Raw genomic sequence first — 904199 nt, 5'->3', positions numbered from 1 at the left:
TACTGCCCGAGGATGTCGTCGGCGAACTCTCGGCCAAGGTCGGCGGCATCGTTCCCGGCATTGCCGAGGATGCCGAGGCCGGCTTTGACCCCGACCGCTACATCACACCCAAGGACCAGAAGAAGATGGACCGCTTCATCCATTTCGCCATGGCAGCGACGGAAGAAGCGGTGAAGCAGGCCGGCTGGATGCCAACCGACGAAGGTGAGCGCGAACGCACTGCAACGATCATCGCCTCCGGCGTCGGCGGCTTTCCGGCGATCGCCGAAGCGGTGCGGATCGGCGAGACGCGCGGCGTGCGGCGGCTCTCGCCCTTCACCGTGCCTTCCTTCCTCGTCAATCTCGCCGCCGGTCAGGTCAGCATCCGCTACGGCTTCAAGGGGCCACTCGGCGCGCCGGTGACGGCCTGCGCTGCCAGCGTCCAGGCGATCGGCGATGCTGCACGGCTGATCCGCTCCGGCGAGGCTGATGTGGTGATCTGCGGCGGCGCCGAGGCCTGTATCGACAAGGTGAGCCTTGGTGGCTTTGCCGCTGCGCGCGCCCTTTCCACCGGCTTCAACGAGACGCCGGAACTGGCCTCGCGCCCCTTCGACACGGCGCGCGACGGTTTCGTCATGGGCGAAGGCGCCGGCATCCTGGTGATCGAGACGCTGGAGCATGCGCTTGCCCGCGGCGCGACGCCGCTTGCCGAACTCGTCGGCTACGGCACGGCAGCGGACGCCTACCACATGACCTCCGGCCCCGAAGATGGCGACGGCGCGCGCCGGGCGATCGAGGCAGCGCTCCGGCAGGCCAAGATCCCGGCATCCGAGGTCAAACACCTGAACGCGCACGCCACCTCGACACCGGTCGGTGACAAAGGCGAGATCGCGGCGATCGGCGCCGTCTTCGGCCGCGATGGCGCCATTGCGGTCAGCGCGACGAAATCGGCGACCGGCCATCTGCTCGGGGCCGCCGGCGGGCTGGAGGCGATCTTCGCCATCCTGGCGCTGCGCGACCAGATCGCGCCACCGACCCGCAACCTGGAAAAGGTCGATCCTGATGCCGAAGGCATCGATATCGTCGGCAAGACGGCGCGCCCCGTGGCGATGGACTATGCCATCACCAACGGTTTCGGCTTCGGCGGGGTGAATGCCAGCGCCCTCTTCCGGCGCTGGTCATAAAGTCCGCTTTCCTTGCGCTGGAAATGGCCTACACTTCCTCTCTATCGGGGATCATTCCCCGATAGAGCTGGAGACAAACCCATGCGCGCCTTCTTCGCAGTTGTCTTTCTGTGTGCCGCGTCCCTCCTCTCCACCGTCTCGGCCCGCGCCGAAGATCCGATCGACACGACGCGGACGATCATCGAGGAACAGATCAAAGCCTTCCTCAAGGACGATGCCGAGACAGCCTATTACTACGCCGCTCCCGGCATCAAGGCGATGTACCCCGACAAGAACCTGTTCTTCGCCATGGTCAAGAAGAGCTACGAGCCGGTCTATCACCCCGGCAATTACGCCTTCGGCCGCAGCCGATCGATCGACAACGGCGCGCTGATCTACCACGAGGTGCTGATATCAGGTCGAGACGGCAGGGACTGGACGGCGATTTACCAGATGACCCGGCAGCCGGACGGCAGCTACCGGATCAACGGCGTGCAGATCATGCCGGATGCCGACAGCAAGGGCATCTAGGCGCGCTGTTCTTGGCTGGATGAAACACTGCCCAGCATCTGGATTCGTTGCACTAACTATTTTGAAATTGTGCTGGAGTAAAAATCCGCCAGCGGGGGATTGGCAGGTTGAATACTGGCAAGCGATTTTTCACGGCTCTTGAAGCGTTGCGGGGAATCGCGGCCATCATGGTCATGTTCCTACACACTGGCGGCACGCTTGGTCCGATACCTGTCAATATCAGCTACCTTGCCGTTGACCTTTTCTTTCTTTTGAGCGGCGTGGTGCTTGCAAGTTCATACGAAAGGCAACTGGCAACGGGACAGATTACGCCTGCCGGATTTCTGCTGCAGCGCATCATTCGGCTTTATCCTGTCTATCTGCTTTCTCTGCCTGTCGGTCTTGTCAGCTATGCAATTCAATTCGGCTTCGATTACCTTACCCTCGCCGGCCTTCTGCTGAGGGCAATTCTGTTCATTCCAAACGCGGGCACGGGCGGCGCCTTTCCGTTGAACGGGCCGAGTTGGTCGCTCTTCTTTGAGCTCTGGGCTGGAGTGCTGTTTTCCGTTCTTCTGGTACGACTATCCTCCAGAATCTTGCTCGCCATCGCCCTCGGGACAGCAGGTATCACCTTGTACGGAGGCCTTGGAGGCAATTTCGACATTGGCCATCAGGCGGGCTACTTCGGATTTGGCTTCTCGAGAATTTTGTTCTCGTTTTCGCTCGGGATCTGCCTTCACAGGTCGTACGAGGTTCGAACGCCGAAAGCGGTCCATAGAGGCAACACCATCGGCATTTTCCTCTGTGGTTGCCTGATTGTGATCACGAATATACCCGCGAGCACATTTTACGGTTTTCCTTATTTTGATCTTTTCATGTGCTTGGTGATTTTCCCGGCCATCGTCTGGATCGCAATGCACACGAGGCAGACCGGCCTTGTCGAGCTGGCATTCCGTTGGCTGGGGATCGTTTCCTATCCGATTTATATCCTGCACGCGCCCATCTTCGAATTGCTGCATCTGCTGCGGCAAAAGGGCTTTGACCTCCCGGCCTCGCCGGCATCAGGTATGGTCGTCGTGATAGCGATTTTCATCATGGCCGGCATCGTCGCCATTCACTTCGACGCGCCAGTGCGCAGAAAGCTCAAGATTATGGTTGCGCCAAGACCAGCATCTGAGCTTCCCGCGGGAGCGAGCTAGCATTACTCACACCGGGTCGAGATCGCCCCTCGCCCATTCCTCCATCGTCTCCGCCATGAAATCGGCGAAGCGGCCTTCGGCGATCGCCTTGCGGATGCCCTGCATCAGTTCCTGGTAATAGGCGAGATTGTGCCAGGAGAGCAGCATGCCGCCGAGCGCCTCGTTGGCGCGGACGAGATGGTGCAGATAGGCGCGGGAATAATCGCGTGAGGCCGGGCAGTTCGACTGTTCGTCGAGGGGACGCATATCCTCGGCATGGCGGGCATTGCGGATATTGACCTTGCCGCGGCGGGTGAAAGCCAGACCGTGCCGGCCGGAGCGGGTCGGCATGACGCAGTCGAACATATCGATGCCGCGGGCGACCGATTTAAGGATGTCGTCTGGCGTCCCGACACCCATGAGGTAACGCGGCTTTTCCACAGGAAGCACGGGCAGCGTCGTTTCCAGCATCCGCAGCATGACATCCTGCGGCTCGCCGACGGCAAGGCCGCCGACGGCGTAACCCTTGAGGTCGAGCTGGCTCAGCGCCTCGGCCGAGCGGATGCGCAGCGCCGGAATGTCGCCGCCCTGGACGATGCCGAACATCGCCTTGCCCGGCTGCTCGCCGAACGCGACCCGGCAACGCTCCGCCCAGCGCAGCGACATTTCCATGGCGCGCTCGATCTCCTTCGGCTCGGCCGGCAGCGCCACGCATTCGTCGAGCTGCATTTGGATGTCGGAGCCGAGCAGCCCTTGGATTTCGATGGAGCGTTCCGGCGACATGTGGTGCAGGCTGCCGTCGACATGCGATTTGAAGGTGACACCCTGTTCGTCGAGCTTGCGCAGGCCGGACAGCGACATGACCTGGAAGCCGCCGGAATCCGTCAGGATCGGATGTTCCCAGCGGATCAGCTTGTGCAGGCCGCCAAGCCGGGCGACGCGCTCGGCGGTCGGGCGCAGCATCAGGTGATAGGTATTGCCGAGGATGATGTCGGCGCCGGTCTCGCGCACCTGGTCGAGATACATGGCCTTGACGGTGCCGACCGTGCCGACGGGCATGAAGGCCGGCGTGCGGATTGCGCCGCGCGGCATGGAGATTTCGCCGAGGCGGGCGCCGGCATCGGTCTTGTCAAGGGTGAATTGGAAGTTCTCGGTCATTTGTCTTTCCGGAAAAGAAGGCTCGCGTCGCCGTAGGAGTAGAAGCGGTAGCCTGTGGAAATGGCGTGTTCATAGGCCGCGCGCATGGTTTCGAAGCCTGAGAAGGCCGAGACCAGCATGAACAGGGTCGAGCGCGGCAGGTGGAAATTGGTCATCAGCATGTCGACCGCCTTGAAACGGTAGCCGGGTGTGATGAAAATACCGGTGGCGCCGGCCCAGGGCTTGATCTTTCCGTCTTCCCCGGCCGCACTTTCGATCAGCCGCAGCGAGGTCGTGCCGACGCAGACGATACGCCCGCCCCTTGCCTTGACGGCATTCAGCCGGGCGGCGATCTCGGCGCTGACATAACCGCTTTCGAGATGCATCTTGTGATCGTCGGTATCATCAGCCTTAACCGGTAGGAAGGTGCCGGCGCCGACATGCAGCGTGACGAAATGGCGCTCGATGCCGGCCTTATCCAGCGCCGCAAACAGATCCGGCGTGAAATGCAGGCCGGCGGTGGGGGCGGCGACGGCGCCCTCCTCGCGGGCATAGATCGTTTGGTAGTCGGCGCGGTCGCGCTCATCCTCCGGCCGTTTGGCGGCGATATAGGGCGGCAGCGGAATATGGCCGACGGCGGCGATCGCCTCGTCGAGCGCCGGGCCTGTGAGATCGAAGGCGAGCGTCACTTCGCCCGCCTCGCCCTTTTCCTCGACGGTGGCATCAAGCGCGCCGAGGAAGCAGCTTTCACCGGAATGGCCGAAGGCGATGCGGTCGCCCTCCTTGATGCGTTTGCCGGGCTTGGCAAAGGCCTTCCAGCGGCTGGGGCCGATGCGCATATGCAGCGTTGCCGATACCTGCTGGCCGCCGGCGCCGTCGCGATGGCGGATGCCTTCGAGCTGGGCGGGAATGACCTTGGTATCGTTGAACACGAGTGCGTCACCGGCGCGCAGAAACGACGGCAGATCGTAAACGTGATGATCCGAGAGCGCACTTTCCGCATGGGGCACGCTTTCAGCATGCGGATTGACGACGAGCAGGCGCGCGCTGTCGCGCGGTTCGGCAGGCCGCAGCGCAATGCGTTCATCCGGCAGGTCGAAATCGAAAAGGTCTACGCGCATCGAGGTACTTCCAGGCAAAGCGAAACCCGCCCCGCGCTTTCGCGCAAGGGCGGGTTCCAGCAGAAATCACAATCAGACGTCGGCGGCAACCCGCATCGAGACGATCGAATCCGGATCGGAAACCGGTTCGCCGCGCTTGATCTTGTCGACATTGTCCATGCCTTCGATCACCTGACCCCAGACGGAATACTGCTTGTTCAGCCAGGGCGCGTCGGTGAAGCAGATGAAGAACTGCGAGTTGGCCGAGTTCGGGTTCTGCGAGCGGGCCATCGAGCAGGTGCCGCGCACATGCGGCGTGGCGGAGAATTCGGCCTTCAGGTCTGGCTTGGAGGAGCCGCCCATGCCGGCCCGGCCGGGATTGAAGGTTTCCGAACCCTTCTTGCCATATTCGACATCGCCCGTCTGAGCCATGAAATCCTGAATGACGCGGTGGAAGACGACGCCGTCATAGGCCTTCTCGCGGGCGAGTTCCTTGACGCGGGCGACGTGCTCCGGGGCGACCTGCGGCAGCAGCTGAATGACAACCTTGCCCTTGGTGGTTTCCAGAATGATGGTGTTTTCGGGATCCTTGATCTCGGCCATTGTCTACTCCTCTTTTGTTTCTCTCGTGACTTACTTCTTGCCCAGGGTGACCTTGATCATCCGGTCGGGATTTTTGACTTCGCCGTTCTGGCCTTCGCCGCGCTTGATCTTGTCGACATTTTCCATGCCGGAAACGACCTTGCCGACGACGGTATACTGCCCGTTCAGGAAAGAACCGTCGGCGAACATGATGAAGAACTGCGAATTGGCGGAATTCGGATCCTGCGAGCGGGCCATGCCGACCGTGCCGCGCACGAACGGGGTCTTGGAGAACTCGGCCGGAATGTCGGGCATGTCAGAGGAACCGGTGCCGGCAAGGCTGGCATCGAAGCCCTTTTCCATGTTGCCGTATTTGACGTCGCCGGTCTGGGCCATGAAGCCCTCGATGACGCGGTGGAAGGCGACGTTGTCGTATTCGCCCTTCTTGGCCAGCGCCTCGATCTGGGCGACGTGCTTCGGCGCCACCTCAGGCATCAACTGGATGACGACAGGGCCGTTCTTCAGCTGGATGGTGAGATAGTGATCGGCCGCCTGGGCGAAGGCATCCCCCGCGAAGGAGGCGAGATACAGCACGCCGGCGAATGCGAGATAAAAGAGTTTCATATGGGCTCCGTTGCGGCGGGTTCCGCCGGCTCTTTGCGCTTGTTAGGCTTCTTACTTGCTAGTTTGGGCGCTTGGATGTGAGGGCTTGCAAGACGGCGGACGGCACGAAAGCGCTGACATCGCCGCCCATGGCGGCGATCTGGCGGACCAATGTGGCGGTTATGGGCCGCGAAGCCGTGCCCGCCGGCAAAAAGATGGTCTGGATGTCGGGCGCCATCGCCCTGTTCATACCGGCCATCTGCATTTCGTAATCGAGGTCGGTGCCGTCGCGAAGGCCGCGGATCAGAAGCGTTGCGCCATGGGCACGGGCGGCATCGACGACCAGATTGTCGAAGGCGACGACGGTGATGTCACCGGTCTTGCCGGGCAGCGCTTGCGCCAGGGAAAGGCGGATCAGCTCGGCCCTCTCGTCGAACGAAAACAGTGGCGCCTTGCCAGGATGGATGCCGATCGCGACGATCACCTTTTCGGCGACGTTCAGGGCCTGGACCAGAACATCCACATGTCCGTTGGTGATCGGGTCGAAGGACCCAGGATAAAAAGCTGTCGTCATCTGGCTCGGCCGTTGGTTTGACGCCTTTTGTCACGGATGCTGCCTTGCCGCAAGTGATTTGCCCCGCCGTTTCCCGCCGCTGAACGGCGAATGAACATGCCATTCAAGGCTGTTTCAGACAGGACCTGCTTAACTCGGATCATCAAGGCAGCCGCTGCCATTCCGGCATCCGGCATTCCCCGAAAGACCATGTCCATGCTGATCCTGCTCGTTGCGCTTGCCGTCCTTTTCTCTCTCGCCGCCGAAATGGCCTATGGCTTTTTCGCCGATCGCTACGAGGTGAGCTGGGTGCGGCCGGAGCTTGCCGAACATGCAGCCATCGTGCGCGCCCAAGGCCGGCTACGCGAAAAAACCGGGCCTCGAATCTGAACGCCAGATGAACGAGACATTCAAGGAGGCTTCAGATCGGCATTGCTAAACACCGCCTCAACATCCGGCGGAACCATTTTAAAACGGATGCGTTCATTCAACCGACACATAGATGCGATTATCGCGGCAGGAAGGACTAAAGATGCCCGGCAAGATTACGATGATTAACGTGCTCTGGATGGTAATGGTCACGGGCATGCTGACCGCAACTGTCGCTCTCTATGATCAGAAGGTTGATACGTCCAAGGTTTATGGTCCCTATGCTTCGGCCCGCACGGCCGTACTGGGCCAGTACTGAGGGGCGAGAACGCAACTCCCCAGGAAAGGAATGCCTATGTTCACGATCTTGACAGTGCTCACCGCCCTCATCAGCGTCATGTTCATCGTGTCTGTGGCCTCGACGATTTCAGCGCTTCGGCGCGAAGGCGAAGAGGTGAAATCGCTGAACGAAAAGCATAGCGTGTTCTGACATTCCACCCTTCCCCACCCAAAGAGCGGCACCCTTCCGCCGCCTCGGGTCTTTCAAAGCCGGATGCACCCAGCGTCCGGCTTTTTTCTTGGGCTAAAACGCGTCGTCATGCCGCGCTTCAGCCCTTTGTTTTCATGCATGTCACTGTGCCGAAACCGCTGCACACTTCCGGGCGATATGCTTTAAGCCCGAAAAGAAAAGGGCGGCCCGAAGCCGCCCTTTTCACTTGATCATTCCTTGGCAGGCCCGGCCGGATCGCCATCGACAACCGGCGTTTCGCCAGCTGAACCTTCCTCAGCAGCAGGAGCACCTTCGGCGGTCTCGACGGCTTCCTCCGTCTCCTCCTCTTCCGGCTCGCTGATGCGCTCGACCGAAACGACCTTCTCGTCCTTGGCCGTCGAAAAGATGGTGACGCCCTTGGTGGCGCGGCTGGCGATGCGGATGCCGCCGACCGGCACACGGATCAGCTGGCCGCCATCCGAAACCAGCATGATCTGATCGCCGTCGTCGACCGGGAAGGCCGCAACCAGTTCGCCGATCTCGCCAGTTTTCGACGTGTCGGTGGCGCGGATGCCCTTGCCGCCGCGGCCGGAGATACGGAAGTCGTAGGAAGACGAACGCTTGCCGAAGCCCTTTTCGGAGACGGTGAGCACGAACTGCTCGCGCGCCTTCAGCTCTTCGTAACGTTCGTCGGAGAGTTGTCCCTCCTCAGTGACTTCCTCGCCAACCAGAGCGATGTCCTCTTCGTCCACGCCCGTCGCGCGACGTTCGGCGGCGGAGCGCTTCAGATAAGCGGCGCGCTCCCATGGCTCGGCATCGACATGGCCGACGATCGTCATCGAGATGATGCGATCGCCCTCGCCGAGATTGATGCCGCGAACGCCGATCGAGTTACGGCCGGCGAAGACGCGAACGTCGTCGACGGAGAAACGGATGCACTGGCCGAGCGCGGTCGTCAGCAGAACGTCGTCATGTTCCGTACAGGTCTCGACGGAGAGGATTTCGTCGCCCTCCTCCTCGAGCTTCATGGCGATCTTGCCGTTGCGGTTCACCTGAACGAAGTCCGACAGCTTGTTGCGGCGAACCGTGCCGCGCGTCGTCGAGAACATGACGTCGAGATTGTCCCAGCTTTCCTCGTCCTCGGGCAAGGGCAGGATGGTGGTGATGCGTTCGCCGGGGGCGAGCGGCAGCATGTTGATCAGCGCCTTGCCGCGCGAGGTCGGGGTGCCGATCGGCAGGCGCCAGACCTTTTCCTTGTAGACGATGCCGCGCGAGGAGAAGAACAGAACTGGCGTATGCGTGTTGACCACAAATAGCCGGCTAACGAAATCCTCGTCGCGGGTGGTCATGCCGGAGCGGCCCTTGCCGCCGCGGCGCTGGGCACGGTAGGTGGTGAGCGGCACGCGCTTGATATAACCGAGATGCGAGACGGTGACGACCATGTCTTCGCGGGCGATCAGATCCTCATCGTCCATTTCGAGGCCGCCATCGACGATCTCGGTGCGGCGCGGTGTGCCGAACTCGTCGCGCACGGCGGTGAGTTCATCCTTGACGATGGTCTGGATGCGGACGCGCGAGGAAAGAATATCGAGATAATCCCGGATTTCCTCGCCTATCTTATTGAGTTCATCGCCGATTTCGTCACGGCCAAGGGCCGTGAGGCGAGCAAGACGCAGCTCGAGGATGGCGCGAGCCTGCTCCTCCGACAGGTTATACGTCATGTCCTCGTTGATGCGGTGGCGCGGATCGTCGATCAGACGGATCAGGCTTTCGACATCTTCCGCCGGCCAGCGGCGGGTCATCAGCTCTTCGCGGGCCGACTGCGGATCCGGCGCCTGGCGGATGACGCGGATGACTTCGTCGATATTCGCGACCGCAATCGCGAGGCCGACCAACACATGCGCACGCTCACGCGCCTTGCGCAGGAGGAATTTCGTTCTCCGGCTAACGACTTCCTCGCGGAAAGAGACGAAGGCGCGCAGCATGTCGAGCAGCGTCAGCTGTTCCGGCTTGCCGCCGTTCAACGCCACCATGTTGCAGCCGAAGGAGGTCTGCAGCGGCGTATAACGATAGAGCTGGTTAAGGATGACCTCGGCATTGGCGTCGCGCTTCAGCTCGATGACGACGCGATAGCCCTGGCGGTCGGATTCGTCGCGCAGGTCGGAGATGCCCTCGATGCGCTTTTCGCGCACCAGTTCGGCCATCTTTTCGATCATCGTCGCCTTGTTCACCTGATACGGGATTTCGGTGATGATGATCTGCTCGCGGTCGCCGCGCATCGGCTCGATTGCTGCGACGCCGCGCATGATGACCGAGCCGCGGCCGGTCTCGTAAGCCGAGCGGATGCCGGCGCGGCCGAGAATCTTGGCGCCCGTCGGAAAATCCGGGCCGGGAATGATCTGCATCAGTTCCGGCAGCTCGATCGCCGGATCGTTGATCAGCGCGATGCAGCCGTCGATCACTTCCGACAGGTTATGCGGCGGGATATTGGTCGCCATGCCGACGGCGATGCCGCCTGCGCCGTTGACGAGCAGGTTCGGGAATTTGGCGGGAACCACCACCGGCTCGGACAGCGTGCCGTCGTAGTTGTCGCGGAAGTCGACAGTTTCCTTGTCGAGATCGTCGAGCAGCGAATGGGCGGCCTTTTCGAGCCGGCATTCGGTGTAACGTTCGGCCGCCGGCGGATCGCCATCGACGGAGCCGAAATTGCCCTGACCGTCGATCAGCGGCAGCCGCAGCGACCAGGGCTGCGCCATGCGGGCGAGCGCATCATAGATCGCGGCATTGCCGTGCGGATGATATTTACCCATCACGTCGCCGGTGACGCGGGCGCATTTGACGTATTTTTTGTTCCAGTCGATGCCGAGCTCGGACATGCCGTAGAGGATGCGCCGGTGCACGGGCTTCAGGCCGTCGCGCACGTCGGGCAGCGCGCGGCTGACGATGACGCTCATAGCGTAATCGAGATACGACCGCTGCATTTCCTCCATGATGGAGATGGGCTCGATGCCTGGCGGGAGCTTCCCGCCGCCGGGGGGTGTTTGCTCAGTCAAAACAGATCACGATCTCTTCTAGAATCACTTGAAGATTTATAGCGGAAAGCCTGTTCCTACGCCAATTTCCGAGCGCGTTTTGAACAGGCTTTTGCGGCCGAAAAAGGGTAAAGCACAGGACTTGTGCGACCGGACCGGACAAATCCGCCGCGGGCCGCCGCGGCATATTTGCCAAATCCAAATCCCCGCTTCACAATCGCAGAAAATCACGCACCCATATGGGCTTTCGGAGAGACGATGGCAAGCGCCGACCAATTGATCAACGCCTTCACGACGCTTCTCGTCACCATCGATCCGCCGGGGCTCGCCCCCATCTTCCTGGGGCTGACGACCGGCATGAGCAGAGCCCAGCGCACGCAGGTGGCGTTGCGCGGCTCGACCATCGCCTTCATCATCCTCGCGGTCTTCGCGCTGTTCGGGGCTGGCGTGCTCGGCGTGCTCGGCATTTCGATCGGCGCCTTCCGCATCGCCGGCGGCCTACTGCTCTTCTGGATCGCCTTCGAGATGGTGTTCGAGCGGCGCCAAGAGCGCAAGGAGAAGGCGAGCGAGGCTGCCGTCACCAAGGATCATATCGAGAATATCGCTGTCTTTCCCCTCGCTTTGCCGCTGATCGCCGGCCCGGGTGCGATCTCGGCGACAATCCTGCTTGCCGGCACGCTACCGACCTCCGTCGAAAAAGCCCAGCTGATCGCCGTCATCGCCGCCAATCTGCTGCTGACCTTCCTCATGCTGCTGATTGCCGAAAGGCTCGACCGCTTCCTCGGGGTCACAGGCCGGGCGATCCTGACACGCCTACTCGGGGTCATCCTCGCCGCCCTTGCGGTGCAGTTCGTCGTCGACGGCGCCAAAGCGGCGCTCAATCTGATCAGCGCGACGCCGCACTGACAACGGCGCCGGCGGAAACATCTTAGCTGGAAAACAGAGAGAGCTGGTGTTGTTCAGGACACCATGCTCTCAGCTGCTTATAAAGTCAGAACCATGATCGATCAGAACGGGATGTCGTCGTCGAGATCGCGCGAGAAGTTGCCGCCGCCACCGCCGCGGCTCGGCGATGAAGAGGGAGCCGGGGCGCCATAATCGTCGCCGTAGTCATTGTTGCTGCTGCCGCCACGGCCGCCGCCGAAGCCGGAGCTTGCGCCGCCGCCATCGCCGCGGCCGTCGAGCATCGTCAGCGTCGAGCTGAAGCCCTGCAGCACCACTTCCGTCGAGTAGCGGTCCTGGCCCTGCTGGTCCTGCCACTTGCGGGTCTGCAATTGGCCTTCGATATAGAGCTTGGCGCCCTTCTTCACATATTGCTCGACGACCTTGCAGAGGCCTTCGTTGAAGACGACGACAGTGTGCCATTCCGTCTTTTCGCGGCGTTCGCCGGAATTGCGGTCACGCCAGGTCTCCGAGGTCGCGATACGAAGATTGGCGATCGGCCGGCCATCCTGAGTGCGGCGGATTTCGGGATCTGCACCCACATTTCCAACCAGAATTACCTTGTTCACGCTACCAGCCATGCTTCTCACCCTGCCTGCCGCCCTGCCCGGCGGCGTTAATCGATCAGCGCACCTTAAACCATCGCAGACCGCCAATGCGCGTAAACGGTCGTTCATCCACATGTTTCTCCATCAGAAAGCCGCATGAATTCATCAGGAAATTTGTTCTTTATTTGTTCTAGTTTATCCGTATGATCCTGTCAACAGAATCGAAAACCTTGAAGCTTCCAGGATATTCAGCCTCGACTCGCCCGCCGGCATCACTAAATAAGGGCTGTTATCCAGAAAACCAAAGCAGAGACGATGAGCGAACTGAAGACGATCTCCATCCGCGGCGCGCGCGAGCACAATCTGAAGAGCATCGATCTCGATCTGCCGCGCAACAAGCTGATCGTCATGACCGGGCTTTCGGGCTCGGGCAAATCCTCGCTCGCCTTCGACACGATCTACGCCGAAGGCCAGCGGCGCTACGTCGAAAGCCTATCGGCCTATGCCCGACAGTTCCTCGAAATGATGCAGAAGCCCGATGTCGATCAGATCGACGGGCTGTCGCCTGCCATTTCGATCGAGCAGAAGACCACCTCGCGTAACCCGCGCTCGACGGTCGGTACCGTCACCGAGATCTACGACTATATGCGCCTGCTCTTTGCTCGTGTCGGCGTTCCCTATTCGCCGGCGACCGGCCTGCCGATCGAAAGCCAGACAGTCAGCCAGATGGTCGACCGCATCCTCGCTTTCGGCGAAGGCACCCGTCTTTATATTCTCGCGCCGCTCGTGCGCGGGCGTAAGGGCGAATACAAGAAGGAACTGGCGGAGCTGATGAAGAAGGGCTTCCAGCGCGTCAAGGTGGACGGCCAGTTCTACGAAATCGCCGAGGCGCCTGTTCTCGACAAGAAATACAAGCACGATATCGACGTGGTGGTCGACCGCATCGTCGTGCGCTCGGATGTCTCGGCGCGCCTGGCCGACAGCCTGGAAACCTGCCTCAAGCTCGCCGACGGGCTGGCGGTTGCCGAATTCGCCGACAAGCCGCTGCCGCCGGAAGAGACTTCGGCCGGCGGCTCGGCCAACAAGTCGCTGAACGAGACGCATGAGCGCGTGCTGTTTTCGGAGAAATTCGCCTGCCCGGTCTCGGGTTTCACCATTCCCGAGATCGAGCCCCGGCTCTTCTCGTTCAACAACCCCTTCGGCGCCTGCCCGACCTGCGACGGTCTCGGCGCCCAGCAGAAGATCGACCCTGACCTGATCGTGCCCGAACCCGAGCGGACGCTGCGCGACGGGGCGATCGCGCCCTGGGCCAAGTCGACCTCGCCCTATTACAACCAGACGCTGGAAGCGCTCGGCAAACATTACGGCTTCAAGCTCGGCACCCGCTGGAACGATCTTTCCGACGAGGCCAAGGATGTCATCCTCAACGGCACCGACGACAAGATCGAATTCCATTACGCCGACGGCGCGCGCTCCTACACCACCCACAAGAACTTCGAGGGCATCATCACCAATCTCGAGCGCCGCTGGAAGGAGACGGATTCCGCCTGGGCGCGCGAGGACATCGAGCGCTTCATGTCGGCAGCTCCCTGCCCTTCCTGCAACGGCTATCGCCTGAAACCCGAAGCGCTGGCGGTGAAGATCAACAGGCTGCATATCGGCGAAGTGACCGAGATGTCGATCCGCGTTGCGCGCGACTGGTTCGAGACGCTGCCGGCCAGCTTTAACGCCAAGCAGAACGAGATCGCCGTGCGTATCCTTAAAGAGATCCGCGACCGGCTGCGCTTCCTCAACGATGTCGGCCTGGAGTATCTCAGCCTATCGCGCAATTCCGGCACGCTGTCGGGCGGCGAAAGCCAGCGCATCCGCCTCGCCTCGCAGATCGGCTCGGGGCTGACCGGCGTGCTTTACGTGCTCGACGAGCCGTCGATCGGCCTGCATCAGCGCGACAATGCCCGATTGCTCGACACGCTGAAGCACCTGCGCGATATCGGTAATACGGTCATCGTCGTCGAGCATGACGAGGATGCGATCCTGACGGCCGACGACGTCGTCGACATCGGCCCGGCGGCCGGCATCCATGGCGGCCAGGTCATCGCCCATGGCACGCCGCAGGATATCATGGACAATCCGCAATCGCTGACCGGCAAATATCTCTCAGGCGAACTCGGCGTGCCGGTTCCGGACGAGCGCCGCAAGCCGAAGAAGGGTCGCGAGATCAAGGTCGTCGGCGCGCGCGGCAACAATCTGAAGAATGTCACGGCCTCGATCCCGCTCGGCGTCTTTACGGCGGTGACCGGTGTTTCCGGCGGCGGCAAGTCCACCTTCCTGATCGAGACGCTGTATAAATCGGCGGCGCGGCGCGTCATGGGTGCGCGCGAAATCCCCGCCGACCACGACCGTATCGACGGTTTCGAGCATATCGACAAGGTGATCGACATCGACCAGTCGCCGATCGGGCGCACACCACGCTCGAACCCGGCGACCTATACCGGCGCCTTCACGCCGATCCGTGACTGGTTCGCCGGCCTGCCCGAGGCCAAGGCTCGCGGCTATCAGCCGGGCCGCTTCTCCTTCAACGTCAAGGGCGGACGCTGCGAAGCCTGCCAGGGCGACGGCGTCATCAAGATCGAGATGCACTTCCTGCCCGACGTCTACGTCACCTGTGACGTCTGCCATGGCAAGCGCTATAATCGCGAGACACTCGACGTCACCTTCAAGCAGAAATCGATCGCCGACGTGCTCGATATGACGGTGGAGGAAGGCGTTGATTTCTTCGCGGCGGTACCGGCCGTGCGTGACAAGCTGCAATCGCTGAAGGATGTCGGCCTCGGTTATATCAAGGTCGGCCAGCAGGCCAATACGCTTTCGGGCGGCGAGGCGCAGCGCGTCAAGCTCGCCAAGGAGCTGTCGAAGCGCTCGACCGGGCGCACGCTTTATATTCTCGACGAACCGACGACCGGCCTGCATTTCCACGATGTCGCCAAGCTGCTTGAAATGCTGCACGAGCTGGTCAATCAGGGCAATTCGGTTGTGGTGATCGAGCACAATCTCGAAGTCATCAAGACGGCCGACTGGGTGCTCGATTTCGGCCCCGAGGGCGGCGATGGCGGCGGCGAGATCGTCGCAACCGGCACACCCGAGGCAATCGTCAAGGAGAAGCGGTCCTATACCGGACAGTTCCTCAAGGAATTGCTGGAACGGCGACCAGCCAAGAGGGCGGCTGCGGCGGAATGACAATGAGGCAGGCGTCGCCCGATGATCTCCAAACGGTCACGATGCTGACGGCAGCCGCTTATCGCCCCTATACCGAACTCTTCGGCTCGCCACCGATCCCGGTGACGGAAGACTACACGCCACGGATCGAACGCGGCGAGGTGTGGCTGCGTGACATCGACGGCGAAATCGCCGGTCTCACGGTTGTCGAGCGGCATTCGGATCACCTCATGCTGTTCAGCATCGCGGTCTCGCCGGCCTTTCAAGGCACCGGCCACGGGCTGGCGATGCTCGAATGGTTGGAGGGCAAGGCGCGCGAATGGGTGCTGCCTGAGATCCGGCTCTATACCAATGCCCGGATGGAGCGGAACATCGCGCTTTATCGCGCCTTCGGATTTCAGGAAACGGGTCGCCGGCCGAACCCGTATCGGCCAGGATGGACCCTCGTCGACATGACGAAAGAGATAGATGCGGCCTGATGGCTGCCAACTGGGAGGACGACATGACGAAATCCGGCACTATCCGCACCGGCATCGGCGGCTGGACCTTCGAGCCGTGGCGCGGGCATTTCTTTCCCGATGACCTCAAGCAGAAGGATGAGCTGCATTATGCCAGCCGCCAGCTGAAGGTCATCGAGGTCAATGGCACCTATTACAGCACCCAGAAGCCGGCCGTCTTTGCCAAATGGGCGGCCGATGTTCCCGAAGGTTTCATCTTTTCGCTGAAGGCGACGCGGTTCGTCACCAACCGGCGGGTGCTCGCCGAAGCCGGGGAATCGATGGAGCGGTTCCTGTCATCTGGAATCAGCGAGCTCGGCGATCATCTTGGGCCGCTGCTCTGGCAGTTCGCGCCGACGAAGAAGTTCGATCCGGACGATTTCGAGGCCTTCCTGAAGCTGCTGCCGGCAAAACAGGACGGGCTGGCGCTTCGCCACGTCGTCGAGGTCCGCCACGATTCCTTCACGGTGCCGGAATTCGTCGCCCTGCTTGCCAAATACGGCGTGGCACCGGTTTGCGCCGAACATTTCGAATATCCGATGATCGCCGACGTCACGGCCGATTTCGTCTATGCCCGGCTGCAGAAAGGATCGGACGACATTGCGACCTGCTATCCCGACAAGGACTTGAAGGCCTGGGCGGAGCGGCTCGAGACTTGGGCGGAAGGCAAGGTCCCCGATGATCTGCCGCTGATCGATAAAGGGCGCGAGGTCAAGGTCGAGCCGCGCGACGTCTTCGCCTTCATGATCCATGAGGGCAAGGTGAATGCACCGCATGGGGCAATCGCCCTGCAGAAACTGCTGACGAAATAAATCGAACTACAACGGCAGTACCGCCGCTGCGAGATCTTCCGCCGTCAGGCCTTTGCCGGCGCGGCGGGCGGCCTCTCCATGCAGCCAGACGCCGGCGGCCGCCGCCTCGAAGGCCGGCAGTCCCTGGGCGAGCAATCCGCCGATGATGCCGGCGAGCACATCGCCGGAACCGGCGGTCGCAAGCCAGGCAGGCGCATTGGTATTGATCAATGCGCGGCCGTCCGGCGAGGCGATGACGCTATCGGCGCCTTTATAGACGATCGCGGCATTGGCCCGGCGGGCGGCGGCCAGGGCCTTGTCGACCTTGCCCAGCGCATCGTCGCCACCGATCTCGGGAAACAGCCGCGAAAATTCGCCCTCGTGCGGTGTCAGCACCAGGCGCGGCTCGCCTCGGAAAAGATCGAAAAGCTGTTGCGGATCGTCCTTGAACGAGGAGATGCCGTCGGCGTCGAGCACCAGCCGGCGATCGGCAAGAGCCGCGACATAGGTGCGCGCCCGGGCACCGATACCGAAACCGGGGCCGAGGACGAAGGTCTTGAGCCGGGAGTCCGACAGCCAGTCTTCGAGTTCGGCGGCATCGTCGATCGCATGCAGCATGACGGCTGTGAGATGCGCGGCATTGGCGGCCATCGCCGCATGGGGCGCTGCAATCGTCACCAGGCCGGCGCCGGCCTTCAGGCCGGAGGCCGCCGACATGCGCGCGGCACCCGTCTTGTCGGCCTCGCCCGAGAAGACGACCAGATGGCCGCGCTTGTATTTGTGGGTCTCCAACTGCTCGGGCGGCAGCACCGCCTTCCAGGCATCCGGTTTGTTCTCGGCGATGATACCGCCCGCCTCGGCCCTGACGATGCGGGCGGGAATGCCGATATCGAAGACCGCCAGTTCACCGCAAAGCTCCCTGCCCGGCATCAGCAGATGGCCGGGCTTGCGTGTCATGAAGGTGATGGTGTTGCGCGCCCGGAAGGCCGCGCCCAGCACCTTGCCGGTGCGGCCGTCGAGACCGGAGGGCAGGTCGATCGCAAGCACGGGGATGTCGGCCTCGGCAACTTGCTCGACCGCCGTGCGGACAGCGGTCGGCACCGGGCGCGCAAGCCCCGCGCCGAACAGACCGTCGACGACGACATCGCCGTTTTCGGGCCCGTAGAGCTCAAGCCCCTGCCCTTGTAGCGCGCAGCCGGCCCGGGCGTGGGCAGCGTCACCCTTCAGCTTCGCCGGATCGCCCAGATGAAACAACGCGACATTCGCCCCGCTCTGCTGCAGATGTCGTGCCGCCACATAGGCGTCGCCGCCATTGTTGCCGGGTCCGCAGAACACGGCGAAACGCAGGGCGCCGGGATAAAGCCGCAGCGCGGCGGCCGCAGTCGCGGCCCCTGCCTTTTCCATCAGCCCGAAACTATCGATTCCGGATTTCGCCGCCGCAGCGTCGACGGCAGCCATCTCGGCGGGTGTGAGGAGAAGGTCGGACAGATGTTCGCTCATCAGCCTATTCAATTCAAAAAACGCCCAAAAAACAACCGTCTGCAGCAGCAATGAAAAGCACGCTCTTTATGCATTTGCCTATCTTTTCATCACCACTAGGGACACTCCTGGATTCGCGGGGAAAGCTGATTTTTTCGGTTTCCGGCACGATTTTGGACGGGAACCCATGTTTTTCCACCTCTTCGGTCGCCAAATCGACATGGAATTCCCGGTAAACGCGCCGGTTTTGACAAAATCGACGTCTTTTTTCATCGAGATGGATTTCAAACTGGCACGATATCTGCATCATATCCGGCGAGCGGGAAACATCCTGCCATAACAGGAGAAGCGGAGAGACATTTTCTCATGAAAAAGATCGAAGCGATCATTAAGCCCTTCAAGCTGGACGAAGTGAAGGAAGCCCTTCAGGAAGTCGGCCTGCAGGGTATCACAGTCACGGAAGCCAAGGGCTTCGGTCGTCAGAAGGGCCACACGGAACTCTACCGCGGCGCCGAATACGTCGTCGACTTCCTGCCGAAGGTGAAGGTCGAGGTCGTACTGGCCGACGAAAACGCGGAGGCCGTCATCGATGCGATCCGCAAGGCGGCGCAGACCGGCCGCATCGGCGACGGAAAGATCTTCGTCTCCAATGTCGAAGAGGTTATCCGCATCCGCACCGGCGAGACCGGCATCGATGCCATCTGACCACTTTGCCTACCGCGCAAAGTCCGATACCGTCACCGCGCCCACCTATTGTCATTGCAAATTGGAGGAAGGTATTTAATGGCGACCGCAAGCGAAATTCTGAAGCAGATCCAGGAAAACGACGTGAAGTTCGTTGATCTGCGTTTCACCGACCCGAAGGGCAAGTTGCAGCATGTGACGATGGACGTTGCCTGCGTTGACGAAGACATGTTCGCTGACGGCGTGATGTTCGACGGCTCCTCGATCGGTGGCTGGAAGGCCATCAACGAGTCCGACATGGTGCTGATGCCCGATACCGAAACGGTGCATATGGACCCGTTCTTCGCTCAGTCGACCATGGTCATCGTCTGCGACATCCTCGATCCGGTCTCCGGCGAGGCCTATAACCGCGACCCGCGCGGCACCGCCAAGAAGGCCGAAGCCTATCTCAAGGCCTCCGGCATCGGCGACACGATCTTCGTCGGCCCGGAAGCCGAATTCTTCGTTTTCGACGACGTCAAGTATAAGGCAGATCCGTACAATACGGGCTTCAAGCTGGATTCGACCGAACTGCCGTCGAATGATGACACCGACTACGAAACCGGCAACCTCGGCCATCGTCCGCGCGTCAAGGGCGGCTATTTCCCGGTTCCGCCGGTTGACAGCGCCCAGGATATGCGTTCGGAAATGCTGACGGTTCTCTCCGAAATGGGCGTCGTCGTCGAAAAGCATCACCATGAAGTGGCAGCCGCCCAGCACGAACTCGGCATCAAGTTCGACACGCTGGTGCGCAACGCCGACAAGATGCAGATCTATAAATACGTCGTGCACCAGGTGGCGAACGCCTATGGCAAGACGGCGACCTTCATGCCGAAGCCGATCTTCGGCGACAACGGCTCGGGCATGCACGTGCACCAGTCGATCTGGAAGGGCGGCAAGCCGACCTTCGCCGGCGACGAATATGCCGGTCTTTCCGAGAGCTGCCTGTACTATATTGGCGGCATCATCAAGCATGCCAAGGCGATCAACGCCTTCACCAACCCGTCGACGAACTCCTACAAGCGTCTCGTTCCGGGTTATGAAGCGCCGGTGCTGCTTGCCTATTCGGCCCGCAACCGCTCGGCCTCCTGCCGCATTCCATTCGGCTCCAACCCGAAGGCCAAGCGCGTCGAAGTCCGCTTCCCGGATCCGACCGCCAACCCCTACCTCGCCTTCGCCGCCATGCTGATGGCCGGCCTCGACGGCATCAAGAACAAGATCCATCCCGGCAAGGCCATGGACAAGGATCTCTACGATCTGCCGCCGAAGGAATTGAAGAAGATCCCGACCGTCTGCGGTAGCTTGCGCGAAGCGCTCGAAAGCCTCGACAAGGACCGCAAGTTCCTGACCGCCGGCGGCGTCTTCGACGATGATCAGATCGATGCCTTCATCGAGCTGAAGATGGCAGAGGTGATGCGTTTCGAAATGACGCCGCACCCGGTCGAATACGACATGTACTATTCGGCCTGATCAAGCGAAAATTGAAAGCCCTCGCTTGCCGGGGCTTTCACCTCCCCACGTCCGGACGCAAATGGCGAGGATATGACGTTCATGTGACGGACTGCGCTCAAAAATCTTGATTTATGAGCCACCAATCACCAAATTCGGTGATGAAAGGAAGTCGTACCATGAAAGAAAGACTAGCAAAATTCAGTATCGGCGAAGTGGTCCGGCACAAGGTTTTTCCGTTTCGCGGCGTGATCTTCGACGTGGATCCGGAGTTTGCCAATACGGAGGAATGGTGGAATTCCATTCCCGCCGAGGTGCGCCCGAGCAAGGATCAGCCCTTCTACCACCTGCTCGCCGAAAATGACGAGAGCGAATATGTCGCTTATGTCTCCGAGCAGAATCTGGTGAACGACGAGAGCGGGACACCGCTTCGCAATCCGCAGATCTATCAGATTTTTGATCAGGCCCCGTCAGGGCAGTTCAGACCCAAGATGAGCTTCGCCCACTAGATCAGACGCGCCGACGTTCAAACAAGGCCTCGCCTCTCCCAGCGAGGCCTTTTTCTTTTTGGCAGCAAATCCGGCTTTTGTTTTTCGTTGGGAAGCCCCTCATCCAGCTGCCGCCACCTTCTCCCCGTAAACGGAACATACAACCGAGGCGCACAGCCGAGCCAAAACAACAGTTTACCAACAAAAAACCCGGCCTGAGGCCGGGTTTCTATTGAATATAGCAGCAGGATTACTGCGCCTTGGCGGCCTTCTGGGCGTCTTCCAGCTTCTTGCGGGCTTCCTCGGCCTTCTTCTGCATGCCTTCCTGCAGGCTGCGCTGCGTGTCGGCGAGCTTGGACTCGGTAACCGGTTCGCCGTCATAAGCGCCGGTGAAGCCTTCGAGCGAGATCTTGATCGGGTTCGGGGCGCGGCGGAAGTTGATCGAGGTGAAGATCACGTCGCTGCCCTTCTTGAGGCTGGCGATCATCGCATCGGTCAGCGGGATTTCGGCCGTGCACTTGTCCGGCAGGCAGACGGCGTAATCGAGCTTCTGACCCTTGCCGCCATCGATCTGCATCATGATGCCGGGGGGAATCAGGCGCGCGGTCGGAACGGAAACCTGCAGGAGCTTGCGGTTGATCTTGCCGGTGACCGAGATCAGGCCGACGGCGGTGACGAGCTGGCCACCATTGGCGAGGATCAGGTTCTGGACGACACAGATGTCGTTGTCTTCCTGCTTGCTGCAGGTCTTGTACCAACCAAGCTTGGGACCGCCGACGCCCTGAGCCGGAGCCTGTGCCCCCGCATCCTGGGCGAAGGAGGAGACCGGAGCCGAAGCGGCGCCGAACATCACTGCCAGAACGGACAGTGCTGCCCGCATTTTCTTTTCAGACTTGAACATCATAACGAATTCCGTCTCCTGATATCCGTTCGGGGCAGCGACCTGCCGCCCCAACCATCGGGTCGTTCGGCACTCCACCTCATGGAAAAATGAGGCAAATGCATGACCCCGAAACTTCGGGTTCACCTGTTACATTGCAGCGTTCAAGATATCCAGCATTTCTTTGGCAATTCGCGCAGCTATTTCATCGCCCGTGCCAAAGAAATCGCGCCCGATTGTTGGAATCGGTCGACCCCATGCTAATCTCCGGCGTGAATCGTGCCCATTTTCGCGGATTTCAAGGATTGCCGAATGCTCCGGATCGTCGTCTCCCTCGTCCTCTCGCTGCTCTGCGGCACCGTCGCCGCCGAACCGCTGCACGGCATTGCGATGCATGGCGCGCCGGCCCTGCCACCTGATTACAAACACTTCCCCTACGTCAATCCCGACGTCAAGAAGGGCGGCAAGATCACCTATGGCGTCGTCGGCACCTTCGACAACCTCAATCCATTCATTTTGAAGAGCATGCGTACGACAGCACGCGGCATGTGGGACCCGGACTATGGCAATCTCGTCTACGAATCGCTCATGCAGCGCTCCAGGGACGAGCCCTTCACGCTTTACGGTCTGCTGGCAGAAACGGTCGAATGGGACGACGACAGGAGCTTCATTCAGTTCAACCTCAATCCAAAGGCGAAATGGGCCGATGGGCAACCGGTGACGCCCGAGGATGTGATGTTCAGCTTCGAGCTGTTGCGTGACAAAGGCCGCGTGCCCTTCTCCAACCGCCTCAAGGTCGTCGCCAAAATGGAAAAGGTCGGCGAACACAGCGTGCGCTTTACCTTCAATGACAAGGCCGACCGAGAGTCGCCTTTGATTTTCGGCCTTTTCCCGGTACTGCCGAAACATGCGATCGATCCCGAAGCCTTTGACCGCACATCACTGACTCCGCCGGTCGGTTCGGGTCCCTACAAGGTGAAGACGGTGAAGCCTGGGGAAAGCATCACTTATGAACGCGATCCGAACTACTGGGGCAAGGACATTCCTGCCAAGGTCGGCACCGACAATTACGATCAGATCACAGTCCAGTATTATCTGCAGGACACGACGCTGTTCGAGGCCTTCAAGAAGGGCGATGTCGACATCTATCCCGACGGCAATCCCGGCCACTGGGCCAATGCCTATAACTTCCCGGCAGTCACCTCGGGCGCTATCGTCAAGGACGTGTTCACGCCGAAACTGCCGAGCGGCATGCTCGGCTTCGTCTTCAACACACGCCGACCGATCTTTGCCGATCCGAAGGTGCGCGAAGGCTTGTCGCTGGTGTTCGATTTCGAATGGGCGAACAAGAACCTCTACTCCGGCGCCTATAAGCGCACGCAAAGCTTCTGGCAGAATTCCGAGCTTTCGAGCTTCGGCGTTCCCGCCAATGCCGCGGAGCTTGCGTTGCTCGGGCCGATCAAGGATAGAATCGCGCCTGATATTCTCGACGGCACCCACAAGCTGCCGGTCACCGACGGCTCCGGCCGCGACCGCAACGTGCTGAAGCAGGCGGTCGAGCGGTTGAAACAGGGCGGCTATACGATCCAGGGCGGCAAGATGGCCGATGCCTCGGGGCGCCAGCTCGCCTTTGAAATCATGACGCAGAATGCCGACCAGGAGAAGCTCGCCGTCGCTTACCAGCGTTCGCTGCAGGCGATCGGCATCGCCGCGTCGATCCGCACGGTCGATGATTCGCAGTATCAGAGCCGCACGAACAGCTTCGATTACGACATGATCATGAAGTCGTTTACCTCTTCGCTCTCACCTGGAAACGAGCAGCTCGGCCGCTGGTCTTCGGCTGCCCGCACGCGCGAGGGCTCGGACAGCTTTGCCGGCGCCAACGATCCCGATCTCGACACGCTCATCGACCATCTGTTGAGGGCGCGCTCGGCGGAAGATTTCACGGCGGCGGTGCGCGCCTACGACCGGCTGCTGCTATCGAGCCACTACGTGCTGCCGCTTTATCATATGGACCAACAATGGGTGGCGCGCAGCAAGCGCATCGGCCATCCCGACACCGTACCCCTTTACGGCTATCAGCTGCCGATATGGTGGGATATAAGCGCCCAATAGAAGCGGCCGAACGCCTCGGCCCAATGTCTCCTTTGGAGACACACAGAAATAAGGAAGATCATCATGGAGCGTATCACCATCGACGTCGTCTCGGATGTCGTCTGCCCGTGGTGCTATCTCGGCAAGGCGCGGCTGGAGCTTGCCATTGCCGAGGTGCAAGACGAGATCGGCGTCGACACCAACTGGCGGCCGTACCGGCTCAATCCCGATTATCCCAAGGAAGGCGTCGACCAGAAGAAAGCGCTGGCCGAAAAGCTCGGCGGCGAGGAGCGCGTGGCGCAGGCGCATAAGATGCTGACCGATCTCGGCCGAGAGGTCGGCATCGCCTTCAATTTCGAAGCGATCAAGATCGGCCCGAACACGCTCGATGCGCATCGGCTGATCCATTGGGCGATGATCGAAGGCCGCGAGGCGCAGGACAAGATCGTCGCGGCCCTGTTCACGGCCAATTTCGAGGAAGGCCGCAATGTCGGCGACCACGCGGTGCTGCTCGATATCGCCGAAAAAGCTGGCCTCGATCGCTCGGTTATCGCCTCGCTGCTCGCCTCCGACGCCGATCGTGATCTGATCGTCGCCGAAATCAAGGCGGCGCAGGAAATGGGCGTCAACGGCGTGCCCTTCTTCATTTTCGACCAGCAATATGCCGTCAGCGGCGCCCAGACGCCCGATGTGCTGGCGGGTGCATTGCGCGATATTGCCAAGGCGAAGGCCGAGGCACGATCGGGGCTCAACTGAGGCGCCGATGCGAATCGCGATCGAAGAGCCGCAACCAAGTTGGGCCGAGGATTTCGCAACGCTCAAACTCGCCATCATGCGCGCCGCCCCTGCCGGCGCCTATCTGCATCACATCGGCTCGACGGCCATTCCCGGCCTCCCCGCCAAGGACATAATCGACCTCCAGCTAACCGTGACCGATCTCGACGGTGTTGATGCCGAGGCGTTCGAACGGGCTGGTTTCGAGCGCAGACCAATCGTCATCGATCATTGCCCGCCGGGACTTGAACTGGCGGAAGGTGAATTGCGCAAGGCCTTCTATCGTAGCAAAGGACGCCCCGCCAATCTGCACATGCGCGAACGGGGCCGTTTCAATCAGCGTTACTCGCTGCTTTGCCGCGACTTCCTGCGCGCACATCCGACGGCGGCAAACGCCTACGCCATGATCAAGCAGCGACTCGCCCAACGTTTTCCCGAAGACGTCGATTTCTACTACGACATCAAGGACCCGGTGTGGACGGCGCCAATGAATGGGCAAAGCTGATCTGCTGGTCGGAACCGCCGGGTGATTAGCCAAGTCCGCACTGCTTCGTGATCACCGACTGGCCCATTAGCTGGAGGAAGAGATCGTTGGTGGCGCTAAAAGCACCACGTCGCCATAGTGCCAATCTATTTGCTGTAGCGATCGTATTCTAGTACGGCTTGCTCCGCCTCCAGCCGCTCGATTGTAACGCCCATCGATTCCAGGAACAGCGTTAGTCTCCACCAATCGACTTTGACGCAATCTCCAAATTGATCATGCATATCCACGACCAACTGGGGGACAGGGTGCTCCCTAACGAACCTTAAGCCCAAACCATGTTTAACAAAATTCCACCGCTGACCATCAACGACAACAGCCCCCGATCGAGGAAAATTTAAAAGGGACGTAAAGTCATTCGCCTGTGGGTAGCCTTGGCTGAACGCCGAAAATAGTTGGCGCTGGAGGTTCACGAACTCATGGATTTTCGATGAGTGAATGGACAAAGCTCGCCCCCCATGCGGTTCCATTACAGAACCGGAATGCAGCGCACCTCAGTCTTCACCGAATTGGCGATGAAGCATTCGTCGTGGGCACGATGATGCAGGGCTTCGAGCTCGCTCAGAGAGGGCTGTTTGTTGCCAGAGAAGACCACATGTGGGCGGAGCGTCACGACGGTCATGGCGAGGCGACCTTCGGCATTCTTCTCCATCACACCCTCAGCGGCGTCGGTGTAGCTGTCGACGCACAACCCCTTCTTGACGGCGATCGACAGGAACCAGAGCATGTGGCAGCTGGAGAGCGAGGCGACGAAAGCCTCCTCCGGATCGACAGCGTCTTCGGCAGAATAGGGCAGCGGAACGACATGCGCCGATGAGGACGCCCTCACCTCGATGCCGCCGTCGAAGGTCCATCGATGGGCGCGGCTGTAGCGATTGTCGATGAAGGTCTCGCCGCTCCGCTCCCAGTTGATCGTTGCGCCGTATGTCGCCATCGCGGTCTCCCTCGGTTTACTTCGCCATCTCGGCTAATTGCGTCATGATCACGGCAGCGCCCTGCAGGCGTTTTTCCGGGGTCGGCAGGTCGCGGGTCAGGAACAGGCTGTGATCGGGGCGGATCTTCGCCATCGTGCCCTGCTTGCCGATATAACCGACGAGGTTTGCCGGGTTGGGGAATTCCTTGTTGCGGAACTGCACGACGACGCCCTTCGGGCCGGCATCGAGCTTTTCGACATTGGCGGTGCGGCAGAGTGATTTGATGTAGACGATCTTCAGGAGATGCTGAACTTCGATCGGCATCGGCCCGAAACGGTCGATCATCTCGGCGCCGAAGCCGTCGATCTCCTTGAGTTCGGTGATTTCGCCGAGACGGCGGTAGAGCGCCATGCGCAGATGCAGGTCGGGCACATAGCCCTCCGGGATCATCACCGTCGTGCCGACGGAGATTTGCGGCGACCAGCCGGTGTCGTGGATCTCGTCGACACCCTTGACCTCGGCGACCGCTTCTTCCAGCATCTGCTGATAGAGTTCGAAGCCGACCTCCTTGATGTGGCCCGACTGCTCTTCGCCGAGCAGGTTGCCGGCACCGCGAATATCGAGGTCGTGGCTTGCCAGCTGGAAGCCGGCGCCGAGCGTGTCGAGCGACTGCAGCACCTTCAGCCGGCGATCGGCCGTTGCCGTCAGCACCTTGTTGACAGGCAGGGTGAAGAGCGCGAAAGCGCGCACCTTCGAGCGCCCGACGCGGCCGCGCAGCTGATAGAGCTGGGCGAGGCCGAACATATCGGCGCGGTGGACGATCAGCGTGTTGGCTGTGGGCACGTCGAGGCCGGATTCGACGATGGTTGTGGACAACAGCACGTCGTAGCGGCCTTCATAGAAGGCGTTCATGATGTCTTCCAGTTCGCCGGCCGGCATCTGGCCGTGGGCGACGGCAACCTTCAGCTCCGGGACATCGGACTGAAGGAAGGCATGCACATCGGCGAGATCGGCAAGCCTTGGGCAGACGTAAAAACTCTGGCCGCCGCGATAGTGCTCGCGCATCAGCGTCTCGCGGATCACAAGGCTGTCGAAGGGCGAGATGAAGGTACGCACCGCCATGCGATCGACCGGCGGCGTGGTGATCAGCGACAGTTCGCGCACCCCGGTCATGGCAAGCTGCAGCGTGCGCGGGATCGGCGTGGCCGACAGCGTCAGCACATGCACGTCGCTCTTCAGCTCCTTCAGCCGCTCCTTGTGCTTGACGCCGAAATGCTGCTCTTCGTCGATGACGAGCAGGCCGAGATTGGCGAATTTGATGCCGGCGCCGAGCAGCGCATGCGTGCCGACGACGATATCGGTCTTGCCTTCGGCGACTTCCTTCTTGGTCAGCGCCAGATCCTTGGCGCCGACAAGACGGGAGGCCTGCTGGACACGCACCGGCAGGCCACGGAACCGCTCGGAAAAAGTCTTGAAATGCTGGCGGGCAAGCAAGGTCGTCGGCACGACGACGGCAACCTGGACGCCGTTCATCGCGGCGACGAAGGCGGCGCGCAGCGCCACCTCTGTCTTGCCGAAGCCGACGTCACCGCAGACCAGGCGATCCATCGGCCGGCCGGCGCCGAGATCGGAACGCACGGCGTCGATGGCATTGTCCTGGTCCTCGGTCTCGTCATAGGGGAAGCGGGCGGAAAACTCGTCGTAAAGCCCATCCGGGGTCGTCAAAACCGGCGCGTGGCGGGTCAGGCGCTCGGCGGCGATGCGGATCAGCGCATCCGCCATGTCGAGCAGCCGCTTCTTGAGCTTGGCCTTGCGCATCTGCCAGGCGCCGCCGCCGAGCTTGTCGAGCTGGGCGTCGGTGCCCTCGCCGCCGTAGCGCGAGAGCAGATCGATGTTTTCGACCGGCAGGAAGAGTTTGGCCTCATCGGCATATTGCAGTTCGAGGCAGGCATGCGGGGCGCCTGCCGCCTCGATGGTCTTCAGCCCGATGAAGCGGCCAATGCCGTGTTCGGCATGGACGACGATCGAGCCTTCATCCAGGCCCGCGACCTCGGCAATGAAATCGGCGGCGCGCTTGCGGCGTTTGGAGCGGCGCACCATGCGGTCGCCGAGAATATCCTGCTCGCCGATGACGACGAGATCGCCGGCCTCGAAGCCGGATTCGAGATTGAGCACGGCGGCGGCCGCCTCGCCTTTGCCCAGCGTGGCGAGATCTTTCAGCGCCTCGACCGGCTTGACCTTTTCCAGGCCATGCTCGTTCAGCACCTGCAGCAGGCGCTCCAGCGAACCCTCGGTCCAGGCGGTTACCAGGACCTTCGCCCCGCCGGCACGCCGGTCGGCGATATGCTTGACGACGACGTCGAAAATATTGACGCGTTCGGCGTCACCGCCGCCTTCGGCGTTCGAGCGGGCCCAGCGCTGGCCCTGGCGGGCCTCGATATTGACGACCCGCCTCGCCTCGCCCTCGATCTCGTTGAAGGGGCTGACGCGGATCGCGCCGAGCGCGTCGAGGGTTTTGGCGAAAAGCTTGCTGTCCAGGTAGAGCTGCCCCGGCGCCACCGGCTTGTAGGGTGTGCCCTGCGCCATCTGCCCCTTGGCCGGCTGGCCGGAATTCAGGCGGGCGTCGAAATAATCGAGGACGAGCTTGGAGCGTTCTTCCGCCGCCTCCCGCACTGTATGGTCGGTGACGACTCGGAAGCCGCTGAGATAATCGAAAACGGTATCGAGCTTCTCGTAGAAGAACGGCAGCCAATGCTCCATGCCGGGGTAACGGCGGCCTTCGGAGACGGCGAGATAGAGCGCGTCATCACGTGTCGTCGCGCCGAAAGCCGACAGGTAATTCTTGCGGAAGCGGCTGATCGTATCCGGCGTCAGCGTCACCTCGCTCATCGGGTTGAGATCGAGGGAGCGCACCTGACCGGTCGTGCGTTGGCTCGCCGGATCGAAGCTGCGGATCGATTCGAGCGTATCGCCGAAGAAATCAAGGCGGACCGGCTCTTCCGATCCCGGCACGAAGACGTCGAGAATGCCGCCGCGCACGGCATATTCGCCGACCTCGCGAACGGTCGCGACGCGGTCGAAGCCGTTGCGCTCCAGACGCCCGGCGAGATCGTCCATGCGCAGCTGGTTGCCTGGTCGGGCCGAAAAGCTCAGGCTTTCGATGACATCATGCGGCGCCACCTTCTGCAGCATGGCATTGGCGGTGACGAGCACGATGGCCGCATGCGGCTTTTTCCGATGGGCGATGAGGCCGCCGAGTGCGGCCAGCCGGCGGGCCGAGGTATCGGCGCTCGGCGAGACGCGGTCATAAGGCAGACAGTCCCAGGCCGGCAGGGTCAGAACCGGAATGTCCGGAGCGACGAAGCCCAGCATCTGCTCGAGATCGGCCATGCGGTGGCCGTCGGACATGACGTAGGCGACCGGCTCTCCCGTGCGGGCGAGTTCGGCGAGCAGCAGCGGTTCGAGGCCGGCAGGCACATTGCCGATCGTCAGCGGCTCGGCGATGGCCGCAAGCTTCTTCGCATCGAAACCAGGGATCATTCCGGCGTCCTGAGGGGCTTGTCGAAATCGGGCGTATAGGCGGCAAGGCGGGCAAACATCGGTGTCTGGAAACGCTCAGGCACCGGCCAGGTTCCCATGATCCAGCGGACCAGGTCATTATCCTCTTCGGCCATGATCGTCTCGAACTCGTCGAGCTCTGCGTCCGAAAGCGTCGCGATCTCGGCTTCGGCGAACTGGCCGAAGACCAGATCCATCTCGCGGATGCCGCGATGCCAGCAGCGGAAAAGGATCCGGCGGCGGCGCGGGTCGAGACCGGCACTCGTGAGCGTGACACCTGTCATGGCATTACCTTCCTGTTGATGCGCCTCTATAGACCCTGGAAAGCGGCTTGTCAGCCTTGCCAAGGCCGCATTGTTCATCGCATTTTGACCGCATGCGCCCCGCCATTCTCGATCCGCTGTTCTCCCCCATTTCGGGCCTTCCGGGCGTCGGCCCGAAGATCGCCGAACTGCTGGTCAAGCTGCTCGGTCGCGAGACGCCGGAGGATTGCCGGGTCATCGACCTCCTCTTCCACGCGCCCTTTGCGCTGATCGACCGACGCAACCAGCCTGGGATCGCCCGCGCGCCGCAGGGTGCGATCGTGACGATCACCGCCCGCGTCGACCGCCACCAGGTGCCGCCGCGCGGCAAGAGCAATGTGCCCTACCGCGTCTTCCTGCATGACGAGACCGGCGAATTGACGCTGGTCTTCTTCCGCGGTCAGGCGGCCTGGCTGGAGAAGCAGCTGCCGATCGATGCGGAGGTGACGGTCAGCGGCAAGGTCGACTGGTTCAACGGCCGCGCCTCGATGGTGCATCCCGACTATATCGTCAGGGCGGAGGAAGCGGAGAACCTGCCGCTGGTCGAGCCGATCTATCCGCTGACGGCAGGCCTTTCACCGAAAACGCTGCGCAAGATCATCGACGCCGCCCTGCCGCGATTTCCCGAGCTGCCGGAATGGATCGACCCGGCGCTGGCGCAGAAGCAGGGGCTGCCGTCTATCCGCGACAGCTTCCACATGCTGCATGAGCCGCGCGACCCGTCCGATATCGACCCGCAGGCCCCGGCGCGGCGGCGGCTCGCCTATGATGAGTTCCTCGCAGGCCAGCTTTCGCTCAGCCTGGTGCGCCAGAGGCTACGCAAGGTGGCGGGCCAGCCGGTGCTGGCGACGGGGGCGGTCAGCGGCAAGATCCTGAAGACGCTGCCCTTCTCACCCACATCGAGCCAGAACGAGGCGATCGCCGACATTCTGAAGGACATGGCCGGCACCGAGCGCATGCTGCGACTGCTGCAGGGCGATGTCGGTTCCGGCAAGACCCTGGTGGCGCTGATGTCGATGGCGGCGGTGATCGAGAGCGGCGGTCAGGCGGTGCTGATGGCGCCGACCGAAATCCTGGCGCGCCAGCACCACGCGACGATCTCCAAATTCGCCGCCTCCGCCGGCCTCGGCATCGAGGTGCTGACCGGTCGCACCAAGGGACGCGAAAGGGAGGAGATCCTGGAGCGCATCGCCTCCGGCGCGGCACAGATCGTCATCGGCACGCACGCGCTTTTCCAGGACAGCGTCACCTACGACAAGCTGATGCTGGCCGTCGTTGACGAGCAGCATCGTTTCGGCGTGCATCAGCGCCTCCGGCTGACCGCCAAGGGCATCTCGCCGCACATGCTTGTCATGACGGCGACGCCGATCCCGCGCACGCTGGTGCTCGCCGCCTTCGGCGACATGGACGTTTCAAAGCTCACGGAAAAACCGGCCGGCCGCAAGCCGATCCAGACAATCACGGTGCCGATGGAGCGCACCGGCGAAATCGTCGGTCGGCTGCAGAGCGCGCTTGCCGAGGGCAAGAAGGCCTACTGGATCTGCCCGCTGGTCGAAGACTCCGAAGAACTCGACCTGATGTCGGCCGAGGAGCGGCATGCCACGCTTAGTACCGCACTCGGCCCCGATATCGGCCTTATCCACGGCCGCATGAGCGGACCGGAGAAGGATGCGGCGATGATGGCGTTCAAGAACGGCGAGACCCGGCTGCTCGTCGCCACCACCGTCGTCGAGGTCGGCGTCGACGTGCCGGATGCGACGATCATGGTGATCGAACATGCCGAACGCTTCGGCCTGGCGCAATTGCACCAGCTGCGCGGCCGGGTCGGACGCGGCGACGAGGCCTCGACCTGCATCCTGCTCTACAAAGGGCCGCTCGGCGAGACCGGCCACGCCCGGCTTTCGATCATGCGGGAAACGGAAGACGGTTTCCGCATCGCCGAGGAGGATCTGAAGCTGCGCGGCGAAGGCGAGCTGCTCGGCACCCGCCAGTCCGGCACGCCGGGTTTTCGCATCGCCAGCCTCGAGGCGCATGCCGATCTGCTGGAGATCGCCCGCAAGGATGCGGCCTATCTCATCGAGCGCGATCCGGAGCTGACCAGCGAAAGAGGACAGGCGATCCGCACCCTGCTCTATCTCTTCCGCCGCGACGAGGCGATCCGTTTCCTCAGGGCGGGATAAAGCACGCCGCCGCGCGCTTTCTTTCCATGCATGTCGTTATCCCAAAGCCGCCAAACACTTTGGGCGACATGCATCAATCCGCTTTTGAAACCGCCACCGGCTTCGGCCGCGGCAGATGCTTTTGCTTCGGCTCGGACGGCGTGTGTCCGGGGGCGACGAGGCCACCCGAAATCAGGAATTTGGCGGCGTCTTCCGGGCTCATATCGAGCAGGACGATCTTTTCGCGCGGCACGAAGACGAGGAAGCCGGCCGTCGGCACCGGCGTCGGCGGCAGGAACACGGCGACCATATCCTGGCCCATGGCATTGAACTTCGAGGCGATCTCGCCCTTGGCGTCGGTGGCGACGAAGACCAGCGCCCAGAGGCCCGGGCCCGGATATTCAATGAGGCCGACCTTCTTGAAGGAGTTCGCCTGCTCCTTCAGCACGGTTTCGAAAATCTGCTTCACGCTTTTATAGATCGTGCGCACCAACGGCATGCGCTGGACGATCGATTCGCCGAAACGGACGATGCTCTGGCCGATGAGATTCTTGCCGAGGAAGCCGACGACGGTGATGAGCACGACGGCGATCAGCAGGCCGAAGCCAGGAATGGCGAAATTGAGATAGCTTTCCGGATTCCAGCGCGCCGGAATGTAGGGCCTGACCCAGCTATCCGACCAGTGGATGAAGGTCCAGGTCAGCCAGATGGTGATCGCGATCGGCGCGCAGATGATCAGGCCCGCGAGAAAATTGTTTCTCAGCCGGGTTGCGACCGGCGTTCTGGGGGTATTGTCGGTCATCGTTTCCTGATGAGCTCCATCTCAGTCCTGGACAGGTCGGTACGCCGGCCTTTCCCCCTTGTCCGCACACCAAAATTGCCAGAATTCGGGGCATCGCACAATATGTTTCGGCGTCAGGAATCCGGCCTTTCGGGCTTATTCGACGGTCACGGATTTGGCCAGATTGCGGGGCTGATCGACATCGGTGCCCATGAAGACGGCAGTGTGATAAGCGAGCAGCTGGATCGGCAGCGAGAAGATCATCGGCGCGATGATTTCATCGACGACAGGCAGAGTAATCGTCGCCATGGTCGGCAGTTTCGAGGCCGCTGCACCCGCTTCGTCGGTGATGAAGATGATGCGGCCGCCGCGGGCTGCGACCTCCTGCATGTTGGAGACGGTCTTTTCGAAGAAACGGTCATAGGGGGCGATGACGATGACAGGCATGTTCTCGTCGATCAGCGCGATCGGCCCGTGCTTCAATTCGCCGGCGGCATAGCCTTCGGCGTGGATATAGGAGATTTCCTTGAGCTTCAGCGCCCCTTCCATGGCAAGCGGGAAGCTGGTGCCGCGGCCGAGATAAAGCACGTCCTTGCATTTCGACAGTTCCCGCGACAGGCTTTCCATCTGCGGCTGGATGAGGTTCAGCACCCGGCTCATGACGCGCGGCATTTCGGCGAGATGGCGCACCAGCGCCCTCTCCTCCTCAGCGCTGACCGTGCCGCGTGCCTTACCGGCGCCGATCGCCAGCGATGCCAGCACGGCGAGTTGGCAGGTGAAGGCCTTCGTCGAGGCGACGCCGATTTCCGGGCCGGCCATGATCGGAAAGACGGCATCGGATTCGCGGGCGATGGTCGATTCGCGGACATTGACGACGGCGCCGATTTTCAGGCCGTTGTCGCGGCAATAACGCAGCGAGGCCAGCGTATCGGCGGTCTCCCCGGACTGCGAGATGAAGAGTGCCGCCTGCGAGGGCGAGAGCGGCATTTCGCGGTAACGGAATTCGGAGGCGACGTCGATCTCGACCGGCAGACGGGCATAACGCTCGAACCAGTATTTGCCGACGAGACCGGCGAGATAGGCCGTGCCGCAAGCCGAGATCGCCAGGCCGGTCGCCGCCTTGAAGTCGATCGCCGCGGCATTGGCGCCGATCGTGTTCTCGGCGAAATCGACATAATGGCTCAGCGCATGGGAGATGACCTCCGGCTGCTCGTAGATTTCCTTTTCCATGAAGTGGCGGTGATTGCCCTTGTCGACGACATAGGCGGTCGCCTGCGAGATCTGGCGGGCGCGCTTGACCGGTTTGCCGGCGAAATCCAGGACCGAGACGCTATCGCGGGTGATGACCGCGCAGTCGCCGTCGACGAGATAGGTGATCTCATTGGTGAAGGGCGAGAGTGCGATGGCGTCCGAACCGAGGAACATCTCGCCGCGGCCATAGCCGACGGCAAGCGGCGGGCCGGAGCGGGCGGCCATGATCGTGCCGGGATCGGCCTTGAGCATGACGGCCAACGCATAGGCGCCGGTCACCCGGTTCAGCATCTTCAACATGGCGGCGCGCGGATCGAGGCCCTCGCGCAGATATTTTGCCATCAGCTGGGCGACGACCTCAGTGTCGGTCTGGGTTTCGAAGACCGAGCCCTCCTCGGTCAGTTCGTCGCGTAGCTCGGAGAAGTTTTCAATGATGCCATTATGGACGACGGCGACACCTTCGACGAAATGCGGATGGGCATTGGTCTCGTTCGGAACACCGTGGGTCGCCCAGCGCGTATGGGCGATGCCGACTGTGCCGGGCAGCGGTTCGGCGTCGAGACGCTTTTCCAGATTGAAGAGCTTACCCTCGGCGCGGCGGCGATCCATCACGCCCTCGTGGATCGTGGCGACACCGGCGGAATCATAACCCCGATATTCGAGACGCTTCAGCGCATCGACCAGCCGCCCGGCTACAGGCTGAGTTCCGACGATCCCCACAATTCCGCACATGCAACATCCCCATAAGCCTTCGATAACGAGGCCAGTCCTAACGATTTCCGCTTATTTCTCAATGGCCTCGGCGGTCACTTTCAATTTCCGCCGGTTACGCAAAACGTCCCTCAGGCTTTCGCCCTCTTCGCCGCCTTGATGGCGAGCGCGCGTTCGCGCAGCAGCTTCGCGCGCTCGGGCTTGATCTCCTGGCGGGCGCGACCGAGCGCCAGCGCATCGGCCGGGACGTCGGCGGTGATAACGCTGCCGGAGCCGACGTAGGCGCCGTCGCCGATCGTCACCGGCGCGACCAGCGAGGAATTGGAGCCGATGAAAGCGTTCTCGCCGATCACCGTTTCGCTCTTGTTGACCCCGTCATAATTGCAGGTGATCGTGCCGGCGCCGATATTGCTGCCGGCGCCGACGACGGCATCGCCGATATAGGTGAGATGGTTGACCTTGGCGCCCTCACCGATCCGGCCATTCTTGACTTCGCAGAAATTGCCGACCTTCGCACCATTGGCGAGATCGGCCCCCGGCCGCAACCGGCCGAAGGGGCCGACGGTCGCGCCCTCACTGACATGGGCGCCTTCGATATGCGAGAAGGCGTGAATGACGGCGCCGCTGTCGATCACCGCGCCGGGACCGAAGACCACGTTCGGCTCGATCAGCGCATCTTGGCCGATGATCGTATCGTAGGAGAGGAACACCGTTTCCGGTGCGATCATGGTGACGCCCGCCAGCATCATCTCGCGGCGGCGGCGCTCCTGCCAGAAGCGCTCGATGACGGCGAGTTCGGCGCGGTTGTTGCAGCCGGTCATCTCGATTTCAGGGGCATCGACGGCGGTGACGCGCCCGCCGAGCGAGCGGGCGATCTCGACGAGATCGGTCAGATAGAATTCACCCTTGGCATTGGAATTGCCGATGCGCGAGAGCAGGTCGAGCGCCTTGCGGCCGTTGATCGCCATCAATCCGCTGTTGCACCAGGTCACAGTGCGCTCGGCATCGGTCGCATCCTTCTCCTCGCGGATGGCGATGAGTTCGCCATCCTTGACAAGCAGGCGGCCGTAGCCGGTCGGGCGGTCGGAGTGGAAACCGATGACGACGATGTCGCTGCCATCGGCAAGACCCTGGCGGGCGGCTTTCAACGGGGCGTCAGTCTGCAGCGGCACGTCGCCATAGGTGACGAGGATATCGTCATAGCCCTTGGCGATCGCGTCGCGGGCAGCCAGCACTGCGTGGCCGGTGCCGAGGCGATCCTTCTGCAGGTAGGATTCGATGCCGACGCCGTCGATGCTGGCGGCCTTGGCCACCTCTTCGGCATCGCGGCCGACGACAAGGGCGACGGAGGAAATGCCGGCGGAGGCGACGGCCTCGACGACATGGGCGATCATCGGCCGCCCGGCGACCGGATGCAGCACCTTCGATTTCGAGGATTTCATCCGCGTGCTGTCACCGGCAGCAAGGATGACGGCAAGACAAGTACGTTCCATGATCGGCTCCGCGAATCCGCGCCATGAGGCAGCTTTGTTGCCTCATACTGCATAATTCCTGAAATCGGAATCGATTACTTCGGTGAAATTTCGGGTGAAAGCGGTTCCGTGGCGGCAGGAGAGTCGCTGGTCGCGAAGGCTTCGCGCACATGATCGCGGCCGTCCAGGATGACGACTTCCATCGCCCGGCGCGCGGCGGCGCTGTCACCGGAAGCGATGGCATCGACGATGCGCATATGGGTCTCGGCAATATTGGCAAATCCGTTTTCGGAAGGCGGCGTGCTGATGCGGAACATGCCGACGAGAGCCGCCTCGATAAGGCTGCCGAGGGTGCGCATGAACGGATTGTGCGAGGCTTCGGCGAGCGCCAGGTGAAAGTGCAGGTCGGCAAGCGCCAGGCTGTCGGCCGTGTGGCCGCTCGCGGCCATCTCCTCGGCCAGCCCGCGCAGCGTCTCGATTTCCTCGGCATTGGCCCGCTCGGCGACGAGGCCGGCGGCGAAGGGTTCGACGGCAAGGCGGATATCGTAAAGCTGCAACAGGAATTCTTCCGTCACATCGTTGTCGAAGTGCCAGGCGATAATCTCGCTGTCGAACATGTTCCAGAGGTTCTTCTCGGTCACACGTGTGCCGACGCGCGCCTTGGCGACGACCATGCCCTTGGCAGCGAGCGTCTTCATCGTCTCGCGCAAGACCGTGCGCGACACCTTGAAGCGTTGCGCCAGTTCCGTATCGCCAGGCAGGATCGAGCCGACGGGATAGGTGCCTGCGACGATCGCCTTGCCGAGCTCGTCGACCACCTGCGCGTGGCTCGTCCGGGTCCGGCGCCCTGTCTTGCGTGTCTCGATCAATTTGTTGCGCAAGCGATCCGTCTCCTCCTCAGGCATACCTCTTGTTCAGACTGGAAAGGAACAGGATCGCCTTCTGCATCAGGATGAATGCAAACAGCAGAAGGCCGATCAGGATCTTCGTCCACCAGCTCGACAGCGTGCCGTCGAAGGTGATGTAGGTCTGAATGAGCCCCTGAATCAGGATACCGATCAAGGTTCCCGCCACGAATCCCGCTCCGCCGGTCAGCAGCGTCCCTCCGATGACGACCGCCGCGATCGCGTCGAGTTCGACGCCGACCGCCGCAAGAGAATATCCAGCAGAGGTGTACAGCGAAAAAACGATTCCGGATAGGCCAGCGAGAAAACCCGACAGCGCATAGATCTGGATCGTCGTGCGGCCGACCGGCACGCCCATCAGCCGCGCCGTCTGCGGACCGCCGCCGAGTGCATAGACATTGGTGCCGAAGCGGGTGCGGTGGGCGATGAAAATGCCGGCGGCGAAGACGAGAAGCATGATGGCGCCGATCAGCGTCAGCCGCCCGCCTCCGGGCAGCCGCCAATAGAGGCTCGTCAACGTCGAATAATAGTCGTGGTTGATCGGAATGCTGTCGATCGAGAGCACGAAGGCGATACCGCGCGCCAGGAACATGCCGGCCAGCGTGACGATAAAGGCCGGCATTTCGAGATAATGGATGATCGCGCCCATCACGGCACCGAAGGCGGTGGTGATGATGAGGACGAGGGCGAAGGCGAGCAGCGGATGGATCGACGTGTTCTGCAGGATGACGGCAAGAAATACGCCGGTAAAGGCGATGACCGAGCCGATCGACAGATCGATGCCGCCGGAGATGATGACGAAGGTCATGCCGACCGCGGCAATGCCGAGAAAGGCGTTGTCGGTCAAAAGATTGCCGATGACGCGCGTCGACAGCATGTTGGGATATTGCAGCGTACAGCCGGCATAGGCGAGCACGAAGATGACGATGGTCGCAAGCAGAGGCAGGTATTTGGAGTTCATTTTCGGCTACTCCCTTCCGCCCTGCCGGCGGCTGGCGAAGATGGCGAGCGACTGCACCGCCGGCGACTGGATGACGAGGATCACGATGATGATGACCGCCTTGATGATCAGGTTGAATTCGGGCGGAAAGCCGGAGGACAGAATGCCGGTGTTAACCGCCTGGATAATCATCGCGCCGATCAGCGATCCCAGAATGCTGAATCTGCCGCCGAGCAGCGAATTGCCGCCGACGACGACCGCGAGGATGGCATCGAGTTCAAGCCAGAGACCGGCATTATTGGCGTCGGCGCCCTTGATATCGGCTGCGACAATGATGCCCGCGATCGAGGCGCAGAGCCCGCTCAGCATATAGACGGCCATCAGCAGCACCGGCGTCTGGATGCCGGAGAGCGTGCTGGCGCGGCGGTTGATGCCAACGGCCTCGAGAAGCATGCCGAGCGCCGTGCGCCGGACAAGCAGGATGACGAGCAGGCCGACCAGCAGCCAGATGACCACAGGCATCGGCAGGAGAGCCATGGAACCGCTGCCGAAGAAGATCAGACCGTCATCGTTGAAGGTCAGGATGGCGCCTTCGGTGATAAGCTGGGCGATGCCGCGGCCGGCGACCATCAGCACCAGCGTGGCGATGATCGGCTGGATGTTGAGGATCGCCACCAGGAAACCGTTCCAGACACCGCAGGCAAGCCCGATCGCAAGCGTCAGGATAACGGTGTAAGCAACTGAATGTCCTGACACAATCGATGATGCAGCAACGGCGCCGCAGATGGCGATGACCGCTCCGACGGACAGGTCGATGCCTTTGGTGGCAATCACCAGCGTCATGCCGATCGCCAAGAGCGCCACCGGCGCGCCGCGATTGAGCACGTCGATCAGGCTGCCATAGAGGCGTCCGTTCTGAACAACCACATTAAAAAACTGCGGTGACGTTATGAAATTCAACAGAAGAATGACAACGAGCGCGATCAATTGCGGCGCCAGGCGATAGGCCAGCGCATGCCGGGAGGATTTCATGCTTCCTCCTTGTGCTCGGCGGCGGCAATGGCATCGACGATGGCGGCGGCGGTGATGCGCTCGCCTGTCAGTTCGGCGATATGCTGCCGGTCGCGAAGCACGATGACGCGTGAACTATAGGCGACAAGCTCTTCAAGTTCCGAGGAAATTACGATCAATGACATGCCTTCGGCGCAGAGCTGTTCGATGAGCCGGATGATCTCGGCATGGGCGCCGACATCGATGCCGCGGGTGGGCTCGTCGAGGATGAGAAATTTGGGATTGGTCGCCAGCCAACGGGCGAGGATCGCCTTCTGTTGGTTGCCGCCGGAGAGCAGGCGGATCGGCTTTTCGCGGTCGGTAGTGCGGATGTCGAGCGCCTTGATGTAGCGGTCGGCGAGCGCATTCTGCTCGGCACGCGACAGCGGCCGGGTCCAGCCGCGGCGGGCCTGCAGCGCCAAGGCGATATTTTCCCTGATCGACAGGTCGCCGACGATGCCGTCGGTCTTGCGGTCCTCGGGGCAGAAGCCGAAGCCCTTTTCGATCGCGGCGCGCGGGCTGGAAAGGGTTGCGGGCTGACCGTCGATCGTGGCGCTGCCGCTATCGGCATGCTCGACGCCGAAGAGCAACTCGGCGGTTTCGGTGCGCCCCGAGCCGAGCAGACCGGCGATGCCGACCACCTCGCCCGCACGCACATCGAGATCGAAGGGCTTGACCTTGCCGCGTTTGCCGTAGCCGGCAAATCTGTAGCGGACTTCGCCCGCCGCAATGCTGTGTTCCCTGACCGTCTCTTCGGCCTGGGCGAGTTCCCGGCCGAGCATCATGGCGATCAGGCCCTGGCGCGGCAGATCGGCGGCGTCGCGGGTACCGACGAGCTTGCCGTTGCGCAGCACGGTGATGCGATCGCTGATCGCATAGACCTGCTCGAGGAAATGGGTGATGAAGACGATGCCGAGACCGCGCTTCTTCAGATCCTCGATGATGCGGAAGAGCAGCGCCACTTCCTGGTTGTCGAGGCTTGCCGTCGGCTCGTCCAGTATCAGCACCTTGCCGGAGAGATCAACGGCGCGGGCGATGGCGACCACTTGCTGGACGGCGACGGAGAAGCGGCTGAGCTCGGCGGTGACGTCGATGTCGATGCCGTAGCCGGCAAGCAGTTCGCGCGCTTTGCGGTTCATCGCACGCACGTCGGTCATGCCGAAACGCCGCGGCTGGCGTCCGAGAAAGAGATTTTCGGCGACACTCAGATTGGTGAGGAGGTTGACCTCCTGATAGACGGTGCCGATGCCGAGCTTCTGGGCGGCAAGCGTATTGGCCGGATTGATTTCATGGCCATCGAGCACCAGGCTGCCACCGTCACGATGATAGGCGCCGGTGATGCATTTGATCAGCGTCGATTTTCCCGCGCCGTTCTCGCCGAGAAGCGCATGAACCTCGCCGCGGCGCAGCGTGAAATCCACCTTGTCCAGGGCAACGGCGCCGGGGAAGAATTTCGATATGGCCGAGGCTGCGAGGATAGTCTCGTTATTGTGAACCATGAGGGCTGCTGTTTCCTGATATTGCGCCTTGCGCCTGCGCCAAAGCCGGGCATGACGCCCGGCCGGCACCGGCAGTTCCGCACCGGTCCATGAGGGACCGGTGCGGTTCCAGGTTCAAATCAGTAGCCCTGACCCTTCTTCTCTTCGTAGACCTTCATCGGGTTGTCGGCCGGCGTATAGAGCTTGGACTCGGTCTGGATCCACTTCGGCGGAGCCTTCTTGTCCTTCAGATAGGCATCGAGCGCATCGAAGGCGGGGCCGGCCATGTTCGGCGTCAGCTCGACCGTGGCGTTGGACTCGCCTTCCGACATTGCCTTGAAGATATCGGGCACGGCGTCGATCGAGACGACGAGGATATCCTTGCCGGGCTTCAGGCCGGCTTCCTTGATCGCCTGGATGGCGCCGACGGCCATGTCGTCGTTATGGGCGTAGAGCGCGCAGATGTCCTTGCCGCCATTCTCGGCCTTCAGGAAGCTTTCCATGACTTCCTTGCCCTTGGTGCGGGTGAAGTCGCCGGTCTGACTGCGGACGATCTTGAGGTTGTCGTGGCCCGCGAGAGCCTCTTCGAAGCCCTTCTTGCGGGCGATGGCCGGCGAGGAACCGGTCGTGCCCTGCAGTTCGACGACGTTGCACTTCTTGTCGCCAACAGTCTTGACCAGGAAGTCGCCAGCGACCTTGCCTTCATGGACGAGGTCCGACGTCACAGCTGTCAGGTAGAGATCGTCGGGAGCCTTGATGGTGCGGTCGAGCAGGATGACCGGAATCTTGGCTTCCTTGGCTTCCTTCAGAACATCGTCCCAGCCGGTTTCGACAACAGGGGCGATGAGGATGGCGTCGACGCCCTGAGCAATGAAGGAGCGCAGCGCCTTGATCTGATTTTCCTGCTTCTGCTGCGCATCGGCAAATTTCAGATCGATGCCGCGCTTCTTGGCCTGTTCCTTGGTCACGGTCGTTTCAGCCGCGCGCCAGCCCGATTCCGAGCCGATCTGCGAGAAGCCGACGGTCAGGCCGCCAGCCGAAGCCGAACCGAACATGCAGGCAGCAAGAATCGTGGCACTCAAAAGTGCAGTCTTCAATTTCATGATTTCCTCCCAATGCCGCATCTCGCGGCGCAGTGTCAAAAAATCATATAGTATTACTTTTGTAAATCGGAATCTTTGCAAGCACTGCGAAAAAAAAGAGCGCCCACAAGGGGCGCCCTTCGCAACCATGAATTGACCTGCAGCTTATTGCGCCGGCAGCTTGTCGTCGACGCCTTCGACGTAGAAGTTCATGCCGAGCAGCGTGCCATCATCGGCCTTCTCGCCGGCCTTCAGCCAGGGCGTCCCGTCCTGCTTGTTGATCGGGCCGGTGAAGGGATGCAGCTCGCCCGACTTGATCTTGGCTTCGGTTTCCTCGGCCATCTTCTTCACGTCGTCGGGCATGTTGGTATAGGGCGCCATCTTCAGGATACCGTCCTTGAGGCCGTCCCAGCTCTGCTCGGACTTCCAGGTGCCGTCGAGCAGCGCATGAACGCGCTTGGAGTAGTAGGCGCCCCAGGTATCGACGATTGCCGTCAGCTGCGCTTTCGGGCCTGCGGCGATCATGTCGGAGGCCTGGCCGAAAGCGTGAATGCCGCGCTCTTCGGCCACCTGCATCGGCGCCGTCGTGTCGGTATGCTGCGTCAGCACGTCGACGCCCTGGTCGACCATGGCCTTGGCGGCATCGGCTTCCTTGCCGGGGTCGAACCAGGTGTTGACCCAGATGACCTTGAGCTTGAAGCTCGGATCGACCGACTTGGCGCCCTGCTCGAAGGAGTTGATGCCCATCACCACTTCCGGAATCGGGAAGGAGGCGATGTAGGCGGCACCGTGATTCTTCGAGGTCTTGGCGGCGATCTGGCCGAGGATGTAGCGGCCTTCATAGAAGCGCGAATTGTAGGTGGCGAGATTGGGGCCGGACTTGTAGCCGGTGCCGTGCTCGAACTTGACCTTCGGGAACTTGGCGGCAACCTTGACCGTCGCATCCATGAAGCCGAAGGACGTCGTGAAGATCAGCTTGCAGCCGGAACGGGCAAGGCGCTCGATGGCACGCTCGGCGTCCGGGCCTTCCGGCACGTTTTCGAGGTAAGGCGTTTCGATCTTGTCGCCGAATTCGGCCTGGACCTGTTGGCGGCCGAGATCGTGCGCCTGCGAATAACCGCCGTCGGTATGCGAACCGACATAGACGAAGCAAACCTTCGTCTTATCAGCAGCCTCTGCGGCGGAGGAGATGCCGATCACGGCGGCAGCCGAGGCGGCAAGGGCGAATGCATATTTCTTCATGGTGACCCCTGTTGGTTTGAAGCTATTCCGGATACCCGTCCTTGTGTTCTTGTTTATCGCTCCGGCACGAAGGCTTTTCCAAGCGACGCGGGCGTATTGATCAACGTCGTGCGCCGATTATGGGAAATGATGATGAGAACCGCAATAGTCGCGGCATAGGGCAGCATCGACAGAAATTGCGCAGGAATGCCGAGACCGAAAGCCTGCGCGTGCAGCTGCAGGATGGTGACCGCGCCGAAGAGATAACCTCCGGCAAAGACCCGCCACGGCCGCCAGGAGGCGAAGACCACAAGCGCCAGCGTGATCCACCCGCGGCCGGCCGACATGTTCTCCGCCCATTGCGGCGTGTAGACAAGCGACAGCTGGGCGCCGGCAAGACCGGCGCAGGCGCCGCCGAACATTACCGCCAGATATCGTGTGCGGATGACGCCAATGCCGAGCGCATGGGCCGAAGCGTGACTGTCGCCGATTGCCCTCAGCTTCAGCCCGGCCCGGCTGCGGAACAGGAACCAGCTGACGCCGACGACGAGCGCGATCGACAGATAGAAAATCAGATCCTGCCGGAAGAGCACCGGGCCGACGAGCGGGATATCCGACAGGACGGGAATGACGATCTCTTCCAGGCGGATGCCGGGAACGCTGACATAGGCCTCGCCGAGCATGCCGGATGCGCCGAGGCCGAGAAGGGTGAGCGCCAGTCCCGTTGCCACCTGGTTTGCCACCAGCGTCAGCGTCAGGAAGGCGAAGAGCAGCGAGAAGAGCGCACCGGCCGCAATGCCGCAGACAATCCCGACATAGGGCGAGCCCGATGCCTGCGCGCCGGCAAAAGCAGCGACCGCGCCCATGATCATCATGCCTTCGACCCCGAGGTTCAGAACGCCGGAGCGCTCCGCCACGAGTTCGCCGAGGGCTGCGATGACCAGCGGCGTCGAGGCGGTAATCACCGTCAGCAGAATCGCTTCGAAGATGCTCATGCCACGCCACCCCTCACCCGCGACCAGACAATGCGGATTTTGTAATAGATCAGCGTATCGCAGGAGAGCACGAAGAAGAGCAGCAGGCCCTGGAAAACGCGGGTGACCTTGTCGGAAACGCCGAGCGACAGCTGTGCCGCCTCACCGCCGAGATAGGTCAGCGCCAGCACCAGGCCCGACGCGATGATGCCGAGCGGATTGAGCCGCCCGAGGAAGGCGACGATGATGGCGGTGAAGCCATAGCCCGGCGAGATCGCCGGCTGCAGGTGGCCGATCGAGCCGGAGACCTCGGCGATCCCGGCGAGGCCGGCAAGAGCGCCGGAGAAGAGGAAGCTGAACCAGATCATCTTCTTCGAGGAGAAGCCGGCAAAGCGCCCTGCCCGCTCCGACTGGCCGAGCACGACGATCTCGAAGCCCTTCAGCGTATAGCGCAGCATGAACCAGACGCCGATCGCCGCAACGATGGCGAAGACGAAGGCCCAATGGGCCCGGCCGGATTCTTCCCAGATTGCCGGCAGCACCGCTTCCGGGGCGAAATCGCGCGAGACCGGAAAGTTGAAGCCCTTCGGATCGCGCCAGGCGCCGCGGATCAGCCAATCGAGGAAGAGCTGGGCAATATAGACCAGCATCAGCGACGTCAGGATCTCGTTGGTGTTGAAATGCGCCTTCAACAGCGCCGGAATGGCGGCGAACAACGCGCCGCCGAGCGCGCCCAGGACCAGCATCAGCGGCAGCACCAGCGGCGAATGCCAGTCATAGAAGACGATCGGCAGATAGGAGCCGGTGATGGCGCCGATGGTGAACTGGCCTTCGGCGCCGATATTCCAGTTGTTCGAGCGGTAGCAGACGGCAAGGCCGACCGCGATCAGGATCAGGGGCGCCGCCTTGATCGCCAGCTCGTGCAGCGACCAGACCTCGAGCAGCGGCTCGACGAAGAAGGCGTCCAGCGCCTCGACCGGGTCTTTGCCGAGCATGGCGAACATGATGGCGCCGAAGGCAAGCGTCAGCACAAGCGCCAGCAGCGGCGAGACGAAGGTGTAGAGCTTCGAGACATCGGGGCGTTTTTCGAGTTCAATGCGCATGCGCTGCCTCTTTAATGCGCATCGGGCGCCTCCAGGGCATGTTTGCCGTCATGCAGGCCGCCCATCAGCAGGCCGATCCTTTCGCGCGTCAGTTCGCCGGCCGGATAAGGCCTGGAAAGCCGGCCTTCGGAGATGACCGCGATATCGGTCGCCACCTCGAAGATCTCGTCGAGATCCTGGCTGATGACGACGACGGCGGAGCCGGCCTTTGCGAGATCGACCAAGGCCTGGCGGATGCGGCTTGCAGCCCCCGCATCGACGCCCCAGGTCGGCTGGTTGACGACCAGGACGGCCGGCTGCCGGTCGAGCTCGCGGCCGACGATGAACTTCTGCAGATTGCCGCCGGAGAGCGAGCCTGCGGCCGGATCATCGCCGCTCTTGCGCACATCCATCGCTTCGGAAATCCGCCGCGCGGCAGATTTCACAGCACCTTGGCGGATGATGCCGAGCGCGCCGAGAAAGGCCTTGCGGTCCGACTGGCTGCGGGCGAGCACCAGATTGTCCGACAGTTTCATGGCGGAAACGGCGGCATGGCCATGCCGCTCCTCCGGCACGAAACCGGCGCCGAGCAGGCGGCGGGCCGTGATGCCCTCGGTGCCCACCGGCTTCTTGCGGATGACGATCGCCTCGGCCGACGCGACCGGATATTCGCCGGACAGTGCATCGAAAAGTTCGCTCTGGCCATTGCCGGCGACACCGGCGATGGCAAGGATTTCGCCCGAGCGCACGGCCAGAGAGACATCGCGCAGCGGCATGGCGAAGGGCGTGCGCGCAGCGACGGACAGGTTGGCAACGGCCAGCTGCACCTCGCCCTTATCCGAGCGCTCGGGATGAGTGACGGTCGCCACTTCGCTGCCGACCATCATGCGGGCAAGCGACGCGGGCGTTTCCCGCTTCGGATCGCAGGCGCCGGTCACCCGGCCATGACGCAGCACCGTGGCGCGATCGCAGATGCGCTGCACCTCTTCCAGGCGATGGCTGATATAGAGAACCGAGCGGCCTTCGGCGCGCAGCTTGAACAGCGTTTCGAACAGCCTGTCGGCCTCCTGTGGCGTCAGCACCGAGGTCGGCTCATCGAGAATGATTAGCTTGGGGTTCTGCAGCAGCGCGCGGACGATCTCGATCCGCTGGCGCTCGCCGACCGAGAGATCGGCGACATGGGCATGCGGATCGAGTGGCAGACCATAGGCGATGGAGAGCGCCCTCGCCTCCTCGGCGATCTTGCCGATCGGGATGGTATCATCGAGAGATAGCGCGATGTTCTCGGCGACGGTCAGCGCCTCGAACAGGGAGAAATGCTGGAAGACCATGCCGATGCCGAGCTTGCGGGCCTCGCCCGGCGAGGCGATGGCGACCGGCCTGCCTTGCCAGAGGATATCTCCGCCCGTCGGCTCCAGAACGCCGAACAGCATCTTCACCAGTGTGGATTTGCCTGCGCCATTTTCGCCGAGAAGCGCGTGAATTTCGCCCGGCGCGATATCGAGATCGATTTCATTGCAGGCGGCAAAGCTACCGAAAAACTTCGTCAGCTTCTGGACGGATAACAACGCACCGGAATCCGGCACATTTAATGGCGACACGTTCCCCTCATTTCTTCTGCCGATCGGTCCGTTCGGATCTCATGGAATCAGCAGCGTCGTTCCTGTTGTTTTTCTTGTTTCCAGATCCGCGTGAGCCCGCCCAACCTCACGCAACGGATAGGTTTGATTGACATTGATACGCACTTTGTTGCTTTGCACAACATCAAATAGCGCTTTCGCACTGTCGATGAGTTCCTGGCGCGCGGCGATATAGGTGAAGAGCGTCGGCCGCGTCGCAAACAGCGAGCCTTTCTGCGCCAGCTGAGAAAGAGTGAAATTCTCGATCGGCCCGGAGGACTGGCCGAAGGAGGCAAAAAGGCCGCGCGGCTTCAGGCAGTCGAGCGACTGTGGAAAAGTATCGCGGCCGATCGAATCATAGACGACATCGACGCCCTTGCCGCCGGTGATCTCGCGGACACGCGTCACGAAGTCATCGGTCTTGTAGTTGATCACGTGGTCGTAGCCATGGGCGAGCGCCAGCGCGATCTTGTCTTCAGAACTCGCCGTGCCGATGACGGTGGCGCCGAGCGCCTTTGCCCATTGGCCAGCGATCAGCCCTACGCCGCCGGCGGCCGCATGGAACAGCAGGACCGTTTCGGGGCCGACCTTGAAGGTGCGGTTCAGGAGATATTCGGCGGTCATGCCCTTCAGCATCATCGCCGCAGCCGTTTCGAGTTCAATGCCGTCGGGCACATGCACGAGATGGCGCGTCTCGATATTGCGCTCGGCGCTATAGGCGCCATCGGCGCTCGCATAGGCGACACGGTCGCCAAGCCTGAAATCGGTAACACCGGGGCCGACGGCCGTCACCGTGCCGGCGCCCTCCTTGCCGGTGACGAAGGGAAGATGTGGCACCTTGTAGGAACCATTGCGAAAATAGACGTCTATGAAATTGAGGCCGATCGCAGCCTGCCGGATCTGCACCTCACCGGCCGCGGGCGGCGGAAGGTCGATCTCGACATAGTCGAAAACCTCCGGTCCACCCGTCCTTGAAAATGAAACCGCCTGCGTCTTCGTCATTTGCCTGTCCTCAAGTTTCGCGTCCCAGGGCGGGGAAGAATTGCAGCACCGCGCCGATGACGTAAAGATAGATCCCGGTCACGATAAACAGAATGAGCGCCCATTCGGGCGTATCGAAGTGCATCAGCAGCGAAAGAATTCCGAGCGCCGACCACAGGAAAAAGACGCCGAGATTGAGCGGGCGCAGCCGTTTGACGCGGACCGGGTGGAGGAAATTGATCGGCAGGAAGGTCAGCACCACCGAAACGATAACGACGGCAAGTGCCGTGGTCGCGCTCGCATGGATGACGAACAGGGTGAAGACGATCATGTTCCAGACGACGGGGAAGCCGGAGAAGAAATACTCCTCCGTCTTCATGCCCATGTCGGCATAATAGATGGCGCTGGAGACGACAATCATGCCGGCGGCGACAAAGGACCAAGGCTCGCCGATCATGCCGCTCTGATAGAGCGCGAAGGCCGGCAGCAGCACATAGGTGACGTAATCGATGATATTGTCGAGCGTATCGCCCGACCAGTTCGGCAACACTTCCTTGACACGCACCTTGCGCGCAATCGGCCCGTCTATGCCGTCGACGAGAAGGGCAAGCCCCAGCCACCAAAACATGTCGATGAAGCGATGCTCGGCGGCCGCGACGACGCCGAGAAAGGCAAGGAACGAGCCGGAGGCCGTCAGGATATGAACGGAAAAGGCGCGCATCTCCGCGTAAGGAACACGCTTGTAGTTGAAAATCTTCATATCCCCTACCGCCCTATCGCGCTCGCCCCGGCAAGCGTCTTTTTTTGCCACCGGCACCGATCCCGTCGCTGAATCGGTTCCCGTAGATCCTTGTTGTCGCACCGATTTCGCCGAAATCCGGCATCCATATCGGGCACGCCGCACTAATATGCATCCTTTGCCGGGCTTCGCCAGCGGGAAATGAGACATTCCCCGCCAGCCATTGAATCCTGACAATGACATGCATATTTCCCTTCAGGAGCGCTGCGTGGAATGGAATGCCTTTAATTCGAGCCCGATATGTAATATCTGCCTCGCATCCGATAGTTCATCCGACGAAACGGGATCCTCTACCGCAATGAACGCGCCTGCAAAGACCGAAGACTTCGCCTCGTCCATCCCCGCCGGCGTTTACGCCGAGACGGTGCTTGCCGTGACGCATTACACCGACCGGCTCTTCCGCTTCACGATGACCCGGCCGCAGGGCTTCCGTTTCCGTTCCGGCGAGTTCGCGATGATCGGCCTGATGGTCGAAGGCAAGCCGGTCTTCCGCGCCTATTCGATCGCCAGCCCCGCCTGGGCCGAAGAACTCGAATTCTTCTCGATCAAGGTGCCGGACGGTCCGCTCACCTCGCATCTGCAGGCGATCAAGCCGGGCGACCAGGTGCTGATGCGCAAGAAGCCAACCGGCACGCTGGTGCTCGATGCGCTGACGCCCGGCCGCCGCCTCTACATGTTCTCGACGGGAACGGGCGTTGCGCCCTTCGCAAGCCTCATCCGCGATCCCGAGACCTACGAAAAGTTCGAGGAAGTCATCCTCACCCATACGACCCGCGATGTCGCCGAGCTGAAATACGGCTTCGACCTCGTGCACGAAATCCAGAACGACGAACTGCTGAAGGAAGTCGTTGGCGACAAGCTGCGCCATTATGCGACCGTCACACGCGAAGACTTCGAATATCGTGGCCGCATCACCGACCTGATCTCCTCAGGCAAGCTGTTTACCGATCTCGGCGTGCCGCCGCTCGATCCGGCAATCGACCGCGGCATGATCTGCGGCTCCTCGGCCATGCTGAAGGACACCAAGGAACTGCTCGAACAGGCCGGCCTCAACGAGGGCGCCAACAGCAAGCCCGCCGAATTCGTCATCGAACGCGCGTTCGTCGGCTGATCGTTTTCCAACGTGCATATCTGACAACGGCTCCGGAGACGGGGCCGTTTTTATTTGGCGGCGAGATAGTCGATCAACACCACCATGGCGGCGCGCGCCTCCGCCACCCTGCCCTGCTGAATGGCGCGAATGACGGTGACATGTAGCGCGATGGCGCGGTCCATGCGCTCCGGGCTTGCGGTGGAGTACCAGAGGCGGCGCGAATGCGTCTGCACCGGGCCGAGTGCTGCGACGATGAAACCGTTCGGGCAGGCATCCTCGAGGATTTCGTCAAAAGACTTGTCGGCGGCGAAAAAGCCGGCGAGATCGCCGGTCACCGCGCATTCCTCCATGGCGCGAGCGCAGTCGCCAAGGCGATCGCGCTGTTCATCGGCCGCATGTTCGGCGGTCAATGCGGCCGCGATCGGCTCCAGCTCACGGCGCACCTGCATGACATTGCCATGGTCTTCAGGCGCGATCTCGGCCACCTGCAACCCAACACGCGGCTTCACCAGGATCAGCCCCTGCCAGGCAAGCTTCTGGATCGCCTCACGCACCGGCGTGCGCCCATGGCCTGCCAGATCGATCAGCTGCTTTTCGGTAACGAGCGCGCCCGGTTTCAGCGCCAGCGTGACGATCAGATGCTCAAGCGTGAGATAGGCACGATGGCTTTGTGACGTCTGCATGCTGAAAAGTCCGCTGCCTGTCTGATATATCACATACTGGCACGGTCAAAAACTGAAGACAACATTGAAATATCAGCACAGAGACAAATAGATAGCAGTAGGTGAGTTTCGGCGAATGCGATTTCGACCTGGTTTGTCCACGTGCCGCCCCACCGACGCCGCCGCGGGAAGATTGGGAGCGTAGGGTCGGGTCTGAGAGTAAGTCTTGTGGAGTGAGCCATCTCCGGCGACTTTAGCCCCACTCTCCGTCATGTTCGGCCCCGAGCATCCACGCCGCATCCGCCAGCAGTCGTGGCATGGATCCTCGGCTCAAGGCCGAGGAAGACGGAGGACGGGTTGGAGTTCCTGCCAAACTCACCCGGCGTAAAGAACGAGATCGCGCGCTTTGCCACAACGCCTTTATCTTGCATTACTCATGCCGCAGCGCCTCGATCGGATTCAGCTGCGCTGCCCGTCTCGCCGGGAAATAGCCGAAGATCATGCCGATTGCGGCGGAGAAGAGGAAGGCGACGGCGACCATCATCGGGCTGAAGACGAAGGGGACTTTCAGGAAAGCCACCGCCACCAGGCCGAGGCTAAGGCCGAGCACGATGCCGGTGATGCCGCCGAAGAGCGAGAGCGCCACCGCCTCGACCAGGAACTGGGTCAGCACCTGGCCTTCGAGCGCGCCGATCGCCAGGCGAATGCCGATTTCGCGGGTGCGCTCGGTGACGGAGACCAGCATGATGTTCATGATGCCGATGCCGCCGACGAGCAGGCTGATGGCGGCGACGGCGCCAAGCAAGCCGGTCAGAAGCGTCGTCGTGCCGGTCATCGCCTCGGCGATCTGCGTCATGTCGTTGACGTTAAAGTCGTCCTGCCGGCCGGGAATGATCTTGCGGCGCTCGCGAAGCAGGTTTTCGACATCGGCCTGCACCTTGGCCGTCGACACACCGTCGCGCGCCGAGATGATGATTTGCGGCACGTTGCTGTTGCCGCTGATGCGCCGCTGGAACACTTTGACCGGCATGATGACCACGTCGTCCTGATCGGTGCCCATGCCGGACTGGCCGCGCTTGGCAAGCACGCCGATGACTGGGCAGGAAACCTTGCCGACGCGGATCTGCTGGCCGATCGGGTCGGCGGCGCCGAAGAGCTGCGAGCGAACCGTCTCGCCGATAATGCAGCGGGACTGGCCGCGCTCTTCGGCGGGGGTGAAAGTGCGGCCGAGCGCCAGGCTCCAGTCCTGCGCGGTGAAATAGTCGTTGGTAGTGCCGGAGACGCTGGTCGAATGGTTCTGGCCGCCAAATATCACCGTTGCCGTCGACTGGTTGAGCGGCGCCACCGCCCTCAAGCCGCCGATCTGGTCGCGGATGGCGGCGACATCCTTGACGCTGAAGCGCTTGGCCTCGGAACTGGCGCGGCCGGGGCCGAACTGGCCGGGACGGACGAACAGCATGTTGGTGCCGAGCCGCGACAGTTCGGTCGAAACCTGTGCGGTCGTGCCGTTGCCGATCGTCACCAGCGCGATGACGGCGGCAACGCCGATGACGACGCCGAGCACGGTAAGGAACGAACGCAGCATGTTGCGGCTGATGGCGCGCAGCGCGAGTTTCAGCGTCTCAAAGAACATGATCCGCCCTCCTCCGATGCTCGATTTCGGTCTCGAGCTTGCCGTCGACAAAGCGCAGCAGCCGCTCAGCATAGGCGGCGATATCCGACTCATGGGTGACCATGACGATGGTAATGCCCTGCTCGCGGTTCAGCCGCGTCAGCAGATCCATGATCTCGACGCTGGTCTTCGTGTCGAGGTTGCCCGTCGGCTCGTCGGCGAGCAGCAGCGCCGGTTCGGTGACGATGGCGCGGGCGATGGCGACGCGCTGCTGCTGACCGCCGGACAGTTCTTGCGTCTTGTGGTGCTCACGCCCGGTGAGGCCGACCAGCGCCAGGGCCTCACGCGCCCGTTCACGCCGCTCGCGCACCGCCATGCCGCGATAGATCAATGGCAGCTCGACATTCTCGACCGCCGAGGTGCGCGGCAACAGGTTGAAACCCTGGAAGACGAAGCCCAGCATGTGGCGGCGCAACAGCGTCAGCTGGCCGCGGTCGAAGCCGGAAGTCGGGATGCCCTGGAAGACATAGTCACCCGATGTCGGCACGTCGAGGCAGCCGAGGATGTTCATCGCCGTCGATTTGCCGGAGCCGGATGGCCCCATGATCGCGACGAATTCGTGGGCGGCGATCGCCAGGTCAACGTGGTCGAGGGCGCGGATCGCCGCCTCGCCCTCGCCGTAGATTTTCGAGACCTGCCTGAATTCGATGAGCGGCGGGCTTGCCATCCGTCTCTCCGCTTAGTTCGTCCGCACCGCGGCGTCGGTCACCAGCGCGTCGTTTTCCTTGAGGTCGCCGGAGACGACCTGGGTGAACTGGCCGTCGGACGAGCCGACCTGAATGACGATAGGCGTGGAGCGACCGTCGCGCAGCACCCAGACGCGGCGCTCCGTTCCCGTCAACGTCTGGGCCGAATTGCCGCCGCGCCGGCGGGGCGGGCCGAAGATTCCCAGAATGCCGCGGCCGCGCCGTTCAGCCTGCGGAGGCGCATAACGCAGCGCGGCATTCGGCACCATCAGCGTATCCTTGACGGCCTCGACGGTGATGTCGGCGGTCGCTGTCATGCCGGGGCGCAGCAGCAGGTCGGCATTGTCGACGGAGAGGACCGCTTTGTAGGTCACGACATTGTTGACCACTTCGGAGGCGAAGCGGATCTGTTCGATCTCGGCGGGGAAGGACCGGTCGGGATAGGCATCGACGGTAAATTTCGCCTTCTGGCCGACGGCGATCTTGCCGACATCGGCTTCGTCGACATCGACCTGCAGCTCCATCTTCTTCAGATCGCCGGCGATGGTGAAGAGGATCGGCGCCGAAAGCGAGGCTGCGACGGTGGCGCCCGGATTGACCGAGCGGGTAAGAATGACGCCGTCGATCGGCGAGACGATTTTCGCCTTGGCGAGATTGACCTCGGCCAGTTGCAGGTCGGCCTCAGAGGCGAGCACCTCGGCTTCGTTGATCTGTTTGGCGGCGACGGCGGAATCATATTTGTAGGTGGCGTCGTCGAGACTCTGCTGGGTGGAGACATTGCTCCTGACCAGGCTCTTCAGCCGCTCCAGCGAGGTGCTTGCCGATTCGAGATCGGCATTGGCCTTGGCGACATTTGCCTTGGCCGAATTGACCTTGGCGCGCGAACTTTTCACATCCGCCTCGAGCTTGTTGGTATCGAGCAGCGCCAGCACATCACCCGCCTTGATCGTGCTATTGTAATCGACATTGACGTCGCGGACGGTGCCAGACAGTTCACTCGATATATCCACCTGCTCAGTCGGCTGCACCGATCCGGTGGCGGTGACGAGCACTGTCAGATCGCCACGTTTGGCCGGCTGTGTCGTGTAGCTCACTTCACTTTGCCCGCGGCCGGCATAGAAATAAGCGGCAGTCGCGGCGGCAGCGATGAGGATCAGCAGGATGAACAGGCGTCCGCGCCAGCGGCTGCGCTTGTCCCGCTTTCCGGATGCGGCAAGAACCGCGGCGAGGTCGGGCGTGGTGCCCGCCTTGGCTCCGGTTTCGTTGCCGCTCACGATTTTGCTCATGTCATCCTCGATCAGTCAGTGGCCGCCTCGGCCCTGCAGTGAACTAATCACACCGCAGATGAACCGGGAATTAGCGTTGCCGCCGAACTGGCACGGAATTGCGGGCGGGTGAAATGAAATATTGGTAAGAAAAGTCAAGTTTCGAGGCGACGGAGTTGGTCGCGCGAAACTGCAAGGAGGTTTCCCAATAATGACATCCGGAGAACCAAAGAGCTGACGCGTGCCAAACCGCACCCCTCGCCGGTTAATCGGCATCCTCGGCATATTGATCCGCACCCGGCAACTCCCGCAGCCAGTTTTCGCGCCGCTTGATCCAGAGTTCATAATCCGGTTCAAGGTCGGTCGGGGGACTGTCGAGGGAACCGAGCCGGACTTCCACCGACTTCTCCTGCAGGCAGAAGAGCCTACCGCCGCAGGCGGGGCAGAAGCTACGGCCGGCGAAAGTGGCGATCTGACCGGTGTGGGAAAAGGCCGGGCGCGGCCAGACGGCAAAGAAGACGAAGGCAGAACCGCTCGTTTTGCGGCAATCGGCGCAATGGCAGAGGCCGACGCGGAGGGGCTCACCCTCGACGCTATAGACAACCGCCCCGCAGAGGCAGCTTCCAGTTCGCCTCCGCACGGCCGTTAAGAATCGAGACTGGTGGGCAGCCCAGGCGGGCGCCGCTTTGCCGCCATCAGCAGATCGAGTTCGGTGGCGGAGGGGCCGAACTTCTCATAGAGACGCCTGGCCTCCTTGTCGTCCAGCCGGTATTTTCTGGCGAATTCGCTGAAGCTGTAGGGGCGGCCACGCAGAACTCTTCGCGCCGGGGTCGCCGTTTTCGGTGCGTCGGTCATGGTTTTCTCCTTTCATCAGCTACACTTTAACTTAGAGCGGTCCAGCCATTTGGAAAGAGTCGAGAGGCCGCTCCGAGGCCGTGAAGCGGGATGGATGCGGCTGATTTCCTGGAACCTTTTCGCCTATACCCAGTTTTCCGAGCGAGGTTGCGGGCCGCGCCAAGCGGACGCGGCGGTGCTGGAGAACATCGGGATTTTTCCGCTTTCTCCCGGTGGCCGACGAAACGGCAGGCGAGCTCCCTACCCGCCCGGTCCGCTTCCTCATCCCTCGTTTCGGCATGAGATCACGAAATATTAAAATGCGGAACGCACGCGCCGGAGCGAGGTTGTCAAGACGAGGTCGACGTGGCCTCAGTTCAAAACCAAGGAGAAACCAAATGGCAAACCAAGGTGGAACCCACGAACAGCACGTCAAAGCCGGGCAGCAGAGTCATAAGAACGACTCCAATACCCGCAGCGCCTCTTCAGGCGGCCGCGACGCGCAGTCCAGCGGAACCCGCGGCGGCAGCCATGAACAGCACGTAAAGGCTGGTCAGCAAAGCCACAAGAACAGCCACTAAAGCTGACCTGATGTGAAAATTCGGCCCGCGCCCTCCATTCCGGCGCGGGCTTTTTCGGATGCGGTCACCCCGCCCTACCCGCGTTGTGTTTAAGACGAAGCAATGCAAACATCCGTTGAACGAATAACGCAAAACCAAGATATAGTCCGCATATCTCGATGTAACTTTTAATAAGATTCACGACAATACCGGAGTGTGTACTAGTGGAATAGAGGCTGGCCGGTTCGGTGGAGATTGCCTTTGTGGCTATGTAAAGATACCCCAAGGTTAAAAAGACAGATATTGGAATAAGCTTGGGGATATAGCTGGCATCCTTAACCCATATCTGACTGACAAATAGGTAGAAAAGATAGATCAACATGATAGCGCTGATCATGGAGCGCGTGGAAAGCAGTATGCAGCTATCTGGTACCGGGTAGCCGGCCTCTAATAGGACATTGGCATCCCGAAGATTCGGTGGCCAGATTCCCATATATATGCTGTTAGATGCCAGATAGCACGCCCCTTCAGCATGCACCCAAGAGAAGCCATTCATCAATACTGCAATAAGAAATGTGACCAACATCGCAGAGAGAAGTTCCCACAGCTGGCGGTGCATTTCTTTGTCCGCCTCGCCCTCCTTCACATTGGCGCTTTTCAGTGTAGTCACTAGCGATCCGGCAAAAGGTAAGAAAACGGAACTTAAAGTCGAATTGCTATCAAAACGGTTTCATCGTCAAGGATGATTGGAATCTTATAGCGAATGCACATTCGCGCCGCTCGGACGATCCTTGGATCTCAAGACAGACGACGGCCTTCCTCACCGAAGAGGTGCAAAACCTCGGGATCTAAATGCAGCGGCAGGCTGTCGCCGGATTTCATCTTTTGCTGGCCCGCAAAGACGGCGATCAGCTTCTTGCCGGCGGCTTCGGTGTGAACGACGGTTTCAGAACCCAGCTCCTCGACAAGGGTGATCCGCGTGTCAAGCCTGCCTGCGGCGGCTGAATCGGCGAGGCTGATGTGTTGAGGTCGGATGCCGATGCTGACCCTCTCGCCCACCGGGCGCGCCTCCCTGGCAAGGACGGAAAGGCGATGGCCGCCGACGGTTTCGACTTGCACGAAACCACCCTCATGACCGACGATCGAGGCTTCCAGGAAATTCATGTGCGGCGCGCCGATGAAGCCGGCGACGAAGCGGTTGGCGGGTTTGTTGTAGAGTTCCAGGGGTGTTCCCACCTGCTCGATTCTGCCGCCTCTCAGCACGACGATGCGGTTTGCGAGCGTCATCGCCTCGACCTGATCATGGGTGACGTAGATCATCGTCGCCTTCAGGCGAGCGTGGAGCGCGGCGAGTTCGGCGCGCATGCTCACCCGGAGCTCGGCGTCAAGATTGGAGAGTGGCTCATCGAGCAGGAAGGCATCCGGCCGGCGGACGATGGCGCGGCCGATCGCGACGCGCTGGCGCTGGCCGCCGGAGAGCTGGCCTGGTCGACGCTGCAGGAAAGGCTCGATCTCCAGCATGCGGGCGGCGTCAGTGATGCGGGCCTCGATCTCGGCCTTCGCCACCTTGGTATTCTCCAGGCCGAAGGCAAGGTTTTCCCGCACGCTCATATGCGGATAGAGCGCATAGGACTGGAAGACCATGGCAAGGCCGCGATCGGCGGCGCCGATTGCGGTGACATCCGCGCCGTCGATGGCGATGCTGCCGCCTGTGGGCTTGTCGAGACCGGCGATCAGCCGCAGCAGCGTCGATTTCCCGCAGCCCGACGGGCCAACGAAGGCGATGAACTCGCCGTCGTTGACCGCAAGCGAGACATCGCGAATGACCTCGACCGCGCCGAAATTCTTGACGATGTTCCTGAGCTCGAGCCCGCTCATGCATTCTCCTGTTTCATCTTATTTCAGTCCGGAGCCAGCGATGCCTGTGGTGATGAAGCGCTGCAGGAAGACGAAAATCAGCACGACGGGGATCATCGAGACGACGGTCATGGCGAGGATATAGTGCCATTGCACATTGAGCTCGCCGGCATAGACGTTGAGGCCGACCTGCAGCGTATAGAGCTCCTTGCGCGACAGCACGATCAACGGCCAGAGGAAGTCGTTCCAGCGCCAGACAACCGAGAAGATCGCCAGCACTGCGAGAGCCGGCGCCGACAGCGGCAGGATGATGCGCCAGTAGATCTGCCATTCGCTGGCCTTGTCCATGCGCGCCGCGTCGATCAGCTCATCCGGGATGGTCAGCATATATTGCCGCAGCAGAAAGACCCCGGTTGGAGTGGCGACCGTTGGCAGGATGACGCCCCAGAGGCTGTCGAACAGGTTCAAGCTGCCGATGACGGAATAGAGCGGTACGACGATGACCGAAAGCGGCACCATCAGCGTCGCCAGGATCATCAGCATGACGGCGGTGCGACCGGGGAACTGGTATTTCGACAGCGCGAAGGCGGCCATCGAATTGACCAACAGCGTGATCGCCGTCGCCACAACTGTCACGAAGACGGAGTTGCGCAGGAACAGGAAGAAATCGAAACGCTCGAACGGTTCGGTGTAGTTGCCGGCGGCGAATTCCACCTCGCGCACCGGTGTGCGGTCCTTGATGTTGACCTTGACGATTTCGCCGGGCTGTTTCGGATCAACCATCTGGCCGATGATGCCGATGCGGCGGACTTCGGCGAGCACGCGGCTGCTGCCATCCGGCATCGTCACCTTATAGAGCGGCAGCGGCTTGTCGTGGCCGGGAACGACAGCCTGCTCGGTGACATAGGGCAGGAAGGACGGCGGGAATTCGGCAAGGGCCGCCGGCGTCTTGAAGGAGGAGAAGACCAGCCAGACGGCTGGGCCGAACATCAGGAAGACGCCCGAGATCAGCCAGATCCAGGTGACGACGTCAGTCCAGTGCCAGCCCCGGCCGCGGCGGCGAAGGAGAAAGGTGCCGACGGCGCTCATTGGCGTTTCCCCTTCTTCTCGTTGCGGCTGCTTGCCGCAAGCTGGATTAGCGTCAGGATGACGAGCACGATGCCCATCAGGATCGAGGCGGCCGACGCAAGCCCAGGATTGCGCAACGAACTCGCAAAACCGGTTTCGTAAATAAACTGGGTGATGTACATGGTGCTGGTGCCAGGCCCGCCGCCTGTGAGCACGAAGACCTCGTCGAAGATCTGCACGGCGCGGATCAGCGCCAGCACCAGGACGACGATGAGGTTCGGCATCAAAAGCGGCAGGGTGATGCGCCGGAAGATGCGGGTCGGGCTCGCCTTGTCCATTGCGGCGGCCTCATAGAGATCCCTGGGGATTGCCTGCAGGCCGGCGAGCAGGATCAGTGCGTAAAAGCCCATATGCGCCCAGACCGACACGAATACCGCGAAGAAAAAGGCCCAGAAACGATCGCTGAGCCAGGAAAAAGGCTCGAAGCCGAAGGGACTCAGCGCATAGTTCAACAAGCCCTGGCGCTGCAGGATCCATTTCCAGATCAGGCCGACGACAACGGGCGACAGCAAGACGGGAAAGAAGAAGACTGCGCGCCAGAAGCCGCGATTGGAAAGTTTGCGGTTGAGGATCAACGCCGTTGCCAGTGCGGCGACCAGCATCGCGCTCACCTGGAAAACGACGAAGACGGCGGTGTTGCGCACGGCCGCCCAGAAGGTGTCGGCCGCGCAGGTCGCGGGATCGAGATAGGAGCCGCAGTCGAAGAGGATGCGGTATTGCTCGGCGCCGACATAGGTCCTGTTCTGCAGGAATATGGCGCCGCCGCTCGTCGTCGAATAGATGAAGTTGATGACCAGCGGCAGGAGCACGAAAACGCTGAAGATCAGCATGTTGGGCGCCAGGAAGACGCCCGCCATGCCGTTCAGCCCCGTCAGCTTCTGCCAGGCGCGCATGGGAATATCGACGATCCCCATGACAAGTCGCACAGGTGCCGAAAGCGCCTGCCGCAGACCGGCTTTCGCCGGCGGTTCGGAAGAAACCGTCTTCGCCGTCATCTCTCCGTCCGTCAGTTGCCGCCGACCTTGGCCTTGATGTCCTCGTCGATGCGGGCATAGGCGTCGTCGAGCTTCATCTCTCCGGCGATCACCTGGCTGATGCGGGCGACGATGGCGCTGTAATAGGCGTCCGACCACTTCCAGCCCGGCAGCTTCATCGCGGGTGCCGCCGTCTGGGCGGCGGATTCGACGAAGGCCTTCAGCGCCGCCTTCACATGCGGGTTGTCGGTCTTGAAGTCCATCTGGCCGGCGGCCACGCCCTTATGCGCCGGAATGAACAGGCTGCGCTCGGCAAATTCCTTCTGCACGTCGGCGCCTGCCAGGTAATCCATCACCTTGGCCACATCCTTCGGGTTCTGGGTGTATTTGACGGCGACGAGGCCGGCGCCGCCTTGCATGCCGGTGCAGGCGGCCGTGCCGCAGGGGCTTCCCGCCATCACCCAATCGAAGCTGTCGCCGATCTTCTGGGCAAAGCCCGAGAGCTGCCAACTACCCGAGTAATAATAGGCAAGACCGCCATTGATGAAGTCTTCGGCCGCGGCGCGATAGGTGGTGCCGGCGGCGCTCACCCAGACATCCTTGTTGACGATCCCCTCTTCGTTCCACTTAACGAAGCGGCTGAGGAACTCCTTGGACCCCTGATCGATCGGCGCCGGTTTGCCGTCTGCGGCGATGTAGTTGGCGCCGTAGGAGATATTCGGGCCGGAAACGCGATGACCGGAGCGGTCGATCGCCATGGCGAAGACTTTCTGGCTGTCCGCGACCTTTTTGGCGGCGGCGGCCCAATCGTCCCAGGTCGCCTTCGGGCCGGGGATTTCGACGCCGGCCTGCTCGAACAGCGTCTTGTTGACGAAGCCGCCGGTCAGCGTCAGCTGGGTCATGAAGCCGGTAATGGCGTTCGAGCCGTCGGGGCGCATCCAATCGGCCTGGGCGCCGAAATTGTCGTCCCAGTATTTCGCGTCTGCCAGCAACGGGCGAAGATCGAGCCAGTGCTGCGCCTGCGCCTTCAGATTGGTGACCCGGGCGATATCCGGCCCCTTGCCGGCTTCGAGCTGCACCGGCAGCTGCTCCTTGACGACGTCGTAGGAAACTTCGTCGAGAATGACGTTGACATCGGGATTGGCCTTGGAGAAGCGCGCGAGAATGTCCTTGATGACCGCGCCTTCGCCGCCATCGGAATACCACATGATACGCACGTCGCCGGCATGGGCGGCGACGGAACTCAAGAGAACCGCAGCAAAAGCCGCGCCGATCGATTTCATTCTGGTCATTTTCTCCTCCGCTTGACCGATGAATTCCTACAGCGCCGCGCGTCTTTTCGGACGCGCAAAGGACGCTGTAACACTTTGAATTGCCGCATAATATTTATCCTCAAATCGATTCCGATTTAAGGAATTATGCAGCAGGTCCGGCCGGTCCTCCACCCACCGGACATGTCGTCTACGAGGCCGCTCGCCGAGGCTGCCTGCCCGGTATCTCAAGATGTACCGCGTCTCCCCTGACGGACCAGTCCGACGGACGAAGAATGCGGCCTTCGGCGCGCACGGTGCCATCCTCCTCGAAGACGACCTCACCGTAATCAGGATCGATGACGATCGATGCGCCCTCGCCGTCCGGCCGGGCCGAGAGCGCGGCGAAACGACCCCGCATGCCATCGAGGCCGCCCTCACGAGCGAGATCGGAGAGGCGGACGATCCAGCGGCCCTGGCGGCCGGAGAGCCGCAGCTCGACATCCGTGGTCGGGCCGTGCTTCACCGGCTCCAGCGGTCCGTTGCCGACCAGCATGGCAAGACCGCCGCCGGAGCGGGCGAGCGCCACATTGCCGTCGACCGCGGTGTCGTCGAAGGCTTCCAGCGGGAACCAGGCATGGGTGAAATCCGGCTGGCCCTCATGGATGGAGAAAACGAGGATGGCCAGATCGCGATATTGATGCACACGCGGCAGCGTCCCGCAGCCGCCCCAGAAGCTCGGCCGGCCGTAACCGAACTGGATGGTCTCGCCGGGATGATTGATCCAGATCTGCGCTTCCGGCCGCTCGCCGAGGCGCAGATGCAGCACCGTCTCCTGATAGCCCCAGGCGCCGGGGCGATAGTGGGCGATGGTGCCGAGCGCGGTGTCGCGCGTCTTGTAATGATAGAGGGCAGCGAACCGGTTCTCGCCCTGGGAGAAGGTCCATTCTTGCGCGTCGTCGGAATGGTGCGCAGCAATCGCCGCGAGCTCTTCGGGAAAACGCAGACCGTGATCGCGGATGCAGACGGCAAGCTGCGGCAGCGCGTGGAAACGCCGGCCGTACCAGCCGCGCCCCCAGAGCAGACGGGCGATACCCGACAGTTCGACCGAGCGGCCGGGACGCAGCGTATGTTCGTAGGAGCGGCCCTGGCTGCCGGTCAGCATGCCGTGATGGGCGGAGCGGGCGACGATCTCCATCAGGCGGACGATGCTGGCGTTGGCGCGGGCGCGGATCGTCTCATCCGGCGCGCAGGCGGCGAGCGCCGTCAGCCCCTTGAGGTCGATCGGGAAATAGGGAACGGAATTCCACTCGGCCATTTCCCAGCGCTCGAAATGATCGAGCCAGGCACGAACCCGTTCTTCGCCGACCTTCATCTGTTCAGCGCCGGTGCGGCCGGAACGGACGAAAATGGCATCGGGAAAAAGCCTGCCGCCGAGATAGGCGGCGGTGTGGAAGAGCAGCGCGTGGTTTTCCGAAAAGTACCACTGAACGTCGTTGCCCGGCTCGTCCATCCAATAGCGGTAGCTGAGAACGGCCTGCTCGATCCTAGCGCGCAGTTCCGGTGACAGAAGGTCGCTCCAGCGCGTATAGGCAAAGAGCAGCGGCACCAGCACGAAATCGGCGCAGTCGTGGCAATCCTCGATGACGGGCAGCATGGCCGAGATCATCGCCTCGGTCTCCGCACCGCCCTGCCCCAGCGCCAGACGGGCGAAAGCGCAGACCGTATCGGGCTCGGAATGGGCGGCGACTTCGGCCAAAGCCTCGGCGACCCGATCCGCCAGCGCAGCGGGCGCCGCCCCCTGACGTTCGGAATGACAGATCTCGACGCCGAGCGTGCGGCCGACGGACAGCGCGGCGGTTTGGAAGGTGATGCGGAAATGGCGGAAATCGGCGGGCATGCGCGCCGAGCTGCCGAGCGCCAGCTTGGTTGCGCCTTTCTCCAGCGCAAAATCATAGTCGAAGGGCTCGACCGACATGAAGTCGCCTTCGATCTCGACATGGCAGCTCAGCCCCAGGGGCAGCGGCCCGGGAAACAGGATCGTCACGTCCTCGCCGAGATAGGCGGTTCGGTCGAAGCGCATGCCTTCGAGGATCGCCTCCAGCCCATCCGCAGCATCGGCGGCGATCGGAACGGGAACTGATGTCTCGACCTCCGGCCCGTCGAGATAATCCAGCTGGAAATAGAAGCGGGCGTCGCGTTCGGCGAGATCGTCAAAATAGATGCGGATCTCGTTGAGGCCGGCGACAAGCTCCACCTCGAAGATCTGCTGGGTTTCCAGATTGCGCTCGTAAGGCGCGATGAAGCCCTGTTCGCGCCCGTTGACGAAGAGGATGGCTCCGCCGCAGGTCGACAGGCGAAGCTTGGCCCGCCCGGCAGTCGGGGTTTCGAGGAAGGTGCGCGCCCAGCAGCCGATGCGCGTCGGGCGAAACCAGAAGCCGGAGAGATCGACACGCGGCGAGGCGAAGGGAAGCCACCAGCGGACGGCCTCGAATTCGGCGCTTGGCTGCGGCCGCCGGCCGGCGAAAGATGCCTTGAATTCGGTGCGGCAGGGATATTCATGCGGGATGAAATTCTTCGTCTTGGTGACGAAGAAGAAGGGATCCATCCTGCCTTCCATCGGGCGATCGGCGACGTCGTAGCGTGCCTGCGAGAGATGGCCGAGCTGCCAGTAGACGATCGGGCTCTGTTTTGGGGTCTTACGACGGATATGGGATTGCTGAGCGGCGGCCATGTTTCAGTCCGCTTGAACCTGAAGACAGCAGGCGAAACACCGGCGCATGGACTGCCCGTAAAGCCGCATCTTCAGCCTCCCTGCTTTTGCGGTCTCCTCGCGGGCAATTGTGCATAGGCATTTCATTTGCGCAATCTGAAAGATTTTTGCATAAATGACGAGGGAGCGAGGAGATCTCATGGCGGCGGAGCAGAAAAAAGGCAGGCGCACGCGTCTCGATGATATCGCCGCCCGATGCGGCGTATCGATCAGCACGGTGTCCCGGGCGCTCGCCGGGGAAAAGGGCGTGAGGCCCGAAATCCGCAAGCTGGTGCTGGAAACGGCGAGCGCGGTGAGCTACGCCCTGCCGGCGAGCGTCGCTGGCAAGAAGATCATGCTTGTGGCCTCGGGCGCGGCAATGATCGATTACGTCCGCAACCAGTTCACGCTCCACGTTCTCGAAGGTTTGAATGCGCGCGCAGCCGCCCTCGGCATCGAGGTGGCGATGCGTCCTATTGCCGATGAAGCCGACGAGGCGCGTGTCATTGCGGAGATGCACGATGATGCGAGCTTCGGCGGCATGCTGATCCTCACCGTCGACGAGGAGGACATGCTTGCGGCGGCCGCCGATCTTGGAAAGCCCGTCGTGCTCGTCAACAGCGACGATCCCTATATGCGGCTTTCCAGTGTCACGCCCTGCAATCGCTCGGCCGCCTTCATTGCCGCGGAGCGGCTGATCAAGGCCGGTCACGAACGCATCCTGTTCATGCTGAGGCCGGGGCGACGGACGATCGAGCGTCGCCTGGAGGGCTGGCGCGATGCGCTGCAGAACCATGGGCTGGCAGCCGGTTGCGAAATGGTTCTCGAGGTCGACGACTGGCTGCCGGATCTCGGCGCCGAGGCTGTCACCCGTCTCGTCCGCGACAAGGGCCTCTTCTTCACCGCCATCCTCACGGCAGGCGACAGCCTTGCTAACGGCGCCGTGCGCGGATTGCAAGCAATGGGATATGCCGTGCCGCAGGACATTTCCGTCATGGGTATCGACGACCTGCCGCAATCGGCCTTTCTCAATCCGCCGCTTTCGACAGTGCATATTCCGATGCGCGAACTCGGCGCCACCGCGCTCGATCTCTTGCGCGACATGATGCTCGGCCTTGCGATGCCGCGGCGGCGCGTCGAGCTTTCCTGCCATCTCGTCGAGAGGGGCAGTGTCGCAGCCGTCAGCCGCCAGCAGGAGATCATGCCGCGATCATGAAATTTCTGGCCATTTCGGGAAGCGCCCGCCGCGCCTCCACCAATACCGCCATGCTTTATGCGCTGCAGCCGGCTGCCGGCTCGACGTATGCGGTCTCGATATATGACCGCGTGGGAGAACTCCCGGTCTTTTCGCCCGATCTGGAAGAGAATCCCCCGCGTGAAGTCGCGGCTCTCGCGAGAGCGATTGCCGATGCCGATGGGCTGATCCTGGCAAGCCCCGAATATATCAGATCAATTCCGGGCGGACTGAAGAACGCCATCGACTGGCTGGTGTCCCGCAATGAGGTGATCGGCAAACCGATCGTACTTGCGCATGCGTCACATCGCGGCGACGACATGCTCCAGCAACTTCGCGTAGTGCTCGCCACGCTCAGTGATCGCTTCAACGAGCAACTCTTCCTCCGGCTCCATCTGATGAAGCTTTCCCCTGATGAGGTCGCTGCTTATCTTTCCGAGCCTCGGCATCAGGAGGAGATGCGCCGTTTCCTCGACGCTTTCGCAAACTATTGCGCGGCGGCCTGACCTTTGCATTGTGCGGCTGCGGCGCCCTTAAGCTTCCATGAAGCTCGCCTCGAACAACTCGCGCGCATAGGCATGGTGCGTGGTGCCGGCCTGCAGATCCGCCTTGGTGAGTTCGTCGACGAAGCCGCCGTCCTTCATGATCAACACCCGGTCGCACATATGGGCAATGACCGCGAGATCGTGGCTGACGAGCAGATAGGTCAGTCCCTTTTCTTCGCGCTGATCGGCAAGCAGGTTCAGGATTTCGGCCTGGATCGAGACATCGAGCGCCGATGTCGGCTCGTCCAGCAGCAGGATCGGCGGCGACAGGATCAGGGCTCGGGCAATCGCCACGCGCTGCCGCTGGCCGCCGGAAAGCTCATGCGGAAAGCGGCTCGCAAAACTCGCCGGCAAGCCCACCTGGACCAATGCCTTTTCGACCTTGGACCAGATATCGGAATGCCGCATGGCGCGCAGCGGCTCGGCGAGCGCGGTGCCGATTCGATGGCGCGGATGCAAGGACCCGTAGGGATCCTGAAACACCATTTGGGCGAGCGTCAGTTCCTCGCGGGAGCGCTTCTTTCCGATCGGCTTTCCACCGAGCTCTATCTGGCCTGTCCAGCCGGCCTCCATGCCGGCAAGGCAGCGCAGCACCGTCGATTTGCCGCAGCCGGATTCACCGACGATGCCGAGCGTCTCGCCGGGGTTGACCTGAAAATTGATGCCCCTGACGACATGGTTCCTGTTCTTGCCATGGGAAAAGACGACATCGAGGTCACCGACATTGATCATTGTGCCGCCTCCAGATCGAGTTTCGCCCTGTCGAGAACCGCAAGCCGGCGCACAGGGTTCTTCGGGTCGGGCAGCGCCGATATCAGCCCGCGCGTATAGGGATGGCGAGCGTCTTCCAGGCTGGTCAGGGTTTCGACGATCCGGCCGGCATACATGACGATGATGCGCTCGCAGAAGGCCGCGACCATGCGGATGTCGTGGCTGATCAGAAGCAGACCCGAATTGTTTTCACGCACCAGTTCGTCGAGCAGCAACAGCACGTCCTTTCGCACGCTGACATCCAGAGCCGAGGTCGGCTCGTCGGCGATGACGAGCTTCGGCCGCGCCAGCAGCATCATCGCGATCATCACGCGCTGGCCCATGCCGCCGGATATCTGGTGGGGGTAAAGCGCCATGACCCGGTCCGGATCGCTGATGCGCACGCGCTCCAGCATGGCGCGGACCGCATCCTGCGCCGGTTTGCCGCGCAGGCCGAGGTGCAGCCGCGCGGCTTCGGCGATCTGTTTGCCGATCGACAGAACCGGATTCAGCGAATAGCGCGGATCCTGCATGATCAGCGCGATATCCTTGCCGCGTAGCGCGCCCATCTGACGCTCGCTCTTCGAGAGAAGCGAACTGCCGGCAAGATCCAGGCGCTCGGCAGAGACCACGGCTGCCGGCGGCAGAAGACGCATGACGGCGCGGCCGGTCGTCGACTTGCCGGAGCCGGATTCGCCGACGATGCCGACACGCTCTCGCCCGACGTCGAAACTGACCTTGGAAACTGCGGGCACCGCGCCCCGCCCGAAACGGACGCTCAATTCCTTGACCGAAAGAACGGGCTGGAGATCACTATCTTGCATTTCACGACCTTGCATGGCGGGGATCCAGAATGTCGCGCAGAGCATCTCCGGCGATGTTGAAGGCAAGGCTCGTCAACAGGATGGCGATACCCGGCATGACGGCGACCCACCAGTAGTCGAGCATGAACTTGCGGCCGTTCGAAATCATCGCACCCCATTCCGGCGCGGGCGGCTGGGCGCCGAGGCCAAGGAAGCCGAGCGAGGCTGCCGTCAGGATGATGCCCGCCATGTTTAGTGTCAGGCGAACGATGACCGACGGGATGCACATGGGCGCGATATAGAGAAGCAGGATGCGCAGCGGTGACGCGCCGTAAAGGCGGGCGGCGACCACATAATCCGCGTTTCTCACGACGAGCGCCTCTGCCCGGGCAAGCCTTGCGATCGGCGGCCATGCGGTGAGCGAGATGGCGATGATCGCCGTGCCCAAGCCTGCGCCGAGGGCGGCGGCAAAGGCGAGCGCCAGGATCAGCGAGGGAAAGGAAAGAACGATATCGGTGGCCCGCATCAGAAAGGCATCGGTATTGCCGCCGAAGAACCCGGCGACGACGCCGATCAGCAATCCGATCGGCCCGACGATCAGGGAGACTGAGAGCACGGTCTGAATGGTGATGCGCGTGCCGAAGATCAGACGGCTCAAAATATCGCGGCCGAATTCATCGGTGCCGGCCAGATGCGCAAGGCTCGGAGGCTGTAGAGCGTCGCCAAGCGCCTGAATGGTCGGATCGTATGGCGCCAGAAGCGGCGCGAAGATCGCGACCACGCAGAGGATGCCGAGGACGACGAAGCCCGTAAGGCCGAGCGGCTCGTCGGCCAGTTTCCGGCCGGCGCGCGCAAACGAGGCTGCAACGCGGCTCGGCACGCTTGGAGGACGGATCCTGATCTCGCTGTGAACGGCATCGCTCATCGGGCCGCCTCCCTCATGCGCGGATCGAGCACGGCATAGGCGACGTCGGCCAGGAAGTTCAGGAACATGAAGATGAATCCCACGATGATGGTGGCTGCGACGATGGCGTTCATATCGCCGATCATCAGCGCGTTGGTCATGTACTGGCCGATACCAGGCCAGGAGAAGACGATCTCGGTCACGACGGCGCCTTCGAGCAGCCCGCCATAGGAAATGGCAAGGATGGTGATCAACTGCACCGCGATATTGGGCAGGACATGGCGCAAAATCGTGCCGGTCGGGCTGACACCCTTGGCGCGGGCGGCGATCACATAGTCCTGGCTCAGCTGCTCCAGCGTAAAGCTGCGGGTCATGCGGGTGATATAGGCCATCGCAGCGTAAGCCAGGATGATGGCCGGCAGGATGATGTGGCCGAGCGCATTCCAGAAGATCTCGGTTTCGCCCTGCAGCAGGCTGTCGATCAGCAGCAGTCCTGTCTGGGGGGTGACGAGGCCTTCATAGAAGACATCGACCCTGCCCGGTCCGCCGACCCAGTTGAGCCCGGCATAAAAAATGACGAGTCCGACGATGCCGAACCAGAAGACCGGTATAGAGTGGCCAACGAGGGCGACAACCCGGGCGATCTTGTCGATCACGCTGTCGCGAAACAGCGCCGCGACCAGGCCGAGCGGTACACCGACGAAGGTCGAAATGATCACCGCCAGCGTCGCAAGTTCGAATGTCGCGGGAAAGGCCTGCGCGAGGTCCGAAGAGACGGGGTTGCCGGTGAGCACAGCCGTGCCGAAATCACCATGGGCGAGCCCGTTCAGATAGAGGAAGAACTGCTGATAGATCGGCAGGTCGAGCCCCAGGCGCGTCCGCATCGCCGCATAGGCGGCGGGATCGGCGAGTTCGCCGACGATCGCGCCGACGGGATCCGTGGGCAGGACGCGGCCGATCACGAAGGTCACACATAAGAGAATGAACAGGCTGACCAGCAAATGCGCCAGGCGTCGGCCAAATTCGGCTACAGAGAGTTCCTTCATGATCGGCTGCCTCGGGAGTATTACTGGGTTTCAGACTTCGTGACGTTCTCGAGACGCGTCAGCTGGGTCGGATGCCCGACATATCCCTCAACCTTGCTCGACAGGACGATCGGCTCGAAACGCTCGAACATCGGAAGCACGGCCGGCTTCTGTTCCACGAACATCTTCTGCATCTCGACGTAGAGCTCGCCGCGCTTCTTCGGGTCAGGCTCCATCGATGCCTTTGCGGTCAGGGCCGTCAGTTCGGGGATATCCCAGGCCGAGCGCCAGACGAAGTTGCCGGCATTGTTGGCTTCCTTCGAATTGTCGGGGTTCGACGAGAACTGTTCCATCGAGCCGAGTACATTCGGCATGTAGGCGCTGGTCTGCGGGATCAGCAGATCGAAATCCCGGGCGCGATGGGCGGCAATAATTTCCGAGCCGTTGCCCTGCTGGATGTCGATCTTGATGCCGACCTGGGCAAGTGAAGCCTGGATGGCGGTGGCGAGATCGATGCGAGGTGTCTGGGCGATCGTCTTCAGCGTCAGCGAGAAGCCGTCTTTATAACCGGCCTCGGCCAGCAGCTGCTTGGACTTCTCGACGTCGAGATGCCAATCGGGGCTCGGGATCGCATATTCGAAGTTCTCCGGCACGGGCACGGTTCTCGCCCGTCCGTAAGGCCCCATGATCGTCTTCTCGATGCCCTTATAGTCGATGCCGTAAGCGATCGCTTCGCGGACCTTGGGATTGGAGAGATATTGATTGCCGGCATTCATCGACAGCACGTAGAATCCGCCTGTGGGGATGCGCTGGATGGTAAAACCCTGCTTGTCCTTGAAGGTCGAGAGATCGGCTGCGGTCAATGCACTGGCGATATCGATGTCGCCGCGTTCGAGCATCAGCCGCTCGACCTGGCTTTCAGGAACATGGCGAACGATGACGCGCTTCATCTTCGGCGCGCCGGCCACGTAATCCTTGTTGGCATCGAGGATCACGAGTTCGTTCGGGGACCAGCGGTTCAGGGTGAACGGACCGGAGCCGGCCGAATGCGTGCGCATCCATGCATTTCCCCAGTCGTTGTCGGTGACATGCTTCTGCACTTCGACGCTGTCGACGACGCTGGTGGTCGATGCCGCGAGGCGGTAGAGCAACATCTCAGCCGTCACCTGCCCGGAAAAATCGATGCGCACCGTCTTATCGTCGGCCGCCGTGACGAGCTTGTCGACATTGGTCTTGTCGTAGCCGATGCGCTTGAGGTTGGCGGCGGCCGCCTGATCGAGCTTCAAAAGCCGGCCAAGCGAATAGACGACGTCCTTTGATGTGACAGGATTGCCGGAGGCGAAATTGGCCTGGCGCAGCGTGAAGGTGATGCCCTTGTCGTCGACCTTCCAGCTTTCGGCCAGCTGCGGCACGATCTTGCCGTCAGGCGTGCTGTTGACCAGCCGGTCGTAGAGGTTCGACATGATCTCGACCGCCTTGCCTTCCGTCGCCTGATGCGGATCGAGCGACAGGACCTGGGCGAGCGATGTGCCGATCACCAGCTGATCCCCGGGCGTGGCGGCGTGCGAGAGCGGCGCAGCGATCGTCAGCGCGCCCATGACGGCGCCGACGAACAGGCCTTTAGAAAAATGCTTCATTGTCACTCCTCCCTGGATTGCTATAATAGACATATTATGTCGTCCGTATGTCGTATTATGATTTATCGAAGTCCAAAACGATTTGCAAGAGCCGTGCGGAAGACTTGAGGCTAAGGAACTGGGGAATACAGAATGACGACACTCGGCCGTGGACGGCAAAGACTGGCGCAGCAGGTCATCGATCAGCTGCGGGCGCAAATCGAGACCGGGAAATTGCGCGTCGGCGACCAGCTGCCGACCGAACCGCAGCTCGAATCGACCTTCGGCGTCAGCCGCACCGTGGTGCGCGAAGCCATCGCGGATCTGAGGGCGGCGGGTTTCGTCAGACCGGTCCAGGGCAAGGGCGTTTTCGTCGCGGATCCGAAGGCACATTCGTCGATGTCGCTGACGTCGGTGGAAATCAAAAGCATTCCAGAAACCCTGGAATTGCTGGAGTTTCGCATGGCGACGGAGGGTGAGGCGGCAGCCATTGCCGCCTATCGCCGCACCGCCGAGCAGGAGGCGGCGATCCGCGAGGCCAACCGCAAAATGGCGCAACTGATCGAGAGCGGCCAGCAAACCGTCGAGGCGGATTATGCCTTTCACATGGCGATCGCCGCCGCCACCAACAACCGGTTCTATGTCGATGTTCTCCGTCATTTCGGCCCGCGCGCCATTCCCCGCGGGCAGTTTCCGACGCTGCCGGAAGCCAATGACCGCGAGTATCTGCAGAAGGTCTATGCCGAGCATGTGGAAATCCTGTCGGCAATCGCCGATCAGGATCCCGACCGTGCCCGCCAGGCGATGCGCGCGCATCTGATGGCGAGCCAACGTCGCTATCGGATGCTCGCCGAACAGCAATAGGGCTCGACACTCTCAGAAATTCATATTATGTCATATGACATTGATGAATTGAGAGGGTCTCTGATGTATCTGGGAACACAGGTGGCGGCGCGCGACGATGACGACTATCGGATCTTCGCGCAATTGGGTGTTAAGCATATCAGCGCCGATCCGCCAGGCAAGCCGAGCAGCTGGACGCTTGCCGATATCGAGCGCCATCGCGACAAGGTCGAGAGCTTCGGCCTGATCCTCGACATGATCCAGCTGCCCCTGCCCTCGCAGCCGATCGAAAAGGCCTCCTATCCCGATATTCTGCTCGCCGGCCCGGAGCGCGACCGGCAGATCGATGCCGTCTGCCAGATGATCGAGAATGTCGCGACGGCCGGCATTCCGGCAGTGAAATATAATCTCAACCTGATCGGCATTCCCCGCACCCCGGATGAGCCGGGTCGCGGCGGCTCGATGAATGCGAGCTTCCGCTGGGATAAGACGGATCAGCAGGCAGCACCCGGCCTGGCCGGCGTCTTGTCCGAAGACGAAAACTGGGAACGGATCGATTATTTCCTCGAACGGGTCGTGCCGGTCGCTGAAAGCAATCGCGTCCGCCTCGCCTGCCATCCGCACGATCCCTATACGCCGCCCGGCTATCGCGGCGTCACGCGCGTGCTCGGCACCGTGGAAGGCCTGAAGAAATTCGTGCTGATGCGCGAAAATCCCTATCACGGGCTCAATTTCTGCCAGGGATCGATCGGCGAGATGCTCGACAATCCCGGCGAGGAGATCGACGACGTCATTCGCTGGTTCGGTCAGCGCAACAAGATCTTCAACGTCCACTTCCGCAATATTCGCGGCGGCAAGCTTTCCTTCATGGAGACCTTCCCCGACGAAGGCGACATGGACATGGTCCGCTCGGCCCGGATCTACAAGGAAGTCGGCTTCAAATACATGCTGATGCCCGATCACGTGCCGACCGTCAGCGGCCAGGACCCATCCGCCACCGCATTCGCCTTCTGCTACGGCTATATCGCGGCACTCCTGCAAGTGCTCGAGAGTGCCTGAGGCCGCCAGATTTCAACACGTAAGGAATAGGACTTGATGATGAACCCGATTGAATTGAAGAAGGCCGTCGGCAGTGGTCTGCTCTCGTTTCCTGTCACCCATTTCGACGACCAGCTGAAATTCGACGAGGCGAAATATCGCCGCCATGTCGAGTGGCTTGCCGGTTATGACGCCGCCGCGTTGTTTGCCGCCGGCGGCACCGGGGAGTTCTTCTCCCTCAACCCATCCGAGATCCCTCAGGTCGTGCGTGCCGCCAAGGCATCGGCCGGCAATACGCCAATCATCTCGGGAACCGGCTACGGCACGTCGCTCGCCATCGAGATCGCACAGGCGGCCGAAAAGGCTGGCGCCGACGGATTGCTGCTGCTGCCGCCCTATCTGATGTTTGCCGAACAGGCCGGCCTGATCGCCCATGTCAAGGCGGTCTGCCAATCGGTCGGTATCGGCGTCATCGTCTATAATCGCGACAACGCCATCCTGACCGCCGACAGCATCGCGCGGCTTGCGGAGGAATGCCCGAATCTGATCGGCTTCAAGGACGGCGTCGGCGATGTCGATAAGGTCATCGAGATCACCACGCGGCTCGGCGACCGTCTCGTCTATGTCGGCGGCATGCCGACCCACGAGGTCTATGCGCAAGCCTATTTCGCCGCCGGCGTGACCACCTATTCCTCGGCGGTCTTCAACTTCGTGCCCGCCCTCGCCCAGCGCTTTTACGGGGCGCTCCGCACCGGCGACCAGGCGACCGTCGACGAGATCCTGAAGGGTTTCTTCTTCCCCTTCGTCGCGCTGCGCAACCGCAAGAAGGGCTATGCCGTCTCGATCATCAAGGCGGGCCTGCGGGTGCTCGGCCAGAACCCAGGCCCGGTGCGGCCGCCCTTGACGGATCTCACCCAGGAAGAGCTCGCGCTGCTGGAGAAGATCGTGCAGGCCAACGGCGTCTCACGGATCGCCGCAGAATAAAAAGTTGACGATTCAAGCCATGAAGAAACCGCCGGGCTCACCTCCGGCGGTTTTCCGTTGCCTGTCGGCTAAAGCGCGCTTACAGCGCCACCCCGCTCCCGCGGTCGAAGACATGCACCTGGTCGCTGGCAATGCTTGCCTCGAACACGGCGCCGTAGCGGGCTGGGTATTCGCCATCGACGATGGCGGTGACCTGCTGGCCGGCGAGGTCGAAGACCACATGGGTCTGGGCGCCGGTGGGTTCCACCAGCATGGTGCGGCCGGCAAGCGGCGTTCCGGCTGACAGGCCGGGAACGAGATGTTCGGGGCGCAGGCCGATGGTGACGGCCTGGCCGGGCCTGACCCGACGGTCGGGCGCGAGACGGATCGCCGTGCCGTCTTCGAGGCGGGCAGCGGGCGCGCCGTTTTGACCCTCCACCGTGCCGTCGAGCATGTTCATCGCCGGCGAGCCTATGAAAGCGGCGACGAAGAGGTTGGCCGGCTTCTTGTAAAGTTCGAGTGGCGTGCCCGACTGCTCCACCCTGCCCTGATTGAGCACGACGATGCGGTCGGCGAGCGTCATCGCTTCGATCTGATCGTGGGTGACATAGATCGACGTCGTCTTCACCTTCTGGTGCAGCGTCTTGATCTCCGAGCGCATCTGCACGCGCAGTTTCGCATCGAGGTTGGAGAGCGGCTCATCGAACAGGAAAACGGCCGGGTTGCGGACGACGGCGCGGCCCATGGCGACGCGCTGGCGCTGGCCGCCGGAAAGCTGGGCCGGCTTGCGGTCAAGCAGCGCGGCAAGATCCAGCATGCGGGCGGCCTCGGCAACGCGGGCCTCGATCTGGGGTTTGGCGACACCGGCGAGTTTCAGGTTGAAGCCCATGTTTTCGGCGACCGTCATATGCGGATAGAGCGCATAGGACTGGAAGACCATGGCGATGTTGCGCTCGCGCGGCGTCATGCCGTTGACGACATTGCCGCCGATGGCGATCTCGCCGTCGGTGATCTCTTCGAGGCCGGCGATCATCCGCAGCAGCGTCGATTTTCCGCAGCCGGATGGCCCGACGAGGGCGACGAATTCGCCATCCTCGATATGAAGCGAGATGCCGTGAATGACGTCGACGGCGCCATAGGCCTTGGTTACATCGTGTAGTGAAACGGATGCCATGATTGCAGCTCCAGGAGTTCGGCTCAGGACTTGACGGCGCCGGCGGTCAGGCCGGCGATGATGTGCCGCTGGGCGACGAAAAAGACGATGATTGTCGGCAGGATGGTGAGCGTGATGAAGGCCAGCACCAATTGCCATTCCGTGCCGTATTCGCCGCGATAGACCATGATGCCGAGCGGCCAGGGATATTTCGATTCCGAGTTCAGCATGATCAGCGGCAGGATGTAGCTGTTCCAGCTGCCGACGAAGGAGATGATGCTGACGGTAGCGACGATCGGCCGGGACAGCGGCAGCGAGACGTGCCAGAAGAACCTGAGATAACCGCAGCCATCGACAAAGGCCGCCTGAAACAATTCTTCCGGAAGGTTGCGGAAATAGTTCCGGAACAACAGGATGCTCATGCCGAGGCCGAAGGCCACCTGCGGCAGCACCACGCCCCAATAGGTATTCAACAGCCCGAGATCGCGGATGCGGATGAAGAGCGGCAGGATCGCGGTCGCTGCCGGAAACATCAGGCCGAGCAGGAAATAATTGAGCAGGAAGGACGAGCCGAAGAAGCGCACATGGGCGAAGGCGAAGGCCGCCATTGACGAGACGATCAGCGTCAGCAGCACGGTGAGCGCCGCAATGATCAGCGAATTGCCGATCTGCAGCCAATAACGTTCGCCGAACAGAATGTCGGTATAGTTCGCCCACTGCCACTCGGTCGGCAGCCCGAAGGGGTTGGTGCGCAGATCGCCGAGCGTCTTAAAGCCGCCGAGCGCCGTCGTCAGCAGCGGGATCAGCACGGTGGCGGCAATCAGGCTGAGCGACACATAAAGATAGATGCGGGTCGACGTGCGCATGCGGATGGAAGAGCTCATATCAGTCATGGCGCATGAAGATCCTTTTGTAACCGAAGGCGAGCGTCACGCAGATGATGAAGAGCACCACGCCGACGGCGCTGCCCAAGCCCACCTGCATGCGCATGACGCCATAGGTGTAGAGAAAGGTGACCATTGTCTGCGTCGAGTTGGACGGGCCGCCGCCGGTCAGCGGCATGATCATGTCGAAGAGCTGCAGCGAGCCGACGACGGCAAAGAAAATCGACAGGCGCAAGGTCGAGCCGAGCAGCGGCAGCGTGACGTAGCGGAATTTCTGCCAGCCGGTGGCGCCGTCGATTTCGGCCGCTTCGAGCACGCTCTTGTCGACTGATTGCAAGCCGGCAATGAACAGCATCATGTGAAAGCCAAAATATTTCCAGACGATGACGCCGAGCACGGCATAGATCGCCACGTCCTTATCGGCGAGCACGTAAGGATTGGCGAAGCCGAAGAAGTTGGAAATGGCGGCAAACAGGCCGTAATCGCCGTCATAGACGAAACGCCAGATCAGACCGGCGGCAACATCGGCCAGCACATAGGGCAGGAAGAAAATCAGGCGGTAGCCGACGACACCCGGAATACGGTGAGCCAGCATGGTCGCAAGCCAGATGGCGAGCGGCACCTGGATGCAGATCGAGATGACGATGATCAGGCCATTATTGACGAGCGCCTGGGTGAAGGCCGCATTGCGAAACAGCACCTGGAAATTGCGCAGCGCGATGAACTCGGTCGGCGTGCCGTAGCCGTTCCATTTGTAGAGGCTGTACCAGGCCGCCTCGCCCATCGGCATGATAAGGAAGAGCGTGAACAGCAGCAGCGCCGGCGGCAGAAACAGCAACAGCACCGTCAGCCGGTCGTGGGCGACCGAACTTTTCCGGTTTGCGGCTCGTCTTGCCGGCCTTGCGGCTGATGTCATCGTGGGGACTGAAATATTGGCCATGATCCTGCTTTCGTTCGTCGGCAGCAATGCCGGCGCTCCACTGGCTCGGGAGCGCCGGAAGGCTCTGCGGGCGCCGGTTATTGTTCCAGCTCGAAAGCGTCCTGGATCATCTGGGCGCCATCCTTGGAATTCATCTGGCCGGAGACGATTTCCACCGAGACGTCGTTGACGACACGGCCGACGGCCGCGCCGAGATCCTGGTCGAAGAAGTTCTGATGCCAGGTCGAACCGGCCAGCTGTTTGGCGGATTCGGCCAGCAGCGGGTTGACGACGCCGTCATCGGCGCCGACGGCAACGGGAAGCAACATGCCTGATTTGGCCATCGCCCGCTCGTTCTCGGCATTGGTCAGGAAAGCGAGGAAATCGATCGCTTCCTTGGAGGCCTTCTTGGTGACGGCCCAGCCGTTCAGGCCCCCGAGCGTGTCGGTCGGCTTGCCAGCGCCGCCCTCGACCGTCGGGAAGACGAAGCGGCCGATATTGTCGGGGGCGAGGCCCTTGCCGTCTCCGGCATTCTTGCGCTGATTGGCCTCAGTCGCTTCGAAACCGAGGATCATCGCCGCCTTGCCGTCACCGAAAACGCCGAGCGTCTGCGGCCAGGTGGCGCCGAGATAGCCGGGCTGAAAAGGCTCGAGCTTGCCGAGTTCGGCGAGATCGTCGCCCGCCTTGATGATGGCAGGATCGAGGAAACCTTCGCCCTCACCGTTCTTGGCCGCTTCGAAGACCTTCTGGCCGCCTTCGCGCATGACGAGATAGCTCCAGTAGAAATGGATCGGCCATTTCTCGCCGCCGCCGCCGGCAATCGGCACGATGCCGGCCGCCTTGATCTTCTTCACCGCTGCGAGAAAATCGGTCCAGGTCTTGATGTCTTCGGCCTTGACGCCCGCCTTTGCGAACAGCGCCTTGTTGTAGAAGAAGCTGACCAGACCGACTTTGTAGGGAACGGCCCAAGTCTTGCCGTCGAAGGTCAGGCCATCGACCGAAGCGGGGGTATAGGCCTTGCGCAGCTTGCCGCCATCGGCATCGAGAGCTGCCGTCACATCCTGCAGCGCTCCGGTCTCGGACTGCTGCTTCAACACGCCGCCGCCCCAGCTGAAGAAGAAATCCGGCACGTCGTCGGATTGCAGCAGCGTGGGAAGCTTGGCCTTGAAGGCCTCGTTTTCCAGGAACTGCATCTGAATGTCGACGTCGGGATGCTGGGCTTCGTATTTCTTGACGATGTCCTCCCAAGCCGCAACGTTTTTCGGGTCGAGCTCGAGATGCAGCCATTTGACCACCGTCGTCGCAGAGGCAGCGCCCGCTCCTGCCAACAACATGCCGGCTGCCGCCGCCAGAGAGACGAAATGCCTGCCGCCGAAAGTGGCGTTCTTCAGCATGAAATTCATGATTTTCCTCCCAGAGGACCTATCCTCACAATTTTTCCCCAATACGGAATAATTCAACGGAGCTTTTGTCCGATGTCAACCCGAAGACCCGGATTTTTATCAAATGCGCTTGACACACCCCCGGAATTGCCTGCTATTTATTTCGTAACCCGTTAAAAATATAGGCTTCCGCCCAACGAAACGACCGCCGGCTAATTTTCATGAAGACTGCAGATCCAGAATTGATGCGCGCGATCAACCGCTTGAACGTGCTCGATACCGTCCGGCGCCATGGTCCGATCTCGCGCATCGAGATCAGCGAGCGGACCGAGCTTTCCACCACGACCGTTTCTGCCATTACCGCCTCGCTGCTCGACGATGGGCTGATCCTGCCGCGTCACGAAGGCGATATCCGCAACGAGGCGGTGCGTGGGCGACCACGCGTGGCGCTGGAACTCAATCCCGATGCCGCCCGCGTCGTCGGCGGCAAGATCGCCGCCAACCGCATGGTCTTCGTCGTCACCAATTTCCGCGGCGACGTGCTGTCGAAGCTCGCTTTGCCGATCCGTATCGACCGGCAGCCGATCGGCGTGATCGCCGATCTCGTCGAGGACGGCGTGCGGCGCTGCGTCGTCGATGCCGGACTGTCGCTCGAAGATGTCGACAGCGTCTGCCTCGGCTTTCCCGGCGTCATCGAGCACCGCACCGGCTACATCAGAAGCAGCCCGATCTTTCGCGACACCAATGTCGATTTCGCCGCCGAGATGTCGACGCGGCTGTCGACGCCGACGATCGTCGAAAGCGACGCGCATGCCATCACCCTTGGCCATCACTGGTTCGGCAAAGCCCGCGATCTGGAAGATATGGTGTTGATTTCATTGGAGCAGACGCTGGGTCTCGGCGTGCTGCACGGCAACAGCCTGTTTCGCGGCGCCGGCGGCCTCAGCCACAATCTCGGCGACCTTGTGCTCGGCATGGGGCCGAACGGCGTCGTGCGGCTCTTCAGCCAGGCCGGCGAAAGCGCCATCCTCGGTGAACAGCAGGCCGACGGGCGTTTTGCCGAAGCGATCCGGCTCGGCCGCGGCATGACCCATGCCCAGGCGCTGATCAAGGCTGACGACGACCGGCTGATCAGCGCCGCCATCCGCGCCGGCGAAGCGGTGGGCTTGACCATCGCCAATATCGTCACGCTGTTTGCACCGCCGCGCGTCATCCTGGTCGGATCGAGCCTGGCGCTCGGCGAACCCTTTTTGAACAGCCTGCGCGACGCCTATGCGCTCGCCATTCCGCCCTCGCTGAGGGGGGTGAGCGAACTCGTCTTCGACGATTCGAGCGATGATTTCTGGGCGCAGGGTGCGGCCGCGGTGGCGCTCTACGAACTCTACGAATCGCCCTGGAGCACCACCGGGCCGGCGCTCTGACGGGCGTCACAAATCAAGATCAATGGAGGAATTCATGGAGAGAGTCGGTATCGGCATCATCGGATGCGGCAATATTTCGGGCGCCTATCTCAAGGCGATGGCATCCTTTCCCATTCTCGACATTCGCGGCGTCGCCGATCTCAACCGGGACCTAGCAGAGGCCAAGGCGCGCGAATTCAACGTTCCCGCCAGGACAGTCGAAGAGCTTTTCGCCGATCCTAAGGTCGAGATCATCGTCAACCTGACGATCCCGAAGGCCCATGTCGCGGTCGCGTTACAGGCGCTCGACGCCGGCAAGCACACCTATTCGGAAAAGCCGCTCGGGATTAATTTGGCGGAAGGGAAAAAATTGGCCGAGGCAGCGCGCGCCCGCAATCTGCGCATCGGCGCGGCTCCCGACACTTTCCTCGGCGGCGGCCATCAGACGGCCCGCGCCTTGATCGACCAGGGCGTCATCGGCCAGCCGGTCGGCGGCTCGGCGAGCTTCATGTGCCCGGGCCATGAGCGCTGGCATCCGAACCCGGCCTTCTATTACGAAGTGGGCGGCGGGCCGATGCTGGACATGGGGCCCTATTACATCACCGATCTCGTCAATCTTCTCGGGCCGGTCGCTCAAGTGGCCGGCTTTGCGACGACGCCGCGGGCCGAACGGCTGATATCAAGCGAGCCGCGCAATGGTGAGCGTATTCCCGTGCATGTGCCGACCCATGTCGCCGGCATGATGGCGTTTGCCAATGGCGCCGTCGTCCAGATCGCCATGAGCTTCGACGTCGCCGGCCACAAGCATGTACCGCTCGAGGTCTACGGTACCGAGGGCACTCTTATCGTGCCCGATCCCAACAAATTCGAAGGCCCTGTCGAATATCTCAGGAAGGGCGGCCAATTCGAGGATCAGCCACTCACATCACCCTATGCCGACGGCAATTATCGCTCGCTCGGCGTCGCCGACATGGCGCATGCGATCCGCTCCAACCGGCCGCATCGCGCCAATGGCGATCTGGCGCTGCATGTGCTGGAGGTCATGGAAGCGTTCCACACTGCGTCTGCCACCGGACGGACGGTCGCGATCTCAACGGCGGTCGAGCGCCCTGCCCCCTTATCGCAATCCATCGTCGACGGACGGCTGGCGAAATAATTTCAGGAGGAATGACTATGCGTGAAGCACTGATCGTCTGGGGCGGCTGGAGCGGCCATGAGCCGCAGGAATGCGCCGAAATCATCAAGGCCATGCTCGAGGAGGACGGTTTCAAGGTCTATCTCGAACACGGCACCGAGGCGCTCGCCGACCCGTCCGTCCATGATCTCAGCCTCGTCGTGCCGATCATGACGATGTCGAAGATCGAGAAGGAAGAGGTCAAGAACCTCGCCGCCGCAATCGAGAGCGGCGTCGGCATCGCCGGTTATCACGGCGGCGCGGGCGATGCCTTCCGTGACTCCGTCGATTATCAGTTCATCATTGGCGGCCAGTGGGTGGCCCACCCCGGCAACATCATCGACTATACCGTCAACATCACCCGGCCGGACGATCCGCTGATGGAGGGTATTTCCGATTTTCCCTATACGTCGGAGCAATATTACATGCATGTCGACCCCTCGAACGAGGTTCTGGCGACGACCAAGTTCACCGGCGAGCACGCCTACTGGATCGACGGCGTCGTCATGCCCGTCGTCTGGAAGCGGAAATATGGCAAGGGCCGGGTGTTCTATTCCTCGCTCGGCCATCAGGCCAAGGAGTTCGACGTTCCCGAGATGAAGACGATCTTCCGCCGCGGCGCGAATTGGGCGGCGCGGTAAGATCGGGCGGTTCGGTTGGCGGGAATGCAGCCCCTCATCCGTCTGCCGGCACCTTCTCCCCGTAAACGGGGCGAAGGAGGTACGCCGCAAGCTCTCCGTCCCTCACTGACGTCGCGCAGGGCACGTCCCCTCTCCCCGTTTTACGGGGAGAGGGCTAGGGTGAGGGGCAGGCCGCAATCTCAGCGAATGATCAACGCCGTCCCATAAAGCCCCAATGCAAACACCGTATGCGCAAGCAAATTGAAGCAACGAACCTTCATCGGCTTCGGATGTCTGGAAGCGGCCCAGCCGAGACCGAGGCCGGGCTGCAGCAGGAACCACCCTGCCCCGACGGTGATGATGCCGAAGATCCAGGCGGGAAGGAATGTCGGGGCGGCCAACCAGCTCTGCCCCATGATGATCGCGAAGATCACGCCATAAAGAATGCCGACAGCGTAGTGGCTGATCCAGCCGAGGGTGAGTTCATGCTCATAGGGCTCGGCATCGGCAATGTTCTCGTGAAAGACCTTGCCGCGGCGAAGATGCCAGAACCAACGGCCGGCCGGCGCCCAATTGGCCGGCGGCTGGCCGAAGACCTTGGCGAGCACGATCGCCCAGAGGTCCATGAGGATGGTTGCGCCGGCGCCGATCGCCAGGCCGCGCCACAGAATATCGAACATCGGGAATCACCGGAAACCGTTGACGGGAAGAGGCGCCAGAAGATCATCGCAAGCGCTTCGGCGCAATGGCTTCGACGCAAGCAAGGAGGCCCCCCTCTCCGTCAATCGCCCTCTTCCTGAGGCTTCGTCGCGCTGCCGCCGATGTCGCCGCTGATATCATTGGCGAACTTGCGCATCAGCCGCACCAGTTCATTGAAGTCGTGTTCGTCCCAGCTTTCGAAGATTGCGCGGCCGAGCTTTTCGCGTGCGGCGTCGATGCGGTCGGTCATCGCCTCGCCTTTCGGACTGATGACCGCCTCGCGCACGCGGCGGTCGGCGGCGCTTCCGCGGCGCTCGATGAGATCAAGACTTTCGAGCTTGGCGACCTGGCGGCTGACGGTGGTGTAGTCGCGCCCGGCGCGGTCGGCGAGTTCGACCACGCCGATCGGACCCAGCCGCTCCACCATGACCAGCAGCGGAAACAGGGCGCGATCGAGCGAAATTCCCGCCTCGCGGACCATCTGCTTGTCACGCTGGGGTCGGTTCATGACGCTGACGATCTCGATCAAAGCGCCATGCAGTTCGCGCAGCTTTCTGGATATATGTGTATTTTGCACATTATTTCTTGACGCCATGCCGATTCTCCTATTATGTGCATAATACACATATGGAGATGGCGATGACAGAAAAATCGACAGTCGACGTACTGTTATCAGGCGCCGGTGCGGCCGGGCTGACGCTGGCGATCGAGCTTGCGCGGCGGGGTGTATCCTTCCGCCTGATCGAGAAATCGACTGACCCGTTCCGCGGCTCGCGCGGCAAGGGCATTCAGCCGCGAAGCCAGGAGATATTCGAGGATCTCGGCATCCTCGACCGGATCGTTGCGCGGGGCGGCGCCTATCCTCCGCAGCGGGAATATCGCGGCGACGGAAGCTTCGTTGAATCTGACGCCATGCTGCGCGAGGAGCCGACGCCTGCCGAACCCTATCACCTTCCGCTGATGGTCCCGCAGTTCCTCACCGAGGGGGTGATGCGCGAGCGCCTCACCGAGCTGGGGCACCGGCCGGAATTCGGATGCGAGCTCACCGGCTTCGAACAGGACGAGGCGGGCGTGACGGCGCGGATCAAGGGCCAATCCGGGGAAGAGACCATTCGCGTGCGATGGCTGGTCGGCGCGGATGGCGGTCGCAGCCTGGTGCGCCGCGCCCTCGATATCGGCTTTCCCGGCAAGACGCTCGGCGTGCGCGCCATCGTCGCCGATGTCCTCCTGACCGGGCTGGACCGCGACGCCTGGCACCGCTTCGGCGAAGGCGACATGCAGCGCCAGCTGGCACTTTGCCCGCTGGCGGGTACCAATCTGTTCCAGATCCAGGGGCCGGTCCCGCTCGACGGCGAGATCGACCTGTCGGCTGCGGGCCTGACGGCGCTGGTGAGCGAGCGCTCCGGCCGCAACGATATTCACGTGCAATCGGTCTCCTGGGCATCGGCCTTCAACATGAACGCCCGGCTTGCCGATCGCTATCGGCTCGGCCGCGTGTTTCTCGTCGGCGATGCCGCGCATACCCATCCGCCAACGGGCGGCCAGGGCCTCAATACCAGCATCCAGGATGCCTATAATCTCGGATGGAAACTGGCTGCGGTCACCGCCGGCGCCGCTGATCAGCTGCTCGACAGCTATGAGGAAGAGCGCCGCCCGATCGCCGCGGCGATGCTCGGTCTTGCGACCAAACTTCTCGACGCGCTGAAACGCGGTGACGTCAGGCGTGGCCGCGAGGTCCATCAGCTCGATATCGGCTACCCCGATTCCGCCCTTGCGCTGGAGAAGCCGGAGCGGAACGGCGGCCTGCTGGCCGGTGACCGCGCGCCCGATGCGCCGCTCAAGGGTGCGGCCGGCCAGCCGGTGCGTCTGTTCGACCTCATCAAGGGTCCGCACTGGACGCTGCTCGGTTATGAGCCGGAGCAAGCGGCCGTGCCGCCACGCCCGGGATTGCAGATCCACAGGATCGGCCGGCGCGGCGATGTCATCGACGAAGGCGGGCATTTCCGCGACGCCTATGCGCTAGCGCCCGGCGACTGGGTGCTCGTGCGTCCGGACGGCTATATCGGCGCCATCGTCGCATCCGATGAAGCTTCAGCGCTGGAGACCTATCTCACGACTGCCGGCCTTGGCCCGGTTGCGAAGCAACCGTCATGACCGCCGCGGTCGCGCCGATCGCAACAGACGTCGTCGCAGGCATATTTCAGAGTGAATCGCGTTCGTATCGCGGTGTCCAGCCGCGGGCCATTCCGCGGCTCATCACGCTTTCCGCCAGTGCCAGCTGCCGGCGCAGATGCCTGCAGTCGTCGAGCAGCGAACGGATCGCCGCCTTGGCATCGTCGTCATGCCAGGCAAGCACGGCTTCCACTTCCCATGCGGGATCGGGGCAAGCCGCATCGGAGCAGGCCGGATCGGGCCCGAATGTCTTTGCCGGTTGCATCAGTTCAGCGCCAGCGGCAACTGGACCGGCCGCGGCAAAGGCGGCAGCGGCCGGCTGAGTTCGACCTTCTTCTGCCAGGCGGCGCGACGCTGCTGATCCCGTTCACGGGCCGCGCGGGAGGCTTCGACGAGGGCCAGGGCGTTGGCGATCACCTGTTCCGTATGTGTCATGACCATCTCCAGTGTTCCTGTTTTGTTCTAATTTAGACCCTAATCCGCGGAAGTCAAGCGTGACGAGACCTTCTCCTGGAACCGGGAGGGACGGAGATTGGGATGTGGCCGCTGTTCAGTCGGCGGCTTCTATGACGGCGATGCCCGCCTCCTGCGCAGCCCTGACGAAGGCGGCCCGCACATGATCCGGCGGCAGATCGCCGATGATCGCATCCAGGCAGGCTTTGACGGCCTCGAGATATTCCTCGCCGTCATCAACCGGCCAGTCATGGAGGAGCGTGCGCGCGGCATCCCACACAGAGTTAATAACGGCATAATGCCCGAGCCCCATCGAGGCCAAGCCGACCGGTCGAAAATGTGCCGTCTGTCTCACTTTGCTACAGCTTTTCCTAATTTCGGCGAGCTAATCGATAACATGCAATTTGCGTGCCGTTGGCAGCGGCCTCTTGATCTTGGCCATCATGGCCACGACAGACATTTCTCTCCAGCCAGGATCCGGCGAGCGAGGCTTGAGAACAGGAAACGCCTGAAACCTCTCGAGGGGGTCCGGAAACCCTGCCACCAGTCATTAAACGACAGATTATGGTAAATATCAGACTAACACACCGGGCCTATTCATTAAAACTGGCCATTTTCTTGCATATTCTAGCGGGGATGCAGCAACGCGCTGATCTTCGCAAGCAACATACCGCGACGAGCGCGTTTAATTGTCCCAAAGGTGGACGGGAACGCATCCTGATCGTACAATGCCGTCTCTTGCACGCGGCGGATCTGGGAGGACGCGCGATGCCCATCTTCATGGACCGGCACTTTCTCGAAGGGACCTCGCCCGCCGAGGTCGCCCAAGCACATCGCATGGATATCGACATTCAGGATCAATACGGCGTCAAGTTCCTCACCTACTGGTTCGACCAGCGGCGCGGGACGGCCTTCTGCCTGGTGGACGCGCCCGATATGGCAGCCGTCCAATGCGTGCATCGCGAGGCGCACGGCTTTGTCGCCAATGAGATCGTCGAGGTGGCCCTGTCGGCGGTGGAGGCCTTTCTCGGCCGCATCAATGACCCTGATCCCGCGCCCGGCCAATCCACGCCGCAAATGGATCCCGGCCACCGGGCGATCCTATTTACCGATATCGTCGGCTCGACCGAGATGACGGCGCGCCTCGGCGACCGCATGGGGACAGAGCTGGTCCGGGCCCATGACGCTATTGTGCGGCGGTGCCTCGGCAAAAATTCAGGCCGCGAAGTCAAGCACACCGGCGACGGCATCATGGCGGCGTTCGCGGCGACAACGGCAGCCGTCGAATGCGCCATGGCGATCCAGCAGGAATTCCAACATTACAATAGCGGCAACAACGCCCAGCCGATCCATATCCGCATCGGGCTCGATTGCGGCGAGCCGGTCGAGGACAGCAACGACCTCTTCGGCTCGACCGTGCAGCTGGCGGCCCGCCTCTGCGCGGCAGCCGCCAGCGACCAGATCCTGGTGTCGGAGAATATTTTCCGGGAATATGGCGCGAGCGACCTCTTCGCCCACGCGACACGCCGCCGTCTCAAGGGATTTTCCAAGCCGATGCTGGCCTTCCGATGCGAATGGGCCAACGCCAGCCAGCACGCTACGTGAGCTAGCGCTAGTTGAGCTAGCGCACCGGCCCGAAAATCGATCCCCATTCGGGCCGGTGCGCGTCGCCACGCGCCATGACAAGCGCGCCGCCGATTTCTCGCGGTGGCCGCGAACCCGCCTTGTTGCGGCCGCGGCTGCGCCCTTATCCGTCGCCTGTCTGGGTGAGATCAAGCCGTGCCGATCGTTCGATCGTTCAGCAACTCGAATTTCGCGGCGCCTTCGGCCTTCGCCAGCACGCCCGACATCTTCAAAAACCGCCGGAAATTCTCCCTCGCCGCATTCAGCGGGAACCGGCCGCTCGCCGTATCCCTGCACGCCTTCAGCAGCGTGTCATATGCCAGACCTCGCTTGTCCTGCGGCCACTCCTCCAGAAAATCGAAGATTTCGTCGAGATTCGTGATCTCTGCGACGAAATGTTGACGGCGAAGAAAAACCGGCTCGAACTGAGCTTCTGGCATAGTATCCTCCCATTTATATTACTTTTTTATGGGATAATATTACTGAAAAAACTTGAATAATTCAACAACAAATCAAGTTTGGTTCGCCAGCAAACATAGTGCAACTGCTTCCATAATGACAGAATAGTGCAATGAAATCGGCCGGACATAAATATGCAACGCCTGCCATCAGATGCGCGTGATCGCGTCCACCTCCTCGCAAAGGCATGGGCCGCCATGATAGATTGCGCATGAGGATCAACCTTTGCGTGACATGCTTTGGAGGAGACGCAGATGAACCGACTTATCCGATTGGCCGCAGCCGGAGCGCTGATCGGCCTTTCCGCCATCGCATCTTCCTGCACCTCGCCTGCGAGGCACGACAGGGAGGATTTTCAATATCAGCTGGACACGTCGAGGAACCCGGCTTGCGCAGGTGGATTCAGACCCAGCAACGCTCGCTCCTGCAGCTATTGAAGCCCAGCGTTTGGCAGCGCCTGCGCGCAACACCGGACGGCTGAAACCGCAGGATGCAAGCTCATAAGCTGTGTCGTTTCCGCATCACTGTCTGCAGGGTTGTAAAAATCCGCTTGGCAATGGCGAATTGCTCCGCTACATAACGCTCACCGCTTCAGATCGAACACTTCAGATCTAACACAGGGAGGCGTTGCATGACACCAGCATTCATCGACAGCTTCCCGCATGGAATGTCCCGACGCTAGGTCATCTCCATTCGCGGCCCGCCCCGAGCGCGCCCGACATGCGGTTTCTTCATCCTTCATAGCCCGATTGATGTGACGGGATCATTTTGTCTCCCGCCCGGGCTGTGGCATCTCACTCTCGATTTTTGAGGACCGGTTGCCGAAATCCGGGCCGGGCAGGTTAAAATGACTCGCAAGAAGCTCGATTTTCGCGCCGATGCCTATCGTCAGGTGCTCGGCTTTGTTTTTCAGCACTGGCGCTATCGGCCTGCCTTGGTCGGCGCGATCATCGTGCTGGTGGTCTCAAGCACGCTGGCCGAAGTCATGGTGCCGGTGTTTTCCGGCCGCATCGTCGATGCCATTGCCGGCACCCAGACTGCCGATAGCGCCCTTAGCGCCTTTGCCGTCGTCGTGGCTCTCGGCCTCACCAGCGTGGTGTTGCGCTGGTTCATCTTCAACGGCATCATCCGGCAGACGCTGCGCATCATGGCCGATGTGGTCAATAACGGCTTCCACAAGGTGCAGCGGTTCTCCACGGACTGGCACGCCAACAGCTTTGCCGGCTCGACCGTGCGCAAGATCACCCGCGGTATGTGGGCGCTCGATTCCCTCAACGACCTGTTGCTGGTCGCGCTGCTGCCCTCCATCGTCATGCTGGTCGGCGCCAGTCTTGTGCTCGGCAGCTACTGGCCGGTCATGGGCCTGTTCGTCGCAACGGGATCGCTGATCTATATCGGCGCGACCGTGATGCTTTCCATGGGCTTCGTGTCGCCGGCAGCGCGGCTTGCCAATGCCTGGGACACCAAGCTTGGCGGTGCGCTCGCCGATGCCATCAGCTGCAATTCGGTGGTCAAGGCCTTCGGCGCCGAAAGCCGCGAAGAGCTGCGCCTGCGCCACGTGCTGGCCAAATGGGACAGGCGCACGCGCCGCACATGGAAGCGCGGCACATTGAGCGGCACGATCCAGGGCTTCATGATGGTTTCCATGCAGGCTGGCATTCTCGGAACGGGCCTCCTCATGTGGCGGCAGGGGCTGGCGACACCAGGCGACATCACCTTCGTGTTGGCGATGTTCTTCGTTCTGCAAGGCTATTTGCGCAATGTCGGCCAGGACATCCGCAACCTGCAGCGCGCCGTCAACGACATGGAAGAGCTGGTGCTGCTCGACAAGATGCCGCTTGGCGTCGAGGACAAGCCGGATGCCGGGCCGATCGCGATCGATACGGGCGAGATCGTCTTCGATCGCGTCACCTTCCAGTATGGTGCTCATCGCGATCCGCTTTATGAGGACTTTTCGGTCACCATCAAGCCGGGCGAGCGCGTCGGCCTGGTCGGGCATTCGGGTTCGGGCAAGACGACCTTCGTCAAGCTCATCCAGCGCCTCTATGACGTGAATGCCGGTGCCATCCGCATTGACGGACAGGATATCGCCGACGTCAGGCAATCAGACCTGCGCGGCCAGATCGCCATCGTGCAGCAGGAGCCGATCCTGTTCCACCGGACGCTGGCGGAAAACATCGCCTATGGCCGGCCGAACGCCTCGCGGCGCGAGATCGAGCAGGCGGCGAAACAAGCCAATGCGCACGGCTTCATCATAAGCCTGCCCAAGGGCTATGAAACGATGGTCGGCGAACGCGGCGTCAAGCTGTCGGGCGGCGAGCGGCAGCGCGTCGCCATTGCCCGCGCCTTCCTCGCCGATGCGCCGGTGCTGATCCTGGACGAGGCGACGTCGAGCCTCGACAGCGAGAGCGAAGTGCAGATCCAAGAGGCCATGGAACGGCTGATGGTCGGCCGCACGACGCTGGTGATCGCCCACCGCCTGTCGACGGTGCGGGCGCTCGACCGGCTGCTGGTCTTCGACAAGGGCAAGATCGTCGAAGAGGGCGACCACCAGGCGCTGATCCGACTCAATGGCGGCATCTATCGGCGGCTGTTCGAACGGCAGGCGCTGGAGCTGACCAAGGGTCTGGTGGCCTGAACCGAAGACGCCAGGGCGGATGCTCTGGCGTCTTCTTGCATGCCCGCAGCGGAGCTCACCGTGGCCCGAGGGCTCCCGAACCGTTCAGGGAACGGCGTCGACAAAGGCCGGTTGGATATTCGCGGCGAATTCCCTGACCTCGCCTGATATCCAACTCTGGAATGCTCGCAGTTTGGGATGATCCTGAGTGCCGATCGCATAGACAAGATCGTATCCCCACTCCACGTCCAACCTCGCTTTCGGGAACAGCGCAACGAGGCGACCCTGGGCAAGATCCTCGGCCACCAAGACGCTTCGCCCCAGAGCCACGCCTTCGCCGCGGATGGCGGCCTCGATGGACATGCTGCCGTGACTGTAACCGGGACCCCGCGTCTTGGGGTAAGGCAGTTCCATCATCGCGAACCATCGTTCCCAGGTCGTCGTCATCCCGATTTCGTGGATAAGCTTGCATTTGGCCAGATCAGCAGGCGTTGCCAGCCCGCCCATTCGATCACGATATTCCGGCGCGCAGACCGGCGAGACCGTCTCATTCATGATGCGTTCGGCTGCGGCGAAAGGATAGCTGCCGGTTCCATACTGCAGCGCGACATCCACATCGCCGGATGCGAAGTCGACCGGAGCGTCGGTGACCTGAAGATGGACATCAAAATCCGGATAATGCGCCATCAGCCTGTGCAGGCGCGGTGTCAGCCACTTGCTCGCGAAGGAAACGCCGGCGCTGATGACGAGGCGCGTCGTGTCGTTCTTGCGACGAATGTCTTCGGCGACACGCGCAAGCTCCGACAGCAGACGGGTCACCGTGCCGAAGAACGTAATTCCAGCCTCGGTCAATTCTATCTTGCGGGTTAAACGCCGGAAGAGCTGAACCCCGAGATGATCTTCAAGCGCCTTGATCTGACGGCTCACCGCGCCGTGCGTCAGATGCAGCTCTTCGGCTGCCATCGTCATGCTCAGCCGCCGGGCTGTCGCCTCGAAGGCGCGAAGGGTCTGGAGCGGAGGAAGTTGATCGGGCATTGCCTGTTATGTGTGATCCACGATCACACATCCTGTGAAGATAAATCGTTTGTCTGCCGTCCTGGCTCGACTGTAAACATGACATGAGTTCACGCGCCTGCCAACCATGAACGGCACTCTCATGACCCAGACCTCTGCCACTGCTGCTCTTGCTCGCCCCGCCACATTGATTTCGTCACGGACCGTGGGTGCGATGCTTGTTCTTGCCGTGATGTGGGGGCTTTCGATCCCGGTTACGAAGCTCGGTCTTGAGACGATTCCCCCGCTGATGTTCACGGCGATGCGCTTCCTGGTGGCGGTTCCGTTGCTGTTCCTCCTTTCGGCCGGCAAGTGTCGGGTGCCATTGAGCGCCATCCCTGGCATCGTTGCGCTGGGCGTCATGGGGATCACTTTCGGCAATGTCGCACAGTCGTTCGGGGTGCGCGGGACCTCGGCGTCCGTCGGTACGATCATTTCCGCGACGATCCCGATCTTCATCGTGATCTTCGCTGCGATCCGTTTCAAACAAACTGTGGCGGGCAAGCATTGGGTCGGCCTGATTGCCGCTTTCGGCGGGATCGCTCTGGTGGCGGTGGGAAGCGGCTCCGACGTCGACGACCTGTCCCAGACCACGATCAGCGGCGTCGCCTGGATGCTCGTTTCGGCCATCGCCATTGCCTTCTATTACATCTGGAGCGCCGAGCTGACGGAACGCTATGGCACGCTTCCGGTGGCTGCGTGGAACGCCTTGGCAGGCCTGGTCGCGATCCTGCCGTTGGCTGGGTGGGAAATGGCCCACTCGTCCTTCCAAGTCACCGGCCAAGCGCTGTGGACAGCCGCCTATCTCGGCGTGATGGTGACAGTCGCGGGCCTGCTGCTGTGGCTTTACATTCTGCGTGTGGTCCCGGCTCGGGTCGCAGCAAGCGTACAATATCTCCAGCCGGTCTTCGGCATCACCGCGGCATCGTTTCTCTTCGGCGACGCGTTGAGCCTGACCTTTGCCGCTGGCGTGGCCTTGATCTTGTCCGGCCTGGCCTTGGCCGTTTCCCACACGCGAACCGGCCCGCGGAAGGTCGTGACACGCCAATAGGCAAAGCTACTTCGTTCCCCTCCGCTCCACGACTACGGGAGCGGCTTGGCCTGCCTTCCGGGGCAGGCCTTTTTCTTGTCGGCGGCCCAAGGCACAACAAGGGCACGACATATGAGCGATGGTTGCCGCGGTCGGCAAAAGGGTGCTGCGATCACCGGCGAAGCTCACGACAGGGCGAAGATCCTGACCTCCCTGCCGATGCCCTGCAGTTCCGCCATCCGGGAAGCCGATCTGATGCCGCTGTCGCGCAGGATCTCCGAGACGTTGACATCCTCGACGATCGCTTCCGTCGTCATGATCACGTTGGGGTCGGCAAGGCCCTGGACGCGCGAGGCGATGTTGACGGTCTGGCCGAAATAATCCTGACGGTCGTTGAGGTTGACGGCGAGGCACGGTCCCTCGTGGATGCCGATCTTCAGGAGCAGGTCTTCGCTGCCGTGTTCGGCATTCAACCGGCGCATCGCCTCGCGCATTCTGAGCGCGGCCGCCACCGCGCGGTCCGGGCTCGGGAAGGTCGCCATGACAGCATCGCCGATCGTCTTGACGACGGCGCCCGCCTCGGTGGCGACGATCTCGTGAAGAACGCGGAAATGCGCCCGCACCAAGTCGAAGGCGGCAAGATCACCGACACGCTCATAAAGCGCGGTCGAGCCCCTCAGATCGGTGAACAGGAACGTCAGGCTGGTGATCTTCAGGCGCTGGTCGACGTCGAGCGTATCGGTCCGGTAGATGTCGCGGAAGCTCTGGTTCGTCAGCAGGCGCTTGGCCGTCAGAAACGGCCGCCTGCGGCCCAGGAGGTCGTGCAGGTCATCGCCGGCGATGCAGACATTCGGCACCACCCGGCGATCGGTGTGATTCTCAAGGGTCAGCCGCAGCAAGCCGGGACGCATCGTCACGGTTTCGTTCAGCGCATGCCCGCGGCTGATGACCATCGAGAGGTTCTGGCGTTCGTTGGTGGGTTCGCCCTGCACATCGATGAACTGCGCCGAATGCGTCACCGCATCGAAGATGATGATGAATTGCGACGGCAGCTGCAGCGAGACGAAAGCCTTCTCGCCCGGCGCCAGCTCGATCATCTCCAGCAGAATGGGTTGAAATTTCGCTTCCAGATCCTCCGGCAGGTCGACGCCGGAGCTGAAGAAGATCTGGCGGTAATATTCGAGCGGCGGCAGCCGGTCGGGCTCGTGGGCGGCAATCCTGCGCACACGCGGACTGACGGTGAAGGTCACCTCGACCATCTCGTCAAGGGTCGGTTCGTATCCGGCTGCGCAGAGGGCGCAATGATAGGTGTCCTGTACGACCCCTTTGAGCGTTGCACCGCTGTCAAGCACGCCGCCGCATCCCGGACAGAGCACATTCCAGGTCATCTCGAACGCCCCTATGCGGGCGGCGTGGAGAAAGGCGGCGATGGTTTTCTCTTCATCGAGATGATGTTTTTCGGCGAAGGCCAGCGCATTGATGCGATTGAGATCGCGATCGGCGCCATGCCTGACGACGTTTTCGATACATTCGACCGTCTGCGGGTCAGCCGCCTGTCGCAGGGCGGCAAAAAGGACGTCCACTTCGCTCATTTAGATAGTCTCTACGCGCATGACAGGACAGACAACGCCAATGGCGCGATCATAACACGGCAGCCTGCCAATAGAAATCAATAGGCTCGGATGCCGCTTGCTTGCCGATCGTCAGGGTTCCCCAGCCGAAATCGCCTGTCGGGCTGCCCGTCACTCCGTTGCATCAGCGTTTCAACAATTTGCAGGACAACGGAGAAAAGTGTGAGCATCACCCCCTCGCCCTCCTTTACAATCGGTCGGTTCGGCTCCGGCCGATCGACGAAGGAGAAGCGATGGATCGTCTTGAAGAGAAAGGGGCTCGATCGGCAAAGCCGGCGGAAAAAGCCGCTCATGCGGATGGTCTTGCCCGGGATATCTCGGCGATCAAAATCGGCGACTGCCTGCTGGGCTACAAGGCCGTGCAGCGCCGGATGCGGGGCGGCCGCTGGAACCATTTCCGCGGCCGCATGCGCGAGATCGAAAAATTGATCCGGCACCGCCATGGCGAAATCGTGCCGGAGGCGGATGACGCCCTGATCTATGTCGAGGTGATCGCCAGCCTCGCTTTCGTCGAGTTCAAGGAAGGGTTTGTCGAGGTGGTGCTCGGCTGGGCGGCCCGCTGGGTCCCCTGGGCTGGGAAGGCCGCGATAGAGGAAATCATCTACGAACGGACGAGGATACGATTTTCACCGCTCACCGCCGATGCACTCGGCCATGCCCTGCATCTGAGCTATGCCGAACGCTGTGCGCTCGATATCCGCACCATCGGCGCCTTCGACGTGCCGAAGGCGAAAAGGGCAAAGCTGCAAAAGGCAAAGCGCCGCCAGCGCGAGCAGAGCCGGAAAGAGAAGCAACGCCGCGCCGCCGGCGCCGTTCCCAGGGCAAACTACCTCGCCAACTCCGTCAGCCAGTCCCGCCCCTGGGATGCCTTCGGCATCAGCCGGCGGACCTGGGAACGCCGCGGCAAGCCGATGCCGGAACGCGAGGCGATACCGGACGGCGGCTCGGTCCCGCTCGCCGCTTAACCGGCTCTGCGGCTCTCAGCCGGGCGGCCCGAACCAGGTGGTCATCGCGTCGTGAAGGCCGTCCTGCGTCTCCTCGCCGACCCATGCCACATATCCGTCGGGCCGGATCAGCACCGCGCTTGGCGCCGAAACCGCCCCGAGCACAGGTAGCTCCCACGGACCGCCATAGCTCGCCTGAACCAGCCGGACACGGCCTGACCATGGCGCGATGTCGAGGCTGCCGGCTGCGCCGAGATTCAACAGCACCGGCCGCGCTTCTCTGAGCAGCGCAAAGACACGGATGGAGCCATCAGGCGTGGCGAGATCGAGGTCCGGCATCCGGCGGCCGAGCAGCGGGTGCCCCTCGCCGAGATCGTAGCGGAGGACAAGTCCGGACATTTCGCCGGCGATCGTCTTGCGGGCCTCCTCCAGCCCAAGGAGTTCCAGCACGATGTCTCTCAGAGCTTCGGTGCGGTCATCGGTGCGTTGGAGGGCGACCTGGGCCATTGTCGTGCGCAACACGCGGGCGGCGACCGGATGCCGCTCGGCATGATAGGTATCGAGCAGGGCCTCAGGCGATTGTCTCTTCACCACCTGGGCAAGCTTCCAGCCGAGATTCACCGCATCCTGGACGCCGGTATTGAGCCCCTGCCCGCCTACCGGCGAATGCACATGCGCGGCGTCACCCGCCAGGAAAACCCGGCCCTTGCGATAGGTTGCCGCCTGCCGCGACATGTCGGTGAACCTGGAAATCCACTTGAGGCCATGAATTCCGTAATCCGTTCCGCAGGCGGCGATCAGCGCCTGCCTGAGATCGCCGAGCGTCGGCTCGCCTGCCGCACCGGCATTCGTTTCCGTCACCATGACATTGATCGGGCCTTCGCTGGCAAAGACAACCTTGCCGTCGCGGATTTCATAGTCCTCGCGGCCGAAGGCATGCATGCCGCGCGCCGTGCGATGGACACCGAGCGGCGGCTCCTCCTCCATCTCGGCCTCGGCGAGAATATTGCTGGTTGTCGCGTCCCAACCGGGAAATTCGATGCCGGCCAGCTTGCGAACCAGACTGCGGCCGCCATCGCAGCCGACGAGATAGGCTGCCCGGATTTCCGAAGCGTCGGAGAGTTCGATGGCCACACCGGAAGCGTCCTGCATGAAGCCCGTCAGTTCGCAACCGCGATAGATCGCAACCGGCAGCTCGGCAACCCAGCCGACCAGGATGCGCTCGATATGCTTCTGCCGCAGCGCCAGACCGTAATTGTGCCGCGTCGGAAAATCGCTGATATCCAGCCGCGTGACCGCAAATCCGGTCACCTGGGCGATCTGCCCCTCGGCCAGAAACCGCTCGACGATGCCCCGCTGATCCAAAACCTCGAGCGTGCGCGCACTCAGTCCGCCGGCCCGCGAACCGACGATCTCCTGGTTCAACCGACGCTCGACAATGGCGACATCGACGCCCGCCAAGGCCAGCTCGCCCGCCAGCATCAGCCCCGTCGGCCCTCCTCCGGCAATCACGACCGCATGTTCCCTCATCCGCAAACTCCTCCGCTCCATCTGCCGGGGTAACGCCGCAGCATTCCGAGCCGGCCTGCCCGGCCGGAGGCTCCTCCGGTTTTCTCGGTTTCGCTCAGGTGCCGCATTCCCCTGTCGCAGGTTGTTCCCCCTATAAATAAAGCTCTCCACTGGTGGGAAGGACTTGCGACAGGATTTCAGCCTTGCCTTCCAAAGCCCTTTTCGTTGCCATTTGTCGAGCTTCTGCCGCGGAACGCTGGCGCATCAACACGACCAGACCAGGTGCTCGACGGACGTGGCAAAACGCATTCCGTTTCACCATTCGTTCCCGACGAAGGACGACCAAGAAATGGCCGCTATGATGCGGCTCACTGCGGCGCTGTGGCCTTTTGCGGAATGGTCTCAGCCGCCGGCCGCTCAGACGGATCGGCGGGATGGCCATAGATCGTGTAGACAGCGCCCGCCAGAACGCCCAGGACGATGAGAGCGAGCACGTACAACATCATTCCGCGGATGGCCGTTTTCGGTGTCTTGTCCATCAGGGACCTCCAAGATTGCTCAGCGGTCAAAGTCGAAGCGAGCGCTTTTGGTTCCGGAATGCACGTCGGTCTCGGATGCATTGGCCGGAGCTGTCCTTGAGCCGGTCGACAGCGAAAGGCGTTGTTAGAGCCGCGTCATCGATCCCGATCTTATCGCGAGGACAGCCGAATATAGATATAAATTCTTATGGCCAGAAATTGTACTATTCACTTTCAGACACGATGGGATAATGCTCTTATCCAATCACGACAGGGTGCCGCGTTCGGCTGCCGAATTATTTGGATAGGGGCTTTGCGTGGATATCAAGACTATGCTTGGGGAGATCGCCGATAAAGGCGGCAGTGCCGAGGTCTTGGAGGACTACTATTCTCCTTGTGATATAGAGGCAGAGTTGCTTGGCTTGATCACAAAAGAGACTGACGGCGGCGGTTTTGGTTTCACAGAAACACTATCCCTGACGAACAAAGGGCGACAATACCTTGGAACTGGCGTCGTTACGCCACCAGTTCAAATCTCCGCCAAGAGTGCAGTCAGTCGTTTTCTCCGCAGGCTTACGCGGCCAATCCTGGCGAGATGAGGCTACCATCCCCGCCATCAAATGATGGGTCAATCATCGCGCGCAATGAAAGAGATCGTGCTCAGCGGACCGACACGATCAGATCCATCGTCCCAGAGTGAATGGAGAAGAACTCCGATCTGCCGATGCCGCTTTAGACGCTCGACCACTCTTCACTTCCGGCAACGAGACAACCTGTACCATAGCGTACAATTCGACGAGTGTGCTATTATCGCTACAGCTTTTTTAGTATCCGCTATTATATCCTGTGGTTGTAACGTCATGCCAAGGGGTACAGAAATGAAGTTGTCGATCGCTACTACCTTACTCGCACTTGTCGCGACCACCGCATTCGCGGCTGATGTCGTTCAAGAGGTCCCGGCTGCACCTGTTGCCGCAGCGCCTGTTTTCACCTGGTCGGGTCCGTATTTCGGTATCGATGGCGGCGCCGCTTGGTTGAACGGTGATTTCAGCGCCGGCGGTGCCTCTGCCTCCGAGGATTTCAACGGCGGCGTCTTCGGCGGATTTGCCGGTTACAATTTCCAGTTCGACAACATCGTTGTCGGTATCGAGGGCAACCTGGAATATAACTGGAATGAAGAAGAAGCCCTGGGGGCAGACGTTGGGACCGATTGGGCCGGCGCTGTTCGTGGCCGTGTTGGGTACGCCTTTGATAAGGCGCTGATTTACGGCGCAGCCGGCTGGGCCGCCACGCGCGGTTATGTCGATGCGCCCGGCTTCGACAAGGAAACCGAGACGTTCAACGGCTACACCGTCGGTGCCGGCGTCGACTTTGCCATAACCAACAACATCTTCGCCCGCGGCGAATATCGCTACAACGACTACGGCGAAAGAGACATCCTGGGCGTTGATGTCGACCTCGATCAGCACGAATTGAAGTTCGGTATCGGTGTGAAGTTCTAATAAGAATTCCTCGGATCGGTAGCATCAGAGCCTCGCCTTGTTTCGGCGGGGCTTTTTTCTTCCACTCACGTCGCGGTTCACGAGCGCCATATGGGGCAAGGCAGCTTGATATAGGTGCAAATTTTATGCCGAGAAATTGTAGACAGTTCCGTCTGGGTGAGCCTGACGCGTCTCGTGTTTTGTGATCCGAGCGCCTTTGCCACAGCTTCCTATCTCAACCGGTGACGGGGCAACGCCATGTGATGCTTGATGACATCGTAGTACTTTCATAAAATGGATTATCTATGCTGTCTTTCCGCGAGCATTTACTACCGAACTGGTTATTGAACTCGGCGCGACGATTGGGGTATTGCTAATATTCTAGAGGTAAGCTGGGGACCTACTCCACGGGTAGCTTCGGAGAGGAGAGTTTTGAGTGGCTGAGGCCCTCAAACTGTGTGGACGTATACCTTGGCGGGCCCGAGTTACCTTAGCACGCCGCAAACTCTGAGCTACCGTCAGCGCCGAGTAAGTCTTCCTGTCGTCATCAGGGGGATGCTATGCCGAACAAATGGCTAAGGACCAACGAAACCAACTCAGTTCGTTTCGAGGATCAACTTTCCAATATCATGTTAATTGGATCGGACCAGGACCGAATGGTCTCAGGTTCTGTTCTGACGTCATTGCCTTCGCCGCGCGAAATCGCCTTCGTTGATCAGGGCATCAACGACCTGGAAACCTTCCTTGGCGGTCTGCGCCCAGAAGTCGAGGTTATTGTTTTATCCGACGGCGAACCTGCGATTCGCCAGATGGCACGTCACCTGTCTGTCTACAGCCGCCTTGATAGAGTTCATGTCGTAGCGCACGGCGCTCCAGGTCAAATCAGGTTCTCGTCTGGGACGTTTTCAGAGGGGGACGTTGCCGCCTCAACCGAATTTTTCGCCAAAATTGCCGTGGCGCTGGGCGAACATGGCAGCATGCAACTATGGTGCTGCGCCACCGGCAAAAACGAAGTCGGCAAGAGTTTCGTCGAATTCCTCCACCGCTGCTTGAGCCGCTCCGTTGCTGCAGCGTCTGGCTTCGTTGGCGCGGTAGCCCTCGGGGGCTCATGGTGTCTTGACCTGCAATTCGGGAACGCGGCACCTAGACCCCCGCTCACTCGTTCTGGCTTAGCCGCCTACCAGGGCGTATTGTCGAATTTCAACGCTACCGTCGGTCAGGATAATCTGACTGGAGGCCCCGGGGCCGATACTTTCAAAATTGGTGCCGGCACGGTGCAATCGGGTGACGTCTTCGACGGCCGCGGCGGTATCGACACTTTGAATGTTACGGCAGCAGCTGATTTTTCCGTCCTCCCGGCAAGCAGTCTCCTGTCTATGGAAATTCTTTCCATTTCGGGCAGTGGAACTGCTGTTACTTTCAATTCGAACCAGTTTAGTGCAACGGGCTTATCGTCGTCGCTCGATTTACGTGGTTCGACCGGAAATCAAACGATCATTATTCAAAGCGCTTCGAATTTCAGTGCGGCGGCTTGGACATTCGGTGGCAACGGGAGTTCGGCATGGGGCAACAGCGGTAACGACATCATTGCAATAAATGGGACGTCCGGTGCGGATACCATCACCGGCAGCTCGAGTGCGGACATCATCACCGGCGGCTCCGGGGTGGATACGCTGGCGGGCGGCGGCGGGGACGACACATTTGTCGTCAACAACGGCGACTTCACAGGTGCGGAATCGATCGATGGCGGAGCTGGCGCCAATATACTTCTCGTGGCAGGCACCAACAACTTCACCACCGGAACCTTGACCAACCTTCGGACTCTGAACGGTTCCTCGGGCAGTGACACGGTGACGCTCACCGGCACCGAAATGAACGGATTTACGTCCGTCAACCTCGGCAATGGCAGCGACACGGTTAATCTCACTTCGACATCCACCGGTCTGAACGGCCGCAACGACAACCAGCTTTCTGGAGTCGAGGCCATTTCCGCCGCCGCTGCGCTGGCTGGCGTTATTATCAATCTGTCAAGTCAATCCGAAGGTTTCACCATCACCGGCAGCTCGGATGCGGACACCATTACCGGTGGCTCGAGCGCGGACATCATCACCGGCGGATCGGGGGTGGATACGCTGGCGGGCGGCGGCGGGGACGACATATTTGTCGTCAACAATGGCGACTTCGCAGGTGCGGAATCGATCAATGGCGGAACTGGCGCCAATATGCTTTCCGTGGCAGGCACCAACAACTTCACCACCGGCACATTGACCAACCTCCAGACTCTGAGCGGATCCTCGGGCAGTGACACGGTAACGCTCACCGGCATCGAAATGAACGGATTTACGATTGTCAACCTCGGTAGTGGCGGTGACACCGTCAATCTCACTTCGACATCCACTGGCCTGAACGGTCGCAACGACATCCAGCTTTCCGGCGTCGAGGCGATTTCCGCCGCCGCTGCATTGGCTGGGGTTGTTATCAACCTATCAAGTCAGTCCGAAGGTTTCACTATCACCGGCAGCGCGGGAGCGGATACCATCACCGGCGGTGGCGGCAACGACACGTTAAATGGCGGGTCGGGGAACGACACGCTTGTTGGAGCTGGCGGCAGCGACTCGCTGTTTGGAAGCGGCGGCAGTGACGTCCTGATCGGTGGAGAGGGCAACGACGTTCTCTATGACGAGAGCGGTGATGACGTTCTCGACGGCGGCAACGGCGACGATACGATGTCAGACTTCGGCGGTGCCGTGGCATCGCTGTCCGGCGGAGCCGGCAACGATGCGATGTGGACTGGAGCGAATATGACGGGCACCGTCGACGGCGGGAGCGACCGGGACGTGCTTTTCGTGACGGGGGGCAATCTGACGGGTCTCGCGATATCGAACGTCGAAATCTACACGACGAGCGCTGAGTTTGTGCTTGGCACCGTAGCGCAGCTTGATGGCTTTGACACCATCACGACCTTTGATGATCCGGCGCATGCGTCGAGCCTGGTGGACATCCGAATATCGGGTGGGGGATCGTTGGACCTGTCGGATGAACTGGGGTTGAGAAGCGCTATCGTGACTGCCGACGCATCGGCAGGCAACGGCATCACCACCGGCGTGGGCGATGACACCATCACCGGCGGCGCCGGCAACGACACGTTAAATGGCGGGTCGGGGAACGACACGCTTGTTGGAGCTGGCGGCAGCGACTCGCTGTTTGGAAGCGGCGGCAGTGACGTCCTGATCGGTGGAGAGGGCAACGACGTTCTCTATGACGAGAGCGGTGATGACGTTCTCGACGGCGGCAACGGCGACGATACGATGTCAGACTTCGGCGGTGCCGTGGCATCGCTGTCCGGCGGAGCCGGCAACGATGCGATGTGGACTGGAGCGAATATGACGGGCACCGTCGACGGCGGGAGCGACCGGGACGTGCTTTTCGTGACGGGGGGCAATCTGACGGGTCTCGCGATATCGAACGTCGAAATCTACACGACGAGCGCTGAGTTTGTGCTTGGCACCGTAGCGCAGCTTGATGGCTTTGACACCATCACGACCTTTGATGATCCGGCGCATGCGTCGAGCCTGGTGGACATCCGAATATCGGGTGGGGGATCGTTGGACCTGTCGGATGAACTGGGGTTGAGAAGCGCTATCGTGACTGCCGACGCATCGGCAGGCAATGGTATCACCACCGGCGTGGGCAACGACACGATTGCCGGCGGCGCCGGCAACGACAGCATCGACGGCGGGTCGGGCAACGACACCATCACTGGCGGTTCCGGCAATGACGGCATCAGCGGTGGCGCCGGCAACGACGTTCTGTCGGGCGGCGACGGCGACGACTTCATCGACGGGGCCGCGGGCGCTTTCTTCGGAGCCGGCGGTCCTGGCAACGACATCATCGACCTGGGTGCCGGCAATGACGGCAGCTGGGCGCTCATCGGCGAAGGCGGGACGATCTCTGTCAGCGGCGGCGACGGCAATGATTTCATGGCCCTGTTCGGAGCCACCGCCGCCAGCGGCACGATCGACGGCGGCAGCGGCTTCGACAGCCTGCAGGCGCAGCAGTCGGGCGACATCTCGACACTCTCGATCTCCAACGTCGAACGGCTGGTAACCTATAACGCCTACGGCAATCCCAGCATCAAGGCAACGGCGACGCAGTTCGAAAGCTTCGACACCATCGTCAGCTATGTTGGCCAGGAGTCCAACACCGTGTCGCTGACCCTGGCAGGACCGGGAAGCGTCGATCTGACCGACGAGCTTCTGGGACGGAGCGTGATCTTCACCGGCAGCAGTGGCGACGACACCATCACCACCTCCATCGGCAACGACACGATTGCCGGTGGTGCCGGCAACGACAGCATCAACGGCGGGCTGGGCAACGACACATTCGTCTTTGCCGCCAACCTGGCCGGTAACGGCATAATCGGGGATTTCGAGGAGGGCTCGGGCGTTGGGGACTTGATAAGCATCGCCAACAGCGCTTTCGAAAGCTTCACCGACATCCTTGCGGCTGGAGAGGACAGCGGCATGGACTGGCTTCTCACGATCGACGACGACACCACATTGCGTCTTGCGGGCGTCAACGAGAGCAATTTGGCTGCCAATGACTTCTTGTTAGTTTAGTAAGCGGCCGCAATTGAAGCTTTTCCGGTGGCGCTGGCGGAAGCGTTAGACCGAAATCGCGAGCCCCCGGCATTCACGCCGACGGCTCAATGGCCCGGGCACTGCCGACTAAAAATCGAAATACACGGTCACACCTGATCGACGACGATAGGGGTAATCGTCGCGATAGCCGTAATAGTCGCGACTGCCGTAGTACCGCGGACGATAGCACGATCCGTAATATCGGCAGTCGCGGTAAGCGTATCGGTGCTTCTTCCTCCACCCTAGCGAGATGGGTATCCGTCGACGCCGTAGTTACGACCTTTTGCCGCGTTTCATTATCTGCTTTGCGCAGACATGGTGATGTTTGCAGAGGGACTGCAGGTGGCGACTGCAAAAATTCTCACTAGCTTATTGGAACTTATGGTGAGAGCGTCGGGGTTCGAACCCGAGACCTACTGATTAAAAGTCAGTTGCTCTACCGGCTGAGCTACGCTCTCCCGCCCCGCGGGTGTGAAGCACCCCGGCTGGAAGTGGGCGGAACATAGGCAGGCGACCCATTGCGGTCAACCGAAAAATTCGGCTTTTTCCAGCGATCGGCACATTTCTTGCGGGGCGCAGAGTCCAATCGCCGGCGCACGCAAAAAGGTGATTGGCAATCGCGGTCTCACAAAGCTAGGAACAGGCGCAGATTGCAGCCGGAGAGAATGCGTGTCGATTGCCGATATTTCCCTGTGGAGCGCGTTGATAGCCGGGGCGCTTTCCTTCCTTTCGCCCTGCGTGCTTCCCCTCGTCCCGCCCTATCTCTGCTATATGGCCGGCATTTCAGTTGAGCAATTCCGGGGCGGCTCGGCGGTGGCGGTGGCGCCCGATGTCAGGCGCGGCGTGCTGTTCTCCGCCCTGTTTTTCACGCTCGGCTTTGCCACCGTCTTCGTGGCGCTCGGCGCCGGCGCTTCCAGCATCGGCATGGCGCTTCGCCAGCATCTCGACCTTCTCTCCAAGATCGGCGGGCTGATCATCATCGTCATGGGGCTGAATTTCCTCGGTCTCTTCCGAATCGGGTTTCTCGGCCGCGAGGCGCGCTTCCAAAGTGGCGGCAAGCCGGCGACGCTGACGGGCGCCTATGTCATGGGCCTGGCCTTCGCCTTCGGCTGGACGCCCTGCATCGGCCCGGTACTCGGCGCGATTCTCGGTGTCGCCGCCTCGCGCGAGACTGTCGGCTCCGGCGCCGGGCTGCTGGCCATCTATTCGCTGGGTCTTGCCATTCCCTTCTGGATCGCCGCCGGCTTTTCCGGTGCCTTCATGCGCTTCCTGTCACGCTTCCGCCGCCATCTCGGCACGGTGGAAAAGGTGATGGGCGTCTTCCTCATCCTCACCGGCCTTGCCTTCCTGTTCGGCTGGGTCAGCGATGTGGCGATCTGGTTCCAGCAGACCTTTCCGATCCTGATGCAAATCGGCTAAACCGGTCCTCCCTACCCGCCGATCATTCCCGCGTACTGGAAGACCTCTTGGCCGATATCATCAGCCTGCTCCTGCCGTTCTTCGGCCTGATCCTGATCGGTTACATCGCCGCCAAGGCGACGAAGCAGCCGGCCGAGGCGCTCGGCTGGCTGAATAGCTTCATCATCTATGCCGCCCTGCCCGCTTTGTTCTTCAAGCTTGTCTCGCGCACGCCGATCGAAGAGCTGACGCGGGCCGACTTCATCGTCACCGATATCGCGGCGACCTATGCGGTCTTCGTCCTGCTCTTTGCCATCGGCCGTTTCGTGCGCGGCAATGCGCTGGATGACTGCACCATCCAGTCCTTTGCCGGCGCCTATGGCAATATCGGCTATATGGGGCCAGGCTTGGCGTTGCTGGCGCTCGGCGAAGGTGCGGCCGTGCCGGTGGCGCTGATCATCTGTTTCGAGAATGCGCTGCATTTCATCGTTGCGCCGGCGCTGATGGCGGCGGCCGGCGACGACAAGCGGTCGCCCGGCCGGCTTGCGGCCGATATCGCCCGCAAGGTGGCGCTGCATCCCTTCATCCTGTCGACGGCGGCAGGTTTTGCGGTGGCTGCCCTGCACCTCGAGCAGCCGCTGGCGTTTCAGCGCCTGGTCGACTATCTCGCCCAGGCAGCGGCGCCCTGCGCGCTCTTTGCCATGGGCGTGACGCTGGCGCTGCGGCCGCTGAAACGGGTTCCGGCGGAGATCGGCTACATTGTGCCGGCCAAGCTGATCCTGCATCCGATCGTGGTTTTCCTGGCGCTGACCGCTGTCAGCGGTTTCGAGCCGGTGTGGATCCAGGCGGCCGTGCTGCTCGCCTCGCTGCCGACGGCGACCAATGTCTTCGTCATCGGTCAGCAATATGGCGTGTGGCAGGAGCGCGCCTCGGCGACGATCCTGATCACGACGGTGCTTTCGGTGGCAAGCGTTTCGCTCTGGCTGATCGCGATTCGCTCAGGCCTTCTTCCGCTTCAGCTTTTCCCGTAAGGAATCGGGAATATCGCGAAAACCGCGGCCGGGCTCGATGCCCTCGCGCATGACGAGGTTGCGCAACGGCGGAATGGCCGAGAGGATATGCAGGCCGGCGGCACGCAGCATCTGCACCGGCAGGAAATCCGAGAGCAGCGAGCGGTTGAGGAGATCGACGCTCGCCGTACGCGTCATGATGTCGGCACGGCGTTTGCGGTCGAAGCTGTCGCCGGCATCGGCGGGCACCGGCAATTCCGCCCTGTCGCAGAGGATGTCGGTCAGCGCCATGATATCGCGCAGGCTGAGGTTCAGCCCCTGCGCCCCGATCGGCGGGAAGACATGCGCCGCCTCGCCGATCAGCGCGATACGCCCCTTGCCGAAGCGATGCGCCATCATGCCGGACAGCGGCCAGAGCTGGACGCCCTCCTCCACATCCACCTTGCCGAGCATGGACTGCATCTGCGCCTCGATAAGGCGGCCGAGTTCGGCCAGCGGCAATTCCATGCGGGCGGCGGCCTCAGCGGGATCCTGCACCCAGACGAGGCTCGAGCGGCTTCCCGGCAGCGGCACCTGGGTAAAGGGGCCGTGTTTGGTGTGGAATTCGCTCGAGATGTTTTGGTGCGGCAGGGAATGGGCGAAATTCAGCACCATGGCCGATTGCGGATAGGACCAGTTGCGCACGCCAATGCCAGCCGTCTCGCGCAGCTTCGAGCCGCGGCCGTCGGCGCCGACGGCAAAATCGGCCACGAGCGTCTCGCCGCCGGCAAGCGTGATCGACACTCTGTCGGCCGAAATCTCGATCGATTCGGCCATGTCGGTGAAGCGGCTGATATTGCCCTCGCCGGCCGTGGCCTGTTCGAGAATGTCGGTCAGCGCCTTGTTGGGGAAATTATAGCCGAAGGCATCGAGGCCGACCTCGGCGGCGCGGAAGGTCGTCGTCGGCGCCCGCAGCAACCGGTCGGTGCCATCGATGATGCGCATGCTGGTCAGAGGTGCGGCCGCCGGGCGCAGCTTGTCCCAGAGCGTCAGCCGATCGAGGAAGCGAATGGATTGATCCATCAGCGCCGTGGTGCGCCGGTCCTCCCTTGTGGCAAGGGGAGCCACCAGCGCTACATTGCGGCCGCCGCGGGCGAGCGCGATTGCGGCGATCATGCCGGCGAGCCCGCCACCGATCACCGCGATTTCAAATGTCTTCATGCTATTGTTCCGCCATCGCAAGAGGCGGACCGGTCGCTTACGCGGCCGGCTTCGCCTGACGGCGCCAACTATAGCCCTTGCCGGCTTCGGCGTCACGCACCGCCGGCTGATAATGATGGGGAATGGCGGGAAGACGGTTTTCGGCAAGCCGCTTCAGTGCCGTGGCGTTGCTGACCGAAAAGCTGTCGATGCCGACGCGCAGCATCAGCGGCACCTGGTCGATCAGCACGTCGCCGACGGCGCGCAGCTCGTTGGTGTAACCCAAGCGCTGGCGCAGCAGCGAGGCATGGCTGAAGGCGCGTCCGTCGTTGAACGCCGGAAAAGCGACGGCAACGATGTCAAGGCGAGAGAGATAGGGCTCGAGTCTGCGCACATCGTCGGCCGGCTTGATCAGCACGCCGAGGCCGACAGCGTTGCTTTCGCCGGCCTTGGCGATCAACTCGTCGAGACCGAGCAGCGGCTTCTGCTCTCCTGTTACCTTCACCTCGTCGGTCTCGATCACCCAGGGATCGTTCTCGACAAAACCGGTCTCTTTCCAGATCTTTGTCATCATCCCCTCCTTATGCCGCTTCCGCGGCCGAGCCGTAGAGCGCAGTCTTGAAAGGCTGCGGCCCGACGCGGCGGTAGGCGGCGAGGAAGGTTTCGGACGGATCGAGGCGCAGGCCGAGATAGGTGTCGACGATCGTTTCGATCGCGTCCGTCACCCGGTCCGGCTCGAAGCCGCGGCCGATGATTTCGCCGATCGAAGTATGTTCGTCGCCGGAGCCGCCGAGCGTGATCTGATAGAGTTCGGCACCCTTCTTCTCCACACCGAGCAGGCCGATATGGCCGACATGGTGGTGGCCGCAGGCATTGATGCAGCCGGAGATCTTGATCTTCAGTTCGCCGATCTCGGCCTGGCGTTCGGGATTGCCGAAGCGGCGGGAGATTTCCTGCGCCACCGGAATGGAGCGCGCATTGGCGAGCGCGCAGTAGTCCAGCCCCGGACAGGCAATGATATCGGTGATCAGGCCGGCATTGGCTTCGGCGAGATCGATCGCGACGAGGCCACGATAGACGGCTTCGAGATCGGCCAGCGCCACATGCGGCAGGATCAGGTTCTGCTCATGGCTGACGCGGATTTCGTCGAAGGCATATTCCTCGGCGAGATCGGCGATCGCCTCCATCTGCGCGTCGGTGGCGTCGCCCGGAATGCCGCCGATCGGCTTCAGCGAGATCGTCACCATGCCGTAATCGGGGTTCTTGTGCGGCTGCACATTCTGCTGGACCCAGCGGGCAAAGGCCGGATCGGCCTTCTTCCAGCGGGCGAGGTTTTCCCAGCCCTCGGCGCGCTGCGGCAGCTCAGGCAGTGCGAAATAGGTGGCGATCGCCTCGACATCCTGCTCCGGCAGCTTCAGTTCGCTATCCCTGAGCGCCGCAAATTCGGCCTCCACCTGGCGCGTCAGCTCCTCGGTGCCGGTTTCATGCACCAGGATCTTGATGCGGGCCTTGTACTTGTTGTCGCGGCGGCCGTGCAGATTGTACACGCGCACGATCGCCGTGGTGTAGGAGAGCAGGTCCTCCTCCGGCAGGAAGTCGCGGATCAGCTTGGCGATCATCGGCGTGCGGCCCTGGCCTCCGCCGACATAGACGGCAAAACCGATCTCGCCCTTGTCGTTCTTCTTCAGGTGCAGGCCGATATCATGGACCTGGATGGCGGCGCGGTCGCGCTCGGCGCCGGTGACGGCGATCTTGAACTTGCGCGGCAGGAAGGAGAATTCCGGATGGACCGACGACCACTGGCGCAGGATTTCGGCATAGGGACGCGGATCGGCGATCTCATCGGCGGCCGCACCCGCGAAGTGATCGGCCGTCACGTTTCTGATGCAGTTGCCCGAGGTCTGCAGCGCATGCATCTCGACGCTCGCGAGGTCGGCGAGCGCATCGGGAATTTCCGACAGCTTCGGCCAGTTGAACTGCAGGTTCTGGCGCGTAGTGAAGTGGCCGTAGCCGCGGTCATAGGTGCGGGCAATATGGGCGAGCATGCGCAGCTGACGCGCGCTCAGCGTTCCATAGGGAATGGCGATGCGCAGCATGTAGGCATGCAGCTGCAGATAGACGCCGTTCATCAGGCGCAGCGGCTTGAATGCATCCTCGGCCAGTTCGCCGGAAAGGCGGCGCTGAACCTGGTCGCGGAACTGCTCGACGCGCTCGCTGACAAAGGCATGGTCAAATTCGTCGTAACGGTACATCGTCTTCCTCAGACTGCAATGAATTCGGGGTCGGCAGGAGCGTAGCCCGGTGCGTATTCCATGGTCGGCCCCTGGGCGCGGATGCGCTCGCGAAGGCGCAGCGGCCAGAGAATGCCGTTGGTTTCCTGAACGTCGACGACGGCGACGTCAACCACCTCGTTGTCGGCATAGGATTTCTTGCCGATCGCTTCCAGCGCTTCAACGGCTTCATTGTGACGGGCGACAAGCGCCTCCTGCAGCGAGGTCGACCATTTCCCGTTCGCATCCAGCCAGACGGCAATGCCATCCGTCAGCCGGTTGGCCGTCAGAACCTTGTCACCCATATTCAGCTCCTTGCAAGTTCCTCGAGCCGGGCGTTCGCACGCACCAGCGGCTCGGACAGTTCGAAATTGGCGCCGGCAACCGCATCGCCGATAATGACCATGACCGGTCCCGTCAACTCGTCACGGTGCTGCAGATCGGGAAGATCGGCAAGCGTGCCATGCAGCAGACGGCGGTCGGCGCGGCTGGCATTTTCGATGACGGCAACTGTCGTTTCGGCGGGAATGCCGGCCTGCATCAGCCGCTCAGCGACGGAGGCAGCAACGGTGCGGCCCATATAGACGGCGATCGTCGCGCCGGAGACGGCAAGGCTTGCCCAATCAGGCAGTACGTCGCCGGTCAGATCATGGCCGGTGGTGAAGACCAGCGAGGAGGCGACGCCGCGCAGGGTCAGCGGCAGCTCGAAATCGGCGGCGGCGGCGAAAGCCGAGGTGATGCCGGGCACGACCTCATAGGTGATGCCGGCAGCACGCAATGCGGCCATCTCTTCCCCTGCCCGGCCATAGACCAGCGGATCGCCCGACTTGAGGCGGACGACGCGTTTGCCCTGGCGTCCGAGCTCGACCAGGAGCTCGTTGATCTCTTCCTGCGATTTCGAATGGCAGCCCTTGCGCTTGCCGACTGACAACCGCTCGGCGTCACGACGGCCCATATCGACGATCGCCTGCGGCACGAGCGCGTCAAAGACGATGACGTCGGCTTCCATCATCACGCGCTGGGCGCGCAGCGTCAGCAGATCCTCAGCCCCCGGACCGGCGCCGACCAGCCAGACGTGGCCGGCGACCTTGTCCATCGCGCCCAGCAGCCGGTCGGCGGCTTGACGGGCCTGCGGCAGGTTGCCGTTGGCGACCGCATCGGCAACGGCGCCGGAGAAGAAGCGGCGCCAGAAGACACGGCGGGAAACGCCGCGGGGCACGAGCTGTTCGACCGCCTTGCGGTAGCTCGTCGCCAATCCGGCCAGGCGCCCAAGCGATGGAGAGAGAAGCTGGTCGATCTGCGCGCGGATCATCTGCGCCAGAACCGGCCCCGCCCCTTCGGTGCCGATCGCAACGGCGACCGGGGCGCGATTGACAAGCGCCGGGGTGAAGAAATCGCAGTAATCGGGCTGATCGACGGCATTGGCGGGAATGCTTGCAGCGCGGGCAGCATCGACAACCTCGCGGTCATCGGCTTCATCGCCGGTGGCGGCAAAGACGAGGGCCGCCCCCTCAACCTGCTCGGCGGTAAAACCAGCCCGCACCGTCTCGATGCGGTTGGCAATCAGGAAGGCATGATAATCGGCTTCCGGCCGCTCGGCATAGGCGACGATCCGCGCCCGCGTGTTGAGCAGCAGCCGCACCTTGGCGAAGGCTTCGTCGCCATTGCCGAAGACAGCCGTCTTCTGGCCTTCCACGCGAAAGAAGGCTGGAAATACCGAAAGCTGCTCGGTCTTGGGAGACATCATCAATCCACTTCGAAGTTGCCAGAATATGCCCGTGATCGACAAGGGATTGAAGGAACAGAAATTCGAAAGCCCCAGTAAGCCCGTATTCTTTTGCTCGCACCATCGGCGATTTGAGAAAAGTAAACCGTGCTGACGAAACCCACCTGTTCCCACTCTCTTTGTTGCGGTGCAGTATAAAGCCTGTGATAAACGGCGTCCACCGGCGTTTGGCGCATTTCGCTCGCGCCTCCAAGGCGATAGACTGGGAAAAACCGGAGACGCCAATGCCTGACAAGACCATCGCCGCCCGCCTGCTTTCGGTCATCGAGGACGACATCCTGCCGCTCACCGAACACGGCGTTTCGCTTGGCAACAAGGTGTTCGGCGCGGCGATCCTGCGCAAAACCGATCTGTCGCTCGTCGTCGCCGAGACCAATAACGAGCTGGAGAATCCGCTCTGGCACGGCGAGGTGCATACACTGAAGCGCTTCTACGAACTTGGCGACAAGCCGGCGACCAGGGATTTGATCTTTCTGTCGACGCATGAACCCTGCACCATGTGCATGTCAGCGATCACCTGGGCGGGTTTCGACAATTTCTACTATTTCTTCAGCCATGAGGATTCCCGCGATGCCTTCGCCATTCCGCATGACCTGAAGATCCTGAAGGAGGTCTTCGGGCTTGAACCGGGCGGCTATCGCAGGCAGAACGCCTTCTGGAACAGTTTTGCCATCGCCGATCTCGTCGAGACCGAAAACGCTCAGTTGAGAGAGGCGCTGAAGGCGCAGACCGTTCGCATCAAGGCGCGCTACGATGCGCTTTCCACCAGCTACCAATCGTCAAAGAGCGCCAACGATATTCCCCTCAATTGAGGATGCTGAACCGAGGTACCATGGAACCTTCAAAAGACATTTCGCGGCTGATCGAGATCATGGCGGCATTGCGCCATCCCGAGACCGGCTGCCCCTGGGACATCGAGCAGAATTTTCAGACGATCAAGCCCTATACGATCGAAGAGGCCTATGAGGTCTCCGACGCGATCGAGCGCGGCGATATGGACGATCTCTGCGATGAGCTGGGCGACCTGCTGCTGCAGGTGGTGTTCCATGCCCGCATGGCCGAGGAGGCCGGCGAATTCTCCTTCGGCGACGTCGTCAACGCCATCACCACCAAGATGATCCGCCGCCACCCGCACGTCTTCGCCCGGTCGGAAGCGGATACACCGGACGCGGTGAAGATCCAATGGGACGAGATCAAGCAGGCGGAAAAGCGCGAACGCGCCGAGCGACGAGCAAGGCGCGGGATTACCGAGGATTTCAAGGGCGGGTTCCTGGGTTCCGTGCAGCGCAGCTTCCCCGCTTTGACCGAAGCCCTGAAGCTGCAGGAACGCGCCGCCAAGGTAGGATTCGACTGGTCTGCCCCCGAACCGATCCTCGACAAGATCGAGGAAGAGATCGACGAATTGCGCGTGGCGCTGCGAGACGGCGACCGGGCGAAGGTCAGCGACGAACTCGGCGATCTGATCTTTGCGGTGGTCAATATCGGCCGGCATGTGAAGGCTGATCCAGAACAGGCGCTGCGCGGAACGAATACGAAATTCCGGCGTCGGTTCAATCACATCGAGAATGTTCTTGAAGCGGAAGGCGAGACGCTGGAGGCGGCCAGTCTTGAACGGATGGAGGAGATCTGGCAGGCGGCGAAGGCGATTGAGCGGGCTGTGATGGCTGGGGCTGAGTGATATGTGCCTGTCCATTCGTGCGGATGGCTGCCCCTCACCCTAACCCGACCAGGGTCGAGCCAACGGTCTCGACCCGTCCTTCGGACCCCCGTAACGGGTAGAGGGGACGTGCCCTTGTGAGTTGCGGGGAACGGAGAGGTTGCGGCTATCCCCCTTCGCCCCGTTTACGGGGAGAAGGTGGCGGCAGCCGGATGAGGGGCTGGCCTCGCCAACCTCACCGCTCCCAATCTTCCTTCGAAGGCTTCGGCCCGTTGCCGATGCGGCGTTCGAGTTCGGCGGCTTCGGTTTCGGAGAGGCGCAGATCGAGGGTGATCGAGCCGTCTTCATTGTCCTCGCGGCCGTCGACGATCGCATGGTCGTAGAGCCAGGGCAGCAGCGCCAGCTTGTCGACCGGAAGGCGGATGGTCGTTTCGGTCATCACGCCGGAAAGTCGGCGGCTGATCTCGTCCATCAGCGTATCGACGCCCTCGCCGCTGACGGCCGAGACCGCCACCACATTGCTGGCGCCGGCAGCCTTCTGCACCATGGCGTCGTGGACCTCGGACTCCAGCCGGTCGATCTTGTTCCAGACCTCGATCAGCCGCTTGCCGGCTTCGGCCTCATCGATGCCGAGATCGCCGAGGATACGCATCACGTCGGAGCTCTGCGCCTGGTTGTCGGGGTCGGACATGTCGCGGACATGCAGGATGAGATCGGCTTCCAGCACCTCTTCCAGCGTCGCTCGGAAGGCGGCGACGAGATGGGTCGGCAGGTCAGAGATGAAGCCGACGGTGTCGGACAGGATGACGGTGCGGCCATGCGGCAGTTTCATGCGGCGCAGCGTCGGATCGAGCGTGGCAAAGAGCATGTCTTCGGCCAGTACGCCGGCGCCGGTGATGCGGTTGAACAGCGTCGACTTGCCGGCATTGGTATAACCGACCAGCGCGACGATCGGATGCGGCACCTTGCGGCGCTTGGCGCGGTGGAGCTGGCGGGTGCGCACAACCTGCTCCAGCTCGCGTTCGAGCTTGATGATGCGGTCCTGGAGCAACCGCCGGTCGGCTTCGATCTGGGTTTCGCCGGGGCCGCCCATGAAGCCGCCGCCGCCGCGCTGGCGTTCAAGGTGGGTCCAGCTGCGGACCAGCCGGCCCTTCTGATAATTGAGGTGCGCCAGATCGACCTGCAGCGTGCCTTCCTTGGTGGAGGCGCGGCGGCCGAAGATTTCGAGGATGAGGCCCGTCCGGTCGATGACCTTGGCGTTCCATTCCTTTTCGAGATTGCGTTGCTGCACCGGGGTCAGCGGATGATCGACGATGACGAGACCGGAATCGCGCTCATCGAGCAGCGCCTTGATCTCCTCGATCTTGCCGGTGCCGAGCAGCGTTGCCGGTCGGGGATCATTGACCGGCACGACCTGGCCGTTGACGACATCGAGATCGATTGCCTGGGCAAGGCCGGTCGCCTCTTCCAGCCGGCTCTCCGGCGTGCGAGTCGAGGCCGATTCGGTCTGGCCGCCGCGGCTGCGCGATTTCAGAACCGGCACGACGACAGTCGCACGCATATCGTCCCTGTGCTTGGCTGCCTCAGGGATGATCGAATCGTTCTTGGTATCGCGTGTCGAAATGACGGCTGATCCTGTTAGGACGCGGCTTCTTCACTCTCGAACATCTGCATCGGCTGACCCGGCATGATCGTCGAGATCGCATGCTTATACACCAGCTGCGAATGGCCGTCACGGCGAAGAAGAACACAGAAATTGTCGAAAGAGGTAACAACGCCCGTGAGTTTCACGCCGTTGATCAAAAAGATTGTCAGGGAAATCTTTTGCTTGCGAACAGTATTGAGAAATAAGTCCTGCAAATTCTGAGAACGTTCCGCCATCGCGCCGCTTCTTTCTTTATTGCCGACCTGATCTGGCCGGTAGAATATTAATCAACCTCTCCATGCAAGACCGGCGGCACCCTCATTCCACCTGTCCAGCAAATCTTGGTATCAAATCGCAATCTTTTCCGCAACGTCGAAAAAGGCTTCGCGGACTTTCTGCGAGACGCTGCCGGGATGACCGTTGGCGATGGTCTGGCCATCGACGGAAACCACTGGAAAACAGATACTTGTGGCTGCCGTCAGGAAAACCTCGCGGGCTGCGAGCATCTCTGAAACGGAGAAATTCCGCTCGGCGATCTTCAGGCCCAGCCGGGCTGCGACATCGATCAAGGTGGTGCGGGTAATGCCGCGCAGAATGCCGTGTTCGGCGGGCCGCGTCACCAGGATTCCGTCCCGGTCGACGATCCAGACATTGGTCGCCGCCCCTTCCTTCACCATGCCATCGGCGTCGACATAGATCGCCTCCTGGGCACCGGCTTCCTTGGCCTGCTGGCGGGCCATGGCGTTCGGCAGCAGGCCGACGGACTTGATGTCGACGCGATCCCAGCGGTTGTCGGCAACGGTGATCGCCTTGATGCCGTTGGCATTCTTGGCCGCGATGATCTTGGGATCGGTGCTCTTGGCGGTGATGACAAGCGAAGGCGGCGTGCCCTCGGCCGGGAAGACATGATCGCGGCGCGCGACGCCGCGCGTCACCTGCATGTAGAAAAGCCCGTTGCGGACATGATTGCGGCGCAAGGTCTCGCGAATGACCTGCATCAGCGCCGCCCGGCTCATCGGCCAGGCGATGCGGAGCTCACCGAGCGAACGGTCGAGACGATTCAGATGGCGTGTGGGGTCGACGATATAGCCGTGGCGGACCTCGCAGACCTCGTAGACGCCGTCGGCGAACTGATAACCACGGTCCTCGATATGCACGCTCGCATCGGAATGCTTGACGTAACGGCCGTTCACATAGGCGATTCTCGGCATGGGAAACCCTGGTCTTGCAGAAAGCGATAGAGGGAATGTGGCGCGGCAATGGCCGCGCCGGAAAGATCAGACGCCGAGCGACTTCAGCTTGCGGTGCAGCGCCGAACGCTCCATGCCGACGAATTCGGCGGTGCGCGAGATATTGCCCCCGAAGCGGTTGATCTGAGCGATCAGGTAATCCTTCTCGAACATTTCGCGGGCTTCGCGCAGCGGCAGCGTCATGATGTGATAGTCGTTCTTGGCAGACACCTTGGGCAGCATGTCGCCCAGATCGGTCGGCAGCATATCGGCGGTGATCGGCGCATCCGGGCCGTCGGTGCGGGCTAGGATCATCAGCCGCTCGATATTGTTGCGCAGCTGGCGGATATTGCCCGGCCAGTCATGGGCCTGCAGCACCGCCATGGCGTCGTCGCCGATGCGGCGCGGGCGAATGCCGGCCTGTTCGGAAATCTGGCGCATCAGCTGATCGACGAGGAAAGGAATGTCCTCGCGCCGCTCGGCCAGCGCCGGCACGCGCACCGGCACGACCGCAAGCCGATGATAGAGATCCTCACGGAACCAGCCTTCGGCGATGCGGCTTTCGAGATTGTAGGCGGTCGAAGAGATGATGCGGACATCGACCTTGACGCGCTTGGAGCCGCCGACCCGCTCGAACTGCTGATCGACCAGCACGCGCAGGATCTTGTTCTGCGTCTCGCGCGGCATCTCGCCGACCTCGTCGAGATAGAGGATGCCGCGATGAGCCTCTTCCAGCGCGCCGATCTTGCGCGCCTGGCCGGGCGTACCCTCAGTGCCGAAGAGCGCCACTTCCATTCGATCGGGCGTGATGTTGGCGGCGTTCAGAGCGACGAAAGGGCCGTTGGCGCGCGTCGACTTCTTGTGGATCATCCGCGCCACCAGTTCCTTGCCGGAGCCGGAGGCGCCGAGAATCATGATGCGGCTGTTGGTCGGCGAGACCTTCTCGATCGTCTGGCGCAGCTGCGACACGGCGACCGAGGTGCCGATCAGCTCCAAGGCATCGCCGGTGCGCCGCTTCAACTCGGAAACCTCGCGCTTGAGTTTAGAATTTTCCAGTGCCCGCTCAGCAATCAGGATCAGCCGGTCGGCCTTGAAGGGCTTCTCGATGAAATCGAAAGCGCCGCGCTTGATCGCCGAAACCGCGGTCTCGATGTTGCCGTGGCCGGAGATCATCACGACGGGCAGATCGGGATGGCGGGTCTTGATCTCGTCGAGCAGCGACAGGCCGTCGAGCTTGCTGCCCTGCATCCAGATATCGAGGAAGATCAGCCGCGGCACGCGGTCGGAGATTGCCGCCAGCGCGCTGTCGCTGTCATGGGCCGTGCGCGTTTCGTGTCCCTCGTCGGAGAGAATGCCGGAAACGATCTCGCGAATATCGTGCTCGTCGTCGACGACGAGAATATCAGAGGCCATAAACGCTTTCCTTGTCATTGGCTGCGGGAGAGGCGGGCGTCGGATCCCAGCGTGGCAGATGCACGCGGATCATGGCCCCCCTTCCCCGGTCAAAATCGGCGGGCGCATCGTGCAGTTCGAGCTGCCCGCCATGTTCTTCGATGATCTTCTTGACGATGGCGAGGCCGAGGCCGGTGCCCTTCTCGCGCATCGTCATATAAGGTTCCAGAATGCTGTGGCGGTTCTCCACCGGCAGGCCGCGGCCATTGTCGATGACGTCGACGGTGAAGCGGTCGCGGGCGGCATCGAGGGCGGCGCGCACGAGAATCTTGCGCTCGTCGCGTTCGTCGCTCGGCACCGCCTCGATCGCTTCCACGGCGTTCTTGATGAGATTGCCGAAAGCCTGGCCGAGCATGCGGCTGTCGAACAGGCCCTCCAGCGGCTGGTCGCCGAACTCCTGCCCAAAGGTGACGTGATGGTTGCCCATCTCGCGCAGGAAGATCGCGTCGCGCAGGATATCGCGCAGATCGCTCGGCTCCTTGGTTGGCTTCGGCATGCGGGCAAAGGCAGAGAATTCATCGACCATGCGGCCGATATCGCCGACCTGGCGGATGATCGTATCGGTGCACTGGTCGAAGACGGTCCTATCGTCCTGGTGGATCTGCTTGCCATAGCGGCGCTGGATGCGCTCGGCGGACAGCTGGATCGGCGTCAGCGGGTTCTTGATCTCATGGGCGATACGCCGTGCCACGTCGCCCCAGGCGGTCGAGCGCTGGGCGATGACGAGGTCGGTGATGTCGTCGAGCGTGATCACGTAGGATTCGCTCATGTCGCGCACTTCCTCACGGGTGACCTGGACGCTCAGCGTCCTGACGGTGCCGCCGCGCACCAAAGCAATCTGCTTGCGGAAATCGCCACGATGGCGCACCGCCGCCTCGGTCAGCACCTGATCGACCTCCGGCGCGATATCGGCCAGCAGCTTGCCGAGCATCGCATCGGCCGGCAGCGACATCAGCGTTTCAGCCGAGCTGTTGACGATGGCGATGCGGCGGTCCTGCTCGACGCCGATGACGGCGGCGGTCACGCCCGACAGCACCGCTTCGATGAAGCGGCGACGGTCGTCGACCTCGTCCTTGGCCTCGAGGATCTCGTCGCGCTGGGTGCGGATTTCCGAGATCATCTTGTTGAACGTGCGCGACAGGTTGGCGACGTCGCCATCGACGGCATGCACCGGCACGACGATATCCATATTGCCCGAGGCGACACTGTCGGCCGCGGTGATCAGCAGCCGGATCGGACGGACGATGCGGTCGGCGACGGCAATCGCCGTCCAGATCGCGGCCAAGAGCACGATCAGCGCAAAGCCGATATAGAGAACGGCGAAGGCGATCTGCAGCGAGAAGCGGTTGGCCTCCATCGAACGATATTCGGTGGCGTTCTCCTCCATCATGCGCATGGCGCCCATGACCTTGGGATCGACGGCGCGCACCGTATAGAGGAAGGTGCCCTGGATGGCATCGAGCTTGATGATGGCGCCGACAAGGTTGGTGACGCCGGGCGGGATCAGCGTCGGCTGGCCCGCCGCCGCCTTTTGCAGCGCGTCCTGCGGAATGGCCGGCAATGGTTTTTCGGTGGCGATGTCGGCCTGAACCTTCACCGAGCCGTCGCTCTCGACCAGGAAGGCGCCGAGCAGGCCGCGCCCCCTCGCCTGGCGGGTCATCAACTCGGCAAACCCCGTCCGGTCGAGACTGTAGAGGGCGCGGTTGCGCTCCAGGTCGTTGGCCATGGAAACCGTCTGCCCCTGCAGGTAGCTCGCGTTCTCCATCATATAGGCCTGGCCGATATTGCGCGACGAGCTGACGATCGACTGGGTGCGCAGCGCAAACCAGCGGTCGAGGCCGGCATTCAGCGTGATGCTGGCGAAGATGGCGACGAGGATCGCCGGCGTGATCGCGACGATCGAGAAGAGCACGACGATGCGGATATGCAGCCGCGCGGCCGCCCTGCCCCGGGTGCGGGCCTTGAGCAGCCTTGCCACCTCGCGGCCGATCAGCGCCAGCAGCGTCAGCACGAAGAAGGAATTGACGATCACCGAGGTGATGACGACATGCGAGGTCGGCGCGATCGGCGTCAGGCCAAGCAGTATGAAAAGCGTGATCGTGGCGCAGAGAAGCGCGCCGCCGGCGAGCACGAGGCCGGGCACGGCGAAAAGGGCGCGGCGATCGGTCACCGTCGTCACCGCCTCGCCCGCCGCCGCCGGCGCTACCCCATCCTGCGTCATTCGGCCTCTCTTCAGGCGGCGCCCGCCGCCCTGCCCTCGATCGAAACCAAACAACGCCGGCTTAAGAAAACCAGCGTCGGAACGACTCGATCGGGAGCGAAATGTCCAAAACCCTTGCGTGACCTTTAAGCAACGCATTGTGGCGAAAATGCAACGCGCGCCGTCACATTGTCAAGCCACGCTCGGCCCTCGGACCGTAACAATGGAGTGTTGCCCAAGCCTATTGTCACGCCGCTCACCGGCGTCCCGCTGGCAATCGTCTTCCACCATCGGTGACGCGGCAAGAGTTTGAACGTGCGGAGATTTTCCGTGAATCTTATGAACCGGTGTCAGCGACGGATCGCGTCACCACCTTCGCCGAAGTCAAAGCTCTCCAAGCCGGCGGTCAGCCCATGCGTTCCGACGCGTAAGAGCCGGGTGACGCTGGGAAGACGACGGTCTTGTTGCCGTTGATGAACACCCGGCCATGGATGTGGGCGTGGATGGCCCGGGCGAGCACCTGGCTTTCGACGTCGCGGCCGAGGCTGACATAGTCCTCGCCGCTCTGCGCATGGGTGACGCGGACGATGTCCTGCTCGATGATTGGGCCTTCGTCGAGGTCTGCGGTGACGTAGTGCGACGTCGCGCCGATGAGCTTCACGCCCCGTTCGAATGCCTGCTTATAGGGATTGGCGCCCTTGAAACTCGGCAGGAAGGAGTGGTGGATGTTGATGATCCTGCCGGACATCTTGCGGCACATGTCGTCGGACAGGACCTGCATGTAGCGGGCCAGCACGATGAGTTCAGCGCCCGACTCCTCGACGATCTGCATCTGCTTCGCCTCGGCCTCCGGCTTGTTTTCCCTAGTCACCTTGATGCAGTGGAACGGGATGTCGTGGTTCACAACGACCCGCTGGTAATCCGTGTGGTTGGAGATCACGCCGACGATGTCGATCGGCAGCGCCCCGATGCGCCAGCGGTAGAGGAGATCGTTCAGGCAGTGGCCGAAGCGGCTCACCATAAGGATCACCTTCTTCTTTTCGCTCTCATCGAAAAATTCGGCACTCGCCTCGAACTTCCCGGCGATCGGTTCGAAGCCTTGACGAAGCTGGTCAAGCGTATGTCCGTCATGCGGCTGGAAGCTGATCCGCATGAAATAGCGTCCGGTGTCGGCGTCGTCGAATTGCGCGCTGTCGGAGATGTTGCAGCCGTTCTGGGAGAGATAGCCGGCGATGGCGGCCGTCACGCCGCGGATCGACGGGCATGCGACACGCAGAGCGTAGCGAGGGGCCGTGATGGTCATGTCTATCTCCTTGTTCGTCGTCTCAGGCCGCGGCGATCATCGCGTGATTGCGGCGGAATGCGGTGAGCGTGTTGGACAGCAGGCATGCGATCGTCATCGGGCCGACGCCGCCCGGCACCGGCGTGATGGCGCGCGCGTGGCCGGCTTCGCCATATGTCACGTCGCCGACGATCCGCGATTTTTCGCCGTCCTGGATCCGGTTGATGCCGACGTCGATCACGACGGCGCCGGGCTTGATCCAGTCACCCCGAACCAGGCCCGGCCGACCGGCCGCGACGACAAGAATGTCGGCCGCCCGGCAAAGTTCTGCCGCGTTCCTTGTCTGCGAGTGAACGACCGTGACGGTGCAATGAGCGTTCATCAGCATCTGCGCCATCGGCTTTCCGACGATGTTGGACTTGCCGACGATGACAGCATGAAGGCCGGAGAGGCTCTCGCCGAGCGTATCCTTGATGAGCATCATGCAGCCGAGCGGAGTGCAGGGAACCAAAGCCGGGTTGCCGGTGGCAAGGCGGCCCGCATTCGACACATGGAAGCCGTCGACATCCTTGTCGGGATTGATGGCCTGGATCACGGCATTCGGATCCAAATGCGCCGGCAGCGGCAACTGCACAAGAATCCCATGCACTTCTGCGTCGTTGTTAAGGTGATGCACGAGGTCAAGAAGTTCGCCCTGGGTGGTTTCCTGAGCAAGCCGGTATTCGAAGGACTTCATTCCGGCGGCAACCGTCTGACGGTGCTTTGAAGCCACATAAATTGCGCTTGCCGGGTCGTGCCCCACCAGAACGACGGCCAGACCGGGAACAGCTCCAGTCGTTGCCTGCAGGATTTCGACATCGGCCTTGATGCGCTCGAGGAGCCCTGCTGCATACTCTTTGCCGTCGATGTTTGCGGCGCGTGTGAATCTGTCCATTCCCATGGTGTGCTCCATTGCATCCAAGCTCGAACCGGCAAAATGCCGCGCCCGGAGATGTGGGCGGGGCATTTCCGCAGGGGTTCGTTGCCTTAGTGGCCGTAGACCGGGAACTTCTCGGTCAATTCCGCGATCTTCGCCCTGGCGGTTCCGACGATCTCGTCGGTCCTGCCCTCTGTCTCGGCGTCGATGAGATCCGCGATGACATGGCCGAGAACCCGGAATTCCTCCTCATTCAGGCCGCGTGTCGTCGCAGCGGAGGAGCCAAGGCGCATGCCCACCCACTCCGGAGGACGGGGACTGTCGCCGGGGATCGGGTTCTTGTTGGATGTGATGTTCGCCTTGGCGAGCAGCGTCTCAGCCTGCTTTCCAAGCAGTCCCTTGCTCGACAGATCGAGCAGGATGATGTGGGTATCGGTGCCGCCGGAAACGATGCGAACGCCACGATCGGCCAGCGTTTCGGCGAGAACTTTCGCGTTGGCAACGACCTGGCGGGCATAGAGCTTGAAATCGTCGCGGAGGGCTTCGCCGAGGCAGATCGCCTTGGCGGCCAGAACATTGCTGTGCAACGAACCCTGGACGCCGGGAAACACTGCCGCTTGCAGCTTCTTGTACCATTCCTCGTTGTTCGTGAGGATCAGGCCGCCACGCGGCCCGCGTAACGTCTTGGTCGTGGTGCAGGTCACGATGTCGGCATGCGGGAATGGCGAAGGATGGACGCCACCGGCAACGAGGCCGGCGATGTGGGCCATATCCACCAGGAAGTGGGCGCCGACCTTCTTTGCGATCTTCGACATGCGCTCGAAGTCGAGTTCGCGCGGATATGCCGAACCACCTGTTATCAGCAGCTTCGGGCGGATTTCTTCGGCGATGCGTTCCATCTCATCAAGGTCGATGACCTCGTTCTGCGGGTTGACGCTGTAATTGTTGGCATCGAACCAGCGGCCCGACAGGTTCGCCTTCATGCCGTGCGACAGGTGGCCGCCGGCCGCAAGGTCGAGCGACAGCACCTTTTCGCCCGGCTTCAGCAACAGGAAGAAGACGGCCAGGTTGGCCTGCGTCCCCGAGTGCGGCTGGACGTTGGCGTAGCCGCAATTGAACAGCTGCTTGGCGCGGTCGATCGCGGCCTGCTCGGCGATATCGACGAACTGCCCGCCACCGTGAAAACGATTGCCCGGATAGCCTTCGAGCGTCTTATTGGTGATCTCGTGTCCCAAGGCGTCGAGAACCGCACGGCTGACGATATTCTCCGAAGCGATGAGCTCAATCTGGTTCTGCTGGCGGGCCCGCTCGGACGCAAGGGCATCGGCGACGAGTGGATCGGCCTCCTGGACGGTGGTGTTGAAATGCACCCTTGCAGCGTTGGTCATCTGAGTTCTCCAATTCCTCGAATTCGTGAGGCGGACCCTAGATCGATCGAAACACCAGAAAAAGTTAATAATATTTGCTTATACGTTCAGACATGCTAATGATTTTTTTGAGGCTGCGAGGAGGTCGTAATGGATGTCGGACGTCTGCGGGCACTGCGTGAACTGTCGATCCGCAAGACCATGGCGGCGGTGGCAGAAGCCTTACACGTCTCGCCGTCGGCCGTGTCGCAGCAGATTGCGCTTCTTGAAGAAGAGGTTGGCATACGGCTCGTCGAGCGACGCGGCCGGGGCGTTGTCATGACGCCCGCCGGCCAGCAGCTGGTGCTGCGGGCAGAGAAGATCCTGATCGAAATCGAATCGGCGAAAGCCGACATCGCCGAACTGAAAAGCGTCGTTTCCGGCGAACTTCGGGTGGCGGCGTTTCCTTCCGTGGCGGCCGCCGTCATTCCGAAGGTCGTCTACGATCTTGCCGAACGGCACCCTCACCTCACCGTCCAGTTCGACGAATTGGAGCCGGGCGAAAGTGTTGCCGCGTTGCGAAGCTGGCAGACTGACGTCGCGATTATCGATGACTTGAATATACCGACCGGCGCGCTCGATCCCAATATCGAGACGATCTTCCTGATGGAGGACGTGTTCAACGTCATGGTCTCGAGAGATCACAGGCTGTCGGAGCGGCCGACCGTTGGCCTGCATGAGCTTCGGGAGGACCGATGGGCGATCGACACCGCTTCCGACACCTATACGAGGATGCTGGTGCAGGCCTGTCAGGAAGAGGGCTTCAAGCCCAACATCGTGGCGAGATGCAAAGGTTTCGAAGTGACCATTGCGCTGATCCGGCAGAATTATGGCATCTCGATCCTGCCTGGGCTGCGCGCCAGCTACGATCTCGAAGACGTCTGGGTGTGCAGGCTCGTTCCGGAAATCCGCCGGAGGATATTTATCGCCTTCCGCAAAGATGAAAAGCGCAGTCCGGCCCTTCAGGCATTCCTCGATCGGATGGCCGAGAAGCCGCCGCTGTCCTGACGCCGGGTGCCGGCGCAACAAACCCGTGCCGACCCTCCCTCATCGGAGAAAACGAACAAACAGATTTCCTAATGTATCACCTCAGGAGAATTAAGTAGATTTGAATTGACCCCACTCCTACTCTCCATCTGCCAATTGATGGGACTGGGAGCGAGGATCGCGCGCAGACCTTGGCCAATAGTGGGAACGACGCAGTCAGAAAGGCGATAACGCCTCCAGCGTCTTACCAGACTTTCGATCGAGCCATCGCTCATTGATTTGGCGTCACCGTCACTACGCGATCCGAAAGGGGAACTTCGATGAAACTACTCAAATTCCTGACTGCCGGCGTTTTCGCAGGCGTTTCGTTCACGGCGGCCAATGCTTCCGCCTCCGTTCTCGACACGGTCAAGCAGCGCGGTGTGCTCAACTGCGGCACCGACAACACCGCTCCCGGCTTCGGCTATCTCAATACCACGACCGGACAGATGGAAGGGCTCGACGTCGACTTCTGCAAAGCGGTTGCCGCCGGCGTTCTCGGCGACGCCTCCAAGGTCAAGTTCATCACGGTGACCGACAAGAGCCGCTTTGACGCTGTCCTCACCGGCCAGGTCGATGTCGTCTTCGCCCACACCACGATCAAACCGGCGCGCGAATCGTCCATCGCGATCGATTTCCTGCCGATCAACTTCTACGACGGTACCGGCCTCATGGTGAAAACCGATGCCGGGATCAAGGAATTCGCAGACCTCGATGGTGCAACAATCTGCACCACCCAGGGATCGGCCACCGAGACCGTTCTGGCTGCTGCCTTCAAGGCGCGTGGTTGGAAGGACTCCAAGGTCCTGACCTATGAAAACCTCGAGAAGCTTTTCTCCGCTCTCAACTCGGGTCGTTGCAATGCGATGAGCACCGACAAATCAGCCCTTGCCGCCTGGGCGGGGAATGCGCCGAAGCCAGCCGACTATCTGATCCTCCCGGATACGCTGGACAAGTCCCCGTTCGGCGGCTTCGTGGCCGCCAACGACTCCAAGTGGCGCAACGCGCTGCGCTGGATCGAATACGGCCTCTTCCAGGCCGAGGAGTCCGAGATCACCCAAGCCAATCTGGCCGAAAAGCTGAAGAGCGAAGATCCCTTCATTCAGAAGTTCCTCGGCGTCGGCGGCGGCTACGGCAAGGACTTCGGCCTCTCCGACGATTTCATTGCTCAGGCGATCAAGGCCGTCGGCAACTACGGCGAGGCCTATGATCGCAACCTCGGTCCGACGACCAAGATGTATCTCGACCGCAAGGGCACGCCGAACGCCTTGTGGACGCAGGGTGGCGCAATCTACTCGCCGCTCTGGAACTGATGCCTTCCGGGGGTCGGAACCACAACGTTTCGCCCCCCAAGCTCTTGGAGCCTGAACATGACAATCCACGAAACGAGTGCGATCCGCGGCATGGCAGAGAGTGATAGATTGAGGTCGCGGCGCCTGCGCAATCGCATCCGGCACGAAGCGATCCAGCTCGGAATCGTCGCTCTGGTCGTCGTGCTGCTCGGCATGTTGGCATATGCGGTCAAGGCTGGCCTTGCCGAGAAAGGCATACGGTTCAGCTTCTCGTTTCTTGCCAACACCGCCGGCTTCGATATCAGCGAAGGATGGACGCTGACGTCTGGTGAAGGCTTCGTCCCCAACCTCGCCCAGTTCTCTTCGGAGATGTCGATCGCGTCGGCTTTCGTCACAGGCATCTTCAACACCGCGAAAATCGCACTGCTGGCAATCATCCTCAGCACGATCCTCGGAACGATGCTCGGCGTCGGCCGTCTCTCCACGAACTGGGTGGTGAGAAACCTCTGTTTCTGGATCGTCGAGTTCGTCCGCAACACGCCTCTGCTGATACAGCTTGTCTTCTGGTATTTCGCGGTCGTACTGCACTTTCCGCCAATGGCGTCCGCAGCAAAGCTCTACGGCGGCCTTATCGTCAGCCAGCAAGGCATATATATCCCCACGCTGTCCTGGACCGGAGGCGTGTCCACCCTTTCGCTGATCCTGGTCACCACCAAAGGAGTGTCGGCGCTCGGCGCAATATTCGACCCCATCCGTGGAGCGCGGCGGATATGCGTCGGCGCGGCGGTCGTCTGCCTCGGGCTGCTGGTCGCGACCGGCGGGATGACCGTAAATTTCCCCGTCGCCAACAAGTTCAAGGCCAGCGGGGGAACCAGCATCAGCCCGGAGATGGCAGCCCTTCTGCTTGCCATCCTCGTGAGCAGCGCTTCTTTCATCGCCGAAACCGTCCGCGGCGCGATCGACGCTCTTCCGAAGGCCCAATGGGAAGCCGCAGGGTCGCTGGGGCTCAGCCGCCGCGACACCGTCAACGACATCATCCTTCCGCAAGTGTTCCGCGTCGTTCTCCCCTCCTTCGGCAATCAGTATATCAGCCTGACCAAGAACACCGCGCTCGGGATCGCGGTCGGATATCCGGATCTCTTCAACATTTACGGGACGATCGCCAATCAGACCGGCCACAGCCTTGAAGGCATCATCATCGTCATGGCGTCCTACCTGATCCTCAGCTGGATCATCAGTTCGTCCGTGTACTGGGCGAACCGCCGTCTTAACCCCATGGGAGTGTCGCAATGATCGCCACCTCAATAAAGTGGACCCGCCACAACCTGTTCGGAAAGCCTTTCGACGTCGCCCTGTCGCTGCTGGTCATTCCCGGCGCGCTCTGGCTCGCCTATTCGATCCTTGACTGGGCGCTCACCACGGCAAGGTGGGATATCATCGTGCAGAGCCTGCGAGTGTTGATGATCGGCGTTTTTCCAGCCGATCAGGCGTGGCGCGCATGGACGGCGTCGGCGATCATCGCAGCGATCCTCGGCGCCGGTCTCGGCTGCGTGTTTTCGTTCAAGCCTCACCATGGGCTGGTTCTCGCCCTCGTCCCCTTGTTGATGTTGATCGCCGATCATGGCGATCCGCAGAACGCCCTGTCTGCGGCAGGCGTCGTTGCCGCAACCTCGCTGGGATGGGTGCTGACGTCGTATTTGCCATTGTCCAGGAAGGCGATGCCTGCTGCGGCGTTTACCGGCTTCATCGTCGTCGTTGCGGTCATGGCCCCGCCGGGCGTGGGGCTCTGGGGAGGACTTCTTCTCAGCGTCCTCATAACGCTGGTGACGTCGGTGCTGTCTCTGCCGATCGGCATCCTGCTCGCCTTCGGACGGCAAAGCCGGCTCTCAAGTCTCAGGATCATCTGCACCTGGTACATCGAGGTCATGCGCTCGGTGCCGCTCATCCTCGTCGTCTACTGGATCTGGATCCTCATGCCGGTCCTTGCCCCGCAATGGGGACTGGCAGACGTCGCTCGCGGCATGATCGGGTTCACCATCTTCTACTCCGCCTACGTCGCCGAATATGTCCGAAGCGGACTTCAGGCGGTTCCGCGCGCCCAGACCGAGGCGGCAAGGTCTCTCGGCATCAGCGAATTCGACATCAACCGCTCGATCGTTCTGCCACAGGCGCTCCGTGTCGTGGTGGCGCCGCTGGTCGGCAACGTGCTCGACATCTTCAACTCCGCACCGCTCGTCTTCATCATCGGGCTGACGGATTTTCTCCGCGCGGGGCAGATGATCCTGGCGAACCCGCAATATGGCGACCGGACTTTCGAAGTCCTCTCGTTCCTGCTCGTCACCTATTTCCTGGTCGGCTCGATGATCACCTATGCCGCCAGAAAGCTCGAAGACCATATGGCAACGAGCGCCCGCTGAGCTGTTCCAACACGGAGACATCACGATGAACGCCATCGTCGAAATGAAAAGCATGAACAAGTTCTACGGCGCTCACCATGTGCTCAAGGACATCGATCTCGCCGTCACACGCGGTGAAGTCATGGTCATTCTCGGGGCCAGCGGCTCAGGAAAGTCGACCCTCATCCGCTGCGTCAACGGCCTCGAAATGTACCAGAACGGCAGCCTCGTCGTGGACGGCTATGAAATGCCGGTCGAGGCCGACAGGAAGCTCGGCGGAGAACGCGAACTCGCGGCGATCCGCAAGGGCGTCGGCATGGTATTCCAGCAATTCGGCCTGTTCCCGCACAAGACAGTGCTGGACAATATCACCATCGCGCCGATGCGGGTCCGCAAAAAGTCGCGGGAAGAGGCCGAAGCCACCGCCATGAAGCTCCTCGACCGCGTCGGTCTCAAGACGCATGCGCACAAATATCCGGGCCAGCTGTCCGGCGGCCAGCAGCAGCGCGTGGCCATCGCCCGCTCGCTCGCCATGGAGCCGCATCTGATGCTGTTCGACGAGCCCACGAGCGCGCTTGATCCGGAAATGGTCGGCGAAGTCCTCGACGTCATGCGGGAACTGGCCACCGAAGGCATGACCATGATGGTCGTGACGCACGAAATGGGGTTCGCAAGAGAGGTCGCCGACCGCGTCGTCTACATCGACCAGGGCTCGATCATCGAGATCGGGAAGCCGGACGAGTTCTTCGACAATCCGAAAAACGACCGGGCTCGCTCTTTCCTCGCCCGCGTCCTAAGACACTGACCAACCGCAGCCCGGCTCACGAATGGAAATGTCCATGAACACGATACTGCCCAGTGATCCCGCTCGCGATGATGTTCTCGCGGGCCGACCGACCCTCTGGCTCAATCCATCCTACCGGAAACAGGCGATCGATACCTCGGACCTGCCGGTTTCACCGGCCGACGTGGCGAGCGCGCGCCAGAACTGGCAGCGCTTGGCGCCGCTTCTTGCCGAATGCTTTCCGGAACTGAAGGATACGGGCGGCGAGATCCGCTCCGAACTGGTGGAACTCAAGGAACTCCGCGAGGCGCTCGGCTATCGAACGAGAGAGTTCGGCAACGTCTTCATCAAGGCCGACAGCCACCTGCCGGTTGCCGGCTCCATCAAGGCGCGTGGCGGCGTCTACGAGGTTTTCCTGTTTGCCGATAGTCTCGCCCGTCAGAAGGGAGTGCTTGTTGACGGCGAGGATATCCGGAAGCTGGCAACCGAAGAGGCCCGTTCGTTATTTTCAGGCTATACCGTGGCGGTGGGCAGCACCGGCAATCTCGGCTTGAGCGTCGGCATCGCCGCGCGCGCGCTCGGCTTCAAGGCCACGGTTCACATGTCGTCTGACGCCAAGGCCTGGAAGGTCGAGCGCCTGCGGAAGCTCGGCGTCGATGTCATCCAGCACGAGGCGGACTACACCACAGCCGTCGAAAACGCCCGCGACATCGCCGACGCCGATCCGACGATCTATTTCGTCGACGACGAACAATCGCGGCACCTGTTCCTCGGCTACAGCGCAGCGGCCTCGGAGTTGGCATCGCAGCTCGACGAGCGTGGGATCACGATCGATGAGGAAAATCCGCTTTTCCTCTACCTGCCCTGCGGCATAGGCGGCGCACCGGGTGGCGTCGCCTTCGGCGCGAAGGCGATCTTCGGCGACAATGTGCACGCCTTCTTCGTCGAGCCGGTTCAGTCGCCCTGCGCCCTCGTCCACATGATGTCGGGTAAGCAGGAGCTGGTGTCGGTCTACGACGTCGGCCTGACCAACAAGACCGAAGCCGACGGCATGGCCGTCGCCCGCATGTCGGCCTTCGTGGCGAAGGTGATGCGCGAGATGCTCGCCGGCGTCTACACGGCCGCCGACGACGACCTGTTCAAACTGCTTCGCATGGCATGGATTACCCAAAGGCAGAAGCTGGAGCCTTCGGCCGCCGCCGCCTTGCTCGGGCCGGACTTCCTCTTGCGCCACAGCGAAGGCCGGCGTTTCCAGGCTGAACAGGGCATCGAGGAAAAGAAGATGTCGCGGGCGACGCATGTGCTCTGGACAACAGGCGGTTCATTCGTTCCGGAGGAGCAGTTCCAGAACTTTCTCCGTCAGGCGGAAGCCCGCGCTTAATCCCACAATGGCGCCACAGGCGCGGTCGGGAACGATCCGCGCCTGTCGACCTGATGCCGCAGCCTTTCTGTCTCTGTTTTCATGCGTGTCGTTAGCGCACAGTCTCGCGCGACAGGTTCTAGAATCGACGCGGGCCCTCCGGCTTATTTCCGGCAATCGCGTCGATCCGCTCCATCACCTCAGGTGTCATCTTGTGCCGGTGCGAAAGGGCCGCAAGGTTGTCCTGCAGCTGGCTGGCGCGTGAGGCGCCGAGAATGACGGTGGAGACGTTGCGATTGGCGAGGCACCACAGAAGGGCCAGATGGGTGATCGACAGGCCGACTTCGTCGGCGAGTTTTGCGAGCTGACCGACCTTTTGGAGCTGGGCGCGGCCGGCGTCGCTCGACCACTTCTCTTTCAGCCATTCATAGCCGGGCAAGTTCATGCGGCTGTCGGCCGGCACGCCGTTATTGTATTTGCCGGTCAGAACGCCCGAGGCGAGCGGTGACCAGATGGTGGTGCCGAGGCCGATGAGGTCATAGAGCGGGAGATAATCGGATTCGACCTTCTGGCGTTCGAAGATGTTGTACTGCGGCTGCTCCATGGTCGGCGGCGTGATGCGCAGGTCCCGGGTCACGGCATAGGCTTCCGTCAGTTGCTGCGCCGACCATTCCGATGTCCCCCAATAAAGCACCTTGCCTTGGGCGACGAGATCGTGCATCGCCCGGACCGTTTCCTCGATCGGCGTGTCGATGTCCGGGCGATGGCAGAAGTAGAGATCGAGGTAATCGACCTGAAGCCGCTTCAGCGCGGCATGGCAGGCGTCGGTCACATGCTTGCGCGACAAGCCGCGCTGCGTCGGCTTCTGGCCTCCCCAGAAAACCTTGCTGGAGACGACGAAGCTGTCGCGGCTCCAACCGAGCGCTTTCAGCGCCTCGCCCATGACGATCTCGGACTTGCCGCTTTCATAGCCTTCGGCATTGTCGAAGAAGTTCACCCCGTTATCGTAGGCAAGCCTCATGAGGTCGACGGCGTCACCGCCGTTCACCTGCTTGCCGAAAGTGACCCATGAGCCGAAGGAGAACTCGCTCACCTGCAGGCCCGACTTTCCCAAACGACGATATTCCATCATGCAGCTCCCGCAAATTATGAACATGTGCCGGCCGGTACCCGGCCTCGACGTCACACGATCGATCAACGACCGATCGGCTTAATCTATGGCATGAACGACAATATGCGAGCCTCGGCGCAACAAGCTGCTTAGACCAGCCCCGAGAAGGATGCTCAATGCGGTTTTGATGCCTCCTCGATATTGGCTCTCATTTCCGCGACCGATTGTGTCCGGTAAACTTCTTGCCGTTATCGAAGAATAACGGTGAGATGAAGTCCGGTGGCGTCAAGTTTCGGGTGGTGCTGACGATGGAGAAACACGATGCGTCTGAATGATGATTTCACCAGGCCGACGGTCGTGCACGCCGCGAAACTGGATTGGGTCGCCAGTCCGGCTCGCGGGGTCGATCGCCGGATGCTTTATCGCGTCGGCGAGGAAGTGGCTCGGGCGACCTCGATTGTCCGCTATGCCGCAGGCAGCGTATTTCCATCTCATACCCACACGGGCGGTGAAGAAATATTGGTGCTCGACGGGATATTCCAGGACGAACACGGTCGCTTCCCGGCCGGATCATACTTCCGCAATCCGCCGGGGACGTCGCATGCGCCCGCATCCGCTGACGGGTGCACCATCTTCGTCAAGCTCTGGCAGTTTCGCGAGGGCGACGAGGCGCAAATCGTGCGCAGACCGGGTGAAGGAGAGCCTGGAGTTCAGAACGATGCCGTCACCGCAACGATCCTGTTCGATGACGGTCATGAGCAGGTCTATCTTCAAAGGTGGGGTCGCAACGCCTCAACCAAACTTTCGAATCATCGTGGATTGGAACTGCTGGTTCTTGAAGGTGAGCTGTCCGTTGGAACGGAGCGACTTCGATCCCAGAGCTGGATGCGGCTGCCTGAAGGCGAAAACCTGCTGGCGAGCGCCGGTCCAGAGGGTGCATATGCCTGGATCAAAGACGCTCCGCTGCAGCACGCCGATGTTCTGAAACTGCCATAGCGGGTTACGTCTTTGACTGGACGCCAGCATGCGCGGCCCTGTAAATAAAACCCGCGCTGAAATTCGCCCGCTTCATGCATTCTGATGGCGGGCCAGAGGTAGTTTGATGAAAAGATGCCAAGTCGCTGTCGTCGGCGGAGGGCTCGCGGGGCTCTGCGCGGCACGGGCCCTCAATTCGAAGGGCATCGACTTCCTGTTGCTTGAAGCAAGGGATCGGCTGGGCGGCCGCATCCTGACATCAGACGAACATGGAATTCCTTCCGACGACGGGTTCGATCTCGGCCCCTCCTGGTTCTGGCCGATGATGCAGCTTGATATGGCCGAGCTCGTTCTGGAACTGGGGCTCCCGTCGTTCTCGCAAAACAATGATGGCGATGTGATATTCGAGCGAATGTCGCGGGAAGGACCGCAAAGGTATCGCCCTGTCGAACAGCAGGGAAAATCGCTTCGACTGACCGGCGGTTCGGCGGCGCTGGTGCGAGCTTTGGAACGAGAGATCCCGGCCGACAGAGTTCAACTCAGCAGCCGTGTTTCGGCCATGGCGCTTACCGGTGACGGTATCGAAATTACCTCGAACGCTGCGGACGGCATGGCCGCGGTGGTCCACGCGCAGCAGGTCATTTGCGCCTTGCCGCCTCGATTGCTTGAGGCAAACGTGACGTTCACGCCGCAGCAGGAAGAATCCAGCTTGGCTCGCTGGCGCGATACGCCGACCTGGATGGCGCCGCACGCCAAGTTTTTCGCAATCTATGATCGGCCCTTCTGGCGCGACGGCGGATTATCGGGCACCGCGCAGAGCATGGTCGGGCCGATGGTCGAAATGCATGACGCGACGCTGGCGAATGGAAAGGCAGCGCTCTTCGGCTTCCTCGGCGTCGGCGCGGATCAGCGGGCGGCATGGGGTGACGAGGCATTGACGAAAGCCTGTCTTGCTCAGTTCGGGCGAATTTTCGGCGCTGGCGCATTGGAACCGCGTGCCACAATTTTGAAAGACTGGGCAGCTGACCCATTCACTGCAACAGTCCGCGACCGCGTCGCAGCCGGGCACCTGTCGGCCGAGGATAAGGATTGGGTCTGCGGACCGTGGGCCCAGCGACTGTTCATGGCCGGCAGCGAGACGAGCGCGACTGAACCCGGCTTCCTTGCCGGCGCCGTTGCCGCTGCGAGACGGGCTGTGTTGACGATTGTCTCGCCACCCTGATCGCGACGAACTGCCTCCTCAATGGCTAAACAGAAAGCAAAACTCTCGCTTCTTCACAGGACGAACGGCCCCGCCAGGCCGCTCGTCCTCGGGATAAACCGCCAAATCACTCAATCTCCAACATTAAACATTTCGGCCGCGTCGGGCAGCACCGTGTCCGAATGCAAGAGCAATCGCACGGCGTCCTGCATGATCAGAGGGGGAGACATCTGTGAGGCGAGCTCGATCACTCGCGCTTGCAGTGTCTTCACCATCTCGGGGTTTTGATCGGCAAGGTTTGTGGTCTCGGACCTATCTTTCGAAAGATCGAAGAGTTCGACCTTCGGCGGCAACGTCGTCTTCCACACAAGCTTCCAATCGCCCTGGCGCACGGCGGCAGTCATTGGTTCAACGTTGTAGACGATCTCGGTGCGTGGCGATGGCTTTCCCTCGCCAAGCATCGGCCACATGTCCATCCCATCGAGCGGCTTGTTTTTGCCCGGCGTAGCACCGGCGAGAGCCGCCAAGGTCGGATACATGTCAACGACGTGCATCATTCCGTCGGCCGAGCCAGGCTCGATCTTTCCCGGCCAGTTGATCAGGCCAACGACGCGTGTGCCGCCTTCATATGTCGTCCCCTTGCCCTGCCGGTAAGGACCGTTATCGGCCGGAAGCTTGCCCTTGACATCGCTTTCGCCCGCAAAGAACGCATCGACCACGCCGCCATTGTCGCTGTGAAAGAGAATGAGCGTATTCTCGCGCATGCCGCGTGTTTCGAGAGCTTCGACGACCCTGCCGATGCCATCATCCATCACCGAGATCATCGCTGCATAGGCTCGACGGCTCTCGTCGGCGATGTGGCTGTTACGGTCGAGATATTCCTTTGGCGCCTGGAAGGGCGTATGCGGCGACGTGAAGGCCAGATATAGGAACAAAGGTTTCGACTGATCGTGTTCATTGATCACTCGCACGGCTTCGGTAGCGAACAGGATATTGTCGAATCCTGCCTCCTCAATGGCTTCGTTATTCCGGTACCAATCAGCGTTGCCGTTTGCCGACTTATGCGTGGAGTGATCGATCTCGCCGAGCAGAGCGCCGTAGAATGAATCGAAGCCGCGCTGGCGCGGCCAGAATGCCGTATCGGCGTGGCCGAGGTGCCATTTGCCGCTCGCAGCGGTGGCGTAGCCTGCTTCCTTCAGCATTTCCGGCAAGAGATAATCATCGAGCGCCAAGCCGTAGGTGCCGCCCTGGGGAATGACGGCGGTCTGCATGCCGTAGCGGAACGGATAACGCCCCGTCATTAACGCCGCCCGGGTCGGCGTGCACATGGGCTGGGCGTAGAATTGCTCAAGCCGCCCCCCCTTTTCCGCCAGTTGGTCGATGTTTGGCGTCTTTATGTCAGAGCCGTGAAACCCGACATCCTTCCAACCCAAATCGTCGGCGACGATAAAAACAATGTTCGGCTTGGTCGACTGTGCCAACGCCGTTCCGGAAGCGAGCGTGGCGGCCAATCCGCGCATGCCAATCCTGCCGGCGATTTGCGCCGCCGCCAGCGAACCGCCAGTCGCAAGCATTGTCCGGCGCGTAAACTTTTTTGGACCGATCTCGTTATCAGGGTCCTTGTCCATCAGTTCTGTCTCCCCTCTGCTCGCCGGTTTGTCCGGCGTTTTGCCAAGAACGGTTCGTTGATGATCAAGCCTCCACCGGCAGGCGTTATTGCAGACCGGCACCGATCTCCGCATGTGGCATTTCTGTCTGATTGGCGAAAAAGCGAGCGCATGAACGCCCAGGCTTCCGGATCTCGTAATAGATCTGCAAAGACGTCGGAGCACAACTTTCTGATGTATCCTGACTCGTGCCACTGCAGACCGACATCCGCAGAAATGAGCGCGACTCTCAAGCGCCGGACGAATTGGCACTACTGGGCAATGTGCGGTCGATGTAATCGCAATCAATTGTGATGTCCGAGGACGATCTCTTCCTTGTCATCATGTTCGTTCCAATGGCGCACCGGTTCAATTAGTCTTTTAGGATGACGGGGCTGTCCCTGGTGTGCCAAAGATTCGCGAGGACCCACATCAGCGAAAATGCTGTATGCACAATGGCTTCCCCGTGCAGCATCACGCTGGCAATCGGTATGGAACGTCTGTGAAGCCTGTACGGACGTAATTAAGGCGCGGGCTGCTCAACCCACCTGTCCTTACTGCACGCAATTTCTGGTTACAGTCTTCGATCTTCGTTCCAAAGTTGCCTCAACCATTCCCATTACTGGCTGCACCCATAGGAGTTAGTTGCCTCCGGTATTGGTGTAACTATCGCTAGTTTAGCTTTCTCTTTATAATTCCACCGTCACGCAGCCACAGAGCAGCTACGTGTCCAGGGGATACTTCAAAAGATCCATTCGCATTTCACCTGATCTTAACAACAGGAGGGAGCAATGCGTGCATTGACAAATGATGACGGAAATCTATTCAGCAAATTAAGACCAGCAGCTTTTCTTGCTCTTGGACTCGCGGCTTTTTCGATCGGCGCGGCAGATGCAAACTCCATCAGCGAAGAAGAGGCGCATGCGATAGGCGTGGAAGCGTACGTTTATTTCTACCCACTGCTATCTATGGACATCACCCGGAAGCAATTGACCAATGTCGAGGCCAAGAAGGGTGCGATCGGCGGCCCGTCCAATCAGTTCAACAACATCCTCGAGTTTCCTCCGGCGGACATGAAAGTCGTGGTCCGACCGAATTTCGACACTCTATATTCGAGCGCCTGGCTTGATTTGACGAAAGAACCGGTCGTGGTTTCGGCCCCCGACACCGGCGGACGTTTCTACCTGCTGCCCATGCTCGACATGTGGACTGACGTGTTCGCGGCACCAGGCTGGCGGACCACCGGAACTGCGGCCGGTCATTTCCTGATTACCCCTCCTGGCTGGCGGCCGGATCTGAGTGAAGGGTTCGATGAGTTCAAACTGCCAACGGGAACCCAACGGATCAACGCACCGACGCCCTATGTATGGGTCATCGGACGGACAAAGACCGATGGACCGCCTGACTATGACGCCGTTCATAAGGTCCAGGACGGTTACACCGTCACATTGCTTTCGGAGTGGGGAAAGGAGGCAAAACCGGTGCCGGTGAAAATCGACCCGTCGGTGGATATGAAGACCCCACCCAAGACCCAGGTCGATACCGCCTCGGCAGGAGCTTATTTCGCCTATGCTGCTGAGCTCCTGAAACTACATCCGCCGCACAGTACCGATCAGCCCTTGCTTGCCCGAATGAAGAGGATCGGCATTGAACCAGGCAAGAGTTTCGATCTCTCCAAAGCAGATGCAGTCGTCCAAAAGGCGCTCGAGACTGTTCCACAGGACGCTCAGGCGCTGATGGCCTGGAAGGTGAAGACACTGGCACGCGTCGCCAACGGCTGGTCGATGAATACCGACACGATGGGCGTATATGGCAATTACTATCTAAAGCGCGCCGTCATTGCCCAGCAAGGTCTCGGCGCCAACCTGCCCGAAGATGCCATCTATCCGCTTAATCTTGCCGACGAAAACGGCCAGCCGCTTGATGGCAGAAACAACTACGCGATCCACTTTGACAAGGATCAAATTCCGCCGGTCCAAGCCTTCTGGTCTGTGACGCTATATGACGACGAAGGATTCCAGGTTGCCAATTCCCTCAACCGCTTCGCAGTCAGCAGCTGGATGCCGTTCAAGTACAACGCCGACGGCTCACTCGATCTCTATTTCCAGAACGAGAGCCCCGGCAAGGACATGGAATGGAACTGGTTGCCAGCACCTCAAGGGCGATACAACCTGACAATGCGGCTCTATGCACCGAAGCCCGATGCTCTGACAGGCAGATGGAACCCGCCGCCGGTCACCAAGGCAAGCACGGCATCTCCTCTCGCTGTGCAATAACCGACAGTAAAAAAGTGAGCGGAATGGCCACAGCCGAAGAAATTCCTGATCGATTTCTTCTGTCAGAGGCGCCCGCTAGAACCGGATCGCAAGGCCCAGAATCGGGCCTTGCTGCACGGCATCGAATATAAAGCCATCATCCCGATAATTGACGCCGAGGGCGCGGTAGCCTGCGACGGCGGAGGTGGTTTCGTTAAACTTGTAGCCCAGCCCTGCCATAACATCCCAATCGATGTCCGCACCGCCGCCGCCGACAAGTCCCCAGCCCGTCAGGAAGACTTTCGGCGTGAAAAAGTAGTCGCCCTTGATGCCAGCCAGGGCGTCCACCCATGTGGCGCTGTCGTCCTCGGAAACCCCGTCAAGAATGCCGCCGTTGAAAGATATGTTGGTGTCAACGGACCAGAGCCTGGCACCGCCCACGACATCGAGACGGCCGTTGGGACCGTCAAGGACCGAATAGCCGACGCCGAGCAGACCGGCAAAAGTCTTGGAGGTAACCTCGACGTTGTTCACGATGAGACCCCTTGGCGTGTCGGCGTCATTGGAGAGCTTGGTGTACATGATGTCGCCGAAGATGCTGAAGCGATCGTAGCGCGCTTCGCCAATGGCCATCATGGCAAAATCGAGATTCTCAAAGATATCGCCGAAGCCAGCGTCGACATGAACCTGAGGAAGGCCAAACTGCGCCATGTCTCCGGACATGCTCGCACCCCACAAATAAGGGGCAAACGTAAAAGTCCATCCACTCTGGGTCTCTATAGGTTTTGCATCCGGGTTCAAAAGCGACGTCATATCCGCCGCCTCGAGTGAGCCACAAGCGGTCATTGCGCCTAGAAAGATGGCGGCATACCCAATGTAGTATTTCAAGTTCTTATCCCCCCAAGAGATTCGCCGCCCCTTCGCGGCGATTCAGATCATGCTTGCATAGACCTTTCATTCGCTCAGCGAACATCACGGAGCGCAAGGCCATCCAGCACGGCCGGCGGCCGCGACAGCTGTAGTTCGGAAATAGATGCTGATCAGGTACTTAACCGAGATAATACGAGCCCCCCGCCGCGGCCGGTCGCCGATAATTATATTAGCATCATCTTACCATTCAATGGTATGATTCGAAAATAAACCTCGGTCGAGGCGTGATAGCTGTGACCCCTGATTGATTTTGCGGTTTCGAGTCAACAATCTGTGGCTGTGCGAGATCTTCGCCGGACTCTGCAGTGGCTGTGAATGGATGCTCAAGTCGGCCTTTCGGCTCCGGCGGCAGTGTGTGCCGGCACCAAAAGCCATCGACGGACAATTGGAGGTCGCGGTGCTGCGAGCAACAAAGCACGAGTTTCCAAGGCGAAAAGGATCCAAGGCTTCGATGCTTCAACGAGGAGAGACGCCCCCGAACAAGCCGGACGTAAGGGCTGCGCGTCCTCGGGACTTGACTATGGCCTACATTCCCGGCGGCACATTTCGGATGGGCTCAGACAAGTACTATCCCGAGGAAGCGCCCGTGCATCGCGTGAGCGTCGATGGCTTCTGGGTGGATCGGACACCGGTCACAAACCGCCAATTTCGAGAATTCGTCGAGGCCACCGGTTACGTGACTTTTGCCGAGATTGCTCCTGATCCACGAGATTATCCTGGCGCACCCGCACATCTTCTCAAGGCCGGCTCCGCAGTATTCCTGCCTCCGAACCATCCCGTTGACCTTGGTGACATTTCGAAGTGGTGGACATTCACTTTCGGCGCGAACTGGCGTCACCCGTATGGAAAGGGCAGTTCGATCCGCAAACTGGACGATCACCCTGTCGTGCATGTCGCGTATGAGGACGCCGCAGCCTATGCGGCCTGGGCCGGCAAATCGCTTCCGACGGAAGCTGAATGGGAGTTCGCGGCCCGTGGCGGCCTTGATGGTGCCGAATATGCCTGGGGTGACGAACTCACCCCTGGGGGCAGACACATGGCAAACACCTGGCAAGGACAATTCCCACACGAAAATTGTGCGGGCGACGGCTTCGAGCGGACGTCTCCAGTCACGGCATTTCCGGCGAATGGCTATGACGTGTACGACATGATCGGCAATGTGTGGGAATGGACAACCGATTGGTATTCGCCGCGAAATAAGGGCGACGTGTCCAAAGCCTGCTGCATTCCACAAAATCCGCGCGGTGCATCTGAAAGTGACAGCTATGATCCCGGCATGCCCGAAATCAGAATTCCCCGGAAGGTGATTAAAGGGGGATCGCACCTTTGCGCGCCCAACTATTGCCGCCGTTATCGCCCCGCCGCACGACATCCTGAACCGGTCGACACGTCGACCAGCCACTTGGGTTTTCGATGCGTTGTGCGAAACTTAGAAACCGAAGTGGCTGAAGACGTAAATTCCCACGGCTGACCAGGCGCTGGTCACTTGCGGGATCGTAGCAATATTTCCTATCTCGACCCCTAGTATCGCCCACCCAACGGCACCCGGTCATTAAGCCGACAGAAGCAACGGCCGATCACACGATTTAGAACAGATCAGCAACATCCGAGCGGAAGCGGGACGTTATCCCCCGCCGACCCCCGCGCGCCATCCACCGGTTATCCACAGCTTATCCACAGGCGCGGTGGCCGCGAGCGCAGCAACTTCAATGACATTTGCCCGGCGGCAAACAATAGCTCGCAAATACTATGTGACCATCAAATGACACTGCGCTTTTGTTTGCCGGCGCAGATACAAACGATGACGAGGCTGGGATAGATTTAGTTTTGTTCCCGACCGTGGCGGCGGATACTGGGAGGAGGAGGCGGTGGGCAAACGAGGAGCCCACCGCCTTTTTATCAGGCGGTGCGGGAGCTTCTGTAAACAGAAACGCCGAGCTCCCTGATCTTCTTGCGCAAAGTGTTGCGGTTGAGGCCGAGAAGATCGGCCGCCTTGATCTGGTTCCCGCGCGTTGCCGTGAGTGCCGCAAGGATCAACGGGTATTCCATCTCGGTCAGCACACGGTCGTAGAGGCCGGGCGGTGGCAGGTTTTCGCCGAAGCCGGCGAAATAGGTGCGCATATTCTCCTCGACGGCCTGCGCGATCGTCATTGAGCCATTGCGGATCGGCCCCTTGTCGATCGGGCTGTCGGGCACATCGGAGCGCAGCTCGGCGTCGATGATCTCACGGGTGATGACATCCTGCGGATAGAGCGCCATCAGGCGACGGATGAGATTTTCCAGCTCACGGACGTTGCCCGGCCAGGCATAGGCCTTCATCAGTTCCAGCGCCTCCTGATCGAAGCGTTTGGAGCCGAGGCCTTCCTTTTCGGCCTGCTGGATGAAATGGCGCACGAGATCGGGAATGTCCTCGGCGCGGTCGCGCAGCGGCGGCAGGCGCAACGGCACGACATTGAGGCGGTAGTAGAGATCCTCGCGAAAGAGCCCCTGATTGATCGCCTGCTTCAGATCCTTGTTGGTGGCGGCGACGATGCGCACATCGGTGCGGATCGGCGTGCGGCCGCCGACGGTGGTGTATTCGCCCTGCTGCAGCACGCGCAGCAGCCGGGTTTGGGCGTCCATCGGCATGTCGCCGATTTCATCGAGAAACAGCGTGCCGCCTTCGGCCTGTTCGAAGCGGCCGGTCGAGCGGGTCTGCGCCCCGGTGAAAGCGCCCTTCTCATGGCCGAAGAGCTCGGATTCGATCAGGTCGCGCGGGATGGCCGCCATATTGATCGCGACGAAGGGGCCGTTGCGGCGCTTGCCGTAATCATGCAGCGCGCGGGCGACAAGCTCCTTGCCGGTGCCGGATTCGCCGGTGATCATCAGCGTCAGGTCCGTCTGCATCAGGCGGGCGAGCACGCGGTAGATTTCCTGCATCGCCGCCGACCGGCCGACGAGCGGCATACCGTCCTGCATGTCCTCTTCCAGCTTGGCGGGCTTGCGCTTCGGCTCGGCGAGCGCGCGGCCGATGATGCCGATCAGTTCGGTCAGGTCAAAAGGCTTCGGCAGATAGTCGTAGGCGCCCTTCTCGGAAGCCTTGATGGCGGTCATGAAGGTGTTCTGCGCGCTCATGACCAGAACCGGCAGATCGGGACGGGCCTTCTTGATGCGCGGCAACAGGTCGAAGGCGTTTTCATCAGGCATCACCACGTCGGTGACGACAAGATCGCCCTCGCCCGCCGAAATCCAGCGCCATAGGGTAGCGGCGTTCGAGGTGATGCGAACATCATAGCCGGCGCGGCTCAAAGCCTGGTTGAGCACGGTACGGATCGCCGCATCATCATCTGCAACGAGGATCGTGGCTGTCATCGAGAAGGTCCTGTCGAGCTTGCGGAAGAAGCATCCTCGAGCGAAACGTCCTTCGACGCCGGCATGAGAACGCGGAAAGTCGTGCGGCTGTTCTGGCTGTCGCATTCGATGATGCCGCCGTGATCACCGATGATCTTGGCGACCAGCGCCAGGCCGAGGCCGCTGCCGTTGGTCTTGGTGGTGATGAAGGGATCGAAGAGATGCGGCAGCAGATCGGCGGGAACGCCGGGGCCGTTGTCGTGAACGCAGAATTCCAAGGGCAGCGAGATCTTTTCGCGGGTGCCGGCGACGGAAAGACGAATGCCGGGGCGATAGGCGGTCGTCAGCATGATCTCGCCGTCCGGCCGATCGCCGACGGCTTCGGCGGCGTTTTTCACCAGGTTGAGGAAGACCTGGACAAGCTGGTCGCGATTGGCATAGACGGCCGGCAGCGATGGGTCATAGCTCTCAGTGACGCGGATGTTGCGGGCAAAACCGGCCTTGGCGACGGCCTTCACATGATCGAGCACGGAATGGATATTGACCGGCATGCGATCGACCGGGCGTTCGTCGGAAAAGACTTCCATGCGATCCACCAGCGAGACGATGCGGTCGGTTTCGTCGCAGATCAGCCGGGTGAGCGCCCGGTCGTCGTCGACCGCGGACTGCTCGAGCAGCTGCGCGGCGCCGCGGATGCCGGAGAGCGGGTTCTTGATCTCATGCGCCAGCATCGAGGCGAGACCGGTCACCGAGCGGGCAGCGGCGCGATGCGTCAACTGCCGGTCGATCTTGTCGGCCATCGATCGCTCCTGAAAGACGATGACGACGGCGCCGGGCTCGCTGATCACCGGGGCGACGTAGAGGTCGACGAGCTTGTCCTGACCGAGCCGTGGCGAGCTCAGATCGACGCGATATTCATTGACCGGCGCCTTGCGCTCGCGCACCTGATCGATCAGGGCGAGCAGCGGGCTGCCGAAGGGGATGAAAGTCGAGATCCGGTAACGCGCCAGATGCGAGGCGCTGGCGCCGAAAAAGGCCTCCGCCTCCCAATTGGCGAAGGCGACGAAGCCGGATTCGTCGACCATGACAACCGGGTTCTGGATGGCGTTCAGCACGGCCATGGCGACGGTGCCGCCGGTCTGATCGGGCGGAGATATGATATCCTTCGTCATGCCGCCTCCCGGCTGTCGACAACAGCTGCATCAAGTGCATCGTAAAGGCGTGCAGCCACCTCGCCCGGATCGCGCGAGGTCATGATCGCAGCCTTCTCGCCGCCGGCAAGTGCGGGGGCAAAACGCTCGAGATACCAGCCGAGATGCTTGCGGGCATGGCGGATCGCCACCGCCTCCCCGTAGAAATCGAGCATCATCCGGTAATGTTCGACGGCGATATCTGCAATGTCTTCGCGTTGCGGCTCCGCCGCACCGGCAAGCACGCCGGCATGCCACGGCCTGCCCTGGCAGCCCCTGCCGATCATCACCGCATCGGCGCCGGAACGGCGCAATATTTCCTGCGCATCTTCCGCGGTCTCGACATCGCCATTGGCGATCAGCGGGATGGAGATGACGTCGCGGACGGCACGGATCGCATCCCAATCGGCGCGGCCGTCGTAAAACTGCATGCGGGTCCGCCCATGAATGGTGACGAGCTGGATACCGGCGGCTTCGGCGCGGCGGGCAATGTCGGGCGCGTTGATGGAATTCTCGTCCCAGCCGAGACGCATCTTCAACGTCACAGGAATATCGACGGCCTTGACCGTCGCTTCGATCAGGCCGAGCGCATGATCGGGATCGCGCATCAGCGCCGAGCCGGAATAACCCCCGATCACTTTCTTTGCCGGGCAACCCATATTGATGTCGATGATATCGGCGCCATGATCGGCAGCGATCCTGGCTGCCTCCGCCATCCAGTGGGCCTCGCGGCCGGCGAGCTGAACCATATGCGGCCGGAAGCCGGCGGCCTTGAGCCGCGACCAGGATTCGGCGGTATCGTTGACCAGTTCGCGGCTCGCCACCATCTCGGTGACCACGAGCCCGGCCCCGAAGCGCCACGCCAGCTCGCGGAAGGGCATGTCCGTGACGCCGGACATCGGCGCCAGCACAACGCGGTTCCGCACGGATACGGATCCGATTCGGAAAGGCGCTGCGAGGTCCTTGGAAATCAAATGATTATCTTTCAGGCACACCATGTAACTGCATTATTTTTAGCCATAGATCCATGGCTTTGCCAAGGGGTCTCGGATCGAAATCGATATTTTTCGGGCGGATGCTGGAAAAGGCCCAAGCAAGAGGTTAGAGCACTCCGGTCAATTCCGCATATTTTAGGGGATTTATGCTGCAAATGCCGTCCAAGCAACCGATATCGGCTGGAATTGTCATCGTTGCCGCCGGCCGCGGCGAGCGTGCCGGATCTCCCACGGAAGGCCCCAAGCAATATCGCCCGATCGGCGGCAAGCCGGTTATCGTCCATACGCTTGAAAACTTCATGACATGGGAGCCGGCGACTGCGATCGTGGTCGTCATTCATCCCGATGACGAGGCGCTGTTCGCCAAGGCATTCCGCCATATCATTTCGGCAACGCCAATCGAAACGGTGCATGGCGGCCCGACCCGGCAGCGATCGGTGCTGGCCGGTCTTCGATACCTCAAGGACAAGCATGTCAGCCATGTGCTAATCCACGATGCGGTGCGGCCTTTTTTTGACCACACGCTTCTCGACCGCATTGCCGAAAACCTTGCCAACGGCGCGCTAGCAGTGCTGCCGGCCATGCCGGTCACCGATACGCTGAAACGCGCCGACGGCGCCGGCACGGTGCTGACGACGGTATCGCGCGAGCAGCTTTTTGCGGCGCAGACGCCGCAATCCTTCGCCTTCGAAACCATTCTCGACGCGCATGAAAAGGCGGCGGCGAGCGGACGCAGCGATTTCACCGACGACGCCTCGATCGCCGAATGGCTGGGCATTCCGGTGACGATCGTCGAGGGCACGGGCGACAACGTCAAGCTGACGGTCAAGAAGGATATCGCCATGGCCGACGACAAGCTGTCGGCCTCACTGCTTCCCGATGTGCGCACCGGCAATGGCTACGACGTGCACCAGCTCGAAGCGGGCGACGGCGTGACGCTCTGCGGCGTATTCATTCCGCACGATCAGAAGCTGAAAGGCCATTCGGATGCCGACGTTGCGCTGCATGCGCTGACCGACGCGCTGCTTGCCACCTGCGGCGCCGGCGATATCGGCGATCATTTCCCGCCATCCGACCCGCAATGGAAGGGGGCGGCTTCGCGCATCTTCATCGAGCATGCCGCGCGGATCGTGCGCGAGCGCGGCGGCACGATCATGAATGCCGATGTCTCGCTGATCGCCGAGGCGCCGAAAGTCGGGCCGCATCGCGAGGCCATGCGGGCGAACCTGTCGGAATATCTCGGCATCGATCTCGAGCGCTGCTCGGTCAAGGCGACGACCAACGAGACGATCGGCTTCGTTGGGCGGCGCGAAGGCATCGCGGCGATCGCCACGGCGACCGTCGTCTATCGCGGGAGGACATGATGGGCCTTTTCCCTCCGGATATCCTTTCGGCGGCAGAGGCGATCATCCGCGACTTCACCGCGGCGGGGCTGATGGTGTCGACCGCCGAATCCTGCACCGGCGGGCTGATATCAGGCGCGTTGACGGAGATATCCGGCTCATCCGCCGTCGTCGACCGCGGCTTCGTCACCTACACGAACAGCGCCAAGACCGAGCTACTCGGGGTGCAGGCGCAAACGCTGCTGCGGTTCGGCGCAGTCTCCCAGGAGACCGCCCGGCAGATGGTGCACGGCGCCCTCTTCCGCTCGCGCGCCGATATCGCCGTCGCCGTCACCGGCATTGCCGGCCCCGGCGGCGGATCGGCCGAAAAACCGGTCGGCTTGGTGCATCTTGCCGCCAAATCGCGCGGCGGCGCCCTCATCCATCGGAAAATGCTCTACGGCGACATCGGCCGCAGCGAGGTTCGGATGGCAACGGTCAGGACGGCGCTGGAGATGGTGCGTTCGCTGCTCACGGGCTGAGGATGCCTGCAACCGGCCGTCAGACGGGAGCGTAGATCTTGCTCGCGCGCGTCTCGAAGGCTTCGGTGAACATGCGGAAGGCACGGTCGAACATCGAGCCCATCAGCGCCCCGAGAATGCGGCTCTTGAACTCGTAGTCGATGAAGAAATCGATCGTGCAGCCGCCGGACGGCGTCTCGGCAAAATGCCAGCGATTCTCGAGATATTTGAACGGGCCGTCGATATATTTGACCTCGATCACCCGCTCGGCCCGGTTCAAAAGCACCTGGGTCGTGAAGGTCTCGCGGATCGCCTTGTAGCCGACAGTCATATCGGCCACGAGCAGGATCCTGCCGTCACGCTCCTTGCGGCTCCTGACCGACAGCGCCTCGCAAAGCGGCAGGAACTCGGGATAATGTTCGACATCGGCAACGAGATCGAACATCTGGTCGGGCGTATGCGGAACGGAGCGGTGGGTTTCGAATTGCGGCATAGGCGGCAATTAAGCGGGCCGGCCGAGAAGATCAAGAAGCTCGCGCATCTGGCGACGGGATTTTAGCTGGAGAATCGGCATTTCAGGGCCGTGCTCTGCGATCCCGGCGGCATGATCTCGAAGTGCCGCCTCGATTAAGGGCACGGCATCGCGCTCGAAGTTCCAGATATAGGAAAGCGCATCCAGCGAGAGGCTTTCAGGGCAGCCGTCAGGCAGTTCGGGGCGATTTCGCCCTACTTAACGCAATGCTCTTGAGATGGCACCGTACAGACAGACATGTCTTGGCGGGCGAAGCCAGATGACCGCCTGCGCGCGCGGCAGGCGAAGATGGAAGGAGCTGAGACCGGTTCCATCCATGATCCAGCGCTCTCCCGCCACGGCCTTGGTGATAAAGCGATCGATCTCATCGCGCGGCCTCTTTCTCCAGCCCGGCAGCCAGTAGAACTCGCAGTCCATGGAGATGTAAGTAAGGTCGAGCGCTCGCGAGAGCCGCTTTGCGAGTGTGCTCTTGCCGCTGCCGGGGGCAGCCAATCACCAGGATACGGTCGGCTGCGGCCAGCATCGAATTCAACCCGGATGTGACATTCATCTGCGACCGCCCAAGGAAAAACCGCGATGAAAACCGCTGCGGTCAGTTTGCTAATTACCCTTGCTCTCTACTCGGCGTCATCCTCGGCCTTGTGCTGCCTTGTGCCGAGGATCTGCTGCCCTATCGACTAGAGGCAGATGCTCGGGACAAGCCCGATGACGAAAGAGAGGTTGGCTTGTATTGTCCGCCGGCCGTCTGACCGCAGCGAAAGATTGTCAGAGCCGCTTCCATAGGCAAGCGCAAACCTTACTCAGCTGCAACCAGAAGCTTCTTCTCACGCGCCGCACGCAGCCGCGCAAAGTCGTCGCCGGCATGGTGGGAGGAGCGGGTCAGCGGGCTGGAGGCGACCATCAGGAAGCCCTTGCTGTAGGCGACCGTCTCGTAGGACTTGAACTCGTCCGGGGTGACGAAGCTTTCGACCTTGTGGTGCTTGCGGGTCGGCTGCAGGTATTGGCCGATCGTCAGGAAGTCGACATCGGCGGTGCGCAGGTCGTCCATCAGCTGCAGCACCTCGTTGCGCTCCTCGCCGAGGCCGACCATGATGCCCGACTTGGTGAACATGGTGGGATCGAGTTCCTTCACCCGCTGCAACAGGCGGATGGAATGGAAATAGCGGGCACCGGGGCGAACCGTGAGATAGTTGCCGGCGACCGTTTCCATATTGTGATTGAAGACATCGGGCTTGGCGGCGACGACGCGCTCCAAGGCACCCGGCTTCTTCAGGAAGTCCGGCGTCAGGATTTCAATCGTTGTTGCCGGCGAGGCGGCGCGGATCGCCCAGATCACCTTTTCGAAATGCTCGGCGCCGCCATCTTCCAGGTCGTCGCGGTCGACCGAGGTGATGACGACGTGGCTGAGGCCCATCTCCTTGACCGCCTTGGCGACGTTCTCAGGCTCGGCCATATCGAGCGCGTTCGGCTTGCCGGTGGCGACATTGCAGAAGGCGCAGGCGCGGGTGCAGATCTCGCCCATGATCATGAAGGTGGCGTGCTTCTTGTCCCAGCACTCGCCGATATTCGGGCAGCCGGCCTCCTCGCAGACGGTGACGAGCTTGTGCTCCTTCACGATCGCCCGCGTCTCGGCATAGCCCTTGGAGGTCGGCGCCTTGACGCGGATCCAGTCGGGCTTGCGCATCACTTCCGTATCCGGCCGATGCGCCTTCTCCGGATGGCGCACGCGCTTGGCATCGGGATTGATCGTGTCGAGAATGGTCACCATTGCAGTTTCAGCTTTCCGTCGCCCTTAAAGCGGCATCATCTCTTGATCTAGCGCCGCACCAGCCGCGCAAGGAATATCAGCAGGCAGGCGCCAAGGAAACCCGTGACGAAATAACCGAGCCGTCCGCCGGCGAGCTGGACATGGAACTGGGCGAGGATGGCGGTGGCGACAACCGAGCCGACGATGCCGAGCACGATGTTCAGGAAAATCCCATATCGCGCCTCCATCAGCTTGCCGGCGAGCCAGCCTGCAAGGCCGCCGATGATGATTGCCGAAATCCAGCCCACGCCTTCCATGCCTGCCCTACCCCTTAAGCGACCGCCCTGGCGATCAGCACCACGATGATGGCGCCGACGGTGGCGTGGATGATCTGCACGACCAGCGCGTTGTCAATGCCCAGCGAAATCCCGAGCGCGCTGAACAGATAACCGCCGACGAAGGCACCGATGATGCCGCTGAGCAGGCATCGGATCAGGCCGCCGCCACCGACGACGAGGCTAGCGAGGAAGCCTGCCACCAGGCCGATCAGCAAAAACACCAGCAACGCCTGCGTCTCCATAGACATGATAACTTCCTTTCATCTTTTCCACCCCGGAGTGGCTTTCCGCTCCTGGAGTGGATTTCCACTCCTGGAGTAAATTTCCACCCCGGACAAAGAGGGCGGCCCCGGAAATTATCAAGCGTTCAGCACACGGCCATAGGCATCGAGCACCGCTTCCTTCATCGTTTCGGAGACGGTCGGATGCGGGAAGATCGTGTGCATCAGCTCTTCCTCGGTCGTCTCAAGGTTCATCGCGACGACAAAGCCCTGGATGAGCTCGGTGACTTCGGCGCCGACCATATGGGCGCCGAGCAGCTCGCCGGTCTTCTTGTCGAAGATCACCTTCACCATGCCCTGGTCTTCACCAAGCGCGATCGCTTTGCCGTTGGCGGCGAAGGAGAAGCGGCCGACGCGGATGTCACGGCCCAGTTCCTTGGCCTTGGCTTCGGTGAGACCGACGGAGGCGACCTGCGGGTTGCAATAGGTGCAGCCCGGGACCTTGCCCTTGTCGGTCGGGTGCACATTCGGCAGGCCGGCGATCTTTTCGACGCAGACCACACCCTCATGCTCGGCCTTGTGCGCCAGCATCGGCGGGCCGGCGACATCGCCGATCGCATAGATGCCGGCGACATTGGTCTTGCCGTAACCGTCGGCGACGACGCAGCCGCGGTCGGTCTTGATGCCGAGCGCCTCGAGGCCGAGATTTTCGATGTTGCCCTGAACGCCGACGGCCGAAATCATCCGGTCGGCGGTGATCTGCTGCACCTTGCCGTCTGACGTCTCGACATGGGCGGTGATGCTGCCGGCACCCTTTTCGACCTTCGTGACCTTGGCGCTGGTGAAGATCTTCAGGCCGCGCTTTTCCAGCTGCTTGCGGGCGATGGCGGTGATTTCGGCATCCTCGACCGGCATGATCGTCGGCATCACTTCGACGACCGTGACGTCGACGCCCATCGAGCGATAGAAGCTGGCGAATTCGATGCCGATCGCGCCCGATCCCATGACGATCAGCGACTTCGGCAGCGCGTCCGGCTTCAGTGCCTCGAAATAGGTCCAGATCAGCTTGCCATCGGGCTCGATGCCGGGCAGTGCTCGTGGGCGGGCGCCGGTCGCGACGATGATGTGCTTGGCGGTATAAGTGCCCTCGCCCTTGACGTTCTTCGGCAGCGGATGCTGCGGCTCGACGACCGGCTTCGACGACTTGCCGACGACGATCTCGCCGGGCTTGGTGATCTTTCCCTCGCCCCAGATGATGTCGATCTTGTTCTTCTTCATCAGGAAGCCGACGCCGGCATTCAGCCGGGCGGAGACGGCGCGCGAGCGGCCGACGACGGCCTTGGCGTCCGGCTTAACCGAACCTTCGAGAACGAGGCCGAAATCCTTGAAGTGGTTGGCGTGATCCAGCACCTCGGCCGAGCGCAGCAGCGCCTTCGTCGGGATGCAGCCCCAGTTCAGGCAGATGCCACCCATATGCTCGCGCTCGACGATCGCCGTCTTGAGGCCGAGCTGGCTGGCGCGGATGGCGGCGACATAGCCGCCCGGGCCGGAGCCGATGATGATGACGTCGTAGGATTCAGCCATGTGTGTCCTGCCCTTTGTTTACGCTGCGCTGCGGGTCATGAGCACCCACGCGTGTCTCTTGCTGTTTTCGAAGAGCGGCACGGCATCAGCGCGCGCAGCCTCCGAGAATCCGTTTCTTCCATAAAGCGACAGAGCCGCCTCGTTATCACTTGCGGTAATGAGACTGACAGACCGGAGATCGGCCCTGTCGATCTGATCCTCCAGCAGTCTGCGTCCGATGCCGATGCCGCGCAGATGGCGATAGACGCCGAGACTGCCGATGAACCAGCTTCCCACCACCGTCTTCTGCAAGGCGAGCATCGGCTCTGTCGCCGGGATCGTCGCCTCGATATCGCCTATGCCCTCATCCAGCGCATGGCCGATCGCCACACCTGCAACTTCGCCATAAGCCTCGGCGATGACGGCATCCCGCCAGCCGCCAACGGCTTCTTCCTCACTCATTTTCAGCCGCCCCCGCTCCAAAGGCGTGTCGCTTATGCCGTTCGCCACATCGGCGAACCAGAGCCAGGAGGCAAACCCATGCGATGCGATATCCGCCAGAATCGCTAGCTCCGAGGCATCCCGCCGTGAGGCCTGCCGCAGCGCGATGAAGGCGGTCATTTCCTCAAATCCCCAGCATCATCCGCACGATCGATTCCAGCCCGCGTCCGAGCGCACGCGTGTTTTCCGCATCGAGATGAATGCCGTCGATCGGCGTGGTCTTGGCGACGGAATTGCCGTCGAAGAAGCCGCAGCCGAGTTCGTCGGCAAGGTCACGGTAGAGTGTTGCAAGCTTGGCCGATTCCTCGATGCCGCCAGGAAAAGATGCGGCAAAAGGCACATTGCCCGTCGCGCAGATCGCCGGTGGCGCCACGATCAGGATTTCCGGCCCGTCGAACTCGAAGGGCCAGGCATGATTGCGGATCAGCCGTACGAGCCGGCTGATGCCCTGGCAGGCGGCAAAGGCCGAACCCGCCACGACCGGCTTCATGTCGTTGGTGCCGAGCAGGAGGATGACGAGGTCGAGCGGCGCATGCGTTTGCAGGATCGTCGGCAGAACGCGCGCGCCGTTGCGGTCGCAATCGGCGAGGTGATCGTCGAAAGCGGTGGTACGACCGTTCAGCCCTTCGGCAATGACGCGCGCCTCGCTGCCGAGCGCTGCCTGAAGCACGCTCGGCCAGCGATTCTTGTACTCATGACGGCCGATCGTCTCGGCGTCATAACCCCAGGTCAGCGAGTCGCCATAGCAAAGAACGGTCTTGGTCATTTCCGCCTCCGCTTAGCGCTTAGACAAGCATGCCCATCGGGTTTTCGATGTAGCCCTTGAAGGCCTGGAGCAGCTCGGCGCCGAGCGCGCCGTCGACGCAGCGATGGTCGGTCGACAGCGTGACGCTCATGACCGTAGCGATCGCCATTTCGCCGTTCTTGACGACGACCCGCTGCTCGCCGGCGCCGACCGCGAGGATCGTCGCATGCGGCGGGTTGACGACGGCGGCAAAGTTCTTGACGCCCATCATGCCCATGTTGGAGACCGAACTGGTGCCGCCCTGATATTCTTCGGGCTTCAGCTTGCGGTCCTTGGCCCGCTTGCCGAGGTCGCGCATCTCGTTGGAGATGACAGACAGCGTCTTCTGCTCGGCCTTGCGGATGATCGGGGTGATCAGGCCGCCGGGGATCGAGACGGCGACGCCGACATCGGCGTGCTTGTGCTTGACCATGTTGGTCTCGGTCCAGGAGACGTTGGCATCGGGAACGTCCCGCAGCGCCAGCGCCATGGCCTTGATGACCATGTCGTTGACCGAAAGCTTGTAGGCCGGAGCGCCGTCCTTGCGGGGAGCCGCATCGTTCAGCTGGGCGCGCAGCGCCATCAGCGCATCGAGCTCGCAATCGACGCTGACGTAGAAATGCGGGATCGTCTGCTTGGATTCGACCAGGCGCCGGGCGATCGTCTTGCGCATGCCGTCATGCGGCACGAGCTCGTAGGAGCCCGGCTCGAAGAGCTTGAGTACGGCGTCCTCGGAAGCGCCCTTCGGCGCTGCGGCGGCCGGAGCCGGAGCTGCGGCAGCCTGCGGAGCAGCAGCGGCCGGCGCGGCGGCAGCTTTTGCACCGCCGCCGGCAACGGCGGCTTCGACATCGCTCTTGACGACGCGACCATGCGGGCCGGAGCCTGCAACCGCCGAAAGGTCGATGCCGGCTTCCCGCGCGAGCCTGCGGGCAAGCGGCGAAGAGAAGGTGCGGTTGCCGCCTGCAGAAACTGCCGCGGATGCGGCAGCGGGCGCAGCAGCCGGAGCCGCCTCAGCCTTCGCCGGCGCAGCCTCGGCCTTCGGCGCCGGTGCGGCTTCAGCCTTTGCCGGAGCGGGCGAACCCGCACCGCCTGCGGCGGCTGCGACATCCTCGCCATCGGCGGCGAGAACGGCGATCAGCGCGTTGACCTTGACACCTTCGGTGCCGGCGGCAACGACGAGCTTGGCGACGGTGCCTTCATCGACAGCTTCGACTTCCATCGTCGCTTTGTCAGTCTCGATCTCGGCGATCACATCGCCTGACTTGACCGTATCGCCTTCCTTGACCAGCCACTTGGCCAGATTGCCTTCTTCCATGGTCGGAGAGAGGGCGGGCATCGTGATATTGATCGGCATATTAGTGGCCCTCCCTGAGCGAACCGGCAACGGCGAGTTCAAGCTGCCGCCCGCCAATCGACTTTCCAATTGTGCGTGCCAAAATAAAGTTGAACACAAAAAAACTTGCGATCAGACCGCTAATAGCACCACTCCATTGCAGAAACGGAGTCATCGTCTCCCGAGGTATGCCGGCAATCCCACCAGCAACCCCTAAAACGAACCCAAAAGCTGCACCGGCAACAAAACCGCAGATGGCGCTGAGTAAAACCAACTTCCAATAGATCGACCAAGCAATGCGCCTGACATCTTTCATCACGGCCATCACCCGACCCCTTATTTGTAGCAAACAGCCTTCACCGCATCGACGACTTCGCCGACGTTCGGAAGCGCCAGCTTTTCGAGATTGGCGGCGTAAGGCATCGGCACGTCCTTGCCCGCAATCGTCAGGATCGGCGCATCGAGATAGTCGAAGGCCTGCTGCATGACGCGGGTGGCGATTTCGGTACCGACGGAAGACTGCGGATAACCTTCCTCGACGGTGACCAGGCGGCCGGTCTTCTTGACCGATTCGATGACCGTCGGAAGATCCATCGGGCGGATGGTGCGAAGGTCGATCAGTTCGACGTCGATGCCGATCTTTTCGAGTTCGGCAACCGCCTTCGTCGCATAGGTCATGCCGATGCCGAAGGAGACGACCGTGGCATCCTTGCCCGAACGATGGATGCGGGCCTTGCCGATCGGCAGGACGAAATTATCGAGCTTCGGCACATCAAAATGCTGGCCGTAGAGAATTTCGTTCTCAAGGAAGATCACCGGGTTCGGATCGCGGATCGCCGCCTTCAGCAGGCCCTTGGCGTCGGATGCCGTGTAGGGCATGACGACCTTCAGGCCGGGGATCGCGCTGTACCAGGCGGCGTAATCCTGGCTGTGCTGGGCGCCGACGCGGGCAGCAGCACCGTTCGGGCCGCGGAAGACGATCGGAGCGCCCATCTGGCCGCCGGACATATAGAGCGTCTTGGCGGCCGAGTTGATGATGTGGTCGATCGCCTGCATGGCGAAGTTGAAGGTCATGAATTCGACGATCGGGCGAAGGCCTGCCATGGCGGCGCCAACGCCGACACCGGCAAAGCCGTGTTCGGTAATCGGCGTATCGATGACGCGGCGGGGGCCGAATTCCTGCAGCAGGCCTTGCGTGACCTTGTAGGCGCCCTGATATTCGGCGACCTCCTCGCCCATGACGAAGACGTCGTCACTGGCGCGCATTTCTTCGGCCATGGCGTCGCGCAGCGCTTCGCGCACAGTCATCGACACCATTTCGGTGCCAGCCGGGATTTCCGGGTCGTTCGGCACGGCAGCCTTCGGCTCGGCGGGAACGGGAGCGGCGGCCGAACCGGTATTTGTCGGCTTTTCTTCCTGGGCAACCTGCGGAGCTGCGACCGGAGCCGGCTGGGCAGCAGCAGGAGCGGTTGAAATCGCGTCGGCCGATTCGCCATCCTGCAGCAGCACGGCGATCTTGGTGTTGACCTTGACGCCTTCGGTGCCGGCATCGACGAGCAGCTTGCCGATGATGCCTTCGTCGACGGCTTCGACTTCCATCGTCGCCTTGTCGGTTTCGATTTCGGCAATTACGTCGCCGGAGGTGACCTTGTCACCTTCCTGCTTCAGCCATTTGGACAGAGTGCCTTCTTCCATCGTCGGGGAGAGGGCGGGCATGAGGATATCGATAGGCATGGGTTCCCTCCCCCGATTAGAGCAGAATGTCGGTGTAGAGCTCGGATGCATCCGGCTCCGGATCGGCCTGGGCGAAATCGGCGCTGTCAGCGACGATGTCGCGGACATCCTTGTCGATCGCCTTCAGATCGTCTTCGGAGGCCCAACCCTTTTCGATGAGGCGCGCCTTGACCTGCTCGATCGGGTCCTGCTCGGAGCGCATCTTCTGCACTTCTTCCTTCGTGCGGTACTTCGCCGGGTCCGACATGGAGTGGCCGCGGTAGCGATAGGTCAGCATTTCGAGGATGATCGGGCCCTTGCCGGAGCGGCAATGTTCAAGCGCCTCGTCGGCGGCCGCCTTGACGGCGCGTACATCCATGCCGTCGACCTGGATGCCGGGGATGCCGAAGCCGGATCCGCGCAGCGAGTAGTTCGATTGCGCGGTGGCGCGGGCCGTCGACGTGCCCATGGCGTAGCGGTTGTTCTCGACGATATAGACGATCGGCAGCTTCCAGAGAGCCGCCATGTTGAAGCTCTCGTAGACCTGGCCCTGGTTGGCGGCGCCGTCGCCGAAATAGGCGATCGAGACATTGCCGTTGCCGCGGTAATGATTGGCAAAGGCGAGACCGGTTCCGAGCGAAACCTGGGCGCCGACGATGCCGTGACCGCCGTAGAAGTGCTTCTCTTTCGAGAACATATGCATCGAGCCGCCCTTCCCGTGGGAATAGCCGCTGCGGCGCCCGGTCAGTTCCGCCATGACGCCGCGCGCTTCCATGCCGGTTGCCAGCATGTGGCCGTGGTCGCGATAGGCGGTGATGACTTGGTCGCCTTCCTTCTGCGCCATCTGCATGCCGACGACGACAGCTTCCTGGCCGATGTAGAGATGGCAAAAGCCGCCGATGAAGCCCATGCCGTAAAGCTGACCGGCCTTCTCCTCGAAGCGGCGGATCAGTAGCATCTCGCGATAGGCCTTGAGTTCCTCATCCCGATCGAAGTCGGCTACCGGGCCTCCATTCGATGCTTTGGCTGCTGGTTTTGCTGCAGTTTTGCGGCTGGAAACGGTCGCGGTCTTTCGCGGCGCCATTCAACCCTCCCTATGGGTTTGTCGTTTCTCGATGGCGCGTACCATAGGGAAGAAATATGACCACAGCAATGCCATAATTGCATGGCTCGTATTCGGCACTAAACTATTGGAAACACGTCAGTAATTCCAATTAACCGAATTTCGGTTAATTGGAATAATGATTGAATATGACGATCTCGTCGGCGCGCGACATATTCAGCTGATAGCGCGCCTTTTCGTCCAGCATATCCTTGTCGAGCGAACCGTCACTGAGGAGCGCGACCTGACTTTCCAGATGTTCGCGCTTCGCCTTCAATACCGCAAGCTCTTTTTCGCGCGCGACGCGCTGACGCTCGAACGTCTCCGTCGCCCGCAACCCATAATCGCCATGAATGCAATGATAGCCGAAATAGGAAAGGAAGGCGACCGTCATGGCCGGAATGACGAAGCGGCCGAGCTTTCTCTTCTTATGATGCTTTGTCCACATAGACGTATGCTCTTGAACGCATTACCAATTCGTTCAGCATAATGCGCAGAGATTAACCGTTCGTTGACCGTAAAAATCAGGCAATAAAAAACCCGCGCCGGGAGGGCGCGGGTTAAGCCGTTGACGTCAGATCCGATCAGCCGCGGATGATCGAGCGGCCGGCATACTGGGCCTGGGGCCCGAGGCCTTCCTCGATGCGGATCAGCTGGTTGTACTTGGCGAGGCGGTCAGAACGCGACAGCGAACCGGTCTTGATCTGGCCGCAGTTGGTGGCAACCGCGAGATCGGCAATCGTCGAATCCTCGGTCTCGCCGGAGCGGTGGGACATGACGGCGGTGTAGGCCGCCTTGTGCGCCGTATTGACCGCATCGAGCGTTTCCGTCAGCGAACCGATCTGGTTGACCTTGACCAGGATCGAGTTGGCGACACCCATGCGGATGCCGTCGCGAAGACGGGCGGAGTTGGTGACGAAGAGATCGTCGCCGACGAGCTGGATCTTCTTGCCGGCCAGATCGGTCAGTGCCTTCCAGCCGTCCCAGTCGTCTTCGGCCATGCCGTCCTCGATCGAGATGATTGGGTACTTGGCGGCGAGTTCGGCCAGATATTCGGCCATGGCGCCCGATTCGAGCGTGCGACCTTCACCTTCGAGGACGTATTTGCCGTCCTTGAAGAATTCCGTCGAGGCGCAGTCGAGGCCGAGGTAAATATCCTCACCCGGCTTGTAGCCGGCTTTCTCAACCGACTTGACGATGAAGTCCAGGGCTTCCGAAGCGCTCTTCAGGCCCGGTGCGAAACCGCCTTCGTCGCCGACATTGGTGTTGTGGCCCTGGGCTGCAAGTTCCTTGCGCAGCGTATGGAAGACTTCCGACCCCATGCGCACGGCTTCGGCGATCGTATCGGCGCCGACCGGCAGGATCATGAATTCCTGGAAGTCGATCGGATTGTCGGCATGGGCGCCGCCATTGATGATGTTCATCATCGGCACCGGCAAGAGGCTCGCCGAAGCGCCGCCGACATAACGGTAGAGCGGCAGGCCGGAGGCCTGGGCGGCCGCCTTGGCGACGGCAAGCGACACGCCGAGGATAGCGTTGGCGCCGAGACGCGACTTGTTCGGCGTGCCGTCCAGTTCGATCATGATGTTGTCGATCTGGATCTGGTTTTCGGCGTCGATACCGCCGATCGCGTCGAAGATCTCGGTGTTGGCGGCCTCGACCGCCTTCTCGACGCCCTTGCCAAGGTAGCGCTTGCCGCCGTCGCGCAGCTCGACCGCCTCATGAGCGCCGGTCGAAGCGCCCGAGGGAACGGCCGCGCGGCCCATGCTGCCGTCTTCGAGATAGACATCGACTTCGACGGTGGGGTTGCCACGGCTATCGAGAATCTCGCGGGCGATGATATCGGTGATTGCAGTCATGGGTTCTTCCTGCTCGGTGGGTGATCAATCGTTCGAAGCCTGTCATAATCGAAGGCGTGCAAATTACAATGCCGCAATTTCCAGCCTTCGAACCGGCGTCCCGACGTGGCCTAAACGACGATCATGTCAACCTGTTGAACGTCAGGCCTTGGCGACCGCGTCAAATGCAAGCAATTTCTCAAGCAGCCGCGGCATGTCTTTGAGATAGACCATGTTCGGGCCGTCGGACGGTGCGTTGTCTGGGTCCTGGTGGGTTTCGAGGAAGACGCCGGCAATACCCGTCGCCACGGCTGCGCGCGCCAGCGTCTCTACGAATTCGCGCTGACCGCCCGAGGATTCGCCCTGCCCGCCGGGCTGGGCGACGGAATGGGTCGCATCGAAAATGACCGGCGCGCCCATCGCCGCCATGATCGGCAGCGAGCGCATGTCGGAAACCAGCGTATTGTAGCCGAAGGAGGCGCCGCGCTCGCACAGCAGCACGTTGGCATTGCCGCTGGCATTGAGCTTCTTCAGGACGTTCTTCATATCCCAGGGGGCGAGGAACTGGCCCTTCTTGACGTTGACGACGCGGCCGGTCTTGGCGGCGGCGATCAGAAGATCCGTCTGGCGGCAGAGGAAGGCGGGGATCTGCAGAACGTCGATCACCTCAGCCACCTCGGCGCATTGCTCGGCCGTGTGGACGTCGGTCAGGACGGGAAAGCCGAATTCCTTCTTCAGGTCGGCGAAGACCTCCATGCCCTTTTCAAGCCCGATGCCGCGCTCGGCCGAGAGCGAGGTGCGGTTCGCCTTGTCGAAAGAACTCTTATAAACGAGGCCGATGCCGAGTTTTGCGCAGAGCTCCTTCAGCGTGCCGGCGACCATGAAGGCGTGATCGCGGCTCTCCATCTGGCAGGGGCCGGCAATCAGCGACAGGCGGCCGGTATTGGAAAAGGTGACCTGGCCTTCGCCTTCGCCGATCTTGACCTCGGAATTGGTATCAGTGCTCATCGTGGTTCCTCGAAGGCAAAAAGCGCGCCCTGCCCGGGCGTGGGCTTCACCAGAATGCGATTGTTCTTGCGTGTGTATGTCACTCCGTTAGCAGCCAAATGCGCTTCTGTCACGGCAAGATCGGCGACGTTGAAAAGGATTGCCTGACCGCGCAGGCCACGATCGGCAGCGGAAACGACAAGCTCGAAATAAGCCTCCAGCCCTTCCGGCGTCATCAGGCTGATCTTGGCATTCGAGGCCGCGATCTCCACGCCGAAACCGGTTTTCTCTACTGCCGTTTGCCCGACCGCAAGACCAACGAAGGCGGAAAATGCCGCCGGGTCCGGCGTACAAACCGCGATTTCGGCAATGCCAGTCACGCCATTGGCATGTGTCTCCAGCGCGGCGCGATCGGCGGGGAAGGCATTGATGCGCTGACAGGTAAAGAGAAAGAAGTCGGGAGCGCGCAGATCTCCTGAGAAGGCCAGTTTGAAGCTGCCGACGCTTTCCGAACCGTCCGGCATCCGCAGCGGCCTGCTGAACTGCAACATCTCGCCGGCACTCGCGCCGCTGCCGACGAATCGCCGATGATCGAGGCCGGCATCCTCGGTGAGAAAGGCCAGCGCCGAAAGTCCCTCCTCGCCGCAGCGGAAGCGGAAGGCGCGATTGCGGGCGATGAAGACATTGCCCTGGCGGGCCGCTGTCTCGCTCTCCTCGACGCTCGCCACCCCGAGCGGCTCGATATAGGTCTTGTCTGCGAAGAAGACGCAGGCATTCTCCGTTCCGAAGGGATGACGCGCATCGGCGGCGACGGTGAAGCCGAGTTTGCCTAGCCTTTCGCGCGCCAGCTCGATATCGACGACCGGGAGTACGACGTGATCCAGCGGATGCGGCTTAGCGGAATGTGCGCTCATGATATCCCTCCTGACACGTCAAGAGATGTGCGACAGCACTCCCCCCAATGCAAGACATGTGTGCCAATCCGGCGAATGAAAATAAAAATCTCAACGAGTTGGTGCGAAGTTTTACGGAAATTTAGCTACTTGCGGAACACATATGGAACATATAGTGTCTGTTCTGGATTTGTTTCAATCACGGGGTCTGACGTCGATGCTCACGCGCAAACAACAGGAGCTTCTCCTATTCATTCATGAGCGCATGAAGGAATCGGGCGTTCCCCCCTCTTTCGACGAGATGAAGGATGCCCTGGATCTCGCCTCGAAATCCGGCATCCATCGTCTGATCACGGCGCTCGAGGAACGCGGTTTCATTCGCCGCCTACCGAACCGGGCCCGGGCGCTGGAGGTGATCAAGCTGCCGGAAGCCTATAGCCCCAGTCTTCAGCCGCGCCGCGGTTTTTCGCCGAGCGTCATCGAAGGCAGCCTCGGCAAGCCCCCGGCGGTCGCCGCCCCCGCTGCCGCAAAGCCGATTGCCGACAACGGCAACTCCGTCTCCGTGCCGGTCATGGGCAGGATTGCCGCCGGTGTTCCGATCTCGGCAATCCAGAACAATACGCACGACATCGTCGTCCCTGCAGATATGCTCGGCTCGGGCGAGCATTACGCGCTGGAGGTCAAGGGCGATTCGATGATTGACGCCGGTATCTTCGACGGCGACACAGTGATCATCCGCAACGGCAGTACCGCAAGTCCCGGCGATATCGTCGTTGCCCTCGTCGACGACGAGGAAGCGACGCTGAAGCGCTTTCGCCGCAAGGGTGCCTCGATTGCCCTCGAAGCCGCCAACCCGGCTTACGAGACCCGCATTTTCGGACCCGACCGAGTCAAGGTGCAGGGCAAGTTGGTCGGCCTCATTCGCCGTTATCACTGACAGCAGACGGGGCGGCTTCGGTAAAACTGTCCTTGCGCCAATCATAGGCGCGATGGCGCATCCATGGACGTGATAAGGCGTCGAATGCGGTTGCAATCTCGTGTCCCGTCTGCACAAAACGCAATTCGACGGAACCGGTCCTGCGCAGCGTCTCGCCGGTGAAGAGGGTCGCACCCGATCGGCAACGGTCGAAACGCAGGCGCACGGAGGTCACAACGATCTCGCCGGCGTCGCAGGCCGGGCCGAGATAGGCGGCATTGTCGATGACCGCGACGACATGGCCATTGCCGAGCCTGGCGATACACCAGGCTTTCTTGACGCAGGAAAACCGATTTGCCTCACCGCCGGCTGCGGCGGCCACCATTGCCGTCCTCGCTTCATTCTGCTGATCGCGCGAAAGCTTGACGCGGCGGTCCTCGCCCTGCGGCGGGATGGCAGGGCCATCCAGCATTTTCGGCGGGTGATGCGTCGGCAGGACCAGCGCTCTCTGCCACTGGTCAAAGATGAAGTCCGGCGGGTTTTCGCGGTTTGAAGCCATTGCCGTCGCCGCGACGAGCCCTACGAGACCACCATCCTCGGAAATCACCAGATCCGGCGGCGGGGATCCCGGCAGAATGAGCAGGATGAGCGTCGCAACGGCGAGGATCGATGTGCCGGCGTGGCGTAACCGGGTGCGAAGCAGCGTCAGCAGCAGAAAGCCTGCCACGGCCACGACGAAATACCAGCCGGGCAAGCGGCCGAAGCCGATATCACCGCCCCAGCCGGACACCGTCTTGGCAACCGCGATCACCAGATCGAGGCCGAAGCCGACCACCGTCCAGAGCGGAGCGTCCAGACCGAACGGCATGAGCAACATGGCCAGCAGCCCGGCCGGCATGACGATGAAAGAGATGATCGGCATCGTCGCAAGATTTGCCGGCAGACCATAAGCGGTCAGTCGATGAAAATGCTCGATCGAAAACAGCGCCGTCGAAAATCCGCCGATCAGCGAAGTCAGGAAGACGCCGCCGAAGAAACCGGCGACCGCCGCAACCGGCCGCAGGAGCGGCAGCTTCAGCAACGGGTTTTCCCGGATGCGCCGGTCCTTCCATAGCTGATAACCCGATACCAGCGCCAAAGTCGCGGCAAAGGACATCTGAAAGCTTGGCCCCAAGACCTCGGAGGGTGAAATGGCGATGATGACCAGCGCCGAGAGAACGACATTGCGCAGGCTGATCGACGGCCGATCGAAGAAGACGGCAATCAGCATGATCGCCATCATGATGAAGGCGCGTTCGGCCGAGACGCCGAATCCCGAGATCAGGAAGTAGGCCGTGACGGCGATGAGCGCGCCCGCGGCGGCGATCTTCTTTGTCGGATAGGCTTGAGCGACACCAGGAAAGAGGCTGAGCAGCATCCGGAAGCCGACGAAGAAAATGCCGGCCGACAGCGCCATGTTGAGGCCGGAGATCGCGACGATATGAGCAAGGCCGGACTGGCGCAGCGCCTCCGTCGTTTCCTTCGAGATAGCGCGCCGCTCGTCAGTCACCAGTGCGGCGGCAAAAGCGCCTGTGTCGCCGGGCAGCATCGAGCGTATGCGATCGCCGATACCGCTGCGCAACCGGTAAAGCCATTCGAGCAGAGCGTCGGACGTCGATGTCACAGCCGGCGGGCCTGCCTGCAAATCGACCTTCTCAGGGGCACGGTAGAAGAAGCCGTTGGCGCCGATGCCATCGAAATAGGCACCGAATGAAAAGTCGTTGAGGCCAGGAAGCGCCGGTCCTGCCGGCGGCGTCAACCGCGCTCGGCCGGTGATGATGTCGCCGATCTCGAAAGGCATATCGGCACCGCGGGCGATTACTGTTATGCGCCGCGGCGGCCGCTTCACCTCCGGTGCCTCGGTGCCGGTGACGGCAAGAATATAGCGCCACCGCCCGCGGTCGTCGCCTTCGCGCCGCTCGACGCGGCCGGTCACCGTCGTCGTCACGGATGAATCGAGGATGACCGTCGAGGCCCGCCAGCTTTCGAGCTGCGCGCAGAGCATGCCGCAGGCCACCAGGGCAAGCGCCAGGAACATCGCCCGCAAGGCCGGCCGGCTGCGGCCGGCGACCAGCCCCGCAAGCATCAACACCGACAGGCAGAGCAACGATGGAACGAGAGGAACATCCGTTGCAGCAAGAAACCAAAATGCCGCGCCGGCGCCGAGGAAGACCGGCGAGAACAGGAGCAGACGCCCGTGGTCGACCTCCTCGCTCAGCATCCGGCCGCCGGCACGCAGCGATTGTGCCATTGCCGCCGGCAGCCGGTGGCGCACTGACATCGCCGACTGAGTTCTTGCCGGACGCGTCCCCGCGGCGGGGGCGGGAAAATCCGCGGGATCGGCAAGACCGACGCCCGCTTGCGGCCGCAATTCGACTGTTGTCAATTCCTGCATGCGCGGCCCGAAGTCACCTTGCCCAGGCATTCAGAATGCAACCTCCGGGCAAATCCGGCAAGCATAATCGATTGAAATGCGAGGGAAAATCGCAAATGGGAAAAGACCAGTCGAATCATCGGTTTCCGCTATGCGTGCGGCTCATCGCTGCAGTGCCTAAAAGGTGATGCCGCAATGCACAAAATGCCGTCACGGTAACTTGGCATTAGCTTCGCGATCATATAGCTATCGGTGAGGACGCTTAACCCCTATGGCGCTTTTGTGGCGCCACCGACATTTCGGAGGATCAGCATGACGGATCAAAGCGCAACAATAAAAATCGGTGACAAATCGGTCGACCTCGCCGTCAAAAGCGGCACGATCGGTCCAAGCGTCATCGATATCGGTGCCCTCTACAAGAACACCGCTTCCTTCACTTATGATCCGGGCTTCACCTCGACCGCATCCTGTGAATCGAAAATCACCTATATCGATGGCGACGAAGGTGTGTTGCTGCACCGCGGCTACCCGATCGAGCAGCTCGCCGAACATGGCGACTTCCTCGAGGTCTGCTACCTCCTGCTCTACGGCGAACTGCCGACGGCTGCCCAGAAGAAGGACTTCGACTATCGCGTCACGCATCACACCATGGTGCACGAACAGATGAGCCGCTTCTTCACCGGCTTCCGCCGCGATGCGCATCCGATGGCCGTCATGTGCGGCTGCGTCGGCGCGCTGTCGGCCTTCTATCACGACTCGACCGATATCACCGATCCGCACCAGCGCATGGTCGCCAGCCTGCGCATGATCGCCAAGATGCCGACGCTGGCCGCCATGGCCTATAAGTATCACATTGGCCAGCCCTTCGTTTACCCGAAGAATGACCTCGACTATGCGTCGAACTTCCTGCGCATGTGCTTTGCCGTTCCCTGCGAAGAATACGTGGTCAATCCGGTGCTTGCCCGCGCCATGGACCGCATCTTCATTCTGCATGCCGATCACGAGCAGAACGCATCGACCTCGACCGTCCGCCTTGCCGGTTCGTCGGGCGCCAATCCCTTCGCCTGCATCGCGGCCGGCATTGCCTGCCTCTGGGGCCCGGCACATGGCGGCGCCAACGAAGCGGCGCTCAACATGCTGACCGAAATCGGCACGGTCGACCACATCCCGGAATATATCGCCCGCGCCAAGGACAAGAACGATCCGTTCCGCCTGATGGGCTTCGGTCACCGCGTCTACAAGAACTACGATCCGCGCGCCAAGATCATGCAGAAAACGACGCATGAAGTGCTCGGCGAACTCGGCATCAAGGACGATCCGCTGCTCGAAGTGGCAATGGAGCTGGAGCGCATCGCGCTCACCGACGAATATTTCATCGAGAAGAAGCTCTATCCGAACATCGACTTCTATTCCGGCATCACCCTGAAGGCGCTGGGCTTCCCCACGACCATGTTCACCGTGCTCTTCGCGCTCGCCCGCACCGTCGGCTGGATCGCGCAGTGGAACGAGATGATCGAGGATCCGGAGCAGCGCATCGGCCGTCCGCGCCAGCTCTATGTCGGCGAACCGAAGCGCGACTACATCCCGGTTTCGAAGCGCTGATCGCTTCAGACCAATCGGCTCAAACGAAAACCCGGTCATAAACGACCGGGTTTTTTCTTTTTCAGCACGTCGAGAAGAATTTCGGCGGCATGTTCGCCCGGCGGCTTTTCGGTCTGCATGCGCTGCCAGATCAGCTCATAGCCTTCCTTCATCGCCTTGAGCTGGTAAGTGTCGGCCGACAGCCTTTCCATCCAACGGGCGAGGCTTGCACCGCGAACGATATCGTTCAGATATTCCGGAACGACCGCGTAATCGGCAATCAGGTTGGGGAGCGCGCCCGTCCAGGTCTTGATGCCCGATGTCAGCAGCCGCATGATCCAGTCGACCTTGTAGGCGGAGACGACGGGAACGTCGGCAAGCGCCAGTTCGAGGATGACGGTTCCGGATGCCGCCATGGCTGCATCGGCCTCGACGAAAGCCTTCCACTTTGCCTCTGCGCCGACCACAATCTCCGGCATGACGGCCCATTTCGCCGTCAATTCGCGCACAAGCCCTTCCTTGTGTCTCATCGTCGGCAGGATAAAGCGCATCGGCCCATTACGGGCGACAAGTTCGCTTACCGCCACCTCGAAATGTGGCAGCAGCTTCTGGATTTCCGAGGAACGTGAGCCGGGGAGAAGCAGAATTGTGCCGTTGCCGGGCCGTCTTCCGGCGCGCAGGCGTCGGGTCTCACGGAGCGCAGGGTCGGCGGTCAGGCGATGCCCCACATAGGTGGTTGCGGGTCCGTCGAGGCGCTGCATTGTCGCCGGTTCGAAGGGCAGGACGGCGAGAACGTGATCGACATAGGCAAGCATGCGCTTGGCGCGATATTCCTTCCAGGCCCAGACACTCGGACAGACATAATTGACGACGGGCAAATCCGGCAGCGCCGTGCGGACACGTTTTGCCACGCGATGGGTAAAATCCGGGCTGTCGATGATGAGCAGAATATCAGGCCGTGCGGCGATGATTTCCGCCGTCGTCCGGCGGATCAGGCCAAACAGTTTCGGCAGCCGGCTCAGCACCTGGGTGATGCCCATGATCGATAGCTCGGAGAAATCGAACAGGGATCGCAGGCCCTCCGCCTGCAGCCCCTCCCCGCCGACGCCGACAAGTTCCACCGGTCCGCCATGGATTCGCTTCAGCGCGGCGATGAGGTCGGCGCCGAGAAGATCGCCTGACACCTCACCGGCAATGACGGCAATCTTCAGCGGCGCGCTGTTCATTCCAGCCCCCGTCCCGGCAGGTCGCGGTCAAGGCCGCAAACGAAAAGCCCGGCCCCGTCGGCGGCGCGGATGACGGCGGCACGATCGAGGACCAGCGAACGGCCGGCTTCGACGGCTATGCCGGCGAGGCCGGCTTTGCCGGCGTTCAGCACCGTGGATAGGCCGATCGCCGGCAAGTCGGCGCGAACATCTTGCTGCGGCTTGCAGAGCTTGACGAGCACGCCGCGGCGGCGCGCCGAGATGCGGCCAGCGGCTCGGAGACCCGCGACGCGGTCAAGCATCTCATCGGTGCCCTCAAGACCTTCAAGCGCGACAATGCGCCCGCCGATGCTGACGGCGCCCTGCCCGACATCCAGCCGGCCGAGCGTCTCGGCGGCTTCGGCGGCACGGTTGATATCGCGCCGATCGTCCTCGCCGGGTGCTACGGCGCCGAGCGGACCGACTGAAGCCAAAAGGTCGGGGGCGATCTCATGGGCGCCGACGACGCGCCGGCCGTTTCCCTCGATCAGCCGGATCACCATCTGCAGGACCGTATCGTCGCCGCCGGAGAGCAGGGTGCGGATCGCGGCCGGCACCTTCATCAGAATGCGCAGCGTCGGACGCACCTCGCGCCACTCCGGCCGGCGGCGCACGCTGCCCGACATCACCACGCGGCCGATCCCATAACGGTTGAGAAGACCATCGAGGGCGGCGAAATCGCCGATGCCGATAATGGCATGGTCGTAGCCTTCCCAAGGTCGGTCGCTTTCGTCCTTCAGGGCAACGATCACAGGATTTTCGCCCGCTGCGCGTGCGGCTTCCGCAACATAGGAAGGCAGAAGGCCGCCGCCGGCGATGATCGCCAGCCGGCCCGCCGCGGTGTCGCCTGATAAAGCCACGGACTAGCCCTTCTGACCCCGGGTCGGCGAAGACAGGGCGCGGTCGCTATCGGCCGCGATGAAATCCAGGATCTGCACCACCTCTGGGCAATCGGCATATTCCTCGCGGATGGCGGCGGCGTTTTCACGCACCGAGGCCGTTCCTTCGAAGATCGCCTTGTAGGCGCGACGCACCCTGTGGATGACGGCACGGTCGATGCCGGCGCGCGTCATGCCGACGACATTGAGGCCGCTCAGCAGACCGGGATTGCCGTTCAGCATGCCGTAGGGAATGACATCATAGCTCACTGCCGACAGACCGCCGACGAAGGCCTGGCGGCCGACGCGGGTGAACTGGTGAACGGCCGAACCGCCGCCGAGAATGACGCGATCCTCGATGACAACGTGGCCGGCGAGCATGACGTTGTTGGACATGATCACGTGGTTGCCGACCCGGCAGTCATGCGCCACATGCGAATTGGCCAGGAACAGATTGTTGTCGCCGACGATCGTCTGGCCGCCGAAATCGGCCGTGCCGGTGTTCATCGTCACGCCTTCACGGATGGTGCAGTTGGCGCCGACCGAAAGCGTCGTCTCTTCGCCGGCGTGATGCACGCTCTGCGGATCGCCGCCGACGACCGCCATCGGAAAGATGCGTGTGCCCTTGCCGATGACGGTCCGGCCGGTGACGATCGCATGTGACAGCAGCTCGACATTTTCCTGCAGGACGACGTGCGGCCCGACATGGCAGAAGGGACCGATCTTCACGCCCTCACCGACCGTGGCCCCGTCTTCGACGACGGCCATCGGGTGAATGCGGGCGCTTTCGGCAATCGTACTCATGCCTGATCCTTACGAACGATCATAGCGCCGATATCGGCCTCGGCGACAAGCGCGCCCTCCACCTTAGCGTCGCAATGGAATTTCCAGATATTGCCGCGCTGCTTGTGCTTCTTGACGTGGAATTCGACGCGATCGCCGGGCACGACCGGCTTGCGGAAGCGCGCATTCTCAATGGTCATGAAGTAGACAAGGTTGCCGGGCTGGCCTTCCTTCTTGGCACAGATCGCACCCGCCGTCTGCGCCATGCCCTCGATCAGCAGCACACCCGGCATGATCGGCGACTCCGGAAAATGGCCGGTGAAATGCGGCTCGTTCACCGTGACGTTCTTGATGCCGATCGCGGCGTTGTCGCCATCGATCTCGATGATCTTGTCGACCATCAGGAACGGATAGCGATGCGGCAGCAGCTTCATGATCTCGATGATGTCAGCCGAAGAAAGCGTCGTCGTGGCTTCCTCAGTCATTTTCCTTGCCTCCAGGGTTCCGCCCGCGCAACTTGGATTTCGACACTTGTTGCGCCGCCTCTCTCAGATAGTCTTTCAGCGGACGAGCCGGTACGCCGCCATACTGCCCGCCAGCGGCAAGATCGGTCATGATACCGCTTTTGGCAGCGATCTGCACGCCATCGCCAATCGTCACATGGCCCTTGATGCCTGCCTGGCCGCCGATCTGCACGCCATTGCCGATCTTCGTGCTGCCGGCGATGCCGACCTGCGCGACAATGGCGCAATGGCGGCCCATCTGGACGTTGTGGCCGATCTGGACCTGATTGTCGATCTTGGTCCCCTCGCCGATGACCGTATCGTCCATGGCGCCGCGGTCGATCGTGGTATTGGCGCCGATCTCGACATTATCCTGAATGATCACTCGGCCGATCTGGACGATCTTGATCATGCCGCGCGGACCTGGCGCATAGCCGAAACCGTCCTGGCCGATGCGAACGCCGTTATGGATGATGACGCCATTGCCGATCAGCGCGCAGAGAATGCTGGCGCCGGCAGCAATCGAACAATCGCGGCCGATCTTGACGCCCGGACCGATAACGGTTTGCGCGCCAATGCGGGTGCCTTGGCCGATTTCGGCATGCGCGCCGATAACCGCCAGTGGCTCGACGATCACGCCTTTTTCCAACTTGGCGCTCGGATCGATCACCGCGCTCGGCGCGATCCCGCTTTCATCCGGTGAAATGGCGACCGGACGCAGCGCTGCTGGGTAGAACAGGCCGCCTGCCATGGCGAAAGCCGCATGCGGATTGGACGACAGGATGATCGGGATGTGCGGAGGTACGAGGTCGGCGAGCGCTTTGTCGCAGATCACCGCCGAAGCCTGGCAGGTCAGCAGCTCATCCCGGCTGCGGCGCGACAGGATGTAACAAACGTCGCCCGCCTGCGCCCGGTTGATCGGAGCGACGGAGTGGACGATGACATCGGCATGATCGGGATTGGCGAGTTCCGCCCCAAGAAACCCTGCCAGCTCAGCGAGCTTCAGACCTTCATGGGGCAGAAAAAAATAGTTTTGCTCCATCGGCAATGCTCCAGAACGGAATTGAGTCTTACAGTTCCGGACTGCCGATATCAGAATTGGTTGTTGATGCCAAACTTGAAGTTCTGCGTCTTGTCGAAGTCTTCCTTGAGGACCGGGATCGCGTAATCCAGACGCAATGAACCGAAGGGAGACTGCCATACGACGCCGACACCGACGGAAGCGCGCAGCGAGGCGTCTTCACCCTCGATGCCGTCGCCCCTGAGATCGACGTCGTTGCCGAACAACGTGCCCGCATCGGCGAAGACCGCGCCGCGCAGATTGAAGTCACGCGGGAAGCCTGGCATCGGGAAGGTTGCTTCGGCCGATGCGGTGAAATACGTCGTACCACCCAGCGGATCGTCGTTGGTGCCGGCGACGCGCGGGCCGATACCCTTGTTTTCGAAACCGCGAATGTCGCCGTTGGTCAGCGTGAACTGGTCGAAAACGTTCAGATGCTCGCCGAAGCCGACGACATAACCAGCCGAGGCCGAAACCGAGCCGATGATATCGGCGTCGTCAGCGAGCAGGTAGTAGTAACGGGCCTTGCCGTAGATCTTGTAGAACTGCGAGTCGCCGCCGAGACCGGCAATTTCCTGCGTCGCCGTCGCGTAGATGCCTTCGCGCGGCAGGACGGTGTCGTCGAGCGTGTTGTAGGTCAGCGTCTGCGAGATAGAAGACCGCGTCCACGGGCTGTCCTCGACAAGGTGCTGATACGGTGCCGACAGATCGGAAAGATCGTTATTGTCAGCGTCATACTTCATCTGCTTGTAGTTATAGCGGAAGGTCGTCGCCAGATCCTCGGTGATCGGCGCGGTGACGCGCAGGACGACGCTGGTTTCCTCGTAATCGTAGTTGTCGTTGCTCGACGTTTCGCTGTGGTTGACATCGAAGCCCGCCGCCAGACGATAACCGAGGAAGTAGGGCTCGGTGAAGCTGACGCCGTAGGCGCGCGAACCTTCCTGACCGCCGCCGGCCGAGATGCGGATGTACTGGCCGCGACCGAGGAAGTTCTTCTCTTCGATCGACGCTTCGAGCAGCAGACCGTCACCGCCAGCGGCATAACCCGCGCCGACGCCGAACGAACCGGTGGACTGATCCTGCACGTCGACGACCACCACGACACGATCCGGCGAGCTGCCCGGCTGGGTGGAGATATTGACGGAGGAGAAATAGCCGAGCGCTTCGAGGCGGCGCTTAGCCTTGGTGATCATCTGCTGATTGAAGGCGTCGCCTTCGCTCATATCGAATTCGCGGCGGATGACGTAATCGCGCGTGCGGCTGTTGCCGCGGATTTCGATGCGCTCGACATAGGCGCGTTCGCCCTGGTCGACCAGATATTCGACACCGATGGTGTTGTTGTTGAGGTCGCGGTTACCGCGCGGCGTGACGCGCGCGAAGGGATAACCGGCAGAGGCCACCTGATCGGAGATGGCTTCGATCGACTTCTGCACCTCCTTGGCGCTGTAGACATGGCCTTCCTTCGTGCGCACCAGCGGCAGCAGCTGATCCGAGCCGACGCCTTCGACGGTCGACTGAACGGTCACCGGTCCGAAGTCGTAACGCTGACCTTCTTCGATGTTGAAAGTGAGCGTGTACTTGTTGGTTGCCTCGTCGAAGCTTGCATCGGAAGAGACGATGCGCATATCGGCATAGCCGCGATTGTAATAGAACTGACGCAGCGCTTCTTCATCAGCGTGAAGCTTGTCTTCGTTATAGACGTCCTTGCGGGTCAGGAACGAAAGGAAGTTCGAACGCTTGGTATTGATGACAGCAGCCAGACGGCCGGCGCTGTAAGCATTGTTGCCGACGAAATTGATCGAATCGATCTTGGTGCGGTCGCCTTCGTTGATGACGAAGGCGAGATTGACGCGACCTTCGCCGAGCGGCACCACCTGCGTCGTCACCTCGACTTCGCTGCGGCCGGTGGCGGCATAGGCTTCCTTGATCGCCTGGATGTCAGACTGGATCTGCGTATCGCTATAGGGACCGGCAGCATGAGTCTGGACGATCGTCGCGAGCTTGTCGTCCTTGATCTTGCGGTTGCCGTTGAAGACGACCTGATTGACGAGCTGGGCCTCCTGGACATTGACGACGAGCGTGCCGCCGGAGACCGAAATCTTGACGTCGGAGAAGTAACCGGTGCCGTAGAGCTGCTTGACCGAGTTATCGATATCGGTGTTCGAAAAACTCTTGCCGGGCGTGATCGTCAGGTTCGACCGAACGGCTTCCGCGCCGACGCGGCTGGCGCCGCGCACATCGATGCGCTGGATGACCGCGGCCTCGGCAGCCGTAGCGGAAACGAACGTCAAAGCGCCTGCGCCCGAAGCAACAACACTAGCAGACAGCGCAACCGCCGATACTGCGTTCAAAAACTTTGAACCAGCCTTCATTTCACCTATTACCTTTTTTCCCTCGTACCCGTCCCCGGGACAACCCGATTCCGGTCACGTGTGTCGTTTTACCCGCTTTTGACATACAAGCAAGGGAGGGCGTTAATTTCTGTTTACTTCATTTCGAAGCGTGACCCATTCGCCACTACAGCCTTGAAACATCGTAAATAAATAGTAATTCCCTTGCCTTGCGCGTTTACCCTGAGCTCAGGCTTATGTCGTTCCAGGTCGTAAATACCATCAATGTCAGTATCATTGCCAAGCCGATGCGAAACGCGATTTCCTGAGCCTTGGCGCCCAGGGGTCTGCCCCTCACCGCCTCCACCGCATAGAACATCAGGTGGCCGCCATCAAGTACCGGAACGGGCATCAGGTTAAGCAATCCTATCGAAACTGAAAGGGTCGCAGCAAGCTGCAGTACTGCGCCGATACCGAGGCTTGCCATCTGGCCGGACGCCTGCGCCACGCGGATCGGCCCACCCAATTGGTCGGCCCGCATCGATCCGGCGAAAATATTGGCGATATATTTGAAGGTGCCGGTGACGATGCCTGCGCTTTCGATCACGCCTTCCCGCACCGCCTCAAGCGGCGTGTAGGTCCGTAGGCGGAAATTCCCCGCTTCCTTGTTGGTGACGATGCCGATCTGGCCGAGTTCGATCTTGTTGCCGAATTGGTCTGTCCGGTCGGTCCGCTGCGGCACCATCGGCACATCGAGCTTCTGGCCGCCGCGCTCGACCGTCACGACGATTTTCTGGCTCGGGCGAATGGCGACATAGCGGCGCACGTCGTCGAAGGTCTCGACCTTGCTGCCGTCGATCGCAACCAAAAGATCGCCGGGAAGGATGCCGGCCGCCGCCGCCGCTCCGTCCGGTGTGACTTCGGCCACGACGGGATCGGCGATCATGCGGCCGTAGACCGAGAAAAGAACCGCGAAAATTGCGATTGCCAGCAGGAAGTTGGCGATCGGGCCGGCGGCGACGGTCGCGGCGCGTTTCCACAGCTTGGCGCCTGCAAAGGAGCGCGCCCTGTCCTCCTCGGACATGGCGGCTACCTTCTCGCTGTCGGGCTTGCTCGAGGCGTCCTCGTCGCCGAAGAAACGAACGTAACCGCCAAGCGGGATTGCCGAAATCTTCCAGCGGGTTCCGTGGCGGTCGTTGAAGCCGAATATCTCCGGGCCGAAACCGACCGAAAAGGCGAGAATGCGAATGCCGCTCCAGCGCCCGACCAGATAATGCCCCATCTCATGCACGAAGACGAGCAGCGAGAGCACGAGGATGAAGGTGACGACATTCCCCATCAGAAATGTATATAGGCCGCTCATCACTTCCTTGAGTTCCTTCCGTCAGCCTGCAGTGTCATCAGAGGGCGAACAGTGCCGCGCCAAGAGACGTCATTCCTGCCCCCTTTATCAGCGAAAAAAGCCCAGCAAGCAATAACGCCGAAAAACAGGCGAAAATCAGTCCGTCGACACGATCCATGACGCCGCCATGGCCGGGAATGAGATGGCTTGAATCCTTGACGCCGAATTTTCGCTTGATGAAAGATTCAAACAAATCGCCGGACTGGCTGCAAACCGACAGAACGAGCGCCACGACGGCGGCGATGGCTTCCGCACCCGGCAGAAAAAAATGCATAAGGGCCACACCGGCAACGACCGCCGAAACGGCGCCGCCGATAGCGCCGGACCATGTCTTTCCGGGCGAGATCGACGGGGCGAGCTTTGGCCCGCGAAGAGCCCTGCCGACGAAATAGGCGAGGATATCGGTCGCCCAGACGACGGCGAAGACGAAGAGCATGGCATAAAGGCCCGGCCGATCGTCGCCTCTGATCGCGGCGAGCGCCACGCTGGTGGCGCCGGCATAAAACAGGCCGGCCGGGAACCAGCGGCTCGTGCCATGCAGTATGATCAAGGCGATCCCGACGGCGGTCACGCCGGCCAGCATGCCGGCGGCGAACTCGAAATTGCCGACAAGCACCAGGAAAGCGATCGCCGCCTCGCCGATCCAGCCGACGACATTGGCAACCCAGTCACGGGCGACGCCGGTTATTTTCGACCATTCATAATAGATCAGCAGACCGATCACGGCCGCCAGGACACGGAAGGCGAGGCCGCCATACCAGGTGGCGGCAAGAACGATGACTGCGAGAACCAGCCCTGACGCGATGCGCAGTTTCAGTTCCCGCTGCATCAGGTGCCAACCGCGGCTGCCTGCGACGACAGGCCGCCGAAACGCCGGTCGCGGGAGGCGAATTTTTCAAGCGCCGAGCGGAAGATTTCGGGGCTGAAATCCGGCCAATATTCCGGAACGAAGATGAATTCCGAATAAGCGGCCTGCCACAGCAGGAAGTTGGAAAGCCGCTCCTCACCGCTGGTCCGGATGATGAGATCCGGATCAGGAATACCCGCCGTGTCGAGACGGGCGTCGAGCAGCGCAGGCGTGATGTCCTGCGCCCTCAGGCGACCGGCCTCGACGTCCCTGGCCAGGCTCACCACGGCGCGGGAAATTTCATCGCGCGAGCCGTAATTGAAGGCGATGACCAGCGTCAGCGCCGTATTGTCTTTGGTCGTCTCCTCCGCTTCGAGCAGCAGGCCGAGGATATCGCTGCGCAGGCTGTGGCGATCGCCAATCACCCTGATGCGCACATTCTGCCGATGCAACTCGGCCAGGTCACGGCGGATGAAAGCCTTGAGCAGACCAAGCAGATCGGAGACTTCAGCCTCGGGCCGGCGCCAGTTCTCCGAGGAGAAGGCAAAGAGGGTCAGATATTTTATGCCGGCCGCGCCGGCCGCGCGCACTGTCTCGCGCACAGCCTCGACGCCCTTGCGATGGCCCATCGTGCGCGGCAGACCACGCTGCTTGGCCCAGCGGCCATTGCCATCCATGATGATGGCAACATGCTCTGGCACAGTCAAAAATACAGCTTCCGACATTTCCCGTCCGGTCTTTCCAGGCAAAGGCACAGATCCACTAGACCTGCATGATTTCCTTTTCCTTCTCGCCAAGCAAGCGGTCGATTTCGGAAATCGTCTCGTCCGTCATCTTCTGTACGCGTTCCGACTGTGCACGGCTCTCGTCCTGGCCGATTACGCCATCCTTTTCGGCTTTCTTAAGGCCATCCATGCCGTCGCGGCGGACATGGCGAATCGCGACCTTGCTCTTTTCGGCATAGTCGTGAGCCACCTTGACGAGCGATTTGCGACGCTCCTCGTTCAACTCCGGCAGCGGAATGCGCAGGCTCTGGCCGTCGACAATCGGGTTGAGGCCAAGGTTGGATTCGCGGATGCCGCGTTCGACGGCGCTGACCATCGACTTGTCCCAGACGGAAACAGTCAGCATGCGCGGCTCGGGCACGGTGATGTTGGCGACCTGGTTCAGCGGCACGCGCGAACCATAGGCCTCGATCGTCACCGGATCGAGGATGTTGGCCGAGGCACGGCCGGTGCGCAGCGATGCGATGTCGCTCTTGAATGCGGAAACCGCGCCATCCATGCGGCGCTTCAGTTCCTTGATATCGATACCTTCACTCATGTCGATGCTCCCGTCTCAAGCATGATGCCGAAAAGCGTCAGCGGTTTCGGACACCATCATGCTCTAACTATCAATTGTCGGAGACGATGGTCTTGAGGCCATCGCCCTTCAAGATTTCGGCAAAACCGCCCTTCTCGTGGATCGAGAAGACGATGATCGGAATGGAATTCTCTCTGGCGAGCGCCACAGCGGCAACGTCCATCACCGCAAGCCCTCTGTCCAGCACTTCCTGGTGCGTCAGACGATCAAACCGCGTCGCGTCGGGATATTTCTTCGGGTCGGCGCTATAGATGCCGTCGACCTGCGTGCCCTTGAAGATGGCTTGCGCACCCATTTCGGCGGCGCGGAGTGCCGCGGCGGAATCGGTGGTGAAGAAGGGGTTGCCGGTGCCGCCGGCAAAGATCACCACGCGTCCCATCGACAGATGATAGAGGGTCGCGCGCTGCGAAAAGCTCTCGCAGATCTCCGGCATGGAGATGGCCGAAAGCACCACTGTGTCGATGTTGAGCTTGCGCAGCGAGGTCGCCAGCGCCAGCGCGTTGATGATGGTGCCGAGCATGCCCATATGGTCGCCGGTCACCCGGTCGCCGCCCTTTGATGCCACCGCGACACCACGGAAGATATTGCCGCCACCGACGACGACGCCGACTTCCACGCCCATATGCCTTGCCTCGGCGATATCCGATGCAATGCGGTCCGCCACCGCGACATCGATCCCGAAACCCTGAGCACCCATGAGCGCTTCGCCGGAAGCCTTGAGCAGAACGCGTTTATAGACAGGCTCTAAAGACATCTTGGCTCCTCGTAAATTGCCGTGAATGCCCGATACACGAAGGGCACCGCGTTGTCACGCGATGCCCTTCTTGTTTTCCCAATTATGGCTGGAAGATCAACCCTTGACGGCAGCCGCGACTTCGGCTGCGAAATCGGTCTCTTCCTTCTCGACGCCTTCGCCGAGCAGAAGACGGGCCATGCCGGCAACTTCGATCGGTGCGCCGACGGCCTTTTCAGCTTCCTTGACGGCAGCTGCGACGGTCAGATCAGGATTGATGACGAAGGCCTGCGAGAGAAGGGCGACTTCCTCGAAGAACTTGCGCATGCGGCCTTCCACCATCTTCTCGATGATGTTGTCCGGCTTGCCGGAAGCGCGCGACTGCTCGATGAAGACGTTGCGCTCGCGCTCGGCGACGGCGGCATCGACTTCCTCCGGGCGGATCGCCAGCGGCGCGGTCGCGGCAATATGCATGGCGACCTGACGGCCGATTGCGTTCAGGGCTTCCTTGTCGCCGGTCGACTTCAGCGCGACGAGAACGCCGAGCTTGCCGAGACCGTCGGAAACGGCATTGTGGATATAGGTGGCAACAACGCCGTCCTCGACGGAGAGAGCCACCGAGCGGCGCAGGTTCATGTTCTCGCCGATCGTTGCGATCGCATCCTTAATGGTGTCGGAAACCGACTTGCCGGATGCCGGGTAGGTCGCGGCCGCAACGGCCTCGACGCTGCCGTTCGTGGAGACAGCAACCTTGGCAATGCCGCGGACGAGATCCTGGAAGGCATCGTTGCGGGCGACGAAGTCGGTTTCAGAGTTGACTTCGACGACGACGGCCTTGGTGCCTTCGCTCGAAACGCCGATGAGGCCTTCGGCAGCGGTACGGCCGGACTTCTTGTCGGCCTTGGCGATGCCCTTGGCGCGCAGCCAGTCGATCGCCGCTTCCATGTCGCCATTGGTTTCGGCAAGCGCCTTCTTGCAGTCCATCATGCCTGCGCCGGTCTTTTCGCGCAGTTCCTTCACCATTGCAGCCGTAATCTCGCTCATTATCTTCCTCTTGTCGGTTCAAACGGTGGGCCGCAAAGCGCGGCGCGGCACCGGATTGAGGCACGAAATGTACCTGTATGTATGACAGCGTGATGAAGACGCGTCATAACGAAAACTTATCTGGCGAAGCGCTGATGCCTCCGCCTGAAACAGGTAAGGCCGCCGAACTTCGATGAGTCGCGAGCGGCCTTCCCCAGTCCATGCAAGCTTTGGCGGAGTTTTCGATCCGCCCGCTTTCATCAGCCTTCGGCTGCTTCTTCGAGAGCCGGCTCGACCGGAACTTCGGAAGATGCGCCGAGATCGCGGCCGGAAGAGCTCTGCTGACGCGCGATGCCGTCGATGGCAGCGCGGGAGATCAGCTCGCAGTAAAGAGCGATTGCGCGCGATGCGTCGTCGTTGCCCGGGATCGGATAGTCGATCAGGTCGGGATCGCAGTTCGAGTCGATGATGGCGACAACCGGGATGCCGAGGCGCTTGGCTTCGTCGATCGCGATCTTTTCCTTGTTGGTGTCGATGATGAACATCAGGTCGGGGGTGCCGCCCATATCGCGGATACCGCCGAGAGCCTTGTCGAGCTTTTCACGCTCGCGCTCGAGGTTCAGACGCTCCTTCTTGGTGAAGCCCTGGGCTTCGCCGCCGAGGATCTCATCGAGCTTGCGCAGGCGCTGGATCGAGTTGGAGATCGTCTTCCAGTTCGTCATCATGCCGCCGAGCCAGCGCGAGTTGACGTAGTACTGGGCCGAGCGCTTGGCGCTGTCGGCGATGATCTCGGACGCCTGACGCTTGGTGCCGACGAAGAGAACGCGACCGCCGCGAGCAACGGTGTCGCTGACGACCTGAAGGGCGCGCGACAGCATCGGAACGGTCTGGGCCAAATCGATGATGTGAATGTTATTACGATCGCCGAAGATGTACGGCTTCATCTTCGGGTTCCAGCGATGCGTCTGGTGGCCGAAGTGGACGCCTGCCTCAAGAAGCTGGCGCATAGAGAAATCGGGCAATGCCATGCCTTTTTATCCTTTTCCGGTTGAACCTCCGCAAGGCGAACAGCATCCTCTTCGAAGATGCCACCGGGCGGAACAGCCCGGATTTCTCCCGGACGGTCCCATGCCTTACGTGTGGAATGCCGGTGCCCTTACATCCCGTTCGGCATAAAAGCAAGGAAAACATTCCATTCAGCATAAAAACAAGGATTCCGCCGCGCGACACGACGCTGCCCTGCCCTGCAGATGCCGCGCTCAGCTTGCCAGCGTCGACAGCAGCGACAGCATGACGCCTGCGTCCGGCATCGGCAGAATGGCGTCGACCTCGGCCGGCAGCATGCTGCCGATGGCGCTGTCGGCATCGCCGGTCGCTGTACCCAAGGGACCGCGGAAGCCGTGTTTGGCCCAGGCAAGTTCCTGCAGCCGCGGGCTGGTCAGAGCCTCGATCAGCCGGTTTGCGTTCTCGTCGACGACGATCAGCGGATGCGCGGAATAGACCGTCGGACGCGGATAGAGCACCACCGGCTTTGCACCCGTGCTCGACTTGATGCGATCCCAGCGGGTGGGATCGGCGAGGATCCATTCAACCAGCTGATTCTCATAGCCAACAATCATCGGCTCGCCGCCGAGCCCGCCGGCGAGATACTGGTCGAAAAGCTTTCCCGACGACGGCGATTTGAAGCCCATGTTGCGGAAGATCGCCTGCACCTTGCCGCCGAACGCGGCGAGATCGGCCGATGTCGCGACATTGCCGCTGAAAAGGCTGAGCACCAGACCGGCGAACATGAAGCCGGAATTGGAGCGGTTGGGATCGGTCGAGACGATGCGGGCGCGGCCATATAGCGAATTGACGCCGAGCTTCGACCAGTCGGCGCCCGCAAGAATCGCGTCGAGAAGCGCCTTCAGATCGAGCTGATGATGACCTTCGCCGGTCACCGTCACCAGTCCTGCCTTCATCAGCCCGTCGACCACGGGCTGCCAGGAATAGACGACGATGGGCGTATTCAGCACGACGCGGTCGTTGCGGATACCAATGCCGTTCTGCCGGGCGATATCGACCATGATCGAAGAGGACGGCCACAGAAATTGCGGATGCTGCGACAGCAGCGCCTGTTCGCGCACCATCTCGACGGAGCCGGCGACGCGGCTATCCATCGTCACTCCGTAGGCGCCGAGCGCGCTGATGACGTCGGAGTCGGCAAGGAAGGCCTCCTTCTCGCCGCCGACAAAGCCGAACAGCGTTGTGCGGCTGCCCAGCAGGCCCTGCCATTCCGGCCGGTCCCTGACGGCGATATAACCGCCGGTGCCGGCGATACCGGCTCCGAGCAGTCCTACTCCAAAGGCGCGACGAGAAAGGGCCATCAGCGTCCGATATCCTCCTTGAGCGATGCCTGGATCAGGCGCAGATCAGTGTCGAGCGTGCCGAGTTCCTCGTCGACGAGGCTGTCGGCGTAATGAACGAAGGCCTCTTCGAGCTTCACCAGAACGCCGCGCACCTCCCCCAACTGCTTCGGGTCGGGAACTCGTTTGGCTTCGATCACGGCAAACCCTTCCGCCACCTCGGCGGCGCGCGGCAGATAATAGGAGAGAAACCGGCGCACGGCATTGGCGCTTTCGGGCTTGGCCTCGACCTTGCGAAAGACGTCGGCGGCGATCTCGGCAAGGTGCCGGACAGCCTTCGCCGCCGGCTTGTCGGCGATCGCATCGGCAGCGCTCTCCAGCCTTTCAGCAAAGGGAACGGCCGCCTCCAGGAGGTCGCGGGCGAAGGCGACGCGCCCGCTGCCGATGCGCTTCAAATCGAGTCCTTCGAACAGCCGGCGCGGCGCCAGCAGAATGACGAGCCCGGCAAAGACCAGAAGGGCGATGATAGCGGCAATCCAGAAGGGCATGCCGGCGACAAAGCTCAACAGCGGCACGGTGATGGCCGCCGCCAGTCCCGCCACGATCCAGTTGCCGTCATTGCCGAGCCAGTTACGCATGCCTGTCCTAATTATAACCGCGCGCGGTGCGGAAGGCGGTGGCGAGATCCGAACCACCGTCGAATACGCGCGCCGAGGTCTGCTTGGCAAGGGTGTCGAGCTGGGTCTTGTCGGCGTCGCCGAATGTGATGCCGAAGATCGGTACACGCGGCTCGATCGTGTTCCACTCGCTCATGAAGGCCTGGCTTTGATCATCGGACCTGCCATCGGTCATGATGACGATGGCCGGCAGATAGGTCGAGAGCCTGTCGGTTCTGGCGATCTGCTGCAAAGCCCGTTCGGCGCAGGCATACATGTTGGTGCCGCCATCCGCCTTCTGCCTGGAAACCTCGTTCAGCAGCCCCTCCTGCTCCAGCGGATTTCCGCTTGCCGTGAACATGTTGCGCACGCTGCTGTCGAAGGGAATGACGATGATCTGGTCGGACGGCGACCATTGCACCAGCACCCTGCTCGCCTCATCGGGCGTCAGCAGGAAACGCATCGCCTTCTGCAGCTGGTCCTCGCCGTTCCCCTGCATCGAACCGGAAAAATCGAGGCAGAGGGCGGTCAGCGACGGTTTGCGCAGCGCTGCCTGATAAAGGGTGAGCGCCTGACGGATGACGCCCGGCTCCGGCATGCGGATTGCCGTCACCAGCCGGGTCGGATCGAAATTCCAGTTTGGTTCCGGTTTGGCGGCGACGCCGGTCAGCGGAATACGCCGGCCGGTATCGGCAATGCGTTGCTGCACCGGGCCTGAGCGGAGATAGGTCAGCAGATCGTTGAAGAAGGTCTGGACCTCGGGCCCACGGCCATGATCGACGAAGCCGATCGGCGAATCCGCCATAGCCACGCCATCGGCCGGATAGATCGCGTAAAGCGGCTCCTGCGACAGGGCGGCAAGTTTGTCGTTGGTTTCCTTCAGCACCGCCTCGTAATTCCACATCGCGTCGTAGAGCGTGCCCTTGCCGGCGGAATCGACGTAGAGATCGGCAAGCCAGCCGGAGGAGCCGGACGAGCGCACAACACCTGAAAGCAGCGCCCGGACGCTGTCCTGAACGTTTTTGTTGTCGAGATCGCCCGGTTCGATTACCGGCTTGTTGCCGAGTGCGCTCGACAGCATGGCCAGATAGGCGCTGGCGCCGGAATTGGATTGTGTCGCCGAGGTCATCAGGAACTTCAGCGATCCATTTTCGACTGCAGCGAGAATGTCCTTCATGAAGACATCCTTGCCGATCCAGCCGAGCTGCTCGGCCCTCGACCTGCGCACCCCCAACACCACCGGCGTCTGCGCAATCGAGGTCAGGTTCTTGACGCGGCGCCTGGTGTCGAACATGTCGACCCAGACGCTCGAGGCCGGCCAGACCGCATCCTGGGCGACACCCTCGTGGCTCTGCAGCGCCAGACCGATATCGAGCGTGCCTTCGTATTTGAAGGTACAGGTGGCATTCTTCTGCTTGCAGAATTCCTCGACGATTGGCTGCAGGACGGTGTTTTCCGAGCCCGACACGATCGAGAACTCCGGCCCCTGGCCGAAGGGATTGCAGCCAGCAAGGGGGAGAGCGGCAAGAAGTGCCAGGCCCGAAAGCAGCGCTCGCATCGTCATCCTGTCGATCACGCCTGAGTCATCGCCTTCTTGAGCTCGATCGTCATCTGCTCCATCTGCTGCTCTGCCTGCGCCCGCTTCCGGCGCCCCTCCTCCTGAACCCGAAGCACGCCCGATATCGTATCGATCAGATCCTTGTTCGCCTTGGCGAGCGTATCGATATCGACGATGCCGCGCTGCGACTGCTGTTCGATTGACATCGCCTGGTCCTTCATCATCTCGGACGCCTGGCGGATCATATCGTTGGTGGCGTCCGTCACTGCCTTCTGCAGCTCGAGCGCCGATTTCTGCCGCGTCAGGCCGAGCAGGATCACCATCTTCTGCTTCCAGGCCGGCACGGTCAGCGCCGAGGTCGCCTGCAGGTTCTCGATCAGTGTCTCGTCGCCCGACTGGACGATGCGGATCTGCGGCAATTGCTGGATGCCGAGCTGGCGCGCCTGCTGCAGGTAGAAGACCCGCTTTTCCAGCCGGTCGAGCGCCTGTAGGCTGTCCTGATAGGTCTGCGCCTCCAGCATGCCGCCGCCGGGGCCGGTCGCTGCCGCTTCGGCCTGCGCCTTCAGCATCGGCAGTTCGGTGCTGCGGAAACGCTCGGCGAACGTCTTGCCGGCCTGCACATAGGCATCGAGCCGCATGATCGATTGCTTGGTTTCCTCATGCAGATCGTCGAGCAGCGCGATGTCGCGCCGCAGCGTATCCTTGTGTCTGTCGAGTTCCAGGCCGATCCGATCGATCTGGCCGGCCACGTCCTCGAACTCCTCTTTGAACCGTCCGAGCCGCGCTTTGGCTGAAAGGAACATGCGGCTGAGAAAGCCCTTGTCCTTCAGGGATGCCGGATCGAGGTTCTTCGACTTGATGATGATATCAGTCAGCAGGCGGCCGATCTCGCCAAGATCCTTGTTGCGGACCTCGCGCAGGATCCTGTCGGCATAATCGCTGACCGACTGCTGGGCGCGGTCGCCATAGACCGAAATGGCGGCGCGGTCGGTGATGTTGATGCCGTCGGAAATGCGGGCGATTTCCGCCGGATCGGCTGCAACAACCGGCAGGGCGGCGTTCTGAACAGTCGCGAGATCGGTTTCGGCCATGAGGCGGGCTTTCCAGGCTTGCGGCGCGTAGTCGTCTGGAGGCCCATTTTGTAATTACAGGCCCCGTCGCGATGGACTGGCCGCTGGGATCGCACCGATCCGAAGAGCAGGACGACAGAAGGCGACCCAATCATCGCTGGTCGCCCACACAATAATGAACTTTATGATACAGTTTTATGACAGTGGAAAATGCCGCAGCTTACTGACAAGCCTCGGCCTTGCGCTCGAGCAGTTCCAGCTTGGCAAGCTTGCCGGTCAGGACGAAATCGCCGTAATCCATCGTCAGGTCGCGGGTGATGCCGTTCTCATAGAGCTTGAAGGACATGCGGTAGACCGGCAGCGAATCGGATTTCGCATTCTCGTTGAAATAGGCAATCGTCACCGGCCAGAACGCGGTCTTGGAGAAGGCGCCGGCATTGCCGGCATCGGCCTCCTCGGCAACCGGCGTCTGCTGCTTGCCGACGATCGTCGTCGTCACCAGCGCCTTGTCGCCGTCATCGGAACCGTCGAAAACGCGCGCCTCGAAGAAGCGCTTGCCGTCTTTGGCGTTCTGGATCACGTCGAGCATGTGCTCCGTGGGAAAGCGGCTTTCGGCCAGCTGCAGTTCGCGGCTCGCCGGTTGCTTGAGATCGACCTTGACGCCATCGGGCTGATCCTGAGCGGCACCGTTGACCTCCTTGTCGAGCTGCTCGTCGGTGAAGGATTTGGTGTCGAAGGTGAACTTGCCGTCCTTCAGATTCTCGAAGGTCGTCGTCTGCTGGTCGCTGACGCGCACGCTGTCGCCGGTGTCGATTTGCGTCACGAAGCGAAAATTCGTGGTGAAGCCTTGGCAATAGCTGCCGTCGAACTCATACACCATGCGGCCATACATGCCGGCGATGCCGGAGCGATCCGAAGCGTCTTTCAGTTCCAGATCGTAGACCGCGCGATGGGCGATGAGTCCGGTCGCGGCCGCAGCGCTTGCCGCAGGCGCGCCCGCCCATGCATTGGCGGATACGCTGGCAAGAAGCAGAGCGGCAAGCGACGATCGGAACATTCATTCACTCCTGTTGGACTCGGCCGCAATGTTATATGAACTCTTTCGGCCAAATCGAGGCTCGAAGCTGTCATAATAAAGATTCTAGTCTTGATGCATAATTTTTGAAAAACTGTCAATTGAACACTTATTCCGGTTAAGTATCAAACAGTTAATCCCGCAACAGTTTTCAATACCCTGTTGCATACCCCCAAAAACTGACCCATCGTACGCGCATATCACCCACCTCAATGAGGTGGTTTATCCACATGGGATCGGTTAGCAATGGATAATATACCACCTCCTCCGCCGCCACTGCCAGCACCAACCGCGCCCGCATCGATTGTCCAGGACGATCCGATCAGCGAGGCCGATAAGCAGGCTGATTGCCGCGCGACTGTTTCTCGACATGCTCGCGACTACTTGGAGTCGGCCATAGCGCAGCTCGGCACGCTCATGCACGACCCAAAGGCGCAGTCTGCACAAGTTCGCGCTTGCGAGAATATTATTGCATGGGGCGCAGGAAAACCGGGGCGCTACATCGACATAGGATCGCTCAAGGGTATGACCGTTTATGACGCCGTTGACCATGTGATCTCTTCCGTCGCCAGCGGCCAGTGCTCGCTGGAGGATGGAGAGGCGCTTATCGACATGCTCAAGAAACGGATCGACCTGACCGAGGTCGAACGGATGCGCCGCGAGCTTGAAGATCTCAAAAAGCAGCGTGTCGCCAATGTCTAAGACAGATCTTCGCAAGGAACTCACCGCCTTCAAAAAAGAGCATGGCGACGTTGTCGGCGGGGCGAACTTTCCCGTCTGCCACCTGTGGCATGCTGACGAGAATGGCCTTCTCACGCGGTCAGGTGAGCATGTTGGCGAGGGGATCGCTGTCATAGTCGTTCCTTCCGGCAAGTTCGTCACAGTCGAGAGTGCAGTGATCCCGGCAATGTCCGAACAGCAATGGCTAACCGGGTTTGCGCATCTCGAAGAACTACCGGAAATGCCCGTGCGAGTGTCACCGCTCATTGACGCGCCCCCTGCTCCCGAATACCAACCCCCAGGCATTGAGAGAGTGCCAGACGCGACGATTGCCACAGGGGGCGACCCGAACGCGTACGAGCGACCGCTTGCGGTACGCCCGGAGGACATCGACCGCGACGCCGTGCTCTATGATCTTGAAAAGTTTCGAAGGGAACGAAGCGCGGGCGATGCGGCACCGAAATCCAAGCCGAAAAGCCGCGCCCGAACATTCGAGGAGCATGCTCGCCGAGTGAGCGAGGAAATTGCAGCACGGTTCGAGGCAGTCAGACTGGGGCAACAGAAAACGGTGCCTCGCCCCGCGATAAGCATGGTAATGCCCCCCACAATCGGAACGGACTGGAAAGGACATTGAGCTGCAAGCCCCTCACGCAAGCGGTACTACTTCATTACGTTTTCGATTTCCGCCAGCCTGCCGCCCACGCTTCAAATTCCGAGCAGAACCATCGTTCTCCATACTGGGGGCTGATCTTCGTTTGTGCATAGTATTTTTGCCCCGGCACGTGGAAGATGCGCTCGCCGGTATTGATGCTGATATTGCCCTTGATCGTGCACGCTTGCCCGGAGTCGCCAGAAGCGCTCCACGATGCTAGCAGGTCGCTAAGGGTTGAGCCGCCGGCTGCACCAAATGCGAGAGCGCCGATGACCAAACCCGGCGCCCTGAGCAGCACCGATTTCTTCTGCGGATTGCGATAGCTGCGACGCATGCCCCATCCCCGTCTTTCGCGCGGAGATTGTAGCGGCGTTAGAGCATCGCGAACATCTATCCAAAAGGCTTATCTCGATCCGCGAGCGCGAGGGCGCCAGCTAATTGCACCAATCATTCCGTTGCTTCGGGCTCCAGGCCCGTGCGAAGCCCTCCCGCAACAGCTTCTTGCCGATTTCTTCACCATTCGTTCGGTAGATGTTGACGAGCGGCCGGTGCGTTTGTGTCTTATCCAGGGCCCCGCTGAACATGACACGCAACCCTTTTTCAGCCAACAGCTCTTTTAGCCTTCCCTTGGCGATTAGCGCTAGCTTCCGTTCCTTCACGCACTTGGCATGACTTCCAATCTCCGGCGTATCGATGCCCGAAACGAACGGAACGCCCTCCCCCAGCAGTCGCATGTTTTGCCCGTCGCACTCGACGGTGTCGCCATCGACGGCCGTCAGTGATGCGCAGAGGATCAATCCTGCGATCATCAATAGCAGGTGGTCCTAACCTGACGGACCGGGCCGCCCACAAAGGTGCTTTGCGGGGTTGAAGTGCAGGTCGTCGGCGTATAGGCGGGCTGCTGGCGCTGCATTCCTTGATTGTACCCTTGTCCGCCGGCAATAAGAGCGTCCCCCATCGCTTGTCTTGCCTGGTAATTGCTGTTCCTGATTGAGGACTCGCGGGTAAATTCTTGTTGCAGACAAGCGTTCATCTCAGGCGTGTCGCTTTTAACACCCTGCGCCCAGCAGCGCTTGTGCAGCTGAAGAGAAAGAGATTTCATCTCCGAGTAAGATAACTGATCGACCGGCGTGCTCTCGCAAGAAGCCAGAGCGAGTGAAATGGCAGCAAGAGTGAAGAGCCTGAAACGCATCTAATAATCCCCGAAATTTCGCAACCACTACTACAGCAAATAAAACGCTGCAATCGTGTCGCCTTTCTACTGCTGGGGGGCATCCTTTCCATGGGCAAGTTGCGGTCACATGTCGTCGGTCGTTCCTCGACCGCCTACCATTTCGCATTCCTTGCCATCGTCATGGCCCTCGGCGTGTCCTTAGGCAGATAGGCGATCGCCACGCGCCGGCTACCGCAGACCGGGCAACGCATGCGCTGCGACAGCATCGCGAGCGGGAAATCCCGGCCTCTCGTCGCCACCAGGGTGACGATATCCAGCTTGAGCTTCCATTGGCATTCGCGGACACTCTTCAATCCTTCTCGCCTCCCCCACGCGCACCGGGCGCGGATCTCCCATCCTGCATCCATCGCCTCGCCGATCGTTTCGGCCATGCGTCACCATCCCCTTGCGAGGTCCTTTCCGCCGCACGTGTTGTTGAGTGCTCCGCCCGAGTCACGTTCTCAATATGTTCTCACTGGCGGGCGAGTCAATAATCATTCTTGGTCAATTGCTTTTTAGGCTGTTGCGGGTGTCATGGCGACATGACGAAGCCTCCACGCCAGCCCGCCCACCCGCTGCTCAGTGAAGCCGAAGCTCCCATCCGCAGCCGCCCGCGAAAGAAACGCGACCCCGCCCAGCCTCAGCTTACTCTTGATCCGATGCCGCCGCGGATTGAACCGTGCCTCGCGCTGCTGAAGCCTCGGCCGCCGAAAGGCCGGCAATGGGCTTTCGAGGTGAAATGGGACGGCTATCGCCTGGCGGTTCACATCGAGCCATCAGGCGTCCGCATCCTGACACGGGGCGGCCATGACTGGACCAATCGCTTTCCGGCCATCGCGGCCGAGGCGAAACGCCTTCCCGTCTCCACGGCCATATTGGATGGCGAAGCCGTCGTGTTCGACGAGCAGGGCCGTTCAGACTTCGGCAGGCTCCAGCAGTCGCTCGGCGGCCGCGGCGGAAACAGGACATCGTGGGAAGCCGTTTTCATGGCGTTCGACCTTCTCTATTTCGACGGCCATGACCTGACCGAAACGGAGCTCACTGCACGGCGCCATCTCCTCGAGGGGCTGGTGCCCGCCGTTGGCGAGGATGCCATTCGATTATCCGAGGAGATAGAGGCAGATGGAGATGTGCTCCTGCGCATCGCCTGCGAGCATGGTCTCGAGGGCATCATTGCCAAAGACAGGAACAGCGCCTATCGCAGCGGGCGGTGGGGCGAATGGCTGAAAATCAAATGCATCCAGAGCGACGGTTTCGTGATCGTTGGCTATGAGAAGTCGGCAGCGTCTTTCGGGGGCATTGGGCGGCTGTTGCTCGCCGCCCGCAAAGGAAACGAGCTTGTCTATGTCGGTGGAGTGGGAACCGGCTTCAACGAGCGTTCCGCCAGCCAGCTCCGGGAGCAGATGGACAAGCTGATCATCGCCAGGCCCGCCGTCGGCACCGGGCGCAAGCGAAACGCGGTCTTCATCGAGCCGAAGCTTGTTGCCGAGATTGAGTATCGGGCGTGGACGCATGACAAAAAACTGCGGCATGCTTCTTACAAAGGGCTGCGGGAGGTGCAGGATAGTGAAGAGATTTGCGATTTATAGGAGAGCGCATGTCCTGGCATGCTTATATTGATGAAAGCTATAATCCGGAACGCGATGCTTATGTAATCGGTGGCTGCATCGCCACTGAGTCGCAGTGGACAGAGTTCTCAGCAGAATGGCAGTCGTTCACTGAACGTTTTGGCAGGATTGATGCCGCCAAGCGCCGATATTTCCATATGGCCGAAATGACACACAGGTTGGAGGAAGTGGGTTTCTTCTATTCGGTAATAAGTAGGCATGTGCCTGTGTTCATATCTGCTCGTTTCAATCGATCCGAGTTCGATCGAGCAAGACGGAGAATATATATCCCAGGTGCGACGATCGAATGGGATCCGGCGAACTACTATTGGATCGCCTTTCGGTGCCTGATGGACAAGTTCCATCTAGAGCGACCGCAATTGGAAAGATCGATTCCACTTGAAGAAGTGGTTCAATTCCACATGGACGATACTTACGACAGAAAATCTGTTGAGCGCATGTGGGAAGAATATATCTTGCATCGACCGGACGACATCCGCGATCGTTACGCCGATGCGCCGATATTCGAGGACGACAAGACCGTGCCGCCCCTGCAGGCCGCTGACTTTTGGGTCTGGTGGGTCCGTGAATGGATCGAGCGAGGCACGCCACAGCGGATATTGCGTCATGATTTCGTAGAATTTGCCAAGCCGGCGGTCCACCAATCGCCTCGAGTCACAATCGACATAGAGTTCAGTGAAGAGCAGTTTCTGCCGACCATTGCTCGAATGGCGAAAAGGCAGTCGGGTAGAGAAGTTATCATTCTGCCTCCAATGTCTGCGTAAAGAGCCGCTATGCAACATAGATGGCGGATACCTGTCTGTCAGGGTCGTCCCGCCGAATATGTGGTCGGCCCCCTCGCCGATATAGCCACGCTGGCGTTGATATTCGACTATGATCCTGGTTATTTTTCAATCGATGCGACGACTGAGTCTCAGTATTTTATCGCTGTAGTTGCTAAGAGGGCGGTATGGGCGACGACACCCACTTAACGAAAGAAGAGAGCGCAGCAGTTACGGACGCCTTTTTGAACGCCTTTTTAGACCTCTATCCAATAGCAGCACAGAAAGCTAAACGCGCGCTCACAAACGTCCACAACTATCCTAATATGAGTATCAGGGACAACGGGCTGCCCTATTTCACGTCTGTTTGGCGGAACAACGCAAGGCCGGACTACGAATACGCGTTAAGCGGTGGAAGCCTTTTGTCACCTACTCTTGGCGCTCTCGATGAAGGAAACAATCTTGAGCCAGTGAAAAACCTGGGAAAGATACTTTGGGATATCCCTGCCTTCAGGAAACGTCTTGGAGAAGAGAATATCTGGTACGCCGAGTACGAGGCTACGAAGTTAATTGAACAAGCCCTCTTGCGCTACTTCAACTGTTACGGGGTTAGCGATGAACTCGACACGGACAGGGGTTTTATCGTTGTTCGACCGTTTCTGTTCGCAATAACCGCCGACCGATTACCTCTCGCACTTGTTGTGCCGATCCTCATGCACAGTTTCGAGACGGACCACTACCGACTGACCGATGACTCTTACGTTTTCAAAATGCGAAAACCATTCCAGCTTGCGCGATCGGTTAGCGGCGATTCTACCGGGGGAGTATCGCGAAGCGTCGCTTCCTCAGCGACACATGCTTTTGTCAGTATGAATTGGAACATACGCGCTCAGGCCTCATCGGGCCTTGCGAGGTCACTCACGGACGCGAGTGAACCTGCGTTTGGAGAAATAGACTCCTTTTTCGCGGCCCTTCGACTAGCAACTAATGCTGTCGCCGGATACGCGCAGATATTACAGGTGCCGCGCGGCTGGGGCGTTTCGTATAGGTGGGACTTGCCTGCGATGTACGTTTCTGAGCACCGGCGCTACCCGATGTTCTACGACCGAGCATATTCACAAAATGACGCATTGAGGTCAGTTCCTAAGGAACTAATGTCAGACATTCGAGAGACCTATCATCAGGTACTGGCCAGCAAATCCAACAAGATGCAGCTTGCTCTTCGGCGATTGAACGCGTGTGTCACGCGCGACGACGACATAGACGCCATCCTTGATGCAATCATCGGGATAGAACTTCTGCTGGGAGATGGCAATGATTCCCTGAACTTCAAACTGCGTATGCGCGTGGCAGGTCTCTCAAAACTTACTGGCGGAAGGTTTCCACCGGAGAATTCTTACAAGGAGATGGGCAAACTTTACGAAACCCGGTCTGCAATCGTGCACGGGAGTTCTCGGGGCAAAAAGAGTAAAGATGTTGAGGCCGACCGAAAGACCGTCTACGCCAGCCAGCGAGATCTCGCAACGCGATACCTTCGAATGGTGATAAAGACGCTTTTAGAGCATCCACAATATCTCGATCCGTCATTGATCGACAAAAAGTTGCTCATCAGCTTCGAGACGGCAGACGAGGCACCTGCACAAAAGGACATCCCAGGGCTGGAGACTTGACCGGCCTCATAACCTTGGAACTGAGGTAATCACGCCACGAACGACCACGTCGTTGTCGGCCTTAATTTTGCAAATCACTTCGAACCGCTCGCCGGGCTGGTTGCGGCTCTCGATGAACTCAGCGGCTCTGGTTTTCTCAGCGCCTTCAGGCGGAGAGCAGAACGACCAAGCGTCCTTGAGGTAGAAAGGCACCTCTTGAGGGTGTCCGAAGTATCGGCGCGTTTCCTTCTCATTTGGCACGCCAACCAATATCGCGCGCAAGCCGTTAGCGTAGGATAGCGAGAATGCACCCTCGGGCATCTCTGGTCGTGTCCAAAAACCCGCTCGATAGTAATCGTAAGCGACGTATCCAATGACTCCGAGTGCCGCCGCGCCAATAATTCGTTTAGTCCAAACTCGCACTTGCTGTCCCCCATGCCCCACCCACGGTTTAGCTTCTTGGCGGGACTCCTGCAACGAGAGCGCTCATTTTAGTAGGGGAATATCGTCACGATGCCCCGCGTAGTTCGCGGACACCGCACGTCACGCGATTTCATGTGGCAATCCTCTCAATGCATCATCGCGAACGTAAAACGCGTCACTACTGCGCAGAATAAAAGGGACGCTCTCGCGCGCCTTATCGGTGTCGCCCATGTGGCAATCACACGCCGGGGCTCGCCTTCTCGCCAGCCAGTACGCGCTTACGGTAAGCATCCGGTGAAGGACGCAGGTCAGGCCGCTTGAGCATCCAGCGCCGTCGGCGTCCAGTTCCACGGAAGCAATTGTTCCAGTTTGCTCGTCGGCGTGTCAGCGATGTTGGCGAGGACATCAGCAAGCCAGGCTTGCGGATCGATGTCGTTGAGCTTTGCGCTCATGATCAGCGTCGCCATGAAGGCTGCGCGATCAGCACCACGATCCGATCCGGCGAAGAGCCATGACTTCCTTCCGAGAGCAAAGCCTCGCAGCGCCCGCTCGGCTGCATTGTTCGTCAGGCAAATTCTCCCATCTTCCAGGAATGACGTGAAGCCGTCCCAACGCTTCAGCATGTAATCGATAGCCTCGGCGACAGGAGAACTGCGCGACAGCTTTGCCCGCTCGGTCCGCATCCAGTCCTCGAGTTCTTTGACGAGTGAGAGGCTGTCGATGCGACGGCGCTGCAGGCGTTCGTCGGCGGCAAGCCCGTTGATCTCCCGCTCGATGTCGAACAGGGCATCGATCCGTTTGACAGCCTCCAGCGCCAGCGGCGAGATCGGCATGGCACGGCTGCCGCGTTTGGCATTCGTGGCAATGTCAGCGAGCACAAAGAACTTGCGGCGTGAGTGCGCCCAGCACAGTGCCTGCGTCAGCGGATCGGGATCGCGGTCAACCTTGAACAGGGGATTGTAGCCGCCATAAGCATCCGCTTGCAGAATGCCGGTAAAGGTCTTCAGGTGGCGCTCGGGATGCTCCTGCCGCCGGTCCCGCGACGCATAGTAAAGAGCTGCCGGTGGTGACTGCCCGCTGAACGGTCGGTCATCCCGGACATATGTCCAGATGCGCCCCGTATCGGTTTTGCCTTTCGCCAGGATCGGCACGGTGGTGTCGTCGCCATGCAGCCGCTCGGCGGCCAGAACATGCGCCTCGATCAACGAATGAATGGGCTTCAGCGCCGCCGCGCAAGCACCGACCTGGTCGGCCAGTGTCGATAAGCTGAGGTCGATCCCCTCTCGGCCATAGCGCTCGCTCTGGCGGTTCAGCGGTTGATGCTGGGCGAACTTCTCAAACAGGATCATCGCCAGCAGGTTCGGCCCGGCAAAACCGCGCGGCGTCACATGGAAAGGTGCGGGCGGCTGAGTGATCTTCTCGCATTCGCGGCAGGAGAACTTCTCCCGCACAGTCTGGATGACTTTCCACTGGCGCGGGATCACCTCCAGCGTCTCGGTGATGTCCTCGCCGAGCTTCGACAGCCTGGCGGAACCGCAGCAGCGGCAACTCGTCGGGGCGGCGATGACGACGCGCTCGCGCGGCAGGTGTTCGGGAAACGGCTTCCGTGATGGACGCTTTCGCTCGAACGCCCGGACTGTAGAAGCCTTGGCAGCAATCTCCGCCGCCAGTTCGTCTTCACCAGCGTCGGCTTCGAGTTCCTCGAGTTGCAGCTCCATCTGCTCGAGAAGTCGCGCCTTGCGCTCGGACCGGCTGCCGTAAAGTTCACGGCGAACCTTCTCGATCTCCAGCTTCAACCGCGCGATCAGCGCTTCTGAATGTGACACGAGCGCCTTGGCACTGGCGGCTTCCGCCTCGGCTTTCATACGCCAGGCACGCTCTTGCGCCAGCAGTGCAAGCGCACTGGCAAGATCGTCAGGAAGCTGTTCGGCCGCATCGTTCATGGTAGGATGGAATCATATTCGACCCAGCCATTCCAGTGCTTTTGCTCATCCTGCCGACGTCGGTCGCCAGGTTTTTTGCGGCATCCGCCAGTCTATACCTTCCAGCAGATAACCGAGCTGCGCCGGTGTGATCACCACCGATCCATCTGCCGCCGACGGCCAGACGAAGCGTCCGCGTTCAAGCTTCTTCGTAAACAGGCAGGCTCCCTGGCCGTCATGCCAGATGACCTTGATCAGGCCACCACCGCGACCGCGGAACACGAACAGGTGTCCGCACATCGGATCGCGCTTCAGCGTCTCCTGCACCATCAGCGATAGGCCGGGGAAGCCTTTGCGCATGTCCGTATGGCCTGTCGCCAGCCAGACCTTCACACCACTCGGAACCGGGATCATCTCCGTTCCAGCACGACATCGAGAATACGGCCCAGCGCCTCGGTATCGATGTCGCTGTCCACGCGAATACGACGGCCCCGACCCAGCTCAATCGTCACATCGCTACGCTTCCGGCGGGACTGCGATGGGGCAGGCGGCCCCGAGGGAATGGGCGTGGCTGGAGGCGCGGCCTCGGATAGGATCACCGGCACCAACGTGCTCGCCGTTTCCGTCTTCGGCTCCTCGATTTGGCAAAGCTCCTTGCGCCAACGGAAAAGCTGGCTGACATGGATACCGGCCGCACGGGCAATCTCGGAAAGCACCGCATCTGGCTCAAAGCAGGCCGCAACAAGCCGCTCTTTGTCTTCCCGAGACCAGCGCCGTCGGCGCTCGACAGACGTGATCACTTCAATCGGATGCTTCGTCATAGGACTACTCCTAGTGTTTGCACTAGGACTTCCGATGTTCGTCTCAACCTCGCAAGACGGCCCTCACCGGGCGCTTACCGCTTACGCCAATCCCCGTGTTTTTCTTGGGTGAGGATGGCGAACCTGCCGTCCACTCCCTCTGAGGCCTCTGCCACAGGGGGGAAGACGCCAATCGGCACAGCAACAGCGTTGGACTTCAACGACAGATCGAGGCGTGGCGGTGTCTCTGGATTCAGAATACGCAGATGCGGGTTGCGATTAATCTCGAAGTCAGACTCGGGATTCTGGATGTGTCCGCGCGGAACTAAGGTGTTCGCTTCGTGATCGATCTTCAGACCGGGGAAAAGGTGAAGGACAAGCTCGTCAAGCTGTTCCTCCGATAGTGAACTCTGACCGCCACGAAAGCTCTCCAGTTTGAACACCGGAATGCGCGATGCCTTTTCAACCAGCGGAAGGTTATGCCCAATGAGGGCCGAGCGGAGAGCATTTTCAGCGTCGGTCACGACGGCATCGGCATTCTCATCATAGCGAAGCGTGCCCGCACTGATGACGGCGCATAATTGGACAAGCTCTTCGGTCGCCGGCGCAGCACCTCCGTTCGCAATCGTTGCAAGGCGCGCAATCTGAGATTTGCGGGTATATCCAAGTTTCTCCGCGAGGTTGGCAATGTTCTCCCTGCCGAGTGCGGTGACGATTGCATTTGCTCCGTCTCGCCTGGTTGCGCGTAGTTTGTTGATCATTGCATTGTCCTTTCATTTTCTTGAGATTTCGGCGCGTAGTAGGTCATCGCGCCAGAACTTCCTTGATCTGTTCGGCGATCGCTGCGAGCGCAGCCATCATGCGAACGCTGTCGCCCATTTTCGCGAAGGTGATTTCTAAGTCTGTCGCATCGCGGCAGGCGAGAATTTTGCAGTCGCCGTTTTCCGGGTCGAGGTCGTTGCATAGGCTGAGCTCGATTGGCGTCATGCCAATTCTACTTGTCGCGTAAGCTCTGGCTGGGGCTGCGATGCTGAGGCCTTTGCAAGCAACAGCAATGTCGTCATCGAAGACGAGAACCGCCACCTTGCACCCGATTGCATCGTAAGCTGCCGAAAGGATAACGCCCTTGTTCTCACGAGGCGCGTTGCGCATGTCGGGGTGGTCGAGCAGGATCGGCAAGTTCTGATCGATCTTGAAAGCCTCCGCCTTCTGAAGAGCCGTGCCGTCCTTGGTAACGCTCGTGGTGTACGCGTAGCCTAAAAGAATCTTTGCCATTCCATGTTCACCTTTTGTTCCGATTGAGAAAAAACCGACAGGGGAGCGAGGCCTCAACTACGACCCTGCCGGATCGGGCATAGGTGTGGTGGTCTGCCAGAGACCCGAGACTCCACATCGCCTTTCTTCCCGATTTCATTGTTTCCACACGATCTCGCGGCTTCCGGTTTCCCATTCCCGCATGAGCGCGTAATGTGCGTCAGATCCCCATGCAGGTGTATCCGGAGGAGCGCCGACTCCGTCTGCGTACTCCTTCTCGGCATGGTAGCGATCGTTGAACTTCTGGCCGGTCGTTTCGTGGTGCTGCAATCGAATGCCGGGAAAAACGTTGTCGCCGAGGAGGATGCGCATACGCGAGCCGTCTGTGCTCACTGCGACCTCAGGGGGTTCCTGCTCGCGGATACGCTTATTGAGCCATGAGATGATGGTTTCGGCGTCCTGCACCTTTCGCCCGCATGAGCGAAGGCTTTCGACAAGGCCCCACTTCATGACGACTTCGGTTATTTCCCCGAATGCCCATTCATCCGTTCCCTTCGAAACGTAGTCGCGAAGATCGGCCAGGAGCTGCATGACATAGCAAGATCGCTCGACCGGCGTTTCCCCGAGCACATATTCGTTCCAGAGGTCGGTCGGGACGCAAACCGCCCTCCCCTGTGGCAAGCCGTGGGCCTTGAGCGTCAGCGCCGCGGCGAGCGTCATCTTGATGCCAAGAAACATTTGGGCGCTCCTCACGAGTTCGGTTTGACCACAGGGGGCATGACCTGCTTGTGCGTCGCCACGTCGACTGTGATCGCGAAGTAATTGCAAAGCTTCTGAAATGTGGGGAGCGACGGCAGGCGGCGGTCGGCAATGATCGCGTAAAGCGTCGGCACGGACACGCCGCACTCCTCGGCAAGGTCTCCATACTCGGCGGCAGGCACGGCCTTGATTCTGCGCTTAACGCCATCGAGCAGCATCATGAGGTCGAGGGACACCGCTGCACCCGCGTGCTCAAGTTCATCGGCATTTAGCATCGGTCACTCCATCGGTTGATTGAAATGAACGATAGTGATTTTATCGTTATCGACAACGATAAAAACATTTCCATCTAAATATATTTTGTTTCCACTTGCGTATAATTCCGCTACGTCCGGAAATACTTTGACGATATTATTAGATGGAAACGAATTTCTATTTGACGATCCGAACATTATTTCGTTATTCATTCGAAAATCGCAACAAAATTCAACCATTAAAGGCACGAAACATGAGCACGAAACAGGTTACACTTGCTGAAATCTCTGAAACAGTTCGCACCAAGCTTCGCGAGCATCCAAGCGTTACGGCTCTCGCACGCGAGCTCGGGTTCCTTCCAGGAACGCTACACAACATCATGACGGGACGACGCGTTAACCCGCGCCCCGAGGTCGCGGACGTTCTCTGTAAGCATTTTGGGATAACGCTTATTGCCGTCACGAAGGACGCAGCGTAATATCGCCAGCACTTGGCCGCGTGTCGCCCTCTATGGGCATATGACGCGGCTGAGGAATCGAAGCTCCTGCAGCCTCGCGGTTGATCCAACCCGCAATGATCGCAAATGAAAACCCCCGAACTTTCGTCCGGGGGCATATCAACTGCGGTATTGCAAAGGTAGTTTTGGAACACCTTGTATATCGCACAGATCAACTGCGAACGCAAGGAGTATTATTTTGTCTATTCTCGAATCTATTCTTCCGACTCCTGGAACTATAACTCAAGAGGAAAATATACCTGCCGAGCTGCGCAATGTGCCACAGTGGGTATTGTGGAAGCCGGTGATCAAAGACGGCAGGGTAGCGAAAATCCCTTGCATCCTGGGCGGTGGAAACCTCGACTATTGCGATCCCTCAAAATGGCGATCCTTTCCGGCTGTTGTCGCGGATATGCAATCTGATCCGCATGGGCGCTACGGGATCGGGTTGGTGCTCAACGGGACAGGATTGGTTTGCCTCGACTACGACAATCACCCGGGCGACGACTCGGAACGCGCTCGCGTGGGCGCGGCGTACATCGAAGAAAAGCTCATGTGCGATGCTCCGACCTACCGGGAAACATCGATCAGCGGGATGGGGCAGCACGTCTTTTATAGGGGCGTCCTTCCGCATGGACGAACTGGCGGCGTCATCCCCGAGTTGAGCCTCGAAATCTACTCTCACCGGTTCATCGCGATCACAGGCAACACGGCCAGTTGGGGATCACCGACATTCGTTGCTGATGGGCAGGCGATCATTGACAGTTGGGGCTTGCCCGAGATTGCCAGAGGCTCACCAACGGTCGAACCCACTGTGGCACTCGGGCGCCGCGTCGACCTTTCCGACCGCGATGTTTTCCGCAAGCTGGAAATTCACCGTCCGACGCAATACGCATGGCTTGGGTCATCGGAGACGCTGCATGGCCTCCGAGGTGATCACTTCTCAAAGATCATCGGTGACCTGGACAAGATCACGGGCGATCCCGTCCAAATCGACCGCATGATCCGCAAATCGCCTATGTATCGGAACGGATATAATGCCGAGAAGTATGACCGCGAGGGCGAAGCCTGGCTGGCCCGAAAGGGTTGCGCGAACATGTTTGAGAACTGGTTGCTGGGGGCTCGCTCCTCCAACGACCGCCATCTGCCCTTTGGCGAAGTCATCACACCTGAGCGCAAAGCTATCCTCGATTCCGTTATGGTCGCCACGCTCGCACACCAAAAAGCGATCAACCAGGAGCGCGTCCCGGTACCGTCAATTCCCAGAGTTCCTGCAGTTCCGGCGGCGCTGACCAACAGCAACCCTGCTCAGCAGATCAACAGCGATACATCGGCAATCGACTATTGGGCGCCCGCGACCCCGGCAAGCGTTCCGCCTCATGTTCTCCCGCACGTCCTGGATGAACTCGTTCAGCACGTGGGCGACTCAACGGGCCTCGACAAGGCGGCGCTGTGCGTTCTCGCTCTTGCAGCCTGCTCTATGGTCACCTCTGACAAGATCCGTATTCAGCCGGTCCGCTCAAGTGATCGGTGGCGCGAGCGCTTCGGACTTTGGGGGATTGGCGTCGGCGCGAGTGGCGCGGGCAAATCACCCCTCATCAACATTGTAGGCAAACCGCTCAAGGCCGTGGACAAGGCAATCCGAGATTCCTGGGCTCGCCGTTGCGATGAGTTGCGCAAACAGGCCACAGCGGAAGGAAAGAAGCTGACCGATAAAGACTTGCCACCCTGCCCCGATCTCATCTTAGGCGACACGACGACAGAGTCAGCACAAGATGCAATGATGTGCAAAAACGATGGCGTTGGCATCCTTGATGAAGAGGTCACACAATTCTTCGCCGGTATCGATCGATACACCAATTCAGGCAAAGGCGATGTTTCCCCGAACCGTGCACTGTGGCTCAAATCCTTTGATGGCATCGGTGACACCGTGCGCCGTATCGGTCGCGGTAAATTCCACATTGATAATATCTCGGTCAGCATTGTCGGCTGCATCCAGCCCGACCCAATCAAGAAGATCAGCGAGGCTGGCATTGACGACGGCATGATGCAGCGCATAACGCCAGTCCTGCTGTGCGATCGGAAAACGGGCACCGACGCGCCAATACAAGATGTGCTGGATAAGTATGACGCCCTGATTTATCGACTCGCCGAGCTAACGGGCCAGCATGTTGTCGGGGGCACCCATCGAGATGGCGCAACCCTCTTCTTTAGTGCCGAGGCGCAGCAGGTCTTTAGGGAGCGGCAGGAAAACACGAAAATACTGACCGAGCACTTCAGCGAGATTTATCCGAGCCTGCATATGCATCTCAAGAAATATGACGGCATTCTCGCCCGTTTGTCGCTGGGGCTTCATATGATCGAGTATGCCTCTTTGCCACGGATGGACTACATGCAGCAGCACTGGATTCCGAACGTGATCGAAGTCGCAACGATCCGTAGGGCTGAGAAGCTGCTGTTCGACTTCATGCTGAACCATGCGATGGCGTTTCACCTTGAGATTCTCGGCTCGGGCCACGACGCGACAATTCGCGGCATCGCCGGCTATATCCTCACTCATAAGGTCGAGCTCGTTACGCTTCGCGATTTGCAGAGGAATGTGGCTCCCTGCCGCGAACTCGAACGCCGCGATTACACGAAGATCCTTGACCGCCTATCAGCAGATGGTTGGCTATCCGAGGTGCAGCCGGGGCCTAGATCAACATCGGCACCGCAAGGCATCGTAAATCCCGAGGTCCATGTCCGGTTCGTGAAAAAGACCGAAGAAGAGCGTGCAAGACGTGATGAGATCTATCGCTTGGCGAGCGGCATAAAATACAAAGGCCGAGTTTGACGCGTTCGGTGTGTCACAAATGTCGATGGAAAACGGGGGGGTCTCCTTTTATTCATTAGAAAAGACAGAGGTCTTTTATATGGATCGCGCGTATATCGACAAAAGCGACACAAAAAATGACGCCGCTGCCCCCTCAAAAGTGTGTCGATACGCGTAACGACACATTCGACATAATCGACGCAATCGACAGATCGTCGATCCGGACAGCCCAAATCGAAAATGCGCCACTGTGAACACTCCAAAATGGGCGTTTGCGTTAACAACCGGGGCGTGCCAAGTTGGCGGCACAACCCGGTGGCTCAAGGAGAATAATGTCCGATGGCTACGCTTATCAACGTTACCCAACTGCGCGAAATTCAGCCGGAAATTTTCGAGAAGGGAAGCAAGACATGGATAAACGCTGATCGGATATTCCGTGTCGATAGCGTAGCTGTTGAAGTTGAGGAGCTTGGAACTGCGCAAGCTTCCAGAATTGTCTTTGACAACGCACTGGGACGGCTATTAGTGCTCGAGACTCCGTTAGAGCTTGCCATGCAAATAGACGGGAGCGCCTCTCCTGCAAAGGAAGCAATCGCGGAGAAGGTTCTCTTGTAGACTCCCCTCAGTGACGCAATTTACGCCCAAATCCGCCCATGTCACCGACTCGAGACAAAAGCTCGTCACGCCGCAAATATGAGACCATGAAAAACCCCGCTCGATGGCGGGGCTTTTTGTGTTCGAAGACCGAGGCGACTACTCGAGGTCGGGCAAGTGCGCCGACTGTTTGCGCTTTAGCGCATCCCGGTTCGCCTCGTGCCACTCCTCGACCGTGATATGCTCGAATCCCTTTGAGACCTTGAACCCGGCGTCGATCGCAAGGACCTTCTTAGGATCGGACGGAGTTGCTGTCTGCATGACTGGCTCAGCTGCCTGCGCCCCCTGCTCACCCTGTGGCACAGCAACCAGCTTCAAGACATCATCGCGCCGATACAGGGGCCGCGTCTCGGGAGACCACTCGACACGCTGGAGATTGAATTCCTTTCGCAGTTGCCAGAATCGAGTTCGCCCGATGCCGAGCAGGTCCGCTGCATCAGTCGCCGATAAAAGCGCGCCTTCCGGGGCACGACGTGGGGCGCGATCTTTCTTGGTCATGCGGCTTGCTCCTCAATCCCTTGTGCAGCAGAGGTTTTGTCAACCTTGTTGGCAGTTTCATTTAAATTGCCTTCGATGAAATCGGCCCAATATTGCAGGGCCGCCCGCCGTTTCGTAATGCCCGACACACGGCGATATGCTTTCGCGGTTTCATTCCCGACCTTGTGGCCGATCACTTCTTCGGCAGTGTTCCACGACACGGTGGTTTCATCGCCCAGGTACTCACGAAGTGACGATCTGAACCCATGCACCGTCGCCCCCTCAGGAATGAGGTGCACAAACGCGTTGTGCGACAGCCGTGCATGTCGACCGTTCCCCCAAACGTAGTCAGGGGTTGCCGCACGGTCGCGAGAACGCGCGTTTGCCGCCTTCGCTGCCCGATTGATCGTTTCGAGCTGCTGCCGCAGTATCTCGACGGCACGGTGCGTCAGCGGAACCACGTGCTCCCGGCGTTGCTTTGTGATGTCCTCGGGGATCGTCCAAAGGCATTTGTCTAAATCGAGCTCAGCGAGCGTCATACCTGCGACCTCGTCTTTACGAGTGCCTGTCAGGATCAGAAGTTCGAGGGCGCGAGCCGATCGCGATTTCTTGCTACGCAGGAAACCGACAAAGGCAGGGACATCAGCGTAAGGCATTGAGGGATGATGGCCACGCTTGTAGTCGAGCGAGGTTAGGCGGCTGACACGCGACGTCATTGCCGGGTTGTCTTCACGCAGTTCAGATGCGACGGCCGTTTCCATGGTGCGGCGGATCACAGACAGAGCGACCTTCTTCGAGGATGGCCGGTCATCGAAGACGCTCAACACCTTCGCGATATCGACACCGCGGATGTCCTTGACGCTCATTGAGCGCAGATCGCCCAGTTCCTTGACAATCCGGTCCCATTGATCGACGGCCCCGGCGAACGTCCACTTCTTCGAAAGGATGTCCCGCGTGTCGTTGGCGCATTGTTCGAAAGTCACGGAATCACGAAGCGCTTCTGCGGCGGTACGGTCGCGCTCAATCAAGGGATCGAGGCCCTTTGCGATCAATCCCCTACCCTCAGAGGCTTTCTCGCGGGCGTCAGCGAGGGACACGGTAGCGAGCGTGCCAAGCCCCATCTCGCGACGCTTGCCAGTGACAGGGGACGTGAACTTGAAAAGCCAGCGCGCGCCGAACTTATCGATGACAAGCGTTAGCCCGCCACCGTCGTTATGCGCACCGTAGCCTTCAGTCCCCTTCTTGATTGTGGATTCAATTCCTCGTGTCGAAAGCCTGTGTAATTCTCTTGCCATCAAAAGGCTCCTATGATCACCTCGACCGAGGTAAGACTCCACCTCTGTGGCATCATACCTCGCATTGTGTCTGGATCGTACCCCCATTCTACCCCGCAATTGCGTCCTGCACATTTGCGAATAGGTGTGAACACTTACGAACACAATAGGAAAATAGTCTTGGAAATTCAATGACCTAAGACACACGAAATGAACAGTCAAAAACACTGCAAATCAATGCATTGCAGTTTTTGAAACATTGACAACAAAAGCGGAGACGAAAATGTCCAATGAAATTGCAGCGCGCCTGACTGAGATGGGGATAACCCTGCCCGAAGCCGCAGCCCCGGCCGCAAATTACGTTCCCTACGTTATCAGCGGCAATCTTCTCTACATTTCCGGCCAGCTGCCCCTCGAAGGCGGCAAGGTCGCCATATCAGGCCATCTCGGCAAGACCGTCGACGTTGCAAGCGGCCAGCGCGGCGCCGAACTCTGCGCCATCAACATCCTCGCCCAGGCGAAGGCGGCACTTGGCGGCAATCTCGGCCGCATCCGTCGGGTGATCAAGCTGAACGGCTTCGTCGCCTCGGCGCCCGACTTTGTCGAGCAGCATCTCGTCATCAACGGCGCGTCGAACCTGATTGCCGGCGTGCTCGGCGAGGCCGGCAAACATGCGCGCGCCGCCGTCGGCATGGCCGCCCTGCCACTGAACGCCGCCGTCGAGATCGATGCTATCATGGAAATCGCAGAATGACGAATGCGGCCTGGATCAAGGACGTGCCGGTCGCCCATCGCGGCTATCACGACCTCAATAAGCTCGTCTGGGAAAACACGCTTTCGGCCTTTTCGCGCGCCGTCGAAGCGGGCTTTGCGATCGAATGCGATCTGCACTACGCCTCCGACGGCGTGCCGATCATCTTTCACGACGAGGACCTGCAGCGCCTGTGCAGCCTCACCGGCGACATCAGGGAGCGCACTTCCAGGGAGCTCGGACTGATCGCCGTCGGCGGCACCAGCGACAAGGTGCCGACGCTCCGCCAGCTTCTCGATCTCGTGCAGGGCAAGGTGCCGCTGGTGCTGGAGCTGAAGGGCCGCGAGGCTGATGACGAAGGGTTTGCCGAGGCCGTTCTCGAGGTGCTTGAGGGATATGAAGGCAAGGTGGCGCTGATGAGCTTCGATCACTGGCTGCTGCGCGATCTGAAGGCGCTTGGCTCCCCTTACCCACTCGGGCTGACCGCCAACGGCAACACACCGGAGGAGTTCGCAACGCACGCCAAGGCGATGGAGCTCGGTCTCGATTTCATCTCCTATTATTATGACGACCTGCCGAATGCCTTCATATCAGGCGAACGCGAGAAGGGCATTCCCGTCATCACCTGGACGGTGCGCGACGAAGAGGCGCGCCGGCGGACCTTCGCCAACGCAGACCAGATGACCTTCGAAGGCTTCGACCCGCGTGTGGCGGTTTGACGCTCGCTTTTTCGTCAAGATCATGCGCAGATTGAGGGAGAGCCGAACCGTCCCTCCACAGGCTTCGCATTTGCCCCATGACCGATGATCTCACCATTCGCGTAGAACGCTCCTTCACAGCGATATCCCCGGAGAGCTGGTCCAGGCTTTCCGGGGCATCGAAGAGCGCTCCTGCGATTGCTTACAATCCCTTCATCTCGCACGCGTTCTTGTCGTCGCTGGAAGAATCCGGTTCGGCCACCGCCGAGACCGGCTGGCTCGGCCATCACCTGCTGCTCGAGACCGATCGCGGCGAGCTGATCGGTGCCCTGCCCGGCTACCTCAAGAACCACAGCCAGGGCGAATATGTCTTCGACCATGGCTGGGCCGACGCCTTCGAGCGGGCCGGCGGGCGCTACTATCCCAAACTTCAGTGCTCGATTCCATTCACGCCGGCGACGGGTCCGCGACTTCTCGTCGCCGAGGGGCTGCAGCGGCTGCCGATCCAGAGCGCGATCGCCGAAAGCCTGAAGGAGGTCGTGCGGCGGCTCGGCGTCTCCTCGGCCCATGTCACCTTCGTGCCGGACGAGGAGATCGGCGTCTTCGAGATGGAAGGCTATCTCCACCGCACCGATCAACAGTTCCATTTCATCAATGACGGCTATGCCAATCACGAGGAATTCCTCGAAACGCTCGCTTCGCGCAAACGCAAGGCTTTGCGCAAGGAGCGCCGGGCAGCACTCGAAAACGGCATCAGCATCGACTGGCTGACCGGAAAGGACCTGACGGAACGGATCTGGGATCAGTTCTTCAAATTCTACATGGATACCGGCGGGCGCAAATGGGGCCGGCCCTATCTTACCCGCAAATTCTACTCGCTGATCGGCGAGCGCATGGCCGACGACATCCTGCTCGTCATGGCCAAGCGCGACGGGCGCTATGTCGCCGGCGCGATCAACTTCATCGGCGGCGGTACGCTCTACGGCCGTCATTGGGGCTGCATCGAGGATCATCCCTTCCTGCATTTCGAGGTCTGCTATCATCAGGCGATCGACTTCGCCCTGGCGAAGGGGTTGAAACGGGTCGAGGCCGGCGCACAGGGCGAACATAAGCTCGCTCGCGGCTACCTGCCGGTGACGACGCATTCCGCCCATTATGTCGCCCATGCCGGGCTGCGCCGCGCGATCGGCGATTATCTCGCGCGCGAGCGCGCCGATGTCGAACAGATGAGTGAATTGCTGAGTGAGCACAGCCCCTTTCGCAAGGGTGAGCGTCAGCAGGAGGATTGACGCGGCCCCGGCGAGCGCGCTACCCGATCAAATGGAACGTGAGGAGATTTTGCGATGACCAGCGCCTATGACGACAACAATATCTTCGCCAAGATCCTGCGCGGCGAAATTCCCTCGCACTGTATCTATGAGGACCAGCATACGGTCGCCTTCATGGACGTGATGCCGCAGGCGCCGGGCCATGTGCTCGTCGTTCCGAAGGCGCCTTCCCGCAATATTCTCGATGCCGATTCCGCCACCCTCGCCCACGCCATTACCGTCGTCCAGAAAGTCGCCAAGGCGCTCAAAGAGGTTTTCGATGCTGATGGCGTATTTATCGCCCAGTTCAACGAATCGGCCGCCGGGCAGACGGTGTTCCATCTGCATTTCCACGTCATCCCCCGCCATGAGGGCGTGGCGCTGAAGCCGCATTCCGGCAAGATGGAAGATGGCGCGGTACTGGCCGCCAATGCCGAGAAGATCAGGGCAGCTTTGGCATAGAGTCGATCCCTGCGATAACAGGAACAGAAAGCAAAAAGGCCGCGGTGACGCGGCCTTTTTCTCTCAAGATGACAAATTTCACTTCTTGCGCGGAACCTTCGGAACCGTGCTTCCCTTTTTCGGGGCGTCGCGAACTTCAGGCTCGGCCTGCGGGACCGTCTTGGCGCGGGTCTTGCGGGCCGTCTTTGTCTTCAGTTCGCCGTCGTCCTCGTCATCGGCTTCGGGATGGGCGACCTCGGCTTCCGGCTTCGGCTTGATTGGCGCCGTATCCGGTATTGCTTCCAGCACGATGCCGGGCTTGCCGTCTTCCTTCGGACCGACGGTGACGTTGACGACGCCGCCCTTCTTCAGCTTGCCGAAGAGGATCTCGTTGGCAAGCGGCTTCTTGATGGTGTCCTGGATGACGCGGGCAAGCGGGCGGGCGCCCATCTTCTCGTCGTAACCTTTGTCGGACAGCCAGGCGATCGCATCCTCGTGCAGGTCGAAGGTAACGTTCCTTTCGGAAAGCTGGGCCTCCAGCTGCATGATGAACTTCTGCACGACCTTGTGAATGACGGCCGTCGGCAGCGCCGCGAAGGGAATGATCGCGTCGAGACGGTTGCGGAACTCCGGCGTGAAGAGGCGGGTCAGCGCTTCCTCGTCCTCGCCGGTGCGTTTGGACGAACCGAAGCCGATCGCGGCCTTGGCCATTTCGGAAGCGCCGGCATTCGTCGTCATGATCAGGATGACGTTGCGGAAGTCGATCTTCTTGCCGTTATGGTCGGTCAGCGTGCCGTGGTCCATGACCTGCAGCAGGATGTTGTAGATGTCCGGATGGGCCTTCTCGATTTCGTCGAGCAGGACCACGCAATGCGGATGCTGATCGACGCCATCTGTGAGAAGACCGCCCTGATCGAAGCCGACATAGCCGGGAGGTGCGCCGAGCAGACGGGAGACCGTGTGCCGCTCCATATATTCCGACATGTCGAAGCGCAGGAGCTCGACGCCGAGCGACGAAGCCAGCTGCTTTGCCACCTCGGTCTTGCCCACACCGGTCGGACCGGAGAAGACATAGGCGCCGATCGGCTTGTTCGGCTCGCGCAGGCCGGCACGCGCCAGCTTGATCGAGGTCGAAAGAGCTTCGATGGCGATATCCTGGCCGTAGACGACCGAGCGCAGTTCCTGCTCGAGATTGGCAAGCACCGCTTCGTCGTCCTTGGAGACGGTCTTCGGCGGAATGCGCGCCATCGTGGCGATCGTTGCCTCGATCTCCTTTTCGGTGATCAGCTTACGGCGCTTCGACGGCGGCAGCAGCATCTGGGCCGCACCGGTTTCGTCGATCACGTCGATCGCCTTGTCCGGCAGCTTACGGTCTGAGATGTAGCGGGCCGAGAGTTCGACGGCCGATTTGATCGCATCGTTGGAATAACGCAGGTGATGATACTCTTCGAAATAGGGCTTCAGGCCCTTCATGATCTCGATGGCATCGTTGATCGACGGTTCGCTGACGTCGATCTTCTGGAAACGACGCACCAGCGCCCGGTCCTTCTCGAAGAACTGGCGATATTCCTTGTAGGTAGTCGAGCCGATGCAGCGGATCGCGCCGGATGACAGCGCGGGCTTCAAAAGGTTCGATGCGTCCATCGCCCCGCCCGAGGTAGCGCCGGCGCCAATCACCGTGTGGATCTCGTCGATGAACAGCACGGCACCCGGATATTCTTCCAGTTCCTTGACGACCTGCTTCAGGCGCTCCTCGAAATCGCCGCGGTAGCGCGTGCCGGCAAGCAGCGTGCCCATGTCGAGCGAGAAGATCGTCGCGTCGGCGAGCGCTTCGGGAACCTTGCCTTCGACGATGCGCTTGGCGAGGCCTTCGGCAATCGCCGTCTTGCCGACGCCCGGATCACCGACATAGAGCGGATTGTTCTTCGAACGGCGGCACAGGATCTGGATGGTGCGGCTCACCTCGGCGTGGCGGCCGATCAGCGGATCGATCTTGCCGCCCTTGGCCTTCTCGTTGAGATTGACGCAATAGGCTTTCAGCGCATCCTGCTGCTTCTTGGGGCCGCCCTCTTCCTCGCCGCCGCGCGCGGTGGGCTTGCTCTCGGCTTCCTCTTCGGCGCCGCGCGGAGGGCGGGCCTCGGAAGCGCCCGGCCGCTTGCCAATGCCGTGAGAGATGTAGTTGACGGCGTCGTAACGGGTCATCTCCTGCTCCTGCAGGAAATAGGCGGCATGGCTTTCGCGCTCGGCGAAAATCGCGACGAGCACGTTGGCGCCGGTCACTTCCTCGCGGCCGGACGACTGCACATGGATGACGGCGCGTTGGATGACGCGCTGGAAGCCGGAGGTCGGCTTCGAATCCTCGTCATATCCGGTGATCAGGTTGGAGAGTTCATTATCGACATATTCGACGAGCGTCTTGCGCAGCGCGTCGAGATCGACATTGCAGGCACCCATGACCGCGGCCGCATCGGCATCGTCGATCAGGGCGAGCAGCAGATGCTCGAGCGTCGCATATTCGTGATGCCGCTCGTTGGCAAAGGTCAGTGCCTGATGGAGCGCCTTCTCTAAACTAGGCGAAAATGTTGGCACGTTCAGATCCTCACTTCTTTTCCATGACGCATTGCAGCGGATGCTGGTGCTGCCGGGCGAAGTCCATCACCTGGCTGACCTTCGTTTCCGCTACCTCGTATGTGAATATTCCGCATTCGCCGACGCCGTGATTGTGGACATGGAGCATGATGCGGGTGGCACTTTCACGATCCTTCTGAAAAAAACGCTCCAGAATATGAATGACGAATTCCATGGGTGTGTAGTCGTCATTCAAAAGCAGCACGCGATAGAGGTTGGGCTTCTTGGTCTTCGGCTTCGTGCGCGTGATGACCGAGGTTCCGCGATTTCCGTTGTCCCCGTTCCTTTCGCCGTTGTTCTGCATCCGGATCGGCTTTGCGATCATTGTCATTCATTCCTCGATCAATCCGGCGGAGCATGGGAGGGTGCTTTTCCCACCGAATATCTGAAACACTAACTTAGTTCATAATAGGCCGATTTTAAGCCCCCTGTCAGACACTGCAATCAAGAAATGCCGGCATGCACGGGAAAGACTAAAAAAGTCCCCGGCCGATCCAAGCGGACGCTGTGGCGAAAGTGGAAACAAAAAAGACCGGCTACAGATGCGCAGCCGGCCTCGGTATTTCAATATGTCGCGCAGGTTGCGCCGTCGCAATCAACTCATGCGGCAGCAGGCGTTGCCGGCGGCACCTGCCTGCCCGTCTTGGCGACGGCAGCGGCGATCGGAGCCTCGTAGGGCTTGTAAGCGGACTTGGCGAGATCGGCGTACATTTCGCCGAGCTTGGTAGCTTCGGAAACGAAGCTTTCATAGCTGGACTTGACGTAGCTGGTCTGCAGTTCGAACACGGCCTCGAAGCTCTTGGCGCCGGCCAGCGTTTCGAAATGCGTCACCGCATCCTGAAAGGACTTCTTCGAATATTCAGCAGCTTCGGCAGCGATCGCCTGAAAGCCCCTCGCCGTATCGGAATAGGTTCTCAACGCCGTATCGACGGCTTCCTTGCTCTTCTTGTTTGCATCGTCAAAGTTGAACATAACCGTCCTCCGTTGGGCTGTGGGATGGCGGCAGGGTAGCTGCAACGCACAAATAGTCAAGTAGTCTTGTGCGATGCAAAACAACCCCAGGGTTGCATGACAATAATAAAACAAAGGCCGCGCGCCGGGGCACGTACGTCTTTAACTGATTTTGCTAATATATATCAGATGAGCACAACCGCAGATTTCAAAAAAATTTTGTTTAAGCAGCGAAAAAACAAAAACCGGGCGGATTACGCCGCCCGGTCCGCTTGAAACTTTCGAACGCGATCAAAGATCGACGTCGAGGATCGCCATCGAAAAGTTGTAGGAGCGGTCGCCGTCCTCGTCATCGATATAGACGACGCCCAGAAATTCTTCGCCGAGATAGACTTCCGCGGAATCGTTCTTGCGCGGACGCGCCTTGACGATGATCTGCGGGTTGAACATGCGCTTGAAATAGGCGTCGAGCTTCTTGATTTCTTCAGGCTTCACTCTGTCATCTCCGTAAGCGGTCTTGATTGGCCGCTACTTGCACAGGAAAAGCAGCGGTGTAAAGGCGGGCTGCCGCTTGGGCAGTGGCTGTCCCCGCACGGTTCCCGCCGGCTTTCCTATCCTTTTTCCAGCAGGCGCTCAGATATCAGCGCCGATCACCTGGTCCATGTTGCGTGACGGCTCGGAACAACCGGCCTCGCCGACGACCTTGGCCGGCACGCCGGCAACGGTCTTTTTCGGCGGCACGGCCTTGAGCACGACGGAGCCGGCGGCGACCCGCGAGCAGAAGCCGATCTCGATGTTGCCGAGGATCTTCGCGCCGGCGCCGATCATGACGCCGCTGCCGATCTTCGGATGGCGGTCGGCCCCCTCCTTGCCGGTGCCGCCGAGCGTGACGCCATGCAGGATCGAGACATTGTCGCCGACCACAGCCGTTTCGCCGATCACGAGGCCGGTGGCATGATCGAGGAAGATGCCCTTGCCGATGCGGGCGGCCGGATTGATGTCGGTCTGGAAGACGCTGGAGGAGCGGCTCTGCAGATAGAGGGCGAAGTCACGCCGGCCGCGGTTCAGCAGCCAGTGGGCCAAACGATGCGTCTGCAGCGCATGGAAGCCCTTGAAGTAGAGCACCGCCTCCATGAAGCGGAGGCAAGCGGGATCGCGGTCATAGACCGCCTGGATATCAACGCGCAGGATCGAGCTCCATTCCGGCCAGTCGGCGAGCATTTCCTCGAAGGTCTGGCGCAGGAGGATCGCCTGCATGTCGGGGTGATCGAGGCGTTCGCAGATGCGGTGAATAACGCATTCCTCGAGCGAGCGGTGATTGATCACAGTCGAATAGAGAAAGGCGGCGAGAACCGGGTCCGTTTCGGCAGCAGTGCGGGCTTCCTCGCGCAGGCTGTCCCAGATGGGATCCATCACTTTCAGCGGATGGCCTGTCTCAAAAGCACGAATGTCTGTCTTGGCGACCATCGCCGCTCTCCTCGTTACCAACAGGAATGCCGTTTTCGCAATGCCAGTATATAGTGGAAAACGCCCATAACATAAATGGGTGCCGTCACCATGGTTTTTTAGCATGGTTTATCGACATCACGATGTGTCAGCCCTCGGCGACCCTTGCGTAAAAGGCCAGCACCGCTTGCTTGAAAACCTTGTCGCCGACAGCGAGCATATGATCGCGGCCGGGAATATCCAGCGCCTCGGCCTCGGGCATCAATGCCGCCAGCTGCTGCGGCGAGCCGGCGATATCGTCCTTGGTGCCAACGCCGATCAGCGCCGGCATATCGAGTTTGGCCATGTCCGAGCGGGCGACGAGATCGCGCGAGCCGCGAATGCAGGCGGCGAGCGCAGTGCGATCGCTCTTTGTCTGTTCGGCGAAGGCGCGGAACATGCGGCCGCGCTCATGCGTCACGACGTCCAGTGACGGAGCCAGCAGCGCATCGGCAATCGGGTCCCAGTCGCCGACACCGTCGGTCATGCCGATGCCGAGCCCGCCGAGCACCAGCGAGCGGACGCGATGCGGATTGGCGAGCGCGGCAAAGACGGAAATGCGCGCGCCCATCGAATAACCCATGAGATTGGCTTCGGCGATGCCGAGATGGTCGAGCAAGGCGATCGCATCGGCAGCCATCACCCATGGACGATAGGCTTCGGCATCATGCGGCTTGTCGCTCGCGCCATGGCCGCGATTGTCGATGGCAATCACCCGGTAGCCGGCATCGCCGAGCGTCTTCAGCCACCCCGGATTCACCCAGTTGACGTTTGCCGTCGAGGCAAAGCCGTGAATCAACAGGACCGGCACACCGGAGGGATCGCCTTCGTCGAAAAAGGCGAGCCGCAATCCGTCATGGGTGAAGTTCGAAAATGCGGGCGTGTTCAGGTTCATCGGGTCTTCCTTTTTGGCGCGACCATAATCGAGCCGCCTGCCAGCGTGAAGCCAAAAACCGTGGCTGAAAACTGTGCTTGCCGCGGCGCTTTGGCTCTACACATTTGCGGCGAAGGCTTATAAGGTCCGCGCACCTTTCAAAGCATTCGGAGAGCGACATGGCCGGCCACAACATTCCTCACTTCCAGAACGACGGCGGTCATCGCGTCATCGAAGTCGGCGTCAAGGAATTCATGTGCACGGGCGCTTCGGTTCCTTTCGATCACCCGCACATCTTCATCGACATGGGCGACGACAACGAGAAGGTCTGCTCCTACTGCTCGACGCTCTATCGCTTCAATTCCTCCCTCAAGCCCAGCCAGACCAATCCGGCCGGTTGCGTCTTTCACGTGAAGGCAGCGTAACCCGACCAGAATCCGGATCGGACGGGCAATGCCGGTCGAACATGCCGTCATCATCGGTGCCGGAATTGCGGGGCTGACGGCTGCGCTGTCGCTTTCGCGCAGGGGCATCAGCTCCGAGATTTTCGAGCAGGCGGACGAACTCACCGAAGTCGGCGCCGGATTGCAGCTTTCGCCGAATGCCTCCCGCATTCTTGCCGACCTCGGCATCCTGGACGGGCTTTCGAGGATCTGGCTCGAACCGGAGAGCATCCGACTGATTTCGGGCAGTTCGCTGCGCCAGCTTGCGGCGGTGCCGGCCGGCAAATTCGCGCGGCAGCGCTGGGGCGCGCCCTATGGCGTCCTGCACCGCACCACCTTGCAGGAAGCGCTGCTTGCCGCGGTCAAAGCCGATCCGCTCTGCCGGCTTCGCCTCGGCATGCGTATTGAAGCAGGTCCGCCGCCTGCGGAACGGCCGGCCGATGTCGTGATCGGCGCCGACGGCGTCTGGTCGAAGCTGCGGCAATCTATTGCCGGCAGCCCCTCGCCGCGTTTTTCCGGCAATATCGCCTATCGCTTCACCATTGCCGAGGATGAAGCGCCGGATTTCCTGGATCGGACAAGCGTTTCCGCTTTCCTCGGCGGGTCGGCGCATCTGGTCAGCTATCCGCTGAAGGAGACCGGCAGCGTCAATATGGTGGCAATCACTGCCGGCAACATTGCGCCGCAGGCCTGGCAAAGCGAACCGACGGCAGAGCAGCGCGCACAGCTGCGATCACGTCTTGCCGGCTGGAACGCGGCGATCGTCTCGCTGCTTGAAAGGCAGCGGAAGCTGACCTTCTGGCCGCTGTTCGAAACCACCTCGGGCGCGTGGCAGGACGGCAGGTCGGTTCTGATCGGCGACGCCGCTCACGCGATGATGCCCTTTGCCGCCCAGGGAGCGGCGATGGCGATCGAAGACGCCTATGAACTTGCCGCGTTTGTTTCGGATCGTCCCGTCGCCGAAGCGCTGGCGCTCTTCGAAAGCCATCGCGTGCCGCGCATTGCCAAGCTTCGCCAGCGCGGCGCCTTCAACAAGTTTGCCTATCATGCAAGAGGGCCGATTCGGATCGGCCGCGATCTCGTGCTCGGGCTGAAGCCGCCGCAAAGCCTGGCGGCGGATCTCGACTGGATCTACGGCTATAGCGCCACGCAGCCATAGAGCGCCGCAACCGCCGGCGGCGCTTCACGCCTGCCCTCAGACGGCGCTTGCCGCCGCAAACCCGCGTTCGATATCGGCCTTGAGGTCGGCCACATCTTCGATGCCGATCTGCAGGCGGATGACCGCACCGTCGGTCGGGGCCTTGGCGACCTTGCGGTCGTTGAGATAGGCGTGCAAAGCGAGGCTTTCGAAGCCGCCCCAGGAATAGCCGAGGCCGAAGATCCGCAGCGCATCGAGGAAGGCATGCGCCTTTGCCCTGGACTGCTCGGGGCCGTTGGCGGCAAGCACGAAGGAGAAGATGCCGCTGGCCCCCTTGAAATCGCGCTTCCAGAGATGATGGGAGGGGAAGCTCGGTAGCGCCGGATGCAACACGCGCGCGACATCCTCCCTGCCCTCCAGCCATTCGGCGATAGCAAGCGCGCTTTCATAATGACGCTCGAGGCGCAGACCCATGGTGCGCAATCCACGCAGGATCTGGTAGGCATCATCGGGTGCGCCGCAGATGCCGAGCACCCCGTTCGCCTCCTTCAGGCGCTCCCAATGCTCGGCATTGGCGGACACCGTTCCGAGCAGAATGTCGGAATGGCCGGACGGATATTTCGTCGCCGCGTGGATGGAGATATCGACGCCATGATCGAGCGGCCGGAAATAAAGCGGCGTCGCCCAGGTATTGTCCATCATGACGACGGCGCCATGGCGGTGGGCAACCGCCGAGATCGCCGGAATATCCTGCATCTCGAAGGTGTTGGAGCCGGGAGCCTCGGTGTGCACGATCTTCGTGTTCGGCCGGAACAGCGCTTCGATGCCCGCGCCGATCGACGGGTCGTAATATTCCACCTCGACGCCGAGGCGCTTCAGCATCGTGTCGCAGAAATGACGGGTCGGACCGTAAACCGAATCGACGACGAGAGCATGGTCGCCGGCGGCAACGAAACCCAGGAACGGAATGGTGACGGCCGCAAGCCCCGAGGGAACGAGGATGGTGCCGGCCGACCCTTCGAGCGCGTCGATCGCCTCGCAGAGCGCATCCGTCGTCGGCGTGCCGCGGGTGCCATAGGTGTATTTCTGCGAACGTGTCTCCATCGTCCGCGCATTCGGAAACAGCACCGTCGAAGCATGCACGACCGGCGGGTTGACAAAGCCGTGATAGTCGAAGGGATCATTGCCGATATGGCTCAGGCGGGTGTTGATGCCGACGTTCTGCAGCAAGCTGTTTTTGTCTTTCATGTCGGGAATAGCCTTTGGCAAGGGACGCGAAAACGAGACTTTTGGACGCCCCGTCGCCTCCGGTCAACCCCTTGGGATCGGCGTCGGATCACATCGAAAAGTATGATTTTCGCGTTATTTTTCCGCAATCCGACGCCCATTTCGTGACCAGCCGCCCATGAATGCGGCGCAATTGACCAAAATTCTGAATTTTGCCGCAATTATTGATGGCGACACTTGACCATGGTGACATTTGCGACTGTGATAGACCCACTCGCGCCGGGAGGGTGTCGAGACAATTGGGGAGGCGGACGCAACGTTCGGACACGCACTCCCCACAAATAAAGATAAGACAACGGAAAAGGTTGGGAAAATGAAGAATAAGCTCCTGTCCGCCGCCATCGGCGCAGCGGTTTTGGCACTTGGCGCACCGGCAGCCTCGGCCACCACTCTCGGTGACGTCAAGGCGAAGGGTTTCGTACAATGCGGCGTCAATACCGGCCTGGCCGGCTTTGCCGCACCCGACGCTTCCGGCAATTGGGCCGGTTTCGACGTCGATTTCTGCAAGGCAGTCGCTTCCGCCGTTTTCGGCGACCCCACGAAGGTGAAGTTCACCCCCCTCAGCGCCGCCAACCGCTTCCCGGCGCTTCAGTCCGGTGAAATCGACGTTCTGGCCCGCAATACGACCTGGTCGATCAATCGCGACACCGCTCTCGGCCTGAACTTCCGCTTCGTCAACTATTATGACGGCCAGGGCTTCATGGTTCGCAAGAGCCTGAACGTGAAGTCGGCGCTCGAGCTCTCCGGCGCATCGGTCTGCGTCCAGTCCGGCACGACCACCGAGCTCAACCTCGCCGACTATTTCAAGGCCAACAACCTTCAGTACAATCCTGTCGTCTTCGAAAAGCTGGACGAGGTTAACGCCGCCTATGATGCCGGTCGCTGCGACGTCTACACGACCGACCAGTCCGGCCTCTACTCGCTGCGTCTGACCCTGAAGAACCCCGACGAGCATGCGATCCTTCCGGAAATCATTTCCAAGGAGCCGCTGGCGCCGGCTGTTCGCCAGGGTGACGACCAGTGGTTCGACATCGTCAGCTGGGTCGGCTATGCCATGATCAATGCTGAAGAGTTCGGCATCACTCAGGCGAATGTCGACGACATGAAGAATTCGCCGAACCCCGACATCAAGCGCTTCCTCGGCGTCGAGGCCGACACCAAGATCGGCACCGATCTGGGCCTGACCAACGAATGGGCCTACAATATCGTCAAGAACGTCGGCAATTACGGCGAAGTCTTCGAGCGCAATATCGGACAGGGCAGCCCGCTCAAGATTGCTCGCGGCCTCAACGCCCTGTGGAACAAGGGCGGCATCCAGTACGCTCCGCCGGTTCGCTAACTGGCCGCGCAGAAAGCCGGAAAGGCGGGCAACCGCCTTTCCTCCTCCAATAAAAAAGCTCCGAAAAGGAGCATAATGGGGAATTGGCCAAGCATGACGCATCAGGCTTTGGATTCAACACGTTTATCCAGGAGCGGCTGGAGCTTCCAGTCCGCCCTCTACGACCCGACAATTCGGGGCATTTTCTTCCAAGTTCTCACCATCGTACTGCTGGTCGTCTTCGTCTGGTGGGTCGCACACAACACTGCCGTCAACCTGGCGCGCGCCAACATCGCGTCGGGCTTCGGCTTTCTGAACGGCCGCGCCGGATTCGAGGTCGGTCAGTCGCTGATCGCCTATTCAAGCGATTCGACTTATGGCCGGGCGCTGGTCGTCGGTCTTCTGAATACGCTCCTGATCGCCGTCACCGGCATCATCACAGCCACCATCATCGGCTTCATCATCGGCATTGGCCGCCTGTCGCGCAACTGGCTGATTGCCAAGCTGTGCACGGTTTATGTCGAAGTCTTCCGCAATATCCCGCCGCTGCTCGTGATCTTCTTCTGGTATTCGGGCGTTCTGGCGGTCCTGCCGAATGCGCGCGAGTCGCTTCATCTGCCACTCGGGGCATATCTGAACAACCGTGGCCTTTCCTTCCCCAAGCCGATTTTCGGCGACACTTTCTGGCTTGTCGGCGTCGCCCTCGTGGTCGCGATTGTCGCTGCCATCGCCACGGCCCGATGGGCTCATCGCCGGCAGGCGGCCACAGGGCAGCAGTTCCATACGATCTGGGCTTCGATCGGCCTGCTGATCGGTCTACCGCTGATTGCCTTCCTGGTCGCAGGGGCACCGCTTTCCTTCGATTATCCGATTGCGGGCAAATTCAATCTCACCGGCGGCTCCGTCGTCGGGCCTGAGTTCATGTCGCTCTTCCTGGCACTATCGTTCTACACCGCTGCCTTTATCGCCGAGATTGTCCGTGCGGGCATCCGTGGTGTGCCGAAGGGACAGACGGAAGCGGCAGGCGCGCTGGGGCTTCACCCCTCGTCGATCACCCGTCTGGTCGTCATTCCGCAGGCCTTCCGCATCATCATTCCACCGCTGAGCAGTCAGTATCTGAATCTGACGAAGAACTCGTCGCTGGCGATTGCCATCGGCTTTGCCGACCTCGTCGCCGTCGGCAGCACGACACTCAACCAGACCGGTCAGGCTGTCGAGGTGATCCTCATCTGGATGGTCGTTTACCTCAGTCTCAGTATCGTGACCTCGCTGTTGATGAACTGGTTCAATGCCAAGATGGCGCTGGTGGAGAGGTAAGATGAGCAACAGTTTCGTCAGAACCGCTATACTGGCGCCGGAGCCACCGCCCGCAGGAGAGAAGGGCATGGTTGCGTGGATTCGCCGCAACCTGCTTGCGACGCCAAAGGACATGGTCCTTACCACCCTGGCGGTCGTCTTTATCGCCTGGGCCCTCCTGCACGCGGTCGATTGGCTCTTCGTGCAGGCGGTTTGGAGAGGCCCGGACCGCACCTTCTGCGCCACCGCCGTGCAAGGCGGCATCCAACCGGATGGCTGGAGCGGTGCATGCTGGGCCTTCGTCAATGCCAAATTCGACCAGTTTATTTACGGACGCTATCCACTCGACGAGCGCTGGCGCCCGACCCTGGTTGGCATTCTTTTCGTACTCCTGCTGGTGCCGATGCTGATCCCTTCAGCACCCCGCAAGGGCGTTAACGCTCTCCTGCTCTTCGGTGCGCTGCCCATTGTTTCCTTCTTTCTGCTTTACGGCGGATATGGCCTGGAAATCGTCGAGACCCCACTCTGGGGCGGACTGCTGGTGACGCTAGTGCTCTCCTTCGTCGGCATTGCCGTCTCCTTTCCGCTGGGTATCATCCTGGCGCTCGGAAGGCGCTCGCAGATGCCTGTTATCCGCACGGTCTGCATCGTCTTCATCGAAGTCGTCCGCGGCGTGCCGCTGATTACGGTGCTGTTTATGGCGAGCGTCATGCTGCCGCTGTTCCTGCCGGCCGGCTGGACGGTGGACAAGCTCCTGCGCGCGATCATCGGTGTATCGATCTTCGCCTCCGCCTATATGGCGGAAGTCATACGCGGCGGCCTGCAGGCCATCCCCAAGGGCCAGTTCGAGGGGGCGGATTCACTTGGGCTCGGCTATTGGCAGAAGATGCGGTTGATCATCATGCCGCAGGCAATCAAGCTGGTGATCCCCGGCATCGTCAATACCTTCATCGGCATGTTCAAGGACACTTCGCTGGTTTCGATCATCAGCATGTTTGACCTTCTCGGCATTGTTCGCCTCAACTTCGTCGATCCGAATTGGGCCACCGCAGTAACGCCGTTAACGGGGCTGATATTCGCCGGCTTCTCCTTCTGGCTTTTCTGCTTCGGCATGTCGCGCTATTCAGCATTCATGGAACGTCATCTCGATACCGGCCACAAACGATAAAAACGCTAGAACGATAAGAATGAGGGAAAATAGTCATGGCTGAAGCCCCAGCAAAAAAGCTCACCGTTTCCGCAACGGAAGTGGCGGTCGAGATCATCAACATGAACAAGTGGTACGGCGATTTCCACGTGCTGCGCGACATCAACCTGAAGGTCATGCGCGGCGAGCGCATCGTCATCGCCGGCCCATCGGGCTCCGGCAAATCGACAATGATCCGCTGCATCAACCGGCTGGAAGAACACCAGAAGGGCCAGATCATCGTCGATGGCACCGAGCTCACCAACGATCTCAAGAAGATCGACGAAGTCAGGCGCGAAGTCGGCATGGTGTTCCAGCACTTCAACCTCTTCCCGCATCTGACGATCCTCGAAAACTGCACGCTGGCACCGATCTGGGTGCGCAAGATGCCGAAGAAGCAGGCCGAAGAGATTGCCATGCACTTCCTGAAGCGCGTCAAGATCCCCGAACAGGCCAACAAATATCCGGGTCAGCTTTCCGGCGGCCAGCAGCAGCGCGTGGCGATCGCCCGATCGCTGTGCATGAACCCGAAGATCATGCTGTTCGACGAGCCGACTTCGGCGCTCGATCCTGAAATGATCAAGGAAGTGCTCGACACCATGGTTGGTCTGGCCGAGGAAGGCATGACCATGCTCTGCGTCACCCATGAAATGGGCTTTGCCCGCCAGGTCGCCAACCGCGTCATCTTCATGGACCAGGGCCAGATCGTCGAACAGAATTCGCCGGCCGAGTTCTTCGACAATCCGCAGCATGAACGCACCAAGCTGTTCCTCAGCCAGATCCTACATTAAGTCTCGCGCTGAAGCTTTCTGAAAGACCCGCCGCGCCTCCAGGTTCGGCGGGTCTTTGACGTTCAACGGGAGGCCGACGCCTGCAAGAGGCTGCAGAGACCGGCAAGACCTGAATCAGAGCTGCCAGAGGAGATATCGACGCAACGGATGAGCATCTTGCGCCGCTGGTCGGCAGGCATGGCGCGGAAGGCATCCAGCGTGCGGGCCTCGGCAGCGTCGGCCGCATCATCAGACGCAGCGGCCGCCCCCTCTCTACGGTTCACGCCGCCGATGGCAAAATTAGTGTTGTTGAAGCTTCCGCCGCCAACCGAAGCCGCGGCTTTGGCATCGATGCCGTTGGAGCCGCCGGTCCGTGCGTTGATAGCAGCGTTGACGCCGCGACCACCGCCGAGCGAGGCTTTGGTGCTCGTCCCAAGACCGTCGCTGCCGCCGACTGCAGCATTGACGTCGGCATCGATACCGCGACCGCCGCCAGCGCTGGCGCTCGCATCCGCATTGATGCTCGAGCTGCCAATGGACGCATCGGCCGGTGCATCAACACCGTTTCCGCCGCCGAGGGAAGCCCCGACATCGGCGCTGGCGGTATTCCCCGCGTTCACAGACACGCCAATGTCGAGCGCATGTGCCTGACCTGCCGGCATGGCAAGTGCCGCGCAGACCGACGCAAGCAGGGCGGCTGGCAGTCTAAAGTGCATATCAGTCATGATCTTCCTCCGTTCCATGTGCCGAACAACGAAGTCCGACAGCCGAAATCGAGGAACGCGCGTACCTTCGATCGATCGGACGCCTGCTCTCCAGGACGCCCATGCCAAGCCAACGTGAAGGGGTCGCTAATGTTTCCCGTCGGCGCCTCCTGAACCGGCGCGAAGGGCGACAATAACCAATTGTGGTTATCGCCAAGCAAGCGGTACGGAAACGACTGTGCCAAAAGCAGACGTCCGAGGCAAATCCCGGCCTGTATAAGGGCCCCGGCGAAAGTCTTAAGGATTGGCCCAAGGATCGTTTCCAATAAAGCGGAAGCCCGGTCGCTCACGTTGGCTGCGGTTATGTCGATCTTTGCTGCCTCCATTGAGGCGGCAAAAATAAACTTCCGCGCTTCTGGATATGCCTTGCAGGAACTCCATGTTCAGCATGTTCTATTTTACGAGGCCGGAGGTCAGGAATGGGAATTTTCGACAAAATCAAACATGCAATCTTCGGAGAAGCCAAAGCTGCCGAACCCGCTGCCGTCAATGCGCCAAAGGCAGCGTCGGTCCAGGCTCCCGTCTCGCCGTCGCCTGCGCCCAGCCAGGCGCCGACGGCTTCTCCAACGCAGAGCAAGGCGGCTCCAGCACCGGCCGCAGCAACCGTCGATATCGTCCCTATCCTCGACGCGGCTGCGAAGAAAAGCGGCCAGAAACTCGATTGGCGGCACTCGATCGTCGACTTGATGAAAGCCGTCGGGATGGATGCGAGCCTGGCTGAGCGCAAGGAGCTCGCCGCCGAACTCGGCTATACCGGCGATAGCGGCGATTCCGCGAAGATGAATATGTGGCTGCACAAGGCGCTGATGAAAAGGCTGTCGGAAAATGGCGGCAAGGTGCCGGCCGATCTCCTGGATTGATCCACCAAGATAACGGACGACAGCCGCCACGCCGCGGCGGTCGTCATCCGGCCACGTCCTGGCAGTGCCTGCCTCTTGCCCGCAGGCGTTGAAACCAATAACCTCCCAACGGAATACTTCAATGATCGATCAGGGGAGAACTAAATCCAATGAGATTGATGGCAGTCGTTGGCGTTGCACTTAGCTTGGGCTGTATTGCGGCCGCAGAATCTCCTACAAACTATCGATCCTACAGCGGTGTTCTGGTCGATACCGACCCCGTCCTCCTAGCTCGATACGACAAAGCCCTGCGCTGGTGCGTACCGGAGGCCGGCTCATGGCAGCGCGGCTCGCCGGATCCGCAAAGCCTGCATTACAACGCGGCGCTCAGAAGCTGCCTCTACAGACACGGCTTCGTCGACCGAGGCGTCTACGCCTACCCCATTCCCAAGGTTTACTTCGATCATTTCCTCGATCGCTGAGATGAGCTCAAGCTGGCGACGGCTGGCATGCGATCACAATAACGATTCCGAAATTCCGGCCGTAGCTGCGGCGATCCGCAATAATCATATTGCTTCTACCTCTGGGGAAATCCTTGTGATTTCGCGCGAGGTCTTTCTGGCGTCACACGAATCGAAATAAACATCGGACGCCGATCATTAGGCAATTAGGGAATAGAATAATAATGCGCGTTCGTACCATAACGATATTCATTGCCACGGGACTTCTGACTGCCTGCGTGCCGACGCGCCAGGACTATGATGCATACGTCACATTGCTGCAGGGCAGCTCAAGAGCAAAAAATGAAGCAGTTAAAGATTGCGTGAGGGGCTTCGATGGAAAGTCCACTCGCAACCTCGGTCTTTTGACAAACACATCGGACAAAGACGCTGTGCGCGTTGGTTGCGATCGTTTTATCGCGGCGGTCGTTTCGGGTCGCGCCACCTACGACGACGTCGTTGACATCAAAGGCCAACGACTCACTTCCAAAACAATCAAAATTTTCCAAGGTCGCTAAACGAGATCGCGCGGCGCTTGCGGTCTCGAGGTCGCGAGCCGCCGACAACTCGTCCGGAGCAATGCCGTCGCCCAGAAGCGACGGGCATCGTGCACTCGTAGCCGATTGCCGTCTCATCTGAGATGGCATCACCAATCTGAAGTGTGAGGTGAGATGACTTACGAGAAATAGCAGGAGGTCCGGAACTGCTGGCGTGGTTCGGCCAGAAGCCGACCTTTCATGACGCGGAAATATCGAGTCTCTCGCTCAACCGCACTGGGGTCAGCAAGTTGACGATTCACGGCTGGATTGGCACCGATGATGTTGATCAAGAAGGATACCGCATCCTTGACAAGCATGCAGTCGTCACTTTCGCCTTCGAAGATATTGTGGACCTGCAGCTGGACGGCTTCAAGGGACCGCTGCGGCAGTTAGTCCGTCGTCAGCAGGCCGCCCAGAACGGAACGTCACGGTGAGGAATCCTTGCTTCTCGACTTTGGCCTAATCCATAGCCTGTCCCGGCGTTTCTCCTGCACATCAGTCGGCAACGGGTTTGGGCGGCGAGCAATTGACCGGGTGATCCGAGCACTGCGAGTGCTGCATGTTCATGGTCGATCCGAAGAGATCGGCTGCTTTGCGGATAACTGGGCCGTGGTCCGGCCCCGCTTGCGTGAGTGGTTGACGCGGCTCTTTGCGGCATGCCTGCAGCAGGGTTCCGAGTAGCTCGATCGCAGTATCGGGCTCGCCAAATGAGAGCATTGCCTTGTCGCCCATGCCTTTGATCGGGGCTTATTTTGGCGTTCGAGGTACGGGTGATTCGGCGGTCCTCCCTTTCCTCACCAGCGCAATTAGTATCACTTTTAGGCCGAAACAGCCCAAAATAGCTAGATTCTGAAAAAAATGTCGATTCTGCCTTTCGTGGGAGGAAGACAGTCTCGCCCACCAATTTTTCATAATATTTTCAATGCACCAATATCCCTATAGTTGTAGAAAGAATATTTCGCGGCGTGCGAGATATATATATTGTCCCAATTTGGGCGACTCGAAATTCAGCAAATATTTCAAAATGTAATAAAGGATCGATTTTGATATTGTGGCAGCAATATGGCTATTGTTCTCAAGCACTTACTAAAGCACTACTGTTGCGCCCTCCAACACGTCGCCTTATAACCCGTCGCCGTAACGAAGGATTAACTAAAAATATTAACTGGCAACGGTTGAGGAACAAGACATGACAACATACTACGTATCGGCGAGCAGCAGCGGCGGTAACGGCAGTGCCACTTCTCCCTTTAGCACGATCAATCAGGCGATGGCGGCGGACCTTAAGCCAGGCGACGAGGTCGTGGTGCGCGCGGGCGTCTATAACGAGTCGGTGAACATGTACAAGGATGGTTCCGCCGCCGGCTACATTACCTTGCGGTCGGAGGTACCGGGTGGAGCGGTGATACACTCGGCATCGGGCGGCGCAAATGGTATCAACATCACTGCTAACTATGTGGCGGTCCAGGGCTTCGAGGTCTACGGGAGCGATTCGCACGGTATTGTTGGTGATGGCGTCCACCATGTGAAGATCTCCAACAACGTATCCCACGACAACGGTGCGTCCGGCATCGCCTTCGCCGGATCCGACTTCATCACGATCGAAGGGAACGAGACTTACAAAAATGCGAGTGCCGGCTGGTTTTCAGGCATCTCTCTCTATCAGAACCGGAATATCACCGGGGCGCCGGACGATGGCAGCTTCCGCAACATCATCCGGAACAACATCTCGCACGACAACGTCACGAAGACGGGTGCGCACACCGATGGCAACGGCATCATCATCGACGACTTCCAGAGCACGCAGACGAGCGGTCATCCGAACTACACGTTTAAGACCCTGGTCGACAACAACCTCGTCTATGAGAACGGCAGCAAAGGCATCCAGGTTACCTGGAGCGACTCCGTCACGGTGCAAAACAACACCGCATACCACAACAATCAGGACCCGCTGAACGACGGCACCTGGCGCGGCGAGCTCAGCAACGCGCAGTCGAGCAACAACACCTGGGTCAACAACGTTGCCGTAGCCGACCCGTCGGTGAACAATAACAACACTGCAGTCGATAACACGTCGTACGGCGGCTACAGCAACAAGAACGTCGTCTGGGCCAACAACATGACCTTCAACGGCACGGCCGGCCAGGCATCGGTCAAGACCGATGGCGGCAACGCCATGCCGAGCACGGCGGACGGCAACAAGCTCGGCGTCGACCCGCATTTCGTCGGTGCATCGAGCGGCGACTTCCACCTCGGCTCCGGCTCGGGGGCAATCGACAGCGGAACCACCAAGTACGGCATCAGCTCGGTCGATCTGGACGGCGACGCTCGCGTCGTTGGAACTGTCGATATGGGTGCCTATGAATCGGGCTCCGGCTCGGCACCATCGACCCCAACCACGCCGACACAGCCGGTAGCGCCAACCACGCCGACGGAACCGACAGCTCCCACCACGCCGACAGCTCCAACCGCGCCGACAGCTCCAACCGCGCCGACAGCGCCGACAGCTCCAACCGCACCGACGACGCCGACCACATCGACGAAGGTATATACCGGCACCGAGGGTAACGACTACCTGCCACACACCGGTCAGTCCAACGGCGGTAACGAAACCTACAAGGGTCTCGGCGGCAATGACGTGTTGAAGGGCGGCGCCGGCTCGGACGTCCTCATCGGTGGTGTCGGAAAGGACATCATGACCGGTGGCACCAGCTCGGATACCTTTAGCTTCAAGGCACCGACGGAGACGGGGTCCGGCTGGAGCCGCGACGTCATCACCGACTTCCAGCATGGCGTCGATAAGATCGACCTCTCGGCAATCGATGCGAATGGCTCTGCGCAGGGCGATGCAGCCTTCCATTTCCAGGCGCAGGAGAATGCCCTGTTCGACAAGAAGGCTGGCGCGCTCGCGTGGCACTACGAGGACGACCATACCGTTATCCAGGCCGATTTGAACGGCGACGGTGTTCATGACTTCGAGATTCAGCTGCAGGGCCACGTCCAGCTGGGCGCAGGTGATTTTCTCCTGTAACCAATACCCGTTGTGGCGGTCATCCGATCGCCACAACGATCGTGCCAACAATACGGCGGAGCCAAAAACCGCCGCATGGCGCTAAACTTAAGCGCGTGGATGAGTATGCTGCGAGGGCGTCGCCCGAGCGACGATCCCATCCACGCGCTTCATTTTTTCGACGAGTGTCAGCTGGCCTTCCGGTGCCGCTTTGCGCGGGCGACAGCGGTCGCCGTCCATCTCTCTTCCAGCAACGATCTGACCTCCGAATGGCCGTCGCGGGCGGAGCGCGAGCATAAATGGGCCGAGTTCTAATCTAAAAGCCGGCGGTCTCGCGAACTTCGATCGCCCCCATCCGAGCGAGCGAGTCCCGCTCCGCGATCTCCATTGCCTCCGCAAGGTTCTTCGCTTCGATGAGCAGGAAGCCACCCAAATGCTCCTTGGTCTCTGCAAAGGGCCCGTCGGTCCAACTCGCCTTGCCGGCGCGAACGCGCAATGTCTTTGCGGTCTTTGGGTCGGCAAGAGCGTTGGAGGCGAGATAGTGGCCTGAACGTTGGAGTTCTTCATTGGAAGCTAAGGACTCCCGGTCGATCTCGGCCCATTCCTCCTTGCTGGCGGCATCAACAAGTGTTTGATCGATGTAGAAGAGACAAAGGTAGCGCATCGATTCCTCCATGGTGCTGTCGATGTTAGTCGCAGTTGAACGCCGCGATTCGATAAAAATGCTGCCAGTTCAGCTTATGGTGAGAGTTGCTTGCCGCTCTCCGATCTTTCCGGAGATCTGTGGGAGGCTCCAAGCCGATGTCACGGAGAAGGCGAGAGTCAAACCGCGAGAGCTCGCTCAAGCTTCGGCGGCACCTTCGCTGATGCTTCAGCAGCATCCGAACGGCTTGCAAAGTGCCTACGATACTGAGGTGCAGCAACTGTAGTTCGGCTTCGGAATGCTTAGTGGCAGCCATACTTGCCTCTCCTTTGACTGGCTCAAGGCGCTCCGTCTTAATCGAACAGGATCAGTCGAGATCGACACGCTAGTTTCAGGAGATTGATGCGTGCGGGAGCGAGGTCATGCCGCTTGCTGCCGAGAGAATCGCGATTGCTCTTGCCAGCGGAGCGCGCCGAGGTCGGCCATCGCAAGACGAACCGCTGCTCCAGGGCAGCGCCTGGACGAAGCTGGCGAGGGCTGCAACAGTGGGACTGGGAAAAAGACGTGGGTCGATGAAGGTCGATCGCCGGCCGGCAATCCCGGCCCGTATCTCAAGCTGTCATGGCTTTCCGAAAACAGAAACTTAGAGAATTGATGGCGACCCCTGCAGGAATCGAACCTGCGACAACCTGCTTAGAAGGCAGGTGCTCTATCCAGCTGAGCTAAGGGGCCGTCCGGCGGCCGCGTTTACGAAGCGCGACCGGATGCGGCATATGTGGACGAGAAATCTCAATGCGTCCAGGGCTGCGTGCGGGTATAGCGGAAATTGTCGGGATAGGCCACGACCTGGCGCGCCGGCTCCTTCGGCGCGATGACGCGATATTCGATGCCGTTGCGCTGGGCATAGGCCTCGGCAAGCGCCTGCGTTTCAAAGGTGAGTTTTACCTGCTGGCGCATATCGCCCGAGGAGGTGTAGCCCATGATCGGATCGATCTTTCGGGGGGATTCCTGATCGAATTCAAGCACCCAGAGATGGGTCTTGGCCTTGCCGGACTGCATGGCGGTCTTAGCAGGACGATAGATCTTGGCAGGCATGACTGCGGCATCTCCGAATATGCGGGGACAGCGCCCGCCTTTCATGGTCTCAATCCCGTCGCCGGGCCTCGCTTCGTCGCCAAGGATGGCGCGAAGAGATGAATTTTGCTTATCCGCGAATCCCCGTTTTTTCAAGAAAAAAGGCAGATCAGCAGCACCACAGGCATCGCCACCCTGACGAGACGGCAGTGCAGCAGGGAATAGAAGGCAACCGACAGATCGGGCGGCTGCGGACGTTCTTGACTCATGCCCCCTCTGCCATCTGCTTCCAATACACCGATTTCCAGACGGTTGCGCAATATTACCGGCTGTCTCATGTTGTGATTGCAACCTGATTGCCGCAACCAGCCGCGGGAACTAGTTTACGGCCCAATCGACTTCAGTGGATTTGCACGCATGATGAGACGCTCGGCAGAGTTCAATGCCATTGTGATAGGAGCCGCCATTACCGCGTTCTTCTATGTCGCCATCAGCTATGCCCAATATATCGGCCTGCTCGACGGCGGCTAAGGCGGAACCGCGCTGGCGCCACATTGCGCCACGCGGCCGAATTGACGGTCCTTCGAGATTTTCCGTGTTGCGTCCACTGGCCCGGTGAGAAATCTCCGCGCAGAGCTGGATTTATGGGTTGCTAGGGCGAAGTGAACCGTGTATTCCCCCTGCCAATCACGGCACGGAGTGTAGCGCAGTCTGGTAGCGCATCTGGTTTGGGACCAGAGGGTCGGGAGTTCGAATCTCTCCACTCCGACCATTCAATATCCTGATATCCTCGATTTCCGATAGCCGCACCGCAGCCTGCGGGCGCGCGAGCTTTGAGCGCCGTCACTTCGCCTTTGTCGTCGTGGCGCTCATGATCCTGTCGCCCACCTTGATTCCCAATTTGCCGACGATGCCGGCATTGAGTTCGACGACGTATTTCACCGGGCTCATCGAATCGATGATGTCGCGCGAATAGGGCGTTGCGTTTTGCTTGATGTGACGGATCGTGCCGGTATTGTCGGCAAAGAGCATGTCGAGCGGCAGGATGGTGTTTTCCATCCACATGGCGACGCGCCGCGGCTCGCCGAAATCGAAAATCATGCCGGCGTCATCGGCCATCGTCTTGCGGAACATCAGTCCCTGGGCGCGCTGGTCGGCGGTCACCGCGACCTCGACGGTGAAATGCAGCGTCTTGCCGGCGGCCGTCTGGATGAGCAGCGGCTCCTTGTCGAACCGCATCGGCTCCTCGGCCAGGGCCGGCAGGGCGACCAAGAAAAAAAGCGCCAAAACGGCGCTTCTGATCGCATGAAGGACGAGCCCCCGCATCTCAGTGCGACCGGCTTGCCTGGCTCGGAATATCGGGATGAATTTCTGCGGCCATCAGGCCCTTTTCGCCATCGCCGAAGCGGACGAGAACCACCTGACCGGGGCGCAGCTCCGTCAGGCCGAAACGGCGAAGCGTTTCCATATGCACGAAGATGTCTTCCGTGCCCTCGCCGCGCGTCAGGAAGCCGAAGCCCTTGGTGCGGTTGAACCACTTGACCAGCGCACGCTCGAGCCCGCTCGTGGCGGTGACCTGCACATGGGTGCGTACCGGCGGCAGCTGCGAGGGATGAACCGCGGTCGACTGATCCATCGAAAGGATCTTGAAAGCCTGGTAGCCGCGCTCGCGACGCTGGATGAGGGCAACGATGCGCGTTCCCTCGAGGATCGTCTGGTAACCGTCGCGGCGCAGGCAGGTTACGTGCAGGAGAACATCCTGCATGCCATTGTCCGGAACGATGAAGCCGAAGCCTTTGGCGACGTCGAACCACTTGACGACACCGGTGATTTCAACAAGATCGACCGTCTCTGACGACAGCTCGTCGAGATCGGTGTATTCGTTCGATGAAATCCTATCAGCCATAGTCGCCAGCCCCTAAATACGCGTCACACTGTTACGGTTAACTGATTCTTGAAATCAAGATTAACATCTTGGTAACGGATAAGCGCAAGTCCTAGTTTTCGGTTATTCCCAGCTGCACATTTTATGATGATGACTTGCCCGAAGCTGACCACGGCTTGCCGTTCAGGGCCAGCCCCAATAAAGGAGTAGATAGAATGCGTTATCTTCATACAATGGTTCGCGTCAAAGACCTGGACGCTTCGCTCGCCTTTTATACCACCCTGTTCGGGCTGGAGGAGATTCGCCGCCACGAAAACGAGAAGGGCCGTTTCACCCTGGTTTTCCTGGCTGCCCGCGACGATCTCGAACGTGCGCGCAGCGAAAAAGCGCCCTGCCTCGAGCTCACCTACAACTGGGATACAGAGGATTACGGCGGAGGACGCAACTTCGGCCATCTCGCCTATGAGGTCGACGACATCTATGCGATCTGCCAGAAGCTGATGGACAACGGCATCACCATCAACCGGCCGCCGCGCGACGGCAACATGGCCTTCGTGCGCTCCCCCGACGGCATTTCGATCGAAATCCTGCAGAAGGGAAGCCCGCTTCCAGCCGCCGAACCCTGGGCGTCCATGGGCAATACCGGCGCCTGGTAAAGGGTTTTCGCCGCAAGGCTTTTGCGAAGCTTGCGGCTTTTGCGATTTCGGGTCCGGCCGGCGCCTTGGCGCTTGCCGCGATCCGGCCCGGCAGGCAATCTCCAGCCGACTCGACGCGGAAAATGGCGATTTTCGGCCGTTTTCTGCATCAACTGGAGACTGGTTGCTTGCGTAACAATGAGATGCGGATGCCTGTAACGGGCGCTTTGCTGATCGCCACCTCGCTGCTGGCGCTGTCCGGCTGCGCATTGGACAAGAAGGCGCTCGATTCAGCCGCCGCAGTTCCGGTGGTTCCGGCAACAGCGGCCGCAGCGCCCGAGCTTGCCGGGGCAGCGCCCGCGAAATCTGCGCCACGCTCGGTCTACTCCGATCCCCGGCTCGTCAATGTCTCCGGCGCCCAGGCCGCGCCCCCGGGCGTGGCAGCGAATCCGAATGCCGTCGTTCCGCCGGCCGATCCGGCAATCGCAGCGCCTGCCAATATCGGCGGACTGGTGATGCAGTCGACACGGATCAACGCGCAGGCGATGAGCATCTTTTCGGATCACCAGCCGTTGCCGCAAAACAACAGCACGTCCACCATCATCCAGCCGCAGGCCTATGCGCCGACGCAGGGCGTGGCACCGACAAGAAGCAGCGTCTACAGCCAGCCTGCTGTGCCCGCACAACCGGAGACGCCGGTGCTGCCGCAGCAATCCTCGGAGAACTCCGGCACGCAGCCTGTGCCGGTTCAAACCGCCGCGATGGCGACAGGCGGCATTCCGGCCTCGACGACGAACGCGCTCTACAGCGCGCCGAAGCAGAACCTGCTCGGCAGCCTGTCTGGCCTCTTGCACAAGGCCGCCCTGCCCGGCGTGACGCGTGTCGCGCCGAACGGGCTGCATGTCCAGAACGATCGTGTCGAGGTCGGCTGCTTCAGGCCCGACCTGTTGAAAGTGATCAAGACGGTCGAGAATCATTTCGGCCGGCCCGTCATCGTCACCTCCGGCTACCGCGACGAAGAACATAACCGCCTGGTCGGCGGCGCTGACGAATCGATGCACAAGAGCTGCGAGGCCGCCGACATCCAGATCGACGGCGTGTCGAAATGGGATATCGCCGCCTATATCCGCTCCTTGCCCGATCGCGGCGGCGTCGGCACCTATTGCCACACGGATTCCGTCCATCTCGACACCGGCAAGAGCCGCGACTGGAACTGGGGCTGCGGCGGCAAACGCGCACCCATGACGACCGCCAGAGCGATCTGAGATCGCCCGCATGGAATGGCATCCCGTTACGTCAGCTTGTTTTTCCGCGCTTCCGGCAAGCCATACAAGCCGTTGATTCGGCAGCGGTAATATCCAATGCTGGCCCCGAGAAAATATCTGTCATTTTTTTGAAAAAAATCGAATTTGCCGCTTGCGGCTTTTGAACGTGCTGACTATAAGGGCGCCACCACGAAGGAAGCGCCCTTCGTCTATCGGTTAGGACACCAGATTTTCATTCTGGGAAGAGGGGTTCGACTCCCCTAGGGCGTGCCACTCTCTCCATATCGAAGCCATCGCAACCGCTTGCAGAAGCCGGTATGCGCGCCTATTTTAACAAAGCCGGCCTGCGCCCTTCGTCTATCGGTTAGGACGACAGATTCTCATTCTGTAAAGAGGGGTTCGACTCCCCTAGGGCGTACCACATTCGGGTTAGAGCCTTCTCTTTGGCGAGCGGGCGCCGCATCAAATCCGATTCATCGACGAGGCGACCGCTGCCCGCATGTCCTCGAGGCGGCAGGTCTGGCAAGGCGTCGCGCAGAACTCCTGTAGGCGGTGCGTAGTGCCGCCCAGACGATCCGCCAGGCTTGAATTCCTCCGGTCCGCGATACCGTTCGCCGCGATTTTCCACAGCCGCAAAAAAATCGGCGAAAACGATGATTTTTTCGCGCCTTGGCGCTTGCGGCTTTTGAAGGTGCTGACTATAAGGGCGCCACCACGAAGGAAGCGCCCTTCGTCTATCGGTTAGGACACCAGATTTTCATTCTGGGAAGAGGGGTTCGACTCCCCTAGGGCGTGCCACTTTCCCCTTTCGAATTCCTCATCGTCAGCATTTTTGTGTGGCATTTTATTTTGCCGGCGCGGCATCGCAGACGCGCATCTGGATGCGGCGGGCGCCCTGGTAATGATCGGCGCCGAGCGTACCCGCCACATGCAGGCTCGCGCCGCGTGAATTGACGAGAAGATTGCCGAGCGCCGTATCGGCGGCGCGGAAGGCGATTCCATCGAGCCGCGACCCGTCCATTGCCTCCAGCGTCACCTTCACATGTTTCTCACCGACCAGGCGGGCGTCGCGCACGCGGTGCGCCGGCACGGCAAAGAGCGGCTGGGCGTGGCCGGAGCCATAGGGGCCGGCCGCCTCCAGGCGGTCGATCAGTTCGAGCGTGGCGCCGCTGGCGCCAATCGCCCCGTCGATCTTCAGCGTCTCGTTGGCGACGAGATTCGCCACCGTCCTTGCCGCTTTTTCGGTGAAGAAGGTTCTGAGCCTGCCGAGATCGGCGCGCTCGACGGTCAGCCCGGCGGCCATGGCGTGGCCGCCGCCCTTGACGAGCAGCCCCTCGTCGACCGCCGCCCGCACCATTCTGCCCATGTCGAAGCCGTTGATGGAGCGGCCCGAGCCGGTGCCGCGACCGGAGGGATCGAAGGCGATCGCGAAGGCCGGCCGTTTGAACTTTTCCTTCAGCCGCGCCGCGATCAGCCCGACGATGCCGGGATGCCATTTTTCGTGGGCGGTGACGATGACGGAGGCGCCCTCGCCGTCGCCATATTCGGCCAGCGCCTCGGCTTCCGCCTCCTGCAGCATCATGGCCTCCATGGCCTGGCGCTCGCGGTTGAGTTCGTCGAGGCGCTGGGCAATCAGTTCAGCCTCGCCGGCATCGTCGAGCGTCAACAGGCGGCTTCCAAGCGCGGCATCGCCGATTCGTCCGCCGGCATTGATGCGAGGGCCGATCAGGAAGCCGAAATGATAGGGTGTCACCGGGCCGGCGAGCCCGGCCTTGCGGAAGAGTGCGGCAAGCCCGGCATTGCTCTGGTGACGGGCGGCGACCAGCCCCTTGACCACATAGGCCCGGTTGAGCCCCTTCAGCGGCACGACATCGCAGACGGTCGCGAGCGCGACGATGTCCAGCCATTGCAACAGGTCGAGGGCCAGGATGCGCTTGTTGCCGGCCGCGCGCAGTAATCTCAGCGTCGCCACCAGCACCATGAAGACGACGCCGGCCGCGCACAGATGCCCCTGCCCCGAGAGATCGTCCTCGCGGTTCGGGTTGACGAGCGCATGGCAGGGCGGCAGCTCATGTGTCACCTGGTGGTGATCGATAACGACGACATCGATATTGCGTGCGGCGGCAGCTGCAAGCGCCTCGTGACTGGTGGAGCCACAATCGACGGTGACGATCAGCCGGGCGCCATTGTCGATCAGCTGGTTGATCGCCGCCGGATTGGGGCCGTAACCTTCAAAGATCCGATCGGGAATGTAGATGTTCGCCTTGACGCCGAAATGGCTGAGAAAGCGGAACATCAGCGCCGATGAGGCCGCGCCGTCGACGTCGTAGTCGCCGAAGATCGCCACGTTTTCGCCGCGCTCGATCGCGCTCACGAGGCGGGTCGCCGCCTTCTCGCAGTCGGTCAGCGTGTGAGGATCGGGCATCAGGCTGCGGATCGTCGGATCGAGAAATTCGATCGCCTCGTCCACCGGGACGCCGCGCCCGGCGAGGACGCGAGCGATCAGATCCGGCAGCCCGTGAACCTGCGACATGGCGAGCGCCCGATTCTGGCCGGCCTGATCGAGCCGCGCAACCCAGCGATTGTCGAGCGCGGATTTCTCCACGCCGAGAAACGCGCGCTGTACCGGATCGACGAGATCTGCCATGCCAAACTCCGCTGATGTCATCTGTTCTTTCTACAGGAGCAGCGGAGATAACATAGCGATGGACTTGCAGACACGGATTTTTACCAGAAGATCGCCCAGACGATCATGGCGATGCCGCCGATTTGCACCAGCAGGAACGATAAGAGCGTCAGCAGAATGGCCCAGTTGCGGCCTTCGGTTTCTTCGCCGTCAATGTCATCGGGAATCTCGTCGCGATTGTCGCGATGGAGCGGCTTGAGAATTTCCTGAGGCACATCAGGATGGTTAGGCGGCACCTCGCTCGGGAAGCCATACCCCTTCCCGGCATGGCTGTCCTTGCTCATGAAATTCTCCACGCCGACGACTCACCATCTGTGGTTTTATTTATATCAATATTTGCGCATTTGTTAATATAGACTTCCGTACGGTGAGTTGCACGATGAACAGAAAAAGCCGCCCCATCGCGAACTGCCGCGAAGTTCGATGTCCAACTTTCGCGGGTAGTTCAAGAAGACAGGGCGGCTCGTGTTCCCGAATGGAAAGGATCAAGCTTCCTCTTTCGGCCGCTCGATGCGGATGACCTGCGGCTCGCCGAAGAGATAACCTTCCGACTTGATCGAGGCGACGGCCTTGCGCACCGACTCCTCCATCGTCGCATGGGTAACGAGAATGATTGTCTGGTGGTGCGACGGCGCCAGATGCTGCTTCGAGCGCTGAACGATCGATTCGAGCGAGATGTGGTTTTCGGCCATGCGGGTTGCGACGTTTGCAAAGACGCCGGTGCGGTCGAGTACCGTCAGGCGGATGAAATAACCGCCCTCGTGGCTCTGCATCTGCGCTTTACGGTAGGGCTCCAGCGCCTTCGCAGGATGCCCGAGCGCCGGCACGCGCTGGGCGCCCGGCTGGCTCTTGGCGATATCGGCGATGTCACCGAGCACAGACGAGGCTGTAGCATTGCCGCCGGCGCCGGGGCCGACCATCAGCAGTTCGCCGAGCACGTCGGATTCGATCGCCACCGCATTGGTGACGCCGTCCACCTGGGCGATGACCGAATCGACCGGCACCATGGTCGGATGGACGCGCTGCTCGATACCGGTATCGGTGCGCTGGGCAACGCCGAGCAGCTTGATGCGGTAGCCGAGTTCGGCCGCGGCATGGATATCCTCGATCGAGATGTTGGTGATGCCTTCGAGATAGATGTCGTCGGCCGCGATGCGATTGCCGAAGGCGAGCGTCGTCAGGATAGCGAGTTTATGGGCGGTGTCGTTGCCTTCGATATCGAAGGCGGGATCGGCCTCGGCATAACCCAGCCGCTGCGCTTCCTTCAGGCATTCGGCGAAGGAAAGCCCTTCCTTCTCCATCTTGGTCAGGATGTAATTGCAGGTGCCGTTCATGATGCCGTAGATGCGCGAGACGGCATTACCCGTCAGCGATTCACGCAGCGCCTTGATGACCGGGATGCCGCCGGCGACCGCCGCTTCGAAGTTCAGGAGCGAGCCCTTCTCTTCGGCAATCGTCGCAAGCTCGACGCCGTGATAGGCAAGCAGCGCCTTGTTGGCTGTCACCACATGGAGACCACGCTGGAGTGCGATGCGCACCGAGACGTTGGCAGGGCCTTCGGCCCCACCCATCAATTCGACGAAGACGTCGATGTCGCCCTTCTCGGCGAGATCTTCCGGCCGATCGAACCAGGTGACGCCGGAGAGATCGATGCCGCGGTCCCTAGTCTTGTCGCGCGCGGAGACCGCCGTGATGGTGATCGGACGCCCGCAGGTGACGGCAAGCTCGTTGCTCTTCTGCTGAATGATGCGGACAAGCGAGGCGCCAACGGTGCCCAAGCCCGCAATGCCGATTTTGAGGGCATCTGCCATGAATCGATCCTGAAATGTCTGTGTGGCGGCAGCCGCGGAAAGCGGCTGCCGAGAGTTGAGATTAGCGGTGAGCGTTCAGCGAAATGACGTTATGCATCGTCTCGTCCGCCGTCGACATGAACTTTTTGATGTTGCGCGCAGCCTGGCGGATGCGGTGTTCGTTCTCGACAAGCGCCAGACGAACGTAATCGTCGCCCTGTTCGCCGAAGCCGATACCCGGGGCAACGGCAACGTCGGCCTTCTCGACCAAGAGCTTGGAGAATTCCAGCGAACCGAGATGACGGAACTTTTCCGGGATCTTCGCCCAGGCGAACATGGTCGCAGCCGGCGGCGGCACGTCGAAGCCGGCCTTGCCGAAGCTTTCGACCATGACGTCGCGGCGGCGCTTATAGACGTTGCGGACTTCCGCAATGTCGGAACCATCGCCATTCAGCGCGTGGGTCGCCGCCACCTGGATCGGCGTGAAGGCGCCGTAGTCGAGGTAGGACTTGACGCGGGTCAAGGCGGCGATCAGCCGCTCGTTGCCGACGGCAAAACCCATGCGCCAGCCGGGCATGGAGAAGGTCTTCGACATCGAGGTGAACTCGACCGTCACATCCATTGCGCCCGGCACTTCGAGAACCGACGGCGGCGGCGCGCCGTCGAAATAGATCTCGGAATAGGCAAGGTCGGAGAGCACGATGATGTCGTGCTTCTTGGCGAAGGCGATGACGTCCTTGTAGAAATCGAGCGTCGCCACGAGAGCGGTCGGATTCGAGGGATAGTTGAGGATCAGCGCCAGCGGCTTTGGGATCGAATGCCGGACGGCGCGCTCGAGCGGCGGGAAAAAGCTCTCATCCGGCTCAACCGACATGGAACGGATCACACCGCCCGCCATCAGGAAGCCGAAGGCGTGGATCGGATAGGTCGGGTTCGGGCAGAGGATGACGTCGCCGGGCGCGGTGATCGCCTGCGCCATGTTGGCGAAGCCTTCCTTGGAGCCCAGGGTGGCGACCACCTGCGTATCCGGGTTGAGCTTGACGCCGAAACGGCGGGCGTAATAGGCGGCCTGGGCGCGGCGCAGGCCTGGAATGCCCTTGGAGGACGAATAACGGTGAGTGCGCGGGTCCTGCACGACCTCGCAGAGCTTGTCGACGATCGCCTGGGGAGTGGGAAGGTCAGGGTTTCCCATGCCGAGATCGATGATATCGGCGCCGCCCGCTCGCGCGCTTGCTTTCAAACGGTTGACCTGTTCGAAAACATAAGGCGGCAAACGCCGGACTTTGTGAAACTCTTCCATTTCATTCCCCATGGAAAGGCGGCATTTCGGGCCGCAGTCGAAGTTCGTTCCGTCTTCCGGCGGCTGCGACACGAACTTCAGAATCGCAGCGCCGTATTCATCAGACCCAAGCCACGCGGCAAATCTTTGACGAAAAGGCCGCGCAAGGCGCATTATCAGGAAAATCGCATCTTCCGATCCTTGCCGAAGGCTTTGCGTCCAAATCGCTTGAAAGGCAAGGTCTATTTGGAGATTTCGGAGAGCGTCTGCTCGCCGTGCTCGGCGGCCAGGCGGCGCATTTCCGCGACCTTGGCCTGATATTCGGCTTCCGAGATCGCGCCGGCCTTGCGCCGGGCGGCAAGCGCGGTCAGCTGATGCTGCAGCTCGGCCGCCTGCTCGTCGCTCATCTGGACATTGGCGGCCGTCAGCGGCGCGCCGAAATTCGGATAGCCGTCCGGCGACTTCGACAGGCCACCTTCGACCGCATCGCCCTTGGTGGCCGGCATGACGACGGCGGTCGGCGCCGCGCGCTTGGCAGCGGCCGCGGCCTTCTCCTCCGCCGTCAGATTGCATCCGGCAAGGGCCATCGCCGCCGCGGCGCAAATCAATGCGGTGCGGTTGAAGGTTGCGATGCGCCGAATGCCGTTCTTCGTCATGCCTCAAAATCCAGTTCTGACTGCTTCGACTGTTAAATTTGTCGCAGCCACAAAGCAATAGCACGAGCCGATGCGGGTGGAACTTGTTTTCTCGTTCGGTCACGATGTACAACGAAGGGATACAAAGGGTGCTGCCGCCGGAGGAAATGGTGACCGACAGCAAGCAGGAGAGTGGCGGCCAGAAAAATGGCGGCAAGGCCGGTTTCGACACAACCGATCTCGATCCCTATGTGTTGAAGGATCCCGAGACGATGGCGATCAATTTCGCCCGGGCGCTCGAAAATCTCGGGCAAGCTGCTTCGGCTTGGCTTGCGCCGCGCGAACGCGGCGAGATCACAGAAACCGCCATCGATCCGATGGCCGACATGGTCAAGACGCTGTCCAAGGTCAGCGAATACTGGATTTCCGATCCCCGCCGCACCTTCGAGGCGCAGACGCAGCTGATGTCTTCGTTCTTCGGCATCTGGATGCGCTCGATGCAACGCATGCAAAGCATGAGCGGACTGCAGGGCGAGCCCCTGCCGCCCGAGCCCGACACCCGCAAGGACAAGCGTTTCTCCGACGAGGACTGGCAGAAGAATCCGTTCTTCGATTTTCTCCGCCAGGTCTATTTCGTCACCAGTGACTGGGTGGAGAAGCTGGTGTCGGAGACCGACGGCCTTGACGAGCACACCAAGCACAAGGCCGGCTTCTACGTGAAGCAGATCACCGCCGCGCTTTCGCCGAGCAACTTCATTCCCACCAATCCGCAGCTCTATCGCGAGACGATCGCCAGCAACGGCGAAAACCTGGTGCGGGGAATGAAGATGCTCGCCGAGGATATCGCCGCCGGACATGGCGATCTGCGCCTTCGACAGACCGACATGACGAAATTCGCCGTCGGCCGCGACATGGCGCTGACGCCGGGCAAGGTGATCGCCCAGAACGACATCTGCCAGATCATCCAGTACGAAGCCTCGACCGAAACGGTGCTGAAGCGGCCGCTGCTGATCTGCCCGCCCTGGATCAACAAATTCTATATTCTCGACCTCAACCCGCAGAAATCCTTCATCAAATGGTGCGTCGACCAGGGGCAGACCGTCTTCGTCATTTCCTGGGTCAACCCGGATGCGCGCCACGCCGAGAAGGACTGGGCGGCGTATGCCCGCGAAGGCATCGATTTCGCGCTCGACACGATCGAGAAGGCGACCGGCGAGAAGGAGGTCAATGCCGTCGGCTATTGTGTCGGCGGCACGCTGCTGGCGGCGACGCTGGCCTTGCACGCCAAGGAGAAGAACAAGCGCATCAAGACCGCGACGCTCTTTACCACCCAGGTCGACTTCACCCATGCCGGCGATCTCAAGGTCTTCGTCGACGAGGAGCAGCTTGCCGCGCTTGAAGAGCATATGAAGTCAGCCGGCTATCTCGACGGTTCGAAGATGTCGATGGCCTTCAACATGCTGCGCGCTTCCGAGCTGATCTGGCCTTATTTCGTCAACAGCTACCTCAAGGGGCAGGAGCCCCTGCCCTTCGACCTGTTGTTCTGGAACGCCGATTCAACCCGCATGGCGGCGGCAAATCATGCCTTCTATCTGCGCAACTGCTATCTCCGCAATGCGCTGACGCAGAACGAAATGATCCTTGACGGCAAGCCTGTGTCGCTGAAGGACGTAAAGATCCCGATCTATAATCTCGCCACCCGCGAGGATCACATCGCCCCCGCCAAATCCGTCTTCCTCGGCAGCCGGTTCTTCGGCGGCAAGGTGGAATTCGTCGTCACCGGCTCGGGACATATCGCCGGCGTCGTCAACCCGCCCGACAAGAAGAAGTACCAATTCTGGACGGGCGGCCCAGCCAAGGGCGAGTACGAAACCTGGCTCGAGCAGGCGACCGAGACGCCGGGATCGTGGTGGCCGCATTGGCGGGCCTGGATCGAGACGCATGACGGCAGACGCGTTGCGGCCCGCAAACCCGGCGGCGATGCGCTGAATGCGATCGAGGAAGCGCCGGGCAGTTATGTGATGGAACGCGTCTGACAGATACCGGCCGCATCTCTTTTTGAGACGTCATGAGAAAGCGCAACACCGCGTAAACAAATTAGAAACCATAATTCGTCATCCTTGCGAAACAGTCGGATGTCGCAAGCGGTCTAAATTCGGCCAATTTGCGCCATTACCGGCCCCGGCGAAATGTAGACAGTCAGTGCCGCCGGCCTGCGTAGCGAGTTTGAAAGACGAGTTTAGTATGGCGTTTGCGGTCGGGGCGTTTGATGGCGCCACCTCTCTTGGCGGATCTGCTTTTCGTTCACGCAGATCTCGCGGTTTTCTTTACGGCGTTGTTGGCGCCGGACTTCTGACCTCCACATGGCTGATCGCGACCTTCGCGACAATGCATTCGATCGGCGCACCCGTTTCGCCGTCCGAGAGCTTCACGCATGTCGCGTCGGCGCCGAAGCCCAAGCCGGCGACGTCCCACGAACGACTGATCCATGTCGGCAAAGCCGATCGGCTGGCCGCCTTCGATGCCAAGCCGGTCGTAGCCCTGACAGCTCATCTCATCCAATCGCATGCGCAAAAGACCAATGCCGCCGCAGCGGCATCGCTGGCGCTTGCAAAGAATCGCCTCGTGAACCCTGCCGAACCGCCGGTCGCCGTTGCCGCAGCAACGCCTTCCGACACCGCGAAATTCGTCAAGGACGATAGCGTCACGCAGCCGGTTGAGCTTGCCCGGGCGGAGGCGGAAGAGAACGAGGATGACCGCATCATCATTCCGTCCAAGGAAGCCGTCGCAGCCGTTGAACTTCCTGCCCTGCTCGCCCTTGCCGATGCCGGGCCGCAGCAGATTGCGCAAGCCCCGGTCGAGCCGGCCGTCAAGACGGCGTCGCTGCCGGAGGAAAAACCTGCGACGGTAGAAGTTGCCGAGGCCGAAGAGCGGCAGCCCTTCGATCTCGTGCTGGCGCCGGACACCGGTTCCGTACCGCTGCCGATGGCACGTCCGGACGGCCTGATCGGCAAACCGGCCCCGGGCTCCCAGGGAGCGCCGCGTTCGGCCGAGCCCGTCCTTGCCTACGCCAAACCGAATTCTGTCATCGAAGACGACGAGGACGACTCAGTCCCGCGTTACGACAAGCCGGTCTTCTCGCCGAAGCTGCGCGCAGGCGTCGCCATCTACGACATCGAGAACAGCACCGTCTATCTGCCGAACGGCGAACGGCTAGAGGCCCATTCCGGCCTCGGCAAGATGCGCGACAATCCGCGTTACGCCAACCAGAAGATGCGCGGACCGACGCCGCCGCACACCTATATCCTCACCATGCGCGAAGCTCTTTTCCATGGCGTCGCGGCGATCCGGCTGACGCCGGTCGAGGGTTCGGATGCCATCTATGACCGCGTCGGCCTGCTCGCCCACACCTACATGCTCGGCAAGAACGGCGATTCCAACGGCTGCGTCTCCTTCAAGGATTACAAGCGCTTCCTGGCCGCCTACAAGCGCGGCGACATCAAGCAGCTGGTGGTCGTGCCGCGGCTGAACAACAAGCCGGCTTCGACGCTTGCCTCGCTGTTTTCATCGCGCGGCTGATGGATATGAAGACAAGCAGCTGCTTGTCCTCGCGGAACGCTACTTCAACCAGCCAGCAATTCGCTCCACCGCCTCGGCGATCTCCGCCTGCGAGCCCGCATAGGATAGACGCAGGGTGCGATGCCCCTCCAGCGGATCGAAATCCAGGCCGGGCGTTGCGGCGACGTTGATTTCGGCGAGCATGCGTTTGGCAAAACCCATGCTGTCATTGGTGAAGCGGGAAACATCGAGATAGGCGTAGAAGGCGCCGTCCATCGGCGAAGCCGGTGTAAGGCCGATCTTCGGCAGGCGGTCGAGCAGCAGGTCGCGGTTGGCGGCATAACTTGCTTTGACGCGATCGAGCTCGTCGCCTGCGCCAAGCGCGGCGGTGGCGGCGATCTGGGAGAGTTCGGGCGGGGAGATGTAGAGGCTCTGCGCCACCCGCTCGATCGGCCGCACCAGCCGTTCGGGCAGCACCATCCAGCCGATTCGCCAGCCGGTCATGCAATAATATTTAGAGAAGGAGTTGATGACGATCGCCTCGTCGGTCAGTTCGAGTGCGCTCGCCTCCTCGCCGGCGAAAGTCAGCCCGTGGTAGATTTCATCGGAAATGAAGGCGATGGAATGGGCCGCGCAGTAATCCGAAAGCGCCTTCAGCCCCTCGCGGCCCGTCACCGTGCCGGTCGGATTGGCGGGGCTGGCGAGCAGCACACCCTTCAGTCTGACTCCGCTTTCTTTCTGCACCGCCTCGAGGCTCTCGGGCGTAAGGGTAAAATGGGTCTCGGCCGTCACCGGCACCTCGACGACCTTCAGGCCCAGGGCGCCAAGAATATTGCGATAGGCGGGATAACCCGGTCTTGCGATCGCCACCGCATCACCGGCATCGAAGAGCGACAGAAAGGCGAGATTGAAGCCGGCCGAGGAGCCAGTGGTGACGGCAATGCGTGCGGGATCGATCTCCCGGCCGTGCCGATCCTTGTAGTGCCAGGCTAGTGCCGATTTCAGCCGTGCCGTTCCCAGCGCATCGGTGTAACCGATCCGGCCCTCGGCAAGGGCTTCGCGCGCTGCTTCGAGCGCCGCCCGCGGTGCCGGATGCGAAGGCTGGCCGACCGCCATCGAGATGACGGGATGGCCGTCGGCGCGCCGTTTCGTCGCCTCGGCCAGGACATCCATGGCGTGAAAAGGCTCGACTTCGCTGCGTTTGGATATGGAAAACAAGATCGTTTCTCGCTCGACTTCTTCAATGGCGGCCCGACAATTGCCGCATTAATCCGCTCATCACAATCCCGCGAGCGTGACGCGGGGATGAAAAATTCCTGTTTGAGCAGAACCAAACGCACCGTACCTTGACGCGACGCATTCAAGTCCATTAACCCGGCGACGGTCTTCTCGATGGAGAGAGGCCACATCGCCGATGACGAGGATAACATGGCATTTTTCCCGAAAACCTTCACCGCGCTGGCGCTTGCTGCATCGATTGCCCTTCCGTTTCCGGCAGCAGCGCTCGACGACCAGCAGAAGAAGGAGTTCGGCGAATTCATCAAGCAGTACCTGATCGAGAATCCCGAGATCATGCTCGACGTCCAGGAGGCACTGCAGAAGAAACAGGAAGCCCAGCGGTTGGTGAAAGCCAATATGGCGATCCAAGAGAACACGACCGACATCTTCGATTCGAAGAACGACGTCGCGCTCGGCAACCCGAAGGGCGACGTCACCGTCGTCGAGTTCTTCGATTATAATTGCAGCTACTGCCGCCATGCGCTTCCCGACATGCAGGCGATGCTGAAAAAGGACAAGAACGTCCGATTCGTGCTCAAGGAATTTCCGATCCTCGGGCCGGATTCGGTCGCCGCCCACAAGGTGGCGGACGCCTTCCGCAAGCTGGCGCCGGAGAAATACGCCGATTTCCACGTCGCCCTGCTCGGCAGTGAGGGCCGCGCCTCGGACGAAAGCGCGATCGCTGTCGCCGCCTCGCTCGGCGTCAGCGAAGACAAGATCCGCGCGGAGATGGCGAAGAGCCCGAATGACGGCATCGTTCAGGCGACCTACCAGCTCGCCTCCAGCCTCGGCATTAGCGGCACGCCGTCCTACGTGATCGGCAACGAACTGGTGCCGGGCGCCGTCGGGCTCGACGATCTCGAAGCCAAGGTCAAGAATATGCGCAGCTGCGGCAAGACCGCCTGCTGAGCAAAGCGAGCATCTCATCAAATCGCCAAAATCGAAGCGTTTCAGCCATGTGGACAAATGTGGCGCGATTCCGGCTGGCCAATCCGTAAGGGCTTTCATTCGGCCTTCGCGGAGTCTATAGGTTGCCGTCGTGCATTTTACGGAACATTCGATGACGCAAACGATTTTTGTCCTGAACGGCCCCAACCTGAACATGCTGGGTAAAAGAGAGCCCGGCATCTATGGCGGCAAGACGCTGAAGGACATCGAGGCGGACTGCAAGGTCGCTGGCCGCGAACTCGGCTTCGATATCGATTTCCGGCAAAGCAACCACGAAGGTACGCTTGTCGATTGGTTTCACGAGGCCGACGAAAAGGCCGTCGGCGTCGCCTTCAATGCAGGCGCCTATACACATACCTCGGTCGCGCTGCACGACGCGATCCGCGCCATTTCCATTCCCGTCGTCGAGCTCCACATATCCAACGTTCATGCACGGGAAGAATTCCGCCACAAGTCGATGATCGCGCCGGCATGCAAGGGCGTGATTTGCGGCTTCGGGCCTCACAGCTACATCCTGGCGCTGCATGCGCTGAAGAACATCACGGCATAAAAAGAAGACAGGGCAACACCATGGCTGAAAAGAAATCGGGTATCGATCAGGCACTGATCCGCGATCTCGCCAACATCCTCAACGAGACGGATCTGACGGAGATCGAGGTCGAACAGGACGATCTGCGTATCCGCGTGTCGCGCACCGGCGCGACGCAATATGTCCAGGCGCCGATCGCAGCACCGGCCTTCGCAGCCCCGGCAGCAGCCGCCGCTCCGGCAGCAGCTGGCGCAGCCCCGGCCGCACCGACCCGCAACCCGGCCAATGTCGTCAATGCGCCGATGGTCGGCACCGTCTACATGGCGCCGGCTCCGGGCGCGCGTCCCTTCATCGAAATCGGCGCGACCGTCAAGGAAGGCCAGACGCTGATCATCATTGAAGCGATGAAGACGATGAACCAGATCCCCTCGCCGAAGTCGGGCAAGGTGACCGAAATTCTCGTCGATGACGGACATCCCGTCGAATACGGCCAAGCCCTCGTCGTCATCGAATAGGCCCATGCCCATGATTTCGAAAATCCTCATCGCCAATCGCGGGGAAATCGCCCTTCGCGTGCTCCGGGCCTGCAAGGAGCTCGGTATCGCCTGCGTCGTGGTGCATTCCACCGCCGACGCCGATGCCATGCATGTGCGCCTTGCCGACGAAAGTGTGTGCATCGGCCCGCCCTCCTCGCGCGAGAGCTATCTCAATATCCACCAGATCGTCGCCGCCTGCGAGATCACCGGCGCCGACGCCGTGCATCCGGGCTACGGCTTCCTCTCCGAGAATGCCAAGTTCGCCGATATTCTCGACGCCCATGGCATCACCTTCATCGGGCCGACGGCGGATCACATCCGCATTATGGGCGACAAGATCACCGCCAAGACGACGGCACTGGAACTCGGCATTCCCGTCGTTCCGGGATCGGACGGCGAGGTGAAGACCGAAGAGGATGCGCTGCGGACGGCCGCCGAAATCGGCTATCCCGTGCTGATCAAGGCGACCGCCGGCGGCGGCGGACGCGGCATGAAGGTCGCGAGGAGCGAGGCCGATTTGATCGAGGCCTGGTCGACGGCGCGCACGGAGGCGGCAGCCGCCTTCGGCAACGATGCCGTCTACATGGAAAAATATCTCGGCAAGCCGCGCCACATCGAAATCCAGGTATTCGGCGACGGCGAAGGCAATGCCATCCATCTTGGCGAACGCGACTGCTCGCTGCAGCGCCGCCACCAGAAGGTCTGGGAAGAGGCGAATTCGCCGGCACTCAACGTCGAGCAGCGCATGAAGATCGGCCAGATCTGCGCCGACGCCATGAAGAAGCTGAAATATCGCGGCGCCGGCACGATCGAATTTCTCTACGAGAACGGCGAGTTCTACTTCATCGAAATGAACACCCGCCTGCAGGTGGAGCATCCGATCACCGAAGCGATCACTGGAATCGACCTTGTGCACGAACAGATCCGCGTCGCTTCCGGCGGAGGCCTGTCGGTGACGCAGGACGAGGTGCATTTTTCCGGCCACGCCATCGAGTGCCGCATCAACGCCGAGGATGCGCGCACCTTCGTGCCCTCGCCCGGCACGATCACACATTTCCATGCGCCGGGCGGCCTTGGCGTGCGCATCGATTCCGGCGCCTATCAGGGCTACAAGATCCCACCCTATTACGACAGCCTGATCGGCAAGCTGATCGTGCACGGCCGTACCCGCGTCGAGTGCATGATGCGGTTGCGCCGCGCGCTCGATGAATTCGTCGTGGACGGCATCAAGACGACGCTGCCGCTGTTCCAGGAGCTCGTCTCCAATCAGGATATCGCCAACGGCGACTACGACATCCACTGGCTGGAACACCACCTCGCCAACACACCGGCGGCATAGGACAGGAATGGCGGGATCGCGCAGGAAGTCACCAGGCATCACCCCTGACATTCTCCTGCGCGCCTATTCCATCGGCCTCTTCCCGATGGCCGAATCCGCGGACGACCCGGAGATCTTCTGGGTCGAACCGGAGTTGCGCGGCGTGTTGCCGCTCGATCATTTCCATATATCGAAGAGCCTCGCCAAGACGGTGCGCCGGAATCCTTTCGAGATCCGTTTCGACCACGCCTTCGAATCGGTGATCGCGGCTTGCGCAGAGGAGACGTCGGGTCGCCCGAGCACCTGGATCAACCAGACAATCCGATCGCTTTATTCGACGCTCTTCGACATGGGCCACGCCCATACCGTTGAAGCCTGGCACGGCGATGAACTGGTCGGCGGCCTCTACGGCGTCTCGCTCGGCTCGGCCTTCTTCGGCGAAAGCATGTTTTCACGCCGCACGGACGCTTCGAAGATCTGCCTCGTCCATCTGGTCGACCGGCTCAGAAACAAGGGCTTTACCCTGCTCGACACCCAGTTCACCACCGAGCATTTGAAGACGTTCGGCGCGATCGACGTTCCGAAGGCCGATTATGCCCTGCTGCTTGCCGCCGCAATGGAATCGCCACACCTGAAGTTTTAAGCACGTTCGTTTCATCCCTGCGTTGATTTTCCGGTCGATTTCAGTAGCTTCCGGAAAATACAATGGGGGATAGAATTTTTAGACGATATTTCGCGGCGGCGATGCTTTTCGCCCTACTTGCAGCTCAGGGCGAGGCACGTCCCTATCGGGAGATGTTTCCTGGCAGAACCGATTTTTCCGAGGCGGAAAAACCGTTACTGGAAAAGCTCAATTTTCAGCAGGGTACGATCAAGCTGCCTGAAGCGAAGGCGACGCTGAATGTGCCCGCCAACTTTTACTATCTCAGCCCCGCCGACACGAAGACGGTGCTTGTCGATATCTGGGGGAACCCTCCGGCGGCGGCTGATGGAATGCTGGGGATGATCTTCCCGACAAAATACGCGCCGACCGATCCGGAATCCTGGGGATCGATCGTGGAATACAGCGCGGACGGTTATGTCTCAGACAGCGATGCCGCCACGACGAATTACGACGAACTGCTTCAGAACATCAAGGATTCGATCAGCGAAAGGAATCCTGAGCGCGAAAAGCAGGGCTTCCCGAAGATCACCCTTGTCGGCTGGGCATCGGCGCCACACTACGACAAGCCCGCGCATGCAATGCACTGGGCGCGCGATCTGATTTTCGGCAACGACACGCAAACTGAGCACACGCTGAATTATTCCGTGCGGGTATTCGGTCGCGAGGGTGTTTTTGAATTCGACTTCGTTGCCGGACTCGGACAGCTGAAGGAGATCGAGGGGGTCATTCCGACGGTCACGAAGCTCGTGCAGTTCGACAAGGGAATGGCCTATGGCGACTATGTCGACGGCGACAAGATTGCGGCCTACGGCATGGCGGGAATGATCGCCGCAGGCGCTGGCGCCAAGATTGCCGCGAAGGTAGGGCTGCTCGCCCTTGCCCTTGCCTTCTTCAAAAAGGCCGGCATCCTCGTCGTCGTCCTGGCCGGCGGTGCGCTTCGCTTTGCCAAGGGCCTTTTCACAAGGAACAAAACGCCGACCGCATAGGGGCGCAAACACATCAAAGAGTCGCCCCGTCCCTCGCGCGTCTCACAGGCGCGCGGACGCTGCGGTTCCGTCGCGGGGAACGTGTTATCGCGCCGTCGTCTTGGTGCCGTCAGGTGCCGGGACGTCGGAGGTCGTCTTGCAGTCCTTCAGCCAGACGTCATAGATCGGGTGCTCGACAGCGTTGAGGCCGGGGCTGGCGGCAAACATCCAGCCGGTGAAGATGCGGCGGATCTTGCGGTCGAGGGTGATCTCGTCGACCTCGACAAAACCGTCGATCTTCTGTGCTTCCGCCTGATCGCGCGAATAACAGGCCTTCGGTGTCACCTGGAGTGCGCCGAACTGCACCGTCTCGTTGACATAGACGTCGAAGGTGGTGATGCGGCCAGTAATCTTGTCGAGGCCGGAGAAGACGGCAACCGGATTTTCGATCCGTGCGGCATTTGCCGCAATTGGCGGAAGCAGAGCCGAGAGCGCCAGCAGCGATCCGGCGGCACGCAGGACCATGTTCCGCGTGAAGAGCTTCATGTACCCGTCTCCAGACAATTTCTCAGTTTCATCCGCGGTCAAGCGCGGCCAACCTGCGGGTAAAGGGCAATTGTGGCCAAAAGCCGGGCTTGAGGATCGCCCGGTCAGCCGTCTCAGTTGCCGGGCGTCCAGGCGTCGTAATCGCCGGTGACGCGCGGACGCTCGCCGGGAACCGCAAGAGAACCCGGCGGGCGGTAAGCCTGTGGCGATCCGGTGAGGTTGGGGCGATGCGTCTTCTGCCATTCCTTGGCGACGTAATTTTCCTTGGACGGAGGAACATCGGTGCGATGGTGCATCCAGCCGTGCCAGCCCGGCGGAATGGCGGAGGCTTCGGCATAACCCTTGTAGATCACCCAGCGCTTCGGCAGACCGTAGGAGGACATGCCGCCTTCATAATAAACGTTGCCGAATTCATCCTCGCCGACGCGCTTGCCGAAACGCCAGGTCGCAAAACGCGTGCCCATCGTCTGACTGTTCCACCAGGTGAAGGTCTGAACCAGAAGATTCCACATGTCTTTTCCTTGTGCCCGCCGGTGCGGACCAAACCAGAATTCGTTTTCTCGCTTATGCCGTCGTCAAGCCGAATTGTCCAGCGATTCCACGACAGCCAAGGGTCATTTCAAGGCCATCTTGAAGCCCAGATGCGAAGGCTTGAAGCCAAGCCTTTCATAGAAACGATGGGCGTCCTTGCGTATCGCATTCGAGGTCAATTGCACAAGGCGCACGCCGCGGCCTTTTGCCTCGGCGATGGCGAATTCGATCATCCGGGCGCCGATCCCCTGCCCGCGCATATCGGAGCGCGTCTGCACCGCCTCGATGATCATCGCCGAAGAGCCGCGGCCGGTCAGTGAGGTCGTCATCATCGTCTGGAACGTGCCGACCACCTCGCCGCTAACCTCCGCAACGTAAAGCATCTGGTTCGGCGAAGTCTCGATCGCTGTGAAAGCCCTGGCATAATCGGCAAAGGCCTCAGGATCCGTCGTATCGCCGTGACCGCCGAGCGCATCGGCGGCAAAGATTGCCACCAGGGCCCGCAGATCGTCCTTCCGCGCCTGACGAACGAGAATATCAGGCACCTCGACCTGCATGGCTCAGTGGCCCTCGATCGATTTTTCGAAGATCAGCGCCGGAATGCCGGATTGCCCGGGCCCGCTATACTCGTTGCGGCCGACCTCGATGAAGCCGTGCGCCTGGTAGAAGGCAATCGCAGCCGCGTTTTGCGGCTCGACTTCGAGACGCATGATTTCGGCATCGGGAAAGCAGGTTTCGAGCTCGGCGAAGATATCGCGGCCGATGCCCTGGCGCTGCAGCGCCGGGCTGACATAGAGGAGGTGCAGCATGACGGTTTTCGTCAATGCCTGCGACATTGCCGCATAGCCCATGCCGCCGATCTTGCGGCCGTCGTCGGCAACGAGGAATTCGGCATCCTTGCGCACCAGGCGCGCCTTCAGCGCCGCCGGCGTAAAGAGATGGGCGATCAACTCATCGACCTTGGTCTTGCCGTGCAGATCGTCATAGGTGGCGTGAAAGCTCTCCACCAGAAGCGCGCGAACCTTCTCCAGGTCGCGCTCGCCGGCGGTGCGGACGAAGTACACGGCTATTCCTCGATGCCGAGCTTTGCCTTAACGAGCGCCTGGACGGCCTGCGGATTGGCCTTGCCGCCGGTCGCCTTCATCACCTGGCCGACGAACCATGCGGCCATGGTCGGCTTTGCCTTGACCTTTTCCACCTGATCGGGATTGGCGGCGATGATCTCGTCGACGGCCTTTTCGATCGCGCCGGTATCAGTCACCTGCTTCATGCCGCGCGCTTCGACGATCTCGGCGGGATCGCCGCCTTCGGTCAGCACGATCTCGAAGAGGTCCTTGGCGATCTTGCCCGAAATGGTTCCGGCCTTGATAAGGTCGATGATGGCGCCGAGCTGGGCCGGCGAGACCGGCGTCTGCTCGATGTCCTTGCCGGTGCGGTTCAGCGCGCCGAGCAGGTCGTTGATCACCCAGTTCGCCGCCGTCTTGCCGTCGCGGCCCGCCGCCACCGCCTCGAAATAGTCGGCGATCGCCTTTTCGGAGACGAGCACGGAGGCGTCGTAGACCGACAGACCGAGCTCGCGCACGAAGCGCTCCTTCTTGTCATCCGGCAGTTCCGGCAGATCGGCTGCCAGCGCCGTGACGAAGGCATCGTCGAACTCGAGCGGCAGCAGGTCCGGATCGGGGAAATAACGATAGTCGTGCGCATCCTCCTTGGAGCGCATCGAACGCGTCTCGCCCTTGTTCGGGTCGAAGAGCCGCGTCTCCTGCTCGATCGTGCCGCCATCTTCCAGGATGCCAATCTGGCGGCGGGCTTCATATTCGATCGCCTGGCCGATGAAGCGGATGGAGTTGACGTTCTTGATCTCGCAGCGCGTGCCGAAAGCCTCGCCCGGGCGGCGGACGGAGACGTTGACGTCGGCGCGCATCGAGCCCTCGTCCATGTTGCCGTCGCAAGTGCCGAGATAACGCACGATCGAACGCAGCTTGGTCATATAGGCCTTGGCTTCGTCGGATGAACGCATATCGGGCTTGGAGACAATTTCCATCAGTGCCACGCCGGATCGGTTCAGATCGACATAGGACATGGTCGCATGCTGGTCGTGCATCGACTTGCCGGCATCCTGTTCCAGGTGCAGGCGCTCGATGCCGATCTCAATATCCTCGAACTGGCCCTGGCGGTCCGGCCCGAGCGAGATGACGATCTTGCCCTCGCCGACGATCGGATCCTTGAACTGCGAGATCTGATAGCCCTGCGGCAGGTCGGGATAGAAATAGTTCTTGCGGTCGAAGAGCGAGCGCTTGTTGATCTGAGCCTTGAGGCCGAGACCGGTGCGGACCGCCTGCTTGACGCATTCCTCGTTGATGACGGGCAGCATGCCGGGCATGGCGGCATCGACGAGCGACACGTTCGAATTCTGCGGCTTGCCGAATTCCGTCGAGGCACCGGAGAAGAGCTTCGAATTCGACAGCACCTGGGCATGGACTTCCATGCCGACGATGACTTCCCAGTCGCCGGTGGCACCGGGGATGAAGCGTTTCGGATCAGGCGTGCGGACGTCGACAAGGGTCATCTGATACTCTTTGCAGGCTGTTCTTTTCCACTGGTGAGGTAAAGGAAATGGCGTGCCGGTGCAAGGCTTTCGCCATAAGCCCAGTATGGTTCGGCGGCCTCGGCGATATTTGGCATGAGTTAACCGGGGCACGATAGAGTTGCTTGATGACGATGGCCGATATCATCAAAATGGCCGCATTGTTTCTGGCGCTGAACCTCTTGGTCTTTTGGGTCTATTTCCTGGACAAGCAGGCGGCACGCGACGGCCGGTGGCGCATAAGCGAGCGCACTCTTCTGCTGCTTGCGCTGGTCGGCGGCAGCCTCGGCGCCGTGGCGGCACAGCAATTGCTGCGGCACAAGACGCGAAAGGAACCGTTCCGTTCGGTCCTAACGGCAATCCTGGTCATGCACGGCGCTTTGGCTGCGGTGCTGATCTTATCGCCGCAGTGGCGCCTGTACCTTCTCCAGAGTTTTTGAAACCTCAGAATTCCTGCCCGTAGCCGCGGCCTTCGGAGACGAGCTGCTTCGTCAGCCCGACGGAGGGCACGTCACGGTCGAGCTTCGGATTATAGGCGACCGAGAGCCAGTGGATGCTGTAGCCGTGTTTTTGAAAGAAGCCGATCGCCTCGGCGTTGCCGGAATGTGTCTGCATCGCCGCCTTGTCGAAGCCCTGTTCGGCAATCTCCTTTTCGATGCGCCCGAGAAGCGCCGAACCGAGCCCCTGGCCGGTGAAGACGGGGTCGATCCAGAAATCCGAGATGATCTCATCCAGGCCCTCGCGCGCCGCCCAGCCGGCAACCTGGCCGTTCTGTTCGACGACGGTGATGGTCAGCCAATCATTTTCCACGAAGTTGCGAAAGGCGCTGCGCGCTGCGTCGATCATCGCGTCCGATTCGCCGATCGACGCCATCGCCTTTTGCCAGGCCCTCAGCCCGATCTCACTCAACAGTTCCGCTTCCCCGTCGCGGGCATTGCGAATGTGGATCAACGACACCTCCGCGTTACTCCGCAACTAGACCATTGAGTCGGGAAATATTCCAGTGCCCGCGGCGGGGACGATGGTTGGAAACTGCGGTTTTCGACCGGTTTGATCGGCGATCACGATCTTGACCGCCTTTTGCGCGCGAAATAAGAAGCTCTTTATGTTGAGCCAGTCACAGACCCGGTAAAGGCCCTGCCCGCAAGTCCGCTTGCGCGCATGGGCCCGAAAAAACGAAGCCCTGACGTTCGAAGAAACGCCAGATCGTTTTTGTGCGCCCTGCCGGGCGCTATACCGGATCTCAACATATGGATATTTCCCGCACGGAGCAGCGCATCCTGCATCTCATGGCCCAAGGCGGCCGCATCGAAATTTCCCGCGACGACGACAGGAAAATCGAGAACGTCAGTTGTTTCACCCGAGACGGCTGGCTCTATCCCGGCGTCGACCTCGATCTCTTCCGCAGGCTGAAGCGGCTGAAGGCGATCAAATCGTCAGGCGGCCAGCCCTACCGGATCACCGAACGAGGGCTGACGTTGGTCAGATCACAGCTGGACAATAGATAATCGGGCAATCAACCTGATCGCGCCTCAACCGGCGCGGTCAGGGCTCGGCCTTAAACCTTCGGGGACAATACCGCTCGCATCGCCGCCCATTCGTCGGCCATCGCACCCGTGCCGCGCGTCTTGCCGGCGCGGCGATACCAGTAATCGGCATTCCAGTCGTCGCCTTCGATGCGATGGCAGAGAGCATGGCCCCAATCGAACGGCTGTTCGCCTTCGTGGCGCTGACAAATATCATGAACCGCCTGCCAATCCGCGCCCATGGCGAAACTGCCGGCAGCAAGACGATCGATTGCCTCGATCAATCGCGCAAGATCATTGATCGCCATAAGACCTCCTCCGCTGTTCGGCTATCGATCAGCCAAGCATGCGGCAAAACCAACAATGCAATCATTTCATGGTCGGCGTCGGCGATCTTTCGCATCGTTAGGACCGTTACCACCACTTGGCCGGCGTAAATTTTCCGGCGGCCTGTTCGATGACGTAAGCGGTCTTGAAGAGGGTTTCCTCGTCGAAGGGTTTGCCGATCAGCTGCAGGCCGAGCGGCAGGCCTTTGTGGTCGAGGCCGGCGGGCACGGCGATGCCGGGCAGGCCGGCCATGTTGACCGTCACCGTAAAGATGTCGTTCAGATACATCTTCACCGGATCGGCGGCGAGGTCCTCGTCGGCGACGCCGAAGGCAGAGGATGGGGTGGCCGGGGTCAGGATGGCATCGACGCCGGCGTCGAAGGCGAGTTCGAAATCGCGCTTGATCAGCGTGCGGACCTTCTGGGCGCGGATGTAGTAGGCATCGTAATAGCCGGCCGACAGCACATAGGTGCCGATCATAATGCGGCGCTTGACTTCCTGGCCGAAGCCGGCGGCGCGCGTCTTCTCGTACATGTCGACGATATCCTTGCCGTCGACGCGCAGGCCGTAACGCACGCCGTCGTAGCGCGCCAGATTCGAAGATGCCTCGGCGGGGGCAACGATGTAATAGGCAGGAAGCGCATATTTGGTGTGCGGCAGCGAGATATCGACGATCTCGGCGCCGGCATCCTTCAGCCAGGCAATGCCCTGGCGCCACAGGCTTTCGATCTCCTCAGGCATGCCGTCGACGCGATATTCGTTCGGGATGCCGATCTTCATGCCCTTCAGCGACTGGCCGAGGGCGGCCTCGTAGTCCGGCACGGGCAGATCGACCGAGGTCGTGTCCTTGGCGTCGACGCTTGCCATCGACTTCAAAAGGATGGCGGCGTCGCGCACGTCGCGGGCGATCGGACCGGCCTGATCGAGCGAGGAGGCGAAAGCCACGGTGCCCCAGCGCGAGCAGCGGCCATAGGTCGGCTTGATGCCGACGGTGCCGGTGAAGGCGGCGGGCTGGCGGATCGAGCCGCCGGTATCGGTCGCGGTGGCGCCGGCGCAAAGATGCGCGGCGACGGCCGCGGCCGAGCCGCCGGAGGAGCCGCCCGGGACGAGCTGCTGGTTGGAGCCCTCAGCCCGCCAGGGATTGATCACCGGGCCGTAATAGGAGGTCTCGTTGGACGAACCCATGGCGAATTCGTCCATGTTCAGCTTGCCGAGCATGACGGCGCCGTCGTCCCAGAGGTTCTGGGTGACGGTCGATTCATACCGCGGCTCGAACCTGTCGAGGATATGGCTGCAGGCCTGGGTGTGGACACCGACGGTGGCGAAGAGATCCTTGATGCCGAGCGGAATGCCTTCCAGCTCGCCTGATGTGCCGGCGGCGATGCGCTCGTCCGATTTCCTCGCCATGACGCGGGCCAGATCGGGCGTGACCTTCACATAGGCGTTCAGCCGCTCATTGGCCGCATCGATCGCTGCGATATAAGCGTCGGTCAGTTCGATCGCGGTGATTTCCTTGGCGCGCAGCTTGCGGCGGGCTTCGGCAATGGTCAGGCTGGTGAGTTCGCTCATCGTGTTTTCGCTTCAGGTCTTTAATAATGGCAACACAGTCGGAAAGAGGCTTTCGACGCCCTATTCGACGACTTTCGGCACCAGGAAGAAATTGTGGTCGGTGACCGGCGCGTTGGCGACGATATCGGCGGCCTTGTTGCCATCGGTCACCGCATCGGCCCGCTTCTTCATCGCCATCGGAGTGACCGACGTCATCGCCTCGACGCCGTCGACATTGACTTCGGAGAGCTGCTCGACGAAGCCCAGGATGCCGTTCAGCTCGCCGACCATGCGATTTGCCTCATCCTCGGAGACGGCAATACGGGCAAGTTTGGCGACACGCTTCACGGTGGCAAGATCGACGGACATGGCATTCTCCGGATAGGATTTTTCCTACCCGCTATAAAGGCCATGTCCGCCCGGTGCAACGGGGTTTCCTCAGATCGACAGGCTCTCGGCAGGCTTCAGCGCCTTCACCTGCGTCTTCGATCCCTCCATGCCGTCGATGAACTTATCGGCGGTCTGATCGATGATCGGAAAGGTGCCGAAATGGCAGGGGATCGCGGCCTTGAAGCTGAAATAACGCTGGCAGGCGAGTGCCGCCACCGCGCCGCCCATGGTGAAGCGGTCGCCGACCGGCACGAAACCGATATCGGGCTGATGCAGTTCGTTGATCAGCCCCATGTCGGAAAAGATGTCGGTATCGCCCATGGCGAAGATCGAGGCCTCATCGTCGAAATGCAACATCAGGCCGTTGGCGTTGCCGAGCGCATGCGAGACGCCGTCCTCGGTGATCTGGGCGGAGGAATGCAGCGCATTGGTGAAGGTCGCCGAGAAGCCGCCGAGGGTGATCGTGCCGCCGGTATTGCCCATCTCGATCCTGTCGACGCCCTGGAAACCCAGCCAGGCGGCAAGATCGGCATTGGCGAGAACGACGGCGCCGGTTTCCTTGGCGAGGGCGACCGTATCGCCGACATGGTCGCCGTGCCCGTGCGTCAGCAGGATATGGGTGATGCCTGAAGAAACATCCTTGATGTCCTGGCCGGCAAAGGAAGCGTTATGATTGAGGAACGGGTCGAGCAGGATCTTCGCCTTGCCGGTTTCGATACGAAAGGCGGAATGGCCAAGCCAGGTGATCTTCATAAAATCTCTCCCTTATTCGATGATGCAAAAGCCTATTTGGATGGTATGAGACATATCTCATGCGCGGGCGAAGAAAAGCCGCGGCGACTTCAATTTCTTTTGACGGGATGAAATGGAATGACTGTGCTGACCATCGAGGAAATGGCCGCGACCCTCGCCCCCGGGCAGGCAATCGCCGGCCTCGATCTCGGCACCAAGACGATCGGGCTTTCGATGTCCGATCTCGGACGGCGTTTCGCCACGCCGCGACCGGTGATCCGCCGTGCCAAATTCACGATCGATGCGCAGGCGCTGCTGGATTTTGCGGCAAAGGAAAGGGTCGCCGGTTTCGTGATCGGACTGCCGATGAACATGGACGGATCGGCGGGCCCACGCGTGCAGGCGACGCGCGCCTTCGTGCGCAATATGGAGGAGAAAACAGCGCTGCCCTTCGTCTATTGGGATGAGCGGCTGTCGACAGTCGCCGCCGAACGGACGCTGCTCGAAATGGACGTCTCGCGGGCCAAACGCGCCGAACGGATCGATTCGGCGGCGGCCAGCTTCATCCTTCAGGGCGCGCTCGACAGGCTTTCCTTGCTGGCAAGGTCTGATGGAGATGAATTCAGCGCCTGACGCGCCTGCCACCAAGCCATGATCGGCTTGCGCTTCCTGAAGCCAAGGATGGCGAAGACGACAAGACTGTCGACGGCGATCGCCCGGGCAACGAGCGGCGGGATAGCCTCCGGCGGCATGCCGAGCGCCTCGCCGTAGATCTGGAACGTCAGGTCATGGATCTGGCGCGTCAGCATCAGGAAGCCGAAATTGATGTCGTAATAGGAGAGCCAGTACCATCCGCCCAGAAAGACGATGGGGCCGGCCCAGAAGATCAGAAACCACCTCATGCGGCCTCTCCTCTTTGCTTGCGCATGACGGGCAGATCGAGCGAGACCACCCAGGTCGACAATGCCATGGTGCAAAGCACCAGCGTCGGAATGGCGATATCCAGCGCCAGGACTGCGAAGAACATTATTGCCGTCACCAGGAACACGGCCCTGGCGATCTTGCTTCCCATGGACGTCAACTCGGGACTCTCACTCGTACCATCTCTGCTGATGGCACAGTGTCGGCTTAACCCGCCCCACGCAACGTAAACCATTTGTTAAGGTTAACGTCGGACCCGCCTCCTGTGGATAACGCGAATGTCAGCCATAGACGCCGCGCACGAGACGCTTCAGTGCCGTCGCCGCCTTCTCCCAATCCTTTGATGTCTTCAGTGAAAGGCCAGCGCACTGGCCGCCGGCCGCCCCTGCAAGCACCAGGTGTTGGATCGCTGCGATGACGACCGCGTTGACGGCGGCCGCATCCACGCCCTTCGGCGGCGCCAGCGAACCACGCATGCGATCCAGCCAGAGCGCGAGCGCTTTCGAACGTGCCTCGGACAGCCGCCTCACCTGCTCGGTATTTTCCGAGACCTCCCATGCAAGGATGCGGCGCATTAGCGGATCGTTTCTCAAGGCGTCGAGCAGAAGCAGCGCCAGCCGCTCCATCAGATCGCCGTAAGTGAGCAGGAACATGCCGCCGGCATCTTCCGGAATGCGATCCCTCACCCATGTGCCGAGATCGGCGCCGATCGCCTCGACCAGACCGTCAAGGCCGCCATAATAGCGATAGATCAGCTGCTTGTCGCAACCGGCGCGGCGGGCGACCGCATTGATGCCGAAATTCTGGAAACCTTCCTCCGCCAGCAGGCCCTTGGCGGCGGCAAGGATGGCGCGCTCGGTGGCGCCGCGATCGCGCACGCGTCGTTCCGGTTCGTCACCGGCTTCGGGCGAACTATTAAGATTTACCGCTTCATTCAGCATGTACGACCCTTCCCCGCTGTCACCAATCGGTGAGTAGCGGGGAGACTTTCTCCAATCAATCCTATCCCTTTGGGAAGATTGTGGATATTTCGGTCGGCACGAATAATTCGGCGGGCGATGGCCGCGGAAGGCGGCCAAATCGCTTCAGAAATCTCGCGCCGACAGTTGATCGCGATGGACGAACCCGTCATAGCTGCATTATGAACAAAGCTAATATTCTCCGCTAAGGCCCTGCAATGGTGAACTATATCGAAGCCTCTTCCGCGCCGCCGAAGAATACCGGCGCCATCCGGCTTTACGACACGCAAGCATTCGACGGCATGCGCAAGGCATGCCAGCTGACCGCCCGCTGCCTCGATGCGCTGGCCGATATCGTCAAGCCGGGCCTGCTGACCGACGAGATCGACCGGTTCGTCTTCGATTTCGGCATGGACCACGGCGCCTATCCGGCGACGCTGAACTATCGCGGCTATACCAAGTCGACCTGCACCTCGATCAATCATGTGGTCTGCCACGGCATCCCGAACGACAAGCCGCTGCGCGAAGGCGATATCGTCAATATCGACGTCACCTTCGTGCTCGATGGCTGGCATGGCGATTCCAGCCGGATGTATCCCGTCGGCACGGTCAAGCGGGCCGCCGAGCGACTGCTCGAAGTAACTTATGAATCATTGATGCGCGGCATTGCCGCGGTCCGGCCCGGCGCCCGCACCGGCGCGATCGGCGAAGCGATCCAGACCTATGCGGAGGCCGAGCGCTGTTCGGTGGTGCGCGATTTCTGCGGCCATGGCGTCGGCCGGCTGTTCCATGATTCGCCGAATATCCTGCATTACGGCCGCGCCAATGAGGGGCCGGAACTGCGCGAGGGCATGATCTTCACCATCGAGCCGATGATCAATCTCGGCCGGCCGCATGTGAAGGTGCTGGCCGACGGCTGGACGGCGGTGACTCGCGACCGCTCGCTTTCGGCGCAATACGAACATACGGTTGGCGTCACCGCCGACGGCTGCGAAATCTTCACGCTGTCACCTGCTGGGCTCGATCGGCCCGGACTGCCGTCGCTTGCCAGGTGACGAGCCGATGGCGAAGAGGCCCGCTGCGACATCTTCCAACGACGAGCTGCCTTTCGCGACTGAAGAGCCTGTTGCCGACGAACGTTCGTTCTTCGGCGGCCCGCCACAAAACCCGACCGCGCCGAATGCCCGGGCCGCCCTGCCCGCCTCACTCTCCGGACCGGAACATTACCACGGTCACCGCGAGCGGCTGCGTGACCGCTTTCGCGAACAGGGCGACACGGCGCTTGCCGACTACGAAATCCTCGAACTCCTGCTTTTCCGCCTGATCCCGCGGCGCGACACCAAACCGATCGCCAAGGCGCTGATTGATCGGTTCGGCTCGCTTTCCGGCGTTTTTGGCGCGCCGGCGGGGCTGCTGACCGAGGTGAAGGGCGTCGGCGAGAATGTAGCCCTCGACCTGAAACTGATCTCGACGGTTGCCCACCGGACGCTGAAAAGCGAGATCAGAAGCAAGCAGGTGCTCTCCTCCTGGTCCTCGGTCATTCAATACTGCCACGCCGCCATGGCGCACGAGACCCGCGAACAATTCCGCATCCTCTTCCTCGACAAGCGCAATGTGCTGATCGCCGACGAGGTGCAGGGCCGCGGCACGGTCGACCATACGCCGGTCTATCCGCGCGAAGTGGTCAAGCGCGCGCTCGAGCTTTCGGCAACGGCGATCATCCTCGTCCACAACCACCCGTCCGGCGACCCGACGCCCTCACGCGCCGACATCGACATGACGAAGGTGATCATCGAGGCGGCCAAGGCCCTCGACATCACCGTCCACGACCACATCATCATCGGCAAGGACGGCCATGTCAGCCTGAAGGGGCTGAAGCTGATCTGATAAGCAAGGCTGCAGTTGACAGCAGTCGGTAGTGCGCGATTGTATGCAATCAGCGCCCCATTCGCTGAACAATGCCCGCCGGGGACCGAGAAGATAAAGCTCATGACGATCCGCAGCGGTAACACTGATCGATCGAGCCGGCTCTGCCGCGACGTGCTCTGCCTCGACGACTTCGAAATCAAGGCGCGGCGACATCTGCCGAAGCCGCTGTTCGGTTATATCGCCGGGGCGACCGAGACCAACGCGTCGCTGCGGCATAACGCAGAGGCCTTCCAGGCCTATGCCTTCCGGCCACGTGTGCTTCGGGACGTCTCGACGCGCAGCACCGCAACGAGCCTCTTCGGCAAAACGCATGCCGTACCGTTCGGCATTGCGCCAATGGGGATCAGCGCGCTGATGGCCTATCGGGGGGACATCGTGCTCGCGCAAGGCGCGGACCAATCGGGAATCCCGATGATCATCAGCGGTTCGTCACTCATCCCCCTGGAAGAGATCGCTGCGGCCTCCCCGCAGGCATGGTTTCAGGCCTATTTGCCCGGTGAACCCGATCGTATCGATGCTCTGATCGATCGCGTCGCGGCGGCCGGCATCGACACGCTTCTGCTGACCGTGGACACGGCGACGCTGCCCAACCGCGAAAACAATGTCAGGGCCGGGTTTTCGACGCCTCTGCGTCCCGGTTTGCGCTTGGCATGGCAGGGTATCTCGCACCCCCGCTGGACCACCGGCACATTCCTGCGCACGATCGCCCGGCACGGTATTCCGCATTTTGAAAATTCCTACGCCACAAGGGGCGCGCCGATCATCTCCTCGAACGTCACGCGCGATTTCGGCAAGCGTGACCATCTCAACTGGAGCCACTTGGAGCGGATCCGCAAGCGGTGGTCAGGCAAGCTCGTCGTCAAGGGGATCATGCATCCCGAGGACGCGGCACGGGCTGCCGATACCGGGGCGGATGGCGTGATCGTCTCCAATCATGGCGGGCGCCAGCTCGACGGCACCGCATCTCCCCTTCAGGTCCTTCCGGAGATTGCGGCACGTGTCGGAGACAGCATTGCCGTCATGGTCGACGGCGGCATCCGGCGTGGAACTGATATCATGAAGGCGCTGGCGCTCGGCGCCTGTTTCGTGTTCGTGGGCAGGCCGTTCCTTTATGCGGCGGCCGTCGCAGGGCTACCGGGTGTACTTAGGGCGGCAGATATCCTGAAGACGGAACTCTATAGCAATATGGCGTTGCTCGGCGTTACGAGAGTGGGCGATATTTCCGCGGACTACATCACCCGCGCATGAACAATCGTCGCGCACGGACATCGATATGACGAAGGTGATCATCGACGCCGCGAAGGCACTTGCTATCATCGTCCATGACCAGATCATCATCGGCAAGAACGGCCATGTCGGCCTAAAGGGGCTGACGCTGATAGAACACAGATCCGGCTGAATCGGCGTCGTAAAACAATCTGTAACATTGACCGGCTACCGATAGAGGAGCGACATTTTTGTCGCAAAATGATTCCATTTCCAATCCGAGGCTAGAGGATGTTTCAGTACGATCTCGTTGTGGTGGGTAGCGGTCCCGCAGGGCGCCGCGGCGCGATCCAGGCTGCAAAGCTCGGCAAGAAAGTGCTCGTCATCGAGCAGGGCAAGCGTGTCGGCGGCGTGTCCGTTCATACCGGCACCATTCCCTCGAAGACGCTGCGCGAGACGGCGCTCAATCTTTCCGGCTGGCGCGAACGCGGTTTTTATGGGCGATCCTACCGCGTCAAGCAGGAAATCAGCGCCGAAGACCTTCGCCGTCGCCTGCTGATTACGCTCAACCATGAAGTGGAAGTGCTCGAGCATCAGTTCGCCCGCAATCGCGTGCACCATATGCGCGGCAAGGCGAGCTTCGTCGATGCATCGACGCTGCAGGTCGTCAAGGATGACGGTGAGATCACCCAGGTCAGCGCCGCCAGCGTACTGCTCGCCGTCGGCACCAAGCCGTTCCGCCCGGATTACATGCCCTTCGATGGCAAGACGGTTCTCGACAGCGACGAACTGCTCGACATCCAGGAATTGCCGCGCTCGATGATCGTCATCGGCGCCGGCGTCATCGGCATCGAATATGCGACGATCTTTAGCGCCCTCGACACCGCCGTCACCGTCATCGACCCGAAGGCAACGATGCTCGACTTCATCGACAAGGAAATCGTCGAGGATTTTACCTATCAGCTGCGCGACCGCAACATGAAGCTGCTGCTCGGCCAGAAGGCCGACAAGGTCGAGACGCTCGAAAACGGAAAGGTCGAGCTGACGCTCGACAGCGGCCGTCGCCTGACCACCGATATGGTGCTTTTCGCCGCCGGCCGCATGGGGGCGACCGACACGCTGAACCTTCCGGCGATCGGCCTGGAGGCGGACAGCCGCGGCCGCCTGAAAGTCAATCCCGAGACGTTCCAGACATCGGTTGCCAACGTCTATGCCGCCGGCGACGTCGTCGGCTTCCCGAGCCTCGCCTCGACCTCGATGGAACAGGGCCGCATCGCCGCGCGCGTGGCGATCGGGGCGGTTGCCAAGGAGCCGCAGAAATATTTCCCCTACGGCATCTATGCCGTGCCGGAAATTTCGACCTGCGGCCTGACCGAAGAGGAAATGAAGGAGCGCGGCATTCCCTATGAATGCGGGATTGCCCGCTTTCGCGAGACCTCACGCGGCCACATCATGGGCCTCGACACCGGGCTTTTGAAGCTGATCTTCTCGCTGAAGACGCGCCGCCTGCTCGGCGTGCATATCGTCGGCGAAGGCGCCACCGAGCTGGTGCATATCGGCCAGGCGGTGCTCAATCTCAAAGGCACGGTCGAATATTTCGTCGAAAACACCTTCAACTATCCAACGCTTGCCGAAGCCTACAAGATTGCCGGCCTCGACGCCTGGAACCGGATGGGCGACATCAAGTCGGAATTGTAGGCGGCGCACGGCGACAGAGCACCTATCGCAATCCGGCCACCCGAAGGAAACCGCAGACATTGCGCATCATTTCGCTGAACGCATGGGGCGGCAGCCTGCATGAAGCCCTGATCGATTATGTCAGGCAGGCCGATGCCGATGTGCTGTGCCTGCAGGAGGTGCTGCGGGCGCCGGATTCCGGTTCCGGATGGTCGATCTATCGCGATTCGGGGCTGGAGCTGCCGCAGCGCGCCAATCTGTTTGCGGAGATCGGCGCCGCCCTGCCCGGCCATGACGGCTTCTTCTGCCCGACATCGAGAGGCATGCTCTTCGACGGCGATGCCGCCATTGCCGCCGAATTCGGGCTGGCGACCTTCGTGCGCAAATCGCATTCCGTCATCGCCCAGGCGATAGACTTCGTGCATGGCAGTTTTTCCGCCGCCGGCTGGGGCGAACATCCCCGCCCGCGAAACGCACATTGCATCCGTGTCTTCAGCCATGCAAACGCTTCCGCGATTACCATCGCCCATATGCATGGCCTGCGCGACCCTGCCGGCAAGGGTGATACGCCGGCGCGCGAAGAGCAGGCTTTGGCGCTCGCCGGCCTCGTCGAACGGGTCTGGCCCGGCAGCGAAGGGCTGGTGGTCTGCGGTGATTTCAACGTGCTGCCCGACAGTGCGACCTTCAATATCCTCGCCCGAATGGGCCTTTCCGATCTCGTCACCGGAAATGGCCTTGTCGACACGCGGACCTCTTACTATCTGAAGCAAGGCCGTTTTGCCGACTATATGCTGGTTACGCCGGAGGTGAAGGTTGCCAGGTTCGAGGTGGTGGCCACGCCTGAAGTCTCCGACCACCGCGCATTGCTGCTCGATATCGTCTAGTATATTGAGGAACGACGCGCCGCCAAAACTTTTGCGCGCAGTGTTCGATTTTACGACTTCGTTTGAACCCTGACAAATCGCATCGATACGCCGTGCCTGATTGTGCCTTCAACGCCATTTTGCCTCCGGGCAGACGTTTCTAAAGAAAGATAGATACTCTTGTCCCATGCTTTGGAAGCCGCACGCAGACGTTTTCAGCTCATCCTGATCAAGCCGTCGCATTATGATGACGACGGCTACGTCATCCGCTGGTGGCGGGCGATGATCCCTTCCAATTCGCTCGCGGCTCTCTACGGCATCGCCGCCGAATGCGCCGAGCGCCAGGTGCTCGGACCCGATACCGCGATCGACATCACCGTTATCGACGAGACCAATACGCGGGTCGATTTCGCCCGGCTGCTCGCCCAGTTCAAGCGCCACGGCAATTTCGGCATGGTCGCGCTGGTCGGCGTCCAGTCGAACCAATATCCGCGCGCGCTCGATATCGCCCGCCCCTTCCGCAATGCCGGCCTGCCGGTTTCGATGGGCGGCTTCCACGTCTCCGGTTGCCTGTCGATGCTCGACGGCCAGGCGGTCGGGCTCGACGCCTGCCGCGACATGGGCATCTCGATGTTCGCGGGCGAGGCCGAAGGCCGGCTCGATATGGTGCTGCGCGATGCTGCCAGCGGCGAGCTGAAGCCGCTCTACAATTTCATGAATGACCTACCCGGCATCGGCGGCACACCGGTGCCCTTCCTGCCGAAGGATAATATCCAGCGCACGCTCGGCCTCAGCACCAGCTTCGATGCCGGGCGCGGCTGTCCCTACCAGTGTTCCTTCTGCACCATCATCAACGTGCAGGGGCGCAAGTCGCGCTTCCGTTCCGCCGACGATGTTGAAAAGCTGGTGCGGATGAACTGGGCGCAGGGCATCCACAAATTCTTCATCACCGACGACAACTTCGCCCGCAACAAGGATTGGGAGGCGATCTTCGATCGGCTGATCGAGCTCAAGGAGCGGGACGGCATTCCGCTCGGCCTGATGATCCAGGTCGATACGCTCTGTCACAAGATCCCGAACTTCATCGAGAAATCCCGGCGCGCCGGCGTCACCCGCGTCTTCATCGGCCTCGAAAACGTCAATCCTGATAATCTGACCGCCGCCAAGAAGAACCAGAACAAGATCACCGAATATCGCAAGATGCTGCTCGCCTGGAAGGCGCAGGGCATCATGACGCTTGCCGGTTATATCTTGGGCTTCCCGGCCGATACGCCGGAATCGATCCGCCGCGATATCGCGATTATTCAGGAAGAACTGCCGCTCGACGTGATCGAATTCTTCATCCTGACACCGCTGCCAGGTTCCGAGGACCATCAGGTCCTGTGGAAGAAGGGCGTCGAGATGGACGGCGACCTCAACATTTACGATGTCGAGCACGTCTGCACTGCGCACCCGAAGATGAGCAAGCAAGAGTGGGAAGACATCTACCACGAGGCATGGTCGCTCTATTATTCGCCGGATCACATGAAGACGCTGCTGCGCCGCGCTGTGGCGACCGGGGTGCCGCTCGCAAGGCTCGTCAAGGTTCTCGTCTCCTTCGCAACCACTGTGCCGCTCGAAAACGTGCATCCGCTGCAAAGCGGCCTTCTGCGCCTGAAGACGCCGTCGGAGCGGCGCCCCGAACTGCCGCGCGAAAATCCGCTGCTCTTCTGGCCGCGCTTTGCCTGGGAAACGTTCAGAAAACATGCTTCTCTCGCCGGCACGATCGTCGGCCTGACGATTTCGGCCTTCCTGATTTCGCGGGATGCCAAGTCGAAGGCCTATATGGATCAGGCTCTGACGCCGGTCGCCGACGACGAGGAAGAAACTCTCAGCCTGTTCACCAAGACATCGGGCGGAACCGCAGCCGTCAGCCATGTCAGGAAAGTCGCGCAACTGACACGGGGCGCGAATTGAGCTGACAATTCACGCAACGGCGGCTGAGGCCTTCGAACGGAAATGATGGTGGCCATCACAGTCGAAGCCCGTCGGCTCCGAGTGCGGCTTCCGTTTAGGCGATCTGGATTATCTGGCTCGTCTCGGCCACTTGCAGCGTGTCGACGAATTCGACGATCTTGACCGGCTTCCCATCCCTGAAATGAATCTTGTCGACGTATTCCGTATAGAAGCTCACGCCCGATGGGATGTGCCTGACTTCGCCTTCGCGATGGGCGAAGACTATATGCTCGTCCTCGTCCACATAGATGCCGGTTGTGTTGACTTTGGATAGATCCCACACAGTGATGAGCTGCGCTATCACTTGGCGAAAAGCCTGCCCGCCCATTTCGGTCGAAAGAGGCGACAACCGTGTATTGCCGGCCATCCGGAAGGTACAATCATCGCCGATCAGCGCAAGCGTACCCTCGATATCGCCGCGACCGCGCACAGCATAGATTTCCTCCACCAGTTTCTTCATGTCGTGTTTTTCAGTCATATTCAGGCTCCTCCCACCATCAGCAAATCTGCATCGGATTATACTTCATTTCAACCATTTGTTGCTTCCGATGAACAAGAACTGCCCGATGGCCAAAAAAGAAAAGGCCCCGCGCGAGTGGCGGGGCCTTTCAAACGTCTGAACCGAGAAGCGATTATTCGGCGCTTTCGTCGGCTGCCTTCTTCTTCGGAGCAGCCTTCTTCTTCGGAGCGGCGGCTTCCTCGCCTTCGCCAGCCTCGGCGGCTTCGGTCTTGGCGGCAGCCTTCTTCTTCGGAGCGGCCTTCTTGGTCTCGGCCTTGGCTTCACCTTCGTCCTCGGCGAGCAGCTCTTCCTTCGTTACCTTCTTGTCGGTGACGTCGATTTCGGTCAGCAGGTGATCGATGACCTTCTCTTCGAAGATCGGCGCGCGGATCGAAGCGGCGGCACCCGGCTGGCTGCGGAAGAATTCGAGGATCTGCTTTTCCTGGCCGGGATACTGGCGCAGCTGGTCGTAGATGGCGCGCTGCATCTCGTCTTCGGTCACTTCGACGCCGGCCTTTTCGCCGATTTCGGAGAGGACGAGGCCGAGGCGGACGCGACGCTCTGCGAGCGTCTTGTACTCCTCACGGGCCTTCTCTTCGGTCGTGTCTTCGTCCTCGAAGGTCTTGCCGGACTGGGCGAGGTCGTTGTTCACCTGGCTCCAGATACCGTTGTATTCGGCGTCGACGAGCGAAGCCGGGGTCTCGAACTTATACATCTCGTCGAGCTGGTCGAGGATCTGACGCTTCAGCTTCTGGCGGGTCAGCGAGCCGTACTGCGATTCGATCTGGCCGCGGACGATCTCCTTCAGGCGGTCGGCGGATTCGATGCCGAGCTTGGAGGCGAGTTCGTCGTTGATTTCGACAGCGCCGGGGGCTGCGACATCCTTGACCGTGATGTCGAAGGTCGCTTCCTTGCCGGCGAGGTTCTTGGCCGGGTAGTCAGCCGGGAAGGTGACGGTGATGGTCTTCTCTTCGCCGGCCTTGACGCCGACGAGCTGGTCTTCGAAGCCCGGGATGAAGCGGCCGGAACCGATCACCAGCTCGGCGCCCTGGTCGGTGCCGCCTTCGAAGGCTTCACCGTCGACCTTGCCGACATAATCCATGGTGACGCGGTCGCCGTTGGCGGCCTTGCCGGTCTTGCTCTCGTAGGAACGGGCGCTTTCGGCAACCTTGAGGACCTGCTCGGTGACTTCGTCATCCGAGATGTCGATGACTTCGCGCGTGACCTTGATGCCCTTGACCGACTTCAGTTCGATCGGCGGCAGCACTTCATAGGAAAGCGTGAATTCGAAATCCTGCTGCGCGGAGAGGATCTTGTCGGCTTCATCCTTGTCTTCCGTCATGGCGATTTCCGGCTGCGTGGCCGACTTTTCGCCGCGGCTGGACAGGATGGCGGTCGGCTGTTCGCGGACGATCTCGTTGACGAGCTCGGCCATGATTGACTTGCCATAGACCTTCTTCAGGTGAGCTGCGGGGACCTTGCCCGGACGGAAGCCGTTGATGCGGATCTTGTCCTTCACATCGGCAAGACGCTCATTCATCTTGTCTTCCATGTCCTTGGCCGGGATAACGACCTTGATTTCGCGCTTCAGCCCTTCAGCGAGCGTTTCGATAACCTGCATGTCTTCCTACCTTCATGTCGTGGCGGCCGTGCCCAGACGCCGTTCGTTTCCTTGAGCACGACGCCGGCTGCGTGCCGCGCGTGGCTTTTCCCAATTCCTGTATCATTCCGCCAAAAGGGGAACGGCACTCACTTCCGAGTATTCGGAACAACCTTCGGTCATTCGGGGACAACCAAGTTCTTAGTCTCCCCCTGCAAACAGCCTGGTGCGGGTAGAGAGACTTGAACTCCCACGCCTTGCGGCACCAGAACCTAAATCTGGCGTGTCTACCAATTTCACCATACCCGCGTCCACAGAACCGCATGCCTATGCCTGCGCATGAGGCCTTCCGGAGCGCGGCGTCTCTATATCACCCGATTTGGTCGAGGCAAAGGAAAAATGAACGGCAAATGACAGGGATTTGCGGCCTAAAAGCGCCCCTGCCCCGAAGGCTTGCGGGATCAGTAAAGCGGCTCGTCGTAAACCGGCTTGCCATCGACGAGCAGGCTGCGGATCTGCGCGCTTCCATCAGGCGAGACGCGCACCGCGATGGCGACGTTGCCGTCATTGCGGGCCTCCTCCAGCGGTTTACCCTGACCTTCGGGGACGTAATAGCGCTCGATGCCGTATTCGACGCGGATGCTGTCGCCCGCAGCCAATCCGCCACTATAAAAGGGCTGGCTACGCAGGATCACCGTCTCCGGCTGCGGCGGCAGCCTTTGGAAGGACGATTCGGTCACCGTCCAGAAACCGTCCGCCTGCTTTTTCAACCGGACCCACAGCGTGCGCTCGCCCGGCTCGGCCGGAATGCCGCCGGAAACCGTCTGCACCGGCACCGAGGAAATGTCGTAGTTCAGGACGACATAATCGCCGCGCAGGAAATCGCGCGGATCGACCGGCGCCGTCTTCAGCAGCACTTCGGCGCCATTGCCGAGAATCGACGCCCGGCTCTGGATGATCATGCCGAGGATTATGGTCTGCAGGCCGGCGACGATGACCGCCGAAAGCAGGTAGCCCTTGCCGGACTGCAGCCTTGCCATCAACGAACTCATGCGCGCGCCTCCCGTGAATTTGCGGAAAAGCGCCGCTCGAGACGGATGACAATCCAGGCGACCAGCGCGACCACGAGACCGGAAAACAGGAAAAGGCTCGACGTGCCGAGGATCGAACCGACGGTGACGGAAGCGAGATAGAGCATCTCCGCGGCAAAAGTCGTATAGGCGAGGTAACGCACGGCGCCATTGTTCCTGCCATGCAGCGCGATCGCCAGCACGGCGGCGGCAAGTGTCGCCAGACCGAGCACGACCAGGCGCCATCCCTGCTCGATCTCGACATGCAGGAGCAGGAAGCCGATTGCGGCGACCAGGAAGCTGTAGAAAGCCGGGGCCGCGCCGGCACTCCTGACCAGTGGCGCGATACGGGGATGCGGCAATGCTGTCAGCACGACGCCCGCCATGCCGCCGACGGCGAAGGCGAGCGCCACCGCGATCTCCTCATAAAGCGTGTAGAGCCATGCAAGCCAGCCGATCAGCAGCAAATAGGCGAGATGGCGCGCCCGCGCAGCGCCGGTGTAACGCACCAACGCAATGACGATCACCGCCATGACGGGCGCCATCCAGGGATCAAGCCCGATCCAATGCGTATCATGGTTCTCGAGATATACGGCGAAGGACGCCCAGGAGAGAAAGCCGGCAACGACGACCACCGCGCCCGAACGGAACAGGATCGCCGAGATCGTCGCGATGGCGAACCAGAGATACATCACCGTCTGCTCGTCGCCGGAGAGATGATACATCTGCCCGACCAGCGAAATGGCGCCGCCAAAGCTCATCGCGCCGATGACCAGCAGTCCGCCTGCGGCGGCTGCCGCACCACGGGCAAGCATCAGGGCGGCGGCAATATGAACCGCCCAGATCAGCGCGAGGATGGCGCCGACGCGAACGAGGCGCGGAATGGCCTCCCAATTGGAGGCGACTACCAGCAGAACGGCAGCAGCAAGCAGCACCGCCGCCAGCGCCATCAGCACCCGGCCGAGGCTGAAGCTGGCCGGGCGACCGTCATATTCGGCGAGAAGCGCGCCGGCCGTTTCCTCTCCAAGCAGACCCTTGCCCACCCAGAGCGAGAGATCCCGCTCCAATCTGCCGCGATACATGCTTCCACCCCTCAGTTCCGCGACGCTCGCTCCGGCGCTGCGGCTACCGACATTTATAGACGCAGCAGGCGGCTTCGCAAACGCCTCAGCGTCAAATATGCAAATTCCTCATTGGTCTAATTTGGGCCAGATGTTAACCGGGCGCTAACGTCGGAACCGCTAATATGAGCATATGAAGGAACAGGTATGCATGTTTCGCATACCAATCATGTATTTATTGCACTGCAAAATACCAATTAGTCATACTATTTAATGGCCTATCGAAGCACGGGATGGCGCCCCGGCCCGGCACTGCCGGACGCCCGCGGATTATTGGTCCGTGACGAGATTCGCAGCCGCGCACTCCTCCTCCCAAGCGCGCTGTGATGGACTGGCAACACTCCTCCTCCCAGTTGCCAGTCACTATAATGCGCCCGCCGGATCCTCCCCCGGCGGGCGTTTTATTTGATGACAATATATTACGTAAGTTCAAGGCGTTAGCATAAGCGGGGCGGGCTGCGCCGTGCCACCGGGAAAGCAAGGTCCACCGGAGTTTTCTTCGCCCCAAGCCGCAGCGCCGCATTCGTGATCGCGCCGCTTTGCGGGCCATCGCAACGACTGACAGCTTGTCGAACCGGCGACGAACCGGCTGTCCAGCGCATAACCCGCCAGAGGCTGGGGTATTTCCTCGTCGCAACCTCGCGCCACTTCAAAAGTCGAGTACTCCCTCAAGTCACTTTGCCTATTCGTTGGCCACACTGCGGTAACATTGTGTAAAGCATTGCATATGCCGCATAGGTGACCTGAAAACTTGGCTGTTTTCCTTCTTCGCACCGCAACATATATTCCGGTCATCAAATAGAGGTCAGCGCCGATGGGTGGCTGCTGGCAGATCAAACCCTCGGAAAGGGGCTTAACATGAACATCACTCGCTCTTTCAACAACTGGCGCAAGTATCGTCAGACGGTCACCGAACTCGGCCGCATGACCAACCGCGAATTGCATGACCTCGGCATCGACCGTTCGGACATCCATCGTGTCGCCCGCGAAGCATCTTCGCGTTAATTCAAAGGATTCTGCTTCCTCCCGAGCAGATCCGCCTAAGCTTAAAACGCCCGCTGTACCGCAGCGGGCGTTTTCGTTTATGGCGATTGCCGGTCGTCCCGGTTGCAGGATCTTTCCGATTCCTTGGCTCGCTCAAAAAATGTTCACCGCTTATTTCTCAAGCATCATATTGCACAATTGCATGGCAGACGCCTTTTATTTGCACTGCACAATGAGAGGGTTTTCGCCTATATAAACATCAACCGCAGAGAGACAGGCGATCCCGCCGTCCAGCGGACATTTGTTCGAGGAAGATGACAATGAACCCGATCCGCATTGCAAAGAGCTGGCTCAGCTACCGCCGTACACTCAACGAACTTGGCAGCCTGTCGAACCAGACCCTATCCGACATCGGCGTCAGCCGCTACGACATCCGCAATATCGCATCTCGCTCGTTCCGCTAACAGCGGGAACCGGCACGATGCTTCAAGACGGCGCCATCAGGGCGCCGTTTTTGATTCCAGGTGTTGGATCGTATCTGCCGACATGATATCAGCCCGGAATGAACACGATCTCCTATCCTCCTATTCACGTCGTCGGCGGCGGGCTTGCCGGTTCGGAAGCCGCCTGGCAGATCGCCAGCTCCGGCGTTCCCGTCATTTTGCATGAAATGCGCGGCGTGCGCGGCACGGATGCGCACAAGACCGATGGTCTCGCCGAACTCGTCTGCTCCAATTCCTTCCGGTCCGACGATGCGACCAGCAATGCCGTCGGCGTCATCCATGCGGAGATGCGTATGGCAGGCTCGCTGATCATGGCTGCCGCCGACCGCCACCAGGTGCCGGCCGGCGGCGCGCTCGCCGTCGATCGCGACGGCTTTTCCGAAGCTGTGACCAAGGCAATCCACGATCACCCGCTGATCACCGTCGTGCGCGAGGAAATCACCGGCCTGCCGCCGCGCGACTGGGACCTCGCCATCGTCGCCACCGGGCCTCTGACGGCGCCGTCACTTGCCAGCGCCATCCAGGCGCAGACGGGCGAAGATTCGCTCGCCTTCTTCGACGCCATCGCGCCGATCGTCTACCGCGACAGCATCGACATGGATATCTGCTGGTACCAGTCGCGCTACGACAAGGTCGGCCCCGGCGGCACGGGCAAGGATTACATCAACTGCCCGATGGACGAGGCGCAATACAATGCCTTCGTCGACGCTTTGATCGCTGGCGACACTGTCGGCTTCAAGGAATGGGAAGGCACGCCTTATTTCGACGGCTGCCTGCCGATCGAAGTGATGGCCGAGCGCGGACGCGAGACGCTGCGCCACGGACCGATGAAGCCGATGGGGCTGACCAACGCGCATAATCCGACAGTCAAGGCCTATGCCGTCGTGCAACTGCGCCAGGACAATGCGCTCGGCACGCTCTACAACATGGTCGGTTTCCAGACGAAGCTGAAATACGGCGCGCAGGCGGAAATCTTCCGGATGATCCCAGGCCTGGAAAATGCGGAATTCGCCCGCCTCGGCGGTCTGCATCGCAACACCTACATCAACTCCCCGACACTGCTCGATCCGTCGCTGACGCTGAAGTCGCGGCCCGGCCTGCGCTTTGCCGGCCAGATCACCGGCTGCGAGGGTTATGTGGAAAGCGCCAGTGTCGGGCTGATGGCCGGCCGTTTTGCCGCCGCCGAACGCAAAGGCGAAGCGATCTTGCTGCCGCCGGCGACGACGGCGCTCGGGTCGCTGCTCGGTCATATCACCGGCGGCCACATCGTCACCGACGAAGAGCCCGGCAAACGCTCGTTCCAGCCGATGAACATCAATTTCGGGCTGTTTCCGGAGCTTGAGCCCGGCTCGATCGTCAAGCCCGAAGGCGTCAAGCGCTTCCGCGGCAAGGATAAGACAATCATGAAACGGCAGTTGATCGCGCGTCGTGCGCTTGCGGACTGCGCCGCCTGGCTCGGCCAGACACCGAGGTTTGCCGAAAGCGCCTGAGCAGCTGCCCTACTGCTTGTTGGCCGCCGATATATGGCCGGCAGGCAGGTCCTTGTCCGGCTCGGCGATGTAGTTGCCGAGCAGCCACAACGCAACTTCGGAAGCCTCCTTCGGTGAAGCGAACTCGAATTTTCCGTTGTGATTGGGCGCATCGAGAAATTCGATCGCCAGCCCCCTGCCCGTCTCCGAGCTTACCACGCGCACACGGCCGGGCTCGATCAGATGGCAGGAGAAGTGGCGCGCCATGTTGCGCATCAACCCGGCCTTGTTGTCGTGGAGACGCACGAAGATCGCCTGGCCGTTCTCAGTCGCCTGCAACTGGCGGATCGCCTCGTTGGGAAACGCGCGGCCGAACTCGATAATGGCGAGACCGGTGTCGTGCAGGCTGTCTTCCTTGTTTTGCGCCGCCATGCGCGTTGCCACGAAGGCAATGAAAATGACGATGGCGAAAAGGACGCACCAGACGATAATGCCCACGCCGAGTCTCCGTTCAAAGGGTAGGGTTGAGACCTTGTAGCGCGCGAGACTTGCGCGAATTTGACCGATATCAGATTTTCCTGCGCGCTGCAGCCAGCGCCATTGCGAGCTGGCGGCGCCACTGCGGCGGCTGCAGCGACCGGTCGAACAGTTGGGCGCCACGTCTCTGTGCCTTGAGGAGCACCGGTTCGGCCAGCGTGGCCGGCAGGAAGGCCGGAAACACGGCTGGCGCAATCGGTCCCGCCCCCCTTGCCTTTGCCAGATGCTCGCGGCCGAGGCCGGCGAAGGCCTCGACGGCGGCGGCGATGCGCGGCCGGTCTTCGCCGGCGAGGAAGCTATCGCGGTCGAGCCCTGTGGCCGAAAGGATCTGCAGCGGAATATAGAGCTGGCCACGGCGACGATGCAGCGGCATCAAAAGCAGCAGGCCGGCAATCGCCTGGGCGACGCCGGCGTGGCCGGCCGCATCCGCCGATCGTGCTGCGTCCTGCGGCGAAAGCACGAGGTTTGCAAGCTGGATCAGCGCGGAGGCGGTTTCGCCGGCATAGCCTTCGAGCGACAGGCGGGTTTCCATCGGGTCGTCATAGAGGTCGAAGGTGCGGGCCTCGATCATGTCGACCAGCGTCTTGCGCGGCAGGCGGTGGGTTTCGATCGCCGTGAGAAGCGCGGCGGCGACGGGATTGGCCGCCGTCGAACCATGCGCGCTGCCTTCCAGCAGGTCGCGCCAATATTGCATGCGCACCTCGGCTGGCAGCGGCTCGTGCACCAGGTCGCGAATGCGGGCGAGCTCGGCATTGAATGCGTAAAGCGCCGCAAGCGCACCGCGCTTGTCCTGCGGCGATAGGAGGCAAGCGAGATAGCGGTCGCGATCACTGTCGCGCAGCATCGCCAGGCAGATATCCTGGTTCGTCGCAATATTTTCTTCCGCCATCGTCAGACCGCAATCAATGCCGCCGCGACGGCGCGCTGCTCGGCGAGCATGATGTTGAAGGTGCGCACTGCGGCACCCGTGCTCATCGGATCGGAGGCGATGCCGCGCGCCTTCAGCGCCTGCTTCAATTCCTCGGGCAGACGGCGAAGCTCGGTTCCTGTGCCGACGAGCAGAACCTCGATAGCGGCGGCCTCGTCCAGCACGCGACGAAAGTTTTCAGGCGACAGCGGCTTCGACATGTCCATGTCCCAGCCATGAATGCCGGAGGGCAGGCAAAGGATCGAGCCGCGATGCGACATGTCGGCAAAACGGAAACCGCCATTGCCGTAAGTATCGATCGGGGCGCGCCCGGGAAAATGCGCGGCGCGGATTTCTATGCCTTTGGCCATGTTTTCAAACCACCGTGCCGGATTTTACACCGGCATCCGTCTTGTTGCTCTCCTCCCCGTCGGGGCTCTCCGGCCGCAGCCGGAAGACGATCAGCACGGGAGCGGCGATATAGATCGAAGAGAAAGTGCCGAGAGCGACGCCGAAGAGCATCGCAAAGGCGAATGAGCGCATGACGTCGCCGCCGAACAGGTAGAGCGCCAGCAAGGCAAGCAGCGTCGTCGCTGCCGTCAGGACGGTGCGCGACAGCGTCTGGTTGATCGAGGCATCGATCAGGATCGGCAGCGGCATCTTCGTGTATCGCTTCAGGTTCTCGCGCATCCGGTCATAGACGACGACAGTGTCGTTCAAGGAATAGCCGACAATCGTCAGGACCGCGGCGATGCTCGTCAGATTGAATTCGATGCCGGTCAGCACGAAAAGCCCCAGCATGATGATGACGTCGTGCAGCGTTGCGATGATGGCGCCAACGGCGAACTGCCACTCGAAGCGGATCCAGATGTAGAGCAGGATTGCAGCGAGCGCGGCAGCGATGCCGAGCGTCGCCATCATCGTCAATTCGCCCGAGATGGCGGGGCCGACGACCTCGACGCGGCGGAAATCATAATCCGCCTCGAGCTCGCCGCGCACCAGCGTCGCTGCCGACTGCTCGGCATTCTCTCCGCCGCCCTGGGAGGCGATGCGGATCCGCGCATTCGCCGGGCCGCCGGTGCGTTCGACCCCGACCTCACCGAGATTGAGATCGTTGAGGCGCGATCTGAGATCGGCGATGTCGGCATTGCCCTGTTTCGCCGTCACCTCGATGAGCGAGCCGCCGGTGAAGTCGATGCCGAGCTGCAGGCCGACGGTGGCAAAAGCCGCCATGGCGATCAGCGAGATCGCCGCCGACGCGGTGAAGACATAGCGGCGGATCCCCATGAACCGGATATTGGCATGCTCGAAGAGATGGGTGAGGACGCTCTTCGGCAGGTGTCGGGGGTGGCGTCGCGCCAGCCAGACGGCGACGATCGAGCGGGTCAGCGTGAATGCCGTGAAGACGGTCGTCAGAATGCCGACCGCCAGCGTCACTGCGAATCCACGAATGGCCTCACTCCCGAGGAAAAAGAGAATAACGGCGGCGATAAAGATCGTGACATTCGCATCGACGATCGTCGCAAAGGCACGCGAGAAACCGCGACCGACGGCCTCGGCAAAGGAATGGGCGGTTTTCTCTTCTTCGCGGATGCGCTCGTAAACCAGCACGTTCGAATCAACCGCCATGCCGACGATAAGAACGATGCCGGCAATGCCAGGCAAGGTGAGCGTCGCGCCGGCAAGGCTGAGCGCCGCGATTATGAGGATCAGATTGAAGAAGAGCGAAACGACAGCAATGACGCCGAGGATGCGGTAGAGCGCGATCATCAGCGCTGCGACCAACACGACGGCGACGAGGCCGGCAACAAAGCCGGAGACGATGGATTCGCCGCCGAAGGTCGGGCTGACGCTGCGCTCCTCGACGCTCGTCAGCGTCGCCGGCAAGGCGCCGGCGCGCAGCATCACGGCAAGGTCGCGAACACCGTCTTCGGAGAAATTCGCAGAAATCCGGCCCTCGCCGTTGGTGATGGCGGCATCGATGGCAGGCGCCGACATGACCTGATCGTCGAAGACGATGGCAAGGTGCTTGCCAATATTCTGTCCCGTCACCTCAGCCAACCGCTTGGTGCCTTCGGCATCGAGACGATAGGCGATGGAGGTATCCTGCGTCTGCGGATCGACGACCGGCTGGATATCGACCATGTTGCCGGCGCTGGCGAAAGCCGTGCGATCGACAAGATAGGGAACCGGCGGATCGTCCAGCGAATAGAGCACTTGCGATGTCGCCGGCCAGCGGCCGTTCAGCGCCTCCTGCCCCGACATGCTTTCATCGATCAAATGAAAAGAAAGCTTGGCCGGCTGGTTGAGGAGATTCTTCAGCCGCTCGGCATCGACCGATCCCAGCACCTGTACGGTGATCCGGTCATCGCCCTCGGGACGAACGAGGAAATTCTCGTAGCCGAATCCGGCGATGCGGCGGCCGACAATATCGAGCGACCGGGTCCGGGCGGAGGCAACATCAGCGGTAATGTCGGCGTCGGAAATCTGCAGCGAAAGCTGCCCTTCGCCGCCCTGCTGCAGCGTGAGCTCGGACGCGGAATCTCTGCCGGTCGTCGTCAGGGATTTCAGACGATCGACAGCTTTCTGCGTCTCAGCAGGATCGGTGATCCGGACACTAACGATCCGGTCGTTGCCGGTCAGCCCGGTATAGCGGATGCCGGCGCCGCGCAGCGCGTTGCGCACATTCGCGACTGCCTCTTCCAGGCGATCCTTGACGATATCGGAACGCTCGACCTTCAGAACGATTTGCGAACCGCCCTGCAGATCGAGTCCGAGCATTACGCGATCGTGTCGCAGCCAGTCCGGCAGCGAGGCACGCTGTGCCTCGCTCAGCAGATTGGGCGCAGCGATGACGACGGCCGCAAACGCAACCAGCCAAATCAGAAGTGTTTTCCAGCGGGAAAAATGCAACATTCTCTCGACGATCTTCCGATCCGGCGGTTTGCCGCTATCGCTTGTTACGCCGCGTCGGCCTTGACAGGTTCACCCTTGACACGAACTTCCGAAATGCCACTGCGGACGATGCGCACGCGCACACCTTCGGCAATCTCGACTTCGACTTCCTTGTCGTCGACGACCTTCGTCACCTTGCCGACGAGACCGCCGCCGGTCACGACCTGGTCGCCGCGACGGATCGCCTTCAGGGTTTCCTCACGCTTCTTGGCCTGCGCGCGCTGCGGACGGATCAGCAGGAAGTACCAGACGACCATCAGCGGCACGAACAGAATGATCATTTCGAAACCGGAGCCGCCGAAACCGGTTGCGGTATCGGTCGCACTCTGGGCGAATGCCGGGGTGATGAACATGCTAAACTCCTCAGGCTTGGCGGCGGAACTGCGCCTCATTTTTCAGGTTGCCGGACTATAGTTGCCGCTTCGATGAATGCAACAGAAACAGCCGGAAACAGTACCGATTCCGCTGCCTCATAACCTTTCCGGCGACAAAACGCCATGCTACCCCGCATCGAAAGATAAAGCGGATTGCCGCAGCAAGAAATCAGGAGCTTGCGATGACCCAGGAAATCAACACCGCCCTGCTTGGCGAGCTCAAACGGCTCGCTGATGCCGTCCAGCGCCTTGCCGGACCGGCACCCGCCGTCAACGACTGGGACGCGGCCGATTGTTTCGTCTGGGCGCCGCAGCGCCAGCATCTGCAACCCGTCAAGAAACCCAACCGGGTGGCGCTGAAACTCATCCGCGGCGTCGACCATGTGCGCGATATCCTGCACGAAAATACGGTGCGTTTCGCCGAAGGTTATGCGGCCAATAACGTTTTGCTCTGGGGTGCGCGCGGCATGGGCAAATCATCGCTGGTCAAGGCCGTGCACGAGGATGTCAGGCGCGAAAGCGGGGTCGCGCTGAAACTGGTCGAAGTTCACCGCGAGGATATTGCCAGCCTTCCCAACCTGCTTGACCTCCTGAAGGACACGCCGTACCGCGTGATCATCTTCTGCGACGATCTCTCCTTCGATCACGACGACACCGCCTACAAGTCGCTGAAGGCGGCGCTCGACGGCGGCGTCGAAGGGCGGCCGGACAATGTGCTCTTCTACGCCACCTCGAACCGGCGCCATCTGCTGCCGCGTCACATGATGGAAAACGAACAGTCGACGGCGATCAATCCGTCCGAAGCCGTCGAGGAGAAGGTTTCGCTGTCCGATCGTTTCGGCCTCTGGCTCGGATTTCATAAATGCAGCCAGGAAGATTATCTCGGCATGATCGACGGCTATGCCGATCACTTCAAGCTCGGGCTCGCGCGCGACACACTGCACGCCGAGGCGCTGGAATGGGCAACGACGCGCGGTGCGCGCTCGGGCCGCGTTGCCTGGCAATACATTCAGGATCTGGCGGGGCGCATGCGCGTTCATATCGACCGGGCGTAGACAGCCTCCGGTTCGATGCAAGACGGTCCAAAATGACAAAAGCCCGGCGGGTGGCCGGGCTTTTGCGCTTCCTGGTACGCTCTACCTATTCCAGGAAAGTCATCGGGTTGACCGGAGACGCGTCCTTGCGCACCTCGAAATGGACCTGCGGCTGCTTGACGTCGCCGCTCATGCCGGACACGGCGACGGTCTGCCCGCGCTGGATCTTTTGGCCGCGGGCAACGCTCAGCGTGTCGGCATTGCCATAGACGGTGACGGTACCGTCGTCGTGACGGACGAGAACCGTATTGCCGAGTTCCTTCAGGCCGTTGCCGGCATAGATGACGACGCCGTTTTCGGCTGCCTTGATCGGCGTGCCCTGCGGAACCGAGATATCGATGCCGTCATTGCGGCTGCCGTTGACGTTGGCGCCATAGGCGGCAATGACCTGGCCGCGTACCGGCCAGCGGTATTTGCCGATGCCGGTCGATTCCGGCGCGTCGGAGCTGACGTCGGCCTTCTTCTCGACCTCGTCGACGGTCTGGGTGGCGGCCGGCGCCTTATAGGGCGCGGGCTGAACGGACGCCGTCTGCTGGGCAGGCGCCGGATCAGCCGGTTTCGACTCGACCTTCTCAGCCGGGATCGAGGCGGTCTTGATCGTGTCGGTTTTGCCGTTCGGGATCTTCAGGGCCTGGCCGACACGCAGCGAGCTCGCCGAGATATTGTTGGCGGCCTTGAGATCGTCGATATTGGCGCCGGTCGCCTTGGCGATCTTTGCCAGCGAATCGCCCTGCTTGACCACATAAGTACCGGCGGCCGCCTTCGGATCCCTGCCAGCGCCGGCGGGAACCTTTGCGGCCGGATCGGCACTCGCCATGGTCTTGTCGCGGGCGGAATTGGCGCCAGGGACGACGGCCACCTTCTGCTCCGGCGCCTTGGCCGGCTCCGGCATATTGCCGGGCTTGGCAAGATCGGCGGCCTGCGACGCCGCCTTGGCGGCATTGCCGCCATTGAAGGTCGGGATCAGGATCGCCTGGCCGGGTTGAGCGGCAGAGGCGGTTTTCAGATTGTTGATGCGCAGGATTTCTTTTTCCGGAACACCAAAGCGCCGGGACAGCGTGGCGATGTTTTCACCCGGGCGCAGCGTCACCGAAGGTGCATTGGTCGAGGACCAGCCGGAAATCTTCGGCGTCGTGCCTGTTGTCAACGAATCGGGCGTTGCCTTCGGTGCCGCCGGCGCCATGAGCCGCGGCTTTTGAGCCTGCGGCGAAGCCGGGAATGGTTGGGCCAGCGCCACTTCCTTTTCCCGCTGGCGGGATGGCGCGACAGCCGTCGGCGCGGCAAGTTCGGAACGCTGGATCGAGACCGGCGAAGAAGCCAGGCGTGCGCTGGACGGACGGACCGGCTCGTAACCCGGGTTCGCCGGATAGGGCTGGTTCATCGCATTGTTGCCGCCGTAGCCGGACTGGCTGGCGACGGCCGAACCGCCGAGATCGGCGCGCGGCACCGGATCGCCCTGAACGCCGCCCCGGCGCGGAATGGAACTTGTGGTGATCTGGTCCTGCCCGGAGGAGGAAAACAAACCGCCAAACCGTGTCACATCGGAACTGCAGCCCGTTGCGGCACTCGCCAGCAGGCCCACAACCAGAAGATTACCGGCCGACTTACCGAACTTCGGCGAAAGACTGAAACGCATTGACTCGACCCACTGAGAACGCAACCATTTGTGAGTCTATTAAAACGCGTTAGTATTACCACGCGGTTAAGATGCTGGAATCAGAGCGATATTTTTGGGAAGTTGATAACCATAGCTTACGGGTGAAAAATCGCAGTGCCTACAGCAGCGAGGCAAGACGCGGAACGATCGGCAGATAAGGGGCTTCGAACAGTTCCTCGCGTTCGAAACGGCTGCCGGTTTTCGTCAACCGCACCATGCGACATTCGTTTTCGGAAATCATCAGCGGCGCGATCATCGAGCCGCCGGAAACGAGCTGGTCGGTATAAAAGCGGGGCATCGCGTTGAAGGCCGCCGTCACCAGGATACGGTCGAACGTGCCCTCGCCCTGCATACCGGCGCTGCCGTCGGCATGGCGGATGACGACGTTGCGCAGACCAAGCGATTCCATGCGCCGCTGCGCTGCCGATGTCAGCGTCTTATAGCGGTCGATCGACAGCACACGCTCGGCCAGGCGGCCCATGACGGCGGCGGTGAAGCCGCTGCCGGTACCGATTTCCAGGACCCGCTGGCCCGGCTTTAGCTTCAGGTGATGGAGGATGCGGACGACAAAATCGATGCCTTCTAGAAAGGAACCGCATTCGATCGGAATCGTGCGGCTCGAATAGGCATCGTCGGCAAATTGAGCCGGCACGAACAGCGAGCGCTGCGTCTGCTCGACCGCCGTCAGCAGATCGAGGTCGGAGATGCCTTCGGCACGTAATCTGAGGACGAGCGCCGCAAAGCCCTCCTTCTCCGCCAGTCTTGCCGTCAAACCTGTGCTCCGTATCCCAGGGCCCGCGCCACGCGGTCCGTCACGGAATAATCGGTCAAATCCAGTTTCAAAGGCGTTACCGAAATCTTGTTATGCTTCAGAGCGTGAATATCGGTGCCTTCGATGAAGGCGCCGGCGCGTTCGCCGAATTTCAGCCAGTAATAGGGAAAGCCGCGGCCGTCGGAGCGGGCATCAACCTGCAGATTGAAGGCAAGCTTGCCCTGCATAGTCACTTCGGCACCGTCGACCTCGCCGGGACGGCAGTTTGGGAAGTTGAGATTGAGGAACGTGCCCTCCGGCAGGTCCAGATCCATCAGCTTTTCCAGAAGAGCCGGGGCATGCGTCTCGCAGACTTCCCAAGGCACGATGCGTGCGCCGTCCTCATAGAGATAGGCCTGGCTGAGTGCGAAGGAGCGCACGCCCTGCATCGTGCCTTCGATGGCGCCGGCGATCGTGCCGGAATAGGTCACGTCGTCGGCGACGTTCGAGCCTGAATTGACGCCGGAGAGAACGAGATCGGGCTTGATGTCCATCACCTGACGGATGCCCATGATGACGCAATCGGTCGGCGTGCCGCGCAAGGCGAAATGCTTGTCGGAGATTTTGCGCAGCCGCAGAGGTTCGGAGAGGCTCAGCGAATGGGCAAGACCGCTCTGGTCCGTCTCGGGCGCCACGATCCAGACGTCGTCCGATAGCGTACGGGCGATCCGCTCCAGCGCGGCCAAGCCTTCCGCATGAATGCCGTCGTCATTCGTAAGCAGGATGCGCATCGCCTCAGGCCGCCCGTTCGATCTTGGTCAGTCCGCCCATATAAGGCAGCAAAACGTCCGGAATCGTGACGGAACCATCCTCGTTCAAATAATTTTCGAGGACAGCGATCAGGCAGCGGCCGACGGCGGTGCCGGAGCCGTTCAGCGTGTGGACGAACCTATTGGTCTTGTCGTCCTTGCCGCGGTAGCGCGCATTCATGCGACGGGCCTGGAAATCGCCGCAGACCGAGCAGGAGGAGATTTCACGGAAAGCATTCTGCCCCGGCAGCCAGACTTCGAGATCGTAGGTCTTACGCGAGCCGAAGCCCATGTCGCCGGTGCAAAGCGTCATGGTGCGGAAATGCAGACCGAGGCGCTTCAGCACCTCCTCCGCACAGGCGGTCATCCGCTCGTGCTCGGCAATGGCGCTATCGGCATCGGTGATCGAGACGAGTTCGCATTTCCAGAACTGGTGCTGGCGCAGCATGCCGCGGGTGTCGCGGCCGGCCGAGCCCGCTTCCGAACGAAAGGACGGCGTCAATGCAGTGAAGCGCAGCGGCAGCTTTTCCTGCTCGAGGATTTCCTCGCGCACCAGATTGGTCAGCGTCACCTCGGCAGTCGGGATGAGATACCGGTCGTCCGTCGTCTTGAAGAGATCCTCTTCGAACTTCGGCAGATTGCCGGTGCCGAACAGCGCTTCAGCGCGAACCATCAACGGCGAGCTGACTTCGGTATAGCCGTGCTCGCGGGTGTGGAGATCGATCATGAACTGGCCGAGCGCGCGTTCGAGCCTGGCGAGCGGTCCGGTCAGAACGGTGAAACGCGAACCAGACAGTTTGGCGGCTCGCTCGAAGTCCATGTAGCCGAGCGCCTCGCCGATTTCGAAGTGCTCCTTCGGCGTGTGGTTCCAGCGCGGCTTTTCGCCGACAGTGCGGGTGACGACATTGTCATGCTCGTCCTTGCCGACCGGGACGTCGTCGAAAGGAATGTTCGGGATGCGCGACAGCGCGTCGTTGAGTTCGGCCGTCAGCTGACGGTCCTCTTCTTCGATTGCCGGCAGCAACGTCTTCAGCTCGGCGACCTCAGCCTTCAGCTTCTCGGCGAGCTCGCCGTTCTTCTGGGCCATCGCCGCACCGATCTCCTTGGAGGCGAGATTGCGGCGGGACAGCATGTCCTGCGCCTTCTGCACAGCGGAGCGGCGCTTTTCATCGAGGGCGACGAGACTTTGAGCCTGAGGTTCCGCGCCGCGCTTGGCAAGGGCGGCGTCGAGCGCTTCGGGATTCTCACGGATCCATTTGATATCGAGCATCGTCGTTCCAGTCGTTGCAACAGAAGTGACCCGGCCAAAGCCTGACCGGGCTTCGACCGGATGAGACGGCGTAAATGAAGGGATTTCCGGATGACCTCAGACGCTGTCCGTCTTGGCAACGTCCGCGGATCCGCTGTCCTTTTCGACCGCCTCCCGGGCACGCTGGCGCTCGACGAGTCGCGCAGCATGGATGGAAATCTCGTAGAGAAGGATCGTCGGTATCGCAAGGCCGATCTGAGACATCGGGTCCGGCGGCGTCAGCACGGCGGCGACGACGAAGGCAAGCACGATGGCGAACTTGCGCTTTTCGGCGAGCCACTGCGACGTCAGCAGGCCGACGCGGGCAAGCAGCGTGGTGATGACAGGCAACTGGAAGACGAGGCCGAAGGAGAAGACCAGCGTCATGATCAGGCTCAGATATTCCGAGACCTTCGGCATCAGCGAGATCGCCACCTCGTCATGCCCCGGCGCCTGCTGCATCGACAGGAAGAACCACATGACCATCGGCGTGAAGAAGAAATAGACGAGTGCCGCGCCCATCAGAAACAGGACCGGCGAAGCGATCAGGAACGGCAGGAAGGCCTGGCGCTCGTTCTTGTAAAGGCCGGGCGCCACGAACTTGTAGACCTGGGCGGCAATGATCGGAAACGCGACCACCAGGCCGCCGAACATGGCGACCTTGACCTGGGTGAAGAAGAATTCCTGCGGCGCGGTGTAGATCAGCTGAGCCTTTTCGACGTCGAGATGCGCCCACTCCACCGCCGTCTTGTAGGGAATGACCAGATAGTTGAAGAGATGCTTGGCAAAAAAGAAGCATGCGATGAAGGCGACGAAAAACGCGCCGATCGACCAGATCAGCCGCGTGCGCAGCTCCATCAGGTGCTCGATCAGCGGCTGCGGCTTGTCTTCGATATCACCGCTCATGCCTCGTCCTTCTTCTTCGTCTGCGCAGGCTTCTTCGGGGTTGCAGGCTTTCTGGCAACCGTCGTTCGTTTCGGCTTTTCGGCAGGCGGGTTTTCCACCGGCGCGGCAATGGCAAATGCGGCCTTATCCGAAGCCTTAGGGCGCGGCTTGCGCGGAGCCTTCGGCTTGGCGGCAACCGTATCGGCCGCGACGGATGCTGCGGCGGCGGGTTCCGGCGCTGGAGCCGGCGTCGGCACCAGCGGCGGCGTTTCCGGCAGGCTCATCGATGGCGTCGGGGTGGATATTGCAGCCGGCGGCACTTCGGTCTTGTTCTCAGAGGGCGTGCTTGCTTTCTGCAGGTCGGCCTTGATCTCGTTGCCCATCTGGCGAAGGGGGTTCATTGCCTCGCGCAGGCTGTTGACCGGATTGAGCTTCTGGGCGTCGCCGATCGCCTGGCGGACATCGTCGAGCTCTGCCTCGCGCAGCGCTTCGTCAAACTGCGCGCGGAACTCACCCGCCACCTTGCGGGCGCGCTGCGTCATCTTGCCGAAAGCGCGCAGCATCGGCGGCAAATCCTTGGGACCGACAACGACGATCAGTACGACCGCGATGACCAAAAGCTCGGTCCAGCCAATATCGAACATGCAAGGCTCCTGGACGGGAAGCGCGGGGGCTGCGCTCTTTCCCGGACTTGATTACTTCGTTTCGTCGGCCTTGTGATCGACGGTCTTTGCCGTGTCCGGCGCATCGTCGTCGGTCATGCCCTTCTTGAAGCTCTTGATGCCCTTGGCGACATCGCCCATCAGTTCCGGGATCTTGCCGCGCCCGAACAACAACAGCACGATGACCAGAACGATCAACCAGTGCCACATGCTAAAAGAACCCATCATTTGCGCTTACTCCCTTTATTCGATGTTCCCATGATGTAAGAATTTACGACACCGTTTCCAACATCAAGCCCTTTGAACTGCGCTTAATGTCACGGTATTGCCCTTTGTGACAAGTCACAGACCCGCCGAAAAATGGTGGGCACCATTGTTTTCGTCATGCATGGCAAAAGCAAGACGAAGTCCTTCAATCCTCGGCGGTAGAACGCGGGGCGAGCAACCCAAGTTCTTCAAGATCCATCTGGGTAATGGGGTCTTCGTCCTCGCTCAGCTCGTCGTTCATCAATGGCGAGGGAATATTGAAATTCGCCGGAATGCGGCCTGACAGCAGGCCAGCGCCCTTCAATTCTTCGAGACCGGGCAGATCGCGCAGCTCCTCGAGGCCGAAATGGTCGAGAAAATCGCGCGTCGTGCCTAATGTCACCGGCCGGCCCGGCGTGCGCCGGCGACCGCGAAACCGTACCCAGCCCGCTTCCATCAGCACGTCGAGCGTGCCGCGCGATGTCTGCACGCCGCGGATATCCTCGATTTCGGCGCGCGTCACCGGCTGGTGATAGGCGATGATCGACAGGACTTCCAGCGCGGCACGCGACAGCTTCTTCACCTCGTTTTCATCGCGGCGGATGACAAAGGAGAGATCGGCGGCAGTGCGGAAGGCCCAGGCCCCCTCGATCTGCACGAGATTGACGCCGCGCGGCGCATATTGCTCCTTCAGGCGCAGCATGATCTCGCGCACGTTGGCATTCCTGGGAAGGCGCTCGGCGAGGAAGACTTCCGCGACCGGCTGCGACGAAGCGAAGACCAGCGCCTCGGCGATGCGCTCGGCCTCGATCTCGGCCTGCAGATCGCGGCCCTCTTCCTCGAAATCCTCTTCGCCCTTCAGATCGATCAAGCCGGCCGCTCCTGTTCCACCACCTGCAGCGTCGCATGTTTCGGTCCGCGGCGCATATAGATCGGCTGAAAGGCTCCGTCCTGGCGGATTTCGAGCTTGCCCTCGCGCACCAGCTCCAGCGAGGCGGCAAAGGCGCTGGCGATCGCCGTGACACGTTCCTCGGGCGCCGCGAGATAACGCAGCAGATAATGCTCCATCGCCGTCCAGTCGCCGACCTCGCCGATCATCTGAGTCAGTAGCTCGCGCGCGTCGGTCAACGACCAGACATTGCGTCTCTCGATCGTCACCTGGGTGATGGCGTGGCGCTGGCGCAGCGCCGCATAGGCGGTCAGGAGATCGTAAAGGCTCGCCACATAAGCCGATTGCTGCCGGTCGGGAATATGCTCGGGCGCGCCGCGCGCGAAGATATCGCGGCCGAGGCGGTTGCGGTTGACGAGGCCTTCGGCCGCCTGGCGCATGGCTTCGAGGCGTTTCAGGCGGAAAGCCAGCGTTGCCGCCATCTCCTCGCCCGAGGGGCCATCATCCTTGACCTGCTGGGGGATGAGCAGCCGCGACTTGAGATAGGCAAGCCAGGCCGCCATGACGAGATAGTCGGCGGCAAGCTCGATGCGGATCCGCCGGGCGCTTTCAACGAACTGCAAATATTGCTCGGCAAGCGCCAGCACCGAAATGCGCGACAGGTCGACCTTCTGGTTGCGGGCGAGATAGAGCAACAGGTCAAGCGGACCTTCGAAACCGGCGACGTCGATCACCAGCGCCGGCTCGTGGCTGGCGCGCTCGGCGCCGTTGTCCTGCCACAGCTTGTCCATCGGCGTTGCCGCCTGCGGACGCTCCGTGCCCTTGACCGTGTTCACCATCCTGCTCCTCTGCGATCACACGATTGCAAACATCGCTTCGAATTCCGCTCTCAACTCCGCCTCATCGGCGCCATCCGGCGCGGCGAAGCCCGCTTCCACCGCTTTCGTTCGGGCGAGCGACGCACCGGCGAGCGGCGGAACATTTGCCACCACATCCCGCATCTCGTCCATATGGCCATTGCAATGCAGCATGATATCGCATCCGCCTGCAATGATATTCGCCGCACGCTCGCCGATCGTGCCGGAAAGAGCGTTCATCGAACTGTCGTCGGACAGCAGCAGACCGCCGAAGCCGATATGCTCGCGGATGACGCCGTCGATCACCTTGCGTGAGGTCGTCGCCGGATTGTCAGGATCGATGGCGGTGAAGACGACGTGGCAGGTCATCGCCATCAACTCGTCCTTCATCGCGACGAAGGGCGGGAAATCATGGGCTTCCAGTTCATCGCGCGAGACGGTGACGACCGGCAACTCCAGATGGGAATCGGCAAAACCGCGGCCGTGGCCGGGCATATGCTTCATCACAGGCAGCAGGCCGCCGGCCTTCAGCCCTTCGGCAGCCGCGCGGCCCATCGCGATGACGGTCCCGGGATCACCGCCATAGGCACGGTCGCCGATCACGTTGCTGCTGCCTTCGACCGGCACGTCCAGCACCGGCAGGCAATCGACATCGATGCCAAGCTTCGAGAGGTCGAAGGCGTGCAGCCGCGACATAACCCAGGCGGCGCGCAGCCCAAGCGCCGGGTCACGGCGATAGAGATCCCCGAGGGCTTGACCCGAGGGATAGCGCGCCAGCACAGGCGGACGGATCCGCTGGACGCGGCCGCCTTCCTGGTCGATCAGTACCGGCGCATGCCAGCCGACGCTGTCGCGCAGCTCGGCGACGAGATCGGCGATCTGCGAGGCTTCGGAGATGTTGCGCCCGAAGAGGATGAAGCCCCAGGGCCGTTCGCCCCGGAAGAACGCCTTCTCTTCGGATGTGAGGGCAAGGGCGCTGCAGCCAAGGATCATCGCTTTTGATTCGGTCATTTGAAAATCATAGATGGCGGCCCGCCAAATGCGAGCAAGGTCGGGCGCGATGCACAAAAAAGAGCGGCGGACCGATCCGGCCCGCCGCTCTTCAATTTACGATCCGACGTTATTTCGAGATGAGGCAGCTTCCACCGGCCGCACGATATTTCTCGCAGAGTGCTGCGGCCTCGTCCTTGGAGCCGACCGGGATTCGGACACGGTAGAACGTGCCCTTGCCGGCGATATCGGCCTTGCGGATCTCATGGGCGCGGCCGCTAAGCACGCCGGCGAATTTCTTCGACAGGCTGGCATAGGACTTATTCGCCTCGTCTTCCGATGGCAGCGAAGCGATCTGGAGGCCGTAACCGCCGGCGGATGCGGCCTGCTGCGGCTGAGCGGCGGCCGGGGTGGCGGAAGCGACCTGCGTCGGCTTCGGCTGCTGCGCCGGCGTACGGACATTACCCTTATCGGTGACGGTGCCGACGACATTGACGGGCTGATCGGCCGGGCGGGCAGTCGGAATCGGGGCCGTATCGGCGATCGTCGTCGTCTTGACCGGCCGTGCCGGCGCATCGACGGGGGCGGGATTTGCCGTCTGCGCGTCGGCAGTTGCGGCAGGCGAACCCTGGGCCGGGGCGGATTCGGCCGGTGCTGCGGAACGCGCATCGACGGAAGCAACCTCGGCGCTTGCCGGGAAGCTTGCAGCCGTTCCGGTAGCCGGCGGCACGGCCGGGGTCGACGGCGCGGACTGAGCCGTGACCGGCGGCTGGGCCGACGGCGGTGTCTGGGCAGACTTTGCGGCTGGTTCCGGCTGATCGAGCGGCGCGATCTCGTCGCGGGCGACCAGGGTGCCGTCAGGCTTGACGATCATCGTGCGGACCTTGCGGGGCGAAACAGACGGCGTCTTGTCGGCGCCGCTTGCGGACGCGTCGTCGGCGGTGGCCTGGTTCGGCAGCAGACGCGGATCCTCCGTCTCACCGACCGCCGTCGGCGTGACCCGATCCTCGGCGCCGGCGTTCTCGTCGTCCTCGGGCAGCGCTTCCGGTGTCAGCGTACGCTGGACGACATCGACGGGCGCCTCGTCGGACGACACGAGCGCCTTCTGCTTCGGCTCCTCGGCAGAACCCGCGACGCGGTCATAAACGGCCTTGTCCTGGTTGGGCACGGTCTTGCCGCCGGGATTTTCCGGAACGACCTTGACCGGCTCCTTATCGGCGGTGATCACGCGCGGCTCGCCGGATGCGACAATGCCAAGTCCCTCGCCGTTCCAGACGGAGGAATAGACGCCATAACCGACGCCGGCGAAGACCACCAGCACGACAGCTCCGGCAAGCAACCGGCGCATGGAACGGGCGCGACTGAAATCGGCGGCCTGGCTTGCCGATTCGATGTGGACCTCGGAGGTCTCGCGGCGCTCGACCGGCTCGCGCACGCTGCGGCGGAAATCCTCCTCCAGCGCCCGTTCGAAATCGTCGAGGCCGTCAGCAATGGTCGGCTTGACCGGCTTGGCCGCGACAGCGGTATCACGCGGCGACGCCGGAACTTCCCGCGGCTTGGCCGGTTCAAAAAAGCTCGCGATCTCCGCGTCGAGATCGAAATCGAAATCCGCCGTTTTCGCGACCGGAGCGGGCTGCTCGACCGGGGGCAGTGCCGGCACGTGCATGTCGTCGACGGTCTCGGGACGTTCCTCCGGATCGGAGATCATCGCCGGATCGAAAGGCAGGTCTTCGGTCGATTCTGCGGCGGGCGCTTCCGGGGCGGGCGCTTCTGGGGCGGGCGACCAGTTGAAAACAGGCGCAGGAGCTACGGCCGGCGGTTCGGCAGCAAAGACCGGTGTGGACCGCGTGGGCGCAGTCGCCTGCTGGGGCGCAGCGGGTGCCGGCTGCGGCTGTGGCTGTGGCTGCGGTGCAGGCTCGGATGCCTCGGAAAAATCGAGATCGGCAAGTTCCAGCTCGATGCCGGCAAGATCCAGTTCGAAATCGTGGCCAGCGAAAGGATCGTCAGCCTCCGGCGCGGGCTGCGGCGCCCAGGCATATGCTGTTGCGGCAGGCTGGGGCGCGGTGACATCGGCAGGCTGGGGCGCAACCGGCTTTGCCACTTCGGCGACATGGGCAGGAACCCTTTCAACGGGAGCGGACAGGACCGGTGCAGCGACGACCGGCGCAGTCTGAACCGGTGCGGCGGCTACTGGGGCGGCCTCGGCGGCTGGCTGCGGCGAGACAGGCGCCAGATTGGCGCGCTGCAATACCGGATGCGGCACCGGATAGCGCGAGACGTCGGCCAGGAGATCGTCGAGATCGAAAGTGCCGGCGGTGTGCGGAACGTCCGGTACGACTTCGGTTAGAGCGGCATCAGCCTGGATCTCGCCTTCCACAGCGGCAGCAAGATCGAAACCGGCGTCGGAGCTGAACTCATCCGGACCGTCCTCGACGGCAAAGAACTCTTCGGCTTCGGCAGTCTCTTGCGGCGCAATTGCCTCATCGTGACGATCAAGCTCAGCGGGAAACCCAAATGACGGCGAAGCGGAGACAAATTCCTCGGCAGGCTCGACAGCGGCGACGGGCGCCGACTGCTCGACCGCAGGCTGCGGCTCTACCGCCACAGAATCGGCGAGCGATGTTTCAGCCACAGGTTCGTCGGCTACCTTTGCCACCGGCGCGGCGACGGTTTCGGCCGCCGGCTCGACCACATCCACAGGCGGAGCAACCGGCTCCTCGCGTTTCGGCGCGTGGAAATTGGCAAGCGGTAGCCTGATGCTGGCGGCCGACCATTGCGGGGCCTTGGCGGGCTGCGCAAGAGAAGAGACGGGCGCCGCACCGATCGACAATTCGAGCTCTTCGATCAGATCGCGGGCGCCACCGAAGGCTGCCTGGGTGGGCGCCTCGGAAACGGGGTCGACGGAAAGCGGCTGCGGGCCGCCCCTCCAATCGGCAGCGGCAACGTCCCAATTTCCTGCCGCAGGTTGCGCTGCTTCTTCATCGGCGACAGACGCAACGGAGACAGGTTCCGGAGCCTGCACACGCTCGACAGCCGGGGCGGCATCGAGAACGGGCTCGACATAATCTTCGGGCGCAAAGCCATCGGAAATCGGCTCGGCCGGATGGTCGAGTTCAGCGAGTGGACGCGGGGAATCGTAACGGTCGAACTCGCGACCAAGCTCGTCCTCAAGATCGAGGGCAGGCTCGCGCCGTGCGGCTTCGCTTACCGTATTCGCTGCAACACGCGGTTCGAACCCGACGATACGAGCAAGCTCGGCCAACGGATCGTCGTCAGCGAACAGATCGTCTTTTCCGCGCGTATCATACGCAAGTTGTTTCTCAGCCATGCTTTTCCCACTCGCAAACGCCAACGCTCAAATGCCAGCGCATTGTGGGGAAATGGTGACGTTATCGCATTTCGTCAGGTGCGGCAGTGCCTGTAATGGCAAGTCCCGACTTCAAAACCGAAGCGACGGCGTACACCAGCCCAAGTCTGGCAATACTTGATTCTCGGTTTTTATCATTAACAAATCGTAATTCCGTCTGATCTTTACCTTTGTTCCAATGCGCGTGGAAGGAACTGGCGAGGTCGTAGAGGTAAAAAGCGATGCGATGCGGCTCCTGCGACTGAGCCGCTGCTTCGACCACACGCGGGAATTCGGCGAGCTTGGCGACGAGCTGCAATTCGGCCGGATCGCCAATGCCAGCAACGGCTTTCGCAAGATCTTCAGCCGATACTTCGAGGCCGGGGAAAGCCTCCCTCGCCTGCCGGAAGACCGACATGCAGCGGGCATGCGCATACTGAACGTAAAAAACAGGATTGTCCTTGGACTGTTCCGTCACCTTGGCGAAATCGAAGTCCAGCGGTTCGGAATTCTTGCGGTAAAGCATCATGAAGCGGACCGAATCACGGCCGACTTCCTCGACAACGTCGCGAAGCGTGACAAAATCGCCGGAGCGTTTCGACATCTTCACCGGTTCACCGTTGCGATAGAGCTTGACCAGTTGGCAGAGCAGCACCGTCAGCTTCGCCTTACCGTTCGAAACGCCGCGCGCCACTGCTTCCAGGCGCTTGACATAGCCGCCATGGTCGGCGCCGAGCACATAGATCATCTCGTCGAAACCGCGGTCGAACTTGTTCTTGAAGTAGGCGACGTCGGCCGCGAAATAGGTGTAGGAGCCGTCCGACTTAATCAGCGGCCGGTCCATGTCGTCGCCCACTTCGGTCGAGCGGAACAGTGTCTGTTCGCGATCCTCCCAGTCCTCGGGAAGCTGACCCTTCGGCGGCGGCAGAGTGCCCTTGTAAACGTAACCCTTGAAGGTCAGGTCGTTGATCGCCGTTCGGATCGCAGCCGCGCCATTGGCGTGCAAAGTGCGTTCGGAGAAGAAGATATCGTGATGGACGTTCAGCGCCGCCAGATCTTCCCGGATCATAACCATCATCGCGCTGATGGTGCGATCCTTGACGATCGGCATCCATTGCTCTTCCGGCATGTTGTGCAGCCGCACGCCGTAATCGGCGGCAAGTGACTGGCCGACGGGCACCAGATAATCGCCGGGGTAGAGACCCGAGGGGATTTCACCGATCCGTTCGCCGAGCGCTTCGCGATAACGCAGGAAGACTGAACGGGCGAGCACATCGATCTGCGAGCCGGCGTCGTTGATGTAATATTCCTTCTCGACGCCATAGCCGGCGAAAGCGAGCAGGTTGGCGAGCGCGTCGCCGACGACGGCGCCACGGCAATGCCCGACATGCATCGGACCGGTTGGATTGGCCGAGACATATTCGACGTTAACCTTGCGGCCTGCACCGAGGGTCGAGCGTCCATAGTCGGTACCGGAGTTGATCATCGAGGCGAGCAGCCGCTGCCAATAACCGACGGAGAGACGGATGTTGATGAAGCCGGGACCGGCGACCGAGACATCGGCGACGTCGGCGTCTTCCTTGAGCTTGGCGATGATGACGTCGGCAAGCGCGCGAGGGTTGGACCCGAGCGGCTTTGCCAGCACCATCGCGGCGTTGGTCGCAACGTCGCCATGGCTCGCATCGCGCGGCGGCTCGACGGTGATGCGGCCGAAATCGAGTTCGGATCGCTTTTCCCTGACCAGATCGATCTGTTCAAGGGCGGTTTTGATCCTGGCTTCGAAGTCGGTAAAAAGGTTCATCGCACTCTTCCATGCATAGGCTGTGCCAAAGGCGCAAATCGGCCTTCGGCGGGCGACCGCTGCCTATCGCAAATCCGGAGTGTGGTCAAACAATCGCCTGTGGGCACTGATTGCATAGGTGTCGGTCATGCCGGCCAAATAGTCTCCGACATGGCGAGCCTTCGGCGCATCGGCTAGGCCGGCGATATGATCGACCCAGTAATGGCTTTGCATCTCCTTGGGGCTGGCCATGTAGGCGCCAAAGAGGTCGGTGACGATCTGAGCAGCGCCGGCGCGGATGCGCATGATATCGGGATTGCGGTAGATTCGTTTGAAGAGCATCGCCTTGATCTGCCTGTCGGTTTCGGCCATCGCGTCGGAGAAGGTCGCGATCATACGGTCGGCAGCGCGGATGTCGGCTGCGCTCTGAGGGCGAAGAAGTGAAAGACGCTGCTGGGCGACGCCGATCACGTCCTCAACCATGCGGGTGATCTGCCGACGCATGATCTCATGGGTGAAGCGGCTCGGTTCCAGATGCGGGTATCGCGCCCTCACCTCGGCCATCAACCCCGCCAGAAACGGGATTTCCTCCAGCATCTCGAAGGTCAGATAGCCGGAGCGCAGACCGTCGTCGATATCGTGGGTATTGTAGGCGATGTCGTCGGCGATCGCCGCGACCTGGGCCTCGAGGCTGGCGTAGGTTGCAAGCTCGAGATCGTGCAGTTCGCAATAATCGAGGATCGGCTGCGGGACCGGGCCGCGTGTGCCCACACCATCCGGCGTCAGCAGCGGACCATTGTGCTTGACGAGGCCTTCGAGGCTTTCCCATGTCAGATTGATGCCGTCGAATTCGGCATAACGCCGCTCCAGCTTGGTCACGATGCGCAGCGATTGGGCGTTGTGGTCGAAGCCGCCATAAGGGAGCAACACCTCATGCAATGCGTCCTCGCCGGTATGGCCGAACGGCGTATGGCCGAAGTCGTGCACGAGCGCCACGCCCTCGGCCAGGTCCTCGTCGAGTTTCAGGGCGCGGGCGAGCGCGCGCGCGATCTGCGCCACCTCGATCGTATGCGTCAGCCGGGTGCGATAATGATCGCCGTCCTGGGCGATGAAGACCTGGGTCTTGTGCTTCAGCCGGCGGAAGGCCGTCGTGTGGACGATGCGGTCGCGGTCGCGCTGGAAATCCGAACGCGTCGGGCTGTCGTCTTCCGGATAGAGACGCCCACGCGTGGTCCAGGGGTCTGCCGCATAGACCGCCCTTTCGCTGCCGCCGAAACCTAAAGCCCGTCTGTCAATCGTCATTCTTCACCGTCATTCTGCCCGTTGCCGCATCTGCCCATTGACGCCGCTTTGCCCTGTTCATACCTATAGCCCGACGAAACGGCAAAGAGGCACCTGCCGACCGTTGCGCACATCATGGCATTTTCGCGAAGGTCATGGTAAGTTCTTTTGATATCAGGCATTTGAACATTTCAGTGCCAAAACCCATTCTCTCCGGATCTTGACCCCGGCAGGAGGAAACATGACGGATACGAGTGTAACCCTTTCAGATGCCGCGGCAAAGCGTATCGCGGCGATCATCGGCGCGGAGGCCGGCAAGAGCGCGTTGCGCGTTTCGGTCGAAGGCGGCGGCTGTTCGGGCTTTTCCTATAAGTTCGACCTCGCCGACAGCGCGGCCGACGACGACATCATCGTCGAAAAGAACGACGCGAAAGTGCTGATCGACAGCCTGTCGCTCGTCTATATGGCGGGCTCGGAGATCGACTTCGTCGACAATCTGCTTGGTCAATCCTTCCAGATCAAGAATCCGAACGCGGTGGCAAGCTGCGGTTGCGGCACCAGCTTCTCGATCTGAATATCCAGACGCATCGCACTGTCCCAATGAACTGGCCGAAGAAGCCTCTTCGGCCAGTTTATCGTCTTGTCCAGTTGTGAAAGACCACGATAAAAGAAGCGCACGAAGCGGAACAGGACGAAGAGATGAAGATCGCGACTTGGAACATCAACGGCGTCAAGGCGCGAATCGACAATCTGACGCAATGGCTCAAGGACTCCGATCCCGATATCGTCTGCCTGCAGGAGATCAAGACGATCGACGAGGGTTTTCCCAGGCTAGAGATCGAGGCGCTCGGCTATCATGTCGAGACGCACGGCCAGAAGGGCTTCAACGGTGTGGCGATTCTCTCCAAGAGTTCGCCCTCCGAAGTCAACCGTGGCCTGCCCGGCGATGCGCTGGACGAACAGGCGCGTTTCCTCGAGGCGGTGTTCACGCTGCCGGATACCCGTATCCTGCGCGTCTGCTGCATCTACCTGCCGAACGGCAATCCCGTCGAAACGGAAAAATATCCCTACAAGCTCGCCTGGATGGAGCGCCTGCGGAGCTTTGCGGCAGAGCGCCTCGCCTATGAGGAGATGCTGGTGCTTGCCGGCGATTACAACGTCATCCCCGAGCCGCACGACTGCTTCGACCCCAAGGTCTGGGAAAACGATGCGCTGTTTCTGCCGCAGACGCGGGAGGCATTCCGCAGGCTCGAAAATCTCGGCCTGACCGATGCGGTGCGCGCGACGACGGATGCGACGCGGCTCTATTCCTTCTGGGACTATCAGGCAGGTGCGTGGCCGAAGAACAACGGCATCCGCATCGACCACCTGCTGCTCTCACCGGAGGCTGCCGACCGGATGACGTCGGCGGCAATCGAAAAACATGTGCGGGCCTGGGAAAAGCCGTCCGACCACGTACCTGTCATCGCCTATTTCGATTTTGCGGCCTGACATTCGCGATCATAGTACCGGGTCATTTCGGGGCCTGCATGGCAGGCTTCAGTCGTCAGAGCCGCTCGCAATGGCGTGCGAGAGCGAGACCGCCGTACGACGATCGGCCTCGTTGGCAACCGAGAAAGCCTGCTCCTGCAGGGCTTCCATCCAGTTGCAGTCTTTCGGCTTGCAGCGGTCGAGAGCCGCGGTCATCAGCGCGAGACCGCGGGCCGACTGGCCTTCGTCGAAGAGAATATTCCCGAAAACCGCCATGGCGCCGGGATGGCCACTCTTGCGCGCCTGGTTCAACCATTTCTTCGCCTGCTGCGGGCTGGCATTGCCGCCTTCGCCGGCCAGCATCATCTGCGCCAGCTGGAACTGCGCTTCGGGAACGCCAAAGGTGGAGGCCACCTGGAAATAAAGCTGGCGTGCCTGGGTGAGATCGATCTTGACCGGGCTGCCTGATATGCCGTGCTTGTAATAATTGGCAAGCGAGAGAAGCGCGTTGACGAAAAAGCCGGTGTCTTCCGAACCGGGTTCGACACCCTGTTGGGCAATCTCGCTGTAGATCTTGAAGGCTTCGAAATCATCCTGGGCAACGCCGTCGCCGTCGGCATACATATTGGCGAGCGCCCAGCGCGAACCGGTATGGCCTTTTTCGGCGGCGTATTTGTAAGCTTCGACCGCCTCCTCCTTCTGTCCGTTTTTATAGGCCTTGAAGCCGAACTTGAAGAGGTCGAAAGGACCGGATTCCTTGCTGACGTCGCTCTTGATGTCGAAAGCGCGAACCGGGCCGGACATTGCCAGCGCTATCCCCATGCCCATCAGCATGAATTTGAACAATTTGAACTCGGACGTTACCATCTCAACCGATTTCTTTCGTTCATCGCACGCAGCCGGCGTCGGCGCCGTGGATGTATTCATTCGAGGCGAGCGATCCCGCGGTGAGCTCCATGGCTCCTTTGCCCGCGTCGCATCCAGCCCATTGGCCTTTTCCGAAAGGCCGAATTTTCAGCATCTCATCTAGAACCACCCGGCTCCCGGCATGGCCCGACTGCAATCTGCCTGGCACTCCTTTGGCAGGCGCGGCATCCGCCTTCCCGCCCTTATCGCTTTCGTAAACAGCAAATGTGACGAAACCTGTATCGGCTTCTCCGCCCAAGCCGGGCTGCCTGGGCGCGCGCATCGAAAAGACCGGCATTGGACGGATCGATAACCCCGCTGCAAAGCGGGATCTACGGCCGGAACAGCCTTGTCCAAAAAGCGAAACGGCCGCAATCGAACGACTGTCGCCAATCGCGCCGCATGACCTGCTGTTGCCGGAAAAAAATCGACCCATGCTACTCTTTACACGCACCCTACGTCTGCCGTCGTCTCGCCTGCCAATAGCGCTGCGCTCTCTTTGTGGCGGGAAATAGACAAATTCGCCCCGCAGCCACCATACGCCAACCGTCGTAAAAAAGTGTTGCTGAATCGTCACAAAATCGGCACGGGATTGGCATGAATAAGTATGATTAACGGACTTAGAAATAGAAGAGCCCGGCAGAGGCGGGCTTTCAATTCTTCAAATCGGAGTATTAAAACTTAATCTTTAGGCTGGTCGACAGTGCAGTGACCAGATCATTGCCAAAGGAGTAGGAAACGTCGTTGCCGTAAGTCCGGCCGTTATACACGAAGGTGCCGGATTCCCCACTGGTCAGGATGCCGAGCGCGCCGGCCACACGCCATTCGATATGCTCGGTGGGTGTGTAGGCTGCACCAAGCCCCAGCGTCCAGCTGTCTGTCTGCGAACCATAGCCCTGGCTAGTGCCGCGGTCCCATGTGAGGCTGACTGCAGCGGCCCACTGCTCATTGAATTTGTGGCCGATACCGCCGCTGATCGTCCAACCATCGCGGTAGAAGAGATCGAGCGAGGTTAGACCACCCGCGGGGCAAGGCAGGCCGTTGGTCGGGCAGAATGCTACCGACTGCAGGACGCTCCAATTCGTCCATTTAACCGATCCGAATGCAAGCCAATCCGGAGCGATACCGCTTTGCAGCTTCAATTCCAGCGAATCCGGCGCTTCGGCGGAACCGGAAACAGGTGTGACTAGGCCTCCATATAGCGGCACAACTGGAACCTGACGGAGATCAACAGTGCCGGTCAAATTGTCGTACTTGACGCGGCTGTTGTAGACAAGGCTCGCGCGCATTGCATATTCCGGGATCTCGTAAGCCAGACCGGCGCGCCAGCCCCAGCCGCTATCGTCGATATCCAAGCGGCCAATACCAGTGCCGATGCCGAGACCGATCGGAACCGTGGACACCAGACGTTCCTTGAAGCCCTCAACTTCCTGATAGAAAGCGCCGCCGATGAAGCGAAGCTGCCCGGCACCGACGTCAAAACGATAGGAGCAAGTGCCACCGTAGTTGCGGGTCTTGATTTCCGTTTCGATGTTGTTGTTGGCGCCAGCCCAGTTCGAACCCGGATTGGAATGGCCACCAAACGGTACGGAATAATCGACAAGGCAGTCGACTGCATCGCCGAAACCAGCCTTAAAACCAATGTAGGGGATGGTGTAATTCGCGGTCTCGTCGGCACTGTCCGGGCGGCTGTTCAGATTGCCGCCGCCCGTAAATATCGACGTGTTCGTGTCACGGACGTCCTTCAGCTTGCGCTGCGGGGTGACGTAGGTAATGCCCGACTGGAACGAAAAAGGCGACGTATCGAACAGCTGATCGATATTGTATCCGCCGCGCTCCAGACCGCCGGCAAAGGACGGCGATGCGAGCGACGAAAGAAGAATGAGCGACGTTACGCCCTTGGAAAACATACGCGATGCCATTGTGTCTCCCCCACTCCAGCAATTGATGTGACGCCACTCTAGTAAGTGTTCGCCTGACATGGCAACGCGCCCCACGGCAGCGCTCCCGGGCATTGCAGTGGCCAACTTACGTAAAGAAATTGACGGACACGTCAAAAAATCTGGTTAATAAAATTCTATTCCGAAACAAGGGGGTTTCAGCCTGGCTTTTGGGTTTTCATTCCAAACATTGCGGAAGCTGTATCAATCTGACAACAGTGGCAGTTTTCGCCCTTGGGATGCCGGCAGAGCCACAATCCACAGGCTGAGCGCCTGAAATCAGCCGCTTTCAGGACCGAATCACGCGGCGCCCGCAACGACAAAGACGCGCCCGAGGCCGGACGCGTCTTTGAAATAACTTACCAAAATGGCCGCTAAAACTTATCCGGCTTCGCTGACCCTGGAAAGCGCGGTCTTCAAGCTGGCCATCTGACCCTTCAGTTCCTCGAGGCGGTCGCGCTCAGCCTCGACTACTTCGGGATTGGCGTTGGCGACGAACTTCTCGTTGGAGAGCTTGCCATCGATGCGCGCCATCTCGCCTTCCATCTTGGCAATCGCCTTTTCGAGACGGGCCTTTTCGGCGGAGAGGTCGATCAGATTGCCGAGCGGCAGGCAGACGGTCGCCTCGGCGACGACGATCTGAGCTGCTCCCTTCGGCGCATTGTCGGCGATCGAGATGGCTTCGACGCGCGCGAGACGCTTGATGGCGGCGTCGTGGCGGAACAGCCGTTCGCGGGTCAGGTTGTTGGCCTTGACGACGACCAGCGGCGCGGTTGCCGATGGCGGCACGTTCATTTCGGCGCGTACGGAACGAATGCCGGAAACGAGGTCGATCAGCCAGTTGATCTCGTCGGCAGCCGCGTCGTCAGCGTAGGACGGCGACGGCCATTCGGCATGGCAGACCAGCGTTTCGCGCTCTTTGCCTTCACCTGCCGTGTGCGCCCAGAGCTCTTCGGTCATGAAGGGCATGAAGGGATGCAGCAGCTTGTAGATTTCTTCGAGAATATAGGCGCTGCAGGCCTGGGCTTCGGCCTTGGCACCCGCGTCCTCGCCGTTGAAGACCGGCTTCAGAAGCTCGAGATACCAGTCGCAGACCTCGTTCCAGACGAAACGGTAAAGCGCACCGGCCGCATCGTTGAAACGGAAGGCTTCGAGCGCTTCCGTAACGTCACGTTCCGTACGGGCAAGTTCCGTCAGGATCCAGCGGTTGATGGTGAGTTCGGCCGCCTCCGGCACGAAATGCGGATCGCTCTTTGCACCGTTCATCTCGGCAAAGCGCGTGGCGTTCCAGAGCTTGGTGCCGAAATTGCGGTAGCCGGCGATGCGGGCCGGATCGAGTTTCACGTCGCGGCCCTGTGCAGCCATGATCGCCAGCGTGAAGCGCAGCGCGTCGGCGCCGTATTCGTCGATCAGTTCCAGCGGGTCGATGACGTTGCCTTTCGACTTCGACATCTTCTGCCCGTTCTTATCGCGCACCAGCGCGTGAATGTAGACGGTATGGAAGGGTTCGACGGGATCGCCATTATCGTCCTTCATGAAATGCAGACCCATCTGCATCATGCGAACAACCCAGAACGGGATAATATCGAAGCCGGTGACCAGAACATTCGTCGGATAATAGCGTGCAAGCTCCGGCGTCTCGTCGGGCCAGCCGAGAGTCGAGAAAGGCCAGAGCGCAGAAGAGAACCAGGTGTCGAGCACGTCCTCGTCGCGCGTCAGGATTTCGCCGGGCTTGAAGTTTTCGAGCAGGTCCTCGACATAGGCCTTCATCGGCCCTTCGTGCGAGAGGTAATGCTGGATCGCCGCCTGCAGCGCCTCTTCCTCCGTCTTTTCGACGAAGACCTGACCGTCGGGACCATACCAGGCGGGAATCTGATGCCCCCACCAGAGCTGGCGTGAAATGCACCAGGGCTCGATGTTCTCCAGCCAGTTGAAATAGGTGTTTTCCCAATTCCTGGGAATGAACCGGGTTCTTCCCTCGCGAACGGAATCCAGGGCGGGCTGCCCCAATGTCTTGTTATCGACAAACCATTGTTCCGTCAGCCGCGGCTCGATCGGCACGCCGCCTCGATCGCCATGCGGGACCATATGCTTATGTGGTTCGATCTTGTCGAGGAGACCGGCCTCTTCGAAGATCTCGACGATGATCTTGCGCGCATAGAAACGATCCTGCCCTTCCAGGCGGTCCCAGGCGCCGTGGAGTGCGGCTGGATTGTCGAGCCCCTCGAGGAAATCTTCATTGTCCTTGATTGCAATGGTGCCGTCGACGTTCATGACGTTGATGGCGCGCAGCTTGGTGCGTTTGCCGACGTCGAAGTCATTGAAATCATGAGCCGGTGTGATCTTCACCGCGCCCGTGCCGGCCGTCGGATCAGCATAGGAATCGGTGACGATCGGAATCTTGCGGCCGACGATCGGCAGGATCACATGTTTGCCGACAATCGGTTTGTAACGCTCGTCTTCGGGATTCACGGCAACGCCGGTATCCCCGAGCATCGTCTCCGGCCGCGTTGTCGCGACGACGATATAGTCACGCGTTTCGAATTCGGTCGGCTTGCCTTCCTCGTCGAAAGCAATCGGATGTTGATAGGTGACGCCCGGCTCAAGGGGATAACGCAGATGCCAGAGATGGCCCTTCACCTCGTGCTGCTCGACCTCCATGTCGGAGATCGCCGTCAGGAGCTTTGGGTCCCAATTGACGAGGCGCTTATCCTTGTAGATCAGGCCTTCCTTATAGAGCGTGACGAAAACCTCGAGAACGGCCTGCGACAGTCCTTCATCCATGGTGAAGCGTTCGCGCGACCAGTCGCAGGACGCGCCCAGGCGCTTCAGCTGGTTGAAGATCAGTCCACCCGATTCCGCCTTCCACTCCCAGATCTTGTCGATGAAGGCTTCGCGGCCCATTTCGCGGCGGCCCGGCAGCTGCTGTTCCATCAGCTTGCGCTCGACGACCATCTGGGTTGCGATGCCGGCGTGATCCATGCCCGGCTGCCAGAGCACGTCCTTGCCGCGCATGCGCTCGAAGCGCACCAGGATGTCCTGCAGCGTGTTGTTCAGCGCGTGCCCCATGTGCAGCGAACCGGTGACATTCGGCGGCGGGATCACGATGGTGAAGGTCTCGGCCCCGGGCTTGGCGTTCGCGCCGGCGCGGAAAGCGTCCGCTTCATCCCATTTGGCCGCGATTTTCGGTTCGACGGCAGCGGAATCATAGGTCTTGTCGAGCATTTTCTGACCAATTTCGAGGTTCGAGGATGGGCGTTTGTAAATAGGATGGCCACGGCCAAGTCAATAAAAAAGCCGCCCCGGAGACCGGAGCGGCTTTTGCAAGAAAAAGCAATCCGATCAGCGGCGCGGGCCGCGCGCCACGCGCTCGATTTCCTCGCGCACCAACCGCTCGACCAGCGTCGGCAGATTATCGTCAAGCCATTCGCGCAGCATCGGGCGCAGCATGTCCTCTGCGATTTCGTCGAGCGAGCGGCGCTCCGCACCGTCGATCGCCGCAGCAAGCTCCTCGAAGGAACGGCTGATCTGCAGACCGGCATCTTCCGAAATAAGCGTCGGCTGGACCTCATCGACGACGCTCGGCAGGAAGCGCTCGGTCGACGACCCAGCGGGCTCAAAGGCAGGCGGCGCCGTTTCGACGACGGGGGCCGGCTCGGCGACGGCGACCCGTGGCGTTTCGACAGGCGCCGGCTCGGCCGGCTGGTGAACCCCATGCGCGGGAACGGGTGCGGCAGCGGCCGGGAAAACAGGCTGGGCGGGCTGCGGCTGCGGCGCCGTAGCGCGCGGCGGTTCCGGCGTCACGGCCGGCTGCTGTTCGGGCTGGCGGAAGCCGCTCGGAATTTCCCGCAGGGCCTGACCGGCCTGCACGGCGCTACGCTCGGAGGCGGCGCGCACGCGAGCGGCGACATCGGCAAGCGACAGGGCTCGGGCCGGCGCTTCCGTCTCGGGAGCGGTCCCGGCCGAATTGGCGGCGACGAAACGCGGGTCGGAAGAGCGCATGGCCGGTTCGGGAAACTCCACGCCGGCGTAGGTGTCGTCCACAGTCAAATGGATCTCGGAGCCGTTTACGTCTTCGTCAGCGCCGTAAACCGGCGGCAGGGATGCAGAAATCGCCTTGCCGGCGCCGGGTTCATTGCTTTCGATGATCTGGCGGATGGACGCCAAAATTTCTTCCATGGACGGTTCACGCGCTACACTTGGCTGAGCCATATCTATCCCCGTTATCCCAAAACAACGACCGGATGGTGTGGAGCGTTCATCCGAATCACCACGACCTTAGAATACCCCAGACGTGAAAAAAATCATCGCGAATCAAATGAATGCGGCCATGCACAGTTTTGTTACCCAATGATTTGCCGTCGGCAATTCGCGGCCAAGGCGTCAGGATAAATGATGTTTGTGAAGGGTTTCCGGCAGCGCGAACGAATCCGCCCGGAAATCGCAATCAATCTTGCGGGCGGATGCGTCGATTCAATCTGTCACAGCGTGCTTTGCGCGTTTGAAAAAGATATGCGGCGCGCAAATAAAAACGGGCGCCATTGGCGCCCGTCGCTGCAATTCACCGAAAAGAACAGCGTCAGAAAACGAATTCGCGCGCCTTGGCGAAACCCGGCAGCGGCTTGACCGAAGCATTGAAGAAGACATTCTCCGAAACGGCGCCGCGCTCGGCGACGAAGACCTTGGCGCGGGCGGCATTGCCGTGACCTTCGACCGTGACCAGACGACCGCCATCACGCAATTGGCCGAGAAGAGCGGCCGGAACTTCCTCGACAGCGCCATTGATGAAGATCAGATCATAGGGAGCGCCGGCGGCGTAGCCCTTTTCGAGCGGGCCGGTCACAACTTCCACCTTGCCGTAGCCGGCAAGCTTTGCCTTCGCCTCGGCGGCCAGACCCTCGTCGCATTCGAGCGCAATGACGGAGCCGGCGATGATCGACAGCAGCGCCGATGTGTAACCGGTGCCGCAACCGACTTCGAGCACGAAATCATCCTTGCTGATGGCCGCCAGCTGCAGCAGCTTGGCGAGCGGCGACGCCTCCATCAGGAAGCGGGCCGGCTTGCCCGGCGCGGCAGCGGAGATCTCGACGTCGTTGTCGACATAGGCCAGCAGCTTTGCCTTCTCCGGCACGAAAGCCTCACGCGGCACCGTGAGAAACGCCGTCAGCACGGAATGCGAGGTAACGTCCGTCGTGCGAACTTGGTTGTCGACCATCTTTGCGCGCGCTGCTTCGAAATCCATCATGTCCTCTCGCTCTTGAAAAGCGGTTCCTGTCCCCCGTCTCTTAATCCCCGACACGGATGCTTTCAAGGCTTGGGAGCGGTCGGCGAAAAGAATCCGGCGGACGCCTCTTTCGCGCCACAGCAGGGACAGGACGCTGCAGCTCAAACGTGGAATCCCGTGCCCCGTCATGGTATGATTTGCAGCGGAGGAAATAGGAGGAGCAGGCCATGTCTGCGGTTTTCGAATATCTGACGCTGTTCGATTTCTTCATCCTCGCAGCGCTCATCGGCATCTTCTGCTGCGGGTTGCTGGACGGTGAAACGAGCTGAGAAGCGCGCTCTCCGGCTGGGACAGCGCAGGCCACAATCTCATGCGGGCGGAGGCGGGCTGCGCACGTCGCTTGATAAGGCTGGACCGAGCGGCGGCGGCATTGGGCGCGATCGCCCCGAAAAAATCAAGGATTCACAATCACTTATCGGTCGTGGGGAATATTGGAGGCCTCGCCCGGAATTGAACCGGGGTACAAGGATTTGCAGTCCTCTGCGTCACCACTCCGCCACGAGGCCTCACATGCTCATTATCTGAGCCGTGGCGAGCGTTTAGAATGATCGTAAGGAAATCGCAAGAGGGCATTTTGCAAAAACGCCATTCCCCGGCAGCCGACAAGACCATTTTTCGATCGCGGAACAGGCCCGGCCTTAGGCTGAAACGTCCTCTTGGCGATCGTGCCCTGCTTCGAACCAACAACAGCATTCGAACGAACTCTTAACTTGACTTCGAACGTCTGCCTGCCATCTTCCGCCCTGGGAGGGTGAAGGAGCTGCTGATGGAATGGGCTGCCCTCAAGTCGAAGCAGGGACGTGCCGCATATGATGCCGAAACCGGCGATCTCCGCGTGAAGTTCTCTGGTTCCGCGCCGGTGAGACATGCCGACATTCCGCCGCATGTCTACCAGAACCTGCTGGAAACGAATGATCCCCATTTCTATTACCAGTACTATATCGCGCCCTCGCGCGTCCCGCAGGCTCGTCGGGGGCCGATCTCGATGATCACCTATGGGCTGAAGCTCGTTCTGCTTCTTGCCGCCTGCAGCCTGTTGATGGCGACCGACCTTGATCCCGGCCATGGCGGGGTTTTCGAAGAAAGCGAACTGAGATCGAATTAGAACCGCATCCCCGATCCCTGCGTCTCGATCCCGACTGCCGGCATGGGCCCATTCAGGCAACGTTGCTGACAGTCGCAAGCGAGGTCCTGCTCCGGGAGCGGAAGCGGCGATCGTCCCGGCCACGGTCGTTCTCGCCGTCGCGCTCGTTGCGGCCGTTAAAATTGCGATAGTTGCGAGGCCCGCTATAGCCGCCGCCCTGGCCTTGATCGATGACGCAGCCTTCCGGACGGCGGCAGATACCGCTGGCGTCAAATCCGCGGCTGTCGACGGCTTGGGCTCCGGCCGACCTCGCCGAAAGAATCGCCGCCGCTGACAGGACGACAATCAAGAATACCTTCATTACCTCATCCCGGACGATCGTGGAGCGTTTGGAGCTCCATAAACCACGAATGCGAAAAGCGATCCACAGTGGGCGGGCTCTTCGGCTTTTACCGTCACCCAGCCGGCCTTCGCCGCCTGTGCCACCAGACCGCCAGCCGACGCCGAAGCCTGCGCGCTATAGGAAGATCATGCGAGAGCACCAGGAGGCCGAGCGGCAGCATCCAGAAACCCAGGATCGGGAGAAAGCCCAGGAAACCACACAAGACGAGGGCCACGCCGATTGTCATCCGCCCAACGCGCGAACGCGGCATTCCAATGCTGAAGGCGCCGAGCATAAGCCTGTGGCTTGCGTGATCGATGCCGAAGCGCCGTGCCCGCACCTTGCGCTTATCGCTTCCCGCGCCCTGGCGATCATTCCGATTTGTCATTTCCCAGAGATGGGCATAGGCTACCCAAATACAAGTTCATTTCATTTTTTTGAAAAAACCGCTTGGCAAATCGAGCAAGCATTTGTATTAGCCCACTCACACCGCGCCAAGCAGTGATCCCTGGTAGCTCAGCGGTAGAGCATTCGACTGTTAATCGACAGGTCGCCGGTTCGAATCCGGCCCGGGGAGCCATTTTTCGAAATAAGTGCTTGTTTTTGGGGACAAATTCGAAAATAGGCACTTTTTTCCCCACTTTCCCTTCCCACTTTTGAACGCCTTCGAAGCAAGCTAAACGGCCTGTGGCCTATAGCGCCTCCTTCACTAGCCCTAAATCGGCACCCCCTACTCCTTGCATAAATTCACAAGGCGCATAGATTCAATCCATCAGATAGCTTTTGGCAGGTGACCACGGATGTACTGGCACCGTGCTGATGCAATCAAAGAAGGTCGGCGCGAACGGTCGCGCCGACCTTTCTTTTTATCCAAAGGCCGTTCTGTGGCTACTGCCGATAATCCCCGTGCCGGCCCGATATCTTAATCTGCTGGCGTCGGGGTGCTAAACCGACGGAATCCCCTGCCCGGTGTATGCAGATTACCAAGTCTGGCGACTACACCAGTCGTCTATATCCTTCTTAGTACGGTCTTTCTCGTAGCCGTAGCGCTCCTGGATCTTGCCTTCGAGCTGATCGCGCTTACCATCGATGACGTCAAGGTCATCGTCGGTCAGCTTCCCCCACTGCTCCTTGACCTTACCTTTCGCCTGTTTCCAGTTACCTTCCACGCGATTCCAATCCATGGTTATTTCCTCCTATCGTTAGATAAGAGGAACGGAGTCGAGCGATAAGTGTTCCGCTTCGTCGGGCAGCCAACCATTGCAGAGCCGACATTTGTCCAAAGGTCAGGGCCGGGATCAGATTTGGAACCGGGACATCGTCTAATAGCTGCACGAACGTCCATCACCGGGTCGGAAGCCATCGGCACAGGCCGGGTTCATCGAGTCTCCCGGCTGATATGAGGACGCCGAGCCATAGGAATTCGGCGCCGTCGAGCAGGCGGAGGCGATAGCGGCAAGAGTGATTGCTCCGGCGGCTGCAAATAACCGAAATCTGTTCATCGATGTTTCTCCCATTTCCGCTGTGACCGAGCCACGAGAGCCCCCCAGGAAATCGGGAGAGTTCCCAGAGCCCATCGCGGCGCATCATCCTGGCCCTAAAGATATAGGCGCTCTCTCAACCGACGTTAGTTCCAGCCGCGCAGATTCTCGCCGTCCGCTAGACATTTGCGTGCGAGCAGCCGCTTTGGTTGCTCTCTGCAGCATCGCAAGTCCTGCTTGACTTGAACGGCAACCAGAACATAATAGGAACATCGGCGCAGACAAAACCTGGTTGGAGTTCTGAAGGAGATCGAGGTCGTGCGTCCTGAAGCAGCTGAGAAAGTGGCAGAAGAAGCGTTGAGAGGAGAAGTCGACGCAGTCGTCGCTTTTCACGATGGCGACATTCGTGCCGCCCTCACGACGCTGCTGCTGGATTGCCATCATCTGCGACTTCAGCTTGCCCTCAGCGATAAGGGCATGAGCCGCGGCATGACAGCTGAGCGGACAACCGGTGTCGAAGGGATATGAAACATCGTCGCGGCATCGGACTGGCGCCCCCCGATCACCATGCTGTCGAAATCGACACGGTGACGCTGACGACCCTACCGCAATGGTACGTCATTTACGCCCGTTGCCGCGCATGCCAGCGCCAAACGCTGATCGAGCGGCGGGACGTTGCCCGTCGCGGTAGCCGCGACCTGTCTCTCGCCGAACTGGCCAAGCGCCTCAAATGCCGGCGATGCGGCAACCGTTCCGGCAATCTGCTGTTCCTCGAGATGCAGCCTCGCGATTGAAGAGATCGCACGTTCCAAAGCTACTCTGCGTCGGTCGGGAACAAACACCGTGCAGAAAAGTTGTGTGGCACCAACCACGTAACGTCGACTTTGACAGGAGGTCTCTCATGGGTCGCGGTATTCTACTTTGGCTGCTCGGTGTCCCACTGCCGATCATCATACTTCTGGCTTTGTTTATGCGATAGGAGCGGATCATGTCGGTCTCAACGACAGGTTCCGGAGAGGTTGTTGCTCCGGTTGAATCCTCAAAATCCGCCATGACATGGGGACCTATCTTCGGCGGGGCGGCCGCCGCTATCGGCGTGACCCTCATCCTTCTGCTTCTGGGATCGGGGCTCGGGCTGACGATGGTGTCGCCCTGGTCGGGGCAAAGCAGCTCGCTCGGCACACTTGGCGTCACGGCGGCGATCTGGCTCGTGCTCGTGCAATGGCTCTCCTCCGCTCTCGGGGGCTATGTTACCGGGCGGCTGCGCACAAAATGGGCTGCGGTCCACACCGACGAAGTTTTCTTCCGCGACACCGCCCATGGTTTCATAAGCTGGGCACTGGCGACGATCTTTGTCGCCGGTTTCCTTGCGTCGTCGCTGACATCGCTCGCCAGCGCCGGCGCACAGGCGGTGGGATCGACCGCGCAAGCCGTCGGATCGACTGCCGCTGCCGCCGGCACGGCAGCAGCGGCGTCGGCAACATCGCCCCTGGATCTGCCCACCGCCTATTTCACCGACGCCTTGCTGCGTCCTGATCAGACGCGTGCGGCAGCGCCATCGAACGATGCTGCGGCAACATCGGAAGTCTCGCGCATCCTCCTCAACGGCGCCGCCGAGGGGCAAATTCCTGATGACGACAAGGCCTATCTTGCCTCCATCGTCGCTGCGCGGACCGGTCTTTCCGAAGCCGATGCGCGCGCCCGCGTCGACACCGTGCTGAAGCGTATCGACGATGCCAAGGTCGCCACGCAGAAAGCCGCCGACGAGGCACGCAAGGCCGCCTCCACCACGGCCCTGCTCGGATCCCTGTCACTTCTGGTCGGCGCTTTCATCGCCGCGGCAGCCGCGGCTTTCGGCGGATCACAACGCGATGAAGAGGAAGATCTCATCGTGACTTCCAGGATCTAGAGAACGAATCGAACGGGGGCGAGCTCGGCGCTGCGCCCTCGTTTTCTTTGGCACATCGGCTGACATCGACTGGCGGCAACGGGGCGACCGCCTTTATGAAATGGCTCAATGGACACCGCGCGGTTCTGCGCCATCTTCTCCTACAGGGGCTGTGGAGAGCCGTATGCGCTGGCGCTTTCGACGAATTTCCGACCTGCTCGTTTGCTGGACAGGGCATCGCGCGATGCCGGTCGCGCTGATCGCATTGGCTGTCACATGGACAGCAGTCGGCCTGAACTTTTCCTTTCCACGACAGTGGTTTTTGCTGACCAACATGGCGGGGACACTCACCACATTCTTTATTTTGCTGCTGCTGCAACAGTCTCAGAATCGAGACATGAAAGCGCTTCACACCAAGCTCGACGAACTGATCCGATCGAGCGAAGCAGGAAACCATTGGATTTCGGCGGAAAAGAAAGACGCTGACGCGATTGAAGGCATGCGCCAGCAACATCAAGAGCAGATTTCGGAGGAGCGGGCTTGAGAGCGATGCGTTTAAATTGACGTCTCGGCGGCGGATCGTTCTTCCGCTTCCTCCTCCATGTGTTCAGCCTTTTCAGCCAGGGTCTTGCTCATTTCCCGGAGTTCGCCCTCGTCCAGCTTCTCGATACCGACAAATTTATTGGCGGCCTGGCTTGTCAGAATGAGCTCATCAAGCTTGGCCTGCAGAGCCTTGCCGTCGCGGTTCTGGCTGTTCTGCAACACAAACACCATAAGGAAAGTGATGATCGTGGTCGTCGTGTTGATCACCAGCTGCCAAGTTTCGGAATAATCGAAAAAGGGTCCGGAAACCGCCCAGACAAGCACGAGCATCAGGGCTGCAACAAAGGTGAACGGCCTTCCCGACAGCTCGGCGACGGCGGTTGCGAAGGAAGAGAAGAAGTTGGATTTGTTGGACATTTAAGAGGACTCCCGCAGCGTCAATGCTGTCAATCGACAACATCAACTCCATATCTGCGCGGAAGTTCCTTATGCGCTCCAGACCGGCGACGGCGCCCTCACTCCGCCAGATTGCCACTCAGGCGGACTGCCGCGGACTTCATGCATAAAGTGCGGCTTAACTCTTGGTTTTTGGCTGCTCCAGAAACAGCCGCATGTTTTCGGGCGCCACGCGTCAGCGTTTTTGAGATTTGGCGACAGCCCGCTTTTGATGGCTAAGGACGAGCTCGATCTGGACATCCTGCTGAAACTCCAGCACCTGCTGACGGACATCGCTCTCCGCAATGCCCGCGGCCAACAACTGGTCGGCCAGCCTGCGGCATTCGGCCTTCCAGAATTCGATCGCGTCCGCACCATGACGCCGGCCGAGTTCTCGGGCGCAGCGCTCGATATTGGCGATTCCGGTTGCGGAGGGAAAGGCAATGACCTTGCCTTCATGAGAGGCGGCAGGGCGGCGGGTCGTTTCAGTAGCCATCGAACACAGGTTTCCTTTGATCCTATGTGTTGTCTACGGGACGATGGTTAATGCTTTCTATTCGTTTGCCTGGTTCGACGGCAAGACTTGGCGCCGCGTGGTCACATCGCACTGTCTTCGACCTTGACGGCGGCCCGCCGATGCGCCGACAGTCTCGGTCGTGACCGACACCTCAGCCAGCAGAGACCAATGATGACAATAACCGCCGCCCCTCGCGACTTCCTGAAAAGCCTGTTCGACGCGGCGGTTCGCGCCGCCGATCCGTTGACCGGCATAAAGGCCCGCCTGCCGGAGAAGCCGAAAGGCAGAACCGTGGTGATCGGCGCCGGCAAGGGCGCGGCGCAGATGGCCCAAGCGCTCGAAAGCGTCTGGGACGGACCGCTCGAGGGACTGGTGGTCACCCGATACGGCTACGGCTGCGACACGCGCCACACCGAGATCATCGAGGCGGCTCACCCGGTGCCCGATGCGGCGGGGCTTGCTGCGGCAAGGCGGTTGATGGAAACGGTGAACCAGCTGACGGAAGACGATCTGGTGATTGCTCTCGTCTGCGGCGGCGGCTCGGCGCTGCTACCCGCCCCGCCGGAGAGACTGACCCTTGAAGACGAGATTGCACTCAACGAAATGCTGCTTGCTTCGGGCGCGCCGATCTCGGCGATGAATGTCGTGCGCAAGCATCTCTCCACCATCAAAGGCGGCAGACTTGCGGCGGCGACGAAAGCGAGGGTCGTCAGCCTGATCGTGTCCGACATTCCGGGCGACAATCCCGCCCATGTCGCCTCCGGGCCGACCGTGCCCGACGGCTCAACTCGGCACGAGGCCCTCGAGATCATCAGGCAGTACGGTTTGCAGCTGCCGCAAGCCGCCCTCGATCATCTGAACTCGCCGAAAGCCGATGCGCCTCGTCCAGACGATCCGGTGTTTTCCCGGCACGAGCATCACATCATTGCCTCGGCCGGCGTATCGCTGGAGGCAGCGGCCGCCCAGGCGAAAGAGCAAGGGATCGAAGCGGCGATCCTTTCCGATGCGATCGAGGGTGAATCGCGCGACGTGGCGCTGGTGCATGCGGCGATCGCCCGCGAGGTGCTCGGTCGGAACAGGCCTTTTTCGAAGCCGGTCGTCATCCTGTCCGGCGGCGAGACGACGGTGACGCTCCGGGGCAAGGGCGGCAAGGGCGGGCGCAACGGCGAGTTCGCGCTCGCCATGGCGCTCGCGATCGACGGACAGCAGGACATTCATGTCCTTGCCGCCGACACGGACGGCATCGACGGCTCGGAAGACAATGCCGGCGCCTTTGCCGACGGCGGCACAGTCAAGCGCCTTCGCACCGCCGGGCTCGACGCGCGCCGGCTGCTTGACGGCAATGACAGCTATTCGGGCTTTGCTGCCGTCGGCGACCTCTTCGAAACGGGGCCGACCGGCACCAACGTCAATGATTTCAGAGCCATTCTGATCGGTTAAGACCCGGCCGGATCACGCCGTGATCCGCCCCTGCCCGACAAGCCAGCCGACCGATTCCTGCACCGCCTGCAGCGACGTATATCGCGGCGCATAATGGAGCAGGCGTCGGGCTTTGGCGATCGAGCAATTCGGACTACGGGCAATATGCTCCCATGTCGCCTCCGCATCCTCGGCCGTTTGGCCTTCGGCCCAGACGTCGAACGGCGCGAAGGTGAGGTTCGGTTCTCGCCCGAACCAGCGCGACATCGCCTCCGCATAACCGCGAAGGGTCAGGGCCTGCTCCGAAACCGCGTGGAAACTTTCTCCGATCGAGGCGTTCCAACGGGCAATTGCATCCATGAACATCGCCGCCACGTCATCGGCGTGGACGTGGTGAACGGTCTCCAGGCCGAAATTGGGCAGGGCCAGGGTTTCGCCGCGGGCAAGGGTCGAGAAGACCTCCAGGTTGAAATTGCCGGCCGGATTGAGCGGCGCCCATCCGGTGCCGACAATGTGGCCAGGGTGAATGATGGTTGCCGGGAAGCCGTGCAGTCGTGCCTGCTGCAGCAGATAGGTTTCGATCGCCGCCTTCTGGATACCATAATCACCGAAGGGAGACTTCGGCGCTTCCTCCCGTGTCGGCACTGTCGTGGGGTAACCATGCGTCCAGATCGTGCCGGTGTGCAGGAAGTGGCCGACATGCCCGGACAAGGCCGTCACCAGTTGCTCGGCACTTTCCAGCGTGAAGCAGATCATGTCGATGATGATATCGGCCTTCAATGCGCGCACGGCTTTGCCGAATTCGCCGGCCCGCTCCATCCCGGACCGATCCATCTGGCGCTGGTCGACGGAGGCCCAGGCGTGGTTTTCCCTATAAGGCTTCGCCGCGCCGCGGCTGATGGTGACGACGTCGTGCCCCGCCTCCACCAGACGCGGAACAAGATAGGTTCCGACATGGCCCGTCGCCCCGATGACCAAAACCCGCATTGTGGTTCCTCCCTTGGCATGATCCGCACCGACTATGCTGCGCCGACCCAAGATCCTGCAAGAGGAGTTTCCCCGGAGTGGCTAACCGCCCGGCTATTGATTCTTGAAAACCAGACAGGTGCCACCGCGCCGGCGGATCTGGTTGCAGACGTCGTTGGCTTCCATGCGCGTCTGCCGGGCGATGCGGGCGACATAACGCGGACGGAAACCGAAGCTGCGGTCGCGCTGGCGCAGGATCAGCGGCTGCTCCGCATCCAGGGGTGAAGGCAGATCCTGCACGGCATCGAGAAACAGGCGCCGGGCCACCGCTACATCGGCATTCGCGGCCAGCTGAACGCCCCAGGGCGCCCAGTTGCCCTCCTGACGCCAGGGCGTATCCTTCAACCTCCGCCTTTCGGCGAGCGCCACGCAGCCATCGAGGAAGGGCTTGTCCTTATCGAGCGGGGCTGCCGCATTCTCCGGCGGGTTATCCTTCCATTCCTCGACCGTATGGGCAGTGATCGCCATCACATAACCCCGCGTCTCGTAAGGTAATCTGCCTGACGCGAGGTAAGCGGCAAGGCCGTTTTCGCCGGCATTATAGGCGGCTGCGGCAAGTCCGAGATTGCCGAACCGATTTCGCAACTCGTCGAGATACTGCGCCGATTTCCTGAGCGCTTCCAACACCTGATAGCTGTCTTCGAGGCGGCGCAGTTTCGCAGTTCCGGGCATGAACTGCGCAATTCCCTGCGCTCCCTTGAAGCTGACGGCATCGGGGCGAAAGGTGCTCTCACGCCAGATGAGACGGGCGAAATAATCCGGCGGCAGTCGATTGGCGCTGGCGAAATGCTCGATCGCGACGCAGAGATCGCGATTGAAACTGTCCTTGCGGATGCAGAGCGTCTCATCCGGTCCCGCCGCCGACGGTCCAGAATAAAGGCAGGCAGGCTCGGCGGCACTCCCTTCCGGTTGGGCCTTCGGCGCACCTATCGCACAAAACAGAAAACAGAGCGAAAGCAGCGCCTTCGCCAGGCTTCTCCCCATGTCGGACTGACGCTTTCGCCCTATCATTGGATCTCGGCAGGTTCGACTTCCATCGCGACGCCGATCTTAGATACCATCAATCTAGGCGCGACGCTTCCCCATTTGGCGCGGACGGTCTGAGCTTTCCAATTTTCGGCTTTCATGCGAAAAAGCGCTCGCAGCCGACGACGATCTATTAGACGCCCCGGCCACCAGAGTGGAGACTAAACATGGGTGTGACTAAGATCGCTATAGGCGCAATACTGCTGGGCACCATTCACCCCGTTTCAGCTTTTGCGGTAAACGCCGAACACGCGACGGCAGCGGGTCCTCTAGCGAATCATGACGATGCGGTCATCAATACGTTTCAGGTGATGTGCACGCTTGAGCCCGAAAATTTTGAACGTATCAGCGCCACAGCGCAGGCGATGTCCATGCGGAAGTCAACGGATAAGACGGAAAAGCAAACTGCAGACATCACGCGTCATCTCGAAGTCTTTGAAGGAACTCTCACTACTGGTCGCTTCAGCTTGCTTCTCGAGAAGATCAGCGGTCCCGCTATCAACGCCACAAACTGCGGAGTGGCATCAAATACACAGGACAAACGCGCATTTTTTGATGACATGGTCAGAACTCTTCACCTGAGCCAGAGCGGCTCCACACGAACCAGCCTAAATGGCAATCCGCTGACAACGTGGGACGATGTTTACGGCCCTCACACATTTCTCGATTTCACAGACCTCAGGGGGAGCAATGGCGTTCTGGTCCAGTTGTTGGATGCGCCAGCGAAACCTGAATAGCCCTGATCACAAAAAAGCCGCCGGGCCAATGGCCACGGCGGCGGGCTTCACAGCAGCGATCAGGCCGACGGCTGCTTCGTCTTTCTCAGATACGGCAGCACCGTATCGAAGGAGCCGAAGCGCGTGATCGCGTCTTCGTTGGACACCGCGGCGGTGATGATGACGTCCTCGCCCTGATTCCAGTTCGCCGGCGTCGCCACCTGGTGCTTTGCCGTCAGCTGGATGGAATCGATGGCGCGCAGGATCTCGTTGAAATTCCGGCCGGTCGTCATCGGGTAGGTCAGGATCAGCTTGATCTTCTTGTCAGGGCCGATGATGAAAACCGAGCGCACCGTCGCGTTGTCGGCAGGCGTGCGGCCTTCCGAGCTCTCGCCGGCGCCGGCCGGCAGCATGTCGTAGAGCTTGGCGACCTTGAGATCCTTGTCGCCGATCAGCGGATATTCGACGTCGAAGCCGGTAGCCGTCTTGATGTCGCCCTTCCACTTGGCATGGCTTTCCACAGGATCGACCGAGATGCCGATGATCTTGGCGCCACGCTTGGAAAATTCGCCCGCCAGGCCGGCCATGGCGCCGAGCTCGGTGGTGCAGACGGGCGTGAAATTCTTCGGATGCGAGAACAGAACCGCCCAGCCGTTGCCGATCCACTCATGGAAACTGATCGGTCCCTGCGTGGTATCGGCAGTAAAATCGGGGGCAATATCGTTGATACGCAAGCTCATGGTCGGCCCTCCAAAGCCTTGTGTTAAATGTCGTTCATCTCAAATCGAGGGTATGGAATCCGTCCGCCGGAAGCGGTCGTGAGATTACGATGATCAGGATCGCGCCCGCCCACAGTAACAGCTTCCCATCCCAGGATTTTAACTAGGTTATATATCACGATAACCGAAGGCATGCTCTTTCGATTTCCGGCCCGGCGCCGCATTATTTTTTCCCGCGGGCGCACAATGAAAGGGGTCAAAAGCAGGCGCAACCGCCGCCCGCGCTCAGGCAGCCTGGATGATCTGATCCTGTCGATGCCGCCGACAGTCGGCGAAATCGTCCTGGACGCTTTGAGCACCCTTCTGCCATTCCTCGAAAACTTCCACCGTCTCATCGACTACCTCCAAAGATGACAGTATCGACGCCAGCCTTGGATGGGCTTAGAATGCGTGTGTCTATACTGCGCCCGAAAGCGGCAGTTTGATCATTTTTTGTGCATACCTATTTATGCACACTTTTCAGGCGGGCGCGCTTGCCAAAATTGCTGCAGTGCGTCATGAATATAGCAATGACGCATCTCGATCTGACGATTCTGGTGATCGACGAAAATGCCATTCGCGCCTCGATCATCGAAGAAGGGCTGCGCGAGGCAGGGCATGCGCGCGTCACCGTGGTGCATGAGGTCAACGGCATCGCGCGCACCATCGAAACGCTGATGCCTGACGTGATCATCATCGATATCGAAAATCCCAACCGCGACATGATGGAGCATCTGTTCCAACTGACGCGTACGGTCAGCCGGCCGATCGCCATGTTCGTCGATCGCTCCGACACGGCCTCGATCGAGGCAGCCGTCGATGCCGGGGTCTCCGCCTATATCGTCGACGGACTGAAGAAGGAACGCGTCAAACCGATCCTCGACATGGCCGTCAGCCGCTTCAACGCCTTCAGCCGATTGCGGCGGGAGCTTGCCGATGCCCGTTCGGCGCTGGAGGAGCGCAAGCTCATCGAGCGCGCCAAGGGCATATTGATGAAGAAACGCGGCTTGAGCGAGGAAGAGGCCTTCGCCCTGCTACGCCAGACGGCGATGAACGAGAAGAAGAAGATGTCCGAAATCGCCCAAAGCGTTGTCACCGCCGCGGGACTTTTGATGTGATGGCGCGCCTCCTAAATTTCCGGAGGAAACCGGAGTGGACATGATCACAAAGACCGCCAGTTCCAGCGGCGGGCTGCCCTCGCCCGCGTATATCAACAATGAAGGCCCGAAAGTGCTGCGGGCCGGCTTCATTCCGCTCGTCGACGCATCGGTGCTGATCGCGGCAGCGGAATTCGGCTTCGCGCAGAAGGAAGGCCTGACGCTCGATCTCGTCAAGGACGTCTCCTGGGCAAACGTGCGCGATCGCCTGGCATTCCGCCAATTCGATATCGCCCACATGCTGTCGCCGATGCCGGTCGCTTCCATGCTCGGCCTCGGCTCCAATCCCTCGCCGACAATCACGCCGTTTTCCCTTGGGCGCGGCGGCAATGCGATCACGCTGTCGGCGCGGCTCTTCGACAGGATGCGGGACGACGCCGGATTGCCGGAAACGGCAAGCGCACTGGATAACGCCTATGCTCTGGCAAAAACGATCGCGGCGATAAAGGCGCGCAGCGAGCCGCTGCCGACCTTCGGGGTCACCTATCCCTTCTCCTCGCACAATTACGAATTCCGCTACTGGCTGGCGGCCGGCGGCATCGATCCCGACAAGGACGTCAAACTTGTCGTCGTGCCGCCGCCACTGACATCGGATGCGCTGGCAGCCGGGGCGATCGACGGCTTCTGCGTCGGTGCGCCCTGGAACATGGTCGCCTCGGAGCGCGGTCTCGGCCGCATCGTTGCCGCCAAACAGGATATCTGGCCGTCGGCGCCGGAAAAGGTGATCGGCATGCGGCCGGATTGGGCGGAAAGTCATCCGGAGACTGTTTCCCGGCTGATCGTGGCGCTCGACGCGGCAGCCCGCTGGTGCGACCTGCCGGACAATCACGACGCGCTGGCCGCCGCCCTTGCCGATCCACGTTATATTGCTGCTCCCGTCGATATCATTCGCCGCGTTCTCGCCGGCGAATTCAGCCTCGATGCTAGAGGAAACCGGCGCATCATCGCCGATTATTTCCAGTTTCATTCCGGCTTCGCCAACTACCCCCGGCCGAGCCATGCGCTTTGGATCTACAGCCAGATGATCCGCTGGGGACAGGCCGAGGCCAGCCTCAACAAGGCGCGCGCCGCCGCATCCGCCTACCGCCCGGATCTCTATCGCACGGCGCTCGGCGACGAAAACGCGCCCGAGGACGCCGATATCCGCATCGAAGGCAATGACGAGGGCGACCGCTTCATGGATGGCCACGTCTTCGATCCGACGGAACTGCCGGACTATGTCGCAAGCTTTGCCGTCAAAAGCGCCCTGCCCTTCGCTTCCCACAGCGATGAGACCTGATCCCTGCCGGCCTGCACAAAACGCCAGCAAAATTCGACGCCCGCCATCACCGCAACGCACAAAAGATTTGCACGATTTTTGGCAGCCGCAAAAACGAGCAGATGGCCAGATTTAAAAATACCGTTTAAATTCAATAATTTAAAATAAAAACCCAAACTGGCATGCAGCTTGCAGGGATACTATCGCACAGATCAATGGCGATCAGCGCAGTATGAGGGCCCGCTAGGCGCTCCCAGAAGACCATAAATTCGGCGTCCAACGGCGGGCGCCCCCAGCAAAGCCGCTGATCAGGATATTTCGCGCACCTCGTGCATGCGCAACCTGACCAGCGGCTTTTTGTTTTTAACCCCCAGCGATGGATCGGCGCGACCTTGTCGGGCCACGGAGAAGCCATGTCTGTCATCGAGAAAGTGCCGCCCATGTCTGCCGGCGAACCAGCCAAAGCACTGTGGATCTCCACGGTCGCCTTCACCCTCTGTTTCGCCGTCTGGACGATCTTTGCGATCATCGGCATCCGTATCAAGCAGGAGCTCAACCTGAATGAGGCCGAGTTCGGCTTGCTGATCGGCACCCCGGTTCTGACCGGTTCGCTCGTGCGCATCGTCCTCGGCATCTGGACGGGGCGTTATGGCGGCCGTCTCGTTTACACGCTGACGATGCTTGCCGCCGCAGTGGCGACCTTCCTGCTCTCCTACGCCCATACATACACGCAGATGCTGATCGCCGGCCTCGGCGTCGGGCTTGCCGGCGGCTCCTTCGCGGTCGGCGTCGCCTATGTCTCGCCTTTCTTCCCCGCGGAGAAGCAAGGAACGGCGCTCGGCATCTTCGGCGCTGGCAATGTCGGCGCGGCTGTCACCAAATTCGCCGCTCCCTTCGTACTGCTCGCCTGGGGCTGGCAGGCGGTTGCCGAAATCTGGGCCGTCTGTCTGGCGCTGATGGCTATCGTCTTCTGGTTCACCACGACTGACGATCCGGCCTTCCGTCTGCGCCGCGAGCGCGGCGTTGCCTCCAAGAGCCTCGCCCAGGAATTCGCACCGCTGCAGAACGTTCAGGTCTGGCGCTTCTCGCTCTACTATTTCTTCGCCTTCGGCGGCTTCGTCGCCCTGTCGCTGTGGCTGCCGCGCTACCTGGTCGGCGTCTACGGCTTCAACCTCGAAACTGCCGGCATGATCGCGGCGGCCTACTCGATCCCGGGCAGCATCTTCCGCGCCTTCGGCGGTGTGCTGTCGGATAAGAAGGGTGCACGCAGCGTCATGTATGCGATGTTTGCCGTCTCGGCCGTGGCCACCCTCATCCTGTCGCTGCCGGCCGCGACCATCACACCTGTGATCTTCATCGTCGTCATCTTCGTGCTCGGCTTCTTCATGAGCCTCGGCAAGGCCGCCGTCTATAAGCACATTCCGGCCTATTATCCCGACAGCGTCGGCGCCGTCGGCGGCATCGTCGGCATGATGGGCGGTCTCGGCGGCTTCATCCTGCCGATCGCCTTCGGCCTCCTCAAGGACATGACCGGCCTCTGGTCCAGCTGCTTCCTGCTGCTTTTCGCAATCGTCGCGATCTCGCTGATCTGGATGCACCTGTCCGTCAAGCAACTGTCGCGTCAAGGGCACTCGGCGCCCGTGGCTGCAACCTAATCCAAGGGACTTGAACGTATGACCGAAAAACTCGTCATCATCGGCAATGGCATGGCGCCCGGGCGCATGCTGGAGCACCTCTTCGAACGGGCGCCCGGACGCTATGAAGTCACGATCTTCAATGCCGAGCCGCGCGTCAATTACGACCGTATCATGCTGTCGCCGGTCCTCTCGGGCGAGAAGGACTACGAGCAGATCATCATTCACGGTGACGGCTGGTACATCAAGCATGGCATCATGCTCTACAAGGGCCACAAGATCATCAACATCGATCGTGATGCCAAGACGGTCACCTCCGACCATGGCGTTACTGAAAGTTATGACAAGCTGGTGATCGCCACCGGCTCCGTGCCCTTCATCATCCCGGTTCCCGGCAAGGATCTGCCCGGCGTCATCACCTATCGCGATCTCGACGACGTGCAGGCCATGCTGCTTGCCGCCCAGTCGCGCGAAAAGGCGGTCGTCATCGGCGGCGGTCTGCTTGGCCTCGAAGCGGCGGCCGGCCTCGCCCAGCGCGGCATGGACGTCACCGTTCTGCACGTCATGCCGACGCTGATGGAGCGCCAGCTCGATCCCGCCGCCGGTTATCTCCTGCAGAAGGCGGTCGAGGAACGCGGCATCAAGGTCATCTGCAAGGCCAATACCAAGGCGATCATCGGCAATGGCAAGGTCGAGGGCATCGAGCTCGACGACGGCCGCATCATCCCGGCAACCCTCGTCGTCATGGCCGTCGGCATTCGTCCGAGCGTCGGCCTGGCGAAGGACGCCGGCCTTGCGGTCAATCGCGGCATCGTCGTCGATGCCGGCATGCAGACCTCGGACGGCGATATCTTTGCGCTCGGCGAATGCGCCGAGGTGGGCGGCATGGTCTATGGCCTCGTCGCGCCGCTTTACGAAATGGCTCGCATCGCCGCCGCGCATCTCTCCGGCGACCGTTCGCCGGCTTTCGTGCATGCGGACACGCCGACCAAGCTCAAGGTCACCGGCATCGAACTCTATTCGCTCGGCGATTTCGCCGACGGCGATGACCGCGAGGAGATCGTGCTGCGCGATGCCAGCGCCGGCGTCTACAAGCGCCTCGTGCTGAAGGACAACAAGATCATCGGCACGGTGCTCTACGGCGAGACCGCCGACGGCGCCTGGTTTAATGATCTGAAGAAGAAAGCGACCGATATTTCGGAGATGCGCGAGACGCTGATCTTCGGTCAGGCCTACCAGGGAGGGTCGCCGCTGGACCCTATGGCGGCCGTTGCAGCCTTGCCGGATGACGCGGAAATCTGTGGCTGCAACGGCGTATGCAAGGGCAAGATCACCTCGACGATCACGAGCAAAGGGCTGACGTCGCTCGACGACGTGCGCGCCCATACCAAGGCCTCGGCCTCGTGCGGCTCCTGCACCGGGCTCGTCGAACAGCTGATGGCGCTGACGCTCGGCGACGGCTACAATCCGGCCGCCGTGCAGCCGATGTGCACCTGCACCGAACTCGGCCACGACGACGTTCGCCGCCTGATCAAGGCAAAGGGTCTAAAGAGCATTCCCGCCGTCATGCAGGAATTGGAATGGAAGACCTCCTGCGGCTGCGCCAAGTGTCGCCCGGCGCTCAACTATTACCTCGTCTGTGACTGGCCGGACGAATATGCCGATGACTACCAGTCGCGTTTCATCAATGAGCGCGTCCACGCCAACATCCAGAAGGACGGCACCTACTCCGTCGTGCCGCGCATGTGGGGCGGCGTCACCAATTCGAATGAGCTGCGCGCCATCGCCGATGTCGTCGACAAGTTCGAAATCCCGATGGTCAAGGTCACGGGCGGCCAGCGCATCGACCTGCTCGGCATCGAGAAGGAAGACCTGCCCGCCGTCTGGGCCGATCTCGGCAAGGCCGGCTTCGTCTCCGGCCAGGCCTATGCCAAGGGCCTGCGTACGGTCAAAACCTGCGTTGGCTCCGACTGGTGCCGGTTCGGCACCCAGGATTCCACCGGTCTCGGCATCCGCATCGAGAAATTCATGTGGGGCTCGTGGACGCCGGCCAAGCTGAAAATGGCCGTGTCGGGCTGCCCGCGCAATTGTGCCGAAGCAACCTGCAAAGATATCGGGGTGATCTGCGTCGATTCCGGTTTCGAAATCCATTTTGCCGGAGCGGCCGGTCTCGACATCAAGGGCACCGAGGTGCTCGGCCTGGTGAAGACCGAGGATGAGGCGCTGGAGCACATTGTGGCGCTGACGCAGATGTACCGCGAGCAGGCCCGCTATCTCGAGCGCATCTACAAATGGGCCAAGCGCGTCGGCCTGGAGGAAATCCGCCGCCAGATCATGGGCGATGCCGAAAAGCGCAAGGCCTATTACGAGCGCTTCGTCTTCAGCCAGAAATTTGCCCAGGTCGATCCCTGGTCGGAGCGCGTCTCCGGCAAGGACAAACACGAATTCAAGCCGATGGCGACGATCGGCTATCCGCAGGCAGCCGAATAAGGAGATGGACATGAACTGGATCGCAATCGGTGACATCTCCGATATTCCCCTGCGCGGCGCACGCTGCGTGAAGACGCCGCAGGGCAAGATCGCCGTCTTCCGCACGGCCGAAAACGAGGTCTTCGCCATCGAGGATCACTGCCCGCACAAGGGCGGCCCGCTTTCCCAGGGCATCGTGCATGCCAAGGCGGTCACCTGCCCGCTGCACAATTGGGTGATCTCACTCGAAACCGGCAAGGCGCTCGGCGCCGACGAGGGCGAGGTGCGGACCATACCGGTCCGCACCGAGGACGGCGCCCTGTTCATCGCGCTGGAAAGCCTGTTGATGGCGGCTGAATAATGGCGGCTGAGGTCAAGACCACCTGCCCCTATTGCGGCGTCGGCTGCGGCGTCATCGCCACCGTCGACGAGGCCGGCGCCGTCAGCGTCAAGGGAGATCCCGAGCATCCGTCGAATTTCGGCCGGCTCTGCTCGAAGGGTTCGGCGCTGGCCGAAACCATCGATCTCGACGGCCGGCTTCTTTATCCCGAAATCGCAGGCGCGCGCAGCGGCTGGGACGAGGCACTCGATCTGGTCGCCCAGCGCTTTTCCGAAACGATCGCCGAACACGGGCCTGATTCCGTCGCCTTCTACGTCTCCGGCCAGTTGCTGACCGAAGATTACTACCTCGCCAACAAGCTGATGAAGGGCTTCATCGGCTCGGCCAATATCGACACCAATTCCAGGCTCTGCATGTCCTCGTCCGTGGCCGGCCATCGCCGCGCCTTCGGCGCCGATACCGTGCCAGGGACCTATGAGGATATCGAACTTGCGGATCTGGTCGTGCTCACCGGCTCCAACCTCGCCTGGTGTCATCCCGTCATCTATCAGCGGCTGGCCGCGGCAAAGGCGGCGCGGCCGAACATGCGGATCGTCGTCATCGATCCGCGCCGGACGATGACATGCGATATCGCCGACCTGCATCTGGCCATCCGCCCGGATGGCGACGTCGCGCTGTTCATGGGGCTGCTTGCCCATCTCGCCACAAGCTCTGCGATCGACCAGAACTATATCGCCTCCCATACGGAAGGTTTCGCCGGCGCCTTTGCGGCCGCCGCAGCACTTGATATCAACGATCTGCTCGAACGGACCGGCCTGCCGGTCATGCAGATTCGCGAATTCTTCCGCCTGTTCGAGACGACATCGAAGGTCGTCACCTGCTACAGCCAGGGCGTCAACCAATCCTCGTCCGGCACCGATAAGGTCAATGCCATCCTCAACTGCCATCTGGCGACCGGCCGCATCGGCCGCCCAGGCATGGGCCCCTTCTCGCTGACCGGCCAGCCGAACGCCATGGGCGGGCGCGAAGTGGGCGGTCTCGCCAACATGCTCGCCGCCCATATGGCAATCGAAAATCCTGAAGACCGCGACCGCGTTCAGCGCTTTTGGGGATCGCCGGTCATCGCATCAAAACCCGGTTTGAAAGCGGTCGACATGTTTCGCGCCGTCGCCGACGGGCGCATCAAGGCGCTCTGGATCATGGCCACCAATCCTGTTGTTTCGATGCCGGATGCGAACAGCGTCGAAAGCGCAATCGCCGCCTGTCCCTTCGTCGTCGTCTCCGACATTCTGCGAGAGACGGATACGGCCCGGCACGCGCATGTGCTTTTGCCCTCGCTCGGCTGGGGCGAGAAGGACGGCACCGTTACCAATTCCGAACGGCGCATTTCCAGGCAGCGGCCGTTTCTCGGCATATCAGGCGATGCGAAGGCCGACTGGTGGCAGCTCGCCGAGGTCGGGCGCCGCATGGGATTTGCCGCCGCCTTCGACTTCGATGCGCCGGCCGAAATCTTCGCCGAACACGCCGCCCTTTCCGCCTTCGAAAACAACGGCAGCCGCGACTTCGACATCGGCGCCCGCGCCGACATGACCGGCGCCGCCTATTACGAACTGTCGCCCTTCCAATGGCCGCAGGCGGCAGGCAGCTCGCCCGGCGTCACCCGCTTCTTCGCCGATGGCGGTTTCTACCATGCCGACGGCAAGGCACGCTTCGTCGCGGTGGAACCGCCCGCAACCGATCGCACCAATGCCGACTTCCCCTTCACGCTGAATACCGGGCGCATCCGCGACCAGTGGCACACGATGACGCGAACCGGAAAGAGCGCCAGGCTTTCCGCCCATATCGCCGAACCCTTTGCCGAGATCCATCCGCGCGATGCGATCGACGCCGGCATATCGAGCGCCGGTCTCGTCGAGATCGACAGCCCGCACGGCCAGGCGATCGTCCGGGCCCTGGTGACCGATCGCCAGGCGCGCGGCGGCATTTTCGCACCGATGCATTGGAACGACCAGTTCGCGGCAAAAGGACGGATCGACGCGCTTGTCGCGCCGATCACCGACCCTTTTTCCGGTCAACCGGCGTCGAAAAACGTTGCCGTCGCCGTTCGCCCCTTCCGCGCCACCCATTACGGTTTCGCCGTTTCGGCCGTCAAACCGGCCATGCCTGACGCGGCCTATTGGGCGCTGGCGAAGGCCGTCGGCGGCTGGAGGCTGGAACTTGCCTTCTCCGAAGCCGTCGACGACTGGGTGGCCTGGTGCCGCGCGGTTTTCGCCATTCCCGACGAAATCGAACCGCTGGGCTATGCCGACCGGCAGACCGGCGACCTCAGGCTTGCATTCTTCGACGGCGAAACGCTGCTTGCCGCCCTGTTCCTTGCACGAGAGCCGGTCGCCGTCGCGCGCAATTGGGCGATCTCGCAGCTTTCCGTCGCGCACGGCGATCTGAGGAAACGCTTTGCGCTCGTTGCTGGTCGTCCCGGGGCTGGCAGGCCGGATCCGGGTGCGACCGTATGCTCCTGCTTCAGCGTCGGGGTCAACCAGATCGCCGCTGCCGTGCGCGGCGGATGCCACAGCGTCGAGGCCGTCGGCAAGGAAACGAGCGCCGGAACCAATTGCGGCTCCTGCCGCAGCGAAATCGGCCGGATCATTGATCGCTGTCTTGCCGCGGCCGCGGAGTGAAAGGCAGGAAACCGAAATGCGGCCTGCTATAAGGCCGCGTTCGAGACGACGAGCATTTTATGGTCGTCCGAGATGCGGACCGAGATCTGATCATAGGATGGGAGGGTCGGGTGACGTGTCTCCATCTTGTGGTGATGGGTAGCCGTAACGACCATGACATCGGCGCCTGCGGCCTCTCCAGCGGCGATGCCGGCAGCAACATCCTCGAACACCAGGCAATCCTCCGAACTGACACCGAGGCGTTCGGCACCGAGGATATAACATTGCGGATTGGGTTTTCCGACCGTCACATCCTCGGCCGTCACCATGAACCTCGGCCGCGGCAAACCTGCCGCCTCCAGCCGCCGGTGCGCCAGACGCAAGGGTGAAGAGGTGACGATCGCCCAGCGATCCGGCGGCAGCGAGCTCAGGAAAGCCGCCGCTCCTGGAATGGGAACGACGTCGCTGACATCAGCGATTTCCGCCTCGGTCACCAATTTTGCCTCATATTCGGGGTCGATGCCGGGCAGATTCAGCCGGGTAATCGTATCGATGCCGCGCGAGCCGTGCATCTTAGGCAAAAATTCTTCGACATCGAGCCCGTGACGCCGCGCCCATTCGCTCCATGCGCGCTCGGCCGCGTGAATCGAGTTGAGGATGGTGCTGTCCATATCGAACAGGAAGGCGGCATAAGGCTTCTCGAAGCCGCGGGGCATCGGCAGGGACAAAGGCGGATCCTTTTGGGAGAGCATCGGATGGTTGTCGCTATATCCGGATCAAACGGCAAATCAGCAGCTTTTGCAAGCTTTCAAGGCGACAGTCCATCTCGTGCCATGCATCAGGGGACGCAGTTTCAGCGGATCCGTCCGCGAGCAAATCCACATGGACCGGCAAGGGCGAGAGACAGAGATCTGCCGCCTCGCGAGGGGTAATGATCAATAACGCCCTTGAGCTGCGGAGCGGCGTTTCCTCATGCCACTACGGCAGGTGGGCACGCCAATCCAGCGGCTTTGCCGTTACGGTTTATCTGCAGCGATACAAGGTACGCGTGCAAAGTTTCTCAGAAATTTCGGAACAATGATTCAGAGGTGTAGTTACCCAAGGGTCATCCAAGATGAAAATCAAAGGAGGATATCCTCATGACAAGATCCCTTATCGCCGCGTCGCTGCTGGCAATCGGCATGGCATCTTCGGCCTTTGCGCAGTCGAACCCCGATCCGATCGGGCCGACGAATGGTGGCTCGACCGATCCGAGTTCGGGTAACTATTCGTCCGATTACACCAACAGCGACAACGGTATTCATCCAGTACAGGTCGCTCCGGTCGATCCGACCACGACACAGAGCATCGGCCGGCCGCAGTCCATGGAATGCCCCGGCATGCCGCAGCAGATGTCCGGCGTTGATACGCGCGGCGGTCAGAGCGGCGCATCGATCAGCGAAGCCTGCCGCGAATACGACAACTAAACAGGCAGTTCTCTCCTCCCAAAGCGCGTCGCGCGAGCGCGCGTCATGCCTGGAAAAGGCCGGTTTACGCCGGCCTTTTTTTCATGTCGCGGCAGCGGTGAAAAACTCGCCGCGCGCTGAAACTTTTAATCCGGCCCTTCCGTACATCCGTAGCAGCTTGAACGGCACACGGATGGGGAACGGCTTCATTGGCAAAGGACGCAGCAAAACCTGTCATCCTCTGGTTTCGCAAGGATTTGCGCCTTGATGACAACAAGGCGCTCAACGCCGCCCATTTTTCGGGGCGGCCGATCATTTCTCTCTACATAAGAGAGCCGGAGGCTGCAGGGACCGGTCCTTTGGGGGCGGCGCAGTCCTGGTGGCTGCACCATTCGCTGGAAGCGCTGGACGGCTCGCTGCGCAAGCGGCGCGGAGGGCTCTTGCTTGCCAGCGGCGAAGCGCTTGGAGTGCTCCGCTCCCTGATCAGGCAAAGCGACGCCGATGCCGTCTTCTGGAACCGGCGCTACGATCCGCCGGGCATCTCCATCGACGCCCACATCGAGCACGAACTGGAAAAGCAGGCGATCGAAGTGAAGAGCTTCGGCGGCCAACTGCTGCACGAACCTTCGCAGTTGATGACCGGCAGCGGCACACCCTATCGCGTCTATACGCCGTTCTGGCGCGCGCTCGAGAGATCCATCGAACCCGAGCCGCTGGACATTCCGTCGAAATTACAGCTGGCATCGAAGCTTCCCGGATCGGAAAAGTTGGAGAGCTGGAAGTTGCTGTCGACGCAGCCGGACTGGGCGAGCAATTTCGCAGATCTCTGGACGCCCGGTGAGGAAGGTGCTCAGGAAAAGCTTCGCACTTTCATTGAGGATAGGCTCGACGGCTACAAGGAAAACCGTGACTATCCGGCAAAGCCGGCAACATCGATGCTGTCGCCGCATCTGGCGCTCGGCGAGATCTCCCCTGCCCGCATCTGGGATGCGACGCGCGGCTTGTCGAAACACCTGCCGGCCGCCGACATCGTGCATTTTCGCAAGGAAATCGCCTGGCGCGACTTCTCCTATCACCTGCTCGCCCATTTCCCGCGTCTTGCGACGGCCAACTGGGAGGACCGTTTCGACCGCTTCGAATGGGGTAGCGCCGAGGAGGATTTCAATGCGTGGTCCCGCGGCATGACCGGCTATCCGATTGTCGATGCCGGCATGCGCCAGCTCTGGCGTTACGGCTGGATGCACAATCGCGTGCGGATGATCGCCGCCTCTTTCCTCATCAAGGACCTGATGGTCGACTGGCGCCACGGCGAGGCCTGGTTCCGGGATACGTTGGTCGATGCAGATCCGGCCAATAACGCGGCTAGCTGGCAATGGGTGGCGGGGTCGGGCGCGGATGCCTCGCCGTTCTTCCGCGTCTTCAATCCTGTGCTGCAGGGGGAAAAATTCGATCCCGACGGCGACTTTGTCAGGTCTCATGTGCCGGAGCTTCGGAAGCTCGACGCAAAATATATCCACCGGCCGTTCGAGGCGCCGAAGAGCGTGCTCGACGCGGCTGACGTCATCCTTGGCGAGACTTATCCGGAACCCGTCGTCGATCACGCCGGAGCCCGCAAGCGGGCGCTCGCTGCCTACAACGCCATAAGGGGCGCGGCATGAACGCGCATTTCGGTTCCACTCCGCGGCGGCTGAAAATCGCCGTCATCGGCTCCGGCATTTCCGGCGCCTCCGCAGCCTGGGCGTTGCGTGAGGTGCATCAGGTTACGCTTTACGAGAAGCAGGCGCGGCCAGGCGGCCATACGGCGACGGTCGACGTGGATTATGAAGGATTTCGGATTGCAGTCGACACCGGCTTCATCGTCTATAACGAATTGAATTACCCGAACCTGACGGCGCTCTTTGCCGAGCTCGGCGTTGCGACACATGCGAGCGACATGAGCTTCTCGCTCTCACTCGACCGCGGCAAACTGGAATGGAGCGGCGGCGGGCTCTCGTCGATCTTCGCCCAGAAGCGCAATCTGCTGCGCCCCTCGTTCCTCTGGATGATCCGCGAGATCCTGCGTTTCAATCGCACGTGTCTCGCAGATCGCGCCGCCGGCCATCTCGCCTCACGCTCGCTCGGAGACTATCTTGACTGGCGCGGCTTCTCGCCCGGCTTCACCAACAATTATCTCGTGCCGATGGCAGCAGCGATCTGGTCGACGCCATCGGCCCGCATGCTGCAGTTCCCGGCGGAGCATTTCGTCAATTTCTTCGACAATCACCGCCTGATCTACCACCGGCAGCAGCAATGGCGCACGGTGACCGGGGGTAGCCGCACCTATCTCGACCGGCTGCTCCAGCCGCTCGGCGAGCGAGTGAAACTGTCCTGCGGCGTGCGTGCAGTGACCCGCTCCGAAAATGGCGTTACGATCATCGACGAAACGGGCAGCGAACGCGCCTTCGACAAAGTGATCTTCGCCTGCCACAACGATCAGACGGCACGCCTGCTCACCAATGCCACCGGGCTCGAAAGCAGACTGCTTGCCGCCATTCCCTATCGGCCGAACCGCGTCGTCCTGCATCGCGACGAAGCGCTGATGCCGCAGCGGCGCAAGGTCTGGGCGTCATGGAACTATCTGCGCTCGAGCCATACGAATGGAATGGCGGGTGTGGCCGTCACCTACTGGATGAACCGGCTGCAGGGCATCGACCACCGATTCCCGATGTTCGTGACGCTCAATCCGGACCGCGAACCGGACCCTCGCAAGGTGTTTGCGGAATTCACTTACGAGCATCCGCAATTTTCAGCCGAGGCCATGGCGGCGCAACAGGCGCTGGCGGACATTCAGGGGGAGAACCATTGCCATTTCGCCGGCGCCTGGACGGGATACGGCTTCCACGAGGACGGGCTCGTTTCCGGCCTGGCGGCAGCCGAAGCCCTCGGCGGCGTCATACCCTGGCGGACTTCCCGAACCATCTTCCACGAACCCCGAACGGATACGGCGGCATGAGCGGGCGAGATAAAAGGCACGGTATCAGCGTGACGGAGAACGGCCCTCCGCCGGATGCCGCAGCAGCGCTCTATGTCGGCCACATCATGCATCAACGCATGAAACCCTTCGGCCATCGCTTCCGCTATCGCGTCTTCTCGCTGCTCGTCGATCTCGACAGGCTGGAGGAGGCCGGCAGCCTGTCGGCGCTGTTTTCCGTCAACCGAGGCAATCTCGTCTCGTTTCACGAACAGGATCATGCTGCTGCCGGCAGCGCGACGTTGCGCGCCTATGCCGACCGGCTGCTTGCCGAGGCCGGGCTCGAACGCGCCGAAAGCATATTGCTTGTCTGCTATCCCCGCATTCTCGGCTATGTCTTCAATCCGCTCTCCGTCTATCACGCCTATGATGGCGACGGCGCGCTCGTCGCGATGATCTACGAAGTGCGCAACACCTTCGGTGAGCGGCACAGCTACGTCTGCCCCGTGGGCCATGGCGAGCTGTCCGAAGGCGGGCTTCGCCAGAGTTGCCGTAAGCTCTTCCCCGTATCGCCTTTCGTCGGCATGGCGGCGCGCTATCATTTCCGCATGCTGCCGCCCGGCGAGCATATCCGCTGGCGGATCCTCGAAACCGATAGCGACGGCCCGCTTCTTTCGGCGACGTTCTCAGGACGGCAGGTCCCTTTGACCACCGCCTCGCTTCTCGGGCTGACAGCGCGCATCCCTTTCCTCACCTTCAAGATCATTGCCGGCATTCATTGGGAAGCGCTTAAGCTCCTGCTGAAGGGTGCGCGTTATTTCAGGCGCCCTATGCCGCCACCTGAAGTCAGCATCCACCGGCCCCGTTCGCTTGCAGATGCGCCGGAATAACATTAGCGTTTGACGCAATGGCCGGAGGCCGCCCGAGCACATCGCCCCGGATGTGTCGTCGTCCTTAACCGGCAAAAAAGGTGCTGGAGGAGGAAGGATGAACAAGGCGCAGGACCGGAATCTGCCGGCCCGGGACGCGGTGACGCTGACGGCCGAAAACATATCCCGTCTGGTGAAAGGGCTGCCGTTCAAGGCGAGGCTGGCGCTACGCGGGCTTCTGCGCATGCAACACGGCTCGCTTGCGGTTACCCTCCCCGACGGTCGCAGGCTGCTGATCGAGGGCAAAAAGGCCGGGCCGAAGGCGGCGCTCAGCCTCAACAACTGGAACCTTGCCTATCGGGCGCTGACAAGCGGCACGATCGGGGTTGCCGAAACCTATATGGACGGTGACTGGGACAGTCCTGATATCACCGCCTTCCTCGAACTTTTCCTTGTCAATGGCGAGGCCGTGCACCGCTATGCCCACGGCAAAAGCGGCGTCGGCCGCCTTGTCGAGCGTGTCCGCCACTGGATGAACGCCAACACCAAGGCGGGCTCAAAGCGCAACATCTCCGCCCATTACGATCTCGGCAATGATTTCTACCGGCAATGGCTCGATCCGAGCATGACCTATTCCTCAGCGCTTTATTCGACTGGCGCCAACGACCTGCAATCGGCCCAGAACGCCAAGTACCGCGCGCTCGCAGACGCGACCGGCATCGCGCCCGGCGACCATGTGCTGGAAATCGGCTGCGGCTGGGGCGGTTTTGCCGAATTTGCGGCCAGCGAGCTGAACTGCAAGGTAACCGGACTGACGATCAGCCGCGAGCAGCTCACCTTTGCTGAGGAGCGCATCCGCAAAGCCGGCCTCGATGATCGAGTCGAATTCCGTTTTCAGGACTACCGCGACGAGGCCGGGCTCTATGACCGGATCGTGTCGATCGAAATGTTCGAAGCGGTCGGCGAGAAATATTGGCCGTCCTACTTCTCCAAGCTCCGCCAATGCCTGAAGCCCGGGGGCAAGGCCGGGCTGCAGATCATTACCATCCGCCCCGAAGCCTTCAATCAATATCGCAGCAATCCTGACTTCATCCAAAAATATGTCTTTCCCGGCGGCATGCTGCCGACGCGCAATCATCTCGCCGAACTCGCCGGCAAGGTCGATCTGTCACTGGTCAGGGACTTCAGTTTCGGGCTTGACTATGCCCGGACGCTGGCCGAATGGCGCGAGCGCTTCCGGTCGGTCTGGGAACGCATCCGCCCGATGGGGTTCGACGAACGGTTCAAGCGGCTCTGGGAATTCTATCTGTTCTATTGCGAAGCCGGCTTCCGTGCCCGCAATATCGATGTGCGCCAGGTCGTGTTCTCGCGCAGCTGATCATTCCGCCGGATGCGGTGTCACCGGATGGCGACCCGATGAGGACGGCCGTTCGCGCCAGCCGGTTACGCGGTTTACCAGCGCGAAATAAGCGCTGTAAGGAAGCAGACGCGCCAGCTTCATCAGAGTGGTGAAACGCTTCGGGAAGGAGATCTCGAAGGCCTGCGATTTCAGACCGGCGGCGATTTGCCGGGCAGCTTCATCGGTCGAGACGAGGGCCGGCATGGGAAAGGCATTCTTTCGCGTGGCCGGCGTGTCGACGAAGCCGGGGCTGATGAGCTGGATGCGGATGCCGATCTTGTCGAGATCGAATTTCAGGCTCTCGGCCATATTAATCAGCGCGGCCTTGGTCGCGCCATAGGCGGCGCCGGTCGGCAAGCCGCCATAGCCGGTGACGGAGGAGACGATGGCAATCTGCCCCTGCCCTTTCGCCTTCATGTGGCGGATCGCCGGCAAGAGGCAGTTGACGACGCCGGAAAGATTGACGGCGAAGCTCTTTTCGAAATCGGCGCGGTGCAGGTCCTCGGCATGAACGGGCAGATAGGTGCCGGCATTGAGGATCGCCATGGCGAGCGTGCCGTGCTCGTATTCGATGGAGGCCATGGCATGTTCCATGTCCTCGGCATCGGTGACGTCACCGTCGAGGACGACGATGCTGCCGTCGAGGCCGCGGGCCTCGGCCTGCAACTCGACCAGTTTTTCATGGCTTCTGGCAGTGACAGCGACCTTGTATCCCTCGCCGGCGAGCTTCAGCGCGAGTGCCCGGCCGATCCCGGAACTCGCGCCCGATATCCAGACGATTCCATGTTCGGGACGGGCGATGAAATCACGCATGACATGTTCCTCCGGCTCAGCCTGATCAACACGAGAACAGGTCCGGAAGTTTTCATCTCCTCCCGGATTTACGGCTTTATCACACCATTGTGGCTGCTTTCAGCCGATCAGGTCGCCGATCATCTGACGAAGGGATCCGGTGAACCTGACCGGCCCGTCGGAAACGGCAAAGGCGATGCAGGGCCGGTCCCTTTCGGCGACCGGCCGATGCTCGACCGTCTCATCGGCGATGGAGATGTCGCCGGGACCAAAATGGCCGCGTTCATCGTTGAAGGCGCCGTCGAGGATCAGGATCAGCTCCATGCCTTTATGGGTGTGGGCCGGTAAGGCGCGGCCCGGACGGATCCACATCAGGCTGACCTCGCAGCCCTCCATGTCGAACGAATAGTCCTTGAATCCGGGCAAGCGCCGGCGCCACGGCACGTCCTCGGCTTCGAAGCCGAGGAGATCGCGCAAAGCCTGGGGAAATGGCGCCGCTGCCGGCCCCTTGGAAACATCGGATCCGGAGGCGGGAGGCGCAGAGGAAAAGATCGCCGCAAGCCGCTGGTCGCGATCGGCAATGGCGGCTTCCGGTGAACGTTCCAGGGCTTCTCCGGCCAAAAGCTCGAGGCTGCTCACCAAGCGTCGATAATCCGGCTTCATTTGCAAATGGGATCGTACCAGCACCCGCGCCGGCTCGGGCAAGGAACCGGCGACGTAATGCGCCATCAATGCGTCGATCGTATCGATCTGCTCGTGAACCATGTCGGTTTTGGTCACGCCCTGTTGCTGCGTTCCGCTTCGGTTTTTCGTCATCTGTACGGGTAAAGTCAATCTTCGGATCACGGCGCAACCGCCGGATGCCGGGTGATGCGCCTTTTTAGGCAGGAAAGCGAAATTTTGTCGTGGCCGACAGAGGCATGGAATAGCATTTCTTGCCAACACAGCCTTGTGAAGGGAAAAGACCGTTCTTAAAGTAAGAGTTCGAAAGAGGCAGATTCCATGACCTTCCACCCCTCCGTCCTCGAAGCCATCGGCAACACGCCCCTGATCAAACTCAAGGGCGCCTCGGCGGCAACCGGCTGCAACATTCTCGGCAAGGCCGAGTTCCTGAACCCCGGCCAGTCGGTCAAGGATCGTGCTGCGCTCTTCATCATTCGTGACGCCGAGCGGAAGGGGCTGCTTCGGCCCGGCGGCGTCATCGTCGAAGGCACGGCCGGCAATACCGGCATCGGGCTGACGCTGGTCGCCAAGGCACTCGGCTACCGCACCGTCATCGTCATCCCGGAAACGCAGAGCCAGGAAAAGAAGGACGCGCTGAAACTGCTTGGCGCCGAACTCGTCGAAGTGCCCGCCGTTCCCTACAAGAACCCGAACAACTACGTGAAGGTATCGGGGCGGCTTGCCGAGCAAATGGCAAAGAGCGAGCCGAACGGCGCGATCTGGGCAAACCAGTTCGACAACGTCGCCAACCGGCAGGCACATGTCGAAACGACCGCACCGGAAATCTGGAAGGACACCGACGGCAAGATCGACGGCTTTATCTGCTCCGTCGGTTCCGGCGGTACGCTGGCCGGTGTCGCTGCCGGCCTCAAGGCTTTCAAGACCGACGTCAAGATCGGCATCGCCGATCCCGATGGCGCCGCTCTCTACGAATTCTACCAGAACGGCACGTTGAAATCCGAAGGTTCATCGATTACCGAGGGCATCGGCCAGGGCCGCATCACCGCCAATCTCGAAGGCTTCACGCCGGACTTTTCCTATCGGATCTCCGATGCCGAAGCCCTTCCCTATCTTTTCGATCTCGTCGAAAACGAAGGCCTTTGCCTCGGCGGCTCGACGGCGATCAATATTGCCGGCGCCGTCAATCTCGCCCGGGATCTCGGCCCAGGTCACACGGTGGTGACAATCCTCTGCGACTACGGCAACCGCTATCAGTCGAAACTCTTCAACCCGGATTTCCTGAGGTCGAAAGGACTGCCCGTTCCGGGCTGGATGGCGAGGTCGTCCGACATACATGTTCCCTACGAACCCGTGTGAGACCCATGCCCGTCAATGCCCTCTATCGTGACGACTTCTATCTCTCGACATGCGAGGCGGTCGTCACCGCCATTCACGACGACGGGGGCATCGAACTCGACCAGACCTGCTTCTATGCGGCATCGGGCGGCCAGCCCGGTGACACCGGTCAGCTTGAACGCGCCGACGGCAGCAAGATCGCGCTCGGTCAGACGAAACATGGTGCGAGCAAGGATATCATCATCCATGTGCCGCTCGAGAATGAGCCGCAGCCTGAGATCGGCGAAACGCTGGTGCTGCATGTCGATTGGCCGCGCCGCTACAGGCTGATGCGCATGCACACGGCCTGCCACTTGCTGTCCGTCGTCTGCTCCTATCCGATCACCGGGGCGGCGGTCGGCGAGGAGGAAAGCCGCATCGACTTCGACATGAGCGAGACGATCGACAAGGACGAGGTCACGGCCAGGCTGATGGAACTGGTTGGCCAGAACCATCCGGTTTATCTGCAATGGATCACCGGCGACGAGCTTGCGGCCAATCCCGATATCGTCAAATCGAAGAATGTGCGCCCGCCGATGGGGCTCGGGCGGGTCAGCCTCGTCTGCATTGGCAAGAACTCCTCGATTGACAGCCAGCCCTGCGGCGGCACACATGTCTCTGAGACGCAGGAAGTCGGCCAGATTCACATCGCCAAGATCGAAAAGAAGGGCAAGGAGAACCGGCGCTTCCGCATCCGCTTCGGCGTGCCCGGCGACGAAGCCTGACAAGGGAGACCATTAATGACTGAGAGCAAGAGCCGTTTCGTCGTCTCCGCCGACTGGCTGCAGGGCGAGCTCGGCAAACCGGATCTGCGTGTGCTCGACGCTTCCTTCTATCTGCCGGCACAGAAACGCGATGCCGATGCCGAATATGCGGCCGGCCATATTCCCGGCGCCATCCGTTTCGATCAGGACAAGATCGCCGACCATTCGACGTCGCTGCCGCATACGATCCCCTCGCCCGAATATTTCGCCACCGAAGTCGGCCGGCTCGGCATCAGCGAGAATGATCGCATCGTCGTCTATGACGGCATCGGGCTGTTCGCCTCGCCGCGCGTCTGGTGGCTGTTTCGGGTGATGGGGGCAAAGAATGTCTTCGTGCTCGACGGCGGTCTCGACGGCTGGAAGGCCGAGGGGCGTCCGCTCGAAACTACCACGCCCGCCTATATGCCGACGACGTTTAAGCCGAACTTCGATGCGAGCCGGGTGGTGACGCTCGATGCCATGCGCGACATCGTCTCGAGCGGCGCGATGCAGATCGCCGATGCCCGCAGCGCCGGCCGTTTCGCCGCCACCGAGCCTGAGCCGCGGGCCGGCATGCGCTCCGGCCATATGCCCGGCGCCCGCAGCCTACCTTCCGGCGTCTTTGCCAGCCAGGGCCGGTTCAAATCACTGCCCGAACTCCGCCAGACGATCGAGGATGCCGGCATCGATCTTTCGAAGCCGGTCGTCACCTCCTGCGGCTCGGGAATCACGGCGGCGATCATCACGCTCGCGCTGGAATCGCTCGGCCATCATGACAACAAGCTTTACGACGGCTCCTGGAGCGAATGGGGCAGCCGTGACGATACGCCTGTCGTCACCGGTCCGCCAATGCCGGTCAAAGCCTGACCGCCATGGGAAAGACACCCGCTTCGCTGAAAGCTCACATTACCCGGCTGGAAATGACGGCAGCGCCGAAAGCCAGTTTGCCGGTGCCGGTCAATATCCAGACGGCGATCATGCGCGCGCCCGGCATTCCGCTGCCCTTCTATCGCTATCTCTACCGGCAGGTGGGCGCGCGCTGGCAGTGGGTGGATCGGCTGCGCATGAGCGACGAGCAGCTTGCCGCGACACTGAACGACAAGCGCAACAATATCAGCGTTCTCTATGTGAACGGCGCGCCGGCCGGCTTCTATGAATATTTCTGCGAGGACGAGGAGACCATCGAACTCAGCCATTTCGGCCTGATCGAACATGCGCTCGGCCTCGGCATCGGCAAATGGTTCCTGCTGCAGGCGCTCTATGCCATCTGGTCGCTCAATCCGAAGCGCGTCACCACGACCACCAACAATCTCGACCATCCGCGCGCGTTGCAGCTCTATCAAATGTACGGCTTTTCCCCGGTTTCGACCGGCACCGGCATCGTCCGGCCGCTCAGCGACAAGGAACTGCTGGAGATCGCGCGGAAGGGCTGACGGTTTGGGTTGCTTTTCCGGTGCATCTGTCTGCCTACTGACCACTTAGATACCTAGGCTATGTGGTGAACGCCCTACCTCCCTCCTCATTCCTGTGCCTGTCACAGGAAGCCAGTCACGGCGCGCCCGCGCCGTAAATGAAGCAATACCAACGCAAAAGTCTATCGCGCCCAAGGACTTGGGCGCACTGGACTCCTGTGACGAGCACAGGAATGAAGGAGGAAAGGTGCAACCTCCCATCAATTGTTGATGAACCGGACCAGGTGGCAACACGCAAGAAACGGGTGGCTTGGACGGCGGTGCGGGCGCAATTTCATGGCGATCACAAAGGAGATCTGCCATGACCGCCATTCGTTTTGCCGCCATGCCGACTGCCGATGCCAGAGTCCTCTGGAATGGCGGCCGCGACGCCTATGATAACCTGCCCGAGACAATGACATCAGACGGTGACGGCAATCCTTGCCGTCATTGCCTGCAGAATATCGAAGAGGGCGACGAGTTTCTGGTTTTCGCCTACCGGCCCTTCCCGGAACTGCAGCCCTATGCCGAGACCGGGCCGATTTTCCTGCACAAGCAGCCTTGCCGGCGTTACAGCGCCGAAGAAATTCTGCCGCCGGTGCTGACGACGAGTCCGGACTTCATCGTCCGCGGCTATGGCGAGAACGACCGCATCGTCTACGGCACCGGCGCGGTGACCCAGATCGCCAGTATACCGGCCTATGCCGAGACATTGCTGGCCCGGTCGGAGATTGCCTACGTGCATGTGCGCTCGGCGCGCAACAACTGCTTCCAGTGCCGGATCGACAAGGTAAAGGCGCCGGCCCTTGCGGAGACCGGCGCCCTTACCTAACCCGGAGTCAGGCAGCTTACGCTACGTTCAGTACACTCTCCGGCGCGAAGGCTTCGTAGCCGAGGGCTTCGGCGACCGGCTTGCTGGTGATGCGGCCCTTATGCACATTGAGGCCGTTTCTCAGGTGCTTGTCTTCGGCAATGGCGCGCAGGCCGCGGTCGGCGAGCGCCAGCCCATGGACCAGCGTGGCGTTGTTCAGCGCGTGCGCCGAGGTGACGGGCACAGCGCCCGGCATGTTGGCGACGCAGTAATGCACCACGCCGTCGACTTCGTAGGTTGGATCGGAATGGGTCGTCGCATGCGAGGTCTCGAAGCACCCCCCCTGGTCGATGGCGACGTCGACGATAACGGAGCCCCTTTTCATGCCGGACAGCATTTCGCGCGTGACGAGCTTCGGGGCCGCCGCCCCGGGGATGAGCACGGCGCCGATGACGAGGTCGGCCGAAAAGACCTCCTCCTCCAATGCCTGGATGCTGGAATAACGCGTGTGCACACGGCCCGCAAAAATGTCGTCCAGTTGGCGAAGGCGTGGCAGCGACTTGTCGAGAATGCTGACATCGGCGCCGAGGCCGGCGGCCATTCTGGCGGCGTGCAGGCCGACAACGCCGCCACCGATCACCGTGACCTTGGCCGGCAGCACACCGGGTACGCCGCCAAGCAGGACGCCGAGACCGCCATTGGCCTTCTGCAGCGCGGTCGCTCCTGCCTGGATCGACAGGCGCCCCGCCACTTCCGACATCGGCGCCAGCAGCGGCAAGCCGCCGCGCTCGTCGGTGACCGTCTCATAGGCGATCGCGGTGACGCCGGAGGCGATCAGACCCTTGGTCTGTTCGGGATCGGGCGCCAGATGCAGATAGGTGTAGAGAAGCTGACCGTCGCGCAGTTGCGCCCATTCGGAGGGCTGCGGCTCCTTCACCTTGACGATCATGTCGCACTTTTCAAAAATATCCTTGGCGGAGGCGGCGATCTTCGCGCCAGCCGCGGCGTAGGCGGCGTCATCGGCGCCGATGCCGGCGCCTGCCTTGGTCTCCACCCAGACCTCGTGGCCATGGGCGACGTATTCGCGCACCGAAGCCGGCGTCAGGCCGACGCGGTATTCATGGTTCTTGATTTCCTTCGGGCAACCGACACGCATTAGCGTTCCTCTCATTTTGTCTCCGCGGTCGCGGATCTCCTCGCAGGAAGAATCCAACCACCAAGAGAGCGAAATGTCCTTGCAAAGACGATTTGCACGGAAGCGATTTTTCGCGGATTATTGCGCCATCATCGTTATTTTTCGAAAGTCCTTCGAATGACCGATCTCGACACTATCGATCTTGCGATTCTCAAGGTCCTGCAGGCCAATGCCCGCATCACCAACGCCGAGCTTGCCGAAAAGATCGGGCTATCGCCTTCGGCCTGTTCGCGCCGGCTCGACATCCTCGAACGAAGCGGTGTCATCGGCGGCTATCACGCCCGGCTTTCGCACAAGGCGCTCGACTACAAGATGATTGCCATCGTGCATATCTCGCTCTCCGGCCAGTTCGCCAAGACGCTGGCGGAATTCGAGGCGGCGGTGAAGCTCTGCCCGAACGTGCTCGTCTGTTACCTGATGTCCGGCGAATATGATTATATCCTAAGGGTCGCCGCCCGCGATCTCGAGGATTACGAGCGCATTCATCGCGACTGGCTGTCGGCGCTTCCGCATGTGGTCAAAATCAATTCGAGCTTCGCGCTCAGAGAAATCATCGACAGGCCGAATGTGGGGCTTTGAGACCTTGCATCTTCGTTGAAAGCCTGCCCAGACTTTGGCGCGCGCAGGCGTTTCCCGTTGAATGGCTAATCATGACATCGAAGACCCACGGTTATATTTTCGCTCTGCTGGCGATCACCATCTTCTCTCTGCAGGACGCCATCTCGAAACATCTGGCGTCGACGTACCCGCCGATCTTCGTAACGATGATCCGCTATTGGGCCTTTGCGCTGTTTACGATCGTCCTCGCGTCGAAGATGCGCGGCGGCCTCAAGGCGACGGCCCGCACCAAACGCCCGCTTCTTCAGGTGGTGCGCGGCGTGCTGCTTGCCGTCCAGGTGGTTCTGGCCATCACCTGCTTTGCCGTGATCGGCCTTGCCCGCTCACAAGCGATCTTTTCCGCGACGCCGATCCTGATCGCGCTGCTGTCGATGCCGATCCTCGGCGAGCGGGTCGGATGGCGGCGATGGACGGCGATCGGCGTCGGACTATTCGGCGTGCTGCTGATCCTGAAGCCGGAAGGCGAGTTTTTCGATGTGAAACTGCTTCTGGCCATTCTTTCCTGCTTCAACTTCGCCTTCTATGTCATCGCCACCCGTCTCGCCAGCCGCGACGATTCGTCGATGACCAGCTTCTTCTATACCGGCGTCATCGGCGCCATTACGATGACCGTCATCGGCCCGTTCTACTGGAGCTGGATGTCCGTGGGCGACTGGGGCTGGATGGCGCTCGTCTGCATGACCAGTATTTCCAGCCACTATTTCCTGATCCGCGCCTACGATCTTCTCGATGCCGCCGCCGTCCAGCCGCTGACCTATCTGTCACTGGTCTATGCCTCGATCATCGGTGTGACGATCTATGACGAAACGCTCAGTCTCAACACGATCATCGGCTCGATCATCGTCGTTGCAGCCGGCATTTTCACCATCTGGCGCGAACATGTGGTGGGCCGCAGAGCGGCCGCCGCCAATTGAATTTTCATTGCAATTTTAGCCAAGCCCCTAAAACCATTTCAATTTTCGGGCGCTATGCTCCCTTGGCAATTGAGGGAGACAGCATGAGCAGCAACCTGAAAATTACGGCGCGGAAGGCCGATCGGAAGAATTGTCGCGTCTTCGGCAGCGTCAAATACCTGAACAGCGAAGTGGATGTCCGAATTCTCAATCTGTCGGTGACTGGCGCCGCGCTTGAGACGAAGACGCCGCTCCATGCCTCTTCCGGCAGCAAGGTGCGCATCGAAGCCGAAAACCTCGGCCTGCTCGAAGGCATCATCCGCTGGAAACACAATGGCCGCATCGGCATCCAGTTCGATGTGAATTCGAATGCACGGGCGCAGGTCTCCTCCTATTTCCGCTTCTTCCACCAGGAAATACGCCCCGTGCTGGCGGTGCGCCAACTGAGAGCCGCTACCAACGTCGAGCGCCCGTCCCGGTCGGCGACGTTGACGCTGAAGCCTTAGGAGGTGCACCGCTTCCGCAGCACAGGAGCAGCTGAAATCGTTCCAGTTGCTACGCGTTGACATCGACGTCGAGCGCAACAAGAGCCTTGCGTCGGCGGCGGGCCGGCATCGACTTTCCCGATGTCGATAGCGCCACCCGATGACGGCCCGGTTATGGTCCCGCCCTCGATGGGTTTGGGCCGAAAGGCTGCACCATACATTGCATTTTGGAATCGCGTCGCCCTTGCTACCGATTGTTTTGCCATCCTGTCATTTTCGCAGTGTACTCCTCGCCAAATCGTCCTAATTCTGACGGGCCGGGCGATGCATGATCCCACAGGAGAGTTCCATGTCTTCCATTTTCGATGTCGGCGTCATGAGCCGCCGTTCCCTGCTTGGCGGTCTCGCCGCCACTTCCGCCCTCGTGCTGCTGCACCCTTTCAGCGCCCGCGCCAGCGCCAACCAGGCGCATCTGCGGCTGATGGAAACGACCGACATTCACGTCAACGTCTTTCCTTATGACTACTACGCCGACAAGCCGAACGACACGATGGGCCTGTCGCGCACCGGAACGATCATCGACAATATCCGCGCAGAGGCCGTCAACTCGCTGCTGATCGACAATGGCGACGTGCTGCAGGGCAACCCGATGGGCGACTACATGGCCTATCAGCACGGCATGAAGGACGGCGACGTCCATCCCGTGATCAGGGCGATGAACACGCTCGGATACACGGTCGGGACGCTCGGCAATCACGAGTTCAATTACGGCCTCGACTTCATGTTCAAGGTCCTGTCCGGCGCCAACTTCCCCTTCGTCTGCGCCAACCTGACCAAGGGCCAGCTCGCCTCGGATCCGAAGCACGACGAGCTCTTCTTCAAACCCTACATCATTGTGGAAAAGCAGATCAAAGACGGCGCCGGCAAGGAGAGCCCTGTCAAGATCGGCTTCATCGGTTTCGTACCGCCGCAGATCATGCTCTGGGACATCAAGAACCTCGAAGGCAAGGCGCAGACCCGCGATATCGTCGAGGCGGCCAAAGCCTGGGTTCCCGCCATGAAGGAAGCCGGCGCCGATATCGTCATCGCGCTCTCCCATTCCGGCATCGACGGAGCAGCACAGTCCGAAAAGATGGAAAACGCCTCGCTGCATCTCGCCGCAGTTGAAGGGATCGATGCGATCTTCACCGGGCATCAGCATCTCGTCTTCCCTGGCCCGAAGAGCTGGGACGGCATCGCCAATGCCGATCCCGTCAAGGGCACGCTGCATGGCAAACCCGCCGTCATGGCCGGCTTCTGGGGTTCGCATCTCGGCCTCATCGACCTGCTGCTCGAAAAGGACGGCAACAGTTGGAAGATTGTCGATTTCACCTCGGAAGCGCGGCCGATCTATCACCGCGACGACAAGAAGAAAGTGGTCGCCGACTACGCCGACAAGAAGGATGTGGTCGAAGCCGCCAAGGCCGAGCATGAGGCAACGCTCGCCTATGTCCGCACGCCGGTCGGCAAGACGTCGGCACCGCTCTATTCCTATTTCTCGCTCGTCGCCGACGATCCTTCCGTGCAGGTCGTCAGCCAGGCCCAGACCTGGTACATCAAGCAGATGCTCGCCGACACCAAGTACAAGGATCTGCCGGTGCTTTCAGCGGCGGCCCCGTTCAAGGCCGGCGGCCGTGGCGGCGCCGACTATTATACAGATGTCCCGGCCGGCGATATCGCCATCAAGAACGTCGCCGACCTCTATCTCTATCCGAACACGGTGCAAGCTGTGGCGATCACCGGTGCCCAGGTGAAAAACTGGCTGGAAATGTCGGCCGGCATGTTCAACCATATCGAAGTGGGCGCGAAGGATGCGCCGCTGCTCAATGCCGATTTCCCGTCCTACAATTTCGACGTGATCGACGGCGTGACATACCAGATTGACCTCTCGCAGCCGCCGAAATATGATTCATCCGGCAAGGCGATCAATCCGGATGCCAACCGCATCCAGAACCTCGCCTTCGATGGCAAGCCGATCGATCCGGCCCAGAAGTTCGTCGTCGTCACCAACAATTACCGTGCTGGCGGCGGCGGAAGCTTCCCGGAGATCGCTGCCGACAAGGTGATCTTCCAGGCGCCGGATACCAACCGCGACGTCATCGTGCGCTACGTCCACGAGCAGGGCACGATCAATCCATCGGCTGATGCGAACTGGACCTTCAAGCCGCTGCCGGGGACGACGGTGACCTTCGAAAGCGGCCCCAAGGCGAAGCAGTTCCTCGCCGCGGTCAAGAGCGTCAAGATCGAGGACGCGGGCGACGGAACCGACGGCTTCTCGAAGTTCAGGCTGGTTCTTTAAGCGGAGAAACGCTCGCGAAGGCGCGGCTCCGCGCCTTCGTCATTCGGCCGCGAGCGGCGGTGCGGTGTCACGAAGCTCTGCCATCTCGGCATGGAAATCGGCCTGGTTCGGGCAATGGGAAAGCCGTGTGCGGAAGGCGTCGATCATCCAGCTGGCGGCCGGTCCGGGCGGGTTGGCGAGCTGGCGCATCGAATAGATGGCATACTCGCCCTGCTCATAGGCATCCAGATCGAGATGAACGAGCGCGCCGCTGCGCAGATCATCATGGATGACGGATGCCGGAAGGCCGCCCCAGCCCAGGCCGGCCTTAATGAGCTGGTGTTTCATCGCAATATCGCTGACGCGCCACGTCTTGTAGGACAGAACATTGAAATCCCGCCCCTTCGTCCGACCCGACGCGTCGGTGACGACGAGTTGCACTTCCTCGCGCACGTCGCCAAGTGTGAGCGGCCGGTCTATTTGGGCAAGCGGATGGTTGGGTGCGGCAACGGGCAACATGAAGGAATGCCCAATCCGCTCGGTGACGACGGAATCGTCCTGCTTGAGGACTGCGCCTCCAATCCCGATCGTCGCCTTGCCGCTGAGGACGAGGTCCATCACCACGCCGAGCTCGCCGACATTGAGGTTCAATGCAACGGACGGAAATCTTTCGCGGAATTCATGCAGCACGTCGACGACGGCCCGCGATGGCACCATGACGCTGATGGCGACGGAAACCTCGGCTTCGAGGCCCTCCCTCAGGCTCTTGACGCGCGCCCGCATGACCTGCAGGTCACCGAGAATGCGGCGCGCATCCTCGAGCATCGCCTTGCCCGCCTCCGTCAGCTTCGGCTGGCGTGCGCCGGACCGCTCGAAAAGCGGCATTTCAAGCTGCGCTTCCAGATTGGCAATCGTATAGCTGACGACCGACTGCGCCCGGTTCAGCGCCCGCGATGCGGCAGAAAAGCTACCGGTTTCGGCAACGGTCAAAAACACCTGCAACTGGTCTAAAGTCGGGTTCGGAAGCATCTTCCATCCATTCCATCGATAGTTTCGATCGACATTATCACCGTTTTTTCGATAGCGGGCCAGACTTATTTTCCTTCTCGACACCGCGGCTCACCTCCCAGCAACGAGCCGTCCAATTCAATTCGAAAGGAAATGCAGCATGTCGTCCATCCTTCTTCTGACGTCCAGCCCGCGTGCCGAGTCGCTCTCGACCCCGATCGCCGTCGATCTCGCCGAAAAGCTGAAGAACCAGAAGCCGGGCAGCGTCGTCGTCCGCCGCGACCTCGCCGCCAATCCGCTGCCGCATATCGATGACCTCTTCACCGCCGCCATCCGCAAGCCTGCGGAAGCCCGCACGGCCGAAGAAATCGCCGCCATCAAGACCTCGGACGAGCTCGTCAACGAACTGCTGGCCGCCGACACGATCGTCATCAGCACCGGCCTCATCAACTTCAGCATCTATTCTTCGCTGAAGACCTGGATCGACAACGTCGCCCGCGCCGGCCTGACCTTCAAGTACACGGAAACCGGCCCGGTCGGCCTCGTCACCGGCAAGAAGGTCTATGTCGTACTGACCTCCGGCGGCGTCTATTCGCAGGGCCCGGCCGCCCCCCTGAACCATGCCGTGCCGTACCTGAAGTCGGTGTTCGGTTTCCTCGGCATCACAGACGTCGAGACCATCTATGTCGAAGGCCTCGCCTTCGGCCCGGAAGCCGCTGAAAAGGCCATCGACGCCGCCAAGTCGCGCGTCCAGGAAATCGCGCTGGCCGCCTGATCGGCTCTCAAACGCTTAGGTGTAATACAACGGCCGGCCCTTCGCCGGCCGTTTGTCATTTGTCGATAGCGGCGACAAAATCGCGGATCGTCTCGAGGATTTCGGCCGACAGCGCCTCATCGGAGGAAATCCTGGCAAGGCCGACGCCGCCGGCCATCATCGCGAAGGCCATGATCGCCTTGCGTCGTCTTTCCCCTTCATCCGCTCCTGCGGCTTTGCTCGCCAATCCCGCGAAATTGCGCCTGAGTCCGTCCGTCGCGATCGCTCGCGCCTTCTCGCCACTGCGGGATATATCGGAGGTCAGCGCAGCAAAAGGGCAGCCCTCGCCGGGATTGTCACGGTGATAGGTGCTGACATAACGCTCGGCGATATCGGCAGCCGTCATCTCCGTCGGGTTGATCCCCTCGGCCTCCAACTTGCGTCCCCATGAATCGAAAGCCGACTGGATCGCCTCGGCGACGAGATCGTCACGGGAGGCGAAGTGCTTGTAGAAGCCGCCGACGGTCAGCCCGGCCTCCTTCATCAGGTCGGCAACGCCGATACCGTCGAGTCCCGCTTCGCGCAGCCGCCTGGACGCGGTCTCCACGATCTTCTCATGCGTCTTCTGTTTTTCAAGCTGGGAACGCCCCATCGGTGCCTCTTGACTTATGAGGATTACAATCATAATCCTAGTAGATAACCATCATAATCCAGATTGTTGTCATTTCCAAGAGGAGCATGAATCATGCGTCTAAAAAACAAGGTGGCCCTGATCACGGGCGGCAATAGCGGCATCGGTCTTGCGACCGCCAAGGCCTTCATCGATGAGGGCGCCAAGGTCGTGATCACCGGCCGCAATCCGGAAACGCTCGCTGCCGCCGAAAAGGTGCTCGGGGCTGGCGTCGTGGTGCTCAACCTCGACGTCACCGATGCAGCCGCCACCGAAAAGGCCTTTGCGGAAGCCGCCGCAAAGGTCGGCACGTTCGATATCATCTTCGCCAATGCCGGCATCGGCGGCGCGACACCACTCGGTGACACATCGCCGGAACAGTTCAATCGGATCATCAGCACCAATCTCACGGCGGTTTTCTTCACCGTGCAGGCGGCCCTGCCGCATCTCAACGACCGCGCCTCGGTCATCCTCAACGGTTCGGTGCATGCCGTGCTCGGTGCTCCGGGCTGGACGGCCTATGCGGCGACCAAAGCCGCGGTCCGGGCGATGACGCGCAATATGGCCTCCGAGCTTGCGCCGCGTGGCATCCGCGTCAACCAGGTGACGCCCGGCGGCACAAAGACGCCGATCTGGTCGCCGATGGCCCAGACCGAAGACGCAATGTCGGCGCTCGAGGCCCGCATCGGCGGCATGAGCCCGCTCGGGCGCATGAGCGAAGCCGACGAAATCGCCAAAGCCGCGCTCTATCTCGCCTCCGATGACGCATCCAATGTCACCGGCATCGAAATCACCGTCGATGGCGGCATGACGAGCGCACCGTCCGGCGCCAAGATCTTCCGCGCCGCCTAAATCAGCGAGAGCCGGGCAAGTCGACCTTGCCCGGCCTCGGTCAGCCATTCCTTACGCGGCGGACCACGCGAAACAAGACGATTGCCAAATTGGCGATGGCAAGCAGCAGCAGCACGTAGAGCATGGCCTGAATGCCGGAGGAAACGATCAGGTTGCCGGCAATCAGCGGAAAGCCGAAGACGCCGATGAAATAGGACAGCGAGAACAGGAGCAGCGATTGCGGCATAAGGCCCGCGGGCGCCTCGTTTGCCGCCAGGCCGTTGATGACGGAATAGGTCAGCCCATAGCCCAGCCCCAGCATCGCCGCGGCGCCGAAATAGGCCAGTTGGCTCGAGGTCACCACCAGGAACAGCAGGATGGAGACCAGCGTCAGGCTGGTCAGGACCAGAAGCGAATAGAACGGATCCTTCTTGACCACATATCCCGCCACGAACAGCCGGCTCAGGATGGCGGCGGACATGAAGCCGACGAAGAACAGCGAATAGTCGAAGCCATGCGCCTTGGCGTAGCTGGTCTGAAAGCTGGACAGCCCGCCGAAAATCGCGCCGCCGATGCCGACCATGGCGATGGAATAGATCGCCCGCGAACCGATCACCTGACGCGCTGCGGCAAAGGAGATCTTGTTGACATGCGGCAGAATTTTGCCGGCGCTGGTCAGCCTGATATGCAGCAGGAAATAAAGCGCGCCGCCGGCGAGACTGGAGAGAAACGCAAAGGCGAAGGCCGTCTCGATCGGCATGGACCAGCCGGTAGCGATGCGCCCGATGATCGGTCCGGCGCCGATGCCCGACATCATCGATCCCGACAGCAGTGCAAAGAACCTGATGCGATGCTCCGGCTCGGTGATCGCGGCGACCAGAATCGGACCGAGCGCATAAAAGGTGCCCCAGCCGATGCCGAGAACGAAACCGACGGTCATCAGGCTGAGCCCGGCTGCCGGGACCATGGCAAATCCCAGTCCGGAGGCCGCAAGAAAGAGCCCGGAAACCGCCACCGCCCGCGCGGAGCCGATGGCATCGGCGATGTGACCGGAGAGGATGACCAGAACGACGGTGCTGACGGTCGCGGCCGAGATGATCAGGCCGGCAAGCGCCTCGTTTCCACCGCGCTGGCCGACCAACACCGGGATCAGAAAGGTTACGCCATAGGCGATCGAAAGAAGAAACCCGCCGATGCACAAAACGGCAAATTCGCCGCCATCAACCTTCGTTCGTAAAGCTATATCACTCATGTCTCCACGCCCCTCGCATGCGAAATGTCGAGGCAATGGAGATCACGTTTGCATTATGCTAACAAGCCGTTTTTATTGCTACCATAAGATATTGAAATTACACACACATGAAGACATCTGTTTTGATTTACTCAACACCCCAAACACCTGCTCGAGCGATCGCACTGATCGGGAGATCAGCCGGCTTAACCGAGTTTCACCAGGCCGGAGCGGCCGACGACACAGTTGCGGCCGCCCTTCTTTGCCGCGTACAGGCGGCCATCGGCAGCCGACAGCACCGCGGTGAAACCGCTGCCGTCCTCGTCGGCGGTCGCCACGCCGATAGAGACGGTGACCGGACTGCCATCCGGCGTCTTGACGCTGGTCGCAATCGTCCAACGCAGACGCTCGGCAAGCAGCAGTCCTTCCTCATGGTTCGTGCCGGGGCAGACGGCGACGAACTCTTCGCCGCCGAAGCGGAAAATACGGTCGCTGGAACGCAGTGTTGTGCCGAGCCGGGCGGCGATCGACTTCAGCACCACGTCACCCTGGAGATGACCGTAACCGTCATTGACGTCCTTGAAGTGATCCGCGTCGATAATGAGAACGGTCGCAGACAGCCCCTGCCGCAGCGCCTCGCGCAGCATCAGCGGCGCTTCCAGCTCCATGCGCGTGCGGTCATAGACGCCGGTCAGCATGTCGCGCCCGGTGCGCTCCAGAAGATCATTGTAGCGCTCGCGGAATGTCAGATCGCCGAAGACGTCGCTGATGGAGCGCGCGGCGGCGTCGGCGCCGAGGCGGCGGATACGATATTCATAGATCGCAAACATTGCCCCATAGAGGCAAACGGAAAGCATCTTCGCCTTCCAGCCACCCCAGAATACGGCGGTCGGCACATCGAGGAAATAATGCAGCGCGGCGAAGAAGCCGACCTGGTCGAAGGTCAGCAGCACGAAGCCGGAGATCATGAAACGCAGCACGACGCGCCTGCGGAAGAAATCGCCGAGTTTTTCGTAGAGCAGGATGATGCCGAGCGAATCGACATAGAGCAGCGCCGTGCCCCAGATCATCAGCCAACCCATCTCCTTCAGAAAATCGACGTCGGGCGTATGGTTCGAAGACAGTTGCAGCGGCTGGTGCATTTGCAGCACCCAGGCGATGCCGACGGTCAGCAGGTTGCCGAGGAACAGGCCGTAGATCGGCTGGCGCACCGTCGCGGCATCCTCCCACAGATACAGCATCAGGATCATCATCAGCTTGCCGGAGAAGAAGACGGATGAACCCGGCGACACATCCCCGAATGGCAGCGAGACGTAAAAGACCGCCGCCAGATAGGTCTCCATGAAATGCATGACACCGAGCGCCGTCAGGAAGACGCCGAGACCGAGCCGATGGCGGAAGTGCAGAAGCGTCACCATCAGCACGAAATAGGCGATGGCTTCAGCGACGAAGAGAACGAGGTTGAGAGCCTCCATCACGACACCTCGGCTGCAGGCCGGCGCCGCGCGGAAGCGGCGATCGCGGCTGCGGATCTTTTGATCGATCGTCCGAAAAAGTCAAACACGAGGGCGTCCTGCAAATCCTGCAGGCCGTAGCTTTCACCGCAATCCTTTAAGATTGCGTGAGCGCATCCTCATATTTGGGACGTTCCAGTCATACGCTTGAAAAGCAAGGGATTTCTGTATCCGGCGCCCTGGGTCGGAACGATCGCGGCCTCAGACCTGGCGAAGCTTCTCGCCGTCGCCGAAGAGCGACGGGCCATGCTGGTCGATGATCTGGTGCGCCTTGCGCACTGTGCACTCGATCGCGTCGTCGGAGGACGAGAAAAGATCGGCGCGGATGAAATTGCGCACCAGAACCTCGTCGCCGACCTTCTTTTCGATACGGCCGGCCAGACGGTACTGGCTGCCTTCCTTGCGCGGCTCCGCATAGATCGTGCAGTCGCCGTAAAGCTGCGGCTCACTGGCGGGGCCTGCCGCCTCCGAAGCGGGCTTGCCGCCGGAGAACATCGAAAAGAGATTTGAAAGGAACGAAGCCATGATCCGTCTCTACCACGCCGCCATCGCGCTCGCCAAGTCAAATGATCAAACTGGCGAGGATCTCGTTTTCGGTAATATCCTCGTAACCCATGCCGGCGGCTTCGAAATTTGCGATCAGCCGGGCGAAATTCTCCGGCGCCTTCGTTTCTATGCCGATCAGGATCGAGCCAAAATTGCGCGCCGATTTCTTCAGATATTCGAAGCGGGCGATATCGTCGTCGGGACCGAGCAGATTGAGGAAATCCCTGAGCGCGCCGGGGCGCTGAGCAAGCCTGAGGATGAAGTATTTCTTCAGCCCCGCGTAACGCATGGCTCTTTCCTTTACGTCAGGCAGGCGCTCGAAATCGAAATTGCCGCCGGAGACGATCGCAACAATGGTTTTGCCGCGGCTCGCCTGGGGATCCATCGCGGCGATCGCCGTCAGCGACAGGGCGCCGGCCGGCTCCAGCACGACGCCCTCGACATTCAGCATCTCCTGAATGGTGACGCAGATGGCGTTCTCCGGCATCAGCTGCACTTGGCTTGCCGGAAAATCGCGCAGCGCGGCGAAATTCAGGTCGCCGATGCGGGCGACGGCTGCGCCGTCGACGAAGTTGTCGACCTTGGCAAGTGTCGTCACCTGGCCCGCCTCGATGCTGCGTCTGAGACTCGGCGCACCAGCGGGCTCGGCAAAGACAAAGGCCGATTTCGGCACGATGCCGTCGAGATAACCGGTGATGCCGGCGGCAAGTCCGCCGCCGCCGACCGGCAGCACGACCATGTCAGGCACCGTTCCCTCAGGCAGCTGCTGCATGATTTCGGCAGCAACGGTCGCCTGCCCTTCGATGATATCGGCGTGGTCGAAGGGCGGCACCATGACGCCGCCGATCGCCTCGACATGATCACGCGCGGCCTGGTAGCACTGGTCGAAGAAATCGCCGATCAGCCGGATGGTGATGAATTCGGCGCCGAACATGCGGGTCTTGTCGATCTTCTGCTGTGGTGTCGTCACCGGCATGAAGACGACGCCCGGCACGCCGAAATGGCGGCAGACATAGGCGAAGCCCTGGGCATGATTGCCGGCCGAAGCGCAGACGAAGGTCTTGCCGGCCGCCCCCTGCCCGATCGCCTTGCGGAAGAAATTGAAGGCACCGCGAATCTTGTAGGAGCGCACCGGCGACAGATCCTCGCGCTTCAGCCAGATATCGGCGCCGTAGCGGGCGGAAAGATGATCATTGAGCTGCAGTGGCGTTGCCGGAAACAGGCTGCGCATTGCCTCCTCGGCGCTTTCAACTTCAAGTCTCGTCACGGGCGTGGTCCATTCCTAAAGAGTAGCCGCCGCCGCTATGGCACAGGCCGGCCGGCAAAAGAAAGCCCGCTCCGGCCATTTCCGGTTCGCTGACCGAGCCGCTCATATCCTGATGCCCGCTCCAGCCTCGGGAAGCCTTTCTTAAGCCAATCGCAAAATCGGCAGCAGATGAACCGATTTTAACTGTCAATGCAAAGAGCTGCCACTTATATGGAGCGATGATGATCTTCAAATTCGCAAAACCGCTGGCCTGGCTGCTGCTCGCCTTGATCCTCTTTGTCACGGTTTCGCCGATCGGGCTGAGACCACATACGGTCACGACCGTCGATACGGATCGTGGCGGCGCCTATGTTCTCCTCGGCCTCGCCTTCGCGCTCGCCTATCCCAGACAGTGGAAACTGGTGGCCGCGCTGCTGATAACAGGGGCGGTCGCCATCGAATATCTGCAATACTTCGCGCCGACCCGCCACCCCCGCCTGCATGATGCCGGCGTCAAGGCGATGGGGGCCGCGCTCGGCCTGCTGGCCGGCTGGGTGATCAACAGATGGCGCGAAACCAGGGCGCCGAACAGCCTTCCCGTCGCGGAACGCTGATTATTCCTACTTAGAAATCGCTCAGTTGTATCGCCCAGAAAAACAGTGGGACCGCTGCGATCACGGTTCCCAAAACAAGTGCGACACTGGTTTTGAAGACCCGAATGCGCCGGGCCCTTACCCCACTCCAATCGTAAACCATCGTCTTACTCCCACAAGACAACACTTACTTACCCCGCCGCGGCGCAATCCTTGCATTGAAAACGCCATTGTCAAGCGATAACGCGCGTTTTCACGCAATATACAGCGTATTCAAACAGGATTATGAACGTGGTGCGGGCGACGGGGATCGAACCCGTACAGCCAAGGCCGAGGGATTTTAAGTCCCTTGCGTCTACCAGTTTCGCCACGCCCGCTTGCGGCGTTTTCAATATCTCGCGTCATTCGCGATGGGAAGAGCCGCGAGGAGTAAAAATCACGCTTTCGTTGCCGCTAACGGAGGCCGCCCATCTGATCCCGGGAATTGCGCATCTGCGAGGCGCCCCTGCGCTCACGCTTTTCCACATCATCTTCGAGTGTTTGCAAAGCCGCCGAAGGGCGCTACCTATTGACCAGCCTCACATCACGGAACACCCCATGAGCCATGACACCGTCGTCACCGCCGCCATGCTCGCCATCGGCGACGAGCTGCTTTCCGGCCGCACCAAGGACAAGAATATCGGCCACCTCGCCGAGCTCCTGACGCTTTCCGGCATCGATCTCAAGGAGGTGCGCATCGTCGCCGACGACGAGGAGGCGATCGTCGAGGCGCTGAACGCGCTTCGCGCCCGATATGACTATGTCTTCACCTCGGGCGGCATTGGGCCGACGCATGACGATATCACCGCCGATGCGATCGCCAAGGCGTTCGGCCTGCCCTGCGACCACGACGAAACGGCGATGACGCTGCTTGCCGAGATGTACCGTCGCCGCGAAATGGAATTCACCGAGGCGCGCCAGCGGATGGCGCGCATGCCGCGCGGGGCTGCCCATATCGCCAATCCGGTCTCGACCGCGCCGGGCTTCATCATCGGCAATGTCTATGTCATGGCCGGCGTGCCGCAGGTCTTCCAGGCGATGATCGACAATGTGCTGCCGATGCTTCGAACCGGTACGCCGGTGCTCTCGCTCGCCATCGCCTGCCCTTACGGCGAAGGCGATATCGGCACGCCGCTTGCCGCTATTCAGAAAGCCCATCCGGACACCAGCATCGGTTCCTACCCCAGATATATCGACCAGAAATTTTCGACCGAGATCGTCGTGCGCGGCCGCGCGCAGGCGGCGATCGATGCGGCGGGCGCCGAGGTGCATGCGATGATCGGCGCCATCCGCCGGAAAAAGGAGGTCGTCGAAAATCCTTCCGCCGAGGCTTGAGGACAGCACCGGAACTGGCCATCCTTGATATCAGTCAAGGAACAGGAGAACGGTCCGGTGCATTGCCTCCCTCGCGCCAGCCATTTCAGCGCAAGGAGAATTGATATGTCTTATAAAACCATTCTCGCCATTCTCGATACCAGAGACAACAGCGCCGCCGTTGCCGATTTCGCCTTTGCCATTGCCGCTGAAAGCGGCGCTCATGTCATCGGACTGCATGCCGAAAACATCTCCGCCGTGCCGCTGGTGGCGCCGATGGAAATCCCCGATCCGGTTGCCGTGTCATCGAAAACCGGCTCTCAGACGACAGCATCGACCTCCTGGTCATGGGCGCGCATACGCATTCATGGCTGTGGCAGATGATCTTCGGCGGCACGACGAAGAGCTTGCTGCAATCGATGACGGCGCTGACGCTGTTGTCGCGATGACCGCCTGCCGCAAGGATCGGCGCTCTTGCCTTTTGCCGGCAAATCCCGCTAATTGCAGCGACCGATGAGGGCTTCGAGCCTCGGCCGATTTCGCGCAGTTCCGGCTCGCGCGATTTCCTGTTTTGCCGATCGCCGCCGCAAGCCCGTCCGGTCGCCGGCAAACGGCGTGTCATCTCTATCATGCCGCGGAGCAGCCCGATGTCCCTTCCCGATAAAGCCTTTCCCGTTTCCTGGGATCAGTTCCACCGCGATGCGCGCGCCCTTGCCTGGCGGCTTGCCGGCCTCGACCAGACGTTCAAGGCGATCGTCTGCATCACCCGCGGCGGCCTCGTTCCGGCCGCGATCATCTCGCGCGAACTGAACATCCGCCTGATCGAAACCGTCTGCATCGCCTCCTATCATGATTACGTGAACCAGGGCGACATGGTGCTGCTCAAGGGAATTGCGCCCGAGCTTGCGGAAAACGGCGGCGAAGGCGTGCTCGTCGTCGACGACCTCACCGACACCGGCAAGACCGCCGCGCAGGTGCGCACCATGCTGCCCAAGGCGCATTTCGCCTGCGTCTACGCCAAGCCGAAGGGTGTGCCGACCGTCGACACCTTCATCACCGAGGTGAGCCAGGATACCTGGATCTACTTCCCCTGGGACATGGGCTTCACCTATCAGGAACCGATCGCCAAGGGCGCGCGCTGATCGCGACAATCGAAGGTGCGCCGCTCCTCGCCGGCGCACTTTGACAGCGCTGATTTCCCTGGCGAATCGCCATGCGCATTTGCGCCGGAAATGCCATCACAAGATTTGCCGCGGGACGCTTTTTTGCCGCTGCGGCGTTTTCCTGAGCCGGCGACGCCTGCAAGTCATTGTATTTTCAGCGCTCCCCGGCTTTCCCCAATCTCCACAGGCGCATCCACAAGATGTTGTGGTTACCATTGAATTAAAAACCAGCCCTTGACGGAATCAGCAGTTTCAAACTTTACTGCTCCTGATGTTGCGGCGGCGACAGGACCGGAGGTAACGAGCCCGGTTCCCTTTGAAAAACAAGACGCAGAATCAGGGCATTGCGCCGGAATCGGTTCGGGCCCGAGGGGATCTCTGCGCAGTTTTCAGCCTCCAAAAAAAGTGACGTCGGGACTGGCGATAATAAGCTGTTAATACTATATTTAGCGTTTGCAGCCACCATCACCACAAGATACAGGAAGGACATCTCCGGATGACACCCCTGTGACAATACGGAAACGAGACTGGCTGCACGACGACAATGTGCCGCCGGATAGGAATTTTGCGCCCCGGTCGTGGGGACTGGGCGCCAACACGAGGTCAAGACCATGCGCATCGAACGTCGTTTCACGAAGGCCGGCCAAGGCGCCTATGCGGATATCGAATTCCGCAAGGCGACCAGCGAGATCAAGAACCCCGACGGTTCGATCGTGTTCCGCCTCGAGAATATCGACGTTCCCGCACAGTTCTCCCAGGTCGCGACCGACGTTCTGGCGCAGAAGTATTTCCGCAAGGCCGGCGTCCCCACCCGGCTGAAGAAGGTCGAGGAAAACGATGTTCCTTCCTTCCTGTGGCGCTCCGTTCCCGACGATGCGGCGCTGAAGGCCCTGCCGAAGGACGAACAGACCGGCTCCGAAATCGATGCGCGTCAGGTCTTCGACCGTCTCGCCGGCACCTGGACCTATTGGGGCTGGAAGGGTGGCTATTTCTCTTCGGAAGAAGATGCGGCCGCCTTCAAGGACGAGCTTGCCTATATGCTCGCCACCCAGCGCGTCGCGCCGAACTCGCCGCAGTGGTTCAACACCGGCCTGCACTGGGCCTACGGCATCGACGGTCCCGGCCAGGGCCATTTCTATGTCGACCCCTTCACCGGCAAGCTGACCAAGTCCAAGTCTGCCTACGAACATCCGCAGCCGCATGCCTGCTTCATCCAGTCTGTCGAGGACGACCTCGTCAACGAAGGCGGCATCATGGATCTCTGGGTGCGTGAAGCGCGCCTGTTCAAATACGGCTCCGGCACCGGCTCCAACTTCTCGATGCTGCGCGGCGAAGGCGAAAAGCTTTCCGGCGGTGGCCGCTCCTCCGGCCTGATGAGCTTCCTGAAGATCGGCGACCGTGCCGCCGGCGCCATCAAGTCGGGCGGCACGACGCGCCGCGCCGCCAAGATGGTGGTCGTCGATATCGACCATCCCGATATCGAGGAATACATCAACTGGAAGGTCAAGGAAGAGCAGAAGGTCGCAGCCCTCGTCACCGGCTCGAAGATCGTCGCCAGGCACCTGAAGGCGATCATGAAGGCCTGCTTCAATTGCGAAGGCGGCGATAGCGGCGATTGCTTCGACCCGGCCAAGAACCCTGCCCTGAAGCGCGAGATCCGCGCCGCCAAGAAGGACCAGGTTCCGGAGAATTACGTCCAGCGCGTCATCCAGTTCGCCCGCCAGGGCTACAAGGATCTCGAATTCAAGACCTACGACACGGACTGGGATTCGGAAGCCTACCTCACGGTATCGGGCCAGAACTCCAACAACTCCGTCTCGATCAAGGACGACTTCCTGCGCGCCGTCGAAAATGACGGCGAATGGAAGCTGACCGCCCGCAAGGACGGCCGGGTGATGAAGACGCTGAAGGCGCGCGATCTCTGGGAAACGATTTCCTACGCCGCCTGGGCCTCGGCCGATCCGGGCATCCACTTCAACACGACGATGAACGACTGGCACACCTCGCCGGCCGGCGGCCCGATCCGCGGCTCGAACCCGTGCTCGGAATACATGTTCCTCGACGACACCGCCTGCAACCTTGCCTCGCTGAACCTTCTGCAGTTCAAGGACAAGGCCACCAAGCGCATCAATATCGCCGACTACGAACATGCCGTTCGCCTGTGGACCGTCGTGCTCGAAGTCTCGGTCATGATGGCGCAGTTCCCGTCGAAGCGCATTGCCGAACTCTCCTATGAATACCGCACGCTCGGCCTCGGCTACGCCAATATCGGCGGCCTGCTGATGTCGTCGGGCATTCCCTACGACTCCGCCGAGGCCCGCGCCATCGCCGGTTCGCTAACCGCGATCATGACCGGCATCTGCTATGCGACCTCGGCCGAAATGGCTGCCGAGCTCGGCCCCTTCCCGAACTTCGCGCCGAACCGGGAGAGCATGCTCAGGGTCATTCGCAACCATCGCCGCGCCGCTCACGGCGAAACCTCCGGCTATGAGGCCCTGTCGATCGACCCGGTCGCGCTGATCCATTCGGAAAACCCGGACCAGGATCTCGTCGCCCACGCCAAATCGGCCTGGGACAAGGCGCTCGAACTCGGCGAACAGCATGGCTACCGCAATGCCCAGGTCTCGGTCATCGCGCCCACGGGCACGATCGGTCTCGTCATGGATTGCGACACGACCGGCATCGAGCCCGACTTCGCGCTCGTCAAGTTCAAGAAGCTCGCCGGCGGCGGCTACTTCAAGATCATCAACCGCGCCGTGCCCGACGCGCTGCGCACGCTCGGTTATTCCGAGAGCCAGATTGCCGAAATCGAGGCCTATGCCGTCGGCCATGGCAACCTGAACCAGGCGCCGGCGATCAACCCGTCGACGCTGAAGGCCAAGGGCCTGACCGACGAGAAGGTGGAAGCCGTCAACGCCGCGCTGAAGAGCGCCTTCGACATCAAGTTCGTCTTCAACCAGTGGACGCTCGGCGCCGACTTCCTGAAGGAGACGCTGAAGGTTTCCGACGAGCAGCTCGCCGACATGAGCTTCAGCCTGCTCGACCATATGGGCTTCTCGAAGAAGGACATCGAAGCCGCCAACATCCATGTCTGCGGTGCGATGACGCTTGAGGGCGCGCCCTTCCTGAAGACCGAGCATCTGCCGGTCTTCGATTGCGCCAATCCCTGCGGCAAGATCGGCAAGCGCTATCTCTCGGTGGAAAGCCATATCCGCATGATGGCGGCTGCCCAGCCCTTCATCTCGGGTGCAATTTCCAAGACGATCAACATGCCGAACGAGGCGACCGTCGAGGATTGCAAGAACGCCTACCTGCTCTCCTGGAAGCTCGGCCTCAAGGCCAACGCGCTCTATCGCGACGGCTCGAAGCTGTCGCAGCCGCTCAACGCCTCGCTGATCGAAGACGAGGACGACGAGGATGCGCTGGAAGAACTGCTGCAGGCGCCGGTCGCCGCCCAGGCCGTCACCATCACCGAGAAGATCATCGAGCGGGTGATCGAACGGGTTTCGCGCGAACGCGAGAAGCTGCCGAACCGCCGTCAGGGCTATACCCAGAAGGCCGCCGTCGGCGGACATAAGGTCTATCTCAGAACCGGCGAATTCGGCGACGGCCGTCTCGGCGAGATCTTCATCGACATGCACAAGGAAGGCGCTGCCTTCCGTGCGATGATGAACAATTTCGCCATCGCCATCTCGCTCGGCCTGCAATATGGCGTGCCGCTCGAGGAATATGTCGAGGCCTTCACCTTCACGAAGTTCGAGCCGGCCGGCATGGTCATCGGCAACGACGCGATCAAGAACGCCACCTCGATCCTCGACTACGTCTTCCGCGAACTGGCCGTCTCCTATCTCGGCCGTCATGACCTTGCCCATGTCGATACGTCGGATTTCTCCAACACCGCACTCGGCAAGGGCATCCAGGAAGGCAAGACCAACCTGCTGTCGACCGGCTGGACCCGCGGCTACAAGCCGACCCTGGTTTCCGGCACCGGCGGCGAACGCCAGGCGGGCGAACCCAAGGGTGCCGCCACCGCAGCCCCTGCCCGCGCCGCTTCCACCGGCACGGTCACCGCCTTTGCCGGCAGCGCTGCCCGCAAGCTGGAACCGACGGTCGCCATCTCCACCTCGGAAATCGTCGCCTTCAAGCGCGATTACGAGGAGCGCGCCAAGGAACTGGCCGAAGAGATCGCCGAAGAGGTAACCGAGGAAATCACCAGCGACGCCACCGCCCTCTTCTCCGACAAGGCGGCAGCCGATGCGGCAACGGCCAAGACCGAAGCCAAGAAGGTGGAAGCGGAACGCCGCCAGCGCTCGATCATGCAGGGCTACACCGGCAACATGTGCTCGGAGTGCCAGAACTTCACGATGGTGCGGAACGGCACTTGCGAGAAGTGCGACACGTGCGGCGCGACGAGCGGGTGCAGCTGATTGCTCTTCACTTGTCGCTGGCACGGACTTTGTCGGCTTGACGCAAACAGGTTGCAATATTCACAGCAAAAAGGGCCCAGGCGCTTCCGCGCCTGGGCTTTCAACTGGAATAAAGCAGACCGAACCCCTACCTCGCGAACTTTCTTGACGGAAGCCTCGCCTTAAATATTCCGAATCGCTAGAGAAATATCTCCATCTAGAGACGAGTCGATTATTGACAGGCGATCCTCGAGTGCGACCTGACTATTGAACCGCCTGATGCTGCTCCTTGGGACTTGCCGCTGACCCACCCACATTGCAGGCATTCTCTGCAGTGCAATGTGTTCTGGCCCATTGAAGATCACTTCTCCTCGCAGGATTGAGAAGTCGAATTCGATGAAAATCAGATGATCGGCTCTCGTCTCGACCTGTCGGAAGACCGGCCCACGGCCAGTACCCGTCGCCTTGACTTGAACGGACCGTCCATCCGGCGCGACGCCATCGATGCCTGCACCTCCTCCCGGCGTCAGATTGAGACCGAACATTTCCGCCGCCACCGCCTCCCCAATGTCGCCGACAAGCTTTCCGTCAAGGGTGAAGGCGAGCCCTGGAACAGCATAGTGGTCGCGGACTCGATTACGAGCTTGGATGAGTTCGTTAATCACGGGTGGTAAAGAGAAAATAGTCACTTGAACGACCCTACTCGCTTGATGCGCTCCTGAAGAGCAAGTGCGGTTGGGACATTTTTAGAAACCAACATCGCAGCAATATCGAGAAGAGCCTGTAGAGCCTCCGAGTTACCCCCCAATACAGCGGCGTCGGCTTGGAGGGAAGTTGCCACGAGATGCGCTAACGCTGTCCCCGTTTCATCTCGATACCAAAAACCTTCCCGCGCACGTAGCGCGGCGCTCGTCCACCGAAGACCGTCCAGGCGTAGCGGCGATCCGAACGGCGACGAAAGAAAGTAGCAGAATCTGCCGATGCATTCATCGTCTGTGGCAAGGTGCCCCCGCGCCCATTGTTCGTAGACATCTTTCATTCGCAGGGCGGCGCCGGGGGGCAATAGCTGAAGCGCCTCGACATTGCCAAATCCCAGAATATCCCCTAGAAGCCGTTCGCCGTGGAACCAAAGCCCCTTTTTGCTCCATGGCGCCGCCAACCCGTAATTCGCGATCTCTCGCCAAACGAATTGGAAAGCCGTCGGGTCATCACCCGCGCCGAGGCGTATATAGAGACCATCGATAAAATGCTGCAAAGCGTAGTGCGCCTCCGGCCCATGCTTTAACACGGACTCCCAAATCGTTCGCTGATCCTGGGTCGGCGCAGCAAGACAAAGTTCTGCGAGCTTGATCAGGATGTCATATCCAAGATTCTGGCTCGGAAGGTCGTACTCCCCGTAATCGCCGTTGCCGCGCGCTTTCGCACGAATCGCTTCAAACTCCCATATCTCCAGGGCAAGTTTGATATCCAGCGATCGATCGCCGGCTCCTGCCCCTTTCAAGAGCCATTCGAAAAGAGCTTCTAGAAAATCGGTGTCGAGTGAGATGTCGGGCGGCCGATCAGACCTTCCAAACCACCGCCGATCGCCCGCAGAAGACGCACGCTGACGCCGCTGGTATTCGAGACGTCCATACGCGTGCGCAACGCGCTGAAGGTGAATGTCCTCCCACGTTGCCAATCTTCCTCGCAAGGGATAACGCCGCAGTCGCTCCAGCCAACGCTCCCAATTCCTGGTTGCCCCCTCTTCCTCGTCTCCTCGTGGAGCCAGCAGCGCCAAACCCGACCAAAGCACGCCCGCGCACAACAAACGCCACCACGAAGGCCCGAGTTCCGCCCGATTATCGAAGGTGATCCGAACGACCGTCGATGCAGCCTGTTTATCCCCGCTGGTGAGGAGCCGCAGAATGACCTGTTCCCATTCCGACGTCGCGTCTGCACCGATCATCCAAAGATGCACCGCGGCATAGGCCACGAACCGTAAGCCGTCGTGCACTCCGTAGAAGCGACCTTCACGAACAGTGCTTCCTGTTGAGGGAATTTCAGACACTGCGATTCTAACTAGCGTTTCGGCTTTCGAGCTTACGTCGGAATTGCGGTCAAGCCATGCACCACCGAGGACCATAAGGGTAGCGGCTGCGGCGAGTTTTACTGTCGACGACGAGTCATCTTCGGCGTCGCCCTCAGTTACCTTCAAAAGCTGACCTAGATACTCCGCCTCCTTATCCTCGAGCGGCACTTTCGTCTGCAACCGCTCCTCACACCGATCAGGAAATACAAAGTCCCTAAGAGGTGGCTGCCGACCTTCCTGTAATGCTCGGATTTCTTGAATCAGCTCCTCCGGATGGATAAGGCGGAGGCTCTCTACACCGGTTTCTGGATCCGTGAACGACTGATAGTTTTCGCGCGTCAAGGCCACGGCAATCACTTTGACATCTAAAGCCTTACGTGGATCTTCGGGAATGCTCCAAGTGGAAATCGTTGATCGCAAGCCGCGAGCGAATTCATCATCGGTTTTCAAAAGATCCACGACGACATCGATCAGCTCCAGCCCTCGGTGAGCTGCAAACGCCCAATCGCGAGCCAGATTGAATACTACTTCTCCTTCTCGAGACCAGACCGGTGCAGCAAACTCGCCGCGCGTGTTCGACATGCGGGCACTATCCCAACGGAAGATATCAGGAGACGACAACAGCGGAGCAAGCGGTCCCCTCAGTAGCATCGGCTTATGCTTTGCTACGTTCACGAGAACGCTGATAAGTGCGGCCGAATTCCCATCACGAAGAATCGTCTCGATCGCCCGGTCAACGTCCCCTCCGATGTCCAGCCGTGACGTCACCCAACGCTCAAGGGCGTCGAGCGCACAATAAAGATGACCGTTTTGCATCGAGCTTGATTGAACCCAATTGAATACCGGCCAAGTTCCCGAGAAGCTTTTTCTCGAACCATCGGCGAGAGCTAGGTCCACGGCCAGGTTGTCTCCAACTACCCCGTGCAGCCATCGCTCTGTGCAGAAATTCACGAGGGCGATGAGCGCGCTGAGCGCTGGGTCAGGCGCGATGTGCAAGAAAGGAAAGAAGGGACTTTTCCAATAGGCAACGGGATAAGCATCTCTCGCGAAATTGAGCCCCAATTCCGCCCTGAGCCCGCTTGATCCATCCGTGTCGAAGGGCTCGTCCTCGATCAAAAGGGCGAGGAGAACCTCCGATGCGACGTTTGGATCCGCTTTCATCAGCGGTTGAAGGCCGCCTTCAGATAAGCAGGCCGTTCTAAAATCCATGTCGACTCTGCGATTTGCTCCCAACGGCCAGGGAGGAAGACGCTGTCGAAACGAAGGAATCGAGAACGACGCCCGACGTCTTGCCTCGAAATCCGCCCTGTATTCGGTGTCCGATTCCAGCCGCTCGCGGTGGATTTCGGCCTCTTTCCGCTTCGCTTCCTCCACCTGCTTTTTGACCTCGAGATCAATTGGTCTTCGCCCGGCGAGTTCCAGTGCCCAGTTGCCGATCTCGACCGGAAGATCCCCAGCCGCAGACAAGGGAGCTGTATAAAGCAACTGATCACGAATCAGGTAGATGACGCCCCTGCCCTTTTCGACCTGGACCGTTCGCGCCATGTCCAAAGCGATCTCCGCCAGTTCCCGTCGAAAGGGAAATGGCGAGCCGTCTGACAACGTTCTCGGAGTACCGATGAGCCACGTTTGAATGATCTTCGCGAGCGCCGTCGATACGAGGTCATTCAGGCGCCTGCGATGCGCCGTCAGAAACTGAAGAACCGCTGGCCATCGAGCAATGACGACCGACCGAAAGCGACTCTCCATATAGAGGCTCAGTGCTCCGCCTGCGTTTCCGCCCGCAGTTGGAACAGTCGCGATGTGGTGAAAGCGGACCAGCATGCGATCAAGACGTGTGGCTCGGTCAGCTAGGAGGAGGTCAATGCGTTGCGTGAGGAATTCTGCGGCGTTTGGATCCAGACATAGCGCGTCCAGGAGGATGTCGGCGGCAAGATCGTTTCCTGCAGACTCCGCCGCACCGTAGGCCGCATCCCACTCCGTTCCGGTCTCGGTCGGCTCGCGAAGGAGGAACTGGCCCAACATGCGCAGCGCATTGGTCCAGAGCGGATTCTGAGACAATTCTACCCACTGTGGGGTGTCCCTAGCAATTTGCTTCAGGAACTGGAAGCGTGCCCAGTCTGCCGCGAGATCATGTTCGAACTCGATGCGGTTGGTTCTCTGGTTCTTCCGGAGAGGAAGCTCGGTTGGACGCCCGGTGAGGATCATCGCGTCAGACGATTCAAAATCCGTCAGCGCGAAACTTCGTTCAAACGAAGCCTCCCGCTCAGCAAGCCTCATCACAAAAGCCTGCACGTCCTCTCGATCATGAGTCCAATACTTCCACAGTTTATCAGCTATCTCCGTATGCGTCGTCAACGTGCCCGCGTTTCCTCGCAGGGCGTTGCCGGCCTTGAGGACCCATCCGAGAGTGCGAAGATTCGTTAGAGCCGCGATGGTGTCGTCATGCCCAGCCAACCAGCCAAGCGTCGGAGACGGTAGCAATGCCATCTTCACCTCGCCGCCCTTGAGAGGACCGACTTCTAGAAGACCTGCGGTACGCTCGCCGACCATAGCCGCTTCAGTTTCGGCTAAGCTCTGTGGCTGTGTGATGACAACGATGCGCCAAGGACCAACCTCAGAAGATTCTCCCTCTGCAAGAATTGCATCGAAGATCTTCCTGCGAATTACCGGAAACTCAGATGCTTCAATGCGCTCTGCGGAATCAATAACAAGAACATTTTCCGCTTGAACCGTTGCGTTCAGCACTTTCGAAAGCTCATGTCTCAGCGGAAGCATATGGCGGCGTGCTGCGCTAAGAGCGAGCTTGAGGTCTTCCGCGTCAAGCCAGACCTGCTTGAGGGCTTCGAACGCGCTGTCGAGAACAGACTTCACCAAGGCGGACTTGCCAGAGCCAGATTCGCCGACCACAACCGTGATAGCGCTTTGTTCGATCGACGTTCGAACCCGCTCTGCTTCCGCGGCTCGAGGAACGGCTAAGCCTCCGGGCAGTTCAGTCTCTACCCGATCTCTGCGGTCATTGGTAATGTCTGAAAGCGTCTTCCAGTCGCTTTCAAAGTCCGGATGATGGCGAAATTGGAAAGAGACTCTCAAGCGCGACAGTAGCTGTTGGATCGTGATCGTGCCACTCTGGAGTCGCACTTCCTTCGCTATGTTCGTAAGATGTTCCCAGAGGTTCCCCGCTTCGGCGCTGTCGCCAGATAGTAACAACCGACGGCACTGGGCGATTGCCTGGTTCTTCGTCTCGGAATGATCCAATTGAAGATCAAGGGGAATAACGTGAAGACGTCGAATAAGGTTGATGGTCTCCTCGTCGGTCGCGGTCGGAATGCCCCCCGGATTTCGAACGCTTTCGAACACTCGAGCCTGCTTTGGGCTACTGCGAATTCTGCTCATGGAGAGTTTTGAGTCCGAACCGATGCATGCATTTTTGACTTCGCGCCATGTCGCATCGAAAATTGGATGGGCTCCCAGCGTCACCAAAGCCAATCCATCGCTATCACGGTCAAACGGACCATCGTTCTTTCGCCACTGAACCCACGCTCGTGTCACGAAATCTTCAGGGAGGCCCGTCGCACTTACTTGAACATTTCCCTTCGCGGAAATAGCCAGCCGTCTCGATCTATCGTCTGCGAGCGATGTGAGCAGCAGGTCGTCAATATGCCAGCCGAGAGTCGAGACCTGGGTTTGTAGCTGTGTAGCTACCCCTCCTGGCCCAGGCATTTGTTCTCCGACCAATGCCTTTACCAATTGCCATGCGCTAATCTGATCCTCGAAGTCGAAACCGGCGCCGCTGGTTGATCGAAGCGTAGCGGCTGTTTGTCTTCTAGCGGCTGCGGCCTTCTTGGGTGCCTTCTTAGATTCCGACACGGATCTCTCTCTGATCGGTTGTATGCTGCATGATACGATGCGCACGGTGATATTCGATCAGATTCTAACAGAACTCGCCAATCTGTTTGTCTGTCCGTTGAAGTTGCGCTCATGTTTATCGCAGTTCGGTTAGGAGGGTAGATCATCTGTAATTCGGTTAAGGATCAAACCCGCCGCTATGGTGCGGTAACGCGAAATATTTTTCGGCAACCCGCTAAAGCCCGGTGATCGATACAGTGACGGGACGCGACCGGGAACAATCACACCATGCCACCAGCGATCTGACGCAGTCCGTTGGCGACGGCGATGACAGCTCTGTCGTTGCGGCTTTCCGGCAGCATCCAGGCCGTGATTGAAAGTCCGAGCGGCACGGGGCGGGCGAAGGGCGCGACGAGGGCGCCGCTGTTCAGGTGGGGTTGCACCAGCGATTGCCGTCCCATCAGGACGCCTGCGCCTGATAAAGCTTCCTGCACGGCAACTGCATAGAGCGAGAAGCCGGGCCCGGTCGGGATCACCGGGCTGTCGGGCATGGCGGAAGCGGCCCAGATCCGCCAGTCCTGCCAGACCACATCGGAGATGCAGTTGACCGTTGCAAGATCGGCGGGGTCGGCGAGCGCTTCGGCCAATCCAGGGATGCAGACCGGCAGCAGCTGTTCATCCCACAAGGTGATCTTGTCCGGGCCGGGCTCGGCATAGAATAGGCACAGATCGAAGGGCGTGCGCTTGAGATCCGGCGGTTCTTCGAGCGCGGTGACCGAGATATCCACGTCGCGCAGCGCGGCGCGCAGATGCAGCAGGCGCGGCGCCACCCACAGCTGGGCGAGCGCCGGCGAGGTGACGATATGGACTTTGCGCGGGGCCGCATGACGCCGCAGTTCGCGCACCGCACCACCGAGCGCATCGAAGGCGGCGCTGAAGCGGGGGGCGACGCGCTGTCCCAATGCAGTCAGGGTGACGCCCCTCGCCTGGCGGTGAAACAGCTCGGCGCCGAATTCGGCCTCCAGCGCCTTGATCTGCGCCGCCACCGCCCCTGGAGTCACCATCAGCTCATCGGCAGCACGGCGAAAACTGCCGAGCCGGGCGGCGGCCTCAAAGGCGCGCAGCGCATTCAGCGAAGGCAATCTGTCGAACGGCGGCGAAATAGACATGGGGTGAGGCCTAGATTTTCTGACCCTTCTATCGCCGAAAACTGGTTTGTCGCAAGTCCGCCTGCATGAAATCGTAGCTCATGCAGCAACCAAGTCGCGCTGCCTCAAGCAGGAAGCGACGTTCAGCAGGGATGATGACAGCCATGAAGATTTCTGCCATCGAGCTTTACGAATACGACCTGACTTACTCCCATGGAACCTATGTGATGTCCAAGGGCCGATCGGCGAAACAGCAGCCGTCCAATCTGGTGCGCGTCATTACCGACAGCGGCATTGAAGGCTGGGGCGAGGCCGCGACGCTTTCCGGCAATTATCTGCCGGTCTTTGCCGGCAGCACGCGTGCGGCGCTGCGCGAGCTCGCGCCGCTGCTGATCGGGCAGGATCCGCGTGGAAGTACGCATCTGCAGCGGCTGATGTCCAGTCTCCTGATGGGTCAAGCCAATGCCAAGAACGCTTTCGACGTGGCCTGCTGGGATATTTTCGGCAAATCCGTCGATCTGCCGATCTCGGCGTTGATCGGCGGCGTGCTCAGCACCGAGCTGCCGATCTTCGAGGCCGTGCCGCTGTCCTCGACCGAGGAAAGCCTCGACTATATCGGCAAGCGCAGCGCCCAGGGCATCATGCGCTACCAGATCAAGATCGGCGACGACCCGGTGAAGGATGCCGCCCGTGCGCGGGCCATCGTCAAGGCCTTCCCCGATATCTTCTTCTTCGTCGATGCGAATGCCGGATATACGCTGCTCGAAGCCCAGATCGCCATGCGCGCGCTTGACGATACGAACCTCTATGTCGAGCAGCCCTGCCGGGACATCGCCGATTGCGCCATGCTGCGCAAGATTAGCGGGCTGCCGATCGTGCTGGATGAAGCGGTCCTCACCCATGCCGATCTCTATCGCGCCAAATACGAGGTGAGCGCGGCTGCGGTCAACATCAAGCTGGGCCGTCTCGGCGGCATTACGCCGGCGGTTGCCATGCGCAACGCGGCGCAGGATCTCGGCATGCATTTCTGCATCGAGGACGTCTGGGGCGGCGACGTGACGGCAGCGGCGGTGTCGCATGTGGCGGCCAGCGCCTTCCCGGAAAATCTGATGCACACCTCGTTCTTCAACGATTGGACGAACGAGCATGTGGCCGGCTATCAGCCGCGCAGCCGCAACGGCCGTGGTGCGGCGCCGACCGGACCCGGTCTCGGCATCACGGTCGACCGCTCGCTGCTCGGCGCGCCGGTGGCCAGCTTTTCCTGATGGAGGCCACGCCCATGCTCCCTGCTCTGCTGACCTATGAAGCAAGCATATCGAAGCTGAGCTGGCCCGGGGCGGTCGATGCCTTGCGCCGCGGCCATCAGCGGCCTCGGCCCGAGCAGGGAGACCTGCTGCTCGGCTCGGACGATGCACGGCTGCTGAACCGCGCCGCCCGGATCGAAGGTCTCGGCTTTGCAGTGAAGGCAGACAGCGTCTTTCCCGGCAATGCGCAAAAAGGACTGCCCTCGGTTCAAGGGGCGGTCCTGCTGTTCGACGCGGATTGCGGGGCTGTGCGGGCCGTCATCGATAGCCGGCTCGTCACGCATTACAAGACGGCGGCAGATTCCCTGCTCGGCGCGCAGTGCCTGGCGCGCGCTGGCAGCCGCCATCTGGTGATCCTGGGGGCCGGCGCCGTCGCCGGCACTCTGGCGCGGGCCTATGACGCCGCCTTTCCCGATATCGAGCGCATCTCGATCTGGTCGCGACGCCCGGAACAGGCCGAGGCGCTGGCCGCCACACTTGGCGATCTGCGCGCTAAGGTCACCGCCGTTGCCGATGTGGCAGAAGCGGTTCGGGCCGCCGATATCGTTTCGTCAGCGACCATGGCCCGCTCGCCGATCCTTCGGGGCGAATGGGTTCGCCCCGGCACGCATGTCGATCTGATCGGCGCCTTTACGCCCGATATGCGCGAGGCGGATGACGCGCTGATCGCCGCCGGGCTCGTCTATGTGGATTTCATGGAGACGGTGATGGACCGGATCGGCGAGATCATGCAGCCGATCGTTTCCGGCGCCATCGAACGGTCGCATATCAGGGGAGATCTCTACGATCTCGTGGCAGCGGGCACGACAAGCCGCCAATCCGACGATCAGATCACCGTCTTCAAGAATGGCGGCGGCGCGCATCTCGATCTGATGATGGCGAGCTACGTCGTCGATGCGGTCAATGCGTAGGTCTGCAGCGCAGATGGCGGTTTAAGTCGGCAGGAAGCCGAACAGACGCTTGCTTACGCTCGCCGCCCAGGAGGGCTTCACCGTCCCTGGCGACAACAGCGGCCCGGGCGATGGCGCCAGCGGCGATCGATAGAAGCGATTGAGCATCGCGTCGCAGACATAGTGTCCCCAATTCGTCAGATACTCTGTTTCCCTGGCGCCGAGGAAGTGAAGATAGGTGCCGACGTCGGAGGGAACGACCGAAGATGGCGGGAGCCTGTAAGAAGCATAGAGCGCGAGTTCGGCGTCCCTATTGTCGATCGACCAATAGACGCCGTGCGTTTTTGCGCGCAAAGCCGATTTCGAGGGCGCGTCGAGACCGAGCAGATCAGCCTGTTTTGCGGCCTTGAAGCCGCCGATCAGGTCTCGCCGCCTGAGCGCCCTCACCTGATTGTCGGTGGTGTCGAGCACGCGCTTGAGCTGGCTCAGATAGTTCCAATATCCGCGGGTGGAGGAACGCCAAGGAGCGCCGGCGTCGCTGACGAACAGGCAGTCGCAGCGTTTCAGCGCCGGCTCGATGCCGTGATTGTCGTAAACGCCGCCATCGCTCAGGATTGCCCTGCCGGGAGCAACCGCTTCGCCAACGGTGTCGTCGAGTTTTTCCCTCTCCCAGGAAAATTGCGACAGATCCAATCGCAGCGGTGACAGCACCGGCGGGAATGCCGCCGAGGCGGCAACCGCGGTTGCAAGCGACAATGCCGGTTGAAACGACACGCCGATCCGGTAATCGGCGATATAGCGATTGGACATGCGGAAGAGCGAACCGGTGCTGAGATTGCTGGCGCAGAAGACGAACCATGGCGTTTCAGGCAGATCTTTCAGGCTTGGCGACTTTCCGTCGAACAGATGTCGTTCGTAGAGTTTGGCGGCTTCCTCCGCCGCACTCGAGAAGGGATTGAACACGCCATTCAGGAAGCTTGGCCCATCCGCAAAGACCTGGCTGAAGGCCAGAATGCGATCGACATATTCCGTCTTGAAGTTGACGGCGACGTCATTCTCAAAGACCAGCCGCGGCCATACATAGGCGAGCAGGCCGGAGGCGATCGATCCGCCCGATACCGACGAGATCATATCGAGCTTCGCCAGAAGACCGGCCTCGTTCAGTCTTGCAAGCGATCCCGCATGGAAAAGCATGGCCCGATAGCCGCCGCCCGAAAGACAGAGGCCGAGTTGGTAGCGTTCGGCCGGCTTCTCGGGTTCGTCGGATCCAGACAGGGCGCTATTTTCCTCGATATGCTGGTCTTCTGACATGCTCTGTCGTATCACGTTAAGAAGGATGGCGACATTCGCTGTATATCAGATGGAGACCCGCGCGAAGAAATGTCATAGCGGGCTTGCCACGAGATCGGCGTCCGTCCTCTTTCACTTCAATCCACGGGCCAAGCCCTCTGCAGGGTTGCAGGATCAGTCTTGCAAAACATCCTTCGCGATGTTCAATAACACCAGCGAAAGTGGGGGAATCGATGCGTCACATCGTGGCTGGGTTGTTGTTTCTATGCGCGTTTCCTCTGTCTGCGGCAGAGATCACGCGAGAGCCGTTGGAAGGTGACACGGACTTGATCTCGGTCACGGGCGTCTTGAACGACGGTGACGAAATCGTCTTCAGAAACTTGGCCGCCGCCTCCAGCAAGGCCCTTGTGTTTCTGAACAGCGAGGGCGGGGATCTCAAAGCCGGAATCGAGATCGGGCGGGCCATCCGCCTTCGAGGCTTTGCCACGGCTACCCCGCCGGGGACCTTGTGCGCGTCAGCCTGCGCCCTCACCTGGCTTGCCGGGTCGCAGCGGTTTCTTCAGCCCGAATCCAATATCGGCTTCCATGCCGCCTATCGCGTGGTGGACGGCAAGGCCAGCGAGAGCGGCGTCGCCAATGCACTGGTCGGGGCCTACCTCAACCAGCTGGGGTTATCCGACACCGCCATCGCCTACGTGACGTCGGCACCGCCTGAAGGCATCGCGTGGCTGACCGCCGCCAAGGCGCAGGCCGTGGGCATCACCTACGACGCGATTGACGAGGACGGACCGGATCCGGCGTCCGAGGCGGGCAAGACGTTTCCGCACGATCCTATGGCCGCGGTGACGGCCTTCTACTCTGCGCTCGCAGCAGCCGATGGTGAAACCGCCTCGGCGCTGGTCATTCCGGAAAAGCGTGGTCAGGGGCCCTTTAATGAAGCGTCGATCCACGCCTTCTTCGGCGCGATGTCTCAACCGCTCAAACTGACGGGCACGACGCTGCGCGGCAGTGATGATGTCCGGGTTTCCTACGAATACGTCACCAATGAGGGCCGTCGCTGCAAAGGTCGCGCCGACGTCCAGACCACCTACGTGTTTGGCAAGACCCTGGTTTCCAGGATCAAGGCGCTTGACGGCTGCTAGCGCATCGGCCCGAAAATCGGAACGATTTTCGGGAAAGGAGGATGTGTACATTGAAAGTGTTAGAGATGCCGCTTGCCCAGACAACTGCCGCACCCTATCGGCGGACCGGCGATATCTACTTGCCATACCTCATGGAGTTGGCATCGCATTTGTGCCACGCCCAGTCCATTCCGGCTTCGCCGTCATGGCCGTAGCACCAGTCAACGCGATCAAGCAGCGGACCAAGCGCGTCGCGCCGTTTGCAGGCGCGCTCCGTCGCGATGCCGTAACGATCGGTGCTGCCGCGGCAGATGTCGTCCAGTCCTATCCATTGATTGATCAACCGATCCGGCGCCTTGGCTCCTTTGTCCGTGGCGAGCACCTTTCCGGTCTCGGACTCGATCTGCAGAGAGGCCGTGTTCCACACGAAAGAGAACTCCGCCATCCCCGAGGACGTCTTACCCGTGCTCTTGTTTCGGGCAAACCACTCGACAATTCCGGACATTTCGCATTTTCCGGCACAGCTCGCAGTCACGGAGCCGGGTTTGACGCTGTATATGCGCTCCGGCCAGCGTTGGGCGAAGGCTGCCTTTTCCTTCAGGACCGCGTCTTTGGCAACCGAGTTTCCGAAGAAGGAGACCTCGTCCGCATAGACGCCGTTCATGAAGGCCAACGCCGAGGCACTGTCTTTCGACCATTCGTCATTGTATCGGTTGACGAAATCAATCGCCTCCGTGGTCAGGTCGCCGGGTTCGGATGCGCTGGCCTCCTCGGAATCGCTCGAGTCTGACGGCATGTCGGCGGGTGTTGCGCTCACCTCAGGTGCCGGGTCCTGAGGTGGCGGCGCGCTTTCCTGTGGCGAGGGCATGTCCTCAGGCGTGTTGATGTTCCAGTTCCGCATTTCCGCGGCGGTGAGATACCTGATGTCGGTGCTGTCGATCGACAGGCTGAGCTGCAGCAGATTGGGGCTTACCCCCATGTCGGTAAGATAGCCGATGATCTCGCCGGTCATCAATTGAACGGTCGAGACTGCCAATTTGTTGTCCATGGGGACATCGTCGGATAGGGAAATCCGATGCACGCCGATGGAACCCGGCTCGGCAAACCTTTCAACGCCACCGACGAAGGCGAAGGCGCAGGCCGATGCACATTCCATGGCTCTGATCTGAAGCGTTTTTGCATTCAGCGCGCGAAGAGCCCGGCCGAACCTGATCGCAGCGACCACGTTTCCGCCGGGCGAGTCAAAGCTGATGTAGTCCGGATGGTACTGCGTATATTCGTCGACAAGCGTCATCGGATCGTCGGAGAATTCGAACACGCCCTTTATCACCAGACCACGCTCTCCCGAGGCGCCGTCCAGACGTTGGTAGGAAATTGCCGCATGCCCCTCTCCGGCCATGGCGACGAACGCCAGCAACATTCCTATCAACGAGACGGATTTCCCCATTCTTCCCCAGCCCTCGAGCACCTGTACCTCTCCTGTCGTCATTCGCAGCATAGCTTGCGAAAGGTATAGCCGGATGACGAAATCACCTGCCCCCGTGAATCCCGGCCGTCCGCGCCCAGCCGACGCCGATTACGGTCTGAAGAACAATGGCTTCACAGAGAATATTGATGGCGACCCCGGCAGCTTAAGATCAATGCATAACGGGCGATCTTCTGGCAAGCGTCACAATCAGAAGTATTGAGACAAGGTAAATGCTGGTGCTGGCCGGGAAGGATAGCGGTTCACAAGGCATCATAGACGTGTGCAATGAATATCGGCTATGTCGCCTGCACCGAAGCATCTGACAGCGAGGCAGTTCGTGACTTCTCCCTATGACAATCACGCCCTCGACCTGGCGAGCGACGCCGATTTCTTCTCCCTGCTCACCGGAAGCCACAAGCGCATCGTCGGCCGTCACCTTGTCCAGGACGGACAGGGGCCGGACTGGCTTTACCACCATGCGCCTTTCGTGGTCCTCGCCCACAATACCGAACCCGACCCGCGCTTCATCTACGCGAACAGGACGGCGCAGAGCTGTTTCGAATACGGCTGGGACGAATTCACCTCGCTGCCGTCGCGGCTTTCGGCCGAGCAGCCGGACCGCGCCGAGCGTCAGCGGCTGCTGGATAGCGTGACCCGCGATGGGTTTGTCGAGAATGGCCGCGGCATCAGGATCGCCAAATCGGGACGCCGTTTCTGGATCGAGAACGTGACCGTCTGGCAGCTTATCGATGAAGCGGGCAAGCGGCTGGGCCAGGCTGCGACGTTCCCTTCGTGGCGGGACGCGTAGGCTCTCCGTCCAATCGCCGGCCTCATCAGCCTGATGCGTTGTCCCCGGGCGGTGACGTCACGGCTTTACGCGGTCGGGATGCGCGGCCTGGAAGGCCGGCAGTTCGGCGCATCTGGCGTCGATATCGACGATGCGCTTGAGATGCGTGATGTCAACGCCCCAGCGGCGGGCGTTGTAGACCTGCGGGACAAGGCAGAGGTCGGCCATCGTCGGCGTATCGCCGAAGCTGAAGGCTCCGCCGGCGCCATCGATCATCGCCTCCAGTTTGCCAAGTCCGTCGGCGATGAAATGCTGCATCCATTCCTCGCGGGCGTCGGCCTTGTCAGTCATGGTCATGAGATGCGTCACGACATGCAGGTTGCAGATCGGATGGATGTCCATGGCGACCGCATAGGCCAGCGCCCGCACATTCTGGCGGCCGGCGCTGTCTCCTGGCAGCAATCCATATTGCGGCCGCAGCTCGGCCAGATATTCGATGATGGCAAGCGACTGGGTCAGAACCTGTCCATCGATCACCAGGGTCGGCACCAGCGCCTGCGGGTTGAGCGCGAGATAGTCCGGCGCCCTCTGCGCGCCCTCCAGCAGATTGACCGGCGCCGTCCTGTAGTCGATGCCAAGCAGGTTGAGCGCGATGCGGACACGATAGCTCGCCGACGATCTCCAATAGTCGTAAAGAACGACCTCGTTCATTGCTGCCCCGCTCCTCCATAGCGCTCGACGGTCTGCTCGATTGCCCCGAAGATCGAATGGCCGGCACGATCCTTCATCTCGATGCGGACCTGATCGCCGAACCGCATGAAGGGCGTTTTCGGCGCGCCGGTTTCGATCGTCTCGATCATCCGGATCTCGGCGATGCAGGAATAGCCGTCGCCGCCGTCTTCGACCGGCCGGCCCGGGCCGCCGTCCCGCTTGTTGGACACCGTTCCCGAGCCGATAATCGTTCCGGCCGTCAGACTGCGGGTTTTGGCGGCATGGGCGATCAGCTGGCCGAAATCGAACGTCATGTCGATGCCGGCATTGGCCTTGCCGAAAGGCTTGCCGTTCAGGCTGACGAGCAGCGGCAGATGCAGCCGGCCGCCATCCCAAGCGTCGCCAAGCTCGTCCGGCGTCACCGCCACAGGCGAAAAGGCCGAAGCCGGTTTGGACTGGAAGAAACCGAACCCCTTGGCCAGCTCGTCGGGGATGAGACCACGCAGCGACACGTCGTTGACGAGCATCACCAGACGGATGGCGCCGCGGGCGGCCTCCGGGTCCGCCCCCATGGCAACGTCGCCGATAATGACGGCGACCTCGCCCTCCATGTCGATCCCATAAGCCTCGTCGGCCGCGACGATCGGATCGCGCGGGGCGAGGAAGGCATCCGAGCCGCCCTGATACATCAGCGGATCGGTCCAGAAGCTTGCCGGCATCTCGGCGCCGCGGGCCTTGCGCACCAGTTCGACATGGTTGACGTAAGCGGAACCGTCGGCCCATTGATAGGCTCGCGGCAAAGGTGACGTAGCGTCATGCTCGTGAAAGCGCAGCGTCGGCTGGGCTCCGGCCTCGATGCCTTCAGCAATCAGCGCAAGTCTCGGCGCCACATGCTCCCAGTCGTCGAGCGCTGCCTGCAGCGTGCGGGCGATATGACCGACTTCGGAGCAGCGAGTCAGGTCGCGGGACACGACGACGAGGCGGCCGTCCCTGGTGGAGTCCTTCAAGGTCGCAAGTTTCATATGCCAATTCCGATGCTATCACTTGATACCGGGGGTTCCGTCGAACTTGCGTTCCAAGCCGTCCCAGCACTCGAGGTAATCCTCCTGCAGCGTTTCGAGCTCGGCGGCGTATTTCGTCAGCTGTTGCGGATATCGGGTCTCGAACATGAAGGCCATGGTGTGATCGAGCTTCACCGGTTTGAGCTCGGCATTGGCTGCCTTTTCGAAGGCGAGCGCATCCGGCCCGTGGGGAAGCATCATATTGTGCAGGCTCATGCCGCCCGGCACGAAGCCCTCCTCCTTGGCGTCATACTGGCCGTGGATCAGGCCCATGAACTCGCTCATGATGTTGCGGTGATACCAGGGCGGACGGAAGCTGTGCTCGGCGACCAGCCAGCGCGGCGGAAAGATCACGAAATCGACATTGGCGGTGCCGGCATCTTCGGTCGGCGCCGTCAGCACCGAGAAAATCGACGGATCGGGGTGATCGAAGCGGATGGCGCCGACCGGCGAAAATGTCCTGAGGTCGTATTTGAACGGAGCATAATTGCCGTGCCAGGCCACGACATCGAGCGGCGAGTGGCCGATCTCGGTGACATAGAATTTTCCGCACCACTTCACATGGACACGGCACGGCGTTTCCTTGTCCTCGAAGGCGGCCACAGGCGTCTTGAAATCGCGCGGGTTCGCCAGGCAATTGGCGCCGATCGGGCCGCGGTCCGGCAGCGTGAATTTGGCGCCGTAGTTTTCGCATATATAACCGCGCCAGACCGGCTGCTCGCCGATCCTGAGGATCTTGAACATCATGCCGCGGGGGATGAGGCATATTTCCAGCGGCTCGACATCCATGATGCCCATTTCGGTGAACACCCGGATGGCGCCGAGCTGCGGCACGATCAGCAGTTCGCCATCGGCGTCGAAGAAGTAATCGTCGACCATGTCCTCGTTGAAGACATAGGCATGGGCCGACATGCCGACCTGGGTCACGGCATCGCCCGCCGTCGTGATCGTCCGCACCCCTTCCAGAAAATTCAGCCTCTCCTTAGGCTCCGGGATCGGATCCCAGCGAAGCTGGCCGAGCGGCAGCGAATGTTCGTCGAGGCACGGCGCGGTCTTCCAGAGCGGGTAGGAAGCGTTGGAGAAGCGGCGGGTGTGACGCACGCTCGGACGGATGCGGTAAAGCCAGGACCTTTCGTTCGTGCCGCGCGGCGCGGTGAAGGGCGAGCCGGAAAGCTGCTCGGCATAAAGACCGTAATTGCATTTCTGCGGGCTGTTTTGCCCCTGCGGCAAGGCGCCGGGAAGCGACTCGGTTTCGAAGTCGTTGCCGAAGCCCGGCATGTATTTCAGTCTGTCTGCAGCCGCGGCTTCGCCGTCGACCGTCTGGATCGATGTCTGGTCCATGCTCAACTCCTCCCATCACTCTCCGGCGCCGCGCGTCTTTTCAGACGCGCGCGAGAGTTTACTCCGCTGCCGTCCCGATGACACCACGCTTGATCTGGTCGGCCTCGATCGACTCGAACAGCGCCCGGAAATTGCCTTCGCCGAAACCCTCGTCACCCTTGCGCTGGATGAATTCGAAGAAGATCGGGCCGATCACCGTTTTGGAAAAGATCTGCAGCAGGATTTTCGTCATGCCGCCATTCACCACGCCTTCGCCGTCGATGAGGATGCCGTGCTTCTTCATGCGCTCGATCGGTTCGCTGTGGCCGTTCACCCGTTCATAGGACATGTCGTAATAGGTTTCCGGCGGACCCGGCATGAAGCGCAGCCCGTTGTCGGCAAGCCGGTCGGTGGCCCCGTAAATATCCTCGGTGCCGACGGCGATGTGCTGGATGCCCTCGCCCCGGTACTTCTTCAGATATTCCTCGATCTGGCTGGTGTCGTCCTTCGATTCATTCAGCGGAATGCGGATCTTGCCGCAGGGCGAGGTGATGGCGCGGCTGACCAGACCGGTGATGCGGCCGTCAATGTCGAAGAAGTGGATCTGCTTGAAATTGAACAGCTCGCGGTAGAAATCCCACCACTTGTCCATGTTGCCGCGGAAGACATTGTGGGTGAGGTGGTCGAGATAATAGAAGCCGATCCCCTCGGGGCGCGGATTGCGCTCACCAAGCCAATCGAACTCGGCATCGTAGGCCGACCCCTTGGCGCCATAAGTCTCGACGAAATAGAGCAGCGAGCCGCCGATACCGACAATTGCCGGAACATCAAGCATCTTGTCATCACCTTCATAGGCAACGGCGCCTTTCGACACGGCATGGTCGAAAGCGTACCTGGCGTCGACGACACGCCAGGCCATCGATGCGGCGCAGGGACCGTGCTTTTCGACGAAGCGGGCGGCATGGCTGCCGGGCTCGGCATTCACGACATAGTTGATGTCGCCCTGGCGCCAGACGGTGATGTCTTTCGTCTTGTGCCTGGCAACGGCAACATAGCCCATGCGTGTGAAGAGCTCACTGAGCTTCTCGGGTTCTGGATGCGCGAACTCGACGAATTCGAAGCCGTCGGTGCCGGCCGGGTTGTCGGCTGTGATTTCGGATGGCGGCGCATCATGCGGGAAAGGACCCATTTTCTCCTCCTGACGAGATGGAGTTTAACTGCGCAAAGTGTGACCCAAAACGCGTGCAAAATCCTTGCATTCTTCATGCTGCCGGAAGATATTATGCACGGTTCGTGAGTATTTTGGAGATTTTACGCAATGGATGAACAGATCGACAAATTGGATTTGCGCCTGCTGCAGGAGCTGCAAAAGGATGGCAGGCTGACGAATAACGAGCTGGGCGATCGGATTGCGCTTTCACCGTCGCAATGCTCGCGCCGGCGCACACGGCTGGAGGCCGAGGGCTATATCCGCAGCTACCGGGCCTATCTCGACCGGGAAAAACTCGGCCTGGATATGCTGGTGGTCATTTCGGTGACGCTTGCGACCCACAACAGAGACAATGCCCAGCGTTTCTCCCAACTGATCAACGGACTGCCGGAGGTTCTCGAAGCCTATGCGCTGACCGGTGAAATGGACTACCATCTGAAGGTGGCGACCCGCGGGCTCGCCGACCTCTCGAAGTTCGTGAACGATGTTCTGTTGCCGCATGAGTCGGTGCAGCACGTGAAGACCTCGATCGTGCTCGACACGCTGAAGACCTTCGAGGGCTTTCCGGTGCGCATGCCCGGCAGCTGGCACGGCGACAGCGCGCGATGACCTCCCATTGTCACCGGTCGGCGACTTATTTCGCGATAAGCGTCAAAGCGGCAGTTCGGTCGAGAATTTCAGCTCGCGCAGCACGAAGCTCGAGACCACGGTGCGCACATGCGGGTTGCGCATGAGGTAGCGGGTCATGAAGGCTTCGTAGCTTTCCACGTCCTTCGCCCGGATCTTCAGCATATAATCGAAAGCGCCTGACAAGGCGTAGCACTCCATGATCTCCGGCCGCTCCAGCACCACCGACGCGAAGGAGGCGACCGCCTCTTCGTGGTGATCCTCCAGCGTGACATGGGCGATTACGCAGAGTTTGAGATCGAGTTTGCCGGGGTCGAGCAGCGTCACGCGCTTGCGGATGACGCCGTCGGCTTCCAGTTCCTGGATCTTCCGCCAGGCCGAACTCTGCGACATGCCGGCCTTCTCAGCCAGATCTGCCAGCGAAAGGCTGCCGTCGGCCTGGATGAGCTGCAGAAGGGTGCGGCGAAAGTTCCCAGTTTCTTTCATTTTCTGCGCAATCCTCGGGAAAATCTGCCACCATTATGGCGAAAGGCAAGATGAAAGAAAAGAAAATCCGCCAAAGCTGGAGGATAATGGCGGCAATATCGTCATGCTCCGGGAGGATCCGCCTATGACCAAGGAAAGCAGCTACACCGCCAAACTGCCCGGCCCGGACGGCCTTTATGACTACACAGCCGAGGAAGATGCGATCTGGGGCGAACTTTATCGGCGCCAGATGAAGATGCTGGCCGATACCGCCTGCCAGGAATATCTCGACGGCGTCACACTGCTGGGCTTGAAGCCGGAGAAGGTGCCGCAGCTTCTCGACGTGAACAGACGCCTGAACGAGACCACCGGCTTCGGCGTCGAAGGCGTGCCGGCGCTCATTCCGCCCTCGCGCTTTTACGAGCTTCTGTCGCAACGCAAATTCCCGCTGGCAACCTTCCTGCGCCGCCGCGAGCATATCGACTATATCGAGGAGCCGGATCTGTTTCACGAGGTCTTCGGTCACTGCCCGCTCTTGACCAACCAGAGCTATGCCAATTTCGTCCGGCATTTCGGCGAAACCGCTGTCCGCCTCGGCAAAGGTTATTCCTGGCATCTGTTCCGGATCTTCTGGTTCACCGTCGAATTCGGCCTGATCAACACGCCGCAGGGCCGCCGCTGCTTCGGTGCCGGCATCGTCTCGTCGCCAAGCGAAGCGAAGGCGGCAACGGAAGGCACGGCCTGCGAATTTCGTCCCTTCGATCTCATGAGCGTGCTGAGAACGCCTTACCGCATCGATATCCTCCAGCCGATCTATTACGTCATCGACAGCTTTGCCGATCTGGAAGCGATCGTGGAACAGGATATCGGCGGCATGATCCTCAAGGCGAAATCGCTGGGTGACTTCGCCCCGGCTTTCGAGGCCAAGGCCTCATAGCCGCTGATTTGACGGGGAACGTGTGGAACTGCGAGGTGCCGCGTCTCACTTCGGAGCGGCCGGACTGCGATTGACGAAATCAACCGGGACGCCCGGCTTGACCATGCCGGCCAGCTCTTCGGCGTCCCAGTTCGTCAGCCGCACGCAGCCATGCGAGCCGACCTTGTCGATCAGTTTTGGTTCCGGCGTGCCATGGATTCCATAGGTCGGCTCGGTCAGGTCGATCCAGACGGTGCCCACCGGTCCGTTCGGCCCTTTCGGAATGGTCAGGACCTTGTCGTTCTTTCCCTGCTTGAAGTTGAGCCTCGGGTCATACCGGTAGACCGGCATTCTCGCGACGCCTTTGACTTTGTGCTTTCCCGAGGGTGACGGATTGTCTTTGCTGCCGATCGTCGCGGGATAGACAGCCAGCACAGACCCGTCTTCGCCGTAGGCCAGTACCTGCCCCGTCTTCCTGTCAGCCTCGATCCGCTTGACCTTGCCTTCCCTTGGCGGCCCAGGATCCACGACCCATACAGTGTCTCCGGCTGCGAATTGCGAAGCTGGATTGAGCGCCTTCAAGAGATCGAGATCCATATGGAAGCGTTCGGACAGCTTCTCCGCGACACTGGTATAACCGAGCATCTGCATCTTGGCCTTCTCGCCGTAATCCTCGGGGATCCTGTCAACAAGACCGGTGGCATCCTCCGGCGAGACGACATAGGTCGCAACGATCGGAGAATTGTCTTCCAAACGGGAAACGAGATCGGGATCCGGCCGGCTATCGACGGGGAGCTTGTTCATAGCCTGGTAGCCTGCCACCGCCTTGTCGACGTTCTCTCCGGAGAGGCCGTCGATCACGCCGGGAGACGAGCCCGCGCGGTCGAGAAGAACCTGAAGGCGAACGATTGCGGGGTCCGGATCTGCGGATGAGGGCTTCTTCGCTCCGATGTCAGCAAGCGACGCAGCGTTGATCGCGTCGGGTCGCAGTTCCCGCGCAGCCGCGCCGCCAACGAGGATGGCCAAAGCGAGCAGCGACATCGGCAGGGCTGTTTTCATGGATGACAAATGGCCGAGGTGGGAATTTGTTCCCACGCGGACTGCGCACGTCCGGGACGGCCTCTGCGACAGGTCCGGCTTGAGACAGCTGCCGTCACAGCGTCTTCGCGCGCTTCCTGGCATCGCGTGATCTTGCCGCGCGGCGCGCAGGCCTCAGTTCCTCGATCGTCGGCAGCCACCATCTGGCACCTTGGAGCGGCGGAGTTTTTGCAGGCCACGCGCGGACGAGCTCTTCGAATGTCGGCACCCGCCAAGATCCCCAGAGATCCCCCTCGTCGACGCTGGGATAGACGTCCGCAACGAGGTTGGGATCAACCAGTTCGCCGGTGATGTCAGTAAAGACCACAATCCCATAGGAGATGCTCACCGGACGTCCTATCGGCGGCAAGTCGTCGGCGGCAAGCGGGTAACGATGGCGCTTTCGTTCGGCGGCGCGACGCCTGCTGCGCCTATCCTGTTCGGTTCCCTTGCGCTCTTCGGCGCGCCGTCGTCTTTCCTCCGGCTCGTTTCTGCGAGCCGCCGCTTCGATGTGGGGCCATCTGCGTCTCAGGTCCTCATAGGATCGGAAGGGGACGTGCCACAGGCGAAGGTCGCCGTCCCACCGGGAGAACGGCACTTCGCGCAGTTCATCGACGATGGTCTTTGAATAGGGTGTGCGGATTCGAAAGCCTGCCCTGCCGAGTTCAAGATATGGACTGTCGATGGGATCGAAGGCGAAGGCATCGCGCCCCTTCGCATCCGCATGCGCGTCGGCTTCGGCCTCCAGCTCGGCAAGCCATCGTCCGATGCGGCGGGATGCCGTCCTGCCGGGAACGAACCACGCCTTGCGATCATCGCTCCAGCGGGCGCGGGGGAAGCGTCTTCGGAATTGCTCGACAGTCATCCTGTCGTAGGGAAAGGAAACGTCCGCGCCGGGCTTTCGATCGTCTTTACCGGACGACGCCTCGTCTTCGTCAGCGGGAGAGATTGTTTCGGTCATACCAGGAGAACGCTTGCGCGCCGGCATCGGTTTCCAGCGCGGTGAAATGGCCCGCCGCACAGGTCATATTGAAAGGGTCACCAATCCCGCCATGCCGGCAACCGAACCGAGGCCCTAATGAACCGTTCTCGACGACTTTTCCGGGCGGGAAATGTTATGCAGCGTCGCCATCAGCTTTTCGAACTCGTTCAGAACCCGATTGAACTCGGCGTCCTGCATGGTGACGATTTCCGATATCGTCGAGGAGACCGATGCAATGAGCCTGTCAATCCAGACACAGCGATCGGCCGGCACGTTTCCGAGAACCTCCTGACGCAGCGTCTTCAGCTCACGAAGAATGCGCATGATGAGGGCTCCCCGCTCCGCCCTGCTCAAGAACGGAAGCCTTGTCTGCGCCTGGTGGATTTCTGCTATCAGCGTCATCGCCATCCCCACTCTCCGCCCTCAAATACAACCGGATATCACAACCGGTGCGATTACAACACGGACTTTAGTCTGGCATGCCAGCTCGGCGCGATATTGTACGCTCGCCGTGGCCATGGTTAGTTGCTGGTCGCGACCAGATTCGACATGTCGCAGCTTCGCCGCGGCCCGTTCCAGGGTTGATAACTATTGTCTTCCGGCCGGTATGACCGATAGCGAGCGGCGCATCGGGCAGCAGCCTGTGCACTCACTTTCGTGCCGCCGCCTTCGTCGTTTTCGGCGATATTCTGCTGGAACGGCGAAGAACATTCGCGGGTCTCACCGCTATAGGATCGGTAGCTATTGGTCGCCGGATCAAAGGAGCGGTAACGCTGCGCGCACCAGGCGAGATGCTGGAGGGACAATTCTGGCTGCGGCGTCTGCATGTCGCTCGACGGGCGAGCGGGCTGCGCCGTTGTCCTTGACGCCACGGTCGCCGACGCTTCGGTGACATAGCTGGAATAGAGCGGGGCAATTCGTTCATAGTGCTGTTGCCGAGGATCGACTTTCACCGGGCTCGCCGTCCATAGATCGCGCGCGGCCATATCAGGGAAAGCGTGCGGTTCGGAATCCGCCACGACGTGCGAGGCAACCGATGCCGCGGCCATACAGGCGCTAACCGAACTGACGATGCCGAAGGCGACGGATGCAATGGCGTTCATTGACCCGCCCCCTCGTGTTGGGCCTGCGGAACCCAGACGCGCGGCCCAGCACTGCTGTGGCCGCTTGTGGCGACAAGCACAGCGAGAATGCCGGCGATGGCGAGCAGGATGGCAATCAGCGGGACGGCCAGGCCAGCGGATTTTTCTTCGGAATGGATCATGTCCTTCTCCCTGGCGCCGGCGGCGCAGGCCGCCGCCGGCGCCGCGGCGCTTTAGGCCGAGATGATGTAGACGACGGTGAACGACGAGGGATCGACGATGACGATCCGGCCGTCCGCCAGGATGAAGAAACGATAGGCCTTGTACTGCGGCACGATCTCGATGATCCGCGGCGGCAACGGTTCGAGCCTGATCTTCTTCGGAATGCTGGTCCCGACCGAGACCGTGAAATCCGTCTCCCGAACCGGCTCGACATGGACCTCCTTCACGACGCTGCGGATTTCCGTCTGCTGCTCGACCGAAATGTTGACGTTGGTCGTGGTGTTCGTCTGGGTCTTGCTGCTGTCGACCGAGGTGTTGCTGTTCGACTGGCTCTCGCTCGAACCGCTGGAAGGCTTCGCCTCGCCCGATTTCTGGGTTTCGCCGGAGTCGGTCTGGGTGCCGGCGTCTTTGCTGCCGGCCGGCTGCTGGCTTTCCGGCGAAGCCTGGCCCGGCTCGGTCGTTTTCGAGCTGCCGGAAGTTTCACCGGAGCCTCCGCTCTGTGTCTTCGCGTCGGGCTGCGTCTTGGCGCTAGGCTCCGTCGTCTGGCCAGAGGATCCATCCGTAGTGGCTCCAGAGGATGCACCCGACGAACTTCCGCCGGAGCCGGATGGCTGCTGCGTGCCCTGGTCAGTCGCTGCATCCGGCTGCTGGGTCGCTGCGCCACCGGACTGGCCGCTCTGGGCGGCACCCTTCTTCGGAATGATCGGCGCATCCTGCGCCGAGGCGGACATAAGACCAACCGGCGAAACGCCGATCGAGAGTGCCGTCATTAGAATGGCGAGTGTCTTGGCCTTCATAACAATCTCTCTTTTTTCGGCCGCACGACGACGCTGCGGTCCATCGTGCGGCTGATCCAAACAATGATTTTTGGGAAGCAAGACGCGGCATAGCCGCGTGTACGATCAGGTTACTTGATCACCTGGATCACCTTGCGCGACGAGGGTTCGACGATGACACGCTCGTCATTGACCACGGCGTAAGCATATGTCGGGTCGTCCGGGATGGGCGTCACGACGACCGTTTCCGGCAGCGGCTGGCCGACGACGACTTTTTCCTTAACCACCACGCGCGTCGACGGTGCCGGAGCTTCGCGGACATAGGTGACGACCTTTTGCGGCGGCGGATCGATCGCCGTGCCGACAACTGCGCCGGCCACGCCACCGATAGCAGCGCCGGCGGGACCACCGACGATCGCGCCTGTGACCGCGCCGCCGGCCGCGCCGTTGACGGTCGAGGACTGGGCGAAGGCGACGCCTGCGGTCAGGGACAGGGTAGTTGCCGCGACGGCAACAATCTTGGAGAGCATTTCTTCCTCCTTATGGTTGCAGCGGCTTACGTGGCCGCTGCCAAACCAACTAGCTCGGAAAGCCGTCGTTCCCGGCCCCGGACCTCAGTCTGATGGGGCCCGGCCCTAGGTCCGAAACCCATTTCAATAATCGTTGCCGGCGCTATTTAAGGATCGGAGGGGCACCGCGTTGCGGACATGCTAGGAGACCGAGGGAGATGACACGATCCAACCGCCGGGAAGCTGGACGCAGGCGCCTGGCAATGCGCCTGCCGCACATGCGGACACCGATCATGGAGGCGCGCGAACCGTGGCAACTCGAGCTTTTCGAGGCCTATCAGATGGCGGTCGAAGCACGCGATCGTCTTCGAAGGCGAGGGTTCAATCTGAAGCTGGTGCGGGAATATGACGAGACCTGTGTCGAGATCGAGCAGCACGTCATCGATGCAATGCACGAACCCTCCCGTACAAATTATTGGATGATCCCTTAATCAAAGCCTGCGCGCCGATCAGGCGTCACTCTGCATTTTGATCTGCGGCTGGAACAGTTACGGCACGCGGCCGGCGACAATAAACGCGCTCATGCCTCCGTTAGGGTTCCCACCGTAGCGTGATGCTACCTGCTCCGCCACCTCATCAACGATCTCGGACATGCGCTCCGGCGCCCGCGATTCGATCTCTCCTCTCAGCGGCGAACCCTTGCAGAATGCTGCCGCAACATGGTGGGCGGTGGCCGCGACCGAGGCCAACGTCACCCGATCGCAGGAAACTGCCTCGAATCCCGCCGAAGAAACCTGTGCCTTGATCGTATGAGGATCAAAGTAGGCGTATGGCAAACGTTCCAGGAAGTCCGGGGGATCCGACGGAAAGAGCCGTGTCAGACATTCGTTCACACATCTGGCGAAGTCGTTGGCCGCAAGCGAATCCCAAGTCGAAAACAGGAAATGGCCTCCGCTCCGCAAAACTCTTTTCGCCTCGCCATAGGCCTTCGGCTTGTCCGGAAAGAACATGACGCCGAACTGGCAGATCACCAGATCGAACATTGCGTGGGCGAACGGCAAATTTTGCGCGTCCGCATGCATCCAATGGGTCCGCGACAGCGTCAAGGACGGAGCGCCGACGTCGATCATTGCCTGGCTGAGATCGGTGGCGACGATCTCAGCCGCCGGATCGAGCCGCGCGCGCAGAGCGCGTGTCAGGGCACCGGTTCCCGCTGCGACTTCGAGCACGCTGACGGGTTTCAACCGTTCGGCGACAATCACAAACTTCGACGCATAGGGTTCGAAGAGGAGCGGCACGAGAAGGGCTTGGTAAAGATCGGCGACGCCCTCCCCGAACCGCGTCGGAGAGGTGGCCAATGCGGCGTCTGCGCCGCCTTCGATTTCAGCAGAAATTGTCACTCAACGTCTCCAGAACCAACCCCGTCGAACGAAAAATATGGCTGAATCGGCCGTTGTCCACGGTGATCGGACCATGGTCCCAGGCCTCTTCGACCGAAGTCCCCGGCGTGGAACGGGCAGCTGACGGCGTCGTTTGCAAGACACGGAAGGAGAGCCGCACATGAGCCGCAGTAACAGATCCCATGTTAATGACGTCTGGAACGTCTCCGTCATCGCTCTTGTCATCGTTCTGGCCGGCCTGCTCTACGTCTTTGGCGCAGCCATGTCAGGCGACAGCATCAAGCTGACCGAGAGCGTCAGGGGCGCCGAGGTCTTCGATACCAGAAATCTGCCCTGATCCTGTCTGGAAAAACTCTAAAGACGCTGTAGGTTAGTCGGCAAAGTCACTTGCCGGTATCAAAATGAATTGGCTCCGCCGCTGGAATGCCCGCTCACTCGCCTCCCAGTTTTTCATCGCGGGTGGCCTGGTCTCGATCGCCGCCATGTTTCTGATCGGCATTCTCGTAACTCATCTGATCGAGGATGCCGTCATTCACAATTCCGGCGCGGCAACAGCACTTTACGTCGACAGCGTCGTGGCGCCTCTGCTTCCTGACATGCAAACGGAATCGCTGCTGGATGAAGCCAGTGCGCAGGCGCTGGACGAGACGCTCGGCCAGGGCGCGCTCGGCAGGCGTCTTGTCTCATTCAAGCTGTGGCGAAGCGACGGCACCATCCTCTATTCGAACGAGAAAGAAATGGTGGGCCAGAAGTTTCCCGTAAACGAGAAGCTGCGGAAGGCATTCGCTGGATCGCTCGTTGCGCGCTACGAGATCGCCGACGACCCGGAAAGCGGCGTCGAACGCGCGCTCGGCAAACCGTTGATGGAAATCTACAATCCGGTTCTGCAGCCGTGGTCCGGCCAGGCTGTCGCCGTGCTCGAATTTTACGAGACGGCGGAAGGTCTTGGCGACAGTCTTGCGCATGCGAGGCTGCAGAGTTGGGGGGCGGTCGCCGCTGTCACAGGGGTCTTCTTCCTCGTTCTTTCCGCCCTGGTGTTTCGGGGCAGCCGCACGATCGAAGCGCAGCGCAAGGATCTCAAGCAACGGGTGACGGAATTGTCGGCGCTGCTTTCGGAAAATCGCGGGCTTCAGCGGCGGCTGCAGCGCGCCTCGCAACGAGTGGCGGCACTGAACGAAACCTATCTGCGCAGCATCGGCGCCGATCTGCACGACGGGCCGGCACAGCACATTGCCTATGCTTCACTGCGCCTCGACAGCGACCTCTTGATCAACGCGTCGACCAAACCTGAAACGCGGGAAAAGGAACTTGCCTGGATTCGCTCGAGCCTGGCCGAGGCGATGACGGAGATCCGCAACATCTGCAGCGGACTGGTGCTCCCGCAGATCGAAAAATCCACAATCACCGAGATCGTGCTGCGGGTCGTCGAAGCGCATCAGCACAAGACCGAAACCCTTGTCGAAACGATCATCGACGAGGATGGACCCGAACTCGCAACTGCCGTAAAGATCTGTATTTATCGCTTCATTCAGGAAGCCCTGAACAATGCCTATCGCCACGGCGGCGGCGTTCAGCAGACCGTGAAAGCCGTGTCGCACAACGGTCATGTTCATGTCGAGGTCAGCGATCGTGGCAATGGTTTCGATCCGGCGGAAGTGAGACCGGCAAGCCTCGGTCTGGTGGGGCTTCGCGAACGCGTCGACAGCCTGGGGGGATCCTTCGATATCAAGACAGGCGAAGGAGGAACGGTCGTGACCATGACCTTCGAGCCTATGGAAGTTGGAGACTAGAGAAATGACAGCAATCACCGTCGGCGTCGTGGACGACCACCCGCTTTTTCGCGAGGGCGTAACGCGCAGCTTGTCGGAGATGAGCGACTTCGTGGTTATCGGCGAAGGCGCCAGCAGCGAAGACGCCGCCATGATCGCTTCGAATAACCGCCCCGACGTCATGCTTCTCGATGTCTCGATGCCCGGCGGCGGATTGGCGGCAATCGGCAACGTCCTGGCGCAGAGCCCGACGACGAAGGTGCTGATGTTGACGGTATCGGAGGAGGTGGACACTCTGCTTGGAGCCTTGCAACAGGGCGCGATGGGCTATGTTCTCAAGGGCGTCGGCTCCCGTGGTCTTGCCGAAGCCATCCAGACCGTCCTCAGCGGAGCACGATACATCTCTCCGACGATGTCGACAAAGGTCATGGAGAATTCGCTGCATGACGCAGCCTCCGACAAGAACAGCCTGACGCCACGAGAACGCGAAGTGATGGATCTCGTCGCTCAAGGCCTTTCCAACAAGCATATCGGCTTGCGCCTTAACCTGCAGGAAAAGACCGTGAAGCACCATATGACCCAGATCCTGAGCAAACTCGGCGTCTCAAACAGGACGGAAGCGGCGCTGCAATGGCGCGAACGGCGGTAGCGCCGGGCCGACCTCAAACAGGATGGTTTTCGGCGGGCCGGCCGAAAACCATTCGGTTCCAAATCAAAGGTTAGGGAAGACCGAAAAGCGCTTAGACTTTTCAGCATCATGCTCTTAGCGAAGGAAGCGGCTCAGCCGGCGGGCGTCGTTGGCCGTCGCCTGGCGGCTTATGATCGTCCTGCCTTTGGCGTCCTTCATGACATAACGGCCGCTGCGCAGGCTTTCGGTGATGCCGTTGGCGTGGCGAACGTTGATCGATCCGTCGGAATCTTCAGTCGCCTTCGCCCCCACTTCTGTCGACGAGGCGGCTGGAGAGGAAGGGGATCTGCTGGAGTTTCCACCGGCATTGTTGCCGGAACCGCTGTTGCCGCTCCCGCCCCCATTGCCGCTCCCCCCACCATTGCCTCCCCCACTGCCTCCGCCGTTGCCGCCGCCATTGCCGCCGCCGCCGCCGCCATTGCCGTTCCCGTTATTGCCGTCTTTTGCCTGCGCATGCTTGATCGCCGGCATCGGCAGGGAGCCGTCCAAACTGATCGTCAGAGGTGATGCGGCAGCAATCAGGGCGACGGCCGCACAACCACCCAATCTCAAAAAATTACGCTTCGAGATTGTCATGCCGTCGCCTCGTTCATCCGTTCTTCCCAATTCTACGCTTGCTCTACGCGCGCGAATTTTCGCTTTTCCGAAGGTTAAATGCAACCGGACCAAAGGTACTAAGACAGGCAGGACTTTGGTCCGGCAAATGGGCCTGCGGTTGAATGAGCCCATATGCGGGCGATGTCACGGCAATTGGTGTCGGGGGTATAATTCACCTTCCCTTGCCGAGACGTTACTGCTTGAGGCGCTGACGCATTTTTCTGGAACTTCTTTCTTTGTCATCGCTTTGATTGTCAAAGCGCAACAGAGGAGCCCCCGATGCCAAATCCCAACGAATCCCCCGCCGTCCAGTCGATGAGAAAAGAGCAGGCGGAACAGCGAAAGCAGGCCCGAAGGGGCGAACTCGACAAGGCAATCGAAGATACGTTTCCGGCGTCCGATCCGGTTTCGATTACCCATACCTCGATACCCGCCGGCCGTAGCGACGTCGAGGCGGCTGAACGCGTAAAGCGTGAGCCCGATCCAACAGCGCTTGACCAGGAATATCCTCTTGTCGACCAGGTCCTGCGCTCGAGCGGCCGCGACCACGAGGAACTGCGTGCACTTCAGAAAGAGGCCGGCCGCATCGCGGAGTCCGCTTCGGAACTCGCATCCGGAACAGCCCGCCTGGCAAAGGCGGAAGCGAAGAGTTTCGTTGAGGACCTCGAGGATCGGATACGCCGGCAGCCACTGACTGCCGCCGCGATCGTCGCCGGTATCGCCTTCGTCTTCGGCGCGACGCGTTGACAACGTCTGCCATGGCAACCCAATGGACCGGCGGCTGCCTATGCGGATACTGCCGATACGAATTCGCCGGGGATCCGCCCCATTCGGGATATTGCCATTGCGATATGTGCAAGAAGGCAACCGGCAGTCCTTTCGCAGTGCTCGTTCAGGCTAGGGTCGAGGATCTCCTCTGGACCACCGGCTCCCCCGCCGTCTATCGGTCCTCGCCCATCGCAACGCGGGGTTTCTGCGGCAATTGCGGAACACCGCTCTATCTCCAATACGACGGCGATGAGCTCATCCGCGTGACGGCCGGGTCGCTTGATCACCCCGAACGGATTCGACCGGCGGGACATTACGGCGTGGAAAGCCGTCTTGACTGGGCCGATTGCGGATGCGGACTTCCCGAGGAGGAAACTCAGGAACGGTTTTAGATTATGCCGCACCATCTCGGCGGGGTCCCATGAAAATCGCAACCTATAATGTCAACGGTATCAACGGGCGATTGGACATCTTGCTGCGCTGGCTGAAGGAGGATGCCCCGGATGTCGTCTGCCTTCAGGAGCTCAAAACTGACGACGCCAAATTCCCGCGAACGGAGACCGAACGGGCCGGCTACGGCGCCGTCTGGCACGGACAGAGATCCTGGAACGGCGTCGCCATCCTGGCAAAGGGCAAGACGCCGATTCTGACCCGACGCGGTCTGCCCGGCGATCCCGATGACACTCACAGCCGATATATCGAAGCTGCCGTCGATGGCATGCTGATCGGATGCCTGTATCTGCCGAATGGCAATCCCTTCCCCAGCGCCAAGTTCGAATACAAGCTGCGCTGGTTCCGTCGCCTGAGTGCCTATGCAGCGGAGCTCCTCGAAATCGAGGTGCCATCGATCCTGGCCGGTGATTTCAACGTCATGCCCACCGAGATCGATGTCTACAAGCCGGAGCGCTGGCTGGACGACGCGCTTTTCAGACCGGAAGTCCGCAACGCCTATGCACAACTTGTGGCCCAGGGCTGGACGGATGCCGTCAGGCATCTGCATCCGGGCGAACGCATCTACACATTCTGGAAATACTGGCGGAACAGTTTCGAACGCGATGCCGGGCTGCGGATCGACCATCTTCTGCTCAGCCCGACGGTGGCGCCCTGGCTTCGATCGGCAAGTGTCCGTCGAAAGCCGAGGGGCTGGGAGCATACGAGCGACCATGCGCCGGTCGTGATCGAGCTCGACATTCCCGGAGCAGAAGCCGTGTAAGCCGCGATGTCATCGATTGCCGAGCCAAGGGAACTGGCGATGCCGACCAGCGTTAGCGTGTGAAGGAGATCGCCCCGTGGCTACCAATTCCATTTCTGATTCCGCAAAGCTTCCGCCGAAGTCATTGAACGAGGATACGGAGGATGCCGAGCTGCCCGAGGTCGATGTCGACGAGCAGCGCAAGCCGCCAGCCAGCATGGGCAGTAGCCGTGAGGCGGGCGACGGTCTCACGGATGCCGACCCCAAAACCGGCCGCGCCGATCAGAAGGACCGCATCCCGGCCCCGCAATTCTCCAACCGGGAGTGACCGTCATGGACGAAGCCAAGAACTATCTGAACACCGACGAAATATCGGCCGACGACCAGCTGTCGCCGAAGCCGGTCGAAGGAAAGGATCCGCCAAGGCGCGAGCGCAAAAGCGAGGAAGCCGTGGCTGAAGGCTCCGACGATACCGAGCGCGTCCGCGTTCCGCCGCCGGTTCCCAATCCCGATTGACTGCCATTGCGGCAGCGTCTTATTGGCCGGCCCCGAGATCGTAGATGCGGCCCGTCAACCAGTCTGGCCAGTCCCGCTCGAAAAAGGATTTTGCGCTTTCATCCAGATTGCGGTTCGGCCGGGTTGAAAGCCTGATCTCATCGGCTTCGAGGCGAACGACGATCTGCTCGTAGCGATCGGCTTCGCGCTCCCTCCGGAAACGATAGTCCTGCAACGGACCAGAGCTTGCCAGCGGAAGGGATTCGCCGTCGGCATCGCAGATCGCGCGTGCCCCGCGGCTGCCGCCGCCGTTGCGAATGAAGAAATCGAGCGCACTGAGAACGGCTTCGGAGGCGAGCGCCATGTGCCGCCATTGCACCCCTCGAACCGCTTCCGCCGCACGACCGTAAGCGACGCCACTGGCGCGAATTTCGGCATTCAGTTTACGAGCCTCGATCAGGGCCTGGCTGACGCTCTCCTGATCGCAGATGATGCCGGCTTTCTCGCTCATGCGCGCCTGTACTGCCGAGCCGATGGCTTTGATGCTGAGCGGGCTTTCGGCTCGCAAGGCGGCAAGGAGATCGGCGATGCCCGCCTCTGCGGCGCCTGGTATGCCACCCGGCACGGCCCGTTTGCCCCTGCCGCTGGCGCCGATATGTTCTGCCACCCTGGTGCCGAAGACCTGTCCGGCGTTGAGTGCTGCCCCACCGGGCCGCGTTACCCCATGTGTGCCCGCCGCTTCGCCGACCGCGTAACAGCCTGCAAGATTGCTGCGGCCCCAGGTGTCGACCATGATGCCGCCGTTCATATGCTGATTGTTGACGGCGAATTCCAGCGGCTCTGCGGCAATGTCGATCTTGTAGCGGCGATAGAGCTCGATCGCGAGCGGGTTCATGTGCTTCAACCGGTCGATCGGCATTTCCTGATCGGCTCCGGCCTTGCCGAGATAAAGACGGACGTCTTCATCCAGTCGTCCCAGGCTGAACGGCAGGTCGCCAGGAACGGGCAACGGATTGCGGTTGAAGTCCATGAAGACGCGCCGACCGGCGGCGGTTTCCCTAGAGATGGCAAGATCCACCAGGCTCGAGCCGAAATCGAGCATGCGCGTCGCGTGAAATGGCCATTGATAGCCCTTGCGGAAGATGTTCGACACCAGCTCCTGCGTGCTGCGATAATAGCCTCCCAGGAAATGGTGTTCGGCCCCTCTCGCATCGACCGAATAGATATGCGGGACTGCCTGGACATAGGTCCCCGACAGATTCCACGGAAATCCCTCCCGGCGCGTTCCGATGCCGAACTGGCTTTCGGTGAGGTTGACCAGCTCGACGCCTGCCTCAAGCGCCAGTCCGAGCGAACCGAAGCAGCCATTGGGGTAAACGCTGTCGCGATAGAGCTCGCCCGGCCCGCCGGCGGCAAGCACGATCACGCCGCTGACGAACAGCGCGATGCCCAGCGGGTTCTCCTGCATACGGTCGCCGGCGCGCATGGCGAGTATTCCGACGACATGGCGGTCGGCTCCCTCGCCCTCGGTGAGGATTTTGACCGCGGTGGTCTGGTTGTAGAACGGCACATCGAGACGGAGGGCCTCCTCCGCCAGCACTTTGACCATCAGGCGCGAGGTGCGCGGGCCGCAGCTGGTGGCGCGGCCGACCTCGTCATGGTCGGTCTGATATCGCAGCGTTCCACCAAGCGGATCCTGCGGCAGCGGCAGGCCAAGGAATTGCAGCGATGCCATCATCCGCGACGAACCCACGGCCTCGACATAGGCGATGTCCTCGTCCATGGCGCCGCCGCTGCGGATGGCGCGGGCCATCGCCTTGTAATTGTCGCCCTGATCCGCCGTGTTAGCGGTGTGCAGGGTCTGCTTGTCCGAACCGGAGCAGGCCGAGGTCCCGCCCCAGGCGCTTTGACTGACGATGACGACATCGTCGCCGCGCCGCTTCATTTCCACGGCCGCACGCAGACCTGCGGCACCCGATCCGACGACGACGCAGCCGGCCCGATAGACAGGCACCTCGATGCCGGCGAGCCGGGCCATTGCCGAAGGACCGGGTTCAGGCGGAAGCCTGGGCATGTCGACATCGGTCAGCGCGTCGAGAATTTCCTGCGGGACGTCTATGGTCATCGGCATTTATCCGAGCGGGATGTCGACCCAGCGCTTCTGCCGGGAGGACTCCATGCACGCATCGACGATCTGGCAGATGTGGTGCCCGGTATCGAATGTCGGCCACATCGGTCTGTTTGAGACGATCGAGCGGATCACTTCGGCGACCTCGATGATCTTGCTTTCATTATAACCGATGCCGAAATTCGGCAGAGGCAGGAAAGCGCGGAAGGTGGGGTTTTCCGGCCCCACGTCGATCTCGCGAAATCCCCGCCGCCCCGTCCGGTCATCATTGGAGTAAAAGCGCAGCCGGTTTATCTCGTCATACGTATAGGCAATGCTGCCTTTCGTTCCGTAGACCTCGTAGGTCTGCATGAATTTGCGTCCGGTCGCGACGCGGCTGAAATCGACGATGCCGCCGGCGCCGTTGGCAAACCGGCACAGCAAGTTCGTCGCGTCCGGATTGGTGATATCGGCCCAGGATTCGCTTCCCGTAAGCTTCACCTGCTCGCCATAGGCAAGCCCCTCGACGACGGGCCGGCGCGGAGTTACGATGAGATTGTCGGCGATCAAGGAGCTGACGCGGCCGACCAGGAAATCCATGAAGCTGAAGATATGCGAGCCGGTGTCGCCGACGATCCCCGTCGGCGCGAGCTTGCCATCGGCGCGCCACATGAAGGGCGCGGTGGGATCACCATACATGTCGACATGTTGGCAGCCGCGAAACAGTTTGATCTCGCCAATTTCACCTGAATCGATGATGTCCTTTGCCAGATCATGGACAGGATTTCGCGGAAAGGCGTGACCGACACGCGTGATCACACCTTTTTCTCTGGCGATCTCGGCCAGTTCCCGCGCTTCGTCAGCGGTATTGGCCAAGGGCTTCTCGCAATAGACATGCTTGCCGGCTAGCAACGCCGCCTTGGCCACGGGATAATGAAGATGGTCGGGCAAGCAGATATCGATCAGGTCGACATCGGGATCGGCAACGGCCGGATGCCAATCCTGAAGGATCCTTGCACCGGGCGCCCGGTTGGCAAGACCCTCGGCGACATCCGGATTGCCGTCGACAAGCGTCACGATCCGCGCCGTTCCAGCCGACACGCCGAAGAAATGCGGAAAGGTCTGATAGGCCATGGTGTGGACCTTTCCCATCCAGCCCGAGGCGCCAAGCACTGCAACCCTCACTTCAGACATTGTCGTACCTCCTCTCGAAAGGGCTTACTGGATTTCCGCACGGGCGCGCGGCCTCGTATCGTTGCGTTCGTAGGCGAAGATGGCGGAAGGCAGCGGCGGCAGGCCTCGAATGAGATCGGAACCCTTTTCGCCGACCATGATCGTCGGCGCATTGGTATTGCAGGACGGCACGCGCGGCATGACCGAGGAATCGCAGACCCTGAGGCCTTCCAACCCGTGCACCTTGAGATCCAGTCCAACGACAGCGTCAGGCCCAGTCCCCATCTTGCAGGTGCCGACGGGATGATGGTCGGTCTTGGCGTTGGCGCAGCCATAGTCGAAAAGCTGCTCGTCGGTCATGACCTTCGGCCCGGGAAGCCGTTCGGCCATGACATAAGGCTTCAGCGCCGCCTGCTGCATGATTTCGCGAGCGATCTTCAGCCCCTCCAGCGACATCCTCCTGTCGTGCGGATCGGACCAGTAGTTGGGGTCGATCAAGGGTGCGGCACCCGGGTCGGCGGATGACAGACGCACCGTGCCTCGCGAGCGCGGATGCAGATAGGCGGAGTTGAGGGTCACGCCGGCATTCTTCAGCCTCTCGACGCCGGCTTCGATGCCTGATCCCAAACCGAGGTGGAACTGGATATCGGGAGACCGCGCTTCGGGATCGGCATACCAGAAGCCGCCGGTCTCGAAGAGCGACGAGGCGACCGGGCCGGTGCGGAACAGGACATATTGAACCCCGGCCCAGAGCGTGCGGTGCAGCTTCGCGACGCCGTCATAGGTGTGATCGCCGGTGCATTCGGAGATGACGAAAAGATCCAGGTGATCCTGCAGGTTGCCGCCGACTCCGGGCAAATCGTGGTTCACCTTGACGTCCACCGATTTGAGGTGATCGGCCGGCCCGATGCCGGACTGCAGAAGCAGCTTCGGCGACCCGATCGCGCCCGAAGACACCAGGACCTCACGTTCGGCGCGCAGGATTTCCAAGCCGCGAGCGGTCGCGATCTCGACGCCGGTCGCTCGGCCTCCTTCGACGATGATCCGCGCGACGCGCGCGCCGGTCCGGACGGTCAGGTTCTTCCGGTCCCTGATCGGCGAGAGATAGGCGAGCGATGCCGAGGACCGGCGGCGGTTGCGCTGCGTCAGCTGGTAAAATCCGACGCCGGCCTGCTGGCGGCCGTTGAAATCGTGATTATAGGGAATGCCGAGCTCCTGCCCTGCACGGATATAGGCATCGCAGATCGGCAGCGCTGCCGCCGGCATCGACACACCCAGCGGACCGCCATAGGCGTGGTAGTCGTCGGCGAAGCGCTGATTGTCCTCGGCCCGTTTGAAATAGGGCAGGATCGAGCGATAGTCCCAGCCCTCGCAGCCGTCTTCGCTGGCCCAGAGATCGTAGTCGACCGCGTTTCCGCGCGTGTAGAGCTGGGCGTTGATGGACGAGCCGCCACCGATGACCTTCGCCTGTGTGTAGCGAAGCACCCTGCCCTTCATGTGCTTCTGGGGAACGGTCTGCCAACCCCAACTGGCCACGCCCTTGGTCATCTTGGCGAAGCCGGCGGGCATATGAAAAAGCGGATTCCAGTCGCCGCCGCCGGCTTCGAGAAGCAGCACCTTGACATCAGGATCTTCGCTGAGCCGGTTTGCCAGGACGCAGCCTGCAGGACCGGCACCGGTGATGATATAATCGAATCCCATTTTACTGTCCTATGTGAGGCCGGCCCGCACCAATGGATCTGCTTTTGCCTGCAGGTCCTTCGACCCGATGTGATCGGCAACTCTGAGCGCCTGACTGGCGACGGTCAGCGCCGGATTAACCGCAGCCGAGGTGGGCAGGAAACCGGCGTCGACGACGAAGAGGTTTTCGTGATCGTAGGACCGGCAATAGTGATCGAGCGGCGCCGTCGCAGAGTCGCTGCCGATCCGGATCGTCCCGCACTGATGGGAGGGTGTGCGCTTGTCGAAGGGCCGCGACAGCACGATCGGAAACCCGATCGACCGCAGGATCGCCTTCAGCTTGGCGACAAGCGCCAGATGGGCGTCCCAGTTGGTTCTCTGCCATTGGAGAATGATCCGATCGCCATCGACCATGACGCGGCTTTCGGGATTGGGCACGTCTTCGCTCATCGCGTAGAAGTCGATGGCATGACCTGTGATGAAGCGCAGAAGCCATTCCGGAGCCTGCGGCAGAGAGCCCTTCAGAACCTTTTCGGAGATGCGGCCCAGGAGCTGCACGTTGCCGAGTGGCCGACCACCCTCTCCGTCGGAGAGATAGAAATCGTTGAAGGCAAAGGTCTTCTGATAGACGGCGGTGTTGCTGAACCGTGGCGAAACGCCGATCACGGCGGAAGCGTTGTGGTTCATGAAGTTGCGGCCCACCTGATCGGACGAGTTGGCGAGGCCCTTGGGGAAGCGGTCGTTTTTCGACCGAAGCAACAGCACCGACGATTGGACCGCCCCTGCCGAAAGGATGACGATGTCAGCCGAGACAGTCAGCGTTTCACCATCCTTGACATAGGTGACCCGGTCGATCCGGCTGCCTGATCCGGTATCGAGCCGTGTCACGCGTGCATTGGTTTCGAGCCGGACGTTCTTGTGTCTCAATGCCACCGAAAGTGCGGCGGTCTCGGCGTCCATCTTGCCGTCCCTTGCATTCGGATGGGCGTCCCAGGGCGTGCGCGCCTTGGAGAGCCAGGCGTCAAGATCGAGGCCGAGCGGCAGCGAAAACGGATGCAGGCCTTTCGCCTTGAGGCGCGCCCGGACATCGGCGATCGGCGCCTCGTCGGGCACGGGCGGGAATTCGTAAGCAGTCGAGTGATAAGGTTCGGTCGGATCGTCGCCGAGACTGCCGCGGACCTGATACATCCGCTCCGCCTTCGAGTACCAGGGCTCCAACTCCTCATAAGTAAAGGGCCAGGCCGGTGACACGCCTTCGCGGTGTTCGATCACACCGAAGTCTTCTTTGCGATAGCGCGACAAGACGGCGCCGTAGAATTTCGAATTGCCGCCGACATTGTAATAGTTGCCGGGATTGAAACCCTTGCCGTTCGCCTCGTACCAGACTTCCCTCGGGCGGAAATGCCCTCGCTGGAAGATGGCGCGCTGGTCACGGTTGACAGGAAGATCGGCAATGTGGTCGCCGGCTTCGAGGATCAATATGTCAGCGCCGGTCGCGGCCAGGCCGGCGGCGACAGTGGAGCCGCCGACGCCTGAGCCGATGATGACGATGTCTGGTGAACTGCTCATCTTAGCCTCTGGCCCTCACGCGATCCGCATCTGGCTGTCGGGATCGAAGAACACGGCCTTGTCGAGATTGAAGGCGAGACGGGTGTTCTGGCCCGGCGCAATGCCGGCATCGGCGCGCAGGCGGGCGACGACGGATTTACCGCCGAGCTTGGTGACGGCGAAGGTGTCGGAGCCGGCCGGTTCGACCACTTCGATCAGGCAATCGTCCTCGGTCAGCGAGCGCGCCTTGCGGTCGGCGCCGTCGGGATCGGTCAAGGCTTCGGGGCGGATGCCGAAGATCACCGGCTTGCCGGCATAGGCGGACAGGCCGTGATTGCCGGAGACGACCGGCAGCCTGAGCGGCGCGCCATTCGGCCGTTCGAGTGCGACGGCAAGCCCGGAGGCGCCGTTCTCGACGGTGGCGGTCAGCAGGTTCATCGCCGGCGATCCCATGAAGTCGGCGACGAAGAGATTGGCCGGGCTGTTATAGATCTCGGCTGGCGTGCCGAACTGCTGCAGCACCCCGTCCTTCAGCACGGCGATCTTGGTCGCCAGCGTCATCGCCTCGATCTGGTCATGGGTGACATAGACGAAGGTGGTGCCCATGCGCTGGTGCAGCCGCTTGATCTCGGTGCGCATGTCGACACGCAGCTTGGCGTCGAGATTGGACAAGGGTTCGTCGAACAGGAAGACCTGCGGGTTGCGCACCAAAGCCCGGCCCATGGCGACGCGCTGGCGCTGGCCGCCGGAGAGCTGGCTCGGCTTGCGATCGAGCAGATGGCCGATCTGCAGCATGTCGGAGACCTGCTTGATCGCCTTGGCCCGTTCCTCCTTCGGCACGCCGCGGATTTCCATGCCGAAGGCGATATTGCCGGCCACCGTCATGTTCGGATAGAGCGCATAGGACTGGAACACCATGGCGATATCGCGCTTGGAGGGATGCAGGCCGCTGATGTCGCGCCCGTCGATCCGGATATCGCCTGAGGTGATCGTCTCCAGCCCGGCAATGGTGTTGAGCAGGGTCGACTTGCCGCAGCCGGACGGGCCGACCAGCACCAGGAAGCCGCCCTTTTCGAGTTCAAGGTCGATCCCCTTGAGAATGTCGACGGCGCCGAAGCGTTTTCTGAGACCGGAGATTTCCAGGAAGGCCATGACTTACCCTTTGACTGCGCCCGCCATCAGACCGCGCACGAAGTAGCGGCCGGCGAGGATATAGACGATGAGTGTCGGAACGGCGGCGATCATCGCCGCGGCCATGTTGACATTGTATTCGACCACCCCGGTCGAGGTGTTGACGACATTGTTGAGCGCCACCGTCATCGGCATGGAGTCACCGGTGCCGGCATAGGCCGAGGCAAACAGGAAGTCGTTCCAGATATTGGTGAACTGGTAGATGACGGTGACGACGATGATCGGCAGCGAGTTCGGCAGCATGATGCGGCGGAAGATCTGGAAGAAGCTGGCGCCGTCGACCTGGGCGGCGCGCACCAGCTCGGTCGGGAACGCCTCGTAGAAATTGCGGAAGAACAGCGTGGTGAAGCCCAAGCCGTAGACGACATGGACGAAGACCAGGTTGACCGTCGAATTGCCGAAGCCGAAGGAAAAGCCGGTGGCGTTCTGCAGCGTGACGCCGAAGCGGCCGAGCGAGCCGAGGATGGTCGCCATCGGCAAGAGCACCGACTGGAACGGGATGAAGCAGGCAAACAGCATCAGCCCGAACACCAGCGTATGGCCGGGAAAGCGCCATTTGGTCAGGATATAACCGTTCAGCGCTCCCATGATGGTGGAGATCGCCACGGCCGGCACCACCATCTTGATCGAGTTCCAGAAGTAGCCCTTGATGCCGGCGCAGGTCAGCCCGACGCAGGCCTCGCCCCAGGCCTTGATCCAGGGATCGAAGGTCGGGGCCTCCGGCAGCGCCAGCATGTTGCCGCCCTGGATCTCGTCCATCGTCTTGAACGAGGTGGTCAGCATGACGAAGAGCGGCATCAGGTAGAGGATGGCGAAGATCACCAGCAGGCCGTAGATGACCAGCCGGCCGAGAAAGCGGCTGTTGTTGTTGGAATGGGAGGGAGAGGAAGCCGAGATGCTCATCGCGTCTTCTCCTTCAGTTCGGAATAGAGATAGGGCACGATGATCGCCGAGATGGTCATCAGCATGATGATGGCGCTGGCCGAGCCGACGGCCATCTCGTTGCGCTTAAAGGTATATTCATACATGAAGTTGGACGGCAGCCAGGCCGAGCCGCCCGGCCCGCCCGAGGTCAGCGCCACGACGAGGTCGTAGGACTTGATCGCCATATGGGCGAGCACGATGAAGGCGGAGAGAAAGATCGGCCGCAACAGCGGAATGACGATGCGGCGGTAGAGCTGGAAGGGCGAGGCGCCGTCGATCTGTGCCGCCTTCATGATCTCGCCGTCGATACCGCGAAGCCCGGCCAGGAACATCGCCATGACGAAGCCCGAGGCCTGCCAGACACCGGCGATGACGACGGTATAGATGACGAAGTCCTTGTTCTTGATCCAGTCGAAGTGAAAGCTGGTCCAGCCGAAGTGGTGCAGCGTCTGCTCGAGCCCAAGGCCGGGATCGAGGAACCACTTCCAGGCCACCCCGGTGACGATGAAGGAGAGCGCCATCGGATAGAGGAAGATCGGGCGCAACAGCCCCTCGCCACGGATCTTCTGGTCGAGCAGGATGGCGAGCAGCAGGCCAAGGCCTAAGCAGATGCCGACATAGAGGAAGCCGAAGATCGCCATGTTGGTGATCGAGGTATACCAGGAGGACGGCGGGTCGCTCTCGAAGGTCCAGCGCCACAGCCGCTGATAGGCGCGTGCCCCGGTCAACGCATAAGAGGGGAAGGTCTTGGAATTGGTGAACGACAGATAGGCCGTCCAGACGATGAAGCCGTAGACGAAGACCAGGGTGATGACGAAGCTCGGCGCCAGGACGATCTTCGGCAGCGCATCCTGCAGCCGGCCCCGCAGCGAGATCGGCGTCGCTTGTGTGAGAACCGGATCGGTGGTCGCAACTGTGCTCATGGATATCATCTCCCTTCCCGCAGGATCGCTCGGCATTGATCGCTGCGGAGCCTGAAGCTTCCCCGCGAGATCACGCGGGGAAGCATTGTCATCGACGACCCTTAGCGGGCGTCGTCGATTGCCTGGACGAGCTGGGTGACGGCTTCGTCGGAGCTCTTGATCTGGCCGTGGACGAACTTCGAAACGACGTCCTTATAGGCATTGGCGATCGCCGGCGGCGCACCGTAACCCTGGGCGAGCGAGCCGAACAGCGTACCGCCCTCATTGGCGGCCTTCAGATCGGCAATGCCCTTCTTGCCGCAGGCGTCGAAGTCGGTGTCGGGAACGTCGGTGCGGGCCGGCACCGAACCCTTGACGACGTTGAAGGCCGACTGGAAGCTCTTCGACAGCGTTGCCGTTGCCAGCGCCACCTGTGCGGCCTTGCGGTCGTCGGGGACGTTGAACATGCCGAACATGTCGGAGTTGTAGATGACGCTGCCGTCGGTGCCGGGGAAGCGGTAGCACAGGAAGTCCTTGTCCGGGGTCTTCTTGGCGGCAACGAATTCGCCCTTGGCCCAGTCGCCCATCACCTGCACCAGCGCATCACCCTTGATGACCATGGCGGTCGCCAGGTTCCAGTCGCGGCCGGAGAAGTTCGGATCGACATATTTGACGATCTTCGCCAGGTTGTCGAAGGACTTCTTCATCGTGTCCGACTTCAGCGACGCCTCGTCGAGGTCGTTGAACGCCTTCTTGTAGAATTCCGGACCGCCGGTCGACAGCACGATGGAATCGAACATCGTCGCTTCCTGCCAGTTCTGGCCGCCGAGCGCCAAGGGGATGACGCCGGCAGCCTTCGCCTTGTCGAGCAGCGCGATCAGGTCGTCGAAGCTCTTCGGCTGGGTGCCGCCGATCTTGTCCATCACCGCCTTGTTGATCCACAGCCAGTTGACCGAGTGGACGTTGACCGGGGCTGCGACCCACTTGCCGTCATAAACGGAGAACTTCTGCAGCGCCGCCGGCACCGACTTGTCCCAGCCTTCCTTCTTGGCCGTCTCGGTCAGGTCGCCCATCACGCCAGCCTGGGCATAATCGAGCACGGTATAACCGAGCATCTGCGAGGCCGTCGGATAGGTGCCGGCCGCCACCATCGCCTTCAGCGCCGTCATCGCCGCATCACCGCCGCCGCCGGCCACCGGCACATCCTTCCAGGCAAAACCTTCCTTCGACAGATCCTCCTTCAAGACATTCAAAGCAGCTGCCTCGCCGCCTGACGTCCACCAGTGCAGCATCTGCACTTCCTTCACGTCGGCTGCGTGGGCCGAGACATGGGCGCCCGCCAGAGCCAATGCGATCATCGCCGTCGTGGTCAAAAACCTATTCATCGAAGAACCTCCCAGTTCCCTCTTGGAAGATGCGGGACCATTCCCGCATCGATCACCTGCCCTCCCCGGGCGTAGTCGCTTTGCCAGCTAGACCGGCTTTTCCGTCTGCGGCATCCACCAACCGGTGCGTTTGCCGATATGCATGTTGAGCGTCTTGGTCTCGGTGTAGTCCTCCACCGCATGACGGCCGAGTTCGCGGCCAAGGCCGCTCTGCTTGTAGCCGCCGAAGGGAAGCTCCGAGGCGCCGTCCATGAAGGTGTTCATCCAGACCGTGCCCGCCCGCACCGACCGGCCGATCGTCAGGCAGGTGTCGAAATCGCGGCTCCAGACACCGGCCGACAGGCCGTATTCGATGGAATTGGCAATCCTCACCGCTTCGGCAGTCGTCTCGAATGTCAGGACCGACAGGACCGGACCAAAGACTTCCTCGCGCGCCACCGCCATATCGGGCGTGACGGCTTCGAGGATCGTCGGCGACATGAACTGCCCCATGCCGAGGTCGATCGTCTCGCCGCCATGGGCGACGCGGGCGCCGCTGCTCCTGGCGCCGGCGACATAGCCTGAAATCTTCTCCAGATGCTGCGGCGTGATGATCGCGCCGACCTGCGTAGAGGGATCAAGGGGATCGCCGACCTTCACGCCCTTCGACAGTTCGGCAACCCGCCTGACGACGTCTGAGGCGATCGACTTGTGAAGGATCAGCCGCGAGCCGGCGTTGCAGCACTCGCCGGCATTGAAATAGGCGCCGAAGACGGCGGCATCGATGAAGGCATCTAGATCGGCATCCGGGAAAACGATCTGCGGGTTCTTGCCGCCGAGTTCCAGCGAGACCTTCTTCAGCGTCTGCGCCGCATTTGTCATCGTCAGTTTTCCGACACCGGTCGAGCCGGTGAAGGAGACCATGTCGACGTCTGGATGAGACGTCATGACCGCGCCGACCTCAGGTCCCGTACCGGTGACAATATTGACGACACCATTCGGAATGCCCGCCTGCTGCAGGATTTCGCCCAAGACCAGCGTCGATCCCGACGTCAGCTCCGAAGGCTTGACCACGGTCGTGCAGCCGGCGGCGAGCGCGAAGGGCAGCTTCTGGCCGACGATCAGGAACGGGAAGTTCCAGGGCGTGATAATCGAGACAACGCCGATCGCTTCGCGCAGGACGACGCCGAGCGTGCCGTCGCCGAGCGTGTTGTAGCTTTCACCGTGGAGGTCGCGTGCGAGAGCCGCCGCATAGCGCCAGATGTCGACCGAGCCGGCAATTTCGCCCCGTACCTGGGTGATGGGCTTGCCCGCCTCAATGGCATCGAGAAATGCCAACTCTTCGGCACGCGCGGCAATCAGATCGGCAGCCTTGAGCAGGATGGCGGAGCGTTCGGACGCGGTCATGCGCGGCCACCGCCCTTCATCGAAGGCCTTTCGTGCCGCAGCAATGGCGCGCTCGGCATCCTTCCGGCTGCCGGCCGGGAACCGGCTGACCACGACGCCATGGCTCGGCGCGATACGTTCGATCGGATCGGAGGCGCCAGTCACCCATTTACCGTCGATCAGCATCTTGAAATCACGCGCCTTGTGGTCGCTGAGCGCCGTGGGGTTGACGAGGACCGTCATTACCATTCTCCCTTGAACGTTGCCGGGCGCTTCTCGCTGAATGATGCGACGCCCTCTTTCAGATCGCCGGTCTTCGCGGCGAGGATCGAGCCCAGGGCTTCGACCGCGGTTCCGTTGTCTTCGCTATTCGCCGATGCGATCATCAACTTGGCGATCTCGATGGCCGCCGGCCCTCTTGCCGCGATGCGCTCAGCATAGTCGCGGGCGGCAGCCAGCGCGTTTCCTGTGGGAACGACGGCGTCGACGATACCGAACCGGCGCGCCTCCTCGGCGGTGAAGATCTCGCCGCCTAAGGCCATGCGCCGGACGACCTGCGCGCCGAACCGGCGCACGAGACGCTGGGTCCCCGACCAGCCCGGCACCATTCCAAGGCCGGTCTCCGGCAGGCCGATCCTGATGTGTTCCTCGGCGAGGCGAATGTCGGCGACACCCGCAAGCTCCAGCCCGCCCCCGAGGGCATGGCCGTTCAAAGCCGCGATCAGCGGCATCCGCAGGGTCGCCAATCTTTCGAAGATGCGGTGGCCGTGCCGAACCCAGGCATGGCCGAACTCCTGCGGCAGCATTCCGCCCCAGGCCTTGATGTCGCCTCCGGCGGAAAAACCCTTTCCTTCGCCCGTCAGAACGGCAGCGCGCACATCCGCATTCGCCTCCACCGCGTCGGCCGCCTCCGCCAAGGCTTTCAGCATGTCGAGATCGAGTGCGTTCAGCTTCTCCGGACGCGAGATCGTCAAGGTCGCGACATGTCCTTCGACTTCGATTTTGACAGTTCCGCTAGCCATGGAACGTGCCCTCCAGCACCCGCGCCTTCTTGACCGGAAGCGAAAGACCGATCTTGGCATCCTCGAAAAGCGCAGCGTCCATAACCTTCAGGTCGGGCGCGACGATCAGCGGAAATTCGGACTGATCGAGAATCTGGGATTGAAGATCGACGCCGGGGGCGATCTCGCTGAGGACGATGCCATCAGGGGTCAGCTTCATCACGCACCGCTCGGTGACATAGGTGATGTCCTGCCCTTGCTCGATCGCCCGCCTGCCGCTGAAAGTGACGTGTTCGACCTCGTTCACCAGCTTCTTCAGCTTGCCTTCTTTTTCGATGAGGAGTCCCCCATCTGCGATCGAAAGTTTCGCTCCGGCGTTGAACATGCCGGAGAAGACAATCTTCTTCGCCCGCGCAGTGATATCGACGAAGCCGCCGGCGCCGGCCGTCACATGCGGCCGGAAAGAAAGCTTGGAGACGTTGACCGAGCCGTCCTTGCCGATCTCGAGGAAGGAGAGCAGCGACGCATCGAAGCCCGCACCCTGGAAATAGGTGAACTGATAGGGGGACGGCATGAAGGCATCCGCATTGGACGCGCAGCCAAAGGCGAAATCGAGCAGCGGCACGCCGCCGACCGCGCCTTGCTCGATGACCCAGGTGACGGCACCGTGGAGCCCCTCCTCCAGCAGGATGCGCGGCACGTTGGCCGAGATGCCGAAGCCGAGATTGACGCAGCTTTCCGACTGCAACTCTTGCGCGACACGGCGTGCGATGACCTTCTGAACATTGAATTCCGGAACGTGGAAGCTATCGAGCGGGCGGAAGATTTCTCCCGAAATCGCCGGGTCATACCCCGTCTGCGTCGTCTGCTTTTGATCGGGATCGACGACGATGTAGTCGACCAGCATTCCCGGCACCCGGACGTCATGCGGTTTCAGCGAGCCCTCCTTGGTGATCCGCTTGACCTGGGCGATGACGATGCCGCCATTGTTGCGGGCGGCAAGCGCCTGATCGAGACCGCCGAGATAGGCGCCTTCATGTTCGTATGTCAGGTTGCCGCGCTCATCGGCGGTGGTGGCGCGGATGATGGCGACCTGAGGGACGATCGAGGGGAAGAACAGCCAGTCGTCACCCTCGAAGCTGACGCGCTTAACCACCTGCTGTTGCGAAGCCAGCTCGTTCATCGCGCAGCCCTGTCGCCGGGGATCGACGAATGTGTCGACACCGACCTTGGTCAGCACGCCCGGCCGCTTGGCGGCGGCTTCGCGATGGATGTCGAAGAGGATGCCGGAGGGAATGTTGTAGGCCCGGATCTCATTGTTGGAGATCATCTGCCAGATCAGCGGCGGCTCGGACGATGACGGCCCGGATGGATAGGAGCCGCCGATGATGCACTTGAGCAGGCCCTTCCTGGCAATGTAATCGACGCCCCTGATGCCGCTCATGTCGCCGGCAGCGATCGGGTGCAGAGTCGTGATGTCACGGGGATGGCCGGTCGCCTCGAAACGCTCGCCAATCGCCTTCAGCATCAGGTCCGGGCAACCGAGACCGCTCGAAGACGATACCGTGACGACGGCGTCATCTGGAATGAGCGCGGCCGCTTCGGCTGGGGTGAGATGCTTCTTCATGTGCATTACACAGCGTCCTGTTTCGATGTTACGCTCTTGCCGGCACCGCAACTATCGCGAACGACCAGCCGAACGGCTGTCGTCACCGTCTCCGCCTCGGCCTTGCCCGCATTGATCTGCTTGAGCAGCATCTGTGCGCCGCGGCGCCCGATGCCCTGCGGGTCGACCGAGACCGTCGTCAGCGCCGGAACCGCCGCCTGCGCCTCAATGACGTCGTCGAACCCCACCACGGCGAAGTCGGCGCCAGGCTCCAGGCGACGCGCGCGCAATCCGTCGCAAACACCGAAGGCTACGGCATCGTTGAAGCAGACGGCTGCGGTCGGCCGGCGGCCGAGCGCAATCGCCTTTCCGATCGCCTCGACCCCGCCGGCCCGCGACGGAGCCGACGAGATGACGAATTCTTCGTGATAGTCGAGCCCGGCGGCATCGATACCGCTTCGATAACCGGCAAGCCGATCGTCGAAGACGGCGGTGTCCGGAAAACCGCCGAGAAAGGCGATGCGCTTGTGACCGAGGCCGGCCAGGTGCTTGACCGCCGAGACCATGCCGGACCGGTTGTCGGAGACGATGGACGAGACTTTGGCGCCTGGGAGATTTCGAACGACAACCACGACAGGAATCCCTGCTGCCACGAGCGGCTTGAAATCGGCAGCATCGGTGGCGCGGGCCGGCGATACGACGAGCCCCGAAATGCCGTGCTCACGCATCGACGCGACAACCTCACGCTGCCTGTCGATGCTCTCGCCGGTGTTGGACAGGAACTGCACGAAGCCGGCCGATTGAACGACCATGTCGACACCGACAGCCAGCTCGGCAAAGAAGCTGTTCGTCAGATCATTGACGACGACGCCGATGATCCTCGACTTGGCCCCAGCCTGGCGGAGGTTCGCCGCGCCGCGATTATAGACATAGCCGAGCTCCCGCATCACGGCATTGACCTTGGCGCGCGTCGCCTCATTGACCAACGAGGAGCCCTGCAGCACCAGCGACACCGTCGACTTCGAAACGCCGGCGGCCTTCGCAATGTCGATGACGGTGACCCGCGCCTTTGTCATGCCCCTCTCCGATTGTGCCGATGCTCTTAGATATTTGGAACGTTCCAATTATGTCAAGAGAAATTTAATGGATTCACCATTTTTCCGGCATTTGTCGTCATGCTTTTTTGATAAGGCCTAAGGGTGAAGTTTGGATCGATCTAAATTTCGAACTAGCCGGGACCTGGAATATCACCTCTCACAGAGGAGCGGATCGGTCGCAAATTCCCGGAGATTCAGGCTCTTCTCCGCTGCCACGAAGGCACGAAGGCCCTCGATATGTTAATGGCTTTGTTCCACCGCTTTGGAGATCGAAGACATGAACCTGCGTACTGAACTCACCGCCCTACCGGCCCGCGCACAGGCCCGGCGCTTGGCTGCCGTCGCGGCGTCCCTGGTCGTGCACATCGCAAAGAGCGAGATTGCTGCGCCGGAAGCCGAGGCCGCCCTGGCGGCAATCCGCGGCTGGGGCGATGGCGCAGATCAGACCGGCCGCTCTTTCTCCGATCTGATCTACAGCGAGGATGAGCGCGGGACGCTCCGCCGGCTCTCCGAGGCCGCCGGAAAACCCGCTGCAATGCGCTCACCATGACAACAATGTACGTCGCCTTGCTTGTCTATCGGGAAACCGGCGAGCCGATGCCGAGCGATGTCAACGAGGTGGAAGAAGACAGCCTTGACCTTCTGGACGAGCAACTGGCCGGACTCGGCTGAACAGCGGGAAAAGGCCTGGTCTTCGTCGAAGAGCTCGGATCGACGGACATTAGCGAAACTTTATAGTTTCTGACCAATGCTACGGATATGCGCAGCGCGCCAGATCTGAAGCAGGGCCGGATGATGCCGCATTCGTTCGAATCCATTCTGGAAAACCTGCCGCAGGGCGTTGTTCTGCTTGATTCTGCCAATATGGTGACGGCTTTCAATTCCCGCGCGCTGGAGGTTCTCGGCCTTCCGGAGGGCGCCCTGCGGAAGGGAATGGATATCGACGAGTTGCCGGGTACCTCGGACTGTCGTGTAGCGGCATGTTCGCGGTCGCCGACCGGCAAGCCGCAAGCCTCCCAGTTTGCGTTGCCCGACGGGCGGATGATCTCGCTGACCTGCGCGCCCTCAAGAGAGGGAAGCTGGATCCTGAGCTATGAAGACATCTCGACGCTCATTCGCGTCGAAGACAGCCTGGCCGAGCAACACCACCGCTTCGACGCAGCCCTTAGCAACATGCCGCATGGGCTGTGCATGTTCGATTCAACCAGGAAGCTGATATTGTGCAATGACTCCTACGCGCGGATGTACAATCTGCCGGATCGACTGACACAAGCGGGAACGCCGCTCGCAAATATTCTGGCCTATCGGGCCGAGCAGGGAAATGGACCGGCTGACACCGCCACCTATTTTGACGTCGTCTTCGAAGCGACGGCGCTCGGTGCGCCGGCCAGCCAGAACATCGCGCTCACCGACGGCCGCATCGTCAAGATCACTCACAATCCGATGCAGAATGGTGGTTATGTGGCCACCCATGAGGACGTCACCAAGACCGTGCGGCTGGCCGAAGAACTGCGCCGCCACCACGATCAGCTCGAAGTTACGGTGCGCAACCGCACGGCTGAGGTCGAGCGGCAGGCGCGTGAGGTGGAGCGAATGCTCACGCAGGAAAGAAACATCAACGAATTGCAGCGGCAGTTCGTGGCGATGGCATCGCATGAGTTCCGCACGCCGCTCGCAATCATCGACGCTGCCGCGCAACGGCTGCTGCGAAAAGGCGGCGCAGTCGAGCCCGAATTTCTGAGCGACAAAGCCGAACAGATCCGTGCATCGGTAAGCCGCATCGTCGATCTCATGGAGAGTATTCTGTCAGCCGGCCGCCTCGATACCGGCACGATCGATATCAGTTACGGCGCCTGCGCGCTCAGATCACTGATCCGAAGCTGCTGCGAGCGGCAGTCGACGATCTCGAAGACGCACAGCTTCGTGATTGACATAGACGGGCTGCCGGAATTCATCGATGCCGATCCCCGCACATTGGCGCAGGTATTCACCAATCTGCTCTCCAATGCCGTGAAATATGCCCCCGGGACCTCCGAGATTCGGATTGCAGCCTGGGAGGAAACCGGCAACGTCAGGGTTTCGATCAGCGACGACGGAGTGGGGATCGATGCCGAAGACGTGCCTCTGCTGTTTCAGCGCTATTTCCGCGCCCGCACTTCGACGGGGATTGCCGGAACCGGCATCGGCCTCAACCTGGTGAAGCAGATCGTCGAACTGCACCAGGGCTCGATAGAGGTGCAAAGCGCAAGAGGGTGCGGATCGACGTTCACCGTCACCCTTCCGATCAAGAGACATGGTGGCGTTTCGGCGAACAATGACAGCGCGATCACCCGGGCCTCTTAAGCAGTCTGCGGCACCACCGAATTACGCGGGCTGACGGTAGGCTCGAACTGGCGGCACAGGATTGCTGTCGGGCAGATCTACCCTATCCTTCTCGCAATAGAGGAGGACCATGCCATGGCTTTCATTCACACCCCCAACGCATCCGCCAGCGAGAAAACGACATCGATGTACGCGTCGGCCGAGGCCAATTATGGCTATCTGCCGAACATGTATCGTGCCTTCGGCCACCGGCCGGAGGTGATGGAGTGCTGGGCGGCGCTCCTTTCGAGCATTCGCGGCCACATGAGCCTCAGGCGCTACGAACTGGTGACGCTGGCAGCGGCTAAGGAGCTGAAATCCTCTTATTGCATGCTGGCGCACGGCTCCGTGCTGCTGCGCGAGGGGTTTACCAGCGACGGGCTGACGGCCGTCGTCAACGAGACGGAAAAGGCGCCGATCGAAGCCGGCGAACGCGCGATCATGGCCTTTGCCGCCAAGGTGGCGCGCGATGCGACATCGGTCACGCAGCAGGATATAGACGGGTTGAAAAAACACGGGCTGAGCGACGCCGAAATCTTCGACGTCACGGCGGCGGCAGCGGCCCGCTGTTTCTTCTCGAAAATGCTGGATGCGCTGGGTGCCGCACCCGACCACGCCTATATCGAGCGGCTGGAGCCGAACGTACGAAAGGCGCTTAGCGTCGGCCGGGAGGTCGAGAGGCCTCTTGCGCCCTCTCCATCGCGCGGCACATCACAATGAGGCGTGGGCCGCTACTCCTGCGGTTTGTCCGCAAAATGTCGGATTGCAAACGCGGCGATAGTCTGGCTGGAACGGTCGGCATCGTCGAGCAGAGCGGGAAACAGCTGCCATTGATGCGGCATCCCCGGCCAGACTTCGGTGGTGACATCCACACCCGCCTGACGCGCCTTGTCGGCAAGGCGCAGCGTGTCGTCCAGCAGGGTTTCGCCGGAGCCGACCTGCAGCAGTAGCGGCGGAAAACCGGTCAGGTCGGCATAGAGCGGGGATATCTGGGGGTTGCTCGGGGACTTTCGGCCGAGATAGGCCTTGCGCAAAGTCTCGAGCCAGTCTTTGCCGACCAACGGATCGCTTTCGGCATTCGAAGTCATCGATCCGCCCGTCGCGGCAAGATCGGTGATGGGGCTGAGCGCGATGACGGCGGCGGGCAGCGCCTTTCCGGCCTGTATTTGCCGCAGCACCGTCTCGAGCGCGATATTGCCGCCGGCACCGTCGCCTGCCACCACGACATTGTCGTTGCGATAGCCATTGTCGAGAAGCCAGCGATAGGCCGTCACCGCGTCGTTGATCTGCGCGGGATAGGTATATTCGGGCATCAGCCGATAATTGATCAGCAGCACGTCGCTGGATGCCGCCTTGGCGAGCGAGCCGGCGAACAGGCCGTGCGTGCGGATGGAGCCGCCGGAAAAGCCGCCGCCATGAATATAGAGAATCACCCTCTCACCGATCGGGTGATGAAGCCGGGCGGGCCACATCAGTTCTGCATCGACGCCATCGGCATCGACCTGCCGAACCTGGATGCGCGTCGGTCCCGGCATCGTTTGCATCAGCCGCTCGAAAGCTGTCCGCCGCTCCTGCAGGCTGTCGGCGCCGGCAAAATGCTCCTTCCAGAGACGGAGGAGTTTTTCGACCTGCACACGCGAGCCCGGGCTTTGCGGCCCGATGTCCTGTCCCGGCACTGCCGACACCGATAGCAGCAGCGCCGCCGCCAAGGCAGGAAACAGGTATCCGAGGCGCCTAGGCGCTCTTCGATCTGGCAAAGTCCGACCCTTCATCAACCTCTCCCGATGATGCTGGCGATGGCGGTATCTTTGGCCGCTTCGCCCACCGGAGTCAAAAGGGTGTGGGGCATGAACCCTAGGCTTTTCCTGCGCCCGCATTAGCCGGTAGCCGAAAAAGAAAAACGACAATCCCTGCCGGCGCGGCTTGCCAATTGCCGCGCTTCCGTCGGAAATAAGCTGCCCTGCCCCAACCCCGGCGCTTCGGCTCGCGCCGGCATGAAGGATACCCATGACCACGATTTATCTTGCCGGCCCGGAAGTCTTTCTTCCCGATGCCACGCCCATCATGGTCGAGAAACGCCGATTGGCGCGCCAGTTCGGTTTCGAACCGATCGGTCCCGGCAGCGACGAAAATCAGACGCCGGTGAAGCGGACGGCCGCCGAGATCTACGCACGCAACGATGCCGCCATGCGCAAAGCCGAGATCTGCCTGGCTAACATCACGCCGTTTCGAGGTGTCAGCGCCGATCCGGGTACGGTCTATGAGATCGGCTTCATGATTGCACTCGGCAAATCGGTCTTCGCCTATACCAATCACCCCGACGACTACGGCTTGCGTGTTCGCTCGACCTGGTATGCGGGACAGCCGATCGATGAAACGAGCGGACGCCCGCGCGGACCGGATGGAATCGCAATTGAAAATCACGGCATGGCCGACAACCTGATGATCGACGGAGGGATCGAGGCAACGGGAGGCAAGGTTTTCCGTGCGATCGCGCTGCCGGCGGATCCTGCCCGCGACCTGACGATTTATTTCGAGGCGCTTCGGACGATTGCCAGCATGCGCGGATAGGAATGGGCATCCTTACTCGGCCCTGATTGCGTCGATGACCGCCCTGAAGCCGGCCGACATATGGCGGCGGCTGGGATAGTAAAGATAAAGCGGTTCCTCGGGCTGGCACCAGTCGTCGAGCACCTGGATCAGCTCGCCGCCGGCAATGGCCTTTTCGACGCGGGGCTCCCAGATGTAGGCAAGACCGACGCCGCCCAGCGCTGCCTGCGTCATCAGTTCGTGATCGTCGAGCGACAATGGTCCGGTCGGCTGAAAGCTCACGGTCTGGCCATCCTTCTCGAATTCCCAGGCATAACGCGCACCTGAAGGAAACATGTTCTGGATGCAGAGATGGCCCTTGAGCTCGTGCGGTGTCGCCGGTTTCGGCCGGGTCTCGAAATAGGCAGGCGAACCGACCACGACCAGGCGGATGCGCGGCTTGATGCGTAGCGCGATCATGCCCTCGGTGACACGCTCGCCGAAGCGGATGCCGGCATCGAAACCCTCCTCGACAATGTCGACCAGCCTGTCAGTCGCGTTGATCTCCAACTGCAAATTCGGATTGCGCTGGAGCAACGGCGCAATGACGCGGCCTATGACGAAGGGACCGATCGAATTCGGCACATTGATCCTCACCTTGCCGAAGGGTGTGTCGCGGTAACGGTTCAACGCATCGAGCGCCGCCGCCATTTCCCCGAGGGCCGGATCGAGATGAGAGACGAGGAGTTCGCCGGCTTCGGTCAGCGAGACACTGCGTGTCGTGCGGTTGAGCAGACGGACGCCGATCCGGTCCTCGAGATTGAGCACGGCGTGGCTGACGGCAGAGGCGGTAACGCCCCGTTCCTCCCCCGCCTTGCGAAAGCTTTTGTGGCGCGCCACAGCCGCGAAGGCCGCAAGTTCGGAGAGTTCGGTGGCGCGCATTGCTGAAGCGGCGGCTATTTCGGCTATCCCGGCTGGGGCATCTACGGCTCGACGAAATTCGCCGTCGAAGGCCTGTCGGAATCGCTGGCCGCCGAACTCGAACCCTTCGGCATCAAGGTGACGATCGTAGAGCCCGGCTTCTTCCGGACGGATTTTCTTTCCGACACGTCGCTGGCGGTGAGCCCGGCCTCGATTGTCGACTACGAAGGCACGCCGGCCGGCAACATGCGCAATTTCGCCGCCGACGCCGACCATGCCCAGCCCGGCAACCCTGCCAAGCTCGCCGCCGGCATCATGACGATGGTCAACGCGGCCAAGCCGCCGCTGCGCATGCCGTTCGGCAGCGATACGGTGGCCATGATCGAGGCGCAGCATGCGAGCGTCGAAAAGGAACTGGCCGCCTGGCGAGAGCTCGCCCTTTCCACGGATTTTGCAAGCGAAACAACGGCTGTGGCCTGAAGAGCCAAAACTAATGCCGCCGATGCACCCGCATTTCCGACTGCGGCGGCGGCACATCCTGGCGCGGAAAGAACGACTTGCGGCAATTGGCATTCGCCTTTCGGCGCGTGCCGACGCCGGTCTCGGAAACGATCCAGTGGTGACGCAGTAAGATCGAGAAAACCGGCGCGGCAGCTGATGGCAAGGAAAGGCGACAAGGTTGAGGCGACCGCAGTTGCGATCATTGAATCAGCTCCTCGACTTCGACCTGTTCGCAGCGCCATGTTTGCATCGGCATCGCGGACGGCAGCGGCCATCATTTTCAGCCCTTGCTTCGAAATTTCCGCCACCCGCCTTTATGCCATTTCTATATTTTCGCCCCTCGCCGCGAATGGATTTCCTATCGCGGCCGGCAGTAGACTCTAGCCATCATTGCAAGGGTCAAATGCCATGCGAAATATCATGTCCTCCACCTTCCACCCTCTCGGCCCACGCAGGATCAGGCGCGGCAGCCGGCAGATGCGCGAAAAGCGCACCGCCTGGGCCCTGATCGTCTTCAGCGTTCTGCTCGCCTGCGTCGAACTTTACATCGTTTACTCAGCGCTCTGAGCCCTTCCACGCTCGTTTCCGCGCAGCGCAAAAACGCAGCCGGGCCGAACAGCCGATTTCCAACTTTTCTTTAACCGGCCTGCTGGTAAAATCTCGGCTCAGAGACTTCAGATGCCGCGAGACCGATGCCGAAACCGAATTTCCGCTTCACCCATTACGATCTTAAGGAACAACGCGCCGGAACGATCGTCGAGGTGTCGTTGAATGCGGTGAACAATGTGCGCCTGATGACGGCGCCGAACTTCCAGCGCTTCACCGAAGTTCTCGATTTCAAATATATCGGCGGCGTGGCGCGCAAATCGCCGGTCAAGCTCGCCGTTCCGGAAAGCGGTCACTGGCACGTCGTCGTCGATATGGAAGGTCATCACGGGCTGGCGGAATCCGCCGTCAAGGTAATCGCCGCGCCAGCCAATCAGAAGACGCCGCGGTAGCATCGGGCCTCCTCTCGCGGAAGCGCCGCGCAGGCGCAGGCGCAGACGGCACCCTATCGGAAAAGACCCCGGTGGGAATATGGCCAATCATCCTGACCCTTGATCGCGATCAATGAGTTAGGCGGTTACGTCGATCACAATTCTTCAGGCACGAGCTGCAAATCGGCTCGAGGACGCGCGGCGCTGATTTTCATTACGTGGGAGTAGTCCATGACTTCGAACCCGATCGATCGCATCACCAAAATCATCGATCCAGGTGATGCGCTCGGCGAAGTCCTTTTCGGATTGATCATGGCGCTGACCTTGACGGTTGGTTCGAGGCTTGTTTTTGAAGAAGAAGGATTAGATGTCCACGAGCTGATCGTGGCGACGATCGGATGCAATGTCGCGTGGGGGATCATCGACGCCGTCCTGTTCGTGCTGGGTACCACGTTTTACAAGAGCAGGCGGCTGCGCCTTTTCCGGCAAATCAAAGCCGCCGGAAACGAATCTGAAGCGCTCACCGTGCTCGCGAACGAATTCCCGATTAAAGAAGCGCCATTCTCTGCGAAAGCCGCCGACACGGACGCGCTCTATCGATCACTGCTGACGCTCACACGCCGGGCCGACCCAGTGAAAGTGTCGTTATCGGAAGGCGATCTGTCCGCCGCAATCGCCGTCTTCCTGCTGGTTTCGGCTACCGCCATTCCGGCAGTTCTCCCATTCTTTCTCCTTGAAGAGGCGCACCTTGCCTTGAGGGTCAGCAACCTGTTTCTGATCATGCTGCTGTTTGTGACCGGTTATGCGTGGGCGAAATTTTCCGGTGGCAGGCCCCTTCAGGCAGGCATGACGATGACGTGCCTCGGATTGCTGCTGGTTGCAATAGCCATCGCTCTTGGCGGCTGAGCCGCGTTCGCCAACCGAATAGCTGGAGGCGTTAGCGCGGATTGCGCTCCTTGCGAAGCTTCGCCCACCATTCCAGCCGCTTGCGGATGTCGCGCTCGAAACCACGCTCCGGCGGGTCATAGAAGGTCTGCCGGCCCATCTTCTCCGGGAAATAGTCCTGGCCGGAAAAGGCGTCGGGCTCGTCATGGTCGTAGCGATAACCTTCGCCATACCCCTCGCCCTTCATCAGCTTGGTCGGCGCGTTGAGGATATGCTTCGGCGGCAGGAGCGAGCCGTTCTGCTTGGCGGCCTGGCTTGCGGCCTTGAAGGCGGTGTAGACGGCATTGGATTTCGGCGCGGTGGCGAGATAGACGCAGGCCTGGGCCAGCGCCAGCTCCCCTTCCGGCGAGCCGAGATACTCATAGGCATCCTTGGCGGCATTGCAGATCACCAGCGCCTGCGGATCGGCAAGACCGATATCCTCCACCGCCATGCGCACCAGCCGCCGGCCGAGATAGAGCGGATCCTCGCCGGCATCGAACATGCGGGCGAGATAATAGAGGGCGGCGTCCGGGTCCGAGCCGCGCACGGATTTATGCAGTGCCGAGATCAGATTGTAATGGCCATCCTGCGCCTTGTCATAGACCGGCGCGCGGCGCTGGACGATGCGCGTCAGACCTTCGGTGTCGAAACTCTCGCCCTCGCGCGCGGCCCGCCAGACCTCCTCGGCAAGCGTCAGCACCGCGCGGCCGTCGCCATCGGCCATGCGGATCAGGCTGGCGCGGGCTTCCTCCGTCAGCGGCAGCGGCTTCTGCTCGATCGCCTCGGCGCGTTTCAGCAATTCCTCCAGGCTCTGCTCGTCATGCGATTTGAACGTTAGCACGCGGGACCGCGATAAAAGAGCGGCGTTGAGTTCGAAGGACGGGTTTTCGGTGGTGGCGCCGACAAGGATGACGGTGCCATCCTCCATGACAGGCAAGAAACTGTCCTGCTGGGCGCGGTTGAAGCGATGGATCTCGTCGACAAACAGCAGCGTCTGGCGGCCGTCCATGCGGCGAAGGCGGGCAGTCTCGAATACCTTCTTCAGATCAGCGACGCCGGAAAAGATCGCCGAGATCTGCTCGAAGGCCAGCCCCGCCTCGCCGGACAGCAGACGCGCCACCGTCGTCTTGCCGGTGCCGGGCGGCCCCCAGAAGATCATCGAGCCGAGCGAGCCGCTTTCGATCATCCGCTTCAGTACGCCATCCTCACCGGTCAGATGCTCCTGACCGGTGACCTCGGCAAGCGTCTTCGGCCGCAGCCGGTCGGCAAGCGGCCGCCTGGCGGCGACCTCCTCCGGAACACTCGGCGCGAAGAGATCGTTGCTCATCGGAAGAACTGCCGGATCCGCTGACCGTCGCGCTCGATCTCGACCCGCCAGAGGCCGGGGTCGCTCTCGGCGATTTCGGAAAGTTCGCTGGTGGACTTCACCTCGGTGCCGTTGATCGAGACGATGATGTCCTTCGGCTCGAAACCGAGACGGGCGGCCGGCGAATCCTCCTTCACCTCGGAGACGACGACGCCTGCCGATTCCGGCGGCATGCGTAATTCATCGGCAACACGCGGCGACAGGTTCTCGACCACAGCGCCGCTGAAGGGGGTGCGCCCGCCGATGGTGCGCTGATCTCGCGGCGAGGTTTCCGGGGCGCGATCGAGCGTCAGCGACAGCTGCTGCTCGCGGCCGTTCTCGACGACGGTGAGTTTGACCGACTTGCCGAGGCCGGCCGTCGTCAGCCGGTAAAGCAGCGCATCCGGATGTTCGACGGAAATACCGTCGACAGCGGTGACGATTTCGCCGGCCTTCAATCCGGACTTGGCGGCCGGGCCGCCCTCCGAAACCTTGACGACGAGCGCGCCGCGAACCTTGTTCAGCCCCAGCGCCTCAGCGACTTCAGAGGTCACGGCATCGAAGCTCGCGCCTACATAGGGCCGCTCGAAAGATTTGACGCCGGCGTCGGCCGAAGCGAGGAAGACCTTGACAAGATTGGCGGGAATGGCGAAGCCGATGCCGTTCGAGCCGCCGCCGCGCGAGAAGATCGCCGTGTTGATGCCGATCAGCTCGCCTTTCATGTTCATCAGAGCGCCACCGGAATTGCCAGGATTGATCGAGGCGTCGGTTTGGATGAAGAAGCCGAACTCGTTCCTGACCACCTGGTTGCGGGCAAGTGCGGAGACGATGCCGCTCGTCACCGTCTGGCCAACGCCGAAGGGATTGCCGATTGCCAGCACGAGATCGCCGACCTCGACCGCATCGGAATTGCCGATCGGCAGCGTCGGGAAGCTCTCCTTGGTATCGATCTTCAGCACGGCGAGATCGACACGGTCATCGCGCAGCACCACCTTGCAGGGGAATTCGCGGCCATCCGGCAGCGCCACCTTGATGTCGTCGGCGCCCTCGACGACGTGATTGTTGGTGACGACGGTGCCGTTCGCCTCGACGATGACGCCCGAGCCGAGCGAGGACTGCTTTTCCGAACGGTTTGGCATCTGCTGGCCGAAAAACTGCTCGAAGAAGGGATCGCCGGCAAAGGGCGACTGGCGCTGGATGGTCTTTTCCGCATAGACATTGACGACAGCGCCGGATGTCTGCTTGACCAGCGGCGCGAAGGAGAGCTGCATCTGCATCTGGCTCTCGGGTACCGTCTTTGTCGTCTGTGCGTAAGCCGCAGCCGGCAGAAGCAGCGTCAGAGCGAGCAGCGAAACGGAGGCGTGTTTGAACAGGCCTTGCATGATTATCCCTTTTGAATCCTCTAGAAAAATTGTTTTAGCGTCCGACGCTAGAAAGGAAAGAGGGCGGAAGCATGGAAGAATAAGGCAGCCGACGACCTCAAGAGATTTTGCTTGAAGCCTTTGCGAATTCGATTCAGGAAGATCGGCCATGCAACTGATATCAAAAGCCAAAAACTGGGCGAAGTCACTGAAGCGTGACATCGTCGCCCTGTGGCTTGCCGCGCGCGATGCCAGGGTGCCCTGGTATGCAAAAGCAGTGGCGGGCGCCGTCGCGGCCTATGCCCTGTCGCCGGTCGATCTCATCCCGGATTTCATTCCTGTGCTCGGCTATCTCGACGATCTCGTCATCGTGCCGCTCGGCATCCTGCTGGCGACGCGGCTCGTCCCGCCCGACTTGATGAGCGAGCTTCGCGAGGAAGCTGCAAGACGCATCGAACGCCCTTCCGGCCGAAGCGGCCTGATCTTCATCCTTGCCGTCTGGCTCATCTGCCTCATCTTTCTGGTTCTGGCGGTGCGCAGGCTGGTCTGACCGGCGGCAAGGAGAGTTTGAATGATGACGACGAAAGCGATGGCGACGGTCCTTGGTCTTACAATCCTGGCCATCACATCGGGCATGGCCCAGGCGGCGAGCTTCGACTGCGAAGGCAAAGAATTGAAACCGGACGAAAAGGTCATCTGCGACAACCGCGCCCTCAACGATGCCGACGTGAAGATGGCGACGAGTTTCGAGCTGCTCTCCGGCCTGCTGGCCATGGGCTCACGCGGCACTTTGCAGGACGAGCAGACGGCCTGGCTGAAGAAGCGGCAGGAATGCGGAGCGGATGCCGCCTGCCTCAAGGCCGCCTATGAGGAGCGGCTGAAGCAGCTCGGCGAGACCTATAAAAACATCAACCGGCCGCTTTGAAAGCGACCGGTCGGTAGAGCAGCGGACTCTTAATCAGCGGGTTATAGGTTCGACCAGTTAGCGGGCGTTCAGATCGCGGACGGCACCGCGGTCGGCACTCGTCGCGAAAGCAGCGTAGGCCTTGAGCGCGGTGGTGACGTTGCGCTTGCGGACTTCTGTGGGATGCCAGCCCTTGCCGTCCTGCTCGGCCCGGCGGTCGGCAAGCTCGGCTTCGCTGACGCGCAGGCTGATGGTGCGGTTCGGGATGTCGATGTCGATCATGTCGCCTTCGCGCACCAGGCCGATTGTGCCGCCATTGGCCGCTTCCGGCGAGACATGGCCGATCGAGAGGCCGGAGGTGCCGCCGGAGAAGCGGCCGTCGGTGATCAGCGCACAGGCCTTGCCGAGGCCCTTCGACTTCAGATAGCTCGTCGGATAGAGCATTTCCTGCATGCCGGGGCCGCCCTTCGGGCCTTCATAGCGGATGACGACGACGTCGCCGGCCTTGACTTCATTGGCAAGGATTGCCTTGACCGATCCATCCTGGCTTTCAAAGACGCGTGCCGGACCGGAGAATTTCAGGATTGATTCATCGACGCCGGCGGTTTTGACGATACAGCCGTCGATGGCGAGATTGCCCTTGAGCACGGCAAGGCCACCGTCTTTCGAGAAAGGATGTTCGACCGAACGAATGACGCCGTTCTGGCGATCCGTGTCGAGGTCGTCCCAGCGGGCTTCCTGGCTGAAGGCGACTTGGGTCGGGATGCCGCCGGGTGCGGCGCGATAGAAATTGCGGACAGTGTCGCTGTTGGTGCGGGTAATGTCCCAGCGGTCGATAGCATCGCCCAGCGTCTCGGCATGCACGGTCGGGCAATCGCGGTTCAGCAGCCCGCCCTTGTCGAGCTCTCCGAGGATCGACATGATGCCACCGGCGCGATGGACGTCTTCCATATGCACGTCGCTCTTAGCAGGTGCGACCTTCGAAAGGCACGGCACGCGGCGCGACAGCGCGTCGATATCGGCCATGGTGAAATCGACCTCGCCTTCATGGGCGGCGGCGAGGATGTGGAGAACGGTATTGGTCGAGCCGCCCATGGCGATATCGAGGGCCATGGCATTCTCGAAGGCCTGCTTGGAGGCGATGGTGCGCGGCAGCGCCTTGACGTCGTCCTGCTCGTAATAGCGGCGGGCGAGATCGACGATCAGGTGGCCGGCCTCGACGAAGAGGCGCTTGCGGTCTGCGTGGGTGGCGAGCGTCGAACCGTTGCCGGGCAGCGATAGGCCGAGCGCTTCGGTCAGGCAGTTCATCGAATTGGCGGTGAACATGCCGGAGCAGGAACCGCAGGTCGGACAGGCGGAACGCTCGATGACCTTGACGTCTTCGTCGGAGATCTTGTCGTCGGCCGCGGCGACCATGGCGTCGACGAGATCGAGCGCATGGGTCTTGCCGTGCAGGACAACCTTGCCGGCTTCCATCGGGCCGCCCGAGACGAAGACGGTCGGGATATTGAGACGCAGCGACGCCATCAGCATGCCAGGGGTGATCTTGTCGCAGTTGGAAATGCAGACCATGGCGTCGGCGCAATGAGCATTGACCATATATTCGACGCTGTCGGCGATGAGTTCGCGCGACGGCAGCGAATAGAGCATGCCGTCATGGCCCATGGCGATGCCGTCGTCGACGGCGATGGTGTTGAACTCCTTGGCGACACCGCCGGCCGCCTCGATTTCGCGGGCGACGAGCTGGCCGAGATCCTTCAGGTGCACGTGGCCGGGCACGAACTGGGTGAAGGAATTCACCACCGCGATGATCGGCTTGCCGAAATCCGAATCCTTCATGCCCGTGGCGCGCCAAAGGCCGCGCGCGCCTGCCATGTTGCGGCCGTGGGTCGTGGTTCTGGAACGGTAAGCTGGCATCGGTGTCTTCCTCGACGTGTCGGAAATGATCAGGCTAAGCGAAGCGGCATGAAGCCTGCGGGCCGGGCGAACGCTGCCTTTTGGAATTGTCCTAATCCAATCGACCGGGGCTGTCACTACCGGCAAGGTCAAATCCGGTACGCCGCGAAAGGAGCGCCTTGAACGCCATCGATGGTATACGGTTGGGCGCGCGGTTTGGTTACAGCCTATTCCATCACAGGCGAACACAAAAAATTGGCTTCCCGTCGGCGAGATTCAGGGCATAGCTAATCCGAACATGCGGGCGGTTCGTTTAAGAACTATATTCAAGAAATCCGCCCTGGAGGTTTCGACATGCCAAGCTATCGCCCCCCGAAGATCGCGTCGTCGGAGATCACGCCGCGCCGGATCTATATGCGCCGGCGGGAGTTCCTCGGTGCTGCAGCGCTCGGCGCCGTGGCGCTTTATGGCGCCGGCAAGGCGAGTGCTGCGGCCCTCCCCGCCGTCGAGAGCAAGTATAAGCTGGATGAGAAGCCGACGCCGCTCAAGGACGTCACCACCTACAACAATTTCTATGAATTCGGCCTCGACAAAGGCGATCCCGCGGCAAATTCCGGCGCTTTCAAGCCGCTGCCCTGGACGGTCAAGGTTGACGGCATGGTCAACAAACCAGGCACCTTCGACCTCGAGGCGCTGATGAAGGAATTCCCGATCGAGGAGCGCACCTACCGGATGCGCTGCGTCGAGGCCTGGTCGATGGTCATTCCATGGGACGGCTTTCCGCTGGCATCGCTGCTCGACAAGGTGGAGCCGCTCGGCAGCGCCAAATATGTCGCCTTCGAAACCATCGTACGGCCGGAGGAGATGCCGGGACAGAAGGGTTTCTTCCAGTCGCTCGACTGGCCTTATGTCGAGGGCCTGCGCCTCGACGAAGCGCGTCACCCGCTGACGCTGCTTGCCGTCGGGCTCTATGGAGAAACGCTGGCGAACCAGAACGGCGCGCCGATCCGCCTCGTCGTGCCGTGGAAATACGGCTTCAAGGGCATCAAGTCGATCGTCAGAATCACCCTCACCGACCAGCAGCCGAAAAACACCTGGCAGGTCACCAATCCGCAGGAATACGGCTTCTACGCCAACGTCAATCCTGCCGTCGACCATCCGCGCTGGAGTCAGGCAAGCGAGCGGCGCATCGGCGAAGGCGGCTTCTTCGGCGCGAGCCGCCATCCCACCCTGCCCTTCAACGGTTATGCCGACGAGGTGGCGAGCCTCTATGCCGGCATGGACCTGAAGGCGAACTTCTGATGGCGGAACTGTCGATTGCCATCCCGAAACGCTGGCAACCCGCCTCCGTCTGGCTGCTTTACGCCGTCGGGCTCCTGCCGGCCGCCTGGACCTTCTATCTCGGCGCGACAGAGCAGCTCGGCGCCGATCCGGTCAAGACTTTCGAGCTCTTCCTCGGCATCTGGACGATCCGCTTCCTGATTCTGACGCTTGCCGTCTCCCCTGTCCGCGAGTTGTTCGGCTGGAACTATCTGCGCTACCGCCGCGCACTCGGCCTTTTGACCTTCTACTACGCGCTGATGCACTTCACCGTCTATATGGTGCTCGACCAGGCGATGGATATCCAAGCGGTGATCAACGATGTGCTGAAGCGCCCTTTCATCATGTTCGGCATGGCGGCCCTGGCGATGCTCGTTCCCCTGGCGGTGACATCCAATAATGTCTCGATCCGCCGCCTCGGCGCGAGCTGGAACTGGCTGCACCGCCTCGTTTACGTCATCGCCGCCAGCGGAGCGCTGCATTTTGCCCTCTCGACCAAGATCCTCGATCTCGAACAATATATTTACGTTGGGCTGATCATCGCGCTCATCCTCTACCGCTCCTGGCGGCCGATCGCCCGCAGCCGGAAGAAGAGCCAGGGGCGTACGCGCAATCGGGCGGTGGCGTCGGCTTCGTGAGGGATCACCGGCGCGCGGGATCGAACATGCAGGCCGTGACTATGCCGATCACGTAAGCCAGGATGTTCCAGAGGGAAAAGATGCGGCCGAGCAGCAGCGCGCCTGCTGTTGTCAGCCGAAACGCATCGAGCCAGGGCGTATGATAGAGCCGGAACAGTTCCACTGAGATTGCCAGGAACAGCGCGATGACGGCAAGGATTGCCGGGCGTGACCTTGCGGCAAAGAGCCCCACGAATAGATACACCATCGCGCCCCATAGGGCCGATCCGCCATATTTGACGATTACGAACGGCAGACCGGCTGCATAGCCGAAACCTCTGAGCATCAAACCGGCGACAATGACGGCGAGCAGGGCCGCGGCACGTTGGGCCTGCCTCCGCACCAGCAGGTTTCGAAAGGCACCTTTCACGATCCGACCGCCGGCTGATTGATCATTGCCTCGATATTGTAGCCGTCGGGATCGAGCACGAAGCAGGCGTAGTAATCCGGCGCGTATTCCAGACGCGGGCCGGGAGCGCCGTTATCCCTGGCGCCGGCTTTCAGCGCGGCGTGATGAAACGCATCGACCTCGGCCTTGCCGCAAGCCCTGAAAGCGACGTGAACGCGGGTCAAGGGCGGCGGGCTATCCGCCTGCTGAATCTCGAACAGGCAGCCATTGCCGATATCGAAGGCCCAGAAGACGCTCTCCTTACCGAAGGCAAGCCGATAACCCAGGGGTAAGAACGCTTTTTCGTAGAAGAGCTTGCTATTCGACAAATTACTCACCGCGATGGTTATGTGGTCGATCATGGCGCTGGTCACTCATCAAAAATGCAGGAACGAAAAAGCCGGGCGCAAGGCCCGGCTTTCTTGTTTTCCGAAATCGGAAAATCTTAGGCAGCGACGGCCTGCTCTTCGGCGGCGACGCGAGCCTTGTCGGCGGCGCCCTTGGCGTAGGTGTCGCGGTCAACGAATTCGATGACGGCCATGGCGGCATTGTCGCCCTGGCGGAAACCGGCCTTCATAATACGCAGGTAGCCGCCGTTGCGGGTGGCGTAACGCGTTGCGATCGTGTCGAACAGCTTCGAAACGACAGCGGCGTCGCGGATCTGCGAGATCGCCTGACGGCGAGCGTGCAGGTCGCCGCGCTTGCCGAGCGTGACGAGCTTCTCGACGATCGGACGGATTTCCTTGGCCTTCGGCAGGGTCGTGACGATCTGCTCGTGGGTGATCAGCGAAGCAGCCATGTTGGCGAACATCGCCTTACGATGGCTTGCGGTTCTGTTCAGCTTGCGGCCGGCCTTTGCGTGGCGCATTGCTCTTCTCCTTTAATGCAGTGCCCTTACTTGATTACCGGGCCTGCCGTTTCCTGGCACATGCAGGCGATATGCCTGCTGTTTGACGGGGAAAGGCAGCCGATAGAGCCTGCCTTTTGTTTTCTCAGTACTGGTCTTCGTAACGCTTGGCGAGATCTTCGATGTTCTCGGGCGGCCATGCCGGCACTTCCATGCCGAGGTGCAGGCCCATGGAAGCGAGAACTTCCTTGATTTCGTTCAGCGACTTGCGACCAAAATTCGGGGTGCGGAGCATTTCTGCTTCGGTCTTCTGAATGAGGTCGCCGATGTAGACGATGTTGTCGTTCTTCAGGCAGTTTGCCGAACGGACCGACAGTTCGAGTTCGTCCACCTTCTTCAGCAGAGCCGGGTTGAAAGCGAGTTCCGTGACTGCTTCCTCTTCGGTTTCCTTCTGCGGCTCGTCGAAGTTGACGAAGACGCCAAGCTGATCCTGGAGGATGCGCGCCGCAAAAGCGACGGCGTCTTCGCCGGTGATCGAGCCATCGGTTTCGATGGTCATGTTCAGCTTGTCGTAGTCGAGAACCTGTCCTTCGCGGGTATTTTCAACCTTGTAGGACACCTTCTTGACCGGCGAATAAAGGCTGTCGACCGGGATGAGACCGATCGGAGCATCTTCCGCACGATTGCGCTCGGCCGGAACGTAGCCCTTGCCGTTGTTGACGGTGAATTCCATGCGGATTTCGGCGCCCTCGTCGAGCGTGCAGATCACATGCTCGGGGTTGAGGATTTCGATATCGCCGACCGTCTGGATGTCGCCAGCCGTAACAACGCCCGGACCCTGCTTACGCACGACCATGCGCTTCGCGTCGTCGCCATCCATCTTGATGGCGATTTCCTTGATGTTGAGCACGATGTCCGTGACGTCTTCGCGAACGCCCGGAATCGAGGAGAATTCATGCAGCACGCCGTCGATCTGCACCGCCGTGACGGCAGCACCGCGCAGCGAGGAGAGCAGAACGCGGCGCAGCGCGTTGCCGAGGGTGAGTCCGAAGCCGCGCTCCAGCGGTTCAGCAACGAGCGTCGCCCTGGTGCGCGAGCTCGAGGAGAACTCCACCTTGTTCGGCTTGATCAGTTCCTGCCAGTTCTTCTGAATCATGAGTTTGCCTTCCGTTCGTTGCCACCATCCAATCGTGACAACCGAGCTTGAAAACCACCGGGAGCGCGAAAGCGCTCACCGGTGACGATAGCGATGATCAGACGCGGCGCTTCTTGCGCGGACGGCAGCCATTGTGCGGGATCGGGGTCACGTCGCGGATGGACGTGATCATGAAACCCGCAGCCTGGAGCGCGCGCAGAGCCGATTCACGACCCGAACCCGGACCGCAGACTTCGACTTCCAGCGACTTCATGCCGTGCTCCTGGGCCTTCTTGGCGCAGTCTTCGGCAGCGATCTGGGCAGCGAACGGGGTCGACTTGCGCGAGCCCTTGAAGCCCTTGGCGCCAGCCGACGACCAGGCGATTGCATTGCCCTGCGCATCGGTGATGGTGATCATCGTGTTGTTGAAGGTCGAGTTGACGTGAGCGACACCCGACGAGATATTCTTGCGCTCGCGACGGCGAACGCGGACGGCTTCCTTAGCCATGCTATTCCTTTCGTTGATCTCTTCACCGCCGTAATGCCAGCGGCTACACCGGAACGGCGCCTATATGGTCCCGCTCCAAACTCAAAAGAGGCCGGCGCAGATCGCCAGCCCCCTCATCCCGGTTTCCCGGAAATTACTTCTTCTTGCCAGCGATTGCCTTTGCCGGGCCCTTACGGGTGCGGGCATTGGTGTGCGTGCGCTGACCACGGACCGGAAGGCCGCGGCGATGACGCAGGCCGCGGTAGCAGCCGAGATCCATCAGGCGCTTGATGTTCATCGCGGTTTCGCGACGAAGATCACCCTCGACCTGATAGTCGCGGTCGATGGCTTCGCGGATCTGAAGGACTTCAGCGTCCGTCAGCTGATGCACACGACGTTCAGCCGGGATACCGACCTTCTCGACGATTTCCTGTGCGAATTTCGGACCGATCCCGTGAATGTAGGTCAGCGCGATGACAACGCGCTTTGCAGTCGGGATGTTGACGCCAGCGATACGTGCCACGCCTGTTCTCCTTGCATTCCAGTTGCCATCCGGCAAGTGGGCTTCGTTATGCGGTCTTTGGAACCGCCCGTTCAAATTTAGGTCCGCAACATGTCAAAACGACCGAACCCGGACTTCCCTGGGAAATCCGCGCCGATCGCATGGAATGTCGCGAGTTGGCGCGGTGTTTAGCGGAATCACTGCTGAAAAGCAACCGTTCCGCCAAGTTTTATTTTCAAAGCCTTAAAGCTTGGAAAGAATGCTCTCGACCTCGGTTGTCACCTGATCGATCTCTGCCATGCCGTCGACGGACCTGAGTTTGCCCTTGGCATAGTAATATCCGATCAGCGGCGAGGTTTCCTTATAGTAGACCTCGAGACGCTTGATCATCGTCTCGGCGTTGTCGTCAGGACGACGCTTGAAGTGAGTCGAACCGCACTTGTCGCATACGCCTTCCTCGACCGGAACCTTGTCCGTGTCATGATAGACAGTGCCGCACTGTGCGCAGGTGTAACGTCCATCCACGCGGCGGACGAGTTCCTGGTCGTCGACGCGAAACTCGATAACCACCGAAAGGTCGAGTCCCTTGGCTTTCAGCATCGCCTCGGTGGCGTCCGCCTGGACCAGAGTCCGGGGGAAGCCGTCGAGAATGAAGCCGTTGGCGCAATCGGGCTGGTCGATTCGCTCAGAGACGATGGCGATAACGATCTCGTCCGAGACCAGCTTGCCGGCGTCCATCACCGCCTTGGCGCGCTTGCCAACTTCTGTGCCGACACCTACTGCCGCACGCAGCATATCTCCCGTGGAAAGCTGCGGAATGCCGTGCTTTTCCACGATCCGCTGGGCCTGGGTTCCCTTACCCGCACCCGGCGGCCCCAAAAGGATAAGTCTCATCGCCCCCTCTTTCCTCCACGCAACTTCGATTTCTTGATCAGGCCTTCGTATTGCTGCGCGATCAGGTGACCCTGGATCTGTGCAACCGTATCAAGAGTTACGCTAACCACGATCAAAAGCGAAGTCCCACCAAGGGATAATGGAATGCCGGTTTGCGACACCAGAATCTCCGGAAGGATGCAGACGAAGACGAGATAGATCGCGCCGATCAGCGTGATGCGGGTCAGCACGTAGTCGATATATTCGGCGGTGCGCTCACCCGGACGAATGCCGGGAATGAAGCCGCCGTGCTTCTTCAGATTGTCGGCCGTGTCTTTCGGATTGAAGACGATGGCGGTGTAGAAGAAGGCGAAGAAAGCAATCAGTGCCGCATAGAGCACCATATAGAGCGGCCGACCATGGCCGAGCGCCGCAACGATCGACGTTGCCCAGGCCGGCATTGCGGTGGTGCTGGCAAAGCCGGCGATCGTGGCCGGCAGCAGCAGCAGCGACGAGGCGAAAATCGCCGGGATGACGCCTGAGGTGTTGAGCTTCAGCGGCAGATGCGAGGTATCGCCCTGGAACATGCGGTTGCCGACCTGGCGCTTCGGATACTGAATCAGCAGCCGGCGCTGCGCCCGCTCGACGAAGACGATAACGCCGATGACGCCGATCGCGACGATAATGACCAGCAGGATGAGCGGGGTCGACAGCGCACCGGTGCGCCCAAGCTCGAGTGTGCCCGCCAGAGCCGTAGGAAGACCGGCGGCGATGCCGGCGAAGATGATCAGCGAAATACCGTTGCCGATGCCGCGCGAGGTGATCTGCTCGCCGAGCCACATCAGGAACATCGTACCGCCGAGCAGCGTCAGGACGGTGGAAACACGGAAGAACCAGCCCGGGTCGACGACGAGGCCCTGGCCGCTCTCAAGACCGGCGGCAATGCCGTAGGCCTGCAGCGCACCGAGAATCACCGTGCCGTAACGGGTATACTGGTTGATGATCTTGCGGCCCTGCTCGCCTTCCTTCTTCAGGTTTTCGAGCGCCGGCACGACCGAGGTCATCAGCTGCACGATGATCGAAGCGGAAATATAGGGCATGATGCCGAGCGCGAAGATCGCCATGCGCTGAACGGCGCCGCCCGAGAACATGTTGAAAAGGCCGAGAATGCCGCCTGCCTGGCCGCGGAAAGCCTGGGCATAGGCTTCGGGATTGAGACCCGGAAGCGGAATATGGGTGCCGAGCCTGTAGACGAGGAGAGCTGCCAGTGTGAACCACAGGCGCTTCTTCAAATCCTCGGCTTTGGCAAAGGTCGAAAAATTGAGGTTGGATGCCAATTGTTCCGCTGCAGAAGCCATGCGATTCTCCGCGCTACCAATTCCGGCCGTCTCTGGGGGACAGGCCGGCCCCGGAATCAGTATGAAAATTATTCAAAACCGGGCTTGGAACGGATTGCAGCGCAACCCCATGCCTCACCCTTGTTTCCAGTCTTACCGGCAGGACGCGGGCGCGCCAGCCAACATTTTGTGAGGCCCACATATGGGAGCAAAATCGCCCGGTGTGAAGCACCCCGGGCGACATATCATCAGATTATTATTCGGCTGCGGCAGGAGCCGAGAGCAGGGTCACGCTACCGCCGGCCTTTTCGATCTTCTCGACGGCAGGCTTGGAAGCGCCTGCGACGACGATGGTGATCTTGGCCTTGAGCTCGCCGTCGGCGAGAACGCGGACGCCGTCCTTGGCGCGGCGGATGACGCCGGCAGCCTTGAGAGCAGCTGCGTCAACCGTGGCCTTCGCATCGAGTTTGCCGGCATCGATCGCGGCCTGGATGCGGGCGAGCGACACGACGACGAAGTCGGAAGCGAAGATGTTGTTGAAGCCCCGCTTCGGCAGGCGACGATAGATCGGCATCTGGCCGCCTTCGAAGCCGTTGATGGCGACGCCGGAACGGGACTTCTGACCCTTCACACCGCGACCACCGGTCTTGCCCGAGCCCGAGCCGATACCGCGGCCGAGGCGCTTGCGGCTGTGGGTCGAGCCTTCGTTGTCCTTGATTTCATTGAGTTTCATGAGCGTTTCCTCCGTCTCACTTCTCGTCGACGACGCGAACGAGATGCTGGACAGCACGGATCATGCCACGAACCGAAGGAGTATCCTCCAGCGTGCGGCGACGGTGCATCTTGTTCAGTCCGAGACCGATCAGCGTGCGCTGCTGGACGTCCGGACGGCGAATCGGGCTGCCGATCTGTTCGATCGTGACAGTCTTCGCTTCAGCCTTCTTGGTAGCCTTGGCCATTGGTCAGCTCCTCTTATTCTTCAGAGGCGTTGCCGGAGGCGCTACGACGAGCCTGCAGCGTTGCATACTTGATGCCGCGCTGAGCTGCGATGTCCTTCGGGTGAACTTGGTGCTTCAGAGCGTCGAAGGTGGCGCGAACCATGTTGTAGGGGTTCGACGAACCGGTCGACTTGGCGACGACGTCGTGCATGCCGAGCGTTTCGAAAACGGCGCGCATCGGACCGCCGGCGATGATGCCGGTACCGACCTTGGCCGAGCGCAGCAGAACCTTGCCGGCGCCGTGGCGGCCATGAACGTCGTGATGCAGCGTACGGCCGTCACGCAGCGGTACGAAGATCAGTTCGCGCTTGGCGGCTTCGGTGGCCTTGCGGATGGCTTCCGGCACTTCGCGTGCCTTGCCATGGCCGAAGCCGACGCGGCCCTTCTGGTCGCCGACGACGACGAGTGCTGCGAAACCAAAACGACGGCCGCCCTTGACGACCTTGGCGACGCGGTTGATCGCGACAAGCTTGTCGACGAATTCGCTATCGCGCTCTTCACGGCTCTGGCGGTCTTCCCGCTGCGGCCTTCTTTCCTGTGCCATTGTCCTCTTCCTTTTTCTTTTCCGGGTGCAATCGGCAAACAAATGGGGACCGCATCAGCCTCCCCTTTCTTGAGGAGTGCCTTGCGATCCGGCGAAAATCCGGCCGGCGCAACAGCGTCCGGCCGGAAACTGATCAGAAGGTGAGACCGCCTTCGCGGGCCGCTTCGGCGAGAGCCTTGATGCGGCCATGATAGATGAAGGCGCCGCGGTCGAACACGACTTCCGACACGCCGGCCTTGGAGGCGCGCTCGGCGACGAGCTTGCCCACTGCAGCAGCGGCGGCGGTATCGGCACCGGTCTTCAGAGAACCGCGCAGATCCTTCTCGAGGGTGGAGGCGGACGCAAGCGTCTTGCCGGCCACATCATCGATGATCTGGGCATAGATGTTCTTCGAGGAGCGATGAACCGACAGGCGCGGACGGCCATTGGCCACCGACTTGATATGACGGCGCACGCGGTTGGCACGACGTGCAAGTGCTTCTTTCCTGCTAGCCATTTCGCGTGATCCTTACTTCTTCTTGCCTTCTTTGCGGACGATCCGCTCGTCGGCATACTTGACGCCCTTGCCCTTGTAGGGCTCGGGACCGCGATATTCGCGGATTTCGGCGGCAACCTGGCCGACCTGCTGCTTGTTGATACCGCTGACGACGATTTCCGTCGGCTTCGGAACAGCAATCGTGATGCCGACCGGCGGTTCATAGACCACGTCGTGGCTGAAACCGAGGGCCAGTTGCAGGTTCTTGCCCTGCATGGCGGCGCGATAACCGACGCCGTTGATTTCAAGCTTGCGCTCGAAACCGTCCTTGACGCCCTTGAAGATACCTTCGATCATCGTGCGGGACATGCCCCACTTCGACCGTGCATTCTTGGACTGGTTCAGCGGCGTCACGACGACCGCGTTATCTTCGAGCTTGAGGCTGATTTCGTCGTTAGCGACGAAAAACAGCTCGCCCTTCGGGCCCTTTGCAGTAACCTTCTGGCCATCGACCGTAGCCGTGATCCCAGCAGGCACCTGAACGGGCTTTTTACCGATACGAGACATGTTTCAATCCTGTCTGTTCGCTATGGAGATCCCTGCCCGATCTTAGAAGACCGAGCAAAGAACCTCGCCACCAACGTTCTGTTCGCGAGCCTGGTGATCGGCCATCACGCCCTTCGGAGTCGAAAGGATGGTGATGCCGAGACCGTTCGCGACCTGCGGAATGGACTTGACCGAGACATAAACCCGGCGGCCCGGCTTGGACACACGGCCGATCTCACGGATCACCGATGCGCCTTCATAGTACTTCAGCTCGATGTTGAGCTCCGACTTGCCGTTGCCGAAATCGACGACGGAATAGCCACGGATGTAGCCTTCGGACTGCAGGACATCGAGAACACGCGCACGGAGCTTGGACGCAGGCGTCGAGACCGACGACTTGCGGCGGGAAGCGCCGTTACGGATACGGGTGAGCATATCGCCCAACGGATCAGTCATTGTCATCTAACCTGCTCCTTACCAGCTCGACTTGACGATGCCCGGCACCTTGCCGAGATTGCCGAGTTCACGCAGCGCAATACGCGACATGCGCAGTTTGCGGTAATATGCGCGCGGACGCCCCGAAACTTCGCAACGGTTGCGAATGCGGGTCTTCGATCCATCACGCGGCAGGGATGCCAGCTTGATCGAGGCCTTGAACCGCTCTTCGATCGGAAGAGCCTGGTTCATGATGATCGCCTTCAACGCAGCCCGCTTAGCGGCCTGGTTGGCGACCGTAGTACGGCGGCGCTTGTTCTTTTCAACTGCGCTTGTCTTCGCCATGTCAGGTTCCTTTTCTACGCTCGTCGTTACGGTTATTGACGGAACGGGAAGCTGAACTCTTTCAGGAGAGCCCGTGCTTCGTCGTCGGTCGTCGCCGTCGTGCAAACGATGATGTCCATGCCCCACATCTGATCAACCTTGTCGTAGTTGATCTCAGGGAACACAATGTGCTCCTTGATGCCCATGGCGAAGTTGCCACGGCCGTCAAAGCTCTTCGGGTTCAGACCGCGGAAGTCGCGAACGCGCGGGAGCGCGATGTTGACCAGACGATCCAGGAACTCGTACATGCGGGCGCCGCGCAGGGTGACCTTCGCGCCGATCGGCATGTTTTCGCGGACCTTGAAGCCTGCGATAGAGTTGCGTGCGCGGGTGATGACCGGCTTCTGACCGGCGATCGCTGCGAGGTCGGCGGCAGCAACCGTCGGCTTCTTCGAATCAGCGGTCGCTTCACCGACGCCCATGTTGATGACGATCTTGTCGAGCTTCGGAATCATCATCTCGTTGGCGTAGGAGAACTTCTCCTGCATCGCCTTGCGGATGCGCTCGACATATTCCTTCTTGAGCCGCGGCTCGTATTTTGCCTCAGCCATCGATCACTTCTCCAGAACGCTTGGCCACGCGGACCTTCTTGCCGTCAACGACCTTGAAACCGACGCGGGTCGGCTTGCCGTCCTTGTCGACGATTGCAATGTTGGACAGGTGAACCGGGGCTTCCTTGTTGATGATGCCGGCTTCCTGGGTCTGCGTCTGGCGCTGGTGGCGCTTCACGACGTTGACGCCACGGACGACCGCACGATCTTCCTTCGGCATGACCTGAACGACTTCGCCGGTACGGCCCTTGTCCTTGCCAGCGAGCATGACGACCTTGTCGCCTTTACGAATCTTCTGCATCGCTTCCGCTCCTTACAGTACTTCGGGAGCCAGCGAGATGATCTTCATGTGGTTCTTGGCGCGAAGTTCGCGCGGAACCGGTCCGAAGATACGGGTGCCGATCGGCTCTTTCTTGTTGTCGATGAGGACTGCTGCGTTGGTGTCGAAGCGGATGACCGAGCCATCCGGACGACGGATGTCCTTGGCGGTGCGAACGACAACCGCCTTCATCACGTCACCCTTCTTCACGCGGCCGCGCGGGATCGCTTCCTTGATCGAAACGACGATGACGTCGCCGATCGAGGCATACTTGCGCTTCGAGCCGCCCAGCACCTTGATGCACATGACACGACGTGCGCCGGAATTATCCGCGACGTCGAGGTTTGTTTGCATCTGAATCATATCAGGTCGCCTTCTTGGTTTACCGGAATGGTTGGGCCTGGGCCCCCTACTCCGGCTTATGAAAATGTTCGCCGGCCAACCTGCCGTTAAGGCAAGCAGGAACGCGGCAATAGCTGAATAGCGCGGGGTCGATCGTGCCAGGGTGGTTTCCCGAACGGGACCTTCCGTGCGCTCAAAGCAAAAGAACGCCCGGCATTCGAGCGTTCTGACGCTGCTTCATACAGATATTTCGGCGAGACGCAAGGCCTCGCGCAAAATTCTGTTTACTTGCCCTGGGCGGCGATCACCGTCCAGCGCTTGTCCTTGGAGATCGGCGCGCATTCCTCGATGGATACGGTATCGCCGATCTTGTACTGGTTGTTTTCGTCGTGGGCCTTGTACTTCTTGGAACGACGAACGGTCTTCTGGAGCAGCGGGTGAGCGAAACGACGCTCGACGCGAACCACTACCGTCTTCTCGTTCTTGTCGCCAACGACGACGCCCTGCAGGATGCGCTTCGGCATGTTTTTCTTCCTTTAGGCCTTAACTTCTGCCGCCTTCTGGCGGGCAATGGTTTTCACGCGGGCGATGTCCTTGCGGACTTCGTTGATGCGCGAGGACTTTTCGAGCTGGCCGGTCGCCTTCTGGAAGCGCAGGTTGAACTGCTCCTTCTTCAGCTTGGCAAGCTCGTCCTTGAGTTGGTCGGCGGTCAACGCGCGAACATCTGAGGCTTTCATGAGCTCAATCCTTACTCTGCAATGCGCTGTACGAAGCGCGTCTTGACCGAGAGCTTGGCAGAGCCGAGACGAAGCGCCTCACGGGCGATCTCTTCGCTGACGCCGTCGATCTCGAACATCATACGACCGGGCTTGACCTTGCATGCCCAGTACTCAACCGAGCCCTTACCTTTACCCATGCGGACTTCGGTCGGCTTTGCGGTTACCGGAACGTCCGGGAACACGCGGATCCATACACGGCCGGCGCGCTTCATGTAACGCGTGATCGCGCGGCGGGCCGCTTCGATCTCGCGTGCGTTGACGCGGTTGGGCTCCTGAGCCTTCAGGCCGAATTCGCCGAAGGCCAGGTCAGAACCGCCCTTGGCGACGCCCTTGATGCGGCCCTTGAACTGCTTGCGGTACTTAGTACGCTTTGGCTGCAACATTTTCTTACTTCTCCGAGCTTATCTTTCGCCAGCGCTAATTACGCGTTGTCGCGTTCGCGGCGACGATCGCCACGGTCGCGTTCGCGGCTTGCCGGACCCTGTGCGTCGCCTTCCAGCGCGCGACGTTCGGAAGCCATCGGATCGTGCTCAAGGATTTCGCCCTTGAAGATCCAGACCTTGATGCCGCAGATACCGAATGCGGTTTCTGCTTCTGCCGTGCCGTAGTCGATGTCGGCGCGCAGCGTGTGCAGCGGAACGCGACCTTCACGGTACCATTCCGTACGGGCGATTTCCGCACCGCCGAGACGGCCGGCGCAGGTGATCTTGATGCCTTCGGCGCCAAGACGCATCGCGGACTGAACGGCGCGCTTCATGGCGCGACGGAAAGCCACGCGGCGCTCGAGCTGCTGGGCGATCGACTGAGCGACCAGCGTTGCGTCGACTTCCGGCTTGCGCACTTCAACGATGTTGAGGTGCGTTTCCGAGTTGGTCATATCAGACAGCTTCTTGCGGAGCTTGTCGATGTCGGCGCCCTTGCGGCCGATGATCAGGCCCGGACGAGCCGAATGGATCGTGACGCGGCACTTCTTGTGCGGACGCTCGATGACCACCTTGGAGATCCCGGCCTGCTTCAGTTCGCTCATGACGAACTTGCGCATTTTCAGGTCTTCGTGCAGCAGCTGGCCGTACTCGGCATTGTCCGCGAACCAGCGGCTATCCCAGGTACGATTGATGCCGAGACGGAAACCGATCGGATTAATTTTCTGACCCATTATGCGGCCTCCTCTGCTGCCTGCACTTCACGAACGACGATCGTCAGGTGCGCGAAGGGCTTTTCGATGCGCGACGCGCGACCGCGGCCACGAGCGTGGAAGCGCTTCATGACGATCGACTTGCCGACATAGGCCTCGGCGACGACGAGCGCGTCGACGTCGAGATCGTGGTTGTTCTCGGCGTTGGCGATCGCAGATTCGAGCGTCTTCTTGACGGCGCCTGCGATGCGCTTGCGGGAGAACTCCAGCTCAGCGAGTGCACGCTCGACCTTCTTGCCGCGGATGGCCGCAGCAACCAGGTTGAGCTTCTGGGGGCTGACGCGGAGCGTGCGGGCGACTGCTTGCGCCTCGTTGTCCTTCAGCCGGCGTTCGGCTTTTGCCTTGCCCATTGTTACTTCCTCTTCGCCTTCTTGTCCGCGCCGTGACCGTAGTAGGTGCGGGTCGGAGAGAATTCACCGAATTTGTGGCCGACCATGTCTTCATTGACGCTGACCGGGATATGCTTGCTGCCGTTGTAGACGCCGAAGGTAAGACCGACGAACTGCGGCAGGATCGTGGAGCGACGGCTCCAGATCTTGATCACTTCTGCACGTCCGCCTTCACGAACCTTCTCAGCCTTCTTGAGAAGATAGCCGTCAACGAACGGACCTTTCCATACTGAACGAGCCATTGGAGACTTCCTCTCTTACTTCTTACGCTGATGACGCGAGCGCATGATCATCTTGTCGGTCGACTTGTTCGACCGGGTGCGCTTGCCCTTGGTCGGCTTGCCCCACGGGGTCACCGGATGGCGACCACCGGAGGTGCGGCCTTCACCACCGCCGTGCGGATGGTCGACCGGGTTCATGACAACACCGCGGTTATGCGGACGCTTGCCGCGCCAGACGGTACGACCGGCCTTGCCGTCGTTGATGTTGGCGTGATCAGGGTTGGAGACGGCGCCGATCGAAGCAAGGCAGATGCCGCTGACGAGACGCTGTTCACCGGAGTTCAGGCGAAGGATCGCCATGCCCTGGTCACGACCGACGAGCTGCGCGTAGGAACCGGCCGAGCGAGCGATCTGACCGCCCTTGCCCGGCTTCATTTCCACATTGTGGATGATGGAGCCGACCGGGATGTACTGCAGCGGCATGGTGTTGCCGGGCTTGACGTCGACAGCCTTTTCCGAAGCGATGACCTTGTCGCCGGCAGCAAGACGCTGCGGAGCGATGATGTAGGCCTGCTCGCCGTCGGCATAGCTCACCAGCGCGATGAACGCCGTGCGGTTCGGGTCGTATTCGATACGCTCGACCGTGCCTTCGACATCGAACTTGCGACGCTTGAAGTCGACCAGACGGTAGCTGCGCTTGTGACCGCCGCCGATGAAGCGGGCAGTGATGCGGCCGAGGTTGTTACGACCGCCGCTCTTGGTCAGACCTTCCGTCAGCGCCTTGACCGGCTTGCCCTTGTAGAGCGAGGAGCGGTCCACGATGACCAGCTGACGCTGGCTCGGGGTCGTCGGATTGAATGTTTTCAATGCCATTTTCTTATTCCTCAGAGACCGGTGGAGACGTCGATCGTCTGGCCTTCAGCCAGCGTCACGACAGCCTTCTTCACGTCCTTCTGCTTGCCGACAAAACCGCGGAACCGCTTGGTCTTGCCCTTGCGCAGCAGAGTGTTGACGGCCGTGACCTTGACGCCGAACAGCGCCTCGACCGCAGCCTTGATTTCCGGCTTCGTCGCCTGCTTGGCGACATTGAAAACAACCTGGTTGTTTTCGGATACCAGCGTGGACTTTTCGGTGATCGCCGGGGAGACGATCACATCGTAGTGGCGGAGATCGGTCACTTGAATCGCTCCTCTAGCGCTTCAACCGCAGCCTTGGAAAGCACGAGCTTGCCGCGGCGCACGATGTCGTAAACGTTGATGCCCTGGATCGGCAGAACATCGATGTTCGGGATGTTCTGAGCAGCGAGCTTGAAGTTGCCGTCAAGCTCTGCGCCGCCGATGAAGAGGGCGTTGGTCAGGCCGAGCGTCTCGAAAGCGGACGCGAGAGCCTTGGTCTTGGCTTCGGTGGCGACCAGGTTGTCGATGACGATGACGTCATCAGCCTTGATCTTGGCCGAAAGGGCGTGGCGAAGGCCAAGCGCGCGAACCTTCTTCGGAAGGTCGTGCTCGTGGCTGCGAACAACAGGGCCGTGGGCCTTGCCGCCGCCGCGGAACTGCGGAGCGCGAGCCGAATGGTGGCGGGCGCGGCCCGTACCCTTCTGCTTGTACATCTTGGCGCCGGTGCGCGAAACTTCAGCGCGGCCCTTTGCCTTGTGCGTGCCCTGCTGCTTCTTGGCAAGCTGCCAGCGGATGACGCGGGCGAGAATGTCTTCGCGGGGCTCGAGGCCGAAAATCGCGTCCGAAAGGGAAACCTTCCCGGCGTCTTTTCCCTCGAGGGTCTTGACGTTCAATTCCATTGATCTGGCTCCCTTACTTCGCGGCCGACTTGACGGCGTCACGCACGATGATCCAGGCACCCTTGGAACCGGGAACAGCACCCTTGATCAGGATCAGACCACGATCTTCGTCGGTCGAAACCACTTCCAGGTTCTGCGTCGTGACGCGCGTCTGGCCCATGTGACCAGCCATCTTCTTGTTCTTGAAAACCTTGCCCGGATCCTGGCGCGAGCCGGTCGAACCGTGCGAGCGGTGCGAAACCGACACACCGTGCGTGGCGCGCAGACCGCCGAAACCGTGGCGCTTCATGGCGCCGGCAAAACCCTTACCGATCGTCGTGCCCGTCACGTCGACGAGCTGACCGGCGGCAAAGTGACCCGCCTTGAGCTCGGTGCCGATCTCGAGCAGATTGTCTTCCGACACGCGGAATTCTGCGAGCTTGGCCTTCGGCTCGACGTTGGCAACGGCAAAGTTGCCGCGCATCGCCTTCGACGTGTTCTTCACCTTCGCCTGGCCTGCACCGAGCTGAACTGCGGTATAGCCATTCTTTTCGACAGTGCGCGTGGCCACGACCTGGCAGCCGTCCATACGCAGTACCGTTACCGGGACATGCTCGCCGGCGTCGTTATAGACGCGGGTCATTCCCACCTTCTGTGCAATCACACCTGAACGCATCGGTTCAATCCTTCCAACTCAGCTCGAGCAAGCTCAGAGCTTGATCTCAACATCGACACCGGCGGCGAGATCGAGCTTCATCAGCGCGTCCACCGTCTGCGGGGTCGGGTCTACGATGTCGAGAAGGCGCTTGTGCGTGCGCATCTCGAACTGTTCGCGGCTCTTCTTGTCGATGTGCGGGGACCGGTTGACCGTAAACTTCTCGATGCGGGTCGGAAGCGGAACGGGGCCCCGGACGCTTGCACCGGTGCGCTTCGCCGTCGACACGATCTCGCGCGTAGAAGCATCGAGAATCCGGTGATCGAACGCCTTCAGGCGAATGCGGATATTTTGGCCGTTCATTCGACGTTATCCTTGTGTTTGTTTTCCGCATGTCTCTTAACAAGACACGGGTTGTTCTTTCTTCCTAAGGCGGACCACCGGTTTCAAAGATCGAGAGGGCGCCGATAACGGTCCCTATCCAGTCTTCAGGGCCTTCTAGCCCACCTTAATTGGTTGTTTAGTCACCGCTTCGTCATCCAAAGCAGTACGCAAATCGCGCTCGCGCGCCATTTGCTACATTTCTGTGTAATAAGCAAGCGGCTTGCGCCGCCTGCTTCATAATAATGTCATCGAATCGGCCGCCCCGCCGGAGCGGCCGAAGGAATTACTCGACGATCGATGCGACGATACCGGCGCCGACGGTGCGGCCGCCTTCGCGGATCGCGAAGCGCAGCTTTTCTTCCATCGCGATCGGAACGATCAGCTCGACGGCAACCGTGACGTTGTCGCCCGGCATGACCATTTCCGTGCCTTCCGGCAGCGTGACGATGCCGGTCACGTCCGTCGTGCGGAAGTAGAACTGCGGACGGTAGTTGGTGAAGAACGGCGTATGACGGCCGCCCTCTTCCTTCGTCAGGATGTAGGCTTCTGCCATGAACTTCTTGTGCGGCTTGACCGAACCCGGCTTGCACAGGATCTGGCCACGCTCGACGCCGTCACGGTTCACACCGCGAACCAGTGCACCGATGTTGTCGCCGGCCTGGCCCTGGTCGAGCAGCTTGCGGAACATTTCAACGCCGGTCACCGTCGTCTTCGAGGTCGGGCGGATGCCGACGATCTCGACTTCTTCGCCAACCTTGACAATGCCACGCTCGACGCGGCCGGTCACAACCGTGCCGCGGCCGGAGATCGAGAACACGTCTTCGATCGGCATCAGGAACGGCTGGTCGATCGGACGCTCAGGCGTCGGGATGTAGGAGTCGACCGCGGCCATCAGCTCGCGGATCGCGTCTTCGCCGATCTTCTTGTCAGAATCTTCAAGAGCGGCAAGCGCCGAACCCTTGACAACAGGAATGTCGTCGCCCGGGAAGTCGTAGGACGACAGCAGTTCGCGAACTTCGAGCTCAACCAGCTCGAGCAGTTCGGCGTCGTCAACCTGGTCGACCTTGTTGAGGAACACGACAATCGCCGGAACGCCGACCTGGCGGGCGAGCAGGATGTGTTCGCGCGTCTGCGGCATCGGGCCGTCAGCAGCCGAGCACACCAGGATCGCGCCGTCCATCTGGGCAGCACCGGTGATCATGTTCTTGACGTAGTCGGCATGGCCGGGGCAGTCGACGTGCGCGTAGTGGCGGTTCGGCGTCTCGTATTCGACGTGCGCCGTCGAGATCGTGATGCCGCGCGCCTTCTCTTCCGGAGCCGCGTCGATCTGGTCGTACGCCTTGAACTCACCGAAGTACTTCGTGATCGCTGCCGTCAGAGACGTCTTGCCGTGGTCAACGTGGCCGATCGTGCCAATGTTGACGTGCGGCTTGTTGCGCTCAAACTTACTCTTTGCCATTTTCGGCTCTCCGTTTTGCTAGTCCCCGAGGGGATCTAATTCTTGTTATCGGTCAATTGGTATTCCGGTCACTTCTGACCGGAATACTTTGCCTGGATTTCGGTTGCGACGTTCGACGGGACCGGCGCATAGTGATCGAAGGTCATCGTGTACTGAGCGCGGCCCTGCGACATGGAGCGCAGGTTGTCGACGTACTTGAACATGTTCGCCAGCGGAACATTGGCGCTGATGACGACAGCGATACCGCGGGTTTCCTGACCCTGGATCTGGCCACGGCGGGAGTTGAGGTCGCCGATAACGTCGCCGACGTAATCTTCCGGGGTGACGACTTCGACCTTCATCATCGGCTCGAGGAGCTGAGCACCGGCCTTCTTGGCTGCTTCACGGAAGCAGGCGCGGGAAGCGATTTCGAACGCCAGAACCGACGAGTCGACGTCGTGGAAGGCACCGTCGATGAGCGTCGCCTTGACGCCGAGCATCGGGAAGCCAGCGAGCGGACCCGAAGACAGAACGCTTTCGATACCCTTTTGAACGCCCGGGATGTATTCCTTCGGAACAGAACCACCGACGATCTTGGACTCGAACTTGAAATCTTCGCCTTCCGGGTTCGGTTCGAAGATGATCTTGACGCGGGCGAACTGGCCGGTACCACCGGTCTGCTTCTTGTGCGTGTAGTCTTCTTCGGTCTGGCGCGTGATGGTTTCGCGGTAAGCAACCTGCGGCGCGCCGACGTTTGCTTCAACCTTGAACTCGCGGCGCATGCGGTCGACGATGATGTCGAGGTGCAGTTCGCCCATGCCGGCAATGATCGTCTGACCGGATTCCTGATCCGTCTTCACGCGGAAGGACGGGTCTTCGGCCGCCAGGCGGTTGAGCGCGAGGCCCATCTTTTCCTGGTCGCCCTTGGACTTCGGCTCGATGGCGATCTGAATGACCGGCTCGGGGAATTCCATGCGCTCGAGGATAACCGGCTTCAGCGGATCGCAGAGCGTATCGCCAGTGGTGGTTTCCTTGAGGCCGGCGAGAGCAACGATGTCGCCCGCAAAGGCTTCTTCGATGTCTTCACGCGAGTTCGAGTGCATCTGCAGCATACGGCCGACGCGCTCGCGCTTGTCCTTGACCGTGTTCAGAACCGACGAACCCTTTTCGAGCTTGCCGGAGTAGATGCGTGCGAAGGTGAGCGAACCGACGAAGGGGTCGTTCATGATCTTGAACGCCAGCATCGAAAGCGGCTCGGCGTCATCTGCATGACGCTCGATGTCGGCTTCGGTCTTGAAGTCGATGCCCTTGATCGCCGGAATGTCGAGCGGCGACGGCAGGTAGTCGACAACGGCGTCGAGCAGCGGCTGAACGCCCTTGTTCTTGAAGGCGGTGCCGCAGAACATCGGATGGAACTTGACGTCGATCGTGCCGCGACGAACGAGCTCGCGGATCTTGTCGTTGTCGGGCATGTTGCCTTCGAGGTAGGCTTCCATCGCAGCTTCGTCGATCTCCACAACCGTCTCGATCAGCTTTTCGCGATATTCTTCAGCCTTGGCCTTCAGATCTTCCGGGATTTCGACGACATCCCACTGGGCGCCGAGCGATTCATCGCGCCAGATCAGAGCGTTCATCTCGACGAGGTCGATAACGCCCTTGAAATCGCTTTCGGCGCCGATCGGCAGCTGCATGACGACGGCGGTCGCACCAAGACGGGTCTTGATCATCTCGACGGAGCGGTAGAAGTCAGCGCCGGTCTTGTCCATCTTGTTGCAGAAGATCATGCGCGGAACATTGTACTTCTCAGCCTGACGCCAGACGGTTTCCGTCTGCGGCTCTACGCCGGCGTTGGCATCGAGAAGAGCAATCGCACCGTCGAGAACGCGCAGCGAACGCTCGACTTCGATGGTGAAGTCGACGTGGCCGGGAGTGTCGATGATGTTGAAGCGGCGCATCTTGCCGTCACGGCCCTTCCAGAAGGTCGTGGTGGCAGCAGAGGTGATGGTGATGCCACGCTCCTGCTCCTGCTCCATCCAGTCCATGGTGGCTGCACCGTCGTGGACTTCGCCGATCTTGTGCGACTTGCCGGTGTAATAAAGGATACGCTCGGTGGTCGTGGTCTTGCCGGCGTCGATATGCGCCATGATACCGAAATTGCGGTAGTCTTCGATCTTATATTCGCGAGCCATTGTGGACTGCCTTTCGATACCGTTCGGAATTACCAGCGATAGTGCGAGAACGCGCGGTTGGCGTCAGCCATCTTGTGCGTGTCTTCGCGCTTCTTGACGGCGGAGCCGCGGTTGTTGGACGCATCGAGCAGTTCGCCGGAAAGACGATCGATCATGGTCGTTTCGTTGCGCTTGCGGGCAGCGGCGATCAGCCAGCGAATGGCGAGGGCCTGGCGGCGCTCCGGACGAACGTCGACCGGAACCTGATAGGTCGCACCACCGACGCGGCGCGAGCGGACTTCAACGTGCGGGGCAATGTTGTCGAGCGCAGAATGGAAAACCGAAAGCGGCTCCTGCTTGGACTTACCCTGAACGGCGTCGAACGCACCATAGACGATGTTTTCAGCAACGGACTTCTTACCATCGAGCATGATGGCATTCATGAACTTGGTGACAACGAGATCGCCGAACTTCGGATCCGGATTGATCTCGCGCTTTTCTGCTTTATGACGTCTGGACATACTTTTCGTCTCTTCAACCGTTAAGGCGCTTCATCACGCGGAGGACCTCGCGCAGCGCCGGACTATTCAAAACCGAATTACTTCGGACGCTTCGCACCGTACTTGGAGCGGCGCTGCTTGCGGTTCTTGACACCCTGGGTGTCGAGAACGCCGCGGATGATGTGGTAACGGACACCCGGAAGGTCCTTGACGCGGCCGCCGCGGATCATCACGACGGAGTGTTCCTGAAGGTTGTGACCTTCACCGGGGATGTAACCAATGACTTCGAAGCCGTTGGTCAGGCGGATCTTGGCGACCTTACGCAGAGCCGAGTTCGGCTTCTTCGGCGTCGTCGTGTAGACGCGCGTGCAAACGCCGCGCTTCTGCGGGTTCTCCTGGAGAGCGGGAACCTTATTACGCTTTACGTTCGCCTGGCGAGGCTTGCGGATCAGCTGGTTTACGGTAGGCATTCAACCATCCCTTACGTTTATCTCAGTACCCTTGCGGGCTTGAACTCGCGCCGTCTCCGGCAATGACGCATGCTTTCGGCCCAATGCGCAAAATATGGCCCGATCCGCTTCCGCAGATGGACCACAAGGAGCAGAGGACGCATGAAATTATGCGTCATGCGTGCAGCATCATGACTTCAACGTGCGTTTAGAACCTTGTTTGAGGTGAACTTCAGGGCGCGTCGCCCCGAACAGCCAAGCCTCACATGGGATCTGATGGGCGGGGTACTACTGGTTTCCACCCCTCTCGTCAAGGCCGGTTAAGAAATAAACTCGCCGTATCGCCTTGATATGCAGGCCGGATGCCCTGTTTTCACCCTTGTAGACGAATCCCCGGGTGTGATCCAAGATAAAAACTTGGGCATCGCAGCAAAAGCAGTTAAGGAATCAGTAATTGCGGCGTTAAGCCCTCATAGCAGGATTCGAGCGATCGAATCGCCACGAAAGCCGAAGGACAGCGATGATCACGACACCGGATAACGACAACAATTTCGACGGGCCGATGATCTTCATCATCATCGGCAAAGGCTATGAGTCCGACTCCAGCGAAGGCATCGACCTGCACATCATGCTGAAGGCGCCCGACGACGATACGGCCGTGCGCGAAGCCTTGAACGCCCTTGCCGAGGAAGGCTTCATCGAGGCCGATCTCGACCAGATCGGCATGCTGACCGAAGTTCCGGCCGAAGAGCCGCATGCCTCGGCCTATCAGGGCGCGGTCGACGGCGAGGTCGCGATCATCCGGTTCAGCTGAGCGGAGCGGCCGGGGGCGAGACCGCAGGGGCGAGTGCTGCGCTCGCCTCCAGGACCTCAAGACACGCAGTTCGCCCCCTCCCCGCCGGATCGACCAGAGCATAGCAAATGAAAACCGCCCGGATCCCTCCGGGCGGTTTTTCAATTCGTATCTTAAGTCCGGGATGTCAGCCGCGGATTATTCCGCGGCCGGGGCCTTTTCAGCCATGTCCTGCAGCATCGGAGTGGCAACGGCTGCACCGGTGCCCTTGCGACGCTCTTCGAGGATCAGCTCGTCGCGCGAGGTGGCGATACGGCGGATCTGGGTCATGGTGCCGCCGGTACCGGCCGGGATGAGGCGGCCGACGATGACGTTTTCCTTCAGACCCTGCAGGCCATCGGTCTTGCCGGCGATCGCGGCTTCCGTCAGCACCTTGGTCGTTTCCTGGAAGGACGCGGCCGAGATGAAGGACGGGGTCTGCAGCGACGCCTTGGTGATGCCGAGCAGAACCGGATCGCCATGGGCGGGCTTCTTGCCCTGTTCGATCAGGTGGTCGTTGACGTCCTCGAGCTCGATCCGGTCGACATTATCGCCGACGATATAGGTCGAGTCGCCTGCGTCGGTGATTTCCACCTTCTGCAGCATCTGACGGACGATCACCTCGATGTGCTTGTCGTTGATGACAACGCCCTGCAGACGGTAGACTTCCTGGATTTCGTTGACGAGGTAGGAAGCGAGTGCCTCCACGCCCTTGATCGCCAGGATGTCGTGGGGAGCCGGGTTGCCGTCGAGGATGTAATCACCCTTTTCGATATAGTCGCCGTCCTGAAGGTGGAAGGGCTTGCCCTTCGGGATCAGGTATTCGACCGGCTCGACACCGTCTTCCGCCGGCTCGATGATGACGCGACGCTTGTTCTTGTAGTCGCGGCCGAGGCGGATCGTACCATCGATCTCTGCGATGATGGCGTGATCCTTCGGACGGCGCGCTTCGAACAGTTCGGCAACACGCGGCAGACCGCCGGTGATGTCCTTGGTCTTGGCGCTTTCGAGCGGCGAACGGGCGAGAACGTCACCCTGGGAGACCTTCGTGCCCGGCTCAACCGACAGAATGGCGTCAACCGAGAGCAGGAAGCGAGCGTCACCGCCGCGCGACAGCTTGGCAACATTGCCGCTGGCGTCCTTGATGACGATCGCCGGCTTGAGGTCCGAACCGCGCGGGGTCGAACGCCAGTCGATGACCTGACGCTTGGTGATGCCGGTCGATTCGTCGGTCGCTTCGAGAACGGAGAGACCGTCGACGAGGTCTTCGAACTGAACGGTACCGGCCACTTCCGTCATCATCGGACGGGTGTAAGGATCCCACTCCGCCAGACGCTGACCGCGCTTGACCTTGTCGCCTTCATCCACGTGCAGCTTCGAACCGTAGGCGACGCGCTGCGAAGAGCGCTCCACGCCACGCTCGTCCAGGATCTGGACGGTCATGTTGCGGCCCATGGCAACGAGGCTGCCTTCCGAGTTGCGCAGCACGTTGCGGTTCTTGATCTGCACCGTACCTTCGTACGAGGCTTCCAGGAACGACTGGTCGACCACGGTTGCCGTACCGCCAAGGTGGAAGGTACGCATGGTGAGCTGGGTTCCCGGCTCGCCGATCGACTGAGCGGCGATGACGCCGACGGCTTCACCCATGTTGACAGGCGTACCGCGCGCAAGGTCGCGACCGTAGCAGACCGAGCAGACGCCGGTCTGGATTTCGCAGGTCAGCGCCGAGCGGATGCGGATCGACTGGATACCGGCCTTCTCGATCTCGATGACATCAGGCTCGAGGATCATCTTGCCGGCATCGACGATACGCTCGCCCGTCACCGGATGATCGATGTCGTCGAGCGCCGTGCGGCCGAGGATACGGGCGCCGAGCGAGGCGACGACCTGGCCGGCATCGACGATAGCCGTCATGGTCAGGCCGGTCTCGGTACCGCAATCGACGTGCGTGACGATGCAATCCTGCGCGACGTCGACGAGACGGCGGGTCAGGTAGCCGGAGTTGGCGGTCTTGAGCGCCGTGTCTGCGAGACCCTTACGGGCGCCGTGCGTCGAGTTGAAGTACTCGTTGACGGTCAGACCTTCCTTGAAGTTCGAGATGATCGGCGTCTCGATGATTTCACCCGACGGCTTGGCCATGAGGCCGCGCATGCCGCCCAGCTGGCGCATCTGGTTCGGAGAACCGCGGGCGCCGGAATGGCTCATCATGTAGATCGAGTTCATCGGCTTCTGACGGCCGGTGTTTTCGTCGAATTCGACCGCCTTAATGCGGGCCATCATCTCTTCGGCGACCTTTTCGGTCGCCTTGCCCCAGGCGTCGACAACCTTGTTGTACTTTTCGCCCTGGGTGATGAGGCCGTCATTGTACTGCTGCTCGTATTCCTTCACCAGGTTTTCGGTGTCGGCAACGATCTTCGCCTTGGTGGCCGGGATGACCATGTCGTCCTTGCCGAACGAAATGCCGGCGCGGCAGGCATGGGCGAAGCCGAGCTGCATGATGCGGTCGCAGAAGATGACCGTGTCCTTCTGGCCGCAATGACGGTAGACCGTGTCGATCATCTTGGAGATGTTCTTCTTGGTCATTTCCTGGTTGCAGATATCGAAGGGCACTTTGCCGTTCTTCGGCAGCAGTTCGCCGATGAGCAGACGGCCAGGCGTCGTCTCGTAGATCTTCGAGTAGGGCTTGCCATCCTCGTCGACCGACTTGAAACGGCCGCGGATCTTGGTGTGCAGCGTCACGACCTTGCTTTCAAGAGCGTGATGCAGCTCGCCGAGATCGGAGAAGGCCATGCCTTCGCCCGGCTCGTTCTGGTTCATGATCGACAGGTAGTAGAGGCCGAGAACCATGTCCTGCGAGGGAACGATGATCGGCGCGCCGTTCGCCGGGTGCAGGATGTTGTTGGTCGACATCATCAGCACGCGGGCTTCGAGCTGGGCTTCGAGCGACAGCGGCACGTGAACGGCCATCTGGTCACCGTCGAAGTCGGCGTTGAAGGCCGTGCAGACGAGCGGATGCAGCTGGATGGCCTTGCCTTCGACCAGGGTGGGTTCGAAGGCCTGGATGCCCAGGCGGTGCAGCGTCGGTGCGCGGTTCAGGAGAACCGGATGCTCGCGGATGACCTCGTCGAGGATATCCCAAACCTCAGGCTTTTCCTTTTCGACCAGCTTCTTGGCCTGCTTGACGGTCGAGGAGTAACCCTTGGCGTCGAGACGGGCGTAGATGAACGGCTTGAAGAGCTCGAGCGCCATCTTCTTCGGCAGGCCGCACTGATGCAGCTTCAGTTCCGGACCGGTGACGATGACCGAACGGCCGGAATAGTCGACGCGCTTGCCGAGCAGGTTCTGGCGGAAGCGGCCCTGCTTGCCCTTCAGCATATCGGACAGCGACTTCAGCGGACGCTTGTTGGCGCCGGTGATGACGCGGCCGCGGCGGCCGTTGTCGAACAGCGCATCGACAGATTCCTGCAGCATGCGCTTTTCGTTGCGGATGATGATGCCGGGCGCACGCAGTTCGATGAGGCGCTTCAGACGGTTGTTACGGTTGATGACGCGGCGGTAGAGATCGTTGAGATCCGACGTCGCAAAACGGCCACCATCGAGCGGAACCAGCGGGCGCAGATCCGGCGGGATGACCGGAACGACCTTCATGATCATCCATTCCGGACGGTTGCCGGACTCCATGAAGTTCTCGACGATCTTCAGGCGCTTCATCAGCTTCTTCTGCTTGAGATCCGACGTCGTGTCGGCAAGCTCGGAGCGCAGATCGCCAGCGATCTTTTCGAGGTTCATCGATGCCAGCATCTCGTAGATGGCTTCTGCACCGATCATGGCCGTGAACTGGTCTTCACCATATTCGTCGACGGCGAGCATGTACTCTTCTTCCGAGAGAAGCTGGTGCTCCTTCAGAGCGGTGAGGCCCGGCTCGGTAACGATGTAATTTTCGAAGTAGAGAACGCGCTCGACATCCTTCAGCGTCATGTCGAGCAGCGTGGAGATACGGCTCGGCAGCGACTTCAGGAACCAGATATGGGCAACCGGCGCGGCGAGCTCGATATGGCCCATGCGCTCACGGCGAACGCGCGACAGCGTGACTTCGACGCCGCACTTTTCGCAGATGATGCCCTTGTACTTCATGCGCTTGTACTTGCCGCACAGGCATTCGTAGTCCTTGATCGGCCCGAAGATGCGCGCGCAGAACAGACCGTCGCGTTCCGGCTTGAACGTGCGGTAGTTGATGGTTTCCGGCTTCTTGATCTCACCGTAGGACCAGGAGAGGATCTTCTCCGGAGACGCGATCGAAATCCGAATGGAATCGAAATTCTGTGCAGGCACCTGCGGATTGAAAAGATTCATGACCTCTTGGTTCATGCCTGTCTCCTTCATGGGCTAAAGCGCCCTCAAAATGCGATGGTCAGCGGCAATTTCCCGGGAGCCGCCTCCCTCGCTTAAACGAGAATAACCGCAAGATGCGGCGAAACTTCCCTTCCGGACCGACATGGATGCGGCGTCCGGCGGGACCGGCGTGCGCCGCATGGCAGCGCACGCCCTATCAATGGTTACTCAGCCGCGTCGGGCAGCTGGGTTGCCTGCGCCTCGTCAAGCTTGGTGTTCTCAAGCTCGACGCTGAGGCCCAGCGATCGCATTTCCTTGACGAGAACGTTGAAGCTTTCCGGAATACCGGCTTCGAACGTATCGTCTCCGCGGACAATGGCTTCGTAGACCTTGGTACGGCCGGCGACGTCGTCCGACTTCACCGTCAGCATTTCCTGCAGCGTGTAGGCCGCGCCGTAAGCTTCCAGCGCCCAGACTTCCATTTCGCCGAAGCGCTGACCGCCGAACTGCGCCTTGCCGCCCAGCGGCTGCTGGGTAACGAGCGAGTAAGGACCGATCGAACGGGCATGGATCTTGTCGTCGACCAAGTGGTTGAGCTTCAGCATGTAGATGTAGCCCACCGTGACCTGGCGGTCGAACTGCTCGCCGGTACGGCCGTCATAGAGCGTCGACTGGCCGGTGTCCTTGAGACCCGCCAGACGCAGCATGTCGTTGACGTCGCCTTCGTTGGCACCGTCGAAAACAGGCGTTGCAATCGAAACGCCGCGCTTCCACTGGTCGGCAAGGCGCAGAACCGACTCATCGTCGAATTCGTGGACCTGCTCGGCCTTCGGACCGGCACCGACGACATCGCCGATGGTCTTGCGCAGCGGCTCGATATTGCCATTCGCCTTGTAAGCTTCGATCAGTTCGCCGATCTGGCGACCCATGCCGGCGCAAGCCCAGCCCAGATGCGTTTCCAGGATCTGGCCGACGTTCATGCGCGATGGCACGCCGAGCGGGTTCAGAACGACGTCGACATGCGTGCCGTCTTCGAGGAACGGCATGTCCTCGACAGGCACAATGCGCGAGACCACGCCCTTGTTCCCGTGACGGCCGGCCATTTTGTCGCCCGGCTGGATCTTGCGCTTCACGGCGACGAAGACCTTGACCATCTTCATGACGCCAGGAGGCATTTCATCGCCGCGCTGGACCTTCTCGACCTTGTCCATGAAGCGCTGCTCAAGGCGCGACTTGGATTCGTCGTACTGGCCGCGGAGCGCTTCGAGTTCGCTCTGGACCTTCTCGTCCTCGACCGCGAACATCCACCACTGCGAGCGGGGATATTCGGAGACGACGGCGTTCGAAAGCTCGGTGCCCTTCTTGAAGCCCTTCGGGCCGGCAATCGAGACCTGGCCGCGCAGCATATCGATCAAACGGCCGTAGACGTTACGGTCGAGGATCGCCTGCTCGTCGTCGCGGTCCTTGGCAAGACGCTCGATCTCTTCGCGCTCGATCGCCATCGCACGCTCGTCCTTCTCGACGCCATGGCGGTTGAAGACGCGAACTTCGACGATCGTGCCGTAGGTGCCGGGCGGCATGCGCATGGAGGTGTCGCGCACGTCGGAGGCCTTTTCGCCGAAGATGGCGCGCAGAAGCTTTTCTTCCGGCGTCATCGGGCTTTCGCCCTTCGGAGTGATCTTGCCGACGAGGATATCGCCCGGCTGAACTTCGGCGCCGATATAGACGATGCCGGCTTCGTCGAGGTTCTTAAGCGCTTCTTCCGAAACGTTCGGAATATCGCGGGTGATTTCCTCAGGACCGAGCTTGGTGTCGCGCGCCATCACTTCGAATTCTTCGATGTGGATGGAGGTAAACACGTCGTCGGCAACAATCCGCTCGGAGAGCAGGATCGAGTCTTCGTAGTTGTAGCCGTTCCAGGGCATGAACGCCACGAGCGCGTTACGGCCGAGCGCCAGGTCGCCGAGATCGGTCGACGGGCCGTCGGCGAGAATGTCGCCGCGGTTGACGACGTCACCGACGGTGACCAGCGGGCGCTGGTTGACGCAGGTGTTCTGGTTCGAACGCTGGAACTTCTGCAGGCGGTAGATATCGACGCCGGACTTGCCGGCTTCGAGGTCTTCCGTGGCGCGGATAACGATACGGGTCGCGTCGACCTGGTCGACCACGCCGCCGCGGCGGGCGCCGATGGCAGCACCCGAGTCACGGGCGACGACCGGCTCCATGCCGGTGCCGACGAACGGTGCTTCGGCGCGCAGCAGCGGCACGGCCTGACGCTGCATATTCGAGCCCATGAGGGCGCGGTTGGCGTCGTCGTTTTCCAGGAACGGGATGAGCGCGGCTGCGACCGAAACGACCTGCTTCGGCGAAACGTCCATCAGGTTCATGCTGTCGCGCGGCGCCAGCATAACTTCGCCGGCATGGCGGCAGACGACAAATTCGTCGACGAAGGAACCATCCGGGTTCATCTCGGCGTTGGCCTGAGCGACGTAATACTTCGCCTCTTCCATGGCGGAGAGGTAGAGCACGTCGTTTGTCACCTTGCCGTCAACGATGCGGCGATACGGGCTCTCGATGAAGCCGTACTTGTTGACGCGGGCAAAGGTCGCAAGCGAGTTGATCAGACCGATGTTCGGGCCTTCCGGCGTTTCGATCGGGCAGATGCGGCCGTAATGGGTCGGATGCACGTCGCGGACTTCGAAGCCGGCGCGCTCGCGGGTCAGACCGCCCGGGCCAAGAGCCGAAAGGCGGCGCTTGTGGGTGATTTCCGAGAGCGGGTTGACCTGGTCCATGAACTGCGAGAGCTGCGAGGAACCGAAGAATTCGCGGACGGCAGCGGCAGCCGGCTTGGCGTTGATCAGATCCTGCGGCATGACCGTGTCGATCTCGATCGAGGACATGCGTTCCTTGATCGCGCGCTCCATGCGCAGCAGGCCGAGACGGTACTGGTTCTCCATCAGCTCGCCGACCGAGCGGACGCGGCGGTTGCCGAGGTTGTCGATGTCGTCGATCTCGCCCTTGCCGTCGCGCAGTTCGACCAGCATCTTGACCACGGCCAGGATGTCGTCCTTGCGCAGGATGCGGACGGTGTCTTCGACGGTCAGATCGAGACGCATGTTCATCTTGACGCGGCCGACGGCGGAGAGGTCGTAACGCTCCGCGTCGAAGAACAGCGAGTTGAACATGGCTTCGGCCGATTCCATGGTCGGCGGTTCACCCGGACGCATGACGCGGTAGATGTCGAACAGAGCGTCCTGACGGTTCTCGTTCTTGTCGGCCGACAGCGTGTTGCGGATATAGGCGCCGACATTGATGTGGTCGATGCCGAGAACCGGGATCTCGTCGAAACCGTTCGACAGGATGATGCCAAGCGTCTTCTCGTCGATTTCGTCGCCGGCTTCGAGGTAGATTTCACCGGTCGAGTAGTTGACAATGTCTTCGGCAAGGTAGTTGCCGTAGAGATCGTCGTCGCCGGCCTTCAGGGCCTTCAGGCCCTTGTCGGAAAGCTGACGCAGCAGACGCGGGGTCAGCTTCTTGCCGGCTTCCACGACGACTTCGCCGGTATCAGCGTCGACCATCTCGGTGATCGCCTTGGCACCCTTCAGCGTTTCCGGCTTGAAGGGAATGCGCCAGCCTTCGCCGTCGCGCTTGTAGAGCGACTTCGTGTAGAAGGTGTCGAGGATTTCCTCGCCGTCCATGCCGAGCGCCATCAGCAGCGACGTCACCGGAATCTTGCGGCGGCGGTCGATACGGGCGTAGACGATGTCCTTGGCGTCGAATTCGATATCGAGCCAGGAGCCGCGATAGGGAATGACGCGGGCAGCAAAGAGCAGCTTGCCGGACGAATGGCTCTTGCCCTTGTCATGGTCGAAGAAGACGCCCGGCGAACGGTGCATCTGGGAGACGATGACGCGCTCGGTGCCGTTGACGATGAACGTGCCGTTGTTGGTCATGAGCGGCATGTCGCCCATGTAGACGGATTGTTCCTTGATGTCCTTGATCGACTTGGCGCCGGTATCCTCGTCGATATCGAACACGATGAGGCGCAGCGTCACCTTCAGCGGCGCGGCATAGGTCAGGTCGCGCTGGCGGCATTCGTCGACGTCGAACTTCGGCGGCTCGAACTCGTAGGACACGAATTCCAGCATCGAGGCGCCGGAGAAATCGGTGATGGGAAAAACCGACTTGAAGACGGCCTGAAGACCCTCGTCGGGCCGGCCGCCTTTCGGCTCTTCCACCATCAGAAACTGGTCGTAGGACGCCTTCTGGACCTCGATGAGGTTCGGCATTTCTGCGACTTCGGGGATCTTACCAAAAAACTTGCGTACGCGCCTGCGACCGTTGAACGAAAGGGTCTGAGCCATCGTCGCTCCTTCAAAATCTTGCACCCGGGCCTGCAACGGACGGGAACCGATGGCCAGTCGACCCCGTCAATCAATGGGTAGTTCAATCTCGTCCGACTCCCGAAAACGCCCAGCTCGGATTGCTGTGCTGCCCTCGGTGCGAGACTATCCTTTTGAAGAACCCATTACCCAAAAGCCGTTTTGACGCGGCTTTTGGGTAATTCGTTCAGAAAAACGGCAAATGGGAGGCAGCAAATGCCACCTCCCAAAAGCAGTTCAAGCTTACTTGACGTCGGCCTTGGCGCCAGCGTCTTCCAGCTTCTTCTTGATGTCAGCGGCTTCAGCCTTGGAAACGCCTTCCTTGACAGCCTTCGGAGCGCCTTCGACGAGGTCCTTGGCTTCCTTCAGGCCGAGGCCGGTGATGGCGCGGACTTCCTTGATGACGTTGATCTTGTTGGCGCCGGCATCCGTGAGGATGACGTCGAACTCGGTCTTTTCTTCCTCAGCCGGAGCAGCAGCGCCGCCAGCACCACCAGCAACGGCAGCAACAGCTACCGGAGCAGCAGCGGAAACGCCCCACTTTTCTTCGAGGAGCTTCGACAGTTCTGCAGCTTCCAGAACGGTCAGCGAGGAGAGGTCTTCAACGATCTTTGCGAGATCAGCCATTTTACTAGTTCCTTTTGTTCGGTTCGAACCGGTTGATTATAAACAGCGAAAAACCGCCTTAAGCGGCTTCGTCCTTCTTGGCGTAGGCCGCAAACACGCGAGCAAGCTGGCTTGCCGGTGCTGCAACAACCCCAGCGATGCGGGTAGCCGGCGTCTGGATCATGCCCAGCAGCTTCGCACGCAGCTCATCGAGCGAAGGCAGGGTCGCAAGCGACTTGACTGCTTCGGCGTTGAGCGTGGTTGTTCCCATGGCGCCGCCGAGGACCACGATCTTGTCGTTGGTCTTGGCGAAATCCATGACGACCTTCGGAGCGGTGATCGGATCGTTGCTGTATGCAATCAGCGTCTGACCCTTGAAGAGATTCGACATCCCTTCCGCTTCCGTACCCTGAAGGGCAATTTTGGCCAGGCGGTTCTTCGCGACTTTGACGGTACCGCCAGCTGCACGCATCTTCGAACGAAAATCGTTCATCTGCGCGACTGTGGCACCAGCATAGTGGGCCACGACAACTGAGCCCGAAGCCTTGAAGACTTCGTTCAGTTCCGTGACGAATTCGCGTTTTTCCGCTCTTTCCACTGCCTATCTCCAGTTGGCGGGACCGAAACCGGGCCCGCCGGGTTGCCTTTTGCCTCCCGGGATCATGCGAGATCCCAAGCGACGCTTGAGGATCCTGTCCCCCCGCGCTTCCGCGCCAATAAAGGCTAAGAAGGCACAAGGCATCCAAGGCTCGAACCGAGTTTCTAGAAGCGAACTTCAGGAATTCGGGTCTTACCCGTCTCATGCAGGCAACGTGATTAAGGGAAAACCACCTGCAATCTCGGACAGGATTCCGGATTTCTCCGGAATGTTCCGGCCCCTTGCGAGGCCGGAAATTCAGTGACCGGACCGAGGTCCGGCAATCTACTTATGCCGTCGGCGCTGCGGTAACCGAGCCGACTTCGATCTTGACGCCCGGGCCCATGGTCGAGGAAATCGCCACGCGCTTGACGTAGTTGCCCTTGGCGCCGGCCGGCTTCGCCTTGATGAGGGCGTCGGCGAAGGCGCGGATGTTTTCTTCCAGAGCCTTGGCGTCGAAAGAGGCCTTGCCGATGCCGGCATGGACGATACCAGCCTTCTCGACGCGGAACTCGACAGCGCCGCCCTTGGAAGCCTTGACGGCTCCGGCAACGTCCATGGTGACGGTGCCGACCTTCGGGTTCGGCATCATGCCGCGCGGGCCGAGAACCTTACCGAGACGGCCGACGAGCGGCATCATGTCGGGGGTGGCGATGCAGCGATCGAATTCGATCTTGCCGCCCTGGACGATTTCAACGAGGTCTTCGGCGCCGACAACATCGGCACCGGCAGCCTTGGCTTCGTCTGCCTTGGCGCCACGAGCGAAGACTGCGACGCGAACCGTACGGCCCGTGCCGTTCGGCAGATTGACGACGCCGCGAACCATCTGGTCCGCATGACGCGGGTCGACGCCGAGATTCATCGAGACTTCGATGGTTTCGTCGAACTTGGCGACAGCCCGTTCCTTGACCATGCCGATGGCCTGGGTCAGAGCGTAGAGCTTGGTCGGATCAACACCTTCGTTGATTTTGCGAGTGCGCTTGCCTGCCATGGTCTTAACCCACCACTTCCAGGCCCATGGCGCGGGCAGAGCCCTCGATCATCGCCATTGCACCTTCGATATCTGCTGCGTTCAGGTCCTTCATCTTGGCTTCGGCGATCGTCTTGATCTGAGCCTTGGTGAGGGTACCGGCCTTCGGACCCTTGCCCGGGGTCTTGGAACCGGACGTGATCTTTGCTTCCTTCTTCAGCCAGTAGCTGACCGGCGGCTGCTTCATCGCGAAGGTGAAGGACTTGTCCTGGTAATAGGTGATGACGACCGGAATCGGCATACCCTTTTCCATTTCCTGCGTGGCGGCATTGAACGCCTTGCAGAATTCCATGATGTTAATGCCACGCTGACCAAGCGCCGGACCAATCGGCGGGGACGGGTTTGCCGATCCTGCCTTGACCTGAAGCTTGAGCTGGCCTGCAACTTTCTTAGCCATATCTCTCTGCCTTTCATGAACGACCGGTCGCCCGGTCCGTGATGCCGGATCGCTCCGGCGGCTGCGGTTGCGTGGTGCGGATCATTAGGGTCCGGCTAAGACCCCTCACCTTCCACGCGGATGCGGACAAGGTCCGCGGGAAACAGGCCACAAGGGCCCGCTTCCAATCTCTTGCGATCAGACCTTCTCGACCTGAGCGTATTCCAGTTCGACCGGCGTTGCGCGGCCGAAGATCGACACCTCAACCTTCAGGCGCGAACGTTCTTCGTCCACATCCTGAACCGTGCCGTTGAACGAAGCGAACGGACCGTCGGAAACGCGGACCTGTTCACCGATCTCGAAGGTGATCGACGCCTTCGGCCGCTCGACGCCTTCCTGGACCTGACCGAGAATACGCTCGGCTTCATAATCCGGAATCGGAACGGGCTTATTGTCGGAGCCGAGGAAGCCGGTGACCTTCGGCGTATTCTTGATCAGGTGGTAGGCCTCATCCGTCAGATTGGCGCGGACAAGGACATAACCCGGGAAGAACTTGCGCTCACTATCGACCTTGCGGCCGCGACGCACTTCCACCACCTTTTCGGTCGGCACGAGGATCTTTTCGAACAGGTGCTCAAGCCCCTTCTGGCGAGCCTTGTTCTCGATGTCCTCAGCCACCTTCTTTTCAAAATTGGAATACGCGTGGACGATGTACCAACGTGCCGCCATTTTCATCTCCACCCGTATCAGTTGCCGGTATTGAGCACGAAGCTCAGAACCCAGCCGATCAGCTGGTCAGCAGCAAAGAAAAACAGCGCGGCGAAAACCACCATCACCAGCACCATAACCGTCGAGATCATCGTCTCGCGGCGCGACGGCCATGTAACTTTAGACGTCTCGGAGCGAACCTGCTGCAGAAACGCAAACGGATTGGATTTGGATGCCATCGACTGCCCACGCAATTACGGCGCGTAAAGCTGAAACTATCAGCCCCACGCACCGCGTGTCTGTTGAACCCTAAATAAACACCGATTTCCGAATACACAAGAGGGAAACCGAAGTTTAACGAAATAAGTTACCACCGATCAATCCCCGGCCGGAATGCCGCGAGCATGGCCGCGCTGTCCGTTTTTAGGGAAGATGGCAGGGGCAGAGGGGCTCGAACCCCCGACCTGCGGTTTTGGAGACCGCCGCTCTACCAACTGAGCTATACCCCTTCATGCCTCTCCTTCAGCGCGTGGGCCAAGGCCCGCAAATCGCTGCCGAAATGCATGGCGCTCCCTTTAAGACGGCAGCGGCGGATTGGCAAGCACGATTTTCGATTTTCAAAGCAGTTCTGCTCATTTGCGGGCAACCGGGCTTTCCATCGTGCAGCCTGCAAACGTTCAGACCTTCACATATTTCCGCCAGTCGTGCTCTTCCTTGAAGCCCAGCACTTCGCGAATCTTGCGGTTGGAAAGCAGCCCCTCATATTCGCCGATTTCGCGGGTGAAGGGCACGTTCGGGTAGAATCGCTTCGCCAACTCCTTCGACGGCGTGTTGGCCGAAACCGTGTCGTTGGCAGCATTGAAGACCTGATAGCCGAGGCCGTCCTTCTCGATGCAGAGATGGCAGATCTGGCCGAGATCGCGGGCGTCGATATAACTCCAGGCGATTCGCTTGCGCATCTCGGGATTGGCGAAGTAAGTCGGGAATCTCTCATATTCGTGCGGCTCGATGACGTTGCCGATACGCAGCGCATAGATGTCGAAGCCCGAACGCTCGGCAAAGGCGCGCGCGGTCTTTTCGTTGACCACCTTGGAAAGGCCGTAGGAATCCATCGGATTGACGTCGTAATCCTCTTCCAGCGGGAACTGGTGAAAATCGCGATGGCCTTCGGCGAAGCAGACGCCGTAGGTGGTCTCGCTCGAAGCGACGATGATCTTGCGGATGCCGAGCTTCACCGCCGCCTCGATGACGTTGTAGGTGCCCATCGTATTGATGCGAAAGGTCTCGTTGTCGGGTTTGATCAGAATGCGGGGGATGGCGGCGAAATGCACGACCGCATCGAAGGACTGAACGCCCCTGCCCGCATCGAGATCGGGAAAATCGCGATGCATCGACAAGGCGTTGAAGACCTGACCGCTGTCGGTGATATCGGCGATGAGATTGGTGACGCCGGGGCTGTCCAAGGGCACGAGATCGAGGTTGTGCACTTCGTAACCGGCATCGACAAGCCATGGCACGGCATGACGACCCGCCTTGCCCGAACCACCCGTAAACAGGATCCGCTTTTTCATGGAATATCCTCCGCGTCATGAGATCGGAGGCATAGTTAGACGCTTCCGCGCGAAGAGCAAGCGAGCGTCCTGCGAGAGTTCACCCCCGCGTCATCAGGTCGCCTGCGTCAGGCGCCTGATCATTCCTTTCCAATCACCGCCGAATCTGGCGATGATTTGCAGGGCCGTCACTTGACGACGCTGACCTCATCGACCTGCACGCCGGCCGATTGAACAACCTCTTGCGGGATCGCAGCGATGAAAAACATCGTGAAAACATACATTGCGAATATGGTCGCAACAAATGTGGCCTTTGGAATCATGCGAACTCTCCTCTCTACAAGGAGGAGTCTGAACTAAAATGGGCCAATCACAAACCGGTTTCTGAACGTGAGATGAACAAAATACTGTGACGGGTCTGTTTAACGATATTTTTACAACACCTGTTAATCCGTCGATCAGCCATCAAAACGAAAAAACCCCGCTGTCGCCAGCGGGGTTTTTCCGGAATTGCATGTAATCCCAGGATTACTCGACGATCGATGCGACGATACCGGCGCCGACGGTGCGGCCGCCTTCGCGGATCGCGAAGCGCAGCTTTTCTTCCATCGCGATCGGAACGATCAGCTCGACGGCAACCGTGACGTTGTCGCCCGGCATGACCATTTCCGTGCCTTCCGGCAGCGTGACGATGCCGGTCACGTCCGTCGTGCGGAAGTAGAACTGCGGACGGTAGTTGGTGAAGAACGGCGTATGACGGCCGCCCTCTTCCTTCGTCAGGATGTAGGCTTCTGCCATGAACTTCTTGTGCGGCTTGACCGAACCCGGCTTGCACAGGATCTGGCCACGCTCGACGCCGTCACGGTTCACACCGCGAACCAGTGCACCGATGTTGTCGCCGGCCTGGCCCTGGTCGAGCAGCTTGCGGAACATTTCAACGCCGGTCACCGTCGTCTTCGAGGTCGGGCGGATGCCGACGATCTCGACTTCTTCGCCAACCTTGACAATGCCACGCTCGACGCGGCCGGTCACAACCGTGCCGCGGCCGGAGATCGAGAACACGTCTTCGATCGGCATCAGGAACGGCTGGTCGATCGGACGCTCAGGCGTCGGGATGTAGGAGTCGACCGCGGCCATCAGCTCGCGGATCGCGTCTTCGCCGATCTTCTTGTCAGAATCTTCAAGAGCGGCAAGCGCCGAACCCTTGACAACAGGAATGTCGTCGCCCGGGAAGTCGTAGGACGACAGCAGTTCGCGAACTTCGAGCTCAACCAGCTCGAGCAGTTCGGCGTCGTCAACCTGGTCGACCTTGTTGAGGAACACGACAATCGCCGGAACGCCGACCTGGCGGGCGAGCAGGATGTGTTCGCGCGTCTGCGGCATCGGGCCGTCAGCAGCCGAGCACACCAGGATCGCGCCGTCCATCTGGGCAGCACCGGTGATCATGTTCTTGACGTAGTCGGCATGGCCGGGGCAGTCGACGTGCGCGTAGTGGCGGTTCGGCGTCTCGTATTCGACGTGCGCCGTCGAGATCGTGATGCCGCGCGCCTTCTCTTCCGGAGCCGCGTCGATCTGGTCGTACGCCTTGAACTCACCGAAGTACTTCGTGATCGCTGCCGTCAGAGACGTCTTGCCGTGGTCAACGTGGCCGATCGTGCCAATGTTGACGTGCGGCTTGTTGCGCTCAAACTTACTCTTTGCCATTTGAATGCTTCCTGTGAACGAAATGGTGGCCCCGGCGAACCGGTTTAGTGCCGCCGTTTAAGGCTTTCGGCGAAATTGCGCAAGACTTAATTGCAGACGCCATTCTTGGCGTGACAGCGCATATGGGAGACAATTCGCCGCCTGCAAGGCGATTCGCCGCAGCCCTTTCAAAAATCACTGGAATCTTAGAGAAAAATCGGATGGGTTCACCAAGGATGAGCCGCAATCGGCGGTATCGACACCCCTCGTCTACGGTCATACGGCGGGCTTCCAGGCGAGGCTGGAACATGGCTCACCACGATCGTGGCTGCGATCGCATCAACTGGCTGTACGGAAGACTGGAGCGGGTAGCGGGAATCGAACCCGCGTATTCAGCTTGGAAGGCTGCTGCTCTACCATTGAGCTATACCCGCGGGGTGGTCCGATCCGATGACGAATGGTGGAGAGAGTTGGATTTGAACCAACGTAGGCTGAGCCAACGGATTTACAGTCCGTCCCCTTTAACCACTCGGGCATCTCTCCAGTTTTCGTCCGGATCGTTAGACCAAGTTCATCAGACTTCGAAGCGTTGCCGCCCGTCGTCTGCGCCGCGTATATGACCGGAGCATTTCCGTCTGTCAACACGATGACAACGGAAAAAACACGAAAAATTTCATTCGCCGCCGAAAGCCGGCATATGAAAGAAAGCCTATGCGGCAGCCAACGCCATAGCTATAAAGCCGCATGAGCAAAGACAAGAAATCCGGCGGCAAGACCGCAGCAGACCCATCCGCCAAGGATACGCATTACGCCAATCTCAGACGCGCGCACCGGGACGCCAAGCGCGAACGCGGCGAGATCCCGACACCTCAGCCGCAGAAGCGCAAGCGTGGGGCCGAGGATTGGAAGCCGCCAGCGCTGGCGCCCGACCAGGTCTATCTCTACGGCCTGCATACGGTACGAGCAGCGCTCGACAATCCCGAGCGCAAGAAGATCAAACTCTCCGTGACGCAGAACGCGCTCGCGCGGCTCGAAATCGACATCGAGCCGCTCGGCATTCCCTTCGAGATCGTCGCGCCGCACGAAATCGACAAGGTGCTCGGCCCCGAGGCGATCCATCAGGGGGTCATGCTGGAGACGCGGCCGCTGCCGGTGCGCCGGCTCGAAGGGCTGAAGGACAGCCCTCTCCTGCTGGTGCTCGACCAGGTGACCGATCCGCACAATGTCGGCGCGATCATGCGATCGGCGGTCGCCTTCAATGCCGGGGCGGTGATCACCACCCAGAGACATAGCCCGACCGAGTCGGGCGTGCTGGCCAAATCCGCCTCCGGCGCGCTGGAGCTGATCCCTTATATACAGATCACCAATCTCGCCGACGCGCTCGGCGAATTGCACAAGCTCGGTTTCGTCACGATCGGCCTCGATTCGGAAGGGCCGGCGCCGCTCGAGGGCACATTTTCGGGCGACAAGCTGGCACTGGTGCTCGGCTCGGAGGGTAAGGGGCTTAGGCAGAAAACACGTGAGACCGTGACGGCGCTTGCCCGCCTCGACATGCCGGGCGCGATCAAATCACTGAACGTTTCGAACGCCGCGGCAATCGCGCTTTATGCGGCGCGGCTTTACTTAAAGGCATAGGCTGGACTTAACGGCCGGCTCACGGGCCGCGGCAAAGGGGGATTGCCATGACTGGTTTCATGCTTCGGCTCACAATTCCAGCAGCCGTGCTGCTGGCCTGCGCTCCGGCTGCGGCGCAGGACATCGATCTCGATATTCTGAGGGCGCAAGCCGGAACCTATCTGGTCGCGCCCGAAAACGGAGGCGACGGATGCCGGCTGACGCTCGAAACCGATCTTGCGATCGGCGGCTATTCGCTCTCGGGTCAAGACAGCTGTTCCAAGCCGCTGCCGGCGCTTGCCGAAGCCGCTGCCTGGAATTTCGACGGCAATGGCGGCCTCATCCTGATCGATCCGACACGCAAGGTCATCGCCCGATTCGTCGAGAACGAGGGCTCGTCGATGAAGACGGAAGACGAAACGCCGCTCCTGCTGGTCTCGGCCCCCGACGGAATCGATCGCCTGCCGACCTTCAGCAGCCTTGCCGGAAAATGGGTGATGCAGAGACCGGACGGCGAAAAACTCTGCAGCGTGACACTCGAGGGCACTGTCGATACGGACGGTAATGCGCCATTGTTACCGTCCGGAGACTGCGCCGCCAATGTCTCCCGACTGAAACTCGCTATCTGGCATATCGACGGTCTCGGTCTGACACTGATGAGTCATGACGGTGCGTCGCTCGGCTTCCAGATGCGCGCCGACGGCAGTTTCGACAAGTCCAGGGAAGAAGGCGGCAAGCCGCTTTCACTCGTGCGCAGCGACGCGCTTTAGCTCTTTGTTTTATGCATGTCGTTTTCCCTGAACCGCTGCACACTTCCGGGGGGCATGGATTAGGTCAGAAGAAATCCACTTTTGCCTTGGAATGACCTTCTGGAGCATTATGATCGGGCGGCGATCGATCGCAGCGACCGGTCACAAGCAAGAAGGAGCGATCCCCGTCATGGCCATTCGACCGCTGATTTTCGGTGTCCTGTTCATCGCGGCCTTTGTGGGAATCATCCTCAGCATCATCTGGGTGGACACCTCGCATCCGGTCCACCAGCCCGATCCCCTGTCGCCGACGGCGCCTGGCCCCGCGACGCCGTCGGGACCGGTGCAATAGCTCAAGAGGAACGTGGACGGCGATTACGCGTTAATCCCCAGCCGAACGAGGATTTTAACGCTCATGCGCATAATGATCGCCGTCGTCGCCTTCATGGTCGCCTCCGTGCTCAGCATCGCGATCATGTCGCCTTCCGGAGCCGGCCAAACCGGCAATGGCGACAGGATCGAGGCCAGCGTCAACGAATCGGTCGCTCATTGAGCTGACGGTCCTGAGCGATTCGCAACTGCGCTCAGCCGCGATAAAGCCAGAAGGGGATATCGCGATCGCGATAGCGCCACTCGCGGCGTTCCTGCCACCGCTCGGCACGCCACCGCCGCCAGCGGCGGTCATCATCGCGCCAGTCGGAGCGGCGCCAATCGCGCCCATTGCGCCAGCCACGGTCGCCATGCCAGTCACGATCGCCGCGCCAGTCACCGTCATCACGCCAACGATCGTCTCGCCAGCTGTCGTGAATTTGGACAATATCTCCCTGCGCCGTCATCGCCGGCCGTTCGGCCGGCATGGCGGATGCAGGTGCGACGGAGGCGAAAGCCGCACCGGCGGCAATGGTTGCGGTGAGAATAATGTGTGCGAGCTTCATGGCTGCGTCCTCATTGATGATGAGGAGACAATGCCCCGGAGCGGCTGAACTGCCGCTGAAGCAGCCCTTCAGGCAGCGTTCATCGAGAGACAGCGTGTCGGAAAATAGGGATGGTGCCCCCGGCAGGGTTCGAACCCGCGACCCCCTGATTACAAATCAGGTGCTCTACCAACTGAGCTACAAGGGCAATAGCTGCCCAACTAACAGATTCTGCGATCCTGTAAAGGAAAATCCGATGCCTGCGGACCGTCCAGCCTGGCGCCAAAACGTCGGGCCGTGCAAAACGGCCTTGTCGCAACGGCCTTTTATCCTTTAGCTAGAGCAGCTTCACAAAGGGCATTGCATGGGCCGTTCATTTCAGACGCTTTCGTTTATCGCCTCGCCGTCTATGGAGGCGCTCGCCGCGCGCGAAGAGCTGATTCGCATTTATGGCGACGTGCCGCAGGACAAGGCCGACGTTATCGTCGCGCTCGGCGGCGACGGGTTCATGCTGCAGACGCTGCACAGCACCATGAACTCCGGCAAGCTGGTCTACGGGATGAATCGCGGCTCGGTCGGTTTCCTGATGAACGATTACAGCACGGAGCGGCTTCAGGAACGCATCTGCGTCGCGGTCGAAAACGCCTTCCGGCCGCTGAAGATGACGACGGCCAATGCCGACGGCACCAATTCAACGGCTCTTGCCATCAATGAGGTCTATCTGTTCCGCCAGTCTTATCAGGCCGCCAATCTCAGGGTGGTGGTCGACGGGCACGTACGCCTGGAAGAGCTGATCTGCGACGGACTGATGGTGGCCACCCCTGCCGGATCGACGGCCTATAATCTTTCCGCCCATGGCCCGATTCTGCCGCTCGAGGCGCCGCTGCTCGCCATGACGCCGGTCAGCGCTTTCAGGCCGCGGCGCTGGAGGGGGGCGCTGCTTCCGAACAAGGTGACGGTCGATATCGACGTGCTCGAGCCGGTGAAGCGGCCGGTGAATGCGGTGGCCGACAATACTGAGGTCAAGTCGGTGCTGCATGTCCGCATCGCCCAGTCGGAGCATATGACGGCACGCATCCTCTCCGATCCCGACCGCTCCTGGTCCGACCGTATTCTCGCCGAGCAGTTCAAGGATTGAGACGATGGCCATGCGCCTGACATTGACGACCATGATTTTCCTCGTCGGATGCTCGGCCGCCATCGCCGCGCCGGCGCAGGATGCCATCCTGCCGGCTTCGGTGATTTTCGCCACCAGCACCGGCTACTGGGAGAACGACGGCAACGCGCCTGATATCGAGCGGGCGCCCACCGCTGCCGAGAGCGTTTCCGCCCCTCAGGGAAAGCGCCATGGCTATTATAAGCTCTTTGCCGTGCGTCAGCCGGATCGGACCTCGAAGGTCTATCTTCAGCAGGTTGCCCAAACGGAGACCGGCCCGGCGATCGCCTCGACCGTCGAGCTGCAGGAGATCAGCGATCTGAAGCCCTACGTGACCGATATACGCCCGGAGAATTCAAGCGGCATCAGCAAGCAGCCCGGCCTCTTCGCCACCATCTATCTGAAGACCGACCCGGCAGCCGAGCCGGATGGCTGGACGGTGCTGATCGACGAATTCGGTGACATCACCATCGAGAAGGCGACCAATTGAACGGCGGCACGCTGTTTGCACAGGCTTAGAGCCTTTCCTGGTTAGATTGAAGCATTCTGCCGGAGCAGGTTTTCGTCAGGGCAGAGGCGATTGGCGACGGACATACCCCAAGGTATGTCCGAGCCGATCGCCTCTGATCCTGGCGGAAACATGCCCGGCCCTTCGGGTTGGCTGAAACGGGCCGTCTGATCGACCGGCCGGCTTGGCCGTAGAGCTTTGCTACGACGCGCGCCGGCCGGTCGACCATCCGACTCCGTTTGAGCCAACAGAATGTTTCAATCTAACCAGGAAAGGCTCTAAAAGATGAAACTCGGCTTTCGCGACGGCGTTCTTTACGACGACCAGAGACCGGACTGGGACGCATCCGGCCCCAGACCCGTCAGTTGGTCTCTATGGTATCCGGCTGCCGACGACGCGCGGGAAAGCGCCATTCAGGAACGAAGCTGGTTTCGCAAGGCGGCGGTCGCCCGCGACGCGCCGATTCGGCCGGCAAGCAGGCCTTATCCCCTCGTCTTGCTGTCGCACGGCACCGGCGGATCCGCGGCCGGGCTGGAATGGCTGGCGCGGCGCCTGGTCGAGCGCGGATTTGTTGCGCTCGGCGTCAACCATCACGGCAATACCGGCATCGAGCCCTATCGGGCCGAAGGCTTTGCCTGTCTCTGGGAACGGGCGCCGGACCTGAGCCTGATGCTCGACCGCAGTCGCGACTGGCTCGGCGATCTCGCCGGCCGGATCGATACAGCCCGTGCGTTTGCGGCCGGGTTCTCGGCCGGAGCCTATAGCGTCATGCTGCTTCTCGGCGCCGTCGCCCAGTTCTCGCAGTTCGAACCGTCGAGGCTGAGGCCGGGTGGGCCGCGCGGCCCAAAGGAATTTCCCGACCTTGCCGATCATATTCCCTCGTTGCTGCGTGGCAGCGATGTGTTTCGCCAGTCGTGGTCGCGCATGTCGCGATCCTATCGAGACGACAGGATCAAGGCCGCGCTCCTCTGCGCACCGGGTCGCTCCATTTTCGGTTTCAGCGAGGAAAGTCTGAGATCGGTCGCGGCGCCCGCTCTTATCCTGGTCGGCGATACCGACAGAGCGGCACCGGCCGAGGAATGTTCTGCATGGCTGCATGAGCGGCTGGCGCGCAGCGCGCTGAAGATCTTCGGCGGCGGCCTCGGGCATTATGTCTTCGTGCCGGAGGGCACGGGATTGGGCTTTGCCTTTGCGGCCGAGCTCTTCACCGATCCCCCTGACATCCAGCGAGCAGCCATTCATGACGAGACCGCCGATCTGTCGGCAGCGCTGTTTCAGGACGGCGACATCCGCGCCATCGCCTGAACGAAGAAAGCCCCGTCTCCGGGGCCCTCTCGTCATTCGATCTCGCTGCTGCCGGTCAGTCGACATCCTCGACGACCGCGTCGGCGGCGCCGCTGATGCGGTGGGCAAGGGCTGCTTCCATGAACTCGTTCAGATCGCCGTCGAGCACGTCATCAGGGGCGGTGCTGGCGACGCCGGTGCGCAGGTCCTTGACCAGCTGGTAGGGCTGCAGCACGTAGGAGCGGATCTGGTGACCCCAGCCGATATCCGTCTTCGACGCGGCTTCGGCGTTCGCAGCCTCTTCCCGCTTCTTCAACTCGGCTTCGTACATGCGGGCACGCAGCATTTCCCAGGCCTTGGCGCGGTTCTTGTGCTGCGAACGTTCCTGCTGGCAGGCAACGACGATGCCGGTCGGTATATGGGTGATGCGTACCGCCGAGTCGGTTGTGTTGACGTGCTGACCGCCGGCGCCCGACGAGCGATAGGTGTCGATGCGGCAATCGCTTTCATTGATCTCGATATTGATCGAGTCGTCGACAACGGGATAGACCCAGATCGACGAGAAGGACGTATGGCGCCGCGCATTGCTGTCGTAAGGCGAGATGCGCACCAGACGATGCACGCCCGATTCCGTCTTCAGCCAGCCATAGGCGTTGTGTCCCTTGACGAGCAGGGTTGCGGACTTGATGCCCGCCTCTTCGCCGTCGTGAACTTCGAGAAGCTCGACCTTGAAGCGCTGGCGTTCCGCCCAGCGGGTGTACATGCGCAACAGCATGTTCGCCCAGTCCTGGCTTTCGGTGCCGCCCGCGCCGGAATGAACTTCGAGATAGGTGTCGTTACCGTCGGCCTCGCCGGAGAGCATCGCTTCCACCTGGCGACGCGCGGCCTCGGCCTTCAAGGCCTTCAAGGCGTCCTCGGCCTCTTTGACGACGCCTCCATCGCCTTCTTCCTCGCCGAGTTCGATCAGCTCGACATTGTCTTTCAGCTGCTGTTCGAGCTGTCGGACACCGGTGATGCCGTCATCGAGCTGCTGGCGCTCGCGCATCAGCTTCTGCGCTTCGGAAGCGTCGGTCCAGAGGTTCGGATCCTCTGCCTTGTTGTTCAACCAGTCCAGTCGTCTTATCGCCTGGTCCCAGTCAAAGATGCCTCCTCAGCAGGGTGATAGCCTGCTTGGTTTCATCGACCACATTTTCGATTTCGGCTCGCATTTTCCCGCTTCTCTGTCTCGGTCTTTCAAGTGCTGGTGACATAGAGACGCCCGCCGCCGATGTAAAGGCCCGCGGCGGGCGTTCAAAATTCGCGATGGTCAGAACAGGCCGGGCGTGCCGGTCTGGACGGCCTGGTTGGCCTGCGGCGAGGTCTTCAGGATCTCTTCCGGCGCCATGGTGCTGTCCATGCCGATGACGGAGAAGCTGTCGGCCGGGCCGGTGCCGGGCTTGAAGGCCTCGATGATGGTGTTCGGATCGCCGTCGACGGCGGCCATGCCGGTCTTGCGGTCGATCGGGATCAGGTTCATGCCCTGTGGAATGACGAACTTCGATTCCGGCATGTCCTTGACGGCGGCCTGCATGAACTCATTGAAGATCGGAGCGGAAAGACCGCCACCCGTGCCGCCGCGGCCGAGCGGGGCCGGCGTATCGAAGCCCATGTAGAGGCCGGCGACCAGATCCGGCGTGAAACCGACGAACCAGGCATCCTTCTCGTCATTGGTCGTGCCGGTCTTGCCGGCGACGTCGCGACCACCGAGATCGATCTTGCCGGCGGCAGTGCCGCGCTGGATGACGCCCTGCATCATCGACGTGATCTGGTAGGCGGTCATCGGATCGAGAACGGTTTCGCGGTTATCGACGACATTCGGCTCTTCCTGGTTCTGCCAGTCGCCGGCATTGCAGCCCTCGCACAGGCGCTCCTCATGCTTGAAGATCGTCTTGCCGTAGCGGTCCTGGATACGGTCGATCAGGGTCGGCTTGATCTGCTTGCCGCCATTGGCGATGACCGAATAGGCCGAGACCATGCGCAGCACCGTCGTATCGCCGGCGCCGAGCGACATCGACAGCACCGGCAGCATGTGATCGTAGATGCCGAAGCGTTCGGCATATTCGGCAACGATGTTCATGCCGAGATCGTTGGCCAGGCGCACCGTCATCAGGTTGCGCGAATGCTCGATGCCCGAGCGCAGCGTAGACGGGCCGCCGACTTCGCCGCCATAATTCTCCGGCTTCCAGACCTGGCCGCCCGAGACGATCTCGATCGGCGCGTCCATGATGACGGAGGCAGGCGTATAGCCATTGTCCATCGCCGCTGCATAGACGAAGGGCTTGAAGGAGGAGCCCGGCTGGCGCATCGCCTGGGTGGCGCGGTTGAACTCGGACTGTGAATAGGAGAAGCCCCCGACCATGGCGAGCACACGGCCGGTCTTCGGATCCATGGCGACCAGTCCGCCCTGTACCTTCGGCGGCTGGCGCAGGCGATAGGAGGTCGACGACTCGTCGCCGAGTTTCTCGACATAGACGACGTCGCCCGGGCTCAAGACGCCGGCCGGCGATTTTGCGGTCTTGCGCGAGCCGTCCGCCGAGCGGTAGGCCCACTGCATGCTCTTGGCGTCTATCGTGCCGCGTTGGCGGTCGGTCGCGACCTTGCCGCTGCCGTCCTTGGCCGGCTGCAGGCCGATGTCGACATTGCTATCCGATGCGGCGAGCACGACGGCGAGGCGCCATTCCGGCACGTCGGACAGCGCGGGAATATCGGCAAGCGCCTTGCCCCAGTCGCCGCTTGCATCGATCTGCTTGAGGGGGCCATGGAAACCGCGGCGCTCGTCATAGGTGACGAGACCATCCTGCAGCGCCTTGCGGGCAGCAAGCTGCATCTGCGGATCGAGCGAGGTCCGCACCGAAAGGCCGCCCTCATAGAGCACCTTCTCGCCATATTGATCGATCAGCTGGCGGCGCACGGCTTCGGCGAAATAGTCGGAAGCGAAGAGCGAAGGACCCGTGCTGCGGGCGGTAACGCCGAGCGGCTGCTTCTTGGCTTCGGCGCCGTCGCTCTGGCTGACATAGCCGTTCTCGACCATGCGGTCGATCACCCAGTTGCGGCGCTCGAGCGCAGCCTCCGGATGGCGGAAAGGATGATAATTGGCCGGACCTTTCGGCAGCGATGCCAGATAGGCGGCTTCGGCAACGGTCAGTTCGGTAACGGATTTGTTGAAATAGGTGAGCGCGGCACCGGCGATGCCGTAGGAATTAAGGCCGAAAAAAATCTCGTTCAGGTAGAGTTCGAGAATCTTGTCCTTGCTGTAGGCCTGCTCGATGCGGAAGGAGAGAATTGCTTCCTTGATCTTGCGGTCGATCGTCTGATCCGAGCTCAAAAGGAAGTTCTTGGCCACCTGCTGGGTGATTGTGGAGGCGCCGACCGGGCGGCGGCCGGAACCGAAATTCTGCAGATTGACGAGGATTGCCCGGCCGAGACCGGTCAGGTCGACGCCCGGATGGTTGTAGAAATTCTTGTCTTCGGCCGACAGAAAAGCGGCCTTGACGCGGTCGGGAATGGCCTGGATCGGTAGGAAGAGGCGCTTTTCCTTGGCATATTCAGCCATCAGAGCGCCGTTGCCGGCATGCACGCGGGTCGTTACCGGCGGCGCGTAGCTGTTCAGAACGGCGTAGTCCGGAAGATCCTTCGCGACATTGGCGAGATAGATGGCAATACCCGCCGCCGCGACCAGAAAAAGGACGCAGGCCATTCCGAAGAAATATCCAAGAAGTCTAACCATATTTTCAGCTACCGGTCTCTTCGATCGTCAATCGGCGCAGACGCAACGATTGCACAGATCAAGGCAATTTGCACGTTGCGCGCGGCTTACTCCATGAGCGCTACCGCTACAAGCCGATTCCGCGCGTCAGGCGGTGAAACATAAGCCGGAGTAACGGCGTGAATGTGAGCAAAATAGGGCCCTTCCCGCCGCATTCACCGGTGCGGCCCCCGTTTCATCGGGACTGTCACATCCAAGCAACGCCCCTGCCCGCCGCCAATCCGCAGCGCGTCTGCGAAATTGATTCAAGCGGCATGCTCAACTCTTTGTTTTTATGGCTATCGACCTTCCCCCACCCTGACAGGGCCGCACGTCGCTCAGAGACGCATGGTAACACTTTGAACGGCTGCACGCATCAACCGCCATTTGCAACGACGCCGCTGCGATACCGCTTGACGGCGTCGGTCAGCAGATCGGCCATCTTGCCGCGCCAGCTCTCATCGAGCAGCAGTTTCTCATCCTCGGCATTCGAGAGAAATCCAAGCTCGAGCAGGATCGAAGGCACGTCGGGAGCCTGCAGCACGCGGAAGCCGGCATGGCGGTGCGGATTGTTGATGGTCCCGACCTGATCCTTGAAGGAATTCAGCACGCTCTCGGCCAGCGAGATCGAGAAGGCCTGCGTCTCGCGCCGCGTCAGGTCGAGCAGGATGTCGGCGACCTCGGGAGGTTCAGCAACCGTCTCCTTGCCGGCGATCTGGTCGGAGAGGTTCTCGCGTTCGGCAAGGTCGGCGGCGAGCTTGTCGGAGGCCTTGTCCGAGATCGTATAAACGGTCGCGCCGCGGATATCCTTCTGCTTCAGCGTGTCGGCGTGCAGCGAAATAAACAGACCGGCATGGTTCTGACGGGCAATCAGCACGCGCTGGGAGAGCGACAGGAACTCATCATCGTTGCGCGTCAGGAAGGCTTTGATGCCCGTCTCCTTGTTCAGCCGGTCGGCCAGAGCCTTGGCGAAGGCGAGCGTCACCTGCTTTTCCTCGGTCTTGGTATCGACGCCGATCGCGCCGGTATCAATGCCGCCATGGCCGGCGTCCACAGCGATGACGAAATCCCCGGGGGCGGTTTTCGCAGGTGCGGGAATGGCGCTCGTCGTCTGAGCCGCGGCGTCCCGATCGTTCCAGGTCCGGTCGCTCCATGATTGCGTCTTGACCAGTTCGGCAAAGGCCTGCTTGTCGATCATCTCGGCCTCAAGCACCAGCCGATGCCCCTTGCCGGACTCGTCGGCCTGCACCTTGGCGAGGGAAAGCTTCGCCGGCCTTGTCGCAGTCAACACGATGCGGGCGCTCTCCTCGTCCATCTTGCCGTAGCGGATATCCCTGAAGAGGCCGCGAGCGGCCAGATCCTTGCCCGGAAAGCCGAAGGCGGTAGCCGGCAGGTCGATGACGATGCGCTCAGGATTGGCGATATAGTGAACGGAGAACCGCGGTTCGCGGTCGAAATCGATGACAATGCGTGTTCTCGCGTCATCGCCAATGATGCGCGCGCCATAGGCAAGCAGCGGATCCTTCGTCTCGGCCGAAGCCGCGACCCCAAGCAGAAGACAGCTGGCGACAAGCACAGCCGTCATGACCCGCGCTACGAATGTCGATCGCCGCGTTGCGGACTGCGCCGCGATCCGAGCCCTCTTAAACAATAACCGCCACATCCTATCTATAGCGCGATGGACCCATATGGCCGGAGCGGACGCCCGAGGGCGAAACGCTTCTACCGCCTACCGAATCGCAATCGCTGTCCCCCGCTTCTATGCGTTCCGAAATCCATCAATATTATGGCACATTTGGCTTTTCCCTTGCTATTGTGACAGAGAAAACATACAACGCATTTTAGGGTAGAAGTGTTGACGGGATAGAGTCGCCGCAAAGGCAGCCAGCCAGATCTGGACCTGGCGCCACATCGGTCATCGTCCGCCGTCTCATGCGTTTCAACCCGAGAACTGGATCCTGATTTTCCGGCTTCTGGCCGGAACTTCATTGGTGGATCAGCCACCACGCTCTCAGGGAGCAACCTCATCGGACCCGAAAAGGGTCTTCGTATTTGTCGATCACGCTTGGTTGTTGATGGTTTCGCAGCAGGTTTTATCTGAAGTGTACAGGCCCCGGACCGAAACGGTTCCGGCTGCGGTCTGGCTGCTGCTCTCCTCTTCGCGCCAGGCGCGACTTTCATTATCCGGCGCGGCCACGGTGGACCGCATTCTTTCTGTTTCTACAGCAGTCGGGAATGCGCTCTCGCGGCCACGCCGAGGAGCACAGCTTACATGGCAGACAAAATGCTTATCGATGCGTCTCACGAGGAAGAGACGCGCGTCGTTGTCGTTCGCGGAAACCGCATAGAAGAATTTGACTTCGAGTCGCAGCACAAGAAGCAGATCCGCGGCAATATCTATCTCGCAAAGGTAACGAGGGTCGAGCCCTCGCTGCAGGCCGCCTTCGTCGATTACGGCGGCAACCGGCACGGCTTCCTGGCCTTCGCCGAAATTCACCCCGATTATTACCAGATACCGCTCGCCGACCGTCAGGCGCTGCTTCGAGCCGAAGCCGAAGAGCATCGCCGCGATGAAGACGTCGAGCATGTCGAAACCGCGCCGATGGTCGACCTTTCGACCCAGGACCAGCCGGATGTCGGCATCGTGCCTGCGGAAGCACCGGCACCGGTTGCCGTAGCCGACGAGCCTGCGCCCGCCGCGATTGCCGACGCCGTAGAGGCGGTGCCCGCGACCGCCGAAGAAGCGCCGGCCAAGAAGGCACGGCCACGCCGCAGCCGCAAGAAGGTCACCGAAGCGGCTGTTGAAACGACGACTACCGAGGACGCGGTTCCCACGGATGTCGAAGCCGAAGGCGCTTCGAGCGTCGACAACGAGGATGATGGCTCGACCGGCGGCGCGATGGCCGCGATGGTGGAAACCGACTCGATCTCCGAGGATATCGACACCAGCAAGCGTCGTCACGATGACGATGATGACGATGACGATCACGGCGAAGAGGAAGTCATCGAATCCGTCGGCGCCGAAGACGCGATGGAAGAAGTGCCGGACCGCGTGCAGCGCAAGCCGCGCAAGCAGTACCGCATCCAGGAAGTCATCAAGCGCCGGCAGATCCTGCTGGTGCAGGTCGCCAAGGAAGAACGCGGCAACAAGGGCGCGGCGCTGACCACCTATCTGTCGCTCGCCGGCCGCTATTCCGTGCTGATGCCGAATACGGCGCGCGGCGGCGGCATTTCCCGCAAGATCACCAACCCTGCCGACCGCAAGCGCCTGAAGGAAATCGCGCGCATGCTCGAAGTGCCGCAGGGCATGGGCGTCATCCTGCGCACCGCCGGCGCCAACCGCACCAAGGTCGAGGTCAAGCGCGACTTCGAATATCTGATGCGCCTGTGGGAGAACGTGCGCACGCTGACGCTCGCCTCAACCGCGCCCTGCCTCGTCTATGAGGAGGGTTCGCTGATCAAGCGTTCGATCCGCGACCTCTACAACAAGGATATCGGCGAGATCATCGTTGCCGGCGAAGACGGCTATCGTGAAGCCAAAGACTTCATGAAGATGCTGATGCCGAGCCATGCCAAGGTGGTCCAGCCCTATCGCGACATCCACCCGATCTTCTCGCGTTCGGGCATCGAAGCCCAGCTCGACCGCATGCTGCAGCCGCAGGTGACGCTGCGCTCCGGCGGCTATCTGATCATGAACCAGACGGAAGCGCTGGTTTCGATCGACGTCAACTCCGGCCGCTCGACGCGCGAACACTCTATCGAGGACACGGCGCTGCAGACGAACCTCGAAGCGGCGGAAGAAATCGCCCGTCAGCTTCGCCTGCGCGACCTCGCCGGCCTGATCGTCATCGACTTCATCGACATGGAAGAAAAGCGCAACAACCGCGCCGTCGAGAAGAAGCTGAAGGAATGCCTGAAGAACGACCGCGCCCGCATTCAGGTCGGCCGGATCTCGCATTTCGGCCTGCTTGAAATGTCGCGCCAGCGTATCCGCGCTTCGGTGCTCGAATCGACCACGCAGGTCTGCTCGCATTGCGCCGGCACCGGTCACGTTCGTTCGCAGTCCTCCGTCGCGCTGCATGTCCTGCGCGGCATCGAAGAGTATCTGCTCAAGAACACGACGCATAACATTACCGTGCGGACCACCCCCGACATCGCCCTCTACCTGCTTAACCACAAGCGCCAGACGATCGTCGATTACGAGAGCCGCTTCGGCGTAGCTATCGTCATCGATGCAGACGGCTCGGTCGGCGCGCAGCATTTCGCCATCGATCGCGGCGAGGCCGTGGAAAATCCGGTCAAGATCGAAACGCTCTTCAACTTCGCAGCCATTCCCGAGGATGAGGACGACGACATCATCATCGAGGCCGATGAGGACGAAGACGAGGAACTCGAGGAAAAGCCGGCTGCTGCCGAACGCGCCACCACGGCACGCTCGGAAGGCGAAGGTGACGGCAATCGCAAGCGCAAGCGCCGCAGGCGCCGCCGCGGCCGCAACGGCAATGCCGAACAGCCTGCATCGGCTGCGGGCGAAGCCGGCGATGAGGATGAGGACGGCGAGGACGAAGGCGCCGAAGGCGATGAAACCACCACCGCTGCGCCCGAGGCCCGTGCCGACGGCGACGACTCGCAGCGCCGCAAGCGCCGTCGTCGCGGCAAGCGCGGCGGTCGCCGCAACCGCGCCGAGGACGGCTCCGAACTGACGGCCGGCGAAGACAGCGGCAGCGATGAGGATGAAGGCGACGATGTCTCGAATGACGTCGCTCCTGCCGAAGCCGCAATCGTCGAGACGGTTGCCGAACAGGCCGGCGAAGACCAGGCCGCAGCGGCCGCCGTCGAAGGCGCTGCCGTCGTAACCGAGGACGTGAAGCCCGCCCGTGGTCGCGGCCGCCGCAAGGCCGCCGCATCGCCGGTCGAGGCGCCTGTGGCCGAAGCGGAAGCAGCACCCGCCGCCGAAATCGAGCCGGAGGTCGCCGAAGCCTCCGCCGACCTTCAAACACCCGCCCAGGAACAGACAAAGCCGGTTCGCGCCAACCGCGAATCCAACATCACCTCATCCGAGCCGACGGTGAAATCCACCCGCAGCGAAAATGGCGAAAGCGACGACGGCAAGCCGAAGAAGGCCGGCTGGTGGCAGCGCCGCGGCTTCTTCTGAACGCTGTTTTTCGGACGCAAATGACAGATCCGGCCGCGGCGACGCGGCCGGATTTTTGTTTGTGGCGGCAGACGGTGATCGTCCCAGGTGGTCGCCCTCCCCAATCGAGCCGAGAGACAGCGACGCATCGACGGCCGCCCCTCACCCTAACCCTTGCCGGGGTCGAGCCGTTGGTCTCGACCCGTCCTGCGGTCCCCCGTTCTGACGGGGAGAGGGGACGTGCCCCACGAGAGGTCGGAGGGACGGAGAGCTCGCGGCTTGTCCCCTTCGCCCCGTTTTACGGGGAGAAGGTGCCGGCAGGCGGATGAGGGGCGGTGCTCCAGATTGAGCAGTCCCTCGCCTGTCAGGCCGCCGGCGGATAGAGAAGATCGACGATGTAGCTGGCGTCGAAGCGGGAATCGAGCATGCCGTAGGTGGAGCGCCAGCCGCCGGCGAGCCGTGTCTCGATGAAGGCATCGGCAATGCGCCCTGCCCCAAGCCGGTAAAGTTCGGCAGCGCCGGCCGCAAGCGCCAACTGCTCGACGAGCAGGCGCGCCGCGCCCTCGTCCTGCTCGCAGAGCGCGATTGCCGCGCGCAGCACGTCGATCGTCTTCTTGCCGGCCGGACCGAGATCGCGTGCCAGGCCGGCAAAGACCGTCTCGAACAGGTCCTTGCCGCGGTTGAGCACACGCAGCACGTCGAGCGCCATGACGTTGCCGGAGCCTTCCCAGATCGCATTGACGGGAGCCTCGCGATAGTGGCGGGCGATCGGACGTTCCTCGATGTAGCCATTGCCGCCGATGCATTCCATCGCTTCATAGATCAAGGCGGGCGCGATCTTGCAGCACCAGTATTTGGCGACCGGCGTCATGACGCGGGCATAGGCCGCTTCCTCGGCATTGCCACGCGCCTTGTCGAAGGCATCGGCAAGACGGAAGGACAGCGCGGTGGCAGCGGCAACGTCGAGCGCCATGTCGGCAAGCACGCGCGTCATGATCGGCTGGTTGACGAGCATCCTGCCGAAAACGCTGCGGCCGCGCGTGTGGTGCACGGCCTCGGCGAGCGAGGCACGCATGATGCCCGACGAGGCCAGCGCGCAATCGAGACGGGTCAGCGTCACCATGTCGAGGATAGTGCGGATGCCGGCATCGGAACCGCCGAGCAGGAATCCGAACGTGTCGGTGAATTCGACCTCGCAAGAGGCATTGGAGCGATTGCCGACCTTGTCCTTCAGCCGTTGGAACTGCAGGCCGTTGGCCGAACCGTCCTCCAGAAGGCGCGGCACGAGGAAGCAGCCCATGCCTTCCTTGGTCTGCGCCAGCATGATGAAGGCATCGCTCATCGGCGCGGACATGAACCATTTGTGGCCGGAGAGCCGGTAGATGCCTTCGCTGACCTTTTCGGCAGCGCTTCGATTGGCCCTGACATCGGTGCCGCCCTGCTTTTCCGTCATGCCCATGCCGATGGTCACAGCGGATTTCTGCATGGCGGGGCGGTTGGACGAATCATATTTGCGCGAGAGGATCTTCGGCGCCCAGTCCTTCTGCACCGCGGGCGAAGCAGAGAGAGCCGCGACGGAGGCGCTCGTCATCGTCAGCGGGCAGAGATGGCCGGATTCCAGCTGCGCCGTCAGGTAAAACCGCGCTGCGCGGACCTTGTGGCCCGCATCCTTGGCCTCGGTATCGGCCTGTGGATCCCAGACCGACGAATGCAGGCCGACCGACATGGAGCGGCGCATCAGCGCGTGCCAGGCCGGATGGAATTCGACGACGTCGAGGCGCTCGCCGCGCGGGCCGTGGGTGCGCAGTTGCGGCGTACCCTGGTTGGCCATGCGCGCCAGTTCCTGCGCCTCCGGCGAGGTGACGTAGCGGCCCATATTTTCCAGATCCTCGCGGACGCCGCGCGGCAGGGCCGCCGTCAGATCGACGATCAGCGGGTCGGATCGATAGGCATTGATGCCGGACCACAGGCTCGGCTGGTTGAGTTCTGCGAGTTTGTCGTCAGTCCGGTTGGCGGAGGTCATTATTCGCTTCTAGTGCAAGAACCCGGCAAGGGAAACCGGAAGTTATGATTCGCGTCCCTCTGCTCTATCGGAATTTCGGCGAAAATGCATGGGGACATAAGCCTTTGCCCACAGCGCATGCTTGCCCCGACGGGCGGCACTCTTTATAGACCCGCCAGAGACAATAAGAGGCAGGGTCATGGTCTTTTTCCCCCACCGCCACCTCATCGGCATCAAGGGCCTCACCGAGCAGGATATCACCTATCTTCTCGACAAGGCCGACGAGGCCGTCAAGATCAGCCGCCAAAGAGAAAAGAAGACGTCGACGCTGCGTGGGCTGACGCAGATCAACCTCTTCTTCGAGGCATCGACTCGCACGCAGGCCTCCTTCGAGCTTGCCGGCAAGCGACTCGGCGCCGACGTCATGAACATGTCGGTCGGCAACTCCTCGGTGAAAAAAGGCGAAACGCTGATCGATACGGCGATGACGCTGAATGCGATGCGCCCGGATGTGCTGGTCATCCGCCATTCGAGCGCCGGAGCGGCCGCCCTGCTCGCCCAGAAGGTCTCCTGCTCGGTCGTCAATGCCGGCGACGGCCAGCACGAACATCCGACCCAGGCGCTGCTCGACGCGCTGACGATCCGCCGCGCCAAGGGCAAGCTCTCGCGCATCATCGTGGCGATCTGCGGCGACGTGCTGCATTCCCGGGTGGCGCGCTCGAATATCCTGCTGCTCAATGCGATGGGCGCGCGTGTGCGCGTCGTCGCGCCTGCCACCCTGCTGCCCTCCGGCATCGCCGAGATGGGCGTCGAGGTCTTCCATTCGATGCAGGAAGGCTTGAAGGACGCCGACGTGGTGATGATGCTGCGGCTGCAGCGCGAGCGCATGTCGGGCGCCTTCGTGCCCTCGGTGCGCGAATATTATCACTTCTACGGACTCGACGCCGAAACGCTGAAGGCGGCGAAGGAGGATACGCTGGTCATGCATCCCGGCCCGATGAACCGCGGCGTCGAGATCGCCTCCGAGGTCGCAGACGGCCCGCAGAGCGTGATTGCCGAACAGGTGGAAATGGGGGTCGCGGTGCGCATGGCCGTCATGGAGACGCTGCTCGTCTCGCAGAACCAGGGTCCCCGCACCGACGGAATGAAGGCATGAGCAACCCGATCGTCCTCAAGAACGTCCGCATTGTCGATCCCTCACGCAATCTCGACGAGGTCGGCACGATCATCGCCGAAAACGGCGTCATTCTTGCAGCCGGCAGCGCCGCGCAGAACCAGGGCGCGCCGGACGGCGCCGTCGTGCGCGACTGCGCCGGTCTCGTGGCCACACCCGGCCTCGTCGACGCGCGCGTCCATATCGGCGAACCCGGCGGCGAACACCGCGAGACGATCGCCTCGGCAAGCCGGGCAGCGGCGGCCGGCGGCGTCTCCTCGATCGTCGTTATGCCGGACACCGACCCCGTCATCGACGACATCGCCCTTGTCGAATTCGTCAAGAAGACGGCCCGCGATACGGCCTCCGTCAACGTCTATCCGGCCGCCGCCATCACCAAGGGTCTTGCCGGCGAGGAGATGACCGAAATCGGCCTTTTGATGCAGGCGGGCGCCGTCGCCTTCACCGATGCCCATTCCAGCGTCCACGACACGCAGGTGCTGCGCCGGATCATGACCTATGCACGTGAATTCGGCGCCGTCATCAGCTGCGAAACACGCGACAAATATCTCGGCGCCAACGGCGTCATGCATGAGGGGCTTTTCGCCAGCTGGCTCGGGCTCTCCGGCATTCCGAGAGAAGCCGAGCTCATCCCGCTCGAACGAGATCTCAGGATCGCAGCGCTGACGCGGGGACGCTATCACGCCGCGATGATTTCCGTGCCGCAATCGGTGGAGGCGATCGAGCTTGCCCGCAGCCGCGGCGCCAAGGTGACCTCGGGAATCTCGATCAACAATCTGGCGCTCAACGAGAACGACATCGGCGAATACCGCACTTTCTTCAAGCTCTATCCGCCGCTGCGCCCGGAGGACGACCGGGTGGCCATGGTCGAGGCGCTTGCGCGCGGCGCCATCGACATCATCGTCTCCGCGCATGACCCGCAGGACGTCGATACGAAGCGCCTGCCCTTCGGCGAGGCGGCGGATGGCGCGGTCGGCCTCGAAACCATGCTGGCGGCGGCCCTCAGGCTTCACCATGGCGGCCAGGTCAGCCTGATGCGTCTGATCGACGCCATGTCCACCCGCCCGGCTGAGATTTTCGGCCTGGCTGCCGGCACGCTGAAGCCGGGAGCCCCAGCCGATATCACGCTGATCGATCTCGATGAGCCTTGGCTTGTCGCCAAAGACATGCTTCTCTCCCGCTCGAAGAACACGCCGTTCGAGGATGCGCGCTTCAGCGGGCGGGCGGTCGCGACATACGTCTCGGGAAAGCTTGTCCACGCACTTTAGGACCGGCTGGACTGAGGACAGGCCATCGGAGGGCCGAGGGGGCATATGTTATCCAATCTCATGTCATGGCACATCACGCTGCCGATCGCACTTGCCGCCGCCGTCATCGGCTATCTCTTCGGCTCCATTCCTTTCGGCCTCATTCTGACGCGCGCGGCCGGCCTCGGCGATGTGCGCAGCATCGGCTCCGGCAATATCGGCGCCACCAATGTTCTCAGAACGGGAAACCGGAAGCTTGCGGCAGCGACGCTGCTGCTCGATGCGCTGAAGGCATCGGCCGCGGCCTGGATCGTCGGTTATTTCCTCGGAGAGGAAGCGGCGATCATCGCCGGCTTCTTCGCCTTCATCGGCCATCTCTTCCCGGTCTGGATCGGCTTCAAGGGTGGCAAAGGTGTCGCCACCTATATCGGCACCCTTCTCGGTGTCGCCCCGATTATGGTCGTGCTCTTCGCCGCCGTCTGGCTGGCGGTCGCCTTCACCACCCGCTACTCCTCGCTGTCGGCGCTCGTCGCCATGCTTGTCATCCCGGTCGCCCTGCTGATCCTTGGCAATGAAAAGGTTGCGGCCGTCATGGCGATCATGACTGTCATCTCCTACTGGAAGCACAAGGCCAATATCTCCCGGCTGATGGGCGGAACGGAAACCAAGATCGGGGCGAAGGGATAATGGACGCGCCGCGCGCGGGACCAAAAGGCACGGTGCTGAGCGAAAGGCAGAGGATTGCCTGGCTGCGCCTGATCCGTTCCGACAATGTCGGCCCTGCGACCTTTCGCGATCTCATCAATCATTTCGGTTCGGCCGAAGCCGCGCTCGCGGCGCTGCCTGAGCTTTCGGCGCGCGGCGGCGCGACGCGGGCAATCCGCATTGCCAGCGAGGCCGAGGCGCATCGGGAACTGGAGGCGGCGCATCGTTTCGGCGCCCGCTTCGTCGGCATCGGCGAGCCGGATTATCCGCAGGCGCTCAAACAGATCGACGGCGCGCCGCCGCTGCTGGCCGTCAGAGGTGCGCTTGCCGCCGCCAAGCGGCCGGCTGTCGGCATCGTCGGTTCGCGCAACGCCTCGATCGCCGGCGCCAAATTCGCGGCCATGGTGGCGCGCGACTGCGGCCGGGCGGGTTATTCGGTGGTTTCCGGCCTGGCGCGCGGCATCGACACGGCAGCCCACCGGGCAAGCCTCGAGACCGGCACGATCGCGGCCCTTGCCGGCGGCCTCGACAGGCCCTACCCGCCGGAGAATCTCGGCCTTATCGAGGAGATCGCCGGCGGCAACGGCCTAGCGGTGAGCGAAATGCCCTTCGGTTGGGAGCCGCGCGCCCGCGATTTTCCGCGCCGGAACCGGCTGATAGCCGGCATCGCGCTCGGGCTCGTGGTCGTCGAAGCGGCGACGCGCTCGGGCTCACTGATCACCGCACGCCTTGCCGGCGAGTTCGGCCGCCTGGTGTTTGCCGTGCCCGGCTCGCCGCTCGATCCGCGCTGTCATGGCACCAACGGCCTGCTGAAGGATGGCGCTTCGATCGTTACCGAACCTGCCGATGTTATCGAGGCGCTGGCGCCGCTGGCGCAATTCGAGCTGTTCCCCTCGTCGATGGCCGAGGAACCAACGCGTGGCGGCGGGGCAATGACGATGCCGCCCGGCGATACGGATCGCAACCGCATCATCGATGCGCTCGGGCCGACGCCGGTCGAGATCGACGATATTATCCGCCACACTGGCCTTTCGGCATCGGCCGTCTATCTCATTCTTCTGGAACTCGACATATCAGGCCGGCTGCACCGGCATCAGGGCGGCCTCGTTTCGCTTTCCGACTGAGCTTTGCGCGATATAAGAGAGCCGCCGCGGGAACTGCAGGAGCCGCGTGTCGAATTCAACGGGCTCGCCATTTAAAGTTGTATTCAGCGCACGATCTTCTCTCGATTGCACCGTACACAAGAACTAAAATTGTAGCAAACCCCTTGACCGCAGCGATTTCCCTGTCCATGTCGGAGGGCCAGTATCCAAGTTGCGCTGCGTGTTACGCTGGCTTCCACGCCGGCGCGGTATCTTTTTTAGAGAATCATCATGAATGTTGTAGTGGTGGAATCGCCTGCCAAGGCCAAGACGATCAACAAGTATCTGGGTTCGGGATACAAAGTGCTCGCCTCCTTCGGACATGTGCGCGATCTGCCTGCCAAGGATGGCTCGGTCCTCCCCGATCAGGATTTCGAAATGCTCTGGGAGGTCGACGGAGCCTCGGCCAAGCGGATGAAGGATATTGCCGACGCGGTGAAATCCTCTGACGGCCTGTTTCTGGCGACCGACCCGGATCGGGAAGGCGAAGCGATTTCCTGGCACGTTCTCGACATGTTGAACAAGAAGCGGGTGCTGAACGGCAAATCCGTCAAGCGCGTGGTCTTCAACGCGATCACCAAGAAGGCGGTGCTCGATGCGATGGCCGATCCGCGCGACATCGACGTGCCGCTGGTCGACGCTTATCTGGCGCGCCGCGCGCTCGACTATCTCGTCGGCTTCAATCTTTCGCCGGTCCTGTGGCGCAAGCTGCCCGGCGCGCGTTCGGCCGGACGCGTCCAGTCGGTGGCGCTTCGTCTGGTCTGCGACCGTGAATCCGAGATCGAGCGCTTCATTTCGGAAGAATATTGGAACCTCTCGGCGCTTCTGAAGACGCCGCGCGGCGACGAGTTCGAGGCAAGACTGGTTTCGGCGAACGGCAAACGGCTGCCGCCGCGCGCCATCGGCAATGGCGAGGATGCCGGCCGCCTGAAAGCATTGCTCGAAGGCGCGAGCTATATCGTCGACACGGTCGAGGCGAAGCCGGTCAAGCGCAACCCGGGACCGCCGTTTACGACCTCGACACTGCAGCAGGCCGCCTCCTCCAATCTTGGCTTCTCCGCGTCGCGCACCATGCAGATCGCCCAGAAGCTCTATGAAGGCGTCGATATCGGCGGCGAGACGGTCGGTCTCATCACCTATATGCGAACCGACGGCGTGCAGATGGCGCCCGAGGCGATCGACGCAGCGCGGCGCGCCATCCTCGACCAGTTCGGCGAACGCTACCTGCCTGAAAAGGCACGCTTCTATTCGACCAAGGCGAAAAACGCCCAGGAGGCGCACGAGGCGATCCGTCCCACCGATTTCTACCGCTCGCCCGATCGTCTGCGCAAGTTCCTCGACGCCGACCAGATCCGGCTCTACGAGCTGATCTGGAAGCGCGGCATCGCCAGCCAGATGGCGTCCGCCGAAATCGAGCGCACGACGGCTGAAATCACCGCCGACAACAAGGGCGAGAAGGCCGGCCTGCGCGCAGTCGGCTCGGTCATCCGCTTCGACGGCTTCATCGCCGCCTATACCGACCAAAAGGAGGACGGCGAGCAGAGCGACGACGGCGACGAGGATGGCCGTCTGCCGGAGATCAATGCGCGCGAGACGCTCGCCAAGCAGAAGATCAATTCGACGCAGCATTTCACAGAACCGCCGCCGCGTTATTCCGAAGCCTCGCTGATCAAGAAGATGGAAGAGCTCGGCATCGGTAGGCCCTCCACCTATGCGGCGACGCTGGCGACGCTGCGCGACCGCGACTATGTGACGATCGACAAGCGCAAGCTGATCCCGCAGGCCAAGGGCCGGCTGGTGACCGCCTTCCTCGAGAGCTTCTTCACCAAATATGTCGAATACGACTTCACGGCCGACCTCGAGGAAAAGCTCGACCGGATTTCGGCCGGCGAGTTGAACTGGAAGCAGGTGCTGCGCGATTTCTGGAAGGATTTTTTCGCGCAGATCGAGGACACCAAGGAATTGCGCGTCACCAACGTGCTCGATTCGCTGAACGAGGCGCTGGCGCCACTGGTCTTCCCGAAGCGCGAAGATGGCAGCGACCCCAGGATCTGCCAGGTCTGCGGCACAGGCAACCTGTCGCTGAAGCTCGGCAAATACGGCGCCTTCGTCGGCTGCTCGAATTATCCGGAATGCAACTACACCCGTCAGCTCTCCTCCGAAAACGGCGGAGAAGCGGAAGGGGTCGCCCTCAACGAGCCGAAGAACCTCGGCACCGATCCGACGACCGGCGAAGAGTTGACGCTGCGCTCGGGCCGCTTCGGCCCCTATATCCAGCGCGGCGACGGCAAGGAGGCCAAACGCGCTTCGCTGCCGAAAGGCTGGAAGCCGGAGGATATCGATTATGAAAAGGCGATGGCGCTGATTTCGCTGCCGCGCGATATCGGCAAACATCCCGAAACCGGCAAGATGATTTCATCGGGCATCGGCCGCTATGGGCCGTTCCTTCTGCATGACGGTTCCTACGCCAATCTGGAAACCGTCGAGGACGTGTTCTCGGTCGGCCTCAACCGCGCCGTGACCGTCATCGCCGAAAAGGCGAACAAGGCGCCGGGCCGAGGTGCCCGCGGCACGCCGGCGGCACTGAAGACGCTCGGCGATCATCCCGACGGCGGCGCCATCACCGTTCGCGACGGCAAATACGGCCCCTATGTCAACTGGGGCAAGGTCAACGCGACCCTGCCGAAGGGCAAGGATCCGCAGGCGATCACTGTCGAGGAGGCGCTGGCGCTGATCACGGAGAAGGCCGGCAAGGCGCCCGTCGGAAAGCCGGCCAGGGCGAAAGCCAAACCGAAGGCAGCTGCGGCTGAAGCCAAGGCCACCAAGACGGCCGCGAAGCCGAAGACAACGAAGGCGAAGGCGCCGGCGAAAGCGAAAAAGGGCTGAAGTGAGCAGGACACCGCGCGAGAGAACGAACCTCATGGGCAAACGCCCCGGCAAGATCGGCCGCGCCGGCAAGGATGCTCCCGCCGTCGAACCGTTGAACATCGTCCACGGCGCGCTGCCTTCGCGCGAGGTGATCCTGCGCTTCATCGCCGATCATCCGCAGAAGGCCTCGAAACGTGAGCTTGCCAAGGCTTTCGGGCTGAAGGGAGACAGCCGCGTCGAGCTCAAGCATCTGCTGCAGGAGCTCGAACAGGAAGGCATGCTGCAGAAGAGCCGCAAGTCGCTCATCCGTCCCGGCGCCCTTCCGCCCGTCACCGTTCTCGATATCACCACCCGCGACAAGGACGGCGATCTGATCGGCCGGCCGGCGGAATGGCCTGAAGATCAGGGCGTGGCCCCTGCCGTCGCTATCCGCCAGCAATCGCCGGCAGGCCGCCAGGGCAAGGGCAAGGCACCCGTTGCCGGCCTCGGCGACCGTATCCTGGCAAAAATCTTCCCGGCCGTCGATCGCGGCGGGCCGGCCTATACGGCGCGGATCATCAAGGTGATCGACAGGCGCCGCGGCGCCTCGATGGGGGTTTTCCGCACCGCGCCCGGCGGCGGCGGCCGGCTGCTGCCGATCGAGCGGCGCCGCGAGGAGATGGTGATCGATCCCGACTTCACCGGCGGCGCTGCGGATGGCGACCTGGTTGAGATCGAAATCGCCCGGCCCGGCCGCTTCGGCCTGCCGCGCGCCAAGGTCCTGTCCGTTGTCGGCTCGGTCGGCTCGGAAAAGGCGATCTCGATGATCGCCATCCATGCCCATGGCATCCCGCATGTCTTTCCGCCGGCCGTCATGGCCGAGGCGGAGGCGGCAAAACCGGCGACGATGTCGCATCGTGAGGACTGGCGCGACGTGCCGTTGATCACCATCGATCCGGCCGACGCCAAGGATCATGACGACGCTGTCTATGCCGAGCTCGACCCCTCCCCCGACAATCCCGGCGGCGTCATCGTCACCGTCGCGATCGCCGACGTCTCCTGGTATGTCAGGCCGAATTCGCCGCTCGACCGCGAAGCGCTGAAACGCGGCAACTCCGTCTATTTCCCGGATCGGGTCGTGCCGATGCTGCCGGAGCGCATCTCCAATGATCTCTGCTCGCTGAAGGAAGGCGTCGACCGCCCGGCGCTCGCCGTGCGCATGAGCTTCTCCGGTGAAGGCCGCAAGATCGGCCATACCTTTCATCGCATCATGATGAAGAGCGCCGCCAAGCTTTCCTACCAGCAGGCGCAGGCGGCGATCGACGGCAATCCCGACGACAAGACCGGACCGATGCTGGAGCCGATCCTGAAGCCGCTCTGGCACGCCTATGAGGTGATGAAACGCGGCCGAGACCGGCGTCAGCCGTTGGAACTCGACATGCCGGAGCGCAAGATCCTGCTGAAGCCCGACGGCACGGTCGATCGTGTCTTCGTGCCGCCGCGGCTCGATGCGCATAAGCTGATCGAGGAAATGATGATCCAGGCGAACGTCGCCGCCGCCGAGACGCTGGAAAAGAAGCGCCAGGCCTTGGTCTACCGCATCCACGACGGCCCGACGCTTGCCAAGCAGGAAGTGCTGCGCGAGTTCCTGGCGACCCTCGGTATATCGCTTGCCAAAGGCGGCAATGTGCGCGCCAACAGCTTCAACGGCATTCTAGCCAAGGCGGAAGGCACGGCGCACCAGACCATGGTCAATGAAATGGTGCTGCGCTCGCAGAGCCAGGCGATCTACAGTCCGGAGAATATCGGCCATTTCGGCCTCAACCTGATGAAGTACGCCCACTTCACCTCGCCGATTCGCCGCTACGCCGATCTCATCGTGCATCGCGCGCTCGTCGGCTCGCTCGGCTTCGGCGAAGGCGGCATCACGCCCGACGAAGAAGCCGCTCTCGACGATATCGCCGCCGAGATTTCGACCTTCGAGCGCCGGGCGATGGCGGCCGAGCGCGAGACCATCGACCGGCTGATCGCCCATCACCTCAGCACCCGCGTCGGCGAGGAATTTGCCGGCCGTGTTTCGGGGGTGACGAAATCCGGGCTTTTTATCGCGCTGCCGGACTACGGCGCCGATGGTTTCATTCCTATATCGACGCTCGGCAGCGACTATTTCATCTATGACGAGGCGCATCAGGCGCTCTCCGGTGAACGCACGGGGCTCGGCTATCGCCTCGGCGACAGCGTCACCGTGAAGCTTGCCGAAGCGATTCCGCTTGCCGGCGCGCTGCGTTTCGAAATGCTGAGTGAGGGGCGCGAGATGCCGACGGCGGTGCGCTCCTTCCACAAGGCCGGCCGCCGCGACAGAGGCCAGGTCCGCAAGAAACCCGGTACGAGGCCGCCGCGCGGGCGGCGTTAATGAACCTCACGGCATCAAGCCTGATTCAGGAGCCCCGCGCTTCGGGCTGAAAAGGAACATGCGATGGGCACACAGACCGATCCCACCGTCCGCTATGGGGACACACCCGGGGTCGAACGCCCGCTCCGGCGCTCGATCCTGCGCGGGCTGATGAATCGCTGTCCGGCCTGCGGCGATGGCAAGCTCTTTCGCGCTTTCCTGAAACCGGTCGATCATTGCGCCGCCTGCGGCGAGGCGATGCACCATCACCGCGCGGACGACCTGCCGCCCTATATCGTCATACTCGTCCTCGGCCACATCCTCGTCGGCGGTTACATGCTGACCGATATGACCTTCGTTCTGCCGGTATGGGTTCATCTCGCCATCTGGGCGCCGATCACCGTCATCACCGCGCTTGCCTCGATCCAGCCGATCAAAGGCGGCGTCATCGGCCTGCAATGGGCGCTGCGCATGCACGGTTTCGGCGGGGAGAGCGACGGCCCTGATGATTACGACCTTCCCCGACGGCCGGATTGAACGCCTTCACCTTCCAGACATATTTAGCGTGTAGTGGCTGCCCTCCACCGACCACCACCGACACGCGGGCGTCGTCGATCCTCAACGACTTGACATGGTAAGCTTTTCTTGTCTGAACAGGCTTTACATTCCGCAGGCGGTCACTCACATCGGAAATACTGCGAAACGCTGCTCGTCACCGGGATTTGGCACGTCCGTGTCTTTCTATGTGAAGCGACCGGCCGATTCGCTCGCGAAGCTTTCTAAGGATGGATAAATGTCTCAGCCGAGAACCGGCACACCGGGCGATGTCGAAGAAATCCATTGGCCTTCTCTGGTGGCAGCCATCTCGTCGATATCAGCCGTCGGTATCGCAATCGGTCTCGGACTTCCGCTGCTCAGCATCATCCTCGAAAAACGCGGCATCTCATCCACGCTGATCGGGCTCAATACGGCGATGGCGGGCATTGCGGCGATGGCCGCCGCGCCTGTTACCACCAAACTCGCCCATAAATACGGTGTTGCGCCGACAATGCTCTGGGCTGTGCTGATCTCGGCGCTGAGCGCACTCGGCTTCTATTATGCCGAGGATTTCTGGATGTGGTTTCCGCTGCGTTTCGCCTTCCATGGCGCAACGACGACGCTGTTCATCCTCTCCGAATTCTGGATCAATGCCGCCTCGCCGCCATCCAAGCGCGGCTTCGTTCTCGGCATTTATGCGACCGTGCTTTCGCTGGGCTTTGCCGCCGGGCCGCTGCTCTTTTCGCTGCTTGGCAGCGACGGCATCTTGCCTTTCCTGGTTGGTGCCGGCGCCATCCTGCTTGCCGCCATTCCGATCTTCATCGCCCGCTACGAGAGCCCGATCCTGGAAGAAAAGCCGGAGCTGCATTTCATGCGCTACGTTTTCCTGGTTCCGACGGCGACGGCGGCCGTCTTCATCTTCGGCGCCGTGGAAGCCGGCGGACTGTCGCTTTTCCCGATCTTTGCCGTGCGCGCCCATTTTACCGAATCGCAGGCCGCTCTTCTGCTCACCATGATGGGCGTCGGCAACGTCATCTTTCAGATCCCGCTCGGCCTGCTTTCCGACCGCATCCCCGACAAGCGGCCGCTTCTGGCTGGCATGGCACTGATGGGCTTCGTCGGCTCGATGATGCTGCCGGTGCTGGTCGACAACTGGCTGCTGATGGCCGGGCTCCTGCTGTTCTGGGGCGGCTGCGTCTCCGGCCTTTATACGGTCGGCCTTGCCCATCTCGGCTCGCGTCTGACGGGTTCCGATCTGGCGGCGGCCAATGCCGCTTTCGTCTTCTGTTATGCGATGGGGACCGTGGCCGGGCCGCAGGCGATCGGTGCAGCGATCGATGTCGCCGGAAATAACGGTTTTGCCTGGGCGATCGCCGCCTTCTTCGGCTTCTACGCCCTACTTTCCGGCATCAGATTGATGTTCATTCGAAAACGGACTTGACTTTTCGGGCGGGATTCGTAGTTTCGCGCCAGAATTTGCCGTGGAGCCTTATCCGGCTTCCACGGCTTTCATTTTCTTAAAGGCAGGACGACCATGGCCAAGGCTACAACAATCAAGATCAAGCTGCTGTCGACAGCCGACACCGGTTTCTTCTACGTCACGACGAAGAACAGCCGTACGATGACGGACAAGATGACGAAGACGAAGTATGACCCGATTGCTAAGAAGCATGTCGAGTTCAAGGAAACCAAGATCAAGTAATCACTTGGCCTCAGGATTTCAAAAAAGCGCGCGCCCTCGGGTTGCGCGTTTTTTATTGCCCGGAACGATGGTGCTTGAGAAATGTTAGCGCAAACAAGAAACGCCGCCCTTCCATCTTCGGGAAGTGACGGCGTTTTCCTGAAAGGGGGTCGGCCAGCATGCAAAACGGCACGAGGAACCGTTATGACTTGCCTACCAGCCGACCGACCCCACGACCCAGGAGATGCGGCGGACCTGAGCATCATGGGGTATCGGACAGCTCCTCTACGGGAGCGCTTCTGTTATGAGCCGATAATTTGCGCAGAAATGAAAGAAAATCAACAAATTCTTAATGATGAATTTTGTGAGCTTGATTCTATGGTTAAAAGTCCAGTTTTGACACACACAAAGATTTGAAGCCTGTGCTTGCCTCCAAAGCCTAGTACGAAAAGCCCAGAAGAAATTCGACACTATAACTTAATAACTTAAGCCGCCCCTTCCCTTACGTAAGGTGACGTCGCCGCCCTCTATTTGACCCTCTTGTCAGCAGACATTCTTTTATAGTCCCCATTTCATTCCGAGCGCCGCCCGGCATTCCAGAAACTGTCGCACGCCACCATTATCCACAGCAACGCCTAGAGTCCATTTTTGGGCTATCGGGTTGCAAATTTTTCGGCGCGCGTCGCAGGGGCGAAGGTTACAAATCGGTAATAATTCGCTTACGGCAGTGGAAAACTCGCAAATCGCCGTAAAGCACGCCGCGTGATTCGTCAGGCGGCCGCAGCAACCACGCGATTGCGACCGGTATTCTTGGCCTCGTAGAGCGCAAGATCGGCCTGCTTCATCAGCTGGTCCGGTGTCAGTACCGAGCCCATCCGTGAGGCGATGCCGAAGGAAGCGGTGACATTGAGCGCTTGTCCGGCGTGCTTCAGCATGAAGGGGGCGCTCTCGACCGCGGCGCGCAAGCGCTCGGCGACAGCCGCGGCCACTTCCGGCGACGTGTCCGGCATGGCGACGACGAACTCCTCCCCGCCGTAGCGGCAGGCGAGATCGGCGCCGCGGATGGTCGAACGAACGCGGTTTGCGAATTCGCGCAGCACTTCGTCACCACCGTCATGGCCGTAGGTGTCGTTCACCTGCTTGAAACGGTCGATATCGGTGATCAGCACCGACAGCGGACGGCCCCGCGCCATCGAGCGATTGAAGAGCACGTTCAGGTGATTGTCGAGATAACGCCTGTTGTAAAGTCCGGTCAGCGGGTCGGTCACGGCAAGCTCGATCGTCTGCTTGACGCTGGCGCGCAGACGATCGTTGTAGCGCTTGCGACGAATCTGCGTCAGGCTGCGGGCAACCAGCTCGTTCGGGTCGACCGGACGGACGATGTAATCGTTGACGCCGAGATCGAGGGCGCGCACAACCATCTCGTCAGCCCCCTGCTCGGTGATGATCAGGATTGGCAGGAAGCGTGTGCGCTCCAGCGATCGCAATTGCGAGCAGAGGCGAAGCGGATCGTAGTCGTCGAAATTGGCGTTGACGATGACGAGATCGAAGGCGTGTTCGGCGGCTTCGAAGAGGGCTGCCTGCGGATCGGACAGGGCAAGCACATCGGCGACGGGCTTCAGCGCCCTGACGATGCGTTCCTGCGAATTGGCGCGGCCATCGACCAGCAACACCTGGCCGGCTTCGTCGGCGCGGCCCTCGCCTGTCCGCATGAGATCGCCCATGCCCATCGTATGGGCGGTGTCGGCGCGGATGCGCAGCTCATCGCTCAAGGTTTTCAGCCGCAGCAGGCTCTTTACCCGTGAGATCAGCTGCAGATCATTGACCGGCTTGGTGAGGAAATCGTCGGCGCCGGCCTTCAGGCCGCGCACGCGGTCGGCCGGCTGGTCGAGCGCGGTGACCATGACGACGGGGATATGGGCGGTCTTCTGGCTGGCCTTCAGCCGCTCGCAGACCTCGAAACCATCGATACCGGGCATCATGATGTCGAGAAGAATCAGATCGACCTGGTTGCGCTCGCAGATCGCCAGCGCCTCGTGGCCATCGGCGGCGGTCATCACGTCGAAATACTCCGCGAGCAGCCGCGCTTCAAGCAGCTTCACGTTGGCCGGAATATCGTCAACCACCAGTATTCGCGCAGTCATAAACGTCTTTCCGATGCGTCAGGCATCGCCCAGATAGGTCTTGATCGTCTCGATGAATTTCGGAACCGAGATCGGCTTGGAAACATAGGCCTCGCAGCCGCCCTGGCGGATCCGCTCCTCGTCACCCTTCATCGCGAAAGCTGTGACGGCGATGACGGGAATCACGTGCAGCTCGTCGTCCTCCTTCAGCCATTTGGTGACTTCGAGGCCGGAGACTTCGGGAAGCTGGATATCCATCAGGATGAGGTCGGGGCGATGCTTGCGCGCCAGATCGAGCGCCTCCATGCCGTTTCTCGTCTGGATTGTGGTATAGCCGGACGCCTCGATGAGGTCGCGAAAGAGCTTCATGTTGAGCTCGTTATCTTCTACAATCATCACCTGTTTGGGCATGACAAGCTGTCCCTACGTCCGTTCGCGCAGCGGTTCGTCCCATGAGAAAGGTACATGCGGATGAAGAGCTCCGTGAAACCGATAGCGCACGCTAGCGGTATTTGGTTGAAGAAAAGGTAACTTACCCCTCGAAATGCAAAGCAACTTCAAGACTTCGAAACAACTGGCGGCCGACCCGCACGAGACGGCGATTGCCGTGCTCGGCTGGCTTGCCGACGATCCCGACATGTTCGGCTGCTTCCTGGCGCTCACCGGCGTCGCGCCCGGCCAGGTGCGCAATGCCGTCAACGACCCGGGCTTCCTCTCCGGCATGATGGATTTCCTGATGAACCACGAGCCGACGGCGATGGCCTTCTGCGCGGCGAGCGGCCTCAGCCCGGAGACGGTGACCGCCGCCTGGCGGCATTTCTCCTCGCCGGGTCCCGATTCAGGGGAATACTGAGCGTGGCCGAGCTCGATATTTCGCATATCCGCCTCGGCGAGCGGCCGCTGGTCGTCTGTGACGTCGACGATGTCGTGCTGCAGTTCATCGACCCCTTCCAGCTTTTTCTTCAAAGCCTGGGAAATGAGCTCCTGCCGCGATCGTTCCGGCTGAACGGCAACATCGTCTCGACAGCGGACGGTGCGGAGATCGAGAGCCAACAGGTCAGCCGGCTGATCGAAGAGTTTTTCGAAGCGCAGGAACTGTGGCAGACGCCGGTCGACCACGTCGTCGAAACGCTCGACCGGCTTTCGCAGGAGGCCGACATCCTTTTCCTGACGGCGATGCCGCCTCGGTTCCAGGATCAGCGCCGCCGCCTGCTGGACAGCGCCGGGCTGCTCTTTCCCCTGCTTGCCAGCGAACAGCCCAAGGGTCCGATCGTCCACGCGCTGCATGCCAGCCGCTCCTTTCCCGTCGCCTTCATAGATGATATGGCGCACAATCTGCATTCCGTCAGGGACCACGTGGCCGATTGCCTGCTCATTCACCTGATGCCGGACTCACCGGTCCATCGTTTCGCGCCGGCAGCGGCCGACGACATCACCCGCGCCATCGACTGGGCGCATGCGGCGGAGCTTATCGAGGCGCATTTCGTCGCCGGCTCGCTCAGTCGCGCAATTCCAGCCGCATGAGCGGCCGCCCGTCCTTGCGTCTTGCCACAGTCTCGAACCCCGCCGCATCAAAGATCGCCGTCGAGCCGATGCACAGCGTCACGGATTTCGACTGCTTCACGTGATCGATCGGACAGGCTTCGATGAGGCGTGCGCCCTGGTGCCTGGCGTGATCGATCGCGCCGGCGAGCAGCCGATGGCTCATTCCCTTGCCGCGCAGCCTGGGCAGCAAGAAGAAGCAGCTGACGGCCCAGATCGACGGATCCTGCGCATCGCCCTCTTCCAGCGGCCGCGACACGGTGCGCGGCGAATTGAACTGCGGCACGTCGTGGCGCGGCCCGACCTGCACCCAGGCGACCGGCTCGCCACCGGCATAACAGAGGATGCCCGGCGGCGGCCCTGCCTCGATCCGCCCCTGCATATGCGCCTTGCGCTCGTCGGCCGCCATCTTCATCCTCACCGCATGCGGCAGACGCAGCGCCACACACCAGCAATTGTAGAAAGCGCCCTGCGGCCCGAACAGGGTTTCGAAGTCGCCCCAGCGTTCCGCCGTCACCGGCTCGAAACGAAGATCGTTATCCAAAGGCAAAGCTCCCAGCCTCTCTTGAGACTCGTCAGCTTAAAGCGTAGTGTCGCGACGTTCAACCTTTGTTCTCACCATGACGCCTGCGCCCGACAAGACACCCGGCTTCTGTCGCGACTGCCTTGCCGAGCAGAAGGGCGAGGTGCGCCGTTGCATAGCCTGCGGCAGTCCGCGTCTGGTGCGCCATCGCGAGCTCTATGCACTGACGCTTGCGCATATCGATTGCGACGCCTTCTACGCGGCTGTCGAGAAGCGTGACAATCCCGACCTTGCCGACAAGCCGGTGATCATCGGCGGCGGCAAACGCGGCGTCGTCTCCACCGCCTGCTATATCGCCCGTATCCACGGGGTGCGCTCGGCAATGCCGATGTTCAAGGCGCTGGAGGCATGCCCTCAGGCCGTCGTCATCCGTCCTGACATGGAGAAATATGTCCGGGTCGGGCGCCAGGTACGGGCGCTGATGCAGGACCTGACGCCGCTGGTGCAGCCGCTGTCGATCGACGAGGCCTTTCTGGAACTTGGCGGCACCGAGCGGCTGCATCACGACGCGCCGGCGCGCACCCTCGCCAAGTTCGCCCGCCGTGTCGAAAGGGAGATCGGCATCACCGTCTCGGTCGGACTTTCCTATTGCAAATTCCTCGCCAAGGTCGCCTCCGACCTGCAGAAGCCACGCGGCTTTTCCGTCATCGGCCGCGAAGAAGCGGTCGAATTCCTGGCGCCGCGTCCGGTCACCACGATCTGGGGTGTCGGCAAGGCCCTTGCCGCAACGCTAGAGGCGGATGGCATCCGCACCATCAGCCAGTTGCAGCGGATGGAGGAGAATGACCTGATGCGCCGCTACGGCAGCATAGGCCAGCGGCTCGCCCGCCTGTCGCGCGGCATCGACGATCGCGCGGTGCATCTCAACGATGCCGCCAAGAGCGTCTCGGCCGAGACGACCTTCTTCGACGACATCTCGCGCTACGACGATCTGGTGCCGATCCTGCGCAATCTCTCCGAAAAGGTCTCCTGGCGCCTGAAGAAAGGCGACATTGCCGGCTACACCGTCGTACTGAAGATGAAGAGCGCCGACTTCAAGACGCGCACCCGCAACCGCAAGCTCGAGGACCCGACGCAGCTGGCCGACAGGATCTTCCGGATCGGGCTCGAGCTGCTCGAAAAAGAGACGGACGGCACGAAATTTCGGCTGATCGGCATCGGCGTCACCGATCTCGGCGATGCCGCCCGCGCCGATCCACCCGATCTGATCGACCGGCAATCGGGCCGGCGGGCGGCGGCCGAAGCGGCGATGGACAAGCTGCGCGACAAGTTCGGCAAGAACACGGTCGAGACCGGCTACACCTTCGGCAGCAACAAACGCGATCACTAAAGCGTGTCGCGATCTTTCAGATTCGCTTCTCACGCTTTAGGTCTTTGTTTTTGCGCATGTCTTTACCGCAAAACCGCGCACACTTTTGCGAGACATGCTCTGACACGTGAAGCGGGCAACCGGCTCAGCCTATAAAATCTTCCTTAAACTTCGTCCCATAATGTGCCGGACCAGTATTGCGTATGGTTGGGTATCATGGTCTCGCGTTTCGTCTTCGGCCTCGGCTTGCTGTCGGCCACCGCACTCGTGCACCCTGCTTTTGCCGCGGATGTGCGCACGCTGCAGATCTTCGTTTCGAAGAACAAGCAGTCGCTTGCGGTCTATGACGGCACCGAGGTCGTGGCGACCTCGAAGGTCTCGACCGGCAAGGACGGGCACACGACGCCGAGCGGCATTTTCTCGGTGCTCGAAAAGCAGAAATACCACGAATCCAATCTCTACTCGGCCGCCCCGATGCCCTTCATGCAAAGACTGACCTGGTCTGGCATCGCCCTGCATGAATCGAATTCCGTGCCGCGTTATCCGGCCTCGCACGGCTGCGTGCGCATGCCCGGCGCCTTTGCGAAAATGCTCTATGGGATGACCGAGCCGGGCATCCCCGTCATCATCAGCGACGGCGAACTGGTGCCGCAGCCGATCGACCATCCGACCCTCTTCCACCCGGATGCGCCGGCGGCAATGCCGCTGCTTTCGGATGTCGAATTGCGGCCCTCCATGCCCGACAATCTCGCGGCGCCGGTGCAGGTGGCGATGAACGATACCGCCGCCATGCCGATGCCGATGGTGCAGCCGGTTGCAACGCATGAAGCCGAGCCGCCGTCAGAGCCGATCAGCATGCTCATCACGCGCCGCACGCTACGCGAGACGGTGATAGACATCCAGACCCTGCTCAACGCACTCGGCTTTTCCGCCGGAGATCCGGACGGATTGCTCGGCCCGTCCACCGTTGAGGCGATCAGGGCTTTCAAGACGCTGCGGCCGGCGGAATTTGCCGGCGACAAAAGCCTGGTCTCCGATACATTGCTCAAAGCGCTCTATGCCGCAGCCGGCAAAGGGGAACCGCCGAACGGCGTCATCATGGTGCGAAAGGCGTTCAAGCCGGTGTTCGAGGCGCCGGTGACGATCGCCGATCCGGGGCTGGCGCTCGGCACGCATTTCTTAACCCTGCACGCGGTCGACGAAACGGCCGGCACGGCGGACTGGCTCGGCATTACGCTCGAAAACAATCTCTCTCGCGAGACGATGAAGCGGCTCGGGATCAGCAATCAGGAAAGCTCGATCGTCACCGGCAAGCCGATCGCCCATTCGCTGAGCCGGATTACCATCCCCGACGAGACCCGCCGCAAAATCGACGCGCTGATCGCGCCCGGCTCGACGCTGACGATCTCCGATACCGGCCTCGGCCGGGAGACCGGCGAAGGCACGGATTTCATCACCATTACCCGCGGCTGACGGCCATCAGCCCAGGTGTGGTCTATCACCCTGGGTGAGGTCCATAACTCTCGGTGAGGTGCACACCCGGCGATCCACATCGCCTCCGGGGCGATCGGTTTCACCCCCGGGCGTTCGGCTTCGCCATTAAACCAACTCGACGTCGACGACGCCGGGGGCAGCGCGTAGAGCGGCGGCGATTTCCGGGGTGATGCGGTATTTCTCCGGCAGCGCCACTTCGACCTCGCGCTTGCCCTCTTCCTTGATGACGATGAAGGAAACCAGGCCGTCGCCCTTGGCGTTCAGGTGGCCGGCGACCATTTTCAGCGGCCCGGAATCTCTGATATAGACGCGCAGCGCCTTCTGCATCTGCAGCGACTTTTCCTCCAGCGACTGGATCGTCTGGATGCGCAGACCGATGCCCTCGGGCCGCTCCTCGCCGGTCGCGGTCAGCAGGAAGGATTTTCCGGACTCCAGCATGTCGCGGTATTGGTTGAGCATTTCCGAAAACAGCACGGCCTCGAACTGGCCCGACGAATCCGAAAAGACGATGATGCCCATCTTGTTGCCGGTGCGGGTCTTGCGCTCCTGCTTGGAGATGACGGTGCCGGCAAGACGCGCATTGGACGCGCCCTGTTTGATCGCTGCGGAAAACTCGGCAAAGGTCTGCACCCGCATCTTCTGCAAGATATTGTTGTAGGAATCGAGCGGATGGGCGGTGAGATAGAAACCCAGCACCTGGAATTCCTTGAGCAGCCGCTCCGAGGCAAGCCAGGGCGAAAACGGCGGCAGGGCAATCTTTTCAGGCCCCGAGGTCAGGGTGCTGCCGAAAATATCCGACTGGCCGCTCAGCTTGTTTTCCTGCGCCCGCTGGGCATAGCCGAGGATGCGGTCGAGCCCGGCGGAAAGCTGGGCGCGGTCGGTGCCGAAGCAATCGAAGGCGCCGGCATAGATCAGGCTTTCCAGCACGCGGCGGTTCACCTGGCGCGGATCGATGCGCAGGCAGAAATCCTCGATACCAGCGAACGGCGTATCGCCGCGCACCTCGACGATATGGTCGACTGCGGATTCGCCGACGCCCTTGAGAGCGGCGAGCGCATAATAGATGCGGTTGTCGCCGGTCTCGAACTGGCGGAAGGAGGTCTGCACCGACGGGGCGATCACCTCGATGCCGAGGCGCTTGGCGTCCTGGCGGAAGTCGTTGACCTTTTCCGTGTTGGACATGTCGAGCGTCATCGAGGCGGCGAGGAATTCCACCGGATAATGCGCCTTCATATAGGCCGTCTGGTAGGAGACGATGGCATAGGCGGCGGCATGCGACTTGTTGAAGCCGTAATTGGCGAACTTCGCCAGCAGTTCGAAGATATTGTCGGCTTGCGGCTTCGATACACCGTTCTTGACGGCGCCATCGACGAAGCGTTCGCGCTGCTGGTCCATCTCCGCCTTGATCTTCTTACCCATGGCGCGGCGCAAAAGATCGGCTTCTCCGAGCGAATAGCCGGACAGGACCTGGGCGATCTGCATCACCTGCTCCTGATAGACGATGACGCCCTGGGTTTCCTTGAGCAGGTGGTCGATCATCGGATGGATCGATTCCAGCTCTTCGTCACCGTGCTTGCGGGCATTGTAGGTCGGGATGTTCTCCATCGGGCCCGGACGATAGAGCGCCACCAGGGCGATGATGTCCTCGATGCAGTCCGGCTTCATGCCGATCAGCGCCTTGCGCATGCCGGCACTTTCCACCTGGAACACGCCGACCGTCTCGCCGCGTGACAGCATCTCGTAGGTCTTCTTGTCGTCCAGGGGAATGGCCGCCAGGTCGACACTGATGCCGCGCTTGGCGACGAAATCGACGGCGACCTTCAGCACGGTCAGCGTCTTCAGGCCGAGGAAGTCGAATTTGACGAGGCCCGCCTGCTCCACCCATTTCATGTTGAACTGAGTGACCGGCATGTCCGAGCGCGGATCGCGATACATCGGCACCAGCTTCGACAGCGGACGGTCACCGATGACGATACCGGCGGCATGGGTCGAGGCATGGCGGTAAAGCCCCTCGATCTTCTGGGCGATATCGAGCAGGCGCGCGACCACCGGCTCCTTGGCCGCTTCCTCCTGCAGCTTCGGCTCCTCCTCGATCGCCTTGGAGAGCGGCGTCGGATTGGCCGGATTGTTCGGCACAAGTTTGCAGATCTTGTCGACCTGGCCGTAGGGCATTTCCAGCACGCGGCCGACGTCGCGGAGTGCTGCGCGCGCCTGCAGCGAACCGAAGGTGATGATCTGGGCCACCTGTTCGCGGCCGTATTTGGCCTGGACGTAACGGATCACCTCTTCGCGGCGGTCCTGGCAGAAGTCGATGTCGAAGTCCGGCATCGAGACGCGTTCCGGATTGAGGAAGCGCTCGAACAGCAGCGAAAACCGCAAGGGATCGACGTCGGTGATCGTCAGCGCATAGGCGACCAGCGAACCGGCGCCCGAACCACGGCCGGGACCAACCGGAATGTCATGCTGCTTGGCCCATTTGATGAAGTCGGCAACGATCAGGAAGTAGCCGGGAAAGCGCATGCGTTCGATGACGCTGAGCTCGAATTCGAGCCGCTCGCGATAATCCTTTTCCTCGTAACCCGGCGACATGCCGAGGGTCGAAAGCCGCCTGTCCAGCCCTTCGACCGCCTGGCGGCGCAATTCACCCGCCTCGGCGCGTTCGGCCTCCTCGGCGTCGTCGGTCGCACCCGTGAAGCGCGGCAGGATCGGTTTCCGCGTCTTCAGCACGAAGGAGCAGCGCCTGGCGATCTCGATCGTATTCTCAAGCGCTTCCGGCAGGTCGGCGAAGAGCTTGGCCATCTCGGCGCGGCTCTTCAGATAATGATCCGGCGTCAGACGAAAGCGGCTGTCGTCGGAGACGATGGCATTATGAGCAACCGCCATCAGCGCATCATGGGCGTCGTAATCGTCGCGTGTCGGAAAGAAAGCCTCGTTGGTGGCGACCAGCGGCAGGTCGTGGGCATAGGCGAGCCCGACGATCTTCTGCTCGTGCGGCTTGTCGTAGGTGCCATGACGCTGCAGTTCGACATAGAGCCGGTCGCCGAAGAGACGCTTCAGCATCAGCAGCCGCGCTTCGGCTTGGGCGGTATGGCCCTCCCTGATCGCCGCGTCGACCGGCCCTGTCAGGGCGCCGGTCAAGGCGATCAGCCCTTCCGTGCCGGCCTCCTCCAGCCAGGAGGCCCTGATATGAATGGCCTGGTTGCTGTCGCCGCCGAGATAGGCGCGGCTGACGAGATCGACCAGCCTTTCGTAACCGGCCTCCGTTGCGGCGAGAAGGACGATCGACGGCAGCTTGACCAACGCCTGCTGGCCGCCGCGTTTTTCGGTCTCCAGCCCGTCTTCCATGTCGATCGAGACCTGGCAGCCAATGATCGGCTGCAGCCCATCGTCCATTGCCTTCTGCGAGAATTCGAGGGCGACGAACAGATTGTTGGTGTCGGTAATCGCGATGGCCGGCTGATTGTCGCCGGCCGCCTTGTAGAGAATCTTCTTCAGCGGCAGCGCGCCTTCGAGAAGCGAGTAGGCGGAATGGACCCTCAGGTGAATGAAGCCCGGCGTGCCGCCGATCGCCTCACCCGTCGAACCCTTTACCGTATCCGCCATGACATGCCTTCCCAATCACCGAATGAATCGGACGCATTGTCGGCATGGAGGGCGATGATGTCCAGAAGAAGTCCAGCATCCGAACCACATGATGACCATGCAGTCCCCTGAAAACTTTAGATGGCGATGACGATGAGTGAGAAGCTGGCAACGAACATTGCGATGGAGGTGAATGCTGCGATATCACGGATCATGTCAGTCATCTGGCTCTCCTTTACTCGTTATGTTTTCAATTTGTTCGATCTATGTTCTGATGTCAACAGGAATCTTTTCCTCCCTGCTTGCGTTTGAAAAACAACCCGGCGATGCAACGATTCGGTGAAGGCTTCGGCGACGGGCTTGGGGTGCCGAGCCGCGGCCTCGAAAACCCGTCATGCCGCAAAGAACGTGGAGACGTTCCGCCATGACAAAGGCTCCCCGCATTTGTTCTGTTTATGTTCCGCTCGTCCTGCTATATCCCTGCTGACGAGTCAGGAGGAGGATCCTATGCCCGAGACTGCGATGCTGAACGAATTCGTCGTCGAAGCCAAAGCTGCCAGTTATGTCGGCGGCGGCGTGCCGCGTCCGCCCTGCCGGCCGGGGTCTCACGATATCGGCTATGAGCGCGGCGACTGGCGCTATCTCGACAGCTATTTCGGCGGCACCGACTTTGCCGGACAGGAGGTGGTGTGGTTTGCCGACGAGCCGATCTGGGCGATGAATTATTTCGGCTGGGTCATTGCGCCCGATCTCATCGATGCCAGCGCAGCGGGCACAGTGATCAAGGCGGGGCTTTCTGCCATGTATCGGCAGGGTCGGTTTCTCGGCGGAATGGAATTCGACCATCCGTTCGGTCGCTATATCGATCGCAGCGAAGGCGGCTGCGAACGGTTCAGCGGTCACGAATGCATCCTGGTCGACGGGCGAAAGGCTTACGCGCTCGACTATCGCGGTGGTCTGATCATCCCCTGACGGAGCCGGAAGCGGGTCGATTCCAACCCGTCGATTGATGGGTCCGCTCTTTGTCTTTATCCGGCAACCGCTGCGCACATCCGGGCGACATGCATCAGAAATCGACGACCTTGCCGTCCGAAATCGTTACGCGCCGATCCATGCGGCGGGCGAGTTCGTGGTTGTGGGTGGCGATAAGGGCGGCGAGGCCGGACTGGCGCACCAACGCCTCCAGCGCGTCAAAGACGTAGCTTGCGGTGTCCGGATCGAGATTGCCGGTCGGCTCATCGGCCAGAAGCAGGGTCGGCGCGTTGGCGACGGCGCGGGCGATCGCAACGCGCTGCTGCTCGCCGCCGGATAGTTCGGCCGGGCGATGCGAGCCGCGATGGCCGATGCGCATGTAATCGAGAAGCTGGCCGGCGCGCTCGCTGGCCTCCTTCCAGGACAGCCCGGCGATCAGCTGCGGCATCATGATATTCTCAAGGGCGGAAAATTCCGGCAGCAGGTGGTGGAACTGGTAGACGAAGCCGATTTCGCGGCGACGGATCGCCGTCCGCTTGCCGTCGGGAAGACCGTCACAGGCATGGCCGTTGATCGTGACTTCCCCGCCATCGGGATGCTCAAGCAGACCGGCGACATGCAGCAGCGTCGATTTGCCGGTGCCGGAGGGGGCAACAAGGGCCACGATCTCGCCTTTCGACAGCGAGAAATCCGCGCCTTTCAGGATCGAGAGCAGCGTATCGCCCTGCCCGTAATGGCGCTCGACGCCGGTAAGCTTGAGAACGACGTTGCGTTTCATGAAGGCGGCATTCCTTATTCGTAGCGCAGGGCCTGCACCGGATCGAGCCTGGAGGCGCGCCAGGCCGGGAAGATGGTCGCGATGAAGGAGAGCGTCAGTGCCATGACGACGATCGAGATCGTTTCGCTGAGATCCATCTCCGCCGGCAGCTGGCTGAGGAAATAGACCTGCGGATTGAAGATTATTTCACCCGAGATCCACGAGAAAAACTGACGAATGGATTCGATGTTGACGCAGACGAGCACGCCGAGCAGCACGCCGGCAATGGTGCCGACGATACCGATGGCCGCCCCGGTCATGAAGAAGATGCGCATGATCGCGCCGGCACTGGCGCCCATGGTGCGCAGGATGGCGATATCGCTGCCCTTGTCCTTCACCAGCATGATGAGGCCGGAGATGATGTTCAGCGCCGCCACCAGCACGATCAGCGTCAGGATCATGAACATGACGTTGCGCTCGACCTGCAGCGCCGAAAAGAAGGTCTGGTTGCGCTGGCGCCAGTCGGTCAGGTTGATCTGGCGGCCTGCCGCCTCCTCGACCTTGGATCTCAGCGCGTCGATATCGTCGGGGTGATCGACGAAGAGCTCGATCGACTGCACCAGTCCCTCGGCATTGAAAAAGAGCTGCGATTCCTCCAGCGGCATGAAGATGATCGAGGAATCATATTCCGACATTCCGATCTCGAAGAGGCCGGAAATCTTGTAGGATTTGACGCGTGGGCTGACGCCCATCGGCGTAATGTCACCGTCCGGCGACGTCAGGGTGATGAGGTCGCCGACGCTCAGGCCGAGCTGGTTGGCCATGCCGGTACCGATCAGCACGCCCTGGCCGGAGGCAAAACCGACCATGTCGCCGGATTTGATGTTGCCGGAGATCGTCTTGAGCTTGGTCAGGTCCTCGGCGCGGGCGCCGCGCACCAGCGCGCCGGTGCTACCGCCGGCCTGGGCGGAAGCGAGCACCTGGCCTTCCACCAAAGGCAGCGCCATCTTCACTCCCGGTACGGCAGCCAGCCGGCTGGTAAGGTCGGTATAATCGGTGAACGGGCCATCGGACGGCTGGACGATCATATGGCCGTTGATGCCGAGGATGCGCGAGACGAGCTCGGTGCGGAAGCCGTTCATGACCGCCATGACGATGATCAGCGTCGCAACGCCGAGCATGATGCCGACGAAGGAGAATCCGGCGATGACCGAGATGAAGGCTTCCTTGCGCCGGGCGCGCAGATAGCGCCAAGCGACGAGACGTTCGAAGGTGGAAAATGGCTTGCCAGCCGGACCCAAGCCGGATGTTGAACTCCGGTCCACTGCTGCCTCTGCCATTTCGCCTCCGTTTTCTTAAGCCACGAACCTGTTGATCGCCGCTTCGATGGTCATCGTTTCGCGGGCGCCGGTCTTGCGGTCCTTCACTTCGACCTCGCCGTTGGCGACCGCGCGCGGGCCGGCGATGATCTGGACGGGCACGCCGATCAGGTCGGCGGTCGCGAACTTCGTGCCGGCCCGGTCGTCGGTGTCGTCGTAGAGCACGTCCTTGCCGGCCTTGGTCAGCGCCGCATAGATCAGCTCGCAAGTATCGTCGCAGGCCTGATCGCCCGCCTTCATGTTGATCACCACGACATCGAAGGGCGCGACCGAGGCCGGCCAAATGATTCCGTTGTCGTCATGCGATGCTTCGATGATGGCGGGAACAAGGCGTGTCGGGCCGATACCGTAAGAACCCATGTGAACGAAGTGTTCCTTGCCATCGGGCCCCTGCACTTTCGCGCCCATCGGCTCGGAATATTTCGTGCCGAAATAGAAGATATGGCCGGCCTCGATGCCGCGCGCCGAAAGACGTTCGCCTTCCGGAACGGCGTTGAAAGCCGCCTCGTCGTGCATTTCCGAGGTCGCTGCATAGAGCGAGGTCCACTTGTCGAAGATCGCCTGCAGACCCTCGACGCTGTCGAAATCGGTGCTCTCACCGGGAATATCGAAGTCAACGAAGTCCTTGTGGCAGAACACCTCGGATTCGCCAGTATCGGCGAGGATGATGAATTCATGGCTGAGATTGCCGCCGATCGGGCCGGTGTCGGCGCGCATCGGAATGGCGCGCAGGCCGAGCCGATCGAAGGTTCTGAGATAGGCGGCGAACATCTTATTATAGGAATGCTCCGCCCCTTCGCGCGTCAGATCGAAGGAATAGGCATCCTTCATCATGAATTCGCGCGAGCGCATGGTGCCAAAGCGCGGACGGATCTCGTCGCGGAACTTCAACTGGATGTGATAGAGATTGAGTGGCAGGTCCTTGTAGGACTTGACCGAGGAACGGAAGATATCCGTCACCATCTCCTCATTGGTGGGGCCATAGAGCATCGGCCGTTCCTGACGGTCCTTGATGCGCAGCATCTCCTTGCCGTAGGCGTCGTAACGGCCGCTTTCCTGCCAGAGTTCGGCCGATTGCAGGGTCGGCATCGAAAGCTCGATGGCGCCGGCGCGGTTCTGCTCCTCGCGGATAATGGCGTTGACCTTGTCGAGCACGCGTTTGCCGAGCGGCAGCCAGGAATAGATGCCCTGCGACTGCTGGCGGATCATGCCGGCACGCAGCATCAACCGGTGGGAGACGATTTCCGCCTCCTTGGGGTTTTCCTTGAGGATGGGCATGAAATAGCGGGACAGACGCATGGCGGATTCCGGAGCAGTTGAGATCCCGTGGAGCACGGAATCGAAGGTACATTGTGAATGTGAGAGCGTTCATAGCCGCTTCGCGGCGGGAAGGAAACCCGCAACTGCTGTCGCCTGCCTCCTGGATACGCATGTTCCCGCCCGCAAAATGAAAGGGCATGAAAAAGTGCGTGTTTATAAGGACTTGAACGAAAATCTTGTCAACAGAAATATTTTGCTAGAGTGTAGCAAAAATGCAAAAAAAGCTAATGACAAAGCCCAATGTTTGAGCTAGCTTTAGCTCACAAAACAGGCAGGAAGCTAAATTCTTGCCGAATTCGCGGTCAAGTCTTGGGAGGATCAGATCTTAGGCGCGCTCGTCGCAGCCCCGGCAACGGTTACAGATCACGCGATACTTAAAACAAGGCTTTTAGCCTTGTTTTTTTTTGACTTTTCGGCTTCCCATCCCATTCACGATCCGGCTGGCTTGCGTAACGGAAGCCTCTCATTCCGTTAGGCGAGTTCTGCCGCAACAGCATGACGCCGGCATGACGAAGCTGAATATCCCTTTGAATTTTACATCTGCCCAAAGTATGAGCAAAAGCCACCCTCAATAGAAGCTAGGCCCGAGTTGTGGAAGGGCGTCGAAGCCCCAGCCGAAATAGGTGTCGCAGACATACCAGAGGCCATAAATCAGCGCCGAGATCAGCGTCGTCAGCGAAAAGACGAAGGCGGCGCGAAAGCGGGTGGGCGCGCTTGGAACGGTGCCCAGCACGATATCGTCGTCTTCCGCCTGGGTGCGCAGGCCGATCGGCAGAACAGCAAAAAGCGTCATCCACCAGATGATGAAGTAGACGGCGAATCCCTGAAGGAAGGTCTGAAGCATTATGGTTCCCAGTGACATCCTGCCGACAGAACGCGACCGCTCTGTCGTTTCGAGTAGGCGTTCTTATACGGCGGAATGGCGGCCAACTCAAAGCGAACGACACATTTCGCCGTCCTCGGGTCACTCTGCCGCAGCGAGACCGTCGATTGACGTTGGACTCAGGCCTGTTCGAGTTCGATGAGCGTGCCGAAGAAATCCTTGGGGTGCAGAAAGAGCACCGGCTTGCCATGTGCGCCGGTCTTCGGCTGACCGCCGCCCAGCACCCGCGCCCCCGCCTCGATCAGACGGTCCCGGGCGCCGACGATATCGTCCACCTCGTAGCAGATATGGTGCATGCCGCCGGACGGGTTCTTGTCGAGGAAGGCTGCAATCGGCGAGGCTTCCCCAAGCGGTTCCAGCAGTTCGACCTTGGTGTTCGGCAATTCGACAAAGACCACGGTGACGCCGTGTTCCGGCAGCGCCTGCGGCTGCGACACGGCAGCGCCCAGCGTGTCGCGATAGGCGGCTGCCGCCGACGTCAGGTCGGGGACGGCGATGGCGATATGGTTTACCCGGCCGAGCATGATCAGACCTTGGTGACGAAGGCGGTAACGACGGGCTTCTTGCCCCAGCTCTGGTTGGCAGCGGCGCGGATGGCGCGGCGAACGGCCTCCTGCAGCATGTCCAGATCCTTGCGGCGGGCCCGCGGAATGCTTTCGATAGCGCTGATCGCCGCGTCGAAGAGCGTATCCTCCATCTCATCGCCCTCGTCGTCATAAACAGGCAGGCCGATCGAGACGAGATCGGGATCGCCGACGATATCATAACGCGCGTCGAGCACGATGCTGACCGCGACATGGCCGACATAGGAGAGTTTCTTGCGCTCGCCGATCCCCATCTCGTCGAAATCGCCGATAAGCATGCCGTCCTTGTAGATACGGCCGTGCGGCGCTTCGCCGATCACCTCGACCGGACCGGGCGCCAGCCGCAGGATATCGCCATTGCGCACCCGCGGAACGATCGAAATGCCGGATTGCTCGGCAAGCTCCTTGTGCGCCGTCAGGTGCGTCGCCTCGCCATGCACCGGCACGACGATCTTCGGCCGCGTCCACTCGTACATGCGCTGCAGCTCGTTGCGGCGCGGATGGCCGGAAACATGGACGAGCGCCTCGATATCGGTGATGATGTGCACGCCCTGCTCGACGAGGCCGTTCTTGATGTCCTGGATCGCCTTCTCGTTGCCGGGAATGGCACGTGAGGAAAAAACGACGATATCGCCTGCCGCAAAGGCTACATTGCGCATTTCGTCGCGGGAGAGTTTGGCAAGGGCTGCCCGCGCTTCGCCCTGGCTGCCGGTCAGGATGACGACGACCTTGTCGCGCGGGATATAGCCGTATTCCTCCTCGGAGATGAAGGGCTTCACGCCCTCCATCAGGCCGATATCCTGAGCGACGTCGACGACCCGCTTCAGAGAGCTGCCGAGCAGTAGCACTTCGCGGCCGGCCGCCTCGGCAGCCTCGGCGACGGTGCGGATGCGGCCGACATTCGACGAGAAGGTGGTGATCGCCACCCGGCCTTCAGCATCTTCGATGATCTTGCGCAGGCTTTCCGAGACATCCTTTTCGGAGGGCGAAACACCGTCGCGCAGCGCATTGGTGGAATCGCACATCAGGGCCAACACGCCCTCGTCGCCGAGCTGACGGAACCGCGTCTCATCGGTCAGCGGCCCGAGCGAGGGCTCGTGGTCGATCTTCCAGTCGCCGGTATGAATGACATTGCCGGCCGGCGTGCGGATCATCAGCGACATCGGCTCGGGGATGGAATGGTTGACGGCCACACCTTCGATGCTGAAGGGGCCGACATTAATCTTATCGCCCGCCTTGAACAGCGTTACCGGCACTTCGCCGATCCTCGCCTTCTCGAAATTGCGTTTGGCTTCAAGCAGGCCAGCGGTAAAGCCGGAAGCATAGACCGGCACGTTGAGACCGGGCCAGAGATCGGCAAGCGCGCCATAATGGTCTTCATGGGCATGGGTGATGATGATCGCCTTGAGGTTCTTGCGTTCGCTGGCGAGGAAGCGGATGTCGGGCAGGACGAGGTCGACGCCCGGCAGATCCGGGCCAGGAAAGGTGACGCCGCAATCGACCATGATCCACTGGCGGTGCTCGGGCGGGCCGTAGCCATACAGAGCGAGATTCATGCCGATCTCGCCAACGCCACCCAGAGGCAGGAATACCAATTCGTCCTGTTTCGCCATAATTTTCGTTTTTTCCGCTATCCAAAAAACACATCACCGGCTGCAATGGGCATGATCCTGCCAGCGCCGATATCGAGCATCAACAAGCCCTTATCATCAATTCCGGCGAATTGTCCGGAAATCGATCGGTCCGGTAAATTCACCGTGATCTTTTCGCCGATGCCACAGGCAATAGCGCGCCAGCGCGCCGTGATCTCGGCAATGCCGCGGCCCTGGTCCCATTGATCGAGCACATCCGCCATCGCCGCGAAGAGATGGGCGAAGAGCTCTTCCGGCGAAGCCGCGCTCGCATGCTGACGCAGACAGGTGACGGGATAGAGCGGATTATCAGGCATCACCGAGACATTGATGCCGATGCCGACGATCAGCGCGTAACGGCCGTCCGGCAGCTGCTCGCCCTCGACGAGGATGCCGCAGGTCTTCTTTCGACCGATCAGAATATCGTTCGGCCATTTGACCTCGAGCGGTTCGGCGCCCGGCGGCAGCACCTGGCGGATCGCCTGGTGCACGGCGACGGCAATGGCCAGCGGCAGCGAGCCGAGGCGCTCCATTGGCGCCGGGTCGATCAACAGAAGGGAAGCGTAGAGATTGCCGCGTTCGGACACCCAGAGGCGGCCGCGGCGGCCACGGCCGCCGGTCTGCCGCTCGGCCGTCACCCAGAGATTTCCGGGGTCGCCCGCCCGCGCCCGGGCGAGGCATTCGCTATTGGTGGACGATGTTTCCGACAGCCCCTCGTGCCTGAAATCGCCGAGCGATATCCGGCGCCGTCTGTCGGAAACCATTAAAACAGCGTCGCGGCGGCAAGCTCTGCCGCACCGCCGATCGGCCCCCCGATCAGCACATAGGCGGTGACGAAGAGACCGGAGAGACCGAACACCAAACGCAGGGCGCCGGAGACCCGGGCGAATTCGCCGGTCGCCTCATCGAACCACATCAGCTTGATGACGCGCAGATAATAATAGGCGCCGACGACCGAGGCGAGAACGCCGATGATGGCCAGCGCATAGAGCTTGGCTTCGATCGCCGCGACGAAGACGAAATACTTGGCGAAGAAGCCGGCGAGCGGCGGAATGCCGGCAAGCGAGAACATCAGCGCCGTCAGCACTACGGCCATGAACGGGTTGGTCGTGGAAAGGCCGGCGAGATCATAGACGTCTTCGACGACAGTGCCGTCCTTGCGGCGCATCGACATGATGATCGCAAAGGTTCCGAGTGTCATGACCATATAGATGACCATGTAAAGCATGACGCCGGAAACACCGGTCTGGTTGCCGGCGGCCAGGCCGACCAGCGCATAGCCCATGTGACCGATCGAAGAATAGGCCATCAGTCGCTTGATGTTTCTCTGGCCGATCGCCGCGAACGAGCCGAGCAGCATCGAGGCGATCGAGATGAAGACGACGACCTGCTGCCAGTCGGCCAGAACCGGCTGGAAGGCGGTGATGACGATGCGGGTCATCATCGCCATGGCGGCGACCTTGGGGGCTGCGGCCAGGAAGGCGGTGACCGGCGTCGGCGCGCCTTCATAGACGTCGGGCGTCCACATGTGAAAGGGAACGGCGGAGATCTTGAAGGCAATGCCGGCGAGGATGAAGACCAGGCCGAAGACGAGGCCGAGCGACCGTGCGCCCTCGACCGACAGCGCCTGGGCAATTTCGGCGAAATGGGTATGGCCGGTGAAGCCATAGACCAGCGACATGCCGTAGAGCAGCATGCCGGAGGAAAGCGCGCCGAGGACGAAATATTTCAGGCCGGCTTCGGTCGACTTCAGGCTGTCGCGGTTGATCGCGGCGACGACATAGAGCGCCAGCGACTGCAGTTCCAGCGCGAGATAGAGCGAGATCAGGTCGTTGGCCGAGATCATCAGCAGGATGCCGAGGGTCGCGAGCACCAGCAGAACCGGGAACTCGAACTTGTCGAGCTGGTTTTCGCGGGCGTGGCCCATCGTCATGAACAGGGCGACCAGCGAGCCGATGAGCGCCACCAGCTTCATGAAGCGGGAGAAGCCGTCGGCCATGTAGACGCCGCCATAGGCAAGGCCTTCGGCCGGCACGAAGAGCAGCCACAGGGCGGGAGCCAGCAGCAGCACGATGGCGAGGCCGGTGACGACGAGGCCCGACCGCTCGCCTGAGAAGACGCCGACCATCAACAGGACCAGGGCGCCGACCGCGAGGATCAGCTCCGGCACGGAAAGATGCAGACTGAGGAGGATTGTTTCAGCGGTCATGTCCGATAAGTCCCGTCATCAATTCATAGACAGCGCAATATTCTGCGCTGCGTGCACGGCGGCCGTGTAGTTGTTGACCAGCAGATCCACCGAGGCGGCCGTGGCATCGAAGACCGGAGCCGGGTAAACGCCGAAGAAGATGGTCAGTGCGACCAGCGGGTAGAGGATCAGCTGTTCGCGTCTGGAAAGGTCGAGCAGCGCCTTCAGCTTTTCCTTCTCCAGCGCGCCGAAGATCACCCGGCGATAGAGCCAGAGCGCATAGGCGGCCGAGAGAATGACGCCGGTGGCGGCAAAGAGTGCGACCCAGGTGTTGACCCGGAAGACGCCGATTAGCGTCAGGAACTCGCCGATAAAGCCCGAGGTACCGGGAAGCCCGACATTGGCCATGGTGAAGACCATCATGGCGACGGCATATTTCGGCATGTTGTTGACGAGGCCGCCATAGGCGTTGATCTCGCGGGTGTGGGTGCGGTCATAGACGACGCCGACACAGAGGAAGAGCGCGCCCGAGACGATGCCGTGCGACAGCATCTGGAAGATCGAACCCTGAACGCCCTGCATGTTGGCGGCGAAGATGCCCATGGTCACATAGCCCATGTGCGCCACCGAGGAATAGGCGATCAGCTTCTTGATATCGTCCTGCATCATCGCCACCAGCGAGGTGTAGATGATGGCGATGACCGACAGCGCGAAGACGAACGGCGCGAAATAATCGGATGCCACCGGGAACATGCCGAGCGAGAAGCGGATGAGACCGTAGCCGCCGAGCTTCAGCAGGACGCCGGCCAGGATCACCGAACCTGCTGTCGGCGCCTGAACGTGCGCATCCGGAAGCCAGGTATGAACCGGCCACATCGGCATCTTCACCGCAAACGAGGCGAAGAAGGCAAGCCAGAGCCAGGTCTGCAGCGCCGGCGGGAACTTGTAGGCGAGCAGCGCGGTAATGTCCGTCGTTCCAGCCTGCCAGTACATCGCCATGATGGCGAGCAGCATCAGCACCGAGCCGAGCAACGTATAGAGGAAGAACTTGTAGCTCGCATAGACGCGGTCCTTGCCACCCCAGACGCCGATGATCAGGAACATCGGAATGAGGCCCGCCTCGAAGAAGACGTAGAAGAGCACGATATCGAGCGAGACAAAAACGCCGATCATCATCGTTTCCAAGATGAGGAAGGCGATCATGTATTCCTTCAGGCGCTTCTCGATCGAGAGCCAGCTCGCCAGCACGCAGAAGGGCATGAGGAAGGTCGACAGGATGACGAACAGCATCGAGATGCCGTCGACGCCGACATGATAGCCGATGCCGGTGCCTAGCCAGTTAAACTTCTGTTCCATCTGGAAGCCCGGATTGGCATTGTCGAAGCCGATCCAGATGACGAGCGAGACGATGAAGGTGAAGACGGTGGTGATCAGCGAGATCCACAGCACGTTCTTGCGGCCGCTCTCGCTCTCGCCGTTCATCAGCAGCAGGAGCACCACGCCGGCGAGCGGCAGGAAGGTGACCGTTGAAAGAATAGGCCAATCGGTCATCAGAAGGAACTCCCGAGCATCATCCAGGTAACGAGCGCCGCAATGCCGATCAGCATGGCGAAGGCATAGTGATAGAGGTAACCGGTCTGCAGGCGGACGACGCGGTCGGTGACGGCAACGACTCGGGCCGCGACACCGTTCGGGCCGTAGGTGTCGATGACGCCGACATCACCCTTCTTCCACAGGAAGCGGCCAAGGGCCCTTGCCGTGCGGACGAAGAGGAAGTCGTAGAGTTCGTCGAAGTACCACTTGTTCAAGAGGAAGTGGTAGAGCACCCGGTGCTGCTTGGCGAGGACGCGCGGCGTCTGCGGCGAGCGGATATACATGTACCAGGCAGTGACGAAACCGAGCAACATGGCGATGAAGGGGCTGAGGCCAACGAGCGCCGGCACGTGGTGAAACTGTTCAACGAGTTCATTCTCGGCGCCGGTAAAGAGCGCGCCCTTCCAGAACTCGGCATATTCCTCACCGTAGAACCGGCCTTCGAAGATCACGCCGGCAAATACCGCGCCGATCGCAAGAAGATAGAGCGGCACCAGCATGACCTGCGGTGATTCGTGGACGTGATGCATGACCTCATGCGAAGCGCGCGGCTTGCCGAAGAAGGTCATGAAGATCAGGCGCCAGGAATAGAAGCTGGTGAACAGTGCGGCGATGACCAGCAATGAGAAGGCGAAGCCCGAGACCGGCGAATGCGATGCATAGGTCGCCTCGATGATCACGTCCTTGGAGAAGAAGCCGGCAAAGCCGATCGGCGTGAAGGGAATGCCGACGCCGGTGATCGCCAGCGTGCCGATGATCATCATCCAGAACGTCACCTTGATGTGCGGCCGCAGGCCACCCATGTAGCGCATGTCCTGCTCACCATCGACGGCGTGGATGACCGAGCCGGCGCAGAGGAAGAGCAGCGCCTTGAAGAAGGCATGCGTGAACAGGTGGAAGATTGCCGCGCCGTAGGCCCCTACCCCGAGGGCCACGAACATGTAGCCGAGCTGCGAGCACGTGGAATAGGCGATGACGCGCTTGATGTCGTTCTGCACGAGGCCAACGGTCGCCGCGAAGAAGGCGGTGATCGCGCCGATCACGGTGACGACAACAAGTGCATCCGGCGACAGTTCGAACAGCGGCGACATGCGGGCGACGAGGAAGACGCCGGCGGTGACCATGGTGGCGGCATGGATGAGGGCCGAGACCGGGGTCGGGCCTTCCATGGCATCCGGCAGCCAGGTGTGCAGCAGGAACTGCGCCGACTTGCCCATGGCGCCCATGAAGAGCAGCAGGCAGACGCCGGTCAGCGCATGCGCCTTGTCGAGCTGCATACCGAAGAGGTTGAGGATCACTTCACCCGCCTCGCCGCCGCCTTCATGCGGAGCGAAATTCGAGGCATTGGCGAAGATCGTGTCGAGATTGATCGCGCCGAACAGCACGAAGACACCGGCAATGCCGAGCACGAAACCGAAGTCGCCGACGCGGTTGACGATGAAGGCCTTCATCGCCGCAGCCGTCGCCGACGGCTTCTTGAACCAGAAGCCGATCAGCAGATAGGAGGCGAGACCGACACCTTCCCAGCCGAAGAACATCTGCGCCAGGTTGTCGGCCGTCACCAGCATCAGCATGGCGAAGGTGAAGAGCGAGAGATAGGCGAAGAAGCGCGGCCGATGCGGATCGGTATGCATGTAACCGATCGAATAGACGTGAACCAGCATCGAGACCGTGTTGACGACGACCAGCATCACCGAGGTCAGCGTATCCACCCGCAGCGACCAGGAAACATCGATGCCGCCGGACTGGATCCAGCGCAGCACCTCGACCTTGATCGGGCCGCCTTCGGCATGGCCCATGCCGACGGTGAAGAAGACGTACCAGGAGAGGATGGCGGCGATGATCATCAGGCCGCTGGTGACATATTCCGAAGCCTTGGCGCCGATGGCGCGGCCGAACAGGCCGGCGACGATCGCACCGATCAAGGGAAGAAAGACGATAGCCTTATAGAGGAACATGAGCCACTCAGCCCTTCATCATATTGACGTCTTCGACCGCGATCGAGCCGCGGTTGCGGTAGAAGACAACGAGAATTGCAAGACCGATCGCCGCCTCGGCAGCCGCCACCGTCAGGATGAACAGCGCAAAGACCTGTCCGACGATGTCGTTCAGGAAATGGGAGAAGGCGACCATGTTGATGTTGACGGAAAGCAGGATCAGTTCGACCGACATCAGGATGACGATGACGTTCTTCCGGTTCAGGAAGATGCCGAAGACGCCGAGCGTGAAGAGGATGGCGCTGACCGTCAGGTAGTGGGAAAGACCGATGACCATGTTCTTTGTTCCTTGACCTGCCTTTAGACGCCCTGCCCGGGCTTGACCGAAACCACCTCGACGGCGGTGGCGGGCGTGCGGGCAACCTGCCTGGGGATATTCTGCCGCTTGATGTTGGTGCGGTGCCGGAGCGTCAGCACGATGGCGCCGATCATGGCGACCAGCAGAACCAGACCGGCGATCTGGAAGAAGTAGACGTAATTGGTGTAGAGCACGTCGCCGAGGGCGGCCGTATTGGTGCGCTCCGTCAGCGCCGGGATCGGCATGGCGACGGTCTTGGCGATCTCGGGCGAGATGACGCTGCCGCCGATGACGACGATCAGCTCGGCGGCGAGAATAATCCCGATCAGCCCGCCGATCGGCGCATATTCGAGAACCCCTGCCCTCAGCTCGGTGAAGTCGATATCGAGCATCATCACCACGAAGAGGAAGAGGACGGCGACGGCGCCGACATAGACGACCAGCAGGATCATCGCCAGGAATTCGGCACCGGCCAGCAGGAAGAGGCCGGCCGCGTTGAAGAACACCAGGATCAGGAACAGAACCGAGTGAACCGGGTTCTTTGCCCAGATGACCATGAACGCCGACGCTATCGCGACAAAGGCGAAAAGATAGAAAAATAGAGCCTGCAGACCCATGTTGGTGCCTTTTTCATCTTCCCCCGGGCAGCCGGGAGTTTTTCTGCCCGATAGAGCCTTGCGCGGCTGACCGGCAAAGCTCCTGTGCATATTGACCGCGACCGGAGCAGCGAAGCTCCCTTGCGGCATGTCTAAACCCAATCAGCGGTACGGCGAGTCGATCGCGATATTGCGGGCGATTTCGCGCTCCCAACGGTCTCCGTTATCGAGAAGGCGCGCCTTGTCGAAATAGAGCTCTTCGCGGGTTTCCGTCGCAAATTCGAAATTCGGACCCTCGACGATCGCGTCAACAGGGCAGGCTTCCTGGCAGAAGCCGCAATAGATGCACTTCACCATGTCGATGTCGTAGCGCACGGTGCGGCGCGTGCCGTCGTTGCGGCGCGGACCAGCCTCGATTGTGATGGCCTGGGCGGGACAGATCGCCTCGCATAGCTTGCAGGCGATGCAGCGTTCCTCGCCGTTCGGATAGCGGCGCAACGCATGCTCGCCGCGGAAACGCGGAGACACCGGGCCCTTCTCGAAGGGGTAGTTGATGGTCGCCTTCTGGCGGAAGAAATAGCGCATCGACAGAAAGAACGCGCCAAAGAATTCCTTGAGGAACAGCGAGTTGATGGAGCTGGACAAGCTTGCCATCTTCAACCTCCAATTTTGCCGGAAACGAGAGCGAGCGTCATCAAGCCCATCCCATCAGTTTCAGCACGAATGCAACGATGATGACCATGGCGAGCGACAGCGGCAGGAAGACCTTCCAGCCGAGACGCATGAGCTGGTCGTAGCGGTAGCGCGGGACGAAGGCCTTGACCATCGCGAACATGAAGAACACCAGGCAAGCCTTCAGTGTGAACCAGATGATGCCCGGCACCCAGTTGAGGACCCAGATATCGACCGGGGGCAGCCAGCCGCCCAGGAAAAGGATCGTCGTCAGCGCGCACATCAGGCAGACGGCCGCATATTCGCCGAGCATGAACATCATGTATGGCGAGGAGCCGTATTCGACCATGAAGCCGGCGACCAGTTCCGATTCGGCCTCTGGAAGGTCGAAGGGCGGACGGTTGGTCTCGGCCAGCGCCGAAATGAAGAAGACGATGAACATCGGGAAAAGCGACAGCCAGTGCCAGTCGAGGAACGAGGCAGGCAGGCCGAGCATCGTGCCGAGGCCGGTATGCTGTGCATTGACGATATCGGTGAGGTTCAGCGAACCGACGCAGAGCAGCACGGTGACGATGACGAAGCCGATAGAGACTTCGTAGGAGACCATCTGTGCCGCCGAGCGCAGGGCGCCCAGAAACGGATACTTCGAGTTCGAAGCCCAGCCGCCCATGATGATGCCGTAGACTTCGAGCGAGGAGATAGCGAAGATGTAGAGGATGCCGACATTGATGTTGGCGATCACCCATCCGTCGGCGAGCGGCACCACCGCCCAGGTGGACAGCGCCAGAAGCACCGTCACCAGCGGGGCAAGCAGGAAGACCGCCTTGTTGGCGCCGGCCGGAATGATCGGCTCCTTGAAGACGAACTTCAGAAGGTCGGCGAAGGACTGGAACAGGCCGAAGGGACCGACGACGTTCGGGCCGCGGCGCAGCTGCACGGCCGCCCAGATCTTGCGGTCGGCGAGCAGCACATAGGCGATGAAGACGAGAAGGCAGACCAGAAGCAGCAGCGACTGACCGACCATGATGATCGCCGGCAAGACATAGGTCGAAAAGAAAGAATCCATGGTCCCCTGCCCTTACTCTGCCGCGACTTTGAAGTTGTTGCGGGCCAATGCCGAGCACTCGGCCATGACAGCCGAGGCCCGCGCTATCGGGTTCGTCAAATAGAAGTCTTTGACCGGCGACGCAAACCCTGACTTGTTCACCTTGCCGGCTTTTTTCGCAACTGCGGCAATTTGGGCGCTATCGGTTTCGGCGATCTCGTCGATGGCGGCGAAATGCGGGAAAGCGGCATAGAGCCGGCCACGCAGTTCACTCAGCGAATCGAAGGGAAGCTTCTTGCCGAGCACGTCGGAAAGGGCGCGGATAATGGCCCAGTCCTCACGGGCATCACCCGGCGCAAAGCCGGCGCGGCTGCCCATCTGGACGCGGCCTTCGGTGTTGACCCAGGTGCCGGACTTTTCCGTATAGGCTGCGGCCGGCAGGATGACGTCGGCATGATGGGCGCCGTTATCACCATGCGAGCCGATATAGACAGTCAGCCCCGCCTTCTTGGCGGTGAAGTCGAGTTCGTCGGCGCCGAGCAGGAAAAGCACGTCCATCGACGTCAGCATTTCAGCGGCATTGACACCCTTGGCACCCGGCACGAAACCGAGGTCGAGGCCGCCGACGCGCGAGGCGGCGGTGTGAAGAACGGCAAAGCCGTTCCAGCCTTCGACGACCGCGCCGACCGAACCGGCAAGCTTGGCGGCGCTGGCAAGGACGCCGGCGCCGTCAGTGCGCGACAACGCACCCTGGCCGATGATGATCATCGGCTTGGCGGCATTCTTCAGGACGTCGGCAAAAGCGTGGGTGCCATCGACCAGATCCTTCAGCGTGTCGGGACCGGCGCCGAGATAATCATAGCTGTAACGCAGTTCGCCCGGCTCTCCGATGACGCCGATCGGAAACTTGCCGCGGCGCCAGCGCTTGCGGATGCGGGCATTGAGGATAGCCGCCTCGAAGCGCGGATTGGCGCCGATGATCAGCAGCGCGTCGGCCTGGTCGATGCCTGCGATGGTCGGGTTGAAAAGGTAGCTTGCGCGGCCGAGCGACGGATCGAGTGCCGTCCCATCCTGGCGACAGTCGAGGTTTTCCGATCCGAGCGACTTCACCAGTTCGGACAGCGCATACATTTCCTCGACGGAAGCAAGATCGCCCGCGATCGCGCCGATCTTGTCGCCCGAGGTGGCGCCGACGGCGGCTTTGATGGCACCGAAGGCCTCGGCCCAGCTCGCCGGCTGCAGGCGGCCGTCGCGGCGGACATAGGGCCGGTCGAGGCGCTGGGTCTTCAGGCCGTCCCAGATGAAGCGGCTCTTGTCGGAAATCCACTCCTCGTTGATCGCCTCGTTGACGCGCGGCAGGATGCGCATGACTTCGCGGCCGCGGGTATCGACGCGGATCGCCGAACCGACGGCGTCCATGACGTCGATCGATTCGGTCTTGTTCAGTTCCCAGGGGCGCGCGGTGAAGGCGAAAGGCTTGGAGGTGAGCGCGCCGACCGGGCAAAGGTCGACGACGTTGCCCTGCAGTTCGGAGGTCATCGCCTGTTCGAGATAGGTGGTGATCTCGGCGTCTTCGCCGCGGCCGATCAGGCCGAGTTCGGAAATGCCGGCGACCTCGGTGGTGAAGCGAACGCAGCGCGTGCAGTGGATGCAGCGGTTCATCACCGTCTTGACGAGCGGGCCGATATACTTGTCCTCGACGGCACGCTTGTCTTCCTGGTAGCGCGAGGTATCGATGCCGAAGGCCATCGCCTGGTCCTGCAGGTCGCATTCGCCGCCCTGGTCGCAGATCGGGCAATCGAGCGGATGGTTGATCAGCAGGAATTCCATCACGCCTTCGCGGGCCTTCTTGACCATCGGCGTGTTGGTGAAGACCTCGGGCAGTTCGCCGTTCGGGCCGCCGCGAATGTCGCGAACGCTCATGGCGCAGGAAGCCTGCGGCTTCGGCGGGCCGCCCTTCACTTCGACAAGGCACATGCGGCAATTGCCGGCAACCGACAGCCGCTCATGGAAGCAGAAGCGCGGAACCTCGGCGCCGGCGTCTTCGCACGCCTGCAACAGCGTGAAATGATCCGGAACTTCGATCTCGTTGCCGTCAATCTTCAGTTTTGCCATCGTCGCTCAGTCCTGTTTCCCGTTTGCCTGAAGACGGCAAACAAACCTATTTTTGCAACAGTCTCATTGCCAAGCCGGATCTTTCGTCCTGCTGGCAGCTGATGTCGCCCAAATTCTCTATCGCGCGTTCCAGGTCCGGAACCGCACCGGCATCTGCAGCGTGGGGCCCCCGCCCCTGCGCCGATCTGCCCTTCTTTCCGGCCGATTGATCCGGCCGGACATTTCATTTCCTTCTGCGGCCCCGCCCTGCCAGAATTTTCGCCTGGCCGGTCCAGTCGTCGCGGCCGATGCGGCCGTTGAAACCGAGCTCGGCGTCAAGCCGGGCGATGTCCTCGTCGCTCCAGCCGGCGATCTCGGCAAAGCTGCGAACGCCCTTGGCGTTCAGCACCTGCTCCAGCTTCGGGCCGATACCGGCGATCAGCTTGAGATCATCGGCCTTCGCAGCCCGCGCCGCCGGTTTTGCCTTCACGACCGGTTTTGGCTGGCTTGCCGGCGCCGGCTCGCTCGCCTGGATCGGCGCGCTTGCCTGGATCGGCGCGCTGGCGGGCTTGACCACCGTCAGTCTCGGCCCGGACTTCTTCTCGGCAGTCGGCTTCTCCGCAACGGGCTTGGTGAAAGCCTTGACCGTCGGGCGGATATTTTCCGGCCGGATATCGACTTCCGGTGCCGGTTCCTCCGGCGGCGTGTCGTCGAGAGCGGCAGCAAGCTTGCCGGTCGTTTCCAGAGCGCTCTGGAAGGCTCCGAAAAAGGCGCCCGCCATCTGCGTCGAGAAACCGAAGCCGATCGCCGTTGCTGCGGCAAAGGCTGCGGCGGGATGCGCCATCAACGGATGCACCGGCATCGCCTGTGCGTTTTCCAGCATCTCGGCAGCAAGACGGCCGAAGCCGGCCGCGAAATCGGCAGTCTCTTCCTTCTTCCCAATCTTGGATGCCTTGTCCGTCATGATTATTCAGCCGCCTCCAGAACAGCGCCGTGATCGAGCGCGCTGGCCGTATACTGGTCGATGCGCTTTTCGATCTCGGGGCGGAAGTTACGGATCAGACCCTGCACCGGCCATGCGGCTGCGTCGCCGAGCGCGCAGATGGTGTGGCCTTCGATCTGCTTGGTCACCTGGAACAGCATGTCGATTTCGCGCTTCTGGGCATTGCCCTTGGCCATCCGTTCCATCACCCGCCACATCCAGCCGGTGCCTTCGCGGCAGGGCGTGCACTGGCCGCAGCTCTCGTGCTTGAAGAAGGCGGAGATGCGGGCGATCGCCTTGATGACGTCGGTGGACTTGTCCATGACGATCGCAGCGGCCGTTCCGAAGGAGGAGCCGACGCCGCGCAGGCCGTCGAAATCCATCGGGCAGTCGATGATGTCCTTGGCCGGAACGATCGGGCAGGATGCGCCGCCCGGAATGACGGCGAGCAGATTGTCCCAGCCGCCGCGGATGCCGCCGGCATGGCGGTCGACCAGTTCGCGGAAGGTGATGCCCATTTCCTCTTCGACGGTGCACGGCTTGTTGACGTGGCCGGAGAGCATGAACAGCTTGGTCCCGACATTGTTCGGACGGCCGATAGAGGAAAACCAGCCGGCGCCGCGGCGCAGGATCGTCGGCGCCACAGCGATCGACTCGACATTATTAACCGTCGTCGGGCAGCCGTAGAGGCCCATATTGGCCGGGAACGGCGGCTTCAGGCGCGGCTGGCCCTTCTTGCCTTCGAGGCTTTCGAGCAGTGCGGTTTCCTCGCCGCAGATATAGGCGCCGGCGCCGTGATGGACGTAGATGTCCATGTCCCAGCCGAGCTTGTTGTTCTTGCCGAGCAGGCCGTAGTCATAACATTCGTCGATCGCCGCCTGCAGCGCTTCGCGCTCGCGGATATATTCGCCGCGCACATAGATGTAGGCGGCATTGGCGCCCATGGCGAAACTGGCGACGACGCAGCCTTCGATCAGCGTATGCGGATCGTGGCGCATGATGTCGCGGTCCTTGCAGGTGCCGGGCTCGGATTCGTCGGCATTGACAACGAGATAATGTGGGCGGCCGTCACTTTCCTTCGGCATGAAGGACCATTTGAGACCGGTGGGGAAACCGGCGCCGCCGCGGCCGCGCAGGCCCGAGGCCTTCATCTCGTTGATGATCCAGTCACGGCCTTTTTCGAGGATCTGCTTGGTGCCGTCCCAGTGGCCGCGGCTCATCGCGCCCTTCAGGGACTTGTCCTTGAGGCCGTAGATATTGGTAAAGATGCGGTCTTTATCTTGTAACATGCTTCACCTCTTACCGCGGCTTCTTGCCGAAGACCTTGATATATTCCGCTTCGCCGCCCTTGGCGAGCGCCTTGGCCTGCTTGACCCAGTCGTCGCGCTCGATGCGGCCGCGGAAGTTCAGGTAGCCGTCGACCCATTCGCGTTCGGCCTTCTTCCAGCTTGCGACCTGCGCGAAGGTGAAGATGCCGATTTCGTTCAGCGTCGCCTCGATCTTCGGACCGACGCCAGAGATCATCTTCAGATCATCCGGGGCGGCGGGCTTTTCGATGCCGGCCGGGCGGTTCTTGTCGGCCAGGCTGGGCTTCGCCGCCGCGGCTTCGGCCTTGACGGCCGGGGCCGGCTCGGCAGCCGCGGTGCCGGAAACCGGCTGTTCCTGAGCTGCCTTGGCGTTCTTCGCCGCAGCCTTCGGCGCCGTTGCCGGCGTCTTCAGAGCCGCATTGGTCTCGGCATCAGTGCTCTTCGGGCGGGCGGCCTCGGAGGGCGGAACCGGAGCAGCGTCAACCGGAGCCGATACGCTTTCGGCATCAGCCTTCTTGGCGCGTGTCCTTGCCTTCGGCTCATCCGTCGTCAGCGAGGTCGGGCCTCCTTCCGGCGCCGAGAATATGCGGTCGATCTGGGTGCCCGGCTTGATGCTCGCGCCATTGCCGGCGGCGAAGGTATCGATGATCTCTTCGAGACGCGCGGGCGTCAGATCCTCATAGGTGTCCTTGCCGATCATCACCATCGGGGCGTTGACGCAGGCGCCAAGACATTCGACCTCTTCCCACGACAGCGTGCCTTCGGCATTGCGCTCGAAGGGATGGGCATGGATCTTGCTCTTGCAGACCGACATCAGCGCTTCCGAACCGCGCAGCATGCAGGGCGTGGTGCCGCAGACCTGGACATGGGCCCGCGTGCCGACGGGATGCAGCTGGAACTGCGTATAGAAGGTCGCGACCTCGAGCACTCTGATATAGGCCATGTCGAGCATGTCGGCGATCTTTTCGATCGCCGCGCGCGTGACCCAGCCGTCCTGTTCCTGCGCTCGCATCAGCAGCGGAATGACCGCCGACTGCTGGCGGCCGGCGGGGTATTTCTGGATCGTCTTGTCCGCCCAGACCGCATTTTCATCGCTGAAAGCGAATGCGGCAGGCTGAAATTGATCTTCGGCTAATCGACGAACGGACATTCTTCCTCACGCCTTGTCAGTTTAGGGTTCCACACCGCGAAGCGGTCAAAGACTGCATTTCGCAGGCATAGGCCGACTGGTCTTTCTGCATAAATACGACGAATTTGCTGCCATTCGGGATGGCAGCCTTGATCTGATAGCCCTTGGACAAAAGCTCGCCCATGGACGCTTGCGCCGCCGGCGGCGTCACTTCCTTGTGGCCCAACGGCGTGCCGAGGGTGTCGGCCTCCTGAGCCGAAACCCCGGATGCCGCAAGAAGGAGAGCGACGGCAAACGGCAGACGCTGCATCAGCGGTCTACCTCGCCGAAGACGATGTCGAGCGAGCCGAGCACGGCTGCGACGTCGGCAAGCTGGTGGCCGCGGCACATAAAGTCCATCGCCTGCAGATGCGCGTAACCGGGGGCGCGGATCTTGCAGCGATACGGCTTGTTGGAGCCATCGGAGACGAGATAGACGCCGAATTCGCCCTTCGGCGCTTCGACGGCGGCGTACACTTCGCCGGCCGGCACGTGATAGCCTTCGGTATAAAGCTTGAAGTGGTGAATCAGCGCTTCCATCGAGCGCTTCATCTCGCCGCGCTTCGGCGGCACGACCTTGCCGTCGATCGACGAGAAAGGACCGGTCTTGGCATCCGACAGCAGGCGATTGACGCACTGCTTCATGATACGCACCGATTGGCGCATCTCGATCATGCGGATCAGGTAGCGGTCGTAGTTGTCGCCGTTCTTGCCGATCGGAATGTCGAATTCGAGATCGGAATAACATTCGTAAGGCTGGGCGCGACGCAGATCCCAGGCAGCGCCCGAACCGCGCACCATGACGCCAGAGAAGCCCCAGGCCCAGCAATCTTCCAGCGAGACGACGCCGATATCGACGTTGCGCTGCTTGAAGATGCGGTTGCCGGTCAACAGGTTGTCGATGTCGTCGAGCGCCTTGAGGAAAGGATCGCACCAGTCGCCGATATCCTGCACGAGCTTTTCCGGCAGGTCCTGGTGGACGCCGCCGGGACGAACGTAGGCGGCATGCATGCGCGAACCGCTGGCGCGTTCATAGAACACCATCAGCTTTTCACGCTCCTCGAAGCCCCAGAGCGGCGGCGTCAGCGCGCCGACGTCCATCGCCTGCGTCGTGACGTTCAGGAGATGCGACAGGATGCGGCCAATTTCCGAATAAAGCACGCGGATCAGCTGGCCGCGGATCGGGATCTCGATGCCAAGCAGCCTTTCGACGGCCAGCGCATAAGCATGCTCCTGGTTCATCGGCGCGACGTAATCGAGACGATCGAAATAGGGCACGGCCTGAAGATAGGTTTTGGTCTCGATCAGCTTCTCGGTGCCGCGGTGTAAGAGGCCGATATGCGGATCGACCCGCTCCACAATTTCGCCGTCAAGCTCCAGGACAAGACGAAGAACGCCGTGCGCCGCCGGATGCTGTGGTCCGAAATTGATGTTGAAGTTGCGGACGTTATGTTCTGTCATGGCGATGGGCTCGCGTTCTCAGATAACCGGTGCGTGGCGGCAAAAGCCGCCATCCGCCTTGAATTTATTGCTTCGCTTTTTCATCACCGGGGAGAACATATTCTGTTCCCTCCCAAGGCGACATGAAGTCGAAGTTGCGGAATTCCTGTTTAAGCTCGACCGGCTCGTATACGACGCGCTTTGCAGCATCGTCGTAACGGACTTCGACGAAACCTGTCGTCGGAAAGTCCTTGCGCAACGGATGGCCTTCGAAGCCATAGTCGGTCAGGATGCGGCGCAGATCAGGATGGCCGGTGAAGAGAACGCCGTACATGTCCCACGTTTCGCGTTCGAACCAGTCAGCACCCGGATAGACGGCGCAAGCGGACGGAACGGGCGTATCTTCGTCGGTTGCGACCTTGACGCGGATGCGCAGATTCGTCTTCGGCGACAGCAGGTGATAGACGACATCGAAGCGCAGCTCGCGCTGCGGCCAGTCGACACCGCAAATATCGATCAGGTTGACGAAACCGCATTTGGCGTCGTCACGCAGGAAGGTCAGAAGCGGGATCAGGTTTTCACCCGTCGCCGTCAGCGTCAGCTCGCCATACTTCAGCTGCGATGCGGCGATCAGGTTGCCGCGCGCTTCGCCAAGATAGGACGCAAGCTCAGTCAGGGCTTCACTCATATGCCTTGTCCTTAACCCTTAGCGTTCGATCGTGCCGGTGCGTCGGATCTTCTTCTGCAGCAGAAGCACGCCATAGAGCAGCGCTTCCGCCGTGGGGGGACAGCCCGGCACGTAGATGTCGATCGGCACGACGCGGTCGCAGCCGCGCACCACGGAATAGGAATAGTGATAGTAGCCACCGCCATTGGCGCAGGAGCCCATCGAGATGACGTAGCGCGGCTCGGGCATCTGGTCGTAGACCTTGCGCAGAGCGGGCGCCATCTTGTTGGTCAGCGTGCCGGCGACGATCATCACGTCGGACTGGCGCGGTGAGGCGCGCGGCGCAAAACCGAAACGCTCGACGTCATAACGCGGCATCGACAGCTGCATCATTTCGACAGCGCAGCAGGCAAGGCCGAAGGTCATCCACATCAGCGAGCCGGTGCGAGCCCAGTTGATCAGCTCGTCGGTCGAGGTGACGAGGAAACCCTTGTCGGCGAGCTCGTTGTTGATCTCGCCAAAGAATGCGTCATTGCTGCCGATCGGCTTGCCGGTCGAGGGATCGATGATCCCCTTCGGCTGCTGGGCGACGAGCGGCTGATTGCTTACAGGGGTCACTCCCATTCCAGGGCTCCCTTTTTCCATTCATAGATAAAGCCGATGGTCAGCACGAGGAGGAAGACCATCATGGACCAGAAGCCGAACCAGCCGATGGCGCCGAAGGAAACGGCCCAGGGGAAGAGGAAGGCGACTTCGAGATCGAAGATGATAAAGAGGATCGAAACGAGATAGAAGCGGATGTCGAACTTCATGCGGGCATCGTCGAAAGCGTTGAAGCCGCATTCGTAAGCCGAGAGCTTTTCCGAATCGGGCGCTTTGAAAGCCACGGCGAACGGCGCAATGAGCAGCGCCAGGCCGATGACAAGCGCGATACCAATGAAGATAGCGATCGGAATATAGGAACTGAGCAGTTCAGTCATCATGTTCATCCTTGCTTGCCGGAGGCGCCAGGCGGCGCATTTGGGCAATTGCCCGGCAAGCGAACGTGCGTTGCAACAAGCCGTGGTTAGCGCAGCCGAAGCCCCGGCGCAAGACTTTTACAGAGGCAATTCGACGCGTCGCGCGCGGACATTATCAAGCAGATGCAACGATGTCGCGACAAATCCGCAGAAGCTGATTCAAGCTGCATGCCTGACCCCTGGAAACTGCATGGCTTTCGGAAGAGAATGGCGCGAGTGACGGGGCTCGAACCCGCGACCTCCGGCGTGACAGGCCGGCACTCTAACCGACTGAGCTACACCCGCGCATAATGGACGGAAGAACCGGACGGCGGCGATTTGACGCCTCTTTTGAAATGGCGCGAGTGACGGGGCTCGAACCCGCGACCTCCGGCGTGACAGGCCGGCACTCTAACCGACTGAGCTACACCCGCACTTCATTTCAAGCAATCCGGATGCCTTCGCACCCTCACCAAAAACGGCTGCCCGTTTCGATGAGCGGCTAACTACGGGGTTCGCCTTTTAGTGTCAAGCAGGTTTGGAGACAAAACCATGACAGTCGTTGAATTGTTTCGGCAAAGACCATGCGGAGAGAATGAAAAGCCGGCAATTCCGTTTGCCGCTGCGGCACCGACTGCCCGATCGAAGCCGACAACACGATCGAAGCCGACATGCCCGCCGCCTTCCCTCCCCTTTATCCACAGCCCCGCCGCTCCCAACCGGCGCCGCGAAGAGAGGGACTGCCGCCAAAAAAATCAAAAAATCTTCACAAACACTCTTGCGGTTTTGCCTCGATCCGCATAGATCACGGCCACCAACGCGGCAGGCCGATCCGGCTTCGCAAGCGATGGGCGATTAGCTCAGTTGGTAGAGCGCCTCGTTTACACCGAGGATGTCGGGAGTTCGAGTCTCTCATCGCCCACCATTTTTTCTCCTGTTAGCGTCAAATACCCAAGTGATATCGCCGGCTTGCAGACCGGCGCTCGGCGCTCCTTCGTACCCATATGCGTATTCGGGAGAAATTTCGGCGCAGCAAGGCGCGACGTCCGGCAGATTCGGATGCGCTCGCCGTCTGAGACCTCCACCAAAACGGACTACTCCCACTGCCGCGCCACCTCCGATTGGGCGAATGGATGCGGGGCAGCAAAAGTGGGAATATTCGGCGCCCGGGAAGTCTCCGCGCTTGAAGGTTTCTCACGCCTGGAGGGGTGTCATGAGAACTCTCTGCTCCGTATTGACGCTGTGCATCGCGATTGCCGTTGGCGCGCCAAGTCCCACCTATGTCAACCTGCCTGGCTATGCATTCAAGACGAAGCCGAACTGCCAGCGCCACAAACCAAAGACGCAATTTGACGCGAGGTGCGACTGGCCGAGATTGGGCTTCAAGGACTTCACGCCGCCGCTTGTGACCATGCTTGGGATCTGAAGACGCTCAGCGCCTTCGCAAATCATTGCACCCCGATAGGCCTGGCAGCCGGAGGCATTCATCCCTTCGCCAGTTCCTTGTCCACGGCCGAAACCAGGCGCGAATCATCCGCCGTCACGTAGGCGCGAATCGGGCGGCCACCTTGCCGTCGCGGCCGATCAGGAATTTTTCGAAGTTCCAGAGAACATCGTCCTCGTCACCGGCTGCTATGCCGTGGGATTTCAAGCGCTCGCGCATCGGGCCGTCGCCGGTCGTCTTCACGCCAGATTTGGTCAGCTGCCGGTAAAGCGGGTGCTGGGCCTCGCCCTTCACCGAAATCTTCGAGAAGATCGGGAAGGTGACATCGTAAGTGCTGGTGCAGAAATCGAGGATCTCGGCGTCGGTGCCGGGCTCCTGGCCCTTGAAGTCGTTGGCGGGGAAAGCGGCGACGACGAAGCCGCGCTCGCGCTTTTCGCCGTAAAGTTTTTCAAGCCCCTCATATTGCGGCGTGAGCCCGCATTTCGAGGCGACGTTGACGATCAACAGCACCCTGCCCTTGTATTCGCTGAGCGCGGTTTCACGACCATCCACAGTCTTGACCGGGATATCCAGCACATTGCCCGTCACGGGAACCTCCAATTTCATAAGGATAATCCGGCGAGCTTAGCGATATCGCCGCCAATGTCATCAGGCGCGAGATCAACTCGGCGTCAGCGTCCCCGGTGTCGCCCCTTGGTAACACCGGGGCAGCCGTCAGGCCGGCGAGGTTTCCCTTACGTCATCGAGCAGGAAATGGACGATGAGATAATCCGTCTTGTAGTGGCGGCCGCTGTCCGAGACCGATTCGATGCTGCCGCCATCCTTCGGATGCCAGGGATGGTAGTGCGGGTTGGTGGTGATGAGCGTGATGGCCTTGCCGGCGAATTGTCCCTCGCCCAGCCGGAAGCGCATCTCGGCGAGCGGCCAGATTCGCTCGTAATCTTCCATGGCGATGCGCGCTTTCAGCGCCTTCCTGTGCAGCGGCGCTTCGCCGCCGGGCTCGTCGGACGATTCCAGCATCACTTCCTCCGCATCGGCAATGATGGCATTGAACTCTTCAGGCCACATCCGTCTCATGAAATCGCTCCTCCCAGGGCTCTTTCGCCAGTTCACAGTCGAAACTTAACGCTTTGTGGGAAAGAAGCAAATTCTTGTCATGCCGTTGTCATCCGCAGCGGCTGCTCCTACCTTCCTTTCAACCGCATAAGGGCCGCCAGCCGCCCCAATCCCGAGATCAGAAATGAAGACACGTGAAGAAAGGCAGGCGCTCAGGGCCAGCATGCCGCGCACGCCGCTCAGCGCCCACCACATGGAAAACGCCCGGCTGCTGCCGGATCGCGGCGAGCTGCTCTATCGCATCCCGAACGGCGGCATCGGCGTCGAAGTGGGGGCAGCCTTCGGCGATTATACGGCGGAGATCTTGGAAAAGAATCGCCCGGCGCAACTCTACCTGATCGATCCCTGGTCGATGGACCGCTACAGCTCCGGCCTCGATTCGATCCACACGCAGTTCGCGGCCGAGATCGCAGCCGGACGGCTGCATCTGATGCAGGGCACCTCGCTCGAAAAGCTGGCCGAGTTCGAGGACGATTTTCTCGACTGGGCCTATATCGATACCGACCATTCCTTCGAGCTCACCTGGCAGGAGCTGCTGCTCTGTGAAAAGAAGGTGAAGCGGACGGGGCGCATTGCCGGTCACGATTTCTGCACCGGCAATACGGTCAAGCCGATCGTCTATGGGGTCGTCGAGGCGGTGACCAAATTCTGCAAGGACTACGGCTGGCAATTCGAATTCCTGACGGTCGAATCACACGCGCATTTTTCCTATTGCCTGAAGCGGCTCTGATCGGCCCGCGGCTTGCTGGAAAGGCTCACGCCTTGCCGGCATACTGCTCGTCACTGACATGCTCCATCCAGTCGACATGTCTGCCGTCCAACGCTTCATGAATGGCGATATGGGTCATTGCCGTGTCCGGTGAAGCACCGTGCCAATGTTTCTCGCCGGGCGCGAACCAGACAGTGTCGCCGGCGCGGATTTCGCGGATTTCCTCGCCCCAGCTCTGGGCAAGCCCCTTGCCCGAGGTGATGATCAGCGTCTGGCCGAGCGGATGGGTATGCCAGGCCGTGCGGGCGCCGGGTTCGAAGGTGACGGAGGTCGCCCGCACCCGGGCGGGCGCCGGCGGCTCGATCAGCGGGTCCTGGCGGACGGCGCCGGTGAAATAATCGGCCGGCGGTTTCATCGAGGGGCGGGAGCCGGCGGGTTTGATCTCCATAGTCTTTTCTTTCCATCCATTGCGGTTGAAGCCTTATAACCTGACGATATTTCATCGAGGCGACCGATCAAGCCCGGATCGGCAATTGCCGCATAACCGCCCGGCTGATAGGCCAACATCTTTCATCACTTAAAGCGCGTCGCATTGAGCGACGCGCTTTAGTTCCTTGTTTTTACGCATGTCGTTATCCCGGAACCGCTGCACACTTCCGGGCAACATGCTTTGGGAGAATTTCGTCATGAAACACCATGCTTTCGGCCGCATGCCCTTCACCGTCACCAATGTCGGCTTCGGCGCCTGGCAGATCGGCGGCTCCTGGGGCGATATCAGCGAGGCCGACGGACGCGCGGCGCTGAGTGCCGCGCTCGATGCCGGCATGACCTTCATCGATACAGCCGACGTCTATGGCGACGGCCGCTCGGAAAAAATCATTGCCGACGTGCTGAAGACGCGTGGCGGCGAGCGCCCGATGGTCGCCACCAAGGCGGGCCGCCGCCTCAATCCACATGTCGCCGAAGGTTATACCAAGGCAAACCTCGAAGGTTTCATCGACCGTAGCCTCAAGAACCTTGCCGTCGACAGCCTCGACCTCGTGCAGCTGCACTGCCCGCCGCGTGAGGTGTTCTATCAGCCCGAGGTCTTCGATAGTCTCGACGCGCTGCAGAAGGCCGGCAAGATCAAGGGCTATGGCGTCAGCGTCGAAAAGGTCGAAGACGGGCTGAAGGCGATCGAATATCCCGGCGTCGTTAGCATCCAGATCATCTACAATATCTTCCGCCAGCGCCCCGACCACCTGTTCTTTGCCGAAGCACGCCGCAAAAACGTGGCGGTCATCGCCCGCGTGCCGCTCGCAAGCGGTCTGCTCTCCGGCAAGATCAGCCGCGAGACGCATTTTGCCAGCGACGACCACCGCAATTTCAACCGCCACGGCGAAGCCTTCGATGTCGGCGAGACCTTTGCCGGCGTGCCCTTCGAGATTGGCCTGCAGGCGGTGGAAGAGGTGCGCAAGCTGGTGCCTGCCGGCGCCACCATGGCGGCCTTCGCGCTGCGCTGGATTCTGATGAGCGACGCCGTCACCGTCGTGATCCCCGGCGCCCGCAACGGCGAACAGGCGCGAGCCAACGCGGCCGCCGCCGATCTGGCGCCGCTTGCGGCCGATGTCATGGCGGCGACACGCGAGATCTATGCGCGGCTGATCGCGCCGCATGTGCATCAGCGCTGGTAGGGCTGGAGCTTTCTTTGTGAGGGCTGCGGGAAGCATCGGTGAACGCCCTTGTTGAAGGCAGCCCCTCTCCTCCATGCGCGGCCTTGAGCCGAGCATGGACCCGCACGCGTGAGAGGCCGCAGCATGGATCCTCGGCTCAAGGCCGAGGATGACGGAGTGTGGGGAAGCGTCCATGCCAAACTCCAACTTCACGGCACCCGCAAGCTGTTGAAATTGCTACAACATCTCGCCTCCTGCCAGTCGCGTCCCACCAATCTCCGTCATGCTCGGGCTTGACCCAAGCATCCATGCCGAAGCCCTCTGCTTTGCAAACGTTCTTCAGTCGGATGCCTTCGCCTTCCGGCTGCGAATGCGGACACCCCGTGGATCCTCTGCATCAAGAAAGAGAGGCCGGGCTTTCGCCCGGCCTCTCTTTTTATCCCGTCTATCACAATTCAGTTCGTGGCGCTGAGATCAACCGGGAAGAACAGCGTCTCGCCGGAGGAATCGCTGACGCCGTCATTGTCGGTGACGGCGTAGGGCTTGCCTGAAGCGTCGAAGGTGAAGCCTTCGAGCTTGTCGAGCACGTAGCCGTTGGTCGCGCTCTTGAGTTCGCCGAGGAAGTCGTGGGCTTCGGTCTTCTTGACGACCGGCAGTTCGCCGCCGAGCTTGGCGGGCTTCAGTTCCGAGATCGCCACCTTGTAGAGCTTCTTCAGCTTGGTGGCATCGCCGACGAGGTTGTCGCGCTCGATGATGTAGACGCTGTCGCCCTGAGCCGAGATTTCGGAGAGGCCGACCCAGCCGCTTTCCGTCTTGTCGAGCGGATAGCGCACGGCACCCCATTCCTTCTTCTTCGGATTGTAGGAAACGAGCTTGACGAAGCCCTTCTCGTCGTCAGCCCACTCGCGCTGGACCGCCATCCAGAGCGTAGCGTCGTCGCCGGTGCCGATAATGGTGACACCTTCGAAACCGAAGCGAATTTCGTTGGCGGCGAATTCCCTAGGCAGGGCGATCTCAGCCTTGATGTCGCCCTTGGCATTGACGTTGTAGAGGGCGTGCGGGACTAGGCGCTCGCTGTAGCCTTCCGAGGCCAGCCAGAAGGAACCGTCGGCGGCGACCGCGATGCCTTCGAGGTCGAGCTTCTGGGCCGGAGCGCCGTCACGCTTGACGACGAGCGCATCGGTGATGACCGCCGGCTTCTTGCCGGCATCGATCGTATAGATCGTCGGCTGCGAGCCGAGAACGCTGTCGCTGACGGCATAGAGCATGCCCGGCTTGCCGGGAACGGCGGCGAGGCCGGAAAGGGCCGCAAAGCCGATCGGATTGCCGTCCTTATCGGCGGAGACGATCTGCGGATAGGTCTTCTCGCCTTCCGCACGCTCGTAGATCATCACATGCGAGCGCGCGCCGCCATCCTTGCCGAGGTCGAGCTCGTTGGCGGTGGCAAAGAGATTGCGCTCAGGAATAGCTACCCCGCCTTCCGGCGAAATGCCCGACGGCAGCAGTTGCACGAGCTCAGGATCGGCGCCGGTATCCTTGTAGACGCCGACGACCGAGGCGCGCTCGGCGAGCAGGAAGAAATATTGGTCGTCGCCGAACTTGGCGGCTTCGAGGCCTTCCGGCTCGACGCCCTTCGATCCCGACCGGCTTTCCGGATAATGGCCGATATGGGCGACGGCGCGTTCGAAGGATGCACCCGATTCGTAGAGAAGCTTGCCCGTCTTGTCGAAGATGGTGAAGCCGCGTGAGCCGCCCTGGTAATCACCTTCATTGGCAACGACGAGGCGGTTGTCGTCCAGCCACTTCACCGCATCCGGCTCGCGCAGCACGCCCTTGGATTCGCCGGTAAATTTCAGCGCGCCGTCACGCTTGGTGTCGATGCCGGAAAGATCGACGCTGCCGGCAGAGAAATGCGTTTTTACGTGAGCCGAATTGGCGTCGATGATGACGATCTCGTTGTTTTCCTGCAGCGTCAGGGCGATCTCGTTCAGGCCGTTGAAGGCGACGAATTCCGGCTCCGTGTCCTCAGGGCCAACGCCGGCGAGGCCGGTCAGCGCCACGTGCTTGATGGTGCCGCAATCGACCGTGCCGTTCTTGACGTGGAAGACGACGAGGTCGCCGGCCGGCATCTGCGGGATCTTGCCGTCATTGACGTCTTCGTCACGCTCGTTTTCGATGGCGATGGCGCCGAGCGTCCTGTCCTTGTTGAGAGCGATCGAATCCGGCTGGCCGCCAAGGTCGCAGGTGTTCTCAATCTTCTTCGTCGCCACGTCGACGATCGCCAGACGGCCCGATGGCTTCGCCTTGCTCTCGGAGGTATTGACGGCGACGAGCGCCTTGCCGGCGCTCGAGGTGACCGATGTCGGCTCGCCGTCCATCATCAGCGCGCCGCCTGATTTCGGCGCCTTGGCGTCGGTGATGTCGATGAAGCCGATCGCGCCGAGCGGGCTGTCGCTGTAGATCAGCGTCTTGCCGTCGTCGGTCGCGGTGATGATTTCGGCCGATGTCGGCGTGAGCTTATCCTTGTCAGCAGGCAGGTTCTGCGCGACCGGGTAAGAGGCGATACGGTTGAAAACCGGTTCGGCCGCGGCCGGGAAGGCAACGGATGCGAGAAGCACGGCAGCAAGCGCTGCCTTGCGCGATGAAAATGTCATGACATCCCCCAAGTGTGTCGAACATTCGAAACAAGGATTTTTTGCGGGAGCGGCATGACAGAGGCATGACAGAAGCGGCATTTTGTACCTGACAAATTCAGGCGAGTTTCCGCTCCTTGCGCATCTCGTTGCGCATGATGAAGAGCGAAGCGGAAAGGATGAGGGCGGCTCCGAGCCAAAGATAACCGGCCGGCGCATAGCCGAAGAACAGCCAGCCGGCGAGCACATTCAGCGGCAGCTTCAGATCGTCGAAGGGCTGCACATAGGCGGCGTCGGCGCTGGCATAGGCAAGTGTCAGCAGATATTGCGCCACAACCGTCAGGAGGCCTGCCAGAAGGAAGAGAGCAAGCGTCGCGCCCATCGGCACGGCAAAGCCCGCCGCAAGCGCCAGTCCGCCGTTGATCGGCGTCAGCAGCACCAGCAGCCAGACGGTGATCGTCTCCGGCTTCTCAATGCCGGTCAGGCTCTTGGTGATCAGTGAAGAGGCGCCCCAGAGCAGAGCGGAGAGCACGGGCAGCAAGGCTGCCCAGGTGAAGCTGTCGGACCATGGCTGCAGGATGATCATCGCTCCGGCAAAGCCGACAGCGGTTGCCGCCCAACGGGCGCCGCCGACGCGCTCGCCGAGAAACAGGCGGGCGCCGAGGATGATGAAGAAAGGCGAGGTCATGACCAGCGCAATCGCTTGCCAGATCGGCACCGCGGCAAGGCTGGAAACCCATGCCTCGACGCCGAGTGCGGCAAGGACCACGCGCACGACATGCCGCCAGGGATAGTTGGTGCGCATCGATGAGAGGCCGGCCTTGCGCAGGAAGGGCAAGGAGAAAAGGAAGGCGAAGGCATATTGCCAGAAGGCTGCCGAGGCCGGGGGAAAGGCGAGCTTCATGGTCAGCCACTGGGTGACGACGTTGAGGAGCGAAAAGGCCACGCCTCCAAGCACCATGAAGGTTGCGCCGGCAAGGGCGCGGGATTGCGAGACTGCAAAGGAATTCTGATTCATGTCTTTCATCCGAAACCAGGACCAACACAAATCAGGACGCAACGAGCGACAGCACGCTGACGCTGGCAGTCCCCTGCCCCGCACGCGGCCATGCTCATCCTCTTCCATCCGGACTTTGACCGTCGGCTCCGGAATCGCACCGGATCTGCTGACCCCTCCCAAGCGTCGGCTTGGGAAAGCGCTCGCGGGCTCGGGCCGCAACCCTTACCGCCGGTGGGGAGTTTCACCCCGCCCTGAGAACAGAAATGTCGTAGATCAAAGGCCGGAAGGCGGCAAGGGCCACTCACGCAAAAGGCCCGGCGAAGCAAAAGGCTCGCAAAGCAAAAGGGGTCCGGCAATGCCGAACCCCTTCCAAATCCTGCGCAGCCGGTCTCGTTTACGGCTGGCGGATAATCTCAGATCAGCCGTTGACGGCGTCCTTCAGGCCCTTGCCGGGCGTGAACTTCGGCACGTTGCGAGCCGGAATGTCGACTTCAGCGCCGGTGGACGGGTTGCGGCCCTTCGATGCTGCGCGATGAGAAACGGTGAAGCTGCCGAACCCTGCGAGGCGGATGTCGCCCTTGTTCTTGAGTTCAGCCTGGACAACGTCGAAAACCGCGTCGACAGCGGAAGCCGCGTCAGACTTCGTCAGTCCTGCCTTTTCGGCCACTGCGGACACGAGTTCATTCTTGTTCATGTTTCCACCCCTTTCTAAATGGTATGAAACGACTCAAATGTAAGCTAGGCGCAGAATAGGTTTCATCAGGCCCGCCGGGAACCCAAAAGCCCTGCAAATCAAGGAAAAGCAAGCGTCTCCATGACGTTTTCACAAAAAAGGCTGGCGTTTCCGCCAGCCTTTTGGCGTCTTTTGCGCCAAATGGGCATAAATGTGGCAAGCGCCACTCAATGCGCTATGGTTGCGCCCGTGTCATCAAGGCCTTCGACCGATGTGATCACAGGCGTTTCCACCGTGCCGTCCCACTCGATCGGCTCGGGCCGGCGGATCAGCGCATGCTTGATCACCTCGCCCATGCGGGAGACCGGAATGATCTCCATGCTGTTCTTCACGTTGTCAGGAATCTCCGCCAGGTCCTTGGCGTTTTCCTCCGGAATCAGCACCTTCTTGATGCCGCCGCGAAGCGCTGCGAGCAGCTTTTCCTTGAGACCGCCGATCGGCAACACACGGCCGCGAAGGGTGATTTCACCGGTCATGGCCACGTGTTTATTGACCGGAATGCCGGTCATGATCGAAACGATGGCGGTCGCCATGGCGACACCGGCCGAGGGGCCATCCTTCGGCGTCGCGCCTTCCGGCACGTGCACGTGGATGTCGTTCTTTTCGAACATCGGCGGCTCGATGCCGAAATCGACGGCGCGCGAGCGGACATAGGAGGCCGCTGCCGAGATCGATTCCTTCATCACGTCCTTCAGATTGCCGGTGACCGTCATGCGGCCCTTGCCCGGCATCATCACGCCTTCGATGGTCAGCAGTTCGCCGCCGACTTCCGTCCAGGCCAGGCCGGTGACGACGCCGACCTGATCCTCGCCCTCGGCTTCGCCGTGGCGGAAGCGGGGGACGCCCAGGTAATCGGCGATGTTGGCGGCCGTCACGTGAACGGACTTCGTCTTGCCCTTGATGATCTCGGTGACCGCCTTGCGGGCGAGCTTCATCAATTCGCGTTCGAAGCTGCGGACACCGGCTTCACGGGTATACTGCTGGCTGATCGCCATCAGGGCGTCGTCGCTGACCGAGAATTCCTCCGGCTGCAATGCATGTTCCTTGATGGCCTTCGGCAGCAGGTGCCGCTTGGCGATCTCGCGCTTTTCATCCTCGGTGTAGCCGGCGATACGGATGATTTCCATGCGGTCCATCAGCGGCGCCGGAATGTTCAGCGTGTTCGCCGTCGTGATGAACATCACGTCGGACAGGTCGTATTCGACTTCCAGGTAATGGTCCATGAAGGTCGAGTTCTGCGCCGGATCGAGCACCTCGAGCAAGGCCGAAGACGGATCACCGCGATAGTCCTGGCCGAGCTTGTCGATCTCGTCGAGCAGGAAGAGCGGGTTGGACTTCTTGGCCTTCTTCATCGACTGGATGACCTTGCCGGGCATCGAGCCGATATAGGTGCGGCGGTGACCGCGGATTTCGGCTTCGTCGCGAACGCCGCCAAGCGCCATGCGGACATACTCACGGCCGGTCGCCTTGGCGATCGACTGGGCGAGCGAGGTCTTGCCGACACCAGGAGGGCCGACGAGGCACAGGATCGGGCCCTTGATCTTGGTGGCGCGGGCCTGCACGGCCAGATATTCGACGATGCGCTCCTTGACCTTGTCGAGACCGAAGTGATCGGCTTCGAGGATCTTTTCGGCATTGTTGAGATCGGCCTTGATCTTCGACTTCTTGCCCCACGGAATGCCGAGCAGCCAGTCCAGATAGTTGCGCACGACGGTGGCTTCGGCCGACATCGGGCTCATCTGACGCAGCTTCTTCAGCTCCGCATCGGCCTTTTCACGGGCCTCCTTGGACAGTTTGGTCTTGGCGATGCGCTCTTCCAGTTCGCTCATCTCGTCGCGGCCTTCCTCGCCGTCGCCGAGCTCCTTCTGGATCGCCTTCATCTGCTCATTGAGGTAATATTCGCGCTGGGTCTTTTCCATCTGGCGCTTGACGCGCGAGCGGATGCGCTTTTCGACCTGCAGGACCGAGATCTCGCCTTCCATGAAGCCGAGAGCCTTTTCGAGACGCTGCTTGACGCTGGTGGTTTCCAGCATCTCCTGCTTCTCGGTGATCTTGATCGACAGGTGCGATGCGACCGTATCGGCGAGCTTGGAATAGTCGTCGATCTGGCTGGCAGCGCCGACCACTTCGGGGGAAATCTTCTTGTTGAGCTTCACATAGCTCTCGAATTCGGAAACGACCGAGCGCGACAAAGCTTCCAGCTCGACCGGATCGTCGTGGGGCTCCTCGAGCACATGGCCGAGCGCCTCGTAGAAATCCTCGCGGCTGGTATAGGTATCGATCTCGGCGCGCGCGCGGCCTTCGACGAGAACCTTGACGGTGCCGTCGGGCAGCTTCAGGAGCTGCAGCACATTGGCCACCGTGCCGACATTGTGAATCGCCGAAGGGTCCGGATCATCGTCGCTGGCGTTGATCTGCGTCACCAGCATGATCTGTTTGTCCGAGCCCATGACCTCTTCGAGCGCACGGATCGATTTTTCCCGTCCGACGAACAGCGGCACGATCATATGCGGGAACACCACGATGTCGCGCAAAGGCAAAACAGGGTAGGCAGTGCTGCTCGCTACAGACGTTTTCTTCGTCATTTTTTTGTCCTTTCCATCGTCCCGTTACCGGGCTCTCTGCACGGCCGCTTGGGACCGGCCGGCTCTCACTTGGCTCTACAAGTGGAGGTTCTCACTACGCTTTTCAAGCCACGCTAACGCCCGCGTTCCCCGGATGTGACAGCTTTATTACAACGGAACGCCAACACTATGAAGCCCGTGGCTGGACCGGCGCTTACCACTTCCGACCAGGCTAAAATACAACGCCAGCAACAGGCTTACGAGATCATCGCATCATTGCCAAGCATGACCCTTGCACAACATCGGCAAAGGCATATCCGGTCCCCACCGCAAATACTAACAGCGCCTCGCATGGTTTTTCAAATAGAAAGGGGCCTGCCAATGGCAAGCCCCCAAAAGAATCGTGCGAAAGTCCAAGGTCACGCCGACGCGTTGGCCTTTTCTTCCTGGCGATCGGCATAGATGTAAAGCGGACGGGCCGAACCGCGCACCACTTCCTCGGAGATGACGACCTCGCGCACGCCTTCCAGCGTCGGCAGTTCGAACATCGTGTCGAGCAGGATCTTCTCCATGATCGAGCGAAGACCGCGGGCGCCGGTCTTGCGCACGATCGCCTTGCGGGCGATTTCGCGCAGCGCGTCCTCGTGGAAGGTCAGTTCGACGTCTTCCATCTCGAACAGGCGCTGGTACTGCTTGATCAGCGCGTTCTTCGGCTCGGACAGGATCTGGATCAGCGCATCCTCGTCGAGATCCTCGAGCGTCGCCAGAACCGGCAGACGGCCGATGAATTCCGGGATGAGGCCGAACTTGACCAGATCTTCTGGCTCCAGTTCGCGCAGGACTTCGCCGACCCGGCGATCGTCCTGGGCCTTGACGGTCGCACCGAAGCCGATCGAGGTCTTCTCGCCGCGGGCGGAGATGATCTTGTCGAGGCCGGCGAAAGCGCCGCCGCAGATGAACAGGATGTTCGTCGTGTCGACCTGCAGGAATTCCTGCTGCGGGTGCTTGCGGCCGCCCTGCGGCGGGACGGAAGCGACCGTGCCTTCCATGATCTTCAGAAGCGCCTGCTGCACGCCCTCGCCCGAGACGTCGCGGGTGATCGACGGATTGTCGGACTTGCGCGAAATCTTGTCGACTTCGTCGATGTAGACGATGCCGCGCTGGGCGCGCTCGACATTGTAGTCAGCCGCCTGCAAGAGCTTGAGGATGATGTTTTCGACGTCCTCACCGACATAGCCGGCTTCGGTCAGCGTCGTCGCATCGGCCATGGTGAAGGGAACGTCGATGATGCGGGCGAGCGTCTGGGCAAGATAGGTCTTGCCGCAGCCGGTCGGGCCGACAAGCATGATGTTCGACTTCGCCAGCTCGACTTCGCCGTTCTTGGAGGCGTGCGCCAGGCGCTTGTAATGGTTGTGAACGGCGACCGACAGGATCTTCTTTGCCTGGCGCTGGCCGATGACATATTCGTCGAGGACCTTGATGATGTCCTGGGGCGTCGGAACGCCGTCGCGGGACTTGACCATCGAGGACTTGTTTTCCTCGCGGATGATGTCCATGCACAATTCGACGCATTCATCGCAGATGAAGACGGTCGGTCCGGCAATCAGTTTCCGGACTTCGTGCTGGCTCTTTCCGCAGAACGAACAATAGAGGGTATTCTTGCTGTCGCCGCCGTTGCTGCCGCTGACCTTGCTCATATCATTTTCCTTCCAGCACGCCGCATTTCAAGGCGAAATCGCGGTCCACTCTATCAGCTCCTGGCGGCACTCCGTTTCCGGAGCCTTTGCCGAGAAGGGCTTCAGGGGCTACGAACCGGTCCCAATCAACCATGTCCAGGTTCCGGCGGCAACGAATCCCCTTCGAATGCCAAATGCTATGTCATAAAAATTCAACATAGCATTAAAGCTACTATTAGCGTCTTCGCCGCCAGATGAAAGCCTTGTTCGATCACAAATGAGATAGAACTGTGGCGGCAAAAACACCATCCCAATTAATTACTAGGCCTGCTCGCCTTCCATCTCGAGGCGCGACGTCAGAACCTTGTCGATCACGCCCCAGCCCTGGGCCTCGTCCGCATCCATGAAATGGTCACGATCGAGGGTCTTTTCAACTTCCTCATAGGTGCGGCCGGTGTGCTTGACATAGACCTCGTTCAGGCGGCGCTTCATCTTGAGGATGTCGCGGGCGTGGCGCTCGATGTCCGAGGCCTGGCCCTGGAAGCCGCCCGAGGGCTGGTGCACCATGATGCGGGAATTCGGCGTGGCGAAGCGCATGTCCTTGTGGCCGGCTGCCAGCAGCAGCGATCCCATGGACGCGGCCTGGCCGATGCAGAGCGTCGAAACCGCCGGCTTGATGAACTGCATCGTATCGTAAATCGCCATGCCGGCGGTGACGACGCCACCGGGCGAATTGATGTAGAGGGCGATTTCCTTCTTCGGGTTTTCGGCCTCGAGGAAGAGCAGCTGGGCGCAGACGAGCGTCGCCATGTGATCCTCGACGGCGCCGGTCAGGAAGATGATGCGTTCCTTCAACAGGCGGGAATAGATGTCGTAGGAGCGTTCACCGCGGTTGGTCTGTTCCACGACCATCGGCACGAGGGCCATTGCGGTATCAACTGGGTTTCTCATGTGCGTCCTTTGTCAACGTCATGCCGGCGGCCGCCGGGAATCAAAGAAAATGCCATATCCCTACATAGAGTGTCCCTGCCCTCCTCTTCAAGACACGCATGAGGATAACGTTAAGAAGGCGGAGCAAGGCGGCCGAGCTTTTGGCGTGGGCAGCCTCTTTCTCGCAAATGTCTGATCACCGCGAGCCCCCGGCGGCATCTCCCCCGGCTTTTCTCCATGACAGGATGAAGGAAAGCTTACTCCATCCGGCAGCGCTCACATACGTTTACCCAACGGAAAGCCTACCGTCAGATACCGGCTGGAATTCATGCCGCAATGCAACAGCATTAAGGAAGTGGCGAGCTTCCTCAGCAAGGATGCGGCCCAACAGACAAGGTCGACGGGCAAGGGGTTGCTGCCGTGTTCAATATCGCTACAGGTCTCGCCATCTGGTGTTCGGAGGCCATGACTCTCGCTCTGGTGCTTTTCGTCGCCTGGCGCCACAACGTCCGGAACGAAGCCTACCTCTATTGGGGCCTTGGCTTTCTTCTGACCGGCATCGGCTTTGCGATGATCGCGCTGCGCGGCCAGGTCCCCAGCCTGGTGTCCGTTGAGATCGGCAATGCCATCGCGCTGCTCGGCCAGAGCGCCTGGGTGGCAGGTTTTCTCGCGCTCGATCGCAAGAAGATCGAATGGTGGGCGCTGCTGCCGCCGGCAATCTGGCTGGCCGGGGTATTCCTGCCCTGGGTCAACACCGATTATTCAAACCGCGTCGTGCTCTACAATCTCGCTTCGGCGACCGGCGCCACCGCATTGGCGATGGCGGTCGCCGCCGGCGACATGCGCCGTGAGCGCACCCGCATCAAGCTGATGGGCGTGTTCGTCATGCAGGGCTGCCTGTGTTTCGGCTCGGCGCTGACAATGGCGGTGACGCTGCCGAGCGATATCGATGCCACCAATCTCGGCGGCGTCTCGGCCTTGGCAAGCGCTTTTCTGCTCACCATCGCCTTCGCGCTCACCTGCCGGCTGGTCATGGAACGCTCCGAACGGCATCTGCGTACAATGACGCTGACCGATTCCCTGACCGGCGTGCTCAACCGCCGCGGCCTGCTCGGCTATTTCGAGCCCAGCCAGGAGAGAGCCCATGGCGAACAGCGGCAGGTCGCGGTGATCCTTTTCGACCTCGACCATTTCAAGCGCGTCAACGACCGCTTCGGCCACCAGGCCGGCGACGCGGTGCTCATCGCCTTTGCGCGCATGGCCCGGCAGTATATTCCTGGCAACATCTTCGGCCGCATGGGCGGCGAGGAATTCGCCGCCTTTGCCGCCGTCGCGGACCAGATGGAAGCCGAGGCGATCGCCGAAGCGATCCGCACCGAATTCTGCCGCCTTCCCGTCGCCACCGGCGAAGCGATCGTTCCGGTCACGGTCAGCATCGGCATTGCGCTCGCCTCCTCGATCGATGCCAATATCGACAAGCTGATTTCGGCCGCCGACCGGGCGCTCTATGCCGCCAAGGCTGCCGGCCGCAACTGCACGGTCACCTTCGGCGAAACGGAATCGGCGGCCCCGGCGCCGGCCACGCCCAGCGCCACTGCCGGCGAACTCGTGCCGACGGTCGATGATCAGGTCGAGGCGCTGCGGCGCATGGGCACGCTGTCGCGGGCCGGCTAGCCGCAGCATGAAAACCGAATCAATCCCCGCGCTTAGACTCCGATCTTAAAGTCGTCGGCGCCTCCGGTCGGGCATGCCCTGTTTCCTGCCGGCTCTCCTCACCCGCATCTTTTCGAGGCCCAGCAAATCCGCTAAGCCTCGGGGCATGACGATACCGCCCTTTCTCTCGATCGACCCAGCGCTCCGCCATGTCTCGCTGGACGCTCGCAACCCCGCCTTCTACGGCAATCCGAATGCCGTCTATGCCGCCCTTCATGCTCATTGTCCGACATTCTACTGGACCGAGCAGAAACAGTGGTTCTTCACCGGCTACGACCATGTGAACGCGCTGCTGCGCGACCGCCGCTTCGGCCGGCAGATCCTGCATATCGCCAGCCGCGAGGAGCTTGGCCTTGCCGAGCCGATGCCGCATCTTGAGAGTTTCGATCTCTCCGAACGCTACTCCCTGCTCGAACTCGAACCGCCGGAGCACACGCGGCTGCGCACCCTCGTCAACCGTGCCTTCGTTTCCCGCCATGTCGAGAAGATGAAGCCGGAGCTTGCCGAACTCGCCAACCGGCTGATCGACGGCTTCGCCGATAAGCGCGAGGTCGAGCTGCTCTCCGCCTTTGCCGATATCATCCCGGTGACGATGATCGCCCGCATGATCGGCATCCCCGAAGAGATGGGGCCGCAGTTGCTCGCCTGGTCGCATGCCTATGTCCGCATGTACATGTTCGGGCGCACGCGCGAGCAGGAGGATGAGGCCGAACGGGCGGCGAAGGAATTCTCCGATTACGTCAGGACCGTCATCGCCGAACGCCGCGCCGAGCCGCGCGACGATCTGCTCACCCACATGATCCATACCGAGCACAAGGGTCAGTATCTCACCGAGGAAGAGCTGATCTCGACGACGATCGTGCTGCTCAACGCTGGCCATGAGGCGACCGTGCACCAGATCGGCAATTCCGTGCGCACCATCCTCGGCAGCGGCGCAGATCCGGTGGAACTCTTCCGCGACGAGGCAACGACGGCGCGTACGGTCGAGGAGACGCTACGCATCTGCGCGCCGGTCCACATCTTCCAGCGTTGGGCGCTGGAACCGGCCGAAATCGATGGCGTCGCCTTCAAGCGCGGCGACAAGGTGAGCCTCATCCTCGCCGCCGCCAATCTCGACCCGGCGAAGTTCACCGATCCCCTCGCCTTCCGGCCCGACCGCAACGAGGCGACGAACCTCTCCTTCGGCGCCGGCATCCATTTCTGCATCGGCGCACCGCTGGCGCGGCTGGAGCTCAACGTCGTGTTGCCGATCCTGTTCGAGCGGCTTGCCGGTCTCAGACTGGCGAAGATGCCTGACGTCAAGGACGTCTACCATTTCCACGGGTTGGAGCGACTGGATCTGCAGTGGTGATACCGAGGCCTGACCTTCGGCGACTGAAGGATCTGTGCGGCGTGCCGGCTAGCGGGTCAGCCAGGTGACCCGTGCTTCTGAAGCATGATGCCGAAAAGTATGAGCGGTTTTCGGACGACACCATGCTCCCATTCTCTGAATTAGAACAGGATTCAGATCCAGGCCGAGCCGACCTGAAATTAGGCGGCCGCTTCTTCCTGCAGCTTGCCGGCAATGTCGTGCGCCGACATGGGTTTTCCGATCAGATAGCCTTGAAGCTGATCGCAGCCCGCATCCCGCAGGATCGCCGCCTGGCGGGAAGTCTCGATCCCTTCGGCGGTGACCGGGATCTGCAGGGCGGTCGCCAGAGAGATGGTCGCCCGAAGGACATCGGCGCCCTTTGCGCCTTCGTCGAGCGCCGAGACGAGCGAGCGGTCTATTTTCATGCGATCAAAGCCGAACTGCCGCAATGCCCCGATGCTCGCGTAACCGCAGCCGAAGTCGTCGAGTGCGAATTTGATGCCGACGCGCTTGAGCTGGTCGATCGAGCGCCGTGCCTGATCCGGATTTGTCATCAGGACGCCTTCGGTGATCTCCAAGGTCAGACGCTTCGGGTCGAAATCGAGCTCCTGCAGGACCGAGATGACTTCGGCCGCAAATTCCGGATTGCACAGCTGCACCGGCGAGACATTCACCGACAGAGCCAGATCGGGCCAGGTCTTGGCATGTGCGATCGATGTTCTCAGCATATGAACGCCGAGCGCGTCGATGAGACCGCATCTTTCGGCGAGAGGGATGAAGACCTCCGGACTGACATTGCCTGCGGGCGTTCGCCAGCGCGCCAGGGCTTCAAGCCCCGTCACCATGCCGGTCGAGGCAGAGACGAGAGGCTGGAAGACGGCTTCGATCGCGCCGGTGCCGATGGCAGTCTTCAGCAGAGCCTCGAGCTCGGCGACCTGCTGGCGCTCCCGGTCCAGCTCGGGGTCATATTCGATCGCCTGGCCTCTGCCGTTTGCCTTGGCGCGATAAAGCGCCATGTCGGCTCTGCGCAGCAGTTCCAAGGGCTCGATGTCTCCGTCGCGCGTGGCAGCTCCGATGCTTGCGCCGACTTCGATTGTCCGCCCGTCGATTTTAAAGGGCTCGGCAAACAGTGCCAGAATAGCCCTCTCCATCTCTTCGCAGGTGGCGGGGCCAACATGCACCAGTGCGAATTCGTCGCCCCCCAGCCGGGCGGCGGCGACGACTTCCGGATGGCAGACCATCAGCGCCTTCGAAACTAGGCGGATCAGATCGTCGCCGACCGCATGTCCCCAGGCGTCGTTGACGGCCTTGAAGCCATCAAGGTCGACGAGATAAAGCCGCGGCGGTGAAGAGGCTGTATCATCCAGTTCTTCGAGCAGACTGAGCAGCCCCTGTCTGTTCAACAGGCCGCTCAGACTATCGTGACCCGCTTCGTAAAGCGCTGCCTGCGCCAGCTGGCGCAAACGCCGCGCTTCGGACGCGCCGACCATCAGGACTGCGACAAGGAACAGCGCCAGGATGACGATCGCGGCCGCGACGTAAGGTGTAACCTGGTGAAATACAGTGCTTCCGGGCGCTTTGCTTGGCCAGACAAGATAGCCGATGACCGCCCCTTTCATATCGGTGATCGGCGTATTCAGGAAATCGGCCCTAGGCGCCGCCTCGAGGCGCAAGCCCTCGAGCTCATGTTCGTTCGAGAGCGTGTCCAGGACCTCCTGGGTAAACTCCTTGTAGAAGCTCAGCGTGCTGAATTTTTCAGTGTCTGCGGCATCGTCGTAAGGTTGGATTGCCTGCGATGCGAGCAGCGCGATGCCTTTTTCGGTTTTGATGAAATTCACCAAAGGCGTGCGCGCCGGATCGGCCGCCACCTTGGCCTGCCGATAAAAGGCTTCGCCGAAGAAGACGCCCGGCTGGAAAGGCTTGCCTTTCGCATAGGCGGAAACGATTGAAGTCCGGTCCGGGCCGATCACGACGGCTCCATCATAAAGGGCATAGTCCTCGCTGGTCTTCCCCCAATTCTCATAGGCCCAATCGGTGGCGCCCGGAGTGGAGACCGCACGGAAAGCATCGTCCCATACGGCATTGTCCGTCGTTGTTGCGCCGAGCCGGGCGACAAAGGCTGCGATTGCAGCGCGCGCAGCGCGGCTCGCCCGGGCATCGTCAATCTGGTTCGCCGACCGGGTCATCGTTGCCACGACATGGGCCATGAGGCCTGTGAGAACGAGGGCTACCAGAAGGAAGCACACCGTTGTCGCAATGATGGAAGAGGTTTGAGTGCGAACGTGCCTACTCGCAGGATTCGACGACATGCAAATTCCGGAAAGATCGATTGCAAGACCATGTCTGTGGGACCGCAGGAGACATCATGTCCGCAATGCGCTGCGGATAAGGTGTAGCATGTGACGATATAGATATCTTTAACGAGATAGATCAAAAGCCTTCTATCTGGGAAGGAGACGCGGCCATCTCAGCAGAAACGGACGGCAATCGCCACAAACCGGGACAGGCCCGAAGCGCGTCGCAATGCTTCAGATTCTCTCGTCGCGCTTTAAGTTTTTGGCTTTGCGCAGGTCACAGTCGATCTGCAGCCACTGCTCAAACCTTGATCACATAGTCCTTGCGAGTCGTTTCAACGACTTCCCAGGTTCCCTTGAAGCCGGGTTTCAAGATCATTCGGTCGCCCGCCTTCAGATGAACCGGCTCACCGCCGTCTTCCGTGACGATCGAGTGGCCGGACAGAAGGCTGAAATATTCCCATTCCTCGTAAACGATCCGCCACTTGCCGGGCGTCGCCTCCCAGATGCCGGAATAGAGGCCGCCTTCGGCCTCCTCGAGGTTCCAGGTGCGGAACTGCGGGTTGCCTGAGATAATCCGATCGGGTTCGGGGGCGCCGAACTCGGGGGCGATGCCATCGATGCCGAAGGTGATGAAATTGCTCACAGTCATCCTGAATCTCTTCGATTTCAGCGTTCTTCGCAGCCTACCCTTGCTCAGCTCCAGGGCTTTCGCAGCATAGCTATATTCAACTATTCAACCAAGAGACGCTCGTGAACTTCGACCAGTTTGGCCTCCCCTGCTGGAATGAGGCTGGCGACATCAGATGACGGTCGCGATCGTTGCGATGGCCGCGCCTATCGCGGCTGATCGATTGGATACGTGTGGAGGGCATGGCGTAGGAGCGCCCGACGATTGCCCGAGGGATGGTTGTTTTGCCGGAACCAGACGCTTCAATCAAAATAGCTAGGAGCATGGGTGCATCGCTTACGGACTGATAGGCTGTCGCTGGAGGAATGAGGCTCGCTTCAGCCGCAGCGCACGCTTTTCCAGCAGATGCCATGAAAGCCAGCCGAACAACAATGATGTCGGCAGGGAAAGGGCGAACACTGTCCACGGCGTGCTGTACTGGCCGAGGGCATGGTTCACCACCTGCTCCACCGGCCAGCCATAGAGATAGGTGCCGTAGGAGACGTCGCCCACGCGCTCGAGAGTCGGCAGCCGTATGGTCGGCGACGTCGCGATGCAGACAAGCGGAACGGCGAACAACATGGGTCCATAGAGGTATTTGGGCCAAAAGACGTAGAAGAGCACACCGAGCGCCACGAAAATCAACGCCAGGACAATATTTGGCCGCCACTTTTCCGTCACGAACCACAGAAGCGACCCGCCGAAGAAATAGGGAGCGATAAAAGTGAAATCCGTTATCAACTTTCTGTCTGGCCACGGATCGTCGAAGAAAAGCGCCCAGGTCACGCCCACGGCGAGGGTAATTGCCACGAACGGCGCTCGCAGAATCCCGATGGCCATTAATCCCGCAAGGATCAGGTAGCAGAAGATTTCCTGGCTGATCGTCCAAAGTGAGCCGTTGATGAAGGTGGCGAGCCAGGAGATTGCAGGATCATAGAACTGCACATTCGGCAGTTCCATGCCATAGTTCGGATTGAGCACCGAATACACTGTCGTCCTCAGGTGGAACGACGAGAGCAAGTAACCACTGATCCCCAACGGGCTGAACAAGGGGCCTAAAACGTAGACGCTGAGCAGCGTGCAGACTACCAGCGCCGGATATATCCTCAGCGCCCGCCGCCAGAGAAAAGCACCGACGCTGCCGAACTGCGCACTCTGCGTCACGAGGAAGCCGCTCGTGATGAAAAACACATAGACCCCGAATTTACCAAGATTGTTGCCCTCGCCGAGCAGGCGCATGAAGGGTTCGTTCGCCGAGGTCTTTTCCGAGATAAGGAAGGCATGCGAGAAGATAACCATGGAGGCAGCAATGAGCCTGACCATGTTGAAGTTCGGGTAAAATGGCTTGCTGACTCCGGTCTCCTGCATGCGAGCCTCCGCTCCGTTAAATTTAACAGTTCATTAAGGTGGGTTTTGAGACGACACAACGCTTTGCTGCCTAAAACCGGATAAAGTCAGGAGCAAGGTTCCCGAGGAGGCACGGTTTTTATCAATGGCGTTCTCGTAACTGATCTACTTATCGCCTATGAAAGGTCGAAAATCTGAAGGCCGGATTCTACCGCAAGCCAGCCATGCGATAGCCTTCGACAAAGCGCTGGACCGTCTCCATGTCGCGGGCGGGTTGTGCAGCGGCCCAGTGAGCAATCGTGAAATTCGGTGTCTTCGCCATGAAAAGAGCCGCCTCGCGTATTGCCTCGTCTTTGCGGCCGAGCTGGGCGAGGCTGGCAGCTAGTATTCGGCGCGAGGCGCTGCGGTAGGTAGCCTCCATGCGCAATGTCTTTACGGCCTCCACGTATCGGCCAGCTGCGTAATAGGCCAGTCCAAGCTCCCAATAATACCAGCCTGGTGGGCGCGGGTTCAGCCGGAGTGCCCGGGAGATGGTGTCTATCGCTTCCAATGGCTGGCCAGCATACACTGCGAGTTCCGACGACATGACGAGGGCATCCGTGTTGTTTGGCTCAAGCCTGAAGGCCGCCTTAAACTCCGTGTCGGACGCTGGCCACGACTTTTCGTAAGCGAGTAAATACCCAAGGACCCAACGCGCCGCGGCATCGCTCCCATCCAATTGCACCGCCCGGCGGGCCAGCTCCAACGCCCGGGACCGGTTCTCGTCTGAGGGCTCGATGCTGTGAGCCCATAGCTGCCAGTGCACGAAAGCGAGCCAGCGGGAAGCCTCCGAATACTCCGGTTCGATCAGGATCGCCCGCTCCAACAGTATTTGGGCTTCCCGAATGGCCTCCGGGAAGCTTGTGAAGGATGAGATCAAGCTGCGTCCTCGGACGCAGACGTCGTAAGCCTCCAGGCTCTTCGGACGTTTTCGCGGCGGCAGCTCAACCAATTGTCCAACGAGCGCCTCGACGATCTTGCCGATGACCTCGTCCTGAACGCTGAAGATGTCTTCGAGACTTCGGTCGAAGCGCTCGGCCCAGAGATGACCACCGCCAACCGCATCGATGAGCTGGACGTTGATGCGCATTCGGCCTGCTGTCCGCCGGGCACTGCCTTCAAGGATGTAGCGGACGCCCAGGTCGCGTGCGATCACGCGGACGTCGATTGATTTTCCCTTGTAGGCGAAGGTCGAGTGGCGGGCGATGACGAACAAGCCGGCATTTCTCGAAAGGTCGGTAATCAGGTCTTCCGTCAACCCGTCCGCAAACGCTTCCTGTTCGGCTTCGCCACTCATATTGGTGAACGGCAACACGGCAATGGAGGGCTTGGCAGGCAGGGGCAGCGTGGCTGGTTTTTCGTCGTAAACCGTGGCCCAGGTTTCAAACAGCGGGCGATAGACATGAACCGGTTCGGCGATATTCTTCAAGGACTTCGGCCCAAGATCGTCGAAGCTGAGCGGAAGCTTGCGATTGACTTGATCTCGGATGGCCGCCGCCACATAGATCGCTCCCGGCTCGGCGAGACTTTGGAGCCGAGCGGCGATGTTGACGCCGTCGCCATAGAGATCACTGCCGTCTATGACGACATCGCCGAGATTGATCCCGATGCGCAACACGATCCGCCGCGCCTCCGGCAGGGCAGTGTTTGCATCCGCCATCTTCCGCTGCAACTCGATCGCTGCTGACAGGGCGTTGACTGCACTTGCGAACTCCAGGAGAACCCCGTCTCCCATCACTTTGACGACACGTCCGCCATGCGCCCGCACGATAGGCTGGAGAATGGTCGCTCGGCGCTCCTTCAGCGTCGCGAGCGTCGTAACCTCGTCCTCCTCCATCAAACGCGAATAACCAACGACGTCCGCGACGACGATTGCAGCAAGACGGCGCTTGACGCGTTCTTCGGCCATTTGGGCAATTACCCGAGGAAGTGGCAACGGGCTTATGATATTTGCGCCTTAAATCGAAGTCCATTGGGCCGCTTCCGATATGGAGAAACAAACGCCGTCAGCTGGTGTGGCTTGGACGGAGGCCCGCACCGCCTCGACAGCACTGCCGAACTCGGCGATGTCGCGGCAGACCTCGAAACGCGCCGAGCGTCCGCGGGCACATCCGCAGCGATCCCGAACGGGTCGCGGTCCGCCATGATGACGCCATAGAGTTGGGACCAATAGTGCTTTTATAACAACCGAGTGGCGAAGAATGAGATTGCTGGTTCTCCTTGCTGCGGCCCTCTTCCTGACAGCGGCGCATGCCCAAGCCCAAGTTTACGCGCCGTATGATGGATACGATGAATACGACGGCGGCTATGGGTATGATGACCCTTACAGCCCGTATCCCCCACCTCCCTACTCCGAGCCAGAACCTGGTTATCGGGAACCTTCGCAAGAACGACGGGAGCCATCGACGCGAATTGGAAGGGGAGCCATCGTCATCGCGACGCGTGAGCACACCCTTGTCTACACAACAGCAAGCGGAGAGCAGTTCGCCTACCCCATTGCCGTCGGTCGCGAAGGCAAACAATGGTACGGATCAACCCGAGTGGTATCCAAGCGAATGCATCCCGAATGGCGGCCAACGGCGAGCATGCGGCAGAAGAACCCGAGGCTTCCAGCGGTCGTGAAGGCTGGCCCTGCCAATCCGCTTGGAACCCGCGCAATTTACCTGGCCGACGGGCTGCTGCGCATACACGGAACCAATGACCCTTCCTCAATCGGAACCAACGCTTCGAGCGGTTGTTTTCGAATGTATCGCGAGGACGTCGAGGAACTTTACGATATGGTCCAGCCGGGAACCCAGGTGATCGTCCAGCGGTGATCCCTAAATATCTACCCATCGAAATGCTTGTGATTCCGCTCGTTGCCAACACCGGTTGATCGTGTTCTTCTAGGGTAATCCGAGGTTCACCATCTCACCAAATTATGCCTCAAGTAACGCACTGCGCCAGTTGATTTCAAAGGGATTTCAGGCTGATGTGGAGCATTTAATCTCTGGCTTCAGTCATGCAGCGCTACGACATACAAGCACTCGAAAACGGAATGTGGTCGGTCATCGATCATCAGACCGGCAGGCTGCTCGTCGATCGGGAGGGGTCGAGCGAAAGAACGAGGTTGGAGGCCCAGGCCTTGGCCGACTTCCGCAACGGAATGTTGGTTCCTCCCGCAAGGGAGCGGACTTCCTCACGGCTCCAGAAGATGCGTCGCGCCTGGGAACGGCTATCTGGGAAGCGTAACCCGTCTGTGTAGTCCTTGCCGTCCGCATACCCGTCTGAGCGACAACCCGATCGTTGGGCGATCTCTGCTGGCCAAATCGCCGACAAACCTTAGTTCGCAGGCGACGACCTCAGCCTGAGGTCGACACGGCACCCATTCTCCGATGGATACCTGATCACGTCGCCCTCGAATTGCGCCGGCATCAGCTCAACGACTTTCCCGCCGTCCCCGAGGTCGGGGGACACCCGAACCGCTGTTTTCCACGGTGAGGAGGAGGTAGTCCCCCTCCGTCACTACGGTTCCCGTCCTGTCACTCAGGAGACTTATATCGCCCCGGAACGCAGGATGCTCCCGGGAAAGGAAGGCTCAGAAGGAGACCGATAACATACACCAACTGCGCCTTCCTTCCATCGTCCATCAGGGTTGGACACCCGACGCTAGGCCAGTCGGTGGGCGCGTGATAGCCCGGACTTAGGTCCCGTGCGCTTTCGTACCAAAGAGCGTCAGTTGCAGACCCACTTTCGCGATCACTACGCGCGCTGCAGAGCGTGCCGTTCCCCGTGCTGACGCCGATCCATCGCTAGGACCTAAGTCCCGGCGCCCGAACCAAATTGACGTCCCGCTGTTTCCCTCACATCACGAAGGAGGACTGCCATGAGTTTCGAGCCGGAAAGCCTCGCCCACGATCAGCTTGCGAGCGTGCAGGCGGCGGTGTCCATGGAACCAGAACTGGAAAGCTCGTCGATCTCTGTGAGTATGGTCGGCAGAAGCGTGTTGCTGGAGGGCTATGTGGCGGACTACGGTGATCGGGAGAAAGCGACGGCGATCGCCGCGTTGATCGCAGGCCCGGAATACGTGAACGACAGAATGCGAGACCGAGATGAGATGGCATATACTTCGCCTACTCGGGAGTAATCGTTCCTGTCCGTTTTTCGATCCGGTACGTCGTGGACTTTCAATGAAGGGTGGTAGCTCGCTCCGGCACCGCGATCTCTTCCGTGACAAGGCCATTGAGCGCGAGAGCCACCTCATCGAGAGATCAGACGAGACAGCAATTTGGCGCGCATTTAGAATTCTGGGCATGACCTTGTCCTCTTATGCGAAGGTAACAGACATGACACGCCAGTTCCCACTATTGAGCTGGGCGGCGATTCTCAGGCCTTGAACTCAATCGACACGAAAGCGCAGCACCCTCAGTCCTCGGCCTCTTGTGGCGATGTTTCTGAGTCCAATTTTCCACGCGCTCCGTCTACGAGCGGCCTCAGTTGATGAAGTTCATGGACGCCCTGCTGGTATAGCTCGATGATGATGGCGGCCACACGCTCGGCTTCGTCAGAGGGAGACGGGACGTTGTTCGCAAAGCAGAATTCTTCAAGCACTACCTGGCACTTTGATAAGTCTTCCGATGTCAGCGGCTGGTCATGCCGGTGATAGCTCATCGCTCTTGCTCTCATTCTTCACGCATCCGTGTCGTGCCCTGAGATGGTTCCGGGTCTGTCGCGGTTCAAGAGTAGCTGGCAGCTGGTGATCCACGCGCGGACCAGGCCGAGCTATCATATCAGTGAGCAATCGCGATAACGGGAATCCCCGCTTCCTCCGCAGCGCGAATGAGTGCGTCGCGTGCCGCCTTGGCCGGGATATTGCCGTAAATGGCATCGAGGCATGCTTTCACGGCAGCCATGTACTCCTCTCCATCGTCTGTCGGCCAAGCGACAATGAGGACTTCGGCAACCTCGCGGAGTGATCGGATCAGCCTGGGTTTCGCTCGGTCGCCAACTACAAGCGTCAGGGGAGCGAAATCCTTGCCGCCGTGCCAATTGATTACACCGACCCTTTGCATGTCCCTTACCTCGCGGGAACGTCCCACCTGAGCTGCCAAGCTCGGCCGCTTCCCTCAAACCGCGCGAAATCAAAGATGCAGAGCGACTTGACGATGCCTTGTGGATGCTATGCGCAGAGCAGGTTTTAGTGAAACAGACCTACCAACGTTTTCCCTCGATCAGTGGCTTCTGTATTCGGCAGCCAGGCCGCTTTTGCTCATGAGAGATCATTGACGCCTCCTGCGCCCCGGCGGCGAAAGAGAGACACCGCCGGGGAACAGCCGGTTATACCTCGATAATGTAGACAATCGTCAGCGCATCGGGATCGACAATGACGATCCGACCATCCGCAAGGATGAAGAATCGGTAGCCTTCGTATTGCGGGACGATCTTCACAACGCGCGGGGGGAGCCGTTCAAGGCGGACCTTCTTCGGTATTTTCGTTCCGACAGAGACCGTGAAATCGACTTCCTTCACCGGAGCAACATGAACTTCCTTCACCACCGTTCGAATTTCGGTCTGCTGCTCGACGGAGATGTTGACGTTGGTTTCGGAAGAACTCTTGCTGGTCGTCGACGCGTTCTGATCGGTTGACTGCTTCGATGCATCACCGCTTTGCGTGGTGCTGCCACTGCTCGTTCCCTCAGCCGGCTTGGCATTCTGCGTGCTGCTCTTCGAGCCTGTGGTGGCCGAGCCACTGGTGTCCGTAGTGCCAGACTTGGTGGTGGCTTTCTGTTCTGTAGTCGTGCTCCCGCTGGCGTCTGTCGAACCTGGCTTGGTTTCTGTCGAAGACTTCCCGGACGCGCTTCCGCTCGTCGACGTGTTGTCGTTCGAAGGTTGCTGGGCGCTCTTTTGCGTGTCGGAACCTTGACCTGCTTTCTGCTGCGATGACTGACCCTTGCCCTGCGGGCAGGCTCCCGAAGCGTCCGGCGTACAGTCGGTGCCGGTGCTCTTGCCGCTGGTACCAGAGCCGGATTGTGTGTCAGACTGCGACCCGGACTGGGTCTGGCCGCTCTTCTGCGTGTCCTGCTGGGCTGCGGCTGGCAGCGCTGCGAGCGGCGACACGCCGAGCGAGAGCGCCGCGGCCAGAATGGCGAGATGGCTGCTTTTCATGTTCGATCTCCGAGATTTGGACACGCGATGCAATCCGCATTCTCGTGCGGTGCATGCGTGCCCCTGTTGTTGGAAGGGGCGGCTCGAGCCGCCCATCGGTCACTTGACGACCTGGATCACCTTCCGCGTGGAAGGCTCGACGATCACACGCTCATCGTTGACGATCGCGTATGCATATGTCGGGTCATCGGGAATTGGCGTCACGACCACCGTTTCCGGCAGCGGCTGCCCGACGACAACCTTCTCCTTCACCACGACGCGTTCAGTCGGGGCGGGAGCCTTTTGGACAAAGGTCACCACCTTCTCCGGCGGTGTCGCAATAACTGTCGTAGACTGCGCAAAGGCGGATGCCGATGCCGCCAGGATGCCGGCGGCAATTCCTATTGCTTTGATTTTCATGTTTTCTTCCTCCTTGCTGCGGGTAGGCCCGCTCAAGGCCGAACCGAGAAAGGGAGGAAGTGTTCCCGGGTGGGACTTCGTACCGGGCTTGGCCCGACCTTGGTCCCTGGTCCTATTGAGCGCCGGGCACGCTGACATCATTAGGGCGGTGGGAAGCGGCTCAACATTCTGTCCTGGACATTTTCCCAGCCTACGATCGTCGCTGCAATCGCGATGATTTTGTCGCGATCCGCGGCCTTTGTTATGTAGCCTTCGAGCAGAACGACCGGACCGAGCATTCTGATTTCGACGGCGCTGCTGTCAACGTCCGGATCGGCGGCAAGGGTTGCCGAGATGGTCGCGATTGTCGCCGCCGTGCTGTGGCCTTCCGGACAGTGCTCCCCATGATTGTTGGGGCCAAACTTCATTTTCTTGTTCCTGTTCCGCCCTGCCCCTCCCATGGACCTCATATTGCCTCAAAAACAATATGTGCAGCGGCCGTAAGGTTGCCAGCCCGACTTAGGTCCCCCGTCTGGGCGACCATAATCTGTGGCGAATGCCTGAATGACCACAGGGGAGATTGGAAAATGCTGAAGACCGCTATGTATTGACGTGGCGCACCGGCAGCCAGATCGGCCGCCCAGGAAATATGTACAAGATTTCGAATGTGCCGTCGCGTCTACATCAATCGTTCGTTTGAAGAGCTGGCCGAAAGTTTTAGCTTCGCTAAGCAAGGTAACGTCGACGATCTGGGCGACCGACCCCGAGATACAACGGTGCCCCCGCAGAGGTGTACCATGTCATTATTCAAGACGCTGAGCGCCAGCGGGATCGTCCAAAGCCTGCCATCGCCATTGCTCGTTGGGGCTTCATTCCGTCATGGATGGACCGGCCGCGTCGCCAGCCGTCCGTCCACGCTCGGAGTGAAGATATAGCTTCGGATGAGCTATTCCAGGACACTTACCGATCGCGCCGCTGCCTTATCCCGGTAAGCGGTTTCTTCCAATGGCTGGAGTTGACGGGCTGACAGCCCGAGCAGCCGGGATTTCCCTCTTGGCGAATTGCGCCGAGGCGGGATAAGGAGCGCGAGGGCGGCATGGGCTCGACAAAGCACTTGGTTTCCAAACAGGGGGAATTCCCTCGCCTCCTGGCCACGCCGCGACCGACATTCCCACTCGTAATGACTGCACCTCGCCGCTCATACATTGCGGAGAGCGACCGATGTCAGCATGAGGTCTGATAGGACGCAAACGACCTCTCACGGCATTTCCGCTCTCAGAGCCAACGGTAAACGCTGCCGCTATAATTGCACTCCGACAAAGGTAGTCTGCGAACTCCAAACGTTTGCTGCGAAGGAGAGTCAGATCTTCGAGAGCGCCTGTTCGAGATCGGCGATGATGTCCTTGACGTCCTCGATGCCGACCGAAAGGCGCACGACGTCTGGGTCGGCGCCGGCGGCGGTCTTCTGTTCGTCGCTCAGCTGCCGGTGCGTCGTCGAAGCGGGGTGGATGACGAGCGAGCGGGTGTCGCCGATATTGGCAAGATGGGAGAAGAGCTCGAGGCCTTCGACCAGCGTCTTGCCCGCCTCGTAACCACCCTTGACGCCGAAGGTGAAGACAGAGCCTGCGCCTTTCGGCGAATAGCGCTGCTGCAGGGCGTGGTTCGGGTCGTCGTCGAGGCCGGCATAATTCACCCAGGCGATCTTGCTGTGCGCCTTCAGCCATCGCGCCACGGCGATCGCGTTGTCGCTGTGACGCTGCATCCTCAGCGGCAGCGTTTCGATCCCCGTCAGGATCAGGAAGGCGTTGAAGGGAGCGATTGCCGGTCCGAGGTCACGTAGGCCGAGCACGCGGGCGGCGATCGCAAAGGCGAAATTGCCGAAGGTCGCGTGCAGGATCATGCCGTTATATTCCGGCCGCGGGCTCGACAGCATCGGGTAATTGCCGGATTTCGACCAATCGAAAGTGCCGCCGTCGACGATGAGGCCGCCCATGGAATTGCCGTGGCCGCCGAGGAATTTCGTCAGCGAATGCACGACGATGTCGGCGCCATGTTCGATCGGGCGGATGAGATAGGGGGTTGCCATCGTGTTGTCGACGATCAGCGGCAGGCCGTTGCGATGCGCGACCTCGGCGATCGCCGCGATATCGACAAAGGTGCCGCCGGGATTGGCGAGGCTCTCGATGAAGATGCCGCGCGTCTTCTCGTCGATCTGGCTTTCGAAGCTTGCCGGATCGGCGGAATCAGCCCAGCGCACCTGCCAGCCGAAATTCTCGAATGCATGGCCGAACTGGTTGATCGAGCCGCCGTAAAGCCTGCGGGCCGCGATGAAATTCTCGCCGGGGCGCATGATGGTGTGGAAGACGATCATCTGCGCCGCATGGCCGGAGGCGACGGCAAGGGCCGCCGTGCCGCCTTCGAGCGCTGCGACGCGCTCCTCCAGCACGGCCTGCGTCGGGTTCATGATGCGGGTGTAGATATTGCCGAAGGCCTGCAGGCCGAAGAGCGCGGCAGCATGATCCGAATCGTTGAAGACGTAAGCGGTCGTCTGGTAGATCGGTGTTACCCGCGCGCCGGTTGCCGGGTCGGGCTGCGCACCGGCATGGATCGCCAACGTGTTGAATCCCGGATCATTCTTGGCCATGTCGTCCTCCAGCTGTTGTTGACGGGCGGGATCATAGCCTCTCCGGGACGAAAGTTAATCGCGATCCGTTTCAACCCACGGGCGTTCGGTGGAAAATCCGTCTCTGCAGGGCGCAGCGCAAGCAATGAGATCGGGCGATGAGATCAGGCAATGAGCCGGGGATATTCGATCGCCGGGCAGCGGTTCATCACTACCTTGATGCCGGCGGCCTCCGCCTTTGCCGCAGCCGCCTCGTCGCGGACGCCCAGCTGCGCCCAGATGACCTTTGGCAACGGTCTCAGCGCTAAGGCCTCCTCGACGACGCCGCCCAGATATTCGGCAGCGCGAAAGACGTCGACCATGTCGATCGGCACAGGAATGTCGGCGAGCCGGGCATAGACGGTGCGGCCATGGATCTGTTTACCCGCCTGCCCCGGGTTGACCGGAATGACCTCATAGCCGCGCGACAGCAAATAGCCCATGACGCCGTTGCTCGGCCGCGCCGGATTGGGCGAAGCGCCGGTCAGGGCGATGGTCTTCACCGAATGCAGGATGCCGGCGAGGAAATCATCCGTGTAGCTGTCGTGATTCATGTCCGCTTCTCCACTTGCGAAAGTCTTTCGCCACGGCGCGCGCGATTTTTGCTTTGGCGTGAAACCAGATGCGCGCCTTTCCCGTATATATGAATCGGATACTTTCTGAGGATGATTCGATGAAAAAAATCGCTCTTGCCCTCATGCTCCTGCTCGTCGCATCGCCGGCGCTGGCAATCTCGCGCTACAATCCCCTCACCATGAGCTGTGCCAGCGTGCGCGCCGCCATCCACAATCAGGGCGCCGTGATCTTCCGCTATCAATCCCCCCGCGGTCTGCCCCTTTATGATCGCTACGTCCGCAACAGCCATTATTGCGACGCGACCGACTATGCGGAGTGGACGCATATCCCCTCGAAAGACGATCCCCGCTGCCCCGTTCTGAACTGTCAGAACATAGACAACCTTGACGGGATGCTGTTCATTCCACAGTATCAGCTCTGAGGTTTTTTGCCGCCGTGACTGCGGCAGGCGCCCTACGCCCTTCGCGCTTGCGAATGTTGGCAGGCTCAATCCCGCGCTGCGCTTTTTCAGATAGTTTGCAATCAAAAGCTTTATTTTTGTCGTATGTCAAAGTTATAGAATAATATCTGTATTTCAGCAACATAGAATAATCCCCTCCGAAAACCTTCCAGGTACTTTCTCCTTTAGTTCTTTATAGATTCGCTATATGTTCTGGCGTCCATTAGCAGCATCTCATAGTTGAGAAGATCGCGTGGATTGAACGCATATCGCGCGCACGTAAAAATTGTCGGATACACCCGCCATTGTTCGGATATTGAAAGGGTGATATTGCAGACGGCAAGGCATCCGCGACCATGGCATTGCATTTCGTGCAAATCGCAGTTGTCTTTCCAGAAGTTTGCCCCGTCGGAGCGAAGCGCCTGTCCTCCCCGCTGTCCCGGATCTGTCCTTGCCACTCGACGTCATCCTGCTCGTTTTGTTCGGCGCATTGCTGCATGCAACATGGAACGCGATCGTCAAAGCGGGAAGCGACAAATCCCTTGATGCAGCGCTGATTTCGGCCGGCGGCGCGGTATCGGCCTTGCCGTTTCTGGCATTTCTGCCATTGCCGCAAAGCGCGGCCTGGCCGTTTATCGGCGCTTCGGCCATCCTGCAATTCGTCTATTTCCAGCTGGTTGCTGCCGCCTACCGGGCCGGTGATATCGGCTTGGTCTATCCGCTGATGCGTGGTTGCGCGCCATTGCTGGTCGCCGCGACAAGCGGTTTGGTCCTCAGGGAAAACCTTTCCGGCGCCGCGCTCGCCGGCATCATGACGATCTCAGCCGCCGTTCTGACACTCGCTCTGGAGGCGCGTCGCGGCAGCGGCCGTGCCGTCGTGCTGTCCATTGCCAATGCCTTCGTCATCGCCAGCTACACGTATGTCGACGGCATCGGCGCGCGCCTTTCAGGCAACCCAATTTCCTATACGCTGTGGATGTCGCTGCTGCCGCCCATCCTGTTGTTTGCCTGGGCGGCGTCCCGGCGCGGCAGCGCTGCCGTGTTGCGCCACGTTCGCCGCAACTGGTGGCGCGGCCTTATCGGCGGCGCGGGTTCGATTGCATCTTACGGACTGGCGCTCTGGGCGATGACGAAGGCCCCGGTCGCGACCGTCGCCGCCTTGCGGGAAACCGCGATCGTCTTCGCGCTGGTGATCTCGGTCGTCGTGTTCAAGGAAAAAGCCGGAATCTGGCGCTACGCCGCCGGCGTCGTCATCGCCGCCGGCGTGCTGGTTCTGAAGCTGGCGTGATCATTCGCCTTTCCATTCCGGCTTGCGCTTGCCGAGAAAGGCGCCGATGCCCTCCTGCGCATCCCGCGTCAGCATGCTCTCCACCATCACCTTGGAGGCATAGTCATAGGCCGCCTCCACCGGCAGGTCGAGTTGGCGATAGAAGGCCTCCTTGCCGATCTTCAGCGTCAATGGCGATTTGCCGGCAATCACCGCCGCATATTTGGCAACGACCTGCGCCAGATACTGCTTCGGCACGATGCGGTTGACGAGACCGAAGTCCTTGGCGGTCGAAGCATCGATGGTCTCGCCGGTCAGAAGCATCTCCATCGCCTGCTTGCGATGGGCGGCACGGGTTACCGCCACCATCGGCGTCGAACAGAACAGGCCGATATTGACGCCCGGCGTGCAGAACGTCGACGTGTCCGTGCAGATCGCCAGATCACAGGAGGCAACAAGTTGACAGCCGGCAGCGGTTGCAAGCCCGTCGATCTGGGCGATGACGGGTTTCGGCAGATGGGTGATCTTCAGCATTAGATCGGCGCAGAGCCGGAAGCTTTTCTCGAAGAACGCAGCGCCCTGGTCTTCGTCGACGCGATGGGCGGTGAGTTCCTTGAGGTCATGGCCGGCGGAAAAGACAGAGCCGGTCGAGGCGATGACGACGACGCGCACATCCACGTCCGATCCCGCCTTTTCGAGCTCGGCCATCAGCGCCTCGAGAAGCGCGATTGAAAGTGCGTTGGCCGGCGGGTCGTTGAGCACAAGCCGCAGCACGCCATCGCGCAGCGAACGGAGCAACAATCCGTCCGCCCTGTCCGGGTCCTTTCGGAAGGATACGATTTCGGCCATGATGCTGCTCCCTGCGCTTGAATTTCCACACAGCTGTTCTGCCACAAGGCACAGATAATTTCGAGCAGGATCCGCCCTCCCCGCCACGGCGTGATTAGGACCAGAACCACGATTTCGCTATCTCGGCCGTCGCCTGTGCACGGGTCAGACCGATATCGCGTAGCTCGTCATCGGTGAGTTCCGAAAGCTTGCGGCGACTGCGCCGCTTTTCGAGCCAACACTCGAGGGCCGCCGGCAGCCGCCGGCCCCGGCGCACCACCTCGCGAAGTTTCGAGCGAAGCGCGTTGGGCGGTGTCGCTAATCTCTCGCCGAGTTCCAGGGTCATCTCTTTTGTCCTTTCTCAACGGGGAAAAGATGCGCTGGAACGAACTGCGAAACAAGCTTATGGATATTATCATATGCATAAGGATTTCTTTGGATGCCGCTGAATCTCGATCAGCTCGCGAGCTTCGTCAACGTCGCCGATCTCGGAAGCTTTACGGCCGCCGCCGATAAGGAGGGCGTGACGCAACCGGCTGTGAGCCTGCAGGTCAAAGGCCTCGAACAGCGGCTCGGCGTCCGGCTGATCGAGCGTGTCGGACGGCGGGCACAGCCGACGGCGGCGGGCCTCGACCTGCTTTCACACGCAAGGCGTCTGCTTCAGCAAGCGGCCGCTGCGGAAGAAGCGATGCTGCCACACAGAGATGGCGCCAGCGGCCGCGTGCGCATCGGCAGCGGCGGGACCGCCTCGATCCACCTGCTCCCGCGCGCCATCGCCGCCGCCAGGAAATCCATGCCCGGCCTCGAAATCACCGTCCATATCGGCAATGCCGACGATATTCTGCGCGATCTGGAGGCCAACAGTCTCGACATCGCCGTCGTCGCTCTGCCGGCCTCGGGGCGAAACTTCGAGATCGAACCGTTCTACGAGGAGGAATTGCTGGCGGTCGCACCCGTCGGCAGCCTCGTGCCCGAGGGCGGACCGGACGCTGCCTTCATGCGCGACAGGACGCTGCTGCTTTATGAGGGAGGCAATACCAGGCGGGCAATCGACGCTTGGCTGGCCGCCCCCGATATCAGGACCCGTCCCGCGATGGAGTTCGGCAGCGTCGAAGCGATCAAGGAACTGGTGGCGGTGGGGCTCGGCTGGTCGATCCTGCCGGGGCTTGCGCTAAAGCGCGACCGTGCCGGTCTCGTGATGACATCTTCGTTGAAACCAAAGCTCACGCGTCGCCTCGGCATGGTTCTGCGCCGGGATAAACATCTGACACGCGGCCTTCGGGAAGTGATGAAATGCCTGCGGGAGTTCAAGGATTAGGAGCTCTTGCAACCGTGGCTCGGCGTGTCAAATCCAAGTCGTCGGCAGCGTAAAAACCAAAGCATGGCGATCCTCGAGCCGAGGAAATTTGAGGTGCCATAATACCTCACAGATAAGCCGCTGTTTTTATTGCCGTTTTTTTCAGATCATCTAAAATGTCGATATTGACCCGATGTCACATTCCCTTTATACACCGCGCCAGAACGCAGCCTTTCGGGCTGCTTTCTTTTTGGCATGTCTTGCGCCTGCCAATCCAAGCAACAAGAAACGCCCTTTTAAGCCTTCGGGCAAGGGTCCCAAAAGAGAGTATTCACTATGGCTACCTTCTCCCAGAAGCCTGCAGAGGTGGAGAAGAAGTGGGTGATCATCGACGCCGAAGGGCTGGTCGTTGGCCGTCTCGCTTCCATCATCGCTATGCGCCTGCGCGGCAAGCACAAGGCAACCTTCACCCCCCATGTTGACGACGGCGACAACGTCATCGTCATCAATGCCGACAAGGTCGTTTTCACCGGCAAGAAGTATTCCGACAAGGTTTACTACTGGCACACCGGTTACGCCGGCGGCATCAAGGAGCGCACCGCGCGCCAGATCATCGAAGGCCGCTTCCCGGAGCGCGTCCTCGAAAAGGCCGTCGAACGCATGGTTCCGCGTGGCCCGCTCGGCCGTCGCCAGATGAAGAACCTGCGCGTCTACGCCGGCTCCAACCATCCCCATGAAGCCCAGCAGCCGGTCGCCCTCGACGTTGCCGCGCTCAACAAAAAGAACGTAAGGAGCGCCTGATCATGGCTGACCTCTCCTCCCTGAAGGATCTCGGCACGGCTTCCGAAGCTGCTGCTCCGGCCCACGTCCGCAAGGTCGATTCGCTCGGCCGCTCCTACGCGACCGGCAAGCGCAAAAACGCCGTCGCCCGCGTCTGGGTCAAGCCGGGCTCCGGCAAGATCATCGTCAACGGTAAGGAATTCGCGGACTATTTCGCCCGTCCGGTGCTGCAGATGATCCTGCGCCAGCCGATCGTCGCGGCTGCCCGTGACGGCCAGTTCGACATCGTCGCAACCGTTGCCGGCGGCGGCCTCTCCGGCCAGGCCGGTGCCGTCCGCCACGGCCTGTCCAAGGCGCTCACCTACTTCGAACCGGGCCTGCGCTCGGTGCTGAAGAAGGGCGGCTTCCTGACCCGCGACAGCCGCGTCGTCGAACGCAAGAAGTACGGCAAGGCCAAGGCTCGCCGCTCCTTCCAGTTCTCCAAGCGTTAATCGCTTCGGACAGACGGAATTTACGAAGGCCGGGGAAACCCGGCCTTTTTTGTTGTGCGTGATCGGCCGGCACCTCCTTCCACGCCGGCATCGCCGCATGCTTTGGCCGCCACCTCCATTTCGATCGCTTGAAATTCGCCGTCCGGTCGCCTACCCGTTGTCGACGCCTTGACCTTTCACGACCGAAAAAGGAGCTCCCTCTTGGCGAACAAGACCATCGATCACGCCTTCACGGCGACCAGCCTCACCTCTGCCGCCAGCGACCCGACCTTTGCCGGCGCGCTCTCCTTCATGCGCCGCCGCTTCACCAAGGAACTTTCCGGCGTCGATGTCGCCGTCTGGGGTATTCCCTTCGACGCCGCGACGTCGAACCGGCCGGGCACGCGCTTCGGCCCACAGGCAATCCGTCGCGCCTCGGCGATCTTCGACAATGATGCGCAATATCCCTTCAACCGCGAATTGTTCGCCGACATGGCCGTGGTCGATTACGGCGATTGCCTGCTCGATTACGGCAATCACCAGGATACGCCGGGCGCCATCGAACGCCAGGCGAACGTCATCCTCGACAGCGGCGCTTTTCTGCTGACGCTCGGCGGCGATCATTACGTCACCTGGCCGCTGCTGAAAGCCCATGCGGCAAAACATGGGCCGCTGGCGCTCGTGCAGTTCGACGCGCATCAGGACACCTGGTTCGACGAAGAGCGGCGCATCGACCATGGCTCCTTCGTCGCGCGGGCCACCCGCGAAGGCATCATCGACCCGGATCGTTCGATCCAGATCGGCATCCGCACCCATGCGCCGGAGGATTGCGGCATCAATATTCTCTATGGCCATCAGGTCGAGGATATGAGTGCCGGCGACATCGCTTCGGCAATCATCACCCACACGCGCGGCGCGCCGGCCTATCTCACCTTTGATATCGATTGCCTCGATCCGGCCTTTGCGCCCGGCACCGGCACCCCGGTCGCCGGCGGACCGTCGAGCGCCAAGATCCTTTCGGTGCTGCAGCGCCTGCATCAGCTCGATATCCGCGGTGCCGATATCGTCGAGGTTTCGCCGCCTTACGACCACGCCGACATCACCGCCATTGCCGGAGCAACGGTGGCGATGTATATGCTGGGACTCCATGCGGAGCGACGCGCCATCGCCGCGTCACAAGGCTGACTTATTATCCCAAAATGAATCCGGAAACCTTCTAACCCATTGAAAGCGCAGGTTAACATGGCACCGAAAATCTTCATCGACGGCGAACACGGCACGACGGGTCTGCAGATCCGCACGCGCATGGCTGGCCGCCGCGATGTCGAGCTTCTGTCCATTCCCGAGGCCGAGCGGCGCAACGCCGCCATGCGCGAGGACATGCTGAACAGCGCCGATATCGCCATTCTCTGCCTGCCCGACGATGCATCGAAGGAAGCGGTTCAGATGGTATCGGCCAACAACAATGTGCGCGTCATCGACACGTCGACCGCCTTCCGTGTCAATCCCGGCTGGGCCTACGGCTTTGCCGAAATGGACGGCGCGCAGGCCGACAAGATTAAGGCCGCACGTTTCGTCGCCAACCCCGGCTGCTATCCGACAGGCGCAATCGGCCTGATCCGGCCGCTGCGTGCCGCCGGCATTCTGCCGGACGGCTACCCGGTCACGGTCAATGCGGTTTCCGGCTATACCGGCGGCGGCAAGCAGATGATCGCCCAGATGGAGAATCCGGACCACCCGGATGCGATCACCGCGCCGCACTTCCTCTATGGTCTTCCCCTCACCCACAAGCACGTGCCTGAAATGACCGTGCACGGCCTGCTCGACCGCGCACCGATCTTCTCGCCATCGGTCGGCAAGTTCGCGCAGGGCATGATCGTGCAGGTGCCGCTGCATCTCGATGATCTCGCCGAGGGCACGACGATGGAAAGCATTCATGCCGCACTCACCGCCCATTACGCCGGCCAGGACATCGTCACCGTCGTGCCGCTTGCCGACAGCAAGGCACTTGCGCGCGTCAATGCCGTCGAACTCGAAGGCAAGGACACGATGAAGCTCTTCGTCTTCGGCACACCGGGCGGTTCCCAGGTCAATCTGGTGGCGCTGCTCGACAATCTCGGCAAGGGCGCCTCTGGTGCCGCCGTGCAGAACATGGACCTGATGCTCGCCTCCTGACGCCATGTCGCTGGATGCGCTTATCACTGATGGGCAGGCCTGGTTTGCCGCCGCCCTGCCCGATCACGGCATCTATGCCCTGATGGCCTTCGCCTTCATCGCCGGGCTCGCCCGCGGCTTTTCCGGTTTCGGGGCGGCGCTGATCTTCATTCCGCTCGGTGGCGCCATCATCGGTCCGAAGCTGGTCTCGCCGATCCTGCTCGTCATCGACGGCATCGCCACGCTCGGGATGATCCCACCCGCCTGGCGCGGCGCCAACCGGCCCGAAGTCTTCGTCATGGCGGCGGGTGCGGCACTGGGCGTCCCGGCCGGCACCGCGATGCTGGCACTGCTCGACCCGACGCTCCTGCGCTGGAGCATCACGATCATCGCCATCGCACTGCTCGCGCTTCTCGTCTCGGGATGGCGTTATCACGGCGCGCCTTCGGCACCGCTCAGCAGCGGCGTCGGGCTGGTTGCCGGCCTGTTCAGCGGCGCCGCACAGCTCGGCGGACCGCCAGTCGTCGCCTACTGGCTCGGCGGCAAGAGCGACTTCACGCGCGTCAGGGCCAATGTCGTGCTGTATTTCTCGATCTCGTCCGTCTTCAGCGCCATCAGCTATTATATCGGCGGACTGTTCGTGCCGGCCGTCTTTGCCCTGACGGCCGTCATTTTGCCGAGCTATGCAGTTGGGCTCTACGGCGGCTCGAAACTGTTCGGCCTGGCGGAGGAACGGACCTTCCGCATTGCCTGTTACGTGCTGATCGCCGCCGCGGCGATCATCGGCATGCCGCTGCTCGACAGCGTGCTGCGCTAGAACAGAATGATTTTAGGCCCGGCGGGCCTAAAATCCAATCCTGTTCTAAATTAGAGAGTTAGAGCATGTGTCGTCCGAAAACCGCCTACACTTTTCGGCATCATGCTCTCAACGGCTCGCGCTTCAATCGCGCTCCGCGATTGCCGTGGCGTGCGGGTATTCGCCGTAAAAGCCGCGCCAGTTGGCGACGGCGAAGCCGAAGACCACCAGAGCGCCGGCCTGATGCAGCAGGCCCCAGTGAAGCGGCACCTGCATCAAGAGCGTGGCGATGCCGATCGCCGCCTGCAGCGTGACCAGCGAGAAAAGCACGACGGCGCGGCGGGCATGCGTGGTCCAAGGTGCTGCGCGAAGGGCAATCACCATGTTGATCAGTGTCAGCGCGAAGAGCGTATAGGCGCCGATGCGGTGGATGAACTGCACCGTCTTCGGGTTCTCGAAGGCGTTGATCCAGAACGGCTGCTGGATCAGCAAGTCGGAGGGAATGACGGCGCCGTCCATCAGCGGCCAGGTATTGTAGGAAAAACCGGCGTCGAGCCCGGCCACCAGCGCGCCGAGATAGATCTGGAACAGCGCGAATATGGCAATCGCAGCGGCAAACCCGCGCGAACTGCGTGCCGGCGCCGGATCGTTGGAATGTGGCGAGAGGCCGCGCATGATCCACATGCAGCCGGCAAAGATCAGGCAGGCCATGACCAGATGTGTCGCAAGCCGATACTGGCTGACGTCGGTGCGGACGGAAAGACCCGAGGACACCATCCACCAGCCGATAAAACCCTGCAGGCCGCCGAGCGCCAGGATGCCGACGAGCGGCCAGCGCAGGCGCTTTTCGATGCGTCCGGTCAGCCAGAAAAAGATGAGCGGCAGCGCGAAGATCACGCCGATGCCGCGGGCGATCAGCCGGTGGGCCCATTCCCACCAGAAAATGCCTTTGAACTCGTCGACGGTCATGGCGCTGTTCAATTGCTGAAATTCGGGAATGCGCTGGTAGAGGCGGAATTCCTCGTCCCATTCCGCTGCCGACAGCGGCGGAATGACACCATGGATCGGCTTCCATTCGGTGATCGACAGGCCGGAATTGGTCAGCCGCGTGGCGCCTCCGACGAGCACGAGACAGAAGAGCGCCAGAAGCACGAAGCCGAGCCACAGCCGCAAGGCGCGGCGATTGCGGTTCTGCTTGCGCACTTCGGTGAGGATCGCCTGTTCCGTGGTGAGGTTCGCGACGGCCATGATGTCTCCTTCTATCCGGCAGTTGATTTGCCCCACCGGCTCATGCAAAACAAGCCCCGAACCTTTGCGGCATGCCGTCGCGCCGTCCGCGCCACCCATAGAAGAGATAAGCGATGCCCGTCCGCCTCCGCAAATTCATCGGCACGATCCTCATCATCGTGCTCGTGCTCGTCTATGCGCTGGTGGCGAATACGATCGCGGTGGCGACACTTGGCAACGCGCCCTGGTGGGGTCACCTGCTCTACTTCCTGCTCACCGGCCTGCTTTGGATCTTGCCGGCAATGGTGATCATCAAATGGATGGCCGGACCGCGGCAGCAGTAAGCCATTAACGGCCGGATAACCGTGATCGGCGGAAAACCTCGCTGATGGCCTGCGATTAAACCAAATATACGTCCTGCATTCCTACCTTCGCGCTCAGCATTTTGACCGGAGAGTTCCCGTGCAGACGCATAAGCTCGATGTCCACGAACAGCCGTCAGACGACGCAGCGCTGGCCGACACGGCGATTTCACGCCTACGCCAGGTGAGCATGAAACTTGCCATGGCCAAAATCGACATCGCGGTTTTCGATGCGATGCAGCCGCTGGAAGATGATTGGCGGGCTCTGGAGGTCGACAATCTCCAGTCGCTCCATCAGAGCTACGATTGGTGTAGCGCCTGGGTAAACGCCTTTCAACGGCCGCTGGCGATCCTCAAAGGCACCTATGCCGGCGAGACGGCCTTCATTCTGCCGGTCGAACTCGTCAAGTCGCGTGGTCTTGCCGTCGCGAAATTCATCGCTGCCGATCACAGCAATATCAATACCGGTCTTTTCTCCGGGAATTTCGCCGAAAGCGGCGGGAGCATCGACGCCGAAAAATTCGCTCGCCAGCTTCAGCACGCGTTGAAGGGGCGGGCCGATCTGCTGTTGCTGCAAAACATTCCGTTGGAATGGCGCGGACGGCCGACCCCGCTCACCGGGCTGCCGATGGTGAAAAACCAGAACCACGCCTATCAACTGCCGCTCCTTGCCGTTTTCGAAGAGACGCTGAAACAGATCAATGCCAAGAGCCGGCGTAAGAAATTCCGCGTTCAATCGCGGCGTTTCGAGGCCGCCGGCGGTGTCGAATACGTCGTCCCCGAAACATCGGAAGAACAGCATCGCCTGCTCGATATCTTCTTCCGTCTGAAGAGCATCCGCTTCGCCAGCCTTGGCCTGCCCGACGTCTTTGCCGACCGGGAAACACAGGCCTTTTTGCACGGCCTCATCGACAGGCGGGATGATGCCGGGCAGTCCTTCGGCCTGCAGATGCATGCCCTGCGGCTGAAGGGCGGAAATGAGGACCGGATCGCTGCGATCTCGGGCATCTCGCGCAAGGCCGATCATGTCATCTGCCAATTCGGGGCGATCGACGAAGACCTGGTGCCGGATACGAGCCCCGGCGAATTCCTCTACTGGCAGATCATCTCGGGTTTGCACGGCAAAGGCATCGCCCTGTTCGATTTCGGCCTCGGCGATCAGACCTACAAACGATCCTGGGCGCCGGTCGAGACCGCGCATTACGACGTGGTGCTGCCGGTTTCGCCGATCGGCGTCGCCGCCGGCGCGGCGCACCGGATCGTCACGCGCGGTAAGGCGTACATCAAGGCGCGCCCGAAGCTCTATAAATTCGCCCAGGGGATCCGCGCAAGGATCGGCTGAGCGGTCTTTGTCCGGCGCATAGCGTTGCTACAATAGCAGCATGCCGCCATGCGTCAGGCCGCCTCGCCGAACCTCTGCTCTGCCGCTTCGCCGTCCGACATCAGCACGACGCGCTCGTAGCCCGCGGCCTGGAATTCCGTCATCAGTGTTACGAAAACGGTCTCCTCGAGCTGCGGTAGGGAGAGGATGATCTCGACATCCCGGCTGCGCGTCAGGCGCGAGACGCCGGCGACATCGGCGGCGCCGCATTCGACGACAACGAGGTCGTAGGCAGCCGCCAGCGCATCGAGGAGCAGCGACAGCCGATCGACACCGCGCATGGCGCGGCGTACGTCGCTCCGGCCCTGTGGGATCAGATGGGCATCGGAAAGCCGGTCGCTGTGGATGGTATCGCCGAAGGCCGCCTCGCCGCACAGCAGGTCGGTGACGCCAGCAGCGGCCTGGTCTTCGGCCATCAGTTCCGTGGGATGGCCGGAACCGGTCATGTCGATCAGGATGACGCGGCGGCCGGCATCGGCGAGAATGCGGGTCAGCAAAACCGTCGCTGCCGATCCATCGTCACCGGTCGGAGATATCGCGATTGCCAGCGGCGCCCGGCTGCCGGTGAGATAATCGGCAACCGAGGTGACGGAGAATTCATTGTCGTCCTGCGCCACCTCCGCGGCAGTCTCCTCCTGGTCGATCGAATCATCCTCTTCGTCGGCGACCACCGCGAGCATGCTCGGCTGGGCAGGCCTTCTGGCGGCGGCGACAGGAGCTGCCTGCGGCGCAATCTTCTCTTCGGCGACCGTTTCCGTCTCGATTGTCTCAGGCGACGCATCGATCGGGCGAAGCGCCCTGCCGCTGAAGAGTTCGGCGAGCATGGTGACGATGGCGCTGAGGATCAATGTGGCGACGGCTGCGACGACGACGATCGGCACGACCTTGGGGAAATAGGGATCGACCGGCTCGATGGCCTTGGAAACGATACGGGCGTCGGCCGGGCTCGAGTTGCTGTCGGCGCGGGAGGCGGCTTCGCGGTAGCGCACCAGATAGGTTTCGAGCAGTTGGCGCTGGGCGGTCGCCTCGCGCTCGAGCGCATTGAGACCGACTTCGTCCTCGCCGGCGCGGGCGCTGTTGGCCTGCACCGTGTCCTTCTGCCGCTCGAGCTCACTTGCCCGGAGATCGGTGACCTTGGCCTCGTTTTCGATACTCGTCAGGATCTTCTGCGTCTCCTGGCGGATCTGTGTGCGGATATCGGCAAGCTGGGCACGCAGGCTTTTCAGCCTGGGATGGCTGTTGAGAAGGCTGGTCTGCAGATCCGATATTTGCGACTGCAGACCCGATTCCGTTGCCTTCAACCGCTGGATCGCCTGCGAGGACATGATGTCAGGCAGCGTGTCGGAAGCTTCGCCTGACGACAGCGCATTGCGCACCGCCTGCGCCCTCGCCTCGGCATTGGCCTTGTCGCCGCGCACGCGGGTGAGCTCGGCGGAGATGTCGTTCAGCTGCTGGGCGGGAAAAGTGGTCGTGCCGTTCGTCTGCAAGAGCCCGTGGCTGGTGCGGTATTCGGCGACCTTCTTCTCGGCCTCGCTGACCTTGCGGCGCAGGCTTTCGATCTCCGGTTCCAGCCAGCGCGTCGCCTCGGAGTTGGAATCGAGCTTGGCGCCGCTCTGGGTGGAAAGATAGACATTCGCCATGGCGTTCGGAATGGCGGCGGCGAGCTTCGGGTCCTTCGAGGTGAAATTGATGCCGATGACGCGCGAGCCCGGCACCTGATAGACCTGCAGCCGCTCGACGAAAGCGTCGATCACCCGCTCTTCCGGAGGATTCTCCATCGGGTTCTTCTTCAGATGCAGCTTCACCAGGATGCTGCTCAGCGCCGAGCCGTTAGCGGCATCGTCGAATTCCGGCAGATTGTAGAGCTTCAGGTCGTTGATCACCTTTTTCAAGAGATCGGCAGATTGCAACAGCTGCACCTGGCTGGCGATATTCAGCTCGTCCATCAGCGGACCGGCGCCAGCGTCGTTTACCTGCTGGGTGCTGGCGAAGGCCGGCGCGCGAGGTTCGATGAGGATGCGTGTTTCGCTGCGGTATTGCGGCGACATGATCTTGGCGCCGGCAAAGGCGACGCCCGCCCCCACGAGCGTGATCGTCAAAATCCTGAGCCGGCGCGCCCAGACGGCGCGAACCAGCTGGCCGAGGTCGATGTCCACATCCTGATCACGCGCTACGCCGGACATACTCTTACTCCACAACAAAGGTGCCATAAGCGTAAACGACCGTGGTAACTCAACGGTTAATGGTAACCTTGCGAAGAAATAAGCGGGATCAGCAAAGAACGCCGGAAATTGTCGGCGGTCTTTTACCGGGCATTAACCCTAACGGATCGATAACGATCTCACCAAATTCGTTTTCTGTGAGCACCAGCGGATGTCTGTCGCCCCGCCCAAAATCCTTTTGGCCCTGAGCCTTGCAGCCATGACGGCAGCATTGGGCGGCTGCACGACGTACAAGCCGGCGCCGAAAGCCTTCAACGAGGCAACCATTCAGCCCTATACGCTTGATAGCGGCGATCGGCTGCGCATCACCGTCTTCGACCAGCAGAGCCTGACCAATACCTATACGGTGGATCAGGCCGGCTATATCGCCTTCCCTCTCATCGGCCAGGTCCCTGCCCGTGGCCGAACCCTGCAGCAACTCTCCGGGCAGATCGCCCAGAAGCTGCAGCAGGGCTATCTTCGCGATCCCGACGTCACCATCGACGTCGATCGCTACCGCTCGATCTTCATCATGGGCGAAGTCGGCCAGCCCGGTCAGTATGCCTATGTTCCCGGCATGACCGTGCAGAATGCCATCGCCGTTGCCGGCGGCTTCAGCAGCCGCGCCAACCAGAGCATGGTCGACGTCACCCGCAAGATCAACGGACAGGTGCTGACCGGCCGCATCAACATATCGGGGCCGATCATCGCCGGCGACACGATCTACGTCCGCGAACGGCTCTTCTGAGCAATGGGAAAACAGAAGCCGCTCCGCATCCTCCACTGCTTCAGGTCGCCGGTCGGCGGGATCTTCCGCCATGTCCGCGACCTGGTCGAGGAGCACGCCAAGGCCGGCCATGACATCGGCATCCTCTGCGACAGCTCGACCGGCGGCGAGCACGAGGACAGCCTGTTCGACGATATTCGTCCCTATCTCTCGCTCGGCCTGACGCGCGTGCCGATCCGGCGCTCGGTCAGCCCGTCCGACATTGCGACGATGTGGGATACGTACAAGAAAATCAAAAGTTTGCGGCCGGATGTGCTGCACGGGCACGGCGCCAAGGGCGGCGTGCTCGCGCGACTTGCCGGCTCAGCCCTGCGGGTGAACAGGTATCGCGTAGCCCGCCTCTATACCGCGCATGGCGGAAGCCTGCATTATTCGCGCTCCTCGCTCAGCGGACAGTTTGTCCTCAGGATGGAGCGCCTGCAGGAATATTTCACCGATGCGCTGGTCTTCATCTGCGAATATGAGCGCGACACCTATACGCACAAGGTGGGCAGGCCACGGACGAAGACGAGACTGATCTATAACGGCATCAGCGAGCGTGATTTCGAACCGATCCCCACCCGCTCGGACGCCGTCCATTTCATCTATGTCGGAATGCTCCGGGACCTCAAGGGTCCCGATCTGTTTGTCGATGCCTTTGCCAAGACCGAGCGGCTGCTCGGCCGGCCGCTGTCGGCGCTGATGATCGGTGACGGGCCGGACCGGGACCGTTACCGCGAGATGATGGTCGAACGCGGCCTCGGCAAGCGCATCGGCATGCTGCCGGCAATGCGCGTTCACGAAGCGTTTTCGATGGCGCAGAACCTTGTCGTTCCCTCGCGCGCCGAAGCCATGCCCTATATCGTGCTCGAGGGCCTCGGCGCCGGCAAGACGATCATCGCCAGCCGCGTCGGCGGCATTCCCGAGGTGCTCGGCGCCGACAGCGCGGCACTGGTGGAGCCCGGCAATGCCGACGATCTCGCCCGCGTGATGGCGGAAACGCTGAGCATGCCCGGCTGGCACGCCAGGACGATGCCGAAGCCGGAGGCGGTCAAGGCGGTCTTTTCCTCCGCCGTGATGGCGCGTGATGTGCTGAAATTGTACCATGAGCTGGTCGATCCCGCCGGAGGTCAAGCAATGTCGACAGCCTCGTAAATATTTCTTAGGGGCTTTCTGGTATTTCGCTTGCTGACAACGAGCGACAAAACCTCATGAACAAGCTGGAAAAAAGCGATCCTTTCGACGTGGAAGCGCTGCGCAAGCAGGTCTCCGACATCGAGGCGCGACGCAATGCAGGTCGGGAGCAGGCCTCCGAACCGACCGAAATCAACGCCTATGCCCGGCAGATCGCCGAACAGTTCCGCGACGGAACCCGTTCTCCGGCCATCATTATCGGACAGTTACGGCTGCTGGAATTCCTGGCCCTCTTTTCGATCGCCCTGATCGTTCACTTCTTCGCACCCGGCGACGGCAGCGAACCCCTGCTGGTGCGGGCAGGCATGGCGGCAATCGCCTCCGCCCTGACCGTGGTCTGCCTGCAGCTTGCCGACACCTACACCATCCCCGCCCTTCGGGCGAGGCTGCGGCTGATGCCGCGCATCCTCGTCGCATGGGCGATCGCCCTCCTCCTCACCACAGGCCTGTTCGCGCTCGTGCGCGGCACCACATGGACGATGGCCGAAGCCTATCTCCCCTGGTTTGCCGCCGGTGCGCTTTTCCTTGCCGGCGAGCGTTTCCTCGTTGCCTACGGCATTCGCAACTGGGCGCGCAACGGCATCATGGAGCGGCGCGCCGTCATCGTCGGCGGCGGCGAGCCCGCCAAGGAGTTGATCCGCATCCTCGAACAGCAGGCCGACAACGACATTCGCATCTGCGGCATCTTCGACGACCGCGGCGAAAAACGCTCGCCGATCATGGTCGCCGGTTATCCGAAGCTCGGCACCGTGGCCGAGCTCGTCGAATTCGTGCGGCTGACGCGCATCGACATGCTGATCATCGCCCTGCCGCTGTCGGCCGAGGCGCGCATCTTCGACCTCCTGAAAAAGCTCTGGATTCTTCCAGTCGATATCCGTCTTGCAGCGCATGCCAACCGGCTGCGCTTCCGGCCGCGCGCCTATTCGCATGTCGGCTCGGTGCCGATGCTCGACATTTTCAAGAAGCCGATCCGCGACTGGGATTCCGTCGCCAAACGCGGCTTCGACATCTTTTTCACCCTGGTCGCGCTGGCCCTGCTGTGGCCGCTGATGCTGATCACGGCTGTCGCGATCAAGGCGACCTCCGAAGGCCCTGTCTTCTTCATGCAGAAGCGCCATGGCTTCAACAACGAAATCATCAACGTCTTCAAGTTCCGCTCGATGTACACCAACATGGCCGACCCCACAGGCAAGGCCGCGGTGACCAAGGGCGATCCGCGCGTCACCCGCGTCGGCCGCATCATCCGCAAGACTTCGATCGACGAGTTGCCGCAGCTTTTCAACGTGCTGAGAGGCGAACTTTCGCTGGTCGGCCCGCGCCCGCACGCCGTTCTCGCCCAGGCTCGCGACCGCGCCTTCGGCGATGTCGTCGAGGGCTATTTCGCCCGCCACCGAGTCAAGCCCGGGGTCACCGGCTGGGCGCAGATCAACGGCTGGCGCGGCGAGGTCGACAATGACGAGAAGATCAAGTTCCGCACCGCCTACGACCTCTATTACATCGAGAACTGGTCGCTCTGGTTCGATCTGAAGATCCTGTTCCTGACGCCGATCCGGCTGCTCAACACGGAAAACGCCTATTGAGCGCGGTCGAGGCGACATATCCGCGTGTCGCCCAGCCGCAGCGGATGACGCTGCGTCTGATCGGCTCCGCCTTCGTCGCCTTCGGCGTCTTTCTCTCCGGTTTCGTGATCGACGAGCCGGCACCCTACGAACTCTGGATGGCCGGGCTGATCGGCCTCTGGTTCATCCTGGGATTAAGGATTTCACGCGGCGTGGCGCCACTGCTTGCCCTGCTGCTCACCTTCAATATCGGCGGCATGCTGTCGCTGACGCAGATGAAGGATCTGGCGACGGCACCGATGTATATCGCCGTGTCGACCTTCCTGGCGCTGACCGCGGTCTTCTACGCGGCGATCATCGAGGACAGCCACAAACGGCTGCCGCTGATCTTCAACGCCTGGACCTTCGCGGCCGTCGCCACATCGGCACTCGGCGTGCTCGGCTATTTCCATGCCTTTCCCGGTGCGGAAATCTTCACGCTCTATGACCGAGCCAAGGGCGCCTTTCAGGATCCGAACGTCTTCGGCCCCTTTCTGGTGCCGCCGTCGCTCCATCTCATTCACGGCATCCTGGCCGGGGACCTGAAGAAATCGCCGCTGAAGGCCGCTGCTCTGCTCGTCCTGGCGCTCGGCATCTTCCTCTCCTTTTCCCGCGCCGCCTGGGGCCTGTTCGCGCTCGGCGTCCTGCTGCTCATCTTCATCATGCTGCTGAAAGAGCGCAGCGGCGCCTTTCGCCTGAGAGTCCTGGTGCTGTCGCTGGCGGCAATCATCATGCTGGTCGCGTCGCTGCTGGTGGCGCTGCAGATTCCAAAGGTCGCCGAATTGTTTTCGACACGTGCCCAGCTGGTGCAGCAATATGACGGCGAGCATCTTGGCCGCTTCGAGCGCCACCGGATCGGCTTCACCATGATGATGGAGCGCCCGCTCGGCATCGGCCCGCTCGTGTTCGGCACGATGTTTCCCGAAGACGAGCACAATATCTGGCTGAAGTCGCTCACCACCTATGGCTGGCTCGGCTTTGTCAGCTATGTCGGCATGCTCGTCTGGACGCTGGCGATCGGCTTCCGAAACCTGCTGCTCGAACGGCCATGGCAACCCTTCCTGATGGTCGCCTGGATCTCCGTCCTCGGCCATGCGACGATCGGCAATGTCATCGACATCGACCACTGGCGCCACGTCTATCTGCTGCTCGGCACGGTCTGGGGCTGCACGGCGCTGGAAGCGCGCCACCGGCGCAGCCTGAGGTCGAGAGGAGCGACGCAACCTATTTCGTCGCACCTGCCGTCAGACCGGCAATAAACCGCCGCTGGAAGATGAGATAGGTCAGGATCAGCGGGAAAATGACGATCACAGCGCCGGCGGTCAGAACCGGCGTGTTGACGGTGTAACGCCCTTGGAAAAACAGCATGCCGAGGGGCAGCGTCCGATAGGCGTCGTCATTGACCAGGATGAACGGAATGAGAAACTCGTTCCAGGTCCAGATGAATAAGAACAGCGCCAGCGTCGACATTGCCGGTATCATCAGCGGGATAACGATCTTGCGCAGGATATAGAAGCGTCCGGCGCCATCGAGGACCGCCGCTTCGAGCACCTCCTCCGGCAATTGCTGCATCGCGCTGGCAAGGAAGATCGTAGAGAAGGGTATCGACATGGCGATCTGCGGGATGATGAGAGCCGCATAGGTGTTGATCAGCCCGAGATAGCGCATTTCATAATAAAGCGGGATGATGAAAGCCTCCGCCGGCACCATCATGCCGAGCGTCAGGATCGCGAACAGCGTGCGTCGCAGCGGAAATGACAGGTAGGCGAAGGCAAAACCGGTCAGCAGGCCCAGGAAGACGCTTGCGGCAACGACGGGTATGACGACGACGATCGAATTCCAGAAGTAGATGTTGAAATGCCCGGCGTTCCAGGCATCGAAGTAATTTTCGAAATGCGGATAGGCCGGAAGGGCGAATGCGCCTTTCAGGACATCAGCCTTGCTCTTTATCGAGGTCAGCAACAGAAGCAGGAACGGGGTGATCGTTACGAAAGCCAGGAGCCAGAGGACAATGCGAAGGAACAGCCCGGCGGGAATGTTGAACGAACGGCTCATCAAGCCAATCCTTTGCTTCTGGAGCCCACCAGCCGGTGAATTGCGAAATTGATTGCGAATGTCAGCAGGGCGCCGACAATGGCGATCGCGGCTGCGGCGCCGAAGCGATTGAGCTCGAAGCCGAGCTGATACATGTAGATATTCGGCACCAGCGTCGCGTTGGCGGGTCCACCGCGGGTCATCGTGAAAATCAGGTCGAAGCTTTTTATCGACGCAATGACCGTCAGAAGCAAAACCACCCTGATCTCAGGCATCAGAAGCGGCAGCGTTATCCAGAAAAAGGTCTTTCGCGGCGACGCGCCGTCGACCTTGGCGGCGTCGAAAAGGGATGGATCGATGCGCTGGATTCCGGTGAGGAAGATCACCATGCAAAAACCGAAGAAATACCAAGTGGCAACGATCCCGACCGCGGGGAGCACAAAATTGAAATCTCCGAGCCAGGGCAATGCGAAGCTGCCCAATCCCACCGCTCTCAGAAACTGATTGAACGGGCCGAATGCCGGATTGTAGAGCCATGCCCAGATGATGCCCAGCACGGCAGTCGGCATGATGTAAGGCAGGAACAGGAAGGTTCTGAGGGCGAGTTGCTCGCGCTGCTTCAGATTCCACACGCAGGCGGCTAGCGTGATGCCGAGCACGAGCGGCAGGACGCAGTAGAAGATCATGAGCTCGGCATTGTTGCGCAAGGCAATGTAAAAACGGCTGTCGGAAAAGAGAGCGGCGTAGTTGCCGAGCCCAACCCATCTGGGCATGGTCAGTCCGTCCCAACTGGTCAGGCTCAAACCCAAAGCCGCGACAATCGGCCCAAAGACAAACGCCCCATAGAGCAGCAATCCAGGCAATAAATAGATGAAATTGGTCTGTTGCGTTCCATCCAGTGCGGAGCGTTTCATCCAGTACTCCCTGCCAAATCTCTGGTCATCGCGCAGCAAGCGGTAAGCTCGCAACGCTCCTTTAGCGTGAGGAACAGGACGCCGGTCGAACCACCCGGGGGGGCGCGACCGGCGTCCGCACTCCCTTATTTCTTATCCTTCAAATAGGCCTGATAGTCCTTGTCCATGGCATCGACAAAGGCTTCGGGCGTGATCTTGCCGGACAAGAGAAGCGGCGTGTTGTCGTCGATTGTCTTCAGCATCGTCGGGCTCGACCAATCGGGGTAATGGCCGAGCGCATCGTTGGCGTTAAGCGTCTTCCACATCTCGATGCCAGCGGTCAGGAGCGGCGTGAGCTTCGGCTTTGCATCCGCCGGGAGCGATGTTGCCGGAAGATAGCCTGCCGCGGCCCAGCTTTCAGCGGCCTTTTCAGACACCATATAGTCGATGTACTCGCCGGCCAGGTCCTGCTTCGCCTTGTCTTTGGCAAGGCTCGTTATCGCCCAGGCAAGATCGACGCCGCCGACGCTCATGGGCTTGGAAACACCCTTCGGAGCGGGAATGGCCATGAAGCCGATATCCGGATTGTTTTGCATGTCGCCGAAATACCAGGTCCCGGAGATCAGGAATGCGCCCTGCCCGGATATGAACAGCTGGACGGCGTCGTCACCCGAGATGCCCTCGAAGCCGGGATAAAAATAGCCGCCTTGCGCCCATTTCTGCACGAGTTTGGCCGATTCGATGTTCCCCTTGGTATTCCAGGAGCCGCCTTTGCCGTAGATAAGGTCGTCAAGCTCGGCGCGGTTGGCCGCGTCGATATGCGCTTGATCGATAGCGCCGATCATATGCAGGGCGAGATGCTGCTTGGCCGAGCCCATCATGAAGGGCGCAACGCCTTTTTCCTTGAGCTTGTCGAGATCGGCCAAAAGCTCTTCGAAGGTCTTCGGCAGCGCCACGCCCGCGTCGTCGAGGATCTTCTTATTGTAGTAAAGGCCGACGATCTCACCGAGACCCGATATGCCGTAGGTCTTGCCGACCCCGAATTTCGTCCCCTCCCAGCGATCTCTGGCAAGCACGGAATCCGACTGCCGCTTATCCCAGCCATATTTCTTGATGTATTCGTCAACCGGCAGGAGCAAACCTTCCTTGACCATCGCGCCCATGTCGCCGGCGCCCTGGTTGACCTTGGTGATGACCGGGCCGTCGCCTGCCGAAACCGCAAGCTTCAGCGTCAGCTTCATATCATCGAAGGTTCGGGCGGTGCGTTTGATCGTGACACCGGGATGTGCGGCTTCGAACTCCTTGTTCAGCTGTTCGATGACCGCGCTCTGGCCCTCAAAGGTTTGGTCGTCCCACACCGCCAGATCGTCGGCGCGGGCGGCGGAAAGGCCAAAACTCACAAGCGCCGCGCCGGCGAGCGCGACAGCTGCTTTCAATCGGTATGCCGGCAGTATGCTGATCGATTTCACGGTTCTTTCCATCTGCTCCACCTCACTTGGTTTATTCTCCACTCCCCGCTCAGGCCTTGCCCGAGGCACCGGCCGAGCGTTTTCTTCCCCCAGAGCTTTGCCTGGTCGGCGAATCTGAGGTAATCGTCAGTGCATCAGCTCCTCTCGTGACCTCAAATGACAAAGCGCCACGCAGGAGGTGGCAAAGTGATGGACACCAGTTGCTTCATCCGTCCCGCGATTGAAGCGGATACTGAGGCCTTCTTTGAAATCTGCCTGAGGACCGCGAATGGCGGTCACGATGCCAGCGCCCTTTACAGCGACCCGCATCTGCCGGGCTACATCTGGTCGGTACCGTATCTCAAGTTCGCCAAAGACTTTGCCTTTGTTCTCGTTCAGGGCGACCGGCCGGTCGGCTATGTCATCGGCGTCCCCGACACCAGCCTGTTCGACCGGAATCTCGCGGCAAACTGGTGGCCGTCCGTGCGCCGAGAGATCGCCGGACTGGCGCCCGCCCGTCCGCGCGATGCCGACGTGCTGGAGCGAATCCAAAATCCGCGCAGCGGAACGCCCTGGCTTCAGGACCAGTACCCGGCGCATCTTCACATCAACATTCTTCCCGGACTTCAGGCAAGCGGCTGGGGACGACGGATGATCGACACAGAGCTTCAGGCGCTTCGCAATCATGGGGTCACGGCCGTGCATCTCGGGGTCGATCCAAACAACGAACGCGCCAGAGGCTTCTACCGTCATCTCGGCTTTTCCGAATTCGAGCAGGATGGCTCCGTCGCCTTTGCAATGCGGATCGACGAGCGATCCCGCTAGAGCCGACGAAGCCAATCTGTTCATCACATTGGCTCCGAATTTGCGGCGTCAAGCCCATATTTCAAAACGACCGCCGCCGGCATGGCGCTCCAGCCCTGAAGCAGGGAGCCGCGCCCATAGGGCGGCGAGAAATATTCGACTGCGCCGATCCAGCCATTGTCGAGGCAGGTTTCCCACCAGCGTGTCAGCGCATAGCGCGCGCCCCCAAGTCCGTGGCGCAGGCGTTCCTCGGCATAGGCGCCATCCCAATAGGGCCAGTCCGAGCCATTATGATAGCGGTAGGGAAAAGCGGTCTTGGATCGCAGATCGCCAGGCCGCTTGAAGGGCGGATAGGCGCACATGACACCCCAGCTGCCATAGGGCTGTTCCTGATTGTTGCGCGTTTCCAGTCTGGTCTCAAACGCTCTCAGCAGACCAACGGCCTTCGGCCGCGAAATGGCACCGAACCGCGACAAAGTCAGGCTGTCGAGAGCCAGATGATCCTCGACGAATACACCAGGTGTTCCATAGTCGAGATATCCTCCCGTGGCCGGGACGAAGAGTTTGGCCTCGATTTCCTGGCGGGCCAGATTTGCGGCCTTGCCGGCGCGTTCGGCAAGAGCCGGATCATGCCCTTTGCCAAGCCTCGCCACCGCATCCATGGCGCCGACGAAAAGGCCGAGATCGTAGGAGACAAAGCCCTCGCGATAAACGTTGTCGGCCCAGTCCCGATCGTTACGCGGCTTTACCGGCAGGACGCTGTCGGGGCCGGCCAGGTTGAGATAGCGGTCGACGATCGCCCGAACGATCGGCCAGTGCAGCTGCACCTCGTCCAGGTCCTTCGTTGCACCGACATAGTCGTCGATGAACAGAATGAAGAAAAGCGGGCTGTCAAAGTGGTCGCTCCACCAGTCCTGGGGACGGTTGTGATATTCCGGGACTGCTCTTTTGTGGGTTTTGGGATTGGCCTTGCTGTCCGCGACAAATCGCTGCCAGGCCTCCGATTGCGCCGGCCCTGTCAAAATCACGCCGCTCGGGGCTTCTCCATCCGGCTGTACACCCTTGGCGAGCAGCCGGATCTCGTGGCGCACCGCCTCCGGCGCCAGCGTCAGAAGCGGCTGCATCGTCCAATAGCCGTCACGGTAATAGGTCCGCGCCGGCGCGCTATAGGCCTGTCCGGCGGCAAGACCGGCGAAGGCGCCGTTTCCGTCGCACCTGATGCTGGAAAGGGCGGCATGGATGCCCTGGCTGACCATGCTGCGCATCAACGGGTCGCCATCCGGTGCCAGATCGCAGCGCGCGACATAGTCGGTCGCTTGCGCCATGATGGCTTCGTTGGTGAGATCCAGTGCTTTTTCGGCTTCGTCTCTTGAGGCTCCGACGGCAATGCGCAGATCGGAACCGACGGCCTCCACGATGAGCACACCCCAGCCCATTTCGAAAGTTTGGCGATGATGGTTCCTGGAGCCCCTCGCCCGTGCGCTTTGCCCATCCGGCTCGTGCCACCAGGCACAACGACGCGCCGGATATATGCCCAGAAGCCGCACGCCGCTGATCAACATCACCGGCAGCGACTGTGCGACAAAGACGCCGCCATGTTTGGAGACAATCCGGTTCGGACCGTAGGTATAAGGCCCCTTGATTGCAGAGAATCTCACCCGTCCCAGATTGCCAGCGCCCCACAGGGCAAGATCAGCATATCCCTCCGGGTGAATATCGGCCTGAAGGCGCGGCGCCATGACGGGCAGTAGAACTGGTTTTTCGCAGGACAGCTGTCCATCTGCCAAGGGTTTCAACATGGAATAATCCCCAACAGCTTGGTTGAGGCGCCAGCGGAAAGCAAAATGGAAGGATAGCGGAACCGGCGAGCACCAGTTCCTCTTCGGGTGGTCTTGGCGGACATGCAGCTGCCCAGACAACATGTATGATGCATACTTGTCTTCGACCCTGTTTATTTTTATCGCGCATTTGAATGCGTGTTGATCCCAGCCTACAGGCGACCTCCCATTTGTCAAGGACATAGACAAATCGCCAACTTCCATGTACTAAATTTCGGTCAGCTGAGGAGGCTGAGCTTCAGACCTTGTTTTTCGTGAGAGTTGAGAGCCAACCCCTCCGCTAATTAGGTATACGCTCCGAACTAATTGGAACGAGCAGCCGAATGGCAATGACGCCCCCTGTCGCACAGACTCCAATCGCAAGAAAAATTTCGACCAACGCAGTCATCCGGACCGTGTTGGCGAACGGATCGATTTCCCGCGCCGACATCGCCAAACTGACCGGCTTGTCGAAACAGACGATCTCCGAGGTCGTGCGCGATCTTGAAGATGAAGGATGGCTGAGAGCCGTCGGCCGAACCGATGGCCGACCCGGCCGGAATGCGGTCATCTACGAAATCAATGCCAGAGCAGGGCTGGCTGTCTCAATCGATCTCGGCGGCACCAAGATCGCGGCGGCCATCTGCGATCTGCTGGGAAACGTGGTTGCCGAAACCAAGGTGGCCACCGACCGGCGCGGTGGAATGCATCTCGTCAATCAATTCAGTGATCTCATCGTCGAGCTCGCTTCGGCGGCGGGGACGACCGCCGACAAGCTTCGTCTCGTCGTTCTCGGCACTCCCGGTGTACTCGATCCAGCCACCGGACATATCAATGTTGCGCCCAACATCCCCGGCGTCGACGCCATGGACCTGCGGCAGGTCTTCAGCAGCAGGATGGCTCTGCCCGTCATCGTCGAAAATGACGTCAATCTCGCCGCGCAAGGGGAGCGCTGGCGGGGACACGGCGTCGAGATCGACGATTTTGCATTCGTTGCGCTTGGAACAGGCGTCGGCATGGGCATCATTGCCAATGGGGCGCTGCTGCGCGGGGCGCGGGGCGCTGCCGGCGAGATCGCCTATCTGCCGATCGGCGGCGATGCCTTTGATCCGGGCGGGTTTACGCTTGGCACCCTTGAAAGCGCCGTCGGCAGCGTTGCGATGGTTCGCCGCTACATCGGCTTCGGCGGGCGCAATGCAGCCACGGTGGCCGATCTCTTCGCCGCGTTCAACGCAGGCGAGGCGAGCGCTGTCGCCGCAATTGAAGAGACCGCAAGGCTGGTGGCGGTCGCCATTGCGGCCATCGGCGCCACCCTCGATCCGGAACTGGTGATTACCGGCGGCAGCATCGGCGCCAGGCCGGAGCTCGTCAATGCCATCCGGCGCTTCCTGCCGCGCTGCACACCCTATCCGCCGCGCATCGAGATCAGCCGGTTCGGCAACCGCGCCGCCCTCATGGGAGGCATGGGGATCGCGGTCGAGCGCATGCATGACGACCTGTTCGGCGTAAAATTACGAGAGCCTTGAGGATTGCGTGGTAATAGGCAGTAGGCAGTAGGCAACGGATAGATTCCGCCGGGACGATGCCGCGCAAGGCCCGCCAAACAAAGCGATAGCAGAAGCATGGCCGGAAGATCGGAGCGTCCGAGAAGTGAAACCGCAATCAACCGCCGCCACTTGCGAAGCGCTGCAAATGCGCTAGATTTTGCATCATGATAACGGCAACGCAGATACGCGGCGCGCGCGCCATGATCGGAATGAGCATCGAAGAGCTCGCGGCCGCAAGCGGCCTGCCGGTCGAGACGGTGGCGGCGCTGGAAAAGGGCGAATTTGCGGGCGAGCCGCATGCGCTGTTCGACGTGCGCAGCACACTCGAGGCGCAGGGCATCATCTTCCTTTCGAGCGGCAACCAGGACGAAGGCGGCCCCGGCATCCGGCTGCGGGCACGCACGTCAAGCGATGACGGCATCCGGCCGGAAAATCTAAACGCCGCCAATGACGATTGACGGCACGGGACCGTCGCCCTGTCCTCTACCAGGGCAGAACCCGAGTGTCAGAGATATGTCTTGGCAAGGTCGGCGAGTTTGCCGCCGTCTCTCACGCCCTGCCTGTAAAGCTGAATGATGACCGCACCGATCCGCTCGGCCTCCGGCGCCGTTCTGACAAGGCCGCGTTCGACACAGACCTTGTCCAGCACTTGCGACAGCAGATCGAGATCTTCCGAAAAGAGCGGTAAATCATGCGGATGAATTGATGACCGTAACATCACGCCGCACTTCCCTCCGAGGGCAAACGCCTTCACGCTTGCATCGCCGGACGCCCTCCGCAACCGGCAATAAATCGATTATGCGCGAGGGTCGGAACTTTAGCAACTGCGCAAATTCCTATGGAACAAAATATTGTCCGGAGCGTTGCGGCCACGTTTTGGAGGAGGAATGCACGAGTACAAACCTTGAGCGAAAGACGCTTCCCCTCCTCCGTCCCGAGTCCATTCTCCAACCAGCAGCAGCTCAACGTTTCCACTGCCTGGGACACCGTCGAATATCTGGAGCTTGGCGCGACCGGCGCGGACGCGACTATCGCATTGCTCCAGCACCCTGGAAGCACTCGACGGGCTGCAGCCCAAGCGCCACATAGGCGCCTTCGTCACGGCAGCAAAGACGGGAATGCTGGTGTGAGATCTGCCAAAACGAAGCGACCGTTACCGTTTGCGCTTAGCTGCGGCGGTTACCGGCGGCTATGAATTGCGGGTGCATGGAACCTTCCGTGATCACCTTGGCGGTCATCTCGATCACCCGCTCCTCGGCCAGTTCGGCGAGCGCGAGCGCAACGTCGCCCTCCGGCCAGCCGGCCCTGACCGCCTCGTCCGACAGAGCCTGGAACGCGCTGGCTAGAGCCTGTCTGCAAGTGAGATTCTGATTCATATCAGGCATGCGTTCGCACCAGGCTATCGGTAACAAGGGTATTTTCAATCTACACCTATTTGCGGGAACGCGAAGCGCTTTGAGATACTTTCAAGCCGAATACAAACTTCTTACCACAAAATCGCGTACAACCTTAACAAAAACAAAACGGCACCGACCGTTCTGCAAATGATTTCCCAAAATGAACCGGAAGAATTATTTGGTCACCGCCATTTAAACAGGCATTTCCTTATGTTGTTTACCTTAAATAGTAAATTACTTACCTGTTAAATTCGATCTTTATTGCGTCACGATGAAAAGCACTGGGATTTGATCGTTTCCATCACCTTCGCTGTCGGCTGTCAATCGGCATCGGGAACTCTCTGGCCCGCGCGTCGCCATCCATCACATCGTGATGAAGAGGCCGTTAAGAAGGGCGGCGGGCCGCCGGGAATAGAAGGGCCGCTCGGGTGCCAGCGCGAACGCCTCAGGCGTTATTCACCTTAATACCACATCGGCACCACACTCCCGTCAAACTCCGCCGTACCATTGTCTTGGCGGGCCCACTTTTTCAGGAGGTGAAATGTCTATCGAGCTAGACGCGACTACCTATATTCACGCCAAGCCGGCGACTGCTCATTCTTATATCTTGCCGACTGTCGTCGATGTTCTTGAAAACAGTTTCCAGGAGGCGAACGAAACAGCGGTCTTCGACCTCGGTTGCGGCACCGGCGGGGCTGCCTCCGTACTGGCGGCCAAAGGCTATGATGTCGTCGGCGTCGATCCGTCGGAAGACGGCATCGCGAAAGCGAGAGCGGTCCATCCCGATCTTCCGCTGGAAATCGGCTCCGGATACGAAGATCTTTCCAGCCGCTACGGCACCTTCGACGCGGTGATCAGCCTGGAGGTGGTGGAACATGTATACGACCCCAAGGCTTTCACGGCGACCATGTACGACCTGGTAAAACCGGGCGGCATCGCCGTCGTCTCTACGCCTTTTCACGGTTACTGGAAAAATCTGGCGCTCGCCGTGAGCGGAAAGATGGATGACCACTTCATGCCGCTGAAGGACCACGGTCATATCAAATTCTGGTCGCCGGAAACGCTCAGCACGCTGTTGCATGAAACAGGTTTCGAAGACGTCGACTTCGAATATGTCGGAAGGATTCCACTCCTGGCGAAATCGATGATCGCAATCGCGCAGAAACCGCACTGACGGCCCACGTTCTTTTGCGCGGCACACCCGCCGTGCCCACCACGAAAGCTGATATTTTGACTGGGATTTCAAGGGGATAAATGGTCGGGGCGACTGGACTCGAACCAGCGACCCCTTGACCCCCAGTCAAGTGCGCTACCGGGCTGCGCTACGCCCCGACCTGCCGAAACGGCTTGCTTCGTTTAGTTTTTCAGCGCGTGCAATGCAAGCGGAAAAAACCGGCCTCCCACAAAAAGGAAGCAGTTCGGCTGGCAACAATCAGATCGCGGCGATCTTCAGCCGGCCTTCGGCGGTCTGGCGGGGCTGCCATGCCTGATAGTTGGCAATCGAGAAATGCGGCGTTTCGAACGGCGTGGCGTGAGTTTCGGTGATGACGGTGACATCGGCGCCAGCCGCCTCGCCGGCAAGGATGCCGGCAACGGCGTCTTCGAAAACCAGACATCTCGTCGGATCGACGCCGAGACGGTTTGCGCCGAGCAGATAGCCTTCCGGGCTGGGCTTGCCCGATTTGACCTCTCCACCGCTGACGATGACCTTCGGCATCGGAATACCGGCGGCGGCCATGCGGCGCCTGGCAAGCTCGATCGGCGCCGACGTGACGATCGCCCATCGGCCGTCGGGAATGGCATTCAGGAAGCGGACGGCATCGGGGATCTCGACGATACCGGAGACATCCGCCATCTCCTCGGCGAGCAGCAGATCCGCCTCGTGGGCCGGATCGACGCCCGGCAGACAGAGCCCGCGGATCACGTCGGAGGCGCGGATACCGTGGATCGTCTTCAGGAACACCTCCGGCTCGAAGCCATGACGTCTTGCCCATTCGCTCCAGACACGCTCGACGACGGCAATGGAATTCAGCAGCGTTCCGTCCATATCGAAGAGAAAGGCATCATAAGACCTGTCGAGGGCGTCGTGGAGAGCGGACACGGGTGTTTCCTTGCGAGCGCGAGGTAGTAGGCAGGCGAGTAGCCGAGAGCCGCGGCGGCGTCAACATCAGTCGTTGACGTCGGGATGGGTGACCTTCCGCAGATCGGCGAGGCCGCGGGTGGCGTCACGGTTGCCGGTCGCAGCTGCAGCTTCGAAGATGCGGCCCGCATCATCGTACATTTTCAGATTGAGATAGCTGTAGCCGCGCAGAACCATCAGATCGATGCGCTCCTGCTGCAGCTGGGCGCGCTGATCGAGATAGATGAGGGTTTCGCGATAGCGGCCGGCGTCGAAGGCCTGCAGTGCACGATCGGCGAGGATCGCCACCTGCAGTTCGGCAGCGCGCTGGCGGCTTTGCGGCGCCTTGGTTGCCGCGACGGCAGCATTGTTGGAAAGACCGGCGCGCAGATAGGCAAGGCTCTGACCATAGGCGGCGTCTTCGCGGATCTTGCGGACCGGGCTCTGCAAAGCCGTCTCGAAGGCCGGGATCGCCTCCATCGGCCGGTTGATCTCCATCAGGCACCAGCCGCGCGACAGCGCCTCGGACGGCCCGAGTTGTCCGGCGTCGATGGTCGTCGCGCAGCCCCGCGCCCGGCGCGGACCGCGCTCAACCGCCACCGTCTGCATCGCCGGCCTTGTGACGCGAACGGAGACTTCCGGCTCCGGCTGCGTTGAAGCGGCCGGGGGCAGCGGCGGCTCTGCCGGCTGAACCGGCTGCTGCGGGGCAAGCGGCGGCGTTGCCGGCTGCGCGCCGGCATTCGACACCAGCGTGTCTTCGAGCTTGGCAATGCGCGCCGACCGGCCGGCCCAGGCGCGTTGGAGGTCAAGCACGCCCTTGCGGTCGTTCAGCTGCTCTCTGGTAACGGCAAGGCCATAGGCGGACGGTTCGTCGTCCGGTTTCCACGCAAGCGCGGTTTCGAACCAGCGCGCGGCGGTCTGGAACTGGTTGAGCGAGCGTGCATACCAGCCGAACTGCTGCGCCGTCGGCACATATTTGCGGGCAATGACCTCGGCCGCGATACGATGCAACACATCTTCGGCAAGATCGGCCGGCGGCTGCAGCGCCATCAGATTGGCGGTTGCGGCAAGATAGGTCGATGTCGCATCGTCGGAATCGGCGCGCCAGCGGAACATCACGTCCTCGGCCTCCTGAGGCGCCCTGCGTGCGATCAGCGCCAGCGCCAGGCCTTGCGAAGCGACTGCCGTATTCTCCTTGGCTCGGGCCGCGCGAAACCACTTCTCGGCATCGGCAGGGTTGTTGCGGCGAAGCTGGTACCAGCCGAGCAGCAGCGCATCGGAGGCGAGACCTTCGCTTTCCGCCAGTTTTTCGAGGCGAGCGATGTAACTCGGCGCGATGGCAAGCCTCGGATTCTCATTGCTCTCGGCCACGAAGCGTCGGGCGAGGTTGTCGCGGATCGCGTCGAATTCCTTGCCGCCGTCGGCTGCCGACTTCTCCAGCGCCAGCAGCGCCTGCATGGGCTGATAGTCAAGCAGCGTCGAGGCCTTTTCGACCGTCGCCCGGCGTTCGGCCGGATCGCCGCAATTCTTCAATATATAGGCATAGGCATCCTGGCCGCGCTGCGACCGCTCGGTGCGAACGAAGGCTTCGGCGACGCGCCAGAGGACATCCACCTCGCTGCAGGTCAGCAGGCTTGGCGTCGCCGCGCCAATATCGACCACAGTCGCATATTGCTTGAGATCCGACGCATTGATGAGACGGGCGCGGGCCTCGGCGACATCAAGCCGATCGAGCAGATCGGTCGGCGGCTGCCATCCGGCATCGGCGGCCTGCCGGTCGGCAATCGCCTTGCGCAGTTCCGCATAGCGGCCATCGGAATAGAGTTTCCACATGGCTTCGAGCTGTTTGTCGCCGTTTTGCGGCACAGCCAGCGGATCGGCCGGCGGAACCCAGTTCGGATAGAGCGCCTGCAGGCGGGAGATCTCAGCCTGCAGGCGCACCTTGTCGCCGCGGCTGGCAAAATAGCGAAGCGCGCTTTCATCGACGTCAGGCTGTGGCGGCGCTGCCGCCTGTTGTCGCGCCGGCGGCTCGGTGACGATCGCCGGAGGGACCGGCGCCGGTTGACCGGCTGCCTGAGATCCCTCAGCTTGAGGTGCTGCAGGTGGCTCCTTTGCGACGTTCGGCTCAGGCGTGTCCCGTGCGGGCGGCTGCGGAGAGGTGATCGCCTCGATCTTGTCGGCGACGGCCTCGGCATTGAAGTCTGCATTGCCGGCAGGAGCGTCGGTCGGCTTGATGCGGCCCATCATCATCAGATCCGGCGCCGGCTTGACGGCGGGAATGCCGAACCTTTCCTGCATAGCGGCGCGATCCTTCAGCCCGGTGACGAGGGTCGCTACCACGGCTGCCGCTGAAATCGCCACGAGAGAAGACTTCACAGACACTCCGGATGCTTCTCCCCGATATAGGCCAGCCCCAGCAGTTGAAGCGTGGACGGATAATAGAGTGTGGGTGCAAACTGCAGCGCCGAGCTCGGCAGCTTGGTCCCATCGACAACACAGGCCACAACATCGTTAACAATTCTATAACCGGGGTCTGACAACACGGTCTTCGGCCGGCCGGTGGTCAGATCGATGGTGGCTGGAATGCCATCCTGCGACATGCCCTTTCTGAGGCGGGTCAGCAGCGCCTTGTCTGTAATGCCGCCACGCGCGAGATAGAGTGGAATGCGAAGGGCGTTATAGGCGAATTCGGCGTCGAAACCCTCCGCCGGCCGCGGTGGGCCGCTGAGGCTGACCCATTCGGCAGGAAGCTTGCGCGGACCGAACTGCATCGTCTTCAACAATGCGACGCCATCATCCGACAGCTCTTTCCAGGCATCCGACGGGGCAAGTGCGGCCATCACCGGTATTGCCTCATAGATCCAGTAGGAGGGGTTGACGACGGGGCCGTCCTTGCGGTCAGCGGCGGTGAAACCTTCGCTGCCCGGCAGCAGCAGCATTTGGCCGGCCGAGCGCGCGACTGTTTTGGCGAGCAGCGCCTCGGCCATACGGGAGGCGGCCAGGATATAGTCGTTGCGGTTCCACTGAGTGCCGGCAAGCGCCAGCGCATAGGCGATCAGCATATCGCCGTCGGTGGCATTGTTGGTGTCGGTGACATGCGGCTTGACGTTCGGATCCCATTTCCACACGGCCAGGCCATCGTCGCGCAACAAGAGTTCGGTGCGGGTAAAATACCAGATCTGCTCGAAATCGGCGGGGCTTGCCGAGAGATAGGCGAGCAGCATGCCATAGCCCTGCCCCTCGCTGTGGCTGATATTGCCGTTGCCGTTATCGATGATACGACCGCTCGGATCGAGAAACTTCGACTTGTAGGCGGACCATGCATCGGCATTGATCATCGCCTGCTGGGCGACGGCCGGCGGGATTGCGGGGGCGAGCATGGCCGTCGCCGCAACGAGGAGCGCGCGCCACAACCTCATTTCGACCGGCCCAGGTTTTTCAGCATGCCCGATGTGGTGATGCCGATCAGCAGCAGGAAGGTCACGAGCAGGAAAGCGTAGGAGAGAATGTTCGTCGACAGCCAATTGGCGGCGATCAGACGATAGTTGGAGATCGACCAGGGTGTGGACGGCACGAAATCGAAGCGGGTGACGGGGACCGTCTCGATCTTGGCCGTCTTGCTTGAATAGGTGGTGATGTGGCCGGATAGCTGTGGCCAGTTCATCTGCGCAGTGAGGACCTCCAGCCCCTCGCGCAGATCTTTCGATGAGGGCGCCGTCACCACGGTCCATGCGCCGGTGCCCGCAGGACTGGAGCCCTGGGCAACCAGCAGCGTCGCCAGATTTGGCGGCGTGAAGATCTCTTCGGCCCCGGGGATGAATTGCAGCGAACTGCGGGTAATGTCGAAATTGCGTCCCACCCATTCGCGGAAGGCGGTGATCTGTCCGCGCAACAGACCGCCGCTGACTTTGGAATTCCATTGCTCGAATGCAGCACCGGTATCAACGACGCCGGGCTGCGCATCGACCACTGGACGCCACGAAGCCTGGCTGGCCGTGGAGACATTGGCCTGCGTCAAGGCGGTCGCCGGCATCTGTGAGATCGAGCCGATGAAAATGGCGTCGCGATCGCCGATCGTATTCGGCGAAGCCACGCTTTCGACGGCGATCGGATGGCCGGCCATGATCGCCATCTGGCCGAGCAGCGTAGCGGCGGCCGAGAGCGTGTCGGCGTCGGTGCGGTCGATGAAGAGCGGTGTCGGTTCGGAAGCTCGACTGTAGGGATAAGCCGTGCCGGCCATTGCGGCCAGATTCGGACGCTGACCGACGCGGGCAAAATCCGGGATGTGCAATTCGGAGGTATCGAACAGGGCAAAGCGCGCATTGGCATCGGCGCTGCTGCCCGGCGCGCAGGCGGCATCGCCCTTGGTCGTCAGGATCGCCTCGATCGCCACGGTGTTCAGACCCGGCTTGAAGTGGTGCATCGTTACCCGAATCGGCAGATGGCGGAGAATGCCGCCTGTCGTCGAGGTGAGCGGCACTGTGGAGGCGATGTTGTCGTTGACGTAGATATCGATGTGGCTGCCCGGCAGAACCTTGTCGGTATAGGCAGCGTCGAGCAGTACCTTCGCCTCCCCATAGGCATTGGCATAAAAATCCGCGGGCACGGCGACATTGAAGCTGGTTCGGAACCGGCGGCCGGAGAATTCGGTGGTTTTTACGCCGAGCTGGGACAAGGCAATGCTGGTATCGGAAAAGATCAGCGGCGCGTTCGGTGCGCTCCAGCGTTCGGTGGTCAGCTCGTCGCGGCGGACATCGGCAGGCCTATCCACCGGCGAGACGATCGTATCGATCGCCGAGGAGACCGCCTGCCAGGAAGGACCGCTGATGAGAAGCACCGGCGAACCGCTGCGCGGATCGGTAACGAAAGCGGCGAGCGGCGCACTTTCGGCAGCGGGCGGCAGCTCGGGAAAGAGCGGCCGCAGCTCGGCGGCGGTGCCGACGAGCACGCCGAGCCTGCCCGGGCCGGCGGCCGGAAGCGAAGCGGTGTTGAAGGCAAAGATCTGGTTCGGCATGCTGCTCAGCACCGACAGACCCTGCGCCAGCCGCAGCAGCGGCTTGGTGGTTCCCGGCTGCTCCAGCGCCGGGACGACGATATCGAACTCCGTCCTGCCGGTGCCGTCGACGCCGATGGCGCGGATTGCGTCGGCGCTCGAGAGTTCCTCGGCATTCCCGCCGGCAAAGCTCAGATAGGTTCCGGCCGGGTCGATGTTCGACCAGAGTTCGTAGGTGGATTGAATGCTGCAATCGGTGCGATGGCGCTGATCGGCTTCGAAGGTGACGAGGTTGGCGCCCGGCTGCAGCAGACCCGGGGGAACCGCGAACGTGACGGCCGATGGACCGTCCGGCGAGCCGATACGCTGCTGGCCGATCGGGCGATTGTTGAGATAGACGGTCAGCGCCGAAGCCTCGGGCGCGACGACGATCGAATTCTGATAGGCGAAGGTGAAACTTGCCTTCGCCGCCGCCTGCTCGGGCGTCAGATAGACGGACCATGAGCGGCGGTCGTATTCGCCGCCGAGGCTGAATTTCGAAAAGGGCACCAGATAGTGCCTGATATCGCGGGGCTTCGGCTGCGAGCCGGCATTTGTTGTCGCGCCCGGCTGGGGCGCCGGCTGCGGCTGGACAGTGATCGGCGCAGGAACGGCCGCAGGCGCTGCCGGTGTCACCGGTGCGGGTCTTACGGACACGGGAGGCGTGACGGGGACCGGTGCCGTCGGGGGCTGAGCGGGCGGCGTCGGTCTCGGGGCAACGGATGCCCCGGGCGGGCGTTCGCCGGACATGTCGAAGGGTGCGGTCTGCGCCTGGGCGAAAGCGGAAGCACTTAGCAGGAGTAACGAGGCAGCGATGATGCTTTTCATCCGGCGTTGACCTTTGCCGCCTGTTGCTGTGCCTCCCGTTCCGGCCGCATGCTGCGAAAGAGGTAAACGAGGCCGCGGCTGGTCTGATAGAGCGCCGTGCCGGCGAACCAGATGGTGCCACGGATCAGGCCCGGATTGCGGCGGCGCGAGGCCTGGAATTCGGTCCATTGGCCGGAATTGGCAAACATCAGGTCGGCGATCAGGCGATGGTCGAGGGCACTTTTCGGCACGTACTGGCAACCGACATTGCTGATATCGCCAGACGGCTCGATGTTGCGGACGATAAGCGGCAGGGTTTCCAACTCGGCGCCGCTGTAGGGCCGGAAGCGGATTTCGCCGGGGGCGCCGACCATCATCTCATCCAGCTGTTTGTTGAAGATGTGAAGCCTCGCGCCATGAACGGAAACGTCTTCGATCGAGGCCGCGTACCATTTGCCGTTGGCGCCGAATTCGCAGCGCCGGTTGACGCGGACGCGGCGGGACAGGGCGCGCTCGCCGCGTTCCGACACGACACCCAACGCACAGCCGGCCATGATCAGGTTGACGAGATTCCATCCGCCGACGACGAGCGTGACGTCGGCTTTATAGGGTTCGGCATAAATCCTGTAGACGGTAATGACGAGCGCAATGATCTGCACCGCGAAGATGACGAAGAACGGACGGCTGATCTCCGACAGGCGGCTGACGGCAATCGATTCGTCCTTGGCGGTCACCTTGAAGGTCGGCTTCCTCGGATTGAGCATGACGGAGACGACAGCCGGCAGCAGATGCACCGTCTGGACATATTCATAGAGTTCGGAAATCCAGGGCCAGCGGAACGAACCGTAGAGGTAGTTCTGCATCATCAGATTCACGAGCATGTAGGCAAGCGTATAGGCCAGGAACTCGCCGCCGGAGGCAGTGAAGATCTCCAGATCGAAGAACAGGTAGAAGAGCGGCGCAAACAGAAAGATCGTGCGTGGGAACGGGAACAGCCAGAAAAGCGTGGAGGACATGTAACAAAGGCGCTGAGGGATCGTCAGTCCGCGTTTGAACAGCGGGAAGCGGAAGCGCAGAATCTGCATCATGCCCTGCGCCCAGCGGCTGCGCTGGCCGATGAAGCTTGCGAAGGTGGCCGGCTGCAGACCGGCGATCAGCGGCTTGTCGACATAAATGCTGTTCCAGCCGCTGCCATGCAGCGCTAAGGCCGTCTCGCAATCCTCGGTGATGCTGATGCCGGAAAAGCCGTTCTGCGATTCGAGCGCCTTGCGGCTCAGCACAGCGGCCGAACCGCAGAAGAAGGCGGCGTTCCATTTATCGAGGCCGCGCTGGATGATGCCGTAGAACATCTCGTTCTCGCTCGGCATCTTGTCGAAGGTGCGCAGGTTGCGCTCCAACGGATCCGGATTGATGAAAAAGTGCGGGGTCTGGACGAGGAAGAGCTTCGGATCGTCTTCGAAGTAGCCGACGGTCTCGAGCAGAAAGTCGCGGGCGGGCGCGTGGTCCGCATCGAAGACGGCGATGAGTTCGCCCGTCGAATGTCTCATGCCGTTGTTGAGATTGCCCGCCTTGGCATGCTCGTTGCGGTCACGGGTGAGATAGGTGACGTCAAGATCCTGGCAAAGCTGCTTCAGTTCGATGTGGCGGGCGGCGGCCGCCTGCGCCTCCAGCAACTTGCCGGAATTGCGTTTCTGCAAGGTGCCGCCGTCGTCGAGCAGCCAGACATGCAGCTTGTCGGCCGGATAGTCCATCGCCTTGGCGGCAGCAAGGGTGTTACCGAGAAGGCCGGCATCCTCGTTGTAGGAGGGCACGAAGACATCGACATGCGGCAAACGCCCGGGGTTGGCCGCCCGCGATGGGCGCGGCGGCAGCGGCGTGGCGACGATGAAAAGGCTGAGCGCCAGCATCGCCACGCTATACATTTCGGCAAGATAGAGCAGCAGGCCGGGAATGAAATTCTCAGGCTGGTTCAGCGGCGGCAGCGTGTTGGTGGTGCGCCAGTAGACGTAGCGCAGCACGATCGACGTGCCAAAAGCAAGCGCCACCAGGCGCCACGTCCCCTCGCCCTTCAGGATCTTGATCAGCGCCATCACCGTGACGACCGAAATGCTGGTGATGAGCTGGGTCTGCAGGTTAACCGGCAGGGTGATCAGCACGATCATGCAGAACGAAACTAGGGCCCATATGAAGACGCTGCGGGCTTTGCGCATCGACGTTCCTTCGAAATTGCTCGCCGAGACATCGTCCGACACCCCGGGCACGCTCACTGGAACAGGACGATTTCAGGCTAGGTCGGCTAAAATCTGAAACCTGTTCGAAATTAAGGAGTTAGAGCACGACGTCGTCCGAATACCGCCCACACTTTTCGGCATCATGCTCTATCTCCGGCACACGGCCGTCATGGCCGTGTCGCCTATGCAGTCCGGCGAGGGCACGGTGACACCGATTGCCCTTGCCGATTGTTCCAACGGCGCAGCAACCGCCTCCGGCGCCACGCTTGTCTGTGGCGCCTCGCCCGGCAGCGGCACGCGCGGGCCGATGGGCGCCGGCAACGGTGCGGCGCCTTGAGCCGGTTGCCGACTCGGGGCGCTGCGAACCGGAGCCGTCCGAGGCAGGCTGATCACGGCGGCGGGCGCCGGCTCATATCCGATCGGCATCGGGCTGGCGCGATATCCGCCCTCGTCGGGATAGATCGGATCGCCGGCGCGCCCGCGCGCCGCGTCGGCCGGCGGCGGGGCGCCATAGGGGTTCCAGATCACGCCCTCGAATGTGCCTGATATCGTGTAGCCGTAGACGATGCCGAGCAGCTGGCGCTCGGATGCGCGCGCATCGCACAGGCGCAGACGCAGCTGGATCATGCCAAAATTGCGGGCCTGCGTGTTGGCGGCCGCGCTCGACCGGATCTGTTGCCAGGCGAAAATACAGGCGTCGCCGGCGCGGCTTCGGCCGGAGGCATAGCCGAATGGGCCATAAGCGTTCTGCAGGAAAGTCGCCGAGGTAGCCATCGGCACGCCGGGGGCCGCGCGAGCCATTTCGCGGGCAATAGCGCTCTCATTAATCATGCTGAAGCCGGCATTGCCCGCTCCGGGATTGGCCCCGGACGCGCCGAAAAACTGGATCTTCAGGAAATTCTGGCCGGGCACGGAGGAAGACGTAAACAAGGAGACCGTCTGTTCGACACCATTGCCACGCTTGCGCTCGACGACGCTGACGATCGATGGGCCGCCCGGCGGCGGCAGAACCAGCGCCTTTTCGGGCGCCACTGTCTCCGGCGCGGAAGGCTGCCGCACACCGCCTGTCGACGTACAGCCGGCCATCATGCCCGCCACTGCCACCAGCGATATCGTCTTCCGCAAGCGCATGTCTCGAGCCGCCGCTATCGTCTTTCCAGATGTCCATTCGCAAACCGAAGCGCGACGGACCTTCGAATCAACGACCGTCCGGCCGTTCACCTGACATAAACCGCCGACATGGTTAATGAAGGGTAAAGAGCGCGCCTCTGCTGCCACCTGAAGACTCGCATTGAACGTGATTCGCACAGCTCAACCGTATGGTGCATAAAGTCGTATAGCAACAAGCTGCTGGGATCCCCGGCCTTCGCCAAGGCGGCCGGTCGGCGGCGGAACTATGCAGCATGGGCGGCGTTGCCTTGATGTCCAAGCGTTAAAAAGGAGAACTCCCATGCGCAAGACCATGTTGGCTACGGCCGCCATGCTGACCATTTGCTCGGCCGCCTTCGCGCAGAGCACCGTCGTCGTCACCGATCCCGCACCAACCGGCTCCGTCGTCCTGCCCGGCGAGGTGCGCACCTATGTCATGGAGCAAAACACGCCGTCGGTCGTCTATGATGGCGAGATCACGGTTGGCGCGACGCTGCCGGATACCGTCGAAGTCCATACCGTGCCCAATGTCGACGGCTATGGCTACACTGTGATCAATGAGCGGCGTGTCATCGTCGAGCCGAAGACGCACCGGGTGATTCAGGTGCTTGAATAAGGCAATCGGGAGGCTGGAGACGCGCGATCGCGCGCGACTTCACGTCCCCTCGTCTGCCACCCTTACCGGCATGTTCAAGAGTTCCCGGATCTTATGGGCGAGCTGCTCCAGGCTGAAAGGCTTGGCGAGTAGCGAAACGCCGTGATCAAGCACGCCATTGTGGACGATGGCGTTGCGCGTGTAACCCGTGGTGTAAAGGATCCGGATCGTCGGCCATTTTTCCTGAACGACGTCGGCAAGCTGACGCCCGCTCATCTGCGGCATCACAATATCGGTGAAGATCAGGTCGACATCCGGATTTTCCTCCAGAAGGAGAAGCGCCTCCATGCCGCTTCCCGCCTGCAAGACGGTGTAACCGAGTTCATGCAGGCTTTCGGCGGTCATGGTGCGGACATGTTCATCATCCTCCACCACCAGGATCGTATCGTTGACGCTGCCCTGGGGAAGCGGCTGGGCGCCGGCGGCCGCGAGGCGCGCATCCGCCTTGCCGACATGGCGCGGCAGATAGATCTTCACCGTCGTTCCGCGGTCGATCTCCGAATAGATTTTGATATGACCGCCGCTCTGCTTGATGTAGCCGTAGACTTGGCTGAGGCCGAGGCCGGTCCCCTTGCCGGGTCCCTTGGTGGTGTAGAACGGATCAAAGGCGCGGTCGATCACATCAGGCGACATGCCGGTGCCGGTGTCGGTCATGCTGATCATCACATACTGACCTGCTTCGACCTCCGAATGCATCCGCGAATATCGCTCATCCAGTTCGGTATTGGCAGTCTCGATCGTCAAATGACCGCCGCCAGGCATGGCGTCGCGTGCATTGACGGCCAGGTTCAGCATGGCGTTTTCGAGTTGGCTCAAATCGGCAAAGCTCGGCCAGAGGCCGCCGGCGAGCACGGTTTCGATGCGGATATGTTCGCCGAGCGTGCGCCGCAGCAACTCCGACATGCCACCGACCAGCTTGTTGACGTCGATCACCTCCGGGGCGAGCGGTTGCTGGCGCGAGAAGGCGAGAAGACGCGCGGTCAGCACCGCGGCCCGCTGAGCACCGTCTCTGGCATTCTGAAGGGAGTTCAGCAGGCGCGGATCTTCATGTCCGGTCATGCGCCGCTGAGCAAGATCGAGATTGCCGATGATGATCGCAAGCATATTGTTGAAATCATGGGCGACGCCGCCTGTGAGCTGACCGATCGTCTCCATCTTCTGCAACTGCCGGACCTGCGCCTGGGCGGCGGCATTCTCTTCCATCTCGTGCCTGAGTGCGGCAGTGCGCTCGGCCACCGTCTCTTCCAGGCGCGCGTTGAAACTGTTGAGCGCGGCGCGCAGGCGGCTCTGCCTGCCATGGGCGATGATGATCATCTCCATCAGGGCGATGATGATCGCAGCATTGACCAGATAGGTTGAAAGGCCAACCCACTGGCCGGCGCTGACTGGCCAGAAGGCGTCATGCGGCTCGACGAAAAACTGCTGAACGACGAAGGCTGCAACCACGGCCGCGACGAAACCCGGCCCCGCGCCGCCAATGAAACTGGCGAGCAATATCGCCGGGAGGAAGCTCAGGAAGGGAAAACCGGAGAGATAGTCACTGGCGGCAAGTCGCAGAAAAAACGTCAGCCCCACGAAGGCAACGGCCAGCGGATAGGTGTAGCCCGGCCTCTGACGCAGCCAATCCGTGGCACTCAGCAAATCCATTCCACACCCCTTCTCACAGCGCCGTGCGTCTTTTCAGATGCGCGATGGACGCTGCAACACTCTGAATTACTGCATAATTTTTTCCGTAAATCGATTCCAATTTCAGGAATTATGCAGCAGCCGTCACCGAGACGGCGTCCCAGCTTTTGCACATCGAATTTCGCCGGGCAATATGCTCCTTCCAAAGCGCGGCGTGATCTTTCAGATTCGCTTGCCGCGCATCAGCTTTTTATGTTTAGACATGTCGTGTCGTAAGACCGCGGCGCGGTTTTGTGCGACAGGCTTACCACCGCTGCGCGCAGCGTCTTGACGAGCTGCACAAGCGGTCCACATAAATCTTCGTGCCCGGCAAGGGGAATGGGTGGACGGGATCATGAAAGACATATTCATCGTCGAGGACGATGCACTGATCGCCATGTTGCTCGAGGACATGCTCAGCGATCTCGGCTATCGGGTTTGCGCGACTGCACCCGATCTGGAACGGGCGCTCGCAACTGCCAGAGACGCGGCGTTCGACGCCGCCATCCTCGACGTCTCGCTTGCCGGCCGGAGTTCGCTGCCGGTCGCAAAGCTGCTCGACGAGCGCGGCAAACCCTATCTCTATGCGACAGGCTACGGCAGCGCACCGGAAGGCAGCACTCCAAGCACCCTGCCGGTGCTGCGCAAACCTTTCCAACTCAGCGAGCTCGAACAGGCGATGAAGCTGCTTACGGACGCCTGAGGCGTGTTTCCTCAGCGCACCTGATCGAGCAGACGCTTGCATTCCAGGAGGTCGTAAAGCGCCTCCTGCAGCAGTGCCCTGTCTTCCTTGCCGACGCTTGACTTGCCGATTGAGACTTCCGGCTGATCGTCGTCTCCGGCAACGAAGTTGAAGAACCGGCGCGTGATCGGCGGTTTGGCGCGGCCGACGATCTGGTCCTCCTCGGCCATCCCGACGCGCGGCTCGCCCGATCCCGTCTCCTGCACGCCCGAGGCAAGCGCCTCGACGCTGGCGAGATCGCCGTGGCCGACCGATATGACGAACTTGTTGCCGTTGGTCTTCAGAAGCTTCTGCACGCCCTTGATCGTGTAGCCGTGATCATAGAGCAAATGCCGGATGCCCTTGAGAAGGTCGACATCCTCCGGCCGATAATAGCGACGGCCGCCGCCGCGCTTCATCGGCTTTATCTGGGGAAACCGCGTTTCCCAGAAGCGCAGCACATGCTGCGGCAGATCAAGATCGTCTGCGACTTCGCTGATGGTGCGAAAGGCATCGGGGCTCTTGTCCAACGTCATACTGCTACGCAACCTCGCAGACTCATCCAACGGCGACTCATCGTATTTCAAAGGTTTGGCGCCGACAATTCAAGTCATGTGTCGACGTTGCGCACAGGCGATGAACGATGAGAGAGAAAAAGGCCGCTCCGAGCAGGAGGAAGACCGATATCAGGGAGCCGGGTTCTGCGGCTTCAGCTTGACCTTGCGAGAGACATGCGCCTTGAGGATGCGCGTCTTCAGCACGTTCGATGCCTTGAAGGTCATGACCCGGCGGGGAGAGATCGGAACCTCCTCGCCGGTCTTCGGGTTGCGGCCGATCCGCTCGTTCTTGTCGCGAACCTGAAACGTGGCGAAGGAGGAAAGCTTGACGGTTTCACCACGCACGATGGCATTGCAGATTTCGTCGATGACGGTTTCCACAAGTTCGGCGGATTCTGTCCGGGAAAGCCCAACCTTTCGGAAAACGGATTCCGCCAGGTCTGCTCGCGTCACTGTTTTTCCGGTCATGGTTTCCCCGCCCATTACAAATTATTTTGTGAAAGCGAACGAAGAGTATTTGTCTTGCGCCTCACGGTCAAGCTCTTGTTCGCCGCCAGTTTTTTAGGATTCGTGCTTACCAGCGCAGCAGAACGGCGCCCCAGGTGAAGCCGCCCCCCATCGCTTCGAGCATCACCAGGTCGCCCTTCTTGATGCGGCCGTCGCCGGCAGCGGTCGCGAGCGCAAGCGGGATCGAAGCGGCCGAGGTATTGCCGTGCAGATCGACGGTAACGACAACTTTTTCCGCAGCGATGTTCAGCTTCTTCGCCGAACCGTCGATGATGCGTCGATTGGCCTGGTGCGGTACCAGCCAGTCAAGATCGTCGGCGGTGGTGCCGGTCGAATCGAATGCAGCCTGGATGACATCGGTGATCATGCCGACGGCGTATTTGAAAACCTCGCGGCCTTCCATGCGCAGCTTGCCGACGCTGCCCGTCGTCGACGGTCCGCCATCGACATAAAGCTTGTCCTTGTGCGAACCGTCGGAGCGCAGATGAGCGGTCAGCACGCCGCGATCTGCGGACGTCCCCTCGCCTTCGGCCGCCTCCAGCACGATCGCGCCGGCGCCGTCGCCGAAGAGCACGCAAGTCGTGCGGTCGTTCCAGTCGAGAATGCGCGAAAAAGTCTCGGCGCCGATAACCAGAACGCGTTTTGCAAGGCCGCCGCGGATATAGGCGTCCGCGGTCGTCACCGCATAGACGAAACCGGTGCAGACGGCCTGAACGTCAAAGGCGAAGCCGTGGCTCATGCCGAGACGGTTCTGGATATTGACCGAGGTCGCCGGAAACGTGTTGTCAGGAGTCGAGGTGGCGCAGATGATGAGATCGATGTCGGCGGGCGTCAGGCCGCCATTTTCGAGCGCCGCACGCGCGGCGGCCTCGCCGAGCGAGGCGGTCGTTTCGTCGTCGCCGGCCACGTAACGCTGCCGGATGCCCGTGCGCTGGACGATCCATTCGTCCGACGTATCGACGATGGCCTCCATGTCGCGATTGGTCACCACGCGCTTCGGAAGTGCGGCTCCGAACCCGCGAACCACTGAACGGATCATATTCGATTGAACCTCATCACTCATGCCGCTTCCGGGCCCATAGGGGGCAGGCGCTTGGCATGATATTTCTTAAGATCGTTTTCTATTTTCTGATTGAGGCCGTTCTTGGCCATATCGTAGCCGACCTCGATCGCAGCGGCGATGCCCTCGGCATTGGCGCCGCCATGGCTCTTGATGACGATGCCGTTCAGGCCGAGAAACACGCCGCCATTGACCTTGCTCGGATCGAGTTTCTCGCGAAGCATGTCGAAGGCGCCTTTGGCGAAGAGGTAGCCGATGCGGGCGAGCAACGTGCGCGACATGGCCGCACGCAGATATTCAGCGATCTGCTTGGCCGTGCCTTCGGCGGTCTTGAGCGCGATATTGCCGGAGAAGCCTTCGGTGACGACGACGTCGACGGTACCCTTGCCGAGATCGTTGCCCTCGACGAAGCCGGAATATTCAAGCGAATCGATATTCGCCTCGCGCAACAGCCGGCCGGCCTCCTTGACCTCTTCCTGACCTTTCACCTCTTCCACGCCGACGTTCAGAAGGCCGATCGTCGGGCGTTCGATCTCGAAAAGCGCGCGCGCCATGGCGCCGCCCATCAGGGCGAAATCCATCAGTTGCTGCGCATCGGCGCCGATCGTCGCGCCGACATCGAGCACGATGCTCTCACCCTTCAGCGTCGGCCAGATCGCCGCGATCGCCGGGCGCTCGATATTGGCCATGGTGCGAAGACAGAACTTCGCCATCGCCATCAGCGCGCCGGTATTGCCGGCCGAGACTGCGACATCGGCATCGCCCGTCTTCACCGCCTCGATCGAACGCCACATGGTGGAGATATAACGGCCACGGCGCAGCGCCTGGCTCGGCTTCTCTTCCATGCTGACCGCAAGCTCGCAATCGTGGAAGACCGATTTTTCCTTAAGTTTCTGAAACTTGGCGAGAAAAGGGTCGCACTGTTCCTTAAGACCATAAAAAACGAAGGAAATATCCGGATGCCGATCCAGCGCTTTGGCGGCGCCGGGGATGACAACCTGGGGACCAAAGTCGCCACCCATGAGGTCGAGAGATATTCTGATCACGCGTCCCTGATCCTTCTTTCCGCCGAGGGGCGAAATTTCGGCCAAAATACCGGTTTTGGCGTCGCATACAACTGAATTGTGTGAAATGCCCGTGAGGCTTCAGTCCTTTTTCCAGTCCTTGAGAACCGCGAAAGCGGAGGGCTTTTTATCGTTCTCGCCGCTATCCTCGATATGACCTTCGAACTCGACACCCTGCTTGCGCGGATAGGGATCGATCGCAAGAGCGGCGAACTCCGCAACTACCTCGCCGGCATCGATCGTATCGCCGACAAAGGTCTCGGGCAGATCAGGACCGTCGGGATCGAGCAGCATTTCGCCGGCGTCATTGCCGGGCTGGCGGGCAAGCTTGGATCCTTCAGGCACGAAAATCTGCTCGAAGCTTTCGTCGATAGCCGCTTCGACCGGTTCCAGGGTCACGACGCAGGACTGGACGATCTTCGCCTGCACCCGGCCCTTGACGCGCACGCCATCGCGCTTCCAGCGGGCAATCTGCAGGTCGGCACTGAGATCCTCGACGGCGACGACGCTCCAGGACTCGGCGAGCGCCTTCAATTCGCCGGCATCGGCCTCGATATGGACCTCAACAGGGTTGGCGGAGATATGGCCGACCTTCACGCGATAGGAGAAAGGAACATCGTCCCGATCGTTTTTCATCGTTTCCTCCTTCAGGCGACCGATGAGTTTGCGACCGGCGGCAGCTTTGCCGCGCCGCCGGCAATCATCTCTTCCGGAATGGCGGACAAGTGGGCTTCTGCCGCCATCATCCAGCCGGCGAGGCCGGACATATCGGCCGGCGCCGGACTTTCGGGGTAGATATTGCGCTGGAGGGCGAGCGCGAGCGCTTCGCGATCGCCGGCATCCATCGCCTTCGAATAGGCTTCGAGCCGGCCGTAGAACATGCCGGCGAGCTTCTTCATGCGTTTCGGCACGCTGTTGTCGCCGATGCCGAGTTCGCGGATCGAGTAGTCGATGTCCTGGAAAAAGGCGTCGACGATCTCCTGGGCGATCTCCTGGCCGCTGACGGCAGAGGCGCGCGTGCGGCGAAAAAACAGAATCATCACGATCGACAGCATTTCGAAACGGCCCATCACCGTATCCGGCACATTGAGCCCCTCATAGAGATCAGGCATGCGCGCGGCCGCCGTCAACGCCGCATATTGTCGGTCGACGATCGCCTGATTGTTGTTTTTCTTGCGGAAGAGTCCGAAGATCATTGTTTTTTCCGGAAATGCCTCAATCTTCACGCCGGCTGGCGTCTGGCCTTGTTGCATGATTTCGAAAGCTGGTTTACCGAAGCAGGCGCGAATTGCAATGCCGATCGTGGCCTGTTTCGGGACGATGCCTTCGAGGCGTCGGCGGAACGAATTCGGGACATTCGACCCGGAATGGCCACAATGGTTTTGCAGGAGGAAGCGTGTAAGGCCCAAACGGCTGCTATCGACACTCAAGGGAGTAGATGTCGTTGAAGAAACGGTATTTCAAGTCTGACATGAAATTCTTCAGCAACGCGGCCATTGCCTTCATAATCGCCTCCACCACTGCTCTTTCGGGCTGCCAGACCGGCACCGTGCTCAATGGCGGATACGTCGCCGACCAGCAGTCGCTGAACCTCGTTCCAGAAGGCTCGAGCCGCGAGCAGGCGCTGCTTTCGCTCGGCACCCCGTCGACGACGGCGACCTTCGACGGCGAAGTCTTCTATTACATCTCGCAGCGGCGCACGCGTTCGGTCGCCTTCCAGAAGCTGAAGGTCGTCGATCAGAGCGTTCTGGCGATCTATTTCGACAAGGACGGCGTCGTCAGCCGCCGCGCCAATTATACGCTGCAGGACGGCAAGGTGTTCGACACGATCGGACGCGTCACGCCGACCGGCGGCAAGGAACTCACCTTCCTGCAGCAGATGCTGTCCGGCGGCAGCGCCGCGAGCGCGGCCCGCAGCCTGTTCGGCGGCGGCGCCGGCGGCACGCCGCAAAATCCCAGCAGCCTGCGCTAATCGGATAGATTTCCAACAAAAACCCGCCGGATCGCTCCGGCGGGTTTTTTGTTGATAAACCTTGTTTTTTAATCGGCATCATCTTCCGTCCAGGAGATCGGAGCCCGCCCTCATCCGGCTGCCGCCACCTTCTCCCCGTAAATGGGGCGAAGGGGATATGCCGCGATCTCTCCGTCCCCCGCTTGCCTCTCGCAGGGCAAGTCCCCTCGCCCCGTTTACGGGGAGAGGGTTAGGGTGAGAGGCAGCCACGACGGTAGGCACCGTGGCGAATTGCGGTATCAACCGGCGAGAATGGCCAGCAGCAGAAGTGCCACGATATTGGTGATCTTGATCGCCGGGTTGACGGCGGGGCCGGCTGTGTCCTTGTAGGGATCGCCGACGGTATCGCCGGTAACGGAGGCCTTGTGTGCATCCGAACCCTTCATGTGACGCACGCCGTCCTTGTCGACGAAACCGTCCTCGAAGCTTTTCTTGGCATTGTCCCAGGCGCCGCCGCCAGAGGTCATCGAGATGGCGACAAAGAGGCCGTTGATGATGACGCCGAGCAGCGATGCGCCAAGCGCGGCAAAGGCCGAGGCCTTTGAGCCGGAGATCAGAAGCACGCCGAAGTAGACAACGACGGGCGCCAGCACCGGCAGCAGCGACGGCACGATCATCTCACGGATCGCCGCCTTGGTCAGAAGGTCGACGGCCTTGCCGTAATCCGGCTTTTCCGTGCCCTGCATGATCCCCGGCTTCATCTTGAACTGTCGGCGCACTTCTTCGACAATCGAGCCGGCGGCGCGGCCGACGGCGGTCATGGCGATGCCGCCGAAGAGATAGGGAATCAGGCCGCCGAACAGCAGACCGGCGACGACATAGGGGTTCGACAGTTCGAAGGAGATTTCGCCGATATTGGCGAAGTAGGGATACTGGTCGCCGTGGGCGGCGAAATACCTCAGATCGTTGGCATAGGCGGCAAAGAGCACCAGCGCGCCGAGGCCGGCCGAACCGATCGCGTAGCCTTTGGTCACCGCCTTGGTGGTGTTGCCGACGGCATCGAGCGCATCCGTCGACTTGCGCACCTCGGGCGGCAGATGCGACATTTCGGCGATTCCGCCGGCATTGTCGGTAACCGGGCCGAAGGCATCGAGCGCAACGATCATGCCGGCAAGGCCGAGCATGGCGGTGACCGCAATGCCGGTACCGAAAAGGCCGCCGAGCTGATAGGTGGCGAGAATGCCGCCGACGATGACGATCGCCGGCAGCGCGGTCGATTCCAGCGAGACCGCCAGACCCTGGATGACATTGGTGCCGTGACCGGTCACCGAGGACTGGGCGATCGAAACGACCGGACGCTTGCCGGTGCCGGTGTAATATTCGGTGATGACGACGATCAGCGCGGTGACGACGAGGCCGACGAGGCCGCAGACGAACAGGTTGGTGCCCGTCACGTCGGCGCCGGCGACGGTGCCGAGCGAGCCCCAGCCGACCGTCAACGAGGTGGCGGCGCCGAGGCCGACGATCGACAGCAGCCCGGTGACGATGAGGCCCTTGTAGAGAGCGCCCATGATCGAGCCGTTCGAGCCGAGCTTGACGAAGAAGGTGCCGATGATCGAGGTGATGATGCAGGCGCCGCAGATCGCCAGCGGATAGATCATCGCCGACTGGAGGATCGGCGCGCCGGCAAAGAAGATTGCCGCGAGAACCATGGTGGCGACGACGGAGACCGCATAGGTCTCGAAGAGGTCGGCGGCCATACCGGCGCAGTCGCCGACATTGTCGCCGACGTTATCGGCAATCGTCGCTGGGTTGCGCGGATCGTCCTCGGGAATGCCAGCTTCCACCTTGCCGACGAGGTCGCCGCCGACATCGGCGCCCTTGGTGAAGATGCCGCCGCCGAGACGGGCGAAGATCGAAATCAGCGAAGCGCCGAAGCCGAGCGCCACCAGCGCATCGATGACTTCGCGCGAGCCGCTTTCATGGCCGAGCCCGACGGTCAAAATCGTATAGTAGATGGAGACGCCGAGCAGCGCGAGGCCCGCCACCAGCATGCCGGTGATCGCACCCGACTTGAAGGCGATGTCGAGGCCTGCGGAGAGGCTGGCGGACGCGGCTTGCGCGGTGCGCACGTTGGCGCGGACGGAGACGTGCATGCCGATGAAACCGGCAGCGCCGGACAGGACGGCGCCGATCAGGAAACCGATGGCGGCCGTAGCGGAAAGAAGCAGCCAGGCTGCGATGAACACAACGACGCCGACGAGGGCAATGGTGCGATACTGGCGCGTCAGATAGGCCTGGGCGCCTTCGCGGATATAGCCCGCGATCTCCTGCATCCGGCTATTGCCCTGATCGGCGGCAAGCACCGACCGGGTTGCCCAGGCGGCATAGACCACCGAGAGCAGACCGCATGCAATTACGCATAAAAGAATGGTCATTTCGCTCTTTCCTCCCATAGGCCGGAGTTCACTCCTCCTCCGGCAGATACGCCGCCGACTCGCCTTCCTCTCCACAGAAATGCCACAGCTAAGCGGTCCGGAGATTGCGTGGTCGATCACGTGGCGTCAAGACCGCAACGGGCGAAAACCATTGCGGCATGAAGAAAGAAACGGGAAGATCGTTTGGCGGCTAAGAGGTTACTTCTTCGCCTCGCTGCGAACCTGCTTGGCGATGCGGTCGAGCACGGCATTGACGAGCTTCGGCTCGTCGTCATCGAAAAACGCCTGCGCGATTTCGACATATTCGGTGACGATGACCGCCACCGGAACGTCCTTGCGGTCAAGGAGTTCGAAGACGCCGGCGCGCAGGATGGCGCGGACGGTGCTGTCGAGCCGCGACAGAGCCCAATCATCCTGCAGCGCTGCAGCGATCAGCGGATCGAGGCGGACCTGATCGCGCACCACGCCGGAGACGATGGAGCGAAACCAGCCGGCATCGGCCTTCAGATAGGTCGCGCCGTCGATTTCCTGGCCGAGGCGGTGCGCCTCATATTCAGCGACGATTTCCAGAACGCCCGTGCCGCCGACATCCATCTGATAAAGCGCCTGAACGGCAGCGAGGCGGGCAGCGCCCCGCTGGTTCGCAGTCTTGACCGGCCGTTCCGTCTTCTCGTCACTCATTCTTCATGCACCCAGTTTCTGCTTCAACTCGATCATCGTCAGAGCTGCGCGAGCGGCAAATCCGCCTTTGTCCTTGTCCGAGCGGCGCGCGCGCGCCCAGGCCTGTTCGTCATTTTCCACGGTCAGGATGCCGTTGCCGATGGCAAGGGACTCGCTGACCGCGAGATCCATCAATGCGCGCGAGGATTCGTTCGATACGATATCGAAGTGATAGGTCTCGCCGCGGATGACCATGCCGAGGGCGACATAGCCGTCATAATGTGTGCCGCCATTGTCGTCTCCATCGAGCGACATGGCAATCGCTGCCGGAATTTCCAGCGCGCCGGGAACGGTGACGACCTCAAAGGTGGCGCCGGCCTCCTGCAGAGCAAAGGTCGCGCCTTCGAGCAGGGCATCGGCCATGTCGTCGTAGAAGCGGGCCTCAACGATCAAAATATGGGGAGCGGTCTCTCTCGGCATGGTTCACCTTCGGTTTGCGGGGCGTTTTCCACTCGGCAGGCCGCGGTCAAAACACGCCTTCATCAGAATGGCAAGCACTTTCGCCTGATGCCGCAACGCCAAAGACGAAATATCGGCAAAGGGATAGCTGCACAGCCGAGCAAGCCTTTCGATCCAGCGTCGCCGGACGCCGGGAAAACGGCAATTCGAAGGCAATTTTCATGAAGAACTTTTAACGGATTTTCAGTGGCTTAGCCCATTGAATTGCGAAGAGGACAACGCCAATTCCATGTCGTGACGCAGACGATCCCCTGCAACGACAGCCGACCGTCATAGCAGATGAAAGGATACAATCATGAACCGCGTTGTCACACTCACCGTTGCCGCCGCCCTCTCCTCGCTTGCTTTTGCCGGCGCCAGCCGGGCCGAAAGTCTTGGGATGAACACCGCCCGAGGCATCGAGCAAACGCTCAGGACCTTCCACGGCAATGATTTCAACGTCGAGCAGGTCCATAACTGGCGCAATCTCGACGACGAGACGACGGGTCCGCGCTCGGCGCCGGAACGCTCCAGCCAGGCCATTCGCGGCATCCAAGCCTCGATCGACGCCAACAGGTCGCTTGCCCATCGGCTCAACAATGAAGGCGTCGATGTCCGCAACATCGTCAATGCCGAACAGGCGGCCGACGGAAGCCTGACCTTCTACGTCCGCTAAGCTTCGCACGCATTGCGAGCGATAGAGCGTCCCTGCGCATTCCATCGCGCGGCGCTCGAAGCATGGGCGGCGGTCTCCTCTCCGCCCATGCCGGGGATTTCCCCGATCCGCGCAGATGGGCATTGAATTTCCCGCCAAGATGATAGTTTCTCTTCCTGCAACAGGAGGACAGCATGGCGACGGAACCGAAGGCGGTGATCAATATCGCCGATCTCACGCTCGATCACTGGAAACAGGGTGAATTCTACGAGGGCGCCGACGCCTCGTTCGGCGGGCTTCTTGGTCTGACGGGTCTCGGCATCAGCTATAACGAGGTGCCGTCGGGCAAATCGAGCTGCCCCTTCCACAATCATCATGTCGAAGACGAGCTTTTCTACGTGATCTCGGGCACCGGCGAATACCGCTTCGGCGACGAGCGCCATGCGATCAAGGCCGGCGACGTGCTCGGCGCGCCAGCCGGCGGGCCTGAAACGGCGCACCAGATCATCAACACCGGCATGGCGCCCCTCGTCTATCTCGGCATTTCGACAATGGCGAAAACCGAGATCGTCGAATATCCTGATTCCGGCAAGTTTCTCGCCAAAACCAATAGAGATGGCGCCAGGCCCGGGCGATTCCGCCATATGGGACGCGCGGAAAATCCGCTCGATTACTGGGACGGCGAACCCGGCGCCTGACGGCGGAGATTCCGAAGGACCTGATGTGACCGACATTCCCACGCTCGAAACGGAGCGGTTGACGCTTCGCCCTCACCACCTCGACGATTTCGAAGCGCAGGCGGCGTTGTGGGCGAACGAAGACGTCGTCCGCTTCATCAGCGGCGCACCCTCGACACGCGAGCAAAGCTGGGCCCGTATGCTGCGCATTGCCGGCATGTGGCATCATATGGGCTTCGGCTTTCTTGCGATCGTCGAGAAGACAAGCGGCCAGTTCATCGGCGAAGCCGGTCTTCTCGAGGCCCGCCGCGAAATGGAGCCGTCAATCGAGGGAACGATGGAGGTCGGCTGGGCACTGATGCCGGCGGCCCAGGGCCGCGGTTATGCCACCGAGGCACTGACAGCCCTGATCGGCTGGGCGGAAGTACAATTTCCCGGAAAAGCAATGAGCTGCATCATCAGCCCCGACAACGTGGCGTCGCTCAGGGTCGCAGCCAAGCTCGGATTCCGAGAGACGGGGCGCGCGCAGTATAATGGCGAGATCATTCAGTTTTCGCGGTAGGGAACTCCGTCGGCCTGGCGGCATAAGGCGCCATGGTGTCGACCTGGAAATTGACCCAAATCGTCGGCGATATGTGTGCCGGCAAAGCTGGATTGCCGGCTCTTTCCGGTTGCCCCTCTCCTTCTACGCAAGCCTCGCGTAACGCCCGCGCTTTATCCTCATCATAATGATCTGCTTCGGTCCTTCGCAGGGCCGATCACCATTCTCGCCGGCAGAGGCCGGGGCGAAGCTTTCAAGGGAGAAACATTTGCCGCGCGTGTCGATCTGTATACCGGCCTACAAGCCCGATTTTTTTGAAATCGCCCTGAAAAGCGCAATCGCGCAAAGCTATACGGATGTCGAGATCATCGTCTCGGACGATTGCCCGACGGATGCAATCGAGACAGTCTGCTCGCGATATTCCGGCCTCATCAGCTATAGCCGCAATCCTCATCCGGGCGAATACACGAATATCATGAGGCTCGCCGGTCTCGCACAGGGCGAATACATCAAATACCTATTCGATGACGACGTCCTTAACCCATTCTGCGTGCAGTTCCTGCTTGAAGCGCTGGAGGCGACGCGCGACAGAGGGACGAAACTTGCCTTTTCGCCGCGGCATGTGATCGACGAGAGGAACAATTTCATCAACCTGATCAACCATTTCCAAGTCGATCGGGGTTTGAAGATCATCGAAGGCCGCGATTTCATCCGGTTGACAGCGATGCATCACCTCAACCTTGTCGGCGAATATTCGACCGTGATGATGCGTAAGGCGGACTGCTTTGACGGAAATGGCGAGTTCCGCCTTTTCAGGCCCGAAAACGGCGTCTTCCGTGGACTTCTTGATCTTTCAGGCTGGATAGAACTCGCCAAAGAAGGCGCCTTCGTCGCCCATCCGCACCCGCTTTCCTATTTCCGGCAGCATTCCAATTCCAAATCAAACCACACCACGAACCCGATCTTCATCTATGCCATCATCTTCTACGAAGACATTCTGAACTATGCGCACGCCAACGGATTGCTCAGCCCACAGGATTTGCCGGTCTCCTATCGCAATCTGCTCAATGTCTACCAGTACTGGCGCGCCGCCTTTCCGGAACTCGATGCGAGGATCGCTCGCCTGAGTGCGCTGCTTGACGACGCCGGGCGATGGAGCGCGTAGCGGTTTGGTCGACCTCGGCGAGCTTCGCTGTACCCGCACGTTTCGCGCAATTCTCACGATTTAATTGATGGTCGACATGGCGCGATCATGCAGACAGAGGGTTTCAAATGATGCAGTTGATGGATGCTCCAATGGCGGGTTTCGGGGGACGCGGGCAGATCGTGCAGGCGTCTTTTTCCGTCATCGTCCCCGCCTACAACGCCTCAAATGTCATCGGGCGGTGCCTGCAGAGCCTTTTAAATCAGCAGGGGCAGACGGCATTTGAAATTATTGTCATCGACGATTGCTCGGCAGACGACACGATCGCTAAAGCCGAAGAGATAGCTCATGGGCAGAATAATGTCAGCGTCGTGCGCCTCGACAGCAACGGCGGCCCCGGCATCGCCAGGAATGCAGGGGTACTCAGAGCAAAAGGCGAATGGATTTGCTTCGTGGATGCCGACGACGTCGTGGAGAACAACTTTTTGGAGATGCTTCAGGCATCCGTCGAAGACCTCACGGATATACTCGCGTTCAACTCCAGCCTTTATGATGCAGAAACCGGAAATAGCCTGAAGGCCAGCATCCGCGAGGATCTCGCCCGAGTCGCGGGCGCTGCCAGGCTGGCGGACTATCTTCAGGATCGCGTTGATCGATCTGTCATCTTCCATGTGTTCCGCCGCCGTTTCCTCCTCGACAACAACATCATGTTCCGCGGCGGTCTTCACGAGGACGTCGATTACATGTTTCACGCGCTGATGCGCGCGCGTTCGGTCAAGAGTCTCGACAGGCAGATCTACCGCAAGCTCGACACACAGGGCTCAATCGTCAATTCGCTCAGCACCCGTCATGTCGACGGCTTCTTCGATGCACTCGATGCCATGCATGCGCTCGTGGCGGACACGCCGATGTGGCCTGACCTGAAAAATCCTTTCCTGACAGGCATCATTAACGTGACCGCGTCTCGCCTGCTCAGGCTGCTGCCCGGCAAAGTGGTCAAGCTCGAGGATGCCAGCAAGATACTCTCCACGCTTCACGGTCGTGTCGTGCGCTCAATGAAGCTTGCTGAGATCGCCTATCCCCTGCCGGTTCCGCCATCCGGCTTCCGCACCAAATACCGGATCACCTTCGATGCCTTTATGAACGGCATGGAAAAGGGCGATACGACGGAAGATATGCTGAAAGTCTTCGCGGAGATCGCGCCGAAGCTCTGGAGTTGCTACGACCTTCATCATTCCATCCTGCTCGGACCAGGCGAGGTGCGCACCTGCTGCAAGCGCTTCACCTATGAAGGCGAGCTAAAAGGCGATGTGGTTCTTTTTGGCGGTAACGGCAAGGATTTTGAGTTCACCTATAGCGATATCAAGCAGGCAAAGGATGCCCTGTTCCTAGAGATCAACCGAGACAACTCAGATGAATGCCGCGGTTGTCCTTTCTTGAAATTCGAGGATTGGGGCCGGCCGCTCAATCAGGGCGTCAAGTATCTTTCCTTCGAGCATCACTCGCTTTGCAACATGCGCTGCACCTATTGCAGCGAGACGTATTTTGGCGGCAAGAAGCCTGCTTATGATGCGGGTGCCTTTATTGACACATTAAAGGATGCGAAGGCCCTCGAGAACATGGAATACATCGTCTGGGGCGGCGGCGAACCGACAGTCGAGCCGCGCTTCGACGAGCTTCTCAGCAAGCTGGCTGAGGGCATTTCCAATGTTAAGCAGCGCGTTATCACCAACGCAACGATGTATTCACAGACCCTTGCGGACCTTCTCAGGAAGGACCAAGCCCATATTGTTACCAGCATCGACGCCGGAAATAGCAAGAATTTCAATGAGATCCGCAAGTACAAACATTTCGAGCGGGTATTCGAAAACCTCCGCCGCTACGCTGCCTGCTCTTCGCGCAACGTCGTCATAAAATATATTCTCTTGCCGGAAAACAGCTCCTCGGACGAACTCCGGCAATATGCCGACCTGATCGTCGAGAATGGCCTGACCGATTGCAACTTCCAAATCAGCTGCGATTTCAAAACGGATCGCGTGACCGATGACCAGTTAGTGTCCATCGTAGAACTTCACCATCTCCTGAGAGTTCGCGGCGCGCGCCTCATTTTCCTTGACGATCTCGTTTGGCAGCGGATTTTGACGGTTACGCCTGATACCCTGCAATTGTTGAAATCCAAGCTGGAACCTTCGATGCTGGAGACGGCATTCGAGCCGGCCTATCCTGAGGGCGTTGTGGTTTGGGGGATCGGCGGACAGGCTCAGATTATTCGCCGCAAGTCGCAGTTCTTTAAAACGAGCAAGATCGCTTATTTCATCGATCCGCGCCCCGAAATGATCGGCCAGAGGCTCGGCGGCATTGAAGTGCGCACTCCTCATTCGGCCCTGTCGGATGACCTGCCGATCATGATCGGCGCCGTGCAAAGTGCGCCGGAAATCTATGATCAGATTGAGGCCCTCGGTATAGGCCCCCAACGCATTCTACAGAAAGTCATCCTGTAGCGCTGAACTCTGATCGAAGCGATGGGAAGTCCACCGCCTCGATCGGCAAGCCTCGGGAAACGCCCGCGGCCCATGATTTTGATCACCGCATCCGTTTTCAAGTCTCTGAACACCGAAGCGGATGGAAGAGAGCTGTCAAGCTGCTGCTCCAGCGGTTTGATGCGCAACGCCCCCTAACTGCTCAGGGGTATGTGGGATGGATTTGAGAATGACCAAGAGAGCATTGCTGATCGGCAGCAACTTCAGCGCAGTTCCCCTTCTATTCGCCCTGAAAAGGCGCGGCCTGCATATATCGGTGTGCGGAAATCGCCCGGATGAGCCCTGCCACGCGCATGCGGATCAGTCGCATTTCATCGACTACAGCGACCCGAACGTGCTGCTCGCCCTCGTGGAGAACGGTGATTTCGATTTCGTCGTCCCGACGGGCAATGACGTCGCATACATGTCAACTACTTTCGTCGCCGAAAAACTTGGATTTCCGCGCTTCGATTCGATGGAAACCACGACCATCATTCACACGAAGCAGGCGTTCCGCAACTTTACCGAGCAGAACGACATCCCTGCCCCGCGGTCGGTGCGCCTGCATGGCGACTCGCCAGTCGAGACCGGCGCGTTGCGCTATCCGCTGCTGGTGAAGCCGAGCGACAGTTTCAGCGGCCGAGGTGTCACGAAGGTCTTCGACCGGACAGAACTTGCCGACGCCATCGCCGACGCCCGGCGAAACTCGCAAGCGGCCGAGATTGTAATCGAGGAATTCATCGAAGGCAGCCTGCACAGCCACTCCGCCTTCATCAAGAATCAGGAGATCGTCTTCGACGTTTTCGTCGACGAATATTGTACAGTCTACCCATACCAGGTCGATTCATCGAACCATCCGTCACGGCTTTCCGAAACTGTCCGCTCGAAAACGCGGACCATTATGGCGCGCGTCATCAAGCTGCTCGGACTGCAGGACGGCCTCATTCACACGCAGTTCCTGTCGAATGACGACGATGTCTGGATCGTCGAATGCATGCGGCGCTGTCCTGGCGATCTATATGGATCACTAGTCGATCTATCTCTCGGCATCGATTATGCCGACCTCGTCATCACGCTGCTGTTGGGTGAGGAATTTGCGGTCGAACCGCGCTTCGATCCGCCGCTGTTCATCGGTCGCCACACCATCACCTCCAACACGCCCTCGACGCCGTTTTCCTTCTCGCATTCCATTCCATCATCCGATGTTCGCATCGCGCAACTCAAGACCACCGGCAAGCCGATGAATTCGGCACCGTTCGACAAGCTCGCCATCCTCTACGCTCGCTTCCAGACACGAGACGAGATGCTGAAGGTGGCGCCGGAATTCAAGACCTTCATTTCGCTCCAAACGATGCAAGGAGACCTCGCATGAGCCCATCGAGCCAGGGAGTACCGGAAAAGCTGCGCCTTGCCTTTCTAGGCGGCGCCGTCAATTCTGCTGTAGGTCGCGCTCACCGCGATGCAATAGAGCTTGATCAGAAATTTGATCTTGTCGCCGGCTGCTTCAGCCGCCATGACGAAATCAATCGCGAAACGGCGGCGCAATACCGCATTGAGCCCGAGCGCTGCCACGTCGATTTCGATACCTTGCTCTTGAAGGAGGCCGGCAACATCGACGCTCTCGTGGTGCTTACGCCGACGCAGCAGCATACGAAGCAGGTTGTGGCGGCACTTGAGGCAGGTATTTCGGTGATCTCTGAAAAGGCGCTTGCGGGTTCGAGCGCTGAGACGAGGATGATCAACAATGCGCGCAGCAACGGCGCCTTTCTCGCCGTAACCTACAACTACACCGGATACCCCATGCTCCGCGAAATCCGCAGCATGGTGGAGCATGGTGTTTTCGGCGAATTACAGCAAATTCATATCGAGATGCCGCAGGAGACCTTTCTCCGCCTCCGCCGTGACGGAACGCCGATGACGCCGCAGGACTGGCGCCTGCACGACGGCCCCGTGCCGACGGTTTCGCTCGATCTTGGCGTTCACGTGCACTCGCTGCTTCATTTTCTTACACAGCGGGAGCCAAAAGAAGTCTGCGCAACCAGCCAGAGTTTCGGCAACTTTCCGCAGGTGCTCGACAATGTGCAGGCACTCGTGCGCTGCGCCGGCGGCCTGCATTGCAGCATGTGGTACGGTAAGACGGCGCTCGGGCAACGTAATGGCCTGCGGGTGCGGCTTTACGGCTCCAAGGCATCGATTGAATGGCTTCAGGAAACCCCCGAAATCGCCTATTTCTACGACCGCAAAGGCCGCAAGCAGATCCTCGATCGCGCCAGCCCGGATATCATGGTCGCTAACCATACTCGCTATGAGCGGTTCAAAGCGGGCCATCCCTCGGGCTTCATCGAAGCCTTCGCGAATTACTACGCCGACCTCGCCGACGCCCTGCTGCAGCGCAAGGCCAATACCGCATGCCTGTCCCATCCGTACGTGCTTGGGCTCGATGAGGCGGAGGAAGGGCTACGGCTGCTGGAAGCGATCGAACGTTCGCGGCTTGAAAACCGCTGGGTCGATATCGAACCGCAAGGCGTTCAGCGCCCAATGACGGAGCGGATCGAAATCCGCGCTCCGCAACTAGCGCTCTAATCTGTCGTCTTTGAGATGAGGAACGCGGCGTGATCGATGATCACGCCGCGTTCGCATGAGCAGAAGCCTTTTCGCAATTTCTTCTGGCAGCCGGAGACCGCCCTTCAAGCCACTGACAAGTGAGGCCGCCGGGACCTATCGACGCAGGACCTCGCACCGCAGATACTTTCAATCTGCGGTGTGAGGCGACAGCCGGAATACCTTGTTTTTAAGCCGATTCGATCAGCGCACAGATCTTCTCGACGATCTCCATTTCCATATCGGGATAGATGGGAAGGCAGAGCACCTGTTGTGCAGCGTCGCTTGCGATCGGCAGATTTGCGGGCTGCGCGGAAGGCAAGCTACGGTACATAGAGAAGCTTGAGATCAGCGGATAGAAATAGCGGCGCGGATGAATATTGTTTTCCTTCAGGATCTCATAGAGCGCATCGCGTGAGATGGGATAGTCTGGACGGACAAGGATCGGGAAATAAGAGAAGTTGGAGACGGTCTCGCCGGAACGGTTCAGGCATTCTATGCCGGCGACGCCGCGCAGACGCTCGCGGTATGCGGCATCGATGAGCCCACGCCTTTCAAGGGCGAAGTTGATGTACTTCAACTGCAACAGGCCAAGCGCAGCGTTGAATTCGCTCATCTTGCCGTTCGTGCCTGGCGCCACCACGGTCACTTCATCGACGTAACCGAAGTTCTTCAGCTGGTCGATTCGGGTCTTCGTCTTGACATCAGGGCAGATGATGGCCCCACCTTCGAACGTGTTGAAGACCTTGGTCGCGTGGAAGCTCAGGATGGAAAGGTCGCCGTGATTGAGAATGCTTCCCCGCTCGTCTTCCACGCCGAAGGCATGGGCGGCGTCATAGATGACCTTGAGATTATAGAGATCGGCGATCTTCTGGATCGAATCGACGTCGCAAGGGTGGCCGTAGCAATGCACCGGCATGATCGCCGTCGTCTGCTGCGTGATCGCCGCTTCGATCTTCGCCGGATCGAGATTGAGCGTCACCGGATCGATGTCGACGAAGACGGGCTTCAATCCGTTCCAAAGAAGCGAATGCGAAGTGGCCACGAAGGAATAAGGCGTGGTGATGACTTCACCCGTGACGCGGAGCGCCTGAAGTGCCGTCAGCAACGCAACGGTAGCGTTCGAAAACAGGCTGATGTGCTTCACGCCGAGATGGTTGCAGAGCTCCTGCTCCAGTTGCTCGTGGAATGGCCCGCCATTGGTCAGGATGCGATTGTTCCAGATCGCTTCCAGCGAAGGAATGAATTCTTCGAGCGGCGGCAGGCTGGGCTTCGTTACATAGATCTTTTCGTTTTTCATGACGCCGTCCAAAGTTAGGCACTATCACGCAGTTGGCCTGACACGACCATTACGGCTTAACCTGTTCCCAAGCTGACCAGCGAAATTGCTGCCAACAGTGTGGCGCAAGCTTCACGTCCAATAGTCGACACCCGAACCAGCCGAATGCTGTTGCGTGAATCACGAAGACGGCGGCCATGCGCGAAGGACAATACCTTGACGATCAATCAGCCCATTTCTTCCCTGCCGGCCGGTCTTCCCGATTTGGCGCTTCTCACGGAGAAAGCGGCCAGCACTGGATCCGTCATTATCTATCAGCCTTATCTCGATCCTTTGCAGCGCAGCCAGCTCGATGCGGCGGCCATGCCGTTCGACATCTCGTTCAATACGCAGGCGACGACTCGCGAATATGAACTTTTCCTCACCCTGCATCAGCATCACGAGGCAATCGGCCTCGGCGAGGACGTGTTCTGGGGGTTGCTTTCGAGCAAATTCGAGATGAAGTCGGTGACGAGCTTCCCGTCCTTCGTCACGGAAGCGGAAAAGGCCAGGGCGGAAGGCGCGGACGCCTATCTTTACAATCCGCTGATCGGCCATGCGGCGATCTACAGCAACGTCTGGGAACATTCGCTGCTTGGCGGTCATCCCGGCATGGAGCCGATCTTCCTGCATCTCCAGCAGCTCGGCTATCCGATCGCGCCGCCGCAAGACAAGACCGCCTTCATGTTCTGCAACTATTTCTGCGGCAACAGAAAATTCTGGTCCGGTTATTTCGCCTTCTGCGAACGCATTCTGGAATCGCTGGAAAATGAAGCGCGTCGCGGCACGCCGGCGGGCACTGCCTATGCCGGTTCAGCACAGTATTCACGCGATGCCAATGCGAAGATGCGACCCTTCGTGATCGAGCGTCTGCTCGGGCTCTATGTCCATCAAGCCGCTGCGGCAGGATTGAAGATCGCGGCCTTCGTGCCGGCGCCTGCCGATTTCGAGTGGAAGTTCGGCGTCCGCCTCGGCCGGGTTCTGCATGGTCTCTTCACCGCCAAGGAAGCCTTTCTCAGGAGCTGTGATGAGGCTCTCCTGACAAAGTGGCAGGAAGGCCGCCAACCACTCACCAAGCAGCCGCACCTGATCTGGTTCGCCGATGACCCGCCGGCCTGGATGCCGCGCGGTCAGTTCACGGGCGGTCGCGAACTGATGCGTGCCTATGCTCAGCAGGATCCAGCCTATCCGGGACCGCAGCAGCCGGTGCGGACGGAAAGGCCCGCCATACCGGCCGCGCCGAAAATCGAGCAGCCGCTGTTGCAGCCCTTTGCCGGCGGATGGCAGGCGCACAAGGACCGTCATTGTATCTGGATCGTGACGCCCGAAAACTACAATCACAGCCACGCCTTCGACGAAGTCGCGCTTGGCCTGCAGGGCGCCTTCGAGGAACTCGGCGGTTCGGCACCGATTGTCCGCGACATGAACGCATTTGCCGGCCGGGCGCCGATCATCTACGGCGGCAATCTTCTGGCCCCCGAAATCGTCGGCCACCTGCCGAAGGACAGCGTTCTCATCAACCTCGAGCAGGTGTCTGAAGAAAGCACCTGGATCAATTCGCGGTATGTGTCGATCCTGAGGGCGATGCCGGTGCTCGACTACAGCCCGCGCAACCGCGAAAACCTTGCCGCAAAGGGGATCGACCACGCCGGCGTGCTCGAAATCGGCTATAGCCGCTGCCTGAGCCAGATTCAGCACGCCCCGGTCAAGGATATCGACGTCCTCTTCTACGGCTCGATGAACGAACGCCGCCACCATATCCTGAAGACGCTGAAAGATGGCGGGCTGAAGGTCGCGCATCTCTTCAACATCTATGGTGCGGAACGCGATGCGGCCATTGCCCGCGCCAAGATCGTCATCAACATCCATCATTATGCGAGCGGCGTCTTCGAGATCGTGCGCATTTCCTATCTGCTCGCCAATCGCGTTTGCGTGCTGACGGAAGGCGACGTCCGCGATCCGGACCTGCAGCCGTTCATCGGCGGCTTGGCAATCGAGCCCTATGACGACATGATCGAGCGCTGCTTCAAGCTGATCGCAGATGCCGATGAGCGCGATGTCATTGCCGCGAGAGGCTTTGAGGCCATTCGGAGCCGCTCGCAGGCGGATATGCTGATGAGCGTTATGAAGGCCGCAGAAAAGGTAAGCCATGCGCATTGAGACCGTGGCCATCGAGGGCATTGTTGCAATCACGCCGCCACGTTTCGGCGATCATCGCGGCTACTTCTCCGAGGTATTCAAAGATGCCTGGTTCCGAGAAAATGTGGCCGATGTCACGTTCGTCCAGGATAATGAATCGCTTTCGGCGCAGGCCGGCACCGTCCGGGGGCTTCATTTCCAGATATCGCCCTTCGCCCAGGGCAAGCTGGTGCGCTGCCTTGCCGGCCGGATCATGGATGTCGTCGTCGACATCCGCGTGGGATCACCGAGCTACGGCGAATGGCTCTCTCAGGAGCTCTCGCCGGAAACCGGCAAGCAGCTCTGGATACCGGCCGGTTTCGCACACGGATTCGCAACGATCGAGCCGAACAGCGTCATCAGCTACAAGGTAACCGCACCCTACAGCCCGCAGCACGATCGGGGCATCGCGTGGAACGATCCGGCGATCGGCATTCGCTGGCCCTTCGATGAGAGAGACATGGTATCGTCCGACAAGGACAAGACGCTGCCGCGGCTCGCCGATCTGCCAAGCCATTTTTCCTATTCAGCACAGCAACCCCAGGATTGATCGACAATGCGCATACTGGTTACGGGCGGAGCGGGCTTCATCGGATCGGCGTTGGTGCGCCATCTCGTCAGCGAGATCGGCGCCGAGGTGCTGAATGTCGACGCGCTGACCTATGCCGGCAACCGCGCCTCGCTGAAATCCGTCGAATCGGCTCCGAACTATCAATTCCTGCACGCCGACATCTGCGACCGCGCCAGAATGCAGGAAGCATTCGCGTCCTTCCGCCCTGATATCGTCATGCATCTTGCGGCAGAGAGCCATGTCGACCGCTCGATCTCGGGCGCTGCCGATTTCATTCAGACCAATATCGTCGGCACATTCAGCCTGCTGGATGCCGCACGGCACTATTGGGACGGGCTTGACGCGCGCGGCAAGAGCGCCTTCCGCTTTCTGCATGTCTCGACAGACGAGGTGTACGGCTCGCTCGGCGACCAGGGCCTCTTCGAGGAGACGACGCCTTACGATCCGTCCTCGCCCTACTCCGCCTCCAAGGCCGCAAGCGACCATCTGGCGATCGCCTGGCACCGCACCTACGGCCTGCCGGTCGTCGTCTCCAACTGCTCCAACAACTACGGCCCCTTCCATTTCCCGGAAAAACTCATTCCGCTGATGATCCTGAACGCACTGGAGGGCAAGCCTCTTCCGGTTTACGGCAATGGCGCGAATGTCCGCGACTGGCTCTATGTCGAAGACCACGCCCGCGCGCTCTACTCGATCGCATCCACGGGCCGCCCCGGAGAAAAATACAATGTGGGCGGCCGCAATGAGCGCAGGAACATCGATGTCGTCCATCGCATCTGCGCTATTCTCGACGGCGTCCATAGCGACAAGGCACCGCATGCGCGTCTGATCACCAACGTCACGGACCGCCCAGGACACGACGCACGCTATGCGATCGATGCCTCGAAACTCGAAAGCGAACTCGGCTGGAAGGCGCAAGAGACCTTCGAAACCGGCATCGAGAAGACGGTGCACTGGTACTTGGACAACGAATGGTGGTGGAGGCCGCTGCGCGAAAACGTCTATTCCGGCGAACGCCTCGGCGTTTTCAAGGAACAATAAGCGATGCGCATAGCCGTCACCGGCAAACAGGGCCAAGTCGTTCAGTCGCTGCTCAGGCGTGGCGCCGAGACGGGAGTCGAAATCATTGCGGTCGGGCGCCCGGAAATGGATCTTTCGGATCCTGCAAGCGTCGCAGCCGCCTTCTCGGCTCAGCGCCCGGATGTCATCGTCTCGGCCGCCGCCTATACGGCGGTCGACAAGGCCGAGAGCGAAGCCGAGCTCGCCTTTTCCGTCAATGCAGCCGGCGCCGGGGCGATTGCCGAGGCTGCCGCGCGGATCGGGGTCCCGGTGATCCACCTTTCGACCGACTACGTCTTCAGCGGCGACAAGGCCTCCGCATATTCCGAAGAGGATGCAACGGCGCCGATCTCCGTCTATGGGCGTTCGAAACTCGCCGGCGAGAAGGCCGTCGCGGCGGCGAACCCCAACCATGTGATCTTGCGCACCGCCTGGGTCTATTCGCCCTTTGGCGCCAATTTCCTGAAAACGATGCTGCGGCTTTCCGAGACGCGCGATCATCTTCGCGTCGTCGCCGATCAGACGGGATGCCCAACCTCGGCACTCGACATCGCCGACGCGATTCTGGCAATCGCGACCCGTATCGTCGCGGACCCCGCGCCATCGCTGCGCGGCACCTTTCACCTGACCGGCAGCGGCGAAGCAAGCTGGGCTGATTTCGCCGAAGCGATATTCGCGGCGCTTCTTAAATCCGGCGGCAAAAATGTCGGCGTCGAGCGCATCCCGACGGCGGACTATCCGACACCGGCCAAGCGTCCCGCCAATTCACGCCTCAACGGCGACAAGCTCGCCACAACCTATGGAATCCGGCTCCCGGAATGGAAGCAGTCCATGACGATCGTCATGCAAGACCTTCTGAACAAAGGTCTTTAAGGAGAAAGCATGAAGGGAATTATTCTCGCCGGCGGCACAGGCACACGTCTGCATCCGATCACGCAAGCCATCTCGAAACAATTGATGCCGGTCTACGACAAGCCGATGATCTACTATCCGCTGACGACGCTCATGCTCGCCGGTATCAGGGAGCTGCTGATCATCACCACTCCTCACGACGTCGAAGCCTTCAAGCGCCTTCTGGGCGACGGCTCGCAATGGGGAATTTCGCTGACCTATGCCGTGCAGCCGAGTCCGGACGGCCTCGCCCAGGCCTTCGTCATCGGCGCCGACTTCGTGCACGGCGATAGCTCGGCGCTCGTTCTCGGCGACAACATCTTCTACGGGCACGGATTGCCGGAAATCATGAAGTCCGGCACGAGCCGGCGGGAAGGCGCGACAGTGTTCGCCTATCACGTCACCGATCCGGAACGCTACGGCGTTGTCGGCTTTGACGAAAAGATGAATGCGCTGTCGATCGAGGAGAAGCCGAAGGCGCCAAAATCGAACTGGGCGGTGACCGGCCTCTATTTCTACGACCAGCAGGTGGTCGATATCGCCGCCAACCTGAAGCCGTCACCGCGCGGCGAACTGGAAATCACCGATGTCAACCGCGCCTATCTCGAGCGCGGCCAGCTTTTCGTGGAGCTGATGGGTCGGGGCTATGCCTGGCTCGACACCGGCACACCGGATAGCCTGCACGATGCCGCAGGTTTCGTCAGCACGCTGGAGAAACGCCAGGGCTTCAAAATCGCCTGCCCGGAAGAAGTCGCCTGGCGCATGGGTTTCATCTCGCAGGACGACCTCGCCAAGCTGGCAGAGAAGCTCGGCAAGAGCGCCTACGGCCAGTATCTGACGAAGCTCTCCCCGGTTTGGTGAGCTATTTGGCCGGCCGGACGCGACAGTAGTAAACCGCCACAGGTTTTCGATTCAGGCGCTCGGGAATTCCGCCAGCCGGGCAGCGTACCGCGCCATGGTGTCGACTTCGAAATTGACGAAATCGCCGGCCTTGCGGTCGCCCCAAGTGGTGACCTCAAGCGTGTGGCGGATGAGCAGGACGTCGAAATCCGTGCCGTCGACCGCGTTGACGGTGAGCGAAGTGCCGTCGAGCGCGATCGACCCTTTGGGGGCAACGAATTTCGCCAGATGTTCGGGGGCGCGCAGACGGTAACGGGTGGCGTCGCCCTCCGATGTCACCGAGAGGATTTCCGCCTTGCCGTCGACATGGCCGGAAACGATGTGGCCTCCGAGTTCGTCGCCGATCTTCAGCGACCGTTCGAGATTGATGCGGCTGCCCTGCTGCCAGGTACCGATCGTCGTCAGCCGCAGCGCTTCCTCCCAGGCCTCGACCTCGAACCAGCGGCCATTGCTGCCTTCGGCCGGCAGACCGGTCACGGTGAGGCAAATGCCGGAATGCGATATCGAGGCGCCCATGTCGATAGTCGAGGGATCATAGGCGGTTGCGACCCGCAGCCGGATGCCTTCCTTCAAGGGGGAAACGGATTCGACCGTGCCGACATCGGTGACTATTCCGGTAAACATCAAAGTCCTCTTTCGTATTCATCCAGGCGATCGACGCCGAACATCTGCGTGCCCATATGGGTAAAACCGGATGGTATGTCGGTTGCATCGAGCGGGGATTCAATACCGCCTTCGCCGATGACGACAGGCGCCTGGTAAAGCTCGATGCGATCGACAAGGCCGGCTTCGAGGAAAAGTCGCGCCGTCTTGGCGCCGCCCTCGACCAGAAGCGAGGAAATGCCGCGTGTTGCCAAGGCCGGCAGCAGGACTTCCGGGTGATAGGGATTGCAGTAGACGATCTCGACACCGGCGGCTACGAGGACGGCGCGGCGGGAATCCAGGTCGGCGGCGTCGGTGGGTGTTGTACCCCCCTCTGCCCTGCCGGGCGTTCGGAGCTCCAATCGATCCGCTGGATCGGTCGGTCCGGCTTCGCCGGCCCGCGCCTCACCCCCCACAAGGGGGGAAATTGGCTGGGGGATAGCTGCCTGCCCTACATCCTCGGTTGCCGGTGATGACGAGTCAGCTTGGGAATTCTGATCGTGCTCCTTGTCGATCTCCCCCCTTGTGGGGAAGATGTCCGGCAGGACAGAGGGGGGTATCCCCTCCGCATCCGCCGCCAAGTGCGACACGTTCTCGCTCGCAACCAAGATCACCGGCACTTCGCGCGCCGTCGCAACCAGCTTGCTCGTCAGCGGCAACGCCAAAGACGGATCAAGCACGATACGGATCGGCGACTGCGCTTCGAGGCCCGGCGTACGCACCGTCAGCAGCGGATCGTCCGATATCGCCGTGCCGATGCCGACCAGGATGGCGTCGGTTTCGGCGCGCAGCGCCTGCACCTCGGCGCGGGCTTCCGGGCCTGTTATCGCCACCTGGCCCTCCCCCTGGCGGCCGATCATGCCGTCGGCGGAAACGGCAAGCTTGAGAGTCACATAAGGGCGATTCTTCGTCTGGCGGGTGAGATAGCCAGCCAGCGAACGCCGACCCTCCGCCTCCAGCACGCCTGCATCCACCTCGATGCCGGCGTCGCGCAACATGGTGATGCCGCGGCCCGAAACCCGCGGATCGGGATCGGTGACGCTAATGACGACGCGGGCGACACCATAGGCGATCAACGCCTCGGCGCAGGGCGGCGTCTTGCCGTGATGCGAGCAGGGTTCGAGCGTGACATAGGCGGTGGCGCCGCGGGCGAGTTGCCCGGCTTCGGCGAGCGCCTGCGGCTCGGCATGCGGGCGGCCGCCGAGGGCGGTGACCGCTTGGCCGACGATGACACCATCCTTGACAATCAGGCAGCCGACGGAAGGGTTGGTGGCGGTGCGGCCGAGATGCTGGCGCGACAGGCGGATCGCCGCCGCCATGAAACCTTCGTCATCCGGCGTGACGCTCATGGCTCATCTGTCCAGTGGGTCGCGGGCGATCTTGGCGTTGATTTCGGAAATGACCTTCTCGAAATCCTCGGCAAGCGAGAAATCCCGATAGACCGAGGCGTAGCGCACGAAGCCGACATCGTCGAGGCTCTTCATGGCTTCCAGCACTTGCAGGCCGATCTGCTCGGAGGAGATTTCGGTCTCGCCGGAGCTTTCCAGCCGACGGACGATGCCGGACACTGCACGCTCGATGCGGTCACGCTCGACGGGACGTTTGCGCAGCGCCACTTCGAAGGAGCGCACCAGCTTGTCGCGATCGAAGGGCACCTTGCGGCCGGTCTTCTTGATCACCATCAGCTCGCGCAGTTGCACACGCTCGAAGGTCGTGAAGCGGCCGCCGCAATCGGGACAGATACGCCGCCGGCGGATGGACGTATTGTCCTCCGCCGGACGCGAATCCTTGACCTGGGTATCTTCCGAACCGCAATAGGGGCAGCGCATCGCTACTCCTTACCCCATGTAGTCATACATTGGGAAGCGGTCTGTGAGGTTGACCACCTTGCCGCGCACGGCGGCTTCGACAGCGGCGTTGCCTTCATCGGAGTTGGCGACCTTCAGGCCGTCGAGAACCTCGACGATCAGGTTGCCGATCTCGCGGAATTCGGCTTCCTTGAAGCCGCGCGTCGTGCCGGCCGGCGCGCCGAGGCGCACGCCCGAGGTGACGAAGGGCTTTTCCGGATCGAAGGGAATACCGTTCTTGTTGCAGGTGACGTAGGCGCGGCCGAGCGCTGCCTCGGCGCGCTTGCCGGTGGCGTTCTTCTTGCGCAGGTCGACGAGCATCAGGTGGTTGTCGGTGCCGCCGGAAACGACATCGAGGCCGCCTGCGATCAGCGTTTCGGCAAGCGCCCGGGCGTTCTTGACGATCTGGGCGGCGTATTCCTTGAATTCCGGCTGCAGCGCTTCGCCGAAGGCGACAGCCTTGCCGGCGATGATGTGCATCAGCGGACCACCCTGCAGGCCGGGAAAGACGGCCGAATTGAACTTCTTGGCCAGATCCTCTTCATTGGTGAGGATGACACCGCCGCGCGGGCCGCGCAGCGACTTGTGGGTCGTCGTCGTCGCGACGTGGCAATGCGGGAACGGCGACGGATGCTGACCACCGGCGACGAGGCCGGCGATGTGGGCCATGTCGACCATCAGATAGGCGCCGACCGAGTCGGCGATCTCGCGGAAACGCTTCCAGTCCCAGATACGGGAATAGGCGGTGCCGCCGGCAATGATCAGCTTCGGCCTGTGCTGTTCGGCCTTGCGGGCGACGTCATCCATGTCGAGCAGGTTGTCGCCTTCGCGCACGCCGTAGGAGACGACGTTGAACCACTTGCCGGACATGTTGACCGGCGAACCGTGCGTGAGGTGACCGCCCGAATTGAGGTCGAGACCCATGAAGGTATCGCCCGGCTGCAGCAGCGCCAGGAACACGGCCTGGTTCATCTGCGAGCCGGAATTCGGCTGCACGTTGGCGAAATTGACGCCGAACAGCTTCTTGGCGCGCTCGATCGCCAGTTCCTCGGCGATATCGACGAACTGGCAGCCGCCATAATAGCGCTTGCCCGGATAACCCTCGGCATATTTGTTGGTCATGATGGAGCCCTGGGCTTCCAGCACGGCGCGGGAGACGATGTTCTCGGAAGCGATCAGTTCGATCTCGTGCCGTTGGCGACCGAGTTCCTTTCCGATCGCGCCGAAAATCTCGGGATCGACGTCCGCAAGCGAGCGATTGAAGAAGGATTCGGTGGAAGCATTGGTCATGGGCGGGCTCCTCAACTGGAATGCGCGAAGGTATTATCCTTCCCCTGTGGCAAGGGCAATACGAAGAACGACATTTGCTGAGCAAAGCGCGCGCTCCAGTCATTTTGCGACAGCGCGGCGCCGATGAATGATGGCGACGGGATGGAGCGCCCCCGCGGACATAAAAAAACCGCGCCGGGAGGGCGCGGTTCGAGGGTGCGATGCAGAGGTCGCCGCTTATTGCACCGGCTGTTCCATGCCAGCCGTGGTATCGAGCGCCAATTCGGCATTGCCGTCCATCTGATAGATGTCGTCGCGGAACTGGACGATGCCGTCGGGCATGCCCCAGGCGGAGATGTAGACGAAATAGACCGGGACTTCGGTGGCGAGCTTGATCGGCGTGTTGACGCCGGTTGCAATCACCTGCTCCATCTGCTGGCGGCTCCAGCCGGGGGTCTCGCGCAGCAGCCAGTTCGTCAGGTCGCGCACGTTCTGGACGCGGACGCAGCCAGAGGATTCGAAGCGCATCAGCTTGTTGAACAGGCCTTGCTGCGGCGTGTCGTGCATATACTCGCCGTTCTTGTTGTAGAAGTTGATCTTGGTCGAGGCCATGGCGTTGATCTTGCCGGGGTCCTGACGGAACTGCAGGTTCGGCGCTTCGCCGTTCCAGTCGACGGTTTCGGGGGCGACTTCGTTGCCCTTGCCGTCGATCAGGCGGATGGCGTTCTTCTCGAGATAGGTCGGATCCTTGCGCATCAGCGGCATGATGTCCTTCTCGACGATCGAGCGCGGCGCGGTCCAATAGGGGTTGAGGATGACCTCGTAGATCTTCGAATTGACGAGATGCGTCGGGCGGCTCAAGCGGCCGACGACCGCAGTGTGACGGGTCGCGACGCTGCCGTCTTCAACAGCCTCGACGTAGGCGGCCGGAATATTGACCATCACGTGGCGGCGGCCGAGATCTTCCGGGAAGGTCTGGAGGCGGACAAGGTTGGTGTTCAGCTGCTGCAGACGGACGTCGGCGGGAATGTTCATCGCCTTCAGCGTGAATTCGCCGAGGACGCCATCGGACGGCAGGCCGTGACGCGCCTGGAAGCGCTTGACGGCGCCGTCGACATAGGAATCGAAGGCGCTCGACATGCCGGCTTCGCGCGGCAGGTCGCCGGTGATCGCCAGACGTTGGCGTAGCGCCTGGACGGCGGGGTGGCTGACGCCGAGCTGCAGGCGCTGGTCGCCGGGATTGACTTCAGGCCAGCCGCCAGCGGCGGCGATCTGCTGGTACTGCATGATCGCCTGCTGGGCGCTCGCGACCGACTGGGGGCCAAGGATCGGGGTGTTGGAAACGACGGCGCTTGCCGTGCGCGAAGCCGCCTTGGCGTCGAACTGGTCGTCCCAGTTGCCGCGGCGCGGCGCGTTCAGGAGCCCATCGAGCGCCGATTGCGCGAATGCAGGTCCGGCAGCAAGCGCGCCGGCGCCAACCGTTGCCGCCGACGCCAGGAAAGCGCGGCGCGAAAGAGCTTCAATTCCGTTTTTCTTCGACATAGTCCCAACCACTGAATGCCGCGATAAAGAAAAGCCGCGGCCCTTTGCGATATCACTGCGCCGTAGCGCAGATCCCTATCCATTGTTCTGCCGGCGGATCGGGAAATTCCCCCTGTCCCATCACAGAAGCGCGATGCAACAGCCCGAACATTCCCGATCGGTTCAAGTGCCGGTTGTTAAACCTTCCGCTGCCACACCAATATGGCCAATTCGTGTTGTCGGGCCGGACGACTGACGACCGCTGGCGCGAACACGACGCAACGAACCATATGACGGGCTAAACCGTGCCGGTTAATAACGGCTAAAAGACGGCTTGAATACAGGCGATAACGCTTGCCTGCCCTGCGTTGCAAAGATGCCACGTGCGCAAACGGGAAAACCGGACGCGCAGGGACACGTCCGGTTTTCTGCAACCCTGAAAGGAGGTCAGGGATTTTAGAGACGATACATGATCGAGTCGTTCCAGAAGCGGTCGAGGCGCTGGAGCAGCTTGTTCATCTGGGTGAACTCGTCGGTGCCGATGCCGCCGACCTTGTCGATCGAGGCGATGTGGCGTTCGTAGAGCTTGGCGACCGTTTCGGCAATGTCCTGGCCGGTTTCGGTCAGGCTGATGCGGACCGAGCGGCGGTCGATGCGCGAGCGCTGGTGGTTGATGAAGCCGAGATCGACCAGCTTCTTGACGTTGTAGGAAACGTTGGAGCCGAGATAGTAGCCGCGGGAGCGCAGCTCGCCGGCGGTCAGCTCGGAATTGCCGATGTTGAAAAGGAGCAGCGCCTGGATGGCGTTGACGTCGCTGCGGCCCTGACGGTCGAACTCGTCCTTGATGACGTCGAGAAGACGACGGTGAAGACGTTCAACAAGATGAAGGGATTCCATGTAAAGATCACGGATGCCCTGATCCTGCTGGTCACGGAAGTTGGATACCGCCTGCGGCTTGATTTTCGTGTTCATATTGACTGCCTCACTGTTTGTTTGGCGGTGTCGTTTTCTTCCCGCCTTGAGTGAGACCCTATCGAATACATATAAAATTCGACTTAAACCGCAGGCTTAACGGAGCCTTACTGGAAACCCCACGTTGTCTCAGGGTAAATCAACGCTTACCTGGCGGCGGTGCCGGCGCTTTTCCAGCCACAGCAGCAGGCGGAAAATGCAGTAGACGGCGGCGACCATGAGATGCAGCAGGATGATCAGCTTGTTGGGGCCGAAAATATCCGGCAGCAGGCCATACATCAGGACTTGGCCGCCGGCGGCCAGCACCCAGATGACCGGCCCCCAGGAGACGGTGAGCCACAGACCGAGGGATGCGACGGGGAAAAGCACGGCAAGGCTGGTGCTTGCCACCTTCCACGGCAGGCTCAAAAGATCGAAGCGGCCGGCGCCGACCAGCGAATAGCCGACGAGCATCGCCCAGTATTGCAGGCCGAACCAGAAGCAGGATACGGCCACCAGCCTCAGGAAGAGAATGAAGAGGAGATCCGCCAGCGTGCGTTTCGGGATCGTCGGGCTATCGGTTTCCATGGCGCAGACATCGGTTCCGGTTGCATCGTCATAAGGGTGTTTTCCGCCGCGGCCAATCGTCCGGTTTGGATTTTCCGGGCGCCATGATAATGAGCGCTCCGATAATTGGAATGGGCCAGGGACAGATATCATGCAGGACAGGACGCATCTCGTCGACGACATCACCGGCCATCGCCGCATGCGGCGCAACCGCAAGGCGGATTGGACACGCCGGCTGGTGCAGGAGAACCGGCTGACCGTCGATGACCTGATCTGGCCGATCTTCATCGTGCCGGGTTCGGGCATCGTCGATCCGATCGCGGCCATGCCCGGCGTCAACCGCATGAGCATCGACAAGGCGGTCGAGGCCGCACGCGAAGCGGCCGGTCTCGGCATTCCGGCGCTCGCCACGTTTCCGAACATCGAAATGGAACTGCGCGACGAAACCGGTTCGAACAGCCTCGAAGCCAACAACCTGATCAACCAGGCGACGGCGGCGATCAAGAAAGCGGTGCCCAATATCGGCGTCATCACCGACGTGGCGCTCGATCCCTTCACCAGCCATGGCCATGACGGAATCCTGAGAGACGGCGAGATCGTCAATGACGAGACCGTCGACCAGGTGGCGCGCGCCGCCGTCATGCAGGCGGATGCCGGCGCCGACATCATCGCGCCGTCGGAGATGATGGACGGGCGCATCGGTGCGATCCGCGTGGCGCTCGACGCGGCCGGCCATCAGAGCGTCGGCATCATGAGCTATGCGACGAAATTCGCCTCCGCCTTCTATGGCCCCTATCGCGAAGCGATCTCGACCGGCGGCCTGCTGAAGGGCGACAAGAAGACCTATTATATCGACCCGGCGAACGGCACGGAAGCAATCCGCGACGCCGCCCTCGACGTCGAGGAAGGCGCCGACATGCTGATGGTCAAGCCCGGCCTGCCCTATCTCGATATCTGCTGGCGGATGAAGGAGGCTTTCGGCCTGCCGACCTTCGCCTACCAGGTCTCCGGCGAATATTCGCAGATCAAGGCGGCGGCGATGAACGGCTGGATCGACGGTGAGCGGGCGATGCTGGAAACGCTTCTGTCGTTCAAGCGGGCGGGATGCGACGGCATCCTCACCTATTTCGCGGTCGAGGTGGCGAAAATCCTCAGCAAGCGCTGAATCGGATGCGGATGATTGTATTTCGTCTTGCTGACACCATATCAGCGGCATCGCTTTCGCGAGAGGAGATTGAGATGAGCTACAACCCCAACCCGCTTTATGCCGCACCGGAGGACTGGCGCGCCTATAGCGGCGTGTTGAGCCGCCGTGTCCTTGCCTTCATCCTCGACTATCTCATCGTGGCGCTGCTGTGGGTACCCGCGGCGATCGTTCTGTTCTTCGTGTCGATCGTCACGCTCGGGCTCGGCTTCCTTCTCTACCCTGCCCTCTTCGTCATCGTCGCCGGGATTTACTTCGGCCTGACCGTTGGTGGACCGAGCCAGGCCTCGCTCGGCATGCGGGCAATGGGGATCGCGATCGTGCGCGTCGATGGACGGCCGATGGATTTCCTGACGGCGATCGTGCATCTGGCGCTGTTCTGGATCCTCAACTCGGTGCTGACGCCGCTCATCCTGCTTGCCGGCCTGTTTATCGAGCGCAGCCGCCTCATCCACGACCTCTTGGTCGGCACGGTGACGGTGCGCACGGCCTGAGACCACGGCTGAGACCTCGCGGCGGAGACGAAAAAAATCTCCGCCTTCCCTGTGCCCGGGATGACGACGCTCCATATCTAAAATTAGAAGACCGAAATGAAGGGCGGAGACCGCCGCGCTGTTGACGTTTTCTATTCTTAGGTCATGCTGTTAGAAAACGGCACTGTCTCGACAAGGAAATTTCCGCGACAAATGAATACGCAGACGACGCCATCCCCGCAGTTTTATCTGACGGCTCCGGCTGCGTGTCCGTATCTGCCGCATGAGATGGAGCGCAAGGTGTTCACCCATCTGGTCGGCCCGCGGGCCGCCGAGATGAACGACATCTTGACCCAGGGCGGCTTCCGCCGCTCGCAGAACATCGCCTACCGCCCGGCCTGCGAATCCTGCCGCGCCTGCGTTTCCGTGCGAATTCTCGCCCAGGAATTCGAGCCGACGAAATCGATGAAGCGGGTGCTTGCCGCCAATTCCGACATCATCGCCACCGAATTCACCGCACAGCCTTCCAGCGAACAATATTCGCTCTTCCGACGCTATCTCGATTATCGCCACCAGCAGGGCGGCATGTCCGACATGACCGTGCTGGACTACGCGATCATGGTGGAAGACACGCATGTGAATACGCGAATCGTCGAATATCGCCGGCGCGAGGAAGGTTCGGGACTGGAGGAGCGGCCGAAGGGCGAGCTGCTTGCCGCAGCGCTGACCGATACGATGAGCGATGGGCTGTCGATGGTCTATTCCTATTTCAATCCGGGGCTCGACCGGCGCTCGCTCGGCACCTTCATGATTCTTGACCATGTCAGGCGCACGAAAGCGCTGGGACTGCCGCATGTCTATCTCGGCTACTGGGTGCAAGGGTCGCGGAAAATGGACTACAAGACGCGCTTCCAGCCGCAGGAACACCTGACCCCGCGCGGCTGGGAGCGTTTCGATCCCTCCTCCATGCGCGAAAGCACCCAAGACTGAATGTCCACCACCCTTTCCGACCATCGGAAGGGCCTGCTGCTGACGGCGATCGGCGGGCTGGCGCTTTCAATGGATATCCCGCTCGTCCGGCTTGGCGATGGCGACATCTGGTCGATCCTCGGAGTGCGAAGCGCAGCCACCGTTCTCGCTACGCTCGTGATCCTTGCGGCAATGCGCCTCGCCTCCGGCAAATGGCCGATCCTCATTCCCGGGCGACCCGGCCTGATGACGGGCCTGCTCTACGGCCTTTCGTCGCTGACCTTCGTGCTCGCCGTCTTCAATACGACGACAGCCAATGTCGTCTTTATCGTCGCGTTCAACCCGATGATCGGAGCACTTCTTTCCTGGATTTTCCTCAAGGAGAAGCCGCAGGCCGCAACGCTGATCGCCATGCTGTTCATGATCTTCGGCGTCGGGCTGATCGTGCGCGAAGGGCTTTCCAGCGGTCATTTCTTTGGCGACGCCATGGCGCTCCTCAGCGCGCTCATTCTTGCCGCAGCCATCACCATCGGGCGTGCCTCGCGCCGGGACATGGGCTTCGTGCCGCTGCTTGCCGCCATCCTGCCGGCCGCGCTCGGCCTCGCGCAAGCTCTGCCTTCAGGGCTTTCCATCGCCCATCCCGGCTGGATCCTCCTCAACGGCGCCATCGTAATGCCTGTCGCCTTCTGGTGTCTGGCCACGGGGCCGCGTTACCTCTCAGCGCCTGAGGTCGGCATGTTCTATCTGCTCGAAACCGTGCTCGCGCCGATCTGGGTCTGGCTGATCTTTGCGGAAACGCCGGCGACGATGACGCTCCTTGGCGGCGGCATTCTGGTGGCGGCGATCGCCGGGCATTGCTTCTGGATGGTGCGGGGAAGAAGCGCCAGGCCATTGGCGGAATAGAAGTTGCCGCCTGTCCACCCCCCCCATGTTATAACTGCGTCACCACATTAGAGGATGAAGCAAATGAACGTCACGATCCGCAAGATCGGCAATTCCGAAGGGGTTATCATTCCTAAAGAGGTGTTGCAGCGGTTGGGTCTCAGCAGCGGCGATAGCCTCGAACTGCGGGAGATCGAGGGTAACATCCACCCCGTGCCGGAATCAGCAGACCTCGCCGAACAAATGCGGGCAGCCCGCATCGGCATGGAAAAATATCGAGTGGCGCTGCGCGAACTCGCAAAATGATACGGCTTAAATGGCTCAGCCGCCAAGCGGTCGAAAATATGCATGGCGAGCAGATTGCCGAGCATGGCGGTTTGTCGGGTCTGCGAGATGCCAATGCATTGGAAACCAGCTTGGCACCTCCACTCAACAAGGCTGCATATGGCGAGACCGATATCTTCGTGCTTGCCGCAGCCTATCTCTACGGCATCGTTAGAAACCACCCATTCGGGGATGGAAACAAGCGTACGGGCTACCTCGCGACGTTTACGTTTCTCTACCTCAACCGGTACATCATCGAGGCAGATAACGCGCAGGTCATTGCACTCGTATTAGACGTCGCAGCCGGCGAGATCGAAGAAGAAGGTGCCGCCCGCTTCCTCAGGGATTTCAGCGTGCCGCTCAACCCGTAGCCTTCATCTGCTGCTGTTCCAGCTCGCGGCCGAGCCCCTCTACCACATGTGCCCAGCCCTTTCGGGTCTTTTCCTCATGTTCGGCCCATTCGGCGCACATTTCGTGGGTCAGCGTCAATCGGCTGCCGCCGCCGAGCGGCTCGATGTCGATTTCGACGCGGTCGCAATTGTGGTCGTGATCCTCGACGGAAAAGCTGAAGACCATGCGTCGCGGGCGCTTCAGCTCCAGGAAGACGCCCTGGTGAAAGGCGTCGCCGGTCGGGCGGCGGTCGACGATGAAAAAGCGGCCGCCAACATGCGGATCGATATCGGCGCGGATGACGTGACCGTCATCGGTGGCAAACAGGAAGCGGCGGGCGATCTCGGGGTTGAGCCAGGCGTCGTAGACGACAGCGGGCGGCACTCTATAGGTGTGGCTGACATGCAATTTGATGGTGCTGGCGGGCATCGATTTTTCCTCCGGTAGGGGCACGTGCGCCTTTCCCAGACGCACGACCCACAGCCGTTCCGTCCGCCCACAGAACCGGCCTTCTCTTCTTTTGGGTAACAGCAAAGAGATAGAGAAGTTCCGGCGCCCGCCAAGGGACCGGCGCGGAATTTTTATGGCTCAGAACATCCGAGCACAGAAATGCTCGGTCTCTTTGTTTCTCAGGCAGTTCCGAAGGCAAAACCGCCGCGCAGCTTTGCGCGATCAGTTTAGCCGGCGAACTTTCCGCTGCGCGGAAAACCCTTCGGGACGGTGCGGCCGGCGCTGGCGCGGTCGCCCAGCCATTCGGCAAGCTCGTCCTTGTTCTTGGTGAAGGTGCGGCCGGCACTGTCTTCCCAGACGAGGCCATCTGACATCGCAAAACAGCGGACGTCGGAAATGCCGCCATCCTTGTAACGCTGCAGGCGAACGCCCTTGCCGCGCGTCATTTCCGGCACCTGCGCTAGCGGGAAGACCAGCAGCTTGCGGTTTTCGCCGACGACAGCGACATGGTCACCGCTCACCGGCACGAGCAGTTGCGTCTCCTCCGGCAGCGCGACATTCATGATCTGCTTGCCCTTGCGGGTGTTGGCGATCAGCTCGGCCTCGGCAACGACGAAGCCGTTGCCGGCGGTCGAGACGATCAGCTGCTTGCGCGCGGGATCGTGGACGAATGCGGTCAGCACCGCCTGATCGTTGTCCATGTCGACCATGATGCGCAACGGCTCGCCGTGGCCGCGACCGCCCGGCAGCTTGTCGCCGCCAAGGGTGAAGGCCTTGCCGCCTGTCGTGACGATCAGGATCTTATCGGTCGTCTGCGCCGGGAAGGCCACCTTCAGGCCGTCGCCCTCCTTGAAGGTCAGCGTCGCCGTGTCGGCGATATGGCCCTTGAGGGCGCGTATCCAGCCCTTTTCGGAAATGACGACGGTGATCGGTTCCTTCTCGATCATCGCCTGCTGGATCGCTTCCTCGTCGGCTTCCGGCGCGTCGGCAAACTGGGTGCGCCGGCGGCCGACCTCGGTGGCCTTGGCGAATTTCTTCTTCACCTCGCCGATTTCCCAGGCGACCGTCTGCCACTGCTTGTCGTCGGAGGCAAGCAGCGCCTCGATCTCGCCCTTCTCCTTGGTGAGTTCGTCGAACTCCTTGCGGATCTCGAATTCTTCCAGCTTGCGCAGGGCGCGCAGCCGCATGTTGAGGATCGCCTCGACCTGATTGTCGGTTAGATCCCATCGCGCCATCATGACCGGCTTCGGCTCATCTTCCTCGCGGATGATCCGGATCACCTCATCGATGTTGAGGTATGCAATCAACAGGCCGCCGAGGATCTCGAGACGCTTGTCGATCGCGGCCAGACGGAAGCGCGACCGCCGCTGCAGAACTTCGCGGCGGTGATCCAGCCACTCTTTCAGCACTTCGTTCAGCGCCATGACCTTGGGGATGCGGCCCATGGACAGAACGTTCATGTTGAGCGGAAAGCGGCTTTCGAGCTCCGTCAGCTTGAACATCGATTCCATCAGGATCGTCGGATCGACGGTCCTGGATTTCGGTACCAGGACGATGCGAATGTCCTCGGCCGATTCGTCGCGGATATCTTCGAGCAGCGGCAGCTTGCGCGCGATCAGCAGCTCGGCAATCTTCTCGATCAGCCGTGATTTCTGCACCTGGAAGGGAATTTCGGTGACGACGATCTGGTAGCCGCCGCGGCCGAGATCCTCGGTCTGCCATTTCGCCCGCACGCGGAACCCGCCGCGGCCGGTGCGATAGCTCTCGATGATGCTGTCACGGCTGTCGATGATGATACCGCCGGTCGGAAAATCCGGGCCGGGAATGAATTCGACGAGCTTTTCGACGGTTGCATCCGGATGCTTGATCAGATGCAGGGCGGCGTCGCAAAGCTCATGGGCATTGTGCGACGGGATCGAGGTCGCCATGCCGACAGCAATGCCGGAGGAGCCATTGGCGAGCAGGTTCGGGAAGGCGCCGGGCAGGACGATCGGCTCGGAATTCGATTCGTCGTAGGTGTCGCGGAAATCGACGGCATCCTGATCGATGCCTTCGAGCAGCAGTTCGGAGACCGCCGTCATCTTCGATTCGGTGTAACGCATGGCGGCGGGGCTATCGCCGTCGATATTGCCGAAGTTGCCCTGGCCATTGACCAGCGTATAGCGCTGCGAGAAATCCTGGGCGAGACGGGCAAGCGCGTCGTAGATCGACTGGTCGCCGTGCGGATGATAATTACCCATCACCTCGCCGACGATCTTGGCGCATTTCCTGAAAGCCGATGTCGGTCTCAGCCCCATCTCGTTCATCGCGTAGACGATGCGGCGATGGACAGGCTTCAGCCCGTCGCGCACGTCAGGCAGAGCGCGATGCATGATGGTCGATAGCGCATAGGCAAGATAGCGCTGCTCGAGCGCCGCCTTGAGGTCAACCGGTTGGATATTGTCGTCGTCTCCGCCGGAAGGCGGCAAAATCTCTTGTCCCATGGGTCTTGACTAGCCCAGAAGAGGCCGGCGGGCAAGGAATCCGGGGTATTGCAGCTGTGGATGAAGTCTTGGGAGTGACATCAAAGGATGAGACAAACCCTCCGCCGCAATTTGGACTTCGTTTGCCGTTCCTTTCAACGGAAATTTAGAAGTCCGCAAATATAAAGCGGGCCCAATCCGTAGTAGCGTAACTGCAGATTTCCAACCGCCACCACGCCACCAGAGGAATCACCCCATGAACATTTACCGGACAACGCGGCTGATGCTGTCGGGCGCAGCCTTTTTCTCGCTCGCCGGCTCGGCCTTCGCTCTCGATGGCGCCGATCTCTTGAAGAAGATCAATGCCGCCTATGAAACGCAGGGCGGAACGATCTCGGCTGACGGCGTCAACATCGACGGCACGACCGTGACGTTGAAGAATGTCACGCTCAAGCCGACCGGCGGCGAAAGCCTGCCCATCGGCGAAGTCACCCTGACCGGCGTCGAAGAAGACGAGGATGGCGGCTATTACATCGAAGAAGCGGCCTTCCCCGACATCAACAAGACGGGAGATGGCGTAACGGTGACGGCCCAGGAGCTGACGCTCGGCGGCATCTCCGTCCCGGCAACATCAGGCGGCGACACGCTCGACACGATGATGCTTTACGAGACGGCTCATACAGGCCCGCTGAAAGTGGTCAAGGACGGCGCGGAAGTGTTCTCGGTGCTTCAAAGCGACATGAATTTGACGCTGCGCGAGGACGAATCCGGCTTCGATTTCGACGGCGCCTTCAAGAGCATGAAAGCCGATCTCACCAAGGCCGAGGATCCCAAGAGCAAGGAAGCGATCGAGAAACTCGCCCTGCAGCACGTCCAGGGCGACATCACCATGAAGGGCGCCTGGGAACTCGCCCCCGGCACGATCGACGTTTCGGAATTCGCCTTCGATTTCACCAACATCGGCAAGCTGAACCTCGGCTTCAAGATCTCGGGCTATACGATGGCCTTCATGAAATCGATGCAGGATGCGATAAAAGAATCTGAAACCAACCCGAACAAGGAACAGTCGCAGCAGGCGCTGGGCCTTGCCATGCTCGGCCTGATGCAGCAGCTCTCTTTCGAAGGCGCGCAGGTGCGCTTCGAAGACGCCTCGATCACCAAGCGTGCGCTCGATTATGCCGGTTCGCAACAGAACATGTCGGGCAAGCAGATGGCGGATTCGCTGAAGGCGATGACGCCGATCATGCTGGCGCAGCTCAACATCCCGGAACTGCAGAATGCCGTTTCGGCCGCCGTCAACACCTTCCTCGACGATCCGAAGAGCCTGACGGTCAAGGCTGCTCCCGAGAAGCCGGTGCCGTTCCCGACCATCGTCGGCGCCGCCATGGGCGCTCCGAACACGCTGCCGCAGGTGCTCGGCGTCAAGGTTTCGGCGAACGACTGATCGCTTTGATCTTATGATGAAAGGCCCGGCCGTTTGCTGAACTGACCCCCAAAAGTTGGACGGTCTAAAGGCTGGGGAGATTTAGGGGCTGGGTCCTGTATTGTACAGGGCTCAGCCCTTTGAGTTTCAGTTTGATACGCTGATGATTATAGTAGTTGATGTAGTCTGCCACCCCATCTTGCAGGCTCTTGACGCTGTCAAAGTCGTTGGGGTGGAAGAACTCGGATTTGAGAATGGCAAAGAAGCTTTCGATGGCAGCATTGTCGAGACAGTTGCCCTTGCGTGACATGCTCTGATTGATGTGACGTTTCTGAAGCATGCGCTGCCAGGCCGGCATCTGGTAGTGCCATCCCTGGTCGGAATGCAGGATCGGCCGGTCATCGTCTTGCAAACGGCTCACGGCCTTGGTGAGCATGTTTTCGACGAGTTTGAACACCGGCCGTCTAGCGGTTTCGAACGCAATGATTTCCCCATTGAACAAGTCCATGATCGGCGAGAGATAGAGCTTTTCGCCGGCCACGTTAAATTCCGTCACATCGGTCACCCATTTCTGATTGGCGCGCTCGGCGGTGAACTGCCGCTTGAGGAGATCGGGAGCCACGCGTCCCTCCTCGCCCCTGTAGGATCGATACTTCTTCGGCCTGACCTTAGACTTCAAGCCGCTCTCGACCATCAGGCGCTGAACCGTCTTGTGATTGACCGTCTCTCCCAAGCCGCGCAGCGCCGCCGTCACCCGGCGATAGCCGTAGCGGCCCTTGTGGGTGTCGAAGATCGATTTGATCCTCTCCTTGAGAACTCCGTGCCGGTCGGGCCGGGACAATGCCTTTTGCTGATAATAGAACGTGCTGCGCGCCAGGCCCGAAAGCGCAAGCAACCCGTCAAGCGGATGGAACGGCCTTAACGCTTCGACGACTTGCGCTTTTTCGGCGCTCGTTGCTGCGTTAAGGCCTCCAGTTTTTTTAAGTAGGCATTCTCCATGCGCAGATAGTTCAGCTCCGCCAACAGATCTTCACGGCTCTTGGCATCGTCACTGTGTGGAGCATCTGGTCCACTGGCTATGATAGGCGACTTGGGCATCGATCGAGGTCTTCCTCTGCGGCGCGGGGCCAAGGCTTCGATCCCACCCCGTTCATATCGCCTCTCCCAATCCGGAAGGCAGCTGGCATTGCGAACGTCGAAGATCGCAGCCGTCTGGCGATAGGACAACCCATCCTCCCACATCCGCTGTAGGACCGATAGCTTGAAGTCAGCATTATAATGGCTGAATTTCTTCACCAATCCAGCCGAACCATGCGCAGCATGGCTCGCTACCCATTTGCGAACGGTCGCAGGATCAATGGCAAACCGCGTGCTCACCTCTTGATAGCTACGCTCGCCATTCCCGTAACACTCAACAACAGACTGCTTGAAAGCCAGGCTGTATTTGGACATGCAAAACCCCCGAAGGTGGATGTCCAACTTTCGGGGGTCAGTTCATTGCACCGCCGGGCCTTTTATCTTTCTGAAGGCGACCTCTCTGCGGCCTTATCTTGAGGTGCCCCGTAGGGGCCTTGAAGGACGAGGCTAGCCACCGAGGTTCATCTTGCAGCGTGGATGTTGGCACAGCGCCCGGCCACCCGCCCCCGTCCTTCGAGGCCCCTGCGGGGCACCTCAGGATGAGGGCTGATCGAGGTGCCGTGCCGTAAGGGGGCCGACCGGCGCTTTGCAGCCTGTTATATCAGTCCTTCTTGACCGGCGGGATTGGCCGGATCGACAGCTCCCGCAGCTGCGTCGGGGTTGCCGGGGTCGGCGCGCCCATCAGCAGATCCTGGGCCTGCTGGTTCATCGGGAACAGCGAGATCTCACGCAGGTTCTTGGCGCCGACGAGCAGCATGACGATGCGGTCGATGCCGAAAGCCGCGCCGCCGTGTGGCGGGGCGCCATACTGGAAGGCGCGGTAGAGACCGCCGAAACGATCCTCGACGTCCTGCTGGCTGAGGCCGACCTTCTCGAAGGCGGCGACCATGGTTTCCGGCGACTGGTTGCGGATCGAGCCCGAGGCGATTTCGAAGCCGTTGCAGACGGCGTCGTACTGGAAAGCCTTGATCGTCAGCGGATCCTGGTTCGTGAGCGCGTCGAGGCCACCCTGCGGCATCGAGAAGGGGTTGTGGGCGAAATCGACCTTCTTTTCCTCGTCGTTCCATTCGAAGAAGGGGAAGTCGACGATCCAGCAGAGCTCGAAGCGGTCGCGGTCGACGAGGTTCAGTTCTTCGCCGGCCTTGGTGCGCGCCTCGCCCGCAAACTTGTAGAATTTTTCCGGCTCGCCGGCGACGAAGAAGCAGGCGTCGCCATCGCCGAGGCCGAGCTGGGTGCGGATCGCTTCGGTGCGTTCCTCGCCGATATTCTTGGCGAGCGGTCCGGCACCTTCGAGCTTGTCGTTTTCGCTCCGCCAGAAGATATAGCCGAGGCCGGGCTGGCCCTGGCTCTGCGCCCAGGCGTTCATCCGGTCGCAGAAGGCACGCGAGCCACCTGTTTTGGCCGGGATCGCCCAGATCTGAACCTTCGGGTTGGAGGCGATCATGCCGGCGAAGACCTTGAAACCGGAGCCGGCGAAATGCTCGGTCACCGCTTCCATGACGATCGGGTTGCGCAGGTCCGGCTTGTCCGAACCATATTTACGGATCGCTTCGTCATAGGGGATACGCGGCCATTCCTTGGTGACCGGCTTGCCGTCGGCAAACTCCTCGAACACGCTTGTCATCAGCGGGCCCATCGTGTTCCAGACGTCTTCCTGGGTGACGAAGCTCATTTCGAGGTCGAGCTGGTAGAATTCGCCCGGCAGGCGGTCTGCGCGCGGATCCTCGTCGCGGAAGCACGGCGCGATCTGGAAATAGCGGTCGAAACCGGCAACCATCAGCAGCTGCTTGTACTGCTGCGGCGCCTGCGGCAACGCATAGAAGGTGCCGGGATGAATGCGCGAGGGAACAAGGAAGTCACGCGCGCCTTCCGGCGAGGAGGCCGTCAGGATCGGCGTCGTATATTCGGTGAAGCCGACAGCGCCCATTTCGCGGCGCATCGCCGAGATGACCTGAGTGCGCTTGACGATGTTCCGGTGCAGCGTTTCGCGGCGAAGATCGAGGAAGCGATATTTGAGGCGGACGTCTTCGGGGTAGTCAGGCTCGCCGAAAACCGGCAGCGGCAATTCCTTGGCGGCGGAGAGGACTTCGATTTCCTGCGCGTAGAGCTCGATCTCGCCGGTCGCCATGGTCTTGTTGACGGTGTCTTCGGTACGGGCCTTGACGAGGCCGTCGATGCGGATGACCCATTCGCCACGCACGGTCTCGGCCAGCTTAAAGGCCGGGCTGTCGGGATCGGCGACGACCTGGGTGATGCCATAGTGGTCGCGAAGATCGATGAACAGAACGCCGCCATGGTCGCGAACGCGGTGGACCCAGCCGGAAATACGGACGGTCGAGCCGACATCCGTCTTGCGGAGGGCGGCGCATGTGTGGCTGCGATAGCGATGCATGATCTCAATTCCTGGCATGTGGCTTAAGACGGCAGCAAGGGTTCAAAGGCCCTCAAGCGCCGACAAGAAAATCGGGCGGAAAAGCGCATGGACGCTCCGATTTGTCAAGGCTTGGCGCGTGCCCGGCACGCGATTGGCGCGCGTTTATGGCGAAGCTGCGGCCCGTATGCTGCGGCAGTTTGGCTGCGCCTGCTGTATTGATGAAGATGTCGGTCAACTTTAAAAGGAGGTGCAATCTCATCGTGGAGCCTCGTATGCCTTTGCTGACCCGCCGCAACCTTCTCAAGGCATCCGCCGTCGCGGGCGCCTACGGCGTCGGCATGGGCCTTGCCGGTAAATTCGGACTCGCCGCTGCCGCACCGGAGCCGCAGCTGCTGACCGCTGTGAAGACCGAGGCCATGCTGACCGAGGCGGGGCCGACCCGGAATGTCATGAGCTGGGGCCATGACGGCATGCCGCCGGTTCTGAGGATGACGAAGGGGCGGCCCTACGCGGCACGGCTGAACAACCAGCTAGACGAGCCGACGACGATCCATTGGCACGGGCTGCGCATCGACAACCGCATGGACGGCGTGCCCTTCGTGACCCAGCCCTATATCTACACCGGCGACAGTTTCGACTATGCTTTCACGCCGCCCGATGCCGGCACCTTCTGGTATCACCCGCACTGCAACACGCTGACGCAGATCGGCCACGGCATGACCGGCATGCTCGTGGTCGAGGATCCGGCCGATCCCGAATTCGATGCCGAGGTGCTGCTGAACCTGCGCGACTGGCGCCTTGGCGGCGACGGGCAGTTCATCGCCCCCTTCCGGCCGCGCGATGCCGCCAAGAGCGGTACCTACGGCACGGTGCGGACTGCCAATTGGCATCAGGAACCGCAATATGACGCGCCGGCCGGGGGGCTGGTGCGGTTGCGCATCGCCATCACCGACGTGACGCGCATTTTCTCGCTGACGATGGCAGGCGCCGATGCGACCGTCATCGCCATCGACGGCAATCCGGTGCCGAAACGCTTTCCCCTCGAGCTCCTGCAGATCGGGCCCGGACAGCGGCTCGACCTTGCCGTGCGCATGCCGGACGGCGAAGGCGCCGTCGCGACGCTCGAGGATATCCGCGGCACGACGCCGAAGACGATCGCCAGCCTGCGTGCCGTCGGACAGTCCTTGAAACGCAATATCGGCGATCTCGGCCGGCTTGCCGAAAACCCCGTTCCCAAGGCCGATCTTTCCGCTGCCGTTGAGATCCCGCTGATCCTCAGCGCCACCGCGGAAAATGCCGCCGTCGAGAGTATCTGCGGCACGCTCGGCTACAGCTTCTGGGCGATCAACAAGGTGCCCTGGCCCGGCGACACTCCCGATCCGACGGCGCCGCTGGCGGAACTGAAACTCGGCAAGAGCTATGTCTTCAATCTGGAGAACACCACGCCGCACGCCCATCCGATCCATCTGCACGGAATGAGCTTCACGGTGATCTCGTCCTCGACACGGGAGGTGATGCCGCTCATCTCCGACACCTACCTTGTCCAGCCGGACGAGAAGGTGCAACTGGCTCTCGTCGCCGACAATCCCGGCGACTGGGTGCTGCATTGCCACATCATCGAACATCAGAAGACGGGCATGACCAGCTATGTCAGAGTGAGCTGAAGCATTCGCTTTGCCTCAGTTTGGACGTGATTCTTCGCCAGCAATGCGTGAAGCTTATGCTGTTGTATTGACATATCGAAGCGAAAGGAGAAGGAAGGTTCAACCGACCTTTTCCTTGCGAATGAATTGATATGATCGAAACCACCGCCGATTTGGCGGCCGCCTGCAAAGAGCTGGCCAAGTCCGACTTCATCACCATCGACACCGAATTCCTGCGTGAGACGACCTTCTGGCCGGAGCTCTGCCTGATCCAGATGGCAAGCCCGACATTGGAGGTTCTCGTCGACCCGCTGGCCAAGGGCATCGACCTCGCCCCCTTCTTCGAGCTGATGGCCGATACCAAGGTGCTGAAGGTCTTTCATGCGGCGCGCCAGGACATCGAAATCATCTTCAATCGCGGCAATCTCATTCCGCATCCGATCTTCGACACGCAGGTCGCCGCCATGGTCTGCGGTTTCGGCGACAGCGTCTCCTATGATCAGCTGGTCAGCCGCATCAAGAACGTCCATATCGACAAGTCGTCGCGCTTCACCGACTGGAGCCGCCGGCCGCTCTCCGACAAGCAGCTGGAATATGCGCTGGCCGACGTCACGCATCTGCGCGACGTCTATCTGTCGCTGAAGGCCGAACTCGATCGCGAAGGCCGCACGTCCTGGCTCACCGAGGAAATGAATATCCTCGAGGCGCGCGAAACCTATGACATGCATCCTGACGACGCCTGGCAGCGGCTGAAGATGCGTCTGCGCAAGCCGCAGGAGCTGGCGATCCTGAAATATGTCGCCGCCTGGCGTGAGCGCGAGGCGCGGGCGCGAAACGTGCCGCGTTCGCGCGTATTGAAGGACGATGCGATCTATGAGGTCGCCCAGCAGCAGCCGAAGGATGCCGAAGCGCTGGGCCGCTTGCGCACCATTCCCAAAGGCTGGGAGCGCTCCGCCTCCGGCGCGGCAGTCGTCGAAGCCGTCAACGCGGCGCTCGCTCTTCCGAAGGCGGATATGCCGCATGTGCCGCGGCAGACGCAGGCGCCGGAGGGCGCAGCTGCCGCCGTCGAGCTGTTGAAAGTGCTCTTGAAGCTGATCTCGGAAAAACACGGCGTAGCGCCGAAGGTGATCGCCAACAGCGAGGATCTCGACAAGATCGCCGCCGATGGCGAGAAGGCCGACGTCGCTGCCCTGCACGGCTGGCGGCGCGATCTTTTCGGCGAGCCGGCGCTGCAGCTGATACAGGGCCAGATTGGATTGCGATTCGCCGGCCGGAAGGTTGAAACCGTCGCACTCTGACACCAAATCGAATTCGCTCGACGCCTTTTTCGCAACTGAAACAATGGCGGAGGAAGGGGCGGCATGCGGGAAATATCTCCGACGCAGAACTGGATCCTGATCGTCATCGTCCTCGCGGCGAGCGGCGTCGTCTATGATTCGATGTTCTACTCCGACCAGACGCCAGTCGTCGGGGCGATCTTTGCACTGTTCATCGGCATGCCGATCATCGCCTTCGAACGCAAGGTGCTGTTTCGCGGGCTCTACAGGCGCATCCAGAAGCTGCCGACCTTCGTCTTCATCATCACCGAGCTGGTGATCTACGAGATCCTGATGAGCATCGGTTTCGCCTGCGCCGGCCTGCTGCTTCGCTCGCTCGGGGTGCTGAAGCCGTCGCCACTCCTCGACCTGGTGATCATGCCCTTCAATGTCTTCCTCTATGCGCTTGCCGTCTGCTCGGCGCTGATCTTTATCCTGCGCGTGCGGGAGCTGCTCGGCCGCGAAGTATTCATCAGCATGCTCATCAGCCGCTATCGCAATCCGGTCAAGGAAGAGCGGGTCTTCCTGTTCATCGATCTCGTCGATTCGACGGCTTTTGCCGAAAAGCACGGCGACCTCAGGGCGCAGCAGCTGCTCAGCTCGCTGTTTGCGACCTTTGCCGAGCCGGTGCGACGCCACAAGGGCACGATCAACGACTATGTCGGCGATGCGGCGATCATTACCTGGCCGCTTGCCCGCGGCGTCAAGGATGCGCGGTGCGTGCGCTGTATCTTCGACATCCTTGCCGATATCGAAGCCAATGCCGCCGGCTGGCGGAAAAATTACGGACAGGTGCCGAAACTTCGCGCCGCTCTTCACGGCGGCGAGATCATCACCGCGGAAGTCGGCGTCGACCACCACAAGATCAGCTATTTCGGCGATACGGTGAATACGACCGCTCGCCTGGAGACGCTCTGCCGTAGCCTGAACCGGCAGGTGCTGATTTCCGCGGAGCTTGCCGGGCGCATGACCTTTCCCGACGACATCTCCTGCGACGATCTCGGCATCCATGCCGTCAAGGGACGCGGCCAGGCACTCGGCGTCATGGCGCTTTCCTCGCGCGCGGTGACCGTGCTGAACACGCCTGCAGTCGTTCTGCACGGCTGAGCAACGCTCTTACCACCGCGTCACCAAAGCTTCACCCAACCGTCAATTCGCTGACACGGAAGCCCTGCTAAGCGGAAGCCATTCGCATCCGTTCCATGGGGATATTATGAACAACATCCTTTTTGCTTCCGTATCGCTTTTCATCCTGATTGCCGGTCCTGTTTGGGCCGACCAGCAGCAATTCCCGGCCAAGCTAGCCGGCCAGGCGATCCTGCCTGCCAACACCATGATTGCGGTGCCGGCCGACGCTCCTGAGTTCCTCAAGCATTCCGGCAAGTTCACGACGGCGGACCGCAAGCGCACCGAGGCGCTCGGCACCCTTCCCGGCAAGGACGGCGCCCGCGTGACCGACCTCAAGCTCCCCTTCGACGGCCAGCCGATTCAGGGCTTCTCGGGCATCAAGACGATGGCCGACGGCACCTTCTGGACGCTCTCCGACAACGGCTTCGGTTCCAAGGCCAATTCCTCCGACTCGATGCTGTTCCTGCACCAGATGAAGTTCGACTGGGCCGCCAACAAGGCTGAAGTCGTCAAGAACCTCTTCCTCTCCGACCCGAACAAAATCGCTCCGTTCCCGATCGTGCTCGAAGGTACCGACACGCGCTACCTCACCGGCGCCGACTTCGACATCGAATCGATCCAGCCGGTTGCCGATGGTTTCTGGCTGGGCGACGAGTTCGGCCCCTACATCCTGAAATTCGACACGGCGGGCCGCCTGACCGATGTCATCCCGACCACGCTCGACGGCAAGCCGGTGCTGTCGCCCGACAATCCGCTGATCCAGCTGCCGGGCAATCCGGCCGCGAAGATGCCGGTCTTCAATCTGAAGCGCTCCGGCGGCTTCGAAGGCCTCGCCATGTCGAAGGATGGCTCCAGGCTCTACGGTCTGCTTGAAGGCGCCATCTACAAGGACGACGGCACGATGGAAACGGCCGACGGCCACACTGCCATCCGCATCATCGAATTCGACGTCGCCGCCAAGAAGTGGACCGGCCGCAGCTGGCTCTATCCGTTCGAGGACAAGGGCGTGTCGATCGGCGATTTCAACATGCTCGACGATACGACCGCGCTCGTCATCGAGCGTGACAGCGGCGCCGGCACCAAGGACAAGGCCTGTGCCGATCCGAAGCAGCCGAAGCCGGATTGCTTCGAGGCGCCTGCCGAGCTGAAGCGCGTCTACAAGATCGAGTTCAACGATGCCAATGCCGGCAAGGCCGTCCGCAAGATCGGCTATATCGACCTCTTGAACATTCAGGATCCCGATAACAAGAAGAAAGCCGGAACCAAGGACGGCGTCTACGACATGCCGTTCGTGACGATCGAAAACGTCGACCGCGTCGACGCCACGCACATCATCATCGGCAACGACAACAACCTGCCCTTCTCCGCCGGCCGCGCCGTCGACAAGGCCGACAATAACGAGTTCAGCCTGCTTGAGGTTGGCGAGTTTTTGAACGCGAAGTAATTTGGGTTTGATGTGAGATGGAGGGAGCGGTGCGGAAGTGCCGCCCTTTTGTTTAGCAAGTTATGTATCTGATGGTGTGCCGCGCCAGCCCCCTCTGCCCCGCCGGGCATCTCCCCCACAGGTGGGGAGATCACAATTGGCTTAGCCTTCCCACCCCTCTACCGTTTCGTCGCGCTGCAACGGCAATTGCTTTGGGAAACCGGTGCGCCTAGCCGATCTCCCCACCTGTGGGGGAGATGGCCGGCACGGCACAACGACCATTGCACCACCCTACTCGAACCGAAACGCCAGCCTCTTGTTCGTCAGCCTCGACAGCTGCTGCAGGCGGCCGTCCAGGCGTTCGCCGGCGAAATCGCGGTATTCTGGCGGCACGACGAATTCGAGATCGAAGTCCGGGTTTGAGGATCTGCGGAAGGTCAGATTTTTGACGATGCCGGGCATCGAGGCCGAGAAGAGGTAGACGACGCGCAGCATGCCGCCGAGCAGCTTGGCGCGCTCGATGAAGGGTGGCGTGGCGATCTGCGCCAACGGGCCGGTGGCGCCGTCGTCGTGCAGACCCTCGAAACGATAGTAATTGGTCAGCGCGATGAAGGCACGGCCGGGATGGCTGATGCCGACGAAGGAAGAGTGGGCGATGACGTTCAGTGCCTGCAGGCCGCGATAATCAGGGTGGGCGCGCCAGCTGATATCGGCGAGCAGACAGGCAGCCTGGCGATAACGGCTTTCCTCTTCGGTTTCCTGGACGTCGAAGAAGGGCATCATCCGGCCGGTCCATTCCGCCAGTTCGCGGGCATGCTCGGGCGAACGGGCACGCAGGATCGCCAACTCACCGGCGGCGGCCAGCAGCGGATCGAGCCGGCGCTCGGACTCGGACAGCAGCGAGTAGAGATACCCCTCGCGCACGCCCTGCGCCGAGAAGGAAATCATCGACGGCTTCATGGCGCTCAGCACTTCCTTCATGGCGACGGCGCCGAAGGGCAAAAGCGAACGGCGGTGCTTGGACACGGCCTGCAGCGCCGGCTCGCGGGAATCGCGCGCGGTCACCACCTGTTCGAGGAACAGCATCATCGCTTCGAGCGATACCTCATACCCCTGCATCATGTGCAGCGGATAATGGGTGATTTCCATGTGCAGCTTGGCGATGTTTCGCCAGGTGCCGCCGACGGCGTAGAAGGTGCGGCCCTCGCCCTTCGACAAGAGCTTTGCCGTCTTTACCTGTTTACGGGCAAAGGTTCTGGCCTTGGAAAGCGAGCCGCCGGCATATTCCGACAGGCGCAGGCCGCCGAGCGGCAAGGTGATGCCCTTGCCGACCTCTTTGCCCTTGATGTCGATCAGTTCCAGCGAACCGCCGCCGAGATCGCCGGCAATGCCGTCGGGATTGAAGAAGCCGCTGATGATGCCGAGCGAGGCGAACTTCGCCTCCTCCTCGCCCGACAGCACGCGAACCTTGCGGCCGAGGATGGTTTCCGCCTGATGGATGAAATCGGGACCGTTGCTCGCCTCGCGGGCGGCGGCGGTCGCCAGAACATACATGGTGGCGGCGCGCGCCTGGTCGGACAGGGCCTTGAAACGGTGCAGCGCCGCCAGAGCCCGGCCGACGCTCTCTTCATCCATCTTGCCGGTGACGGCTATGCCTTTGCCGAGGCCGCAGAGGACCTTTTCGTTGAAAAGAATGGTCGGCGAGCGGGACATGCCTTCGTAGACGACGAGACGAATGGAGTTCGATCCGATGTCGACAACGGAGACCGGAGCGATCCCCGGAAGGCGCCCCTGGGCTTCAGATTCAACCATTTAGGTCCAGTATTACTTGTTGTTGCGGCCTTCGAGCAGGCCTGCGATGAGCTTCGGCGCGCTGGACTTCAGAGCTTCACCACGGCCCGAAAGGCTCGGATTGGTCATGAAATACTGCTGCGCATTGAACGGTTCTTCGCCCCTGCGTACTTCCATGCGGCGCGACGTACCGTCGGGCAATATCTCGTAGCTTTGCTGATTGTCAATCACGTTGCCGAGCATAATCTGTGACAAGACCTGCTCGTGAACAGTCGGATTCGTCAGCGGTACCATCGTCTCGACGCGGCGATCGAGGTTTCTCGGCATCATGTCGGCTGAACCGATGTAAACCAGCGCCTTGTCGGATGGCAGGCCGTGGCCGTTGCCGAAGCAGAAGATGCGGCTGTGCTCGAGGAAGCGGCCGACGATCGACTTGACGCGGATCTTCTCCGAGAGGCCAGGCACCTGCGGACGCAGGCAGCAGATGCCGCGCACGACGAGATCGATCTCCACGCCGGCATGGCTGGCGCGATAGAGCGCGTCGATGATGTCGGGATCGACGAGGGCGTTCATCTTCATCCAGATCGCCGCCGGCGCGCCGTTCCTGGCGTGCTGGATCTCCTCCTCGATATGGCGAATGATGCGCGAGCGCAGCGTATAGGGCGAGACGGCGAGCTGCATGCCCTGCTCTGGCTCGCCGTAGCCGGTGATGAAGTTGAAGATGTTCGCCATGTCGTGGGCGATGACCGGATTGCAGGTGAAATAGGACAGGTCGGTATAGATCTTGGCGGTGATCGGGTGGTAGTTGCCGGTCCCGAGGTGGCAATAGGTCCTGAGCTTGCCCTCCTCACGCCGGACGACCATCGACATCTTGGCGTGGGTCTTCAGCTCGATGAAGCCGAAGACGACCTGCACGCCGGCGCGCTCGAGATCGCGCGCCCAGCGGATGTTCGCCTCTTCGTCGAAGCGGGCCTTGAGCTCGACAAGCGCCGTCACCGATTTGCCGGCTTCGGCGGCGTCGATAAGCGCACGCACGATCGGGCTGTCGTTGGAGGTGCGGTATAGCGTCTGCTTTATCGCCAGAACGTCAGGATCGCGCGCAGCCTGGAGAAGGAACTGGACCACCACGTCGAAGGACTCATAAGGGTGGTGGACAACCATGTCCTTCTCGCGGATGGCGGCGAAGCAGTCGCCGGCATGTTCGCGGACGCGCTCGGGAAATCGCGCATTGTAGGGCTGAAACCTGAGATCGTCGCGCGGCGCCTTAGTGATCTCGGAAAGCGTGTTTAACGCCAGAAGTCCAGGCAGGACAGCGACGCGGTTCTCGGGGATGCTGAGCGCCTGGACGACGAACTGGCGCAGCGAGGCCGGCATTTCCGAGTCGGTCTCGATGCGGATGACCTTGCCGCGGCGGCGGCGCTTCAGCGCCGTTTCGAAGAAGCGGACGAGATCTTCGGCCTCTTCCTCGACCTCGATATCGCTGTCGCGGATGACGCGGAAGGTACCGGAGCCCTGCACCTCGTAACCCGGGTAGAGCCGATGGATGAAGATGTTGGCGACATCTTCCAGTGTGATGTAGCGGATCGTGCTCGCATCATCCGGCAGGCGGACGAAGCGGTCGAGCGCCGGCGGCAGGCGCAAGAGCGCCGTCATCGGTTCACGGCCGCTCTTGCTGACGAGTTGCAGGCCGATCGAGAAGCCGAGATTGGGAATGAACGGGAACGGGTGGGCCGGGTCGATCGACAGCGGCGTCAGCACCGGGAAGATCGACTGTTCGAATTCGGCGGCCAGCCATTGGCGGTCGGCATCGCTGAGCGCGCCGGGGCGCACGATCAGAATGTCTTCCTTGGCGAGATACTGCTGCAGCACGGCGAGCGAGGCCTGCTGCTCCATCTGCAGATGATCAATCTCCTGCAGGATCGAATCGAGCTGCTCGGCCGGCGTCTTGCCGTCGGGGCTGCGGATGGCGATGTTCTGGCGCACCTGGCCCTCAAGACCGGCGACGCGCACCATGAAGAACTCGTCGAGGTTGGCGGCCGAGATCGACAGGAAGCGGACGCGCTCGAGCAGCGGATGCTCGGTATTCAGCGTCTCTTCGAGGACGCGGCGATTGAACTGGAGCCAGGAGAATTCGCGGTTGATGAAGCGTTCGGGACTTGTCAGCAGCTCTTCGAGCGGGGGCGTGTTGTCGTTGGTTTCCGGAGTGAGTTCCTGATGTTCTGCGACTGCGCTATCCATGGTCCGCTACCCCGTTTCCAATCGCGACGGCAATTATATCAGTTTCACGACGGAACTGTGACAGTCAATCGGCCGGTTCCGAATTTCCCAATTCATTCAATACTTCGGCGGCAAGGGACCGGGTGATCTTCGTGCCCCGCGACAGGGCCAGCCGGTCGAGCCTTTCGACGATCGTCTGGGCCGCGTTCAGCGACCGCTCCATCCTGTTGACGATATAGAGCACGAGTTTGTCATCTATATAAAGCTGGCGGTCGGCGAAGAGCTTGACGATCACCTGCGACAACAACGCCTCGTCGGGTTCGCCGATCTCGACGACGGTCGCAGCCTTCAGGCGCGAGCGCAGATCGGGCAGCAAAACCGGCCAGGAGATCGGCCACAGGCGGCTTGTCATCAACAGGCTGGTGCCATGTTCGCGAACGCTGTTGATCACGTGGAAAAGCGCGTTGTCATCGAAGCCGAGGCGGTCGGCATCCTCGAACAGCACCGGGCCGGCGGCAGCGGCGACGGCGGCATCCGAGCCAAGATCCGGGCGAATGTCGACGGCGCCGCTCAACTCCCGCCAGATGCGGGCGAGATGCGATTTCCCAGAGCCGACCGGACCGGCAAGCACGACGACCGGCGACGGCCATGCCGGCCAGGCATCGACAATCGACACAGCGGCGGCCAGACGCTCCGAGATCAGGAGATCGTCGCGGCCGCTGGCGGCATCGTGCGAAAAGACCAGCGGCAGCTGCTCTCCGGCCTTGCGCTTCGGATCAGCGTTCTTCACGTCATTCATTGGGAACTGATTTCGTCTTCTGAGCGCGGCCGCTCGGCGACCCGCCAAAATAAAGATCGCTCTGAAGGTAGCGCGAAAGCGCAAAGCGAACAAGGACGCCGACGGCAGCGGCTGCCGGCACCGCGACCAGAAGCCCGACGAAACCGAACAGCGCGCCGAAGGCAAACAGCGCAAACATCAGCCAGACCGGGTGCAGGCCGACGCTGGAGCCGACGAGCTTCGGCTGCAGAATGTTGCCCTCCAGGAACTGGCCGCTGAAGAAAACGGCGAGCACCAGGCCGATCCACGGGTACTCCGGCCAGAACTGCACGATCGCCACGCCGACGGCGAGAACGAGGCCGACCAGTGAGCCGACATAGGGAATGAAACTGATCATGCCGGCGAAGAGGCCGATCAGCAGGCCGAAATTCAGCCCGACGAGCGACAGGCCAGCGGCGTAATAGATGCCGAGAATGAGGCAGAGAGAGCCCTGGCCGCGAATGAAGCCGGCGATCGCCTGGTCGATCTCGCTGGCGATCTGACGGACATCATTGACGTAATCGCGCGGGATCCACTGATCGACCTTGTCGACCATGCGGTCCCAATCGAGCAGGATATAGAAGGCGACGACGGGGGTGACGACGAGCAGCGAGATAACATCGACGATCGCCTTGCCGGAATTCCAGATCTGCGCGAAGAGGCCGGTCAGGAAGCCCATGCCTTCGGAGAGGATGCCGGAGAGATTGTCCTTGATCGTGCCGGCCTGGCTCTTGACCCAGTCCGGCAGCAGCGAATTCTGCGTCTGGGTGATGAACTGCTGCAGCTGGCTGATATAACCCGGCAGGCGCTCGGCAAAATCGTTGAACTGGCTGATCAGCACCGGAATAAGGATCATCAGCGCCAGCGCAAAGACGATGACGAAGGCGATCAGGATGCCGACCGTCGCCATCATGCGGCTGAGCCCCAGGCGTTCCAGCCGATCGGCGACCGGATCGAGAAAATAGGCGATCGCCATGCCGGCAATGAATGGCAGGAGGATCGAACTGAAGACATAGAGAAAGGCGATGAAGAAGACGAGCACCGCCAGCCAGAAGAAGATCTGGCGTTTCAGGCTGTTGCCGCTGACATGCTGTGGCATCGCTTCCCCGCTTCGCTCGCCGCCGAACGCCGCATGCGATCCGACGCGGCCATTCAGCACATAGGATGCAGGCGCAAAGATGGTCAACCCTGTCGCGACAAATCCCGGAAAGGCTCAGGGAAGACGCGGGAAATTGGGGGCTTTCGCCATGCAGCGCTTGCATAAAGGCCCCTGTCATGCAATTGCGACCGGCAGATGACGCGGCGCGTCTGCCGCCTGAAAACAGCCATCGGAGACCAGCATGAGCCAGTCTGGGAAAAACGGCCTGACCTACAGCGATGCGGGCGTCGACATCGATGCCGGCAACCTCCTCGTCGAAAAGATCAAGCCGGCGGTGCGCTCGACCCGGCGCCCGGGCGCCGATGGCGAGATCGGCGGCTTCGGCGGGCTGTTCGACCTCAAGGCCGCAGGCTTTACCGACCCGGTTCTCGTCGCCGCCAATGACGGCGTCGGCACCAAGCTGAAGATCGCCATCGACGCGGACTATCACGACACGGTCGGCATCGACCTCGTCGCCATGTGCGTCAACGATCTCGTCGTTCAGGGCGCCGAGCCGCTGTTCTTCCTCGATTATTTCGCCACCGGCAAGCTCGATCCCGACCAGGGTGCTGCGATCGTCGGCGGCATTGCCGCCGGCTGCCGGCAGGCCGGCTGCGCGCTGATCGGCGGCGAGACGGCCGAAATGCCGGGCATGTATTCCTCCGGCGATTATGATCTTGCCGGTTTTGCCGTCGGCGCGGCCGAACGCGGCAAGCTGCTTCCCTCCGGCGACATTGCCGAAGGCGACGTAATTCTCGGTCTCGCCTCCTCCGGCGTCCACTCCAACGGTTTCTCGCTGGTCCGCAAGATCGTGGAACTGTCCGGCCTCGGCTGGGACGCGCCGGCGCCGTTCGCCGAAGGCAAGAAGCTCGGCGAAGCGCTGCTGGAGCCGACCCGCATCTATGTGAAGCCGCTGCTGAAGGCGATCCGCGAAACCGGTGCGCTGAAGGCGCTCGCCCATATCACCGGCGGCGGTTTCCCGGAGAATATTCCGCGCGTCCTGCCGAAGCATCTGGCAGCCGAGATCAACCTTGCCGCCGTCAAGGTTCCGCCGGTCTTCTCGTGGCTCGCCAGGATGGGCGGCGTCGAGGCCAAGGAGATGCTGCGCACCTTCAATTGCGGCATTGGCATGATCGTCGTCGTCGCAGCCGAGAATGTCGCGGCCGTTTCCGCAGCGCTCGAAGCCGAAGGCGAAACCGTCGTCACGCTCGGCCGCATGATCGCCCGCGCCGAAGGCGCTGCCGGCACGGTCTATAAGGGCACGCTTGCCATATGAGCGCGCCGCGCAAACGCGTCGTCGTCCTCATCTCCGGCGGCGGCTCCAACATGATGGCGCTGGTCGCGGCGGCGAAGGCGGCCGATTATCCAGCCGAAATCGTCGGCGTGATATCAGACAAGGCGGAGGCCGGCGGACTTGCCAAGGCCGCGGCCGAGGGCATCGCCACCTTTGCCTTTCCGCGCAGGGACTACGCCAGCAAGGACGCGCACGAGGCGGCGATCTTTTCGGCGCTCGACGGGCTTTCGCCCGATATCCTCTGCCTGGCAGGCTATATGCGGCTGCTGACGGCGACCTTCATCCAGCGCTACGAAGGCCGGATGCTCAACATCCACCCTTCCCTGCTGCCGCTGTTTCCGGGCCTCCACACCCATCAGCGCGCCATCGACGCCGGCATGCGCATCGCCGGCTGCACCGTGCATTTCGTCACCGAAGGCATGGATGAAGGGCCGGTGATCGGCCAGGCCGCCGTTCCGGTTCTCACAGGCGACACGGCCGAAAGCCTTGCCGCGCGCGTGCTCACCGTCGAGCACCAGATCTACCCGCAGGCGCTGCGACTCTTCGCTGAAGGCCGCGTGACGATGGAAGGCGGCAAGGCGGTGGGCATCGAGGCTTCGGGCGTTGCGCCCAAAGCCCAGCTGATTTCGCTGATCGGCGATCGCGCTTAAGCCGCCAGCGCCCGCAAGGGATGTAACGTGCCGTCGCTGTAGACGAAGCGGCCGGCGCGGAAGGTGGCGCGGATGCGGTTGATGTCACCGGCCTCGACTGCCACCAGATCGGCGCGCTGGCCGATGGCGATTTCGCCGCGGTCCAGGAGGCCGGCGGAGCGGGCGGCGTTGCCAGTCGCCATGGCGACGGCGGCCGGCAGGCCGCCTGGCACCGTGTCGGCGAGCTTGAAGATGCCGGGCACGAAGGCGGCCGGGTGATAATCGGCGGCGATGATGCTCAAGAGACCGGCCCTTGCGGCATCGAGGGCGCTGAGATTGCCTGACATCGACTGGCCGCGCAGCGCATTCGGCGCGCCCATCAGCGTCCAGAGACCGCGGCGGCGCGCTTCCTCGGCCGCCGGTGCGGTAACCGGAAACTCGCTGATGGTGACGCCGAGATCGTGCATCTCGGCGACCTTCTCGACGCTGTCATCGTCATGTGAGGCAAGCGACAGCTTATGCTTCAGCGCCAGCGCGACGATCTCCTTCAGCTTGGCCTCGATGTCGGGGTTATTGCGCATGGCGATGCGCTTGGCGACGATCTCGGCGGCCATGTCCTCGGAGATGGCGCGGCGCTCGGAAATGCTGAGGATGTAGCTTTGCAGGTTGTTGTACTGGCCCTGGCCCGGCGTGTGGTCGGTGAGCGAGACCATGTCGATCTGATCGGCATTCAGCAGGCGCTCGAGCGCGGCAGCGGCGCCGACATTGGTGATTTCATAGCGGGCGTGAACGCGGTGATCGATCAGCAGATTATCACGCAGGCGGTTGATGCCCTCGATCACCGCAGACGTCGTCTCCAGCGAGCGGACGTGGCCGTAGACGCTTTCGGTGGCGAAGGAGACGGCGGCAAAGGCGGTGGTGACGCCGGCGGCGGCGAGCTTCTTGTCGAGCTCGTGGATGCCGAAATCGATTGGCATCGTCGCATTCGGCCGCGGCGCGATCTCGCGTTCGATCATGTCGCCGTGCAGATCGACGAAGCCCGGCATCAGAAGCCGTCCGCCGCCATCGATGGCTGCTCCGGCGACCGGCTCCGGCCTGATCTCGGCGATGGCGCCGTCTTCAACGCGCACGGAACCTTCACTCACCACCTCGTTTGGGAGAACGAGGGTGAAATTGCTGAGCCACATGGGCTTTCTCCTGACCGCATCGATGATTGACAGACCGCAGCGGATAGAACCGCTTCGTGACAAACGTATGAACTTTTCGAACGCCAGAACCGCGATACCGAAACCGTCTTGAGCCAACCCGGCGGGTTGCCCGAGACCGCTCACCCGCTATCGAAGTTTATTCCTGTTCAACAGAGCCCATTGCAGCAGCATGATCGTCTTGGCGTCGAAGATCTCGCCGTTTTCGATCATTTGGGCGGCCTCGTCGAGCGGGACTTCGAGAACCTCGATATCCTCGTGCTCCTCGTCCAGGCCGCCGCCTTCCGCCACGCGGTCGGCGATGTCGATCACAGAGACGAAGAAGTGGACGACTTCGGTGATGGCGCCGGGCGACGGGTAGCATTTGAACAGGAAGCGCGCATCGCGCAGGTGGTAACCCGTTTCCTCCATCGCCTCGCGGCGGATCGCCTGTTCGGGATGATCGTCATCAAGGAGGCCGGCCGGCACCTCGATCATCCAGGCGGGATCGCCGTTCATATGCACGGCAAGGCGGAACTGGCGGACGAGAATGACGAGATCGCGTCGCGGATCATAAAGCAGGATGCAGGCGGCGGGCGTGCGGTGGTAGACCTCCCGCTTCAAGCGTTGGGTCGCGCCTTTGCGGTCGATATAGTCGAGCAGATAGCTGCTGAGCTTTGTCCAACCATTCGACAGCGTTTCCGCGCTGACGATCTTCACGCGTGATTTCGGCTGCGTCATGCTGCGTCCCTGCGAAGCCAGACCTTGTTATCGTGTACGGCCGCTCCGCCATGCGGCGCGACGGGGTCGGCGCCGGTCAGAACGTTGATGCCCTCGCCGTCGACATGCGCCTTGTTCGGCCAGAGGCCCTCGGCGATCAACACGCCTGGCTTGACCTCGGTGGTGATGCGGGCATGGATGCGCAGATCGCCGCGGCCGTTGCCGATGCGGACAAGATCGCCATGCGCAATGCCATTGGCCTCGGCATCAACAGGATTGATCATCACTTCGGGACGGCCTTCCTTCTGACGCGACGTCTTGGTTTCGGAGAAGCTCGAATTGAGGAAGTTGCGGGCGGGCGAGGTGGCGAGACGGAAGGGATGCCGGGTATCGGCGACTTCGATGACATCGACCTGATCGGGAAATACAGGCAGCTCCCGATGCGGTCCAAGCGCGCCGATCGCCGCCGGCGGCTTGTTCGGCGCCGGCTGGTTGATCCAGTCCGGCCGGAAATGGAACTTGCCGTCCGGATGGGCAAAACCGTTCAGGAAATGCGCCTCCTCGAAAGCCGGCTGGCGATCGAACCATTTGTGCTCGAGGAAATGGTCGTAACCCGGCAGGCCGCTCGATTCCAGCAAGCGATCGACCATTTCGCGGGCGGTGAAGCCGAAGCCGGGACGATCGGCGACCCCGAGGCGTTTTGCCAGTTCCTCGATGACGAAGAGATTGGTGCGCACGGTCGGCGGCGGCTCGACCAGCTTCGGCCCGAGCAGGATATGATTCTGGCCGCCGGCCCGGTAGATATCGTCATGCTCGACGAACATCGTCGCGGGAATGACGATATCGGCGATCTCGGCCGTCTCGGTCATGAACTGCTCATGCACGGCGACGAACAGGTCCTCGCGGGCAAAACCGCGTCTGACGAGGCGCTGCTCGGGGGCGATGTTGGCCGGATTGGTGTTCTGGATCAGCATGGCCTTGACCGGGCCGCGGTGGCGCAGGGCCACCGGATCGCCGGTCAGCACGCGGCCGATCTGCGACTGATCGAGCATGCGGATATCGGCATCCTTCATCGACCTGCCGGTCAGTTCCGCATTGTTCATGCGGAAGATATCGTTGTTGGAATGGAAGGCGCCGCCGCCCTCATACTGCCAGGAGCCGAGCACGGTGGCGACGGAAGCCGCCGCATGCATGGCGACCGCGCCGTTGCGCTGGCGGGTGAAGCCGTAGCCTAAGCGGAAGAAGGTCTTTTTCGTCGTGCCGACGAGGCGGGCGAAGGCTTCGATCTCCTCGACCGAAAGGCCGGTGATCTCGGCCGCCCATTGCGGCGTCCTGGTTTTCAGATGCGCTTCGAGACCGGCGGGATCATCGGCATAGCGCGCCATGTAATCCCGGTCGGCATAGCCGTCGCGGAAGGCGACGTGCATGACCGCGCAGGCGAGTGCCGCATCGGTGCCGGGCCTGACGATCAAGGCCATGTCGGCCTGCTTCATCGTCGGATTGTCGTAAATGTCGATGACGACGATCTTGGCGCCGCGCTCCTTGCGCGACTTGATCGCATGGGTCATCACGTTGACCTGGGTCGAGACCGCGTTGGTGCCCCAGATGACGACGCAATCGGTGCGGCCCATTTCGCGCGGATCGGGGCCGCGCAGCGTGCCGGTCGCCATGGTGAAGCCGGTCCAGGCCGGATTGGTGCAGATCGACGAGAAGAAGCCGGAATAACGCTTGGCGTGGCGCAGGCGATCGATCGAATCGCGCTGCACCCAGCCCATGGTGCCGGCGTAGAAATAGGGCCAGATCGCCTCGCTGCCGTCTTTGGCCTCGGCCTTGACGAAGGCTTCGGCGATCTCATCCAGCGCATCGTCCCAGGAAATCTGCTGCCACTGCCCTGCCCCCTTGGCGCCGCTGCGGCGCAAGGGATGCATCAGCCGGTCGGGATGATAGAGCCGCTCGGCATAACGGGCGACCTTGGCGCAGATGACGCCCGAGGTATAGGAATGATCGCCCGCGCCGCGCACGCGGCCGATGCGGCCGTCCTCGGCGATCTCGACCTCCAGCGCGCAGGTGGAGGGACAGTCGTGCGGACAGGCCGTGTGGCCTACCCTGGTATCCGGCTTCGGGGATTTGGCGTGGATGGGGGTCGCAATGTTCATGGCATTTGTATATTCCAAGCCTTGAATGGCCAAAAGCCAGAAAAACTCCCCATGACGCGAATTCATACGGACATCAGCGAAAATGAACTACCGCCACATCTACCACGCGGGCAATTTTGCCGATGTGCTGAAACATGCCGTGCTGGCGCGGCTGATCCGCTACATGCAGAAGAAGGATGGCGGCTTTCGCGTGCTCGACACGCATGCCGGCATCGGGCTCTACGACCTTTCCTCCGAGGAGGCGCAGAAAACCGGCGAATGGCTCGAGGGCATCGGCAAGCTGATGGAGGCCGAGCTCGGACCGCAGGTTGCCGAGTTGCTGGAGCCCTACCTCTCGGCAATTCGCGAACTCAATCCCGAGGGTGGCATCCGCTTTTATCCCGGATCGCCGAAACTGGCGCGCATGCTGTTCCGGCCGCAGGACCGGCTGTCGGCGATGGAACTGCATCCTGAGGACTATGCCCGTTTGCATCGGCTGTTCGAAGGCGATCATCATGCCCGCATCACCGAACTCGACGGCTGGCTGGCCCTCGGCGCGCATCTGCCGCCGAAAGAAAAGCGCGGCATCGTGCTCGTCGACCCGCCCTTCGAGGAAGAGGACGAATATCAGCGCCTGGCCAAGGGGCTGGAGCGGGCCTATCGGCGCTTTCCCGGCGGAACCTACTGCCTGTGGTATCCGCTGAAGAAGGGCGCGCCGATCAAGGAATTCCACGAGACGCTGCAGGCGCTCGACATTCCGAAAATGCTCTGCGCCGAACTGACCGTGCGCAGTGACCGCGGCATGACAGGACTGACGGGCTCCGGCCTTGTCATCGTCAATCCGCCCTTCACGCTGAAGGACGAACTGCATCAGCTGCTGCCGGCGCTGAAAGATCATCTGGCGCAGGACCGCTTCGCCTCGCACCGTGCCTTCTGGCTGCGCGGCGAGAACAAGACGGTGAAGGATGATTGACCGGGCAAGAGGCTTCGGGAATAGTCCGCGCAGTTCCATAAATCAGGTGTCGCATGAAGCTTCTTTGGTCGCCCCCCTCACCCTATTCCAGCAAAGTGCGAATGGCCGCGCATTTCCTGGGCCTGGAGATGAACGACATCCGGGTCGACACCAATACCGGCCCGGCAATCCTGGTGGACAACAATCCGCTCGGCAAGATCCCGACGCTTCTGACCGATGACGGCGCCTCGGTCTTCGACAGCGTCGCGATCATGCATTATTTCGACCGGCTGACGAAGGGCAGGCTCTATCCTGCCAAGAAGGGCAAACGCACCGATGCGGAGGTCCTGGAGGCGCTTTCCGACGGCATCTGCGACTGCCTGCTGACGATCGTCTACGAGCGGCGCTTCCGCGATGAGGAAAAGATCCACCAGCCCTGGATCGACCGGCAATGGAAAAAGGTGACGAGCGGGCTTGCGCATCTGAGCGCCAACCCGCCGAAACCGGGCAAGAAACTCAACGGCGGACATTTCGCCCTGGCCGCCACGCTCAGTTATCTCGACCTGCGCTTCAAGGGCCAGTGGGAAGCCGAGCATGCACCACTGATCGACTGGCTGGCGCAGTTCGAGAAGAAATTCCCTGCCTATCAGGAACTCAAGGCCAGCGCTTAATCGGAAAACCGGTAGCCCGGCAAAAAAAAGCCGGGCGACGACCCGGCTTCTTCGTATTCGGATGCTGGCTCAGCTTAGAACTTGACGCCGATACCGAGCTTGACGCTGTTCTCGTCGTAACCGCGCGAGAAGCTGCCGGAGTCGAGGTCGTAATCCTTGCTCTGGTAGTCGGTGTAGCGATATTCGAGGCGCGTCGTGATGTTGTTGGTCACGAAGGCTTCGACGCCGGCGCCGACCGTATAGCCGTAGGCCGTCTTGCTTTCGTCCGAGGTGCCGTCGGAGACCTTGATATTGCCGAGGGCAAGACCGGCCGTGCCGTAGAGCAGGAAGGGGTTCATGTCGTAGCCGACGCGGCCACGGACGGAGCCGTTCCAGCCATACTTGTTCTTGACGCCGCCCGAGGAAACGTCGTCGCCGCTGTAGCCGAGGTCGGATTCAACGCCGTAAACGATCTGGCCCTGCTGCCAGTTGTAGCCGGTGAAGACCTGGCCGCCGAAACCATAGGTGTGACGGTCGGAACCGAAGTCACCCATGTTGTAGGTGCCGGCGCCGCCGAGGTAGAAGCCCTCCCAGCTGCCGGCCGGCTTGACCGGGGCATCCTGGGCGACCGGTGCTTCCGGAACCTGATCGACGGCGTCGGCCGCCTGAGCTACCGAGACGCCCGCGATTGCAAAAGCAGAGGCCATGAGGCCAGCAATGAGTACACGCATACTTTTCTCCTTTCAGTCCCGCGCCGCTTTTCATCTGTCTATCAGCGAAGCATTGGCGGGGAAATTGCCAGATGTCCCTTCCGGATCGAGACTGAAATTGAAACTGAAATGCGGATTTGAAAGAGCCAAATTGTGATATCATTGTGGCGGCCGCATGGCTGAAATTCGATGTTGCTTAAGCGCAACATACACTTCATTAACCATACCGAAGAGTTAAACTTAAAATACTTATTTTAGGAAATCGTATTCTTAAATAATACATAGAATATCAGGGCAACGAAGGCAACCGCAGGGGCCTATTTATATAATCTCGCCGGCCTCCTATATAGTCTGGCAACAGACTCGCGGGATCAGAAGGCAAGATTTTGAACCACAAAAGACTTCGCGCGGCCCTTATAACGGGGGCTGCCAAGAGAATAGGCCGGGCAATCGCCGAAGACCTTGCTGCACATGGCTTTTCCGTCGCCATCCATGCGAACGGCTCCCTCGACGAAGCCGAAGAGTTGGCGGCGGAATTGCGGCGGAAGGAATATCGGGCGATCGCGCTCAAGGCCGACCTTACCGATATCGGCGAAACAAGCGAACTGATAAAAAGAGCGTCGGACATACTCGGTCCGATCGACCTACTGGTCAACAACGCCTCTATCTTCCGTCAGGATTCGGCGCGCAGTTTCGACGCGGAAGCATGGGCTGAGCATTTCGATATCCATGTGCGGGCGCCGTCGATTCTTGCCGCAGCCTTTGCCGAACAGCTGCCTGATGAAACGACCGGACTGATCGTCAACATCATCGACCAGCGCGTCTGGGCGCTCAATCCGGGCTTCTATTCCTATACGCTCTCCAAGGCCGCGCTGTGGACGGCGACGCAGACGATGGCGCAGACCTTTGCGCCGAAGCTGCGCGTCAACGCCATCGGCCCCGGCCCGACGGTGCGCAGCACGCGGCAATCGGAAGAGGACTTCCAGGCTCAGATCGACGGGCTTATCATGAAGGCGGGGCCGGGATTCGGCGAGTTCGGACGAACGATTCGCTTCCTCTTCGATACGCCCTCGATCACCGGCCAGATGATTGCCCTCGACGGCGGCCAGCACCTCGCCTGGCAGACGCCCGACGTGGCGGAGATTACGGAATGAACGGACGAAAGCTGCCGGATGGCGGCGTTCTCTACGACGACACGGATGAGAACGAAGACGATATCGAGGTGGAAGGCGAGGTTTCCGCCGCCCCCCTCGCGGCAGCCGTCGACTGGAACGCCGGCAGCCTCAACGAGACCGGGCTCATCGGCGCAGAACTGATCGGCGAATTCGTCAAGCGGCTGCCCAACAGCCCCGGCGTCTACCGCATGTTCAATGCCGAAGGCGACGTGCTTTATGTCGGCAAGGCGCGCAGCCTGAAGAAGCGCGTCGGCAATTACGCCGTCGGCCGCGTGCATTCCAACCGCATCGCCCAGATGGTGCGGCAGACGGCGAACATGGAATTCGTGACGACGCGCACGGAAACCGAAGCGCTGCTCTTGGAAGCGAATCTGATCAAGCGCTTGCGGCCACGCTTTAACGTGCTGCTGCGTGACGACAAGTCGTTTCCCTATATTCTCATCACCGGCGATCACCGGGCGCCGGCGATTTTCAAGCACCGCGGCGCGCGGGCCAGAAAGGGCGACTATTTCGGACCTTTCGCGTCGGCCGGCGCGGTCGGGCGCACGATCAATTCGCTGCAGCGCGCCTTCCTGATCCGCACCTGCACCGACAGCGTCTTCGAAACGCGCACGCGCCCCTGCCTGCTCTACCAGATCAAGCGCTGTTCCGGGCCCTGCACCCACGAGGTCAGCGACGACGGTTACGCCGAACTGGTGCAGGAGGCCAAGGACTTCCTTTCGGGCAAAAGCCAGAAGGTGAAATCGCATATGGCCGAAGCCATGAACCAGGCGGCCGAGGATCTCGACTTCGAGCGGGCGGCGATCTATCGCGATCGCCTCGCGGCACTGTCGCATGTGCAGAGCCACCAGGGCATCAATCCCGCCGGCGTTGAGGAGGCTGACGTTTTCGCCATCCATCACGAAGGCGGCGTTTCCTGCATCCAGGTCTTCTTCTTCCGTACCGGCCAGAACTGGGGCAATCGCGCCTATTTCCCGAAAGCCGATCCGCAGTTGTCCGGCGCCGAAGTGCTGAACGCGTTTCTGGCGCAGTTCTACGACGACAAGCCGGTGCCGAAACAGATCATGCTGTCGGAAACCGTCGAGGAACTGGAGCTGCTCGCCGCGGCCCTCAGCGAAAAGGCGGGCCACAAGGTTTCGATTCTCGTACCGCAGCGCGGCGAAAAACGCGATCTCGTCGATCATGTCGTCGGCAATGCGCGCGAGGCGCATGGGCGAAAGCTCGCCGAGACGGCGTCGCAGTCACGGCTGCTCGAAGGCTTCAAGGAAACCTTCGGGCTCGCCTATGCGCCGCAGCGCATCGAGATCTACGACAACTCGCATATCATGGGCACCAATGCCGTCGGCGGCATGGTGGTGGCGGGGCCGGAAGGCTTCGTGAAGAACCAGTACCGCAAGTTCAACATCAAATCGACCGACATCACCCCCGGCGACGACTTCGGCATGATGAAGGAGGTGATGACGCGGCGGTTCTCGCGGCTGATCAAGGAGGAAGGCATTCCCGACCGGACGGCGCAGACAACGGCAACCGACGCCGCCGACATGCCCTTCCCGGCCTGGCCCGATGTGATCCTGATCGACGGCGGCCAGGGGCAGATGACGGCCGTGCGCGCCATCCTCGCCGAACTCGGCATCACCGACAGCGTGACGGCGATCGGCATCGCCAAGGGTGTCGACCGCGATGCCGGGCGCGAGCGCTTCTTTCCGCCGGGGCGCGAAAGCTTCACGCTGCCGCCGCGCGATCCGGTGCTCTACTTCATCCAGCGCATGCGCGATGAGGCGCACCGCTTCGCGATCGGCTCGCACCGGGCGCGGCGCAAGAAAGAAATGGTCAAGAACCCGCTCGACGAAATCGGCGGCATCGGCCCGTCGCGCAAACGGGCGCTGCTGCAGCATTTCGGTACGGCGAAAGCGGTTTCGCGCGCCGCTCTTTCCGACCTGATGGCCGTAGAGGGCATCTCGGAAGCCGTCGCCAGGCAAGTTTACAACCATTTCCACGACGACGCCGCGAAATAGCCGGCGGCCGTCGCAAATTCCACGCAAAGGCAGTGAAAAGACAGAAACAATGTTGACGGTCTGCGGTCAAAGCCGTCATCTACGGCATCGGCCCCGAAAATCGGAATCGATTTTCGTAAAGACGCGCGGCGCTATCGCGGCGCATCAGTTCAGAGAAACGATCCATGGCATCGCGTGCGTATAGCATCCCCAACCTTCTGACTTACGGCCGCATCCTCGCCGTGCCGGTGATTGTTCTCTGCTTCTTTATCGAAGGCAGATTGTCGATCAGCAATACGGCGCGCTGGGTCGCGCTGTGGATCTTCATCATCGCCTCGATCACCGATTTCCTCGACGGCTATCTCGCCCGCATCTGGAACCAGACGTCGAATATCGGCCGGATGCTCGATCCGATCGCCGACAAGCTGCTGGTCGCCTCGATCCTTCTCTTGGTCGCGGCTGACCAGACCATCGCCGGCTGGTCGATCTGGGCGGCGATCACCATTCTCTGCCGCGAAATCCTGGTTTCCGGCCTGCGCGAATATCTGGCGGCGCTGAAGGTCAGCGTGCCGGTGACACGCATCGCCAAATGGAAGACGACGCTGCAGCTCGTCGCCATCGCCTTCCTGCTCGCGGGACCTGCCGGTGACGAGATTTTCCCTTATACGACGCAGACCGGCATCGCGCTGCTGTGGATCGCCGCATTGTTGACCATCTATACCGGCTACGACTATTTCCGCGCCGGGCTGAAACATATCGTGGATGACGAGGAATGACGCGACTTGTCTATTTCGCCTGGGTGCGCGAGCGCATCGGCAAGGGTGAGGAGGAGATCGACCTCCCCTCCTCCGTCCTCACCGTCGCCGATCTTCTGAATCATTTGAAGACGCTGGGCGAAGAATATGAGGCCGCACTTCAATATCCGGACGTGATCCGCGTGGCGCTCGATATGGAGCATGTCGAGCATGACGAGCCGATATCCGGCGCCCGCGAGATCGGGATTTTTCCGCCGATGACGGGGGGATAAGGCTCATCCGCCTGGGCTTTGGAAAGCTGCCAATGGGCACGACTGCGTTTTCCCTTCTCTCCCTCATTCCTGTGCTTGTCACAGGAATCCAGTGCGCCCAAGTCCTTGGGCGCGAGAGAAGCACTTGCCAAAAGGAAAGAGTCATTCACCGCGCGGACGCGCGGTGGCTGGATTCCTGTGACAAGCACAGGAATGAGGGAGCCTGGGGATACGGCAGCGCCTCACAGCAGCGGAGACCCCTGTGGTGACCATCACACCCACCATCCGCGTCCAGCATGAGGACTTCGACCTGCAAGCCGAGGTCGACCTCCTCTCCAACGGCAAACCTAGCATCGGTGCCGTCGTCACCTTCTCCGGCCTCTGCCGCGATGACGGCGGCGCGCTTGTGGCGCTCGAACTCGAACATTACCCCGGCATGGCGGAAGCGGAGATTACCCGCATCGGCGAACTCGCCATCGCCCGTTTCGGGCTGCTCGGGCTGACCACTATCCATCGTTACGGCAAGATCGCCGTGGGTGAGAATATCGTGCTCGTCGTCGCGGCCGCGCCGCATCGGCAGGCGGCATTCGACGGCGCCAACTTCGTCATGGATTTCCTGAAGACCGCAGCGCCCTTCTGGAAGAAGGAGCACGACAAGGACGGCGCCGCCGGCGACTGGGTCGCGGCGAAAGACGCCGACGATGCGGCGCGCGACAAGTGGAAATAAATCGGCGCAATTCCGGACGCAAAACCGCTGCACACTTTTGCCGGAATTGCTCAGAGCACCACGCGCTCCCTGCGGCTCATGACCAGCAATAGGACGAGCAGCGAGAAGATAACGAGATCGCGCCAGACGAAGGGGCCATAGGCGCCCCAGAGGGTTTCGACGACGGCGAGCCCGGCGGCGCCGCCGGCCGAGCGCAGCGGATCGGAATAGCCGCCGACAGCGGCGATCAGCAGCACTTTCAGCCCGAACATCAGGCCCGCGCCGAAATCCATCGAGCCGTAATAGAAGGTGGCGAGGATGCCGCAGATCGTGGCGACGAGGGCGGCCGCCGCATAGGCGACGAGGAAGACGCGGCTGGCGCTGGTGCCGCAAAGCTCGGCGGCCAGCGGATCGTCGGTGACGGCGCGCCAGATGCGGCCCCAGGCCGTGCGCCTGAGGATCAGCGTCCCGATCACAACGATGGCCGACATCAGCGCCGTGTCGATCAGCTGGATGTAAGTGAGGGTCACCTTGAACGGGCCGTCGCTCCAGAAGACGACCGTGTCGTTGAGAAACGGCGGCAGCCAGATCGCCCTGGTATCGGCGGCAAGCCGGGCGGTCTCCATCAGCACGATCATGATGCCGAGAGCGGCAACGATCACCGTATTCGGCGATTTGCTGACCAGCGGCAGCATGATCGAGCGGCCGATCCAGATGCCCGCCGCCAGCGAATAGACGATCGCGGCGCCGGCGCCGACGGCAAGGGCCGCCGGCAACACCAGCCAGAAGCGGTTGAAGGCGAGCTCGGTGAAAAGCAGAAGGATCTGGCCGGAGAAGGCGAAGATCGCCCCATAGGTGATATCGGCCCGTTTGGTGACGCCGAAGGCGACCGCATAACCGAAGGCGAGCGCGGCATAGAGAGCGGCAAGCGGAACCGCATTCGCCAGCTGCTGCAGAAGGTAGGCCATTCCAGATCCTCCGGACCCCATAAAATATAACTGGCAAAAAGCATTTAGCCAGTTATATTTTCATCATGAGCTTTTCTTGGACCCCTCACCGCTTTGCCGGCGGCGCGCTGGCACTCGATGTCGCCAACAGCGTCGTTCTGCGCCACGACGCCGCGCGGCGGATCGACCGCTTTGCGGCCGGTGACCAGATGCGGAGCTTTCCACGAGCCGCCGCCGAATTCTGCGCCGAACGCGCCCTGTTCGGCGACATCGCGCCGGTGCCAGCGGAAAACACGGCTGATTTCATCGCGCTGCGGGAAGCGATCGACCGATATTTCCGCAAGCGTATACTCGATGGCAGCGACGACCGGTTGCTCGCCGGGCTGCTGGATGCGCTGGCGACGGTGCTGCACGAAGCAAACCCTGCCAGCCTGGCAACGGCGACCGCCCATTCGGTGCTGCGGCTGATCGCGATGCCCGATCCGGAACGCATGAAGATCTGCGGCAATTGCGGCTGGCTTTTCATCGACCGCAGCAAGAACAGGAGCCGGGCCTGGTGCGACATGGCGGTCTGCGGCAATCGCGCCAAGGCGAACCGGCATTATCGCCGCAAGAAGGAGGAAATCCCATGAGGAAACATCTGATCGTCACGGCGGCGGCAATTGGCCTCCTGCTGTCAGCCTGCCAGCGCCAGGCCGAAAATCTGGTCGAAGTGACCGGCCACCTCTTCGTCTTCAACTATCGGGTGGCGAGCGCCACCTATCTGCTGACGCTGAAGAAGACCGGTCCCATTCCCGACGGTTCGGTCATCATCGCCGAATTCGAAAATCCCCAAGGCGGCGCGCCGCTGGTGCTGAACCAGAAAATCTACCCGATCGACGACAAGATCGCGCTGCAGAGCCAAAACCTCCACTGTGTGCGCAAGGACCGTCCCTATTCCGTCAGCATCCGGCTGGTCGACAAGGACGGCAAGCTGCTGCAGGAATTGAAGACACAGTTCCGCTCCGACCTCGATCAGACCGTGCTGCCGAGCAAGCCGCTCGTCATTGGTGCGCTTTATGACAAGAACCCGGAGGTCTTCAAGCCGGACGGCAGCGTCGATTTCTCGAATACCGACAAATGCCCGGGATAGAACCAGAATAGAAAAAGCCGGAGCGAGGCCCCGGCTTTCGAGAGTCAATTCAAGGCATTGCGAGCCAATGCCGAAGCGTGGCCTCAGCCGACGATTTCGGTATCGGAGAACCAGTACTTGATTTCCTGGGCAGCCGTTTCCGGAGCATCCGAGCCGTGAACGGAGTTTTCGCCGATCGAGAGCGCATGAACCTTGCGGATCGTGCCTTCGTCAGCGTTTGCCGGGTTGGTCGCGCCCATGATTTCGCGGTTCTTGAGGATGGCGCCTTCGCCTTCCAGAACCTGAACGACGGTCGGGCCGGAGGTCATGCCTTCGACGAGTTCGCCGAAGAAGGGACGATCCTTGTGAACGGCGTAGAAGCCTTCGGCTTCGCGGCGGCTCATCCAGACGCGCTTGGAAGCGACGACGCGCAGGCCGGCATCTTCGAGCATCTTGGTGATGGCGCCCGTCAGATTGCGCTTGGTTGCATCCGGCTTGATCATCGAGAAGGTGCGTTCAATCGCCATAGTCAAATCCTCTGTTTTCTCGGGAAAAGTGGGCGGTCTTTACCCGCCCCAACGCGCGAAAACAAGAGGTCGGCGGCAATTTCACGCCGCTGTCACAGTCCGGCCGCGGCTTTCATGGAGATCGAGGCAGCGTTCGAACCAGGCCAGGACGGGATCGTCGGCGGCCAGCATGCTGAAGCCGGTGCAGACACGCAGCCATTGCAGCGCGCCGAAGACGATGTAGTCGGCAAAAAGCGGCGTCTGCCCGCCGATGAAGGGCTGGAACTTCAGCATATGCCGGATCGGCTCCAGCTTGGCGCCGAAAGCAGCTTTCTCCGCCTCGCTGTCGGCGGCAATGACCTCGAACGACTTGCCGAGACGGGCCTCGCGGCTTTCACGGAAATAGGCCTTGTCCCCTTCGTCGAGGATCGCATGGATGTCGAGAAGAGCGATGCGGGTGATCGCCGGATGGATGATCATCTGCGAATAGCCTTCCACTAGGCGCGACAACGCCTTGCCGCCCTCGCCGCCAAACAGCGACGGCCGCTCGGGATAGGCTTCTTCGAGATAGAGGGCGATGGCGAAACTGTCGGGGATCAGTCGGCCGTTGTCGTCGAGAACGGGCAGAGTCGGAGAGACACCGCCGCCGATTTCGCGGATCCGGGCATAGGTCGTCGGAGTCTCTTCGAAATCGAGCCCCTTATGCGCCAGCGCCATCACCGCCTTCCAGCAATGAGGCGAAAAGAAGCGCCGCTCATCGGCGCCGCACAGGGAATAGAGGGCTCTGGTCATGACAGTCCTTTCGAGATCGCAACTCCCTGCATTCGACGACATAAACCGCCTGCGATCAAATCAGGAAATTTCATGGCGTCATCACTGCGATTTCTGCGGAAGCAAGCTAGATTACCTTCTCAAGACAGGAGGAGCGCATGCTCAGGCAATACAGGATGTTCGCCGCCTACAATCGCTGGGCCAATGCCCAGCTCTATGCGGCAGCGGCTGCGCTCAGCGACGCGGAATTCCGCAGCGACCGCGGCGCCTTCTTCGGCTCGCTACACCGCACGCTCAACCATCTGATGGTCGCCGACCGAATATGGATGAAGCGCTTCACCGGCATCGGCGAAGCGCCGACGACCCTCGATGCCGTGCTCTTCGAGGAATTCGATGCGCTTGCCGCTGCGCGCAGGACAGAGGACGAACGCATCATTGCCTGGACGGGCACGCTTGATGAGGCGACTCTTGCGGGCAACTTCACCTATATGCCAGTGACGCAGCAGATCGCGATGACCCAACCGCTGTGGACAGCACTTTCGCACCTCTTCAACCACCAGACCCACCATCGCGGCCAGTGCCACATGACGCTGACGGCGCTCGGTAAGCCGAGCCTCGGCCTCGACCTCATCTATTTCCTGCGCAGCGAGGGCCGGGAGTGGATGTGAGCGTCTTTGCATCAACCGGGTATTAACCGCCTTTCCCGGTTGCGCCTGGAATCAAGCGCTTCCAGTCGAAAGATTCAGCCTCTCTTAAAAGCTTGCGGGCATAGCGAATGAAGGAAAAGGCCGGCCGCGAGGGATCATCATGCAGAATGCAAGCGCAAACGCATTGGTGCCGCGCGAGGCGGGGCGCCCTGGGCCAATTGCGGACATCCAGAAGATCGCCCAGCACATGGCACGTCTCAATGTCGCCGGGCTGCCGCGCAATTACGAGCTCTTCCATGAGGCGATCGTCGGGCGCAACGGAGGCCTCGCACAGGATATCGCCGCGCTCGGGCCTCAGCCGCAACAGGCGATGCTTGACGAGCTCGGCTTGAAATACCGCCTCGTCAGCCACTGCGGGCTGGCGGGCGACACCTCGCGGAACGAGGCGAGCCGGCTGCTGCGCGAGGTGGCGGAGAAGCTTGCCGAAGGGCTGCGGCATCGGGACGCCTTCGCGCGCGCCTGCGACACGATCCTGAAATCCGTTTCCGGCCATGAAGACCAGAGCCTTGCCGCCTTCATCGGCGAGCTCGACTACCTCTCGGTCTCGCTAACCAGCGTGCTGTCGGCGGAGATGGAAATCGGCGCAAGGCTGGCGGATGACATCAAAAGGCTGGAAACGCTCGAGCGCGGCATTTCGGCGATGCAGTTGGCCGCCGTCGCCGACAGGATCACCGGACTTCCCAATCGCATCGCTCTCAACCGCGTGATGGCGGACCTCTACGAGCGCGAAGAGGGAGCCGCCGGCAGCGCGCTGTTCATGATCGATATCGACAATTTCACCGATCTCAATGAGAGATATGGCACGCCGGCAGGCAACAAGCTCTTGAAGAAGCTCGCCGGCCTCTTCCAAAAATCGATCAAGAAAAACGACTTCATCGCCCGCACCGAGGCGGACGAATTTGCCTTGCTGTTTGCCAATGTCGGCATGCAGGATGCAAAGGCGATTGCCGAGCGCCTGCGCGCCTCCGTCGAAGACAATCTGGTCTTCGCGACCTCAGACAAGGGCGATAGCGGCAGGCTGACCATCTCGGTCGGCGTGGCGCTCAGCGCGGACGCGTCGACACCGGGACAGCTGCAGGCCAATGCCCGCGTTGCCCTTCTCGCCGCGCAATCGAACCCGCGCCAGCCGGTGCAGGCCTTCGGCCGCTAAGGCGCGCCTCGGCGGACAAGTGAACTTGCCGTGGGCGGACAAGCAAGCTTGCCGGGCGGACAAGTGAGCTTGCCGCGGGCGGACAAGTGACCTTGCCGCGGGCGGACAAGCAAGCTTGTCGTGGGATGAGTGCTCTTGCCTTGGCGGGCGCTTTCGGCCAAAACGCCGGCCATGATCACGCTCACCGAAATTTCCGCCCGCATTGCGGGGCGCCTGCTTCTTGACAATGCCAGCCTGTCGCTGCCTTCGGGCACCAAGGCCGGCCTCGTCGGGCGCAACGGCGCCGGCAAGTCCACGCTGTTTCGCGTCATTACCGGCGATCTCGGCTCGGAGACCGGATCGGTGTCGATCCCAAAGGCGGCGCGTATCGGCCAGGTGGCCCAGGAGGCGCCGGGAACCGAGCAGCCGCTGATCGAGATCGTGCTTGCCGCCGACAAGGAGCGCGCGGCCCTGCTGGCCGAAGCGGAAACGGCAAGTGATCCGCACCGCATCGCCGAAATCCAGATGCGCCTCGTCGATATCGATGCGCATTCGGCCGAAGCGCGCGCGGCGAGCATTCTCGCCGGCCTCGGCTTCGACAGGGAAGCGCAAGCCCGGCCCGCCTCCTCCTTCTCCGGCGGCTGGCGCATGCGCGTGGCGCTCGCCGCCGTGCTGTTTGCCGAGCCGGACCTGCTGCTGCTCGACGAGCCGACCAACTATCTCGACCTCGAAGGCACGATGTGGCTGGAGGATTATATCCGCCGCTATCCCCATACGGTCGTCATTATCAGCCACGACCGCGACCTCCTGAACAACGCGGTCAATTCCATCGTCCATCTCGACCAGAAAAAGCTCACCTTCTACCGCGGCAATTACGACCAGTTCGAGCGGCAGAAGGCGGAAGCCGACGAACTGCAGACGAAGGCCAAGGCGAAGAACGAGGCGGCGCGCAAACATCTGCAGAGCTTCATCGACCGCTTCAAGGCCAAAGCCTCCAAGGCGCGTCAGGCGCAATCGCGCGTCAAGGCGCTCGAGCGCATGGGAACGGTCGCAGCCGTCATCGAAGACCATGTGCAGCCGATCACCTTTCCCGAGCCGGAGAAGCAGCCGGCCTCGCCGATCGTCGCGGTCCAGGGCGGCGCCGTCGGCTACCAGCCCGGCAAGCCGATTCTGAAGAACCTCAATCTGCGCATCGACAATGACGATCGCATCGCCCTTCTGGGTTCGAACGGCAACGGCAAATCGACCTTCGCGAAATTCATCTCCGGCAGGCTTGCCCCGGAGAGCGGCGAAGTGAAGCTTGCGCCGTCGCTGAAGATCGGCTTTTTCGCGCAACACCAGCTCGACGACCTCATCCCCGAGCAGTCGGCGGTGGAGCATGTGCGGCGGCTGATGCCTGGCGACCCGGAGGCCAAAGTGCGTGCCCGCGTCGCGCAGATGGGGCTGGCGACCGAGAAGATGGCGACCGCGGCCAAGGATCTTTCCGGCGGTGAAAAGGCTCGCCTGCTGATGGGCCTTGCCGCCTTCCATGCGCCGAACCTGCTCATCCTCGACGAGCCGACCAACCATCTCGACATCGACAGCCGCCGCGCACTGATCGAGGCGCTCAACGATTACGACGGCGCCGTCATCCTGATCTCGCACGATCGTCACCTCATCGAGGCGACCGTCGACCGGCTCTGGCTGGTCAACGGCGGCACGGTCACCGCCTTCGAAGGCGACATGGACGAATATCGGGACCTGATCGTCGCCTCCGGCAAGAAAAAAGAGGAAAAGCCGCAGCCGGCTGACGATGCGACCTCCAAGGCCGATCAACGCAAGCTCAATGCGGAAAAGCGCGCCTCGTTGACGCCGCTGAAGAAAAAGATCAACGAAATCGAATCCTTGACGGCGAAGCTGGAGAAACAAATTCAGGCGCTTGACGCGGAACTTGCAGATCCTGCTCTCTACGAGAAGGCGCCTGCCAAGGCCGCGGAGAAGGCAAAGCAGCGCGGTGAAGCCGCGGCAAAACTCGCAGCCGCCGAGGAAGACTGGCTGATGCTGTCGTCGCAATATGAAGAAGCGATGGCAGGATAGCCACAGGGGCCTGAGAAAACGCGGCGACGTGCCAGGTTTCGGCACAACTCCCGCCGCTCTCAACCGATCGTTAACCATAATTCGAAAGGTTGTCTCAACATTCGTTACTGATTTGTTGAGCCCTTTCAATGCACCGATTTTTACTCCTCGCCTGCATCGCCCTTACGGCCACCCTCTCTGCCTGCGGCACGACCAAACACGCCCCCGATGCATCGATCAAGACCTCTTCGGTGATTGCGCCCGAGGGGCGGAAACTGGCCTATGCTGGCGACGATGCGGCTGCGCCGCGCATGAGCGGCTGGCACCATCTGGCCGGGCGGACGCTTGAGGTCTCATCGCTTGCTGATCTCAAGCTGCAGAACAAGGAAGTGATCCTGAGCTTCGACGACGGCCCGATTCCCGGCCGGACCGACAAGGTGCTGGCAATTCTCGACCAGTTCGGCGTCAAGGGCGCCTTCATGATGGTCGGCGAAATGGCCGAAATGCATCCGGCGCTCGCCCGCAAGGTCGCCGAGGACGGCAACACGATCGGCAGTCACACCTATGACCACACCGACCTGACTTCGCTTGATTTCGACGCGGCTATGGCCGAGGTGGTCAAGGGCGAATTGGCGGTGACCAAGGCGACGGGAACTGACGTCTCCTTCTTCCGCTTCCCCTATCTTGCCGAGAGCCACAGGCTGCGCACCGCGATCGCCATGCGCGATATGGTGGTCATGGATGTCGATATCGACAGTAAGGACTATTTCGCCATCACGCCGGCCTCCGTGACGCAGCGGACGATGGACCTGCTGCACAGACGCGGCCACGGCATCATCCTGATGCATGACATCCACAAACGCACGGCGACGATGCTGCCGACCCTGCTCTCGGAACTCGAGGGCGAAGGCTACAAGGTGGTGACGCTGAAATTCAAGAAGACGCAAGCGCCGAACAATCTCGTCGCTTTGGCCGATTTCGTGACCACGCGTTAGACGAGAGGCCAATTAACGGGGTCTCGCGCGGAGGATTTTTCAAAGCTCGCATGAATTGAAAAAAATAAAATCTATAAAAACGATCGTGATAGTGATCTTTTAGAGAAAGAACGTTCCTTCTCCCTAACGGTCACCGATGCCTTTCAAAACTGCCCAATTGTCCACCCGCGGAAGAATAATCGATGCGATCAGCGACCTTTTCTACCGGCGCGGCACCTATCTGGTCGGCATCGACGAAATCGTTCGGGAGCTAAAAATTGCCCGCGCCACTCTCTACCGTCATTTCGACGGCAAAGAGGGCCTCATTGTCACCTATCTCAGCCACCGCCATGCCTTGGTCAGCGATCAGCTGGAGAAGCTCGTCGCCGGCAAAAGCGGTGCGCCGGCCATTTTCGCGATCTTCGATAGCTTGGCCGACAAGACCCGCAGCGAAAACTTCCGGGGCTGCGCCTTCCTCATTGCGGTGACCGAAAACCCCGGCTCGGCAGCGATCCAGGACGTGGCGCGTACGCATAAGGTCTTTCTTCGCGCCCTCTTCGGCCGGCTTGTCCCGCCAGGCCCGGCTCACGACGAGATCAGCGAGCAAATGCTCGTGGTCTACGAAGGCGTGCTTGCCGCATCGGTCCTGCGACCGGAAGCGAGGCCGGCGGAGATTGCCCGAAAGGCGGTCGCGGCTCTTCTTCAGGCCGGCGATTTCGACGCATCCGGAGACGAGGCATGAGCGAGATCATACCCGAAGCGCCCACCGCATCGCCGACTTCGATGTCGTCCGGACTTCTGTTTTCCATCCCTTTCTTTCCTTCCTTCGTTTCGTAATGGAGCTCAAACATGTCACATAAAATTCTGCCAAAAGCGCTTTTCGCCATGTCGATTTCGCTGCTGGCCGCGACCCAGGCATTCGCGGATGCCACGCTTGATCGCATCAAAGCCCGCGGCGCCCTCACCGTCGGCGTCATCCTGTCCGGTGCGCCCTTCGGCTATATCGATCCGACCTCGCAAACGCAGAAGGGATACAATCTCGATATCGCCAAAGCGCTGGCCGACGATCTCGGCGTCAAACTCGAAACGGTCACCGTCACGCCGCCGAACCGGGTGCAATTTCTCCAGCAGGGCAAGGTCGATATTCTGATTGCCAACATGCAATACACCGAAGATCGCGCCAAAGTCCTTGACTGGGTGCCGACGCCATACGACCGCAGCGGCGGCGCTGCCGTCGGACGCAAGGACAGCGGCCTGAAGGACTGGGCGGATCTCAAGGGAAAGCCGGTCTGCGTTTCGCAGGGGTCGAACTACACCCAGCCGCTGATCGAACAATACGGCGCCGAGGTAAAAGGCCTGCCGAGCCAGCCGGAATCGCTGCTGGCGCTGCAGGGGGGCAATTGCGTGGTCGCGGTGCATGTCGGCGCAACCCTTGGCCTGCTGCTGCAGGATCGCCCTGAGGATTGGAAGGACTACGCCATTCTCTTCCCGACGGAACTGATCCCTTCCGATTCCGTCATCTGGGTTCGCAAAGGCGAAAAGGAAACTGCCGAGGCACTCGATAAGACGATTCGGCAGCTTCATACCTCCGGAAAGCTGCTGGAGTTTGCCAAGGCGAACAGGCTCAGCAACACCGAATATCTCGAGCAGGAGCGCAAGACCCTGTCAGCCAGCAAGTAAGACGGATCGCACTGGTAGATCGACATGTGGGATAGCGGCATAACCAGCCTGTTCGTCGACCTGACGAACAGGCTCGGCCTGAATTACGAGTTTCTGGCAACCGGCTACGAGGCTGAGATATGGCGTGACGGTTTCATAACCACGCTCTATCTGATCGCCCTGCTGATCCCGGTCAGCCTGATCGCCGGATTGCTGTTTGCCGCCTGCCTGACATCGGGCAGGCTCTGGCTCTCTGCGCCGGTGCGCGTTTTCGTGGAAATCACCCGAAACACGCCGACGCTGGTGCAGCTGATGTTCAGCTTCCTCGTCCTCAATACCTTTGTGTCGAACCTGGTCGGAGGCGCGCAGAACAATCCGCTGACACCGTTCTTCTGGGTGGTGGCGGTGGTCGGGCTGCACATCGCCGCCTTGCATGCCGAGGCGATCCGCGCCGGTATCGAAGCGGTTCCGGCTTCGACCGTGGAGGCGGCGCGCGGGATCGGCTTCAGCAAGCTGCAGATCCTTCGTTACGTCGAAATTCCTCTCGCGTTCCGGGCGTCGCTTCCGGCGATCGTCAACAACCTCATCAACCTCGTGAAACTGACGACGGTGGGCAATGCGATTGCAGTCAGCGAGATCACCTATGCCTCGATCATGGTGTGGACGCAGCGCGACAATGTGGTGTCGTTGATGATCGTCATCCTGCTGTTCTTCAGTCTCATCAATCTCGTCGTCGCCCGCGTCGGCCTGTGGGCAGAGCGCAAGCTCGCCGTTCCGGGATATGGCCTATGACGACGGTGGCGCTTTCCGAGCCGCGCAAGAGCGGCCACCTGCTGCGCAATATCGGCTTCGCAGCACTCCCTGCCCTCATTCTCCTCTGGTCGCTGGCCGATCTCACCCTTGGGCGCGAGCTGGTTGAGTGGCTTCCCTATCTCGCCTCCGGCTTCCTGATGAACGTCGTCATCAGCCTCAGTGCGATGACATTGGGAACGGTGGTCGGAACCGTATTCGGCATTCTTCAACTGGTGCCCTACAGGCCGGTGCGCTACCCGGTCGTCGCCTATGTTCAGGCCTTCCGCAATGCACCGCATCTCGTGCTGATTTTCGCCACGACTTATATCTTTCCCTTCGAGATCGTCGTATTCGGCAACTATCTGCCCTTCCCGGACTGGCTGAAAGCGGTGATTGGGCTTGCCATACCGGCCAGCGCCTATGTGGCCGAGATTACGCGTGGCGCCATTCTTTCGATCCCGACCACGCAATGGGAAGCGGCAAAGGGACTGGGGTTTTCCCGCAGCCAGGCGCTGCGCTGGATCATTCTGCCGCAATGCCTGCGGCGCTCGCTGCCGCCATGGATGAACATATTGGCGTCCATCACCATGGGCACGTCGCTTGCCTCGCTGGTCGGCGTGCACGAACTCCTGCATGCGGCAACCGATGCCAGCACGGCCGTGCGCCGGCTCGATTTCACGATCATCGCCTACATCGTGGTGATGGCCGCTTTTTTCACGCTTTGCTACCCGATCGCCCGCCTGACCCGACGCCTCGAGCGGCGCTTCAACGCGGGCTCCAGGATTTGAGACGATGAACATGAAAACCGACGACGCGATCGTAAGACTGGAAGACGTACACCTTTCCTTCGGCCAGACCGAGGTGCTGAGGGGCATCGACCTGACCGTCAACAGGGGCAATGCGGTTTCCATTATCGGCCCATCCGGGTCGGGAAAGTCGACGATCCTGCGCTGCATCAACGCATTGGTGACGCCGCAGCGCGGCCGCATCACGGTCGGCGGCACCCGCGTCGACCAGTTGGCCACGGAAAGCGAGCGCATTGCGCTGCGCAAGCGCGTCGGCATCGTCTTTCAGCAATATAATCTTTTTCCTCACCTGACGGTGCTGGACAATATCGTCCTGGCTCCGACCCGCATCCTCGGTGTCGCGCGGGGCGAGGCGGAAAAACTCGCGCGCGAACTGCTCGAAAAGGTGCGGCTCTCCGAAAAGGCAAGCGCCTATCCCGGCCAGCTTTCCGGCGGCCAGCAACAGCGCGTGGCGATTGCCCGCGCGCTGGCGATGAAGCCGGAACTGGTGCTGTTCGACGAAGTCACCTCGGCGCTCGATCCGGAGACGGTCGGCGAAGTGCTGTGGGTGATCCGCGATCTCATCCGCGACGGCATGACCAGCATCCTGGTGACCCATGAAATGCGCTTCGCCGAGGAGATCAGCGACACCGTCGTCTTCACCGAGAACGGACGCATCGTCGACGACGGCTCCCCTGAAGAAATATTCCATGCGTTCGACAATCCCCGTATCCGCCAGTTCGTCGGGGGCCTTGCCGGCGGGCGCGGCATGGAGCGCGGCGAAGGCATTTAGGATATTGTCATGACGAGAACATTCGCACCTCTAACGTCGGCATTCGCCGAAGCGATCATCGCCTCGGACCCTTTGAAGGATGTCGCGGCGATGGACGCGGCCCGCCTGGCGATTATCGATTTTCTCGCCTGCGCGATTGCCGGCGCCCGAGACAGGACGACCGGCCTTCTGGCCGATGCCGTCGGAGCCGATCTCCCGGGTGAGGCGATCCTGATCGGCAGCGCGCGCCGAACCGATCCGCTGGCGGCGTCGGTCGTCAACGGCTATGCCGGCCATGTGCTCGACTATGACGACGTGCATGCAAGCGTGCGCGGCCACCCGACAACGGTGATTGTTCCGGCGCTGCTGGCGCTGGCCGCCGAGCGTGCGTTTTCCGCTGAGGCGCTGGTCGCCTCCTATATCGTCGGGCTCGAAGCCATGGCGCGGCTCGGATTGTCGCTCGGCTCGAAGCACTACGAGAAGGGTTTCCATGCCACGGCAACGCTCGGCACGGTGGGCGCGGCGGCCGCAATCGCCCATCTCAAGCGCGCCTCGGCGGAGGAGACCGCTGTCGCACTCGGCCTTGCGGCAACGCAATCGTCCGGCCTTCGGCTGCAGTTCGGCAAGGACGCCAAACCCTTTCATGCCGGCATGGCAGCGCGATCCGGTCTGTTGTCGGCGCGTTTGGCGGCGGCCGGTTTTGGCGGCGCGTCCGATTTTCTCGATAATTCCGTCGGCTTCCATTCGGTTTTTGCCTTCGGAGCGGAGCGCCTGTCCGCCTTGACCGAGAACTGGGGCTCGCCCTGGCAGATCGTCGCACCGGGTCTGACGCTGAAGGCCTATCCCTGTTGCACAGCCAGCCATCCGGTCGCTTCTCTCGGCATCGACCTCAACAGGGAAGGCCTGCGCGCAGAAGCAATCGCGCGCATCACCTTTACCTATCCGTCCGGTGCCGATGCAGCCTTGGTGGTGCGCGAGCCCAGCAACGGGATCGAGGCGCGCTTCAGCCCGGAATACGTGTTCGCGGCGGCCCTGATGGACGGCGCCCTGCGGCTCGATCATTTTGACGGGCAGCCGGTCGCGCCACGGCTGATGGCGCTCGCCAAGCGCGCCGGCCGCCGCCATGACCAGGCCGCGCCGCGCATGTCGAGCGATCCACAGACCCGCTTCGTCATCGTCGATATCGCGCTTGCCGACGGCAGCACGATACAGCGCCGTTTCGACGGCCTGCCGGGGCTGACCAATCCGACGGAAAAATTTCGTGACGCGACCGGTCGCCATCCGGCCTTCGCCGACATCCCCTCACTCGTCCGGACCATGCACAGCGCCGCCGACCTTCGAAAACTCCTGGCGCTGCTCAATCAAGATGCCGCCCAAAACCTCGTTTGACGAAAGATTTTGCCATGACCCGCAAGAGAGAAATCCACCTGGGCCTGTTCCTGCAAGGAGCCGGCCACCACGTATCCGGCTGGCGCCATCCTCACGCCGAGTCGGGAAGCGAGAATTTCAATCTGTTGAAGCGCGTGTCAGAGATCGCCGAGGCGGCGAAATTCGACATGGTCTTCCTGGCCGACGGACTGACCAGCGGCGTCGATGCGCATCCCTCGACGATCGCCCGTTTCGAACCGCTGACGCTGCTTTCCGCGCTGGCCGTGGTGACCGACAAGATCGGGCTGGCGGCAACGGCGTCGACGACCTACGGAGAGCCTTATCACACGGCCCGCGCCTTCGCCTCGATCGACCATCTGAGCCACGGCCGCGCCGCCTGGAATATCGTCACGACCTCCTATGCCCGCACGGCGAACAATTTCTCCAAGGCCCATCCCGAGCATGACGAGCGGTACGCCGTGGCCGAGGAATTCGTCGACGTCGTGCGCGGCCTCTGGGACAGCTGGGACGACGATGCCTTCGTCAAGGACAAGCAGAGCGGCGTCTACGCCGACCCGGCCAAGCTCCGCATCCTCGATCACAAAGGCAAGTATTTCTCCGTCAAGGGACCGCTGAACATTCCGCGTCCACCGCAGGGCCACCCGATTCTAATCCAGGCCGGCTCGTCCGGGCCGGGCCAGGATCTTGCCGCCCGCACCGCCGACGTAGTGTTCACCGCGCAGCAGAGCCTCGAAGAGGCGCAGGCTTTTTACCGAAGCCTCAAGGAGCGTGTCGCTCGTTTCGGGCGCCAGCCGGACGACGTCGCCGTCATGCCGGGCTTCCTACCGGTGATCGGCCGCACAACCAAGGAAGCCGCGGACAAGCTTGCCGAACTCGACAGGTGGACAGATATCAAAAGCGCCATGCCGCTTCTGGAAGAACGCATCGGCCACAGCCTTGCGGAATACGATCTCGACGGCCCGCTGCCAGATCTGCCGATCTCCGACCAGTTGCGCAGCCGGGCCGAACTGCTGACCGCGCTGGCAAGGCGCGAGACCCTGACGATCCGACAACTCGCGCTGCGCGTTGCCGCCGGCCGCGGCCATCATATCGTCCTCGGCACGCCGGTCAAGATTGCCGACAGGATGCAGCAATGGTTCGACAGCCGCGCCGCCGATGGCTTCAACGTCATGCCGCCGTTTTTCCCCGGAGGCCTGGAAGACTTCACACAGTTGGTCGTGCCGATCCTGCAGGAACGCGGTCTGTTCCGCAGGGAATATGGCGGCTCGACGCTTCGCGAACATCTCGGCCTGACGCGGCCTGCGCCAATTTCGCCCTGACTCTGCGAAATATTGGTTCCTGCACAATTCAAAATGCTACAGCGTCTTTCGGGCGTCTAATAGGACGCTGTCGCTTATCAACAGGAGCCGGCAGGTCGATTATGAACCTTCATCTCGAAGCGGACGAGGATCCGCGTACCCGCCAATTCATCGACGAGCATAACCGGGCTTCCGACGCGGCACTGAGAACGCCGGAATTCACTGAGGATCGCGACGCGATCAAGGCGCTGATCGAGCGGCAAGACAGGCTGATCGTGCCGATGCGCCGCGGCGGGTGGCTGTTCGATTTCCGCCAGTCCAAGGACAATCCGCTCGGAGTCTGGCTGCGCCTGCCGGCCGATCAGCAGCCGTTGCCGGAGGCCGATTGGGAGGTGGTCTTCGATCTCGATGCCTTCTGCCTCGGCGAAGGCAAGCGCTGGAGCTGGCGTGGCGTCGTCACCTGCCCCTGGGAACCGACGCGCGTGCTGCTCACGCTTTCGGACGGCGGCTCGGACCTCGTCCGCCTGCTCGAATTCGACGCCGAGAGCAAGCAGATCGTGACGGGCGGCTTCGACACGCCGGCCGCACGATCGCATGCCAATTGGCTAAGCCGCGACGAGATCTGCTATTTCGGTTCGATCGACCGGTTTTCGGCGACCCGTTCGGGATGGCCGCGCGTCGGGCGGCGATTGAAACGCGGCCAGCGGCCGGAAGATGCCGCCATCCTGTTCGAGGCCGCCGACGAGGACGTCTATGGCTTCGATCTCGTTATCGACCCTGACCTGTCGGGCAGCTCAGCGAATACCGGCTTGATCGACATCTTCGTCGCCGCGCACGAGATCGGAGTCGCCAGCGCTTACCTGATTTCCGATGACGGCAGGCAACGGCGCATCGACCTGCCCAAAGAGGCTGATTTTCAGTTCAATCGCGATCATTGCCTTTGGCGGGCTAAGACCGACGAGCGCGTCGCGACCGGCAGCCTCGTGCTGCAACGCTTTGATCCCAGGTCGGAAACGATGCCGCTCGGGCCGCAGCGGATCCTTTTTCAGCCTGGCGAGGGCCAGTCCGTCTCGCAGATGATGCTGATGCGTGAATGGTGTGTGTTCATCGTCTCCGACCGGCTGCGTCCGCGTCTCATGGTGCTCGACCTGACGAAGCCCGATGCCGAGCAGCGGGAAATTGCTTTGCCGGCGGATATGCAGACGGCCTCTTTCAGGCCGCTCTATGCGGATCTGCATCTTGGCGACGATACGCTCTACATTGTCGGTCAGGGTTTTCTGCAGCCGCCCACCTGCTATCGCCTCGAACTTTCCGATCGCAGCAGGCAGCCCGAGCCGGTCTTCACCGCCGCCGCGCCGAGTTATTTCGATGCCACCGGCATGTCATCCGAACTGCTGGAGGCGATTTCCGAAGACGGAACCAGAGTTGCCTACCGGCTGGTCCTGCCGCGACACTGGACCAAGGGCGCGCTGCCGGTGCTGATCTACGGCTATGGCGGCTTCGATGTGGCGCTGTCGCCGAACTATTCCGGCGTGACGGGCCGCTGGCTGGAGCAAGGCGGCGCCTATGTACAGGCCTACATCCGCGGCGGCGGTGAATTCGGGCCCGACTGGTATCGCAGCGCCAAGCGGCAGGGACGAGACCGAGCCTTTGCCGATTTCGTCGCCATCGCGCGCGATCTTGTCGCCCGCGGCTACACCGTGCCCGCGCGGATCGCCTGCCAAGGCGGCAGCAATGGCGGCCTGCTGACCGGCGTGATGCTGACGCGCTATCCGCAGGATTTCGGCGCTGTCTGGTGCCAGGTGCCGGTGCTCGACATGACGCGCTTCCATCTGTTCAGCGCCGGGCAAGCCTGGATGAACGAATATGGCGATCCGGAGGTCCCGGCGGATCGGGACTTCATGCTCGGTTATTCGCCGCTTCACAATGTCAGGCCGGCGAGCGAGATCGCCTATCCGCCGATCTATATCGAAAGCTCCACCAATGACGACCGCGTGCATCCCTCGCATGCACGCCGCTTTGCCGCGCTGCTGGAGGAGGAAGGACACAAGCCGCTCTTCCATGAATTCGGCCTGGGCGGGCATGGCGGTGACGGCGATTCGCAAGAGCGCGCCGCCCGCGCGGCGATGGGTTACAGCTTCCTTCGCCAAACTATCATGAGGTAGACGGGCCATCATGGGTTAGGATGATGCAATAGAATGGAAGGGAGAGCTTGTCGGCGCTCCTCTTTCTGCTACAAGAAGCGCAATAAATCATACTTTTCACAGGTTCGAGCGAAACACCATGTCTCCTATCAATCTCGCCATCGTCGGCGTCGGCAAGATCGTCCGCGACCAGCACCTCCCCTCCATCGCCAAGAACGCCGATTTCAAGCTCGTCGCCACGGCCAGCCGCCATGGCACGGTCGAAGGCATCAACAGCTATACGACGATGGAGGCGATGCTCGAGGCCGAGCCTTCGATCGACGCCGTTTCGCTGTGCATGCCGCCGCAATACCGCTACGAGGCCGCTTATAAAGCGCTGGTCGCGGGCAAGCACGTCTTCCTGGAAAAGCCGCCCGGCGCGACGCTGAGCGAAGTGGCCGACCTCGAGGCGCTTGCCGCAAACCAGGGCGCGTCGTTGTTTGCCAGCTGGCATTCCCGCTATGCGCCGGCGGTCGAAGCCGCCAAGGCGTTTCTTGCTTCGACGACCATCAAAAGCGTGCATGTGATCTGGAAAGAGGATGTCCGCCACTGGCATCCGAACCAGGAATGGATCTGGCAGGCCGGCGGTCTCGGCGTTTTCGATCCCGGCATCAACGCGCTGTCGATCGTCACCCACATCCTGCCGCGGCCGATCTTCATCACCGAGGCCGTGCTCGAATTTCCCGAAAACCGCGATGCGCCGATCGCCGCCGACATTCATTTCCGCAATGCCGACGGCCTGCCGGTTCGCGCCGAATTCGACTGGCGCCAGACCGGCAAGCAGAGCTGGGACATTGTCGCCGAAACGGCGGCCGGCCAGATGGTACTTGCCGAAGGCGGCGCCAAGCTGTCGATCAACGGTACGCTGACTTTCGCCGAACCGGAGCAGGAATATCCCTCGCTCTATCGTCGCTTTGCCGAAATCATCAAGGCCGGCAAATCGGATGTCGATCTGGCGCCGCTGCGGCATGTCGCCGACGCCTTCATGCTCGGCAAGCGGAAATTCGTCGAAGCCTTCCACGATTGAGCCACTTGGCGGTCCTTGCCTGTCAGGCCGACGGCAAGGAACATATGCTCAGGCCTTCTTCTCCCACCGTCCTTCCGGCGTCTGCTGCCAATAGGTGAGGTTATGCCCCTCGCCTTTCAGCCTCTTCCATTGCGCGCGCGCTGCTTCCAGTTGCGCCTGATCGTGACCGTCGAACATGAAAACGATGCGCTCGTAAGGGTCTGCCGGCGGCGGCTCGGCGCCGTCGACGATGAAACGCACCGTCGCCGCATTGGCGTTGTCCGACGTCACCGTCAGAAGCACCGGCTGGCTCTCGGCGAAATCGGCCTCGTCGGTGCCGTGCGGCAGGAAGCTCTCTTCGCGGTACGTCCAAAGATGCGCATCGAGAGCATCGCGCCGCGCCGGCTCACGCGTCTGGACGGCGACGCGCCAGCCGCGCTCGACGCTTTTGTCGATGAGCGGCGGAAGCGCGTCTTCCAGCCTGGTTTCGGTCAGATGATAGAAGAGAATGTCGGTCATCAGGCTTCATAATGGGCGCGAACGAGCTCGTCGAGCAGGCGCACGCCGAAGCCCGATCCCCAGGACTGGTTGATCTCATCCTGCGGCGAGCCCATCGCCGTGCCGGCGATATCGAGATGCGCCCAGGGCGTGTCCTGCACGAAGCGCTTGAGGAAATGCGCTGCGGTGATCGAGCCGGCCTGGCGACCGCCGGTGTTCTTCATGTCGGCGAACTTGCTATCGATCAGCTTGTCGTAATCCTTGCCGAGCGGCATACGCCAGAGTTTCTCGTTGGTCGAAAGGCCGGCTGCCGTCAGCCGGGCGGAAAGCTGGTCGTCATTGGAAAACAGCCCGGCATGCACGTTGCCGAGGGCGACGACGATCGCGCCGGTCAGGGTGGCGAGATTGATCATGAATTGCGGCTTGAAGCGATCGTTGCAATACCAGAGCGCATCGCAGAGCACGAGGCGGCCCTCGGCATCGGTGTTGATCACCTCGATCGTCTGGCCGGACATGGAGGTGACGATGTCACCGGGACGCTGAGCGTTGCCATCAGGCATGTTCTCGACCAGGCCGATGATGCCAATGGCGTTGACGGCGGCCTTGCGGGAAGCGAGCACATGCATCAGGCCGGTTACGGCGGCGGCGCCGCCCATATCGCCCTTCATGTCCTCCATGCCGGCGGCCGGCTTGATCGAAATACCGCCGGTATCAAAGACGACGCCTTTGCCGATGAAGGCGATCGGACGATCTTTGGCTCTGCCGCCCTTCCACTGCATGACTGCCAAGCGTGGCGGGCGCACGGACCCTTGAGCGACGCCGAGCAGAGCGCCCATGCCGAGACGGCGCATTTCCTTCTCGGTCAGGATCTCCACCTCGACACCGAGCGTTTCCAGTTCCTTCGCCCTGGCGGCGAATTCAACGGGGCCAAGCGCATTCGGCGGTTCGTTGACAAGGTCACGGGCAAGATTGACGCCGCCTGCAATCGCTTCGGAATCGGAAAATGCCTTCTTGGCGCCGCTCGCATCGGCGGTGACGATCGTCACCTTGACGGATTTCGCCGGCTTTTCCTCGTCATCATTCTTCTTTGTCTTATAGGAATCGAAGCTGTAGGCGCGCAGCAGCATGCCGAGCGCAAAATCGGCGGCCGCGCGCGCGTCCGTCGTCAGGCCGGGGACGTCGAGGAAGACGGCCGCCCTGTCGGTATTCTTGATTTTCGACGCCGCAGCGCCGCCAGCCTTCAGCCAGTCATGAGCGGTCAGTTCAGCCGCCTTGCCGAGACCGAGAACGACGATGCGCTCGACCGGTGCGCCTTCCGGGGCGACGATATCGAGCGCGGCCATGGATTTTCCGGAGAATCGCGCGATCTTCGCAGCCTTGGCGATAACGCCCGCCGGATCGGCTGTTTCAGCGCCGGCGGCGGCGTCGGCCTCCGCGGTCTTCAACAGGATCGCCAGGCCACTATTGAGCTTTGCCGACTTCGAGAATGAAATTTCGAACTTTGCTGACATGTCTTCTCCGCTGGGATTCTTGGAAATCCGTCCCGGCGGATAATTTCGCGTTTGCCGGGTCTGTCAATGGCTCGCGACACTTGTTATGGTCGCCGCGGCCGTCCAGGGTCTCGTGTTTCGTCAGTTTCGTAGATATTCGCGTTGACAGTTTTTTCGAAAAATCGATGGCAGGGCCCGGTGATCCGCCTGCCGAAAACGACTTTCGGTGCATTCCTGTTTCTGTTCTGGGCGTGGTGGTCGCTGCTTGCCATCTTTCGCGCCTTCCCCGGGATCGACATCTATTTTTCCCAGCTTTTTTTCGTGAGCACCGGTTGTGACGCGACCGTCGCTGCCGGAAGCATCTGCGGCGGCTTTCCCTATCGCGATTCGGGGAACTTCGACCTGCTGCGCACCATCTTCTTCCGCCTACCCTATGTCGTGGCGATCGTGATGGCGTGGAAACTCATCGAATGCTACCAGCAGCACGGCGCAACCTTCAACGCCAATCGGGCGCGCAAGCTCAAAGTTGCGCTCGGAACCCTGCTGATCGGGCCGGTGCTGCTCGTCAATGTCATCCTGAAGGAACATTGGGGCCGGCCGCGGCCGGTGCAGACGGATATTTTCGGCGGCGCCCTGCATTTCGTCGAGGCCGGTTCGCTTGCCGGCAAATGCGTCTCGAACTGCTCCTTCGTCTCCGGCGAGGCGGCGAGCGCCGGCTGGCTGTTCTGCCTGCTGCTCTTCGTCCCGAAATCGCTGCGCTACGCGCTGGTGCCGCCCGTCCTTGCGATCTCGATCCTGACGCCGGCCATGCGGCTATCCTTCGGCGCGCATTATCTCTCCGACGTGACGCTCGGATGGCTCTCCTCGCTGGTCGTCTTCGCAGCGCTGCTGGCATTAACTGAGTCGCAACAGAGCCAAAAAAATTCTGAAATTTGAATGAATTTTTGACACCTGCTTGTCGCAAAAGCGCGACAAAGAGCGTAGAGGGATTCTCCTGCAAGCCGTTTGGGCCTGCAGGTGCTTTCAAGGGCCGGCATGAAACTACTCGAGACATACATATTGCGGCGGGTCGGCCAGATGTTTCTCGTGGCGCTCCTGCCCGTGCTGGCGATCATTTGGACGACACAGGTGCTGCAGCGCATCAACCTCGTCACCGACAGCGGTCAGTCGATCGGCTCGTTCGCCAAGCTGGCGACGATGATCCTGCCGTCGATCATTCCTGTCGTGCTGCCCTTCGCGCTTGTCATCGCCATCACTCAGACGCTGACGACGATGAACAACGATTCCGAGCTGACGGTCATCGACGCGGCCGGGGCACGGCGCAGCATTCTGGTCCGCCCGATCCTGCTGCTTGCCGCCGTTATCAGCGTCTTCTCGTTTTTCGTCGACAATATCGTCGAGCCGCGGGCAAAGACCGTGGCGCGCCAGATGATCGCCGAAACCTATGCCGATCTTCTCTCCTCGGTTATCGAGGAAAAGACCTTCCGCAAGATCGACGAGGGTCTCTATGTGCAGATCTCCAAGCGTCTGGCGGGCCGCATGCTGAAGGGCCTGTTCGTCGCCGACGAGCGGGACCCGGCCTACGAGCTGATCTATTACGCCAAGGAAGGCGCGGTCGACGATACCGGCACGACGTTGATCATGCATGACGGCGAGGTGCATCGCAAAACGCCGGACGGCAACGTCTCGGTCATCAATTTCGATTCCTATTCCTTCGATCTCTCGGACATGACGGAGAGCCGGGGCCAGGCGACGCTGAAAGCCAGCGACCGCGACCTGTGGTTCCTGTTCAATCCGGATCCGAACGACAAGGACTATACGATCCGGCCGCAGAGCTATCGCGCCGAACTGCATCGGCGGCTGACGGACTGGATTCTTCCTGTCGTCTTCGCCCTGTTTTCGCTGGCTATCGCCGGTGATGCACGCTCGCACCGCGAAGCGCGGCTGCATCCGATGGTGAGCGCGCTCGCCTATGCCTTCGCGCTGCGGTGGGCTGCTTTCTACGCGGCAAACCAGATCGACACCGATCCGGAATATATCGCCGTTCTCTACGGTCTCCCGATCGTCAGCAGCATCGTCTCGATCATCTTCCTCAGCCTGCACAAGCGACTGGTCATGCCTTCGTTCGTCTGGGAGCGGATATCGGCCTCCTGGAGACGAACGCAGGAACGACTACTTGCCGCGACCAGCAGGTCCGGCGGGGGCGCCGCCCAATGATGTTCGGAACATTGTCGCGTTATTTCTTTCGCCGCTACCTGGCGACGACCGGCTGGTTCCTGATCGGCGCGTCGGCGATCGCCTTTCTCCTCGATTTCAGCGAGACGGCGGGGCGCATGTCCGGCCTGCCCGGTTACACCATCGGCGGTGGCATCGTGATGACGGCCGTGCGCCTGCCCCTCATCCTGCAGCAGACGATCCCCTTCGTCGCGCTCTTCGTCGGCATGACGGTGCTAATCGGCCTCAATCGGAAATACGAGCTCGTCGTCACGCGCGCAGCCGGCATCTCGGTCTGGCAGTTCATGTTTCCCTTCATCGCCGGCTCGCTGGCACTCGGCGTGCTGACGACAACGGCGCTCAATCCGCTTGCCGCCTGGGGACAGCGTCAGGCGCTGCTCGTCGAATCCGATTGGCGCGGCGAAAACGCGGTTCTGCGCAAGGCGCCGCAGATTCCGTGGCTGCGCCAGATCAGCGGCCGCGACGATGTCATCATCGGCGCCCAGACGGTCCAAGAGAACGGCACCAAGCTGATCGACGCCGTGTTGATCCATTTCGATTCAAGCGGTCGAGTCATTCTGAGACAGGATGCCGCCACGGCAAAGTTGGAAGATGGTTACTGGCAGCTTAACGGAGTCGTCGAGCGCAAGCCTGGCGAAATCCCGTTGCGCAAAGCTTCAGTCCAACTTCGCACCAATCTGAAACAGGATTTCGTCCAGGAGCGGCTGACAGCGCCGGAAACAATTGGTTTCTTTGACCTTTCCAACCGCATTGCGGCGGCCAAATCCTTCGGCATCTCGACCAAGGCATTGGAGACACAATTCAACTCTCTGTTGTCCCAGCCATTGTTGCTGGTGGCCATGACTCTCATTGCTGCAACAGTGTCCCTAAAATTTAGCCGGTTCAACCAATCCCGCTCCGTGATTCTGGGTGGAATCCTGTCAGGCTTCATGCTTTATGTCATCACCGTGCTTGTAAAAGCATTCGGAAGCAGTGGAGTCGTGCCTCCCTTCGTGGCGACCTGGATACCGGTGGTCGTCGCGCTGGCCTTGGGCGCGACTATTTTGCTTCATCAGGAGGACGGCTAGTGGCGGTAGGCGACCGCAAGTATTTTAGTAAACAATCGGTTGCCCTGCTTGTCGGTGCGACTCTATGTTCCTATTTCGGCAGCGTCCCGGCCTCCCACGGCCAGGCCAGCACGCCTGAGCAAAATATTCAGAACAAGATTCCCGAAGGCGCCAAATTGCTGCTTTCGGCCAATGAACTCGTCTATAACCGTGACGCCGATCTGGTCTCGGCGGTCGGCGGCGTGCAGATCAACTATGGCGGCTACAAGATGGTCGCGCAGAAGGTCGAGTACAATCAGAAGACCGGCCGGATGATGGCGATCGGCAATGTCGAGATGGTCAGCCCGGACGGCAACCGCATCTATGCCGACAACCTAGACGTGACCGACAATTTTGCCGACGGGTTCCTGAACTCGCTGCGCATCGAGACCTCCGACAATACCCGTATCGTCGCCGAAAGCGGCGAGCGTGTCGGCGGCATCAAGATGATTCTCAACAAGGGCGTCTACACCGCCTGCCTTCCCTGCGCCGAAGATCCGAAACGGGCGCCGTTCTGGCAGGTCAAGGCCAAGCGCGTGATCCAGAATGGCGAGACCCACACGATCCGTCTGGAGCGGGCCCGCTTCGAGCTGCTCGGCTACCCGATTGCCTTCGTGCCGTTCATCGAGGTTCCCGATAATACGGTGAAGCGCAAGTCCGGCTTCCTGTTCCCGACGATGAGCCTGTCGCAGAATCTCGGCTTCGGTCTTTCCATTCCTTATTATTACGTGATCTCGCCGAGTATGGATGCGACGGTCACCACCACCGGCTACACGGCCCAGGGCTTCCTCGTCGAAGGCGAATTCCGTCAGCGCTTCGAAAACGGCACGCATATCCTGCGCGTCGCCGGCATCGACCAGGCAAAGCCCGGCAATTTCAGCTCGGGTACCAGTGATGCCGAAGCCGAGCGGCGCGGCATGGTGGCGTCAAAGGCAGAGTTCCGCATCAATCCGCGCTGGGCGTTCGGCTGGGACGTCATGGTGCAGAGCGACAACAATTTCTCGAAAACCTACAAGCTCCGCGGCCTGAGCGGCACGGATCGCACCAACCAGATCTACCTGACCGGGCTGGGCAAGCGGAATTATTTCGACATGCGGGCGTTTTATTTCGACGTTCAGGATGCCGACCGCAAGAACACCGCCGAAAAACAGCAGGCGATCGTCTATCCGGCGCTCGATTATCATTATGTAGCGCCTCAGCCGCTGGCAGGCGGCGAACTTTCCGCGGACGTCAACCTGACGAATATTTCGCGCACACATGATGACTTCTACACTGTCGACGGATTCGACCGTTTCCGCGGCCTGAAGGGCCAGACTTCGCGCCTGACCGCCGAACTTCAGTGGAAACGCACCTACGTCACGCCGACCGGCCTGGTGATCACGCCGCTTCTGGCGGCGCGCGGCGACGCTTTCGCGCTCAATATGAACGATCCGACCGGTTACGCCGGCAATTACCTCGACGACAATTCCGCCACCCGTTCGATGCTCACCGCCGGGTTGGAACTGCGTTATCCAATTCTGATGACGACGGAAAACAGCACGCATATCCTCGAGCCGATCGCGCAGATCTACGCCCGTCCCGACGAGCAGCTCGCCGGCCGGCTGCCGAACGAGGATGCACAAAGCTTCGTCTTCGATGCCACGTCGCTTTTCGATCGTGACAAGTTCTCAGGCTACGACCGTATTGAAGGCGGCACCCGCGCCAATGTCGGCGTCCAGTATACCGGGACGTTCGACAGCGGTTACAAGCTGCACGGCATCTTCGGCCAGTCCTATCAGATTGCCGGCCAGAACTCGTTCGCCACCGATGACCTCGTCAATGTCGGCGCGGATTCGGGCCTCGAAACCGACCGCTCCGATTATGTCGGCCTCGGCGGCGTCGAAACGCCATACGGTGTGTCCGTCGCCGCCTCCTATCGTCTCGACGAGAAGGATTTCGAGTTCCGGCGCGGCGACCTGACGACCGCCTACCAGAACGACACGTTCCAGACGCAGGTGACCTACACCCATCTCAGCGCCCAGCCGGCCTACGGCTTCGCCGAGGACAACGACGAGATCCAGACCAGCAGCAAAGTCAAGTTCAAGGACTACTGGTCGATCTTCGGGGGCATCGCCTGGGATCTGAACAATGATGTGATCAGTCGCCGGACGCTCGGCCTTTCCTATGAGGACGAATGCACGATCTTCACGATCGCCTATACGGATAGCAGGGATTCCGAAGACGAGTCGGCGAGCGACTGGACGATCGGCGCGCGGCTGACGTTCCGCACGCTCGGCGACATCAAGATCGGCTCCGATACCCTCTCAAACTAGCAGGCGGACGGCGTAAACATGGCCGCAAGTCATTCTTTCGCCGTAAGCCTGTGCAGGACATTGCCGCCAGCCGATATCTGAGGCATAGGGGATTCGCGCCGTGACGGAAGCGATTTCCGCGTGTCTCGCACTGTGGTAAGAACGCCGCGAACAACGTCTTGCGGCGCTATTGGGAGGTCAACAGATGACTGACGCGAAAAAAGCCATAACCGCCTTTCTCGCCGGCGCAGCGCTTGCCTTGCTGACGGGCCTTGCCGGCCCGGCGCTGGCAGCCAGCGAAGTCCAGGCTGTGGTGAACGGCACGGCCATCACCAGCGGCGATGTCGCCAAGCGGCAGGCCTTCCTGCGCCTGCAGCATACGGCAGCCGATGCCAAGACCGCCAAGGAGCAGTTGATCGACGAAACGCTCAAGCGGCAGGAGGTCGCACGCGTCCATATGTCGGTTTCGCAGCAGGACGTCGATGCGTCTTTCGCGCGCTTTTCGGCCGGCAACAAACTTTCCGTCGCGCAGATGTCGCAGATCCTCGACCGTGCCGGCGTCGGCGTTGACCATTTCAAGGGCTTCATTGCCGTTCAGATGAGCTGGCCGCGTGTCGTCAATGCGCGTTACGGCTCGACCTCGCGGCTGTCCAATTACGATCTCGTCTCGCGCATGATGCAGAACAACAAGCAGAAGCCGGTGACGACGGAATATATGCTGCAGCAGATCATCTTCGTCATTCCTGAGGCCAAGCGCGGCGCCATCACCGGCAAGCGCAAGGGCGAGGCCGAGGCGTCGCGCTCGAAATTCCCCGGCTGCGACCAGGCAAAGGTCTTTGCCGCAACGATGCGCGATGTCGCCGTGCGCGACCTCGGCCGCATGCTCGCTCCCGAGATCCCGCCGGATTGGAAGCCTCTGGTCGAGCAGGCCAAGGGCAACACGACCGGCACTCGCGTCACCGACAAGGGCGTCGAATATCTGGCGATCTGCAGCCAGCGCCAAGTTTCCGACGACCAGGCCGCCGAAATGGTCTTCCGCCAGGAGGATCTCGACAAGTCCAAGGCCGGCAAGAACGGTCCACCGGAAAACGACAACAGCAAGAAATACCTGGATGAACTGCGCAAGAAGGCGCAGATCGCCTATCGCTGACCGACGATGGCGATACCGTTCTCACGACCGCTTGCGCTGAGCCAGGGTGATCCCGCCGGCATCGGGCCGGATATCACGCTGATGGCCTGGCTCCGGCGGCGTGAACTCGGGCTCCCGCCTTTTTTCCTGATCGGCGATCCCGATGTCTTGGCCTTGCGCGCCCGCCAGCTCAACCTGGCGGTTTCCATCCGTGAGATCGACAAGGCCGACGAGGCCACCGGCATATTCGCCGATGCGTTGCCCGTCGTGAACGTGCCGGCCGGCATTGAGGTCGTGGCCGGTGAGCCGCATGCGGCAACGGCGAAAGGCACGATCGCGGCGATCGAGAAAGCCGTGTCACTTGTCATCGACGGCAAGGCGCTTGCGGTCGTCACCAATCCGATCGCCAAGGCCGTGCTCTACGAGGCGGGCTTCCGCTTTCCCGGCCATACCGAATTTCTCGCCGATCTCGCCGCCAGGGCAACCGGCCGGCCGGTGACCCCTGTCATGATGCTGTCCGGGCCGAAGCTGAGGGCCATTCCCGTTACCATTCACATTCCGCTCCGGGAGGTGCCGCAGGCGCTGACGGAGGAGTTGGTTCTGGATACCTGCCGGATTGCGCACGAAGATCTGAGGCAGCGCTTCGATATCGATGCGCCGCGGCTCGCGGTTGCCGGCCTCAATCCGCATGCCGGCGAAACCGGAACGATCGGCAGGGAAGACGAGGATGTGATCCGCCCGGCCATCGAACGCCTGCGCGACGAGGGTATCGATGCGATCGGCCCCCTGCCCGCCGATACGATGTTTCACGACGAGGCGCGGGCGCGATACGATGTCGCCATCTGCATGTATCACGATCAGGCGCTGATCCCAGCCAAGGCGCTCGGTTTCGACGACAGCGTCAACGTCACGCTCGGACTTCCCTTCGTGCGCACCTCGCCGGATCACGGCACCGCTTTCGGCATTGCCGGCAAAGGGCTGGCGCGCGAGCAGAGCCTCGTTGCGGCGCTGAAGCTCGCCGCTCAGCTCGGCCGCACTTGGGAAAGCCGCCGCTGATGGCAGCACTCGATGGCCTGCCGCCGCTTCGCGACGTCATCCAGCGTCACGGCCTCGATGCGCGCAAGGCGCTCGGGCAGAACTTCCTGCTGGACCTGAACCTGACACAGAAGGTCGCCCGCACGGCGGGCGGGCTCGAAGGAATGACGGTTTTCGAGGTCGGCCCCGGGCCCGGCGGGCTGACACGGGCGATCCTGGCGCTCGGCGCCAAAAAGGTGATTGCCGTCGAGCGCGACGCACGCTGCCTGCCGGCGCTCGCCGAGATCGCCGATCACTATCCGGGCCGGCTGGAGGTGATCGAAGGCGATGCGCTGAAGGCGGATTTCGAGTCGTTGGCGCCGGAAGGCGCGGTCAAGATCATCGCCAACCTGCCCTATAATGTCGGCACGCAGCTGCTGGTCAACTGGCTGCTGCCGAAGGCCTGGCCGCCGTTCTGGCAGTCGCTGACGCTGATGTTTCAAAAGGAAGTCGGTGAGCGTATCGTCGCTACCGAGGACGACGACCATTACGGCCGTCTCGGCGTGCTCTGCGGCTGGCGGACCGAAGCGCGCATGGCTTTCGACGTGCCGCCGCAAGCCTTCACGCCGCCACCGAAGGTGACTTCGACGGTGGTCCATCTGACGCCCCGGAAAAATCCCATCCCCTGCTCCGTCGCCAATCTGGAAAAGGTGACACAGGCCGCCTTCGGCCAGCGCCGCAAGATGCTGCGCCAGAGCCTGAAGCCACTCGGCGGCGAGAGCCTGCTTGTGAAGGCCGGGATCGATCCGGCGCGGCGGGCGGAGACCCTGTCCGTCGAGGAATTCTGCCTGTTAGCAAATAGCCTTTAAATGCAAGTCGCCCGGAAGTGTGCAGGGTTCCGGGGCAACGACATGCATAAAAACAAAGAGCCAAAGCGCGTCGCGGCGCGCTTTAAAGCGACGGCGTCTCTTCCAACAACTCGCGGACGAAATCGAACATGCCGTGGCGGCGGTCGCGGCGCAGGCGTTCGGCCTTGACGATTGACTGGACGGCGTCGAAGGCGGTGTTGAGGTCGTCGTTGACGATGACATAGTCATATTCGCGCCAGTGGCCGATCTCGGCGCGGCTGTTGGCGAGACGCGTCTGGATGACCTCCTCGGAATCCTCGGCGCGGCGATGCAGCCGTGACTGGAGCTCCGTCATGGTCGGCGGCAGCACGAAGATCGAGACTACGTCGGCCGACATTTTCTCCTGCAGCTGCTGGGCGCCCTGCCAATCGATATCGAAGAGCATATCGCGGCCTTCGGCCATCGCCTGCTCGACCGGCTCGCGCGGTGTGCCGTAGAAATTGCCGTGCACTTCGGCCCATTCGAGCAGCGCGTCGCTATCACGCAGCCGCTCGAACTCGCGCACGCTCTTGAAGTGGTAATGCACGCCCTCGACCTCGCTCGGACGGCGCTGGCGCGTTGTGACGCTGACGGAAAGACCGATATGCTTGTCGGTCTCCAGAAGCGTGCGCGCGATGGTGGACTTGCCGGCGCCCGACGGCGACGAAATAACAAGCATCAGACCGCGGCGGGCGATCTGCACGGGCGAGGATTTCGCCGGTTTCATGTCCTACTCCAAATTCTGGACCTGCTCGCGGAACTGGTCAATCACGACTTTCAAGTCGATGCCGGCGGCGGTGACCGCCGAGGCATTCGACTTCGAGCAGATGGTATTCGATTCGCGGTTAAATTCCTGTGCAAGGAAGTCCAGACGGCGCCCGGCAGGTCCGCCTTTTGCCAGGAGATCCCGGGCTGCGGCGACATGCGCCTTCAGGCGGTCGATTTCCTCGCGCAGATCCGCCTTGGTCGCCAGCAACGCGGCTTCAGCATGCAGCCTGTCACGGTCGAGCGCGGCCATGCCGTCCATCAGCAAAGCCACCTGTGCCACCAGCCGGGTGGCGATCTCCTGCGGCGAGCGCGAGGGATCCGTCTCGATCGTCCGCGTCAGGCCCTCGATCGTTGCGACGTGATCGAGAAGAATGCGGGAGAGTGCGGCCCCCTCCTGTTCGCGCATCGCCCGGAGGTCGGCAAGCGCGGCCATGAGGCCGGCGGCAATATCGGCATCCCGGGCGGCCAGCGCCTCCTCGCCATCCTCGCCCTCACGGAACTCGACAATGCCGCGCACCAGAAGCAGCGTGTCGAGCTTCAGCGGCGCCGGATCGATCACATCCGCCAGCTGCTCGCGCATGGCAAGCACGGCGGCAAGCGCTTGCCTGTTCAGGACGGCTTCGAAACGGTTCTCGTCGGCAGTGACCGAGAGCGAAGCTTGCAGGTTGCCGCGGCTGAAACTTTCGCCGGCAAGGCGGCGGACCTCCGCCTCCATGCGCTCAAGACCGGGCGGCAGGCGAAGGCGCAGGTCGAAACCCTTGCCGTTGACCGAGCGCAGTTCCCATGCCCAGCGCCAGCGGCCACTCGTCCCCTCGCGCCGCGCAAAACCAGTCATGGACTGCAAAGCCATGCGAGCCTCCGAAATCTTTCAGTTGATCTTCTTTTTCTTCGGCGGCACGACAGTCGCGCCATTGTCGGCCGGCTGCTCTTCCGGCTGGCCGTCGACCGCAATATTCGGATCCGAACCCTTGTCGGCCTCGAGCTTACGCCAGCGCTTGACGTTGGCATTGTGCTCTTCGAGCGTCGCGGCGAAAACGTGGCCGCCAGTGCCGTCGGCGACGAAATAGAGATCCTGGGTTTTCCAAGGGTTGGCGACGGCTTCCAGCGCATCCTTGCCGGGATTGGCGATCGGTGTCGGCGGCAGGCCCTTGATGACATAGGTATTATAGGGCGTGTCCCGCTTCAGGTCCGACTGGTAGATCGGCCGGTCGGCCGGCTTCCCCTCGCCTCCGAAGAGCCCGTAAATGATCGTCGGATCCGACTGCAGGCGCATGCCCTTGCCGAGCCGGTTCAGGAAAACCGAAGCGACATGGGCACGTTCGTCGGGAACGCCGGTCTCCTTTTCGACGATCGAGGCAAGCGTCACGAATTCGTCCTTGGATCGCAGGGGCAGCGAGGAATCACGCTTGTCCCAAACCTGGTCGACGAGCTTCTGCTGCGCCGCCGCCATCTGTTCGATGATCTCAGAACGCTTGGTGCCGCGCGAGAACTTGTAGGTGTCAGGACGCAGGCTGCCTTCGGCCGGCAGCGCGGCCGGCAGGTCGCCTTCCAGCACGGGATCCTGCAGCATGCGGTCGAACATCTGGCGAACCGTCAGACCTTCGGGGAAGGAAACCGAATAGAGAATGGACTTGCCGGATTTCAGCAACTCCATGATATCGCTCATGGAGGCTCTCGCCTTGATCTCGTATTCGCCGGCCTTCAGGCTCTCTCCGGCGGAAAGATGTGTCGCCGTGAGATATCGGAAGATGCGGGCATCGGAGATGATTGCATTGCGCTCGAGGTTGGAGGCGATTTCGGCAAGACCCGCGCCGTTGCGGACGATGAAATTGGTGTTCGTCTGCAGCGGCCCCGGGCTCTGATAGGTCGATGTCGCGTAGTAGAAGCCGATGACCGCGACGACGCAGACCACGACCGCCATCGTCATAATGAAGTTCAGAAAGAGGACGATCTGGCTGCGCGCGTTCCTGGAGCGCTTCGGCGGTTCCGGAACACGTTCCGGACGCAGGGCCTCGTTCGGCGACTTCGGGATGATCGGTCCCTTCTGCGCCTGGCTGTCGTTGCTCTGGTTCGTCGTATCGCTCACCGGCAATCCTCTAAAACTTGGCCCTCATTCCGCTATTTCGCGAAGCAATGCGGCAAAAACAGGTTCTGCCACGGTTCAACGAAACGCTGCCGGTCGTTCGACTCCAGCACGCTGCCCCGGCGGGCCTCTTACTGCGCGTAACGGCGCAGCACGAGCGATGCGTTCGTGCCGCCGAATCCGAACGAGTTGGACAGGGCCACGTTGATTTCTCGCTCACGGGCCTTGTGCGGAACAAGATCGATCGCCGTCTCGCGCTCGGGATTGTCGAGATTGAGCGTCGGCGGGGCGACATTATCGCGAATGGCGAGCGTGGCGAAGATCGCCTCAATGGCGCCGGCAGCACCAAGAAGGTGTCCGGTCGCCGACTTGGTCGAGGACATGGAGATCTTCGACGCCGCGTTGCCGACTAGCCGCTCGACTGCACCGAGCTCGATCGTGTCGGCCATGGTCGAAGTCCCATGGGCGTTGATATAGTCGATGTCGGCCGGTGTCAGCCCGGCGCGCTTCAGCGCCATCGCCATGCAGCGGCCGGCGCCCTCGCCGTCTTCGGAGGGCGCGGTGATGTGATAGGCATCGCCCGACAGGCCGTAGCCGACGATTTCAGCGTAGATCCTGGCGCCGCGCGCCTTGGCATGCTCCAGCTCTTCGAGCACGACGATGCCGGCGCCTTCACCCATGACGAAGCCGTCGCGGTCGCGGTCATAGGGGCGCGAAGCCTTCTGCGGGTCGTCGTTGTGCTGGGTCGACAGCGCCTTGCAGGCGGCAAAGCCTGCGAGCGAAATGCGGCTGACCGGCGATTCCGTGCCGCCGGCGACCATGACGTCGGCATCGCCCAGAGCGATCAGCCGTGCGGCATCGCCGATCGCATGTGCGCCGGTCGAGCAGGCGGTGACGACCGAATGATTGGGTCCGCGCAGCTTGTGGCGGATCGACACCTGGCCGGAGACGAGGTTGATCAGGCGGCCAGGAATGAAGAAGGGGGAGATGCGGCGCGGGCCCTTGTCGCGCAGGGTGTAGCCCGCCTCGACGATGCCTTCGATGCCGCCGATACCGGAGCCGATCAGCACGCCGGTGGCGATCTGATCCTCATCACTCTCGGGATGCCAGTTGGCATCGGCAAGCGCCATGTCGGCGGCGGCCATGCCGAAGATGATGAAGGGATCGACCTTGCGCTGCTCCTTCGGCTCCATCCACTCATCAGGGTTGAAGGCGCCGTCTGCGGCGTTACCGAGGGGAATGCGGCAGGCGATCTTGGCGGGAAGGTCATCGACCTCGAATTCGGTGACGAGGCGGGCGCCGTTCTGGCCGGCGAGCAGCCGCGACCACGTCACCTCAGTTCCGCATCCCAAGGGTGATACCATGCCGGTACCAGTGATGACGACACGTCTCATCGCGTGCTTTCCCCCGTCTCTTATGTTCTATGGAGAAATAGGCCGAAAAGAAAAGGGCGGACTCCAGGCCCGCCCTTTCTCAAATATACAGGATCAGGCCTGGGCCTTCTCAATAAACTTCACGGCATCGCCAACCGTCAGGATCGAGTCGGCAGCGTCGTCGGGGATTTCAACGCCGAATTCTTCTTCGAAAGCCATGACAAGTTCGACCGTGTCGAGCGAGTCGGCGCCCAGATCGTCGATAAAGCTGGCGCTCTCGACGACCTTGTCGGCATCGACGCCAAGATGATCAATAACAATTTTCTTTACGCGTTCTGCGATATCGCTCATGTCGGTTTCCTCGACTTTATGTCCTGATCGGAATGCCGTCGCGGCACCCCTACCCTGTTTCAGCCTGCGATGTTTTCAGACATCCTCGGCAAACTCGTTTACCCGGCTTCAGAGATTTCCGAGGCTTGCGAAAAGCCCGCCGGTCCGTCTGCTTTCTCGGGACGACTGTTCACAGTCATGGCCCGCTTAACATGGTTTAAGTCTGCCGCAAAGCCAGAAAATCAACGCTTCGTGATTGCTCAACATGCTATTGGCGGAAATATCCCCAAGCCGATGGTTTATCGTTTCAGATCATCGCCATGCCGCCGTTTACATGCAGCGTCTGGCCGGTCATGTAGGCAGCCTCGGAGGAGGCAAGATAGGCAACCGCCGAAGCGACTTCGCCGCCCGTACCCATCCGCTTCATCGGGATCGCCCCCATGATCGCTTCCTTCTGCTTGTCGTTCAGCTTGCCGGTCATGGCGCTCTCGATGAAGCCGGGGGCGACGCAGTTGACGGTCACATTGCGGGTGGCGATTTCCTGCGCCAGCGACTTGGTGAAGCCGATCATGCCGGCCTTGGAGGCGCAATAATTGGCCTGCCCCGGATTACCGGTGACGCCGACGACGGAGGTGATGTTGATGATGCGGCCATAGCGGCGGCGCATCATCGGATGGGTCAACTCGCGCGTCAGGCGGAAGGTCGAGGTCAGATTGACTTCGAGAACGGCGTCCCAGTCCTCGTCGCTCATGCGCACGAAGAGGCCGTCCCTGGTGATGCCGGCGTTGTTGACGAGGATATCGACGCCTTCGAGCTCGGCTTCGGCCTTCTGGCCGAGCGCCTTGACCTCGTCGCGGTCGGACAGGTTGGCCGGGAAGATCTTGACGCGTTCGCCGAGTTCGGCCGCCAGCGCTTCCAGCTTCTCGACGCGGGTGCCGTGCAGGCCGACGATGGCGCCCTGCTTATGAAGGAGACGGGCGATTTCCTCGCCGATGCCGCCCGATGCGCCGGTGACGAGAGCCTTGCGGCCGGAAAGATCGAACATGGAAACGTTCCTTATATCTGGAGATATCAATCAGGCCATGAGAGCGGCGACGACTGCGTCGATATCCGCCGGACCGCCGACGGAGATGCCGTTGACCGTTTTGTCGATGCGGCGGGCAAGGCCGGTCAGCACTTTGCCGGAACCGAGTTCATAAAGCGTGGTCACGCCGTTGCCGGCGAACCATTCCACCGTCTCGCGCCAGCGGACCTGGCCGGTCACCTGCTCGACCAGCAGGGTCGCGATCTCGCCGGCATCCGTCACCGGGGCGGCGCGGACATTGGCAATGAGAGGCACGACGGGATCAGACTTCGCAACTGTTGCCAACGCTGCGCGCATGGCCTCGGCGGCGGGCGCCATCAGCTTGGAATGGAAGGGAGCGGAAACCGGCAGCAGGATGGCGCGTTTGGCGCCCTTGTCGGTTGCAAGGCCGGCGGCCTTTTCGACGGCCGCCTTCTCACCCGAAATGACAATCTGGCCGCCGCCATTGTCGTTGGCGATCTGGCAGGCGCCGGTGGCCGCGGCCTCTTCGCAGATGGCTACGACATCGGCATGTTCCAGCCCGATGATCGCCGCCATGGCGCCGACGCCGACGGGAACGGCGGCCTGCATGGCATTGCCGCGAATGCGTAGCAGCCGCGCCGTGTCGGCGAGCGAAAAGGTGCCGGCGGCGCAAAGCGCGGAATATTCGCCGAGCGAGTGGCCGGCGACATAGGCGACCTTGGCCTTCAGATCCAACCCCTTGGCTTGGAGAACACGGACAACGGCGATCGAGACGGCCATCAACGCCGGCTGGGCATTCGCCGTCAAGGTCAACGTGTCCTCCGGACCGTTGAACATGACGTCCGAAAGTTTTTCACCGAGCGCCTCGTCGACTTCTTCGAAAACGGCGCGGGCTTCCGCGAAATTCTCGGCCAGATCCTTGCCCATGCCGACGGCCTGACTGCCCTGGCCGGGAAAAGTGAAAGCAATGGTCATTCTGATGTCCCTGATTGCGCCCCTCGAGGCTGTTTTGCCTCCAATTGACATTCTTTCCGGCAGAGTCAAGTGGCGGCACCTTCTGCGCAAAGCCGTTCGCACCGGTGCAAAAGCCCGGTTTTTGCACTTGCGCTCCGCCAAATCCGGCCTAGATTTGCCCGGTCCTTCCCCAAGGCTTCCATCTCTAGATCGCTCCCAGGGTTTTCTCCATGAAATACAAGTCACTCGGCCGCACAGACATTTCCGTTTCAGAAATCTGCCTTGGCACCATGACCTGGGGCTCGCAGAACAGCGAAAGCGACGCGCATGCGCAGATGGATTACGCCGTCGAAAAGGGCGTCAATTTCTTCGATACCGCCGAGCTCTACCCGACGACGCCGGTTTCGCCCGAAACGCAGGGCTGGACCGAGGACTATATCGGCAGCTGGTTCGAAAAGACCGGCAAGCGGAGCGAGATCGTGCTCGCCACCAAGGTCGCCGGCCGCGGCCGCGATTATCTGCGCGGCGGTGAAGGAGCGGATGCGAGGAATATCCGCCTGGCGCTCGATGCCAGCCTGAAGCGGCTGAAGACGGATTATGTCGATCTCTACCAGGTGCACTGGCCGAACCGTGGCCATTTTCACTTCCGGCAGAACTGGAGCTACAACCCCTTCAACCAGGATCGGGACAAGGCCGTCGCCAACATGCTCGACATCCTGGAAACGCTCGGGGCCCTGGTCAAGGAAGGCAAGATCCGGGCGATCGGCCTTTCCAACGAAACCACCTGGGGCATCCAGAAATATCTGACGCTGTCAGAACAGAAGAGCCTGCCGCGGGTTGCCAGCGTCCAGAACGAGTACAATCTGCTCTACCGCCATTTCGACCTCGATCTCGCCGAGCTCTCGCATTACGAGGATGTCGGGCTGCTCGCCTATTCGCCGCTCGCCGGCGGCATCCTGACCGGCAAATATGTCGATGGCGGCAGGCCGAAGGGGTCGCGCGCTTCGATCAATCCCGATATCGGCGGCCGCCTGCAGCCGCTCCAGGAGCCAGCGACCAAGGCGTATCTGGCCCTCGCAGCCCGATACGGTCTCGACCCGGCGGCCATGGCGCTCGCCTTCTGCCTGTCCAGGCCCTTCATGGCTTCGGTCATCATCGGGGCAACCTCGATGGAGCAGTTGAAAACCGATCTCGGTGCAGCCGAGCTGACGCTTTCCGACGAGGTGCTGGCGGAGATTGCCAAGGTGCACCGGCAGTATCCGCTGACACTTTGATGACCCGGCCCGGCGCTGCCGATTGGTCTGCGTCGGGCTCGAATGTCCGATTGGGGTTGCCTTTCCCCGAAAAATCCGTATAAGCCGCGCTGTTCGTTAACCCGGTCTTCTGGCTGGTGGCTGAACGGAGGGCCGGTTTCCTCTCGGAAATCGTTCGGAACGGAAGCGTTCCAGCCTCCCGTGTCTCCGCTCTCGACCGTCTCGGAAACGCTTTTCTTGCCTGGGTCCGCCCAATCAGGAGCAGTCGTTGAGGCTTAGCCGCCGAATATCGGGTTGAACCAAACGCAAGAAAGGCAAAGCTGTCATGGCTCTTTATGAACATGTATTCCTTGCCCGGCAGGATATTTCCGCTCAGCAGGTCGATGCCCTCGTAGAACAGTACAAGGGCGTGATCGAAGCAAACGGCGGCAAGGTCGGGCGTATCGAGAACTGGGGCCTCAAGTCCCTCACCTACCGCATCAAGAAGAACCGTAAGGCGCATTACGCGCTGATGGACATCGATGCTCCGGCTGCTGCGATCCAGGAAATGGAACGCCAGATGCGCATCAGCGAAGACGTTCTTCGCTACATGACCATCGCCGTGGAAAAGCACGAAGAAGGCCCGTCTGCGATGCTGCAGAAGCGCGACCGCGACGACCGCGGCCCGCGTGAAGGCGGCGACCGTGGCCCGCGCCGCGAATTCGGTGACCGTCCGCCGCGCCGTGACGGCGACTTCCAGCGTGGCCCGCGTCCGGATCGCGCTCCCCGCGAAGACCGTGCATAAGGAGATATAAGAATGTCTGAAGCTTCCTCCGCACCGGTCCGTCGTCCGTTCCATCGCCGCCGCAAGACCTGCCCGTTCTCCGGCGCTAACGCACCGCGGATCGACTACAAGGACGTCCGTCTGCTGCAGCGCTACATTTCCGAGCGCGGCAAGATCGTTCCGTCCCGCATCACGGCCGTTTCCCAGAAGAAGCAGCGCGAACTCGCCCAGGCGATCAAGCGCGCCCGCTTCCTCGGCCTGCTGCCGTACGTCGTCGCCTGATAGAATATGTGACCCCCGGATCCCTGATCCGGGGGTTGCCTCCCTTCCGCGATGGGCGCGGATCGGAACTCTAAAAACCCATGTTGAGACGTTTCTGAATTCGATTCAGCAACATCCTCTAACTGCTTGATGAAGCAGGACAGCGACCTTGAAACGACTGGATTTTAAAACGCTGCTGACCGGCGCACTCGCCGGCTTGACCGCCGCCCTGCTGGTGCTGGGCGCGAGCGCGCAGCCGTCGTTTTTCAGCGCGCTCCTCTATACCGCTTCGGCACTGCCGATCCTGCTTGTCGGGCTCGGCTGGGGGAATGTCGCCGCGATTGTGGCCGTCGTCACCGCAGCCGCACTCGGCGCGGTGTTCATCTCGCCCTTCTTCGCGCTGATCATGACATTGGTGACGCTGCTGCCGGCAGGCTGGCTCAGCCACCTCGCCAATCTCGCCCGCCCCGCATCCGAGCTCGGCGGTCCGGACCACCTGCTCGCCTGGTATCCGCTCTCCGATATCCTGCTGCATCTTTGCGGCCTGGTGACGTTCGCCGTCATCGTCATCGGTGTGATGATCGGCTACGGGCCCGACATCACCGATCCGATCGTCGATCTGCTGATCACCTCGGTCAAGCAGCAGCAGCCGGAATTCATGCCCGATCCGGCGGCGACCGCGCAGACCAAATCGCTGATCCTGCTGATGCTGCCGGCTTTGCAGGGCGGCATGTGGGTCACGATGCTGTTTGCCGCCTATTATTTCGCGGTGCGCATCGTCGCAGCATCCGGCCGCGGACTTCGCCCCCGCGAGGACATTCCTTCGTCGCTGCGGATGAACCGCAATTCGATATTCGTCTTCCTCGCCGGGCTTGCCGCCTGCTTCTTCGGCGGCGTTCCGGCGCTGATCGGCGCAACCGTGATCGGCACATTCGGCGCCGGTTTCATGCTCTCCGGTTTCGCCTCGCTGCATTTCCGCACGCGCGGCAAGGACTGGCGTTTGCCGGCCCTCATCCTCTGCTACCTGGCCTCCATGCTCATGCTGCTGCCAGCCCTCCTCATCCTCGTCCTCGGTCTCGGCGACACGCGCAAGGCGATCGCACTGACCCCGACGAAAGATGCCGACACCCCCAAACAATCCGATACGAAAATCTGAGACACAAGAAAGGACAAAGAAATGGAAGTCATCCTTCTCGAACGCATCTCCAAGCTCGGCCAGATGGGCGAAACCGTAAAGGTTCGCGACGGCTTTGCTCGCAACTACCTGCTGCCGCTCGGCAAGGCGCTTCGCGCCAACGCTGCCAACAAGGCTCGTTTCGAATCCGAGCGTGCGACGCTCGAAGCCCGCAACCTCGAGCGCAAGTCGGAAGCCCAGAAGGTCGCCGACGTTCTCGACGGCAAGTCCTTCATCGTCGTGCGCTCCGCCGGCGAAACCGGCCAGCTCTATGGCTCGGTCGCTGCCCGTGACGTCGTCGAAGTTCTCGCCGCCGAAGGCTTCAACATCGGCCGCAACCAGGTTCACCTGAACACGCCGATCAAGGCGATCGGCCTGCACAAGGTCGAGCTGCAGCTGCATGCCGAAGTCGAAATCCATGTCGAGCTGAACGTTGCCCGTTCCGCCGAAGAGGCCGAGCGTCAGGCCAAGGGTGAAGAACTCACCTCGGTCGACGCGATCTACGGTGTCGACGAAGACGCGCTGCGTCCCGAAGACTTCTTCGATCCGGAAGCCGACGGCATCGACGAAGACGAAGCATAAGTCTCGCCGGTACGATCCGCGTGAGGGAAGCCCGGCCGTTGCGCCGGGCTTTTTCGTTTCATCCGCATGATCGGAAACAACCGAGGAGATCATCTTTAAACAGGGGATTTCCGGATGTTTTTGCTGCGTGGCCGATGTCATCGCGTTACCATGACCATCTCCGGAACGGATGAGCTGAGTCGGCTCCGTGCCGTGTCCTCAGGGTGACACTCCCGGTATTTCTCGCTTGTGTCGTCGAGGACTGTGGAGAAGTCGAACAACGTGCACAGCGTTCAGGATTTAGGCGAAGCGGGCCTCCGCGCCTTTTGCAGCCCCTTGATTTTCTCCATCCGGAATTGCAAATCCGGAATTGGAAAAAGACAGAACGGATGATGATGAACGACGCCGCTCGAAAGATTGCAGCTGTTGCTCCCTCGGAGCAGCATTATCGCGAAGCACCCAACAACATCGAGGCCGAGCAGGCGCTTCTGGGTGCCATCCTGATGAACAACGATGCCTATTACCGGGTGTCGGACTTCCTCAAGCCGATCCATCTCTACGAACCGCTGCACCGCAAGATCTTCGAGGTGGCCGGCGACATTATCCGCATGGGCAAGATCGCCAACCCGGTGACGATCAAGACCTTCCTCAAGGCCGACGAAAAGGTCGGCGACATGACGGTTTCGCAATATCTGGCGAGCCTCGTCAGCAACGCCGTTACCGTCATCAATGCCGAGGATTACGGCCGGGCGATCTATGATCTGGCGCTGCGCCGGGCGCTGATCACGATCGGCGAGGATGTCGTCAACATCGCCTATGACGCACCGCTCGACATGCCGCCGCAGTCGCAGATCGAGGATACTGAACGCCGACTCTTCGAACTCGCGGAAAATGGCCGCTACGACGGCGGCTTCCAATCCTTCAACGACGCTGTGGCGCTGGCGATCGACATGGCGGCCGTCGCCAAGGAACGCGACGGCGGCCTTTCCGGCATTTCCACCGGCATCCACTCGTTGGACGCCAAGATGGGCGGCCTGCAGCGTTCGGACTTGATCATCCTCGCCGGGCGCCCGGGCATGGGCAAGACCTCGCTTGCCACCAACATCGCCTACAATATCGCCGCCGCCTACGAGGGCGAGGTGCAGTCCGATGGCAGCATGAAGGCGAGGAATGGCGGCGTCGTCGGCTTCTATTCGCTCGAAATGTCGTCCGAACAGCTCGCCACCCGTATCATCTCCGAACAGACGGAAGTCTCTTCCTCGAAGATCCGCCGCGGCGACATCAACGATGCCGATTTCGAAAAGCTCGTCGCCTGCTCGATGATGATGCAGAAGGTGCCGCTCTATATCGACCAGACCGGCGGTATCTCGATCGCCCAGCTTTCGGCACGCGCGCGCCGCCTCAAGCGTCAGCGCGGCCTCGACGTGCTCGTGGTCGACTACGTGCAGCTGATGACCGGCTCGGGCAAGTCCAGCGACAATCGCGTCCAGGAAATCACCCAGATCACTACCGGCCTGAAGGCGCTCGGCAAGGAACTCAATGTTCCGATCATCGCGCTGTCGCAGCTGTCGCGCCAGGTCGAAAGCCGCGACGACAAGCGGCCGCAGCTTTCCGACCTTCGTGAATCCGGCTCGATCGAGCAGGACGCCGACGTCGTGCTCTTCGTGTTCCGCGAGGAATATTACGTCAAGAACCAGGAGCCGCGCGATCCGCACGATCCGAAATATCCGGAATGGGAAGCGCTGTTCGACAAGGTGAAGGGCACGGCCGACGTCATCATCGCCAAGCAGCGCCACGGGCCGACTGGCACGGTGAAGCTGGCCTTCCAGGCGGAGTTCACGCGCTTTGCCGATCTCGCCGATCCATCCTTCATTCAATATGAAGAGCATTGATCGCGGTGCAGCCGTCCTCCAGCCTCGGCCTTTCCCTTGACAGGGTTGACCTCTAGACTGGCCGGGGAATCCTTCTCCGGCCTCTTTTTCGACGTGGATCATGAGCGAATTTCTTGACGCCCCTGAAGACGACAATTTTGCCTCGGCAGGCCTGCGGCTGACCGTCGACCTGACCGCGCTGACGGAGAACTGGCGCGACATGGCGCGCCGTTCGGGCGCTGCGCGCGCCGCCGCCGTTGTCAAGGCGGACGCCTACGGCATGGGAATCGAGGATGCCGGCGAAGCGCTCTACACGGCAGGCGCCCGGGATTTCTTTGTCGCGACCGTCGATGAAGGCGTGACGCTTCGCCTCTATGCGCCCGAGGCGCGCATCTTCGTGCTCTCCGGCATATGGCCGGGCACCGAACGGCGCTTCTTCGACAATGATCTGGTGCCGGTGATTTCTTCCGACGAGCAGTTCGCCTTCTGGATGGCGGTGCTTGCCGATTACGGCGATTATCCTTGCGCGCTGCATGTCGATACCGGCTTCAACCGGCTGGGGCTGCACATCGACGATGCGATCGCGCTTGCCGATGACGTCTCGCGGCCGGCAAGCTTCGCGCCGGTGCTGGTCATGAGCCACCTCGCCTGCGGCGACGATCCCAGCCACGCGATGAACCGGCAACAGCTCGAATCATTCCGCAGGGTTACCGCGGCCTATGAAGGTGTCGATTCAAGTCTTGCCGCCTCGGCCGGCATCTTCCTCGGCGAGGACTATCACTTCGAGCTGACCCGGCCGGGCATCGCTCTTTACGGCGGCGAAGTGGTCTGCGGCATGGCAAATCCGATGCGGCCGGTCGCCACCGCGGAAGCGCGCGTCATCCAGGTGCGCACCGTCAAAGCCGGCGAAACCGTCAGCTACGGTCGGGCGCTGCAACTTCCTCGTGACAGCCGGCTGGCGATCGTCTCGGCCGGTTATGCCGATGGCTATATGCGCAGCCAGTCGAGTGGCGGCGTGCCGCTGCGCCAAGTCGTGCCGCAGGGCGGACAAGGCTTCATCGCCGGACATAAGGTCCCGGTCGCCGGCCGGATCACCATGGATCTGACGATCTTCGACGTCACCGATCTGCCGGAAAACGCCGTGCGCGCCGGGGACTATGTCGAGCTGTTCGGGAAGAACGTGGCGCTGGACGACGTGGCACGGGCGGCAGGGACGATCGGATACGAGATTCTGACCAGCATGGGGCTTCGCCACGAGCGGCGCTATGTCGCCGAAGAATAAAGCTGGCCCTCAACGGCTGCTTAGCGCAAGGCGGGCGCCGAGCGCCAGGAAAAGCGCGCCGAGGCCGCGATCGAGCCACACTCCGATTTTTTCATTATGCCTCAGTGCGTCCGCAAGGCGCCCGCCAAGGAGGACGAGCGGCGGTTCGATGAAGGCCGCGACGACGATGATGAGGCCGCCATGCAGCATGAGCTGCGCCCATGCCGGCGCCGCGCCGTCGACCACGAATTGCGGCAGGAAGGCCAGGAAGAATATCGCGACTTTCGGATTGAGCACCGACACGAGGATTCCCTGTCGATAGATCCTCGCGATCGGCAATCTTTCACCGGCCGCCTTGATCAGGCTGCCGCCACCACCGGCGCGCAAAGCCTGGATGCCCAGCCAAACGAGATAGGCGGCGCCGAGCCATTTGACGGTTGAGAAAGCGAAGGCAGAGGCGGCAAGCACGGCGGAGAGGCCCAATGCGGCCATCAGCACATGCAGGCAGGCGCCTGACCAGACGCCGAACAACGCGGAAAAACCGGCGCGTTTCCCGCCTCTCATCGTGTGGCCGAGGATGAAAGCGATATCAGGGCCGGGCGACAGGTTGAGCAAAACCGCCGCCGATAGAAATGCAAGCCAATGCGCGAGCGAATAGTCGAACATCTTCCACCGTAGCTGTTGAGCAGAGGTGAAAAGCATAGGCACGGCAAACGCTGATGGGGAAATCATTAGTTTTGATCCGTCGCGATAGCCATTATCTCAAGCACAACAATGATTCGATGAAGCGCACGTCGGCTTCGTCTTGATAACTCGACTGAAAGAACGATGATGGCGAAGGCCAGGACACAATTCATCTGCCAGAACTGCGGCGCAGTGCATAACCGCTGGGCCGGCAAATGCGACAATTGCGGCGAGTGGAACACCATCGTCGAGGAAGACCCAATGGGCGGCATCGGCTCCGGCCCGGGCAAGACGCCAAAGAAGGGCCGGCCGGTGGCACTGACGGCGCTTTCCGGCGAGATCGAGGAGGCGCCGCGCATTCATACCGCCATGTCCGAACTCGACCGTACGCTTGGCGGCGGCTTCGTGCGCGGCTCGGCGGTGCTGATCGGCGGTGATCCCGGCATCGGCAAGTCGACGCTGCTGATGCAGGCAGCCGCCGCGCTTTCACGGCGCGGCCACAGGATCATCTACGTCTCCGGCGAAGAGGCGGTGGCACAGGTTCGGCTCAGAGCCCAGCGTCTCGCGGCAGCCGACACCGACGTGCTGCTGGCGGCAGAAACCAATGTCGAGGATATTCTGGCGACGCTTGCCGAAGGCAAACGTCCTGACCTCGTCATCATCGATTCCATCCAGACGCTGTGGAGCGAGCTGGCCGATTCCGCGCCGGGAACGGTGACGCAGGTGCGCACCGGCGTGCAGTCGATGATCCGTTTCGCCAAGCAGACGGGTGCGGCCATGGTGCTCGTCGGGCATGTGACCAAGGACGGACAGATCGCCGGGCCGCGCGTCGTCGAGCACATGGTCGATGCCGTGCTCTATTTCGAAGGCGACCGCGGCCATCACTACCGCATCCTGCGCACGGTCAAGAACCGCTTCGGCCCGACCGACGAGATCGGCGTCTTCGAAATGTCCGACAGAGGCTTGCGCGAGGTCGCCAACCCGTCCGAACTCTTCCTCGGCGAGCGCAACGAAAAATCGCCGGGTGCGGCCGTCTTCGCCGGCATGGAGGGCACGCGGCCCGTGCTTGTCGAGGTGCAGGCGCTGGTGGCGCCGACCTCGCTCGGCACACCGCGGCGCGCCGTGGTCGGTTGGGATTCGGCCCGGCTGTCGATGATCCTGGCGGTGCTGGAGGCTCATTGCGGCGTCCGGCTCGGCCAGCACGACGTCTATCTCAACGTCGCCGGCGGCTACCGCATCTCCGAACCGGCGGCCGATCTCGCGGTCGCCTCGGCGCTCGTTTCCTCGCTCGCCGGTATTGCCCTTCCCGCCGATTGCGTCTATTTCGGCGAAGTCAGCCTGTCGGGCGCCATCCGACCGGTTGCGCACACCGCCCAGCGCCTCAAGGAAGCCGAGAAGCTGGGCTTTTCGACAGCGCTGCTTCCTTCCGCCTCCGCCGAGCTGCCGAAGGGTTCCGGCGGGCGATGGAACGAGGTCGAAAGCCTGCCGGATCTGGTCGCGCGCATCGCCGGATCGAAGGGAGCGCTGCGTGTGGAAGACGAGGTTTGATCCTTTCATTGCCGGGAACGGTAATGATATAGGAAGCACACGACAAGGCACGACACGGCCGCCAAGCGGCAGTCCTGGAGTTGAATTTACATGCCCATTACGATTTTCGACGGTATTGTCATCGGCGTCGTGCTCTTCTCCGCCGTACTGGCGATGGTCCGCGGCTTCTCCCGCGAGATCCTTTCGATCGCAAGCTGGGGCGGTTCGGCCGCCGCCGCCTACTACCTCTATCCGTACCTGCTCCCTTATGCGAAGAAATACACCGATGACGATCGCATCGCGATCGCCGGTTCGGCCGCGGTCGTTTTCCTGATCGCGCTCATCGTCATCTCCTTCATCACCATGAAGATCGCCGATTTCATCATCGACAGCCGCATCGGCGCGCTCGACCGCACGCTCGGCTTCCTGTTCGGCGCGGCGCGCGGCCTGCTGCTGATGGTCGTTGCTGTGGCCTTCTGGAACTGGCTCGTTGATGTCGACCACCGCCCGGCCTGGGTCAACGAGGCCAAGTCGAAGCCCTTCCTGGATTCGATGGTGGTGAAGCTGAAGGCAGTTCTGCCGGAGCAATTTGCCCAGATGATCGAGGCAAGCTTCCGTGATAAGATGCAGTCTCCGGCACAGGGCGGCGAAGGCGCCACGCCGCCGACCACCGATCAGGCTCCGGCGGAAGACGCGCCTGCAGGCGGCACACAGCAGCCGGCGAATTGACACGGTGTTCAAGAGCTTGACCCGCCGTCCGGCAATTGCCATTTGAGCGGGACGTGAAATAAAGGTCCGGCCGGGCATTCAGCTCCGCCGGACCTCAGCCGTTTCAGAGCCGGCGAGCGGGCTTTGACAGCGGATTTCGTTCAGTTATCGGAAAGCTGCCAGGTTTCCGATATATGATACTGGAAATGCCGATCCATTCTTGTGAGAGCAGAGGCCCGCAGAAATGAACCAGTCCCATTCCTTCCCGACCGACGATCCGCTCGACGGAGATACGCTGCATGAGGAATGCGGCGTTTTCGGAATCCTGGGACATCCTGATGCCGCCACACTGACGGCTCTCGGCCTGCACGCCCTGCAGCATCGCGGACAGGAAGCGGCGGGCATCGTCTCCTTCGACGGCAAGCGCTTCTATCAGGAGCGTCATATGGGCCTCGTCGGCGACCACTATACCAATCCGATGACGCTCGCGCGCCTGCCCGGCAGCATGTCGATCGGCCATACACGCTATTCGACGACCGGCGAAGTGGCGATGCGCAACGTCCAGCCGCTGTTTGCCGAGCTGGAGGAAGGCGGCATCGCCATTGCCCATAACGGCAATTTCACCAACGGCCTGACGCTGCGTCGGCAGATCATCGCGACCGGCGCCATCTGTCAGTCGACTTCCGATACCGAAGTGGTCCTCCACCTCATCGCCCGCTCCCGCCATGCCTCCACATCCGACCGCTTCATCGATGCGATCCGCCAGATGGAGGGCGGCTATTCGATGCTCGCGATGACGCGCACCAAGCTGATTGCGGCGCGCGATCCCACCGGCATCCGCCCGCTCGTCATGGGCGAGCTCGACGGCAAGCCGATCTTCTGCTCGGAAACCTGCGCCCTCGACATCATCGGCGCCAAGTTCATTCGCGACGTGGAAAACGGCGAAGTCGTCATCTGCGAAATCCAGTCCGACGGCTCGATCAGCATCGATGCCCGCAAGCCGAGCAAGCAGCAGCCGGAGCGCCTCTGCCTGTTCGAATATGTCTATTTCGCCCGGCCGGATTCGGTCGTCGGCGGCCGCAACGTCTATACGACGCGCAAGAACATGGGCATGAACCTCGCCAAGGAAGCGCCCCTCGAGGGCGACGTCGTCGTGCCGGTGCCGGATGGCGGCACGCCGGCGGCGCTCGGCTATGCGCAGGAGAGCGGCATCCCCTTCGAATACGGCATCATCCGCAACCATTATGTCGGCCGCACCTTCATCGAGCCGACGCAGCAGATCCGCGCCTTCGGCGTGAAGCTGAAGCATTCCGCCAACCGCGCAATGATCGAAGGCAAACGCGTCGTGCTGGTGGATGATTCGATCGTGCGCGGTACGACGTCTCTCAAGATCGTGCAGATGATCCGCGAAGCCGGCGCCCGCGAAGTTCATCTGCGTGTCGCAAGCCCGATGATCTTCTTCCCCGATTTCTACGGCATCGACACGCCCGATGCCGACAAGCTGCTCGCCAACCAATATGCCGATGTCGAAGCCATGGCCAAATATATCGGCGCGGATTCGCTCGCCTTCCTGTCGATCGACGGCCTTTACCGCGCCGTCGGCGGCGAGGACCGCAATCCGGCCCGCCCGCAGTTCACCGACCACTACTTCACCGGTGACTACCCGACCCGTCTGCTCGACAAGAACGGCGAGTCCATGGGCAACAAGCTTTCGATGCTTGCCAGCAACGGCTGAGCCGTTTGCCACTTTGACTTTCGCTTCCGAGGGGCCTAATTGCGCCCCTCACCTTCGCAAGCAAATCCGGAACCGGACAGATGAACATCAATCTTGAGGGCAAGATCGCACTCGTCACCGGTGCGTCGCGTGGCATCGGCTATTTCACGGCGCTGGAACTTGCCAAAGCCGGCGCCCATGTCATTGCCAGCGCCCGCACGGTCGGCGGGCTCGAGGATCTCGACGACGCGATCAAGGCGATCGGCGGCAGCGCGACGCTGGTGCCCTTCGATCTTGCCGATATGAACGCGATCGATGCGCTCGGCGGGTCGATCTTCGAGCGCTGGGGCAAGCTCGATATCCTCGTCGCCAATGCCGGCGTGCTCGGCGTCATCTCGCCGATCGGCCATATCGAGGCGAAGGTGTTCGACAAGGTAATGACCATCAACGTGACGGCGACATGGCGGCTGATCCGCTCGGTCGATCCGCTGCTCGCCCGCTCGGACGCCGGCCGCGCCGTCATCCTGTCGTCCGGCGCCGCGCACAAATGCCGGCCGTTCTGGAGCGCCTATTCCGCCTCAAAAGCTGCCGTCGAGGCGCTCGCCCGCACCTGGGCCGGCGAGACGCAATCGACGCCGCTGCGCATCACCAGCGTCGATCCGGGCGCGACCCGCACCGCCATGCGGGCGCAGGCCGTGCCGGGCGAAGATCCGCAGACGCTGCCGCACCCTTCCGAGGTCGCCAAGGCGATCCTGCCGCTTCTGGGGCCCGGCGTGACCGAAACAGGCAAGCTGTTCATCGTGCGGGAAAACAAGCTCGCCGATTATCGGCTGCCGGAATAGATCGACGCCTCAGTTCGCAGCAAGGGCTGGAAACAAATGCGCGAAACCCGTTTCCGACGGGCAGAGCGCATTCAGATCCACCGCTCCCTGAATGCCGTTCACTGTGCCGTTGTCGGCAAATTGCCAGATCGACCAGCGGCCACAGCCTTCCTGCGTCGGCTCCTTGAATACGCTTCGCAGCCAGAGGTAATGCTCGGGGAAGCGGGCGTCATTGCCTTTCAGATATTGATCGTAGAATTCCTGCGTGACGTAAAAGATCGGCTTTTCCGGAAAAGTGGCTTTCAGCTCGGTGAAGAAGGCGTTCACTTCCGTCGCCATTTCTTCGAGGGTCGGCACCTTGTCGCAATTGCCGACAAACTCGAGATCGATGGCGATCGGCAATGTTGCCGGCGCCTTCGGCACGGTCAAAAGGACGTTCTGCGCCTGATCCCTGCCCGGGCGGCAAAAGGTGAAGAAATGATAGGCGCCCCTGACAACTCCCGCATCGCCGGCGCGCTGCCAGTTTTCGGCGAACCTGGAGTCCTTGTGGTCGCCGCCTTCGGTCGCCTTCATGATCGCAAAGCGTATGTTCGGCTGCGCGGCCACCGTCTTCCAATCGATGTCGCCCTGGTGATGGCTGACATCGATCCCCTGGATCGGATAGCGCGATAGAGATGGATTGTTGAAGCGAAGCATGCCGAAATCGTAAGCGAAATACGCAACGGATGCGACCACAAGAATTGCGGCCGCTCCGACACTCCACCGGAACACGCTCCCCACTCATTCCTCCCGTATTTTCAGCAGCTTCTCGACGGGCTACAAGCGATTTGTGCCGGGAAAATGGCGGACGGACTGTGGCGCCGGATCGTTCCTCGCCCCTCTTGACCAAACGTCATTCCCGCGCCATAAAACGCGGCATGAAAACGGTTATCTGCATTATCTGCGGAAAGATTATTCGCTAGCGCAAGCGCTGGCCCGGCCGTTTTCGTCTCCCCCACAGTCAAGATGCGAAACGCCCCGGCCCGCCGGTTGCGATATTTTCTGAACGTGCATTTGGGAGAGTGAAATGGGCGGCACGCCGGAACTGAAGCTGTACAACACGCTGACGCGGGAGAAATCGGTCTTTGCGCCGATCGATCCCAATAACGTCCGCATGTATGTGTGCGGCCCGACGGTCTATGATTTCGCCCATATCGGCAATGCGCGGCCGGTCATCGTCTTCGACGTGCTGTTCCGGCTGTTGCGGCATGTCTATGGCGAAAGCCACGTCACCTATGCGCGCAACATTACCGACGTCGACGACAAGATCAACGCGCGGGCGCTGAGGGATCATCCGGGCCTGCCGCTGAACGAGGCCATCCGCGCGGTCACGGAAAAGACCGAGACGCAGTTTCACGCCGATGTCGCCGAACTCGGCTGCCTGGAGCCGAACGTCGAGCCGCGCGCCACCGACAATATCGAAGAGATGATCGAGATCATCGAGAAGCTGATCTCCAACGGTCATGCCTATGTCGCATCTGGCGAAGTGCTGTTCGACACCAAGTCGATGGCGGATTACGGCCAGCTTTCGAAGCGCCCGCTCGACGAACAGCAGGCCGGCGCCCGCGTCGCCGTCGATGCGCACAAGAAGAACCCCGGCGATTTCGTGCTGTGGAAACTCTCGAGCCACAACGAACCCGGCTGGGACAGCCCCTGGGGCCGCGGCAGGCCCGGCTGGCATATCGAATGCTCGGCGATGAGCCGGCGTTATCTCGGCGATATCTTTGATATTCACGGCGGCGGGCTGGATCTGATCTTCCCGCACCATGAAAACGAGATCGCCCAGTCGCGCTGCGCTCACGGCACCGAGGTGATGGCGAATGTCTGGATGCATAACGGCTTCGTGCAGGTCGAAGGCCGCAAGATGTCGAAATCCGAAGGCAATTTCGTCACCATCCACGATTTGCTGCACACGGAAACCTTCGGCGGGCGGAAATGGCCGGGCGCGGTGTTGCGCCTTGCCATGCTGATGACGCATTACCGCGAGCCGATCGATTTCTCGATCAAGCGGCTGGAGGAAGCCGAACGGCTGCTCGCCAAGTGGCCGGCAACGGAACCCGGCGACGCCAAGCCGGACGAGGCCGTCATGAACGCGCTGGCCGATGACCTCAATACGGTGGCGGCGGTGCAGGCCCTGCATGCGCTGGCGCAGGCTGCCCATACCGATGCCGCCGTCGGCGCCACCTTCGCCGCGACGGCCTTCCTCCTCGGGGTGCTGCCGAAGAAAGCCGAAATCGATGAAGCCGTCGCAGCAGCGGTCGACGCGCTGGTCGCCATACGTCTGGAAATGCTGAAGGCGAAGAATTTTGCTGAAGCCGACAAGATCCGCGACGAGCTGACGGCGAAGGGCATCCAGCTGAAGGACGGCAAGGATGCCGCGACAGGTGAGCGGGTGACGACGTGGGAGGTGAAGCGTTGAGAACGGCGCTGGGGTATAAGACCCCTCCCCAACCCCTCCCCACAAGGGGGAGGGGCTACGGTGCCGCACTGCTTCGAAACGACGTCACCGCAATCGCAAGCGTTCGAGGCAGAAACAAAGGCGGCGCCGCGGGAAAGCCCTCCCCCTTGTGGGGAGGGTTGGGAGGGGTTTTCTCCTTATCAACGGCATCACTGCAGGAGGACCTGCCATGACCACCTATACCGGCGGATGCCAGTGCGGTGCGGTGCGCTTTCGCGTCAGCGGCGAACTGAAGGATTCGTCGATCTGTCATTGCCGCATGTGCCAGAAGGCGTTCGGAGCCTATTATGCGCCGCTGGTTTCGGTGCGCGGCGCCGAGTTCGAATGGACACGGGGAGCGCGCAAGAAATTCCGCTCCTCCAATTTCGTCGAGCGCGGCTTCTGCGGCGATTGCGGCACGCCGCTGACCTATGAGGCGCCCGACGGAATGGCGGTTGCCGCCGGCGCGTTCGACGATCCCTCGCTGCTGCCGCCGACCATCCAGTGGGGCGTCGAAGGCAAGATCGCCTTCGTCGATCATCTGCATGAACTGCCCGGAGAAAGAACCGAGGCCGATTTAACGGCAGGCTCCTTCCTGCATGAACTCGTTTCCTATCAGCATCCCGACCATGATACGCAGGTGTGGCCACCGGAGGATCGCGCTTGAGCGAAGTCACGAAGTACACCGGCGGATGCCAGTGCGGCGCGGTGCGTTACCGCGCGCGCGGCGAACTCGGCTATCCCCATATCTGCCACTGCCGGATGTGCCAGAAGGCGGCCGGCAACTATTTCCTGCCGCTCGCTGCGGCCAAACGTCAGGATTTCGAATTGACCCGCGGCGGGCCGAAATGGTTCCGCTCGTCCGATCTCGTGCGACGCGGTTTTTGCGGCGATTGCGGCACGCCGCTGTTCTACGATATTCCGGAAACGGACTTCATCAACATCGCGCTCGGCTCGCTGGATGATCCCGATGCAGTCAAGCCGGTGATGCAGTCGAATACCGGCCGCAAGATGTCCTGGTTTCACGCGATCGACGGCTTGCCGCTGGAACCGGAGCCGGACACGTCCGAGCGCGAAGATACGATCGCGGCGAGCAATCATCAGCATCCCGACCATGATACGAAAAGCTGGCCACCCGGAGAAACCCCATGACGGATAAAATCAGAACAGGCGGATGCCAGTGCGGCGCCGTGCGCTTCCGCATATCGGGCGCGCTCGGTCGGCCCTCGATCTGCCATTGCCGCATGTGCCAGAAGCAGTTCGGCGGCTTCTTCTCCGCCCTCGTCACCGTACTCGAGGAGGGAATGGAGTGGACCCGCGGCGAGCCGAGCTACTTTCAGTCCTCCGTCAATATCGCCCGCGGCTTCTGCAGCAGTTGCGGCACGCCGATGACCTATCGTCATCCCGGTGGCCTGGAGCTTGCAATCGGCGCCTTCGACGACCGCAGCGATCTGGCGCCGCAGATCCAGGTCAATTACGACGCCCGCTTGCCTTGGGTCGAGACGATCTTCGAAGCCCCGGTGCACAAGGACCCGGATTTCTATGCCCGACAGGAGGCGATCATCTCCTTTCAGCATCCCGATCATGACACTAAGGTCTGGCCCGCGAAAGGCGTGAAGATATGACCGAGATACTGCGCACCCTCTATCCCGAAATCGAACCCTATGCCTCCGGCCATCTCGATGTCGGTGACGGCCATGTGATCTACTGGGAACGGTCGGGCACATCAGGCGCCAAACCGGCCGTGTTCCTGCATGGCGGCCCGGGCGGCGGCTTCTCGCCCGCCCATCGCCGGCTGTTCGATCCCGCTCTCTACGACGTCATGCTCTTCGACCAGCGCGGCTGCGGCCGGTCGACGCCGCATGCCGACCTCAATGCCAACACGACCTGGCACCTCGTCGCCGATATCGAGCGGCTGCGCGAGATGGCCGGCGTCGAGACCTGGCAGGTATTCGGCGGTTCCTGGGGCTCGACGCTGGCACTCGCCTATGCCGAGACCCATCCCGAGCGCGTGTCCGAGCTCATTGTGCGGGGCATTTATACGCTGACCAAGGCGGAGCTCGACTGGTACTATCAGTTCGGCGTCTCGGAAATGTTCCCGGACAAGTGGGAGCGCTTCATCGCTCCCATTCCTCCGGAAGAGCGGCATGAGATGATGCAGGCCTATCATCGCCGCCTGACGCATGAGGACAGAAACGTGCGCCTTGCGGCCGCGCAGGCCTGGAGCATCTGGGAAGGCGAAACGATCACGCTGCTGCCGGAACCTTCGACGAGCGGCAAGTTCGAGGAGCCGGAATTCGCCTATGCCTTCGCCCGTATCGAGAACCACTTCTTCGTCAATGCCGGCTGGATGGACGAGGGACAGCTGCTCCGTGACGCAGGCAGGCTGAAAGATATTCCCGGCGTCATCGTGCATGGCCGCTATGATATGCCCTGCCCGGCCAAATATGCCTGGCTGCTGCACAAGGCCTGGCCGAAGGCGGAGTTCCACCTGATCGAGGGTGCCGGTCATGCCTATTCGGAGCCCGGGATACTCGACCGGCTGATCCGGGCGACCGATAAGTTTGCCGGGAAGCGGGACTGATTGCCCTGAACAGGGCCGCCCCTCACCCTAGCCCTCTCCCCGCGCGCGGATGAGGCAGCATCCGCATTTCAACAACACCCGCCTGGCGGGAGGAAACGACATGAAAGAACGCATCTACCTCTTCGACACGACGCTCCGGGACGGGCAGCAGACGCCTGGCATCGATTTTTCCGTCGAGGACAAGATCGCGATCGCCGCCATGCTGGATGAGTTCGGCCTCGACTATGTCGAGGGCGGATATCCCGGCGCCAATCCGACGGACACGGCCTTTTTCGGCGAGAGGCGCACCAGCCAGGCGACCTTCGTCGCCTTCGGCATGACGAAGCGGTCGGGCGTTTCGGTCTCCAACGACCCAGGCATTGCCGGGCTGTTGCAAGCGAAAGCCGACGCCGTTTGTTTCGTCGCCAAGAGCTGGGATTACCATGTCGCAGTGGCGCTCGGCTGCACCAACGAGGAAAATCTCGAATGCATCGCCGAAAGCGTCAAGGCGGCGGTCGGCGCCGGCAAGGAGGCGATCGTCGACTGCGAACATTTCTTCGACGGCTTCAAGGCCAATCCGGCCTATGCGATCGCCTGCGCCAAAACCGCTTATGAGAGTGGCGCCCGCTGGGTCGTGCTCTGCGACACCAATGGCGGCACGCAGCCGCCGGAAGTCCGCGCCATCGTCGAGGCGGTGATCGCCGCCGGCGTGCCCGGCCGCTGTCTCGGCATCCATGCCCACAACGACACCGGCCAGGCCGTCGCCAATTCCTTGGCCGCGGTCGAAGCCGGCGTCCGGCAGATCCAGGGAACGCTGAACGGCATTGGCGAGCGCTGCGGCAATGCCAACCTGGTGACGCTGATCCCGACACTGGCACTGAAGAGCGCTTACAACACACGCTTCGAAACGGCGATCGACGAGGAGCGGCTGCTCAACCTCACCCGGCTGTCGCATGCCTTCGACGAGTTGCTCAACCGCTCGCCCGACCACCAGATGCCCTATGTCGGCGCTTCCGCCTTCGCCACCAAGGCCGGCATTCACGCGTCGGCGCTGCTGAAGGATCCGAAGACCTATGAACATGTGCCGCCGGAAAGCGTCGGCAATTTTCGAAAGGTCATGGTCTCCGACCAGGGCGGCAAGGCGAACTTCATCAATGCGCTGAAGCGGCGCGGAATCACCCTCGCCAAAGACGATCCGAAGCTCGACCTCCTGATCTCGATCGTCAAGGAACGGGAATCCATCGGCTATGCCTATGAGGGGGCCGACGCGAGCTTCGAGCTGCTGGCGCATCGCACACTCGGCACGATCCCGGAATTCTTCACCATCGAGGGCTTCCGGGTGATGATCGAGCGTCGTTTCGACAGTCTTGGCCGCGTGAAGATCGTCTCGGAAGCGGTGGTCAAGATCACCATTGACGGACAGACGCTGATGTCGGTTGCCGACGCCGAAGGTCCGGTCAACGCGCTCGACCTGGCGCTGCGCAAGGACTTTGGCAAGTACCAGCACGAGATCGACGATCTGGTGCTCGCTGATTTCAAGGTGCGTATCCTCAATGGCGGCACGGAGGCGATCACCCGCGTGTTGATCGAATCCACCGACAGTGACGGCGTGCGCTGGTGGACGGTCGGCGTCTCGGAGAACATTATCGACGCCTCGTTCCAGGCACTGATGGATTCCGTCATTTACAAGCTGATGAAGAACCGGCAGCTGGCGGGCAAGATCGCGGCGGAATAGACCTGGTCACCGGTTCGGCGACGCTTTTGCCGGCCTTTCGGCCGCCGGGTTCCAGGCTGACCGTCCGCTCGTGTTCGCCATCGCGATGTCTTTGCTTCAACTGCTCTCACCATTCATTCAACGAAATGAATTGGCCTATTCACGGCGCTTAAGCTAGGCCGGATCAGAAGAAGAACAAAGATGGAAACACCCGATGTCGACCGATGCATCCGTTCCCTTGGCCAAGAACGAAGATAGTCCACGCGGTTTCGCCTTCGCGCTGACAGCCTATCTGCTCTGGGGCTTCCTGCCGTTCTATATGAAGGCGGTGGCGCATATTCCGCCGGCCGAAGTGATCGCCCACCGCATCGTCTGGTCGCTGCCGCTGGCCGGCATCGTGCTGATCGTGCTCGGACGCACCGCCGATATCAGCGCAGCACTGCGCTCGCCGCGCATGCTGGCGATGGGGGCGCTGACCGCGTCGCTGATCACCGTCAACTGGGGCACCTATGTCTGGGCGATCGGCGCCGGCCATTCGCTCGATGCAGCACTTGGCTATTTCATCAATCCGCTGTTCAGCATCTTCCTCGGCGCGGTGCTCCTGAAGGAAAAGCTGCAGCCGCTGCAGATCGCGGCGATTGCGCTTGCAGGGCTCGCTGTCGCCATACTCGCCTTCGACAGCGGCGGCATTCCGTGGGTCGCGCTGACGCTGGCGGTCAGCTGGGGTTTTTACGCCCTGCTCCGCAAGACACTGCCGCTCGGACCCAATCAGGGTTTCTTCCTCGAGGTGCTGATCCTGAGCGGGCCCGCCCTCCTCTACATCCTCTATCTCGAATTCGGCAGCGGCCAGGGCCATCTCTACCGCACCGGCCTTGCCGATACGACCCTGCTGCTCGGCTGCGGCGTCATCACCGCCGTGCCGCTGATGATCTATGCCAATGGCGCCAAGCTGCTCAAGCTGTCGACGATCGGTATCATGCAGTATATCGCGCCGACGATGATCTTCTTGATCGCCGTGTTCGCCTTTCAAGAGCCGCTCGGCACGGCGCGCATGATCGCCTTCCCGCTGATCTGGGCGGGGCTGTTCTTCTACAGCTGGTCGATGCTCAAAGGGAGCCGCGGAAGGATGTAGCCGTTGCGCTCGTCTCGACCGACCGACTTGGCTCAAAGCCAGGACAGCAGAGCTGTGCGGACCAGGATTCCGGCCAGTGCGCTGAAGACTGCGACGCCTGCTACCGAGCGGAGCGCCGGCACCGAAGCGATAAGAATGGAGAGGCCAGGAAGGTCGAGAGGGTTTAGCAGAAATGCGGATCCGTGAATGATTTTCTCTGGCGTAAAACTCAGTTCCTTGTGGGCGTCGAGTAACAGCGTGACCGTTGCGCTCGATCCTGCCAGACACTTTGTGAGGAAGAACAGCACATCCTGCTGCGAGGCGCCGAGCAGCTGAAGCAATGGCTGCGCAACGGACGTGAAAGCCGAAAGTGCGCCTGTACTTTGGGTCAGCCTTACCAGGGCAAGTGAGATCACGAGCACCGGCAGGATCGCAGCAATGACGCCAATGGCATCTGCGCCACCGCGATTGATCGCGGCCAGCAGATCGCGCCTAACGACGTCGTGGTCATCCGCCCTGTCGCAGGAACAGATCTTTCCACGCAAGGAACGGCGGCCGACGATCCAACCGGCGAGAGTGGACGCAGCGAGCGCCCCGCAAATGCCGTTCATTATGATCGAGCCCGGATCGACACCGAGGCTTGCGAGTGGAAAACTGGCATTCGCCGGCGCCGCCGCAAGCACCGCGGCAAAGGCCGCGGCCATAAATTTCTCCGACGTTCTTTTACGCGCCATCAGCGTCAGGGCAGCGACCGGGGCAGCCGAACTCACGAGGCTGAGCTGGATGATTGCCAAAACCCCAAAACCGTCCAGACCGAAAGGTCTGAACAGCGGGTTTACCTTGCCGGCGATTGATCGCAACGCGCTCACGCTCTCGAGGTAGCGCATCAGCGAAAATGTCACGATCATGAGAGGCAGAAAGGTGAATATCGCGATGTCGACGGCACTTCGCCCGGCATCCAGGATGGCGGTTATCAGAATTGTCATGGAAACGAATGGCTCGACGGCCGGGCGAACGCGCGGCCGGCTTGATGGAGGAAGCAGGCTCCGGATTCGATGCCGGAGCCTGGTCGTTCAGACTCTATTCCGGTTTGAAAGCTTCATCGAAGAAGCGGACGACCTCGGCATAGGCCTGCATGCGGTGGCTCTCCATCAGGGCCAGATGTGTCGCCTCCCCGATTTCCACCCATCGCCTGTAGGAGGCGCCGGTCAGCTGCTCGAAATAGGCCCGCGCCAGATCAAGCGGAACGTCGATGTCCCATTCGCCGTGCAACAGCAGCACCGGCGCGCGAATCTCGCTCGGTTGATAATATGGGGTTCCAGCTCTCCAGTAGGTGCGGATGTCTTGGATCGGCCCGTTGGTGGCGCGAAGTTTGCCTTGCTCCCTATCGTCTTGCCACGTCTCCTCCGAGAGGGTCGATTCCGACCAGAGATCGAACCAGCCCTCGGGCACAAGACGTTCACGCGCGTATTCAGGTGCGGTGCCCAGCCAACGCGCCAGGGCCGCTTTGACGGGAACAAGCCTGTAGGAGCCGAGGGAACCGCCCTGGTCGATGGGAATGGGAACGTCACTCAGCCATTGTGGCGCGAGCAGCGCGAGCTTGACGACCTTGTCGGCGTTGCGAGCAGCATATGCGCCGGCTACGGTACCGCCCCACGACATTGCGAACACGCTGACAGCCTTCAGGCCCCGAAGTCGAAGCACGAACTCGACAGCCGTTGCGAAGTCGGTGACGCCGGTGTCGGTGGAAACAAGGGGCGGGTTGAGATCGGGCTGCGCCTGCATTTCCGGTGGACGGGTCGATTTTCCGTAGCCCCGGACATCGACGGCAAAGACGTCGAACCCATGATGCGCGAGGAAGTCGATGAAGGACATTCCATTGAAGGGAACGTCGTAAAGACTTCCGGACGAGAAGGTCGCTCCATGCACCATCACGATTGTTTTCTCCGCAAGAAAGACTTTGTGGTCCTTCCTTCGCTTATTGCGCAGACAGAGCTTGATGCCCTCGGTTCCGCTGTCGACGTAATGCTCGTCGAATACGATCTGACTGGCGTCAAAAGCTGACGATGCGAGCTCGTTGTTAGACATAGGACCACCTGAATTTTTCGCCGTCGCGGGTGACATAACCAGCAGACGAACCGGGGAAATGCGTGGAGAAGTACATGGCGCGATTATCAGCTGCGAGTTCGAGGACGCGCTGTCTGGACTGGGCAGCCTGATCCAGGAATTCGCAGAAGACCGTGTTGAGGTCGGGCCGTTCCACCTGGATCGGATGGTGCATGACATCGCCGGCGAAGATTGCCGCTTCATTATCCGCCTCCAGCATAACGGACATATGGCCGATGCTGTGCCCAGGCGTCGGCAAGAAGATGAATCGATCGAGGAAAGGACCGCCTGCGCTGTCGATGAAATCGGCAAGCCCCGCCTCGATCACCGGCCTTACGCTGTCTTCATAGACGCCGAGGCTGGGAATGTTGACGTCGTTGTGACTCGCCGTCGACGCGTAATATTCCTGCTCGGCGCGTGGGAAGACGTAGCGGGCGTTTTTGAAAGTCGGGATCCATCGTCCGTCCTGAAGCACGGTATTCCAGCCGGAATGATCGACGTGGAGATGGGTATTGATGACGAAGTCGACATCTTCGGGCTCGACACCCGCCTGACGCAGCCTATCGAGAAACGGAATGGTCTGATGATGGAAGCCGGAATTGCGCGGTCTCTCCTTGTCGTTTCCCGAGCCCGTGTCGATGAGGATGACGTGGTCGGGCGTGATGACAAGCCAGCTATGAATGCTCACTACAAGGGCATCGCGGCCCTCTTCCATATCGACGGCGGAAAGCCGCGGCTCGACCGCCTTGATCTCCTCAGATCCGGCAGTCGGGTAGAGGAATGAGGGCGGAACGTCGTGAAGGTACTGCTCCTGCACCTTTCTCACTGTCACGCCGGCAATACGATATTCCTTTCCAAGATCGCTCATGGAATTCCTTTCGAGTTAAATGGAACCGGGACAGCGCTGTCTGATGGCTATGGACAGTAAGAAGGATTCATGCAACGATCAAATCGATGAATGAAATTGTCTCCATTGATCATTTCAATTTGTGGTCTTTCGACCTCAATCTGCTGGTCGCGTTCGATGCGCTCATGAAGGAGCGGAGCGTGACGAAAGCTGCTGTTCGCCTGAAAATCCAGCAGCCCGCTATGAGCCACAATCTCGGCACTCTCCGGACATTGCTGCAGGATGAGCTGTTTGTGCGTGTCGGCCAGGTCATGCAGCCGACTCATCGGGCGCTGCGTTTCGCCGAAGCCGTAGAGCAGATACTCAGCCGCACGCAGCAGGCGATTGTAACGCCGGCAGTCTTCGAGCCCGATCAGGCCGAGCAGATATTCCGCATCGGCTTTTCCAGCGAGCTTGAGGTGCTGCTCGTGCCGCGCCTCGCCGCTATGTTAAACGAGACAGCCCCGGGTATTAAAGTGCTTGCGCGAGCGGTCGACCCTGAGCTGGTCCACAAGCTTCTGGACGACAATGTCATCGACCTCGGCGTCGGTTGCTACGATGACGGCAACAACAGACACCGGCGGACCCTGCTGTTCGAGCAATCGCTAATGTGTTGCTACAATCCTGAGCTTCTCGATCTTCCCGAAACTTTGGACCGGGACAGCTATGTCGGGCTGAGGCATGCACTCGTTTCTCAGAAGGACGCCATCGAAGGCTGCATCGATGACGCGTTGAAGCGGATCAACGTGCGACTCGACGTGTCGGTGGCAGCGCCGGAATTCCTGACCGTGCTTACCGCCGTCCTGGAAGCGCCCCTGATCGCGACCCTGCCGACCAGGATCGTCAAGCGGTATGCCGGCCTTTTCGGCTTGGCGACCGCCGAGGTTCCCCTTGATTTAACGGTGAGCCCGATATCGATGGTCTGGTCGGCGGCAAGTGACAATGATCCCGCCAATCAATGGATGCGATCTCAGGTGACCCGGCTTGTTTCGGCCTACAGCTGAATGTGCCAGTCACAAGGCCGGGCAATCCGGGGCTCTTGCACACCTACATCTTCGAGATCACCTCGTCCTCGCCGTCGCGATCGGCGGCGAGCTGGGCCGCCTGGGCCATGATCGCCGGAATGATGCCGGAAACGTCGTCGACGATGAGCGGCTGCACCCGGTGGGCGGTGTGCAGGAAACCTTCATCGGTCATATGGCGCAGCAGTTCCATCATCGGATCCCAGAAACCGTTGATGTTGGCAAAAACCATCGGCTTCTCATGGCGGCCGAGCTGGGCCCAGGTCATGATCTCGACGATCTCCTCCAGCGTGCCGATGCCGCCCGGCAAGGCGACGAAGGCATCGGAGCGCTCGAACATCGTATGTTTGCGCGCATGCATGTCAGGGGTTACAATGAGTTCGTTGAGCTGACCGAGCGAATGGCGAGTCGCTTCCATATCGATCAGGAAATCCGGGATGATGCCCGTGACCTGACCGCCGCCTGAAAGCACCCCGCTTGCAACCGCGCCCATGATGCCTTTGGTACCCCCGCCATAGACCAGGCGCAGGCCGTATTCGGCGATCTCTCTTCCGAGAGCGCGCCCGGCCGCCATGTGAGAGGGATCACGTCCCGGCCTCGAGCCGCAGTAAACGCAGATGGATCGAATCGATACAGATTGTTCGGTCATGGAGGCGAAACAACTATTCCATTTCAATGCAGTCAAGAAAATTGACTGAAAAGCAGCATGCCTAGCTTGCCTAATTGCTTTGAATGCTTGTGAAAAGCAACGGGAATCGCTAGCAATTTTCGGTACTACGGCAATTTGCCGCCTTGGGAGACATAATGATGAAGAACCGTGCCGGCTTGCTGGCCCTTGCAGTGCTCGTATCCGCAATCCTACTGATGGTATTCTTTGTCATGCCGCGCATCGGCGGCGATGCGACCAAGGTCGGCGACGCTATCAACCAGGCGAGCACGGAGCTCAAGAACACGGTTAACGAGGCGTCAAAGACATCACGCTCCGCCGATCCGACTGCGGTCGCCGCCCAGGTCAGCCGTCTTTCGGCCGATGCCGGCCTCGCGCTCGGCGAGCTCAAGGCGCTGTTTGCCAATGGCAAAGGCCCGGCCATCGATGTCTTCACCGCCGCCAAAACCAAGACGATCAATGCGCTCACCGCGCTTGCCGGCTTCACCATTCCCGAGGGCATCGATCCCGCGACGCAAGCCGTTGCCACGAAGGCCAAGGAAGGCGGCGCCAAGGCGCTGGCCATCGTGCAGTCGCTGCCCGAAAACATCGCCGATGCGAGCGCGGCAATTGCCAAGGCCGAGGCAGCGCTGACCGGCGCCCCCGAGCCGGCCGCTGCAGCGGCCAATGCCGGTCCCAAGCTTCCGGCCTTCGACGTCCTGCGCGTCGAGCCGGATGGATCGACCGTCATCGCCGGTTCCGCCGAGCCGAACGGCAAGCTTGAAGTGCTCGACGGCGAAAAGGTTGTGACGACGGCCGATATCGGTCCGAGCGGCGATTTCGCCGCCGTCCTCGACAATCCGCTTCCGGCCGGTGACCACCAACTGGTGCTGAAGGTGACGGGCAAGGATGGCAAGACCACGCGTTCCGAAGAAGTCGCAACCGTTTCCGTGCCGGAGGACGGCAATGGCGCCAATCTGCTCGCCATGGTCTCCAAGCCTGGCACCGCAAGCCGCATCATCACGGCGCCGACGGGCGGAACCGAAGTCGCCGACGCCTCCGATCCGATGGCGCCGTCTGCCGACAAGGCAGCAGCCGACGGAACCGCTCCTGCTGCAGCGACCGGTGAGCTGGCTCTGCAGACGCCTGGCTTGCCCGGCGACACGAATGCGGCGCCGGCCGTTCCCGGCCCGGCCGAAGCCGACAAGGCCACGGCACCCGATGTTATGGTCAACGCCGTCGAGATCGAGGGCAACAAGATCTTCATCGCCGGCACGGCGCGCGCCAACGCCAAGGTCCTCGGTTATGCCGACGACAACCTCGTCGGCCAGGACACGGCGGGTGCCGACGGACATTTCGTTATTGACGGCGTTGCAGCACTGTCGGTCGGCGACCACAAGATCCGCGTCGATGTCGTCGATCCCGCCGGCAAGGTGATCGTGCGCGCCGCGGTGACCTTCAATCGTCCGGCTGGCGACCAGGTAAGGGTCGCCGCGCAAGCCGGCCCTGCCGACGCGAACGGCTCCTCTTCGATGGTACCGCTCGACGAAGGCGAACTCGGCAAGCGCAAGGCCGAGGCCGGCAAGGCCTTCGGCCTGCTGAAGGGGCTTTTTGCCGACGGCAAGCTGCCCGGCGACGAACAGCTTGCAGCGGCGCGCTCGGCAACGGAATTCGCACTGCGCTCGCTTGCCGACTTCCGCCCAGGCGCCGACGCATCCGATAGCCTCAAGCAAGCATCCGGATCCGCCTCTGAGAAGGCGACCAACGCGTTGAAGATGCTGCAGGGCCTGCCGAAGGATTCAAAATCCGTCGGGGCTGGTCTCGACGGGCTGGGGGCGATCATTGCCGAACTCAACGGCGCACCAGCGCCTGCGGCCCCTGCATCCGCGGCGTCCACCAACGACGCTGCCGGCAACCAGCCGAAAACCATTGAACAGGCGCCGCTGACGGCCAACAATGCGGCGGTGATCATTCGCCGCGGCGACACGTTGTGGCAGATCTCGCGCCGGACCTATGGCCTTGGTGTGCGCTACACGACGATCTACATCGCCAACGAAGACAAGATCACCGATCCCGACCGCATCCGCCCCGGCCAGATCTTCGGCCTGCCGAAGGATGCCTTGCCGAATGCCGAGGAACTGCACCGCAAACGCCTTTCCGGCCAGCACCTTTAAACAAAGCAGAAGAACATGATCGGGCCGGGCGGGATAACCGCCCGGCCCGGGCTTTTCCTGAGCCCCGCATTTGTTGTATTCATCCGCCCGGCACCCTATCTGGCGGTGACAGGGGAAACGCTTTCGAGCACGTCCCGCTCGCGCTTTGCCAGCATCGACACACGCGACGGCAGCAACTCCCATCCGGACTGGAGACACGCATGGCAAACGGCAAGACTGTCTCGGAATCCCACCTGCTGCGCACGCTTCTCAACCTCTGGCCCTATATGTGGCCGGCCGGCCGGCCCGACCTCAAGATGCGCGTCGTCTGGGCCTCGGTCTATCTGCTGATCTCCAAGTTCGTTCTGCTGCTCGTTCCCTATTTCTTCAAGTGGTCGACCGATGCACTGAATGGCAGGATGGACCTCGCCGGCACGGTTCCGCCGCTGCTTGCCGGCGCCATCGCGCTGGTCATCGCCTATAACCTCACGCGGCTGATCCAGCTCGGCCTCAACCAGTTGCGCGACGCGCTGTTTGCCAGCGTCGGGCAGCATGCGGTGCGCCAGCTCGCCTACAGGACCTTCGTGCACATGCACGAGCTGTCGCTGCGCTTCCATCTGGAGCGCAAGACCGGCGGTCTCTCGCGCATCATCGAGCGCGGCACCAAGGGTATCGAGACGATCGTCCGCTTCACGATCCTCAATTCGGTTCCGACCGTCATCGAATTCCTGCTGACCGCGGCAATCTTCTGGTGGGGTTACGGATTTTCCTACCTCGCCGTCACCGCCTTGACGGTCTGGGCCTATATCTGGTTCACGATCCGCGCCTCCGATTGGCGCATCGCTATCCGCCGGTCGATGAACGACAGCGATACCGACGCCAACACCAAAGCCATCGACTCCCTCCTCAATTTCGAAACCGTCAAATATTTCGGCAATGAGGAGATGGAAGCCAAACGCTTCGACAAATCGATGGAGCGCTACGAGAAGGCGGCGACCGATGTCTGGACCTCGCTCGGCTGGCTGAACTTTGGCCAGGGCGTCATCTTCGGCATCGGCACGACGATCATGCTGGTGCTGTCGGCGCTGGCTGTCCAGCGCGGCGAGCAGACAGTCGGCGATTTCGTCTTCGTCAATTCGATGCTGCTGCAGCTTTCCGCGCCGCTCAACTTCATCGGCTTCGTCTACCGCGAAATCCGCCAGGGGCTGACCGATATCGAGCAAATGTTCGATCTCCTGGAGGTGAAAGCCGAAGTCAAGGACGCGCCCGATGCAACAGAACTCAGGAGCGGCCAGGGCGCGATCTCCTTTAAGGATGTGCACTTCGCCTACGATCCGGCCCGTCCGATCCTCAAGGGGATTTCCTTCGACGTGCCGGCCGGCAAGACGGTCGCCGTGGTCGGCCCCTCGGGGGCGGGCAAGTCGACTCTGTCGCGCCTGCTCTATCGTTTCTACGATATCCAGAGCGGCACGATCACGGTCGACGGCCAGGATATCCGCACGGTGACGCAGAAGAGCCTGCGCTCGGTGATCGGCATGGTGCCGCAGGATACCGTGCTCTTCAACGATACCGTCGCCTACAACATCCGCTATGGCCGTACATCGGCCAGCGACGGCGAGGTCTTTGCCGCCGCCGAGGTGGCGCAGATCGCGCATTTCATCGAAATGCTGCCGGAAGGTTTCGAAACCAAAGTCGGCGAGCGCGGGCTCAAGCTTTCGGGCGGCGAGAAGCAGCGGGTGGCGATCGCCCGCACCATCCTCAAAGCGCCGCCGATTCTGATCCTCGACGAGGCGACGTCGGCGCTCGACACGACGACGGAACGAGAAATCCAGACGGCGCTCGACGTGGTTTCGAAGAACCGAACGACGCTGGTTATCGCCCATCGGCTTTCGACCGTGATCGGCGCCGACGAAATCATCGTGCTGAAAAGCGGTGAAATCGCCGAGCGCGGAACCCATGCGGCCCTGCTTGAACGGAACGGCCTCTATGCCTCCATGTGGAACCGTCAGCGCGAGGCCACACAGGCCGAGGAACACCTGAAGCAGGTGCGCGAAAGCGACGACATGGGCGTGGTCACGCGGCTTGCGCCGGCAAATTAATTCGGGAACCGGATGCCGGCATCGGCTTTTGTTGTTCAGAACCTAAACGTGCGAACAGGGGCCGGGGCCGCAGCATTGCCCCGGAGGCGGTTTTTCGCTAACCAGCAAAAAACGACAACGCAAGGAGACCGGCAGCCATGAGCCTGTTCAACACGGTTCGCAACACGATCGTCCCCGTGCACAAGGAGGGTTATCCCTTCGTAGCCGCCTTCTTCGTCGCCTCGCTGATCCTCGGCTGGATCTTCAAGCCGCTCTTCTGGATCGGCATGATCTTCACGCTGTGGTGCGCCTACTTCTTCCGTGATCCCGAGCGCGTGACCCCGCAGGACGACGATCTGGTGATTTCCCCGGCCGACGGTAAGGTCTCGGCGATACAGATGGTGACCCCGCCGGCCGAGCTCGACCTCGGCTCGGAGCCGATGCTGCGCATTTCGGTGTTCATGAACGTCTTCAACTGCCATGTGAACCGGGCGCCGATGCGCGGACGCATCGTCAGCATCAACTACCGCTCCGGCAGCTTCGTGAACGCCGAGCTCGACAAGGCGAGCGAGGACAATGAGCGCAACGGCCTGGTAATCGAAACTCGCCACGGCCAGATCGGCGTCGTGCAGATCGCCGGCCTCGTGGCGCGGCGCATCCTCTGCTGGGCAAACACCAACGAGCCGATGGATGCGGGCGAGCGCTTCGGGCTGATCCGTTTCGGCTCCCGCCTCGATGTCTTCCTGCCCGCCGGCGCGGCGCCACGCGTCTCGCTCGGCCAGACGGCGATTGCCGGAGAAACCGTCATCGCCGAATTCGCCTCGGCCAAGGGTCCCGTTATCAGCCGCCGCAGCTAGATTGGAACGCGATATGGAAACGCCTTTTCCGCCTTTCGAGCCCAATGGTCCGGATGATTCCGCCCGCGGCCCGCGTCTGCGCGAAATCCCGCTCCGTCTCGTCTTTCCGAATCTCATCACCATTCTGGCAATCTGCGCCGGGCTGACCGGCATCCGCCTGGCTTTCGAGAATCGTTACGAGCTCGCCGTCTCCATGGTGCTCGTCGCCGCCTTCCTCGACGGCATCGACGGACGGGTGGCCCGGCTGATGAAGGCGACCTCGAAGTTCGGCGCGCAGATGGATTCGCTTGCCGACATCGTCAATTTCGGCGTCGCACCCGCCCTCGTCGTCTATGTTTTCGCGCTCGACCAGGCGCGCTCGCTCGGCTGGATCGCGGCGCTGATCTATGCGATCGCCGCCGGACTGCGCCTTGCCCGTTTCAATGTCATGGCCGAACGCGAGAACAAGGCAAGCTGGCAGTCGGAATATTTCGTCGGCGTGCCGGCGCCGGCTGGCGCCATGCTCGTGCTGCTGCCGGTCTATCTCGGCTTCCTTGGGATGGCGACCGACCGCACCTTCGCCTTTGTCTCGTCGATCTATACCGTGTTCATCGCCTTCCTGCTGATCAGCCGGCTGCCGGTCTGGTCGGGCAAATCGGAGGGCAACCGGCTGCGGCGCGATCTCGTGCTGCCGATGATGCTCGGCGTCGTGCTCTATGTAGCTCTGCTGATGAGCTACACCTGGGAGGTGATGGTGTTTACCGTTGCCGCCTACCTCGTTTCGCTCCCCTTTGGCGCGCGGAAATGGCGGCGGAAATATGGGACGCTGACGATCGAGGAGCCCGGCGTCGGCGACGACGATATCGGCCGTCATATCTGACCTTCAGGCATCTCCTACAGCGCCGCGCGTCCTTTCAGACGCGCAAAGGACACTGTAAGACTTTGAACTGCAGTAGCCTCTCTCCCACGGAGATGCTTCTCCCTCATTTCTCGCATATTCCCGGAAAACGTGCGCCTCTCCGGGGAAAGCCATGAGCCTTCCCCGGGGATAACGGCTGACCAGTTTTTTGGGAACAGCTTCCTTCAGTAAGTATTAACCAACGTAGGCTTCAGTTAAGCCTCGCGAATTATGGTGGGCGTTCACAAATCCTGATAAGCGGCGCCGCCGATTCGTCGCTATTTCTGGCGAAACTGCAAAAATAAAATACCCAGGGAAGAACCACGTAAAGGAGAGTATCCGTGACTTCGAACAAGAGCAGTACCGGCGAACAGCAGACGGCCAAGCCGGACCTCGCCGCCAATTATCGCCCCGTCGGCCTGAAGGCCGTTGCCGCGGCATCGCTGATGGCGAAGAACAAGCCGGAGAGCGTCAAGAAATCCGCTTGAAGCGCCGAGCTTCGAACCGCCGTCACCTGCGCTTCACCTTCCAGCTTCCAGCATGCCGTTGCCCCAAGACTGCGGCATGTTTCTAAAGCGTCCCGATCTCTAGGATTCGACCAAACGGGCCGCCGTGCCAGAAGCGGCCGATAACGTTTCAGAAGAGACTGAGCTGGCCGTTATCCGGCCTTTGCTTCTCGGGTGCCTTGAACGGCCGTTCGATGACGACTGGCTCCTGCAGGTCAGGGCCCATATTGGCAACCTTATTGACCTTGTCGGAGACCGGTACGGCCTCGAAAAAATCGTCCTGAACGGGCTGCGTCAGGTCGGCCACCTCACGCGGTTCCTGCGTCCTGCAATCGAGCCAGCGCGCGAAGTCCGCCGGCTTGATGACGACAGGCATACGATCATGGATCGCCGAGATGCCCGCATTGGCGGAGGTCGTCAGGATCGCGCCGGTATCGACCTCCGAGCCATCGGCTGAGGACCATGTCTCCATCAATCCGGCAAAGGCGACGATTCCGCCCTGGCGCGGCCTGATCCAATAGGCCTGTGGCTTGCCGCCGCTCTCCTTCGGCGGACGATGCCATTCATAAAAACCCGAAGCCGGAATCAGCACGCGGCGATGACGCATCGCCGCCCGAAACGAGGCTTTGCCGATCGCCGTCTCGGCGCGCGCATTGATCAGCAGCGGAAATTCTCTCGGGTCCTTGACCCAGGCCGGGGTAAAACCCCAGCGCACCAGCACCGCGCGCCGGTCGGCCAGGTTGCTGCCTCGCTCCCTGTCCTCGCCTGCTATGACGACCAGGATCGGCTGCGTCGGGGCGATGTTGTAGCGCGCCGGAAAATCGTCGAGATCGACACCGGAGAGGAAATCGCGCAGGTCTGCGCTGGAACTTGTCAGGGCGAAACGTCCACACATCGGCCCGTCTTTGCACCCGCTCCGAGTCCGGTCAAGCCGCCCTGGGCGTGCCGCGCAAGCCTATACAGCGGTTTGAAACAGGACGTGCCGCGACCAAAGAGCTAAAGCGCGTTGCGCTTGCGCGACATGCTTCAGCCTCGCGGCGCAAAGAGGATGACGCTCGCCCCGGCAAGGCAGATCAGTCCGCCGCCGATATCATAACGATCGGGCACACGGCCTTCGACCAGCCAGAGCCAGAAGAGCGAAGCCAGAATATAGATGCCGCCATAGGCCGCGAAGGTTCGACCGGCGGCCTCGCTCGGCACCAGCGTCAGAAGCCAGGCGAAAAGCGCGAGCGAGATCATGCCCGGCACCAGCCACCAGACGGGCTTTTCGAGCCTCAGCCATGCCCAGAAGGTGAAGCAGCCGGCAATCTCGAAAACGGCGGCAAAGGCATAGATGATATAGGTCACGCAAAGCCCTCTCGAAAATCTGGAATCTTTGTTGCACACATGTCGTCACCTCGGGTCCGTTGCACCGCCTTTCGGCCTTGTCTTCCGAACCTGCCCAGACGAAAAATTGGGAAGCCAGGCAGCGCCGGCATGCAACAATCGGTCCATGCGATAGAATGGGCCGTCACAACAAGAGCAGTCTTATGATCTCCACCGCCAAAGCCGCCTCCTCCGCCATTCTCGAACGCGACGGCCGGTTCCTGCTGGTGTTGCGACGCAACCCGCCTTCCGCCGACATGTATGCCTTTCCCGGTGGACGCGCCGAGCCGGGGGAAACGCCGGAGCAGACGGCGCTGCGGGAATTCCGGGAGGAAACCGGCATCGAGGCGCATAATCCGCGGCTGTTTTCAACCTATGACCTGAAGACGCATGGGCCGGACGGCAGCCTGAAGAGCCATTTCTTCCTGTCAGTTTTTCGCGTCGAGGCCGACCGGGACATAGTGGCGGAAGCCGCCGACGATGCAGCGGCGCTGGGCTGGTATACGGTGGATGAGATTCGGCGGCTGCCTGTGCCGCAGAGCGTGCTCGAATGCGCGGAACGGCTGGCAGAGGATGATTATCGGTCAACCGGCCGATAATCATCCTGTTCTGAATTAAAGTTAGAGCATGATGTCGTCCGAAAACCGCTGACACTTTTCGGCGTCATGCTCTGGCGGGCGGCGAATAGAAGTGGAAATTGTCAAGCGCGCCTTGTTGCCGTCATGGTCAACGTATCAACTGGAAGCATGATTCCCGTTCGACGCGTTGTCCTGTCCCTGCTCGTGCTCGCCGGCCCCACCATGGCTCAGGGCAAGAACACGCCGCCTCCACAGGAGGAGATTGCGCCGCCGGCTGCGATCGTCCCTTATGACGACAAGCTGGCGCGGCTCGCCGAGGTGCTGGGTTCGGTGCATTATCTGAGAACCCTCTGCAAGGCCGCGGGCGGCGATGAGTGGCGAAAGGGCATGCAGCAGCTGCTCGATTCGGAGGCCGGCAACGAACCGCAACGCAAGGAAAAGCTCACGGCAGCCTTCAATCGCGGTTATCGCGCCTTCGCCTCGGTCTACACGGATTGCACCCCGGCGGCCATCGTGGCAGAAGAGCGCTACCGTAACGAAGGTGCAACACTTGCCACAGAAATTACCTCGCGCTTTGGAAATTGACGTTTAATTAACCTGTTTTCGCATGCGGACGTGTCGTTTTGGGAAAAGGCTGTTAGTGTTGTTAACGGTGCAGTAAGAGATGAGAAGTTCTGAGGAAAAGACAATGGAAGCAAGCCTCAACGAGATCGACGACATGATCGTCCACGAAAAGATGCAGGCGGCTCTGGAGTACCAGAACGAGGCTTGGGCCGACGGCATGGCCGACGGGATCGAGCCTGAGATCATTGCTGATGCCGCCATCGCGCATGCACTGCGCGAGACCATTAGATTGCATGGGGAAAGCAGCGCCGAAGCTTTGCTCGATTCGCTGCGCGACCGTATGCTTGCCGGCGAATTCTCCGCCAACCGTACCCTGCAATAATCATTATCAGAGAGTTCGATGCGCATCGGTAAAGAGAAAGTTTCGCGAATTTCGCTCGCGCCGGTGATGCTTGCGCTCAGCCTTGCCGCCGGCAATTTCGCCCTTACGCCCTCGGCCTACGCGCTTTCCGAACTTCACAAGATCCCCGGCCAGCCGAACGACCAGCCGGCACAGGGAAGTGCCCAAGGGCAGAGCCAGCCGCAAGGCGGCACCACTCCCGGCGTTCCCATGGCCGATCCGCTGGTGAATAGCCAGAACAGTCAAGGTGTCGACAAGACGCCGGGCACGCAGGACAATTCCAAGCCCGTCGAGGTGATCTACGACATCAGCAAGGCCCCCGAGCCGGTGCGCAAGATGCGCCAGCAGATCGTCGAGGCGGCCGCCTCCGGCGATCTCGAACGGCTGCGGCCGCTGATGGGCACCGGCGCAGAGCAGACGCAGGTGACGGTCGGCGAACCCACAGAAGATCCGATCGGCACGCTGAAGGATCTTTCCGGCGATCCCGATGGGGACGAAATCCTCGCCATCATGCTCGACATCGTCTCGACCGGCTTCGTCCATGTCGGCCAAGGCACCGCCGACGACATGTATGTCTGGCCCTATTTCGCTGAGAAAGACCTGAAGTCGCTGACGCCGCCGGAGCGGGTCGAACTGCTGCGCATCGTCACTGCCGGCGATCTGTCCGACATGCAGGAATTCGGCGGATATAATTTCTACCGCCTCGGCATTACGCCCGATGGCAAATGGAAATTCTTCACGGCAGGCGATTGACGCCTGACGCAAGCTGCATGGCGCTTGCGATCCGCCTCATGAAGTCATACCTCTGAGCGATGACCAACGCGACAGGTTCCGCCATGCCAGCCGTATTCCTGAAAGACCGCTCATTGCTCTCCGTCGGCGGCGCGGATGCCCAATCCTTCCTGCAAAACTTGATCACCACCGATATCACCTCGCTTGCGGCCGACGAAGCGCGGCCTGGGGCGCTGCTGACGCCGCAGGGCAAGATCCTGTTCGACTTCATGATCTGGCAGGATGGCGACGGCTACATGATCGAAACCGATGCCGACCAGCGCGATGCGCTGCTGAAACGGCTGACGATGTACAAGCTGCGGGCCGCCGTCACGCTTGCGCCCGTCGCCGAAGAAGGCATCAGCGTTTGCTGGGGCGAAGATGCCGATGGCATCAACCAGGGCGTTCGGGATAGCCGCTTCGCCACGGCCGGCCTCACGCTGACCCGCCGGCCGGGACGGCACGGTGTCAGCGCTGAGGCGCTCTACGATGCGTTGCGCATCGCCCACGGCGTTGCGATATCGGGATCGGACTTTTCGCTGCAGGATGCCTTTCCGCATGATGTTCTGATGGATCTGAACGGCGGCCTCTCCTTCAAGAAAGGCTGCTATGTCGGACAGGAAGTGGTTTCGCGCATGCAGCACCGCGGCACCGCGCGCCGGCGCGTCGTTACGGTATCCGCCGCAACGGCTCTGCCGGGGACGGGCACCGAGATCACCGCTGCCGGCAAGCCGGTGGGGACCCTTGGTTCCGTCGACGGCGGCAGCGGACTTGCGATCGTGCGCATCGACCGCGCCGGCGCCGCGATGGCGGAAGGCACGCCGCTGCTGGCCGGCGGGACGGCCGTTTCTCTCACCCTGCCGCAATGGTCCGGGCTTGTCTTCCCGACCAGCCCCGACGAGGCCAGCGCGTGACGGCCAAAGTTCCGCGTGCCTGGCAACGCATGCTGTCCGGGCGCAGGCTCGACCTGCTCGACCCCTCGCCACTCGATGTCGAACTCGCCGACATCGCCCACGGATTGGCGCGCGTCGCCCGCTGGAACGGCCAGACATCCGGCGATCACGCTTTTTCGGTGGCGCAGCACAGTCTCCTCGTCGAAGACATTTTCCGCCGCTTCAACAACGCCCGGCCGGAGGAGTGCCTGATGGCGCTGCTGCACGACGCGCCGGAATATGTGATCGGAGACATGATCTCGCCGTTCAAATCGGTGGTCGGCGGCGGTTACAAGGCGGTGGAAATGCGGCTGGAGGCGGCCGTGCACCTGCGCTTCGGCCTGCCGCCGCATCCCACGCGCGACCTCAAGGACCGGATCAAGAAGGCCGACACCATTGCCGCCTATTTCGAGGCGACGGTGCTTGCCGGTTTCACACCGGCTGAAGCGCAAAAATTCTTCGGCCAGCCGCGCGGCATCAGCAAGGACTTGCTGATGATGGAGCCGCTGCCCGCGATCGAAGCGCAGCGGCTGTTCTGCGAGCGCTTCGCGGCGATCGAGGCCGAGCGGGATATGGGATCGTGAGCGTCATCATCGTCTCGCCGCTGTCACGCATCGCCGAAATGGCGGTGCGCCACAAGGCGCGCGACATGATCAGCCTGATCGCCAAGGAACATGCCTTTCACCGGCCGGGCGTGATCGCGCCCGAGCGTCACCTGACGCTGGCGATGAACGATATCGCGTTCAAGGGCACCGGCGGTCTCGTGGCGCCTGACGAAACGCATGTCCGCCAACTTATCGATTTTGCCGCGTCATGGCGGCAGGAGACGCCGCTGCTCATCCATTGCTGGATGGGCGTGTCGCGATCCCCGGCGGCCGCCTTGATCGCCGCATTGTCGCTCGCACCGGATCAGAGCGAAGAAGCGCTGGCCCGGCGGCTGCGCGCCGCCTCGCCTTTCGCGACGCCGAATACCCGGCTGATCGAGATTGGCGACGCGTTGCTTGACCGCGGCGGCCGGCTGGTCACGGCCGTGCGGGCGATCGGACGCGGCGCCGATGCCGACGGCAATGCGCCCTTCGTGCTCGACATTCACGACGCCGGCGGCGGTTGACGCTGCCGCCGTCCGCTCCATCTTGCCCTCGACCACGCACAATCCGCAGGGCCAAATCATGGAACAACAAGCAGCCGACGTCCTTCTTGCCACCCGGACGGCACTGAGCCAGGCAAGCGCGCTCGCCGTCCAATACTCCTTTTCCATTCTCGGAGCGGTCATCCTGCTCGTCGTCGGCTGGACGCTGGCCGGCTTCGTCAGCCGCTGGGCCTATGAAGGCCTGTCGCGCATCCACGGTATCGACGAGACATTGGCGCGCTTCTTCACCAACGTCATCCGCTATGCACTGCTGATCCTGGTGTTCATTACCGTACTCGGCCAGTTCGGCGTCCAGACCGCCTCGATCATCGCCGCCCTTGGCGCCGCCGGCCTGGCGATCGGGCTGGCGCTGCAAGGGACGCTGCAGAATATTGCGGCCGGCATCATGCTGCTGGTCCTCAGACCATTCCGCGTCGGCGAATATATCGAGACCAGCAGCGTGGCCGGCACGGTGCGCGAGATCGGGCTGTTTGCGACAGAACTCAGAACCGGCGACGGGCTCTATCGGCTGGCGCCGAATTCGACGCTCTGGAATACGCCGATTACCAACTTCAGCCGCGAACCTACACGGCAGAACGATCTGAAGATCAGCATTTCTCGCGAGGATGATCTTGATTTGGCAATGGAGACGTTGATGGGCCTTGCCAAAGGCAATCCCAGGGTGCTGCCGTCACCGGCACCCAGCGTTTTCATCGACAGCCTCGGTGACAGCACGATATCGGTAACGCTGCGCTACTGGGCAAAGACTGGGGACTGGTGGCAGGTCAGCCGTGACATGGTGAAGCGGGTAAAGCTTGCCTTCGACGAAAAGGACGATCCAGCCGCTCTGCGGGACGATTCAAATTCGGCGCCGGCAAAGAGGTCAAACGGCACCGCGGGGGCCGAAAAGCCGACGCGGCAGTGAAACATGGCTGACCGGGGCGATCGTCGGCCTATTGAATGACGCCGCAGGCAAGCCTCTCCCCGGCGTCACCCGAAGGCTGGCTGCGATAATCGTCGGAATTGGCGTGCACCATCAAAGCGCGGCCGCGGATGCCGTCCTTCTTGCCGTCAAGCGTGACCATGCCGTCGAATATCTGGGCTCTCAACACGCCGTCCTGTCCGACATATTGATTGGGCATATCGCCGGCATGGGGTCCCTTGGCCGCAAGAATCCCGTGCTCGGCCGAGTCCGGATTGAAATGGCCGCCTGCCGATTCGTGATGGGTTGCCGCATCGCAGCGGCCGGTCTCGTGAACATGAAAGGCCACCCACTTATTCGCCGGCAGTCCCGATATCTCCACTTCGATCAGGACGCCGCCATTGGCGGCAGCCGTGAGCTGAGCGCGGCCGTTTTCCTTGCCGTCCTTGCCGACGAAATTGGCGACCGCCGTTTGCTTGTCCTGGGCACCCGCCGGCAAGGCAATCGCAAGCAGGCTCAGGGCAGCGATGATGCGCATGGCTTTCATGGAGATCTCCTTCCGTCCGGTTGTCCTTCTGAACGTGTCAGCCCGGAAGGTGTTCCTCCGGGGGCCATCCAACAAAAAAGCCGGCCAATGGGCCGGCTTGCAGATCACAGGGATCTAGATGTGAGCTTTCAGGAGGTTGTCCATTCGGTCCTGGTCGAGAAAGCTGAGGTTGTCAAAGCTTCAGTGATTCTCGGAGGACCGAATGGACAACCTCCTGAAAGCTCACATCTAGACGCCGTCAGGCGACGGCGTCGAAATCGAACTGGCCGTAGGTATTGCGGTAAAGATCGTTGGATTGATCGCCGGTCGGCGCGGTCTGCTGCAATGGATAGGGAGCGGCGATGCTGCTCGTCGTGGCGGTGTCGCGAGTGTCCATCATCAGCGCAATCAGGCTGCCGGAAAATTTCGGCTGCGTGTCGCCGGTCGTGTCGTCTTCCAGCAGTTGCTTGAGGATACCGGGTTTCTCATCGGCGGCACGTTCGCCGCGGCTGAGCACGCCATCACCATTGGAGTCGAGCCGTGAAAGCGTGGCAAGATATGCATATGAAGTATCTGAAACGGATGTCGTGCGGGTCATACAAACCTCCATTCACCGCCTTTTGCCGGTGGTGTTTGTACGCAATACGAGAACTGAAAATAGCGAGTGACTCGGTGGTTAAACTGATTTGCGCAGTGCGTCAATAAGTTGTTAACTTCTCATTAATGAAGATTGACAGGCGTTAACGGAGACCGCCAAATCGGCTTTTCGTCGACAGCCTCCTCGATATTTCAGCGGTTTTTAATGTAAAACGCCGGTTTTAAAACCGCGTGTGCGCCTGCTGCACTGCAACCGAATATTAATCCCGCAGATCCAGAATAGTCGGGGAATTACCACCGGACGTTTGTAAATATCGATTTCCATGTCTGTCTTTTGAGGTTCTGATGGCCGGCGTTTTGAGGCACGTGCATCATCGAGCGGCCACGGCCGTTCTCCAAGACGCTTGCCATGAAAGCTGAAGCGCTCTTCTGGCGGCAATGTACAGAGGCTGTCGCGGCCGATGGATCAATCGACGCGCAGCGTCTGATGCAGCTGGTGATCGCAACCTATCGCGGACACGAAAGCGACTATGACGCAATCGAGAAAAGCGTGGAAACGCTGCTGAAGGAAAACCAGTCGCTGAGGGGCAATCTTTCGGCCCTCAGCCAGGCGTTCGACGGACAGAAAAGACTCTTCGAGATCGTCCTCAACGACCTGCCGCTCGGCCTCAGCGTCTTCGACGCCGACCAGCGGCTGACGCTCTACAATAGCCGCTTCCACCAGCTCTTCGGCCTGACGCCGGAGGATATCGCCGCCGGCGCAACGATTACCGATCTCCTCGAAAAAATGCGCGGCAGGGAGAGCACCGTCTCACCGGGCGGCCGGCGAGCCCACCGACCTGCTTCCGCCAAGGCGGGGAGCAGCCGCATCCGCCGGCGCGAATGGCAGATGAATGACGGCCGCATTATCCAAAGCGTAGTGACGGTCCTCTCCGACGGCAGCAACATCGCCATCCATGCCGACATTACCGAGGATCGAAAGGCAGCAGAGCGCATCACCTATCTCGCCCATCACGACCTCCTGACCGATCTTCCCAATCGCATCTATTTCCGCGAGCAGGTCGATGCCACGCTGGCGGAGCGCAAGCCGGACGAGCAGATTGCCCTGATCCACCTCAATCTCGACCGCTTCAAGTCGATCAACAATACGATCGGGGTATCGGTTGGCGACAAGATCCTGCAGCAGGTCGCCGGGCGCATCCGAACCTCGGCCGGCTCGGAAAATACACTGGCGCGACTCGGTTCCGACGAATTCGCCATCCTGCAGACAGGTAACCGGCAGCCCCGGAGCGCGACGGCGCTGGCCGACCGGATCCGCCGCGCCCTTTCCGAGCCCTTCCTGCACGGCGAAAAAAGAGTGGAGCTCAGCGTCTCCATGGGCATCGCAATCGCTCCACGGGATGGTGAAGAAACAGATATCCTTTTGAAAAATGCCGGCGTGGCGCTGTTGCATGCCAAAGCCGACGGACGCAAGCGCGAGCGCTTCTTCACCAGCGAGATGGAAGCGCAGATGCAGTTGCGCCATGCCCTCGAGGCCGATCTTCGCGCCGCCGTCGAAAAGGGGGAATTCGAGCTGCACTATCAGCCGCTCTACGACCTTTCCAAGCAGCAGATCTGCGGTTTCGAAGCGCTGATCCGCTGGAACCACCCGATCCGCGGCCGCGTATCGCCAATGGATTTCATCCCGCTTGCCGAGGAGGTCGGGCTCATCGTCGATATTGGCCGCTGGGTTTTGCGCCAAGCTTGCAGCGATGCGGCGCAATGGCCGGAAGACATCAAGGTGGCGGTCAACGTTTCGGCGATCCAATTCAGCGGCAGCGATCTGATGCAGGATGTCAGCGAAGCGCTTGCCGCCGCTGCGCTATTGCCGTCACGGCTCGAACTCGAAATCACCGAGAGCGTGCTGATGGAGAACCTCAGCGAGGTGCTGCCGATCCTGCACGCCCTGAAGGAGCGTGGCATCCGCATCTCGATGGACGATTTCGGCACCGGATATTCCTCTCTGAGCTATCTCTCGAGCTTCCCCTTCGACAAGATCAAAATCGACAAATCCTTCGTCAACGACATCGTCGACAATAAGGAGGCGCATGCGATTATGCGCGCAATCATCCTGCTCGGTGATGCGCTCGGCATGCGCGTCACAGTCGAAGGCGTCGAGACGGCCGCTCAGCTGGGGCTGCTCGAATGCGAGGAATGCGACGAGATCCAAGGCTATCACATCAGTCCGCCGCGCCCCGTTCGCGACGTGCCGCACCTTCTCTCCATGCCGCCGAAGAGCGACGGTAATTTCTCCTGAGGGGAGCGTGAATTCCTCATGATTGCGACTCGCATGGCAAGCCGCTACAAACCGGCTCCGTGTTCTGCAGATCTTCGTAGCCGGGCCATTCCCGGAAGCCCCTTTCGATGCTCGATGGACGATTTTTCCAATAACAGGTGGCGCGATGTTCAAGGCCGAAGCCTTCTCCCCTCATGAGACGCTCGCTGCGTCGCTGATTGAGCATGCGGCCGAAGGCGATGACGGTTCACACGATCTCGCCCATATCCTGCGCGTCTTCAGAAACGCCATGCGCATCCATGCGGGCGAAGGCGGAGACGGACGCATCCTCGCCGCTGCGGTGCTGCTACACGACTGCGTCGCGGTCGAGAAGGATTCCCCCTTGCGCGCCAAGGCATCGGCGCTGGCGGCGGAAAAGGCATCGGCAATCCTGGCCGAACTCGGCTGGACTGCGGCGGATATCAGCGCTGTGGGGCATGCCATCACCGCTCACAGTTTCTCCGCCGGGGTGACGCCGCAGACGATCGAGGCGAAAATCCTGCAGGATGCCGACCGGCTGGACGCGATCGGCATGGTCGGCGTCGCACGCTGCTTCTACATTGGCGGGCGCATGGGATCCGGGCTCTATGATCCGTTCGATCCGGCGGCAACGAACCGTCCCCTCGACGACAAGCGTTATGCCATTGACCATTTCCAGACGAAACTGTTCAAACTGGCGGAAGGGTTCCAGACCGAGACCGGCCGCCGACTGGCGGCTGTGCGTGACCAAAGTCTGCGTGATTTTCTCTCGGCATTCATGGACGAGATTTAGGAGAACGGCATGCGTGTCAGCGACCTCTTCATCTACCCGCTCAAGAGCGCTCGCGCCATCGCGCTGCCCGCCGCCGATGTTGACGCTTATGGCCTTCCCGGCGACCGGCGGGCGATGATCACAGACGCTGAAGGTTACTTCATCACCCAGCGCGAACTGCCGGACCTCGCGCGCATCGAAATACGGCCGGAGGCCGGCGCCTTTCGGCTGCTGATGCAGGGCAAACCTGACATATCGGTACCGCCGCCCCGGCCTGACATCCGCATGGATGTCAGCGTTTGGAAATCGGCCGTCAGCGCCGCCGTCGCCGATGCAGAGAGCAACCGCCAGCTTTCAGAATGGCTAGGCCGCGAGGTGCGGCTGGTGTTTTTCGACGGCCAGGCACGGCGGACGGCGAATGCCGAATGGGCCGGCGAAGGCACGCCGGTGAGCTTTACCGACGGCTATCAGATCCTGGTGACGACAACAGGCTCGCTGCAGGCGCTGAACGACGATCTCGCCGCCCATGGCGAAGGCAGCGTCGGCATGGAGCGCTTCCGACCGAACATCGTCATCGACACCGACGAGGCCTGGCCGGAGGATCGCTGGGCGGCGATCGAAATCGCGGGCATCCGCTTCGATCTCGTCAAACCCTGCTCGCGCTGCATCATGACAACGCAGGACCAACTGACCGGGTCACGCGACGTGGATAACCCGATGCCGGCCATGGGCCGCATCCGCATGTCGGCCGACCGCCGCGTGCCCGGCCCGCTCTTCGGCTGGAACGTCACACCGCGCGGCACCGGCAGGATCACGATCGGCGACACGGTGAAGATCGTTGAAGAGCGGCCGGAGGGCTGGGCACTGAAGGTGCGCGCGCGGGGGTAGGTCGAATTGGGGATAGGCCGGCTGACGGCGCTTTCTTCCGTATACGTCGCAACATTCTCCCTCATTCCTGCGCTCCTCAGGGCTTCGCCCAAGGGATGTCACAGGAATCAGGGCGTTGAGCCGCTCATCCGCGCGCGAGTGCCGCATCAATGTCCGCCATGACATCCGCCGGCAGCGGTCCCTTTTCCAGTGCACCGACATTCTCCTCCACCTGGGCGACAGTGCGGAAGCCCGGAATGGGGAAGGTGCGCGGCGACCTCGCCCACAGCCAGGCGAGCGCCCCCTGCGTCAGCGTGCGGCCACCTGACGTCAGGAGATCGCGGACGGCATCGAGCCTTGCGGCAAATTCCGGGGCCATGCGGCCGTCCTTGAAATAGACCATCCAGTCGAGGGCAGCGGCGCGGACATCCTTGGCGCCGACCGCCTTGTCGGCAGTGAACTTGCCGGTCAACAGTCCCATGGCGAGCGGGCCGCGATTGATCGAGATCAGGCCTTTCTGCTCGACCACCGCGATCATCTCCGGCACCGGGTCGAAGACATTCATCGTATGCTGGATGGAGACAAAGCCCGGGCGCCCGACCTGGCGGGCGGCGCGATCGGGAAAATCGGTGCTCCAGCCGAAGGCATCGATCTTGCCTTCGGCACGCAGCGCCTCCAGCGTAGCGAAGACGGCATCCGATTGCTCCAGCGGAAAATCATTGATGTGGAATTGGAGGAGATCGAGGCGGTCGCGCTTGAGACGGCGCAGCGATGTCTCGACGGAGCGGCGGATGAACCCCTCGTCGGCGAAGGCGCCGATCGCCTGCTTCGTTTCCGGATCGGTGGCGAAACCGAATTTGGTGGCGACAATGATGTCGTCTCGATTGCCGATCGCCCGGCCGAGCACTTCCTCCGAATGGCCGGCGCCGTAGTTCGAGGCGGTGTCGAAGAAGCGGATGCCGAGGGCGATGGCCCGGTCGATCGCTTCGACGGATTCATCGTCGTCGACGTCACCCCAGCCGAGCGGCGTGTCACCGGCGAAGAACGGGCCGCCGATGGCCCAGCAACCCATGCCGAGACGCGGAATTTCGCGGCCGTTCCAAAGCGTGATCGTCGTCGGTGATGCGGTCTTGGTCAGCATGAGCTTCCTCCATGGTTGGCAGTCCTTCAAGACATAGGAAGGGCCCCCAGGCGGGTAAACCGCCAAATCCGGAGGATGTTTTGCAGCAGTAAAAAACCAGATCAGGCGGAGACGCCGTTCGGACCGGCAAGCGTCCGCAAGGCTGGATTGAGCGCCTTGAGGGCGGCCTGGACGAAGCCGTCACGAGCTGCCGCAGCCTCCATGCCGCGTGGTTCATAAACGTGGCGATGCAGGAAGAACCCCGTCAGACGGAACGCGGCGGCAAGACTGTCGAAGTCCGCCGCATGATTGCCTTCGACGCCGAGGAAGGGCGGCAGGAGCAGCATCTTGTCCGCCCAGGGAGCGCCGGCGCTGCGGCTGACGGCGCGGCCGGATTTCGGCGAGACATAGGCGAGATCGGAACGGGCGCCGGTTGCCGCGCATTCGCCAAGATCGAGACCGAAGCCGAGATCGTTCAGCACCGCCAGTTCGAAGCGCACGAAGAGTTCGCCGGCATCGGCTGGATTGTGCAGATGATCGAGGATGACTTCCAGCGCATCGAAAAGATGCGGATGCGGGTCGCGCTCCGGCAGCAGGCGCAGCAGCGCGCCCATCGCCTGGACACCGTAGACGGCCGTCGCCGTTTCCATCAGGCGGGCGGCGCGCAGCGTCACCGGTTCGACGCGGAATTCGCCCAGATGTTCGTCAAGCCGGGCGCGCCAGATGACCTCCACCGCATTGCCCGGCTGCAGCACCGGCTGCATGGCGCGAGAGCGGCCGGAACGCACGAGGCCGAGATGGCGCCCGCGATCACGCGTCATCACCTCGGCGATGACGCTCGTCTCACCGTGGCGCTTGACGCCCAGAATGATCGCGTGGTCCTGCCACTGCATCGAAAGAAGTCCCTGCGGCTGACGGTTCCATCCTACCGCATAATTCCCGAGATCGAAATCGAATTAAGGAATCATGCAGTAATTCAAAGCGTTACAGCGTGCTTTCTGCATCCGGACGGGTCAAGCCGTCGCCGGAAGAAGCCTCTGCAGGAATTCGCGCATCGCCTTCTCGTCGAAAGGCTTCACCAGAAGCGGTATATGCTGCAGGTCAGGCGGGAAATCGCGTATATCGGAATAGCCGCTGACGAAGCCGAAGGGAATGCCGACATCGATAAGATGGCGGGCAAATCCAAAGCTCATGCCCTCGCCCAGATTGACGTCGAGCAGCGCGAAATCATAGCTTTCCGCAGCAATCGCCGCCCTCGCCTGTTCCAGGCTGCCGACGATATCGATGCCGTCGACGCCGGACAGACGCAGAAGATCCTCCGCCTCCATCGCGATGATCAGACTATCCTCAAGAACCAGAACACGGTTTGCGCTCATGATTCCATGCCCCTCGTCGGACGCCTGTCGCAGCGCCCCGGCCGTTTCGCCAACATCATTGCCCCCCGGTGCCCCGCATGGCACGCTGTCGGTGAATTCCGCCACCATTTCTGAATAAACCATTTTTCTGTCCGGCCAATAAGAATCAAATCGGAGGAAGGACGACGGCCGACCTTATTTTCCCGGACGCTAATGCGCATTTAAAAAAGACATAGAAGGACCCGGCCGTGCGTTTCCGCACGCACTCATGCTGCCATCTGTCGGATTGCCGTGGCGCGCAACCCGATCCTTCAGGTCATTCCTCGCGCGTCGGGTCTTTTGCCCATGCCGCTGTCGCGAAACCGCCGCGCGCCTCTGCGCGACATGCTTTAAAGCGCGCGGCATCAAAATTTGAACATTGACGCGGTTTGTTTTTATGCATGTCGTTGTCGCGGAACCGCCGCACACTTCCGGGCGACATGCATTAGATGAAGGGGCGCTTACCCTCTCCGAGCCCATCCCAGCCGGCGATCGCCATCAATTCCTCGCCGTTCAGAACCTCGCAGCCGCGCTCCTGCCAGCGGATCAATCCCCGTTCGCTGAGCTTCTTCAACGTTTTGTTGGTGTGAACGATGGAAAGACCGAGGGTGTCGGCGATGTGCTGCTGGGTGATGGGAATGAATTTGCGACCGTTGAAAAGATCGAGCTTCCTGCCGCGCTCGAACAGGAATGCGAGCAAATAGGCCGCTCTTTCCACTGCGGTGCGTCGGCCGATACTGAGGAGATGTTCATCCAATATTCGCTCCTCGCGCGCGGCGATCCATGTGATGTCGAAGGCGAGCGAGGGATGCTGGTTGTAGAGCGTCATCAGCCTGTCGCGCTCGAAGACGCAGAGGGAAACCGGCGAAAGCGCTTCGATGGAATGCTGCATCTCGCCGACAATCGTTCCCTGCAGGCCGATCAAATCGCCCGGCATGATGTAATTCAGGATCTGGCGACGGCCGTCTTCCAGCATCTTGTAGCGGAAGCCCCAACCGGAAAGCACGGTGAATAGATGGGCGCTGTGGGCGCCTTCGACGAGGATGGTGGAACCGGCATCGACGGTTAGCTCGCCCCGTTTGAAGCGGGAAACGAATTCCAGCTCATCGCGGCTGAACTCCCTGAAATGCGGCAGGGGCCGCAAGGGACATTGCTCGCAAGGGGTCTTGAAGGAATGGATGGGTCTCGACGTTGCCATGCCTGCTCCCGCGGTCTTGTAAACCGGCGGCCCCTCATCGACGCACCGTCGAGCAAGGAATGCGCAAAGGCATGGATTCGTTCCTTAACGAAGCGATTTTCTTCCAAGGAAACAAAGAGCTGGCTCTTACCCGGCGAAATCCTTGCCACTGCTATTTCGGAAAATCGAGACCCATTTCACGGAACCGCTCGGGATCATCGCCCCAATTCTCGCGGACCTTGACGAAGAGGAAGAGGTGAACCTGCTGCTCGAGAATTTCCGACAGTTCCTTGCGGGAGGCCGTCGAGATCGCCTTGATGGTTTCGCCGCCCTTGCCGAGTGCGATCTTCTTCTGGCTGTCGCGCTCGACATAGATCACCTGCTCGATCCGCACCGAGCCGTCCTTGCGCTCTTCCCACTTCTCCGTTTCGACATGCGAGGAGTAGGGAAGCTCCTGATGCAGGCGCAGAAACAGCTTCTCACGGGTGATCTCGGCAGCGAGCTGACGCATCGGCAGATCGGAGATCTGGTCTTCCGGATAGTACCACGGGCCCTCGGGAAGGGTCGCAGCCAGATAGTCCATGACGTCGTCGCAGCCGGAACCGTTTTCGGCCGAGATCATGAAGGTGCGTTCGAAAGCGATCTTCTCGTTGGCGCTCGCGGCCAGCGCCAGCAGATCTTCGCGGTTGACGCGGTCAATCTTGTTCAGCACCAGGATCTTCGGCTGCCGGACTTCCTTGAGGCCTTCGAGGATGGCTTCGGCATCGCCGCGCAGGCCGCGCTCGCTGTCGATCAACAGCATGATCAGATCGGCATCCTTGGCACCGCCCCAGGCCGAGGTCACCATGGCGCGGTCGAGTCGGCGACGCGGCTTGAAGATGCCTGGCGTATCCATGAAGACGATCTGGGCATTGTCGTGAATGGCAATGCCGCGTACGATCGCGCGCGTCGTCTGCACCTTGTGGCTGACGATCGAGACCTTGGCGCCGACGAGGCGATTGACCAACGTCGACTTGCCGGCATTGGTCGGGCCGATCAGCGCGACGAAGCCCGAATGCGTCGGACCATGGGTTTCTGCAGCAGCGTCAGCCGCGATATTTTCTTTTTGTGTCATAGTCCCGTCAGTTTCCGGCAGGCGATTGCTGCCAAATGCCTTCGCGCTCGAGCATCTTGGTCGCCGCAACCTGTTCGGCGGCGCGCTTCGAACGCTCTACGCCGGTTTCCGGCTTTATGCCAGCAACTTCCACCGTCACCTTGAAGCGCGGATCATGATCCGGTCCGCTGCGTTCATCAACCCGGTAGAGCGGCGTGACGCCGAACTTCGCGTGCGACCATTCCTGCAGCTCGGTCTTGGCGTCGCGCTTGGCGCCATCGGCTCTGACCGCCCTGCCCTGCCAATAACGCAGGATGAAGCGGCGCGCGACTTCGAGGCCACCGTCGAGATAGATCGCCGCGATCAGGCTTTCGACGACATCGGCGCGCACGTTCATCATGCGCTTGCCGGTCAGTTTCTTCACATCGGCGCCGGTGCGGATATAGAGATGAAGGTTGAGTTCGTCGGCGACCGCAGCGCAGGTTTCGGCGCTGACGAGCTGGTTGAGACGAACCGAGAGCTCGCCTTCCCCCGCCGTGCCGAAGGTGCGGAACAGGAGCTCGGCGATGCAGAGCCCGAGGACCCTGTCGCCGAGAAATTCCAGACGTTCGTAATTGCTGCCCTTTTCCGTCCGGGCGCTGGCATGGGTCAGCGCCCGGTCCAGGCGCTCCTTTTCGGCGAAGTCATGACCGATCAGGCTTTCAAGCTTTGCGCGGTCGGCCGCAGAAAGCGTCTGCGCCTTGCTCATTCAACAACCTTGAAAAGACGGTCCCAGCGCATATTGGTCGGCCACTTCCAGATCTCGCGGAACGAGGTGTCGTGGCCGAGCGAGAAGAAAATGACGCTGGCGCGGCCGACGAGATTTTCTGCCGGCACGAAGCCGACATCGAAGCGGCTGTCGAGCGAATTGTCGCGGTTGTCGCCCATCATGAAATAATGGCCTTCCGGCACGATGAATTCACGGGTGTTATCGCCGCGCGAGACTGGAGACTGGTCAAGCGTGTCGTACGTCTTGCCATTGTCCAGCGTTTCGCGGAAGACCGGTACGTCCTCACCCGGATCGAGCTTGTAATCCGAGGTGAAGCTGCCGTCCGCGACCTTCGGAACCGGCTTGCCGTTGACGTAAAGCACGCCGTCGGTGACTTGGATGTGGTCGCCGGGCAGACCGATGCAGCGCTTGATGTAATCGACTTCGGGATTGGGCGGGAAGCGGAAAACGACGATGTCACCACGCTTCGGATCGGACCCGAATAGGCGACCGCTGAAGATATCGGGCGAGAAGGGCAGCGAATATTTCGAATAGCCGTAAGCGAACTTGTTGACGAAGATATAATCGCCGACGAGCAGCGTCGGCATCATCGAACCGGACGGAATGGTAAAGGGCTGGAACAGCACGGTTCGGATCACCATCGCCAATATCAGCGCCTGAATGATGACCTTGATATTTTCCCAGAGGGCGTTCGGCTTGGTTTGGACTTTTTCGGACACGCAGTCTTATTCCTTCAAGACGCCGCAGAGGCGCAATTCTTTCTGTCGTTCTCTTACTGCATTATTCCCTAGATCGATACCGATTTAGGAAATTATGCAGCAATTCAAAGTGCTACGGCGTCCTCTGCGCACCTGACGAGACGCGCGGCGCTGTAGGGCATGATGCCGAAAAGTGTCAGCAGCTTTCGGACGACATCATGCTCCGATTCTCTAGTCCAGAACAGGATTCAGGCCGACCGGCTTCGGATCATCCTGTTCTAGCGGCTTCGGCCGATTGCGGCAATGGCGACAACGTCAAAAGCGACGAGAGGTCGCGATCAACGCTCCCCGAGGTGGCGATCAACGCTCCCCGAGGTCACGATCAGAGGCTCTCGGGCAACGCCTCGATGATAACGAAGGCCTGCGCCAACGGATAATCATCGGTTATTGTCAAATGAATGGCGGCCCTGTGGCCGGCGGGCAGCATCGATTCGAGGATCACGGCGGCGCCCCCAGACAGAACCATGGTCGGCTTGCCGCTCGGCAGGTTGACGACGCCCATGTCCTTCCAGAAGACACCTTGGGCAAGACCCGTGCCGAGCGCCTTGGAACAGGCTTCCTTGGCGGCGAAACGCTTGGCATAGGATTCGGCACGATTTGCCCGGCGGTCGGAGCGGGCGCGCTCGATCTCGGTGAAACAGCGATGGGTGAAGCGCTCACCGAAGCGCTCGATCGATTTTTCGACACGGCGTATGTCGATCAGATCGCTGCCAATGCCGATGATCATGCCGGACCCTTCCGTCGCTTAAGCATTGTGCACGGGTTTCATACGCTCGGCATGTCGCTGGCTGGCCCCGCCAGACGCAGGCGGGCCCGCTCCATCAGGCGCGAGCGGCGGCGCGTCTGAAACCCCTTCACGGTGTAGAACGTCAACGCATAGAGCGCAACGGAGGACACGGCAGCCGGCGGAAGGGCGCCGATCAACATCGGCTCCAGCACCGGCTTCCACAATTCGGTGAAGTTCAGCTTGTGAAACAGGGCGGCAAGATCCACCGCCTGCCCCGCCAGATGATCCTCCCGGCTCAACAGCAGATGGCCGATCTCCCAGGTGATACCCCAGATGAAGGGATAGGTCAGCGGATTGCCGAAGGCGGCGCAACCGAGGGCGGCGGCCACCATGTTGCCGGAGAGGAAATAGCTGATGACGAAGGCCATGACGAAATGCACGCCGATAAACGGCGTCCATGAGACGAAGACGCCCGCAGCAACGCCGGCCGCAACCGCATGCGGCGAAGCGCTCAGGCGCAGAATGCGCATTGTCAGATAGCGGATCGGGCGAAGGAAACCTTTTCGGGGCCACAGAAGCTCCCGCATCTTTTCCTTGAAGCCCGCAGGCTTGCGACGGCGAAACAACATGGCGGCTATTTAGTGCAGCGCATAGCACCGTGACAAGAGCGGCAAATGATACCACCCGAAAAACAGCCGCTCAATTCTCTCTGCAGAGCAGCGACTTCATGCCGAGGGGCGTTCGTAACGCAACGTCCCTCACCCAGCCAAGTATAAATCCGCTATTAGCGGCTGCGGAACAGACCGCGATCGACCTGGCGCTGACGAAACTCGAGATCGATACGATCGAACGAGCCATTCAGATAGGCCATTTCACGTTCCTGTGTGGTCGGAGCGCGAAGAGCGCGAGCGATTTTCCTGATAGGGTCAAACATTTCCTTGTCTCATCTTCTGTTTACGTTTTCCACGATCAGAAGATAGTCCCAGCAAAGGTTGATTACCACCGCCGCAACATGGAGACAGCCATGCACTCAGCGCATACGTTGCCGCTTCGATGCGCGACATCGCTCCTGAAACGGTCATAAAATGTGCAAACTCTCGGTCAGATCAGTGACAGGCCTGACAAAAGCTTACTCGTAGAGACGACGGACCGTGGCGATGCAGTCGAGTTCCTTCATCTGGGCGAGCAGTTGATTGAGCTGACGTAGATCCCAAACCTCGACCTCGAGCATCATTTCGGTGAAATCGGCCGCCACCCTTACGGTGTTCAGCAGGCGGATATTGACGTCAAGGCTTGCAACCGTCTGGGCGACCTTGGCAAGCGTGCCGGGCTCGTTCAATCCGTTCACCATGATGCGCGCCATGAAACGCGACTTGTTGGCTTCGTCGAGGTCCCAGCGGACGTCGATCCAACGGTCGGGCTGATCATCGAAGCGCTGCAGGCTCGGCGACTGGATCGGATAGATGGTGATACCCTTGCTCTGATCCATGATGCCGACGATGCGGTCGCCGGGCACGGCGCCGGTGGAAGCGAACTTGACGTCGACATTCCCGGACAGACCGCGGATCGGGCCGATATCGACATCGGCATCGAGTTCGGAATGGCTGCCCTCGGCCCCGGCCTTGGTCTTGCCGGGGATCTTGAAGATCATGCCGGCGGCGCTGCGGACGTTGAACCAGCCGTCGTCGCCGGAAGGCTTGACGGTGACGCGCTCGTCCTGATGGTCGGGATAGACGGCGCGCAACACATCGAGCGAAGACATCTCGCCGCGACCGACGGCGGCGATCGCATCCTCGACATCCTTCTGGCCGAGACGGTGCAGCGCCGGCTTCATCGCCTCACGCGAGAAGATCTTGCCGGCTCTGTTGAAGGTGCGCTCGAGAATGCGGTGACCGAGGCCGGCATATTGCTTGCGGATCGCCATGCGGGTGGCGCGGCGGATGGCGGCGCGCGCCTTGCCGGTGACGACGATCTCCTCCCAGGCGGCCGGCGGAACCTGCACGCCGGAGCGGATGATTTCGACTTCGTCGCCATTTGCCAGGCGCGTCACCAGCGGCATGATGCGGCCGTTGATCTTGGCGCCGACCGTGGTGTCGCCGATATTGGTGTGCACCGCATAGGCGAAGTCGATCGGTGTGGCGCCGCGCGGCAGCGCAATGAGCTTGCCCTTCGGCGTGAAACAGAAGACCTGATCCTGGAAAAGCTCGAGCTTGGTGTGCTCGAGGAATTCTTCCGGGCTGTCGCCCTCGGCGAGCGCCTCGATCGTGTGGCGCAGCCAGGAATAGGCATTGGATTCGCGCGAAAGGATTTCGCCATCTGCATTGGTGGCGCCGTCCTTGTAGAGCGTGTGGGCCGCGATGCCGAATTCGGCGATTTCATGCATGCGCTTGGTGCGGATCTGCAGTTCGATGCGCTGGCTGGAAGGACCGACGATGGTCGTGTGCAGCGAGCGGTAATCGTTCTGCTTCGGCGTCGAGATATAATCTTTGAAGCGTCCGGGCACGACGCGCCAGCGCGTGTGCACGATGCCGAGTGCCCGGTAGCAGGAAGGAATGTCCTCGACGATCAGACGGAAGCCGTAAACATCGGAAAGCTGCTCGAAGGACAGCGACTTCGATTGCATCTTGCGAAAGACGGAATAGGGCTTCTTCTGCCGGCCCTTGACATAGGCGCTCGTCAGGCCGCTTGCAACGAGCAGGTCGCGCAGTTCCGCCTCGATCTTCTTGACGATGCCCTCATTGCGCTTCGAAAGCTCCTCCAGCCGCTTGGTGACGGTTTCGTAAGCCTCCGGGTTCATATGGCGGAAGGAGAGCTCTTCCAGCTCTTCACGCATGTCCTGCATACCCATGCGGCCGGCGAGCGGCGCATAGATTTCCATCGTCTCCTCGGAGATGCGGGCGCGTTTGTCGGCCGACATGTGATCGAGGGTGCGCATATTGTGCAGGCGATCGGCGAGCTTGACGAGCAGCACGCGCACATCGTCCGATATGGCGAGCAGCAGCTTGCGCAGGTTTTCCGCCTGCTTGGCCTTCTTGGTGACGAGATCGAGCTTCTTGATCTTCGTCAGGCCCTCGACGAGGCGGCCGATATCCTCGCCGAAAAGTTCGTCGATCTCGGCCCGCGTCGCCGTCGTATCCTCGATCGTATCGTGCAGCAGGGCGACCGCGATCGTCGATTCGTCGAGATGCATGTCGGTCAGGATGGCAGCGACCTCGAGCGGATGGGAGATGTAGGGATCCCCACTCGCGCGCTTTTGCTGGCCATGTTTCTGCATGGCGTAGACATAGGCTTTGTTCAGCAGTGCTTCATTGGCATCGGGCTTGTATTGCTGAACCCGCTCCACGAGCTCGTACTGCCGCATCATTCCAAAGCCACTCCGACAAAAATAAAAGCGCGCCAATCAACGATTGGCGCACACATGGGCAATAATATGCCTAAGCAATAAAGGCGCAAGATTGACGATTGGTAATCGTCGCTCTTTTCCGGATCGGATCCGGCCGTCGCGCTTAATAATCGTCGCTCTTTTCCGGCGGCACCAGGCCCTCGATGCCGGCAAGCAGCTCTTCTTCCGACATCTGGTCGAAGGTAATCGTCTCCGGCAGGTCGTCCTGCTCCTCGCTGTCGGCGGCGGCAACACCGCCGGCGGCGATCATGCTGGCCGGATCGGGCTCGGGCTCGTCGACTTCGACATGCTTCTGCAGCGAATGGATCAGATCTTCCTTGAGATCGTCGGGCGAAAGCGTCTCGTCGGCGATTTCGCGCAGGGCAACGACAGGGTTCTTGTCATTGTCGCGATCGATGGTGATCGAGGCACCCTGGGAAATCAGCCGGGCGCGGTGGCTGGCGAGCAGAACCAGCTCGAAGCGGTTCTCTACCTTGTCAATGCAATCTTCAACTGTGACACGGGCCATTGCCTGTCCTTTACGGTCGTCATTTCGGGATTAGCACGCCCGATACAATTAAAACCGGGCAAATACAAGTTTTTCGTTCCGGCTCCCCTCGTCTTTATCCGGGGCTGAGCTAAATTTCCATGGGGAATGTCACAATTCCACCGAAGGTTGCTTGGAATATGACGAATCGTGCCCTAAATCTCTCTTATATGAACACTTATTAAAGTAAGGATGAAATCAAAAATCACAATAAGCCATTGTTTTAATTGAAATTTGACGCCATCCGAATTTCGATTTCTCTCATTAGGAATTGGTAAGCGATGTTTGACCCACGCGAAAAAATTGCACTCTTTATTGACGGCGCCAACCTCTACGCTGCATCCAAGAGCCTCGGTTTCGACATAGATTACCGCAAGCTGTTGAAAGCATTCCAGAAACGCGGCTACCTCCTGCGCGCCTATTATTATACGGCGTTGATCGAGGATCAGGAATATTCATCGATCCGTCCTCTGATCGACTGGCTCGATTACAACGGCTACAAAGTCGTCACCAAGCCCGCCAAGGAATTCACCGATTCCATGGGCCGACGGAAGATCAAGGGCAACATGGACATCGAGCTTGCGATCGACGCCATGGAACAATCCGAAACCGTCGACCATCTCGTCATCTTCTCCGGCGACGGCGACTTCACCAACCTGGTCGAGGCGCTGCAGCGCAGAGGCCGCAAGGTCTCGGTGATCTCGACGATGGCGACCCAGCCGCCGATGATCGCCGACGACCTGCGCCGCCAGGCCGATCATTTCATCGATCTCTTGTCTCTGAAGGCTGAGATCGGTCGCGACCCATCGGAACGGACGCCGCGTCCGGCCGAAGTCGCTCCGGCCAGCGATTTCGAAAACTGATCGAAAACGCCGCGAGCCGATCAGCTGCGGCATGGTCGCTCAGCCATTATCCTTCAACAGGCGGCTCTTCTGGCGGTTCCAATCGCGCTCCTTCTCGGATTCGCGCTTGTCGTGCAGCTTCTTGCCCTTGGCGAGCGCCAGTTCCATCTTCGCCCGACCCCGATCGTTGAAATAGATCTTCAGCGGCACCAGCGTCATGCCTTCGCGGTTGACGGCTGAGCGCAGGCGATGGATCTCGCGGCCCGACAGCAAGAGCTTGCGGCGCCGGCGCGGTTCGTGGTTGAAACGGTTCGCCTGCAGATATTCCGGCAGGTAGGAATTGATCAGCCAGATCTCGCCGTCCTCGTCCGATGCATAGGATTCGGCGATATTGGCCTTGCCTTCGCGCAGCGACTTCACCTCCGTGCCCTTCAGCACGAGACCTGCCTCATAGGTGTCGATGATTTCGTAGTTGAAGCGGGCCTTGCGGTTTTCGGCCACGACCTTGTTCACCACGCGCTGGCTGCCTTTGGGGGCCATGACGATATTCCCTTCGAGGCGCGCGAAAAGCGCGCCCTCCTTGCTTGCCCTTTATGTAAGGGAACGATCCGGCCTTGTGAAGACGGCCGGCCTCGTCAGTTGAGCAGCCCTGCGTGACGCATGGCAGCGTCGATCGCTGCTTCGGTTGCCGGTTCCAGCGTCGACAGCAACGGCGAGCGGACGTTGCGGCTCATGCGGCCGAGCTTGGAGAGGCCGTATTTGGCGCCGCAGAGTCCGGGTTCAAGGAAGATCGCCTTGTGCAGTGGCATCAGCCGGTCCTGATACTCCAGCGCACGGGCGTATTCGCCGGCCAGCGTTGCCGCCTGAAAATCGGCGCAGAGGCGCGGGGCGACATTGGCCGTCACCGAGATGCAGCCGATGCCGCCATGGGCGTTGAAGCCGAGCGCCGTCGCGTCCTCGCCGGACAATTGCCGGAAGTCCTTGCCGCAGGTGATGCGCTGCTCGGAGACGCGCTCGATCTTGCCCGTCGCATCCTTGACGCCGACGATATTGCGGTGTGCCTTGACAAGCGCGCCCATCGTTTCCGGCGTCATGTCGACCACCGAACGGCCGGGGATGTTGTAAATATAGATCGGCAGCGCGACGGCCTCGGCGATCGCGGAAAAATGCGCGATCAGCCCCTTCTGCGTCGGCTTGTTGTAATAGGGCGTGACCACCAGCACGGCGTCGGCCCCGACCTTTTCGGCATGCTGGGCAAGCTCGATCGCCTCACGCGTATTGTTCGATCCGGCGCCGGCCATGACGGGAACGCGTTTTGCGGCCACTTCGATGCAAAGTTCCACGACCCGCTTGTGTTCGGCATGCGACAGCGTCGGCGATTCGCCTGTCGTGCCGACCGGAACGAGACCGCCGCTGCCTTCCTTGATCTGCCAATCGACATGGGCGGCGAAGCTGTTTTCGTCGATCAGTCCGGCATCGGTGAAGGGGGTAACGAGGGCGGGAATGGACCCATTGAACATGCGAAGCTCCTCACGACCAAATCCTTGCTTCGGCCGCATTCCATGACTAAGAGTTGCGCACCATAGAGCGCCGAAATCATCGCGACAAGCGCGGAGAGTTCGGTTTAGGGCAAATTCCGATAGCAGATGTGAATGAATTTTACCTGGTAGGGTAAGGTTTCGTTAAGATGCCTCCAGCCAAATGGGCAGGGCGTGTTTTCGTTGCGAGATCCCGGATGAAGAAAGCTGTCCTAATTCTGACCGCCTTCGGCTTTGTTGCCGCCGCGTGGGGCAGCGTTGCGTCGCCGCTTGCCGGCGAAAACCTTCCGACGGCCGACATCAAGCCGATTGGCTTCGTTCCCGAGACATCGATACCGGAAGCGCTGACCACCGGCGCCATCCCGCGCAATCCGGCGGTCGCGCCTGTCGCCAGTGATCTGAAAACCGGCCTCGACGCGCTGACCGCCAAGAATCCGCAACAGGCCCTGTCGATCCGCGACAGCATGCGGGTGGGGACGCTCGACCGCCATATCCTCACCTGGGCGATCGCCGTGTCCGGATTGAAGGGTGTTCCATCCTATGAGATCGCCAGTGCAGCGCAGGAACTCAAGGGATGGCCCGGCCTTTCGCGGCTGCGCGCCTATTCCGAACGGGCGCTCTACGATGAAAACCCCGCCCCATCCGCCGTGCTCGCCGCCTTCGGCGATACCGCGCCCGAGACAATGCACGGCGCCGTCATCCTCGGGCGGGCGCTGGTTGCGTCAGACAAGCAGGCGCAGGCAGCCAAATATATCCGCAAGCTCTGGCGCTCGGAGGCGCTCGACAAGCCGACCGAAGACAAGATCCTCGTCGAATTTTCCGCCCTGCTGACGCCGGCCGATCATAAGGCGCGGATGGACTACCTGATGTATCGCGGCCGGGTGGCGCAGGCCAAGCGGTTCGGCGATATGGGTGAGGCGCAATCGCTCTACAAGGCCTGGGCTGCCGTCGATGCCAAGGCTGCCAATGCCGGCGCCCTCATTAATAGTGTCGACGCGAGATGGCGCGGCGATGCCGGCCTACTGTTCGCCCGCATCGAATATCTGCGCAAGCAGGACAAATATGCCGAGGCGGCAGCACTTCTTGAGAAGATGCCGCGCGAAGCCGGCGAACTCGTCAATTCCGGCGAATGGTGGAACGAGCAGCGGATCGTCAGCCGCGGTCTCGTCGATCAGGGGCAATTCAAACCGGCCTACCGCATCGTTGCAAACTACGCGGCAACCAGCCCCACCGACATCGTCGAAGCCGAGTTCCATGCCGGCTGGTATGCGTTGCGCGGCCTGCAGGACCCGACAACGGCGGAAAGACATTTCCGCAAGATTCTGGCGACGTCGAACGGACCGATCTCGGTATCGCGCGCCTGGTATTGGCTCGGGCGGGCGGCCGAGGCCGGCGGCCCCGGCAATTCAGGCGAATTCTACGGCAAGGCCGCGAATTTTCCCGGCACTTTCTACGGCCAACTCGCGGCCGAAAAGCTGGGGCGGAAGACGCTCAATGTCACCTATCCCTCGCCGAGCACAACCGACCGCCAGAACTTTCAGGCGCGCGAAGCCGTGCAGGCGATCGCCCGGCTCGAGGCGGCAGGTCACGGATGGCGCGCCGACATTCTCTATCTCGCGCTTGCCGATCAGCTGCAGAGCCCGGGGGAACTGGCGATCCTCGCCGCACAGGCCGAGCAATCGGGCAATCACCATCTGTCGCTGCAGATCGGCAAGATCGCCTATGGCCGTGGCATCGACGTCGCAGCGCTTGCCTTTCCCGTCGGCGTGATTCCGGCGAATGCCAATATATCAGGCTCCGGCAAGGCGCTCGCCTATGCCATCGCCCGGCAGGAAAGCGCCTTCAACCCGGCCGCCGTTTCGGCAGCGAATGCGCGCGGTCTGCTGCAGCTTCTGCCCGGCACGGCCCAGGCGGTGGCCAAGCGCCACAACATTACCTTTTCGAAGGACAAGCTGACCGCCGATGCCGGCTACAACGCAACGCTTGGCGCGCATTATCTCGGCGAGCAGATCGAGGCCTTCGGCGGCTCCTATATCCTTACCTTCATCGCCTATAATGCCGGGCCGAAGCGGGTGCCGGAATGGATCGGCCGCTACGGCGATCCACGCGGCCGGTCGATCGACGAGATCGTCGACTGGATCGAACGCATCCCCTTCCCCGAGACGCGCAACTACGTGCAGCGGGTGATGGAGAATTACGAAGTCTACAAGGCTCGCCTCGGCCAGCCGACGGATATCGAGCGCGATTTGATCGGCGGACGCAGCGCCTCCTGAAGCCGTTTGGCGCGGCTTCAAAAGCAGGCTACATCTTCGGGCTCAGACAGGTCTTGAGGATGCGATGGCGGACATGGATACAGGCGGTTTCCAGGAGCGATATTATTCTTCTGCCGATGGGCTGACGCTTTACGCCCGCGACTACCAGCCGGCGGGCGCGGCAACCGCCGGACGGCTACCGGTGATCTGCCTGCCCGGCCTAACCCGCAACAGCCGGGATTTCCACCCGCTTGCGCTCTTTCTCTGCCGCGACGAGACAGCTCCCCGCCGGGTGATCGCGCTCGATTCGCGCGGGCGCGGAAATTCCGCATGGGACGAGAACAAGGCCAATTACAATCTCGCCGTCGAAACCGCCGACGTCATTTCAGCCTGCGCGGCATTCGGCATCGAGCGGGCGATTTTCATCGGCACATCGCGGGGCGGACTGATCCTGCATTTGATCGCGGCGACGCGGCCGGACCTTCTCGAGGCCGTGATCCTGAACGATATCGGCCCTGTAATCGAGGCGCAAGGATTGGCGCTGATCCGTGACTATCTCAACAACGGCAAGAAGCCGGCCGACTGGAAAGAGGCGACCGGTATATTGCGGGAGAATCACGGTGCCTCGTTTACCGCCCTTGCTGAGGAAGACTGGCGCGAGATGGCATTTGCGATTTACCGCGACATTGGTGGGAAGCCGGCCGCCGACTTCGACCCGGCGATCGCGGAAGCGCTGAGGTCAATGGATTTCAGCCAGCCGCTGCCCGATCTCTGGACACAATTCGAAAGCCTGAGCCGCTTGCCCCTGATGCTGATCCGCGGCGAAAATACCGCTCTGCTCTCAAAGGAGACGATCGAGGAAATGGTCCGCCGGCATCCAAGCCTGGTCCTGCATGCTGCTCACGGACAGGGGCACGCGCCCCTCCTCCATCTTGGCAATATCCCTGCAGCCATTGGAGCTTTCCTCGCCAAGTTCCGATAGCTGATTGAGACCTCTCAGGCACAGCCGCGCCTCTTTGGAGACGCGCAGGGAGCCATAAGCTTGCAAGCCAAAGTGCCTTCCGCAAGCGGCTCCGATTTTCGGGCCGATACGTCAACTGCCTTCAGGCCATTCGCTTGAATACAAAAAGCCCGGCTCGAGAGCCGGGCTTTCCCGATTTGACCGAAGTCAAATCAGATTAGAACGAACGCTGCAGACGGAAGTAGCCCGTCGTGGAGTCGTCGCCGTCATCCGGATCGAGGTACTGAACCGAAGCCTTGGCGTAGAAGTTGTCGACGATCTGGTAATCAACCGTCAGACCAACCTTCCAAGCGTCGCCAAGACCGTCGAAGTCTTCCGGAACTTCTTTGCCGCCGCCGAAGTAGTTGCCGTAGTACTGAACACCAGGGGTGATCTTCAGCTTGTCGGTTGCCTTGATAGCGTATTCGGCAGCAACAGCCCATTCAGCTGCGGAGTAGTAGGAGTTCGGGCCCGAAGAGTATACGCCGGCGAGGCCGAGCGTGCCGGGGCCGATTTCAACCGTACCCATTGCACGGATAGCGCCGTCTTCGTTGTCGAAGTCCCAACCGCCGGTAACCTGGTAGCTGAAGGCACCAGCCTTGCCGCCGATGCCGAAGGCTACGCCGACGTTGTTCGGACCATCATCCGCAGTGAAAACAGTGGTGCCGGGAAGGACGCCGGGAGCAAAGGTACCCTGGTAAACGCCGTCTTCCAGTTCATCGACGCTGAGGCCAGCGTAGAAGGTGCCGCTTTCGTACTGATAGCGGATGGAGTTGTGCAGGGTTTCGACCGAACCGATGTCATCGGTTTCACCGGAGAGACCATCGTCCCACCAGCTATAGAACAGACCAGCGCGGAAGCCCGCGATGTCAAGGTAAGCGGAGTCGAGCTTGGCTTCCTGAGTGGAGGCGTTGTCAGCATTGAACTGCATGACGATGACGCCGGTCAGCGGACCGTACTCGGTGTCGCTCTTGGCGGTGAACTGAACCTGACCGCGGGTGACGGCATCCCAGTCCGAATCGCCGCCGACATCTTCGCCAACGTTGACCTGGAAACGGATGTAGCCTTCGATCTTGAGGCAGGTTTCGGTGCCGGGGATGTAGAAGTAGCCGGTGCCGTAAGCGTCGCAGACGCGAACATATTCAACCGGTTCCGGCTCGGCAGCAACGATAGCGTCAGCAGCCTGAGCACCGGAAACTACTGCGAGAGCAGCAGCGGAGCCGAGAAGAAGGCTCTTGATGTTCATAAATGACCTCCAATTCAAAGTTTCGATCGGGTTTGGGATCTTTCGCTGAGCAGCGTTCCCTGCCCCATCCCCGTGTTTCAAGAAGTGGACGATCCGTCGCCCTTGCTTCCGAGGGTGAAAATACAAGACGGCGGCCGTCACGCAATCACCAACTTGCTCCAATGAGGGGTTTGAGGGAGCCTTCCCCGTGTTCTGTTGCTGAAAGGACACAAGTCGGGCAACCGGCCCCGATTTCCTTTATAGTTTGTTAAGAAAAGCCTGATTTTGCGGACGCTTAGGCGAGACCGACAAGGCGCTGGACATGCGCCTTTCGACACATTCGTGACGTCTTTCTGACAAAATCCGATCGTTGCGGGAGGTATCCGGGTCCCCGAAAGCGTAATCGTCCGTTCACCGATCCGCTTTCGCCGGCCGCCAAGGACAGGAACGCGGCAAGTGATTCCCGCCGGCGATTCTCTTTCTTCGCAGGGAAGAGATTTGTCAACCGCGACTGCGAGGCTTTGCCGACCAAGCGACCAAAATTCCCTGTCGGAGGGTAAGACACGACACGCGCTCTGGAAATCGAAATGGCGGAGAAGATGGGATTCGAACCCACGATACGCTTTTGACGTATACTCCCTTAGCAGGGGAGCGCCTTCGACCACTCGGCCACCTCTCCGGTGCGGCCTAACTATGGTGACCGGTCTGTGAATGCAAGGGTTTTTTGAGTTTTCATCAGAAGAAATGCAGCGCCCGGCATTTCGACCGAGTGGGCAACGGGGGCATTGCGCATCTCTTCAATACGAGACCACGCTCGACCGCCAAGTGCTCAGGGAGAGCACCATCGTTTTCGAGTCCTTGCGCCTAATCGCGAAACGTATAGCGGCCATGCGGCCGCATTCGTGTCGCTGCATATAATAGGCATAACCGAATGCCGGCTCAGCTCAGCAGGCTTTTGAGATCGGCGGAGGGGTCGGCGAGAATCGATCGGTCGGGGTTGGTTCCGGATTCCAGCAGTTTCTTGCCGGTCACATAGGCTTTCGCGTCGTTGATCGCGTCGACGGCGATCAGCCGGCCTTCCCTGAAATACCAGACCGAATGGGCGCCTTCACGGGCGCCGGGACGCAGCAACGTATCGTCATAACCGAGATTGAAGCCGGCGATCTGCAGTTTGACGTCATATTGGTCGGACCAGAACCACGGCTTCGGTTCATATGGCTCGCTGCCGCCGGCGATGACGGCTGCCGCTGCTTCCGCCTGGTCGACGGCATTCTGTACCGATTCGAGCCGGATGCGGCCGCCTTGCCACGGGAGGGCCGCGCAATCGCCAGCCGCAAAAATCGCCGAATCGGAGGTCCTGGCGAATTCGTCGACGATGATGCCGTTGGCGACTTCGAGGCCGGCTTCCTTGGCAAGCTGATCATTCGGCACGACACCGATGCCAACGACGACGAAATCGACGTCGATGACTGTTCCGTCGGAAAGAGCGGCGCCGGAAACACGGCCATCCCTGCCGATCAGATGTTTGAGCCCGGTCTTCTCGCGAATCACCACGTCGTGGCCTTCATGGATCCCGCGCATGATGTCGGCCGTCTCCTTCGCCGCAACGCGCTGCAGGATACGGTCGGCCATCTCGATGACGGTGACCTCAAGGCCGCGATGGCGGGCAACGGCCGCCGCCTCGAGGCCAATATAACCACCGCCGATAATGAGGACACGGCGACCGGGGCGCATTTCGTCGGCGAGCAGATCGGCATCGCGCTTGTCGCGGGCGACATAGACACCTTCGAGATCGCCGCCGATTGCCGCCGGCAGCCGGCGCGGCGTCGAACCGGTGGCGAGCACCAGCGTGCCGTAGTCGAGAACGGAGCCGTCCTGCAGCAAGACCTGCTTGCTATCCCGCTGGATCTGTTCGGCCCAGGTCGAAACACGAAGATCGACATCGTTGTCGGGATACCAATGCTCCGGGCGGAACAGCAGGCGGTCGAAGCTCATTTCGCCGAGCAGATATTTCTTCGAAAGCGGCGGACGCTGATAGGGCGCCACATCCTCGGCGCCGATAAGAGTGATCGGGCGCGTATCCTTCAATGCCCGCAGCTTGGCCGCCAATGCGAAACCGGCCTGCCCCGCGCCAATGATCACCACTCTATCCGTCACGATCTCACTCCCGAAACTGCGCCCGACAACCACGTCAAGGCCTATCCCCTGCCCGGAGCGCCGTCAACGGAAAGCGGCTTCTTACATTCAGCCGATTTCGATCCAGCGACGCTCGTGGAAGGACTGTGCCATGGCATGCACCGACTTCTCTATCCTGAGACCGTCTTTAAATGTCACGATCGACGACGGCTCGCCTGAAATCGCCCGGATCAGCTCGCGGCATTCGATGATCTTGAGATCATTGAAACCGAGGCCATGACCAGGCGCCGGAATGAACCGATCATACGGCCGATGGGCGGGTGCCGCCAGTATCTTGCGAAAACCCTGTTCGGAGCCACGCCCCTCGGCCTGATAGAGTTCGAATTCGTTCATCCGCTCCTGATCGTAAAGGATCGAGCCTTTCGAGCCGTAAATCTGCAGGGCGATGCGGCCCTTGCGTCCCCAGGCGGCGCGATTGGCCATCAAAACGGCGGAGATGCCGCCGCCAAGCCGCATCAGCACGTTGGCAGCGTCGTGATTTTCGACGGCACGGCGACCGCCGCCGCTGAGCGGACGGTCGGCATAGGGTTTCGCCATGTCCGTGATGACGGCCTCGACGTGGCCGAAAAGATACCAGAGCAGCGACAGCGGATGCACGGCGAAATCGTCAAGCGCCCCATAACCCGCGGCAAGCTCGCTCTTCCAATAAAAGAAGACGTCGGGATCGGCCATGAAGTCCTCATCCATTTCGACGCGGACATGATTGACCGTCCCGATGGCACCCTCGCCGAGGAGCGTCCTGATGTGCTGCATGACCGGGTTCTGGATATAATTATAGCCAAGGACCGCAACCTTGCCGGAGCGCTCCGCCGTTTCCAGCATGCGCTCGGCATCGGCATAGGCCGGCGCCATCGGCTTTTCGCACCAGACATGCTTGCCGGCTTCGAGGGCTGCAATCGCCATCTCGGCGTGGAAGTGATTGGGCGTGGTGACGGAAACGACGTCGACCTCCGGGTCGGCGATTAGCGCCCGCCAGTCGGCGGTTGCCTTCTCGAAGCCGAATTCGGAGGCGCGCGCCTCAGCAAGCCCGGCATTGGCTTCTGCCAGATGCACGAGCCGCGGACGCTCGACATCGCCGAACACGGTCTTCACCGCATTCCACGCCAGCGCATGGCACTTGCCCATATAACCCGTGCCGATCAAACCGATGCCAAGTGGCTTCATTTCCGTCTCCTCCAGGACTGCGCGCGGATTTTTGGAATATTTGGATCATTTTGACAAGAGACCGTTTACCGGCACTTCCGCATCCCTTCCCGGACAAACTGTTTAAAAGCCTTGAATTACAGGCGATTAAAAACAATTAGGCGTGCCGTTTGAAATCGTCTATGCTCGACAATATGGAATATTTGTTTCATCCCGTGAGCCGCAAGCATGGATAACGACCCCCAGAGGCAGGCGCGTGTGCCGCGCGATTTCGAAAGCCTGCGCAGCACCATCATCGAGCGCAAGGCCAATATGCCGAAGCGGCTGGCGCAGGTCGCTGCCTTCGCGCTCGGCAATCCCGACGAAATCGCCTTCGGCACGACAGCGAGCATCGCCGCGGCCTCCGACGTCCAGCCCTCGACGCTGGTGCGACTGGCGCACCATCTGGGCTATGAAGGCTTTTCCGATCTGCAGAGCATCTTCCGCGAAAGGTTGCGCGACCGGACTCTGAGTTATGAAGAACGGCTCGTCACGCTGGAGCAGGCGAGCGGCGACGACGAGGACGCCAATCTGCTTTCCGGCTTCATTGCCGCGGCAAGCCAGTCGGTGAACCGGCTGGCGGCGACGGTGCAGAGTGATACGTTCACGAAAGCGGTGGATATCCTGGCCGCCGCCGAAACGATCTATCTGATCGCCAAACGGCGTTCCTACCCGCTGACGGCGCATATGACCTATGCTTTTTCCAAGCTCAACATCCGCCATCAGATCGTCGCCTCCCCGAACGGGGTCGACCCTGAAATGGTGCAGTTCGCAACGCCGAAGGATGCGGCGATCGCGGCGAGTTTCTCGCCTTACGCGGCCGACAGCCTCAGCCAGAGCCAGGAGCTTGCCGATCGCGGCGTCCCGATCATCGCCATCACCGATTCGGCCTTTTCGCCGCTTGCCGCCTGCGCCACGCACTGGTTCGAGGTGGCGGAGGCCGACTTCGCCGGCTTCCGCTCGCTGTCGGCCTCGATGGCGCTCACCATGGCGCTGCCGGTGGCCATCGCCGAGCGCCGGCGCAAGCGCCAGCACGCAAAAGCGGGAAAAGCGAAAATGGAATAAACATTCCGAATTGACAAAATATCGGAACCAATGTTTCATTATTGAAAATTCGCAGGCACTGGAAGCCGCGCAAAATCTAGCGGGAGGACATCATGGTACAATCGAATCCGGGTTCACAGCCGGAGCCGGCGCTTGATGTAATCACGATCGGCCGTTCCTCGGTCGATCTTTACGGCCAGCAGATCGGGTCACGACTGGAGGATATCGGCTCCTTCGCCAAATCCGTCGGCGGCTGCCCATCCAACATCGCCATCGGCACGGCGCGGCTCGGCCTCAAATCCGGCCTCATCACCCGCGTCGGTGACGAGCAGATGGGACGCTTCATCCGCGAGCAGGCGGCGCGCGAAGGTGTGGCGACCGACGGCATCATCACCGACAAGGAGCGGCTGACGGCGCTGGTGCTGCTTGCGGTCGAGGCCGAGGGCGTGTCGCCGATGATCTTTTATCGCTCCGACTGCGCCGACATGGCGCTCGATGAAGGCGATATCGACGAGAATTTCATTAAGTCGTCGCGCGCTGTTCTCGTGTCCGGCACGCATTTCTCCCGGCCTAATACCGAGGCCGCGCAGCGCAAGGCGATCCGCATCGCCAAGGCGAACGGCCGCAAGGTGATCTTCGACATCGACTACCGGCCGAACCTCTGGGGCCTTGCCGGCCATGCCGAAGGCTTCGAGCGCTATGTGAAATCCGATCGTGTCTCTTCGAAGATGAAGGAGACGTTGCCCGATTGCGATCTCATCGTCGGCACTGAAGAGGAAATCCTGATCGCTTCCGGCGCCGACGACGTGCTCGGCGCACTGAAGGAGATTCGCCGCCTGACGCCGGCGACGATCGTGCTGAAGCGCGGCGCCATGGGCTGCATCGTCTATGACGGCCCGATTGCCGACGACCTCGAAGCCGGCATCGTCGGCCAGGGTTTCCCGATCGAGGTGTTCAACGTGCTCGGCGCCGGCGATGCCTTCATGTCCGGCTTCCTGCGCGGCTTCCTGCGCGACGAGCCGCTGAAGACCTGCGCCACCTGGGCCAATGCCTGCGGCGCCTTCGCCGTGTCCCGCCTGCTGTGTTCGCCGGAATATCCGACCTGGGCGGAACTCGACTACTTCCTGAAGACCGGCAGCAAACATCGGGCGCTGCGCAAGGATGAGGCAATCAACCATATCCACTGGGCATCGACCCGGCGCGGCGAAATTCCGCTGCTGATGGCGCTGGCGATCGACCATCGTTCGCAGCTCGTCAGCGTCGCCGACGAACTCGGCGTCGGCCATGAGAAGATCGTCGCCTTCAAGCGGCTGGCGGTCTCGGCGGCAGCGCGGGTTTCGGACGGGCGCGACGGCTACGGCATGCTGATCGACGAACGTTTCGGCCGCGACGCTTTCTTCGATGCGGCGACGAAGAATTTCTCCTGGATCGGCCGGCCGGTGGAGCTGCCGGGCTCGAAGCCGCTGCGCTTCGAATTCAGCCAGGATATCGGCTCCCAGCTTGTGGAATGGCCACTCGGCCATTGCATCAAGTGCCTGTGCTTCTATCATCCCGACGATCCGCCCGAATTGAAGAGCGAGCAGCAGGAGAAACTGCGCACGCTGTTCGAAGCCGCACGCAAGGTCGGCCGCGAGCTGCTGGTGGAGATCATCGCCGGCAAGAACGGACCGCTTACCGACGATACGATCGCGACCGCGCTCGAAGAGCTTTATGCGCTCGGCATCAAGCCGGACTGGTGGAAGCTGGAGCCGCAAGCTTCCGGCGAAGCCTGGAAGAAGATCGATGCCGTCATCGCCAAAAATGATCCATGGTGCCGCGGTATCGTGCTGCTCGGGCTCGAGGCGCCCGCCGAGGAGCTGATCTCCTGCTTCCAAGCGACGCTGGCCGCCCCTTCCGTGAAGGGCTTTGCCGTCGGCCGGACGATCTTTGCCGACGCGGCGCGCGCCTGGCTTTCGGGCGCCATGAACGACGAGGAGGCGATCGCCGACATGGCCGGCCGCTTCCGGCAGCTGACAGAGGCCTGGCTGAAGACCCGCGGGCTTCACTGAGAATTAAACCCCTCCCCAACCCCTCCCCACAAGGGGGAGGGACTTACTTGAGGCATCGCCTCACGCCAAAGTGGACGTTCTCTCAAACGAGACGTTGCGGCGAGAGCGAAAAGAGCCCGAAGGTTAGCCCCTCCCCCTTGTGGGAAAAGGTTGGGGAGGGGAAAACAGACAGAGAGTTTAAACTTCGGGAGGCCCCGATGGGCAAGACGATCCGGTTGACGATGGCGCAGGCCGTCGCGCATTTCCTCAAAAAGCAGATGACGATCGTTGACGGCAAGAAAGTGCCGATCTTCGGCGGCGTCTGGGCGATCTTCGGTCACGGCAACGTCGCCGGCATCGGCGAGGCGCTCTATCAGGTCCGTGGCGAACTGACGACCTATCGCGCCCATAACGAACAGGGCATGGCGCATGCCGCGATCGCCTATGCCAAGGCGAATTTCCGCACGCGCTTCATGGCCTGCACCACCTCGATCGGGCCCGGCGCGCTGAACATGGTGACGGCCGCCGGTGTGGCGCATGTCAACCGCATTCCCGTTCTCTTCCTGCCGGGCGACGTCTTCGCCAACCGCTCGCCCGATCCGGTGCTGCAGCAGATCGAGGACTTCGGCGACGGCACGGTATCGGCCAATGACGCCTTCCGTCCGGTTTCGCGCTATTTCGACCGGATCACCCGGCCGGAGCAGATCATTTCGGCGCTGAAACGCGCCATGCAGGTCCTGACCGACCCCTTGGATTGCGGTCCGGTGACCTTGTCGCTCTGCCAGGATGTTCAGGCGGAGGCCTTCGATTATCCGCAGAGCCTGTTTGAGGAAAAGGTCTGGACGACCCGCCGGCCGCAACCGGATGCGGATGAGCTCGCCAATGCCATCGCGCTGATCAAAGCCTCGCAGAAGCCGGTGATCGTTGCCGGCGGCGGCGTGCTTTATTCGCAGGCGACGAAGGAGCTTGCCGCCTTTGCCGAGGCCCACGCCATTCCCGTCGTCGTCACCCAGGCCGGCAAGTCGTCGATCGACGAGACCCTGCCGCTGGCCCTCGGCTCGGTCGGCGTCACCGGCACGTCGGCAGCTAATGCGATCGCCGAAGAGACGGACCTCGTCATCGCCGTCGGCACACGCTGCCAGGATTTCACCACCGGCTCTTGGGCGCTGTTCAAGAACGACAGCCTCAAGATGATCGGCCTCAATATCGCTGCCTATGACGCGGTGAAGCATGACAGCCAGCCTCTTGTCGCCGATGCCCGCGAAGGGCTGAAGGCGCTGTCGGCTGGCCTTTCCGGTTGGAAGGCGCCGGCGACGCTGGCCGAAAAGGCCGCGGCTGAGAAGAAGGTGTGGATGGACGCTGCGGAAAAGGCGATGGCGACGACCAATGCCGCCCTACCCTCCGACGCCCAGGTGATCGGCGCGGTGGTGCGCACGATCGGCGGCGAGAACACGACGCTGCTTTGCGCCGCCGGCGGCCTGCCCGGCGAATTGCACAAGCTGTGGCCAGCGACGGCGCCGGGCAGCTATCACATGGAATACGGCTTTTCCTGCATGGGTTACGAGATCGCCGGCGGCCTCGGCGCCAAGATGGCGCGTCCCGAACGGGATGTCGTCGTCATGGTCGGTGACGGCTCCTACATGATGATGAATTCGGAGATTGCGACCTCGGTGATGCTCGGCCTCAAGCTCAACATCGTCGTGCTCGACAATCGCGGCTATGGCTGCATCAACCGGCTGCAGATGGGAACAGGCGGCGCCAACTTCAACAATCTGCTGAAGGACTCCTATCATGAGGTGATGCCGGAGATCGATTTCCGCGCGCATGCCGAAAGCATGGGAGCCATCGCCGTCAAGGTCGGCTCGATCGCGGAGCTGGAGCAGGCGATCGCCAGCTCGAAGAAGAACGACCGCACCTCGGTCTTCGTTATCGATACCGACCCGCTGGTCACGACGGAGGCCGGCGGCCACTGGTGGGATGTCGCGGTGCCCGAGGTCAGCCCGCGCGAAGAGGTCAATAAAGCGCGCAAGGGCTATATCGAAGCGCGCGCCGCCCAGCGCATCGGCTAAATCACTGCTGTCATTTTCCGGAGGAGCGAGGCCGCTCCTCCGCACTATTTTCAAGGAGAATATGATGAAGGCCAAACTCGGCATGTCGCCCATCGCCTGGTGGAACGACGACCTTCCTGAGCTCAGCGACGATGTGTCCCTGGAGGAATGCCTGCGGCAGTCGCGCAGCGCCGGCTTTACTGGCATGGAGCAAGGCCGCCGTTTCCCGAGCAACCCGGAAGAGATGCTGCCCATTCTGCGCGCCGCCGACGTGACGCTGTGCGGCGGCTGGTTCTCCGGCACGCTTGTCAATGAGGAGCTTGCGGCCAACAAGGACCGCATCGCGCCGATGATCGAACTGTTCAAGGCCGTCAATGCACCCTGCATCGTCTATGGCGAAGTCGGCCGTTCCATCCAGGGCGACCGCTCCAAGCCGCTGGCGACCAAGCCGCGCCTTGCCGATGACGAAATGAAGGCCTATGCGCGTCGTGTCACCGAGTTCGGCGAATGGTGCGCCGAACAGGGCATGCCGCTCTCCTACCACCACCACATGGCTGCCGTGGTCGAGACCGAACCGGAACTCGACGCCTTCATGCGTAATTCGGGCGAAGGCATTCCGCTGCTGCTCGATGCCGGGCATTTGGCCTTTGCCGGCGGCGACGTGCTACGCGCCATCGACAACCACCACGCCCGCATCAACCATGTCCATGTCAAGGACATCCGCAAAGCTGTGGTCGACGGGCTCGACCGCAGCCGGCAGTCCTTCCTCGATGCGGTGGCGCTCGGCGCCTTCACGGTGCCGGGCGACGGTTCGCTCGATTTCGGCGCCATCGTCCAGCGTTTTGCCGACCACGGCTATGAGGGCTGGTTCGTCGTCGAGGCCGAGCAGGATCCGCGCAAGGCGCCGCCGCAGAAGATGGCCGAGATCGGCCATGCCGAACTGATGCGCGTGATGACGGCGGCGGGTTATACCGTGGAAACCGAAGGTTTCCCTAAGGGATAATGAAGCAGAACTGCTGGAGCAAGGCGCCCCCTCATCCGCCCTTCGGGCACCTTCTCCCCGATGGGGCGAAGGGGGAATAGAGACGGCACGGCACATCCCTTCTCCCCTCGGGGAGAAGGTGGCGGCAGCCGGATGAGGGGGCCGCGCCCGCTAACGTTACGAGGAGAAACACCAATGCCAAACCTCAAGGTGAAACCATCCGGCACGCATGGCCGCGTCACGCATGTCACGCCTGATAGCGCCGGCTGGACCTATGTCGGCTTCGATCTGCACAGGCTGAAGCCGGGCGAGACCGCGTCGGGGGAAACCGGCAATCGCGAAGTCTGCCTCGTCTGGGTCACCGGCAAGGGCAAGGCCTCGGCCGGGACGAAGGATTTCGGCATGCTCGGCGGCCGCATGAGCCCCTTCGAAGGCGCGCCGCACGCGCTTTACATCCCGATGGAATCGACGTGGTCGGTGACGGCGGAGACCGATCTCGAGCTCGCCGTCTGCTCGGCGCCAGGCGGCGGCACCTATGAAGCGAAAGCAATTCCGCCCGGCACGCATCCGCAGGTCACGCGCGGCAAGGGTACGAATGTCCGCTACGTCAACAATATCATGCCTGAGGACGACAACTCGGCGCATTCGCTGCTCGTCGTCGAAGTGATCACGCCCGGCGGCCATACCTCCTCCTATCCGCCGCACAAGCACGACCAAGACGACCTGCCGAACGAGAGCTTCCTGGAAGAGACCTATTACCATCGTCTCAACCCGCCGCAGGGTTTCGGTTTCCAGCGCGTCTATACCGACGATCGCTCGCTTGACGAAGCGATGGCGATCGAGGACGGCGACGTGACGCTGGTGCCGAAGGGCTACCACCCTTGCGCGGCAACGCACGGCTACGATCTCTACTACCTCAACGTCATGGCAGGGCCGAAGCGGATCTGGAAATTCCACAATGCCGCCGAGCACGAATGGCTGCTGAAAGCATAAGCGCGCCTGCGAATCGCTAAAATATTCTGACAGCGCCAAGCCGCCGCTGATGGTTCACTGCCTCCATCCAACAAGGATGGAGGATCACCATGCATAGCTCGAATATCACAATAACAAGCCGGCAGGCACGGAATAGAATGTCGGACAAAGCCGCGCTCACCGGCGCGGCTTTGTCGTCTCAGGCAGGCAGAAGCCCATAGCGCCAGCCGCGACGATTTGCGTTTTGGGACAGCACCAGCACGGCCAGAACGACCATGCCGGCTTCGGCGAAGACCGGCACCATCCAGATCCCCTGTTCGCCGAAGACGAAGGGCAGCAGGAAGGTGAGCGGCAGGGTGAAGACATAAGGCCGCGACAGGCCGAAGATCGCCGCGCGCGGCGCGTCGCCGATCGACTGGAAATAGGACGACAGGATCAGCATCTGCCCGAAGAGAAAATAGGCGCCGATCGTCCAGGGCAGAATTCGCCTGACCTCGGCGACAATGGTGGGATCGGCGACGAAGACGGCGCCGAGGCGGCCAGCCAAAACTTCGACCGCGATTTCCACCAGGCTGCAATAGACGAACGCCGTGCCCATGGCGATCTGTAGACTGCGGCCGACGCGGAGCCCGAGGCCGGCGCCGTGATTGTTGCCGGCAATCGTCTGCAACGCGATGCTGAGGCCAAGCAGCGGCAGATAGGTGAAGGTCATGATCCGGGTGATGATGCCATAGGCGGCGACCGTCGCTACGTGATCATCCGTGCCCCAGAGCGAGATGTTGACGAGAATGGCAGCGGATGCCAGCGATATGCCGATGAAGCCGAGGCTCATTGGTGCGCCGAAGACGACGATGCCGGGCCATTCGCCAAGCGCCAATTCCCGATAGGGCCTGAGTGCCGCCGGCCGGCGCCAGCGATAAGCCAATACGGCGGCGAGACAGGCGAATTGCGAGGCGATGGAGCCCGCCGCCGAACCGAACACGCCCCAATGCATCACCGCCATGAACAGCCAGTTGGCGAAGATGTTGAGCAGCGAGGCCGACAGCGTGGCCAGCGTCATGAACCCGATTTTGCCTTCGCAGCGCAGCCCATCAAGATGCAACGACAGGAAGAAGCTCACCGGCGCGCAGGCGATCATCGTGCCCATGAACAGTAGGGCGCCGTCGGCCACGGCGGCGGCGCCGGCACCGGCACCGGCGGCGATGATCTGCCGGCCGAGACTCCAATAGATGATGTTGAGAACCAGAGTGACCGCCAGCGCCAGCGTGTGGGCGCCGGCAAATACCCTGCCCGCGCCTTGGCGATCGCCGGCGCCGAGCCGGCGGGCGAGGATGCTCGCCATGCCGTTCGACACGAGCGATTGCAGAGCGATCAGCAGCATCAGCCCTGGGAAGATGAGACTGACTGCGGAGAGCGCCTCGGGCCCGACATAGGCGCCGAGGAAATAAGCGTCGACGACGGTGAAGAGGCCGTTGAGCGTGGTGATCGCGACGATCGGCGCCGCCGTTCTGACAAAGACGCCCGGCAACCAGCCGGTGAGAAAGGCATTGCCTTGGGAAAGATCGGTCATGGGACAATCCGTGTAATATCGGCGAGGAGGTCCGATCCGGGCTGAAATCATCCGGATTCAGAACGCCTCAAAGGGAATTGGAGGCAATTTAGAGATCGAGCATCAGATGCGGCACGCCGTTCGAGGTCTTCCTCGGAGACACGCCGTCGGCATCGATCTGCGCGCTCACACGCCGGCGAAAGGCTGAAAAGCTCTCGAAGGTGACGACATCCACCGCTTCGTCGAAATGGATGGTGATCCTGTGGAGCTCGCCTCCCGGCAGGGCCGAGAGTGAGAGGATTTCGCCGGTGAACGGCTGGTTAAGATAACGCCCGCGAACATGCGCGCCGACGAAAAGCGGTGTTTTCGCAGCCGCATTGGGTTTCGCGGCCAGCGCCGCCAGCGTATTCCAGTCGCGCGCGCCGTGCTGGCGGGCGATCATCTCAAGCGCCGCACTGTGGGTCAGCGCAGCGCCGCGATCGTTCATCGCCTGGCGCAGGCGTTTGGCCTGGGCCTTCAATTCGTCAATGCTGGGATAGGTCGTCATGGAGTGAGCCTTCGCAAGGCATGCTCTTCGACTGCAAATGGGAGCTCGCATTGCCGTCAGTCAGCATGCACAAGGGGCCGTGACCATGATCACGAGGGCTTCACCATGGATTTTCATCCGCGAGCGGCCGGTGCCTCGAACCGGGGCTTGTATGCGCGAAGGCCGCCGACATGTCAAGAATGGCCAATGTGCAGCGGGAATGAACAAATTTGGGGCAAAACTGCCCGAAATCGATGCGATTTTCCGGCACTCTCCCGAGAAGACTTCAATCTTAGCGATGTTCTTCAGCAGCTATCAGTAATCTCGTGCTAATTTTCTCACATGACAAGCGGAGGCTAAAAGGGCCTTTCAGATGCACCTCGACACAGAACACCCCAAGCCGGAACGTGCTTACAGGGAATTCAACCTCGACAGGCCTGGCAACATCATCTTCGTCGGCCATCATCTCAGCACCGGAACACAGGTGCGCTGCCTGATCCGCACGATCACGCTGGCCGGCGCGGTGCTTGAAGTCAGCCCAAGCCTGCAGATGCCGAGCCATTTCTTTCTCGAAATCTTCGGCATCCACGACGAGATCGGCGCCACCATGGTCAAGCGCGAAGATGAGTTGGTGACGATCAGCTTTAACATGCTGCTCAATCCTGAATTCCTGCACCACGTGCTGCGATTGAGCTTCGAACCCTGAGGCTTCTGTCACTCCGCGTCCTCTCGCGACGCGGCCGCGTCCCGCCTCTTCTTGCGGAGAGATACGCGATGATCGGAATGATCCAGAGAAGTCCGCGCCATTCCGGGCCATCGAGCGGATCGGCCATGGGATCGCGCCGCATGCGGCGATTGCGGGTTTCGACTTCCTCGAAGAGAACGAGCCAGTTGAGAAGCATTGCCTATCCTCCATCTATTGCTGGAGCACCTGAGCTAGGCCTTCACGCGCTCGCTATGTAGAGGCGCTGGAGAAAGGGGGTTTTCATCGATGAAAGATGCGAGCTGGGACGATCTGCAACTTTTCTTCCACGTCGCGACCGGAGGCGGGCTTTCGGCGGCGGCAGCGCGTACCGGCCTCAGCGCGCCGACGATCGGCCGGCGCATGCTGGCGCTGGAACGGGTGACCGGCCGTTCACTGTTCAGCCGCGGCCCCACCGGTTATCTGCTTGCCAGGGATGGTCAGGAGCTGCTCGATCGCGTCCGGCTGATGCAGGATGCGGCGCAGGCGATCTCCGACTGGCGCGGCGAGGTGCTGATGCTTCCGATCGTCTCGACGGCCGCTGACAGCTGGACCCTGCGCTTCATCGCCGACCATCTGGCCGGCGTCTGGACGCCGAGCGACAGTTTCCGCATGTGCTACAAGAGCTGTGATGCGAGCGTCGACTTCACCTATCGCGAGGCGCATATCGCCATTCGCCACAGCCGCCCGGACAGCGGCAACGTCGCGATTCGCCGTTCGGTCAAAGTGGCTCACGCCGCTTACCAGGCGGCCGATTTTGCACAGAGCAATTGCAACTGGATTTCGCTTGGCACCGACATTGCCACCACCCCGGCGGACAAATGGACGTTCGAACAGCCGGATTATTGGATCACCGGCTGGACGAACACACCGCATATGCTGTTTTACCTGATCCGTGGCGGGGCCGGCCGCGGCGTGCTGCCCTGCTTCATCGGCGACCAAGAGCGCAGGCTCGTGCGCGCCGGGCCTGTGATCGACGATCTGACCTACGAGATGTGGATCGTCGCGCATGACGACGAGCGGCAACGGCCGGAAGTGAGGACCGTCATCAACCGACTGGCGGCGCTGTTTGCCGATCATGAAGATCTGTTGGCCGGGCAGGGGCCGCCGGGTGAGGTAAGCAGGAAACACAGGCCAGCCAGCCCACGCTCTTGATGCCTTTCGATCACGCGGCGAGATGTCGCTCGATCTCGTCAATCGGCAGATTGGTATAGTCTTTCGCCAATTCCGCCGAAATCGCTGCCTGCGTCTCGACACTGAGAGCCGGCCGCAACGTGCCGAGCGCCTTCGGCGGCGCGATGAGGACGATCCGGTGCGCATCCTTTGCCTGGGTCAGCTCGTCCATTCGTTCCGCCACATGTTTCAAAAATTGAGCTTCGGCCTGTTCCTGCCAGCTCGTCTCTTCGACAGCGCTGCGGCTGAACCCATCGGCGGCATGGCTGCGGCCAGGCTTGTCGGCGCCGACTTCGCGATCGGGCGCGTTCGGCTGCGTCAGGGTTTCCAGCACCTTGAGGTTCATCAGTTGGGCATCGCCGGCATTCTGCATGATCAGAGCCTTGGCTCCATTGCAGACTACGACCCATGATTTCCCGGGAATTTTGACGTCGGTCATCTTCAACTCCTCGCTGTCGTCATCGAAGCGCACCATGCTTCATCGATCAAGACAGAACGTCCAGCCATTGAAAGAGTTCGAGAAATTGTGCCGCAATCGATGAAGCGGCAATCCGCTCCGGGCTCGCTCTCGTAAAAGGTCAGGCTCAGGAGATCGACAATGAAGACAGCTCTGTTCGCTTATGCCGGCAGCCTCCTTTCCCTCCTCGTCTGCGATGGCATATGGCTTGGTCTTGTCGCCCGCAGCTTCTATCGCGACCAGCTCGGAGCGCTGATGCTGCCCTCGCCAAACCTTGCGGTAGCCGCACTGTTCTACCTTTTCTTCGCTGCTGCGGTGGTCGTGCTGGCGGTGCAGCCGGCATTGTCGGCAGGTTCGATCGCAACCGCTCTTGTTCACGGTGCCATTCTGGGACTGACGGCTTATGGCACCTACGACATTACGAGCCTTGCGACGCTTCGGAACTGGCCACTCGCCATGAGCCTGGTCGACATGGCTTGGGGCACGCTTCTGACGGCGCTGACCGCCGCCGGTGGATATATCGCCGCAAGGATTTTCGGCTGAACCGAACAGTCGGATATCAGCCGAGCGTCCCGATCGGAAACATCGACCGTCCCGCTTGGGCACAAATTTTAGAGTCGTTAAAATTGTCATTTGATATTTGACGAATGTGCAAAACATTCATGTGAGCTTGGCTGGAGCAAGATCAGCTTGCACCAGGCCAAGAACCCCAACTGTGCCCTGCCTGACGGAGAATGTAAGATGACTATGCTCCGCGCTACACACCTTGCCACGGTCAAATCCGCCATTTACGACCTGCGCTGGGAAGAGTTCCACGTCAAGCGCCCCGCCCGTATTGTCGCCGTCCGGCCGTGCCTCACCGGCGTTTCGATGCGGAGCGCCGAGATCATCGATATCTCGCAGGGCGGCGCGACCTTCATTGTGTCGACCACCGCCGGTCTGCCGAAACATTATTATCTCAACATCCTCGGCCTCGCCTATCGAATCGGATGTGCAGAGGTCTATCGCCACAAGGAACGCATCGGCGTGCGGTTCATCAACCTGATGGATCCCGACGTCCTGCGCCGCGTGGTGCGCACCGATTTCCTTGTCGGGAACATGGAAGCGATCGACGCACGGCGGGCGCCGATGTTCCGCCCGCAAGCCTCGCCCATCGGTCAGCTGTCGAAATAATCTTGCTTGCCTTGGTCGTGCCCCGGCCTATTGTTGCGCCACCGTCAACATGTCCGGGAAACTGCCTTCGCATGTCCGCCTTTTCGCGCTTCACACCCCTTGTCAGCGCCCTGCCCTCTACAGTTCCTTTCGTCGGCCCCGAGGCCATCGAGCGCCAACGCGGACGTGCCGTTCTCGCGCGCATCGGCGCCAACGAGAACGGCTTCGGCCCGGCTCCTTCCGTGCTTGCGGCGATAAGCGAGGAAGCCGGCAATATCTGGAAATACAACGACCCGGAAAATTTCGCGCTGAGGGAAGCGCTCGGCGCCCATCTCGGCACCTCCCCCGCCAATATCGCCATCGGCGGCGGCATCGACGAATTGCTCGGCCAGATCGTCCGGCTGGTGATCGAAGCCGGCGCGCCGGTGGTCACCTCGCTCGGCGCCTATCCGACTTTCAATTTCCATGTCGCCGGATTCGGTGGCCAGCTGGTGACGGTGCCCTATGTGAACGACCGCGAGGATCTCGACGGACTGCTCGATGCCGTCCGCCGCGAGAATGCGCCGCTCGTCTATTTCGCCAATCCCGACAATCCGATGGGAAGCTGGTGGGACGCCGACAGCATCGTCGCTTTCGCCCGGGCACTGCCCGAGACGACGCTGATGGTGCTCGACGAAGCCTATAGCGAAACGGGACCGGCAAATTCGCTGCCGTCGATCGCCGCGCTAATCGACCTGCCGAACATCGTGCGCACCCGCACCTTTTCCAAGGCCTACGGACTTGCCGGCTCACGCACCGGCTACGTGATCTCGACGCCGGGCACGGCGCAGGCCTTCGACAAGATCCGCAATCATTTCGGCATGAACCGGCTGGCGACGGCCGCCGCGCTTGCCGCCCTCAAGGACCAAGCCTATCTCAGCGAGGTGATCGGCAAGATCCATGCGGCGCGGGAGCGGATCGGCCGCATCGCCCGGGCCAATGGCCTCGAGCCGCTGCCCTCGGCGACGAATTTCGTGGCGATCGACACCGGCCGCCACGGCGCTTATGCGCGGGCGATCGTCGACGGGCTAATGGAGCACGGCGTCTTCATCCGCATGCCTGGTGTGGCGCCGCTCAATCGCTGCATCCGCGTCAGCGTCGGACCCGAGGCCGACATGGCGCTGTTCCAGAACGCGCTGCCGCAGGTGCTGAAGGCGATCGGCTGATCAAGCATGATGCGAAACGTGTGTGAGTGGTTTTCGGAGGACGTCATCCGCTGGTATTTAACGAAGAACCGCGGCCGGTGCAGGATATCCGGCCGCGGTTCTCTTCTCCCGGCATCGGCGTTTCAAATCGCCCCGCCAGCCCCTCTTTCGAGGTTGTTACTTCTGTCGAACCGCCCGCACGAGACGGTTTCAGTGAACCGTCATCCATTCGCGGGCAGCGCGCAACGCTTCCACGAGCTGCATCTTGTTCATGGTGGCGGCCACGTCGGCGCGAAGCTCGGCGGCGCGGTCGTTGCCCTTGATTGCGGCAATGTTCAGCCACTTGTGGGCAGCGACGAGATCGATGGCGCAGCCGCGGCCGGTCGCATACATCAGACCCATTTCGCAGAAGACATCGGCGCTGTTGTTGTCGCCACCCATGGTGGCCGTTTCAGCATTGTGCATTTCAAAGCGTGCCATCGGTTTTATCCCTGTTAGCCTGTTTATGACTTACCCTGTTTTACCTCTGGGCCTTGCCGTCTATCGCAGCTTGCGGCCCTTGCGGTCCGGCGGGTTTGCCCCGCTCGTTTGATGGCTTCACTATGCCAAACGGCCTTCAAAAAACGCCTAAAATGCATGATTAATTTGAGACAAACAAAGTGCAAACGCTTGGTAAAATTGGATTTTTGTTAAACATCGGATTCGTTGGGACTGAAGGGTTTTCGTTCAAATTTTACGAAAGATTCAGATTCGAAAATAAACGGATCGTTCATCATGAAATCAGCAGACGACAGGTGTAAAAGTCTCGACCTCTGGCTTTTCACCTGCTTTCGGCAGTCTCGGGTCGATAGCCATCGCCCATATTTACCTTTACGTTCGCGTTAGTTATTTTCGCGCCCGGTCAAAAGGACATCAGGGAGGAAAAGATGATCCGCAGCTTGATTCTCGCCGGCGCCCTCGCAGTGATCGCGGGCACGGCGCATGCCGAAGAGCCGATCGTCGGCAATTGGAAAACCGCGTCGGGCGAAACGGCGGTGATCGCGGCCTGCGGCGGCAGCTTCTGCGTGACGCTGAAAACCGGCAAATACACCGGCCGGAAGATCGGTACGCTTGCCGGCACCGGCGGCAGTTACGCTGGCGAAATCACCGATCCGGCGGCCGACAAGACCTATAGCGGCTCGGGCAAGGTTTCCGGCAATTCGCTGCGGATGCAAGGCTGCGTCCTGAAAGTTCTCTGCAAGTCGCAAACCTGGACGCGGCTCTGATGCGATAAGGCCGACGCGGCGAGCGTCGCAAAATGGCCAGGTATGCCGGCTGGAATGTCGGCATACCTCGAAGCTTTCTCGGCTCGCCGATCTTCACGACAATCGCCCGACCCTGCCCCGCAAGCTGAACGCTGGATGAACCGGCATCTCAGCACTCGTTCAGCCGTCGCATGGCAAAACTCACGTCATGGTTAGGTTGCGTATCGGGGCATGAGATGAACCTCTACATTCTGGCAAGACGTTTCAGCATCATCACGCTCTTCGCAGCGATCTTCGCGATCACATTTTCGGCGGTTGTCGTGCATGAAGGCGGCGGCGGTACGCAGTCGCATTTCGGTGCGAACTATACCTGCCTGGAGAGAAACGGGACCTTCTGCGCGCCGACGGTGCGGTGAACGGTACAGACACGGAAGAAGATAAAAATCGATTTCCGCCGGCGCACGTCGTTTGCTTGTCAAAAACAACTCTCTATAATGCGTCATGAACAAACGAATCTCCCCTTTGTCGCCCCTCGACATTTCCTCTCCATCCCCTTTCCAGCCTGAGAGTTTCGATGATCCGGCCAAGGCCGTCGAGACGCTGACCGCGCTTTACGAACGGAATACGGCGTTCCTGATCGAGAGCTTTACCGAGCTTGCCCAAGGCGCTCCGATCGCCTCGCGCTACCGCGCCTTCTATCCGCAGGTGAGCATTGAGACGACCAGCTTTGGCCATGTCGATTCGCGCCTCTCCTACGGCCACGTCACAGCGCCCGGCATCTACACGACGACGGTCACCCGACCGAAGCTCTTCAAGCATTACCTGAAGGAGCAGTTGTCGCTGCTGATGAAGAGCCACAATGTTCCGGTGATCGTCTCGGAATCGACGACGCCGATTCCGCTGCACTTCGCCTTTGGCGAAGGCGCGCATGTGGAAGCTTCAGCCTCCGCCTTCGTCGACGTCCCGATGCGCGATATCTTCGACACGCCGGACCTCAACACCACCGATGACGAGATTGCCAACGGCGAATATATCCCGCCGCCGGGCGAGCCCTCGCCGCTTGCGCCGTTCACCGCCCAGCGTATCGATTATTCGCTGGCCCGGCTGTCGCATTATACGGCGACGCATGCGGAGCATTTCCAGAATTTCGTGCTCTTCACGAACTACCAGTTCTACATCGACGAATTCTGCAACTGGGCGCGCAAGCTGATGGCGGAGGGCGGCGACGGTTATACGGCCTTCGTCGAGCCCGGCAATGTCGTCACCCTGCCCGGCTCGAACGTGCCGGAAACGGATGCGACGCTTGCCCGCCTGCCGCAGATGCCGGCCTACCATCTGAAGAAGAAGGGCCATGCCGGGATCACCATGATCAATATCGGCGTCGGTCCCTCCAACGCGAAGACGATCACCGACCATGTCGCCGTGTTGCGCCCGCATGCCTGGCTGATGCTCGGCCACTGCGCCGGCCTGCGCAACAGCCAGCGGCTCGGCGATTATGTTCTTGCCCATGCCTATATGCGCGAGGACCATGTGCTCGACGACGACCTGCCGGTCTGGGTGCCGATCCCGGCGCTCGCCGAAGTGCAAGTGGCGCTGGAGGCCGCCGTCGCCGAAATTACCGGCTACGAGGGCTTCGAGCTGAAGCGCATCATGCGCACCGGCACCGTCGGCACCATCGACAACCGCAACTGGGAACTGCGTGACCAACGCGGGCCGGTGAAGCGGCTGTCGCAAGCGCGCGCCATCGCACTCGACATGGAATCGGCAACGATCGCCGCCAACGGCTTCCGCTTCCGCGTGCCTTACGGCACGCTGCTCTGCGTCTCCGACAAGCCGCTGCACGGGGAATTGAAGCTGCCGGGCATGGCGACGGCCTTCTATCGCACGCAGGTCAACCAGCATCTGCAGATCGGCATCCGCGCCGTGCAGAAGCTCGCCGCCATGCCGAAGGAAGCCCTGCATTCGCGCAAGCTGCGCAGCTTCTTCGAAACAGCCTTCCAATAGGCCGTTTCCTCATCTGCCTGCGACGACGGGTGCCGCGTGCTGGTCAACCACCTGAGGCCTGCCGGCAGCAGCGTTCAGCCCTGCTATCAACAGGGTGAAGCCGACGATGGCGAAAGCGGTGCGTGAGAGAATCTTCAGCCCATCGCTTTCGTCGAACGCCGGACGGCGCTTCTCATGGCGGCGAGCCCAGATCTGGCTTGCGAGCGCGATTTCAAGAATACTCATTGCCGTTCTCCTCGACAGGTTTCGATGAAGCCTTGTCGAGTGCTGCCTTGCGATTTCGACACCGGACCGGCACAAATTATTTTTCCCGCCGCTGTCGAAATGCGCGGCGATCGTTCGTCCAGGCATATGGAACACGGCAAAGGAGGCTGCCTGCGATGAAATATCTCTGCCAGGTCTGGTTCGATGGCGCGATACTCGACGCCATGACCAAAGAGGAGAAGGCCGAACTCGACGCGAATTCCTTGAACTACGACAGAGATCTCGTCGAAAGCGGACATATGATCGTCGCCCAGGCGCTGCAGTCGCCGAAGTCAGCGGTAACCGTCAGGGTGCGCCATGGCGAGATGTCGGTGACGGACGGCCCCTTCGCCGAGACCAAGGAAGCGCTTGGCGGCTTCATCCTGATCGAGACCAAGGATCTCAATGACGCGATCCGGGTTGCGGCTGGCATCCCGCTAGCGAAACTCGGCGCGATCGAAGTTCGCCCCATCCATGAATTCGGCTGAGGAGGTCACGCAATGAAGTTTCTGGGTCAGGTCTGGTTCGATACCGAAAAGAGCAGCAAAGTCACGCAGGAGGAATGGGACGCGGTCACGCAGGAGTGCATCGTCAGCGACGACCATTGGCGCGACGGCGGTCACATGCTGAGCGCGCTGGCGCTTTATGAACCGGAGCGAGCCGTAACGCTCCGCGTTCGCAATGGCATTGTCGCCGCTACAGATGGTCCCTTCGCCGAAATCAAGGAGCATCTCGGTGGGTTCGTGGTGATCGAGGCCAAGGACATGGATGAAGCGAAAGCAATCATTTCCACCTTCCCGATCCTCAAATATGCGTCGATCGAAATCAGACCCGCCTATTCGATCAAGGATGGGAGATAGCCATGCGCTTCGTCTGCCTCATCTATAATCCCGCCGATATGGATGGCACGCTCAGTCAGGCCGAGGGCGACGATCTCGTAAGGGCGCATTTCCAGTATGACGAGGAGCTTCAGCGCAAAGGCATCATGATCCATTCCGATGCATTGGAAGGTCCCGACAGCGCCTCGGTCCTGAGAGTGCGCCATGGCATTCTGTCTTCGACCGATGGCCCTTACGTCGAGACCAAGGAACATCTGGCTGGCATCTACATCATCGAGGCAGCCGATCGCGAAGAGGCACGCAAGGTCGTCGCGGGCATTCCAAGCGTCCGCGTCGGATCGATCGAATTGCGTCCGGTGAGGCTGCTCACCCTGCCAGAGTGAGGATCGCCTGTTGGAAAGCGTGATCGAGGAAATCTACCGATCGCAATCGCGCCGGGTTCTGGCGACGCTGATCCGTCTGCTCGGCGATTTCGACCGGGCAGAGGAAGCGCTGCACGACGCCTTTGCCGCGGCGGCGCGGACCTGGCCGGCTGACGGCATTCCCGGCAACCCTTTCGCTTGGCTCGTTTCGACAGGACGCTTCAAGGCAATCGATACAATCCGCCGCCGGGCGCGGTTCGATGCCTCGCAGCAGCACATCGAGGACAGTCTCTACACGGTCGACGAAACGGAGATCGGCGACCTGGAAGCGATCGAAGACGATATGCTGCGGCTGGTCTTCACCTGTTGCCATCCCGTTATTCCCGCCGATGCGCAGATGGCGTTGGCGCTTCGGGAAATCTGCGGGCTGACCACCGAAGAGATCGCCCATGCCTTCCTCATTCCGGCGCCGACGGTCGCCCAGCGGATCGTGCGCGCCAAAGGCAGGATCCGGGCTGCGAACATCCCTTATGAAGTGCCGGGCCGCGAAGCGCTGCCCGAACGGCTCGACCGAGTGCTGCATGTCATCTATCTCGTCTTCAACGAGGGCTATTCCGCCTCTTCGGGAGACGCGGTCGTTCGCGCCGACCTGACCGCAGAGGCCATCCGGCTGGCGCGTCTGTTGCTGGCGCTGCTGCCGCATCCTGATGTTTGCGGCCTTCTGGCGCTGCTGCTGCTGCAGGATTCCCGCCGCAGCGCCCGCAGCAGCGAGGAGGAAGCGCTGGTGCTGCTTGCCGATCAGGACCGCTCGCTCTGGGACCGCGCCAAGATCGCAGAAGGCCTGGCACTCCTGGCCAAGGCACTGCGGACAGGAGAGATCGGCACCTATACGGTGCAGGCGGCGATCGCCGCCGAACATGCGAAGGTGCCGACCGCCGGGGAAACCGACTGGCGGCGGATTGCCTTCTATTACGACTTGCTTCTGGCAGCCCAGCCCTCACCTGTCGTCGAGCTCAACCGCGCGGTGGCGATTTCGATGGCCGAAGGGCCGGCGAAGGGGCTGGATCTGATCGATGCCATTCTGGGGCGCCGAGAGCTGCAGGCCTATCACCTCGCCCATTCGGCCCGGGCCGACTTCCTGCGCCGGCTCGGCCGGCGAGAAGAGGCGATCGCAGCCTATGAGACGGCCTTGTCGCTCTGCCGGCAGGAGCCGGAGCAGGCATTCTTGAGGAAACGGATTTCAGCGCTTGCCGCGGCGTCCGAGCGGCAGTGAGATCGCCGTGCCCGTCAGCGCCGAGACGATGATCAGCAGATGGGCATTGACGCTCGCCTGCGCCAGTGCAGCCAGCGCCGCCCGCTCGCTCGACGCTCCGAGCGCAATGGCGCCGGCGGTGATGCCCGCCGGATAGGTGCCGACCCCGCCCGGCGCGTGCACCGGCAGGACGGAGGAGAGTTCGCCGCCAAGCGCGCCGCCGAAGCTCGCCGCCATCGGCACAACCCCCATCAGGCCGAGCGCCCAGGCAAGCACGATCACCTTCACCAGCCAGTTGACGATGGTCATCGCCCAGGCGCGCGCAAAGGCTGCGGCATTGAGCGGCAGGCCGTTTTCGATCTCGACGACCAATTTCTGCACCTTAGCCGGCAACAGCCTGGCGGCGCCAAGCAACAGCGGCCTGCGCGCGGCGAAGGCTGCGACGGGCAGCAGCAGGAAGGCCGCCCAAAGCGACCATGCGACGAGAGCATCGGCCGCGGCGAGCGCAAAGCCGATGCCGGCAGCCGCCAGCAGAGCATGCAGGTCGAGCAGCCGCATGACTAGGAGCGCCGAGGTTCCGCGCGTCAGCGGAATGCCGAATTCGGTGCGCATCAACAGTGGAAAGCTGGTTTCGCCGGTCCGGAAGGGCAACATGATGTTCAGGAGATTGTGGATCTGCGTGACCCGGAAAAGCGTTGCAAATCGCCCCGCGGTCTCCTTCGGAAAATAGTCGTAGATGCGCCAGGTGCGCAGGAAATAGGTGCCGGTCAGCGCCACGAGCGCTCCGATCACCGGACCTGCCCCGACATCGGCCCATTGGCGGATGATGACCGGCCACCCCCAGAACCATTGCACGAAGAGCGCATAGGCTGCGACAATAACGACCGTCAGCGCCGTCATGCGATTGCGCATAAACCAGGACTGCTGGCTTTCAACGATCGAACTCTTCATGTAGTAGGCATTCCTCGCTTGGCGTCGGCATGGTCTTGGTTTCGTCGCCAGGCGTTTTAGGAGAAATGAAGGTTGCGCACAACGGCGGAGTTGGTGGCAGTGGCGGCGAGATCGCTTCACGCCGACGATCCGCGCGACAGACCGACAGATGACGACGCCTTGCCGGCTTGACTTGGAGATCGATGTTGGAGCGCATTACCAAAAGCTTGACGAGCGCCAGTATTTTTCTGGCAGTCTATTTCCTGCTGAACATCGCGCTCCGCATCGCCCTGCCGCATACGCTCGATCTCGACGAGGCGGAGCAGGCGTTTTACTCACAATATCTCCTGGCCGGCTACGGCCCGCAGCCGCCCTTCTATAACTGGATCCAGTACGCCATCGTCTCGGTGACCGGCATTACGATGTGGGCGCTCTCGGTTCCGAAAAACATCATTCTGTTCGGCTGCTATCTTTTCTACGGCCTGGCGGCCCGCGAGGTGCTGAAAAGCCGTTTGCTCCCGCCCATCGCCATGCTGAGCCTGATTACCCTGCCACAGGTCGGCCTGATGGCGCAGCGCGAGCTCACTCATACCGTTGCTCTGCTGTTTGCCACCTCGCTGTTCCTCTTCGGCTTTTTCCGGACGCTGCGCCAGCCGACGATCGGCAGTTATCTCGTCATTGGCATCGCCACCGGCATCGGGCTCATCTCCAAATATAATTTCGCCATTCTGCCATTTGCCGCCTTCATCGCCGTCCTGCCGGAGCGGAAGTGGCGCGGCCGCCTGTTCGACTGGCGTCTGCTGCCGGCGATCGTCATCGCCATTCTGATCGTCCTGCCGCATGCACTCTGGCTGCCCGATAATCTCGCCAACGCTTCGGCCCCGACACTGGAGCGGATGACCGCCGAGCATGAGGCCGCCGCCGGCCTTCCCCGCATCGGACAGGGACTGCTCTCCCTCGTCATCGCTGTCCTCGGCTTCGTTGCCCTGCCGATCATTGTCGTCGCAGCGGCCTTCCGACGGGATTTCATACGGGCACTCTCTTCGTCCAGCCCGATGATCCGGGTGATCGAACGGATGATTGTCGTCAGCCTGCTCGCCTTCGCCGGTATCGTCGTCTTCGCCGGCGCCAGCGACATCCATGAGCGCTGGCTCGACCCGTGCCTGCTCGTCCTGCTGATCTATCTGTTCCTGAAGCTCGAAACCGCAGGTCTCGATCTTTCCGCCGGCCTTGCCCGCTTCCGGCCGGTGGTGCCGGTCTTCATGATCGTCATCCTGTCGATCCTTCTGCTGCGCATCGTCGCCATTCAATATATCGGCACCTATACGAGAACGAATGTCCCCTTCGCCAACTACGTGACCGAACTGACTGCGACCCGCAAACCGGTTCTCATCGTCGCGGGAACCAAGTTCGTTGCGGGCAATATGAAGCTGGAGTTTCCCGACGTCCCTGTCGTGATCCCGTTCTTCCCCGGTCCCGGGGTTCCCGAATATGCGGCTGCGAAGGGACCGGTGCTCGTTGTCTGGCGCGGCGAGACGGCAAACGACCCAACCATTTCGCCCAGCTTCGCCAATGATCTGGTGAGATCGGGCATTCATCTGAAAGAGATAAATACGCTGACGCTGCCCTATCTTTTCGGTGACGGCAAACATACCTTTTCCATCGGCTACTCCTGGGTCGAGGGCGGCGCGCAATAGCGTTGCGGCAGCCCGGGCGAGGGAAACCGGCATTGTCCGCTGGCAACGGACGGACACTTCATGTAGTAGGCTTCCGCAAACGCGGTGGCGGCAGTAAGGATTGCCAGGCCGCCCGGCCTTTTGGAGATGAAAGTTGCAGACAACGGTAGAGCCCATTCGCGGCACGAATGATCCGGTACAATCGCTCGAGCTGTCGCTGGTCGTGCCCGTTTTCAACGAAGAGGAAAGCGTCGGCCCGCTGGTCGAACGCATCCTGGCGGCGATGGGCCAATATCCTCATCGCTGGGAACTGATCCTCGTCGACGACGGCAGCACCGATGCGACGCTCGTCAATGCCCGCAAATTCGTCGGGCGCGAGGGGCTGGCGCTCAGAATCGTCGAGCTGCAGCGCAATTTCGGCCAGACCGCCGCCATGCAGGCCGGTATCGACACCGCCCGGGGCCGGCTGATCGCGACGATGGACGGCGACCTGCAGAATGATCCGAAGGATATTCCTGCGATGGTCTCGGAGCTCGAGCGGCGCGAACTCGACCTGCTGGTCGGCTGGCGCAAGAACCGCCAGGACGGCCTGCTCCTGCGCAAGATCCCCTCCTGGTGCGCCAACTACCTGATCGGCCGCATCACCGGCGTCAAGCTGCACGATTACGGCTGCAGCCTGAAGATCTATCGTGCCTCGATCATCAAGCAGGTGAAGCTGATGGGCGAGATGCACCGCTTCATTCCGGCCTGGGTTGCCGGGGTCGTGCCGAGCTCGCGTATCGGCGAGATGGTCGTCACCCACCATGCCCGCGAGCACGGCGTCTCGAAATACGGGATTTCGCGCACCTTCCGCGTCATCCTCGACCTGCTGTCGGTGATGTTCTTCATGCGCTACAAGGCGCGGCCGGGGCATTTCTTCGGCTCGCTGGGTCTCGGCCTCGGCGCCGTCGCCATGCTGATCCTGCTTTACCTCGGTTTCGACAAGTTCATCATGGGCAACGATATCGGCACCCGGCCGATGCTGATGGTCGGGGTCGTGCTGCTGCTGTCGTCGGTGCAGATGATCACCACCGGCATTCTGGCGGAAATGATCGCGCGCACCTATTACCGTGACGACGCCTCTCCGAACTATATCGTGCGGCAGATCTTCGACGATCAAAGCCAAGCCTAAGCCGGCAGCACGATGCTGGAACGCGCGACGAGGACGATCGGAATCGCGGCTCTGCTGCTTGCAGCCTATTTCGTGTTGAACGTCGGGCTGCGACTGGCGCTTCCGCATTCGCTGGAACTCGACGAGGCCGAGCAGTCCTTCTTCTCGCAATATCTGCTGGCGGGTTACGGCCCGCAGCCGCCCTTCTACAACTGGATGCAATATGCCGTCGTTTCGGTGACGGGCATGTCGATCGGCGCGTTGATCGTGCCGAAGAATATCCTGCTCTTCCTGTGTTACCTCTTTTACGGCCTTGCCGGGCGCGAGGCACTGAAGGACCAGGCGCTCGCCGCCGTCGGCATGCTGGCGCTGATCACCCTGCCCCAGGTCTCCTACATGGCCCAGCAGGATCTGACCCACACGACGGCGCTGCTCTTTGCCAGCTCCCTGTTCCTCTATGGCTTCTTCCGCACGCTCGACCGGCCAGGCGTTGGCAGCTACCTGCTGCTCGGGCTTGCAACGGGCATCGGGCTGATCTCGAAGTACAATTTCGCGCTGATGCCGGCGGTCGCGCTGATTGCCATCCTGCCTGATGCCGAATGGCGGCGCAGGGCGCTCGACTGGCGCATGCTGGCTGCGATCGCCGTTGCGCTCGTCATCGTACTGCCGCACGCGATCTGGCTGCAGGGCAATCTCGCATTCGCCTCCTCCGACACTCTGGTCAAGATGGCCGCCGGCAACGAACCCGCTGGCATCGTGCGGATCGGCAAAGGCATTCTCGCCTTTCTCGTTGCCATCCTCGCCTTTGCAGCACTCCCTGTCGCAATTTTCGCCGCCGCCTTCCGCCGGGATTTTGTCCTGATGCTTTCATCCGGAAACCGCTGGACCGCGATGATGGAGCGGATGATGCTTGCGAGCCTCGCCGGAATCCTTCCGATCGTGCTGTTCACCGGTTCCACCACGGTGCGCGAGCGCTGGCTCGATCCGTTCCTGCTGGTGCTGCCGATCTACTTTCTGGCAAAGATGAAGGCGGCCGGGCTCGATCTTTCCGCCGGGCTGCGCCGCTTCCTGCCGGTGGTGCCGGTGCTGATGGCCTGTGTGCTGGTCGCGCTCGGCTTCCGCGTCGTCGGCGCCGGGCTGATCGGCACCTATAGCCGACCGAATGTGCCGATGGCCGATCTCGCCCGCGCAATGACCCGGCAGACCGAACCCGCACTGGTGATTGCCTCGGATCCCTATGTCGCCGGGAACATGCGTCTGCAGCTTCCCCATGTGCCCGTCGTCATCCCCGATTTTCCCGTTGCCGGCATTCCGGCCTACACGACAGCAGGCGGACCGGTGCTGATCGTCTGGCGCGGCAAGAAGACGGCGACGGCGGCGGATGCCGTCATGCCGGAGCGGTTTTCATCGGCACTGACGGCGGCGGGCATCACGCCGCAGGAGATTGGCGCCTTGTCGCTTCCCTATTATTTCGGTCGCCAGGGCGATAATTTCGCACTCGGTTACGCCTGGGTTCGGCCGGGGGCCAGATAGAATGATCAAGACCGGTCTTCGCGACGTGCGCTGGATTTTCGTGCTGCTCGCCGTCTATTTCACGCTTCAGGTCGGTGTGCGGCTCGCAACCTCGCATTCACTCGATCTCGACGAGGCCGAACAGGTTTTCCGCTCGCAATGGCTGGCCGCCGGTTACGGCCCGCAGCCGCCGTTCTACAACTGGCTGCAATATAGCGTCTTCCGGTTTGCCGGTGTTTCGCTTGTCGCGCTTTCGGTGGTGAAGAACCTCCTGCTGTTCAGCGCCTACCTGCTGTACGGCCTGACCGCGCGTCTCATTTTGCGCGACAAGGCGCTGGTGGCGATCGCGACGCTCGGATTGCTGACCATCCCGCAAATGGTTTTCGAGATGCAGCGAGACCTCACCCACACGGTCGCGGTGTTCTTCTCGGCCAGCATCTTCTTCTACGGCTTCATCCGCAGTCTGAAACAGCCGAGCCTTGCCTCCTACCTGATAACAGGCATCGGCATCGGGTTCGGCCTGCTCGCCAAATATAATTTCGCCATCCTGCCGGCTGCCGCCCTGATCGCCGCGCTGGCGGATGCGCGCCTGCGGCCGCGGATCTTCGACCGGCGGCTGGTGGTGACCATTGCCGTGGCGCTCGTCATCACCCTGCCGCATCTCTTCTGGCTGAAAGACAATCTCGATTTCGCCACCGCCCGCACTCTAGAGAAGATGACCGCGAGCGGTCATGCGAGCTATCTCATGCAGGTGGCCATGGGTGTCGGCTCGCTTGCTCTCGCGGTCATCAGCTTTGCCGGATTGACGGTGGCGGTGTTTGCGGTCGTCTTCGGCAAGGGACTTCGTCCGGCGCTTGCCGCCGGCTCGGACTGGACGCGGCTCATCGAGCGGATGATGCTCGTCTTCCTGGCCGGCATCCTGCTGTTGATCGTCTTCGGCGGGGCTGCCGGCATCAAAGATCGCTGGCTGGTGCCGATGCTCTTCATCCTGCCGCTCTATTTCTGCCTGAAAATCGATGCCGCCGGCGTCGCGACAGCCAGGGCGTCCCGGCGTTTCATGGCGGTCGTCGCCCTCATCATGATCGGCGTGCCGGCCGCCCTTTACGGCAGCGTCGCGGCCGCACGCTTCACCGGCCATTACGAACGGCTGAACAGGCCCTATGCCACGATGCTGGAAAGCTTGCGCAAACAGGCCGAACCGGCGGCGATCCTTGCCGGCGACAGCCTGCTTGCCGGCAATCTCAGGCAGGATATCCCCGATGTGCCTGTCATCTCCGTGGATTATCCCGGCTTCCACCCGGACCTTGCCGGCCGGCAACCGCTGCTTCTCGTGTGGCTGATCCCGCCGAAAGGGGCAAGCGAAGGGCTCCCGCCGGCCATGGCTCAATGGCTCCAGGCCAATCTCGGCGCCTCCGCACCTCAGGCGTCGGTAATCGACGTGCCCTATTTCTACGGGCGCGGAGATGACCGCTACCGCTTCGGGTATGCTTGGATCAAGCAGTCGGACCGAGTGAAATAGGAGTATGACGTCGCGACCGAATGGCCGGAATAGGTGTAGACGTGATTAAGGTGGCCGACCTCGTTGATCTGCGCATAGGCTATCGTCCGCCTCTTCACCAAAGTCAGTTTAGGCTGTGACTGGCATTGTCTGGTCTTGCTAGCGAATGCCTCGCTAACACGGGCGCCTGTACTGTGAATGTTTCTCCTGCCCACCCCACTCTCCGTCATGCTCGGCCTTGAGCCGAGCATCCACACCGCACCCATAAGCAGCAGTCGCATGGATCCCAGGCTCAAGGCCTGGGATGACGGAGAGTGGGGTTGCGTTCTCACTAAACTCGCAGAATAAGCTACTCAGGAGGAGACATCGGCCAGGGGAGGAACAATTGACATGGCACGCGCAAAGACTTTTTCCCTTGGCGATACCTATGACGGAATCCTGTCGGATCTTGTCCGTAATGGCCGGTTCGGCACGGAGACTGAGGCCGTGCGGGCGGGCATCCGTATGCTCGCCGACCACGAGCTGAATATAGAGGCCCTGGGTAGAGAGATTCAGACGGCCGACTCGGAGATTGAAGCCGGCCTTGGCAAGGAATACGCAACCGGCGCGGATATCCTCAAAGACGTCATGCACGAAAGCTAAAGGCCATTCAACCGAAGCGCCTGAGCTCCTTCCAGGCCGCATCCAGTGCCAGCTTGGTGACCCTTCCCATCTCGTCCACCTCCGCGTGGTTGATGACGAGTGGCGGCGAAGCCAGCATGCGGTCGCCGGTGGCGCGCAGCACGAGGCCGTTCGCCAGCGCGTGGTTGCGCACCAGCGCCCCGACCTGGTCGGGCTTCTCATAACGGGCGCGCGTGCTCTTGTCGGCAGCAAGCTGCAGGCCGCCCATCAGGCCGATGCTGACGGCCTCGCCGACCAGATCATGATCGGCAAGCGCTGCCCAGGCCTTGCCGAAATAGGGGCCGATATCGTCGCGCACACGCTCGACCAGCCTTTCCTCCTCGATGATGCGCAGGTTTTCGAGTGCGGCGGCCGCACAGACGGGATGGCCGGAATAGGTGAAGCCGTGATTGAACTCGCCGACCTCGTTGATCAGCACATCGGCAATCCTATCGCTGACGAGCACGCCGCCGATCGGCAGGTAACCGGAGGAGAGCCCTTTGGCGATCGGCGCCAGATCCGGCTCGACGCCAAAATGCTGATGGCCGAACCAGGCGCCTAACCGGCCGAAACCGCAGATCACCTCGTCGGTCACCAGCAGCATATTGCGCGCCTTGCAGATACGGTCGATCTCCGGCCAGTAGGTTTCGGGCGGGATGATGACGCCGGCCGCTCCCTGCACCGGCTCGGCGACGAAGGCGGCGACATTCTCCTCGCCGAGCTCGTCGATCTTCGCTTCGAGCTCGCGCGCAACCTTGAGACCGAATTCATCAGGTGAGAGATAGCCGCCCTCGCCGTACCAATAGGGCTGGCCGATATGGACGATGCCAGGGATCGGCAGATCCCCCTGCTCGTGCATATATTTCATGCCGCCGAGACTGGCGCCGGCGACGGTCGAGCCGTGATAGCCGTTCTTCCTCGCGATCACGATCTTCTTCGACGGCTTGCCGACGGCGCTCCAATAGACGCGGGCCATGCGGAACCAGGTGTCGTTCGCTTCCGAACCGGAGCCGGTGAAGAAGATATGGTTGAACCGCGCGCCCGCATGTGATGTCACCTTCTGCGCCAGCAGCGTCGTCGGCGCCGAGGTCGTGCCGAAGAAGGTGTTGTAATAGGGCAGCTCGTTCATCTGCCTTGCGACCGCCTCAGCGATCTCGCGGCGGCCATAGCCGATATTGACGCACCAGAGGCCGGCGAAACCATCGAGATATTTCCGGCCGCGATCATCGAAGATATGGACGCCCTCGCCGCGCTGGATGATGCGGGCGCCATCGGCGTTCAGCTTCTTCATATCGGCGAAGGGGTGCAGATGATGGGCTGCGTCGATCGCGGCAAGGTTCGAGGCCGGGTAAGTGTCGTGCATGGCTGGTAAAAGACCCTCGCGGATTGAAAGGCTGCTATCGATGGGATAGGAGCTTGGCCTTGTCCCAGAGGATTTTCAAGGTCATGGCGAGCGACAGGATGGACGGCAAGGCCGGTGGCGACCCGCGTTTCGAGATCCTGATCGTCGGCATGAACGGCGAGTTGCGCGGCAAACAGCTTCCATCAGGCGCCGAAAGCAAGGCCTGGGCCGGCGAGATCCGCCTTCCGACCTCGACGCAGTCGCTCGACATATGGGGCGACGACAATGACGATATCACCGGCCTGTCGCTGACGATCGGCGATCCCGACGGCATGGTCGTTGCCGACCGGCGCAGCCTCGCGCCGATGCCCTGGGCGCCGGAGGGCTCGATGCAGGTGCTTGCCACCATGCACGAATTCGACGGCAGCCCGAGCTTCATGGATCCGCGCGCCATCCTCGCTTCCGTGGTCGAGCGCTACCGCAGCCGTGGGCTGACGCCTGTCGTCGCCACCGAACTGGAATTCTACGTGATGTCGGGCGACTGGCGCGAAACCGGCCGCCCCTCTCCGCCCGAAAGCCTCACCTATCGCGGCGAGCCGAACGGCTTCCAGCTCTACGACATGAGTGCCGTCGATGCGCTCGAGGACTATCTGCAGACGCTGAGGGCCTACGCCAAGGTGCAGGGACTGCCAGCGGATGCGACGACGGCGGAATTCGGCCCGGGCCAGTTCGAAGTCAACCTCACGCACCGCGCCGATGCGCTGGCCGCCGCCGACGATTGCCTCTATTTGAAGCGCATCGCCGAGCAGGCGGCGCGCCGCCACGGGCTGAAATCGACCTGCATGGCAAAACCTTATTCCGACCATGCCGGCTCCGGCCTGCATGTGCATGCGAGCATCGTCGACAGCCAGGGCCGCAACATCCTCGATGCCAGAGGTGGCGAGCCCAAGCTGCTGAAATCGGTCACGGCAGGCCTGCTCGACAGCATGCGCGCGGCGCAGCTGGTTTTCGCTCCCTTTGCCAATTCCTATCGTCGCTTCCAACCCGGCTCGTTCGCGCCGGTCGATCTGACCTGGGGTAACGGCCATCGCGGCACGGCGATCCGCATACCCGACACGGATGGGCCGGCCGCCCGTATCGAGCACCGCGTCGCCGGCGCCGACGCCAATCCCTATCTGCTGCTTGCGGCGATCCTCGGCGGCATGCTTGCCGGTCTCGATCGCGAACTCGATCCCGGCGAAGAGACGACGCCCTCCCACACGCCAGCCAATACGACGCCGCTGACGCATGATTTCCTGAGCGCGGTCGAGAGCTTCCGTGCCTCACCCTTCATCGCCGATATTTTCGGCACGCGATATCAGGTGCTTTACGGTGACACCAAGCGCAAGGAAGCGTTCGCGCATCTGCGCACCGTCTCGGATTTCGATTATCGCACCTACCTGCCGCGGCTCTGAAGCCTCCGGTGTTCAGGCCGCAGGCTCGCGTCGCTCATCGGCATCCACCTGGGCGGCCAGCCCCTGCTTGACGAGGACCTTCAACTCGCCGGGGTGCAGGCGGATCGAAACATCGCGTTGGAGCGGCAACAATTCGCCGTCCATGACGCAATTGGCCTTGCGGCGCAGTTTCGGGAAATGCAGGTGTACCTCGGCCGGATGCATCACCATGACGTCGGCATTCTCACGGACCTTGCCACGCAGCATGTCCAGGGCAAGACGGGCGACGCCGAGGGGTTTCAGCGGATTTGCCGTATAGAAGCCGAGTTCGCCGCTTCTGAGATTATCGGCATAGAGCAGCGCATTCTCGCCGAAGGGATTGTTGGAGACCGAGATCGCCGAGACCCAGCGGCGCTCGCGCATGCCGGCGGCCTCGAATTCGACCTCGAACTCAGGCGGATTGAAGATCACGCCGAGAGCGGCCTTGGTGCTTGCCCGTATTTTGCCGAGGCGCGAGCGATAGCTGTAGGCATTGCGGTAGCGCACCATGCGGGCATGCAGACCGGCCGAAAACTGATGGATGAAAGGCCGGCCGTTGGCGCTGGCGATATCGACCTTATCGACCTCCCCGGAAGCCAATACGTCAAGCGCCTGCCAGATATCGAGCGGCACGCGCAGCGAGCGGGCAAAAAGGTTCATCGTGCCGGCCGGCACGACGCCGAGCGCGATGCCGTTCTTCCAGGCGATCGACGCCGCCGCCGAAATCGTGCCGTCGCCACCGCCGGCGACGATGCCGTCGATATCATCGCGCTTGGCGGCCCGTTCCATCGCGGGAATGATTTCCTTGCCCGAAAAGACAATGGCATCGAAATCATGCCCGGCATCCCGAAAGGCCGCCTCCGCCCTCTTTTCGTAGGCCACCATGTCGGTGGTCCTGAAGGTGCCGCCGTCGCGATTGAAAAAGCCTACAAGCTTCATAAGGGCTCCCGTCCCTGGCGCGGAAATGCTTCTGCCTTTGCCCCTGAGATGGTTGCGGCATTGGGGATTTCAAGCACAGCCGCTTTTCCGCAAGAAAAGCAGAAACGCAAATATTGCAACGGACATATGCACATAGCAGGACGCTGCACTGCGAAAAATGCACTCGACGCCTGCCGGTATATCACGGATAGATCAGATATCGGAGAAATCGTCTCCACTTCCCGCCATGTATCACGATCGCCTCGCGGCCGCGTTCGCGCCTGGGGCCATTGCCAGCAGAAAACCGTCCCGAGGAGCTCTCATGAGTGAGATCGCCATCAATGAGTCCGTTGGAACCCAGCCGGAGGACGCGCTGCCGTCGGCAACGACCGTAGCCTTGGTTCAACTGGCGCTCGCCTGCGGCGGCTTCGGCATCGGTACCGGCGAATTCGCGATCATGGGACTGCTGCCAAACGTCGCCGAGACTTTCTCCGTCACGACGCCACAGGCCGGCTATGTCATCAGCGCCTATGCGCTCGGCGTCGTCGTCGGGGCGCCAGTCATTGCCGTGCTCGCCGCGAAGATGGCGCGCCGCACGCTGCTTTTGACGCTGATGCTGCTCTTCGCTGTTGGCAATATCCTCAGCGCCGTGGCCCCGACCTTCGAATCCTTCACATTCCTGCGCTTCGTCACCGGCCTGCCGCACGGCGCCTATTTCGGCGTCGCCGCTCTCGTCGCCGCCTCGATGGTGCCGGTTTATCGGCGGGCACGCGCCGTCGGGCGGGTCATGCTCGGCCTCACCGTCGCGACGCTTCTCGGCACGCCGCTGACGACATTTTTCGGCCAGTCGCTCGACTGGCAGGTGGCGTTCTGGTCGGTTGGCCTTGTCGGTCTGCTGACGGTGGCATTGATCTGGGTCTATGTTCCCAGGGACAGGGTTTCCGAAGAAGCGAGCTTCCTGCGCGAGCTCGGCGCCTTCCGGCGGCCGCAGGTCTGGCTGACGCTCGGCATCGCCGCCGTCGGCTATGGCGGCATGTTCGCCATGTTCAGCTATATCGCCTCGACAACGACGAAGGTGGCGATGCTGCCGGAAAGCGCGGTTCCGATCATGCTGGTCCTGTTCGGCGTCGGCATGAATGCGGGCAATTTCATCGGCTCGTGGCTGGCCGACAAATCGCTGCTCGGCACGATCGGCGGCTCGCTCATCTATAATATCGTCGTGCTCTCCACCTTTGCGCTGACCGCGGCCAACCCCTATATGCTCGGCCTCTCCGTTTTCCTCGTCGGCTGCGGTTTCGCCGCCGGCCCGGCGCTGCAGACGCGGCTGATGGACGTCGCCGCCGACGCGCAGACGCTGGCTGCCGCCTCCAACCATTCCGCCTTCAACATCGCCAATGCGATCGGCGCCTGGCTCGGCGGCCTCGTCATCGCCTGGGGCTATGGCTTTGCGGCAACCGGTTACGTCGGCGCCGCACTCTCCTTCCTCGGCCTCTTCGTCTTCGCAGCATCGTTCCGGCTGGAACGTCGCGGCCGGAGCCCGCAGGCCGTCTGAGCCGTGACTAGCCACCCGCTCGAGGGTGCGACATTCTGGCGTTAAGCATCTACCCCGCTTGACTCTTTTCGCATTCGGGACCACCTAGCATGACACGTGGATGACACCCGTCCTGCCACGGATTTTAACGGAGCCATCTTAGCGATGCCAAGCGACAGTAGCAGTCGATTGCCTTTGCCGTACGCGGCCCCCGTGCGCTGACCGACTCCTGTCGGCTCGCCCGTCGGACGCTACGGCGGATCGACGGAAAGGCGAGCCTCAATGAATTTCAACCGCTTCCCACTTCGGGCAGGCCATGCCGCCCGCGCCTTCATCAACAACAGCCGCGGCGCAACGATCGCCGAACGCGTCGATGCGTTGAACGCGCTCAGCATCCAGGATGCCGGCCGCGTCCTGTCAGGCATGCCGCTCGACTATGCCGTCAACATTCTCGACCGGCCGGAGCTTCGCAACGCCGCCGAGATCCTGGCGCTGATCAGCGCCGAGGATGCCGCCCGGCTGCTGCACGGCATGTCGAACGACCGCGTCGCCGACGTGCTGCTCGAACTCGACGGCGAGACCCGCGCCCGCCTGTTCTCCAGCCTCGACGAGCCGGTGCGCATCGCGATCCAGCATCTGATGGGCTATCCGCCGCGCACGGCCGGCGGCATCATGACGACGGAATTCGTCAGCGTGCCCGACAGCTGGACCGTTGCCCAGACGCTCGATCATGTGCGCCAGGTCGAACGCTCGCGCGAAACCGTCTACGCCATCTATGTGCTCGACGAGGCCAGCCATGCGCTCATGCATGTGGTGACGCTGCGCCGCCTGATCACCGGCGAGCCCGATGCCTCCATCCTCTCGGTCGCCCAGAAGGGCGCTCCCGTTTCGGCCGATCCGCTGATGAAACAGGAGGATGTCGCCCGGCTGATCCGCAAGCACGACCTGCTCGCCTTGCCGGTGACCGACGAGCATGGGCAGATGCTCGGCATCGTCACCGTCGACGACGTAATCGATACGATGATATCGGACACGACGGAAGCGGCCCAGAAGTTCGGCGGTATGGAAGCGCTCGGCCAGCCCTATATGAAGATCGGCTTTGCCGGCATGATCCGCAAGCGCGCCGGCTGGCTTGCCGCCCTGTTCCTCGGCGAGATGCTGACGGCAAGCGCCATGCAGCATTTCGAGGGCGAACTGGAAAAGGCCGTGGTGCTGACCCTGTTCATCCCGTTGATCATGAGCTCGGGCGGCAATTCCGGGTCGCAGGCGACGTCGCTGATCATCCGGGCCCTGGCGCTCGGCGAGCTGAAGCTTTCGGACTGGTGGAAGGTGCTGTTGCGCGAACTGCCGACCGGCATCGTGCTCGGCGCCATCCTCGGTCTCGTCGGCTTCGTCCGCATCGTCTTCTGGCAGTCGGCCGGGCTTTATGATTACGGTCCGCACTGGCAGATGGTCGCCATCACGGTGTTTGCCGCCCTGATCGGGATCGTCACCTTCGGCTCGATCTGCGGCTCGATGCTGCCCTTCGTGCTGCAGAAGCTGCGGCTCGATCCGGCCAGCGCCTCGGCCCCGTTCGTCGCCACGCTCGTCGACGTCACTGGGCTCGTGATCTACTTCTCGGTGGCGCTGCTCATCCTCAGCGGGACGCTGCTTTAGGTCTGCAGACGGCATAAGCCTGAGGGATTATTTTCCCTCGGGCAGCTTCAGCGGCCCGTGCGTCTTGATGCTGCGGATGGCGAAGTTGGAGCGGATGTCGCTGACATTCGGCAGGGTGAGCAACGTTTCGGTCAGAAGCCGCTCATAGGCGGCGAGATCCTCCACCACCACTTCGGCGAGGAAATCGGCGGTGCCTGATATCAGGAAGCAGGAAACGATCTCGGGAATGGCCAGCAGCGCCTTCTGCTGCGCCTCGGAATTCTCGCGGCTGTGGTGGACGACCTTGAATTCGACGAAGACCGTCAGGCCGAGACCGACCTCCTTGCGGTCGATATCGGCGGTGTAGCCGCGGATGATGCCGGAGCGTTCGAGGTTGCGGATGCGGCGCAGGCAGGGCGACGGCGAGAGGTTGACCTTCTCGGCAATCTCGACATTGGTGGCGCGCGCATCCTCCTGAAGGCATTTCAGGATGGCGATATCGAATTTATCGAGATTTGGCATTTTCGTGATCCTCGACGGCGTCAATTGGCAGAAGATTGCGCTTAGCACGATTTTCAAGCCACAGATAGCAAGGACATGCCTCGGTCTTCGGCGCTAGTATTTTCTTCAACCGGAGAGGCTCCGGACGGAGAAAGGACAGGACGATGACCACCATTGCTTTTTCGAACGACAAATCGCCGTCGCAGGCGCTGGGTTACGCCGGCGGCACGATCACCGTGCTGATCTGGGCGACATGGTTTCTCGTCACCCGCCACAGCGCGGCAACGCCGCTCGGCTCGATCGATATCGGGCTGATCCGTTTCGGCATTCCGGCCCTCGTGCTTTCGCCCGTGTGGCTGAGGACGGGACTGCTGCCGAAGGGCCTGCCGCTTCATCTGCTCGTGATCATGGTGTCCGGTTCCGGCGCCGTCTTCTTTCTGCTGACCACCTTCGCCATCCATTCGACGCCGGCTGCCTCGTCAGGCATTCTGCTCGGCGGCTCCATGCCGCTCGCCACAGCGCTGATCGGGGTTGGGCTGTTTGCCGAGAGGCCTGACCGCACACGTATTGCCGGGCTGGTCGCAATCGTTGCCGGCGTGCTGATCCTGCTGACCCGCAGCCTTGCCGACGCCTCGCTGCCATGGACAAGTTTCGTGCTGCTGCCGGCCGGCGCTCTTCTGTGGGCGAGCTATACGCATGCCTTCCGCCGCTCCGGCCTGACGGCCGTGCAGGCGAGCGCGCTCATCGCCGTCTGGTCCTTCCTGATCATGGGAGCGCTGGCGCTGATCTTCGGCATCTCACTGCCGCAGGCGCCCCTCCCGGAAATCGGCCTGCAGGCGCTGAGCCAGGGCATTCTTTCCGGCCTCGTCGCCATGCTCGCCTACGGCACCGCGGTCAGAACTCTCGGCGGCACGCAGGCCGCCGCCTTCACGGCGCTGACGCCCGTGCTGGCGACGCTGGGCGGCGGCTTGCTGCTCGGCGAAACGGTCGGCATTGCCGAGGTCAGCGCGGCTGTCGTCACCGGCATCGGCGTGGCGCTTTCCACCGGGATCGCGGCACGTCGCTGACCATCAGCCACCATCAAATAATATGGAAGCCGCCGGCAGCCATCGCTGCGGCGGCTTTTCAATGGCCTGATTTTGCCCGTTCAAGCCTGGATGACGACGACCCTGGCGCCGACTTCGACGCGGTCATACAGGTCGATCACGTCATGGTTCATCATGCGGATACAGCCGCTCGACATGGCGAGCCCGATCGACTGCGGCTGGTTGGTGCCGTGAATGCGGAAATGCGTGTCGCCGCCGCCGCGATAGAGATACATAGCGCGAGCGCCGAGCGGATTGTTCGGGCCGCCGGGCATGCCGCCGGCAAGCTTGCGATAGCGTTCTTCGCGGCGCTGCATGTTTTCCGTCGGTGTCCAGCTTGGCCATTCGGCCTTGCGGCCGATATAAGCGTCACCGGCAAAGGCCAGCCCCTCGCGGCCGACCCCGACACCGTAGCGCATCGCCCTGCCGTCGCCGAGGACATAGTAAGCGCGGCGCGCCGGCGTATCGACGACGATCGTGCCGGCCGCATGCGTGGTTTCGTAGGCCACTTCCTGGCGGCGCAGCTCCGGCTTGATCTTGTCGATCGGCACCTGCTTCAACGGAAATTTTTCATCCGGAAGTGCGGCGTAATTAGTCTGGCTGTTCAAGCCTGTCGAAGAGCAACCGGCCACGACAAACGGCAGAGCAATCAGAAAGCCCCGGCGGGAGATCGTCATGAATGTGTCCTTAGTGCGTCAAGATGATGTCGCAAGCTAAGGAAATTATGGTTAATGAATCGCTAAGGACGGGCGTGGGAATACGATCACGAAGGCGTCAGCGGGTGAACTTGCCGGCCGCAGCCGGCAATCCTCTCACATATTGGGATAGACCGGCCCCTCGCCGCCCTGCGGCGGCACCCAGTTGATGTTCTGGTTGGGGTCCTTGATGTCGCAAGTCTTGCAGTGCACGCAGTTCTGGGCGTTGATGACGAAGCTCTTGTCGCCGTCCTTCTCCACCCATTCATAGACGCCGGCCGGACAGTAGCGCGTCGACGGGCCGGCAAAGATGCCGAGCTCGGAGCTCTTCTGCAGGCCCATGTCCTTGACCTGCAGATGCACCGGCTGGTCTTCCTCGTGATTGGTGTTCGACAGGAACACCGAGGACAGACGGTCGAAGGTCAAAACGCCATCCGGTTTCGGATAGGCGATCGGCTTGTGCTGCGAAGCCGGCTCCAGCGACTGCGCATCGGTCTTGCCATGCTTCAGCGTACCGAAGAAGGAGAAGCCGAACAGCGTGTTGGTCCACATGTCGAGGCCGCCGAGCGCCACGCCGAGCGCGGTGCCGAACTTCGACCACAGCGGCTTGACGTTACGGACACGTTTGAGATCGCGGCCGATGTCGCCCTTGCGCCAGTCGGTCTCGATCTCGACGACCTCGTCATGGCTGCGGCCGGCTGCGATGGCCGCCGCCAGCTTCTCGGCCGCCAGCATGCCCGACAGCGCGGCATTGTGGCTGCCCTTGATGCGCGGCACGTTGACGAGGCCGGCCGAACAACCGATCAGCGCGCCGCCGGGGAAGGTGAGCTTCGGCACCGACTGATAACCGCCCTCGGTGATGGCGCGCGCCCCATAGGAGAGCCGCTTGCCGCCTTCGAAGGTGCCGCGGATCGCCGGATGCGTCTTGAAGCGCTGGAATTCCTCGAACGGGTAGAGATAGGGGTTCTTGTAGTTCAGGTGGACAACGAAGCCGACCGCCACCAGATTGTCTTCGAGGTGATAGAGGAAGGAGCCGCCGCCGGTCTTCATGCCGAGCGGCCAGCCGAAGGAGTGCTGCACCAGGCCCTGCTTGTGGTGCTCGGGCTTGACCTGCCAGAGCTCCTTGATGCCGATGCCGAATTTCTGCGGCTCGCGGTCCTTCTGCAGATCGAACTTGGCGATCAACTGCTTGGCGAGCGAGCCGCGCACGCCTTCGCCGATCAGCGTATATTTGCCGCGCAGCTCCATGCCGCGGGTGTAGTTCGGCCCAGGCTCGCCGTTCTTCTCGATGCCCATGTCGCCTGTAGCAACACCGATCACCGCACCCTTGTCGTCGTAGAGCACTTCGGTGGCGGCAAAGCCCGGATAAATCTCGACGCCGAGCTCTTCCGCCTTGCCCGCCAGCCAGCGACAGACGTTGCCGAGCGAGACGATGTAATTGCCGTGATTGTTCATCAGCGGCGGCATCATGACATTCGGCAGGCGGATCGAGCCGGCCGGGCCGAGCAGCAGGAAATGATCGGATGTGACTTCCGTCTTGAAGGGATGATCGGCCTCATCGCGCCAGCCGGGCAGCAGCCGGTCGATGCCGATCGGATCGACGACGGCACCCGACAGAATATGGGCGCCGACCTCCGCGCCCTTCTCCAGCACGACGACCGACAATTCCGGATCGACCTGCTTCAGCCGGATCGCCGCCGCAAGACCGGCAGGGCCTGCGCCGACGATTACGACGTCGAATTCCATGCTCTCGCGTTCGGGCAGCTCAGTCGTCTCGGTCATTCACTCGTCTCCGCTTGGCCGTCTGCGGCCATCATCCCATGGGTGACTTTCTTGTCAAAACGGCGAAGCATTGTCGAGCCGGGATGCGACAGCCAATCTCCAATTCGCACAATGATCTTTCCGCCGATCCGAGATTTACGATAACGCTTACGTTAACGTCAATTACGAAAGCGGTGCCGCACCCTCTCTTTTCTTTTTCGTTGTCTGCGCCTTATACATCGCTGAACGTCATCGGAGAAAATCATGGATCTCGGCATCAAGGGCAAAAGAGCGCTCGTTCTCGCCTCCTCGCGCGGGCTTGGCCTCGGCATCGCCGTCGCGCTGGCGCGGGAGGGCGCAAACGTGCTGCTCTGCGGGCGCAGCGGCGAGCAGCTGGAGGCCAATTGCAAGGCGATCAACAGCGAGGGCCACGGCCGGGCAGACTGGATCTGGGCCGACCTCGCAGACGAGGGCTTCGTCGAGACGGCCAAGACCGCCGTGAAGGACAAGTTCGGCGGCCTCGATATCCTCGTCAACAATACCGGCGGCCCGACGCCCGGCACGACCGAGGAGATGACGGCCCAAAAGCTTGAAACCTATTTCCTCTCGATGGTCGCCCGGGTGATCACGCTCACCAATGCGCTACTGCCTGATATGAAGGCGCAGGGCTGGGGTCGCATCCTGACGGTCGCCTCGTCGGGCGTGATCGAGCCGATCGCCAACTTGGCGCTGTCGAATACGCTGCGCCCCGCGCTTGCCGGCTGGAGCAAGACGCTCGCCTCCGAAGTGGCGCATTTCGGCATCACCACCAACCTGCTGCTGCCGGGCAGCATTCTGACGGCGCGGCTCGACGATCTCGATGGTGCCGCGGCAAAGCGGACGGGCAAAAGCGTGGAGGAAATCCGAACCGACAAGGAGGCGCGCATTCCTGTCGGCCGCTACGGCCGGGTGGAGGAGTTTGCAGCAACCGCGGCCTTCCTGTGCAGCCAGCCGGCAAGTTACATCACCGGCTCGCTCATCCGCTGCGACGGCGGCGCGGCACGATCCGTCTAATTGATTCTCTCAGACGAGGCGGGCTGCGGCGGCTGCCCAGTTCGCCGCGCTGCGGATCATCTGTTCGACATTGGCCGGATCGTCGGCAAGTTCGGCGAGTTCGGAAAGCCTGTGGAAGCCGGTCATGATCGCGATGCGCCGTCGGTCAAGCCGGCGCACGGTCAGGATCTCATAGGCCGCGACGATGCGTGCGGTCAGATCGGGCGAGATGAAGTTCGAATAGATGAACTCCTGATGCAACGGCCCGAAACCGGAATCGGCGAAATCGTAAATGCCGTTGAGCCTGCCGTGGCGAAAGTCGAAGGCCATGTTCCAGCCATGGCCGTCGAAAAAGCCGTAGACATTGCCGTAAGGATCCGGCGGCAGGAATTCGAAATCCGAAACCACGGTCTCGGCAAAGCGCTGGATATCAGCCGGCAGCAGCGGCAAGGCCTTCGCTCGCACCACGGCCGGCGATTGCCACGGCTGGATCGCCGCTGCGCCGGCCGCGCGCAGGCGGTCGGCGTCGAGCGCATGCAGCTCGGCGTAAAACCGCGCGAGATCATCCGCCAGACGCTGGCGTACGCCCTCCCCGAGCGCCTCGTAATCTTGGTCAATGAGATGTTCGCCCTCGAGCTTGGCGTGACAGGAGAAGATCGGCGGCCCGTCGTGAATGCGCATATCGGGAACCGCCATCGATAGCGACGGCCTGATGATGTCGAGCAAGGCCGCTTCCTTCACCAGCGCCCTTTCGGCGCCGAGATGACGGGGAAACTTGAAGATCAGCGTGTCGTCGACATCGACCGCGATCGAATCCCAGCTTTTTGCAGACAGCTTGAAGACGGAGGCCGTCAGGTGGGGAAACACGCTTGTGATGAGAGTGCGAAAATCGCTGGTGTCCAACTCCGTCATGACGAGCTGCCTTCTCTGTTTTCCGCTATTCCTTGTGTGCAGCGACCCGCATGCGGGAGCGGCATTCGGCTGCCAGCAATGCCGCCGCGGAGCCGCGTCAAGCGCACTCCGGCTATATTAGTATAATTTGAATATTACGGAATATTCATTACAAAAATTTAAGCCGTTATAACCACTTAGTGATCGCGACCGGGGAATTATGTCTTTTTTGCGCCGCAATAAAAGCGGCTCAATCAAGCATAAATTCGCAACCCTGCTCAACCGGTCTCGCCATGAAGAAATTTTGGATCACCGTCACTATTATCGCCGTTGCCGCCGTCGGTCTTTGGCAATTCGGCAATTTGATCCCCTACGCCTCGCGCATTCCCTACCTCTCGCAGCTGATCAGGCAGCCGGCCGCCGGCAATGACAGCGGCCAGCAGGCTGAGGGCGGCCAGGCACAGGCCGATCCATCGCAAAATGGCAGTCAACATCAGGGCGGCGGCCGCAGGCGCGGCGGCGGCGGACCGACCGTCGTCAAGACCGTCGCAGCGGCCAAAACGACGCTGCCGATGGATGTGACGGCGTCCGGCTGGGCCGACGCGGATGACAATACCACCATCGCCGCACAGGAACAGGGGCTGATCGTCAGCATCGCTGCGCAGGACGGGGCGACCGTCAAGGCCGGCGACCTGATCGCCAAACTCGATGACCGGACGGCCAAGGCCGCCGTCGACAAGGACAACGCGATGATCGTGCGCGACACGGCGACGCTTTCGGAAGCCGAGACCGCGCTGGTGCGGGCGCAGGACCTGTTCGACCAGAAAGCCGGCACCCAGCAGAGCCTCGATCAGGCGAGAGCCGCGCGCGACACCGCCGCCGCCACCGTCGATGCGGACAAGGCGACACTTGCCTCCGATCAGATCCTGCTCGAGCATACCGATATCCGCGCGCCCTTCGACGGCCGGCTCGGCGATATCGCCGTCAGCAAGGGCGCCTTCCTCAACGCCGGCGCGGCCATCGTCACCATCGCCAAATACGATCCGATCTATGTGAAATTCCACCTGCAGGAACGATATCTGCGCGTGCTGAAGAAAGCCCTGGCTGCCGGTCCGGTCGAGGTCAGCACGGTTCCCGCCTCCACCAAGGGCCAGGTCCGCAAGGGCGAAATCAGCTTCTACGACAACGCAGTCGATACCGCCTCGGGCACGATCCTCGCCAAGGCGAAATTCGAGAACGCCTCGGGCGCCCTCTGGCCCGGCCAGTCGGTCAATATCGTGGTGCATTTCAACAATGACGAACAGCAGGTGGTGGTGCCGACCGTTGCCGTCAGCCCCGGCCCGGACGGTTTCTTCGCCTTCGTCGCCAAGGATGGCAAATCGCGGCTGACACCGGTGACCGTCGCCCGCGCCAATGGCGGCTTCACCGCGATTGAATCAGGCCTTTCCGAAGGCGACCATGTCGTCGTCGAGGGCCAGGGCCAGCTCAGCGATCAACAAGCGATCCACGAACAGTTCGACGAAAAGGCGCTCGATGTCGCTTCCGCCGACGCGCCTCGGCAGCCCCAGCAGTCCGAGACGATCACGGTGGGAGCGCAGCAATGATCCCGAATTTCTGTATCCAGCGCCCCGTCGCGACGACGCTGCTTGCGATCGGCGTCATTCTGGCCGGCCTTGCCGGTTACCGGCTCGTGCCGGTCGCGGCCCTGCCCCAGGTCGATTTTCCGACGATCAACGTTTCGGCGCAGCTGAGCGGCGCTTCGCCGCAGACGATGGCGACGTCGGTCGCCACGCCGCTGATCAAGCAGTTCGAGACCATTCCCGGCATCAGCGAGATCAGCGCCTCAAGCTCGCTCGGCAGCACCAGCATCGTGCTGCAGTTCGACCTCAATCGCAATATCGACGCGGCCGCGGCCGACGTGCAGGCGGCGATCTCGCATGCGACCAGGCAACTGCCCGACAATCTGACGACGCCGCCGAGTTACCGTAAGACCAACCCGGCCGATGCGCCGGTCATGCTGCTTTCCGTGCAGAGCAACACCATGCCGCGCAGCAAGCTCGACGAGATCGCCGAAGATATCATCTCGCCGTCGCTGTCCACTCTCCCCGGCGTCGCCCAGGTGAGCGTCTTCGGCGCGCAGACCTATGCGGTGCGCGTCGAGGTCGATCCCAACAAGCTGCTCACCCGCGGCATCGGCATCGACACCGTCAACAAGGCGCTTTCTGCCGCCAACAGCCAGCAGCCCGTGGGCACGCTGCAGAACAATGCGCAGAGCATGACCATCACGGCGAACACGCAGCGCACCAATGCCGAGCAGTTCCGCTCGCTCGTGATCGCCAATCCGAACGGCGCGCCGATCCATCTCAGCGATGTCGCCGACGTCCAGGATGGCGTCGAGAACCAGTATACCGGCAGCTGGTATGATGGGCAGCGCGGCATCATCCTCGCCATTCAGCGGCAACCCGATGCCAACACGGTCGACGTCGTCGATGCGATCAACGCCAAGCTGCCGCAGCTTCACGCCGAAATCCCGGCTTCGGTCACGACCGTAGTCATGAACGACGCCGCAAAACCCATTCGCGCCGCCATCGCCGACGTGAAATTCACGCTGTTCCTGACGATCGGCCTCGTCGTCCTGGTCATCTACCTCTTCACCGGCCATGCGACCGCGACGATCATTCCGGGGCTTGCCGTTCCGCTGTCGCTGATTTCGACCTTCGGCATGATGTATGTGCTCGGCTACAGTATCGACAATATCTCGCTGCTCGGGCTGACGCTCGCGGTGGGGCTGGTCGTCGACGACGCCATCGTCATGCTGGAAAACATCCTGCGGCATGTCGAGGAAGGCATGCCGGTGCGGGAGGCGGCAATCAAGGGGGCCGGCGAAGTCAGCTACACCATCATCTCCATGTCGGTTTCGCTGATCGCGGTCTTCATCCCGATCCTGCTGATGGGCGGCGTCGTCGGCCGCGTGTTCAACGAATTCGGCATGGTGGTGGCGATCGCCATCATCTCGTCGGCCATCGTCTCGTTGACCGTGACGCCGATGCTCGGCTCGCGTCTCTCCAACAATCACAGCCGCCCGCCGCTCCTGATCCGCCTCTTCGATGCCGGTTTCGAGCGGACACTGCGCGGCTATGACCGGTCGGTCGGCTGGTGCCTGCGCCATCGCGTCACCATCCTCGGCGTGTTCCTCGGCTCGGTGGCGCTGACGGTCTATTTCTTCATGACGCTGCCGACGAGCTTCTTCCCGCAGGAGGATATTGGCCGCCTGACAATCAGCACCCAGGCGCGCCAGGACATTTCCTATTCCGCCATGGAGGCGCTGCAGCAGCAGGCGGCGGCCGCCGTCAAGGCGAACCCGGCGGTCAACCACGTGATGTCGACGATCGGCGGCAACCCGAACAAACCGCAGAACAACGGCTCGATGTTCGTCGAACTCAAGGACAAGAAGGAGCGGCCGCCGCTTGACCAGACGCTGCGCGAGCTGCGCACGGCGATCAACAAGATCCCCGGATTGCAGGCCTTCGTGACGCCGAACCAGAGCCTGCGCTTCGGCGGCCGCCAGACCGCCAGCCAGTATCAGCTGGTCATCCAGGCGCTGAGCGCCGACCAGACCAACCTCTGGGCCGGCAAGATCCAGGCGGCGATGCGCAAGGACCGGCTGTTCACCGACGTCACCTCGGACGCCCAGAACAACGCCCTGCAGGCCAATATCGTCATCGACACCGAGCGGGCGGCCGCCTACGGGATCGACAATGATACGCTGCGCACGACGCTGCAGGAATCCTTCAGCGGATATACGGCAGCTGAGATCCAATCGACCGGCGACAGTTACGACGTCATCGTCGAATACGACACGAGCAAACCCTGGGACGACCAGAAACTGGCGGAAATCCGCGTCGCCTCGTCCAATGGCAGCCTGGTGCCGCTGTCGAACTTCGCGCATGTGCAACGTACCACCGGCCCTGTTACCATCAACCAGACGGGCCAGCTCGTCTCAACCACCGTGTCCTTCAATCTGCCGGAAGGCGTGTCGCTCAGCGACGCGACGGCGGCGATCGATGAGATCAAGAAGGAGATCAGCCTGCCGGCCGACGTCTTCACATCCTATGGCGGGACGGCGGAAATCTTCCAGCAGTCGCAGGGCAACACGCCTTATCTGATCCTGGCGGCCGTGTTGACCATCTATGTCGTGCTCGGCGTGCTCTATGAAAGCTTCATCCATCCGCTGACCATTCTCTCCGGCCTGCCGGCGGCGGCCTTCGGCGCGCTGCTGGCGTTGAAGATCATGGGCTTCGATCTGTCGATCATCGCGCTCATCGGCCTGCTGATGCTGATCGGCATCGTCAAGAAGAACGCGATCATGATGATCGACGTGGCGGTGGAGACCATGCGCACGACCGGCGAAAAGGCGACGGCGGCGATCCACGAGGCCTGCGTGCGGCGCTTCCGGCCGATCATGATGACGACCTTCTGCGCCCTGCTCGGCGCTCTGCCGATCGCGCTCGGCACCGGCGCAAGCTCGGAGCTGCGCCAGCCGCTCGGCATTGCCGTCGTCGGCGGCCTTGTCGTCTCGCAGCTGCTGACGTTGTTCATCACCCCTGTCATCTTCGTCGAGATGGACCGGTTCGGAAACTTCCTCGGCCGGCTGATGGGCCAGAAGAAGGTCGAGGCACCGGTGTTGCAGGAGGCAAGGGCGATGGCTGCCGAATGATGATGGCCCTCTGACTTCCGCGCCGCTCAGCCCTTGAGGCGCACTTCTTTTCCCCGGCCAGGAGAAGAAGTGCGCCGGCGCTCGCATCAGCTTTCGATCCTCTTGAATGTGTCACGCCTCTGTGGCATCACCCGCCCTCCTTGATCCGGGCGTTGACACGCCCTTGCGGAGCAACGCTCCGTCTCCAATAACAATCGGCATGAAAGAGGTGCGGGCATGGCTCAGGCGCTGGGTTTGGACTTCGGCACGACCAATACGGTTCTCGCCACGGCGGATGGCGGGGCGACGCACTCGATGGCGTTCACGAGCGCGGCGGGCACGGCCGACAGCATGCGCACGGCGCTGTCCTTCATGAAGGATGCACAGCTCGGCGCCTCGGCACTGAAGGTGGAGGCCGGTCATGCGGCGATCCGCCAGTTCATCGACAATCCCGGCGAATGCCGCTTTCTGCAGTCGATCAAGACCTTTGCGGCGAGCGCGCTGTTCCAGGGCACGCTGATCTTCGCCAAGCGGCATAATTTCGAAGACCTGATGGAGGTTTTCATCAGGCGCCTGCGCAACTATGCCGGCGACAGTTGGCCGTCCGATGTCAGCCGCATCGTCACCGGCCGGCCGGTACATTTCGCCGGCGCAAGCCCAGATCCTGATCTGGCCACCCAACGTTATAACGAGGCGCTGTCGCGCTTCGACTTTCCCGAAATCCACTATGTCTACGAGCCGGTCGCCGCCGCTTTCTATTTCGCGCAGAACCTGAAGCGGGATGCGACCGTGCTGGTCGCCGATTTCGGCGGCGGCACGACCGACTATTCGCTGATCCGCTTCGAGACCGTCGCCGGCAGACTGACGGCAACGCCGATCGGTCATTCCGGCGTCGGCGTCGCCGGCGATCACTTCGACTACAGGATGATCGACAACATCGTCGCGCCGCTGATCGGCAAGGGCAGCCATTTCAAAAGCTTCGACAAGATCCTTGAAGTGCCGTCCAACTATTATTCCAGCTTCGGCCGCTGGAACCAGCTGTCGATCTTCAAGACCACGCGCGAATTCGAGGATCTGAAGAAGCTGGTGCGCACCAGCCTGGAACCGGAAAAGCTGGAGATTTTCATCGACCTCATCGATCATGACGAGGGTTATCCGCTCTATCAGGCGGTATCGGCGACGAAGATGGCGCTCTCGGCGGCCGAGGAGGCGTCCTTCGATTTCGCACCGCTCGGCCGCAGCGGCCACCGCAGCGTCCGGCGCAGCGATTTCGAAGGCTGGATCGCCGACGATCTCGCCCGCATCGAGGGCGCGCTCGACGAAGTGCTCGAAAAGACCAATACGAAGCCTGCCGAGATCGACAAGGTGTTCCTGACCGGCGGCACGTCCTTCGTGCCGGCCGTGCGCCGCATCTTCACGGAGCGTTTCGACCGCGACCGGATCGAAAGCGGCGGCGAACTGCTGTCGATCGCCCACGGCCTGGCGCTGATCGGCGAACGCGACGACATCAGGCAATGGACTGTGCAATAGATCGTGCAAGGGCGGCCAATGTGCAGCCTGCCCTTTCAATGCCTATTTCTCTCCGTTAAACTTGCCGCATGATCTCCGCCAACGACCTTTCCCCCGCCGAGCTTGCAGCGCTTCTGCATTTCCATGCGGATGCCGGCGTGGAGTGGCTGCTGGAGGAAGAGGCGGTCGACCGCTTCGCCGAGTTCGAGGCGATGAAGGCCGCGCGCCGCCCGGCGTCGGCGCAGCAGGAACGCCCTGCCACCGGGGAGCGCCCTAGCGTCGGAGAACGTCAGACATCGCCGCGCCCGACTGCCGCAGCCCGTCCGGCCCCGGTCTCCGGCCCGCAGCCGGCGATTCCGGACGGCGAGGCAGTGCAGCAGGCGCGTTTCGTCGCCGAAGCTGCGCGATCGCTCGGCGAGTTGAAGACCGCGATCGAAGCCTTCAACGGCTGCAATCTCAAACACAGCGCCCGCTCGACCATCTTTGCCAGCGGCGATGCCGAAAGCGGCATCATGGTGATCGGCTCGGCGCCGAGCGCCGAAGACGACCGTGAAGGCCTGCCCTTCTCGGGCAAATCCGGCCAGTTATTCGACAAGATGCTGGCGGCGATCGGGCTGAACCGCTCGAGCGTTCTGCTGACGCAGGTCATTCCCTGGCGTCCGCCGGGCAACCGGGCGGCATCGGCGGCCGAGATCGACATCTGCCGGCCCTTCATCGAACGACAGATCGCGCTCGCCGAACCGCAGGCGATCCTGCTGCTCGGCAATTTCGCGGCGCGATTCTTCTTCGGGGAAAACGATACGATTCACGGCTTGCGGGGCCGCTGGAAAGACATCGTCATCGCCGATCGTACCATTCCGGCCATCGCCAGCCTGCATCCCCAGGATCTGTTAACCGCACCCGTCAACAAGCGGCTGGCCTGGAACGATCTTCTCGCCTTCCAGGCAAAACTGAAATCCCTGTCTCTGCTCAGAAATTAGCCGCAGTTGAATAATTTATGAAGCGCGCCATGCATTATTCGCATGGCTGCATCGCGTCAGCACGCATTGCAGAATCTATGTTGCACTGCAATATATGCCTGTGTCTTGGGAGGAATCACAGGAACCAAGGCCATGAACAAGAGATTTCGTCCTATCCATTCCGGGTTTGAAACCCTTCGCCTCGCCGGCGACCAGCTGCGCTCCACACACGGCTACAGCCGCTTCGGCTTCGCCACGAACGAACAGATGATCGCCCGCGGCACTGGCATCAACAGCCGCACGGCGCGCCCGAACGCCATTTTCTCAGACTTCCAGCAATACTGAGCGGCAGCCGCTACAGCGCTGCTGCGTCTTTCCGGACGCACAGATCGTGCTGTAGCTCTTTGAATTTGCTGCCAATTCATATCAGAGTCATCCACCATGCCAACGATCCTGCTATCGCTTCTGCGCAACATCGAAACCTTCGAGCATATCCGCGCCGCAGTCTGCGCCGCGAGCGAATATGAGCGCGAGCTGTCGGCAACGCCGGCCAGTGCCGCCCCGAGCTCAGCAGCAATCGTCTTGTAATCACCCTGCCAGCGCGTCGATCCGGGCCTTCGCCCATTCGAAGGCTTCGTCGACATAGGCGAACTTGACCGCCTGCCAGGCGCAATATTCCTCGACGAAGTCACGCGATATCCACAGATGCGTCTTGCGCGGCTCATCATGCCAGCCGACGCAGCCACGCTGCGCCGCCTTTGCCAGCAGCCGCTGCAGGTGCGTGCGCGACATCATGAAATCGGCGGCAAGCGCACGGGTTTCGACGCGGCCGACGAGAAACTTGCCCGCCTCGGTGTCTTCCGGCTCCATCCTGGCCATGAAGTTGTCGACGACGAGGCCGCCGGCTTCCGTCCAAAGAAACAACGCCACCTGCGCCGGCGGCTCCCGCCAGCCGGCGTCTTCCAGGCAGTGGCGGGCGATGCGCGGCTGAACGAGCCGCATCAGTGAAGGGTTTGCCTGGAAAACAGCCGCCCGCTCACCGCCGTCAAGCAGGTCGAGCGCGGCGAGATTGGCGTGAATCCAGGCAAACATCGCCTGGTGGCTGACAGTGGCGGGCTCGAAATGGCGCGGCCGGCGCCGCTCGTCGCCGGGCGTATGGGCGATGAAGCGGTAGGTATAGAGTTCTTCGATGAAGGCGAGCACGGTATTGCGGCTCGCCACCTTGTGGGCGGTGATGCGGCCGGTCAGCCGAACGGCGGTAAAACCCGAGGTCGGGTCGCGCGGATCATATTCCAGGTGAAGGGCATAGGCGGTCTGGGTCAGCAGCCAGCGCTGGTGGGAGGCGAGCAATCGCGCCAGACGCGGGCCGGCGTCGAACATGCTGCGCGTCTGCCCGGCCAGAAAGCGGATACTCGTCAGAAAGGCGCAGTTCCCCGCCAATTGCTCCGCCGTGTATGCCATTATGCTTTTCTCCACCTCCGCTCGCAGACCAGCGTTCGGAGCAGTAATATCGAAAGCCGCCCAGCGGCCATTTCAGACATGCATAGCTTTGAATAAATGATAGTTTCTCATATTGAACAATCATATTCGCCGGGCCGGCGCCATCCTAAGAAATCACCATTTTCTTCGCCTGCCGGCGGCGGGCGCCGCACGACTGCAATCCTCGCGCTGAAATTCTGGATGTCGTGAGCTTGCGGGCATCAGGCTTGCGGCGTCGTCGCCTTGCGGGCTTCCCTTTGTTCGATGCCCAGCTGATGCTCGCGATAGATGATGAATATGCCGGCGCTGACAACGATGACGGTGCCGATCAGCATCGTAACGCTCGGCACGTCGCCGAAGACGAAGTAGCCGACGATGCCGCCAAGCAGGATCGACGTATATTCGAACGGCGCAATGGTGGAGACGTCGGCATGGCGGTAGCTTTCGGTCAGTAGAATCTGCGCGACACCACCACAAAAGCCGGCGGCGATCAGGAAAAGCGCCGACGGCCATGGCAGGACCAGCCAGCCGAAGGGCAGCGAAGCCAGCGAGAAGAGCGATGCGGTGAGCGAAAAATACAGCACGATTGTCGCCGTCTTCTCCTCCTCGACGAGGCGACGCACCTGGATCATCGCCATGCCGCCTAGAACGGCCGAGAACAGCACGCAAAGTGCGCCGACGGCCTGTTCCGTTTCCATGCCGCCGTCGCGAAACAGCGTGAGCTTTGGCCAGGAGATGATGGCAACGCCGGCCATACCGACCAGGACGGCGCTCCAGCGATAGATGCGCACGGTCTCGCCGAGAAAAACCGCGGCGAAGATCACGGCGACGAGCGGCAAGGCGTAGCCGAGGGCGATCGCCTCCGGCAGCGGCAGATGCAGGAGGCCGTAAAAACCGAAAGCCATCGACAGAATGCCGATCGTGCCGCGCTTCAGGTGTCCGACCGGATTTTCGGTGTGGAAGGCGGGGCGCAGCTGTCCGATATAGGCGAGATAGGCGATGATCGGGAAGAGCGCGAAGAAGGACCTGCAGAAGGTGACCTGACCCGGCGGAATATCCGGGCCGGCCAGCTTGATGAAGGTCTGCATGGCCAGGAAGACCACGACCGACGAGACTTTCAGCGCAATGCCTCTCATCGGGTTTCTGAGAACCGAGTGCATGATCCTGGCTCTAATGCTGACTTGAACGAACGGGGAGACGCGTTCGACTCGGGAACGCAAAAGGTGACGCCGCCATCGTAGCGAAAGAAAATCCCGCTGCATAATCCTTAAATCGGAATGACGTCGGGATAAATTACGCAGAGGTCCAAAGTTTTACGGCACGGCCGGAACAGGATTATCGCCACCAATCCCACCCTGCTCTTTTCCCGTTTCACGCTCGCCAACCCGGCCGGCCGGGCGAAGGGCAGCGACTACGACGATCATGGCTCGATCGTCGCCTTCGCGCGCCCCCTCGGATACGAGGACTATGGCGGGCTTGGCTGGGACGGCGTTGTCGCACAGCAGACCGAAAGTGACGCGACCATCAAGGCCGCGCTCAATCTGAAATAGCGGCCCTTCTTCCGGCCGCCGCGTCCATCCGTTTCAAACAGGATATTTTGCCCGTGAACTTCGCATTCACGGGCAATTTGCTTTAACTTTAGTTCAGACTTTAATGTAATCATGCCGGCCAATTATCGCAGAGCGCGCCCGCCTCTGTATTCCGCGGTTGTCAAATAACGGTCTTCAGGAAACACCATGCGAACAGATACCGGCCAGGTCATTCATCTGGCAGATTACCGTCCCACCGACTTCGTGCTGGAACGCGTGGACCTGACTTTCGAACTCGATCCGACGGAAACCAAAGTCGAAGCCCGTCTCATCTTTCACCGCCGCCCGGGCGCCGACATTACCGCGCCGATCGTGCTCGACGGCGACGAGCTGACGCTGGCGGGGCTGCTGTTCGACCAGGTGGAGCTCGATCCCTCGCGTTATGACGCGACGCCGGAAAGCCTGACGGTGCGCGACCTGCCGGAGAGCGCGCCCTTCGAGCTGACGATCACCACGATCATCAATCCCGAGGCCAATACCCAGCTGATGGGTCTTTATCGCACCGGCGGCATCTACTGCACCCAGTGCGAGGCGGAAGGCTTCCGCCGCATCACCTATTTCCCCGACCGGCCCGACGTGCTTGCGCCGTTCACCGTCAACATCATCGCCGACAAGGACACCAACCCGCTGCTGCTGTCGAACGGCAACTTCCTCGGCGGCGCCGGCTACGGCCCCGGCAAGCATTTCGCCGCCTGGTTCGACCCGCATCCGAAGCCGAGCTATCTCTTTGCCCTCGTTGCCGGCGATCTCGGCGTCGTCGAAGACACGTTCACCACCGTGTCGGGGCGCGACGTGGTGCTGAAGATCTATGTCGAGCACGGCAAGGAGCCGCGCGCGGCCTATGCCATGGATGCGCTGAAGCGCTCGATGGCGTGGGACGAAGAGAGGTTCGGGCGCGAATATGATCTCGACATCTTTATGATCGTCGCCGTCTCCGACTTCAACATGGGCGCGATGGAGAACAAGGGCCTCAATGTCTTCAACGACAGATACATCCTTGCCGATCCCGAGACCGCGACCGATGCCGACTACGCCAATATCGAGACGGTCATCGCGCATGAATATTTCCACAACTGGACCGGCAACCGCATCACCTGCCGCGACTGGTTCCAGCTGTGCCTCAAGGAAGGCCTGACGGTCTTCCGCGACCAGGAATTCACCTCCGACCAGCGCTCACGCCCGGTCAAGCGCATCGCCGATGTGCGCCATCTGAAGTCCGAGCAGTTTCCGGAAGATGGCGGCCCGCTCGCTCATCCGGTGCGGCCGACGACATATCGCGAAATCAACAATTTCTATACGAGGACCGTCTACGAGAAGGGCAGCGAAGTGACGCGGATGATCGCGACGCTGCTCGGCAGAGACGGCTTCAAGAAGGGCATGGACCTCTATTTCGACCGCCATGACGGCCAGGCGGTGACGATCGAGGATTTCGTCAAATGCTTCGAGGATGCGAGCGGGCGCGACCTCACGCAATTCTCGCTCTGGTACCATCAGGCCGGCACGCCGCTCGTCACCGCATCGGGCAGCTATGATCCGGCGGCCGGCAGCTTCACCCTGTCGCTCGAACAGATGACGCCGGCTACACCCGGCCAGTCGAGCAAGGAACCGATGCATATCCCGCTCAGCCTGGCGCTCTTCGGCGAAAACGGCGGCAAGATCGCGCCGAGCTCGGTCGAGGGCGCCGAATATGCCGGCGAGGTGCTGCATCTGACCGGCCGCACGCAAACGGCGGTGTTTCATGGCGTCGGCTCGCGCCCCGTCGTCTCGATCAACCGCAGCTTCTCGGCGCCGATCAACCTGCATTTCGATCAAAGCCCGGCCGATCTTGCTCATCTCGCCCGCCACGAAACCGATCATTTCGCCCGCTGGCAGGCGCTGACCGATCTGGCGCTGCCGAACCTTCTGAAAGCAGCCCGCGACGCGCGCGACGGCAAGCCGGTCGCCTGCGAGCCGACCTTCGTCGAGACGCTGATTGCGGCGGCCGCCGACGAAAGCCTCGAGCCCGCCTTCCGCGCCCAGGCGCTGGCACTGCCGAGCGAATCCGATATTGCCCGCGAACTCGGCGGCAACAACGATCCCGATGCCATCCATGCCGGCCGGCAGGCGATCCTCAAGCAGATCGCCGATGCCGGAAAGAATGTCTTTGCCGGCCTCTACGCGGCAATGGCGACATCCGGCGGCTTCAGCCCCGATGCCAAGAGCGCCGGCCTGCGCGCGCTGCGCAATAGCGCGCTGACCTATCTCGCGCAGGCCGAACAGACGCCTGCGCGCGCCAAGGCAGCCTTCGACGCGGCCGACAACATGACCGACCTCAGCCATGCGCTGACGATCCTCGCCCATCGTTTCCCCGACAGTGCGGAGACAAGCCAGGCGCTGGCCGCCTTCCGCGATCGCTTTGCGGAAAACGCGCTCGTCATCGACAAATGGTTCACGATCCAGGCCGGCATTCCGGGCGCCCAGGCGCTGGACCGGGTGCGCGGCCTGATGGAGAACCCGCTGTTCAAGCGGACCAACCCGAACCGGATGCGGGCGCTGGTCGGAACCTTCGCCTTTGCCAATCCGACCGGTTTCGGCCGGGCCGACGGCGAAGGCTATCGCTTCCTCGCCGGCCAGATTCTCGAAATCGACGGCCGCAATCCGCAGCTTGCAGCCCGCATCCTCACCTCGATGCGCTCCTGGCGGTCGCTGGAACCGACCCGCGCCGATCACGCCCGCTCCGCACTGATCGAGATCGAGCGGGCGCCCGACCTTTCCACCGACGTGCGCGATATCGTCGAGCGCACGCTCAAAGGGTGATTTGCCTGGACCGGCCGTCGCGCGCCACGCGGCGGCCACTCCGCCCAGCGATTCGAATCGCCCGAAAAATACGAAAATATAAATAGTTAACGGATTTTTACCTTTGCCTCTGGACAAGGCGAATCACCCATGATTCTCTAGGTCAGGTTCGAGCGAGCGGCGCGCGAATCACACGAGGGACAAGGCGAAGAGATGATGGACGTGCGGCGGGCAACCGTGGCCGGAGGACGGCTGCGTGTCGATTTTGACGGGCTGAAAGCCTGGCGAGACAGCCTATCCGGTCACCCGACATCGGAACCCCTCCTGCGTCATCTGCCGAAGGCGGAGCTTATCTTGAAGCGCGCCATTCCGGCATTGATCATCGCCTTCCTTTCCGTCGTCGCCGCCTCGCATTTCTTCGGCATGATGAGCGAATATAGCCGGCTGGAGGCTTCCGCCCGCCATGCCACGGCGCTTTCGGCGGCGACGGCCTCTGCCGTCTTTGCCGATGCGGCCGACATTTTCGACAGCGGCGATATCACGCAAGCCCAGGCCCGGCTTGCCAGGTACCTGCCACAGGACCGGCTGGACGACGGCGCCTTCGTGCTGCTGGTGCAGGCCAGCGGCAAAGTTTTTGCCGCAACGACCGCCGGGCTTTCGCATGTCGGCAGCAATGTCGGCGATTTCTTCCCCGAAGTCTCGGCGATCCGGCGTTTCGGCGATCGGGCCGGCGTCATCGAAACGACGATCGGCGGCGTGCCGCACTATGCCGAGATCACGCTGATGGGCAATGCCGGCGGCTTCGTCGTCGCCGCCACCTCGCTCGAGGAGGTCGGCCGGCTCTGGCGCGAGGAGCTGGCGCTCAACGTCACGCTGTTTGCCGGCATCTCCTCGATCCTGCTCGTCATCCTCTATGCCTATTACACGCAGGTGAAGCGGGCCCGCGACGCCGACGACATCTTCCTGGAATCGAACCTGCGCGTCGAGACGGCGCTTTCGCGCGGCCGTTGCGGCCTTTGGGACTTCGATTTCGAGAACCGGGAATTCTTCTGGTCGCGCTCGATGTACGACATGCTCGGCCTGCCGGGCTCCGACAAGACGATGGGCTTCGGCGAAGCCGCGCGGCTGATGCATCCCGACGACGGCGGCCTCTACGAGATCGCCCGCGCCATCGCCAAGGGCCATTCCGGCCAGGTCGACCAGATCTTCCGCATGCGCCATGCCGGCGGCCACTATGTCTGGATGCGCGCCCGCGCCCAGGTGATCCGCAGCAATTCCGGCCGCATGCACCTGATAGGCATCGCCATGGACGTGACCGAACAGCATCGGCTCGCCCAGCGCTATGCGGAGGCCGACCAGAGGCTCGCCGACGCTATCGAATGCACCTCGGAAGCCTTCGTGCTCTGGGACAAGAACGACCGGCTCGTGATGTGCAACACGCATTTCCAGCAGGCCTACGGGCTGCCGGACAGCGTGCTGGTACCCGGCACCGAGCGCTCGATCGTCAATGCCGCAGCCGCCCGCCCGGTCATCGAGCGGCGGATCGCCGATGCCGACGGCTCCGGCTATTCGCGCACGACCGAGGTGCAGCTGGCCGACGAGCGCTGGCTGCAGATCAACGAGCGGCGCACCCGCGACGGCGGCAGGGTGTCTGTCGGCACCGACATCACGCTGATGAAACGCCATCAGGAGCGGCTGCGCGAATCCGAACGCCGGCTGATGGCGACGATCGGCGATCTTTCCGCCTCGCGCCAGACGCTGGAGCTCCAGAAGGCCGAGCTTTCGACGGCCAACGCCAATTACCAGGCGGAGAAGGAGCGCGCCGAAGCGGCCAACAAGGCGAAATCGGAATTCCTCGCCAACATGTCGCATGAGCTGCGCACGCCGCTGAACGCCATTCTCGGCTTCTCGGAAATCCTGCAGAACCAGATGTTCGGGCCGCTCGGCTCGCTGAAATACGATGAATATGCCCGCGATATTCATGACAGCGGCAAGCATCTGCTCAACGTCATCAACGACATCCTCGATATGTCGAAGATCGAGGCCGGCCATCTCCGGCTGCATCGCGAGCGCATCGACCTCGTGCCGCTGATCGAGGAAAGCCTGCGCTTCACCGCCATTCCGGCGGCGGAGAAGAACATCGTCATTGAACAGCGCATCTGCTCGGGCATGGCGCTGATGGCAGACCGCCGGGCGATGAAACAGGTGCTGCTCAACCTGCTTTCCAATGCGGTCAAGTTCACCGACAATGGCGGCCGCATCGCGGTGCGCACACGCCGCGTCGACGGCGCCGTCACCGTCACCATCGCCGATACCGGCATCGGCATCCCCCGATCGGCGCTCTCGAAGATCGGCCAGCCGTTCGAACAGGTGCAGAGCCAATACGCCAAGAGCAAGGGCGGTTCCGGTCTCGGGCTCGCCATCTCGCGCTCGCTGACCGCCCTGCATGGCGGCCGCATGAAAATCCGCTCGCGCGAAGCCGTGGGCACGGTGATCTCGCTGCGCATTCCGGACGATGTCTAAGCTTTGACCACGCTCAGGAAAATCTTCCGAACCGCCTTGGAAAGCCGCTTGATCTCCCCCTCCAGCGTCGTGATATCGGGGCAATCGCCGGCGCGGCAGACAAGTTCGATGAGACCCGCCGGCGCGTCGTTCGGATCGAACTCACCGTCAATGCAGAGACGGATCAATTGCGACAGGCTGGTGTAGAGCGCGAAAGCTTCGAGGCAAGTGTCGAGGTCGGTCGCGGCCATCAGCCGGTCGCCGAGCACCTTCAGAGCCTCGCCGGTGCTCAGGCCATTGACGGCAACATCGACACCCTTGGCGGGAGCGATCAGCACCAGGTATTGGGCGATGAATTCGAGATCGACGACGCCGCCGGGGATCAGCTTCAGGTCCCAGGGGCCGGACGGCGGCTTTTCCTTTTCGATCAGCTCGCGCATCTCGGCGACATCATGCGCCACCTTGCCAATGTCGCGATCGGCCGACAGCACATCCCGGACGATATGCTCCGCCTCGGCGATCAGGCTGTCATCGCCGGAGATCAGCCGGGCGCGGCTGAGCGCCATATGCTCCCAGGTCCAAGCCTCCTCGCGCTGGTACTTGCCGAAGGCATTGATGCGGGTGGCGACCGGCCCCTTGTTGCCGGAGGGACGCAGCCGCATGTCGACCTCGTAGAGCACGCCTTCGGCGGTCGGCGCCGACAAGGCGGCGATCAATCTCTGGGTGACGCGGGTGAAGTAGCGCGTCGCGTCGAGCGGCTTCGGCCCGTCGGATTCGGAGGCGGTGTCGTCATAATCATAAAGCAGGATCAGATCGATGTCGGAGCCTGCGGTCAGCTCGAAACTGCCGAGCTTGCCCATGCCTGATATGGCGATACGGCCACCGGGATAATCGCCGTGCGCGGCCCGCATCTCGGTTGTCACGGCATCGAGCGCGGCTGATATGATGAGGTCGGCGAGATGAGTGAAGGCGCGGGCAGCCATTGCGCCGTTGATTGCGCCGGTGAGCAGGCGGATGCCGATTAGGAAGCGCTGTTCGGCGGCAAAGATGCGCAACCGGTCGAGCACCTCCTCATAATGGCGCGCCTGGGCGAGCGAGCCGTTCAGGCGCTCGCCGAGATAATCGCGCGTCGGCAGCTCGGCCATCAGGGCCGGATCGAGCATGCCGTCGAAAACATGCGGCCTGGCGGCGATCACCTCGGCCAGTCGCGGTGCCGAGGACATGATGTTGACGATCAGCGACAGGAGCGCCGGATTACTGCCGAGCAGCGAGAAGAGCTGGATGCCGGCCGGAAGGCCCGAGATGAAGCTGTCGAAACGCAGCAGCGCCTCGTCGGCGCGCCTGCTTTCGCCGAAGACGCGCAGGAGCTCCGGCGTCAGCTCCGTCAGCCTTTCGCGCGCCTCCACCGATTGCGTCGCGCGGTAGCGGCCGTAATGCCAGGTGCGGATGATGCGGGAAATGTCGGACGGCCTGTTAAAGCCGAGCTTCTTCAAGGTCTCCAGCGTATCCGGGTCATCGCCCTGGCCGGTGAAGACGAGGTTTCCGGTTTCGGTGGAAAGCTTGCTCTCCTGCTCGAACAGGCGGGCATAACGCCGCTCCACCGTCTTCAGCACGCCAACCAGCCGTTCGGAAAAACTCGGCGTGTCGGTAAAGCCCATCATGAAGGCAATGCGCTTGAGGTCGGCATCGGTCTCCGGCAGCAGGTGGGTCTGCTCGTCGCGCACCATCTGGATGCGATGCTCGACGTTGCGCAGGAACCAATAGGCCTCCGTCAACTCATCGCGGGTCTCGGCGTCGATCCATCTCGCCTTGGTGAGCTCGCCGAGCGTCTCCTCCGTTCCGCGGCCGCGCAACGCTGGCATGCGGCCGCCGGCGATCAGCTGCTGGGTCTGGACGAAGAATTCGATCTCGCGGATGCCGCCGCGCCCGAGCTTGACATTATGGCCCTTGACCGCGATCGCGCCGTGCCCCTTATGCGCGTGGATCTGCCGCTTGATCGAATGGATATCTGCGATCGCCGCGTAATCGAGATATTTGCGGAAGACGAAAGGCGAAAGGCCGCGCAGGAACTCGCCGCCGGCCACAAGGTCGCCGGCCACGGCGCGCGCCTTGATGAAGGCCGCCCGCTCCCAGTTCTGGCCCCTGCCCTCGTAGTAGATCATCGCCGCGTCGACCGGAATCGCCAGCGGCGTCGAACCGGGATCCGGGCGCAATCGCAAATCGCTGCGGAAGACGTAACCATCCGCGGTGCGTTCCTGCAGGATGCGCACCAGCCGGCGCATCATCCTCGGGAACACCTCGATGGCGTCATCGGGGTCGGGCACGATGCCGGCCTGCTCGTCGAAAAAGACGACGAGGTCGATATCGGAGGAATAGTTGAGCTCGCAGGCACCGAGTTTGCCCATGCCGAGCACGATCAGTCCCGAGTTCTCGCTCGGCCTGGCCGGATCCCGCAGCCTGACCTTTCCGCTTTCATGCGCAGAGAGCAGCAGATGGTCGATTGCAGCGGCGACGGAGGCTTCGGCGAGCTCGCTCAGCCAGGCGGTCGTGGCCCGGCCGTCGAAGATGCGCGAGAGATCGGCGAGTGCAACGAGGAAGGCGGCCTTGCGTTTGATGATGCGCAGTCTGCTCATCACCGCCGATTCCACTGGCGCGGCCCCGTCGCCGTCCGGCCGCCAGCAGTCCCGCGCCTCGGCGATCAGCGCTTCGATCTGCGGCTCCAAGGGTTTGGTGATGGCGCCGGCGAGGACGGCCGGGTCGAGATTGACGATTTCGCGCAGATAGGGCGAGAGCGTCAGCACGGCGGCAATGAAATCGCGCAGCCGCCCTTCGCCCTTCAGCATCGCGGCGACCGCCGGCTCGCTTTTGCCGGCCTGCTGGAGATCGCTCATCGCCAGTTTCAACTCCGTCTGGCTCAGCGGACGCAGCAGCCCTTCGGCGACATCCTTCAGGCCATGCGTCGATTTCGTCAGCATACGCTCTCCCTGGCTTTGGAGCGGACGGAAACGGCCGGCAGAATCACGACCCCGCCTCCTCGATCGGGTTTAAACTAGGGTCTCGGCGCCAAACCGCCAATACGCGATTCGACGGATCGCGTTTCCGCACAAGTCCTTCAGGCAGCCTTGGCCGGGAAGATCATGCTGACGGTCAGGCCGCGCTGTTCCGGACTGTCGGGATTGGTGTCGGAGAGTTCCAGCCGGCCGTTGTGCAGTTCCATCACCGCCTCCACCAACGAAAGCCCGAGCCCGGTGCCGGGCTTCGAGCGGCTTTCGTCGAGGCGGACGAAGCGCTTGACCACGTCGTCGCGCCGATCGGCCGGTACACCCGGTCCGTGGTCGGCCACCGACAGGCAGATGCCATCCGGGCGGCGGGCAAGCTTCAGCGACACCTCGCCCGCCCCTTGCGTATCGGAGGAGTATTTGATCGCATTGTCCAGCAGGTTGAAGATCGCCTGGCCGATCAGCTCGCGATTTCCCTGCACCTCGATCCCGGGTTCGACGCTGGAGCTCAAGCCAAGCCCGGCCTCTTCGGCCGCCGGCTCGTAAAGCTCGGCGCTGTCGGAAACAATGGCCGAAAGCTCGACCGGCGACATCTCCGCGGCGACCGATCCAGCCTCGACGCGCGAGATCATCAGCAGCGCGTTGAAGGTGCGGATCAGCTGGTCCGATTCGGAAATGATGCCTTCGAGCGCTACCCGCCGCGTATCGGCATCGGTCATGTCGAGCGCATCGGCCGCCTTGTTGCGCAGCCGCGTCAGTGGTGTCTTGAGATCGTGGGCGATGTTGTCGGAGACCTGCCGCAGGCCTTCATTCAGCTTCTCGATGCGCTCCAGCATGGTATTCAGCGACATCGACAGCCGGTCGAACTCATCGCCGGAGCCGCCGACCGGCAGACGCTGCGACAGGTCGCCGGCCATGATCTTCTTGCTCGCATCCGACATGCGGTCGATGCGTTTGAGCGCATTGCGGCCGATGGCAAACCAGATGATGATCGCGCCGAGCCCCATGATCGCCAGCGCCACCATCAGCGCCTGACGCACGAGGAGGCGGAAACGTTCGGGATCGCCGAGGTCGCGGCCGATCAGGATCCGCAAGCCGTTGTCGAGCACGAAGATATTGGCGATCGCCCGATGGCGGCGCTCGACACCGCCGCCGTCGGTATAGCGTTGATAGGCGAAGGGCGCGGAGGTCCAGCCGACCTCCTCGAAGACGCCCGGCTGCACCGAGGCGACATTGCCGGCGAGAATATCGCCCGAGGGCCCGGCGATGATATAGAGATTGGCGCCCGGCTGACGGGCGCGCCGCTCCATCGTGCGCAGCAGAAGGTTCATGCCGCCGGTGTCATAGGCGCGCTGCACCTGCTCCACCTCCTGCTTGACGGCATCGCGGATCTGGCCGGTCAGCAGCCGTTCCGACATCGCCGTCACATAGAAGACGAGGGTCGCGGCGCAGATGGCGAAAAGCAGGATGTAGAGTGCCGAAAGGCGGACTGCGGTGGACTTGAAGAGAACCCTGAAGCGGCTCATCCCTCGTCCTTGATCATGTACCCCGCGCCCCGGATGGTTTTCAGGAGCGGCTGGCTGAAGTCCTTCTCGATCTTCGAGCGCAGGCGCGAGACATGGACGTCGATGACGTTCGTCTGCGGGTCGAAGTGGTAGTCCCAGACATTTTCGAGCAGCATGGTGCGGGTCACCACCTGGCCGGCATTTTTCATCAAATATTCGAGCAGGCGGAATTCGCGCGGCTGCAGCGGAATTTCCTTGCCGCCGCGGCGCACCTCGTGGGAGAGCCGGTCGAGTTCGAGATCACCGACGCGATAGACGACATCCTGTTCCGGCGTGCCCTTGCGGCGGCCAAGCACCTCGACACGCGCCAGCAATTCGCTGAAGGCATAGGGCTTCGGCAGGTAATCGTCGCCACCGGCACGAAGACCGGTCACCCGATCATCGACCTGGCCAAGCGCGGAGAGGATGAGCACCGGCGTATGGACGCCCTTGCGGCGCAGCTCGCTGATGACGGAGAGACCGTCGCGGCGCGGCAGCATGCGGTCGATGACGATGACGTCATAGTTATTTTCCGATCCCATGAACAGACCGCTCTCGCCGTCGCTGGCGTGGTCGGCGACAATGCCCGCCTCGCGAAAGGCTTTCGTGAGGTAGACCGCGGCTTCGAGATCATCTTCGATGATGAGAATCTTCATGCGGCCGACATTACCCACCGGCTGCGTTTCGGCAAGGCTCAAAGCATCTGGCTGCGGAGCGGCGCTCATCGCGATCATCCTTCAAAATCAGAACAATCGAGCCGCGCGGAGTTTCCTCCGCACGGCTCCCGTTTTGCGGGGATCAGCCCTGGCCGTTGATCGGCAGAGCGACGAAACGGCTTCCTTCGCTCGACTGGATCTGGAAGAGCGCCCGGGTACGGCCGTCCTTCTTGGCCTGGTTCAGCACCTTGACGACATCGGCGGGGGTAGAGACTTCCTGGTTGTTGACCGAGGTGATCTTCTCGCCTTCCTTGATGCCCTTGTCGGCGGCGTCGGAGTCCGGGTCGATACCTGTTATCGCCAGGCCCTTGCCGTCATCGGAGGGGCCGACGGTCAGGCCAAGATCGGCGAGCGCCTTCTCGGACGCCGGCGCCTCGGGCTGCTGCGGCTGGCTGTTGTCATCGGCATTCGCTTCCTTCTGGTCAGCCGGCAGCGTGCCGAGTTCGACGGTGAGCGACTGGGCCTTGCCGGCGCGCCAGACCGAAAGCTCGGCCTTGCTGCCCGGCTGCATCGCGCCGATGCGGCGGCTGAGATCGCGCGCATCCTTGATCGTTTCACCATTCAGGGCGGTGACGACGTCGCCGGCCTTCATGCCGGCCTTGTCGCCCGGCGATCCGGCCTGCGGGGCGACGACAAGGGCGCCGCTCGGCTCGGAAAGACCGATGGATTCGGCAATATCCTTGGTCACCGGCTGGATCTGGACGCCGAGCCAGCCGCGCGACACCTGGCCGTCCTTCATCAGATCGGCGACGACATCCTTGGCGGTCGAGGCGGGAATGGCGAAGGCGATGCCAACGCTGCCGCCGGACGGCGAGAAGATCGCGGTGTTGATGCCGACGACTTCACCGCTGAGGTTGAAGGTCGGACCGCCTGAATTGCCGCGGTTCACGGCCGCATCCACCTGGAGGTAATCGTCATAGGGACCGGAGCCGATATCACGGCCGCGGGCCGAGACGATGCCGGCCGTGACCGTGCCGCCGAGACCGAAGGGGTTGCCGACGGCGACGACCCAGTCGCCGACGCGGACATTGTTGTCGTCGGCCCAGTTGACATAGGTGAACTTCTTGCCCTTGCCGTCAACCTTCAGGACTGCGAGGTCGGTGCGCGGATCCTTGCCGATCAGCTTGGCATCGAGTTCGGTGCCGTCATTCATCACAGCGACGAAAGCCTGGCCGTCGGAGACGACGTGGTTGTTGGTGACGATATAGCCGTCCTCCGAGATGAAGAAGCCGGAGCCCTGAGCGACAGGGCGCAGCCGGCCCTTGCCGCCTGGACCATTCGGGCCGCCCGGGCCACCGGGGCCGTTCTGGCCGAAGCGCCGCTGATGGCCCTGCTGATCGTTCGGATCCTGGCCGAACTGACGGAAGAAGCGCTTCAGCGGATGATCGTCAGGCAGATCATCGAAGCCGCGGCCGTTGAAATCGAAGGCGAAGCCGTCATTGTTGTCGGCGACGGGATTGACGCGATTTTCCACGCGAACCGACACGACGGCGGGCGAAACGGCATCGACGACATTGGCGAAGCTCGGAACGGCAGGCGCCTGAACCTTGACGGCTTCGGCATAAGACCGGGTGATTTCGAGCGGAACGCCGGTTGCGAGCACAGCGGCTGCGATACCGGCAACGGTAGAAGCCTTGAGCACGGTGGCGAGGGACGGACGTCCGTTGAAATTCTTCAGCATTGGAGCACCTTCTCTTGTTCTTAGATCTTCAGACCGGCAGCGCCGGATCAGTCGATGCATCAAGATATAGGATGGCGCACCTTACTGCGAACTGTCCGGCCAATGAAAAATTGGTAATGTTCGGAATGTTTCTGGCCGTTGCTGCGCCCAGCGCTTCTCTGGAGTGTCCAAGGACTTGGAAATATCATCCCGGTTCGACGGGTTGTTATTTCTTTAGAAGCTCGTTCAGCCTCGCCTGTTCTTCCGCCGTTAGCTTGCTTCCCGTCGGCTTGCCAGCCCTCTTGCGCGCAAAGACCAGCAGTGACAGCCCGCCGGCGAGCACCAGCAGCGCCGGCGCCCCCCAGAGCAATACTGTCTTCATGCTGAACCGCGGTTTCAGCAGCACGAATTCGCCGTAGCGCGAGACGATATAGTTCAGCACCTCCTCGTCGCTGTCGCCATCCTTGATACGCTCGCGCACCAAGAGGCGCAGGTCTTTCGCCAGCTCGGCATTGGAATCGTCGATCGACTGGTTCTGGCAGACCATGCAGCGCAGTTCGGCCGAAAGAGTGCGGGCGCGGACCTCCAGCACCGGATCGGCCAGCACTTCGTCGGGATTGACGGCGAAGGCGGAAAGGGGTGTGAAGAGGATGAACAGGGCGACGAGGAGACGAGAGAGTACGTGTGACGCTGAATGGGCGCACCGAACCCCTCCTCCCCTCATTCCTGTGCTCGTCACAGGAATCCAGCCACGGCGCGTCCGCGCCGTGAATAGATCTTTAGAGTCTCCTGCGCCCAAAGACTTGGGCGCGCTGGATTCCTGTGACGAGCACAGGAATGAGGGAGGCCGTGAGCCCATCATTCCGCCGGCTCCATCGCGGGTGTCGCCGGCTTGGCCCTGGCCTTGCGGCGCGGGGCGCCGACGCGCAGGCGGCGGTCGGAGAGCGAGACGCAGCCGCCGGCGGCCATGATCAAGGCGCCGCCCCAGATGCAGAGGATGAACGGCTTCCACCAGATGCGCACGACGATGCCGCCGTCCTGGGTGGCGTCGCCAAGCGAGACATAGAGCTGGCTGAGGCCGAAGGTCAGGATGCCGGCCTCGGTCGTCGGCATCTGCCTTGCGGTATAGAGCCGCTTGGCCGACCAGGTATCGGCGACGACAACCCCGGCGCGCCGGATGGTGAAGTGGCCGCGCTCCTCGCTGTAGTTCGGTCCCCTGCCCGGCCGCATGCCGTCGAACGCAAGGCTGTAGCCGCCGGCCTCGATGATCTCACCCGGCTTCATCGCGACGACATGCTCGCTCTGGAAGGTGGTGACTGCGACGATGCCGAGCACGCTGACGCCAAGGCCGGCATGGGCAAGCGCGGTGCCGAAGGCCGAACGCGGCAGACCGGTCAGACGGCGCCAGGCGATGCTGCCGGCGAGCTTGCCGATGCCGGCGCGATACCAGAGATCGGCAATGGCGCCGAGGATCAGGAACAGCCCGGCCGCCAGACCGAGCACGGCGAGCACCGGCCCGCCATGTTCGAGATAGAAGACGATGACGGCGGCGGCGAAGGCGAGAGCCGCGACGGCATAGAGCCGCTGCAGCGCGCCGAGCAGATCACCGCGCTTCCAGGCCAGCAGCGGCCCGAACGGCACGATGACCAGCAGTGGCGCCATCAACAGGCCGAAGGTCAGGTTGAAGAAGGGCGGCCCGACGGAGATCTTGTCGCCGGTCAGCGTCTCCAGGAGCAGCGGATAGAGCGTGCCGGTGAGAACCGTGCCGCAGGCGACCGTCAGGATCAGATTGTTGAGAACCAGCGCGCCCTCGCGCGAGATCGGCGCAAACAGCCCGCCGGCCGCAAGCTTCGGCGCCCGCAGGGCAAACAGCGACAGCGCCCCGCCGATGAAGATCAGCAGGATGCAGAGAATGAAGACGCCGCGGGAGGGATCGCTGGCGAAGGCATGCACCGAGGTGAGCACGCCGGAGCGCACCAGGAAGGTGCCCATCAGCGACAGCGAGAAGGTCAGGATGGCGAGCAGCACCGTCCAGATCTTCAGCGCCTCGCGCTTTTCCATAACGAGGGCCGAATGCAGCAGCGCGGTGCCGGCGAGCCACGGCATGAAGGAGGCGTTCTCCACCGGATCCCAGAACCACCAGCCGCCCCAGCCGAGCTCGTAATAGGCCCAGTAGGAGCCCATGGCGATGCCAAGCGTCAGGCAGGTCCAGGCGGCGAGCGTCCAGGGCCGCACCCAGCGCGCCCAGGCAGCGTCGATGCGGCTTTCCAGCAGAGCGGCAACGGCGAAGGAGAAGCAGACGGAAAAGCCGACATAGCCGAGATAGAGCAGCGGCGGATGAATGGCGAGCCCGACATCCTGCAGCACCGGATTGAGGTCGCGGCCCTCGGCCGGGGCCGGATCGAGCCGCAGGAAGGGATTGGAGGTCAACAGGATGAACAGGGTGAAGGCGAGCGAGATCCAGGCCTGCACGGCAAGCACATTGGCCTTCAGCGTCTCCGGCAGATTGCGGCCGAAGACGGCGACCAGCGCGCTGAACAGCGTCAGGATCAGCAGCCAGAGCATCATCGATCCCTCGTGATTGCCCCAGACGCCGGAATATTTGTAGATCAGCGGCACCAGCGAATGCGAATTCTCCCAGACATTCTCGACCGAGAAGTCGGAGACGACATGGGCATAGGTCAGGACGGCGAAGGCGAAGGCGACGAGCGCGAACATCGCCAGCGAGCCGGAGGTCGCCACATCCATCATTGCCCGGTCATGGCGGCGGGCGCCGATGACAGGCACGATCGAGACGATCAGCGCCGTCGCCAGCGCCAGCACCAGGGCATAATGGCCGATCTCGATGATCATCGCGTCGCCTTCGCCTCCTGGCCTTGGCCCTGATTTTGTCCGCCCTGGCCTTGCTGCCACAGGCCCTGCGCCTTCAGCTTGTCGGCCACCTCCTTCGGCATATAGGTCTCGTCATGCTTGGCGAGCACCGTGTCGGCGACAAAGAGGTTGCCGCCTGATGCAAACATGCCTTCGGTGACCACACCCTGGCCCTCGCGGAACAGATCCGGAAGGATGCCGGTATAGTGGACCTTGACCGCATTGGCGCTGCCGTCGGTAACGGTAAATTCCACCGTCGAACCGGCGCCGCGCACGACGCTGCCGGCCCCGACCAGGCCGCCGAGCCGGATGCGGGTCTCCGGCGCCACCGGGGTCTTGGCCAGATCCGCCGGCATGTAGAAATAGGCCACCGACTGGCTGAAGGCGAACATCACCAACAGCACCGCCGCAATAATGAAACCCATCCCGCCCGCGATCACCGCCAAGCGCTTCTGCTTGCGCGTCATTGCGTCATCCCCTCCGTGGCTATGCCAAGTTCCCTGGCAAGCGCCAGCAATTGCCGGCCCTGTTCACCCGCCGGCGGAAAGGCCGCGAGCCCGCGCTTCAGGGCGTCGGCTGCGCGATCCTTATCGTTCAATACGGCGTAAGAGCGGATGAGACGCATCCATCCCTCGAAATTATTGGGATCGGCGGTCAGCTTGGCGTCGAGGCTTTCGACCATGCCGCGGATCATCTGCTGCCGGTCGCCGGCGCTCATGTCTTCAGCGGCTGCCACGTCTTCCGAAGTCGGTCCGCCGGGCGCCGTCGGCTGGGCCGCCGCTCCGCCGTTCTTGGCAATATGTTCATTGACCAGCGGCAGCCAGGGCGCATCGGCCGGCGATTGCTGCGCCAGCGCTTCGAAGGCCAGGCGCGCCTCGTCGGTCCGCCCCGCCTGCTCCATGCTGAGGGCGACATAGAAACGGGCACGCGGATTGTCGGGTTCCAGCGCCAGCGACTGTTCCAGCGCCTGGCGCGCCTCCTCCGTCACCACGCCGTCGGAGACTGCCATCAGCGTCTCGGCAAGGCCATCGAGCCGGATCGGGCTCGGGCCGAGAAGCCGGATGGCATTGCGATAGGCGAGTTGCGCATCGTTGACCCGCATCGTGCGGAAATAGATCGGCGCCAGCACGTCCCAACCCTTGCCGTCGTCCGGATTCTCAGCCAGATGCCGTTCCGCCTTGGCGATCAGCACCGCCACGTCATTGCCGGGATTTTCCAGCCGCGCTTCGAGCGGCTGCGCGGGCAGATCCGGCCTGCCCATCGTCAAATAAAGACAGAGCCCGAGCACCGGCAGGATCAGGAGAACGAAGGCTTCGGCGATACGGTGATGGCGCGCGGGTTTCGGCGTTGTTTCCGGCTCGCCGGCAGAAACGGCGATCAGCCGGCGGCCGATTTCGGCCCTGGCATAATCAGCCTCTTCCGCTGTGATCAGTCCACCGGCAAGATCGCGGTCGAGTTCACGCAGCTGGTCAAGATAGACAGCCGCCTCGCCGGCGCGGCTGTTCTCCGCCGCCTTCGCTCCACGCAGAAGGGGGTAAAGCAGAATGACGGCGACGGCTGCCGTCAGAACGGCAACGAGAATCCAGAACAGCATAGCCGCCCAAATACGTGAAGCTTGACGCTATTCCAACTGCCAAAGCCCGAATGACGAAGATTTGAGGCTATTCGCCGCAATTTAGCTTGGAATGAGCCTCACCCGAGCGGCGACCAACTGCCGTCGTCGTTGCGGCAGGCAGCGCCTCGCGCCACGGTATCCTTGCCGTCGACCGTCAGCGTATGGGTATATTGTCTGCAATTCTGCGAGCCGACCTGATAGGGTGCTGCCGCCACCACCTTGCCGGTAACATTCTTGCCGCTCCAGACCACGGGCTGGCCGACAGCTGCCCCTTCCAGCGCCCGATATTCCGCCTCGAGCGCTCTTTGCTTGTCGCTGTCGCTCAAGCTGACACCGCTGCGCCCGACGATGCCGCCCTGCAGTGCGGTGATGAAGGCAGCCGATGCCGAGGGTTTGCTGGAAAAAATGCCACGCGAGGCAGCTCCCTTCGTCGTCGTGCAGCTGGTGAGCGCGACGGCGAGAAGCAGGATGGAAACGATCATGCCTTGCGAGCGTAGAATCATTGCGTCGAACCACGATCAGGGGTCAAAATACAGCCGATCGAAGTGCAGCGTCCCCGTGTCAGCATTAAGGCAAAGCATGCTATGCGTTTGCCACTAGCTTTGTGACATCAAGCAGTTGGTCATGCAACATCCTTTGTGACGCCGGGCAGGATAAGCTTCGCCTTCAGCCCGCCCCACTCGCCGCGGGACAGTTCCAGCCGCCCTTGGTACTCATTGGAAATCTCGGTGACGATCGACAGGCCGAGCCCGGTTCCGGGCTTGCTTTCGTCGAGCCTGCGGCCGCGTTTCAGCGCCTCGCGGATCTGGTCAGGCTCCAGGCCCGGCCCGTCGTCCTCGACGGCGAGCTCCACCCAGTGGCGCCGCGCACTCGCCTCCGCCCCTTTCACGTCCTCGCCGGCCTCTACGGCCGAAAGCCGAACCCTGCTCTTGGCGAAACGCGCCGCATTCTCCAGCAGATTGCCGACCGTTTCCTCGAGATCCTGCTGCTCCATGGCGACGGCCAGATGCGGCGGCGAGACGACGAGATCGAATTCGGTATCGACGTTCAGGCGGCGCATGACGCGCACCAGCCGTTCCAGTGCCGGCTCGGCATCGGTGCGGGCGAGCACGGATTCGCGCTGGGCGGCGATGCGGGCGCGGTTGAGATAGGACTGCACCTGCCCCTGCATCGATTCCGCCTGGCTGCGCACCAGTTCGCCATGGGATTTTTCGAGAACGCGCGCCTCGTTCAATAGAACGGCGATCGGCGTCTTCAGCGAATGGGCGAGATTGCCGACCTGCATGCGCGCCCGCTCGACGATGCGGCGATTGCTGTCGATCAGCGCATTGACCTCGTTGGCAAGCGGCAGGATTTCGCGCGGGAAGTCGCCTTTCAGCTGCTCGCTCTCGCCGGCGCGGATACGCTCCAGGGCAGCGCGCGCCTTGTCGAGCGGCTTCAGGCCATAGAGAATGGCGAGCGCATTGACGATCAGGCTGCCGACGCCGAAACCGGCGAGCGCCAGATAGAGGCTGTGGGAAAAGGTGCGCACGTCGTCTTCGACGACATCGACATTGCCGGTGACGCGGAAGCGCGCCGCACGCCCATCAGTGTCGAGCACCACTTCGGTCTCGGCCACCTGCACGCGGTTTCCCGAGGCGTCCGTCACCTGGTAGTAGCGTTCGTAATTCTTGTCGAAGGGCGCCTCGACGACGGAGGGAACCGGAATGAGCGCGGAGCCGAGCGAAGGCGAGACCAGCGGGGCTGTGGTATAGGTGCCGAGTGGCTCCACCACCCAATACCAGCCGGTCTTCGGCTGGGCAAAGCGCAGGTCGCCGAGCTGCGGGCTGCCGCTCAATGCCCCCTGATCGCCGATCGTGACGGAATTGATGACATTATAGAGCTGCGCCCGCAAGAGATCCTGGAAACCGCGTTCGGCGCTCTTGCGGTAGAGGGTCGAGATCAGCAGGCCGATCACCACCAGCGCCACCGTCGACCAGACCGTGGTCAGCAGCAGCACGCGCGCGGTGAGCGACTTAATTCGCATGTTTCGGCGCTTGGATGCGGTAGCCGAGACCGCGCACCGTTTCGATCAGGTCGACGCCCATCTTTTTACGCAGGCGGCCGACGAAGACCTCGATCGTGTTGGAGTCGCGGTCGAAATCCTGGTCGTACATGTGCTCGACCAGTTCGGTTCTCGAGACGACCTCGCCCATGTGATGCATCAGATAGGAAAGCAGCCGATATTCGTGCGAGGTCAGCTTCAGCGCCGTGCCGTTGACCGTCGCCTTCGAGGATTTGGTGTCGAGCCGCACCGGCCCGCAGACGATCTCCGAGGAGGCATGCCCGGCGGCGCGGCGGATCAGCGCCCGGATGCGCGCCAGCACTTCCTCGACATGAAAAGGCTTGGTGACGTAATCGTCGGCGCCGGCGTCGATGCCGGCAACCTTGTCGCTCCAGCGGTCGCGCGCCGTCAGGATCAAAACCGGCACGGCGCGGCCGGCTCCGCGCCATTTCTCCAGCACGGTGACGCCGTCCATCTCCGGCAGGCCGATATCGAGGATAATGGCGTCATAGGGCTCGGTATCGCCGAGGAAATGGCCTTCCTCGCCGTCGAACGCCTGGTCGACGACATAACCCGCCTCCTTCAGCGTGTCGGTCAGCTGCCGGTTCAGGTTGACATCGTCTTCGATTACCAGGATGCGCATCGGTCCGCCTTCGTCCGCTTCAAATCGATCATGTTCTGAATAGACCGATTCCGCCTACATCGGAACCTTTACCGTCACCTTGCGCGGACGCTGGCCGTTGCCCGACACGAGAACGGTGATGATGCAGCTATCGCCCACCGGTTGCACGGACAGGAGCTGTCCGCCCGTCTGCTCGACGACCTGGGCTGCGGCGGCGCTGCAATCGCCTGCCACGCGCAGGACGAGGGTGCCCGCGCCGTCCGATGAGGGCGCCGATGCCACCAGCCCGGCGGCCACTACTGCGACGCTCAGAGGAAAGGCCATGTTCTATGCTTTCAAGGGTAATTCCAACTTGCTGCGACTATGTACTCACGCGACCTGAATGGCAAATGAATGCACTGTAATACAGGGTGTTTAGAACCGTTCTCGACTGTTGGCGGCAGCCCGTGTGAGTTGCTGAAAACCGATGCCGCGGCAGCCTTCTGCGCGTGGGAAAAGGCTTGGCCCCAGGCGCATAGGGAAGGCTGGGAGCGGATCCTCGGGTCAAGCCCGCGCGCGCCGGGCTGCCGCGAATTGCAATCACAGCTTTTACCGGCCGATTGAACCTGTTATGTGCTTGCGGCTCCCGCATTCAGGCCATTTCAGCACCGATGCCAAACTCCTTCCGCTTCCGCTCGGCGCAGACGGTTTTCGTGCTCGCCATTACCCAGCTGATCGGCTGGGGTACGACCTTCGACATGCTCGGCGTGATGGGCCGCATCGTGGCGCCCGATCTCGGCATGGCGAACGAGATGGCGTTTGCCGGCCTGACGATCATGATGATGATCAGCGCCATCGTCGGTCCGGCGACCGGCCGCTGGCTTGGCCGTTATGGTGCGGCCCGGGTGCTTTCGGCGGCTTCCCTGACCTTTGCCCTCGGCCTCTGTCTGCTTGCCGCCGCCAACGGCGTCATTCTCTACGCCGCCGCCTGGATCGTGATCGGCGTCGGCGGCGCGCTCGGCCTCTCGGCCCCCGCCTATACCGCCGTCGTCGAGCGCGAAGGGATGAACGGCAAGCGGGTCATTGCCGTGCTGATGCTGTTCACTGGGCTTTCGAGCGCCATCTTCTGGCCGATCCTCAGCCTGCTCAACGAAACCGTCGGTTGGCGCTTCACCTTCCTCATCTGCGCAGGCCTGCAATTCTTCATATGCCTGCCGCTGCATGTTTTCGCCCTGCCGAAACCGGTCGCGGCCCATGTCGACGGCGGCACAGCCGGCATCGCCCCGGTGCCGCTGTCGAAGGCGGCGCAGCGCAAGGCCTTCCTGCTGATCGCCGCGACGACGACCATCACCACCTTCATCACCTTCGGCATCTCGCCGTCGCTGCTTGAGATCTTCCGCCAGTCCGGGGCCTCGCCGGCCTTCGCGCTGCAGCTCGGCTCGGCCCGCGGCGTGCTCGGCATTTCGGCGCGGTTCCTCGACATGCTGCTCGGCCGGCGCGGCAATCCCATCCTCAGCGCCGCCATGGGCATCGGCCTGATGCTGATAAGCTTCCTGATGATGCTGGCCACCAGTCCATCGACGCCGCTGCTCGTCAGTTTCGTCCTACTCTACGGCTTCGGCTCCGGCGTCATGACCGTCGCCCGCGCGCTTCTGCCGCTGGCGCTGTTTTCACCGCGCGAATTCGGCCTGCAATCGGCGCGGCTGTCGCTGCCGCAGAACCTTGCCAATGCAATCGCCCCGGTCGTCTTCACCGCCATCCTCGACCGCGCCGGCACCGGCCCGGCGCTTTTCGCCGCAGCCGTTCTCGCCGCCTTGTCGCTCACTCTCGTGCTGATGCTGATGACGCTGGTGCGCGGTGCGCTGGCATCGAAGCCGAGCCCGGCCATTTCATGAGGCGTGGAATGGACGCCGTCCTCAGCTGACCCATGACCAGTCGCGTTTGACGAATCTTTTGAATCGCTTGCCGCCGATTTTTCGGACGTTGAGTCCGGTGGCTCACGGCTGCATTAACATCCAGCGCCCGCGAGTGCGGAAAGCCGCTTATCCCTTTGAAATTTCAGCGAAGCATGGGTGGCCGATTCAGAGCGGCCGCCTCACCGCTGCGCGGCTGTCGTAGTCCGCGGCGATGCGCTTTTCCCGCAGCGGCCGAACACGCTCGATCGAGCGCTGATAATCGGGATGCGCCTTATAGGCGGCGAGAGCCGCTTCGTCATCGAACTCACCGTAGACGACAAGATCGATCTCGGTACCCAGTTGATCGGTCTTCACATTGGTGCCGATTTCCAAGAGCCGCGCCTGCGGAATGGCGGTCAGGATCGACAGCCCGGCCCTTACCTCCTCCAGATGTTCCTCCTGCACGGTGAAGAAGACGATATGGCGGATCACGCGGAAGCTCCTGTCAGATTTCAGAGGGTCGGCCCGCGCGATAACACGCCGACCCCGGGCCTTCAACCGCGCACCCTGCCCCGCGCGGCATCCGGACGCATCGCCGCATGGAAGGCTTTGGCGTAGCCGGCGAGCTTCTCGGCCCGGTCGGTGCCGTTGACGATGCGGCGCGCATTGACCCAGTCCTCGGTCGTCGCGTTCAGGTGATCGGCAAGTTTGTGGCCGGTGAAGCTGCCCTGCAGCATGCCTTCGATCAGGATGGTCACCGCCGCATCCATCTCCATCGCCCGGTCGGGATCGGCAACGAGATCGATGCCGGTCAGCGCGCTCATCGCCTCGTAATTCCGCTTATGGGTGAGCTGCACCAGACCACGGCCCAACCAGCAGCAGCCATCCTCGTCCGGCCGCCAGTAGGGCGTCTTTACCCAGGAGAGCCGGCCGGCGGCAAAGGCCGCCTCCAGGATCTCGACCGCGCGGGCATCGCTTTGCGCCAGCGTCTCGCGGACCGGCTGCATCGTATAGGCGGTCTCGTGATACGCGGTTGCGAGGATGTAGGCGAGCCATCGGCGGTCGGCCGGCGCAAACCGCCGTTCCCAGGCGTCGAGAATCGCCGTGATACCCTCTACCTGAGGCTGAGTTAGCTCTCCTTTAAAGAGCTCCTCGCGCACTGCATCAAAAAAGAACATCCGATCCATGTGGACAACCATACCGCGCTTCCCGCGAATCTCGTGGTTAAAACCGTCTTAATCGATTAAAATCAACTTAATCGTTTGAAGTATCTAAGCCCCTGATTTACACGGCTTTTGTGTTGTGCAATGCATCTCCCCGCCCTGAAGCCTTACCACCACAAGAGGAGACTTCCGATGCAGACGCCCGCCAATACCCAGACCACCATTCCCCAGCACGTCGTCGACCAGATGGAAAACGAGTGGCGCCAGATTCGCCTTGAACGCGAGAACACCCCACCCGACCCGGCAGCCTCAACTGCAGCGCTGAGAGATACAGGCAAAGCGGCGCGGATGTAAGGGCTGGCGTCATCGCGTCGCGGCCTCAAGCCGCATCGCCAGCGTTTCCAGTGACCGCGTGAAGACGGTTTCATCTGCGAGCGCGCGCGACAGCACCAGCGCCCCTTGAATGCCGCAGACGCCTTCCTCGGCCAGCGTCTGCGCCTCCTCCTCGACACAGCCAGCCCGCATCAGCGCCAATCGCAACGCGTCGATCCAGCGGGTGAAATAATCGCCGATCGCTCGGGAAAACCGTTCGCGGGTGTCGTCGAGCGCGAAGGCGCCGACGAGGCAGATGCGGCGGCCGGAGCAGAAGTACTCATTTACATTGGTCCACATTGCCGCGATCGCCTGACGGGCATCGTCATGTCGCAGCGGCCGATAGACCGCCTCTTCGAACCAGCCATCGATATCGGCGAGCACGGCGTCGGCCATCTCCTCCTTGCCGCCGGGGAAGAAGTGATAAAGGCTGCCCTTGCCGATGCCGGTGCGTTCGGTGATGCGGCTGAGCGTGGCGCCCTCATAGCCGAGCTCGCGGAAGATTTCCGCGAGCAGCGGCACGATGTCGGCGCGTTCATAAACGGTCTTCACCGGCTTGAATTCTTCCTGTTCTAGAGGCCGAGCTCGGTCAGGCCGGGATGATCGTCCGGACGTCGGCCGAGCGGCCAGTGGTATTTGCGCTCCGTTTCCCGGATCGGCAGATCGTTGATGCAGGCAAAACGGCGCTGCATCAAGCCGGCCGCATCGAATTCCCAATTCTCATTGCCGTAGGAGCGAAACCAGTTGCCGCTGTCATCATGCCATTCATAGGCGAAGCGCACGGCAATGCGATTGTCGGTGAAGGCCCAGATCTCCTTGATCAGCCGGTAGTCCAGCTCTTTCGCCCATTTGCGCGTGAGAAAGGCGACGATCTCGGCGCGGCCGGTGACGAATTCAGCGCGGTTCCGCCAGCGGCTGTCCGGCGTGTAGACGAGCGAGACGCGCTCGGGATCGCGGCTGTTCCAGCCATCCTCGGCAAGACGGACTTTCTGCGTGGCGGTCTCGAGAGTGAAAGGCGGAACGAGGCTGGACATGAGATCTCCTGTACTGAATGGTAACGAATTTACTGATCGGTACACATTTTACAAGTCTGCATCGGGCGGTGATCGAGCTTAGACCTCGGTGCGCCGGCTCCACCGCAGCGGCAGGGCATCCGGGCGAAGCACGATCTCCTCCGGCGTGAAACGCCACAGCCTTTCCGCCTTGGGAAAGGCGGCGATGTCAGGCGAATCGAGCAGCACCTCGACCCTGCCGGTCATCTGCAGCATGTCGCCGGTTTCGAAATCGACGAAGACCAGCCCGGCCTTCGGATTGACCAGGAAATTGCCAAGCGTGTTGAAGAAACGATTGCCGGCAAAGTCGGGAACGGTCAGCGCGCCATCGGTGCCAAGATGCACGAAGCCGGCATAACCGCCGCGATGGGAGACGTCGACCTGGCGTTCGCCATTGTCGCGGTCGACATAGGAGGCGACGAAAAACGTATCGGCGTCCTCGACCATCCGCCGCGCGCGCTGGTCGAGCTCACGCGAACGCAGCGGCGGCAGCGCGGTCGGCAGAGCGGGATCGCGGATAAAGGCGGCAGCGCGCGGCTGGATATATTGCGGACAATTGCCGAAGCTCTGGCCGACACGCAGGCGAAAGGCGCCGGCATCCGTCCTGCCGATGACGCCGTTCAGCCGGTTGCGCCGCCGGGTCTCGAGCTGAATGCCGAGCATAGCGATGGCCGCGCCATCCTCCATGCCGGCATCGGCCGGATCGGCCGGCTCGCGCGGCAGGCGGACCTCAAGCGTCTCCGGGTCCGGCGAAGACATGAAGCCCGGCTGCGCAGCCCGTATCGTTGCCCAGACCTCTCCCTTCGCATCGACCGTGCCGAGCACGACGAAAGGCAGCATCGGAAAGAAGGCGCGGTGCTGCTCGGGCATCGCCTTGCGGACAAAATTCCGCCCCGGACCGTCCATGCGTTCGACGACCCCGAGGCTGCGCTGCATTTCAAGCTCACCCTGATGCCAAGGCGATGCGGCAGCTTCTCTTGACTGCTCCAACATCACGGCCTCCTTTCAGGCACGATTTTCAACGGGGGCGGATCTTATGCGGCCAAGCCGATCTTGGTCTTGCTGAAGCCGACGAAGCCCGGCAGCGCCTCGATGCGGCCAAGCCAGGCACGCACGGCCTGATAGGGCGAGGTGTCGACATTGCCCTCCGGCGCATTGGCGATGTAGCTGTAAAGCGCGATATCGGCGATCGTCGGATTGTCGCCGAGCAGGAAGGCGCGGCCGGAAAGCTCCGCCTCGACCAGCGCGAGAATACGGTGCGCCCGGGCAATCACCTCGTCGGCGTGAAAATTGGCGCCGAAGACGGTGACCAGACGGGCGGCGCAAGGCCCGTAGGCGATCTCGCCCGCGGCGACCGAGAGCCATTTCTGGATCCGCGCGGCCGTCAAGATGTCCTCCGGCAGCCAGTCGGTGCGGCCAAATTTGCGTGCGAGATAGACGAGGATGGCGGAGGAATCGGAAATGACCGTTCCGTCGTCGTCGAGCACGGGCACCTGGCCAAAGGCATTGAGCTTCAGGAACTCCGGAGCCTTGTGAGCGCCGGCAGCCAGGTCGACCTCGACCAGTTCGTAAGGCACGCCGAGCAGCGACAGGAACAGGTGAACCCGGTGCGAATGGCCGGACAGCGGATGATAATAGAGTTTCATGACGGTTCCTCTGGCGTCTTGTGGGGCGGGAGCAAGGCCTCGGCCTTGCCGGCGATGGCGATTTCGAACCATCTGCAGGGGAATTTACTGCCTTCCAATCGACTGCAGTAGGATGCTAATCTGGAAGGCATGTTCCCAATTATTGGAAGGATGAAATGGACCGCCTCGACGCCATGAGCGTGCTTCTTGCCGTCGTCGAACACGGCAGCCTGTCGGCCGCCTCGCGGCATCTGCGTTCACCGCTGGCAACCGTCAGCCGCAAGATCTCCGAGCTCGAGGCGCATCTTCACGCCAAACTGCTGCAGAGAAGCAACCGCAAGATCACGTTGACCGAGGCCGGACGCTCCTATGTCTCGGCGGCGCGAGAAATTCTTGACCGGGTCGAAGAGGCGGAACGGACGGCCGCCGGTGAATACAGTGCGCCGAAGGGCGAACTGACGATGACCGCGCCGATCGTCTTCGGGCGGCTGCATGTCCTGCCTGTCGTGGTGGATTTCCTGAAGGCCTATCCCGAGATCAATCTGCGGCTGATGCTCGGCGACCGGCTATCGAACCTCGTCGAAGATCACATCGACCTGGCTCTGAGGATCGGCACCCTTGTAGACAGCAACCTGATCGCCACGCGGCTCGGTGCAATCCGCCGCACCGTCTATGCCAGCCCGGATTATCTGGCGCGGAACGCCCCACCCCGGCAGCCGAGTGATCTCTCCGCGCATGACTGCATCACCTTCGAGAACATGGCCTCGATCCGGAGCTGGACCTTCAGCGACGGAAAACGTGATCTTGCCGTGCCGATCCGCTCGCGGCTTGCCGTCAACACCGCCGAGGCTGCCGTCGATGCGGCCGTGGCCGGCCTCGGCATCACCCGCGTACTCTCGTACCAAGCGGCCCGCGCCGAGACGGCGGGCCTGCTGGCGCCGCTGCTTAGCGATTTCGAACCGCCGCCGGCGCCAGTGCACCTCGTCTACCCCTCGCAGGGGCTGGTGCCACTGAAGCTGCGAGCGCTCCTCGATTTCGCTACACCGCGCCTGCGGTCGACGCTGAAATAGATTTAGTCTAGGCCAGCTTGCCCTCTTCGGCCTTGTAGAAATACTGGCTGGCGACCAACCATCCCTTCAGCGGCCTGAGCGGCGGGATGCAGGTGGCGAGCATGAAGGGGCCGGTGACCAGAAGCTGCACCCAAATCGGCGCGGAAAACGCAACCTCCAGCCAGACGCCGAGCAGCACGCTCGGTATGCAAGCGAAACAGATCACGAAAAAGGCCGGACCGTCCGCCGGATCGGCGAAGGCATAATCGAGGCCGCAAACCTCGCATTGCGGCTGCAGCGTCAGAAAACCCTTGAACATATGGCCCTGGCCGCAGCGCGGGCAGCGTCCCCTGACGCCGGTCTGCATCGGAGGAAGCGGGGGATATTCGATGTCCATGATAACCTCGTCTTGTCTGGAAGCCGCATGCCGATCAATGCCACGCGAATGTATGCATTCAATATAGTTACATTACGCGGCAATAACCAGTCAATTCGCCAGAATGCCGCAGATTTCCGTCGGCTGGCGACCGGCACGTCCCGAATATCATCGAAGGGTGGCGAGGCCCGCCGGCTGCCTGAGGGCAAGCTGCAACGCTGCCAGGATCAGAAGAACGACGCCGCCATCTCCGGCGGGCCTTCAAGCGCATGGGCCATGAATTCCAGGGCGCCGTGCAGTCTCTCCCGGGTGATCGGGCCGCCGAGGCAGACCCGCACCGCTTCCGGGGAGGCGCCCTCGACGGTGAAGGCATCGCTCGCCACGACGCCGATGCCGGAGGAACGCATATGACTGCCGAAGGTGGAACGGGTCCAGCCGTTGGCGAGCGGCAGCCAGATGTTGAAGGCAATCGGATCGGCGCGGTAGCTGCCGGCCGGCAGGATGGTGGCGACCATCTGCTGGCGGCCGGCGGCCTCAGCGCGGATGAAGCGCAGGATCGCATCTGCCGTGCCGTCCTCGATCCAGCGGGTAGCGAGCGCCACGGTCAAAGGCGATGCCATGACGTTGTTGGCGCGCATGGCGCTGACGAAGGGCCATACGGCGTTGCTATCGGGTGCCACGACATAGGCAAGGCGCAGGCCCGCGCCGAGGCATTTCGCCAGGCCGCCAATATGCCAGGTCAGATCCGGCGCCATTGCCGCAAGCGGCGCCGGACCTTGCTCTGGAATGAAGCCATAGGCATCGTCCTCGACGATCGGCAGCTGATATTTGCGGGCGACGGCTGCGATTTCCTGGCGCCGGCCGGTTGGAATCGTCAGCGTCGTCGGGTTCTGCAGCGTCGGATTGAGATAGAGCGCCTTCGGCTTCAACCGCTCGCAGGCGGTGGCAAGGGCGTCCGGCAGGATACCGTCCTCGTCCATCGGCAGCCCGGCGAGGCTGAGCCGCAGTTGGGCGGCGATCGAGCGCATGCCGGGATAGGTGATGATTTCCGACAGCACCGTCTCGCCGGGTTTGGCCAGCAGGCCGAAGATCGCCAACAGGGCCGGATGCGCACCCGGCGTGACGAAGATCCGCTCCTGCGACGGCGTGAGCCCGCGGCGGCCGAGCCAGGCGGCGGCGGCATCCTTATCGATGCCGGCGCCGCCGAAGCCCTGGTAGCGCAGAAGTGGAACGAGACTGGCGGCCACCGCCGACATGCCCTCGCGCATGCCAGCGATCAGTTCCGGATCGTCCGGTTCCGGCGGCATGTTCATCGAGAAGTCGACGATCGAAGCGCGGCGCGGATCGGATGCGGCGTCAGGCGCGAAGTCCTGCCGCGCCCTGCCCGCGCGCCCGGTGACGAAGGTGCCCCGGCCGACGTGCGACTCGACAAGCCCGCGCTTCTGCGCCTCGACATAGCCCCTGGCCACTGTGGTGAAATCGACATTCAGCCGCTTGGCGAGGTCGCGCTGCGGCGGCAGCCGGTCTCCAGCCGCCAGGTGGCCGCTGCGCAGATCCATTTCGATCAGATCGGCAATCGCCATGTAACGCGGGCTGCTGCTGCGGCTGAGGTCGGGATGCCAGTCCTTCATGTCGTGATCGGTGCCTGTCTGGTTCCTGATAGGTAGGATTGACTGTATATTGTTGCGCAGCAGCGCTGTCACCCCCCCTGATATTCCGGTATCGTCAACGGCGTAACAGTCGGCTGCGGAAATTCGCGTCGCGCCAGCCTTGCCGCAGCCCCTTCATCTCCTTACCTATTAAGAGGCGCGCCGGCTTTCGGTCTCGCGCGGCGGCGCCCTCGGGATAAAAGCATGAATATCGATCCGATCCTGCGGTCAGTCGTGGCCGTCCGTTCCTCCATTCCGGAAGATGCCTTCACGGCGGAGACGCTTGGCACTGTCCGGGAGGGCAGCGGCGTCGTCATTCGCGACAACGGCCTGGTGCTGACAATCGGTTATCTCATCACCGAGGCGGAGGAAGTCTGGCTGACAACGCAGGACGGCCGGGTGGTTCCCGCCCATGCCCTTGCCTATGATCAGGAAAGCGGCTTCGGCCTGGTGCAGGCGCTCGGCGTTCTCAACGCTCCGGCCGTGGATTTCGGTGACGCGGCCGCCGCCAGGCCCGGCGATCCGGTCGTCCTTGCCGATGGAATCGGCGAGTTCGTTCAGGCAAACATCGTCGCCCGACAGGAATTCGCCGGCTACTGGGAATATCTGCTGGATGAAGCGATCTTTACCGCACCCGCTCACCCTGCATGGGGCGGGGCAGCGCTGATCGGCGCCGACGGCAAGCTGCTCGGTATCGGTTCTCTTCGCCTGCAGATGAGCCAGGACGGCGAGGTCGCTGACATCAATATGGTCGTGCCGATCGATCTGTTGCCGCCGATCCTCGACGATCTCCTGAACCGCGGCCAGGTTAACAAGCCGCCGCGGCCCTGGCTCGGCGCATTCTCCGCCGAGAGCAATGGCGGCGTGGTGGTGATGAGCGTGGCCGAAGGCGGTCCGGCCGCCGAGGCCGGCCTGCGTCAGGGCGATATCATCTCCGAGATCCGTGACGAAGAGGTCGATGGCCTGGCCGATTTCTACCGCAAGCTCTGGCGCAGCGGCCCGGCCGGCGCCGAGATTCCGATGCGGATCCTGCGCAACGGCCGGGAAGCTTGGCTGCGCGTCAAATCCGCCGACCGCAACAGCTTTCTGAAAAAACCGCAGCTGCAGTAAGACGCACCGGCCCGTTGCAAGCGGCCGGACCTCCAAACGGATTCGACTTTTCTCTTGACCGTTGAAAGATGCTGCTGTTGCCTTAGTCCTGGGATGAACGGAGTTCGCAATCCATGTTTGACCATATCTCCATCGGCGTCAAAGACCTCGAAAGAGCGCGCCGCTTCTACGATGCGGCGCTGGCACCGCTCGGATATGAGCGTCTGTCCAATTCCGATCGGGTGATCGGCTACGGCCCTGATGAGGTCGGCCTCTGGGTGATACAGGCCGAGCATCCCGTTGTCGCCGACATGCAGTCGGGGCTGCATTTCTGCTTCGTCGCCCCTGATGAGGCCGCCGTCGACGCCTTTCACGCGGCGGCTATCGCATCCGGCGGCACCGACAATGGCGAACCGGGCATCCGGCCGGATTACGGCCGCTTCTATTACGCGGCCTTCGTCATCGACCCCGACGGCTACCGGCTCGAAGCCTATTTCCACAAGGGTGAGATATAGCCCGGCCAGATAGGCGGGGCCGTCAGGCCGCGGCCCTGGAGATCGCCACGCGGCAGCCGGAAGCTTCGAGCGTCTCGCCGGCGACGTCGAGGAACAGGCGGCGGCGCACAAGGACGCGCTTAGTTCTCCTGTTCAATAATCGGCATCTCGACGTAAGTCGCTCTTCGGCGACCAGTGTGCGGATTAAGTGAGGGTTTCAAACCTATGCCAGGCCTCCCGAAACTGCGGCTGATCGTAGGCGGATGGCTGGGGCCAGATCGAGGCCGCGCCCGTCCTGCTGTTCAAGGGATTGCTATGGTGAGCGAGGTCTTTGACCTCCTGCAGCCTCATGATGAAACAGGTCGGAGCGTCCGTCTTTGCCCTGATCGTGATGATCCACCAATCGGACCGTAGGTTGGCAAGACTTGCGCCAAGCCCCACGGGATCGCGTTTCGTAAGGCCTTTGCTTTGGACACCGAAAATTATCGTCTCAGCATCGTTCGCGCAGAACAGGTCGCTGCCTTTGGCATTCGTGGAAGTCGGCATGACGTTCCATCCCCTGCGAGACAATTGCCACGCGGTGTAGTGAGAAGCCGCGTTGCCTATAACCTGTGATGACTTTACGTCCATGCCTGCACTCCCGGGCTTTGTTCGTTGGCACGAGTCTACGCAAGAATCCTAAGCGTTCGTCTTACTGCTTGCGGAATCGTCACCTCAGGCGCTGGATAAAACTTATACGCTGCTCCCCCCGGACTTGGCGGGGACAACGGCTACCTCGCGCCCAGATTCGGCGGCCGGTCCGCGGACATCGCCGGCGCGGCAGACGGCCTACCAGCCGGCGGAATGAGGATCATCGCCCGCACCTGACCGGTGCGGGCTTTCGCGCCGGTCGGCGTGGGCTGCCGAGCCAAGAATCCCGTTGTGTTGCGGGGACGAAAGGCGCATGATCGCCGCCTCGGCAGCCATTGAACGGGCGCTGCCGACTAGCGAATTGAATAGCTTCGCCCCGACGAAAGGAGGACCAATGTCTTCCACTTCCAAAAAGCCATATCTGACCTCGTCCGATCTCGACATGCTTCAATCCGTACTCGACAATGCGGGCTATGCGGCCAGGATCGAGGTCGACGACGGCAAGGGCTGCAACGTCGCAGCGATGCTGCTGATCAAACTGTTTCAGGAGGGCGTAACGTCGCCCGCCATGCTTTCGCTGGCGCTCGAACACCACTTCGGCAAGTTGAAAGCGCCGCCGAAACCAGTCACTCCGGTTTACGACCGTTATGCGATCCAGGGACTGCCCAGCGACACGCGTAAGACAAATCTCAAACCCGAGGCGCGAAGCTGAAAACGCGCTTTGGAATTTCGTCTGAACAGGAGATCGATCGATGGCAAAAGGTCAGTTGAGAAGCAATCGCGAGGTTCGCAAACCGAAGAAGGACAAGGTGGCGCCGAAGATGGCAGGCACATTCGCAGGCCAGATGAAGGCCGCGGCCCAGGCCGCGCCACACGGAAGCGCTCCAAAGAAATAGGCGCGCATCGAGCCATCGGGTGAAACGCCCTTCGCCGATTTCGTGACAGACGCACATCGGGATCGATTTGCGTAACGGCTGAGGTGTGGCTAAAAGCGGCAACGCGTCCTGCCTGGACGCCGGATCAGCGATGATCGTGTTTTCGAAAAGCCGGAAGGTGCCACAGAGTATGACTCCTCTTCAAATAATCGACCGCGTCGACGATCCGTCGAGCGTCGCAGCCTTTTCCGGTGATATTTCGTGATCGAAGGCGCGCGCCGCTTCGAGAGCGAGGAAATTCGGCTTGCCACCTTGGACGAGCCTGATGAAAATCCGCAGAAACCTGCGGCACCGACGGCACCTTTCGCCGAAAAACCCTGGTTGAAGATCCTTGCAGGATATCGCCAGCCGAGGGCCACACGCAGTGCCTTTGAACTGGCCGTCACAGCTATTCCTTTTGCGCTGTTCTGGGCCGCCGCGTGGGCGGCCGTTCGATACGGCTTTTTGCCGGGCCTGGTCCTCGTGGTTCCGGCGGCCGCTTTCCTGCTCAGGCTGTTCATGATCCAGCATGATTGCGGCCACGGCTCATTTTTCGCCCGCCGCCGCCTCGACGACTGGGTCGGGCGTACGATCGGCATACTGACGCTGACGCCTTACGACTACTGGCGCCGGGCGCATGCGGAACATCACGCCTCGGCCGGAAACCTGGACGAGCGCGGGGTTGGCGATATTGAGACGCTGACGATCGCCGAATATAACGCGCTGTCGCGCCGGGGGCGGCTTGCCTACCGGCTCTACCGGCACCCGGCCGTGATGTTCGGGATCGGGCCGGCATGGCTGTTCATCTTCAAGCAGCGCCTGCCATTTGGCATGATGCGCTCCGGCCCCCTGCCCTGGATCTCGACCATGGCGACCAACCTTGCCATCGCTCTGGTCGCCGCCTTGCTGATCTGGGCGGGTGGGATCGTTCCCTTCCTGCTGGTCCACCTGCCGATCGTGCTGCTAGCGGGCGCTGCCGGCGTCTGGCTGTTCTATGTCCAGCACCAGTTCGAGGAAACGCACTGGTCGAAGAAACCGGACTGGCAGTTCCAGCATGCGGCGCTTCATGGTGCCTCGCATTACGACCTGCCGCCGGTGCTGCGCTGGATCACCGGCAATATCGGTATCCACCATGTGCATCATCTGGCGAGCCGGGTGCCTTATTATCGGCTGCCGGAGGTGCTGAGGGACCATCCGGAGCTGGCCGATATCGGCCGCATCACGCTCATGGAAAGCCTGCGCTGCGTCAAGTTGGTGCTCTGGGACGAACAGACGATGCGGCTGGTGTCGTTTCGCGATGCGGCGCGGCTCATAGCTGTGGGGTAAACAGCAGCCTCAGCGATAGCCGGTCACATCCGCCGGCTTGCCCGGCTCCTGCACTTCCACCATGTAGCGCCAGCAATCCGGCCGCGAACCGTCGATGTCGTCGAAGCCGTAGACCTTGGCCAGCCCGCCGCTCGACAGCGACTGGCCGTTCCAGCGGGCGCGATCTGAATCGGCAGCAATGGCCGCCACGGCGCGGCCGACGAAGCGCGGCGTTTCGGAAATGGCGAAGTGCGGCTGGACCTTCGTTGCGTCGCGCCAATTCGCCTCGCTGACGCCATAGGCCTCCAGCATCATTTCGGAGCGCAGCCAGCCGGGGGTGATCGAAACGGCCGTGGCGCTGTGTTTCACCAGATCCTGGGCATGCGCCCAGGCCATGCGGATGATGCTTGTCTTGACGAGGTCGTAGAAGGGCGACAGCCGGTAATGCGCGGCGTTGTATTCCGCCGTGCCGTCGGTCACCTCGACCAGCAGTCCGCCCGGCCGTTCGATCATCAGCGCCAGCGCGTAATGGGCGGTGATCAGATGCGTCTCGATGCCGAGTTGCAGCATGCGCAACCCCTTGTCCAGCGAATGCTCCCAGACCGGCTTGTCCCATTCAAACAGCTTCTCGCAGCCCCAGATGTCGTTGACGAGAATATCGAGCCTTCCGGCCTCCGCCCGGATGCGTGCGACCAGCGCCTCGACTTCGTGGGCGACCAAATGATCGACCTGCACGGCAATGCCCCTGCCGCCCGCTGCGGTCACCAGCTCGGCCGTCTCCTCGATCGTCTCCGGCCGCCCATATTCGGATTGATGGGCGCGGGTCGTGCGCCCTGTCACGTAGACCGTTGCACCGGCAGCGCCGAGCTCCACCGCGATACCGCGGCCCGCACCACGCGTGGCGCCGGCGACCAAAGCCACTTTCTCCTGCAAGTCCGCTGTCACTTCCCCATCCTCCCCGTTAGAACCGAAAAGCGCCTTGTATATAAACGAATGCTCGTTCATAAATAAGCTGAATGCAAGAGGAAATTTCATGCCGCGCCGCCGCACCCTTTCCGATGAGCAGCTTCTCGCCATGGTGCTGGCGCTGATCCAGACCGAAGGACCGGATGCGGCGACCTTTGCGGCGGTGGCGAAGGCAAGCGGTCTGTCCGGCTCGACACTGGTGCAGCGTTTTACGACGAAGGCGGCGATGCTGCGCGCAGCCTTGCTCTATGCCTGGGACAGGCTGGATGCCGAGACGACAAGGCTCGCCGAAAGCGTGCCGAAAACGCCGGATGGCGCCGTCGCGCTGCTCGTCGGCCTGTCGCAGGATTACGGCGACAGTGCCGCCGCCTATGGTGAGGGACTGCTGGTGCTTCGCGAGGATTTTCGCGATCCGGTGCTGCGCGCCCGCGGGGCGGCCTGGGGAAAGGCGCTGACGGCGGCGATCGCGGGCTGTTTCGGATCGGCGCAAGCGCCGGAGACGATCGCCCGGCTGATGCTGTCGCAATGGCAGGGTTCGCTGACCTGGTGGGGTTTCAGCGCCGAAGGGCCAGTGGCCGTCTATGTGGAGATGGAACTGCGACGTTTTTTCGCCGCAGTGAAAGCCTGAGCCCGCTTACGCCTCTTCCTCGTCCTTCTCTTCGCCGACGGTCAGCGGCCAGTCGACGACGTAATCCTCGAGATCCTCGATATCGATCTCGGTTTCGCTGATCGTGCGGCCGCGGGCGGAAATGCCGGCGGCATGAACCGTTTCGGGGTCACCGGAGACGAGCGGATGCCACCAGTAGAGATCGCGGCCCTCGTTGATCAGCCGGTAGCCGCAGGTCGGCGGCAGCCAGGCGATGTCGGGCACGTTCTCCTTGGTCAGTTGCACGCAGTCCGGCACGAAATCCCAGCGGTTCTCGTAGCTCGAGCAGCGACAGCTCTCACCGTCGAGCAGCTTGCAGCTGACCGAGGTGAAATAGATATCGCCGCTATCCCATTCCTCGAGCTTGTTGAGACAACAGAGGCCGCAGCCGTCGCAAAGGCTTTCCCATTCGGGGGCGGTCATTTCGGCCAGCGTCTTGCTCTTCCAGAAGGGCAGATCGTTCATCGTTCGTTTCTTGCAACAGCGGCCCGCAAATTCGCGTGACCACCACTCTACTCTCTTGTTATCCGCCACAAAATCAATCAATTCTTCAGCATGCTCCAGGTACCGGAGAACTTTCTCCTGGTGCCGGAGAATTTTCTCCTGGTATCGGAGAGCTTTTGGGGGCCATCGGGCCTCGCGCTTTCGCCGCTTTCCGGCGGCCGGACATGAAGCAAGCGCGATCAGGCGGGAATACAGGACGTGCAGGATCCGGACAACCCTGAAAAAGGGCCTGAAAACGGGGCAGAAAAACAGGCGGCCGACACGGGCAGGCGGCCGGCGAAGAGCCGTCACATTCTGCTGCGCATCGATTCGTGGATCGATTCGACCGTCTGGAACGCCGGCTTCCGCGCCGCCGAGATCTGGGAAGACACCACCATCTTCTTCCGCCGTTTCCGCGTGCGCGGCTGGAAGCGCATCGTCTTCGAACTGGCCGGCGAAGGCTTGACCCTCGGCACGGTCGGCGCGGTGCTGATGCTGGTGCTTGCCCAGCCGGCCTTCGAAGCGACCAAGGAGGACTGGCGCAACCGCGGCGATTTCGCCGTCACCTTCACCGACCGCTATGGCAACGTCATCGGCCATCGCGGCGTCATCCATCAGAATTCCGTGCCGATCGACGAGCTGCCGGATTCGCTGATCAAATCGGTGCTCGCCACCGAAGACCGGCGCTTCTTCGACCATTTCGGCATCGACGCCATCGGCCTCTTCCGCGCCATGGTCACCAACGCCCAGGCCGGCGAAGTCGTGCAGGGCGGCTCGACGCTGACCCAGCAGCTCGCCAAGAACCTGTTCCTCTCTAACGAGCGCTCGATCGACCGCAAGGTCACCGAAGCGTTCCTGGCGCTCTGGCTCGAGGCCAACCTCTCCAAGAAGCAAATCCTCTCCACCTATCTCGACCGCGCCTATATGGGCGGCGGCACCTTTGGTGCTGCGGCAGCGGCGCAATTCTATTTCGGCAAGAACATCACCGATGTGAACCTCGCCGAATCCGCCATGCTGGCCGGCCTGTTCAAGGCGCCGGCCAAATATGCGCCGCATGTCAACCTGCCGGCCGCCCGTGCCCGCGCCAACGAGGTGCTGACCAATCTGGTGCAGAGCGGGCTGATGACCGAAGGCCAGGTAATCGCCGCCCGGCGCAATCCGGCCACCGTCGTCGACCGCAACGAGGTGGAATCGCCCGATTTCTTCCTCGACTGGGCTTTCGACGAGGTGCAGCGGCTTTCGCCGCGCTTCCACCAGCATTCGCTGATCGTGCGCACGACGATCGACATGGGTATCCAGAAGGCGGCGGAAGATTCGGTCGAGACGTCGCTGCGCGAATATGGCGAGGCCTATCACGCCAAGCAGGGCGCGATGGTGATGATCGAGAATGGCGGCGCCGTGCGCGCCATGGTCGGCGGCCGCGATTACGGCGAAAGCCAGTTCAACCGCGCCACCAAGGCGCTGCGTCAGCCGGGCTCCTCCTTCAAGGTCTATACCTATGCCCTGGCGATGGAGAGCGGGATGACGCCGCAGACGACGATCGTCGACGCGCCGATCTCCTGGGGCAACTGGAGCCCGCACAATTACGCCAACCGCTATGTCGGCCGCATCACGCTCGAAACCGCCATCGCCCAGTCGATCAACACCGTGCCGGTGCGGCTCGCCAAGGAGAAGCTCGGCATCCAGCCGATCCGGGCAATGGCGAAGAACCTCGGCGTCGAAACGCCGATCCGCGACGACGTCACCATTCCGATCGGCACCTCCGAGGTGACGGTGCTCGACCAGGCGACGGCCTATGCTACCTTCCCGGCCGGCGGCTACCAGTCGCGCCGCCACGGCATCAGCCAGATCCTCGATTACGAGGGCGATGTGCTCTATGATTTCGACCGTGACGAGCCGGCCGCCAAACGCGTGCTGTCGGAACAGGCCGATGCCTATATGAACCAAATGCTGTCGCGCGTCCCCTATGTCGGCACGGCGCGCAAGGCGGCTCTCGACAACGGCGTTTTGACCGCCGGCAAGACCGGCACCACCCAGGCCTACCGCGATGCCTGGTTCGTCGGCTTCACCGGCAACTACACCTGCGCCGTCTGGTTCGGCAATGACGACTACACCTCGACCAACAACATGACCGGCGGCTCGCTGCCGGCAATGACCTTCAAGCGTGCCATGGACTACGCCCACCAGGGTGTGACGCTGCGCGCCATCCCCGGGGTCGAAAATCCGCCGCCCTCGGAGAAGGATGTCGCCAAGACCGCCGCCACCAAACCGCAGGACGGATTGCCGCAGCTCATTCGGCCGCGCATGCTCTCGGTAGAATCGACGACTATCCTGAAAGACCTCGGCAAAAGGCTGAAGGAAGCCGCCCCGCTCACGCCGCAGAAGGTAGCGAGCGCGGAGTAGACGCTGCGTGACCGGCCCCTGATCCGCCTGCCGCCACCACTGGGGGGCGACCCACGGGTCTCAACCCCGGCAGGGGCTAGGGTGACGGGCAGGTAGTGACGCTAACCGGATCGATCGACCTCCATGTCGCCGCATGGCATTCCACCCTGCCAGAATCAGTGGTAACCCTTTCATCCCGGTTTCCAAGGTCGTAACGTGTTTCGATTCCCCCTTTTCATCCTGATCACGCTGATCGTCGCCTTTGGCGGCGGGATCATGATTTCGCTGTATGCGCTGGATGCGACGCAGGGTTTCGGAGCGATCAAGCTTGGCGCCTGGGAGGCTTTTCCGGCGCTGCAGACGGTCGATGCCGATCCTTACGCCAAATCGCACCGGGCGCGTGCCGGCAAGCTGCTTTATGGCAGCGCCGAGGGGCTGACCTTCACGGCGAGCGTCGACGACGAAGGGGCGCGGCTGAATGCCGGCTGCCGCTACCGCATCAGCGGGCAGACGCCACCCGCCCGGCTGTGGACGCTCTTTACCGCCGACAATGGCGGCAATCCGGCGGCGGTGACGTCCGGGCTACCCGCGGCGCTGAATTCCTGGACGGTGCTGCGCCAGCCCGACAGCAGCTTCTCGATCGAAATTTCCGCCGTCGCCCAGCCGGGCAACTGGCTGGCCTTGCCGCAGGCCGGCACCTTCCGGCTGGTGCTGACCTTGTTCGATACGCCGACGGCCGGCAGCTCCGGCGTGATCGACCTCGCCATGCCGAAGCTCACCAAGACCGGATGCGGCAATGCTTAGGATCGTTTTCGCCATTCTGACCGGCCTTTTCGGCGCAGCGCTTCTGCATCTCGTCATCATCCTTTCGCTGCCGCATTTCACCGGCCGGGACGCGGCGACCCGCGTCGCGGCGGAAGGCGACCTCAACAATTTCTACCTGCTGAACGATAGGTATGACGAGGCGGGGCTTGCCAATGGCGATCCCTTCGTGCGAACCGCTGTCTGCTCTTTCGACGTCGAGGATGGGCCGGTGCATTTCACCGCCAGAGGCAATGTGCCCTTCTGGTCGATCGCCATCTACGACAGCGCCTCCAACGAGGTCTTCAGCATGAATGACCGGACTTCAGTCGGCGGCGCGCTCGATGTGCTGGCCGGCGGTCCGATCCAGCTGACGGACCTGCGCAAGAACCTGCCACGCGAACTGGAACAGGCGATCCTGGTGGAAATGGCGCGGCCGGACGGTTACGCGGTGCTGCGGACGCTGGCGCCGCAGGCGAGTTTCGATGAGGCGGCACGAAACTTCCTGACGGAAGCCGGCTGCGAGCAGTTCAGCGCCCGCTAAAGCGCATTGCGATCTTTCAGATTCGCTCTTCGCGCTTTAGTTCTTTGTTTTTGCGCATGTCGTTGCCGCAAAACCGCTGCGCACTTCTGCGCGACATGACTTAAGGTTGAGCGGGCGTTACTTCTTTCTGGCGCGCGGCGCGGGCGCCGGGCCATGTCTGGGGTTCTCGGCCAGCCGCTCGTAGCGGACTCCGGTAAACCAGAGGATCTTGGCTTCGCGGGGTTCCTTGTCCTGAGGACGCGGCGCCCGCGGTCGCCGATCCGCCAATGCGACTACTATTGCCATTCTCGTCTCCATGCACTGCCCGAGACGGATGAACTTGCGATGGATTTCACCCTGCCCGCCAATGTGCGGGCCGGCGCGTCCTGCGGTGCCGGCATGACCGAACCGAGGGCATTCGCGCCTTTCCCACGGCACCTGATTGAAATACCGTGATGCGGAGTTTCTACGATCCAGATACTCAAATCGCGTCGTTCCTGTCCGAATTGAGACACATGACAGTTAACAGTTTACTAATGTTCAGCGGTTGCCAAATACAGTTCCCGTGACTTCTTCTTCAACGCATGAAGCGCCGATTTGGTTTCATGCCGCCTGCGCGGGGATCCGGACACCCGCCGAAGAACAAAATTAGAGATAATTCATACAGTTGATCATGCAGCGACGACCCGCGCGCCGACAGCCGCGCAGGTGTTGCAAATATGAGGCAGCCCGACATCCGTTGCGTCGCGGCCCAGGATCGGGTCGAACCGTTTCCATCGGAGAGCGGTTTGCGGCCATCGCCGACCCGCAAATCTTTCCAGGCTCGAGCGCCAGCGACGGGCAACAGCTCCTTCCGATGATTCGCCTTTCTTGTCCGGCGACCCTGATATCACGGTGCTGCGGCGCTTGACGGCATATCAACAGCGAGAGCCTGAAGACACCGTCTGCGGCACTAGCACGCCCTGCATCGGAGCGATGATGACAGCCGCGCAGAGCTGCAGCGGGCCCCGCGCGACGACAGCAGGGCGAACTGTCGCGGCGGTCGCAACAGCGATCGAAAACCGTCGCGGCAGCCCTTCGAAAGCAGACGGATTTTTGTTGCCGGCTAACAATCAGCAACACGCCACACGTGTCTATTTCTGTTGCATTTTAATAAAATCTTCAACATCCATTAACCGTACCGGTGTAGGATTTGTTCATATCCGTGCGATCCGACAGGCGTTCCGCCAGCGCCATCGGCACCACGGTTTCCCTTGGTTCTGCGTTTTCAGGGTGTGCGTGTGCGTGACCGGTTTCGAGACCTCGAGGGCCCGTTGGCCGTCAGGAAAAAGGACGTGGTGTTAATGGCGACTGTCAGCAGTTTCGAGAGCCTGTCTCATCCGACACGATCTGAATTGCGCCAATTCGCCGAGCTTTTCACACCGCTGTTCCAGGCCTCCTCCGACGAGGCCAAGCGCCAGGCCGTCGCCGCCCTTTCCCAATGCTCGACCATGCCGGCAGCCGTGGCGCTGTTCATTGGCAATCAGCCGATCGAGATCGCAGCACCCTTTCTTGCCGCCTCCAAGGCCATCGCCGACGACACGCTGATCACCATCGCGCGCATGCAGGGCGCAGCCCATGTCAAGGCGATCGTCAGCCGCAACTCGCTGTCGCCGAAGGTCATCGACGCGCTGGTGGCGTTGCGCCAGACCCAGCCGCGGCCGGCGGCCCCCGCCGCACCGATCACAGAATCGGAGGGCGTGCCGCTATCGCCGGCCCCGGTGGAGAGCAGCGAGGCCGAAGCGCTGGCGGAACAGCGTCTCGCCAATGAAGAGGCGTTGCGCGAGCGCATTCTCGACCTTGCCGGCCATCTCGGCCGCAAGGACGATGACAGGCTCGGCTTGCGCACGCTGACCGACATTCAGGAGGCGCTGCTGGTGCGCTTTGCCCGTTCGCGCGAGGCAAGCCATTTCGCAACTGCGCTCGCCGATGCGCTTTCGGCCAGCCGCTGGCTCGCCGAACGCATCATGCTCGACCTGTCGGGCCAGCAGCTCGCCACGACGTTGACGAGCCTCGGCATGAGTTTTCTCGACGCCGTCTTCGTGCTGGAGCGGTTCTATCCGCACCTGGCCGAACAGCAGCATAATGTCACGCGCGCCTGGATGGTGCTCGATGCGCTCGATGCGGAAGAATGCCACGAAAGAGTAGAGGCCTGGCGGCGCGCCGACCGCTACACCTACAAGCCGGAGGCGGCCGTTACGCCGGCGCTCGAGGAGACGGAAAGCCCCCGCTTCGTCCGCCAGGCGCCGGTGCAGCGCGACATGCGCGTGCTCGGACGGCGGTCGCGCTGAGCGGACGAGCGGCCCAGAGCATGTCTCGCAAAAGTGTGCAGCGGTTTTGCGCTAAAGACACATGCGTAAAATCAAAGACCTAAAGTGTGACAGGCGAATCTGAAAGATCGCGACACACTTTTGATCTCAGCCGTCCCGCGCGAGCGGAATAAGATCGCCCAATTCCTCCGCCTCCAGCTCGACGATCCACAAATCGGGGTCGAAGCGGCGTTCGCGCTCCAGCATCGCCCGCACCGCTTCCGGCTCGCTACGTGCGAGGCGGATCTCGAACAGACGATCAACGGCCTCATCTTCGCCGAAGGCGGTCTGCGGAGCGGGCGCATAAAGCGTCTCCAGGCCGTCGCGAAAGTGCTGGCGGATGAAGATCGCCCCCGCCTCCTCGGCCCCCTTCTTCTCGACGGCGGCGAAATCGCCGCTGGCGAAGACCCGGCGCAGAAGGGAGGAAACGAAGATGTCGGCGCGTAATCTCATCGGCGCGGTATAGACCGGCGCGCCGGCATCGGCAATCCGCGTTCGGATCTTGGCGAATGAGTCAAACCTTGAGCGCCAGCCGCAATCCGCCCCAATGGCGGCCGCGCAGGCTGATCGGAGCGGAGATATCCTTCATCATCACGAAATTGCCGCCGCCCATGTCGCGCCGATAGGTCTGGACGAGGAAAGGCGCGGTGCTGCGGCCGGCGGCCAGGCCGACACGATCGGCGAAGATGCGGCGATTGCGGCAATTGGCGGTATTCCAAACGGCGTCGCCCGGCCGCTGCGGCTGCGAGAATTTCCGGTTATGGGTCGGCAGATAGCCGTTTTCGTCGATCGCCGCGCAGAAGGCGACGCGCTCGTCCAGGGCAAGGACCGGCTCCAGGATCGGCGGCAGCAGCCGGTCGGTAAGCTCGGTGAAGGCGGCCATCATCTGAACCGGATCGGTGCCCGGTATCGGCCGGTAACGCCGGTCGAAGAGGGCGTCGAGGCCGATCTGGCCCTCGGCGACGGCCCGTTCGAAGGCGCCCGATATCTGCCTTGCCACCGATTGCGCCTCGTCGATCCAGCGGCTGTCGGCGGTCTTCACACCGGCGCTCGCCGTCAGCTGGACCAGGGTTTCGGAGAGACCGACGACACTGTCGACCCGTTTTGCCGCCTGCTGCAGCCTGACATTCGAACCGGTCACCTCGCCGGACATCTCGCTGAGTTTTTCGACGAAACCGGCACATTGCTGGTCGACCGCTTCGGTGGTGTTGGCCATGACGGTCGAACTGTCGAGGATGCGGGTGATGACATGTTCCATGCTTTCGAAGGCGCCGCGCATCGCCTCCGACTTGTCGCGCACGCCGGCAGCGCTGTTGCGCGCATCGCCGCCGACCGCCGACAGCCGGTCGATCTTCACCCGCAATTCATCCAGCGTGTCCTGGATCGAGCCGGTCGCCTTCGAGGTCTGCAGCGAAAGCGCCCGAACCTCGGCGGCGACGACGGCGAAGCCCTTGCCGGCGTCACCGGCGCGCGCTGCCTCGATCGCGGCATTCAACGCCAGCAGGTTGGTCTGGCGGGCAATGGTGCTGATCTCGTCGGCGATCTTGTCGACATCGGCCAGCGATTTCGAAAAGCCGGCGATTTCGGCACCGATGACGTCAGAGGATTGAACCATGTGGCCGATCTCGGCGACGGAGCCGGACAGGCGGTCGGCCGATTCCTTCAGCATCTGCCGGGCGTCGGCCGCCGTGCGGTCGGTCTCGCGCAGCGACAGGGCGACCGAGCGGTTGGTTTCGGCAATCGACAGTGCGGTGCGGGTGACATGATCGAAGGCGGCGGCATGGCGGCCCGACATCGCCGCCATGTCCTGAATGGCGCCGGCAATGTCGACGAGATCGATGCCGAGCGTCGAGGCCTCCTCGGCAAGGCGCTGCAGGATGTGACGCAACGCCGTGTGATCCGGGCCTTCCGCCTCGACTGCCGGTTCTCCGGCCAGCTCGTCTATCGCCTTCAGAGCATGCATGACCGACGTTCCCCCGCCTCAATCGGCAAAGCTTCGATCAACATGGTTAATAAGTTGCAAATAGCGTCCGCATCTTAGACTTAGGTTGTAGTCTCGGGCGAGGCTTAGTAGCGCGACAGGTCTCAGATCGCGCCGATTTCCTTGAGTTTCTTTAGCACCGCCTCGTTCGGCTCACCGTTTTCGGGCAGGTTGTAGTGCTTCTGGAAATGGCGGATGGCGGCGCGGGTCTGCTCGCCGGCGACGCCGTCGACGCCGACATTGGCATAGGCCATGTTGGACAGACCCTTCTGGATCTTCAGCACGAGGTCGACAGTGGTGAGTTCGCTTGAAGGAAGCTGCTTTGCTGCCGATGGCGCCGTCTTGACCGTCTTTTCGGCGCTGCGGATCGCGGCGGCCACCGGGTCTTCCGCCGCCGCCTTCGAGCTCACATCCTCACGCGGTTTTTCCGCGGGCACGGTCGAGCGACCGGCGGCGTCGGTTTTCAGCGCGGCCAGCACCTCTGGCGTCGCTTCCCCGGTCTGCGCCATGCCGACGGTTTCCTGGAAGAAGAGGATGGCGGCGCTGGTGCGGGGGCCGATGATGCCGTCAGGAATGCCGTTATAGAGGCCGCGGCGCACCAGCTGCTGCTGGATGCCCATGACCAGCTCGCTCGGCTGCTGAGCCGGTGCGGCGGGCGCCGGCGTCGCGCTGGTGGTGGCGGCGGCATCCTCCGGCCGTTCGATCCGGAAGGTGGTGACCTCGCCTTGCTGCTCTTCGGCCGGGCGGCGGGCGCCGAGCACGTTCGAAGACTGCGGGTCGCGGGTGCGGAAAATCGGATGCGGATGCAGTCCGGGCTGATACCAGAGCGCATTGGCCGCAACGAAAGAGAAGATGACGACGAAGGCGATCGTGCCGCCGGCAACCGAGGGATTGCGACCGATGACGCCGCCGAGCGCCGATGCGCCCTGCAGCCCGAGACCACCCAGCGCAGATGCGCCCTGCAGACCGAGGCCGCCGAGAGCGGCTGCACCTGACACCACGAGGCCCGGCTGCTGCCGTCGGTTTTTTCCCTTAGGCGATTTTCGCTTGCGCGCGGCCATCGAAAAGCCCCTCTTCCAATTCTACCCCTGACTTGACCACGTCTTTCAGCCGCGGCGGAAACTCGACTGTCGCGCCCTGGCCGGCATCGTCTGCCCGCCTGGCGCCCGAACCGTCCACCGCGATCTCGATGGTGATGATCGTACCCTCGCCCGGCTGGCTGGCGATAGCGAAATTTCCGCCATGCAGCGCGACCAGTCCCTTGACCAGTGAAAGGCCGAGGCCGGTCCCTTCGAAGCGGCGGGTGTAATCGTTCTGGATCTGGACGAAGGGCTGGCCGAGCAGCGCCAGCTTGTCGGCGGCAATGCCGATGCCGGTATCGCTGACCGTCAGCTTCAGGATGCCGTCGCGGGCCGCCGCATCGATGGAGACGACGCCGCCGGCCTCGGTGAACTTCACGGCATTGCCGACGAGATTGATGAGGATCTGCTGGATGGCGCGCTGATCGGCGACGATCTCACCGAGGCCGCGCTGGATCCGGCTTGTCAGGGTGACGCCCTTGGTCTTGGCCTGCAAGGCCAGCATCGATTCGCAGGATCTGACAGAGGCCGATATGTCGAAAGCTTCGAGGATCAGCTCGTAGCGGCCGGCCTCGATCTTGCTCATGTCGAGCATGGTGTTGACGACGGAAAGCAGATGCGCGCCGGATTCGCGGACGAGGCCGACATATTCCCGCTGGCGGTCGTTTTCGAACTTGCCGAAATATTCGCCGATCAGAATATCGGAAAAACCGAGAATGGCGTTCAGCGGCGTGCGCAGCTCATGGCTGACGGCGGCGAGGAACCGCGATTTGGCATCGTTTGCCGATTCGGCGTCGGCCGCGCGGCTTTGCGCCTCGGCCCGCAGCTGCTGCTCGACGGAGACGTCGCGCAGCTGGGCGATGACGGCAGCCAGTTCGCCATCGGCATCGCGCCGGGCGGTCATATCCATTCTCAGATAAGCGAACTGGCGCTGATCGCGCGAAACCGAAGGCCGGTCGAGGCGCAGATCGACGCTTGCGGCATCCTCGCCGCGGCGCAGGCCGTCGAGCGCCTGCAGGAACAGGATGCGATCGGAGACATGCACCTGCTCCAGGAAGCCCCTGCCCTTCGGATCGCGCATCCAGGCGAGGAAATCGCGCCGGTCGCGGCCGCCGACGGTGGCGACGCTGCCGTGCGGATCGAGGAACAAGACGAGGCCGGGCGTGACGCTCAGGAAGAAGTCCTCGGCCGACTGGGTGGCGATGCCGGCCGACGAGCCCTGACGGGCGAGCGCAATGCTGCCGACGGCGGAAAAGAGGAAGGCGGCGCAGACCATGGCGACACCGGCCGGCAAGGCGACGGCCGGGCTGGTAACCGCCGAAAGGCCGACGGGCGCCGCGACGAGAGCGGCCGACGACAGCAGCACCAGGCGGCGCAGAATCGCAAGCTCGCGCTGGCGCACGGCTTCGCCGCCGCCCGTCCGGGAGAGCCAGCTTGTCGCCGCCCGGTCTACGAGCGCCGTCACCCAGCCGCCAATGTCACTCAATACTCGCACGCAATACCCGCCCGAAAAAGGCTGTTTGTCGATCCGGACAATAGGCCCCCGCGACTTAAGGAAAGGATAAGGCAAAAGCGCCGTTCACAGCCAGAAAGGGCAGAAATTCCCGTTTTGAGGCATCCGAGAGCCCCTTTGCCTTTTGTGGTTAATAGCCGGTAAGCGACGGAATTCCTTCATATTTCAGCATCGCGTTAACGCCTGTGGCAAGGCGAGCGGCCAAAAGCCCTGCAATTGCAAGGAGGTGCTGCCCTGATGCTTAACGGCAGTCGCTCGCATTCGACTTAAATGCAGCTCAAATCCGCTTCGCTAAAATTTGAATTAAATTTGCCGCAAATGCGCGCGAGTTTCGAAAAGCGGCATTCGCAACTTGTCGATAGGGTGAAAGCACACCGGACAACCGGCCTGATTCGGCGAAAAGAACCGGACGGGAAAACAGGATGGGCAACGACAATGTGGTTTCTGATCAAAGGATCCTTCTGGTTTGGCCTCGTGCTCGTGCTTCTTTCCGTCTTCAGCACGGAGGGTTCCGACAAGCTCGCCAGCGGCCCGCAATTGCAGCTTTCCGACGCCTTTACGGCGGCCAGTGGCGCCTATGACTATCTGACCGGCATGTGCTCGGAAAAGCCCGAGGTCTGCGCCAAGGGCGCGGAGACCCTGACGGCGCTCGGTTACCGGGCCCGCGAGGGCGCCCACGTCGCTTATGAGCTGCTCGACAGCCAGTTCAGCGACGAGCCGGCAACGTCGGCAAAGCTTGCCGAAACGGCAAAGCGGGCGGCACCCGCCCTGCCCTCGCTCGCCGCCCCTTCCGTCCAGGAGAAGGCGCGTGAGGCAAAGGCTGCGCTCAACCAGCCGATGCCCTACCGCCCGCCGGTCGATGATGAAACGGCTGCAGAGACGGTGGTAACCGGCGCGATCCCGCTGCCGACGCCGAAACCGGCGATCTGACAATATTGGGCAGGCGCCCGCCCGCAGCGCATTTCGAATTCTTCGTTCCTGTTGACGCAATTCCGGACAGAGACAGCTTCGCAGCCGGAATTGCCTGAGCTTGCATCGGTGGTCCGCATGACGCGGAAATGCCCCATGCCTGACGTGCCTGCCCTGTTTAATTCAGCATCTTGCTGCGCCGTGAGGATGCCCATCCCTCACGGCGTTTCTTTGACAACGCGGCGTCTTGGGCGGCATGCGCAAGCAAAAAAGCTGAAGCACGGGCAATTCTGAGCGGCTGCGACGCGCTTTACCGGTTCAAATTCGTCGGTCTTTCACCTATATGCAGTCCTAGAGCATGTCCGGAGGCAAAATTGCCGTGCATTTCGCCGGCCATGCCAATGGTGAAAGGCTTTTTATGGCATCCCTCGACCAGATCATCGACGACTTTACCTTCCTGGACGATTGGGAAGACCGCTACCGCTATGTCATCGAACTCGGCAAGGCGCTGCCTGATCTGGCTGAGGAAAAGCGCACCTCCGAGAATAAGGTGATGGGCTGCGCCAGCCAGGTGTGGCTGGTGACGCATACCTCGGGCGACCCGGACAATCCGATCATGAACTTCGAGGGCGATTCCGATGCGCATATCGTGCGCGGCCTCGTCGCCATCGTACTTGCCACCTATTCCGGCAAGCCGGCATCCGAAATCGCCGCGCTCGATGCCTTCGAAATCTTCTCGAAGATCGGCCTGGTGGAGAACCTGTCGTCGCAGCGCTCGAACGGGTTGCGTTCGATGGTGAAGAGAATCCGGGAAGAGGCGCAAGTCCGCGCCGCAGCTTGAACGTGGTTCGATTCGACCCGGATGGCGCACGGCAGTAGTATATTAACACTTACTTATAGTATAGGAATACATTCTACGCCTCTGTTCGAAGCATAAGATGCGGCGGCTGGTGATATCCCGCCTTCACCAGATCCATTTTCGATAGGCGTAAAATAGTGTGGAAGATTATTTTCCCCGCCCGAAACAGGATAATGTCAGACCTCCCCGGACTAAAGTCTGACTCCCGGCGTCAATTAATGAGTCGGCACAGAATGTCGTGCGAGGGCGGCTCGCAGATTTTGGAATCACAGTGGCGATACAGACAGAAAAGCCGGGCACAAGACCCGGCTTTTGTCGTTGATTGCTTTCGAAAAAGCTCAGCCGCGGCCGCGCTTGCGGCGCTGACCCAGGCCCATCTCCTTTGCCAGGCGCGAACGCGCTTCGGCATAGGCGGGCGCTACCATCGGGTAGTCGGTCGGCAGGTCCCACTTCTCGCGGTATTCTTCCGGCGAGAGAGAGTGGTGCGTCATCAGGTGACGCTTCAAGGACTTGAAGTTGCCGCCGCATTCCAAACACGTAATCTGCTCGTCCTGTACGGACTTGCGGACAGAGACTGCAGGCTTCTGCTTTTCGACAACGGCCGCAGCGGGCTGCGGTACGGACGTGTTGCTCAGTGCCGAATGCACGTCGGAAATCAGATTCGCCAGGTCGCTGACCGGGACAACATGGTTGCTGACATATGCCGCGACGATGTCGGCTGTCAGTTCCACAAGCAGCTCCGGCCCATTGCCGGTCGCCATATCCGTCATATTTTTTCTCCTGTTAGCATGCTCAATCGATCTTTGACTGTCACGCCAAAGACCCGCCTCGTAGAAGCGAACAGCAAAAGCACAGGAAGCAATCTTCTGTTTCGAAAAACGTGAAATCCACCCCTAGATTCCGAAGTTCGAGACCTGTTCTTATACTGCCTGACCAAAAACCACTACGTCATGCTCCAGGCGATGGCCCCAGTTTAGACATTGAAAATCGCAACTGAGGGACTTGGAAGCAGTACGATTGTAATTCACAATCAGAATTCTACTTGCATTTTCAAATACCATCGTTTGGCCGAAAGGCCAATTATTATTTGTCGTTTTTCTTGAGAAAAAATGGCCGACGAAGAATTATAGGACTTTAGGCCAAGCTTTACTCACAGCTTCCTGTGCATAAGTCAGACGTAAAACAGGTTAAGGGCGCAATAGCAACCCCTCAGCGATTGCGCATATCATCGCGGACCGAGATGGCGCCGAGATCGTGTCCCGAACGATGGGCCGCCCTGGCGAGCAAATGGGCGGAAACCGGCGCCGTCAACAGGAAGAAGACGAAACCGGCAAGGGCGCGGGCGACAACCGCCGGATCCTGCGAATAGAGGCCGGCGGCAAAGAGCAGCAGGCCGGAGCCGACGGTGCCGGCCTTCGAGGCCGAGTGCATGCGCGTATAGAGATCGGGCAGCCGGACCAGGCCGATCGCCGCCGCAAGGGCAAAGAGCGAACCGGCAATGAGCAGCAGCGCGGTGACGGCTGCGAGGAGATAAGCCATCATCCTTCCGTCCTCCCTGCCCGGCGCCTCTTTGCGCCGCCCTTTGCCGCGGACGCCGATGGCGGCGATTTGATATTGCCGCGCGACAGCACGAAACGGGCGAAGGCGACGGTTGCCAGGAAGCCGACGAGGCCGAGCGAGATGGCGATATCGATATAGAGGAAAAATCCTGTCTTGACCGCGATGACGGCGATGAAGCCGATGGCGATGCCGGTCAGCATGTCGAGGGCGAGGATGCGATCCGGCAATGTCGGGCCGGCGACGACGCGCCAGACGGTCAAAAGCAGCGCCAGGCCGAGGATGACGAGGGCGGCCGAGGAGGCGACGGCGACGATGGCAGCAGGCGTGATCACCGGAAAGCCTCCATGATCTTGCGTTCGAACCCATTGGCAATGCCGCGTCTCGCCGCCTCCGGATCGGAGCAATCGAGCGCGTGGACATAGAGCGTGCGGCGATCCGTCGAGACATCGACGGAAAGCGTGCCGGGTGTCAGGGTGATGAGATTGGCAAGCAGGGTGATCTCGAAATCGCTCGTCACCGTCAGCGGAAAGGCGAAGATGCCGGGCTTCAGCTTCATATCCGGCGAGAGAACGGTGAGCGTGACCTTCCAGGCCGACAGCGACAGCTCCTTGAGGAAGAGGCCCATGAGCGACAGCACCAGGCGGGTGCGACGCAGATATCCCCCGCCGCCGAAGGGTTCCCGGATGACGGCCAGCGCCAGCGCCGCCAGCAGGAAGCCGAAGACGAGATTGTGCAGCGAGGCGCTGCCGGTGACAGTGACCCAGGCGATGGCGAGCAGCAGGTTGAAGAGGAAGGCAATCACCGCTGACCTCCTTCCGGGAAGACCGAATGGAGATAGGCTTGCGGATCGGCAAGACCGGCGGCGGCCGCTTGCGACAGCGCCAGCAGCCGTTCCGGCAGGATGCCGAAGCCGATGGTGAGCACGGTCAGTGCGGCGATCGGCAGAACGGTGCGCCAGGACGGCCGCGACGGCGCGAGCGTCATCGGCGCGGGACGCCAATAGGCAAGGAGGAAGAGGCGGCCGAAGGCGACCGTCGTCAGGAAACCGCCGGCGAGGATTGCCGCCGCCAGCCACCAGGCACCGCTATCGAGCGAGGCCTTGACGAGCATGACCTTCGGCCAGAAGCCGGAAAAGGGCGGCAGCCCACAGGCGGCAAGGAAGAGCACGAGCGACAGCGCGGCGAAGCCGCCGCTTTGCCGATAGAGCCCGCCGAGATCCGACAGGCAAAAGCCGCCGCCGCGCCGGGCGATCTCGCCGGCAGCAAGATAAAGCGCCGTCATCAGCACCATGGAATGGAGCGCGTAGAAGACCGCGCCGCCGATGCCGCCGGCATTGCCGAGCGCGACGCCGGCAAGCATGTTGCCGATGCCCGAAATGACGACATGGCCGAACATTCTGCGGACATCGTTTTCGGCCAGCGCGCCGAGCGCGCCGACGAGAATGGTCGCGGCGGCCGCAAGCGCGATCAACAGGCTGAGTTCGGCGCGTTCGGCCGGCAGCAGCATGACCATCACCCGGACCAGTGCGTAGATGCCGACCTTGGTCAGCAGGCCGGCAAACAGCGCCGAGACGGTGATGCGCGGCGTATGATAGGCGGCGGGCAGCCAGAAATTGACCGGGAAGGCGGCCGCCTTCATCGCGAAGGCGAGCAGGAAGAGGCTTGCCAGCGACATCAATGGCGCCGTGCCGCCGATGTCGCGGGCCTTCCCGGCGATATCGGCCATGTTGAGCGTGCCGAAGATGGCATAGAGAATGCCGACGCCGACCAGAAACAAGGTGGTGGCGATCAGATTGAGCACCGCATATTTCAGCGCGCCGTCGATCTGCTGCCGTTCCGAGCCGAGGATGATCAGCCCGAAGGAGGAGATCAGCAGCACTTCGAACCAGACATAGAGATTGAAGACGTCGCCGGTGAGAAAGGCGCCGGTGACACCGGCCATCAGCAGCATGAGCAGCGGAAAGAAACCGTATCGGCGGCCACTTTCGCCGATATCGGCGAGCGCATAGATGCCGCCGGCGAGCCCGGCAAGGGCTGCGGTGAAGGCCATCAGCGCACCGAAGAGATCGACGGTGAAGGCGATGCCGAAGGGGGGCAGCCAGCGCCCCATGACCATGGTGAGCGGCCCTTCGGCCGCGACCTTGGCAAGCAGCGCCGCATCCATCAGCGCCAGGCCCGCGAGGCCCGAAATGGCCAGCCAGGCCTGCAGGCGGGGATAGGCGCGCACCATCAGCAGGACGGCGCCGAGCGTGATGCAATGGGCGACCGGCAGGATGGCGGGCCAATGGCCGAGGGGCACCGGGGCGGTGACCAGGGCGGCGGCGAGATCGACGGTGGCGGTAGGAGCGGCCATCAGGCGTGGCCTCCGGGAAGGTCGGGGGCGGCTTTCCTCTTCTCCCCAGCGGCGAGAAGGTGCCCGTCAGGGCGGATGAGGGGGGCGAGGAGCAGTCGCGACGAGCGCTCGAAGCGCAAGCGAAGAGCAATGGTTTCAGCGTGGTGAAGGATAGCGTCTGCCGTGCCGCCCCCCTCATCCGCCCCTTCGGGCCACCTTCTCCCCGCTGGGGAGAAGGGAATGCCGGGCGCCCCCAGCCGATCTCCCCCCTTGTGGGGGAGATGCCCGGCAGGGCAGAGGGGGGTGAACATCCGCACCGACATTCGCATCAATACCCCAAGGGCGGCAGCGGCCGGTCGTCGGGTTCGGCGGCGCGCATTTCGCTGGTGTCGTCGGTACCGAGATCCTGATAGGCGCGGTAGGTCAGCACCAGCAGGAAGGCGAGAAAGGAAAAGGAGATGACGATTGCCGTCAGGATCAGCGCCTGCGGCAGCGGGTTGGCGGTGCCGGCGGGCAAGGCGTCGAGACCCGCCGGGATGATCGGCGGCACCGCCCGTGTCAGCCGGCCACCGGTAAAGATGAGCAGGTTGACCGCATTGCCGAGGATGGCGATGCCGAGCATGATTCGGATCGAGTACCTCGACAGCATCAGATAGATGGCGGCGGCAAAGAACAGGCCGACGAGGATCGCAAGAAGCGGCTCCATCACCCCATCTCCTTTTCTTCCAAGGCCAGCGCTATCGAGGTGATGGCGCCGAGCACGACGAGATAAACGCCGAGATCGAAGAGCATGACGCTCGACAGCGGCACCTCGAGGCCGAGAAGCTTCGGGTAGATCCAGAGGCCGGTCATGAAGGGAACGCCGACGAGGATGGAGAGAAGACCGGCCGCGGTCGACAGGAAGAGGCCGCAGCCGGCAATCGACAACGGGTGGAAGAACAGGGCGCGGCGAACGGCGGCGACGCCGCGGGCAATGCCGAAGATCGCCAGCCCGGAGGCGGCGATCAGCCCGCCGATGAAGCCGCCGCCCGGCTCGTTATGGCCACGCAGCAGCACGAAGACGGAAAAAAGCAGCATCAGCGCGGTCAGGAACGGGGCGACGGTGCGGAAGATCAGGGTGTTCACGTGATCACTCCCCTGCTCCGACCGCATCCGGATCATTGGCGGCAAGCTTGCGCTCGCTGCCGGCGCGGATGCGGATCAGCGCCAGGATGGCAAGGCCGGTCACCGCGACGACGGCGATTTCGCCGAGCGTATCGGTGCCGCGGAAATCGACGATGATGACGTTGACGACATTGGCGCCGTGGGCGATCGTCTTGGAATAGGCGTTGAAGAATGCCGTCAGCGCGTCGTTGAACGGTGCCTGCGTCGCCCGCAGCAGCAACAGCGAAAAACCAAGACCGCAGACAAGCGCCAGCGCGCCGTGGAAAAGCCGACGGCCGGGCGGGCGCCGATCGTCGGGAGAGAGCCGAAGCCTGGTCATGACGAGGGCAAGGATGACCACCGAAAGCGTCTCGACCATGAATTGGGTGAAGGACAGGTCCGGCGCGCCGAACAGCAGGAAGATGACGGCGACGGCAAAGCCCTGGATGCCGAGCGAAACGATCGCCGTCAGCCGGTCGTGAGCAACGAGCACGGCGGCGAGGCCGAAGGCGGCGATCAGGAAGACCGCCCATTCATGCAGCCTGACATCGGCCGGCCAGGCGGGAAGATGCGGCAATTCGCCATAAAGAATCGGCGGAATGATGAGGATGGCGGCGAGGCAGAGGAAGGTGCAGGCGACATAGATCTCCAGCCGCCCCGGCTGGACAAAGCGGATGAGGCGGCCGGCGAAACGGACAAGGCCCGACATGGCAAGGTCGAAACCATGGTCGGGGCCACGCCCGGCGGCGCGCAGAAAAACCGCCATCCAGAATCGCGCCCGATCGAGCTGCCAGTAGACGCCGATGCCGAGCAGCGCGGTCAGCAGCGAAAGGGCCAAGGGCAGGCCGAGATGCGGCGCCAGCGAAATGGCGATTTCGACCGGGTCGCCGCGAATAGCGGCCGCGATCGGCGAGGACAGAGCGGCATGGGTGAACGTCGCAAACACCGCCGACAGCAGGCCGAGGACGGCGAGGACGGCGGGGCCGAGCCAGAGCAGGATCGGCGCCTCATGTGCGATCTTCGGCGTCTGCGCCGGCCGGCCGTGGAAGGGTTTCAGCGCCACGGCGAAGGCGACGGCAAACATCAGCGCGTTGCCGAAGACGGTGATCGCCGTGAAGGTGATGGCGCGGATGTCGCCGCCGGCGAGCGCCGCATAGATCTCCTCCTTGGCGAGAAAGCCGAAGAAGGGCGGCAGGCCGGCCATCGAGAAGGCCGCGGCAAGGGCGATGAGCCATGTCAGCGGCATCGCCCGCCCGAGGCCGCCGAGCCGGGTGATATCGCGCGTGCCGGTCTCGTGATCGATGATGCCGGCGACCATGAAGAGCGCACCCTTGAACAGCGAATGCGCTACCAGATAGAGCGCCGCCGCCTCGACCGCATGGTCGGAGCCGAAGCCGATCAGCATGACGAGCAGGCCGAGGGAGGAGACGGTCGTATAAGCGAGCTTGAGCTTCAGGTCGGTCTGGCGGATGGCAAGCGCCGTGCCGACCACCAGGGTCAGTCCGCCGAAGAAGGGCAGAAGGATTTCCCAGGCGGGCGTTTCGCCCATGACCGGGTTGAGCCGCATCAGCAGATAGACGCCGGCTTTCACCATAGTGGCCGAGTGCAGGTAGGCCGAAACCGGCGTCGGCGCCTCCATGGCGTTCGGCAGCCAGAAATGAAAGGGAAATTGCGCCGACTTGGTGAAGGCGCCGCCCAGCACCAGAATGAGGGCTGCGAGATAGAGCGGGCTTTCGCGCAGGAGATCGCCCGCTCCGATCAGCTGCGACATCTGCGTGACGCCGGACATGTTCCAGAGGACGAGCAGGCCCGCGAGCAGGCAGAGCCCTCCCCCGCCGGTGACGACCAGCGCCTGCAGAGCGGCGCGACGGGCCGCCTCGCGCTCGTGATCGAAGCCGATCAGCAGGAAGGAGGTAATCGACGTCAGTTCCCAGAAGATGAAGAACATCAGGAAGCTGTCGGATACTACGATGCCGAGCATCGCCCCCATGAAGAGAAAGATGAAGGAGAAGAAGCGGCCCTGGTCCCCATGTCCCCTCAGATAGGCGCCGGCATAGAGCACGATCAGCGTGCCGATGCCGGTGATCAGCAGCGCGAAAGCCAGCGACAGCCCGTCGAGGAACCAGGAAAAGGAGAGGTTGTAGCTCGGCACCCAGGCATAACCACCAGTGATGGTCTGACCGCGCGCGATTTGCGGCAGCAAGCGCAGAAAATGCAGGAAGGCGAACAGCGGAGCAGCCGCCAGCAGCCAGGCGCCGTTTGCACCGAGGATGCGGATGACGAGGGGAGCGGCAAGAGCGCCGGCAAGCGGCAGACACAGGGCCAGAAATGTCAGAGCCGTGACATCGGCCATGTCTCCTCCTCTACCGGCCAGACGGAACGCCGATGCAAATCGGCTCGTCTTCTGACTTAGGCGAAACGGGAAGGCGCCTCAAGCGATTTCGGTCGCCGGCCAATGCCGCGCGGAAAGTTCGAGGCGCTCAGGCGGCCGAGCGGGAAAGACGGGTCAGCAGCCGCATGACGCAACCGTGCAGGACGAAAACGACCAGCGTCAGCGGCCACAGCAGGCACGCGATGAGGCCGGCGAGACGATGGAGCGTCAAGCCATCATGATTGGTCCAGCCTTCCAGCATCGTGACCGCCACGGCGGCCGCGGTCACGAGACCGTAGAGCAGGACGATTGCCGCTTCAAACACCAATGTTTCCTCAATGCACGTAACATTAACCCTAACGGAAAACCCTTAATAGATGTAAAAGCAAGCGCCTTCCCTGAATCGCCGTATGCCGCGATTGTGGCGGCATGGCGCCGGAGGCTTGATGAAGCAAGGACGGCGCACCACATTTCTTGCAAAACGGAACCGCCCTCGGCGAAAGGAGCACGTGATGTCCGAAACGGCAACGACCGCCAAGATCGAGAAAACCGATGCCGAATGGAAAGAGCAGCTGACGCCCGAGCAATACCGCATCACGCGCCAGCACGGCACCGAGCGCGCCTTCACCGGCCCCTACTGGGATTCCTTCGAGACAGGGCTATACCGCTGCGTCGGCTGCAATGCGCCGCTCTTCCGCTCCGACACGAAATTCGATGCCGGCTGCGGTTGGCCGAGCTATTTCGAGGCCGTCTCGCCCGATGCGGTGACGGAACATCGCGACACGACATACGGCATGGTGCGCACCGAAATCCGCTGCGGCACCTGCGACGCCCATCTCGGCCACGTCTTCCCCGACGGCCCGCCTCCCACCGGCCTGCGCTACTGCATCAACGGCCACGCCATGGTGTTCGAGCCGGGGGAATAGGCTACGTCGATCCTTCGATTCGCGCGCCGGGCAAGCAAGGGAAGCACGTCGTCGGTTCGCTACGAATGGCCGACGATCACCCTCCCAGGCCGGCAAGACGCGCCAAAATTTTCCTACACCTATTGAATCGGAAACCGCGGAAAACCAACTAATTTGGCGCCGGGCCGAGTGCCCTTATAGCAGCAGCTCGGAGGCCGGTTGACGCAGATTGCTCGTCCAACATCGCGGTAGGGAAGGAGAGAATGATGAGACCCGATGTGTTCAAACAGCCTGTCACAATTTTTGTCGGCCTTGGATTTCCTGCGGAGGTCCGAACGGTCATGGAGGCATACCGGCATCTCGACGAATGGCCGGCCATGCTGAGGGATGCAGCTCATTCGGTTGCGCTCAAGGCCTGTGCTGCCGCCCTTCGAGGAGAAATCGAAGCAGAGACGGCACGAGGCCTCTTCCTTGCGTTTGCTGAGAAGCATGATCTGCTGGCGCCGGAGAAGACGGCGGTCACGTCGGCTCGCGTAGCGCAACGGGGATCTGCGCGTGCGTCAAGCGCGGACTTGGAGAGTTGACTGGCCGTTCCCGCGGCTCGCAGTTGGTGAAGGGCGAGCGGCTGCCGGATGGCGGCCGCCGCCGCGCTTCTTTCGATCAGCTCCTGATGGCGATGCGCTTGACCTGTGACTGAGCCTTTTCTGTTTTTGGCAAGCTTACGGTCAGAACACCATTCTTGAAGGTGGCTTCGACCTGGTCTTCCTTGACCTCGAAACCGAGCGGGATGCGTCGCTCGAAGCGGCCGTAGTAGCGCTCCGAGAACTGCTTCTCCTTGTCTTCCATCTCCGAACGCTTTTCACCCTTCAGTGTCAGAACACCGTCATCGAGCAGGACTTCGATGTCCTTTTCCTCAAGGCCGGGGACTTCGGCGGTCACCTTGATTGCCTTGTCGGTATCGGAGATTTCGACACTTGGCCAGCCGGCACCAAAGCCGCTGGCGCCGCGCAATGACGGCAGACCGGAGCCGAAGCCACGGAAAACATCGTCGAACAGCCGGTTGACCTCACGATGGAGCGACAGGAACGGGTCGCGGTCATCGTCGCGAAGGAGACTTGGAACCTGGTTGCCGTTGTTGCGACCCCAGGGAATCAAATCACGGACACTCATGGTTTCAATCCTTTCTGGTGATTCTTGTCTGGTGGTTCTTGGGACATGCGTTTGGCGCCAGGCCGATCCTGGCGCCTATTCGCCTGCCGGCGAAGCTCAGGCCGCGTGCTTTCCAGCCTCGATCTGTTTCGGCTGCGCCTTCGACCTGGGCTGACCCGTTTCGATTCCGATCTGGCGTGGCTTCATCTCTTCAGGAATTTCGCGTTTGAGAGCGATGGTCAGCAGACCGTCAACGAGCCCGGCATCCACGACCTTCACGTGGTCAGCGAGTTCGAAACGACGCTGGAACCGTCCGGCAATGCCGCGATGCAGGTATTGAACATCGTCGCCGTTGGCCTTCTGCCCCAAGACGATGAGCATGTTCTGCTCTTGAGTGATGGCCAGTTCCTCCGGCGTGAAGCCCGCCACCGCCATCGCTATGCGGTAGTCGTCCTCGCCGGTCTTGATGATGTCGTAAGGCGGCCAGTTGTCGATTGTCTCGGCACGGCTCGCGGTCTCGAGCGCGTTCAACATCCGCTCGAAGCCGATGCTCGAACGAAACAGGGGAGCGAAATCGAGGTTTGTTCTCATAGCCATATCCTCCTAACAAGCAACATGGATACAAGGAGACGCCCAGAACGACCGGCGTCTCCTGGACTTGTGTCGAACCCTGTTCAGCGGTCGACAATAATTATGTAATTCAGCACCTTACCAGTTCAAGAGGATGGAACTTCTCAACGCGAAAATTTGAATTTTTCGAAGGCGCCGCCATATCTGGGCGAGGTTGAGCGAGGAGCTATAGCTATGACTATGACTTCAGAAGATGTCGTTGCCGTCCTAGGGCCCGCCGACAAGATGCTCGTGGCCGAGGTCATTGCGACCGGTGCGACGCAGCCCGAACTTGCCGAGGCATTCGCATGGGCCAACAACGACGAGGCTTTGCTGGGTGAAGGCCGGCATCTGCCGACAGGCAGGGTTGCTGTGCTTGTCGATCTGCTGAGGGCGGATGAAGAGGAAGAGGATTAGGAAAGGCGGAAATTCGCCCTTCGGAAGCCCTCCGTCGTCAGGCCGTGATCAGCACCTGAACGTTGCCCAGTCGATTAATCACATCGACCACGACCTGGCGTCCCGACCGACGGATGGCGACGTCGGCCGAGCCGTTGCCGATCAGCAGGCCCCGCAAGATCACCTCGTCGAGGAAAGAGGGAAGTTGCGGCACATTGAAACTGATTTGCAGGCCCTGCGGATCGAAACCGAGGCCAAGGCAGGATTGCAGCAGCGACAGAGGTGCTGCTGCCGCCCAGGCTTGAGGCGAGCACGCGACCGGATAAGAGGTCGGCCCACGTGCGCGCTGACGCGTCAGACCACAGAGGAGCTCCGGAAGCCGCCGCAGGTCGATATAGGTGGCGGCGGCAAACAGCCCTTCGAAAATCTGCGCGGCCTCGGCGCGATAGCCGTAGCGGGCGAGGCCACTGGCTATCAATGCATTGTCATGGGGCCAGATCGAGCCATTATGGTAGCTCATGGGATTGTAACGCGCTTCGGTAGAGGGAATGGTGCGGATGCCCCAGCCACAGAAGGACGAAGCGCTCATCAGGGTGCGGGTCACATCACCGACCCGTTCAGGATAAGCAATACCGGTGTACAGAGCATGGCCGGCATTGGAGGATCGGACCCGGCAGGGCCGTTTATCACCATCGAGAGCCAACACATAGGTGCCAAGGTCATCATCGAAAAAGCTGATGTCAAAGGCGCGGCGCAGTCCCTCCGCCCGCGCGAGAAAGCTGGCGGCGCGTTCCGGCTTGTGCGTCCGCCGGAAGATTTCGGCGGCACTTTGCCAGGCGCCATAGACATAGGCCTGGACTTCGGCAATAGCGATCGGGCCCCTGGCCAATGTGCCGTCGGCATGGAAGACCGAGTCGTGGCTATCCTTCCACGCCTGATTGATCAGTCCTTCTTGCGTCAGCCGTCCATATTCGACGAAGCCGTCGCCATCGCGATCCCCATGTTCGTCAATCCACGTCAGCGCCGCTTCCAGGTTCGGCAGGAGACGCTCGAGGGTCGCGACATCACCGGTTCGCTGGAGATAGGCGCCAGCCAGCATCACGAAGAGCGGCGTCGAGTCGATGCTGCCGTAGTAACGCCTGAATGGAACCTCGCCGAGTTCAGCCATTTCGCCGCAGCGCACTTCGTGCAGGATCTTGCCCGGCTCGGCGTCTGAGGCAGGATCAATACTCGTCGCCTGGTTGGCTGCCAGGTGACCGAGAACCCCGCGCGCGATCTCCGGATCAATCCAAAGTGTCTGAAGCGCCGTGATCAGGGCGTCGCGGCCGAAGACGGTGCTGAACCAAGGAATACCGGCATAAGGGTATGGACCTTCCGGCTTGTCAGTGATCAGCATGTATAGGTCGGAGGCGCTGCGCCGCGTGACTTCGTTGAAGATCTCGTTAGAGGTTGTAATCGACGCCGCGCGCGAGGCAGAGGCGCGCAACGCACGCCGCGCATCCCGCAAGGCCAGGAAGAAGGAAAGGCGGCTCAGTCGGTCGGCGGAGGTCTCGTCGCAGCCGATCTGAATGAACAGCGATTTGGTCTCGTGCGGCTCTAGGAGGAGATCGAAGGTGACAAGATCGCTGCGAATCTCGGACGGTTCCGGCATGAAGCAAAGTCGTGTCGACCGCTTGCGATCGTCCAGCCCAATATAGGAAAGCAGGATCCAATCCTGTTCCACGACTGCGGGAAGATGGCGCCCTCGCCTTGCCCTTGCGGTTCCGCGGACCTCGAAAAGATCGGCGAAATCGGCGCTAAACGCTATCTGGATTCGAACATGTTGCCGACGGTCGTCATAGTTCCTCACGGCCAGGCGTTCATAACAACAGGCATCCCAGAGAAAGCGGGACCGGCGCAGATGAATGAGGTCATGGCCGAGAACCAGCTTTCCCTTGGCATCGAACTGATCCGGATTGGTGAGATCGCAGGTCAGCGTGGCGTTGTCGTCCCGCAGCGTCGACGACAGGAGCATCGGCCGCTGTCCGTTGATCGTTAGATAGAGATGCGAGAGATAACGAGTATCCCGGTAGAACAAACCTTCCGGACTGCCGGGACCGGAAAGAGCATCGCCATTGTGATCGAAGAGGGCGAAACTGTCGCCGTGCTTCAGGGTGCGCGGCCGGCGCTCCTGCAGCGACGCTGCCGCCGGAATGAAGAACTGAGCGACCGGCGCTACCAAGCCCGGCGATCCTGTGGCGGGGCTGCTGTCCACAGATACGTTCGACATGTCTCCTCCCTAACGTCAGGCGACAGCCTGGAGGTCAAGCGCCTCACCGTTCGACCGGCGGATCGGCGCGGCTTTGGTACGCACGCCCGGCAAGTTCCGATAGATGTCGAGATAGTCGCAGGCCATCCGTTTCGCGGTGAAGCGCCTTTCGAATGCGGCCCGCACCCTGCGCCGATCAAGCCGGAGCGCCCATTCGACATTTTCCACCGCTTCGGTGACGCTGTCGACCAGGATTCCGGAGATGCCGTTGTCAACCACCTCGGGAACCGAGCCACAGCCGAAGGCGATCACCGGCGTGCCGCAGGCCATGGCCTCGATCATCACCAGCCCGAACGGCTCCGGCCAATCGATCGGGAAGAGCAGAGCGCCTGCATTTCCGAGAAAGTCGGCCTTTTGATGCTCGTCGATCTCGCCGATGAATTCCACATGCGGATGTCTCCTTACCATTGGCTCGATCACGGTGTCCCAATAGGCCTTGTCGGCATTATCGATCTTGGCGGCGATTTTCAGGGGCATTCCAACCTTTGCCGCAATCTGGATTGCGCGGTCGGGGCGTTTTTCCGGAGAGATCCGCCCAAGGAAGGCAAGATAGTTTCCCTTCGGGTTCCCGGTGAAAGGAAGAAGGTCGGCAGGCAGACCGTGATAGACCGTTCCGCGCCAGTCGACCGGCGGCATCGGGCGGCGCTGATCATTGGAGATCGACACCAGCGGAATGTTTGGAAACGCCTTGTAGAACGGCTTGAGATCCGGCAGGTCGAGTCGCCCGTGCAGTGTGGTGATCGTTCTGTCGGCGAACTCGCGGATCAGCGGGAAGTGCAACAGATCGATGTGGAAATGCAGCACGTCGAACTCATGCGCCCGCTGGCGGATCTCCTCCAGCATCACGACCTGATGTGGCAGATGTTCCTTGACCGCAGGATTGAGCCGCAGCGCGACGTCCGCACACGACACGAGTCGGGCTCGGGTGACGGAATCGCCACTGGCAAAGAGCGTGACCTCGTGTCCCTGTGCCACAAGTTCTTCGGTAAGATAGGAAACGATCCGCTCGGTTCCCCCATAGAGCTTTGGCGGAACGCTCTCGGCAAGCGGTGCAATCTGAGCGATCTTCATCGGCAAAACCTCCTCAGCTGAGCAAAGAGTCGACGGCAAAAATCATGGCTGCGTGCTTAAGAAGCACGCGGCAGGTCAGATAGGGAGTCAGCATTCTAACAACTGGCGGCGCGACCCTCCTCTCGAATAGCTGCAAAAGCCAAAGCTGGGGAAGCTGCGTGCCGGCAGTCTTCGGCGGCGGATCCTCCGGGCACCGGACGAAGCGGATGAACCTTGCTCCCCGGGCTGCCGATCATCCTTGTCCAGGGTCTTCAGCGCTTCGAGAATCTCGTCATAGGAAACGGCTCTTTCCGCCCCGGGATAAAGCCGGAGGGCGGGCACGGATTCGATCGCGAAGATATCGGACGCCCATGAAGCGAGAATGGCCCGCTTTTCGTCGTTGCTGATGTGATCGGCGGCGAGCACGTCACGCGGGTGACTGAAATGGTTCGCCGGATGAAGCAGATGCGCCGCGCTGATCGCCGCCGTGGCATTCTGCTCGATGGAATTGCTGAGGCTTTCCTTTCTCATAGCTTGGCTCCATTGTGTCGACCGATGGAACTTGTTTCATATTTCATCCAATAGCGCATGGAACGGCCCGCCCCGAGGGCGGAGCGGGCCAGCGATCGCTGTTAGAAGTCCATACCTGCACCGGCGGGCATGGCCGGAGCAGCCTCCTTCTTGGGCTTCTCGGCGATCATGGCTTCTGTCGTCACCAGCAGGCCGGCAACGGAAGCTGCGTCCTGAAGCGCGGTGCGAACGACCTTGGCCGGATCGATGACGCCCTGCGCGTAGAGATCGCCGTATTCGCCCGTCTGGGCGTTCCAGCCGTAGGAGAATTCGTTCTTCTCCCGCAGCTTGCCGACGATGATCGAGCCTTCCGCTCCGGCATTCTCCGCGATCTGGCGAACCGGTGCCTCGATTGCCCGGCGAACGATGTCGACGCCGACGCGCTGGTCGTCATTGGCAGTCTTGATAGTGTCGAGCGCCTTGACCGCGCGCAGCAGCGCCACGCCGCCGCCCGGCAGAATGCCTTCCTCGACTGCCGCACGGGTTGCGTGAAGCGCGTCGTCGACGCGGTCCTTCTTTTCCTTCACTTCGACTTCCGTCGAGCCGCCGACGCGGATGACGGCAACGCCGCCGGCGAGCTTGGCAAGACGTTCCTGCAGCTTCTCGCGGTCGTAGTCGGAGGTGGTTTCTTCGATCTGGGCGCGGATCTGAGCAGTGCGCCCGTCGAGTTCCGCCTTCGAGCCGGCACCATCGATGATCGTGGTATTTTCCTTCTCGATCGCCACCTTTTTCGCCCGCCCGAGCATGTTGAGCGTCACATTTTCAAGCTTGATGCCGAGGTCTTCGGAGATCACGGTGCCGCCCGTCAGGATGGCGATGTCTTCGAGCATGGCCTTGCGGCGGTCGCCGAAGCCAGGAGCCTTGACGGCAGCGATCTTCAGGCCGCCGCGCAGCTTGTTGACGACGAGCGTTGCAAGGGCTTCGCCTTCGACGTCTTCAGCGATGATGAGGAGCGGCTTGCCGGTCTGGACGACAGCCTCGAGGATCGGGAGCATCGACTGCAGGTTCGAGAGCTTCTTCTCATGGATCAGGATATAGGGATCTTCGAGCTCGACCCGCATCTTGTCCTGGTTGGTGACGAAGTAGGGGCTCAAATAGCCGCGGTCGAACTGCATGCCTTCGACGACTTCGAGTTCGGTTTCGGCGGTCTTGGCTTCTTCAACCGTGATGACGCCTTCGTTGCCGACCTTTTCCATGGCTTCGGCGAGGTAGCGGCCGATCTCGGAATCGCCGTTGGCTGAAATGGTACCTACCTGAGCAATTTCGGAATTGTTGGAAATCTTGCGGGCGTTGGCCTTCAACTCCCCGACGACGGCGTCGACGGCAAGATCAATGCCGCGCTTCAGATCCATCGGGTTCATGCCAGAGGCAACCGCCTTGGCACCTTCCTTGACGATTGCCTGGGCAAGCACGGTCGCCGTCGTCGTGCCGTCCCCGGCGAGATCGTTCGTCTTGGATGCCACTTCACGCAGCATCTGGGCGCCCATGTTCTCGAACTTGTCTTCGAGTTCGATTTCCTTGGCGACCGAAACGCCGTCCTTGGTGATGCGCGGCGCGCCAAAGGACTTGTCGATCACGACGTTGCGGCCCTTGGGACCGAGCGTTACTTTCACCGCATTGGCCAGCACATCGACCCCACGCAGCATGCGTTCACGGGCATCGCTATGAAATTTGACTTCTTTCGCAGCCATTCTGTCACTCCTTCAATAGGCAGCTTTTTTTGACTAATGCGTGGAAATCGCCTCAGGCGGCGATCTTTTCGGCGGCCCGGGCCTCGATGATGCCCATGACATCGCTTTCCTTCATGATCAGCAGGTCTTCGCCATTGATCTTGATCTCTGTGCCGGACCACTTGCCGAACAGGATACGATCGCCGACCTTGACGTCGAGCGCCTGGACCTGGCCGGCATCATCGCGCGCGCCCGGGCCGACAGCGATGACCTCGCCTTCCTGCGGCTTTTCCTTGGCGGTGTCTGGGATGATGATGCCGCCCTTGGTCTTTTCTTCGGAATCGACGCGGCGGACGAGAATGCGGTCATGAAGCGGTCGGAACGACATGTTTTCCTCCAATGGACAAACAATAACGATGTTCCCCTGCCCGGACCGGATGACCAGTCCGAGCGGGTGCAAAACCTCGATCGAGCGTTCTGCGCGCAATGATCTGGTTTTGCGGTTTTTCCATTTCAAGAGGGCGCCATAAAAAAATTAGCACTCGCTCCAAGCGGCTGCTAACATTCTGTAAAGGAACAATAAACAGGGTGGACGCGTTCCGAAATCCGTTGATGGCCGCAAAATTTTGCGCCACCTTTCGAGCGTCACGAAACGGAGATGAAGCATGCAATTTTCATCGGATCTGGAACGCCAGTTGAACGGCTATGGACTGACCACTGCGCATATCCTCTATCGCATTCCTGATTTTGAATCCGTGCTGCAAACCTATGTCTGGCAGGATTACGATCTTGCTCCGGACTTTCCGGAGATGCACAAGTTTCTCCAATTCTGGCAGTCCACGCTCGACGGGCCGCTACACTCCGTTCGCTACACCCACCAGCGGCTGATCGGACCTAACGAGTGGCGCCGCGTCATGGGCGAGTTCAAACTCCACTGAGTCGAACGCACCCTTCCTAAGGCAGCGCTGCGTGTTGCCAAAGGCGACCAGTTGTCGCCTTTGTAATCACTCGTGCTCGGCCGGACATGGCCAAGTTGCCGGCGCCGAGAGGCCGGAGGGCAGTTTGGTCGAGGCGTCGCCGCAGGCGAGGTCGATCTGCGCCTGTTCGAGCCCGGCGGCAGCCGAAAGGTCGAGGCCTTCGATGCGGGTCAGGAACATGAAGGCGCGCTCGAAGATTACCGGGCCTTCGAAGGTGGCGTTGGAGAGATCGGCCCGGGAGAGATTGGCGAAGGAGAATTTCACCCCCGTCAGCACCGCCTTATCGAAATCGGCGCGCCCGAGTTCGGCCTTTTCGAAGCTCGCGCCGGAAAGCCGGGCGCCGCCGAAATTGGCGCGCTGCAGCTCGGCGCCGGCAAAGGACGCGCCTTCGGCGGCAATATTGGCGAAGCTGGCGCGATAGGCCTCGACCTTGGCGAAATTGGCCCCCTCGGCATGTGACCCCTCGAGCGAGGCGCGCACCAAAGTCGCCTTCTCCAGATTGGCGGATTTGAAATTCCCGCCGCTGAGGTCCGTCAGTGAGAAATCGGTGCTGAAGAGATTGGCGCCTTCCAGATCACTGCCCTGCAGCATCAGGTTCTTCTTCGAACATTCCTGCCAGTCGAGCTTCGGCGAGGCCGTGCTGCCGCAATCGGCAGCGCGGGTGGATATCGGAGCAAAGGCGAGAAGAAGGAAGGCAAGGAGGCCGAGCGGCGATCTATGCATTGCCATTGAACTGTTGATCTCCATGACGCTTATCACGCCGGCTGTCGCGAAGCAGGCGCCCCCCATTTCTACACAGCTCAGAATACAATAAAAAGATGGCGAACGCGCCGGCAATCATCTGCGGGTTCGCTCCGTCCCGGCAAGGCAAACGCGCATTTGCCTTGCCCGGGCAGGCGGTCAAACCGCCTTGCCCAGACAGGCGGTCAATCCGGCCTGGCGGGCAGGCGAAGCTCCATGCAGGTGAGATCCAGCCAGCGGCCGAACTTGGTGCCGACCTCGGAAAATCTACCGGCGATGCGGAAGCCCAGCTTCTCGTGCAGCCGGATCGAGGCGGTGTTCTCGGCCTCGATGCCGGCGATCATCACGTGGACATCGGCGGCAGCGGCACGCACGATCAATTCGCGCATCAGTGTCTCGCCGATGCCGGCGCCGCGGCAATCCTTGTCGACATAGACAGAATGTTCGACTGTGTGGCGATAGCCGTCGAAGGCCCGCCAATCGCCATAGGAGGCATAGCCTGCGACCTTGCCCGACAGCTCGGCGACGATGACGGGAAAGCCGCGGCCCTGGCGCGCCCTCATCCATTCCCGCCGGTTGTCGAGGTCGACCAGCGTCTCGTTCCAGATGGCCGTCGTGTGCTCGACGGCGTGATTGTAGATCTCGCGGATGGCGGGAAGATCGGCGTCGGTGGCGTCGCGAATAAGGACGGCGTCTGTCATAGTTGGTCCGGTTCGTTTGGCTGTCCGGGTGGCATACGCCGCGCCTCCGAAGATGTAAACGGCAGATGGTGGAGACGCCGCTTGCGGAACGGCTGCGCCCAGGCCGCCGCTCAGAAGCCCGATGCCGGCAGGCTGAAACAGGTAAAGACGGCCGAATAATGCACGGCCGCGGCGATGACGACGAACCCGTGCCAGATGGCGTTCTGGAAGCGCAGCTTCTCCCAGACATGGAAGATGACGCCGAGCGAATAGAGGACGCCGCCGATGACGATCAGCAGCATCGAGGCGGAGGGGATGCGCGCAGCGACAGGCCCGGCCACCACCACGCCGCTCCAGCCCATGGCGAGGTAAAGCAGGATGGCGAGACGGTCGTAGCGGCCGGGAAAGGCGCATTTCAGGACGATGCCGACGGCGGCGAACAGCCAGATCGCCACCAGCATGTACAACAGCAGCGGATCGTCGGCGCCGCGTTCGAGGAAGGGCGTATAGGTGGCGGCGATCAGGATGAAAATGGCCGAATGATCGAAGCGGCGCAGGAACCATTTGGTGCGTGAGACCGGCCAGAGATTGTAGGAAAAGGAAATGGCAAGCGTCAGCACCAATCCGACCCCATAGATCCAGGCGGCGGCGAGCGCGCCATAGGAGCTCCAGACCGTGGCGTAGAAGATCAGCACCGTGGCGCCGATCAGCGCCAGCACGAGGCCGACGCCATGGACGATGCCATCGGCGATCAGCTCATATCTGTCGTAAGCCCAGCGAATGCCGTTGAACTCAGCCATGCGCGCCAATCCATTTCGTGCCCGACGGCGATGGTCGCACCGAACGGGTGGCGGCGCAACAGCGCCACATCGCGGACGTGGTAAATCTTCGTGACAGGTCACGCGGCACCTGCCGTGCTTTAAGCGCGGCGAGTGGAGAAAATAGAAAGCGCGCGCTCAGATCTTGTGCCGTTCGACCAGCACGGAGCACTTGGCGTGGCGCACGACGCGGTCGGCCGTGGCGCCGATGAAATAGTTGGAAAAGTCCGGCACATGCGAGGCGAGGATGATGAGGTCGGCGTGATGGCTTTCGGCGGCCGCAATAATGGCCTTGGCCGGCGGGCCGTTGCGGATTTCGACCGTTGCCACGACTTCGGTTGCGGCGACCAGCGCCTGCAGCCGGTCGCGGCTGTCCTTCATGGCATCCTCGAGCATATTGGCCGGCAGTTCGATCGCGACATAGGTCGGTACATCCTCGATGACGTTGAGCGCGACGATCTCGCCGCCCGCGTCGAGCAGCGATGCGGCCTTGCGGAGGATGTCCTGTCCCCTGTCGAGGCCGCCGAGCGCGATCGCCACGATGATCTTCCTGTACATGGCTTCCCTCCATGAGATGCATAAGCTTCTCCTTAAGAAGATATGGACGCATTGACCGCGATCAAGTGAGCTGGGCCGTTAGCGGAGGGCAAGTCAGGGACAGCAAATCAGCGCAAGCGATTGTCAACACTTGCTCAACGCTTCATCCTCAAAAACGAGGCTTCTGTGAACAACCCCAAGCCGCCATATAGAGATCAAGTACGGCAGCAGAGTGGATATCAGGCGCATGAACCGGCGAAACTTTCTCGGGCTTGCCACCGGCGGCATGGTTGCCGCCACCGCCGGTGCGCCTATCGCTTCAGAGGCAGGAGAATTATCCATGACGACAGAAACATCCTATGCGCTGACGCGGCCGGCCTATATCGACCAGTCGCACCTCGTCGTTAAGGACCTCGGTCTCGTCTCCGGCTTCTATCAGTCGATGCTCGGTCTGAAAGTCATCGAAAAATCCGCAAGCGGCGAAGTGCTCGGGGTCGGCGGCCTGCCGCTGTTGACGCTGACGACCGCCGGGAATGCGGCAATCGCGCCGCGCAACGCCGCCGGGCTTTTCCATACCGCCTTCCTGATGCCCGACCGCACCGAACTGGCGCGCTGGCTGCGCCATGCGGCGCATAACAATGTCGTGCTCGATGGGGCCTCCGACCATCTCGTCAGCGAGGCGATCTACCTTTCCGATCCCGAAGGCAACGGCATCGAAATCTACGCCGACCGGCCCCACCAGCAATGGAAGTTCCATCAGGACGGCATGATCGAGATGGCGACGCTGCGCCTCGACTTGCAGGCGCTCTATGACAGCGCCCCGGATGAGCGCTGGGACGGCATGGCCGCGGGGACGGCGATCGGTCATCTGCATCTGCAGGTCGGCGATATCCCGCAAGCCGACGCCTTCTACCGTGACGTGCTCGGCCTGACGCTGATGGCCCGCTATCCCGGCGCCAGCTTTTTTGCGACCGGCGGCTATCACCACCATCTCGCCGCCAACATCTGGAACAGCCGGGGCGCTGTGGCCCGCGCCGACAATATGACCGGACTTTCGGATTACAAAATCCGTTTCAACGAAAAGGCGACGCTGGATGTAGCGGTTTCCAAGCTCGACGCGCTGGAGATCAACAGCGAGAAGCGCGACGGCGGCGTCTTCCTCAGGGATCCCTGGGGCATCGGCCTGACGCTCTCGGCCTGAACCATATCTATTGAATCTTTTCGGTTCCGGATGGCGTCGTCACCCCGGTCGGCCCGCCGCCGTTTCCGCTCGGCGTCGGCGAACGGTCTGTTGCTTCCGGTGGCCGTGCAGGGCCTGAGGCCGGGTCATTGTTGAACGTGCCGGGACCGGACGGCTGCGTATTGATCGGATCCGGTTTCGTCGAAGCCGTCGCCGTCGGATCGTTATTGTCAGGGTCGGGCCAGATCGCAACGCTGACGCCGGCAATGATGAGAACCGCCGCGCCTGCCACGAGGGCCGTCCAGGCCCACCACCGCCGTTGGTCGGCGGCTTTCAGGCCCCTCTCGTCCGCGTAAGGGGGATTGGTCGAATAGGTCTCGGCGGTTTTAGTCCGATCGGGATCTTCGGTCATGAGCTATCTCCTTCCGACATCGAACGCCCGCGACTGCAAGCTTGTTCCGGCTCTGCAATTCAACTCGTTTGCGTGCCGGTGCGGGGAGGAGGTCCTTTCGCCGAGCCGCCGATGCCTGCAAACGGGCGCGCTATTTGCGGCATCGCGGTGACCTTGCGGAACTGGAACCGAAGCAGCGCGTTCTTGTGGCGAAGCAATGGGGCTTCAGGAACCTCACCGCATGGGCATCGCCAACGGCATCCGCAAACAGGCTAAGAAGATCGCCGTCGGCGAACGCCGCACCAGTACCTGGGCAAAGACATTGCAGGAGGCGGCGGAGGAGCTGCCACCACCTGCGCCGGTGCGTCGTGTGGAAAAGGACGGGCTCGATATCAGCATGGCCTGGGCGATCATCGGCATCTTCGCCATCCTCGGCCTTGCCGCCGTCTATATGATGTCGCTGATCCTCATCCCCATCACGCTCGCCGTCGTTGTCGGCATGATCCTCGGCCTCGCCGCAGAAAATCTCAGCAAAATGGGCGTGCCGCGGCTCGCCAATGCCTTCCTGCTGTCAAGCGGGGTCGCTCTTGTTATTGCGCTGGTGGCCAACTCGCTTGCCAGTCCGCTGGCGACGCTTGCCAATGAAGCGCCGGCTTTCTTCGAGCGAACGATCGCCCGTATCATGCCCTATCTCGAGCGCATCGAATGGCTGCATATCACACCGGCGACATTCGAAAGCGGCCCGATGTCGATCGGAGCGCTGCTCGAAAACACCGGCAACGTGCTGCATGTGGTGACCACAAGTCTGACGCCGGCGCTGGTGCAGGGGCTGATCTTTTTCGCCGCGCTGCTGCTCTTCCTCGCCAGCCGTGTCAATCTGCGCAAGACGATCATCATGACCTTCCGCACCCGCACGCAGCGGCTGGCGGCGATCCGCGTCATCAATGCCGTCGAGCAGGTGCTCGGCTTCTACTTTGCCACCGCCTCGCTGATCTATGTCGGGCTTGGCGTCGTCATGACCATTATCGCCTATGCGAGCGGGTTGTCGGCGCCGGTGTTGTGGGGCTTCTTCGCCTTCCTGTCGAGCTTCATTCCTTATCTCGGAATTACGCTGATGACGCTGTCCGTCGCCATCGCAGGCATCATCACATATGACGGTTTCATCGTCGGCCTGATGCCGGCGGCCGCCTTCTTCACGGTGCATCTCATCATGGAAAACATCATCTTCCCCGCGGTCATGGGGCGGCGGCTGGAAATCAACCCTTTCATCGTCTTCCTCGCCATCCTGTTCTGGACGTGGATGTGGGGTGCGGTCGGGGCGATGCTGGCTCTGCCGCTGTCGCTGATTGTCATGACCATTATCGAGGAGTTGCTGATCGAAGAAAGACCGCAGCCGCAATTGCCGAAGTGATCAAGCGAGGAGACATCCGTTGGCATCCGATCTCGACCTCGACGAATCCGATCATGAGCAGATGGTCAGCGGCCGTTCGCTTTGGGGACAAACCGGCATACGGCCCGCATGGCAGCCGGTCGATCAGAGCTTATCCACCGATGTCGCGGTGATCGGCGGCGGCATCACCGGCGCGCTGATCGCGGAGCACCTTGCGGCGCGCGGCTTCTCCGTTGCCATCATTGACCGGGAGCAGCCGGGGTTCGGCAGTACCGCCGCCAGTACCGCGATGCTGCAATGGGAGATCGACAGCACGCTCAGCGAGCTGGAGGCCTGGTATGGCTTCGAGCGCGCCGCCGGCATCTATCGCCGCAGTGCTGCTGCCGTCGCCGGCCTTGCCAAGCTGATCGCCGCAAACGCGATCGCCTGCGGCTTCCGGCCGCGCAACACACTCTATCTCGCCGCCAACCAGGAAGGCGCCCGCGACCTGCTGGAAGAGCGCCAGTTGCGCCGCCGGGCCGGCCTTCCCGGCGTCTATCTCGAACATCCCGACCTCTTCACCCAGTTCGAGCTCGACCGGGACGGGGCGATCTATTCGCCGGGCTCGGCGGAGGCCGATCCTCTGCTCTTGACCTGGGCGCTGATCGCAATGGCTGTTCGGCGCGGCGCGCGGCTGGTCAGGGCTTCGGTGACGGCGCTGCACAGCGAAGGCGACCACGTCACGGCCGAGACAGACGGCGCCCATGTCATCGAAGCGCGGCATGTGGTGCTGGCGACCGGCTATTCGATGCCAGGCCTCGACATGCCGAAGCTGCATCGTACAAGCTCGAGCTGGGCGGTCGCCACCGTGCCGCAGGACCCCACGACGTTCTGGCGCGAGAGGGCGTTGATCTGGGAGAACAGCCATCCCTATCTCTACATGCGCACGACCGCCGACAACCGCATTGTCGCCGGCGGCGAGGATGACGGCACGACCGACCCCGCAGCCCGCGATCTTAAGCTGCCGGCCAAGACCCGGACCATCCAGGAAAAAATGAAGCGGCTCTGGCCGAGAGCAGATACCCGCATCGCCCATGCCTGGGGCGGAACCTTCGGCGAAACGGCCGACGGCCTGCCGCTGATCGGCCCGGTGCCCGGCGTGCCGCATGTGCTTGCCGCCTATGGCTACGGCGGCAACGGCATTACCTTTTCCTATCTCGCCGCCCAGATGATCGGCGCGATGATTGCCGGCATGCATCGCGACTGGTTCGAGGATTTCGCGCTTGATCGGGATGGGCCGGGGTTGCGGCGGTTTGGAGAGGATCGGGTGGGGAGCGGGAGTGAACTGCGATAGAGGCTTGGCTGTTGTGCCACGGCACACCCTCAATAGCAGAACTACTCCGTCGTCTTGTCGTCGCCCATATCCTCGACATCATCGAGACGAACGAATTCCGTGCCCTTCGCCTTCAGATCGACCAGCGCCTTCGCCACCCCCTCGCCCGCCGCATGGGTCGGCTGGTTGATGTGGGAGATGACGACATCGCCGTCCTTGGCCGAGGCGATGCGCTTTTCGGTGATTGCCGCTCCGAGCAGCGAGCCGCCATCGCCGTTCACCGAATAGCCGGCGATGCGATAGCCCATGGCGCGGATCTCGCCGATGGCGGAAAGGTCATATTTGGCGGTCGAGCCACGGAACCAGTGCGGAGCGGGAATGCCGGATGCGAGCATCGCCGCAGCACCGCCTTCGACTTCCTGTCGCACCGCCTGCGGCGAGCCGGCGGACGCGATGCCATAGACCAGCGTCGGCGTATCGACAGCCGGAATGTGGTTCTCGCCGTGATTTTCGAGTTCGAAGAGATCGGGGTTTTGCAGAAAGACGGCGAGTGCGGCGGGATTGCGCTTCAGCCAGCGGGCGGTGACGAAAATCGTCGCCGGGATGCGCTCGCGCACCAGCGTCGACAGGATGCGCTCGTCCGCCTGCCCCATGCAGGCATCGAAGGTGAGCGCAATGCGGGCATGGCCGGCAAGGTTGGAACGGGCGATGTGCAGATGTGGCTCGACGAGCTTTACCGCCGGGCTTTTCATGAGCGGGGCGGCGGCGGCCGGCAGCGGCGTTTCGGCCGCGCACAGCGTGGACAGGCCGGCCAGAAGAAACGCCGAAGCAAGCAAGATGCGGTTCATGAAAGGACTTCTACGATTTAGATCGGCCGAGTTTAGCGACTGCGTTCATCCACCGCCATGTGGCCGGTCAGCGCACCCAGCGGGACAGGCGATCAATCGTAGAGATAATATTTGTCCCACTTCTCGCGCGGGACCTTGTCGCCGATCTGGTAGTTGAGTTCGCGCACGTTGATATGCTGCGGGCCGGTGATGCAATTGTAGGAGAGATGGTACCAGTCGCCCTTGCTGCGGAAGACGGCGCCCGGCGCCTGCAGCGAATTGTCGCCGGCGATCGGGTCCTTGAAGGTATAGGCGATCACCTTGTCGGGCTTGAAGCCGGTGCTGTCCTGATTGATGCGGCTCATCGCCTCGGTGTCGCAGCTCTGCTCCAGGCGGGTCGAGGGATCGAGTTTTTCCAGTTGCTTCTTGATGGCGGGATCGACGGCAAAGGCGGGGGCAGCAAGGCCGACGAGGGATACAAACAGGAGCAGATGTTTCGGCATTGAAGAAAATCCCTTGCTGTTGTCCAGTCTTCACCCTGCCACAGGCAGCTTGCCGGGGGCTTGGCACGTGTAAATTTCGATCTGCGAGAGCGACATTCTTAAATATTGTGGTGACATCAAGGCAGGCCGAACCGAGCCGGTCCCTTGCCTGTGGAAGGCCACCTGCCTCCTTGGCGCTTGATCCGGCGACGGCACGCCTCTATCTCTTGCCCACCCGACATTCCCACCGGAGCCAATTCCTTGTCCGTCTTCAAGAACCTGCCGACACCGCCCGCCGCCCCGAAGAAGCCCGTCTCCGATACGCGCCACGGGATTACCCGCACGGACGATTATGCCTGGCTGCGGGCCGACAACTGGCAGGCGATGTTCAAGGACCCCTCGATCCTCGACCCCGAGATCCGCCGGCATCTCGAAGCCGAAAACACCTATATGAACGCGGCGATGGAAGACACCAAGCCGCTGCAGAAGGTGCTGTTTTCCGAAATGCGCGGCCGCATCAAGGAAGACGACAGCTCGGTGCCGGTGAAGGACGGCGCCTATGCCTACGGCACCTCCTATGTGACCGGCGGCGAGCGGCCGCGCTATTTCCGCATTCCCCGCGACGGCGACGTCTCCGACGAGACGATCCGCACGGTGCTGCTCGACGGCGACAAGGAAGCATCCGGCAAGGCCTATTTCCGCCTCGCCGGCCTGGACCATACGAGCGACCACAGCCGCGGCATCTGGGGCTATGACGACAAGGGCTCGGAGTTCTTCACGCTGAAAGTCCGCGACCTCTCGACCGGCCAGGATCTCGACGACGTGATCGAGAATACCGGCGGCGGCGGCGTCTGGGCGCCCGACGGCAAGAGCTTCTTCTATTCGGCACTCGACGAGAACCACCGGCCCTCGAAAGTGTTCCACCACATTGTCGGCCAGCCGCAATCGGAAGACCGGCTGGTCTATGAGGAAGCCGATGCCGGCTTCTTCATGGGCGTCGGCGGATCGCTGCTCGACGATTTCATCTATATCGACATCCACGATCACGAGACCAGCGAATACCGGCTGCTGTCGACCAAGGATCTGACCGCCGAGCCGAAACTGGTGGCGGCGCGCGAGGAAGGCATCGAATATTCGCTGACCGAGGGCGGCGACATCTTCTACATCCTGACCAATGACGGCGGCGCCAAGGATTTCAAAATCATGGAAGCGCCGGTTGATAAGCCCGGCAAGGAGAACTGGCGCGAGGTCGTGCCGCACAAGCCCGGCACGCTCATCATCAGCCACATGGCCTATGCCCGCCATCTGCTGTGGCTCGAGCGCAAGGACGGGCTGCCGCAGATCATGATCCGCGATCGGGCGACCGGCGAGGAGCATGCAATCGCCTTTGCCGAGGAAGCCTATTCGCTGGGGCTTTCGGGCGCGGCGGAATATGACACGGATGTCATCCGCTTCTCCTATTCCTCGATGACGACGCCGTCGCAGCTTTACGACTACAATATGGTGACGCGCGAGCGCACGCTGCTGAAGACGCAGGAAGTGCCATCCGGCCACAATCCCGACGACTATGTCACCCGCCGCGTCTTCGCCCCGGCCTGGGACGGCGAGACGGTGCCGGTCACCCTGCTCTATCGCAAGGACACGCCGCTCAACGGCACCGCGCCCTGCCTGCTCTATGGCTACGGCGCCTACGGCATCACCATTCCGGCCGGCTTCAACACCAATTGCCTGTCGCTCGCCGACCGCGGCTTCGTCTATGCCATCGCCCATATCCGCGGTGGCAAGGACAAGGGCTTTGCCTGGTACGAAGACGGCAAGATGGACAAGAAGACGAACACCTTCAAGGACTTCGTCGCCGCAGCCGACTACCTGAATCAGCAGAAGTTCACCTCTTACGCGAAGATCATCGCCGAAGGCGGCTCGGCCGGCGGCATGCTGATGGGCGCCGTCGCCAACATGGCACCGGAGAAGTTTTCCGGCATCATCGCCGCCGTTCCCTTCGTCGACGTGCTCAACACCATGCTCGATGACACCCTGCCGCTCACCCCACCGGAATGGCCGGAATGGGGCAACCCGATCGACAGCCGCGAAGAATACGAGCACATCGCCGCCTATTCGCCCTACGACAATGTCGACGCCAAGGCCTATCCGCCGATCCTGGCGCTTGGCGGCCTGACCGACCCGCGCGTCACCTATTGGGAGCCCGCCAAATGGGTCGCCAAACTGCGCGACAAGACGACCGGCAGCGCTCCGATCCTGCTCAAGACCAACATGGACGCCGGACATGGCGGGGCGTCCGGGCGCTTCCAGCGGCTGGAGGAGATCGCGTTCGAGTATGCGTTTGCGATCAAGGTGGCGGGGAAGATGTGAGGGTGTGATAGAGGGGGGCCGGTACGGCACAACGATCAAGTGAGAAAGAAATGCCCGTCTACATCGCCCTCCTCCGCGCCGTGAACGTCGGCGGGACCGGCTCCTTGCCGATGGCTGAGCTCAAGGCAATCTGCGAAGGCCTCGGCTTCACCGATGCGAAAACCTACATCCAGAGCGGTAATGTGCTTTTCCGCTCAGATGAGTCAGAAAAGGCGGTCGAGCAAAAGCTCGATGCCGCGCTCGGACAAAAGATGGGCAAGCGGCCGGGGGTGATGGTCCGCAGCCGCAAGGAACTCGAGGCGATTGCCGCGAACGCGCCCTTTCCCGATGCCAAGCCGAATTTCTTGCTCGTCTATTTCCTGCCCGAAAAGCCGCCCGCCGATGCGCTGGAGAAAATGACCGCACCCGATGGCGAGGGAGCGAAGCTCGCCACCCGTGAAATCTATGTGCACTATCCCAATGGTTCCGGCCGCTCGAAGCTGAAGCTGCCGGCACTGAAGCCGGGGACCTCGCGCAATCTAAACACCGTGCGCAAGCTTGCAGAAATGGCCGCGGCGATGGAGGCCTGAGAACAAGGATTAAGACCAGCTGCCCGCGCAGAATCTGATTCAGGCGAGGCGGTCCAAGTCCTTGTTTTCATGCATGTCGTGTCAGCCGCCGGCAACATCCTTCGTCCGTTTCGGCTTATAGCCGCTGATCTCCTCGCCGGCGGTCGGCGAGAAGCGCAGGTTCCAGACAGTCGCGGTGATCGAGATGAGGGTGACGACGACGAAGGCGGTCGAGAAATCGCCGAGCGTCGGCGTTTCGACGTCGTTGAAAGCCATAGAGCCATGCAGCGCCAACGCCCCGATGCAGATGCCGAGCGACAGCATCAGCTGCTGGAACGTGGTGTAGAAGCTCGTGGCCGAGCTCATCCGCTCCCTGTCGATCTCGTCATAGGCAATGGTGTTATAGGCCGTGAACTGGAACGACAGGAAGAAGGCGCTGAGTATCAGCACGATGAAGATGAACGGCATCGGCCAGTCCGGCCGGAAGGCGGCGCAGAGGCCGTAACCGACCGTCCCGAGAATGCCGTTGAGGACGAGGCTGCGGCGGAAACCCAGCCGGCTGAAGACGAACTTCGCCATCGGCTTCATGGCGAGGGCGCCAAGTGCCGTTGCGATGACGATCTGGCCGGCGGCGGCGGCCGACAGGCCGAAGCCGATCTGGAAGAGCAGCGGCAGCAGGAAGGGCTGCGCGCCCTGGGTGATGCGCGTCAGCGAACCTGCTATGACCGAGGTGCCGAAGCTCGGCACTTTCATCAGCGAGAAATCCATGATCGGCGACGGATGCTTGCGGGCATGCCTCAAATAGGCGATGCCGAAGATGAGGCCGATGGCGATCAGGAAGATCGAAAAGGCGCCCTCGCCTTCATGGCTCGACATTTCGAAGCCGAAGAGCAGCGAGCCGAGCGAGATGCCGGAGAGCACGAAACCGACCGTATCGAAGCGGCCGCTCGCCTTGCCCTTGACCTCGTCGATATAGATCGAGACGAAGATCATGCCGATAATGCCGATCGGCACGTTGATGTAGAAGATCCAGCGCCAGTCGAGATAGGTGACGATGAAGCCGCCGAGCGGCGGGCCGACGATCGGACCGATCAGCGCCGGCACCAGCAGCCAGGACATGGCGCTGACCATGTCCTTGCGGGCGACGCTGCGCATCAGCACCAGGCGCCCGACCGGCATCATCATCGCGCCGCCCAAGCCCTGCAGCAGCCGCGCCAAGACCAGGAAAGACAGGGTCGGCGCCAGCGCACAGAGGATGGAGCCGATGACGAAGACGGCGATCGCGGCGCGAAAGACGGTGCGGGAACCGAAACTGTCGGCCATCCGGCCGCTCGCCGGAATGAAGATCGCCAGGCTGAGGAGATAGGAGGTGAGCGCAATCGACATGGCCGGCGCGCTGACGGAAAAATCGCGCGCCATGGTCGGCAGCGCCGTCGCCAGCACCGTTGCGTCGATATTTTCCATCAGCATCGCACTCGCGACGATCATCGCGATCACCCGGAAATTGGGCGCGGCGCGCCGAACCATCGGCGCCTGGTAAATCTGATCCGACATCGTCCGGGATCACTCGCGGTGGCGCGGCGGAGCACACGAGGCTGCAAGGCCGCGGGGGATGACATGGCGTAATGCCAAGGGGAGACGATTTGGTATACGCCCGCGATCATGGCGGCGCTATGTCCTTTATGGCAAAGCAGCTTTGACGAGAGGGAAAAGCAGATCACGATTGCTTGCATCGGCCTCATGCTTCGTGAAGAGCTTGCGCCGCAGGCTGCTCGGCCCTACCTATCAATCATGACCTCCGCTCTTGAGAAAAACCGGCCCAGCGCGGCCTTTGCCTTCGACAACAGCTATGCCGGCCTGCCGCAGCGCTTCTTCGCGGCGCAGATGCCGACCCAAGTGGCGGAGCCCTGGCTGATCAAGCTCAACGAACCGCTGGCCGCCGAGCTCGGGCTCGATGTCGAGGCGCTGCGGCGCGACGGCGCAGCGATTTTTTCCGGCAACCTCGTTCCCGAAGGGGCGCAGCCGCTGGCGATGGCCTATGCCGGCCATCAGTTCGGCGGCTTCTCGCCGCAGCTCGGCGACGGGCGGGCAATCCTGCTCGGCGAGGTGATCGACCGCAGCGGCAGGCGCTTCGATATCCAGCTGAAGGGCGCTGGGCCGACCCCGTTTTCCCGCCGCGGCGACGGGCGGGCGGCAATTGGGCCGGTCTTGCGCGAATATATCATCAGCGAAGCGATGTTTGCGCTCGGCATTCCGGCGACGCGGGCGCTGGCGGCGGTGACGACGGGCGAGCCGGTCTATCGCGAAGAGGTGCTGCCGGGCGCTGTCTTCACCCGGGTGGCGGCCAGCCACATCCGGGTTGGCACCTTTCAGTATTTTGCGGCGCGGGGCGATACCGACGGCGTGCGGGCGCTTACCAATTATGTCATCGACCGGCACTATCCGGCGCTTAAGGAAGCCGACAATCCCTATCTCGCATTGTTCGAGGCGGTCTCCGAACGCCAAGCGGCGCTGATTGCCCGCTGGCTGCATGTCGGCTTCATTCATGGCGTGATGAACACCGACAATATGACTGTCTCCGGCGAGACGATCGATTTCGGCCCCTGCGCCTTCATGGATGCCTATGATCCGGCGACTGTCTTTTCCTCGATCGACCAGCACGGCCGCTATGCCTATGCCAACCAGCCCGGCATCGGCCAATGGAACCTTGCAAGGCTCGGCGAAACGCTGCTGCCGCTGATCGACGATGAACCGGACGCGGCCGTCGACAAGGCAAATGCCGTGATCCGCGCCTACGGCGAACGGTTCCAGACGCATTGGCTGGCCGGGATGCGTGAGAAGATCGGTCTTGCCCGCGAAGAGGATGGCGATCTTGAACTGGTGCAGACGCTGCTGTCGCTGATGCAGGCGCAGGGCGCCGATTTCACCCTGACTTTCCGCCGGCTGTCGGATCTTGCCGGCGACGAGGCGGCGGAGCCCGACTTTGCCGCAAGTTTCCGCGAGGCGGAGGCCAGCCGCACCTGGCTCTCGCAATGGCGCGAGCGGCTGTCACGCGATCCACAGACCGCCGGCGCGCGCGCCGCCGCCATGCGCAAAGTCAACCCGGCCTTCATCCCGCGCAATCACCGGGTCGAACAGGCGATCGAGGCGGCGGTCGAAAGCGGCGATTTCTCGCTCTTCGAGGCGCTGCTGACGGTGCTCGCCAGGCCCTATGACGACCAGCCGGATTTTGCTCCCTATCGCGAGCCGCCGAAACCGCACGAACGGGTGCTCGCGACTTTCTGCGGGACGTGAACGCCGTTATATCCCCATCCAATCGAGCCGGCGGCCGGTATTGCTACAACCCCACCGTGATTTCACCCTGCGGCAAATGCGGCCGTTGAAAGGCATCTCTCTCGCGCTATCTGGCTGACCGGCGGGGCTTTTCCGCCCTTCCCTCACCCGGCGAACCTCAGCGGGAGACAGCCTTATGGCGATCGTCATCACCTCCATCCTCTTCATCATCATCGGGCTGGCGCTCGGTGGCGGCGGGCTCTGGCTCGTCACGCTCGGCGGCAGTGTCTTCTACCTGTTCGCCGGGCTGATGTTCCTGATTACCGCCGGGCTGCTGCTGATGCGCAGGGCGGCGGCGCTCTGGGTCTATGCGGTGCTCGTCGTTGCGGCGCTTGCCTGGGCGATCTGGGAGGTCGGCTTCGACTGGTGGCAGCTCGGACCGCGCGGCGGCATGATCATCCTGCTCGGGCTCTGGCTGCTGACGCCCTGGATCCGCCGGCCGCTCGGCTTCCGCAGCCCGACCGGCATCACCTACAGCGCCAATCCCTGGCCGCTCGCCGTGCCGGTCGTTCTCGCCATCCTCGTCGCCCTCTATTCGATGACGACGGATCCGCACGATCTTGCCGGCGAGCTGCCGAAGGATCAAGCCGCCGCCAACCCCGCTTTCGGCGGCAGCGTGCCGGATGGAGAATGGCACCAGTACGGCCGCACGCCCTTCGGCCAGCGTTATTCGCCGCTCGACCAGATCACCACCGAGAATGTCGCCAGCCTGAAGGAGGCGTGGCGATACCAGACCGGCGACGTCAAACGGCCGGAGGATATCAGCGAGACCACCTACCAGGTGACGCCGCTCAAGGTGAAGGACACGCTCTATCTCTGCACGCCGCACAATTGGGCGATCGCGCTCGACGCCAAGAGCGGCAAGGAGAAATGGAAATACGACGCCAATTCCGGCATGAACCCGAACCGGCAGCATCAAACCTGCCGCGGCGTCACCTATTATGCCGACCCCGATGTGGCGGCCGGCCAGCCCTGCGCCGAACGCGTCTATCTGCCGACGTCGAACGCCCGGCTGATCGCGCTCGACGCTGCGGACGGCAAGCTGTGCACCGGCTTTGCCGATCAGGGTGTGCTGCATCTGGAAACCGGCATGCGCTTCAACCCGGCCGGCTATTATTATTCCACCTCGCCGCCTGTCGCGGTGGCGGGCAAGATCATCATCGGCGGGGCGGTGAACGACAATTATTCAACCGAGGAACAATCCGGCGTCATCCGCGCCTTCGACATCAAGACTGGAGCGCTGATCTGGAACTGGGATTCCGGCAATCCCGACGTGACGACGCCACTTGCCGAGGGACAGACCTATACGACTAATTCGCCGAACAGCTGGTCGGTCTTCAGCGTCGATGAGGCGCTCGGCATGGTCTACATCCCGCTCGGCAACCAAGTGCCCGACCAGCTCGGCATCAATCGCAGCGACAATGTCGAGAAATTTTCCTCCTCGATCGTGGCCCTCGACATCGCCACCGGCCAGCTGCGCTGGGTGCGCCAGACCGTGCATCACGACCTCTGGGACATGGACGTCCCGGCCCAGCCGGCGCTGATCGACCTGACGAAGCCGGACGGCAGCGTTGTTCCGGCGCTGGTCGGCCCGACCAAGCAGGGCGATCTCTATGTGCTCGACCGGCGCAGCGGCGAGCCGATCATCCCGGTCAAGGAAATCGCAGCCCCCGGCGGCGCCGTCTCGGGCGATCATACCGCGCCGACGCAGCCGATTTCCGATCTCACCTTCTCGCCCGAGCCGCTGAAGGAAAAGGACATGTGGGGCGTGTCGCTGTTCGACCAGCTCGCCTGCCGCATCGAGTTCCACCGCTACCGCTACGAGGGCCGCTATACGCCGCCGTCACTCGAAGGCACGATCGTCTATCCCGGCAATTTCGGCACGTTCAATTGGGGCAGCGTCGCGGTGGATCCGGAACGGCAGATCATGTTCGGCATGCCGACCTATCTCGCCTTCACCTCGCGCCTGGTGCCGGCCGCCGATATTCCGCCGCGCGGCCAGGACGAGAAGGGCAGCGAACAGGGGCTCAACCGCAACGACGGCGCGCCATACGGCGTCTTCATGGGTCCCTTCCTCGGGCCGCTGCAGATCCCGTGCCAAGCGCCGCCATGGGGCTATGTCGCCGGCGTCGATCTGCGCACCGGCAAGATCGCCTATATGCACAAGAACGGCACCGTGCACGACATGACGCCGCTGCCCCTGCCCTTCAAGGTCGGCGTGCCCGGCATCGGCGGACCGATGCTGACCAAAGGCGGTGTGGCTTTCCTAGGAGCCGCGGTCGACAACTATCTCAGGGCCTATGACGTGACCAGCGGCCGGGAGCTCTGGCGCGCCCGGCTTCCGGCCGGCGGCCAGGCGACGCCGATGACCTATACGACCGACGACAACAAACAATATGTCGTCATGGTCGCTGGCGGCCACGGCTCGGTCGGCACCAAGCCCGGCGATTATGTGATTGCTTATACGCTGCCGTGATGGAGGAGGTTGCTATTGGCGCCAACGGCTGCCCCTCACCCTAACCCTTGCCAGGGTCGAGCCGCTGGTCTCGACCCGTCCTTCGGACCCCCGTAAAAACGGGGAGAGGGGACGTGCCTTGCTAGGGGTAAGTGGAGACCGAGAGGTCGCCGCATGTCCCCTTCGCCCCGCAAGCGGGGAGAAGGTGCCGGCAGGCGGATGAGGAGCATCTCCGCCGCATTTCAATCAACTCAAACCATCTCCACAATCATTCGCCCCACCTCAGCAAAGACCGGATTGAGATCCTTCGCCGGCGTGGTCGCTTCGGCAATATAGACGGCGGCGACGATCGGGCCGCGGTCGGGGGGCCAGATGACGGCGATGTCGCCGAGCGAGCCGTTCTGGCCGGTGCCGGTCTTGTCGCCGACCTTCCAATCGGCCGGCAGGCCGGCCCTCAGCCGCTCCTTGCCTGTTGTGCTTGCCACCAGCCAGGCGATCAGCTTATCCGACGAGGCTTCGGTAAGCACCGAGCCGAGCGTCAGGTTGCCGAGCGTATCCAACATCGCATCCGGTGTCGTCGTATCGCGCGGATCGCCCTTTATGCCCTCGTTCAGGGTCGGCTCGGTGCGGTCGAGACGCGTCGTGCCGTCGCCGATCGAGCGCAGCCAGTCGGTCAGCCCGGCCGGCCCGCCGAAGCTTTCGAGCAGCAGGTTGCCAGCGGTATTGTCGCTTAGCGTCACGGCCGCATCGCAGAGTTCGGCGATCGTCATGCCGTCGGCGCCGGCGTGTTTTTCGCTGATCGGCGAATAGTCGACAAGCTTTTCCTTGCCGTAGGTCACCCGCCGGTCGAGGCTCTCATCGCCCTTGTCGACGCGGGCCAGCGCGAAGCCGGCGGCCAGCGCCTTGAAGGTGCTGCACATCGGAAAGGCCTCGCTGCCGCGATAGCCGAAGGTGATGCTGGTCTGGGTGTCGAGCACCGAGACGCCGAGGCGCCCGCCGGTGCGTTTTTCCAGTTCGGCCAGGCGGCGCTCGACATTGTCGTCGCCCTCCTCGCTCTTCTCCTCGGCCCTTGCGGGAAACGTGAGCGCAGGCAGGCACAAAGCCGAGCCGATCAGCATGCGGCGGGTAAGACTGAGATCCATGAAATTCCTCCGACGGTGAGGAGGACAGAGCTAAGGCGCGATTGCGGCGGCATCTCGTCCCCGCGGCGACGAAGTCGTCCGCGCGGCGACATCCTCGTCCTCCGCGGCAAGCATATTGTCCGCTGCGGTGATGTCGCCTCCGCACTGCAATCACGCGGCGCGCGTCACCTCGACCGTCACATGCGACAATTCCGAAAGGGCCGACAGCCTGTCCTTGTAGAAGGCTGGATCGCGCGGCTCGGAGGTGAGGACGGCGACGATCGCTGCATGATGGCCGGGTCCGACCTGCCAGACATGCAGATCGGTGATCCGATCTTCCTCCGTCTCGATCGCCTCGCGGATTTCGGCCGGCAGCGTCTCGCCTTGGGGCACGACGTCGAGAAGCACGCCGCCCGAGGATTTCATCAGGCTCCAGGACCAGTTGGCGATCACCAGGCCGCCGACGATGCCCATGATCGGATCGAGCCAGAGCCAGCCATAAAGGCTGCCGAGCGTCAGCGCCGCGATGGCGAGAACGGAGGTCATGGCATCGGCGACGACATGCAGATAGGCGGCGCGGATATTGTTGTCGCCGGGCTTTGCATGATGATCGTGGGCATGATGATCATGCGCATGGTGATCATGGGTGTGATCGTGATGGTGATGGTGATGCGGGTGTCCGTGTGCGTGATGGCCGCCGCCGGCCAGCAGCCAGGCGCTGGCGAGATTGACGGCAAGCCCGATCACCGCGACGGCGATCGCCTGGGCAAAGCCGATCGGCACCGGATTTGCAAGGCGCAGCCAGCTTTCCCAAACCATCAGCAGAGCGATCAGCGCGAGGATGATGGCGCTGGCGAAGCCGGCGAGATCGCCGAGCTTGCCGGTGCCGAAGGTGAAACGCGGATTGCGCGCCTGCCGGCGGGCGAAGAGATAGGCGAGCGCCGAAATCAAAAGCGCACTGGCATGGGTCGACATGTGCCAGCCATCGGCCACCAGCGCCATCGAGCCGTAGGCGGTGCCGGCGACAATTTCCGCCACCATCATCACCGCCGTCAGCGCGATCACCAGCCAGATGCGCCGCTCGTTCACCGCATGATCGGCGCCGAGGAAGACATGGTCATGTTCGAGGGCATTCATCTCGGCCCTTCCGGTCCCGGCATTCATTCCAGGCTCCTTCTCTACTTAGCGAATATAGGTTCTCAGCACTTCGGATATTTCCTCTACCGCTTCGGCCCGTGCTGCGTCGTCGGCTGCGTTGAGCACATGCTCGCGCAGATGATCGTCCAGCACCTCGCCGGTCAACCCGGTCAAGGCGCCGCGAATCGAGGCGAGCAGCTGCAGGATTTCGCCGCAGGGGCGCTCGGCCTCGAGCGCCCGCTCGACCGCCTCCATCTGCCCCTTCAGGCGGCTGATGCGGGCGATAAGCTTCTTCTTCTGCAGTGTGGTATGGGACATGATCGGCTCTCTATAACATAGGGGGGTATCCTATCAGGCGCACCGGCTGACATCAACCGCCGTGTCACGTTTTGAGCGGCCCGCTCCAACGCCATTGACAAATGCCGCGTTTGCAGCGATTGATGCGCCATGATCAAAAACGCGTACCAGAGCCGCTCGTATTTTTGGCTGTACCTGTAAAGGGCGGCCGGACAGATCATATTGTCAACAAGCCGCCGTCAGGCGGCTTTGTTGTATCGGCAGCGTCCTGACGGCAGACTATCAAAGGACGCGAAGACCATGACCGAAATCGAAGACAGCGAAATTTCATTGATGCGCCCGTCGGTGGTGACGATCCGTACCGCCAAGCCGCGCGACCTGCCCGAACTCAACGAGATGATCGCCCTGCTGGCCGCCCATCACGGCGATGCGGCCGGGACGACGCCGGAACAATTGGAGCGCGACCTGTTCGGCCCGCTGCCCTGGATCCATGCGCTGGTCGCCGAGACCGGCGAAGGGCTGATCGGCTATGCCATTCTCGTGCCGCTCTACAGGGCGCAGGAGGGAAAGCGCGGCATGGACCTGCACCATCTCTTCGTGCGCGACGGCCATCGTGGCCACGGCACCGGCCAGCTGCTGGTCGACCGGGCCCGCGAGACGGCGCGCAATGCCGGCTGCGGCTACCTCTCGGTCAGCGCCGCAACCGGCAACGTGCTGGCGCACCGCTTTTATGAACAGCTGGATTTCACGCCGCGGCCGGTCACCGGCATGCGCTACATGCAGTCGATCGCTTGAGCATCGTGTCCTAGCGTCCCGGCACGGCCTTGAGATAGGCGGCGATCGCTTCACGGTCGGCCGCCGGCAGGCGAGCGATATTCTGCTGGACATCGACCATCGAGCCGCCGACGCTATCGAAATCCGGGGTGAAACCGGTTTCGAGGTAATTGGCGATATCGGCCTCGCTCCAGCTGCCGATGCTCTTGGAGGATGGGGTGATATCCGGGATGCGGCCCTTGCCTTCCGGATTGGGGGCGCCGGCGAGCCACTGACCGGCCTCAAAGCCTCCGAGCGCATCGCGCGGCGTGTGGCATTCGCCGCAATGGCCGGGGCCTTCGACGAGATATTGCCCGCGCTTGATCTTGTCGTCGCTGCTGGCAAGCGCGACGCGCGGCTGATCGTTGAAATAAAGGAATTTCCAGCCGCCGAGCGCCAGCCGGATATTGTAGGGGAATGGCAGTTCGTGCGCGGGCGCGACATTGGCGCTCTTCGGCAGCGTTTTCAGGAAGGCGAAGAGATCGTTGACGTCCTTGTCGCTCATCCTGCTATAGGATCCATAGGGAAAGGACGGGTAGAGATGTTCGCCGCCGGGGCCGACGCCGCGCTTCATGGCGTTGCCGAACTGGGCGAGCGTCCAGCCGCCGATGCCGGCCTTTTCATCGGGCGAGATGTTCGGCACGTGGAAGGTGCCGAAAGGGCTCTTCAGCGCCAGACCGCCCGACAGCGTCAGCTTGGCATCACCTTCGGAACCGGGGGCCGAATGGCAGCTGACGCAGCCGCCCGCCCAAAACACCATCTGACCATTTGCCGGATCCGGCGCGCCGAGCCCGGCCCAATGGCTCTCCGGCAGCGGATCTGGCGCGGTGACGAGATAGAAAGCGCCGCCGCCGAGGACCGCGACGCCGATCAGACAAAGCAGTAACCGGATGAACCTGCGGACCATGCGCCGCCTCCCCTCTTGCCGACACCCGCGCCGGTCGATCCCACATAAGGCGATCCGCGCCGGCGGCAAGGCGGGCACGGATCGCCCTTGCTGGAATTGCTGTGGACGGCCTATCAGTCCTTTTTGATACGATAGGCCTTGTGACAGCCGCCGCAATTGGCGCCGAGGGTGTTCAGCGTGGCACCGACGGCGGCGGGATCGGCCGGAAGCTGCGCCAGCGCGGTCTCGGCATCGGCGGAGAGCTTCGCGGCACGCGCCTTGAAGTCGTCCATGTTTTCCCAGATCTTCGGGCTTGCCTCTTGGTCGCCCGTCTCCGTGCCCGGCTTGAACTGATCGGGGAAAACCTTGGCGGTTGCGGCGATCGTCGTGAGCGCCGTCTTTACCGTCTCGGCATCATAGGGTTTCTCACCCTTGGCGATGGCGGCCAGGGCGCCCGCCGAACCGCCGATCTTCTTCATGAGCGCAATGCGCGAATCATGGGTTCCATCGGCGGCGGTCACGGAACCGAAGGCTATTCCTGCCATCGCTGCGGCGGCAGCTACTGCTTTCCAATTCATATGTTCCTCTCCAATTTTCTAGAGGCCAAGGCGGCCGCTGGCCAATCTGCACCGGGAGCATGACAAAATCCATGGCGCAAGGCAGTCACGTTTTGCCGGATCATCATAAAAACAATGTGATAAACAGCGAACATATCCGAGGCGGTCCGAGACAGGCCGCCACCGGTAGGCGTTATCCCAAACCGGGAAATCCTATACATCCGCCAGCCTCGTTGCCAGGAAGTCGATGAGGACTCGGGCAGCCATCGGCAGGTGCTTACGGGAAACATACAGGGCATGGATGCCCAGCGTGGCCGGCTGCCATGCCGGCAGGACGACAATCAACTTGCCGGCCTGAACCTCCTGATCGGCGGCAAAACGCGGCAGCATGGCGATGCCGAGACCGGACAGCGCGGCGCGGCGCAGGGCGACAGCGTCATTGGTCTGGAAGGTTCCTTCCACCGCAATAACGATCTGAGATTCGGAACTCCTCAGCGACCATTCGCTCCCTCCAAGATGGGTGTAAGTGAGGCACCTGTGGCGGTCGAGATCCTCCGGTCCTGTCGGAATTCCGTATTTCTCGAGATACTGCGGCGAGGCATAGAGCAGCGACGAGCACTGTCCGAGCCGCTTTGCGATCAAGGATGGATCCAGGCGGTTGGCGATCCTTATCGCCAGATCGATGCGGTCCTGCACGAGATCGATCGCTCGATCGGAAATTTGTAAGTCGACCTTGATGCGCGGATAGAGGTCGGCAAAATCGGAAAGAAGGGGAATGAGCTGCGCCTCGGCGAGGATGGCGGGCGCCGTCACCCTGAGAAGACCGTGCGGCGTCTCCGCATGGGTTGCGACCTCCGTCACTGCGTCGGCAACACGGACGATGTCCCGACACATGTCGAGAACGCGTTCGCCCGCCGATGTCAGACTGAGCTGTCGCGTCGTGCGGTGGAGAAGCCGGGTTTCGGACCAGTCTTCCATGGCCGCGATGTAGCGCGAGGCCATCGCTCGGGACATGCCCAGTTCTTCGGCCGCAGCCGAAGCGCTGCCGCGCTCGACAGTCTTCAACAGCACTTTCGCGGCAATGATCCGATCCATCTATTCGCTCGATTTATGCAACATTCTGTCGACCATAGTGACGTTTATCTTTGATCCGCGCAACATTATATCTCTCTCAAACACAGGGAGATCGCAGTGACCACCGATATCGAACTTCAATATTTCTTCGACCCTTTCTGCGGCTGGTGCTACGCAAGCGCCCCGGCGCTGGCTGGTCTTGCCGACAGATTTCCAGATCGCCTCAGGATGCTCCCCTCCGGCCTTTTCGTCGGAGCAAGGCCAATCTCGTCGATATCAGATCATGCCTGGCGCAACGACCAGAGGATTGAGGTTCTCACCGGACAGCGCTTCTCCAAGGCGTACCACCAGAACGTCCTGCTGGCGCCGAACGGCGTTTTCGACTCGGGACCCGCGACGCTTGCGCTCACCGCACTTGGCGAGCACGCCACGCACCTCGAGCCTCGTTTCCTGCATGCCGTCCAGATCGCGCGTTATGTCGACGGACGCGACACTTCCAACGTTCAGGAAGTGGCGACGGTCGCCGTTCAGGTGGCTGCCGAGCATGGCGTCGAACTAAGCGCTGAGATCTTTGCCGAGAAGCTCCGGAACGACCCCGCTCTCAGCGAGCGGACGCTGGAGCGGATGGAAGAGACCCAACGTCGGATGAATATCCTCGGCATTCGCGGCGTTCCGCAGCTCGTCGCCCGCATCAACGGCCATGCCCACGTGCTGAGCGGCGAGGCGCTCTATCAAGGTCCGGCTCATCTCGTCGCGGCACTCGACGAGCTCTGCGCCGTCGCCTGAAACATCAATTCCAACCAGGAGTACCATCATGAAAATCGCTCTCATCGGAGCTTCCGGTCAGGCCGGCTCCCGCATCCTGTCCGAATTGTCGGCTCGCGGCCATAGCGTCACCGCGATTGCCCGAGACCCCGCCAAGGTCGCCTCTCTGCCTGATGTCACCGCCGCCGCCGGCGACATCGAGGCGCCTGACGCTCTGGCAAAACTCTTGGAGGGGCATGACGCCGTCATCAGCTCGGTGCATTTCTCCGCCAGCGATCCGGGCAAGCTGCTTGGCGCAGTCAAGGCCTCCGGCGTTCGCCGCTACTATGTGGTCGGCGGGGCGGGCAGCCTCGAAGTCGCTCCAGGTGTTCTCCTCGTGAACACGCCCAAATTTCCGGAAATCTACAAATCCGAAGCGCAGGGCGGCGTCGATTACCTCAACAAGCTCAAGGGTGAAAAAGACCTGGACTGGACCTTCCTGTCGCCTTCGGCCGCATTCGGCCCCGGTGAGCGGACCGGCACCTTCCGCCTCGGCAAGGACGAACTGCTGACGAACGAACACGGCAGCAGCATTTCCTTCGAGGACTTCGCCGTGGCGCTGGTCGACGAGATCGAAGCTCCGGCCCACGTCAGGCAGCGGTTCACCGTCGGCTACTAATCCGATCACCCAGACCGAATTCCTTGCCGCAGCGTGGTCGACACCGTTCGGGTGCCGGCCGCGGCAGGTCCTCTCTGCCTCGAAGGCGGAATTAGACTGATCCCAAAACCTCGGAAACCTATGATGATCACCAGACGCACCACCCTCAAGACGATAGCCGCAGCAGCGGCCATCATGATCCCGCTCGCCACGTCAGGCGTGGCGCAGGAGAAGTCTCTACTGTCATGGACGGCGTTCAGGACGAGCGAAGCGGGCTTCCTGCGCGCCCCGGTCCTTGTGACCGGCAAGACGGAGGCCGTCCTCATCGACTCGAGCTTCAGCTATTCGGACGGCAAGCTCGTCGCCGATGCCATCAAGGCCAGCGGCAAAAACCTCACCACGATCTATATCACCACCAACGATCCGGACTACTATTTCGGTCTCGCACCCGTCCATCAGGCCTTCCCGGAAGCCCGCATCCTCGCAGCGCGCGACACCGTCGACCTGATGCGGGAGAAGGCCGAAGGCAAGATCAAGGCTTGGTCGCCTGTTCTGGGCGACAATGGTCCGAAGTCGGTCTCCGAGCTCACTTTCCCGGAAGCAAGCGACATTGACACGCTGACGGTCGATGGCGAGAAGCTCGAGATCGTCACCGCGCCGGGTCTCAAGGATCGCGGTCGCTATATCTGGGTTCCATCGCTCAGCGCCGTGTTCGGCGGCGTGCCTGTCTTCGGCGGCATGTATCCCTGGGTCGCCGATCTCCCGACCGTCGACGAACGAAAAGCCTGGGTGGCGGCGCTTGACGCCATCCTCGCCCGCAAGCCCAAGATCGTCGTACCGGGTCACGGCACTCCCAGCTGGCCGATGGATGCTTCCGGCGTCAGCTACACGCGCGATTACCTGATCGCATTCGACGCCGCGGCCGCCAAGGCCCCAGACTCCAAGGCACTGATCACAGCGATGAAAAAACTCTATCCCGACGCCGCCATGCCAATTTCGCTGGAACTTGGGGCGAAAGTCGCCAAGGGCGAGATGACCTGGCAGTGACAACAGCGGGACTCGCGGCTGATCCAAGCCGCGAGTTCCGGCCGTGGCCGCCGTGGAGGCGTCCGTGAGCGAAGTTTGCTTTCCAATATCAGTGACTACGATCAGGCACGGCCGGCTCAGGCGCTTTTCCACCCCTGCCAGAGGCTGAGCGCGGAGACTGCGACCAGGAGCAGCCCGGCGCAGCGGCCGACAAAGGCCGTGGCATCGGGATTGGCGACGATAAGATCGCGGCTGCGGCCGGCGGTCATCGCCAGCGTGCCGTAGATGGCGAACTGGGTGGCAACAGTCATGGCGCCCATGATCAGGCCCTGCTTCCAGACCGGGCCAAATTCCGGCCTAAGGAACTGCGGATAGACGGCGAACATGAAGATATAGGCCTTGGGATTGATCAGACAGGTGACGGCGCCCTGGCGGAAGGCGCGCCAGCCGGAGCGCGCCGTTGCCGGCCCGACCGCCTCGACGGTGATCGAACTGCGCATCAGCGAAACGCCGATCCAGATCATATAGGCGACGCCGGCAAAGAGCAGCACGTTGAAAAGCTCAGGCAGCATGGTGACGAGCACACCGACGCCGGCCGCGCCATAGGCCGAATGCACGGCGCCGCCGGCCATGATGCCGCCGGTTGCCGCCAGTCCCCGGCGGATACCGCCGGTCAGCGCATTGGCGAGCACGAAAAGCATGTCCATGCCCGGCACGATGATGATGCCGAAGAGAAGGGTAAAGAAAAGCCAGAGGTTTTCGTGGTAATTCATGTCAGTTACCGCCTTTTCGTCTCGGGGACCGTTTCGAGAGACCCTGATAGTTTTCAATCCGATAGGCGGCTCTATACGCAAACCCAACTGACAGTGTATTGTCAGGAGCGTGAGGGTGGGAGAGGCAAAATGCGCAAGGCTTCGCGGCTTTTCGAGATCATTCAGATCCTGCGGCTCGCCAGAAAACCGATGACGGCGGCTGTTATGGCCGAGACGCTCGAAGTGACGGTGCGCTCGATCTATCGCGATATCGCCGCGCTCCAGGCGATGCGCGTGCCGATCGAGGGCGGGCGCGGCATCGGCTATATCATGCGGCCGGGATTCGACCTGCCGCCGCTGATGTTTTCGATCGAGGAGATGGAGGCGATCGTGCTGTCGCTGGCGCTGCTCGAACGCACGGCCGACGAGGAACTGAAGCAGGCAGCGCGCCGCGTCAACCGGAAGATTTCAGGCGCCGTGCCGCCGCCGCTGCGACAGGCAATGGACACCAAGGCGCTTTATGCCTGGGGCTCGACCGCGCAGCCGGCCGGTTTCGACCTTGCAATCGTGCGCCGGGCGATCCGCGACGAACGCAAGCTGACGCTCGGCTATCGCGATGAACTCGGCCGCGCGAGCGAGCGGACGATCCAGCCGATCGCGCTGATCTACTATTCGCAGACCGCCAATGTCGTCGCCTGGTGCGAGTTGCGCCAGGCGATCCGCAATTTCCGTAGCGACCGGGTGGAGCGCTGCGCGGCCGCCGAGGCATTCTTCAAGGGCGACGGTGACCGGCTGCGGGAGCTCTGGACGAGTGGCTGGGCGGAGAAGGCTGTGGCGGGGTGATATTTGGGCGTTTGTGCGAACAGGTCTGGCAGCGCTTGAGGCACGAGCAAGAAGTCAGTGCTATGCGGCCCGGGAAGGCGCATTCTTGTCTGGCGCATCCTCGACGCCGCCAAAGGACTGCCGACATCTGCCCCCTCCTCCGTCATCCTCGGGCTTGACCCGAGGATCCCGCCGACCTCTATCAGCAGCGGGCATGGATCCTCGGCTCAAGGCCGAGGATGACGGAGAATGGGGGTGCGTTCCGCCAAACTCACCGTTGGCGGGTTGGGCGCTTCTTCGCGGAGGCACTCCGCATATCTCGGTCAATTTCTGTTATAGAGCCGGTAAAGACCGAGCATGAGATAAGGGGGAGTTGGCCGACCTTTATCGGCAGTCTCTCCCAGCCTAATAAACCAGCGTCCGACTCTCTTCCCGGCCGAAGCCGCGGACAGCGATGTGGTCTGTATGGACCTCGACGATAGCGAAGGCGTTTTCGCGCTCGGTGTCGACCACGCCCTTGAAATTGACGAAGTGGCAGCCGCCAAGCCTGCCGTAATTGCCGACGTGGTCGTGGCCGTTGAGATAGGCGACGACATTGTCGTGCGAGGCGAGCAGGGTGACGATGCGCTCGCTGTCCCACATGCCGTGCTCACTCGGCGGATGCACGGGATAGTGATTCATGACGATCACCTTCTCGCCGGCCGCAGCCGCCCTTGCGATTTGATCGCCAAGCCAGGTGAACTGCGCGTCGCTCAACGCAGCATTCCATCGATGCGCATTCCTGGCGCCCTTCGCCTCCAGCGCGGCCAGCATTTGCGCGGCAAGGGCGCGGTGCGGATGGCCTTCGGGCGGCGCGAAGGTGCTGACCTCGTTGCCGTCGAGCACGATGAAGCGCCAGCCGTGGCGAGAAAAGCCGTAATAAGGCGACGGCATGCCGAGACGTGCGGCAACTTCGGACAGATGCCCCGCGGAGACGGAAAAATCGTGATTGCCGAGCAGGAAGAGCGACTCGTGCCGGAGCTTCTCATAGACCGGCAGGATATCGTCGAAGCTCTGGAAGCTGCGGTCGATGACATCGCCGAGCGTCATGACGAAGCTCAACTCCCAGCCGTTGAAGACCTCGATCGCCTCGGCGAGTTTGGCGAGGCTGTTGGCATAGTAGCGGTCCATGGCCGCATGCGGAGGAATGGCCGCATATTGCGGATCGGCAATGATACCGAAGCGGAAGACAGGATGAGCGGACATGGACATGAGGCGTGGTTAGGATCGGCCGGTGACAGGAATGTGACGCCGGGATGTGAAAACAAACACCCGGCGTTCGGGGAACGCCGGGTGCAAATCAAGGAAGCTGAGAGATCGCCGCCGATGGCGGCAGCCTCGCACCGCTTACTTCGTGGCTTCTTCGTAGCGTTCCAGGACGTAGTCCCAGTTGATCAGGCTGTCGACGAAGGCTTCGAGATATTTCGGCCGGGCGTTGCGATAGTCGATGTAATAGGAGTGTTCCCAGACGTCGACGCCGAGGATCGGGGTGGCGCCGTGGACGAGCGGGTTCTCGCCGTTCGGGGTCTTGGAGATTTCGAGCTTGCCGTTCTTGACGGAAACCCAGGCCCAGCCGGAGCCGAACTGGGTGGCGCCGGCATTGGCGAAATCGGCCTTGAACTTGTCGTAGCCGCCGAGATCGGAGGCGAAAGCCGCTTCCAGCTTGCCAGGCAGCTTGTTGCCGCCGCCGCCCTTTTTCATCCACTTCCAGAAATGGATGTGGTTGTAGTGCTGCGCGGCGTTGTTGAAGAGGCCGGCATTGGTTCCGAAGGACTTCTTCACGACGTCTTCGAGCGACAGATCCGAAAGGCCGGCTTCGGCGGCGAGCTTGTTGCCGTTGTCGACATAGGCCTTGTGGTGCTTGTCGTGGTGAAACTCCAGCGTTTCCTTCGACATGAAGGGGGCAAGGGCTTCGTAATCATAGGGAAGTTCAGGCAATTCGAAAGCCATGTCAGATCTCCTCTTGGCAATAGATTGCGTCATCGGCAGGTGAGGCGGAACATAGGAGGGGAACGGGGGAGAGGCAACCGGCGAAATATCAAAAAGCGATCCGCCGAAGGAAAATTTGCCTCAGTTGCCGCGCTGGAATCGCATGAGAAAATTCCGCGGGATAGCGGCGCCGAAAACCGTTCCGCCGGCCACTGAGATCAACGGAGACTCGAGATGAACAGGAATATAATCCAGCTTCTATGCGCAGCGGCGTTTCTTTGCCCGGCGGCCGCGGCGCAGGCCTCTTCCGAGGAGGCCTGGAAACAGCTGGCGGCGGATGTGGACGCCAAATGCAGGCAGGCGGCGGTGGCGCTCGAGAAGCCGGCTGCCGCCGTCGATCCCTTCGGCACCTCGCGTTATGGTCTGGCCCTCGTGACCGGAAAACCGAAGGGCGCCAAGGAGTTCGTCGCCCAGATCTGCGTTTACGACAAGCAGACAAAAACCGTTGAAATCGGCAGCGAGATGGACGCGAAGACGCTCGGACTCGTGCCGGCGAAATAGGCTGGCGGAACCCAAGCCCACCCTTAGGAGTTGAAGTTCTGGGTTTTTAGAGCGCCGCGCGCCTGTGAGAGGCGCTGAGGCGCTCTATGTTTGCGATAAATACAGGATGCTTTCCGAAAATCGTTTCCGGTTTTCGGGGCGGCGCAGGGGAGATACTGACATGTCGGAGCTTCGCAACCGGGCGGAAGATCAGCAAAAAATCTATCAGCGCTGGGCACCCGTCTATGATCGGGTCTATCGCGGCATCCTGCGCGACGGCCATCGCAAACTTGCCGCGCTTGCCGCTGCGGCCGGCACGGATATTCTGGAAATCGGCGTCGGCACCGGCCTGACGCTCGGACATTATCCCGGCCGCTGCCGAGTGACCGGCATCGACATTTCGCAACATATGATCGCACGGGCGCGCGCGAAGGTGCAGCGCGAGAAGCTGGAGCATGTGCAGGCGCTCGAGGTGATGGATGCGCATGCGCTGAACTTTGCCGACCAGTCTTTCGACGCGGTCTGCCTGCCCTTCGTCATCACGCTGATTCCCGAGCCGGAGCGGGCGCTGGACGAATGCGCCCGGGTGCTGCGGCCGGGCGGCGAGATCATCCTGGCCAGCAAGCTCGGCGACGGCGCCGGCCTGCAGGGGGCAATCGAGGCGGCGGTGGCGCCGCTGGTGCGCCACATCGGCTGGTCCTCCGCCTTCCGCATCCACCGCATTCTCGCCTGGGCCGACCGCCGCGGCGATTTTTCCGCGACCGATATTCTTCCGGTCTTTCCAAACGGGTTTTTCAAGATCGTTCGGCTGAAGCAGCGCGGACTTTCGGCCTGAGGTCACAAGCTTCTCACGCATCGCGGATTCTGGTGCTATCGTTCGTCTGAGGGGACAGTATGACATCGGATATCTTCTTCTTCATCGCCGTCGGCTTCTGCGCGCAGATCGTCGACGGCGCGCTCGGCATGGCTTTCGGCGTGCTGTCGACCACGAGCCTGCTGGCCTTCGGAGTGCCGGCGGCCAATGCCAGCGCCATGACGCATGTGACGGAAATGTTCACGACGGCGGCATCAGGCATTTCACATGCCTATCATCGCAATGTCGACTGGCGGCTGGTGGCGCGGCTGGCGCCTGCCGGCATGATCGGCGGGGCGATCGGCGCCTATCTGCTCGCCAATATCGACGGCAAGGTGATCGCGCCCTTCGTGTCAGCCTATCTGCTCGCGATCGGCCTGCTGATTTTCTACAAGGCCTTTCGCCCGCCATCCAGGCGTGAAGTGCGCGACTGGGCGGTGCCGCCTGTCGGGTTTTGCGGCGGCATGCTCGATGCGATCGGCGGCGGCGGATGGGGACCCGTCGTCACCAGCACGCTGATCGGGCGCGGCCATGATCTGAAGCGGGTGATCGGCTCGACCAACTTCACCGAATTTGCGGTAACGCTGACGATTTCGCTGACCTTCATCCTGACGCTCGGCTGGTCGGAACTCAATTCGGCGATCGGCCTGATCATCGGCGGCGTCATCGCCGCTCCTTTCGGCGCCATCCTGGTCAAGCGGCTGCCGGTGCGGCCGCTGATGGTAGCGGTCTCGATGGTCATCATCACGACGTCGGCACTACGAATTTTCTGACTACAGATCCCGTCCGAAATAAACCTCGACCGAGGCGATCTTGCCGCCGCGGAAGCGAAGGCTCTCCATGTTGCCGAAGCTTGCGCCGTCCAGTTTTTCGGCGCGGTAGCGAACAGCGGCCTCATTCCCGTCGATAGCCAGGAACTCGATGTCGATACGGCGGAACAACGGCTGCTTCGGCCAGCAGCGCTCGAAATACTCAGCCCGGTCGATATGGTCATCACGCGGACTGGAGAAGGTGAAATCCTCGGTCAGCATGGCGCCGACAATATCCTTGCGGTCATCCAGATAGGCGGCGTAGAGATCACGGACGGTCTGCTGCCTCGTGCGCATATCGTTCATGGCATATCCTCCGATTAACCGATTGCATCACGCAATCAGTACCTCTAGCACATTTACCTCAAATGATCCAGTTTCGGCGCAATTGCGCCCCGTGATCGAAGTCGAGGCAGGGAATGACCGATACCCAATTGGACGCGGTGAGCGTCAAGGCAGGCTCGATCCACTGGAAGCGCAACCTCACCGTTGCGCTGATCGGATCCTTCACCACCATCGTGGCGATGACGCTGCTGCTGCCTTTCCTGCCGCTCTATGTCGAGGAGCTCGGCGTGGCCGACCATGCGGCGATCGTGCAATGGTCGGGCATCGCGTATGGCGCCACCTTCCTGGCTGCCGCGCTCGTCGCGCCGCTCTGGGGGCGGCTCGGCGATATTTACGGCCGCAAGCTGATGCTGGTGCGCGCCAGCCTCGGCATGACGGTGGCGATTTCACTGATGGGCATGGCCGGCAATGTCTGGCAGCTGATGGCGCTGCGCCTCTTCGTCGGGCTCGCCGGGGGCTACTCCTCCGGCTCAATGGTGCTGGTGGCGACGCAGACACCGAAGGAGCGTTCGGCCTGGGCGCTCGGCGTGCTTTCTTGCGGCATCATGGCCGGCAATCTCGTCGGGCCGCTGATCGGCGGGGTGCTGCCGCCTGTCATCGGCATCCGCGGCACCTTTCTCGCTGCCGGAGCGATGATCTTCCTCGCCTTTCTCGCCACCGCCCTGCTGATCAAGGAGGAGAAGTCGCCGGCCCGCAAACAGGCGGCCAAGGCAAGCGGCGGCTGGATATCCATTCCCGATAAAGGCCCTGTCGTTGCCATGCTGGCGACCGGCGCGCTGTTGATGTTTGCCAATATGTCGATCGAACCGATCATCACCGTCTATGTCGCGCAGATCGTGCCTGATGCCACTGAAGTGACGAAGATCTCGGGTCTCGTCATGTCGGCCGCCGCGCTCGGCAGCATTCTTTCGGCCTCCCGGCTCGGCAGGCTCGCCGACAGGATCGGCCACTGGCCGGTCATATCGGGCGCGCTCGCCGTCGCCGGGCTGCTGCTGATTCCGCAGGCGTTCGTCACCAGTTCCTGGCAGCTGATCGTCCTGCGCTTCCTGATGGGGGCCGCGCTCGGCGGGCTCCTGCCCTGCATCGCCGCTGTCATCCGCCACAGCGTGCCGGACAGTGCGGCCGGCAGCATTCTCGGCCTGTCCGTGTCCTCGCAATATGTCGGCCAGGTGGCCGGTCCCATCCTCGGCGGCTTTGTCGGCGGCCATGTCGGCATGCGGGCGGTTTTCCTCGGCACCGCGGTGCTGCTTCTCGCCGGCGGCGCCTATGCCTGGATAGTGCGGCCTAAAACAACTGAGACCGGAGCGGGATCAGCTTCGCGCGCTGCCGCAGATCAGTTCGACGCCTGAGCGGGCGATCGCCTCCAGCGTCTCGCGGCTGTCGCCGGCGCGGGCGCGCACGGCGAGCGAATGCATGACGGCGGAGGCGAGCCTTGCCAGCATCTGCGGATCGGCGCTCTCGGGAAGCTCGCCGCGTTCAACGGCAAGGCGCATGCGCTTTTCGATCTCGCCGTCGAAATCGCTGAGGCTGCGACCGAGCACCTCGCGGACCCGTTCACGCTCGACCGCCTCGGCCGTCGCCGTGCCGATCAGCAGACAACCGCGGGCGGCCGTTGCACCGTGAAGATAGATCGCCAGCGCGCTTTCATAGACCCGGGCGAGATTGTCGCGCAGCGGCAGCGACGGGTCGAGCGCTTGGGCAAGCGCATTCATGCCGTCTCGGCGATAAGCCTCCAAAGTATCGAGATAGAGATCCTCCTTGTCGCCGAAGGCGCCGTAGAGGCTCGGGCGGTTGAGGTTGGTCGCAGCACTCAGATTATCGAGCGAGGCGGCGGCAAAGCCCCGGTCCCAGAAGACGTCCCGCGCCTTGCCGAGCGCTGCTTTGGCGTCGAAAGCCCTCGGGCGGCCGCGCTTCTTCTCATCCTTCATATTTGTACCGTTTCGCATTAAATTCTTGACGAATGCTATTTTATGCGAAACAGTACAGATGCTCAATAATATCGAACGGGCGGCCTCGACCGCCCGCATGAGAGAGGAAATTGCCATGAAACTCTATATGAACGCCGCGGCCTGCTCGCTTTCACCGCATATCGTCTGCCGGGAGCTGGGGCTCGATATCGAGCTTGTCGAGGTCAACAGGGAAACCCACCGGACGAGCGACGGCAAGGACTATCTCGCCATCAACGGCAACGGCTATGTGCCGGCGCTGATGCTCGACGATGGCAAGGTGCTGACCGAGGGACCGGCGATCGCACAGTTCCTCGCCGACAGCGTGCCGCAAGGTGCGGCGATGCTGCCCGAGGTCGGCAACCTCAGACGCAACGAGGTGCAATCCTATCTGAATTTCAT

The 904199-nt window shown here is 61.4% G+C and carries 872 protein-coding genes, 19 tRNA genes, 8 pseudogenes and 1 riboswitch (2 of these 900 only partly in view); of the genes and pseudogenes, 386 read left to right on the top strand and 513 right to left on the bottom strand.

Features of this window, described 5'->3' with window-relative positions:
* From fabF (AMC88_RS10765) to AMC88_RS10755, 3 genes are all read left to right on the top strand, one after another.
* Positions 1-1163, top strand: partial view of a beta-ketoacyl-ACP synthase II gene (gene fabF / locus AMC88_RS10765; protein ID WP_012483802.1) — the 3' portion only. Its footprint begins 103 nt before the window's first position; 1163 of the gene's 1266 nt are visible here — the last part of the coding sequence; the start codon falls outside the window, past its left edge; the stop codon is at positions 1161-1163.
* Positions 1164-1244: 81 nt separating this feature from the next.
* Positions 1245-1673, top strand: coding sequence for a DUF4864 domain-containing protein (locus tag AMC88_RS10760; protein ID WP_010017904.1), 429 nt, complete (start codon positions 1245-1247; stop codon positions 1671-1673).
* A gap of 107 nt (positions 1674-1780) precedes the next feature.
* Positions 1781-2851, top strand: coding sequence for an acyltransferase family protein (locus AMC88_RS10755; protein WP_041683628.1), 1071 nt, complete (start codon positions 1781-1783; stop codon positions 2849-2851).
* A 6-nt stretch (positions 2852-2857) separates the two neighbouring features.
* Here AMC88_RS10755 and tgt read toward each other — a convergent pair whose 3' ends face one another.
* From tgt to coaD, 5 genes are all read right to left on the bottom strand, one after another.
* Positions 2858-3988 (bottom strand): tRNA guanosine(34) transglycosylase Tgt, encoded by a 1131-nt coding sequence (tgt, locus tag AMC88_RS10750; protein ID WP_012483800.1) that lies wholly within the window; start codon positions 3986-3988, stop codon positions 2858-2860.
* Positions 3985-5088 (bottom strand): tRNA preQ1(34) S-adenosylmethionine ribosyltransferase-isomerase QueA, encoded by a 1104-nt coding sequence (gene queA / locus AMC88_RS10745; RefSeq protein WP_064825258.1) that lies wholly within the window; start codon positions 5086-5088, stop codon positions 3985-3987. The genes tgt and queA overlap by 4 nt, the downstream gene beginning before the upstream one ends.
* Before the next feature lie 72 nt (positions 5089-5160).
* Positions 5161-5670 carry a peptidylprolyl isomerase gene (locus tag AMC88_RS10740; protein ID WP_004671916.1) on the bottom strand — a complete coding sequence of 170 codons (510 nt, stop codon included), beginning with the start codon at positions 5668-5670 and terminating at the stop codon, positions 5161-5163.
* Positions 5671-5700: 30 nt separating this feature from the next.
* A complete protein-coding gene (locus AMC88_RS10735) occupies positions 5701-6273 on the bottom strand; it encodes a peptidylprolyl isomerase (protein ID WP_012483798.1) in 573 nt (190 codons plus the stop codon).
* Between the two features lie 58 nt (positions 6274-6331).
* The gene (coaD, locus tag AMC88_RS10730; protein WP_064825257.1) at positions 6332-6826 is read right to left on the bottom strand and encodes a pantetheine-phosphate adenylyltransferase; all 495 of its coding nucleotides are present in this window, start codon (positions 6824-6826) and stop codon (positions 6332-6334) included.
* A gap of 90 nt (positions 6827-6916) precedes the next feature.
* Between coaD and AMC88_RS10725 the strand changes: the two genes are divergently transcribed.
* From AMC88_RS10725 to AMC88_RS34490, 3 genes are all read left to right on the top strand, one after another.
* Positions 6917-7195, top strand: coding sequence for a hypothetical protein (locus AMC88_RS10725; protein WP_064825256.1), 279 nt, complete (start codon positions 6917-6919; stop codon positions 7193-7195).
* Positions 7196-7337: 142 nt separating this feature from the next.
* Positions 7338-7493: a hypothetical protein gene (locus AMC88_RS33595; RefSeq protein WP_003539654.1), complete on the top strand. Its 156-nt coding sequence runs from the start codon at positions 7338-7340 to the stop codon at positions 7491-7493.
* Between the two features lie 36 nt (positions 7494-7529).
* Complete coding sequence (locus AMC88_RS34490) at positions 7530-7664, top strand: hypothetical protein (RefSeq protein ID WP_004671905.1); 135 nt, start codon at positions 7530-7532, stop codon at positions 7662-7664.
* Between the two features lie 230 nt (positions 7665-7894).
* On the opposite strand, the gene gyrA is transcribed toward AMC88_RS34490, so the two are convergent.
* The gene (gene gyrA, locus AMC88_RS10720; RefSeq protein ID WP_029531195.1) at positions 7895-10717 is read right to left on the bottom strand and encodes a DNA gyrase subunit A; all 2823 of its coding nucleotides are present in this window, start codon (positions 10715-10717) and stop codon (positions 7895-7897) included.
* Positions 10718-10954: 237 nt separating this feature from the next.
* Between gyrA and AMC88_RS10715 the strand changes: the two genes are divergently transcribed.
* Positions 10955-11602, top strand: a complete 648-nt coding sequence (locus tag AMC88_RS10715) for a MarC family protein (protein ID WP_004671901.1) — start codon at positions 10955-10957, stop codon at positions 11600-11602.
* 101 nt (positions 11603-11703) lie between these two features.
* Here the strand turns inward: AMC88_RS10715 and AMC88_RS10710 are convergent, their stop codons facing one another.
* Positions 11704-12219, bottom strand: a complete 516-nt coding sequence (locus tag AMC88_RS10710) for a single-stranded DNA-binding protein (RefSeq protein WP_004671899.1) — start codon at positions 12217-12219, stop codon at positions 11704-11706.
* A gap of 282 nt (positions 12220-12501) precedes the next feature.
* On the opposite strand from AMC88_RS10710, the gene uvrA reads away from it, so the two are divergent.
* Genes uvrA through AMC88_RS10695 form a run of 3 tightly spaced genes read left to right on the top strand, consistent with a single transcriptional unit; the run spans position 12502 to position 16711 of the window.
* Positions 12502-15423, top strand: coding sequence for an excinuclease ABC subunit UvrA (uvrA, locus tag AMC88_RS10705; protein ID WP_012483791.1), 2922 nt, complete (start codon positions 12502-12504; stop codon positions 15421-15423).
* Complete coding sequence (locus tag AMC88_RS10700) at positions 15420-15881, top strand: GNAT family N-acetyltransferase (RefSeq protein ID WP_064825255.1); 462 nt, start codon at positions 15420-15422, stop codon at positions 15879-15881. Before uvrA ends, AMC88_RS10700 begins: the two co-directional genes overlap by 4 nt.
* A 23-nt stretch (positions 15882-15904) precedes the next feature.
* Positions 15905-16711 (top strand): DUF72 domain-containing protein, encoded by an 807-nt coding sequence (locus tag AMC88_RS10695; protein ID WP_012483789.1) that lies wholly within the window; start codon positions 15905-15907, stop codon positions 16709-16711.
* 6 nt (positions 16712-16717) lie between these two features.
* Here the strand turns inward: AMC88_RS10695 and AMC88_RS10690 are convergent, their stop codons facing one another.
* A complete protein-coding gene (locus tag AMC88_RS10690) occupies positions 16718-18190 on the bottom strand; it encodes a bifunctional ADP-dependent NAD(P)H-hydrate dehydratase/NAD(P)H-hydrate epimerase (protein WP_012483788.1) in 1473 nt (490 codons plus the stop codon).
* Between the two features lie 13 nt (positions 18191-18203).
* Positions 18204-18479, bottom strand: a complete 276-nt coding sequence (locus AMC88_RS33590; RefSeq protein WP_167355282.1) for a hypothetical protein — start codon at positions 18477-18479, stop codon at positions 18204-18206.
* 56 nt (positions 18480-18535) lie between these two features.
* Here AMC88_RS33590 and AMC88_RS10685 point away from each other — a divergent pair, with 56 nt between their 5' ends.
* The 3 genes from AMC88_RS10685 to hspQ all read left to right on the top strand — a co-directional run bounded on the left by AMC88_RS10685 (position 18536) and on the right by hspQ (position 20850).
* Positions 18536-18874, top strand: coding sequence for a P-II family nitrogen regulator (locus AMC88_RS10685; protein WP_003539626.1), 339 nt, complete (start codon positions 18536-18538; stop codon positions 18872-18874).
* A 78-nt stretch (positions 18875-18952) separates the two neighbouring features.
* The gene (gene glnA, locus AMC88_RS10680) at positions 18953-20362 is read left to right on the top strand and encodes a type I glutamate--ammonia ligase (protein WP_004671872.1); all 1410 of its coding nucleotides are present in this window, start codon (positions 18953-18955) and stop codon (positions 20360-20362) included.
* Positions 20363-20520: 158 nt separating this feature from the next.
* Entirely contained in the window at positions 20521-20850 is a 330-nt protein-coding gene (hspQ, locus tag AMC88_RS10675; RefSeq protein WP_004671869.1) for a heat shock protein HspQ, read from the top strand.
* A 229-nt stretch (positions 20851-21079) separates the two neighbouring features.
* On the opposite strand, the gene AMC88_RS10670 is transcribed toward hspQ, so the two are convergent.
* A complete protein-coding gene (locus tag AMC88_RS10670) occupies positions 21080-21733 on the bottom strand; it encodes an invasion associated locus B family protein (protein WP_004680220.1) in 654 nt (217 codons plus the stop codon).
* 288 nt (positions 21734-22021) lie between these two features.
* On the opposite strand from AMC88_RS10670, the gene AMC88_RS10665 reads away from it, so the two are divergent.
* From AMC88_RS10665 to AMC88_RS10655, 3 genes are all read left to right on the top strand, one after another.
* Entirely contained in the window at positions 22022-23824 is a 1803-nt protein-coding gene (locus AMC88_RS10665) for an extracellular solute-binding protein (RefSeq protein ID WP_012483786.1), read from the top strand.
* Positions 23825-23887: 63 nt separating this feature from the next.
* Positions 23888-24559, top strand: a complete 672-nt coding sequence (locus tag AMC88_RS10660) for a DsbA family oxidoreductase (RefSeq protein WP_012483785.1) — start codon at positions 23888-23890, stop codon at positions 24557-24559.
* Between the two features lie 7 nt (positions 24560-24566).
* Positions 24567-25082, top strand: a complete 516-nt coding sequence (locus tag AMC88_RS10655) for a GrpB family protein (protein ID WP_225880708.1) — start codon at positions 24567-24569, stop codon at positions 25080-25082.
* A gap of 125 nt (positions 25083-25207) precedes the next feature.
* On the opposite strand, the gene AMC88_RS34670 is transcribed toward AMC88_RS10655, so the two are convergent.
* From AMC88_RS34670 to AMC88_RS10635, 4 genes are read right to left on the bottom strand one after another with little or no spacing between them, the layout of a single operon-like run.
* A complete protein-coding gene (locus tag AMC88_RS34670) occupies positions 25208-25588 on the bottom strand; it encodes a DUF6896 domain-containing protein (RefSeq protein WP_012483783.1) in 381 nt (126 codons plus the stop codon).
* Positions 25588-26052, bottom strand: a complete 465-nt coding sequence (locus tag AMC88_RS10645; protein WP_012483782.1) for an OsmC family protein — start codon at positions 26050-26052, stop codon at positions 25588-25590. Before AMC88_RS10645 ends, AMC88_RS34670 begins: the two co-directional genes overlap by 1 nt.
* Positions 26053-26068: 16 nt before the next feature.
* Positions 26069-29572: a transcription-repair coupling factor gene (gene mfd / locus AMC88_RS10640; protein ID WP_064825254.1), complete on the bottom strand. Its 3504-nt coding sequence runs from the start codon at positions 29570-29572 to the stop codon at positions 26069-26071.
* On the bottom strand, positions 29569-29874 hold the full coding sequence (locus AMC88_RS10635) for an FAD assembly factor SdhE (protein WP_004680228.1): 306 nt from the start codon (positions 29872-29874) through the stop codon (positions 29569-29571). Before AMC88_RS10635 ends, mfd begins: the two co-directional genes overlap by 4 nt.
* Before the next feature lie 92 nt (positions 29875-29966).
* Here AMC88_RS10635 and recG point away from each other — a divergent pair, with 92 nt between their 5' ends.
* Positions 29967-32072 (top strand): ATP-dependent DNA helicase RecG, encoded by a 2106-nt coding sequence (gene recG, locus AMC88_RS10630; RefSeq protein ID WP_012483779.1) that lies wholly within the window; start codon positions 29967-29969, stop codon positions 32070-32072.
* Positions 32073-32145: 73 nt separating this feature from the next.
* On the opposite strand, the gene AMC88_RS10625 is transcribed toward recG, so the two are convergent.
* The 14 genes from AMC88_RS10625 to pcsA all read right to left on the bottom strand — a co-directional run bounded on the left by AMC88_RS10625 (position 32146) and on the right by pcsA (position 48358).
* Positions 32146-32853 carry a DUF502 domain-containing protein gene (locus AMC88_RS10625; protein WP_012483778.1) on the bottom strand — a complete coding sequence of 236 codons (708 nt, stop codon included), beginning with the start codon at positions 32851-32853 and terminating at the stop codon, positions 32146-32148.
* Between the two features lie 135 nt (positions 32854-32988).
* The gene (glmS, locus tag AMC88_RS10620; RefSeq protein ID WP_012483777.1) at positions 32989-34815 is read right to left on the bottom strand and encodes a glutamine--fructose-6-phosphate transaminase (isomerizing); all 1827 of its coding nucleotides are present in this window, start codon (positions 34813-34815) and stop codon (positions 32989-32991) included.
* 110 nt (positions 34816-34925) lie between these two features.
* Positions 34926-36287, bottom strand: a complete 1362-nt coding sequence (gene glmU / locus AMC88_RS10615; protein WP_012483776.1) for a bifunctional UDP-N-acetylglucosamine diphosphorylase/glucosamine-1-phosphate N-acetyltransferase GlmU — start codon at positions 36285-36287, stop codon at positions 34926-34928.
* Positions 36288-36361: 74 nt separating this feature from the next.
* Positions 36362-37147 carry a FadR/GntR family transcriptional regulator gene (locus AMC88_RS10610; protein WP_004680233.1) on the bottom strand — a complete coding sequence of 262 codons (786 nt, stop codon included), beginning with the start codon at positions 37145-37147 and terminating at the stop codon, positions 36362-36364.
* 16 nt (positions 37148-37163) lie between these two features.
* Complete coding sequence (yjfF, locus tag AMC88_RS10605; protein WP_010016246.1) at positions 37164-38132, bottom strand: galactofuranose ABC transporter, permease protein YjfF; 969 nt, start codon at positions 38130-38132, stop codon at positions 37164-37166.
* A gap of 6 nt (positions 38133-38138) precedes the next feature.
* A complete protein-coding gene (locus AMC88_RS10600; RefSeq protein WP_012483774.1) occupies positions 38139-39143 on the bottom strand; it encodes an ABC transporter permease in 1005 nt (334 codons plus the stop codon).
* Positions 39140-40660 carry a galactofuranose ABC transporter, ATP-binding protein YtfR gene (gene ytfR / locus AMC88_RS10595; protein WP_012483773.1) on the bottom strand — a complete coding sequence of 507 codons (1521 nt, stop codon included), beginning with the start codon at positions 40658-40660 and terminating at the stop codon, positions 39140-39142. The genes AMC88_RS10600 and ytfR overlap by 4 nt, the downstream gene beginning before the upstream one ends.
* Before the next feature lie 119 nt (positions 40661-40779).
* Positions 40780-41742, bottom strand: coding sequence for a galactofuranose ABC transporter, galactofuranose-binding protein YtfQ (gene ytfQ, locus AMC88_RS10590; RefSeq protein WP_004673778.1), 963 nt, complete (start codon positions 41740-41742; stop codon positions 40780-40782).
* A 144-nt stretch (positions 41743-41886) separates the two neighbouring features.
* Positions 41887-42963, bottom strand: coding sequence for a BMP family ABC transporter substrate-binding protein (locus AMC88_RS10585; RefSeq protein WP_004673779.1), 1077 nt, complete (start codon positions 42961-42963; stop codon positions 41887-41889).
* Positions 42964-43016: 53 nt separating this feature from the next.
* Complete coding sequence (locus AMC88_RS10580; RefSeq protein WP_012483772.1) at positions 43017-43937, bottom strand: ABC transporter permease; 921 nt, start codon at positions 43935-43937, stop codon at positions 43017-43019.
* Complete coding sequence (locus tag AMC88_RS10575) at positions 43934-45019, bottom strand: ABC transporter permease (protein WP_004673781.1); 1086 nt, start codon at positions 45017-45019, stop codon at positions 43934-43936. Before AMC88_RS10575 ends, AMC88_RS10580 begins: the two co-directional genes overlap by 4 nt.
* An 11-nt stretch (positions 45020-45030) precedes the next feature.
* Positions 45031-46599, bottom strand: coding sequence for an ABC transporter ATP-binding protein (locus AMC88_RS10570; protein WP_064825253.1), 1569 nt, complete (start codon positions 46597-46599; stop codon positions 45031-45033).
* A 39-nt stretch (positions 46600-46638) separates the two neighbouring features.
* On the bottom strand, positions 46639-47619 hold the full coding sequence (locus AMC88_RS10565; protein ID WP_064821995.1) for a quinone oxidoreductase family protein: 981 nt from the start codon (positions 47617-47619) through the stop codon (positions 46639-46641).
* Between the two features lie 10 nt (positions 47620-47629).
* Entirely contained in the window at positions 47630-48358 is a 729-nt protein-coding gene (gene pcsA, locus AMC88_RS10560) for a phosphatidylcholine synthase (RefSeq protein ID WP_010022947.1), read from the bottom strand.
* Positions 48359-48695: 337 nt separating this feature from the next.
* Here pcsA and AMC88_RS10555 point away from each other — a divergent pair, with 337 nt between their 5' ends.
* Complete coding sequence (locus AMC88_RS10555) at positions 48696-49508, top strand: ferredoxin--NADP reductase (protein WP_004673785.1); 813 nt, start codon at positions 48696-48698, stop codon at positions 49506-49508.
* A gap of 50 nt (positions 49509-49558) precedes the next feature.
* Here the strand turns inward: AMC88_RS10555 and AMC88_RS10550 are convergent, their stop codons facing one another.
* The 6 genes from AMC88_RS10550 to AMC88_RS10525 form a co-directional block, all read right to left on the bottom strand.
* Entirely contained in the window at positions 49559-50173 is a 615-nt protein-coding gene (locus AMC88_RS10550; protein WP_064825252.1) for a GntR family transcriptional regulator, read from the bottom strand.
* A 409-nt stretch (positions 50174-50582) separates the two neighbouring features.
* Positions 50583-51785, bottom strand: coding sequence for an ABC transporter permease (locus AMC88_RS10545; RefSeq protein WP_064825251.1), 1203 nt, complete (start codon positions 51783-51785; stop codon positions 50583-50585).
* Positions 51775-52491 (bottom strand): ABC transporter ATP-binding protein, encoded by a 717-nt coding sequence (locus AMC88_RS10540; RefSeq protein WP_016733020.1) that lies wholly within the window; start codon positions 52489-52491, stop codon positions 51775-51777. Before AMC88_RS10540 ends, AMC88_RS10545 begins: the two co-directional genes overlap by 11 nt.
* A 12-nt stretch (positions 52492-52503) precedes the next feature.
* On the bottom strand, positions 52504-53796 hold the full coding sequence (locus AMC88_RS10535) for an efflux RND transporter periplasmic adaptor subunit (RefSeq protein ID WP_064825250.1): 1293 nt from the start codon (positions 53794-53796) through the stop codon (positions 52504-52506).
* A 244-nt stretch (positions 53797-54040) separates the two neighbouring features.
* Positions 54041-54415 carry a GFA family protein gene (locus AMC88_RS10530; protein WP_064825249.1) on the bottom strand — a complete coding sequence of 125 codons (375 nt, stop codon included), beginning with the start codon at positions 54413-54415 and terminating at the stop codon, positions 54041-54043.
* Between the two features lie 5 nt (positions 54416-54420).
* On the bottom strand, positions 54421-54630 hold the full coding sequence (locus tag AMC88_RS10525; RefSeq protein WP_004673790.1) for a hypothetical protein: 210 nt from the start codon (positions 54628-54630) through the stop codon (positions 54421-54423).
* A gap of 377 nt (positions 54631-55007) precedes the next feature.
* On the opposite strand from AMC88_RS10525, the gene AMC88_RS10520 reads away from it, so the two are divergent.
* The gene (locus tag AMC88_RS10520; RefSeq protein WP_004673791.1) at positions 55008-55190 is read left to right on the top strand and encodes a hypothetical protein; all 183 of its coding nucleotides are present in this window, start codon (positions 55008-55010) and stop codon (positions 55188-55190) included.
* A 64-nt stretch (positions 55191-55254) separates the two neighbouring features.
* On the opposite strand, the gene AMC88_RS10515 is transcribed toward AMC88_RS10520, so the two are convergent.
* The 6 genes from AMC88_RS10515 to AMC88_RS10490 all read right to left on the bottom strand — a co-directional run bounded on the left by AMC88_RS10515 (position 55255) and on the right by AMC88_RS10490 (position 63112).
* The gene (locus AMC88_RS10515) at positions 55255-55839 is read right to left on the bottom strand and encodes a hypothetical protein (RefSeq protein WP_114950289.1); all 585 of its coding nucleotides are present in this window, start codon (positions 55837-55839) and stop codon (positions 55255-55257) included.
* A gap of 128 nt (positions 55840-55967) precedes the next feature.
* Positions 55968-57047, bottom strand: a complete 1080-nt coding sequence (locus tag AMC88_RS10510) for an ABC transporter ATP-binding protein (protein WP_064825248.1) — start codon at positions 57045-57047, stop codon at positions 55968-55970.
* An 18-nt stretch (positions 57048-57065) separates the two neighbouring features.
* Entirely contained in the window at positions 57066-58115 is a 1050-nt protein-coding gene (locus AMC88_RS10505; protein WP_010022583.1) for a carbohydrate ABC transporter permease, read from the bottom strand.
* Entirely contained in the window at positions 58112-59149 is a 1038-nt protein-coding gene (locus AMC88_RS10500) for a carbohydrate ABC transporter permease (protein ID WP_064825247.1), read from the bottom strand. The genes AMC88_RS10505 and AMC88_RS10500 overlap by 4 nt, the downstream gene beginning before the upstream one ends.
* 11 nt (positions 59150-59160) lie before the next feature.
* On the bottom strand, positions 59161-60420 hold the full coding sequence (locus tag AMC88_RS10495) for an ABC transporter substrate-binding protein (RefSeq protein WP_064825246.1): 1260 nt from the start codon (positions 60418-60420) through the stop codon (positions 59161-59163).
* A 169-nt stretch (positions 60421-60589) separates the two neighbouring features.
* Entirely contained in the window at positions 60590-63112 is a 2523-nt protein-coding gene (locus AMC88_RS10490) for a hypothetical protein (protein ID WP_064825245.1), read from the bottom strand.
* Between the two features lie 178 nt (positions 63113-63290).
* On the opposite strand from AMC88_RS10490, the gene AMC88_RS10485 reads away from it, so the two are divergent.
* Both AMC88_RS10485 and AMC88_RS10480 read left to right on the top strand, forming a co-directional pair.
* Complete coding sequence (locus AMC88_RS10485; protein WP_064825244.1) at positions 63291-64346, top strand: LacI family DNA-binding transcriptional regulator; 1056 nt, start codon at positions 63291-63293, stop codon at positions 64344-64346.
* A complete protein-coding gene (locus AMC88_RS10480; RefSeq protein ID WP_064825243.1) occupies positions 64343-64870 on the top strand; it encodes an NADPH-dependent FMN reductase in 528 nt (175 codons plus the stop codon). The genes AMC88_RS10485 and AMC88_RS10480 overlap by 4 nt, the downstream gene beginning before the upstream one ends.
* Positions 64871-64897: 27 nt before the next feature.
* On the opposite strand, the gene AMC88_RS10475 is transcribed toward AMC88_RS10480, so the two are convergent.
* From AMC88_RS10475 to AMC88_RS10455, 5 genes are read right to left on the bottom strand one after another with little or no spacing between them, the layout of a single operon-like run.
* A complete protein-coding gene (locus AMC88_RS10475; RefSeq protein WP_064825242.1) occupies positions 64898-65641 on the bottom strand; it encodes an ABC transporter ATP-binding protein in 744 nt (247 codons plus the stop codon).
* Positions 65638-66483 (bottom strand): ABC transporter ATP-binding protein, encoded by an 846-nt coding sequence (locus tag AMC88_RS10470; RefSeq protein WP_064825241.1) that lies wholly within the window; start codon positions 66481-66483, stop codon positions 65638-65640. Before AMC88_RS10470 ends, AMC88_RS10475 begins: the two co-directional genes overlap by 4 nt.
* 1 nt (position 66484) lies before the next feature.
* Positions 66485-67387 carry an ABC transporter permease gene (locus AMC88_RS10465; protein ID WP_064825240.1) on the bottom strand — a complete coding sequence of 301 codons (903 nt, stop codon included), beginning with the start codon at positions 67385-67387 and terminating at the stop codon, positions 66485-66487.
* Entirely contained in the window at positions 67384-68412 is a 1029-nt protein-coding gene (locus tag AMC88_RS10460; RefSeq protein ID WP_064825239.1) for an ABC transporter permease, read from the bottom strand. The genes AMC88_RS10465 and AMC88_RS10460 overlap by 4 nt, the downstream gene beginning before the upstream one ends.
* Before the next feature lie 20 nt (positions 68413-68432).
* Positions 68433-70028, bottom strand: a complete 1596-nt coding sequence (locus AMC88_RS10455; protein WP_064825238.1) for an ABC transporter substrate-binding protein — start codon at positions 70026-70028, stop codon at positions 68433-68435.
* Between the two features lie 132 nt (positions 70029-70160).
* On the opposite strand from AMC88_RS10455, the gene AMC88_RS10450 reads away from it, so the two are divergent.
* The 3 genes from AMC88_RS10450 (at position 70161) to kdgD (ending at position 72872) form a co-directional block, all read left to right on the top strand.
* On the top strand, positions 70161-70871 hold the full coding sequence (locus AMC88_RS10450; protein ID WP_064825237.1) for a FadR/GntR family transcriptional regulator: 711 nt from the start codon (positions 70161-70163) through the stop codon (positions 70869-70871).
* 63 nt (positions 70872-70934) lie between these two features.
* Positions 70935-71909 (top strand): mannonate dehydratase, encoded by a 975-nt coding sequence (locus tag AMC88_RS10445; protein ID WP_064825236.1) that lies wholly within the window; start codon positions 70935-70937, stop codon positions 71907-71909.
* Between the two features lie 36 nt (positions 71910-71945).
* Positions 71946-72872 (top strand): 5-dehydro-4-deoxyglucarate dehydratase, encoded by a 927-nt coding sequence (gene kdgD, locus AMC88_RS10440; RefSeq protein ID WP_064821980.1) that lies wholly within the window; start codon positions 71946-71948, stop codon positions 72870-72872.
* A gap of 79 nt (positions 72873-72951) precedes the next feature.
* Here kdgD and AMC88_RS10435 read toward each other — a convergent pair whose 3' ends face one another.
* From AMC88_RS10435 to AMC88_RS10420, 4 genes are all read right to left on the bottom strand, one after another.
* Entirely contained in the window at positions 72952-74025 is a 1074-nt protein-coding gene (locus AMC88_RS10435) for an ABC transporter ATP-binding protein (protein WP_064825235.1), read from the bottom strand.
* A 23-nt stretch (positions 74026-74048) separates the two neighbouring features.
* On the bottom strand, positions 74049-74897 hold the full coding sequence (locus AMC88_RS10430) for a carbohydrate ABC transporter permease (RefSeq protein WP_064825234.1): 849 nt from the start codon (positions 74895-74897) through the stop codon (positions 74049-74051).
* On the bottom strand, positions 74890-75828 hold the full coding sequence (locus AMC88_RS10425) for a carbohydrate ABC transporter permease (RefSeq protein ID WP_064825843.1): 939 nt from the start codon (positions 75826-75828) through the stop codon (positions 74890-74892). Before AMC88_RS10425 ends, AMC88_RS10430 begins: the two co-directional genes overlap by 8 nt.
* Before the next feature lie 77 nt (positions 75829-75905).
* A complete protein-coding gene (locus tag AMC88_RS10420) occupies positions 75906-77210 on the bottom strand; it encodes an extracellular solute-binding protein (protein WP_064825233.1) in 1305 nt (434 codons plus the stop codon).
* 200 nt (positions 77211-77410) lie between these two features.
* Here AMC88_RS10420 and AMC88_RS10415 point away from each other — a divergent pair, with 200 nt between their 5' ends.
* The 3 genes from AMC88_RS10415 to AMC88_RS10405 are packed head-to-tail and all read left to right on the top strand — an operon-like array spanning position 77411 to position 80404.
* Positions 77411-78610 carry an ROK family transcriptional regulator gene (locus AMC88_RS10415; protein WP_012483744.1) on the top strand — a complete coding sequence of 400 codons (1200 nt, stop codon included), beginning with the start codon at positions 77411-77413 and terminating at the stop codon, positions 78608-78610.
* A 34-nt stretch (positions 78611-78644) separates the two neighbouring features.
* Positions 78645-79745, top strand: coding sequence for a Gfo/Idh/MocA family protein (locus AMC88_RS10410; RefSeq protein ID WP_064825232.1), 1101 nt, complete (start codon positions 78645-78647; stop codon positions 79743-79745).
* A 17-nt stretch (positions 79746-79762) separates the two neighbouring features.
* Positions 79763-80404, top strand: a complete 642-nt coding sequence (locus tag AMC88_RS10405) for a ThuA domain-containing protein (RefSeq protein ID WP_064825231.1) — start codon at positions 79763-79765, stop codon at positions 80402-80404.
* A gap of 179 nt (positions 80405-80583) precedes the next feature.
* On the opposite strand, the gene AMC88_RS10400 is transcribed toward AMC88_RS10405, so the two are convergent.
* Both AMC88_RS10400 and AMC88_RS10395 read right to left on the bottom strand, forming a co-directional pair.
* Complete coding sequence (locus AMC88_RS10400) at positions 80584-81063, bottom strand: DUF2938 domain-containing protein (RefSeq protein WP_010018898.1); 480 nt, start codon at positions 81061-81063, stop codon at positions 80584-80586.
* Between the two features lie 101 nt (positions 81064-81164).
* Positions 81165-81677 (bottom strand): MarR family winged helix-turn-helix transcriptional regulator, encoded by a 513-nt coding sequence (locus tag AMC88_RS10395; RefSeq protein ID WP_064829954.1) that lies wholly within the window; start codon positions 81675-81677, stop codon positions 81165-81167.
* Between the two features lie 44 nt (positions 81678-81721).
* Between AMC88_RS10395 and AMC88_RS10390 the strand changes: the two genes are divergently transcribed.
* A complete protein-coding gene (locus AMC88_RS10390; protein ID WP_064825229.1) occupies positions 81722-83236 on the top strand; it encodes an FAD-dependent oxidoreductase in 1515 nt (504 codons plus the stop codon).
* 46 nt (positions 83237-83282) lie between these two features.
* On the opposite strand, the gene AMC88_RS10385 is transcribed toward AMC88_RS10390, so the two are convergent.
* The 3 genes from AMC88_RS10385 to AMC88_RS10380 form a co-directional block, all read right to left on the bottom strand.
* Positions 83283-83519 carry a hypothetical protein gene (locus tag AMC88_RS10385; protein ID WP_064825228.1) on the bottom strand — a complete coding sequence of 79 codons (237 nt, stop codon included), beginning with the start codon at positions 83517-83519 and terminating at the stop codon, positions 83283-83285.
* Positions 83519-83689: a hypothetical protein gene (locus AMC88_RS33055; RefSeq protein WP_164517744.1), complete on the bottom strand. Its 171-nt coding sequence runs from the start codon at positions 83687-83689 to the stop codon at positions 83519-83521. The genes AMC88_RS10385 and AMC88_RS33055 overlap by 1 nt, the downstream gene beginning before the upstream one ends.
* 115 nt (positions 83690-83804) lie before the next feature.
* Positions 83805-84062: a DUF982 domain-containing protein gene (locus AMC88_RS10380; protein ID WP_012483739.1), complete on the bottom strand. Its 258-nt coding sequence runs from the start codon at positions 84060-84062 to the stop codon at positions 83805-83807.
* Between the two features lie 413 nt (positions 84063-84475).
* Here AMC88_RS10380 and AMC88_RS10375 point away from each other — a divergent pair, with 413 nt between their 5' ends.
* On the top strand, positions 84476-85312 hold the full coding sequence (locus AMC88_RS10375; RefSeq protein WP_064829953.1) for a nickel-binding protein: 837 nt from the start codon (positions 84476-84478) through the stop codon (positions 85310-85312).
* Between the two features lie 167 nt (positions 85313-85479).
* On the opposite strand, the gene AMC88_RS10370 is transcribed toward AMC88_RS10375, so the two are convergent.
* Positions 85480-85770 carry a DUF982 domain-containing protein gene (locus AMC88_RS10370; protein WP_037138732.1) on the bottom strand — a complete coding sequence of 97 codons (291 nt, stop codon included), beginning with the start codon at positions 85768-85770 and terminating at the stop codon, positions 85480-85482.
* An 866-nt stretch (positions 85771-86636) separates the two neighbouring features.
* Here AMC88_RS10370 and AMC88_RS10365 point away from each other — a divergent pair.
* Complete coding sequence (locus tag AMC88_RS10365) at positions 86637-88427, top strand: ABC transporter ATP-binding protein (RefSeq protein WP_064825227.1); 1791 nt, start codon at positions 86637-86639, stop codon at positions 88425-88427.
* An 84-nt stretch (positions 88428-88511) separates the two neighbouring features.
* On the opposite strand, the gene gcvA is transcribed toward AMC88_RS10365, so the two are convergent.
* Positions 88512-89441 (bottom strand): transcriptional regulator GcvA, encoded by a 930-nt coding sequence (gcvA, locus tag AMC88_RS10360; RefSeq protein ID WP_064825226.1) that lies wholly within the window; start codon positions 89439-89441, stop codon positions 88512-88514.
* 106 nt (positions 89442-89547) lie between these two features.
* On the opposite strand from gcvA, the gene AMC88_RS10355 reads away from it, so the two are divergent.
* Positions 89548-90510: a DMT family transporter gene (locus tag AMC88_RS10355; RefSeq protein WP_081277728.1), complete on the top strand. Its 963-nt coding sequence runs from the start codon at positions 89548-89550 to the stop codon at positions 90508-90510.
* A gap of 164 nt (positions 90511-90674) precedes the next feature.
* Here AMC88_RS10355 and AMC88_RS10350 read toward each other — a convergent pair whose 3' ends face one another.
* Complete coding sequence (locus tag AMC88_RS10350; protein ID WP_064825224.1) at positions 90675-92081, bottom strand: adenylate/guanylate cyclase domain-containing protein; 1407 nt, start codon at positions 92079-92081, stop codon at positions 90675-90677.
* A gap of 272 nt (positions 92082-92353) precedes the next feature.
* On the opposite strand from AMC88_RS10350, the gene AMC88_RS10345 reads away from it, so the two are divergent.
* Positions 92354-93085: a hypothetical protein gene (locus AMC88_RS10345; protein WP_064825223.1), complete on the top strand. Its 732-nt coding sequence runs from the start codon at positions 92354-92356 to the stop codon at positions 93083-93085.
* 15 nt (positions 93086-93100) lie between these two features.
* Here AMC88_RS10345 and AMC88_RS10340 read toward each other — a convergent pair whose 3' ends face one another.
* Together AMC88_RS10340 and AMC88_RS33585 are read right to left on the bottom strand one after the other, a co-directional pair.
* The gene (locus AMC88_RS10340) at positions 93101-94594 is read right to left on the bottom strand and encodes an FAD-dependent monooxygenase (protein ID WP_010025781.1); all 1494 of its coding nucleotides are present in this window, start codon (positions 94592-94594) and stop codon (positions 93101-93103) included.
* A 347-nt stretch (positions 94595-94941) separates the two neighbouring features.
* Positions 94942-95112: a hypothetical protein gene (locus AMC88_RS33585; RefSeq protein ID WP_010025782.1), complete on the bottom strand. Its 171-nt coding sequence runs from the start codon at positions 95110-95112 to the stop codon at positions 94942-94944.
* A 296-nt stretch (positions 95113-95408) separates the two neighbouring features.
* Here AMC88_RS33585 and AMC88_RS10335 point away from each other — a divergent pair, with 296 nt between their 5' ends.
* From AMC88_RS10335 to AMC88_RS10325, 3 genes are all read left to right on the top strand, one after another.
* Entirely contained in the window at positions 95409-95690 is a 282-nt protein-coding gene (locus AMC88_RS10335; protein WP_010025784.1) for a hypothetical protein, read from the top strand.
* Between the two features lie 279 nt (positions 95691-95969).
* Positions 95970-96593 carry an outer membrane protein gene (locus AMC88_RS10330; RefSeq protein ID WP_064825222.1) on the top strand — a complete coding sequence of 208 codons (624 nt, stop codon included), beginning with the start codon at positions 95970-95972 and terminating at the stop codon, positions 96591-96593.
* Positions 96594-97132: 539 nt separating this feature from the next.
* Positions 97133-101191, top strand: coding sequence for a DUF4347 domain-containing protein (locus AMC88_RS10325; protein ID WP_081282699.1), 4059 nt, complete (start codon positions 97133-97135; stop codon positions 101189-101191).
* A gap of 403 nt (positions 101192-101594) precedes the next feature.
* Here AMC88_RS10325 and AMC88_RS10320 read toward each other — a convergent pair.
* Positions 101595-101670, bottom strand: a tRNA-Lys gene (locus tag AMC88_RS10320).
* A gap of 211 nt (positions 101671-101881) precedes the next feature.
* Between AMC88_RS10320 and AMC88_RS10315 the strand changes: the two genes are divergently transcribed.
* A complete protein-coding gene (locus AMC88_RS10315) occupies positions 101882-102631 on the top strand; it encodes a cytochrome c biogenesis CcdA family protein (RefSeq protein WP_012483725.1) in 750 nt (249 codons plus the stop codon).
* 47 nt (positions 102632-102678) lie between these two features.
* The gene (locus AMC88_RS10310; RefSeq protein WP_064825220.1) at positions 102679-103641 is read left to right on the top strand and encodes an AEC family transporter; all 963 of its coding nucleotides are present in this window, start codon (positions 102679-102681) and stop codon (positions 103639-103641) included.
* Here the strand turns inward: AMC88_RS10310 and AMC88_RS10305 are convergent.
* Genes AMC88_RS10305 through cysG form a run of 5 tightly spaced genes read right to left on the bottom strand, consistent with a single transcriptional unit; the run spans position 103609 to position 108813 of the window.
* The gene (locus AMC88_RS10305; RefSeq protein WP_064825219.1) at positions 103609-104820 is read right to left on the bottom strand and encodes a UbiH/UbiF family hydroxylase; all 1212 of its coding nucleotides are present in this window, start codon (positions 104818-104820) and stop codon (positions 103609-103611) included. The genes AMC88_RS10310 and AMC88_RS10305 overlap by 33 nt on opposite strands.
* A 37-nt stretch (positions 104821-104857) precedes the next feature.
* Entirely contained in the window at positions 104858-105370 is a 513-nt protein-coding gene (locus tag AMC88_RS10300; RefSeq protein ID WP_064825842.1) for a DUF934 domain-containing protein, read from the bottom strand.
* Positions 105371-105380: 10 nt separating this feature from the next.
* Positions 105381-107051 (bottom strand): nitrite/sulfite reductase, encoded by a 1671-nt coding sequence (locus tag AMC88_RS10295; RefSeq protein WP_064825218.1) that lies wholly within the window; start codon positions 107049-107051, stop codon positions 105381-105383.
* Positions 107052-107059: 8 nt separating this feature from the next.
* Positions 107060-107374 (bottom strand): DUF2849 domain-containing protein, encoded by a 315-nt coding sequence (locus tag AMC88_RS10290; protein WP_010014500.1) that lies wholly within the window; start codon positions 107372-107374, stop codon positions 107060-107062.
* Between the two features lie 2 nt (positions 107375-107376).
* Positions 107377-108813: a siroheme synthase CysG gene (gene cysG, locus AMC88_RS10285; protein WP_064825841.1), complete on the bottom strand. Its 1437-nt coding sequence runs from the start codon at positions 108811-108813 to the stop codon at positions 107377-107379.
* Positions 108814-109079: 266 nt separating this feature from the next.
* Between cysG and AMC88_RS10280 the strand changes: the two genes are divergently transcribed.
* Positions 109080-109667 (top strand): deaminase, encoded by a 588-nt coding sequence (locus tag AMC88_RS10280; RefSeq protein ID WP_010024965.1) that lies wholly within the window; start codon positions 109080-109082, stop codon positions 109665-109667.
* Between the two features lie 20 nt (positions 109668-109687).
* Positions 109688-110533, top strand: coding sequence for a nucleoside triphosphate pyrophosphohydrolase (gene mazG, locus AMC88_RS10275; RefSeq protein WP_012483716.1), 846 nt, complete (start codon positions 109688-109690; stop codon positions 110531-110533).
* A gap of 214 nt (positions 110534-110747) precedes the next feature.
* Here mazG and hflX read toward each other — a convergent pair whose 3' ends face one another.
* The 8 genes from hflX to glyA (AMC88_RS10235) all read right to left on the bottom strand — a co-directional run bounded on the left by hflX (position 110748) and on the right by glyA (AMC88_RS10235) (position 120624).
* Positions 110748-112073, bottom strand: coding sequence for a GTPase HflX (gene hflX, locus AMC88_RS10270; protein WP_064829951.1), 1326 nt, complete (start codon positions 112071-112073; stop codon positions 110748-110750).
* A gap of 77 nt (positions 112074-112150) precedes the next feature.
* On the bottom strand, positions 112151-112393 hold the full coding sequence (gene hfq, locus AMC88_RS10265; RefSeq protein WP_003539403.1) for an RNA chaperone Hfq: 243 nt from the start codon (positions 112391-112393) through the stop codon (positions 112151-112153).
* A gap of 111 nt (positions 112394-112504) precedes the next feature.
* Entirely contained in the window at positions 112505-113368 is an 864-nt protein-coding gene (locus AMC88_RS10260; protein ID WP_064825216.1) for a D-amino-acid transaminase, read from the bottom strand.
* 66 nt (positions 113369-113434) lie between these two features.
* A complete protein-coding gene (ntrX, locus tag AMC88_RS10255; RefSeq protein WP_004674822.1) occupies positions 113435-114799 on the bottom strand; it encodes a nitrogen assimilation response regulator NtrX in 1365 nt (454 codons plus the stop codon).
* Entirely contained in the window at positions 114789-117059 is a 2271-nt protein-coding gene (locus AMC88_RS10250; protein WP_064825215.1) for a sensor histidine kinase NtrY-like, read from the bottom strand. Before AMC88_RS10250 ends, ntrX begins: the two co-directional genes overlap by 11 nt.
* Positions 117060-117444: 385 nt before the next feature.
* A complete protein-coding gene (gene purU, locus AMC88_RS10245; RefSeq protein ID WP_064825214.1) occupies positions 117445-118341 on the bottom strand; it encodes a formyltetrahydrofolate deformylase in 897 nt (298 codons plus the stop codon).
* 22 nt (positions 118342-118363) lie between these two features.
* Positions 118364-119260: a bifunctional methylenetetrahydrofolate dehydrogenase/methenyltetrahydrofolate cyclohydrolase FolD gene (gene folD / locus AMC88_RS10240; protein ID WP_064825213.1), complete on the bottom strand. Its 897-nt coding sequence runs from the start codon at positions 119258-119260 to the stop codon at positions 118364-118366.
* Between the two features lie 86 nt (positions 119261-119346).
* Positions 119347-120624 (bottom strand): serine hydroxymethyltransferase, encoded by a 1278-nt coding sequence (gene glyA, locus AMC88_RS10235; RefSeq protein ID WP_064825212.1) that lies wholly within the window; start codon positions 120622-120624, stop codon positions 119347-119349.
* Positions 120625-120753: 129 nt separating this feature from the next.
* Between glyA (AMC88_RS10235) and AMC88_RS10230 the strand changes: the two genes are divergently transcribed.
* The 6 genes from AMC88_RS10230 to AMC88_RS10205 all read left to right on the top strand — a co-directional run bounded on the left by AMC88_RS10230 (position 120754) and on the right by AMC88_RS10205 (position 127521).
* A complete protein-coding gene (locus AMC88_RS10230) occupies positions 120754-121650 on the top strand; it encodes a LysR family transcriptional regulator (protein WP_012483709.1) in 897 nt (298 codons plus the stop codon).
* A gap of 299 nt (positions 121651-121949) precedes the next feature.
* Positions 121950-122981, top strand: a complete 1032-nt coding sequence (locus tag AMC88_RS10225; RefSeq protein WP_064825211.1) for a transporter substrate-binding domain-containing protein — start codon at positions 121950-121952, stop codon at positions 122979-122981.
* 57 nt (positions 122982-123038) lie between these two features.
* Entirely contained in the window at positions 123039-124253 is a 1215-nt protein-coding gene (locus tag AMC88_RS10220) for an ABC transporter permease subunit (RefSeq protein WP_064825210.1), read from the top strand.
* Positions 124250-125377 (top strand): amino acid ABC transporter permease, encoded by a 1128-nt coding sequence (locus AMC88_RS10215; protein WP_064825209.1) that lies wholly within the window; start codon positions 124250-124252, stop codon positions 125375-125377. The genes AMC88_RS10220 and AMC88_RS10215 overlap by 4 nt, the downstream gene beginning before the upstream one ends.
* Before the next feature lie 25 nt (positions 125378-125402).
* Positions 125403-126161, top strand: coding sequence for an amino acid ABC transporter ATP-binding protein (locus AMC88_RS10210; protein ID WP_064825208.1), 759 nt, complete (start codon positions 125403-125405; stop codon positions 126159-126161).
* 34 nt (positions 126162-126195) lie between these two features.
* Positions 126196-127521, top strand: coding sequence for a D-serine ammonia-lyase (locus tag AMC88_RS10205; RefSeq protein ID WP_064825207.1), 1326 nt, complete (start codon positions 126196-126198; stop codon positions 127519-127521).
* Between the two features lie 118 nt (positions 127522-127639).
* Here AMC88_RS10205 and AMC88_RS10200 read toward each other — a convergent pair whose 3' ends face one another.
* Complete coding sequence (locus AMC88_RS10200) at positions 127640-128629, bottom strand: potassium channel beta subunit family protein (RefSeq protein ID WP_046977056.1); 990 nt, start codon at positions 128627-128629, stop codon at positions 127640-127642.
* A 303-nt stretch (positions 128630-128932) separates the two neighbouring features.
* On the opposite strand from AMC88_RS10200, the gene AMC88_RS10195 reads away from it, so the two are divergent.
* Both AMC88_RS10195 and AMC88_RS10190 read left to right on the top strand, forming a co-directional pair.
* Positions 128933-129607: a cupin domain-containing protein gene (locus AMC88_RS10195; protein ID WP_012483702.1), complete on the top strand. Its 675-nt coding sequence runs from the start codon at positions 128933-128935 to the stop codon at positions 129605-129607.
* 106 nt (positions 129608-129713) lie between these two features.
* Positions 129714-130808 carry a flavin monoamine oxidase family protein gene (locus tag AMC88_RS10190; protein ID WP_064825206.1) on the top strand — a complete coding sequence of 365 codons (1095 nt, stop codon included), beginning with the start codon at positions 129714-129716 and terminating at the stop codon, positions 130806-130808.
* A 110-nt stretch (positions 130809-130918) separates the two neighbouring features.
* On the opposite strand, the gene AMC88_RS10185 is transcribed toward AMC88_RS10190, so the two are convergent.
* Positions 130919-132529, bottom strand: coding sequence for an arylsulfatase B (locus AMC88_RS10185; protein ID WP_418314089.1), 1611 nt, complete (start codon positions 132527-132529; stop codon positions 130919-130921).
* A gap of 695 nt (positions 132530-133224) precedes the next feature.
* On the opposite strand from AMC88_RS10185, the gene AMC88_RS10180 reads away from it, so the two are divergent.
* Positions 133225-134709 (top strand): DUF1254 domain-containing protein, encoded by a 1485-nt coding sequence (locus AMC88_RS10180; protein WP_064825204.1) that lies wholly within the window; start codon positions 133225-133227, stop codon positions 134707-134709.
* 75 nt (positions 134710-134784) lie between these two features.
* Here the strand turns inward: AMC88_RS10180 and AMC88_RS10175 are convergent, their stop codons facing one another.
* Positions 134785-135534 (bottom strand): hypothetical protein, encoded by a 750-nt coding sequence (locus tag AMC88_RS10175; protein ID WP_012483698.1) that lies wholly within the window; start codon positions 135532-135534, stop codon positions 134785-134787.
* 604 nt (positions 135535-136138) lie between these two features.
* Here AMC88_RS10175 and AMC88_RS31965 point away from each other — a divergent pair.
* Positions 136139-137089, top strand: a complete 951-nt coding sequence (locus tag AMC88_RS31965) for a formylglycine-generating enzyme family protein (protein ID WP_167355281.1) — start codon at positions 136139-136141, stop codon at positions 137087-137089.
* 428 nt (positions 137090-137517) lie between these two features.
* On the opposite strand, the gene ntrC is transcribed toward AMC88_RS31965, so the two are convergent.
* The 3 genes from ntrC to dusB are packed head-to-tail and all read right to left on the bottom strand — an operon-like array spanning position 137518 to position 141136.
* A complete protein-coding gene (gene ntrC, locus AMC88_RS10165) occupies positions 137518-138969 on the bottom strand; it encodes a nitrogen regulation protein NR(I) (protein ID WP_012483696.1) in 1452 nt (483 codons plus the stop codon).
* On the bottom strand, positions 138966-140120 hold the full coding sequence (locus AMC88_RS10160) for a two-component system sensor histidine kinase NtrB (protein WP_016732969.1): 1155 nt from the start codon (positions 140118-140120) through the stop codon (positions 138966-138968). The genes ntrC and AMC88_RS10160 overlap by 4 nt, the downstream gene beginning before the upstream one ends.
* Entirely contained in the window at positions 140117-141136 is a 1020-nt protein-coding gene (gene dusB / locus AMC88_RS10155) for a tRNA dihydrouridine synthase DusB (protein WP_012483694.1), read from the bottom strand. The genes AMC88_RS10160 and dusB overlap by 4 nt, the downstream gene beginning before the upstream one ends.
* Before the next feature lie 143 nt (positions 141137-141279).
* Here dusB and AMC88_RS10150 point away from each other — a divergent pair, with 143 nt between their 5' ends.
* Both AMC88_RS10150 and AMC88_RS10145 read left to right on the top strand, forming a co-directional pair.
* Positions 141280-142497, top strand: a complete 1218-nt coding sequence (locus AMC88_RS10150; RefSeq protein WP_012483693.1) for a bifunctional 2-C-methyl-D-erythritol 4-phosphate cytidylyltransferase/2-C-methyl-D-erythritol 2,4-cyclodiphosphate synthase — start codon at positions 141280-141282, stop codon at positions 142495-142497.
* Positions 142494-142997, top strand: coding sequence for a CinA family protein (locus AMC88_RS10145; RefSeq protein ID WP_170965673.1), 504 nt, complete (start codon positions 142494-142496; stop codon positions 142995-142997). Before AMC88_RS10150 ends, AMC88_RS10145 begins: the two co-directional genes overlap by 4 nt.
* Before the next feature lie 19 nt (positions 142998-143016).
* Here the strand turns inward: AMC88_RS10145 and AMC88_RS10140 are convergent, their stop codons facing one another.
* The 16 genes and pseudogenes from AMC88_RS10140 to AMC88_RS10065 all read right to left on the bottom strand — a co-directional run bounded on the left by AMC88_RS10140 (position 143017) and on the right by AMC88_RS10065 (position 156549).
* Positions 143017-143469: a type II toxin-antitoxin system RatA family toxin gene (locus tag AMC88_RS10140; RefSeq protein ID WP_010022061.1), complete on the bottom strand. Its 453-nt coding sequence runs from the start codon at positions 143467-143469 to the stop codon at positions 143017-143019.
* Positions 143470-143478: 9 nt separating this feature from the next.
* Positions 143479-144058, bottom strand: a pseudogene (locus tag AMC88_RS34030) (AAA family ATPase).
* 246 nt (positions 144059-144304) lie between these two features.
* The gene (gene lipA / locus AMC88_RS10130) at positions 144305-145276 is read right to left on the bottom strand and encodes a lipoyl synthase (protein ID WP_012483690.1); all 972 of its coding nucleotides are present in this window, start codon (positions 145274-145276) and stop codon (positions 144305-144307) included.
* A 47-nt stretch (positions 145277-145323) separates the two neighbouring features.
* Complete coding sequence (locus tag AMC88_RS10125; protein WP_012483689.1) at positions 145324-145572, bottom strand: GlsB/YeaQ/YmgE family stress response membrane protein; 249 nt, start codon at positions 145570-145572, stop codon at positions 145324-145326.
* A gap of 14 nt (positions 145573-145586) precedes the next feature.
* Entirely contained in the window at positions 145587-145841 is a 255-nt protein-coding gene (locus AMC88_RS10120; protein ID WP_003573335.1) for a GlsB/YeaQ/YmgE family stress response membrane protein, read from the bottom strand.
* Positions 145842-145952: 111 nt separating this feature from the next.
* Positions 145953-147398 (bottom strand): dihydrolipoyl dehydrogenase, encoded by a 1446-nt coding sequence (gene lpdA / locus AMC88_RS10115; RefSeq protein WP_064825202.1) that lies wholly within the window; start codon positions 147396-147398, stop codon positions 145953-145955.
* Positions 147399-147416: 18 nt separating this feature from the next.
* Positions 147417-147998 (bottom strand): GNAT family N-acetyltransferase, encoded by a 582-nt coding sequence (locus AMC88_RS10110; protein ID WP_012483687.1) that lies wholly within the window; start codon positions 147996-147998, stop codon positions 147417-147419.
* Positions 147999-148002: 4 nt separating this feature from the next.
* Positions 148003-148644 (bottom strand): SGNH/GDSL hydrolase family protein, encoded by a 642-nt coding sequence (locus tag AMC88_RS10105; RefSeq protein ID WP_012483686.1) that lies wholly within the window; start codon positions 148642-148644, stop codon positions 148003-148005.
* Positions 148645-148663: 19 nt separating this feature from the next.
* Positions 148664-150016: a pyruvate dehydrogenase complex dihydrolipoamide acetyltransferase gene (locus AMC88_RS10100; protein WP_012483685.1), complete on the bottom strand. Its 1353-nt coding sequence runs from the start codon at positions 150014-150016 to the stop codon at positions 148664-148666.
* 1 nt (position 150017) lies between these two features.
* Positions 150018-150320 carry a hypothetical protein gene (locus AMC88_RS10095; RefSeq protein ID WP_064825201.1) on the bottom strand — a complete coding sequence of 101 codons (303 nt, stop codon included), beginning with the start codon at positions 150318-150320 and terminating at the stop codon, positions 150018-150020.
* 11 nt (positions 150321-150331) lie between these two features.
* Positions 150332-151729: a pyruvate dehydrogenase complex E1 component subunit beta gene (locus AMC88_RS10090; RefSeq protein WP_010023483.1), complete on the bottom strand. Its 1398-nt coding sequence runs from the start codon at positions 151727-151729 to the stop codon at positions 150332-150334.
* Positions 151730-151745: 16 nt separating this feature from the next.
* Positions 151746-152792, bottom strand: a complete 1047-nt coding sequence (pdhA, locus tag AMC88_RS10085) for a pyruvate dehydrogenase (acetyl-transferring) E1 component subunit alpha (protein WP_012483684.1) — start codon at positions 152790-152792, stop codon at positions 151746-151748.
* A gap of 145 nt (positions 152793-152937) precedes the next feature.
* Complete coding sequence (locus tag AMC88_RS10080) at positions 152938-153258, bottom strand: FtsB family cell division protein (protein ID WP_012483683.1); 321 nt, start codon at positions 153256-153258, stop codon at positions 152938-152940.
* 136 nt (positions 153259-153394) lie between these two features.
* A complete protein-coding gene (gene eno / locus AMC88_RS10075; protein ID WP_004678645.1) occupies positions 153395-154669 on the bottom strand; it encodes a phosphopyruvate hydratase in 1275 nt (424 codons plus the stop codon).
* A 141-nt stretch (positions 154670-154810) separates the two neighbouring features.
* Complete coding sequence (gene kdsA / locus AMC88_RS10070; protein WP_012483682.1) at positions 154811-155656, bottom strand: 3-deoxy-8-phosphooctulonate synthase; 846 nt, start codon at positions 155654-155656, stop codon at positions 154811-154813.
* Positions 155653-156549 (bottom strand): VOC family protein, encoded by an 897-nt coding sequence (locus tag AMC88_RS10065; RefSeq protein ID WP_012483681.1) that lies wholly within the window; start codon positions 156547-156549, stop codon positions 155653-155655. Before AMC88_RS10065 ends, kdsA begins: the two co-directional genes overlap by 4 nt.
* Before the next feature lie 196 nt (positions 156550-156745).
* On the opposite strand from AMC88_RS10065, the gene lexA reads away from it, so the two are divergent.
* Positions 156746-157465: a transcriptional repressor LexA gene (gene lexA, locus AMC88_RS10060; protein WP_012483680.1), complete on the top strand. Its 720-nt coding sequence runs from the start codon at positions 156746-156748 to the stop codon at positions 157463-157465.
* Here lexA and AMC88_RS10055 read toward each other — a convergent pair.
* On the bottom strand, positions 157446-159878 hold the full coding sequence (locus AMC88_RS10055; protein WP_170960063.1) for a ComEC/Rec2 family competence protein: 2433 nt from the start codon (positions 159876-159878) through the stop codon (positions 157446-157448). The two genes, lexA and AMC88_RS10055, sit on opposite strands and share 20 nt — an antisense overlap.
* A 291-nt stretch (positions 159879-160169) precedes the next feature.
* Here AMC88_RS10055 and gltA point away from each other — a divergent pair, with 291 nt between their 5' ends.
* Positions 160170-161459 (top strand): citrate synthase, encoded by a 1290-nt coding sequence (gene gltA, locus AMC88_RS10050; RefSeq protein WP_004678636.1) that lies wholly within the window; start codon positions 160170-160172, stop codon positions 161457-161459.
* A gap of 35 nt (positions 161460-161494) precedes the next feature.
* On the opposite strand, the gene lpxB is transcribed toward gltA, so the two are convergent.
* The 18 genes from lpxB to AMC88_RS09960 form a co-directional block, all read right to left on the bottom strand.
* Positions 161495-162664, bottom strand: coding sequence for a lipid-A-disaccharide synthase (lpxB, locus tag AMC88_RS10045; RefSeq protein ID WP_012483678.1), 1170 nt, complete (start codon positions 162662-162664; stop codon positions 161495-161497).
* Positions 162661-163542, bottom strand: a complete 882-nt coding sequence (locus tag AMC88_RS10040) for an LpxI family protein (protein WP_012483677.1) — start codon at positions 163540-163542, stop codon at positions 162661-162663. Before AMC88_RS10040 ends, lpxB begins: the two co-directional genes overlap by 4 nt.
* 3 nt (positions 163543-163545) lie before the next feature.
* Positions 163546-164364, bottom strand: a complete 819-nt coding sequence (lpxA, locus tag AMC88_RS10035; protein ID WP_012483676.1) for an acyl-ACP--UDP-N-acetylglucosamine O-acyltransferase — start codon at positions 164362-164364, stop codon at positions 163546-163548.
* Positions 164361-164828, bottom strand: coding sequence for a 3-hydroxyacyl-ACP dehydratase FabZ (gene fabZ / locus AMC88_RS10030; RefSeq protein WP_012483675.1), 468 nt, complete (start codon positions 164826-164828; stop codon positions 164361-164363). The genes lpxA and fabZ overlap by 4 nt, the downstream gene beginning before the upstream one ends.
* A complete protein-coding gene (gene lpxD / locus AMC88_RS10025) occupies positions 164821-165888 on the bottom strand; it encodes a UDP-3-O-(3-hydroxymyristoyl)glucosamine N-acyltransferase (protein ID WP_012483674.1) in 1068 nt (355 codons plus the stop codon). Before lpxD ends, fabZ begins: the two co-directional genes overlap by 8 nt.
* A 50-nt stretch (positions 165889-165938) precedes the next feature.
* Positions 165939-168278: an outer membrane protein assembly factor BamA gene (gene bamA / locus AMC88_RS10020; RefSeq protein ID WP_064825198.1), complete on the bottom strand. Its 2340-nt coding sequence runs from the start codon at positions 168276-168278 to the stop codon at positions 165939-165941.
* A gap of 196 nt (positions 168279-168474) precedes the next feature.
* On the bottom strand, positions 168475-169599 hold the full coding sequence (rseP, locus tag AMC88_RS10015) for an RIP metalloprotease RseP (RefSeq protein WP_064825197.1): 1125 nt from the start codon (positions 169597-169599) through the stop codon (positions 168475-168477).
* Between the two features lie 37 nt (positions 169600-169636).
* Positions 169637-170467: a phosphatidate cytidylyltransferase gene (locus tag AMC88_RS10010; protein WP_012483671.1), complete on the bottom strand. Its 831-nt coding sequence runs from the start codon at positions 170465-170467 to the stop codon at positions 169637-169639.
* Positions 170467-171210, bottom strand: coding sequence for an isoprenyl transferase (locus AMC88_RS10005; RefSeq protein WP_012483670.1), 744 nt, complete (start codon positions 171208-171210; stop codon positions 170467-170469). The genes AMC88_RS10010 and AMC88_RS10005 overlap by 1 nt, the downstream gene beginning before the upstream one ends.
* Before the next feature lie 37 nt (positions 171211-171247).
* Entirely contained in the window at positions 171248-171808 is a 561-nt protein-coding gene (gene frr / locus AMC88_RS10000) for a ribosome recycling factor (protein WP_004678618.1), read from the bottom strand.
* 70 nt (positions 171809-171878) lie between these two features.
* Entirely contained in the window at positions 171879-172601 is a 723-nt protein-coding gene (gene pyrH / locus AMC88_RS09995) for a UMP kinase (protein ID WP_004678616.1), read from the bottom strand.
* Positions 172602-172697: 96 nt separating this feature from the next.
* The gene (tsf, locus tag AMC88_RS09990; RefSeq protein WP_009994369.1) at positions 172698-173624 is read right to left on the bottom strand and encodes a translation elongation factor Ts; all 927 of its coding nucleotides are present in this window, start codon (positions 173622-173624) and stop codon (positions 172698-172700) included.
* Between the two features lie 239 nt (positions 173625-173863).
* Entirely contained in the window at positions 173864-174631 is a 768-nt protein-coding gene (rpsB, locus tag AMC88_RS09985; RefSeq protein ID WP_008526906.1) for a 30S ribosomal protein S2, read from the bottom strand.
* Between the two features lie 231 nt (positions 174632-174862).
* The gene (locus tag AMC88_RS09980) at positions 174863-175969 is read right to left on the bottom strand and encodes a type 2 periplasmic-binding domain-containing protein (RefSeq protein WP_012483669.1); all 1107 of its coding nucleotides are present in this window, start codon (positions 175967-175969) and stop codon (positions 174863-174865) included.
* Positions 175969-176586: a 5-bromo-4-chloroindolyl phosphate hydrolysis family protein gene (locus tag AMC88_RS09975; protein WP_012483668.1), complete on the bottom strand. Its 618-nt coding sequence runs from the start codon at positions 176584-176586 to the stop codon at positions 175969-175971. The genes AMC88_RS09980 and AMC88_RS09975 overlap by 1 nt, the downstream gene beginning before the upstream one ends.
* A gap of 7 nt (positions 176587-176593) precedes the next feature.
* Positions 176594-178162: a substrate-binding domain-containing protein gene (locus AMC88_RS09970; RefSeq protein ID WP_041683875.1), complete on the bottom strand. Its 1569-nt coding sequence runs from the start codon at positions 178160-178162 to the stop codon at positions 176594-176596.
* Between the two features lie 14 nt (positions 178163-178176).
* Positions 178177-179253, bottom strand: coding sequence for a toxic anion resistance protein (locus AMC88_RS09965; protein WP_012483666.1), 1077 nt, complete (start codon positions 179251-179253; stop codon positions 178177-178179).
* A gap of 199 nt (positions 179254-179452) precedes the next feature.
* Positions 179453-180289, bottom strand: a complete 837-nt coding sequence (locus AMC88_RS09960) for a cell envelope integrity EipB family protein (RefSeq protein ID WP_004678603.1) — start codon at positions 180287-180289, stop codon at positions 179453-179455.
* Positions 180290-180553: 264 nt separating this feature from the next.
* Between AMC88_RS09960 and AMC88_RS33050 the strand changes: the two genes are divergently transcribed.
* Together AMC88_RS33050 and AMC88_RS09955 are read left to right on the top strand one after the other, a co-directional pair.
* Positions 180554-181009 carry a hypothetical protein gene (locus tag AMC88_RS33050; RefSeq protein WP_150128084.1) on the top strand — a complete coding sequence of 152 codons (456 nt, stop codon included), beginning with the start codon at positions 180554-180556 and terminating at the stop codon, positions 181007-181009.
* On the top strand, positions 181002-181661 hold the full coding sequence (locus AMC88_RS09955) for a hypothetical protein (RefSeq protein ID WP_064829950.1): 660 nt from the start codon (positions 181002-181004) through the stop codon (positions 181659-181661). The genes AMC88_RS33050 and AMC88_RS09955 overlap by 8 nt, the downstream gene beginning before the upstream one ends.
* A gap of 34 nt (positions 181662-181695) precedes the next feature.
* On the opposite strand, the gene AMC88_RS09950 is transcribed toward AMC88_RS09955, so the two are convergent.
* The 4 genes from AMC88_RS09950 to AMC88_RS09935 form a co-directional block, all read right to left on the bottom strand.
* Entirely contained in the window at positions 181696-182013 is a 318-nt protein-coding gene (locus AMC88_RS09950) for a sunset domain-containing protein (protein ID WP_064829949.1), read from the bottom strand.
* Positions 182014-182113: 100 nt separating this feature from the next.
* Positions 182114-182488 carry a thermonuclease family protein gene (locus AMC88_RS09945; protein ID WP_064829948.1) on the bottom strand — a complete coding sequence of 125 codons (375 nt, stop codon included), beginning with the start codon at positions 182486-182488 and terminating at the stop codon, positions 182114-182116.
* Positions 182488-182871, bottom strand: a complete 384-nt coding sequence (locus tag AMC88_RS09940; protein ID WP_064829947.1) for a hypothetical protein — start codon at positions 182869-182871, stop codon at positions 182488-182490. The genes AMC88_RS09945 and AMC88_RS09940 overlap by 1 nt, the downstream gene beginning before the upstream one ends.
* 134 nt (positions 182872-183005) lie before the next feature.
* Complete coding sequence (locus AMC88_RS09935) at positions 183006-183284, bottom strand: hypothetical protein (RefSeq protein WP_185185221.1); 279 nt, start codon at positions 183282-183284, stop codon at positions 183006-183008.
* A 150-nt stretch (positions 183285-183434) separates the two neighbouring features.
* Between AMC88_RS09935 and ligD the strand changes: the two genes are divergently transcribed.
* The 3 genes from ligD to AMC88_RS09920 all read left to right on the top strand — a co-directional run bounded on the left by ligD (position 183435) and on the right by AMC88_RS09920 (position 186951).
* Complete coding sequence (gene ligD / locus AMC88_RS09930; RefSeq protein WP_064829946.1) at positions 183435-184481, top strand: non-homologous end-joining DNA ligase; 1047 nt, start codon at positions 183435-183437, stop codon at positions 184479-184481.
* 8 nt (positions 184482-184489) lie between these two features.
* A complete protein-coding gene (locus AMC88_RS09925) occupies positions 184490-185284 on the top strand; it encodes a DUF3800 domain-containing protein (protein ID WP_064829945.1) in 795 nt (264 codons plus the stop codon).
* A gap of 185 nt (positions 185285-185469) precedes the next feature.
* Entirely contained in the window at positions 185470-186951 is a 1482-nt protein-coding gene (locus AMC88_RS09920) for a HEPN domain-containing protein (RefSeq protein ID WP_064829944.1), read from the top strand.
* Between the two features lie 6 nt (positions 186952-186957).
* Here AMC88_RS09920 and AMC88_RS09915 read toward each other — a convergent pair whose 3' ends face one another.
* The 8 genes from AMC88_RS09915 to AMC88_RS09880 form a co-directional block, all read right to left on the bottom strand.
* Positions 186958-187251 carry a hypothetical protein gene (locus AMC88_RS09915; RefSeq protein WP_064829943.1) on the bottom strand — a complete coding sequence of 98 codons (294 nt, stop codon included), beginning with the start codon at positions 187249-187251 and terminating at the stop codon, positions 186958-186960.
* A gap of 410 nt (positions 187252-187661) precedes the next feature.
* Positions 187662-189296: an IS66 family transposase gene (gene tnpC / locus AMC88_RS09910; RefSeq protein WP_029875830.1), complete on the bottom strand. Its 1635-nt coding sequence runs from the start codon at positions 189294-189296 to the stop codon at positions 187662-187664.
* A gap of 45 nt (positions 189297-189341) precedes the next feature.
* On the bottom strand, positions 189342-189689 hold the full coding sequence (tnpB, locus tag AMC88_RS09905; RefSeq protein ID WP_008536947.1) for an IS66 family insertion sequence element accessory protein TnpB: 348 nt from the start codon (positions 189687-189689) through the stop codon (positions 189342-189344).
* Positions 189686-190096, bottom strand: coding sequence for an IS66-like element accessory protein TnpA (gene tnpA, locus AMC88_RS09900; RefSeq protein ID WP_029875829.1), 411 nt, complete (start codon positions 190094-190096; stop codon positions 189686-189688). The genes tnpB and tnpA overlap by 4 nt, the downstream gene beginning before the upstream one ends.
* A gap of 74 nt (positions 190097-190170) precedes the next feature.
* Entirely contained in the window at positions 190171-190836 is a 666-nt protein-coding gene (locus tag AMC88_RS09895; RefSeq protein ID WP_064829942.1) for a hypothetical protein, read from the bottom strand.
* A 43-nt stretch (positions 190837-190879) separates the two neighbouring features.
* Positions 190880-191350 (bottom strand): hypothetical protein, encoded by a 471-nt coding sequence (locus AMC88_RS09890; protein ID WP_064829941.1) that lies wholly within the window; start codon positions 191348-191350, stop codon positions 190880-190882.
* Positions 191351-191485: 135 nt separating this feature from the next.
* Complete coding sequence (locus AMC88_RS09885) at positions 191486-192067, bottom strand: hypothetical protein (protein WP_064829940.1); 582 nt, start codon at positions 192065-192067, stop codon at positions 191486-191488.
* Between the two features lie 11 nt (positions 192068-192078).
* Entirely contained in the window at positions 192079-192363 is a 285-nt protein-coding gene (locus AMC88_RS09880; protein ID WP_064829939.1) for a helix-turn-helix transcriptional regulator, read from the bottom strand.
* Between the two features lie 143 nt (positions 192364-192506).
* Between AMC88_RS09880 and AMC88_RS34665 the strand changes: the two genes are divergently transcribed.
* The 3 genes from AMC88_RS34665 to AMC88_RS09865 all read left to right on the top strand — a co-directional run bounded on the left by AMC88_RS34665 (position 192507) and on the right by AMC88_RS09865 (position 196266).
* Positions 192507-192821, top strand: a complete 315-nt coding sequence (locus AMC88_RS34665) for a helix-turn-helix domain-containing protein (protein WP_167860745.1) — start codon at positions 192507-192509, stop codon at positions 192819-192821.
* Positions 192822-193038: 217 nt separating this feature from the next.
* A complete protein-coding gene (locus AMC88_RS09870) occupies positions 193039-195672 on the top strand; it encodes a DUF3987 domain-containing protein (protein ID WP_150128083.1) in 2634 nt (877 codons plus the stop codon).
* Positions 195673-195990: 318 nt separating this feature from the next.
* The gene (locus AMC88_RS09865) at positions 195991-196266 is read left to right on the top strand and encodes a hypothetical protein (RefSeq protein WP_064829936.1); all 276 of its coding nucleotides are present in this window, start codon (positions 195991-195993) and stop codon (positions 196264-196266) included.
* Between the two features lie 138 nt (positions 196267-196404).
* Here the strand turns inward: AMC88_RS09865 and AMC88_RS09860 are convergent, their stop codons facing one another.
* Both AMC88_RS09860 and AMC88_RS09855 read right to left on the bottom strand, forming a co-directional pair.
* On the bottom strand, positions 196405-196803 hold the full coding sequence (locus AMC88_RS09860; RefSeq protein WP_064829935.1) for a hypothetical protein: 399 nt from the start codon (positions 196801-196803) through the stop codon (positions 196405-196407).
* The gene (locus tag AMC88_RS09855; protein WP_064829934.1) at positions 196800-198077 is read right to left on the bottom strand and encodes a tyrosine-type recombinase/integrase; all 1278 of its coding nucleotides are present in this window, start codon (positions 198075-198077) and stop codon (positions 196800-196802) included. Before AMC88_RS09855 ends, AMC88_RS09860 begins: the two co-directional genes overlap by 4 nt.
* A gap of 262 nt (positions 198078-198339) precedes the next feature.
* On the opposite strand from AMC88_RS09855, the gene AMC88_RS09850 reads away from it, so the two are divergent.
* The 4 genes from AMC88_RS09850 to AMC88_RS09835 all read left to right on the top strand — a co-directional run bounded on the left by AMC88_RS09850 (position 198340) and on the right by AMC88_RS09835 (position 201274).
* Complete coding sequence (locus AMC88_RS09850) at positions 198340-198810, top strand: RidA family protein (RefSeq protein ID WP_004678601.1); 471 nt, start codon at positions 198340-198342, stop codon at positions 198808-198810.
* Complete coding sequence (locus tag AMC88_RS09845; RefSeq protein WP_016732944.1) at positions 198807-199526, top strand: glycerophosphodiester phosphodiesterase; 720 nt, start codon at positions 198807-198809, stop codon at positions 199524-199526. The genes AMC88_RS09850 and AMC88_RS09845 overlap by 4 nt, the downstream gene beginning before the upstream one ends.
* Positions 199527-199603: 77 nt before the next feature.
* A complete protein-coding gene (locus AMC88_RS09840; protein WP_012483664.1) occupies positions 199604-200794 on the top strand; it encodes a GNAT family N-acetyltransferase in 1191 nt (396 codons plus the stop codon).
* Positions 200795-200848: 54 nt separating this feature from the next.
* Entirely contained in the window at positions 200849-201274 is a 426-nt protein-coding gene (locus AMC88_RS09835; protein WP_012483663.1) for an HIT family protein, read from the top strand.
* A gap of 78 nt (positions 201275-201352) precedes the next feature.
* Here AMC88_RS09835 and clpA read toward each other — a convergent pair whose 3' ends face one another.
* The 6 genes from clpA to AMC88_RS09805 all read right to left on the bottom strand — a co-directional run bounded on the left by clpA (position 201353) and on the right by AMC88_RS09805 (position 207212).
* Entirely contained in the window at positions 201353-203842 is a 2490-nt protein-coding gene (gene clpA, locus AMC88_RS09830) for an ATP-dependent Clp protease ATP-binding subunit ClpA (protein WP_012483662.1), read from the bottom strand.
* Positions 203843-203852: 10 nt separating this feature from the next.
* Complete coding sequence (gene clpS, locus AMC88_RS09825) at positions 203853-204206, bottom strand: ATP-dependent Clp protease adapter ClpS (protein WP_012483661.1); 354 nt, start codon at positions 204204-204206, stop codon at positions 203853-203855.
* A 275-nt stretch (positions 204207-204481) separates the two neighbouring features.
* Entirely contained in the window at positions 204482-204853 is a 372-nt protein-coding gene (locus AMC88_RS09820; RefSeq protein ID WP_010021895.1) for a phasin family protein, read from the bottom strand.
* Between the two features lie 270 nt (positions 204854-205123).
* The gene (locus AMC88_RS09815) at positions 205124-205327 is read right to left on the bottom strand and encodes a DUF3126 family protein (RefSeq protein WP_010021897.1); all 204 of its coding nucleotides are present in this window, start codon (positions 205325-205327) and stop codon (positions 205124-205126) included.
* Positions 205328-205465: 138 nt separating this feature from the next.
* Positions 205466-206299, bottom strand: coding sequence for a serine O-acetyltransferase (gene cysE / locus AMC88_RS09810; protein WP_004675925.1), 834 nt, complete (start codon positions 206297-206299; stop codon positions 205466-205468).
* A 127-nt stretch (positions 206300-206426) separates the two neighbouring features.
* A complete protein-coding gene (locus AMC88_RS09805; protein ID WP_064829933.1) occupies positions 206427-207212 on the bottom strand; it encodes an alpha/beta fold hydrolase in 786 nt (261 codons plus the stop codon).
* Positions 207213-207370: 158 nt separating this feature from the next.
* On the opposite strand from AMC88_RS09805, the gene AMC88_RS09800 reads away from it, so the two are divergent.
* Positions 207371-207616, top strand: coding sequence for a zinc-finger domain-containing protein (locus AMC88_RS09800; protein ID WP_010024961.1), 246 nt, complete (start codon positions 207371-207373; stop codon positions 207614-207616).
* A 28-nt stretch (positions 207617-207644) separates the two neighbouring features.
* Positions 207645-208793 carry an FAD-dependent monooxygenase gene (locus tag AMC88_RS09795; protein ID WP_064825195.1) on the top strand — a complete coding sequence of 383 codons (1149 nt, stop codon included), beginning with the start codon at positions 207645-207647 and terminating at the stop codon, positions 208791-208793.
* Positions 208794-208829: 36 nt separating this feature from the next.
* On the opposite strand, the gene AMC88_RS09790 is transcribed toward AMC88_RS09795, so the two are convergent.
* The gene (locus AMC88_RS09790; RefSeq protein ID WP_004675929.1) at positions 208830-210020 is read right to left on the bottom strand and encodes a cystathionine beta-lyase; all 1191 of its coding nucleotides are present in this window, start codon (positions 210018-210020) and stop codon (positions 208830-208832) included.
* Between the two features lie 352 nt (positions 210021-210372).
* Here AMC88_RS09790 and AMC88_RS09785 point away from each other — a divergent pair, with 352 nt between their 5' ends.
* The 4 genes from AMC88_RS09785 (at position 210373) to AMC88_RS09770 (ending at position 214650) form a co-directional block, all read left to right on the top strand.
* On the top strand, positions 210373-211398 hold the full coding sequence (locus tag AMC88_RS09785; RefSeq protein WP_012483657.1) for an amino acid ABC transporter substrate-binding protein: 1026 nt from the start codon (positions 210373-210375) through the stop codon (positions 211396-211398).
* 93 nt (positions 211399-211491) lie between these two features.
* On the top strand, positions 211492-212694 hold the full coding sequence (locus AMC88_RS09780) for an amino acid ABC transporter permease (RefSeq protein ID WP_029531157.1): 1203 nt from the start codon (positions 211492-211494) through the stop codon (positions 212692-212694).
* A 1-nt stretch (position 212695) separates the two neighbouring features.
* Positions 212696-213841 (top strand): amino acid ABC transporter permease, encoded by a 1146-nt coding sequence (locus AMC88_RS09775; RefSeq protein WP_012483655.1) that lies wholly within the window; start codon positions 212696-212698, stop codon positions 213839-213841.
* A 35-nt stretch (positions 213842-213876) separates the two neighbouring features.
* A complete protein-coding gene (locus AMC88_RS09770) occupies positions 213877-214650 on the top strand; it encodes an amino acid ABC transporter ATP-binding protein (protein ID WP_012483654.1) in 774 nt (257 codons plus the stop codon).
* A gap of 62 nt (positions 214651-214712) precedes the next feature.
* Here the strand turns inward: AMC88_RS09770 and AMC88_RS09765 are convergent, their stop codons facing one another.
* Positions 214713-215345, bottom strand: a complete 633-nt coding sequence (locus AMC88_RS09765) for a hypothetical protein (protein WP_080515670.1) — start codon at positions 215343-215345, stop codon at positions 214713-214715.
* 467 nt (positions 215346-215812) lie between these two features.
* Here AMC88_RS09765 and AMC88_RS09755 point away from each other — a divergent pair, with 467 nt between their 5' ends.
* The 4 genes from AMC88_RS09755 (at position 215813) to AMC88_RS31960 (ending at position 217705) form a co-directional block, all read left to right on the top strand.
* Positions 215813-216253, top strand: coding sequence for a DUF3597 domain-containing protein (locus AMC88_RS09755; RefSeq protein WP_010015252.1), 441 nt, complete (start codon positions 215813-215815; stop codon positions 216251-216253).
* A gap of 149 nt (positions 216254-216402) precedes the next feature.
* Positions 216403-216714 (top strand): hypothetical protein, encoded by a 312-nt coding sequence (locus AMC88_RS09750; RefSeq protein ID WP_012483651.1) that lies wholly within the window; start codon positions 216403-216405, stop codon positions 216712-216714.
* Positions 216715-216917: 203 nt separating this feature from the next.
* A complete protein-coding gene (locus AMC88_RS09745; RefSeq protein WP_041683621.1) occupies positions 216918-217250 on the top strand; it encodes a hypothetical protein in 333 nt (110 codons plus the stop codon).
* A gap of 269 nt (positions 217251-217519) precedes the next feature.
* On the top strand, positions 217520-217705 hold the full coding sequence (locus AMC88_RS31960) for a hypothetical protein (protein WP_012483650.1): 186 nt from the start codon (positions 217520-217522) through the stop codon (positions 217703-217705).
* Positions 217706-217766: 61 nt separating this feature from the next.
* On the opposite strand, the gene AMC88_RS09735 is transcribed toward AMC88_RS31960, so the two are convergent.
* Positions 217767-218003, bottom strand: a complete 237-nt coding sequence (locus AMC88_RS09735) for a hypothetical protein (protein ID WP_012483649.1) — start codon at positions 218001-218003, stop codon at positions 217767-217769.
* Positions 218004-218460: 457 nt separating this feature from the next.
* Between AMC88_RS09735 and AMC88_RS09730 the strand changes: the two genes are divergently transcribed.
* Positions 218461-220302, top strand: coding sequence for a M10 family metallopeptidase C-terminal domain-containing protein (locus tag AMC88_RS09730; protein WP_012483648.1), 1842 nt, complete (start codon positions 218461-218463; stop codon positions 220300-220302).
* A gap of 295 nt (positions 220303-220597) precedes the next feature.
* On the opposite strand, the gene AMC88_RS09720 is transcribed toward AMC88_RS09730, so the two are convergent.
* The 4 genes from AMC88_RS09720 to AMC88_RS09705 form a co-directional block, all read right to left on the bottom strand.
* Positions 220598-220945, bottom strand: a complete 348-nt coding sequence (locus AMC88_RS09720; protein ID WP_004675939.1) for a YciI family protein — start codon at positions 220943-220945, stop codon at positions 220598-220600.
* A 25-nt stretch (positions 220946-220970) separates the two neighbouring features.
* Positions 220971-221162, bottom strand: coding sequence for a YjiS-like domain-containing protein (locus AMC88_RS34660; protein ID WP_225880236.1), 192 nt, complete (start codon positions 221160-221162; stop codon positions 220971-220973).
* A gap of 417 nt (positions 221163-221579) precedes the next feature.
* A tRNA-Arg gene (locus AMC88_RS09710) sits at positions 221580-221656 on the bottom strand.
* 57 nt (positions 221657-221713) lie between these two features.
* Entirely contained in the window at positions 221714-222019 is a 306-nt protein-coding gene (locus AMC88_RS09705; RefSeq protein WP_004675942.1) for an ETC complex I subunit, read from the bottom strand.
* A gap of 674 nt (positions 222020-222693) precedes the next feature.
* Between AMC88_RS09705 and AMC88_RS09700 the strand changes: the two genes are divergently transcribed.
* Positions 222694-222770 (top strand) — tRNA-Pro (locus tag AMC88_RS09700).
* Positions 222771-222841: 71 nt separating this feature from the next.
* Here AMC88_RS09700 and AMC88_RS09695 read toward each other — a convergent pair.
* Positions 222842-223324: a DUF192 domain-containing protein gene (locus tag AMC88_RS09695; RefSeq protein WP_010021174.1), complete on the bottom strand. Its 483-nt coding sequence runs from the start codon at positions 223322-223324 to the stop codon at positions 222842-222844.
* A gap of 1 nt (position 223325) precedes the next feature.
* Positions 223326-223904, bottom strand: coding sequence for a cold-shock protein (locus AMC88_RS09690; protein ID WP_012483644.1), 579 nt, complete (start codon positions 223902-223904; stop codon positions 223326-223328).
* A 194-nt stretch (positions 223905-224098) separates the two neighbouring features.
* On the opposite strand from AMC88_RS09690, the gene gloA reads away from it, so the two are divergent.
* From gloA to AMC88_RS09665, 5 genes are all read left to right on the top strand, one after another.
* The gene (gloA, locus tag AMC88_RS09685) at positions 224099-224539 is read left to right on the top strand and encodes a lactoylglutathione lyase (RefSeq protein WP_004675947.1); all 441 of its coding nucleotides are present in this window, start codon (positions 224099-224101) and stop codon (positions 224537-224539) included.
* Positions 224540-224706: 167 nt separating this feature from the next.
* Positions 224707-225783, top strand: a complete 1077-nt coding sequence (locus AMC88_RS09680) for a YcbK family protein (protein ID WP_041683874.1) — start codon at positions 224707-224709, stop codon at positions 225781-225783.
* A 198-nt stretch (positions 225784-225981) separates the two neighbouring features.
* Positions 225982-226056 (top strand) — tRNA-Glu (locus AMC88_RS09675).
* 73 nt (positions 226057-226129) lie between these two features.
* Positions 226130-226204: transfer RNA gene (locus AMC88_RS09670), tRNA-Glu, on the top strand.
* Positions 226205-226506: 302 nt separating this feature from the next.
* Positions 226507-226581, top strand: a tRNA-Glu gene (locus AMC88_RS09665).
* A gap of 46 nt (positions 226582-226627) precedes the next feature.
* Here the strand turns inward: AMC88_RS09665 and recJ are convergent.
* The 5 genes from recJ to AMC88_RS09640 all read right to left on the bottom strand — a co-directional run bounded on the left by recJ (position 226628) and on the right by AMC88_RS09640 (position 232194).
* Positions 226628-228430 carry a single-stranded-DNA-specific exonuclease RecJ gene (gene recJ, locus AMC88_RS09660; RefSeq protein ID WP_012483642.1) on the bottom strand — a complete coding sequence of 601 codons (1803 nt, stop codon included), beginning with the start codon at positions 228428-228430 and terminating at the stop codon, positions 226628-226630.
* An 80-nt stretch (positions 228431-228510) separates the two neighbouring features.
* Positions 228511-228753 carry a hypothetical protein gene (locus tag AMC88_RS09655; RefSeq protein ID WP_004675950.1) on the bottom strand — a complete coding sequence of 81 codons (243 nt, stop codon included), beginning with the start codon at positions 228751-228753 and terminating at the stop codon, positions 228511-228513.
* A 201-nt stretch (positions 228754-228954) separates the two neighbouring features.
* Positions 228955-230280: a homoserine dehydrogenase gene (locus AMC88_RS09650; protein ID WP_012483641.1), complete on the bottom strand. Its 1326-nt coding sequence runs from the start codon at positions 230278-230280 to the stop codon at positions 228955-228957.
* A 61-nt stretch (positions 230281-230341) separates the two neighbouring features.
* Complete coding sequence (locus AMC88_RS09645) at positions 230342-231559, bottom strand: LL-diaminopimelate aminotransferase (protein WP_029531151.1); 1218 nt, start codon at positions 231557-231559, stop codon at positions 230342-230344.
* Positions 231560-231780: 221 nt separating this feature from the next.
* Positions 231781-232194 (bottom strand): SHOCT domain-containing protein, encoded by a 414-nt coding sequence (locus AMC88_RS09640; RefSeq protein WP_004671231.1) that lies wholly within the window; start codon positions 232192-232194, stop codon positions 231781-231783.
* 146 nt (positions 232195-232340) lie between these two features.
* Here AMC88_RS09640 and AMC88_RS09635 point away from each other — a divergent pair, with 146 nt between their 5' ends.
* Positions 232341-234209 (top strand): PHA/PHB synthase family protein, encoded by a 1869-nt coding sequence (locus AMC88_RS09635; protein ID WP_012483639.1) that lies wholly within the window; start codon positions 232341-232343, stop codon positions 234207-234209.
* A 208-nt stretch (positions 234210-234417) separates the two neighbouring features.
* On the top strand, positions 234418-235752 hold the full coding sequence (locus AMC88_RS09630) for a DUF2778 domain-containing protein (RefSeq protein ID WP_012483638.1): 1335 nt from the start codon (positions 234418-234420) through the stop codon (positions 235750-235752).
* Between the two features lie 39 nt (positions 235753-235791).
* Here AMC88_RS09630 and AMC88_RS09625 read toward each other — a convergent pair whose 3' ends face one another.
* Positions 235792-236949 (bottom strand): pyridoxal phosphate-dependent aminotransferase, encoded by a 1158-nt coding sequence (locus AMC88_RS09625; RefSeq protein WP_012483637.1) that lies wholly within the window; start codon positions 236947-236949, stop codon positions 235792-235794.
* 210 nt (positions 236950-237159) lie between these two features.
* On the opposite strand from AMC88_RS09625, the gene AMC88_RS09620 reads away from it, so the two are divergent.
* The 6 genes from AMC88_RS09620 to AMC88_RS09595 all read left to right on the top strand — a co-directional run bounded on the left by AMC88_RS09620 (position 237160) and on the right by AMC88_RS09595 (position 241990).
* Entirely contained in the window at positions 237160-237918 is a 759-nt protein-coding gene (locus AMC88_RS09620; protein WP_004671239.1) for a DsbA family protein, read from the top strand.
* Positions 237919-238069: 151 nt separating this feature from the next.
* Positions 238070-238507, top strand: a complete 438-nt coding sequence (gene aroQ / locus AMC88_RS09615; RefSeq protein WP_004671242.1) for a type II 3-dehydroquinate dehydratase — start codon at positions 238070-238072, stop codon at positions 238505-238507.
* Positions 238508-238527: 20 nt separating this feature from the next.
* The gene (gene accB / locus AMC88_RS09610; protein ID WP_012483635.1) at positions 238528-239001 is read left to right on the top strand and encodes an acetyl-CoA carboxylase biotin carboxyl carrier protein; all 474 of its coding nucleotides are present in this window, start codon (positions 238528-238530) and stop codon (positions 238999-239001) included.
* A 4-nt stretch (positions 239002-239005) separates the two neighbouring features.
* The gene (gene accC / locus AMC88_RS09605; RefSeq protein ID WP_016732915.1) at positions 239006-240361 is read left to right on the top strand and encodes an acetyl-CoA carboxylase biotin carboxylase subunit; all 1356 of its coding nucleotides are present in this window, start codon (positions 239006-239008) and stop codon (positions 240359-240361) included.
* Positions 240362-240368: 7 nt separating this feature from the next.
* Positions 240369-240983, top strand: coding sequence for a leucyl/phenylalanyl-tRNA--protein transferase (gene aat, locus AMC88_RS09600; protein ID WP_012483634.1), 615 nt, complete (start codon positions 240369-240371; stop codon positions 240981-240983).
* 62 nt (positions 240984-241045) lie between these two features.
* A complete protein-coding gene (locus AMC88_RS09595; RefSeq protein WP_064825194.1) occupies positions 241046-241990 on the top strand; it encodes a DUF2167 domain-containing protein in 945 nt (314 codons plus the stop codon).
* Positions 241991-242074: 84 nt separating this feature from the next.
* Here the strand turns inward: AMC88_RS09595 and AMC88_RS09590 are convergent, their stop codons facing one another.
* The 5 genes from AMC88_RS09590 to gatB all read right to left on the bottom strand — a co-directional run bounded on the left by AMC88_RS09590 (position 242075) and on the right by gatB (position 245615).
* Positions 242075-242515 carry a DUF2155 domain-containing protein gene (locus tag AMC88_RS09590; protein WP_010019860.1) on the bottom strand — a complete coding sequence of 147 codons (441 nt, stop codon included), beginning with the start codon at positions 242513-242515 and terminating at the stop codon, positions 242075-242077.
* Between the two features lie 113 nt (positions 242516-242628).
* Complete coding sequence (locus AMC88_RS09585; RefSeq protein ID WP_004671258.1) at positions 242629-243027, bottom strand: NADH:ubiquinone oxidoreductase subunit NDUFA12; 399 nt, start codon at positions 243025-243027, stop codon at positions 242629-242631.
* A gap of 102 nt (positions 243028-243129) precedes the next feature.
* Positions 243130-243603 (bottom strand): GNAT family N-acetyltransferase, encoded by a 474-nt coding sequence (locus AMC88_RS09580; RefSeq protein WP_012483632.1) that lies wholly within the window; start codon positions 243601-243603, stop codon positions 243130-243132.
* Positions 243604-243606: 3 nt separating this feature from the next.
* Positions 243607-244110, bottom strand: a complete 504-nt coding sequence (locus AMC88_RS09575) for a GNAT family N-acetyltransferase (protein WP_064825193.1) — start codon at positions 244108-244110, stop codon at positions 243607-243609.
* Positions 244111-244112: 2 nt separating this feature from the next.
* Positions 244113-245615: an Asp-tRNA(Asn)/Glu-tRNA(Gln) amidotransferase subunit GatB gene (gene gatB / locus AMC88_RS09570; RefSeq protein ID WP_064825192.1), complete on the bottom strand. Its 1503-nt coding sequence runs from the start codon at positions 245613-245615 to the stop codon at positions 244113-244115.
* A gap of 146 nt (positions 245616-245761) precedes the next feature.
* Between gatB and AMC88_RS09565 the strand changes: the two genes are divergently transcribed.
* Positions 245762-246073: a DUF1294 domain-containing protein gene (locus AMC88_RS09565; RefSeq protein WP_064825191.1), complete on the top strand. Its 312-nt coding sequence runs from the start codon at positions 245762-245764 to the stop codon at positions 246071-246073.
* A 4-nt stretch (positions 246074-246077) separates the two neighbouring features.
* On the opposite strand, the gene AMC88_RS09560 is transcribed toward AMC88_RS09565, so the two are convergent.
* Positions 246078-246584 carry a GNAT family N-acetyltransferase gene (locus AMC88_RS09560; protein WP_064825190.1) on the bottom strand — a complete coding sequence of 169 codons (507 nt, stop codon included), beginning with the start codon at positions 246582-246584 and terminating at the stop codon, positions 246078-246080.
* Between the two features lie 299 nt (positions 246585-246883).
* On the opposite strand from AMC88_RS09560, the gene AMC88_RS09555 reads away from it, so the two are divergent.
* Positions 246884-247141: a YjhX family toxin gene (locus tag AMC88_RS09555; RefSeq protein WP_004671262.1), complete on the top strand. Its 258-nt coding sequence runs from the start codon at positions 246884-246886 to the stop codon at positions 247139-247141.
* 50 nt (positions 247142-247191) lie between these two features.
* Here AMC88_RS09555 and AMC88_RS09550 read toward each other — a convergent pair whose 3' ends face one another.
* The 4 genes from AMC88_RS09550 to AMC88_RS09535 all read right to left on the bottom strand — a co-directional run bounded on the left by AMC88_RS09550 (position 247192) and on the right by AMC88_RS09535 (position 250177).
* A complete protein-coding gene (locus AMC88_RS09550; RefSeq protein ID WP_016732909.1) occupies positions 247192-247467 on the bottom strand; it encodes a vWA domain-containing protein in 276 nt (91 codons plus the stop codon).
* A 106-nt stretch (positions 247468-247573) separates the two neighbouring features.
* Positions 247574-249055: an Asp-tRNA(Asn)/Glu-tRNA(Gln) amidotransferase subunit GatA gene (gene gatA / locus AMC88_RS09545; protein WP_064825189.1), complete on the bottom strand. Its 1482-nt coding sequence runs from the start codon at positions 249053-249055 to the stop codon at positions 247574-247576.
* A 60-nt stretch (positions 249056-249115) separates the two neighbouring features.
* Positions 249116-249403 (bottom strand): Asp-tRNA(Asn)/Glu-tRNA(Gln) amidotransferase subunit GatC, encoded by a 288-nt coding sequence (gene gatC, locus AMC88_RS09540; RefSeq protein WP_064825188.1) that lies wholly within the window; start codon positions 249401-249403, stop codon positions 249116-249118.
* 69 nt (positions 249404-249472) lie between these two features.
* A complete protein-coding gene (locus tag AMC88_RS09535; RefSeq protein ID WP_064825187.1) occupies positions 249473-250177 on the bottom strand; it encodes a metal-dependent hydrolase in 705 nt (234 codons plus the stop codon).
* A gap of 117 nt (positions 250178-250294) precedes the next feature.
* Between AMC88_RS09535 and ruvX the strand changes: the two genes are divergently transcribed.
* The gene (ruvX, locus tag AMC88_RS09530; RefSeq protein WP_012483623.1) at positions 250295-250789 is read left to right on the top strand and encodes a Holliday junction resolvase RuvX; all 495 of its coding nucleotides are present in this window, start codon (positions 250295-250297) and stop codon (positions 250787-250789) included.
* On the opposite strand, the gene AMC88_RS09525 is transcribed toward ruvX, so the two are convergent.
* The 3 genes from AMC88_RS09525 to AMC88_RS09520 all read right to left on the bottom strand — a co-directional run bounded on the left by AMC88_RS09525 (position 250726) and on the right by AMC88_RS09520 (position 252018).
* Entirely contained in the window at positions 250726-251058 is a 333-nt protein-coding gene (locus AMC88_RS09525) for a DUF6105 family protein (RefSeq protein WP_012483622.1), read from the bottom strand. The two genes, ruvX and AMC88_RS09525, sit on opposite strands and share 64 nt — an antisense overlap.
* Complete coding sequence (locus AMC88_RS33580; protein WP_004673842.1) at positions 251055-251228, bottom strand: hypothetical protein; 174 nt, start codon at positions 251226-251228, stop codon at positions 251055-251057. The genes AMC88_RS09525 and AMC88_RS33580 overlap by 4 nt, the downstream gene beginning before the upstream one ends.
* Positions 251229-251358: 130 nt before the next feature.
* Entirely contained in the window at positions 251359-252018 is a 660-nt protein-coding gene (locus AMC88_RS09520; protein ID WP_010019030.1) for a TetR/AcrR family transcriptional regulator, read from the bottom strand.
* 236 nt (positions 252019-252254) lie between these two features.
* Here AMC88_RS09520 and map point away from each other — a divergent pair, with 236 nt between their 5' ends.
* The 7 genes and pseudogenes from map to AMC88_RS09490 all read left to right on the top strand — a co-directional run bounded on the left by map (position 252255) and on the right by AMC88_RS09490 (position 259667).
* Positions 252255-253091 carry a type I methionyl aminopeptidase gene (map, locus tag AMC88_RS09515; RefSeq protein ID WP_004673840.1) on the top strand — a complete coding sequence of 279 codons (837 nt, stop codon included), beginning with the start codon at positions 252255-252257 and terminating at the stop codon, positions 253089-253091.
* A 7-nt stretch (positions 253092-253098) separates the two neighbouring features.
* Positions 253099-253923 carry a RadC family protein gene (gene radC / locus AMC88_RS09510; RefSeq protein WP_010020842.1) on the top strand — a complete coding sequence of 275 codons (825 nt, stop codon included), beginning with the start codon at positions 253099-253101 and terminating at the stop codon, positions 253921-253923.
* 102 nt (positions 253924-254025) lie between these two features.
* Positions 254026-255213: an alpha-hydroxy acid oxidase gene (locus tag AMC88_RS09505; protein WP_012483619.1), complete on the top strand. Its 1188-nt coding sequence runs from the start codon at positions 254026-254028 to the stop codon at positions 255211-255213.
* A gap of 7 nt (positions 255214-255220) precedes the next feature.
* A pseudogene (locus AMC88_RS31955) lies at positions 255221-255364 on the top strand (JAB domain-containing protein); the annotation flags it as partial.
* A 98-nt stretch (positions 255365-255462) separates the two neighbouring features.
* Complete coding sequence (gene sthA / locus AMC88_RS09500; protein ID WP_064825186.1) at positions 255463-256869, top strand: Si-specific NAD(P)(+) transhydrogenase; 1407 nt, start codon at positions 255463-255465, stop codon at positions 256867-256869.
* 59 nt (positions 256870-256928) lie between these two features.
* Positions 256929-257732: an endonuclease/exonuclease/phosphatase family protein gene (locus AMC88_RS09495; RefSeq protein ID WP_064825185.1), complete on the top strand. Its 804-nt coding sequence runs from the start codon at positions 256929-256931 to the stop codon at positions 257730-257732.
* Positions 257733-257891: 159 nt separating this feature from the next.
* Positions 257892-259667: a B12-binding domain-containing radical SAM protein gene (locus AMC88_RS09490; protein ID WP_064825184.1), complete on the top strand. Its 1776-nt coding sequence runs from the start codon at positions 257892-257894 to the stop codon at positions 259665-259667.
* Between the two features lie 94 nt (positions 259668-259761).
* Here AMC88_RS09490 and AMC88_RS09485 read toward each other — a convergent pair whose 3' ends face one another.
* From AMC88_RS09485 to AMC88_RS09465, 5 genes are all read right to left on the bottom strand, one after another.
* Positions 259762-260184, bottom strand: a complete 423-nt coding sequence (locus AMC88_RS09485; RefSeq protein WP_004673833.1) for a nuclear transport factor 2 family protein — start codon at positions 260182-260184, stop codon at positions 259762-259764.
* Positions 260185-260338: 154 nt separating this feature from the next.
* Entirely contained in the window at positions 260339-261826 is a 1488-nt protein-coding gene (gene tig / locus AMC88_RS09480) for a trigger factor (protein ID WP_004678834.1), read from the bottom strand.
* A gap of 203 nt (positions 261827-262029) precedes the next feature.
* A tRNA-Leu gene (locus tag AMC88_RS09475) sits at positions 262030-262114 on the bottom strand.
* A gap of 152 nt (positions 262115-262266) precedes the next feature.
* Positions 262267-262857 (bottom strand): GDYXXLXY domain-containing protein, encoded by a 591-nt coding sequence (locus tag AMC88_RS09470; protein WP_016732904.1) that lies wholly within the window; start codon positions 262855-262857, stop codon positions 262267-262269.
* Positions 262854-263957, bottom strand: a complete 1104-nt coding sequence (locus AMC88_RS09465; RefSeq protein ID WP_064825183.1) for a DUF2157 domain-containing protein — start codon at positions 263955-263957, stop codon at positions 262854-262856. The genes AMC88_RS09470 and AMC88_RS09465 overlap by 4 nt, the downstream gene beginning before the upstream one ends.
* An 897-nt stretch (positions 263958-264854) precedes the next feature.
* Here AMC88_RS09465 and AMC88_RS09460 point away from each other — a divergent pair.
* The 3 genes from AMC88_RS09460 (at position 264855) to trmFO (ending at position 266973) form a co-directional block, all read left to right on the top strand.
* Positions 264855-265001, top strand: coding sequence for a DUF1127 domain-containing protein (locus AMC88_RS09460; RefSeq protein WP_004678838.1), 147 nt, complete (start codon positions 264855-264857; stop codon positions 264999-265001).
* 299 nt (positions 265002-265300) lie between these two features.
* Positions 265301-265444, top strand: a complete 144-nt coding sequence (locus AMC88_RS34655) for a DUF1127 domain-containing protein (RefSeq protein ID WP_004678841.1) — start codon at positions 265301-265303, stop codon at positions 265442-265444.
* 98 nt (positions 265445-265542) lie between these two features.
* Positions 265543-266973, top strand: coding sequence for a methylenetetrahydrofolate--tRNA-(uracil(54)-C(5))-methyltransferase (FADH(2)-oxidizing) TrmFO (gene trmFO / locus AMC88_RS09450; protein WP_064825182.1), 1431 nt, complete (start codon positions 265543-265545; stop codon positions 266971-266973).
* A 9-nt stretch (positions 266974-266982) separates the two neighbouring features.
* Here the strand turns inward: trmFO and AMC88_RS09445 are convergent, their stop codons facing one another.
* The 5 genes from AMC88_RS09445 to yajC form a co-directional block, all read right to left on the bottom strand.
* A complete protein-coding gene (locus AMC88_RS09445; RefSeq protein ID WP_064825181.1) occupies positions 266983-267450 on the bottom strand; it encodes a hypothetical protein in 468 nt (155 codons plus the stop codon).
* 70 nt (positions 267451-267520) lie between these two features.
* Entirely contained in the window at positions 267521-268378 is an 858-nt protein-coding gene (locus AMC88_RS09440; protein ID WP_064825180.1) for a phytoene/squalene synthase family protein, read from the bottom strand.
* Between the two features lie 2 nt (positions 268379-268380).
* Positions 268381-268767 carry an Mth938-like domain-containing protein gene (locus tag AMC88_RS09435; RefSeq protein WP_012483608.1) on the bottom strand — a complete coding sequence of 129 codons (387 nt, stop codon included), beginning with the start codon at positions 268765-268767 and terminating at the stop codon, positions 268381-268383.
* A gap of 4 nt (positions 268768-268771) precedes the next feature.
* Positions 268772-271312, bottom strand: a complete 2541-nt coding sequence (secDF, locus tag AMC88_RS09430) for a protein translocase subunit SecDF (RefSeq protein ID WP_064825179.1) — start codon at positions 271310-271312, stop codon at positions 268772-268774.
* A 44-nt stretch (positions 271313-271356) separates the two neighbouring features.
* The gene (gene yajC, locus AMC88_RS09425) at positions 271357-271704 is read right to left on the bottom strand and encodes a preprotein translocase subunit YajC (RefSeq protein WP_004678848.1); all 348 of its coding nucleotides are present in this window, start codon (positions 271702-271704) and stop codon (positions 271357-271359) included.
* Between the two features lie 203 nt (positions 271705-271907).
* On the opposite strand from yajC, the gene AMC88_RS09420 reads away from it, so the two are divergent.
* Positions 271908-272780: an ATP-binding protein gene (locus AMC88_RS09420; protein WP_064825178.1), complete on the top strand. Its 873-nt coding sequence runs from the start codon at positions 271908-271910 to the stop codon at positions 272778-272780.
* 85 nt (positions 272781-272865) lie between these two features.
* On the opposite strand, the gene AMC88_RS09415 is transcribed toward AMC88_RS09420, so the two are convergent.
* From AMC88_RS09415 to AMC88_RS09355, 13 genes are all read right to left on the bottom strand, one after another.
* Positions 272866-274455, bottom strand: coding sequence for a M23 family metallopeptidase (locus AMC88_RS09415; protein ID WP_016732897.1), 1590 nt, complete (start codon positions 274453-274455; stop codon positions 272866-272868).
* Positions 274456-274594: 139 nt separating this feature from the next.
* On the bottom strand, positions 274595-275248 hold the full coding sequence (locus AMC88_RS09410; protein ID WP_010025231.1) for a protein-L-isoaspartate(D-aspartate) O-methyltransferase: 654 nt from the start codon (positions 275246-275248) through the stop codon (positions 274595-274597).
* Entirely contained in the window at positions 275245-276018 is a 774-nt protein-coding gene (gene surE / locus AMC88_RS09405) for a 5'/3'-nucleotidase SurE (protein ID WP_004678859.1), read from the bottom strand. Before surE ends, AMC88_RS09410 begins: the two co-directional genes overlap by 4 nt.
* A 4-nt stretch (positions 276019-276022) precedes the next feature.
* A complete protein-coding gene (serS, locus tag AMC88_RS09400; protein ID WP_012483603.1) occupies positions 276023-277306 on the bottom strand; it encodes a serine--tRNA ligase in 1284 nt (427 codons plus the stop codon).
* 96 nt (positions 277307-277402) lie between these two features.
* On the bottom strand, positions 277403-278230 hold the full coding sequence (gene tatC / locus AMC88_RS09395; protein WP_012483602.1) for a twin-arginine translocase subunit TatC: 828 nt from the start codon (positions 278228-278230) through the stop codon (positions 277403-277405).
* Entirely contained in the window at positions 278227-278853 is a 627-nt protein-coding gene (tatB, locus tag AMC88_RS09390) for a Sec-independent protein translocase protein TatB (RefSeq protein ID WP_012483601.1), read from the bottom strand. Before tatB ends, tatC begins: the two co-directional genes overlap by 4 nt.
* A gap of 51 nt (positions 278854-278904) precedes the next feature.
* On the bottom strand, positions 278905-279096 hold the full coding sequence (locus AMC88_RS09385) for a twin-arginine translocase TatA/TatE family subunit (RefSeq protein ID WP_012483600.1): 192 nt from the start codon (positions 279094-279096) through the stop codon (positions 278905-278907).
* A gap of 187 nt (positions 279097-279283) precedes the next feature.
* Positions 279284-279988: an SMC-Scp complex subunit ScpB gene (gene scpB, locus AMC88_RS09380; protein WP_012483599.1), complete on the bottom strand. Its 705-nt coding sequence runs from the start codon at positions 279986-279988 to the stop codon at positions 279284-279286.
* Complete coding sequence (locus tag AMC88_RS09375) at positions 279985-280842, bottom strand: segregation and condensation protein A (RefSeq protein WP_029531141.1); 858 nt, start codon at positions 280840-280842, stop codon at positions 279985-279987. Before AMC88_RS09375 ends, scpB begins: the two co-directional genes overlap by 4 nt.
* 18 nt (positions 280843-280860) lie before the next feature.
* Positions 280861-281874: a beta-N-acetylhexosaminidase gene (nagZ, locus tag AMC88_RS09370; RefSeq protein WP_041683873.1), complete on the bottom strand. Its 1014-nt coding sequence runs from the start codon at positions 281872-281874 to the stop codon at positions 280861-280863.
* 109 nt (positions 281875-281983) lie between these two features.
* Positions 281984-285181 (bottom strand): SPOR domain-containing protein, encoded by a 3198-nt coding sequence (locus AMC88_RS09365; protein WP_064825177.1) that lies wholly within the window; start codon positions 285179-285181, stop codon positions 281984-281986.
* 61 nt (positions 285182-285242) lie between these two features.
* The gene (argS, locus tag AMC88_RS09360) at positions 285243-287000 is read right to left on the bottom strand and encodes an arginine--tRNA ligase (protein WP_012483595.1); all 1758 of its coding nucleotides are present in this window, start codon (positions 286998-287000) and stop codon (positions 285243-285245) included.
* Between the two features lie 63 nt (positions 287001-287063).
* The gene (locus tag AMC88_RS09355; RefSeq protein WP_012483594.1) at positions 287064-288281 is read right to left on the bottom strand and encodes a deoxyguanosinetriphosphate triphosphohydrolase; all 1218 of its coding nucleotides are present in this window, start codon (positions 288279-288281) and stop codon (positions 287064-287066) included.
* Positions 288282-288501: 220 nt separating this feature from the next.
* On the opposite strand from AMC88_RS09355, the gene erpA reads away from it, so the two are divergent.
* Positions 288502-288834, top strand: a complete 333-nt coding sequence (erpA, locus tag AMC88_RS09350) for an iron-sulfur cluster insertion protein ErpA (RefSeq protein ID WP_004674150.1) — start codon at positions 288502-288504, stop codon at positions 288832-288834.
* Between the two features lie 125 nt (positions 288835-288959).
* The gene (gene xth, locus AMC88_RS09345; RefSeq protein ID WP_012483593.1) at positions 288960-289751 is read left to right on the top strand and encodes an exodeoxyribonuclease III; all 792 of its coding nucleotides are present in this window, start codon (positions 288960-288962) and stop codon (positions 289749-289751) included.
* A gap of 48 nt (positions 289752-289799) precedes the next feature.
* On the opposite strand, the gene exoR is transcribed toward xth (AMC88_RS09345), so the two are convergent.
* From exoR to AMC88_RS09310, 6 genes are all read right to left on the bottom strand, one after another.
* On the bottom strand, positions 289800-290597 hold the full coding sequence (gene exoR / locus AMC88_RS09340; protein WP_012483592.1) for an exopolysaccharide production regulator ExoR: 798 nt from the start codon (positions 290595-290597) through the stop codon (positions 289800-289802).
* 713 nt (positions 290598-291310) lie between these two features.
* Positions 291311-292558 (bottom strand): OmpP1/FadL family transporter, encoded by a 1248-nt coding sequence (locus AMC88_RS09330; RefSeq protein ID WP_012483590.1) that lies wholly within the window; start codon positions 292556-292558, stop codon positions 291311-291313.
* 399 nt (positions 292559-292957) lie between these two features.
* Positions 292958-295801 (bottom strand): valine--tRNA ligase, encoded by a 2844-nt coding sequence (locus AMC88_RS09325; RefSeq protein WP_012483589.1) that lies wholly within the window; start codon positions 295799-295801, stop codon positions 292958-292960.
* A gap of 117 nt (positions 295802-295918) precedes the next feature.
* Entirely contained in the window at positions 295919-296788 is an 870-nt protein-coding gene (locus AMC88_RS09320) for a PopZ family protein (protein ID WP_012483588.1), read from the bottom strand.
* A gap of 367 nt (positions 296789-297155) precedes the next feature.
* Positions 297156-297821 (bottom strand): protein-L-isoaspartate O-methyltransferase family protein, encoded by a 666-nt coding sequence (locus tag AMC88_RS09315; protein ID WP_012483587.1) that lies wholly within the window; start codon positions 297819-297821, stop codon positions 297156-297158.
* A 471-nt stretch (positions 297822-298292) separates the two neighbouring features.
* Positions 298293-298366 (bottom strand) — tRNA-Cys (locus AMC88_RS09310).
* Between the two features lie 260 nt (positions 298367-298626).
* On the opposite strand from AMC88_RS09310, the gene AMC88_RS09305 reads away from it, so the two are divergent.
* Positions 298627-298965 (top strand): KTSC domain-containing protein, encoded by a 339-nt coding sequence (locus AMC88_RS09305; protein ID WP_010020170.1) that lies wholly within the window; start codon positions 298627-298629, stop codon positions 298963-298965.
* Positions 298966-299017: 52 nt separating this feature from the next.
* On the opposite strand, the gene AMC88_RS09300 is transcribed toward AMC88_RS09305, so the two are convergent.
* Positions 299018-299305, bottom strand: a complete 288-nt coding sequence (locus AMC88_RS09300; protein WP_012483586.1) for a hypothetical protein — start codon at positions 299303-299305, stop codon at positions 299018-299020.
* Between the two features lie 94 nt (positions 299306-299399).
* On the bottom strand, positions 299400-299714 hold the full coding sequence (locus AMC88_RS34020; RefSeq protein ID WP_012483585.1) for a membrane protein: 315 nt from the start codon (positions 299712-299714) through the stop codon (positions 299400-299402).
* 117 nt (positions 299715-299831) lie between these two features.
* Between AMC88_RS34020 and AMC88_RS09290 the strand changes: the two genes are divergently transcribed.
* Positions 299832-299906 (top strand) — tRNA-Asn (locus AMC88_RS09290).
* A gap of 400 nt (positions 299907-300306) precedes the next feature.
* On the opposite strand, the gene AMC88_RS09285 is transcribed toward AMC88_RS09290, so the two are convergent.
* Entirely contained in the window at positions 300307-300510 is a 204-nt protein-coding gene (locus tag AMC88_RS09285) for a CsbD family protein (RefSeq protein ID WP_012483584.1), read from the bottom strand.
* Positions 300511-300648: 138 nt separating this feature from the next.
* Positions 300649-300828 carry a hypothetical protein gene (locus AMC88_RS34015; RefSeq protein WP_080515646.1) on the bottom strand — a complete coding sequence of 60 codons (180 nt, stop codon included), beginning with the start codon at positions 300826-300828 and terminating at the stop codon, positions 300649-300651.
* A gap of 297 nt (positions 300829-301125) precedes the next feature.
* Between AMC88_RS34015 and AMC88_RS09280 the strand changes: the two genes are divergently transcribed.
* From AMC88_RS09280 to AMC88_RS09265, 4 genes are all read left to right on the top strand, one after another.
* On the top strand, positions 301126-301335 hold the full coding sequence (locus tag AMC88_RS09280; protein ID WP_237353174.1) for a hypothetical protein: 210 nt from the start codon (positions 301126-301128) through the stop codon (positions 301333-301335).
* Entirely contained in the window at positions 301332-301601 is a 270-nt protein-coding gene (locus tag AMC88_RS09275) for a hypothetical protein (protein WP_010012218.1), read from the top strand. The genes AMC88_RS09280 and AMC88_RS09275 overlap by 4 nt, the downstream gene beginning before the upstream one ends.
* A 194-nt stretch (positions 301602-301795) precedes the next feature.
* Positions 301796-302716 (top strand): membrane protein, encoded by a 921-nt coding sequence (locus tag AMC88_RS09270; RefSeq protein WP_012483582.1) that lies wholly within the window; start codon positions 301796-301798, stop codon positions 302714-302716.
* 163 nt (positions 302717-302879) lie between these two features.
* Positions 302880-303239: a low affinity iron permease family protein gene (locus AMC88_RS09265; protein ID WP_010012699.1), complete on the top strand. Its 360-nt coding sequence runs from the start codon at positions 302880-302882 to the stop codon at positions 303237-303239.
* Positions 303240-303250: 11 nt separating this feature from the next.
* On the opposite strand, the gene AMC88_RS09260 is transcribed toward AMC88_RS09265, so the two are convergent.
* Both AMC88_RS09260 and AMC88_RS09255 read right to left on the bottom strand, forming a co-directional pair.
* Positions 303251-303655: a low affinity iron permease family protein gene (locus tag AMC88_RS09260; protein ID WP_012483581.1), complete on the bottom strand. Its 405-nt coding sequence runs from the start codon at positions 303653-303655 to the stop codon at positions 303251-303253.
* 214 nt (positions 303656-303869) lie between these two features.
* Positions 303870-304169, bottom strand: coding sequence for a DUF6074 family protein (locus tag AMC88_RS09255; protein ID WP_004671291.1), 300 nt, complete (start codon positions 304167-304169; stop codon positions 303870-303872).
* Between the two features lie 192 nt (positions 304170-304361).
* Between AMC88_RS09255 and AMC88_RS09250 the strand changes: the two genes are divergently transcribed.
* The gene (locus tag AMC88_RS09250; RefSeq protein ID WP_012483580.1) at positions 304362-305630 is read left to right on the top strand and encodes a glycerate kinase type-2 family protein; all 1269 of its coding nucleotides are present in this window, start codon (positions 304362-304364) and stop codon (positions 305628-305630) included.
* Between the two features lie 12 nt (positions 305631-305642).
* On the opposite strand, the gene AMC88_RS09245 is transcribed toward AMC88_RS09250, so the two are convergent.
* Positions 305643-306596 (bottom strand): NAD-dependent epimerase/dehydratase family protein, encoded by a 954-nt coding sequence (locus tag AMC88_RS09245; protein ID WP_012483579.1) that lies wholly within the window; start codon positions 306594-306596, stop codon positions 305643-305645.
* Positions 306597-306689: 93 nt separating this feature from the next.
* Positions 306690-307646, bottom strand: coding sequence for a lytic transglycosylase domain-containing protein (locus tag AMC88_RS09240; RefSeq protein ID WP_064829932.1), 957 nt, complete (start codon positions 307644-307646; stop codon positions 306690-306692).
* Between the two features lie 182 nt (positions 307647-307828).
* On the opposite strand from AMC88_RS09240, the gene AMC88_RS09235 reads away from it, so the two are divergent.
* Positions 307829-308398 carry a hypothetical protein gene (locus AMC88_RS09235; RefSeq protein WP_016732853.1) on the top strand — a complete coding sequence of 190 codons (570 nt, stop codon included), beginning with the start codon at positions 307829-307831 and terminating at the stop codon, positions 308396-308398.
* A gap of 59 nt (positions 308399-308457) precedes the next feature.
* On the opposite strand, the gene AMC88_RS09230 is transcribed toward AMC88_RS09235, so the two are convergent.
* Positions 308458-309117, bottom strand: coding sequence for a peroxiredoxin (locus tag AMC88_RS09230; protein WP_012483577.1), 660 nt, complete (start codon positions 309115-309117; stop codon positions 308458-308460).
* 548 nt (positions 309118-309665) lie between these two features.
* Between AMC88_RS09230 and AMC88_RS09220 the strand changes: the two genes are divergently transcribed.
* From AMC88_RS09220 to AMC88_RS09195, 6 genes are all read left to right on the top strand, one after another.
* Positions 309666-310253: an ANTAR domain-containing response regulator gene (locus tag AMC88_RS09220; RefSeq protein ID WP_064825174.1), complete on the top strand. Its 588-nt coding sequence runs from the start codon at positions 309666-309668 to the stop codon at positions 310251-310253.
* Positions 310254-310287: 34 nt separating this feature from the next.
* Entirely contained in the window at positions 310288-311571 is a 1284-nt protein-coding gene (locus AMC88_RS09215) for a CmpA/NrtA family ABC transporter substrate-binding protein (RefSeq protein ID WP_170960104.1), read from the top strand.
* Positions 311572-311963: 392 nt separating this feature from the next.
* A complete protein-coding gene (locus AMC88_RS09210; RefSeq protein ID WP_012483573.1) occupies positions 311964-313205 on the top strand; it encodes an MFS transporter in 1242 nt (413 codons plus the stop codon).
* Between the two features lie 18 nt (positions 313206-313223).
* Complete coding sequence (gene nirB, locus AMC88_RS09205; RefSeq protein WP_064829931.1) at positions 313224-315674, top strand: nitrite reductase large subunit NirB; 2451 nt, start codon at positions 313224-313226, stop codon at positions 315672-315674.
* Positions 315675-315678: 4 nt separating this feature from the next.
* A complete protein-coding gene (gene nirD / locus AMC88_RS09200) occupies positions 315679-316014 on the top strand; it encodes a nitrite reductase small subunit NirD (protein WP_096478234.1) in 336 nt (111 codons plus the stop codon).
* Positions 316014-318671 (top strand): nitrate reductase, encoded by a 2658-nt coding sequence (locus tag AMC88_RS09195; protein ID WP_064829930.1) that lies wholly within the window; start codon positions 316014-316016, stop codon positions 318669-318671. The genes nirD and AMC88_RS09195 overlap by 1 nt, the downstream gene beginning before the upstream one ends.
* Before the next feature lie 26 nt (positions 318672-318697).
* On the opposite strand, the gene AMC88_RS09190 is transcribed toward AMC88_RS09195, so the two are convergent.
* Positions 318698-319378 (bottom strand): HAD-IA family hydrolase, encoded by a 681-nt coding sequence (locus AMC88_RS09190; RefSeq protein WP_170960103.1) that lies wholly within the window; start codon positions 319376-319378, stop codon positions 318698-318700.
* 411 nt (positions 319379-319789) lie between these two features.
* Between AMC88_RS09190 and AMC88_RS09185 the strand changes: the two genes are divergently transcribed.
* The 5 genes from AMC88_RS09185 to AMC88_RS09165 all read left to right on the top strand — a co-directional run bounded on the left by AMC88_RS09185 (position 319790) and on the right by AMC88_RS09165 (position 325292).
* Positions 319790-320116 carry a hypothetical protein gene (locus AMC88_RS09185; protein WP_009997973.1) on the top strand — a complete coding sequence of 109 codons (327 nt, stop codon included), beginning with the start codon at positions 319790-319792 and terminating at the stop codon, positions 320114-320116.
* A gap of 188 nt (positions 320117-320304) precedes the next feature.
* Positions 320305-321753 carry a cryptochrome/photolyase family protein gene (locus AMC88_RS09180; RefSeq protein WP_064825168.1) on the top strand — a complete coding sequence of 483 codons (1449 nt, stop codon included), beginning with the start codon at positions 320305-320307 and terminating at the stop codon, positions 321751-321753.
* Positions 321750-323087: an NAD(P)/FAD-dependent oxidoreductase gene (locus AMC88_RS09175; RefSeq protein WP_064825167.1), complete on the top strand. Its 1338-nt coding sequence runs from the start codon at positions 321750-321752 to the stop codon at positions 323085-323087. Before AMC88_RS09180 ends, AMC88_RS09175 begins: the two co-directional genes overlap by 4 nt.
* Positions 323084-323935, top strand: coding sequence for a DUF1365 domain-containing protein (locus tag AMC88_RS09170; protein ID WP_064825166.1), 852 nt, complete (start codon positions 323084-323086; stop codon positions 323933-323935). Before AMC88_RS09175 ends, AMC88_RS09170 begins: the two co-directional genes overlap by 4 nt.
* 97 nt (positions 323936-324032) lie before the next feature.
* On the top strand, positions 324033-325292 hold the full coding sequence (locus AMC88_RS09165) for an SAM-dependent methyltransferase (RefSeq protein WP_064825165.1): 1260 nt from the start codon (positions 324033-324035) through the stop codon (positions 325290-325292).
* Here AMC88_RS09165 and AMC88_RS09160 read toward each other — a convergent pair whose 3' ends face one another.
* Positions 325293-326126: an SDR family NAD(P)-dependent oxidoreductase gene (locus AMC88_RS09160; protein WP_010016258.1), complete on the bottom strand. Its 834-nt coding sequence runs from the start codon at positions 326124-326126 to the stop codon at positions 325293-325295. It lies immediately after the preceding gene.
* Positions 326127-326225: 99 nt separating this feature from the next.
* Positions 326226-326885 carry a ChrR family anti-sigma-E factor gene (locus AMC88_RS09155; RefSeq protein WP_029531122.1) on the bottom strand — a complete coding sequence of 220 codons (660 nt, stop codon included), beginning with the start codon at positions 326883-326885 and terminating at the stop codon, positions 326226-326228.
* A 222-nt stretch (positions 326886-327107) separates the two neighbouring features.
* On the opposite strand from AMC88_RS09155, the gene AMC88_RS09150 reads away from it, so the two are divergent.
* The 5 genes from AMC88_RS09150 to AMC88_RS09130 all read left to right on the top strand — a co-directional run bounded on the left by AMC88_RS09150 (position 327108) and on the right by AMC88_RS09130 (position 331189).
* Positions 327108-328145, top strand: a complete 1038-nt coding sequence (locus AMC88_RS09150; protein ID WP_012483562.1) for a cysteine synthase A — start codon at positions 327108-327110, stop codon at positions 328143-328145.
* 5 nt (positions 328146-328150) lie between these two features.
* The gene (locus tag AMC88_RS09145; protein WP_064825164.1) at positions 328151-328888 is read left to right on the top strand and encodes an alanyl-tRNA editing protein; all 738 of its coding nucleotides are present in this window, start codon (positions 328151-328153) and stop codon (positions 328886-328888) included.
* A 15-nt stretch (positions 328889-328903) separates the two neighbouring features.
* The gene (gene sseA / locus AMC88_RS09140) at positions 328904-329773 is read left to right on the top strand and encodes a 3-mercaptopyruvate sulfurtransferase (RefSeq protein WP_010021736.1); all 870 of its coding nucleotides are present in this window, start codon (positions 328904-328906) and stop codon (positions 329771-329773) included.
* 5 nt (positions 329774-329778) lie between these two features.
* On the top strand, positions 329779-330339 hold the full coding sequence (locus AMC88_RS09135; RefSeq protein WP_004672184.1) for a GNAT family N-acetyltransferase: 561 nt from the start codon (positions 329779-329781) through the stop codon (positions 330337-330339).
* Between the two features lie 340 nt (positions 330340-330679).
* Positions 330680-331189 (top strand): DUF1203 domain-containing protein, encoded by a 510-nt coding sequence (locus AMC88_RS09130; protein ID WP_064825163.1) that lies wholly within the window; start codon positions 330680-330682, stop codon positions 331187-331189.
* A gap of 16 nt (positions 331190-331205) precedes the next feature.
* Here the strand turns inward: AMC88_RS09130 and ald are convergent, their stop codons facing one another.
* Positions 331206-332324, bottom strand: a complete 1119-nt coding sequence (gene ald, locus AMC88_RS09125; RefSeq protein WP_012483558.1) for an alanine dehydrogenase — start codon at positions 332322-332324, stop codon at positions 331206-331208.
* 156 nt (positions 332325-332480) lie between these two features.
* On the opposite strand from ald, the gene AMC88_RS09120 reads away from it, so the two are divergent.
* From AMC88_RS09120 to AMC88_RS09105, 4 genes are all read left to right on the top strand, one after another.
* Positions 332481-332942 (top strand): Lrp/AsnC family transcriptional regulator, encoded by a 462-nt coding sequence (locus AMC88_RS09120; protein WP_004672173.1) that lies wholly within the window; start codon positions 332481-332483, stop codon positions 332940-332942.
* A gap of 71 nt (positions 332943-333013) precedes the next feature.
* Positions 333014-333895 carry a DMT family transporter gene (locus tag AMC88_RS09115; protein WP_016732837.1) on the top strand — a complete coding sequence of 294 codons (882 nt, stop codon included), beginning with the start codon at positions 333014-333016 and terminating at the stop codon, positions 333893-333895.
* 83 nt (positions 333896-333978) lie between these two features.
* A complete protein-coding gene (locus AMC88_RS09110; RefSeq protein WP_064821876.1) occupies positions 333979-334380 on the top strand; it encodes a PilZ domain-containing protein in 402 nt (133 codons plus the stop codon).
* Between the two features lie 328 nt (positions 334381-334708).
* The gene (locus tag AMC88_RS09105) at positions 334709-336697 is read left to right on the top strand and encodes a bifunctional 2',3'-cyclic-nucleotide 2'-phosphodiesterase/3'-nucleotidase (protein WP_064825162.1); all 1989 of its coding nucleotides are present in this window, start codon (positions 334709-334711) and stop codon (positions 336695-336697) included.
* Between the two features lie 39 nt (positions 336698-336736).
* Here the strand turns inward: AMC88_RS09105 and AMC88_RS09100 are convergent, their stop codons facing one another.
* Complete coding sequence (locus AMC88_RS09100) at positions 336737-337705, bottom strand: LysR family transcriptional regulator (RefSeq protein WP_012483554.1); 969 nt, start codon at positions 337703-337705, stop codon at positions 336737-336739.
* A 139-nt stretch (positions 337706-337844) separates the two neighbouring features.
* Here AMC88_RS09100 and AMC88_RS09095 point away from each other — a divergent pair, with 139 nt between their 5' ends.
* Positions 337845-338459 (top strand): FMN-dependent NADH-azoreductase, encoded by a 615-nt coding sequence (locus AMC88_RS09095; protein ID WP_010006692.1) that lies wholly within the window; start codon positions 337845-337847, stop codon positions 338457-338459.
* A gap of 55 nt (positions 338460-338514) precedes the next feature.
* Here the strand turns inward: AMC88_RS09095 and AMC88_RS09090 are convergent, their stop codons facing one another.
* Complete coding sequence (locus tag AMC88_RS09090) at positions 338515-339090, bottom strand: TetR/AcrR family transcriptional regulator (RefSeq protein WP_064825161.1); 576 nt, start codon at positions 339088-339090, stop codon at positions 338515-338517.
* A 93-nt stretch (positions 339091-339183) separates the two neighbouring features.
* Between AMC88_RS09090 and AMC88_RS09085 the strand changes: the two genes are divergently transcribed.
* The gene (locus tag AMC88_RS09085; protein ID WP_064825160.1) at positions 339184-339960 is read left to right on the top strand and encodes an SDR family oxidoreductase; all 777 of its coding nucleotides are present in this window, start codon (positions 339184-339186) and stop codon (positions 339958-339960) included.
* Positions 339961-340000: 40 nt separating this feature from the next.
* Here the strand turns inward: AMC88_RS09085 and AMC88_RS09080 are convergent, their stop codons facing one another.
* The 5 genes from AMC88_RS09080 to AMC88_RS33045 all read right to left on the bottom strand — a co-directional run bounded on the left by AMC88_RS09080 (position 340001) and on the right by AMC88_RS33045 (position 344729).
* Positions 340001-341191 carry an MFS transporter gene (locus AMC88_RS09080; RefSeq protein WP_064825159.1) on the bottom strand — a complete coding sequence of 397 codons (1191 nt, stop codon included), beginning with the start codon at positions 341189-341191 and terminating at the stop codon, positions 340001-340003.
* A gap of 185 nt (positions 341192-341376) precedes the next feature.
* Entirely contained in the window at positions 341377-342648 is a 1272-nt protein-coding gene (locus tag AMC88_RS09075; protein WP_029531120.1) for a GGDEF domain-containing protein, read from the bottom strand.
* 237 nt (positions 342649-342885) lie between these two features.
* Complete coding sequence (locus tag AMC88_RS09070) at positions 342886-343209, bottom strand: HlyU family transcriptional regulator (protein WP_012483548.1); 324 nt, start codon at positions 343207-343209, stop codon at positions 342886-342888.
* A 37-nt stretch (positions 343210-343246) separates the two neighbouring features.
* A complete protein-coding gene (ilvA, locus tag AMC88_RS09065) occupies positions 343247-344497 on the bottom strand; it encodes a threonine ammonia-lyase (protein ID WP_064825158.1) in 1251 nt (416 codons plus the stop codon).
* Positions 344484-344729 (bottom strand): hypothetical protein, encoded by a 246-nt coding sequence (locus tag AMC88_RS33045; protein ID WP_012483546.1) that lies wholly within the window; start codon positions 344727-344729, stop codon positions 344484-344486. Before AMC88_RS33045 ends, ilvA begins: the two co-directional genes overlap by 14 nt.
* Here AMC88_RS33045 and AMC88_RS09060 point away from each other — a divergent pair.
* Positions 344716-345090, top strand: a complete 375-nt coding sequence (locus AMC88_RS09060) for a VanZ family protein (RefSeq protein ID WP_010019262.1) — start codon at positions 344716-344718, stop codon at positions 345088-345090. The genes AMC88_RS33045 and AMC88_RS09060 overlap by 14 nt on opposite strands.
* A 271-nt stretch (positions 345091-345361) precedes the next feature.
* On the opposite strand, the gene AMC88_RS09055 is transcribed toward AMC88_RS09060, so the two are convergent.
* Positions 345362-345446 (bottom strand) — tRNA-Leu (locus AMC88_RS09055).
* Positions 345447-345666: 220 nt separating this feature from the next.
* Here AMC88_RS09055 and AMC88_RS09050 point away from each other — a divergent pair.
* From AMC88_RS09050 to AMC88_RS09035, 4 genes and pseudogenes are all read left to right on the top strand, one after another.
* Entirely contained in the window at positions 345667-346443 is a 777-nt protein-coding gene (locus AMC88_RS09050; RefSeq protein ID WP_012483545.1) for a competence/damage-inducible protein A, read from the top strand.
* Positions 346444-346548: 105 nt separating this feature from the next.
* Positions 346549-346871, top strand: a pseudogene (locus AMC88_RS09045) (universal stress protein).
* A gap of 198 nt (positions 346872-347069) precedes the next feature.
* Complete coding sequence (gpt, locus tag AMC88_RS09040; protein WP_010025058.1) at positions 347070-347564, top strand: xanthine phosphoribosyltransferase; 495 nt, start codon at positions 347070-347072, stop codon at positions 347562-347564.
* Positions 347565-348196: 632 nt separating this feature from the next.
* Complete coding sequence (locus AMC88_RS09035) at positions 348197-352012, top strand: vitamin B12-dependent ribonucleotide reductase (RefSeq protein ID WP_064825157.1); 3816 nt, start codon at positions 348197-348199, stop codon at positions 352010-352012.
* Positions 352013-352173: 161 nt separating this feature from the next.
* Here AMC88_RS09035 and AMC88_RS09030 read toward each other — a convergent pair whose 3' ends face one another.
* From AMC88_RS09030 to AMC88_RS09020, 3 genes are all read right to left on the bottom strand, one after another.
* Positions 352174-352680, bottom strand: a complete 507-nt coding sequence (locus AMC88_RS09030) for a DUF6998 domain-containing protein (RefSeq protein WP_064825156.1) — start codon at positions 352678-352680, stop codon at positions 352174-352176.
* Entirely contained in the window at positions 352677-357929 is a 5253-nt protein-coding gene (locus tag AMC88_RS09025; protein ID WP_208613671.1) for a P-loop NTPase family protein, read from the bottom strand. The genes AMC88_RS09030 and AMC88_RS09025 overlap by 4 nt, the downstream gene beginning before the upstream one ends.
* Before the next feature lie 260 nt (positions 357930-358189).
* The gene (locus AMC88_RS09020) at positions 358190-359077 is read right to left on the bottom strand and encodes a LysR family transcriptional regulator (RefSeq protein ID WP_064825154.1); all 888 of its coding nucleotides are present in this window, start codon (positions 359075-359077) and stop codon (positions 358190-358192) included.
* Positions 359078-359220: 143 nt separating this feature from the next.
* On the opposite strand from AMC88_RS09020, the gene AMC88_RS09015 reads away from it, so the two are divergent.
* Together AMC88_RS09015 and AMC88_RS09010 are read left to right on the top strand one after the other, a co-directional pair.
* On the top strand, positions 359221-360321 hold the full coding sequence (locus tag AMC88_RS09015) for a mandelate racemase/muconate lactonizing enzyme family protein (RefSeq protein WP_010022659.1): 1101 nt from the start codon (positions 359221-359223) through the stop codon (positions 360319-360321).
* Between the two features lie 14 nt (positions 360322-360335).
* On the top strand, positions 360336-361271 hold the full coding sequence (locus AMC88_RS09010; protein ID WP_064825153.1) for an ornithine cyclodeaminase family protein: 936 nt from the start codon (positions 360336-360338) through the stop codon (positions 361269-361271).
* A gap of 21 nt (positions 361272-361292) precedes the next feature.
* Here AMC88_RS09010 and AMC88_RS09005 read toward each other — a convergent pair whose 3' ends face one another.
* A complete protein-coding gene (locus tag AMC88_RS09005) occupies positions 361293-362561 on the bottom strand; it encodes a patatin-like phospholipase family protein (protein WP_064825152.1) in 1269 nt (422 codons plus the stop codon).
* A 212-nt stretch (positions 362562-362773) separates the two neighbouring features.
* Here AMC88_RS09005 and AMC88_RS09000 point away from each other — a divergent pair, with 212 nt between their 5' ends.
* Positions 362774-363682, top strand: a complete 909-nt coding sequence (locus AMC88_RS09000; protein ID WP_064829928.1) for a COG3904 family protein — start codon at positions 362774-362776, stop codon at positions 363680-363682.
* Positions 363683-363797: 115 nt separating this feature from the next.
* Here the strand turns inward: AMC88_RS09000 and AMC88_RS08995 are convergent, their stop codons facing one another.
* A complete protein-coding gene (locus tag AMC88_RS08995; protein WP_064825150.1) occupies positions 363798-365129 on the bottom strand; it encodes a COG3904 family protein in 1332 nt (443 codons plus the stop codon).
* Between the two features lie 337 nt (positions 365130-365466).
* Here AMC88_RS08995 and AMC88_RS08990 point away from each other — a divergent pair, with 337 nt between their 5' ends.
* Positions 365467-365937, top strand: coding sequence for an MEKHLA domain-containing protein (locus tag AMC88_RS08990; RefSeq protein WP_064825839.1), 471 nt, complete (start codon positions 365467-365469; stop codon positions 365935-365937).
* 57 nt (positions 365938-365994) lie between these two features.
* On the opposite strand, the gene maiA is transcribed toward AMC88_RS08990, so the two are convergent.
* From maiA to hppD, 4 genes are read right to left on the bottom strand one after another with little or no spacing between them, the layout of a single operon-like run.
* Positions 365995-366627 (bottom strand): maleylacetoacetate isomerase, encoded by a 633-nt coding sequence (maiA, locus tag AMC88_RS08985; protein WP_064825149.1) that lies wholly within the window; start codon positions 366625-366627, stop codon positions 365995-365997.
* Entirely contained in the window at positions 366624-367649 is a 1026-nt protein-coding gene (locus AMC88_RS08980; RefSeq protein WP_064825148.1) for a fumarylacetoacetate hydrolase family protein, read from the bottom strand. Before AMC88_RS08980 ends, maiA begins: the two co-directional genes overlap by 4 nt.
* Positions 367650-367667: 18 nt before the next feature.
* A complete protein-coding gene (gene hmgA, locus AMC88_RS08975) occupies positions 367668-369029 on the bottom strand; it encodes a homogentisate 1,2-dioxygenase (RefSeq protein WP_064825147.1) in 1362 nt (453 codons plus the stop codon).
* Between the two features lie 58 nt (positions 369030-369087).
* Positions 369088-370197 (bottom strand): 4-hydroxyphenylpyruvate dioxygenase, encoded by a 1110-nt coding sequence (hppD, locus tag AMC88_RS08970; protein ID WP_064825146.1) that lies wholly within the window; start codon positions 370195-370197, stop codon positions 369088-369090.
* A gap of 129 nt (positions 370198-370326) precedes the next feature.
* Here hppD and AMC88_RS08965 point away from each other — a divergent pair, with 129 nt between their 5' ends.
* Positions 370327-370827 (top strand): Lrp/AsnC family transcriptional regulator, encoded by a 501-nt coding sequence (locus AMC88_RS08965; RefSeq protein ID WP_049733185.1) that lies wholly within the window; start codon positions 370327-370329, stop codon positions 370825-370827.
* A gap of 42 nt (positions 370828-370869) precedes the next feature.
* Here AMC88_RS08965 and AMC88_RS08960 read toward each other — a convergent pair whose 3' ends face one another.
* On the bottom strand, positions 370870-371331 hold the full coding sequence (locus AMC88_RS08960; protein ID WP_049733184.1) for an Lrp/AsnC family transcriptional regulator: 462 nt from the start codon (positions 371329-371331) through the stop codon (positions 370870-370872).
* A 124-nt stretch (positions 371332-371455) separates the two neighbouring features.
* On the opposite strand from AMC88_RS08960, the gene AMC88_RS08955 reads away from it, so the two are divergent.
* Positions 371456-372247, top strand: coding sequence for a phenylalanine 4-monooxygenase (locus AMC88_RS08955; RefSeq protein ID WP_064825145.1), 792 nt, complete (start codon positions 371456-371458; stop codon positions 372245-372247).
* A 45-nt stretch (positions 372248-372292) separates the two neighbouring features.
* On the opposite strand, the gene AMC88_RS08950 is transcribed toward AMC88_RS08955, so the two are convergent.
* The 7 genes from AMC88_RS08950 to AMC88_RS08925 all read right to left on the bottom strand — a co-directional run bounded on the left by AMC88_RS08950 (position 372293) and on the right by AMC88_RS08925 (position 376895).
* Positions 372293-373285 carry a L,D-transpeptidase family protein gene (locus tag AMC88_RS08950; protein ID WP_012483527.1) on the bottom strand — a complete coding sequence of 331 codons (993 nt, stop codon included), beginning with the start codon at positions 373283-373285 and terminating at the stop codon, positions 372293-372295.
* Between the two features lie 94 nt (positions 373286-373379).
* Positions 373380-374264, bottom strand: coding sequence for a hypothetical protein (locus AMC88_RS08945; RefSeq protein ID WP_012483526.1), 885 nt, complete (start codon positions 374262-374264; stop codon positions 373380-373382).
* Positions 374265-374378: 114 nt separating this feature from the next.
* The gene (locus tag AMC88_RS08940; RefSeq protein ID WP_010015325.1) at positions 374379-374693 is read right to left on the bottom strand and encodes a hypothetical protein; all 315 of its coding nucleotides are present in this window, start codon (positions 374691-374693) and stop codon (positions 374379-374381) included.
* A gap of 113 nt (positions 374694-374806) precedes the next feature.
* Positions 374807-375388: a BA14K family protein gene (locus tag AMC88_RS08935; protein ID WP_012483525.1), complete on the bottom strand. Its 582-nt coding sequence runs from the start codon at positions 375386-375388 to the stop codon at positions 374807-374809.
* Positions 375385-375549 (bottom strand): hypothetical protein, encoded by a 165-nt coding sequence (locus AMC88_RS33575; protein ID WP_016732813.1) that lies wholly within the window; start codon positions 375547-375549, stop codon positions 375385-375387. Before AMC88_RS33575 ends, AMC88_RS08935 begins: the two co-directional genes overlap by 4 nt.
* A 51-nt stretch (positions 375550-375600) precedes the next feature.
* Positions 375601-376386 (bottom strand): DUF1236 domain-containing protein, encoded by a 786-nt coding sequence (locus AMC88_RS08930; RefSeq protein WP_041683611.1) that lies wholly within the window; start codon positions 376384-376386, stop codon positions 375601-375603.
* A 110-nt stretch (positions 376387-376496) separates the two neighbouring features.
* Positions 376497-376895: a DUF1236 domain-containing protein gene (locus tag AMC88_RS08925; RefSeq protein WP_012483523.1), complete on the bottom strand. Its 399-nt coding sequence runs from the start codon at positions 376893-376895 to the stop codon at positions 376497-376499.
* Positions 376896-377092: 197 nt separating this feature from the next.
* Between AMC88_RS08925 and AMC88_RS08920 the strand changes: the two genes are divergently transcribed.
* Positions 377093-377365, top strand: a complete 273-nt coding sequence (locus AMC88_RS08920) for a hypothetical protein (RefSeq protein ID WP_004679546.1) — start codon at positions 377093-377095, stop codon at positions 377363-377365.
* A 57-nt stretch (positions 377366-377422) separates the two neighbouring features.
* Here the strand turns inward: AMC88_RS08920 and AMC88_RS08915 are convergent, their stop codons facing one another.
* The gene (locus tag AMC88_RS08915; protein ID WP_012483521.1) at positions 377423-378274 is read right to left on the bottom strand and encodes a class I SAM-dependent methyltransferase; all 852 of its coding nucleotides are present in this window, start codon (positions 378272-378274) and stop codon (positions 377423-377425) included.
* A 160-nt stretch (positions 378275-378434) separates the two neighbouring features.
* Here AMC88_RS08915 and AMC88_RS33570 point away from each other — a divergent pair, with 160 nt between their 5' ends.
* From AMC88_RS33570 to AMC88_RS08905, 3 genes are all read left to right on the top strand, one after another.
* Positions 378435-378611 carry a hypothetical protein gene (locus AMC88_RS33570; RefSeq protein ID WP_010012606.1) on the top strand — a complete coding sequence of 59 codons (177 nt, stop codon included), beginning with the start codon at positions 378435-378437 and terminating at the stop codon, positions 378609-378611.
* 64 nt (positions 378612-378675) lie between these two features.
* Complete coding sequence (locus tag AMC88_RS08910; protein ID WP_012483519.1) at positions 378676-380064, top strand: sensor histidine kinase; 1389 nt, start codon at positions 378676-378678, stop codon at positions 380062-380064.
* Positions 380065-380068: 4 nt separating this feature from the next.
* The gene (locus AMC88_RS08905) at positions 380069-380692 is read left to right on the top strand and encodes a response regulator (RefSeq protein ID WP_012483518.1); all 624 of its coding nucleotides are present in this window, start codon (positions 380069-380071) and stop codon (positions 380690-380692) included.
* 114 nt (positions 380693-380806) lie between these two features.
* Here the strand turns inward: AMC88_RS08905 and AMC88_RS33875 are convergent, their stop codons facing one another.
* Positions 380807-381307, bottom strand: a complete 501-nt coding sequence (locus AMC88_RS33875) for a hypothetical protein (RefSeq protein ID WP_012483517.1) — start codon at positions 381305-381307, stop codon at positions 380807-380809.
* Between the two features lie 300 nt (positions 381308-381607).
* Here AMC88_RS33875 and AMC88_RS08895 point away from each other — a divergent pair, with 300 nt between their 5' ends.
* The 5 genes from AMC88_RS08895 (at position 381608) to AMC88_RS08875 (ending at position 383804) form a co-directional block, all read left to right on the top strand.
* Positions 381608-382075 (top strand): hypothetical protein, encoded by a 468-nt coding sequence (locus AMC88_RS08895; protein ID WP_012483516.1) that lies wholly within the window; start codon positions 381608-381610, stop codon positions 382073-382075.
* 11 nt (positions 382076-382086) lie between these two features.
* Positions 382087-382488 (top strand): GFA family protein, encoded by a 402-nt coding sequence (locus AMC88_RS08890; protein WP_012483515.1) that lies wholly within the window; start codon positions 382087-382089, stop codon positions 382486-382488.
* Positions 382489-382517: 29 nt separating this feature from the next.
* Complete coding sequence (gene xth / locus AMC88_RS08885; RefSeq protein WP_010024398.1) at positions 382518-383309, top strand: exodeoxyribonuclease III; 792 nt, start codon at positions 382518-382520, stop codon at positions 383307-383309.
* 76 nt (positions 383310-383385) lie between these two features.
* On the top strand, positions 383386-383616 hold the full coding sequence (locus AMC88_RS08880; protein WP_010024397.1) for a hypothetical protein: 231 nt from the start codon (positions 383386-383388) through the stop codon (positions 383614-383616).
* A 5-nt stretch (positions 383617-383621) separates the two neighbouring features.
* On the top strand, positions 383622-383804 hold the full coding sequence (locus tag AMC88_RS08875) for a hypothetical protein (RefSeq protein ID WP_010024395.1): 183 nt from the start codon (positions 383622-383624) through the stop codon (positions 383802-383804).
* A gap of 19 nt (positions 383805-383823) precedes the next feature.
* Here AMC88_RS08875 and AMC88_RS08870 read toward each other — a convergent pair whose 3' ends face one another.
* The 12 genes from AMC88_RS08870 to AMC88_RS08815 all read right to left on the bottom strand — a co-directional run bounded on the left by AMC88_RS08870 (position 383824) and on the right by AMC88_RS08815 (position 399741).
* Positions 383824-385908, bottom strand: coding sequence for an FAD-dependent oxidoreductase (locus tag AMC88_RS08870; RefSeq protein WP_064825838.1), 2085 nt, complete (start codon positions 385906-385908; stop codon positions 383824-383826).
* A 6-nt stretch (positions 385909-385914) separates the two neighbouring features.
* Positions 385915-387084 (bottom strand): Gfo/Idh/MocA family protein, encoded by a 1170-nt coding sequence (locus AMC88_RS08865; RefSeq protein ID WP_012483511.1) that lies wholly within the window; start codon positions 387082-387084, stop codon positions 385915-385917.
* A gap of 24 nt (positions 387085-387108) precedes the next feature.
* Positions 387109-388764 carry a GMC family oxidoreductase gene (locus tag AMC88_RS08860; protein WP_041683610.1) on the bottom strand — a complete coding sequence of 552 codons (1656 nt, stop codon included), beginning with the start codon at positions 388762-388764 and terminating at the stop codon, positions 387109-387111.
* A gap of 9 nt (positions 388765-388773) precedes the next feature.
* Positions 388774-390312, bottom strand: coding sequence for a GMC oxidoreductase (locus AMC88_RS08855; RefSeq protein WP_064825144.1), 1539 nt, complete (start codon positions 390310-390312; stop codon positions 388774-388776).
* 15 nt (positions 390313-390327) lie between these two features.
* On the bottom strand, positions 390328-391443 hold the full coding sequence (locus tag AMC88_RS08850) for an ABC transporter ATP-binding protein (protein ID WP_012483508.1): 1116 nt from the start codon (positions 391441-391443) through the stop codon (positions 390328-390330).
* Positions 391444-391446: 3 nt separating this feature from the next.
* Positions 391447-392385 (bottom strand): carbohydrate ABC transporter permease, encoded by a 939-nt coding sequence (locus AMC88_RS08845; RefSeq protein ID WP_012483507.1) that lies wholly within the window; start codon positions 392383-392385, stop codon positions 391447-391449.
* Complete coding sequence (locus AMC88_RS08840) at positions 392382-393329, bottom strand: carbohydrate ABC transporter permease (protein WP_012483506.1); 948 nt, start codon at positions 393327-393329, stop codon at positions 392382-392384. The genes AMC88_RS08845 and AMC88_RS08840 overlap by 4 nt, the downstream gene beginning before the upstream one ends.
* A gap of 101 nt (positions 393330-393430) precedes the next feature.
* Positions 393431-394693, bottom strand: a complete 1263-nt coding sequence (locus AMC88_RS08835) for an ABC transporter substrate-binding protein (RefSeq protein WP_064825143.1) — start codon at positions 394691-394693, stop codon at positions 393431-393433.
* An 87-nt stretch (positions 394694-394780) separates the two neighbouring features.
* Positions 394781-396301, bottom strand: a complete 1521-nt coding sequence (locus tag AMC88_RS08830) for an aldehyde dehydrogenase family protein (protein ID WP_012483504.1) — start codon at positions 396299-396301, stop codon at positions 394781-394783.
* On the bottom strand, positions 396301-397080 hold the full coding sequence (locus tag AMC88_RS08825) for an enoyl-CoA hydratase/isomerase family protein (protein WP_012483503.1): 780 nt from the start codon (positions 397078-397080) through the stop codon (positions 396301-396303). The genes AMC88_RS08830 and AMC88_RS08825 overlap by 1 nt, the downstream gene beginning before the upstream one ends.
* Positions 397073-398686, bottom strand: coding sequence for an acyl CoA:acetate/3-ketoacid CoA transferase (locus AMC88_RS08820; protein WP_170960112.1), 1614 nt, complete (start codon positions 398684-398686; stop codon positions 397073-397075). The genes AMC88_RS08825 and AMC88_RS08820 overlap by 8 nt, the downstream gene beginning before the upstream one ends.
* Positions 398687-398691: 5 nt before the next feature.
* Positions 398692-399741, bottom strand: a complete 1050-nt coding sequence (locus AMC88_RS08815) for a LacI family DNA-binding transcriptional regulator (protein ID WP_012483501.1) — start codon at positions 399739-399741, stop codon at positions 398692-398694.
* 298 nt (positions 399742-400039) lie between these two features.
* Between AMC88_RS08815 and AMC88_RS08810 the strand changes: the two genes are divergently transcribed.
* From AMC88_RS08810 to AMC88_RS08800, 4 genes are all read left to right on the top strand, one after another.
* Positions 400040-400312, top strand: coding sequence for a hypothetical protein (locus AMC88_RS08810; protein ID WP_012483500.1), 273 nt, complete (start codon positions 400040-400042; stop codon positions 400310-400312).
* Positions 400309-400434: a hypothetical protein gene (locus tag AMC88_RS34485; protein WP_257784691.1), complete on the top strand. Its 126-nt coding sequence runs from the start codon at positions 400309-400311 to the stop codon at positions 400432-400434. The genes AMC88_RS08810 and AMC88_RS34485 overlap by 4 nt, the downstream gene beginning before the upstream one ends.
* Before the next feature lie 120 nt (positions 400435-400554).
* Positions 400555-402105, top strand: coding sequence for a sensor histidine kinase (locus AMC88_RS08805; RefSeq protein ID WP_041683872.1), 1551 nt, complete (start codon positions 400555-400557; stop codon positions 402103-402105).
* A 114-nt stretch (positions 402106-402219) separates the two neighbouring features.
* On the top strand, positions 402220-402843 hold the full coding sequence (locus tag AMC88_RS08800; RefSeq protein ID WP_012483498.1) for a carboxymuconolactone decarboxylase family protein: 624 nt from the start codon (positions 402220-402222) through the stop codon (positions 402841-402843).
* Between the two features lie 11 nt (positions 402844-402854).
* Here AMC88_RS08800 and AMC88_RS08795 read toward each other — a convergent pair whose 3' ends face one another.
* Complete coding sequence (locus AMC88_RS08795; RefSeq protein ID WP_012483497.1) at positions 402855-403895, bottom strand: alpha/beta hydrolase; 1041 nt, start codon at positions 403893-403895, stop codon at positions 402855-402857.
* 235 nt (positions 403896-404130) lie between these two features.
* Here AMC88_RS08795 and AMC88_RS08790 point away from each other — a divergent pair, with 235 nt between their 5' ends.
* Positions 404131-404694 (top strand): nucleoside 2-deoxyribosyltransferase, encoded by a 564-nt coding sequence (locus tag AMC88_RS08790; RefSeq protein ID WP_012483496.1) that lies wholly within the window; start codon positions 404131-404133, stop codon positions 404692-404694.
* A 12-nt stretch (positions 404695-404706) separates the two neighbouring features.
* On the opposite strand, the gene AMC88_RS08785 is transcribed toward AMC88_RS08790, so the two are convergent.
* Entirely contained in the window at positions 404707-405594 is an 888-nt protein-coding gene (locus tag AMC88_RS08785) for a LysR family transcriptional regulator (protein WP_012483495.1), read from the bottom strand.
* 9 nt (positions 405595-405603) lie between these two features.
* On the opposite strand from AMC88_RS08785, the pseudogene AMC88_RS08780 reads away from it, so the two are divergent.
* The 4 genes and pseudogenes from AMC88_RS08780 to AMC88_RS08770 form a co-directional block, all read left to right on the top strand.
* Positions 405604-406053 (top strand): annotated as a pseudogene (locus AMC88_RS08780) (SDR family NAD(P)-dependent oxidoreductase); the annotation flags it as partial.
* A 429-nt stretch (positions 406054-406482) separates the two neighbouring features.
* The gene (locus AMC88_RS33565) at positions 406483-406641 is read left to right on the top strand and encodes a hypothetical protein (RefSeq protein ID WP_020465368.1); all 159 of its coding nucleotides are present in this window, start codon (positions 406483-406485) and stop codon (positions 406639-406641) included.
* Positions 406642-406766: 125 nt separating this feature from the next.
* Complete coding sequence (locus tag AMC88_RS08775) at positions 406767-407072, top strand: DUF1883 domain-containing protein (RefSeq protein ID WP_012483492.1); 306 nt, start codon at positions 406767-406769, stop codon at positions 407070-407072.
* Between the two features lie 210 nt (positions 407073-407282).
* Entirely contained in the window at positions 407283-407957 is a 675-nt protein-coding gene (locus AMC88_RS08770; RefSeq protein ID WP_012483491.1) for a VIT1/CCC1 transporter family protein, read from the top strand.
* 31 nt (positions 407958-407988) lie between these two features.
* Here the strand turns inward: AMC88_RS08770 and AMC88_RS08765 are convergent, their stop codons facing one another.
* Together AMC88_RS08765 and AMC88_RS08760 are read right to left on the bottom strand one after the other, a co-directional pair.
* Positions 407989-409305, bottom strand: a complete 1317-nt coding sequence (locus AMC88_RS08765) for a replication-associated recombination protein A (protein ID WP_012483490.1) — start codon at positions 409303-409305, stop codon at positions 407989-407991.
* Positions 409302-410705, bottom strand: a complete 1404-nt coding sequence (locus AMC88_RS08760; RefSeq protein ID WP_012483489.1) for a DegQ family serine endoprotease — start codon at positions 410703-410705, stop codon at positions 409302-409304. The genes AMC88_RS08765 and AMC88_RS08760 overlap by 4 nt, the downstream gene beginning before the upstream one ends.
* Before the next feature lie 148 nt (positions 410706-410853).
* Here AMC88_RS08760 and AMC88_RS08755 point away from each other — a divergent pair, with 148 nt between their 5' ends.
* Together AMC88_RS08755 and AMC88_RS08750 are read left to right on the top strand one after the other, a co-directional pair.
* Positions 410854-411234: a YkvA family protein gene (locus AMC88_RS08755; RefSeq protein ID WP_029531502.1), complete on the top strand. Its 381-nt coding sequence runs from the start codon at positions 410854-410856 to the stop codon at positions 411232-411234.
* A gap of 21 nt (positions 411235-411255) precedes the next feature.
* Positions 411256-411609, top strand: a complete 354-nt coding sequence (locus tag AMC88_RS08750; protein WP_012483487.1) for a lysozyme inhibitor LprI family protein — start codon at positions 411256-411258, stop codon at positions 411607-411609.
* A 57-nt stretch (positions 411610-411666) separates the two neighbouring features.
* Here AMC88_RS08750 and ilvD read toward each other — a convergent pair whose 3' ends face one another.
* Positions 411667-413505: a dihydroxy-acid dehydratase gene (gene ilvD, locus AMC88_RS08745; RefSeq protein ID WP_012483486.1), complete on the bottom strand. Its 1839-nt coding sequence runs from the start codon at positions 413503-413505 to the stop codon at positions 411667-411669.
* 333 nt (positions 413506-413838) lie between these two features.
* Between ilvD and msrP the strand changes: the two genes are divergently transcribed.
* Both msrP and msrQ read left to right on the top strand, forming a co-directional pair.
* Complete coding sequence (gene msrP, locus AMC88_RS08740; protein ID WP_012483485.1) at positions 413839-414786, top strand: protein-methionine-sulfoxide reductase catalytic subunit MsrP; 948 nt, start codon at positions 413839-413841, stop codon at positions 414784-414786.
* Positions 414786-415442, top strand: coding sequence for a protein-methionine-sulfoxide reductase heme-binding subunit MsrQ (msrQ, locus tag AMC88_RS08735; RefSeq protein ID WP_012483484.1), 657 nt, complete (start codon positions 414786-414788; stop codon positions 415440-415442). The genes msrP and msrQ overlap by 1 nt, the downstream gene beginning before the upstream one ends.
* Before the next feature lie 4 nt (positions 415443-415446).
* Here the strand turns inward: msrQ and AMC88_RS08730 are convergent, their stop codons facing one another.
* The 33 genes from AMC88_RS08730 to rpsL form a co-directional block, all read right to left on the bottom strand.
* A complete protein-coding gene (locus AMC88_RS08730) occupies positions 415447-415767 on the bottom strand; it encodes a ribosomal maturation YjgA family protein (RefSeq protein ID WP_225880748.1) in 321 nt (106 codons plus the stop codon).
* Positions 415768-415847: 80 nt separating this feature from the next.
* Positions 415848-416231, bottom strand: coding sequence for a VOC family protein (locus tag AMC88_RS08725; RefSeq protein WP_012483482.1), 384 nt, complete (start codon positions 416229-416231; stop codon positions 415848-415850).
* An 83-nt stretch (positions 416232-416314) separates the two neighbouring features.
* The gene (gene rplQ, locus AMC88_RS08720; protein WP_009995243.1) at positions 416315-416737 is read right to left on the bottom strand and encodes a 50S ribosomal protein L17; all 423 of its coding nucleotides are present in this window, start codon (positions 416735-416737) and stop codon (positions 416315-416317) included.
* Between the two features lie 124 nt (positions 416738-416861).
* Positions 416862-417872, bottom strand: a complete 1011-nt coding sequence (locus AMC88_RS08715; protein WP_003547579.1) for a DNA-directed RNA polymerase subunit alpha — start codon at positions 417870-417872, stop codon at positions 416862-416864.
* A 97-nt stretch (positions 417873-417969) separates the two neighbouring features.
* The gene (rpsK, locus tag AMC88_RS08710; RefSeq protein WP_003547577.1) at positions 417970-418359 is read right to left on the bottom strand and encodes a 30S ribosomal protein S11; all 390 of its coding nucleotides are present in this window, start codon (positions 418357-418359) and stop codon (positions 417970-417972) included.
* Positions 418360-418492: 133 nt separating this feature from the next.
* Positions 418493-418861 carry a 30S ribosomal protein S13 gene (gene rpsM / locus AMC88_RS08705; protein WP_008521297.1) on the bottom strand — a complete coding sequence of 123 codons (369 nt, stop codon included), beginning with the start codon at positions 418859-418861 and terminating at the stop codon, positions 418493-418495.
* A gap of 222 nt (positions 418862-419083) precedes the next feature.
* Complete coding sequence (locus tag AMC88_RS08700; protein ID WP_012483481.1) at positions 419084-419734, bottom strand: adenylate kinase; 651 nt, start codon at positions 419732-419734, stop codon at positions 419084-419086.
* Complete coding sequence (secY, locus tag AMC88_RS08695) at positions 419731-421071, bottom strand: preprotein translocase subunit SecY (RefSeq protein WP_004677631.1); 1341 nt, start codon at positions 421069-421071, stop codon at positions 419731-419733. Before secY ends, AMC88_RS08700 begins: the two co-directional genes overlap by 4 nt.
* A gap of 235 nt (positions 421072-421306) precedes the next feature.
* Positions 421307-421783 carry a 50S ribosomal protein L15 gene (gene rplO, locus AMC88_RS08690; protein WP_004677630.1) on the bottom strand — a complete coding sequence of 159 codons (477 nt, stop codon included), beginning with the start codon at positions 421781-421783 and terminating at the stop codon, positions 421307-421309.
* A 16-nt stretch (positions 421784-421799) separates the two neighbouring features.
* A complete protein-coding gene (gene rpmD, locus AMC88_RS08685) occupies positions 421800-422009 on the bottom strand; it encodes a 50S ribosomal protein L30 (protein WP_003547566.1) in 210 nt (69 codons plus the stop codon).
* Positions 422010-422022: 13 nt separating this feature from the next.
* Positions 422023-422592 (bottom strand): 30S ribosomal protein S5, encoded by a 570-nt coding sequence (gene rpsE / locus AMC88_RS08680; protein WP_003573784.1) that lies wholly within the window; start codon positions 422590-422592, stop codon positions 422023-422025.
* 133 nt (positions 422593-422725) lie between these two features.
* Positions 422726-423088 carry a 50S ribosomal protein L18 gene (gene rplR, locus AMC88_RS08675; protein WP_004674937.1) on the bottom strand — a complete coding sequence of 121 codons (363 nt, stop codon included), beginning with the start codon at positions 423086-423088 and terminating at the stop codon, positions 422726-422728.
* A gap of 12 nt (positions 423089-423100) precedes the next feature.
* Complete coding sequence (gene rplF, locus AMC88_RS08670; RefSeq protein ID WP_004674935.1) at positions 423101-423634, bottom strand: 50S ribosomal protein L6; 534 nt, start codon at positions 423632-423634, stop codon at positions 423101-423103.
* Between the two features lie 42 nt (positions 423635-423676).
* Positions 423677-424075 carry a 30S ribosomal protein S8 gene (rpsH, locus tag AMC88_RS08665; RefSeq protein WP_004674934.1) on the bottom strand — a complete coding sequence of 133 codons (399 nt, stop codon included), beginning with the start codon at positions 424073-424075 and terminating at the stop codon, positions 423677-423679.
* A gap of 12 nt (positions 424076-424087) precedes the next feature.
* Complete coding sequence (gene rpsN, locus AMC88_RS08660) at positions 424088-424393, bottom strand: 30S ribosomal protein S14 (protein ID WP_003573787.1); 306 nt, start codon at positions 424391-424393, stop codon at positions 424088-424090.
* Between the two features lie 32 nt (positions 424394-424425).
* On the bottom strand, positions 424426-424983 hold the full coding sequence (gene rplE, locus AMC88_RS08655) for a 50S ribosomal protein L5 (RefSeq protein ID WP_004674930.1): 558 nt from the start codon (positions 424981-424983) through the stop codon (positions 424426-424428).
* Positions 424976-425284 (bottom strand): 50S ribosomal protein L24, encoded by a 309-nt coding sequence (gene rplX / locus AMC88_RS08650; RefSeq protein ID WP_004674929.1) that lies wholly within the window; start codon positions 425282-425284, stop codon positions 424976-424978. The genes rplE and rplX overlap by 8 nt, the downstream gene beginning before the upstream one ends.
* Before the next feature lie 12 nt (positions 425285-425296).
* Positions 425297-425665, bottom strand: coding sequence for a 50S ribosomal protein L14 (gene rplN, locus AMC88_RS08645; protein WP_003573790.1), 369 nt, complete (start codon positions 425663-425665; stop codon positions 425297-425299).
* Positions 425666-425928: 263 nt separating this feature from the next.
* Positions 425929-426168 carry a 30S ribosomal protein S17 gene (gene rpsQ, locus AMC88_RS08640; protein WP_004674926.1) on the bottom strand — a complete coding sequence of 80 codons (240 nt, stop codon included), beginning with the start codon at positions 426166-426168 and terminating at the stop codon, positions 425929-425931.
* 12 nt (positions 426169-426180) lie between these two features.
* Complete coding sequence (gene rpmC, locus AMC88_RS08635) at positions 426181-426381, bottom strand: 50S ribosomal protein L29 (protein ID WP_004674925.1); 201 nt, start codon at positions 426379-426381, stop codon at positions 426181-426183.
* Positions 426382-426392: 11 nt separating this feature from the next.
* A complete protein-coding gene (gene rplP, locus AMC88_RS08630; RefSeq protein ID WP_003573792.1) occupies positions 426393-426806 on the bottom strand; it encodes a 50S ribosomal protein L16 in 414 nt (137 codons plus the stop codon).
* 38 nt (positions 426807-426844) lie between these two features.
* Positions 426845-427579 (bottom strand): 30S ribosomal protein S3, encoded by a 735-nt coding sequence (rpsC, locus tag AMC88_RS08625; protein ID WP_003573793.1) that lies wholly within the window; start codon positions 427577-427579, stop codon positions 426845-426847.
* A complete protein-coding gene (rplV, locus tag AMC88_RS08620) occupies positions 427579-427968 on the bottom strand; it encodes a 50S ribosomal protein L22 (protein WP_004674922.1) in 390 nt (129 codons plus the stop codon). Before rplV ends, rpsC begins: the two co-directional genes overlap by 1 nt.
* Positions 427969-427970: 2 nt before the next feature.
* Positions 427971-428249, bottom strand: a complete 279-nt coding sequence (gene rpsS, locus AMC88_RS08615; RefSeq protein ID WP_003573797.1) for a 30S ribosomal protein S19 — start codon at positions 428247-428249, stop codon at positions 427971-427973.
* Between the two features lie 15 nt (positions 428250-428264).
* The gene (gene rplB / locus AMC88_RS08610; protein ID WP_004674919.1) at positions 428265-429101 is read right to left on the bottom strand and encodes a 50S ribosomal protein L2; all 837 of its coding nucleotides are present in this window, start codon (positions 429099-429101) and stop codon (positions 428265-428267) included.
* 11 nt (positions 429102-429112) lie between these two features.
* On the bottom strand, positions 429113-429406 hold the full coding sequence (locus AMC88_RS08605; RefSeq protein WP_003547550.1) for a 50S ribosomal protein L23: 294 nt from the start codon (positions 429404-429406) through the stop codon (positions 429113-429115).
* A complete protein-coding gene (gene rplD / locus AMC88_RS08600) occupies positions 429403-430023 on the bottom strand; it encodes a 50S ribosomal protein L4 (protein WP_012483480.1) in 621 nt (206 codons plus the stop codon). The genes AMC88_RS08605 and rplD overlap by 4 nt, the downstream gene beginning before the upstream one ends.
* Before the next feature lie 13 nt (positions 430024-430036).
* On the bottom strand, positions 430037-430678 hold the full coding sequence (gene rplC / locus AMC88_RS08595; protein ID WP_004674916.1) for a 50S ribosomal protein L3: 642 nt from the start codon (positions 430676-430678) through the stop codon (positions 430037-430039).
* Between the two features lie 33 nt (positions 430679-430711).
* Positions 430712-431020 (bottom strand): 30S ribosomal protein S10, encoded by a 309-nt coding sequence (gene rpsJ / locus AMC88_RS08590; RefSeq protein WP_003547547.1) that lies wholly within the window; start codon positions 431018-431020, stop codon positions 430712-430714.
* Positions 431021-431324: 304 nt separating this feature from the next.
* A complete protein-coding gene (gene tuf, locus AMC88_RS08585; protein ID WP_004669088.1) occupies positions 431325-432500 on the bottom strand; it encodes an elongation factor Tu in 1176 nt (391 codons plus the stop codon).
* Positions 432501-432568: 68 nt separating this feature from the next.
* Entirely contained in the window at positions 432569-434668 is a 2100-nt protein-coding gene (gene fusA / locus AMC88_RS08580) for an elongation factor G (protein ID WP_004669087.1), read from the bottom strand.
* 29 nt (positions 434669-434697) lie between these two features.
* Complete coding sequence (rpsG, locus tag AMC88_RS08575; protein WP_004669085.1) at positions 434698-435168, bottom strand: 30S ribosomal protein S7; 471 nt, start codon at positions 435166-435168, stop codon at positions 434698-434700.
* Between the two features lie 77 nt (positions 435169-435245).
* Positions 435246-435617, bottom strand: coding sequence for a 30S ribosomal protein S12 (rpsL, locus tag AMC88_RS08570; RefSeq protein ID WP_003547537.1), 372 nt, complete (start codon positions 435615-435617; stop codon positions 435246-435248).
* Positions 435618-436116: 499 nt separating this feature from the next.
* Between rpsL and AMC88_RS08565 the strand changes: the two genes are divergently transcribed.
* Positions 436117-436410, top strand: a complete 294-nt coding sequence (locus tag AMC88_RS08565) for a hypothetical protein (protein WP_004669081.1) — start codon at positions 436117-436119, stop codon at positions 436408-436410.
* 177 nt (positions 436411-436587) lie between these two features.
* Here the strand turns inward: AMC88_RS08565 and rpoC are convergent, their stop codons facing one another.
* The 14 genes from rpoC to AMC88_RS08500 all read right to left on the bottom strand — a co-directional run bounded on the left by rpoC (position 436588) and on the right by AMC88_RS08500 (position 452275).
* A complete protein-coding gene (gene rpoC, locus AMC88_RS08560) occupies positions 436588-440796 on the bottom strand; it encodes a DNA-directed RNA polymerase subunit beta' (protein WP_064825141.1) in 4209 nt (1402 codons plus the stop codon).
* A 188-nt stretch (positions 440797-440984) separates the two neighbouring features.
* Entirely contained in the window at positions 440985-445124 is a 4140-nt protein-coding gene (gene rpoB, locus AMC88_RS08555; RefSeq protein ID WP_004669077.1) for a DNA-directed RNA polymerase subunit beta, read from the bottom strand.
* A 261-nt stretch (positions 445125-445385) separates the two neighbouring features.
* Positions 445386-445769, bottom strand: coding sequence for a 50S ribosomal protein L7/L12 (rplL, locus tag AMC88_RS08550; RefSeq protein WP_004669074.1), 384 nt, complete (start codon positions 445767-445769; stop codon positions 445386-445388).
* A gap of 58 nt (positions 445770-445827) precedes the next feature.
* Complete coding sequence (gene rplJ, locus AMC88_RS08545; protein WP_037113092.1) at positions 445828-446346, bottom strand: 50S ribosomal protein L10; 519 nt, start codon at positions 446344-446346, stop codon at positions 445828-445830.
* Between the two features lie 328 nt (positions 446347-446674).
* Positions 446675-447376, bottom strand: a complete 702-nt coding sequence (gene rplA, locus AMC88_RS08540; RefSeq protein ID WP_064829927.1) for a 50S ribosomal protein L1 — start codon at positions 447374-447376, stop codon at positions 446675-446677.
* 4 nt (positions 447377-447380) lie between these two features.
* The gene (gene rplK, locus AMC88_RS08535; RefSeq protein ID WP_004669070.1) at positions 447381-447812 is read right to left on the bottom strand and encodes a 50S ribosomal protein L11; all 432 of its coding nucleotides are present in this window, start codon (positions 447810-447812) and stop codon (positions 447381-447383) included.
* Positions 447813-447989: 177 nt separating this feature from the next.
* Positions 447990-448520 (bottom strand): transcription termination/antitermination protein NusG, encoded by a 531-nt coding sequence (gene nusG, locus AMC88_RS08530; RefSeq protein WP_004669067.1) that lies wholly within the window; start codon positions 448518-448520, stop codon positions 447990-447992.
* Between the two features lie 17 nt (positions 448521-448537).
* On the bottom strand, positions 448538-448738 hold the full coding sequence (gene secE, locus AMC88_RS08525; RefSeq protein ID WP_003573826.1) for a preprotein translocase subunit SecE: 201 nt from the start codon (positions 448736-448738) through the stop codon (positions 448538-448540).
* A gap of 194 nt (positions 448739-448932) precedes the next feature.
* Positions 448933-449008: transfer RNA gene (locus AMC88_RS08520), tRNA-Trp, on the bottom strand.
* A gap of 168 nt (positions 449009-449176) precedes the next feature.
* On the bottom strand, positions 449177-450070 hold the full coding sequence (locus AMC88_RS08515; RefSeq protein ID WP_012483476.1) for an NAD-dependent epimerase/dehydratase family protein: 894 nt from the start codon (positions 450068-450070) through the stop codon (positions 449177-449179).
* Between the two features lie 167 nt (positions 450071-450237).
* The gene (locus tag AMC88_RS34480) at positions 450238-450372 is read right to left on the bottom strand and encodes a hypothetical protein (RefSeq protein WP_004669062.1); all 135 of its coding nucleotides are present in this window, start codon (positions 450370-450372) and stop codon (positions 450238-450240) included.
* Positions 450373-450577: 205 nt separating this feature from the next.
* Positions 450578-451753 carry an elongation factor Tu gene (gene tuf / locus AMC88_RS08510; protein ID WP_004669088.1) on the bottom strand — a complete coding sequence of 392 codons (1176 nt, stop codon included), beginning with the start codon at positions 451751-451753 and terminating at the stop codon, positions 450578-450580.
* Positions 451754-452092: 339 nt separating this feature from the next.
* Positions 452093-452166, bottom strand: a tRNA-Gly gene (locus AMC88_RS08505).
* 24 nt (positions 452167-452190) lie between these two features.
* Positions 452191-452275 (bottom strand) — tRNA-Tyr (locus AMC88_RS08500).
* A 201-nt stretch (positions 452276-452476) separates the two neighbouring features.
* On the opposite strand from AMC88_RS08500, the gene rlmB reads away from it, so the two are divergent.
* The 4 genes from rlmB to AMC88_RS33555 all read left to right on the top strand — a co-directional run bounded on the left by rlmB (position 452477) and on the right by AMC88_RS33555 (position 454648).
* Positions 452477-453367: a 23S rRNA (guanosine(2251)-2'-O)-methyltransferase RlmB gene (gene rlmB, locus AMC88_RS08495; protein ID WP_064825140.1), complete on the top strand. Its 891-nt coding sequence runs from the start codon at positions 452477-452479 to the stop codon at positions 453365-453367.
* Between the two features lie 47 nt (positions 453368-453414).
* On the top strand, positions 453415-454116 hold the full coding sequence (locus AMC88_RS08490; protein WP_064825139.1) for an AprI/Inh family metalloprotease inhibitor: 702 nt from the start codon (positions 453415-453417) through the stop codon (positions 454114-454116).
* Between the two features lie 169 nt (positions 454117-454285).
* Entirely contained in the window at positions 454286-454447 is a 162-nt protein-coding gene (locus AMC88_RS33560; protein WP_167355280.1) for a hypothetical protein, read from the top strand.
* A gap of 63 nt (positions 454448-454510) precedes the next feature.
* Positions 454511-454648, top strand: coding sequence for a hypothetical protein (locus AMC88_RS33555; RefSeq protein WP_167355279.1), 138 nt, complete (start codon positions 454511-454513; stop codon positions 454646-454648).
* A gap of 31 nt (positions 454649-454679) precedes the next feature.
* Here the strand turns inward: AMC88_RS33555 and AMC88_RS08480 are convergent, their stop codons facing one another.
* Both AMC88_RS08480 and AMC88_RS08475 read right to left on the bottom strand, forming a co-directional pair.
* Positions 454680-455030 (bottom strand): hypothetical protein, encoded by a 351-nt coding sequence (locus tag AMC88_RS08480; RefSeq protein ID WP_064825137.1) that lies wholly within the window; start codon positions 455028-455030, stop codon positions 454680-454682.
* Positions 455031-455141: 111 nt separating this feature from the next.
* Positions 455142-455217, bottom strand: a tRNA-Thr gene (locus AMC88_RS08475).
* 156 nt (positions 455218-455373) lie between these two features.
* Between AMC88_RS08475 and AMC88_RS08470 the strand changes: the two genes are divergently transcribed.
* The 3 genes from AMC88_RS08470 to AMC88_RS08460 all read left to right on the top strand — a co-directional run bounded on the left by AMC88_RS08470 (position 455374) and on the right by AMC88_RS08460 (position 457978).
* Positions 455374-456147, top strand: a complete 774-nt coding sequence (locus AMC88_RS08470; RefSeq protein WP_004674871.1) for an NAD kinase — start codon at positions 455374-455376, stop codon at positions 456145-456147.
* Between the two features lie 4 nt (positions 456148-456151).
* Entirely contained in the window at positions 456152-456655 is a 504-nt protein-coding gene (locus AMC88_RS08465) for a hypothetical protein (RefSeq protein ID WP_064825094.1), read from the top strand.
* Between the two features lie 303 nt (positions 456656-456958).
* Positions 456959-457978: an alpha/beta hydrolase family protein gene (locus AMC88_RS08460; RefSeq protein WP_064825093.1), complete on the top strand. Its 1020-nt coding sequence runs from the start codon at positions 456959-456961 to the stop codon at positions 457976-457978.
* Between the two features lie 55 nt (positions 457979-458033).
* Here AMC88_RS08460 and prfB read toward each other — a convergent pair.
* The 3 genes from prfB to AMC88_RS08445 form a co-directional block, all read right to left on the bottom strand.
* Positions 458034-459165, bottom strand: a protein-coding gene (prfB, locus tag AMC88_RS08455; protein ID WP_167355278.1) for a peptide chain release factor 2 whose coding sequence is annotated in 2 segments (ribosomal slippage) — positions 458034-459095 and positions 459097-459165 — 1131 coding nt in all. Because the reading frame shifts where the segments join, the coding sequence is not laid out codon by codon here.
* Between the two features lie 98 nt (positions 459166-459263).
* The gene (locus tag AMC88_RS08450) at positions 459264-461723 is read right to left on the bottom strand and encodes a penicillin-binding protein 1A (protein WP_012483468.1); all 2460 of its coding nucleotides are present in this window, start codon (positions 461721-461723) and stop codon (positions 459264-459266) included.
* Between the two features lie 394 nt (positions 461724-462117).
* Positions 462118-463392, bottom strand: a complete 1275-nt coding sequence (locus AMC88_RS08445) for an N-acetylmuramoyl-L-alanine amidase (RefSeq protein WP_064821828.1) — start codon at positions 463390-463392, stop codon at positions 462118-462120.
* 621 nt (positions 463393-464013) lie between these two features.
* Here AMC88_RS08445 and AMC88_RS08440 point away from each other — a divergent pair.
* Positions 464014-466896, top strand: coding sequence for an Rne/Rng family ribonuclease (locus AMC88_RS08440; RefSeq protein WP_012483465.1), 2883 nt, complete (start codon positions 464014-464016; stop codon positions 466894-466896).
* A 343-nt stretch (positions 466897-467239) separates the two neighbouring features.
* Here the strand turns inward: AMC88_RS08440 and AMC88_RS08435 are convergent, their stop codons facing one another.
* Positions 467240-468898 carry an acyl-CoA dehydrogenase family protein gene (locus AMC88_RS08435; RefSeq protein ID WP_012483464.1) on the bottom strand — a complete coding sequence of 553 codons (1659 nt, stop codon included), beginning with the start codon at positions 468896-468898 and terminating at the stop codon, positions 467240-467242.
* A 178-nt stretch (positions 468899-469076) separates the two neighbouring features.
* Here AMC88_RS08435 and AMC88_RS08430 point away from each other — a divergent pair, with 178 nt between their 5' ends.
* The 9 genes from AMC88_RS08430 to rpmG all read left to right on the top strand — a co-directional run bounded on the left by AMC88_RS08430 (position 469077) and on the right by rpmG (position 480623).
* On the top strand, positions 469077-470033 hold the full coding sequence (locus AMC88_RS08430; RefSeq protein ID WP_012483463.1) for an aspartate carbamoyltransferase catalytic subunit: 957 nt from the start codon (positions 469077-469079) through the stop codon (positions 470031-470033).
* Positions 470030-471319 carry a dihydroorotase gene (locus tag AMC88_RS08425; protein WP_012483462.1) on the top strand — a complete coding sequence of 430 codons (1290 nt, stop codon included), beginning with the start codon at positions 470030-470032 and terminating at the stop codon, positions 471317-471319. Before AMC88_RS08430 ends, AMC88_RS08425 begins: the two co-directional genes overlap by 4 nt.
* Before the next feature lie 45 nt (positions 471320-471364).
* Complete coding sequence (plsY, locus tag AMC88_RS08420) at positions 471365-471985, top strand: glycerol-3-phosphate 1-O-acyltransferase PlsY (protein ID WP_012483461.1); 621 nt, start codon at positions 471365-471367, stop codon at positions 471983-471985.
* Positions 471985-473127, top strand: a complete 1143-nt coding sequence (dprA, locus tag AMC88_RS08415) for a DNA-processing protein DprA (protein ID WP_012483460.1) — start codon at positions 471985-471987, stop codon at positions 473125-473127. Before plsY ends, dprA begins: the two co-directional genes overlap by 1 nt.
* Before the next feature lie 249 nt (positions 473128-473376).
* Positions 473377-476031 (top strand): type I DNA topoisomerase, encoded by a 2655-nt coding sequence (topA, locus tag AMC88_RS08410; RefSeq protein WP_012483459.1) that lies wholly within the window; start codon positions 473377-473379, stop codon positions 476029-476031.
* 1 nt (position 476032) lies between these two features.
* A complete protein-coding gene (rnr, locus tag AMC88_RS08405; protein ID WP_041683608.1) occupies positions 476033-478405 on the top strand; it encodes a ribonuclease R in 2373 nt (790 codons plus the stop codon).
* A 63-nt stretch (positions 478406-478468) separates the two neighbouring features.
* Positions 478469-478921: a DUF983 domain-containing protein gene (locus AMC88_RS08400; protein WP_012483457.1), complete on the top strand. Its 453-nt coding sequence runs from the start codon at positions 478469-478471 to the stop codon at positions 478919-478921.
* A 256-nt stretch (positions 478922-479177) separates the two neighbouring features.
* Positions 479178-480362, top strand: a complete 1185-nt coding sequence (locus AMC88_RS08395; RefSeq protein WP_012483456.1) for an MFS transporter — start codon at positions 479178-479180, stop codon at positions 480360-480362.
* A gap of 93 nt (positions 480363-480455) precedes the next feature.
* Positions 480456-480623, top strand: coding sequence for a 50S ribosomal protein L33 (gene rpmG / locus AMC88_RS08390; RefSeq protein WP_003587245.1), 168 nt, complete (start codon positions 480456-480458; stop codon positions 480621-480623).
* A gap of 749 nt (positions 480624-481372) precedes the next feature.
* Here the strand turns inward: rpmG and AMC88_RS08385 are convergent.
* Both AMC88_RS08385 and AMC88_RS08380 read right to left on the bottom strand, forming a co-directional pair.
* The gene (locus AMC88_RS08385; protein WP_004668451.1) at positions 481373-482746 is read right to left on the bottom strand and encodes a PleD family two-component system response regulator; all 1374 of its coding nucleotides are present in this window, start codon (positions 482744-482746) and stop codon (positions 481373-481375) included.
* An 18-nt stretch (positions 482747-482764) separates the two neighbouring features.
* Complete coding sequence (locus tag AMC88_RS08380; protein WP_003547430.1) at positions 482765-483136, bottom strand: response regulator; 372 nt, start codon at positions 483134-483136, stop codon at positions 482765-482767.
* A 133-nt stretch (positions 483137-483269) separates the two neighbouring features.
* On the opposite strand from AMC88_RS08380, the gene AMC88_RS08375 reads away from it, so the two are divergent.
* Positions 483270-483578: a DUF3572 domain-containing protein gene (locus AMC88_RS08375; RefSeq protein WP_012483455.1), complete on the top strand. Its 309-nt coding sequence runs from the start codon at positions 483270-483272 to the stop codon at positions 483576-483578.
* On the top strand, positions 483575-484249 hold the full coding sequence (locus tag AMC88_RS08370; protein WP_064825091.1) for a hypothetical protein: 675 nt from the start codon (positions 483575-483577) through the stop codon (positions 484247-484249). The genes AMC88_RS08375 and AMC88_RS08370 overlap by 4 nt, the downstream gene beginning before the upstream one ends.
* Here AMC88_RS08370 and AMC88_RS08365 read toward each other — a convergent pair.
* A complete protein-coding gene (locus AMC88_RS08365; protein WP_010022559.1) occupies positions 484224-484811 on the bottom strand; it encodes a GNAT family N-acetyltransferase in 588 nt (195 codons plus the stop codon). The genes AMC88_RS08370 and AMC88_RS08365 overlap by 26 nt on opposite strands.
* Before the next feature lie 76 nt (positions 484812-484887).
* Here AMC88_RS08365 and AMC88_RS08360 point away from each other — a divergent pair, with 76 nt between their 5' ends.
* Together AMC88_RS08360 and AMC88_RS08355 are read left to right on the top strand one after the other, a co-directional pair.
* A complete protein-coding gene (locus tag AMC88_RS08360) occupies positions 484888-486180 on the top strand; it encodes a DNA polymerase IV (protein WP_012483452.1) in 1293 nt (430 codons plus the stop codon).
* Between the two features lie 195 nt (positions 486181-486375).
* The gene (locus AMC88_RS08355; RefSeq protein WP_064829925.1) at positions 486376-487632 is read left to right on the top strand and encodes a L,D-transpeptidase family protein; all 1257 of its coding nucleotides are present in this window, start codon (positions 486376-486378) and stop codon (positions 487630-487632) included.
* A gap of 126 nt (positions 487633-487758) precedes the next feature.
* Here the strand turns inward: AMC88_RS08355 and dnaE are convergent, their stop codons facing one another.
* A complete protein-coding gene (gene dnaE / locus AMC88_RS08350; RefSeq protein WP_012483450.1) occupies positions 487759-491256 on the bottom strand; it encodes a DNA polymerase III subunit alpha in 3498 nt (1165 codons plus the stop codon).
* Positions 491257-491742: 486 nt separating this feature from the next.
* Between dnaE and AMC88_RS08345 the strand changes: the two genes are divergently transcribed.
* Entirely contained in the window at positions 491743-492207 is a 465-nt protein-coding gene (locus tag AMC88_RS08345) for a DUF5680 domain-containing protein (RefSeq protein ID WP_012483449.1), read from the top strand.
* A gap of 94 nt (positions 492208-492301) precedes the next feature.
* Here AMC88_RS08345 and AMC88_RS08340 read toward each other — a convergent pair whose 3' ends face one another.
* The 25 genes from AMC88_RS08340 to AMC88_RS08220 all read right to left on the bottom strand — a co-directional run bounded on the left by AMC88_RS08340 (position 492302) and on the right by AMC88_RS08220 (position 516240).
* Positions 492302-492985 (bottom strand): ABC transporter ATP-binding protein, encoded by a 684-nt coding sequence (locus tag AMC88_RS08340; protein WP_012483448.1) that lies wholly within the window; start codon positions 492983-492985, stop codon positions 492302-492304.
* Between the two features lie 14 nt (positions 492986-492999).
* On the bottom strand, positions 493000-494304 hold the full coding sequence (locus AMC88_RS08335) for a lipoprotein-releasing ABC transporter permease subunit (RefSeq protein ID WP_041683605.1): 1305 nt from the start codon (positions 494302-494304) through the stop codon (positions 493000-493002).
* A 15-nt stretch (positions 494305-494319) separates the two neighbouring features.
* Positions 494320-495642, bottom strand: coding sequence for a proline--tRNA ligase (proS, locus tag AMC88_RS08330; protein WP_012483446.1), 1323 nt, complete (start codon positions 495640-495642; stop codon positions 494320-494322).
* A gap of 589 nt (positions 495643-496231) precedes the next feature.
* On the bottom strand, positions 496232-496507 hold the full coding sequence (locus AMC88_RS08325; RefSeq protein WP_029531512.1) for a DUF1467 family protein: 276 nt from the start codon (positions 496505-496507) through the stop codon (positions 496232-496234).
* Between the two features lie 158 nt (positions 496508-496665).
* A complete protein-coding gene (gene mce / locus AMC88_RS08320) occupies positions 496666-497070 on the bottom strand; it encodes a methylmalonyl-CoA epimerase (RefSeq protein ID WP_012483444.1) in 405 nt (134 codons plus the stop codon).
* A 2-nt stretch (positions 497071-497072) separates the two neighbouring features.
* Positions 497073-498743, bottom strand: a complete 1671-nt coding sequence (locus AMC88_RS08315) for a ribonuclease J (protein ID WP_012483443.1) — start codon at positions 498741-498743, stop codon at positions 497073-497075.
* A gap of 17 nt (positions 498744-498760) precedes the next feature.
* Positions 498761-499525 carry a biotin--[acetyl-CoA-carboxylase] ligase gene (locus AMC88_RS08310; protein WP_012483442.1) on the bottom strand — a complete coding sequence of 255 codons (765 nt, stop codon included), beginning with the start codon at positions 499523-499525 and terminating at the stop codon, positions 498761-498763.
* Positions 499525-500970 (bottom strand): NADH-quinone oxidoreductase subunit NuoN, encoded by a 1446-nt coding sequence (gene nuoN / locus AMC88_RS08305; protein WP_016734040.1) that lies wholly within the window; start codon positions 500968-500970, stop codon positions 499525-499527. The genes AMC88_RS08310 and nuoN overlap by 1 nt, the downstream gene beginning before the upstream one ends.
* Positions 500971-500988: 18 nt before the next feature.
* Positions 500989-502500 carry an NADH-quinone oxidoreductase subunit M gene (locus tag AMC88_RS08300; protein WP_012483440.1) on the bottom strand — a complete coding sequence of 504 codons (1512 nt, stop codon included), beginning with the start codon at positions 502498-502500 and terminating at the stop codon, positions 500989-500991.
* Entirely contained in the window at positions 502500-504500 is a 2001-nt protein-coding gene (nuoL, locus tag AMC88_RS08295) for an NADH-quinone oxidoreductase subunit L (RefSeq protein WP_064825090.1), read from the bottom strand. Before nuoL ends, AMC88_RS08300 begins: the two co-directional genes overlap by 1 nt.
* Before the next feature lie 7 nt (positions 504501-504507).
* Positions 504508-504816, bottom strand: a complete 309-nt coding sequence (nuoK, locus tag AMC88_RS08290; protein ID WP_012483438.1) for an NADH-quinone oxidoreductase subunit NuoK — start codon at positions 504814-504816, stop codon at positions 504508-504510.
* 23 nt (positions 504817-504839) lie between these two features.
* Positions 504840-505454 carry an NADH-quinone oxidoreductase subunit J gene (locus AMC88_RS08285; RefSeq protein ID WP_012483437.1) on the bottom strand — a complete coding sequence of 205 codons (615 nt, stop codon included), beginning with the start codon at positions 505452-505454 and terminating at the stop codon, positions 504840-504842.
* 141 nt (positions 505455-505595) lie between these two features.
* Positions 505596-506087 (bottom strand): NADH-quinone oxidoreductase subunit NuoI, encoded by a 492-nt coding sequence (gene nuoI, locus AMC88_RS08280; RefSeq protein ID WP_004680064.1) that lies wholly within the window; start codon positions 506085-506087, stop codon positions 505596-505598.
* Positions 506088-506127: 40 nt separating this feature from the next.
* Positions 506128-507171, bottom strand: a complete 1044-nt coding sequence (gene nuoH, locus AMC88_RS08275; protein WP_012483436.1) for an NADH-quinone oxidoreductase subunit NuoH — start codon at positions 507169-507171, stop codon at positions 506128-506130.
* Positions 507172-507183: 12 nt separating this feature from the next.
* On the bottom strand, positions 507184-509265 hold the full coding sequence (gene nuoG / locus AMC88_RS08270; protein WP_012483435.1) for an NADH-quinone oxidoreductase subunit NuoG: 2082 nt from the start codon (positions 509263-509265) through the stop codon (positions 507184-507186).
* A 223-nt stretch (positions 509266-509488) separates the two neighbouring features.
* On the bottom strand, positions 509489-510208 hold the full coding sequence (locus AMC88_RS08265; RefSeq protein WP_012483434.1) for a 5' DNA nuclease: 720 nt from the start codon (positions 510206-510208) through the stop codon (positions 509489-509491).
* Positions 510209-510210: 2 nt separating this feature from the next.
* Positions 510211-511515, bottom strand: coding sequence for an NADH-quinone oxidoreductase subunit NuoF (gene nuoF / locus AMC88_RS08260; protein ID WP_012483433.1), 1305 nt, complete (start codon positions 511513-511515; stop codon positions 510211-510213).
* 10 nt (positions 511516-511525) lie between these two features.
* On the bottom strand, positions 511526-512683 hold the full coding sequence (locus tag AMC88_RS08255; RefSeq protein ID WP_064825089.1) for an NADH-quinone oxidoreductase subunit E: 1158 nt from the start codon (positions 512681-512683) through the stop codon (positions 511526-511528).
* A 16-nt stretch (positions 512684-512699) separates the two neighbouring features.
* Complete coding sequence (locus AMC88_RS08250) at positions 512700-512972, bottom strand: hypothetical protein (RefSeq protein ID WP_010023651.1); 273 nt, start codon at positions 512970-512972, stop codon at positions 512700-512702.
* Positions 512972-514162: an NADH-quinone oxidoreductase subunit D gene (locus tag AMC88_RS08245; protein WP_004680051.1), complete on the bottom strand. Its 1191-nt coding sequence runs from the start codon at positions 514160-514162 to the stop codon at positions 512972-512974. The genes AMC88_RS08250 and AMC88_RS08245 overlap by 1 nt, the downstream gene beginning before the upstream one ends.
* Positions 514163-514226: 64 nt before the next feature.
* Positions 514227-514829 carry an NADH-quinone oxidoreductase subunit C gene (locus AMC88_RS08240; RefSeq protein ID WP_064825088.1) on the bottom strand — a complete coding sequence of 201 codons (603 nt, stop codon included), beginning with the start codon at positions 514827-514829 and terminating at the stop codon, positions 514227-514229.
* 18 nt (positions 514830-514847) lie between these two features.
* On the bottom strand, positions 514848-515432 hold the full coding sequence (locus tag AMC88_RS08235; RefSeq protein WP_008521904.1) for a NuoB/complex I 20 kDa subunit family protein: 585 nt from the start codon (positions 515430-515432) through the stop codon (positions 514848-514850).
* A complete protein-coding gene (locus tag AMC88_RS08230) occupies positions 515423-515788 on the bottom strand; it encodes an NADH-quinone oxidoreductase subunit A (protein ID WP_008521906.1) in 366 nt (121 codons plus the stop codon). Before AMC88_RS08230 ends, AMC88_RS08235 begins: the two co-directional genes overlap by 10 nt.
* A 247-nt stretch (positions 515789-516035) precedes the next feature.
* A tRNA-Asp gene (locus AMC88_RS08225) sits at positions 516036-516112 on the bottom strand.
* A 51-nt stretch (positions 516113-516163) separates the two neighbouring features.
* Positions 516164-516240: transfer RNA gene (locus AMC88_RS08220), tRNA-Asp, on the bottom strand.
* Positions 516241-516655: 415 nt separating this feature from the next.
* On the opposite strand from AMC88_RS08220, the gene AMC88_RS08215 reads away from it, so the two are divergent.
* Both AMC88_RS08215 and AMC88_RS34590 read left to right on the top strand, forming a co-directional pair.
* A tRNA-Val gene (locus tag AMC88_RS08215) sits at positions 516656-516731 on the top strand.
* 288 nt (positions 516732-517019) lie between these two features.
* Positions 517020-517232 carry a hypothetical protein gene (locus AMC88_RS34590; RefSeq protein ID WP_080574779.1) on the top strand — a complete coding sequence of 71 codons (213 nt, stop codon included), beginning with the start codon at positions 517020-517022 and terminating at the stop codon, positions 517230-517232.
* A gap of 58 nt (positions 517233-517290) precedes the next feature.
* On the opposite strand, the pseudogene AMC88_RS08205 reads toward AMC88_RS34590, so the two are convergent.
* Positions 517291-517838 (bottom strand): annotated as a pseudogene (locus tag AMC88_RS08205) (glutathione peroxidase).
* A gap of 126 nt (positions 517839-517964) precedes the next feature.
* The gene (locus AMC88_RS08200) at positions 517965-518327 is read right to left on the bottom strand and encodes a hypothetical protein (protein ID WP_037118522.1); all 363 of its coding nucleotides are present in this window, start codon (positions 518325-518327) and stop codon (positions 517965-517967) included.
* Between the two features lie 163 nt (positions 518328-518490).
* Between AMC88_RS08200 and AMC88_RS08195 the strand changes: the two genes are divergently transcribed.
* On the top strand, positions 518491-519096 hold the full coding sequence (locus AMC88_RS08195) for a class I SAM-dependent methyltransferase (protein ID WP_004680026.1): 606 nt from the start codon (positions 518491-518493) through the stop codon (positions 519094-519096).
* A 25-nt stretch (positions 519097-519121) separates the two neighbouring features.
* Here AMC88_RS08195 and AMC88_RS08190 read toward each other — a convergent pair whose 3' ends face one another.
* Complete coding sequence (locus tag AMC88_RS08190; protein ID WP_004680024.1) at positions 519122-519523, bottom strand: (R)-mandelonitrile lyase; 402 nt, start codon at positions 519521-519523, stop codon at positions 519122-519124.
* Positions 519524-519761: 238 nt separating this feature from the next.
* Here AMC88_RS08190 and AMC88_RS08185 point away from each other — a divergent pair, with 238 nt between their 5' ends.
* Complete coding sequence (locus AMC88_RS08185) at positions 519762-520748, top strand: aldo/keto reductase (RefSeq protein ID WP_064825087.1); 987 nt, start codon at positions 519762-519764, stop codon at positions 520746-520748.
* 434 nt (positions 520749-521182) lie between these two features.
* Here AMC88_RS08185 and AMC88_RS08180 read toward each other — a convergent pair whose 3' ends face one another.
* From AMC88_RS08180 to clpP, 6 genes are all read right to left on the bottom strand, one after another.
* A complete protein-coding gene (locus AMC88_RS08180) occupies positions 521183-523381 on the bottom strand; it encodes an esterase-like activity of phytase family protein (RefSeq protein WP_037118538.1) in 2199 nt (732 codons plus the stop codon).
* Between the two features lie 97 nt (positions 523382-523478).
* Positions 523479-524387 (bottom strand): DMT family transporter, encoded by a 909-nt coding sequence (locus AMC88_RS08175; RefSeq protein WP_425351992.1) that lies wholly within the window; start codon positions 524385-524387, stop codon positions 523479-523481.
* Positions 524388-524470: 83 nt separating this feature from the next.
* Positions 524471-524623, bottom strand: a riboswitch (FMN riboswitch).
* Positions 524624-524778: 155 nt separating this feature from the next.
* The gene (gene hupB / locus AMC88_RS08170; protein WP_003547346.1) at positions 524779-525054 is read right to left on the bottom strand and encodes a DNA-binding protein HupB; all 276 of its coding nucleotides are present in this window, start codon (positions 525052-525054) and stop codon (positions 524779-524781) included.
* 206 nt (positions 525055-525260) lie between these two features.
* Complete coding sequence (gene lon / locus AMC88_RS08165) at positions 525261-527678, bottom strand: endopeptidase La (RefSeq protein ID WP_012483419.1); 2418 nt, start codon at positions 527676-527678, stop codon at positions 525261-525263.
* Between the two features lie 398 nt (positions 527679-528076).
* Entirely contained in the window at positions 528077-529354 is a 1278-nt protein-coding gene (clpX, locus tag AMC88_RS08160; protein ID WP_004680013.1) for an ATP-dependent Clp protease ATP-binding subunit ClpX, read from the bottom strand.
* A 300-nt stretch (positions 529355-529654) separates the two neighbouring features.
* Entirely contained in the window at positions 529655-530284 is a 630-nt protein-coding gene (gene clpP / locus AMC88_RS08155; protein WP_003573944.1) for an ATP-dependent Clp endopeptidase proteolytic subunit ClpP, read from the bottom strand.
* A 399-nt stretch (positions 530285-530683) separates the two neighbouring features.
* Between clpP and AMC88_RS08150 the strand changes: the two genes are divergently transcribed.
* Both AMC88_RS08150 and AMC88_RS08145 read left to right on the top strand, forming a co-directional pair.
* Positions 530684-531937 (top strand): sensor domain-containing diguanylate cyclase, encoded by a 1254-nt coding sequence (locus AMC88_RS08150; RefSeq protein ID WP_037118513.1) that lies wholly within the window; start codon positions 530684-530686, stop codon positions 531935-531937.
* A 145-nt stretch (positions 531938-532082) separates the two neighbouring features.
* The gene (locus tag AMC88_RS08145; RefSeq protein ID WP_037118511.1) at positions 532083-533327 is read left to right on the top strand and encodes a cytochrome P450; all 1245 of its coding nucleotides are present in this window, start codon (positions 532083-532085) and stop codon (positions 533325-533327) included.
* Positions 533328-533506: 179 nt separating this feature from the next.
* On the opposite strand, the gene AMC88_RS08140 is transcribed toward AMC88_RS08145, so the two are convergent.
* The 4 genes from AMC88_RS08140 to AMC88_RS08125 form a co-directional block, all read right to left on the bottom strand.
* Entirely contained in the window at positions 533507-535636 is a 2130-nt protein-coding gene (locus tag AMC88_RS08140; RefSeq protein WP_004680005.1) for a bifunctional diguanylate cyclase/phosphodiesterase, read from the bottom strand.
* 286 nt (positions 535637-535922) lie between these two features.
* Entirely contained in the window at positions 535923-536273 is a 351-nt protein-coding gene (locus AMC88_RS08135; protein ID WP_004680003.1) for a cupin domain-containing protein, read from the bottom strand.
* A gap of 315 nt (positions 536274-536588) precedes the next feature.
* Positions 536589-537659, bottom strand: coding sequence for an acyltransferase family protein (locus tag AMC88_RS08130; protein ID WP_004680001.1), 1071 nt, complete (start codon positions 537657-537659; stop codon positions 536589-536591).
* A gap of 187 nt (positions 537660-537846) precedes the next feature.
* Positions 537847-539586, bottom strand: coding sequence for an adenylate/guanylate cyclase domain-containing protein (locus AMC88_RS08125; RefSeq protein ID WP_004679999.1), 1740 nt, complete (start codon positions 539584-539586; stop codon positions 537847-537849).
* A gap of 292 nt (positions 539587-539878) precedes the next feature.
* Here AMC88_RS08125 and AMC88_RS08120 point away from each other — a divergent pair, with 292 nt between their 5' ends.
* Positions 539879-540493 carry a L,D-transpeptidase gene (locus tag AMC88_RS08120; RefSeq protein ID WP_004679997.1) on the top strand — a complete coding sequence of 205 codons (615 nt, stop codon included), beginning with the start codon at positions 539879-539881 and terminating at the stop codon, positions 540491-540493.
* Between the two features lie 1049 nt (positions 540494-541542).
* Complete coding sequence (locus AMC88_RS08110) at positions 541543-541803, top strand: BON domain-containing protein (protein ID WP_037118509.1); 261 nt, start codon at positions 541543-541545, stop codon at positions 541801-541803.
* Between the two features lie 643 nt (positions 541804-542446).
* On the opposite strand, the gene AMC88_RS08100 is transcribed toward AMC88_RS08110, so the two are convergent.
* From AMC88_RS08100 to AMC88_RS08085, 4 genes are all read right to left on the bottom strand, one after another.
* Positions 542447-542728 carry a DUF982 domain-containing protein gene (locus tag AMC88_RS08100; protein ID WP_037118507.1) on the bottom strand — a complete coding sequence of 94 codons (282 nt, stop codon included), beginning with the start codon at positions 542726-542728 and terminating at the stop codon, positions 542447-542449.
* 265 nt (positions 542729-542993) lie between these two features.
* A complete protein-coding gene (locus tag AMC88_RS08095) occupies positions 542994-543821 on the bottom strand; it encodes a DUF1236 domain-containing protein (RefSeq protein ID WP_037118504.1) in 828 nt (275 codons plus the stop codon).
* 99 nt (positions 543822-543920) lie between these two features.
* On the bottom strand, positions 543921-544220 hold the full coding sequence (locus AMC88_RS08090) for a DUF1236 domain-containing protein (protein WP_010003415.1): 300 nt from the start codon (positions 544218-544220) through the stop codon (positions 543921-543923).
* Positions 544221-544360: 140 nt separating this feature from the next.
* Entirely contained in the window at positions 544361-544627 is a 267-nt protein-coding gene (locus tag AMC88_RS08085; protein WP_010023377.1) for a BON domain-containing protein, read from the bottom strand.
* 362 nt (positions 544628-544989) lie between these two features.
* On the opposite strand from AMC88_RS08085, the gene AMC88_RS31920 reads away from it, so the two are divergent.
* The gene (locus AMC88_RS31920) at positions 544990-545226 is read left to right on the top strand and encodes an SOS response-associated peptidase family protein (RefSeq protein ID WP_237353173.1); all 237 of its coding nucleotides are present in this window, start codon (positions 544990-544992) and stop codon (positions 545224-545226) included.
* A gap of 333 nt (positions 545227-545559) precedes the next feature.
* Here the strand turns inward: AMC88_RS31920 and AMC88_RS08080 are convergent, their stop codons facing one another.
* Entirely contained in the window at positions 545560-546843 is a 1284-nt protein-coding gene (locus tag AMC88_RS08080) for an O-acetylhomoserine aminocarboxypropyltransferase (protein WP_004679979.1), read from the bottom strand.
* Between the two features lie 143 nt (positions 546844-546986).
* Entirely contained in the window at positions 546987-547415 is a 429-nt protein-coding gene (locus AMC88_RS08075; RefSeq protein ID WP_004679977.1) for a CoA-binding protein, read from the bottom strand.
* 119 nt (positions 547416-547534) lie between these two features.
* Between AMC88_RS08075 and AMC88_RS08070 the strand changes: the two genes are divergently transcribed.
* The gene (locus AMC88_RS08070) at positions 547535-547858 is read left to right on the top strand and encodes a hypothetical protein (protein WP_064825835.1); all 324 of its coding nucleotides are present in this window, start codon (positions 547535-547537) and stop codon (positions 547856-547858) included.
* Between the two features lie 469 nt (positions 547859-548327).
* Positions 548328-549164 carry an EamA family transporter gene (locus AMC88_RS08065; RefSeq protein ID WP_064825086.1) on the top strand — a complete coding sequence of 279 codons (837 nt, stop codon included), beginning with the start codon at positions 548328-548330 and terminating at the stop codon, positions 549162-549164.
* Here AMC88_RS08065 and AMC88_RS08060 read toward each other — a convergent pair whose 3' ends face one another.
* On the bottom strand, positions 549165-549992 hold the full coding sequence (locus AMC88_RS08060; protein WP_064821795.1) for an enoyl-CoA hydratase: 828 nt from the start codon (positions 549990-549992) through the stop codon (positions 549165-549167).
* Positions 549993-550086: 94 nt separating this feature from the next.
* The gene (locus AMC88_RS08055; protein WP_012483401.1) at positions 550087-550317 is read right to left on the bottom strand and encodes a DUF1127 domain-containing protein; all 231 of its coding nucleotides are present in this window, start codon (positions 550315-550317) and stop codon (positions 550087-550089) included.
* Positions 550318-550410: 93 nt separating this feature from the next.
* Here AMC88_RS08055 and AMC88_RS08050 point away from each other — a divergent pair, with 93 nt between their 5' ends.
* The 6 genes from AMC88_RS08050 (at position 550411) to AMC88_RS08025 (ending at position 555489) form a co-directional block, all read left to right on the top strand.
* The gene (locus tag AMC88_RS08050; RefSeq protein ID WP_012483400.1) at positions 550411-551289 is read left to right on the top strand and encodes a LysR family transcriptional regulator; all 879 of its coding nucleotides are present in this window, start codon (positions 550411-550413) and stop codon (positions 551287-551289) included.
* A gap of 315 nt (positions 551290-551604) precedes the next feature.
* Positions 551605-552069, top strand: a complete 465-nt coding sequence (rplM, locus tag AMC88_RS08045) for a 50S ribosomal protein L13 (protein ID WP_012483399.1) — start codon at positions 551605-551607, stop codon at positions 552067-552069.
* A 2-nt stretch (positions 552070-552071) separates the two neighbouring features.
* The gene (rpsI, locus tag AMC88_RS08040) at positions 552072-552539 is read left to right on the top strand and encodes a 30S ribosomal protein S9 (RefSeq protein ID WP_009998001.1); all 468 of its coding nucleotides are present in this window, start codon (positions 552072-552074) and stop codon (positions 552537-552539) included.
* Positions 552540-552740: 201 nt separating this feature from the next.
* Entirely contained in the window at positions 552741-553703 is a 963-nt protein-coding gene (gene speB, locus AMC88_RS08035) for an agmatinase (protein WP_041683602.1), read from the top strand.
* A 57-nt stretch (positions 553704-553760) separates the two neighbouring features.
* The gene (argC, locus tag AMC88_RS08030; RefSeq protein ID WP_010024870.1) at positions 553761-554693 is read left to right on the top strand and encodes an N-acetyl-gamma-glutamyl-phosphate reductase; all 933 of its coding nucleotides are present in this window, start codon (positions 553761-553763) and stop codon (positions 554691-554693) included.
* Between the two features lie 4 nt (positions 554694-554697).
* The gene (locus AMC88_RS08025) at positions 554698-555489 is read left to right on the top strand and encodes a sulfite exporter TauE/SafE family protein (protein ID WP_004679960.1); all 792 of its coding nucleotides are present in this window, start codon (positions 554698-554700) and stop codon (positions 555487-555489) included.
* 123 nt (positions 555490-555612) lie between these two features.
* On the opposite strand, the gene AMC88_RS08020 is transcribed toward AMC88_RS08025, so the two are convergent.
* Positions 555613-556716, bottom strand: a complete 1104-nt coding sequence (locus AMC88_RS08020; RefSeq protein WP_012483397.1) for a COX15/CtaA family protein — start codon at positions 556714-556716, stop codon at positions 555613-555615.
* A 113-nt stretch (positions 556717-556829) separates the two neighbouring features.
* On the opposite strand from AMC88_RS08020, the gene AMC88_RS08015 reads away from it, so the two are divergent.
* Together AMC88_RS08015 and AMC88_RS08010 are read left to right on the top strand one after the other, a co-directional pair.
* Entirely contained in the window at positions 556830-557039 is a 210-nt protein-coding gene (locus tag AMC88_RS08015) for a DUF2842 domain-containing protein (RefSeq protein ID WP_010016031.1), read from the top strand.
* Between the two features lie 118 nt (positions 557040-557157).
* Positions 557158-558399 (top strand): GNAT family N-acetyltransferase, encoded by a 1242-nt coding sequence (locus AMC88_RS08010; protein WP_064821794.1) that lies wholly within the window; start codon positions 557158-557160, stop codon positions 558397-558399.
* Positions 558400-558452: 53 nt separating this feature from the next.
* Here the strand turns inward: AMC88_RS08010 and AMC88_RS08005 are convergent, their stop codons facing one another.
* Positions 558453-560621: a GumC family protein gene (locus AMC88_RS08005; protein WP_012483395.1), complete on the bottom strand. Its 2169-nt coding sequence runs from the start codon at positions 560619-560621 to the stop codon at positions 558453-558455.
* Between the two features lie 190 nt (positions 560622-560811).
* Between AMC88_RS08005 and AMC88_RS08000 the strand changes: the two genes are divergently transcribed.
* From AMC88_RS08000 to AMC88_RS07985, 4 genes are read left to right on the top strand one after another with little or no spacing between them, the layout of a single operon-like run.
* Positions 560812-561387 carry a polysaccharide biosynthesis/export family protein gene (locus tag AMC88_RS08000; RefSeq protein WP_012483394.1) on the top strand — a complete coding sequence of 192 codons (576 nt, stop codon included), beginning with the start codon at positions 560812-560814 and terminating at the stop codon, positions 561385-561387.
* A 3-nt stretch (positions 561388-561390) separates the two neighbouring features.
* Positions 561391-562560, top strand: coding sequence for a glycosyltransferase family 4 protein (locus AMC88_RS07995; RefSeq protein WP_012483393.1), 1170 nt, complete (start codon positions 561391-561393; stop codon positions 562558-562560).
* 56 nt (positions 562561-562616) lie between these two features.
* Positions 562617-564179: an undecaprenyl-phosphate glucose phosphotransferase gene (locus AMC88_RS07990; protein WP_016734072.1), complete on the top strand. Its 1563-nt coding sequence runs from the start codon at positions 562617-562619 to the stop codon at positions 564177-564179.
* On the top strand, positions 564176-565456 hold the full coding sequence (locus AMC88_RS07985; RefSeq protein ID WP_064825085.1) for an O-antigen ligase family protein: 1281 nt from the start codon (positions 564176-564178) through the stop codon (positions 565454-565456). Before AMC88_RS07990 ends, AMC88_RS07985 begins: the two co-directional genes overlap by 4 nt.
* Here the strand turns inward: AMC88_RS07985 and AMC88_RS07980 are convergent.
* The 3 genes from AMC88_RS07980 to AMC88_RS07970 form a co-directional block, all read right to left on the bottom strand.
* Positions 565422-566252 carry a carbohydrate ABC transporter permease gene (locus AMC88_RS07980; RefSeq protein ID WP_064825084.1) on the bottom strand — a complete coding sequence of 277 codons (831 nt, stop codon included), beginning with the start codon at positions 566250-566252 and terminating at the stop codon, positions 565422-565424. The two genes, AMC88_RS07985 and AMC88_RS07980, sit on opposite strands and share 35 nt — an antisense overlap.
* Positions 566252-567145 carry a carbohydrate ABC transporter permease gene (locus AMC88_RS07975; protein WP_012483389.1) on the bottom strand — a complete coding sequence of 298 codons (894 nt, stop codon included), beginning with the start codon at positions 567143-567145 and terminating at the stop codon, positions 566252-566254. The genes AMC88_RS07980 and AMC88_RS07975 overlap by 1 nt, the downstream gene beginning before the upstream one ends.
* 125 nt (positions 567146-567270) lie before the next feature.
* Positions 567271-568605, bottom strand: coding sequence for an extracellular solute-binding protein (locus AMC88_RS07970; protein ID WP_016734075.1), 1335 nt, complete (start codon positions 568603-568605; stop codon positions 567271-567273).
* Positions 568606-568782: 177 nt separating this feature from the next.
* Between AMC88_RS07970 and AMC88_RS07965 the strand changes: the two genes are divergently transcribed.
* Positions 568783-569397: a GNAT family N-acetyltransferase gene (locus tag AMC88_RS07965; protein ID WP_010005711.1), complete on the top strand. Its 615-nt coding sequence runs from the start codon at positions 568783-568785 to the stop codon at positions 569395-569397.
* Positions 569398-569420: 23 nt separating this feature from the next.
* On the opposite strand, the gene AMC88_RS07960 is transcribed toward AMC88_RS07965, so the two are convergent.
* Positions 569421-571175, bottom strand: coding sequence for a glucosidase family protein (locus AMC88_RS07960; RefSeq protein WP_064825083.1), 1755 nt, complete (start codon positions 571173-571175; stop codon positions 569421-569423).
* A 362-nt stretch (positions 571176-571537) separates the two neighbouring features.
* Between AMC88_RS07960 and AMC88_RS07955 the strand changes: the two genes are divergently transcribed.
* Together AMC88_RS07955 and AMC88_RS07950 are read left to right on the top strand one after the other, a co-directional pair.
* A complete protein-coding gene (locus tag AMC88_RS07955) occupies positions 571538-572719 on the top strand; it encodes an ROK family transcriptional regulator (protein ID WP_064825082.1) in 1182 nt (393 codons plus the stop codon).
* Positions 572720-572904: 185 nt separating this feature from the next.
* Positions 572905-573198, top strand: a complete 294-nt coding sequence (locus tag AMC88_RS07950) for a helix-turn-helix domain-containing protein (protein WP_004679940.1) — start codon at positions 572905-572907, stop codon at positions 573196-573198.
* 47 nt (positions 573199-573245) lie between these two features.
* Here AMC88_RS07950 and AMC88_RS07945 read toward each other — a convergent pair whose 3' ends face one another.
* Both AMC88_RS07945 and AMC88_RS07940 read right to left on the bottom strand, forming a co-directional pair.
* Positions 573246-573458, bottom strand: coding sequence for a hypothetical protein (locus AMC88_RS07945; RefSeq protein WP_009996470.1), 213 nt, complete (start codon positions 573456-573458; stop codon positions 573246-573248).
* 448 nt (positions 573459-573906) lie between these two features.
* Complete coding sequence (locus AMC88_RS07940) at positions 573907-574125, bottom strand: hypothetical protein (RefSeq protein WP_012483384.1); 219 nt, start codon at positions 574123-574125, stop codon at positions 573907-573909.
* Positions 574126-574678: 553 nt separating this feature from the next.
* Between AMC88_RS07940 and AMC88_RS07935 the strand changes: the two genes are divergently transcribed.
* Positions 574679-575311, top strand: coding sequence for a class I SAM-dependent methyltransferase (locus AMC88_RS07935; RefSeq protein WP_012483383.1), 633 nt, complete (start codon positions 574679-574681; stop codon positions 575309-575311).
* A gap of 81 nt (positions 575312-575392) precedes the next feature.
* On the opposite strand, the gene AMC88_RS07930 is transcribed toward AMC88_RS07935, so the two are convergent.
* From AMC88_RS07930 to bcsN, 7 genes are all read right to left on the bottom strand, one after another.
* Positions 575393-575469: transfer RNA gene (locus AMC88_RS07930), tRNA-Pro, on the bottom strand.
* 100 nt (positions 575470-575569) lie between these two features.
* On the bottom strand, positions 575570-576238 hold the full coding sequence (locus AMC88_RS07925) for an HAD family hydrolase (protein WP_064825081.1): 669 nt from the start codon (positions 576236-576238) through the stop codon (positions 575570-575572).
* Between the two features lie 66 nt (positions 576239-576304).
* Positions 576305-578632: a hypothetical protein gene (locus AMC88_RS07920; RefSeq protein ID WP_064825080.1), complete on the bottom strand. Its 2328-nt coding sequence runs from the start codon at positions 578630-578632 to the stop codon at positions 576305-576307.
* Entirely contained in the window at positions 578629-579675 is a 1047-nt protein-coding gene (locus AMC88_RS07915; RefSeq protein ID WP_012483380.1) for a family 8 glycosyl hydrolase, read from the bottom strand. Before AMC88_RS07915 ends, AMC88_RS07920 begins: the two co-directional genes overlap by 4 nt.
* Positions 579672-582116: a cellulose biosynthesis cyclic di-GMP-binding regulatory protein BcsB gene (locus tag AMC88_RS07910; RefSeq protein WP_064825079.1), complete on the bottom strand. Its 2445-nt coding sequence runs from the start codon at positions 582114-582116 to the stop codon at positions 579672-579674. Before AMC88_RS07910 ends, AMC88_RS07915 begins: the two co-directional genes overlap by 4 nt.
* Complete coding sequence (gene bcsA / locus AMC88_RS07905; protein WP_004671225.1) at positions 582113-584305, bottom strand: UDP-forming cellulose synthase catalytic subunit; 2193 nt, start codon at positions 584303-584305, stop codon at positions 582113-582115. Before bcsA ends, AMC88_RS07910 begins: the two co-directional genes overlap by 4 nt.
* 168 nt (positions 584306-584473) lie before the next feature.
* Positions 584474-585457 carry a cellulose biosynthesis protein BcsN gene (gene bcsN, locus AMC88_RS07900; RefSeq protein ID WP_064825078.1) on the bottom strand — a complete coding sequence of 328 codons (984 nt, stop codon included), beginning with the start codon at positions 585455-585457 and terminating at the stop codon, positions 584474-584476.
* Positions 585458-585776: 319 nt separating this feature from the next.
* On the opposite strand from bcsN, the gene AMC88_RS07895 reads away from it, so the two are divergent.
* Positions 585777-586091: a DUF1236 domain-containing protein gene (locus AMC88_RS07895; protein ID WP_004677463.1), complete on the top strand. Its 315-nt coding sequence runs from the start codon at positions 585777-585779 to the stop codon at positions 586089-586091.
* 39 nt (positions 586092-586130) lie between these two features.
* Here the strand turns inward: AMC88_RS07895 and AMC88_RS07890 are convergent, their stop codons facing one another.
* Positions 586131-587777 carry an ATP-binding protein gene (locus AMC88_RS07890; RefSeq protein ID WP_064825077.1) on the bottom strand — a complete coding sequence of 549 codons (1647 nt, stop codon included), beginning with the start codon at positions 587775-587777 and terminating at the stop codon, positions 586131-586133.
* 373 nt (positions 587778-588150) lie between these two features.
* Here AMC88_RS07890 and AMC88_RS07885 point away from each other — a divergent pair, with 373 nt between their 5' ends.
* Positions 588151-588498: a response regulator gene (locus tag AMC88_RS07885; RefSeq protein ID WP_004677459.1), complete on the top strand. Its 348-nt coding sequence runs from the start codon at positions 588151-588153 to the stop codon at positions 588496-588498.
* An 11-nt stretch (positions 588499-588509) separates the two neighbouring features.
* Here AMC88_RS07885 and AMC88_RS07880 read toward each other — a convergent pair whose 3' ends face one another.
* The 6 genes from AMC88_RS07880 to AMC88_RS07855 form a co-directional block, all read right to left on the bottom strand.
* Entirely contained in the window at positions 588510-589052 is a 543-nt protein-coding gene (locus AMC88_RS07880) for a MerR family transcriptional regulator (RefSeq protein ID WP_004677457.1), read from the bottom strand.
* A 150-nt stretch (positions 589053-589202) separates the two neighbouring features.
* Positions 589203-589541 carry an integration host factor subunit alpha gene (locus AMC88_RS07875; RefSeq protein ID WP_010019728.1) on the bottom strand — a complete coding sequence of 113 codons (339 nt, stop codon included), beginning with the start codon at positions 589539-589541 and terminating at the stop codon, positions 589203-589205.
* A gap of 106 nt (positions 589542-589647) precedes the next feature.
* Positions 589648-590619: a beta-ketoacyl-ACP synthase III gene (locus tag AMC88_RS07870; RefSeq protein ID WP_064817911.1), complete on the bottom strand. Its 972-nt coding sequence runs from the start codon at positions 590617-590619 to the stop codon at positions 589648-589650.
* A gap of 20 nt (positions 590620-590639) precedes the next feature.
* Positions 590640-591686: a phosphate acyltransferase PlsX gene (gene plsX, locus AMC88_RS07865; RefSeq protein WP_064825834.1), complete on the bottom strand. Its 1047-nt coding sequence runs from the start codon at positions 591684-591686 to the stop codon at positions 590640-590642.
* A gap of 99 nt (positions 591687-591785) precedes the next feature.
* A complete protein-coding gene (locus AMC88_RS07860; RefSeq protein WP_064825076.1) occupies positions 591786-592340 on the bottom strand; it encodes a YceD family protein in 555 nt (184 codons plus the stop codon).
* Positions 592341-592351: 11 nt separating this feature from the next.
* Positions 592352-592957 carry a ubiquinol-cytochrome C chaperone family protein gene (locus AMC88_RS07855; protein ID WP_064825833.1) on the bottom strand — a complete coding sequence of 202 codons (606 nt, stop codon included), beginning with the start codon at positions 592955-592957 and terminating at the stop codon, positions 592352-592354.
* 185 nt (positions 592958-593142) lie between these two features.
* On the opposite strand from AMC88_RS07855, the gene AMC88_RS07850 reads away from it, so the two are divergent.
* Positions 593143-593676, top strand: a complete 534-nt coding sequence (locus AMC88_RS07850) for an outer membrane protein assembly factor BamE (RefSeq protein ID WP_037117218.1) — start codon at positions 593143-593145, stop codon at positions 593674-593676.
* A 278-nt stretch (positions 593677-593954) separates the two neighbouring features.
* Here AMC88_RS07850 and AMC88_RS07845 read toward each other — a convergent pair whose 3' ends face one another.
* The 3 genes from AMC88_RS07845 to ribH form a co-directional block, all read right to left on the bottom strand.
* A complete protein-coding gene (locus tag AMC88_RS07845) occupies positions 593955-596093 on the bottom strand; it encodes a sodium-translocating pyrophosphatase (protein ID WP_064817910.1) in 2139 nt (712 codons plus the stop codon).
* A 198-nt stretch (positions 596094-596291) separates the two neighbouring features.
* Positions 596292-596774, bottom strand: coding sequence for a transcription antitermination factor NusB (nusB, locus tag AMC88_RS07840; protein ID WP_010018343.1), 483 nt, complete (start codon positions 596772-596774; stop codon positions 596292-596294).
* Between the two features lie 3 nt (positions 596775-596777).
* The gene (gene ribH / locus AMC88_RS07835; protein ID WP_004674116.1) at positions 596778-597233 is read right to left on the bottom strand and encodes a 6,7-dimethyl-8-ribityllumazine synthase; all 456 of its coding nucleotides are present in this window, start codon (positions 597231-597233) and stop codon (positions 596778-596780) included.
* Positions 597234-597567: 334 nt separating this feature from the next.
* Here ribH and AMC88_RS07830 point away from each other — a divergent pair, with 334 nt between their 5' ends.
* The 7 genes from AMC88_RS07830 (at position 597568) to AMC88_RS07800 (ending at position 605370) form a co-directional block, all read left to right on the top strand.
* Positions 597568-597927, top strand: coding sequence for a hypothetical protein (locus AMC88_RS07830; protein ID WP_037137924.1), 360 nt, complete (start codon positions 597568-597570; stop codon positions 597925-597927).
* 173 nt (positions 597928-598100) lie between these two features.
* Positions 598101-598604: a cupin domain-containing protein gene (locus tag AMC88_RS07825; protein ID WP_010018039.1), complete on the top strand. Its 504-nt coding sequence runs from the start codon at positions 598101-598103 to the stop codon at positions 598602-598604.
* Positions 598605-598629: 25 nt separating this feature from the next.
* Positions 598630-599145 carry a GNAT family N-acetyltransferase gene (locus AMC88_RS07820; RefSeq protein WP_010018041.1) on the top strand — a complete coding sequence of 172 codons (516 nt, stop codon included), beginning with the start codon at positions 598630-598632 and terminating at the stop codon, positions 599143-599145.
* Between the two features lie 247 nt (positions 599146-599392).
* Positions 599393-600289, top strand: a complete 897-nt coding sequence (locus AMC88_RS07815; protein ID WP_064825075.1) for a glycosyltransferase family 2 protein — start codon at positions 599393-599395, stop codon at positions 600287-600289.
* A gap of 107 nt (positions 600290-600396) precedes the next feature.
* On the top strand, positions 600397-602769 hold the full coding sequence (locus tag AMC88_RS07810; protein WP_064825074.1) for a glycosyltransferase: 2373 nt from the start codon (positions 600397-600399) through the stop codon (positions 602767-602769).
* 208 nt (positions 602770-602977) lie between these two features.
* Complete coding sequence (locus tag AMC88_RS07805) at positions 602978-604159, top strand: ATP-grasp domain-containing protein (RefSeq protein WP_225884139.1); 1182 nt, start codon at positions 602978-602980, stop codon at positions 604157-604159.
* Positions 604156-605370, top strand: a complete 1215-nt coding sequence (locus tag AMC88_RS07800; protein WP_012483362.1) for a Gfo/Idh/MocA family protein — start codon at positions 604156-604158, stop codon at positions 605368-605370. The genes AMC88_RS07805 and AMC88_RS07800 overlap by 4 nt, the downstream gene beginning before the upstream one ends.
* A 208-nt stretch (positions 605371-605578) precedes the next feature.
* Here the strand turns inward: AMC88_RS07800 and AMC88_RS07795 are convergent, their stop codons facing one another.
* Positions 605579-606688: a DegT/DnrJ/EryC1/StrS family aminotransferase gene (locus AMC88_RS07795; RefSeq protein WP_004679714.1), complete on the bottom strand. Its 1110-nt coding sequence runs from the start codon at positions 606686-606688 to the stop codon at positions 605579-605581.
* Positions 606689-606883: 195 nt separating this feature from the next.
* Between AMC88_RS07795 and AMC88_RS07790 the strand changes: the two genes are divergently transcribed.
* Genes AMC88_RS07790 through rfbA form a run of 5 tightly spaced genes read left to right on the top strand, consistent with a single transcriptional unit; the run spans position 606884 to position 612266 of the window.
* Positions 606884-608866, top strand: coding sequence for a CgeB family protein (locus tag AMC88_RS07790; RefSeq protein ID WP_064825072.1), 1983 nt, complete (start codon positions 606884-606886; stop codon positions 608864-608866).
* Entirely contained in the window at positions 608856-609434 is a 579-nt protein-coding gene (gene rfbC / locus AMC88_RS07785; RefSeq protein WP_012483360.1) for a dTDP-4-dehydrorhamnose 3,5-epimerase, read from the top strand. Before AMC88_RS07790 ends, rfbC begins: the two co-directional genes overlap by 11 nt.
* 6 nt (positions 609435-609440) lie before the next feature.
* On the top strand, positions 609441-610496 hold the full coding sequence (gene rfbB, locus AMC88_RS07780; RefSeq protein ID WP_064825071.1) for a dTDP-glucose 4,6-dehydratase: 1056 nt from the start codon (positions 609441-609443) through the stop codon (positions 610494-610496).
* Positions 610497-610499: 3 nt separating this feature from the next.
* A complete protein-coding gene (rfbD, locus tag AMC88_RS07775) occupies positions 610500-611387 on the top strand; it encodes a dTDP-4-dehydrorhamnose reductase (protein WP_012483358.1) in 888 nt (295 codons plus the stop codon).
* A 9-nt stretch (positions 611388-611396) separates the two neighbouring features.
* Positions 611397-612266, top strand: a complete 870-nt coding sequence (gene rfbA, locus AMC88_RS07770) for a glucose-1-phosphate thymidylyltransferase RfbA (RefSeq protein ID WP_012483357.1) — start codon at positions 611397-611399, stop codon at positions 612264-612266.
* Positions 612267-612317: 51 nt separating this feature from the next.
* Here rfbA and AMC88_RS07765 read toward each other — a convergent pair whose 3' ends face one another.
* From AMC88_RS07765 to AMC88_RS07735, 7 genes are all read right to left on the bottom strand, one after another.
* On the bottom strand, positions 612318-612929 hold the full coding sequence (locus AMC88_RS07765; protein WP_012483356.1) for a riboflavin synthase: 612 nt from the start codon (positions 612927-612929) through the stop codon (positions 612318-612320).
* Complete coding sequence (gene ribD, locus AMC88_RS07760; RefSeq protein WP_012483355.1) at positions 612929-614296, bottom strand: bifunctional diaminohydroxyphosphoribosylaminopyrimidine deaminase/5-amino-6-(5-phosphoribosylamino)uracil reductase RibD; 1368 nt, start codon at positions 614294-614296, stop codon at positions 612929-612931. Before ribD ends, AMC88_RS07765 begins: the two co-directional genes overlap by 1 nt.
* 3 nt (positions 614297-614299) lie before the next feature.
* Positions 614300-614776, bottom strand: a complete 477-nt coding sequence (nrdR, locus tag AMC88_RS07755; RefSeq protein ID WP_003547190.1) for a transcriptional regulator NrdR — start codon at positions 614774-614776, stop codon at positions 614300-614302.
* Positions 614777-614785: 9 nt separating this feature from the next.
* Positions 614786-616084 carry a serine hydroxymethyltransferase gene (glyA, locus tag AMC88_RS07750; protein WP_064829924.1) on the bottom strand — a complete coding sequence of 433 codons (1299 nt, stop codon included), beginning with the start codon at positions 616082-616084 and terminating at the stop codon, positions 614786-614788.
* Between the two features lie 216 nt (positions 616085-616300).
* Positions 616301-617605 (bottom strand): L,D-transpeptidase family protein, encoded by a 1305-nt coding sequence (locus tag AMC88_RS07745; protein ID WP_004673821.1) that lies wholly within the window; start codon positions 617603-617605, stop codon positions 616301-616303.
* Positions 617606-618040: 435 nt separating this feature from the next.
* Positions 618041-618556: a transcriptional regulator LdtR gene (gene ldtR, locus AMC88_RS07740; protein WP_004673822.1), complete on the bottom strand. Its 516-nt coding sequence runs from the start codon at positions 618554-618556 to the stop codon at positions 618041-618043.
* Positions 618557-618685: 129 nt separating this feature from the next.
* Positions 618686-619123, bottom strand: a complete 438-nt coding sequence (locus tag AMC88_RS07735) for a DUF6163 family protein (RefSeq protein WP_029531534.1) — start codon at positions 619121-619123, stop codon at positions 618686-618688.
* A 130-nt stretch (positions 619124-619253) separates the two neighbouring features.
* Between AMC88_RS07735 and hemB the strand changes: the two genes are divergently transcribed.
* The 6 genes from hemB to AMC88_RS07705 all read left to right on the top strand — a co-directional run bounded on the left by hemB (position 619254) and on the right by AMC88_RS07705 (position 623325).
* Positions 619254-620267: a porphobilinogen synthase gene (hemB, locus tag AMC88_RS07730; RefSeq protein WP_012483352.1), complete on the top strand. Its 1014-nt coding sequence runs from the start codon at positions 619254-619256 to the stop codon at positions 620265-620267.
* Positions 620268-620341: 74 nt separating this feature from the next.
* The gene (locus AMC88_RS07725) at positions 620342-620800 is read left to right on the top strand and encodes an RDD family protein (RefSeq protein ID WP_004673825.1); all 459 of its coding nucleotides are present in this window, start codon (positions 620342-620344) and stop codon (positions 620798-620800) included.
* Positions 620801-620992: 192 nt separating this feature from the next.
* Positions 620993-621769 (top strand): arginyltransferase, encoded by a 777-nt coding sequence (locus tag AMC88_RS07720; protein WP_041683595.1) that lies wholly within the window; start codon positions 620993-620995, stop codon positions 621767-621769.
* A complete protein-coding gene (locus AMC88_RS07715) occupies positions 621770-622651 on the top strand; it encodes a DMT family transporter (RefSeq protein WP_010024845.1) in 882 nt (293 codons plus the stop codon).
* A gap of 63 nt (positions 622652-622714) precedes the next feature.
* Positions 622715-622936, top strand: a complete 222-nt coding sequence (locus AMC88_RS07710; RefSeq protein WP_010024847.1) for an AbrB/MazE/SpoVT family DNA-binding domain-containing protein — start codon at positions 622715-622717, stop codon at positions 622934-622936.
* On the top strand, positions 622933-623325 hold the full coding sequence (locus AMC88_RS07705; protein ID WP_010024849.1) for a type II toxin-antitoxin system death-on-curing family toxin: 393 nt from the start codon (positions 622933-622935) through the stop codon (positions 623323-623325). The genes AMC88_RS07710 and AMC88_RS07705 overlap by 4 nt, the downstream gene beginning before the upstream one ends.
* Here the strand turns inward: AMC88_RS07705 and AMC88_RS07700 are convergent.
* Both AMC88_RS07700 and parC read right to left on the bottom strand, forming a co-directional pair.
* The gene (locus AMC88_RS07700; protein ID WP_004673830.1) at positions 623315-623773 is read right to left on the bottom strand and encodes an SRPBCC family protein; all 459 of its coding nucleotides are present in this window, start codon (positions 623771-623773) and stop codon (positions 623315-623317) included. The genes AMC88_RS07705 and AMC88_RS07700 overlap by 11 nt on opposite strands.
* Positions 623774-624021: 248 nt before the next feature.
* Positions 624022-626277: a DNA topoisomerase IV subunit A gene (gene parC, locus AMC88_RS07695; protein WP_012483348.1), complete on the bottom strand. Its 2256-nt coding sequence runs from the start codon at positions 626275-626277 to the stop codon at positions 624022-624024.
* 235 nt (positions 626278-626512) lie between these two features.
* Between parC and AMC88_RS07690 the strand changes: the two genes are divergently transcribed.
* On the top strand, positions 626513-627700 hold the full coding sequence (locus AMC88_RS07690; protein WP_010025644.1) for a hypothetical protein: 1188 nt from the start codon (positions 626513-626515) through the stop codon (positions 627698-627700).
* Positions 627701-627764: 64 nt separating this feature from the next.
* Here the strand turns inward: AMC88_RS07690 and AMC88_RS33020 are convergent.
* Both AMC88_RS33020 and aspS read right to left on the bottom strand, forming a co-directional pair.
* Positions 627765-629131: pseudogene (locus AMC88_RS33020) on the bottom strand (IS3 family transposase).
* A gap of 286 nt (positions 629132-629417) precedes the next feature.
* Positions 629418-631208, bottom strand: coding sequence for an aspartate--tRNA ligase (gene aspS, locus AMC88_RS07675; RefSeq protein WP_041683593.1), 1791 nt, complete (start codon positions 631206-631208; stop codon positions 629418-629420).
* Between the two features lie 254 nt (positions 631209-631462).
* Between aspS and AMC88_RS07665 the strand changes: the two genes are divergently transcribed.
* From AMC88_RS07665 to AMC88_RS07650, 4 genes are all read left to right on the top strand, one after another.
* Positions 631463-632854 (top strand): multicopper oxidase family protein, encoded by a 1392-nt coding sequence (locus tag AMC88_RS07665; protein ID WP_064825069.1) that lies wholly within the window; start codon positions 631463-631465, stop codon positions 632852-632854.
* Between the two features lie 131 nt (positions 632855-632985).
* On the top strand, positions 632986-634131 hold the full coding sequence (rnd, locus tag AMC88_RS07660; protein ID WP_004669591.1) for a ribonuclease D: 1146 nt from the start codon (positions 632986-632988) through the stop codon (positions 634129-634131).
* Between the two features lie 63 nt (positions 634132-634194).
* Positions 634195-635256: an adenylate/guanylate cyclase domain-containing protein gene (locus AMC88_RS07655; RefSeq protein ID WP_064825068.1), complete on the top strand. Its 1062-nt coding sequence runs from the start codon at positions 634195-634197 to the stop codon at positions 635254-635256.
* Between the two features lie 106 nt (positions 635257-635362).
* On the top strand, positions 635363-636721 hold the full coding sequence (locus AMC88_RS07650; protein WP_064825067.1) for an esterase-like activity of phytase family protein: 1359 nt from the start codon (positions 635363-635365) through the stop codon (positions 636719-636721).
* Positions 636722-636991: 270 nt separating this feature from the next.
* Here the strand turns inward: AMC88_RS07650 and ppx are convergent, their stop codons facing one another.
* The 4 genes from ppx to AMC88_RS07630 all read right to left on the bottom strand — a co-directional run bounded on the left by ppx (position 636992) and on the right by AMC88_RS07630 (position 642624).
* A complete protein-coding gene (gene ppx / locus AMC88_RS07645) occupies positions 636992-638512 on the bottom strand; it encodes an exopolyphosphatase (protein ID WP_064825066.1) in 1521 nt (506 codons plus the stop codon).
* A gap of 12 nt (positions 638513-638524) precedes the next feature.
* The gene (locus tag AMC88_RS07640) at positions 638525-640729 is read right to left on the bottom strand and encodes an RNA degradosome polyphosphate kinase (RefSeq protein WP_064825065.1); all 2205 of its coding nucleotides are present in this window, start codon (positions 640727-640729) and stop codon (positions 638525-638527) included.
* 64 nt (positions 640730-640793) lie between these two features.
* On the bottom strand, positions 640794-641507 hold the full coding sequence (gene hdaA / locus AMC88_RS07635) for a DnaA regulatory inactivator HdaA (RefSeq protein WP_064825064.1): 714 nt from the start codon (positions 641505-641507) through the stop codon (positions 640794-640796).
* Positions 641500-642624, bottom strand: a complete 1125-nt coding sequence (locus AMC88_RS07630; protein ID WP_064825832.1) for an AI-2E family transporter — start codon at positions 642622-642624, stop codon at positions 641500-641502. Before AMC88_RS07630 ends, hdaA begins: the two co-directional genes overlap by 8 nt.
* 241 nt (positions 642625-642865) lie before the next feature.
* Here AMC88_RS07630 and purM point away from each other — a divergent pair, with 241 nt between their 5' ends.
* On the top strand, positions 642866-643939 hold the full coding sequence (purM, locus tag AMC88_RS07625) for a phosphoribosylformylglycinamidine cyclo-ligase (protein WP_064825063.1): 1074 nt from the start codon (positions 642866-642868) through the stop codon (positions 643937-643939).
* Positions 643936-644607 carry a phosphoribosylglycinamide formyltransferase gene (purN, locus tag AMC88_RS07620; RefSeq protein ID WP_010023186.1) on the top strand — a complete coding sequence of 224 codons (672 nt, stop codon included), beginning with the start codon at positions 643936-643938 and terminating at the stop codon, positions 644605-644607. Before purM ends, purN begins: the two co-directional genes overlap by 4 nt.
* Here the strand turns inward: purN and AMC88_RS07615 are convergent.
* The 3 genes from AMC88_RS07615 to AMC88_RS07605 all read right to left on the bottom strand — a co-directional run bounded on the left by AMC88_RS07615 (position 644604) and on the right by AMC88_RS07605 (position 648712).
* A complete protein-coding gene (locus tag AMC88_RS07615) occupies positions 644604-645773 on the bottom strand; it encodes an alpha-D-ribose 1-methylphosphonate 5-triphosphate diphosphatase (protein WP_064825062.1) in 1170 nt (389 codons plus the stop codon). The two genes, purN and AMC88_RS07615, sit on opposite strands and share 4 nt — an antisense overlap.
* Positions 645774-645920: 147 nt before the next feature.
* Positions 645921-646511 carry an NUDIX domain-containing protein gene (locus tag AMC88_RS07610; RefSeq protein WP_064825061.1) on the bottom strand — a complete coding sequence of 197 codons (591 nt, stop codon included), beginning with the start codon at positions 646509-646511 and terminating at the stop codon, positions 645921-645923.
* A complete protein-coding gene (locus AMC88_RS07605; protein ID WP_064825060.1) occupies positions 646508-648712 on the bottom strand; it encodes a molybdopterin-containing oxidoreductase family protein in 2205 nt (734 codons plus the stop codon). The genes AMC88_RS07610 and AMC88_RS07605 overlap by 4 nt, the downstream gene beginning before the upstream one ends.
* A 16-nt stretch (positions 648713-648728) precedes the next feature.
* Here AMC88_RS07605 and AMC88_RS07600 point away from each other — a divergent pair, with 16 nt between their 5' ends.
* Both AMC88_RS07600 and AMC88_RS07595 read left to right on the top strand, forming a co-directional pair.
* The gene (locus AMC88_RS07600; RefSeq protein ID WP_064825059.1) at positions 648729-649598 is read left to right on the top strand and encodes a 23S rRNA (adenine(2030)-N(6))-methyltransferase RlmJ; all 870 of its coding nucleotides are present in this window, start codon (positions 648729-648731) and stop codon (positions 649596-649598) included.
* Positions 649599-649651: 53 nt separating this feature from the next.
* Positions 649652-650248, top strand: a complete 597-nt coding sequence (locus tag AMC88_RS07595; protein WP_064825058.1) for a glutathione S-transferase family protein — start codon at positions 649652-649654, stop codon at positions 650246-650248.
* Positions 650249-650322: 74 nt separating this feature from the next.
* Here AMC88_RS07595 and AMC88_RS07590 read toward each other — a convergent pair whose 3' ends face one another.
* Positions 650323-650958, bottom strand: coding sequence for an outer membrane protein (locus AMC88_RS07590; RefSeq protein ID WP_064825057.1), 636 nt, complete (start codon positions 650956-650958; stop codon positions 650323-650325).
* Positions 650959-651323: 365 nt separating this feature from the next.
* Here AMC88_RS07590 and AMC88_RS07585 point away from each other — a divergent pair, with 365 nt between their 5' ends.
* The 5 genes from AMC88_RS07585 (at position 651324) to AMC88_RS07560 (ending at position 655839) form a co-directional block, all read left to right on the top strand.
* Positions 651324-652091, top strand: a complete 768-nt coding sequence (locus AMC88_RS07585) for an SDR family oxidoreductase (RefSeq protein ID WP_064825056.1) — start codon at positions 651324-651326, stop codon at positions 652089-652091.
* Positions 652088-654127 carry an excinuclease ABC subunit UvrC gene (gene uvrC, locus AMC88_RS07580; protein WP_064825055.1) on the top strand — a complete coding sequence of 680 codons (2040 nt, stop codon included), beginning with the start codon at positions 652088-652090 and terminating at the stop codon, positions 654125-654127. The genes AMC88_RS07585 and uvrC overlap by 4 nt, the downstream gene beginning before the upstream one ends.
* 164 nt (positions 654128-654291) lie before the next feature.
* Complete coding sequence (gene pgsA / locus AMC88_RS07575; RefSeq protein WP_004671846.1) at positions 654292-654882, top strand: CDP-diacylglycerol--glycerol-3-phosphate 3-phosphatidyltransferase; 591 nt, start codon at positions 654292-654294, stop codon at positions 654880-654882.
* Complete coding sequence (gene moaD, locus AMC88_RS07570) at positions 654879-655133, top strand: molybdopterin converting factor subunit 1 (protein ID WP_064825054.1); 255 nt, start codon at positions 654879-654881, stop codon at positions 655131-655133. Before pgsA ends, moaD begins: the two co-directional genes overlap by 4 nt.
* A 244-nt stretch (positions 655134-655377) precedes the next feature.
* Positions 655378-655839, top strand: a complete 462-nt coding sequence (locus AMC88_RS07560) for a molybdenum cofactor biosynthesis protein MoaE (protein WP_064825831.1) — start codon at positions 655378-655380, stop codon at positions 655837-655839.
* 50 nt (positions 655840-655889) lie between these two features.
* On the opposite strand, the gene AMC88_RS07555 is transcribed toward AMC88_RS07560, so the two are convergent.
* A complete protein-coding gene (locus tag AMC88_RS07555; RefSeq protein ID WP_064825052.1) occupies positions 655890-656786 on the bottom strand; it encodes a branched-chain amino acid ABC transporter permease in 897 nt (298 codons plus the stop codon).
* 65 nt (positions 656787-656851) lie between these two features.
* On the opposite strand from AMC88_RS07555, the gene AMC88_RS07550 reads away from it, so the two are divergent.
* A complete protein-coding gene (locus AMC88_RS07550; protein ID WP_064825051.1) occupies positions 656852-657397 on the top strand; it encodes a CGNR zinc finger domain-containing protein in 546 nt (181 codons plus the stop codon).
* The gene (locus tag AMC88_RS07545; protein ID WP_016734230.1) at positions 657394-657897 is read left to right on the top strand and encodes a hypothetical protein; all 504 of its coding nucleotides are present in this window, start codon (positions 657394-657396) and stop codon (positions 657895-657897) included. Before AMC88_RS07550 ends, AMC88_RS07545 begins: the two co-directional genes overlap by 4 nt.
* An 83-nt stretch (positions 657898-657980) precedes the next feature.
* On the opposite strand, the gene ndk is transcribed toward AMC88_RS07545, so the two are convergent.
* Together ndk and AMC88_RS07535 are read right to left on the bottom strand one after the other, a co-directional pair.
* Entirely contained in the window at positions 657981-658403 is a 423-nt protein-coding gene (gene ndk, locus AMC88_RS07540) for a nucleoside-diphosphate kinase (RefSeq protein ID WP_004680549.1), read from the bottom strand.
* A gap of 81 nt (positions 658404-658484) precedes the next feature.
* A complete protein-coding gene (locus AMC88_RS07535) occupies positions 658485-659174 on the bottom strand; it encodes a glutathione S-transferase family protein (protein ID WP_064829923.1) in 690 nt (229 codons plus the stop codon).
* A 137-nt stretch (positions 659175-659311) separates the two neighbouring features.
* Between AMC88_RS07535 and AMC88_RS07530 the strand changes: the two genes are divergently transcribed.
* The 13 genes from AMC88_RS07530 (at position 659312) to AMC88_RS07470 (ending at position 673923) form a co-directional block, all read left to right on the top strand.
* Complete coding sequence (locus tag AMC88_RS07530) at positions 659312-659821, top strand: DinB family protein (RefSeq protein ID WP_064821752.1); 510 nt, start codon at positions 659312-659314, stop codon at positions 659819-659821.
* Positions 659822-659960: 139 nt separating this feature from the next.
* Positions 659961-661010 carry a GGDEF domain-containing protein gene (locus tag AMC88_RS07525; RefSeq protein WP_041683589.1) on the top strand — a complete coding sequence of 350 codons (1050 nt, stop codon included), beginning with the start codon at positions 659961-659963 and terminating at the stop codon, positions 661008-661010.
* Between the two features lie 171 nt (positions 661011-661181).
* The gene (locus tag AMC88_RS07520) at positions 661182-663065 is read left to right on the top strand and encodes an ABC-F family ATP-binding cassette domain-containing protein (protein ID WP_064825830.1); all 1884 of its coding nucleotides are present in this window, start codon (positions 661182-661184) and stop codon (positions 663063-663065) included.
* Between the two features lie 128 nt (positions 663066-663193).
* Complete coding sequence (locus AMC88_RS07515) at positions 663194-664039, top strand: polysaccharide deacetylase family protein (protein WP_041683588.1); 846 nt, start codon at positions 663194-663196, stop codon at positions 664037-664039.
* Positions 664040-664175: 136 nt separating this feature from the next.
* Entirely contained in the window at positions 664176-664760 is a 585-nt protein-coding gene (locus AMC88_RS07510; protein WP_064821750.1) for a TetR/AcrR family transcriptional regulator, read from the top strand.
* 107 nt (positions 664761-664867) lie between these two features.
* Positions 664868-665698: a transporter substrate-binding domain-containing protein gene (locus tag AMC88_RS07505; protein WP_064821749.1), complete on the top strand. Its 831-nt coding sequence runs from the start codon at positions 664868-664870 to the stop codon at positions 665696-665698.
* Positions 665699-665722: 24 nt separating this feature from the next.
* The gene (locus AMC88_RS07500) at positions 665723-666469 is read left to right on the top strand and encodes an amino acid ABC transporter permease (protein ID WP_064825050.1); all 747 of its coding nucleotides are present in this window, start codon (positions 665723-665725) and stop codon (positions 666467-666469) included.
* Positions 666466-667257, top strand: coding sequence for an amino acid ABC transporter permease (locus AMC88_RS07495; RefSeq protein WP_064825049.1), 792 nt, complete (start codon positions 666466-666468; stop codon positions 667255-667257). Before AMC88_RS07500 ends, AMC88_RS07495 begins: the two co-directional genes overlap by 4 nt.
* A 4-nt stretch (positions 667258-667261) precedes the next feature.
* Positions 667262-668047 carry an amino acid ABC transporter ATP-binding protein gene (locus AMC88_RS07490; RefSeq protein WP_064825048.1) on the top strand — a complete coding sequence of 262 codons (786 nt, stop codon included), beginning with the start codon at positions 667262-667264 and terminating at the stop codon, positions 668045-668047.
* Between the two features lie 9 nt (positions 668048-668056).
* Positions 668057-669415 (top strand): MmgE/PrpD family protein, encoded by a 1359-nt coding sequence (locus AMC88_RS07485; protein ID WP_064825047.1) that lies wholly within the window; start codon positions 668057-668059, stop codon positions 669413-669415.
* Between the two features lie 14 nt (positions 669416-669429).
* Positions 669430-670734, top strand: a complete 1305-nt coding sequence (locus AMC88_RS07480) for an LLM class flavin-dependent oxidoreductase (RefSeq protein ID WP_064825829.1) — start codon at positions 669430-669432, stop codon at positions 670732-670734.
* A gap of 101 nt (positions 670735-670835) precedes the next feature.
* A complete protein-coding gene (locus AMC88_RS07475; RefSeq protein WP_064825046.1) occupies positions 670836-672878 on the top strand; it encodes a prolyl oligopeptidase family serine peptidase in 2043 nt (680 codons plus the stop codon).
* Between the two features lie 118 nt (positions 672879-672996).
* Positions 672997-673923 (top strand): Gfo/Idh/MocA family protein, encoded by a 927-nt coding sequence (locus tag AMC88_RS07470; RefSeq protein ID WP_064825045.1) that lies wholly within the window; start codon positions 672997-672999, stop codon positions 673921-673923.
* A gap of 48 nt (positions 673924-673971) precedes the next feature.
* On the opposite strand, the gene AMC88_RS07465 is transcribed toward AMC88_RS07470, so the two are convergent.
* Together AMC88_RS07465 and AMC88_RS07460 are read right to left on the bottom strand one after the other, a co-directional pair.
* Positions 673972-674421 carry a DNA polymerase III subunit chi gene (locus AMC88_RS07465; RefSeq protein WP_012483312.1) on the bottom strand — a complete coding sequence of 150 codons (450 nt, stop codon included), beginning with the start codon at positions 674419-674421 and terminating at the stop codon, positions 673972-673974.
* Positions 674421-675911 carry a leucyl aminopeptidase gene (locus tag AMC88_RS07460; RefSeq protein ID WP_012483311.1) on the bottom strand — a complete coding sequence of 497 codons (1491 nt, stop codon included), beginning with the start codon at positions 675909-675911 and terminating at the stop codon, positions 674421-674423. Before AMC88_RS07460 ends, AMC88_RS07465 begins: the two co-directional genes overlap by 1 nt.
* A 141-nt stretch (positions 675912-676052) precedes the next feature.
* On the opposite strand from AMC88_RS07460, the gene AMC88_RS07455 reads away from it, so the two are divergent.
* The 7 genes from AMC88_RS07455 (at position 676053) to rsmA (ending at position 684513) form a co-directional block, all read left to right on the top strand.
* The gene (locus AMC88_RS07455; protein WP_064825044.1) at positions 676053-676826 is read left to right on the top strand and encodes a phosphatase PAP2 family protein; all 774 of its coding nucleotides are present in this window, start codon (positions 676053-676055) and stop codon (positions 676824-676826) included.
* Positions 676827-676925: 99 nt separating this feature from the next.
* Positions 676926-678107, top strand: coding sequence for an LptF/LptG family permease (locus AMC88_RS07450; protein ID WP_037118868.1), 1182 nt, complete (start codon positions 676926-676928; stop codon positions 678105-678107).
* Positions 678104-679192 carry an LPS export ABC transporter permease LptG gene (lptG, locus tag AMC88_RS07445; protein WP_004680515.1) on the top strand — a complete coding sequence of 363 codons (1089 nt, stop codon included), beginning with the start codon at positions 678104-678106 and terminating at the stop codon, positions 679190-679192. Before AMC88_RS07450 ends, lptG begins: the two co-directional genes overlap by 4 nt.
* On the top strand, positions 679192-681522 hold the full coding sequence (locus AMC88_RS07440) for an LPS-assembly protein LptD (protein ID WP_064825043.1): 2331 nt from the start codon (positions 679192-679194) through the stop codon (positions 681520-681522). The genes lptG and AMC88_RS07440 overlap by 1 nt, the downstream gene beginning before the upstream one ends.
* A gap of 184 nt (positions 681523-681706) precedes the next feature.
* Positions 681707-682651 carry a SurA N-terminal domain-containing protein gene (locus tag AMC88_RS07435; RefSeq protein ID WP_010025589.1) on the top strand — a complete coding sequence of 315 codons (945 nt, stop codon included), beginning with the start codon at positions 681707-681709 and terminating at the stop codon, positions 682649-682651.
* Positions 682652-682657: 6 nt separating this feature from the next.
* Positions 682658-683686: a 4-hydroxythreonine-4-phosphate dehydrogenase PdxA gene (pdxA, locus tag AMC88_RS07430; protein ID WP_064825042.1), complete on the top strand. Its 1029-nt coding sequence runs from the start codon at positions 682658-682660 to the stop codon at positions 683684-683686.
* The gene (rsmA, locus tag AMC88_RS07425) at positions 683686-684513 is read left to right on the top strand and encodes a 16S rRNA (adenine(1518)-N(6)/adenine(1519)-N(6))-dimethyltransferase RsmA (RefSeq protein WP_010022275.1); all 828 of its coding nucleotides are present in this window, start codon (positions 683686-683688) and stop codon (positions 684511-684513) included. Before pdxA ends, rsmA begins: the two co-directional genes overlap by 1 nt.
* 82 nt (positions 684514-684595) lie before the next feature.
* Here the strand turns inward: rsmA and gmk are convergent, their stop codons facing one another.
* The 7 genes from gmk to fabD all read right to left on the bottom strand — a co-directional run bounded on the left by gmk (position 684596) and on the right by fabD (position 691105).
* Positions 684596-685258: a guanylate kinase gene (gene gmk, locus AMC88_RS07420; RefSeq protein ID WP_004680508.1), complete on the bottom strand. Its 663-nt coding sequence runs from the start codon at positions 685256-685258 to the stop codon at positions 684596-684598.
* Between the two features lie 3 nt (positions 685259-685261).
* Entirely contained in the window at positions 685262-686149 is an 888-nt protein-coding gene (locus AMC88_RS07415; protein WP_064825041.1) for a YicC/YloC family endoribonuclease, read from the bottom strand.
* An 18-nt stretch (positions 686150-686167) separates the two neighbouring features.
* A complete protein-coding gene (mltG, locus tag AMC88_RS07410) occupies positions 686168-687385 on the bottom strand; it encodes an endolytic transglycosylase MltG (RefSeq protein WP_012483304.1) in 1218 nt (405 codons plus the stop codon).
* A gap of 128 nt (positions 687386-687513) precedes the next feature.
* Positions 687514-688776: a beta-ketoacyl-ACP synthase II gene (gene fabF / locus AMC88_RS07405; protein ID WP_004680503.1), complete on the bottom strand. Its 1263-nt coding sequence runs from the start codon at positions 688774-688776 to the stop codon at positions 687514-687516.
* A 93-nt stretch (positions 688777-688869) separates the two neighbouring features.
* Positions 688870-689106 carry an acyl carrier protein gene (locus tag AMC88_RS07400; RefSeq protein ID WP_003547058.1) on the bottom strand — a complete coding sequence of 79 codons (237 nt, stop codon included), beginning with the start codon at positions 689104-689106 and terminating at the stop codon, positions 688870-688872.
* 286 nt (positions 689107-689392) lie between these two features.
* Positions 689393-690130 (bottom strand): 3-oxoacyl-[acyl-carrier-protein] reductase, encoded by a 738-nt coding sequence (gene fabG / locus AMC88_RS07395; RefSeq protein ID WP_010061153.1) that lies wholly within the window; start codon positions 690128-690130, stop codon positions 689393-689395.
* Positions 690131-690160: 30 nt separating this feature from the next.
* Positions 690161-691105: an ACP S-malonyltransferase gene (gene fabD / locus AMC88_RS07390; RefSeq protein WP_012483303.1), complete on the bottom strand. Its 945-nt coding sequence runs from the start codon at positions 691103-691105 to the stop codon at positions 690161-690163.
* Between the two features lie 209 nt (positions 691106-691314).
* On the opposite strand from fabD, the gene AMC88_RS07385 reads away from it, so the two are divergent.
* The 7 genes from AMC88_RS07385 (at position 691315) to alr (ending at position 698249) form a co-directional block, all read left to right on the top strand.
* Positions 691315-692358, top strand: a complete 1044-nt coding sequence (locus AMC88_RS07385) for an aldo/keto reductase (protein ID WP_012483302.1) — start codon at positions 691315-691317, stop codon at positions 692356-692358.
* Positions 692359-692662: 304 nt separating this feature from the next.
* Positions 692663-693121: a 30S ribosomal protein S6 gene (rpsF, locus tag AMC88_RS07380; RefSeq protein WP_004680499.1), complete on the top strand. Its 459-nt coding sequence runs from the start codon at positions 692663-692665 to the stop codon at positions 693119-693121.
* A gap of 12 nt (positions 693122-693133) precedes the next feature.
* Positions 693134-693382 (top strand): 30S ribosomal protein S18, encoded by a 249-nt coding sequence (gene rpsR, locus AMC88_RS07375; protein ID WP_004680498.1) that lies wholly within the window; start codon positions 693134-693136, stop codon positions 693380-693382.
* Between the two features lie 148 nt (positions 693383-693530).
* Positions 693531-694517 carry a DUF2232 domain-containing protein gene (locus tag AMC88_RS07370; protein ID WP_016734255.1) on the top strand — a complete coding sequence of 329 codons (987 nt, stop codon included), beginning with the start codon at positions 693531-693533 and terminating at the stop codon, positions 694515-694517.
* Between the two features lie 21 nt (positions 694518-694538).
* Positions 694539-695117, top strand: coding sequence for a 50S ribosomal protein L9 (rplI, locus tag AMC88_RS07365; RefSeq protein WP_004680496.1), 579 nt, complete (start codon positions 694539-694541; stop codon positions 695115-695117).
* A 374-nt stretch (positions 695118-695491) separates the two neighbouring features.
* Positions 695492-696988 (top strand): replicative DNA helicase, encoded by a 1497-nt coding sequence (locus tag AMC88_RS07360; RefSeq protein ID WP_012483300.1) that lies wholly within the window; start codon positions 695492-695494, stop codon positions 696986-696988.
* Between the two features lie 100 nt (positions 696989-697088).
* Positions 697089-698249 carry an alanine racemase gene (alr, locus tag AMC88_RS07355; RefSeq protein WP_041683586.1) on the top strand — a complete coding sequence of 387 codons (1161 nt, stop codon included), beginning with the start codon at positions 697089-697091 and terminating at the stop codon, positions 698247-698249.
* Between the two features lie 9 nt (positions 698250-698258).
* On the opposite strand, the gene AMC88_RS07350 is transcribed toward alr, so the two are convergent.
* On the bottom strand, positions 698259-698894 hold the full coding sequence (locus tag AMC88_RS07350; protein ID WP_041683585.1) for a LysE family translocator: 636 nt from the start codon (positions 698892-698894) through the stop codon (positions 698259-698261).
* Positions 698895-699059: 165 nt separating this feature from the next.
* Here AMC88_RS07350 and radA point away from each other — a divergent pair, with 165 nt between their 5' ends.
* The 4 genes from radA to AMC88_RS07330 all read left to right on the top strand — a co-directional run bounded on the left by radA (position 699060) and on the right by AMC88_RS07330 (position 703703).
* Positions 699060-700460: a DNA repair protein RadA gene (radA, locus tag AMC88_RS07345; RefSeq protein ID WP_012483297.1), complete on the top strand. Its 1401-nt coding sequence runs from the start codon at positions 699060-699062 to the stop codon at positions 700458-700460.
* Between the two features lie 90 nt (positions 700461-700550).
* Positions 700551-701168: a CvpA family protein gene (locus AMC88_RS07340; RefSeq protein ID WP_004680491.1), complete on the top strand. Its 618-nt coding sequence runs from the start codon at positions 700551-700553 to the stop codon at positions 701166-701168.
* A gap of 223 nt (positions 701169-701391) precedes the next feature.
* Positions 701392-702882 (top strand): amidophosphoribosyltransferase, encoded by a 1491-nt coding sequence (gene purF / locus AMC88_RS07335; protein WP_012483296.1) that lies wholly within the window; start codon positions 701392-701394, stop codon positions 702880-702882.
* Positions 702883-702962: 80 nt separating this feature from the next.
* Entirely contained in the window at positions 702963-703703 is a 741-nt protein-coding gene (locus AMC88_RS07330) for an SDR family NAD(P)-dependent oxidoreductase (RefSeq protein WP_012483295.1), read from the top strand.
* A 9-nt stretch (positions 703704-703712) separates the two neighbouring features.
* Here AMC88_RS07330 and AMC88_RS07325 read toward each other — a convergent pair whose 3' ends face one another.
* The gene (locus tag AMC88_RS07325) at positions 703713-704462 is read right to left on the bottom strand and encodes a glycoside hydrolase family 25 protein (protein ID WP_012483294.1); all 750 of its coding nucleotides are present in this window, start codon (positions 704460-704462) and stop codon (positions 703713-703715) included.
* Between the two features lie 286 nt (positions 704463-704748).
* On the opposite strand from AMC88_RS07325, the gene cysS reads away from it, so the two are divergent.
* From cysS to rarD, 7 genes are all read left to right on the top strand, one after another.
* Entirely contained in the window at positions 704749-706140 is a 1392-nt protein-coding gene (cysS, locus tag AMC88_RS07320; protein ID WP_012483292.1) for a cysteine--tRNA ligase, read from the top strand.
* 208 nt (positions 706141-706348) lie between these two features.
* A complete protein-coding gene (locus AMC88_RS07315) occupies positions 706349-706825 on the top strand; it encodes a GFA family protein (RefSeq protein WP_012483290.1) in 477 nt (158 codons plus the stop codon).
* Positions 706822-707310, top strand: a complete 489-nt coding sequence (locus AMC88_RS07310) for a GFA family protein (protein WP_012483289.1) — start codon at positions 706822-706824, stop codon at positions 707308-707310. Before AMC88_RS07315 ends, AMC88_RS07310 begins: the two co-directional genes overlap by 4 nt.
* Complete coding sequence (locus AMC88_RS07305; RefSeq protein WP_012483288.1) at positions 707307-707783, top strand: GFA family protein; 477 nt, start codon at positions 707307-707309, stop codon at positions 707781-707783. The genes AMC88_RS07310 and AMC88_RS07305 overlap by 4 nt, the downstream gene beginning before the upstream one ends.
* Positions 707780-708742: a prolyl aminopeptidase gene (pip, locus tag AMC88_RS07300; protein ID WP_004675106.1), complete on the top strand. Its 963-nt coding sequence runs from the start codon at positions 707780-707782 to the stop codon at positions 708740-708742. The genes AMC88_RS07305 and pip overlap by 4 nt, the downstream gene beginning before the upstream one ends.
* 100 nt (positions 708743-708842) lie before the next feature.
* Positions 708843-710456, top strand: coding sequence for a citramalate synthase (cimA, locus tag AMC88_RS07295; protein ID WP_012483287.1), 1614 nt, complete (start codon positions 708843-708845; stop codon positions 710454-710456).
* 193 nt (positions 710457-710649) lie between these two features.
* The gene (rarD, locus tag AMC88_RS07290) at positions 710650-711567 is read left to right on the top strand and encodes an EamA family transporter RarD (protein WP_012483286.1); all 918 of its coding nucleotides are present in this window, start codon (positions 710650-710652) and stop codon (positions 711565-711567) included.
* Between the two features lie 32 nt (positions 711568-711599).
* On the opposite strand, the gene AMC88_RS07285 is transcribed toward rarD, so the two are convergent.
* The 3 genes from AMC88_RS07285 to AMC88_RS07275 form a co-directional block, all read right to left on the bottom strand.
* Positions 711600-712532, bottom strand: coding sequence for a hypothetical protein (locus tag AMC88_RS07285; RefSeq protein WP_012483285.1), 933 nt, complete (start codon positions 712530-712532; stop codon positions 711600-711602).
* A 94-nt stretch (positions 712533-712626) separates the two neighbouring features.
* Complete coding sequence (locus AMC88_RS07280; protein ID WP_012483284.1) at positions 712627-713634, bottom strand: alpha/beta hydrolase; 1008 nt, start codon at positions 713632-713634, stop codon at positions 712627-712629.
* A complete protein-coding gene (locus AMC88_RS07275) occupies positions 713627-714520 on the bottom strand; it encodes an MBL fold metallo-hydrolase (protein WP_064825040.1) in 894 nt (297 codons plus the stop codon). Before AMC88_RS07275 ends, AMC88_RS07280 begins: the two co-directional genes overlap by 8 nt.
* An 86-nt stretch (positions 714521-714606) precedes the next feature.
* On the opposite strand from AMC88_RS07275, the gene AMC88_RS07270 reads away from it, so the two are divergent.
* Positions 714607-715542, top strand: a complete 936-nt coding sequence (locus tag AMC88_RS07270; RefSeq protein WP_004675117.1) for a LysR family transcriptional regulator — start codon at positions 714607-714609, stop codon at positions 715540-715542.
* A 43-nt stretch (positions 715543-715585) separates the two neighbouring features.
* Here the strand turns inward: AMC88_RS07270 and AMC88_RS07265 are convergent, their stop codons facing one another.
* Complete coding sequence (locus AMC88_RS07265) at positions 715586-716209, bottom strand: LOG family protein (protein WP_012483283.1); 624 nt, start codon at positions 716207-716209, stop codon at positions 715586-715588.
* Positions 716210-716364: 155 nt separating this feature from the next.
* On the opposite strand from AMC88_RS07265, the gene AMC88_RS07260 reads away from it, so the two are divergent.
* The 5 genes from AMC88_RS07260 (at position 716365) to AMC88_RS33550 (ending at position 722659) form a co-directional block, all read left to right on the top strand.
* Complete coding sequence (locus AMC88_RS07260; protein WP_064829922.1) at positions 716365-718380, top strand: LysM peptidoglycan-binding domain-containing protein; 2016 nt, start codon at positions 716365-716367, stop codon at positions 718378-718380.
* Between the two features lie 200 nt (positions 718381-718580).
* Complete coding sequence (locus AMC88_RS07255) at positions 718581-720458, top strand: ABCB family ABC transporter ATP-binding protein/permease (RefSeq protein WP_012483281.1); 1878 nt, start codon at positions 718581-718583, stop codon at positions 720456-720458.
* 137 nt (positions 720459-720595) lie between these two features.
* On the top strand, positions 720596-721294 hold the full coding sequence (locus tag AMC88_RS07250; protein ID WP_064825038.1) for a phosphatidylserine decarboxylase: 699 nt from the start codon (positions 720596-720598) through the stop codon (positions 721292-721294).
* A gap of 13 nt (positions 721295-721307) precedes the next feature.
* On the top strand, positions 721308-722153 hold the full coding sequence (pssA, locus tag AMC88_RS07245) for a CDP-diacylglycerol--serine O-phosphatidyltransferase (protein ID WP_004675126.1): 846 nt from the start codon (positions 721308-721310) through the stop codon (positions 722151-722153).
* A 359-nt stretch (positions 722154-722512) separates the two neighbouring features.
* Complete coding sequence (locus AMC88_RS33550; RefSeq protein ID WP_010006292.1) at positions 722513-722659, top strand: hypothetical protein; 147 nt, start codon at positions 722513-722515, stop codon at positions 722657-722659.
* A 148-nt stretch (positions 722660-722807) separates the two neighbouring features.
* Here the strand turns inward: AMC88_RS33550 and AMC88_RS07240 are convergent, their stop codons facing one another.
* Both AMC88_RS07240 and AMC88_RS07235 read right to left on the bottom strand, forming a co-directional pair.
* A complete protein-coding gene (locus AMC88_RS07240; protein ID WP_016734279.1) occupies positions 722808-723572 on the bottom strand; it encodes an SOS response-associated peptidase in 765 nt (254 codons plus the stop codon).
* A gap of 131 nt (positions 723573-723703) precedes the next feature.
* Complete coding sequence (locus AMC88_RS07235; protein ID WP_029531549.1) at positions 723704-724024, bottom strand: YnfA family protein; 321 nt, start codon at positions 724022-724024, stop codon at positions 723704-723706.
* A gap of 182 nt (positions 724025-724206) precedes the next feature.
* Here AMC88_RS07235 and AMC88_RS07230 point away from each other — a divergent pair, with 182 nt between their 5' ends.
* The 8 genes from AMC88_RS07230 to AMC88_RS07195 all read left to right on the top strand — a co-directional run bounded on the left by AMC88_RS07230 (position 724207) and on the right by AMC88_RS07195 (position 729341).
* Positions 724207-724641 (top strand): NUDIX hydrolase, encoded by a 435-nt coding sequence (locus AMC88_RS07230; RefSeq protein ID WP_010019604.1) that lies wholly within the window; start codon positions 724207-724209, stop codon positions 724639-724641.
* Positions 724642-724764: 123 nt separating this feature from the next.
* The gene (locus tag AMC88_RS07225) at positions 724765-725205 is read left to right on the top strand and encodes a TIGR02301 family protein (RefSeq protein ID WP_170960105.1); all 441 of its coding nucleotides are present in this window, start codon (positions 724765-724767) and stop codon (positions 725203-725205) included.
* A gap of 103 nt (positions 725206-725308) precedes the next feature.
* Complete coding sequence (locus AMC88_RS07220; protein WP_004675135.1) at positions 725309-725566, top strand: hypothetical protein; 258 nt, start codon at positions 725309-725311, stop codon at positions 725564-725566.
* An 18-nt stretch (positions 725567-725584) separates the two neighbouring features.
* On the top strand, positions 725585-726337 hold the full coding sequence (locus AMC88_RS07215; RefSeq protein ID WP_016734283.1) for a hypothetical protein: 753 nt from the start codon (positions 725585-725587) through the stop codon (positions 726335-726337).
* Positions 726338-726420: 83 nt separating this feature from the next.
* The gene (gene ygfZ, locus AMC88_RS07210) at positions 726421-727269 is read left to right on the top strand and encodes a CAF17-like 4Fe-4S cluster assembly/insertion protein YgfZ (RefSeq protein WP_064825826.1); all 849 of its coding nucleotides are present in this window, start codon (positions 726421-726423) and stop codon (positions 727267-727269) included.
* Between the two features lie 29 nt (positions 727270-727298).
* Complete coding sequence (locus AMC88_RS07205) at positions 727299-727871, top strand: HD domain-containing protein (protein WP_064825827.1); 573 nt, start codon at positions 727299-727301, stop codon at positions 727869-727871.
* Positions 727868-728398: a tyrosine phosphatase family protein gene (locus AMC88_RS07200; protein WP_064825037.1), complete on the top strand. Its 531-nt coding sequence runs from the start codon at positions 727868-727870 to the stop codon at positions 728396-728398. The genes AMC88_RS07205 and AMC88_RS07200 overlap by 4 nt, the downstream gene beginning before the upstream one ends.
* 58 nt (positions 728399-728456) lie before the next feature.
* Positions 728457-729341 carry a mechanosensitive ion channel family protein gene (locus AMC88_RS07195; RefSeq protein ID WP_064825828.1) on the top strand — a complete coding sequence of 295 codons (885 nt, stop codon included), beginning with the start codon at positions 728457-728459 and terminating at the stop codon, positions 729339-729341.
* 28 nt (positions 729342-729369) lie between these two features.
* Here the strand turns inward: AMC88_RS07195 and AMC88_RS07190 are convergent, their stop codons facing one another.
* Both AMC88_RS07190 and AMC88_RS07185 read right to left on the bottom strand, forming a co-directional pair.
* Positions 729370-729885: a superoxide dismutase family protein gene (locus tag AMC88_RS07190; protein ID WP_064821713.1), complete on the bottom strand. Its 516-nt coding sequence runs from the start codon at positions 729883-729885 to the stop codon at positions 729370-729372.
* 238 nt (positions 729886-730123) lie between these two features.
* Positions 730124-730462 carry a hypothetical protein gene (locus tag AMC88_RS07185; RefSeq protein WP_012483269.1) on the bottom strand — a complete coding sequence of 113 codons (339 nt, stop codon included), beginning with the start codon at positions 730460-730462 and terminating at the stop codon, positions 730124-730126.
* A gap of 408 nt (positions 730463-730870) precedes the next feature.
* Between AMC88_RS07185 and AMC88_RS07180 the strand changes: the two genes are divergently transcribed.
* From AMC88_RS07180 to AMC88_RS07170, 3 genes are all read left to right on the top strand, one after another.
* Positions 730871-732757 (top strand): putative bifunctional diguanylate cyclase/phosphodiesterase, encoded by a 1887-nt coding sequence (locus tag AMC88_RS07180; RefSeq protein WP_064825036.1) that lies wholly within the window; start codon positions 730871-730873, stop codon positions 732755-732757.
* A 145-nt stretch (positions 732758-732902) separates the two neighbouring features.
* On the top strand, positions 732903-733547 hold the full coding sequence (locus tag AMC88_RS07175) for an HD domain-containing protein (RefSeq protein WP_064825035.1): 645 nt from the start codon (positions 732903-732905) through the stop codon (positions 733545-733547).
* 9 nt (positions 733548-733556) lie between these two features.
* On the top strand, positions 733557-734414 hold the full coding sequence (locus AMC88_RS07170; protein WP_064825034.1) for an MOSC domain-containing protein: 858 nt from the start codon (positions 733557-733559) through the stop codon (positions 734412-734414).
* A gap of 124 nt (positions 734415-734538) precedes the next feature.
* Here the strand turns inward: AMC88_RS07170 and AMC88_RS07165 are convergent, their stop codons facing one another.
* From AMC88_RS07165 to rpoZ, 12 genes are all read right to left on the bottom strand, one after another.
* Positions 734539-735534 (bottom strand): aldo/keto reductase, encoded by a 996-nt coding sequence (locus tag AMC88_RS07165; protein WP_012483265.1) that lies wholly within the window; start codon positions 735532-735534, stop codon positions 734539-734541.
* A gap of 101 nt (positions 735535-735635) precedes the next feature.
* Positions 735636-736406: a DNA repair protein RecO gene (recO, locus tag AMC88_RS07160; RefSeq protein ID WP_016734294.1), complete on the bottom strand. Its 771-nt coding sequence runs from the start codon at positions 736404-736406 to the stop codon at positions 735636-735638.
* A gap of 120 nt (positions 736407-736526) precedes the next feature.
* Positions 736527-737012 carry a response regulator gene (locus AMC88_RS07155; protein WP_029531552.1) on the bottom strand — a complete coding sequence of 162 codons (486 nt, stop codon included), beginning with the start codon at positions 737010-737012 and terminating at the stop codon, positions 736527-736529.
* A gap of 340 nt (positions 737013-737352) precedes the next feature.
* A complete protein-coding gene (locus AMC88_RS07150) occupies positions 737353-738105 on the bottom strand; it encodes a Crp/Fnr family transcriptional regulator (RefSeq protein ID WP_016734295.1) in 753 nt (250 codons plus the stop codon).
* Positions 738106-738256: 151 nt separating this feature from the next.
* Positions 738257-739198 carry a GTPase Era gene (gene era / locus AMC88_RS07145; protein ID WP_016734296.1) on the bottom strand — a complete coding sequence of 314 codons (942 nt, stop codon included), beginning with the start codon at positions 739196-739198 and terminating at the stop codon, positions 738257-738259.
* 7 nt (positions 739199-739205) lie between these two features.
* Positions 739206-739925, bottom strand: a complete 720-nt coding sequence (rnc, locus tag AMC88_RS07140; protein ID WP_004675053.1) for a ribonuclease III — start codon at positions 739923-739925, stop codon at positions 739206-739208.
* Positions 739922-740665 (bottom strand): signal peptidase I, encoded by a 744-nt coding sequence (gene lepB, locus AMC88_RS07135; protein ID WP_012483261.1) that lies wholly within the window; start codon positions 740663-740665, stop codon positions 739922-739924. Before lepB ends, rnc begins: the two co-directional genes overlap by 4 nt.
* Positions 740666-741026: 361 nt before the next feature.
* Positions 741027-741431, bottom strand: a complete 405-nt coding sequence (acpS, locus tag AMC88_RS07130; RefSeq protein ID WP_004675052.1) for a holo-ACP synthase — start codon at positions 741429-741431, stop codon at positions 741027-741029.
* Positions 741432-741469: 38 nt separating this feature from the next.
* Complete coding sequence (locus AMC88_RS07125) at positions 741470-742060, bottom strand: DUF2062 domain-containing protein (RefSeq protein ID WP_012483260.1); 591 nt, start codon at positions 742058-742060, stop codon at positions 741470-741472.
* 155 nt (positions 742061-742215) lie between these two features.
* Entirely contained in the window at positions 742216-742365 is a 150-nt protein-coding gene (locus AMC88_RS07120) for a DUF3563 family protein (RefSeq protein ID WP_004675049.1), read from the bottom strand.
* A gap of 195 nt (positions 742366-742560) precedes the next feature.
* A complete protein-coding gene (locus AMC88_RS07115) occupies positions 742561-744795 on the bottom strand; it encodes a RelA/SpoT family protein (protein WP_064825033.1) in 2235 nt (744 codons plus the stop codon).
* A 142-nt stretch (positions 744796-744937) separates the two neighbouring features.
* Positions 744938-745342, bottom strand: coding sequence for a DNA-directed RNA polymerase subunit omega (gene rpoZ, locus AMC88_RS07110; protein ID WP_003574261.1), 405 nt, complete (start codon positions 745340-745342; stop codon positions 744938-744940).
* 299 nt (positions 745343-745641) lie between these two features.
* On the opposite strand from rpoZ, the gene AMC88_RS07105 reads away from it, so the two are divergent.
* Positions 745642-746223, top strand: coding sequence for a LabA-like NYN domain-containing protein (locus AMC88_RS07105; protein WP_004675045.1), 582 nt, complete (start codon positions 745642-745644; stop codon positions 746221-746223).
* A 39-nt stretch (positions 746224-746262) separates the two neighbouring features.
* On the opposite strand, the gene smpB is transcribed toward AMC88_RS07105, so the two are convergent.
* Complete coding sequence (gene smpB / locus AMC88_RS07100) at positions 746263-746742, bottom strand: SsrA-binding protein SmpB (RefSeq protein ID WP_004675044.1); 480 nt, start codon at positions 746740-746742, stop codon at positions 746263-746265.
* A gap of 95 nt (positions 746743-746837) precedes the next feature.
* A complete protein-coding gene (gene dapA, locus AMC88_RS07095) occupies positions 746838-747722 on the bottom strand; it encodes a 4-hydroxy-tetrahydrodipicolinate synthase (protein WP_064825032.1) in 885 nt (294 codons plus the stop codon).
* Between the two features lie 215 nt (positions 747723-747937).
* Here dapA and AMC88_RS07090 point away from each other — a divergent pair, with 215 nt between their 5' ends.
* Positions 747938-750013 carry a lytic transglycosylase domain-containing protein gene (locus tag AMC88_RS07090; protein WP_064825031.1) on the top strand — a complete coding sequence of 692 codons (2076 nt, stop codon included), beginning with the start codon at positions 747938-747940 and terminating at the stop codon, positions 750011-750013.
* Positions 750014-750077: 64 nt separating this feature from the next.
* A complete protein-coding gene (locus AMC88_RS07085) occupies positions 750078-750974 on the top strand; it encodes an alpha/beta fold hydrolase (protein ID WP_064825030.1) in 897 nt (298 codons plus the stop codon).
* 196 nt (positions 750975-751170) lie between these two features.
* Here the strand turns inward: AMC88_RS07085 and AMC88_RS07080 are convergent, their stop codons facing one another.
* From AMC88_RS07080 to AMC88_RS07065, 4 genes are all read right to left on the bottom strand, one after another.
* Complete coding sequence (locus tag AMC88_RS07080; protein ID WP_064829921.1) at positions 751171-752238, bottom strand: porin; 1068 nt, start codon at positions 752236-752238, stop codon at positions 751171-751173.
* 567 nt (positions 752239-752805) lie between these two features.
* Positions 752806-752896: transfer RNA gene (locus AMC88_RS07075), tRNA-Ser, on the bottom strand.
* 260 nt (positions 752897-753156) lie between these two features.
* The gene (locus AMC88_RS07070) at positions 753157-754374 is read right to left on the bottom strand and encodes an NAD(P)/FAD-dependent oxidoreductase (protein ID WP_012483254.1); all 1218 of its coding nucleotides are present in this window, start codon (positions 754372-754374) and stop codon (positions 753157-753159) included.
* Positions 754375-754461: 87 nt separating this feature from the next.
* Entirely contained in the window at positions 754462-755577 is a 1116-nt protein-coding gene (locus AMC88_RS07065; RefSeq protein WP_012483253.1) for a Gfo/Idh/MocA family protein, read from the bottom strand.
* Positions 755578-755784: 207 nt separating this feature from the next.
* Between AMC88_RS07065 and AMC88_RS07060 the strand changes: the two genes are divergently transcribed.
* The 5 genes from AMC88_RS07060 to iolB all read left to right on the top strand — a co-directional run bounded on the left by AMC88_RS07060 (position 755785) and on the right by iolB (position 762689).
* Positions 755785-756660: a MurR/RpiR family transcriptional regulator gene (locus tag AMC88_RS07060; protein WP_037137754.1), complete on the top strand. Its 876-nt coding sequence runs from the start codon at positions 755785-755787 to the stop codon at positions 756658-756660.
* Positions 756661-756752: 92 nt separating this feature from the next.
* Positions 756753-758687 carry a bifunctional 5-dehydro-2-deoxygluconokinase/5-dehydro-2-deoxyphosphogluconate aldolase gene (locus AMC88_RS07055; protein WP_012483251.1) on the top strand — a complete coding sequence of 645 codons (1935 nt, stop codon included), beginning with the start codon at positions 756753-756755 and terminating at the stop codon, positions 758685-758687.
* A gap of 197 nt (positions 758688-758884) precedes the next feature.
* A complete protein-coding gene (gene iolD, locus AMC88_RS07050; RefSeq protein ID WP_012483250.1) occupies positions 758885-760735 on the top strand; it encodes a 3D-(3,5/4)-trihydroxycyclohexane-1,2-dione acylhydrolase (decyclizing) in 1851 nt (616 codons plus the stop codon).
* A gap of 64 nt (positions 760736-760799) precedes the next feature.
* Positions 760800-761717, top strand: a complete 918-nt coding sequence (iolE, locus tag AMC88_RS07045; RefSeq protein ID WP_004674158.1) for a myo-inosose-2 dehydratase — start codon at positions 760800-760802, stop codon at positions 761715-761717.
* Between the two features lie 174 nt (positions 761718-761891).
* Positions 761892-762689 (top strand): 5-deoxy-glucuronate isomerase, encoded by a 798-nt coding sequence (gene iolB, locus AMC88_RS07040; RefSeq protein ID WP_012483249.1) that lies wholly within the window; start codon positions 761892-761894, stop codon positions 762687-762689.
* A 178-nt stretch (positions 762690-762867) separates the two neighbouring features.
* Here the strand turns inward: iolB and AMC88_RS07035 are convergent, their stop codons facing one another.
* Both AMC88_RS07035 and AMC88_RS07030 read right to left on the bottom strand, forming a co-directional pair.
* Complete coding sequence (locus AMC88_RS07035; RefSeq protein WP_012483248.1) at positions 762868-764238, bottom strand: MATE family efflux transporter; 1371 nt, start codon at positions 764236-764238, stop codon at positions 762868-762870.
* 88 nt (positions 764239-764326) lie between these two features.
* Entirely contained in the window at positions 764327-764764 is a 438-nt protein-coding gene (locus tag AMC88_RS07030) for a glyoxalase superfamily protein (RefSeq protein WP_041683582.1), read from the bottom strand.
* Between the two features lie 352 nt (positions 764765-765116).
* Between AMC88_RS07030 and AMC88_RS07025 the strand changes: the two genes are divergently transcribed.
* Complete coding sequence (locus AMC88_RS07025) at positions 765117-765449, top strand: hypothetical protein (RefSeq protein WP_012483245.1); 333 nt, start codon at positions 765117-765119, stop codon at positions 765447-765449.
* On the opposite strand, the gene AMC88_RS34005 is transcribed toward AMC88_RS07025, so the two are convergent.
* Positions 765400-765645, bottom strand: coding sequence for a hypothetical protein (locus AMC88_RS34005; protein ID WP_080515641.1), 246 nt, complete (start codon positions 765643-765645; stop codon positions 765400-765402). The two genes, AMC88_RS07025 and AMC88_RS34005, sit on opposite strands and share 50 nt — an antisense overlap.
* An 89-nt stretch (positions 765646-765734) precedes the next feature.
* Between AMC88_RS34005 and AMC88_RS07020 the strand changes: the two genes are divergently transcribed.
* The gene (locus AMC88_RS07020; RefSeq protein WP_012483244.1) at positions 765735-766640 is read left to right on the top strand and encodes a LysR family transcriptional regulator; all 906 of its coding nucleotides are present in this window, start codon (positions 765735-765737) and stop codon (positions 766638-766640) included.
* Positions 766641-766650: 10 nt separating this feature from the next.
* Here the strand turns inward: AMC88_RS07020 and AMC88_RS07015 are convergent, their stop codons facing one another.
* Positions 766651-767097, bottom strand: a complete 447-nt coding sequence (locus AMC88_RS07015) for a baeRF12 domain-containing protein (protein ID WP_012483243.1) — start codon at positions 767095-767097, stop codon at positions 766651-766653.
* Positions 767098-767256: 159 nt separating this feature from the next.
* Between AMC88_RS07015 and AMC88_RS07010 the strand changes: the two genes are divergently transcribed.
* From AMC88_RS07010 to AMC88_RS07000, 3 genes are all read left to right on the top strand, one after another.
* The gene (locus AMC88_RS07010) at positions 767257-767658 is read left to right on the top strand and encodes a DUF2177 family protein (protein WP_012483242.1); all 402 of its coding nucleotides are present in this window, start codon (positions 767257-767259) and stop codon (positions 767656-767658) included.
* Between the two features lie 198 nt (positions 767659-767856).
* Positions 767857-768288, top strand: coding sequence for a pilus protein PilZ (locus AMC88_RS07005; RefSeq protein WP_004672539.1), 432 nt, complete (start codon positions 767857-767859; stop codon positions 768286-768288).
* Positions 768289-768359: 71 nt separating this feature from the next.
* Positions 768360-769472 (top strand): pyridoxal phosphate-dependent aminotransferase, encoded by a 1113-nt coding sequence (locus AMC88_RS07000; RefSeq protein ID WP_012483241.1) that lies wholly within the window; start codon positions 768360-768362, stop codon positions 769470-769472.
* Positions 769473-769661: 189 nt separating this feature from the next.
* Here AMC88_RS07000 and AMC88_RS06995 read toward each other — a convergent pair whose 3' ends face one another.
* The gene (locus AMC88_RS06995; RefSeq protein WP_004672535.1) at positions 769662-769931 is read right to left on the bottom strand and encodes a sel1 repeat family protein; all 270 of its coding nucleotides are present in this window, start codon (positions 769929-769931) and stop codon (positions 769662-769664) included.
* 446 nt (positions 769932-770377) lie between these two features.
* Here AMC88_RS06995 and AMC88_RS06990 point away from each other — a divergent pair, with 446 nt between their 5' ends.
* From AMC88_RS06990 to amn, 3 genes are all read left to right on the top strand, one after another.
* Positions 770378-770716, top strand: a complete 339-nt coding sequence (locus tag AMC88_RS06990) for a DUF2147 domain-containing protein (RefSeq protein WP_010018948.1) — start codon at positions 770378-770380, stop codon at positions 770714-770716.
* A 215-nt stretch (positions 770717-770931) separates the two neighbouring features.
* Entirely contained in the window at positions 770932-771111 is a 180-nt protein-coding gene (locus tag AMC88_RS06985) for a hypothetical protein (RefSeq protein WP_010009317.1), read from the top strand.
* Between the two features lie 85 nt (positions 771112-771196).
* Positions 771197-772699 (top strand): AMP nucleosidase, encoded by a 1503-nt coding sequence (gene amn / locus AMC88_RS06980; protein WP_012483239.1) that lies wholly within the window; start codon positions 771197-771199, stop codon positions 772697-772699.
* A gap of 9 nt (positions 772700-772708) precedes the next feature.
* On the opposite strand, the gene AMC88_RS06975 is transcribed toward amn, so the two are convergent.
* Positions 772709-772924: a hypothetical protein gene (locus AMC88_RS06975; protein ID WP_010022928.1), complete on the bottom strand. Its 216-nt coding sequence runs from the start codon at positions 772922-772924 to the stop codon at positions 772709-772711.
* Between the two features lie 155 nt (positions 772925-773079).
* Here AMC88_RS06975 and AMC88_RS06970 point away from each other — a divergent pair, with 155 nt between their 5' ends.
* Genes AMC88_RS06970 through AMC88_RS06955 form a run of 4 tightly spaced genes read left to right on the top strand, consistent with a single transcriptional unit; the run spans position 773080 to position 775416 of the window.
* A complete protein-coding gene (locus AMC88_RS06970; RefSeq protein WP_010022927.1) occupies positions 773080-773430 on the top strand; it encodes a YciI family protein in 351 nt (116 codons plus the stop codon).
* A gap of 12 nt (positions 773431-773442) precedes the next feature.
* Positions 773443-773802, top strand: coding sequence for a YciI family protein (locus AMC88_RS06965; RefSeq protein WP_010022925.1), 360 nt, complete (start codon positions 773443-773445; stop codon positions 773800-773802).
* Positions 773803-773804: 2 nt separating this feature from the next.
* Positions 773805-774164 (top strand): YciI family protein, encoded by a 360-nt coding sequence (locus AMC88_RS06960; RefSeq protein ID WP_012483238.1) that lies wholly within the window; start codon positions 773805-773807, stop codon positions 774162-774164.
* 10 nt (positions 774165-774174) lie between these two features.
* On the top strand, positions 774175-775416 hold the full coding sequence (locus AMC88_RS06955; RefSeq protein ID WP_012483237.1) for an RNA polymerase sigma factor: 1242 nt from the start codon (positions 774175-774177) through the stop codon (positions 775414-775416).
* Here the strand turns inward: AMC88_RS06955 and AMC88_RS06950 are convergent.
* Positions 775384-776346 (bottom strand): lysylphosphatidylglycerol synthase domain-containing protein, encoded by a 963-nt coding sequence (locus tag AMC88_RS06950; RefSeq protein ID WP_041683581.1) that lies wholly within the window; start codon positions 776344-776346, stop codon positions 775384-775386. The two genes, AMC88_RS06955 and AMC88_RS06950, sit on opposite strands and share 33 nt — an antisense overlap.
* A gap of 182 nt (positions 776347-776528) precedes the next feature.
* Between AMC88_RS06950 and AMC88_RS06945 the strand changes: the two genes are divergently transcribed.
* The 5 genes from AMC88_RS06945 (at position 776529) to AMC88_RS06925 (ending at position 782803) form a co-directional block, all read left to right on the top strand.
* Complete coding sequence (locus AMC88_RS06945; protein ID WP_012483235.1) at positions 776529-778022, top strand: ArnT family glycosyltransferase; 1494 nt, start codon at positions 776529-776531, stop codon at positions 778020-778022.
* Between the two features lie 133 nt (positions 778023-778155).
* Positions 778156-779172: a glycosyltransferase family 2 protein gene (locus AMC88_RS06940; RefSeq protein WP_012483234.1), complete on the top strand. Its 1017-nt coding sequence runs from the start codon at positions 778156-778158 to the stop codon at positions 779170-779172.
* A 12-nt stretch (positions 779173-779184) separates the two neighbouring features.
* Complete coding sequence (locus AMC88_RS06935) at positions 779185-780684, top strand: ArnT family glycosyltransferase (RefSeq protein ID WP_012483233.1); 1500 nt, start codon at positions 779185-779187, stop codon at positions 780682-780684.
* A 1-nt stretch (position 780685) separates the two neighbouring features.
* Positions 780686-782182 carry an ArnT family glycosyltransferase gene (locus AMC88_RS06930; RefSeq protein ID WP_012483232.1) on the top strand — a complete coding sequence of 499 codons (1497 nt, stop codon included), beginning with the start codon at positions 780686-780688 and terminating at the stop codon, positions 782180-782182.
* A gap of 369 nt (positions 782183-782551) precedes the next feature.
* The gene (locus AMC88_RS06925) at positions 782552-782803 is read left to right on the top strand and encodes a ribbon-helix-helix domain-containing protein (protein ID WP_010018706.1); all 252 of its coding nucleotides are present in this window, start codon (positions 782552-782554) and stop codon (positions 782801-782803) included.
* 7 nt (positions 782804-782810) lie between these two features.
* Here AMC88_RS06925 and AMC88_RS06920 read toward each other — a convergent pair whose 3' ends face one another.
* A complete protein-coding gene (locus AMC88_RS06920) occupies positions 782811-784184 on the bottom strand; it encodes an aspartate aminotransferase family protein (RefSeq protein ID WP_012483231.1) in 1374 nt (457 codons plus the stop codon).
* Positions 784185-784267: 83 nt separating this feature from the next.
* Here AMC88_RS06920 and AMC88_RS06915 point away from each other — a divergent pair, with 83 nt between their 5' ends.
* A complete protein-coding gene (locus AMC88_RS06915; RefSeq protein ID WP_041683865.1) occupies positions 784268-785617 on the top strand; it encodes a glutamine synthetase family protein in 1350 nt (449 codons plus the stop codon).
* 12 nt (positions 785618-785629) lie between these two features.
* Here the strand turns inward: AMC88_RS06915 and AMC88_RS06910 are convergent, their stop codons facing one another.
* Entirely contained in the window at positions 785630-786574 is a 945-nt protein-coding gene (locus tag AMC88_RS06910; RefSeq protein WP_012483229.1) for a diacylglycerol/lipid kinase family protein, read from the bottom strand.
* A 301-nt stretch (positions 786575-786875) separates the two neighbouring features.
* Between AMC88_RS06910 and AMC88_RS06905 the strand changes: the two genes are divergently transcribed.
* The gene (locus AMC88_RS06905; protein WP_012483227.1) at positions 786876-788105 is read left to right on the top strand and encodes an MFS transporter; all 1230 of its coding nucleotides are present in this window, start codon (positions 786876-786878) and stop codon (positions 788103-788105) included.
* Between the two features lie 261 nt (positions 788106-788366).
* The gene (gene mgtE / locus AMC88_RS06900) at positions 788367-789740 is read left to right on the top strand and encodes a magnesium transporter (protein WP_012483226.1); all 1374 of its coding nucleotides are present in this window, start codon (positions 788367-788369) and stop codon (positions 789738-789740) included.
* Positions 789741-789767: 27 nt separating this feature from the next.
* On the opposite strand, the gene AMC88_RS06895 is transcribed toward mgtE, so the two are convergent.
* Positions 789768-790241: an Lrp/AsnC family transcriptional regulator gene (locus AMC88_RS06895; protein ID WP_003587651.1), complete on the bottom strand. Its 474-nt coding sequence runs from the start codon at positions 790239-790241 to the stop codon at positions 789768-789770.
* Between the two features lie 143 nt (positions 790242-790384).
* On the opposite strand from AMC88_RS06895, the gene AMC88_RS06890 reads away from it, so the two are divergent.
* The gene (locus AMC88_RS06890) at positions 790385-791287 is read left to right on the top strand and encodes a DMT family transporter (RefSeq protein ID WP_012483224.1); all 903 of its coding nucleotides are present in this window, start codon (positions 790385-790387) and stop codon (positions 791285-791287) included.
* A gap of 80 nt (positions 791288-791367) precedes the next feature.
* Here the strand turns inward: AMC88_RS06890 and AMC88_RS06885 are convergent, their stop codons facing one another.
* The gene (locus tag AMC88_RS06885) at positions 791368-791982 is read right to left on the bottom strand and encodes a L,D-transpeptidase (protein WP_004672572.1); all 615 of its coding nucleotides are present in this window, start codon (positions 791980-791982) and stop codon (positions 791368-791370) included.
* Between the two features lie 135 nt (positions 791983-792117).
* Entirely contained in the window at positions 792118-793782 is a 1665-nt protein-coding gene (locus tag AMC88_RS06880) for an electron transfer flavoprotein-ubiquinone oxidoreductase (RefSeq protein WP_064825028.1), read from the bottom strand.
* A 243-nt stretch (positions 793783-794025) separates the two neighbouring features.
* Between AMC88_RS06880 and AMC88_RS06875 the strand changes: the two genes are divergently transcribed.
* Positions 794026-794814, top strand: coding sequence for an SDR family oxidoreductase (locus AMC88_RS06875; RefSeq protein ID WP_004670411.1), 789 nt, complete (start codon positions 794026-794028; stop codon positions 794812-794814).
* 9 nt (positions 794815-794823) lie between these two features.
* Here the strand turns inward: AMC88_RS06875 and AMC88_RS06870 are convergent, their stop codons facing one another.
* Entirely contained in the window at positions 794824-795705 is an 882-nt protein-coding gene (locus AMC88_RS06870; RefSeq protein WP_064825027.1) for a phosphotransferase family protein, read from the bottom strand.
* Between the two features lie 272 nt (positions 795706-795977).
* Here AMC88_RS06870 and AMC88_RS06865 point away from each other — a divergent pair, with 272 nt between their 5' ends.
* The 6 genes from AMC88_RS06865 (at position 795978) to AMC88_RS33545 (ending at position 803436) form a co-directional block, all read left to right on the top strand.
* A complete protein-coding gene (locus tag AMC88_RS06865) occupies positions 795978-797288 on the top strand; it encodes an efflux RND transporter periplasmic adaptor subunit (protein ID WP_064825026.1) in 1311 nt (436 codons plus the stop codon).
* The gene (locus AMC88_RS06860) at positions 797285-800401 is read left to right on the top strand and encodes an efflux RND transporter permease subunit (protein ID WP_064825025.1); all 3117 of its coding nucleotides are present in this window, start codon (positions 797285-797287) and stop codon (positions 800399-800401) included. Before AMC88_RS06865 ends, AMC88_RS06860 begins: the two co-directional genes overlap by 4 nt.
* 216 nt (positions 800402-800617) lie before the next feature.
* The gene (locus AMC88_RS06855) at positions 800618-801910 is read left to right on the top strand and encodes an Hsp70 family protein (RefSeq protein ID WP_064825024.1); all 1293 of its coding nucleotides are present in this window, start codon (positions 800618-800620) and stop codon (positions 801908-801910) included.
* A gap of 68 nt (positions 801911-801978) precedes the next feature.
* Positions 801979-802869, top strand: a complete 891-nt coding sequence (locus tag AMC88_RS06850) for a uracil-DNA glycosylase (RefSeq protein ID WP_064825023.1) — start codon at positions 801979-801981, stop codon at positions 802867-802869.
* A 132-nt stretch (positions 802870-803001) separates the two neighbouring features.
* On the top strand, positions 803002-803193 hold the full coding sequence (locus tag AMC88_RS06845) for a hypothetical protein (protein WP_010035016.1): 192 nt from the start codon (positions 803002-803004) through the stop codon (positions 803191-803193).
* 96 nt (positions 803194-803289) lie between these two features.
* The gene (locus AMC88_RS33545) at positions 803290-803436 is read left to right on the top strand and encodes a hypothetical protein (RefSeq protein ID WP_167355277.1); all 147 of its coding nucleotides are present in this window, start codon (positions 803290-803292) and stop codon (positions 803434-803436) included.
* Here AMC88_RS33545 and AMC88_RS06840 read toward each other — a convergent pair whose 3' ends face one another.
* The gene (locus AMC88_RS06840; RefSeq protein WP_064825022.1) at positions 803437-804309 is read right to left on the bottom strand and encodes a hypothetical protein; all 873 of its coding nucleotides are present in this window, start codon (positions 804307-804309) and stop codon (positions 803437-803439) included.
* Between the two features lie 239 nt (positions 804310-804548).
* Complete coding sequence (locus tag AMC88_RS06835; protein ID WP_037113555.1) at positions 804549-805487, bottom strand: DMT family transporter; 939 nt, start codon at positions 805485-805487, stop codon at positions 804549-804551.
* Positions 805488-805655: 168 nt separating this feature from the next.
* Between AMC88_RS06835 and AMC88_RS34585 the strand changes: the two are divergent.
* From AMC88_RS34585 to AMC88_RS06825, 3 genes and pseudogenes are all read left to right on the top strand, one after another.
* Positions 805656-805877, top strand: a pseudogene (locus tag AMC88_RS34585) (methyl-accepting chemotaxis protein); the annotation flags it as partial.
* A 186-nt stretch (positions 805878-806063) separates the two neighbouring features.
* On the top strand, positions 806064-808712 hold the full coding sequence (pepN, locus tag AMC88_RS06830) for an aminopeptidase N (protein ID WP_064825021.1): 2649 nt from the start codon (positions 806064-806066) through the stop codon (positions 808710-808712).
* Between the two features lie 192 nt (positions 808713-808904).
* The gene (locus AMC88_RS06825; RefSeq protein ID WP_004670374.1) at positions 808905-811214 is read left to right on the top strand and encodes a PAS domain-containing sensor histidine kinase; all 2310 of its coding nucleotides are present in this window, start codon (positions 808905-808907) and stop codon (positions 811212-811214) included.
* Here the strand turns inward: AMC88_RS06825 and AMC88_RS06820 are convergent.
* The 12 genes from AMC88_RS06820 to AMC88_RS06765 form a co-directional block, all read right to left on the bottom strand.
* Positions 811211-814168 carry a bifunctional [glutamine synthetase] adenylyltransferase/[glutamine synthetase]-adenylyl-L-tyrosine phosphorylase gene (locus AMC88_RS06820; RefSeq protein ID WP_064825020.1) on the bottom strand — a complete coding sequence of 986 codons (2958 nt, stop codon included), beginning with the start codon at positions 814166-814168 and terminating at the stop codon, positions 811211-811213. The genes AMC88_RS06825 and AMC88_RS06820 overlap by 4 nt on opposite strands.
* Positions 814169-814305: 137 nt before the next feature.
* Positions 814306-815718 (bottom strand): sensor histidine kinase, encoded by a 1413-nt coding sequence (locus tag AMC88_RS06815; RefSeq protein ID WP_004670369.1) that lies wholly within the window; start codon positions 815716-815718, stop codon positions 814306-814308.
* Entirely contained in the window at positions 815715-816470 is a 756-nt protein-coding gene (locus AMC88_RS06810) for a response regulator transcription factor (RefSeq protein WP_404817293.1), read from the bottom strand. Before AMC88_RS06810 ends, AMC88_RS06815 begins: the two co-directional genes overlap by 4 nt.
* Before the next feature lie 64 nt (positions 816471-816534).
* On the bottom strand, positions 816535-818133 hold the full coding sequence (locus AMC88_RS06805; RefSeq protein WP_037113549.1) for a Do family serine endopeptidase: 1599 nt from the start codon (positions 818131-818133) through the stop codon (positions 816535-816537).
* A gap of 205 nt (positions 818134-818338) precedes the next feature.
* Positions 818339-818836 carry a cytochrome c-type biogenesis protein gene (locus AMC88_RS06800; protein ID WP_016734342.1) on the bottom strand — a complete coding sequence of 166 codons (498 nt, stop codon included), beginning with the start codon at positions 818834-818836 and terminating at the stop codon, positions 818339-818341.
* A 134-nt stretch (positions 818837-818970) separates the two neighbouring features.
* The gene (locus AMC88_RS06795) at positions 818971-820965 is read right to left on the bottom strand and encodes a heme lyase CcmF/NrfE family subunit (protein WP_064825019.1); all 1995 of its coding nucleotides are present in this window, start codon (positions 820963-820965) and stop codon (positions 818971-818973) included.
* Positions 820962-821450, bottom strand: a complete 489-nt coding sequence (ccmE, locus tag AMC88_RS06790) for a cytochrome c maturation protein CcmE (RefSeq protein WP_064829920.1) — start codon at positions 821448-821450, stop codon at positions 820962-820964. Before ccmE ends, AMC88_RS06795 begins: the two co-directional genes overlap by 4 nt.
* A complete protein-coding gene (ccmI, locus tag AMC88_RS06785; protein WP_064825017.1) occupies positions 821447-822577 on the bottom strand; it encodes a c-type cytochrome biogenesis protein CcmI in 1131 nt (376 codons plus the stop codon). Before ccmI ends, ccmE begins: the two co-directional genes overlap by 4 nt.
* A gap of 98 nt (positions 822578-822675) precedes the next feature.
* Entirely contained in the window at positions 822676-823101 is a 426-nt protein-coding gene (locus AMC88_RS06780) for a hypothetical protein (protein ID WP_012483205.1), read from the bottom strand.
* 119 nt (positions 823102-823220) lie between these two features.
* Positions 823221-824624 (bottom strand): sensor histidine kinase, encoded by a 1404-nt coding sequence (locus tag AMC88_RS06775; RefSeq protein ID WP_012483204.1) that lies wholly within the window; start codon positions 824622-824624, stop codon positions 823221-823223.
* Positions 824614-825285: a response regulator transcription factor gene (locus tag AMC88_RS06770; RefSeq protein ID WP_012483203.1), complete on the bottom strand. Its 672-nt coding sequence runs from the start codon at positions 825283-825285 to the stop codon at positions 824614-824616. Before AMC88_RS06770 ends, AMC88_RS06775 begins: the two co-directional genes overlap by 11 nt.
* A gap of 54 nt (positions 825286-825339) precedes the next feature.
* Positions 825340-825588 carry a hypothetical protein gene (locus AMC88_RS06765; RefSeq protein WP_004670343.1) on the bottom strand — a complete coding sequence of 83 codons (249 nt, stop codon included), beginning with the start codon at positions 825586-825588 and terminating at the stop codon, positions 825340-825342.
* 326 nt (positions 825589-825914) lie between these two features.
* Here AMC88_RS06765 and AMC88_RS06760 point away from each other — a divergent pair, with 326 nt between their 5' ends.
* Positions 825915-827138 (top strand): MFS transporter, encoded by a 1224-nt coding sequence (locus AMC88_RS06760; RefSeq protein WP_170960088.1) that lies wholly within the window; start codon positions 825915-825917, stop codon positions 827136-827138.
* Between the two features lie 186 nt (positions 827139-827324).
* Here AMC88_RS06760 and AMC88_RS06755 read toward each other — a convergent pair whose 3' ends face one another.
* Together AMC88_RS06755 and AMC88_RS06750 are read right to left on the bottom strand one after the other, a co-directional pair.
* Positions 827325-827630 (bottom strand): Dabb family protein, encoded by a 306-nt coding sequence (locus AMC88_RS06755; RefSeq protein ID WP_012483200.1) that lies wholly within the window; start codon positions 827628-827630, stop codon positions 827325-827327.
* A 33-nt stretch (positions 827631-827663) separates the two neighbouring features.
* Positions 827664-828337 (bottom strand): annotated as a pseudogene (locus tag AMC88_RS06750) (hypothetical protein); the annotation flags it as partial.
* Between the two features lie 156 nt (positions 828338-828493).
* Between AMC88_RS06750 and AMC88_RS33540 the strand changes: the two are divergent.
* Complete coding sequence (locus AMC88_RS33540; RefSeq protein ID WP_167355271.1) at positions 828494-828655, top strand: hypothetical protein; 162 nt, start codon at positions 828494-828496, stop codon at positions 828653-828655.
* 9 nt (positions 828656-828664) lie between these two features.
* Here the strand turns inward: AMC88_RS33540 and AMC88_RS06745 are convergent, their stop codons facing one another.
* From AMC88_RS06745 to AMC88_RS06730, 4 genes are all read right to left on the bottom strand, one after another.
* Positions 828665-829225 carry a TetR/AcrR family transcriptional regulator gene (locus AMC88_RS06745; protein WP_064825015.1) on the bottom strand — a complete coding sequence of 187 codons (561 nt, stop codon included), beginning with the start codon at positions 829223-829225 and terminating at the stop codon, positions 828665-828667.
* A gap of 20 nt (positions 829226-829245) precedes the next feature.
* Positions 829246-829707 carry a nuclear transport factor 2 family protein gene (locus AMC88_RS06740; RefSeq protein WP_012483196.1) on the bottom strand — a complete coding sequence of 154 codons (462 nt, stop codon included), beginning with the start codon at positions 829705-829707 and terminating at the stop codon, positions 829246-829248.
* A gap of 78 nt (positions 829708-829785) precedes the next feature.
* The gene (locus AMC88_RS06735; protein WP_012483195.1) at positions 829786-830718 is read right to left on the bottom strand and encodes a pyridoxamine 5'-phosphate oxidase family protein; all 933 of its coding nucleotides are present in this window, start codon (positions 830716-830718) and stop codon (positions 829786-829788) included.
* A gap of 41 nt (positions 830719-830759) precedes the next feature.
* Positions 830760-831371: a glutathione S-transferase family protein gene (locus AMC88_RS06730; RefSeq protein WP_010022909.1), complete on the bottom strand. Its 612-nt coding sequence runs from the start codon at positions 831369-831371 to the stop codon at positions 830760-830762.
* Positions 831372-831526: 155 nt separating this feature from the next.
* Here AMC88_RS06730 and AMC88_RS06725 point away from each other — a divergent pair, with 155 nt between their 5' ends.
* A complete protein-coding gene (locus AMC88_RS06725; RefSeq protein ID WP_064825014.1) occupies positions 831527-832420 on the top strand; it encodes a LysR family transcriptional regulator in 894 nt (297 codons plus the stop codon).
* A 7-nt stretch (positions 832421-832427) separates the two neighbouring features.
* Here AMC88_RS06725 and AMC88_RS06720 read toward each other — a convergent pair whose 3' ends face one another.
* Positions 832428-832796, bottom strand: a complete 369-nt coding sequence (locus tag AMC88_RS06720; protein ID WP_012483193.1) for a DUF983 domain-containing protein — start codon at positions 832794-832796, stop codon at positions 832428-832430.
* Positions 832797-833002: 206 nt separating this feature from the next.
* Positions 833003-834406, bottom strand: a complete 1404-nt coding sequence (locus AMC88_RS06715) for an aminotransferase-like domain-containing protein (RefSeq protein ID WP_064825013.1) — start codon at positions 834404-834406, stop codon at positions 833003-833005.
* Positions 834407-834628: 222 nt separating this feature from the next.
* Between AMC88_RS06715 and AMC88_RS06710 the strand changes: the two genes are divergently transcribed.
* From AMC88_RS06710 to AMC88_RS06690, 5 genes are all read left to right on the top strand, one after another.
* Complete coding sequence (locus AMC88_RS06710; RefSeq protein WP_012483191.1) at positions 834629-835534, top strand: S1C family serine protease; 906 nt, start codon at positions 834629-834631, stop codon at positions 835532-835534.
* 113 nt (positions 835535-835647) lie between these two features.
* Positions 835648-836028, top strand: a complete 381-nt coding sequence (locus AMC88_RS06705) for a VOC family protein (protein WP_012483190.1) — start codon at positions 835648-835650, stop codon at positions 836026-836028.
* Positions 836029-836950: 922 nt separating this feature from the next.
* On the top strand, positions 836951-837349 hold the full coding sequence (locus AMC88_RS06695) for a hypothetical protein (protein WP_064821676.1): 399 nt from the start codon (positions 836951-836953) through the stop codon (positions 837347-837349).
* A 40-nt stretch (positions 837350-837389) separates the two neighbouring features.
* Entirely contained in the window at positions 837390-837533 is a 144-nt protein-coding gene (locus AMC88_RS33535) for a hypothetical protein (protein WP_167355276.1), read from the top strand.
* A gap of 291 nt (positions 837534-837824) precedes the next feature.
* Complete coding sequence (locus AMC88_RS06690; RefSeq protein WP_170960095.1) at positions 837825-838877, top strand: fatty acid desaturase; 1053 nt, start codon at positions 837825-837827, stop codon at positions 838875-838877.
* A 9-nt stretch (positions 838878-838886) separates the two neighbouring features.
* Here the strand turns inward: AMC88_RS06690 and AMC88_RS06685 are convergent, their stop codons facing one another.
* A complete protein-coding gene (locus AMC88_RS06685) occupies positions 838887-839801 on the bottom strand; it encodes an SDR family oxidoreductase (RefSeq protein ID WP_064825824.1) in 915 nt (304 codons plus the stop codon).
* 88 nt (positions 839802-839889) lie between these two features.
* On the opposite strand from AMC88_RS06685, the gene AMC88_RS06680 reads away from it, so the two are divergent.
* Positions 839890-840450 (top strand): TetR family transcriptional regulator, encoded by a 561-nt coding sequence (locus tag AMC88_RS06680; protein WP_012483184.1) that lies wholly within the window; start codon positions 839890-839892, stop codon positions 840448-840450.
* Between the two features lie 6 nt (positions 840451-840456).
* On the opposite strand, the gene AMC88_RS06675 is transcribed toward AMC88_RS06680, so the two are convergent.
* Positions 840457-840933, bottom strand: coding sequence for a YcgN family cysteine cluster protein (locus AMC88_RS06675; RefSeq protein ID WP_012483183.1), 477 nt, complete (start codon positions 840931-840933; stop codon positions 840457-840459).
* Positions 840934-841170: 237 nt separating this feature from the next.
* Here AMC88_RS06675 and AMC88_RS06670 point away from each other — a divergent pair, with 237 nt between their 5' ends.
* The 3 genes from AMC88_RS06670 to AMC88_RS06660 all read left to right on the top strand — a co-directional run bounded on the left by AMC88_RS06670 (position 841171) and on the right by AMC88_RS06660 (position 844678).
* Positions 841171-843354, top strand: coding sequence for a transglycosylase domain-containing protein (locus AMC88_RS06670; protein ID WP_012483182.1), 2184 nt, complete (start codon positions 841171-841173; stop codon positions 843352-843354).
* A gap of 195 nt (positions 843355-843549) precedes the next feature.
* Entirely contained in the window at positions 843550-844137 is a 588-nt protein-coding gene (locus tag AMC88_RS06665) for a DUF1214 domain-containing protein (protein WP_010014566.1), read from the top strand.
* Positions 844130-844678 carry a DUF1254 domain-containing protein gene (locus AMC88_RS06660; RefSeq protein ID WP_010008419.1) on the top strand — a complete coding sequence of 183 codons (549 nt, stop codon included), beginning with the start codon at positions 844130-844132 and terminating at the stop codon, positions 844676-844678. Before AMC88_RS06665 ends, AMC88_RS06660 begins: the two co-directional genes overlap by 8 nt.
* A gap of 117 nt (positions 844679-844795) precedes the next feature.
* Here the strand turns inward: AMC88_RS06660 and AMC88_RS33530 are convergent, their stop codons facing one another.
* Positions 844796-844963: a hypothetical protein gene (locus tag AMC88_RS33530; protein ID WP_016734364.1), complete on the bottom strand. Its 168-nt coding sequence runs from the start codon at positions 844961-844963 to the stop codon at positions 844796-844798.
* A 974-nt stretch (positions 844964-845937) separates the two neighbouring features.
* Between AMC88_RS33530 and AMC88_RS06650 the strand changes: the two genes are divergently transcribed.
* The gene (locus AMC88_RS06650; RefSeq protein ID WP_170960089.1) at positions 845938-846987 is read left to right on the top strand and encodes a DUF2336 domain-containing protein; all 1050 of its coding nucleotides are present in this window, start codon (positions 845938-845940) and stop codon (positions 846985-846987) included.
* A gap of 126 nt (positions 846988-847113) precedes the next feature.
* Here AMC88_RS06650 and AMC88_RS06645 read toward each other — a convergent pair whose 3' ends face one another.
* The 4 genes from AMC88_RS06645 to AMC88_RS06630 form a co-directional block, all read right to left on the bottom strand.
* Positions 847114-847458, bottom strand: a complete 345-nt coding sequence (locus AMC88_RS06645) for a DUF1491 family protein (RefSeq protein ID WP_064821670.1) — start codon at positions 847456-847458, stop codon at positions 847114-847116.
* Between the two features lie 61 nt (positions 847459-847519).
* The gene (locus tag AMC88_RS06640; RefSeq protein WP_012483178.1) at positions 847520-848968 is read right to left on the bottom strand and encodes a methyl-accepting chemotaxis protein; all 1449 of its coding nucleotides are present in this window, start codon (positions 848966-848968) and stop codon (positions 847520-847522) included.
* A 122-nt stretch (positions 848969-849090) separates the two neighbouring features.
* Positions 849091-850047, bottom strand: a complete 957-nt coding sequence (locus AMC88_RS06635) for a peptidoglycan-binding domain-containing protein (RefSeq protein WP_010024724.1) — start codon at positions 850045-850047, stop codon at positions 849091-849093.
* Positions 850019-851560: a sensor histidine kinase gene (locus AMC88_RS06630; protein ID WP_012483177.1), complete on the bottom strand. Its 1542-nt coding sequence runs from the start codon at positions 851558-851560 to the stop codon at positions 850019-850021. The genes AMC88_RS06635 and AMC88_RS06630 overlap by 29 nt, the downstream gene beginning before the upstream one ends.
* 453 nt (positions 851561-852013) lie before the next feature.
* Between AMC88_RS06630 and AMC88_RS06625 the strand changes: the two genes are divergently transcribed.
* Both AMC88_RS06625 and AMC88_RS06620 read left to right on the top strand, forming a co-directional pair.
* Entirely contained in the window at positions 852014-852508 is a 495-nt protein-coding gene (locus AMC88_RS06625) for a DUF5330 domain-containing protein (RefSeq protein WP_012483176.1), read from the top strand.
* 397 nt (positions 852509-852905) lie between these two features.
* Positions 852906-853328: a SufE family protein gene (locus tag AMC88_RS06620; RefSeq protein WP_029531563.1), complete on the top strand. Its 423-nt coding sequence runs from the start codon at positions 852906-852908 to the stop codon at positions 853326-853328.
* Positions 853329-853684: 356 nt separating this feature from the next.
* Here the strand turns inward: AMC88_RS06620 and AMC88_RS06615 are convergent, their stop codons facing one another.
* From AMC88_RS06615 to AMC88_RS06570, 9 genes are all read right to left on the bottom strand, one after another.
* The gene (locus AMC88_RS06615; RefSeq protein ID WP_010060045.1) at positions 853685-854116 is read right to left on the bottom strand and encodes a Ros/MucR family transcriptional regulator; all 432 of its coding nucleotides are present in this window, start codon (positions 854114-854116) and stop codon (positions 853685-853687) included.
* Between the two features lie 439 nt (positions 854117-854555).
* Positions 854556-854888, bottom strand: coding sequence for a monovalent cation/H(+) antiporter subunit G (gene mnhG, locus AMC88_RS06610; protein ID WP_041683577.1), 333 nt, complete (start codon positions 854886-854888; stop codon positions 854556-854558).
* Positions 854885-855238, bottom strand: a complete 354-nt coding sequence (locus AMC88_RS06605; protein WP_012483173.1) for a cation:proton antiporter — start codon at positions 855236-855238, stop codon at positions 854885-854887. Before AMC88_RS06605 ends, mnhG begins: the two co-directional genes overlap by 4 nt.
* On the bottom strand, positions 855235-855708 hold the full coding sequence (locus AMC88_RS06600; RefSeq protein ID WP_012483172.1) for a Na+/H+ antiporter subunit E: 474 nt from the start codon (positions 855706-855708) through the stop codon (positions 855235-855237). The genes AMC88_RS06605 and AMC88_RS06600 overlap by 4 nt, the downstream gene beginning before the upstream one ends.
* Positions 855705-857258: a Na+/H+ antiporter subunit D gene (locus tag AMC88_RS06595; RefSeq protein WP_012483171.1), complete on the bottom strand. Its 1554-nt coding sequence runs from the start codon at positions 857256-857258 to the stop codon at positions 855705-855707. Before AMC88_RS06595 ends, AMC88_RS06600 begins: the two co-directional genes overlap by 4 nt.
* A gap of 307 nt (positions 857259-857565) precedes the next feature.
* Positions 857566-857943, bottom strand: coding sequence for a Na+/H+ antiporter subunit C (locus tag AMC88_RS06585; protein ID WP_016734373.1), 378 nt, complete (start codon positions 857941-857943; stop codon positions 857566-857568).
* Positions 857943-858362 (bottom strand): Na(+)/H(+) antiporter subunit B, encoded by a 420-nt coding sequence (locus AMC88_RS06580; RefSeq protein WP_016734374.1) that lies wholly within the window; start codon positions 858360-858362, stop codon positions 857943-857945. Before AMC88_RS06580 ends, AMC88_RS06585 begins: the two co-directional genes overlap by 1 nt.
* A 4-nt stretch (positions 858363-858366) precedes the next feature.
* Positions 858367-860733: a putative monovalent cation/H+ antiporter subunit A gene (locus AMC88_RS06575; RefSeq protein ID WP_064829919.1), complete on the bottom strand. Its 2367-nt coding sequence runs from the start codon at positions 860731-860733 to the stop codon at positions 858367-858369.
* 127 nt (positions 860734-860860) lie between these two features.
* A complete protein-coding gene (locus AMC88_RS06570; RefSeq protein ID WP_012483168.1) occupies positions 860861-861076 on the bottom strand; it encodes a hypothetical protein in 216 nt (71 codons plus the stop codon).
* Positions 861077-861263: 187 nt separating this feature from the next.
* Here AMC88_RS06570 and msrB point away from each other — a divergent pair, with 187 nt between their 5' ends.
* A complete protein-coding gene (gene msrB, locus AMC88_RS06565; RefSeq protein WP_012483167.1) occupies positions 861264-861677 on the top strand; it encodes a peptide-methionine (R)-S-oxide reductase MsrB in 414 nt (137 codons plus the stop codon).
* 245 nt (positions 861678-861922) lie between these two features.
* Positions 861923-862240 (top strand): DUF982 domain-containing protein, encoded by a 318-nt coding sequence (locus AMC88_RS06560; protein ID WP_037113560.1) that lies wholly within the window; start codon positions 861923-861925, stop codon positions 862238-862240.
* Between the two features lie 76 nt (positions 862241-862316).
* Here AMC88_RS06560 and AMC88_RS06555 read toward each other — a convergent pair whose 3' ends face one another.
* Together AMC88_RS06555 and AMC88_RS06550 are read right to left on the bottom strand one after the other, a co-directional pair.
* Positions 862317-862826: an Hsp20/alpha crystallin family protein gene (locus AMC88_RS06555; protein ID WP_004672973.1), complete on the bottom strand. Its 510-nt coding sequence runs from the start codon at positions 862824-862826 to the stop codon at positions 862317-862319.
* 96 nt (positions 862827-862922) lie between these two features.
* The gene (locus tag AMC88_RS06550; RefSeq protein WP_064825010.1) at positions 862923-863396 is read right to left on the bottom strand and encodes an Hsp20 family protein; all 474 of its coding nucleotides are present in this window, start codon (positions 863394-863396) and stop codon (positions 862923-862925) included.
* A gap of 213 nt (positions 863397-863609) precedes the next feature.
* On the opposite strand from AMC88_RS06550, the gene AMC88_RS06545 reads away from it, so the two are divergent.
* Positions 863610-863831 carry a hypothetical protein gene (locus tag AMC88_RS06545; protein ID WP_004672969.1) on the top strand — a complete coding sequence of 74 codons (222 nt, stop codon included), beginning with the start codon at positions 863610-863612 and terminating at the stop codon, positions 863829-863831.
* Between the two features lie 37 nt (positions 863832-863868).
* On the opposite strand, the gene AMC88_RS06540 is transcribed toward AMC88_RS06545, so the two are convergent.
* From AMC88_RS06540 to groES, 5 genes are all read right to left on the bottom strand, one after another.
* A complete protein-coding gene (locus tag AMC88_RS06540) occupies positions 863869-866079 on the bottom strand; it encodes an amylo-alpha-1,6-glucosidase (protein ID WP_064825009.1) in 2211 nt (736 codons plus the stop codon).
* A gap of 15 nt (positions 866080-866094) precedes the next feature.
* Positions 866095-867189 carry a glycosyltransferase family 4 protein gene (locus AMC88_RS06535; RefSeq protein WP_064825008.1) on the bottom strand — a complete coding sequence of 365 codons (1095 nt, stop codon included), beginning with the start codon at positions 867187-867189 and terminating at the stop codon, positions 866095-866097.
* 87 nt (positions 867190-867276) lie between these two features.
* Positions 867277-867699 carry a hypothetical protein gene (locus AMC88_RS06530; RefSeq protein WP_016734381.1) on the bottom strand — a complete coding sequence of 141 codons (423 nt, stop codon included), beginning with the start codon at positions 867697-867699 and terminating at the stop codon, positions 867277-867279.
* A gap of 101 nt (positions 867700-867800) precedes the next feature.
* On the bottom strand, positions 867801-869429 hold the full coding sequence (groL, locus tag AMC88_RS06525) for a chaperonin GroEL (protein ID WP_064825007.1): 1629 nt from the start codon (positions 869427-869429) through the stop codon (positions 867801-867803).
* A 52-nt stretch (positions 869430-869481) separates the two neighbouring features.
* Positions 869482-869796 carry a co-chaperone GroES gene (groES, locus tag AMC88_RS06520; protein ID WP_004674972.1) on the bottom strand — a complete coding sequence of 105 codons (315 nt, stop codon included), beginning with the start codon at positions 869794-869796 and terminating at the stop codon, positions 869482-869484.
* Between the two features lie 277 nt (positions 869797-870073).
* Between groES and AMC88_RS06515 the strand changes: the two genes are divergently transcribed.
* Complete coding sequence (locus AMC88_RS06515; RefSeq protein WP_010007958.1) at positions 870074-870346, top strand: usg protein; 273 nt, start codon at positions 870074-870076, stop codon at positions 870344-870346.
* A 66-nt stretch (positions 870347-870412) separates the two neighbouring features.
* On the opposite strand, the gene AMC88_RS06510 is transcribed toward AMC88_RS06515, so the two are convergent.
* The 4 genes from AMC88_RS06510 to AMC88_RS06495 all read right to left on the bottom strand — a co-directional run bounded on the left by AMC88_RS06510 (position 870413) and on the right by AMC88_RS06495 (position 873182).
* A complete protein-coding gene (locus AMC88_RS06510; RefSeq protein WP_010021997.1) occupies positions 870413-871114 on the bottom strand; it encodes a pentapeptide repeat-containing protein in 702 nt (233 codons plus the stop codon).
* Between the two features lie 197 nt (positions 871115-871311).
* The gene (locus AMC88_RS06505; RefSeq protein WP_016734385.1) at positions 871312-871827 is read right to left on the bottom strand and encodes a GNAT family N-acetyltransferase; all 516 of its coding nucleotides are present in this window, start codon (positions 871825-871827) and stop codon (positions 871312-871314) included.
* Between the two features lie 110 nt (positions 871828-871937).
* Positions 871938-872606, bottom strand: coding sequence for a PAQR family membrane homeostasis protein TrhA (trhA, locus tag AMC88_RS06500; protein WP_004674979.1), 669 nt, complete (start codon positions 872604-872606; stop codon positions 871938-871940).
* Between the two features lie 156 nt (positions 872607-872762).
* A complete protein-coding gene (locus AMC88_RS06495) occupies positions 872763-873182 on the bottom strand; it encodes a universal stress protein (RefSeq protein WP_012483158.1) in 420 nt (139 codons plus the stop codon).
* Between the two features lie 226 nt (positions 873183-873408).
* On the opposite strand from AMC88_RS06495, the gene AMC88_RS06490 reads away from it, so the two are divergent.
* Positions 873409-874362: a VOC family protein gene (locus AMC88_RS06490; protein ID WP_170960090.1), complete on the top strand. Its 954-nt coding sequence runs from the start codon at positions 873409-873411 to the stop codon at positions 874360-874362.
* Positions 874363-874369: 7 nt separating this feature from the next.
* Here AMC88_RS06490 and AMC88_RS06485 read toward each other — a convergent pair whose 3' ends face one another.
* Positions 874370-874753, bottom strand: coding sequence for a hypothetical protein (locus AMC88_RS06485; protein WP_064825005.1), 384 nt, complete (start codon positions 874751-874753; stop codon positions 874370-874372).
* Positions 874754-874973: 220 nt separating this feature from the next.
* Here AMC88_RS06485 and AMC88_RS06480 point away from each other — a divergent pair, with 220 nt between their 5' ends.
* The gene (locus AMC88_RS06480) at positions 874974-876143 is read left to right on the top strand and encodes an AI-2E family transporter (RefSeq protein WP_064825004.1); all 1170 of its coding nucleotides are present in this window, start codon (positions 874974-874976) and stop codon (positions 876141-876143) included.
* A 19-nt stretch (positions 876144-876162) separates the two neighbouring features.
* Positions 876163-877455, top strand: a complete 1293-nt coding sequence (locus AMC88_RS06475; RefSeq protein ID WP_064825003.1) for an NAD(P)/FAD-dependent oxidoreductase — start codon at positions 876163-876165, stop codon at positions 877453-877455.
* A gap of 41 nt (positions 877456-877496) precedes the next feature.
* On the opposite strand, the gene AMC88_RS06470 is transcribed toward AMC88_RS06475, so the two are convergent.
* On the bottom strand, positions 877497-878282 hold the full coding sequence (locus AMC88_RS06470) for a polysaccharide deacetylase family protein (protein WP_064825002.1): 786 nt from the start codon (positions 878280-878282) through the stop codon (positions 877497-877499).
* 92 nt (positions 878283-878374) lie between these two features.
* Complete coding sequence (locus AMC88_RS06465) at positions 878375-878764, bottom strand: DUF930 domain-containing protein (protein WP_012483152.1); 390 nt, start codon at positions 878762-878764, stop codon at positions 878375-878377.
* A 240-nt stretch (positions 878765-879004) separates the two neighbouring features.
* On the opposite strand from AMC88_RS06465, the gene AMC88_RS06460 reads away from it, so the two are divergent.
* Both AMC88_RS06460 and AMC88_RS06455 read left to right on the top strand, forming a co-directional pair.
* Positions 879005-881113, top strand: a complete 2109-nt coding sequence (locus AMC88_RS06460; RefSeq protein WP_064825001.1) for a S9 family peptidase — start codon at positions 879005-879007, stop codon at positions 881111-881113.
* A gap of 50 nt (positions 881114-881163) precedes the next feature.
* Complete coding sequence (locus tag AMC88_RS06455) at positions 881164-881682, top strand: DUF1697 domain-containing protein (RefSeq protein ID WP_064825000.1); 519 nt, start codon at positions 881164-881166, stop codon at positions 881680-881682.
* An 81-nt stretch (positions 881683-881763) separates the two neighbouring features.
* Here the strand turns inward: AMC88_RS06455 and AMC88_RS06450 are convergent, their stop codons facing one another.
* Entirely contained in the window at positions 881764-883215 is a 1452-nt protein-coding gene (locus AMC88_RS06450) for an MFS transporter (protein WP_170960091.1), read from the bottom strand.
* A gap of 237 nt (positions 883216-883452) precedes the next feature.
* On the opposite strand from AMC88_RS06450, the gene AMC88_RS06445 reads away from it, so the two are divergent.
* Together AMC88_RS06445 and AMC88_RS06440 are read left to right on the top strand one after the other, a co-directional pair.
* Positions 883453-884955, top strand: a complete 1503-nt coding sequence (locus tag AMC88_RS06445) for a protein adenylyltransferase SelO (RefSeq protein ID WP_064825822.1) — start codon at positions 883453-883455, stop codon at positions 884953-884955.
* Positions 884956-885130: 175 nt separating this feature from the next.
* Positions 885131-887470, top strand: coding sequence for a glucose/quinate/shikimate family membrane-bound PQQ-dependent dehydrogenase (locus AMC88_RS06440; RefSeq protein WP_064824999.1), 2340 nt, complete (start codon positions 885131-885133; stop codon positions 887468-887470).
* A 230-nt stretch (positions 887471-887700) separates the two neighbouring features.
* Here AMC88_RS06440 and bla read toward each other — a convergent pair whose 3' ends face one another.
* The 3 genes from bla to dmeR form a co-directional block, all read right to left on the bottom strand.
* Positions 887701-888591 (bottom strand): class A beta-lactamase, encoded by an 891-nt coding sequence (gene bla, locus AMC88_RS06435; protein WP_012483146.1) that lies wholly within the window; start codon positions 888589-888591, stop codon positions 887701-887703.
* Positions 888592-888741: 150 nt separating this feature from the next.
* Positions 888742-889734, bottom strand: a complete 993-nt coding sequence (gene dmeF, locus AMC88_RS06430; RefSeq protein WP_064824998.1) for a CDF family Co(II)/Ni(II) efflux transporter DmeF — start codon at positions 889732-889734, stop codon at positions 888742-888744.
* Between the two features lie 18 nt (positions 889735-889752).
* Positions 889753-890025 (bottom strand): Ni(II)/Co(II)-sensing transcriptional repressor DmeR, encoded by a 273-nt coding sequence (gene dmeR / locus AMC88_RS06425; RefSeq protein WP_010021162.1) that lies wholly within the window; start codon positions 890023-890025, stop codon positions 889753-889755.
* Positions 890026-890304: 279 nt separating this feature from the next.
* Between dmeR and AMC88_RS06420 the strand changes: the two genes are divergently transcribed.
* Positions 890305-890799 carry a GNAT family N-acetyltransferase gene (locus tag AMC88_RS06420; protein WP_064824997.1) on the top strand — a complete coding sequence of 165 codons (495 nt, stop codon included), beginning with the start codon at positions 890305-890307 and terminating at the stop codon, positions 890797-890799.
* A gap of 10 nt (positions 890800-890809) precedes the next feature.
* Here AMC88_RS06420 and AMC88_RS06415 read toward each other — a convergent pair whose 3' ends face one another.
* The 3 genes from AMC88_RS06415 to AMC88_RS06405 form a co-directional block, all read right to left on the bottom strand.
* Entirely contained in the window at positions 890810-891724 is a 915-nt protein-coding gene (locus AMC88_RS06415; RefSeq protein ID WP_064824996.1) for a cytochrome c, read from the bottom strand.
* Positions 891725-891837: 113 nt separating this feature from the next.
* Positions 891838-892281 (bottom strand): c-type cytochrome, encoded by a 444-nt coding sequence (locus AMC88_RS06410; RefSeq protein WP_010023618.1) that lies wholly within the window; start codon positions 892279-892281, stop codon positions 891838-891840.
* Between the two features lie 192 nt (positions 892282-892473).
* Positions 892474-893355, bottom strand: a complete 882-nt coding sequence (locus AMC88_RS06405; RefSeq protein WP_016734401.1) for a LysR family transcriptional regulator — start codon at positions 893353-893355, stop codon at positions 892474-892476.
* A 96-nt stretch (positions 893356-893451) separates the two neighbouring features.
* On the opposite strand from AMC88_RS06405, the gene AMC88_RS06400 reads away from it, so the two are divergent.
* The 3 genes from AMC88_RS06400 (at position 893452) to AMC88_RS06390 (ending at position 895783) form a co-directional block, all read left to right on the top strand.
* Positions 893452-894120 (top strand): DsbA family protein, encoded by a 669-nt coding sequence (locus AMC88_RS06400; protein WP_064821646.1) that lies wholly within the window; start codon positions 893452-893454, stop codon positions 894118-894120.
* Between the two features lie 28 nt (positions 894121-894148).
* On the top strand, positions 894149-894757 hold the full coding sequence (locus AMC88_RS06395; RefSeq protein WP_064824995.1) for an NAD(P)-dependent oxidoreductase: 609 nt from the start codon (positions 894149-894151) through the stop codon (positions 894755-894757).
* Between the two features lie 123 nt (positions 894758-894880).
* Entirely contained in the window at positions 894881-895783 is a 903-nt protein-coding gene (locus tag AMC88_RS06390) for an MBL fold metallo-hydrolase (protein ID WP_064824994.1), read from the top strand.
* A gap of 116 nt (positions 895784-895899) precedes the next feature.
* On the opposite strand, the gene AMC88_RS06385 is transcribed toward AMC88_RS06390, so the two are convergent.
* Entirely contained in the window at positions 895900-896535 is a 636-nt protein-coding gene (locus AMC88_RS06385; RefSeq protein WP_064824993.1) for a LysE family translocator, read from the bottom strand.
* 129 nt (positions 896536-896664) lie between these two features.
* Here AMC88_RS06385 and AMC88_RS06380 point away from each other — a divergent pair, with 129 nt between their 5' ends.
* Positions 896665-897357 carry a helix-turn-helix transcriptional regulator gene (locus tag AMC88_RS06380; protein WP_064824992.1) on the top strand — a complete coding sequence of 231 codons (693 nt, stop codon included), beginning with the start codon at positions 896665-896667 and terminating at the stop codon, positions 897355-897357.
* A 384-nt stretch (positions 897358-897741) separates the two neighbouring features.
* On the opposite strand, the gene AMC88_RS06375 is transcribed toward AMC88_RS06380, so the two are convergent.
* Together AMC88_RS06375 and AMC88_RS06370 are read right to left on the bottom strand one after the other, a co-directional pair.
* Positions 897742-898587, bottom strand: a complete 846-nt coding sequence (locus tag AMC88_RS06375) for a metallophosphoesterase (protein WP_064824990.1) — start codon at positions 898585-898587, stop codon at positions 897742-897744.
* 135 nt (positions 898588-898722) lie between these two features.
* Positions 898723-899325 (bottom strand): superoxide dismutase, encoded by a 603-nt coding sequence (locus tag AMC88_RS06370; protein WP_003569477.1) that lies wholly within the window; start codon positions 899323-899325, stop codon positions 898723-898725.
* 213 nt (positions 899326-899538) lie between these two features.
* On the opposite strand from AMC88_RS06370, the gene AMC88_RS06365 reads away from it, so the two are divergent.
* From AMC88_RS06365 to AMC88_RS06355, 3 genes are all read left to right on the top strand, one after another.
* The gene (locus tag AMC88_RS06365) at positions 899539-899865 is read left to right on the top strand and encodes a hypothetical protein (protein ID WP_010023662.1); all 327 of its coding nucleotides are present in this window, start codon (positions 899539-899541) and stop codon (positions 899863-899865) included.
* 160 nt (positions 899866-900025) lie between these two features.
* Entirely contained in the window at positions 900026-900679 is a 654-nt protein-coding gene (locus tag AMC88_RS06360; protein ID WP_010023664.1) for a class I SAM-dependent methyltransferase, read from the top strand.
* A 59-nt stretch (positions 900680-900738) separates the two neighbouring features.
* The gene (locus AMC88_RS06355; RefSeq protein WP_012483133.1) at positions 900739-901470 is read left to right on the top strand and encodes a sulfite exporter TauE/SafE family protein; all 732 of its coding nucleotides are present in this window, start codon (positions 900739-900741) and stop codon (positions 901468-901470) included.
* Here the strand turns inward: AMC88_RS06355 and AMC88_RS06350 are convergent, their stop codons facing one another.
* Entirely contained in the window at positions 901471-901812 is a 342-nt protein-coding gene (locus AMC88_RS06350; protein ID WP_010025459.1) for a nuclear transport factor 2 family protein, read from the bottom strand.
* Positions 901813-901925: 113 nt separating this feature from the next.
* Here AMC88_RS06350 and AMC88_RS06345 point away from each other — a divergent pair, with 113 nt between their 5' ends.
* Positions 901926-903200 carry a multidrug efflux MFS transporter gene (locus AMC88_RS06345; RefSeq protein ID WP_010025458.1) on the top strand — a complete coding sequence of 425 codons (1275 nt, stop codon included), beginning with the start codon at positions 901926-901928 and terminating at the stop codon, positions 903198-903200.
* Here AMC88_RS06345 and AMC88_RS06340 read toward each other — a convergent pair.
* A complete protein-coding gene (locus AMC88_RS06340; RefSeq protein ID WP_010025457.1) occupies positions 903162-903779 on the bottom strand; it encodes a TetR/AcrR family transcriptional regulator in 618 nt (205 codons plus the stop codon). The two genes, AMC88_RS06345 and AMC88_RS06340, sit on opposite strands and share 39 nt — an antisense overlap.
* Positions 903780-903894: 115 nt before the next feature.
* On the opposite strand from AMC88_RS06340, the gene AMC88_RS06335 reads away from it, so the two are divergent.
* Positions 903895-904199 carry the beginning of a glutathione S-transferase N-terminal domain-containing protein gene (locus tag AMC88_RS06335; protein WP_029531567.1) on the top strand. It continues 379 nt past the right edge of the window, so only the first 305 of its 684 coding nucleotides appear in the window; it begins with the start codon at positions 903895-903897; its stop codon lies beyond the right edge, outside the window.

The sequence above is a fragment of the Rhizobium phaseoli genome (assembly GCF_001664385.1).
GTDB lineage: Bacteria > Pseudomonadota > Alphaproteobacteria > Rhizobiales > Rhizobiaceae > Rhizobium > Rhizobium phaseoli.
The sequence above is the reverse complement of the archived record's forward strand: the minus strand, read 5'-3'. Positions and strand labels throughout refer to the sequence as shown.

What these genes read in the sequence shown, in the direction of transcription:
- AMC88_RS10760 (WP_010017904.1), top strand. Translation starts at nt 1,245, where the DNA reads ATGCGCGCCTTCTTCGCAGTTGTCTTTCTGTGTGCCGCGTCCCTCCTC.
- tgt (WP_012483800.1), bottom strand. Translation starts at nt 3,988, where the DNA reads ATGACCGAGAACTTCCAATTCACCCTTGACAAGACCGATGCCGGCGCC.
- queA (WP_064825258.1), bottom strand. Translation starts at nt 5,088, where the DNA reads ATGCGCGTAGACCTTTTCGATTTCGACCTGCCGGATGAACGCATTGCG.
- AMC88_RS10740 (WP_004671916.1), bottom strand. Translation starts at nt 5,670, where the DNA reads ATGGCCGAGATCAAGGATCCCGAAAACACCATCATTCTGGAAACCACC.
- AMC88_RS10735 (WP_012483798.1), bottom strand. Translation starts at nt 6,273, where the DNA reads ATGAAACTCTTTTATCTCGCATTCGCCGGCGTGCTGTATCTCGCCTCC.
- coaD (WP_064825257.1), bottom strand. Translation starts at nt 6,826, where the DNA reads ATGACGACAGCTTTTTATCCTGGGTCCTTCGACCCGATCACCAACGGA.
- AMC88_RS10725 (WP_064825256.1), top strand. Translation starts at nt 6,917, where the DNA reads ATGAACATGCCATTCAAGGCTGTTTCAGACAGGACCTGCTTAACTCGG.
- AMC88_RS33595 (WP_003539654.1), top strand. Translation starts at nt 7,338, where the DNA reads ATGCCCGGCAAGATTACGATGATTAACGTGCTCTGGATGGTAATGGTC.
- AMC88_RS34490 (WP_004671905.1), top strand. Translation starts at nt 7,530, where the DNA reads ATGTTCACGATCTTGACAGTGCTCACCGCCCTCATCAGCGTCATGTTC.
- AMC88_RS10715 (WP_004671901.1), top strand. Translation starts at nt 10,955, where the DNA reads ATGGCAAGCGCCGACCAATTGATCAACGCCTTCACGACGCTTCTCGTC.
- AMC88_RS10710 (WP_004671899.1), bottom strand. Translation starts at nt 12,219, where the DNA reads ATGGCTGGTAGCGTGAACAAGGTAATTCTGGTTGGAAATGTGGGTGCA.
- uvrA (WP_012483791.1), top strand. Translation starts at nt 12,502, where the DNA reads ATGAGCGAACTGAAGACGATCTCCATCCGCGGCGCGCGCGAGCACAAT.
- AMC88_RS10700 (WP_064825255.1), top strand. Translation starts at nt 15,420, where the DNA reads ATGACAATGAGGCAGGCGTCGCCCGATGATCTCCAAACGGTCACGATG.
- AMC88_RS10695 (WP_012483789.1), top strand. Translation starts at nt 15,905, where the DNA reads ATGACGAAATCCGGCACTATCCGCACCGGCATCGGCGGCTGGACCTTC.
- AMC88_RS10690 (WP_012483788.1), bottom strand. Translation starts at nt 18,190, where the DNA reads ATGAGCGAACATCTGTCCGACCTTCTCCTCACACCCGCCGAGATGGCT.
- AMC88_RS33590 (WP_167355282.1), bottom strand. Translation starts at nt 18,479, where the DNA reads ATGATGCAGATATCGTGCCAGTTTGAAATCCATCTCGATGAAAAAAGA.
- AMC88_RS10685 (WP_003539626.1), top strand. Translation starts at nt 18,536, where the DNA reads ATGAAAAAGATCGAAGCGATCATTAAGCCCTTCAAGCTGGACGAAGTG.
- glnA (WP_004671872.1), top strand. Translation starts at nt 18,953, where the DNA reads ATGGCGACCGCAAGCGAAATTCTGAAGCAGATCCAGGAAAACGACGTG.
- hspQ (WP_004671869.1), top strand. Translation starts at nt 20,521, where the DNA reads ATGAAAGAAAGACTAGCAAAATTCAGTATCGGCGAAGTGGTCCGGCAC.
- AMC88_RS10670 (WP_004680220.1), bottom strand. Translation starts at nt 21,733, where the DNA reads ATGATGTTCAAGTCTGAAAAGAAAATGCGGGCAGCACTGTCCGTTCTG.
- AMC88_RS10665 (WP_012483786.1), top strand. Translation starts at nt 22,022, where the DNA reads ATGCTCCGGATCGTCGTCTCCCTCGTCCTCTCGCTGCTCTGCGGCACC.
- AMC88_RS10660 (WP_012483785.1), top strand. Translation starts at nt 23,888, where the DNA reads ATGGAGCGTATCACCATCGACGTCGTCTCGGATGTCGTCTGCCCGTGG.
- AMC88_RS10655 (WP_225880708.1), top strand. Translation starts at nt 24,567, where the DNA reads ATGCGAATCGCGATCGAAGAGCCGCAACCAAGTTGGGCCGAGGATTTC.
- AMC88_RS34670 (WP_012483783.1), bottom strand. Translation starts at nt 25,588, where the DNA reads ATGGAACCGCATGGGGGGCGAGCTTTGTCCATTCACTCATCGAAAATC.
- AMC88_RS10645 (WP_012483782.1), bottom strand. Translation starts at nt 26,052, where the DNA reads ATGGCGACATACGGCGCAACGATCAACTGGGAGCGGAGCGGCGAGACC.
- mfd (WP_064825254.1), bottom strand. Translation starts at nt 29,572, where the DNA reads ATGATCCCTGGTTTCGATGCGAAGAAGCTTGCGGCCATCGCCGAGCCG.
- AMC88_RS10635 (WP_004680228.1), bottom strand. Translation starts at nt 29,874, where the DNA reads ATGACAGGTGTCACGCTCACGAGTGCCGGTCTCGACCCGCGCCGCCGC.
- recG (WP_012483779.1), top strand. Translation starts at nt 29,967, where the DNA reads ATGCGCCCCGCCATTCTCGATCCGCTGTTCTCCCCCATTTCGGGCCTT.
- AMC88_RS10625 (WP_012483778.1), bottom strand. Translation starts at nt 32,853, where the DNA reads ATGACCGACAATACCCCCAGAACGCCGGTCGCAACCCGGCTGAGAAAC.
- glmS (WP_012483777.1), bottom strand. Translation starts at nt 34,815, where the DNA reads ATGTGCGGAATTGTGGGGATCGTCGGAACTCAGCCTGTAGCCGGGCGG.
- glmU (WP_012483776.1), bottom strand. Translation starts at nt 36,287, where the DNA reads ATGGAACGTACTTGTCTTGCCGTCATCCTTGCTGCCGGTGACAGCACG.
- yjfF (WP_010016246.1), bottom strand. Translation starts at nt 38,132, where the DNA reads ATGAACTCCAAATACCTGCCTCTGCTTGCGACCATCGTCATCTTCGTG.
- AMC88_RS10600 (WP_012483774.1), bottom strand. Translation starts at nt 39,143, where the DNA reads ATGAAATCCTCCCGGCATGCGCTGGCCTATCGCCTGGCGCCGCAATTG.
- ytfR (WP_012483773.1), bottom strand. Translation starts at nt 40,660, where the DNA reads ATGGTTCACAATAACGAGACTATCCTCGCAGCCTCGGCCATATCGAAA.
- ytfQ (WP_004673778.1), bottom strand. Translation starts at nt 41,742, where the DNA reads ATGAAATTGAAGACTGCACTTTTGAGTGCCACGATTCTTGCTGCCTGC.
- AMC88_RS10585 (WP_004673779.1), bottom strand. Translation starts at nt 42,963, where the DNA reads ATGAAGAAATATGCATTCGCCCTTGCCGCCTCGGCTGCCGCCGTGATC.
- AMC88_RS10580 (WP_012483772.1), bottom strand. Translation starts at nt 43,937, where the DNA reads ATGAGCATCTTCGAAGCGATTCTGCTGACGGTGATTACCGCCTCGACG.
- AMC88_RS10575 (WP_004673781.1), bottom strand. Translation starts at nt 45,019, where the DNA reads ATGCGCATTGAACTCGAAAAACGCCCCGATGTCTCGAAGCTCTACACC.
- AMC88_RS10565 (WP_064821995.1), bottom strand. Translation starts at nt 47,619, where the DNA reads ATGACGAAGACGCAGGCGGTTTCATTTTCAAGGACGGGTGGACCGGAG.
- pcsA (WP_010022947.1), bottom strand. Translation starts at nt 48,358, where the DNA reads ATGAAGATTTTCAACTACAAGCGTGTTCCTTACGCGGAGATGCGCGCC.
- AMC88_RS10555 (WP_004673785.1), top strand. Translation starts at nt 48,696, where the DNA reads ATGAACGCGCCTGCAAAGACCGAAGACTTCGCCTCGTCCATCCCCGCC.
- AMC88_RS10550 (WP_064825252.1), bottom strand. Translation starts at nt 50,173, where the DNA reads ATGCAGACGTCACAAAGCCATCGTGCCTATCTCACGCTTGAGCATCTG.
- AMC88_RS10545 (WP_064825251.1), bottom strand. Translation starts at nt 51,785, where the DNA reads ATGTTCTTTGAGACGCTGAAACTCGCGCTGCGCGCCATCAGCCGCAAC.
- AMC88_RS10540 (WP_016733020.1), bottom strand. Translation starts at nt 52,491, where the DNA reads ATGGCAAGCCCGCCGCTCATCGAATTCAGGCAGGTCTCGAAAATCTAC.
- AMC88_RS10535 (WP_064825250.1), bottom strand. Translation starts at nt 53,796, where the DNA reads ATGAGCAAAATCGTGAGCGGCAACGAAACCGGAGCCAAGGCGGGCACC.
- AMC88_RS10525 (WP_004673790.1), bottom strand. Translation starts at nt 54,630, where the DNA reads ATGACCGACGCACCGAAAACGGCGACCCCGGCGCGAAGAGTTCTGCGT.
- AMC88_RS10520 (WP_004673791.1), top strand. Translation starts at nt 55,008, where the DNA reads ATGGCAAACCAAGGTGGAACCCACGAACAGCACGTCAAAGCCGGGCAG.
- AMC88_RS10510 (WP_064825248.1), bottom strand. Translation starts at nt 57,047, where the DNA reads ATGAGCGGGCTCGAGCTCAGGAACATCGTCAAGAATTTCGGCGCGGTC.
- AMC88_RS10505 (WP_010022583.1), bottom strand. Translation starts at nt 58,115, where the DNA reads ATGAGCGCCGTCGGCACCTTTCTCCTTCGCCGCCGCGGCCGGGGCTGG.
- AMC88_RS10500 (WP_064825247.1), bottom strand. Translation starts at nt 59,149, where the DNA reads ATGACGGCGAAGACGGTTTCTTCCGAACCGCCGGCGAAAGCCGGTCTG.
- AMC88_RS10495 (WP_064825246.1), bottom strand. Translation starts at nt 60,420, where the DNA reads ATGACCAGAATGAAATCGATCGGCGCGGCTTTTGCTGCGGTTCTCTTG.
- AMC88_RS10490 (WP_064825245.1), bottom strand. Translation starts at nt 63,112, where the DNA reads ATGGCCGCCGCTCAGCAATCCCATATCCGTCGTAAGACCCCAAAACAG.
- AMC88_RS10485 (WP_064825244.1), top strand. Translation starts at nt 63,291, where the DNA reads ATGGCGGCGGAGCAGAAAAAAGGCAGGCGCACGCGTCTCGATGATATC.
- AMC88_RS10480 (WP_064825243.1), top strand. Translation starts at nt 64,343, where the DNA reads ATGAAATTTCTGGCCATTTCGGGAAGCGCCCGCCGCGCCTCCACCAAT.
- AMC88_RS10475 (WP_064825242.1), bottom strand. Translation starts at nt 65,641, where the DNA reads ATGATCAATGTCGGTGACCTCGATGTCGTCTTTTCCCATGGCAAGAAC.
- AMC88_RS10470 (WP_064825241.1), bottom strand. Translation starts at nt 66,483, where the DNA reads ATGCAAGATAGTGATCTCCAGCCCGTTCTTTCGGTCAAGGAATTGAGC.
- AMC88_RS10465 (WP_064825240.1), bottom strand. Translation starts at nt 67,387, where the DNA reads ATGAGCGATGCCGTTCACAGCGAGATCAGGATCCGTCCTCCAAGCGTG.
- AMC88_RS10460 (WP_064825239.1), bottom strand. Translation starts at nt 68,412, where the DNA reads ATGAAGGAACTCTCTGTAGCCGAATTTGGCCGACGCCTGGCGCATTTG.
- AMC88_RS10455 (WP_064825238.1), bottom strand. Translation starts at nt 70,028, where the DNA reads ATGAAGCATTTTTCTAAAGGCCTGTTCGTCGGCGCCGTCATGGGCGCG.
- AMC88_RS10450 (WP_064825237.1), top strand. Translation starts at nt 70,161, where the DNA reads ATGACGACACTCGGCCGTGGACGGCAAAGACTGGCGCAGCAGGTCATC.
- AMC88_RS10445 (WP_064825236.1), top strand. Translation starts at nt 70,935, where the DNA reads ATGTATCTGGGAACACAGGTGGCGGCGCGCGACGATGACGACTATCGG.
- kdgD (WP_064821980.1), top strand. Translation starts at nt 71,946, where the DNA reads ATGATGAACCCGATTGAATTGAAGAAGGCCGTCGGCAGTGGTCTGCTC.
- AMC88_RS10435 (WP_064825235.1), bottom strand. Translation starts at nt 74,025, where the DNA reads ATGGCATCCGTTTCACTACACGATGTAACCAAGGCCTATGGCGCCGTC.
- AMC88_RS10430 (WP_064825234.1), bottom strand. Translation starts at nt 74,897, where the DNA reads ATGACTGATATGAGCTCTTCCATCCGCATGCGCACGTCGACCCGCATC.
- AMC88_RS10425 (WP_064825843.1), bottom strand. Translation starts at nt 75,828, where the DNA reads ATGGCCAATATTTCAGTCCCCACGATGACATCAGCCGCAAGGCCGGCA.
- AMC88_RS10420 (WP_064825233.1), bottom strand. Translation starts at nt 77,210, where the DNA reads ATGAATTTCATGCTGAAGAACGCCACTTTCGGCGGCAGGCATTTCGTC.
- AMC88_RS10415 (WP_012483744.1), top strand. Translation starts at nt 77,411, where the DNA reads ATGAAGACTGCAGATCCAGAATTGATGCGCGCGATCAACCGCTTGAAC.
- AMC88_RS10410 (WP_064825232.1), top strand. Translation starts at nt 78,645, where the DNA reads ATGGAGAGAGTCGGTATCGGCATCATCGGATGCGGCAATATTTCGGGC.
- AMC88_RS10405 (WP_064825231.1), top strand. Translation starts at nt 79,763, where the DNA reads ATGCGTGAAGCACTGATCGTCTGGGGCGGCTGGAGCGGCCATGAGCCG.
- AMC88_RS10400 (WP_010018898.1), bottom strand. Translation starts at nt 81,063, where the DNA reads ATGTTCGATATTCTGTGGCGCGGCCTGGCGATCGGCGCCGGCGCAACC.
- AMC88_RS10395 (WP_064829954.1), bottom strand. Translation starts at nt 81,677, where the DNA reads ATGGCGTCAAGAAATAATGTGCAAAATACACATATATCCAGAAAGCTG.
- AMC88_RS10390 (WP_064825229.1), top strand. Translation starts at nt 81,722, where the DNA reads ATGACAGAAAAATCGACAGTCGACGTACTGTTATCAGGCGCCGGTGCG.
- AMC88_RS10385 (WP_064825228.1), bottom strand. Translation starts at nt 83,519, where the DNA reads ATGCAACCGGCAAAGACATTCGGGCCCGATCCGGCCTGCTCCGATGCG.
- AMC88_RS33055 (WP_164517744.1), bottom strand. Translation starts at nt 83,689, where the DNA reads ATGACACATACGGAACAGGTGATCGCCAACGCCCTGGCCCTCGTCGAA.
- AMC88_RS10375 (WP_064829953.1), top strand. Translation starts at nt 84,476, where the DNA reads ATGCCCATCTTCATGGACCGGCACTTTCTCGAAGGGACCTCGCCCGCC.
- AMC88_RS10370 (WP_037138732.1), bottom strand. Translation starts at nt 85,770, where the DNA reads ATGCCAGAAGCTCAGTTCGAGCCGGTTTTTCTTCGCCGTCAACATTTC.
- AMC88_RS10365 (WP_064825227.1), top strand. Translation starts at nt 86,637, where the DNA reads ATGACTCGCAAGAAGCTCGATTTTCGCGCCGATGCCTATCGTCAGGTG.
- gcvA (WP_064825226.1), bottom strand. Translation starts at nt 89,441, where the DNA reads ATGCCCGATCAACTTCCTCCGCTCCAGACCCTTCGCGCCTTCGAGGCG.
- AMC88_RS10355 (WP_081277728.1), top strand. Translation starts at nt 89,548, where the DNA reads ATGAACGGCACTCTCATGACCCAGACCTCTGCCACTGCTGCTCTTGCT.
- AMC88_RS10350 (WP_064825224.1), bottom strand. Translation starts at nt 92,081, where the DNA reads ATGAGCGAAGTGGACGTCCTTTTTGCCGCCCTGCGACAGGCGGCTGAC.
- AMC88_RS10345 (WP_064825223.1), top strand. Translation starts at nt 92,354, where the DNA reads ATGGATCGTCTTGAAGAGAAAGGGGCTCGATCGGCAAAGCCGGCGGAA.
- AMC88_RS10340 (WP_010025781.1), bottom strand. Translation starts at nt 94,594, where the DNA reads ATGAGGGAACATGCGGTCGTGATTGCCGGAGGAGGGCCGACGGGGCTG.
- AMC88_RS33585 (WP_010025782.1), bottom strand. Translation starts at nt 95,112, where the DNA reads ATGGACAAGACACCGAAAACGGCCATCCGCGGAATGATGTTGTACGTG.
- AMC88_RS10330 (WP_064825222.1), top strand. Translation starts at nt 95,970, where the DNA reads ATGAAGTTGTCGATCGCTACTACCTTACTCGCACTTGTCGCGACCACC.
- AMC88_RS10325 (WP_081282699.1), top strand. Translation starts at nt 97,133, where the DNA reads ATGCCGAACAAATGGCTAAGGACCAACGAAACCAACTCAGTTCGTTTC.
- AMC88_RS10305 (WP_064825219.1), bottom strand. Translation starts at nt 104,820, where the DNA reads ATGAAGACATTTGAAATCGCGGTGATCGGTGGCGGGCTCGCCGGCATG.
- AMC88_RS10300 (WP_064825842.1), bottom strand. Translation starts at nt 105,370, where the DNA reads ATGACAAAGATCTGGAAAGAGACCGGTTTTGTCGAGAACGATCCCTGG.
- AMC88_RS10295 (WP_064825218.1), bottom strand. Translation starts at nt 107,051, where the DNA reads ATGTACCGTTACGACGAATTTGACCATGCCTTTGTCAGCGAGCGCGTC.
- AMC88_RS10290 (WP_010014500.1), bottom strand. Translation starts at nt 107,374, where the DNA reads ATGGGTGACAAGGTTCTGACGGCCAACCGGCTGACGGATGGCATTGCC.
- cysG (WP_064825841.1), bottom strand. Translation starts at nt 108,813, where the DNA reads ATGTCTCCCAAGACCGAGCAGCTTTCGGTATTTCCAGCCTTCTTTCGC.
- AMC88_RS10280 (WP_010024965.1), top strand. Translation starts at nt 109,080, where the DNA reads ATGCCTGACAAGACCATCGCCGCCCGCCTGCTTTCGGTCATCGAGGAC.
- mazG (WP_012483716.1), top strand. Translation starts at nt 109,688, where the DNA reads ATGGAACCTTCAAAAGACATTTCGCGGCTGATCGAGATCATGGCGGCA.
- hflX (WP_064829951.1), bottom strand. Translation starts at nt 112,073, where the DNA reads ATGCGTGCGACTGTCGTCGTGCCGGTTCTGAAATCGCGCAGCCGCGGC.
- hfq (WP_003539403.1), bottom strand. Translation starts at nt 112,393, where the DNA reads ATGGCGGAACGTTCTCAGAATTTGCAGGACTTATTTCTCAATACTGTT.
- AMC88_RS10260 (WP_064825216.1), bottom strand. Translation starts at nt 113,368, where the DNA reads ATGCCGAGAATCGCCTATGTGAACGGCCGTTACGTCAAGCATTCCGAT.
- ntrX (WP_004674822.1), bottom strand. Translation starts at nt 114,799, where the DNA reads ATGGCCTCTGATATTCTCGTCGTCGACGACGAGCACGATATTCGCGAG.
- AMC88_RS10250 (WP_064825215.1), bottom strand. Translation starts at nt 117,059, where the DNA reads ATGACGCAGGATGGGGTAGCGCCGGCGGCGGCGGGCGAGGCGGTGACG.
- purU (WP_064825214.1), bottom strand. Translation starts at nt 118,341, where the DNA reads ATGACCATCACGGCCCCTCGCTACGCTCTGCGTGTCGCATGCCCGTCG.
- folD (WP_064825213.1), bottom strand. Translation starts at nt 119,260, where the DNA reads ATGGGAATGGACAGATTCACACGCGCCGCAAACATCGACGGCAAAGAG.
- glyA (WP_064825212.1), bottom strand. Translation starts at nt 120,624, where the DNA reads ATGACCAACGCTGCAAGGGTGCATTTCAACACCACCGTCCAGGAGGCC.
- AMC88_RS10230 (WP_012483709.1), top strand. Translation starts at nt 120,754, where the DNA reads ATGGATGTCGGACGTCTGCGGGCACTGCGTGAACTGTCGATCCGCAAG.
- AMC88_RS10225 (WP_064825211.1), top strand. Translation starts at nt 121,950, where the DNA reads ATGAAACTACTCAAATTCCTGACTGCCGGCGTTTTCGCAGGCGTTTCG.
- AMC88_RS10220 (WP_064825210.1), top strand. Translation starts at nt 123,039, where the DNA reads ATGACAATCCACGAAACGAGTGCGATCCGCGGCATGGCAGAGAGTGAT.
- AMC88_RS10215 (WP_064825209.1), top strand. Translation starts at nt 124,250, where the DNA reads ATGATCGCCACCTCAATAAAGTGGACCCGCCACAACCTGTTCGGAAAG.
- AMC88_RS10210 (WP_064825208.1), top strand. Translation starts at nt 125,403, where the DNA reads ATGAACGCCATCGTCGAAATGAAAAGCATGAACAAGTTCTACGGCGCT.
- AMC88_RS10205 (WP_064825207.1), top strand. Translation starts at nt 126,196, where the DNA reads ATGAACACGATACTGCCCAGTGATCCCGCTCGCGATGATGTTCTCGCG.
- AMC88_RS10200 (WP_046977056.1), bottom strand. Translation starts at nt 128,629, where the DNA reads ATGGAATATCGTCGTTTGGGAAAGTCGGGCCTGCAGGTGAGCGAGTTC.
- AMC88_RS10195 (WP_012483702.1), top strand. Translation starts at nt 128,933, where the DNA reads ATGCGTCTGAATGATGATTTCACCAGGCCGACGGTCGTGCACGCCGCG.
- AMC88_RS10190 (WP_064825206.1), top strand. Translation starts at nt 129,714, where the DNA reads ATGAAAAGATGCCAAGTCGCTGTCGTCGGCGGAGGGCTCGCGGGGCTC.
- AMC88_RS10185 (WP_418314089.1), bottom strand. Translation starts at nt 132,529, where the DNA reads ATGCGGAGATCGGTGCCGGTCTGCAATAACGCCTGCCGGTGGAGGCTT.
- AMC88_RS10180 (WP_064825204.1), top strand. Translation starts at nt 133,225, where the DNA reads ATGCGTGCATTGACAAATGATGACGGAAATCTATTCAGCAAATTAAGA.
- AMC88_RS10175 (WP_012483698.1), bottom strand. Translation starts at nt 135,534, where the DNA reads ATGACCGCTTGTGGCTCACTCGAGGCGGCGGATATGACGTCGCTTTTG.
- AMC88_RS31965 (WP_167355281.1), top strand. Translation starts at nt 136,139, where the DNA reads ATGGCCTACATTCCCGGCGGCACATTTCGGATGGGCTCAGACAAGTAC.
- ntrC (WP_012483696.1), bottom strand. Translation starts at nt 138,969, where the DNA reads ATGACAGCCACGATCCTCGTTGCAGATGATGATGCGGCGATCCGTACC.
- AMC88_RS10160 (WP_016732969.1), bottom strand. Translation starts at nt 140,120, where the DNA reads ATGACGAAGGATATCATATCTCCGCCCGATCAGACCGGCGGCACCGTC.
- dusB (WP_012483694.1), bottom strand. Translation starts at nt 141,136, where the DNA reads ATGGTGTGCCTGAAAGATAATCATTTGATTTCCAAGGACCTCGCAGCG.
- AMC88_RS10150 (WP_012483693.1), top strand. Translation starts at nt 141,280, where the DNA reads ATGCTGCAAATGCCGTCCAAGCAACCGATATCGGCTGGAATTGTCATC.
- AMC88_RS10145 (WP_170965673.1), top strand. Translation starts at nt 142,494, where the DNA reads ATGATGGGCCTTTTCCCTCCGGATATCCTTTCGGCGGCAGAGGCGATC.
- AMC88_RS10140 (WP_010022061.1), bottom strand. Translation starts at nt 143,469, where the DNA reads ATGCCGCAATTCGAAACCCACCGCTCCGTTCCGCATACGCCCGACCAG.
- lipA (WP_012483690.1), bottom strand. Translation starts at nt 145,276, where the DNA reads ATGGTGACCATTCTCGACACGATCAATCCCGATGCCAAGCGCGTGCGC.
- AMC88_RS10125 (WP_012483689.1), bottom strand. Translation starts at nt 145,572, where the DNA reads ATGGAAGGCGTGGGCTGGATTTCGGCAATCATCATCGGCGGCCTTGCA.
- AMC88_RS10120 (WP_003573335.1), bottom strand. Translation starts at nt 145,841, where the DNA reads ATGTCTATGGAGACGCAGGCGTTGCTGGTGTTTTTGCTGATCGGCCTG.
- lpdA (WP_064825202.1), bottom strand. Translation starts at nt 147,398, where the DNA reads ATGGCTGAATCCTACGACGTCATCATCATCGGCTCCGGCCCGGGCGGC.
- AMC88_RS10110 (WP_012483687.1), bottom strand. Translation starts at nt 147,998, where the DNA reads ATGACCGCCTTCATCGCGCTGCGGCAGGCCTCACGGCGGGATGCCTCG.
- AMC88_RS10105 (WP_012483686.1), bottom strand. Translation starts at nt 148,644, where the DNA reads ATGACCAAGACCGTTCTTTGCTATGGCGACTCGCTGACCTGGGGTTAT.
- AMC88_RS10100 (WP_012483685.1), bottom strand. Translation starts at nt 150,016, where the DNA reads ATGCCGATCAATATCACGATGCCCGCCCTCTCTCCGACCATGGAAGAA.
- AMC88_RS10095 (WP_064825201.1), bottom strand. Translation starts at nt 150,320, where the DNA reads ATGGCCGTGATGAAAGATGTCAGGCGCATTGCTTGGTCGATCTATTGG.
- AMC88_RS10090 (WP_010023483.1), bottom strand. Translation starts at nt 151,729, where the DNA reads ATGCCTATCGATATCCTCATGCCCGCCCTCTCCCCGACGATGGAAGAA.
- pdhA (WP_012483684.1), bottom strand. Translation starts at nt 152,792, where the DNA reads ATGGCGCCGCGAAAGACCGCGACCGTTTCCAGCCGCAAAACTGCAGCA.
- AMC88_RS10080 (WP_012483683.1), bottom strand. Translation starts at nt 153,258, where the DNA reads ATGTGGACAAAGCATCATAAGAAGAGAAAGCTCGGCCGCTTCGTCATT.
- eno (WP_004678645.1), bottom strand. Translation starts at nt 154,669, where the DNA reads ATGACTGCAATCACCGATATCATCGCCCGCGAGATTCTCGATAGCCGT.
- kdsA (WP_012483682.1), bottom strand. Translation starts at nt 155,656, where the DNA reads ATGAGCACTGATACCAATTCCGAGGTCAAGATCGGCGAAGGCGAAGGC.
- AMC88_RS10065 (WP_012483681.1), bottom strand. Translation starts at nt 156,549, where the DNA reads ATGAGCGCACATTCCGCTAAGCCGCATCCGCTGGATCACGTCGTACTC.
- lexA (WP_012483680.1), top strand. Translation starts at nt 156,746, where the DNA reads ATGCTCACGCGCAAACAACAGGAGCTTCTCCTATTCATTCATGAGCGC.
- AMC88_RS10055 (WP_170960063.1), bottom strand. Translation starts at nt 159,878, where the DNA reads ATGCAGGAATTGACAACAGTCGAATTGCGGCCGCAAGCGGGCGTCGGT.
- gltA (WP_004678636.1), top strand. Translation starts at nt 160,170, where the DNA reads ATGACGGATCAAAGCGCAACAATAAAAATCGGTGACAAATCGGTCGAC.
- lpxB (WP_012483678.1), bottom strand. Translation starts at nt 162,664, where the DNA reads ATGAACAGCGCGCCGCTGAAGATTGCCGTCATTGCCGGTGAGGTGTCA.
- lpxA (WP_012483676.1), bottom strand. Translation starts at nt 164,364, where the DNA reads ATGAGTACGATTGCCGAAAGCGCCCGCATTCACCCGATGGCCGTCGTC.
- fabZ (WP_012483675.1), bottom strand. Translation starts at nt 164,828, where the DNA reads ATGACTGAGGAAGCCACGACGACGCTTTCTTCGGCTGACATCATCGAG.
- lpxD (WP_012483674.1), bottom strand. Translation starts at nt 165,888, where the DNA reads ATGGAGCAAAACTATTTTTTTCTGCCCCATGAAGGTCTGAAGCTCGCT.
- bamA (WP_064825198.1), bottom strand. Translation starts at nt 168,278, where the DNA reads ATGAAGGCTGGTTCAAAGTTTTTGAACGCAGTATCGGCGGTTGCGCTG.
- rseP (WP_064825197.1), bottom strand. Translation starts at nt 169,599, where the DNA reads ATGAGCGGCCTATATACATTTCTGATGGGGAATGTCGTCACCTTCATC.
- AMC88_RS10010 (WP_012483671.1), bottom strand. Translation starts at nt 170,467, where the DNA reads ATGCAGCGGGAACTGAAACTGCGCATCGCGTCAGGGCTGGTTCTCGCA.
- AMC88_RS10005 (WP_012483670.1), bottom strand. Translation starts at nt 171,210, where the DNA reads ATGTCGGAAGCTGTATTTTTGACTGTGCCAGAGCATGTTGCCATCATC.
- frr (WP_004678618.1), bottom strand. Translation starts at nt 171,808, where the DNA reads ATGAGTGAAGGTATCGATATCAAGGAACTGAAGCGCCGCATGGATGGC.
- pyrH (WP_004678616.1), bottom strand. Translation starts at nt 172,601, where the DNA reads ATGTCTTTAGAGCCTGTCTATAAACGCGTTCTGCTCAAGGCTTCCGGC.
- tsf (WP_009994369.1), bottom strand. Translation starts at nt 173,624, where the DNA reads ATGAGCGAGATTACGGCTGCAATGGTGAAGGAACTGCGCGAAAAGACC.
- rpsB (WP_008526906.1), bottom strand. Translation starts at nt 174,631, where the DNA reads ATGGCATTGCCCGATTTCTCTATGCGCCAGCTTCTTGAGGCAGGCGTC.
- AMC88_RS09980 (WP_012483669.1), bottom strand. Translation starts at nt 175,969, where the DNA reads ATGGCCCTTTCTCGTCGCGCCTTTGGAGTAGGACTGCTCGGAGCCGGT.
- AMC88_RS09975 (WP_012483668.1), bottom strand. Translation starts at nt 176,586, where the DNA reads ATGCGTAACTGGCTCGGCAATGACGGCAACTGGATCGTGGCGGGACTG.
- AMC88_RS09970 (WP_041683875.1), bottom strand. Translation starts at nt 178,162, where the DNA reads ATGCGAGCGCTGCTTTCGGGCCTGGCACTTCTTGCCGCTCTCCCCCTT.
- AMC88_RS09965 (WP_012483666.1), bottom strand. Translation starts at nt 179,253, where the DNA reads ATGGCCGAAACCGATCTCGCGACTGTTCAGAACGCCGCCCTGCCGGTT.
- AMC88_RS09960 (WP_004678603.1), bottom strand. Translation starts at nt 180,289, where the DNA reads ATGTTCCGATCGTCGCTTGCCGCTCTGCTTCTTGCCAGCGTATCCGCC.
- AMC88_RS33050 (WP_150128084.1), top strand. Translation starts at nt 180,554, where the DNA reads ATGGATAATATACCACCTCCTCCGCCGCCACTGCCAGCACCAACCGCG.
- AMC88_RS09955 (WP_064829950.1), top strand. Translation starts at nt 181,002, where the DNA reads ATGTCTAAGACAGATCTTCGCAAGGAACTCACCGCCTTCAAAAAAGAG.
- AMC88_RS09950 (WP_064829949.1), bottom strand. Translation starts at nt 182,013, where the DNA reads ATGCGTCGCAGCTATCGCAATCCGCAGAAGAAATCGGTGCTGCTCAGG.
- AMC88_RS09945 (WP_064829948.1), bottom strand. Translation starts at nt 182,488, where the DNA reads ATGATCGCAGGATTGATCCTCTGCGCATCACTGACGGCCGTCGATGGC.
- AMC88_RS09940 (WP_064829947.1), bottom strand. Translation starts at nt 182,871, where the DNA reads ATGCGTTTCAGGCTCTTCACTCTTGCTGCCATTTCACTCGCTCTGGCT.
- AMC88_RS09935 (WP_185185221.1), bottom strand. Translation starts at nt 183,284, where the DNA reads ATGGCCGAAACGATCGGCGAGGCGATGGATGCAGGATGGGAGATCCGC.
- ligD (WP_064829946.1), top strand. Translation starts at nt 183,435, where the DNA reads ATGACGAAGCCTCCACGCCAGCCCGCCCACCCGCTGCTCAGTGAAGCC.
- AMC88_RS09925 (WP_064829945.1), top strand. Translation starts at nt 184,490, where the DNA reads ATGTCCTGGCATGCTTATATTGATGAAAGCTATAATCCGGAACGCGAT.
- AMC88_RS09920 (WP_064829944.1), top strand. Translation starts at nt 185,470, where the DNA reads ATGGGCGACGACACCCACTTAACGAAAGAAGAGAGCGCAGCAGTTACG.
- AMC88_RS09915 (WP_064829943.1), bottom strand. Translation starts at nt 187,251, where the DNA reads ATGCCCGAGGGTGCATTCTCGCTATCCTACGCTAACGGCTTGCGCGCG.
- tnpC (WP_029875830.1), bottom strand. Translation starts at nt 189,296, where the DNA reads ATGAACGATGCGGCCGAACAGCTTCCTGACGATCTTGCCAGTGCGCTT.
- tnpB (WP_008536947.1), bottom strand. Translation starts at nt 189,689, where the DNA reads ATGATCCCGGTTCCGAGTGGTGTGAAGGTCTGGCTGGCGACAGGCCAT.
- tnpA (WP_029875829.1), bottom strand. Translation starts at nt 190,096, where the DNA reads ATGACGAAGCATCCGATTGAAGTGATCACGTCTGTCGAGCGCCGACGG.
- AMC88_RS09895 (WP_064829942.1), bottom strand. Translation starts at nt 190,836, where the DNA reads ATGATCAACAAACTACGCGCAACCAGGCGAGACGGAGCAAATGCAATC.
- AMC88_RS09890 (WP_064829941.1), bottom strand. Translation starts at nt 191,350, where the DNA reads ATGGCAAAGATTCTTTTAGGCTACGCGTACACCACGAGCGTTACCAAG.
- AMC88_RS09885 (WP_064829940.1), bottom strand. Translation starts at nt 192,067, where the DNA reads ATGTTTCTTGGCATCAAGATGACGCTCGCCGCGGCGCTGACGCTCAAG.
- AMC88_RS09880 (WP_064829939.1), bottom strand. Translation starts at nt 192,363, where the DNA reads ATGCTAAATGCCGATGAACTTGAGCACGCGGGTGCAGCGGTGTCCCTC.
- AMC88_RS34665 (WP_167860745.1), top strand. Translation starts at nt 192,507, where the DNA reads ATGGAAACGAATTTCTATTTGACGATCCGAACATTATTTCGTTATTCA.
- AMC88_RS09865 (WP_064829936.1), top strand. Translation starts at nt 195,991, where the DNA reads ATGGCTACGCTTATCAACGTTACCCAACTGCGCGAAATTCAGCCGGAA.
- AMC88_RS09860 (WP_064829935.1), bottom strand. Translation starts at nt 196,803, where the DNA reads ATGACCAAGAAAGATCGCGCCCCACGTCGTGCCCCGGAAGGCGCGCTT.
- AMC88_RS09855 (WP_064829934.1), bottom strand. Translation starts at nt 198,077, where the DNA reads ATGGCAAGAGAATTACACAGGCTTTCGACACGAGGAATTGAATCCACA.
- AMC88_RS09850 (WP_004678601.1), top strand. Translation starts at nt 198,340, where the DNA reads ATGTCCAATGAAATTGCAGCGCGCCTGACTGAGATGGGGATAACCCTG.
- AMC88_RS09845 (WP_016732944.1), top strand. Translation starts at nt 198,807, where the DNA reads ATGACGAATGCGGCCTGGATCAAGGACGTGCCGGTCGCCCATCGCGGC.
- AMC88_RS09840 (WP_012483664.1), top strand. Translation starts at nt 199,604, where the DNA reads ATGACCGATGATCTCACCATTCGCGTAGAACGCTCCTTCACAGCGATA.
- AMC88_RS09835 (WP_012483663.1), top strand. Translation starts at nt 200,849, where the DNA reads ATGACCAGCGCCTATGACGACAACAATATCTTCGCCAAGATCCTGCGC.
- clpS (WP_012483661.1), bottom strand. Translation starts at nt 204,206, where the DNA reads ATGATCGCAAAGCCGATCCGGATGCAGAACAACGGCGAAAGGAACGGG.
- AMC88_RS09820 (WP_010021895.1), bottom strand. Translation starts at nt 204,853, where the DNA reads ATGTTCAACTTTGACGATGCAAACAAGAAGAGCAAGGAAGCCGTCGAT.
- cysE (WP_004675925.1), bottom strand. Translation starts at nt 206,299, where the DNA reads ATGGTCGCCAAGACAGACATTCGTGCTTTTGAGACAGGCCATCCGCTG.
- AMC88_RS09805 (WP_064829933.1), bottom strand. Translation starts at nt 207,212, where the DNA reads ATGAACCTGAACACGCCCGCATTTTCGAACTTCACCCATGACGGATTG.
- AMC88_RS09800 (WP_010024961.1), top strand. Translation starts at nt 207,371, where the DNA reads ATGGCCGGCCACAACATTCCTCACTTCCAGAACGACGGCGGTCATCGC.
- AMC88_RS09795 (WP_064825195.1), top strand. Translation starts at nt 207,645, where the DNA reads ATGCCGGTCGAACATGCCGTCATCATCGGTGCCGGAATTGCGGGGCTG.
- AMC88_RS09790 (WP_004675929.1), bottom strand. Translation starts at nt 210,020, where the DNA reads ATGAAAGACAAAAACAGCTTGCTGCAGAACGTCGGCATCAACACCCGC.
- AMC88_RS09785 (WP_012483657.1), top strand. Translation starts at nt 210,373, where the DNA reads ATGAAGAATAAGCTCCTGTCCGCCGCCATCGGCGCAGCGGTTTTGGCA.
- AMC88_RS09780 (WP_029531157.1), top strand. Translation starts at nt 211,492, where the DNA reads ATGACGCATCAGGCTTTGGATTCAACACGTTTATCCAGGAGCGGCTGG.
- AMC88_RS09775 (WP_012483655.1), top strand. Translation starts at nt 212,696, where the DNA reads ATGAGCAACAGTTTCGTCAGAACCGCTATACTGGCGCCGGAGCCACCG.
- AMC88_RS09770 (WP_012483654.1), top strand. Translation starts at nt 213,877, where the DNA reads ATGGCTGAAGCCCCAGCAAAAAAGCTCACCGTTTCCGCAACGGAAGTG.
- AMC88_RS09765 (WP_080515670.1), bottom strand. Translation starts at nt 215,345, where the DNA reads ATGCACTTTAGACTGCCAGCCGCCCTGCTTGCGTCGGTCTGCGCGGCA.
- AMC88_RS09755 (WP_010015252.1), top strand. Translation starts at nt 215,813, where the DNA reads ATGGGAATTTTCGACAAAATCAAACATGCAATCTTCGGAGAAGCCAAA.
- AMC88_RS09750 (WP_012483651.1), top strand. Translation starts at nt 216,403, where the DNA reads ATGAGATTGATGGCAGTCGTTGGCGTTGCACTTAGCTTGGGCTGTATT.
- AMC88_RS09745 (WP_041683621.1), top strand. Translation starts at nt 216,918, where the DNA reads ATGCGCGTTCGTACCATAACGATATTCATTGCCACGGGACTTCTGACT.
- AMC88_RS09735 (WP_012483649.1), bottom strand. Translation starts at nt 218,003, where the DNA reads ATGGGCGACAAGGCAATGCTCTCATTTGGCGAGCCCGATACTGCGATC.
- AMC88_RS09730 (WP_012483648.1), top strand. Translation starts at nt 218,461, where the DNA reads ATGACAACATACTACGTATCGGCGAGCAGCAGCGGCGGTAACGGCAGT.
- AMC88_RS09720 (WP_004675939.1), bottom strand. Translation starts at nt 220,945, where the DNA reads ATGCGCTACCTTTGTCTCTTCTACATCGATCAAACACTTGTTGATGCC.
- AMC88_RS34660 (WP_225880236.1), bottom strand. Translation starts at nt 221,162, where the DNA reads ATGCTGCTGAAGCATCAGCGAAGGTGCCGCCGAAGCTTGAGCGAGCTC.
- AMC88_RS09705 (WP_004675942.1), bottom strand. Translation starts at nt 222,019, where the DNA reads ATGCCTGCCAAGATCTATCGTCCTGCTAAGACCGCCATGCAGTCCGGC.
- AMC88_RS09695 (WP_010021174.1), bottom strand. Translation starts at nt 223,324, where the DNA reads ATGCGGGGGCTCGTCCTTCATGCGATCAGAAGCGCCGTTTTGGCGCTT.
- AMC88_RS09690 (WP_012483644.1), bottom strand. Translation starts at nt 223,904, where the DNA reads ATGGCTGATAGGATTTCATCGAACGAATACACCGATCTCGACGAGCTG.
- gloA (WP_004675947.1), top strand. Translation starts at nt 224,099, where the DNA reads ATGCGTTATCTTCATACAATGGTTCGCGTCAAAGACCTGGACGCTTCG.
- recJ (WP_012483642.1), bottom strand. Translation starts at nt 228,430, where the DNA reads ATGGCAGATCTCGTCGATCCGGTACAGCGCGCGTTTCTCGGCGTGGAG.
- AMC88_RS09655 (WP_004675950.1), bottom strand. Translation starts at nt 228,753, where the DNA reads ATGAGCAAGGACAGCCATGCCGGGAAGGGGTATGGCTTCCCGAGCGAG.
- AMC88_RS09650 (WP_012483641.1), bottom strand. Translation starts at nt 230,280, where the DNA reads ATGGCAGATGCCCTCAAAATCGGCATTGCGGGCTTGGGCACCGTTGGC.
- AMC88_RS09645 (WP_029531151.1), bottom strand. Translation starts at nt 231,559, where the DNA reads ATGGAAGAGTTTCACAAAGTCCGGCGTTTGCCGCCTTATGTTTTCGAA.
- AMC88_RS09640 (WP_004671231.1), bottom strand. Translation starts at nt 232,194, where the DNA reads ATGACGAAGAACGGCATTCGGCGCATCGCAACCTTCAACCGCACCGCA.
- AMC88_RS09635 (WP_012483639.1), top strand. Translation starts at nt 232,341, where the DNA reads ATGGTGACCGACAGCAAGCAGGAGAGTGGCGGCCAGAAAAATGGCGGC.
- AMC88_RS09630 (WP_012483638.1), top strand. Translation starts at nt 234,418, where the DNA reads ATGGCGTTTGCGGTCGGGGCGTTTGATGGCGCCACCTCTCTTGGCGGA.
- AMC88_RS09620 (WP_004671239.1), top strand. Translation starts at nt 237,160, where the DNA reads ATGGCATTTTTCCCGAAAACCTTCACCGCGCTGGCGCTTGCTGCATCG.
- aroQ (WP_004671242.1), top strand. Translation starts at nt 238,070, where the DNA reads ATGACGCAAACGATTTTTGTCCTGAACGGCCCCAACCTGAACATGCTG.
- accB (WP_012483635.1), top strand. Translation starts at nt 238,528, where the DNA reads ATGGCTGAAAAGAAATCGGGTATCGATCAGGCACTGATCCGCGATCTC.
- accC (WP_016732915.1), top strand. Translation starts at nt 239,006, where the DNA reads ATGCCCATGATTTCGAAAATCCTCATCGCCAATCGCGGGGAAATCGCC.
- aat (WP_012483634.1), top strand. Translation starts at nt 240,369, where the DNA reads ATGGCGGGATCGCGCAGGAAGTCACCAGGCATCACCCCTGACATTCTC.
- AMC88_RS09595 (WP_064825194.1), top strand. Translation starts at nt 241,046, where the DNA reads ATGGGGGATAGAATTTTTAGACGATATTTCGCGGCGGCGATGCTTTTC.
- AMC88_RS09590 (WP_010019860.1), bottom strand. Translation starts at nt 242,515, where the DNA reads ATGAAGCTCTTCACGCGGAACATGGTCCTGCGTGCCGCCGGATCGCTG.
- AMC88_RS09585 (WP_004671258.1), bottom strand. Translation starts at nt 243,027, where the DNA reads ATGTGGAATCTTCTGGTTCAGACCTTCACCTGGTGGAACAGTCAGACG.
- AMC88_RS09580 (WP_012483632.1), bottom strand. Translation starts at nt 243,603, where the DNA reads ATGCAGGTCGAGGTGCCTGATATTCTCGTTCGTCAGGCGCGGAAGGAC.
- gatB (WP_064825192.1), bottom strand. Translation starts at nt 245,615, where the DNA reads ATGACCCTTGTCGACGTCCGCACGCCTGATCCGAAACGCTTCATCCCC.
- AMC88_RS09565 (WP_064825191.1), top strand. Translation starts at nt 245,762, where the DNA reads ATGACGATGGCCGATATCATCAAAATGGCCGCATTGTTTCTGGCGCTG.
- AMC88_RS09555 (WP_004671262.1), top strand. Translation starts at nt 246,884, where the DNA reads ATGGATATTTCCCGCACGGAGCAGCGCATCCTGCATCTCATGGCCCAA.
- AMC88_RS09550 (WP_016732909.1), bottom strand. Translation starts at nt 247,467, where the DNA reads ATGGCGATCAATGATCTTGCGCGATTGATCGAGGCAATCGATCGTCTT.
- gatA (WP_064825189.1), bottom strand. Translation starts at nt 249,055, where the DNA reads ATGAGCGAACTCACCAGCCTGACCATTGCCGAAGCCCGCCGCAAGCTG.
- gatC (WP_064825188.1), bottom strand. Translation starts at nt 249,403, where the DNA reads ATGTCCGTCGATCTTGCCACCGTGAAGCGTGTCGCCAAACTTGCCCGT.
- AMC88_RS09535 (WP_064825187.1), bottom strand. Translation starts at nt 250,177, where the DNA reads ATGAAGATCACCTGGCTTGGCCATTCCGCCTTTCGTATCGAAACCGGC.
- ruvX (WP_012483623.1), top strand. Translation starts at nt 250,295, where the DNA reads ATGACTGTGCTGACCATCGAGGAAATGGCCGCGACCCTCGCCCCCGGG.
- AMC88_RS09525 (WP_012483622.1), bottom strand. Translation starts at nt 251,058, where the DNA reads ATGAGGTGGTTTCTGATCTTCTGGGCCGGCCCCATCGTCTTTCTGGGC.
- AMC88_RS33580 (WP_004673842.1), bottom strand. Translation starts at nt 251,228, where the DNA reads ATGGGAAGCAAGATCGCCAGGGCCGTGTTCCTGGTGACGGCAATAATG.
- AMC88_RS09520 (WP_010019030.1), bottom strand. Translation starts at nt 252,018, where the DNA reads ATGCTGAATGAAGCGGTAAATCTTAATAGTTCGCCCGAAGCCGGTGAC.
- map (WP_004673840.1), top strand. Translation starts at nt 252,255, where the DNA reads ATGGTGAACTATATCGAAGCCTCTTCCGCGCCGCCGAAGAATACCGGC.
- radC (WP_010020842.1), top strand. Translation starts at nt 253,099, where the DNA reads ATGGCGAAGAGGCCCGCTGCGACATCTTCCAACGACGAGCTGCCTTTC.
- AMC88_RS09505 (WP_012483619.1), top strand. Translation starts at nt 254,026, where the DNA reads ATGACGATCCGCAGCGGTAACACTGATCGATCGAGCCGGCTCTGCCGC.
- sthA (WP_064825186.1), top strand. Translation starts at nt 255,463, where the DNA reads ATGTTTCAGTACGATCTCGTTGTGGTGGGTAGCGGTCCCGCAGGGCGC.
- AMC88_RS09485 (WP_004673833.1), bottom strand. Translation starts at nt 260,184, where the DNA reads ATGACTGAAAAACACGACATGAAGAAACTGGTGGAGGAAATCTATGCT.
- tig (WP_004678834.1), bottom strand. Translation starts at nt 261,826, where the DNA reads ATGCAGGTTATCGAAACGCTCGCTGAAGGGCTGAAGCGCGAAATCAAG.
- AMC88_RS09470 (WP_016732904.1), bottom strand. Translation starts at nt 262,857, where the DNA reads ATGAGTTCGTTGATGGCAAGGCTGCAGTCCGGCAAGGGCTACCTGCTT.
- AMC88_RS09465 (WP_064825183.1), bottom strand. Translation starts at nt 263,957, where the DNA reads ATGTATCGCGGCAGATTGGAGCGGGATCTCTCGCTCTGGGTGGGCAAG.
- AMC88_RS09460 (WP_004678838.1), top strand. Translation starts at nt 264,855, where the DNA reads ATGAACATCACTCGCTCTTTCAACAACTGGCGCAAGTATCGTCAGACG.
- AMC88_RS34655 (WP_004678841.1), top strand. Translation starts at nt 265,301, where the DNA reads ATGAACCCGATCCGCATTGCAAAGAGCTGGCTCAGCTACCGCCGTACA.
- trmFO (WP_064825182.1), top strand. Translation starts at nt 265,543, where the DNA reads ATGAACACGATCTCCTATCCTCCTATTCACGTCGTCGGCGGCGGGCTT.
- AMC88_RS09440 (WP_064825180.1), bottom strand. Translation starts at nt 268,378, where the DNA reads ATGGCGGAAGAAAATATTGCGACGAACCAGGATATCTGCCTGGCGATG.
- AMC88_RS09435 (WP_012483608.1), bottom strand. Translation starts at nt 268,767, where the DNA reads ATGGCCAAAGGCATAGAAATCCGCGCCGCGCATTTTCCCGGGCGCGCC.
- secDF (WP_064825179.1), bottom strand. Translation starts at nt 271,312, where the DNA reads ATGTTGCATTTTTCCCGCTGGAAAACACTTCTGATTTGGCTGGTTGCG.
- yajC (WP_004678848.1), bottom strand. Translation starts at nt 271,704, where the DNA reads ATGTTCATCACCCCGGCATTCGCCCAGAGTGCGACCGATACCGCAACC.
- AMC88_RS09420 (WP_064825178.1), top strand. Translation starts at nt 271,908, where the DNA reads ATGACCCAGGAAATCAACACCGCCCTGCTTGGCGAGCTCAAACGGCTC.
- AMC88_RS09415 (WP_016732897.1), bottom strand. Translation starts at nt 274,455, where the DNA reads ATGCGTTTCAGTCTTTCGCCGAAGTTCGGTAAGTCGGCCGGTAATCTT.
- surE (WP_004678859.1), bottom strand. Translation starts at nt 276,018, where the DNA reads ATGCGCATCCTGCTTACGAATGACGACGGCATTCATGCGGAAGGCTTG.
- serS (WP_012483603.1), bottom strand. Translation starts at nt 277,306, where the DNA reads ATGCTCGATATCAAATGGATCCGTGAGAATCCCGAAGCGCTCGACGCC.
- tatC (WP_012483602.1), bottom strand. Translation starts at nt 278,230, where the DNA reads ATGAGCGGTGATATCGAAGACAAGCCGCAGCCGCTGATCGAGCACCTG.
- tatB (WP_012483601.1), bottom strand. Translation starts at nt 278,853, where the DNA reads ATGTTCGATATTGGCTGGACCGAGCTTTTGGTCATCGCGGTCGTACTG.
- AMC88_RS09385 (WP_012483600.1), bottom strand. Translation starts at nt 279,096, where the DNA reads ATGGGTTCTTTTAGCATGTGGCACTGGTTGATCGTTCTGGTCATCGTG.
- nagZ (WP_041683873.1), bottom strand. Translation starts at nt 281,874, where the DNA reads ATGACCGAATCAAAAGCGATGATCCTTGGCTGCAGCGCCCTTGCCCTC.
- AMC88_RS09365 (WP_064825177.1), bottom strand. Translation starts at nt 285,181, where the DNA reads ATGGCTGAGAAACAACTTGCGTATGATACGCGCGGAAAAGACGATCTG.
- argS (WP_012483595.1), bottom strand. Translation starts at nt 287,000, where the DNA reads ATGAACCTTTTTACCGACTTCGAAGCCAGGATCAAAACCGCCCTTGAA.
- AMC88_RS09355 (WP_012483594.1), bottom strand. Translation starts at nt 288,281, where the DNA reads ATGACGATTGACAGACGGGCTTTAGGTTTCGGCGGCAGCGAAAGGGCG.
- erpA (WP_004674150.1), top strand. Translation starts at nt 288,502, where the DNA reads ATGACGGATACGAGTGTAACCCTTTCAGATGCCGCGGCAAAGCGTATC.
- xth (WP_012483593.1), top strand. Translation starts at nt 288,960, where the DNA reads ATGAAGATCGCGACTTGGAACATCAACGGCGTCAAGGCGCGAATCGAC.
- exoR (WP_012483592.1), bottom strand. Translation starts at nt 290,597, where the DNA reads ATGGTAACGTCCGAGTTCAAATTGTTCAAATTCATGCTGATGGGCATG.
- AMC88_RS09330 (WP_012483590.1), bottom strand. Translation starts at nt 292,558, where the DNA reads ATGGCATCGCGTATGTTTTCCAAGGGCGTAACGTCGCTCATTCTTCTT.
- AMC88_RS09325 (WP_012483589.1), bottom strand. Translation starts at nt 295,801, where the DNA reads ATGCTCGACAAGACCTATGATTCCGCTGCCGTCGAACCGAAAATCGCG.
- AMC88_RS09320 (WP_012483588.1), bottom strand. Translation starts at nt 296,788, where the DNA reads ATGGCTCAGCCAAGTGTAGCGCGTGAACCGTCCATGGAAGAAATTTTG.
- AMC88_RS09315 (WP_012483587.1), bottom strand. Translation starts at nt 297,821, where the DNA reads ATGATGGATTTCGAAGCAGCGCGCGCAAAGATGGTCGACAACCAAGTT.
- AMC88_RS09305 (WP_010020170.1), top strand. Translation starts at nt 298,627, where the DNA reads ATGGAATGGGCTGCCCTCAAGTCGAAGCAGGGACGTGCCGCATATGAT.
- AMC88_RS09300 (WP_012483586.1), bottom strand. Translation starts at nt 299,305, where the DNA reads ATGAAGGTATTCTTGATTGTCGTCCTGTCAGCGGCGGCGATTCTTTCG.
- AMC88_RS34020 (WP_012483585.1), bottom strand. Translation starts at nt 299,714, where the DNA reads ATGACAAATCGGAATGATCGCCAGGGCGCGGGAAGCGATAAGCGCAAG.
- AMC88_RS09285 (WP_012483584.1), bottom strand. Translation starts at nt 300,510, where the DNA reads ATGGATTGGAATCGCGTGGAAGGTAACTGGAAACAGGCGAAAGGTAAG.
- AMC88_RS34015 (WP_080515646.1), bottom strand. Translation starts at nt 300,828, where the DNA reads ATGAACAGATTTCGGTTATTTGCAGCCGCCGGAGCAATCACTCTTGCC.
- AMC88_RS09275 (WP_010012218.1), top strand. Translation starts at nt 301,332, where the DNA reads ATGAAACATCGTCGCGGCATCGGACTGGCGCCCCCCGATCACCATGCT.
- AMC88_RS09270 (WP_012483582.1), top strand. Translation starts at nt 301,796, where the DNA reads ATGTCGGTCTCAACGACAGGTTCCGGAGAGGTTGTTGCTCCGGTTGAA.
- AMC88_RS09265 (WP_010012699.1), top strand. Translation starts at nt 302,880, where the DNA reads ATGCGCTGGCGCTTTCGACGAATTTCCGACCTGCTCGTTTGCTGGACA.
- AMC88_RS09260 (WP_012483581.1), bottom strand. Translation starts at nt 303,655, where the DNA reads ATGTCCAACAAATCCAACTTCTTCTCTTCCTTCGCAACCGCCGTCGCC.
- AMC88_RS09255 (WP_004671291.1), bottom strand. Translation starts at nt 304,169, where the DNA reads ATGGCTACTGAAACGACCCGCCGCCCTGCCGCCTCTCATGAAGGCAAG.
- AMC88_RS09250 (WP_012483580.1), top strand. Translation starts at nt 304,362, where the DNA reads ATGACAATAACCGCCGCCCCTCGCGACTTCCTGAAAAGCCTGTTCGAC.
- AMC88_RS09245 (WP_012483579.1), bottom strand. Translation starts at nt 306,596, where the DNA reads ATGCGGGTTTTGGTCATCGGGGCGACGGGCCATGTCGGAACCTATCTT.
- AMC88_RS09240 (WP_064829932.1), bottom strand. Translation starts at nt 307,646, where the DNA reads ATGATAGGGCGAAAGCGTCAGTCCGACATGGGGAGAAGCCTGGCGAAG.
- AMC88_RS09235 (WP_016732853.1), top strand. Translation starts at nt 307,829, where the DNA reads ATGGGTGTGACTAAGATCGCTATAGGCGCAATACTGCTGGGCACCATT.
- AMC88_RS09230 (WP_012483577.1), bottom strand. Translation starts at nt 309,117, where the DNA reads ATGAGCTTGCGTATCAACGATATTGCCCCCGATTTTACTGCCGATACC.
- AMC88_RS09220 (WP_064825174.1), top strand. Translation starts at nt 309,666, where the DNA reads ATGACGCATCTCGATCTGACGATTCTGGTGATCGACGAAAATGCCATT.
- AMC88_RS09210 (WP_012483573.1), top strand. Translation starts at nt 311,964, where the DNA reads ATGTCTGTCATCGAGAAAGTGCCGCCCATGTCTGCCGGCGAACCAGCC.
- nirB (WP_064829931.1), top strand. Translation starts at nt 313,224, where the DNA reads ATGACCGAAAAACTCGTCATCATCGGCAATGGCATGGCGCCCGGGCGC.
- nirD (WP_096478234.1), top strand. Translation starts at nt 315,679, where the DNA reads ATGGACATGAACTGGATCGCAATCGGTGACATCTCCGATATTCCCCTG.
- AMC88_RS09195 (WP_064829930.1), top strand. Translation starts at nt 316,014, where the DNA reads ATGGCGGCTGAGGTCAAGACCACCTGCCCCTATTGCGGCGTCGGCTGC.
- AMC88_RS09185 (WP_009997973.1), top strand. Translation starts at nt 319,790, where the DNA reads ATGACAAGATCCCTTATCGCCGCGTCGCTGCTGGCAATCGGCATGGCA.
- AMC88_RS09175 (WP_064825167.1), top strand. Translation starts at nt 321,750, where the DNA reads ATGAACGCGCATTTCGGTTCCACTCCGCGGCGGCTGAAAATCGCCGTC.
- AMC88_RS09170 (WP_064825166.1), top strand. Translation starts at nt 323,084, where the DNA reads ATGAGCGGGCGAGATAAAAGGCACGGTATCAGCGTGACGGAGAACGGC.
- AMC88_RS09165 (WP_064825165.1), top strand. Translation starts at nt 324,033, where the DNA reads ATGAACAAGGCGCAGGACCGGAATCTGCCGGCCCGGGACGCGGTGACG.
- AMC88_RS09160 (WP_010016258.1), bottom strand. Translation starts at nt 326,126, where the DNA reads ATGCGTGATTTCATCGCCCGTCCCGAACATGGAATCGTCTGGATATCG.
- AMC88_RS09150 (WP_012483562.1), top strand. Translation starts at nt 327,108, where the DNA reads ATGACCTTCCACCCCTCCGTCCTCGAAGCCATCGGCAACACGCCCCTG.
- AMC88_RS09145 (WP_064825164.1), top strand. Translation starts at nt 328,151, where the DNA reads ATGCCCGTCAATGCCCTCTATCGTGACGACTTCTATCTCTCGACATGC.
- sseA (WP_010021736.1), top strand. Translation starts at nt 328,904, where the DNA reads ATGACTGAGAGCAAGAGCCGTTTCGTCGTCTCCGCCGACTGGCTGCAG.
- AMC88_RS09135 (WP_004672184.1), top strand. Translation starts at nt 329,779, where the DNA reads ATGGGAAAGACACCCGCTTCGCTGAAAGCTCACATTACCCGGCTGGAA.
- AMC88_RS09130 (WP_064825163.1), top strand. Translation starts at nt 330,680, where the DNA reads ATGACCGCCATTCGTTTTGCCGCCATGCCGACTGCCGATGCCAGAGTC.
- ald (WP_012483558.1), bottom strand. Translation starts at nt 332,324, where the DNA reads ATGCGTGTCGGTTGCCCGAAGGAAATCAAGAACCATGAATACCGCGTC.
- AMC88_RS09120 (WP_004672173.1), top strand. Translation starts at nt 332,481, where the DNA reads ATGACCGATCTCGACACTATCGATCTTGCGATTCTCAAGGTCCTGCAG.
- AMC88_RS09115 (WP_016732837.1), top strand. Translation starts at nt 333,014, where the DNA reads ATGACATCGAAGACCCACGGTTATATTTTCGCTCTGCTGGCGATCACC.
- AMC88_RS09110 (WP_064821876.1), top strand. Translation starts at nt 333,979, where the DNA reads ATGAGCAGCAACCTGAAAATTACGGCGCGGAAGGCCGATCGGAAGAAT.
- AMC88_RS09105 (WP_064825162.1), top strand. Translation starts at nt 334,709, where the DNA reads ATGTCTTCCATTTTCGATGTCGGCGTCATGAGCCGCCGTTCCCTGCTT.
- AMC88_RS09100 (WP_012483554.1), bottom strand. Translation starts at nt 337,705, where the DNA reads ATGCTTCCGAACCCGACTTTAGACCAGTTGCAGGTGTTTTTGACCGTT.
- AMC88_RS09095 (WP_010006692.1), top strand. Translation starts at nt 337,845, where the DNA reads ATGTCGTCCATCCTTCTTCTGACGTCCAGCCCGCGTGCCGAGTCGCTC.
- AMC88_RS09090 (WP_064825161.1), bottom strand. Translation starts at nt 339,090, where the DNA reads ATGGGGCGTTCCCAGCTTGAAAAACAGAAGACGCATGAGAAGATCGTG.
- AMC88_RS09085 (WP_064825160.1), top strand. Translation starts at nt 339,184, where the DNA reads ATGCGTCTAAAAAACAAGGTGGCCCTGATCACGGGCGGCAATAGCGGC.
- AMC88_RS09080 (WP_064825159.1), bottom strand. Translation starts at nt 341,191, where the DNA reads ATGAGTGATATAGCTTTACGAACGAAGGTTGATGGCGGCGAATTTGCC.
- AMC88_RS09070 (WP_012483548.1), bottom strand. Translation starts at nt 343,209, where the DNA reads ATGGCTTCGTTCCTTTCAAATCTCTTTTCGATGTTCTCCGGCGGCAAG.
- AMC88_RS09060 (WP_010019262.1), top strand. Translation starts at nt 344,716, where the DNA reads ATGATGATCTTCAAATTCGCAAAACCGCTGGCCTGGCTGCTGCTCGCC.
- AMC88_RS09050 (WP_012483545.1), top strand. Translation starts at nt 345,667, where the DNA reads ATGAGCCATGACACCGTCGTCACCGCCGCCATGCTCGCCATCGGCGAC.
- gpt (WP_010025058.1), top strand. Translation starts at nt 347,070, where the DNA reads ATGTCCCTTCCCGATAAAGCCTTTCCCGTTTCCTGGGATCAGTTCCAC.
- AMC88_RS09035 (WP_064825157.1), top strand. Translation starts at nt 348,197, where the DNA reads ATGCGCATCGAACGTCGTTTCACGAAGGCCGGCCAAGGCGCCTATGCG.
- AMC88_RS09020 (WP_064825154.1), bottom strand. Translation starts at nt 359,077, where the DNA reads ATGTCTATTTCGCCGCCGTTCGACAGATTGCCTTCGCTGAATGCGCTG.
- AMC88_RS09015 (WP_010022659.1), top strand. Translation starts at nt 359,221, where the DNA reads ATGAAGATTTCTGCCATCGAGCTTTACGAATACGACCTGACTTACTCC.
- AMC88_RS09010 (WP_064825153.1), top strand. Translation starts at nt 360,336, where the DNA reads ATGCTCCCTGCTCTGCTGACCTATGAAGCAAGCATATCGAAGCTGAGC.
- AMC88_RS09005 (WP_064825152.1), bottom strand. Translation starts at nt 362,561, where the DNA reads ATGTCAGAAGACCAGCATATCGAGGAAAATAGCGCCCTGTCTGGATCC.
- AMC88_RS09000 (WP_064829928.1), top strand. Translation starts at nt 362,774, where the DNA reads ATGCGTCACATCGTGGCTGGGTTGTTGTTTCTATGCGCGTTTCCTCTG.
- maiA (WP_064825149.1), bottom strand. Translation starts at nt 366,627, where the DNA reads ATGAACGAGGTCGTTCTTTACGACTATTGGAGATCGTCGGCGAGCTAT.
- AMC88_RS08980 (WP_064825148.1), bottom strand. Translation starts at nt 367,649, where the DNA reads ATGAAACTTGCGACCTTGAAGGACTCCACCAGGGACGGCCGCCTCGTC.
- hmgA (WP_064825147.1), bottom strand. Translation starts at nt 369,029, where the DNA reads ATGGACCAGACATCGATCCAGACGGTCGACGGCGAAGCCGCGGCTGCA.
- hppD (WP_064825146.1), bottom strand. Translation starts at nt 370,197, where the DNA reads ATGGGTCCTTTCCCGCATGATGCGCCGCCATCCGAAATCACAGCCGAC.
- AMC88_RS08965 (WP_049733185.1), top strand. Translation starts at nt 370,327, where the DNA reads ATGGATGAACAGATCGACAAATTGGATTTGCGCCTGCTGCAGGAGCTG.
- AMC88_RS08960 (WP_049733184.1), bottom strand. Translation starts at nt 371,331, where the DNA reads ATGAAAGAAACTGGGAACTTTCGCCGCACCCTTCTGCAGCTCATCCAG.
- AMC88_RS08955 (WP_064825145.1), top strand. Translation starts at nt 371,456, where the DNA reads ATGACCAAGGAAAGCAGCTACACCGCCAAACTGCCCGGCCCGGACGGC.
- AMC88_RS08950 (WP_012483527.1), bottom strand. Translation starts at nt 373,285, where the DNA reads ATGAAAACAGCCCTGCCGATGTCGCTGCTCGCTTTGGCCATCCTCGTT.
- AMC88_RS08945 (WP_012483526.1), bottom strand. Translation starts at nt 374,264, where the DNA reads ATGACCGAAACAATCTCTCCCGCTGACGAAGACGAGGCGTCGTCCGGT.
- AMC88_RS08940 (WP_010015325.1), bottom strand. Translation starts at nt 374,693, where the DNA reads ATGGCGATGACGCTGATAGCAGAAATCCACCAGGCGCAGACAAGGCTT.
- AMC88_RS08935 (WP_012483525.1), bottom strand. Translation starts at nt 375,388, where the DNA reads ATGAACGCCATTGCATCCGTCGCCTTCGGCATCGTCAGTTCGGTTAGC.
- AMC88_RS33575 (WP_016732813.1), bottom strand. Translation starts at nt 375,549, where the DNA reads ATGATCCATTCCGAAGAAAAATCCGCTGGCCTGGCCGTCCCGCTGATT.
- AMC88_RS08930 (WP_041683611.1), bottom strand. Translation starts at nt 376,386, where the DNA reads ATGAAGGCCAAGACACTCGCCATTCTAATGACGGCACTCTCGATCGGC.
- AMC88_RS08925 (WP_012483523.1), bottom strand. Translation starts at nt 376,895, where the DNA reads ATGCTCTCCAAGATTGTTGCCGTCGCGGCAACTACCCTGTCCCTGACC.
- AMC88_RS08920 (WP_004679546.1), top strand. Translation starts at nt 377,093, where the DNA reads ATGACACGATCCAACCGCCGGGAAGCTGGACGCAGGCGCCTGGCAATG.
- AMC88_RS33570 (WP_010012606.1), top strand. Translation starts at nt 378,435, where the DNA reads ATGAGCCGCAGTAACAGATCCCATGTTAATGACGTCTGGAACGTCTCC.
- AMC88_RS08910 (WP_012483519.1), top strand. Translation starts at nt 378,676, where the DNA reads ATGAATTGGCTCCGCCGCTGGAATGCCCGCTCACTCGCCTCCCAGTTT.
- AMC88_RS08905 (WP_012483518.1), top strand. Translation starts at nt 380,069, where the DNA reads ATGACAGCAATCACCGTCGGCGTCGTGGACGACCACCCGCTTTTTCGC.
- AMC88_RS33875 (WP_012483517.1), bottom strand. Translation starts at nt 381,307, where the DNA reads ATGACAATCTCGAAGCGTAATTTTTTGAGATTGGGTGGTTGTGCGGCC.
- AMC88_RS08895 (WP_012483516.1), top strand. Translation starts at nt 381,608, where the DNA reads ATGCCAAATCCCAACGAATCCCCCGCCGTCCAGTCGATGAGAAAAGAG.
- AMC88_RS08890 (WP_012483515.1), top strand. Translation starts at nt 382,087, where the DNA reads ATGGCAACCCAATGGACCGGCGGCTGCCTATGCGGATACTGCCGATAC.
- xth (WP_010024398.1), top strand. Translation starts at nt 382,518, where the DNA reads ATGAAAATCGCAACCTATAATGTCAACGGTATCAACGGGCGATTGGAC.
- AMC88_RS08875 (WP_010024395.1), top strand. Translation starts at nt 383,622, where the DNA reads ATGGACGAAGCCAAGAACTATCTGAACACCGACGAAATATCGGCCGAC.
- AMC88_RS08870 (WP_064825838.1), bottom strand. Translation starts at nt 385,908, where the DNA reads ATGACCATAGACGTCCCGCAGGAAATTCTCGACGCGCTGACCGATGTC.
- AMC88_RS08865 (WP_012483511.1), bottom strand. Translation starts at nt 387,084, where the DNA reads ATGTCTGAAGTGAGGGTTGCAGTGCTTGGCGCCTCGGGCTGGATGGGA.
- AMC88_RS08860 (WP_041683610.1), bottom strand. Translation starts at nt 388,764, where the DNA reads ATGGGATTCGATTATATCATCACCGGTGCCGGTCCTGCAGGCTGCGTC.
- AMC88_RS08855 (WP_064825144.1), bottom strand. Translation starts at nt 390,312, where the DNA reads ATGAGCAGTTCACCAGACATCGTCATCATCGGCTCAGGCGTCGGCGGC.
- AMC88_RS08850 (WP_012483508.1), bottom strand. Translation starts at nt 391,443, where the DNA reads ATGGCCTTCCTGGAAATCTCCGGTCTCAGAAAACGCTTCGGCGCCGTC.
- AMC88_RS08845 (WP_012483507.1), bottom strand. Translation starts at nt 392,385, where the DNA reads ATGAGCATCTCGGCTTCCTCTCCCTCCCATTCCAACAACAACAGCCGC.
- AMC88_RS08840 (WP_012483506.1), bottom strand. Translation starts at nt 393,329, where the DNA reads ATGAGCACAGTTGCGACCACCGATCCGGTTCTCACACAAGCGACGCCG.
- AMC88_RS08835 (WP_064825143.1), bottom strand. Translation starts at nt 394,693, where the DNA reads ATGAATAGGTTTTTGACCACGACGGCGATGATCGCATTGGCTCTGGCG.
- AMC88_RS08830 (WP_012483504.1), bottom strand. Translation starts at nt 396,301, where the DNA reads ATGACGGTCCTCGTCAACCCCACGGCGCTCAGCGACCACAAGGCGCGT.
- AMC88_RS08825 (WP_012483503.1), bottom strand. Translation starts at nt 397,080, where the DNA reads ATGGCTAGCGGAACTGTCAAAATCGAAGTCGAAGGACATGTCGCGACC.
- AMC88_RS08820 (WP_170960112.1), bottom strand. Translation starts at nt 398,686, where the DNA reads ATGAAGAAGCATCTCACCCCAGCCGAAGCGGCCGCGCTCATTCCAGAT.
- AMC88_RS08815 (WP_012483501.1), bottom strand. Translation starts at nt 399,741, where the DNA reads ATGACAAAGGCGCGGGTCACCGTCATCGACATTGCGAAGGCCGCCGGC.
- AMC88_RS08810 (WP_012483500.1), top strand. Translation starts at nt 400,040, where the DNA reads ATGAACCTGCGTACTGAACTCACCGCCCTACCGGCCCGCGCACAGGCC.
- AMC88_RS34485 (WP_257784691.1), top strand. Translation starts at nt 400,309, where the DNA reads ATGACAACAATGTACGTCGCCTTGCTTGTCTATCGGGAAACCGGCGAG.
- AMC88_RS08805 (WP_041683872.1), top strand. Translation starts at nt 400,555, where the DNA reads ATGATGCCGCATTCGTTCGAATCCATTCTGGAAAACCTGCCGCAGGGC.
- AMC88_RS08800 (WP_012483498.1), top strand. Translation starts at nt 402,220, where the DNA reads ATGGCTTTCATTCACACCCCCAACGCATCCGCCAGCGAGAAAACGACA.
- AMC88_RS08795 (WP_012483497.1), bottom strand. Translation starts at nt 403,895, where the DNA reads ATGAAGGGTCGGACTTTGCCAGATCGAAGAGCGCCTAGGCGCCTCGGA.
- AMC88_RS08790 (WP_012483496.1), top strand. Translation starts at nt 404,131, where the DNA reads ATGACCACGATTTATCTTGCCGGCCCGGAAGTCTTTCTTCCCGATGCC.
- AMC88_RS08785 (WP_012483495.1), bottom strand. Translation starts at nt 405,594, where the DNA reads ATGCGCGCCACCGAACTCTCCGAACTTGCGGCCTTCGCGGCTGTGGCG.
- AMC88_RS33565 (WP_020465368.1), top strand. Translation starts at nt 406,483, where the DNA reads ATGCGAAATATCATGTCCTCCACCTTCCACCCTCTCGGCCCACGCAGG.
- AMC88_RS08775 (WP_012483492.1), top strand. Translation starts at nt 406,767, where the DNA reads ATGCCGAAACCGAATTTCCGCTTCACCCATTACGATCTTAAGGAACAA.
- AMC88_RS08770 (WP_012483491.1), top strand. Translation starts at nt 407,283, where the DNA reads ATGACTTCGAACCCGATCGATCGCATCACCAAAATCATCGATCCAGGT.
- AMC88_RS08765 (WP_012483490.1), bottom strand. Translation starts at nt 409,305, where the DNA reads ATGAGCAACGATCTCTTCGCGCCGAGTGTTCCGGAGGAGGTCGCCGCC.
- AMC88_RS08760 (WP_012483489.1), bottom strand. Translation starts at nt 410,705, where the DNA reads ATGCAAGGCCTGTTCAAACACGCCTCCGTTTCGCTGCTCGCTCTGACG.
- AMC88_RS08755 (WP_029531502.1), top strand. Translation starts at nt 410,854, where the DNA reads ATGCAACTGATATCAAAAGCCAAAAACTGGGCGAAGTCACTGAAGCGT.
- AMC88_RS08750 (WP_012483487.1), top strand. Translation starts at nt 411,256, where the DNA reads ATGATGACGACGAAAGCGATGGCGACGGTCCTTGGTCTTACAATCCTG.
- ilvD (WP_012483486.1), bottom strand. Translation starts at nt 413,505, where the DNA reads ATGCCAGCTTACCGTTCCAGAACCACGACCCACGGCCGCAACATGGCA.
- msrP (WP_012483485.1), top strand. Translation starts at nt 413,839, where the DNA reads ATGCCAAGCTATCGCCCCCCGAAGATCGCGTCGTCGGAGATCACGCCG.
- msrQ (WP_012483484.1), top strand. Translation starts at nt 414,786, where the DNA reads ATGGCGGAACTGTCGATTGCCATCCCGAAACGCTGGCAACCCGCCTCC.
- AMC88_RS08730 (WP_225880748.1), bottom strand. Translation starts at nt 415,767, where the DNA reads ATGCTCAGAGGTTTCGGCTATGCAGCCGGTCTGCCGTTCGTAATCGTC.
- AMC88_RS08725 (WP_012483482.1), bottom strand. Translation starts at nt 416,231, where the DNA reads ATGATCGACCACATAACCATCGCGGTGAGTAATTTGTCGAATAGCAAG.
- rplQ (WP_009995243.1), bottom strand. Translation starts at nt 416,737, where the DNA reads ATGCGCCACGCAAAGGCCGGCCGCAAGCTGAACAGAACCGCAAGCCAT.
- AMC88_RS08715 (WP_003547579.1), bottom strand. Translation starts at nt 417,872, where the DNA reads ATGATTCAGAAGAACTGGCAGGAACTGATCAAGCCGAACAAGGTGGAG.
- rpsK (WP_003547577.1), bottom strand. Translation starts at nt 418,359, where the DNA reads ATGGCTAAGGAAGCCGTCCGCGTTCGCCGTCGCGAGCGCAAGAATATC.
- AMC88_RS08700 (WP_012483481.1), bottom strand. Translation starts at nt 419,734, where the DNA reads ATGAGACTTATCCTTTTGGGGCCGCCGGGTGCGGGTAAGGGAACCCAG.
- secY (WP_004677631.1), bottom strand. Translation starts at nt 421,071, where the DNA reads ATGGCTTCTGCAGCGGAACAATTGGCATCCAACCTCAATTTTTCGACC.
- rplO (WP_004677630.1), bottom strand. Translation starts at nt 421,783, where the DNA reads ATGAAACTCAATGAAATCAAGGACAACGAAGGCTCGACCCACAGCCGC.
- rpmD (WP_003547566.1), bottom strand. Translation starts at nt 422,009, where the DNA reads ATGGCCAAGGCTACCAAGAAGGCTGAAGCGAAGACTGTCACGATCGAA.
- rpsE (WP_003573784.1), bottom strand. Translation starts at nt 422,592, where the DNA reads ATGGCACAGGAAAGAAGGCCGCAGCGGGAAGACCGCCAGAGCCGTGAA.
- rplR (WP_004674937.1), bottom strand. Translation starts at nt 423,088, where the DNA reads ATGGCTAGCAGGAAAGAAGCACTTGCACGTCGTGCCAACCGCGTGCGC.
- rplF (WP_004674935.1), bottom strand. Translation starts at nt 423,634, where the DNA reads ATGTCTCGTATCGGTAAAAAGCCCGTTCAGGTGCCTGCTGGGATCACG.
- rpsH (WP_004674934.1), bottom strand. Translation starts at nt 424,075, where the DNA reads ATGACAATGACTGATCCGTTGGGCGATATGCTCACCCGTATCCGTAAC.
- rpsN (WP_003573787.1), bottom strand. Translation starts at nt 424,393, where the DNA reads ATGGCGAAGACAAGCGCAGTTGAAAAGAACAAGCGCCGCCGTACTACG.
- rplE (WP_004674930.1), bottom strand. Translation starts at nt 424,983, where the DNA reads ATGGCTGAGGCAAAATACGAGCCGCGGCTCAAGAAGGAATATGTCGAG.
- rplX (WP_004674929.1), bottom strand. Translation starts at nt 425,284, where the DNA reads ATGCAGAAGATTCGTAAAGGCGACAAGGTCGTCATGCTCGCTGGCAAG.
- rplN (WP_003573790.1), bottom strand. Translation starts at nt 425,665, where the DNA reads ATGATTCAGATGCAAACAAACCTCGACGTCGCGGATAATTCCGGCGCA.
- rpsQ (WP_004674926.1), bottom strand. Translation starts at nt 426,168, where the DNA reads ATGCCGAAGCGCATCCTGCAGGGCGTCGTCGTTGGCGACAAGAACGAG.
- rpmC (WP_004674925.1), bottom strand. Translation starts at nt 426,381, where the DNA reads ATGAAAGCCTCAGATGTTCGCGCGTTGACCGCCGACCAACTCAAGGAC.
- rplP (WP_003573792.1), bottom strand. Translation starts at nt 426,806, where the DNA reads ATGTTGCAGCCAAAGCGTACTAAGTACCGCAAGCAGTTCAAGGGCCGC.
- rpsC (WP_003573793.1), bottom strand. Translation starts at nt 427,579, where the DNA reads ATGGGTCAGAAAATTAATCCGATCGGTTTCCGTCTCGGCATCAATCGT.
- rplV (WP_004674922.1), bottom strand. Translation starts at nt 427,968, where the DNA reads ATGGGCAAGGCAAAAGCCGAACGCCGGCTGAAGGACAACGAGGCGCAA.
- rpsS (WP_003573797.1), bottom strand. Translation starts at nt 428,249, where the DNA reads ATGGCTCGTTCAGTATGGAAAGGTCCGTTCGTTGACGGCTATCTTCTC.
- rplB (WP_004674919.1), bottom strand. Translation starts at nt 429,101, where the DNA reads ATGGCATTGAAAACATTCAATCCGACGACCCCGAGCCAGCGTCAGCTG.
- rplD (WP_012483480.1), bottom strand. Translation starts at nt 430,023, where the DNA reads ATGGAATTGAACGTCAAGACCCTCGAGGGAAAAGACGCCGGGAAGGTT.
- rplC (WP_004674916.1), bottom strand. Translation starts at nt 430,678, where the DNA reads ATGCGTTCAGGTGTGATTGCACAGAAGGTGGGAATGACCCGCGTCTAT.
- rpsJ (WP_003547547.1), bottom strand. Translation starts at nt 431,020, where the DNA reads ATGAACGGCCAAAATATCCGCATTCGCCTGAAGGCGTTCGATCACCGG.
- tuf (WP_004669088.1), bottom strand. Translation starts at nt 432,500, where the DNA reads ATGGCAAAGAGTAAGTTTGAGCGCAACAAGCCGCACGTCAACATTGGC.
- fusA (WP_004669087.1), bottom strand. Translation starts at nt 434,668, where the DNA reads ATGGCTCGCGAATATAAGATCGAAGACTACCGCAATTTCGGTATCATG.
- rpsG (WP_004669085.1), bottom strand. Translation starts at nt 435,168, where the DNA reads ATGTCCAGACGTCATAAAGCAGAAAAGCGCGAGATCAATCCGGATCCG.
- rpsL (WP_003547537.1), bottom strand. Translation starts at nt 435,617, where the DNA reads ATGCCTACCGTAAACCAGCTGATCCGCAAGCCTCGCCAGGCGAACGTA.
- AMC88_RS08565 (WP_004669081.1), top strand. Translation starts at nt 436,117, where the DNA reads ATGATCACGACACCGGATAACGACAACAATTTCGACGGGCCGATGATC.
- rpoC (WP_064825141.1), bottom strand. Translation starts at nt 440,796, where the DNA reads ATGAACCAAGAGGTCATGAATCTTTTCAATCCGCAGGTGCCTGCACAG.
- rpoB (WP_004669077.1), bottom strand. Translation starts at nt 445,124, where the DNA reads ATGGCTCAGACCCTTTCGTTCAACGGTCGCAGGCGCGTACGCAAGTTT.
- rplL (WP_004669074.1), bottom strand. Translation starts at nt 445,769, where the DNA reads ATGGCTGATCTCGCAAAGATCGTTGAAGACCTCTCCTCGCTGACCGTT.
- rplA (WP_064829927.1), bottom strand. Translation starts at nt 447,376, where the DNA reads ATGGCAGGCAAGCGCACTCGCAAAATCAACGAAGGTGTTGATCCGACC.
- rplK (WP_004669070.1), bottom strand. Translation starts at nt 447,812, where the DNA reads ATGGCTAAGAAAGTTGCAGGCCAGCTCAAGCTTCAGGTCAAGGCAGGA.
- nusG (WP_004669067.1), bottom strand. Translation starts at nt 448,520, where the DNA reads ATGGCGGCACGTTGGTACATCGTCCACGCGTATTCCAATTTTGAAAAG.
- secE (WP_003573826.1), bottom strand. Translation starts at nt 448,738, where the DNA reads ATGGCATCCAAATCCAATCCGTTTGCGTTTCTGCAGCAGGTTCGCTCC.
- AMC88_RS08515 (WP_012483476.1), bottom strand. Translation starts at nt 450,070, where the DNA reads ATGAAAAAGCGGATCCTGTTTACGGGTGGTTCGGGCAAGGCGGGTCGT.
- AMC88_RS34480 (WP_004669062.1), bottom strand. Translation starts at nt 450,372, where the DNA reads ATGATTCCAAAGGCCACATTTGTTGCGACCATATTCGCAATGTATGTT.
- tuf (WP_004669088.1), bottom strand. Translation starts at nt 451,753, where the DNA reads ATGGCAAAGAGTAAGTTTGAGCGCAACAAGCCGCACGTCAACATTGGC.
- rlmB (WP_064825140.1), top strand. Translation starts at nt 452,477, where the DNA reads ATGAGCAAAGACAAGAAATCCGGCGGCAAGACCGCAGCAGACCCATCC.
- AMC88_RS08490 (WP_064825139.1), top strand. Translation starts at nt 453,415, where the DNA reads ATGACTGGTTTCATGCTTCGGCTCACAATTCCAGCAGCCGTGCTGCTG.
- AMC88_RS33560 (WP_167355280.1), top strand. Translation starts at nt 454,286, where the DNA reads ATGGCCATTCGACCGCTGATTTTCGGTGTCCTGTTCATCGCGGCCTTT.
- AMC88_RS33555 (WP_167355279.1), top strand. Translation starts at nt 454,511, where the DNA reads ATGCGCATAATGATCGCCGTCGTCGCCTTCATGGTCGCCTCCGTGCTC.
- AMC88_RS08480 (WP_064825137.1), bottom strand. Translation starts at nt 455,030, where the DNA reads ATGAAGCTCGCACACATTATTCTCACCGCAACCATTGCCGCCGGTGCG.
- AMC88_RS08470 (WP_004674871.1), top strand. Translation starts at nt 455,374, where the DNA reads ATGGGCCGTTCATTTCAGACGCTTTCGTTTATCGCCTCGCCGTCTATG.
- AMC88_RS08465 (WP_064825094.1), top strand. Translation starts at nt 456,152, where the DNA reads ATGGCCATGCGCCTGACATTGACGACCATGATTTTCCTCGTCGGATGC.
- AMC88_RS08460 (WP_064825093.1), top strand. Translation starts at nt 456,959, where the DNA reads ATGAAACTCGGCTTTCGCGACGGCGTTCTTTACGACGACCAGAGACCG.
- AMC88_RS08450 (WP_012483468.1), bottom strand. Translation starts at nt 461,723, where the DNA reads ATGGTTAGACTTCTTGGATATTTCTTCGGAATGGCCTGCGTCCTTTTT.
- AMC88_RS08440 (WP_012483465.1), top strand. Translation starts at nt 464,014, where the DNA reads ATGGCAGACAAAATGCTTATCGATGCGTCTCACGAGGAAGAGACGCGC.
- AMC88_RS08435 (WP_012483464.1), bottom strand. Translation starts at nt 468,898, where the DNA reads ATGACCTCCGCCAACCGGACTGACGACAAACTCGCAGAACTCAACCAG.
- AMC88_RS08430 (WP_012483463.1), top strand. Translation starts at nt 469,077, where the DNA reads ATGGTCTTTTTCCCCCACCGCCACCTCATCGGCATCAAGGGCCTCACC.
- AMC88_RS08425 (WP_012483462.1), top strand. Translation starts at nt 470,030, where the DNA reads ATGAGCAACCCGATCGTCCTCAAGAACGTCCGCATTGTCGATCCCTCA.
- plsY (WP_012483461.1), top strand. Translation starts at nt 471,365, where the DNA reads ATGTTATCCAATCTCATGTCATGGCACATCACGCTGCCGATCGCACTT.
- dprA (WP_012483460.1), top strand. Translation starts at nt 471,985, where the DNA reads ATGGACGCGCCGCGCGCGGGACCAAAAGGCACGGTGCTGAGCGAAAGG.
- topA (WP_012483459.1), top strand. Translation starts at nt 473,377, where the DNA reads ATGAATGTTGTAGTGGTGGAATCGCCTGCCAAGGCCAAGACGATCAAC.
- AMC88_RS08400 (WP_012483457.1), top strand. Translation starts at nt 478,469, where the DNA reads ATGGGCACACAGACCGATCCCACCGTCCGCTATGGGGACACACCCGGG.
- AMC88_RS08395 (WP_012483456.1), top strand. Translation starts at nt 479,178, where the DNA reads ATGTCTCAGCCGAGAACCGGCACACCGGGCGATGTCGAAGAAATCCAT.
- rpmG (WP_003587245.1), top strand. Translation starts at nt 480,456, where the DNA reads ATGGCCAAGGCTACAACAATCAAGATCAAGCTGCTGTCGACAGCCGAC.
- AMC88_RS08385 (WP_004668451.1), bottom strand. Translation starts at nt 482,746, where the DNA reads ATGACTGCGCGAATACTGGTGGTTGACGATATTCCGGCCAACGTGAAG.
- AMC88_RS08380 (WP_003547430.1), bottom strand. Translation starts at nt 483,136, where the DNA reads ATGCCCAAACAGGTGATGATTGTAGAAGATAACGAGCTCAACATGAAG.
- AMC88_RS08375 (WP_012483455.1), top strand. Translation starts at nt 483,270, where the DNA reads ATGCAAAGCAACTTCAAGACTTCGAAACAACTGGCGGCCGACCCGCAC.
- AMC88_RS08360 (WP_012483452.1), top strand. Translation starts at nt 484,888, where the DNA reads ATGACGCCTGCGCCCGACAAGACACCCGGCTTCTGTCGCGACTGCCTT.
- AMC88_RS08355 (WP_064829925.1), top strand. Translation starts at nt 486,376, where the DNA reads ATGGTCTCGCGTTTCGTCTTCGGCCTCGGCTTGCTGTCGGCCACCGCA.
- dnaE (WP_012483450.1), bottom strand. Translation starts at nt 491,256, where the DNA reads ATGGCGGATACGGTAAAGGGTTCGACGGGTGAGGCGATCGGCGGCACG.
- AMC88_RS08345 (WP_012483449.1), top strand. Translation starts at nt 491,743, where the DNA reads ATGCCCGAGACTGCGATGCTGAACGAATTCGTCGTCGAAGCCAAAGCT.
- AMC88_RS08340 (WP_012483448.1), bottom strand. Translation starts at nt 492,985, where the DNA reads ATGAAACGCAACGTCGTTCTCAAGCTTACCGGCGTCGAGCGCCATTAC.
- AMC88_RS08335 (WP_041683605.1), bottom strand. Translation starts at nt 494,304, where the DNA reads ATGGCAGAGGCAGCAGTGGACCGGAGTTCAACATCCGGCTTGGGTCCG.
- proS (WP_012483446.1), bottom strand. Translation starts at nt 495,642, where the DNA reads ATGCGTCTGTCCCGCTATTTCATGCCCATCCTCAAGGAAAACCCCAAG.
- AMC88_RS08325 (WP_029531512.1), bottom strand. Translation starts at nt 496,507, where the DNA reads ATGCTTCAGACCTTCCTTCAGGGATTCGCCGTCTACTTCATCATCTGG.
- mce (WP_012483444.1), bottom strand. Translation starts at nt 497,070, where the DNA reads ATGCTCGGCCGGGTAAACCATATCGCCATCGCCGTCCCCGACCTGACG.
- AMC88_RS08315 (WP_012483443.1), bottom strand. Translation starts at nt 498,743, where the DNA reads ATGGCGAAACAGGACGAATTGGTATTCCTGCCTCTGGGTGGCGTTGGC.
- AMC88_RS08310 (WP_012483442.1), bottom strand. Translation starts at nt 499,525, where the DNA reads ATGGTTTCCGACAGACGGCGCCGGATATCGCTCGGCGATTTCAGGCAC.
- nuoN (WP_016734040.1), bottom strand. Translation starts at nt 500,970, where the DNA reads ATGACCGCTGAAACAATCCTCCTCAGTCTGCATCTTTCCGTGCCGGAG.
- AMC88_RS08300 (WP_012483440.1), bottom strand. Translation starts at nt 502,500, where the DNA reads ATGACCGATTGGCCTATTCTTTCAACGGTCACCTTCCTGCCGCTCGCC.
- nuoL (WP_064825090.1), bottom strand. Translation starts at nt 504,500, where the DNA reads ATGTTCCTCTATAAGGCTATCGTCTTTCTTCCCTTGATCGGTGCGATC.
- nuoK (WP_012483438.1), bottom strand. Translation starts at nt 504,816, where the DNA reads ATGGTCATCGGTCTTTCCCACTACCTGACGGTCAGCGCCATCCTCTTC.
- AMC88_RS08285 (WP_012483437.1), bottom strand. Translation starts at nt 505,454, where the DNA reads ATGGGTCTGCAGGCTCTATTTTTCTATCTTTTCGCCTTTGTCGCGATA.
- nuoI (WP_004680064.1), bottom strand. Translation starts at nt 506,087, where the DNA reads ATGGCAAGCTTGTCCAGCTCCATCAACTCGCTGTTCCTCAAGGAATTC.
- nuoH (WP_012483436.1), bottom strand. Translation starts at nt 507,171, where the DNA reads ATGGATTCTTTCTTTTCGACCTATGTCTTGCCGGCGATCATCATGGTC.
- nuoG (WP_012483435.1), bottom strand. Translation starts at nt 509,265, where the DNA reads ATGGCAAAACTGAAGATTGACGGCAACGAGATCGAAGTTCCGGATCAT.
- AMC88_RS08265 (WP_012483434.1), bottom strand. Translation starts at nt 510,208, where the DNA reads ATGACGGACAAGGCATCCAAGATTGGGAAGAAGGAAGAGACTGCCGAT.
- nuoF (WP_012483433.1), bottom strand. Translation starts at nt 511,515, where the DNA reads ATGTTACAAGATAAAGACCGCATCTTTACCAATATCTACGGCCTCAAG.
- AMC88_RS08255 (WP_064825089.1), bottom strand. Translation starts at nt 512,683, where the DNA reads ATGTCCGTTCGTCGATTAGCCGAAGATCAATTTCAGCCTGCCGCATTC.
- AMC88_RS08250 (WP_010023651.1), bottom strand. Translation starts at nt 512,972, where the DNA reads ATGCAGCGTCTGCCGTTTGCCGTCGCTCTCCTTCTTGCGGCATCCGGG.
- AMC88_RS08245 (WP_004680051.1), bottom strand. Translation starts at nt 514,162, where the DNA reads ATGACAGAACATAACGTCCGCAACTTCAACATCAATTTCGGACCACAG.
- AMC88_RS08240 (WP_064825088.1), bottom strand. Translation starts at nt 514,829, where the DNA reads ATGAGTGAAGCCCTGACTGAGCTTGCGTCCTATCTTGGCGAAGCGCGC.
- AMC88_RS08235 (WP_008521904.1), bottom strand. Translation starts at nt 515,432, where the DNA reads ATGGGAGTGACCCCTGTAAGCAATCAGCCGCTCGTCGCCCAGCAGCCG.
- AMC88_RS08230 (WP_008521906.1), bottom strand. Translation starts at nt 515,788, where the DNA reads ATGACTGAACTGCTCAGTTCCTATATTCCGATCGCTATCTTCATTGGT.
- AMC88_RS34590 (WP_080574779.1), top strand. Translation starts at nt 517,020, where the DNA reads ATGAGAACTCTCTGCTCCGTATTGACGCTGTGCATCGCGATTGCCGTT.
- AMC88_RS08200 (WP_037118522.1), bottom strand. Translation starts at nt 518,327, where the DNA reads ATGAGACGGATGTGGCCTGAAGAGTTCAATGCCATCATTGCCGATGCG.
- AMC88_RS08195 (WP_004680026.1), top strand. Translation starts at nt 518,491, where the DNA reads ATGAAGACACGTGAAGAAAGGCAGGCGCTCAGGGCCAGCATGCCGCGC.
- AMC88_RS08190 (WP_004680024.1), bottom strand. Translation starts at nt 519,523, where the DNA reads ATGGAGATCAAACCCGCCGGCTCCCGCCCCTCGATGAAACCGCCGGCC.
- AMC88_RS08185 (WP_064825087.1), top strand. Translation starts at nt 519,762, where the DNA reads ATGAAACACCATGCTTTCGGCCGCATGCCCTTCACCGTCACCAATGTC.
- AMC88_RS08180 (WP_037118538.1), bottom strand. Translation starts at nt 523,381, where the DNA reads ATGACATTTTCATCGCGCAAGGCAGCGCTTGCTGCCGTGCTTCTCGCA.
- AMC88_RS08175 (WP_425351992.1), bottom strand. Translation starts at nt 524,387, where the DNA reads ATGAAAGACATGAATCAGAATTCCTTTGCAGTCTCGCAATCCCGCGCC.
- hupB (WP_003547346.1), bottom strand. Translation starts at nt 525,054, where the DNA reads ATGAACAAGAATGAACTCGTGTCCGCAGTGGCCGAAAAGGCAGGACTG.
- lon (WP_012483419.1), bottom strand. Translation starts at nt 527,678, where the DNA reads ATGACGAAGAAAACGTCTGTAGCGAGCAGCACTGCCTACCCTGTTTTG.
- clpX (WP_004680013.1), bottom strand. Translation starts at nt 529,354, where the DNA reads ATGAGCAAGGTCAGCGGCAGCAACGGCGGCGACAGCAAGAATACCCTC.
- clpP (WP_003573944.1), bottom strand. Translation starts at nt 530,284, where the DNA reads ATGAGAAACCCAGTTGATACCGCAATGGCCCTCGTGCCGATGGTCGTG.
- AMC88_RS08145 (WP_037118511.1), top strand. Translation starts at nt 532,083, where the DNA reads ATGACGATACCGCCCTTTCTCTCGATCGACCCAGCGCTCCGCCATGTC.
- AMC88_RS08140 (WP_004680005.1), bottom strand. Translation starts at nt 535,636, where the DNA reads ATGTCGTCGAATCCTGCGAGTAGGCACGTTCGCACTCAAACCTCTTCC.
- AMC88_RS08135 (WP_004680003.1), bottom strand. Translation starts at nt 536,273, where the DNA reads ATGACTGTGAGCAATTTCATCACCTTCGGCATCGATGGCATCGCCCCC.
- AMC88_RS08130 (WP_004680001.1), bottom strand. Translation starts at nt 537,659, where the DNA reads ATGCAGGAGACCGGAGTCAGCAAGCCATTTTACCCGAACTTCAACATG.
- AMC88_RS08125 (WP_004679999.1), bottom strand. Translation starts at nt 539,586, where the DNA reads ATGGCCGAAGAACGCGTCAAGCGCCGTCTTGCTGCAATCGTCGTCGCG.
- AMC88_RS08120 (WP_004679997.1), top strand. Translation starts at nt 539,879, where the DNA reads ATGAGATTGCTGGTTCTCCTTGCTGCGGCCCTCTTCCTGACAGCGGCG.
- AMC88_RS08110 (WP_037118509.1), top strand. Translation starts at nt 541,543, where the DNA reads ATGAGTTTCGAGCCGGAAAGCCTCGCCCACGATCAGCTTGCGAGCGTG.
- AMC88_RS08100 (WP_037118507.1), bottom strand. Translation starts at nt 542,728, where the DNA reads ATGCAAAGGGTCGGTGTAATCAATTGGCACGGCGGCAAGGATTTCGCT.
- AMC88_RS08095 (WP_037118504.1), bottom strand. Translation starts at nt 543,821, where the DNA reads ATGAAAAGCAGCCATCTCGCCATTCTGGCCGCGGCGCTCTCGCTCGGC.
- AMC88_RS08090 (WP_010003415.1), bottom strand. Translation starts at nt 544,220, where the DNA reads ATGAAAATCAAAGCAATAGGAATTGCCGCCGGCATCCTGGCGGCATCG.
- AMC88_RS08085 (WP_010023377.1), bottom strand. Translation starts at nt 544,627, where the DNA reads ATGAAGTTTGGCCCCAACAATCATGGGGAGCACTGTCCGGAAGGCCAC.
- AMC88_RS08080 (WP_004679979.1), bottom strand. Translation starts at nt 546,843, where the DNA reads ATGGCCAAGAATGATCCGGGATTCAACACGTTGGCGATCCATGCCGGT.
- AMC88_RS08075 (WP_004679977.1), bottom strand. Translation starts at nt 547,415, where the DNA reads ATGAATCACGACAGCTACACGGATGATTTCCTCGCCGGCATCCTGCAT.
- AMC88_RS08070 (WP_064825835.1), top strand. Translation starts at nt 547,535, where the DNA reads ATGAAAAAAATCGCTCTTGCCCTCATGCTCCTGCTCGTCGCATCGCCG.
- AMC88_RS08060 (WP_064821795.1), bottom strand. Translation starts at nt 549,992, where the DNA reads ATGGCCGAAATCGTATCCTTCCGAAAGGACCCGGACAGGGCGGACGGA.
- AMC88_RS08055 (WP_012483401.1), bottom strand. Translation starts at nt 550,317, where the DNA reads ATGACCCTGGAACTCGGCGAGAGATTAGCGACACCGCCCAACGCGCTT.
- AMC88_RS08050 (WP_012483400.1), top strand. Translation starts at nt 550,411, where the DNA reads ATGCCGCTGAATCTCGATCAGCTCGCGAGCTTCGTCAACGTCGCCGAT.
- rplM (WP_012483399.1), top strand. Translation starts at nt 551,605, where the DNA reads ATGGCTACCTTCTCCCAGAAGCCTGCAGAGGTGGAGAAGAAGTGGGTG.
- rpsI (WP_009998001.1), top strand. Translation starts at nt 552,072, where the DNA reads ATGGCTGACCTCTCCTCCCTGAAGGATCTCGGCACGGCTTCCGAAGCT.
- argC (WP_010024870.1), top strand. Translation starts at nt 553,761, where the DNA reads ATGGCACCGAAAATCTTCATCGACGGCGAACACGGCACGACGGGTCTG.
- AMC88_RS08025 (WP_004679960.1), top strand. Translation starts at nt 554,698, where the DNA reads ATGTCGCTGGATGCGCTTATCACTGATGGGCAGGCCTGGTTTGCCGCC.
- AMC88_RS08020 (WP_012483397.1), bottom strand. Translation starts at nt 556,716, where the DNA reads ATGGCCGTCGCGAACCTCACCACGGAACAGGCGATCCTCACCGAAGTG.
- AMC88_RS08015 (WP_010016031.1), top strand. Translation starts at nt 556,830, where the DNA reads ATGCCCGTCCGCCTCCGCAAATTCATCGGCACGATCCTCATCATCGTG.
- AMC88_RS08005 (WP_012483395.1), bottom strand. Translation starts at nt 560,621, where the DNA reads ATGTCCGGCGTAGCGCGTGATCAGGATGTGGACATCGACCTCGGCCAG.
- AMC88_RS08000 (WP_012483394.1), top strand. Translation starts at nt 560,812, where the DNA reads ATGTCTGTCGCCCCGCCCAAAATCCTTTTGGCCCTGAGCCTTGCAGCC.
- AMC88_RS07995 (WP_012483393.1), top strand. Translation starts at nt 561,391, where the DNA reads ATGGGAAAACAGAAGCCGCTCCGCATCCTCCACTGCTTCAGGTCGCCG.
- AMC88_RS07990 (WP_016734072.1), top strand. Translation starts at nt 562,617, where the DNA reads ATGAACAAGCTGGAAAAAAGCGATCCTTTCGACGTGGAAGCGCTGCGC.
- AMC88_RS07980 (WP_064825084.1), bottom strand. Translation starts at nt 566,252, where the DNA reads ATGAGCCGTTCGTTCAACATTCCCGCCGGGCTGTTCCTTCGCATTGTC.
- AMC88_RS07975 (WP_012483389.1), bottom strand. Translation starts at nt 567,145, where the DNA reads ATGAAACGCTCCGCACTGGATGGAACGCAACAGACCAATTTCATCTAT.
- AMC88_RS07970 (WP_016734075.1), bottom strand. Translation starts at nt 568,605, where the DNA reads ATGGAAAGAACCGTGAAATCGATCAGCATACTGCCGGCATACCGATTG.
- AMC88_RS07965 (WP_010005711.1), top strand. Translation starts at nt 568,783, where the DNA reads ATGGACACCAGTTGCTTCATCCGTCCCGCGATTGAAGCGGATACTGAG.
- AMC88_RS07960 (WP_064825083.1), bottom strand. Translation starts at nt 571,175, where the DNA reads ATGTTGAAACCCTTGGCAGATGGACAGCTGTCCTGCGAAAAACCAGTT.
- AMC88_RS07955 (WP_064825082.1), top strand. Translation starts at nt 571,538, where the DNA reads ATGGCAATGACGCCCCCTGTCGCACAGACTCCAATCGCAAGAAAAATT.
- AMC88_RS07950 (WP_004679940.1), top strand. Translation starts at nt 572,905, where the DNA reads ATGATAACGGCAACGCAGATACGCGGCGCGCGCGCCATGATCGGAATG.
- AMC88_RS07945 (WP_009996470.1), bottom strand. Translation starts at nt 573,458, where the DNA reads ATGTTACGGTCATCAATTCATCCGCATGATTTACCGCTCTTTTCGGAA.
- AMC88_RS07940 (WP_012483384.1), bottom strand. Translation starts at nt 574,125, where the DNA reads ATGCCTGATATGAATCAGAATCTCACTTGCAGACAGGCTCTAGCCAGC.
- AMC88_RS07935 (WP_012483383.1), top strand. Translation starts at nt 574,679, where the DNA reads ATGTCTATCGAGCTAGACGCGACTACCTATATTCACGCCAAGCCGGCG.
- AMC88_RS07915 (WP_012483380.1), bottom strand. Translation starts at nt 579,675, where the DNA reads ATGAGGTTGTGGCGCGCGCTCCTCGTTGCGGCGACGGCCATGCTCGCC.
- AMC88_RS07910 (WP_064825079.1), bottom strand. Translation starts at nt 582,116, where the DNA reads ATGAAAAGCATCATCGCTGCCTCGTTACTCCTGCTAAGTGCTTCCGCT.
- bcsA (WP_004671225.1), bottom strand. Translation starts at nt 584,305, where the DNA reads ATGCGCAAAGCCCGCAGCGTCTTCATATGGGCCCTAGTTTCGTTCTGC.
- bcsN (WP_064825078.1), bottom strand. Translation starts at nt 585,457, where the DNA reads ATGCGCTTGCGGAAGACGATATCGCTGGTGGCAGTGGCGGGCATGATG.
- AMC88_RS07895 (WP_004677463.1), top strand. Translation starts at nt 585,777, where the DNA reads ATGCGCAAGACCATGTTGGCTACGGCCGCCATGCTGACCATTTGCTCG.
- AMC88_RS07890 (WP_064825077.1), bottom strand. Translation starts at nt 587,777, where the DNA reads ATGGATTTGCTGAGTGCCACGGATTGGCTGCGTCAGAGGCCGGGCTAC.
- AMC88_RS07885 (WP_004677459.1), top strand. Translation starts at nt 588,151, where the DNA reads ATGAAAGACATATTCATCGTCGAGGACGATGCACTGATCGCCATGTTG.
- AMC88_RS07880 (WP_004677457.1), bottom strand. Translation starts at nt 589,052, where the DNA reads ATGACGTTGGACAAGAGCCCCGATGCCTTTCGCACCATCAGCGAAGTC.
- AMC88_RS07875 (WP_010019728.1), bottom strand. Translation starts at nt 589,541, where the DNA reads ATGACCGGAAAAACAGTGACGCGAGCAGACCTGGCGGAATCCGTTTTC.
- AMC88_RS07870 (WP_064817911.1), bottom strand. Translation starts at nt 590,619, where the DNA reads ATGATCCGTTCAGTGGTTCGCGGGTTCGGAGCCGCACTTCCGAAGCGC.
- AMC88_RS07860 (WP_064825076.1), bottom strand. Translation starts at nt 592,340, where the DNA reads ATGAAAAACGATCGGGACGATGTTCCTTTCTCCTATCGCGTGAAGGTC.
- AMC88_RS07855 (WP_064825833.1), bottom strand. Translation starts at nt 592,957, where the DNA reads ATGCAACAAGGCCAGACGCCAGCCGGCGTGAAGATTGAGGCATTTCCG.
- AMC88_RS07850 (WP_037117218.1), top strand. Translation starts at nt 593,143, where the DNA reads ATGTCGTTGAAGAAACGGTATTTCAAGTCTGACATGAAATTCTTCAGC.
- AMC88_RS07845 (WP_064817910.1), bottom strand. Translation starts at nt 596,093, where the DNA reads ATGACCATTCTTTTATGCGTAATTGCATGCGGTCTGCTCTCGGTGGTC.
- nusB (WP_010018343.1), bottom strand. Translation starts at nt 596,774, where the DNA reads ATGAGTGACGAGAAGACGGAACGGCCGGTCAAGACTGCGAACCAGCGG.
- ribH (WP_004674116.1), bottom strand. Translation starts at nt 597,233, where the DNA reads ATGCCGAGAGAGACCGCTCCCCATATTTTGATCGTTGAGGCCCGCTTC.
- AMC88_RS07830 (WP_037137924.1), top strand. Translation starts at nt 597,568, where the DNA reads ATGAACCGCGTTGTCACACTCACCGTTGCCGCCGCCCTCTCCTCGCTT.
- AMC88_RS07825 (WP_010018039.1), top strand. Translation starts at nt 598,101, where the DNA reads ATGGCGACGGAACCGAAGGCGGTGATCAATATCGCCGATCTCACGCTC.
- AMC88_RS07810 (WP_064825074.1), top strand. Translation starts at nt 600,397, where the DNA reads ATGATGCAGTTGATGGATGCTCCAATGGCGGGTTTCGGGGGACGCGGG.
- AMC88_RS07805 (WP_225884139.1), top strand. Translation starts at nt 602,978, where the DNA reads ATGACCAAGAGAGCATTGCTGATCGGCAGCAACTTCAGCGCAGTTCCC.
- AMC88_RS07800 (WP_012483362.1), top strand. Translation starts at nt 604,156, where the DNA reads ATGAGCCCATCGAGCCAGGGAGTACCGGAAAAGCTGCGCCTTGCCTTT.
- AMC88_RS07795 (WP_004679714.1), bottom strand. Translation starts at nt 606,688, where the DNA reads ATGAAAAACGAAAAGATCTATGTAACGAAGCCCAGCCTGCCGCCGCTC.
- rfbC (WP_012483360.1), top strand. Translation starts at nt 608,856, where the DNA reads ATGCGCATTGAGACCGTGGCCATCGAGGGCATTGTTGCAATCACGCCG.
- rfbB (WP_064825071.1), top strand. Translation starts at nt 609,441, where the DNA reads ATGCGCATACTGGTTACGGGCGGAGCGGGCTTCATCGGATCGGCGTTG.
- rfbD (WP_012483358.1), top strand. Translation starts at nt 610,500, where the DNA reads ATGCGCATAGCCGTCACCGGCAAACAGGGCCAAGTCGTTCAGTCGCTG.
- rfbA (WP_012483357.1), top strand. Translation starts at nt 611,397, where the DNA reads ATGAAGGGAATTATTCTCGCCGGCGGCACAGGCACACGTCTGCATCCG.
- AMC88_RS07765 (WP_012483356.1), bottom strand. Translation starts at nt 612,929, where the DNA reads ATGTTTACCGGAATAGTCACCGATGTCGGCACGGTCGAATCCGTTTCC.
- ribD (WP_012483355.1), bottom strand. Translation starts at nt 614,296, where the DNA reads ATGAGCGTCACGCCGGATGACGAAGGTTTCATGGCGGCGGCGATCCGC.
- nrdR (WP_003547190.1), bottom strand. Translation starts at nt 614,776, where the DNA reads ATGCGCTGCCCCTATTGCGGTTCGGAAGATACCCAGGTCAAGGATTCG.
- glyA (WP_064829924.1), bottom strand. Translation starts at nt 616,084, where the DNA reads ATGACCAATGCTTCCACCGAATCCTTCTTCAATCGCTCGCTTGCGGAC.
- AMC88_RS07745 (WP_004673821.1), bottom strand. Translation starts at nt 617,605, where the DNA reads ATGTCGAAGAAAAACGGAATTGAAGCTCTTTCGCGCCGCGCTTTCCTG.
- ldtR (WP_004673822.1), bottom strand. Translation starts at nt 618,556, where the DNA reads ATGAACACGAAAATCAAGCCGCAGGCGGTATCCAACTTCCGTGACCAG.
- AMC88_RS07735 (WP_029531534.1), bottom strand. Translation starts at nt 619,123, where the DNA reads ATGGAAACCGATAGCCCGACGATCCCGAAACGCACGCTGGCGGATCTC.
- hemB (WP_012483352.1), top strand. Translation starts at nt 619,254, where the DNA reads ATGCAGGACAGGACGCATCTCGTCGACGACATCACCGGCCATCGCCGC.
- AMC88_RS07725 (WP_004673825.1), top strand. Translation starts at nt 620,342, where the DNA reads ATGAGCTACAACCCCAACCCGCTTTATGCCGCACCGGAGGACTGGCGC.
- AMC88_RS07720 (WP_041683595.1), top strand. Translation starts at nt 620,993, where the DNA reads ATGAATACGCAGACGACGCCATCCCCGCAGTTTTATCTGACGGCTCCG.
- AMC88_RS07715 (WP_010024845.1), top strand. Translation starts at nt 621,770, where the DNA reads ATGTCCACCACCCTTTCCGACCATCGGAAGGGCCTGCTGCTGACGGCG.
- AMC88_RS07710 (WP_010024847.1), top strand. Translation starts at nt 622,715, where the DNA reads ATGAACGTCACGATCCGCAAGATCGGCAATTCCGAAGGGGTTATCATT.
- AMC88_RS07705 (WP_010024849.1), top strand. Translation starts at nt 622,933, where the DNA reads ATGATACGGCTTAAATGGCTCAGCCGCCAAGCGGTCGAAAATATGCAT.
- AMC88_RS07700 (WP_004673830.1), bottom strand. Translation starts at nt 623,773, where the DNA reads ATGCCCGCCAGCACCATCAAATTGCATGTCAGCCACACCTATAGAGTG.
- parC (WP_012483348.1), bottom strand. Translation starts at nt 626,277, where the DNA reads ATGGGACAAGAGATTTTGCCGCCTTCCGGCGGAGACGACGACAATATC.
- AMC88_RS07690 (WP_010025644.1), top strand. Translation starts at nt 626,513, where the DNA reads ATGAACATTTACCGGACAACGCGGCTGATGCTGTCGGGCGCAGCCTTT.
- aspS (WP_041683593.1), bottom strand. Translation starts at nt 631,208, where the DNA reads ATGCATCGCTATCGCAGCCACACATGCGCCGCCCTCCGCAAGACGGAT.
- AMC88_RS07665 (WP_064825069.1), top strand. Translation starts at nt 631,463, where the DNA reads ATGCCTTTGCTGACCCGCCGCAACCTTCTCAAGGCATCCGCCGTCGCG.
- rnd (WP_004669591.1), top strand. Translation starts at nt 632,986, where the DNA reads ATGATCGAAACCACCGCCGATTTGGCGGCCGCCTGCAAAGAGCTGGCC.
- AMC88_RS07655 (WP_064825068.1), top strand. Translation starts at nt 634,195, where the DNA reads ATGCGGGAAATATCTCCGACGCAGAACTGGATCCTGATCGTCATCGTC.
- AMC88_RS07650 (WP_064825067.1), top strand. Translation starts at nt 635,363, where the DNA reads ATGAACAACATCCTTTTTGCTTCCGTATCGCTTTTCATCCTGATTGCC.
- ppx (WP_064825066.1), bottom strand. Translation starts at nt 638,512, where the DNA reads ATGGTTGAATCTGAAGCCCAGGGGCGCCTTCCGGGGATCGCTCCGGTC.
- AMC88_RS07640 (WP_064825065.1), bottom strand. Translation starts at nt 640,729, where the DNA reads ATGGATAGCGCAGTCGCAGAACATCAGGAACTCACTCCGGAAACCAAC.
- hdaA (WP_064825064.1), bottom strand. Translation starts at nt 641,507, where the DNA reads ATGAATGACGTGAAGAACGCTGATCCGAAGCGCAAGGCCGGAGAGCAG.
- AMC88_RS07630 (WP_064825832.1), bottom strand. Translation starts at nt 642,624, where the DNA reads ATGCCACAGCATGTCAGCGGCAACAGCCTGAAACGCCAGATCTTCTTC.
- purM (WP_064825063.1), top strand. Translation starts at nt 642,866, where the DNA reads ATGAGCCAGTCTGGGAAAAACGGCCTGACCTACAGCGATGCGGGCGTC.
- purN (WP_010023186.1), top strand. Translation starts at nt 643,936, where the DNA reads ATGAGCGCGCCGCGCAAACGCGTCGTCGTCCTCATCTCCGGCGGCGGC.
- AMC88_RS07615 (WP_064825062.1), bottom strand. Translation starts at nt 645,773, where the DNA reads ATGTGGCTCAGCAATTTCACCCTCGTTCTCCCAAACGAGGTGGTGAGT.
- AMC88_RS07610 (WP_064825061.1), bottom strand. Translation starts at nt 646,511, where the DNA reads ATGACGCAGCCGAAATCACGCGTGAAGATCGTCAGCGCGGAAACGCTG.
- AMC88_RS07605 (WP_064825060.1), bottom strand. Translation starts at nt 648,712, where the DNA reads ATGAATTCGCGTCATGGGGAGTTTTTCTGGCTTTTGGCCATTCAAGGC.
- AMC88_RS07600 (WP_064825059.1), top strand. Translation starts at nt 648,729, where the DNA reads ATGAACTACCGCCACATCTACCACGCGGGCAATTTTGCCGATGTGCTG.
- AMC88_RS07595 (WP_064825058.1), top strand. Translation starts at nt 649,652, where the DNA reads ATGAAGCTTCTTTGGTCGCCCCCCTCACCCTATTCCAGCAAAGTGCGA.
- AMC88_RS07590 (WP_064825057.1), bottom strand. Translation starts at nt 650,958, where the DNA reads ATGCGTGTACTCATTGCTGGCCTCATGGCCTCTGCTTTTGCAATCGCG.
- uvrC (WP_064825055.1), top strand. Translation starts at nt 652,088, where the DNA reads ATGAACGGACGAAAGCTGCCGGATGGCGGCGTTCTCTACGACGACACG.
- pgsA (WP_004671846.1), top strand. Translation starts at nt 654,292, where the DNA reads ATGGCATCGCGTGCGTATAGCATCCCCAACCTTCTGACTTACGGCCGC.
- moaD (WP_064825054.1), top strand. Translation starts at nt 654,879, where the DNA reads ATGACGCGACTTGTCTATTTCGCCTGGGTGCGCGAGCGCATCGGCAAG.
- AMC88_RS07555 (WP_064825052.1), bottom strand. Translation starts at nt 656,786, where the DNA reads ATGGCCTACCTTCTGCAGCAGCTGGCGAATGCGGTTCCGCTTGCCGCT.
- AMC88_RS07550 (WP_064825051.1), top strand. Translation starts at nt 656,852, where the DNA reads ATGAGCTTTTCTTGGACCCCTCACCGCTTTGCCGGCGGCGCGCTGGCA.
- AMC88_RS07545 (WP_016734230.1), top strand. Translation starts at nt 657,394, where the DNA reads ATGAGGAAACATCTGATCGTCACGGCGGCGGCAATTGGCCTCCTGCTG.
- ndk (WP_004680549.1), bottom strand. Translation starts at nt 658,403, where the DNA reads ATGGCGATTGAACGCACCTTCTCGATGATCAAGCCGGATGCAACCAAG.
- AMC88_RS07535 (WP_064829923.1), bottom strand. Translation starts at nt 659,174, where the DNA reads ATGACCAGAGCCCTCTATTCCCTGTGCGGCGCCGATGAGCGGCGCTTC.
- AMC88_RS07530 (WP_064821752.1), top strand. Translation starts at nt 659,312, where the DNA reads ATGCTCAGGCAATACAGGATGTTCGCCGCCTACAATCGCTGGGCCAAT.
- AMC88_RS07525 (WP_041683589.1), top strand. Translation starts at nt 659,961, where the DNA reads ATGCAGAATGCAAGCGCAAACGCATTGGTGCCGCGCGAGGCGGGGCGC.
- AMC88_RS07520 (WP_064825830.1), top strand. Translation starts at nt 661,182, where the DNA reads ATGATCACGCTCACCGAAATTTCCGCCCGCATTGCGGGGCGCCTGCTT.
- AMC88_RS07515 (WP_041683588.1), top strand. Translation starts at nt 663,194, where the DNA reads ATGCACCGATTTTTACTCCTCGCCTGCATCGCCCTTACGGCCACCCTC.
- AMC88_RS07510 (WP_064821750.1), top strand. Translation starts at nt 664,176, where the DNA reads ATGCCTTTCAAAACTGCCCAATTGTCCACCCGCGGAAGAATAATCGAT.
- AMC88_RS07505 (WP_064821749.1), top strand. Translation starts at nt 664,868, where the DNA reads ATGTCACATAAAATTCTGCCAAAAGCGCTTTTCGCCATGTCGATTTCG.
- AMC88_RS07500 (WP_064825050.1), top strand. Translation starts at nt 665,723, where the DNA reads ATGTGGGATAGCGGCATAACCAGCCTGTTCGTCGACCTGACGAACAGG.
- AMC88_RS07495 (WP_064825049.1), top strand. Translation starts at nt 666,466, where the DNA reads ATGACGACGGTGGCGCTTTCCGAGCCGCGCAAGAGCGGCCACCTGCTG.
- AMC88_RS07490 (WP_064825048.1), top strand. Translation starts at nt 667,262, where the DNA reads ATGAACATGAAAACCGACGACGCGATCGTAAGACTGGAAGACGTACAC.
- AMC88_RS07485 (WP_064825047.1), top strand. Translation starts at nt 668,057, where the DNA reads ATGACGAGAACATTCGCACCTCTAACGTCGGCATTCGCCGAAGCGATC.
- AMC88_RS07480 (WP_064825829.1), top strand. Translation starts at nt 669,430, where the DNA reads ATGACCCGCAAGAGAGAAATCCACCTGGGCCTGTTCCTGCAAGGAGCC.
- AMC88_RS07475 (WP_064825046.1), top strand. Translation starts at nt 670,836, where the DNA reads ATGAACCTTCATCTCGAAGCGGACGAGGATCCGCGTACCCGCCAATTC.
- AMC88_RS07470 (WP_064825045.1), top strand. Translation starts at nt 672,997, where the DNA reads ATGTCTCCTATCAATCTCGCCATCGTCGGCGTCGGCAAGATCGTCCGC.
- AMC88_RS07465 (WP_012483312.1), bottom strand. Translation starts at nt 674,421, where the DNA reads ATGACCGACATTCTCTTCTATCATCTGACCGAAACCAGGCTGGAAGAC.
- AMC88_RS07460 (WP_012483311.1), bottom strand. Translation starts at nt 675,911, where the DNA reads ATGTCAGCAAAGTTCGAAATTTCATTCTCGAAGTCGGCAAAGCTCAAT.
- AMC88_RS07450 (WP_037118868.1), top strand. Translation starts at nt 676,926, where the DNA reads ATGAAACTACTCGAGACATACATATTGCGGCGGGTCGGCCAGATGTTT.
- lptG (WP_004680515.1), top strand. Translation starts at nt 678,104, where the DNA reads ATGATGTTCGGAACATTGTCGCGTTATTTCTTTCGCCGCTACCTGGCG.
- AMC88_RS07435 (WP_010025589.1), top strand. Translation starts at nt 681,707, where the DNA reads ATGACTGACGCGAAAAAAGCCATAACCGCCTTTCTCGCCGGCGCAGCG.
- pdxA (WP_064825042.1), top strand. Translation starts at nt 682,658, where the DNA reads ATGGCGATACCGTTCTCACGACCGCTTGCGCTGAGCCAGGGTGATCCC.
- rsmA (WP_010022275.1), top strand. Translation starts at nt 683,686, where the DNA reads ATGGCAGCACTCGATGGCCTGCCGCCGCTTCGCGACGTCATCCAGCGT.
- gmk (WP_004680508.1), bottom strand. Translation starts at nt 685,258, where the DNA reads ATGAAACCGGCGAAATCCTCGCCCGTGCAGATCGCCCGCCGCGGTCTG.
- AMC88_RS07415 (WP_064825041.1), bottom strand. Translation starts at nt 686,149, where the DNA reads ATGGCTTTGCAGTCCATGACTGGTTTTGCGCGGCGCGAGGGGACGAGT.
- fabF (WP_004680503.1), bottom strand. Translation starts at nt 688,776, where the DNA reads ATGAGACGTGTCGTCATCACTGGTACCGGCATGGTATCACCCTTGGGA.
- AMC88_RS07400 (WP_003547058.1), bottom strand. Translation starts at nt 689,106, where the DNA reads ATGAGCGATATCGCAGAACGCGTAAAGAAAATTGTTATTGATCATCTT.
- fabG (WP_010061153.1), bottom strand. Translation starts at nt 690,130, where the DNA reads ATGTTCGATCTTTCCGGCCGCAAGGCTCTCGTCACCGGCGCATCGGGC.
- fabD (WP_012483303.1), bottom strand. Translation starts at nt 691,105, where the DNA reads ATGACCATTGCTTTCACTTTTCCCGGCCAGGGCAGTCAGGCCGTCGGC.
- AMC88_RS07385 (WP_012483302.1), top strand. Translation starts at nt 691,315, where the DNA reads ATGAAATACAAGTCACTCGGCCGCACAGACATTTCCGTTTCAGAAATC.
- rpsF (WP_004680499.1), top strand. Translation starts at nt 692,663, where the DNA reads ATGGCTCTTTATGAACATGTATTCCTTGCCCGGCAGGATATTTCCGCT.
- rpsR (WP_004680498.1), top strand. Translation starts at nt 693,134, where the DNA reads ATGTCTGAAGCTTCCTCCGCACCGGTCCGTCGTCCGTTCCATCGCCGC.
- rplI (WP_004680496.1), top strand. Translation starts at nt 694,539, where the DNA reads ATGGAAGTCATCCTTCTCGAACGCATCTCCAAGCTCGGCCAGATGGGC.
- AMC88_RS07360 (WP_012483300.1), top strand. Translation starts at nt 695,492, where the DNA reads ATGAACGACGCCGCTCGAAAGATTGCAGCTGTTGCTCCCTCGGAGCAG.
- alr (WP_041683586.1), top strand. Translation starts at nt 697,089, where the DNA reads ATGAGCGAATTTCTTGACGCCCCTGAAGACGACAATTTTGCCTCGGCA.
- AMC88_RS07350 (WP_041683585.1), bottom strand. Translation starts at nt 698,894, where the DNA reads ATGTTCGACTATTCGCTCGCGCATTGGCTTGCATTTCTATCGGCGGCG.
- radA (WP_012483297.1), top strand. Translation starts at nt 699,060, where the DNA reads ATGGCGAAGGCCAGGACACAATTCATCTGCCAGAACTGCGGCGCAGTG.
- AMC88_RS07340 (WP_004680491.1), top strand. Translation starts at nt 700,551, where the DNA reads ATGCCCATTACGATTTTCGACGGTATTGTCATCGGCGTCGTGCTCTTC.
- purF (WP_012483296.1), top strand. Translation starts at nt 701,392, where the DNA reads ATGAACCAGTCCCATTCCTTCCCGACCGACGATCCGCTCGACGGAGAT.
- AMC88_RS07330 (WP_012483295.1), top strand. Translation starts at nt 702,963, where the DNA reads ATGAACATCAATCTTGAGGGCAAGATCGCACTCGTCACCGGTGCGTCG.
- cysS (WP_012483292.1), top strand. Translation starts at nt 704,749, where the DNA reads ATGGGCGGCACGCCGGAACTGAAGCTGTACAACACGCTGACGCGGGAG.
- AMC88_RS07315 (WP_012483290.1), top strand. Translation starts at nt 706,349, where the DNA reads ATGACCACCTATACCGGCGGATGCCAGTGCGGTGCGGTGCGCTTTCGC.
- AMC88_RS07305 (WP_012483288.1), top strand. Translation starts at nt 707,307, where the DNA reads ATGACGGATAAAATCAGAACAGGCGGATGCCAGTGCGGCGCCGTGCGC.
- pip (WP_004675106.1), top strand. Translation starts at nt 707,780, where the DNA reads ATGACCGAGATACTGCGCACCCTCTATCCCGAAATCGAACCCTATGCC.
- cimA (WP_012483287.1), top strand. Translation starts at nt 708,843, where the DNA reads ATGAAAGAACGCATCTACCTCTTCGACACGACGCTCCGGGACGGGCAG.
- rarD (WP_012483286.1), top strand. Translation starts at nt 710,650, where the DNA reads ATGTCGACCGATGCATCCGTTCCCTTGGCCAAGAACGAAGATAGTCCA.
- AMC88_RS07285 (WP_012483285.1), bottom strand. Translation starts at nt 712,532, where the DNA reads ATGACAATTCTGATAACCGCCATCCTGGATGCCGGGCGAAGTGCCGTC.
- AMC88_RS07280 (WP_012483284.1), bottom strand. Translation starts at nt 713,634, where the DNA reads ATGTCTAACAACGAGCTCGCATCGTCAGCTTTTGACGCCAGTCAGATC.
- AMC88_RS07275 (WP_064825040.1), bottom strand. Translation starts at nt 714,520, where the DNA reads ATGAGCGATCTTGGAAAGGAATATCGTATTGCCGGCGTGACAGTGAGA.
- AMC88_RS07270 (WP_004675117.1), top strand. Translation starts at nt 714,607, where the DNA reads ATGAATGAAATTGTCTCCATTGATCATTTCAATTTGTGGTCTTTCGAC.
- AMC88_RS07265 (WP_012483283.1), bottom strand. Translation starts at nt 716,209, where the DNA reads ATGACCGAACAATCTGTATCGATTCGATCCATCTGCGTTTACTGCGGC.
- AMC88_RS07260 (WP_064829922.1), top strand. Translation starts at nt 716,365, where the DNA reads ATGATGAAGAACCGTGCCGGCTTGCTGGCCCTTGCAGTGCTCGTATCC.
- AMC88_RS07255 (WP_012483281.1), top strand. Translation starts at nt 718,581, where the DNA reads ATGGCAAACGGCAAGACTGTCTCGGAATCCCACCTGCTGCGCACGCTT.
- AMC88_RS07250 (WP_064825038.1), top strand. Translation starts at nt 720,596, where the DNA reads ATGAGCCTGTTCAACACGGTTCGCAACACGATCGTCCCCGTGCACAAG.
- pssA (WP_004675126.1), top strand. Translation starts at nt 721,308, where the DNA reads ATGGAAACGCCTTTTCCGCCTTTCGAGCCCAATGGTCCGGATGATTCC.
- AMC88_RS07240 (WP_016734279.1), bottom strand. Translation starts at nt 723,572, where the DNA reads ATGTGTGGACGTTTCGCCCTGACAAGTTCCAGCGCAGACCTGCGCGAT.
- AMC88_RS07230 (WP_010019604.1), top strand. Translation starts at nt 724,207, where the DNA reads ATGATCTCCACCGCCAAAGCCGCCTCCTCCGCCATTCTCGAACGCGAC.
- AMC88_RS07225 (WP_170960105.1), top strand. Translation starts at nt 724,765, where the DNA reads ATGGTCAACGTATCAACTGGAAGCATGATTCCCGTTCGACGCGTTGTC.
- AMC88_RS07220 (WP_004675135.1), top strand. Translation starts at nt 725,309, where the DNA reads ATGGAAGCAAGCCTCAACGAGATCGACGACATGATCGTCCACGAAAAG.
- AMC88_RS07215 (WP_016734283.1), top strand. Translation starts at nt 725,585, where the DNA reads ATGCGCATCGGTAAAGAGAAAGTTTCGCGAATTTCGCTCGCGCCGGTG.
- ygfZ (WP_064825826.1), top strand. Translation starts at nt 726,421, where the DNA reads ATGCCAGCCGTATTCCTGAAAGACCGCTCATTGCTCTCCGTCGGCGGC.
- AMC88_RS07205 (WP_064825827.1), top strand. Translation starts at nt 727,299, where the DNA reads ATGCTGTCCGGGCGCAGGCTCGACCTGCTCGACCCCTCGCCACTCGAT.
- AMC88_RS07195 (WP_064825828.1), top strand. Translation starts at nt 728,457, where the DNA reads ATGGAACAACAAGCAGCCGACGTCCTTCTTGCCACCCGGACGGCACTG.
- AMC88_RS07190 (WP_064821713.1), bottom strand. Translation starts at nt 729,885, where the DNA reads ATGAAAGCCATGCGCATCATCGCTGCCCTGAGCCTGCTTGCGATTGCC.
- AMC88_RS07185 (WP_012483269.1), bottom strand. Translation starts at nt 730,462, where the DNA reads ATGACCCGCACGACATCCGTTTCAGATACTTCATATGCATATCTTGCC.
- AMC88_RS07180 (WP_064825036.1), top strand. Translation starts at nt 730,871, where the DNA reads ATGAAAGCTGAAGCGCTCTTCTGGCGGCAATGTACAGAGGCTGTCGCG.
- AMC88_RS07175 (WP_064825035.1), top strand. Translation starts at nt 732,903, where the DNA reads ATGTTCAAGGCCGAAGCCTTCTCCCCTCATGAGACGCTCGCTGCGTCG.
- AMC88_RS07170 (WP_064825034.1), top strand. Translation starts at nt 733,557, where the DNA reads ATGCGTGTCAGCGACCTCTTCATCTACCCGCTCAAGAGCGCTCGCGCC.
- AMC88_RS07165 (WP_012483265.1), bottom strand. Translation starts at nt 735,534, where the DNA reads ATGCTGACCAAGACCGCATCACCGACGACGATCACGCTTTGGAACGGC.
- recO (WP_016734294.1), bottom strand. Translation starts at nt 736,406, where the DNA reads ATGCAGTGGCAGGACCACGCGATCATTCTGGGCGTCAAGCGCCACGGT.
- AMC88_RS07155 (WP_029531552.1), bottom strand. Translation starts at nt 737,012, where the DNA reads ATGGTTTATTCAGAAATGGTGGCGGAATTCACCGACAGCGTGCCATGC.
- AMC88_RS07150 (WP_016734295.1), bottom strand. Translation starts at nt 738,105, where the DNA reads ATGGCAACGTCGAGACCCATCCATTCCTTCAAGACCCCTTGCGAGCAA.
- era (WP_016734296.1), bottom strand. Translation starts at nt 739,198, where the DNA reads ATGACACAAAAAGAAAATATCGCGGCTGACGCTGCTGCAGAAACCCAT.
- rnc (WP_004675053.1), bottom strand. Translation starts at nt 739,925, where the DNA reads ATGAGCAAGGCGCAGACGCTTTCTGCGGCCGACCGCGCAAAGCTTGAA.
- acpS (WP_004675052.1), bottom strand. Translation starts at nt 741,431, where the DNA reads ATGATCATCGGCATTGGCAGCGATCTGATCGACATACGCCGTGTCGAA.
- AMC88_RS07125 (WP_012483260.1), bottom strand. Translation starts at nt 742,060, where the DNA reads ATGTTGTTTCGCCGTCGCAAGCCTGCGGGCTTCAAGGAAAAGATGCGG.
- AMC88_RS07120 (WP_004675049.1), bottom strand. Translation starts at nt 742,365, where the DNA reads ATGTTTGACCCTATCAGGAAAATCGCTCGCGCTCTTCGCGCTCCGACC.
- AMC88_RS07115 (WP_064825033.1), bottom strand. Translation starts at nt 744,795, where the DNA reads ATGATGCGGCAGTACGAGCTCGTGGAGCGGGTTCAGCAATACAAGCCC.
- rpoZ (WP_003574261.1), bottom strand. Translation starts at nt 745,342, where the DNA reads ATGGCCCGTGTCACAGTTGAAGATTGCATTGACAAGGTAGAGAACCGC.
- AMC88_RS07105 (WP_004675045.1), top strand. Translation starts at nt 745,642, where the DNA reads ATGTTTGACCCACGCGAAAAAATTGCACTCTTTATTGACGGCGCCAAC.
- smpB (WP_004675044.1), bottom strand. Translation starts at nt 746,742, where the DNA reads ATGGCCCCCAAAGGCAGCCAGCGCGTGGTGAACAAGGTCGTGGCCGAA.
- dapA (WP_064825032.1), bottom strand. Translation starts at nt 747,722, where the DNA reads ATGTTCAATGGGTCCATTCCCGCCCTCGTTACCCCCTTCACCGATGCC.
- AMC88_RS07090 (WP_064825031.1), top strand. Translation starts at nt 747,938, where the DNA reads ATGAAGAAAGCTGTCCTAATTCTGACCGCCTTCGGCTTTGTTGCCGCC.
- AMC88_RS07085 (WP_064825030.1), top strand. Translation starts at nt 750,078, where the DNA reads ATGGCGGACATGGATACAGGCGGTTTCCAGGAGCGATATTATTCTTCT.
- AMC88_RS07080 (WP_064829921.1), bottom strand. Translation starts at nt 752,238, where the DNA reads ATGAACATCAAGAGCCTTCTTCTCGGCTCCGCTGCTGCTCTCGCAGTA.
- AMC88_RS07065 (WP_012483253.1), bottom strand. Translation starts at nt 755,577, where the DNA reads ATGAAGCCACTTGGCATCGGTTTGATCGGCACGGGTTATATGGGCAAG.
- AMC88_RS07060 (WP_037137754.1), top strand. Translation starts at nt 755,785, where the DNA reads ATGGATAACGACCCCCAGAGGCAGGCGCGTGTGCCGCGCGATTTCGAA.
- AMC88_RS07055 (WP_012483251.1), top strand. Translation starts at nt 756,753, where the DNA reads ATGGTACAATCGAATCCGGGTTCACAGCCGGAGCCGGCGCTTGATGTA.
- iolD (WP_012483250.1), top strand. Translation starts at nt 758,885, where the DNA reads ATGGGCAAGACGATCCGGTTGACGATGGCGCAGGCCGTCGCGCATTTC.
- iolE (WP_004674158.1), top strand. Translation starts at nt 760,800, where the DNA reads ATGAAGGCCAAACTCGGCATGTCGCCCATCGCCTGGTGGAACGACGAC.
- iolB (WP_012483249.1), top strand. Translation starts at nt 761,892, where the DNA reads ATGCCAAACCTCAAGGTGAAACCATCCGGCACGCATGGCCGCGTCACG.
- AMC88_RS07035 (WP_012483248.1), bottom strand. Translation starts at nt 764,238, where the DNA reads ATGACCGATCTTTCCCAAGGCAATGCCTTTCTCACCGGCTGGTTGCCG.
- AMC88_RS07030 (WP_041683582.1), bottom strand. Translation starts at nt 764,764, where the DNA reads ATGACGACCTATCCCAGCATTGACGAATTGAAGGCCCAGGCCAAACGC.
- AMC88_RS07025 (WP_012483245.1), top strand. Translation starts at nt 765,117, where the DNA reads ATGCACCTCGACACAGAACACCCCAAGCCGGAACGTGCTTACAGGGAA.
- AMC88_RS34005 (WP_080515641.1), bottom strand. Translation starts at nt 765,645, where the DNA reads ATGCTTCTCAACTGGCTCGTTCTCTTCGAGGAAGTCGAAACCCGCAAT.
- AMC88_RS07020 (WP_012483244.1), top strand. Translation starts at nt 765,735, where the DNA reads ATGAAAGATGCGAGCTGGGACGATCTGCAACTTTTCTTCCACGTCGCG.
- AMC88_RS07015 (WP_012483243.1), bottom strand. Translation starts at nt 767,097, where the DNA reads ATGACCGACGTCAAAATTCCCGGGAAATCATGGGTCGTAGTCTGCAAT.
- AMC88_RS07010 (WP_012483242.1), top strand. Translation starts at nt 767,257, where the DNA reads ATGAAGACAGCTCTGTTCGCTTATGCCGGCAGCCTCCTTTCCCTCCTC.
- AMC88_RS07005 (WP_004672539.1), top strand. Translation starts at nt 767,857, where the DNA reads ATGACTATGCTCCGCGCTACACACCTTGCCACGGTCAAATCCGCCATT.
- AMC88_RS07000 (WP_012483241.1), top strand. Translation starts at nt 768,360, where the DNA reads ATGTCCGCCTTTTCGCGCTTCACACCCCTTGTCAGCGCCCTGCCCTCT.
- AMC88_RS06995 (WP_004672535.1), bottom strand. Translation starts at nt 769,931, where the DNA reads ATGGCACGCTTTGAAATGCACAATGCTGAAACGGCCACCATGGGTGGC.
- AMC88_RS06990 (WP_010018948.1), top strand. Translation starts at nt 770,378, where the DNA reads ATGATCCGCAGCTTGATTCTCGCCGGCGCCCTCGCAGTGATCGCGGGC.
- AMC88_RS06985 (WP_010009317.1), top strand. Translation starts at nt 770,932, where the DNA reads ATGAACCTCTACATTCTGGCAAGACGTTTCAGCATCATCACGCTCTTC.
- amn (WP_012483239.1), top strand. Translation starts at nt 771,197, where the DNA reads ATGAACAAACGAATCTCCCCTTTGTCGCCCCTCGACATTTCCTCTCCA.
- AMC88_RS06975 (WP_010022928.1), bottom strand. Translation starts at nt 772,924, where the DNA reads ATGAGTATTCTTGAAATCGCGCTCGCAAGCCAGATCTGGGCTCGCCGC.
- AMC88_RS06970 (WP_010022927.1), top strand. Translation starts at nt 773,080, where the DNA reads ATGAAATATCTCTGCCAGGTCTGGTTCGATGGCGCGATACTCGACGCC.
- AMC88_RS06965 (WP_010022925.1), top strand. Translation starts at nt 773,443, where the DNA reads ATGAAGTTTCTGGGTCAGGTCTGGTTCGATACCGAAAAGAGCAGCAAA.
- AMC88_RS06960 (WP_012483238.1), top strand. Translation starts at nt 773,805, where the DNA reads ATGCGCTTCGTCTGCCTCATCTATAATCCCGCCGATATGGATGGCACG.
- AMC88_RS06950 (WP_041683581.1), bottom strand. Translation starts at nt 776,346, where the DNA reads ATGAAGAGTTCGATCGTTGAAAGCCAGCAGTCCTGGTTTATGCGCAAT.
- AMC88_RS06945 (WP_012483235.1), top strand. Translation starts at nt 776,529, where the DNA reads ATGTTGGAGCGCATTACCAAAAGCTTGACGAGCGCCAGTATTTTTCTG.
- AMC88_RS06935 (WP_012483233.1), top strand. Translation starts at nt 779,185, where the DNA reads ATGCTGGAACGCGCGACGAGGACGATCGGAATCGCGGCTCTGCTGCTT.
- AMC88_RS06930 (WP_012483232.1), top strand. Translation starts at nt 780,686, where the DNA reads ATGATCAAGACCGGTCTTCGCGACGTGCGCTGGATTTTCGTGCTGCTC.
- AMC88_RS06925 (WP_010018706.1), top strand. Translation starts at nt 782,552, where the DNA reads ATGGCACGCGCAAAGACTTTTTCCCTTGGCGATACCTATGACGGAATC.
- AMC88_RS06920 (WP_012483231.1), bottom strand. Translation starts at nt 784,184, where the DNA reads ATGCACGACACTTACCCGGCCTCGAACCTTGCCGCGATCGACGCAGCC.
- AMC88_RS06915 (WP_041683865.1), top strand. Translation starts at nt 784,268, where the DNA reads ATGGCGAGCGACAGGATGGACGGCAAGGCCGGTGGCGACCCGCGTTTC.
- AMC88_RS06910 (WP_012483229.1), bottom strand. Translation starts at nt 786,574, where the DNA reads ATGAAGCTTGTAGGCTTTTTCAATCGCGACGGCGGCACCTTCAGGACC.
- AMC88_RS06905 (WP_012483227.1), top strand. Translation starts at nt 786,876, where the DNA reads ATGAGTGAGATCGCCATCAATGAGTCCGTTGGAACCCAGCCGGAGGAC.
- mgtE (WP_012483226.1), top strand. Translation starts at nt 788,367, where the DNA reads ATGAATTTCAACCGCTTCCCACTTCGGGCAGGCCATGCCGCCCGCGCC.
- AMC88_RS06895 (WP_003587651.1), bottom strand. Translation starts at nt 790,241, where the DNA reads ATGCCAAATCTCGATAAATTCGATATCGCCATCCTGAAATGCCTTCAG.
- AMC88_RS06890 (WP_012483224.1), top strand. Translation starts at nt 790,385, where the DNA reads ATGACCACCATTGCTTTTTCGAACGACAAATCGCCGTCGCAGGCGCTG.
- AMC88_RS06885 (WP_004672572.1), bottom strand. Translation starts at nt 791,982, where the DNA reads ATGACGATCTCCCGCCGGGGCTTTCTGATTGCTCTGCCGTTTGTCGTG.
- AMC88_RS06880 (WP_064825028.1), bottom strand. Translation starts at nt 793,782, where the DNA reads ATGACCGAGACGACTGAGCTGCCCGAACGCGAGAGCATGGAATTCGAC.
- AMC88_RS06875 (WP_004670411.1), top strand. Translation starts at nt 794,026, where the DNA reads ATGGATCTCGGCATCAAGGGCAAAAGAGCGCTCGTTCTCGCCTCCTCG.
- AMC88_RS06870 (WP_064825027.1), bottom strand. Translation starts at nt 795,705, where the DNA reads ATGACGGAGTTGGACACCAGCGATTTTCGCACTCTCATCACAAGCGTG.
- AMC88_RS06865 (WP_064825026.1), top strand. Translation starts at nt 795,978, where the DNA reads ATGAAGAAATTTTGGATCACCGTCACTATTATCGCCGTTGCCGCCGTC.
- AMC88_RS06860 (WP_064825025.1), top strand. Translation starts at nt 797,285, where the DNA reads ATGATCCCGAATTTCTGTATCCAGCGCCCCGTCGCGACGACGCTGCTT.
- AMC88_RS06855 (WP_064825024.1), top strand. Translation starts at nt 800,618, where the DNA reads ATGGCTCAGGCGCTGGGTTTGGACTTCGGCACGACCAATACGGTTCTC.
- AMC88_RS06850 (WP_064825023.1), top strand. Translation starts at nt 801,979, where the DNA reads ATGATCTCCGCCAACGACCTTTCCCCCGCCGAGCTTGCAGCGCTTCTG.
- AMC88_RS06845 (WP_010035016.1), top strand. Translation starts at nt 803,002, where the DNA reads ATGAACAAGAGATTTCGTCCTATCCATTCCGGGTTTGAAACCCTTCGC.
- AMC88_RS33545 (WP_167355277.1), top strand. Translation starts at nt 803,290, where the DNA reads ATGCCAACGATCCTGCTATCGCTTCTGCGCAACATCGAAACCTTCGAG.
- AMC88_RS06840 (WP_064825022.1), bottom strand. Translation starts at nt 804,309, where the DNA reads ATGGCATACACGGCGGAGCAATTGGCGGGGAACTGCGCCTTTCTGACG.
- AMC88_RS06835 (WP_037113555.1), bottom strand. Translation starts at nt 805,487, where the DNA reads ATGCACTCGGTTCTCAGAAACCCGATGAGAGGCATTGCGCTGAAAGTC.
- pepN (WP_064825021.1), top strand. Translation starts at nt 806,064, where the DNA reads ATGCGAACAGATACCGGCCAGGTCATTCATCTGGCAGATTACCGTCCC.
- AMC88_RS06825 (WP_004670374.1), top strand. Translation starts at nt 808,905, where the DNA reads ATGATGGACGTGCGGCGGGCAACCGTGGCCGGAGGACGGCTGCGTGTC.
- AMC88_RS06820 (WP_064825020.1), bottom strand. Translation starts at nt 814,168, where the DNA reads ATGCTGACGAAATCGACGCATGGCCTGAAGGATGTCGCCGAAGGGCTG.
- AMC88_RS06815 (WP_004670369.1), bottom strand. Translation starts at nt 815,718, where the DNA reads ATGAGCCGCTTCAGGGTTCTCTTCAAGTCCACCGCAGTCCGCCTTTCG.
- AMC88_RS06810 (WP_404817293.1), bottom strand. Translation starts at nt 816,470, where the DNA reads ATGATCGCGATGAGCGCCGCTCCGCAGCCAGATGCTTTGAGCCTTGCC.
- AMC88_RS06805 (WP_037113549.1), bottom strand. Translation starts at nt 818,133, where the DNA reads ATGCTGAAGAATTTCAACGGACGTCCGTCCCTCGCCACCGTGCTCAAG.
- AMC88_RS06800 (WP_016734342.1), bottom strand. Translation starts at nt 818,836, where the DNA reads ATGAGGGGAGGAGGGGTTCGGTGCGCCCATTCAGCGTCACACGTACTC.
- AMC88_RS06795 (WP_064825019.1), bottom strand. Translation starts at nt 820,965, where the DNA reads ATGATCATCGAGATCGGCCATTATGCCCTGGTGCTGGCGCTGGCGACG.
- ccmE (WP_064829920.1), bottom strand. Translation starts at nt 821,450, where the DNA reads ATGACGCGCAAGCAGAAGCGCTTGGCGGTGATCGCGGGCGGGATGGGT.
- ccmI (WP_064825017.1), bottom strand. Translation starts at nt 822,577, where the DNA reads ATGCTGTTCTGGATTCTCGTTGCCGTTCTGACGGCAGCCGTCGCCGTC.
- AMC88_RS06780 (WP_012483205.1), bottom strand. Translation starts at nt 823,101, where the DNA reads ATGATTCTACGCTCGCAAGGCATGATCGTTTCCATCCTGCTTCTCGCC.
- AMC88_RS06775 (WP_012483204.1), bottom strand. Translation starts at nt 824,624, where the DNA reads ATGCGAATTAAGTCGCTCACCGCGCGCGTGCTGCTGCTGACCACGGTC.
- AMC88_RS06770 (WP_012483203.1), bottom strand. Translation starts at nt 825,285, where the DNA reads ATGCGCATCCTGGTAATCGAAGACGATGTCAACCTGAACCGGCAGCTG.
- AMC88_RS06765 (WP_004670343.1), bottom strand. Translation starts at nt 825,588, where the DNA reads ATGGCCTTTCCTCTGAGCGTCGCAGTAGTGGCCGCCGGGCTGGTGGCA.
- AMC88_RS06760 (WP_170960088.1), top strand. Translation starts at nt 825,915, where the DNA reads ATGCCAAACTCCTTCCGCTTCCGCTCGGCGCAGACGGTTTTCGTGCTC.
- AMC88_RS33540 (WP_167355271.1), top strand. Translation starts at nt 828,494, where the DNA reads ATGCAGACGCCCGCCAATACCCAGACCACCATTCCCCAGCACGTCGTC.
- AMC88_RS06740 (WP_012483196.1), bottom strand. Translation starts at nt 829,707, where the DNA reads ATGTCCAGCCTCGTTCCGCCTTTCACTCTCGAGACCGCCACGCAGAAA.
- AMC88_RS06735 (WP_012483195.1), bottom strand. Translation starts at nt 830,718, where the DNA reads ATGTTGGAGCAGTCAAGAGAAGCTGCCGCATCGCCTTGGCATCAGGGT.
- AMC88_RS06730 (WP_010022909.1), bottom strand. Translation starts at nt 831,371, where the DNA reads ATGAAACTCTATTATCATCCGCTGTCCGGCCATTCGCACCGGGTTCAC.
- AMC88_RS06725 (WP_064825014.1), top strand. Translation starts at nt 831,527, where the DNA reads ATGGACCGCCTCGACGCCATGAGCGTGCTTCTTGCCGTCGTCGAACAC.
- AMC88_RS06720 (WP_012483193.1), bottom strand. Translation starts at nt 832,796, where the DNA reads ATGGACATCGAATATCCCCCGCTTCCTCCGATGCAGACCGGCGTCAGG.
- AMC88_RS06715 (WP_064825013.1), bottom strand. Translation starts at nt 834,406, where the DNA reads ATGAAGGACTGGCATCCCGACCTCAGCCGCAGCAGCAGCCCGCGTTAC.
- AMC88_RS06710 (WP_012483191.1), top strand. Translation starts at nt 834,629, where the DNA reads ATGAATATCGATCCGATCCTGCGGTCAGTCGTGGCCGTCCGTTCCTCC.
- AMC88_RS06705 (WP_012483190.1), top strand. Translation starts at nt 835,648, where the DNA reads ATGTTTGACCATATCTCCATCGGCGTCAAAGACCTCGAAAGAGCGCGC.
- AMC88_RS06695 (WP_064821676.1), top strand. Translation starts at nt 836,951, where the DNA reads ATGATCGCCGCCTCGGCAGCCATTGAACGGGCGCTGCCGACTAGCGAA.
- AMC88_RS33535 (WP_167355276.1), top strand. Translation starts at nt 837,390, where the DNA reads ATGGCAAAAGGTCAGTTGAGAAGCAATCGCGAGGTTCGCAAACCGAAG.
- AMC88_RS06680 (WP_012483184.1), top strand. Translation starts at nt 839,890, where the DNA reads ATGCCGCGCCGCCGCACCCTTTCCGATGAGCAGCTTCTCGCCATGGTG.
- AMC88_RS06675 (WP_012483183.1), bottom strand. Translation starts at nt 840,933, where the DNA reads ATGAACGATCTGCCCTTCTGGAAGAGCAAGACGCTGGCCGAAATGACC.
- AMC88_RS06660 (WP_010008419.1), top strand. Translation starts at nt 844,130, where the DNA reads ATGCTTAGGATCGTTTTCGCCATTCTGACCGGCCTTTTCGGCGCAGCG.
- AMC88_RS33530 (WP_016734364.1), bottom strand. Translation starts at nt 844,963, where the DNA reads ATGGCAATAGTAGTCGCATTGGCGGATCGGCGACCGCGGGCGCCGCGT.
- AMC88_RS06645 (WP_064821670.1), bottom strand. Translation starts at nt 847,458, where the DNA reads ATGAGATTACGCGCCGACATCTTCGTTTCCTCCCTTCTGCGCCGGGTC.
- AMC88_RS06640 (WP_012483178.1), bottom strand. Translation starts at nt 848,968, where the DNA reads ATGCATGCTCTGAAGGCGATAGACGAGCTGGCCGGAGAACCGGCAGTC.
- AMC88_RS06635 (WP_010024724.1), bottom strand. Translation starts at nt 850,047, where the DNA reads ATGGCCGCGCGCAAGCGAAAATCGCCTAAGGGAAAAAACCGACGGCAG.
- AMC88_RS06625 (WP_012483176.1), top strand. Translation starts at nt 852,014, where the DNA reads ATGTGGTTTCTGATCAAAGGATCCTTCTGGTTTGGCCTCGTGCTCGTG.
- AMC88_RS06620 (WP_029531563.1), top strand. Translation starts at nt 852,906, where the DNA reads ATGGCATCCCTCGACCAGATCATCGACGACTTTACCTTCCTGGACGAT.
- AMC88_RS06615 (WP_010060045.1), bottom strand. Translation starts at nt 854,116, where the DNA reads ATGACGGATATGGCGACCGGCAATGGGCCGGAGCTGCTTGTGGAACTG.
- mnhG (WP_041683577.1), bottom strand. Translation starts at nt 854,888, where the DNA reads ATGATGGCTTATCTCCTCGCAGCCGTCACCGCGCTGCTGCTCATTGCC.
- AMC88_RS06595 (WP_012483171.1), bottom strand. Translation starts at nt 857,258, where the DNA reads ATGGCCGCTCCTACCGCCACCGTCGATCTCGCCGCCGCCCTGGTCACC.
- AMC88_RS06585 (WP_016734373.1), bottom strand. Translation starts at nt 857,943, where the DNA reads ATGGAGCCGCTTCTTGCGATCCTCGTCGGCCTGTTCTTTGCCGCCGCC.
- AMC88_RS06575 (WP_064829919.1), bottom strand. Translation starts at nt 860,733, where the DNA reads ATGGCCGATGTCACGGCTCTGACATTTCTGGCCCTGTGTCTGCCGCTT.
- msrB (WP_012483167.1), top strand. Translation starts at nt 861,264, where the DNA reads ATGTCCGAAACGGCAACGACCGCCAAGATCGAGAAAACCGATGCCGAA.
- AMC88_RS06560 (WP_037113560.1), top strand. Translation starts at nt 861,923, where the DNA reads ATGAGACCCGATGTGTTCAAACAGCCTGTCACAATTTTTGTCGGCCTT.
- AMC88_RS06555 (WP_004672973.1), bottom strand. Translation starts at nt 862,826, where the DNA reads ATGAGTGTCCGTGATTTGATTCCCTGGGGTCGCAACAACGGCAACCAG.
- AMC88_RS06550 (WP_064825010.1), bottom strand. Translation starts at nt 863,396, where the DNA reads ATGAGAACAAACCTCGATTTCGCTCCCCTGTTTCGTTCGAGCATCGGC.
- AMC88_RS06545 (WP_004672969.1), top strand. Translation starts at nt 863,610, where the DNA reads ATGACTATGACTTCAGAAGATGTCGTTGCCGTCCTAGGGCCCGCCGAC.
- AMC88_RS06540 (WP_064825009.1), bottom strand. Translation starts at nt 866,079, where the DNA reads ATGTCGAACGTATCTGTGGACAGCAGCCCCGCCACAGGATCGCCGGGC.
- AMC88_RS06535 (WP_064825008.1), bottom strand. Translation starts at nt 867,189, where the DNA reads ATGAAGATCGCTCAGATTGCACCGCTTGCCGAGAGCGTTCCGCCAAAG.
- AMC88_RS06530 (WP_016734381.1), bottom strand. Translation starts at nt 867,699, where the DNA reads ATGAGAAAGGAAAGCCTCAGCAATTCCATCGAGCAGAATGCCACGGCG.
- groL (WP_064825007.1), bottom strand. Translation starts at nt 869,429, where the DNA reads ATGGCTGCGAAAGAAGTCAAATTTCATAGCGATGCCCGTGAACGCATG.
- groES (WP_004674972.1), bottom strand. Translation starts at nt 869,796, where the DNA reads ATGTCGTTCCGACCGCTTCATGACCGCATTCTCGTCCGCCGCGTCGAT.
- AMC88_RS06515 (WP_010007958.1), top strand. Translation starts at nt 870,074, where the DNA reads ATGCAATTTTCATCGGATCTGGAACGCCAGTTGAACGGCTATGGACTG.
- AMC88_RS06510 (WP_010021997.1), bottom strand. Translation starts at nt 871,114, where the DNA reads ATGGCAATGCATAGATCGCCGCTCGGCCTCCTTGCCTTCCTTCTTCTC.
- AMC88_RS06505 (WP_016734385.1), bottom strand. Translation starts at nt 871,827, where the DNA reads ATGACAGACGCCGTCCTTATTCGCGACGCCACCGACGCCGATCTTCCC.
- trhA (WP_004674979.1), bottom strand. Translation starts at nt 872,606, where the DNA reads ATGGCTGAGTTCAACGGCATTCGCTGGGCTTACGACAGATATGAGCTG.
- AMC88_RS06495 (WP_012483158.1), bottom strand. Translation starts at nt 873,182, where the DNA reads ATGTACAGGAAGATCATCGTGGCGATCGCGCTCGGCGGCCTCGACAGG.
- AMC88_RS06490 (WP_170960090.1), top strand. Translation starts at nt 873,409, where the DNA reads ATGAACCGGCGAAACTTTCTCGGGCTTGCCACCGGCGGCATGGTTGCC.
- AMC88_RS06485 (WP_064825005.1), bottom strand. Translation starts at nt 874,753, where the DNA reads ATGACCGAAGATCCCGATCGGACTAAAACCGCCGAGACCTATTCGACC.
- AMC88_RS06480 (WP_064825004.1), top strand. Translation starts at nt 874,974, where the DNA reads ATGGGCATCGCCAACGGCATCCGCAAACAGGCTAAGAAGATCGCCGTC.
- AMC88_RS06470 (WP_064825002.1), bottom strand. Translation starts at nt 878,282, where the DNA reads ATGAACCGCATCTTGCTTGCTTCGGCGTTTCTTCTGGCCGGCCTGTCC.
- AMC88_RS06465 (WP_012483152.1), bottom strand. Translation starts at nt 878,764, where the DNA reads ATGCCGAAACATCTGCTCCTGTTTGTATCCCTCGTCGGCCTTGCTGCC.
- AMC88_RS06455 (WP_064825000.1), top strand. Translation starts at nt 881,164, where the DNA reads ATGCCCGTCTACATCGCCCTCCTCCGCGCCGTGAACGTCGGCGGGACC.
- AMC88_RS06450 (WP_170960091.1), bottom strand. Translation starts at nt 883,215, where the DNA reads ATGTCGGATCAGATTTACCAGGCGCCGATGGTTCGGCGCGCCGCGCCC.
- AMC88_RS06445 (WP_064825822.1), top strand. Translation starts at nt 883,453, where the DNA reads ATGACCTCCGCTCTTGAGAAAAACCGGCCCAGCGCGGCCTTTGCCTTC.
- AMC88_RS06440 (WP_064824999.1), top strand. Translation starts at nt 885,131, where the DNA reads ATGGCGATCGTCATCACCTCCATCCTCTTCATCATCATCGGGCTGGCG.
- bla (WP_012483146.1), bottom strand. Translation starts at nt 888,591, where the DNA reads ATGGATCTCAGTCTTACCCGCCGCATGCTGATCGGCTCGGCTTTGTGC.
- dmeF (WP_064824998.1), bottom strand. Translation starts at nt 889,734, where the DNA reads ATGAATGCCGGGACCGGAAGGGCCGAGATGAATGCCCTCGAACATGAC.
- dmeR (WP_010021162.1), bottom strand. Translation starts at nt 890,025, where the DNA reads ATGTCCCATACCACACTGCAGAAGAAGAAGCTTATCGCCCGCATCAGC.
- AMC88_RS06420 (WP_064824997.1), top strand. Translation starts at nt 890,305, where the DNA reads ATGACCGAAATCGAAGACAGCGAAATTTCATTGATGCGCCCGTCGGTG.
- AMC88_RS06415 (WP_064824996.1), bottom strand. Translation starts at nt 891,724, where the DNA reads ATGGTCCGCAGGTTCATCCGGTTACTGCTTTGTCTGATCGGCGTCGCG.
- AMC88_RS06410 (WP_010023618.1), bottom strand. Translation starts at nt 892,281, where the DNA reads ATGAATTGGAAAGCAGTAGCTGCCGCCGCAGCGATGGCAGGAATAGCC.
- AMC88_RS06405 (WP_016734401.1), bottom strand. Translation starts at nt 893,355, where the DNA reads ATGGATCGGATCATTGCCGCGAAAGTGCTGTTGAAGACTGTCGAGCGC.
- AMC88_RS06395 (WP_064824995.1), top strand. Translation starts at nt 894,149, where the DNA reads ATGAAAATCGCTCTCATCGGAGCTTCCGGTCAGGCCGGCTCCCGCATC.
- AMC88_RS06390 (WP_064824994.1), top strand. Translation starts at nt 894,881, where the DNA reads ATGATCACCAGACGCACCACCCTCAAGACGATAGCCGCAGCAGCGGCC.
- AMC88_RS06385 (WP_064824993.1), bottom strand. Translation starts at nt 896,535, where the DNA reads ATGAATTACCACGAAAACCTCTGGCTTTTCTTTACCCTTCTCTTCGGC.
- AMC88_RS06380 (WP_064824992.1), top strand. Translation starts at nt 896,665, where the DNA reads ATGCGCAAGGCTTCGCGGCTTTTCGAGATCATTCAGATCCTGCGGCTC.
- AMC88_RS06375 (WP_064824990.1), bottom strand. Translation starts at nt 898,587, where the DNA reads ATGTCCATGTCCGCTCATCCTGTCTTCCGCTTCGGTATCATTGCCGAT.
- AMC88_RS06370 (WP_003569477.1), bottom strand. Translation starts at nt 899,325, where the DNA reads ATGGCTTTCGAATTGCCTGAACTTCCCTATGATTACGAAGCCCTTGCC.
- AMC88_RS06365 (WP_010023662.1), top strand. Translation starts at nt 899,539, where the DNA reads ATGAACAGGAATATAATCCAGCTTCTATGCGCAGCGGCGTTTCTTTGC.
- AMC88_RS06360 (WP_010023664.1), top strand. Translation starts at nt 900,026, where the DNA reads ATGTCGGAGCTTCGCAACCGGGCGGAAGATCAGCAAAAAATCTATCAG.
- AMC88_RS06355 (WP_012483133.1), top strand. Translation starts at nt 900,739, where the DNA reads ATGACATCGGATATCTTCTTCTTCATCGCCGTCGGCTTCTGCGCGCAG.
- AMC88_RS06350 (WP_010025459.1), bottom strand. Translation starts at nt 901,812, where the DNA reads ATGAACGATATGCGCACGAGGCAGCAGACCGTCCGTGATCTCTACGCC.
- AMC88_RS06345 (WP_010025458.1), top strand. Translation starts at nt 901,926, where the DNA reads ATGACCGATACCCAATTGGACGCGGTGAGCGTCAAGGCAGGCTCGATC.
- AMC88_RS06340 (WP_010025457.1), bottom strand. Translation starts at nt 903,779, where the DNA reads ATGAAGGATGAGAAGAAGCGCGGCCGCCCGAGGGCTTTCGACGCCAAA.